Below are 703,607 nucleotides of genomic sequence, written 5' to 3' on the forward strand. Positions count from 1 at the left end.
GCCTCATAACCAGCCTCATAACGCACGCAGTGGACGCAACGATCCGATTGTTTTTTTGCGTCAGTTCGTCGCAACATTTTCTCCGCCATTTCAGCGTTTATACGGCTGCGCACGTCATCGACCGGGGTTGACGCCACGGCGCTACAATAGCGGGTCAGATGAATCCGATCCGCGTGCCGACCTGGTCGCGGCAGTGCCAACCGTCATGTTGGCGAAGCCGGCGGTTGTGCCGCCGCTTCATCTCCTTAGCTTCACACCCTAATTCTGAGAAACGACACTACATGAGCAGCATCAGCCCTCTGGCCGGTCAACGCGCCGTTACTTCGTCCCTGGTCGACATTCCGGTGTTGGTGACCAGCTATTACAGCCTCCGTCCCGATGCGGGCATTGCCTCTCACCAGGTTGCATTCGGCACCTCGGGGCATCGCGGCAGCTCGCTCAATTACAGCTTCAATGAATGGCATGTGCTGGCGATCACCCAGGCCATTTGCGACTATCGCACTGAAAACAACATCAACGGTCCGCTGTTCATCGGCATTGACACGCACGCCTTGTCGGCGCCGGCCTTTGCCAGCGCGCTTGAAGTGCTCGCCGCCAACGGCGTGCAGACCATGGTGTCGCGCGGCACGCCTTATACGCCGACGCCGGCGATATCGCACGCCATCCTGATGCACAATCGCATGCATCCGTCGGCGCAGGCCGATGGCATCGTCATCACGCCGTCGCACAATCCTCCCGATAACGGCGGTTTCAAGTACAACACGCCCAATGGCGGTCCGGCCGATACCGACGTCACCAGCTGGATCGAGAAGCGCGCCAACGTGTATCTTCAGAGCGCCGTGCGCGATGTCAAGCGAATTCCCTATGATCGTGCCCTGCGTGCCGCCAGCACGCATCAGTACGACTACCTTGAGACCTACATCAACGATCTGCCCAACATCATCGACCTCAGTGCGATCCGCGATGCCGACATCAGCATCGGCGTTGATCCGCTGGGCGGTGCAGGTGTGCATTACTGGGGCGCGATCGCTGATCGCTACGACCTCAAGCTGACCGTCGTCAATCAGGAAGTGGATCCGACTTTCCGCTTCGTGCCGATGGACTGGGACGCGCAAATCCGCATGGATCCGTCGTCGCAATACGCCATGCGTGAACTGATTTCCCTGAAGGACAAATTCGATATCGCCTTTGCCTGCGACACCGATCATGACCGTCACGGCATCGTCACCAAGAGCGTTGGCTTGATGCCGTCCAATCACTACTTGTCCGCTGCGGTGTCGTATCTGTTCCAGAACCGGCCGGAATGGCGCGCCGAGACCGGCGTCGGCAAGACGCTGGTCAGCAGCCAGATGATTGACCGCGTGGCGGCGCAGTTGCATCGCCCGCTGCAAGAGATGCCGATCGGTTTCAAATGGTTTGTCGACGGACTGCAAGACGGCAGCCTCGGTTTTGGCTGCGAAGAGAGTGCAGGCGCCTCGTTCCTGCGTTTCGACGGCACGCCGTGGAGCACCGACAAGGACGGCATCACCGCCGCCTTGCTGGCCGCCGAAATGACGGCGCGCACCGGTCGCGATCCCGGCGAAATTTACCAGGGCCTGACTGAGCAACTCGGTCGGCCGTGCAATGGCCGCATCGAAGCCGCAGCCACTCCGGAGCAAAAAAAGCTGCTGTCAAAACTGTCGGCCGAGAACGTGCGTTCCACTCAACTGGCCGGAGAAGAAATCCGCCAGATCCTGACCAAGGCGCCGGCCAACGACAAAGCGTTCGGCGGCGTCAAGATCGTCACCGACAACGGTTGGTTTGCGGCACGTCCGTCCGGCACGGAGAGCATCTACAAGATTTACGCCGAAAGTTTCCGCGACGAGAAACATCTCGACAGCATCTTTGCCGAAGCCCAGGAAATCGTCAGCGCTGCGCTGGCGGGCGGCTGACCGGCTTTTTTAATTTTTCTTTGATTTCCCCGGCGGCATGAGGCTTGCGCTTCATGCCGCGTTTTCGTTCTCACGCCGATTTCAGCAGATCCTCCTACAGGGGAATAAGTGCCTGTCCTGCTGGCAAGCGGCCCGGTCCTCCTTAAGATGAACTATCCCGCATTTCATGTGAAGGAGTTCATCATGCCCAGAGGCGATAAATCTTCCTATACCGACAAGCAGAAACGCCAGGCCGCGCATATCGAGGCCGGCTATGAAAAGCGTGGCGTCAGTCACAAAGAGGCGGAAAGCCGTGCATGGGCGACCGAGAACAAGGTGTCCGGCGGCGGCCGCAAGTCCGGTTCGGCGCGCAAGCACTGAACATCAAGCATCAGGAGCCACGAGATGTTTGCCGAAAGCATGATTCTGCACGCACTCACCGAGTGTGAGACGCAAGGTAAGCAGGCGAACCAACCAGGCAAGGAGTACAGCATGACCGTCACCACAGAAAAAACGCAAGCGGAGCAGACTCAGACCCCGACTCAGACTCAAAGCCAGAGTCAGCAATCCGGGCAACCATCAGGTCAGCAGCAACCCCGTTCCCATTTTGTCGATCCGCTTGGCCGTCCTATCTATCAGGGCACGCCGCGCTTCACCGATCAGCAGGCCGGCGGTGATCTGACCGGTGATGAATCCGATGCACGCGACGATAACTACGTTGAAACCGGCGCCGGCCAAAATGCACGGGATGTGTCCGCGCATGCCAGCAAGCTGCCGTCGGCGTCTACCGAGTTGCTTCGCTCCGCCGCAGTTGCGGCTCCGGTACCCGTGACCCCGACTCCATCGAAGAGCACTCCGGTGGAGCCTGACGGCACCGAAGATCCAGGCGCCAATGCCGACGACGGACTGGTTCCACGCAACGAGGACGGCGCCGGTTCCGAACAGCACTAACGTGTACCGTGCCTGAGCCTGGCAATTTTCGCGTCATGCCCTGACGCGCCGGCGGCAGCTGTCCTCTCTGGAGTCAGCTGCCGTTGTCACAATTTCCTTCCGACATGTGCCTTCTCACATGGCCTGACATGTCATGACCGGAGAGCGCACATCGACATTCCTACCGTCTATTTCCTGATCGCCGGCATCCTGCTGATGTTCATGGTGTTTCTCGAGTCGGTGCTCGAGCGCCTGCCATTCAATGCGGCCATGCTGTACCTGCCTATCGGCTGGCTGCTGGGGCCTGCCGGCATCGGCCTGATCCACATCGATCTGCGATCGCACGCCGACGCGCTGACCGTGATCACGCGCGTGGCCTTGCTGCTCTCGCTGTTTACGGTTGGTCTCAAACTGCGTGTGGCATTTCGCGGCGAAGGCAGCCGTTTGTGGTGGTTGCCGTTGCGCCTTGGCGTCGTGTCGATGCTGATCACCGTGCCTTTGCTGGCAATCTGTATCGCCTTCCTGTTCGGGCTGCCGTTTGCCGTGGCCTTGCTGCTGGCGGCTATCCTGGCGCCGACCGATCCTGTACTGGCGTCCGATGTGCAGATCAAGAATGTCGATGATCCCGATCAGTTGCGTTTTGGGCTGAGCGGCGAGGGCGGTCTCAACGACGGCAGCGCCTTTCCGTTCGTGATTCTTGCCTTGATGCTGCTGGGCGTGACCGACGAAATTGCCCAGGTCGATCACTTTGGTTGGTTCGTCGCCTGGGGCGTGGTCGCAGGCATCGGTTGCGGCGCGCTGGCGGGCTGGGCCCTGTCGCGCATGGTGCTGTTCGCACGCCAGCGTTTCGGCCTTGCGCTCGGCATGGAAGAATTCATGGCGATCGGCATCATCATGCTGTCTTATGGCGTGGCTGAACTGATCCACGGCATCGGCTTCCTGTCGGTGTTTGCGGCGGGGCTGGCGATGCGCCAGGTGGAGTCCGCCAGCAGTGGCGACAAGCCGGCCGGCGAACTGATCGCCGCCGCGCAGGACAGCGGCAAGAACGCCGCCGCCGTCCATCCTGAACAGGCACCGGTGTACCTGACCGAAACCGTGCTCGGCTTCAACCAGCAGCTGGAGCATTTCGCGGAATTCTTCATGGTGCTGCTGATTGGCATCCTGTTGTCCGAATACGGATTGTCGGGAGAGGGCGTTCTGATTGCCGGGCTGCTGTTCTTTATCGTGCGTCCGATTGCAGTGGCGCTTGGCCTGCTCGGCTCCGGCACCGAGACGTCGCATCGCTGGCTGATCGCCTGGTTCGGCATTCGCGGCGTCGGCTCGCTTTATTACCTGTGCTTCGTGCTGCAGTTCTGGCATGACAAGCTCAATGCACGCATCGCGCAGGATGTGCTGACGGTGCTGGCGCTGTCCATCCTGTTGCATGGCATTTCATCGACGCCGTTGATGCACCTGTATTGGCGCAAGCGCGTTGCGGCCAAGGGAGGCGCCCAATCCGGGGAAGAGGTAAAGTAATAAAACTACATTTACTACATTCATATTTTTTACTTTGATTTGGAATTTCCTGCATGAAGCAGCGTGTTTAGGGCGTAATTCGCTGGAAATAATCGACCTCCTGTGCCAGAATAAATAAAAACTAGTAAAACTACATAAAATATCGCCGGCCAGCTTGTGTTCTGCTCAAGTCTCTTGCCAGGTCGGCGCCTGATCAGGAACACAGGAGACCGCATGAGATTTTCCCCTCTGACGCCGCTGATGCAGTTGAAGATCGGCCACCGGCTGTCGCTTTGCTTTGGCGTCATTCTGGTGCTGATGGCCGCCGTCACTGCACTGGCCGGCTTGTCCGCGCAACGTGCGCAGGAGCAACTGGCCGCGGCGCTCAGCCACACCAACGGCAAATCTGAAATCGCCGCGCTGATGCGCCAGAGTCTGTTTCGCCAAGGGCAGGCCGCGCGCAACGTCGGCACGCTGACCGACCTCAGCGCCATGCAAAAGGAAATGGCGCGTATCGGCATCGAGCGCAAACGCTACCGCGTCAATCAGGAGGCTTTGCTCAAGCTCGGCGTCACTGCAGAAGAACGCGCCATCATCGGGGATATGGCCGCCTATGACAGCCGCAGCGAACCGTTCATACTGCAGGCGGAAGAATTTGCCGCCGGCTTCAATGCCGGCCAGGCCACCAAGCTGCTCAATACCGAAGTGGCGCCACTGCAGAGCCAATGGCTGGAAGCCATCGATAAGCTGGTCAAGCTGGAGCAGGGGCAGATTCAGCGCGACCTGGACGATTTCGCGCAGAGCGGCCATCGCACCACGCTGGCGACGATTGCGATTTGTGCAGTGGCGATGTTGTTGGCGGTGCTGGTGGCCTGGCGCCTCAACCGCAGCATCACGCGTCCGCTTAACGAAGCGGTGAGTTTGGCTTCGCGCGTGGCCGCAGGCGACCTGACGGCGCACATCGCGACCGGCGGCAGGGATGAGACAGGACAGTTGCTGAACGCGCTGGGCAGCATGAATCAAAGCCTTCTGCAGACCGTCAGCGAAGTGCGGGACGGCACGCAAAGCATTTTCCGCGTATCGCAGCGAAATGCCGCCGGCAACACCGATCTGGCGGCACGCACCGATGCCCAGGCCGGTTCCTTGCAGCAGACTGCAGGCGCAATGGCTGAGCTGGCCGGCATCGTCGGCCGCAATGCGGAACAGATCGGCGAAGCCAACCGGCTGGCGCAGTCGGCGGCGGACGTGGCCTCGCGCGGCGGTGAAATCGTCTCGTCGGTGGTCGGCACGATGACTTCGATCAAGGACAGTTCGCGCAAGGTGGTCGACATCATCTCGGTGATTGATGGCATTGCCTTCCAGACCAACATCCTCGCGCTCAATGCTGCGGTGGAGGCCGCACGCGCCGGTGAACTCGGCCGCGGCTTTGCCGTGGTGGCAACCGAGGTGCGTCAGCTCGCCATGCGCAGCGCCGCCGCCGCCAAGGAAATCAAGCTGTTGATCGGCGACTCGGTCGAGCGCATCGATGCCGGCAGCCGGCAGGTCGACGACGCCGGTCGCACCATGCGCGACATCGTCGATTCGGTCGAGCACGTGGTCGGCATCATGGACGAGATCGCCGCCGCCAGCGACGCCCAGCATCGCGGCATCGCCGATCTCAATCAGTCGATTGCCGGCATCGATGCCGTCACGCGCACCAACGCCACGCTGGTGGCGGAAGCCGCCGTCGCCACCGCCGACATGCAGGAGCAGGCGCGCAAGCTGTGGGATGCCGTCAGTGCGTTCCGGGTCGGTTCCGACGCCGAAGCCGGCGCGTTGCAGTTGCTGGCGACTGCGCCGGAACCCGCTCCACAATTGACGCGACGCCGTCCATCCCTGCTTGGGGTGGCGCCGGCGTAAGAGTTGCGGAAGCCCGAAAAAGTGTTTGTCCTATACGCAGCGCCCGCGCCAGCGGGTAGCCTGTTGCTGTGACGTGATGTGACGCAAAAAGCCGGTGTCGCCACCGGCCGGCGTCGCTCTGAGCTCGAACCTGAGCTTCCATTGCAGCAGAAAGGACATCCCATGCACAAGCCACAAGACATCCCGCCGGTAGAAGTGCCGCCGCTGGATCCGAGCCCGCCGCAGGATCCGATTCCTCACCAGAACCCGCTGTGAGGAGGCGCGCGCATGCATACCCCGCAAGAGCCGCAAGAGACGCCGCCAACCGTACCGCCGCCTAAAGACATTCCGCCGGACGAATACAACCCGGTGGAAGATCCGCCTCTCAATCCGCCCGAGCCCGGCATTCCCGAGCCGCCGGAGACGCCGATCAGGATGGCGTAGAGCGGTCGACGAATATTCAAGAACATTCCACTTGAGGAGTACCACATCATGGCAACCAGCACACTGGACTTGGACGTCCTGCCGATTTCCGACCGGGAATTGAGCAAAGGCCACGACAATCACGCCTTGGGCCCGGGCGACAGCTCGGACAGCGGCAGCGACATGACGAACATCGCCACCGAAGCCGACACCGATTCGCACGGCACTGGGGAGCGCGCTTCCGTTGAGCGCGGCAGCCGCGACCGCGCGCCGGAATTGCCGGAGTCGGTCGAGCAGGTCGCCAGCGACGACGAAAGCGGTGAAGACATCGTCGCCGCCGACGAGCGCGAGCTCGAAAAGCAGACGGACAGCGTCAAGGAATCGAAGAAGATCAAGCGCGACCAGGATCTCGACGACGCCCTGGAAGACACCTTTCCCGCCAGCGACCCAATCAATCTGACGCCCGAAGCACCCAAAAAGGTGGCAAAGGGCCCCAATCAGTAACGGAATCACGCAGTAATCCCTGGCTTCTCCTGAAGTCCGAGCGGGCCGGTTTTCCATCTGTGGAAACCGGCCCGCAAGCGTTTCTGCAAGCCGTTTCCGGGTTGCCAGAATTGCCCGCGACACCTATACTGCCGGGGTAGCATTGCCTTGGGTATCCGGTGGATGGTCATTCACCGGATTTAATCGGGAAGTCGGTGCGTTTGTCGGTCAATTGCAGTGAACGTCGGTGAATTGTTATTTATCCTCGTTTGTAATGCCATGTGATCCGTCAGGCAAAGCCCACGCTGCCCCCGCAACGGTAAGCGAATCAGCGAATCTGCATCCAGCCACTGTGCACCGGTGTTACCAACACGGCATGGGAAGGCGCAGATTCCGGTTCCGGCGAGATCATGCTCGCTGTGGATCGTTCGCCAGCCCGGAGACCGGCCCTCGGTATAACGACTTGTTTTGCATCGCGGAGGGCGATCGACGGACTGCTTCCCGGAATGCTGTTTCTTTGCACCCCGCGTTGTTTCCTGATTTTCCTTCGTGACGGTTCCGCTGCGCTGCTTTGCTTTAGCGCCGCAAGCGGTTGGTTTCAATCCGGCTCAGGCCTATCCGAAGGAAAACACATGGCAATCATCACCGGCGCATCCGCCCACGATACCGATACACTCGACTCCGACTCCAGTTCTGCTTCCGGCGCGCGACTCTGGCGCGATCGCATCCTGCCGGGCTTGACCGCCTTCGTGCTCGGCGCCGCGCTGATCTACGCTGCCGGCTTTGCCTCCGCCGTGGAACTACACAACGCCGCGCATGACGGTCGTCATTCGGCCGGCTTTCCTTGCCATTAAGACGCCAGGCGGACTCCCTCAATGATCAATTTCGCAGTATTGCGACGGATTGCCCCCGTCGTCCTGTTGGCCGGCGCGTTGGCCGGCTTGTTGCTGACGGCCGTGCAGCAGGTGCAAGTCTCCCGCATTATTCTGCAGGCGGAAGTCTACGAAGAAGCCGCAGCCGCCAAGGCGCATGAGCAGGCGCACGCCGCTGCTTCCGCAGGCGCGCCTGCAGCAGAAGCCCATGAGCATGAACACGGCGACGAATGGGAACCCGCCAACGGTTTCGAGCGCACCGCTTACACCGTGTTGGCCAACGTCAGCATGGCGATCGGCTTCGGCCTGTTCCTCGCTGCCGCGATCCTGGTCAGCGGCAAGAAAGTGACCTGGCGCTCCGGATTGCTGTGGGGCGCGGCCGGTTACCTGGTGTTCTTCGTCGCTCCGTCGCTGGGCTTGCCGCCGGAAGTGCCGGGCACCGTGGCGGCGCCACTGCATGCGCGTCAGTTGTGGTGGATCATGACGGCCGGCCTGACCGCTGCCGGTCTCGGCCTTGGCGTGTATGCGCGCCATTGGGCGCTGAAGTTGCTGGGGCTGATTTTGCTGATCGTGCCGCACCTGATTGGCGCACCGCATCCGGCAGTGCCGGGCGGCGCCGCGCCGGAAGAGCTGGCGCAGGCGTTCATCCACGCCACCGCATTGGCCAACGGCATATTCTGGCTGACGCTGGGCGGACTGACCGGTTACTTCTATAAAAAATTCGCCTGAAAATTCACCTGAAATTCAGGTTGTCATTTTGGATGCCGATCCGGTCACTACGGCCGTATCGGCATTTTGGTTATTAAGAAACTGAACGCATGAGAACCCACCACCGCCACGTCCTGATGTGCACCGGCCCGCGCTGCACCGAAAACGGCGTGCTGGCCGAAGCCATGTTCGCCGTGCTCGGCGAGCAGATCGACGCGCGCCCCGAGCTGCGCGTCAAGCGCACGCGCACCCACTGCATGGTGGCCTGCAAGGCGCAGGCGCCGGTCGTGGTGGTATATCCCGAAGGCGTCTGGTATCGCTGCGAGGATGCCGCCGCGATCGAACGCGTGGTGGTCGAGCATCTCGAAGGCGGGCGCGAAGTCACCGACCTGATCTTCCATCGCCTCGGCAGCGGCGACGTCAATCCCGAGGAACCAGAAAATGTCTGACCAGGCAACACAATCCGTCGCTGCAACGTCTGCACCATCAGCACGTATTGCCGTATTGACCCATGCGTCCACCGACCTGGCGATCCTGCATTACGCGTTGACGCAATTGCCGGCTGATTTTCCGCCAACCATCGGCATCAACCTGCAAGGCGTGGAAAACGAAACACGCATGAGCGAGTTGTTGCAGAACGAACTGGCCGACGCCGACATCATCGTGCTGCGCATCCTCGGCCGTCTCGGCAGTGTTGCCGGATTTGCCGAACTGCTGCGGCATGCGCAACGCCAGGGACGCCATCTGATTGCGCTCAGCGGCGCCGGTGAGCCCGACGCCGAACTGGCGGCAGTGTCGACCGTCCCGACCGATGTGCTGCGCGAGGCGCTGGCGTATTTCCATGGCGGCGGCAGCGTGAACCTGGCGCAATTTCTACGCTTCGTGTCGGACCGTTTGCTGCTGACCGGATTCGCTTACGAGTCCGCGGTGGCCTTGCCTGATCACGGGATCTATCACCCGGATCTCGAACAGGATGCCGGCATTGCCGACTGGCTTCAGCTCAGACTTAAATCGCGCATTGATGTCGCAGGCCGCCGTAAACCGGCAGTCGGCATCATCTTCTATCGCGCCCACTGGATGAGCGGCAACACGCGCTTCGTCGATGCGCTGGTGACATCGCTGGAGCAGCGCGGCATGGACGTGCTGCCGATCTTCACGGCCTCGCTGCGTACTTCGGCGGCGGACTCCGATTTGCCGGCGGCGCTCAGTTATTTCGCGGGAGAGAAGGGCGCGCATGTTGACGTCCTGATCAACACCACATCCTTCGCGATGGGTGAAATCACGCCGGGCGGCCCGACGCCTGCGGGCTGGTCGGTCTCGGTGCTGGAAAAACTCAACGTGCCCGTGCTGCAAGCCATGACCAGCGGCATGACGCAGGACCAGTGGGAAATCTCCACGCGCGGCATGAACCCGCTCGACGCGGCCATGAACGTGGTGCTGCCCGAGTTCGACGGCCGCATCATCAGCGTGCCGTTGTCGTTCAAGGCGCAGGCGGCAGGTTTGTCCGGGTCCGGCGACGTGGTGGAGTTCCATCCGGTGGCCGATCGCGTCGAACGCATCGCCGGCCTGGCAGCGCGCTTCGCCCGTTTGCGCGCGCTCGACAATGCCGACAAGCGCATCGCCTTCATCTTCACCAATTCCAACAGCAAGGCCTCGCAGATCGGCAACGCCGTCGGCCTCGACGCGCCGGCCTCGCTGATGCGCATCCTCGAATCCATGCGTGAGGCCGGCTACGCTATCGGCGACTTGCCCGAGAGCGGCAGCGCGCTGATCCACACACTGGTCGATCGCTGCTCCTACGACAATACTTATCTCACCAGCGAGCAGTTGCAGCATGCGGTCGGCCGCGTGTCGGCGGACCGCTATGCCGAATGGTTCGCGGAGCTGCCGCAAGTCTTGCAGCAAAAGATCGAAGCGCAATGGGGCGCCGCGCCCGGCGTCGCCTACGTGCACGACAATCACCTGGCATTCGCCGGCGTTGAGCTGGGGAATGCTTTCGTCGCCTTGCAGCCGCCGCGCGGTTACGGCATGGATCCGGATGCGATCTATCATCAGCCCGACTTGCCGCCGACCCATCATTACTATGGCCTGTATCGCTGGCTCAGCGATGAATGGGGCGCTGACGCCATCGTCCACGTGGGCAAGCACGGCACGCTGGAATGGCTGCCGGGCAAGGGCGTCGGCCTGTCGGAAAACTGCTTCCCCGACGCGCTGCTGGGCGACATGCCGTTGTTCTATCCCTTCATCATCAACGATCCGGGCGAAGGTTCGCAGGCCAAGCGACGCGGCCACGCGGTCGTGGTCGACCACCTGACGCCGCCGATGACCACCGCCGACAGTTATGGCGCACTGGCGCAATTGACGCAATTGGTCGATGAGTACTATCAGGTGGAAGTGCTGGACCCATCCAAGCTGCCGCTGCTGCAGCAGCAGATCTGGGAGCTGGTCAAGCAGACCAATCTCGACAGCGACCTGCAGATGAAGCTGCTGCATCACGACCACGATCATGACGATGAACATGGGCATCACCATCATCACGGCCATGCGCATGATCACAGTCACGGCGACCATGATCACGACCATCCGCACGACCACAGTCACGAGGGCGAATTGCCCGAAGCGCTCAGCGCCATGGGCGGCTCCGACGTCGCCCACCTGATCGAAGACCTCGACGGCTATTTGTGCGAACTCGGTGCGGCGCAGATCCGCGACGGCCTGCACATCCTCGGCCGCGCACCGGATGCGGCGCAGATGCCGGACATGCTGGTGTCCCTGACGCGCCTGCCGAACCAGGACATCCCCGGTCTGCAGGAAGAAATGGCGCGCTTGTTCGGCCTCAAGCTCGACATGCTGCTGGAGAACAAGGGTCAGCGCCTCAATGCCGACAGCGCCCTGGCGCGCATCGCCGGTCGCGCAGTAGTCACGCGTGCCGATGCAATAGAAGCCATTGACGATTTGTGTGTGCGCCTGATGCAGACGCTGCAGGACAGCGAGTACAGAGTCGAAGCCATCAACGGCATTCTGCAATCCATGTTCGGCGACCTCAGCATCGACAAGCCGCGCCTGCAAACCGCCTCTTTGCGTCAACCGGGCAGCGTGATCGGTCAGATGAAGATGCAGGCGCGCGCCAGACCGTTGGTCGCAGCGCCGGTGATTGCAAAAGCACCGGAGCCGGCAACCGACAAGTTCGCAGCCTTACGCCGTGTCCTCGATTTCACCTGCCGCCAGTTGCTGCCCAACCTGCATCGCGCCGGAGACGAGATCGGCAATTTGCTGCTCGGCCTCGAAGGTGGCTACGTGCCCGCCGGCCCGAGCGGTTCGCCTACGCGCGGCATGGCGCACATCCTGCCGACCGGGCGCAATTTCTATTCGGTCGATCCGCGCAGCGTGCCGTCGCAATCGGCCTGGCGTGTCGGTCAACAACTGGCGCGCGAGGTATTGGAAAGACATTGGCGCGAAACCGGCGCGTATCCGGAGAGCGTCGCCATCAGCATCTGGGGCACCAGCGCCATGCGCACCCACGGTGACGACGTTGCGCAGATCCTGTGCCTGCTCGGCGTGCGTCCCGTATGGCGGCCCGGCAACCGCCAGGTGTCCGGCATCGAGGTAGTGCCGCTGCAAGAGTTGCAACGCCCGCGCATTGACGTCACCACGCGCATCAGCGGATTCTTCCGCGACGCCTTCCCGCAACTGATCGACCTGATCGACGACGCCGTCAACGCCGTCATCGCATTGGATGAGCCGCTCGACCAGAACTTCGTGCGCAAGCATTACCTGCAGGAACTGGGCGAGTGGATAGGCAAGGGCCTCGGCCAGGATGAGGCGCAAGAGCGCGCCGCCTATCGCATCTTCGGGGCAAAGCCCGGCAGCTACGGCGCCGGCATCTTGCCGCTGATCCAGGAAAAGAACTGGCAGGCCGATGCCGATTTTGCCGAGGCCTATATCAACTGGGGTGGCTATGCCTACGCACGCAAGCTTGGCGACAAGCAGGGTAGCGATCAGCGCGACGCCTTCCGCACGCGCCTGTCGGGCGTGCAGGTGGCTTTGCACAACCAGGACAACCGCGAACACGATATCTTCGACAGCGACGATTACCTGCAATATCACGGCGGCATGATCGCGACGATCCGTTCCCTGACCGGCCAACAGCCGCGCCATTATTTCGGCGACAGTCACGATCCGGCGCGCGCACAGGTGCGCGACCTCAAGCAGGAAACGCTGCGCGTATTCCGCTCGCGCGTGGTCAATCCCAAGTGGCTCGACAGCATCCAGCGTCACGGGTACAAGGGCGGGCTGGAGCTGACCGCGACGGTCGATTATCTGTTCGGCTATGACGCCACGGCGCAAGTCATGGACGACTGGATGTACGAGCAGTTGGCGCAGACTTACGCCTTCGATCCGGGCATGCAGCGCTTCCTCGAAGAAGCCAATCCCTGGGCCCAGAACGCGATTGCCGAACGCCTGCTGGAAGCGGCCAGCCGCGGCATGTGGGAAGAGCCGCAGGCGCAGACGCTGGAAGACCTGCGCCAGCTTTACCTGAAGAGCGAAACCTTGTTGGAGGCGCGCGGCGAAACCCCGCGCGGAGTCTGATATGAGCGTTCCCCTGTTTCCATTTTCGGCGATCGTCGGGCAGCCGCAACTGAAGAATGCCTTGCTGCTGTGCGCAGTCGATACCACGCTGGGGGGTGTCCTGATCCGTGGCGATAAAGGTACCGCCAAGAGCACCGCTGCGCGCGCCCTGACGGCAGTGTTGCCACCGGTCGAGCGCATCGCCGGCTGCGCCTTCAATTGCCTGCCGGGTCAGCCTGCCGAACATTGTGCTGTCTGCCAGAGTGATGCCAAAGCAATCTCGGCGAACGTACCTTTCGTCACGTTGCCGTTGGGTGCGACGGAAGATCGCGTGCTCGGTACGCTCGATCTGCAACGCGCGTTGAAGGGTGAAAAGAATGCATTCCAACCGGGCCTGCTGGCCGCAGCGCATCGCGGCATCCTGTACATCGATGAAGTCAATCTGTTGCCGGACCATCTGGTCGACGTGCTGCTCGACGTTGCCGCCATGGGCGTCAATTCGGTGCAACGCGAAGGCCTGTCGGTATCGCATCCGGCGCGCTTCACGCTGATCGGCACGATGAACCTGGAAGAAGGCGACCTGCGTCCGCAGCTGCTCGACCGTTTCGGCCTGATGGTGGAAGTGGTTGCGCCGCGCGACAAGACACTGCGCGCCGACGTGGTGCGCCGCCGTCTTGCCTATGAAGCCGATCCGCTTGCCTATGCTGCGCAGTGGAATGATGAGCAGGAAGCCTTGCGCACCCGCATCGCCGCGGCGCAAGCCTTGCTGCCGCAAGTCGTTCTGAGCGATGCCTTGCTCGATCTGATCAGCCATCTGTGCTGCGAGTTCGAAGTCGCCAGCCTGCGTGCCGACATCGTGATGCACAAGACCGCGCGTGCATTTGCCGCGCTGGACGGCCGTGCACAAGTCACGCCGGACGACGTGCGCGCCGCCGCCGAACTGGTGCTGCCGCATCGCCGCCGCCGTAAGCCGTTCGAACAACCGGGCCTTGATCAGGACAAGCTCGACGATTTGATGCAACAAGTCGCGCCGCCATCGGAACCGCAGGACAGCAATGGTGAGGATCAATCGGATTCCTCTTCCGATAGAAATGATCAATCGGACGGCGGCGACAGCCAGCAAGTATTCGCCGCCGCCAACGTCGGCGATGCACGTCAGTTAAAAGTCGATACGCCCGTGAACAATGTTTCCACGCTCGCCGGTCGCCGCAGCGATGCTGCCGATGCTACGCGCGGCCGCATGATCCGCGCCGTGCCGGACAGCAATCCGGCCAGCCTGGCGGTCGGCGCCACCCTGCGCAGTGCAGTGTTGCGCAGCGCAGCGGAAGGCGTGGAAGAGGGCGCCGTGCTGCAATTGCAGACGAGTGATCTGCATGCCAAGGTCAAGGCTGGCAAGAACGCCAACCTGATCCTGTTCGTGGTGGACGCCTCCGGTTCGATGGCTGCGCAGCGCCGCATGGAAGCGGTCAAGGGCGCGGTGCTGGCTCTGCTGACGGATGTCTATCAGCGTCGCGACCAGGTGGCGGTGATCGGTTTCCGTGGCGACAAGGCGTCCTTGTTGCTGGCGCCGACACGCAGCGTCGACCTGGCGGAACAAGGCTTGCGCGAACTGCCGACCGGCGGTCGCACACCCTTGCCGCATGCGCTGCAACTGGCCTTGCAAACACTGGAACAGTCAGCCGGCGTTGCGCCGCCTTTGCTGGTTTTACTCAGCGACGGCAAAGGCAACGTCGCGCTGGAAAACGGCGGCGACCCCTGGCGCGAGACGCTGGCGCTGGCCGAGCAACTGGCTGCACGCGGTACGCCTGCGCTGGTGCTCGATACCGAAACCGGCTATGTGCGCCTCGGCCGCGCTGCGCAATTGGCGCAGGCGCTCGGTGCGGAATGCATGACGCTGGAAGAACTCACTGCCGACAATTTGGCGCTGACGATTCGCGCCCGCATGACTCAATAAAGTATTAATCAAGGAACAAGAAATGATCATTTGCATAGGAGCAGGTCCGGGAGATATTGGCTACCTCACCCAACGCGGCGCCGAGCTGATTCGCGACGCCGACGTGGTGGCGGGTTTCGACGCCGTCGTCAACGTGGTGCAAAGCATCATCCCGCCGACGGCGGAAGTCGTCCTGATGAACTATCGCGACCAGGTCGCGCAGCTCGATCTGGTTGCCGCCGCACATCATGCCGGCAAGCGCTGCGTAGTGGTGTTCATGGGCGATATTCATTTCAGCGGCTTCCAGTACCTGGAACGCGTCGAACGCGCCTGCGGCCATCCGGTCGAGACCTTGCCCGGTATTTCCTCGGCGCAAATCCTGGCCTCGCGCGCCAAGGTCTGCTTCGACGAAACCACCTTCATCACCTTTCATCGCCGCGGCGACCTGACGCCATTCAAGCGCCATTTGGTGCATGTGCTCAATGACGGTCGCAATGCGATTGTGATACCGTGTCCATGGGATGCAGCGCGCTCCTTCATGCCGCGTCATATCGCGGCTTATCTGCTGGAAAACGGCGTGCAGCCCGATCATCCGACCGAAGTCTGGGAAAACCTCACGCGTGGCGACGCCGAGTGGCATGGCTCACTGGCCGAATGCGTGGACAAGGAGTTCACCGACATGAGCATCATGCTGATTCGCACCCATACGCCCATGGACAGCCAGATCGAGCCGCCACCGGCCGCATCTGCCAAGTCTGCGGAGGCGGCATGAGCGCAGTGCCTGCCGATATCGTTAACATTGTTGACGATCAGGCAAGTTATGGCATCGTGATCGCCGGTCACGGCAGTCGCGACGCCGACGCCGTGCGCGAGTTCGAAGCGCTGGTCGACATCGTGCGCGCCCGCGCGCCTGGCCGTGTGGTGACGCACGGCTACCTCGAATTCTCCAGCCCGACCATCAGCGAAGCGGTCGACGCCAATCTCGCCGCCGGCAGCAAACAGGTGGCCGTGGTGCCCGGCGTGCTGCTGGCCGCACGTCACGCCAAGAACGACATGCCGGCCGAAGTGCTGGAGCTGGCGCGCAAACATCCTGAAGTCGATTTCCATTTCGGCGCGGCGATGAACCTGCATCCGCAACTGCTGCAACTGGCGCAGGAACGCATCCTTGCCGCCGAAGCGCAATCCTCGCAAACCATCCGCCGCGACGACACTTGCCTGGTGCTGGTCGGGCGCGGCACCACCGACCCCGACGCCAACGGCGAAGTGTCGAAACTCGCACGCATGCTGGAAGAAGGCATGGGCTTCGGCGGCGTCTACGTCTGTTATTCAGGCACCGCCAAGCCGCTGGTCGCAGACGGTTTGCGCGCGGCCGCCTTGCTCGGTTTTGCGCGTATCGTGGTGTTGCCGTTCTTCCTGTTCGACGGTGTACTGGTCAAACGCATTTATGCCGCCGCTGATGAAATGCAGCAGCGCGAGCCCGGACTGGAAGTGCTGAAGGCCGGCTATCTCGGTGTACACCAGCACGTCGCCGACGTCCTGCTGGAACGTGCGCGGGACGCCGTTGAAGGCCGCGCGGCGATGAATTGCAGCCTGTGCAAATACCGCGTGCAGATCGTTGGTTTCGAAGAGCAGATCGGCGAGCCGCAACGTGCGCATCATTTGCAGGTGCGCGGTTTGTTGCATCGCGAAACGCTGGTCGCTGAACCGAAAGCAGAATTCCCACCGTATGTGCCGCATCCGATCGAGAAGGAAAGCTTCGAGATCATCGCCGCCGGTCGCGACTGGTCGATGTTCCCGCCGGCGCACCTGACTGCGTTGCAACGGCTGGTGCACACCAGCGGCGATTTCGACGCGGTCGACGATATCTATTTTTCAGCCGGTGCAATCGATGCCGGCATCCGCGCCATCCTGCGCTGCAAGCGTGTGGTGACCGACGTGACCATGGTGCAGACCGGCCTGAAACGCGCGCTGGTCGAACAGCTCGGCGTCGAAACCTGGTGCGGCGTGCACGATCGAGAAACACATCTGCTGGCGCAGGCGCAAGGCATCACGCGCTCCGCTGCCGGCGTGCGCCGTGCATGGGAAAAATTCGGCAACGACATCATCCTCGCCATCGGCGATGCGCCGACTGCGATTGTCGAGACTACACGCCTGATCCGCGAGCATGGCTGGCGGCCGCAACTGGTGATCGGCTTGCCGGTGGGTTTCGTCGGCACGCGTGAAAGCAAGGACGAACTGCGCCGCTGCCTGCAAGTGCCGCGCATCACCAACAGCGGCACACGAGGCGGATCGCCATGGGCGGCGACGGTGGTCAACGCCCTGATGATCGATGCCATCGGACAGGTCATCGCGGCACAGAACGCGGAGTCAACAGTCAATGCAGGAGCTTGAACGCGCCGAATTCGACCTCGCCGTGCTGGCTCCCAATGGCTTGCGGCGCGGCAGGACGACCGGCAGCTGCGCCACCGCGGCGGTCAAGGCGGCGCTGATGATGCTGTTGCGCGACGAGAAGATCGACAAGGCGGAAGTCAGCCTGCCGGACGGCAAGCATTATTTGCTGGTGCCGATACAGGATGTGCAGCGACTGGATGGCAAGCGTGTACGCGCAGAGGTATTGAAGGACGGCGGCGACGATCCCGACAACACGCACGGCGCGACGATTTTTGCGGAAGTGGCGCGTAACGACACGGGAGAAGTTCGCTTCAAGGCGGCGTCCGGCGTTGGCACCGCCACCCAGCCCGGCTTGCGTGTGGCGGTAGGCGAGCCGGCCATCAATCCGGTGCCGCGCCAGATGATGCGGCTGGCGGTGGCGGAAGTGCTGGAAGAGTTGGGCATGAATGGTGAGACTGGTTTTGATCTCGCCATCGGTTGTGAAGACGGCCAGAAGATCGCGCAGAAGACCTTCAACCCGCGTCTCGGGATCGTCGGCGGCATTTCGATTCTGGGCACCTCGGGCATCGTCGAGCCGATGTCGCTGGCTTCGTGGATCGCGTCGATCGAAGTGTATATCCGCGTGGCGCTGGCGGACGACAGCAAGCCGAACGGTGTGGCGTCCTGCGTGGCGTATCTGCCCGGCAAGATCGGCCGGACGTTTGCGCGCGACGAATTGGGCTTGCCGGAAGCGCGCTCGGTGCAGATCGCCAACTTCCTCGGCGACGCGCTCGACTTCACGCAGTCGGCCTTGGTCGAGCAGGGCGCGCAACTGGATGTGTTGTGGCTGGCGGGACATCCCGGCAAGCTGGCCAAGGTGCTCGACGGCGTCTGGGATACGCATTCGAGCAAGAGCAATATGGCGATGGGCGGCGTGGCCCGGGTGGCGTCGGAACTGGCGGCGGAGCTCGGATTTTCCGCAGCGCTGATCGCCGAGATAGAAAGTGCAAACACAGTGGAAGCAGCAATCGAACGTCTGAAGAATGAGCCCGGCGCCGTTGCCTTGTGGCGCACCATCGAAGCCCGCATCGCGGCGCTGGCGCAAGCGCGCTTGCCGTCGGTGAAGCGCGTCGAGGTGCGCCTGTTCGACCTCGACGGCAATTTGCTGGGAGGAACGGTATGAAGGCTCAACCCGGAATGTTCTGGGGCATCGGCGTCGGTCCCGGCCCGGCGGGCTATCTGCCGCTGGCCGCCATGCAGGCCTTGCAGAACGCCGATCTGATCTACGTGCCGCGTGCAAAAAGCGCCGACACCTCGGTCGCGCTGCAATGCCTGGAAGGCGTCGCCGTCGCGCCGGAGCGCCTGCGCGAAGTCGAGTTCAACATGGACCCCGACCGCAACGTGCTGCGCGAGCATTACGCGCAACTGGCGCAGGACATCGCCGCCGAATTGCAGGCCGGGCGCAGCGTCGCCTACCTGACCATCGGCGACACGCTGACGTACTCGACTTACGGCTACATCCTGGCGGCGCTGAAGGATTTGCTGCCGGTATTTCCGCACCGGACGTTTCCGGGCATCACCAGTTATGCGTCGGCGGCTGCCGCGCTGGATTGGCCGCTGGGCGTGGGCAAGGAGCGCACCCTGATCCTGCCGTGCCCGGACGATCCGGCGACGTTGCAGCAGGAGATCGAGACGCATGACATCGTCGTGCTGATGAAAGTCGGTGCACGCCTGCCATGGGTGCTGGCGTTGTTGAAAGAAATGGGTATCGCCGGACACTGCGCTTTCGCCCGGCGCATCGGACTGGACGGCGAAGTATTGGCAAACGACTTGCGCGAACTCGAAGCGGGCGACCGGGACCATGCCGTGAGCGGCTACCTGGCGACCATGCTGATTCGCAAGACCGCATTGGAAAAGAGGCATCAAGGATGAAAGTTTACTTTGTAGGCGCCGGTCCCGGCGCTCCCGACCTGATCACGCTGCGCGGCGCCAAGCTGCTCGGCAGCGTGCAGATGGTGTTGTACGCAGGTTCGCTGGTGCCGACCGAGATGCTGCAGCATTGCCGGCCGGATGCCGAGCTGATCGACACCGCGCAACTCGACCTCGAGCAGCAACAGGCCTGCTACGAGCGCGCGAAAGCGCAGGACATTGACGTGGTCCGTCTGCATTCCGGCGATCCGGCGATTTACGGTGCGACCGCCGAGCAGATGCGCCGGCTGGAAGCCTTGGACATCGCCTATGAAGTGGTGCCGGGGGTGTCGTCGTTCACCGCCGCTGCATCGGCGGTGACGGCCGAACTGACCAAGCCGGAAGTGTCGCAGACCGTGATCCTGACGCGCGTCTCCGGCCGCGCCTCGGCAGTGCCGGAGCTGGAGTCGATTGCGCGCCTGGCCGAACACCAGGCCACCATGTGCATCTTCCTGTCCGGTCCGCATCTGAAAAAGATCGTCACCGACCTGCGCTTGCACTATCCCGAGACCACCCCGGTGACGCTGGTGTATCGCGCCACCTGGCCCGATCAGCGTGTCTATCAAGGCACGCTGGCGACCGTGCTGGAAGAAACCAAACGCGGCGCCTGGAACTTGACCACGATGATGCTGGTCGGTGCGGCGCTGGACAAGGGCCAGCAGGTTGAGTCGAGTCTGTATTCCAAGGATTTCACGCATCTGTTTCGCGTGGTGAAGAAGGACAAGAAAAATAAAGTCAACAGCACCGCAGAACCAGTGGAAATTTCCGTCACTGACGACGAGGTCTGATCATGAGCAATTCCTTGCAAAGCGCACCATCGACATCTCTCGGCATCTGGCTGGTGCGAGCGGAGAGCGAAGCATTGGCGGCGCGTCTGCAGGGACAGCTGGGCGGCACGCTGTACCGGCCATGGCTGAACGCGGGCATTCCGCAGAAGCAGCAATTCCGCGCGTCCTATCGCTCTCAGGGGCAATGGATCATGCTGGCGGCCAGCGGCGTGGCAGTGCGTTTTCTGGAAGGTTTGCCGCAGGACAAGCTGACCGATCCGGCGGTGGTGCTGCTTGATGAAGCGGGACGCTTTGCCGTGTCCTTGCTCGGCGGTCACGAAGGCGGCGGCAACCGTCTCGCCTATCGTGTCGCCAATGTGGTCGGCGCGGTGCCGGTGGTGACCACCGCAACGGAAGCATTGAAGCCGCTGGTGCTCGGCATAGGCTGCCGCAAGAACGTACCGGTGGAAAAGATCGCCGCCGCCGTCGCACATGCACTGGCCCTGATCGGCCGCACGTTGAGCGAGGTGCGCGAAGTGGCGACCATCGACCTGAAGGCGGAAGAACCCGGCCTGCTGAGTTTTTGCGCGGCCAACGAATTGCCGATGCGCGTGATTGCGGCCTCGGACGTCGCCGCCCGCGGCTGGGTGACGGCGCCGTCGGAATGGGTGCAGAAGAACGTCGGCGTCGACGGCGTGTGCGAACCGTGCGCGCTGATCGCCAGTCCGCGCGGCGTATTGGCGCTGCCGAAGACCGCACTGGAAGGCGTGACGGTCGCGATCGTGGAAGACATCGGTTTGCCTGACGTTGAAAGTCAGGCGGATCCGAAATGAATAATATGAAATTGAAAAAGAAAGCAGTGTTATGAGTGGAGTATTGAATCTGGTGTCGGTTGGTCCCGGTTTTGGCGACCTGATCGTGCCGCGCGCCATCGCCGCCTTGCGCGACAGCAACGTCATCGTGGCCTATGAGCTGTATCTGCGCTGGATCAGTTCGCATATCGAGGGCAAGGAGATCCACACGCCGCCGCTGACGCAGGAGCGCGAACGTGCTCTGCTTGCGATCGACAAGGCGCGCAACGGTGAAAGAGTCGCGCTGATCTCGAGCGGCGACATCGGCATCTACGCCATGGCGGCGCTGGCCTTCGACGAGATGAAGGAAGACGACGACTACGAAGTCAACGTCATCCCCGGCGTAACCTCGGCCAATGCCTGCGCGTCCTTGCTGGGCTCGCCGCTGTCGCACGACTTCGCCACGCTGAGCCTGTCCAACCTGCTGTGTCCGTGGGAATGGATCGAGAACCGCGCGCGCCACATCGCGCAGGCCGATCTGGCGTGCGTGCTGTACAACGTGCAAAGCGCGGGCCGCCAGGAAGGCGTCTATCGCATCCTCAAGCTGATGCTGGAATCGAAGGCGCCGCATACGCTGTGCGGCGTGGTCAAGAACGCCTATCGTCCCGGCCAGGAAGTCAGCATCCACCGCCTGGATGAATTGCCGTCACTGCAATTCGACATGCTCACCAGCATCGTGATCGGCAACCGCTTCACGCAACGCAAGCGCGGCTATATCTTCACGCCGCGCGGCTACAACGACTGGCACGACGAATCGACGGTCGCGGTGGAAGAACCCGCGCTGCCGTCGCAGGCGGTGTGGGTCTTCGCCGGCACCAGCGACGGTAATGCGCTGGCGAAGCAACTGGCCGCGCAAGGTCATCAGGTGGTGGTTTCCACCGCCACCGAATACGGCGGCGAGCTGGCCTTGCAGGATTGCCCTGGCGTCACGGTATGGGCCGGTCGTCAGGGCGTGGAAGCGCGCAAGCAGGCCTTGCTGCGCCATGAGGCGCGCGTGCTGGTCGACGCCACGCATCCGTATGCCACGCTGATGTCGCAGCAATTGATGGGCTTGTCGCAAAGCCTCGACATTCCTTATCTGCGTTACGAACGTCCTAGCAGCATCGCCGGTGATGACACACTCGTGTATGGCTCGATGGAGCAGGCTGCCGATCAGGCGATTGCCAAGGGCGAGCGCATCTTCCTCGCCACCGGTTCAAAAGATCTTGCGGCTTTCCTGCAAGCCCCGGGGGCAGACAAGAAGCAATGGTTCGTTCGCGTCACGGCCGAACCGGAGTTTATCCAGCGCGCTATCGATCTCGGCATTCCGCGCAGCCGCATCTGCGCGATGCAGGGACCGTTTTCCCAAGGCTTCAACGAAGCCTTGTGGCGCGACTGGAACATCGACTGCGTGGTGACCAAGGATTCCGGCGACGCCGGCGGTTATCGCGCCAAGGCCGATGCGGCGAAGGCATTGAATATTCCATTACTGACGGTGCGCCGTCCGGCACTGGATTATCCGGTGCAGGCCGGCAATCTGGACGAAGCCTTGGCGCAGGTGGAACGCTGGCAGAAAGAAGGCAAACGCGCATGACGCCGGCGCAGCCTATCCCCGTCACCATCGTCACCGGTTTCCTCGGCGCCGGCAAGACGACTTTGCTGCGCAGCCTGGTGCAGCGCCGTCAGACGCGCCGACTGGCTTTGCTGATCAACGAGTTCGGCGAAGTGACGATCGACGGCGACCTGATCCGCGCCAGCAGCAGCGATGAAGGCGGACAGGTGCGCATCCATGATTTTTCCTACGGTCTGATCGCCTACGGCGACGACGAGCATTTCGTGCCGACCATGCTTGCATTGGCGGCGCGGCGCGCACAGGTCGATCACGTGCTGATCGAAACCTCCGGACTGGCCTTGCCGACCGCCGTCATGGAAAGCCTGCAGACGCCGGAACTGGCGGCGCATTTCATCCTCGACGCGACGCTGGCGGTGGTCGATACGCCCTTGCTGCTGGACGATCGCTTCGAGCAGCGGGGCAGCAGCGCCGACGCCGATGAGGCTGTCGCTGCGATGTTCGAGCGTCAGCTGGAATACGCCGACGTCGTCGTGCTCAACAAGATCGACGAGCTGAACGAAGATCAACTGCTGGATGCGGAACAGCGCATACGCTCGCGTGCGCCGAACGTGCGTTTCCTCGAACTGGCTTACAAGGCGCAACTCGACATTCGCCTGGCGCTCGGCCTGCGATTGCATCAGCCGACCTTGCAGGCGCATCAGCACACTTATACGCACGTGCGCATGCCCGGCGCTGATGCCAGCGTGCTGGCCGACCAGGGCCGTCTGAACGGTCATGCGCATTCGGGCCTCGGCGCGCACAGCCACGGCCTGGCGACGCACAAGCATTTCCACGAGCAGGATCCGGGCTGGCTGTCGTTCACGCTGCGCAGCCAGTCGCCGCAACCGACGGACAAGCTGAAACAGGCGATTGCCGAGGCGGCAAAGTCGGAACCCATCCTGCGCACCAAAGGCTTTGTCCGGACGTTGGAGGGCAAGCGGCCGCAACTGGTGCAGGGCGTACGCACGCGCGTGACGATCAATTTGGATGCGGCCGACGCCGCCAACGAGAATGCAGAAACCGACAAGTCCGAACTGGTCTTCATTGGTTATCACCCGAGCCGCAGCAAGGTCGCCGCCTTGCTGTCCGAACTCACCGGCACACACTGGAAATAAAGAGAACTCATCATGAAAACCGATCCGGAATCGCACAAACGCATGACCCAGCGTCACAAGGAAGGCTTCGAGAAAAAGAAGGCTGCCGCGCAAAAGGAAAAGGGCCTGCTGATCGTCAACACCGGCACCGGCAAGGGCAAGTCCAGCGCCGCCTTCGGCATGGGCATGCGCATCCTCGGTCATGGCATGAAACTGGGCGTGGTGCAGTTCATCAAGGGCGCTTTGTACAGCGCCGAGCGCGACTTCCTCGGCGGCCACGCGAATTGCGATTTCCACGTGGTCGGTTCCGGCTACACCTGGGATACGCAGGACCGCGACGCCGACATGAAAACCGCCGCTCACGGCTGGGCCGAAGCGGTGCGCATGATCAAGGATCCGTCCTACGATATGGTGATCCTGGACGAGATGAATATCGTGCTCAAGTATCAATACCTCGACCTGCAGGAAGTGCTCGACGTCTTCGCCGCCCGGCGCGAGATGCTGCACATCGTCGTCACCGGCCGCCATGCGCCGGACGCGCTGATCGAACTGGCCGACCTGGTCAGCGAGATGCGTCCGCTCAAGCATCCCTACAAAGAACAAGGCATCAAGGCGCAAAAGGGCGTGGAATTCTGATCATGGCAACTCCGTCGTCCGACGTCGCTTCGTCTTCTGCTGCTTCTTCTGTTCTGTGCCCGGCGCTGTTCATCACCGCGCCCGGCTCGAATCACGGCAAGACCACCGTGACGGCGGCGCTGGCGCGCTGGCATCGCTCGCAGGGCCGCAGGGTGCGCGTATTCAAGACCGGGCCTGACTTCCTCGACCCGACCATCCTTGAACGCGCCAGCGGCAATCCGGTGTATCAGCTCGACCTGTGGATGATGGGCGTAGCGGAATGCCGCCGCCTGCTGCACGAAGCCGCGCAACAGGCCGACCTGATCCTGGTCGAAGGCGTGATGGGCCTGTTCGACGGCGAGCCGTGCAGCGCCGACCTGGCCGAACTGATGAAGATTCCCGCCGTGGCGGTGGTTGACGTCGCCGGCGTGGCGCAGACGCTGGGGGCGATCGGCTACGGCCTGGCGCATTACCGGCCGGGCTTTCCGCTGCTGGGCTTGCTCGGCAACGGCGTCGCCAGCCCGCGTCATGAAGAGATGCTGCGTCAGGGCATGCCGCATGGCGTCAGTTATCTGGGCAGCATGCCGCGCAATCTGCAATTCAAATTGCCGGAGCGTCATCTCGGCCTGGTGCCGGCAGCGGAAGTCGCCGATCTCGACCGGCGCATCGATGCCGCCGCCACGCTGATCGGCGAAACCGAACTGGCGCGCATGCCGGCGCCGGTCGAGTTCATTGCGCCGGAAGCGGAGGCGCCGTCGCTGCCGCTACCGCAACTGCTGGCGGGACAGCGCATCGCGGTGGCGCGCGACAAGGCGTTTTCCTTCATCTATCCCGGTAACCTGGATTTGCTGCGCCAGCTCGGCGCCGAACTGGTGTTCTTTTCACCGTTGCGCGACGCCGTGTTGCCGGCGGCGGACAGCGTGTATCTGCCCGGCGGCTATCCCGAATTGCACCTGCAGGAATTGCAGGGCAACCTCGCCATGAAGCAGGCGCTGCTCACGCATTGCGCCGCCGGCAAGCCGCTGTATGCAGAGTGCGGTGGTTTGCTCTATCTGCTCGAAAGCCTGAGCGACAAGGACGGCGCACGTGCGCGCATGCTCGGTGTGCTGAGCGGGCGCGCGGTGATGCAGCGGCGTTTGCAGGGACTGGGCTATCAGAGTATCGCGCTGCCGCAGGGCACGCTGCGCTGCCATACCTTCCACTACTCGACCACGGTGACGGCGCTTGCTGCGGCGTACACCGGTGAGCGCCTGTATGACACCTCGGCAGGCGAGCGCGTCTATCGCGTGCGCGGCGTGACGGCGACGTATCTGCATGCCTACTTCGCTTCGTCGCCGGAAGCGGCGGCGGCTTTGTTCCTGCCGCAGCCTGCGCTTGAAGCTGAAGTTGAAGCTGAACCTGAGGCGCCGGCATGAACCATCGTTACAGCCAGGACGACATCGATATCGTTTACCGCGTGATCGCGGAGCGGCGCGACATCCGCCATTTCTTGCCGGATCCGGTGGATCCTGCCTTGCTGCAGCGACTGCTGGAAGCGGCGCATCTCGGGCCGAGCGTGGGTTTCATGCAGCCGTGGCGTTTCATCCGCATCACGGAACGCAGCCGCCGCGAGGCCATCCATGCGCTGGTCGAGCAGGAGCGCATCCTGACTGCGCAAGCCCTGCATGAACGTGAAGACGAATTCATGCGCCTCAAGGTGGAAGGCATCCGTGAGTGCGGCGAGTTGCTGGTGGCGGCCTTGATGGATGATCGCGATCATCACGTGTTCGGTCGCCGCACCTTGCCGGAGATGGACCTTGCCTCGGTCGCTTGCGCCATCCAGAACATGTGGCTGGCCGCGCGCGCCGAAGGCATCGGCATGGGCTGGGTGTCGCTGTTCGATGTCGACAAGCTGGCAACGCTGCTGGCGATGCCGGCGGGCGCCAAGCCGGTAGCGGTGATCTGTCTGGGGCATGTAAAAGAATTCTATGCGCGCCCGATGCTGGAACAAGAGGGCTGGGCGGTGCGGCAATCTCTGGACGACCTGGTGTTTCGCGATGCGTGGGGAAACAAGGAAAAACAACAATGAATCAGCAAACAACCCGCACCCTGGTGTTCGGCGGCGCGCGCTCGGGCAAGAGTGCGCAGGCGGAACGGCTGGCCGCAGCCGCCGGCAAACCGGTGATCTACATCGCCACGGCCGCCGTCGGCGACGACGAAATGGCGGCGCGCATCGCCTTGCACCGGCAACAACGCAGCACGCACTACGCCCACTGGGAAACCGTGGAAGAACAACTCGCGCTGGGCGACGCCATCGCGCGCGCCAGCCGGCCCGGCAACGTCGTGCTGGTGGATTGCCTGACCGTGTGGCTGTCGAACCTGCTGTTCAGCGAACACAGGGAATATCCCGAAGTCGGCCGCATCGAAGCGCCGGCACGCTTTGCGGTGGAACGCGAGCGCTTCCTGCAAGCCTTGTCGCAGGCGCCGGGCGACGTGGTGCTGGTGTCCAACGAAGTCGGCATGGGCATCGTCCCGCAGGGCGCGATTTCACGCTGGTTCGTCGATGAGGCGGGGCGCCTGAACCAGGCCGTCGCGGCGATCTGCGAGCGCGTGCAATTCGTTGCCGCCGGCTTGCCGTTGACACTGAAAGGACCCGCATGCTGAGTGCTTTCAACGCCTTCGACATGACCTTGCTGGCGCTGCTGATGGCGGCCGGGGTGGCGCTCGACTGGCTGCTGGGGGAGGCGCCGCGTTGGCATCCGCTGGTCGGTTTCGGTCGCTATGTGCAGTGGATTGAACGACGACTGAATCGCCAGCCCGGCAGCTATGCACGTGGCGTGTTCGCCTGGCTGCTGGCAGTGCTGCCGCCGGTGGCGCTGGCCTGCGCCGCGACGATCCTGCTGGCGCGTCAATCGCTGTGGCTGGCTGCCGCCTGGCACGTGCTGCTGCTGTATTTCTGCATCGGCCTGCGCAGCTTGCGCGACCACGTCATGCCGATTGCCGAGGCGCTGAAAGGCGGCGACCTGGCGGCGGCGCGCGCATTGACCGGCCGCATCGTGAGCCGCGACACTACGCAGTCGCAGGAAACGGACCTGGCCAAGGCCGCCGTCGAATCGCTGCTGGAGAACGGCAACGACGCCGTCTTCGGTACTTTGTTCTGGTTTGCCGTGGCCGGCGGTCCCGGCGCCTTGCTGTTCCGCCTGGCCAATACGCTCGACGCCATGTGGGGCTACCGCACGCCGCGCTTCCTGGCGTTCGGCTGCGCAGCGGCGCGCATCGATGATGCGCTCAACTGGATTCCCGCGCGGCTGACGGCGCTGTCGTATGCGGCGCTGGGCAACTGGCGTCAGGCGCGGACATGCTGGCGCGAACAGGCGCCCGCCTGGAGCAGTCCGAACGCCGGGCCGGTGATGTCGTCGGGTGCGGGTGCGCTCGGACTGGCGTTGGGCGGCGCTGCGATCTATGACGGCGAAGTGGAACAACGGCCGCCGCTCGGCATCGGCCGTGATGCGGTTGCCGGTGATATCGCACGCGCGTGGACGCTGGTCTCGCGCACCGCCATGCTGTGGCTGACGGTGATGCTGGCGACGGCCATGCTGCTGTCCACGCTGTTGTCGTTCGGAGCGCCCCATGCTTGAACACGGCGGCAATCTCAACGATGCAGTTGTCCGCTACGGCATTGCGCGTGCAGACTGGCTCGATCTGTCGACCGGCATCAATCCCGATTTCTATCCCGCGCCGTCCTTGCGCGCCGATGCCTGGCATCGCCTGCCGGAAGCCAGCGATGACTTGGCTGCGGCCGCCTGCGCCTATTACGGCGCGCCGCAGATGCTGCCGGTGGCCGGCACCCAGGCCGCGATCCAGGCATTGCCGCAATTGCGTTTGCGTGAACACGGCGTAGCACGCGTGGTGGTCGCGGCCCCGGCGTATGCCGAGCACGCGCATCGCTGGCAACAGGCGGGACATGCGATGCGCGAAGTCGGCTATGCGGATTTGCCTGATGCGGTGGACGCATGCGACGTGATGGTGATCTGCAATCCGAACAACCCTACCGGTGCGCGCGTCGCGCCCGACGTCCTGCTCGGCTGGGCGCAGCAGCTGGCGACGCGCGGTGGCTGGCTGGTGGTCGATGAGGCGTTCGGCGACACCACGCCGCAGTTGAGTGTGGCGGGGCACACCGGTGCGCAGGCCGGATTGATCGTGTTGCGTTCAGTCGGAAAATTTTTCGGACTGGCCGGCGTGCGGCTCGGATTCGTCGCTGCGCAAGACGATATCCTGAACGGCTTGCGCGAGTGGCTGGGCCCCTGGTCGGTCAGCGGACCGGCGCAGCAAATCGGCATCGCCGCCTTGCGTGATGTCGATTGGCAGCAAAGCACGCGTACGCGTTTGCTGGCTGCGGGCGAGCGTTTGCAGCGCTTGCTGGCCGAATATGGAATCGACTCCAGCGGCAGCGCCATGTATCAGTGGTGGCCGGAGCCGAACGCAGCCGCCTTCCATGATTGCATGGCGCGCCAAGGTATCTGGGTGCGGCTTTTTACGCGCGGCGCAGGCGGTATCCGTCTGGGCCTGCCTCCGGACGAAGCCGGCTGGCAGCGTCTGCAACAGGCGCTGCAAGTGTGGCGTGAGCAGGTGGAGAAAACGGAGCATTCTGCATGACATTTCCTTTCCACACGCTGATGGTGCAGGGCACGACCTCCGACGCCGGCAAGAGTACGGTGGTGGCGGCGCTGTGCCGCTTGCTGCATCGCCAGGGTGTCAAGGTGGCGCCGTTCAAGCCGCAGAACATGGCGCTCAACAGCGCCGTGACCAGCGACGGCGGCGAGATCGGCCGGGCTCAGGCCTTGCAGGCGCAGGCCGCCGGCATCGCGCCGCACACCGACATGAATCCGGTGCTGCTGAAACCGTCCAGCGACACCGGCGCGCAGGTGATCGTGCACGGAAAGGTGCGCGCCGACATGAACGCGCGCGACTATCACCGCTACAAGACCAGCGCCATGGAAGCGGTGCTGGAGTCCTATCAACGCCTGCGCACACAATACGAAGTGGTGCTGGTGGAGGGCGCCGGCAGCCCGGCTGAAATCAACCTGCGCGCACGCGACATCGCCAACATGGGTTTTGCCGAAGCGGTCGATTGCCCGGTTGTACTGGTGGCCGACATCGATCGCGGCGGCGTGTTCGCGCATCTGACCGGCACGCTGGCCTGCCTGTCCGAGAGTGAGCAGGCGCGCGTAGTCGGCTTCGTGATCAATCGTTTTCGCGGCGACATCAGCCTGCTGCAGCCGGGACTGGACTGGCTCGAGCAACGCACCGGCAAGCCGGTGCTGGCGGTGCTGCCGTATCTGCACGGCCTGCATCTCGATGCCGAGGATGCGGTGGCGTCCAGCCAAAGCGCCAAAGGAACGTTCCGCGTGATCGTGCCGGTGCTGCCGCGCATCAGCAATCACACCGATTTCGACGCCTTGCGCGCGCATCCGGAGGTTGATTTGCAGTTCATCGGGCCGGGCCGGCCGATTCCGCCGGCTGACCTGATCATCCTGCCGGGCAGCAAGAACACGCGCAATGATCTGGCGTGGCTCACGCAGCAAGGCTGGCCGGACGCCATCCGCAAGCACCTGCGCTATGGCGGCAAAGTGATCGGCATCTGCGGCGGCTTCCAGATGCTCGGCGCCAGCGTCGACGATCCGCATGGCGTGGAAGGCGTGCCCGGCAGCATGGCAGGATTGGGACTGCTCGACATGGCGACCGAACTAACGCAGCAGAAACAATTGCTGCAGGTGTCGGGTCATTGTGAATTTGGCGCCGGGCCTGCATCCGTCAGCGGCTACGAAATCCACATGGGCGTGTCAGCCGGCACCGCATTACAACGCCCGGCGTTTCAGATCGAAGGCCGTCCGGAAGGTGCGCGTTCGGCCGACGACCGGATCCTCGGCAGTTATCTGCACGGCATGTTCGATACGCCGCAGGCCTTTGCCGCGCTGCTGGAGTGGGCTGGCCTGCACGGCGCTGCAGCGGTCGACCTGAATCAGTTGCGCGAAGAGAGCCTGGAGCGGGTTGCCGATGCGACGCAGCCCTTGCTGGACGCCTTGGTGAAAACGGTGAAGACAAGCTAGACCGAACGAAGCCGCAGTCCTGGGGTCTATCGTGGACATACATTGAAACAAGGCATCACATGAGCTTATTCGGCAAACTGCTGATCATCGTCGGCGTGGTCGTGCTGGCGGGCGGCGGCCTGATCGCGTGTTCGCCGTTGAAGGCGCTCAACGCCGTCACGCCCGGAGCGGCCTACCAGAAGACCGCCGACATTCCCTACGGCGCCAATCCGCGCCAGCAACTCGACATCTACATCCCGCAGAAGACGTCACCCGACGCCTCGGTCGTGGCCGGCTTGCCGGTGGTGGTGTTCTTCTACGGCGGCAGCTGGAACAACGGTAGTCGCAAGGATTACGCCTTTGTCGGCGAAGCCTTGAGTTCGCGCGGCTACATCGCGGTGATCGCCGACTATCGCGTCTATCCCGAAGTACGTTATCCGGAGTTTGTACGCGACAGCGCTGCCGCAGTGGCATGGACGCTGCAGCATGCGGAAGGCTACGGCGGTGATCTGAAACGCGTGTTCGTGATGGGACACAGCGCCGGCGCCTACAACGCAGCAATGGTGGCGCTCGATCCGCGCTGGCTGAAAGAGGTGGGCGCCTCGCCGCAACAATTGCGCGGCTGGATCGGATTGGCCGGACCATATGATTTTCTGCCGATTGAAAATCCCGATGTGAAGCCGGTGTTCTGGTTTCCCGATACGCCGCCCGATTCGCAGCCGGCCAGGCACGTTGGTGAAAGCCATGTACCGACCTTGCTGATCGCTTCGCATAAAGACAAGCTGGTGGAGGCCGAGCGCAATACCGGCGGCCTGGCACGCCTGTTGCGCGAACACAAGGTGCCGGTGCAGGAACTGTATTTCGACAACACCTCGCACGTGACGCTGGTGCTGAGTTTGTCGCGACCATTCCGCCATATCGCGCCGACGCTGGATCGCGTCGCCGACTTCATCGACAATCCGCCGCAGCGCTGAAACAGATTCGTTCAGTTCGGCAATGCCTGACAGCGCTGCAATGGTTTCTCTGACGTGCGCTCGCGGCGCGCACCGACTGCCTTTCAACGCGTGAGCTTCTACCATGGATGTACGCCGGGCACATTGCAGCGGCGACTACTTACCATATCAAGGAGATCACTATGAAGAAGCAACTTGCCCTGTTGGTCATGGTCGGCGCAATGTCTGCCGGCATGCAAGCACACGCGGTCAACGCAGGCGGCGGCGACGGCGATGACAAGTCGGGTCCGGCCAACAATGCCAGCAATCAGGTGACCGACAATGCCAAGGGTAAATCGCGCGCCACCAAGTCGGCCGAACGCAAGGACAAACGCGCTTCGGAAGCCGGCGCGATGAGCAAGTCATCCGGCGGCGATGGCGACGACAAGAGCATTCCTGCGAACAACCCGGACATGAAGGGCAACCCGGGCGCCAAGAAGTAAATCACATAAGCAGTAAATCAGACAAGCACAAGTCCTTGCGGACTTCGCTGCTGCAGGCTCCGTCTCTCACGAGACGGAGCCTTTTGTCTTCATGGCGCAGCAAACCATTCGTTGCCGCGCTGCTCGAAGGCGTCGGTTGCGCCGAGCACGAACTTTCCCTGCTCAACTTGCCAATGCATCCGCTCCACGACGATGTGATGCGCCTCCACGCGCAATACGTTGAAGGAGTTGGTCTCGCCGCGACTGCGCGTTGAGGTTGCCGTACCGGCCTGCACCACCAGCGCCGAATATCCCTGGATGTCATAACGCGCGGCGCTGCTGGCCGCCGAGCTGGTATGTACATGACCGGCCAGCAGAACGTCGGCGCCGCAGATGGCGAAGGCGCGCATGGCGGGCAACGCCTTGCCTACCAGATCGTGATGCTGCGGTCCCGGTGGCAGGTCGAAGGGATGGTGGGTGACGATGATCTTGACGACCTGATCGTCGACGGCTGCCAGTTCGCGCCGTGCAATCTCGATCTGGCGATCATTGACGCGGCCGTCCTTGATGGTCAGCGAGCGCGCAGTGTTGATGCCGATGACGGCGATTTCCTCGTCGATGAAAATCGGCTGCAGTTGTTCGGTGATGTGGCGGCGATACTTGGTCAGCGGACTGAAAAAGCGCGCCGCGACGTTGAACAGCGGGATGTCGTGATTGCCGGGCACCACGATCTGCGGCTGCGGCAGGGCGTCGAGGAACTGGCGCGCTTCGCGGAACTGCTCGGAGCGGGCGCGCTGGGTCAGGTCGCCGGAGACGACGATGAGGTCCGGCGCAAGTTCGTGTATCTGCGCGATGATCGGCGCGATCAGCGCTTCGTCGATACGGCCGAAATGCAGGTCGGAGAGATGGACGATGGTACGCATGTCATGCCTCCTGTTCTGTAAGTGTGCGGGTTGCTGTTTCAATCTCTGCATCTGCGTCTGGCGGGGCGGGCACGATCACCGTCAGCGATGCCGGCCGTATGCGATACGTCAACGGAGTCTGCATGATGGTGACTTCGCCGTCGGTGGCGACGCGCAGTCGTTTGATGCGATGTTGGCCATGGTGGTGGCGGGTATCGATTTCGATTTCGGCTGCGCTCAGCATGTCGAAGTCACGTGCTTGCAGGAGACGGCCAAACAGCGCGTGCAGCGCCAGCCGGACCAATCCGAGCCGACCGGTGCGATGGCAGACGTAGAGGCTCAGCTTGCCATCGGACAGGCTGTTGCGCTTGCCGATGTTGAGGCCGTCCATCAGGTATTCATTGTTGCCGATGAAGACGAAGGGCGTGCGGCGGCGGTGGCTTTCCGCATTGTCTTCGTCGTCCTTGATGTCCATGCGCACGTCGAGGAAGGGATAGCGCCGCAATGCGCCCATCGCGGCCCAGCAGAACGCCAGCCATTTGCCGCGGCCGAGACGGTTTTGCTGCTTTTCGCGGTCGCGCACGATATCGGGATACAAACCCAGGCTGGAATTGTTGATGAACAGCACACCGTTGACTTCGCCGGTGTCGATGGCGAGACGGCGTCCTTCGACGATGTTGCGGATGGCGTCGTCGAGCGCGAGCGGGATGTTGAGATCCTTGGCGAAATGGTTGAGCGTACCCAGCGGCAGCACGCCGAACGCGGCCTTGCTGCCGCTGACTATCGACGCCACCGCGTTGACGCTGCCGTCGCCGCCGCCGGCCACAATGATGTCGGCGCCGTTTTCAACTGCGGCGCGTGCGGCGTCGATGAGGGCCGTGCCGTCTGCCGCCAGCGTGATGTGCGCGTCGACCTGATGTTGCCGAAAGCCGTCGGCGACGCGTTGCGCCAGTTCGTCAGCGTGGCCGCCGCCGGCGTGGGCGTTGATGATGACGGCGACCTGGAAGGCGGGAGGATAAGGACTGCGAGGCGAAGGGCTGCGAGGCGACTCGGCTGTTGATGCGGATTCTGTGGCTGGTCTTATTGTCATTGGCAGAAAGTGGTCGTCAAAATCAGTTTGAAGACTTTCTCGCCAATTGGTGCCGTTGCACGGTAAAAATAATCGTCGCCCACAGGGCGAACCAGGCCAATCCTTCCAGCATCGCGGCCAGCACGTCGCTGAAGAAGTGCGCGCCCAGGTAGAGTCGGCTTAGTGCGGCAAGGATCGTGAGTGTTATTGCAATGACAATAATCAACGGCCGTCGCCCATGATTGCCCGGCAAGCTCGCCAGCCATGCCGCCAGCACGCAGTAGAACAAGGTCGCGCCGATGGTATGGCCGCTCGGGAAGCTGAAGCTGTCCAGTACCAGAATGGGTTGCTCGAAATGCGGACGCACACGCTGGAACTGGAATTTCAGCCAATAGTTGAACAGCATCCCGCCCGGCACCGTGACCGCCAGCGTCAACAACCACGCACTCGCTCGCGGCCGTTGTCGCCAAAGGAAAAATGCCAGCACCGCGCTCATCGCCAATATGCCGACGGTGCCGTGCAGATGGGTGTAGGCCAGCACCGCTTGTGTGAGTCCGGCGGTGGCGTGCGCATGCAGCCAGTCGGCGATGTGCTGGTCGAGATCTACCAGCGCGCCCGGCGAGAGCGCGTGCGCCGCCACCAAGGCAAACAGCGAGCAGGCGCTCAGTACAGCCAGGATGCCGGTGGTGAGCGGCAGACCGAGATGATGGTCACGCGCGAGTCGTGCGCGCAAGAAGGAAGCAGGTCGAGTTTGTTGCGTCATACGGATTACAGTGGTTGATTCGCTCAGTGCTTCAGGCGCAGGGATCCGCGCCCAGCGCGATCGAACGCAGCGCCGGAAGGTTGAGCAGGTCCAGATCGCGATGATTGACGTCGATCACGCCGTTTTTCTTCAGGTTGGACAGCAGGCGGCTGACGCTCTCGACCGCAAGGCCGAGGTAGTTGCCGATTTCCTCGCGCGTCATGCGCAGTTGAAACCGGCTTGCCGAGTAGCCGCGCGTGGCGTAGCGCGTGGACAGGTTGACCAGGAAGGCCGCCAGCTTTTGCTGTGCGCTCATGCTGTTGAGCGTGAGCATGACGCCTTGCTCGCGCGAGATTTCCTTGCTCATGATGCGATGGAACTGACGCAGCAGCACCGGCATGTGCTGGAACAATTCTTCCAGTTGGCTGAAGGGGATTTCGCAAACCTCGCTGTCTTCCAGCGCGACCGCTTCGCACTGATGGCGGCCGGTGCCGATGGCGTCCATGCCGAGCAGTTCGCCGGCCATCTGGAAACCGGTGATCTGCTGCGTGCCGTTGCTGTTGACCTGGTAGGTCTTGAAATGGCCGAGCCGGATCGCGTACAGCATGTCGAACGCATCGCCCATGCGATACAGGCTCTGGTCGCGCTTGATGCGGCGGCGGCGGCCGATGATCTGGTCCAGGCGCAGCATGTCGGCTTCATCCAGTCCCATGGGCAGGCACAGCTGATGCAGGCTGCAGGAAGCGCAACCGGCTTTCAGTACTTGCAGGACAGGCGGGGGAGATGTAGATGAATCGGCAGCGTTGGTGGGCAGAGACATAGGTGAAACGGATTCCTTTTTCTGTGCGACGGCGATGGTATTCGCCGTTGCAGAAGTAAGCGTAATGCACGGAGTTTACTTGATTAGCTTCAGCACCTCCCGAAACAGCGGATGACGGCTGTCGCGCAGCCATTCGAAGGCCACCATTTCCAGCGTCACCAGACAGGCGCCGGCCTGCGCCAGCCGTGTGAAAGCGGCATCGCGGTCGGAGGTCTTGCGCGAGCCGGTGGCGTCGGTCACGACCCACACGCGATAGCCGTTTTGCAGCAGCGTCATGGCGGTCTGCAGCATGCAGACGTGGGCTTCGCAGCCGCTGATGACGACTTCCTTGCAGGCCGGCAGGAAGGTCGCCGGCAGGCCGTCGACGCAGGCGTCGAAATGCGTCTTGGCGAGCGTGCGATCGCACAGGCGTTTTACGTCGGGATGATTGGGGCCGAGCTTTTCGGGCGTCTGTTCGGTCGCGATCACAGGCAGTCCGAGCAGGCTGGCGATGGTGGCGAGACGGACGTTTTGCGCCAGTACGTTGGCGCCGTCGTGAATGGCCGGCATCAGTTTTTCCTGCACGTCGATGATCAGCAGGGCGGATTCGTTGGCGTTCATCAGCATATGTCTCTCCCTCTATGCATCGCGACATCGCGATGGCAGGAATTGAATGTTTTGTGTCATTGACCCCAATGCGCACGGATTCGACAATTTGACCATCGTCATTGTTCTGAAGGAAGTCCGTGAGCTTGTCAAAATTGCATCAACAAGAGGATCTTGGCCGGGCTTCCTTACCCGGTTCTCATGATTCAGGGTATCGCAACGCCCGCATCCTGGCTATATGCCAGGGGTTGTTCACCTGCGCCATTTCGATCGACCTGACGCTGACTGCGCTGACCGGCTATCAGCTGGCGCCGGACAAGTCATTGGCGACGCTGCCGTTCGCCCTGATCACCGTGGCCGGGGCGGTGGTGACCTGGTTTGCGGCTTTCCTGATCCAGCGGCTGGGACGGCGTCTGAGCTTTGCACTGGGCGCGCTGGCCGGCGCGATCGGTGGGGCGATTTCGGTGTGGTCGGTGTTCCACGGACATTTCTGGAGCTTCTGTATCGGCACCGCCGCCGTCGGCGTGTTCCAGGCCTTCGCCCAGTATTACCGGCTGGCGGCGGCCGACGCGGTGAGCGCCGAATTCAAGAGCCGCGCGATTTCGACCGTGCTGACCGGCGGCGTGATTGCCGCCGTGCTGGGCCCGGCGCTGGCTTCATGGAGCAAGGACTTGTTCCCCACCGCCTTGTTCTCCGGCGCCTACCTGATGGTGGCGTTGCTGAGTCTGTTGTCGATGATCGTCTTGCTGGCGTTCTACCGCGATACCGAAGCGGCCGCTGCCGTGCAGGTTGCTGCGGAACCGGAGTTGCCGGCGCGCGCCACCTCCGAGATTGCACGTCAGCCGGTGTTCGTCGCTGCGCTGGCCAACAACGTGGTCGGCTCGATGGTGATGATGTTCATCATGACTGCGGCACCGCTGGCGGCGGTGGCCTGCCATCACGGCATCGACGACGGCGCCAATATCATCCAGTGGCACCTGGTCGGCATGTATGCGCCGTCCTTCTTTGCCGGCGCGCTGATCAAGCGCTTCGGGCTTGGCCCGATCGTGCTGGCAGGCGTGGCGCTCAACCTGGCATGCGCGCTGATCGCGATGGCGTCGACCAGCCTGCCGGCGTTCTACGTGGCTTTGCTGTGCCTGGGCGTGGGCTGGAATTTCATGTTCGTCGGCGGCACCACCTTGCTGGCGCAGTCGTACCGGCCCAGCGAGCGGGCGCGGGCGCAGGGATTGTCGGAATTTTTGCGCTATGCTGCTACGGCGCTGGCAACGCTGGCCGCCGGGCCCTTGCTGGAACACTACGGCTGGTCGGCGCTCAACCTGGCGATCCTGCCCTTGCTGCTGATCTGCGCGGTCGTCAGCGTGTGGTGGATGCTGGCGAATGCCGCCGCAGCCAGGAATACCGCCGCAAATACTGCAGCGGCAAGCTGAACCCCTAAGAGGACAAGACCATCCATGAAGCCCCGCAATCCCTTGCGCATCGCCTTGCTGGCCTATCCGGGCATGAACCTGATCGACCTCAGCGGGCCTTTGCAAACCTTCGTGAGCGCGGGGCGGGTGGCGGCGTCGGCGGGCGTGAGCGATCCGCGTCCCCTGTATGAAGTGCGGGTGCTGTCGTCGCGCGGCGGCGCCCTGATGACCGGCGCCGGGCTGAGCGTGGAGACCGAAGCGCTGGAGGCGCTCGATCAGCTCGACATCGATACCATCATTGCGCCGGGCGGCAGCGTCGGTGAACGCTTCGACGCCGATCCGGCGCTGGTGGCGTGGATCAAACAGCATGCAGGGCGTACACGGCGGGTGTGTTCGGTCTGCTCCGGCGCCTTTTTGCTGGCGGAGGCAGGGCTGCTGGACGGCAAGCGCGTGACCACGCATTGGGACTGGGCGCTGCGCTTGCAGCAGCAATTCCCTGCGATTGAAGTCGATCCCGAACCGATCTTCATCCGTCAGGGTGACATCTGGACCTCGGCCGGCGTGACGGCCGGGATAGACATGACCCTGGCCCTGGTGGAACAGGATTACGGCCACAAGGTGGCGATTGCGACCGCGCGGCAACTGGTGATGTTCATCAAACGGCCGGGCGGGCAGTCGCAGTTCAGCGTGCCGCTGGTGTCGCAGTCTTCGGAAAACGCCCGTTTCGCCGAGCTGCACGCCTGGATCGCCTCCAATCTCAAGCACGACCTGCGCGTGGAAAACCTCGCCAGTCGCGTCAACATGAGCCCGCGCACCTTCGCCCGCACCTATGTCGCCGAACAGGGCCGCACGCCGGCCAAGACGGTCGAAGCGATGCGCCTGGAAGCCGCCTGCCGCGCGCTGGAGGAAACCGATCTGCCCCTCAAGAGCATCGCCACCGAAACCGGCCACGGCGAAGAGCAGAACCTGCGGCGCGTATTCCAGCGCCAGCTCGGCGTGAGTCCGGCGCAATACCGCAGCCGATTCTCTGCTCACTAAGTCACGCACTGAGCAGCGCACCGAGAATAAACCATCAGGAAATGACGCTGATCCCATCCAGCGTCTTCAACCCCGCCAGCGAATCCAGCCACCACGACAACGCCGGCCCCGCGCGATAGTCGGGCCGGTACACGCACTGGATCGGCAAGGCCATGCCTTCGGGCGAATGCTGCGAGGTCAGTATGCGCACCAGCTTGCCCGACTTCAGGTCATCCTTGACCACGTGCTCCGGCATATAACCCCAGCCCATTGCCGCGCGCAGCAGTGCGTGCTTGGTGCCGAGGTCGCTCATGCGCCATGACAGCCGGGAGTGCACCGAGAAATCCTGGCGCGCCGTCAATTCGCTGCGATCGCTGAGGACCAGTTGCGTCTGCTGCGCCAGCAGCTTGTCCGGAATCCTGCCCTTGATCGCCGCCAGAGGATGCTGCGGTGACACCACGCCGACCACCATCACGCTGGGCAAGGTCACGCGCAGCAGATTGGGCGGCGTGGTTGGCAGCGTGCCGAGGATGCCGAGCATGGCGCGACCATCGATCACGCGCTCGGCCACTGCGCCCAGCGCTTCCACCTCCAGCCGCACCGTCACCGCAGGGAAGGCATCGCGAAAGCGCCGTAGCAGGTCAACCAGGCAATCGGTAGGGAAGAATACGTCCACCGCCAGCGCCACTTCCAGTTCCTGTCCCTGTGAAAACGCGCTGGCACGCACCTGCAGCGAATCGACCTGATCCAATACCTGGCGCGCATCGCGCAGCAGCGCTTCGCCGGCGTCGGTCAGTTGCGGGCGGTAGCCGCTGCGGTCGAACAGGGCGACGTTGAGCTGGCTTTCCAGCGTGCCGATGGCGTAGCTGACCGCCGATTGGGCGCGAGCCAGGACACGGGCGGCAGCCAGGAAGCTGCCGCTGTCGGCCACCTGGACGAACACCCGCAGCTGGTCGAGGGAAAAGCGTTCTATGTTCATGTCGGCAACACTATCTAATAATTAGATAGTGATTATAGAAAAATAATCAATTTCTTGTTGTGATTATTCGCATTATTCTGATCGTGCTTTCTGAAACATCAGTACTCAGCTACAGATCAGATCCACAAATCCAACATTCACAACATTCATTTATTCATTCGAGGGAGTTTCATCATGATCATTTCCAAATCCGCTTTCACCGTCGGCCGCGTCCTGCTGGCATCGCTGTTCGTCATTTCCGGCATCTTCAAGATCATTGGTTTTTCCGGCACCGTCGGTTACATGGGCAGCCTCGGCATCCCCGTCCCGACCGTCGCCGTGATCGTCACGATCCTGGTCGAAGTCGGCGCCGGCCTGCTGTTGCTGACAGGCAGCCGTTTTGCTCGTCCTGCCGCTTTGCTGATCGCCATCTTCACCGTCGGCGCGACACTGGCCGCACACCGTTTCTGGGCTGTCGACGCTGCCGCCATGCAAGGCCAACTGACGAATTTCCTGAAGAACGTGTCCATCATCGGCGGCCTGCTGATCGTCTGGTCGGTGAAGCCTGCCGACGAATGAGCTGACAGGAGCTGATAGGAGCTGAAATAAGCTGATACAGCTGCATCGTTGATAAAACTGCAATAGCAACAATCTGGTAACAAGGTGACGGCGGCACATCCGCTGCCGTCACCTCCGCACCTCACAGGAGAAACACCATGAGCACCACTTTTACCCGCCAGCTGGAACGGCTGGTCAACGGCATCCCGACCCAGGATGGCGCCGGTGTCAGCCTTACCCGTGTGCTGACGCATGATCTGCAACGCCGCCTGGATCCTTTCCTGATGCTGGACGCATTTCATTCGGACAAACCCGACGAATACCTGGCCGGTTTCCCCGACCATCCGCATCGCGGCTTTGAAACCGTGACCTACATGCTGCAAGGGCGCATGCGCCATCGCGACAACGCCGGCAACGAAGGCCTGCTGGAACCGGGCGGCATGCAATGGATGACCGCCGGCCGCGGTCTGGTGCACTCGGAATTGCCGGAGCAGGAAGACGGCCTCATGAGCGGCTTCCAGCTGTGGGTGAACCTGGCCGGACGCGACAAGATGACCACGCCGGGCTACAGCGATATCCCGTCGGCGCAGATTCCCGAAGTGACGCCGCAGGATGGCGTGCAGGTGCGCGTGCTGGCCGGCGAAGCATTCGGCGTCAAGGGTGCGGTGGAACGTCCGACCACGGCGCCGCTGTATCTGGACCTGCAGGTGCAAGCCGACAAACGGCTCGCCTTGCCGATTCCGGCGACGCATAATGCTTTCCTGTATGTGTACGAAGGCGAATTGCTGATCGGACAAGACCAGCGCGTGGCTGCCGCCGGACGCATGGCGATCCTGAGCAACACTGCCGGTGCTGAAGGCGTGGAAATTCAGGCAAGCAAGGACAGCCGCTTCCTGCTGATCTCCGGCGAGCCGCTCAATGAGCCGATCGCGCAATGGGGACCGTTCGTCATGAACACCCGTGAAGAAGTCGAGCAGGCCATCGACGATTTCCGCGCAGGCAAGTTTTAAACCATAACTCTTTGACAAGGAACGCCACATGAGCAGCATTCGTCATCTGATCCACGGCCTAGTGCGCGATATCGGTTTCCCGGTGCGCCGCCTGTTGCCGGCCGCGGCCGCCCGCACGGTCGGACCGTTCGTGTTCTTCGATCACATGGGCCCGGTCGAATTCGACAGCGGCACCACCGAAGGCGACGTCCGTCCGCATCCGCATATCGGCCTGGCGACGGTGACGTATCTGTTTTCCGGCGCCATGATGCATCGCGACAGCCTCGGCGTCGTGCAGCGGATCACGCCGGGCGCCGTCAACTGGATGGCGGCGGGGCGCGGCATCGTTCACTCCGAACGCGTGCCGGATGACATTCGCAACGGCAAGGTGCCGGTGCATGGCCTGCAAATGTGGGTGGCGTTGCCGAAGGACCAGGAGCAGGGCGAAGCGAGCTTCCATCACTATGCGGAAGACGACATGCCGCGTATCGAGGTGGGTGCCGCGAATCTGCATCTGCTGGCCGGCAAAGCCTATGGCCACGAGTCGCCGGTGAAGACCTCCAGCCCCACGCTGTATGTGTGCGGACGCATCAAGGCAGGCGGCACGCTGAACCTGCCGGCCGATTACAGTGAACGTGCGGTATATGTCGTCACCGGCGGCGCGACGCTCGACGGCGAAGCCCTGGAAGCCGGCGTGCTGGCGATCCTGGAGCCGGGTGTCGAGGTATTGCTGACCGCGCAGAGCGACACCCTGTTCATGGTGCTGGGCGGCGAGCCTATCGACGGTCCGCGCTTCGTCTGGTGGAATTTCGTGGCCAGCAGCAAGGAGCTTATCGAAAGCGCCAAGCTGGCGTGGCGGGCGCAGGACCGTGAAGTGTTCGGTGCGATCCCGGGCGAGGTGGAATGGATTCCGTTGCCGGAGAAGTGAGGATTTTGATTGCAGCGCCGGAAAAGAAAAAACGCCCTGATTGCCAGGGCGTTTTTCATTGTGCGCAAGCATTCAGATTGTTCAGGCTTCCTTGCCGCGGATGATCCATACCGGTAGCGGACACTGATGCATGACCTTCTCTGCCACGCTGCCCAGCACCAGTTTGCGGAAACCGGTGCGGCCGTGCGAACCGATCACCACCAGTTCGGCCTTGCTGTCCCTGGCCGCCTTGAGGATGGTGCCGGGAATGTCGCCCAGCGCAACCGGGTCTTCGACCAGGCGGGTTTCGCCGCGCAGGCCGGCCGAGGTGACGCGCGATTTGGCTTGCTCGAGGATGGTCTGGCCGGCGTCGACGACGCTGCCGTGCACACCGGCCGCAGCGCTGAGGCCGGTGTCGTACAGCAGGTGGCTATTGTCGACGACGTGCAGCACTTCGATGGTGCTGCCCAGCGTCTTGGCCAGTTTGATGGCTTCGTCCAGGGCCTGATTGGCAGTATTGCTGCCGTCGACAGGAACGAGGATCTTTGCGTACATGCGGGTGTCCTTAGGGTTTAGATCATGCCGAGGATACGGCCGAGCTCGGCGACGTAGGGGCTGTCCTTGAGGATCGCGCCTTCGACGGAATCCATCAGGTCCTGCGCTGAGTTGCGCGTGTTGCCGATGTGTTCGCGCAAGACCGCGGTTTCGATCTCGGGGCTGTCGAGATGGCTCTTGAGCAAGGCGAAATCTCTGCGCAGCAGTGCGGCTTGCGGCGAGTCCGCAGGAATGTCCTGCAGCGCCTGTTCCAGTTCGGCCAGGATGTGCTTGAGTCGCACGTGGTTGGCATCGTCTTGACGCAGTATGGGGTCTGACATGTCGGCTCCGGGCGTTGGTTGATGGGAATTGATCGGGATTAATTGGGATTAATCGGGATTAATCAAAATTCACGCAAAACTTGTAATTTTGCCAAGTCGTGCGTTGTTGAATATTTAACGGTTCATGATAAGAGATGTAGCGAGTTCGTGCTGGGGAAGGTTCCGGCCTCCACATTTGTTACACTGCGGCAGGCCAGTAATTCATCATTTCATCATTACTTCATCAACTCCAGCATCAGTTGCAGTTCCATCTCCAGCTCTGGTATCAACTCAAGAAAGCATCACCATGAACGATTCCCCTGATTTCCCTGATTCCCTTGTTATAAGCTGGACCGAAGCAGAGGAAAATCGTTCCGCCCGCTGGCGTTCCGAAGCCGGCAATCCTCCGCCGAAAAAGGTCATCGTCGCCGATGATCGCATTCCCGCCGACGTCGCCTACAAGCTGGTCTGCGAAGGCACCGGCCTGCTCTGGCGCGGCGACTTCCAGAATGCGCGACAACTGTTGCAAGCGCTGGCGCGCCGCATCGACAAGCAGGCCGAGCGCAAGTCGGTCAAGACCGCTGACAAGAAAGACAAGAAGGACAAGAAAGCCGCCGTAACCACACCTGCAGCTTCGATCACCCAGACATTCCACCAGCATCGCCAGGCGCAGGCGCAACGCGCGCGTATCCTCGGCATGCTGCTGGTGCCGCTGGAAGCCGACTACGCCATTCCTTTGCGTCGCGCACCCGACGTCAGCCAGGCTTGTGAAGAAGTCTACGGCGCAGGCAAGGAAGCCAGCGTAGCGACCCTGCGCGAAGTGCTCGGCCTGATCGGCGCGCATGAGTGGCGCAAGAAGGGCGTGCCCATTCCGGCGCTGGACGGCAGCATCCATCCGTATTACGGCGTGTTCTCGCCGGTGCGCGGCGAATACATCGATCTGATCGGACGCGCCAACTTGCCGTCCGTACAACTGGCGTTCGACATCGGCACCGGCACCGGCGTGCTGGCGGCCTTGCTGGTAAAGCGCGGCGTCAAGCACATCGTCGCCACCGATCAAAGTGCACGCGCGCTGGAATGCGCGGCGGAGAACCTGAAACGCCTCGGCGTCGACAAGCAGGTCGAACTGGTTACTGCTGATCTGTTCCCGCCGGGCCAGGCGCCGTTGATTGTCTGTAATCCGCCGTGGGTGCCGGCCAAGCCGAGCTCGCCGATCGAACACGCGATCTACGATCCGGACAGCCGCATGCTGCGCGGCTTCCTCGACGGGCTGGCGGCGCATCTGACGCCGAACGGCGAGGGCTGGCTGATCCTGTCCGATTTCGCCGAACACCTGGGCTTGCGTTCGCGCGCTGAATTGCAGGCGATGTTCGACAAGGCAGGGTTGCGTGTCGCGCTGAAGCAAGACATCAAGCCGCGCCATCCGCGCTCCAGCGATGCCGAAGATCCGCTGCATGCGGCGCGTGTGAAGGAAGTGACGTCGCTGTGGGTGTTGAAGGCGAAGTAATAAAAAGAGTCAATGTAAACAATCGATTGCTACCGATAGTTAATGTTTTGTATGAGCTATCGGTGGCTGATTTTATTGTCCGAAAGGCATGTCAATGAAAGCAATTTCTCTCTTCATCGCTTTGACTCTGGGTGCATTGGGCGCGGCGAGCCTGGCCTCGGCACAGCCGCAGCCGCGCCTGCCGTATCCGCTCGGTTACGAACGCCAGGAGCCGGACAAGCCGGTCGTCACCACCAGCGCCAACACCTGCAAGTGTGAAGTGGCCGACACCAGCGGCAGCGCCTGCATGATCTACATGCGCACCAATGCCGGTGAATGGCTGGCGCAGAATGCGCCGCAGACGCGCATGCGTTCATCCAATGACGGTCGTTACTACGACACGCCGTTCGCATTGGCGGCCAGCGCCTGCGCCGGCCGCAAGGTCAATGCCTCGACCGTGAAGGTGCATTGGCTGGACCGCAAAAATGCCATTCTGGAGTGGAAGTGATTTGTGAAGAATCAGGCGTAAACGATTGTTTACGTTTGATTTAATCCCGCCTGCAAGAAGAGCCAATCGCGAAAGCGCATGATCTTCTTGCTGTTCTTTTCGCCCTCGCGATAGCTCAGAAAATGGGTTTCGCGCAGGACCGATTTCAGTTCTCCCCCATCGAGCCGCACCAGTTCGCCGTTAGCGATTTCCTGTTCCGCCAGGCGCGTGCTTTCCAATGCAATCCCGACACTGTTGACGGCCGCCGCCAGCGCCAGCGAGGCGCGGTCGAATGACGGCATCGGCCGTCCCGGCGGCAGCTTCATGCCGTTCAGCGCGAACCAGTCGCTCCAGCGCACCGGATTGAGCGTGGACTGGATCAGGGTCATGCCGGCAATATCGGCCAGCGTCAAGGCGTCGGGTTTGTCCCTGAGCAGCGCGGGCGAACACAGCGGCACGATGGTTTCCGAGCCGATCGCTTCGCTGACGATGCCGGCCCGTTGCGGCGCGCTGCCGTAGGCGATGGCCAGGTCGAGTTCTTCGTGGCGCAGCAGGTCGACCGGCTCGGCGCCTGAGGACATGCTGATGTTGATGTCGGGATACTGCTGCATGAAGCGCGGCAGCCGCGGGCCCAGCCACTTTGTCGCGAAGCTGGGCGAGCAATGCACCGCCAGCGCGTCGCTGCGGCGCGCCGGGCCGAGTTCTTCGCAGGCCGCTTCCATCAGGTCGAAGGCCACTGACAACTGGTCGAGCAGGCGCCGTCCTTCCACCGTCAGTTCGACGCGGCGGAACGAGCGGGTGAACATGGGTTTGCCGAAATAGGTCTCGAGGCCGCGCACCTGGTGGCTGATGGCCGATGGCGAGAGATGCAGTTCTTCGCTGGCCAGCGCAAAACTCTGCAGCCGGGCGGCGGCTTCAAAGGCGCGCAGGGAAAAGAAACTGGGGAGTTTTCGCATCGCGGCTCTGGTGAAGGTTCATGAGGTGAATCAGATTCATCATATTGTGAATACTCGTCATTTGTCAAAGCGCCGGGCTTCTTGGGATGATCACCTCATCAAAAAGATACTAAAACGGAGACCAGCCATGATTGAAGTCGCAGACCGTGCAACATCCACCGCGCCAGCCAAAGCGGCTTTCAGCGCCCTCGACGCCGACGACAAGCGCGTCTCGGTGTACCAACCCGAGCAGCAGGGACTCAAATTTCCGGAGGTGCCGGTATTCGCCACCCACGCCGAAGAACGCCAGCATCGCAAGGAACGCCTGGTCGCCGCCTGCCGCGCCTTCGCCCTGCATGGCCTGGACTACGGCTTTGCCGGCCATCTGACGGTGCGCGATCCGGAATTCCCGGACCTCTACTGGACCAATCCGATGGCGGTGCATTTCTCCCAAGTCAAGCTGTCCAACCTGATCCTCGCCAATCACAAGGGAGAGGTAGTGCAGGGCACTTACGCACTGAACCGCGCCGGCTTCGTGCTGCACGCCGCGGTCCACGAGATGCATCAGGACATCGTCGCCATGTGCCACGCCCACACCGTCTACGGCACCGCCTGGGCGGCGCTGGGACGCCAGCTTGATCCGATCACACAGGACGCGGCGGTGTTCTTTGAAGATCACGTCGTCATCACCGCCGAGGCCGGCGCCGTTGCGGTCAAGGCTGAAGCCGGCAAGTCGGTGGCCGCCGCCTTCGGCAAGAACAAGGCGGCGATCCACCAGAACCACGGGCTGTTCACCGCCAGCCGCCACAGCATCGAAGACGCCGCATTCTGGTTCATCGCGCTGGAACGCTGCTGCCAGGTCCAGCTCATGGTCGAAGCCACCGGCATCAAGCCGACCATGGTGTCGCCGGAGCGCGCCCGCTACAGCCGTGAGAATGTCGGCAACTCCTTCATCGGCTGGCTGCACTTCCAGCCGATTTACGACCAACTGGTGCAGACCAGTCCGGACATGTTCGATTAACTGATTTGTCCTCCGTCGCCCTGATGGGGATTCGCATGCCGGCCATTTCGATGGCCGGCATTTGTCGTTGCCTTAATCAACTTCATTGAAGGAGAACGCCACTCACCACAGCCTCACTGTCGTGCATTTACGTCAAAGAACTCATTTCATCAATAGCCGCGAGTGCGAACGATCCTGTTTGGGATGTAGTGCAAGGCGCGTCGCGCAGCCAAGGGTAGTTCCCTTGGCAAGCGGCGCAACGCAGCAATACGCCCAAACAGGAAGTTCCCGAAGGGTTTGCCCTGAAAGGGCAAACGCATCTCGTGGATATTGGTGAAATGAGTTCTAAATATAACCGCGCACACGCGGATCCATCCGTTCTAACAGAAGGAGCAGGAGACATGACGAAGTTAAGCAGACGCGAATTTCTGATCGCCGGCGCAGCATCGGCTGCCGCCGCCTCGACCGTGGGAGGTGCGGCGTTCGCCGCGCCCACCGCACCCGGCGGCATCGATTACCCGATAGAAAAAGGCGCGACCCTGCGCGTCTTGCGCTGGAAGCGCTTCGTCCAGGGCGACGAGGATTTGTGGAACGAGAACGTCAAGAAATTCACCGAGCTGACTGGCGTCCCGGTGCGCACCGACAGCGAAGGGTTTGAGGACGTGCGGCCCAAGGCGGCGGTGGCGGCCAACGTCGGCAGCGGTCCCGACATCGTGCTGGGCTGGTTCGACGACCCGCACCAGTATCCGACCAAGCTGCTCGACGTCAGCGACCTGGCCAACTCCCTCGGCAGCCGCTATGGCGGCTGGTACGACGTGTTCCAGAAATACGGCAAGAGCAACGGCAAGTGGATCGCCATTCCGCTGGGCGTGATCGGCATCTGCCTGGTGTATCGCGACAGCCAGCTCAAGGCCGCCGGTTTCGAGGCGGTGCCGAAGGACTTGCCCGGTTTCCTCAAGATGGCGCAGGCGCTCAAGGCCAAGAACACGCCGATCGGCTTCGCCCACGGCAAGGCGGTCGGCGACGCCAACAACTACGCCCACTGGCTGCTATGGGCGCATGGCGGCAAGCTGGTCGATGAGCACGGCAGCGTGGTCATCAACTCGGCCGAAACCCGCGCCGCCCTTGAATACGGCAAGCAGCTGTATCAGACCATGGTGCAGGGCACGCTGTCCTGGCAGGATCCGTCCAACAACAAGGCCTATCTGGACGGCCAGGTCAGCTTGACCAACAACGGCATCTCGATCTACTACGCCGCCAAGAATTCGACCGATCCGAAGCTGCTGGAGCTGGCCAAGGACACCCAGCACACGCACTATCCGATCGGCGTCTCGGGTAAGCCGACCGAGCTGATGCAGTTGACCCAGATGATGGCGTTCAAGCACACCAAGTACCCCAATGCGGCCAAGGCTTTCCTGCAATTCATGATGGAGCCGGATCAGTTCAATCCGTGGATGAAGGCGGCCATCGGCTACGTCAGCCAGCCGCTCAAGGCCTATGAAAAGAATCCGGTCTGGACGGCGGACCCCAAGGCCACGCCTTACCGCGACGCCGCCTCGCTGATGTTGGACCACGGCCACGCAGGCCCGCTGGGCCAAGCGTCGGCGGCCTGTCTGGCCGATTACGTGCTGGTCGACATGGTGGCGGAAGCGGCCAGCGGATCGAAGACCGTCCAGCAAGCCATCGACCGGGCGGCCGAGCGCGCCAAGCGGTTCTACAAGACCTGACCCTGAAGTAAGGAGGTGTGGCCGTTGCGGCAAGCGCCGAAGTGGTCACACCAGTCACACCAGTCACGCCGGTCAGGCCGGCTTGTCCATCTCATTCTCGATCCACGCGGTGGCGGACGCATGCTGCGGCTGCCAGCCCAGTTCCTTGCGCGCGCGGACGGCGTGCACACGGCTGTTGGAGCCGAGCGAATAGCGGGCGCGGGCGACGCCCCAGATGGCGATGGCTTGTTCTTCGCTGAGATTCTCGACGGTAGCGATGCCGAGGCGCTTGCTGAGCGCGGCGCCGATGTCGGCGAACGAGGACTCGCCGTTTTCCGCGAAATAGAAGGCGCCGGCGGGCGCCTTTTCCAATGCCAGCAGATACAGCGCGCAGGAATCTTCGATGTGCACGGTCGACCAGCGATTGACGCCGCGACCGACGATGCGCACCACGCCGCTGGCCACGGCCTTGTCCACCAGCGCCGGAATCTGCACGCTGTGCGGCTGCAGGCCGAGGCCTTTGCCGTAGATCAGCGTATTGCAGATCACCACGCCGCGCACGCCTTCGGCCGACAGGATGCGCCGGTCAAGTTCGTAGCGGGAGCGCTTGCCTTCATCGACCACCAGCGGCGTCTCTTCGTCGAAGATGGTCGGATTCAGTGCGTTGCCGGCGACGGCGTCGCCGATCACGCTGGAGCCGCTTGTGTGCAGCAAGGGTTTGCCGCTACCGGCAAGTCCTTCAATCAGCGCTTCGATGGCGTCGCGATGGTCGCTGCTGGCGCAATTGATGACGGCGTCGGCGGCACGCGCCTCGCGAATCAATACGTCGCGGTCGTCGAGATCACCCTGGACCGCTTCCACGCCCAGCCGCGTCAGTGCGTCGGCCTTGCGCATGTCGCGCACCAGCCCGCGCACGCTGTGGCCGGCTTTGATCAGGTGGACTGCAATCGAGCCGCCGACGTAGCCGGTCGCGCCCGTAATAAAGACTTTCATGTGATTTCCCCGGTATCCGATGCGGAACTGTAACGCGTTTTGCGCGCGGATGCCCGGGCAGGCAAGGTGGTATCAGTCGCCGTCGTCGTCCGAACCGAATTGACGGCGCAACGCCAGTTGCTGGCGTTCGCGGGCTCCCTTGTTGCGTTCGAAATTGGCAGCGTTCACCTGGGCTTGGTCACGGGCGTGTTCGTAGACGAGTCGCTCCAGCGGCGTTCGCTCGCATCCGCTTAATCCTGCCAAGCAGAGCAGCACCAGCAACAGGCCAAATAGTGATCGCATTTTTCCATCCGTCGGCATGAATATCGGTCAGGTATGCCGGCGTTGTCATGCATGCGGATCAGTCGCCCGGATGGGGCGGAGACGCGCAGCGGATCGGGTGGATCGCCTTGGGCCGGCGTCGCGCGCGGTGATGAGGCGGAACGGCGCGGACTGCGATGATGGTAGTGCCGATGAGAAAGAAAATATGTCGGGAGAATCGTACAAATGCGGTGGATTATTTTGATGCTTTAATGCAATTTTCGGCCGGGATTTATTCCAGCGAAATCAGCCCATGATGGATGGAGAATTTGACCAAGCTGGGCAGGTCGCTGACACCGATTTTTTGCATCAGCCGGCTGCGGTAGGTTTCGATTGATTTGGGCGAGAGCGACAGCATGGCCGCTACCTGCGCACTGGAGTGGCCTTCCGCCACCAGTTGCAGCACTTCCCGTTCGCGCGTGCTCAGGGCGTCCAACGGTCCGGCGGCGCGGCTCTCCAGCAGGTAGTCGTCGACCACGGTGTCGGAGATCTTCTGGCTCAGATAGCGTTGTCCGCTCTGCACGATGCGGATGGCATTGACCAGTTCGGAGCCGGCCGAATTCTTCAGCAGGTAACCGCGCGCGCCGGCCTGCAGGGCGCGGAAGATGTGTTCCTTGGTGGCGTACATCGACAGCATGATGGTCTTGACGGCGGGCGCCACGTCGCGCAGCAGTAGCGCCGCCTCGATGCCGTTCAGGTTCGGCATGGCGATGTCCATGATGACGACATCGGGATGCAGCTGCTCGATCTCCTTGACGGCCTGGCGGCCGTCGCTGCCGGAGCCGACCACGGTGATGTCGCTGTGCACTTGCAGCATCACCGCCAGCCCGTCGCGCACGATGGTGTGGTCGTCGGCGATATAGATGCGGATCGGCGCGGTCACAGTTCCACCGCCACTTCGATGCAGGTGCCCTTGCCGGGCTCGGAGATGATCTTCAGGTGGCCGCCCAGGGCTTGCGCGCGCTCGCGCATGGAGACCAGGCCCCAGGTCGGTTTCAGCTTGTGGTCGCGCTGCTTGTTGAGGACGAAGCCGACGCCGTCGTCCATGATCGTCAGCGTCACCGAGGTCGGCAGGATGTTGAGCATGACCTCGACATTGGTGGCGCGTGCGTGTTTGGCAATATTGGTGATGGCGCCCTGGGCGATGCGGAACAGCGAAATTTCCAGCTCCGGCTCCAGCCGGTCGGCGATGCCGTAGACATCCACCGTAAACCGGAAGCCGGAGCGCTCGGCAAACAATTCGCACTGCCAGCGCAGCGCGGCTTCCAGGCCGTAGTCGTCCAGCACCGGCGGCCGAAGCTCGGCCATGAGTCGGCGCACGGCGTCGGTGGTGTCGTCCAGCAGCACGATGGAATCCTTCAGGCGCGCGGCCATGCCGGCCGACGGATGGTCATTGGCGCCGGCAATTTCTCCGCTCATGATGGTCATGTTGATGCTCAATGCCGCCAGGGCCGAGCCGATGGTGTCGTGCAGCTCCTGGGCAAAGCGCCGTCGCTCGGCTTCTTCCACTCGAGCCAGCTCGCGCGAAACGTCGCGCAGTTCGCGCGTCAGCGCCAGCAGGTTTTCTTCGGACTGCTTGCGTTCGGTGATATCGACGTGCGACCCCTGCAGCAGGATCGCCTTGCCGTTTTCATCGAGCATGGCCATGGAGCGCGACAGCATCCAGCGGAAGGTGCCGTCGCGGTGACGCATGCGGTATTCGATTTCCAGCGACTCCTGCGGCGAGGCCAGGTAAGCACGCGTCAGCGTTACGGCGCGCTCGACGTCGTCGGGGTGCAGCCGTGCGGTCCATTCCTCCATGCCGTCGTCGATTTCGTGATCGGCGTAGCCGATCTGCCGCTTCCATTCCGGCGAGAAGTAGAAATGGTCGGTGCGCAGGTTCCAGTTCCACAGCCCGGTATTGGATGCGCTGACGGCGAGCTTGAGCTGGCCCAGCGTGAACTCCAGCTGGGCGGTGCGTTTGAAGATGCCTTTTTCGAGTTCGTGGTGACGCTTTTCCAGCGCTTCTTCCGCTTCTTTGCGCTCGGTGATTTCGCGCAGGAAGGTGACCACGCCGATGCAGCCGGCGCCGCGATTGACCATGATCGGACTGGCGCTGACTTCCAGCCAGCAGAAGCGTCCGTCCTGCCGTGTCATGCCCATCATGATATTGCTGACCGGCTGCTGCGTTGTCTGTGCGACAACCATCGGATAATCTTTATCGGCGAACGAAGTGCCGTCGCTGCGCATGGCCTTGCGGGTATGGAGCAGGGCGGCGACGCCTTGTATTTCCTGCATTTGCTGTTTGCTGCATTCAAGAATGCTTTCGGCGACGCCGTTGCAATCGAACACCGAGCCGTCCGCATGCTGCATGACAATGCCGTCCGTAAACGCATCTACCAGCGCCCGGTAGAGGTCATTTTTTTTAAGGCAATCGTCATCTGCCGGTGTGCAACTCAGACTGTTCATCTCGCGTGTCAGGATCGTTTTTGTTTTTTGTGATGCAGGAGTTTTCAAGGCTGGATCTGCGGTCTCGACGCGACCCATGTTTTATTCAGTTTTTCTTGTGCGTCAGCATACCGCAGAGCCGGGCGCTTTCGTACGGTTTGAAAAAATACCATCATGTCAATCCGATAACGAATGCAGACCGTCAACCGGTTGTGCGCTGCGCGCACCCATGCCCATGTTTTCGGAAATGCTGTCGCCCCATTCGAAGGCTTCTTTCTGCACGCTGTAAAACTCGTCGGCGGAAAGCTGGAACTCGGCCAGCAATTCGGTGCGCCGCGCGGCACTCAGCAGCTCGGGTTTTTCGCTGGCCTCCGCCAGTTGCAGCAGGCCGCCATAGAATCCCAAACGCGACAGCAGCGCCTCGCGCACTTCGATCGACACGCCGATCTGGGCGAGGATGTCGGCGATGTCCTGGTTCAGCAGGGCGTCAGTCAGCGACAGCACGCCGACCATGAATGCGGTGTCCGAGCGGCTGGAGCGACGCGGCTGGACCTTTTGCGCCAGCAGTTCGCATAGCTTGCCGCGCGTGGCCGCCAGGATCATCAGCGGCGAGGACGCGTTGCGGCCGTTGTCCGGATTGGCGTACAGCAGGATCTGCAACCAGCGTTTCAGCTGACGGTCTCCGAGCACCAGCAGCGCCTGGCCGAGCGAAGCGATATGGCGGCGGAAACCGTACATCGGCGTGTTCACCAGACGCAGCAGCATCAGGCTCAGTGCGATGTCCTTCTTGATGAAGCGCACGATCTCGTAGTTGTTGGCGCCCTTGATGACCAGCGCCAGTATCTGCATGATCAGGATGCTGGAGGCGTTCAGTTTTTTACCGTGCAGCACGTCGGGCCGGGCGAAATAATAACCTTGGTAATAGTCGAATCCGTATTCGCTGCAAAGCCTGAACTTCTCCGAGGTTTCCACTTTCTCGGCCAGCAGCTTCTTGCCCTTTTGCCGCAGGCTGTGGCTGAGTGTCGCGAGTTCATCGTCAGGCATGTCCAGCACATCCACCTTGACGATGCCGGCCACGCGCATGAGCAGGTCGGTGCGGTCCGACTCCTGCACGACGTCGTCGATGGCGAACATATACCCGGCCTCGGACAGCGCCTCGATGCGTTGCATCAGCGGCAGCGTCAGTTCGACGGTCTCGAGTATCTCCAGGATCACGTGCTCCCTGGGCAGCACGTAGATGGCGTCGCTCAGCAGGATGGCGGCGTCGACATTGATGAACGCCACCAGCGATCCGATCACATTGTGCAGGCCGAGTTCGGCGGCGTGCTCGATGACGGCGGCGGTCGCTGCGGCGTCATCGGTAACGGTCGCGTAATTGGCCGAGCTGTTGCGGAACAGCAGTTCGTAGCCGATCAACTCTTGCCGGATGTTCAGCACCGGTTGACGCGCCAGGAAAAAATCCTTCGCGCCCAGATACTGAACCTCCCTGTTCAATGCTGCTGCAGCCATATGCCCGTCCTTCCTCATTCGCTTTTAGGTGTTGTTGGAGTGCGATATCAATGCATCTTCGGCAGTCATGAAGTCCTGCAACGCGCTTCGGTAGACGGAGTCGGTCGTCAAAGCAATCGCTTTCCCGGGCGATGGTGTCGTGGGGATGGACTTGTGCTCGGGCAACTATAGCAACGTGATTTGGCTTTGTATGTCGGGAAACCTTGATTGCATGCGTGCAATCGGGATATAGCGAGGGGGACAGCAGGAGGGGATTCTTCTTTCAGCGGCCGAGGAGAAGCTTGCCGCCAAGGGCGATGAGCAGCAGGCCCATGGTCGCCTCGACGGCGGTTTTGGCCCTGGCATAAATGCGCAGCGCCGCCCGATGCGAGAACAGCACCGCCAATCCGCAATACCAGCCGGCCGACACCAGTGTCGCCATGACGACGATGGCGGCGTAGAACCAGAGCGGGGCGGATGACGGCACCATGACCGTGAAAATGCTGCCGTAGAAGCCGATTGATTTTGGATTGGTCATGCTCACGAGGAAGGCCTTGCGCGCTGCCGCCATGCCGTCGGCATTACCGCCGGCGGACTTCTTCAAGGGCTTGGCCGCGCCCATCACCATCTTGACGCCGAGCCAGATCAGATAGGCGGCGCCGGCGATTTGCACGGCGGTGTGGACCAGCGGGAAATGCGTGGTGATCAGACCGAGGCCTGCGACCGCCAGCAGCACCCAGGTGCAGGAAGCTGCCGCCAGGCCGAGACCGGTCAGGATGCCGGCGCGGCGCGATACCGTCATGGCGGTCGAGGTGACGAGCGCGAAGTTCGGACCGGGACTCAGGACGCTGAGGAAGAGTATGCCGGTGATGGCCAGCAATTGCAGTGCATGGGTCATCAGCTCGGAATTCATGGCTTGGCCGTATCCAGACCGCGCTGCACGCGCCACGACAAGGGCAGCGTCAGCAGCAGGAGTGCCGCCAGCGTCATGGTCGCAACGGGGATGCCGGCGACGTCGCCGAGATAGCCGAACAAGACCGGCGCCAGCGCGCCGCCGCCGATGGTGCCGGTGTAGAACAGCGCGAACGCGTGGTCGCGCTTGTCCGGTCCGGCCAGCTCCGGAACGACGCCGTACAGCACGGAGGAAGTGCCGTTCAGCGCCAGTCCCAGCAGCGGCAACATCAGCATCAGGCCGGACAGCGGCAACCATATCGCCGCCAGTATCAGCAAGGCGGTCGCCGACTCGGTCAGCCAGACGGTCTTCATCATGCCGATGCGAGCGCCCAGGTAACCGCACAGCAGTTTGCCGAAAGCACCGCCGACGAACAGCAGCGACAACGCGATGCCGATGCCGGCAGTGCCCGCGCCTTTGCTTTTCAGCAGGAACGGCAGGAAAGTCAGGAAACCCATGCGCACCGCGCTGTCCAGTGTGCCGGTGAATTGCAGGGCGAGCAGGCCGCCCGGTGAGCCGGCGCCGGTGACGGTGCGGGCTGTCTTTGTTTTGATGGAGGTGGCGTCGCTGCCCGCCGGGATCAACCACCACAGCATGGCCGCAGCAGCCAGGCCGAGCAGACCGATCAGCGTCGCGCTGGTCTCCCAGCTGACCACTACCAGCAAGAGTCCGACCAGTCCGGGAATGAGCGTCTTGCCGATGTCGCCGGCAAAGTTGTATTGCGCCAGCGCTTCCTTGACGCCGCCGCCGTGTTCGTGCGCATCGGTCACCAGCGACGACGCCAGCGGATGCTGGGTGCTGGCGCCGAGTCCGCCCAGCAGCAGTGCCACAAGCAGGACGGACAAACCGCCGGCCTGGCCGGCGATCAGGTAGGCGCATCCGGCCAGCGCGGTGCCGCCGATCAGCATGCGTTCACGGCCCCAGCGCCGCGCCAGGCGGCTTGCCAGCAATTGAAAGCCGGCCATCATGCCGGAATAGGACCCGCGCAACAATCCGACCATGGCGTAGCTGATCGAGAACTGCGATTGCCAGATCGGCAACAAGACATAGATGACGTCGGTCAGGCCGTCGTGCACGGCATGCGCGCTGCAGGCGGCGATCAGCGAGCGGCGACGGCGTGCGCCGTCATCCGGAAGGTCGGAATCGCGGGACGTCGTGGCGATATTCAGTTCATTCATGTTTGCCTGGCGGCGAGCGGAAGAATGGAGGGAGCGGAATGTCGCCAGTTTACTAGCGCACGAAGATTCCTGCCGAGCGCACTCAGTCGCCGCGCTTAGTCACCACGTTTGGCCACCAGCGCACCTTCAATCTTGTGCTTCGCCAGTGAAGCGGCGACAAAGCCGGAGGCCTTCACGTCTTCCACGAAATCGGCGAGATAGCTTGCGGCAGCTTCACCGCGCGCTTTCGGCACGCCCATGGCCTGGCGGATCACCATGAAGCGCTGGTCGAGGATGCGCAGGCCGCCGGCCTTGGCGGCATCGTGTTCAAGTTGCTGTTTGACGCCCGCCGCCACGCTCAGGTTCTGGTCGAGGAAGCCTTGGACGACAGCCGGCGAAGTCGGTATCCGCACGATCGTCGCGCTCTTGAGTTCGCGCGTCAGGAACAGGTCATAGGCGCTGCCGTTGCCGACCGCGACGGTGATGCCGGGCTGATCGACTTGGGCATTGCTGGTGATCGGCGAAGCCGTACGCACGGCGTAATAGCCTTCGATCAGGACGTACGGGCCGGTGAAACTGATCTCTTGCGCGCGCTTGGGATCGACTGCGAAGAAGCCGATGTCGGCCTTGTCCTGCTCGATGTTTTCCACCGAAGCGCCGGCCGATTTGACCGCGACCAGTTGCAGGGGCACGCCGAGACGCCGCGCCAGTTCTGTCGCCAGGTCCACCGAGACGCCGACCGGTTTGCCGGTGTTCGCATCCAGGCTGGCCAGCACCGGATTGCCGAGATTGATCGAGGCGCGCAGGGTCCCGCCGGGTGCAAAGAGGGCGGCGTTTTCCTGTTGGCTTTTTTGCTGCATGGCGGCTCCTGATGTTTGCGCGTGTGCGCCTGGATTGAGGGTGAAGCTCAAGGGGATAAGCGCGGACAGCAGCAGATATTTCAGCGACGCTGCCGGCATGCGGGTGGTGATCGATGATGATGTTTTCATATTGCTTTTCTTCTCGTCTGGAATTTGTTTTGTATTTTATGCCGGGCCGTCCGACTGCGCGGGAAAGCTCAGCACCACCATGAAGCTGCCCGCGCCGCTATAACCGAAGCGCAACTGGCCGCCATGCGCGCGCATGACTTCTTCGACGATCGACAGTCCCAGGCTCGCGCCCATGCGTTCGCCGCTGCGTGGGGAAAATGGCTTGCGGATGCGTTCCCAGTCGGCTTCCGGAATACCGGGGCCGTCGTCGATGACGCGCAGTTCGATCTGCGCCTCCTTGCGTTCCAGCTGCACGTGCAGGAAGCTGGCGGCGCCGTATTGCAAAGCATTCCCGAGCACGTTCTTGACCGCTTCGCGCAGGCTGATGGCGTCGCCCATGATCAGGCAGGGTTGCTCGGGCGCTTCCATGGCGAGGTCAAGCAGGCGCTCCTGATGCGACAGCATGTCGGCCATTTCCTGGCGCACAAGCTGGGCCAGGTCGATGCTTTCCGGTGCGGCGGTATCGCTGCGGTGCTGCACCATCGCATGGTTGATCAGCTGATTGACCAGTGCCCCGAGTTGGCGGGTGCGGGTGCGCAGGCGGTCCAGATGATGGCGGCGGCCTTCGTCGTCATGCTGCGCCGACAGCAATTCCATCTGCGAAATCAGCGCCGTCACCGGCGTGCGCAACTGATGCGCCGCGTCGCCGATCACGCGGCGCATGGTGGCGCGATGCACCGCCAGCCGCTGCATGAACGCATTGATCGAGCTGACCAGTGCATGCGTCTCGACCGGCACCGTAATCGACAGCGGCGACAGGTCGTTGAGGTCGCGCTCGCGGATTGCGGCTTCGATTTTCTTGAGCGGCGAGAGCGCCTGGTAGAGCGTGAACATGGCGGCAATCAGCGTCAGCACACCCATCGCCAGGATCACCAGCAGGGCGCGCGTACCGACGCTCTTGGCGAAGGACATGCGCGCGTTGTTGGTCTGCGCCAGCACGATCACGGCCCAGGGATGATCGCCCGCCACCGGCATGCGGCGACCGATGACGGCCATGCGCACGGGCGTGTCGAGATAGGCGCCATCCTGCAGCAGCGGACCGTCTTCCAGTTTGTTCCAGGGAATCTCGGGCTTGAAATCCGGGTCGCCCGCGACGGTGCGGCCATCGGGATCGATCACGACATAGAACACCTGGTCGCCGGCGGTGAGCATCGAAAATGCCGCGAGCGGCACGTCTACGTTGACGGCGCCGTTCTGGTACCAGGTGTTTTCGGCGATCTGCAGGGCGCTGCCGGACAGGATGCGGTCGTAGGCTTCGTTGGCCGCCAGCTGGGTGGAAATCCAGATGGCGATCAGCAGCACCGCCGAGCTGATGCTGAGCACGATGCCCACGCGCATCACCAGGCGCGTATAGAGCGAGCGGCCGGCGACGATCATGGTGGCGGAAGCGTCGAGGCGGTGGTGGTGGCAGTGGCACCCGCCGGCAGCAGCACCAGCTGGTAGCCGAGTCCGCGCAGGGTGCGGATTTCAAAACCGGCGCCGGCCAGCTTCTTGCGCAGGCGGCCGACGTATTGCTCGACGGTGTTGGCGTTGGGCGTGTCGTCGACGCTGAACAGCCGGTCGATCAGTTCATCCTTGCCGAAGATGCGGCCCGGGCGCGCCGCGATGATTTCGAGCAGGGTGACTTCGCGCCGCGTCAGTTCCAGCGGCCGGCCGTCCAGCACCGCCGTGCGGCTCTTGCGATCGATGGTCAGGTTGGCGCAGTTGAGCAGGTTGGTGGCCTCACCACCGCTGCGGCGCAGCAGGACGCGGATGCGCGCTTCCAGCTCGCGGAAGTCGAAAGGCTTGATCAGGTAGTCGTCGGCTCCCAGGTCGAGTGCACGCACGCGCTCTTCGATTTCGGCGCAGGCGGTCAGCATCAGCACCGGCGTGGACAGGCCTTTTTCGCGCACGCGCGTGAGCAGGGAGAAACCGTCCTGCTGCGGCAGCATGACGTCGAGGATGATCAGGTCGTAAGGATCGGTGACCAGCCGGGCGGCGTCGTTGCCCTTGCTTTGCCAGTCCACTGTGTGGCCGATGCGCGACAGGTGGGCGACGATCGCTTCGGCGACGTCGGCCGTGTCTTCGACCAGGAGTATGCGCATGATGAGGAATCCGTCGTAATGGAGCGAGTTTGTTGGCAGGATCTAGTGTATTTTCGATATCCGCAAGATATCGCAGCCGATACTCGTGTGTATGTCAGTTTCGTTACAGCTTGCGAGATTAGCATCCTTCACAGAACTTATAAAAGCCTACAGGAGATTCTGTGAAAAACGATCAAGCCGCTGCGCTGCAGTCTTCCGTCACGCCTGTCGATCCGTCCAAGCCTTTGCTCGAGATCGACAACGTCACCCTGCAATACAAGACCTCCGACTCGCTCGTTACTGCAACGCAGCAAGTCAGCTTCAACGTCCATCCGTCCGACCGCTACATCCTGCTGGGCCCGTCCGGCTGCGGCAAGTCGACCTTGCTCAAGGCCATCGGCGGCTACCTGCAGCCGACCAGCGGCAAGATCCGCCTCAAGGGCCGGGAAGTCACCCAGCCCGGTCCGGACCGCATGATGGTGTTCCAGGAGTTCGACCAGCTGCTGCCGTGGAAAACCGTGCGCCAGAACGTCGAGTTCGCGCTGCACGCCAGCGGTCGCCTGCAAGGCAAGGAAGCCTCCGACCGCGCCGCGTATTACATCGAGAAAGTCGGTCTCGCCAAGTTCATCGACAGCTATCCGCACACGCTCTCGGGCGGCATGAAGCAGCGCGTCTCGATTGCGCGCGGCATGGCCATGGAGCCGGACGTGCTGCTGATGGACGAGCCGTTCGCGGCGCTCGACGCGCTCACGCGCCGCAAGATGCAGGACGAGTTGCTGCGCCTGTGGGACGACACCAATTTCACGGTGCTGTTCGTCACCCACTCGATCGAAGAAGCGATCCGCATCGGCACCCGCATCCTGCTGCTGTCGCCGCATCCGGGCCAGGTCCGAGCGGAACTCAACAGCATCCCGCCGGAAGAGATGGGCACCGCCAGCCAGGCGCAGCTGGAACAGCGCATCAACGACATGCTGTTTGCTCACTGATCTGCACTGATCCGAACTGATCCGCGCTGACCAACAAATACAAAGAAAGAGACACCGTCATGACCAAGAACAGCACACTCTTCGTGCGTCCGGAAATCGTCGTCGAGCCGAACCGCAACGCCGTCGCGGAAGTCCAGCGCCCGCTGTCGGCCTTTGAAGCCATCTACCGCATCAGCTGGATCCGCAAGACCGCGATCCTGCTGGTGCTGGCGCTGGTATGGGAAGTCTACGGCCGCTGGCTCGACAACTCGCTGCTGTTCCCCAGCTTCAGCGAAACCCTGCACGCCTTCATGAGCGGTATCAGCAGCGGCGTGCTGCTGCAACGCGCGGCCGTCTCGCTGCAGACGCTGCTGATCGGCTACAGCCTCGGCATCCTGCTGGCCGGCTTGCTGACCACGGTGGCGATCAGCTCGCGCATCGGCAACGATTTCCTGGAAACGCTGACTTCCATGTTCAACCCGCTGCCGGCGATCGCCTTGCTGCCGCTGGCGCTGATCTGGTTCGGCCTCGGCACCGGCAGCATCATTTTCGTATTGGTGCATTCGGTGCTGTGGGCGGTGGCGTTGAACACCCACGCCGGTTTTCGCTCGGTGTCCGCCACCATGCGCATGGTCGGGCAGAACTACGGCCTGCGGCGTTTTGCGCTGGTGCGCTACATCCTGATCCCGGCCGCATTCCCGAGCATCCTCACCGGCCTCAAGATCGGCTGGGCGTTTGCCTGGCGCACGCTGATCGCGGCGGAACTGGTGTTCGGCGTATCGTCCGGCACCGGCGGATTGGGCTGGTACATCTTTGAAAACCGCAATCAGCTGGAGACCGCGAACGTGTTTTCGGGCCTGTTCTTCGTGATCATCATCGGTTTGTTTGTGGAGAACATGATTTTTGCCAAGATAGAAAAACGCACCATCCGCCGCTGGGGCATGCAGCATTGATTCCAAAAAAAACGATATAAATCGACACCTTCCAAGGAGACAGAATGAAACGCAGACATTTTTCCAAACTGATGACGGCCGCAACCCTGGGCTTGTCCATGCTGGCCGCAAGTATTCCGGCCCGCGCCGAAGCACCTGTGGTGCGCCTGTCGCACGGCTACGGCTTGCTGTACCTGCCGCTGATGGTGATCCGCGACCAGGGCCTGATCGAGAAGCACGCCAAGGCGGCGGGCCTGGGCGACGTCAAGACCAACTGGGTGCTGCTCGACGGCGGCAATGTCATCAACGACGCCATGCTGGCAGGCAACCTGGACATCGCCGGCACCGGCGCGCCGGGCTTCATCACCTTGTGGTCGAAGGCGCGCGGCATCCCGCGTTCGGAAGTGACCGGCCTGGGCGCGCTGAGCACCTCGCCGCTGTGGCTCAACACCAATAACCCGAACGTCAAGTCGCTCAAGGACTTCACCTCCAAGGACAAGATCGCCATCCCCGGCATCAAGACCTCGCTGTCGGCGGTGCTGCTGCAAATGGCCGTGGCCAAGACCTTCGGCATCGAGAATTACGCCAAACTCGATCCGCTGACCGTCAGCCTGAGTCATCCGGAAGCGCTCGGTTCGCTGCTGTCCGGTAAGACCGAGATCACCGGCCACTTCACCTCGCCGCCGTTCTCGTACCAGGAAGTCAAGGATCCGAAGATTCGCCGCGTGCTGAATTCGTCGGAAGTGCTGGGCCACATCACCATCGACGTGGTATTCGCGCTCAAGCAGTTCACCGAAAAGAATCCGAAGCTGACACAAGCCTTCATGGAAGCGCAGGAAGAAGCCAACGCCTACATCGCCAAGAACCGCAAGGGCGCTGCCGAGACGTTCCTGCGCGTGTCGAAGATGAAGCTGACGCAGGATGAAGTCGAGAAGATGCTGGCCGATCCGGACACGCAATTCATCACCACGCCGGAAGACATCATGCAATACGTGGTGTTCATGGACAAGGCCGGCACCATCAAGACCAAGCCTGCGGTCTGGTCCGATCTGTTCGTGCCGGCGTTCAAGACGCGCAAGGGTAGTTAAGCAAAGGCCAAGTCGCAGGTCGTAGTTGACGAGAAAAACGGGGAGTGCACCATGTGCCTCCCCGTTTTTCATGTCGACGCCTCAAAGTGCGCTATTCGAAAGATGTCCGGCATGGAATCGTCATAAGGCGGGTCCTGCCTGCCTGGTTGTTGTCTATCAGGGCGGCATGTTTTCTGGTTTCAATTTCGAATGAGGTAGCCCGCCTGCCTCATTGTCATGCTGCGACGACAAGCTTCGACGACGCCATGACACGGCAACCGCATGCACAAAGATGACCGTGCAATACCACCGGCACACCCTCATCCATCAAGCTGCCATCTCCCTGAACGATGAGATTGACACCGTGCTTCGAACAAAGCACGGTATCACCAATCCTCGCATTGCGACGACCGTCGATATTCAATGTTCCGCTGACGACAATCACCGTACCGCCGTGATCGAGCAGATCTCCCTGGCAACAAATGGAACGTGACATGGTGTTCATCCTTTCTTGAATAAGTTATCAAAACCGCGTCAGGCGACCTGCTGCCCATCCTTATGTCGTTGAACGATAGTGGCATCCTTGCTGCCATAAAAGCCCTTGCGACAGCGCCAATAACCCGTGATTTCAGGAACCGACGGCCAGAATCCCGCGTAGGAATCGTGCACGTAACGGCCGAAAAAACGTGACAGCGCAGACGGCGACTCTACGGCGTTTTCCACCTCAGCCAGTACGCCTTCCGCTTCACGGTCCAGACCTTTGAGTTGCTCATCGTTCTGTTCCTGATCATGCGTCTTCGCCCGTGACCAGTGCAATACCCGGCGGCGAAACGCTTCTCTGGCGGCGATATCGGTCTTGCCAAAATGCTTCAAGCGTCCGGTATCGTAGACCAGCTTCTGGTTAGCCGCCAGCAACCACTTGCGCTCATCCGGCGAGGCATACGCCACCTGCGACAGGTCCTCATAATGCATGCGCCATTCCCAGCGCCAGCGCAGATACGGCAGATGCCACTCCCAGACCGGCCGCGCCCGCGTGCCTTGCAACTGCAAGAAACTGTCATATGCCTGTTGCAGGCGCGGGTCGATGGTGAAGGGGTCGTCGCGTATGGTTTCACTTAACTGTCTGACAGCAAGTTGCCTGTCAACCGCAACCTGGCAACGCATTGCACATTCCAGCATATGGTTCAGCGGTACCTGCGACAGCTTCATCGCATCCAGCGCCTGCCAGTGTGCGGGGTGTTCGAGTTTGAGTTCGTCTGCAGTGGCGTCGCCGATAATGCCCAGCTCGCGTGGCCGATAGCCGCCGCCGACATCGCTGTGACTGCCGGGATAGGCACACTGCACCAGCCGGGTTTTGGGATTGACGGGCGTACTGACCAGATCGAGCGGAAAGTTCTTGCGCGGCTCATGCATGGCGACAAAGTGCACGCAGTTTTCCACCAGCGCGGCGATACGCACATCAGCCACTTCTGCCCAGTTGTCATGTCCGTCCGTCTCATCGGAATTGAGCACCACCCCTTTGCCGACCGAGGCCACAGTGTCGAAGATGCCCAGAAAGCGCAGGCGGATCAGCACACCGGCCAGTTCGCCCTGGGCATTGAGCATGGCTTGCAACCAGGTGCAGAACACCCGCGCCTGTGTGGCCCCACGTGAGAAACCAAACACATCGATGGCCAGTTCAACAGGTTTGCTGGGGGCGTGTTCCAGCTTCGTTTGCAGCAATGCCGACAAGATACGAAACAGATTACGACGCACCGTCGTGCGGTCTTCGATGATGGTGGTCTGAAATCCTCGCCCGAGACCTACACCGTACAGACTGGACTCGTCTTCTTTGTAGGGAACGGGGCCGCTGCGGCACAGGGCCCTGATTTGGTCGGTGGTCAAAAATGGCTGATCTGGCCCATAAGCTCGCAAATGAATCGCATTGAACACCGTCAGCAAACCATACAGGATACGTTCTTCGCCGCCATAGCCCATGCCACCACCGAACTTGGGGCTGGCCTCCATTTCACCAATCTCGGGGAGGGGCGTGCCGACGCCAGGGATGTAGGTATGGTAGTAACCATGTTCAGGTTCTTTGCGATAAGCATCCCACAACCGCACGACGTTGGTGTGCTTGAACTTATCGCGATCCTGTTTCTCACTATTACCCGTGCCATCAAAGAACAGGCCAAGGTTGGCCTGCAAGGGGCAGCCGCGCGGGTCGTGCGTACCTTTCTTCCACGATTGCCAATACAAGCCATCGGTCGGCGCTTGAGATGCCGCTGGTACGACGCCCTGTACAGGTGGTTCGTAGGCGGGACGCTTGTCTTCGCTCGCAATATCGCTCATCGCCAGTCTCCGTGTTTCTTCTTGTATTCCCGGTCTTGCCGGTCTCTTTCTTCCAATTCTTCCTTGGTGAACAAAGCCTCGACTTCTACGCCCTGGGTGGCTTCGTCAATGGGCTTCCAGTTCGGATCTTGTTGCTGGGCGGGGGGGCGTATGCGCTGCAAGTCATACACGCCAACCACCACCCGCACTTTGCCACCCGGAAAAAAATGCACAAAAATATTGGCCGTGTGGTCGTACTTTTCTACCGGTACGGTGGCTTTTAATGTACCGCCGTATTTCAAGCTGCTGTAATCGCCCTTACTGGTTTGCGCACGATTTTCGTGACTCCAGTCGTTCACACTCCACCGCACCACCGACTTCATGCCCGGGTACCATTTGTCAGGTAGGTTGGCACAACATGGCCCACCACCGCCACCACCACCACGTCCCACATTGCCACCGCTGGCACCATCAATATAAAACTGCGAAATGTTGTAGTCCGGGCCCAGATGCTGCACTCCTTCTATTTGTACCGGCGTAAACGTTCTTGGTAACGCACAGCCACCAAGAACAAGACCGAGCAAGCCGGCCAGAACATAACGTAAAACCGCATCAAACTTCATTTCAAACTCCTTTGGGTGAAGACAGAATGACCTTGCTGGCCTCCATTTCGCCAATTTCGGGGAAGGGCGTGCCGACGCCGGGGATGTAGGTACAGAAATAGCCTTCTGATGGCCGCTCTTTGTAGGCGTCTCATAGCCGCACAACGTTGGTATGCTTGAATTTATCCCTATCTTGTTTTCGTTATTGCCGGTCCCGTCAAAGAACAGGCCAAGGTTGATCTGCAAGGGACCGCTACGCGGGTCGTGCGTATCTTTCTTCCACGATTGCCAATACAAGCCATCGGTCGGCGCTTGAGATGCCGCTGACACGACGCCCTGTACAGGTGATTCGTAAGGCGGGCGCTTATCCTCGTGCTCAATTTCGCTCATCGCCAGTCTCCATGTTTCTTTTTGTATTCCCGGTCTTGCCGATCTCTTTCTTCCAATTCTTCCTTGGTAAACAGCGTCTCCACTTCCACTCCCTTTGTGGCAGTGTCGTCATCGTGCAGACCGTAGGGAATAGGATGATCTTTGTTTGTTGATCCCGCCGTAGCAACTACTACCCGCACTTTGCCACCCGGAAAAAAATGGACGTAGACACGACCAATTTGATCGTACTTTTCTATCGGTACGGTGGCTTTGAATGCTCCACCTGATTTAACGCTGCGGTAATTACCCTTTTCAATTTCTGCACGGTTTTCCTGACTCCAGTCGCCTACACTCCACCGCACCACCGACTTCATGCCCGGGTACCATTTGTCAGGTAGGTTGGCACAACATGGCCCACCACCGCCACCACCACCACGTCCCACATTGCCACCGCTGGCACCATCAATATAAAACTGCGAAATGTTGTAGTCCGGGCCCAGATGCTGCACCCCTTCTATTTGTACCGGCGTAAACGTTCTTGGTAACGCACAGCTACCAAGAACAAGACCGAGCAAGCCGGCCAGAACATGACGTGATACAGAGTAAAACCGCATTCTCAAACTCCTTGAGTGAAATACATCAAGCGTCAAAACAGGCTTTCGAAATACTACGAGGCGGTCGAAATACAAGCGGTAACCTATGTGTTGCCCAAGGCCTGGCAGATAGCTTCACCGTCAGAGCCTGCCAGTAGTGAGCCGGATTCGATCCGCTCAAATAATTTCCCCCGCGTGCGGAACATCGCCGCCGTCAATGCGGCTAGCACCGTACGGTCTGCCTGTCCGGCGCGTTGCCATGCGCTGATCGCAGCTTGCGCCCAGCGGTAGTGATCTGCGGCGTTGCCGGGCAAGGCGTTTGAAGTGGCTTGCGTCAGATTGCCAATCAGATGATCGGCTTCGGCAGCATCCACCAAGGCGTCAATCTGAGCGTTGCTCAGTGTGAGTGGCGTTGTCGCCGCTGTTTGATCTGCAGATTGTGATGGAAGAACGGCGAGCTCTCCATGCCGCAGATGTATCTGCCAGCGCGAAAAAGGATGTGTTAACGCACCCCATTGCAATGGGGTGAAAATCCGGGCCAGTTCAGGAAGGACGCGACAATCGGCGAGGCTGAGGGCGTAATAGTTGCCGTCTTCCATGTTAAAAAATGCAAACTGACGCAGGTGCTGCACTAGCTTCGTCAAAGGCAATCCCGTATCGATAAAAGAGACGTGCAGTCTTGGCGTCATGGCATCCAGCAAGCCACGGAGTCCTTCCGCTTGACCGCTTTGTTCAGCAGCTTGCATATCGGCCACAATAGGGCCCAGGTGCGCGGCCTCATCTTGGTACAGGGGAGATAACCAGGATGGCCATTGCGCGGGATCGTTAGGTGTAATGCCGCCTATCATGCCGGCATGCATCAGGGCAAAAGAAAAAGTCATGACTCGCTCTTCGGTTACAGTGATTTGGAAAACGGGGCACCGGTTTTGATTGCGGACAGCAAACAGGGGATACAGACCTTCTGTTGACTGAATTCCGGGATCGCCGCTGTGCCGCCCTTGGCCGGGGAGATGTGAGGCCAATCACTTTGTACGTTGATTGTGCGTGCATCTACGGTGATATCCTGCTCCGTGACTTTCAGAAAGCTCTGGCCTGACCTGAGCATGATGTAATCCTTGGCTTGAAACACGATGCCATCTTCGGTGGAGGTCATGGTGAGACTGTCATCGGCCGTCAATTCCATGCTGTTGTGTTGCGCCTGCAAGACGACTTTTCCCTTGTTGGCGATGTTGCGGATATCGCCGTCGTGGGCGAATTCATGGATGCTGTTGCCGGCGGTATGCAAGATGTCGCCCATCGCGTAGTGCTGCTGGTTGTTGCCCGCGACAGTGTCAATGTTCCGGCCGGCGTAGTGGAGTTGATCCTTGGGCGTGGCGCTGGCGATACCTGCAGGTGAACTGATAGCGATCACGCGTTGGCCGCCACTCTGTTTGCCTTGACCGTTGTCGTGCTGAGCCGTGACGGCTTGCGTCAGGTCTTGTTGGGGCTGGATGTCTTGAGCTGCGCTGTGTGGGACATAGTCGTCCGGATCAAGCTGCTTGGCGATGGCAAGCGCTTGCTCCAGATCAGCGATGATTTCCGTGTAGTCGTTGATGGTGCCGGCGGCTTTGAGGCGGGCGTTAGTGCTGAGCAGGATGCCTTCGACGGCACGCAATGCGCCGGCGCCGTCTGTCCTGAGTTCAAAACCTTCTCCGCGAGCGTCTTTGCGCCCTTGGTTATCTTCAATACGCGTAATGTGGCCGAGGCTTAGTTGACTGTGCAAGTGATCGCTTTTGAGCTGCGCCTGAATCTTCTGCTCGGTGTCGTCGAGAATCAGATGATTGGATCTGCCGCCGGTAGCATTACCGCCGTCCTTGGTCAGTTCTCTGGAACGGAATCCCGATAGCGCGCTTTGCCCCGGCAAGCTCCACGGCGGCAAATTGCTCTGGTTATGCACGCGCCCGGTGCAGATCGGCAGATCCGGATCGCCGCCGATGAAATCGACAATGACTTCCTGCCCGATGCGCGGCAGTTGTATGCCGCCTAGCTGATTACCCGCCCAAGGACTGGACACGCGCACCCAGCAAGAGCTGTTCTGATTATTCTGGCCAAGCCGGTCCCACGGAAACTGCACCTTGATGCGGCCGTACTGGTCGGTCCAGATATTCTGATCTTCGGGGCCAACCACGAGTGCGGTTTGTGGGCCGCGTGTAAATGGTTTTAGGGTACGACGCTCTGGCCGGCATTGCTCCTTGAGCAGATGCACATCAAAGTCAAGTTCCACCTTGTAGCTTTGCGCCAGCGGATTGAGCGCATTGGTGACCGCTGCCCCCGGCGACTGGCTTGCCTGGGCGACCTCTTCGATCAGTAAGCTTGTGCTGATGATGAGGTAGTCGGTGTTGGCGGCATGTTGCGGATGCTTTTGTAATGCGAAGGTGCAGCCGGGCACTATGCCGCGCAAGTGACCACTGCCTTGGGCGTGGTGGCCGCGTTGGCGCAATGACTCCATGCGCATGCGCGCAATGAATTTACTTTCTTCCGCCGAATCGTTGCCGTCTTTGTCGACGCCTGCCTTGGGCTGGCTGTAGTGGGCGTCGGCATGCCATTCATACACTTCCTGCTGGTTGTGCGCAGTTGGTCTTGGGTCGCTGCGCTTGACGGTCAGATCGGCTTTAGGACGGGTGTAGTCGTAGTCGCGGGTAACGTAGCTGCCAGAAGTTATGCGTTCTGTTGGCGTGAAACGATGCACGTATTCGGCGTCGATTTTGTGCCCTTCGGGATAGAAGGGAATCTGCTGGTAGGCGGCGCTGGGATTCTTTTTGTGCGCGCCCATGTTGTCGATCAGGACCAGGCGATGCTTGCCGTCACTGTGCTCGAAGAACCAGTTGATGCCCCATTCTTCGCACAGGCGGCAGAAGAAGTGGTAGTCGCTTTCGTTGAACTGGGTCTGGTAGTCGCGTTTGGGGTACGTATCGATGAAGCGCTTGTCGACCGGAAAGCTGTACTTGCCCAGTAATGCATCGAGGATCTCGACGACGGTTTTGTCCTGATAAATTCGACAGTCATTGTTCTCGGTCGCGAGATGCAGCCAGGGACGCAGGGCCAGCTGGTAGTGCACGAAGCGGCCGGATTCACCGAGTAAGGCGGCGTCGGTGATGAGGCCGGTGATCTCGCGGATACCGGCGCCAGAATTGACGCTACTGCCTCCGGCAACCCCTGAGATAAAACTGCCATTGCCTTCCAGTTCGATCTTGACGGTCAGTTCGCGGCCTATGAAGTCGTTAAGCTTGAAGTTGGCGGCGTGCGAAGGAATCAGGTTCAGGCCGTCGGGCGTCTTGAGATCGAGGTGATATTCGAACAGACCGTTGAGGCCTTCAGTACCAGACAACTTTACCGGCACCAAGGCAGGCTGGCCCATGATCTCGGGGATAGCGGTACTGCTGGCGCTCAGGGCGCGCGATTGGGTAAGCAAGGCCATGAATGCTCCGTTAGCGAATGGATGTCAGAGGAGAAAAATCTGACGATCATGCTAAGAGAGCAACCATGTTGTGCATATCGAATGCATTCGATAAATGCGTTTATTTGCAAATTTACGAATTATTTTCCGTCAGTGCAAATGCATACTTTGCATATGTTTCTGTGGTGGCTCAAGACAAAAAATGGGGAGCGCATGTTGCGTCTCCCCATTTTTCGTTGCGTTGACGCCGACTCAGCCGTAATACGGAAACTGCTGCGACTTGTCCATGAACGCGTGATAGTGCACCACCACGCCTGCATCGCGCAGGCTCAGCACGGCGTAGGCGGGCGGTTCCATCGAGGTCGTGGCCGGGCCGGTCAGCGCGAAGTCGAGCGCGTGCTGATGGTTGGTGCCGGGCACGGTGGCGAACGGCGTGCCGTACCAGGTGCCGCCCGACGGGCGATGCACGTGGCCGGAAAACATGTAGCGCACGTTGCCGTGCTTCTTTACCAGCGCGCGCAGGTCGGCTTCTTCACGCAGGCGGATCCAGTCCATCGACGGCAGGTCGAGTTCGAACGGCGGGTGATGCGAGAACAGGTACACAGCACGTTCGCCGGCTTCGGCCAGCATGCGGTCCAGCCAGGCCAGACGGTCGGCGCACAGGCGGCCTTCGTGGGTGCCGGCCTCCTTTGTGTCGAGGAACACCAGGCGCGTGTCGCCGGCGTCGTGCACGCCCTGGATGAAGCCGTGTTCATCGACCGGCATGGCGGGGAAGACGTCGCGGAACACCGGCCGTTCATCGTGATTGCCGAGCAGCAGGCGCACCGGCAGCTTCAGTTCCTTGAGGCACTCGGCCAGGATGCGATACGAGGCTTCGTCGCCGTCGTGGGTGAGGTCGCCGGTGATGACGCACAGGTCGGCGTCAGGGTGGTGTTCGTTGACATGGGCGATGCAGTGGCGGAAACGCGTGACCGAATCTTCGCCGAACAAGAGGTTCCCATCCGGCACCAGGTGGATGTCGGTGATTTGTATGACTTTCATCAGATGTGTTGTTGGTGTTGAGAGAAATTTAACGGATGCCTGCCCGCAGGAAGGCCTGGATGAACTGGCGCTGGAATACCAGGAAGCCGATCATCAGCGGCGCAATCGCGACCAGCGTGGCGGCGCTGATGATGGAGATGTTGACGCCGCTTTCGGGTGCGCCGAACAGAGACAGACCGACCGTCAGCGGCCGCGTGGCCGGCGAGTTGGTCACGATCAGCGGCCACAGGAAATTGTTCCAGTGCGTCGCCACCGACACCAGCGCATAGGCCAGGTAGACCGGCTTGGCCGCCGGTACATACACGCGCCACAGCACGCCGAACCAGCCGCAACCTTCGATGCGCGCCGCTTCTTCCAGCTCGCGCGGAATCTGCATGAAAGCCTGGCGCAGAAGGAAGATGCCGAAGGCGCTGGCCATGTAAGGCACCGCCATGCCGAACGGCGTATCGAACAGGCCGAGGCGGGTGACCATCGCATAGTTCTCGACGATAAGGATTTCCGGCAACACGAACAACTGCAACAGCACCAGCACGAACACGATGTTCTTGCCGCTGAACTGGAAGCGCGCGAAGGCGAAGCCGGCCAGCGTGCACAGCGTGAACTGGCCGGCCAGGATCAGGCTGACCAGCACGAAGGTGTTGAGGAAGTAGCGCAGCCACGGCGCCGATTGCCAGGCATCACGGAAATTCTGCAGCACCAGCGGCGCACGCCAGTCGAACGCCAGCGCGGCGTGGGAGGTGTGGAAGGCGGCCCACAGCGCAAACAGCAGCGGCGCGATCCACAGCAGCGCCAGCAGCCAGGCGCCGAGGGTGTCAATGATGTTCCAGAAGCGATCATGCGAGACAGATGCAGTTGCGGCGGCAGGAGCGGATGCCGCCGGCGAGGAAATGGCGAGAGTGTTCATCGGTAGTGGATGCGACGGTCAAAGAACATGAATTGCAGCGCAGCGATCAGGCCCAGCGCGGCGAGCACGAGCACGGTCATCACGGCGGCGCCGGCCTGGTCGAGATAGGCGAAGGCCATTTCCCAGATCCAGTACAGGATCAGCTTGGAGGCATTGTCCGGTCCACCCTTGGTCAGGATGAACAGATGGTCGATCAGGCGCACCGAATTGATCAGCGCATTGATCAGCACGAACAGCGTGGTCGGCATCAGCAACGGCAGCACGATACGGCGCGTGTAGGCCCAGCGGCCTGCGCCCTCGATGCGTGCGGCTTCGCGCAGGTCGGGCGGGATCGCCTGCAATGCGGCCAAGTAAAAAATCATGAAGAAGCCGGATTCCTTCCAGATCGTCACGGCCATGACCGACCATAGCGCAGTGCCCGGCTGGCCCAGCCAGTTGGTGGGGCCGATGCCGAATAACGCGGTGATGTGATCGAGCAGGCCGAGACCGGGCGTATAGAAGAACAGCCACAAATTGGCCGCAGCGATCATCGGCAGCATGGTCGGCGTGAAGAAAGCGGTGCGCACCAGGCCGCGGCCGCCGATGCGGGCGTTGGCCCACAGCGCCATGCCCAGCGCCAGTGCGATGGAAACGGGGACGGTCACGCCCGCGTACAGCAGGTTGTTTCCGGCGACTTGCCAGAAGGTCGGATCGCTCAGCAGGTCGCGATAATTGTCGATGCCGTTGAACACGCTGGGACGGCGCGCGGTGCCGCGCGAATGGAAGCTGCTCCACAGCGTCGCCAGCATCGGATAGAAGGCGAACAAGGTCAGCAGGATCAGCGATGGCGTCAGCAGGCCCCAGCCGAACAGGTTGTGCAGGCGGCGTTCGGAAGGATTTACCGGCGCCAGGTGTGTTGCTTGGTTCATCAGAATCGTGTCCGGTGATCGGGTCTTGTTGCTGTCGTCCCGGCGAAGGCCTGGACGACAGCGGTACAGTTTTTACAGAGGAACGCGGATTAGCGGTAAGGCTTCAGCAAACGCTCGGCAGTCGCCTGTGCTTCATCCAACGCCTGCTTGGAGGTCTTGGTGCCGGTCAACGCAGCTTGTACTGCGTTCGACAGCGCTTCACGCACGCGGGCGGTCTGCTCGGTCGAGAACTCCGGAATCGCTACCGCCAGTTGGTCACGCGCCACCAATGCTTGCGGGAAGGTCTTGGCGTAATCACGCAGTGCAGGGGTGTTGTACGAAGCCGGGCTGGTGCCGACATAACCGGTTGCGATCGACCATTGCGCAGCGCGTTCCGGCGCGGTCATCCAACGCACGAAGGTGACCGAGGCAGCTTGCTGAGCAGGCGATGAACCCTTGAACAGGTAGAAGTTGCCGCCGCCGACCGGCGAACCCGGTTGCTTGTTGGCCGGCAGCATGGCGACGCCGAAATCGAACTTGGCTTCTTTCTTCACTGCAGTCAGGTTGCCGGTGGTGTGCCACATCATGGCGGTCTGGCCTTGTACGAAGGCCTGGCGCAGCGTGCCCCATTCAATCGCGCCGGCCGGGCTGACCTTGTGCGTGGCGGCCAGCGAACGCCAGAATTCCAGCGCCTCGACGGCAGCCGGCGTATTGAAGTAGACCTGCGTGCCTTCCTTGTTCATCAGCGACACGCCGTTCTGGATCGCGAACGCCTGGAACATCCAGTACGGATAACCGGTCGACGGAATCATCAGGCCGAACTTGTCCTTGGCTGTCAGCTTGGTGGCCGCGGCCAGCATTTCCTTCCAGGTCTTCGGCGGCGCATCCGGATTCAGGCCGGCGGCGCGGAACATGTCCTTGTTGTAGAACATGACGATGGTCGAACGCTGGAACGGAATGCCCCAGACATGACCGCCGATGGTGCCGTTGGCCATCAGGCCGGGATAGAAACTTTGCAGCCAGGCCTTGTCTTCGGCGCTGGTGGCGACCTTGTCGAAGGGCTCGATCAGGTTCTGGTCAATGAGATCGTAAGTGTCGAGTGCACCCAGCACCGACAACTGTGCAGGCTGGCCACCCTTGATTGCTGACAGCGCACGCACGCGGGTCTCGTCGTAGTTGCCGGAGTAGACCGCCTTGACCTTGATGTCCGGATTGGACTTCTGGAAGTCGTTGATCATGCCGTCGATCACGTCGGTCAGCGGGCCGCCGACGGCGATCGGATAGTACATGGTCAGTTCGGTCGCGGCACAGGCCATCGACGATGCTGTCAGTGCGCTGGCGAAGAGTGCCGCCAACGCTGTTTTTTTGATGAGTTTACTCAGCATGGTTGTTCCTTTTTGAGGTGGTCGTATTGAAAGTGCAGGTGAAAAAGGTGGGTAAGTCCGGATGCGTTGAAAGCGCTCAGAGCACTGCGGCCAGCTTCGGCGCGACACGGTCATCGGCGTCGATGTCTTTATCGTTAGCGTTATCGTAGCGAGCCAAAGGCTGCAAACGACGACCGTCGTCGGCGGCGAACACGTGCGCGTCGGCAGGATTCCAGCCTAGGCCGACGCGGTCGCCGAGCTTGAGCCGGCTCTTTTCCGGACTGCGCACGATGATGTCGTCGCCGCCCGGCAGGTCGAGGTAGATGTAGGATTCCGCGCCCTGGAATTCGACGCCGGTGACGGTGCCGAACAACTCGGTCGACGACGGCGCGACGATATGGAAATGCTCCGGACGCACACCGATCAGGGTCTTCACGTCGCCGCCGATCGGCGCGATGCCGGCCCGCAAGGCCGGAGGCAATTTTTCGGCCTCCATCAGCATCATCGGCGGGCTGCCGATGAAGCTTGCCGAGAACGCCGTGGCGGGCGTTTCATACAACTCCGCCGGTGTGCCGCTCTGCACGATGCTGCCGCCGTTCATCAACACGATCTTGTCGGCCATGCCCATCGCCTCGGTCTGGTCGTGGGTGACGTACACCACGGTCATGCCGAGCCGCTGCTGCAGCGCGCGGATTTCATGACGGACCGAATGACGCAGCTTGGCGTCGAGATTGGACAAGGGCTCATCCATCAGGCAGATCGAATGACCGGCGACGATGGCGCGCGCCAGCGCCACGCGCTGACGCTGGCCGCCCGACAGCTGGGCCGGCTTGCGTTGTTCGAGTCCCTGCAAATTGGTCAGCGCCAGGGCGTCCTGCAGACGCTGGCGACGTTCGGCCGCATGCACGCCGCGCACCTGCATGCCGAAGCAGATGTTCTCGGCGATGTTCAGATGCGGAAACAGTGCGTACGACTGGAACACCATCGACAATCCGCGCGCCGACGGCGCTGCACCGGTGACATCCTTGCCGTCGATTTCGACGCGGCCGCTGTCCGGTGTTTCCAGTCCCGCCAGCAAGCGCAGCAAGGTCGACTTGCCGCAGCCGGACGGGCCGAGCAGGGCGACCAATTGGCCGCGACCGAACTCCAGGTCGAGCGACTTGATGACCTGATGCGCGCCCCAGGATTTGCTGATGCCGGTAAGGCGGATGGCGACGTCTGTATTCATGTTGGTGTCCTGCATGTTCATTTGCCTGCTGCAATGGACGCAATGGCGGCCATGACGGAATTGCCGGTGGCCGCGGAGGTAGTCGATTGGTGGTCCGTGTCGGTGCTGTAGTCCGGCTGCGAGGTCACGACGACGCGGGTATTGCCGGCCAGCATGGCGGCCAGCGCCGGGTTCAGGGGACTGTCCGTGACCAGGATGTCGGGGTCTGACAGATGGCCTCCGCGCACCGGCGCCTGGCGACCGAATTTGGAGTTGTCGGTGACCAGGATCTGGGTGCGGCAGCTCTCGCGCAAGGCCTGGCGCGAGCTCGATTCCATACGATCGAAATCAAGCAGCGTGCCGTCGGTGTCAACGCCGCCGACACCGTAAATGCCGAAATCTGCGCGGAAGTTGCGGAACAGTTTGTCGGCGTCGTTGCCGAGGATTTCCGGATTGGGAAAGCGCAGTGTGCCGCCCGGCACGATGACCTGGTTGTTCTGGTTGGTCGACAGCGCCAACGCTGCGCGCAGGTTGTTGGTGATGACGGTGAGGTGATCGTGTTTGGCCAGTGCCAGCGCAACCTGCTCGGGCGTGGTGCCGATGCCGATCAGCACGCTGCAGGAGTTCGGGATCAGCGCGGCGACGGCGGCGCCGATCTCGGCTTTCTGTTCGAGATTGTTGATGCGGCGCATGTCATACGGCTGGTTGCGCGCCGACAGGATCAGCTCGGCGCCGCCGTGTCGGCGTCGCAGGATATCGGCGTCGCACAGCGCATTGATGTCGCGCCGGATGGTCTGCGTGGTGACGGCGAAATGCTCGGCCAGCGCTTCCATCGTGAGGAAGCCGTGTTGACGGAACAGCGCAATGATCTCGTTGTGACGCAACGAGGCCGGCTTGAGGACGGGCTTGAGGGAGGGAGTAACTGCAGGCGTTGCCGACATGTTCACTTATCCATTCACTGGTTCATTTGAAAACGTGATGAATGTTATCGGCCGATTGTTACCGGATCGTGACGTTCATATGAACGTGAATCGGCTTTCATATCGTCACAACGTCATGGCGATGTCATATATCGAGGGCATAGTTCGCTCCGCAATCCGGCTCCACCCTCATTCAACTTTTCTGAAAACCATTCATGAAAAAAACTGCTCTCGCCATGTCGCTCCCGCTGTGTTTCGCCGGCCTCTCTTTCGCCGCTGCTGCACAAGCGCAAACGACCAACGCCTCATCGGGCGTCACCATCTACGGGATCATCAATCCCAGCCTGACCTATACCGACAAGGTCGCCAACGCCACGCCGGGCAATCCGACCGGCACCGGCTCGCGCCTGAGCATGGATACTGCCGTGGCGCAGGGTTCGCGCCTTGGTTTCAAAGGTGTGGAAGATCTCGGCGGCGGACTGAAGGCGCTGTTCACGCTGGAAAACGGCTTCAACGCCGACACCGGCGCGCTGGCGCAGGGCGGCCTGTTCTTCGGCCGCACCGCCATCGTCGGTTTGTCGGGTGGGCTGGGTACGGTCTACCTGGGTCGCCAGAAGGACTACATCGATGATCTGGCCCCGTACAACGGCGCGCTCGATTTCGGCAGCCTGGTCAACAACATCCACGCGTTGAATCTCGATCGCACACAGGGCTCGCGCGTCAACAACTCGATCCGCTACAACTCGCCTGTCCTGGGCGGCGTGACTCTGAGCGCGTTATATGGCTTCGGCGAACAGGCCGGCTCGACCGGCGCCGGCCAGTCGTTCGGCATCGGCGGCAGCTATAACAACGGTCCGTTGTCGTTCGGCGCCGCGTATTTCCAGAACAAGCTGACGGCCGCCAATACCTTCACCGGTTCCAGCGACTCCGGCATCGCACCGGGCGCCGTCACCGGCAGCATTGCCAGCACATCACTGAAGACCTTCCTGATCGGCGGTTCGTACAAGCTCGGCGACGTACGCCTGTACGGTTCGTATTCGCAGGTCAAGCAACCGCTGGCGGTGGCGTCCGGTGCGGCAATGACCGGATTCACCGGAGCGGCCGGCGCGGCGTTCACGTTTGGCGGCGTCAACAACAGCAAGGTCGACCTGATCGACTTCGGCGTCAATTACAACGTCACCGCGACCACGCAACTGCTGGCCAATTTCGTGACCACGCGTTCGAAGTTCGTCGGCGCCAGCGACGGCAAGGCGACGCAGGTTTCATTGGGTGTGGACTACTTCCTGTCCAAGCGCACCGATCTGTATCTGTTCTACGCCAACATCCGTTCGTCGGACATGTTCAACCCAGGCCTGTATGTGGCGCCGGGCGGCAGCAACACGCAAAACGTGCTGACTGCCGGCATCCGCCACAAGTTCTGATCGCCTGAAGGAGAGTGCGCATGACAACTTCAATCAAGCTCGCCGTGGCCGCCGCATTGCTGGGCATGGTGCTGACGGCCGGCGCCGATCCGCTGATCGCCGCGCATCGCGGCGGCACCGGCGACGGTCCCGAAAACACCATCCCGACTTTGCAGAATTCGCTGAAGCACGGCGCCGACATCCTCTGGATGACGGTGCAGGTCTCCAGCGACGGCGTGCCGGTGCTGTATCGTCCGGCCGACGTGGCGACGCTGACCGACGGCAAGGGCGTGGTCAACACGCTCACCGCGGCGCAGCTGACCGCGCTCAATGCCGGCCATATGTATGCAGTGACCGATGCCGCCGGCAACAAGAGCTATCCGTATCGCCGGCAACCGGTGCAAGTGCCGACGCTGCGCGAAGCATTACGTGCCGTGCCGGCATCCACGCCTGTCGTCATCGACATGAAGCAGGTGCCAGCGGAAACGCTGGTCAATGCGGTCGCCAAGGTGATCGATGAAGAGGGCGCATGGAAGCGCGTGCGTTTCTATTCCACCGACGCCAACGTGATCGCATTGATGGCGCAGCAGCCGAAGGCACAGGTGTTCGAATCGCGCGACGCCACCCGTGATCGGCTGGCGCGCATCGCCTTGAACGGCGGCGCTTGCGATGCGCCGCCTGCGGCCGGCACCTGGTCGGGCATCGAACTGGAGCGCAAGGTCGCGGTGGTGGAGAAATTCACCTTGGGCGAGGGCGTCTCCGAAGTGATCGCACACTGGTGGACGCCGGCGGCGATGAAATGCTTCCGCAGCAATCCGGACACGCACGTGATGGTGTTCGGCGTTGACTCGGCGGCGGCTTATCGCAGTGCGCAGAAATTGGGCGTGGATGTGGTGATGACGGATTCGCCGGTGAAGATGAAGGCGCTGCGGGATACTGTTAAGTAATTTGTAGTTGAGCAGTCAGTGAAAGAAAAAGCCCGCTTACGCGGGCTTTTTTTGGGGCTGGATGTCAACGATCGGAATCCTTGTTCAATTTTCAGGAATATAGCAGTGTCACCACCAGAAAATAGGTAAGCAGCACAATCCCCGGAACATGAAACCATGAAAATTTGTATCTGAACATGATTCTGCGCTTTTGAACGGCGGGAGCGGGAGTGGGCGCCTTCGGAGGCTCAATCGTTTGCGGCCATCGAAATGAACTGATGTTCGCGAGCGGCGGCCATGACTCAAATCGATGAACGTCGGCGTCAAAATATCTTCGGTCAAAGTGCTCCAGTTCCCGATTGGCTTGTTGAAGCGCGAGATCCCCGGTACATGCCGTATTCTCGCCGTCGATGTAAAAATATCCGCCGGTTTCTTTTGCCAATATTGCCATGGAGACGATTTGCATAGCGCCCGCAGCGTCGCTCCTTCCTGCCGCCGTTCGGGAGCCGGCTTCATAGCTATAGCTTTTCACTCCTCTCGGGGGCCAGTGCATGTCGCGAGCCTCTTTTTTCTTCCTCTTGTGGACGTCATATCCAAATACGATCAGCAGCGGAAGCTCAGGCTCCAGACGCAGAAAATGCGGGGGCGTCCTGATGACGTTCAAGTAAAGGCATCCAGTTGCGCAGGACTCTGTCAAGGTATGCCCAGGATGCAATTGCACATCAAATCCGAGATCAGCGAATGCCTGGATGAATCGCGCTTCCAAGTTGTCTGTTTTCGTGCCGAAGAATGCGGAGGCTTCAATGCTCATTGTCGGAATTGAATGTTGTCATGCAAGTTTATAGGGGGATGCGCGTGGAAACGGTTAGAAGCCGGAGGCGGTACGACGGGCTTTTATTTATCAATTCCAGCTATCCGAAGTACTTTACGATTTCCTGATCCTCAGTGACCATGTGATCCGTCAGGTGGAATACCTCTCCTACCCATTCATGGGTCAATGCTTCTTTGCGATCTAATATTCTTCCCAATAGAGAAGAATTCTTCCATGGGGATTCCGTTGCATCAACAAGGCCAACCTGGAAGTTGTCGCCTTCGATCCAGATCCTGAACGCAAAAGCAACTCTGTCTTCGGGGCTGGCCGCATCCCCCCAATTGCCCAATCCGACGATGCCGCTAAGGTATTTTTTGTCGTGTCCGATGGTGAAATTCGCGTAGTAGATCGCGAATGCTATCTCGTCCCGATACACGAACCTGGTTAACTTGACGCTTGTATTTTTACAGCAATCGCACAGTGATTCGACGGGAGTCTCATATTCAATTCTCAGCATCGCTGTTCCTTGTTGTGCATTAATTCACTTCATGACTGGAAGTGTGAATTCATGTATTTATTTTCATGTGCGTGATTATAAACAATGACATTGGAAATTCGTATCGGATGATTACAGCCTCAGCCGGAGAGACGCCATCCAATGTCGATTAAAATGCAGGTCTCGCCGGAAATGGAGGGCTCTGACAAAGTCACGCCCTGACCGGCTTTTAGAACGATATTCCCCCGCGACACATTGACGATGCAACCCATAGAGAGCCAAGAGCCAGCCATGCCATCCCTCGGCACGATCACGAGGGAAGCAGTCGATCTCGCGCAAAAACATCTGCACGACATCCTCAGCATGGCGATAGAACATGCGCCGCCGCGTGCCGCCGTAGTGGTGGCCGATACGCGCTGCGATCTGGCCGTCGCCTTGACGGAGGCTTATCGGGGTTGCCTGCCGACGGCACAATTCATCGATTTTGATGCGGTCGTGCCGGACGACGTATTGGCCGCTTTTGCCCGATTGGAGCCCAACGATCTGGTAGTACTGATTCAATCCACCAATTTCCGGCTGGAAGCTTTCCGGTTAAGGGTCGAGTTGTTCAAGCGTTCGCTCAAGGTCATCGAGCATCCCCATCTGTCGCGCATGCCCGGCGTGCAAGCCGACTATTACATCGCTTCGCTGGCGTATGACCCGGCGTATTACCGCGGTGTCGGCTACGCGCTGAAGGCGCGCATTGATCGTGCGCAGGGCGGGGTGGTCGACAGCGGCGGCGAGCGTCTGGTCTTTGCGGCGCCGTTCGAAGCGGCCAAGCTGAACATCGGCGATTACAGCGAGATGAACAACGTCGGCGGGCAATTCCCCATCGGCGAAGTATTCACCGAATCACAGGACCTGGAGGCGGTGAATGGACGCGTGCGCATTTTCGTGTTTGGCGACACCACCTTCCGGGTGAACCGGCCCGAGCAACCGATCACGCTGGTGATCACCAAAGGCCGTGTAACCGAGGTGATCGACTCCACGCCGGACTTCGATCAGGTGCTGGAGAAGATTCGCGCCGACGAAGGCGAGGTCTGGCTGCGTGAGCTGGGCTTCGGCATGAACCGTGCGTTTTCACGCGACTGCATGGTCGACGATATCGGCACCTACGAACGCATGTGCGGTATCCACCTGTCGCTCGGCGCCAAGCATGGCGTCTACAGCAAGCCCAATATCCGACGTACGACCGCGCGTTATCACATAGACGTCTTTGCGGTGACGGAGGCGGTCTATCTGGATGACGAGCTTGTGTATCGGGACGGGGCGTGGCAGGTTTGAACCGAGGTTTGGTCTGAACCGGCAGTCCGATTGCGGAACCCGGTCATTTTATTTTTAGCAAACCGGCCCTGACCTGGGCGGCATTTTTATACCTGGCCTTGCTGGCCGGTTCGTCGGCACGCCAGCAATCGCAACCTCCGCTCAATTTGTCACTCAGTGCCTGGAGATATTGCGGTTTGGCGTCGGCGGACTTGGGTGTCAATGAATAGATGAACGTCTGATACAAAGTGCCTTTGACAATCGCGTGATTTTGCTCCCACGAGACGATGACAAATAGCTTCTTGTCCGATGTCTTATCGATGCTTGAAAAAAATATGGACTCGATACTCGCGTCGGCTCCCTCTGGTTCATAGGTGTCAATCAGCACTCTTTCATATGAATCGGATTGTTTTGGAACGAACAGGAAAAGCTGGACGCCCGGCGATGGATCCGGACTATCGTTGGATGTTGCCGCGTAGGCGACAAGCAGTACAGGCGCAGAGAAGCCCAGGGCATCCGTGACGACAGGCTTTTGAACTGGCTGCCTATTTCGCGGTGCCGTGCGGACGAGAAATGCATCGATACTTTCGCCTGACATGCGCTCAAGCGTAGTTGCGCCGACGCCCCAGGAAAAGACGAGAAGAAGCATCAGGGACAGGCAGCGCATCAAAGGATTTCCTTTTTGTGTATTTATTTCGGATTGTCACTGAAAAAACAGGGATTGCCTCGCTTGATTTTCTGCGACCCAGCCAATGTTGGACCTCTTTCGGGAGGCCGGCATTGATGTTATCTCAGATGAGAGGCAGGAGGTGCGCTTGCCGTGCAAGGTCACGAAGTCGCCGCATCCTGAAACATGTTGATCATGCCCTGTGCGGGATCCTCACCCGCAAGCAGTTCGTAGAATTTTTCACCCTCCGTGGCAACCTTGGCGCTTCGTTCAAACATCGCCTGTTCAAATTGATGAAGTCCGGCTTCGATGTCATCGGTATGTGAGACGATGGCCTTGGCAGGTTCGGCGCCGTCGTACAGTGTGCTGGAGCGAATCGGACAACAAGTGCATACCCTTGGCGTAGCACCCGACAAGCATTGGATTACCGTGTCAGTGCTGTTGAACTACATCCTCGGGGTAGGTGGGAAGAATGTCGCCAATGCGCAAGTGGCGCGGGCGCGTGAAGCAGAATACAGACGTAAAAAAACGGGAAGGGCGCAAGCCGCTTCCCGCTTTTTTTCGTGCAGATCAATCAGGCAGCCAGCGGCACCGCGAGAGATTTTTTACGATACAGCACCAGCGTGGCGATCAGGCCGCAGACGGCGGCGAAGCTCATCCACAGGCCCGGTGCGGCCTTGTCGTGGGTGATTTCGATCAGGCCGGTGGCGATGGCCGGGGTGAAGCCGCCGAAGACCGCGGTGGCCAGGCTGTATGCCAGAGAGAAGCCGGCTGTACGCACGTCTACCGGCATCACTTCGGTCAGCGCCACCACCATTGCGCCGTTGTAGCTGGCGTAGAGGAAGGACAGCCACAGTTCCACCACCAGCATCTTGCCGAAGGTGGCGTCGCCGACCAGCCAGGTCATGGCCGGGTAGGCGGTCAGGATCGTCAGCACCGTGAACACCAGCAACAGCGGACGACGACCGATGCGGTCCGACAGGGCGCCCATCACCGGCAGCCAGATGAAGTTGGAGATACCGACGCAGAAGGTGACGATCAGCGCACTTTCGGTGCTCAGCTTGAGCACGTTCTTGCCGAAGGTCGGCGTGTAGACGGTGATCAGGTAGAACGAGACCGTAGTCATCGACACCAGCATCATGCCGGCGATGACGAGCTTCCAGTTCTCCACCATGGAGCGGAAGATTTCATTCAGGTTCGGCTTGCGTTTGCGCGCCAGGAATTCTTCGGTCTCCTGCAGCGAGCGACGGATCACGAACAGCACCGGCACGATCATGCAGCCGATGAAGAACGGCACGCGCCAGCCCCAGTCGCCGACCTGGTCCTTGGTGAGCCAGATGTTCAGGCCGTAGCCGATGGCTGCCGCGACGATGATCGCGACTTGCTGGCTTGCCGACTGCCAGCTGACATAGAAACCCTTGCGGCCGGGCGTCGCCATTTCAGCGAGGTAGACCGACACGCCGCCGAGTTCGACGCCGGCCGAGAAACCTTGCAGCAGGCGGCCGATCAGCACCAGCGCGGGGGCCAGCAAACCGATGGTGGCATAGCCCGGCACGAAGGCGATCAGCACGGTGCCCAGCGCCATCAGCGCCAGCGTGACGATCAGGCCCTGGCGGCGACCGACGCGGTCGACGTAGGCGCCGAGGATGATGGCGCCCAGCGGACGCATCAGGAAGCCGGCGCCGAAGGTCATGAAGGTCAGCATCAGCGAGGCGAATTCATCGCCGCTGGGGAAGAAGGCTTTCGAGATGTAGCTGGCGTAGAAGCCGAACAGGAAGAAGTCGAACATTTCCATGAAATTGCCGCTGGTGACGCGCAGGACGGTGGCGAATTTCGAGGACGAAGCTATCGTGGGAGAAGTCATGTCATGTCTCTCTGTCTCTGTGTATGCCTGAATGGTCAGGACTCATTGATTTTTCTGGGCAGTGCATCGACGCTGAAATTATTGTTGTTCATCGACGCTGCGAGTCTATCCCAATCGTTTTGCGGATAGCTTTCTAACAGCTTTCAACTTTCGTTTATTTTGCAGGCAAGAGCAAATATGCTGACAAAGTGCTGACGGCGTTGCTGCATCAACAAAAGAAAACCGCCTGGACCCTTGCGGGCGCAGGCGGCGAAGAACACCGGTAGAACAAGGTGGTAGAACCCGGTGTCACAGGGAGGAACGCTTAGCTGGTCTTGGTCACCTTGCTCAAATGGCGCGGCTTGTCCGGATCCATGCCGCGCGCCACCGAGAGTTGTGCCGCCATGACGTAGAACGCCTGGATCGCCACGATGGGATCGAGGTCGGGCGTGACGGCAGTTGGCAAGGTCAGGTCGCGTTCGGCGATATCTTCCGGCGCCGCCAGCAAGACCTTGGCGCCGCGCTGGCGCATTTCGGCGGCGAGCTGCAGCATGCCGGTCTGGGTCGGGCCGCGGGTGGCAAACATCAACAATGGATAGCCTTCGTTGATGAGCGCCATCGGGCCGTGCTTGATTTCGGCGCCGCTGAATGCTTCGGCCTGGATGGCGGAGGTTTCCTTGAATTTGAGCGCGGCTTCCAGCGCCAGCGGAAAACCGATGCCGCGCCCGACCACCATGATGTTCTTGGCCGGCGCGAGTATCTCGACCGCCTTGGACCAGTCGCTGTCAGCGGCGCGCTGCAGAGATTCGGGCAGGCTTTCCAGCGCGTGCAGGAAGCCGGCGTCGTCTTGCCAGTGACCTGCGAACAGCGCGCCGGCGACCAGGCTGGCGATGAAACTCTTGGTTGCGGCCACGCTGAGTTCCGCGCCGGCGTGCAATGGCAACGTCCATTCGGCGGTCTGCGCCAATGGCGACTCCGCGTCGTTGACGAGGGCCACGGTAGTGGCGCCGCCGTCGCGGAAGTAACGGATCGGCTCGATCACATCCGGACTTTGGCCCGATTGCGAAATCGCGATCGCCAGCGCGTCGCGTGCAATCAGCGGCGCCTTGTTGAGCGTCACCAGCGACATCGGCAGCGAGGCCACGATATGGCCCAGGCGCGCCATGGTGAGGTAGGCGCAATAGTTGGCGGCGTGGTCGGAACTGCCGCGCGCCACCGTGACGATGCCCGACGGCGGCGCGGTGCGCAGCCAGCGTCCCAGTTCGGCATAGCGGGACTGGTCGCGGGCGAGCTGCTCGGCGACGTGACTGCCGGCCGAGCGGGCCTCCTTAAGCATGAGCGAGGTCAATCTTTTCTCCTTCTACGTAGACTTCTTTTAATTTGAACTGGCGATCGAACACCAGGATGTCGGCAAAGCAGCCGGGCTTGAGGCGACCGCGTTCCTTGACGCCGAGGTAGTCGGCCGGATAGGTCGAAGTGCGCAGCGAGGCTTCGGAAATATCCAGGCCCATGGCGATCAGGTTGCGCAATGCCTGGTCCATGGTCAGCGTGCTGCCGGCCAGGGTACCGTCGTCCAGGCGCACGCCGCCGGCGCATTTATGCACCACCTGGCGGCCCAGCGTGTAGTCGCCGTCGGGCATGCCGGCGGCGGCGGTGGAGTCGGTCACGCAGTACAGGCGAGGGATGGCGCGCAGCGCGGCGCGGATGGCGCCAGGATGGACGTGCAGCAGGTCAGGAATCAGTTCGGCGTATTCCGCGTGCGCCAGCGCCGCGCCGGCCATGCCCGGTTCGCGGTGGTGGAAGCCGCTCATGGCGTTGAACAAATGAGTGAAGCCGGCGGCGCCGTTCTTCAGTGCCGCCACGCCGTCTTCGTAAGTACCCAGGGTGTGGCCGATCTGCACCAGCATGCCGCCGGTGGTCAGAATGCGCACCAGCTCCAGGTGGCCGTCGACTTCCGGTGCGATGGTGATCAGCTTGATCGGCGCGAAGCTGGCCAGCCAGTCGACCTGTTCCAGCGTCGCTTCGATGGCGAAGTCGGGTTGTGCGCCCAGCTTGCCGGGATTGATGTACGGGCCTTCGAGATGCACGCCGAGGATGCGCGCGCGGCCGCTGCCTGGTTCGCGCCTGCGGCTGGCGCTGCCGATGGCCTTGAGCGCGACTTCGAGTTCGTCCAGCGGCGCGGTCATGGTGGTGGCAAGCAAACTGGTGGTGCCGTAGCGGGCATGCAGGCGCGCGATGACGTCAATGGCGTCGCCGCCTTCCATGACGTCCTTGCCGCCGCCGCCGTGCACGTGCAGGTCGATGAAGCCGGGCAGGATGTAGTCGCCGTTGTTGGCGTGCGGCGTGCCGTCGGCCGGCTCGAACTCCAGCTGCGTGCCGTCGATGTTGCAGATCAGGTCGCCGAAACTGATGGCGCCGTCGATCCAGCCGTGCGGCGTGAGGACGTTGCCACGGACCTGGGTGATCGATGATGGGGAGGACATGGGCTTGGCTCCGTTTTTCAAATAGTCAGACTTGACGACAAGGCGCGGCGCGCCAGCAGCAAGGCGCCGTCGGCCGCATCGGCCAGCGCCGGCGTGATGCGCTGCCGCAGCGCCGGCGAGAAATAATCGTGCAGCGCACCGGCCAGGCCGCCGCATAACGCCAGCGGTAATTGCCGGTCGGGATCGAGCGTGGCGGCCATCAGTTCCAGTTCTGCCGCCGCCTGGATCAGGATCGCGCGTGCCGCTTCATCGTCTCCTGCATGGGCGATGACCAGGCGCGCGAGCCGGGCGAACGCGGCTTGGTCGGCTTGCGACAGCCAGTCAAGCACAACGTCGCGCTCGCTGCGTCCGGGATGGATGACGGGGTTGGTGATGCGGTTGGTGATCGGGCGATCCGTTTCACAAAACGCCACCGTCGCCGTCGACAAGGCGCCGTGCGGCGCACGGCCGTCGACCACGTGCTGGACGTGATTGATCGCGCGCAGGCCCATCCATGCGCCGCTGGCATCGTCGCCGGAGGGAAAGCCCCAGCCGTCGACCACGTGTTCGCTGCCGTCCGGATACAAGGCCACACCGATGGTGCCGGTGCCGACCGCGATGATGGCGCCGGGCCTGCCTTGATGCGCGCCGAGCAGGGTGGTGGTGGCGTCGCTGGCGATCTCCAGTGCGCCGAAGGCGGGCGCCTGCGCGCGGAAATCAGCCGCCCATTGCGCCACGTTGTACCCGGCCACGCCCATGCCCGCCGCCATGCGCGACAAGGGCGGCATGGCGAGCTCGGCATGCGCGAAGGCGGTTTGCAGCGTGGTCAGGATGGCGTTCCAGGCGGCCGGTGCGCCGTTGCGCAGGGCCGAGCCGGGACCGATGGTTTCGGCCAGCACGGCGCCGTTAAGGTCCGCCATGCGCACCAGGGTCTTGGTGCCGCCGCCGTCCACGCCGATCAGATAGTCGCAGGAAGTTTCCATGCCGGTCTCAATGATGGCGCGACGACACCAGGTTGCCCGGCTTGAGGCGGCGCAACGCGTTGCCGTCGGCGTCGAACACATGGAAGGCGTTGCTGTTGGCGGACAGGACGATCTCTTCGCCGATGTCGACATTGCGGTTGCCGTCGCCGCGCACCACGATGTCTTGTCCACCGGACAGCGTGATGTAGATGAAGTTGGCTTCACCGAGATGTTCCACCAGATTCACCTGGCCGCTGAACTGTTCGGAACCGCCGGTGTTTTCATGAATGTGTTCGGCGCGCAGGCCGAGCGTGACCTTCTCGCCCACCTTGGCGTTGCCGGGCACGACGTCGACGCGCACCTTGCGCCCGCCGGTCACCGCGACTTCGAGGCCGTCTTCTGCGACGGCAGTGACCAGGCCGGGCAGGAAGTTCATCTTCGGCGAGCCGATGAAGCCGGCCACGAACAGGTTCTGCGGATGCTGGTACAGCTCCAGCGGCGTGCCGGCTTGCTGGATGTGACCGTCGTGCATGACCACGATCTTGTCGCCCAAGGTCATCGCTTCGACCTGATCATGGGTAACGTAGACGATGGTGGCGGCCAGCTGCTTGTGCAGCTTGGCGATCTCCAGCCGGGTCTGCACGCGCAGGGCGGCGTCGAGGTTGGACAGCGGCTCGTCGAACAGGAACAGGCGCGGCTTGCGCACGATGGCGCGGCCGATGGCGACGCGCTGGCGCTGTCCGCCGGACAGTTCGCGCGGCAGGCGTTCGAGCAGGTGGTCGATCTTGAGGATGCCGGCGGCGTGGCGGATGCGCTCGTCGATATCGGCCTTGTTGCTGCCGGCGATCTTGAGGCCGAAAGCCATGTTCTTGTACACGTTCATGTGCGGGTACAGCGCATAGCTTTGAAACACCATCGCGATGCCGCGCTTGGCCGGCGGCAGGTGATTGACAATGTCGCCGCCGATGGCAAGCTCGCCGCCGCTGATGTCTTCGAGGCCGCACAGCATGCGCAGCAGGGTCGACTTGCCGCAGCCGGAGGGGCCGACCAGCACGCAGAACTCGCCGTCGCGGATGTCGAGGTTGAGGCCGGCCAGCACGTTCTGCTTGCCGTCGTAGGATTTCTTCAAGTCTTTGATGCTTACGTTTGCCATGATTTTTACCTGGTAGAGGGTTACTTCACTGCGCCGGAAGTCAGGCCGCGGATCAGCTGTCGCGAGAACAGCGTGTACAGGATCAGGATCGGGATGACCGCCATCGACAGCGCCGCCAGCACCGAATTCCAGTCGGTGGCGTACTGGCCGATGAATTGCTGCACGCCCAGCGTCACGGTCTTGGTCTGGTCGCCCGGCGCCAGGATCAGCGGGAACCACAGGTCGTTCCACGCGGGGATCATGGTGAACACCGCGACCGTGGCGATGGCGGGGCGGATCAGCGGCAGGATGATCTGGAAGAAAATCTTGAACTCGCCGACGCCGTCGCAGCGCGCCGCATCCTTCAACTCGGTCGGGATCTGGCGGATGAATTCGGACAGGATCATCACCGCCAGCGGCAGGCCTTGCGCGGTGTAGACCAGGATCAGCGCGGTGCGGGTGTTGATCAGATCGAGCGCCACCACCAGCTGAAGGATGGACACGGTGCCGAGCCGGATCGGGATCATGATGCCGATCGCCATGAACAGCGTCATGAGGCGGTTGCCGCGGAATTTGTATTCAGACAGCGCCCAGCCGGCCATGGCGCCGAACAGCACGATCAGCACCAGCGAGCCTATCGTCACCACCAGGCTGTTGCCGAAGTAGAGCAGGAAGTTGGTGTTCGACAGCACCTTGTGGAAGCCGATCAGCGAGAAGCTGTCGACCGTCGGCAAGGCCATTGGATTGTCGAAAATCGCTTGGCGCGACTTGACCGAATTGATCAGGATCAGCGCAATCGGGAACAGCGCGATCACGGCATACAGGCACAGCACGATGTGCACCCAGATGTGGCCGGCCGGACCGAAACTGCGCTGGATCAGCGACGGGCCGCGGGCGGTGCGGACTTTGTCGCGATTCTCAGGCGTCACCGGTGCGATGGTGGAAGAAACTGAAGTCATCGCGATTCCTTAAAGCTCGTAACGGGTCAGCTTGCGCTGCACCAGATAAAAATAGCTGCCGACGCCGGCCAGGATCACCAGGAACATCAGCGTCGCCACCGCCGCGCCCATGGTCGGACTGCCGACCTGCGCCTGGTAGCCGAAGAAGGTGCGGTAGAAGAAGGTGCCCAGCAGGTCGCTGGAATAGTTCGGTCCGGCCAGCGCACCCTTGACCGAATAGATCAGGTCGAAGGCGTTGAAGTTGGCGACGAAGGTCAGGATCGTGACCAGCCCCAGCGTCGGCCAGATCAGCGGCAGCTTGATTTGCCAGAAGATGCGCAGGGCGCTGGCGCCTTCCGCATGGGCGGCTTCCAGAACTTCTTCCGGCACCGCCAGCAGCGCGGCGTAGATCAGCATCATCGGGATGCCGATGTATTGCCAGACCGAGATCAGCGACAGCGTGAACAGTGCGGTGGACTCCTGACCGAGGAAGGGCGCGAAATAGTCGCCCAGGCCGACCAGCGTCATGAGTTTTTCGCCCACGCCCCACAGCGGCGAAATGATCAGTTGCCAGATGAAGCCGATGATCACCACCGACAACAGCGTCGGCAGGAAGATCAGGGTGCGGTAAGTGCGTGCGCCGCGCAGGCCCTTGAGGCTGAACAGCGTCGCCAGCAGCAGGCCGATCGGATTTTGCAGCAGCATGTGGATGCAGAAGAACTTGACGTTGTTCCACATGGCGTTCCAGAACGCCGTCGACCAGTCCGAATCGAACAGGATGGTGCGGTAGTTGTCGAGGCCGACGAAGCTGTGCACGCCGGCGTCGTTGCTGGTGTAGAAGCCCAGGCGCAGCGTGTCGAGCAGCGGCAGCGCACTGAACATGGAATAGATGATGACCGCCGGCGCCAGGAAAGCGACGATGTGCCAGGGACGAGCTGTTTTCAATGCAACTCCTGATATGAACAAGTGAAACCCGGCGCAGAGCAGTAGCATCTCTGCACCGGTTTAGATCTCGCTACGTTTGAGGCGTCGTAACCTGCTTACGATCTGTAGCGAGAGGTCATCAGCCGGTATCGGCCGGAGCGCAGCTCAGTTGAAACCCTTGGAATGTACTTCAGTACATGAGGATTCCGAGCACCGCCCGATGCCGGATCATGGCCTCGCAGTAAGATCGTATGCAGGTTACTGCTGTGGCTTGTACCACTTCGCAAAGCCGGTCTGGATCTTGGTCGCGGCATCCTTTGGCGTCATCTTGCCGTTCAGGACTTGCGCGTTGACGTTCCACATTTCGTTTTCCATGCTCGGCGTGCCACGGTTCAGGATCTGCGAGTTCACGCGGATGGTAGACGAGCAGGACTTGCGCCAGTCGATCATCTGCTTGGCGATCGGATCCTTGACCGAGATCAGGTGATTCGACAGCGAGAAGAAGCCGGTGACCTTGTTGGTGTAGATGTCGGCGAACTCCTGCGAACCCAGCCATGCCAAGAACTTGTAGGCGTCTTCCTTGTTCTTGGATTTCTTGTTCACGCCCATGCCGATGTCGTTGTGGTCGGAGATGTAGCAGGCGTCGCCGGCCTTCGGCACCGGAGGAGGGAACACACCCAGTTCCAGCTTGCTGCTGGCGTTGGCGTTGAAGTAGGCGATGTCCCACGAACCAGCGGCATACACTGCACCCTGGCCCAGTGCGAACATGTTCTGGCTGTCGCCGTAGGTCTGCGCTGACGCGCCCTTGGACAGGTACTTGCCGAGCTTGGCTTCATATTCCCAGACGTTCAGGAACTGCGGGTCGGTGAACTTGGCCTTGCCGGCGATGAGCGCCTTGCGACCGGCTTCGCCCTTCCAGTAGTTGGGGCCGACGCCGGTGAACAGCACCTGATGCGCTTCCCATTGATCGGCGGTGCCCAGCACCAGCGGTGTGTACTTGCCGCCGGTCTTGACGGTCTCGAGCAGCTTGAGGAATTCGGCTTCGGTCTTCGGCGGCTGCAGGTTCAGTTCCTTGAAGATCTTCTGGTTGTACAGGAAGCCGTGCATCACCGACGCGATCGGCATGCAGAAGGTGTCCTTGCCGTCATCGGTCTGCCATGCCACCTTGGCGGAGGCCGGGAAGGATTCCATGCCGGCTTTGCCGTCGAGCTTTTCCAGGTGGCCCTTGTTGTACAGCGACAGCGAGACGTCGAACGGACGGCAGGCGACCAGGTCGCCGGCAGTGCCGCCGGCCAGGCGTGCGGTCAGGGTGGAGTCGTATTCGGTCGGTGCGGTCGGCGAGAACTTGACGGTGACGCCGGGGTTCTTCTTCTGGAAGGCCGGGATCAGGACGTTCTCCCACAGCGCCAGGTCGTCGACGCGCCAGCTTTCGATGGTCAAGGTGCCGGCTTGCGCGTTGCCGCCGGCCAGCGCGAGCAGGACTGCGCTGCTGAGGGTGGCAAGGGCGAGGGCTTTTTTAACGGTTTGCATCAAAGGTCTCCTGGTTTTTTTACATTGATGAAGGCCGCTCTGAGCTTCCGAAAAAATCCGCAATTGCAGAGCCAGCGGCGCGACAGTAGCACCGGAGAATGTGTGATGCGAGCGTTTGGGATTACGCCGGAGATAAATCGCTAAGTTATTGATTTAAATTGGAAATAATTGAATTCTTGGTGCGAGTGAATTACATATATTTACAGAGGATTCACGCCGTTCCCGGTCGCCCCAAGCGCAGCGCTGCGGCCGCGTCTGTAAGGCGGTTTCGCACCAAAACAGGAAACTAAATAAAACATTACATTTCTTTACAAAACGTGAATCCAATTAATGTTCTTATCGCGTTGGGGCGCGGACTTACGCTATAGTCACACGCGCTTTGGAGACGGCAAAAAAACTCAGAATGATAAAAATGACAAGGCCCGCATTGACGAGACACCGGGAGATGACACTGCGCGCCGCAACATGCTTGTTGGCGGCGCTGCTGTCGTTGTGGCTGTTGTTTGCTGCGCAAGTTGCGCGTGCCGCTGGTCCAGTTGGTCCGTCAAACTCGCCGGCATCGCTGCAGGTGCTGCACTGGTGGACCTCTTCCGGTGAGCGCAAGGCTGTCGACGTGCTGAGCAACAAGCTGGCGGAACAGAATATCCAGTGGCGTGATTTTGCGATTCCCGGTGGCGCCGGCATCGGCGCGGGCAAGGTCCTGAAAAGCATGGTGCTGGCCGGACATGCGCCTGAAGTCACGCAACTCAACGGCGTCATCTTCGGCGAATGGGCCGATCTGGGACTGCTGCTTGAACTGGACAACGTCGCTGCCCAAGGCAACTGGCAAAAGCTGTTGTTCCCGACCGTGTGGTCGCTGCTGAACAATCACGGCCACGTGGTCGCGGCGCCGCTCGGCATCCATCGCATCAACAATCTCTATTACAACGTCGCCGTGTTCAACCGGCTCGGACTGAGCGTGCCGCGCAGCTGGGATGAGTTCGACAAGGTCGCTGCCAAACTGAAGCAGGCCGGCATTGCACCGCTGGCGCAGAGCAGCGAGTCGTGGCAGGTGGCGACGCTGTTCGAAACGCTGGTGCTGTCCGAAGGCGGCCCGGCCTATTACCGTCAATTGTTTGTCGACCTCAGTCCGCGCGCATTCGCCGACGCACGCTTGCTGCGTGCGCTGAAACGCCTGCGCGAACTGAAGCAGCTCATGCAGTTGCCGGTGAAGGAACGGCCGTGGACGGAAGTGGCGCGCCAGCTGGCTGACGGCGAGGCGGGCATGTTCATCATGGGCGACTGGGCCAAGGGCGACTTCAACGCCTGGGGCCTGAGCGTCGACCAGCAATTCGGCTGCGCTGCCGTGCCGGGAACGGCGGACTATCACCTGTACAGCATCGACACGCTGGCGATGTTCGCGGACGATTACTCGCACCAGCCGGCGCAGGAAGTGCTGGCGCAGATTGCGATGTCGCCGGCGGTGCAATCCGACTACAATAAATTCAAGGGCGCCATCCCGGTCTGGCGTTCGCCGGACACCAGCAAGATGGACAGCTGCTCGCAGAATTCCTGGCGCGTGTTCAGCAAGGGCTCTGCCTATCTGGCGCCCAGCCTTGTACATCGCATGGCCACCGACGAAACCACCAAGGACGCCATCGTGGCCGAGCTGCGGCGCTTCTTCGTGGATGACCAGATCAGCGAAGCCGAGGCGCAGCGACGGCTTGCATCGATCGCCAGGGCGCTTTCGCGAACCGGAAAAGTGGAGTAAAGAACACCGCAATGACCCGCAAAATCCTCATCGTCGACGACGACCAGAAAACCCGGACGCTCCTCAAGACCTACCTGGAGAAGAACCAGTACGAAGTGCGCCTGGCGCATAACGGCGAAGCCTTCCTTGCCGAATTCCAGCGCTACGCTGACGAGCTCTCGCTGGTGATCCTTGATGTCATGCTGCCGGATACCGACGGCTTCGCACTGTGCAAGATCGTGCGGCGCAAATCGAATGTGCCGATCATCATGCTCACCGCCAGTTCGGATGAAACCGATCGCGTGGTCGGGCTCGAACTGGGCGCGGACGATTACATCGCCAAGCCGTACAGCCCGCGCGAACTGCTGGCGCGCATCAAGGCCATCCATCGCCGCACCGGTATCGACAACGCCGCCGCGCCGCGTTTCTATCGTTTCGTCGGCTTCACGTTGGACACGGTGGAGCGCACCTTGCTCGACAGTGCAGGGCAGGTGGTGGCGCTGACAGGGATGGATTACCAGCTGCTGAAGTACTTCGTCGAGCATCCCGGCGATGTACTGGACCGCAACGTGCTCAGCGAAGAAACCCGCGGCCGCGACGCCGGGCCGCTGGATCGTTCGCTTGATGTGCAAATCAGCAAACTGCGGCTGCGTCTCAGCGATGACGGCAAGCAGCCGCACCTGATCAAGACGGTGCGTGGTGCGGGATATGTGTTCTCGGCTGACGTCACGGCAGCAGCAGCCTGATCATGTCGGGATTGCCGCCGACCCTGGCATGGCGCAGTCGCGCCTCAGCAGCGGTCACGCGCGTGCTCGACCGGGTGCTGCCGAATTCGTTGCTGGGACGCCTGTCGGTGGTGATGATTTTCGGCGTGCTGGTGACGCAACTGGCAGGCGGATTGATCTGGGCCGCGCAACTGCGCACCAAATCCGAGGCCGAGACGCGGGTGGCGGCGCAGCATCTGGCGCACAGCGCCTCTGGCGCGATCCGTTATTTCATGACGCTGCCCGCCAATTACCGGCCGATCATGATCCAGCAGTTGCGCGAAATGGGCGGTACGCGCTTCTTCATCAACGCCAACAGCGCGCTGGTGTCGATTCCACCGATTGCGCCCAATTCACTGGCCGATATCGCCACCGAAGCGGCGGCGGAAACGCTGAAATCCGACCTGGCCTTCTTGCCTGAATTCCACCTGAGCTTTGCCTGGCCCGACAACTTGCCGGTGTCCGACGACGGGCTCAAGATCGGCGACTTGCCCGACAGCTGGGTGCAGCACATCCTGCTGATCAAGCCGAATCCGGCGCCGGTGCTGGTGATCCAGACCCAGATCGAGTCCGGCAAGTGGCTGTACCTGGCGGCGCTGATGCCCAATCCGTATTTCCTCGACAGCAGCAATCCCTTGTCGCTGGACCGCGTGGTCTTGCAGGGGCTGTCGCTGGCGGCGATCTTGCTGCTGACGATTCTCGTGGTGCGCTGGACCACACGGCCGCTGGCGGCGCTGTCGGATGCCGCCGAAGCCTTCGGCAAAGGCGAGACCGTGCCGGAATTGCCGGAAAGCGGCAGCCGCGAATTCGTCAAGACGGCACGCGCCTTCAGCGGCATGCGCGAACGCATCAAGCGTTACCTGGAAGACCGCGAGCGCTTGTTCGTGTCGATCTCGCACGACCTGCGCACGCCGATCACACGGCTCAAGCTGCGCACCGAGCTGCTCGACGACGACGACATGCGCACCGAGTTCCACGACGACCTCGACGAGCTCGACATGATGGTCAAGGGCGCGCTGCAGTCGGTGAAAGACAGCGACATCCACGAAAACCGCACCGAAGTCCGGCTTGATGCGCTGGTGGCGCGCATGATCCGCGACGCCAGCATGGCCGGGCACGAAGTGGCGTTCGAGCCGTCCGGCGTCAACGTCATGGCCAAGCCGCTGGCCCTGAAACGCGCCATCGGCAATCTGTTCGACAACGCGCTGCACTACGGCGAAAAAGTCGAAATCGCCATCCGCCAGTCGCAGGCGCTGGAAGGCGACATGGTCGAAATCGAGATCCGCGACCACGGCCCGGGCGTCCCCGAAGACGCCATGGGCAGCCTGTTCCAGCCGTATGTCCGGCTCGAGCACGGGCGCAGCGCCAACAGCGGCGGCATGGGGCTGGGACTGGGAATCGCCCGCAATATCGTGCAGGCGCATGGTGGTGAACTGCTGCTGCGCAACCACCCGCAGGGCGGCTTGATCGCGACCATCATCCTGCCGGCGCGCTGAACTTGGGTGTGCGGGCGCAGTCGAAAAAGGGACGCAAATTGGCGTTCCTCGCAAAACCGGCTGAAATAATTCTCATACCCGACTACAATGAGGGTTGATTAAATATCATCCTATTTAGTATCTCGTTGTCCACCATCGCATGAACCAGACTGCTCGCAACGACCATCAGCTAGAACGCCAGGCAGACCGCCAAAAAGAGCATGCGGTGATCCTTTTGCACGGGCTGTGCGGCTCCAGCCTGGAATTGGGCACTATTCCGAAGGCGCTCAAAAAGGCCAACTGCACCGTGGTCGAGATGCAGATCCCGAATTATTCAGCCTCGATGACCGATCCGCGCCTCACGCCCAACTGGATGGACTGGTGCGCCATGGTCGAGAGCAAGGTGGTCAAGCTCAAGGAAGAGCACAAGACCGTTTCGCTGTGCGGCCTCAGCATGGGGGCGACACTGGCGCTGGCGGTGGCCAGCTTCAGCAAGGAAATCCTCTGTGTGGTTTTGCTGTCGCCGGTACTGCGCTATGACGGCTGGTCGATCCCTTGGTATCACCGCCTGATGAACATTCCATATAGTCTTGGCTATCGCAACTGGACCTACAAGGAAAGCGATCCTTACGGCATCAAGAATTTTGAAATGCGCCGACGCGTGGCGGCAGCGTTGAAGAAGGATGGCGTGGCGGCAGTCGGCGCGGCGGCAATCCCGGCGCGTCATCTGTGGGCGGCGCAAAAGCTGATGGCCTATGTACGGCAGTCGTTGTCGCAGGTGCGCGCCGGCACGCTGGTGATCCATTCCATCGACGACGAGACCGCAGCGCCGCGCAACGCCGAAATGATCCTCGCCAACATCAATGCGGAAGTGCGCAAGGTGGTCTGGCTGGGCGACTGCTACCACATCATTACCGTCGACAACGAACGCGAAATCGTGACCAACGAGGCGGCGCAGTTCATCCGACGCAATATCGAGATGCATAGCAACGACATCTCGCTGAAATACCTGTTGCATAACTCGCCGCTGAAAGATCGCCGCTGACCGGCGGTGCAGAGGATCTTCCATGAGCATCATCAAACTCAGAAATTCCAAGCGCTGGAAAAACGGCGGCTTCTATCCCATCCTGATCTGCCTGTGCGGCTTCGTCGCGGCATTCGTGCTGCGTTACGTGCTCAGTTCGGTGGTCGATGAGTCGATGTCGATGCTGTTCTTCGCCATCAACTGCATCATCATGAGTTACTTCTTCGGCTATGTGTATTCGCTGGGACTGCTGGTGCTGGCGATCCCGACGGCGCTGTATTTTTTCCGCAAGCCGTATTACATGATGGACGGCCTCGGTAGCAAGGACGTGTTCCTGATCGTGGTCTACGGCAGCATCGTGATGCTGGCGGCGATCATCATCGAATGGCTGCAGCGCGAGCGTTACTCGGCAGTGCTGCAGCAGCGGGTGTCGGAAACCCGTTACCAGATGCTGATCGAGTCCGACCAGGCGCGCCGCGCCGAGTATGCGGAACACTTTGCCGCCGTAAGCAAGCGCCAGAGCGAAGAATCGTCGGCGCCGGCGACTTCCGATTCAGCGCCGCTTCAAAGCTAGGTTAGCTCGCGAGCAACTTGCGCAGCGTCGCCACGGTGTAGTCGATTTCGGCTTCTGTTGTGTAGCGGCCCAGTGAAAACCGGATAGCGCTGCGCGCCAGCGCCGCCGACCGGCCCAGCGCCGTCAGTACGTAAGATGGCGCCGCATTCGCCGAATTGCAGGCCGATCCGGCCGAGACCGCAATATCCAGCAGTTGTCCCGCCACCGACATTTCCCCGGCTACGTCGAAACTCACATTGAGGTTGTGGGGAATGCGCGCCGTTGCGGAGCCGTTCAGCACCACCCCCGGCAAGTCCTTCAATCCATCCCATAAGCGGTCGCGCAGCACGCCGATGCGTGCGGCTTCGGTATTCTGCAAGCTTGCCGCCAGCGCAAAGGCTTCGCCCATGCCGACGATCTGATGCGTCGGCAACGTGCCTGAACGCATGCCGTTTTCATGGCCGCCGCCGTCGATCTGGGCTTCCAGCCTGAGCGCCGGATTGTGGCGCACGAACAGGGCGCCTATGCCCTTGGGGCCGTAGATCTTGTGCGCGCTGAACGACATCAGGTCCACCTTGAGCGTGGCCAGGTCGATGGCGATCTTGCCGACCGCCTGCACCGCATCGACGTGGAAGAGGATGCCGCGCGCGGCGCAGAGCTCGCCCAGTTCTTCAATTGGCTGGATCACGCCGATTTCATTGTTGACCATCATGACCGACGCCAGGATGGTGTCCGGGCGCAGTGCTTCCAAGAATTGCGCGACGGTGATCAGGCCATCAGCCTGCGGCTGCAAAAAGGTGACGTCGAAGCCGGCCCGTTCCAGCGTGTGCATGGTGTCGAGCACTGCCTTGTGTTCGGTGGCGACAGTGATCAGGTGCTTGCCGCGGCCGGCTGCACGTAACGCGTGAGCGGCGCTTTTCAGCGCCAGGTTATTGGATTCGGTGGCGCCCGAGGTCCAGACGATTTCGTTTGCCTGCGCGCCGATCAGCGTGGCGACCTGCTTGCGCGCTTTCTCCACGGCAGCCTTGGCTTCCCAGCCGAATGAATGGGAGCTGCTGGCCGGATTGCCGAATTTTTCGGTCAGGTAGGCAAACATGCGCGTGGCCACCAGCGGATCTACCGGCGTGGTCGCTGAATAGTCGAGATAGATGGGGAATTGCAGCGGCGCCTGGTCTTGGCTGGAGGCGGCAATCGAGATACAGGCGGAGGAAGCGGTCATGGCGATGAATACGGAGGAGAGATGCGCTTACGTTACGATGAAATCAATAGATGAAAAACGAATATAAAATAATTTCATTATTCGTTTGTGTAATTTAAAGCTGAAGACACGGCCGGGACTGGAGCGCGGCACTTCGCCAACATTTCTGGTCCTTAAGCTGATTTTCGTATTAACTTATGCAAAATGATTATACTTAATCAGAATAAATGTCCGCCTATAATCCGAAAATAATATAACTCATCATAGTATGGACTTAAATCAACTGGAAGCCTTTTCGGCGGTGATGACCATCGGCAGCGTGACCGGCGCCGGGCGCAGCCTTGGCCGCTCGCAGCCGGCCGTCAGCAAGGCGCTCCAGGATCTGGAAGGCGAACTCGGCTACGCCTTGTTCGACCGCAACGGCCCGCGCGTGACGCCGACCGACAAGGCATTCCTCTTATATGAAGAGGTCGAACGCTCGCTGGTTGGCTTGCGCACCATCCGTGAACGGGCACTCGAGATCGGCCGCGAAGAACTCCAGCCCATCCATCTGGTGGCGACCCCCGCACTGGCCTCGACGATTGCACCTGCCGCGCTCAAGTTGATCGAACAGAGCAACGGCTTGCCCGAACACATCCATCTGCGCAGCGCCTCCGCCGAACAGGTCGTGCACTCGGTGCTGCATCGGACGGTGAGCCTCGGCCTGACCAGCCTGCCGGTCGCGCATCGCGGCCTCGACCTGCACTGGATCGGCCAGGCGCCATGCGTAGCGGTGCTGCGTGCAGACAGTCCGCTGGCCAAGCTGGATGTCGTCACCGTCGACGCCTTGCGCGGCGAACGCGTGATCACCATGTCCAATCGGTATCGACTGCGCCAGCGCATCGACATGGCGCTGGCGCAAGACAAGCCGCTCGACGTCGCCATCGAAACCAATACCTCCTTCAACGCCGTCATGGCCGCGCATGCGGGCCTGGGCGTGGCGCTGGTCGAGCCGATGACCGCGCTGGGCATGCCCATCGAAGGCCTGGCGGTGCGGCCGCTGGCGGTCAACATCCCGTTTTACTTCGGTGTGGTCACGCCGTTCGGCAAGCCGGTGGACACCGTGACGCAGGCGCTGATCGTCGCCATCGAGACGGCGGCGCGCAATATCCTGCACGGTTTCGTCCGACGCGACGCCGGCGACCACGACGATTTGCTGTAATAGCACCATGAACAACGCGAGCGCAGGAACACAAGCAGGCAACATGCAGACATACAATTCAAATCCGGCGGTATCCACAAGGGAAGGGCGTGCATCGTGAGTGAAGCGACGACCTCGGCAGCAAGCGGACTGGCAGCGCTGGAAGCGCGCCTGCGGCAAGACCTGGCCTGGCTGGAACTGCCTGCCAAATCCTGGGTACCTCAAAAGACGGTGGACAACCAGCCGGTACTCGACGTCGCCGTCATCGGCGGCGGCCAGGCCGGCATGGCGGCGGCGGTGTCGCTGCTGCACCTGGGTGTCAACGCGGTGATCTACGATCAGTCGCCGGCGGGCTTCGAAGGCCCGTGGGCGACCACCGCGCGCATGGAAACCCTGCGTTCGCCAAAGAAGCTCACCGGTCCCGCGCTCGGATTTGCCGCGCTGACTTTCCGCGCCTGGTTCGAAGCGCAGTTCGGGCTGGATGCCTGGGAAGCGCTGGACAAGATCCCGCGCCTGCAATGGATGGATTACCTGCGCTGGTATCGCAAGGTGATGGCGCTCGACATCCGCAACGACCATCGCATTGAGTTGATCCAGCCGCGCTCCGACGGCCTGGTGGAGCTGCATATCGCGGCACCGTCCGGGAAGTCGGTGGTGCTGGCGCGCCGCGTGGTGCTCGCTACCGGCCGCGACGGCCTCGGCGGGGCACTGGTGCCGCCGCTGGCGGACAGCCTGCCGCGTGCCCTGTGGGCGCATTCTTCGGACGACATGGACTACGGCAAGCTGGCCGGCAAACGGGTTGGCGTCATCGGCGCCGGCTCGTCGGCGATGGACAGCGCGGGCACGGCACTGGAAGCAGGCGCCGAACGCGTCGACATCCTGATCCGCCGCACCGAACTGCCGCGTATCAACAAGGGCAAGGGCTCGGGTAATCCCGGCCTGACCAGCGGTCACCTGAATCTGCCGGACGAATGGAAATGGCGCATCCGCCATTACGTCAACGTCCAGCAAATCCCGCCGCCGAGCGGCAGCGTGCAGCGCGTGTCGAAGTTCGCCAACGCGCGTTTCATTTTCGGCGCGCCGATCGACAAGATCGACGTGAATGGCGACAGCCTGCGCGTGCGCACACCGCGCGGCGTATTTGATCTCGACTTCCTGATCTTCTCCACCGGTTTCCGCGTCGACTGGACCGTGCGTCCCGAGTTCGCCGTGATTGCGCCGCATATCCGCAGCTGGCGCGCGCGCTACATGCCGCCACCCGGTGACGAAGATGCGGAGTTGTCCGATTCGCCCGACCTCGGCCGTGCCTTTGAATTCCAGCAAAAGCAGCCGGGTGGTTTGCCCGGGCTTGAGCGCATCCATTGCTTCTGCTATCCCGCCACCATCACCCACGGCACGCTGTCGGGCGACATCCCGGCCATCAGCGACGGCGCGCAACGGCTGGCGCAGGGCATCGCGTCGCTGCTCTACGGCGAAGATGTCGAGGCGCATTACCGCAACCTGCAGGCCTACACCGAGCCGGAACTGATCGGCGACGAATGGACGCCGTCCGAACCGACCGCAGAAGAACGTGAAGGGCTGAAGCGATGAGCGGCGCGATCTTTCGCAGCGTCTTGCAGGCGCTGGCGGTGTTGTTGCTGATGACGGTGATCGTCTTCTTCGGCCTGCACATGATCGGCAATCCGGTCGACACCCTGATCGGTCCCGACGTCGACCAGGTCGATCGCCTGCGCATCATCAAGGAGCTCGGCTTCGACCAGCCGATCTGGCGCCAGTACCTGGCCTTCCTCAACGGAGCGCTGCACGGCAACCTCGGCAACAGCTTCGTCTACAACGAGCCTGCCATCAAACTGATTTTCCAACGGCTGCCGGCGACGCTGGAGCTGGCTTTCGCAGCGCTGATCCTGGCGGTGCTGATTGGCATTCCGCTTGGCTTGCTGGCGGGGCTGTTTCCGGAAAACCTCTTCTCGCGCATGGTCATGACCGGCAGCATCCTCGGTTTTTCGCTGCCGACCTTCTGGATCGGCCTGATGCTGATCATGGCCTTCAGCGTCTCGCTGGGCTGGCTGCCGTCGGGTGGACGCGGCGAGACGGCCGGGCTGTTCGGCGTGCAATGGTCGTGGCTGACGGTCGACGGCTTGCGCCACCTGATCCTGCCGGCGCTCAATCTGTCGCTGTTCAAGATATCGCTGGTGATCCGGCTCACGCGCGCCAACGTGCGCGAAGTGCTGCCGATGGATTTCGTCAAGTTCGCACGCGCCAAGGGGTTGGCGCCGCTGCGCGTGGTGCTGATGTACGTGCTGCGCAATACGCTGATTCCGCTGGTGACGATCCTCGGACTGGAGTTCGGCTCGACCATCGCGTTCGCGGTGGTGACCGAAAGCATCTTCGCCTGGCCCGGTTCCGGCAAGCTGATCCTCGATAGCATCAACGCGCTTGACCGTCCCGTTATCGTGGCCTACATGATGGTGATCGTCTGCCTGTTCGTGACGTTGAACCTGATCGTCGACGTGCTTTATAAAGTGCTGGATCCGCGTGTCCGGGTGGAGGTAGCAGCATGAGCGATGCATCCGTCGACAAAGCAACACCGATGACCCAGCAGGAAGTGCGCGCCAAAGTCGCCGCCTTGTCGGCATTTCAGCCGCCGCGCCGCGAATCGCCATGGCGTGGTGTCTTGCGCAGTTTCCTGGCGTCGAAGACCGCGATGTTCGGCCTCGCCGTCGCTGCGCTGCTGATGCTTGCCGCGTTGGCGGCGCCGTGGCTGACGCCGCAGAATCCCTACGACCTGATGCAGCTGGACGTGCTCGATGCGCGTCTGCCGCCCGGCACCGCCAACGGCCTGGGCACCTATACCTACTGGCTGGGCACGGACGGGCAGGGGCGCGATCTGTATTCCGGCATCCTGTACGGCTTGCGCATCAGCGTCGGCATCGGCGTCGGTTCGGCCTTGCTGGCCGGCGTGATCGGTACGCTGGTCGGACTGCTGGCGGCGTATGCCGGCGGCAAGGTCGATGCGCTGCTGATGCGCCTGGCCGACCTGGTGCTGTCGTTCCCGTCCATCCTGGTGTCGATGCTGATCCTGGCGTATCTGGGCAAGGGCATCTTCAACGTCATGGCGACGCTGGTGGTGCTGGAGTGGGCCTACTACGCTCGCACCGCGCGCGGACAAGCGCTGGTCGAGCGGCAAAAGGAATACGTCGAAGCCGCGCGCGGCCTGGGCGTCTCGGGCTGGCGCATCATGGTGCGCCACATCCTGCCGAACTGCCTGCCGCCGCTGATCGTCATCGGCGCCCTGCAAATTGCGCGCGCCATTACGCTGGAGGCGACACTGAGCTTCCTCGGCCTGGGCGTGCCGATTACCGAGCCTTCGCTGGGCCTGCTGATTTCCAACGGTTATCAGTACATGTTGTCGGGCGAATACTGGATCAGTTTCTATCCCGGCATTGCGCTGCTGGTGGTGATCGTGGCGATCAATCTGGTCGGCGATCGCCTGCGCGACGTCATGAATCCAAGGTGGCAAAAATGAGCGGGACCAACTCCGTGCCGACTCTCGAAGTACGCAATCTGCGTACCCACTTTTACACGCCGTCCGGCGTGCTGCCGGCGGTCGACGACGTCTCGCTGACGCTGCAGCGCGGCCGCATCCTAGGGCTGGTGGGCGAATCCGGATCGGGCAAGACCGTGACCGGATTTTCCATTCTCGGTTTGCTGGATGCGCCGGGCCGCATCGTCGGCGGGCAGATTTTGTTCCAGGGCCGCGATCTCGTGACGCTCGACAAGAAGACGCTGCGCAGCCTGCAGGGCAATCGCATCGCCATGATTTTCCAGGATCCGATGATGACGCTGAACCCGGTCCTGCGCGTGGAAGCGCAGATGATCGACGCCGTGCTTGCGCACAGCAAGGTCAGCCGCGAGCAGGCGCGCGAACTGGCGCGCGATACGCTGGGATTGATGGGTATCGCCAGTCCGGACGAACGGCTGCGCGCCTATCCGCATCAGCTATCGGGCGGCATGCGCCAGCGCGTGGCGATTGCGATCGCCATGCTGCACAAGCCCGACCTGATCATCGCCGACGAGCCGACCACCGCGCTCGACGTCACCATCCAGGCGCAGATCCTGTCGGAGGTGCAAAAGCTGGCGCGTCTGAACGGCACCGCGCTGATCTGGATCACGCACGATCTGTCGGTGGTGGCAGGGCTGGCGGACGACATTGCCGTGATGTACTCCGGCCGCATCGTCGAACAAGGCTCAGTCGCCGAGGTGCTCGACCGGCCTCAGCATCCTTACACGCAAGGCCTGATCGGCAGCCTGCCGGGCAACAACCGGCGCGGCCAGCGCCTGCGCCAGATCCCCGGCCTGACGCCGAACCTGCTGCATCTGCCGCCGACCTGCGCATTCGCCGCGCGTTGCGAGCGGGTCAGCGAACAATGCCTGACGCGGCCGGACATTACCGAACCGTTGCCGGGGCATTTCGTGCGCTGTTTCCATCCGGCGAGCCAGGGTCAAACGGCGGAGTTGCAGCATGGATGAGTCAAGCAAAAACACCGTCCCGCTGATCGATGCGCGCCACATCGTCAAACGTTTCGGCGAACGCAAACCACGTCCGTTCGAGCGCCAACTGACGGCGCGCGGCTGGATGCGTCCGGCCGCCGTGACGCAGGCGCTTGACGGCGTCGACCTGCATGTGATGCCGGGCGAAGTAGTCGGCCTGGTCGGCGAGTCCGGCTGCGGCAAGTCGACCCTGGGCCGCATCGTCAGCGGCTTGCTGGCGCCGTCCGCGGGCCAGGTGCTGGTCGATGGCATTGACCGCAAGGACTTCAGCGCACAAGACACCCAGGCGGCGCGCCGCAAGGTGCAGATGATTTTCCAGAATCCCTACGCGAGCCTCAATCCGCGCCTGCGCGTCGACCAGATCGTCGGCGAAGCGGCGCTGATCCACGGCATGACCGACAAGGCCGGGCTCGATGATTACGTCAGCGCGCAATTGCTGCGTGCAGGACTCGATCCGGAGCTGCGCGACCGCTATCCGCATCAGTTCAGCGGCGGCCAGCGCCAGCGCATCGGCATCGCCCGCGCGCTGGCGGTGCAGCCGGCGATGCTGGTTTGCGATGAAGCGGTGGCGGCGCTGGACGTGTCCATCCAGGCGCAGATCCTGAATCTGTTTTCCGACCTGCGCGAGCAACTCGGGCTGACCTATCTGTTCATCAGCCACGACCTCGGCGTAGTCGAGCACGTGTCGGACCGCGTGGTCATCATGTACCTGGGCCGCATCGTCGAAAGCGCCGCCGTCGAAGAACTGTTCGCCCATCCGAATCACCCGTACACCCAGGCCTTGCTGGCCGAGGTGCCGCGTCTGCAGGCGCGCAACAAGTCTTTCACGGCGATCAAGGGCGAAATCCCGAGTCCGCTCAATCCGCCGTCGGGTTGTCATTTCAACCCGCGCTGCCCGCATGCGATGCCGCGTTGCCGGGCGGAGGTTCCGGCGCTGAAGGAAGTCGCGCCGGGTCATTTGAGCGCCTGTCATTTGAACGATCAGTAATAGTTAAAACCGTCAGAACAGTCAGAACAGTCAGACCAGTTAAGAAAAGCAGTTTTATCCCACCCCAACCGAGGATGATGAACATGAAGAAAACCGTACTTTCCAGCCTCCTGGCCGTCGCATTGCTGGGCTTCGGCTCCGCCGGCGCGCAGACCCTGAACATCGCGTTTGCCGATCCGCTGTCGTCGCTCGATCCGCAGCTCAACAACCACGCCGGCGACCGTTCCGTCGACCTGCATTTCTGGGACTTGCTAGTCGAGAACAACTACAACAAGCTGCAACCCGGCCTGGCCGTCAGCTGGAAGAACATCGACGCCAAGACCTGGGAGTTCAAGCTGCGCCCCAACGTCAAGTGGCAGGACGGCAAGCCGTTCACCGCCGACGACGTGATCTTCTCGTACCAGCGCGCACGCGCGGTGCCAGGCAGCGTGGCGACCTTCGCCGGCTACCTGCGCACGGTGGAATCGGTCACCGCCAAGGATCCGCTGACGCTGATCATCAAGACCAACATCGCCAATCCCGACCTGCCGCTGAACCTGGCGTCGGTACACATCGTCAGCAAGCACGTCGGTGAAAAATCGCAAACTGAAAACTACAACAGCGGCGCCGCCATGGTCGGCAGCGGTCCGTACAAATACGTCTCCTATACGCCGGGTGACCGCGTCGTGATGGAACGCAACAACGACTACTGGGGCCAGAAGCAACTCTGGGAAAAGGTCAATTACCGCTACATCAACAACGCCGCCGCACGTACCGCCGCCTTGCTGTCGGGCGATGTCGACGTGATCGACAAGGTCTCGGTGTCCGACCTGGCCAAGCTCAAGCAATCGCCGAACGTCAAGGTGTTCCCGTACAACGGCCTGCGCGTATTGCTGCTGCAACCGACCTTCCATGAAGGCCCGAGCCAGTACATCACCGACAACGCCGGCAAGCAGCTCGACAAGAACCCGCTGCTGGACGCACGCGTGCGCAAGGCCTTGTCGCTGGCGATCAACCGCAAGGCATTGGTCGACCGTATCCTGCAAGGCGCGGCAACCGAAGCCAATCAATGGATGCCGGCCGATACCTTCGGCTACAACCCGGACATCAAGAACATTCCGAACGACGTCAACCAGGCCAAGAAACTGCTGGCCGACGCCGGTTTCCCGCAAGGCTTCAAGCTGACCATTCACGTGCCTAACGACCGCTATCCGCAAGCACCGGAAACCATGCAGGCGGTGGCGCAGTTCTGGACCCGCATCGGCGTGAAGACACAAGTGGAAGTGCTCCCATGGGCTTCGTACTCGGCGCGCGCCAACAAGAACGAGTTTGCCGTCAGCGTGCTGGCATGGGGCAACGGCACCGGCGAGGCGAGCTATGCACTGGTCAACGTGCTGGCAACCGTCGACAGCAAGAAGGGCCTGGGCGCCTCCAACTGGAATCACTACAGCAACCCTGCCATCGACAAGGCGCTGGCCGATTCGACCGCCGAGTTCGATGCCGCCAAGCGTGAAGCGATCCTGCGCAGCGCTGCCAAGATCGTGTCCGACGACGCCGGCATCATCCCGCTGTATCACTATCAAAACATCTGGGCCGCCAAGAAGGGCCTGAAGGTGACGCCGGCCAGCAGCGACCGCACCACCGCGATGATGGTGACGCAGGACAAGAAGTAAATTTGTTGAGGAGTCCGCCATGTCCACGCTGAACATCACCGTCAGTCCCGCCGACGACCTGATCGACGTGCCGCGCCGCATCGTCGTCACCGGCGCGCAGCCGGGCGAGCTGGTGCAGGTCGCCAGCCGCACCGTGCGCGCGGGCGCCGTCTGGCGCAGCAGCGCGCGCTTTGTGGCGGATACGGCAGGGCACGTCGACCTGACGCTGGCGCCGGCGGTGGAGGGCGACTACGCCGGCATTTCCGCCATGGGATTGCTGTGGTCGCAGGCGCCGGAACAGCCGGGCCGTCGCGAGCTGTTCCACGCCGATGTCCTGCAGCCGCTGACGACTTCACTGGAAGCATCCGGCGCCTCCGGCAAAGCGGAGGCGGAACTGATCCAGCGCCTGAGCGGCGACGGCGTGACGCGGCGCGAAGTGCGCGAGCAGGGACTGGTCGGGACCTTGTTCCTGCCGGCCGGTCCGGGCCCGCATCCGGCGGTGATGATCCTCAACGGCTCCGGCGGCGGAATCAACGAACCGCGCGCGGCGCTGTACGCGTCACATGGATATGCCGCGTTTGCGCTGGCGTATTTCAAGGCGCCGGGCTTGTCGGATTACATCTCCAACACGCCGCTCGAGTACTTTGAAAAAGGTCTCGACTGGTTGCGTGCAAGCGTCAAACCGCTCGGTGATTTCGTCGCCATCAGCGGCCAGTCGCGCGGCGGTGAGCTGGTCTTGCTGCTGGGCGCTACCTTCCCGCAGAAAGTTTCGGCGGTGCTGGCTTACGTGCCGAGCGCACTGGTGCACAGCGGCCAGAACGCCTGCGATCCGGCCATCGGCCGCGAAGGGCCGACCTGGCTGCGCGACGGCAAGCCGCTCACGCATCAGTGGGAAAACAACCGTCACGCCAGCTGGGCGCCGTTCGACGACGGTGCGCCGCCGCATCGCCACGTGCTGGCCATGTTGACGGCCTTGCAGGATAAGGAAGCGGTGGCGAAGGCGCGCATCCCGGTTGAACACATCGATGCGCCGGTATTGCTGCTGTCGGCCACCGACGACGGCTCGTGGCCGTCGAGCATCTATTCAAAAATGGTCAGCGACAAGCTGGACGAGGTCGCGCATCCGCACACCGTGGAATGGCACGACTACCAGGACGCCGGCCACGCGATCCTGTTTCCGTACGTGCCGACCACCCAGATCAGTTACGCCCATCCGGTGTCGAAGCGCATCAGCACCGGCGGCGGCGAACCCGCCGCCAACGCGCACGCCGACAAACACTCCTGGCATCACGCGCAGGAGTTTCTCAGGAATGCAATCGGAGCGCATCTTGCGCGCTCCGCGCAGCCATCACGAAAGGAAGTCCCATGACGACGCAAGTGGAATACAACATCGGCAACGATGTCATCGACAAGCTGTCCGGCCTGCAAGCCGGCGGCGCGCTACACGCCTTGCGCCACCAGCGCGAAAAAGTCGCGGTCGCTTCGCAGGGCAGCTATGACGCCTTGTTCGATCCGGCGCTGGAAGGCATCGCTCTGGACGAGCGCCTGCTGGTCGCGTTGTACGCCTGTCGCCTGGCCGGCGCAAGCGAAGTCGCCGCGCATTACCGCGCGCGCCTGGATGCCTTGTCGGCCGATGCGACGCAGATTGCCGTTGCCGCCGGTGGCACGCCGGAACAATTGCCGGAAGGTCGCCTGCGCGCCATGCTGGCTTTCACACGCGCGCTGACCGAGCGTCCGGTGGAAGGCGACAAGGCTGCGTTGCACACCTTGCCTGCAGCCGGCATCAGCACGCCGGCCGTGGTCGCGCTGTCGCAACTGATCGCCTTCATTTCGTACCAGATCCGCGTCGTCGCCGGTCTGACGGCCATGAAACTGGCAAGCAACGAGGAGCAAGCATGAGCACCATCATTAAATCGCAGGGCTTCACCAACGAAGTGCTGGAGTGGGACGCCTGGCTCGACGTCATCGACATCGAGCAAGCCAGCGAAGACCAGATCAAGGTGCTGGAAGAGAGCCACCCCAAGGCCAAGACCTCGGACTATTACCTGTTCCTCGCGCATCAGCCGGAAATCCTGCGCCAGCGTTCGGCCGCCTTCAACGCCATCATGTATGCGCCGGGCGGCATGTCGCGCGCCGAGCGTGAGTTGGGTTCGATGGTGGTGTCGCGCATCAACGGCTGTGTGTATTGCGCCTCCGTGCATGCCCAGCGCTTCGAGCAACTGGCCAAGCGCAACGACACCGTGCAGCAGGTGTTCGATGATCCGTACACCGCCGGCACCGACGCGCGCGAAAAAGCCATTTCGCAATTCTCCATCGACCTGACCAAAAATCCCAACGACGTCAATGCGGCAAGCATCCAGGCGCTCAAGGACGTCGGGTTGAACGAGCAGGAGATCCTCGACCTGATCCACTCGGTCGCCATCTTTGCATGGGCCAACCGTCTGATGTTGAACCTTGGCGAGCCGGTCTTCCCGGCGGCGCAATAATCCAATAATCGAGCAGACAAGGAGAGTCGTATGCTGATACCAGACACCCTGACTTACGCCGAAACACACGAGTGGATCCGGCAAGAGGACGACGGCACGCTGACCGTCGGCATCACCGACTTCGGCCAGGACCAACTCGGGCCGCTGGTGTACGTGCAGACGCCGACGGTCGGCAGTGTGCTCCAGCGCGGCGCCGACGCCGGCGTGGTCGAGTCCAACAAGACTGCGTCCGACGTGCATGCGCCGGTGGCGGGTGAGGTGATTGCCGTCAATGACGAACTCGCCAATACGCCGGAGGCCATCAACGGAGCGCCCTACGAGCAGTGGATTTTCAGGTTGCGGCCGACGGAGACTTTTGATGAATCGCAGTTTCTTGATGCGGCTGCGTACACGAAGATGATCGGCTGATCAGGTCGTCGGTCAGAAGCGACGCGGAGAGTCCTGATTGTCTTGACGGACCCGCGTTTCTCCGTGGAAGCCGGCTTTTTGCGCTTCCATTAGTTTGGTGTCGGACTCAGCGTCGACAGGATGTGCAGCATCTGTCGACTCGATGATTGCTGTAACGATACTGAGCGGGACCACGGCTTCTTCCTTGTCCGGAAGACTGGATGCCAGTGCGGCAACAACTCTCAGACTCGGAAATACATAGATGCGCTGTCCCTTGAAGCCATTGGCGAAATAAAACGGCACACCATTGACCTTTCCGAGCCACCAATGCAGGCCGTAGCGATTGCTGACACCGGGAGCCCAGGCCAGATCGGGATATCTTTCATCAAAAATCCTTGCCCCGTTCCATTCGCCCTTCTGCAAATAAAGCTGTCCTATCTTCAGCATGTCCATTGGACGCAATCGCAGGCCCCAGCCACCGGGGAATCGACCGCCCTGATCGGGAAACCACCAGGCGTAGTTGGACATATGCAGCGGTTCGAACAAGGTCGATTTGGCGAACTCCAACAAGGAGCGATCCGCCAGTGATGCAATCACGGTGCCGGTCATCAGCGCGTCGGCATCCGAATAGTTGAAGCGGGTGCCGGGTTCGGCGATGAATTTTTGTCCGATGGCCAGCGCGACGCGATCCTGCCGCGCGTCATAGATCGGGTTGCTGACCGGATCGTGTTTGTAGTCGAAGCCGGAACTCATCTGCATGAAATTCCTGAGCGTCACGCGCTCCGCATTGCTCCATGCATCGCCGCGCAGGCCCGGTGGTTTCGGGATCAATGTTGCGACCGGAGTGTCGAGGTTCTTGATCTTTCTCTGTAACATCAAGGCGCCGACCAGTGTCGATGAGATCGACTTGGTGACGGAATACATCGCATGGTTATATTGTCTGGCAAGACCATCCTTGTATCGCTCGAACACGATCTTGCAGTCGCGCATGATGATCAGTGCGCGGACGTCGTAGCGTGCCTCGTCCAGCGACGAGATCAGAGAGAGCAGGCGGTCGGACGACATGCTTTCCGCCGACGGTGGTGCCGCATCGAAATTTTCTCCGACGATATCGTGGCAACGTCCGTCATCGGCGAGAGCGTGGCCGATGAAGAACAGCGAGAAGAATAGGGTGAGAATCAATACCTTGACGGGCGATGTCAGGTTGCAATTTATTATTCTAATCATGATCCTGGTGCGCAAAAAACGACGATCGAAGTAGTTCGTTGAGTTGATTTTTGCGCCAAGCATCACATGAAAAACTGACGAATAACTGACTTCTCAAGGCGTCCCGCACGCCGCCTTGATGGAACGCTGGTATCCCTCCGGCAGATTAAGCGGCAAGGCATCAGGAGGAAATATGCCCAGGCGCTTGTGCTCGTGGCTCACCACCGGTGCATAGGGGCCGGTCAGCGTGCAGCGATAGGTGGCGATGAAGACGTGCTTGTCCGGGATCACTTCAAACAGATACGTATCGAGAGGCGCGCCGACGCTGACTTGCAGATCCAGCTCTTCGCGGATTTCGCGGGCCAGGCATTCGGTGGAGGATTCACCGAGTTCAATCCGGCCGCCGGGCAATTCCCATTCATCGCGTTCGTTGAGCAGGAGCACGACGTCGCCGTCCGGCGTCAGCAAGACGCCTTTGACTGACACGGGATAGGCGGCTGAATGCGGGTCGTTCATTTCGTTCATTTCCACATCCCGCGCATGCGCGCTGCCACGTCGACGCGCATCTGCCTTGCATCGGGACGGCCGCTCGGTCCGACGGCGACTACAGGCCAGGCGCTGCTGGTGAAATGCGGCAGCACGCCGGGAGGAATGAAGCGCGTGCGCGACGCATAGACGTGGCGGTCGCCTTGCGCGTGCTGGCCTCCGGTGAAGAACTTCTGCGGCACCATCAGATGGAGGTCGTCCTTGGCGCGCGTCATGGCGACGTAGAGCAGGCGGCGTTCTTCTTCGATCTCATCGGTGCTGCCGGTCGCCAGATCGGCCGGGATGCAGCCGTCGACGACGTTGAGTACATACACCGATTTCCACTCCTGGCCCTTGGATGAATGGATGGTCGACAGGATCAGGTAATCCTCATCCAGCAACGGCACGCCCGACTGGTCGCTGGTGGCGTCCGGCGGATCGAGCGTGAGTTCGGTCAGGAAGCGTTCGCGCGACGGGTAGCCGGAGGCGATCTGTTCCAGTTGCAGGAGGTCGGCCTGACGTGTGGTGGCGTCTTCGTGCTTGCGTTCCAGATGCGGCGCGTACCAGCTGCGCGCATGGGCGATCTCGCCGGGCCAGCCGGTCTTGCCTTGCGCCATGAATTGCAGCACCTCGACGAAGCCGCGCCAGTCGTCGCCGCTGCGTGGCGGCGCCGGCAATTCGGACAGCGCGGCAATCGGATCGGCATGCGTGGCCATGGCTTCCAGCACCTTTTGCGCCGAGCCCGGACCGACGCCGGGCAATAGCTGCATCAGGCGGAAGCCGGCCACGCGGTCGCGCGGATTCTGCACGAAACGCAGCATCGCCAGCATGTCCTTGACGTGCGCGCTGTCGAGGAATTTGAGGCCGCCGAATTTGACGAAGGGGATGTTCCGGCGCACCAGTTCGATCTCCAGCGGGCCGCTGTGATCGGAGGCGCGGAACAGCACCGCCTGGTCCTTCAGCGTGCTGCCGGCTTCACGGTTCTCGAGGATGCGTTCGACGATGTAGCGCGCCTGGTCGGCTTCGTCGCGCACCGACACCAGTTGCGGCTTGTGGTCGGAGACGCGCTCAGTCCACAGGTTTTTGGTGAAGCGTTCCAGCGCCTTGTCGATGACGCTGTTGGCGGCGGCCAGGATAGGTTGCGTCGAGCGGTAGTTGCGGTCCAGCGTGACGATGTCGGCGGGTGGATCGAAGGCGCGGGGAAAGTCGAGGATGTTGCGCACCGTGGCCGCACGGAACGAGTAGATCGCCTGCGCGTCGTCGCCGACCACGGTGAGGCCGCGGCCGTCCGGTTTCAGTGCGAGCAGGATCGACGACTGCAGGCGGTTGGTGTCCTGGTATTCGTCCACCAGCACGTGGTCGAAGCGCGCACCGATGTCGTCGGCCAGCACGCGCTCGCCGATGGTCTGCGCCCAGTACAGCAGCAGGTCGTCGTAGTCGAGCACGTTGTGGGCCTGCTTGGCTTCGACATAGGCCCCGAACAGCGTGCGCAGTTGTGCCTCCCATTCAGCGCACCAGGGAAATACCTTGTGCAGGATGCTGTCCAGCGGCGCTTCCGAATTGACCACGCGCGAGTAGATGGCCAGGCAGGTGGCCTTGAGCGGGAAGCGCTTTTCAGTCTTCGACAAGCCCAGTTCGTGCCGCACCAGGTTCATGAGGTCGGCCGAATCTTCGCGGTCGTGGATGGAGAAGTTGGGATCGAGTCCGATCTGGTCGGCGTATTCGCGCAGAATCTGGGCGCCGATACCGTGGAAGGTGCCGGCCCAGGACAAGGCGTCGGCCATGATGCGACCGTTGGCGCCGAGCGCTTCGCCACAGATGCGCTGGACCCGACGCGTCATTTCTGCGGCGGCGCGGCGCGAAAAAGTCATCAGTAAAATGCGGCGCGGATCGGCGCCGTTGACGATCAGATGGGCAACCCGGTGCGCCAGGGTATTGGTCTTGCCCGAACCGGCGCCGGCGATCACCAGCAAAGGGCGGCCAGGCTCCGGAGATGTGGCCTGCTGTCCCGGCAGTCGGGAGACGATGCCGAATTCCACCGCCTGGCGTTGTTCGGGGTTGAGTTTTTCCAGATAGTCGACGTTCATGCTGAGCCTTGGTGTGGCGGCAAAAAGAAGCTATTTTACTGGTGTTTTATACAGTCATTGGCGGCGGTTACAAAAAAGAAGGCAGGGCGAAAAGATGTACTTCAGAGGACTGCCAAAATCATTTGCAAAGTGATGAAAGACCGACAATGGATTCTTTCGCGCTACTGTCTATACTGGTTTGGTTGCTCTTTGCGCATCTGCTTCAGGGACGGGCCGATGATGCGGCGATTATGCTGCAATGCCAGAACTGGCGCGGCTTCCAAGCTACCCGTGATATTGCGGATTCACTGCAGGAAGTGCTTGTGCAAGCCACAGCCAATTGGTTAGAATTTCCTTCCGACAACTTCATCTTGAGGTGCTGCCATGGATAAGACTCTCGCTCTGCTCGATTGTTTGGTGCAACTCAAGGAAGCGCAGAGCTGCGCCGATGCCTTGCTGTCCGATATCGTCGCCGATGCCGTACGCGCCAACAGAGGCCACGGCGGCGTACCCAAGCCGGCGACCCTGAAAGCCTTCCGCAACGCGCTCAAATCCGCCAACACGCACTGCTACCAGGCCGAGCTGATCCTGGCGGAATTCGACGCCCTGCAAACCATCATGCCGATCGGCCAGCAACAGCCGATACGCACGGTGACTTACAGCGTCTGAGTTCTGAGCGTCTTAGTTCTGCGCCGGGCTTCCTGTCCGATTGCAAGGTTCGCGTGGTGGTGCGTGTCTATGCACGCCCACCGGCAAACAATTCCCGCATATAGACCTGCAAGGTATCGCCGGAATCCGTCCGAAGTTTGGCGTAGCGACATGACCGGCGGCATCCCGGGCAGGCCACGCGTTGTTCCTGAATCGGGCGCGCGCCATTGACGAGTCGCTCCACGATGGCACCGCAACGCGGACAGCTCAGTACGACATCCGGACGTGTTGATGCAACGGCAGAGGTGATCGCTGGCGGGAGAGATGCGGTCATGGATGTTTGTTGTTGTGGTTGTCAGGCATCGGAGCGAAATGCCGGATCATCCTAGACGGCTTTGCCCGGCCTGTCTGTCGCACAAAGTGGTGACAAGGAGGCGCAGGATTTTGTGGCAACATGCCAGTGACCGCCATTGCGCAACATGACGACAAGACCTGCAAGCCTTGCGAGGCCGCCATTGCAGACACCCGGCGATGCTTCCCGACGAGAACCTTCCTGGTCTGCACCATTCTTCCGGACCGTCCGAAATACACCGCCGCAGGAACATTCTTGCCACACGGCACTCTCACAGGCTGCTCGTTGTATTTTGCTCGTTGTTTTATGGCGCGTTTAGTCCGTTCGGGTGACAGACCGCAGCGCAGTTTGTGTCTACAATGGATCGGCAGGCACGCAGCTTGCATTCGTTTTCTGCAGCGATGGCGACAAGGACGCACCCGGTACATTCCAACACAGGCATTCCGGAGGTAAATTGCGGCGCGGATTTTCATTCAAGGCAAAATGGCCCAAGATCCTGATTCAGGACGGCTGGGGTCTGTCCGCCTGTTTCGTGCTGCTGTCTTCTTTGGTGCTGGTGGTGATCTGGGGCATCACCCTGACGCATGTCTCCAGCGAAAAGAAGCTGGCCATGGAAAGCGCCTCTTCCGAAAGCCGCAACATGGCCGCCATCATGGCCGCCAATCTCAACGACCGTCTCAGCCGCGCCGGACAGTACGCCACCGTGGGCAGCAAAGTGCTCGACGGCGACAGCACTGCAGCCGATTACCTGGGCCTGCTGTTCAACGGTGACAGCGCCTACGTGCGCGCCGCCGTCTTCGACGACCAGATGCGCCTGCGCTATTCCTCTGCCGGTCTGCCCGAAGAAAGCGAATTCGCGCAGTTGCTGGAGCGCGCCTACCCCCAGGCAGCCTCGGGCGCGGATGTACCGAAAGCCGGCACGGTCCTGTTCGGCAAGACCGACAGCCACAACTGGCGCATGCCGATGCTGATCGCCTTGCAAGCGCCGAAGACCGGCGCACGCGGCTATCTGGTCGCGATACTCGATCTGGGGCGTTTCCTGCACGACTACCAGCAGATCGGCGACGGCTATCTGATTTCCGTCAACAGCGGTACGGGGGCGCCGCTGGTGGCGCTCAATGACCGCCGGCTGCTGATCGGCGACAACAGTGCAGCATCCATGTCCGCTTCCAGCGTCAGCAACCTGCAGAAACTTCTCGCCTATCCGCTCAGCGTGAGCGTGACCATCGATCCGGATTCGGTGGTCTCCGACCTGACACAATCGCATGACGAATATGTGCGCTACGCCATCGTCATCTCCATCGCGGTGGTGACGTTGACGCTGATCCTGATCGGGATTTCTTACCACCGCAAGAAACTGTACGAGCGCTTGGCGCGTTCCGAGCGCGAAAAGATTTGCCTCATCGAGCAATTGGAAAAGGAAAAGACACGCGCCTATCAACTGGCTTCGCATGACTATCTGACCGGAATTCCCAACCGCATGCTGTTCAGCGAACTGGCCGGTGCCGAGCTGTCGCGCGCCAAGCGCAGCCCGAATCTGTACGCCTTGTTTTTCATCGACCTGGACGGCTTCAAGCCGATCAACGACACGCTCGGCCACGCGGTGGGCGACCTGCTGCTGAAAGCGGTGGCGCAGCGCCTGTGCACCAACCTGCGTGAATACGACCTGGTGGCGCGCCTGGGCGGCGACGAATTCGTGGTCCTGCTCTCCGATATCAAGTACCAGAGCCAGATCGCCGACATCGCCGACAAATTGATCAAGGCCGTCGGCGCGCCGTATCTCAATCTCGGCGGCCATGAAGTCGGAACCAGCCTGAGCATCGGCATCGCGCTGTATCCCGACGACGGCCACACCGTCGACGAGTTGTTGTCCAAGGCCGATGCGGCCATGTATGCCGCCAAGAAAGCCGGCAAGGGCGCTTACCGTTTCCACGACAGCAGCATCCACAGCGGCATGCAGGGACGCCTGCCTTCAACCGCTACACGTTACTTGTCTGCCTGACGCGATTTCAGTTGTTTCAGGAAAGCGCGCACTACCGGTGACTTTTCGTGCTTGCGCGACGCCAGCGCGATCGCACCCGGAATGATCTTTCCCTCAATCTGCCGATACGTCACGCCCGGCATGTTCACGCGCTGCATTACCGACGCCGGCACGATTGCCACTCCCTGGCCCAGCGACACCAGCGTCACCACTGCCACCAGTCCGCCCGGATTGGGCAAGGTGCGCGGTACGAAACGGCCGCGCCTGGCTACTTCCATGGTGCCGGAAGCCTGCTCGGGCAAGATGAAATGTTCCGCAGCGAGTGCGGCTGCCGGCACTGTTTCATGCTGCGCCAACGGAGAATTCTCCGGGAGCGCCGCGACGAAATCGTCATACAGCAAGGTCATGAAACTGACGTCGGCCGGGCAGGGTACCGGCGGCCGGATAAACGCGAGATCGAGGCTGCCGTTGCTGACGCTGACGGGCAAGGTATCCATAGGCGCTTCGATAAGGTTGAGCTGCACCAGCGGATAGTCGGCGCGAAAGCGCGCCACTTCGGTTTGCAGCAAGCCGGAATACGCCGCAGAAGCGATGTAGCCGATCTCGATGCGGCCGATCTCGCCGCGCCCGGCGCGACGTGCGGCGTCTTCCGCGCGTGCAGCCTGTTGCAGCGTGCGCAGCGCCTCCTCCAGGAATACCTCGCCGGCCGACGTCAGGCTGACCGAGCGCTTGGTGCGCTGGAACAGGCGAACGTCCAGCAGGCGCTCGATTTCCTGTATCTGCTTGGTCAGCGCGGGTGGCGAAATGCCGAGCTGTTCGGCGGCGCGGGCAAAGTGCAATGTTTCGGCGACAGCGGTGAAACAGCGGAAGTGACGAAGCTCCATGGCGTTCTCCAATGATCCAATGGTCCAACACTTCAATTAACCTGAAAGAAATTAAATAGCATTTTAACTGTAATAAAGATAATTATCGGCGGCATTAGAATGTCCTGAATACTTTCACCAGGAGTCTTTCATGCCTTTGCGCCGCATCACTGCCGTTCTCTTCATGTGCCTTTCAGGCGCCGGACTGATCCACACCGCCTCCGCCCAGCAAGCGGGCGCCGCGCCGGTTGCCGTCAAACGCATCCTGACGCTGGACAGCGCCAAGGCCATCCTCGCCGCCGCCCATGAAGAAGCGCGCAAGAACGGCTGGCCCGGCGCCATTGCCGTGGTCGATGACGGCGGCTGGCTGATCGCTTCCGAACGCATGGATAATGCCGCCACGACTGTCGGCCCGGTAGTCGCCGCCGAAAAGGCGCGCACCGCTGCGCTGTTCAAGCGGCCCTCCGCCGATCTTGAGAACGCCATCAACAACGGCCGTCCCGCCGCCATCACTGCGCCCGGCCTGGTGATGATGGAAGGCGGCCTGCCCATCGTGGTCGACGGCCAGGTGATCGGGGCCATCGGCGTCAGCGCCGACACCAAGGCGCACGACAGCCTGATTGCACGCGCCGGCCTTGCCGCCGTCAAGCCGTAAAGATGAGGAAGCCGTGATCCTGCCATGAGCAACATTCAGACTTCCAGCCATGCCGACGCGACTGATGAAGCGCGCCGTCGCAAGGAGCGCAACATCCTGCTGATCTGCTCCAGCGTATGCGCACTGATCGTGCTCGACACCAACATCGTCGCCGTCTCGCTGCCGTCAGTGGCGCGCTCGCTGCACGCCGATTTCAGCGACATCGAATGGATCGTCAGCGCCTACATGCTGGCGTTTGCGTCCTTGCTGTTGCCGGCCGGCAGCCTGGCCGACCGCTTCGGCCGCAAGCGCATGATGCTGCTGGGCCTAGGTTTGTTCGCCATGGCTTCGCTCGGTTGTGGGCTGGCCTGGTCGGCCGGCGCATTGCAGATTGCGCGCGCGGTCAAGGGCGTTGGCGCCGCGATGCTGCTGACTTCGGCGCTGGCGGTGATCGGTCACGTGTTCCATACGGAAAAAGATCGTACCCACGCATGGGCCGTGTGGGGCGCCTGCATGGGCGTGTCGATGACGGTGGCGCCGTTGCTGGGCGGGGTGATTACGCAATTGCTCGGTTGGCGCTGGATCTTCCTGCTCAATTTGCCGGTGTGCCTGTGCCTTGGCATGCTGGTGTATCGCGAGGTGGCTGAATCGGGCGACGCCAACGCCGCACGCCTGGACCCCTGGGGCAGCCTGTTGCTGAGCGGCGGCCTGGGCTGCGTGATCTGGGCGCTGATCAACGCCAACGCGGCCGGCTGGAGCAGCGCCGCAACCTTGCTGCGCGCCGGCGGCGGCGTGTTGATGCTGGTCTTGTTCGTGCCGGTGGAACTGATGCAGAAGCGGCCCATGATCGACCTGCGCCTGTTTCGTCATGCGCCGTTCGTCGGCGCGGTGTTGGCGATGTTTGGCTACGCCAGCTCGGCGCAGGTGATGATGACTTTCCTGCCGCTGTACCTGCAAAACGCTTTCTCCTACTCGGCCATCGTAGCCGGTCTGGCGATGCTGCCGTTTGCACTGGCGATGATGATCTTCCCACGTGTCGGCGCTGCGCTGACGCGCTACATGCCGCTGCACGGCGTGATGGGGCTGGGCATGGCGCTGGTATGCGCCGGCAACGTGCTGGTGGCGATCGCGGCGTATGCCGGGACCTACTGGATGGTGCTGGCCGGCATGCTGGTCACCGGCAGCGGCGCCGGCCTGCTCAACGGCAACACGCAGAAAGCCATCATGAACTGCGTGCCGCGCGAGCGCACCGGCATGGCTTCCGGCATCAGCACCACCACGCGTTTTGCCGCCATCGTGCTGGCGATTGCCTGCCTCGGCTGCGTGCTGACGGTACGCACCGGCAGTTATCTCAAAGACGGATTGACCGGCGCCAACTTGCCACAGCCGGCTGGCTTTACCGATGTGGTCGAGCGCATCGTCGCCGGCGACAGCGCAGCGGCCTTGCCGGCGCTGGGCAACAGCCTGGAGGCACTGCATATCGCGCAGACCGGCTTTGCCCATGCGTTTGCCTTGCTGATGCTGGCGGCTGCTGCAATCGCCGCCGTGTCGGGCGTGTTGTTGTTCCGACTGATGGGCCGCCGCAAAAATACGTCGATTGACGCAATACCGGTTTAAAAAAGGGAATTCATATGACGACGCTGCAATCCAAACAAACAGAGAAACGTTCGTTCTTCGCCACGCTGGCGGCGGTGTTCTGGTCCTTTGTCGGACTGCGCCGCCTTGCCGATTACGAGAAGGACGCGACCTCGTTCAATCCGTTTTATGTGATTGGCGCCGGCGTGGTCGGCGTCGGTATTTTCATTGCGGTGCTGCTGGTCGTGGTGAAACTGGTAGTCGCCTAGCAAAGAGGCGTGTCGACCTTGCCTTTGCGTTGTTTTTATTGAGGGAGTATTGCCATGGACAACAAATCCGTACAGCACTTCTTGCGCACTTACGGCAGGGCCGGCAACGCCGCCACGCTTCACCGACAGCGCGCGTCGGCGTTCATACTGGCGACCTTGCTGATGTTCTCATTCGCCGCCCACATGGCCGAACTGGACATGGCGTTGCTGCGCATGCTGGCGCAGCTGGGGACCGATTGCGTCTGGTGTTCGGTGATGCCGTATTGACCTCATGTGGACAGCGAGCGCAGGAAGACCCAGGGATAGATCCCGCGGTCGTGTCCGTCGCTGAACACCAGCTGCACGCCATATTCGCCCACCGGACGGATATCGGCCAGCTGGATGTCGTCCTGCACCGTCAAGGCCTCGCCTGAATTGCGGCGGATGGTTTTGCAATCGGCGCACTGGCATTGTCCGCGCAGCAAGGCATGCGTCAGCGCCTGCTGGGCACTGTCGTCCCACTCGATATGCAGGGTGGCCGAAGGCTTGTGGTTGCGGAGGCTGAGCGGATGCGCCATGGGATTTTTTCGGGCCTTCAGACGGCAAGACGAATCTGTTCCAGCGCCAGCCTGACCGCCTTGCGCACTTCGGGATCGCCATCCTGTTCCGCTTCCAGCAAGGCCGGCAAGGCTGACGCGTCGCGGATTTCGCCGAGCGCCAGCGCCGCTTCCTTGCGCAGGTTGCTGATCTCGTGACGCAAGGTCGCCAGCAAGGGGACAATCGCCTCCTTGCTGCGCAGCCGTCCAAGACTGCGTGTAGCGCGCAATCTCACTTGCCAGTAGGCATCGTCCAACGCCGCAATCAATTCCGTCGTGGCCGCCGCCAGGCGCAGTTTGCCGAGCGTGGTCGCGGCTTCTTCGCGCACCTGCCAGGCGGCGTCGCGCAAGGCTGACAACAAGGCCGGCAAGACGCTTTCGTCGGTGGCAAAGCCGAGCGCGCCGGTTGCGGCGCGTCGCACTTCCGGATCGCTGTCGCTCGCAGCCAGCTGCATGATGGGCGCCAGTGCGCGGCCTTGCTTCAGATAGCCGAGCACGGAAATCGCTTCGCGCCGCACCGACGCGTCGGCGTGAGCGAGGGCCGCCAGCGCCGGCTCCAGACTGTCGGGCACGCGCAGCTCGCGCAAGGCGCGCAGGATCGCGACGCGCACGAACGGGCGCTCATCCTGTGCATGCGGCAACAGCAATTCCGCCGAGGCCGGGTCTTTCAATTCGCTCAGCGCGTGGGCGGCGGCTTCGCGCACTTCGGTGTCTTCGTCGGTCAGCAGCACGATCAGGCCGGCGACGCTGTCGTCGCTTTCAAAGGCCTCCAGCGCACGGGCCGCTTCCAGCCGCACCTCGGGGGAAGGATCGCCGAGCGCCTCGACCAGCAGCGGCGCATGCTCATCGCCGGCGACGTCGATCAGGTCGAGAATGGCAATGCGCCGCACCGCGCTGTCGGGGTCACGCAAGCGCGTGCGGAACCGGCCGATGTCGTCGTCCGGGTTGGCGTTGGAAGAGGTGTTGAGGTTGATGACTGCGCTCACTGCGTTTCCTTAAATGGCGAATTGAATACGGGACAGGTCGGGCGCACCCAAGGGGCTCAGTCGTTCCAGCGGCACCACCCGGGTTTCCGGATGGAGCAGGGCGAGACAGTGCCGCTTGAGTTCGGTGAACGCGCGCGAGGTCACCAGCTCCGGTCCGCGCGGGCGGGCGAAATCAAGTTTGATTTCCTCGATGATGCGTCCCGGCCGCGGGCTCATGACCAGGATGCGATCGGCCAGGAACAGCGCTTCGTCGATGTCGTGGGTGATGAACAAAATAGTGGTCTCGATGCGCGCCCAGACTTCCAGCAACAGCTCCTGCATCTTGAGCCGGGTCTGCGCGTCGAGTGCGCCGAACGGTTCATCCATCAGCATCACGCGCGGATGGTTGATCAGCACACGGGCGATTTCCACGCGCTGCTGCATGCCGCCGGACAAGTGCGCCGGATAGCTGTGTTCGAAGTCTTCCAGTCCGACCAGTTTCAGCAGGTCGCGTGCGCGCTGATGACGCTCACCGCGCGCCACGCCCTTCATCTTCAGGCCGAAGGCGACGTTGTCGAGCACGCGTTTCCATGGAAACAGCGTGTGATGCTGGAACACCAGCCCGCGATCCGGATGCGGGCCGTCGACTGCGGCGCCGTCCACGCGCACGCTGCCGGCGCTGGCGCGCAGATGTCCGGCCAGCGCACCCAGCAGGGTCGACTTGCCGCAGCCGGACGGCCCCAGCACGCAGACGAATTCGCCGGGCGCGATGGAAATGGAGACGTCCTGCAACGCCTCAAAGCGGCGCTTGCCTTCGCCGAGCTCGATATGCAGGCGATCAATCTCGACCTTGCCGAATTTTTCCGTTGTCGTCATATGCCTACCTTTGCAACAGATACCAGGGCATCAGCAAGCCGCCCAGTTTCTTGATCAGGGCGCTGCTGCCCATGCCCATGACGCCGATGAAGAGCATGCCGACGATGATGTCCGCATAGTTCTGGATCGTGTACGAGGCCCAGGTGTAGTAGCCGATGCCGAACTGGCCGGCGATCATTTCCGCCGTGACCAGGCAGAACCATGCCGTGCCCATGCCGATCGACAGGCCGGTGACGATGCTGGGCGCTGCCGCCGGCAGGATGACTTCGGTGAAGATGGCGCGCCGGCCACTGCCCAGGCTGCGCGCCGAAGCGATCAGGCGGGCGTCTACGCCTTCGACGCCGTGGATGGTGTTGAGCAGGATGGGAAACAGCGCGCCGATGAAGGTGATGTAGATCATCGATATCTCCGACGACGGGAACATCAGGATAGACAGCGGTATCCACGCCACCGCCGGAATCGGCCGCAATAATTCCAGCGGCGGCAACAAGACGTCAGCGAGCCAGCGCACCCGGCCGATCAGCATGCCCAGCACGATCCCCGCCAATGCAGCGACGACGAAGCCGGCGAACACCCGGTACAGGCTGGCGCTCAGATGCGACAGCAGCTTGGGCGATTGCGCCAGCGTCCAGGCAGCCTGCAGGACTTCCTTCGGCGACGGCACGTTCTGGAACGTGATCAGTCCCAGGTTGAGATGCACGGTGGACGCCCATTGCCACAGCAACAGGCAGACCGCGACGGAAGCCAGGCGCAGGCCATAGTGCAGCCACTGCCTCAGGACCGCGTCCAGCGAGGGCAGCGCCGAAGATGCCGATAAGGTCGGCGATGCCGCATCGTCTTGCCGCACGCTATCCGCTGCCGGACTGTAGGAAGAACTCAAGGCCATGATCTGACTCCGTCGCAATAGGCTTTACACCGAACCGGCTTTGGCGGCGCTGAAGTCCAGCACCTTGCCGTTGTTCTTCTTCGCCCACGCTTCGGCGGAACTCTTCAGCAGGAAAGCGCTGACGTCGTTCTTGCCTTGCACGAACCACGCATCGGCAGCCAGCAGCTTCAGGCCGCTGTCACGATCGTGTGCATAGACGGTGCGGATCTTCTTGCCGGATTTTTCCAGCTTGCGTGCTTCCGACAAAGCGGTTTCCAGCGAGGCGTAGTGACGCACCAGCGGTTCGCCCTGGACCCAGATCTGGCCGACGCGTTTCGGATCGGTGATGGCTTTGCCGGTCAGGCTGTCCTTGGCGGTCAGCGGCGACTTGGCGTAGTTTTTCAGATGCGCTTCGTAGTCGAGGCCGGATTGCTTGAATGCCGTGCGCAGGTACTCGTCGACGATGAAGGTGTTGGCGTCGAGATCGGTCTCGGTGCGCTTCATGGCTTTGAGCGTATCGATCGAGGTCTTGATCGCCTGGCGGTATTCCGGCTTCCAGGTGAAGTCGCGCGTCTGCAGGCCGAGCGGGCCGTGGAACAGGTAATTGACCTCGGCTTCGATGCCGGTGACTTTTTCGATCAGCTCGCTGTACTTCTCCGGCTCGGCGGTGAAAAGGCGATCCGCTTCGATGGCGGCGCGCAGGTAGGCGACCACGATCTCGGGATATTTCTTCGCATAGTCGGAATCGACCAGGCTGCCATGCAGCGTCGGCGTGTTGGCTTGCGAGCCGTCGAAGATCTTGCGTGCGTAGCCGCGATGCGGGAACAACTCGGCGAACGGGACAAAGTCGGCGTGCGCATCGATCTTGTTGCTCTGCAGTGCAGAGCCGGCCACTTCAGGCGCCTGGGTGATGATGTTCACGTCCTTTTCCGGATCCCAGCCCTGGTCCTTGACGGCGCGCAGCAGCATGCCGTGCGCGGTGGAGGCGAACGGCACCGAGATCGTCTTGCCCTTCAGTTCGGCCAGCGATTGCACGGTCGACGCCTTCGGCACCACGATGCCGTTGCCGCTGCCGGTCGTGCTGCCCGACAGCACGGTGATGAACAGGCTGCGCTTGCCGGCCTTCTGGAACGCCGCGCCATTGAACGAACCCGGGAAGTCGGCCATCGCGCCGAGGTCGAGCTTGCCGGCCACCATTTCATTGGTCAGCGGCGCGCCCGAGGTGAAGTTCTTCCACTGGATGTCGTATTGCGCATCTTTGTATTTGCCATCGTGCGGCAGGTATTTCTCCAGCAGTTTCAACTCGCGGATCAGCAGGCCGCCGGTGGCGCAGTTGATGGTCGTGTCCTGGGTGCCGATGGCGATGCGGATGGTTTCTGCATGAGCAGAAGTGGTGGCGACCATGGAGGCGGTCGCAAAGGCCAGCGACAAGCTGAACAGGCTTTTATAGATGTTGTGACGCAATTGCATTGTTATATCCCCTGATGAAAGATCTGCATGGACGACTGCCGCACTGTAGCCAGTGCGTCAACGCAACAGATACGGTATGTCTACATGGACTGCCCCGGTCGGGCAGTCCTTCTCACAGGGCATGCAATACCAGCACTCGTCGAACTTCATGAAGGCCTTGCCTTTGGTGAGGTCGATGGCGAGCACATCGAGCGGGCAGACGTCGACGCAGACGGTGCAGCCTTTTTCGGCGATGCATTTGTCTTCGTCGATGGTGACGGGGACGTTGGTGATGTTGAAGGCGGTTGGCATGGGTGGGTCCTCACTCGTTGTCAGGTGTCAGGCGGCTGCAGGCTCAGCTGTAGCTGTAATTCCAGCAGCTGCATCTTTCTTGATGCGCAGGTGCTGGTAGGCGTCTTTTTCCTGGTCGTCGAGCGCGACGATATAGGGCTCGATGGGACGCTTGAAGCAGGTCATGACGTCCTGCTGCTTTTGCAGTTGCACGTGCACCAGCCATTCGGCGTCGTTGCGTTCCGGATAGTCGACCCGGTTGTGGTACAGGCCCCAGCGGCTTTCCGTGCGGTACAGCGAGGCGCGCGCGGCCATTTCGGCGCAGTCGCGGATGGCGTGGACTTCCAGCGCGCGCATCAGCTCGTGCGGATTGCGCGCCTGCAGGCGGTCGAGGTCTTCGCGGATGGATTCGAAGCGCGACAGGCCGATCTCCATCTTGCGCGTGACCTTGGGCGGCTGCAGGTAGTCGTTGACCATGCGGCGCAGCTTGTATTCCACCTGGTTGGGCGGCAGGCCATCGGTGCGTTGCAGCGGCGCCCAGACGCGTTCGCGTTCAGCGTCGACCTGCTGCTGGCTGACGTCGGCGAGTGGCTGCTCGGCGCAATAGCGCGCCGCGCTTTCACCGGCGATCTTGCCGTAGACGAAGGCGCCCAGCATGTAGTTGTGCGGCACGCAGGCAAGGTCGCCGGCGGCATACAGGCCAGGGACGGTGGTCTCGGCATGTTCGTTGACCCACACGCCGGAAGCCGAGTGGCCGCTGCACAAGCCGATTTCGGAGATGTGCATTTCCACCATCTGTTCGCGGTAGTTGGTGCCGCGTCCTTCGTGGAAGCGACCGCGGCTGGGACGCTCGTTGGTGTGCAGGATGGTCTCGATGGTGCTGATGGTTTCTTCGGCGAGATGGTTCAGCTTGAGAAACACCGGGCCGTTGCCGCCTTGCAGTTCGTTGTAGAACTCCTGCATCATCTGGCCGCTCCAGTAATCGCATTCGATGAAGCGTTCGCCGTGGCTGTTGGTCGTGAAACCGCCGAAGGGGCCGGTGACGTAGGCGCATGCCGGTCCGTTGTAATCCTTGATCAGCGGATTGATCTGGAAGCATTCGATGCCCGACAGTTCGGCGCCGGCGTGGTACGCCATGCTGTAGCCGTCGCCGGCGTTGGTCGGGTTTTCATAAGTGCCGAACAGGTAGCCGGACGCCGGCAGGCCGAGGCGACCTGCCGCGCCCGTGGACAGCACCACGGTCTTGGCGCGGATCACGTGGAAGTCGCCGGTGCGGCAATCGAACGCCATCGCGCCGGCGATGCTGCCGTCCTCGGCGGTGAGCAGGCGCGTCGCCACCAGGCGGTTGGTGATTTCCACGCGGGCGCGCTTGAGGCGGCGGTACAGCACCTTCTTGATGTCATGGCCTTCCGGCATCGGCAGGACGTAGGTGCCCATGTGGTGCACCTTGCGCATGGCGTAGTCGCCGGTCTCGTCCTTCTCGAACTTGACGCCCCAGCGGTCCAACTCCTCGATCATCGGGAAGCTGCCCTGGGCGTAGGCCATCACGGTCTTCTGATTGACGATGCCGTCGTTGGCGGTGGTGATTTCCTTGACGTATTGCTCGGGCGTGGCGAAGCCGGGCACGATGGCGTTGTTGAGTCCGTCCATGCCCATCGAGATGGCGCCGCTGCGCTTGACGTTGGCTTTTTCCAGCAGCAGTACGCGCAAGGCGGGATTGGCTTCCTTGGCTTTGGCGGCCGCCATCGGACCGGCGGTGCCGCCGCCGATGACCAGCACGTCGACGGTTTGGATATGGGTTTCCATGAGGTTCTCCTGTGTCCTGTATTTGTCCGGCGCTTATTCAGCCGTCGTTGGGCGGCGCGCAATGCGCAAGTGGTATTGGAAGGTCTCGCCGCGGAAGTACAGGTACTCGAAATCCAGCGGCTTGCCGTCGGCGGTATAGGTCAGGCGTTCAATCCGCAGCAGCGCGGTGCCTTCGCTGACCTGCAAGGCTTCGGCCAGTGCATGGTCGGCGATGACGGCGCCGATCTGCAGGTCGGCGTGGCCGAGCGCGATGCCGAAATCGTTTTCAAAGATCAGGAAGATGTCGCGGCCGGACAGGTCTTCATTGCGCAGGCGCTGGCCGAGTTCTTCCGGCAGGTAAGTGATTTCCAGCGACACCGGTTCGCGGTTGAGGTGGCGCACGCGGCGGATCTCCGCGACCGTGGTGCCGACTTCGACACCCAGTTGCTGCGCGACTTCGGCAGTGGCGGGCAGGGTGCGGTGACCGACTACACGGTTGTAGATTTCATAACCCTTGCGCGTCATCGCCTCGGCAAAACCTTCCAACCGGGTCAGTTCTTGCGCGGCCTTTTTCTTGGCGACGAAGGTGCCTTTGCCGGGAATCTTGAAGATCACGCCCTCGCGCTGCAGGTCGCTCAGGGCCTGGCGCACCGTGATGCGGCTGACGCCGAAGATGGCGCCCATTTCGCTCTCGGGCGGCAACTGCGCATGCGGGCCGTAGGTGCCGTCGAAGATGCGTTCGCGCAGCATGTCCTTGACCTGCACGTACAGAGGGATGGGAGAGGGTTCGACGATCTGGAAATCCGGCATTGCTTGTCCTGGCTATCGCTAGTTATCTTCAATTAACCTGTCATGACAGGTTATGACCAATGTCCAGATGGTAGAGAGCCCGGCTTGTCTTGAGAACGAATCTCTTCGTACATGCTTATGAAGAAAATGATTTTCATGTCGCCATCGCCTCAGTCCAGCGTGCCGACATGCACCGGCGGTGTGGTGTTGAACCAGTGCGGGCGCGACGCTTCCAGTTGCGCAGCAAGTTGCAGCAGGCGCGCTTCTTCGAACCATTTGGCGTAGAGCTGCACGCCCACCGGAATACCGTTGGCGTCCTTGCCGGCCGGCAGGCTGATGGCGGGAAGGCCTGCCTCGCTGGCGGGGATGGCGTAGCGTCCGGCGTCCAGCAGTTCATTGATGTAGCCGTCGAAGTCGCGGTCATTGGCCAGCGAAAACGGACCGTTGGCTTTGGGTGCGGGAATCGCGAAAGCGGGCGCCAGCAGCGCGTCGTACTTGCCGAAGAATTCGCCGAGTCGCAAGGCATGCGCATTGTTGCCGGCCTGATGCCTCAGGACGTCGCGCTTGTCGTAGCCTTGGGCGTTGAGCCAGAACTTGCGCGTCATCGGCGCCAGCTGCTCCAGCAAGCCGGGCGGGATGCCGTCTTCATATGGCAGCCCCCACATGGCCGGACGCATGCCCAGCCAGAAGGTGCGGAACGAGGGCCAGAAGCGGTTCCAGTCGGTGATGATGGCGTCGTCGATTTCTTCGACTTCATGGCCGAGCTCCTGCAGCGCAGCGGCAACATCGCGCGTGCGCGCGGCGATATCGGCGTGGCACGCCGTAGCGCGGCCCCATGCCCCGGTCGACAGCGCGATGCGCAGCTTGCCCGGCGCGCGTTGCAAGGCCGAGGCGAAAGTGTGTGTCGGTGATTTGCTTGAGACGAAACTGTTGCCGGCCGGGTAATCGGTGGCGGCGGCGTCGAGGAAGGCGGCCGTATCGCGCACGGTGCGCGAGAACGTTCCTTCGCCGATGGTGGCGTTGCCGTATTCGTTGAAGCTCCACGGCAAGGGCAGACGTCCGCGCGACACCTTGAGGCCGATCAGGCCGGTCAGGCTGGCGGGGATGCGCGTCGAACCGGCGCCGTCGGTGCTATGCGCCAGCGGCGTCACGCCGGCTGCAACCAGCGCGGCGCTGCCGCCCGACGAGCCGCCCGGCGTGTAGTCAAGGTTCCACGGATTGCGCGTGACCTTGAGGCCGCGATAGGTGGTCGTGGTGTCATAGGTCATGCCCAGTTCGGCCGTGGTCGAGCGACCAACTGAGATCAAACCGGCGCGATGCAGGTTGGCGATCAGCGGATCGGTGCGCGCGCTGCGCTTGTCCTTGTTCAGGGCCGAACCGTTTTCGGCCAGGCGGCCGGCGATGGTCGAGCCGAGATCCTTGATGAACAGCGGCACGCCCCACAGCGCACCCTCGGGATTGGCGCCGTCGGCCGAGGGCGTTGATGCGATGTCGTCAAAAGTCTCCAGCACTGCGCCCAACTGCGGCTCCAGCAGTCGGGCCGCTGCGATGGCCTGTGCGACGGTCTCTGCCGCACTGACCTGGCGCGTGCGCACCAGCTCCGCCAGCGCGAGGGCGTCCAGCCGTCCCCATTCTTGCCAGCTCAATGCAGGCTTGCTCATGCGGGTACTCCCGATGTGATTGGCGCAGCGCCGTGATAGGCATGGCCGGTGGCGCCGAGCTTGCCGCCGACGGCGTCGTGGAAGGCCTGCGCATACGGTAGCAGGCGCTTGTCTTCGAAGGACCTGGCGAGCAGGCATAGGCCGAACGGCAGGCCGTCGCTGCGCAAACCGGCGGGAACGCTGATCGCCGCCAGCCGCAAGGGATTGGCGAAGTAGGTGTAGTAGCCGAGGTTGGCGTTGAGCGCGACCGGATCGGCTTCGACGTCCTTGATGCGATAGATGGTTCCCGCCGTCGGCAAGGCCAGGATGTCGACCTTGTCTAGTTCCTGTGCGGCCTTGCGCTTGTGCGCTTCGAGCGCATAGACGGCGTCGAAGGCATCGGCGGCGCTGTAGCGTTTTGCCGCCAGGATCGCCAGCCGCACCGCCGGATGGACGTGGGGATCGGCAGGTTCTGCGGTGGCGCCGTAGGTCAGCCAGCGCTCGGCGATGAAGGCGCTGTTGAAGACCAGCTTGCCGGCTTCGGCGAACGGTTCGAAGTCGATTTCCACCGCTTCGCCGCCGAGGTCGATCAAGCGGCGTACGGATGTTTCGAACTGCGCCTCGGCGAGTTGGTCGCCGAAGAAGTTCAGGTATTTTTCAGCCGGCAGGCCGAAGCGGAAATGTTTGGGCAGGCGTGTCGGCGGCTCTTCGCGAGGAGTGTTCACGGAGTAGATGTCGCGCGCGTCGTAGCCTTCGATCTGATCCAGCACGGCGTAGGCGTCTTCGCTGGTCAGCGCGAACACCGGCGGTACGTCGAAGCTGCGATTGCAGTAGAGGAAGCCGTAGCTGCTGACGCGACCAGGCGTCGGTTTCAGGCCGACGATATTGTTCAGCGCCGCCGGTACGCGTCCCGAGCCGCCGGTGTCCGAGCCGATAGAGAAACTGACCTGTCCTGTGCTGACCGCAACCGCCGAGCCCGAACTGGAGCCGCCGGGCACGTAGTCAGGATGGAAGGGATTGCGGCAATAGCCTTGCGGCGAGCGGATGCCGACCAGTCCCGTGGCGAACTGATCCATGTTCTGCTTGCCGATCAGGATCGCGCCGGCCGCTTGCAGGCGTTCCACCACGTGCGCCGTGCGGGTGGCGGTATAGGTGAAACTGGCGCAGGCGGCGCCGGTCGGCAATCCTGCGACGTCGATATTGTCCTTGACGCCGAAGGGCAGGCCGAACAAGGGCAGTGATGCGCCCCGGCCCTGTGCGGCCGCTTGCTCGAGCTTGCGCGCCTGTTCGCCGAGTTGCTCCTGCGGAATCAGGTAAGTCCAGATGTGTTGATCGCGCTGTGTCCGGATGCGGCGATGCACTTCCTCCACCAGTGCGAGCGGCGACAGGCCGTCGCGATACGCGGCCGCCAGCGTGGGGAAATCGAAGCTGAGCGTCTGCAATTCAGGCGCGGACAAATCGAGTGGCTTATTCATGAGAGACGGCCTCAGGTGGACCAATGCAAGAGGCGTCGCGAGGCCGACTGGAACAGCCGGTCTGACACCGTGGAGATAAAACCGAGCACCAGCAGGCCGGCCATCATGTGGCCGATCTGCATGTTCTGCTGCGTGACTTCGAGGCGATACGCAATACCCGCATAGGCCCCGGCCAGCTCGGCCGCGACCAGCGTGTAGAACGCGATGCTGAGCGAGGTGCGCAGGCCGACGAAGATCACCGGCAGGGCGTCCGGCAGCTGCACCGTCCACAGCAATTGCCAGCGTGTCGCCCCCAGGCTTTGCGCTGCGCGCACCAGCGTTTCGGTCACGCGCTGCACGCCCATGTGCGTGGCCAGCCAGACCGTGAAGAACACGCCCCAGAACACCAGGAACCATTTCCCCAGCTCGGTCAGGCCGAACCAGACGATCACGATCGGCACGAAGGCGATCGGCGGAATCGGCCGCAACAGTTGGAACACCGGCGTCAGCAAGCCCGACAGGATGGCGCTGCCGCCGGTCAGTACGCCGATGACGACGCCGACCACCGCGCCTGCGCTATAGCCGATCACCACGCGGGCGATGCTCCAGCCGGCGTCGGTGACGCCGTCGCCATGCAGCATGTAGTCGAAGAAGGCTTTGACCACTACTGTCGGCGGCGGGAACAGCAGCGGATTGACCAGTTCAAGCCCGGCCACCAGCTGCCAGATCGCCAGGAAGACTGGTATCGACAGCAGCCTGGCCCATTGTTCGGCGGGGATGCGCATGGCTGATCAGAGGCCCGGAATCTTGACGCGCTCCGGCGCAACCTGTTTCAGCGGCGCGGCGAAGATGAACTTGTGGAAGTCGGGCAGGGTGGCGCCGGTCGGCGCGTTGCCGGATTCCAGGCGCCACTCGGCATGGTTCTTCAGCGTCGACAACACGCGCTCGTCGAGCACCAGTTCAAAGATGTAGTCGTTCCAGATCTCGGCCAGTTCTTCCTTCTTCATGCCGGTCGCGGCGGCAATGATGGTGATGCTCTCGTCGCGGTTGGCCTTCAGGAAGCGTTCCGCATCCAGGATCGCGCGCAGGAAGGCGGTCACGGTCTTCTCGTTCTTGCTCAGGTATTCCTCGGTCACGACCAGGTTGAAGGTCTCGGCATAAACACCTTTGGTGTCCAGTTCCTTAACCTTGTCGCCGAGCGCCTTCTTGCCGTTGCTGATGTGCGGTTCCCAGGTGTTGTAGGCGTCGATGCTGTTGGTCGACAGCGCCGCCACCATGTCTTGCGGGCGCAGGTTGACCAGCGTGACGTCGTTCTTGGTCAGGCCGGCTTTCTTGAGCAGCGTCAGTGTATAGATCTCGCCGCCGGTGCCGACGGTGTAGCCGATGCGCTTGCTCTTGAGGTCTGCCGCCGAATTGATGCCCGCGGACTTGTTGACCAGGGTCTTGTCGTCGGAATATTCCATGCGCGCCAGCAAGGCGATTTTCTGGCGCGCCAGTGCCGCCGCGGTGATCGGCGCTTCCGCCGTGGTGGCGATGTCGGCGCCGCCGCCGAGCACGGTTTCCAGCGCCTGGCGGCCGCTGGTGAAGTTGTTCACTGTGACGTCGAGGCCGTATTTTTCAAACAGGTTCTTTTGCTTGGCGATGATGGCCAGGCCGGAGATCGGCGCCAGGTTCTGCGCCAGGCGGATCTTGTCCGCCGCGTTGGCGAAGCCGGAGGAGAACGCCAGCAGGATGGCGGCTCCCGTCAATACAAAACGACCGATGTGATGTTGCATGCAGATACCCTTTGTTGTTGGATTAGTGAATGAATGCGGGAAGGATTCAGGCGGCGATGCGTTGCGGCGGCAAGGCCGATACGGACTCGCTCCGGAACGACTGCAGGCTCTCGTCGGCAATCAGCCCATGCAAGCGCGCGCGGATATCGAGGAATTCCTTGCTCAGCACGACGTCGGCCAGGCGCGGGCGTTTCAGCGTCACCGGCACCACCGCCTTGACCGTGCCGGGGCGCGCCGTCATGACATAGATGCGGTCCGACAGGAAGATCGCTTCGTCGATGTCATGGGTGATGAACAGCACCGAAATACCCAGCGTCTGCCACAGGTCAGTCAGCAGTTGCTGCATGATCGTGCGGGTCTGCGTATCGAGTGCGCCGAACGGCTCGTCCATGAGCAGGATGCGCGGATTGGCGGCGAGGGCGCGGATGATGCCGACGCGCTGCTTCATGCCGCCCGACAATTGCGCCGGATAGAATTTTTCGAATTCGCTGAGCCCTGCCTGTTGCAGCAACTGCCGCGAGCGATGCTGGCGTGTTTGCTTGTCGACGCCTTGCAGCTTGAGGCCGAATTCGACATTGGCCAGCACGTTCTTCCACGGGAACAGCGAGTACTGTTGGAACACCACACCGCGATCGGCGCCGGGGCCGGTGATGGCCTTGCCGTCCAGGCTGACGCTGCCTTCGGTCGGCGCGACGAAGCCGGCGACCAGGTTCAGCAAGGTCGACTTGCCGCAGCCGGACGGACCGATGACGCTGACGAATTCGCCGCTGTGCACGTCCAGCGTCACGCCATGTACCGCCTGTACGCTCTGGCCACCCTGACTGGTCTGGGCAAAGCGCACCGACAGGTCGCGGATCTCGATGTTGCCGACCGCCGCTGCGGAGGAAGGCGCGACGCCGGGAAATGAAGTTGTCATAACAGGTCTTGAGCGATGAGGTGCTGCGAGTCTAAGTCGCGTTGCCAAGACCTGGGAACGAAGCAATTCGAGATTCGATATGCGTAGAAACGCGGTGGCGTCACAGCGCCGGAAAGGCCGTTATGACGCGGCTTTTCCGGTGGTTGTAAGTCGTTTTTCGTATAAGGCGGGAGCGAATGCTGCGCGGTTGCGCATGTTCGCGCAAGTCAAGGCAACCGAGCGCAATCCCGCGCAAGTCAGCGCAGATTGCGTTCGGGAGGTATTGAAATGAGCGGAAGAGAGAAAACGAAAGCGAAGGCGAAAGCCGCAGTAGCTATAGCAGCAATTCCTTGGCGAGGTCGCGCTTGGGATCGGATGGCGTGTCGAATTCCAGCGCCTGTTCCACATGGTGCAGGTGATGCAGCATCAGCTCGACGGCTTCGTCGACCTTACCGGCCTTGGCGGCGGCGATGAAGTCGCAATGCTCTTCGGTCGAACAGATGGCGTCGCGGGTTGACTGGTACAGCATGGTGATCAGCGAGCTGCGGCCGGCGAGCTTGACCAGGATGTCGGTGAGGACCTCGTTGCCGACGATGTTCGCCAGCAGGATATGGAAGTCGCTCAACAGGGTCGAGCGGACTTGCGGATTGTTCTCTTCAATGGCGCGGCGTTCTTCGCGCAGATGGGCTTCCAGCGTGGCGTAGTCGGCAGCGGTCGCACGCGCGACGAATTCCCTCACCATGGCCGCTTCCAGCGTGCGGCGTACGAAGAAGATGTTGCGCGTTTCTTCCACGGTCGGCTTGCTGACGAAGGCGCCCTTGTCCGGAATCAGGTCGATCAGTTTGTCTTTGGCCAGCATCACCAGCGCCGCGCGGATCTTGGTGCGGCTGACCTGGTAGACGCGCGCCAACGCTTCTTCGCGGAGTTTTGCCCCGGGTGGAAGACGCTGTTCGGCGATGGCGATGGTGATGTCGCGCGCAATCGCTTCTGAACTGTCGGGAGGAAGTACTGCTTCGGTCATAGGATGGATGGTTCTGTTGTGTAAGGCGCCTGTGTTAGGCGAATTCGGACAAGACACCGAATTGTACCCTTGTATTTTCGCCATCCATCCTGCGACCTTATTCCTGAATGTTATTCAAACGTTGCCGCCGGAATCTCGCCGTTCAGCACGGCGCGGGCGCGGGTCTTGTCGATGTCTTTTTCCCAGGTCGCGACGACCACGGTGGCGACGCAGTTGCCGAGCAGGTTGCCCAGCGCGCGCACGATGCCGATGAACCAGTCGATTGACAGCACCAGCACCAGACCGACCACCGGAATCGCCGGAATCGTCGTCAGCGTCGCCGCCAGGATCACGATGGCCGAACCCGGCACGCCGTGTGCGCCCTTGGAGGTGATCAAGGCGATCGCCAGGATCATCAGCAGGTCGCCCATCGCCAGATGCGTGTTGGTGGCTTGCGCGATGAACACGGCCGCCATGGTCAGGTAGATCGAGAACGCATCGAGGTTGAATGAGTAGCCGGTCGGGATCACCAGGCCGACGGTCGACTTCTTGATGCCCATGTGCTCCAGCTTGCGCATGACCTGCGGCAGCACGCTGTCGGAGGAGGCGGTCGCCAGCACCACGATCAGTTCTTCACGCAGGTAGGCGATCAGCTTGAAGATGTTCAGTCCGGAGGTGCGCAGGATCGCGCCCAGCACCACCACCACGAAGAACACCACCGCGCCGTAGAACAGCAGCACCAGCATGCCGAGCTGTTTGAGCGAACCGATGCCGTAGCGGCCGACCGTGAAGGCGATCGCACCGAACACGCCCAGCGGCGCCAGGCGGATGATGAAGGCCATGCACTTGAAGAAGGCTTCCGACAGCGAGGCGATCAGCGAGACGGTCGGTTGGCCTTTGTCGCCGATCAGCAGCAGGGCGCAACCGAAGATGACCGAGATCAGCAAGACCTGCAGCACGTCGCCGGAGGTGAATGCGCTCACGATGGTGCTAGGGATCAGCTTCATGATGAAGTCGGCGAAGCTGGTGCCCTTGACCTTGCTGGCGGTCTCTACATAGCTGGACAGGCCGCTGGCGTCGAGATTGGTCGGGTCGATGTTCATGCCGGCGCCGGGCTGGAACACGAACGCCAGCACCAGGCCGAGCAGCAGCGCGATGGTGGTGACGATTTCAAAGTAGATGATGGCCTTGATGCCGACGCTGCCGACCTTCTTCAGATCACTGGCGCCGCAAATGCCTTGCACCACCACGCAAAACACGATCACCGGAATGATCATCTTGATCAGCTTGATGAAGCCGTCGCCCAGCGGCTTGAGGCTCTGGCCGAAGTCGGGATAGAACAGGCCGACGACGATGCCGGCAATCAGGGCGATGACAACCTGCCCGAACAAAGATTTGAAAAATCGATTCACCTTGGTCTCCTGGTGTGGTTCTGGATGGGCGCCTGTATGCGTCTCTATGCGCTTGCACAAGGGCATGCCCGCTGTATTTGGATTCAGCTTTTGTAGTTTCTTTTGTACTTCTTGACTGCACGGCCGCTCCTCCGGCCGTTGTTCCTTTGCTAATTACACACGTCGTTTGAAAATTGTTTTGACGCGCCGGAACAAGCTCACTATATTGCATACAATTTGTGAATACAATAAAAATATGCAATCCTGATGACTTCAAGGAGACCGCTGTGAAAACTGTTCCAGAGCAATACCTGTCTTGCGGGCAAGAGATCATGCGGCGCGCCGAGGCGCTCGCCGTCCATACGGAAGCTGCCGGCATGATGACGCGCACTTACCTGACCGCCATGCACCATGCCGCCGCGCAACAACTGAGCGAGTGGATGAGCGCCGCCGGCATGCAGGTTCGCCGCGACGATGCCGGCAACGTCATCGGCCGCTATGAAGCCGCGCCCGGCCATGAGAATGCCGCAGCGCTGGTCACCGGTTCGCATTTCGATACGGTGCGCAACGGCGGCAAGTACGACGGCAATCTCGGCATCCTGTTGCCGGTGTCGTGTATTGCGGAGTGGCATCGCGCAGGCCGGCGATTCCCGTTTCCGATCGACGTGATCGGCTTCGCGGAAGAAGAGGGTGTGCGCTTCAAGGCGACCTTGCTGGGCAGTCGCGCCGTGGCAGGCACGTTTGACAAGAGCGTGCTCGACAACCTCGACGAACAGGGCAACAGCATGCGCGACGTCATGCGCGCAGCCGGCTTCGATCCGGACCGGCTCGATGCGTCGGCGTGGCCGCCGGCAGCCGTCGCCGCCTTTGTCGAAGTGCATATCGAACAGGGACCGTTGCTGCTCAATGAGGCCTTGCCGGTCGGCGTGGTGACCGCGATCTCCGGCGCGACGCGTTTCATGGCGGAACTGCAGGGACTTGCCGGCCACGCGGGCACGGTGCCGATGCACATGCGCCGCGACGCCGCCATGACGGCGGCGGAAATCGGCCTGTACATCGAACAGCGCTGCAGCGGCAGGCCCGGTCTGGTCGGCACGATGGGCATCATGGAAGTGCCGAACGGCGCCGCCAATGTGGTGCCGGGCAGCGCGCGCTTTTCCATCGACATCCGCGCCGAGCAGGATGGGGTGCGCGAGGATGCTGTGGCCGACGTCGAGGCCGAAATCGAACGCATCTGTGCGCGCCGCAATGTCGCCATCACACTGCGCAAAACGCATCAGGCCGGCAGCGTGCCTTGCGCCGGGCATCTGCAACAGCAACTGGCGGATGCCATCGAAGCATGCGGCCTGCCGCTGCGGCATCTGCCGTCGGGCGCCGGCCATGACGCGATGGCGATTGCGGCCATCGCCGACGTGGCGATGTTGTTTGTCCGTTGTGGCAACGGCGGCATCAGCCACCACCCCGACGAAATCATGACGGAAGAAGACGCGGCGATTGCTGCGCAGGTGTTCAGCCGCTTCGTCGAAAACTTCGCGGCCTGACGCAGAGTCCGCCGCGCTCTCCATCTCTACAAAGGAATCCCATGACCACCATCACCATCGACGGTTTCAATCTCAACGCTGCGCAAGTCGTGAGCGTCTCTCGCGGTGTCAACGGCGCGTACGCCAAAGTCGCGCTCGCCGACTCCTCGCGCGCCGCCCTGAAGCAAAGCCGCGACTTCATCGAATCGACCTGGATGCACGACGAAGCGCCAATGATGTACAGCTTCAACACCGGCGTCGGCCTGCTCAAGGACACCCGCATCAAGGTCGAACACATCGAGCTGTTCCAGACCCAACTGATCAAGGCCCACAGCGCCGGCATCGGCGAACCGTTCTCCGAAGAAGTCAGCCGCGCCACCATGCTGCTGCGCGCCAACGCCTTTGCCAGCAATTACTCGGCGCCACGTGTGGAAGTGGTCGATCGCCTGCTGGACTTCATCAACGCCGGCATCCATCCGATCATGCCGCAAAAGGGTTCGGTCGGCGCCTCCGGCGACCTCGCGCCGCTGGCCTACCTGGCTGCCGCCATCGTCGGTTTCGACGAAGCCGAAGTGATGTACCAGGGCAAACGCATGAGCGCGCCTGAAGCCATCACCAAGGCCGGCATCGGCCCGGTCAAGTTCGATCTCAAGGCCAAGGACGCCTCGGCGCTGATCAACGGCTGCACCGCCTCGCTCGCGGTCGCCGTGCTGGCAGCGCACGATTCGCGCAACCTGCTGACCGATGCCTGCCTGTCACTGGGCTTGACGCTGGAAGCCATGCGCGCCGAAATGTCCGCCTTCGACGCCCGCATCCAGCAAGCGCGTCCGCACGCCGGCCAGATCAAGACCGCCGCCGTCATCCGCACCTTGCTCAAGGGCTCTACCCGCACCACCCATGAAGCACGCTCGGTGCAGTTGCCGGATGAATCGCGCCGTACTGACATCCCATATTCCTTGCGCATCCAGGACGTCTACTCGCTGCGCTGCGCGCCGCAGGTCTACGGCCCGGTGTTCGATGCGCTGGATTACATCGACACTATCGTCGACAAGGAAATCAACTCCGCCACCGACAACCCGCTGATCTTTAGCAAAGAGGAAGCGGAAGGCGGCGGCTTCGAGATCATCTCCGGCGGTAACTTCCACGGTCAGTACCTGGCGCAGGCGATGGACTTGCTGGCGATGACGATCACTGATCTCGGCAGCATCTGCGAACGCCGCATTGCGCGTCTGATCGATCCGACCTTGTCGTGGGGCCTGCCGCGCAACCTGATGAGCGGCGTGCGTGGCGTCAACACCGGCTATCCGGTGGTGCAGTGCTCGATGAGTTCACTGGTGATGGAAAACCGCACGTTGTCCATGCCGGGCAGCGTCGACAGCATCCCGTCCAAGGGCAACAGCGAAGACCACGTCTCCAACTCGACCTGGTGCGCGCGCAAGGCGGCGACCGTGGTCGCCAATACGCAGTACATCGTCGGCGTGGAAATGCTGCTGGCGGCGCAGGGGCTGACCATGACGGAAGAGTTGCTCAAGGACTTCGTGCTGGGCGAGGGAACGCAGGCGGCGTATGAAGAGATTCGCAAGCAGATTCCGGCTTGCCTCGATGGCGATCGCTGGTTCCATAACGATATTCAGGTGGCGCATTCGTTCATCACCAGCGGGTCGGTGCGTGACGCGGTAATCGGGCGCATCGGCAAGTTCGTCTGAACCGATTCAACAGATAGCCAGATAAAAACAAACAGGGAAGGGCCGGCATGTTTACCTCAATCAGAACGCGTATTTTATTTTTCAGTATTGCCTTGCTCGTTGCGAGTCTGGGCGTGGTCGGTGCGGTCTCCTACGTCATTGTCAAAGCCGACAACGATCACGCCATCGACGAGAGTTCGCGCTCCATCGCCGACGGCTATGCCTCGGCGATCAACGAATGGGTCGCCGCCAAAGCAAGCATGGCGGCAGCGGCGGCAGACGGTGTGTTGCAAGCTGACCCGGTGTTCGTCATCAAGCAATTGCAAAAGAGCGGCGGTTTCTACGTCACCACCTTCGGCAAGGAAGACAAGACGGCCTATACCTCCGCCGCCGAGGGATTGCCGACCGGTTACGATCCGACCGGACGTTCCTGGTACCAGCAATCGGTCAAGGCAGGCAAGGCCGTGGTGACCAAGCCGTATACCGACGTCGTTACCAAGAAGCCGATGGTGTCCTTCACCGCGCAGGTCAAAAAGGATGGCGTCCTGCAAGGCGTGGTGGCGGCTGCGGTGTTTCTCGATGGCGTCAGCAACGTGGTGAAAGCGGTGCATCCGACGCCGGCCAGTTTCGCCTTCCTGGTCGATCGCGACGGCATGATGCTGGCCCATCCCGATGCGCAGTGGATCAACAAGCCGGTCAAGGACTGGAATCCCGAGCTGACCGTCGAACGCCTGAATTCTCTGAGCGGGAACGACGCCAGCAAGGAAATCGTGCTTAACGGCGCCGCCAAGCTGGTCCAGGCAGTTGCCGTCAAAGACACCGAATGGTCGCTGCTGGTGGCGATCGACAAAGCCGACGTCAATGCCGGCATGCGCCATGCCACGCAATCGTCACTGATCGCCATCGTGCTGGTGGCGACGTTGGCTGCGCTGATCCTGGGACTGATCACCACGGCGGTATTCCGGCGCCTGTCGCAGGTGCGCAATGCGATGGACAGCATCGGCTCCGGCAACGGCGACCTGACCATGCGCCTGCCGGAAGACGGCAAGGACGAAGTCAGCCAGATCGCCCGGTCATTCAATGTCTTCGTGCAAAAGATCACCACCATCCTGCAGGAGATCCGGCACACCAGCGATGCCGTCAAGGTGTCGTCGTCCGAGATAGCCAGCGGCAACCTCGATTTGTCGGGTCGCACCGAGCAGCAAGCCGGCGCCCTGGAAGAGACTGCTTCCGCGATGGAAGAGCTGACCTCCACCGTCAAGCAGAACTCCGACAATGCACGTCAGGCCAATCAGCTGGCGCTGGCGGCGTCGGCGATTGCCAAGGAAGGCGGTGAAGTGGTCGGCAACGTCGTCGCCACCATGGACGCGATCAATCAGTCGTCGCGCCAGATCGTCGACATCATCGGTGTGATCGACGGCATTGCGTTCCAGACCAATATTCTTGCCTTGAACGCCGCCGTGGAAGCGGCACGGGCCGGTGAACAGGGACGTGGTTTCGCGGTGGTGGCGAGTGAAGTGCGCAGCCTGGCGCAACGCAGCGCGCAAGCCGCTAAGGAAATCAAGGTACTGATCGACTCCTCGGTGTCGAAGGTGAGCGACGGCGGCCTGCTGGTCGAGAAGGCCGGGCAGACCATGGTGGAGATCGTCGACAGCGTCAAGAACGTCAGCGCCATCGTCAGTGAAATCGCCAACGCCAGTTCCGAGCAGAGCACCGGCATCGAGGAAATCAACCGCGCCATCACGCACATGGATGAAGCCACGCAACAGAACGCGGCGCTGGTGGAGCAAGCCGCCGCCGCGGCGCAATCGCTGCAGGATCAGGCGACCAATCTGGCCACCATCGTCAGCGGATTCAAGATGCAGGCGTAGTTCGTGGCGTCAGAACGCGTGTGCTTCATGCAACTCCGCCAGGGCATGCGCCTTGAATACGCTGAGTCGTTGATCGGCGCGCTGGCGCGGTTGCGGCAGGTCGACCAGGATGGTGTTGCGGATATTGCCCGGACGGCTGCCCATCACCAGCACACGGTCGCCGAGGTAGAGCGATTCGTCGATATCGTGCGTGACCAGCAGCAGTGAAATCTGGTGTTGCTGCGCCAGGCTCAGCAGCAAATCCTGCAGCTTCATGCGCGTGAAGGCGTCGACCGCGCTGAACGGTTCGTCCAGCAGCAGTACGCGCGGGCGCGAGTACAGGCCGCGCGCGATAGCCACGCGTTGCGCCATGCCGCCCGAGAGTTGCTTGGGCAGGCTGTCTTCCCAGCCGGCGAGGCCGACTTCTTCCAGCAACTGCGAAATCCAGGCGCGGTCGGCGCGGTCGCCATCGGCAAAGCCGACGTTCTGCGCCACCGTCAGCCAGGGCATCAGGCGCGGCTCCTGGAACACGAAGGCAACGCCGCCGCCAGTAACGTTATGCTGGCCACTGAGCTCGCCGGCGCGCGTAACGCTGCCCTGAAAATCCTTGTCGAGGCCGGCGGCAATGCGCAGCAGCGTGCTCTTGCCGCAGCCGCTGGGGCCGAGCAAGGCAACAACTTCGCGTTCGGCCAGCGCCAGTTCGACGCCTTGCAGGATGGTTTCGTCGCCGAAGGATTTGCGTCGGACCTTGATGTCGAGAATGGTGCTCATGGCACTCCTTGCAAAATGAGTTTCAGGAATGCTCGCCGGTAAAGGCATCGCGCCACGACAGGCTGCGGCTTTCCCAGTATTTGAGCAGTGAGTCGCTGAGCTTGCCCATCACCGCCAGCGCCACGATGGCGACCAGCACCAGATCCGGGCGCGACACTTCGCGGCCGTCGGTGAGCAGGTAGCCGATGCCTTGCGTGGCGGCCAGCAGCTCGGCGGCGACCACGCACAGCCAGGCCATCGACAAACCGTTGCGCAGGCCCGTAAACAGATACGGCTTTGCCGCAGGGATGAAAATCTTGCGCACCAGGTCGAGGCGGCTGAAACCGTACATCGTGCCCACTTCCACCAGCTTGCGGTCGACGTTGCGGATGCCGGCGACCAGGTTCATGTAGACCGGGAAGAACGAGCCGATCGCGATCAGCGTGATCTTGGAGGTCTCGTCGATGCCGAGCCAGATCAGCAGCAGCGGCACCCAGGCCAATCCAGGCACGGCGCGCAGCGCCTGGAAGATCGGTTCGATGTAATCCTCGGCCAGCGTGCTGAGGCCGACCCAGGCGCCGAACACCAGCGCCAGCAGCGCGCCGATGCCGAAGCCGGCGGCCACGCGCAGGGTGCTGGCGGTGATGTGTTTCCACAGCGGACCTTCCGCCAGTTCCAGCAGCGTCACCAGCAAGTCGCTGGGCATCGGCATCAGGTAGCCCGGCACCCATCCGGCGCGGCCGGCGATTTCCAGTCCGGCCAGCAATACCACCGGAATCACCAGTCCGCGCAACAAGGCCGGACGAATCTTCAGTCCCTGCGCCGGCGTGCTGCGCTTGCTGTCGAGGGCGGCGGAACGCGACATGCTTATTTCTCCGCCACGACTTCAGCGGCGATGCGCGCGTTGATCAGCGAATTCAGCGGACCGTCGACATCAGCGCCGCGGCGCAGGATGCCGTCTTTTTGCAGCAACGGCACTACCGGCTTGATCGCATCCAGATGCGCCGCGCCGGGTACCGGACGGCTGAAATCGTAGCGCGCCAGTTGCAGGCCGATGACGTCAACCGGCAGCTTGGTTTCTTCGGCGATCAGGGCGGCGGTCTCCTTCGGATTCTGGATGATCCAGCGGCGTGCGCGTTCATACGCTTTCAGCACGATGCGCACTTCCTGCGGATGCTCGTTGAGGAAGGATTCGCTGGTGTTGAGGAATGCCGCCAGGCCGAAGGCCGGATTGCGGTAGACGAAACGGGCGCCGGCAGCTTGCGCACCCGCCATGTGTGGATCCAGGCCGGCCCAGACGTCGACGCGGCCTTGTTCAAGCGCGATGCGACCATCGGGATGTTGCAGGTGAACGATCTCGACGTCGGACGGTTTCAGGCCGTGGGCGTCCAGTGTGCGCAGCAGGAAGAAATAGGGATCGGTGCCCTTGGTGGCGGCGATCTTCTTGCCCTTGATGTCGGCGACGGTCTTGATCGGCGAGTTGCCCAGCACCACCAGCGCGCTAGGCTCGGCCCACAGGTAGCTGTAGACGGTCTTGACGGGCTGGCCGTTGACGCGTGCCACCAGCGCCGAAATGCTGGAGGTCAGCGCGAAGTTGGAGGCGCCGCTGTTGAGGAATTCGAGCGAGTTGTTGCTGCCGCGCGAGAACACCCATTGCACGCTGGTGCCTTGCGCCTTGAAGGCTTCTTCCAGCCAGCCGTTGCGCTTGATGATCAGGCTTTCGGGCGAGTAGTAGGCGTAGTCGAGTTTAATTTCCTTGAGCGTGTCGGCATGGACGGCGTTGCCGACGGAAAATGTGCTCAGCGCAAATGAAAGGCCGGTGGCGAATTTCTTGAGGGACGGGAACATTGTTTTTCTTTGTTGAGGATGGAAGACGGACAGACGAACGGGACATCGTAATTCCAAAGAATCGTGCTGACAAAGACCGTTACCGCATATCCATGCGTGTTTTTCGCATGCCGGATGTTTGCCCGGCGCGGATCATTTAAGAGACTCATCACAGAAATCGTTCGCAGCGGCTGGTCGCTCAACAGGCATGCGCCTAAGCTTTGTCACGGTCAAACAACAAGGAACCAGCATGCTTTCGAAACAGTATTCACACCGCCTTCCCGTCGACTACGACCTCAGCGCAATCCGCCGTCGCGCCGCCGCGCGCGGCCCGATGTGGGACAACACGCCGGGCCTGTATTTCAAGTCCTTCTCGTTGCGCGAAGCCGGCAAGAACGGCGCGCCCACCAACGTCTATTCATCGATCTATCTGTGGAAGGACGCCACGGCCGCATCCGAATTCCTGACCAGCGATCGCTTCGAAGCCGTGCTCGCCGCCTTCGGCCGGCCCGGCATCGAATTGTGGCTGCCGCTGGATGTCCAGGCCGGCCCTGCGCAACAAGGGCGGTGGATCTATCGCGAGGACCTGCCATTTGGCGACACCACCGACATGCATGCGCTGCGCGAAGCCGAGCACGAACGCAATCGCGCTTTGACGCACCGGGCGGAGACGGTTGCCGCCGTGACCGCACTCGACCCGGCGGAGTGGAAGCTGGTGCGCTTCCATATCACGTCAGGGGCCTACGATGCGGAGCATGCCGGCGACGGTTATGAAGTGCTGCACCTGGCGCAGCCCTTGCTGGCGGAATTGCGCAAGTAAGTGACGTAAATAAGCTGCGCATTGCGCTTGGCAAAGGAATCCTCCGCAGGTTAATCTGCCCGGCTGACGCGCTCGCGATACCGGGCGGTTTCCTTTTTCAACGGAGTTCCTGTGCAAGCTTTGTCGACCGCGACCAGTGATGAATTCAGCAATGTGCGTTTCGTGCTCACCGATATGGATGAAACGCTGACCTATCGTGGGCGGCTGGCCGCGCAGACGTATCGTGCGCTGGAACGCTTGCAGGAAAACGGCGTGCGCGTGATCCCGGTCACCGCGGCGCCTGCCGGCTGGTGCGACCAGATGGCGCGCATGTGGCCGGTCGATGGGGTCATCGGCGAGAACGGCGGCTTGTTCTTTCGGCGTGATGAAAGCGATGCACACGCGCTGGTCCGCGAGTTCTGGCATGGCCACGCAGTAAAGAACGTTGCCACGCAACTGCAAGCTATCGCTGCTCGCGTACAGCGTGAAGTGCCGGAAGCGGTATTCGCCGATGACCAGCCGTTCCGCACCACCAGCGTGGCGTTCTCGATTCCCCAGGACGCAGCCGAACGCGATCGGATCGCGGATGCCTTGCGACGCGCCGGGGCCGACGTTACCGTCAATAATTTATGGATACTCGGCTGGCTCGGCGGCTACGACAAGCTGTCGATGTCGCGCCGGATTCTCGCTGCACATTACGGCGTCGACATCGATGAAGAAGCAGGGCGGAATTCGGTGTTGTATACCGGCGACTCGACCAATGATGCACCGATGTTTGCGTTCTTCCGGCACACCGTCGGCGTGAGCACGGTAGTGGAATATCTTGACCGGATACCGGTGCATCCGCGCTGGATTACGCAAGGTCCGGGCGGCGCAGGATTTGTCGAAGCCGCCGACGCGGTGATCGCGGCGCGCTCAGGTCAAGATCGCTGAAAATTTCTGCTATTGCGTCGCAATCCCTTGCTGACGCTGGGCTGACGTCGTGCTGACGAGAAATACTTTCGCATAAGGACATACGAATTCATTCGTTTGTCGACAGTTTTCGCTTACCTATACTTGATCGCAGCTTTTTGCTTCGACATGCATACGTAAAGGAAAACTCATGACGCTGGATCGCAGAACCGTACTCAAACAGTTGGCAGCAGGCGGCGTCGGCGTCGGGTCAGCAATGCTGGGGCTGCAGGCGCGCGCCGCCAACAAACCGGCAATCATCCGCATCGGCGTGGCGCAACCCGGAATCGGCAATCCACCGCAATTCTCCGGCAGCTCGGCGGCCGTGGCCAATGCCAAGGGCTGGGTCGAAGAAGAGTTCAAGGCCGACGGCATCAAGGTCGAGTGGTTCTTCTTCAAGGGCGCCGGTCCGGCGGTCAACGAGGCACTCAGCAACAAGCAACTCGACTTCGCGTTCCAGGGCGACCTGCCTTCCATCGTGGCGAAATCGGCGGGACTCAAGACCAAGCTGATCCTGGCCACCGGCGTGCGCTCCAACATTTATCTCGCGGTGCCGCCGGACTCGCCGATTCAATCCGTCAAGGATTTGCGCGGCAAGCGCGTCGCCATCTTCAAGGGCACCAACGCGCAGTTGCCGATCAATCGCGTGCTGGAGGCGAACGGCCTGCAAGAGCGCGACCTGCGCGCCATCAATCTCGACCAGGCCACCACGCTGGCGGCGCTGAGCACCAAGGACATCGACGCCGCGTTCGGCAACATCAACCTGCTGCGCCTGCGCGACAAGAACGCCGCGCGCATCGTCTACAGCAGCAAGGGCGGTTCGCCGATCTTCACGACGCAATCGCACGTGCTGGTGACGGAAGAATTCGCGCAGCAATATCCGGAGATCACGGCGCGCGTGGTCAAGACCTTCGTGAAGACCTCGAAGTGGGCGTCGGACGAAGTCAACCGCGACGAAGTGCTGCGCCTGTGGGCCAAGGCCGGCACGCCGTACGAGCACTGGCGCGAAGACTACGACGGTCAGCCGCTGCGCGTGCGCATCAATCCCAACTTCGATCCTTTCCTGGTCGCACGCTACAAGGACTCGGTCGAGCAAGCCTACCGCCTGAAACTGAGCCGCTCCAAGTTCGACGTCGATCAATGGATCGACCAGCGCTACCTCAAGGCCGCGCTGAAAGAGCTGAACCTGGAAACCTATTGGCCGATCTTCCAGGTCAACGGCAAGATCCTGGGGACCTGATCCATGAGCGCGCAACAGGCAGCTTTGGAGTTGCCATCGTCCGTGTCCTCGTCCGTGCCTTCATCCGCGTCGCCGACCGCGTCGTCACTATCAACGCAGGAGCCGCGTGCGCGCTTCTACAGCAACTGGTCGCCGCGCTGGCTGGCCTTGCCGTTTCCCTTGTTCCTGTTGCTGCTCTGGTATGTTGCCGCGCAATTCGAATGGGTGGCGCCGCAGGTGTTGCCGTCGCCGCAATCGGTGGCGCTGACCTTCATCGACCTGGTGGCATCGGGCGAGATGTTCGACAACCTCAAGATCAGTTTGCTGCGCGTGCTGCTCGGTTTCGGCGTGGGCCTGGCCGGCGGTTTGCTGCTGGGCGTGGCGATGGGCTTGTCGCCGGTGTTCAAGGACTATGTCTATCCCTTGTTCAAGGCCTTCAGCCAGGTGCCGGTGCTGGGTTGGCTGCCGCTGCTGATGCTGCTGGTCGGCATCGACGAGGCGCTCAAGATCATCCTGATTTCCAAGGCGGCGCTGGTGCCGATTGCGCTCAACACCTTCAAGGGCATCGAGAACGTGCCGGCGCGTTATGTCGAAGTGGCGCGCGTGCTGAAATTCTCGCGCTGGCAATTGTTGACGCGCGTGATCTTTCCTGCGGCGCTGCCGCCGATCTGGAACGGCGTGCGCTACGGTTTCACGCATGCGTGGCTGGCGCTGGTGGTGGTCGAGTTGCTGGCGTCGTCGGAAGGCCTCGGCTACATGATCGTGTTCGGTCGCCAGCTGTTCCAGCTGGACGTGGTGATGGCGGCGGTGGTGGTGGTCGGGGCGGTCGGCTATGTACTGGATCGCGTGCTGGCGCGCATTGAAATCGTGCTGCTCGGCTGGCGCCGTAGCGGCTTCTGAGCGGGGCATCATCATGGCGCGATCTTCTTCTTATAACACGCAAGACAAACACCCCGTACCGAAATTCCTGCGCGGTTGGATCTTGCCGGCGCTGCTGTTGCTGCTGTGGTGGCTGGCGGTGAAATTCAACTGGTCGACTTCGCCCTTGCTGGTGCCGGTCGACAAGGTGTGGGATACCGCCGTCGAGCAGTTCCGCAGCGGCGAACTGGCGATTGCGCTGGAGGCCAGCTTGCGGCGCGATCTGATCGGCTTCGCCATCGGCGTAAGCGCGGGGCTGGTGTTCGGCGTTGCGTTCGGCTTGTCGCGGCTGTTCGAGCGGATGATCGGACCGACCTTCCATACGCTCAAGCAAATCTCGTTGTTCGCCTGGATTCCGCTGCTGTCGGTGTGGTTCGGCCTGGGCGATCCGGCCAAGGTGGCGTTCCTGTCGCTGGCGGCTTTTTTCCCGGTGGTGCTCAACACCTTCGAAGGCATACGCAGCGTGCCGGCCGAACTGGTCGAGGCGGCGCGGGTGCTGAAGTTCAACCGCCGCCAGTGGCTGTTCAAACTGATCCTGCCGGCGGCGTCGCCGTCGATCCTGGCGGGCATCCATCTCGCGCTGATCTATGCGTGGCTGGCGACGTTGGGCGCCGAATACCTGCTGGTCTCGGGCAAGGGCATCGGCAACACCATGATCGATGGACGCGAATTGTTCTTGATGGACCTGGTGATCTTCGGCGTGATCGTGGTCGGCTTCGTCGGCTTCGCGCTGAACTGGCTGGCGGCGCGCCTGGAGCGCCGTTTGCTGGCGTGGCGCGGCCGCTCGGTCGCACAATTTTAAGGAAACAATATGTCGCAAGCCGGCACGCTGGATATCCAGCATCTCAGTAAATCCTACCCGGTCAAGGACGGCGACCTGGCGGTCCTCGAAGACGTCACGCTGACCATCACGCCGGGCGAGTTCGTCAGCATCGTCGGCTCCAGCGGCTGCGGCAAGTCGACCTTGCTGCGCCTGATCGTCGGATTGGAAGAAGACTATCAGGGCCAGGTGCTGCTGGATGGCGAACGCATCGTCGGCACCAGCCTGCGGCGCGGCATCGTGTTCCAGGAACACCGGCTGTTTCCCTGGCTGACGGTGGAGAACAATATCCAGCTGGGCCTGCTCAACGCGGACCTGACGCCGGGTCAAAAACGCCTGGCGGTGCGCGAACACATTGCACTGGTGGGGCTGGAAGGTTTTGAGAAGTCGTATCCGCATCAGCTGTCGGGCGGCATGGCGCAGCGCGTGGCGATTGCACGCGCATTGGTGAGCAAGCCGGAAATTCTGCTGCTGGACGAGCCGTTCGGCGCGCTCGACGCCTTGACGCGCGCATACCTGCAACAGGAGTTGCACCGCATCTGGCAGGCCGAGGGCATCACCATGATCCTGGTGACGCATGACGTCGAGGAAGCGATTTATCTGGGCGACAAGGTGGTGGTGATGGAGCCGCGGCCGGGACGCATCCGCCGCATCGTGCCGGTCGGCCTGGCGCATCCGCGTGAACGCGCGGCAGTCGGTTTTGCGGAGGTCAAGCAACAGGTGCTGCGGGAATTTTCGGGCGACAGCGCCAGCCTTGCGGAGCCGCCTTTGCGCAGCGAGGCGGCAGAGCCGGAAGAACCTCGGCAATGGCGTTTTGCAATCTGAATCCGACAACAGAACGACAACATAAGCACAACACAACCACAACGTCACGAGACAAACACGCAATGAGCAGCAAACAGAATCAGTCTGCAGGGCGCAGGCGCTTCCTGCGCGGCGGCGCCGTGCTGGGAGCCGGCCTGGCCGCCGGTGCGCGCGCCGAACCTTTGACGGTGGCGCCGTGGAGCAAGACGCCGGGCGAACCGGTGCTGTGGCATCCGTATGGCGAACCGTCGCCGTTCGAGAAGAACGTGGTGCGCCGCTCGCGTGGCGCGGCGCCGCTGCCGGGGGCGAACTCGTCGATGACGCCGTTGCAGGACCTGCACGGCATCATCACGCCGACCGGACTTGTCTTCGAGCGGCATCACGCCGGTATCCCGCAGATCGATCCGGAGCAGCATCGTTTGGCGGTGCATGGCCTGGTCGAGCGTCCGACGATTTTCACGATGAACGATCTGGTGCGGCTGCCGTCGGTGTCGCGCATTCACTTCCTTGAATGTTCAGGCAATACCGGACGCGAATGGAAGGGGCCGGGTACCGCTTCCCTGCAATTCAGCCACGGCTTGCTGTCGTGCTGCGAATGGACCGGCGTACCGCTGGCGACCGTGCTGGAAGAAGTCGGCATCAAGCCCGAGGGCGCGTGGATTCTGGCCGAAGGCGCCGACTCGGCCGGCATGACGCGCAGCATCCCGATCGGCAAGGCGCTCGACGATGCCTTGCTGGTGTATGCGCAAAATGGTGAACGGCTGCGGCCCGAGCATGGCTATCCGCTGCGGCTTTTTTTGCCCGGCTTCGAGGGCAACATGAGCGTCAAATGGTTGCGTCGTCTCAAGGTGGGACGCGAGCCGTTCATGTCGCGCGAAGAGACATCGAAGTACACCGACTCGCTGCCGGACGGCACGGCGCGCCAGTTCACATTTTTGATGGAAACCAAATCGGTGATCACGTTTCCGGCGCCCGACCATCGTCTCAAGGAAAAGGGTTTCTATGAAATTTCCGGCCTGGCATGGACCGGACGCGGACGCATCAAACGCGTTGACGTATCGACCGACGGCGGTCGCAGCTGGACCGAAGCGCGCCTGCAGGAACCGGTGCTGGATCGCGCATTGACGCGCTTCCGCTTGCCGTGGCGCTGGGACGGCGCGCCGGCCGTGCTGCAGAGCAGGGCGCTGGACGAGAGCGGCTTCGTGCAGCCCAGCGGCGCACAGCTGGTCGATGCGCGCGGCTTCGAATCCAACTATCACTTCAACGCCATCCAGAGCTGGAAAGTGGCGAGCGACGGGGTCATTACCAATGTTCAGGTTTAGCGCTTTCATCGGCGCCGTTGCGCTTGTGCTGTCATTCAGCGTGCAGGCCCAGGTGTACGGCGTAGGTCATGCGGCCAGCGAGCGCGACCTGGCGGCATGGAATATCGACGTCGCCGCCGACGGCGCCGGCTTGCCTGCGGGCAGCGGCAGCGTGACGAACGGCAAGACCATCTACGCTCAGCAATGCGCAGCCTGCCACGGCGCCAAAGGCGAGGGCAAACCGGCCGATCAGCTGGTGGGCGGCAAGGGCACGCTGGCGTCGGCCAATCCGGTCAAGACCATCGGCAGCTTCTGGCCGTATGCGACGACGGTGTTCGATTTCATCAACCGCGCGATGCCGTACAACGCGCCGCAGAGCCTGACGCCGGAAGAGGTGTATTCGGTGACGGCCTATCTGCTGTACCTGAACGGCGTAGTGGCCGCGGACACCGTACTCGATGCGCGCTCGCTGCCCAAGGTGCGCATGCCCAATCGCGACGGCTTCATCGGCGACACCCGTCCCGATACGACCAACGTCGCCTGTCAAAAGAATTGCAGCATTCCAGCAAGACGCAAGCCATAGACGTGAGCCATAGCAGCAATCTTTACCCTGCAAGCTGTAACCCTCTAGCCAGTCATTTTCGTGAAGGAGAACAAGATGTCCGAAGCATTGCTTGATCTGCATCCCGTCGCCGGCCGCATCGGCGCTGAAATCCGCGACGTGCGCCTGTCCGGCGATCTCGGCCAGGAGACGTTCAGCGCCATTCGCCAGGCGCTGCTGAAGTACAAGGTCCTGTTCTTCCGAGGGCAACAGCATCTGGACGACGTCGGTCAGGAAGCCTTCGCCAAACTGTGGGGTGAACTGGTGGCGCATCCGACCGTGCCGGTGCGCGACGGCACCGGTTACCTGCTGGAGCTGGATTCGGTGCATGGTGGTCGCGCCAATTCCTGGCACACCGACGTCACCTTCGACCTGGCGTATCCGCAGGCGTCGATCCTGCGCGCAGTGGTGATTCCGCAAGCGGGCGGCGATACCGTGTGGGCGAACACGGCGCAGGCGTATCTCGACCTGCCGCCGGCTTTGCGCCAGCTGGCCGACAGCCTGTGGGCGCTGCACACCAATGACTATGACTACGCGGCGCGCTTCAATACCGATGACGCCGGGCTCAAGCGCTATCGCGAGGTGTTCACCTCCACGATTTACGAAACCGAACATCCGGTGGTGCGCGTGCATCCCGAGACCGGTGAACGCACCCTGGTGCTGGGACATTTCGTCAAGAAGCTGCTGGGTTATCCGACCGGCGATTCGGAGCATCTGCTCAAGCTGCTGGAGAGCTACATCATCCGCCTCGAAAATACTGTGCGTTGGCGCTGGACTACCGGCGACATTGCAATCTGGGACAACCGCGCCACGCAACACTATGCGATCAACGACTACGGCAGCCAGCATCGCGTGGTGCGCCGCGTGACGATCGCCGGCGACGTGCCGGTCGGCGTCGACGGCCGTCGCAGCGTATCCCGCAATGTACAGGACAAGGTACGCACGCCTGATGTCGTCGTTGCTTCAAAAGAGGCGGTGGCGTCATGAGCGGCCCGAAGAAACAACTGCGCCTTGGCGCCTTCCTGCAGGCGACCGGCCATCACGTGGCCGGCTGGCGCCATCCGCGCGCGCAACCGGACGCCGGCCAGAACATCGCGCACTACCGGCAGATCGCACAGACCGCCGAGCGCGCCAAGTTCGATGCCTTGTTCCTGGCCGACGGCGTGGCGATTCGTTCGCACGATGCAGAGACCTTGCACCTGACTTCGCGCGCCGCCACCTTCGAGCCGCTGACGCTGTTGTCGGCGCTGTCGCAGGCGACCGAACACATCGGCCTGGTGGCGACGGTGTCAACCACGTATAACGAGCCGTACCATGTGGCGCGCAAATTCGCTTCGCTCGACCATCTGAGCAACGGTCGCGCGGGCTGGAACGTGGTGACCTCGTGGTCGGAGTCGGAGGCGCACAACTTCAATCTCGACAAGCATCCCGAGCACGGCGCGCGCTATGAACGCGCCGAAGAATTCGTCGACGTGGTGCGCGGCTTGTGGGACAGCTGGGAAGACGACGCCTTCCGCTTCGATCAGGCCGAGGGCGTGCATTTCGATCACCACAAGCTGCATGCGATCCATCACAAGGGCAAGCATTTCTCGGTACGGGGTCCGCTTAACGTGGCGCGTCCGGTGCAGGGGCATCCGGTGGTCGTGCAGGCCGGTTCGTCCGAGCCGGGCCAGGAGTTGGCGGCGCGTACGGCGGAGGTGATCTTCACCGCGCAGCAATCGCTGGAGGATGCGCAGCATTTCTACAGCGGGCTGAAGTCGCGGCTCGCCAAGTACGGCCGCGAACCGGATGAACTGAAGATCATGCCGGGCGTGTTCCCGGTGGTCGGTCGCAGCGAAAGCGAAGCGCTGGAAAAATTCGAAGAGCTGCAATCACTGATTCATCCGACCGTCGGCCTGTCGCTGCTGCAGCAGCATCTGGGCGGCATCGATCTGTCCGGCTATCCGCTCGACGGTCCGCTGCCGGAGAATTTGCAGGAACCGAACGGCACCAAGAGCCGTTTCCAGTTGGTGACGGCGCTGGCGCGTCGCGAGCAGCTGACGATCCGTCAGTTGTACCTGCGCGTGGCGACGGCGCGCGGTCACTGGTCCATCCATGGTACGCCGGAGAGCATCGTTGACCGTCTTGAGGAATGGTTCCTGAAGGGCGGCGCCGACGGTTTCAATATCATGCCGCCGACTTTGCCGGGGGGACTCGACGACTTCGTCGAACTGGTGCTGCCGGAATTGCGCCGGCGCGGTTTGTTCCGCACCGAGTACGAAGGCAAAACCTTGCGCGAGAACCTGGGACTGGCGCGACCGGCGCACCGGATTTATCAGCAGAGCGGCGCCGACGTCCTGGGACGGGTAGCCTAAAACGCAGAGAAGTAAACGTAGAAACGGCCTGGCTGCTTGCGCATGCCAGGCCGTTTTTATTGGCGGATCAGATCAGCGGATATCCAGCGCGCGGTTCACGCTCAGCGCCGCCAGCGAGCAGACTGCGCCCGACAGCAGGTAGATGCTGACGTAAGCCAGGCCGAAGTGCGCCGACAAGCCCAACGCCACCAGTGGTGCAAAACCCGCGCCGACCAGCCACGCCAGATCGGACGTCAGCGCTGCACCGGTGTAGCGATACTTGGCCGGGAAGTTGGCGGTCACGGCGCCGGCTGCCTGGCCATACGACAGGCCGAGCAGGGCGAAGCCGACCAGGATGAAGATGTCCTGCCCGGTGTCGCCGCCGTTGATCAGCGTCGGCACGAAGCCGCTCAGCACGGCAATCAGCACCGCCAGAGCGCCCAGCGTGGTGCGGCGGCCGAAGCGGTCGGCGATGGGGCCGGACAACACGATCCCGACCATCATCAGCACCGCGCCGAACACCTGCACCATCAGGAAGTCGCTCATCGAACGCATCGAATACAGCGAGATCCACGACAGCGGGAACACCGACACCAGGTGGAACAACGCGTAGCTGGCCAATGCGGCGAGGGCGCCGATGATCAGGTTGCGGCCCTGGGTGCGGGTGATCTCGACGACGCTGGTCGGTTCCAGTTCACGTTCGGCCAGCAGGCTGGCATATTCTTCCGAAGCCACCAGGCGCAGACGGGCGAACAGCGCCACGACGTTGATCGCGAAGGCGACATAGAACGGATAACGCCAGCCCCAGTCGAGGAAGTCGTCGTTGCTCAGGTTGCCGATCAGGTAGGCGAACACCAGGCCGGCGACGATGAAGCCGACCGGCGCACCGAGTTGGCCCAGCATCGCGTACCAGCCGCGCTTGTTCTTCGGCACGTTGAGCGCCAGCAGCGACGGCAGGCCGTCCCACGAGCCGCCCAGCGCCAGGCCCTGGCCGATGCGCAGCACCGAGAGCAGCACAATGGCGGTGAAGCCCAGATGGTCATAAGTCGGCAGGAAAGCGATGCCGGCCGTCGACAGGCCCAGCAGGAACAGCGCCAATGTCAGTTTGACCTCGCGCCCAAGCTTTTTCTGGATGGCCATGAAGAGGACCGTGCCGAACGGACGCGCCAGAAATGCGAAGGCAAAAATGGTGAAGGAGTAGAGCGTTCCTTCGAGGCGTTGTTCAAATGGAAAGAAAATGGTGGGAAAAACCAACACCGAGGCTATGGCATACACGAAGAAATCGAAGTATTCTGAAGCCCTTCCGATGACCACGCCGATTGCAATATCGCCGGGTGCAATCACTGGATGATCAGATTTGGCATTATTTACATTATCAGAACCACCGACAGGCGTATTTGCAGAAAATTTGCCAGGAACTTCAGGGTGATGAATATGAGTGCTAGCCATGATCATTGTCTCTCTTTCTTGGTTCGGTCTGTAATGCCGCTACGTTCCGCCGGCACATTGGCACACTTGCAAACTCACCATCAAGATGACCGCGAGGGTAGGACAAATTGTCCAATCGCCAATGCCGAACGGTAAGTGTACATTAGCATGATTTGATAGCTCCGACTGGACTTTCCCTGCATGTTTTCACATCTCATTCGCCGCGGATTCATTTTTCTGCCTGCAATTTTGTTGGCCGGTTGCAATACGGTCGTCCTGAATCCTTCAGGGGACATCGCCAACCAGCAAGGCAGACTGATCATTATTTCGACCATCCTGATGCTGCTGATCATCGTTCCGGTGATCGTGCTGATCGGCCTTTTTGCGTGGCGCTATCGCCAGAACAATACCGCCGCGCGCTATGAGCCGGACTGGGATCACTCGACCCAGCTCGAACTGGTCATCTGGGGCGCACCCCTGCTGATCATCATCGCGCTCGGCCTGCTGACCTGGATCAGCACCCACACGCTGGATCCGTATCGCAAGCTGTCGCGTCTGGATGCGCAGCGTCCGATCCCTGAAAACGTCAAGCCGCTGATCGTCGAAGTCGTCGCGCTGGACTGGAAATGGCTGTTCATCTATCCGGAGCAAGGCATCGCGACCGTGAATGAACTGGCTGCGCCGGTTGACCGCCCGATCGAATTCAGGATTACCGCTTCGACCGTGATGAACTCGTTTTATATCCCGGCGCTGGCAGGACAGATCTACGCGATGCCGGGCATGCAGACCAAACTCAACGCCGTCATCAACAAGCCGGGCGAGTTCGAAGGCTTCTCGGCCAACTACAGCGGCGCCGGTTTCTCGGACATGCGCTTCAAGTTCCACGGCGTGAGCGATGAAGACTTCGAAGGCTGGGTCAAGAAGATCAAGTCCGGCGGCGGCGCCCTCAAGCGCGCTGAATATATCGCGCTGGAAAAGCCAAGCATCAAGGATCCGGTGCAGCACTTCAACGCGGTCGACAACACGCTGTACCACGCGATCCTGAACCGTTGCGTCGCCGAAGGCCAGGTCTGCATGGACCAGCAGATGATGACCGACAAGAACGTCAAGGGCGAAGGCAAGGGCGAAAAGACTGAAAAGGGCGCCGCCAAGGCCGCTCCCCAGGAAGTCGCGATGGCCGGCAGCCAGCACCACCATGAATAATCAATCGAAAGAACAGCCGGCGGCATTGTTGCGCGCAGCCGGCAAGAGCGTCATGCATGCAGTTTCGCATGGCGCGGCGACCTTCTTTTTCAGCGGAAAGTAACGATGCTAGACCATATTGACATGACCAAGCTGATCTTCGGCCGTCTGAGCTGGGAAGCGATTCCCTTCCATGAACCCATCCTGCTGATCACCTTCATCGGTGTGCTGATCGGCGGCATCGCCGTGCTCGGCGCGGTCAGCTATTTCCGCCTGTGGGGCCCGTTGTGGCGCGACTGGATCACCAGCATCGACCACAAGAAAATTGGCATCATGTACGTCATCCTCGGCGTCGTCATGCTGTTGCGCGGCTTTGCCGACGCACTGATGATGCGCGCCCAGCAGGCGCTGTCCTTCGGCGATTCGGCCGGCTTCCTGCCGCCGCATCACTACGACCAGGTCTTCACCGCCCACGGCGTGATCATGATCTTCTTCGTGGCGATGCCGCTGGTGACGGGCCTGATGAACTACGTCGTACCGCTGCAGATCGGCGCACGCGACGTGGCTTTTCCGTTCCTGAACAATTTCAGCTTCTGGATGACGACCTTCGGCGCCGGCCTGGTCATGGCCTCGCTGTTCGTCGGCGAATTCGCCCGTACCGGCTGGCTGGCCTATCCTCCTTTGTCGGGGATCCTCGGCAGTCCTGATGTGGGGGTGGACTATTACATATGGTCATTGCAGATTGCCGGGGTAGGGACGCTGCTATCAGGGATCAACCTTATCGCCACCATCGTCAAGATGCGCGCGCCGGGCATGAACATGATGAAGATGCCGGTCTTCACTTGGACTGCGCTGTGCACCAACGTGCTGATCGTCGCCGCTTTCCCGATCCTGACTGCCGTTCTGGGCATGCTGTCGCTGGACCGCGTGTTCGGTACCAACTTCTTCACCAACGATCTCGGCGGCAACGCCATGATGTACGTGAACCTGATCTGGATCTGGGGTCACCCTGAAGTTTATATTCTGATTCTGCCTGCCTTCGGCATTTTCTCGGAAATCGTCTCGACCTTCAGCGGCAAGCGCCTGTTCGGCTACACCTCGATGGTGTATGCGACCGTCGTGATCACCATCCTGTCCTACCTGGTCTGGCTGCATCACTTCTTCACCATGGGTTCGGGGGCGAGCGTCAATTCGTTCTTCGGCATCACCACGATGATCATCTCGATCCCGACCGGCGCGAAGATCTTCAACTGGCTGTTCACCATGTACCGTGGCCGCATCCGTTTCGAAGTGCCCATGCTGTGGACCATCGGCTTCATGATCACCTTCGTCATCGGCGGCATGACCGGCGTGATGCTGGCGGTTCCGCCGGCCGACTTCGTGCTGCACAACAGCCTGTTCCTGATTGCTCACTTCCACAACGTGATCATCGGCGGCGTGGTGTTCGGCATGTTCGCCGGCATCAACTTCTGGTTCCCGAAGGCTTTCGGTTACAAGCTGGACGATTTCTGGGGCCGTTGCAGCTTCTGGTTCTGGTGCATCGGTTTCTGGGTCGCGTTCACGCCGTTGTACGTGCTGGGCTTCATGGGCGTTACCCGCCGCATGAGCCACTTCGAAGATCCATCGCTGCAGATCTGGTTCCAGATCGCCGCCTTCGGCGCCTTGCTGATCGCAGCCGGTATCGGTTCGTTCATCATCCAGCTGGTGGTCAGCTATCTGCGCCGCGACCAGTTGCGCGACACGACCGGCGATCCATGGGGGGCACGTACGCTGGAATGGTCGACGTCGTCGCCACCGCCGGATTACAACTTCGCGTTCACTCCGCGCGTGCATGACAACGACGCGTGGGCTGACATGAAGGCCAACGGCTACACTCGTCCGCAAGATGGTTTCGTGCCTATCCACATGCCGAAGAACACCGGCGCCGGTTTCATCATTGCTGCGCTGAGCGCAGTGATCGGCTTCGGCATGATCTGGCAGATGTGGCTGGTGGCCGTCGTCGGCTTCGTCGCCCTGATGGCCGCGATCATCACGCACACCTTCAATTACAAACGCGATTACTACATTTCGGCCGACGATGTCGTCCTTACTGAAGCCAACCGCACACGCTTGCTGGATAGCCATGTCTGAGATTTCCCATAACTCCGCCGCAACCATGGACGCATCGCCTAGTTCGCGTTACTTCGTCAAGGAACATCATCCCGAAAACGGCACCTTGCTCGGTTTCTGGATGTACCTGATGAGCGACTGCCTGATCTTCGCCTGTCTGTTCGCCACTTACGCCGTGCTCGGCCGCAACTATGCGGGCGGTCCGACCGGCGCCGAACTGTTCGATCTGCCGCTGGTGGCGATCAATACTTCCTTGCTGCTGTTGTCGTCGATCACGTACGGCTTCGCCATGCTGGAAATGCAAAAGCAGAAGGTCAAGACCACGCTGATCTGGCTGGCCGTCACCGGCTTGCTGGGCGCCGGCTTTATCTACCTGGAACTGTATGAGTTCGCGCATCTGATTCACGAAGGCGCGGGCCCGCAACGCAGCGGTTTCCTGACCTCATTCTTTGCACTGGTGGCGACCCACGGCCTGCACGTCAGCTTCGGCATCGTCTGGCTGATCACGCTGATGTTCCAGATCAACAAGCACGGCCTGACACCTGAAAACGGTCGTCGCCTGATGTGCCTGTCGATGTTCTGGCACTTTTTGGACGTGGTCTGGATCGGCGTCTTCACCTTTGTTTACCTGATGGGAGTCCTGCCATGAGCGCGCCACAGCATCAAGAACACCCGTCGCACGCCGAGAAATACGGCCATCAGGACGGCTTCGACGTCCATCATCACGACCATACCGCCGACCACGGCAGCCTGAAGAGCTACACCATCGGCTTCGTGCTGGCGGTGATCCTGACGGCCATTCCGTTCTGGCTGGTCATGGGCAACGTGATCGAAAAATCGAGCACGGCAGGTTTTGTCCTGCTGGGTCTGGCTGTCGTACAGATCGTCGTGCACATGATTTACTTCCTGCACATGAACTCCAAGTCGGAAGGCGGCTGGACCATCCTGGCGCTGATCTTTACGATCATGGTCGTGGTCATCATGCTGGCCGGTTCGCTGTGGGTCATGTATCACCTGAATCACAACATGATGCCGGGCATGAGCCAGGATCTGATCCAGGAAGCCGTACCGGGTTCGATGCAGAACATGCAGCACAACATGCCTGGCATGAAGTGATTCGCCTGATTCTGAATCTACATCTGAACGCATTGTAGTCAGCAGTGACCTCAAGCCACTCTCCAGGGCGCGCCGTTGCGGAAGCAGCGCCGCGCCCTCGGTCTTCCGGGCTGCGCCGTTTTCTTGCGGCGTGCATGCTCGTGGTTTTCCTCGGATTCCTCGCACTCGGCGCCTGGCAGGTCAAACGCCTGTTCTGGAAGCTCGACCTGATCGAGCGCGTTGACCGCCGCGTGCATGCGGCGCCGGTTGCAGCGCCCGGGCCGGATGTCTGGCCAAACGTGACAGCGGATTCTTACGAATACCAACACGTGCGACTGAGCGGCACCTTCCTGTATGCCAAGACCGCGCGCGTGCAGGCCTTGTCGCGGCTGGGCGCCGGCTTCTGGCTGCTGACCCCGCTGCGCGGCGCCGACGGCGTCACCACGCTGATCAACCGCGGCTTCATCGCCACCGGTGCGCGCGACGCGAAGGAGGGCGCCGCCGACGCGCCGGCCGACGTCGCCGGTTTGCTGCGCATCAGCGAGCCGCATGGCGGCTTCCTGCGCAAGAACGATGCTGCCGGCGACCGCTGGTATTCGCGCGACGTACAGGCCATCGCGGCGTCGCGTCAGCTGGAGCATGTCGCGCCGTATTTCGTCGATGCGGAAGATACGGAGAGTGCGGCACCGGAACCGCAACGCGCCGCAAACGGACAAGCCGTGGGTGGACTGACCGTGATTTCCTTCCCCAACAATCATCTGATCTATGCGCTGACCTGGTTCGGGCTGGCGCTGATGACGGGTGGCGCGATCTTCTGGACCGTGCGCGACGAAAAACGCCGGCGTCTGTCTGCCGGCCAGAAAAACAAAGATGGCAAGCAAGCCCCGGACGCGGGATAATTCCGGAAAATTCGTCGTCTCCGACCCGCCAATTCACTCGTTTACCATGACCGACTGCGCATGATCGACAGCGTCCTTCCGCCAGGCCCCGAAATCGCCGGCGCGCCCGATCGCGCCGCCGGCCACAAGAACATGCTGCAACTGATCCAGTTGCGCTGGATCGCCGTGTTCGGCCAGATCACCACCATCATTGTGGTGATCTTCGGCTTCGACATCCATTTGCCGTTGCCGCACATGCTGGAAGTGCTGGCCTGCCTGATCGCCTTCAACATCGGCAGCCACCTGCGCTGGCATGAGCGACCCTTCGTCACCAATCGCGAGCTGTTCCTGGCGTTGTTGGTCGATGTCGCCACGCTGACCGCGCAGTTATATCTCAGCGGCGGCGCCAGCAACCCGTTCGCCTTCCTGTACCTGCTGCAAGTGATCCTGAGCGCGGTGCTGCTGGAGGCCTGGTCGACCTGGACCATCGTCTGCATCACCGGCCTGTGCTTCGCCGGCCTGTCGCAATTCTTCATGCCGCTGTCGCTGCCGCCGGACCACGACGAAGGCCTGTTCAGTCTGTATGTCGAAGGCATGCTGATCAGCTTCCTGCTGATCGCCGCCTTGCTGGCCATCTTCATCACGCGCATCAGCAGCAACCGCCGAGCCGGCGACGCCCAGCTGGCAGCCTTGCGCCAAAGGGCGGCAGAAGAAGATCACATCGTGCGCATGGGCTTGCTGGCCTCCGGCGCCGCGCATGAACTCGGCACGCCGCTGGCAACGCTGGCGGTGATCCTCGGTGACTGGAAGCGCATGCCGGAATTCAGCAGCAATCCGGTGCTGATCGAGGAAATCAGCGAAATGCAGATCCAGCTGCAGCGCTGCAAAACCATCGTCAGCGGCATTTTGCTGTCGGCCGGTGAAGCCCGAGGAGAATCCTCGGTCAAGACCACGCTCAACACCTTCCTCGGCGATATCGCCGAGGAATTCCGCGCCACGCGTCCCATCGTCGCCTTCGACTATCGCAATCACATCGACCAGGACATGCCGGTTGCCTTCGATTCCGCCCTCAAGCAGATGATCTGCAACGTCCTCGACAACGCGCTGGAAGCCTCGCCGCGCTGGCTCAGTTTTACGGCGGTGCGCGAAGAGAACGAACTGATCCTGAGCGTTGACGACACCGGCCCCGGCTTTGTACCGTCCATGCTGGATCAGATCGGCAAGCCTTACCAGTCGACCAAGGCCAAGACCGGCGGCGGACTGGGATTGTTCTTCGTGGTCAATGTGGCGCGCAAGCTCGGCGGCGCCGTCACCGCACATAATCGCACTGAGAACGGTCACGTCGCCGGCGCAACCGTGCGGCTGACGCTGCCGTTGTCGGCCATCAGCCTGGAAGCGGAGAGCTTCCTGGTTCCGGAGGAAAAGAACAATGTCGACTGATCGCCTGCTGCTCATCATCGAAGACGACGCGGCATTTGCCCGCACGCTGAGCCGTTCATTCGAACGACGTGGCTATACCGTCTTGCACGCCGCCAGCCAGGCCGAAGCCGCAGCCTTGCTGACGCAGCACAATCCCGGCTACGCCGTGGTCGATCTCAAGCTCAACGGCAATACCTCCGGCCTGTCCTGCGTGCAGATGCTGCACCAGCACGACGATGCCATGCTGATCGTGGTGCTGACCGGATTTGCCAGCATCGGCACTGCGGTCGAAGCGATCAAGCTGGGCGCCATTCAATACCTCGCCAAACCGTCCAACACCGACGACATTGAAGCCGCGTTCGGCCACATCGCCGGCAATACGGAAGTGGAACTCACGGCGCGCTCGACCTCGATCAAGAATTTGGAATGGGAGCGCATCCACGAAGTGCTGGTGGAAACCGACTTCAATATTTCAGAGACCGCACGTCGCCTGGGCATGCACCGGCGCACGCTCGCGCGCAAGCTGGAAAAGCAGCGCGTCAAATAAATCTGCGGATCGACATCAGCAAGCCAGTCGCGTGATCGCACCGGCGCAGCGACTCAGGAATGGGAAGCGGAGGGTGGGGCGTGGTGATGGTGTTGCGCGGCCTCAGCGGTATGCATGGCGCGCTTGACACTGTTGGCCAGCTCGGTGATCTGGAACGGCTTGCGCAATACGGCATCGAGGTCGATGACCTTTTCGACCGCTTGCATGTCGGCATAGCCGGTGGCCATGATGATGGGAAGATGCGGATCGCGCGCGCGGGCGGCGGCGATCACTTCGGCTCCGTTCATGCCAGGCATCAGGAAGTCGACAATCAGCAGGTCGAAATGTGCGGCCTGCAGCTTTTCCAGTCCGAACCAGCCGTTCTCCGCCTGATCCACCGTATAGCCGAGAATCTCCAGGCATTCGACGATGAATTGCCTGACCTGGGCATCGTCTTCAACCACCAGAATGTTGCCGGATTCTTTCGATTCCAGCGGCTGGTCCAAGGCTTCCTGATCATGCTCGCGCACCGGCATCGCACCGGCGACAGGCAGCCAGACTTCTACCGTCGTGCCTCGTCCCACCATGCTGTCGATGCGCGCCAGGCCGCCGGATTGATCAGCGATACCGTAAACCTGACTGAGTCCCAGGCCGGTGCCTTTGCCCACCGCTTTGGTGGTGAAGAAGGGGTCGAATACCTTGCTGAGAATTTCCTGCGTGATGCCGGTGCCGGTGTCCTTGACCTCGATCACGATGTAGGCGCCGGGCTTGAGCACGCCGTCGTGGGCATAGCGATGCCGCACGTTGATGCTCAGGTTGCCGCCATCCGGCATGGCGTCGCGGGCGTTGATGGCGAGATTGAGGATCGCCATCTCGATCTGGTTGGCGTCGGCCACCGCGCGGGGCAGTTCCTCGGAGACATTGATGGTGATGCCAATGCCGGAACCGACCGATACCGCAATCAGGTCCCTCATGCCGTCGATGACCGAGGCAATGTCGACCGCCTTCAGGTCCAGCGTCTGGTTGCGTGAGAACGCCAGCAACTGTCCGGTCAGCTTGGCGCCGCGCTTGGTGGCGTTGCGCGCTGAACCGGCCATGCGCTTGATGCGCTCGTCGACGGACAGGCGTTCGATCAGGTCGACGTTACCGATGATCACGTTGAGCAGGTTGTTGAAATCGTGCGCAATGCCGCCGGTCAGGCGGCCGATCGCTTCCATCTTTTGCGCCTGCACCAATGCGATCTGGGTGCGTTCGCGCTCCGACATTTCCTTCATCAGGCGATCGTTGGCCTGGGCCAGTTCGGAAGTGCGCTCCTGGATGCGCAGCTCAAGCGTCTCATTGAACTGGCGCAAATTGCTCTGACTCTCCAGCAGGCGGTCCTCCGCTTCCCGCCGGTCACTGATGTCGAGCGACACGCCAGCCATCTGAATTGGTACGCCGATGCTATTGTGCAGGGTCTGTCCGCGAATCTGCACCCAATGTACGGAGCCATCCGGCCACACAACCTGATACTCGATCGAGAAATCGTCTTTCGACAGCAGGGCCGCTTCGATCACGTCCAGATGGCGCTGACGGTCGTCGGCGTGAATGGTATTGATCAGGTCGTCGTAGGTAAATTCGCTCTCCGGCGCAATGCCGAAGTGCATCTTGCAGGAATCTGAAACGATCAGGATGGAGTTGGCCAGTTCCAGGCTCCATGAACCTAGCCGGCCGGCGTGCAGCGCCAGGCGCAAATGCTCTTCCGAGCGTGCGCGTTCCTGCAGATGGCTGCGGCTGAGGTATTGCCGGCGGCGCGCGCGTAGCGCCGAAACACCGGCGCGCAGTAGCGTTTCGCTGTTGACGGGGCGCTCCAGCAGAATCATGTTGACCAGGCGCTCGAGTACATCCAGCACCGGATTGCGTTCCAGGTTGCGCTGCCTCGCGCTGAGGATCACGAATGGAAAGTCCGACCACGATTCCTGTTTTTCAACCCAGCGATGCAGCAATGAAAAATCCGCGTTGCTGAGCGCTTCCTCGGTAATCAGCGCCGCACCGGCACCGCTTTCCAGTTGTTCCAGCAGGTCGGCATAGCTGCTGCACATGGCGCAGATGAGTCCTTCCGCCGTGAGCGTCTGCTCGATGACTTCCGCATCCCGGCCATGGGGCGCCAGGATGAGGATGCGCTCCTCCAGCGGAAGATTAATCGGCATCGGTTGCCATGATGGGAGTTTTGCCGCGATAAGTCGGCAATCCGCTCATGATGCCTTCGAAGTCCTGTAGCGCCTCGCCCACCTGCAGACCGTGGCTGGGACTGAGCCGAAATTCGTGGATGGAGCGAGGATGATTGCTGGTGCGGCTCTTGATCACCGATATGGCGCTGGCGATATCGCCGCGCGCCTCGAAAAAACGGAACATCAGGATGGTGTCGCTGAGATAGCTGAGGTCGACTTCGGAACGCACTTCGCCGACCAGGCCATGCTGACCCAGCACCAGCAGCGTGGTGACGCCTTGCTGGCTCAGGTAGGACAGCATCTCGTGCATTTGCAGTAGCAGATATTTTTCACCCGGCATCGCTTGCAGGTAAGCATTCAAGCTGTCGATCACTGCGAAACTGCGATCCTCGTTCTCGACCGCGTTGCGCACCGTCGCGGCGAATTCGCCCGGCGACATTTCAGCGGGATTGATCTGGTGCAACTTGAGGCTGCCGTCGGTCAGATGCGGCGTGATATCCATGCCCAGCGCACGGGCGCGGCTCATCAGCGTTCCAAGGCCTTCGTCGAACAGGTAATAGGCAGCACGTTCGCCGCGCTGCAAGGCGGCCAGCGCACAGCGCAGCGCCGTGGTGGTTTTGCCTACGCCGGACGGGCCGCTCAGCAAGGTGTTGGTGCCGCGCGCCAGGCCTCCGCCCAGCAGCGTGTCCAGCGCCGCTACGCCGGTGCTGGTCATCTGGTCTTCGAATTCCGTGAAATGTTCGGCTGCCACCAGACGAGGGAACACATGCATGCCGCCGGTCTTGAGGACAAAGTCATGATAGCCGCCGGTGAAGCTGATGCCGCGCATCTTGATCACGCGGAGGCGCCGCCGCTCGGAACCGAAATCCTGGGCCAGCTGTTCCAGGCTGATCACGCCGTGGGCGATACTGTGCAACTGCAGGTCGCCGGCTTCGGAGGTGCGATCGTCAAGCATCAGCACAGTGCACTTGCGCGTCGAAAAGAAGTGCTTCAACGCCAGGATCTGGCGCCGGTATCGCAGCGGATTCTGCGCCAGCAGCCGCATCTCCGACAAGCTGTCGAAAATAATGCGGGCAGGCTTCAGCTCATTAACGCGTGCAATCACGCTCTTGACTGTTTCGCCCAGCTCGATTTCCGACGGATGAAGGATGGACTGCTGGAAATCGGGATTGAGATCTGCTTCGTCGATCAGTTCGTAGAGCGACAAACCGTCCAGCGACCAGCCGTGCGACGCGGCGACCGCGCGCAATTCCGTGGCCGTTTCCGACAGCGTGATGTAGAGACCGGATTCGCCGTGCTTCAGTCCCTCCAGCAGGAACTGCAAGCCAAAGGTGGTCTTGCCCGTTCCCGGCGTGCCTTCGACCAGATACAGGCGGTCGCGCGTCATGCCGCCGCCCAGGATGGTATCCAGTCCGGCAATGCCGGTCGAGGATCGGAATGAAATGGGATCTGGAGCGCGATCCGGTGTGAGGTGGTTTTGTTGTGTATCCATCACGTCGATATCGTTAGGTTGTGATGATCGGGCAGATGCCGCGACCGCTTTTTTTATGCTTCCAACTGTAGCAGTAGGCCCATTTTTCGCCCTGTCAGATGACCCCTGAATCTTTTGTAAGACATTTTGAAGTCGCCCCGCTAACGCAGGCGGCATAAGGCTTTTGACTTTTACGCAATTTGCGGCGATTTATGCGACCGCTATCGCATGCCCGTCGGAATGCATTACTATCGACATGTGCAAATTTCAGGAATTTTGACGTTCAGAATTCCTACTCACCACATTAACAGATGTTGAAATGACAACACAAACAACAATGACGACAAGCGTTTCGAGCATGGCGGATCACGCCGACGCGTCCGGCCTGCATATCTTGGTCGTGGAGGACAATCTGGATTCCCAGCAACTGGTCTGCGAGCTGCTCGCGGCGCTGGGTCATCGTGCCGAAGGCGTCGGCAGTGCCGAAGAGGCCCTGGTCGAACTGGAGCAGCAGGCCTTCGACGTGCTGTTCACCGACGTCAGCCTGCCGGGCATGTCCGGCATCGAACTGGCCAAGCGCACCAGCGAAAAAACGCCTTCGCTGAAAATCATTTTCGCCTCCGGCTACGGCGCGCAGATCAGCAAGAACATCGGCCCCGGCACGTTCTCATTGCCCAAGCCTTACGACATCGATCAGTTGCAAGACATCCTCGACAACATCGGCAAGCAATTGTAGTAAGCCGACAGTAAAACAGCGCCGCGCGGCGCTGTTTTATCGTGCCGTTTCAGCTTCAGGAGAACACTATCAATACCTTGGAACAACTCGCCATCCTGGTCGAGCAGAATCGTGAATCACTGCTCACACGCTGGCGCAGCATGGTGCGGGCTCTGCCGTCCGCGCGCAATCTCAGCATTCCGACCTTGAACGATCATGTACCGGCCTTGCTGGACGAGATCGCGCTGGCCTTCCGCCGCAATTCCGACGAATCGATCGCCGAAGTGCTGGCCGACGGCACTCCGCCCGAGCACGGCCTGCAGCGCCTTCACAACGGCTATCTGATCGAGGAAGTCGTGGCCGAATACAATCTGCTGCGCGGCTGTATTCATGATCTGGCCGGGACGCATCAGATCAACCTGCAAGGCAAGCCGTTTCACGTCATCAACCTGGTATTCGACAGCGCCATCGGGCTGGCGGTGCAGACCTTCTCCGTCAATCGTGCGCTCGAAGTGCAGCGCCGCCGGGAAGAGTATCTGTCCTTCATCGCACACGATTTGCGCACACCGCTCAATGCCGTTGCACTCGCATCCAAGGTGCTGGAAGCATCGTTCGACAAGATCGAAGACCCGCGCGCGGCGCGCATGCTCAAAGTCTTGCAGCGCAATGTGCAAAGCATGTCGGGACTGGTGGCCAAGGTCATCGAGGAAAACGACAGCATGAAAACCGAGAGCGGCGTCAAGCTGGAGCGTCGCAACATCGATCTGTGGCCGCTGGTGGAGAGCATGGTCTACGACCTCAATCCGGTCGCCGGCACCGGCAGCACGCGACTGCTCAATGACGTACCTGAAGAACTCGTCATTTACGCCGACGCCAATCTCTTGCGCCGCATGATGCAGAACCTGATCGCCAACGCCATCAACCATACACCGCAGGGCGAGGTGGTTATCGGGGCTGCGCCCACGGCAGACGGCAACGGCATCGAGTGCTGGGTCAGCGATAACGGCATGGGTATCTCGAAGGACCGCATGGACCTGATTTTTGAAAAGTTTGAAACCGAGACCAAAGAGCAGGGCGGACTCGGCCTCGGTCTGGCGATCTTCAAGACCTTCGTGGAGGCGCATGAAGGCAGCTTTGACGTCGCCAGCGAACTCGGCAAGGGCTCGCGCTTCAGCTTCATCCTGCCGAACCGGACCGAGCGCCGCTAGCTTCTCATTTTCTTTTCCTTCTCCAAACGACAACGCGGAGCTGCGCCAGGCGCAGACTCCGCGTTTTTCGTTGGCGGCTGACTTTTACTTGAATGGAATCCGTCGGCGGCGACGCACCGTGACCACGGCCACCACAATCAACAACAGCAGCAGAACCGCCACGCCGATGGCCGGCGCGATGAACGGCTGCAGTCTGGCCAGTACCGGCTGCTCGCCGCCTTTGCGCGCCTGGGCGACATAGGCTTCGCTCACCTGGACCTCCGGATTGCCGTATTGCTTGAGCACGTAGTTCGAGATCAGCGCGATCTGCCGGTCCGTCAACGGATTGACGTAGGAATGCGCATCGAAGCGCGGCATCAGGATTTCGTTGTCGCCGACCTTGCGCTCGACGCCGTACAGGATGGCCGACACCAGGTTGGCCGGATTGCGCGCGCCGGTCGTCGTATTGTGGAACAGCGACGGATAATCCTGGCCGCTGCTGCCTGAACCGGAGGCTGCATGGCAGCTGGCGCAATAACCGCTGAACAGCACGGCGCCGCTGTTGAGGCTGTTGTGCTCGTTGGGGCCGTTCGTGCCGCGCAGCGCCGACTCATCGCTGGCCGCCTTGCCGTAGCTGTAGGCCGGCTGCGCCTGGGCGCGGTCGCGCACCGGCGGCACCGTGCGCAGGTAGACGACGATCGCGGCGACGTCGTCATCGCGCAAATGCTGGAAGCTGTTGGTGACCGCTTCAGCCATCGCGCCGCCGGCCTGGCCCTTGCCTTCGGCATGGCCGGTTTTCAGGTATTGCACCAGTTCGGCATCGCTCCAGCCGCCCACGCCGCTGACCTTGTCGGAGGTGATATTGGGCGCATGCCATGAACCCAGCGGTGCGCCGGCCAGTGCCGAGCCGCCTTTTTCACCCATCAGAAAATTACGCGGCGTATGGCAGGCGCTGCAATGCGCCAGGCCTTCGGCCAGGTATTGGCCGCGGTTGATTTGCTGCGACTTCGCGGCATCGGGAACGAAGCGTTTGGTGTCGAGGAAAATGGCGTTCCACGCCAGCATCGACATGCGTACATTGAACGGGAAGGGCAGGCTTGTCTGGCTGGCGGCCGGAGTGTCGACCGGCTCGACGGCCTGCATGAAGTAGCTGTACAGCTTGTGCACGTCGCCATCGGTCAGCATGGCGTAACTGGTATACGGCATGGCCGGATACAGATGGCTGCCGTCGGCGCGCACGCCTTCGCGCAGGGCGCGAGAAAACTGCGCCTCGGTGTAGTTGCCGATGCCGGCGGTTTTCGACGGCGTGATGTTGGTGGCGTAGATCGTGCCCAGTGGCGACTCGATCGCATAGCCGCCGGCGTACGGCTTGCCGGCCGGCGCGGTGTGGCAGGCCATGCAGTCGGCGGCGATCGCCAGGTAGCGACCGGCCTCGATGTCGTTCTTGGCGGAGCCGACCTGGCCTGAAGACGATGTGGCAGTCGCCGGGGCAGGCGGTTTGGTCAGCGACTGTTCCTGGGCATGTGCGGCGGATAAGCCGGCCATCGACAGCAAGGAGAGAAGAAGCGCGGAGCAAAGACGGGTGCAGGCAGTCATCATCATCCCTTCGCCAGCATCTTGCCGATGTCGTCGGCGGCGCGCAGTCCCAGCGCCGCCATGCTCAGCGTGCTGTTGACCACACTGGCCGAGGGCATGGCGCCGCCACCCGGCAGCCACAGGTTGGCGTGGTCGTGCGCGCGGCAATTGCCGTCCACCACCGAGTCTTTCGGATCGCTGCCCATGATCACGCCGCCCATGACGTGGTTGTTGGCATTGAGGCTGGTGGTGATGTTGAACTCCACCGCACCGAACAGCTGGCCGATGTGTTCCAGTTGCTTGTGCGCCGCTTCGGCGCCTTTGCGCACGTAGTCGCCGACGTCGTAATAGATGTCCGGGCAAGCCAGGCCCAGCGGATCCTTGCGCGTCTTGCTCAGCGTCAGGCGGTTGTGTGCTTCCGGCAGCGGTTCCAGGCTGATCGACAAGTCCACGCCGAAGGCCGCGCGGCGACGGATCTCGTCGTCCAGCTCAGGGCCGACCAGGCCCAGTTTCAACGCCTGTTGCGTGGCCGGACCGACGCGCGTGATGTTGTTGAGGATCATCTTGTTGGACGAGTACTCCGCACGCGACGCGCCATCGCGCGGCCCCACCAGGCAGCTGCTCTGCGCCGGGCCGCGACCGGTCCAGATCGGTTCGTTGGCAAGGAAGGTGCAATGGAAACCGGAGTGATCCATCATGTTGCGGCCGACCTGGTCGGACGAGTTGGCCAGACCGTTCGGATTGGCGGCATTCGCGGCCAGCAGCAGCAGGCGCGGCGTCTCGATGCCGTTGCAGGCGAATACGAATGCTTTTGCCGTCGCCTTGTGCGGCTTCTTGCCGGCGTCGTACCAATAGGCGGCGGTGACGCGGTTGTTCTGGTCGGTGTCGACCTTGAACACCACCGCCTCGGACAGCACTTTCGCGCCTTTCATTTCAGCGCGCTGGACGTGGTGGATGCCGTTGTACATCGCGCCGATCGGGCAGATCGGCTGGCAATTATTGTTGCCGCAGCAGGTCGGACGGCCCTGCCACGGACGCGTGCTGCGACCCTGCGGAATCGGCACCGAGTTGTAGCCGTGTGGATTCACCACCTCGGCAAAACGCGTGTCGCCATAGCCCCACGGCACCATGTCCATCGGATACGGCTTGCTGCGTTCGCTGGGCGATTGCCGGCTCGGATCGTTCGGTCCGGCTACGCCCATTTCTTCTTCGGCGCGGCAGTAATACGGCTCCAGCTCTTCATACGAAATCGGCCAGTCACGGCCGACGCCATAGGTCGACTTCATCTTCAGGTCGACCGGCAGGTGACGCCAGCAAGACGCCGCCCAGTGCCAGGTGGTGCCGCCGACCGTACGCAGGTAACCCTGCTGAAAACCGTTGCCGTCCGGACCGGACAGCGCGATGTAGTCGTTCTTGGGGAAGTACAGCGGCGCCGGCGCGTTGGGCGCCTGCGGATAGAGGCCCTGATAGTCCGAGCCGACACGGTTTTCAAACGGCATGTTGCGCCAGTTCTCGACCGCTTGTGCACGTTCGATGCGCAAGCCGGCTTCCAGCATCAGCACCGAATAGCCTTGGGTCACGAGTTGATCGGCGATCATCGCGCCGACTACGCCGGATCCGACGATGACGACGTCGGCCGTGGCATCGCCATCGGCAGTAAAGAGTGGTTGTTTCATGTTTTTGCTTTTGGTTCGGGTGTGCCGGTAGTGGCGGGAGCCGGGGCAGGCGCAGGAGCGACAGGAGCAGACACGCGAATTGCAGGCGGCGCCTTGGTCCACCACAGCGGGCCGTAATTGCAGTAGGTCGGCACGGTCTGGCCGTCCGACACCGGCTGGTACATCAGCGCTTCGGCGTACGACACCACGACGGCTTGTTTGCCTTTGCCGATGGTGCCGGTGTACCAGGCCGCAACGATGGCCAGCGTCAGGTCGCGCAATCCGGCGTCGGTAGCAGCAGCCAGCAAGGCTTTTGGCTCCTGGCCGTCTTGCAGCAACGCGCCGAGGCGCGACGACTGCGCGGCGAAATCAGGATAAGTCTTGCGCATGGCCGCTTCGATCCTCACGCCGGTATCGGTCTTCAGGTCGGCGTGGCCGGTGATGCGTTTGGAGAAGTTGAGGAAGGCGAGTGCTTCAGGACTTGGCGGTGGCGGCGCCGCAGCCGGAGCGGCGGGCGTCTGCGCATTGCTGAACAGCGGGTTGCTCCAGAAGCCGGCTTCGGCAACCAGCGCTGCGAGACCGATCAGGATATGGCGCCGGCTGATACCGCCGGTCAGTTTGACTTTGCCGACTGTCGCGGGGGACTGGTCGGGAGCCGGAGATGATGAAGAAGGTGGCTTCATGAAGCGGCTCTTTTGCTGGGTGGTGTGACCTGGCGCATGTGAATTCCTGCGATTTCTTATTGGCGGGGATTGCGTAATGATATCAATGTTAGCGCTAACATGCTTGCGGCGTTTTGAAACATGTCTTTATTGCAAAGTATTCACTGACCTGCAGGAGTGTCGGGGGAAGAAAGATGTGAAGAGAACTTCAGCCGTCGCTTTGCGGCGCGTCGCCATCGAAAACGCGGAAGGCTTCATCTTCATGCGCAGGCGGTGCTGCGGGAGCGGTGCCTTTCACGGGAGCCGGATGCGTCTGCGGCGTCTTGCCGGGATGGACGTCCTCAAGTTCGGCGTGGCGCTGGGCGCGACGGGCTTGCTCATGCAATTGATGGGAGGTATGGGACATGGCTGCTCCTTGCTGAAGCATCGAAATAAATCCGATGCCCGAAATGAAACGGCGGCCGGGAAGGCCGCCATTGTGCTCAACAACTTGAAATGGCTGCCGCCAATCAACTTCGAATCAGGACGGAGTGCCTGCTTCCGCCTTCTCGGCGACATCGGCAAAGCCGTCGACGCCTTCAATGCCGGCAATGCGCAGGGCAGTGCGATGACGGACCTGTTCCGCCTCCAGATCACTGTCGTTCCTGGCGGCGTCCTGCTGGACATCCTTGGCGTTCGGTGCGGTTTTGTTCGGTTGGGATTTCGACATGGCGGTTCTCCTCAAGGGTGCAATGAAAAAAGCTGCGGGCAAATGAAGCTGCGGGCGCATTGGACGCAATGCGCGACTGAAGCCAAGTCTAGTTTTGCATCCCCGCCGCCGCCATCGGCGTGCGCCGCATACGCCTGTAAGACGAACGGCAACCGCAGTTTCTCCTACAGGGCTTTCAGGCGGCCGCTTATAGGTATGCCTGCGCCATCTGTCTAGCCTCGCTCCTGATTCGCTGCATTTCATTCGCCTTCCATTTTTCCTTCAGGAGACCCCATGAGCACATCCGCCGCCGCAGGAAACCACAGCTACAAAGTCGTCGAGGTCGTCGGCAGTTCGGACAAGGGCAGCGACGAGGCCGTACGCAACGCCATCGCCGACGCGTCCGACTCGCTGCATCACCTGGCCTGGTTCGAGGTCGTGAACCAGCGCGGCCATATCGAAGACGGCAAGGTGGCGCATTTCCAGGTCACGCTGAAGATCGGCTTCCGCATCGAAAAGTAGGGCGTGGCGGACCATGTAGCTGCATCGCAGCATCGCTCCAAGGTGTTCGCCCGACACGGCGGTAGGACGCATCCTACAGTGATATGCGCCGCTGTCCGATGGTTCACTGCAACATGATTGGCTAAGGTAAGAACCATGCCGGGAATCAAGAGTACGCGTCTGAACGATCAAGAAAAAGAAGAGGGTCGACGCCGCCTCGCCCATCCCTGGCTTTCCGATGCAGCGGTTTTCCTCGCGCATCTTTCCGGTCCAAATTTCTTCCATGCCTTTGCCATGAACGGGGTGATCAATTGCAAGCTCGCGTCCTCTTAGTCAGTTCCGAAGCCGTACCGCTCGTCAAGACCGGCGGCCTCGCAGACGTCATTACCGCGCTGGCCGTCAGCCTGCGCAAACTCAACATCGACGCCAGCATCCTGATGCCTGGTTACGGCGTCGCCATCGCGCATGCGCAGGCGGATGCCACCACTGCACCGCTGCAGCCGCTGGCCTTGCCGCGCGATCTGCCGGGCGGTCCGGCGCGCCTGTTGCGCGGCGTGATGCCGGGCACCGACGTGCCCGTGCTGCTGCTCGACACCGAGCGCTTTCACCAGCGCAGCGCCAATCCCTATATCGACCAGAGCGGCAACGAGTTCTGCGACAACGCGATCTGCTTCGCCGATCTCGCGCACGCCGCCGTGGCGATCTGCGCCGGTGAAACCGCAGTGCCGGCGCCGCACGTGGTGCACGCCAACGACTGGCATGCCGGCCTGATTCCCTTCCTGCTGAAGACCGCAGGCCTGAATCACGTGGCCTCCATGCTGACCATCCACAACCTGGCGTTCCAGGGCAACTATGACTGGTCGCTGGCCGGACAACTGGGCCTCGACCATGACGCGCGGGCCATGTCCAGTCTCGAATACTGGGGCAAGATCAGCTTCCTCAAAGCCGGCCTGCAACACGCCGACTGTGTCACCACCGTCAGCAAGACCTACGCTCAGGAAATCCTGACGCCGCGTTTCGGCTACGGCATGGAAGGCGTGCTCAACGAACGTCGCGCCGCCTTGCGTGCGATTCCCAACGGCATCGACAGCGAAGTCTGGAACCCGGCCGCCGATCCGTTGCTGCGCCATTCCTTCACGGTCGGCGACATGCGCGGAAAAACACTCTCCAAGTGCGAGCTGCAAAACATGTTCGGCCTGCTGCCGGTCGATCCGTTCGCCCCCATCATCGGTATCGGCAGCCGCATGTCGCACCAGAAGATGGCCGACGTCGTGCTGCAGACCTTGCCGAATGTCCTCGATCGCCACGAGCGCATGCAACTGGTGGTGCTCGGCTGCGGCGAGCGCAGCTATGAAGATGGCTTCCTCGATCTGGCGCGCCGCTATCCCGGCCGTGTCGGCGTCCACATCGGCTACGACGAAGAGCGTGCCCATGCCTTGCACGCCGGCTGCGACATGCTGTTGCATCCAAGCCGCTTCGAACCGTTCGGTCTGACGCCGCTGTACGCCATGCGCTACGGCACCATCCCGATCGCCTCGCGTGTCGGCGGTCTGAGCGACACCATCGCTGATGCAGGCGCACAGGGGCCGGCTGCGGCCGGCGCCAGCGGCGTGCTGTTCGACGGCGAAACCGCACAGGACATGGAAGCCGCCATCGAGCGCGCCTTCGCACTGCACGGCAACGCCGATCAATGGCGCGCCATGCAACGCAACGCAATGAATACCGACTTCGACTGGCAAACGGCTGCGGCCGCCTATGTCGACGCCTACGCCGCGATTGCCCCGGCCGAAGCGAAACCGCTGTTTGCACGCAAAGCGCCTGATGTACCTGATCTTCAGGTCGCTCTGGAGCAAGCGGCATAAGATAACAAGCGAGACTAAGCATTGGAAAACCATGCCACCGAGGCCTTTTCACCGCGTATCTATTGCATCGATCCCACGCTGGTTGGCGGCGGGGGATGGAGCGATCTGTTCGCGCGCTGCGCCGGCATGGGCTTCGATCATGTCCTGCTGTGCGGCGACGGGCTGATTGCCGGCGTGTTTGCCGGTGACGACAGCAATACCCAAAGCCCGATTGCCGATGGCGGCATGGGCAGCCTGGACCAGTTGGAAGAACTCGCACATCTGGCGACGGAACACCATCTGCGCCTGCTGCTCGATTTGTCGGTTACCCACGTCCACGGTAGCGACCAGCTGCTGCACAGCCATCCGGAATGGTTTGCCGTTGCAGATCCTTCGTCGGATGCATCAGCGCAGGGCGGCCAGCTTCCCGATCCGCGCCGTCGCGATGGCGGGGCGTGCAAGGTCCTGACGCCGCAGCCGCGCTTCAACGCGCCTGAAGTCGCCGAGGCCTTGTTCGAATGCTGGGACATGCGCCTGGCGATGCTGATCGATGCCGGCGTGGCCGGTTTCGTCTGCCACGATCCGGCCGGCTTGCCAGGCAACTTCTGGTGCCGGCTGGTGGAACGCACGCAGGAGCAACGCTCCTGCTGCCACTTCCTGGCATGGACGTCGGGCTGCTCGCATCAACAATTGGAGGTCCTGGCCGGTTGCGGCTTCGACGCCGTTTTTTCTTCGGGCGCGTGGTGGGATTTTCGCGCCCCCTGGTATTTCCGCGAACATGAAAGACTCGCTGCCATTGCGCCCGTGCTGGGCTTTCCGGAAGACCCTTTCGGCCCGCGCGCCGCACGCGTGCATGGCTGGCATGATAAGGACACGCGCCGCCTCGGCGCCATCCGCGCCTTGCGCTTCGCCGCCTTGAGCGGCAGCGGCTGGCTGATGCCGATGGGGTTCGAGTTCGGCTTGACCGAACCGCTGGGTATCGCCCGCAACGCCGCCGCATCAACGCGCATGCGCACGCCGCAGCAATTCGTCCAGGCCTGCGCAGAATCCGATTTCAACCTTGACAACGAAGTGCGCGCCGCCAACCAGGCCATGTCGGCCGGCGGTTTCAAGCTGCGCACCGTGAGTGCGCCGGAAGCACCGGTGCTGTTGCTGGCGCGTGAGGTCGGCGTGCACCAGCTGATCGCCATCAATCCCAGCCTCGGCCATGTGGCGCATCTCGATGACGGCGACTGGCAGCAACGCTTGGGCGGCCGCATCCTCGACTGGCCGCCGGAACGTGAGTTCGTCCTGCAACCGGGCGAAATCGCCCTGATCGAATTGCAGACGCCTCCCGCAGTCGCCCCCGATCTCAATCGCCGCAAGAAGCCGGTGGCCGAGAAAGTACGCACCGGCCGTATCGCCATCGAACAAGTCGCGCCAACGGTTGACGACGGTCGCTTCGCGGCCAAGCGCACCGTGGGACAGAGCTTCACGATCAGCGCCGATATTTTCATGGACGGGCATGACCATCTCGCCGCCGCCGTGCTGGTGCGAGCGGCCGATGAAAAGCAATGGCGGCGCGTGCCGCTGCAGCACGTCGGCAACGATCGCTGGCAAGCCAGCCTGTCGCTGCCGCGGCTCGGTCGCCATTACTTCTGCATCGAAGCCTGGAGCGACGTCTACGAGACCTACCGCGACGGTCTGCAAAAGAAATCCGCCGCCGGCCAGAACGTTGATCTGGAACTGGAAGAAGGGCGCCTGCTGGTGGCGAACCTTGCTGAACAAGCGTTGGAGAACGGCGTCGACAGCGCCGTGCTGGAAGACAGCGCCGCCTTGCTCAAATCCTTGTCCGGGAAAAATGGCAAGCAAAATACCAACCGCCTGGCATTGCTGCTGGCCGATGAGACCGCGCAGCAGATCGACCGTCTGACCGCACTGGCCGGCGCGCGCGCCTTCCTGGTGCGCAGCGCGATCGAATATCCATTGGAGACCGAGCGGCCGGCGGCAACATTTTCCAGCTGGTACGAATTGTTCCCGCGTTCGCAAAGCGGCGATGCCGCCGTGCATGGCACCTTCAATGACGTAGTCGCACGCCTGCCGGCCATTCGCGCGATGGGTTTCGACACGCTGTACTTTCCGCCCATCCATCCGATCGGCAAAAAGAACCGCAAAGGCAAGAACAACAGTCTGACGCCGTCCGACGATGATCCCGGCAGTCCTTACGCCATCGGTAGCCAGGATGGCGGTCATGACGCCATCCATCCCGAGCTCGGCACATTGGACGACTTCCTGCGCCTGCGCGACGCGGCGGCGGTGCATGGGCTTGAGTTGGCGCTCGATTTCGCCATCCAGTGCGCGCCTGATCATCCGTGGCTGACCGAACATCCCGGCTGGTTCGCCTGGCGTCCCGATGGCTCGATGCGCTACGCCGAGAATCCGCCCAAGAAATATCAGGACATCGTCAACGTCGATTTCTACGCCGAGGACGCCATTCCCGATCTCTGGATTGCCTTGCGCGACATCGTGCTGTACTGGGTGCAGCAGGGCGTCAACGTGTTCCGCGTCGACAATCCGCACACCAAGCCGTTTCCGTTCTGGGAGTGGATGATCGCCGCAGTGCGCAGCCGCTACCCGCAAGTGATCTTCCTGTCCGAAGCCTTCACGCGCCCGAAGCCGATGTACCGGCTGGCCAAGGTCGGATTCTCGCAGTCCTATACCTATTTCACCTGGCGCCACGAGAAGCAGGAGTTCATCGACTACCTCGAAGAACTCACCGCAGCGCCGGACGGCGACAACCGTCCAAGCGATTTTTTCCGGCCGCATTTCTTCGTCAACACGCCCGACATCAATCCTTACTTCTTGCAACGATCGGGCCGTGCCGGCTTCGTGATCCGGGCTGCGCTGGCGGCAACGCTGTCGGGCCTGTGGGGCGTCTACAGCGGCTTCGAGTTGTGCGAAGCTCAGCCCGTGCCGGGCAAGGAAGAGTATCTCGACTCCGAAAAATACGAAGTGCGCGCCTGGGATTGGCAACGCCCCGGCAACATCATCGAGGACATTACGCGCCTCAATCGCATCCGCCGCGAGAACCCGGCGTTGCAGACGCATCTCGGCGTGCATTTCCTGCCGTCGTCCAACGACAAGGTGCTGTATTTCGTCAAGTCCACCGCGCCGGCTTATGACGCCGGCGCACAGGGTGAGCGCCTGCGCTTTGGCGACAACGTGATTCTGGTGGCGATCAACCTCGATCCGTTCAACGAACAGGGCGGCGACATCGACATTCCCTTGCACGGCTTCGGCCTCGGCGACGACAGCCGCGTGCAGGTAGAAGATTTACTGACAGACCGACGTTTCAACTGGACCGGCCGCCGCCAGCCGCTCAGCCTGAATCCCGATAAAAATCCGTACGGCATCTGGCGCTTGCGCGCCATGGAGACATGAGATGGACATTCCGACAGACAGCACGATGTTGCGCAGCCGCGAGCCGCCTGCCGACGCAAAGAAGGCCAAGGACGCAAAAGGCGCAAAGAAAGATCCCAAGGGCGTCCATCAGGACAAGGCCAGCCGCGCCAAGGCACGTGCCCGAAAAGGAAAAGACGGGGACGGCCTGCCGTTCACCGACGATCCGCTGTGGTACAAGGATGCGGTCATTTACCAGATCCACGTCAAATCCTATTTCGACGCCAACGATGACGGCATCGGCGATTTCGCCGGCCTGATCAAGAAGCTCGATTACATCGCCGGACTCGGCGTCAACACCATCTGGCTGCAGCCTTTTTACCCGTCGCCCCGGCGCGATGACGGCTACGATATTTCCGAATACAAGGACGTCCATCCCGATTACGGCAACATGAGCGACGTAAGGCGCTTCATCGCCGCCGCGCATGAGCACGGCCTGCGCGTGATCACCGAGCTGGTGATCAACCATACCTCGGACCAGCATCCCTGGTTTCAGCGCGCCCGCAATGCCCGCGCCGGTTCGGTAGCGCGCAATTTCTACGTCTGGTCCGACGACGACAAGAGCTACGCCGGCACGCGCATCATCTTCCTCGACAGCGAAAAATCCAATTGGACCTGGGACCCGGTCGCCAAGGCGTATTTCTGGCATCGTTTCTACTCGCATCAGCCGGATCTCAATTTCGACAATCCGCAAGTGCTGAAGGCGGTGTTCAACGTCATGGCGTTCTGGCTTGACCTCGGCATCGACGGCCTGCGCCTGGATGCGGTGCCATACCTGATCGAGCGCGAAGGCACTTCCAACGAAAACCTGCCCGAGACGCATGCCATCCTCAAGCGCATCCGCGCCGAGATGGACCGCAAATATCCCGACCGCATGCTGCTGGCCGAGGCCAATATGTGGCCGGAAGACGTGCAGCAATATTTCGGCGACAGCGACGAGTGCCATATGGCATTCCATTTTCCGCTGATGCCGCGCATGTACATGGCGCTGGCCAGCCAGGACCGTTTCCCGATCACCGACATTCTGCGCCAGACGCCGGAAATTCCGGCCGATTGCCAATGGGCGATCTTCCTGCGCAACCACGACGAGCTGACGCTGGAAATGGTCACCGACGCCGAGCGCGACTACCTGTGGAATTTCTACGCACCGGATCGCCGCGCACGCCTGAACCTCGGCATCCGCCGCCGGCTGGCGCCGCTGGTCGAACGCGATGCGCGCCGCATCCAGCTGCTCAACAGCTTCCTGCTGTCGATGCCCGGCACACCCGTGATCTATTACGGTGATGAAATCGGCATGGGCGACAACATCCATCTGGGCGACCGCGACGGTGTGCGTACGCCGATGCAATGGACGCTGGACCGCAACGGCGGTTTCTCGCGCGCCGATCCGGCACGGCTGGTGTTGCCGCCGCTGATGGATCCGCAATACGGTTACCAGACCGTCAATGTCGAACAGCAGAGCGAAGACCGCCATTCAATGCTCAACTGGATGCGCCGGCTGCTCAGCGTGCGCAAGCAGCACCAGGCCTTCGGCCGCGGCACGCTCAAGGTGATCTATCCGAGCAACCGCAAGATCCTGGCTTACCTGCGTGAGTTCACCGATCCCAAGGACGGCGGCGTCACCGAGACCATCCTGTGCGTGGCGAACCTGTCGCAATCGGCGCAGGCGGTGGAACTGGAACTGTCGGCCTTCGCGGATCGCATCCCGATCGAGATGATGGGCGGCACCGCCTTCCCGCCGATCGGCAAGCTCAACTACCTGCTGACACTGCCGCCGTTCGGCTTTTACTGGTTCCTGCTTGCCAGCGAAGCGACCATGCCGTCGTGGTACGCCGCCACGCCTGAACCGTTGCCCGAATATGTCACGCTGGTGTTGCGCCAGGGCGTGGCCGAGATCATGGAAGAGCCGGCACGGGGCACGCTGGAGCGCGAAGTGCTGCCGCATTATCTGCTCAAGCGGCGCTGGTATGCCGCCAAGCAAAAGCAGATCGCGCACGTTGACATGGTCACGGCGACCGAACTCCCGATGTCGAAGAACGTACCCGGCAATCTGCCCATCCTGATGAGCGAAATCGTTGTTCACTACGACGGCGAACAGGAGCAACGTTACCTGCTGCCGCTGGGCTTCATCCGCGAGGAAGACACCGTGTCGGCGCTGCCGCATCAATTGGCCTTGTCGCGCGTGCGCCGTAACCGCCACGTCGGCTTCCTGACCGATGCCTTTGCGCTCGATTCCTTCATCATGACCGTGCTGGAACTGCTGGCCGAAGACGCCGACGTGCCGGCCGGCGACGGTCATATGCGCTTTGTGCCGACCACCGCTTTCGACAAGGCGATCCTGCAGGCGCCGCTGCAATTGCGTCGCGTCGCACAGGAACAATCGAACAGCTCGGTGGTGATCAACGACGCCATGGTCATGAAGGTGCTGCGCATGGTCAAGCCGGGCGTGCATCCTGAAATCGAAATGGGCCGTTACCTGACCAGCCACGGCTTCCCCAACGTACCGGCCACGCTGGGCGAGGTCACGCGTCATGGCGCCGACGGCACGCCGTATGCATTGATCGTGCTGCAGCAATACGTCGACAATCAGGGGGACGCCTGGCGCTGGACCATGGACACGCTGGAACGCGCCATCCAAAGCGACGCCTTGGCTGATTCCTCGCATGGGGATCATGCCCGCAACAACAATACCGCGTTGGCGGAACTGGCTTCGTTCGCGCGTCTGCTCGGCCAACGCCTTGGCGAGATGCATACCTTGCTCGGCAAGCCCAGCGACGATCCGGCGTTCTCGCCCGAGATCGTGCATACCGCGACCTGCCAGCGCTGGGCCAAGTCCGCATCGGATCAGCTCATTGCCGCTTGCGAGATCCTGCGCAAGAAAAACGACTGGATCGACGTCGACCAGGCGCGCCAGGTTGCACGCCTGCTGGCGCAGCGCGAACCGCTGCTCAAACGCATCGAGCAACTGGCGATGTCCGGCAACGGCTCGGCTTCGATGCGGCTGCATGGCGACCTGCATCTCGGCCAGGTGCTGATCGCCTTCAAGGATGTCTTCATCATCGACTTCGAGGGCGAACCGGCGCGTACGCTGGAAGAGCGTCGCGCCAAGGGCAGTCCTCTGCGCGACGTCGCCGGCCTGATGCGCTCGTTCGAGTATGCCGCCGCCTTCGGTCATACCATGGGGCCGGGCGACCTCGACGAGGTCGCGCGCGCCGGCAAGGAACAGGTGCTCAAACGTTTTGCGCCGGAATGCCAGGCGGCTTTCCTGGAAGGCTACCGGGTCGGCAATCCGGCGCTGGCGCACAACTTGGCGCCGGCGGCGCAAAACGATCTGCTCGACCTGTTCACGCTGGAAAAGGCAGCCTACGAAATCTGTTACGAAGCAGCCAACCGTCCCGCCTGGCTGCATGTGCCGCTGAGCGGTATCCATGCCATCGCGGCGCGGCTGCTGGGCAGCAAGTAGTCGGAAAAACAGTCGCGAAGCAGTTCGATTCGGCGGCTGCACCACCAACACGCAAGAACAAGACCAAGAGGAATCAAGATGGCGTTATCTCTACGCAACGACACGCACCAAAACGATCGGGAAATCGATCACGCGGTGCCGGACCTGCAACTGGCGAGCAGTTTGCAACAGGCCACGCTGGGCGATCCGTTCGCGCTGCTGGGACCGCGCTATGCAGACCTGCCGGACGGCGGTCAACGCCTGCGCTTGTGCTGTTATTACCCCGGCGCAACGGCGGTGCAAGTATTTTCACGTCCGGCCGACGAGCGCGACCCGCACGGCGTGCTGCTAGGCAACCTGATCCAGCTCGGTGCGGTGGAAGGCAGCGCCAACGGGATTTTCTACGGCGACGTCAACCTGCCGGCGCAGGCGCACCGCGAGATCCCTTACGTGCTGCACGTGGCCTGGCCGGGCAAGAACGGCAAACTGGAAGAGGTGCAGATCACCGAAGATCCGTATGCCTTCGACTTGCTGATCTCGGACTTCGACCTGCACCTGTTCCGCGAAGGCCGGCATCGCCAACTGGCGCGCTGCCTCGGTTCGCAAGTCACGCGCATCGACGGCGTTGACGGCGTGCGCTTTGCGGTATGGGCGCCGAACGCGCGGCGCGTCTCCGTGATCGGCGACTTCAACCAGTGGGATGGCCGCCGCCATCCGATGCGTCTGCGCCAGAGCGCCGGCGTGTGGGAATTGTTCGTGCCGCGCCTGCGCGACGGCACGCTCTACAAATATGAAATCACCGGTCCCGACGGTCGTGTGCAGCCGTCCAAGGCCGACCCGATGGCGCGCGCCACGGAGTTGCCCCCGGCCACCGCATCGCGTGTGATTGACGATCGCGACGGCTGGCGCTGGCGCGACGACGAGTGGATGGCGCAGCGCGCGCAGAAACAATCCCTGCAGGCGCCGATTTCGATCTACGAAGTGCATGCCGCGTCCTGGATGCGCATCCTCGAAGAAGAAGGCCGCAGCCTGAGCTGGAACGAACTGGCCGAGCGCCTGATTCCGTACGCCAAGGGCATGGGCTTCACGCATCTGGAATTGTTGCCGGTGATGGAACATCCCTTCGGCGGTTCCTGGGGCTACCAGCCGCTGTCGCAATTCGCGCCGAGCGCGCGCTTCGGCTCGGCGGCGGATTTCGCCGGCTTTGTCGACAGTTGCCACCGCGAAGGCCTGGGCGTGATCCTTGATTGGGTGCCGGCGCATTTCCCGTCGGACGGCCATGGCCTGGCGCACTTCGACGGTACGCCGCTGTATGAACACGGCGATCCGCGCGAAGGCTTCCATCAGGACTGGAATACGCTGATCTACAACCTCGGCCGCAATGAAGTGCGTGGCTTCATGATCGCCAGCGCGCTCGAATGGCTGGAGCATTTCCATGTCGACGGCCTGCGCGTCGATGCGGTGGCGTCGATGCTGTACCGAGACTACAGCCGCGAGCCCGGCCAATGGGTGCCCAATATCCACGGCGGCCGCGAGAACCTGGAGTCGGTCGACTTCCTGCGCGAGCTCAACCAGACCGTCATCGAGCGCTGCCCCGGCGCGCTCATGATCGCGGAAGAGTCCACCTCCTGGCCCGGCGTCACGGCGCCGGTGAAGGAGGGCGGACTCGGCTTCACCTACAAGTGGAACATGGGCTGGATGCACGACACGCTGCGCTACGTGGAAGAAGACAGCATCTACCGCCGCTACCACCATCACGACTTTACCTTCGGCATGATCTACGCCTATTCGGAAGCCTTCGTTCTGCCGATCTCTCACGATGAAGTGGTGCACGGCAAGCGCACCCTGTTGGAAAAAATGCCCGGTGACTATTGGCAGAAACTCGCCAACCTGCGCGCCTATCTCGGCTTCATGTGGACCCATCCCGGCAAGAAGCTGCTGTTCATGGGCTGCGAATTCGGCCAGTACCAAGAGTTCGACCACGACAAGTCGCCGCAATGGGACCTGCTCGACGACCCGCGCCATCGCAGCATCCAGCGCCTGGTGCGTGACCTCAACGGCCTTTACACCGGCTTGCCGGCGCTGCATCTGAACGACACCCGCGCCGAGGGATTTTCGTGGGTGGTCGGCAACGACAGCGTCAACAGCGTGTTCGCCTATTTCCGCCACGGCAATGAAGGCGAGGGCGATGAACCCTTGCTGGTGGCGGTCAACATGACACCCGTGCCGCGCCACAACTACCGTATCGGTGTGCCGACCGGCGCCGCCAACGAATTCGAATGGAAGGAAATCCTCAACACGGACGCCGACATCTACGGCGGCAGCAATCTCGGCAACGCCGGCAGCGTCACTGCACAACAGCAAGAGTGGCGCGGCCATCCGGCCTCGCTGCTGCTGACCTTGCCACCACTCTCCACCATCATCCTGCGCCGAGGAAAATAAAATGACATTAGTAACACCACGCCATCTGCAAGCAGGATCGCCTTATCCGCTCGGTGCCCATTTCGACGGACTGGGCGTCAACTTTGCCGTGTTTTCCGGCAATGCCACCAAGATCGAATTGTGCATCTTTGACGCCACTGGACGACGCGAAGTCGAACGACTGACCTTGCCTGAATGCACCGACGAAGTGTGGCACGGCTACCTGCCTGACACCTCGCCGGGTCTGGTCTACGGTTATCGCGCCTACGGCCCTTACGAGCCGCAAAAGGGACATCGTTTCAATCCCAACAAGTTGCTGCTTGATCCCTACGCACGCCAATTGGTCGGGCAGGTTCGCTGGACCGATGCCTTGTTCGGCTATCGCCTGCATTCGGCCAAGGGCGACCTCAGCTTCGATCGCCGCGACAGCGCCGCCGCCATGCCCAAGGCCGTCGTCGTAGAAGAGATACCGATCGGGAAAAAATTCCCACGCCCGCGCGTGCCATGGTCCAAGACCGTGATCTACGAAGCCCATGTGCGCGGCATTTCAATGATGCGCGACGGCGTCATGCCGCATGAACGCGGCACCTTTGCGGCGCTCGGTCATCCCGATTTCATCGCCCATCTGCAAAAGCTCGGCGTCACCACGGTGGAGTTGATGCCGGTACATGCGTTCCTGCAAGAAAACTTCCTGCTACAACGCGACCTGCGCAATTATTGGGGCTACAGCACACTGGGATTTTTTGCACCGGAGCCGAGCTATCTCTCGACCGGCGACCTCAACGAGCTGCGCATGGCGGTCCGCCATTTCCACGCAGCCGGCATCGAGGTGATCCTCGACGTCGTCTACAACCACACCTGCTCGGGCAGCGAACTGGGGCCGACGCTGAGCATGCGCGGCCTGGACAACGCCAACTACTACCGTCTGTTGCCGGGTGAGGAGCGCTATTACATCAACGACACCGGCTGCGGCAACACGGTCAACATGTCGCATCCGCGGGTGATCCAACTGGTGTTGGACTCTTTACGCTACTGGGCGGAGGCCTTCGATATCGACGGTTTCCGTTTCGACCTTTGCTCCACGCTGGGGCGCGAGCCAACCGGCTTCGATCCGAACAGCGGCTTCTTCGACGCACTGATGCAGGATCCGGTGCTGTCGCAACTGAAACTGATTGCCGAGCCTTGGGATATCGGTCCGGGCGGCTATCAACTCGGTAACCATCCGCCGCGCTTTGCCGAGTGGAACGACAAGTTCCGTGATGCCGTACGTCATTTCTGGGCCGGCGGCGAAGGCCTGCGCGGCGAGTTCGCCGGGCGCATGCTGGGTTCGTCGGACCTGTTCGACCATCACCACCGTAAGCCCTGGGCCTCGGTCAATTTCATTGCTTCGCATGACGGCTTCACCTTGCGCGATCTGGTCAGCTACGAGACCAAGCACAACGAAGCCAACGGCGAAAACGGCAACGACGGCCACAACGAGAATTACAGCGCCAACTGGGGCATCGAAGGGTCGACCGACGATCCGGTGATCCTGCAATTACGCGCCACCGTGCAACGCTCGATGCTGACATGCGTGTTCCTCGGGCAGGGCACGCCAATGCTATTGGCTGGTGATGAATTCCATCGTAGCCAGCGCGGCAACAACAACGCCTATTGCCAGGACAACGATATCTCCTGGGTCAACTGGAAGGATGCCGCCAGCGAAGAAGGCCAGGCGCTGATCAGCTACGTCGGGCGACTGACGGCAATCCGCCGCGACTTCCCGGTGCTGCAAGGGGACCGCTTCTTGCATGGCAACCGTGAAATCCTGCCCGGCCTCAAGGACGTGTCATGGTTCGACGAGCGCGCCACGCCGATTTCGGTCGAGGACTGGCAGAATCCGGTGGCGCGCGCGCTGACGCTGCAATGTGCCGGCGCCGGCAACGTCGATGCCGCCATCCCCGAGGACGAGGCTGAGCAGCCGGACATTGTGCTGATGTTCTTCAACGCCGGCCACGAACCGATCGAGTTCACCTTTCCGCGCGCCGACGATGCGCATTATCTGCTCATCGACAGCAACATCCCAGACGGCGCCGTTTCCGGAGAAGCCTGTACCACCGCCAGCGTCGAAGTCGCGGCGCACAGCGTGCAGGTTTTCGCCAATCGTCCATGCCGGGAAAAATCATGAACAGTCCAGTCCCTCTTTCACTGCCACTCAATCCGAACAACGTTCGTTTCCACTACCGCCTGCCGTTCGGCGCCGAATACCTCGGCAACGGCCGCACCAGCTTCCGGTTGTGGGCGCCGCTGGCCAAAACCGCCTCGGTCCTGATCGACGGCCAGCGCAAGGTGCCGATGGCGCCGGCCGATGAAGGCTGGTTCGAGGTCGAGACCGATTGCGAAGCGCGCAGCCAGTACCGCTATGTGCTGATGTCGCAGACCGACGGCGAGATCAGCGTGCCCGACCCGGCGTCGCGCGGCCAGGCCGGCGACGTGCATGCCGACAGCATGGTGATCGACGCCTCCGCGTATGAATGGCAGACCGTGGACTGGCGCGGCCGTCCCTGGCATGAGACCGTGCTGTATGAATTGCACGTGGGTGCGCTGGGCGGCTTCGCCGGCGTGTTGCAACGCCTGCCGGAGCTGGCCGAACTCGGCATTACCGCCATCGAACTGATGCCGGTGGCGGAATTTCCGGGCGCTTACAACTGGGGTTACGACGGCGTGTTGCCGTATGCGCCTGACGCCAGCTACGGCACGCCGGAGCAGTTGAAGCAACTGATCGACACCGCCCACGGCCTCGGCATGATGGTGTTCCTCGACGTCGTGTACAACCATTTCGGCCCCGACGGCAATTACCTCAACAGCTACGCCGCGCCGTTCTTCCGCACCGACACCACCACGCCGTGGGGCGAGACCATCGACTTCCGCCGTCCGGAAGTGGCCGATTTCTTCGCCCAAAACGCCTTGTACTGGCTGCAGGAATACCGCTTCGACGGCCTGCGACTGGACGCCGTCCACGCCATCAGCGAACAAGGCTGGCTGCGCGAACTTGCGCGCAAGGTGCGGCGCGCGATTGAGCAGGAAGACGCCGATATCGGCCTGTCGCGCCGGCACGTGCATCTGGTGCTGGAGCATGACGGGAATGCCGCCTCTCTGCTCGACGGCGGCGCAGGCAAGCCGGGCGAGGGCGACAAGTACGACGCGCAGTGGAACGACGACGGCCACCACGTGCTGCATGTGCTGCTGACCGGCGAGACCGGCGGTTACTACTCGGATTATGCGGTGCAGCCGGCCGAGAAACTGGCGCGCTGCCTGCGCGAAGGCTTCGTCTATCAGGGCGAGCCATCGCCGTATCGCGACAACGAAGTGCGCGGCGAATCCAGCGTTGAATTGCCGCCGACGTCGTTCGTGCTGTTCCTGCAGAACCACGACCAGATCGGCAACCGCGGGCAGGGTGAGCGTCTGACCGCGCTGGCGCATCCGGACGCCTTGCGTGCGGCACAGGCCTTGCTGCTGCTGTCGCCGCAGATCCCGATGCTGTTCATGGGGGAAGAATACGGCGCGCCGCAGCCGTTCTATTACTTCACCAGCCACGCCGACGAAAAGCTGGCCGACGCCGTGCGCAATGGTCGTCGCAAGGAGTTCTCGCGCTTTCCAGAGTTCTCCGATCCGCAGGCGCTGGACGCTTTGCCGGATCCGAACAGTTTCTCGACCTTCATGGCGTCGATTCCGGAGCCGGTTTCACCCGAAGAGGACAAGAGTGCCGGCCAGTGGATGGGCTGGTGCTATCGCCTGCTGCAGATCCGGCGCGAAGCCATCACGCCGTACTTGCCTGGCGCAGTCGCGCTCGACGCCCAGGCCATCGGCCTGAAAGCCGTGTATGCGCGCTGGCGGCTGAATAACGGCACCGTGCTCAACATCACCGTCAATCTGGGTGAGCAGCCGCTGCGCGAGTCGCTTGAAACACTGGTGACGCCGGCCGGCGCCGACGTCCTGTTCGACAGCGGCGGCGTGCTTGACGCGCTGGCTTCCGGCACGCTGCCGGGGCATTCCATCCTGGTCATACGAGAGGCTGCAAGATGACTTCCGCTCCTGTTGAAGAAAACCCGCCCAGCGACTACGACCAGGCGGTATTCACACTGGCGGCGCTGGCCGGCATTTCGGTGGACTGGATTGACGCCTACAACCAGCCGCAACGTGTGACGCCGGCGTCGCTGCGCACCATTCTTGCGGCCCTGGGCCTGCCATGCGACAGCCATCGCCAGGCGCTCGACAGCATGGCGCAGTTGCAACGCGCCAACCAGTCGCGCGAGTTGCCGCCGCTGATCACCGCAGAGATTGATCAGCCGGTCTCGCTGCCCGAACATTGCGGCCTGCATGGCCGCGCGTGCCTGATTACGCTGGAATCCGGGCGCAAGCTTGAGCGGCGCGTATCGGACGACGACAGCCGCACGCCGACGCTGGAAGCGATCGATGAATACGGCTATCACCGCCTGCAAGTGGGTGATGCCGAAGTCACGCTGGCGGTGGCGCCGCGCCGCTGCTACAGCGTCGCCGATGCCTTCGACGCCACGCCGCACAAACATTTCAAAGCGCATGCAGATCGCGGTTGGGGCCTGGCCTTGCAACTGTACGGCTTGCGCAGTCAGGGCGACGGCGGCATCGGCAACTTCACCGGCCTGGCCGAACTGGCTGCACGGGCCGGCGTCGAGGGCGCGGCAGCGCTGGCGATTTCGCCGGTGCACGCGATGTTCGCTGCCGATGCGCATCGCTTCAGTCCGTATTCGCCGTCGAGCCGCCTGTTCCTCAACGTGCTGCACATCGATCCGGCTGCCGTTCTCGGCGCCGATGCCTTGGCCCAAGTACTCAATGAAGGCGGCGCCGAAATGCTGGCGCGCCACCAACGGCTGGAACAGACCAGCCTGGTCAACTGGCCCGAAGCCGGCGCCCATCGCATGACGCTGCTGCGCCATCTGCACGCCAGGTTCCGCATGCAGGAGCGACCGTCGGCCGAGCTGGCGGCATTCCGCATGCAAGGAGGGCAGGCGTTGGCGGACCACGCGCTGTTCGAGACGCTGCATCACTGGCAGCAGACCAAAAACATCGACGTCGCCAGCGACTGGCGGCGCTGGCCGGAGCGCTACCACCGGCCCGGCAGCGCCGAGTTGAAACGCTTTGCGGAAGAGCAGAGCGGTGAAGTGGATTTCCATATCTTCCTGCAGTGGCAGGCGTCGCGCTGGATGCAGTCCGCGCAGCAGTCCGCGCGCGAAGCCGGCATGGCGGTCGGACTGATTGCCGATCTTGCCGTCGGCGCCGACAACGGCGGCAGCCAGTCCTGGAGCCACAGTTCGGAAATGATTGCGGGCTTGTCAGCCGGCGCACCGCCGGACTTGCTCAACACCCGCGGCCAGAACTGGGGCATCGGCGCGTTTTCGCCGCTGGCCTTGCGTGCGCAGGGATTCCGCTCCTATATCGCGATGCTGCGCTCGGCCTTCGCCAATGCCGGCGGCGTGCGCATCGACCATGTCATGGGGCTGACCCGCCTGTGGCTCGCGCCCGAAGGCGGCGACGCCAACGAGGGCGCGTACCTGCGCTATCCGGCGCGCGACCTGTTGCGGTTGATTGCGCTGGAGTCCTGGCGTCATCGCGCCGTCGTCATCGGCGAAGACCTGGGCACCGTACCCGAAGGTTTCGACGCCGAGCTGAAGGATGCCGGCTTGTTGGGGATCGGCGTGCTGTGGTTCCAGCGCGATGCGCGCGCCAATTTCCTGCCGCCGCGACAATGGCCGGGGCATGCGATTGCCACCACCTCCACGCATGACTTGCCGACGGTAGCGGGCTGGTGGCGGGGCAGTGACATCGGCTGGCGTACGAAGCTCGATTTGCTGATGCCGGGCGCCACCGACGCGCAGACCCGCGCCGACCGCAGCGAGGATCGCAGCCTCTTGTGGCAGGCCTTGCTCGATGCGGACTGCGTGGTCGGCGACCAGCCGGCCGACGACGCGCCGCAAGACGTGATCGACGGCGCCGCCGCCTTCATCGCGCAAACGCCGGCGCCGCTGGCCTTGCTGCCGATCGAGGATTTGCTCGGGCTGGAAGAACAACCGAATCTGCCCGGCACCATCGATACCCATCCCAACTGGCAACGCCGCCTTCCGGCCACGGCGGAAACGTTGCTGGACCACGCCGACTGCCGCCGCCGCATGCGGCTGCTGCAACGCACCGTTCACGTAAAAAATACAGACAAGACAGGCAGGAAACCTTGAACGCCTCCGTATCCATATCCACCCGGACCTTGATTCCGCGCGCCACGCTGCGCCTGCAGTTCCATCGCGACTTCACCTTTGATGACGCGCTGGCGCAGATTGATTATTTCGCCGGACTCGGTGTCAGCCATCTGTATGCATCGCCGATTTTCACCGCGCGCAGCGGATCGACGCACGGCTACGACGTTGTCGATCCGACCCGCATCAATCCTGAACTGGGCGGCGAAGACGGCCTGCGTCGATTGGTGCAGGCTTTGCATGAACGGCACATGGGACTGATCGTCGACATCGTGCCGAATCACATGGCGCTGGGAGCTCAGAATCCATGGTGGTGCGATGTGCTGCTGTGGGGCCAGCACAGTCATTACGCGAGCTGGTTCGATATCGAATGGCTGGGCGTCGATCCGGCGCTGCACGGCAAAGTATTGCTGCCGGTGCTCGGCAAGCCTTACGGGGAGTTGCTGCGCGCCGGCGAGATCAGGCTGGAGATCGCGGAAGGACGCTTACACGTGGTCTGTCCCGGGAATCGCCTGCCCTTGGCGCCGGAAGATTATGTCGACGTGCTCGGCGCGGCCGATTCATCGCGAATGGCGCAAGTGGTTGCAGCATTCCGGCGTGTGCAGGAAGCCGCCGGTCAGGAAGAGCGCCAGGCTTGCGCCGCGCAGGCCTGGCGCGAACTCGCGCAGGCTGTTGAGAACCCGGCTGTGCGTGCAGACGTGGAGGCGGGGCTGGCCAAATTCTCCGCGCTGACGCCGGACGGCGCGACCGCCTTGCACGAGTTACTGGAGCGCCAGCACTACCGCCTGTGCGACTGGCGCAATGCGGGTGACGAGATCAACTGGCGCCGTTTCTTTGAAATCGGCGACCTGATCGGCATGCGGGTAGAGCAGGACGAGGTGTTCGAAGCCATGCACGCCTTGCTGTTCCGCCTGGTTGGCGAAGGCCTGGTCGACGGCGTGCGACTCGACCATATCGACGGCCTGGCGGAGCCCGCCGCCTATGTACGTCGCCTGCGTCAACGGCTGGAAGCGCTGAAGCAGGGTGCACCGGTCTACATCGTCGCCGAGAAGATCCTCGGTGCGGAAGAAAGCCTGCCGACTGACTGGGGCATCGACGGCACCACCGGGTACGACTTCATGGACCAGGCTGCGGCGGTGTTGCACGATGCCGGCGGCGCGGCGGTACTCGATGGCATATGGAAGGAATATCGCACCGATCCCGATGGCTTCGACTATCTGGTGCACAGTACGCGGCAGCGGTTGCTGGAGCGCAATTTTGCCAGCGAATTCAATGCGCTGACCTCGGCGCTGCATGCGCTGGCGCGCTCTGCGGTGACCACACGCGACCTGTCGCTGATGGCGATCCGGCGCTGCCTGCGGGAGTTGCTGGTGTATTTTCCGGTGTACCGGACCTATGGCGTTCGCGCCGGCTGCGACAGTGGCGACGCCTTCGTGATTCGGGCTACCGCGATGCGTGTGCGCGACCTGTTGGCGAAATCGGATCAGTCCGCGCTGGAGGCGATTGTCGGCCTGCTCGCCGATCCGCCACAGCCCGAGATGCAGGACGAACGTCATACGCAGCTGCATTGGCGCGCGCTGACCCGCTTCCAGCAGCTGACGCCGCCGCTGACCGCAAAATCGACTGAGGACACCGCGTTTTATCGTTACGGCCGCTTGCTGTCACGCAATGAAGTCGGGTCGGAGCCGGCGCAACTGGCAATCGAAACCGAGGATTTCCATCGGCATGTCATACGCCGTCAGCGTGATTTTCCGCTGGCAATGCTGGCGACGGCGACGCACGACCACAAGCGCGGCGAGGATGCCCGCATGCGGCTGGCGGTGTTGAGCGAAATCCCCGCGCACTGGCAAAGCACCCTGCAGCGCTGGCGGGCGCTCAACCAGACTGCACGTGTGCAGATGCCGATCGACGCGGTCGACGAGCTGATGCTGTATCAGACGCTGATCGGCGCGTGGCCGCTGGAGAAAACCGGGGAAGCGGATTTGCTGGAAAGAGTCTCTGCCTGGCAGCAGAAAGCCTTGCGGGAGGCCAAGCGCCGCTCCGACTGGAATGCCCCGGACCTGAATTATGAAGGGCAGTGCGACGGCTTCCTGCGGCGCATCCTGCGCGCTGATGCTGACAATGCCTTCCTGCCGGCCTTGCGCCATTTTGTCCAGGAAGTGGCCGCCGCCGGTGCGCTCAACAGCCTCGGTCAGACCGTGTTGCGACTGACCACGCCGGGCGTGCCGGATCTGTATCAGGGATGCGATCTGTGGGATTTCAGCCTGGTCGATCCGGACAACCGGCGGCCCGTGGATTACGCCTTGCGGCAACAACTGATGCAAACCGGCCAGACCGCACCGCTGACGCTGGAAGACTGGCGCAACGGCGCATGCAAACAACAGGTGATCCGCACGCTGCTGCATTTCCGCAGCGGCAGGGAAGACCTGTTCACCATTGGCGATTATGTACCGCTGACGGTCACGGGTGAACTCGCGGACAAGCTGATTGCATTTGCACGCCGCAGCGAAGGACTAACGATCATTGTCTTGGTCAGCCGTCATGCCGCGCGGGCTATCGTCAGCAGCCATACGGCGCAAACACTGCATGCGGCGACGCCGCTGATTCCACCGCAGCAATGGGGCGACACGGGGGTGCAGTTGCCCGACGGATTGGAAGCAGGTGAATGGCAGAGCATCCTGTCCGGCGCTGAAGGAGCGGTGCGCGAGCAGAAGATTTTCGCGGCGGACGTGTTACGCGGATTGCCTGTGGATGCTCTGGTGCTTTCCGTATGAAAAGACTTGAGGAAAAGGCTTAAGGTTTCTTCAACAGCACAATCGTCTGGCCAATGCTGTAAGCGTCATCTTGCGGATCAATGTATCTGGTGACTTTGAAACCGGTTTTTTCAGCGAGCGTTTCAATTTGATTTCGCGATAAAAACATATTCAAATGTGGTGTTGGTTGGCCGTAGGTAAAGTGCCGGACTGCATCGGCTTCAAGGATGTTCCAGTGTTTGTCCATCTCCAAAAAGGAGAAGAGAAACAGGCCGCCGGGCTTCAGCTTTTGAAAGATATCGTGCGTGTACAAAAGTATTTCGGTTTGCAACAGATGGGTAAACACGCTGAACGCGTAGACGAAATCAAATGTCCCGTTTTCGCCGGGTATTTGCAGGGAATGATTCAGCTGAAACACATAGTTGGGAGGGCAAACCGTCTTGGCATAGTCCAGGAGTTCAGGAATGACATCGACACCGAGGAATGACCGAAGTTGGACTTTCTGCCCGAGCTTCGTTGCAACCCGGCCGCTGCCACAACCGAAATCCAGCACAGTCATGCCATCGCGCAGTCCGCAATGAGTCAATGCATTGGCGGCTGCATTACCGACTCCGTCCCAATTGCCGCCGACTGCCAGGCTCATGGCCTCATTCAAGGGGTGAGCCTTTATCAAATCCCGGACGTGCTTTTCGTAGTCTTCTAAAAAATGGAACTTGGCCACAATTCTCTCCTTTGAATGCCTGATGGAAACTCCGGCCCACATCTTACAACAATGCTGCCGACGACGCGCCTCGCAGCAATTCCTACAGGAAAATGCGGAGCTCGCCTATCGTGAAGCGTTGTCGCGCCGACTAGTATCGGTACAAGACGACAAGAGTGCTTGGCGGCTTACATTTCCAAGGAGATTTACATGTCCTCGATCATATTAGGCAGATTTCAACTGGTGGATGAGACCGAGTACGCAGTGGAGGAGCTGGTCCAGGCCGGCTATTCGCGCGACGCGATCACCACTTTCTATCTCAATCCGGCCGGTCAGCACGACACCTATCCGGTTGGCGGCGACCGCGACGAATCGCCCGGCGCCAAGGACACGCCCGCCGGCGTGGCGGCAGGCGCAGCGACTGGCGCCGTCGTCGGAGCCACGGTAGGTTCGGCCACTGCACCGGTCACCGGCCCCATAGGCCCCGCACTGGGTGGATTGGTCGGCGCGCATCTGGGTTCTCTGGTGGGTACGCTCAACACCACCGACGATACCGACGAGGGTGGCCGTCATACGCAGGAAGTGGAAGTGCGCAAGGCCGGCATGCGCGTGGCTGTGGCGGTGGAAGGCACGCCGCAGGAAAACGAAGCGATCGCCTTGCTGCATTCGCTCAAGGCTGCCGACATCGAGCGCAGCGAGGGGCATATCGAGCACGGCGACTGGGACGACTTCGATCCGCTGGCGCCGCCGCGCTACGTCGATCTGCAGGGCAATCGCTCCTATACAGGCCGGATCTGATCCGGGATCAGGGCCAGGGCATCGGCGTCACGTCTTCATATTGCGCATTTTGCGAATTTTGCGCGTTGGCGGGACGCTGATCTGCGTGTTTGCCTGAATTCAGGCGCGCGCCCAGCAGCAGTTGCAGCTCGCGGTCGGTGGCGATGAAATCGGATGCCTGCAGCGGCTGTGCCGTGTTGGGCCAGTTTTCCACGGCCCAGCGGCGCAGCTCAAGATAACGGCGCATCAGTTCGTCGGCATATTGTTCGCGGGCTTGCGGTTCATTCGGATGGGCATTCATCAATAGCTCCTTGCAGGTTGGCGTGTCAGGTCCAAGCCTAATCCCCCGGGTCGCAGCACGGCATCGGACAGCGCCTGATTGCCCTGTAGGACGGCGCGGACTACGCCAATGCAAAAATACAAAGAAAGAAGGCTGCCATGATGGATGTAGTCGGATGGATCAGCGCATTGTTGTTGCTGCTGACGGTGTCCGCCCAGGTCTTCACGCAATGGCGTAGCGGCAGCACCAAGGGCGTTTCGCATTGGATGTTCATCGGCCAGTTGGCAACCTCGACCGGGTTCGTGATCTATAGCGCGAGCGTCGACAACTGGGTGTTCGTGGCGTCCAACGCCGCGACCTTGTGTGCGGCATTGGTGGGGCAGGTCGTATACCTGCGCAATCGCCGCCGCGCGCCGCAGGACTCCAGGGACAGCTGATGGCGCGCTCCTCCCGGCAACTATTGAGCAGTTTGCAGCAGCCTGCCGAATCCTCGCGGCTGGTCATCTATGCGGCGCTCGCAGGCAACTTCCTCGTTGCCCTCACCAAACTGTGGGCTGCAGTCTGGACCGGCAGTTCGGCGATGCTCAGCGAAAGCATCCATTCCCTGGTCGACATGGGCAACGAGCTCCTGCTGCTGTACGGTTTGCATCGCGCCAATCAGCGTCCCGATCACGATCATCCGCTTGGCTACGGCCGCGAAGTGTACTTCTGGAGCTTCGTGGTGGCGGTGCTGATCTTTACGCTCGGGGCCGGCCTGTCGATCTATGAGGGCATCCATCACATCCTCGATCCAGAACCGGTTGAAAACGTCGTCGCCAGCTACCTGGTGCTGTTGGCGGCGGCCATCTTCGAAGGTTGCTCCTGGCTGCTGACCCTGCACAAGTTCAAGGGCGGCAAGCGCTATGCCGACCTGCCCGACGAGGTGCGGCACAGCAAGGACCCGCCGACGTTCATCGTGCTGCTGGAAGACACGGCGGCAATATTGGGCATTATTGCCGCCTTCATCGGCATCTGGCTGTCGCAGCATTTCAATGAACCGGCCTGGGATGGCGTCGCCTCCATCGTGATCGGTGTCATCTTGGCAGCCACTGCGGCCGTGCTGGGACAGGAAACCAAGGGCTTGCTGATCGGCGAGCGTGCGCGACAGGAGGTGCTGGATTCCATCCTCGCAGAAGCGACCTCGCTGGACGGTGTGGTCGGCGCCAACGGCGTGCTGACCGTCCACCTGGCGCCGCATCAGATCCTGGCGGCGCTCAGCGTGGAATTTGAAGATGATCTCAAGACGCCGCAGATCGAAGCGCTGGTTATTGAAATGGAAACGCGCCTGCACGCGCTGCATCCGGAAATCGTGGCGCTGTTCATCAAGCCGCAAACGGCGGGACGCTTCCGCGATGTGCTGCACAAGCAGCGCAACGAAGATCCGGCGAAGATTTAATCTTCCGCATCCGGGTCGGCGAAACCGAGGCGCTGATGCCACTGAAGCAGTGATTCCTTTGGGAATTGCCCGAACTGCTTGTCCTTGCGGCCGGCCTTGACTTCCACCCACGGCGCTTTGTAGTCCAGCAGCAGATGCGTGTATTCGGGCGGCGTCGGCAACGGTGTGTCGATGGCGGAAGCGAATGGATGCACCAGGTCCGGCCAGGTCGGATCGTACAGCCACAGCGCGCTGCCGCAGCGGCGACAAAAATGGCGCTGGCCGGTGCTGGTGTGGATACGCTTTTCGCCCTTGCGCTTGAGGCGGGCGTGATAGACGCTGACGTCGTCGGCTCCCTTGACCTTGAGACTGTGGAAATCGCCGCCGAGATTGACGGCGTAACCGCCGCCGCCCTGGGTCTTGCGGCAGATCGAGCAATAGCAGCGCTGGTAAGGGTAGGGGGTGTCGCTGTTGAGCGTGAAGCTGACGGCGCCGCAGTGACAGGATCCTTTGAGTTTCATGTTTTCCTCATTTGTTTTTCCCTTGGAAGGCTCAACCGGCGCCGCCCATCGAAATCATCGCTTCCTTGATCTTGGCCATGCCGAAATGCCAGATCTGGTCCAGTTTGATATGCGGCATGATCGGCAGCTCGGACGGATTGATGAACACGTTCAGGATAGCCGGTCCGGGCGCGGCGAGGAAAGGTCCCAGGACTTCTTCCAGCTGCGCCGGCGTCTTGGCCGTAAAGCCCTGCGCGCCACAGGCGCCGGCGAACAGCGCGAAGTCGAGGTTGGGGAATTCGGCGCCTTCGAAGGCGGGCAGGCCGGCTTCTTCCATTTCCAGATGCACCAGTCCCCATTCGCGGTTGTTGAACACCACCACCTTGACCGGCAGTTTGTGCTCCACCGCCGTCATGAACTCTCCCAGCAGCATCGTGAAGCCGCCGTCGCCTGCGGCCACGATCACCTGGCGTTTACGATCCAGCGCCTGGATGCCGTTGCCCTGGCCCAGCGAGGTGCCGACGGCGGCGTTGTTGAACGAAGCCAGCAGACGCTGACGGCCGCTCTGGCGTATCCAGTTGCCGCACCATAACGTCACCACGCCGGTGTCGACCACGAACACTGCATCCTCGGCGGCGCGATCGCTCAGTCGGCGCGCCAGGTATTGCGGTTTGATCGGCCCTTTATCCGGATCGGCCGGCATTACGGCATGCTTGTCGAGTGTCTCGTTCCATTGCTTGCGATGCTCGCCGACCTTACGCAAGAAGGCGGTATCGGTCTTGCCCTGCACCTGTTGCAACAACTGCGTCACTGCGGGGCCAACCGAGCCGGTGATGCCGAGGTCGACCGGCATGCGGCGACCGAGGACGAATCCGCGCTCGTCAATCTGTACGGTCTGGGTGCGCGTGGGAAGGAATTCGGAATAAGGATAATCGGTGCCGAGCATCAGCAGCAGTTCGGCGTCGCGCATGGCGTCCATCCCGGGGGCGCCGCCGATCAAGCCAACGCCGCCGATCCAGTGCGGATGATCGTAGGGCAGCATGTCCTTGGCGCGGAAGGTGTGCACGACCGGCGCCTGCAGCTTTTCTGCCAGCACGGCGATGTCATTGATAGAGGAGCGTGCACCGTTGCCGACGAAGATGGCGACCGACTTGGCGGCATTGATCAGTTGCGCGGCATGGGCGATTTCGCTTTCGGGCGGCGTCACTTCCGGTTGCGGTCGCAAGGTGTTGAGACTGGCCACGACAGCAGGGCCGGGCAGCTTGGCGCCAATCACGTCGGCGGGGATGCTGAGGTGGGCGACGCCGCGCTGATGATAGGCCTGGGCAATGGCCTGGTGCACGACTTGCACGGCTTGCGCGGGATCGATGATGGTCTGGGTGTAGGCGGCGACATCGCGGAACAGCAGGTCGGGATTGTTTTCCTGCAGGTAGTCGATGCCGCGCCGGCTGGCCGGCACGCCGCCCGAAATCGCCAGCACCGGCGCATGATCCTTGCGCGCTTCGTACAGCCCCGCGACCAGATGGTTGGCGCCGGGACCGGTGGTGCCGCAGCAGACCGCGAGCTTGCCGGTGAGCTTGCCCTGTCCAGCGGCGGCCAGCGCGGCGCCTTCTTCATGGCGCACGCCTATCCATTCGATGCGCTTGTCCTTGCGTACGGCTTCGGTGAAAGGATTGAGCGCATCGCCGACGACGCCGAATATCTGGCGCACGCCGATGGTGTGGAGGGTTTCAACGAGCATTTCGGCGACGGTGGTGGACATGGCTTCCTCGACAGGGTGGAGTAGCCGTTCAGCATAGGCTTGCCTTGGTGAGGCCAGTATCGGCAACTGCGGTAAATCGCTGTAGGACTCCATCCACGCTCCTGAATTCTTACAGGCGAGAGCGGCGCTGTCCGATTTTTCGCGACGTTCTGCTGCATTACATTGAGCACATGTTGCAGCGGTAATTTTCGCAGCCAAATTCATATTCGATATTCGATAAGGAGAACCACCATGTCATCCACTTTTCGCATGCAATCCGCCAACATCGCGCCACGCCGTTCCGGCACCCTGATCAAGGTCCTGGGCCTGACTGCCATGAGCGTCGCGGGCCTGGCATTGATGATCGGCCATGCGCGCGCCGACGAATTGCCGCGCGCCGACAAGAGCTTCCTCAACAGCGCTGCCGAAGCCGGCAACGCCGAGGTCAAGGCCAGCAAGATCGCGCTGGAAAAGACCACCAATCCCGATGTGAAGAGTTTCGCCACGCTGATGGTGGACGAGCACACTACGGTTGGCGACAACCTCAAGAAACTGGCCACCACCAAGAACGTCGAACCGCCGACCGAACCGAGCGTCGCCCAGCGCGCCAAGATCGCCGTGCTGGAGAAGCTCGACGGCGCGACCTTCGACAAACAATACGTGAGCATGATCGGCGTCTCGGCGCACAAGGATGCGGTCAAGCTGTTCAGCAAGAACGCCGCCGAAGCCAAGGATCCGGACGTCAAGGATTTTGCCGCCAAGACCTTGCCAGGTTTGCAGCATCACCTGGACATGGCGAATGCGTTGAAGGCCAAGCTGGACGCCAAGAAATAAATAGCACTACGAAGTAAATACCGAATCCCCGCGTTGCACCCCCCCGCCTGCCGCCAGGCGCACATGTTCCCCTGCATGAGTCTGGCGGCAGTTTTTTTGTCTGGTTGTCCGGATTTGCCGGGTGATTGTTCCGGCAGGAGGCAGCATGAAAAAGACCGCATCGACAGCAACGATTGAATACGTGCCTTGCGTGCTCAAGCTGGACAAGCACAAGTTCGCCTGTTACGTCGAGCAGTTCATCGGCAAGGTGCCGCCGCTGGACATGACGCCGAGCGGCGTCAGGATTGTCTCCAAACGCAAGAAAGCCTGGCGTGCTGCGGTCGCCATGGCGCGACTCTGCAGCAGCAAATCAAAACAGCGATAACAAAGATAAGGCCTGGTAGCTTCAGGCCTTGATCCCGTTCTTCCCGCTTTACTCCACCTCTTCCAACACCAGTTCAAAGCAGATCAGCACCGGATTGCGTCCGCGCGCCAGCACGCCTTCGCAGACGTGGCCGCGTGGATCGATCAGGGCGATATCGAGCTGCGCCCGTACGCCTTCATGGCCGCGGCTGACGTGGCCGGAGCGCACCAGGATTTCGGTGGCGCGATCCTCGATCACGCGGCCGTCGTCGAATTCCGCGCCGATGATGCTGCCGACGCTGCCGCGCACGATGGCGTTCTTGATGCTGTGCGTGCGGCAGACTTCCTCTATCGCCATGGTCAGGTCTTCATCAGGACGGATGCGCGCCAGCAAGGTGCGACGGCCGGCGTCGCCGGGCTCTGCGGCCACCACGGCAGGGTGGAACAGGGTGAAATTGGTTTCCGGATCGAAGCGCGTTTCCATGGTGGCGTTGTGCACGCCCCAGGCTTGCGCCTGCGCGGTCTCGGCGACGATGCTCTGATCCATCAGCATGTGACCGCCGCGGCGGCGGCCTTGTTCGTCGGTCCACACCGCGTGGCAATGCACGAAGGGTGCGCCGTCGCGGCGGCCGAAGGTGGCGCAGGCCAGCTCGATCGTGACGCCGCCGGCGACTTCGTGCGGATCGCTGTAGAAAGCGGCGTGCTTGCCATCATGCGACAAGGCCGGCATGAGGTAATGGTGCGGCGAAACCTTGAGGTTTTCGATACGGACGGTGCCGCCTGCAATACCGGCGGCCGCCAGCGGAATGGCGATCGCGTCGCGCAGGTTGCGGCCGGCTTCGAGCGTGATGGTCACCGCCATGGCCGGGCCGGCCAGGCTGACGATGCGCACGGGGTCGGGCGCGCCGGGATGGCGGGCGGTACGTGCAAATACGGGGGCTTGTTCGAGTGTCTGCATGCTGTCTCCTGGTGTCCTCGTTGCCGCGATGCGTGCCGCGGCTTGTCGTCGGTGGGGTAGGCCGGTGGGCCAGGTAAACATGGTATCCGGCTTTGGGATTTCATGTTTTTGCCGCAGCGACACCGTTGTTCGGCACTGCGGCGTAAAACAAGGAGGGAACAATGGAAGAGAACGTCTTTACACCCTCGACTAGTGATAATTCGAGATAAAGTCTATATAATAACGATTCTCATTAGCAAATAGCTTCGACCATCCTGACGCCATGACCGTGCTCGACCAACACAACGCCGATCCGCTGCACCTGATGTATTGCGGGCATCACGGCTGGCTGGTCCAGTGGCTGCAGCGCAAGCTCGGCAATCACGGCGACGCCGACGATCTGGCGCAGGACACCTATATGCGCCTGGCAAGCGGCCACACCATGCCACAGCCGGATGAGGCGCGGCCTTATCTCGTGCAGATCGCCAAACGGCTGATGATCGACCTGTATCGTCGCCGCAAGCTTGAGGCGGCTTATCTCGATGCGCTGGCGGCCATGCCGGAACAGTTCGCGCCCTCGCATGAAGACACCCTGATCGTATTGCAGACGCTCAACGCCATTGACCAGTCGCTGGCCGCCTTGCCGGAAAAAGTGCGGGAGACGTTTTTCCTTTCGCAATTCGACGGCCATACCTACAGCGAAATCGCTGCCATGCTCGGGATTGCCGTGGCGACCGTGCGCAAGCACATGTTGACGGCCACCAGGGCCTGCTTCCTCGCAATGCATCATGCCGCGCACTGACCGCGCAAACATCGACGCCAGCCCGTTCGACCAGGCGCTGGACTGGTTCGTGACGCTCTCTTCAGGCGAGGTCAGCGACCGCGAGCGAAGCGACTTCGAGCGCTGGCTGCAGGATCCAGAACATCGGCGCAGCTGGCTCTCCATCGAGACCTTTCAACGCACTTTGCAGGACATGCCGGCAGGCTTGGCGGGCAAGGCCTTGCGCAATGCACGCCGGCCGGCTGCTGCGTCGTCCCTCATTTCGCGTCGCCGTTTGCTTGGTGTGGCCGGCGCAGTGGCGCTCGGCGCCTTGCTGTTCGAGCGCCGCGACGACTTGTTCGAACTGACCGCCGACGTGCGCACCGCCACCGGTGAGCAGCGCACCATGACGCTGGCTGATGGCAGCAAAATGGTGCTCGATAGCGCCACCGCGGTCGACATCCGTTTTGATGGCGTCGCCCGCCGCGTCGTCTTGCGCAGCGGCGCGGTCATGGTTGAAACCGCGCACCGGCCGGAATGGGTTGCGCGGCCGTTCATCGTCGACACCGGGCAGGGCAGCGTGCAGGCGCTGGGCACGCGGTTTACCGTGCGGGCACTGCAGCAGGACGGTTGGTTCAGCAGCGGACGGGCGCAGGTGGCGGTATTCGAAGGAGAAGTCGAAATCCGCCCACGCCAGGCTGCCGCAACGGCCTTGCGCCTGAAGTCGGGGACGCAGGCCAGCTTCGATGCCGACGGCGTGAATATCCCGGAAGCGCTCGACGACAATGCCGAAGCGTGGACGCAAGGCATGCTGGTGGCGCGCAACCAGCCGCTCGGCGATTTCCTCGAAGAGTTGCGCCGCTACCGCAGCGGCGTCCTGCGCTGCGACGATGCTGCGGCGACGATCCGCATCACCGGCGTGTTCCCGCTCGACGACACCGATCGCATCCTCGATGCGCTGGCGCATGCTTTCCCGCTCGACGTCCGCCGCCATACGCGCTACTGGACCTCGATCGCCGCCAAAGACGCGCCGCCGAAAAAATAATCGCGCCGGCTGTAGCACTTTTTCATTCTCGTTCGTAAAGGAGATGAATCCCAACATTTCCAACGAAGGAATCTGCATGCATCATCGATCCGCCGCCCGCCGGCAAGTCCCGTCCATCGTATCGCAACGCCGTCCCGTCGCTTGCCGCGCGCTGTCCACTACCTCATATGTCCTGCTGGCAGGGAGCCTGATGCTGGGCGCCGGCATGGTGCCACGGCCGGCGCATGCTGCGCCTGCAGGTGAAACTGTCGAACAAGCGGTCCGCTACGACATCGCCGCCGGTCCATTGGATCAGGCGCTTAACCAGTTTGCGGCGCGCTCGCGCATCTTGCTGGTGGCTGATCCGGCACTGATGCAGGGCAAGCAGGCCAAGGGACTGAGCGGCGCCTATCCGGTCGACAAGGGCCTGGAACTGCTGTTGTCGGGCAGCGGTCTCGAAGCGGAACGCCGTAACGACGGCAGCTTCGCCATCCGCCAGCGTGCAGCATCCGGCGACGGCAGCGGCTCGCTGCCTGCGGTGACGGTGATCGGCAACAACGAAGCAACCGGGCTGCAACGCGCCGCCGCAGGTGGGGCATTGGGTTCGCGCTCGGTGCTCGATACGCCGTTCTCGATCAGCGTGGTCGGCCGGGAAGACATCCAGGAGCGCCAGGTCAGCAACCTTGAGCAAGCGTTTCGCTTCGACCCGTCGGTGACCTCGGCCAGCGGCGAATACGGCCGTGGTTCATCGATCCTGGTGCGCGGTCTAGGGCTCGATGCGACCAACGGTTTCAAGGTCGATGGCCTGCCGATTCCCGGCTGGGGCAACGACCTGCTGCCGTTTGAAATGTTCGAGCGGGTCGAGTTGCTCAAGGGCCTGTCGGGATTCATGTACGGCTTCGGCTCGCCCGGCGGTATCCTCAACTACGTGCAGAAACGTCCGACCGACGAGAATACCTTCTCGGCCGACATCGGCTACAAGACCAATTCGCTGCTCTCCGAGCACGTCGACTTCGGCGGTCGCGCCGGCGATGAGAAGCAGTTCGGCTACCGCGTCAACCTGGTGCACGAGCAGGGCGGCACTTACTTCACCGGAGGCTCTCTGAAACGCGATGCCGCTTCCGTGGCACTGGACCTCAAGCTGACCTCGGACCTGACCCTGACCTTCGACACGCTGTACGCCAAACGCAAATCGCTCGGCAACGCCTTTTGGGGCTTCTCGCTCGGCAACGGCCTGGCGCTTCCCGGCACCATTGATCCGACCACGCGCCAGCAGCCCGACGGCAGCTACTACAACAATGAAAACATCATGGTCACGACCGGTCTGCAATGGCGCCTGACGCCCGACTGGAAGGCCAGCATGGCGTATCGCTATGCGCGCGAAGACGTCGACTACGTCTACAGCACCATCAGCATCATCAATCCGGCCGGCGACGCCACCACCGCGCAATCGGCGGGGATCTACAGTTTCGAGTTCCAGAACCTGCAGGCCATGCTGGAAGGCAAAGCCCGCACCGGCGGCATTGAGCATCAACTGGTGTTCGGCGCCAGCACGCAGAAATACGCGTCGCTGTCCGACCGCGCCGGCGTCGGCACCAACTTGGGTGCGACCAACATCTACCGCGATTCGACGCTGAGCACCAACGGCGTCAACAACAGCACGCACACCATGTACCGTTCGTCGGAGATCACCCAGAACGCCTTGTTCGCCAGCGACACGCTCAACTTCAACGACAAATGGTCGCTGATCGGCGGCTTGCGCTACACCCGTTTCGACCAGAAAGGGCTGAACCAGGCCGGGCTGACCACCACCCGCTACAAGCGCAGCCCGCTGACGCCGACCGTGGCGCTGATGTTCAAGCCGCTGGCCGACACCACCATCTACGGCAGCTACGTCGAGTCGCTGGAGCGCGGCGGTGCAGCGGCCGTGTCCAACGTCAACTTCGGCGAAGTCATGGGACCGATCAAGAGCACGCAATACGAACTCGGCCTGAAAACCGAACGTGAGCGCTGGTCGACCTCGGCCGCCTTGTTCCGCGTCCAGCGCACCGCCGAATACACCAATGCCGCCAACTATTACGTGCAGGATGGCGAAACCCGCTACCAGGGCCTGGACCTGTCCGGACGCCTGGACGTCACGCGCAACCTGACGCTCAACAGCGGCCTGATGTGGCTCAACACCAGCTACGTCAATGCCGCCGCTGCGCTGCAAGGCAAGCGCGTGACCGGCGCGCCGTCGTTCCAGGCCACCATCAACGCGCAGTACCGCGTGCCCGGATTGGAAGGCCTTAGCCTGAATGCCGGCGGCCGCTATGTCGGCTCGTCCAAGCTCAACACCACCAACACGCTGGACCTGCCGTCCTACTATGTGTTCGACACCGGCGCCGTGTACCGCACCCGCCTGAGCGGCAAGGAAGTCACGTTCAACGCGCAGATCCAGAACATCACCGACAACCGCTACTGGGTCTACAACGGCTCGCAGTACATCTTTGCCGGCGCGCCGCGAACATTGAGCCTGAACGCGCGCATGGACTTCTGATGACCGGGAAGCAGCGTACCAATCGCCTGCGCATGCGCGCCGGCATCGCGGCGGCGGTCGTCATCGCCGTCACCGGTGCGTGGAAGTGGAACAGCACCGGTGTGCAGTACGACACCGTGAGGGTTGCGCGCGGCGACGTTGAAGCCAGCGTGTCGGCGGTCGGGAAATTGCAGCCGCGACGTTACGTCGACGTCGGCGCGCAAGTGTCGGGCATGATCCTCAAGTTGCATGTGCAGGCCGGGGTCGCCGTCGAAAAAGGCCAGTTGCTGGTGGAGATCGATCCGAACGTGCAGAAGGCCACGGTCGACGCCGGCCGCGCTTCATTGGCCGGCCTGCGCGCGCAACTGGCGGATCAGCAGGCGCAGCACCTTCTGGCGTTCCAGCAAGCCGACCGCCAGCGCAAGCTCGATGCCGGCGGCGCCACGCGCACCGAAGATGTCCAGGTCGCCGAAGCCGCGCTGTCGTCGGCGGCTGCCAGGATCGATCACCTGAAGGCGCAGATCGATCAGACCCACGCCACCGTGCAGGCCGACGAAGTGCGGCTGGGCTACACGCGCATCTACGCACCGATGGCCGGCACGGTGGTTTCTGTTGACGCGCGCGAAGGCCAGACCCTCAACGCCACCTACCAGACGCCGAGTATCCTGCGCATCGCCGACCTGTCGACCATGACGGTGTGGACCGAAGTCTCGGAAGCGGACGTACGCCGCGTCAAGGCCGGCATGCCGGTGTACTTCACCACGCTCGGCAGCGCCGGCCATGAGCCGCGACGCTGGCACGGCGAGGTGCGCCAGGTGTTGCCGGCGCCGCCTTCGGGCGACGGCAAAAGCGCCGACACCGCGTTGGCGCCATCATCCAACAAGGTCGTGCTCTATACCGCGCTGTTCGACATTGACAACGCCGATGGCGAGCTGATGCCGCTCATGACGGCACAGGTCAATTTCGTCTCGGCGGCGGCGCGCAATGTCGTGACGGTGCCGCTGGCGGCGCTGTCGCCGCTGCAGGCGAGCAAGCCGGAACCGAAAAAGATCGCAGCATCGCAACGTTCACAACGTTTCCGCGCGCGCATCCTGCGCAGCGACGGTAAGCCGGAAGAACGTGAAGTCGAGGTGGGCGTCCGCAATCGCGTGCGCGCGGAGGTCTTGCAGGGCATCCGCGAAGGCGAACTGCTGATCACCGGCGAGCGTGACACCGGCGCTGGCGTCAAGAGATTCCAGCTGTGACGTCTTCGGAGAAACGCATCCCCCTGATTGCGCTCGACAACATCCGCAAATCCTACGGCGGCCATGACGTGGGGCAGGGCGGACCGCCCGCTGTGGAAGTATTGCGCGGCATCAGCCTGGATATCTACGCCGGTGAATTCGTCGCCATTGTCGGCGCTTCCGGCTCGGGCAAGTCGACCCTGATGAACCTGCTCGGCTGCCTCGACAGGCCAAGCGCCGGCGCCTATCGCTTCAACGGTGAAGACGTTTCCTCGCTCGACGCCGATCAACTGGCCTGGCTGCGCCGGGAAGCCTTCGGCTTTGTGTTCCAGGGATATCACCTGATCGCTACCGAATCCTCGTGCGAGAACGTCGAGGTGCCGGCCGTCTACGCCGGCATTCCCGAGCGCGAGCGCCGTCAACGCGCATCCGCGCTGTTGACGCGACTGGGACTAGGGGATCGTCTCGATCATCGACCGCACCAATTGTCCGGCGGGCAGCAGCAGCGTGTCTCGATTGCGCGTGCGCTGATGAACGGCGGCCGCATCATCCTCGCCGATGAGCCGACCGGCGCGCTCGACAGCAGCAGCGGCGCCGAGGTGATGAAACTGTTGAATGAACTGGCCGATGCCGGCCACACCATCATCCTGATCACGCATGATCGCAAGGTCGCGGCGCAAGCCCGGCGCGTGATCGAAGTGTCGGACGGCCGCATCATCGCCGACAGCGCAGCGGCGCAACCGCCGCTGCTGACGGGGGCGCAGTTGCCGCCTATGCCGGACCTGCGCAATCGAGGCTCGACACCGGACCAGGATGCTTCCCGGTTATTGTTTGAAGACATCCGCGAAGCCGCCCGTGCCGCCTGGCGCGTGATGTGGATCAACCGCTTTCGCACCGGGCTGACCCTGCTCGGCATCGTGATCGGCGTCGCCTCGGTCATCGTGATGCTGGCCATCGGCCTGGGCACGCGCCAGCAGGTGGTCGAACAACTCGGCAAGTTCGGCTCCAACCTGATGTACATGGCGGCCATCGGCGAGAGCTCGCGCATACCGGGCCGCAGCATCACGTTGCAGGACCTGGAGGCGGTTTCCGAAATACCCAACATCGTGCATGTGCTGCCCAACGTCACCGGTAACAAGGTGGTCCGTTACGGCAACCAGGATATCCAGACCTATGTGCGCGGCACCGGCGCGGCGCTGCCGGCGATCCAGACCTGGCCGTTGGCGCGCGGGGCATTTTTCACCGCTGGCGATGAGCGTGAACTGGCGTCGGTCGCGGTGCTCGGCCACAAGCTGGCGCGCGAACTGATGCCAGGCGTGGATGACCCGGTCGGTCGGACGGTGTTGATCGGTAACGTGCCGTTTCAGGTGGTCGGCGTGATGAGCCAGAAGGGGGCGCTGACCGGAGACCGTGATGAAGACAACCTGCTGATTCTGCCGTTCTCGACGGCCGGCGTCAAAGTGTTCGGCCAGCGCGAACCAACCTATACGGTGCTGGCGGTGGCCGACGTCGGCCGCATCCAGCGTACGCAGGAACAGGTCGAAGCCTTGCTGCTGGAACGCCACGGCATCCGCGATTTCAGCATCGGCAACGCGGCGGCATCGATTGCCGCCGAGGCGAAGACGCGCGACACCATGACGCTGATGCTGAGCCTGGTCGCCGCCGTGTCGCTGCTGGTCGGCGGCATCGGCGTGATGAATGTGATGCTCATGACGGTGCGCGAACGCACCCGTGAAATCGGCATTCGCCTCGCCACCGGCGCCCGCCAGCGCGACATCATGCGCCAGTTCCTGACCGAGGCGGTGCTGGTGACGATTGTCGGCGGCAGCGCCGGCGTGGTGCTGGGATTGCTGGTCGGCGCCGGCTTGATCGCCGCCGGCGCGCCGGTGATATTTTCCCTGACCTCGATGCTGGCGGCGTTCGGTTGCTCGGTGGCGACCGGGTTGATCTTCGGTTTCATGCCGGCGAAGAAGGCGGCCCGGCTAGATCCGGTTGTCGCGTTGACGTCGGAATAAATCCTTTGTCCTTTTCGTGTTTTTGCCGCACATCAAATTTAATTGATGTACGGCAATACCGGTTCTGTTTCCCTGTTTGGCCCGTGTTGTCATGGAGTAGTAATACTTGAATGCAACAATGCGGCCATCACAAAAGAGCCGCGCGTTCCACCCCAGAGGGCGTGCCGCTTGCCAGTCTCCAGGGAAAAGACAAATGACTATCCGTCTGCGCATTACCTTGCTCGTCATCCTTACGTTCATCGCCATTTCAGCCATCGGCGGTTACGCCGTGTTCCAGTCGCGCAGCAGCGCGGTCGAGGTCAAGTCGGTGACCGAAGGCGTGGTGCCGAGCGTGCTGGCATCCTCGGACCTGGTGGGCCAACTCAAGGATGTGCAACTGGCGGCCATGGTGATGGTGGCGGAGGCCGACGCGCAACTGGTCATCCAGGAAAATGAAAAGCTCGCCGCAAAAAAGGCCACGCTCGAAAAAGCGCTGGAGTTCCAGGCAGGGCAGGCCGCAAGCCAGGCACAGAAAGGCCTGATCGAACAGGCCAAGGAAAGCCTCGACAACTATTTCGGCGCCATCGACAGCACCGCCAAATTCAAGCTGGCCGGCAAGGATGCGCTGGCGCAGGCATCCTTCTTCGGCAATGTGGTGCAATACCAGGCTGAACTCGAAGGCGTGGTCGACACGCTGCGCATCGAGAAGAACCGCAGCAAGGACAGCGCAATCGCTGCGCTGAACCAGAACCTGGCCTCGACCACCACCACGATTTCCGCCGTCACCGCCGTGGCCGTGATCGCACTGGCGCTGATCGGCTTCCTGCTGTATCGCCAGATCACCGGCCCGATCAGCCGCATGCAAACCATGATGACCGAGATCGCCGCCAGCCAGGATTTCACGCGCCGCCTGCCGGTCGATCGCATGGATGAAGTGGGCCACTCCATCGTCGCCTTCAACGGCATGGTCGAAAAAATCGAGGAAGCCTCGGCGCTGGTCAAGCAAAAGACCGCCGACATGCAGGCCATGCTGCAGAACATCCCGCAAGGCATTTTGACCGTGGTCGACGGCAACAAGGTCCATCCGGAATATTCCGCTTTCCTGGAAACCGTGTTCGAGACCACCGACATCGCCGGCCGCGACCTGATGGACCTCGTGTTCGCCGGCACCACGCTGGGCGCGGATACGCTGTCGCAGATCGAAGCTATCGGCGGCGCCTGCATCGGCGAAGACATCATGAACTTCGAGTTCAACGAACACCTGATGGTCGGCGAAGTCGAGAAGAAGATGGCTGACGGCCGCGTCAAGATCCTCGACCTAAGCTGGTCGCCGATCACCGATGATGCCGACACCGTAATCCGCCTGATGCTGTGCGTGCGCGACGTCACCGAATTGCGCAAGCTGGCCGCGGAAGCCAACGAACAGAAACACGAACTGGAAATGATCGGCGAAATCCTCGCCGTCGCGGCGCCGAAGTTCGAAGACTTCATCGCCACCTCACGTCGCTTCCTCGACGAGAACGAGCAGATCGTCCATCAGAATCCGGAAGCCACGGCCTTCGCCATCGCCAAGCTGTTCCGCAACATGCACACCATCAAGGGCAACGGCCGCACCTACGGCCTGCTGCACCTGAGCAACGTGGTGCACGACGTCGAGCAGCACTACGATGACCTGCGCCATCCGGAAACCGGCGCCGTCTGGGAACAGGAGCGCCTGGTGCAGGATCTGGCCCGCGTGCGCGTCGCCATCGATCGTTACGCCCGCATCAATGAAGTCACGCTGGGTCGCCAGGCTGCGCCGGAACAGGCCGCAGCGGTGGAACGCCATATCCTGACCATCGACCGCAAGCACATCCAGGAAAGCCTGCACCGCCTGGAAACGGTGAACACCGCCAACCTGCATGAACTGGTCGCGGTCCGCAACGCCGTACGTAAAACCTTGCGCCTGCTCGGCACCGAACCGCTGGCAGACATCCTGGCCAGTGTCACCGACTCGCTGCCGGCGCTGGCAAGCGAACTCGGCAAGGCGGCGCCGGTGGTGGCGATCGAAGACAACGGCTATGTCATCCACGCCCACGCTTCCGCGCTGCTCCAGAACGTCTTCATGCACCTGATCCGCAACGCCATGGATCACGGCCTGGAAACACCGGACGAGCGCCAGGCCAAAGGCAAGAATGAAACCGGCACGATCCGCCTGCAACTGGGCGTGATGAGCAACATGCTGCACATGGCGCTGTCCGATGATGGTCGAGGCCTGGCGCTGGCGCATATCCGCCGCACCGCGGTCGACAAGCAACTGATCGCCTCCGACACCGTGCTCAGCGACGCCGAACTGGCGCGCCTGATCATGCGTGCCGGCTTCTCCACACGCAGCGAAGTGACCGACGTGTCCGGCCGCGGCGTCGGCATGGATGCGGTGCTGGATTTCGTGACGCAAGAGCACGGCCGCATCGAGATCGAGTTCCTCGACCACGCTGAAGGCGCCGATTTCCGTCCGTTCCAGATCAATGTGCTGCTGCCGGAAAACATAGCGGTGGAAGTCGACGGCATCGACGTCGCCTATCCTCTGCCGGATGTCGACCAGACAGCGCCGGCCGGCATCCTGGCCGCAAGCGGCGATCCGCAGGTGGCGTGAACGGGTGGAGCAGGGCAAAACATTGCCGTAACGGATTTATCGCAAGGAACGTTTCATGATGTTGAACCAGATTTTTTTCGTCTTGCTGGGCGCGCTGCTGTCTGGCGTACCGCTGGCCCTGATGCTGAAACGGCAGAAGGCGCGCATGCGGCGCATGGTTGACGTTGACCAGGTCGATGCACTCAAACGCAACGTCCAGCTGACGCTGGACGAGCATCAACAGAATATCGACGCGCACCGGCAAGAGCTGGAAGCGCAACGCCGCGACAATGACGTGCGCCTAGCGCAAACGCAGCGCGACACCGAGAAGGTGGTGGCGCAGCTGAGTTCGCAGAATTCGCAAAGCGTCGCGCGTGTGCTGGAGAACTGCGACGCCTCGCAGGAAACCATCTCGAATCTGCTCGGCCTGATGCGCACCTTCGAGCGCTGGCACGACGACATGAATGTGCTGATCACGCACAACCGCGAGATGCACCGCAAGAACGACGAGTTCGCGCTGATCGTTAACCAGGTCATCATTGTCGCGCTCAACGCCTCGATCGAAGCAGCGCGCGCCGGCACCCACGGCCGCGGTTTCGCGGTGGTGGCGTCGGAAGTCCGTGACCTCGCGCAGCGCGCTGAGAAGCTGTCCAAGAGCTATCGCGCCAACCTGTACCAGAACGACCTGATCACCACCACCACTTTCCAGGACCTGCAGGCGGGCGGCAAGATGATCATCGGCGCCGTCATCGGCCTCGACCTGATCAACAAGAAAACCAAAGAAGCGCTGGCCGCCTGATAGCGAGAAACCGACCATGCTGACCCAATCCGCCAAAGACGGCTTCGACACGCTGCTGACCCAATCGCTGAAATCCGGCATGGCGCCGTCCGCTGCACAAGTTGAGGTGTCGGTGTTGGACGACGACGCCGTGATTCCCGAGAAGAAGATGGTGGTGCTGACGGTGTCGTCCTATCTGTTCCGTCTGATGGCGATGTTCTATTTCACGCCCGACGCGGCCACCCGTGCCCATTTCGCGCGTCTCAACAATATCGACGAAGCCGAGATGAGCGAGCAGACCTTCATGGACGCCATCGCCGAAAGCGGCAACCTGTGCTGCGGCATCCTCAACCGCGACCTCGGCAATTTCTTCCCGCATATCGGCATGTCGACGCCCAACGTCATCGACAGCAACTGTGCCGCCTACCTGCAAACGCTCAACTGCCAGCACGTGCGTCATTTCGCGGTGGACATGGACGGCGCGCCGCGCTTCCACGTGACGCTGAGCGTGTCGGCCTATGCCGACATCGATTTTGCGGTGTCGGCCGACGAACTGGGCAGCGACACCGGCGAACTCGAGCTGTTTTAACTTCATTCATCCAACGTAAAGAACCATAGAGAACCCATGGCACAAATCCTCGTAGTCGACGACTCCAGCACGGTCCGCGCCGAAGTAGGCGATTTCCTCAAGAAGAACGGCCTCGACGTGGCCCTGGCGGTGGACGGCCGCGACGGCCTGCTTAAACTCAAGGGCGATCCGTCGATCAAGCTGGTGGTGTCGGACGTCAACATGCCTAACATGGACGGCCTGACCATGGCCGAAAAGATCCGCAGCGAACTCGGTAACGCCGCCGTCAACATCATCATGCTGACCACGGAAAATTCGCCGATCATGAAAGAGCGCGGCAAGGCCGCCGGCATCAAGGGCTGGATCGTCAAGCCGTTCAAGGGCGACGCCGTGCTGGCGACGTTCAAGAAACTGGTCGGCGCCTGAGTCTGTTCAGGCGGCGGTGCGCAAGGCGCTGGACGGCGACTCGCCGAAGAGTTTCTTGTAGTCGCAGGAAAACTGGCTGAAATTGCTGAATCCCCAGGCGGCGGCAACGTCGCCGATGCGGACCTCAGACGAGGCGCCGGCGGCGGCACTCTGCATCAGCTGGCGTCGCACGCCGTTCAGGCGCAACGAGCGCAGGTAAGTCATCGGGCTGATGCCCAGCACATCTTCAAAACAATATTGCAGCGTGCGACGGCTCACGTGCAGCTGTTCGCACAGCATGGAAATCGTGATCGGCACATCCTGGTTGTCCATCGCGTAGTCGCGCGCATCGCCGACAATGCGTCGACGCCGCAGCAGGCTGGTGCAGGCTTCGTTCTCGACTTCGCCTGCATCGAGCATGGCCAGCAAAGCGGTGATGACCTGATCCTGCTGCATCGCCTGCGCGCTCTGGGGCGACTGCGGATCGAGCAAGGTCTGGATGTGCTGCGCGCAGGCAAGCAGCGCGTCCTGGCCGACGTGCAGCAGTTCCGCTGCGGCCAGTCTTGACCAGTCGATCCGGCAACCCAGACGGTCAGCGGCAGCGAGCAGGGTATTGCGCTGGATTACGATACCGAGAATTTCATGATCGTCGGGCGTCATCAGCTCAAACTCGCGATGGCCGGGCTGCGTCATGATCATGCCGGCGCCGACGTTGCGGCCGTTGATGCGCATGCCGCGCGCCTGCGGTTCGATGCCGAACCAGAAGGCGTCGGGCCAGACACAGCAGGATTGCAGCACGGCGCGGCTGCTGCGTTCACGGAATATCTGCAAGCCGTCGGCTTGCCATTCATTCAATTCGCCGCAAAAACGACCGTGCGTGATCTGGTCGTAGCGTTGCTCCCAGTTGGTCAGATTGTGGGCGTGCTCATCCACGTCGTGCGCGACAACGGTGCGCAGCACCTCGCCGATGTGCACCGGCGGTGCACCCGGACGGGCCGACGAAGATGAGTGATGGAACATTGACAAGAGCTTTATCCCGTTGAAGTGAGCATGGCGATTTCCGGTGAGGTGATGGCACCGCAACTTTGCCGATTTTCGATAACGCCGGTTTTTCCCCGTTGTTATATTCAATAGCGGGGTCAATGAAAACGTTTGCAAGCAAACGTTATGCCCGCAACGGCCGTTGCCCCGTTCCGATTGGTCTCCGATCAATCGCATTCGCCATTGCACAGGAGCATTCATATGGATTCAGCGACATCCAGCCAGCATGCAGGTCTCAAGCCGGTGTTGAGCACATTGCAGCTGTGGGGCATCGCCGTCGGGCTGGTGATTTCAGGCGAATATTTCGGCTGGAGTTACGGCTGGGCATCGGCCGGTACGCTCGGCTTCACCGTCACCGCGCTGTTCATCGCAGCGATGTACACCACCTTCATTTTCAGCTTTACGGAGCTGACCACCTCGATTCCGCATGCGGGCGGCCCGTTCGCCTACAGCAAGCGCGCCTTCGGTCCGACCGGCGGTTACCTGGCCGGCGCGGCGACACTGATCGAGTTCGTGTTCGCACCGCCGGCGATTGCACTGGCCATCGGCGCCTATCTCAACGTGCAGTTTCCGACGGTCGACCCCAAGCTGGCGGCGCTGGGCGCCTACCTGGTATTCATGACACTCAATATCGTCGGTGTGCAGATTGCCGCCACCTTCGAACTGTGCGTGACGCTGTTGGCAATCTTTGAGTTGCTGGTGTTCATGGGCGTGGTGTCGCCGGGCTTTTCGCTCGCCAATTTCACCAAGGGCGGCTGGTCCGGCAGCGACAGTTTCAGCCTGGCGTCAATCCCGGGCATGTTTGCGGCGATCCCGTTCGCGATCTGGTTTTTCCTGGCGATCGAAGGCGTCGCCATGGCGGCGGAAGAAGCCAAGGATCCAAAGCGGTCCATCCCGATCGCCTACATCACCGGCATCCTGACGCTGGTGGTGCTGGCCATCGGCGTGATGCTGTTCGCCGGTGGAGCAGGGGACTGGACCAAGCTGTCGAACATCAACGATCCGCTGCCACAGGCGATGAAGCTGATCGTCGGCGCCAACAGCAACTGGCTGCACATGCTGGTGTGGCTGGGCCTGTTCGGCCTGGTGGCGTCGTTCCACGGGATCATCCTGGGTTATTCGCGCCAGATATTCGCCTTGTCGCGGGAAGCCTACCTGCCTGCCTATTTCGCCAAGGTGCATCCACGGTTCAAGACGCCGCACCGCGCCATCCTGGCCGGCGGCGCAGTCGGCATCGCGGCGATCTACAGCGATGAACTGATCACCATTGGCGGCCAGACGCTGACGGCCAATATCGTCACGATGTCGGTGTTCGGCGCGATCCTGATGTACATCCTGAGCATGCTCAGCCTGTTCAAGTTGCGTCGCAGCGAAGCCGGCCTGACGCGGCCGTTCCGAGCGCCGCTGTATCCGTTCTTCCCTGCGTTCGCGCTGTTCGGGGCGCTGGTCTGCATGGCGACCATGATCTATTACAACCCGCTGATTTTCGTCATCTTCCTGGCGTTCCTGGCGCTCGGCTACGGCTATTTCCTGATGACCGGCAGCCAGCGCGCGGCGGCGATCGTCAGCAACTGATTCTGCAGCTTGCTTCATCCACCTTTGAGTCACCAACAAGAGAGTCCATCACATGAAAAACAATCAACAGGGGAACGCGACAGCCACAGAGGCAATCGCGCGTCGGGGATTTCTGGGACGCGCGCTGGCCTCCGCAGCCGGCGCTGCAATGGTCGGCGCGCCACTGGCGGCGCAGGCAAAAACCGTCAAGGCGCCGGTCGGTCTCGATCGTGCCAAATGGGCGCCGCGCAATCGCCAGATGGTGGAGCAGATGATCGCTGCCTATGGCAACACGTCGCGCGGCTACAAGAGCAGCAAGAAGCCTTACGCGGTGTTCGACTGGGACAACACCAGCATCATGAACGACTGCGAAGAAGCGCTGCTGATGCATCAGATCAACACCTTGTCGTTCAAGCTCACGCCGGTCGAATTCAGTGCGATCATTCGCCAGAACGTGCCGCCGGGTCCGTTCACGGCAGATTTCAAGAATGCCGCCGGCAAGGTGGTGGACCTCGATTCAATCTGCGCCGACCTGGATGCCGACTACGCTTTCCTGCATGCGAATTACAAAGGCTTCGCCGGCGCCAAGTCGCTCGAAGAAATCAGCGCGACCAGCGAATTCCTTGATTTCCGCGCCAAGCTCTATTACCTGTATGAAGCCGTCAACGATACCCACGGTGTCAATGTCGGCTATCCGTGGGTGATCTACTTTTTCGCCAACATGACCGTGGCGGAAGTGTCGGCACTGGCCGAAGCATCCAACGATGCGGCCCTGGGCGCAGCGCTCACCAAGGTCAAATACACCAGCCCCGCCGACCGTCCCGGCAAGGCCGGCGTGGTCAGTGTCGGCCACTTCCACGGCATCCGCCTCTGTACCGAGGTCGGCGGCATGATGGATACGTTCCGCGATCACGGCATCGACATCTATGTCTGCACCGCTTCGCTCGAGGACGTGGTGGCGGTGTTCGCGACCAATCCCAAGTACGGCTATAACGTGGCCCGCGAGAACATCATCGGCCTGCGCCTCGAACGCGACGGCAGCACCTACAAGAACGCCTACCTGAAGAACTGGCCGCTGACCTGGGGACCGGGCAAGACGGTGGCGATCAAGAGCGAGCTGGTGGCCGCCAAAGGCTACGGGCCGATTTTCGTGGCGGGCGACAGCGATGGCGATTACGATATGCTCAGGGACTTCGCCGATACGCGCTACGGCCTGATCGTCAACCGCATGAAGAACGGCAAGATCGGCGAGTTGTCGAAACTGGCGGCAACGCAGATCACAGCAGGCCAGCCGCGCTTCCTGTTGCAAGGCCGGCAAGAGTCGACCGGCAACTGGCTGCCGGTGGAAACCAGTATCAAGTACGGCAAGACGACGCCGCTGCTGACATTTTGATCGTTTGACCGCCTGACCGCATCTGGCCACATCTGGTCGGGATCATCTGAGGAAAAGGAAACGTGCCGTCCTATCAGTTCAGCCACACCGTCGGCGCCATCACGCATCAGTTCCGCGATCTGCGGGACCTGATGGCCAAGGCGACGCCGCTGCGTTCCGGCGACATGCTGGCGGGCGTCGGCGCCGCCAGCGCGGAGCAGCGCGCGGTGGCGCAGATGGCCCTGGCGGAACTGCCGCTGCGCATTTTCCTCAATGAAGCGCTGGTACCCTATGAGACCGACGAGGTGACGCGCCTGATCATCGACGAGCACGATGCCGCCGCATTCGCCGAGATCAGTCATCTCACGGTAGGCGATTTCCGCAACTGGCTGCTTGGCGACGACGTCGACAGCGCGACCCTCAGCGCAGTGGCCCCCGGCATCACGCCGGAGATGGCCGCAGCGGTCAGCAAGATCATGCGCAACCAGGATCTGATTCTGGTGGCGAAGAAGTGTCGCGTCGTCACTGCCTTCCGCAACACCATCGGCCTGGCCGGACGGCTGTCGACGCGGCTGCAGCCCAACCATCCGACCGACGACGCCACCGGCATCGCAGCGAGCCTGCTGGACGGCCTGCTGTATGGCAGCGGCGACGCCGTCTTCGGCATCAATCCCGCCACCGACAACGTGCCGCAAGTGGTCAATCTGGTCACGATGATGGCCGAGATCATCGCGCGCTACGAGATCCCGACGCAGTCTTGCGTGCTGACCCACGTCACCAACACGCTTGCCGCCATCGAGCGCGGCGCCCCGGTGGACTTGGTGTTCCAGTCGATAGCGGGCACCGAGGCCGCCAACCGCAGCTTCGGCATCGACCTGGCGATACTGGACGAAGCGCGCGGCGCGGCGCTGTCGCTGGGGCGCGGCACGGTCGGCGACAACGTCATGTATTTTGAAACCGGGCAGGGCAGCGCGCTATCGGCGGGCGCCCACCACGGCATGGACCAGCAGACCTGCGAAGCGCGCGCCTATGCGGTGGCGCGCAAGTTCAAGCCGCTGCTGGTCAACACCGTGGTCGGCTTCATCGGCCCCGAATACCTCTACGATGGCAAGCAGATCATCCGCGCCGGACTGGAAGACCATTTCTGCGCCAAGCTGCTCGGCCTGCCGATGGGGTGCGACGTCTGCTATACGAACCACGCCGAGGCCGACCAGAACGACATGGACAACCTGTTGACGCTGCTGGCGACGGCGGGCTGCAACTTCGTCATGGGCATTCCCGGTTCCGACGACATCATGCTCAACTACCAGACCACTTCGTTCCACGACGCCCTGTATGTGCGTCGCGTGCTCGGACTGGCGCCGGCGCCCGAATTCGAGGCATGGCTGCAACGCATGCAGATCTTCAGCAGCGAGCCGCAGTTCCGCCTCAACGACGGCTTGCCGCCAACGTTTCGCGATGCCTTGCGGCGGCTGTCCTAAAGGCGGGGAGCAGCGGCGATGCCTGACAACAAATCCCCCGTCATCGACAATCCGTGGCAAGCGCTACGGCAGTTCACGGCCGCCCGCATTGCCTTGGGACGCGCCGGCGTCAGCTTGCCGACCGCGCCGCAACTGGCCTTCCAGCTGGCGCACGCGCAGGCGCGCGACGCTGTGCACCTGGCGCTGGATACGGAGACCCTGCGTGGCGAGTTGCAGCAGGCGAGCATCCCCGGCGCCGATGCGTGCCAGGTGCTCGACAGCGCCGCCGTGGATCGCCTGACTTATTTGCAGCGCCCTGATCTCGGCCGTCGTCTCAGCGACGCATCGCGTGCGGTGCTGAGCAGCGCTGCGGGCACTTCGCAAGCGCCGGAAGAGCGGATTTACGATCTTGCCTTCGTGATCGCAGACGGCTTGTCCTCGCTGGCCATCGCCAGAAATGCCGTGCCGTTTCTGCAAGCAGTGCAGCAACGCATCGCTTCGCGCAACTGGACGCAAGCGCCACCGACCATCGTGCGCCAGGGCCGCGTCGCCATCGGTGACGAGATCGGCAGCCTGTTGCGAACCCGGCTGGTGGTGGTCATGATCGGTGAACGGCCGGGCCTCAGCTCGCCCGACAGCATGGGCTTGTACCTGAGCTGGATGCCGCGTGTGGGCATGACTGACGCCGAGCGCAATTGCATCTCCAACGTCCGGCCCGAAGGCATGCGCTATGACGAAGCCGCCGGCAAGCTCGACTACCTGCTGGCGGAAGCACACCGGCGCCGGCTGACTGGCGTCGATCTCAAGGATGAAAGCGAGGGAGACGCGCAGGCGCTGGCTGCACCGGGGACGAACTTCCTGTTGGGTGAGGTTCCGCAGACCTGATATTTCGCCTGTTCTGCGCAGCAACGGAAATGCATTTTTTCGTTATACTTGCCGCGACCGTCACACAATAATCAATATCGGCTGCCATCCAGCGGGAGAGAAAATGTTAAGAGTAGCCAGTCAGAACGACCTGTCCTCGTTCGTCAAAGCCAAAGCACTGTCCCCAACCATCACCAACGCGCCATTCAGCGGCATCTTGTTGAGCGCGCAAGCAAAGGCCTCAGAAGCCCAGGCCGTCGCTCCAAGCCCGGACGCTGCCGCCGTTGCCGCCCTGAGCGCCGCGCTGTCCCAGTTCGGCATCTCGGTGCCGCCGGCCCTGCGCATCACCACCGGCGCCAACGGCCTTGAGCTGTCCGGCGACAACCGCAACGTCAAATTCCAGGCCATGCTGCAGGCCAACCCTGCGCTGGAGACCACGCTCAACGGCATGATCGGTCAGCAGGACATGGCGCGTAAAAACGCGCTGAAGGACGTGGTGCGCGACTTCCTCGGCAAATCCGCCAGCCCCGGCATGGAAGCTTTCGCCCTTGATTTCATGGACGAAGAAAAGAACGATACCTACAGCCTCAGCTTCAACGGCGCCAACATCGGCGTCGACGAAATGGGCAGCAAGGGATGGCAACCGGTCAAGGACACCAAGGATTTTCGCGCGGACTTGCTGGCCGCATATACCAAATACCAGGTCACGCACGCGGTCACGGTCGAGAAACGCAAGGATGAAGACGACAACGCCCAGAACCTGGGCATCAAGTCCAAGTTGGCTGAGGCGCTGAAGAAGGATGATGTTGCAGCGAGCTGAAGCTGGATGTTTGTCTCGTTACGCAAAGGCCCCGGATCCGGGGCCTTTTTTTTGAATCTGCCGTCAGCCGGCAAATTCCAGCAAGGTTTGAAACGCCGGCAATGCCACCATCAGCGTGTCCGCATCTTCCCGCACAGGCAAATCAAGCGCACGCGCCCGGCCTGAAATAAGACCGCGATCGCCACCACGGAAACGAATCGAAGCAAAGAACGCCTCACGCTGCGGCATATACGCAGCGAGTTCTCCAAAGAACCCCCGCAACCCGTCTGCATCAATGAATTCCAGCGCAAAGTCTGTACCCCAACGGCCCAGACGGCCATAGCTTGCTGCCGCCTGCGCAGGATCCTTATCGACCACCAGCATGCTGGAAATACCGCGCACGCCATTGGCATGCGCCATCCATTCCGGACGCCATACCAGCTCCGGCGTCAGATGACGGCATGCGTAGACACGACCGGCGGTAAATTGGCCAGGGCGCAGGCGAACGGTGGAAAAGCGCGCATCAACCGACTTGTCCGCAACTTGCACCGGACGCGAAAAATGCTGGACCGGCTGCGCATCCAGACCCAACGCAAGCCAACGGTCGTGGCAAGCCTCGATGTCGTCAACAGCGTAGACCAGGCCATCGATGCCGACCGGGCTGTCGATGATTTCCTGCCGGACCTTGTCGCTGTCGCGGGGCTGGCCGATCAGTTCCAGATAGCCGCCGGCCAGCACCACAAGATGATTGACCGAACCGAGCGTGTGATAGCCGCGTGGCGTGACGGTGAAACCCAGTCCTTCGAACAGCGCCTGGGCGGCATCGATGTCGTAGTGGGTGTTGATGACCAGATGATCCAGGGCTGCCTGGGGTTGATCTGAGACGGAGAGTGTTGGGGTGGCGGAATGATTCACTGTGATTGATTTTTGAAGGACGAAAAGTATGCTGGCTAAATCAACTGCTATCGGACAGGCATTGTACGGAAAACGAGGAAATCGGTTCGCTTCCGGCGGCATTTCAAGTTCAGCTGAGCTTCAGCTTCTATCTGAGCAAACCAACGATCTGGCCGATATGTCAGACATCGAACATACAAGCCGTCGTTGCCTCCATGCAATGAAAAAAACTCCACGTTCTACGGCAAGCCATTCATTCACCTGGATAAAACGACACGATGATTCCGTGTCAAGGATGACGGAATTGGAATCTCCGCGGACTTGTTGCCGCATCTGTTATTGATGGTACAGTTGGCCATCTCGCCCACTTGCCTGCGCGTCATCTTATCGGGCAACGTATGGTGCGTTGGCTGCTGATGACGCAAGCTGGAGCGTCCGTAAGTCGACCGCAACATGGTCGGCGAACAAACGGATCGGCATATGGATATCGCTGGAAAAGAACAAGAAGAGGGTGGTTCCTGGCTGAACAAGCTGGGGCCGGGTCTGATCACCGGCGCAGCGGATGACGATCCCAGCGGCATTGCGACTTATTCGCAGGCGGGCGCCCAATTCGGTTTCAGCATGTTGTGGACAGTGCTGTTCACCTATCCGCTGATGGTCGGCATCCAAATCGTCAGCGCCCGCATCGGTCGCGTGACCGGGCACGGCCTGGCCACCAATATCCGCTTGCACTATCCCAAATCGCTGTTGTACGTCGTCATCGCGCTTCTATTGCTGGCCAATACGATAAATATCGCGGCCGACGTCTCCGCCATGGGCGATGCCTTGCATCTGATCCTGGGCGGTCCCAGCCAGCTTTATGCTGTGGGGTTCGGTCTGTTGTCTCTGCTGCTGCAGGTATTCGTGGCCTACAAGCGTTATGTCCGCATCCTCAAGTGGCTGACACTGGCTTTGCTTTCCTATATGGCGACGGCGTTGGTGGTCCATGTGCCATGGACGGAGGTAGCGCTGCGCACCGTCGCACCGCATTTGTCGTGGAAGACGGAATACATCACCACGGTCGTTGCAGTCTTCGGCACCACCATCAGTCCCTATCTGTTTTTCTGGCAGGCTTCGCAGGAAGTGGAAGAGCAACTGGCGACGCCGGGCGCCTTGCCGCTGATCCACGCGCCGCAGCAGGCAAAAGCCAATCTGCGACGCATCAAGCTCGATACCTATATCGGCATGGGATTTTCTAACCTGGTGGCCTTCTCCATCATCCTCACGGCCGCCGTGACGCTCAACCTGCACGGCGTAGGCGGTATCCAGACCTCGGCGCAGGCGGCAACAGCCTTGCGACCGATTGCCGGCGACTTTGCCTTCTTCCTGTTCAGCGCCGGCATCATCGGCACGGGCCTGCTTGCCATTCCGGTACTGGCCGGCGCATCGGCGTACGCCATGGCAGGCGCCTTCGGATGGAAGAACAGTCTCGACAGCAAACTGAATGCGGCCAAGGCTTTCTATGGCGTCATCATCGTTTCGACGGTGGTGGGGACCGGCCTCGGGTTCAGCGCCATCGATCCCATCAAGGCCTTGTACTGGAGCGCAGTCGTCAATGGTGTGATTTCGGTTCCGATCATGACGGTGATGATGTTGATGGCCTCGCGGGCGGACATCATGGGAACATTCGTGATCAGACGCAAATTGCAAATCCTCGGCTGGCTGGCAGCGCTGATGATGGCAATTGCCGTGGTCGCCATGCTGGTGACGCTCTAGACGTCACCGCGATAACAACAGCGAGACCGGCGACTCCGCGATCACGACGCCGGTTGTCCCGCCCAGCAGGACCCCGCGCCAGCGTGGATGCGCAACACAACCCATGACGATGAGATCGGCATCAAGCTCCGCCGCCAGCGCCAGCAATGCATGCCCGACATCTGCCGTGGCCGGACGATGCAGGACGGCGAGAGGTTTGCCGAGCGACGTCAGGCATTGATTGAGTTCGTCTTCTGAGGCCGACGCGCCGGCATCGGGAACCATGCCATCGCCGAAAATGACCGCGCTCACGGCGCTGACGTCCTGCAATAGTGGGATGGCGTTACGCACGGCGCGGGAGGCGGCGCTGCTGCGGTTCCATGCAATCAGCGCATGCCGCCGGGAAAAAGGCTTTTCGCTGATCATCAGTACCGGCGCGGCTGCATTGAGCGCGACAAACTCGATGAAGTCGCTTTCCTTGCCATCGTTGACGCCGTGCAGTTCGCTTTTGCCCAGGATGATCAGATCGGCGGCATTGCCGTAGTTGCTCAGCGCGGTCGCGGCATCGTCGTCGACATACAGCGTCTGGGTTCTGACAATGCCGCATTCCTGCGCCAGGACCTCGAATCGCTCCAATGAAGCGGCCATGTCGAGATGCTTTTTTTCGCGGCGTTCTTGTCCTTCGGAGGGAAGCACGTCCTTGCCGCTGCCGCTCGTTGCCGGAAGGATTTGCGACATGAATCTCGATACGCCCGAGATGGCAAGGCCGATCACGGTGGCAGGTTCACCCGATGTCAGGCGAGCAGCGAGTCGGATGCGGTGTTCCAGATCGATGGCGTTGCTGACGTAAATCAGAATGGATCGGTAGCGCATTGCGTGGTTCCTTGACGTGAGGCCCGTCTGATCAGGACATGGTACCGGTTCAGACCTGGATCGAATTGACCTGTATCAAACGAAACGGCAAGAACCTGCGGCGCGACAAGCACATTTTCTGGCTGGCGCCATTTTGATCCAGGTCAAATGGATAGTCCCCGGTGAGGCATACGATGTCCTTCATCGCATTCGTTCTCCTGGAGGCACCATGCTCAAAAAGATATTGCTGGCAACGGATGGCTCGGCACTGTCCAAACGAGCGGTGCTGGCCGCAGTGGATTTCGCCGCCTTGTACGGCAGCAAGATTGTCGGCCTGGCCGTCTCCGAAATCTTTCCCAACCTGGTCATGCCCGCGCTCGGCGCCGGGTACGACCTGAAGGGGATCGAAGAAGAGACATTCGCGCAATCCAAACTCAATGCCGACTACATCGCCGACTGTGCGGAAAAAGCAGGCGCCGACTATGAAGTCCATACCGTCAAGGGCACGCATGCCCATGAAGAGATACTGCGTTTTGCCGCCGAATACGGCTGCGACTCCATTTTCATGGCCTCGCACGGTCGCAGGGGACTGGACAAACTGATACTGGGCAGTGAAACGCAGAAGGTCCTGACGTACAGCAAGATCCCGGTGCTGGTATTCAAATGAAGTCGCCGCAACCCGGCGACACAACTTATAACCGCGTAAAGGTATTGCCATGAAAACAGATTCTCAGATCAAGCAGGACGTCGCCGCCGAACTGGCGTGGGATGCAGCCGTGAACGACAACGAGATTGGCGTGGAGGTGCGCGACGGCGTTGTCACCTTGTCCGGCAACCTGGACAGCTACGCGGAAAAATATGCCGCCGAAAAAGCCGCGCAGCGCGTTGCCGGCGTGCAAGGGCTGGCGGTGGAAATCGACGTCGTGCTGCCGGGTTCAAGCCGTCGCACGGACGCCGACATTGCAAGGACGGCCGCGCACGGGCTCGAGTGGAACGCTCTGGTGCCACTGAACAGCGTCAAGATCATGGCGGAGGATGGCTGGATCACATTGAGCGGAGACGTGGAGCATCAGTATCAACGCATGGCGGCGGAGAAAGCCTTGCGCAGCCTGCTCGGCGTCATCGGCATCAGCAACCAGATCGCGGTGAAACATCTGGCCCGGCCGGTCGACATCAAGACCCATATCGAAGCCGCCTTGCAGCGGCGGGCGCATTCGACCGTGAAAGCGATAGAGGTGGCGGTGAACGGCGACCAGATCACACTCAACGGAACGGTCGCGTCGCTGGCCGAGCGCGAGGAAGCGTTTGCGGCAGCGGCGAGGACTCCCGGCGTCCACAAAGTCGTCGACAAGCTGTCAATTGTTTACTGAGCGTTGCCGTCGGTCCGGTTTCTGCTTCACGGCGTCAGACGATGACGCCGCATCATATTGGGCAATGCCATGAAAAACACCATGCTCGCCGCGGTAGTCGAACAATTCGGCGAACCGCTTGTCATCAAGGAAATCCCGCTGCCGTCGCCGGGGCCCGGACAGATTCTGGTCAAGACGGAGGCATGCGGCGTCTGCCACACCGACCTGCATGCAGCGCGCGGCGACTGGCCCGTCAAGCCATCCCTGCCTTTTGTGCCGGGACATGAAGGAATAGGCGTGGTGGTTGCCCTGGGCGCCGGCGTCACTGAAGTGGCAATGGGCGAGCGTGTCGGCGTGCCATGGCTTTACTCGGCGTGCGGCCATTGCGAGCACTGCCTGGCGGCATGGGAAACCGTGTGCGCCAAGGCGGAGTTCGGCGGTTACACAAAGAACGGCGGCTTTGCGGAATACATCCTGGCCGATCCCAGGTATGTCGCCCATATCCCCGCAGGACTGGAAGCGGCCGCGGCTGCCCCGATCATCTGCGCCGGCGTCACCTCCTACAAGGGCATCAAGGAATGCCAGGTGCAGGCAGGCGAATGGTTGGCGGTGTCAGGCATCGGCGGCCTTGGCCATCTGGCGGTTCAATACGGCAAGGCGATGGGACTGCGCGTCTGCGCGGTTGACATCGATGACGGCAAGCTGGCCCACGCCCAACGTCTCGGCGCAGATGCGGTCATCAATGCGCGTGTCGGCGATCCGGTTGCGCGCCTGCGTGAAGTTACCGATGGCGGCGCGCACGGCGTGCTGATTACCGCACCGTCGCTGGAGGCATTCCACCAGGGCGTCGCCATGACGCGCAAGCGCGGGACCTGCGTGCTGGTCGGCCTTCCGCCGGGAGAATTTCCCACGCCATTGTTCGATGTGGTGGCCAACTGCATCACCATACGCGGCTCGTTCGTCGGCACGCGCAAGGACATGGCCGAAGCGCTGGCATTCGCTGCCGCCGGCAAGGTCAAGGCGGATATCGAGTTGCAACCGCTCTCGGCCCTCAACAACGTCTTCGAGCGCTTGCAGCGCGGCGACGTGCCGTCGCGGGTGGTGCTGGATTTCTCGTGAGAAGACGCCGGATCAGTGCTGCGGGTGGCACACCGGCGAGGAAGTCAACGTCTCGGTTCCGGACGCCAGTCTGATCAGCGCCGGCATGTCGAGTATTTCGACGTCGCGCTGGCGCACCTGGATCAGGACATCCTTGCGCATTTTGGCGATCATGCGGCTGATGCTTTCGATGGTCAGGCCCAGATGGTTGCCGATATCTTCCCGCGTCATCCGCAACTGGAAGCGGGTCGCCGAGTAGCCGCGTGCGGCATAGGCGATCGACAGGCTGACCAGGAAAGCGGCAAAGCGCTGTTCGGCGCGCATGTTCCCCAGCAGCATGATGATCTTCTGCTCGTTGGTGATCTCCTGGCTCAGGGTGCGATGGAAGTGGTGGAGCAGGGTAGGCATCTGCGCAAACAAGGTTTCCAGCATCTGGAACGGGATTTCGCAGACCTCGCTGTCTTCCAGGGCGAGGGCATCGCACTGATAGCGTTCGGTATTGATGGCGTCCATCCCAAGCAAATCCCCCTTCATCTGAAACCCCGTGATCTGACGATCGCCGGCGAGGTTCTGCTGGTAACTCTTGAAATGGCCTACACGCACGGCGTATAAAGAAGTGAAGCGGTCTCCGATCCGATACAGAAAACTGTCGCGCGGGATCTTGCGGCGGGAAATGATCTTGTCCAGCCTCTGCGTGTCGCAGTCATTGAGGCCGGTCGGCAAACACAGCTGATGCATGCTGCAGCCGGAGCAGCTCCTCGCTGCCGAGCCGAGAGCAACGATCTGCGCGGGCGGGGAACGCGAGGCAGTGAAATTCAGGGCATGGTTCATGATTGACTCCGACGGACATACGGTTGATAAAAGGTCCTGAGATGAGGCCAGTGTACGCTTTCTCACGCTGAAAAAAGGTATTGGCTCGCGTTTACCTGTCCTGGATCAAATGATCGTCGATTGGGTCTGCATGTTGGCCGGAAGGCAGGACAAAATAAGAACTCGTGACAGTTCTCGCTTTGTTAAAGTCGATGGATATTCTGGTCGGACCACGACCGAATTATTGGGGTTACTCGCGCTTTAATGTGACCGAGGTGATGAAACAGGCGGCGAAAGAATGGATAGGGTGGCGAGAAGTGCAGCGGTTTTCGCGATGACGTCAGTTCGTGCGGACGCGACATCATCTCGACTCTCGCCGGATCGACAGGCGACGCAATAAAAATACAAACAATATCGCTTCCTGGGGCATGATGGCGATTCCAAACAAATCTTGATGGATGGAATTCACATGATCCCCATACGCCCGGACATCCCTGGCGACAGCGAGGGCCAAGCGCTCGAACGCGGTTGCAGCGGCTGCCTCGACTCTGAAGAATTGGACATTCAGTTTGAATATGCCTACCAGCCGATCGTCGAATTCGCAACGAAATCGATTTATGCGTATGAAGCGCTGGTGCGCGGTCCGCAAGGGGAGTCTGCCGCCAGCGTGTTGGCGCAAGTCAACGACAACAATCGCTACCGGTTTGACCAGGCATGTCGAGTGAAGGCGGTGGAGGGGGCATCGATACTCGGGATGACCGAACTGTTATCGATCAACTTTCTTCCCAACGCGGTGTATCGCCCCGAAGTCTGTATCCGCAGCACGTTCGCGGCGGCACGCAAACATAACTTCCCGATTGAAAACATCATCTTCGAAGTGACCGAAGGCGAGCGTGTCCAGGACCGGCCGCACCTGGTCAACATCTTCAAGGAGTACCATCGCTTTGGATTCCAGACCGCCATCGATGACTTTGGCGCCGGCTATGCCGGGTTGAACTTGCTGGCGGAGTATCAGCCCGATCTCATCAAGATCGACATGGACCTGGTGCGCGATGTGGACAGCAACAAGCCACGCCAGGCAATCGTGACCGGGATCGCCGCTATCTGCAAGAGTTTGAACATCCGCGTGCTTGCTGAGGGTGTCGAAACCCGTGCCGAGCGGGATTTTTTCCTGAGCATAGGCGTCACGCTCATGCAAGGGTATTGGTTCGCCAAACCTGGGTTCAAGGCGTTGAGCAGGATTCCTGAGTCGGCCTGGCTTTAGGATTTTGCCGACTGCCGGTATTGAGGCATCAGACTGGCGCTCAACACCTCGCCTATACGGAAGTATGTATCGATGCATCACGCTGCTCCGGTTATCATTTTTGTTTTAGTGATAAACAATCCGCAAGCGCGATGGAGAGAGAATGAAAACGTATGCACCGGCAATTGATCTGGCTCTGTGTGAATTGCTGGAATTGGGCGGCGTCGCTATCCCGCCGGGCGGTAACGTCCATATCACCGGCCGTGATCCGGTGTTTCCGACTCCCTTTTTGCTGGGGACTGCCGCGGCAACGGTGCTGGCGGCTCAAGGGGCCGCCATCTCTTCGATCTGGCACCAGCGCAGCGGCAGGGCGCAGACCGTCTCGGTCGATATAGCGGATGCCGCCGTGTCGCTCAAGAGCGTTGTGCATTTGCGTCAACGCGGCTATCCGGTGCCCTATCCCGACGAGGCGTACCCGCTGACCAATTTCTACCGCTGCCGCGATGGCCGTCACATCTTTATGCATGCCGGCTACCCCCATTTGCGCGATGGTTTGCTGAAATTGCTGAACTGTCCCAACGAGGCAGCATCCATCGCAAAAGCCGTGTCGACCTGGGATTCTGCAGCTCTGGAAGATGCCATCGCCAAAGCCCAATTGTGCGGCGGTATTGCGCGCAGCGAGGAAGAGTGGCTGAACACGCCGCAAGGTCGGCTGCTGGCCAGTCAGCCGGTCATCGAAATTGAACGCATTGGCGATAGCGCACCGGAAGCCATGGGTGCGGCAACACGCCCGCTGGAGGGAATTCGGGTGCTGGATCTCACCCATGTTCTGGCTGGCCCCATGTGCACCCGCACCCTGGCGGAACAGGGCGCGACGGTGCTGCGAGTGCGTCAGCCCTCCCATCCTGTGATTCCCTCATTCGTGATGGATACCGGCCACGGCAAACTCTCCACGCTGCTTGACCTGACCCAGACGCCCGATGCAGAGCGTCTGAACAGTCTGCTGAAAAGCGCTGACATTTTTGTGCAGAGCTATCGTCCCGGCAAGATGGCGGGACTGGGCTTTTCGGCTGAAGCCGCTGCCCGCCAGCGACCCGGCATTGTCTATGTGTCGCTCAGTTGCTACGGTGAGAGCGGGCCGTGGGGCGAGCGCGGCGGCTGGGAACAATTGGCCCAATCCGTCACCGGCATGGCGGTTGCCCAGGGCGGGGCGGACAATCCCACGGTGAGTCCGGTCTATCCCAACGACTACATCACCGGTTATCTCGGCGCTTATGGCGCGCTGGCGGCACTGTTGCGGCGAGCCAAAGAGGGCGGCAGCTACCATGTGCGGGTTTCCTTGTGCCGTAGCGCCATGTGGACTCAGTCCTTTGGCCGTCTGCTGCCACATGAATGGCAGCCAGTTCCGGGGCCGTCCGCAGAATTATCGGGGCGGCTGGAGACCACGCGAGAAACGCCTTACGGTATGCTGCGCTTCATGGGGCCAATTACCTCGTATTCAGAAACAAAACCCTATTGGGAATTTCCCTCGGCGCCGATGGCGGCGAATTCACCAGTATGGCCGGAGAACTCCCCAATTATCTATAACCCGCCTGGTCCGATTCGACTTTGACAGGTTTGACCTTGACATCCAGCCTATGCCGCCGTTGCGAAGATCGCTAGCACCATGGTTCCGACAAGATCGCTAAATATCGGCGGCTTGAGAGCCAAGTTGCTGATCGTGGTTTTCATTGCCGTCTTGCCGGCCTTGGGCGTGATCTTGTACAACACGGCCTCATCCAGGCAGCTGGCAATCAGTGAAGCTGAAAAGTCGGCGCTGGAATGGGTGCATGTGATCAGCAACTACCAGCGCGATCTGGACCGTCAAACCAGAACCATGGTTGCCTTGCTGGCGCGCGACCCGATCGTGTCAGGCAAGGATCATGAAGCCTGTAACCGGCGCTTCGCCGATTTGCTGTTCAATGCCGTGAACCAGCCGGAAAATTTTTTCAATTTCGTCGCGATTGACTTGAATGGGGATATCTATTGCGCGGCACGCAAGGGCGAACCTGGCAACATGCATGTGCGCGACCGCGAATATTTCTGGCAAGTGCGGACCATGGAGAAGGCGGTTACCGGCGGCTACGTCTTCGGCAAAATCATCAAAGCGCCGATTGTGCCATTCGCCGGCCCGATTTTCGATGCTCGTCAGAAGTTGGCGGGGGTGATGCTGGTAACCGTCAATCTCTCCTGGCTTTCCCAAACCATTGCACCGCGGCTGCCGAAAGGCGCGATTCTGAGCTTGTACGATAGCAATGGGACGATCCTGGTACACAGCCCCGACCAAAACGCCATGGTGGGAAAGAAAGACGCGCTGTTCTCCAAACTGTTGACCGGTAACGATGACGGCGTGTTTTCCAGCAGCGATGGTCCCGAACGCCTGAATGCCTTTGCGCGCATCCCCTACGGCGAACACAATTTCTACGTGGTGGTCAGCATTCCCAGAGGTGATGCCTACGCCAGTGCCAATGCGACATTGAAGCGCGGCTTGCTGATCTTGTCAGCAGCCATCTGCGCCATTTTGCTGGCGGCATGGTGGATCGGCAATTCGCTGATCGTGGATTCGGTTGATCATTTGATGGCCGCCGTGCTGGATATGACGGCCGGCAAATTGTCGGCGCGGGTCAAGCTGCGCCGCCGCGATGAAATCGGTTTGCTGGGGCGCGCCTTCAACAATATGGCCGGCGTACTGGAAACCGCGGTGAGCGAGGCGGAGCGCCTGAAGAGCGAAGCCGAGGTGCGTTCCCACCAGCTGGAACTGGTGAATCAAGCCAAGTCGCGCTTTCTGGCCGCGGCCAGCCACGATCTGCGCCAGCCCATGCACGCACTGAACCTGTATCTGGGAGCATTGACCCTGCACCAATTGCCACCGTCGGCGCTGCCGGTGCTGGCGAACGTGCGCCTGTGCGCGGAAACCATGGATGAAATGTTCCGCGCCTTATTGGATATTTCGCAGCTGGATGCCAGCATCGTGCAGGCGGAAATCGGCGTTTTTCCGATCGAACAGCTACTTGAGCGGGTCAGAATGGAGTTTCTGCCGGCAGCGCAAGCCAAGGGCCTGGCGCTGCATGTCGCGCCGTGCTCGGCATTCGTGAAAAGCGATCCGGTCTTGTTGTCGCGCATTTTGAGCAATCTGATGGCCAATGCCGTGCGCTATACCGAGCACGGAAAAATTCTGGTGGGCTGCCGCCGAAAAGGCAATCAGCTGCAACTGGCGGTGTATGACACCGGCCCCGGGATCGCGCCAGAGCATCAGGCGGAGGTATTCGAAGAGTTTTACCAGGTCGGTAATCCCGAACGCGACAGAAGGCAAGGGCTGGGGCTGGGCCTAGCCATCGTGCAACGCCTGGCCGTGTTGCTGGATACACGTATGACTCTGATTTCCAGGCCAGGGCAGGGCTCCATGTTTGCACTCGATCTGCCGTTGGTGCATGCCGAAAACCTGCTGCTCGGTCGCGTCATGCCGGCGCGCGGCACTGAGGGCGAGTTGGCTGGGGCCCTGGTTGCCGTGGTAGATGATGAACCTGTGATTCTGGATGCCACCCGCACACTGTTGGAGCAGTGGGGCTGTACGGTGATTGCCGCCACTTCGGGTAGCGCGGCGATTGAACAGCTCAGTCTCAGTTCGCACGTACCTGCTGCATTGCTATGCGATTACCGCTTGCGCGGCAATGAAACCGGTATCGACGTGATCAATGCAATCCGGAGCGAGTACAACGAAAATATCCCGGCCTTGTTGATCAGCGGCGATACCGGCCCGCAGCGGGTCCAGGAAATTCAGGCCAGCGGCCTGACGGTGTTGCACAAGCCGGTTCTGGATCACATACTGCACGCGGCGCTGGCCAAGCTGGTGAACGACAAACAGGAATTTCCCGACGCCTGAGCGAAACGGCGCGATATCGTCGCCACAGTCATGACGCCTTGCTATCCGACTTCGCTGATTTGATACAGACCCAGGCGCCGTGCAGCCGATACCGCCTGGGTCCGGTTCACCACCTTCAAGGTGCGAAACACCGCCGAGACATGCATCTTCACGGTGATTTCTGCCAGCCCGAGACGCAGACCAATTTCCTTGTTGGATTGTCCATACGAGAGCAGCACCAGGATTTCTTGCTGGCGGGGCGTCAATTTGACGGACGCTTCTTCATCAATGGCAATCTTGCCATTGGCCGTAATCCACACCGGCTCGAGCAACTCATTGTTCAGCAAGCGCCGCATGATATCGGCCATCACCTCGGTTGACACGGCTTTTGACAGAACCACTTTGGCACCGGAACGGATCGCCGCCATGGTTTCGCGCCTATCCTCCGAGGCCGAGACGACCACAATCAACGCTGACGGGCACTTGTATCTGAAAGATGCAATCGCATCCACCCCGCGTAATCCAGGCAGCCCCAGGTCAAGCATGATCACAGCCAGGTTCTCAGCCTGATCAACCATGCGGAGTCCTTCCTCGGCAGAAGAAGCCTCCAAGGTAATCGCCTCACTGAGCACGACATGCATCAGATGCACCAGTGCGCCACGGTAGAGCGGGTGATCTTCAACGATAAGAGTAGTCGTTGTCATAAGTTTGAGTCCGGCGCGCGAGGAAATAGCTGAAAAGTAGGAAAGATACACACAATTCTTTTGCGGCGATACATACCTCTGTATAGATGGCAAAGCCGCCTCATGAAGCTATCGTTCTATCACAGTTGGCGCAGATCTTTCAGCTGCTTTGGGATTCCGCTGGTAACCATGTCGATCATCTAAAACGCAAACATGCATTCCTATGACCAGAATTGAGATACCAGCGAAACTGCGCAACAAACTGGGACCTGAAATGGGTGATGGCATTCATTGGATCGACGTCAAGCTCCATAGTGGCCGCACGCTGAAAAATCTGATGGTTCTGGACGGGAAAGAAATCGTTTTTGCCCCATTCAAATCAGGCCGCGACTGCGTATCGTCATTTTCGAGCCACGACATTTTTCTCATTCGGCGCCAGAGTATTTTTCCTTTTTGGTGGCAGCACTTATCCAAATAATTTTCTTGCGACCATGGCGCTGGCATCGTTTATTTCTATGGACAAGCATTGACCACACTGAACGGAATGTGAAGGCGAAACCTGGCTTGAATGGGACTGCCGGCTCAAGGCGGGCGACAGATTTATGAATTCCCAATAATTTTTTAACGCGATCCGGCCATGCAGTTTTCCCCCCTGGATATTGAATCGATTTCGGGAGATGCCATGAAGGTAAGCCAGGCGTATGACCGGGTGCCCGTGAACTAAACAAACATTGGATATCATTTTACATAATGTAAATTATACGAACTAATACACTACCAGCACCAAGCCACATACCTGCAAGGACGGAGCCGCCTCACTACAATCTGGCGGCTCTTTCTTTATAAAAAAACAACATCAATTATGCGCTATCCAAATTTGCGGTATGGGAACCCGAACGAATTTGCGTACTCCGTTCAGGGGGTTCCGGTTAAGGACGTCGCACGACGCCTTCGCCGGTCAGAACGGTCTGTCAAGAACTGGCTCAATGGCTGGCGGTACGTTCCGCACGACCGGCTTCGGCGAATCTCAAAATGAAGCCTAGGGCTCGGCATTGAAAGTCGCCGCGTCGACGTGCAGCAAGTCCAGCAAGCGCCACGTTATCGCCACCGAGGAAACCAAATACAAGGGCATCGTCAGCGAGTCGACCAACCGCAACCTGAACAAGGTCGGCGAACTGGCATCAATGGCAGGCGCATGGATTCCAGGCCTTGGCAGCGACGACGATTACGAGGTCACGTTGACGTTTTCTTGCGAGTGATGTTACTTGTAAGGATTATCGCTGCAAGGCCATGTCGGAATGATCGCAACTCGGATTAAGACTGCCGCAGGTAGATGTCGATTTTCGGGATGATTAGAAATATATTTTTTTGCTAAATCTGTGATTTGTTTAGCGACCACATTTTTCGGAGTGCAAAAATAATTTCTCGTCAGCTTATTATTTGTAATCTCTTTTTCACTGACATATGCGTTCGTTTCCGCATCTACCACCGCCATTGTGAATACCGTTGCATAGACACTCTTATTCGGGTCTGCTGTCCACTCGAAAAAATCGTTGCCGGTCGTAAAATATCCAGTTGGATCGGCGTGACTTCCGGTAGAAAAAAATAGCAGCCCGAGCAAAAAAAAGATTTTTTTCATATCCCCCTCATTGGTCCCTGACAAAAAGCCCGGTTTGAAACCGGGCGTTTTCTATTCGTCATCATCTGAATATTTTTCATCCATCAACTTATCGTACGCCGGTTCCATTTTATCTACGATCTTCTGCTCGGCGCGCCCTACCCAATATATCGTAAGCCCGAAAACTATTATTGGATAGAACCAGTTATCCCATTTCAAATAGACTACCGCAGAAGCAAGAATTGCAATCAGGAATGAATACTCATTACTGCACATAGCTTTCGCCTCGGCCATCTTAAACCTCACAATCAGGTCTTTTTCTTCTTCCGTATACATCGTTTTCATTGCGCCCCCCTGTTATGGCTTAGCATGTCCTAGAGCCTCCAACCACGCACTCACAAATGCGAAGCCCCATCCTTAAGCGCCAACAGCGAAAGCAACACATCATCCCGCTCCGACTGCACGGCCACGATATCGCGCTCGCCCAGTTCATCCTTGACTCCCTGAGATAAGCGTCCGATCAGGTCGGGATCAAGCGTGACGTCACCCAGGTCTTTCCACCAGGACTCGATCGGCGGCCCAAGATGCTCCAGCATGTGGCCGATCCCGCCGGCGCCGCCGGAGAGCTCCAGGTTCATGAACGGGCCAAGCAGCGCCCAGCGCAAGCCGGGGCCGTAGGCGATGGCGGTGTCAAGGTCGCTGACCGATACGACGCCCTCCTTCACCAGATGAAAAGCCTCACGCCATAGCGCCGCCTGAAGGCGGTTGGCGACGTGGCCTTTCACTTCTTTGCGGATGTGAATTGCTTTCTTCCCGACCGAATCATAAAACTCCATGGCGCGGGAAATGGCATCCTCGGAGGTGAGGCGTCCGCCGATCACTTCCACCAGCGGGATCAGATGCGGCGGATTGAACGGATGACCCAGCAGAACGCGCTCCGGGTGCTTTGCGGCGTCCTGGATTTCACTGATGACGATACCTGATGAACTGGTGGCGATCAGGGCGTCCGGCGGTGCAAAGGCGTCGATCTCGGCAATCAGCGCGCGCTTGATGTCGATGCGCTCAGGGCCGTTCTCCTGCACCAGATAGGCGCCGGCGACGGCGTCCGCCAGCGACGTGTAAAAACTCAACCGGTCGCGCGAGGCGCCCTCCTTCAAACCGATGCGTTCCAGCGCCGGCCAGAACCGGTCGACCAGCATGCGCAACTGCTTTTCAGCGCCCTCGGCAGGATCCGTCGCCGCCACGTCGAAGCCCTGTGCCAGGAAATGCGCAGCCCAGCTCGCGCCGATGACGCCGGTGCCCACCACCGCAATCTTTCTGTTTGTCTTCACCATAATCGCTTTCAATATCCCGTCTTGAGAATGTGCATTCGAATGTGCATCAGCCAGCCGGAATCATCCCAGTCTTTCGACGTTATCGCAAACGGATATGGTTTAGCCGCTGCCGATTCTGCCTGGATCGGCAGGCGTCGTCTCGGCAATCTGGCGTATCCAGTTCCCGAACAAGCGATGCGCGTGACTGCGCCACTGATTTTCCGGCGGCCGGGTGTCGCAGTCGCCGGGGAAATAGTTTCTCGGGAGGCCGATGCTTTTCCCCGCTTTCAGATCCCGGAAGTATTCGTCGGCCAGTGTCTGCGCGTCGTACTCGATGTGGTTGAAGAAATGCAGTGCGCGGCGGCGCGGATCGTTGAGCAGGCAGAGGCCTGTTTCCGGTGAATCCATCAGCACGGAAATGCCGCTGTCGGACGGAATATCGGTGTGCCGCATCTCCATCCAGCGCGACACGGGAATGACAAAATCGCCGTGGAAGCCGTCCAGGTACGGCGAGCCTGCATCCCGGCCTTGGTGACTGAACACACCGAACGCTTTCTCCTCCAGCAGGTATCTCGGCATGCCATGAAAATAATGCAATGCCGCCTGGGCCGCCCAGCAGATGTTGAAGCTGCTGTGAACGTTGGTTTGCGTCCAGCGGAAGATATCGGTGAGCTCGTCCCAGTAGCTGACGTTCTCATAGGGAATCGCTTCTATCGGCGCGCCGGTAATGACGAAGCCGTCGAATTTCTGCTCCCTGACGTCCTGCCAGCTGCGGTAGAACGACGCCATGTGTTCACCCGGCGTGTTCTTCGGCACGTGGTTCGATATCTTGACCAGCTTCAGCTCGACAAGAGAGGGCGTCGCGCCCAGCAGGCGGGCAATCTGGGTTTCGGTGTTGATCTTGTTGGGCATGAGATTCAGCAACCCGACCTGCAGCGGCCGGTGCTGCACGAATGCACTGCTCTCTTCGTCCACTACTACGATACCCTCGGACTTGAGCGTGGATCGTGCGGGCAAACCTCTTGGGATTTTTATGGGCATAGGCTTCTGGTCTGCTTTATGGCCCATGGTAGCATCCGCATTTTCGGCGACTATACCGTACGTCTCAAATTTCAAAAAAAGCATCACGGTAGTCGCTCAGCGCATAAACTACCGGCTACCTTCCCCGATGTCATCACGCACGATCCGGACGATTCGCCATGACAGTACCTGACCTGCTGACAATTCCCGCTGCCGCGCTTTCGGCTCATTCCGCGCTGGAGATTGCGTTCCCGGCGCTGCCGTCTCACAGTGTGCTTTGCATCGGCGTCACCCTTGCACCGGAGCTGCTTTCCGCCGTACAGGCTTGCTGCCACGCATACACGTCCGCTTCTGAACAGGAACGCGCCGCGCGGTTTTTACATGCAGCCGATGCGGTACGGCATTTGTATGGACGCGCGCTGCTGCGCCGCGCCGCGATCGCTTACGGTGTCATGTCGGGAGTACAGGAATTCGACGTCAATCCTTGGGGAAAGCCGGTTCTGCCGGGCGTTGCATTACACGGACTACAGGGCAATGTCAGCCATTCAGGAGCGCAGATCTGGGTGGCGCTGGCTCGCGGATTCGACGTCGGGATCGACATCGAATCCGCCCAGGCGCCTGACGATTTCCTTGATATTGCCTCCGCATTCCATCCGCAAGAACAGCAATCGATACGGGAAGCGCAAGATGCACCGCAGGCTATGATGCGCTGCTGGAGTCGCAAGGAAGCGGTGGCAAAAGCAGTCGGGCTAGGCTTGTCGCTTCCGCTGGAGAGCTATGCAGTCGACAGCGGCGTCGCCACGACCGGTTGGCTCAGGCATGCGCCTGCCGGAACCAATATTGCCGACTGGCATTGTGCCGATTTGCGGCAGATCGGGGATCATGTCGGCGCGGTTGCCGTTTATGGAAATTGCCGTAGGATATTGATCTGGCAATTGAACATCCAGGAGAAAACATGACTGCGCCCGCCCCGCTTACCCGCGCCGCGTTACGCCGTTTGCACGCCCAGGATGTGATCGTCCGCCACACGTCCCTGGCCGGCGCCAGCATGGCTATTCCAGTGCCCCTGCTCGACATGGCTGCAGCGCTGGCTATCCAGGTCAGGATGGCGAAGAAATTATGCGCACTGTACGGCGCCGAGTTCAATCGCACAGCCGCCCGCGACATCATCACCGGCATCCTGGGCGGCTTGTCGCCGGGGAGCCTCAGCGCCACGGCGTTGCGCTACCTATCGTTCGCGAGTTATTTTGCCGGCACCCTGCCCTCGGCCGGCCTCAGTGCCGCCTATACCTACGTGCTCGGCGAACTGCTGCTGGGTCGACTGATTGCGAACGGGCGCATTGACCTGCCTTCGCCGGGCGAAATCGACGAACGCCAGTCGTCCACCTCGCCGGAATTGGCCGAAGCGCACGCCTGATTCAAGCCCTCCGCCGATCTAGCGCAAAGGCGGCGGCATCGGCGGGTGGTCGCGCTGAGGCCGTTGTTCGCGATGTGCTTCACGTGCCTGGAGATCGCGAGCGGAATCCGCCGGCTTGATGGCAGCGGCAGCGGCGGCCGCTTTTGCCGTTGCACTCTTCTCGGAAGAAGCCGGATCGGCGCCCGCATTCTTGCTGTTGCGCGCACCCGATTTCAGCTCCTGCGTCGTGTCTCCCTTGCCGATATCTGCACGCGGAGCATTGGCTTTTTCCTTGGCGTCCTTTTTCTGCGGCACGCCGTCGCCGTTGATGGAAATCAGAGGCAGGCCGCCCGTCTTGTCGTTGCCGATCACCACCACCTTGGCGTTCTCGGAACGTGCCAGTTCCAGCGTCGCCTCGATGCCGCGCCAGCGCAGGTAGGCATCCGACATGCCGCCACTGATGATTTCCTGGAAATTGCGGATGCCGAGCGCTTCCACACGCTTGCGTTCGCTCTCCTGCTGTTCTTTCTCGACGATCAGCGCGTATTGCTCGACTTCATGGCGCGCCACGTTCTTGCGCACGATGGCGTCTTCCACGCCGTCCGGCAGCACGATGCGCTTGACCAGCACGTCTTCGATCAGGATCCAGTTCTGGCCGGAGCGCAGTTCGGTGTTGAAGCGGTTCTTGATGTCATAACGCACCGACTCGGAGATTTGGTTCTGGATTTCCAGTCGATGGGCGGTGTAGATGTCTTCCGGACGATAGATCGCAATCACGTCGCGTGCACGCGCACCGACCGATTGGCCGAGCAGCGTCTCGGCATACTCCGGACCGGCATATTTATGCAGCTCGCCGAGGTGCTCGGGAATAACACGGAAACGCCAGGCCAACGTCGCCATCAGCTTGAGGCCGTCCGAGGACAGCACTTCGAATTCGCGCTCCACGCTTTGCAGTCGCGCGTCGTAGACGTACATGACGTCCCACGGCATCATCAGATGCGTGCCTTCCGTCTCCACGTGATCGATCACCGTGCCGCCGCCAAAGCGCTTCCACAAGACACCAAGGTGGCCGGCCGGAATCGTGACGATCATCGACGGCAGCAAGAACGCGATCATCACCACGAGGATGATCGCGACGATCATCAGGTCGTTGCTGAAAAACTGCAGTCGCCGACGCAATCGCTCCCAGACGGAGGCTGCGGGGGCGTGGAATGCTTCTGTGGTGCTCATGTTGCGGCTCCCTTGCTGGAGATACTGGTAACGCGGCCTTCCTCGAAATGGAGGCGGCGGTCTGCGTGGTGGAAATATTTATCGTCGTGGGTGATGGCGATGACGGTGATGCCGTCGGCGCGCAGACGCGGCAGGACAAGCTGGTAGAACTTGGCGCGGAAGTGCGGGTCCTGATCGGCGGCCCATTCGTCGAGCACCATGATCGGCGGGTTTTCCAACTGCGTCGCCACCAGGGCCAGCCGCTTGCGCTGGCCGGTCGACAAGTCGACGGTGGAAAACCGGCGACCGTCGAGATGCGCCTTGTTCTCCACTTCCATCTCGTCGATCAGCGCAGCCGCACGTTCGCGGTCGATGCGCTCGACGCCGTACAGCGTGGGGAACAGGTGGAAATCGGAAAACACTGCGCCGAACATGTCGCGATAACGCTGCATGTCGGCCCTGCCCACCAGCCGGCCGTCGACCAGGATCTCGCCGGAGTCGGCCGGGTAAAGCCCGGTCAGCATCTTGATGAACGTCGTCTTGCCGGAACCGTTGCCGCCCGTGATGAACAAGGTCTCGCCGCGCCGTATGCTCAGGTCGACCGGACCGACGGAGAAGCGCTCGCTGCCCTCGCCTCGCGCAAACGTCAAATGTCGCAAATCCAAGGTAGTGAAACCGGCGAAGGCAGCCGTCGGCGCTGCGGCTTCGCGCTGGTCGCCGGAAGGGATGCCTTGTTCCACGTTTTCATCGAACAGTTTTTCCAGCTTCAGCAGATTCTCGGCGGCGGCATTGGCCACGGTAATCTGCGGCGCTGCCGAAATCACGCCCGACACCGGGCCAACCAGGAACAGCACGGCGGTCAGCACCTTCACCGTGCTGTCGGCGAAGGTGGTGCTGAGCGCCGGCAAGATGAAGACCAGTGTGCCCAGCAAGATGAAAATGGCGACTTGCGAAAAGACGAAATTGACGCCCAGCGCGCGCTGCGCCAATGAGCGAAAGAACGCCGTCCGCCCGGATACCATGACGGCGTCCTGCAATAGCTCTGCAGCACGGCGGCTGGACAGCTTCACTTCCTTGAAGCCGGCCAGCAGCCCTTCGACCATTTCGTGCAGGGAGACCACTTCATCGTGTGCGCGCCGCAAGTCGATGCTGGCGCGCTCGCCGCGCTTGCGATACAGCCGCGCCGCCACCAGCAGGACCACGACCACCAGCGCCAGCGCCGGAATCGACAAGGTGGCGATGTAAATGGTGGTCCAGAAGATCATCATCACCGCCTGGACGCCGAGAATCAGGCTGCCGGCGGTCTGCGAAATGGTCTGCGTGTCGGTGTTGATGGCGGAAAAGATGGCGCCGTGGCCGATCTTTTCCACACCCAGCAACTCGCAATCGGCCAGCTTGCGGATCAGGCTGCGGCGACGCTCGTCGACAATCCGCTCGACCTCGTCGGTGGTGGTCTGCAAGACGTAGCGCTGGCTGAAAATGTACACCAGCAAGGCCAGGCCGTAGAGCAGGATGGGAATAAGTTGGCTGCCCCCGCTGGCCTGCGTGGTGGCGGCGGAATTGACCACCGCCAGGATGCCGGTGCTGGCGCCGCCGGCCAGGAGGGCCATCAGCCCCAGGCGTTGCAGCGACGTCTTTGAATCGCGGATGAGAAGTTCGGTCAGACGCATCAGATCATCGCTCGGCCGGACCGTTGTAGAACACCTTGCTCTTGTCGTCGATGGCGGCGAACAGCAGCACGTAGATAAACGCCACCAGCGGCGTCAGCAGGAACGCCAGCAACAGCGTGCGCAGGGATCCCAGCCTGCTCCTGCGCGCAACGAAGGCAACCAGAACGCACAGCACGAGATAGATTAAGAATGCGATAGGCATGATGTCGACTCCTTGTTATTTCTTGTCTTGGATTTTCAATGGTACGGCGCCGTATTCCAACGCCCGCACGTCTTGTGCACAGCTCTCGCCGGTGTCGTACAGGCATTGGATGACTTCCGCTTCACCGGTGGTTTCTTCGCAGCTGGAGGTATCGAGCACGCTGGGGAAGAAATGCATGTCCTGCTTGCCGGTCTTGATCAGGTAGAAGCGCGACAAGGTGCTGCCGATGGTCTTGCCGGCTTTCTTGTAGCGGATGCCGACAACCAGTTCTTCCAGCGTCTGGTTGGAAGAATTGGTCAACTGGATCTGCGGCGAGCAACTGGCCTTCTTCGTCCCGCCCTCGTTGGCGACCATGATCGCCTGCGGCACCGCAAGATAGATCAGGCCTTTCGGACGACGCTTCTTGAGCAGCTCCTGCAGCGGCTGGTCGGAGACGAAGGCGCTTGCGCCCAGATGATGGCTGGTGTCCTGCGCATGGGCGCGAGCCGGCAGCATGCCGCTCAACGTCAGCAGCAGGACTGCGCAGCCTGTCCCTGTGAGTAAACGCGTGACGACCTGCGGCAATATTCTTTTGATGTTCATGAGGCAGCTCCGCTCAGGCAGAGACAAGTGGGTGTAAATCGGCCGACCGCAAATGTGCAACACGTGCAACAGGTGCAAGGTCGGTGTTCAACGCCGCGCAGACATCCGCGCTGCGGAGGAAAAAATGATCGCCGGCAAATTCTTTCAGCACGAAATCTGCTGTGGTAAAACGCTGCCAGCCGGCCATGCTTTTTGCATCGGCATGCCTGTCGTCAGCACCGGCATACGCCGTGATCGGATACGCGGCAGGCACAGACACAGCAGCGAATGGCGCCGCGGCCAGCGCAAAGTCGGCCCGCATCACCGGCAGCACCATCTCCCAGAAGGCCGGTTCGTGCGACATCTCGGCAGGGATCCCACCGTACTGCGACAACAGCGCCTTGAATGCGTCGTCGTCCAGGCCGATCGCCTGTAATGCCGGCGACGGCATGTCCGGCGGCACATGCGCGGCGACGATCAGCTGCACCGGCGGCAAACCGGCGTTCGCCAGCCTGGCCGCCAACGCGGATGCCAGACGCGCGCCCATGCTGTAGCCGAACAAGACATACGGCCGATCCAGCTGAGGCATGATCGCTTCCTGCAAGGCCGCCAGCATGTCATCCCACGCATGCAGCGGCGCTTCGCCCAGACGCGTCTCGTGCCCCGGATACTGGAGCGGCGCTACGGCTACCCCGGCATCCTCCAGACGCGTGCGCCAGGAAAGAAAATTGGACGCCCCACCGCCCGCAAACGGCAGGCAGAACAGGCGCGTATGCGCGTCTTCCCGGCCCAGGCCGAAAGGAAACCAGGCGCGTGATTCTTGCAGCGGACTCATTGGAGGATATTCATGTCAGCAGTCACCGTCAGGACGCATAAAAAAATACCGGAAGCGCATTCACTCCCGGTATGCCGTTGCCCGCAGCTGATGCAGGCAAGGATCAGACCGCGTCCTTCTTGCCGCCCGGAACGTGCTTCTTCAGGAAGTCTTTGCCTTCCTGAACCTGCTGCTTGAGCTTCTGCCCCATTTCCTTGGTCTTGACGTCGAGGAAGGTGCCGCCCGATTCAAAATGTTGCAGGAACAGCTTGCCGATTGCATAGGTGGTTGCGCCCGCCAGCGTCGATTGCGCCAGTACGCCTGCAGCGATGCCGACGCCCGGAATGAATTTCAGGATGCTGCCGACCGGACCGGCGATGAGCAACGGCAGATAGCCGCTGAGCACCGAGCCGAGCAGTTTCTTGCCGGTTTCATCGGACAGCGTGAAACCGTACAGGCCGCCGATCTTGCGCAGCAGGCTCAACTGCACGCCGGTCAAGGCAATCAGGTCGAGGCCCGGGATCGGCAGAATGCCGACGCCCATGGCGGTCATTGCATGGTTCTTGATGGAATGCAGTGCTTCGTTCTGACGCTCTTCCGAGGTCAGCTCGGCCGCCTGCTCTGTGACCGGTTCTTCTGCGGCGATGGTTTTTTCTGCTTGATCCGTGGTGCTCATGAAAATCTCCTTCATCAATTAAACGCCCTGACGCACATGAGGCTTGCTGCATGACTCAAGGCGGGGGAAAAAGACTCTGCCGCGTTCGACAGAGCGTCACTATCGGGAAATCGTCGAATATGAGGCCAACGCGTCAACGCATCATTAACGCATCGTTAATATACGCAGACCGCAGAAATTATTGGGCATACAGCCAATATATTCAACAAATTCCCAACAAAAAACCTGATTACCTTCTTGATTCATCTCATATGCCGGCCCCTCCGTACTGACCGGTTGGAAAAATGCCCGGTTTAACGCCGGATCGCAGGTAATAAAGAGCTTCAACCATGCATGCCCTCCATCAGCGTTTCCAGCGTCGAGTCATCCGGCACACCGAGCACATCCAGCAGCGCCGCATAGGAGCGCAACATGGCTTCGGCTTTTACTGCTGAAACCAGGCCGGCGTCGTACACCGCGATCAGGCTCAGCTGCTCGCCCGGCGTGACTTCCACGTTGAACGGGTAATGCCACTGGTCACGAATGGCAACATCGCTGACTTGCAGTGCGGCGTTGCCTTGCCCGACGTCGCCCAGCGGATAGTTCTGGATGCGCAGCGCGGTCCCAAACAAGGCGTCGCCGTCCGGCAGGCCGATGCATCCTGCAATGTCCGACAAGGCCAGCGCGGCGTGCGCAGTTGCAGCGACACGCCTGCGCTGGAGCTGCAGGCAGGCGTCAACGAAGCCGGCGGCCGGATCGATCTTGCAGCGCAATGGCGGCGTGTTGATCAGGTTGCCGACCATGGTTTCAATGCAGTCAACGTCGGCCGGACGCAATACCGTGGTGACGCCGAAACACACCTCGTCCGCACTGCTGTGACGGGCCAGCACCAGCGCCCATGCCTGCATGAAAATACTGGGCGCCGACAAGCGGTGCTTGCGTGCAAACGTACTCAGGCGCGCGCCGGTTCCCGCTTGCGGCTGCAAGCTGATTTCCGCAAAGTTGCCGCTGCAGGCAGCGCCCGGCCCGGCGGGCCAGCGCGACGGTTTCAGGTCGGCCAGTTCATCGCGCCAGAAGCTGCGTGCGGCCACCCCATCCTGGCGTTCCAGCCAGTCGAGGAAAACCCGGAAGTCCGGCGCCGGTGCTGTCGTCAGTTGCTTGCCGTAGGCAGCCATGACTTCGTTGAACAAGACCGGCATCGACCAGCCGTCGATCAGGATGTGATGATAGGTCCAGACGAAATGCCGGCCGGTCCTGGTCGTCAGCAGCGAGAAGCGCATCAGCGGCGGCTTTGCCAGGTCGAAGCCGCGTTGCCGGTCTTGCCTGCAATAGACGTCGAAAGCGGCGTCGGCCTCTGCTTCCGGCAAGTTGCCCCAGTCTTCGCGCTGCCAGACCAGTGTCGATGCTTCGCCGAAATATTGACCGGCCTTGCCGCTCTCCCCGATCACAAAACCGGCACGCAATGACACATGCCTCGCCAGCACTGCCTGCCACGCAGCGACGAAATCGTCGACCGCCAGTTCCGCCGGCAGGCGCGCAGTGAATTGCACCACGTAAGCGGGAGACTCCGGATACGCAGTCGCGTGCTCCAGCATGGCGGCCTGCTGCGGCGCCAACGCGTACCGCGGCGCCGCCTCATTTTGCGTACTCTGCGCTCCCTGCGTCAACGCCTGCAACCAGCCGCGCATCGCGCTGCTCAGCCTTTCGGCGAAGTCTTGCGGAAGCACGCGCGGATCGAAAGTCAGATCCAGCTGCAAACGTCCACCGGCGATCATGGCGTTGACTTCCAGCACATAAGGACGCGGCGTCGATGGTGCAAAGCCGGCGCCGTCGGTTTCCGGCGCGGGCCGGACCGGCAGGCTGTCAGGCCATGCGGTATCCCATTGGCCCAGATAGTTGAAAGCGATCTCGGGAACCGGCAACGCCGCCAGCGCTTCCCGCACAGCGGCGTCAGGAGACAGGAAGCGCAGCACGCCGAAACTGAATCCGTGCCGCGGCATCGCCTTGAGTTTGTCGCGCACCTTGTCGATGCGCTGCTCGCCCAGCGGCATGGTCCACGGCGCCAGCACGGTGAACCAACCCGGCATGCCGCCGACGTCGACGCCTTCCAGCACGACGTCGCGACCGTGGGACTCGAGTGCAATGCCGATCTCGCTACCAATCACGTGCTGATCTGCGCTGCCGATCAGTTCGCCCAGCGCCACACTCAATGCGGTCAGCAGGATTTCCTGCACTTGCGCCCCATGGCTGCGCGGCAGCTCCCGCACCAGCATGCCGGTGGCGGTTTCATCCAATGTGAAACCCATCGTCTGCGCGGCGCCGGCGGTAGCTGCGATGTCGGTGCGCAGCAGCGGCAGGCGCGCTGAATTGCGCGGCTGCTCCAGCCAGTAGCCAAGTTCGTCGCGAGCTTGCGCGGACACTGCATGACGCTCCACCGCCGCAGCCCATTGCGCGAAGGAAACGCGCGCCGGCGGCAAGCTGACGGCTGCAGATGTCAGCGCTTGCGCATAGGCGTCGAACAGGTCTTCCAACAGCGCGCGCCACGACACCCCATCGATGATCAGATGATGTGCAACGACATGCAGTCGCGCTGTCGCTGATTCTGTTGATGCTGCTGGCGGTGCGTACAGCACCAGCCGCAGCAAGGGACCCTGTTCGATGTCGAGGCGCGTCTGGTTGTGTGCTACGCCTTGTTCAAGCAAGGCGTGCCAGCCGGCCATGTCCACCGGCGGCGGTACGGTTTCCAATAGCCCGGCGGCATGCTCGCTCAGATGCTGATGCCAGATGCCGTCGACTTGTTTGAACCGCAGCCGCAACGCATCATGGCGCGCGCAAACGGCGTCGAGCGCGCGTTGCAGCGCCTGCGCATCCAGTCCGGCCGGTACTTCCAGCAGGAAGCTCTGGTTGTAGTGATGCAGGTCCGGCGGATTCTGCTGCAGGAACCAATGCTGTATCGGCGTCAGCGGCACGGGGCCGCTGGTCGGCATCGGCGTCGGCGCACGTTGCGCGCTCTGCCCGGCGCTGGCGTCAACCTGTGCCGCCAGCGCCGCCAACGTCGACGAATCCGGATCCATGATCTGATTCAGCGTCAGCGCAATGCCCTGGCGGTTGGCTTTGGACACCACCTGGATCGCCAGGATCGAGTCGCCGCCGAGTTCAAAGAAGTTGTGTGCCGGCTGCACCTGCGTCACATTGAGCACTTGCGCCCAGATGGCCGCCAGCTGGCGCTCGGTCTCGCCGGCATAGTCGATCACGATGACCGCCGGCGGCTGCTCCGGCATGGTCTCGAGCATCTCCAACGCCTTGCGGTCGATCTTGCCGCTGACGGTCAGTGGCATGGATTCCAATGCGATGAAATACGCCGGCAGCATATGCGGCGGCAACTGCTCACCGAGGAAGGCCCTCAAGCTGTCATTCGCGATCGGAACGCGTGTCTCAAGATAGGCCGTCAGGCGGCGGTCGTCCGCGCCGTGGCTACGCACCAGCACGGCGGCATTACGCACGTCGGCATGCTGCATCAGCGCCGCCTCAATCTCACTGAGCTCGATGCGGAACCCGCGCAGCTTGACCTGATGGTCATTGCGCCCGACGAACTGCACCCGGCCGTCCGCGAGGCGATAGCCACGGTCGCCGGTTTTATACAGGCGCGAGCCGGGCGCTCCGTAGGGATCCCGCAAGAAACTCGCCGCCGTCAGATCCGGACGATTCAGATAGCCGCGCGCCAGCCCCGCCCCGCCGATGTATAGCTCGCCGACCACGCCGGGCGGCAGCAGTTGCATATCGGCGTCCAGCACATGCAGCTGCATGTTCGGCAGCGGCCGGCCGAGCGATAGTTGCCCGGGGTTGCCGCTGCTTTCATTTACTGCGGACCAGGCTTCGACGCTCACAGCGACCGATGCTTCGGACGGGCCGTAACCGTTATAGAACTTGCGCCCCGGTCCCCAGCGCAGGACCAGTTCGGGCGCGCAGCTTTCACCCGCGACCACCAGCGTTTGCAAATCTGGCAGACGACCTTCATCCAGCGTCGCCAGTGCAGTCGGCGGCAAGGTTGCCGCACTGATGTGCCGGCGCTGCATGAACTGTTCCAGTCCTTCGCCGACGCGGGCGGTATCGGCGTCCGGCACGATCAGCGCCGCACCGGCGCCGAACGCCATCGTCATTTCCCAGATCGAGGCATCGAATGACAGCGACGCGAACTGCAATACCCGCGCGTCCGGCGACAAGCCGAACGCGCTGCGCTGGGCATGCGCCAGCGAACGCAGGCCGGCGTGGGTATTGCCGACGCCCTTGGGGGTGCCGGTCGAACCGGAGGTGTAGATCACGTAAGCCAGCGACTGAGGATGTGGCTGCGGGAAGTCGACAGCGTCGGCTTCTTCAGCAGTCGAAGCAGCAAACAAGACATCCGGATCTTGCGTGATTGCCTGCGCCTGCAAGGCTTCGGCGCACACGCGATCGGCAATCAGCAAGGACGCGCCGCTGTCTTCCAGCATGAAACGTCTGCGCGCGACCGGATAAGCAGGATCGAGCGGGACGAAGGCGCCGCCGCAGCGCAGGATGGCGATGACCGCGATCACATAGCGGGCGGAGCGCGGCAGACATAGCGCGACCTTGGTTTCGACGCCGACGCCGAGCGCCTGCAGGCGTCGCGCCAGCCGCACTGATTCGGCGCGCAAGGCCTCGTAACTCAGACTCAGTTCCTGATCGTTCAGGGCCAGCGCATCCGGTGAGTGCTTTGCCCAGGCGTCAATCTGCTGGGGCAAGTACGCAGGCGCAATTGTCTCAACCGGACCACGCCCTGCCGCCAATGCCGCCTGCGCGTCGATATCGCCCAGCGCCAGCAGACGCGCCGCCGGCCAGTCCGGATGCGCAGCCATGCTGTCGAGCAGGCGTCCCAATTGCGCCAGCAGGCGCTCGGCGGCTGCGGCGGGAATGCTGCCGTCGCGGTGCAACGCCAGGCTCAGGGTCTCGCCGACGCTGCAGACCAGGGTCAGCGGATAGTTGGTGCGCTCTCTCACTTCCACGCCGGTCAGGCGCAGACCGCCGCCGGACAGCGATTGCGCCTTCGGATAATTCTGCACCAGCAGCAAGGTCTGGAACAATTCCTGGTTGCCGGGCAAGGATGCAGCCTGGCGGATTTCGGTCAGCGACGCACCCGCATGCAACTCGCGCTCCAGATGCTGCTCCTGCAATTGCGCCAGCCAATCCGACAACGGCGTCGCCGATGGAATCGTCACCCGCGCCGGCACCGTGGCGATGAGCATGCCGATCATTTCTTCGACGCCGTCAAGTTCTGCCGGCCGGCCGGAAACGGTCACGCCGAAGACCACGTCGCGGCCGGCGCTGCAGCGCGCCAGCAATAGCCCCCAGGCTGCCTGCAACACCGTACCGAACGTGGTGCGGGCGCGTTGCGCCAGTTTTTGCACTGCTTGCGTGCGCGCCGTTGACAACTCCATCGCGTGCACCGCAGCGTCTCCCGAGACGGCATCGCCCGCCTGCGTGGCGAACGCCAACGAGGTCGGCTCTGTTATTCCTTGCAACGAACGCTGCCAGAAGGCGATGTCGTCCTTGCGTTCACGCCGCTCATGCCAGCGCACATAGTCGGAAAAACGCGGCGCGGTCTTGAGCCGCACCGAGGCGTCGCCCAGCGCCTGGCGATACAGCGCGAAGATGTCGGCCAGCAGCAGCGACACCGACCAGCCGTCCAGCAGCAAGTGATGTGAACTCCAGACCAGCTCATGGCGCTGCTCCGCGACGCGCACCAGTTGCAAGCGCTGCAGCGGCGCCTGCTCAAGTTCGAAGCCGCGCGCAACTTCGGCGCGCATCAACTGGTCCAGCGCCGCCACGCGGCCGGCTTCATCGAGGCCGCGCCAGTCGGCCACGCTCCACGACAATGCGACGTGAGCATGCACGCGCTGGCGCATCACAGGCATGTCGCGCCAGTGGAAACTGGTGCGCAACATGCTGTGACGTTGCTGCGCCTGTTCCCACGCGCGCCGCAAGGCCTCGGCGTCAAGCACGCCGTCCAATGTCAGGCGCAACTGGTTGCAGTAAATATCCGGATCACGCAAGCTATGGAACACGATGCCTTGCTGCAAAGGCGTCAGCGGCAATTCTTCCTCAATGCTGTCCTGCGGTGAAGCAGCATGTCGCTGTGCTGCAGCGGCGATCTCGTGCAATGCGGCCGTTACTTCGCGCAGCCACGCGCCGACGCGTTCGCGTTGCGCCTCGCCCGCCGGGAAACTGATTGCGCCGCTGAGGCAGCCGGCACGGATGCCGGCGTTGATTTCGATGACGTGGCTGCGCGCAAATGCCGCGCTCTGCCCTTGCCCGCTGTCTTCGTCGACGGCGGCGAAACCCTCGCCGCCGGCAGCGCCGATATCGAGCCTGCCGAGGTAGTTCAGAAGAATCCCGGCGCCCGGTAAACCTTGCAACGCAGCGCGCTGTGCGGGGTCCGCCGACAGGTAGCGCATGACGCCCATCGCCAGTCCCTGACACGGCGATTCGCGCACCCGCTCGCAGACATTCGCCACGACTTCGGATGGATCAGGCTCTGCGTCCGGCCACAGCAACAGCACCGGTTGCACCGCCGTAAACCAGCCGACGGTCCCCGAGAGGTCGACGTCGTCGAACAGGTCGACGCGGCCATTACGCTCCAGATCGATCTGCAATGCCCCCTTGAGTCCGATGCGGGCGGCTCCGATGAACAAGGCCGCCATGAGCAGTTCATCGACGCGGGCATGGAAAACACCCGGCGCCACTTGCAACAGGACGGTCGTGGTGTCGCTGTCGAGTGACAGCGACATGGTCTCTGCAGCACCCGCGGCGCCGGCCGGCAAGTCCGCCGGCAACACGGAAAGTCCCCGCTCGGCGAAGCGTTCGACAAAATAATCCACCGACGACTGCGCCGCCGGCGTGGCGGCCAGTTCGCGCAGCTTGTGCGACCAGGTGCGATACGAGGTGGTAGCCGCCGGCAACACAATCTCGCCGCGCAAGGCCTGGTCGTATGCAAGGCTCAGGTCATCCAGCAATACCGACCAGGAATACGCGTCAACGGCCAGGTGATGCACTACGATCATCAGGCGCGCGGCCGGTTGCGCCAGCACCGCCCGCATCACCCGGCCGCTACGCAAATCCATGCTGCGCTGCGCCTGCTCATAGGCGGCTGTACGCGCCGGCAATTCGGCTTCAATGCCGTCCAGCACGCGCAGGATCGTCCCGGGCGCAGCGACGGCAACCTGCAAATCCTCCCCCTCGACCTGCAGGCGCAACATCGGATGGCGCGCCGCCACCGCCTGCAGAGCACGTTCCAACGCAGCCGCATCGACCTGCGCCGGCGTCTGCAGCACGACGGACTGGTTGTAGTGGGCGCGATGTTCCCCCGCCTGCTCGAAGAACCATGCCTGAATCGGCGTCGGCTGCAACTCGCCGTCATCGGCTTCCGGCGGTTTGTTGCCGGGCATGGCTTGGCCACGAGACTCCAGCGCGCGCATCAGATCGCGCACCGTCTGGAACCTGAAAATGTCACGCACCGTCAGGTTCAGTTGCAACTGCCGCGCACGCGACACCACCTGCAGGCTGCGGATCGAATCGATGCCGAGCTCGAAGAAATTGTCGCAAGGTCCGACTGCAGGCCGGTCCAGCACCTCGGCAAACAACGCCGCGAGCGGCGCTTCGGCGGCCGTCGTGTCGATGAAGGCAAGATCATGCAAAGACGGAATATCGCGGGTGACATCCATTTCCAGCAAGGCGCGCCGGTCGGTCTTGCCCGATGCGGTGCGCGGCAATCGCGGCAGCGTGACGCACAGCGCGGGCACCATGTAAGCCGGCAGACGTTCACCCAGCCACATCCGCAACGAACCCGACTCCAGTTCCGCATCGCAGCCTGCGGCGGCCAGCAACTGGCCCGATCCCGCGCTGTCCGAACGCATCAGCACGACCGCTTCGTGCACCTGCGGGTGCGCCATCAGCGCCGCTTCGATCTCTGCCAGCTCGATCCGGTAGCCGCGCACTTTGGCCTGCTGATCCTTGCGGCCGATGAACTCCAGCGTGCCGTCGATGCGACGACGTCCCAGATCGCCGCTACGATAGCTTTGCAAAGCGGGCGCCAGCGGATGCGGCCGGAACACGGCGGCGGTCTGTTGAGGCTGGCCGACATAGCCTTGCGCCACGCCCGCGCCACTGATCAGAATTTCGCCGATGACGCCCGGCGGCACCGGCAGACCGCGACCATCCACGACTTCCAGCACGACGCCGGCAATCGCCCGGCCGACCGGCAAGACGTCGGCGGCCGATGGCAGCGCCTGTTCGGCGGGATTGAAGAAGGAAGACGTAATAGTTGCTTCGGTCGGACCATAGCCGCTGCGGAAAGCGATCGGATGCGCACACAGGGCCTGCCACTCGCGCCAGCGACGGGCGAATACCCGGTCGCTGCCTGTCACGACCAGCCGCAGGCAAGCCGGCGGCGCACGACGTGCATGGCCAAGCGCACGCACCCATTCATGCCAGAACGCCGCAGGCAGATTCAGTACGCTCAGGGCTGCTTGCTCCACGTGGTCCTGGAACGCATCGATGCTGTCGATGACGCCCTCGGCGCGGATCACCACGCAAGCGCCGGCCATCAACGCAGGGAAGATTTCCTCGGCGGCAACGTCAAAATCTGCCGCGGCAAATTGCATCACCCGGTCGCTCTCGCTCAGCCCAAAATCCTGCGCCACTGCCCGCGCGTGATTGGCGAGATTGGCCTGCGTCACGGCGACGCCCTTGGGCGTACCCGACGAGCCGGAGGTAAAGCAGATGTAGGCCAATGCCGCAGCATGTTCCGCGACGGCAGGCAGCGCCGGCAACGACGATGAGGTTTCGGGAGAATCCGACAACAAGACCGGCACCGGCCAGCCGTCCTGTTCCGAGGCGGTCGTGACCACCAGCGCAATACCTGCGGTGGCGATCATCTGCGCGCGCCGCGCCGCCGGTTGCTGCGGACTCAGGACCGCGTAAGCCGCGCCGGCGCGCCAGGTCGCCAGCATTGCCACCACCAAGGCAGCAGAGGAAGAGAATCCGAGCCCGACTACTGCCCCGGACTGCACTCCGGCGGCGACAAGGCGTAGCGCCAGCAGATCGGCCTGAAGCATCAGCTCGCGATAGGAAAGGCTTGTGCCGCCCTCTTCCACGGCAATCCGGTCCGGATGACGCAGCGCGCCGGCGGCGATCATTTGCGGCAGCAACGGCGCAGGTTCGACGTCTGGCAGCGACGCCGCGGAAGGCAGCGCCAGTTGCACACAAGACAACGGCGTCGACTCGTCGACGGTCGCGTGCTGCAGCACGTAGGCGAATTGCTCGCAGAATCCGGCGATGGTGTCCAGATCGAACAAGTCGGTGTCGTATTCCATCACGCAGCGATAGTCGTCGCCGTCGAGATGGACGAAAAAATTGAGATCCAGCTCCGGGGCGCCCGCTGTCGGCGGCACCGCTTCCACCTGCAGTCCGGCCAGCGTCAGCTCCGGGCTCGCGCCGCTTTGCTGTACGAACATGGTCTGGAACAGCGGCGCCTTGTTCAACGCACGCTCGGGACGTACTGACTGGACGATGCGTTCGAACGGCGCCTGCTGGTGTTCAAACGCTTCGAGACACGTGGTGCGGATGCGTCGGATCAATTCGGCGAGATCCGGGTCGCCGTGCAAGCTGATCCGTAGCGGCATGGTGTCGACAAAGAAGCCAACCAGTCCATGCGTCTCGCTGCGGTCGCGATTGCCGACCGGGCAGCCGATCACCACTTCATCCTGTCCAGACCAGCGCGACAAGACTTGCGCGTAGACAGCCAGCAGCACCATGAACGGCGTCGCGCCGGTGCGCAAGCCGATGGCCTGTACCTTCGGCACCGTGCCTGGCGCCAGTCGCAACTCATGCATGGCGCCGGCGTTGCCGCGTTCCGCCGGACGCGGACGGTCCAGCGGCAAGGCCAGCTCGGTGACGACACCGTCCAGTTGTTCGCGCCAATAGCGCAGATGCGGCGCCAGTCGTTCCTCGCTGAACATGGCGCGTTGCCACACCGCATAGTCGGAATACTGGACCGCCAGCGTAGCCGGCCGCAGCGATGACGCGCCGGTTTCCAGCGCGTACAGCATTCCCAGCTCATTGATCATTACGCCCATGGACCAGTGATCGGACACGATGTGGTGCATCGCCAGCGTCAGGACATGGTCGCGCGACGTCAGTTGCAACAGCTTCACGCGCAACGGCGGCGCGGCGGTCAGATCGAAAGGCAGCGCGGCTTCGCGTGCCAGCAGCACCTGTTCGGCCGAATCCGGAATGCTGCCGGTCGCGGGGAACTCGACATTCAGTGAGAACGGTATGGCGGGGAGAATGTGCAGCTCGGGTTCGACACTGTCGTCCCGGATCACGCTGCGCAGCAGCTCATGACGCGCAGTCAGCGCGCCCAGTGCACGCTCCAGCGCCGGCAGGTCGAGCGCGCCCTGCAATCGCCATCCGGCCATGATGACAAAAGCGCTGCCGCCGCCTTCGAGCTGGTCGAGGAACCACAGGCGGCGCTGGTTGAACGACAGCGGCGCGGTCGTACGCTGCACCGTGCTGCGCGCCAGTTCCGGGAAAGACGACGCTGAAGATGACGTTGCCGGCGAGATCGGCGACGACTGCAAATGCGCGACCAGCTCGGCCTTCCTCGCGCCGAGCTCGGCGCGCAGCGCAGGCGACAAGGCGCCTGCCGGGCCGCGCACGCGCAGGTCGTTGCCGGCGCATGTCAGCGACACGCCGAGCTCCGCCAACTGCGCGATCAACTGTTCAACCCGGTTCAAATCGTAAACTCCTCTATGCCGTCGTCCGTGGCGCGACATGCGTCAATATGGCCAGCCAGTGCGGCCAGCGTGGCGTACTCGAAAATCGCAGCGATGTTCAGATCAACGCCGAAGCTCTCCCGCACAAACGTCAGCAGGCGCATGCCGATCAGCGAATGCCCACCCAGTTCGAAGAAGTTTGCTTCGCGGGTGATGTCCGCGACACCCAGGATGCTGCGCCAGGTAGCGGCCAGTTTTGCTTCCGTGTCGGTCATGCCTGCAGCAGCCGATGACGGTAATGGCGATGTCCCGATACTCTCCGTCGGCATGGGCGTCGACAGCTTGTCCAGCAGCGTGTCTGCGCGTGCCATCAGTCCCGGCAGATCGCGTATGGATACGGCGACACGCGCATGCGGCGTCGACAAGACCCTGCGCAAGACCTCGACGCCCTCCTCCGAACGCATCGCTTCGCTGCTGTCGGGAGCGCTCTGGCCGCGACGACGGTAAGCCTCAACGGTCATGCCGGCCTCGCTCCAGTCGTCCCAGTTGAGTGCGATGGTGAAGCCGCCGCGTGCATTACGCTCCTGCGCAAACAGATCGAGGAACTCGTTGGCGGCGGCATAGGCGGCTTGCCCGAATTTTGCCTGCGGCAGCAGGCTCCCCAGCGTCGAGAACAGCACCATGAAATCGAGTGCGTCGTCTTCCAGCAAGCGATCCAGCCACACCGTACCGTGTACTTTTGCCGCCATCACCTGATGCATGGAGGCGACGCTGCGATTCTGGATGACGCCGCCGAGATCCGCCACGCCGGCGCAATGGAATGCGCCATGGATGACGCCGAAGCGCGCGTGCGCCGCCGCAATCACTTGCGTCAGCGCGACGGCATCGGCAACGTCGCAGGCGCTTGCCAGGACTTCCGCCCCGGCATGTTCGAGCTCGTCGACCAGACCCTGGTCGACATGGCGTCCCAGCAGCACCAGTCGTGCACGGCAACGCGCAGCGAGATCGCGGGCAATGCTCGCGCCCATGCCGCCGAACGCGCCGGTGATCAGGTAGCAGCCTTGCGCGCGCAGGCGATCGCCGCCCGCCGCAGGTACGACAAGCCTGACCGGCTGTACTTGTGGAATCCAGCGATGGCGACGACGCAAGGCGACCTGGGCTTCGGCTTGTCCGTGCAGGAGTTCAGTCAGCAACATCGCGGCGGAGCCGCCTGCCTCGACATCGATGACACGGCAGGCCAGGCTGCGGTATTCCACGGGAATGATCTTGGCGATGCCGAGCAGCGTGCCAAGCGCCGCCGTCAGCGGCTCGTCACCGGTGACGTCGGCAGCACCGCAGGTAACGATGTCGAGTTGCACGGGACGCGCCTGCATGCGTGCGCCGAAGGCCTGCGCCAACAGCATCACACTGGCAAAGCCGTAGTCGAGCGCCGGCGTGAATGTCTGCCTGACGCTGGTCCAGAGATGCACAACGTGCGTCGCTGAGACGCTGTCGAGCAAGCGGCGGTAGTCGTCCTCGCCGGTCGGGTCGATGGCGTAGTCCTGCGCCGAGAACATCTCGAACGCTACTCCGGCCCGGACCTCAACGACTTGCCGGCCCAGTGCGCGCAAGTTTGCGGCCAGTGCCCGGCCGGCATCGGTTTCAGCGCCCAGCAACAGCCAGACATCGGTCGATGCCGCAGGCTCGGAGACCGGCGGCAGTTGCGGTGCGCGCTGCCAGCCCGGCAAGTAGAACCAGTCGGCGATCTCTGCGCGCCTAGCCGGAGAATTCTCTTGCGGCGGCGAGGTCACCGGCGTCGCAGGCCAGTGACGCTTTCGTTCAAATACGTAACCGGGCAAGGCCACGCGCGACGGCGCAGGTGCCTCGGCATGCCCCGCACGGCTTGTCTTGCGCCAGTCGATCGCCGCACCACGCGTCCATAGCTGCGCCACCATGGCGGCCAGCGCCGGCGCCTGCTGCGGCGATTGCCGGTTCAATCCGAGTGAAATCAGTTGCGGCGCAGACCAGCCGCTGGTGCGCGCCAGCTTTTGCAGAGCGCTGCCGGGGCCGACTTCCAGTAACAGATCGATACCTTCGCGCTGCAATGTGTCGAGGCCGTCGCCGAAACGCACGGCCTGGCGCAAATGGCGCGCCCAATAGGTGGGATCGACAGCATCGGCGTCGCTGATCCAGGCGCCCGTGACGTTGGAGATGAAGCGGCGTTGCGGCGGCTTCAGGGTAATCCGGTCGAACTCGGCGACGAAAGCCGGCAGCGCGGCATCCATGGAGGACGAATGGAAAGCATGCGAAGTGTCGAGACGCACGGCCGCCACATTGATTTCTTTCAGATGCGTCTGCAGCGCGTCAATGACCTCAGTCGAACCGGCCAGCACGCACTGGCCCGGCCCGTTGATCGCAGCCAGACTGATTGCCTCGCCGTTATTACGCAGCAGCTCGCGCACCTGCGTTTCATCCACCTGCACCGCCAGCATCGCGCCGCCCGGCAAGGCCTGCATCAGGCGGCCTCGCGCCGCCACCAGCGCCAGCGCGTCATCCAGTTCGAACACGCCGGCCAGGCATGCCGCGACGTACTCGCCGAGGCTGTGTCCCAGCATGGCCGCGGCTTCGATGCCACGCGCTTCCAGGCTGCGTGCCAGAGAATACATCACGGCGAACAAGGCCGGCTGCGCCAGTGCGGTTTGCCTGAGTGCGGCGACGGCAGCAGGATCCTCGGCGGCGGCGCCATACAGCACCGTGCGCAGATCCTGCTGGATATGCGGCAACAGCGCGACGGCGCAACGATCGAACCAGAACCGATAGTCGGCGTCACCCTCATACAACGCCTGCGCCATGCGCGGATATTGACTGCCTTGTCCCGGGAACAGGAAGGCGAGCTTGGCTGTTCCCGTGACTGCTGCCGGTTCCGCTGCCAGACGTAAACCCGCGACGGCCTCTGCAACCGTAGACGCCACGACGGCATGACGGCAACCGAATGCGGCGCGTCCCTGTTGCAAGGTGAAAGCAACGTCGCGCAACGGCAATTGAGGCGTGCGTTCCAATGCGTCAGCCAGCGCCAGCATGCTGCCGTGCAGGCTGGCGGGAGTGCGCGCAGAAAGTGGCAAAATCTGCGGCAAGACCTGTGGCGATACCAACTCGGAGACCGGCTGAACACGGAGCGGAGCTTGTTCCAGCACCACGTGCACATTGGTGCCGCCGATGCCGAAGGCGCTGACGCCGGCGCGACGCGGGCGCCCATCCCCGTGATCGGGCCAGGCTTGCGCCGAACCGACAACGCTGATCGACGCCGTCGTGAAATCGACGTGAGGATTGGGTTCGGAAAAATGCAGGCTGGGCGGCAATACGCCGTGCTGCAACGCCAGGATGGTCTTGATCAGGCCGGCCACGCCGGCGGCGGCGTCAGCATGGCCGATGTTGCTCTTGACCGAACCCAGCGCCAGCGGTCGTTGTCGTCCGCCGAAGACACGCGTCAATGCCGCGACTTCCACCGGATCACCCAGCTCGGTGCCGGTACCATGCGCCTCGACATAATCGATATCGGCGGGTTCCAGCCCTGCCTGGCGCAATGCGGATACGATCACGTCGGCCTGGCCGTCGACGCCGGGAGCGGCGTAGCCGACCTTGCGCCCGCCGTCATTGTTGACGGCGCTGCCGCGGATCACCGCCAGCACGTTGTCGCCGTCGGCCTGTGCCTGCGCCAGCGGCTTGAGCAGCACCATGCCGACGCCGCCGCTGGGGACGGTGCCGCGCGCGTCGGCGGAGAATGGTTTGCAATGTCCGTCCGGCGACAGGATCATGCCCGGCTCATGGAAATAACCGCTGCCCTGCGGGAAACGTATCGCCACGCCGCCCGCCAGCGCCATGCCGGCGCCGCCGCTGCGCAACGAACGGCAGGCCATGTCGAGCGCCGTCAGGGACGACGAGCACGCGGTCTGCACGGCCAGCGCCGGTCCCTTGAGATCCAGGTGGTAAGCAATCCGCGTGGCGCCGAAATCCTTGTCGTTTCCCGACATCGCGTGATAGCTGTCGGCGCCTTCCGGCATCGGCCCGGCCGCAAACAGTTGCCCCTGCAAGTAGGTGTTGACGCCGACGCCGACGAATATGCCGACATCGCCGAGATTTTCGAGATTGCGACGCGATTCCACCGCCGCATAACCCGCATGCTCCAACGCATGCCACGCGCATTCCAGCGCGACCCGATGCTGGGGATCCAGCGTCACGGCATCGCGTGGACCGAGACCGAAAAATTCGGCGTCGAAGCAATCGGCGTGATCGATCACGCCGCCGGCGGCGACGAAGTTGGCATGATCCAGCACGTTGCCGGCACGGCCTGCGGCTGCCAACGCCGCCGCATCGTGGCGGCTGATGCCTTCCCGGCCTTCGACCAGAAGCTGCCAGAACGCGTCGACATCCGGCGCACCCGGAAAACGGCACGCCATGCCGATGACGGCGATGTCCGACTGAACGGTTTGAGCAGGCGGAAGCGATTGTGCCGGCATGGGCTTGGCTGTCTCCCCACGACTGGACAAATGCGCAGCGAAACTGCGGATCGTGGGAAACCGGAACAGATCGCTGATCGACAGCACCGCGCCGAACTCGGCGACCGCCATGTCGTACAAGCGGACCAGCAGCAGCGAATGCCCGCCGACGTCGAAGAAGTTGGCATCCGGATCGACATCGCCGAGGTTCAGAACCTGAAGCCACAGGCGGGTAACGCGTGCAAGGCAATCGCTTGCATCGTGACCTGGGACAGCTGCGCCTCGCTCGCGTCCGAACACCGGCTGCGGCAAGGCGTTCAGGTCGATCTTGCCATTGCCGGTGAGCGGCATGCGGTCCAGGACGGAAATGAAATCAGGCACCATGAAGGATGGCAACGCCTGTCGCAATGCTGCGCGCAGCACCGCTGCATTCACATCCGTGCCGACCACATACGCCACCAGGCGGGTCTGTCCGGCGCCATCGGGACGCAGCATCGCCAGGGCCTGCGCCACGCCGGCCTGCTGCGACAAGGCGGCTTCGATTTCAGCCGGTGCGATACGGAAGCCGCGCAACTTGAACTCGCGGTCGCTGCGGCCGAGGAAATCCAGCGTCCCATCCTCGCGCCAGCGCGCCCGGTCGCCGCTGCGGTACATGCGGGCCCGAGGGTCATCGGAAAACGGATCAGGTACGAATCGCTCTTGCGTCAACACCGGATTGTTAAGGTAGCCGATGCTCACGCCGGATCCGCCGATGCACAATTCGCCAACGACGCCGACCGGCGCCGGTGCGCCCTGCTCGTCCAGAACGTAAATGCGGGCGTCGCCAATCGTACGGCCGATCTGCAAAGGAGCGTCAGCACCGAGGTAACGACCGGCGGTCACGGTGACCGTGGTTTCCGTCGGACCGTAGGCGATGAACAGATCACGGTCTTGACCCCACTGTGCCGCCACCGACGCCGGACACAATTCACCGCCGACGATCAGCGTGCGCAGCTGCGGCAGCGACGCAGCGGGCATCGCCGCCAGCAGCGACGCCGGAATCTGCAGATGGGTGACCTGCATGGCATCCAGCGTCTGCACCAGCGGCGACCCTGGCAACAGACGCTCGCGCGGCGCCAGGCAAAGGCAAGCGCCGGCGGCCAGCGCAAATACGATATCGGACACCGCGACGTCGAAACCGAATGCGGCCAGTTGCAGAATGCGGCTGTCCTGCGTCACCGAAAATTCATGCACGGCGCTCAGCGCCAGGCGGCACAGCGCATGATGCGCCAGCGCCACGCCTTTGGGACGGCCGGTGGAACCGGACGTGAAGATGATGCAAGCCGTTGCTGCGAAGTCGGTATCGGCATGCTCAGTCGCCCCCGGTTCCGGCGTCGACGGCAAATCCTGCAACGTCGGCAAGCCCATCCACTGCGCTGCGCTCCATCCGGCAGGCTGATCACCGACCACCAGTGCAACTTCGGCATCCAGCAGCATCTGTTCGATGCGCGCGGCCGGATAGGTCGGATCAATCGGTACGAAGATGCAGCCGGCTTTGGAAATGCCCAGCAACGCAGCGATCAGGCCGATGGAACGCTCGCCGATCAGCGCAATGCGCGCGCCAGGCGTCAGGCCTGCCGCACGCAGACTCTGCGCAAAGACGCCGGCGAGATCATCCAGCTGCCGGTAGCTGAGCGTGCCCTCGGGCGTCGCCAGCGCCGCTGCATCGCCGTTGCGCTGCGCACTGGCGCGCAACAGGTCGTGCAAGCGCAGGGGCCGGGTTGCCGGCGGCAAGACGCGGTGCGCGCGCCCGAACTGCAGCAGCAAAGTGCGCGCCTGTGCATCCAGCAGCGAGTGTGACAAAGGCGGTGCGTCGGGCTGCGCCAGCAAGGCGTCCAGCAGATGCACGAAGCCCGCCGCAATACGTTCCGCCAGCGCCGGGGTGATGATGTCGGCGGCATATTCCAGCTCGCCGGCGATGCCTTGCGCGTCCTGCTGCAAGGCCATGCTGAGATCGGTGCGCGCCAGCGGCGCCGAGACCGGCTGGGCCACAGCGTCGATATCGTCCAGCTGCAATTGCCACTGGCGCAGATCGGCCAGCACGAACATTGCCTGCAGCAACGGCGGCCGCTGAGGCACGCGTTCCACACCGGCGGCTTCGACGATGCGGCTGAAAGAGATGTCCTGATGTTGCAGTCCTTCGGCGACACGCTGCTGCACGCGCCGTCCGAATTCCGCCAGGTTGATGGCGTGGCAGTCCACGCGCATCGGCAAGGTATTGGCCAGAAAACCGACCACGCTGTCCAGCCCGGCACGGCTGCGCGCCGCCACCGGAATACCGACGACAACCTCGTTCTCGTCGCCGAAGCGCGCCAGCGTCAATCCCCATACGCCGAGCAACAGTGCGAAGGTGCTCACGCCGGCGTCGTTGGCCGCTTGCTGCAGACGTTGGCTGCGTTCCTGACCCAGCGCCAACGGCGCGCGTCCGAGGCGGAAGTCGCGTTGCTCCGGCATACGGCTCAGCGCCAGGCCGAGGACCGAAGACGCGCCGGCCAGCTGATCGCGCCAGTAATTTCCTTGCACCTCGAAAGCACCCTGTTCATCGCAGTCCCGCTGCCAGGTGGAGAAGTCGATTTGCTGGAGTGCTGCAGGCGTCGCATCCAGCACCTCGCGGTAAGCCTGTCCAAGCTCTTCGACAATCACGCGCCCGGAGCCGCCGTCGAAGGCCGTGTGATGGGCCACGATTGCCAACAAGTGATCGTCGTCTCCGAGTCGGATCAGTTGGGCACGCAGCGGCAGTTGATCCGCCAGCGAGAAAAAGCGTTCGCTGAATTCCTGCAGTTGCGGTTGGAGCGCGTCAATGTCGGCGTCAATTCTTTCGATCGTGAATGCGGGCAAGGCGTCAACTTCCTGCCATAACTCGCCGTCGGCAAGGACAAGCCGCGTACGCAGCGCTTCATGACGTTGCATCACGCGCCGGAACGCCAGTTCCAGACGGGCGACATCGAGGCGGCCGCGCAGGCGGTAAGCCACCGCCTGATTGTAGGCGCCGCGCTGTTGCCCGGATTGTTCGATGAGCCAAAGCCGCTCCTGATTGAACGAGGCCCGCGCGCGCCGGTGTGGACCGCCGGCCAGAAGCGCCGGCATTTCGGCGCCGGGTTGCGCACGGCGCACTTCCAGCGCCATCGCATGCAAGGTCGGCGCGTCAAAGACAGCCGTCACCGGCAGGCGCACCCCGAGATTCTTTTCAATCGCCGAGACCAGGCGTACGGCGCTCAGAGAGTGGCCGCCAGACTGGAAGAAATTGGCGTCGGCTTGTTGCGGACGGTGACCGATAACCTGACTCCAGATATCGGCCAGCAGGCTTTCTTCCAGCGTCATCGCGCTCTCTTGCTGCTGTTCCTGCGCCGGCATCGGTGATTCTGCGCCGGGCGCGGGCAAGTTCAGGAAATCGATTTTTCCATTGCTGTTGAGCGGCAAGGCGGTCATGAACACGTAGCGCGAAGGCTGCAACGCAGTCGGCAAGATATCCAGGAGACGTCGCCGCATGCCCGGCTCCACGCTTTCCTTCGCCACGACATAGGCTATCAGAATCAGGTCGCCGCCGACTTCGCGCGCCATAACGACCGCGTCCGTCACGCCGGGGCATCGGCGCAATGCGGCCCTGACTTCTTCCGGATCGATGCGCACGCCGCGGATCTTCACCTGACGGTCGCGTCGCCCCAGGTAGTCGATGTTGCCGTCAGGACGCCAGCGTCCGAGGTCGCCTGAACGGAATGCCCGTCCGCCGGCGACGTCTGCCGGCAAGTTGACGAAGCGCGGCTCACCGTCGTTGTGATTGAGATAACCGCGCGCAAGGCCGATGCCGCCGATCACGATCTCGCCGGCGGCGCCCACGGGCAGCACATTGCCGGCCGGATCGAGAATCGCCAGCAGATTTCCCGGAATGGGCCGGCCTATGTGCACCTGCGCTCCGTCAGCGACGTCGACTTCATGACAAGTCGAATCCGCCGATGCTTCGGACGATCCGTAGAGATTGAGCAGCCGGCAACCAGGCAGCAAACTCAGGAAACGGCGCGCCAGATCGCCGGGGAAAGCCTCGCTGCTGCAGATGCAATGGCGCAGTCCGCCTAGTACGTTGCCGACGTCGATGACATGATCAAGCAAGGATTTCAACAACGAAGGCACCAATGTCAGGCGTGTGACCCGGTGACTTTGCAATGCCGCAGCCAACGCCCGCGGATCGCGCACCTGGGCCGGCGACAAGATAACGGACGGCACTCCGCCCAGCAACGGGCCGAACAACTCCCAGACAAAGTCGACGAAAGTCGGCGCGGTCTTTTGACAGTAGCGGTCGGCAGGCTCGAACGGATAACGCTCCAGCATCCAGGCAATACGATTCACCGCACCTTGGTGCAAGCCCATCACGGCTTTGGGCCGCCCTGTCGATCCGGAGGTAAAAAGGATGTACAGCAGGCTGTTTGCGTGATTGCGGTCCTGTGGCGCAGGCGCTTGCGGCAATGCCTGCGCAGGATCGACCAGTCTGACGGCCGATTCTGCGGGAAGCCATCGCGCAGTGCCTGTCGTGATCAACACCGTTGCGCTGCTGGCGTCGAGCATGTAAAGCAAACGCTCGGTCGGGAAATCCGGATCCATCGGGACGAAGGCGCCGCCGGCGCGAATGGTCGCCAGGATGGCCACGGCCAGATCCACCGAACGCGGCAGGCAAATCGCGACCGGCGTTTCGGCGACAACGCCCAGTTGTGCCAGATGCGCGGCAAGCGCGGCGGAACGCAGGTCGAGTTCGGCGTAGGTGACTTGCCGGTCATTTTCGATCAGCGCCACGGCGTCCGGCGTCTGCGCCGCCTGCGCTACGAACCAGGCGCTCATTGTGCGCGGCGACGCCGCCGGCAGCGGCGGATTCAATTTCGCCAGCATCTCGCGCGCTTCGGCGTGACGTTGCAGCGGCAATTGCGACAACGACAACTGCGGATCGGCCAGCGCGGCTTCGAGCAAGACCTCCAGCGACGACGCCATCGCTGCGGCGAGCTGGGGATCGATGAAGTCGCAGCGATACTCCAGCCCGCCGGCGATGTGTTCTGCGCCGGCATCCAGCTCGAGGACAATGTCCGCACGCGCGGCAGGAAGCGGGACTGAAGTGGCTTGGGCGCGCACTGCACCGGCTTGCGCTGCCAGTGGCGGCATGGTCTGGAACACCAGCATGGCCTGGAACAATGGCGCAAGGCCTTTGCGTCGCTCCGGATTGACGATATTGACGACCTCGTCGAACGGCAATTCCTGATGGCGCATGTCTTCCAGCATATGGTCGCGCACCTGCACGGTCAGGGCCTGGAAGCTCTGACTGCCTTCGGAGACGTTGCGCGACACCATATTCTCCGCCAGGAAGCCGACGATCGCCTGCGTTTGCTGCTGTGCACGGTTGATCACCGGCACGCCGATGGCGATGTCATCCATGCCGGAATAGCGCGCCAGCAAGGCATGGAACGCGCTCAGCACCACCACGAACGGCGTGGTGCCGGTGGCATCGGCAAAACGTCTGACGGCCGCCGTCAGTGAGGCCGGCAACGACACCGGAATGCGTTCGCACAATGCCGAAGCGGCTTGCCCGCGCGGTCCCGAAAACGGCATCTCCAGCGCTACCGGCAGTTGCGCCAGGCGCTTCGCCCAATAGGCATGCAACTGCTCGCGCGCAGCGACCTGCTGCGGCTGGCGCAACCACATGGCATAGTCGCCGAACTGCACCGGTTCGGCTAGATCGACCGTTTCGCCGAGTTCACGCGCGTACAAAGCGACCAGTTCTCGCAGCAATAGTTGTCCCGACCACAAGTCGATGATGTTGTGGTGGAAGGTCAGCAACAAGGCGCTCTCGCCTGACCTGTCGTCGTGCAGCACCTGCGCACGCAGCAGCAGGTCGGCAGTCAGGTCGAAAGGCTGTGCCACGGCATCGCGCAAATGCGATGGCCACAGCGCGACGGCGACGACATGCTGCGGCAAGGAAATGCTGTTGACCTGCGTGAAGTTCTGCTCGATGACGCCGTCGTCCTGATCAGAAAACCGGACGCGCAGACCTTCATGACGTTGCAGCAGCGCCAGCAAGGCGCGCTCCAGCGCGGCGACATCGAGCGGCGCATTGAAGCGGATGTCCATGCCGAGATTGAATTCGCCGGTGACGCCGTCGATCCGTTCCACCGTCCACAGCCGCTGCTGGGCAGGCGTGGCAAGCACGCGCGCAGCCACTGCACGACGCGGAATCGCAAGCGCTTCCGACGGCAGGTCGAAGCCGTCCTCGGCCAGCAATTCGGCCAGCAGCGCTGCATCCAGTTCATCGCCCATCGCCGGCATGTCGGGTGTCGTCATACAGTCCTCGCAGCAACGCGCGCCGCTTTTTGTTCGGGTGTCATTTGTTCGATTTCAAGCCAGCGGCGGGCGATGGCTTCCGTGATGCCGGGCTTGCTTTCGCCGCGCCGCACATGTGCGCAAAATCCCGCCACGGTGGGATGTTGCAGGAGATCAGGCATGGCCGCGTCAAGGCGGAAGCGCTCACGTGTGGCTGCCGCGATTTGCGCCGCACGCAGCGAATTGCCGCCCAGCGCAAAGAAATCGTCGTGCACGCCGCACACCGTGAGGTCGAGGATGCGCCGCCAGAGCTGCACCATGTAACGCTCGAATTCATTGTCCGGCCGCCCCGCCTGCAGGAACCCTCCGGCCAGCCGGGTCAGCTGATCACGGTCAATCGCGCCGGACGCATCGTGCGGTATCGCCGCCACCGTCATCACGGGAACCGGCACGCTACGGCCTGAGTGGTCGCGCAAGGCCAAGCAATTTTCGGATGCGGTGTCGGTTTGAACTATGACGGGTTCATCCACGGCAATGGCCGCGTCTTGCAGCGCGGCGTGACGCGCATGCTGCAGGTCGAGTCCGATCGCCAGCACCGGCCGGACGGCCGAGAGCGCAATATCGAAGCTGGCGACGGCGTTGTCCGGCTCCAGCGAAAAATAGCCTGCCGCTTCCATGGTCGACACCGCTGCGCCGTGCTTGCTGAGGCCGGTATCGCGCCAGGAGGAGAATCCCAGGTAACGGCAGCGCGTATTGCCGGCGGCCGTGAGTTGTTCGGCCAGCGCCGCCTGATAGGCATTGGCGGCGGCGTAGGCGGCGTCCTGCCGCCCCGCCACCATGCCGGCAACGGAGCCGACCAGCACGAACCATGCTTCGGGATGATCTTGCACCAGTGCATGCAAGGCGAGACTGCCGGCCACTTTGGCGCGCATCATCTGCGCCAGCGTTGCCGCAGTTTCGTGAACCAATTCAGTCTGCCGCCCCTCTCCCGCCAGATGCAGAATGCCATCCAGGCCGCATTGCCAACGGGCGTGCGCCTGTTCCACGGCAACCCGCAAGGCATGGCCATCGGTCACGTCGGCGCAGGCGTACAGCACGCGGTCGCTGCGCTCCAGTTCACGCAGCGCCTTGGCGCGCACGTCATCGAGTTGCGACGGCGCGGTGCGCCCGACAATCAGTAATCTGGCGTCGTGGCGATCAAGCAGATGGCGCGCCAGCAGGAGACCGACGCCGCCGAGTCCGCCGCTGATCAGGTACAGGCCGCCGGAACGCAATGGAGAACGATCCGGTTTCGATATTGCGACGTTGCGCCAGCGGCGCACATGACGTCGGCCGTCGATGTACGCCAATTCGGTTTCGTGCGGCAAACCAGCCAGATCACCGAGGATCATGCCGGCGTCGCTGCCAAGGTCTGTGCCGGAAAACTGGATATGCGTGCAATGCACGCCATCGATTTCCGCCACCGAGGTGCGCAAGAAGGCTGCTGCGGCAGCGTGCCCGGCGACATCCCCGACAGCGCCGCACACGATCAGGCGCGCAGGACGGTTCGCGCGCGGGGTCGCCGCCAGTGATTGACACAGCAGCAACAGCCGCGGCAGACGAGCCCATCCGGGCAATACCAGCATCACGGCCGGCGACGGCTGCTGCGTCATCGCATGGAGGACGCTAGCCGGATTGTCTTCCTCCGGCACGAACTGTCGCCAGTCAATATCGACAGCGCCATCGGCAAGCGTCGTCCGGATCGCCGTGTCGCCGAGGGAGGCGTCTCCCAGGACCGCAACGCTCTGCCCTCGTACCGACACACTTGCCCCGATAGCGCAGGGTTTCCAGAACGGCTCGGCGAACCAGCGCGGTATGGTGCAGGCCGCCTCCAGGAGGCAGGCGGCTTGCTTGATCCCGGCGTCAAAGGCGCCGGCTTCCAGCAGGCGTCTGAGTTCCAGGCGCTGCACCTTGCCGGAGTTGGTGCGCGGCAGACGATCGGCCGGCACATGGATGAAGTACGCCGGCATCAGCGACAACTGCTTGCCAAGGCGCATGCGCATGTCCTGCATGACTCGCTTGAGCGCAGTGTCGCCGCGTGCTGTGGGAGCATCGAAGAACAAGGCCAGCTGATCAGTGCGCGCACCCGGCGCGCGCACGCCGATGGCGGCCACACTCAGGCGTTCGACGCCATCGGTCTGCGCCACGACTTCTTCAATTTCGCTACTGTAGAAATTGGCGCCGTTGACGATGATCATTTCCTTGATGCGGCCGACCACGAACAGCTCGCCATTGCGGATGATGCCCATGTCGCCGGTGCGGAACCACTCGTCGTGCATCACTTCGGCGGTCAGGTCGTCGCGGCCGAAATAACCCATGAACAGGGATGCGCCGGATAACTCGACGGCGCCGATCACGCCTTCCGGCGCCACCGCGCCATGCTGGTCGACGATACGCTGCGCCGCGCCGCAAATCGGCGTCCCAAGAGAAACTACCTCGCCGTGGCCAGGAGCCCAAGGCGACATGGAAAATCCACTGACGGTTTCCGTCATGCCGAACGAAGGCCAGATCGCGCCGGCGGGCAATTTGTTTTCTGCGAAACGCTTCGCAAAAGCGGTTAACACGCTGTCGGAAACCGCTTCGCCTCCATTGAAAATCATGCGCAGGTTCGACAAGTCCCAGTCGCGTGCAACGCCGGGCGCAGATGCCGCCTGCTGCAATACGTCGAATGCGAAATTGGGCGTCCAGACCATGCAGACCCGATGCCGGTGCGCCAGGTCGAGCCAGCGCACGGGAGCCGCCAGCACGGTCGCTGTGTCAACCTGGATCTGGTTCATGCCGAGCACCAGCGGCAGGATCGACAGGAAACCAAGGCCGCCGACGTGATCGAGCGGCATCCAGTTCATGCTGGTCGCGCCCGGCGTCAATGCCTCCCCGCGCTCGGCGGCGCCGCCGATCATCGCCAGTACATTGGCCTGGCTCAGCATGACGCCTTTGGGAAGACCGGTGCTGCCCGAGGTCATGAACACCATCGCCAACGCCTGCAAGTCCGTGACCGGTGCAGGCGGTGCACTCGCGCCATCGGCCAGTGCTGCCGCATCCAGAAACGTCATTCCCTCCAGCGCCTCCGAGCCCAGCGGCGCCAGCGCCTGCAAACTCACCGGGTCGGCGGCAATCACCGGCCGTCCCAAGACTTCCCATGAGTCGCGCAGACGTTTCAGCGCCGCACCGCCGGTTGCCGCGGCAGCCACCTTGAATGGCGCCGGCACCATGCCGCCGAGCAGGCAGGCCCAGAACAGCGGCAACAGGCTGCGGCTGTCGCCGGCGTCGACCACGACCAGATCGCCGTCACGCAGGCCTTGCGAGCGCAGACCGCCCAGCATCCGGCGCGCCTGATCGAACAGTTCTGCGTAGCTGACGCGGGTTTCGCTCATGTCGGCGGCGACATGGATGATGCCGAGTTCCGGCTGCTGCGCCGCACGTTCCAACGCTGCGGCCAGGTTGGCCGGCATCCAGGCTTGTGCAGGAAGCGGTTTGAGAACGGACACGGCCGGTGTACGTGCGGCGCCGTCCGTCGAAGTCCTGACGACCGCAAGCTCCTGCACCGTCGAAGTCAGCAATGGGTAATCCGGCAGGATATCGGCCAGATGGATACGCGGGCGCAATGGTGCGATCGGCCGGTAAACCGCCGTCGTCGGCAGTGATGCATCATCCCATGCCGGCAATGCGGCCAAGGCGTCTTCATCCACAGCGCCGTCTGATCGCAACGGCAAGGCATGCACGCGCACCAGTGCGATCCGGCCCGGATAGCCGGCCTCGGCAATGGCGGCCTCCAGCGCCTTGCGCTGGCCGCCGACTACATAGGCGGCATAGGCGGCAGCATTGGCGCCGGCACCGGCCTGCGTCGCAGTTGCGACGAGGTGAACGGCCGTGACCGCAGGCACCGCCAGCAGCTGTGTCCTGAGTGTCGCAACGATCGTGTTTTCCGGCGTCGTACGTTCCAGCATCCCACTCCCCTGAGCGCTACCGGTCATGCCGGCATTGCTGCGCTCTTCATCTTTGCCTTGTTAAAAAAACGAGGCGATTTTCTGCTTGCCATAGTGCCATTGAATGGCATCCGGAATTGGCTTCTTGTCTCACATTTTCAAAATAATCCTGCGAGATTGGCCGCGTCATGCAGCGTGGTCTGAAAAACAAGTATTTTCACAAGGCAACATCAACTGCGCCGCAGCGCGTCAATACTGCCAGCGCGCCTGCAGGCTGCCGGTCTGCGCCTTGTAGCCGCCGCCGGATTCCAGCGTGTACCGGGCGGTCAGATTCAACTGCTTTCCCTGCAGTAGCGTCACCCCGAGCGTGAGCACGCCGATATCGGCAACCGGCGCGGCGCCTTGCGTGACAAAAGCCGTTGAGCCGGTACTGTCGGCGGCAAAGCTGGCGCCGGCATGTGCCCGACCACCCCGGTACTCGTGCCGCCAGCCGAGTTGCAGCGACGGCACCAGTTTGCCGGACGAGGTCTCGAAACCGCGCTCCAGCTTGGCTCCCAGTTCGCTCTTGAGCGAATTGACCGACGACGCGTCGACCTTCAACGCTGCGCCGTTGCCGCCGGTTTCGGTATAGCCATCCTGACGCAGCGTGCTGTAGCTCAAGCCGGCAATCGGCGTCAGCGTAGTATCCGGCAGCCAGGCGTCCAAGGCGAGCGGATAGCCGGCCTGCACCGACGTCATGTATTGACGGCCATTGAAGCTGCCGTTGGCGACGCCGCTGAAGCCGGTGTAATCGATGACGCGCGTGGTGCTGTACTGCTGATGCGCAAAGCCGGCCTGCGCGTTGACGTACCACGGCGAGCCGCTGTAGCTGGCGTAGGCAGTCACGCCGTAGTTGTTGATGTTGACCGAACTGCCGGTATTGTCGCCGTCGCTCGCCAGCGAGGTCTTTGCGGCATTGACCAGCGCACCGACACGCAGTGCATCGGTCACCAAGCTGTCGCCGCCGATCAGCAAGCCACGGTAATTGGCGTGATATCCCGAGATGTTGTCGCGCAGCCCCTGTGAAGCGCCGCCGCCGAACACTTGCCCCCACAGCGCGAAGTCGCGGACGGACTCGCCGGTGGCGACGCCGCTGCTGCCCTGGGCCACGCGCAGACCATCCATGTGATCATTCGCCACGTTGCCGATGACCTGGTTGAGCACGCCCTGCGCATCGTTCGCAGCGCCCTTGATCGATGCCGGACTCAACATTTCTCCCGCCTTGTTGGCCGCATCTGCCGTATCCAGCGCCGCCGCTGGATTGAACAAGGCCAGCAGGGACGAATTCGTCCCGCTGTAATTGAACAGTCCGTGCAATGAAGATGACGCGTCGTCGTTGGTGGCGCTGTTGACGGGGATGCTGGCGCCGCTGCCCAGGCCGAAGCGGCCCAGCGTCAGCACCAGCAAATTGTCCTGGACGGCGCCGCTGACGCTGAAGCCGGGAGCCGAATAATTGACGCCGCTTGCGGTCAGCGTGCCGCCCGAGTTAATGACGACATAGCGCTGGCCCTGGGCAAAATGGTAGCTGAGCGGTTTCAGACTGATGGCGGAGCCGGCGGCGATGGTGGCATTGCCAAAGACCATCACCGTGCCGCCGCCGCCGAAAATCAGGGTCGCGCCCGCATTCTGGACAAAGTTACCGAAGATGGCGATCGGATTGTTGATTTGCAGCGTGGCGGCGTTGGTGACGGTGCCCGAACCAACGCGGATCACGTCGTTGAGCAGATGATTGCCGCCGGCGAAAATCACGCCCGCCGCACTGTCGATGGTGCCCGTGGTGGTGCCGTCGCGGGTGTTGCCCGTCAACGTGCCGAAACTGGCGCCGGCGCCGCCGATGATGGTGAGCGGCGCCGCCGAACTGTTGAGGATAGTGCCGAAAATCGTGCCGGAATTGGTGAACGAAGTCAGCGTGCTGCCCGGTGCGAGATAGAGCGCAGTGGTGCCCCGCAGTTCACCGCTGTTGTTCAGGTTGCCGATGGTTCCGTTGTTGGAGATGCCGGTGCTGCCGAAGCTGCCAAAGAGATAGTCGCCGCTGAGGCTGCCGCTGTTGGTGATGCTACCGATCGTCCCGGTATTGAGGATGGCGATGCCTTTCCCGTAGGTGGCCAAGGTGCCGTTGTTGTCCACGCTGCCGATCGTGCCGCCGTTAGCGATAGCGCCGCCGGCCGCGAGGATAGTGCCGCTATTGATCACGCTGGTGATGGCGCCGGCACTATTGTTGGTCCACACGGAACTGGTGTTGACGTAACCGGTGTTGTTCACGCTCTGCGCGTGTCCCTCGGTCATTGTCATTGTCGCCAGCGCACCGGACAAAGCCAGCGCCAGGAGTGTCAGCGGATTCGGCGGCGTCAGTCGCCCCCTGCGGATAGTTTTCTGCCGTTTTTCTTGTCTATTCATGCTGCCCGCTGGTTCCCTGTACGACGTGTCTGGTGATTTTTTGCCGTCAGGATAATTGATGTTTCTTCATGGGCTTGACCGCCTGTCTCACTTTCCGTTTATTTTTTAAAAGCCGGTAATTTGGACGGACTCCGCCGAAACCGATCAGTCTCCATCTCCGGTCCCGACAAGTCAATCCGCTGGCGACGCTGCGCTGTAGCACGTTTGCGCTACAGACCAATCGGCATTTTTTGTGGTGTGACGGCGGCAGTTCAGCTATACAGCCACTTCTGCGCCAGTTTGGAATAGCGCGGCATGATCACGTAAGTCATCAGGCCGACGATGATTGCAGCGACGATCAGGCGGCTGATCAGTTGATGATGCAGCACCGGCGCCGCATCGAACAGGGGCGTCAGGATCCATGGCAAAAGCAGCGTCAGCGGGTAGATGACGGAGAGCGTGAGCAGGAATTGCTTGTACGGTTTGGCGCGCTTTTGCGGCTGACCGGGCGGCGTGAACCAGAATTCCATGCCGGTAAGGGTGTCGATTTTTTCATCCTGTTCCAGCATCGGCAACACTTCGTCGATCAGCTCGCGCCGTTCGGCGGACCCCAGCCATTGCTCGGCGTATTCCAAGGTGTCGAATCGCAGCGTGATGGTATAGCGATTGCTACCGTCGGAAGGCCGGATCACGTTGACGCCGCGATGCCCCGGTGCGCATGCTCCGCGCGGCACGATGTGCTTGAGCCATTCTTCGTACCTGGGATGGGCGCCGGTGCGGATGTCGTGCTGGATCACGATGGTAACCATATCGGGTTGCGGCGTATCGCTCGTGTTGTGTGCTTTCATCCTAAGTGGGGCTCCACGGCAGCGACGGCGCCACCATCCTTGTTCGCCGGCAACTTGCCTCTCTGACTATACGGATGAGGACCATTTTCCGTCAGGGAGTCGGAGAGCTTCTGCGCCAGTTCTGCAACCGGCATCGGCTTGGAATACAGCCAGCCCTGGGCGTACTTGACGCCCTGCCGGCGCAGGTAGTCGGCTTGTTCTTCCCGCTCGACGCCCTCTGCAATGACTTCCAGGCCCAGGGTCTTTGCCATTTGCACGATGTGCGGGACCACGCTGCGCGTGGCGGCATCGGTGCCGATCGTATTGACGAAGGATTTGTCGATTTTCAGGAAGTCGAGATCGAGCGAGACCAGATAGGACAGGCCGCAATAGCCGGTGCCGAAATCGTCGATGGCGACACGCAGGCCGCCTTCGCGCATCAGCCGGATATTGTTTTTTGCGTAGTCGATTTTCAGCAGCGAGCCTTCGGTGACTTCCACCGTCACGCGATTCTGGTCGATGCCGAAGCTGGCCAACTGGCGGCGCAGCTGTTCCAGCGACGCGCCGGACTCCAGATCCGATGCCGCAAAATTGATGTTGATAGGAAAATCGGGATAGCGCCGCAGGAATTTGGCAAGATCTTTTACGACCATTTCGACCACCCGGGCGGTGAGCCGCGGCATCAGTCCGGTGATCTCGGCAATCGGGATGAATACATCCGGGGTAATGACGTGGTCGTTGCTTTGACGCCAGCGCACCAGCGATTCGGCGCCGACCCAGCGCCCGGATTCAAGTTCGACGATGGGCTGATAGAGCATGTAGAGCTGTGTTTCGCTGCGGATGGCTTCCCGCAGTTGAGAACGCAGCCCCAGGTGCCGGCGGGCAAAAAGGATTGCCAAGCCTGTCAGACACAAGCCCGCCATGACTCCCAGAGGAACAAAGAAATAGGCATAGCCGCGCCATCCGGCATACAGCGTCGCGATCGGATATGCGGAATAGCTGACGAACAGGTAGCGCTCGGAGCGCTTCAGTGCGATCACGCTGGATGGGGTGACGAAGCGGCGGCTTTCTCCTGCCTTGAGGTCGGTGCGAAACCACGTGTCTTGCGCTGCGCCTCTGCTCAGAATCGGAATCCCGCTCGCTGTTCCATACGTGCCGAGCGCCAGATCCTGCTCCGACTTCGCAACGTCCAGAGCCAGATTGGGAAGCGCAAACACGGTGTATCCGGTAGACACGCGTGTGACCCCGACATAGACGCCTTCTTCGTCCAGCGTCAGTTTTACCTTGTTGCGGACAGCATTGTTCTTGTCGGTGACAAATGTCGCCGGCCCCAGGTCGATACCTTCGCCATGCGTGCCGTAAGAAGAGCACATCAGGCGATTCCCACGTGCGTAGCCGACCAGTTGCAGATAGCTTGAATTGATATTTGTACGCCGCATCAGATCGATGTTGGCGGCGCTGCAGGGATTGGGATCCTTGCGCGCTTGCAGCTTGTCGATCGCGTGCTGCATCTGATCGGTCACCATCTCACTGCGTTGCAACACCTCACCCGCAATGAATGCGGTCTGGGCGAACAGATCGCGTTCAGCCTGGACATAGCTCAGGCGAACTGCTGCGGCCACGCAGGCCAGAATGATCAGGCCGGCCAATACATACGAGCCGATCCCCTCCGTGATGCGAGGAATAAATTTCCTTCTGCTATCCATTATTTTCCCGCTTGTTCAAATTTCCTGCCCCGACAACATGATATCAACCGGGCCGTTCAACTTGGATAAACCGAACCGATTTGTTGTTTTTATCTTGCTAAGTTGCCGCGCGTCGCTTGACAGTTTAGGCAGGCGGGAAGTATTCATGCGCGCGATATTTCCCGCAGGAATCATGACAAAAGACAATTTTTTTGATACGTCGGCACAATGCAAGAAGCCCGGCGCAAACCGGGCTTCTTGTACTCTCATCCAGTGCGGGATGCTTCTTACTTTTTGGCCTTGGCCGTCTTGGCGGTTTTCACCACTGCTTTACCCTTCCCGCCGCCCTTCTCTTTTTCAAACAATTCAAAATACTCCGACGCCATCTTCCTGATCGCGCGGCCGATGTTGGCGTAGTCGTACTCGTTGAGGTTGGCGAGCGAGACCCGGCCGGATGGATGTGCGGCGCCGAAACCTCTTCCCGGCAGCAGGATGACGCCGGTTTCCTCGGCCAGCCGGAACAGCGCCTCGTTGGGCTTCAGACGCTTCAGCAGCCATTTTGAAAATTCGACGCCATGCATTTGCGCGGACAGCGATTCCATGTCCAGCAAATGGTAGTAGCGCACCGAGTTGGGATCGTGAGGCATGGGCAGGCCGAGCTCGCGATACAGCGCTTCCTTGCGGCGCAGGACGATGCGCTTCATGGAGGCCTTGTAGCTGCCCGCTTCGTCCATCAGCGAGAACAGCGAGAACAGGCTCATCTGCGCCTGGATCGGCGTCGACAGGCCGGCGGTATGGTTGAGCGCCACGGTGCGGCTGTCGGCCACCAGCCGGTCGATGAACTTGATCGTGCGTGGCGCGGTGGTGATGGAGCTGTAACGCTCGTCGAGCTGGCGGGCGGTCTTTTCCGGCAATTTGGAAATGATCTCGTCAATGACGTTGTGCTTGTGCGTGGCGACCACGCCCATGCGCCAGCCGGTGGCGCCGAAGTACTTGGAGAACGAATACACCAGGATGGTGTTGTACGGACAGATCGCAAACAAGGACGTGAAGTTGTCGGCAAAGGTGGCGTAGACGTCGTCGGTAAGGATGATCAGGTCCGGCCGCTGCTTGACGATCTCGGCGATGTAGGCCAGCGTCTTGTCGTCGATCTTGACCGAAGGCGGATTGCTCGGATTGACCAGGAAGAAGGCCTTGACCTTGGGGTCGAGCAGCTTGTCGAGTTCCTTTTTGGTGTACTGCCAGTCATTGGATTGCGGTGCGTCGATGACCAGCTCGACCAGGTTGAATTCGGCCAGATGCGGGATCTCGATATACGGAGTGAAGATCGGCATGCCCAGTGCGATGGTGTCGCCTTCCTTGATGACGTGGTTGGCCTTGAGGCTACCGAACAGATAGGTCATCGCGGCCGTACCGCCCTCCACTGCATACATGTCGAAATGGCCGACGAAGGGATGCGTGCCGATCATTTCCTTGTGCAGGTAGTTGCCGACGATGCGCTCGGTCATGCGCAGCATGCGGTCCGGCACCGGGTAATTGCAGCCGAGGATCGCTTCGCACATCTCATAGATGAAGTCGCCGGCCGACATGCCGAGCTGGTCACGCACATAGGAAACCGCCGCTTCGATGAAACGGATGCCTGGCACGCCGGCGTGGTTCTTGGCGAACAGCTCGAAGCGCGCCTCGATGCCGTCGCGTTTCGGAAAGCCGCCGACGCCGTCCATGTAGATATAGGAGCGCTCGGCCTCGCTCATGGCGAACAGTCCGAACTGGAAGAAGCCGTGGCGCGGCGTGGTGGCCAGGAAATTGGGATTGCCCCGGCCGGCGTTGAGCATGAGCTTGTTGTTCTTCAGTGCACTCTGTATGAGGGCATCCTTGAGCTCGAAGGGGCTTAGCAGGGCGAGTTTTTCCGGGTCGCTGAAATCCATGGTGTTGCTCCTTTATTGATGAACATGCAAAGTAAAAATGAATCGTTCCGCTATTCAGCTATTCCGCTAGTCCGCTAAACCAGCGCCACGATCAGCGGCCCCAGCAAGGTCAGGAAGACGTTGGCCAGCGCATAGGTAATTGCGAAAGGAACCGTGGGAATGGCATTCTCGGCCTTGTCGAGCACTTCGCCGAAGGCCGGATTGGCGCTGCGGGAGCCGCTCAATGCGCCGGCGAACACTGCCGTGTTGTCATAGCGCAGAACGTAACGGCCGATCAGCATGGTCAGCACCAGCGGCAGGATCGTGACAACCACGCCGACGCCGAACAAGGTCAGCCCCTGCGCCTTGACCGTCTGCACCGCCTGCAAGCCTGACGACAGACCGACCACCACGACAAAGCCGGCCAGCCCGAGGTCTTTCAATATCTGCACCGCGCCGCTCGGCATCGCGCCGAAAGTCTGGCGTTTGGCCCGCAACCAGCCAAACAGCAGGCCCGACAGCAGCGCCCCGCCACCGCTGCCCAGCGTCAATGGGATCGAGCCGACGCGCGCGGTCAGCAGACCGACCAGCAAACCCACCACCAGGCCGGCGCCGAGATAGACGAAGTCGGTTTTGGCGCTCGGCACGATGACGTAACCGATCAGCGAAGAAACGCGCTTGACGTCTTGCTCGGAACCGAACACCGAGACCACGTCGCCGATCTGGACCACGGTTTTTTCCTCCAACGGCAACACCTTGCCCATGCGCATGAGTTGCACGACGTAGATGCCATGCCGCACCTGCAGCGCGGTGTTGGTGCGGATGTCCCCGACGGTGCGGTTTTGATACTCCTTGTTGGAGAGCACGACGTCGCGGCGCTCCATGGTCAGCTCCATGCCTTCGACGCCGTACAGTTCCTTGCTGAAAATTGGCACCACGTTGATCATCGCCTGCCTGCGTCCGACCGCGAGCACGATGTCGCCGGCTTGCAGGTCCAGCTCCGGCGCGACTTCGATGATCTTGCCGTCGCGTTTGAGGCGTTCGATGGTGATGCCGTAGGCAGTGTGTTCCTTTTCCAGTTGCCCGATGCTGAGGTTGGCATGGTCGCCGATCTGATAGATCCGCCCCACCAGGTCCGGTGCAGCGGCTTGCTGGCCGGGCGCCAGGACTTGCACGCCCTCTTGCATGGCGGCCTGGGCGCGCACGGCGTCTTCCTTGATGCTGCGCCCCATCAGCCTCGGCAACAGGTTGACGCACACCAGGATCGCGCCGAACGAACCGAACACATAAGTCACCGCATAACCGACGGCGACATTGCCCTGCAGGCGCTTGACTTCGTCCGCCGCCAGGCCCAGCTTGGTGATGGCGTCGCCGGCGGTGCCGATGATCGCCGACTGCGTCAGGCCGCCGGCGGCGACACCTGCGGCCAGTCCCTTGTCCAGTCCGAACAGTTTGGCCATGATGACCACGGTCGCGAGGCCAGTGATGGCCAGCACGGCGGCGAGGATGATTTCGCGTATCGATTGCCTGCCCAGAGAGTTGAAGAATTGCGGGCCGCTCTCATAGCCGACCGCATAGATGAAGAGCGCAAACAGCACCGACTTCACGCCCGGATCGACCGTCACGCCGACCTGGCTGACCAGTACCGCCACCAGCAACGAACCGGCGACGCCGCCGAGCTGGAATTTGCCGAACTGGATTTTGCCGACGTAGTAGCCGACCGCCAGCGAAAGAAACAAGGCGATTTCGGGAGATCGGGCAAACAAGTGGTGCAGCCATTCCATGATTTTCACCTTTCAGTGCGAAGAGCGTGTTAAACGAAGACAAATGCCGATACAGCACTGATGCAAGAGCGCATGGGCGCGACCAGCAACAACCTGCCGATGTGCCTGCAATGCCGGTGCAGGATGCCGTGTGATGGACCGGAGATTTTCCGGAGTCGACGACGACACCGGAGATGAAGATGAGTAGAGTGAAACGACAGAAACTGCATTCTGCATAAGCGCCCCATGACAAGATGTTGTTCACATCGGCGACCGTTGCCGGTCTCAATGCGTTGACTTGCAGTGATGGTGTCCGCGGTGTCCGCGTTTTCCGCGTTACTTGCTAGGGCAGGAAAATAGAAGGTACCGGATGAGATCCCTGACTCACCCAAGAAAATATTGCCGCATGGCTATGTGGAGTCGCTAGGATGCGCGATAAAAAGATCGTCGTCAATGCGCTGGATCAATGTTCGATGCGTTATACCGAGCATCACGAAATTCGAGACTTAAACAATCAATTTACGAGATGCTTTATGAGACTCTTTACGAGACGTGCTGGCGAATCACTTTTGCCAGCTTGTCGAAAGCCGGGCCGATCGCCTCGTCCGGGACGCTGGCGTATCCGAGCAAGAGCCCGCTGCGCGCGGTCTTGGGAGACATGTAATAGGTCGACAAAGGCCGCACGATGATGCCTTCCTTGCGTGCGTCTTCGCAGACCAATTTGTCATTGCATTGGGGCGGCAGCGAGACAGTGAGATGCAGACCGGCTTCCCCGCCGGTGATGTTCATCTCGTCGCCAAAGTTGCGATGGATCGCTTGCTGCAGCAGGCGCAGTCGTTCGGCGTACAGCACGCGCATCTTGCGGATGTGCGACGAGAAATGCCCTTCCGCCATGAAATCGGCCAGCGTCGCTTGCAGGAATACCTGGCCGGATCGGTAGAGTTCGGCCATGCCCGTGCCGAAAGCCGGCGCCAGCGCTTCCGGCACCACCAGGAAGCCGATGCGCAATCCCGGAAACATGATCTTGCTGAAGGTGCCCATGTAGAGCACGCGGTTGTGCGTGTCCATGCCCTGCAACGACGCCAGCGGACGGCCGCCGTAGCGGAACTCGCTGTCGTAGTCGTCTTCGATGATCCACACCTTGTGGGCGGCGGCATACTCCAGCAGCATGCGGCGGCGCGACAGGCTCATGACCATGCCGAGCGGATATTGATGCGACGGCGTGGTGCAGATGAAGCGCGGCGGACGGCGCAGGTTGGCCAGCCGCATGCGCATACCCTCCTGATCGACCGGGATCGGCACGGATTCGATGCCGAGCGAGTTCAGGACGCTGCGCGTTCCCCAGTAGCACGGGTCTTCAATCCACGCGGCGTCGCCGTGTTCGCCGAGCAGTTTGACGACCGTGTCGAGCGATTGGTGGATGCCGGTGGTGATCAGGACCTGGCTGGCGTTGCAGTTGACCGAGCGCGAGATGCGCAGGTACTCGGCGATGGCTTCCCGCAGCGGCGCATAGCCGGCGCCCGGGCCGTAGGTCAGCATTTCTGCCTGCGAGCGGCGCCAGTGCTTGTTTTGCAGGCGGCTCCAGACCTTGCTGGGAAATTCGGTGACGTCGGGAATACCCGGCATAAAAGCGCCCCACTGCTTGTCGCTGACGCCGGCCTGGCGTGTGAGCATGGCGCCGCGTGCGGACAGTTCGGACTTGCCGGAGGGATCGGTGAGCGGAACGTTGCGTTCGACCGTTTCCGGAATCTGGTCGGGCGCCGTGTCGGCGACGAAGGTGCCGGCGCCGGCGCGGCTTTCGAGATAGCCCTCGGCCAGCAATTGTTCGTAGGCGTAAGTGACCGTATTGCGCGACATGCCGAGTTCACCGGCGAGGTCGCGCGAGGATGGCAACTGCAGGCCGACAGGCAAGGTCTGCGCAAGGATCGCTTCGCGGATCAGCTGATAAATCTGACGATTGATGGGCATGCGCGGGATGCGAGTGCTTCCCTGGCTTGAGGGAGCGCGGTTGACGCGGAGCAGCAAATAATCCGACAAGGAGGCGATGCGCAAAGTGGCTCCATCAAATATTCGTAATTGGCTCTATATTACAGGTCCATTGCAGATTTAGTATTGCTTCAACTTAGATTTTTCCAAAGTGGATACCGGAGCAAGCAATGACATCCAATGCACTCAAGAGCGTCGTCCCCGTCACAACAATCACATCCGCCATCCCGGCCAACGTCCCCTCCAACGCACAACTGCAAGCCCGCAAGAACGCCGCCACCCCGCGCGGCGTCGGCGTGATGTGCGACTTCTATGCCGACCGCGCCCTCAATGCGGAACTGTGGGATGTCGAAGGACGCCGTTATATCGACTTCGCCGCCGGCATCGCCGTGTTGAATACCGGCCATCGTCACCCCAAGCTGATGGAAGCCATTCGCGCCCAGATGGAGCGCTTCACCCATACCGCCTACCAGATCGTTCCCTATGCGAGCTATGTCGAGCTGGCCGAACGCATCAACGCCCTCACGCCGGGCGAGCACGCCAAGAAGACCGCGCTGTTCAGCACCGGCGCCGAGGCGGTGGAAAACGCCATCAAGATTGCCCGCGCCGCCACCGGCCGGGCTGCCGTCATCGCCTTCTCCGGTGGCTTCCACGGGCGCACGATGATGGGCATGGCCTTGACCGGCAAGGTGGCGCCGTACAAGCTGGGCTTCGGTCCTTTCCCCGGCGAGGTGTATCACGCACCCTTCCCGACGGCGCTGCACGGTGTGAGCAGCGACGATGCATTGGCGGCCGTCAACGGCTTGTTCAAGAGCGATGTCGACCCTAAACGCGTGGCGGCCATCATCCTCGAACCCGTGCAAGGCGAAGGCGGCTTCTACGCTGCGCCGGCGGATTTCATGCGCGGCCTGCGCAAAATCTGCGACGAGCACGGCATCCTGCTGATCGCCGATGAAGTGCAGACCGGCTTTGCCCGCACCGGTAAATTATTTGCCATGGAACATTACGACGTCCTGCCCGACCTGATGACCATGGCCAAGAGCCTGGCCGGCGGCATGCCGCTGGCGGCAGTGTGTGGCCGCGCCGAGATCATGGATGCACCGGCACCCGGCGGCCTCGGCGGCACCTATGCCGGCAATCCGCTGGCGGTTGCCTCGGCGCTGGCGGTGCTGGATGTGATCGCGGAAGAGAATCTTGTCGTGCGCGGTGCGCGCCTGGGTTCGGCGTTGAAGGATTTCCTGATCGGACTGGGCTCCGGTATCCCGGCCATCGGCGAAGTGCGCGGTCTCGGCGCGATGGTCGCAGTGGAATTCGTCCATCCCGGCACCGACAAACCGGATGCGGAGTTCGCCAAACGCGTGCAGGCCAATGCTCTGAAAAACGGTCTGCTGCTGCTGACCTGCGGCAGCTACGGCAACGTGATCCGCTTCTTGTTTCCGCTGACGATTCCGGATACCGTCATGGACGAAGCACTGGTCATCCTGGAGAAGGCGATCCTCGACGCCACCACCTGACCGGCATTCAGTTCAGCGTTCATTTCACGACATCCAGAAAGAGCAAGCATGAGAACCAATGCGATGGAAACAACGCCGCAGCCAGTCACACCGGCCGACACGCTGGTGCAGTTCTGCGGCGTCAAGAAAACCTACGACGGTGAAACCCTGATCGTCAAGAACCTCGACCTGGAGATTCGCCGCGGCGAGTTCCTGACCTTGCTTGGACCGTCCGGCTCGGGCAAGACTACCTGTCTGATGATGCTGGCCGGCTTCGAGTATCCGACCAGCGGCGAGATCCGCCTGGACGGCCAACTGCTCAACCGCGTGCCGCCGCACAAGCGCAACATCGGCATGGTGTTCCAGAACTACGCGCTGTTCCCGCACATGACGATTGCCCAGAACGTCGCCTATCCGCTCTCGGTGCGCAAGATGGACAGCGTCACCCGCGCCGCCAAGGTCAAGCAGGCGCTGGAGATGGTGCAGATGGGCAAATTCGGCGATCGCTATCCGACCCAGTTGTCGGGCGGCCAGCAACAGCGCGTCGCGCTGGCGCGCACGCTGGTGTTCGATCCGCAACTGGTGTTGATGGATGAGCCGCTGGGTGCGCTCGACAAGCAATTGCGCGAGCACATGCAGCTGGAGCTGAAAGCCTTGCACAAGCGCCTGGGCGTGACCTTCGTCTACGTGACCCACGACCAGAGCGAAGCGCTGACCATGTCGGACCGCGTCGCCGTGTTCGACCAGGGCGTGATCCAGCAACTGGCGCCGGTGGAAGACCTGTACGAATTTCCGGAAAACCTGTTTGTTGCCGGCTTCATCGGCGACAACAACCGTTTCAAGGCGACCATCGAAGCGGTCGACGGCGAGCGCTGCACGATCCGCCTGCCGGACGGCGCAACGCTCGCGGGGCTGAACGTGCATCGTGCGCAGGTCGGGCAAAACGTGGTCGCCTGCGTACGCCCGGAGCGTATTCGCTTGCAGCCGCTGTCTGCAACGGACAGCAGCAATCTCATCAAGGCCAGCGTCGCCGGCCTGATCTATTTCGGCGATCACGTGCGCGTGCGCTGCGTCGTCAGCGGCCAAGACGATTGCTTCGTCAAGCTGTCGTTGAGCGACCCTGCGCTGGCCGACCTCGCCGAAGGCAGCAAGGTCGGGCTGCTGATCGCGCCGGAACGCCTGCGCGTGTTTGCCTGATTTTTCTTCGTTTTCATTTCATCACCAAGAATCACAACCAAAGAGGAACACATGAAACGCCACACTCTCGCTCTGCTCTCCCCGCTCGCTTTAGGTTTGCTGTTCTCAGCCGGTATCAGCCAGGCAGCTGAACTGACCGTGGTCAATTTCGGCGGCGCCAACGCCAACGCGCAAAAGGTCGCCTACGTCGAACCGTTTCAGAAAAGCACCGGGACCAAGGTCGTCACCGCCGAATTCAACGGCGAACTGGCCAAGGTCAAGGCCATGGTCGAAGCCAAGAAGGTCACCTGGGACGTGGTGGAAATCGACGGCGGCGATCTGGCGCGCGCCTGTGAAGACGGCCTGATCGAAAAGCTCGATCTGCTCAAGACCATCAAGAAGGACGACTACATCCCCGAGTCGCTCAACAGCGAATGCGGCATGGGCGCCTTTGTCTGGTCGACCGTACTGGCTTACAACGGCGACAAGCTCAAGACTGCGCCGCAAGGCTGGGCGGACTTTTGGGACACCAAGAAATTCCCCGGCAAGCGCTCCATGAAGAAAGGCGCTCAGTACACGCTGGAGTTCGCGTTGATGGCCGACGGTGTACCGACCAAGGACGTCTACAAGGTGTTGGGTAGCAAGGGCGGTGTTGATCGCGCCTTCAAGAAGCTCGACCAGCTCAAGCCGAACATCCAGTGGTGGGAAGCAGGCGCGTTGCCGGCGCAGTTCCTGGTGTCCGGCGACGTCGTGATGTCGACCGCTTTCAACGGCCGCATCGATGCGGCACAGCGTGAAGGCAAGAACCTCAAGGTGGTCTGGGCCGGCAGCGTCTATACGCTGGATTACTGGGTGATTCCAAAGGGCGCGCCGAACAAGGCGCTGAGCGAAAAATTCATCACCTTTGCGACCACTGCCGAGAACCAGAAGGTCTATGCCAACAATATCGCTTACGGCCCGGTCAACAAGAACACGCTGAAACTGCTCGACGCGAAGACCTTGTCCAACCTGCCGACGTCCACGGCCAACGCCAAGGATGCGATCCAGCTGAGCCAGCAATTCTGGACCGACCATGGCGAAGAACTGGAACAACGCTTTGCCGCCTGGGTTGCCAAGTAAGGCCGGCATTCACCGGCTAGTCACCCAGCAAGGATGCGCAGGCGGCAGTTTCCTGCGCATCCAAGTTTTCGATTTCTCATTGTCAGGCAGCATTCAGAATCAAGAGTCACGATGAATACTCTCGCCACCAGTCCGAACGCAGCCATGTCCACCGCCGCAGATACTGAAGCCAGGACCGCCACGCTTGCCGATCCGGCGCCGCAACAGCTCAAGCGCGACCTGCGCAAGGCGGAAACGCGCAAACGTCTCGCCGCGCTTGGGCTGATTGCGCCGCTGGCCATCTTTTTGCTGATGACCTTCGTGGCGCCTATCGTGGTGTTGCTGGTGCGCGCGGTGGAAAACCCCGAAATCGCCTCGACCTTGCCGAACACCATCGCGGCGCTGACCAAGTGGGATCGCAAGAGCGCGCCGCCGGACCTGGCCTATGCAGCGATAGCGACCGACTTGCTGCAAGCGAAAAAAGACAGTACCGCCGGCCCGCTGGCCCGGCGCATCAACACCGAACTTTCCGGCGCGCGCTCGCTGATCATGGGCACCGCCCGCGCCTTGCCTTTGCACGATGCCGACGGCAAGGAACTGCTAGCGTCAGAGCCGTCGCAGGCGGCGCAGATCAAGGAAGCCATGATCGCGCTGAACCCGCAATGGGCCGAACTCGACAGTTGGCAGGTGATCGCCCGCAACGGCTCGATCTATTCTCCCTATTACCTGCTGGCGTCGCTGGATCTCAAGCAGAACGCCGTCGGCGACATCGTCCAGGTTGATCCGGACGCGTCCATCTACCGCGCCATCTTCGGCCGCACCTTGTGGATGAGTGCGGCCGTTACCTTGTTCACCCTGCTGCTGGCCTATCCACTGGCCTACTGGCTGTCGACCATGCCGGAGCGCCGCGCCAACCTGCTGATGATCCTCGTGCTGATCCCGTTCTGGACCTCGATCCTGGTGCGCGTGGCGGCGTGGATCGTACTGCTGCAATCCGAGGGGCTGGTCAACACCGCGTTGATGCTGAGCGGCATGATCCATGCGCCGCTGGAACTCGTGTTCAATCGCGTAGGCGTGTACATCTCGATGACGCACATCCTGCTGCCGTTCATGATCCTGCCGCTCTACAGCGTCATGAAATCGGTGCCGCCGACCTATCTCAAGGCAGCCATTTCGCTCGGCAGCCATCCGTTTGCGGCGTTCTGGCGCGTGTATGTGCCGCAGACCTATCCGGGCATCGGCGCCGGCGTACTGCTGGTGTTCATCATGGCGGGCGGCTACTACATCACACCGGCCTTGCTGGGCGGCCCGAATGAACAGATGGTGAGCTACTTCATCGCCTATTTCATCAATACCACCATCAACTGGGGCATGGCCTGTGCACTCGGCGGATTGCTGCTGACGGGAACGCTGATCCTGTATGGCGTCTACCGGCGCTTCGCCAGGATCGACACCGGCATTGCCTGAACAAGTGTCCTCGGTCTTGTCATATCGTCATGCAACTTAACGCGCACAACAACATCACACTGGTTATCGGATAACGCCATGATCAACATGTCATCACTGCGGGTCTCCTCACGGGTCTCTTCATTTTTGCCGGCCTTCCCACCTTACATGTCGCTGCCGGAGCGCGCGTGGTTCTTCGTCTCGCGCAGCCTGAATGGTTTGATCCTGGTATTCCTGATCCTGCCGATACTGGTGATGATCCCGCTGTCGTTCAGCGACAGCAGCTTCCTGATGTATCCGATCAAGGGCTTTTCGCTGCGCTGGTACCAGAACCTGTTCGCGTCCGACGACTGGATGCGCGCCGCCCGCAACAGCTTCATCGTCGCGCCCGCCGCCACCGTGATCGCCACCGTGCTGGGCACGCTGGCCGCAGTGGGCCTGAACAAGGCCGACTTCCGCGGCAAAGGCATCCTGATGGCGATCCTGATTTCGCCGATGATCGTGCCGGTGGTGGTGGTCGGCGTCGGCGTGTATCTGTTCTTTGCCCAGATCGGCCTGTCGGACGGCTACACCGGGCTGATCCTGGCGCATGCGGCGCTGGGTGCGCCGTTTGTCGTCACGACCGTGCTGGCGACGCTGCAGGGTTTCAATCACAACCTGGTGCGGGCCAGCCTGAGCCTGGGCGCCAGTCCGTTGCGCACCTTTTTCCGCATTACCTTGCCGGTGATTGCGCCGGGCCTGATCTCGGGCGCGCTGTTCGCTTTCACCACCTCTTTCGACGAAGTCGTGCTGACGCTGTTCGTTGCCGGCCCCAATCAGGCCACCTTGCCGCGCCAGATGTTCGCCGGCATCAAGGACAACATCAGCCCCACCATCGCTGCGCTGGCGACCATCCTGATCATTTTCTCCACCTGTCTGTTGCTGGTGCTGGAATGGCTGCGTGGCCGAAATAAAGCGGCGGCCAAATTTTAAGGAAAAACTTCATGCTGTTATCCGAACATCTCAAAGATCCGACCCTGTTGCGCCAGCAGGCCTTCATCAACGGCGCCTGGTGCAATGCCGACAACGGCGGCACCCATGATGTGCACAATCCCGCTACCGGCGACAAGATCGGCACCATTCCCGACATGGGCGCCGCTGAAACGCGCCGCGCCATTGAGGCGGCACAGACAGCATGGGCCGGCTGGCGCAAGAAGACCGCCAAGGAACGCAGCGTCATCCTGCGCAAGTGGAACGATCTCATGCTGGCCAACGCCGACGACCTTGCATTGATCATGACCACCGAGCAAGGCAAGCCGCTGGCCGAATCCAAGGGCGAGATTGCCTATGCTGCCTCCTTCATCGAATGGTTCGGTGAAGAAGCCAAACGTACCTATGGCGACACCATTCCATCGCCGTCGCCGACCAGTCGTATCGTTGTCACCAAGGAGCCGATCGGCGTCTGTGCGGCGATCACGCCGTGGAATTTCCCGGCGGCGATGATCACGCGCAAAGCAGGTCCGGCGCTGGCTGCAGGCTGTCCGATGGTATTGAAACCGGCTGAAGCGACACCCTTCTCCGCGCTGGCGCTGGCGGTACTGGCCGAACGCGCAGGCGTGCCGGCCGGCGTATTCAGCGTGGTCACCGGTTCGGCCAAGCTGATCGGCGGCGAGATGACCAGCAATCCGATTGTGCGCAAGCTCAGCTTCACCGGCTCCACCGCAATCGGCAAGCTGCTGATGGAACAATGCGCTTCCAGCGTCAAGAAACTGTCGCTGGAACTGGGCGGCAATGCGCCCTTCATCGTGTTTGACGACGCCGATCTCGATGCCGCAGTCGAAGGCGCGATCGCGTCCAAGTTCCGCAATGCCGGCCAGACCTGCGTCTGCGCCAACCGCATCTATGTGCAGGATGGCGTGTATGACGCCTTCGCCGAAAAACTGGTGGCGGCGGTCGGCAAGCTGAAGGTTGGCAACGGCGTCGAAAACGGCGTCACGCAAGGCCCGCTGATCGACGACAAAGCCGTCAAAAAGGTGGAGCAGCACATCGCCGACGCCCGTGACAAAGGCGGCCGGGTACTCATCGGCGGCAAGCGTCACGCGCTCGGCCACAGCTTTTTCGAGCCGACCGTGATTGCCGACGTGACCTCGCAGATGATTATCGCCAGGGAAGAAACCTTCGGCCCGATGGCGCCGCTGTTCCGTTTCACCACCGATGAAGACGCCATTGCGATGGCCAACGACACCGAATTCGGACTGGCGGCCTACTTCTATTCGCGCGACATCGGCCGCATCTGGCGCGTCGCCGAAGGCCTGGAAAGCGGCATGGTCGGTATCAATACCGGCCTGATTTCCAATGAAGTCGCCCCGTTCGGCGGCGTCAAGCAATCCGGTCTGGGACGCGAAGGATCGCACTACGGCATCGACGACTACCTGGTCATCAAGTATCTGTGCATGGGCGGGATCTGATTGCCTGATTGCTGAAGCCGGCCGCCTGAACGCCTCACGCCGGGCTTCGGCGACCCGGCCGCCGAAGCCTTGCCCTGCCGCAGTATTTCCATGGAAAAAGTTTTCCCGATTGCTGCCGTTAACCCCTTATGCATCACGCCCTGCCGCTGCGAATTCAATGCAGCGGCTGATTTGCGATTAAAATTTCGGTATTCGACAACGACAGGCATGTCGATCCGACAACACGCCAGGGCTCCAGGGGAAACACTTGAAAAAACTCAATCTCAATCTCAAAGACGAAGTTTACGATTCACTCGATCGCGACTACAAGCACTTCAACCGTCTTTCGCTGAAGTGCGATTCGGGATTCGTCTCGCCGAGCTTCGAAAGCTTCATGCTGGCGAAACTCTCGGACAACACCACCTTCCTGACCGAAGCGGCCGTGCAGCACCTGATGCTCTCCGGTCAATATGCATGGGCCAAGCGCGCACTCGACAAGGATTTCCCGGATGTCGTCGCGATCCTGATTTCGCAGGCTTCCAACTACGGCTTCCATATCGCCGTGCAACACGACTGGACCGTTGACGAACTGACTGCGGGGTCGAAGGCCTGGGCCACGTCCATCGTCAAGCAAGCCAAGGGCGATGAATCGCAGATCGACGTCCTCGCCGCGCAAATCAAGTCGGCGGCGATCAGCATCGCCAAGGCCGAAGAAGCGTTGAAGACGCCGGCATGGCGCCTGTCGCGTTCGTGGGCGCAGCAACTGCACGACGCCAAGATCGCCGTCGAACATGCTCGCGGTTCAGTCGCCAAGGAAAAGCTGGGCTCGCTGCGTACGCTGCTGACGCTCGGCATCGCCTACGGCACGGTCAAGGAAAAAGATGAGAAGGAAATCCTCGACCGCCTGCGCGCCAGGAAACCCTATCTGTTTGAAGAAGAAGCCGACGGCTTCCTCGGACGCGCCCTCGCCTGGTATCGCAGCGTGTTCGCCTGATCCTTCGGAAATATCGGTCTCAAGGCCCGTGGCGCTGCCTGCGCCACGGGCCTTTTTCTTTGTATCTACAGGGCTTTCGGCCGTTTGAACGCCTTGCGTTCCGCTTCGACGACGGAGCGGCAGGCACAGCCGGTCAGGTGATCGTTGACCAGACCCATCGCCTGCATGAAGGCGTAGATGGTGGTCGGCCCGACGAAGGTCCAGCCGCGTTTCTTGAGCGCCTTCGACAGTGCGACCGACGCTTCCGAGGTCGGATTGGCTTGCCAGTAATCGAGCGTCAGCACCTTGGGCCGGTCCTTGGCTGGCGGCTCGAATTGCCAGAACCAGGCGGCCAGCGAGCCGGCTTCGTCGATCAGTTCGATGGCGCGGCGGGCATTGTTGATGGCCGAGACGATCTTGGCGCGGTTGCGGATGATGCCGGCGTCGCCGAGCAGGCGTTCAATGTCTGCCTCGGTATAGCGCGCCACGCGATGGAAATCGAAACCGTCGAACGCCGCACGGAAATTCTCGCGTTTGCGCAGGATGGTGATCCACGCCAGGCCCGACTGGAATCCTTCCAGGCAAATCTTTTCAAACAGCCGCACGTCATCGGCTACCGGCTTGCCCCATTCGCCGCCGTGGTACTCAGGCATGGCCGCATGCCAGGCGCAATATGTTTTTCCGTCTTCCGCCGTGATCAGTCCGGGCACATCGCTGCTGGTCTTTGTTGTCATGTCAATAATAGGAACGCCGCTGGCAAGCCGCTATGATGCGACAAAGCAAGCCGGCGCGCACGGCGCTTCTTGCTTATCTATTGCTATTCAAAAAATAATTGCACGGCGAGGGAATAAGCCCCGGGCCCGTTCGTCTTACTGGGCATGAACGATATGACGCGGTTGACCGCCACTGACAACACTTGCACATGAGCACCGATTTCAACGACAACGACTTGCGCGAACTGCTGCCCCGGCTGCGGCGCTTTGCGCTGTCGCTGACGCGCCATGAAAACAGCGCCGACGACCTGGTGCAATCCTGTCTGGAACGCGCGCTCTCGCACAGCGACCGGCGTCGCGAAGACGGCGATTTGCGGGCGTGGCTGTTCCAGATCATGTACCGCCGCTTCCTCGACGGCCAGCGCCGCGCCAAACGCTATGCAGGCCTGCTGTCGCTGTTCGCCGGCCGGGAAGAAGAACTGGCGCCGTCGGCCGAAGACGTCGCCATGTCGCGCGCCGCGCTGCAGGACTTCGGCAAGCTGACGGCCGAGCAGCGCGCGCTGCTGTTGCTGGTATCGGTCGAAGGACTCAGCTACCAGGAAGCCGCCGACGCCCTCGACATCCCGCTCGGCACCGTGATGTCGCGCCTGTCGCGCGCCCGCAAGGCGCTACGTGCATTCAATGAAGGCCAGCCTGTCACTCCTCCACTACGGATTTTGAAATGAACGCCTTCTCTCCTTCCGAATACGATCTGCAGGCCTATGCCGACGGTCAGGTCGACGAGACGCTGCGCCGCCAGATCGCGCTGTATCTGGAGTCCCATCCCGAAGCGGCGCGTGAAGTCGAACTGCTGCGCCAGGAAAGCCAGCGCCTGCGCGCTGCGCTCGACAACATCCCCGCCACGGAAACACCGGCCCGCCTCGATCCGTTTCGCATCCGCCGCGAGTTGCGTGCGCGCTCGCAGCGACGCATGGCAATCGCCGCGTCGCTGGTGCTGACCTTGAGCCTGGGCACGCTGGGCGGCTGGCAGTTGCGCGACATGGCTATGCGCAAAACCTACTTACCGATGGCCGATGCCACCCAGGCTTATCGCCTGTTCGCCACCGGCGACATGGCGCAAAAGGTCGACATGAAGACTGACCAGCCGGCGCAGCTGCAATCCTGGCTCAACCATCACTTCGTCCAGGCGGCGCCGATGCCGGACTTCAGCGCCTATGGTTTTCGTCCCGTGGGCGGACGCCTGATGGCCAGCGACAAGGGTGCCGCGGCGATGGTGACGTACGTGAACGACCAGGGTCAGGCCATCGTGTATTACGTGCGCCCGCCCGGCGAACTGTTCAACTTCGGCGCCGGCAATCGCCAGGACGGCAACCTGCTGACGCAGTACTGGCGCCAGGGGCGTTATTTCTACGCGGTCGTCAGCCCGGCCGACTCGCCGTCGACGCTGCCGCTGCAGCGTGCGGTCGAACCGAACCGGCCGCAATCCTGATTTCCCTGCTGTAAAAACAACCGCTGACCGGAGCGGATGGAGACGTGCGTCCTGCTTTTCGACAAGGCAGCGGCACGTCGCATGAATTCGCCGCTCGCCTTTGCTCATTTACTTATTCACCCACCACTGAGGAACATCATGATCAACAAACGCAACTTCATCCGCACCACCCTGGCCGGCGCTGCTTCGCTTGCCATGCTGCTTGCTCACGCCGCCAGCGCACAGGAAGTCATCAAACCTGTCGCCGCACCGGTGAAAAACGTCGTGCTGGTGCACGGCGCCTATGCCGACGGTTCGAGCTGGTCGGAAGTCATCCTGCGCCTGCAAAAGGCCGGCCTGCACGTCACCTCGGTACAGAACCCGCTGTCATCGCTGGCCGACGACGTCGACGCCACGCGCCGCATCCTGGCGCTGCAGGACGGCCCGACCATCCTGGTCGGCCATTCCTGGGCCGGCACGGTGATCAGTGAAGCCGGCGTCGATCCGAAGGTGGTCGGTCTGGTGTATGTGGCGGCGCGTGCGCCGGATGCGGGCGAAGATTACGCCGCATTGGCCGGCACCTTCCCGCCTGCACCGGCCGGCGCCGGGCTGGTCAAATCGGGCGGCTATGCCCAGTTGAACGAAGAAGCCTTCGTACGTGATTTCGCCGGCGACATCGATCCGGTCAAGGCCAAGGCGATGTATGCCGTGCAAGGCCGCATCTCGGAGACGCTGTTCGCCTCGCGCACCACGCAGGCGGCATGGCGCAGCAAGCCGACCTGGTACGCCGTGTCGACCAACGACCGCACTACCTCGCCGCAACTGGAACGTTTCCTGGCGCAACGCATGAAGGCAAAAACCATCGAAATCGCATCGAGCCACGTGTCGATGCTGTCGCACCCGGATGAAATCACCAGCCTCATTCTGGAAGCGGCCGGCCAGAAGCGTTAAGCCGGAAACGGACTCAGGCCAAGACGGCCTCTTGAAGTAATTGCATCACCACCGGTGGACAGCTCTGTCCATGCCAGCCCGAACCGGCGATCGCGTACACCGTACGAATCGCCGGTCCGTCCATCTCGAAGCTGAGGGCGAGCGCAATTTTCCCGTGCTGCAAGAATGTCGCGCCCCAGCCGCCGTTGATGCCGGCGCAAGCGACGTGCATGCCGGTCGCCTGCATCGACAGGACGCCGTCGACAAAGCTGCTCGCAGCCTGGGCGCCAATGCTGCCATTGCCCATCACCACGGCATCCGGCGCCAGCAATTGCAGCATGGCCTGCTTGTCCTGACGACAGATCGCCGCCACGAACTCTTGCGCCGTCTCGCGACATGCCTGCTCATCCGTGACCCGCCGTACCCGATCCGACTGGACGCGCTCCTTCGCCCGTCGCACCAGCTGACGGCAATGCACCGGCGTCTTGTCCAGCGTGCGCGCGATTTCCTCGTACTGGCAATCAAACACTTCATGCAGCAACAAGGCCGCGCGTTCGTCCGGGCTCAGGCGCTCCAGCATCAGCAGCACGCCGTATGACAAGTCAGACAACATCGACACGGCGTCTTCGGCCGACGGCGCGTGCTCGTCCATCCATGGCTCCGGCAGCCAGGGCACGGCGGTGGTCGCGCGCTCGTGCTGCAGATGCCGCAGGCGATCGATCGCCAGCCGCGTGGCGACCGTGGTCAGCCAGGCTACCGGTGTTTTCAGCGCCAATTCCTGCGCTTCATGCCAGCGCAGCCAGGTTTCCTGAACGACGTCTTCGGCCTCGGCCACGCTGCCCAGCATGCGATAGGCGATCGACAGCAGCCGTCGCCGTGCAGCTTCGAACGTGGCGGTGGCGCTGATCGGGGTTCTTGTCATGTGGTCTCTCCATGTACGCAGCGCCGGGCGACTGCTCCTTGTTGACGTCCGGGCCGGCGAAAACGTGACAGCTTGCGAAAAATATTTTCATTCGGTCACAAGAGGCCGGCGGCAGCCGTCATGTCCTTACATCAACTTCTTCATCGAAAAAGGACACGCCATGCCTGCATTTTCCCCTCGCGCTCTGGACCTGGTCCCCACGGTCGTCGAGCAATCGGGACGCTCCGAACGCGCCTACGACATTTACTCAAGGCTGCTGCGCGAGCGCATCATCTTCCTGGTCGGTCCGGTCACCGATCAATCGGCCAACCTGATCGTGGCGCAGTTGCTGTTCCTCGAATCGGAGGATCCCGACAAGGACATTTCGCTGTATATCAATTCACCGGGCGGCGTGGTCTACGCCGGTCTTGCGATCTACGACACCATGCAGTTCATCCGGCCGCAGGTGTCGACGCTGTGCACCGGCTTCGCCGCCAGCATGGGCGCCATTCTGCTGGCGGCCGGCGCGCCCGGCAAGCGGCTGGCCTTGCCCAACGCCCGCATCATGGTGCACCAGCCGTCCGGCGGCTCGCAGGGAACCGCAAGCGACGTTGAAATCCAGGCGCGCGAAATCCTCTACCTGCGCGAGCGCCTCAACAGCATCCTGGCCCATCACACCGGCCAGCCGTTGGAGCGTGTCGCCGGCGACCTTGAGCGCGACAACTTCATGTCATCCGAACGTGCTCGTGAGTACGGCCTGATCGACGAGGTCGTTTCGCACAAGACGCGTCCGGATTGAGGTTTTTGCTTAACCGGCGAAACCGTCGGTGGCGCGGATCAACTGGTCAAGGATGCCCGGCTCGTTGTAGGCATGGCCGGCGCTGCCGACCAGGTGCAGGGTCGACTCCGGCCAGGCCTTGTGCAGGTCCCAGGCCGATTTGGCCGGCGTCACGATGTCGTAGCGGCCCTGCACGATCACGCCCGGAATACCCTTCAGGCGGCCGGCATTGGCCAGCAACTGGCCTTCTTCCATGAAACCGTGATGGACAAAATAGTGATTCTCGATGCGCGCGAACGCCAGCGCAAAGTGGGCGTCGCTGAAGCCGGCGATCATGCCTTCATTGGGCACCAGCGTGACGGTGCTGGCTTCCCAGCGGCTCCAGGTCTGCGCCGCTTCCAGCTTGGCGGCTTCGTCGTCGCCGACCAGCCGCTTGCGATAGGCGCTCATGAGGTCGCCCCGCTCGGCTTCGGGGATCGGCGCCAGGAACTCGTCCCAGCGATCCGGCGCCAGCCATGAAGCGCCTTCCTGGTAGTACCAGTCCAGCTCGGATTGACGCAGCAGGAAGATGCCGCGCAGCACCAGCTCGCTGACGCGTTCCGGGTGCGTCTCGGCGTAGGCCAGCGCCAGCGTGCTACCCCATGAGCCGCCGAACACCTGCCATTTGTCCACGCCCAGCAGCACGCGCAAGCGTTCAATATCGGCCACCAGATCCCAGGTGGTGTTGGCGTCCAGATTGGCGTGGGGCTGCGAGCGGCCGCAACCGCGCTGATCGAACAGCACGATGCGGTATTTCTCCGGATTGAACAGTTGCCGATGCGAAGGACCGCAGCCGCCGCCCGGGCCGCCATGCAGGAACACCACCGGCTTGCCGTTGGGATTGCCACAAGCTTCCCAGTACACGCTGTGGCCGTCGCCGACGTCGAGCATGCCGCTCTCATACGGCGCGATGGGTGGATACAGCGTGCGCAATGTGGTGTCGTTGCTGGTATTGCTGGTATTGCTCATTGTTCTGGTTCCTTGATGTCTGCTAAAGATAGTAAAAAGCCTCAGGCCGCGGCAAAGTAGCCCGACAGTTTGGCCAGGTCGACATTGCCGCCGCTGACGATCACGCCGACGCGCTTGCCCCTGAGTTGGTCCTTCATCTTGCGCACGGCGGCGAAGCTGAGGCAGCCGGTCGGCTCGACGATCATCTTCATGCGCTCCGCATAGAAGCGCATGCACGCCACCAGCTCGTCGTCGCTGACGGTCAGGATGTCGGCGACGTCGCGGCGGATGATCTCGAACGTGTAATGCCCGACGTGCTGGGTCTGGGCGCCGTCGGCGATGGTCTTGGGCGTATCGATGTGGATGATCTTGCCGGCCCTAAGCGATTGCAGCGCATCGTCGCCGGCTTCCGGCTCGACGCCGTAGGTCAGGCAATCGGGCGACAAGGCCTTGGCCGCCAGCAACGAACCCGACAGCAGGCCGCCGCCGCCGAGACAGACGAACAGCGCATCCAGCGGCCCGGTTTCTTCGATCAATTCCTTGGCGGCGGTGCCCTGCCCGCTGATGACGTCAGGATGGTCGTAGGGCGGAATCATGGTCAGGCCGTGCTTCTCTGCCAGTGCGGCGCAAATCTCTTCGCGGTTTTCGGTATAGCGATTAAAGCGCACCACCTTGCCGCCGTAACCGCGCGTGGCGGCCACTTTTGCTTCGGGCGCGTCTTCCGGCATCACGATGGTGGCCGGCATGCCGAGTTCGCGTGCGGCCAGGGCGATGGCCTGCGCATGGTTGCCGGATGAAAACGTTACCACGCCGTCGTTGCGCTGCTCCGGCGTGAAGCGCGCCAACGCATTCATGGCGCCGCGGAACTTGAACGCGCCCATGCGCTGGAAGTTTTCACACTTGAAGAACACCTGCGCGCCGATCTCGGCGTCGACCGTGCGCGACGTCAGCACCGGCGTCTTGTTGGCATGGCCGGCGATGCGTCCGGCGGCGGCGACCACGTCGTTGTAATCGGGAAGCTCAGGCATGTTGTCTCCGTAAGTGGCTCTGCATGCGCGGGTAGGCGCGATTTTGTTGCTTTTCAGATAGTAAAACATTTTCGCCGATGCAACCGGGATGCGCATTTGCAGGCATCCGCGCCCTGTTCAGGAAAATCCCGATACTGGTATCGGGCATGCGCACTTACCATGTCCTCTACGCCTTCCCCTTCCGTACGCCGACTACCTTGCAAAGGACCGCTTCCATGAAAACTCATCAGTGCGACAGCGTCTCTGCAGCCCGGACCAACGGTGGCATGCAACACCGGCGCCCGCCAAAATTGCGGCTCAAACCGGTGGTCGTTTCGATCGGAGGCAGCGTCGCAGACGACCGCTTCCAGGCCATCGTGCAATCTTCCGGCGACGCCATCATCGGCAAGAGCTTGAACGGCATCGTCACCAGCTGGAACGAAGGCGCCGAGCGCCTGTTCGGCTATACCGAAAAGGAAATGCTGGGCCGGCCGCTGCTACGCCTGTTCCCGATCGAGCGGCTGGACGAGGAGTATTACCTCCTCGAACGCCTCCTCAACGGCGAGCATGTGGCGCCGTTCGACACCGTCCGCATCCACAAGGACGGCTCGCAGGTGCACGTGTCGGTGTCAATTTCTCCCGTGCGCGGCAAGGATGGCGATGTCATCGGCGCCTCCACCATCGCCCGTGACATCAGCAAACAGGTCAATCTCGAAGTTGCCGCGGAGCAGTTCCGCGCGCTGGTCGACAGTTCCGACGACGCCATCATCTCGAAAAACCTGCAAGGCCGCATCAGCAGCTGGAACCGTGCCGCCGAGGCCATCTTCGGCTATACCGAAAAGGAAATGCTGGGCCAACCCATGTTGCGCCTGTTTCCCCAGGATCGCATCGAGGAAGAGACCTTCATCCTCGGCAAAATCCTCGCCGGTGAAAAGGTCGAACACTTTGAAACCGTACGCATCCACAAGAACGGCAATCGCATCCACGTGTCGGTCACTATCTCGCCGATCCGCGACCGCGAGGGCAACATCGTCGGCGCATCCAAGATCGCGCGCGACATCAGCATGCTGCGCCGCCATCAGGAACAGCTCGAACACCTGGCGCATTTCGATGCGCTCACCGACCTGCCCAACCGATTGCTGCTGTCGGACCGCTTGCGCCAGGCGATCGCCCTGAGCAAGCGCAGCGGCAAACCGCTTGCGGTGCTGTACCTTGACCTCGACGGCTTCAAGCAGATCAACGACCAGCACGGTCATGACGTCGGCGACGCGCTGCTGGTGGCGATTTCAAAACGCATCGCCGGCACCCTGCGCGACACCGACACGCTGGCACGCATCGGTGGCGACGAGTTCGTCGCGATGCTGGTCGACATCGACAGCAATACCAAGCTCAAACGCGTGCTGGACCGCATCCTCAAGGCCTGCGCCATCCCGGTCCATATCGACGACAAGCGCCTGGAAGTCACCGCCAGCATCGGCGTGACGACGTATCCGCACGACGAGGTCAGCGAAGATCAGCTGATGCGCCACGCCGATCTCGCCATGTACGAAGCCAAACAAGCCGGCAAGAACCGCTATCACCTGTTCGACGCCTTCCGCGAAGCCGAAGACAAGAGCCGCCATATCTATGTGCGCCGCTTGACCGAAGCGCTCGAAAACAACGAGCTGGTACTGCATTACCAGCCCAAGGTCAACATGAAAACCCGGACCGTAGTCGGCGTCGAAGCGCTGCTGCGCTGGCAGCATCCGGAGCGCGGCCTGCTGGCGCCGGGGCTGTTCCTGCCGCTGATCGAAGGCCATCATCTCAACGAAGACATCGGCATCTGGGTAGCCGGCCATGCGCTGGCGCAGATGGAGCAATGGCGCCAGGCCGGCATCCGCATGCCAGTGAGCATCAACCTGGCGCCGAATCAGCTGCAGGATTCGCGCTTCCCGGCGGTGCTGCGTGAATTGCTGGCGCGCTATCCGCATATCGAGCCCGGCGACCTTGAGCTCGAAATCCTGGAAACCAGCGCCATGAAAGACATCGAAGCGGTCTCGCGCGTGATGCTGTCGTGCCGTCAGCTCGGCGTGCACTTCTCCATCGACGACTTCGGCACCGGCTATTCGTCGCTGACTTACCTCAAACGGTTGCCGGCCTGCATGCTGAAGATCGACCAGAGCTTCGTGCGCGACATGCTGAGCGACCGCGAAGATCTTGCCATCGTGCGTGGCGTGATCGGCCTGGCCAAGGCGTTCGGGCGCAAGGTCATCGCCGAAGGCGTGGAAACCGAGCAGCACGCAGCCAAGCTGCTCAAGATCGGCTGCGAACTGGCGCAAGGCTACGGCATCGCACGACCGATGCCGGCCGATGCGCTGGGCGCCTGGTTGGGTGAATGGGAGCGCTCCGCCCAGCCTGTCTGAAATGACAACATTTCTTGTAGGACAAACACTGAATCCCCGGTAAGAAAGTTCGCTGCGAGCGCGGCGAGCGCCCCCTTTTCTTCAAAATCTTCGTAACATAGCAGGCGAAGAAATCCCTCTGTCGTCCGAACCTTCCGCACCCGCCGTTCGACCGGAGACTGATTCCTCAGGTCAGAAGATTCACTATTCAAAATCCAAAAAAAATGCTCCACCAAGGTGAATACAGAGGCTGCACATGAAGCTTGACGCCACATTGACGCAGTACAGTTTCCTCCAGGGCACAGGGACCCTGGGACAACTGATACTGGAACACGACTGGTCCGCCACGCCGCTGGGCCCGATCGACAACTGGCCGCAGAGCCTGAAGACCTCCATCAGCCTGATGATCAACTCGCGCCAGCCGATGTGGCTGGGCTGGGGTGAGGACGCCACCTTCTTTTACAACGACGCCTACATTGCCGTGCTCAGCGAATCCAAGCACCCGTGGGCGCTGGGCCGTCCGGTCACCGAGGTATGGGCGGAAATCTGGGATATCTGCGGACCGCTGGCCGAACGCGTGTTCAAGCATGCCGAAGCGCCGCTGGTGGACGATATCCGGCTGTTCATGAGCCGCGATTACGGTCCTGAAGAAAACTACTTCTCCTTCTCCTACAGCCCGATCCGTGATGAATCAGGCAAAGTCGCCGGCTTGTTCTGCACCAATGCCGAGATGACGTCCAAGCATCTCAATGCGCGTCGCCTGCGCACCCTGTCCGACCTGGCCCAACGCGCCCTGATCGAAAAAACCGCCGCCGGCGCCTGCGCCACGGCCGCTGCCATCCTCGCCCATAATCCGGACGACATTCCGTTCGCGCTGCTGTACCTGACCGATTGCGGTCGCCGCCAGGTGTTGCGCGAGCAAAGCGTGAACGTCTTGCCGCTGAACCTGGTGGCGCCCGACAGCGCTGACATTTGCGACAGCGACGACAGCGCGTTCTGGCCGTTCAATCAGGTACTGAGCAGCGGTGAAAAAATCGTGGTGGATGTCAGCGGCGTCGATACGCTGCCGCTCGGATTGGCCGACCAGCGGCTGCGCCAGGCCGTCATGATACCGCTGCAAACGCCCGGACAGGAGCATCCGCTCGGGGTGCTGATCTGCGGCGTCAACCCGACCCGTCCGCTGGATGAGGACTACGCGACCTTCTTCGACTTGCTTGCGGGCCAGGTCGGCATGGCCATCCAGAACGCCCGTACGGTCGAAGCCGAAAAGCAGCGCGCCGACCTGCTGGCCGAACTGGACCAGGCCAAGACTACTTTTTTCAGCAATGTCAGCCACGAATTCCGTACGCCGCTGACGTTGATGCTCGGTCCGCTGGACGACATGCTGGCCGACAAGGAGCACAGCCTGCCGGCGGCGCAACAGGAACGTGCCGAAATGCTTCGGCGCAATGCCTTGCGCCTGCAACGGCTGGTCAATTCCCTGCTCGATTTCTCGCGTATCCAGGCCGGCCGCACGCAGGCGTCATACGTGCAGATCGACCTGGCGGCGTTCACCGCCGACCTGGCAAGCACCTTCCGCTCCACCATCGAAGGCGCGGGACTGACGTTCGAGGTGGACTGCCCGCCGTTGGCTGAAACGACTTACGTCGACCCCGGCATGTGGGAAAAGATCGTTCTCAACCTGCTCTCCAACGCCTACAAGTTCACCTTCGCCGGCAAGATCGGCATCCGCCTCAGGGGCCATGGCGACCACATCAGCCTGACCGTCATCGACACCGGCGTCGGCATCGCCAGCGAGCAACTGCCGCTGGTGTTCAAGCGTTTCCATCGCATCGAAGGTTCCCAGTCGCGCACCCATGAAGGCTCGGGCATCGGGCTGGCGCTGGTGCGCGATCTCGTCACGCTGCAGGGAGGCCTGATCGAGGTCGACAGCAACTTGCAGCAAGGTTCGTCGTTCACGCTGACGATTCCGGCCGGACGCGAACACCTGCCGGCCGATCGCGTGGTCGACTCGATCGATCCGGTCAACTCCAGCAGAAGTGCACTGGCCGACGCCTACGCCGCCGAAGCGAACCGCTGGGGCGGCGTGAAGACGAGCAATGCCGCCGAACCAGATGAAGCCATCGCCGCCGAGCCCACGCGCGCCAACCAGGTATTGTCGGCAGGCGCCCGCATCCTGGTGGCCGACGACAACGCCGACATGCGCGACTACCTGTGCAATCTGCTGCAATCGCACTGGCGCATTGAAGCGGTCGGCAACGGCGTCGAGGCGCTGGAGTCCGTACGCGCCAATCCGCCCGACCTGATCCTGTCCGATGTCATGATGCCGCAGCTCGACGGTTTCGGCCTGCTCACTGCGCTGCGCAGCGATGATGCGAGCAAGGACATCCCGTTTTTCCTGCTGTCCGCACGTTCCGGCGAAGAGGCGCGGCTTGAGGGACTGGCCGCCGGCGCCGACGATTACCTGGTCAAGCCGTTTTCCAGCCGGGAACTGATCGCCCGCATCGAATCCATGCTGCTGCGTTCGCAGATCCGCGCCATGGAAAAGCGCCATGCCGACCGCATGGCGACGATTTTCGCGCAGGCACCGGTGGCCATCGCCATCACGCGCGGCCCCAATCATGTCTTCGAACTGGCCAACGCGCCTTACCAGGAGCTGGTCGGCAATCGCCCCATCATCGGCCGCACCGTCCGTGAATCGCTGCCGGAACTGGAAGGCCAGGTGGTGCTCGACCTGCTCGACAACGTCTACCGCACCGCCGAGCCCTATATCGGACGCTCAATCGGCGTAATGCTGCGGCGCAGCCCGGGCGAGGCAGAAGAACGCTTCTTCGATTTCGTCTATCAGCCGATGCTCAAGACCGATGGCAGCATCGAGGGTATTGCAGTGGTCGCCTTTGAAGTCACCGACCTGACCCGTGCGCGCCAGACCGCTGAAGTCGCGAACCGCACCAAGGACGAATTCCTCGCCATGCTTGGCCATGAACTGCGCAATCCGCTCACGCCTATCCTGACGGCCGTGCATCTGATGCGTCTGCGCGGCGGTGGCGGCATGGAAAAGGAATGCAGCGTCATCGAACGTCAGGCCCGCCATCTGGTGCGGCTGGTGGATGATTTGCTGGATGTGTCGCGGGTGGCGCAGGGCAAGGTCAACCTGCAGAAGAAAAAGCTCGAAATCGCCGACATCATCTCCAAGGCCATCGAAACCGCCAGCCCGCTGCTGGAGGAGCGCCAGCACCGCCTCACCCTCAACGTTCCGGCGCAGGGTCTGCAGGTGCACGCCGATCCGGAACGCCTGACCCAGGTGCTCGCCAATCTGCTGACCAACGCCTGCAAGTACACGGAGAATCGTGGCCATATCCGCGTCGACGCCACGCTGGACCACAATCAGATTGTGGTGGAAGTACGCGACAACGGCATCGGCATTCGCTCCAACATGCTGCCGCACGTATTTGACATGTTCGCTCAGGAAACCCAGGCCATCGACCGCGCCGGCGGCGGCCTCGGCCTCGGCCTGGCAATCGTGCGCAGCCTGACCGAACTGCACGGCGGTTCGGTGCATGTATTCAGCGCCGGTCCCGGCGCGGGCAGCGTCTTCACGATCAAGCTGCCGGCGGTGCTCAGCGACACCACGCCCATCCTGCTGCCGCTGACGGCCGAAAGCCTGCAGGCGCTGCCACCGGCGGACGAAGGCTGCGCCATCCTGATCGTCGACGACAACCTCGACGCTGCGCAGATCCTGGGCGAGCTGCTGTCCATGCAGGGACATGAAATCCGCATCGCCTATGACGGGCCGTCGGCGCTCGATATCGTCAAGCATTTCACGCCGCGCATCGCCCTGCTGGATATCGGCCTGCCCATCATGGACGGTTACGAAGTCGCAGGCCATCTGCGCGCCATGCCGCATCTGGAGGGCATCAGCCTGATCGCGCTGACGGGCTACGGCCAGGCCAGCGACAAACTGCGTTCGCTGCAGGCCGGCTTCGACCATCATCTGGTCAAGCCGGTGGACATCGATGTGGTGGAAGAACTCATTCGCAGCACGCTGGCCGCATCGGCCGCAACACCGGCTGCCGACCTGCTCGGCAGCGTGGCGGTCGGCGCCCCTGCTGGAGCGGATCCGGCCTGAGTCAGGCGCGACGCTGCTTGCAAGTCTCGGCGGCCTGCATGGCAATGAACTCCTGCGCATCGCAGATCGCCGCCATCTCGGTGGCGCGGATCTCCAGGCAGCTGTAGCTTGGCTGGTAGCCGCCGTCCACCAGCACGATGCCGCGGTAGCGCGACGGGCCGAGACGCGCAATGCCGGCCTGGAGGGAGGGGCTGCTGAGCTCCGGCAAATACTCGCCGCCGGGCAGATCGATGGGTACGGTCATGATGACTCCTTTTCGGTATTGAACAACGACAGGATTTTTTTGGTGAGGCGCTGCTTCGTACCGGCGTAGTCGTGCCAGGGATCGCGCTTGAGCGAATCCAGCCGCTTCGGCACGGTGACCACGGTAAAACTGTCCGCGCGTGACTTGCCGCCCAGTTCGTCCCAGGTCAACGGCACCGACACCGGCGCGCCGAGCCGGGCGCGCGGGGAGTACGCCGCAACCGTAGTGGCCCCCGCCGCGTTGCGCAGGTAGTCGATGAAGATCTTGCCGTGGCGCGCCGCCTTTGCCATCTTTGCGGTGAAATAGTCCGGCAGCACTTGCGCCATATGCTCGGCGACGCTGCGCGACCATTCCTTGACGATGTCCCAGTCGTGTTCCGGCACGATCGGCACCACCACGTGCAAGCCTTTGCCGCCCGAGGTTTTGACGAAACTGCGCAGGCCGATTTCATTGAGCAGGCCGTGCACCAGCCGGGCGCCGTCCACCACCTTGTTCCACGGGACGTCAGGCGCCGGGTCGAGATCGAAGGTGACGCGATCGGGCTGCATCAGTTTGCCTTCGCGCGAACCCCAGGTATGCAGCTCCAGCACCCCCATCTGCACAGTGGCGACCAGGCCTGCGACGTCGTTGACCATCATGTAGTCGGCGCTGCCCTCGCCTTCCGGCACTTCGATCTTTTCCACCGCAGCGGGTGCGCCCTGGCCAATATGACGCTGGAAGAAGCATTTGCCGACGCTGCCCTCGGGACAGCGCACCATGGTCATCGGGCGTCGTTGCACATGCGGCAGCAGCCAGTCGGCGACGGCCACGTAGTAGTGTGCGAGGTCGCGCTTGGTCAGGTCGGGATCGGTAAACAACAACTTGTCGGGATGCGTCAGGCGCATGCCTTCGAATGTCTCAGAGGCGGAACTGGCGGCAGGCTTGCGCGTTCCCTTGGTTTTCGGCGCATCCTTCGCGCCCGCCTTCACCACCTTTGCACCTTCGCGCACGATCTCTTCCGCCTTCTTGTCTTCGCGCAACGCTACAAACGCGCCATGGCGCAGGATGCCTGATTTGGTCCATTGGGCGAACTTCACTTCCGCCACCATCTTGGGCGCCAGCCAGTGCACGCCGTGCGCCAGGCGACCTCTTGGCGGATCGACGAAGGCAGGTTCATCTCGCTCCAGGGTCTTGAAGCGCTTGAGCAACTGCGCCAGCTTGCGGTCGTCGAAGCCGGTGCCGACGCGACCGGCATAACGCAATTCCCCGGTCCCGGCATCATGCACGCCCACCAGCAATGCGCCGAAACCGACACGGCTGCCGGCCGGATCGGTGTAGCCGGCGATGACGAATTCCTGACGCAGGGAGCATTTCAATTTGAGCCAGCTGCGATCGCGCCGACCTGCGTAGGCGGCATCGACACGCTTGACCACGGTGCCTTCCACGCCGTGCAGGCAGGCATGGCGATAGACTTCGGCGGCGTCGCCGACGATGTGCTCACTAAACCGGATCAGGCCGCTGTCGTCCACGCCCGGCACCACTTCGCGCAGCAGGCGCTTGCGTTCCAGCAGCGGCATGTCGCGCAGGTCTTCGCCGTTCAGCCACAGCAGGTCGAACACGTACATCGCCAGCGTGACGCCGTCATAGCCGGCCTGATCCTGCAGCGCTTCGAAACTGATGCTGCCGTCATCAAGCAGGGCCACCACTTCGCCGTCGATCCAGGCTTCATCGACCTTGAGCGCCGCCAGCGCCTGCGTGAGTTGCGGCCAGCGCTTGCTCCAATCCAGTTGTTCGCGCGTGAAGATGCGCGCCTTGCCGCCTTCGATCCGGCACAGGCCGCGGTAACCGTCGAACTTCATTTCGCTGAGCCATTCGTCGCCTTCGGGGGCGTGCTCGGCCAAGGTCGCCAGTTGTACGTCGACCTTGTCGGGCATGGCGGCGCGACGGCCTTTGCGTTTTTTCGGCGCAGATGTGGCAGGCTTTTCAGCGCTCTTTTCAGATGTCTCCGCCGGTGCATCCGCCACGCTTTCCGGCCGCAGGCCGGTGATATCGGCTTGCTTCCCTTCGCGCGCGGCGTCGTCCTTTTCCTTGATCAGCAGCCAGTTCTCTTTGGCCTTGCCATCCTTGTCCGCCGGTTTGCCCATGCGCACCAAATTCCAACGCCCGTTCAGCTTGGCGCCGCGCAGTTCGAATTCCAGATGGCCCTTTTTGAGGCCGGCCACCGGGTCGCCCAACGGCAGCCATTCGCCGCGGTCCCACAGCACCACCTCGCCGGCGCCGTACTGGTGCGCCGGGATGCGGCCTTCAAAGCTGCCATAGTCGTAGGGATGGTCTTCCACGTGCACCGCGAGCCGCTTGTCGTGCGGATCCAGGCTCGGCCCTTTGGGCACCGCCCAGCTCTTGAGTACGCCGCCGACCTCGAGGCGAAAGTCGTAGTGCAAGGCGCGCGCGTGATGGCGCTGGATGAAGTAGCTGAGCGTCTTGCCGGCCCGGCGCACAACCGGCGCAGGCGGCGGCTCGGGCGTGATCTTGAAATCACGCTTGGCGCGGTAACGAGCCAGGCTCATGCGCGTGCCCGCGCTGCCGACGCGGTCCTGGTGCGGGCTTTGGTGGCAGACTTGGTTGCGGGCTTGGTGGTCGCTTTGGTACGCTTTGCGGCCGGGGCAGCTTGCTTGTTGCCCGTGCTCTTGCCTTTGCCGTCGATGCTCTGCTTGAGCAAGGCCATCAGATCGATGACCTTGGCGCTGGTGCGCGGCTTGCTGTCTTCCTCGCTGTCTTCATCGTCTTCCGGCTCGGCAATCTCGTGGGTCTGGCGGCTCTTGATTTTCTTTTGCACCATTGCCAGGATGTCATCGCGGTAAGTGTCGCGCAGCGACTCCGGATCCCAGTCGCCGGACATGCTTTCCACCAGCGACTGCGCCATCTCGACCTCCTTGGCGCTGATGCCGGCCTTTTTCGGATTGGCGTCGGGCACCGGCAAATCGTCCGGCGCACGCAGCTCGGCCGGATAGCGCAAGGTGATCAGGTTGATGATGTCGTCGAACGGCGTCAGCGCGGCGATGTGCTGGCGGGTGCGGATGACGATGCGCGCCAGCGCCACCTTGCCGCTCTTGCGCAGCGTCTCGCGCAGCAAGGCGTAGGCCTTGGCGCCGCTTTTCAGGGGCGCCAGGTAATACGGCTGTTCGTAGTAGGTGATCGGAATCTGGACCGCATCGACGAAGGATTCGATGTCGATGGTCTGGGTGGCTTCGACGTTGGCGCGACGCAGGTCTTCGTCGGACAGCAACACGTATTTGCCGTCTTCATACTCGTAGCCTTTGACGATATTGTCCCAGACCACTTCCTTGCCGGTTTTCTTGCTGATGCGCTTGTAGCCGACCGGGGACAGGTCGCGCTTGTCCAGCATGGTGAAGTCGAGTTCGTCATGCTTCTCGGCCGTGAACAGCTCGACCGGTATGTTGATCAGTCCGAAACTGATTGCGCCCTTCCACAGTGCTCGTCGCATGATGGCCTTTCCCGATAGTGGGAAAAGTATCGCGCAAAGCCGTCGCCGATTCAGTCAGCAATCGGCTGAATGCCTTGTCAGACGGCCGCCGACGCCGACCTGCTTCGAATCACTCGTCCGGCGTGCCGATGAGCGCCAGCAACTGATCAATCTGCGCCGGCTTGACCACGTGGTGATCGAACCCGGATTCCAGTGAACGCTCTCGATCGCGCGCCGAACCGTAGCCCGTCAACGCAATCAGTATGGTGCCAAGGAAGCGCGGATCGCGCCGCAAGATGCGCGCGACCGTATGGCCGTCCGTGCCTGGCAGGCCGATATCGAGCAGGATCACATCAGGGACAAATTCGTTGGCGATGCGCAGCGTCGACTCGGCATCGCCGGCAGTCTGCACCTGGTGACCGTAGGACGACAGCAGCATTGCCATCATTTCAGCGGCGTCGGCGTTGTCGTCGACGATCAACACCTTGCGCACCGAAGCCTCGGCACTGTCGCCGGCGGCGGCGTCCTCTGTTGCACCGTCTTCACGTACCGCTTGTTCCGCAGGCAAGACCAGGACAAAGGCGCTGCCCTGCCCTTGGCCGCGACTCTCCATGCGTACTGCGCCCTTGTGCAACTCGGCAATCTGTCTGACCAGCGGCAGGCCGATGCCAAGTCCATCCTGCGCACGATCGGGGGCAGTATCGCCTTGCGCAAACATCTGGAAGATACTGCTTGCGCGTTCCACCGGAATGCCGATGCCGTTGTCGCTCACGGTAATGCTGATCATATTGCCGGGGCCGGCGGTGGTGGCGACCTTGATCGTACCGCCGTAAGGCGTGTATTTGGCGGCATTGTGGAGCAGATTGCCCAGCGCCTGCGCCAGCCGGATTGCATCGCCTTGCAAGATGGCGTTGCCGTGATTCTTGCTCACTTCCAATACATGGCCACGTTCTTCGATGAAAGGGACCGAGGTTTCCAACGCCGCTTCGAGGATGTCGTCGACGCTCATTTGCGCCATCTTGAGCGCGATCTTGCCGTGCGAAATGCGGGCCACGTCCAGCAGGTCGTTGATCAGGTGCGCCATGTGGTCGACCTGACGCGACACCACGCCATAGGCTGCCGACAACGGCTTGAGTTCCGGCGGCGCGACCTGGCGCATGACGGCGATGGCGTTGCGGATGGGACCCAGCGGATTGCGTAGCTCATGCGCCAGCGTGGCGATGAACTCGTCCTTGTGAAGGTCCGCTTCGCGCAAGGCGCGTTCGGCTTCCTTGGTCGCAGTGATGTCGCTGGTAATGCGTGCCATGCGATAGAACTCGCCCGACGCGTCGCGCACCGGGAAAGCGCGGTCGCGCACCCAGCGTAGTTGACCCGACGGCAAGGTGATACGGTACTGCTCGTCGAAACGCTGCTCGCTGAACATCGCATCGAAACTGTTGCGGACGTGGATGATGTCTTCCGGATGCACGGCGGCCAGCCAGGCGCCGGCGTCGTCCGTGAGCGTGCTCAGCGTGCGTCCCCACAGTAATTCATAGGCGGGGCTGACGTACAGCAAGGCATGCTCGTCCAGCGAAAACATCCAGAAGACGTCGGTGATGTTTTCGGCCAGCTCGCGGAATCGTTCCTGAGATTCCACCAGCGCCGCCTGGGTATGGCGCAGACGCAACAAGGCATTGACGTTGGCGACCAGTTCATCGGCGCCGATCGGTGCGGCCAGATAGTTATCGGCGCCGCCTTCGAGGCCGCGCACCTTGTCGGCGCGACCGGTCAGGGCGGCTGAAGTCTGCAGCACCAGCACGGTGGCTGACGATGGCTCGGCCTTGATGCGACGGCAGACTTCGAGGCCGTTGATATCGGGCAATTTCACATCCAGCAATACCAGATCGGGTGTCCTGCTCTCTACGAGAGCGAGTGCGTCGGCGCCGTTGGCGGCTTCGATGACGTTGAAACCGGCGACTTGCAGGATGCGTGTTTTGGCATAGCGCGCGCCGTCATCGTCGTCGACGTTGAGGATCAGTGCTGGAATCGGCAAATTCACCGGCAAATTCGTGGGGAAATTCGTAGGCGGGGTCGCGGGCGAAGTCATGATGAGCCTTTTACGGATGATGCTGTGATGGGAGGCTCGGCGCGACGGGCGCCGTCATGTGGTGCGGGTTGATATACCAGAGGCAACACTACGGAAAATACCGAACCCTTACCAAGTTCGCTGGCCAGTTCGACATGGCCGCCCAGCGACGCCGCCAACTTGCGGCAAAGCGGCAGGCCGAGTCCGGTGCCCTTGACACGGCGCTGCAGCGGACTTTCGATCTGGCTGAATTCCTCGAAGACGAATTGCAGGTTTTCAGGTGCGATGCCAATGCCCGTGTCGGCTACGTTGAAGCGAATGGTCTGCACGGCAATGTCCGCGGTGGCGGAGACGCGCACCGAACCCTCTTCGGTAAACTTGAGCGCGTTGGAGATGAAGTTGCGCAGAATCTGCGACAGTTTTCCTTCATCGGTGATCATCTCCAGCGTCCCCGGCTCGTCGAAGAACAATTCCACGGTGGCCTTTTCCGACAGAGGTCGCAGCATGCCGCGCAAGGTGCTGAACAAGGTGCCGATGGTGAAGCTGCTGCTGTTGATTTCGGTCTTGCCGGCTTCGATCTTGGCCAGGTCCAGCAAATCATTCACCAGGTCAGACAGATTGGTGGCAGCCTGGTTGATGAACTGGATCTGCTTTTCCTGTTCGCCGGTGAGCTCGCCGTCGATGCGGTCGAGCAAGATCTGCGACAGCGCGCGAATCGAGCTCAGCGGCGTGCGCAGCTCGTGGCTGGTGTTGGAAAGGAAGCGCGATTTCATCACGTCGGCTTCGCGCAGGCGTTCGGCCTTCTCTTCAATCTCGGCATACAGCGCCAGGACGCCGCGGTTGGTATCTTCCAATTCTTGCGTGAGTGACAACAGATCGTCCTGCTTGATGCGCAACTCCGCCATCGTGTCGAGCAGTTCGCGATTTTGCAGCTGTACCTCTTGATAGGAGTTCGCGGCCGGCCGATGCGCGGCCAGGCGTACGATATCGACAATCTTTTCCGGCGTCAGCAACACATTGCCGGGCAGCTGCTTGTGCAAAGCGATCTCCAGCATGCGACCGCCATCTTCCGTGACCTCGCAACCGTCCATCAGACGCTGCGCGCTGACCAGTGCCGCGTCCAGCGCTTCATCCTGCCGCCATGGCATGTTCCGGGCGGCGGCCGTGTCAGCGGTGGCGGTACGAATCCCCCCGCCGCTGCTTTTGATGCGGATGTTCAGCGCCGGCAACAAACCGGCTTTGCCGATTTCAAACTCGACCTGACCACCCGATGCATACGCAAAAATAGTTCGCGCCAGCTCGGAGACGGCAGTCGCCACGCGCACCTGGTCCTGGCCGCTGAACTCCAGCATGGCCGACACCTCGCGTGCGCGTTGACGTACGGTGACGACGTCTTGTTCACTGCCGATGCCGAGACTGAAAAGCGGATGGATCATGACTTGCCTATGCATTTCTTTTGACGACGAGTACGGTCACGTCGTCGCGTCCACGCGAAAAATCGCGGTAAATCACGCCGGCAATCAGCGCCGGATGACGCATGAACAAACCAGGATAGCCGGCGATATCCCATTGCGTCGTAATGCCGTCGGAACACATGATGTAGACCGCTTCCTGCGGCCATGGTGCGCTGAATTCCTGCACTTTGCGCATGTTGTGTCCGACGATGCCGTTGTGCGACACCATCTGCTTGCGTGTTTCAGGACCCAGCACAGCGGCGGCAATGTTGCCGATGCCGCCGAATACCAGTTCGCCACTGCCGGCAGCAAGACGCGCCACCGCAACCGCTGCGCCGCGTGTGGGGCGCAGCGCCTTGTGAATATGTTCCATGACCAAGGCCGGGGCCAGTCCGGGGCGTTCCTTGACCACCTGCACTGCGGCCTCCGACGCCAGCGCCGCTTCAGGTCCGTGACCAAGTCCGTCGGCCACCATGATGGTGACGCCGCTGTCGTCGATTTCCACAGCCCAGGCGTCGCCGCATACTTCTTCGCTGGCGATCGGGATGCAGATGCCGGCGTATTCGACCAGACGCACAGGCCGCTTGCTGCGGCCCGGCGTATCTTCAACTTCGATGCTGTCGATCGCCGCATAAAAGGCGCTGCCCTTGCCCGGTACCGAATAGACGTCGAACGCGCGCGACAGGCGCCGGATCGCGCCCAGTCCTGTACCCTGCGTGCCGCTGGTGGACACCCCGTCGGCCAGGCTTTCACCGATGTTGATGATGCCCTTGCCGCGATCCAGCGCCAGCACTTCTACCGTCTGGCGCGCCTCGCCGGAGACCGGCGTAATCAGCATCAGCCCGTCGCCGGCATGCTTGAGGATATTGGTGGCGGCTTCGGTGACGATGATCGCCAGCCGCCCCGCCTGGACTTCACCGAACTCGAGCATGGAACTCAGGTACGCCGCATAACGGCGCGCCGAAGAAATATCACTGGCGTGGGCAATCGTAAAGGCTTGTTGCCTGAGGCTCATTATCTCTTCCACTTGATCAAAATCACTGCAGTGCCTTCTCCAGGCGCGGTACATATTTCAAAATCATCGACCAGCCGGCGCGCACCGCCCAGTCCGAGCCCCAGACCGCCGCCGCTGGTGAAGCCGTCGGTCAGGGCACGCTCCATGTCGACGATGCCGGGGCCGTCGTCGACGAAGGTGAGGCAGATACCCGCCTTCAGACCGATCACCAGGTTCTGCAGGCGCACTTCGCCACCACCGCCGTACTTGAGCGTGTTGCGCGCGATTTCGCTGGCTGCGGTAACCAGCTTGGTCTGGTCGACCAAACCGAACTGCAGTTCGATGGCGCGCTCGCGCACCACTTTCCGGAGCATCACGACGTGCTCATCGGAGTGCAGCGGCAAAGTCTGCGATTGCTGGGCCACGGCTCCGGCGATGGGGAGCAGATTGGGCGTGAATGCAAATGCCGGCGTTGCGTAGCCGCTCATCTGCGCATGCTCTTTTCCAACAAGGCCACGCCCTTCTCGACGTTGAGCGCGGTTTTTACACCGGTCAGCGTCAGCCCGAGCTCGACCAGCGTGATGGCGACGGCCGGCTGCATGCCGACCACGACCGTCGTGGCGTCGAGTACGCGCGCCATGGCCGCCGTGTTGCTGATCATGCGGCCGATGAAAGAATCCACCAAATCCAGCGCGGAGATGTCGATCAGGACGCCCTTGGCCTCGTCCTTGACGATGCGGTCGGTCAGATCGTCCTGCAAGGTCATGGCCAGCCTGTCGTGCATGTCCACCTGGATGGTGACCAGCAACAGCTTGCCCATGCGAAGAATGGGAATGCGCTCCATGCTCGGCTTACCCCTTGTTGTCGACCGTGATTTTGGCGCCGGTGCGTTCCAGCGCAATCAGGAAGGCGTCGGCCAGAGTCGCCTTGGTGATCACGTCCTCCAGGTTGACGCCCAGATGCACAATGGTCTGCGCGATCTGCGGACGGATACCGCTGATGATGCAGTCGGCGCCCATCAGGCGCGCGGCAGCGATGGTCTTGAGCAGATGCTGGGCCACCAGCGTATCCACGGTCGGCACGCCGGTGATGTCGATGATGGCGATGGCGGCGCCGGTTTCGATGATCTTTTGCAGCAGGTTTTCCATCACCACCTGGGTACGCGCGCTATCGAGCGTGCCGATAAGCGGCAGCGCCAGGATGTTTTGCCACAGCTTGACCACCGGCGTCGACAGTTCCAGCAGTTCTTGTTGCTGGCGCGCAATGATGCGGTCGCGGCTTTCCTGGAATACTTGCACGGTATACAGGCCAAGTTGCTCAAGCAGGCCGGTGATGGACCAGGTGGCGCTGGCCAGCTGCTCCGGTTGCTTTTCCAGTTCGCTGCGCAGGAACGGGAACAAAGCCTGCTTCAGCGAAAACACGAAGATCGCAGTTTCGCTCGGCGTGGCGCCTTGGCGGGCGCGGTTGGCCGACACCTCAGCCAGCAGTTGGCGCACATCATCCCATTCGCGTCCTTCGATATTTTCCAACTGGCCGCGCTGCGCGGCGGCACCCAGCAGGCTCAGAAATTGCGCGCATTGCTTGCGCGTGGCGTCGCCGGCGCCGGAGTCGAAGGTCATGGCCTTCGACTTGAGCTGCTCGAACCACCCCTGAAGGATCGGTTCGTTGAATTTTTGTATCAGCGTTGCCAGTTGGGCGGCGTCATTATTGGTCGACATGCTGTTCCTTTGTTTCTTCTATGAATGTGAAATCGGTCGGTAAAAAGTGATCAATGAAAATAGATCAGTGAGGCGCGCCGCTGCGCAGTGTCCGCGACGAACGTGAATGCAGGTGTCGGTGTTCTGGAGTCGGTTGAATACCGGTAGCGCTCGCTCGGGCGTGCAGCCTGGCGGACACCATATTGTGACAGTGAGGTACATCCCCTTCCCCTGTGCGGATCGCCCGCGTTCTTGTGTCATGCGACACTATTTTTCGACGGCGTTTGTTGTGCAGCGCCAATTGCAGGCGCAAGCAGCGAGTATCCTCATCGCCACCTGATTTGAGGAGGTGAGCGAACACCGATTCTCTTGTAGGACAAACGGAAGTTTCCCTATGGAGCCGTCATCGCCACTGCGGACAAGGTGTCCCCGAAACCACCTCGCGCGTGGCTGGCGATGCGGCTGCTGGTGGTCACACGCGGGGCCGCGCTCCACGAAATGCGGGCGCCGCAGGCAAGCAGCGCCTGCACCAGCGCCACGTCCTCGCCGCAGGCAAGCGCCGCAAAGCCGCCCGCGAGCCGGTATGCCGCAGTCGACACGCCCAGATTGGCGCCGTGTATATGGCGATGCTGATCCTGATCGACATAGGTCGCCCGGAAGTGCCGTCGCAAAAACGAGGCGCGCTCGCCATGCGCCGACCAGTCGTCCACCGCCACGGTGCCGCAGACGGCATCGGCTTGGTCCTGCACCGCCAGTGCAAGCTGGGTCGCCAACCAGGCCGGCGCCACTACGCTGTCGGCATCGGTAAACGCCAGCCAACGCGCGCCGGCCTGCATCAGCGCGGCAGCGCCGGCCGCCCGCGCCAGGCCGACGTTGTGTGAGTCGATGGAGAGAAATTCAATGTTCATCCCTTGTGCAATGCCGCCTGAGCCGTCGCTGCAGGCATCCAGCACCGCCAGCACGCGCACCTCTTCGTCCGGCAAGCCGGGATGCGCAATCGCCAGTTGCATCGACGCCAGGCAAGCGTGCAGGTAGTCTTCTTCGTTATGCACGGGGATCACGACGCCGATCATGTCAGCTCCTCCAGTTCTGCCACCGAGCGCGACTCCCGGCTCCAGACGTCGAGCAGGAAATCGGCATCTTCGTAACGCCCGCAGCGATGCAATCCGTCCAGCGCGTCGAAACCGGCATGCACCGCCTCCGTGCCATGCACGCGCTGCGCAAAGTCGCGCTTCCAGTGACACGCCAGCAGTACGCCGTCACTCGCCAGCGAAGCGTCGACCAGCGCAGGCAAGGAGTCCAATGCTCTCTGGTCGAGGTAGTAGCCGAATTCGCTCAGGACAATCAAGTCGAACGCCGGGCCCATCTGCGCCGGCCACTCGCCCGGCAACGCCATGCGGGCAAAGCGCACATCGCAGCGCGCGCCGCGGGTGCTGAACATCGCACCTGCCTGCTGCCAGCGTTCACCCGCGATCTCAACCGCCGTGGCGGAAAAATCGCTGCACAGGAGCCGGTCGCAGCGTCGCCCCAGTTCGAGCGAGAGTTCACCGCCGCCGCAGGCCGGCTCGAATGCGTGGCGAAAGCGCAGGCGCGGCAGCATGGCGCCGATCAGTCCGCGCTTGCGCTGTTCGTACCAGTTGCCGGCGATGCGCCAAGGATCGTCGCTGCGGTCGTAGAGTGCGTCGAAATAATCTTGAGAGATGGCGCGCATGGCGTGTGTCCGTTCAGACGAAATAAATCTCGAAGTCTCGATGAAAATGCGCCAGCACCTCGGGCGGCAGGATGGCGGCGTTGCCGGTCGAATGATCGGGTTCCAGCTGGCTGCGATAGCACTCCAGCGCCGCCTTTTTGCGGGCCTGCATGTCCGGGTCGAGCGCCAACTTGCGTGCTCGCTGCCAGGGGATCTCGTGATGTTCGGGAGTGCGCCAGTGCCACATCCAGATCGGGATTTCGATCAGGCGGCAACCGATGGCGCGCGCGGCGTCACGACTGGCCAGGCCCACCGCTTCATGGTCCGGATGGCCGTCGCGGTGCCAACTGGCGAACACGGTATCGCCGCGCTGCAAATAGGCGCCGAGCAAGTCCTGCAGTTTTCGCTGATGTTCGCCCACCCTGCTGTCGGGGAGCTGGGCGCGCATGATGGTGATGTTGGCGATGCCGAGTGCACGCAAGGCCTCGCTGGTCTCGGCCGGGCGCACATGCGACAGCAAGTCGCTGCTGAGCGCCGATTCGCTGCTGTGGCTGCGCTCGCCGTCGGAGACCGCGATCAGCAAAATCTCATGCCCGCTGCGCGCCAGGTGCATCAGCAAACCGGCGCAGCCGAGCACTTCGTCGTCGGGATGCGGCGCCACGATGACGGCGCGCGAATCAGGCGAGACCAGCGTTTCCGGATGGACTTGCGGCACCTTGGCCAGTTGCGGGTCGTCGCGCCAACGCACTTCGTCGGTGGCGGGATGGTCGGTCATGTCGGGGTTTTCCGCAGTGGGGGTTTCTTCAGTCAGAGTCGCCATTCTTCCTCTCCTGCATTTTCTGATTCCGCGTTTTCAGCTTGTTGCAGCGTCGATTGCGCCAGCGCCGCCAGATCGCGTTCAGCGTGACTCTGGCGCAGGAACACCGGCAAGTCCGCCATCATGCGTGCGACCCAGGGGTCACGGCATAGCGGTGCAGCGCCGAGCGCGCGTCCGAGCGCTGTCATGACTTCGAGTGCGGCCTGCTCGGTCGCCAGCCGCACCCGCATGGCCAGCCGGTAGCCATCGGCCGCCGGTGCGTCGTCGAAGGCTTGCGCCGCCGCACGCAGTCCTGCGGCCGAGGCGCTCAACGCTACGTCGGCGCGACCGAGATGCGCCAGCGCGTGAGGATCGTCGCGCCCCATCAACTGGTGGCGCAGGTAACTTGCCAGTTGTGCCGCCGCGCCGTGCCAGCACGCTGCGATGCCGGCGCCGCCCTGCCAGAATCCCGGCCGGTCGGTGTAGAAGTCGGCGCCGCCGACGGCAATGCCGCGCGCGTTGTCGAAATGGACGTTGACGCTTGTGGTATCGGCCATGCCGACCGCATGCCAGCCTTCGTCCGTGACCGTCACGCCGGGTTGATCAAGATCGACCGCCGCCAGACAAGGATGGCCGTCGGCATTCCAGCCGCTGACGATGGCATGGCTGAGGACATTGGCGCCGGAGCACCAGGCCTTGACGCCGTCCACGGCGACGCGGCCCGGGTCTTCCGCAGAAGCTGCATGGATGTCGAGCCGGGCCTTAGGCGGTTCGGCGCACCACACGCCCCAGACGCTGAGCGGCGGCGCGATGTCGGCGCCGGCTTCGGCAAGGATGGCCAGGGCGTCAACGTGAGCCTCGTACAATTTCACCAGGCTCAGGTCGTACGACGCCACGGCGGCCAACGCGCGCCAGCGTTGCAGTGTCTGGCCCGAACCCGGCAGGCTGAGACGATCCAGCCCGGCATCCACCATCTCGCACAGCAATTGGCCGGCGTCAGGCCGCTCCGGCAATGCCGCGAGAAAACGGCGGATACCGTCGACGTTGTCTTTGGCCGATGTATTCATCAGACCACCGGCGGATCAGTTTCCCGATCCAGTTCACGCGGACCGCCGACGGCCTGGATGAACTGCGCCAGCCCTTCGTTGAGCTGACCGACGGCCACGTTGATCAGCGAAAAATCGGCGTCGCCGGTCGGCAGCACCGCCGGCAATCCGGCGCGATCAAGCAGATCGGCGCCGCTGTCGATGACCAGGATCGGTTTGCAATGGCGATACTGGTCCTTGACGAACTCGATCGCCAGGCCGTTTTCACACAGGCTGGTGGTGGAGGCGTGACCCGGCGCAATGATCAGCGCGTCATATAGCGCCGACGGCGCGGCGTCGATGGTGATGTCGGCCTGCCAGCTGCTGCCGTCTTTACTACTGCCGCCACTGACACCTTTAACGGTGCCGAGCTTCGGCGCCAGTACCCTTGGCACGGCGCCTTCCTTTAACAGTACGTCGTAGATTTTGGATAGCGCGTCAACGTCGACGCCGTCCGCCGCCAGGATGGCGATACGGCGCGTGCGGATACTGCCGTCGCCCGGATACGCAGTCAGCGACAAGGCCGGCGATGGCGCATATGCAGGTTTCACCACCGGACCCACGTCCGGCGCAGGATCGGGCACCGCGAAGCCAAGGCCTTCGGCCACGCTCTCCGCCAGCAGATCGTCGACGTTGGCCAGCAACGACACCACCCGCTGGCGGATCGCCGGCGTTTGCACGCGTGTCAGTTCGAAGCGGAAAGCCTTGATGATATGGCGCTGTTCGGCAGCGGACTGGCTGCTCCAGAACAGCTTGGCCTGGGCATAGTGTTCGGCGAATTTTTCCGGCTTGGCGCGCACCTTGTCGCCCTCCACCGGCTGAAGGAAACTGGTGAAGCCGGCCGCACCGGCCTGGAACGGACAGCCGCCGCCCAGGGAATTCGGCTCATACGACACGCGACCACGATGCACCGCCTGGCGATGCATGCCGTCGCGCTGGTTGTTGTGCACCGGCGCCAGCGGCGCATTGATCGGCAGCTCATGGAAGTTGACGCCGCCGAGCCGGCTGATCTGGGTATCGATATAGGAGTGGATGCGCCCTTGCAGTAAGGGGTCGTTGCTGAAGTCGATGCCCGGCACGATGTGTGCCGTGCAAAAAGCGATCTGCTCGGTCTCGGCGAAGAAGTTGTCGGGATTGCGGTTGAGCACCATCTTGCCCACCGGGGTCAGTGGCACCAGTTCTTCCGGCACCAGTTTGGTCGGATCGAGCACGTCGAAGTCGAAACCCTCGGCCTGCTCTTCCGAAAACACCTGCAGGCTCAGTTCCCACTCCGGCGCATGGCCGGATTCAATCGCTTCCCACAGGTCGCGGCGATGGAAGTCGGGATCGGCGCCGCCGATCTTGACCGCCTCATCCCAGGCCAGCGCATGCGTGCCGGCCAGCGGCGTCCAATGGAATTTGCAGAACACCGATTCGCCGGCGGCATTGACCAGACGGAAGGTATGCACGCCGAAGCCTTGCATCATGCGATAGCTGCGCGGGATGGCGCGGTCCGACATTTGCCACAGCAGCATGTGGGTCGATTCCGGCATCAGTGAGACGAAATCCCAGAACGTATCGTGCGCGCTGGAGGCCTGCGGCATGCCGAAATGCGGCTCAGGTTTGAGCGCATGAACCAGGTCGGGAAACTTCATCGCATCCTGGATGAAGAACACCGGGATGTTGTTGCCGACCAGGTCCCAGTTGCCTTCGTCGGTGTAGAACTTGACGGCGAAGCCGCGCACGTCGCGCACGGTATCGGCCGAACCGGCGCCGCCGGCCACCGTCGAAAAGCGCACGAACACCGGGGTGCGTTTGCCGTCGCCGGAGAACGGCGCGGCGCGGGTCAATGCGCTGAGGTCCTTGTAGCATTCGAAATAACCATGTGCGCCTGAACCGCGCGCATGCACCACGCGTTCGGGAATGCGCTCATGGTCGAAATGGGTGATTTTTTCACGCAGGATGAAATCTTCCAGTGCGGTCGGTCCGCGCACGCCCGCTTTCAGGGAGTTCTGGTTGTCGGCGATGGCGACGCCCTGGTTGGTGGTCAGTGCCTGGCCGCCGGAGTCGACGCGTACGCGGTCGAGATTACCGCCGACTGCGTTGTCGCCTGGCGCGGCCGCGCCACCGGTCTTGTCCGAAACGATGGCTTCGCTGATGGTGCCGGCTGTGGCTTGCGGCGAAGCGGGTTCGGCGATGGTGCCGGCGTCGGGGATATGCGGCGTGTCATTGCCCGGACGCAGGAATTCGTCCGGCTTGGAAGCATTGTGCGTGATGGCGGCGGCCAGGTCGGCGCCGTCAACGATCTTTTTCAACAAGTCGGCCGGCAACATCTTCTTGCCGCTGCCTGAACCGACGACCGCCGCGCCTGACATGGTGCCTAGCACCGATCCTGCTGCCTGATTGACCTGGCTGCCGCTGTTGCCTGTATTGCTGTCTTTAGTATTAATGGGTTTTCTGCCTGCCATGATGAGACCTCGTTATGTATGCACTCAAAGAACAGCGCATGCACATCGTGAGACGCGCCACTACGCCAACCAGAGACGAGCCTAGTGGCAAAGTGCAGCGGCGAACATAAGCGGACGCCTTGTTCGAATGTCAGACTTGTTGAAGATCATGTAAGACGATAGCAAGAGAGGGGTAACCTTCCTGCGGCCTGCTGCTGCGACTACCACTTCGCGTCAGAACAGCACTCCCTGCCGACTGTTGCTCATGTCGGTGCGTGGCAGGATTTTTTCGGATTTTTTACGCGGAGCGCGGAGCGTTTCCACCGGCGCTTTCTGATCTTGCAACCAGCGCGCCAGCATGTCGATGACGTGTTGCGTCTGCAGCGTCGTCAATGCAGATCCCATACCGATACCGTGCCATTTTTCCAGGCAGGAACGACAGCAGGTCGCGGTCGCGTGCTGCGCCACGAATACCGGGTGACCGCGAAACGGCGTCTGCTTGCCGTCCTTGTCGGGATGTGCGGGCGCCAGCCGCGTGGCGATGAAACTCTCGGCATGCTGCAGCACTTCTTCCAGACCGTGCTCCTGCAGGTAGCGATATTCGGGCGCTTTCAGTACGAAGCGGCGGCGAAAGGCGGAATGTTGCAGACGATCGACAATCAGGTCTTGTGGGAACATGGCGTCGGATGGAGTTGGCGACACCTGATCATAGCCTTCCGTAAATCCCGCCACAGTAGGCGCACGCTGATTGCGTTGTGGGACGATGCCCTTTTCAATGCGCCTGCTGTGCCCTGAATTCGCCGCGATCGTCGTCGGCCACTACGGAGTCTCTCTGTCAGGTCCGACAACATCGTCCCACGCCCGAATCGGAGGATGCCACATAGGCATGGCCGCACTGACGGCCTACCATGGTTGCTCATTCCCGGACATCGGCGCGGCGCAGGCCCCTCCTCCTTGCGTGGCGTCTTCCGGGGATGATCGTTCGGCGTCGTTTTTGGCTTTCCTGACGCCGGGCGGTGACAGCTTCAATGAGCCTTTACATTTTTGAAAAAGGAAACATGATGACTACACAATCCAACCAGAATCGCGGCGGTAACCATGATCAGCACGCCCGGGCGGGCGAGCAAAGTCACAAGAACAACGGGCACCAGCAACAACCCTCTCCACGCAGCGCTTCGCATGACCAACAGATGCATGCCGGTCAGCAAAGCCACAAGAATGCCAGCGGGTCGAATTCCGGCAGTTCAGCTTCGAACTCAGCTTCTGATTCCGGCACACGCGGCGGCTCCAGCGAGCAACATGCCGCATCCGGCCGCCAAAGCCATAGGAACACCTAGGCGCAGTCCTGCGCTGCCTGTTCGACGTTCTTAGGTTTTATTCTTAGGTTCTATCCCATGCGGGGATAAGCAAGAAGCCGTCCTTCAGGGGCGGCTTTCTTTGTGTGGTTTTACCTTTTTCAGTCTTCTCCCAGCGGCTTTTGAGAGTTTTCTTATAGTTTGCCGGACACCCTCCGCCTACACTGCCTCCAGTTGTTTGCTTAGGCCCGATTCATCTTTCGCTTGGCCTTTTCTCGTCGTCCGGCGCGCGTGCGCCTTCCACTTGTCCATCTTTCATCAGGTCGCGTCCTCCCGGACTGCGCCGGGGAGCTCATTCATGCCGATTTTTTCACGCCGATGGCTGTTGCCGGTGCTGTGTTTCATCAACGCAGCCGCTTGCGCGGCCGAGACCCCGCCATCCTCGGAACGCTTCGTCGCCCGCGCCGTCACCAGCCTGACCAGCGGCATTCGCTACAAGTTCGGCGGCACCGATCCCGATAGCGGCCTCGACTGCAGCGCCTTCATCGCGCTGCTGTACAAGGACGCCGGCGGCGGCGACTTGCCCCGCACCGCGCGAGAAATCAGCGAAGTCGGCGCACACATCGACGCCGGCGCGCTGCAACCGGGCGACCTGGTGTTCTTCCGCAATACACAGGGCGGCATCGCGCACGTCGGCATCTATGTCGGCGGCGAAAACTTCGTGCATGCCTCGCGCAAGCATGGCGTGATTTACCAGTCGCGACTCAACGAGCCTTACTGGAAGAGTCGCTTCAAGGGCGCACGGCGGTTGCCGCAATCCTGATCAAAATCCTTGCCCGCCAATAAAAAAGCCGCTCCGAAGAGCGGCTTTCAGTTCATCCCGCCAAGGCGGAGACAATGAAGTACGGCTGTTTTTATCGCTTATAACCTGATTACAAATGCTTATTGCTTGGCGACAGCTGCCGGCAGATGACGACCGTGGAACTTCACGTAGATCGCGTCCAGCTTGCCGTTGCGGTGGTTGGTCAGGACCCAGTTGTTGATCCATTCCTTCAGGCGCGGCTGGTTCTGGTTGAAGGCGATGCCCAGATCGAAGTCCTTTTGCGCGAATTTCAGTTCCAGGTTCTTGCCTGGTGCGCGCTTGATCATTTCACCCAGGTTGGACGGTGTGCTGGAGAAGATTTCGACTTGGCCGGTCACCATCGAGGTGATCAGCGTGGCGTCGTCTTCATAGCGCACGATTTCGGCGCCCTTGGCTTGTGCTGTGGTCAGCGTGTCGTTGACGGTGGCGCGGGTCAGACCGATACGCTTGCCGTTGAGGTCGTTGTAATCCTTGATCTGGATGTTCTTCGGACCGCCGACGATGATGGTGATGACGGCGTAAGGCACGGAGAAGTCCACCACCTTGGCGCGCTCAGGCGTGATCGACAAGTCGGCGATGACGACGTCGGCGCGATTGGCTTGCAGTGTCGGGATGCGCGCGGCGTTGGTGACCGGCACGATTTCCAGCTTGACGCCCAGGTCCTTGGCGAATTGCTCGGCGGTTTCGACGTCGGATCCGGCTGGTTGCAGGTTGGCGTCGGCGAAGCTGAACAGCGGCGTGCCCATGGCGATCGCCACGCGGACCTTGCCGGCCTTCTTGATGTCGTCGAGCTGATCGGCCATGGCGACGTGGGCCAGGCCCGCGGTCAGCAGTGCAGCGATGCAGGTACGGGCGAAGATGTGATTCAGTTTCATGCAGGTCTCCTTGGTTTGATTGTGTTGCAATGAAAAACGTATAGCTTGGAATGACTACTTTTGGATTACAGGCCGTTGTTCAGGAAGGCATGCAATTCCGGTGTCTTGGGGTGGTCCAGCATCTCGCCCGGGCCGACTTCCCATACGGTGCCCTGGTGCATGTAGATGATGCGGTCGGCCACGCGCTTGGCGAAGGCCATTTCATGCGTCACCAGCAGCATGGTCATGCCGCCGGCGGCGAGGTCTTCCATCACGCGCAGCACTTCGCCGGTCAGTTGCGGATCGAGCGCCGAGGTGACTTCGTCGAACAGCATGACCTTCGGCGACATTGCCAGCGAGCGGGCGATCGCCACGCGTTGCTGCTGACCGCCCGACAGTTGCTCGGGATAGGCATCGGCCTTGTTGCCCAGGCCGACCTGCTCCAGCGCGGCCATGGATACGGTCAAAGCCTGCGCCTTGGGCTGCTGCTTGACGTGGCGCAGGGCCAACATGATATTTTCCTGCACGGTCAGATGCGGGAACAGGTTGTAGCTCTGGAACACGATGCCGACTTCCTGGCGCAGCTTGTGCAGGTCGATGGCCGGATCGTCGACACGCATGCCGCAGACTTCGATGGTGCCGGAATCGATCTTCTCGAGGCGGTCGATACAGCGCAGCGCGGTGCTCTTGCCGGAGCCGCTGGCGCCGATGATGGCGATCATCTCGCCCTTTTGCACCTCGAAGGAAACGCCCTTCAGTACCTGGTTGGAGCCGAAGCTCTTGTAAATCTGATCTAGTTTAACGATTGCTGACATTGAGCTTGTTCTCCATCGATTCACTCCAGCGCGAGAGCGGGTAACACAGTACAAAATAGAACGCCCCTACCAGACTGAAAATCAGGAAAGGCTGAAAAATTGAGTTGTTGATGATCTGACCGGCACGGGTCAGTTCGATAAAGCCGATCACGGACGCCAGCGAAGTCATCTTGATGACCTGCACGAGGAAGCCCACGGTCGGCGGCAGCGACAGGCGGAAGGCCTGCGGAATGATCACCAGGCGCAGCGTCTGCCAGCGCGTCAGCGACAGGCACTCGGCGGCTTCCCATTGAGGACGCGGCATGGCTTCGACGCAACCGCGCCAGATGTCGCCCAGGTAGGCGCTGGTGTACACCATCATCGCCAGACCCGCCGCCACCAAAGCCGGCAAGGCGAAGCCGTACACCGACAGGCCGAAGTACACGATGAACAGCAGGATCAGCAGCGGAATGCCCTGGATGCACTCGATGTACACCAGTGTCGGCATCCACAGCCAGCGGCGCGGCGAAATACGCGCCAGCATCACGCCGAACCCGCCGATGCTGCCGAGGATGAAAGCGAGGCCGGACAGCACCAGCGTCCACCAGATCGACTGCACCAGATAGAAGAAATGTCCCCAGGAGAAACTGCCGATCATGATGCGCTCCCGTTGGTAGTGTTGGTTGCTGTCGCTGTGGCAGCAGTAGCGACAGCGGCGGCCGGCTGGAACGGCGGGATTGGAGGCGGACGGCGACGAGATGCTTCCAGCGCGGCGCGGCGGATGATGCGGCGGCGCTTGAACAGGTATTCGCCGAAGCCCCAGGCCAGCAGCTTGACCAGGATCGACAGCGCCAGGTACATGAAGGCGACGACGATATAGGTTTCCAGCGAGCGGAAGGTATCGGATTGCACGGTGTTGGCGATCGCGGTCAGTTCTTCGGCCGAGATCTGCGAGGCCATGGCCGAGGCTTGCATCATCAACAGGAATTGGCTGGTCAGCGCCGGATAGACGCGCTCGATCGACGGTTGCAGCATGACGTGCCACGCGATGCGCCAGCGCGAGAGGCCGAGGCATTCGGCCGCTTCGATCTGGCCCTTGGGCACGGATTCCAGGCCGGCGCGAATGATTTCGGCGGCGTAGGCGGCGATGTTGATGATCATCGCCAGCACGGCGGCGGCAAACGTCGGCATGTGGATGCCGAGGCTGGCCAGGCCGAAGTACAGCAAGAAAATCTGCACCAGGAAAGGCGTATTGCGGACCGCCTCGATATAGGCGGAACAGGCTTTGGCGATATAAGGATTGCTGCCGCGCTTGAGGAAGGCGATCAGCGTACCGATCGAGACGCCGACCACAATGGCGACCGTCGTCATCTTCAGCGTCAACCATGCGCCGGTCAGGAAGACCGGCCAGTATGGCGCCAGAGGAGCGAAATTAAGTGAAAAACCCATGCCGATGATGCCCTTTATACGTGGAGCTCTACTTTTACCGGGCGATGTAATGACAGTGGAGGACACGAGGAGCCGACCGACAACAAGGCGATCCACCGTGGAACGAAACTAATCGATTTTCCCTGAGCTTGCGGCGTCATCAGCGAGGTCGGTACTACCTCCTCTGCGACAGCGTTGCAGCCTGCGGTGTGTGCGTTATTGTTTTTGCTTACTGTCGCTCACCGTCACTACTACCGTCTCCCTTCACCTTGTCCAACGCCGGCGCGTTGCGCTGTCTCTGCCGGCTTGCCGGACAAGGCGGCTGTATTGTTACCAGCCTGTGCTGCTTGTTATTGCTACTGCCATTGCTACTGTCGTTATCTCTTGTTGCAGCCTGTTCTGGCGCCCGGTTTTTGCTGTGGCGTTCACTGTATTTCGCAGTATCAGACTTCAGGCGGCAGCAAAGATAACATAGATGTACGATAACATACAATCAAGAATGTGGAGCCGGGCGCGATAACTTTTTTTGCGTTTTCGCCTTACCTTGCCACAATCCCGATATCTGTTACTTCGGCTCGAACGGACCGGTGACCGTGAAGATGCCGCCCTGATAGACACGCACCGGGTCATCGGCCGGCGGCAGCGGCTGCGCCTCGATCTTGGCGCGGTAGATGTCGGACGTGTCACGCGCCTTGAAACCAAGATGCGCGGCGTAGCGGTTGTCCCACCAGGTCGATGGATTATCCGACATCCCATATACGACGGTGTGGCCGACGTCCGGCGTAAACAGACAGCAGCGCATCAGTTCGGTCAGGTCGTCGTAGCTCAGCCAGCTGGCCAGCGAGCGGCGATCCTTGGGTTCCGGGAACGACCAGCCGATACGGATGCTGACGGTCTCGATGCCGTAGCGGTCGTAATTGAATTGCGCCATGTCTTCGCCATAGGACTTCGACAGGCCGTAATAACCATCCGGACGACGCAGGTCGCGCACATCGATGCGTTCATCCTGGCGATAGAAGCCGGTGACATGGTTGGAGCTGGCGAACACCACGCGCTTGACGCCATGGCGACGCGCCGCTTCATAGACGTGGAACACTCCCTTGATATTGGCTTCCAGGATTTCTTCAAACGGACGCTCGACCGATACGCCGCCCAGGTGGACGATAGCGTCGCAGCCGGCAATCAACGCATCCATCGCGGCGCGATCGGCCAGGTTGCAGGCCACCACTTCTTCATGCGGTGCGGCCTCGTTGCCCAGGGCGGCACTCAGGTCGGATACCCGAAGCACGTCGGCAAACGCCGCCAACCGCGGGCGCAGCACCTTGCCGAGGCCGCCGGCGGCGCCGGTCAGCAACAGGCGGCCGAGTTTGGGTTGATTCTTGTCTTCTGCTGCCCGTGATGCTTGGTCGGCCATGTCTGTATTTCCAATTGATCAGTCTGTGGCGGCGCGTTGTTCCAACATGAGGAAATGCTGCGCCGCGTGATACGTTGTCTTATAACGCGAGCAAGGATTATCGACTTCGCCTCGTTTCCTTGTCAAACGAAGTCGTTGAAAATTCAAAAAATAATTCGTTTCGCAATGCAGCAGAAGATTGCCAAGAACATCGTTAAAGAATGCTAACTCCTCAGAGATTACATTAACTCGTTAAAAATAATAATTTCCATTTAAATACAATGAATTGGATTGTATATTTAAAGTAATATCGAATAAATAATTGCGTGATCTCAGACCGCCTCCCCGCGATGCACAACGCCTCCCGCCTCCCTCCACTCCTGCCCACGGTTCTTAAAAATAGTTGCAAGTAGCCATTGGCAAATTCAGAATTCACATTGTATGATGACTGATAACAAATAATAGCAATGCATCAATAACAACGCCTTCCGAGACACTTCTTCAGCCAACTTCACGCCATCATGACGCCACAAGAACTTAAAACCATCATGGGCTCCGGCCTGCTTTCGTTTCCCCTGACCGACTTTGACGCCAACGGCGACTTCAATGCGCGCGGCTACGCCGAACGGCTGGAATGGCTGGCTCCCTACGGCGCCAGCGCGCTGTTCGCCGCCGGCGGCACCGGCGAGTTCTTCTCGCTGACCGGCCACGAATACCCGACCATCATCAAGACCGCCGTCGACACCTGCCGCGGCAAGGTGCCGATCATCGCCGGCGCCGGCGGCCCGACCCGCTACGCCATCGAATGCGCCCAGGCGGCTGAGAAAGCCGGCGCCCACGGCGTCCTGCTGCTGCCCCACTACCTCACCGAAGCTGGTCAGGACGGCCTGGCGGCACACGTGGAAGCGGTCTGCAAGAGCGTCAAGTTCGGCGTCATCGTCTACAACCGCGGCCAATGCCGCCTGACACCCGCCACGCTGGTGCGCCTGGCTGAGCGTTGCCCGAATCTGGTCGGTTTCAAGGACGGCATCGGCGACATCGAACTGATGTCCTCGATCTACATGAAGATGGGCGACCGCTTCGCCTATCTCGGCGGCCTGCCGACGGCCGAAGTCTACGCCGCCGCCTACAAGGCGCTGGGCACCCCGGTGTACTCGTCGGCGGTGTTCAACTTCATCCCGAAAACCGCGATGGAGTTCTACCACGCCGTCGCCGCAGACGACCTCGCCACCCAGCATCACCTGCTGCGCGAATTCTTCATGCCCTACCTGGAAATCCGCAATCGCATGCAAGGCTATGCGGTCAGCATCGTCAAGGCCGGCGCCCGCCTGGTCGGCCACGACGCAGGTCCGGTGCGCGCACCGCTGACCGACCTCAACGCCGCCGAATGTGAAGCACTCGGCGCGCTGATCGCCAAGCTGGGTCCGCAATGACAGAACAACAAACCATGATCAGTCTTACCCAACCACAACTACTCAAGGAGACAAGATGTTCAGGAAATGGATGTATCTGGCCAGCGCCATGGTGTGCTCGATGGTGATCGCTCAGGGCGCAGCGGCTGCCCCAAGCGCCGATGAACAGGCAGTGGCGACAGCGGTTGAAAAGCTGCGCGTGGCAATGACGTCGCAGATCGACCGCGGCGCACTGGATGCGCTGACCGAAGAGCAGCTGAGCTACGGCCACTCCAACGGCGTGGTGCAGACCAAGGCTGAATTCATCGGCCAACTGGTCAGCGGCGAATCGACCTTCGTCAAGATCGACCTGACGGCGCAAACCGTCAACGTCCAGGAAAACGTCGCCGTGGTCCGTCACACGCTGACGGCAGCGACCAACGACTCCGGCAAGCCGGGCAACGTGTCGCTGAAGATCCTGATGGTCTGGAAGAAGACCGGCGGCCAATGGCGCCTGCTGGCTCGCCAGGCAGTGCGTTTTGCGGCGCCGACCTGATCCTGGTCTGCAACGCTGACATGCTGAAATGAAAAACCGAAGCTGCGGCTTCGGTTTTTTTATGGGCGTCGCCTGTGTTACAGGCCTTTGACCAGCAACAAGTCGATGTCGCTACCGCTGCGACGAAGCTGCTTCAGCAGCGCATGATCCGGATCGTCGTACCAGGCTTGCACCTGCTCAGCCGAGGCAAACTCGATCACCACCACCGCATCGGGCGTGGGATTCACCGCTTCCAGCACCTGCGGCGCCGATTTGGCGATGACCTTGCCGTCGTACTTCCTGATCAGCAGCGCCATCTTTTCACCATATTCCTTTTGCCAGTCCGTATTGCGCACTGTCAGCGCGCCGATTGCATAGGCAGCCATGCTTGCTCTCCTGTCGAAAAACCGACGAACTTCCCGCCTGCCGGATGGCGGCGGGATCGTCTTGGGGCCATTATCAATAGAAGCCACAAACCGATAAATGGCATAATTATTCGATCATTCAGAACTTATAATTCGGAATACTGCGGAGAAGAGCACAAAATGGGCGATTAAGATGAGCGATAAACTACGCAGCATGGAAGTATTCGTGGCGGCGGCGACGGCAGAGAGCTTTGCCGCTGCGGCGCAGCTACTCGATATTTCGGCGGTCATGGTCGGCAAACACGTGCGAACGCTTGAGCAGCAACTGGGGGCGAGCTTGCTGGAGCGCACCACCCGCAAACAGGCCCTGACCGAAATCGGTACGCGCTATCTGGAGTTATGCCGCGATGTACTGGCCAGTGTGGACAATGCCGACCGCGTGGCGGAGACCTTGCGCGCCGTACCGCAGGGGGTGCTGCGCGTGAGCGCTCCGGTTTCGTATGGCTTGCAGCGACTGATGCCGGTGATCGGCGAATATGCCGCCATCCATCCGCAGGTACACATCGATCTGGCGCTCAACAACCGCGTGGTTGACCTCGCCGAGGAAGCCGTCGACGTCGCGGTGCGTTCCGGCCCGCTGTTCGATGACGGCCTGATCGCGCGGCCGCTGCGACCGGCGCAAATGCTGATCGCCGCCAGTCCGGCCTACCTGGCGCGCCGCGGTGCGCCGGGGCATCCGGACGATCTCGCTGGTCACGACTGCCTGATCTTCGGCGCGCTGGAGCCCGGCCACGCATGGCGCTTCAGCCGCGACGCCGCGACTGTCCACGTGCCGGTGCAAGGTAGCTTCGCCAGCAACAACGGCCAGGCGCTGCTGGCGGCGGCGCTGGCCGGCATGGGCGTACTGGTTCAGACCGATACCCTGCTGGAAGAACACATCGCCGCCGGCCGGCTGACGGCCTTGCTGCCCGACTGGCAATTGCCGACCCGGGCGCTGCACATCGTGCGCCGGCCGGAAAACCGGCCCAGCGCCAAGGTGCGCAGTTTCGTGGACTTCGTGCTGGAGCGGCTGGGTTGAGCGTTTGCGCTCAACCGACGATGAACTGGTAATCGACCAGAATTTTCCCGTCGGCATCCAGCCGCAGTACCTCCAGCCCCGTAGCCAGCACCTCGCCGGTCTGCGGCCGGATCATTTCCCAATGGAAGGTCACCACGTCGCGCAGCCGCTGGGCATCACGTACGGCGCGGAAACGGAAACCGTTGCCCAGCACGTTCTTTTCGTACGAACCGGCCACGCGCAGATACAGCTCTTCGTAGCCGCGCACCTCGCGCTCCTTGACGTAATGTTCGCCGTCTTCCGCCCACAAGGCGCGGATCTCGGCGGCGCGTGCGGTGGTGTCGGGTTGATTCCATGCGGCCGCGTAACGGTCCGCCAGTTCTTGTGCCTGAAGCGTCATCTTGATGTCCTGAAAAAGGTATGCCGACGAGACCGGAGAACTTCCAGCCTCTTGATCGATGCGCCATCCTAAAGGGCAGCATCAAGACGAACCATGCCTGACAGGGTATATTTATTGTCCGTTCGTCCAAATCATTGCCGCCATGGATCCGCTTGATGAAGTCTTCGCCGCCATGCGCGTCGAACAAGCCCAGCACGCCCGCCTCGAGGCAACCGCGCCGTGGGGCCTGCATACGCGCCGCATTGACGGCACCACCCGCTTCGGCCTGATGCTGCACGGCCGCGCCTGGCTGAGCATGGATGGCGCGGAGCCTGTGCAACTGGAGCAAGGCGACTACTTCTTCATCCCGCACGGCGCCGCCTACACGCTGCAGGACGAAATCGGCTCGCCCACCGTCAATTGCGTCGACGCCGTGCGCAACAGCGTGGACGGCGTGGTCGTGATCGGCGGCAGAGACCAGGCAGAAAAGGCAATCGTGCTCAGCGGCTGGTTCCACGTCGATCCGCACGGCGCAAAACCGCTGTTCGAACTATTGCCGCCGCTGTTGCATGTCCGCATGGACGATGCACGTACGCGCATGCTGCAGTCCTCGCTGCAGTTGCTGGCGCTGGAAACCACGCAACCGGGCCTCGGTTCCGGGCTGATCGTCAGCCGCCTGGCCGACATCCTGTTCGCGCAGGCGGTGCGCGCCCATGTGAAATCACTGGCGACGGACGGCGCCACCGGCTGGCTGGTAGCACTGGCGGACCACAAGATCGGCGCCACGCTGCGGCTGGTGCACCGCGACCTTGCCGCCGGCTGGACGGTCGAGTCGCTGGCAGTGGCCGCCGGGATGTCGCGCTCGGCGTTCGCCCAGCGCTTCCGCGACAAGGTCGGGCGGCCCCCGCTGGACTACCTCGCTCACTGGCGCATGTTCCGCGCCCAAGGCTTGCTGCGACACTCGGAGCAGGCGCTGGCGGCGATCGCCACGGTCGTCGGCTACGAATCCGAGGCCGCCTTCAACAAGGCCTTCAAGCGCCGCACCGGCGTCAGCCCCGGACTCTATCGGCGCCAGGCAAAACAGGCTGTCGCGGAGGCGCACTGAAACGATTGTCCCGAATCGCATAGAATCCCTGCATCCCCAAGGCGAGCAAAAACAAGAACAGCCGCCCCACTTTCACTGACTGGAGACTCATGAAAAAGCTCATCAACGACGTTTCGCAAGTAGTGCCCGACATGCTCAACGGCCTGGTCGCGCTCAATCCCCATCTGGCGCTGTTGCAAGGCAAGACCATCGTGGTGCGCGCCGATGCGGCGCAGGCGGCGGCGCGCGGCGAAGTCGCCCTGATCTCGGGCGGCGGCGCCGGCCATGAACCGGCGCATGGCGGCTACGTCGGCGCCGGCATGCTCAGCGCCGCCGTGTCCGGCGAAGTCTTCACCTCTCCCTCGACCGATGCCGTGCTCGACGCCATCCGCGCGGTCGCCGGTCCGGCGGGCGTGCTGCTGATCGTCAAGAACTACACCGGCGACCGTCTCAACTTCGGCCTCGCCGCCGAGATCGCGCGCGCCGAAGGCATCCCGGTCGAGATGGTGATCGTGGCCGACGACGTCGCCCTCTCCGCCCACGGCCAGCATGCCGGACGGCGCGGCCTGGCCGGCACGGTGCTGGTCCACAAGATCGCCGGCGCCGCTGCCGTCCAAGGCGCGCCGCTGGCCGCAGTGGCCCAGGTCGCGCGCGACGTCATCGCCGCGCTCGCCACCATGGGCGTGGCGCTGACGCCATGCACCGTGCCCGCTGCCGGCAAGCCCGGCTTCACGCTGGCCGACAATGAAATCGAATGGGGCCTGGGCATCCACGGCGAACCCGGCATCGAACGCGGCGCGCTGGTGCCGGCCGACGCCATCGTGGCGCGCCTGCTGCAACAGATCGCCGGCGACCTCAAGCTCCAGCGCGGCGACCGTGTTGCGCTGCTGGTCAACAACCTCGGCGGCACGCCCGCCAGCGAGCTCGACATCGTCGCCGATGCCGCCTTGCGCGACCTCCGTGCACGCGGCGTCGAAGTCGAACGCGCCTGGGCCGGCACCTTCCTCAGCGCACTCGACATGGCCGGCATATCGCTGACCGTCGTGCGCGTGGACGACCAGCTCCTCAGCCTGCTGGACGCCCCCGCGCTCACCAGCGCCTGGCCGACGCTGGGCGGACACCTGGCAAAAACACCGGTGAAACCGGCTCCGGCGGCACCCCATGCCAAACGCAGCGACCGTATGTCGGCAGATGCACGCCTGCGTCGGGTCATTGAAGCAGTCTGCGCTTGCCTGACCGGCGCCGAAGCCGTACTGACCGACATGGACCAGCGCGTCGGCGACGGCGACCTCGGCATCAGCATGGCGCGTGCGGCACAAGGCATCCGTGACGAGATCGACGAATGGCCCGCAGAAACCGATCCGGCCGCAGTGCTGCGCGCCATGTCGGCGACTATCCGCCGCGTGGTCGGCGGCACTTCCGGCCCGCTCTACGCCATCCTGCTGATGCGCGCCGCGGCAACGCTCGACAGCGTAAAAACACACGATGCACGCGCTTGGAGCGCCGCCTTCAGCGCGGCAGTGGAAGGCGTATCGGAACTGGGCGGCGCGCATCCCGGCGACCGCACCATGATTGATGCGCTACACCCCGCCGCACAGGCGCTGCAAGCCGCGCTCGATGGTGGCAAGAATGAGGAAGCAGCGATCAATGCCGCCGTGGAAGCCGCGGTCCAGGGAGCGGCACAAACCGCATCGATGACGCCCAGGCGCGGCCGCTCCAGTTATCTCGGCGATCGTGCGCTGGGCTTCGCCGATCCGGGCGCCCATGCCGTGGGCTTGTGGCTGGCGGCGGTGCGCGACGCGCTGGCTGCTTCCCGCTGATCGGCATTGATTTTGATTGATTCGCGCATGCAGAAACAGAGCTATCGCACGATCACTTACTGGCAGCAGTACCAGCGCTTTTTCCCTCTGCACGCCCGCGTCGACGCCGGCAATGCTCCTGACGAAGAATGGCTGCACTGGCGCGACGCCGACATCCACCTGGATCGATATCGCCGCGACGACGCGCCGTTGACCGTGATCCTGGCGCACGGCGGCGGCGGTTACGGCCGCCTGTTCGCGCCGCTGGCACTGTTGCTGCACAAAGCCGGCTATGAAGTGATTGCGCCCGACCTGCCCGGCTATGGACTGAGCGACGCGCCTGCCGATCTGATCCGCTACGACGCCTGGGTTGATCTGCTGGCCGACCTTGCCGCGACCGAGCGGCAACGCAGCGCTCGCCGCATCGTGTTGTTCGGCGGCAGCCTTGGCGGTTATCTGGCGTATTTGTGTGCGGCAAAAATGCCGCGCGGCGCGATTGCGGGAGTCATCGCCACGACGCTGGCCGATCCGCGTCTGGAATTGACGAGAGAACAGTTCGCGCGCAATGCGCTGGTGCGCCATGGATTGATGCCGCTGATGCCGGTGTTCGCCGCACTGGCGGGACGACTCCGGTTACCGGTCAAATGGTTCACGAAGATGCACGCCATGTCCAACGACCAGACGCTGGCCCGACTGGTGGCGGCCGATCCTTGCGGTGGCGGCGCGCGCGTGCCGGTTGGATTCATGGCGTCGATTTTTACGGTGCGACCGGATGTCGAACCGGAACATTTTGACGCCTGTCCCGTGCTGCTGGCGCATCCTGCGGCCGATCAGTGGACTGCCGTCGCTTCAAGCCGGCCGTTCTTCGATCTCATCAAGGGCCGCAAGGAGCTGGTCATGCTCGACAATTGCGGCCACTTCCCCATCGAGCAGCCTGGTATCGCCCAACTGGAACAGGCGGCCATCACCTTTCTGCAACGTATCGCCGCAGACGCGGACTAGCGCACGTTACGCAGCGCCAGCGGATCCGGCTGCAGGTAGACCAGATTATTGATGGTCGCCAGCACCTGATCCAGTTTGGAGATATCGGCTGCACTGGTGGCGCCCTCTTTCTTCTGCAACGGCTTGAGCAGGCTCAGGAAATCGCGCGACAGCGTGGCGTTCTGCGGCGTGGTGTTGTCGCTGATCAGTTCCCCCATCATGTACTTCTGCACGCGCGTCGACTGGCTGGCCGATTGCTCCAACGTGGCCCTGACCAGCACGCCCTTGTCGTAGGCGATGGAGGTCTTGCTGCTGGCGTCGTCCTTGATCTGGTGGTACGTGTAGTTCTGTGAATTCTTGTCAGTGGTCAGCCTGAGCGGCACGTCCGCCAGCAGCGACTCATGGTAGCTCGCGCTCAGATGCGATTCCTGCTGCTGCGTGATGGCGCGGTTGAGTTGACCATTGCCGCTGACGTTGCTGCTTTGTGAAGTCTGGTACGAGAAGGTGTCGTTTTCATTTTGACGCGCCGGGTTCGGCGAGGTCACTTCCTGCGTCATCGACGCACTGAAATCAGCCAGCCCGGTCGTCATGCTCTGATCGGTCTTGTTAAGCCAGATCGCCGCCGGCGACTGCGCGCGCGCCTGCTGTGCGGCGTTGGTGACGTTGCTGTTCATTTCCTTGAAGGCATCCTTGAACATCGCCACCAGCGAGGCGTCGCCGTGGCCGCGGCTCTGGGCGTCGTCAAATTGCTTCAGATAGCGTTTGATAGCCTCGCCCTGCTGTTTGGCGGTGCCGACGATGGCCAGGTTGCTCAGGTCGACGCTGACCTTGAGCGTACCGGCAGGTCCGGCGGCACTCACGGTGCGCTGCTTGCTGTCGGCATGGAAATCGATGGTCTGGGTATCGCCGCCGACCTGTACGCTCCCATGCAAATCCACCGACGCCAACAGGCTGGTGTCGAACTGTGTCAGCCCATCCAGCTTCAGGCTCGGTGGATTGGCCGCAATGCCGTCGATCGCGGTCTGGAATCCGTCCGACAGTTTTTGCAGCGCGCCGCGTTCGGCGTCGGTCAGTTTGCCCTTGCTGACCTGTACTTGCACCGACAGGCCGTCTTCCTGGCTGGACAGCGTCAGGTCGACCTGCGCGCCCGAGGTTGTCACGATGGTCAGCGAAATCTTGTTGTCGGTCTGGGCATTGGTCTGTGCCCGCAACGTGGTTTCCAACGCCGATCCCTTCGGCGTGCCGGCCGGCAGCGCCACCACGGATTGCGAGAAATTGCCTGCGTCGCTGTCGAAGCGATTGAGCAGCGCCGCACCGAGTCCCTTGAAACGGGCGCCCAGCGACGACGCAGAAAAATTCCCCGCCATCATGGTGCTGACGGCGTCGTTGGATTTGCTCAGCCACGACGGCGTCTTGTCCGTCGAAGGCGCTGTGCCGGACATGGAGTACAGCTGCGCGCTCGAGGCTGCGTTGCTGCCGCCCAGCGTGACGGAGGTATAGGATTGCGCGGGAGTCTGGTTCGACGCCGCGCTCGGAGCCGAGGCGTTGCGTGTCGTCGTCACCGGCGTCGAGGTGCTCACTGCGGATAGGTTTGTCATGGCAACAAGTAACAGCAAAGAAGTGGCAAATGGACATCCCGGATCAGGACATCCGCTAGCTGCTTTACGGTCGATGCTCCAGGAACTTTATGCCGGCAATTTCAGATGGCGCGCTGATTGACCCGCTTGCTCAACATGTCCGCACTCTCCCTCCGCTCGCTGTAACGATTTGCGAGCGTTGGCGAGACGTCGCGTGTCAGCAAAGTAAATTTCATCAATTCTTCCATCACATCCACCACGCGATCGTAGTACGCGGAAGGATGCATCCTTCCGGCCTCATCGAATTGCTGGAATGCTTTCGCCACTGACGATTGATTCGGAATGGTCAGCATGCGCATCCAGCGTCCCAGGATGCGCATCTGGTTGACGGCGTTGAACGACTGCGAACCGCCGGAGACTTCCATCACCGCCAGCGTCTTGCCCTGCGTCGGCCGGATCGCGCCGGATGACAACGGGATCCAGTCGATCTGCGCTTTCATGACGCCGGTCATGGCGCCGTGCCGTTCCGGAGAGCACCACACCATGCCTTCGGCCCATTGCGCCAGCTCGCGCAACTCTTGCACCTTGGGATGGGTCTCCGGTTCGCTGTCCGGCAACGGCAAACCGGAAGGATCGAAAATCTTCGTCTCGCCACCCATCGCCTGCAGCAGGCGCGCCGCTTCCATGGTCAGCAAGCGACTGTAGGAACGCTCGCGCAGCGATCCATACAACAACAGGAATCGCGGCGCATGCGTGGCCCGACCGACCGTAGCGAAGTCCCTCGCCTGCGGCGCATGGAACAGCGTCGCATCAATGTTCGGCAGATCAGGAAGCGACAACACGGCGGCCCCCCGCATCGATGACGACCTCGCCATCTTCCTTGGTGAACGGACCTTGCTGCGGATTGGGGAGGATGTCCAGCACCAGCTCCGACGGACGGCACAGGCGCACGCCTGTTGACGTAACCACAAAGGGACGGTTGATCAGCACCGGATGCGCCAGCATCGCATCGAGCAGCAGGTCGTCGCTCAGTTGCGGATTGTCGAGGCCGAGTTCGGCGTAAGGCGTCCCCTTCTGGCGGATCGCGTCACGCACGGTGAGGCCTGCGTCCCGGATCAATTGGATCAGGACCTCGCGCGACGGCGGATGCTGCAGGTATTCGATAACAGTCGGCTCCTCGCCGCTGTTGCGGATCAGGGCAAGCGTGTTGCGGGAAGTGCCGCACGCCGGATTGTGATAAATCGTTGTCGTCATGATGGTGTCCTGGTAGGGGAAGGAATTGATTTGGAAAGAAGACGTGCCGTGGCATAAAAGAACAGCACGGCGCCAAGCGTGGCGATGCCGGCCAGCGCGATGATGGCGCCGGGGTAGCCGCCGCCGAGCGTGTACAGGAACGCAGCAACCGAAGGACCCGCGGCGAAGGCGATGGTCACCGGTGTCGCCATCGCGCCGCTGATCGCACCGTAGGCTTCGCGACCATACAGCTCCGCCGGCAATGTGCCGCGGACGATGGTCATCACGCCGTTGCCGATGCCGTACATGGCGGCGAAAAGCCCATACACGATCAGCCATGTGGCCGGTGCAAACAACAACATCAGCGCCGCAGGCAACAAGGAAATGGCGATCAGGCCGATCTGCCTGGTGGTCGCCTTCTTGCCGAGCGTGGTCTCCAGAACACGGCCCAGTACCTGCATCGGGCCGATCATGGCGCCGATACCCGCCGCGTAGTACGCCGGCATGCCCCGGTCATGCAGGATGGAAATCAAGTGCAAGGACATTGCCGAAAACACCAGCGCATTCAAGGTGACCGCAGCGGTGATGAGATAAAAGCCGGGCTCGCGCAGCACCGCCGCGAGGCTGATGCCATCTGCCGCGCGCTCTTTGGCTTTCGCCTTGATACTCGCCGCGCGTGGCAGCAAGGCGTGGATAGGCAAGCAAATAGCAAGATTGGCTACTGCATAGATCATCCAGGTTTCACGCCATCCGTAATGTTCCAGGAGCCATTGCGTCAACGGCCATGCCACGGTGCTGGCGAAGCCGCCGAAGAGCGTGAGCATCGTGATGGCACGCCGGAAGCCTCCTTCGAAAATCTGCGTCAGGACGGCGAAGGCCGGTTGATAGAGGGTGGCGCTCATCGCCACGCCGATACCCGCCCAGATCAGATACAGACTGGTCACGTCATGCACGGTGGAGAGCAACGCCAGCATCAATGCGGCCAATACCGTTCCGGCTCCCATCAACAAGCGGCCGCCCACGCGATCGATGATGCTTCCCGCCAGCGTCGAGAGCAATCCCGAAATCAGGAGCGCCAGCGAATAGGCGCCCACGATCACGGGCTTGGAGGTTTGCAGTTCCATCTGCATGGGCTGCATGAGCACACCGTATGCATAGAACATCGAGCCCCAGCCGACAATCTGTGTCAGCCCCAGCGATGGAATCAGCCAGATCGGCTTGCGAGTTGCGGCATCCATGCTCAAACGCTCAATCGCAAGGCCAGTGCGGACAGCGTCACCAGCAGCACCGGAATCGTCAGCATGGCGCCGACGCGGAAATAGTAGCCCCACGAAATCCGGATTTCCTTGGCGGCAAGCACGTGCAGCCACAACAGTGTCGCCAGGCTGCCGATCGGCGTGATCTTCGGCCCCAGATCGCTGCCGATGACGTTGGCGTAAATCATGGCCTCCTTGACGACGCCTTGGGCGGTCGCAGCGTCGATCGACAATGCGCCGACCAGGACCGTCGGCATGTTGTTCATGATCGACGAGAGCAAGGCGGTCAACAAGCCGGTGCCGATGGCGGCGCCCCACACCCCCTGCTGCGCGAAGCCATTCAACAGCCCCGTGAGATATCCCGTCAGCCCCGCATTGCGCAGTCCGTAGACCACCAGGTACATCCCCAGCGAGAAGAAGACGATCTGCCACGGTGCGCCTTTGATCACTTCCCGGGTCGAGATCCTGTGGCCTTTTGCTGCGACAGCCAGCAGGATCAGCGCGCCGACTGCCGCGATAACGCTGATCGGCACGCCCCGGTCTTCGATCCAGAAAAAACCGATCAGCAACAGGCCGAGAACCCACCAGCCTGCGATGAAGGTCGCGCGATCACGGATGGCCTCCGCCGGCTTCTTCAGCTGTCCGAGGTCGTAACCGGCCGGGATGTCGCGACGGAAATACAGATAAAGCACCAGCAACGTCGCCATCACCGAAACAGCATTGACCGGGACCATGACGGCGGCGTACTGCGTAAAGCCGATTTTAAAAAAGTCGGCTGACACGATATTCACCAGATTCGACACCACCAGCGGCAGGCTCGCGGTGTCGGCAATGAAGCCGGCCGCCATGACGAACGCCAGCGTGGCTTGCGACGAAAACCTCAACGCCAGCAACATGGCGACGACAATCGGCGTCAGGATAAGCGCCGCGCCGTCGTTCGCGAACAGCGCCGAGACCGCCGCGCCAAGCAGCACAAGAAGGACAAACAATTTGCGGCCGCTGCCGCCGCCCCAGCGGGCGACATGCAGCGCCGCCCATTCGAACAAGCCGGCTTTGTCCAGCAGCAGGCTGATGACAATGATGGCGATGAAAGCGCCGGTGGCATTCCAGACGATGTGCCACACCACCGGAATATCGGATAACTGAATCACGCCGCACGCCAACGCCGCCAAGGCGCCGGCGCAAGCGCTCCAGCCTATGCCGAGTCCGCGCGGTTGCCAGATGACGAACACCAGCGTCAGCAGGAAGATGGAGAAAGCAATGAGCATGTTGTCTCTGTTTCTTGGCTATTCTTGGCTATGTGTGAACGGACGTCGCCGCCTACTTTGCTTCCACTACGGGACAGCACTCCTGTACCGGCGAACACACATTGCCGCCGCAGCAGTTCTCGGTGAGGAAGCCGAGCAAGCCGTTCATCCTGTCAAAATTCGCCGAATAGATGACGAAGCGCCCTTCGCTGCGGGCGGTGACCAGGCCGGCGTGCGACAGCTCTTTCATGTGGAAGGACAAGGCTGACGGCGCCACTTCAAGTTGCTCGGCGATCTTGCTGGCGGCCATGCCTTCCGGGCCTACCTGAACCAACAGGCGGAACGCGGCGAGGCGCGACTCCTGAGCGAGCGCTGCCAGCGCGATGATGGCGGTCTTGTTGTCCATGGAGACTCCTATCAATACAATAATTCAATTATTATTGAATTATTGTATTGATGCAAGCAGCATGCTCATCGGGACGTCCGGGCACACCGATTAACCACGTCCCGCTTGATCCAGATCAAGGAGTGTCCAGAAACCCCGCCGTACGCTGTCTTCCGGGCTTTGCCCTGCGCTATATTGGGCAAAACAACGACAGGCGTCCACACGTCCACAGCCATGAGCGAGCTTCAACAGATCCAGCGGCCCCTGCCGCCGCCCCTCCACGCGATGAAGACCAGTTGCGTCAATTGCAGCATGCACCAGCTGTGCCTGCCGATGGGACTGGATGACTCCGACATGAACCGGCTCGACCAGATCATCGGCCGGCGTCGCCGGGTGGCGCGCGGCGAGAGCCTGTATCGCATGGACGACCCGTTCAAGAACCTGTATGCAATCCGGCTCGGGCATTTCAAGACTTACCAGCTCAATGCCGGCGGCGAACAGCAGATCACCGGCTTCCAGATGGCCGGCGAACTGATGGGCATGGACGCCATCAGCACCGACAAGCATCATTGCGACGTCGCCGCGCTGGAAGACAGCGAGGTGTGCGAAATTCCGTTCCAGCGACTGGAAGAATTATTCGGCGTGATCCCGATGCTGCTGCGCCATTTCCACCGCATCATGAGCCAGGAAATCACACGCGAGCAGAACGCCATGCTCCTGCTCGGCAACATGCGCGCGGAACAGCGCTTCGCCGCTTTCCTGATCAACCTGTCGTCGCGCTATGCGGCGCGCGGCTATTCTTCCACTAGCTTCCAGCTGCGCATGTCTCGCGAAGACATCGGCAACTACCTCGGCCTGACCATCGAAAGCATCAGCCGGCTGGTCTCCAAGTTCCGCAAACTCGGCTGGCTCGGCGTCGACAAGCGCGAGATCCAGCTGCTCGACCCGGTCCGCATCAAGGCTCTTGCCGCCGGGACTGAGACTTGTCCGATGGTCTGATCAGGTAGTCGCGCTGGCCCGGCAGGTTAAGCAGGAACGCCAATCCACCCGACAGCGCGCAAAACAGCCACAGGAAAAAGAATCCCGCCGTATACGCTGCCAGCCGCTCGCGCTGGCTGACGAAATTGAACAGCTCGTCCGGGTCGAACCAGGCAAAGAAGCAGCCCTCCGCAGCAATCGCCGCCAGGAACGAGGCCCACAGGATATTCGGCACGATGCGCTGCATGGCAATCTCCTCTTCTTGAATTCCGCTGCTCAACTTGCCGCCGGCTGATCCGCGATCAGGTCCAGCATCCTCTGCTGCGGCCAATGCCAGACGCCGGCCACGCGCCAGTCGCGCGCGTCGTTCTCCAGCAGCACCTGCCAGCGTGCCAGCTCCAGCATCGGCAAACTGACGCTGAAGTCGCCGTGGGCGTTGGTTTCAAGCGGCAGACGCAAATCTTTTTCAGGCCGGGTCGGATGCGCCAGGTGCAATTGCAGCTTGCCTTGCAGCGGTCCGGCATCGGTCTTTGCGTTGCCGATCAGTTTTCCCGAGGCGGCGTCATAAGCGAGATGCAGCGCCACGCCCAGCGAGGTCGCCACACGGTCGCGACGCAAGTCCTGGTTGATGGCGCGGCCCTCCTTGTAATAGTCGCCCACCACCATGGCATCCTCGCGCGTCACCGCCAGCCAGATCGTGAACGAGCCGGCCACGATCACCAGTGCAGGGCCGAGCATCAGCAGCCAGGGCCAGCGGTGCATGTACCAGGGGCGAAAGGTCGGGGTTGCCTGCATGATTTTCCTCTTCGGTGTCATCGCGGTACGAAGAAGACAGCCGTCTCCTCGACCTGCAATCGTGGATCGTCGACGGCGCTCAACGCGAACGCCACCTTGTTGGAGCCGTGCTCGCCCTTGCCGTGCGGCACCCGGACGCGTACCGGGACGGCGCGCGTGGTGGCGCCTTCGATCTCGACTTCCGCCGGCGTCGCCAGCCTGATGCCGTCAATGCCGTACACCGCGATCTGGAAACGATGCGCGGTCTCGCCGGTATTCATGATCTGCAGCCGGTAGACATTCTCGATCATGCCGTCTTCGACTTCGCGCGCCATCATGCCGCGATCGCGGATGATGTCGAGCTTGAGCGGCGTGCGCAGCGCCAGCGCGGTGCAGAATCCGGCCACGATCAACACCAGCAGCGCCGTGTAAGCGAGCACGCGCGGCCGTAAGACGCGCCGGCGCATTTCCTGCAGCGACAAATGCAGGGTCAACGCGCGCTCGGTCGAATAGCGAATCAGTCCGGGCGGCAAGTCGACCTTGGCCATGACCCCGTTGCAGGCGTCGATGCAGGCGGCGCAGCCGATGCATTCGTATTGCAGGCCGTTGCGGATGTCGATGCCGGTCGGGCAAACCTGCACGCACATCGAGCAGTCGATGCAATCGCCGGTCTTCTGCGCCGCTTTGGTTTTTGCGCCGCGCGGTTCGCCGCGCTCGCGGTCATACGTGATGATCAGCGTGTCCTTGTCGATCATCGCGCTCTGGAAGCGGGCGTACGGACACATGTACTTGCACACCTGCTCGCGCATCCAGCCGGCGTTGCCATAGGTAGCGAAGCTGTAGAACAGGATCCAGAATGTCTCCCACGGCCCCAGCGACAGCGAGGTAACAAGGTGCATCAGGTCGTGGACAGGTGTGAAATAGCCGACGAAACTGAAGCCGGTCCACAGGGACAACGCAATCCACACTGCGTGTTTGGCGCCCTTCCTGAGCAACTTCTCCGCGCCCCACGGCTGGCGGTCCAGCCGCATGCGCGCGCTGCGCGTGCCTTCGATGCGTCGCTCTATCCACAGGAACATTTCCGTGTAGACCGTCTGCGGACAGGAGAAACCGCACCACACGCGCCCCGCCACTGCCGTAAACAGGAACAGCGCGTAGGCGCAGATGATCAGCAACGCCGCCAGGTAGATGAAATCCTGCGGCCACAGCACGATGCCGAAGATGTAGAACTTGCGCGCACCGAGATCGAACAACACCGCCTGCCGCCCGTTCCACTGCAGCCACGGCACGCCGTAGAACACCAGCTGGGTCAGCCACAGGCAGACCCAGCGCAGGCTGGCGTAGCGCCCCTTGATCTCGCGCGGATAGATGTCCTCGCGGGCGGCGTACATCTTGACGACGGCAATGTCCGGCGGCGGCTTGTCCATGGTCGTGCGTCCCTACTTCTGGTCAGCGTTGGACGGCGCGTTCGACAGGCTCCAGACGTAGGAAGCCAGCACGTGTACCTTGGCTTCGCCGAGGAAACTCTCGAATGCCGGCATGGTGTTGTTGCGGCCCTTGCGGATAGTTTCCATGACGGTTTCGACGCCACCGCCATAGAGCCAGATCTTGTCGCTCAGGTTGGGCGCACCCAGCGCCTGGTTGCCGGTGCCGCCGGCGCCGTGGCAGCCGGCGCAGACCGCGAACTTGGACTTGCCGAACACCGCCTTGATCGGATCGTGCGTCGAGTCGGACAAGCTCAATACATAGTGCGCAACGTTCTCGACGTCCTTGTCCGAACCCAGCGCCGCCGCCATCGACGGCATCTGGCCGTTGCGGCCGTGCAGGATGGTGGTCTTGATCACGTCCGGATCGCCTCCGTACAGCCAGTCCTTGTCGGTCAGGTTGGGAAAGCCCTTGCTGCCGCGCGCGTCGGAGCCGTGGCATTGCGCGCAATAGGTCAGGAACAGACGTTCGCCCATCACATGCGCCTGCGGATCGGCGGCGACCGTCTTGATGTCTTGCTGCAGGTATTTGTTGAACAGCGGGCCGTAGTCGGCATCGGCCTTTTTCAACTCGCCCTGGTAGGCCTCGCTGGACTTCCACCCGAGCTTGCCGGCGTACGTACCGAGCCCCGGATACAGGTACAGGTAGACCAGCGCAAACACGATGGTCAGGTAGAACAGCCACATCCACCAGCGCGGCATGGGTGTGTTGAGCTCGGTCAGGTCGCCGTCCCAGACATGGCCGGTGGTGCCGACGGTCGCGGGATCCTGGTCGGGCTTCTTCTCGACCTTGACCTTGGATTGCGACCACAGCAGCACGCCGCAGCCGATGATGCTGATGATGGTGAGGCTGGTAATGTAGATGTTCCAGAACCCGCTCGTAAAATCAGACATGGCGGCTCTCCGAGGCCTCTGCAGCCGGCGCATCCAGGAAGTCGTCCTCAAACGGAATGCGCGCGGCTTCCGCAAAATCGTCCTCACGGCGCTTGCTGAACGACCACCACAGGATGCCGATGAAGGTGGTCAGGCTGATCACCGTCATGACGCTGCTGGCCTGGATCGTGAAATTATCGATAGCCATATTGTTTCCCCTAGTTTCTTGTCTTGATTTGCGTGCCGAGGCCTTGCAGGTACGCAACCAGCGCATCTTCCTCGGTCTTGTCGACCAGTTCGGCCGGCGCCGCCTGGATCTCTTCGTCCGTGTACGGCACGCCCAGGCGGTGCAGCGCGCGCATCTTGGGCTCAATGCTCTTGGGATCGAGCCTGGTCTTCGCCAGCCATGGATAGCCGGGCATGTTCGATTCGGGCACCACGTCGCGCGGATTGTTCAGGTGGATGCGATGCCATTCGTCACTGTAGCGTGCGCCGACGCGCGCCAGGTCGGGACCGGTGCGCTTGGAGCCCCACTGGAACGGATGATCGTAGACAAACTCGCCCGCCACCGAGTAGTGACCGTAGCGCTCGGTCTCGGCGCGGAACGGCCGGATCATCTGCGAGTGGCAGTTGTAGCAGCCTTCGCGGATGTAGACGTCGCGACCTGCAAGGCGCAGCGGCGAATACGGCTTCAGTCCGGCAACCGGTTCGGTGGTCGAGCGCTGGAAGAACAGCGGCACGATCTCCACCAGACCGCCGACGCTGACCACCAGCACCACCAGCGCGATCAGCAGCCAGGGATTCTTCTCGATCCATTCATGGGAAAATTTCATTCGATGCTCCTGCTCATGCGTGGGTTGATACGTGATTGGTGGACAATGCCGGGATGCGCGCCTCAACCGGCTGCCCGTCCCGCATGGTCATGAAGGTGTTGTAGGCCATCATCACCATGCCGGTCAGGTACAACAGGCCTCCGGTGAAGCGCACTACATAGTAGGGATAGGTCGCCTTGACGCCTTCCGCGAAGGTGTAGGTCAGCGTGCCGTCGGCGTTGACCGCGCGCCACATCAGCCCTTGCATCACGCCGGCGATCCACATCGAGGCGATGTACAGCACCACGCCGATGGTGGCCACCCAGAAATGCAGGTCGACCAGGCGCACGCTCCACATCTCGCGCTTGCCGGACATGCGCGGGATCAGGTAATAGATCGAACCCATGGTGATGAAGCCGACCCAACCCAATGCCCCTGAATGGACGTGGGCGATGCCCCAGTCGGTGTAGTGCGACAAGGAGTTGACGGTCTTGATCGACATCATCGGACCTTCGAAGGTGGCCATGCCGTAGAACGACAGCGACACGATCATGAACTTCAGCAGCGGATCGGAACGCAGCTTGTGCCACGCGCCCGACAGCGTCATGATGCCGTTGATCATCCCGCCCCACGACGGCGCCAGCAGTATCAGCGAAAACACCATGCCGATCGACTGGGTCCAGTCCGGCAGCGCGGTGTAGTGCAGGTGATGCGGACCGGCCCACATGTAGGTGAAGATCAGCGCCCAGAAGTGCACGATCGACAGCCGGTACGAATACACCGGACGTTCGGCCTGCTTGGGGATGAAGTAATACACCATGCCGAGATAGCCGGCGGTCAGGATGAAGCCGACCGCGTTATGGCCGTACCACCACTGGATCATGGCGTCCTGGACACCGGCATAGGCCGAGTAGGACTTCCACATCGACACAGGCATGGCGGCGCCATTGACGACGTGCAGCAGCGCCACCGCGATGATGTAGGCGCCGAAGAACCAGTTGGCGACGTAGATGTGCCTGACCTTGCGCTTGATCAGCGTACCGAAAAACACCACCGCGTAACTGACCCACACGACGGTGATCAGCAAGGCGATGGGCCACTCCAGCTCGGCGTATTCCTTGCCGCGCGTGAAGCCCATCGGCAAGGTGATCGCAGCCGAGACCAGCACCAGTTGCCAGCCCCAAAACGTGAACGCGGCCAGCTTGTCCGAGAACAGCCGGACCTGGCAGGTGCGCTGCACGACGTAATACGAAGTCGCGAACAGCCCGCAGATGCCGAACGCGAAAATCACCGCGTTGGTGTGCAGAGGCCGCAGGCGACCGTAGGTCAGCCACGCAATGTCGAAGTTGAGCGCAGGCCACGCCAGCTGCGCTGCGATGAAGACGCCGGCCAGCATGCCGATGACGCCCCACACCACGGTGGCGATCGTGAACTGCTTCACGATCCTGTAGTTGTAATTGAGTTCTCTGTCCACACCCTCTCCCGGAATTTTTCGCCCATGTCGACCATGGGCGATGTTGATGGGGAGAGAGTAGTTTTATGGGGCGCGGCTGTCCTTGATGTGCATCAAAAGGACCGGCATCAATGGGAGACGGCGTCGTCCTTAAGGGGAATTTCACTCGCGGCGGACGATGGCGGCGCCTTGTCGTCATCCTGCAGGATGCGCCAACCCGGACTCACCAGGTCGTCGAACTGGCCGTCGTCGGACATGCGAAAGAACAGCCAGATCGCCGCGAACACGATGGCAATGCTGAACGGCACCAGCAGGTAGAGTGCTTCCATCGTCAGTTCCCCGTCCCATTCCCAGCCCGGCGCAGACGCAGCGCGTTGAGCACCACCACTACCGAACTCAGCGACATGCCCACGCCCGACAACCACGGGTTGATCCAGCCCAGCGCCGCCGCCGGAATCGCCACCGCGTTGTAGAGCGTGGCCCATGCCAGGTTCTGGCGGATCACCACGAGCGTCTTTGCCGCCACGCTATCGGCTTCGCACAGCGCCGACAATTGCCCCGACAACAGCACGCAATCGGCGCTGGTCTGCGCCAGCGCGGCGCCGTTGCCCATCGCGAAGGAAACATCGGCCGCACGCAACACGGCGGCGTCGTTGACGCCGTCGCCCACCATTGCGACGATGGCGCCGCCCTGCTGCAGCCTTCGCACGAAGGACAGCTTGCTTTCAGGCAGGCAGTCACCGAGCGCAGTCTGGATGCCGAGCCGGTCGGCCACGTGTTGCGCCACCTCATGGCGATCGCCGCTCAGCAACACCAGGCTCTTGCCCTGCCCCTGGAAATGCGCGACCACCGCCTGTGCTTCCGGTCGGAGAGCGTCGGCGATATCGAAGCGCGCCAGCCAACCGTTGCTCGACGCCAGGAACACGTAGCTGGCCTCGGCCTGCCCGTCGGCATCGGCTGCCGGCATGCTCGACGCAGTAGGGATCAATGCGTGCACGAACGCGAAATTGCCGAGCCGGCACAGCACGCCGTCAACGGTCGCTTCCACACCCTGGCCGGCCGCATGGCGCAGCGTGCTTGCTTCCGGAATATCGTGCAGGTGCTGCTCCTGCTGCTCCGCTGCCGCCTGCAGGATGGTCTGGGCCAGCGGATGCGCACTGGTGCGCTCCATGGCGGCCGCAATGCGCAGGCAGTCAGCCGCCGACAAGGCGCCCAGCTTCAGAATCTCTCGCAGCGCGGGCTTGCCGACGGTCAGCGTGCCGGTCTTGTCGAACACGATGTGGGTAGCACGATGCAGCGTTTCCAGCACATGCGGCTGCACTGCCAGAATGCCTTTCCGCAGCAGGCGATCGGTGGCCGCCGCCAGGGCTGTCGGCGTTGCCAGCGACAAGGCGCAAGGACAGGACACCACCAGCACGGCAATCGCAACCGGCCACGCGCGCGCCGGGTCGATCACGTACCAGACGCAAAACACCACAACCGCCAGCAGCAACAGCGCCGCCACGAACCAAGCCGCTACGCGATCGGCCCACAGCGCCAGTTTCGGCTTGGCTTGTCCGGCCCGGTTGACCAGGCCGACCAGCACCGACAGCGTGCTGTCACCGGCGGTGCGCACGACTTTCGCGGTCAGCGCCTGCGCGATGTTGACGGCGCCGCCGGGGATGGTGTCGCCGACCTTCTTGTGCACCGGACGGCTTTCGCCGGTCAGCAGGGACACATCGACTGACGATGATCCTGCGAGCACGACGCAATCTGCCGCCAATGCCTCGCCGGGCCTGACCAGGATGACGTCGCCGGCGCGCAGTCGCGCTGCCGCGACCAGTTCGGCATCCGGCTGCGGATAGGCCAGTACGCGCAGCGCCGAGGACGGCAGCGACTGTTGCAGGCGGTCCAGCGCCGAGGCCGCCTTGCGCCGCGCCGTCAGCTCCAGATAACGGCTGCACAGCAGCAGGAAGATGAACATCGTCACCGAGTCGAAGTACACTTCGCCCCCGCTCGCACCGCGCCATGTCGCCAGCGCACTGCCTGCAAATGCGGCAATGATGCCCAGCGTCACCGGCACATCCATGCCCGGCGCGCGGTTGCGGATATCGCGCCAGGCGCCGCGGAAGAACGGTTGCGCCGAGTACACCAGCGCCGGCACGGTCATCAGCAAGGCGGCCCAGCGCATCAGGCTTGCCATGTCGTCATCCATGCCGCCCTCGCCCGCCAGGTAGGCGGGCACGGCATACATCATCACCTGCATCATCGACAAGCCGGCGATGAAGAGTTGCCGGAACAGTGTCTTGCGCACGCGTTCCAGCTGCTCGCCGTGTCGCACCGGATCGTAGGGATAGGACGGGTATCCGATTGCCCGCATGGCGGCGAGGATATCGCTGGGCTTGCATGCATCGGTGCGCCAGCGCACGTGCAGGCGCTCGGTCACCGCATTGACCTCGGCGCTCAGTACGCCGGGCACGCGCGCAAGACGCAGCTCAATGAGGCAAATGCAGGAAGCGCAGCGAATATTGGCCACCGTATAGATCGCCGCTGCGGCATGCGCATCCGTCGCCGAAGTTGCGGAAGTTGCGGAATTTTCAGCTGCGGGCTCATGGTCGTACAGCAGCAGTTCAGGCGGCATCAACTCCCGCTCCTCGACCGTGGCGGCAAAGCCGGTGCGCGAGGCGTAGTAATCGGCGAAGCCGCTATCGACAATACTGCGCGCCACCGCCTCACATCCGGGGCAGCACATGGCGCGCCCGGCGCCGTCGATCGTCACGCGCCATGCCGTGTCCGAAGCCACCGGCAGGCCGCAGTGGAAGCAGGCTGTGCCGGCCGCATCAGTCTCGCCAGTCACTCCCCTCACGTCCCTCACGCCGCGCTCGACGGCAATCATGGCTGCCCCGCCGCAGATCCAGCAACATGCGTGGGCGTGATGCACAAGGCCGCCAGCCAGTCAGGCGTGAAGCCGTGTTGCGCACGCAGCAGGCCAAACACGCCGAACAGCAATACCACCATCCCGCTGACCACGCGGACACTGCGTCGCTGCAGGACGCCGCGCAACTGTGCGCCGAACATGCCGGCCGCCAGCAGCACCGGCAAGGTGCCGAGACCGAACGCCAGCATCACCGCTGCGCCCGACAGGGCCGAACCGCTCAACAGCGCCGTCAGCAACACGCTATAGACCATGCCGCACGGCAGCCAACCCCACAGTCCCCCGGCCAGCACCAACTTGAACGGGCTATCGAGAGGCAACAGCAAGCCGGTCAATGGCCGCAGGCGTTTCCAGAGGATGTTGCCGACTGCCTCCATCCTGGCGAGGCCGCGCCAGGCATCCATCAGATAGAGTCCCAGCGCGACCAGCATCAGGTGCGCCACTACATAAGCGCCGGCCTGCCATACCTGCATGTCCGCCAGCAGCCGTGCGCCGCCGGCAAGACCGCCCGCCAGTGCACCGGCGACGGCATAGCTGCCGATGCGGCCGAGATTGTAAGAGAGCGTGCGCAACAGCAGCGCGCCGTTGGCTTCGCTCTTCATGACGTTGACCACCACCGGAAACGGCTTCGTCCGAACCGTCGCAGGCGCCATCGAGAACGCGCCGACGATGCCGCCGCACATGCCGATGCAATGGACGCTGCCGAGCAATCCGATCATGAAGACCGGAAATAGACTCAAATTCAGGCTCAAATTCAGACTCAGGCCGGTCATGGCGGCTCAGATGGTGCGTGAATAGCGCTGCTCGTCCGGACGCGATTGCAGGTAGCGGTCGAACACCATGCAGATGTTGCGGATCAGCAGGCGGCCCTTCATGGTGACCGTGATCCACTCCTCGTCGATCACCACCAGTCCATCCTGTTCAAGGCGATGCAAGCCTTCCAGCTCGGCCTCGAAATAGGACGCAAAGGTAATCGGATAAGCGGTTTCAATGGAAGCAATCGATAGCTCGAAGTTGCACATCAGGCGCTGGATGATCAGGCGACGCAAGACGTCGTCCATGTTCATGCGCAGGCCGCGCACGATGGGTAGTTCGTTTTTGTCGATGGCGTCGTAGTACTCCTCCAGCGTCTTGACGTTCTGGCTGTAGGTCGAGGCCACCGCGCTGATGGCCGACACGCCGCAGGACACCATGTCCGACTCGGCATGCGTGGAATAGCCCTGGAAGTTGCGATGCAGACGGCCCTGCTGCTGCGCGATCGCCAGGTCGTCGGTCGGCAGCGCGAAATGATCCATGCCGATGTAGACGTAACCGGCGTCGGTCAGCCGGCGGATCGCCAGCGCCAGCATGTCGAGCTTGGCTTCCGCACCTGGCAGCTGCGCCTCGAGGATGCGGCGCTGCGGCTTGAACAGGTGCGGCAGATGCGCGTAGTTGTACAGCGAGATACGGTCCGGTCCGGCCTGGATCACCTTGGCCAGCGTCTGCGCCATGCTGATCACGTTTTGTCCCGGCAAGCCGTAGATCAGGTCGATGCTGACCGAGCGATAACGTTGTGCGCGCGCGGCCTTGATGATGTCGAGGGTAAGGTGTTCCGGCTGTACACGGTTGACGGCGCGCTGCACCAGCGGATCGAAGTCCTGCACGCCCAGGCTGAGACGATTGAAGCCCTGCGTGCGCAGACTGGCGACGCGTTCAGCGGAGACCGTGCGCGGATCGACCTCGATCGAGTATTCGCCGACTTCGTCCGCCGCAAAGCGGAACCAGCGCTGCAGATGCGCCATCAGGTCGGCCATCTGCGCATCCGAAATATAGGTCGGCGTGCCGCCGCCGAGGTGCAACTGCTCGATCTGGTTCATGCCGTCGAACAGCTTGCCCTGCATTTCGATCTCGTGCTTCAGATAGCTGAGATAGATGCCGGCCTTGTCGCGGTTTTTGGTGACGATCTTGTTGCAGGCGCAGTAGTAGCAAATGTTTTCGCAGAACGGGATATGCACGTAGAGCGACAAGGGATTGCGGCTGCCGCGCGTGCGCAGCCCCGCTACCGCCTGCAGGTAGTCACGGTAGCCGAAGCTGTCGCTGAAGCGATCCGCGGTCGGGTACGAGGTGTAGCGCGGGCCGGACTGGCTCAGCTTGCGGATCAGTTGAGCGTCGAATTCGACCGATGGTTCGGCGACCATCGTCATTGCGGATACCACCATGTTGTTAGCTCCAGAGGCGGGCCGCAGCAGAAAAACGCGATGAGCGAGATGAAAGACAAAAAAACAAGACGGACTGCGACCCTGGTGAAACAAGTCTAGGGACTTGCACCCCGCCATACCTTGACCTACATCAAAAGGGGCACAAACGCAGATGAAACGGCGCTTCCGGGCGCGTGTGCATGACCTTCACAGACCCGCTTCTTTTTCTTTTTTGATCGACATCAAATCCCACCCTCGCCGTCCCGCGTACATTTCGCTGCATCGCAACTTCATTCACAACAATGCGCTTTCATCGAGAGAAGGCGCGGGGAAATCCATCATGAAAAAAATCGCAATGCTGCTGGCGCCAGTCGCCATCGTCGCCGCCCTGTCTGTCGTCGCTCCCTTTGCCGCAGCGCAAGAAAGCCCCTGGCTGGTGCGCGTGCGCGCCGTCAACATCAGCCCCGACAACAAATCCGATCCGGTCGGCGGCGTCGGCGCCTCGGATCGCCTGACGGTCAGCTCCAAGACCATCCCGGAAGTCGACATCAGCTATTTCTTCACACCCAACTGGGCCGCCGAACTGGTCCTGACCTATCCGCAAAAGCATGACGTGCGGCTCGACGGCCAGACCATCGGCAGCTTCAAACACCTGCCGCCGACACTGCTGGCGCAGTACCACTTCACGCCGGCCTCGACCTTCAGCCCCTACGTCGGCGCCGGCATCAATTACACGCGCATCTCCGACGTCAACCTGCTCAACGGCGGCGCCCGCCTGGAAAACCACAGCATCGGCGGCGCGCTTCAAGCCGGCTTCGACGTCAAGCTGGATCGCCATTGGCTGATCAACTTCGACATCAAGAAAGTGCAGATCCGCAGCGACGTGCTGGCCGCCAACGGCACCAAGCTCAGCACCGTGAAGATCGATCCGTGGCTGATCGGCGTCGGTGTGGGTTATCGCTTCTGAAGCGGCGCACACCGCCGCTAAAACGTAAATGAAACGCCATCATCATGTCTTGAGGTTCTACTCCAATGCAGCATCCTGATTCAACACTGACGCCCGTCGATCCGCATGTCCCCATGCCGCATCGCAAGATCATCCGTTCCTGGCTGGCGCCCATCGTCGCCCGCAGCACGCCGCTGGCAATTGGGCTGGTGGTGCTGGACTTCTGCCTGTTCGGCCTGGCGCTGGCGGCGACGATCGCGGTCGGGAACATCGTTGCCAAAGTGGCGCTGGGCATGCTGACCGGCTTCATCATCGGCCGCCTGTTCATCCTCGGGCATGACGCCTGCCACCAGAGTTTCACCGCCAACCGCCGGCTCAACACTTGGCTCGGCCGGCTGGTGTTCATGCCGTCGCTGACGCCATACAGCCTGTGGGCAGTCGGGCATAACGTGGTGCATCACGGCTATACCAACCTGAAAGGCTTCGACTTCGTCTGGCAGCCGCATTCGCTACAGGAGTTCCGGGCGCTGCCGCGCTGGCGCCAGAAGCTCGAACGCCTGTACCGCAGCGGCTGGGCGCCATGGCTGTATTACACGGTGGACATGTGGTGGAAGAAGATGTATTTCCCGTCGCGCAAGCAGATGCCGACGAGACGTGCGGAGTTCATCTGGGACGGCGTGCTGGTCACCGTTGCCGCCGCCATCTGGATCGGCGGACTGGCGTGGGCCGCGCAGGCCGGCGGGCAATCGTTCTGGACGCTGTTACTGACGGCGTTCGTGGTGCCGGTGCTGTTCTGGAAGGCGATGATCGGTTTCGTGGTCTACGTCCATCACACCCACGTCGGCGTGGCCTGGTACCAGGACAAGTCGGAATGGTCGGCGGCGCAACCGTTCGTCTCGACCACGGTGCACCTGACCTTCCGCCATGGCATCGGCGCGGCGCTGCATCACATCATGGAGCACACCGCCCATCACGTCGACATGAGCGTGCCGCTGTATCGCCTGAAGAAGGCGCAGAAGCTGCTGGAGACGATGCTGCCGGGCCGCATCGTGATCCAACAATTTTCGTGGCGCTGGTATTTCGATACCGCACGGCGCTGCAAGCTGTATGACTTCGATCGCCTGTGCTGGACGGACTTCAAGGGACGTCCGACCAGCACGCCGTTAAGGGCGGTCGTGCAAAGAGCAGTTGTGGAAGCGGCTTAGCAATTTTCGAAGGCGCTAAGCCGCCTTTGCTGTCGCCTTGCCCTTTGCTGTTTTGGGCTTGGCGGCAGCTTTTTTTACGGCGGTCGTTTTAGGTGCTGACTTTACTGCGGCGGGCTTTGCAGCCGCCGGTTTTACTGCTGCCTTCTTGGCCGCCGGCTTCCTGGGAACAACCGGTTTTACATCCGGCTTTTCCAATGCATCGGTCAGCTTGCGCGCCAATCCGATCACCCGTTGCGGATCGACGCCCAGGGTACCGATCAGGAACTCGATGATTTCCGAGCGCGGATTGGCCAGCGTCGGCTCAATCATCATCACCGCCGCCGACACCGCCAGCGCACGCTCACGCGTGGCCGTATCGGGCAATAATTGTTCAAGCGCGTTGAGCGCTTCCACCGGCGCCACCGCCGTCAGGCGCGCCTGGTCCTTCAGCAATTGCACCCAGTTGGTCTTGGGCGACACGCTCGCATGCATCGGCAACTGCGCCAGCAGGCGCGCCAGGCGCAGGCTGCGCCGCTCGAAGGCGCCGATCGAGATCATCCCCGACACCACGATGCGGCACACCGCTTCGGCAAAACCGCCTTCGGCGATATGCGCCAGGGCCTTTTCACGATAGACCTCGAGCTCGCGCAGCGCGCGCTCATGCGCGACGACGGCGTCCGGTTCGTGCGGCTTGAGCCATGCACCCATGCCCTTGGGACCGAATAGTTGGCGCGTCATCTTGACGGTGCGCTCGTCGCGACGGTCGCGGTACTGGTTGAGCTCGTCGGTGATCTGCTGCGCCATCTTCTTTTCCAGCTGCTTCAGCGGATGGTCCTCGGGAACTGTAGCTCGCTCGGCGCGTGCTTCTGCCGCCTTCTGGCGGATAAACGGCGCCATGAAGAAACTGTCAGAGAACATTTGGCGCTGCATACGCAAAGGGTTCATCTTGACCATGGCATTGGCCATCTCACGGGTGGCGCTCATCTTCACCCATGGACGCACATAGGTCTTGTACAGGTTGGCGTTGAACTCCGACCATTGCGCGATGGTGGAGAACATCTCCTCTTCTTCGCGCCCTTCCGGATTGATCTTGCGGATGTCGTCCATGGTGCGGTGCTGGTAATGCACCGTGTAGTCGCCCGGCTCCAGCTGATCCCAGCGTTGTTCGTCCTTGCCCGCCTTGGCTTCGAGCTTCATTTCGTAGAGGCCCGGCGGCAGGCTTTCAATGACGTCCAGCGAAGTCACCAGTTGATCATGTTCCTTGAGCGCAATCGAACCGCCGACGAAGATGCCGAGGTGGCCGACGCTTTCATGCAGCACGTAAATGATGGTGCGGCCGGCGGCGGCAATCGCACGCTCATCGCCCCAGGTGTCGATGATCCAGTTGAGCGCCTGCGGCGGCGGCGTGATGTTGTCGCCCCAGGAGGCGAACACCACGATCGGTGAAGTGATGTTGCGCAGGTCGATGGCCTTGTCGCCGGCCATCATGGTGCCGCGCGCAAGTTTGTTGCCGACGAACAGATTCTCGACGATGGATTCGATCTCGCTGCCGGTCATGCGGAAGTAACCACCCCACCAGCGCTCGAACTCGAGGAAGCGCTCGGCTTCGGTGTCGACGCCGGCCCAGAGGTTGTAATACTTGTTCCACAGGGTGTTGGCGGGATTGAGCTTCTCGAAATTCTCCACCAGATGAGCGCCGTCGAAACGGTCTGCACCGAGGTCGCTGGTCATCGATGCCAACCAGGACCCGCCCAGCGAAGCACCGCTGTAACGCATCGGGTTGAGCGTGGAACTGCCGGCCCAGTACGACACCGGCGCGCCGACGATCATGAGCGGACCGAACAATTCCGGCCGCCGCGCGTTCAGCGCCATCATGGCCCAGCCGGCCTGGCAGTTGCCGATCACCACCGGCTTGGCCGGGCATTGCGGATGGCGCTTGATGATTTCTTCGATGAACAGGGCTTCGGTGTCCATCACGGTCAGCAGCGTCTGGCCGTCTTCCGGCTCCGGACGGAAGGTGACGAAATACACCGTGTGGCCGGCGCGCATGGCCATGCCGACTTCCGAATCGAATTTGAAGCCGCCGATACCGGGACCGTGTCCGGCGCGCGGGTCGACCACCACCACCGGCCGCGCTTCGGGCTTGACCGGCATCGAGGCCGGCGGCTGCAGCCGCAGCAAGGCGTAGTTGCAGGGATTCGGCAGGTCGTGGCCGTCCATCACCACTTCATGCTCGAACTTCAACAGCGGCGGCGTGCCCTGGTCCAGATGTTCAAGATAATTGTTGCCGCGATCGAGCAAGGTGTCGAGAAACAGGTAAGTGCGCTGCATGGCGTCGGTCAAATAGGCATTGACGTCGCCCAGTTGCGGCATGCCCACTACAGGAGCAGCTTGCGGTGTCGCTGCTGCATCTTTTTGCGTTGCTGCCGGGGTCTTGCGCGTGGCCATGAGTCCGCTCCTGGTGATGGGATATACAACGTTATCGATCATCATACCGAGAAAGACGTGATGACAGTCTCTGATCTCTGCGACAATAAAACCGCAATTCGTCGAATTGAATGCCTGCTCCCGCTTCGGTTCGCGATGATGGAATTTACATCGCCACATTGAGCGCGCAGGAAGCAGATGCTGCCGCCGCAGTTCGTTTATTGACACAAGGGAACAACGCATGGAACTCAAGAGCCTCGTCGACCAGCCCAACAAGCTGCCAACCGTCCCCAAAGTCGTCCAGCAACTGATCGAAAGCTTCAACTCCGAAGACATCTCGGCAAACGAGATCGCACACCTGATCGCCGGCGACCCGGCGCTGTCGGCCAAGCTGCTGCGCCTGGCCAACTCGGCCTATTTCCATGTCTCGCGCACGGTCGGCACGGTCGATGATGCGCTGCGCATGCTGGGTTTCGTGATGGTGCGCAACCTGGTGCTGGGCAACGGCATGGTGGCCGCCTTCAAGAACACCAAGGGTATGGAATTGCAGCAGTTCTGGCGCTACAACCTCTACACCGCCTGCGCCGCGCGCTGGCTGGCGCACCACGGGGGCGACAACGGCGACGCCGCCTTTACACTGGGCATGATGCATGGCATCGGCCAGCTGCAGTTGCATGCGGTCGCCGCGGCCGAAGTGGCGCCGCTGGACAAGCAGCTCAACGTGCTCGACGCCGGCCGCGCCGAACTGGAAAAGGAAAAGCTCGGCTTCCACTTCGCCGACGTCTCGGCCGAACTGGCGAAGATATGGAATTTCCCCGAAGCCCTGTCCAGCGCGCTCAAGGACATCCCCGCCCCGCTCGCCTCCACGCCGTTCGATCGGATGGCCGGGTGGGTCCACCTGGGCGCGTGGCGCGCCCGTGCCGAAGTGCTGGATCAGAGCGACGAAGACATGGCGGCGAGTTATCCTGCCGCTGTCGCCAAGCGCCTCGGTGTCGATGCAGGCTGGACGTCGGCAAGCAATGGCAAGAGCGATCCGGACAAGGCGATGCCGCCGCTGAAGGAGCTGACGGCCGGGCTGGATGCGATGCTGGAGTAAGCTCCGCAATGGCACTCAGCACGACAAAACAGCAACCTACCAATAAGTACGTGTCAGGAATTGCCCGATATCCATTCTGTACGAGCGTGCCAAAATGGCTTCATGAACACCAGGTAAGCAAGATGCAGCGGCTGCAAGCTACGCCACAGCTTTACCGGGTGTGGATGGACTCAGTCAACAGGTTGAGTTCCTATTTTGTGAAGGCGATGAGCATGCAAGGCTTACAACAATCCGACATCCTTCTGGTGGACGATAGCTCCGAAGTGGCAGAACTGACCAAATTTGCCATCCTGCGCAAGAAGCTTACCGACAAATGGACCTGGTTCAACGATCCCGAAACTGCTTCAGACTTTCTCTTCAATCATGAATATGCTGCGCGCCGCGACCTGCATCCTTTCCTGATCCTGCTGGACCTGAACATGCCGCGCCTGAGTGGCCACGACCTGCTGCGCATGCTCAAGGGCAACAAGGCGACGTCACATATTCCGGTGGTGATGTTCTCGACTTCAACCGACCGCGAAGATATCCGCAAGAGCTACGAGCTGGGCGCCAACGGCTATCTGTACAAGGCCACCGATGCGGGCCAGATGATGGATACCGTGGTCGACGCGGTATCGTACTGGACAACGCGCAATCTGCCGGTGCGATGAAATGAACCAGCAAAGACAAAGAGCCGCTCAACCAGGTTGATGCGGCTCTTTTTTTAGCTGAATCTTGTTACGACAGCGACGTGCTCTCGCGCCCGTCTACCTGATTTCCCGTCCTGGCGATGGCTGGCTGCGGTGAACCTGAACCTGAGCGCGATTCTTCCTTCACTTTGCGCTTCTGCGCCACGCGGGCCTTGCGCTTGCGCATCCAGATCACCACGCCGGTCACCGACAGCATCGCCACCAGCGCACCCATGAAGGAAATGAAAATGCGACCCGGCAAGCCGAGGATGCGTCCCGAATGCAGCGGGAATTGCGCCTGGATGAACAAGTCACCGGCGCTGCCGGTGCCCGGGATCCGGGTGCCGGCCGGTGCGCCGGTAGCTGCATCGAAGTACAGCCAGGCGTTGCCCAGGCCGACGTCGCCGTGGTCGTTGCCGGCCTCGAAGAAGCCGACGCCATACAGGCCGAACATCGAGGAATAGAACACGCCGCCGGCCGGCGCGTCAAAGCCGCGACGCTTGCCTTCTTCAATCGCCAGCCGGGTGACCTGCTCGCGCGACATCTTCGGCTCGACCACCTTGTCCGGCGCCACCGGCGTGCGCGTGTCGAAGGCGGTCGGCGTGACCGTCGAGAACATCTTGATGACCGGCGTCATGACCTGGTTGTTGAGGTTCATGGAAACCGAAGTCACGGCCAGGATCAGCAGCAAGCCCCACACCCAGACGCCGCCTGAACGATGCAGGTCGAAGTTGAGCTTGTGGCCGCCGTCCTTCCAACGGAAGGCGAACGACTTGCGCCAGCTCTTCCAGTTCGGGAACGAGAGCCACAGCGCGATGAAGCAATCCAGCGCCCAGACGATGCCGATGATGCCCATCAGCCAGATGCCCAGTTCGATGCCGCCGACCTCGGGCAGATGCATGGTGTAGTGCAGCTTGTAGAGGAACGGCAGCAGGTTTTCCGGGCTCAGCGAAATTGCGCCCCACATGCGCTTGCCCTGGATTTCGGCGGTGACGGGGTCGACTGCGATCTGGTTGTAGCTCAGCTCATACGGCTTGCCGGTGGCCGGATCGAGGCGCGGCTCGACCATCATGCTGCTAGTGTGGCCGGGCTCGCTCTCGTTCATCACGTAGGTGACGCGCAGCTTCGGCTCGCGCGCCTCAACGATGTTGGCCAATTCCAGACCTGGTTTGGGCGTGCCGGCTACCGTGCCGGGGTTGGCGCTATTGGCGCTGTTGGCGTGGAACAGGGTCGGATTGAGGGCGGCGTCGAGCTCGTGGTCCCAGGAAATGATCGCGCCGGTGGCGCCTGAAATGAACAGGAACACGGCCACGCCGAGACCGAACCAGCGATGAAGGAGGACGAGAACAGCACGCATAAAGTCGCTTCAAAAAAACGCCGAAGCGGTCTTGCTCCAATATCGAAGCAAGACCGCCGGCAGGTTAATGCAATCGTCGCCGCAAAAAACGGGCGTTGACAAGAATGGTTCTCATTTTAATCCATGCCGGTCGCACGCCACAATCCCGAGGTGCGGTCATTGGAACTCGAATATTTGCGTCGTAATTGCAAAAACAATATTGTTCATACATCGAATTATGAATAAGAATTGTTTTCATCTATAATCGCCTGCACAAAAAAGCCGTCACCAAGAATCAACAATAATCACAACAACCGCCCCGCTCCATCCCTCGACGGCCGGTTGGCATCGCGCAAGGAAAGCACCTCATGAAAGCGTCCACTTTACGGACCTGGTATGCCATTCACCGCTGGACCAGCCTGATCTGCACTCTCAATCTGCTGGTGCTGTGCTTGACCGGGCTGCTGCTGATTTTTCATGACGACATCGACGATTGGCTGGGACAAGGGCATCCCGAAGCGGCCATGTCGCAGCCCGGCGCAAAACCTTCGGTGCAGTCGCTGATCGATGTGGCGCAGGCCATGCATGCGGGGCAAGTGGCAAAATCCATCTTTTTCGGCGATGAAAACTTCGTCAACGTGCGCGTCGGCCCGCCCGGCGAGCCCAAACTGGCCATCGGCAAGAGCGTCCAGTTCAACGGCGCCACCGGCGAGCGCAATAACACCGTTCCGGGTGAAACCTTCAGCGGCTTCATCCTGAAGCTGCACGTGAACCTGTTCCTCGGCCTGCCGGGCCAGTTGTTCATGGGCGTCATGGGCCTCATCTTCGTGCTGAGCCTGGTCAGCGGGCTGATCCTGTATGCGCCGTTCATGCGCAAGCTGGCGTTCGGACTGCTGCGCTTCGGCAAGAGCACGCGCGTGGTGAATGCCGACTTCCATAACCTGTTCGGCATCGTCGTCATGGTATGGGCGCTGGTGGTGGGCCTGACCGGCACCTTCCTGTCGTTCTCGCCGCTGATCCTCGGCCTGTGGCAAAAAACCGAATTGCAGCATCTGATCGAGACACTGCCGGGGCCGAAACCGTCGCGCCTGATCGCGGTCGACAGCGCCATCAACGCCGCCCAGGCGGCAGTGCCGGGCAAGGACATCGCCTACGTGTTCTATCCGGGCACGGAATATTCCACCGGCCGCCATTACGGCGTGGTGCTGCGCGGCCATACCGAACTGGAAAAACGCGTCTTCACCATCGCCATGGTCGACGCCGACAACGGCGCGGTCTCGGCGGTGCGCGGCATGCCGTGGTATTTGCAGGTCTTGCTGCTGTCGGGGCCGTTCCACTTCGGCAATTACGCCGGACGTCCGCTGCAGATCCTGTGGGCGCTGCTGACCATCATGACTGCGGGAGCCACCGTGACCGGCTTCGTGGTCTGGCTCAAACGGCATCGGCGCAGCAAGGTAGCCGGCGGCGCGACGGAATCGGAATCGGGACTGGCCTTATCGGGAGAACAAGCATGAAGGGAACTTGGAACATGCCGCTGTTGCTGGGCGCGCTGTCGCTGGGCGGACTGGCAGCCGGGATTTTCGGCGACGGCATCTGGGACTGGCTGTGCTGGCTGGGTCTGGGGATTCCGGTAGTTGTCGTGACGCGCCATGTCTGGCGTCAATGGCGCGTCGCCCGGCCATCCTGATTTATCCGCTTTAGTTCGGCCCCGCGCCGAACAAATGCAATTGCGCGTATTGCAGCAGCATGATGGTCTTGCCGTCGGCGATTTCGCCTTCGGCAATCATCATCAGCGCCTGCTGGATCGGCACTTCCATTACTTCGATATCTTCCCCTTCGGCGATATTGCCGCCGCCCTCGCCTGCGCGCGCATCCGCTGCGTATTCGCCGACGAAGAAATGCAGCTTCTCGGTCACCGAGCCCGGGCTCATGTACACCTCGAACACTTTACGCACGTCGCCGACGCGATAGCCGGTTTCTTCTTCCGCCTCGGCGCGGATACGTTGTTCCGGGCTGGCGTTGTCCAGCAAACCTGCCGGCGTTTCGACCAGGAAACCGTCGTGACCGTCGCGATAGGTCGGAAATCGGAATTGCCGGATCAGGATGACGCTGCGCCGCTCCAGGTTGTACAGCAGGATGGTGGCGCCGTTGCCGCGATCGTAGGTTTCGCGGTCGAGCGTCTGCCAGACACCGTCGGCGCGGCGATAGTCGAAGGTAGTCTTCTTGAGCAGGTACCAGTCGTCGGACAAGACTTTGACATTGCGGATGCGGACACGCTCGTTTTCCATTGTTTTACTCCTGTGCAGTGAATTCGTAAGGCCGCAAACCCGCATTCATCCATGCCGGTATTGCACGCTTTATTTAAAATATCATGCAATATCAGGAATTATCAAGAATATTCGTGCAATAATGCTGCCATTACTTCCACGAAACTGCACGAATTTACGTATCTCTTGTACACTCCCGACCTCATCTACATCAGATCGGATCAAATCAGCATGCTGACCAGCCAACGAAAGAAACACCTGCTCGACCTGCTCAGCCGCGACGGCCGCATCGTCGCCAAGTCGGTGAGCGAACAACTGGACGTGTCCGAAGACACGATCCGACGCGATCTGCGTGAACTGGCCAAGGAAGGATTGCTGCGGCGTGTGCATGGCGGCGCCTTGCCGTTGCTCGACACGCCGCCCATGGTGATGTTCGCCAATCGCCAGCACATCGAGCCCGGCGCCAAGGCCGACATCGGCCGCGCGGCGGCGGCGCTGGTGCTGCCAGGCCAGGTCGTGTTCATCGACGGCGGCACCACCTGCGTGCAGATGGCGCGCCATCTGGCGCCCGAGCTGAAGGCAACCGTTGTCACACACAGCCCGTCGATCGCAGTGGAGCTGTCCAATCATGCGCATATCGACGTCATCATCATCGGCGGCAAACTATTCAAGCATTCGGTCGTGGCGATGGGCAGCGGCACCATCGACGACATCGCGCGCGTCCGCGCCGACCAGTATTTCATGGGCGTGTGCAGCCTGCATCCGCGCACCGGCATCACTTCGCTCGACTTCGACGAAGCCGGCATCAAGCGCGCCTTCAGCCGCGCTGCAGCCGACACCGTGGTGCTGGCCTCGCCGGACAAGCTCGACACCACCTCGCCGTTCGAGATCGTGCCGCTGGCTGAAGTCAGCCGCATCGTCATTAACCGCAACACCGCCGCCGAACTGATTGCGCCTTACCAGGCGCAAGGCATAGACATTACTCTGGCCTGAGTCGCCGCTGCACTCCCCATTTCGTCGTCCAAAAACCGCTTCTGCAACACCGCCAGCTTGCTGTCAGCACCTGCATATCTCCCGTGGATTGCAAGTAGAAAAATTATCAAAAAATACACAAATAACCACGACTTCCGTTTGAACAAAGATATCTTTCATGCAATTCTGTGAGGAACCGCCCGCGACTGCGGGCGGGAGGAAAAGCACCATCGGAAAACACGATGCGATGCGCCGACTCACAAAAAAGCGGGGAGACACGTAATGAAATGGTTCTACAACTTGAAGATCGCCACCAAGCTGATCGCCGCCTTTTTAGCCGTGATCGTGCTGGCAACGGGTCTGGGCATTTTCGCCATCAGCCAGCTCGACAAGGTCAACCGCGCCTCTACCGACATTGCCACCAACTGGCTGCCGACCATCCGCACCCTGGCTCAACTGAAGTTCACGGCTTCGCGTATCCGCAGCTTTGAGCAGCAACATATTCTTGCCTCCGACGCCAAGGAGTTTGCGGAAATCGAGCAGAGCGCCAACAAGCAGCTCGAAACCCTTGCCGCGTCGCGCAAGCTGTACGAGAGCCAGATCACCGAACCGGAAGAACGCGCCATCTATCCGGAAGTCAGCAAGATGCTGGACGTCGTGGTCGCGGAACATCCCAAGATCATCGCCCTGTCGCGCGACAACAAGAACGCCGAAGCACGCACCCTCATGAAGGGCGAATCGACTAAAAACTATCGCAAGGCGATCGAGCTCCTCGATCAGCTGACCGCCATCAACGAGCGCGGCTCGGACATCTCCAACAAGCTGGCTGACAACACCTACAGCAGCGCCCGGCTGTGGATCATCGGCATGCTGGTGCTGTGCATCGCTGCGGCAATGACGCTGGCGATCATGGTGGCGCGCATCATTTCGCGGCCGCTGACGGAAGCCGTGAAGGTCGCCCGCCAGGTTGCCGACGGCGACCTTACCGCCGACATCCGGCAAAACAGCGAAGACGAAACCGGCCAGTTGCTCGGTGCGCTCAAGCAGATGAACGACAACCTGCTGCGCATCGTCGGCAGCGTACGCACCGGCACCGACACGATCGCGACCGCATCGAGCGAAATTGCCTCCGGCAACATGGATCTGTCGTCTCGCACCGAACAACAGGCGGGCTCGCTGGAAGAAACCGCCTCGGCCATGGAAGAGATGACGTCGACCGTCAAGCAGAATGCCGACAATGCGCGCCAGGCCAACCAGTTGGCGGTGTCCGCGTCCGCAGTCGCCGTCCAGGGCGGCGCCGTGGTCGGTCGGGTGGTCGACACCATGGGCTCGATCAATGAATCCTCGCGCAAGATCGTCGACATCATCAGCGTGATTGACGGCATTGCCTTCCAGACCAATATCCTGGCGCTCAATGCAGCGGTCGAAGCGGCGCGCGCCGGTGAGCAAGGTCGCGGCTTTGCGGTGGTCGCCTCCGAAGTGCGCAGCCTGGCGCAACGCTCTTCCGCCGCTGCGAAGGAAATCAAACAGTTGATCGACGACTCCGTCGCCAAGGTCGATGTCGGCAGCAAACTGGTCGAACAGGCCGGCTCAACCATGGATGAGGTGGTCAGCAGCGTCAAGCGCGTGACCGACATCGTCGGCGAGATCACTGCCGCCAGCCAGGAGCAAAGCGTCGGCCTCGACGAGATCAACCGTGCGATTACCCAGATGGATGAAGTGACGCAGCAGAATGCTGCGCTGGTGGAAGAAGCCGCTGCTGCGGCCCAATCGTTGCAGGAACAGGCAAGCAACCTGTCACAGATCGTCAGCGTGTTCAAGCTGGATCACCATGCCCTGCCGCAAGCCCGGACTCACGCCGCTCCTGCCGCCACAGCGCCGAAGCGCGCCGTGAACATCACGCCCAAGCCGGCGTCCCTGCCTGCCAAAGCAAGCGTTAAAACGGCATTCAAGACTGCGCCAGCGAAGAAATCCCTCGCCAGCGAAGCGCCTGTGCACGACGACGCGGGCTCGTGGGAACAGTTTTGATGTAATCAGCGCTACTTCAAACCAAGCCGCTTCGCCATCCGGTTGAGATTGGCTCGGTCCACGCCCAGTTCGCGCGCGGCGGAGGCGACATTGCCGCCGTTGCGCACCAGGCAGGCGCTGACCAATTTACGCTCGTAGGCGCTCACGGCGTCGCGCAGGCCGCTGCCGTTCTGCAGGTCCAGCTCGGACTGGACCTGTTCTTCAAGCGACGCCTCATGCGATGACAGAGCGTTCGCCTTCTCATTGGACAGATCGAAATCCTCAGCCGCCAGCGTCAGGATGCGCGGCCGTTCGGGATGCTTGCCGAGCGCCTTGAGCGCGGTGCGGGCGATCACGTGCTCCAGCTCGCGCACATTGCCCGGCCAGCGGTAATTGAGCAGCACTTCCTGGGCCTCGGTGGCCAGGCGCAGGCTCAGCAAACCCAGCCGGAAACGGTTTTCTTCCAGGAAAAATCCGCTGATCAGCAAAATATCGTGGCCGCGCTCGCGCAACGGCGGCGCTGCCAGCGGATAGACGCTGAGGCGATGGTAAAAGTCGGCGCGATAGCGGCCCAGCTGCACTTCTTCCTCCAGATCGCGGTTGGTGGCGGCGATCACGCGCACGTCGACCTTGTGCTCCTCGTCCGAGCCGACGCGCTGGATCTGGCCGCTTTGCAGTGCGCGCAGCAACTTGGCCTGCACCGTCAGCGACAGTTCGCCCACTTCATCCAGGAACAAGGTGCCGCCGTCGGCCAGCTCGAACTTGCCGCGCCGGTCGCTGACCGCACCAGAGAACGCCCCGCGCACGTGGCCGAACAGTTCGCTCTCGACCAGGGTTTCCGGCAAGGCGGCGCAGTTGAGGCTGATGATGGGCTTGCGCGCACGCGGCGAGGCGGCGTGGATGGCGTTGGCGACCAGCTCCTTGCCGGTGCCGGTTTCGCCGGTGATCAGCACAGTCATGTTGCTCGGCCCGGCCAGCCGCACCTCTTTCATCATGCGTTTGTGGGCGGGACTCTGGCCGATCAGCTCGCGCCGGCTCTGGTTGGCGGCGAGCCGGTAGGCTTCGGCGCGCTGGCGCTCCTGCTCGCTGGTCTCGGCCAGGCTGTGGATGCGTTCGGCGACGTTGACGGTGGCTGCGGCCAGACTGGCGAAGGCCTGCAATGAGGCGGTGTCGACCGAGTCAAAGCGGCCGGGACCGAGCGCATCCAGCGTCAGCAAACCCCAGGGACGGCCGTTCATGGTGATCTGGCAGCCCATGCAATCGTGCACATGAAGTTCGCCGGAGTGCGCCTCGACCAGACCATCGTAAGGATCGGGCAAGGACGAGTTGGCCGGAAAACGCGTCGGCGGCACGTTCGACAACAGCACCCGAAAGCGCGGATGTTCGCTCACGCGGAAACGCCGGCCGAGCGTGTCGCTGCTCAAACCATTGATCGCCAGCGGCACCAATACTTCGCCGTCGAGCCGCAACAAGGCGGCGGCGTCGCACGGAAACAGCATGCGCAGCGTGTCCAGCAGGCGGCGATAGCGTTCGCTGTCGTGCAACTCCTTGGACAAATCGGCCATCAACGGAATCAATGCGTCCAACATGAGCTTTGGAGTCATTTTTACCCTTATTGAGTCGTTATGACTCGGGTCGATTCGACTCGGTCATTTTTTAAGTGACTGATTATAAAAGATTTTCAGTCTGGCATGGAGTTTGATTAAGAAGGGATAAGAAGACACAAAAAACCGAGGATTTTTGACCTCGATCCCGCTTGTTCAACCCTGAAAGGTATCGCCATGCTCTCCGACGCCCACCGCGCCATCGTCAAATCCACCGTACCCCTGCTTGAAAGCGGCGGCGAAGCCCTGACCACGCACTTCTACAAGATGCTCATGCGCGACTACCCGCAAGTCATCCCTCTGTTCAACAAGGCCCACCAAGGCAGCGGCGATCAGCAGCGCGCATTGGCCAACGGTGTGCTGATGTACGCGCGCCATATCGACCAGCTCGAACAACTGGGCGGCCTGGTCAGCACCATCGTCAACAAGCACGTCGCACTGCAGATCCTGCCCGAACATTATCCGATGGTGGGCGATTGCCTGCTGCGCGCCATCCGCGAAGTGCTGGGCGCCGAAATCGCCACCGACCAGGTCATCGAAGCCTGGGGCGCCGCCTACGGCCAACTGGCCGAGATCCTGATCGGCGCCGAGGAAGGCATCTACCAGGCTACCGAAAAGGCCGACGGCGGCTGGCGCGGCCTGCGCAAGTTCGTCGTGGTGCGCCGCGTCGACGAGAGCGAGGAAATCACCTCCTTCTACTTCGCGCCGGAAGACGGCAAGGCCATCCTTGAATACCACCCGGGCCAGTACATCGGCCTGTGCGTCACCGTCGATGGCGAGGAAATGCGCCGCCAGTACTCGCTCTCGGCCGCGCCGAACAGCAAGATGTACCGCATCAGCGTCAAGCGCGAGCCGAACGGCAAGGTTTCCAACTTCCTGCACGACCAGATGACGGTCGGCAAGCAGATCGACCTGATGCCGCCGTCGGGTGAATTCACCCTGACGCAAAGCGAACGCCCGCTGGTGCTGATCAGCGGCGGCGTCGGCATCACGCCGATGCTGGCGATGCTGGACGCGGCGCTGCCGAGCAAGCGTCCGGTGGTGTTCATCCACGCGGCGCGCCATGGCGGCGTGCATGCCTTCGGCAAGAAAATCGCCGACCTGGCGCAGGAGCATCCGCAGCTGCAGCACTACGTCTGCTACGAGCAACAGCGTGAACAGGACAAGGCCCCGCATGCGATCGGTTACATCGACCGCGACAAGCTGGCCGGCTGGCTGCCTGAATCGATGGACGTGGACGCCTATTTCGTCGGCCCCAAGTCCTTCATGAAGGCCATCAAGCGCCATCTGCATGAGCTGGGCGTACCGGCAGCACAGGCCCGTTACGAGTTCTTCGGCCCGGCTTCTTCGCTGGATTAAACGCTGAATCAATTGTTTGCGCCGGGCTGCATGCGGTCTGGTGCCGATTTCAGCTTCAATTTCAGTGTCAATTTAAGTTCGTTGAGAGAAACACCATGGACATCGACAAATACAAACACCAGCACACTGTCATCTTCGACAACATCCGCAAGCTCAAGGAGTTTTCCCATTTGGGCATCGCCGAACACGCCGCCGACATCGCGGCGCAGGTGATCAAGATGAGCTCCGTCATCAAGCTGCACCTGTCGATCGAGGACAAATTCCTCTATCCCGCCTTGCAAGAGGCCAACAATCCGCGCCTGGCCATGATGGGCAAGCAGTATCAGCATGAAATGACGCACATCGCCGAAGCCTATGGCGAATTTGCCCGCAAATGGAACGATGCCGGCCATGTGGCGGCCGATCCGGACGGTTTCCGCAGCGAAGCCAACAAGGTGCTGAAAGTCCTGTTCGACCGCATGCAGCGCGAGGACCGTGATTTTTATCCGATGATCGAGAAAGTCTGAGCCGGACCAGGCTCAGTTGCCAAGTTCTTCCAGGATCGTCTTCACCCGCCCCAGCGCCGTCTCGATGTCGAGCGACTCGATGGCGCCATAGCCGAAGAACAGCGCCGGCTCCGGCTTGACCCGGTAGTAGAACTCGTCCAGCGTGTACAAGGCGACGTCGACCCGGCGCGCCAGCCGCAGCAGTTGCGTCATGTCGACCTCGGCCGTCATCTGCGCCGCCAGATGGAAGCCGGCGTTGGTGGGCACCGCGCGCATCCAGGGTTTGAGACTGCCGTTGAGGGCTGCATGCAGCTTTTCGCGCCGCGCGACGTAGATGCCGTGACAGCGGCGGATGTGCTTTTGCAGGTAGCCTTCGTCGATGAACCTGGCCATGGCCCATTGCGTCATGGTCGGCGTATGCCAGTCCGACAGGCCCTTGACCACGGTCATGGCGCGCAGAATCGCCGGCGGCGCAATCACGTAGCCGACGCGCAACTCCGGATTCATCGATTTGGAAAACGTGCCGACAAACGCCACCAGCCCATCCTGATCCATGCTCTGCAGTGAATCCATCGGCCGCCCTTCATAACGGAATTCGCTGTCGTAGTCGTCTTCGATGACGATGGCGCGCAGTTCCCGCGCGCGCGCCAGCAAGGCCGTGCGCCGCGCCTGACTCATCGGCATGCCGAGCGGAAACTGATGCGCCGGAGTCGTGTAGATCAGCCGCGTGCCGTCCGGAATCAGATCGACCTGCATTCCTTCGCTGTCCACCGGAACACTCTCCACCGTAGCTCCCTGCGCCGAGAACAGCATGCGCGCCGGCGGATAACCGGGATCTTCCACCGCCACCATACTGCCCGGCTCCACCAGCACGCGTGCGATCAGGTCCAGCGCCTGCTGCGCACCATTGGTCACCAGCACGTCGGCGGCCGTGCATTGCACGCCGCGGGAGAACGAGACATGCCGCGCAATCGCTTCGCGCAATGCCGGCAGGCCTTCGGTCTCGGCATAGAAGCCGCGCGATTCGGCGATCTGGCGCAAACCGTACTGCACACACTGGCGCCACTCTTCCTGCGGGAATTGGCGGCGCACCGGGATGCCGCCCATGAAATCGTAGTGCGAACGGGTTTCCGGGCCGACGTGGCGCATCAGTAGCGGGAACGACTGATTGAGCCAGTGCGCGATCAGTTTGCCGGAGGCCAGGTCGTCGCTCTCGAAGCGCTTCGGCTTGGCTTTCGGTTCGGCCGGCGCATTGACGAAGGTGCCACTGCCGGCGCGTCCCACCAGCAACTTGTCCAGCGTCAGGCGGCTATAGGCTTCCGATACGGTCTTGCGCGACAGGCCCAGTTGCGTGGCCAGCAGGCGCGACGGCGGCACCTGCTCGCCCGGCGCCAGGCGACCGCTCTGGATGGCGTCGCGCAGCTGGCGATACACCTGGCCGGCCAGATCCTTGCTGCCTTCGATGACGATATGCAATTCCATGCGGCGTCTGCTCCCTGATGCTTTTTTTGTTTGCTGTTCGTTGTTTTGTTCTTCCTCAGCGATTCTAGCCGGGCGATCAAAAGTGGTCTCCTGTTTTTTCGAGGAATTGGTTATCCGCGACAGGGAGTGGTCTCCTTATGATGACGTCACTGGCTAAGCAAACACGCAATACCGCCAAGACGATTTTCACTGACTGACTTACTTAACTTACTTAACTCACTTATCAAGGAGCATCACCATGGAACAACGCGTCGATTTCTACAAAGCCTCCCCTGAAGTCCTGAAGGGCATGATCGCCCTCGAAAACGTGGTCGGCAAGCTCGGCCTCGAAACCTCCCTGCTGGAACTGGTCCGCCTGCGCGTGTCGCTGATCAACGGTTGCGCCTTCTGCGTCGACATGCACACTGCCGACGCCCGCAAGGCCGGCGAAACCGAGCGCCGTCTCTACGCCGTGCCGGTCTGGCGCGAAACCCCGTTCTTCACCGAACGTGAACGCGCCGCCCTGGCCTGGAGCGAATCGCTGACCCTGATCTCGCAAACCGGCGCTCCCGATGAAGACTACGCCCTGGCGCGCGCCCAGTTCACCGATGCCGAACTGGTCAATCTGACCCTGGCCATCAACACCATCAACGCCTGGAACCGTTTCGCCATCGGCTTCCGCAAGATGCCTGTTGCCTGAAACAGCGACGGACAAGGAGCCTGACATGCGATTCATCTCTACAGCGAAAAGCGCGCTGCTGCTTACTCTGCTGGCCCTGGCGGCCGGTGCAGGCGCCCACGACGGCAAACATGGCGACGAGGTCGTCACGCCCTTGCAGCATCAGGCCCTGTCCGATGCGCCCGGCAAAAGCGGCGTCATGGCGGTCGTCGCCTACGGTCCGGGCCAAAGCTCGGTGGCGCATCGCCATCCCGGCTCGATCTTCGCCTACGTACTGGAAGGCGAGGTCATCTCGCAGTTGCAGGGCGGCGCACCGGTGACTTACAAGGCAGGCGAGTCCTGGTACGAAGCACCGGACACGCCGCACCTGGTGTCGCGCAACGCCAGCGCCACCAAACCGGCGAAGTTGCTGGTCTGGTCGCTGGTGCAGGACGGCAAGCCGTTGACGGTGCCGCTGGAAAAGTAATCATCCCGGCCCGCAGTCCCGCTCTCTGATTTTCTGGAAAGCGGGATTTTTTTCGTCCTCGCTCGCAGTGTTTTTTCAGCTTTCCTTCGGGAAATTTGCGCCAAGTTTCAGATTCTGTCCCGGCTTCCTGTAAACTTGCGGGATGCGCTTATTTTTACTTGACTGGTTTGGCTGGTCGTTCTTGTGGATACTGCCCCTGCTGGGCAGAGTTTTACTGTCTTTGCTGTCCGGAAAAGGCCTGCGCGGACGCGGTTCGATCCGCATCTGGCTCGGCACCCTGGCCGTCCTGTGCGCCAGCAGCGCAATCGAGGCCATGCTGCGCTCGCAGGGCGATACCGTATTGGAAACCGACCTCTTCGGCCAGGCGCTCGCACGCAACGTCACCCTCGCCTTCGGCAAACTGATCGCCGTTATTGCCTTGATGACAACAGGATTGATCGGCCTGTTCTGGCTGTTCGGCCGCCGCAAGGCCAAGGTCGACCTCGACGTCGACACCAGTTCCCTGCCGTTGCAGGCGTCGGTGCCGCGCCGCACCCAGTCCAATATCGCTCCCACCATCCGCAACATGCCGGCAGCGCAAGCGCACCGTCCTGCGCCAGCGCAACCAAAACCGCCTGCCGCACCCGCTGCAGCTGCTTTTGGCAACCTGACGCGCAAGCGAGATCCGTGGCCGCTGCCCAACGAACTGCCGCGCGCTGCCAATCCTGCCGGCAACTGGCCGGGCACTGCCCAGCAAAAAGCTGAACCACCCAAACGCCCGGCGCGTCCCGCCTCCGAATGGGCGGCATTTGAATCGCTGCGGCCGACGCAAGCGATGCTGGCGCGTTCGACTTCCAGTCAGCAACCAGAAACTCCGGCTCCGGCCCCGGCTCATAGTGCGGCGCCCAAACCGTCCCTGGCCACTAGCCTTATCAGCAAACCGAAGATCACGCCCATCGCAGGCAGCACCACCAAGGTCCGCATCAGCACCGCCAGCGATCGCAGCCAGGCGATTCCGACTTCGCTGAGCGCTTCGTTGCGTGCGCAGGAGCCGGCAGCGCCGGTTGCTCCGACTCTTACACCTAGTCTCATACCAGTCATGCCGCCGGCTGCGCCTCAGACCGTCGCCTTCCATGCCCCCGAGCCGGAACCGGAAGTCATCACGGCACCCGAGCCATTCAACATCATCGACACCCGTATTGAACCGGACGTCGCCGAGATCCCTGAGCCTGTCTACACGACCCCGGCACCGGCTTTGCTATCCGAAGAGCCTATCCAGGAGCCTGTCGTCGCCCCCACCGCAGCTGCGCCCATGCAGATCCGCACCTGGACGCAAGCGCCGGCGGCTCCCATCCCAGCCCCTGCAAGGCCTTATCGCCCGACCGAGGTTCCCCTGCCCGGCATCGAACTGCTCGACCAGGGCAGCGACATGCCGGTCGAGATGGACGAAAATCAGCTCCTGGAAATCGGCCAGTTGATCGAACAGCGCCTCAAGGAATTCAAGGTCCCGGTCACCGTGCTGGGCGCCTACGCCGGGCCGGTCATCACGCGTTTTGAGATTGAACCGGCGCTGGGCGTGCGCGGCGCGCAGATCGTCAACCTGATGAAGGACCTGGCGCGCGCGCTCGGGCTGACCTCGATCCGGGTGGTGGAAACCATTCCCGGCAAGACCTGCATGGGTCTTGAGTTGCCCAATCCCAAGCGCCAGATGATCCGCCTGGCCGAAATCATCCAGTCCGAGGCCTACGTACGCTCGGCCTCGCACCTGACGCTGGCGATGGGCAAGGACATCACCGGCGTCCCGGTGGCGACCGACCTCGCGCGTGCGCCGCACATGCTGGTGGCCGGCACGACCGGCTCCGGCAAGTCGGTGGCAATCAACGCCATGATCCTGTCGCTGCTGTACAAGGCCACCCCCGACGACGTGCGCCTGATCATGATCGATCCGAAGATGCTGGAACTGTCGGTCTACGACGGCATCCCGCACTTGCTGGCGCCGGTCGTGACCGACATGAAACTGGCCGCACATGCGCTGTCGTGGTGTGTCGCCGAAATGGACAAGCGCTATCGCCTGATGTCGGCGCTGGGCGTACGCGGCCTGGCCGGCTACAACCAGAAGATTGCCGACGGCATCGCCGCCGAGAAGCGCGTGAAGAATCCGTTCTCACTCACACCGGATGCACCTGAGCCGCTTGATCCGTTACCGATGATCGTGGTCGTGATCGACGAATTGGCCGACCTGATGATGGTGGCCGGCAAGAAGATCGAAGAACTGATCGCCCGTCTGGCGCAAAAGGCGCGCGCCGCCGGCATTCACCTGATCCTGGCAACGCAGCGGCCTTCGGTCGACGTCATCACCGGCCTGATCAAGGCCAACATCCCGACGCGCGTGGCCTTCCAGGTGTCGTCCAAGATCGACTCGCGCACCGTGCTGGACCAGATGGGTGCCGAGACGCTGCTGGGCCACGGCGACATGCTGTTCCTGCCGCCGGGCTCGGGTTATCCGCAGCGCGTTCACGGCGCGTTCGTGTCGGATGAAGAAGTCCACCGCGTGGTGGAACACCTGAAAGCCCACGGCGAACCGCAATACGAAGAAGCCATCCTGGCCGGCCCAGCCTCGGAAGAGCCGCTGCAGAGCGACATGTTCGGCGAACCCGGTGATGAGGCCGATCCGCTCTACGACGAAGCGGTGGCCTATGTCACCCGCAGCCGGCGCGCCTCGATCTCGTCGGTGCAGCGCCAGTTCCGCATCGGCTACAACCGCGCTGCGCGTCTGGTGGAACAGATGGAAGCAGCCGGCATCCTGTCGTCAATGTCCAAGAGCGGCGGCCGCGATGTGCTGGCGCCGCCGCCACCGGATCTCTGACCTGCTGAACTGTTGATCTGTTAAAAATCAGCGTGCATGTGCAATGCATGCACGCTGATGTTGATCGTTACCTTTCCCCTCCTCTCCCGAATCGATATTTTTTCTTTCGAATAGTCGTCGGTAAATTCACCCGCATTCACATTTTTTTCGTTTGGGCGTTTATCGCGCATGTTGGGCGATAAACGGCTGTCACGGCGGCCCGCGCATTGATTCACGCGGTGGGACTCCCTATGATCTGTTGCATTCAAAAAAGAACATTTCATAAAAACGATTGACGGCGAATCCCGGATGCAAGGCTGCCAAGTCTGTCCGGGCGTTGCCTCAAAGGAGACCCATGTCAACGCAAGTCGCCATCATCGGCGCGGGCCCTGCGGGCCTGCTGCTGTCCCACCTGCTGCACCTGCAGGGAATTGAATCGGTCGTACTGGAAACCCGCAGCCGCGTGGAAATCGAAGCCACCATCCGCGCCGGCGTGCTGGAACAAGGCACGATGGATATCCTCAACCAGAGCGGCGTCGGCGCCCGTATGCAGCGCGAGGGTGTGGTGCATCACGGCTTTGAACTAGCGTTCGGCGGGCAACGGCATCGTATCGATCTGACGGAACTGACCGGCCGCGCCATCACCGTCTATGCCCAGCACGAAGTCATCAAGGACCTGGTCGCGGCACGACTGGCGGCCAATGGACAAATCATGTTTGAAGTCAGCGACGCCGCACTGCATCAGATTGATACCGACACGCCGTCGGTCACCTACCGGCACGCGGGCGAACCGCGCCGCCTGAAAGCCGATTTCGTGATCGGCTGCGACGGCTTCCACGGTGTCTCGCGACCTGCAATGCCGACCTCGCAACGCCAGGACTTCCAGCGGATCTATCCATTCGGCTGGTTCGGCATCCTGGTCGATGCGCCGCCCTCGTCAAATGAACTGATCTATGCCCGGCATGAACGCGGCTTTGCGCTGGTCAGCACCCGCTCGCCCCAGGTACAGCGCCTGTATTTCCAGTGCGATCCCAATGACGACGTCAATCGGTGGTCGGATGACCGTATCTGGTCGGAGCTCAACATGCGCCTGGCCAATCAAGACGGCTGGCGACTCAAGGAAGGAAAGATTTTCCAAAAAAACATCATCGGCATGCGCAGCTTCGTCTCGACGCCGATGCAGCACGGCCGTCTGTTCCTGGCCGGAGACGCCGCCCACATCGTGCCGCCGACCGGCGCCAAGGGACTCAACCTGGCCGTCTCCGATGTGCGCCTGCTGGCGCGCGCACTGGATCGCTTTTACACCACCGGCAAGCAGGATGCGTTGCACGACTACACCGACACCGCTCTGAAACGTATCTGGCGCGCCGAACATTTTTCGTGGTGGATGACCAGTCTGTTGCACACGTTCAAGGAGGCCTCTCCGTTTGAGCAGCAATTGCAACGCGCTGAACTGGACTATGTCGTCAGTTCGCGGGCAGCGGCAACGGCGCTGGCTGAAAACTATGTCGGACTGGCGTTTGCCTGATTGCCTGATTGCCTGAGCGGAGGAAAAATGAATACAACGACTACACCTGTAAATGCGTTCATCGATATCGGAAAGACGCTCGACGATGGACTGTATACGACCATGCAGAAAATCGTGGTCTGCCTGGCGGCGCTGTCGATCGTGCTGGACGGTTTTGACGGCCAGCTGATCGGCTTTGCGATCCCGGTGCTGATCAAGGAATGGGGCATCACGCGCGGCGCTTTTGCGCCGGCGGTGGCGGCCGGCCTGATCGGCATGGCGATCGGCAGCGCATGCGCCGGCTTGTTCGCGGACCGCTTCGGCCGTCGCTGGGCCGTGATCGGCAGCGTGTTCGTCTTTGGCGCTGCCACTTGCGCCATTGGACTGGCTCCCGATGTCTTCACCATTGCGGTGCTGCGCTTCATCGCCGGCCTGGGAATCGGCGGCGCCCTGCCCAGCTCCACCACGATGACGGCTGAATTTACGCCGACGCGCTATCGCACCGTGGCCGTCACCGCCACCATCGTTTGCGTGCCGCTGGGCGGCATGCTGGCGGGCCTGTTTTCCAGCGTGGTGATTCCGGCCTACGGCTGGCGCGCCTTGTTTTTCATCGGCGGCGCATTGCCTCTGGCAGTGACCGTGCTGTTGCTGCTGACACTGCCGGAGTCGCCGCGCTATCTGGCGCATCAGCGGCATCGTTGGCCCGAGTTGCGGAAGCTGCTGGCGCGGCTGTCCAGGCCGGTGCCTGCCGATGCGACATTTATCGATGCCGCCGAGCAAAAGAATGAACAGCGTGAAGGTTTCAGATCTCTCTTCGGCACGCACAAGACGCGCGATACGCTGGCGCTGTGGGCGGCATTTTTCATGTGCCTGCTGGCGATCTACAGCGCCTTCAGCTGGCTGCCGACCATGCTGGCCGCAGAAGGCCTCAGCGTCAGCATCGCAGGTTCCGGACTGACCGCCTACAACCTCGGCGGCGTCATCGGCGCCTTGAGCTGCGCGGTGGCGATCACACGCTTCGGCTCACGTCTGCCCTTGATTGCCTGCGCTGCGGGCGGCGTCACCAGCGCCGTGATCTTGCTCAGCATTGATGCGTCGAACCATACCAATATGTTCATCTTCGGGCTGGGCGTGCATGGGATGTTCGTCAATGCGGTCCAATCAACCATGTATCCACTGTGCGCCTACATCTATCCAACCAATGTACGCGCCACCGGCACCGCGTCGGCGCTGGCCTTCGGACGCATCGGCGCCATCCTGAGCGCTTTCGCCGGCGCGACCATCATCACGGCAACCGGCGCAACCGGCTATCTGGCGATGCTCGGAACGGCCATGGCCTTCGTACTGATCGCGCTGGTCGTGGTGCGGAATCACATCCCGCGACCTGCATCGACAAAGCCGATCTGAGTCTCTTGCTTGCTTTCCCACCCTTCATTGCCAACAGGAGAATGTTCCGTGAGTCTTCCATCCCCTACTGCTCCAACTGCTCCAACTACCGTCCGCGACGCCGTCATCGATCTGATGCGCCAATTCGGCATGACCTCCGTATTCGGCAATCCCGGCTCAACCGAACTGCCGATGTTCCGTAATTTCCCCGAGGATTTCCGTTATGTGCTGGGCTTGCAGGAGGCCGTTGTGGTCGGCATGGCCGACGGCTATGCACAAGCCACCCGCAACGCATCACTGGTGAACCTGCACTCGGCCGCCGGCGTCGGCAACGCCATGGGCAATATCTTTACCGCGCACAAGAACCGGACGCCGATGGTCATCACCGCCGGCCAGCAGGCGCGTTCCATTTTGCCTTTCGATCCTTTTTTGTCGTCAGCACAAGCGACCGAACTGCCCAAGCCCTACGTCAAATGGAGCATTGAACCCGCTCGCGCCGAAGACGTCCCCCTGGCCTTCGCCCGCGCCTATTACCTTGCAATGATGCCGCCGCGCGGGCCGGTCCTGATCTCGATACCGGCCGACGACTGGGATCGCCCGGCGGAACTCCTGTCCGCGCGACGCGTCAGTACCGAGCTACGCGCCGAGCCATTGCTGCTCGACCAGATCGGCAGCACGCTCGACGCCAGTCGGCGCCCCGCCTTCGTGGTCGGCGCCGCGGTTGATCGCGACAACGCGTGGGACGCCGTCGTACAACTGGCGGAAAAACACAACGCGTGTGTCTGGGCGGCGCCGATGTCGGGGCGCTGCAGTTTTCCGGAAAACCATCGCCTGTTTGCCGGCTTCCTGCCCGCAATGCGTGAAAAAATCGTGCAGCTGCTTGAAGGACATGACTGCGTCTTTGCACTCGGCGCGCCTGCATTCACCTATCACATCGAAGGCAGCGGCCCGCACATCCCGGCAGGCGCCACACTTTGCCAGCTTACCGACGATCCGGCTACGGCCGCTTGGACACCGCTGGGGACCTCGGCGCTGGGCAGCATCCGCCTGAGCGTGCTGGACCTGCTGGCGCGGCCGTCCCAGCCCAATCGTCCGTTGCCCGTCGCGCGCGCAATCCCGCCGCGGGCAGAGCCGTCCGAAGTCATCTCCGTCGCCTATGCGTTGCAGACCTTGTCCGAGGTCAGGGTAGCAACCGACATCGTGGTGGAAGAAGCGCCGAGCGCACGATCCGTCATGCAAAAGTATCTGCCGATCACGCGCAGCGAGGGCTTCTTCACGATGGATAGCGGCGGTCTCGGCTATGGCATGCCGGCTGCGGTCGGGGTCTCCCTGGCCAAGCCAGGCGCACGCATCATCGGCATCTTCGGCGATGGTTCCAGCATGTATTCGATCCAGTCGTTATGGAGCGCAGCGCAGGCCAAATTGCCGATGACGTTCATCATCCTGAACAATCGCCGCTACGCGGCCTTGCAAGACTTTGCGCCGGTCTTCGGCTTTGCCGACACTGACGTCGTGCAAGGAACCGAACTGCCTGCCATCGATTTCGTGGCGCTGGCCAACGGCATGGGCTGCAACGCGGTGCGCGTATCGGAAGCATCGACACTGCGCGATACCTTGCTGCAGGCACTGAGTTCAGCCACTCCCATGCTCGTGGAAATCGAGGTGGCATGATGCACACCATCACGATGTCAATCAACGGCGAACGCACCGCAGCCCGCAACGGCGCCACCTTTGAACGCCGCAATCCCCTCGATGGGCAAGTCGCGACCCGCGCCCCGGCTGCCATGATCGACGATGTCGTTCAGGCAGTCGAGGCCGCAGCCGCGGCATTTCCGGCCTGGTCGGCAACCGGTCCGGGAGAACGCCGGGCGTTGCTGATGAAAGCGGCACAGGCGCTTGAGGCCAAAGGGAACGCATTCGCCGCCGCCATGGCCGCCGAAACCGGTGCATCGGGCATCTGGGCCAGCTTCAACGTACATCTCGCCGCCAATATCCTGGTCGAAGCGGCCGCACTGACCACGCAGATCAGCGGCGAGGTGATCCCGTCCGATCTGCCCGGCAATCTGGCGATGGGCATTCGCCAGGCTGCGGGCGTGGTGCTGGGCATCGCACCATGGAACGCGCCCGTCATTCTCGGCGTGCGCGCCATCGCGGTGCCGCTGGCCTGTGGCAATACCGTGGTCCTCAAAGGCTCCGAATTGTGCCCGGCCACGCACGGCCTGATCATTGATGCGATGCAGGAAGCCGGCTTGCCCAAAGGCGTAGTCAACTTCGTCACCAACGCACCGGCCGATGCTGCCGCCGTAGTGGAGGCGATGATCGCGCATCCCGCAGTACGCCGCATCAACTTCACCGGCTCGACCCGGGTCGGCAAAGTCATTGCCCGGCATTGCGCCACCTACCTGAAGCCCGCCGTGCTGGAGCTGGGCGGCAAAGCGCCGTTGTTGGTGCTGGATGACGCCGACCTGGATGCGGCAGTCAACGGCGTCACGTTCGGCGCTTTCGCCAATTCGGGGCAAATTTGCATGTCCACCGAACGCATCATTGTCGATCAGCAGATTGCCGATGAGTTTGTCCGACGCCTGGTCGCGAAAGCCAGCACATTGCCGCTCGGTGATCCGCGCGACGGCCCGGTGGTGCTTGGCGCAGTCATAGACCAGACGACGGTCATCCGCTGCAATGCACTGATCGACGACGCCCTCGCCAAAGGCGCCACGCTGCTGTGCGGCGGTAAAGCCGACAGCACACTGATGCCGGCCACCCTGCTGGACCACGTCACGCCCGACATGAACATCTACAGCCAGGAATCCTTCGGCCCCGTCAAGGGAATAGTACGTGTCAGCGGCGACGACGCCGCCATTGCCTGCGCCAACGACAATGAGTATGGCTTGTCGTCCGCCGTATTCAGCCGCGACACGGCACGTGCGTTGCGTGTCGCCCAGCGCATCGCTTCCGGCATTTGCCATATCAACGGCGCCACCGTCCACGACGAACCGCAGATGCCGTTCGGCGGCGTCAAAGGCAGCGGCATCGGTCATTTCGGCGGCAAGGCCGGCATCGACGCCTTTACCGATTTGCGCTGGATCACGGTGCAGACCACGCCTCGCCACTATCCATTCTGAAAGTCACCAATGAACAAAATCATGATTGTCGGCGCCGGCGCCATGGGCTGCCTGTTCGGCGCCAGGCTCGCGCTGGCCGCCTACGACGTAACGCTGATCGATGTATGGCGTGAACATATTGACGCCATCAATACCGCCGGATTGAAACTTGACGCGGACGACGGCGAACAGACCGTGCGCATCAAGGCGGGCCATGCCGGGGACGTCGCTTTCCGGCCGGATCTGGTCATTGTGTTTACCAAAACGCTGCATACGGCGACAGCCCTCGAATCCGTTCGTCATTTATTCGGAGAGCAAACCCACCTGCTCACCTTGCAAAATGGATTGGGCAATGTTGAAACACTAGGCAGATTCGCCACGGCTGAACGGATAATGCACGGTGTCACCAACTATCCCAGCGACCTGAAAGGTCCCGGCCACGTGTCATCGCATGGCACCGGCTATATCCGTATTTATGGTGCGGACGGTCAATGCACCGATGCCCACAGGGCGACAGCCGATGCTTTGTGCGCGGCCGGATTCAATTGCACCCTGGACGTGAATGTCGAGCGCGCCATTTGGGAAAAGGTGGCCTTCAATGCCGCGATGAACAGCCTGACCGCCGTCACCGGCATGACGGTCGGCGAAGTCGGTGCGAGTACGTCCGGCCCGTTGCTGGCCAGGCAGATCGTCGCCGAAACAGCCAACGTGGCCCGCGCCAAAAACATCGTGATCGACGCGGACGCGATCTGGCAATCGATCCGCACCGTATTTGTCGAACACGCGCGACACAAGCCTTCGATGCTGCAGGATATTCTGCAGGGACGGGCTACCGAGATTGAGTCCATCAACGGCGCCATTATTGCCACGGCGCGCGCTCACAACGTCCCGGCGCCTGTCACTGAAACGCTGTGCCATCTGGTGCGCATGATCGAACAAAAACCGGCCGCCTCGCCTGGCTAGTCAAGTCAGACGATCAGAATCTATTTTCCCAGCCGGGCGGTCTTGCTGATGAAGGCAAAAATCATCACCGTCGCCATCAATTCGACAATGGCGATGGTGGTCAGGCCTTTGCCGTATTGCCCGGTGGTGGTTTTGAGATAGCCCAGCAGCTGCGGCGAAAAATACCCAGCCAGATTGGCCACCGAATTGATCACCGCCAGGCCGACCACGATCGCCGTACCCGACAGGAAACGTCCCGGCAATTGCCAGAACACCGGGATCGCGCCCATCGTGCCGGCCGATGACAGCGCCAGCGCGAACACCACGCCTGCGGCGCTCTTCTCGCCCAGGAAATACGCCGCCAACAGCAAGCCCAGCGCGCCGATGGCCGCCGCCACGGCGGTGTGGATGCGGACTTCCTTGTTGCGGTCCGAAAGATAGCCGTTGAGCAGCATCCCGAACCAGCCGCAGCAATAAATCCCGCCCATTACCCAGCCCAGCGTCTTGATGTCGGTGAAGCCGACTTCCTTCACCAGGCTCGGGCCGTAATAGACCAGCGTGGCGTTGCCGGCGATGATGCAGAAAAACACGGCGATCAGCGCCCACATGCGCGCACTGCGCAGCGAAGCGAAGAAGCTGTGCTCGCGCGGACCCAGCGCCTGGTCTTCGGCGGCCAGTTCGATTTCGACATGTTCCTTTTCTCGCTCGCTGAGCCAGTGCGCATCACGCGGACGATCGGTCAACAGGAAATACGCCGCCACACCGGCCAGGATCGACGGAATACCTTCGATCACGAACAGCCATTGCCACCCTTTGTAGCCGCCCATGCCCTGCGACAACTCCATGATGTAAGCCGCCAGCGGGCTGCCGACCACCAGCGACACCGCCGAGGCCGACACGAAAATCCCCAGCGCCTTGCCGCGCCGGTGCGTCGGCAGCCAATAGGTCAGATAGAGGATCACGCCGGGTTGCAGGCCGGCTTCAAACGCGCCCATCAGGAAGCGCAGGAAATAGAACTGCGTCGCCGTCTGCACCCACGCCATCAGCACGCAGGTGATGCCCCAGCCGATGGTGATGCGCATGATGGTCTTGCGCGCGCCGAATTTTTGCAGCGCCAGGTTGCTCGGCACTTCGAAGATGAAATAGCCGATGAAGAAGATCCCGGCACCGGCGCCATAGACAGCGTCCGACCATTGCAGGTCGCTCATCATGGTCAGCTTGGCGAAGCCGACATTGACGCGGTCGACCCAGGCCAGGAACCAGATCAATGTGACGAACGGGACGATGCGCCAGATGACGCGACGGAAGGTGACGTCGCGCTCTTCCGTGGCGTTGTCGATGTGGGCAGGCGCGGCTGCGGCGATGGTGTTCATGGGCTCCCCTGTCTTGGATGAATCGAATCCGTGACGGCACCTCGATTTGCACCACTGCTGTGCAAATCAGCGAAGTTTGCCGTCCTGTTCCAGGCAAGCAGCATCCATGCCACTGCCGGAACGGGACCTCATCCGAATGTCGGGGAAAATTGTTGGAAAAAACTGTTGAGAGAGACTATAGCGAGCTGCCCCGGTCCGGAAAGCGCAAGGCAAAGCCTCGCTGCGCCTTGCTGACATTGCTCGGCGCCAGGGGAATCGCCTGCCGCAGCGCCTGCGAAAACGCCAGCAGCTCATCGGTCTGACCCGATTTCAGTTCCAGTTCAATCTCGCAGATCGGCAGCGTGCGACCGCCCGCTTCGACCACGCCCTGGTCGAGCGCCAGTTCAACTTCAGTGCCCTGCGGCAGGCGCAATTGCCATGCTGTACGGCGAAAACTGGTGGTGAAGACTGCCTCCAATTGCGCTGCCAGCCCGGGCAATTCCAACGCGGCGCGGGCAGCCGGGTTGTCGACCAACGGCAGCAGTTGGTCCAGCGCAATCTGCGGACCGGCCACTTCGCATTCCCATTCATGGCGTTGATGCAGGCCCGCCGCGACGCTGCCGCCGCCCTTGTAAGTCTGGATCCACAATGCTCCGGCCTTGCGCACGCGCAGCGCCGAGCGGTGCTGCTTCAGATGCAACGCAGGCGTGTCGAAATAGGTGCTGAACAGGTCTTGCGATTCCGGCGCCGCGATGGCGTGTTGCTGCAGCAAGGGCAAGGCGCAGAAAGCCGCCACATCTTCGGTGGCGATAAGTAATTTGAGTTCGATTTCCATGGCCGGGAGTTTAAACTCATTTCATCAATAGGCGTGAGATGCGTTCTTCCCAGAAAGGGTGCTGGCAAGGCGTGCGACGCGTCGTGTGCCCAGGCACACGCAAGGAGCGCAACGCGGCCAGCGCCCTTTCTGGGAAGAACCCGGAGGGAGCGGCCTGTTTGGGCGATCTGCTGCGTTACGACCCGGAGTCAAGACGCCCAGTCTTGACTCCGGGTCGCGCCTTGCATCTCATCCCAAACAGGGCAAGCTCGCACTCACGCCTATTGGTGAAATGAGTTTATCTGCAAACCTGTCGTATCATGGCGGACTTTGCTTCATTGAGTCCCTCATGTCCGACCTCGTACCCGAATCCCCCGATACTGAAGAACCCGCCACCGACATTTCCGACGTGATCCAGGAGCCGCGCCTGTGGCGCGATGAAGGCTGGACCGCGCGCATCATCAAGAACGACGACGATGACGGCTGGGCAGTGGAGATGACGCGTGAAGGCGAACGCGAACCGACGCTGATCGGTCCGTGGACCATGGGCCGCGACAAGAAGAACCCGAAACCGATGGACAAGAACGCCTTCAACACGCTGGTGAAGACGGCCTCGGAATTCCGCCGCCGCAGCGAGCAGCAATTGCATGCGCAATTGCACAAGCACGTGACTGTCGACGGTCCGGAAGGCAGCATCAAGGTGACGCTGGATATCGTGCCCGACGACGACTTTCCCTACGCCGACCTGAAGGCCTGGGACGAGATGGGTGAGATGCTGGCCAAGGCGCAGGTCGCGCCCAACTTCAAACTGAGCGCCGCCAGCGCTGAACGCTGGGTTGAAGGCGGCTATCGCAAGCCGACATCAGGTTAAGAACGCAGAGTCTTGACGCAATAAAATCCTGATCCAATAAAAAACGGCAGACGAAAAGTCTGCCGTTTGAGTTTGCGCGCTTCTTTATTCTGTCAGACCCGGTAAATCTTTTCGCCGGTCTGGACAATCTTGAATTTGGCGTCCGACAAGGGATCGAGCGCGCGGCCGTCAGCCAGCTTGTAGGTCTTCCCGGGCGGAGCGGCCTTATCTGCTTCTTCCAAGGCCGTCTCGTACACCTCGACGTGATAAGCGCCTCCTGTCTTGCCTTTGGCGTCAAATTTTTCAACCAAATCCATATGCGTCTCCTCGTGGTTTTCAGGTCAGTGCTGCCTATAAAGATAGCAGATTTATTTTTCTGTGCGACAGAGATTTGCAGATATTTATAAGGCATTCCCACCGCATCGTGAAAACATGGAAAACTAGCTGTTCTTCCGACTCGCCCACCCGGTCCCGATGCCTTTCCTTACGAACAACAAACGACAACAAATCCACTACGAAATCATCGAAGGCGATCAAGCGAAACCCTGGCTGGTGTTCCTCCACGAAGGTTTGGGTTGCACTGCAATGTGGAAGGATTTTCCTCAACGTTTGTGTATGGCGACGGGCTGTCGCGGACTGCTTTACGACCGTCTCGGCTACGGCCTTTCCGATGCACTGCAACAAACCCGCGCAACGGATTATCTGCATCGCTATGCGCTAGACGAACTGCCGGAAGTGCTCGCCGTCTTGTTGCCTGGACAAGCCTATATCCTGATCGGTCATTCCGACGGCGGCAGCATCGCCTTGTTGCATGCCGCACAACGTCCGCCCCTGCTGCAGGCGATCGTCACCGAAGCGGCGCACGTGTTTGTCGAACCGGTGACGCTGGAAGGCATCCGCGTGGCCGACCGCGCCTATGCCGACGGCAAGCTCAAGGGCTTGCAAAAATATCATGGCGACAAGACTGAGCAAATTTTCAAGGCCTGGTCCGACACCTGGCTTACGCCGGCCTTCGCCGACTGGAACATCGAAGCCGACTTGCCGCGTATCGCCTGTCCGGCGCTGATCATGCAAGGCGTCGACGATCAGTACGGCACGCCGGCTCAGGTTGACGCCATCGCCGCAGGCATCGCCAAAGGAGACGGACCGGCTGCACACAAAGCCATGCTGCCTGATTGCGGCCACAGCCCGCATCAGGAGCAGCCGCAGGCGGTGCTCGACCTGATGCACGATTTCATCCTGAAACGCATGGCCGCCGCAAATTGAACATTTACAGCGTCGCCACCTGCTCCAGGAACGACGCCACCAGCCGGCTGTCCTTGCGATCGGCCAGGCAATAAATGTAGGTATGCGTGCTGACGGGGTTTCCTTCGATCCGCAGCAATTTCAAGCGTGGATCCGGCACGAACTCCGCCTCCGACACCGCCCCCAGCCCGATGCCGCGCGCCACCGCCTCACGCAGCGCTTCGCGACTGCCGATTTCCATCACTACGCGCGGCATGACGTCGGCTTCCTTGAGTACTTTCTCCAGCGTCAGCCGGGTGGTTGAGCCCTGCTCGCGCATCACCATCGGCTGGCCGTGCAAATCCTGCAAGGTGATCGAATCGCGCTTCGCCAACGGATGGTCGATGTGGGCAAACACCACGATGGCGTGGTCGGCATACGGCACCGCCACGAAACGCGGATCGTCGTTAAAGCTGGCCAGCACGGCGACGTCGGTGACGTAGTTTTCCAGATCGGCCATGGTCTCGGCCGAATTGCCCATGCGGATCGACAGCTCGACATTGGGAAACTTGCGGCGATAGGCGTCGACCATCTCAATCACGTGGAACGGCCCCACCGCACCCAGCTTCAGGTGGCCGATGTTAAGCACGCCGGAGTTGTACAACAGGTTGTAGGCGTCAAGTTCGAGCTCGGCGATCTTCTGTGCGATCGGCAACAGGCGCTGGCCGGTGTCGGTCAGGTCAAGCCGGCGACCGCGCCGGTAGAACAGTTCGACATTGTGCTGGCGCTCCAGCGCCTGCACCTGCGAGGTCAGCGTCGGCTGGCTGACGCCGAGCGTGCGCGCGGCGGCGCTGAAACCCCGATTACGGGCCACGGCGAGGAAAGCGCGAAGTTGTGAAGGCGTCATCTATAGATCCAATCAATAGGTAATCGTCAATCTCCTGATTATATCGATAACAAAGGCGTCACAAAACCTCCTTAACCTAGCGGTCATGAACACAAGCCCGTCCTCCACAGGACGGACCTCACTCACCGCCGCCAGGAGCATCATGAAACGTCTCTCCGCCCTTTTCCGTCCTTTGGCCTTGTGCCTTAGCCTGATTTCCGCAAGTTCCTCATTCGCCGCCCAGCCACAACAGCTGACCGTCGGCCTGATCCCCGCCGAAGACTCCCAGGCCATGCTGGAAAACAGCAAGAAGGTCATCGACAGCCTGCAAGAACAATTGGGCATGCCGGTCAAGCCTTTCATCGCCACCGACTACAACGGCATCATCGAAGCGCTGCGCTCGAAGAAGCTCGATGTCGCCTACCTCGGCCCGTTCTCGTATGTGCTGGCAACCTCGATCGCCAACGTCGAAGCCTTCTCCGTGGCTGAAACCAAGAAGACCGGCAAGAGCGCCTACAAGAGCCTGATCATCGTGCGCAAGGACAGCGGCATTGACAGCGTCGCCGCACTCAAGGGCCGTACCATGGCCTTCGTCGATCCATCGTCGGCCTCCGGCCATCTGTTCCCGACCGCCGGCCTGCAAAAGCAAGGCGTTGAACCGAACAAGTATTTCTCCCGCGTGATCTTCTCCGGTTCGCATGACGCCAGCATCCTCGCCGTCGCCAACAAGAAGGTCGACGCCGCCGCCGTGGCCGACCGCATCCTGGCCGCCGCCATCGCCAAGGGCGTGGTCAAGCAAAGCGACTTCAACATCGTCTGGACTTCGCCGGACATCCCTGAGTCGCCGATGGTCTGGCGCAAGGATCTCGATCCTGAGCTGAAGAAGAAGATCGCCGCCGCTTTCGCCAACATCAAGAACGTCGAATGGGGCGACCAGGGCGTGCTGAACGGCTTCGTGCCGACCAATGACGCTGCCTACAACGTCGTGCGCGACACCGCCAAGATCCTCAATCTCGACCTCAAGGCAATGAAATGATCAAGATCCGTTCGCTCACCAAGCAATACGGCAGCAATGCCGTGCTGCGCGGCATCGACCTCGATGTCGCTCCCGGAGAATTCCTGGTCGTGCTGGGACCGTCCGGCGCCGGCAAGTCGACCTTGCTGCGCTGTATCAACGGTCTGGCCACGCCGACTTCCGGTGAACTGGTGGCGGCCGGATTCGACGCCACCGATGCGCGCAACGGCAACATCCGCAAGTTGCGCCAGCAAGTGGCCATGATCTTCCAGCATCACAATGTCGTGCCGCGCCTGTCAGTGCTGAAGAACGTACTGACCGGCCGGCTCGGCCAGACCTCGACGCTCGCCTCTGTGCTGCAATTGTTCAGCCGTCAGGACATTGCGCTGGCGATGGATTGCTTGCGCCGCGTCGAGCTGGAACACAAGGCGGAACAACGCACCGATGCACTGTCCGGCGGCCAGCGCCAGCGCGTCGGCATCGCCCGCGCCCTGGCGCAGCGTCCGCAAGTCATCCTGGCTGACGAACCAGTCGCCAGCCTCGACCCGAAAACCTCACGCCTGGTGCTGCAATACCTGCGAGCGGCCTGCCGCGAACTCGGCATCACCGTGGTCTGCAACCTGCATCAGGTCGACTACGCCCGTGAATTCGGTGACCGCATCGTCGGCCTGGCCGGCGGCAAGCTGGTGTTCGACGGTCGCGGCGACGAGCTGCGCGAGTCGCACCTCAATCTCATCTATTCCGGGCTGGATCAGGTCAAGGCGCAGGACGAAACATACGTCGCGCGACAACCGTCGGAAATGGTCCTGGAAGGAGCCCTGTCATGAGCACGCCCTTGTCTACTCAAATGGACCGCGCCAGTTACCACGACTACGTCTGGACCGGCGCCCGCCCGCTGACCCTGCGCTCCTGGCTGCTGTCGATCGCCGCCGTGGCCGCGGTCGCCTTCATCCTCGCCTGGAGCGCGCAAGGCACGCAACTGAGCTGGGGCGAACTGGCCGACGGCCTGCCGCAGATCGGCGACTTCCTGAGCCGCTCCTTCCCGCCCAACTGGAAGATCCTCGGCAATCTGGTCGGCCCCGCTGTGGAAACCGTCCAGATCGCCATCTGGGGCACGCTGCTGGGCGTGATCGGCGCTATTCCCGTGTCCTTCCTGGCGGCGCGCAACCTCAATCGCAACCGCGTCGTCTATCAGGCCGTGCGCCAGATGCTCAACGTCACGCGCAGCATCAACGAGCTGATCCTGGCGCTGGTGTTCGTCTCCGCGGTCGGCCTCGGCCCTTTCCCTGGTGTATTGGCGCTGGCGCTGCACGGCATCGGCATGGTCGGCAAGTTTTTCGCCGAAAGCATCGAGGAAATCGACGACGGCCCGCTGGAAGCCCTGCGCGCCACCGGCGCCCGTCCGCTGCAGGTAATCGTCTTCGGCGTGCTGCCGCAAGTCATCACCGCCTGGATCGCCACCGTGCTGTACCGCTTTGAAGTCAACCTGCGTCAGGCCACCGTGCTCGGCATGGTCGGCGCCGGCGGCCTCGGTTTCGAACTGGTCAGCAGCCTGAAGCTGTTCAAGTACCAGGACACCGCCACCTGCATCGTGGTCGTGACGCTGATGGTGGTGGTTGCCGACACCATCTCCAGCCGGTTACGCCAGATGATCCAGGACGGCAAGACTCATTAATTTCGTAGTCTTATATTTAGCAAAGAAAACCATGTGGAATTATCACAACCCGGTCGCCATTCAGGCCGGCAGCGGCAGCCTGGCGCAATTGCCGGCGCTGCTCAACGGCAGGCGCGCCCTGCTGATCACCTTCCCCGAAGCCGCCGCACTCGGACTGGAAGCACGCATCGCCGAATTGCTCGGTCCGCAACTGGCCGGTATTGAAAACGCCGTGCATCCGAATCCCGACGTCAGCTGGCTGGCGGCGATGTATGAGCGCGTGTGGCGCGAACATGCCGACGTCGACTGCATCGTCGCCTTCGGCGGCGGCAGCGTCATCGACTGCGCCAAGGCCATGCTGAGCAAAACGCCTTCCGGTGGTTTCGATGAATTGCTCTCTCACTTGCGTGATGGCGCACCGCTGTCGGGCAACGGCGCCAAGACGCTGATCGCCATTCCCACCACCGCCGGCACCGGCAGCGAAGTCACACCCTGGGCCACGATCTGGGATGCCGACGCCGGCAGCAAGTATTCCCTGCATCAATCATGGACCTGGCCGACGGCCGCCATCATCGATCCGCAACTGATGCTGAGCCTGCCGCACGGCATCACGCTTGCCAGCGGTCTGGATGCGCTGTCGCACGCGCTGGAATCGATCTGGAACGTCAACCGCAATCCGGTCTCCTCCAGCCTGGCTGCCGCCGCCGCACGCAGCATCGTGGCGACGCTGCCCGACCTCATGGCGCATCCGCGTGAGCTGGCGCTGCGTGAACGCATGGCCACCGCTGCGCTGCAAGCCGGCCTGGCGTTTTCCAACACCAAGACCGCGCTGGCGCATTCGCTGTCCTACGACATCACGCTGCACCACGGCGTCGCCCACGGCATCGCCTGCTCGTTCTCGCTGCCGCACGTGATGGCGCTGGCCTTCGGCAACGATGCCGCCGTCGATGCCCTGCTGCTGGATATCTTCGACGCCGCCGATGCACAGCAAGCCGTCGCCACGCTGTCCGACTTCCTGGAAAGCCTGGGCGTCAGCACCGACCCCTCGCACTACGGCGTCGCCGAAGCCTGGGACGCGCTGGTGCACCGCGCGCTGCAAGGTCCGCGCGGACGCAATTTCATCGCCGCCATCCACTCTTGACCGCAACCAAAAAGGAATTCCCATGACACGTCCACTCCACGCCCCCATCGACCTGCAAGCGGTGATCTTCGACTGGGCCGGCACGCTGGTCGATTTCGGCTCGCTGGCGCCGACGCAGATTTTCGTCGATGCCTTCAAGAGCTTCGACATGAACATCTCGCTGAAACAGGCGCGCGGTCCGATGGGCCTGTCCAAGTGGCAGCACATCCGCACCCTGCTCGACAATCCTGAAATCGCCCGCCAATGGAAGGAATGCCATGGCGCTCTGCCTAGCGACGCCGACGTCGACGCCATCTATGCACGCTTCATGCCGATGCAGATCGCCAAGGTCGGTGAATATTCCCAGGCCATCGACGGCGCCGCCGACATGCTCGCCTGGCTGCGAGACAAGGGCCTGAAAGTCGGCTCCTGCTCCGGCTATCCGCGCCAGGTGCTGGACGTGCTGCTGCCGCTGGCGGCGGCTGAAGGCATCGCGCCCGACCATGTGATCGCCGGCGATGAACTGGAAGCCGGCGGCCGTCCCGGTCCTTACATGGCGCTGGCCAACATGCTGGCGCTGAAGATCGGCGACGTCGCCGCCTGCATCAAGGTCGACGACACCGTGCCCGGCATTGAAGAAGGCATCCACGCCGGCATGTGGACCGTCGGCGTCTCGCTGTCCGGCAACGAAGTCGGTTGCACCAAGGCCGAACTGGCGCAGCTGTCGCCGGAACAGATCAAGGCGCTCAAGGCGCTGGCCGAAATGCGCCTGCGTGAAGCCGGCGCGCATTACGTCATCGATTCGGTGGCGGACCTGCCGGCAGTGGTCAATGAGATCGCCACGCGACTCAAGGCCGGCGAACGTCCGTAGTCAATAGTCAATAGCGAGGCCGCCAACGGGGTGCTGAGCGACGGCGTACAATACCGCCGCAGCATTCCATAAAAACTCTTCAGAACACCCTGTGGCAGCTTATATCTTCGTCCTGAGCGTCGGCCTGATTGCCGGCATGGTCAGCGGCATCATCGGTACCGGCTCTTCCATCATGCTGTTGCCGGTGCTGGTCTACAACTTCGGTCCCAAGCAGGCGGTGCCCATCATGGCGGTGGCCGCCGTGATGGCCAACCTGTCGCGCGTGCTGATGTGGTGGCGCGTGGTCGACTGGCGCGCTTTCCTGGCGTATTCCATTCCCGGCGTGCCGGCGGCGGCGCTGGGCGCGCGCACCTTGCTGGAATTGCCCCCGCACCTCATCGACATCAGCCTCGGCCTGTTCTTCATCGTCATGATCCCGTTCCGCCACTGGGTCAAGAAGCGCAACTTCAGCATTCGTCTCTGGCAACTGGCGCTGGCCGGCGCCTTGATCGGCTACCTGACCGGCATCGTACTGTCGACCGGGCCGCTCAGCGTACCGGTGTTTACCGCCTACGGCCTCAGCAAGGGCGCCTTCCTCTCCACCGAAGCGGCCAGCTCGCTGCTGTTGTATGTCAGCAAGGTGCTGACCTTTCGCGAACTCGGCGCGATGCCCTTGTCAGTATTCCTGCAAGGCGTGCTGGTGGGCGCGTCGCTGATGGCCGGCACCTTTGTCGGCAAGGTTTTCGTCATGAAAATGAGCGAAGCCAATTTCCAGCGCCTGCTGGACCTGTTGCTGCTGGCATCGGGTTTGTCACTGCTCTGGGCGGCGCTGAGCTGAAACCGCTGCGGCGCAAAATGGCGCTTTGGCTTATGCTTGCATCCGGTACTAACGCAACAACGCAAGAACGCTACAACGAACAAGGAAATCATCATGCCCAAGAAAGAAAAGCTCGATCCGGAAACCGAAGCCCTGATCCAGTGGTGTACCGAAGTCGAAAAATTCCTCGTCAAAGGCGGCGCCACGCTGGAGCAGGCGCAGCAACATATCGAGGAAGAAGTCGAGTGGTTCACCGACCAGTTCTATGACGGCCTGACGCCGGAAGAAGCTGCCAACGAAGCGCTGAATTAAGCGTTCAAACCAGATTCCTCAAGGCAACAAGAATCCTCTCACCCTCTGCAATACCGCTCCCGGCCTGGCGCCGGGAGTTTTCATTTGTAACGTCAACATTTCCGCAACACCGATTTTTTGAGAGTTTTCTCATATAAATCCGATCATTAAATCGTCAAAATGGCTTCACTGCTTAAGCAAACACAAGGCGCTGAAGCAAAACGAATTCAACCCATTCTGACTTTTAAGGAAACGATCATGAACAAGCAAATCGCCCTCTTCTCCGCCCTGACAGCTTCCCTGCTGGTGTCCTTCGCTGCGCAAGCTGCCGACACCGCCGAACTGAAGGTCAAGGGCGTGATTCGTCCTTCAGCCTGTACTCCTGCCTTCACCGGCACCAACGTGGTCGACTACGGCACCATCGCCGCCAAGGGCCTGAGCGCAACAGCGCCGAACGTGCTGGCTGAAAAGACCATCGCCTTCACCGTCACTTGCGACGCCGCAACCAAGGTTGCCGTCCGCGCCATCGACAACAAGGCATCCACCGTCGTCGCCGGTCTGATGACTGCGATCAACTCGAATCTGGGCGACAAGCATGCCTACGGTCTGGGTGCAGCAGGCGGCAAGAACATCGGCGCCTACAGCGTGCGCTCCATCATCGGCTCGTTCACCGCCGACGGCGCAACACCTGACATCGTTGCCGACGCCGCCAACAACGGCACCTGGGCCAAGTCGACCTACGGCCGCTTCAACGCCGACGGCACCGGCCGCCAATCGTTCGCCGCCACCGGCGCGACCGTGCCGGGTTCGTACAAGACCATGTCCGGCAACCTCGGCGTGACCGCTGTGCTGGACAAGGGCGCCAACCTGCCGCTGACACAGAACATCGACCTCGACGGTTCGGCCACGATTGAAGTGCAATATCTGTAATCACCGCTTTACCGGTAGTCTCCTGCAGCTCCTGTTAGCCCGCCAGTTCCACCGGCGGGCTTTTTTTCGTCTGCAACAACGTGGCGGGATAGTTCGCCAGCACCTCGTCCTGCCCCAACAGCGGCGGCACTTCTTCCACCAGCGCATCGACGGCGGCGCGCACCTTGGACGGCAAGTGGCGCGCTTGCGGCCACACCACGTGGATCGCGCTCGCCACCAGTTGATCCGCGCCCATCACCAGCAACAAGCGCTGCTGGCGCAATTCGTGCAGGATCATCCAGCACGGCAGCCAGGCCAGCCCGGCGCCGGCCACGGCCGCATCGTTGATGGCCTGCAAATCGTCCAGATGCAGGCGGCAGTCCGCCCTGACTTCATGTATTTCGCCATCATCGCCTTGTAATTCCCACGGTGCATCGCGGCCGCCGTTGCTGTAAGCGATGCCCGCGTGCTGCGCCAGTTGCTCCGCATTGACCGGCGTGCCATGCCGCACGAGATAGGACGGCGCCGCGCAAATACCCATGCGCTGCACGCCCAAACGTCGCGCCACCAGCTTGCTGCTGTCGGGCAGCGTGCCGACCCTGACGGCAAGGTCGTAACCCTCCTCCACCAGATCGGCGACGCGGTCGTTGAACGACATCTCGATCTGCAACGAAGGATATTTCTGCATCAGACGCAGTATCACCGGCGCAATGCAATGCCGTCCCAGCAACACCGGCACGCTGATGCGCAAACGCCCGGCCGGCGCCCGGCGTCCGCCTTCGAAGGCTTCCTCGGCGGCCTCCAGTTCAGCCAGCGCGCGCAGGCAGCGTTCGTAATAAATCTGGCCGTCCTCGGTCAGCGTCTGGCGTCGCGTGGTGCGCACGAACAACCTGACACCGAGACGCTGCTCCAGCCGCGCGACAATCTTGCCGACGGCCGAGCGTGTGACCCCGAGACGTTGCGCCGCCAGCGCAAAACTGCCGGCTTCGGCGACGTCGACGAAAACTGAAATACCATCCAGCCGCTCATTCATATTGGTTCCATTCAAGAATCAATGATTGATCAAATTCTATCCAATGCATCCACTTCATCTCTTATATCGTAGCTGCTCGGTGAAATCTTTGCACCGCTTTCCCTTGAACAATCTTCCTATCCGGAGCCACCATGAGCATCCCTTCCATGAAAGCCTATCAACTGCGTCCCGGCGCCGGCGTCGCCGAACTGGCGCTCACGCGCATCGCAACACCGCAGCCGCGCCCGCATGAAGTACTGATCAAGACCCACGCCGCCGCGCTCAACTATCGCGACCTGATGTATGCGCGCGGCAACTACATCAACCTGGCCGATGCGCCGCTGGTTCCGGCCGGCGACGGCGCCGGTGAAATCGTCGCGGTCGGCGCGGACGTGACCCGCTTTGCCGTCGGCGACCGCGTCACGCACAGCTATTTTGAAAGCTGGATCGACGGCAAGCCGGATCCGTACAAGACCGCCGCCGCATTCGGCACGCACATCAACGGCACCCTGGCGGAATTCTTCGTGGCGCCGCAAGACACGCTGGTCGCGATTCCCGCGCATCTCGACTACGCCGAAGCGGCTACGCTGTCCTGCGTCGGCACGACTGCATGGAACACGCTGTTCAGCGACGGCGGCCTGCTGCCGGGCGCGACGATCTTGCTGCAAGGCACCGGCGGACTGTCGGTATTCACGCTGCAGGTCGCCAAAGCGGCCGGCCTGCGCGTGATCATCACCTCGTCGAGCGACGCCAAGCTGGCGCGCGCACGTGAGCTCGGCGCCGACGAGACCATCAACTACCGGACTACGCCGGAGTGGCAGGACGAAGTGTTGCGCCTGACCGGCGGCCTTGGCGTCGACCTCACCGTCGAAGTCGGCGGCGAAGATACGATCGCGCGTTCGCTCACGGCCACGCGCATGGGCGGCGTGGTGTCGGTGATCGGCGGTCTGACGGGATTCGGCGGCACCAGCATCGAACCGCTGGCGTTGATTGCGGGGGTGAAGCGACTCAGCGGCATTTTTGTGGGCAGCCGCGCCATGCTGGATGAGTTAAGCCATTTCATCACTGCGACAAAACTGCGCCCTGTCGTCGATCGCGTGTTCAGTTTCGATGAAGTGCCGCAGGCTTACGCCCATCTGGAATCGGGCAAGCAGTTCGGCAAGGTGGTGGTGAAGGTCTCTGACTAAAACAATTCCTTCTGCCCGCCCACCAGCGCACTGAAGTCATCCTGCAAGAACGGCAGGATGGCGTCGGCCACCGGCTGCAGCTGGCGCGTGACGTAGTGGTCGTAGTCGATCGCCGCGCGGCGCGTCTCCAGCGGCTCCGGTCCGGCGGTGGTCATGACGTAGCTGATCCAGCCGCCGTCCTGGTATTGCAGCGGCCGGCCTTGTTCACGGTTGAATTCGTCGGCCATGCGCGCGGCGCGCACGTGCGGCGGCACGTTGCGCTCGTAGGCGTCGAGCGGTCGCCGCAGGCGCTTGCGATACACCAGCGCGTCGTCGAGCGCGCCGCTGAGCGTGCGTTCGACGTAGTCGCGCACGTAGTCCTGATACGGCTCGCGGCGGAAGATGCGTTGATACAACTCCTGCTGGAACTGCTGCGCCAACGGTGTCCAGTCGGTACGCACCGATTCCAGTCCCTTGTAGATCATTTCTTCGCGGCCGTCCGGCTTGACGACCATGCCGGCATAGCGCTTCTTGCTGCCGAAGTCGGTGCCGCGCACATTGGGCATGAGGAAACGCCGGTAGTGGGTTTCGTATTCCAGCTCGAGTGCGTTGTCGAGCCCGTAGGTGTCCTTCAGATGCGCCGCCCACCAGTCGTTGACGTGCCGCACCAGCGCGTTGCCGATGGCGTCAGCCGCCGCCTCGTCGTGCGCCTTCCTGAGCCAGACGAAGGTGGAGTCGGTGTCGCCGTAGATGACTTCATAACCTTGTTCTTCAATCAGCTCGCGCGTGCGATGCATGATCTCGTGGCCGCGCATCGTGATGGATGACGCCAGACGCGCATCGAAGAAGCGGCAGCCGGTCGAGCCCAGCACGCCGTAGAGCGAATTCATGATGATCTTGAGCGCCTGCGACAAGGGCTTGTTCTGCTGACGTTTGGCGGCTTCGCGCCCTCGCCAGATCTTTTCCACGATGGCCGGCAGGCTGTGCTTGTTGCGCGAGAAACGCGCGCCGCGGAAACCCGGGACCGAGTCGGCGTCGCCGGGATGCGCCAGTCCTTCGATCAGGCCTACCGGATCGATCAGGAAGGTGCGGATGATGGACGGATACAGGCTCTTGTAGTCGAGCACCAGCACCGAGTCGAACAAGCCGCTCTGCGAATCCATCACGAAGCCGCCCGGGCTCGGTTCGCCCGGCGTATCGCCCAGGTTCGGCGCGACGAAGCCGAGGCGATGCATGTGCGGCATGTACAGATGGCCGAACGCCGCCACCGAGCCGCCGTTGCGATCCGCCGGCAGGCCCGTGACCGAAGCGCGTTCCAGCAGAAAGCTCAGCAATTCGGTCTTGGCGAAGATGCGCGTGACGAGTTCGCAATCCTTCAGATTGTAGGTCGCCAACGCCGGCTTGTCTTCGGCAAAGCGGCGGTCGATTTCATCCATGCGCTGGTAGGCGTTGTTGATCGCCTTGCCTTCGCCGAGCAGCGTCTGCGAGACCGACTCCAGGCTGAACGAGGGAAAACTCCAGGTCGCCGAACGCAGCGCCTCAATGCCGTCGATGATCAGCCGTCCCGCCGCCGACGCAAAATAATGATTCTGCTGGAAGCCGTGCTCGCGCCATTCCAGCTCGCTACCGTCGCGACCGAAACGCAACGGAATGCCGAAGCGCGCGGCGTGCTCGCGCAACACGCGCAAGTCGAACTGCACCACGTTCCAGCCGATGATGGCGTCGGGGTCGTGCTGCGCCATCCATTGATTCAGTTTCTCCAGCATCTGCGCGCGGCTGTCGCAATATTCCATGTCGAAATCGAGGCCACCGGCGTCGCCGTTAGGTGGTCCGAGCATGTAGACCTGACGTTGACCGCAGCCTTCCAGCGCGATCGAATACAAATCGCCGCCCATGGTCGTCTCGATATCGAGCGACACCAGTTTCAGTTGCGGACGATAGTCGGGCGCAGGTTTGAGTTGCGTGTTGAGCAACGCTCCCGTGCCGTTGGCGTCGCCGCTGAACAGCACCGGCGCCGTGATGAATCGCTCCATCAGATAGCGCTCCGGCGGACGGATGTCGGCCTCATAGATGGCGAGGCCGTAGTCCCGGAACTGCTTCTCGATCTTGATCAACTGCCGATGCTGGCGGCAATACAGCCCCAGCACCGGACGGTGCGAAAAGTCGGTCAGCTGCAACGGCCGCAACTCGACCTCGCGCTCGTTGCGCAGCAGCGCTTCGGCTTGTTCGCGTTGTTCTGCGGGAATGAAAGCGACGGAATGCTGCGGCGGCAGGCGCACCAGTTGCGGCCCGTCATCAGTCGCCAGCCAGAACTCGACTTCGGTCCCGGCCGGCGTGTCGCGCCAGTGCCTGGTGAGGAGAAAACCTGCTCGTTGTTGCGTCACGTTACTGCTGCCTTGCTGCCGTTTTTGGAATCGCGCAAGTATAGGCGATTCCAGCCAAGTCAGCGCTGCATCGGCGCGCCATCCAATATCTTGTCGTGCACGCCGGCGTCGGCCAAAGTGGATGGCGCCAGCTCGACCGGATCAATCGCCGAGCGCAGGCGCGGCAAGGCCTCAGGATGATGTTCGGCGATGAAGGCGATCATCGATTCGCGGATGGCGCAGCGCAAATCGAAAGCACTGCCCGAATTCTGCGCGCTGACCAGCATGCGCACCTGCATCGCGCGCTCATTCGAATCAGTCACCTGCAGCACGCAGACGCGCCCGTCCCATTGCGGCGCTTCTTTGCAGACGCGTTCGAACTCGGTCCGCAGCGACGCCACCGGGAGCTTGAAATCCAGCCACAGAAAGACGGTGCCGAGGATGGTCGACGAGGTGTGCGTCCAGTTCTCGAAGGGATTCTCAATGAACCATTGCAGCGGCACGATCATGCGGCGCTCATCCCAGATGCGCACGACCACGAAGGTGCCGGTGATCTCTTCCACGCGGCCCCATTCGCCGTTGACGATCAGCACGTCGTCAATGCGGATCGGCTGTGAAAACGCAATCTGCAGACCGGCGATGAAGTTTCCCAGCACCGGCCGCGCTGCAATACCGGCAACCAGCCCGGCCACGCCCGCCGAGGCCAGCAGACTGGCGCCGAACTGGCGCGCACCCGGCAAGGTCAGCAGCACGAAGGCCAGTCCCAGCAAACCGACAATGAAATAGGCGCTGCGCGTGAGCACGCGCGTCTGCGTCAGGATGCGGCGCGCCTTGAGGTTGTCGGCGACGTCGTAGGGATTGAGCTGGGTAATGGTGGCGCTGACCGAAACGATGCACCTCATCACGAACCAGGTAAGCGCGACGATGAGCGCCACCGTGCAGACATAGGACAGCGAACGCAGTCCGGGCGTATCGTCGGGGGCCGCCGTCAGCACCACGCGCACGGCGAATAAGGCCACGCAGACCTGGCTGGCGCGAAAGGCGATGCGGGTTGCGTTGGTGGTGAACGGCCGGTTGCGCACCAGTCGCCGCAACAGCCCGATGCCGATGCGATGCACGACCATTGCCAGCAGGATCGCCAGCACGGCGGCCACTGCCACGATCACGCCGGACTGCAGCGGTCCCGGCTGGAGATTATTGAGATAGGGTATTTCCATAGGCGACTCCTGTTCATGACTCTGAAAGGAGATCGCCGGGGCGGGACGTCAGTTCCCCGGTTTAATGCGATGCTTGACTGTCTGCCAACATCACCGAGCCCTGCTTGCTGACCAGGTAGGCGCCGGCGCCGGTCCGGCCGGCCACTACGCGCACCGGTTTGCCATCGATGAAATGCAAGGCTGCGCCGTCATCGACCGCCACACCAGCCGGCAGTTTTTCGTCGCGCACGAAAGCCTCGAACGCCGGGCGGCGTTCCGGTTCATGGGAATAGTGCGGACAACAGGTGCCGCGCAGGAAGCCGAGGCCGTCCAGCGGCGCCAGCACGCCGGCGTTGGAATCGGTCACGCCATGTTCGAACCAGCACATCGCGCCGGCGCTCACGCCCGCCAGCACGGTGCCGCTTTGCAGCGCTTCCTTGAGGATCGCCGGGAAGCCCCACGCGCGCCACACCGCCAGCATGCTCTTGGTGTTGCCGCCGCCGACGAAAATCACGTCCTGCGCCATGGCCCATTCCCGCAGGTCCGGTGTGCGATCGAAGAACGGCAGATGCGTCGGCATGCAATCGAGCGCCGCAAAGCGTGCGTAAAATTTGAGCAGATAAGCCGGCGCATCGCCGCTGGCGGTCGGCACGAAGCCGATGCGCGGATGCGCAGTGCGGGCTTGCTTGAGGATGTATTCGTCGAGAGACGGATCGCTCTCGGTCGAAAAACCGCCGCCGCCCAGTGTGATGATTTGCTGTTTCATATTTTTATGACTGCAGGAAGTACGAACTTGAATGGTCTTACCAGTAAATTAACATCAAAAGAAAAATAGAACGCTCGTAATCATGCCATGCCAAGGACCAAATATATTGCAGTGCAACCTTTTGAAACACAAAAAAAGCCGGAAGTTTTCACTTTCGGCTTTTTGATTGTTTGCAAAAAATCAACTTCAGGTCAATGTTCCGGCCTCAGGCATTCTTCCATTCCGCACTGCGTTTTTGCAGGAAGGCGTTGACGCCCTCTTTCTGATCTTGGGTGCTGAACAGATCCATGAACAGTTCACGCTCCACCGGCAGGTTGGCCATCGGCGGCTGATGACGTGCGCCTTGAATCAGCTTTTTGCTGGCGGCCACACTTGACGGGCTCTGCTTGTCGACCTGCTTCGCCAGCTCCAGCGCGCGCTGCTTCGCCTGTCCCTTCTCCACCACTTCTTCCACCAGGCCGATGCGCAAGGCGGTCTCGGCGGTGACGCGTTCGCCGCACAGGATCATGCGCTTGGCCCAGCCTTCGCCGACCAGCAACGGCAGCAATTGGGTGCCGCCGGCGCAAGGCAACAGTCCCACCGCCGCCTCCGGCAACGCCATTTGCGCCTGCGTCTCGGCGATGCGGATATCGCAGGACAGCGCGCACTCAAGACCGCCACCCATGGCGTAGCCATTGATGGCGGCAATCGAGACGCCGCGGAACTGGCTCAGCGTCTCGAACGCTTCGCCGAAACGGCGCGCCATTTCCAGCGCCACTGCCTTGTCGCCGTCGGCGAACAGTTTCAGGTCGGCGCCGGCGGAAAAGAATTTCTCGCCCTCGCCGGTGACAACCAGGCTGTAGATATTGCGATCATTGTTAAGGTCCGTGACCAGACTCTTGAGGTCAACCAGACTCTCGCGCGTCCAGGTGTTGGCCGGCGGATTGGCCAGCGTGAGGATGGCGGTATGGCCGTCTTTTTCAAGGCGGAGATTGGTGTAGCTGGTCATCGGATGTCCTCATTGGAGTCGTTGCTGAGCAAATGGCGCGCGATGATCACGCGCATGATTTCGTTGGTGCCTTCCAGGATCTGGTGCACACGCACGTCGCGGAAATAACGCTCCAGCGGATACTCGCGGAGGTAGCCGTAGCCGCCGTGGATCTGCAGCGCTTCGTTGCAGATCTTGAAGCCGAGATCGGTGGCGAAGCGTTTCGCCATCGCACAATACGTGGTGGCATTGGGCGACTTGGAATCGAGCTTGACCGCAGCCAGGCGCACCATCTGGCGCGCCGCGACCAGTTCGGTCTGCATGTCGGCCAGCTTGAACTGCAGCGCCTGGAAGTCGGCCAGCGGACGGCCGAACTGCGTGCGCTCCTTCATGTAGCCATGCGCCGCATCGAGCGCCGCCTGCGCTGCGCCGACCGAACAGGTGGCGATGTTGATGCGGCCGCCGTCGAGTCCCTTCATGGCGAACTTGAAGCCCTCGCCTTCGGCGCCGAGCAGATGATTGGCCGGAACCTTGACGTTGTCGAAGCTGATGGCGCGCGTGGGCTGGCTGTTCCAGCCCATCTTGACTTCCTTCTTGCCGTAGCTGATGCCAGGCGTATTGGCCGGCACCACGATGGCCGAGACGCCCTTGGCGCCGTCGCCGCCGGTGCGCGCCATGAGCACCAGCACGTCGGTTGCGCCCGCGCCCGAGATGAAGGCTTTGGAACCGTTGATGATGTAATGACCGTCAACCAGTTTGGCGGTGGTCTTGAGCGAGGCTGCGTCAGAGCCCGAACCCGGTTCGGTCAGGCAATAAGAGCCGATCTTCTTGCCCACGGCGAGGTCGCCGCACCAGGTCGCCTTGACTTCCGGCGTGGCCCACGAGGCGATCATCCAGCTCACCATGTTATGGATGGTCAGGAACGCCGCCGTCGACGGACAGGCGTAGGCCAGTTCTTCGAACACCACGGTGGCGTCGAGGCGCGACAGGCCGAGGCCGCCGACTTCTTCCGGTGTGTACAGCGCGCAGAAACCGAGTTCGCCGGCCTTGGCGATGACGTCGACGGGGAAATGCGATTCCTCGTCCCAGCGGGCCGCATGCGGCGCCATCTCGCCGGCGGCGAAATCACGCGCGCTGGCCTGGAAGGCCAACTGGTCTTCGTTCAGTTCAAAATCCATGCTTGTCTCCTGTAATTGATCTTGGGATCCTGGGATCTTGCGATCTTGTCTTGTTTGGCAAAAGACTAACGCAAAAGCAGCGCCGATGATGTCGCTTGGGCGACATTGGCGCTGAGGCTGAAGCCGTCATTCACGGCAGTCATTGTGCACGAAATGGGTAATGGTTGATGGTTCCGGCCGGTGGAGCGCGGTGTGCAGCAATCCCAAACTGCTTTGCATCTCTGCACACCACGCATTGCCTCGTTATGCAGCAGCGATGCTTGCCACGTTGACCTGCTGCGCCAGGCCGGCAGGCACAACGGCGGCATAGCGCGTCAGCATCTCATCCTGCTTGCTGCGCGCCTGCGCCAGCGCCTTGTCCTTGACGTGACCGTAACCGCGGATCTGCTCCGGCAACTGCGCAATCTCGACGGCCAGCGCCAGCTTGTCCGCATTCAGGCCGTCCAGCAGCGCCGTCACCGTATCGCGATATTCCGCGATCAGGCGGCGCTCGGTCTTGCGCTCCTCGGTGTAGCCGAAGATGTCGAAGCTACCGCCGCGCAGTCCCTTGAACTTCGCCAGCACTTTGAACGCCGACATCATCCAGGAACCGTACTTCGCCTTGACCAGGCGACCTTGCGCATCCTTCTTCGAGAACAGCGGCGGCGCCAGGTTGAAGCTCAGCGAGAAGTCGCCTTCGAACTGCTGCTTCAGTTGTTCCACAAAGCGACCGTCGGTGTACAGGCGCGCGACTTCGTATTCGTCCTTGTAGGCCATCAGCTTGGACAGATTGCGTGCCACCGCCATGGTGAGCTTGTCGCCCAGATTCAAGGCGGCTTCCTTCGCGCGCACTTGCTCGACGAAACGTGCAAACGATTCCGCATAGGCCGCATCCTGGTAATCGGTCAGGAAAGCCACACGGCGCTTGATCAGCTTGTCCAGCGTTTCCGGCATGCGGATCACCACCGGTTGCGCCGGCACGGCGATGCGTTCGACGCGCGCCAGATCGACGGCGGCGCGGCGGCCCCACAGGAAGCTGGTCTTGTTGGACTCGATGGCGACGCCGTTCATCTCGATGGCGCGCAGCAAGGCGGCTTCGGTCAGCGGCAACTCGCCGCGCTGATACGCATAGCCGAGCATGAACAGATTGGTTGCGATCGAGTCGCCCATCAAGGCCGTCGCCAGACGCGTGGCGTCGATGAAGTCGACCTGCTGGTCGACCGATTCCTCGATCAGCGCCTTGACGTCTTCAAACGGGAATTGCCAGTCGGGATTCTTGGCGAACTGTCCCGGTGGTTGCTGATGCACGTTGACGACCGCGCGGGTGCGACCCGGACGCATCTTGGAAATCGCATCGTGCGAACCGGCGGTCAGCATGTCGCAGCCGAGAATCAGGTCGGCCTCGCCGGTGGCGATGCGCTGGGCGCGGATGGCTTGCGGCGTGCGCGCGATGCGCACGTGCGAAGTCACCGAACCGTTCTTTTGCGACATGCCGGTCATGTCCAGCACCGACGCGCCCTTGCCTTCCAGGTGCGCGGCCATGCCCATCAGCGCGCCGATGGTGATGACGCCGGTGCCGCCGATGCCGTTGATGAGGATGTTGAACGGCGTGTCGCAGGACGGGATTGCCGGTTCCGGCAGCAGGCCGAAGTCGTCGGCGCTGTCCTTCTTCATGACGCCGGTCTTGGACTTCTTGAGCTTGCCGCCGCTGACGGTGACGAAGCTCGGGCAGAAGCCCTTGACGCAGGAATAATCCTTGTTGCACGAGGACTGGTCGATGGCGCGCTTGCGGCCGAATTCAGTCTCCAGCGGCAGGATCGAGGTGCAGTTCGATTGCACGCCGCAGTCGCCGCAGCCTTCGCAGACGGCTTCGTTGATGAACAGGCGCTGATCGGGGTCGGGGTATTCGCCTTTTTTACGGCGACGACGCTTCTCGGCGGCGCAGGTCTGGTCGTAGATGATGACGGTCACGCCGGTCAACTCGCGCATGTCCCGTTGCACTGCGTCCATATCCTTGCGGTCATGGATAGTGACGAGGGCCGGCAGATTGGAGCGGTCGCTGTAGCGGCTGATGTCTTCGCTCACCAGCGCGATATGCTTGATGCCTTCGGCCGCCATCTGCTGCGCGATCATCGGCACCGAGGTGGTGCCGTCAACCGGCTGGCCGCCGGTCATCGCCACTGCGTCGTTATAGAGGATCTTGTAGGTCATGTTGACGTTGGCCGCGACGGCAGCCCGGATCGCCAGATAACCCGAGTGGAAATAGGTACCGTCGCCGAGGTTGGCGAACACGTGCGGCACCTTCGAAAACGGCGCCTGCCCGATCCACGGTCCGCCCTCGCCGCCCATGTGCGTGGTCAGCTTGTTGAACTCGGGATAGATGGCGGTGGCCATCACGTGGCAGCCGATGCCGGCCAGCGCGAAGCTGCCTTCCGGCACCTTGGTCGAGGTGTTGTGCGGGCAACCCGAGCAGTAATAGGCCGGGCGCGGCGGCGTGCTCACCGCCTTGTTCAGCACCGCATCCTTGGCGTCGAGGAAGGCCAGGCGCGCCTTGATCAGGTCGCTGGTGTGAAAACGCGCAATGCGCGCCGCAATCACGCGCGCAATCTGGGCGACCGAGAAGTCGGCCTTGGAAGTCAGCAGCCATTCGCCGCGCGGCGCCACCCACTCGCCCTTTTCGTCGAACTTGCCGATCACGCGTGGACGCACGTCGTCGCGCCAGTTGTAGAGCTGTTCCTTGAGCTGGTATTCGACCATCTGGCGCTTCTCTTCGACCACCAGGATTTCATCAAGGCCCTGGGCGAACTCGCGCACGCCTTCCGGCTCCAGCGGCCACGGCATCGACACCTTGAACAGGCGCAGGCCGATTTCGGCGGCGAAGTCTTCATCGATGCCGAGTTCGCTCAGCGCTTCCAGCACGTCGAGGTAGGACTTGCCTGAGGCGATGATGCCCAGCCGCGCCTTCGGGCTGTCGATCATCACGCGGTTGAGCTTGTTCGCGCGCGCGTAGGCGAGCGCGGCGTAGATCTTGTAATCCTGCATCAGCGCTTCCTGCTTGCGCGCCTGCACGCCCAGCGTGTCGGTCGATAAACGGGCGTTGAGGCCGCCTTCGGGCATGACGAAGTCGGCCGGATATTTGATCTCGACGCGGAACGGATCGGCATCCACCGAGGCGCTCGACTCGACGGTATCGGCGAGCGCCTTGAAACCCACCGTACAGCCGGAGAAGCGCGACATGGCCCAGCCGTGCAGGCCGAGATCGAGGTATTCCTGCACATTGCAGGGGTACAGCATCGGAATCATCGATGCCGAGAAAATATGATCGGATTGATGCGGCAATGTCGACGAATACGCACCATGGTCGTCGCCCGCCACCAGCAGGACGCCGCCCTTGGCTGACGTGCCGGCATGGTTCATGTGCTTGAGTACATCGCCGCAGCGATCCACGCCTGGGCCCTTGCCGTACCACATGGAAAACACGCCCTCGACCTTGGCCGGGCCGATCAGGTCGACCTGCTGCGTGCCCCAGACGGCGGTGGCCGCCATGTCTTCATTGGTCCCGGGCTGGAACTTGATCTTGTGCGTCTCGAGATGCGGCTGCGCTTTCCACAGGGCTTCATCGAGGCCGCCCAGCGGCGAGCCGCGATAGCCGGAAATGAAGCCGGCGGTATTGAGTCCGGCTTTCTGGTCGCGCAGATACTGCAGCAGCGGCAAGCGCACCAGCGCCTGGATGCCGGACAGAAAGATCGAACCCGAAGTTGCGGTGTATTTGTCGTCGAGACTGACCGTCGCGAGCGGTACAGTCCCCGAGACGGGAGTGGATGCTGAATTTGCTACAGTGGTTGCTGCCGGTGTCACTGCCCGCCCCGACCGGTCAGGGGCTGACAATTCAACAGGCTCGGCTGCCGAACGGTATTCCATGTATGTCTCCAAAATGATTATTCAGATATCGCCTGCCGTTACTGCACCGGGTACGATGCGTTACTGTCAGACAAAGCGGCCGTGGTAGCGACCTTCACAACAATCCGTCCTCCGAAACTGCTGTGACTGAAGTCTATGCGTTTAAGAGAAGATCAAGGAAATACCGTTTGTCGATGGGGGTATAAGTTTTAAATATGCCCCTACCCATTTCCGGCCACGCCTTCGGGAGCGTCCTGCTGCCATTGCCGTCAATCAATGATAGGATCGCAACGGTCGCCGGGGATGAACCGGCGGGCCCATTCATCAACATCAACAAGATCATTCATGAAACGAGTCATCACCTGCATCCTCATCGGCGTCGTCCTCTACTTCCTGATGCCTGTCATCACCAAATTCATCCCGCAATACCGCTTGGCGGTCTGGTCGATCACGGCCGCGCTGGTGTCGTTCATCGTAACGGCCGGCATGGACAAAGTTTAAGTACAAGACTTTCTTGGAAGACAATATCTCCAGCCGGCTTGATGCAGACGTGGACGCGCTCGCCGCGTTCATGGCACCGCATCGCCATGTGCTGGTCCTGAGCGGCGCCGGCATCAGCACGGCCTCGGGCATTCCCGACTACCGCGACGCCAACGGCGTGCGGCGCGGCAAGGCGCCGATGGAAGGCCCGGCCTTCCGCAGTTCGGAAGCGATGCGGCGGCGTTACTGGGCGCGCAGCATGATCGGCTGGCCCAAGCTGGCCGGGACCTCACCGAACGCCGGCCACCGCGCGCTGGCGGCGCTGGAAAGCGCCGGCAAGATCTCCACCATCCTCACGCAGAACGTCGACGGCCTGCACCAGCAGGCCGGTAGCAGCGACGTCATCGAATTGCACGGCAACATCCATCGCGTGGTCTGCCTCGATTGCGCGTCGGTGCACACGCGCCGCAGCGTGCAGGACCTGCTCGAACACGCCAATCCTGAACTGGCTGCCAGCGATGCGGCGGCCTTGCCGGACGGCGACGCCGATATGGAGACGGCCGCCCTCGCCGACTTCCACGTGCCGCCTTGTCCGGTGTGCGGCGGCATGCTGCAGCCCGACGTGGTGTTTTTCGGCGACGGTGTCCCGCGTGCGCGCAGCGAAGCTGCCGAACGCGCGGTGGCGGCGGCCGATGCGGTGCTGGTGGTGGGGTCGTCGCTGGTGGTGTTTTCGGGATACCGCTTTTGCCGCATGGCTGCGGAAGCGGGAAAACCGATCGCCGCCATCAACCGCGGCGTCACGCGCGCCGATCCTTTGCTGACGCTCAAATGCCAGGAGGCCGCCGAACTGCTGCTGCCGTTACTGGCGGATCGTCTGCGGGCAAGCTAGGCAGGCAATCCGCCGCAAGGCATCAGATTCGCTCGCGCCGATAACCGCCCATCACGCCCTTCTTCGACAATACCCATTGCCACAACTGGATGTCGCGCGCACGGAACGCGCCGGCGCAGGACAGCAGGTAATAACGCCACATGCGGCGGAAACGCGACCCCAGTTGCGCTTCGAAACGCGGCCACGCCGCTTCGAAATTGCTGTGCCATGCCATCAGCGTCTTGTCGTAGTCGCTGCCGAAGTTGTGCAGATCCTCCACCACGAACAAATGATCGAAGGCGTCGCCCATCTGGCCGACCGACGGCAAATCGCCGTTGGGGAAAATGTATTTGTCGATCCACGGATCAGGCGAAGACTTGCGCTGGTTCTTGCCGATGGTGTGCAGCAGGAACAGGCCGTCATCGGCCAGGCAGCGATGCGCGACTTCCATGTAGGTACGATAGTTGCGCCGGCCCACGTGCTCGAACATGCCGATGCTGACGATGGCGTCGAAGCGTTCATTGAGTTCGCGGTAATCCTGCAGCCGAAAATCCAGCGGCAGGTGTCCGTAGCGCTCTTTCGCCAGCGCGATCTGTTCTTTCGAAATGCTCACCCCCACCGCTTCCACGCCATAGCGTTCGGCCGCAAACGCCATGAAGCTGCCCCAGCCGCAGCCGATGTCGAGCACGCGCATACCGGGCTTGAGTTGCAGCTTGCGGCAGATCAGATCGAGCTTGGCTTCCTGCGCTTCTTCCAGCGTGGTCGCGGTGTTCCAGTAGCCACAGGTGTAGGTCATGCGTGAATCGAGCATCGCGGCGTAGAAATCGTTGCCGAGGTCGTAGTGCACTTCGCCGACCATGCGTGAACGCTTGAGGTTCTGGCGGTTCATGAACTTCGCCGCCAGCACATGGCCGACCAGGCGCAAGGGCTTGATGTTGTCGGTCAGCCGCGTGCGCAACAGCCGCGAGAAGAATTCGTCGAGTTGTTCGGCGTCCCAGTCGCCGTCCATGTACGCTTCGCCGAGGCCGAGGTTGGCCTGCGCGAACGCCCGTTCCGGTACGCCGGCGCGATGCAGCTGGAGATCCCAGGGATTGTTGCCGTTGATGCGGATGCCGCCGTGGCCAAGCAGGTCGGCCAGAGCGCGAAAGATTGCGGAGTCTTGTTGCAGCTCACCGGGCGAGCTGATTGTAGCGGTCGATACGGAAGTGGAAGTGGAGGCATTCGAAGACATGTGCTGCGTTCCTGTTTGATGAGTTGAGGGGCGAGTGCGCTGCTCGGGCAACGTCGAATCTTTCTGCAAGTCATGCAGTAAACGATAAAGCAGACGAAAGTCTTTTGCACAATTGATTAAATGTTTTAAATCAATTGATGATGGCTATTGCCCTACCAACACCGCCGAAATCACCCTCAACTCCGCTCGGACAGCGCTTCGGCATACGGGAAGATTGAATTTTTTTGAACATTTTTCACGCCGATTTCATACTTCCATCAAGACACCGGGTTATCCTTACGACAATCTTCCTTGCAGCCAACGGCGGCCGGGAGCGACACAAACCTCGCACCAAACATCACGCCAACATCCCGCAAAATTCATCACTACGTCCCCATGACCAAACAAGTACAAAAGCAAATGGAACCCGACAGCGCCGTCTACAAAACCTTGCTGGAATCAACCAAGGCGATCCCCTGGAAAATCGACTGGGGCACGATGAAGTTTGCCTACGTCGGACCGCAGATCGAAGCATTGCTGGGATGGACGCCGGAGAGCTGGGTCTCGGTGGAGGACTGGGCCGCGCGCATCCATTCGGAAGACCGTGAAGGCGTGGTGAATTTTTGCGTGGCGCAATCGAAGGCCGGCGTCGACCACGAGGCCGACTACCGCGCCATCACGCGCGACGGCGAGCACGTCTGGATCCGCGACGTGGTGCACGTGGTGCGCAAGCCGGATGGCGAAGTCGATGCGCTGATCGGCTTCATGTTTGACATCACCGAGCGCAAGAAGAATGAAGCGCGCCTGGCGGAATTGCAGAAAGAACTGGAAGCGCTGTCCTATCGCGACAGCCTCACCGACGTCGCCAATCGCCGCATGTTCGACTCGGCGCTGGAAGTCGAATGGGCCAACGCCGTCCGGAACCGCACGCCACTGTCGGTGATCATGCTCGACATCGATTACTTCAAGCAGTACAACGATCATTACGGCCACATCCGCGGCGACGCCTGCCTCAAGCAGATCGCCGGCGTACTGGGCAAAGCCGCCACGCGCACGCGTGACTTCTTCGCTCGCTACGGCGGCGAAGAATTCGTGCTGATCCTGCCCGAGACCGATCGCGCCTCCGGCCTCAAGGTCGCGCAACGCTGCCGCAAGCTGGTGCTGAAAGAAAAAATCCCGCACGAAAAATCGCAGGTGGAGAGCGTCGTCACCATCAGCCTCGGCATGTCCACCATCATTCCCTCGCGCCAGGACCAGCGCATCGAATTCATGGAAGCCGTCGACAAACGCCTGTACATGGCCAAGCAGCGCGGCCGCAATTGCATCGTCGCCGAAGACTGAACTTCGGCTGAATGCGCCGGACCTTCTACGCGATCGCTGCAATAAGCGGCTCCTCTGCACGCAGCGACGGCGTGCCGATCAGGATATCTTCGTAGAAGGCGCCGATGGCTTCGGTCGGATGGCGCAGCTGAATTTCCAGCACCCAGACGGCGTCGCCTGGCACGATGTCCATCTCGGCCAGCTTGGCCGGCCCGAACAAGGCGTGCGGAAAGTCCGACACCCGATGCCCCGCCAGATTGCGCTCCAGCAGCCAGCCGCCACGCGCTGCAGCAGCCTCGGCAAAATCGTACAGCGCCCGCCCGGTCAAGCCGGTGCGCCAGGCATCGCGCGTCTCGCTGAAAACATCGCGCGCGGCCTGCGCGCAGGCGCGATGCAGACTGTCGTCGCCGAACACGATGGTGTCGCCGAAATCGCCTTCATAGCCATCCCATACCGGGCCGAGATCGACCACCGCGATATCGGCGGCGCGCAGCCGGCGCTCTTTTTCCACGCCTTCGCGCGGCGTCCTGACCGTGTCGTCGCCGAAGCGGATATAGGTCGGATGCCAGGTGTGCGACGATCCCATCGCGCGCAGATGATCATTGGCCATCGTTACAGCCTCGCCGGTCGTCATGCCCACACGCAGCTTGCCGACAATCTGCGCCAGCGCGCGGATCGATTGTTCGCGCGCCGCCAGCATGCCGTCGAGCGAGTACTTGGGACCGACCCGTTCCCACACCGGATCGAAGCCGCCGCGCGCCATCGGCGCGGTGCTCGCTCCTGAAGGTACGAATGCTTCGGCAACGAAGTGATGCGCCGCCAGGCCCAGCGCCATGCAGCGTTCTCGCACAGCCGCGACCATCGCCGGATTGCCGCAGGCGTACACGCGTGCTCCCGGCCAGGCATGATCCATGGCGGCGGCGACGTCTTGCACGTAGCCTTGCTGCACGCCTGGTTCAAGGTGCTCAGCCTGAGCGATGACGCCGGTCCAGGTAAACCGCGCATCGGCGACGGCAAGCCCGTCAAGGAATTCCTTGTCGTAGAAATCATCGGTGCGGGCGCCGCCCCAGTACAGGCTCACCGGCGCTGCATCCGGTTCCGCCAATGCCGCCAGCAGGATCGGCTTGATGCCGGCATAGCCGGTGCCGGTCGCAAACAACAGCAAGGCCGAACGCTCGCCGGCTTGCCAGGTGCAGGCGCCGAAACCGCCTTCGATGCTGAGAACGTCGCCGACGGCAAGACGATCAAGCATGCCTTCCGAAAAGTGGCCGCCGTCGACACGGCGAATGTGGAAGACCAGCTTGCCGTCATTGTCGGCAGGAATGTTCGCGACCGAAAAGCAGCGGCTGCTGCCGTCGTCGAGATAGATCTTCACGTACTGGCCGGCGCGCACCGGCATGGCAGGCGTACCCTGCAGCACCAGCCGCACCACGCTCGGCGTCAGCAGCTGCTTCTCCAGCACCGACGCCTCGAAGCGCGACGCCTGCACTTCCGGCGACCAGCCTGGAATGTCGATGCGCATGTCGCTGCAGGCCCGGTTGCGGCACAACAGTATCTCGTCGTGCGCCAGTGAATATGGTGTCCCCAAGGCCACATACGGTTCGGTCTCATGGACGCCGTCCAGCACCCTCACCTTGCACGATCCGCATTCGCCCCGACGGCAGGAAAACGGAATCGAGATGCCCTGCGCCAGCGCGGCGTCGAGCAACAGCTCGTCGCCCGCGGCGAAGGTCTTGCCGGATTGGTCCAGTGTGATGGTGTGTTTGCCTTGCATGATGTCCTCGTTGACCGTTTATCAAATATCAGATGAGAGGATTGTGGCGTTAGAATAGGACCATTGAAACCTCCAGATTTGAACAATCCACATGGTCCAGATGAGAAAATGGCGACCCTTGCTCGATCTAGACGCCGATGGCGCCGGGCAAAAAGCGTCCTATCGCAAGATCGTCGACGGCCTTGCCAACGCCATTCGCAGCGGCCGTCTGGAGCCCGGTGCGGCCCTGCCCGGCACACGCGAGCTGGCGGATATCCTCGACGTCAATCGCAAGACCGTGATCCTGGCCTACGAAGAAGCCATCATCAAAGGCTGGCTGGTCAGCGAACCGCGCCGCGGCACCTTCGTCAACGCGCTGTTCGCCGACCACACGACAACGTCCGCCAACATGGTGCAATCCAAACGCACAGCCGGCATCAGTGAGAGTGAGGCGTTCGCGCCGGACTTCCTGGCGCCTGCACTGCCGCCGTATTTCGATGATCTCTACGTGCCCGCAGTACGCGCGGGCCGCACGCGCGAGACCATGTATTTCGACAACGGCGCGCCCGATCACCGGCTGTTGCCGCAGGCTGTCCTGCATCGCTATTACCGCAACGCCATGAAGGCCGCGTTCAAATCCAGCTGGGTCAAATACGGCAACCTGGAATCGGCGGCACAGCTGCGCACGGCATTGGCCGAGATGCTGCGCGCCACGCGCGGACTGACCGCTGGCGCGTCCAACATCTGCCTCACGCAAGGCACGCAAATGGCCTTGCACCTGGCGGCCGGCGCGCTGATCCGTCCGGGTGACGTGGTGCTGGTGGAGCGCCTCAGCTATCCGCCGGCCTGGGCCATCTTCCGCGCGCTGGGGGCGCAGATCGAAGTCATCGACGTCGATAGCGATGGCTGCCGCGTCGACCAGATTGAGACGCTCTGTCTGAAAAAGCCGGTGCGGCTGATTTACCTGACGCCGCATCATCAGTTCCCGACTACGGTCAGTCTGCGCGCCGATCGCCGCCAGAAACTGCTGGCGCTGGCGCAGCAGCATGGCTTCACCATCATCGAGGAAGACTACGACCACGAATATCACTTTGAAGGCCGCCCTTACCTGCCGCTGGCCAGCGACGCCGGCCAGCGCAGCGTCATCTACATCGGCTCCCTGTCGAAGCTGCTGGGCTCTTCGTTCCGCTGCGGCTTCATCGTCGCGCCGGAAAACCTGATTGAAGCCCTGGGCAAGAATCAATTGCTGATTTCCACGCACGGCGACGCCGTCATGCAAAAGATGCTGGCCGACCTGATTGCCAATGGTGAATTGCGCAAGCATCTGCGCCGCGCCGCCAAGCTGTATCGCGCACGCAAGGATGCCTTGATGCAGTCGTTGCACGCGCGCTTCGGTGAGCGCATCACGCTGCGCAATCCCGAGGGCGGGCTGGCGCTGTGGGTGACTTTCCGTGAGGATATCGACGTCGACGCCATGATGCGGCGCGCGGCCGACGAGCAGCTGTTCGTGCGCAGCGGACGGCAGTTTTCGCCGTTGGACCAGCCGGTCAACGGCCTGCGGCTGGGATTTGCATCGATGACGCCGGATGAACTGGCGCAGGCGGTGGGACGCCTGCACGAGGCATCGCGCAGGCAAGCTTAGTCAAGGTTTTTACCGCGATTCCAGCAGCGCAGGCAATTCAGCGAGGAAAGCATCCCGCGCGCGCATCCCGGCGCTGCCCTTTTCTTCCTTCTCTTCCTGGATTAGACGCACGATCACGCGTGTCTTTGCATCCTTGGTCACCCAGCCGACAAACCAGCCGTAGAAATGCGCCTTGTCGTAACCGCCGTCGGCCGTGCGCGGCATGGCGGCGCCGGTCTTGCCGTGGATCTCCCAGCCGTTCGCCAGTGGCGGCAACTGCGTGATGCGTGCCGTCATCTCCATTGCCTGCACGCTGACCGGCAAGCTGCGATTGACCAGCTTGCTCAGGAACTGCGCCTGTTCGTCCGGAGAAATCTGGATCGACGAACTGATCCAGGAGCGGTCCAGCGCATTGTTCTTGCCCTTGTCGCCGCGCACGTCGCGGTTGCCGTAGCCGAGCTTGTCGACATAGGCCTTGAACTTCGCCGCGCCGAGCGCATGGGTGACCTGCTGCGAATACCACACCACCGAATACTTCATCCAGAATGCCGGATCGATGGTGTCGCGCCAGGCCGGGTTGCCCCAATAGGTGTAGCCCTCGCGGAACGGGATGGCCGGCGCGTGTTCGTCCTTGAGGAAGCCGGCGTCGTAGCCCATCAGCGCAATCGGGATCTTGAAGGTCGAGGCCGGCGTCACGCGCGTGGCGCAATCGCCTTCGCGCACCAGCGCCTTGCCGGTCACGGGATCGACGATGAGCGTGCAGAGCGTGCGCGCTTCGGTCTCGGACACGAACAGCGAAGCGCTTATCGCAAACAAGGCGGCGAGGAGGTACATCATGGGATTTCCTTCATGGGTGAGTTATTGCGCCGCAAGTGTAATGATTCCGGGCAGCAAGAACAAACCAGCTTTCGTGAAGGCTGGCATCAGGTTTTCTGATGCCATTGAAGAAGGATAGAGAAGGCGCGCTATTCGTTTTTCTGCGGCTGCGCGATGGTGCGCAACTGGAAACGGCCGTCGTTGTTGAACAGCCAGGTCTCCGACAACTCGACCTTGCCACCGCTTAGCAGCGCCACCGGCGGTTTGGGGAACGGCGCTGTGCTGCGCAAGGTAGCCAGCGCGGTGGCTTCGGTGGTCTTGTCCTTGTTGGTGCGCACCACTTCGCTGCGCACCAGGTTGCCGTCCTTGTCGACCACGTACTTGATCACGATGACCGAGCGCAGCAAGGCCTGCGGGCGTTCGACGTGGACCTTGGTCGAATTGACTTGGGAAATGCGGCGCGCCAGGTCTTCCTTGTAGGCGCCCAGAGAGTCAGCCGTAGAGGTGCCGTCGGGCGTGGTCTTCACCTGTTCGATGATCTCCTTGGCGGTGGCGTCGCGATTGGCCTGGGTGTCGGGCTTTTGCGACGAACAAGCCGATAGCAGCGCGGCGCTGATGCTGCCGATGGCGACCAGCACCGCGACGTTTTTCATTGATGACTTGTTCAAAGAGTAATCCATGGCAAGGAGAAGATCGGGATTGTCATTAGCAGTCATTAGACCATACAGATTAGACCACGCCGCCATGCGTGTGCGTTCCCGCTATTTTGCAGACAAATTCGGATCGGGTTTTCATGCGGCAAGAGGCTTGCCTTCCGGCAGCGGATTACTTGTCAGAAGCACTCCATCCATAACCTCAACCTATGGATGGAATCCATTCCATATATAACGCCGCAACTGTCATCCAGCGGTCATATTAGCTACGTAATATCCGCTCACTTTCTGGCCGAACCCGGCATAGTCCTGACGAAAGAGCGCGATGCTTACTTCCTTGTCCGTCACTGCCCCTGCATCTGCATCTGAATCCACTGCCGCCGAGGCGACCTCTCCGACCTCCGCGACTTTCCTGTCGATCCGCAATATCCATAAACGCTTCGGCGCCTTCACCGCGCTCGACAATGTGTCGCTCGACGTGCGCCAGGGGGAAATGGTCTGCTTGCTGGGACCATCCGGCTGTGGCAAGACGACCCTGCTGCGCACCATCGCCGGCCTGGAAAAACAGGACGACGGCGCCATCCACGCCCACGGCACCGACATCTCGCACCTGCCGCCGCAATCGCGCGACTACGGCATCCTGTTCCAGTCCTATGCACTGTTCCCCAACTTGACGGTGGCGCAGAACGTCGCCTACGGCCTCAATGCGCGCCGCCTGTCGCGCACGCAGATGCAGCAGCGCGTGGCCGAGATGCTGGACATGATCGGCCTGTCCGGCAGCGACAAGAAATATCCCGGCCAGCTCTCCGGCGGCCAGCAGCAGCGCGTGGCCCTGGCGCGCGCGCTGGCGCCCTCGCCTTCGCTGTTGCTGCTGGACGAGCCGCTGTCGGCGCTGGACGCGCAGGTGCGTGAACACCTGCAGCTGGAAATCCGCCGCCTGCAAAAGCAATTCAACATCACCACGCTGATGGTTACGCATGACCAGGAAGAAGCGATGGTCATGTCGGACCGCATCGCCATCATGCAGCACGGCCGCATCGAACAATTCGACACGCCCGACCGCATCTACCGCCATCCGGCCACACCCTTTGTCGCCGACTTCATCGGCCAGGCCAACTGGCTGCCGTTCCAGCGCTTGTCGCCGCATCAGGTCAGCGTCGGCACGCTCACACTGACGGTCGACGAAGCGCCGCGCCAGCACATGGGCAACACTATGAACAATAACGACAGCGGCCGCTTGTTCTGCCGTCCGGAAGCGGTCGACGTCTTGCCCGCCGCCGACGCGTCGAACCGGTTTTCGGCGCGCGTAGTCGATCAGATCTATCTGGGCGACCGCTATCGCATGATGCTGGAGCTTGACGAATTGCCGGGCCAGCGCCTGATGGCCGACGTCACCAACGAGGTGCGCGCGCGCCTGCCGGACGTCTCCGCCCAGCGCATGTGGATCGCCTTGCCGCAGCACTCGCTGCACCTGTTTTCCTGAGCCCCGCATGAATACCTCCGTTCAGGCGCCGCCGCTCGCCGTCACCTCGGCACCCGTATCAAAGCCGGTGTCGGCCTTCAATCGCGACACCGCGACCGCGAACGGCCTGAAATATTTCCTGCTGCTCTTGCTGATGCTGGCGCTGGCCCTGCCGCTGGTGGCCGTGCTCGGCCAGGCGCTGCTCGACCGTAACGGTGCATGGGCCGGTCTGGCGCCGTGGAGCAGGCTGATTGCCAATCCCAACTTCTTCCCCATGGTGGCGCGCAGCGTCGGCGTGTCGGCTGCGACCGCCTTGCTGGTGGTGCCGCTGGCCTACCTGTTCGCCTACGGCCTGCAACGCACGCTGGCGCCGTTCAAGGGCATGTGGCGGGCCATCGCGCTGTTGCCGCTGCTGGCGCCGTCGCTGCTGCCGGGCATCGCCCTGATCTATCTGTTCGGCAACCAGGGCCTGTTCAAGGAATGGATGAACGGCAGCATCTACGGCTTCTGGGGCATCTTGCTGGGCGAGGCGTTCTACACCTTTCCGCATGCGCTGATGATCCTGTTGTCGGCGCTGTCGCTGGCCGATGCGCGCCTGTATGACGCCGCCTCGGCAATGGGCGCGAGCAGCTGGAAGACCTTCCGCACCGTGACGCTGCCGGCCACGCGCTACGGCATCTTCGGCGCGTTCTGCCTGGTGTTCACGCTGGCGATCACCGACTTCGGCGTGCCCAAGATCGTCGGCGGCGCCTTCAGCGTACTGGCGGTGGAAGCCTACAAGGCCGTGGTCGGCCAGCAGCAGTTCGACCGCGGCGCGCTGATCGGCCTGCTGTTGCTGATCCCCGCATTGCTGACCTTCTGCATCGACGGCTGGCTGCAAAAACGCCAGCGCGCCCAGATGAGCAGCCGCGCCGAAGTGCTGACGCCGCGCCGCCAATGGCGTCGTGACAGCGTCTACACGCTGATCCTGATGTTGATCAGCGGCGCGCTGCTGTTGATGATTGCGGTTGCCATCGGCGCGTCGCTGGTCAAACTATGGCCGTACAACCTCAAGCTGACGCTGATGCACTACGACTTCGACAACATGGACGGCGGCGGCTGGCTGGCTTACTGGAACAGCCTGCGCCTGGCCATCGGCACCAGCATCGTCGGCACCGTCGTGATTTTCACCGGCGCCTGGCTGATGGAAAAGACGCGCAGCAACCGCCTGCTCGACAACGCGCTGCGCTTCCTGAGCTTCCTGCCGATGGCAGTGCCGGGGCTGGTGCTGGGACTGGGCTTCGTGTTCTTCTTCAATCATCCGGCCAATCCGCTGAACTTCCTCTACGGCAGCATGGCGATCCTGATCCTGTGCTCGGTGATGCACTTCTACACCACCGCGCACCTGACCGCCGTCACTGCGCTCAAGCAGATCGATCCCGAATTCGAAGCCGCCTCGGCCTCGCTCAAGGTGCCGCTGCTGCGCACTTACCTGCGCATTACCGTGCCGCTGTGCCTGCCGGCGGTGCTGGAAATCTTCCGCTATCTGTTCGTGTCGTCGATGACGACGGTGTCGGCAGTGATCTTCCTCTACAGCCCCAACACCGTGCTGGCGGCAATCGCCGTGCTGAACATGGACGACGCCGGCGATGTCGGCCCGGCCGCAGCGATGTCCACGCTGATCCTGCTGACCTCGATTGCCGTCTCGCTGCTGATGCACTGGGGCCTGGGCTACTGGGTGCGTCGCGCGCAGGCCTGGCGCAGCGCCGGAAAAAAACATTGATGCATTGATTGATTCACTCGTTCGTCGTTTTACTTTTCCATCACAAGAAAGCAACCATGAAACCTACAACCATTCTGAAACTGCTTGCTTCCGTACTGGGTGCAGGCGCCCTGCTGTCCGCGCATGCAGCGACCACGCTGACCGTCTATACCGCGCTGGAAGCCGATCAGATCAAGGCCTATCAAGCCGAGTTCGAAAAGTCCAATCCGGACATCGAAATCAAATGGGTGCGCGATTCCACCGGCATCGTCACCGCCAAGCTGCTGGCTGAAAAAGCCAATCCGAAGGCTGACGTGATCTGGGGCTTGGCTGCTTCCAGCCTGGCGATCCTCGACAAGGAAGGCATGCTGACGCCTTACGCGCCGAAGAATCTCTCGGCGATCGAAGCCAAGTACCGCAGCCCGGCCAATCCTCCAGCGTGGGTCGGCATGGACGTGTGGGGTTCGGCGATCTGCTTCAACACCGTCGAAGCGCAAAAGCAAGGTCTGCCGAAGCCGACTTCGTGGGCCGACCTGACCAAGCCGATCTACGCCGGCAAGATCGTCATGCCGCATCCAGCCTCCTCCGGCACCGGCTACCTCGACGTCACCGCCTGGATCCAGATGATGGGCGAAGACAAGGCATGGGCTTACATGGACGCGCTGCACAAGAATATCGGCCAGTACACCCACTCCGGCTCCAAGCCATGCAAGCAAGCCGCCACCGGCGAGTTCCCGATCGGCATCGCGTTTGAATACCGCGCCGTGAAGACCAAGAAGGAAGGCGCACCGATCGACATCATCCTGCCGTCGGAAGGCCTGGGCTGGGATCTGGAAGCGACCGCCATCGTCAAGGGCACCAAGAACCTCGACGCCGCCAAGCGCCTGGCTGACTTCTCCGCCAGCAAGGACGCCATGATGCAATACGAAAAGAACTTCGCCGTGCTGGCCGTGCCGGGCATCGCCAAGCCTGATCCGCTGCTGCCTGCCGACTACGAAAAGCGCCTGACCAAGAACGACTTCGTCTGGACCAGCAGCAACCGCGACCGCATCCTGAACGAGTGGAGCAAGCGTTACGAAAGCAAGGCTGAAAAGAAGCAATAACGTGTAGACCTGCCGCCCGCGCCATCTAAAGCGCGGGCGGCGCTGAACAGAAGAACGTGGAGCATCGGATGGGCAATACCAACACCAACAAGGATCACATCGACGTCGCCGTCGTCGGTGCCGGCATACTCGGCCTGGCGCACGCCTTTGCGGCAGTCAAGCGCGGCCTGCGCGTCGTCGTGTTCGAACGCAGCTCGACGCCGATCGGCGCCTCGATCCGCAATTTCGGCATGGGCCTGGTCACCGGCCAGCCGCCGGGCGTCATGCTCGGCCTCGCCAAACAAAGCCGGGCACTGTGGCTGCACCTGGCGCAGCGCGCCAATTTCAGCGCACGTGAAGCCGGCACCCTGCTGTTCGCCCGCACTGCGGCCGAACATGCGGTACTCGAAGAATTCATGATCGTGCGCGCGCGCCAGCATGGCTACGACGCCTCGCTGCTGGAAGGCGCACAACTCGATGCCCTGTACGGCGGCCGCTTCCGCCATCATCGTTCGGCCCTGCACGGCACCCAGGATTTGCAGCTGTATTCGCGTGAAGCGGTGCCGGCGCTGGTGTGCTACCTGCAATCGCAAGGCGTGCAATTCCATTTCAACACGCTGGTCAGGGAAGCACGGGACGGTCATCTGTCGACCACCGCCGGCGAGTTCCGCGCGGAGCGCACCATCGTCTGTTCCGGCCACGATTACCAGACGCTGTTTGCCGACAAGCTCGGCGAAATGAATCTCAAGGTCTGCCGCCTGCAGATGTTGCGCGCGGCGCCGAAGGAGCGCTTGCCGCTGACGCACGCGGTCCTGACCGGTTTGTCGTGCACCCATTACGGCGCGTTTTCCGATCTGCCAAGCGCAGCGGGCGTGAATGCCGAAATCGAAGCGCAGTATCCGGTGCTGAACCGCCACGGCATCCATCTGCTGGTCAGCCCGACGCCGTACCAGGAACTCATCATCGGCGACTCGCACTACTACGGCGTCGATGCGCCGCCGTTCAATAACGAGGAAATCGATCAGCTCATGATCGGTCTGGCGGAAGAGACGCTGGGTGTGAAACTGAACGTGCTGGAACGCTGGCAAGGCGTCTACGGCAGCAAGGGACCGGGACCGTTCTCGGCGACACCGGTCGACGCCAAGACCACGGTGGTGCTGATGCATACCGGCATCGGCATGAGCGTGGGCCTGGCCTTGGGTGAACGTGTGATCGGCGCCTTGCTGGATGGCGCGAAGTTGCCGGATCCGGCGGTCGACAAGAACTGAAATCATCACTATCCCGGCGCGTGCCGGGGTAGTGATGACTCTGCAAAACCAACTACTCGCGCGCCAATCCCTCTGCGTGCAGCCACTTGCCCTTGCGGCACAAGTCATCGGTCACATCCAGCACCAGCCGCTCCACCGCCGCCGCCGCATTGGTCAGCGGAATATTCTTCGAAGCGCACAAGGCCAGCGTGCGCGCCATGCGTTCACCGCTGATCGGCAGTGCGACCATGTCGCCGCGTTCGATTTCCGACAGCAAGGGCGCCACGGGCAAAATGGTCGCGCCGATGTCGGCGAGGATGGCCGACTTCAGGATCGCCACCGAATTGATCTCGATCACGTTGTCGAGGGACATGCCTTGTGCGCGCACAATGTTTTCAATACGCGGCCGCACGCCGTGCTGCAGGCCGGGCAGGATCAGCGGCGCCTTGATGGCCTGCGCCAGCGTGACCGATTTCTTCTTGCCGGCGCCGTATTGCGAGTCTGCACGCGTGATGTACATCATCTCTTCTTCCACCATCGGCGTGCTGGCGAACGGCGACAGCTGGCCGTCATCGAACAGCACCGCCAGGTTGATGCGGCCCGACTTGAGCTGGACGATCAGGTTGCCGGTCAGCTCCTCGGTGAGCAGCAAGGTGATTTCCGGATAGGTGGCGCGAATGGCGGTCAGCAGCGGCAAGGCCAGCGCGCCCGAGACGCTCTGCGGAATGCCCAGCGCCACGGTGCCGGACGGCTTGTCGTTGGATTGCGCCACCGCCGATTTGGCGTCGGTGACTTGCTTGAGAATGGCTTGCGCGTGTTCGTAGAAGGTCTTGCCGGCGTCGGTGGCGATCACGCCTTGCGCGGAACGATGCAGCAATTGCGCTTCGAGTTCTTCTTCCAGCTGACGGACCTGCTGCGTCAGCGCCGGCTGGGCGATGTGCAGCACGCGCGCCGCGCGCGACAGCGAGCCGTGATCGACGATGGCGACGAAATATCTGAGTTGGCGCAATTCCATGCAGACGGATCCGATTCAGGTTGTTGTTTCAAGTTGTTATTTTTAATTACAAGCCGGGACGGCTATTGAACATGCGGCTGCGCGCATTTTCGATATGCCCGCGCATGGCCCGCCGCGCGCCTTCGGCGTCTTGCCGCTTGATCAGCTCGAAGATGTTGCGATGCTCGTCCATGGCGTCCTGGGTGCGCTTCCACGGCTGGATGTGCATCAGGTGGCGCAGCATATTGACGGCGTGGCTGACGTCGTACTCCAGCGTCTTCAATACCTGCACGAAACGCAGGTTGGCGGTCGCCGTGGCGATCGCTTCATGGAAGCCGAAATCGAAATGGTGGGCAATGCCGCCGACGGCGTTGGCCTCTTCAAACCCGGTCAGCAATTCGTCCATCCTGGTCAGGTCGGCGGTGCTGCGGCGCAGGGCCGCCATATAGGCGCATTCGGGCTCGACCACCATGCGCAGTTCGAGGCCGTTCATGATGTGACCGATGCGCTCGGACGGCTCCGCTGCTGCGGACTTGCCGGCGACACCCGGACTGTCCATGACGTAGGTGCCGGAGCCGCGCCGCGATTCGACCAGTTGGTCTTCGCGCAGCCGGTCGAGCGCCTGGCGCACGATGGGACGCGAGACGTCGAACAGCGTGGCCAGGTCGTTTTCCGACGGCAGGCGGCTGCCGACGGCGATCTTGCCTTCAACGATGGCGTGGAACAGGTTTTCATAGACCCGTTCGGCAAAACGCTCCTGGCGCACCGGACCGAGTCCGGCCGCGGCCAGTGCGAGCGCATCGGTGGACAGTTGGGTGCGGATGCTAACAACTTTGGCGTCCGGTTTTTCCTGCGGCTGGTCGGCTGGCGATTTCGGCATGGTTGGTCTCCGATGGCGATGTTCTGATGATTGCGCATGGTAGCGTATTTGCGCTGCGGCCATAAGCCCTCCTTATGGCCTCTAGTGCAATGGCGATCATCTGAATAAGTAGTAATATCAATTGACATCTTTTGGCGATCAACTTACATTGAAACCCAGACGAGGCGACGGCGGTATCTTCCGACCGAAGTCCATAGAACAAAAACGACAGGAGACAGACGGTCCGGCTCAATGGCTGCGACGGTGATATCTTTTGCCGTCCATTGTTTATCAAAGCCAATCATGAATAAGCCTTACATTCAGCCCAGCCAGCCTTACCTCGAACAGTTTTCGCTTGCAGGAAAGACCGTACTCGTCACCGGCGCAGCGCGCGACATCGGCCTGGAAATCGCCCGCGCCATGGCGGGCAGCGGCGCCCATGTGATCCTCGGCGGCCGCAACGCAGAGACCTTGGCAAGCGCGGTACAAAGCCTGACGGTGCAAGGCTTGTCGGCCAGCGCCCTCGCCTTCGACGTGACCGACAAAGCCGCCGTCAAGGACGCCTTCGCCCGCATCGCCAAGGAACACGCCGGTCTCGACGTGCTGGTCAACAATGCCGGCGTGCGCAACCGCAAGCCGCTGCTCGAATTCAGCGACGACGACATCGTCGCCATGATGGAAACCAACCTGATCGCCGGCTACACGCTGTCGCGCGAAGCGGCGCGCCTGATGGTGCCGAACAAGCGCGGCCGGCTGATTACCGTGACCTCGATTGCCGGCCAGATCGCCCGATCAGGCGACGCCGTCTACACCGGCGCCAAGGCCGGGCTGACCGGCATGATGCGTGCACTCGCCGCCGAATACGGTCCGCTGGGCATCACCAGCAACGCGATTGCGCCCGGCGGCGTGGCCACCGAAGCCAATGCCGCCGCGATCGCCGATCCAAAAATCAACGCCCATTTCGCCACGCGCACGCCGCTGGGGCGCTGGGCGCAGCCGGCTGAAATCGCCGGCGCCGCCGTGTTCCTCGCTTCCAACGCCGCCTCCTACGTCAATGGTCACGTTCTGTACGTGGATGGCGGCATGTCGATTGCCATGTAAATCAAAGGACTTTGAAATCATGAAACAGCACTTCATCAACAACCGCTGGACCGCACCGTCTTCCGGCGAAAGCATTCCCGTCATCGATCCTTCCGACGGCGAAGTGTTCGAATCGCTGGCGCGCGGCAACGCCGCCGACATCGACCTCGCGGTACAAGCAGCGCGCAAGGCCTATGACAATGTCTGGAGCCGCACCAGCGCCGCCGACCGCAGCCGCCTGATGATGAAGCTGTCGCAAAAGCTGGCCGAGCACCAGGAAGAACTGGCGCAACTGGAAGCGCGCGACTGCGGCAAGCCGTTCAAACAGGCGCGCGCCGATGCCGCCGCCATCGTGCGTTATTTCGAGTTCTATGCCGGCGCGGCCGACAAGCTGCACGGCGAGACCATTCCCTACCAGACCGGCTACACCGTGCTGACACTGCGCGAGCCGCATGGCGTCACCGCACACATCGTGCCGTGGAATTATCCGATGCAGATCTTCGGCCGTTGCGTCGGCGGCGCGCTCGCCGCCGGCAACACCTGCGTGGTCAAACCCGCTGAAGACGCCTGCCTGTCGCTGCTGCGCGTGGCGGAACTGGCCGCCGAAGTCGGTTTCCCCGAAGGCGTGCTCAATATCGTCACCGGCTACGGCCATGAAGCGGGCGACCTGCTGATCAGGCACGCCGACATCGATCACGTGTCGTTCACCGGTTCGCCCAACGTCGGCAAGATCGTGGTGCGCGCCGCTGCCGAACATCACACGCCGGTCACGCTGGAACTGGGCGGCAAGTCGCCGCAGGTGGTGTTCGCCGACGCTGACTTCGACGCCATGCTGCCGGTAATCGTCAACGCCATCGTGCAGAACTCCGGACAGACTTGTTCCGCCGGCAGCCGCCTGCTGGTCCAGCGCAGCGTCTATGAACAGGTACTGGAACGGGTCGGCGCCGCCTTCGGCAAATTACGCGTCGGCTCGGCGGCGATGGACCTCGACTGCGGTCCGCTGATTCGCAAGACGCAACAGGAGCGCGTGGCCGGTTTCCTGCGCGACGCCGCCGACAGCAAGATCCCGGTGGTGGCGCAGGGCCGCATCGCCGACGGCGTGCCGGCAGGCGGCTTCTACCAGGCGCCGACTTTACTGCGCGACGTACCGATTCAACACCGTCTGGCGCAGGAAGAAGTATTCGGCCCGGTGCTGTCGGCGATGTCGTTTGAAGACGAAGCTGATGCCATCCGCCTCGCCAACGGCACCGACTTCGGCCTGGTCGCGAGCGTCTGGACGCGCGACGGCGGACGGCAGTTCCGCCTGGCGCGGGCGATCCGCAGCGGCCAAGTCTTCATCAACAACTATGGTGCGGGCGGCGGCGTGGAATTGCCATTCGGCGGCGTCAAGGCCAGCGGCCACGGACGCGAAAAAGGTTTCGAAGCGCTGTACGGCTTCACGGTTTTGAAGACCATCGCCATCAAACACGACTAAAAAATCATTCAACACCCCAAGGAGAAGACATGCGACTCAAAGACAAAGTAGCCATCGTGACCGGCGCCGGTTCGGGTTTCGGCGAAGGCATCGCCAAGAGCTATGCGCGCGAAGGTGCGCGCGTGCTGGTGGCCGACATCAATGAAGCCGGCGGCAAGCGCGTCGTCGACGACATCGTCGCGGCCGGCGGCCAGGCGCGTTTCATCAAGACCGACGTCTCCAAGAGTGCCGATACGGCGGCGATGCTGGCCGCTGCGCTGGAAGCCTTCGGCGGCGTGCATATCGTCGTCAACAACGCTGGCACCACCCACCGCAACCGTCCGATGCTGGAAATCGAAGAGGATGAATTCGAACGCGTCTATGCGATCAACGTGAAGAGCATCTTCCTGAGCGCGAAGACCTTCGTGCCCTACTTCCGCAAGGTCGGCGGCGGCGCCTTCATCAACATCGCCTCGACCGCCGGCATCCGTCCGCGCCCGGGCCTGACCTGGTACAACGGCAGCAAGGGTGCGGTCATCACCACCAGCAAATCGATGGCGGCCGAACTCGGCCCGGACAACATCCGCGTCAACTGCGTCAATCCGGTGATCTCGGCAACCGGCCTGCTGACTGAATTCATGGGCGTGCCCGACACCCCGGAAAACCGCAAGAAGTTCACCGCGACGATTCCGCTGGGCCGCTTCTCGACGCCGGACGACATCGCCAACGCCTGCCTGTACCTAGGCTCGGATGAAGCGTCGTTCATCACCGGCGCTTGCCTGGAAGTGGACGGCGGTCGCTGCGTTTAACCACGCACGAGACCGGCTGTAAGCGTTTTGTCAGTGATGAAGCGCTTTCGGTTGAATCGGCAAAATTTGTGTCTATAATCACGCTGCATTAAAAAGAACCAAAACAAGAACTACAGAAATCAGTACTTAATAAGGCCAGTCCACGAGACTGGCTTTTCATAACAACAAGACTGATCCATTTTTAATATGTATGGAGTGAGACATGTCGTATACCCCAGCACAAGGCGTCGCCGCGTCGCCCGGCACCGATGTATCGTTTGAAGAAGCGACTTTTTCCAAAGTCACCTGGCGTCTGCTTCCGCTGCTTTTCCTCTGCTATGTTGCTTCTTACCTGGACCGCGTCAACGTCGGTTTCGCCAAGCTGCAAATGCTGCAGGACCTGAAGTTCAGTGAAACCGTGTACGGCCTCGGCGCCGGCATTTTCTTCATTGGCTATTTCATCTTTGAAGTCCCCAGCAACATCATCCTGCACAAGGTCGGCGCACGGCTCTGGATCGCGCGCATCATGATCACCTGGGGCATCATTTCGGGCGCCATGATTTTCGTGACGACGCCGGAAATGTTCTACGTCATGCGCTTCCTGCTGGGCGTGGCCGAAGCCGGCTTCTTCCCTGGCGTGATCCTGTACCTGACCTACTGGTATCCATCGCATCGCCGCGGCAAGATCACCGCGCTGTTCATGACCGGCATCGCCATCTCCGGCGTCATCGGCGGCCCGCTGTCAGGCTGGATCATGCATGCCTTCCCTGGCGTGCACGGCCTGACCGGCTGGCAATGGATGTTCATCATCGAAGCGATTCCTTCGCTGGTGCTGGGCGTGGTCGTGATCTTCTACCTGAAGGACCGCATCCGCGACGCCGACTGGCTGAGCGAAGATGAAAAGCGCCTGCTGGAATCGCAGATCGCACAGGAACAGTCCGAGAAGATCGAAGTCTCGCTGGGCCAGATGTTCGCCGACGGCAAGGTGTGGCTGAGCGCGATCATCTACTTCTGCTTCGTGATGGGCCTGTATGGCGTGAGCTTCTGGCTGCCGACCATCATCAAGACCACCGGTGTCACGGACCCGCTGAACATCGGCCTGCTGACTGCAATTCCTTACGCTGTCGCCGCCGTCGCGATGATCATGATCGGCCGCAGCGCCGACCAGCATCGCGAGCGTCGATGGCACGTCGCCATCCCGGCGTTCCTGGGTTGTGTCGGTCTGCTGTTCAGCACCGTGTATGACCACAACACGCTGCTGGCGATGGCTTCGCTGACATTGGCTGCGGTCGGTATCCTGACCACCCTGCCCTTGTTCTGGAGCCTGCCGACGGCGTTCCTGAGCGGCGCTGCTGCGGCTGCCGGTATCGCGCTGATCAACTCGCTGGGCAACCTGGCCGGTTTCGTCAGCCCTTACCTGGTCGGCTGGCTGAAAGACACCACCCAAAGCACCAACACCGGCATGTACGTGCTGGCGGCGTCATTGCTGCTGGGCGGACTGCTGACGTTGGCGGTGCCGGCCAAGCTGGTCAACAAGTAAGACGGCATCCTCAATAAAAAACGGCGGAGCCCGGAAGGGACTCCGCCGTTTTTTTATGCATCCGTTTTATGTTGCTTCAGCGCGCCAGCCGGCGCCAGATCGTATCCAGTACGTTGTTCAGTTCGGCGCCCTGTGCCTGGATCGCGCCCATGCCGTACTCCTTGCGCCGCACACCTGCGTCGAACAGCTCAAGCGCCCACACGGCATCCGTGGTGCGTTGAAGCGGCAAGGCCTCCGGCAGGCTCCAGACCGCATTCATCAGCGGCACGATGAGCGCCAGGTCGTCTTCGCTCAGTTGTATCGTGCGGCTTTGCACCAGCGCAGGCTTTTCGGTCGGACTCTTCAGTTGGGTAATGAAGCGCGTCATGCTGCGCCGGTCGAGATCGACCGCCGACCAATAGCCGACCGTCGTGCCGAATGCGCCCTGCGAAATGACCACGCCGCGTACCGGCGTCATCTCGGCGGGAACGGTGACTGCGCACTCACCGCAGACATGCGCCTTGACCGGGGCATAGGCCGGGACTTGAGCGAAAGCGTTGCCTGCCAGGAAGGCAAGCAATAAGACGTGACTACAGACGTGACTACGGATGCGGCTGGGCAATGTGCTCATGATGGACGACTCGCGGTAAAGGTTTGGCGGGATGGTCTCACATCCTCCAAAGAAATGCCGGACGGAATACAGCCCGAACTGCGGCCCGAAACTGCAGCCTCATCCGATGGCCTGCCCGCTTCTCTGTCAAAATGGCGGATTCTTTTGTGCTGGCCCAAGTTCATGAACGCACCCGTCATCCCGTCCGGCAATATCGATCCCGTCGCGCTGCCCTTTGCCAATGCCTTTGCGGAATTGCCGCCGGCGTTCTTCACGCGCCTGCAACCGACGCCATTGCCGCAACCTTATCTGGTGGCCGTCAGCGAGGACGCCGCTGCGCTGATCGGCATCGATCCGGCGACGGCCGGCAACAAGGCCTTCATCGACGTCTTCACCGGCAACGTCATCGCGCAACACTCCAAACCATTGGCCGCCGTGTATTCCGGCCACCAGTTCGGCGTCTGGGCCGGGCAACTTGGCGATGGCCGCGCGATCCTGCTGGGCGACCTGCCGGCGCGTGACGGCGGCCGCATGGAGATCCAGCTCAAGGGCGCCGGGCAGACGCCCTATTCGCGCATGGGCGACGGCCGCGCCGTGCTGCGTTCGTCAATCCGCGAATTCCTGTGTTCCGAAGCGATGGCCGGGCTCGGCATCCCGACCACGCGCGCGCTGAGCGTGACCGGATCGGATCAGCAAGTCCGGCGCGAGACGCTGGAAACCACGGCGGTGGTCGCGCGCATGTCGCCCAGCTTCATCCGCTTCGGCTCGTTCGAACACTGGTATTACAACAAGCACCACGATGAACTGAAACTGCTGGCAGATACCGTCATCGCCAATTTCTATCCCGAATTGCTCGGTGCCGAGAATCCTTATCGCGCGCTGCTGGCCGAAGTCACGCGCCGTACTGCACACCTGATGGCGCACTGGCAGGCGGTCGGCTTCATGCACGGCGTGATGAACACCGACAACATGTCCATCCTCGGCCTGACGCTGGACTACGGTCCCTTCGGTTTCATGGAGGCCTTCGATGCGCGCCACATCTGCAACCACACCGATCAGCAGGGGCGCTATTCGTACCAGATGCAGCCGCGCATCGGCCAGTGGAACTGTTTTGCGCTCGGTCAGGCGCTGCTGCCGCTGATCGACAGCGTGGAAGAGACCGAAGCCGCGCTGGGGCAATACGAGGCCGAGTTCGCGGCAAAGAACGATGACTTGCTGCATGCCAAACTCGGCCTGGCGACCCGTCAGGGCGACGACGACAAGCTGTTCGAATCCTTGTTCGCCATCCTGCAGGCCGGCCATGTCGATTTCACCTCGTTCTTCCGCCGCCTGAGCGATCTGCATGCGGCCGACAACGGCGGCGATGAACCATTGCGAGATCTGTTCATCGAACGAGCTTCCTTCGATGCCTGGGCCGAACAATACCGCGCCCGCCTGCAACAGGAAAACAGCGTTGATGCCGCACGGAAACTTGCAATGGACGCAAGCAACCCCAAATACGTGCTACGGAATTACCTGGCGCAAGTCGCCATCGACAAGGCGCAGAACAAGGACTTCTCGGAAGTGGCCAAGCTGCAGGAAATCCTGCGCCGGCCTTTCGACGAGCAGCCGGAACACGACAAGTACGCCGACCTGCCGCCGGACTGGGCCAGCCATCTGGAAGTCAGCTGCTCCTCGTGAGCGTAAGATTGTCCGGCGTCTCGCGACCAAGCCATATGCACCTCATTCAAAAATTTATTCATCACCCTTGCCAAGGAGCCACCCCATGACCGCCAAAGTTCAAAAAACCGATGCCGAATGGCGCGCCCAACTGGATACCATGGAATACCAGGTGACCCGCCATGCCGCCACCGAGCGCGCATTCACCGGTAAATTCTGGGATCATCACGAAGCCGGCATCTACACCTGCGTCTGCTGCAATACGCCCTTGTTCGCCTCCGATACCAAGTTCGACTCGGGTTGCGGCTGGCCCAGCTATTTCAAGGCGCTCGACCCGGCCAACGTGCGCGAGATCGTCGACAAGAGCCATGGCATGATCCGTACCGAAATCGTCTGCAACGTCTGCGATGCGCATCTGGGACATGTGTTCCCCGACGGCCCGCCGCCGACCGGCTTGCGCTATTGCATCAATTCGGCTTCATTGCGCTTTGATCCGGCCACCTGATAAGCTGCGGGTCTGTACTGGCCTGCACTATCCGCTCACCACCTTTTAAAAAGAACCAAGCACATGAAGTTCCTGTTCGACCTCTTTCCCGTCATCCTCTTCTTTGGCGTATTCAAATGGGGGGAAGGCCATGCCGACGCCGCCCAGGGCCTGGTGTCGCAATACCTGTCCGGCGTGATGTCCGGCGGCACGGCAACGGCCACGCTGGCGCCGATCCTGCTGGCTACGGCGGTCGCCATCGTCGCCTCGCTGGCGCAGATCGGTTACCTGCTGGCGCGCCGCAAGAAGGTCGACGGCATGCTGTGGGTCTCGCTGGCCATCATCGTGGTATTCGGCGGCGCCACCATCTACTTCCGCGACGATACCTTCATCAAGTGGAAGCCGACCATCCTGTACTGGTGCTTCGCGGTTGCCTTGCTGGTCAGCCAAATCTTCTTCAAAAAGAATCTGATCCGCACAACGATGGAAAAACAGGTTTCCCTGCCTGAACCGGTGTGGGTCAAGCTGAACCTGGCGTGGTCGGTATTCTTCGTCGCGATGGGCTTGCTCAATCTGTACGTGGCGTTCAATTACACGCTCGACGTCTGGGTCAATTTCAAGATGTTCGGCAGCATGGGGCTAATGTTCGCTTTCATCATCGCGCAGAGCGTGTTCCTGTCGAAATACATGAAGGACGCCGAATGAGCGCGCGACCGGATGTCATCCGCGAACGGCTGCTTGCCGCCTTCACGCCGAGCGAGTGTCTGGTGGAAGACGAATCGGCCCTGCATGCCGGTCATGCGGGCGCTGCGTCGGGCGGCGGGCACTATCGCGTACGCCTGATTTCAGCCGCTTTTGAGGGGAAAAATCGTTTAATTCGGCATCGGCTGGTGTATGATTGCCTGGCTGACATGATGCACAAGGATATACACGCACTGGCCATCACGGCTATCGCACCATCAGAAATAGCGAACTAACAAGACTATCCCCCCTCTTATATCTCTCAATTCCTAGCTTGTTAGCTATTAGTTACCTTATTACCTCCATTTTTTAGGATTCGATAATGACATTCAAACCTGCTCGTTTGCTGGTACTGCTGTTTGCAGCCGCTGCTCTGCCTGTCATGGCGCAAAACCTGGCCGTCGTGAACGGCAAGTCCATCCCATCGTCGCGTGCCGACGCCATGGTCAAGCAAATGACTGCACAAGGTCAGCCTGACAGCCCGCAACTGCGCGGCGCCGTCAAGGAAGAGCTGATCAACCGCGAAATCCTGATGCAGGAAGCCGACAAGCAAGGCCTGAGCAACAACGCCGACGTCAAGAACCAGCTTGAACTGGCGCGCCAGGGCATCGTCATCCGCGCGCTGATCGGCGACTACCTGAAGAAGCATCCGGTTGCAGACGCCGACATCAAGGCTGAGTACGACAAGTTCAAGGCGCAAGCCGGCGACAAGGAATACCACGCTCGCCACATCCTGGTCGACAAGGAAGAAGACGCGAAGGCAATCATCGCCAAGCTGAAGGCCGGCACCAAGTTTGAAGACTTGGCCAAGCAATCGAAGGACACCGGTTCCGCAGCCAACGGCGGCGATCTGGACTGGGCCACGCCTGCTTCGTTCGTGAAGCCGTTCTCCGACGCCATGGTTGCACTGAAGAAGGGTGAAGTCACCGACACACCGGTCAAGACCCAATTCGGTTACCACGTGATCAAGCTGGAAGACACACGTCCGGCCAAGGTCCCGACCCTGGAAGAAGTGAAGCCGCAAATCGCCGAAGCGCTGCAACAGAAGAAGCTGCAGGCTTATCAGGAAGAACTGCGCAAGAAAGCCAAGGTTCAATAAGACTCAGTAGTACCTCGCATCATCTCGCGGCGCGCGCAAGCGTTCCGCGGACCGAAAAAACGCCCCAGCCGGAAACGGTTTGGGCGTTTTTTTAATTTTAAGGCCTTGTTTTTTGATTTCTACAAAAAATGATGGCTCATGCGTAAAAAACCAAAAAAAATCATCATCCGTGCGCGAAACACGCATTTCAGTCAATACGGATGAGGAAATTATTTACGCATTTACCGAAAAACGACAAAAATCGCCATCACCGCCGATTTCCTTTTTCAGCCGAAAAACGTCCTGATATTCTTGCGCCTTGCCCCTATCCGGGCGACGCCGCGCACCAACATTCAAAAGCAAGCGCGACGATGAACGGCAGGAAGCCGACGCTACACGATACTGTTCGCGCTCCCTGCCATCCATAACAAATGCAAGTTCAGGAGATATCAATGAAAAAAACTTACCTGGCCCTGGCTATTGCAGGTCTGACCTGCACCAGCGCCTTCGCACAGTCCAACGTCACCATCTACGGTATCGTCGACACCAGCATCCACTACCTCAGCAACGCCAATGCCCAGGGCAACAGCAACGTTCGCGTGGATAACGGCGCGATTGCCAATAGCCGTATCGGCTTCAAGGGCACCGAAGATCTGGGCGGCGGCCTGAAAGCCATGTTCCAGCTGGAAAACGGCTTCAGCAGCGATAACGGCGCGATGCTGCAAGGCGGCTCCCTGTTCGGCCGCCAATCCTGGGTTGGTCTGCAAGGCAGTCTCGGCAAGATCCGTGTGGGTCGTCAGAACACCCCGCTGTTCGATCTGCTGGCCGATCATTTCGACCCGCTGACCGTGGGCAACTATGCCAGCAACTCCTGGCTGCCGGCCGCCGGCACCCTGATTCGCACTCCCAACATGCTGCGCTATGACAACGACTTCGGTCCGGTGTCGGCTTCGGTCAGCTGGGCGTTCGGTGAGCAGGCCGGCTCGCTGCGCACAGGTAGCCAGTTCAGCAGCGCCTTGCGTTATACCGTCGGCGGCTTCGCGATCGGCGGCGGCTACCAGCAAACCGTGAGCGCCACCAATTCCAGCTACAAGGACAAGGTCTGGAACCTGTCGGCGTCCTATGACTTCGGCCCTGCCAAGGTATTCGGCGGCTGGTTCAACATCAAGGACCAAACCGGCTCGACCGGCGCCTACATGGCTGCCGACAGCGATATCAGCACCGGCTGGACCACCGCGTCGACCGTCACCGCGACTGCCGGCAACCAGCGCAAGGACAATGGCTTCTTCCTGGGCAGCAGCTACAAGGCCACCAGCGCCCTGACCCTGACGGGCGCGTTCTACTACGACAAGAGCAAGAACGTGTCTTACACCACGTTGGGTAACGTCGGCGACGGCAAGCGTTATGCCGTGGTCGGCTGGGCCGACTATGCACTGTCCAAGCGTACCCAGCTGTACACCACGATCGATTACAACAAGGCCAGGGACGCTGCCGTGTACGAGGTGACCAACTCGCCATCGGGCAAGAACAGCCTGACCACCGTCGGCGTTGGTATCCGTCACATTTTCTAAGCTGATTTCATCGCTTGGAGGTGGTGGCATCGACAAGCCCGCTTTGTCGATGCCTGCCAAAAACGCAGACCCGCAAGTGTCTGCGTTTTTTTATGGCGGCAGGGTAAGCCCTTGCCCTCCCCCTCATTGATTTTGCAGCCGACGCTCGTATTTGTTGTTGATATGCGCGGCTTTGTCACACGCCGGCAAACCTGGCTGCGGGATGCGGGTCATACGACTCCATCAATCTTCCACAGGTATGCGCTCATGTCCGCCAATGACTGGTCCCCCATCGAATTGTTCAACACGGGAATATGCATTCTCGTCCTCCTTTACAGCCTGCTCTTTTCCAGCTGGCAAGCTTGCAAAGGCAAGAGCTGGATCTGGTTCTGGCGCACGTGTGCGTTGCTGATCGGGAGCGGTATCGTCATCGCGCTTTACAGCGACCGGCCTGCCGCCGACTACACGGCTGAAATGCCCAAGGAGTTCGCCATCGGTGTTGTGATCATGCTGACAGGCATCGTCTTCACCTTGTCGGGAAGCTTGCTCAAGTTGTTCGCCATGCTGCGCAAACGTCATGCGGCATGAGATTCAGCCATCTTTCCGCCGGGCGCAATCCGGCATAAAAAAAGCCATGGAAATCCATGGCTTTTTCACGACTGCTGCAAGGAGATGGATCAGCCCACCCACTTGCGTGCATTGCGGAACATGCGCATCCACGGCGAATCCTCACCCCACGCATCCGGATGCCATGATTGCGTCACACTGCGGAATACGCGCTCGGCATGCGGCATCAGCACGTTGAAGCGACCGTCAGGCGTGGTCACCGAAGTGATGCCTTGCGGCGAGCCGTTCGGGTTGTACGGATAGGCTTCGGTTACTGCGCCCTTGTTGTCGATGAAGCGCATCGCCACCAGCGCCTTGTTGACGTCGCCGGTCAGCGAGAAGTCGGCAAAGCCTTCGCCATGCGCGACCGCGATCGGCGTTTGCGTGCCGGCCATGCCTTGCAGGAAGATCGACGGCGACTCCTGTACTTCGACCATGGAGAAGCGCGCTTCGAATTGCTCCGACTTGTTGCGCGTGAACTTCGGCCAGTCCTGCGCGCCCGGGATGATGGACTTCAGGTTGCTCATCATCTGGCAGCCGTTGCAGATACCCAGCGAGAACGTGTCCTGGCGCTGGAAGAACTGCGAGAACTGCTCCGCCAGTTGCGCGTTGAACAGGATGGTCTTGGCCCAGCCTTCGCCGGCGCCGAGCACGTCACCGTAGGAGAAGCCGCCCACTGCAATCAGGCCCTTGAAATCGTCGAGCTTGGCACGGCCGGCAATCAGGTCGCTCATGTGCACGTCAACCGATTCAAAGCCGGACTTGTGCATCACGTAGGCGGTTTCGATATGCGAATTGACGCCCTGCTCGCGCAGGATCGCCACACGCGGACGCGCACCGATGTTGAGGAACGGCGCCGCGATGTCTTCCTGCGGATCGAACGTCAGCTTCGGTGTGATGCCTGGATCGGCGAGATCCAGCAGGCGCTCGTATTCAGCGTCGGCGCAGGCTGGATTGTCGCGCAGGCGCGCGATGCGCCAGCTGGTTTCGCTCCACAGACGATGCAACGCACTGCGCGGCTGGCTGTAGATGTTCTTGGCGTCGCGCATGAACTCGATCACGTCGCGATTGTTCGGCTTGCCGATGATGTGGCTGCAGGCGCCCAGGTTATAGGCGCGCAGCACGTTCATGACTTCCGACTTCTGGTCGGCGCGCACCTGGATCACGGCGCCCAGCTCTTCGTTGAACAAGGCGCGCAGCGTCAGTTCGTTGCGGCGTTCGCCGACTTGCGCGGTCCAGTTCTTGGAGTCGCCCCAATCGGCGGCATGTTCGCTCTCCATGGCCAGGATGTCGAGGTTGATCGACAGGCCGCTGCGGCCGGCAAAGGCCATTTCCGTCAATGTGGCGAACAGGCCGCCATCGGAACGGTCATGGTAAGCCAGCAATTGGCCTTCCTTGTTCAATTGCTGGATCGCGGCGAAGAAGCCCTTGAGGTCTTCGGCGCTGTCGACGTCCGGCGTTTCGTTGCCGATCTGTTGCATGACCTGGGTCAGCGCGGACGCACCCATGCGGTTCTTGCCGCGACCGAGGTCGATGGCGATCAGCACGGTGTCGCCCAAATCAGTGCGAATCTGCGGCGTCAGCGTGCGGCGTACGTCTTGCACCGGTGCGAATGAGGATACGATCAGCGACACCGGCGACATCACCGACTTCGCGGCGCCGTCATCTTTCCACGTTGTGCGCATCGACAGCGAATCCTTGCCGACCGGGATCGACACGCCCAGCGCCGGGCACAATTCCATACCGATGGCCTTGACGGTGTCGAACAGTGCGGCGTCCTGACCAGGCTGGCCACAGGCCGCCATCCAGTTGGCCGACAGCTTGATATCGGAAATCTTGTCAATCGCTGCAGCGGCAATATTGGTGATCGCTTCACCGACCGCCATGCGGCCCGACGCAGCGGCGTTGATCACGGCCAGCGGCGTGCGCTCGCCCATCGCCATTGCTTCGCCCAGATAGCCTTCCAGGCTCATTGCGGTGACGGCACAGTCAGCGACGGGAACCTGCCACGGACCGACCATCTGGTCGCGCACGGTCATGGCGCCGACGCTGCGGTCGCCGATGGTGATCAGGAAGGATTTGTCGGCCACGGTCGGCAGGCGCAGCACGCGGTGCGACACTTCCACCAGATCCATGCCGGTCAGGTCGACCGGCGGCAATTCCACGTCAACGTGCTTGACGTCGCGGTGCATCTTGGGCGGCTTGCCCAGCAGCACGTCCATCGGCATGTCGACCGGGTTGTTGTTTTGCTCGGCGTCGACCAGCTTCAACTGGCGCTCTTCCGTGGCAGTGCCGACCACGGCGAACAGGCAGCGCTCGCGCTCGCACAGGTAGCGGAACAGCGGCAGCTGCTCGGGATCGATCGCCAGCACGTAACGTTCCTGCGATTCGTTGCTCCAGATTTCCTTCGGCGCCAGGCCGCTCTCTTCCAGCGGAATCTTGCGCAGGTCGAAAATCGCGCCGCGCTTGGCGTCGTTGGTGATTTCCGGGAAGGCGTTCGACAGGCCGCCGGCGCCGACGTCATGGATCGACAAGATTGGATTGTCGTCGCCCATGGTCCAGCAGGCGTTGATGACTTCCTGCGCGCGGCGTTCCATTTCCGGATTGCCGCGTTGCACGGAGTCGAAGTCCAGATCAGCCGTATTGGCGCCGGTTGCCATCGACGACGCAGCGCTGCCGCCCATGCCGATGCGCATGCCCGGGCCGCCCAGCTGGATCAGCAGGCTGCCGACCGGCAGGTCGTTTTTCTTCGTGTGCTTGGCGTTGATGCTGCCGATGCCGCCGGCGATCATGATGGGCTTGTGATAGCCCTGCACGTTGCCGCCGACATTTTGTTCGTAGGTGCGGAAATAGCCGCCCAGGTTGGGACGGCCGAATTCGTTGTTGAACGCGGCGCCGCCGAGCGGGCCGTCGATCATGATCTGCAGCGGCGAAGCGATGCGATCGGGCTTGCCGTAAATGCCGCCTTGCGCCAGTGCATCGCGCTGTGCCGGCGCTTGCGCGACGTCGCGGGCGTTTTCCCACGGCTGCACCGCATGCGTGACCATCAGGTTGGAGACGGTGAAGCCGGTCAGGCCCGCCTTCGGCTTGGCGCCGCGGCCGGTTGCGCCTTCATCCCGGATTTCGCCGCCGGCGCCGGTGGAGGCGCCCGGGAATGGAGAAATCGCAGTCGGATGGTTGTGCGTCTCGACCTTCATCAGGATGTGGGTCAGTTCGTCCGATGCTTCGTAGACGTTGCCCTTGGCCGCACCGCGCTGGTAGAAGCGCGAGATGTTGGCGCCTTCGATGACGGACGAGTTGTCGCTGTAGGCGACCACGGTGCCTTCGGGATGCAGCTCGTGCGTGTTGCGGATCATGCCGAACAGCGACTTGCTTTGCTTCTCGCCGTCGATGGTCCAGTCGGCGTTGAAAATCTTGTGGCGGCAGTGCTCGCTGTTGGCCTGCGCGAACATCATCAGTTCGACGTCGGTCGGATTGCGCTGCGCGCGGGTGAAGGCGTCGACCAGATAGTCGATTTCATCGTCGGACAAGGCCAGGCCGAGTTCGGTGTTGGCGTTTTCCAGCGCCGCTTTGCCGCCGGCCAGCAGGTCGATGAATTCCAGCGGCTTGGCTTGCAGCTCGCTGAACAGGCCTGCCGCTTCCTGCGGCGTGCGCAGGACCATGTCGGTCATGCGATCGTGCAGCAGCGCGGCAACCGCAGCGATGCTGGCCTCGCCGAGCTTCTTGGCGCCGCCCAGCAGGCCGCTCTTGACCTGCACGTGATAGGCGATGCCGCGCTCGATGCGATGAATGTTTGCCATGCCGCAGTTGCGGGCGATGTCGGTGGCCTTGCTGGCCCACGGCGAAATCGTTCCGAAGCGCGGAATCACCACGAATTCGTCGCCCTCGGCGGCGCCGCTGAACGGCTCGCCATAGGTCAGCAAACCGTCGAGGCGGTCCTGGTCTTGCTGCGACACCTCACCGACGGCGTCGATGAAATGGATGAAGCGTCCGGTCACGCCCGTGATGGCGGCGTCGACAGCTTGCAGTTGGGACAGGAGGCGTTGGGTGCGGAAGGCGGAAAGGGCATTGGAGCCCGGCAGAATCAGCATGGCAGGAAGTCAGGATTTGGCGGTGGAATCGAGTCGCATCAGGTCCGGAGCGCAGTATCTGCGTCGGAAAATACGAAAACCCGAATTATACCTTGCCCACCCTGTTCCAGCCCACGAAAACGCCATTCCGGCAGGAAAGCAATCCGGAATGGCAGTCGACTGGCAACATCAGGGGCGAAGACTTAAAAATCCTTCAACACGATCTTGCCGATCACGCGGCCGCCTTCCAGGTCGGCATGCGCCTGGCGCAGGTTGGCGGCATTGATTGGCGACAACACTTTGCTGAGCGTGGTGCGGATCACGCCCTGGTCGATCAGGGCGGCGATTTCATTGAGCAGCTTGCCCTGCTCGGCCATGTCCGGGGTCTGGAACATGGATCGCGTGAACATGAATTCCCACACGAAACCGGCGCTCTTGGCTTTCAGCAAGGACACGTCCAGCGGTGCGCTGTTCTCGACGATAGTGGCGATCGTGCCCTGCGGCGCAATGGCCTGCGCTGCCGCCGGGAAATGCTTGTCGGTGTCGTTCAGGATCAGCACGTAGTCGACCTGCTCGAAACCGATGTCCTTGAGCTGAGCCGGGATGTCACCGAAATGGTTGATCACCTGCTGCGCACCCAGTTCGCGCACCCATTTTTCCGACTCCGGACGCGAGGCCGTGGCGATCACGTTGAGGCCGACCACCTTGGCCGCGAGCTGGATCGCGATTGAGCCGACGCCGCCGGCGCCGCCGATGATGAGGATGCTGGGGGCCTTGCCGGAAGCCGCTTTGCGCGGAACGCGCAGACGTTCGAACAAGGCTTCCCAGGCGGTGATGGCAGTCAATGGCAAGGCTGCGGCCTGCTCCATCGACAGCGAGGCTGGTGCATGGCCGACGATGCGTTCGTCGACCAGCTGGAATTCGCTGTTGCTGCCCGGACGCGTGATGTCGCCGGCGTAGAACACTTGGTCGCCGACCTTGAAGCCGGTAACGTCGGCGCCGATCGCTTCGACCACGCCGGCGGCGTCCCAGCCGAGCACGCGCGGCGCGTCTTCGACCTTGTCCTTGGGCGCACGGACCTTGGTGTCGACCGGATTGACGGCGATGGCCTTGACCGCCACCAGCAGGTCGCGGCCTTGCGCCGTCGGGCGCGGCAAGTCGACGTCAAGCAGGGATTCGGGGTTGGCGATGGGCAGGTAACGCTTCAGGGCGACGGCTTTCATGGTGTTTCTCCTTTATCAAGCACCCGGCAACGTCCGGGAGATGAGGCATTATCACCCCATCGCAAAAACAGATAAATAGACTTAAAATTGAATTACTTACAAATTTAATTTGAAAATCAACGTTCATCATGTACGCGACCACCGACCTGCAATTGCTGATCCACACCGCCGACACCGGCAGCCTGTCGCAGGCCGCGCGCATACTCGGGGTTTTGCCGGCCACCGCCAGCGCCAGCCTGAAGCGTATCGAGCAGCGCCTCAACACGCGCCTGTTTGCACGCTCCACGCGCAGCATGCGGCTCACGCCAGAGGGTGAAATTTTTCTGGAGTATTGCCGCGACGCGCTGGCGCTGCTGCAGGAAGGCGAAACCCTGCTCAGCAGCGGCAAGGATGCGATCCAGGGACACATCCGGCTGTCCATGCCATCCGACATCGGACGCAATGTGCTGTTCCCGTGGTTCAACGAATTCCAGGCGCTGCATCCTGCGGTCAAGTTCACGATGCATTTTTCGGACCGGGTCGCCGACCTGTTCCGGGACGCCGTCGACATTGCCATCCGTTCCGGCAAACTGGGCGACTCATCGCTGGTGTCGCAACAATTGGCGACCGGCCGTCGCGTGCTGGTGGCGTCGCCGGATTACCTTCGTCGCCAAGGTACGCCGCAAACGCCGGACGACCTGGTGCGTCACAACTGCCTGCTGTTCTACCTGAAACAAGGCCTGTTCAACCAATGGCGTTTCCAGAGCGGCAAGCAAGCCATTGACGTCAAGGTGCAAGGCGACCGCATGACCGACGACGCATCGATTGCGCGCGAATGGGCCGTGGCCGGCGTCGGCATCGCCTACAAATCCTGGATCGATGTACGCAGCGACGTGCGCGCCGGACGGCTGGCGACCGTGCTGGACGCGTATTGCCAGGAAGAGATTCCGCTCAACGCGGTCTACCCGCATCGCAACAGCGCGTCGCCGACCGTGCGTGCGCTGGTGGCGTTTTTGCGTACGCGCTTCGACGCGCTGGATGCATTGAACGAATCAAACGCAAAATGAAAAACGGCCCGGTCGACTGACGTCGAACCGGGCCGGCGGGAACAGATGCGGTCGCTTACTTCACAACCAGGCTGTTCTTCACGCCCTTGACGCCTTCGACTTTGCGCGCCACGTCAGATGCCTTGAGCGAGGCAGCGCTGTTGTTCACGAAACCGCTCAGTTGCACGATGCCCTTGAAGGTCTCGACGCCGATTTGCAGCGTTTTCAGGTTCGGCTCTTCGAAGATCGCCGCCTTCACCTTGGTGGTGATCACCGAGTCGTCAATGTACTGGCCGGTGCTGGCCTGTTGGGGCGTCGAACCGCAACCGGCCAGCGCCAAGACGAACAGGGCAAAAAAGAATGCAGCAAAACGTTTGGTCATGGTGTTCACCTTTTTAAATTTATGGATGCGTGTTGATACAAAACTACAAGATGCAAGATACAAGACGCTTGTTCCGGCAAACCGGTAAACCGCTTTGCTGCGGCTGGCGCTAATGTAACCAGTCAGCGCCTGAAATAACAAGCCCCTTTCAGAGGAAAAGTCGGATTGCAGGTTCCCTTCACCGGGCGACAATTCCCAAAATGTCGAAATCGGTTGGATCCTTTTTCGATCCCGCTGCGATATTGCCGCAAAAAGCGGCAACTACGCTGTACGCCGCCGCGATTTGGTATCATTCAGGCCGCATTACGGGGCGAGTATCGGGCGAACACCCCGGACGGATCATCGGCGCACCTCGGCAAGCAGCGCCAGCACGGGTTGACAAGGGTTTTCCACCGCGTCGGCCTCGATTGAATTAGTGACGATAATAGTGACGCATAACAAAACACTGAAGCAGATTGCCATTGTGGGCGGGGGCCTGTCGGGGGTAACCACAGCCTATTTCCTGGCCCGTGCCGGTTTCGAGGTCGCGGTGCTGGAACGCCGCGCCAACGTCGCCGAAGAAGCCACCTTCGGCAACTCCGGCCTGCTTGCGCCCAGCGTGGTGCAGCCGCTGGTTCTGCCGGCGATCACGCGCACTGCTTTTTCCAACCTGTTCAAGAATGAACCGCCGATCCTGGTCAAGTCCGGCTTCAACCCGTCGCGCTGGCGCTGGGTGCGCAAGTCGCGCCGCGAATACCAGGATTATTTCTCCCTGAACAAGCAACGCCTGACGCGTCTGTCGGCCTACGGCCAGATGCTGGCCCAGCACCTGCAGGAACAGTACGCGCTGGAAGAAGAAAACAGCCAGGGCCTGCTGCACCTGTTCCGCAATCAAGCGGACGCGGAACGCTGCGCCGCCATCGAGAACAGCCTCAAGCAGTTCGAACTGCCGCGCCAGCAACTCAAAGGCCAGAACGCCATCCGTGAGGTCGAGCCGGCCTTCCAGTCGGCCACGCCGATCGCTGGCGCGATGTATTACCCGAAAGACGCCGCCGGCAATTGCGTGCTGTTCGTCAAGCAGTTGCGCGCGATTGCGCAGTCGATCGGCGTGCAATTCCATTTTTCGCAATCGGTGAAAGCGGTCCGGCCTGAACTCGGCGGCCGCGTCTCGATCGACGTGGGCGCCGCCGACGGCGACAGCACGCTGACCGTGGACGGCGTCGTGCTGGCTGCGGGCATGCAGAACCTGCCGCTGCTGAAACCGCTCGGCTTGTCCCTGCCGCTGTGCCCGGTGCAGAGCTACAACGCCATGGCGGCCGTCAAGAATCTCGACGAGGCGCCCAACACGACGCTGTTCGATGAGACCTACAAGGTCGCCATCGCCCGCGTCGGAAACCGCATCCGCGTCTCCGGCCTGCTCGGCTTCCTGCCGCGCACCGAACTGCCGCATCCCAAGGCCATCGCCAGCCTGCTCAAGGTCGCCAACGACTACTATCCGAACGCAGCCAACTTCAACACCGCCAATTTCTGGAGCAGCACCTTCGCGCTGCAACCCAACGGCATGCCGCTGGTGGGCGGCACCACACACGGCAACATCTACGTCAACACCGGCCACGGCGCCCACGGCTGGGCCGCCGCCGTCGGCGCAGGCAAATTGCTGGCCGACGCCATGGCCGGTCGCGAGACGGAAATCGACAGCGACGGTTTGCTGATCTCTTCGGTCGCCGGCTGACAATTCCCACAAACGAGAGCGCATCTGGCAACCGTCGGTGGCGCTCTTTTCATGTCTGCGGATTTTTTTCAATTGACTTAGAATGGTCGCGCCAGCACCATTTCTGTTTTCCCGCCGCTTCATTCTCACCTTTCACCTTATCGGGCCGCGTCGTCTATGAGTGCGCTTTATTCGATTGCTGAAATTCGCCAGATCGAACATGCCGCCAAGGCGGAACTGCCCTCCTACACCCTGATGCAACGTGCCGGTGAAGCCTGTGCCCGCCGCGCGCTGAGCCTGGTGGCCGGCGACGACGACGTTCATGTGCTGATTCTGGCCGGACCCGGCAACAACGGCGGCGATGCGCTGGAAGCGGCGCACTACTTATCCCAATTTGAACTGCACGTCTCCGTCGCCTTGCACGCCGACGAAAGCAGGCAACCCGACGATGCGCGCAAGGCGCTGCAACGCGCGCGCGCATCCGAGGTGGAATTCCTCGACATCGCCGATCCGGCACATCTGACTCACAAGCGCTGGACGCTGGTCATCGACGGTCTGTTCGGCATCGGTCAGACGCGCCCGCTCGGCGGCAAGCTGCGCGCCTGCGTCGACTACATCAACTCGCTGCGCTGCCCGGTGCTGGCCATCGACATCGCCAGCGGCCTGAGTGCCGACACCGGCGCCATCATCGGCGGCGCCGGCTGCGTTGCGGTACGCGCCACGCATACCCTGAGCTTCATCGGCGACAAGCCGGGCATGCATACCTGCGACGGCCAGGATTTCAGCGGCGAGGTCGTGGTCGACAACCTCGACATCGACGACAAACATTTTCCCGCGCCGCGTGCGCAGCTCAATGAACTGGAGCTGTTCGCCCCGGCGCTGAAACCACGCGCCGGCAACACGCACAAAGGCAGCTACGGCGACGTCATCGTGGTGGGCGGCGCCCACGGCATGGGCGGCGCGCCGGTGCTGGCGGCGCGCATGGCTGCGCATGCCGGCAGCGGACGCGTGTTCATCGCCTTCGTCGACGATGCGCCGGCCTACGACAGCGTGCATCCGGAACTGATGATGCGCCAGGCCGATCGCGTCGAATTCGGCACAGCCTCGGTAGTGGTCGGCCCCGGTCTGGGCACCTCGCGCCACGCGCACGATGTCCTGACACGCGCGCTGGATGCGCAAGGCCGCATCGTGATCGACGCCGACGCGCTGAACATGATCGCAGCCGAACCCGGCCTGCAGCACAAGCTGCAAAATCGCGCGCAGCACACCAGCATCATCACGCCGCATCCGCTGGAAGCGGCGCGCCTGCTCGACGTCACCACCGCCGAAATCCAGAATGACCGGCCGGCCGCCGCGCGGCTGCTGGCGCGGCATTTCAAGAGCATCGCCATCCTCAAGGGCGCAGGCACCGTCATCGCGTTCCCTGACGGCGACATCGTCATCAACGCCACCGGCAATCCGGCGCTGTCCACCGCAGGCACCGGCGACGTCCTGTCCGGCCTGTGCGGCGCCTTGCTGGCACAGGGCTGGCCGGCGACGCTGGCGGCGCTGGCGGCCGTCTGGATGCACGGCAAAGCCGCCGATCAGCTGGTCGACCTTGGCGTCGGTCCAGTGGGCCTGACCGCCAGCGAAGTGATTCCGGCGGTGCGCACCCTCCTCAATCAAATCATCAGAGACCATGCCCGCTAATATTGCGTCACACCCACGACTGTGGCTCGGCATCATCTTTCTGATTTCGGCGTTGTGGACACTGTCGTTGCTGGACACCGCAGGCAAATTGCTGGGCATGGCCGGCTATCACGTGGTGATGATTGCGTGGATGCGCTACAGCATCAATACCGTTTTCATGGCGGCCACGCTGATGCCACTATACAAGCGGCGCCACGGCCGCAGCATCCTGCATTCGACCCGGCCGCGCCTGCAAGTGCTGCGCGCGCTGGCGTTGCTGCTGTCGACGCTGATTTTCTTTTCCGTGCTCAAGATCGTGCCGCTGGCCGAAGGCACCGCGATGAATTTCTGCGCGCCGCTGATCGTGCTGGCGGTATCGCCGTGGCTGCTGGGTGAAACCACCTATATCTCGCGCTGGGTCGCCGTGGCGGTAGGATTCGCCGGCATGCTGATCGTGATCCGCCCGGGCGGCGACATTCCGGCGCACGGCGTGGTGCTGGGCCTGCTGTCGGCGGCGACCTATGCGACCGTGTCGATCCTCAATCGCAAGGCCAATCAGGCCGACGATCCGATGGTCACGCTGTTCTACGGTGGTTTGGTGGGGATGGTGATCAGCAGCCTGATGGTGCCGTTTTTCTGGTCGCCGCATACACCCGATGCGACTGAGTGGATGATCCTGGCATCGACCGGCATCACCAGCACGATCGGCCATTTCTTCATGAACAGCGCCTACCGGCATGCTGAAGCGTCGGTGCTGACGCCGTTCGCCTACAGCCAGATCATCTCGGCCAGTGCGATGGGCTGGCTGGTGTTCAACCAGTTTCCCGACGCCGTCACCATCCTCGGCATCGGCATCATCTGCGCCAGCGGCATGGGCATCGCGTATGTTGAACACCGGCGCGCGCATCCACTGCGGGTGGCTGCGGATCCAGCGGAAACAGCTGCTTAGGCTTCGACCAGCCGCCCTGCCGCAATCGTGATCGTCTGCGCGCAGCGCGCCGCAATCGACGGATCGTGCGTGACCAGCACCAGCGTCGAGCCCCGCTCCTTGTTCAACTCGAACATCAACTGGATTACCGCTTCGCCGGTTGTGGCGTCCAGGCTGCCGGTCGGTTCGTCTGCCAGCAGCAGAGGCGGCTCGGTGACGAAGGCACGCGCCAGCGCCACGCGCTGCTGCTCGCCGCCGGACAGATATTTGGGATAGTGCTTGAGGCGGCTGCCCAGGCCGACCCGCGCCAGCATGCGTTCGGCCTTGCCGCGTGCATCGGCGTCGCCGCGCAGCTCCAGCGGCAGCATGACGTTTTCGACGGCGTTGAGATGACCGAGCAACTGGAACGACTGGAACACGAAACCGAGCTTGTGCTTGCGCAGCGCCGCACGGCCGTCTTCGTCGAGCGCAAAGATGTCGACGCCATCAATCCTGACGGTGCCGTCGGAAGGCGTATCCAGCCCTGCCAGCAGTCCCAGCAGCGTCGACTTGCCGGAACCGGAGGCGCCGACAATGGCCAGCGTGGTTCCGGCCTGCACGTTAAAATTGACGTCGCGCAAGATCGCCAGCTCGCCGGCCTTGCTGACGGCAGTCGCCTCGGCGGCGGCATCGGCGACACGCTTGGACAGATTGACGACTTCGATGGCGGAAGTGGATGATGGTGAAGACACAGAGGAATCAGGCATGCAATCGAATGGAAGATGGATGAAGGCGATGAAAAGACATGATGTACGCTGGCGCCGCCTGTTGGCCGCGCTGCTGGCGATGCCCCTGCTGATGTTCGCAGCGAGCGCCTATTCTGCACCAAAAACCCTGCTTGTGCTCGGAGATAGTCTGTCGGCAGAGTACGGCCTGACGCGCGGCAGCGGCTGGGTGGCGCTGCTCGACAAACGGCTGCAGCAGGAAAAAATCGGCGCCGGCGTCACCGCCGTTATCAATGCCAGCATCAGCGGCGAAACCACCATCGGCGGCAAAACCCGCCTGCCGGCCCTGCTGAGCAAGCATGCGCCCGACGTCGTGATCATCGAACTGGGCGCCAACGACGCCTTGCGCGGCCTGCAACTGAGCGCCACGCAAGCCAACCTGCAGGCGCTGATCGACATGGCGCGCGCGGCCAAGGCCAAGGTGGTGCTGGTGGGGATGCAGATCCCTCCGAATTACGGCGCCGATTACACCAACAAGTTCTCGCAGTTGTTTCCTGCGGCAGCGAAGCAGAACAAGACCGCGCTGGTGCCGTTCTTCCTGAAGGATGTGGCCGACAAGCCGGCTCTGTTCCAGGCCGATCGCATGCACCCCAACGAACAGGCGCAGCAGACACTGCTGGACAACGTCTGGCCGGCGCTCAAGCCTTTGCTCAAATAGTCACGGGGATTTGTTTTACCGGCGCGTGCAGATCGAGGAAGCGCCGCAGCAGCGCCGCCGATTGCGGCGTCTCGCAAACCTGGGCGCACATGGCGGCGGTGTCGATGCCGCACTTGCCGTAGACCTCGGTGTAATACGCCAGGTGGGCCCTGACGAACTCGCCGGTGAATTCCGGATGGAACTGCGCTGAAAAGATATTGGGCGCCAGCCGCAGCATGTGATGCGGGTCCATCGGCGAGCTGGCCAGCACGGCTGCGCCCGGCGGTGGTTCCAGCACCACTTGCGAATGCAGCATGTGGGCTTCGAAACTCTCCGGAATCTCTCCCAGCAAATGCTCACCGGCAGCGACCGCATGCCGCGTCACCGCCATGGTGCCGGCCACGCGTCCGGCCGGGTTGTACCCGACCTTGCCGCCGAAGGCGTGCGACAACAATTGATGCCCGTAGCAGATGCCGAACATCGGCAGCCCGTGTTCGGCCGCGCGACGCAACCACGCCGCAGTGCGCTCGCTCCAGTCGACCAGATCGGTGACCATGGTCGGCGAACCAGTGATCAGCACCGCGCGGTATTGATCCGGCTCACGCAGGAACTGGCCCTGGAACACCGAGACGATTTCAGTCTCGTCATCGTGCAAGCCGGCGGCTTTTTGCAACTGGACGGCATAGCTGCCGTACGACTGGCGCAAATCGTCGACGGGGTCACCGGTGTGAATGATCAGGACGGGAGTGAGTGATCCGGCTGCGGCTGGAACAGATGCTGATACTGCGGCTGACACTGAGGCTGGCATGGACGCGGCTTCAAGGACTAAGGTTAAGGTTGATTGTACGTGCGGCGCGGCACGCCGAAGCTGCAAAAAAGGCCGCATAAGCGGCCTTTTTTGTCTGATGCAAATAATTTGCGAAAAGCAATTATTTAGCAGCGTCGGCTGATTTACCGTCGGTCGCACCGACTGTCTCGCCGCCCTTCAGGATCTTGGTCTTGGCCTTTTCCTTCAGGAAGTTGATGTAGGACAGCATTTCCTGCTCGGCCAGCGTATTGGCGATCTGGTCCTGCTCGGTCTTGCGGCGGGCTGCATCAGGTGCAGCCGGTTGCGCCACCTTGGTGATGCGGAACACGCTGTAACCCTGGCCCGGCACTTCGATGCCGGTGTAAGCCGGCAGCTTGGCGGTGTCGGCCTTCATGACGGCCAGGAAAGCATCCTGGTTCCAGCCCTGGGTCTTCACGCGCGAAGCCAGCTTGGCGTCACCAAAACCGGCGGCGTCATCCTTGGCCTTCAGCTCGGCCAGCTTGGCTTCGCCGGCCTTCTTGGCCAGCGCCAGCTCTTCGCTCTGCGTCACCAACTCGCGGACGATGGTCTTGACGTCGTCAAAGGCGCGCTTGGTGACCGGCTTGTACTCGACGATATGACCGGCGATCAGCGTGGTCGGCGCGACCTGCACCGCTTCCGAATTGTGCTTGCCCTTGATGGTGTCGTCAGTGAACAGGACCTTCAGGAACTTCGGATTGTTGTAGACCGTGTTCGGCGGCAGCGTCGGATTGGCCTGACGCGTCACGCCCGTGGCGGTTTCGATCTTCAGCTTGAGCTTGTCGGCCACCGGCTTGAGGCTGTCGCCCTGTTCGTAGACGGTGTTGTTGAAGGTCTCGGCCAGTTCGGCGTACTTCTTGGCTGCAAGTTGCTTCTTGATCTCGGTGGAGATTTCGCCCTTCACTTCGTCCAACGGCTTGACGGAGCCCGGTTTGACGCCGGTCAGCTGGATGATGTGATAGCCGTAATCGGACTCGACCGGATCGCTGATCTCGCCTTGCTTGAGCTTGTAGGCCGCGTCTTCAAACGACTTGAGCATGGCGCCCTTGCCGAAGAAGCCGAGGTCGCCGCCCTGGTCCTTGGAACCCGGATCCTGCGAGTTGGCCTTGGCCAGCTTGGCAAAGTCGCCCGGCGTCTTGCGCAGTTGCGCCACCAGGCCGTCGGCCTTGGCCTTGACTGCAGCCTTGTCGGCGGCGGATGCGCCCTTCTTCACTTCCAGCAGGATGTGGCTGGCGCGGCGCTGTTCATCGGTCGAGTATTGCTTGATATTCTGATCGTAGTAAGACTTGACGTCGGCGTCAGACACGCTGACCTGCGCAGCCACGGCGGCGCTGTCGAGCACCACGTATTCGATCTTGGCCTGTTCCGGCACTTCGAACTTGCTGCCGTTCTTGTCGTAGTAAGCCTTGAGCATCTCGTCGGTGACCTTTACCTGGCCGGCGAAGGACGCCGCCTTGAACGACAACTCCTGCACGGTGCGTTCCTGGTCGTTCAGGTCGGACAGGCGCGCGGCGACTGTCTTCGGTGCGAATGCGGTGCCTTGCACGGCGGTGTTGAGCTGTTGCAGGCCCATGTCGCGGCGCAGGCTGGCTTCATAACCCTTCGGGGTCAGGCCCTGGGCCGCCAGCAGGACGCGGTACTGGTCGCTGTCGAACGTGCCGTCGGCCTTCAGCAGGCCGGGAATCTGCATGATGCTTTGCTGTAGCGTCAGGTCCGACACCGACAGCTTGTCGTTGACGACTTCGGCCGCCAGTGCGCGCTGGGCGATCAGGTTTTCCAGTACGGCGCGACGTGCTTCAGGCGTATCGAACACTTTCGGATCGATCTGGCCGCCGGACATCTGGCGCATGCGCTCCAGTTGCTGGCGCTGCGCGGCGTCCCATTCTTCCTTGGTAATGGTCTGGCCGGCCACCTTGGCCACGGCATTGTCGCCATCGGACAGACGGCTGTAGCCTTCCAGGCCGAAGAACGCGAAGGACGGGAAAATAAACAGCAGCAGCAGGAATTGCATCAGGCGCTGATGGTTACGGATAAATTCAAACATGGGTCAGCCGATCACGAAATCAGAAAGAAATCAGAAACAAGGACATCAAATGACATCAGTTACCGCGCACTCGCCTCCCGAAAACCGGTCAGCTAATGCACACACAGGAACGCATAAGAAAAAAGGCGAACTCACGTTCGCCTTGTAGCAATGCTCATGCTGGCGGAGCAAATTTCTCTGCTCTGGGAGATGCCGCCTTGGCAACAACGCCCGCGCGCCATTATACACAGCCAGCCACGCCAAGTCACCGATGCTGCCGACGGGAAACGCGTTGAAAATGCTGATTTGCACGGGTTCGCGCTATCATCCTGCCCTACGCAAACAGGAATCGGTCATGACAAAGCTGGAAGAAATCGTCAAACGGCAAAAACAAGGCGCGAAATTCGTGCTCTCGTTTCAGATGCTGGGCATGGATGTAGAAACTTTCGATACGGTCGCGCAGACCTGGATCGAGCACGGCGGCCCCGGCTTCGAGGCTGCCGGCGTGCCGTTCCGAAAGGTGATCGACGGCGAATTCCTGATCGCCCGGTTGACCGTGGTCAAGACCGCCGAAGAATGAACGCACACTGATTATTCATATTATTCGTACTTGCGCGCGTCCTCGATGACCTTGCCGTCATTGGGCAAACTTCCCGGCGCCGCAAACAGCACCTCCCCCCTCAGTTTGGTAATGTCGCGCACGCTGTCGGCAATCGCCGCCGCCTCCCCTTGCCTTGCGGCACTTTCCATGTCTGCAGTTTCACAATGCAGCGTCATGCTGTCGTTGGCCATCTCGCCGCTGACCACCAGCCGCGCCTTCAGAATCAATCCGTGGCGCCGCGTAATCTCCGCCACCTGCGAAGGATGCACGAACATGCCGCGCACCTTGGTGGTCTGGTCAGCGCGCCCCATCCAGCCCTTGATGCGTGTATTGGTGCGTCCGCACGGCGAGACGCCATCCAGCGCCGCAGTCAGGTCGCCGGTGCCGAAACGGATCAGCGGATAGTCGGGATTGAACGAGGTCACCACCACTTCCCCGACCTCGCCCGGCCGGACCGGATCGCCGGTGCCGGGACGGACGATTTCAAGGATCAGGTCTTCGTCGAGGACCATGCCCGGATTGACCTTGCCATCGCTGATGGACTCATACGCGATGTTGCCGATGTCGGCCGAAGCGTATAGCTGCAACACGTTCGGCACGCCGTTATCGTGGAACCAGCTGCGCAGCGACGGCGGCAGCGCCTCGGCGCTGACCAGCGCGCGTTGCAGGCTGTCGAGGGCGACGCCCATCTCCTGCGCCTTCTCGATGATGATCTTGAGGAATGACGGCGTACCGACATAGGCATCCGGGCGCAGCGAGACCATGGTCTGGACCTGCAGTTCAGTCTGGCCGATGCCCGACGGAATCACCGCACAGCCGAGCTTGGCCGCCGCGCCTTCGGCCATGAAAGCCGCCGGCGTGAAATGGTAGGAAAAACAGTTCTGGATGATATGCCCGGAGCGCAGCCCCAGCGCGCGCATCGGCCGCTCGAAGCGCCACCAGTCCTGGCTGTGTCCTTCCGGATCGAAGATCGGACCGGGCGACACGAACAGCCGGCGCAACTGGCGATGCGGAGTGGTGTTGAGTCCGCCGAACGGCGGCGTCGCCGCCTGCAGATCCTTCAGGTCCGATTTGCGCGTGACCGGCAATTGCGCCAGTGCGGCGCGTGTGCCGATGTCGCCGGCGCTGACGCCCTTGAGAATGCGGTTCCAGCCTTCGGCGCCTTGTGCGCGCGCCACCAGGCCCGGCAAGGCGGACATCAGCGCGGCCTCGCGTTGTTGCGGATCGCGTTGTTCCAGAGAATCGAGAATGTCGGACATGAATTTACCGTATGCGTGGACTGAGGAAAGATTATTGCGGCGCACGCCGCCCTTTTTATTAAGAGCCACTAACAAAGCGCCGCTGGCAAGGCGCGCCGACGCAGACAGTACGAATGTACGGCAAGGAGAAGCAACGCCGCCAGCGGTGCTTTGTTAGCGGATCTAAGCCAGCCAGCGCTTGCGCCTGCGATAGAACTTCATGTCGCGGAAATTCTTGCGCCCCGCCGCCGACACGCCGAGGTAAAACTCCTTGACGTCTTCATTGCTGGCGAGATCGTTGGCAGCACCTTCCATCACCACCCGGCCGTTCTCCAGGATGTAGCCGAAATCGGCATAGCGCAGCGCCACCATGGTGTTTTGCTCGGCCAGCAGGAAGGACACGTTTTCCTTGGTGTTGAGGTCTTTGACGATCTCGAAAATCTCTTCCACGATCTGCGGCGCCAGCCCCATCGACGGTTCATCGAGCAGGATCATCGACGGCTTGGCCATCATGGCCCGGCCGATCGCGGTCATCTGCTGCTCGCCGCCGGAGGTGTAACCCGACTGCGACTTGCGGCGCACCTTCAGGCGCGGGAAGTAGTCGTAGATTTTTTCCAGCTCCCGCTTCACTTCGGCGTTGCTGATGTTGCGCGTGTAGGCGCCGGTCAGCAGGTTTTCTTCTACCGTCAGATGGCCGAAGCAATGCCGGCCCTCCATCACCTGGATCACACCGCGCTTGACCAGGTCGTTGGGCGTCATGCGGTCGACACGCTCGCCCTTGAATTCGATGCTGCCCTTGGTGACGTCGCCGCGCTCGGCCCCCAGCAGATTGGAAATCGCCTTGAGCGTCGTGCTCTTGCCGGCGCCGTTGGCGCCCAGCAGCGCCACGATCTTGCCTTCCGGCACCGCCAGCGAGACACCCTTGAGGACCAGGATCACGTGGTCGTAGATGACTTCGATGTTGTTGATGTTGAGTGCTGTACCCATGCTTGCTCCGGCTTGGACAAACTTGTCCGGACCTGCGTGTTCGGACCTGCCTGTTCAGATTTTTTCCTGCTCAAAAAAGCGTCGATGCGCCCGACACATTTCAACGCACCGACGCCAAGGCCTGTATTTATTTCATGCAGGCAGGGGTAATACCCTTTTCTTTCGCGTACTTCGCGGCCGAAGCCTTGAACAACGGGTGGATCAGGTTCTTGTTGCCTTCGATCCAGTCCGACACCAGCACCCACTTGGTGCCGTCCCATTGCTGGATCTTGACCTTGCCCGAACCCTCGTGGTTGTCGCAGGAAGTCTTGATCTCAGGCAGCAGGCCGGTGGCGCCCAACTGTTGCAGACGCGCGTTGGTGATGTTCAGATTCTCCAGGCCCCAGCGCACGTCCTCGCCACTCATGACCTTCTTGCCGAACTTGCCTTGTGCAGTACGCACGGCTTCCACCGTGGCGATGGCTGCCGAGACGCCGCGGTTGTACAGGATCGAGCCGATCTTGTTCTTGTCCTGCAGGTTGCCCTTGCCGGCGCCGTAGACCACCTTCTCGATGTCGGCGATCAGCGGCACGCCCTTGCCGGCCACGTTCCAGGTCGCGCTCATGTAACCCTTGGCGGCGTCGCCTGCAGGAATCGTGTCTTCCTCAGAGCCGGCCCACCACGAACCGATGATCTTGTCGCGTGCAAAGCCAACCTTTTGCGCCGCCTTCAGCGCAGTCTGGTTCATCACGCCCCAGCCCCAGAAGATCACGTAATCAGGATTTTCCTGGCGGATCTTCAGCCATTGCGCGCCCTGCTCGTTGCCCGGATGGGCCACAGGAATCTGAACGACCTTGAACTTGCCCAGCGTGGCTTCGGCTTCCAGCGCCACGATCGGCTCCTTGCCGTAGGCCGAATCGTGGTACAGGAACACGATCTTCTTGCCGGCCAGCGAGCCGCCGTTCTTGGTCGTAAGGAACTTGACGATCGCCGACACCTGCATCTGATACGTCGTCACCAGCGGGAAGGCATACGGGAACACCGAGCCGTCCACGGCGTCGGTACGGCCATAGCCCATCATCAGCAGCGGCACCTTGTCTTCGACGCTTTTGTCGATCAGCGCGTAAGAAATGCCGGTTGCCATCGAATTGATCGCGGTGCCCTTGGTCACCGGATTCTTGTTCTTCATGCGCTCATAGCACTCGACGCCCTTGGCGTTGTTGTACTCGGTCTCGCATTCTTCCCAGGACAGCTTGACGCCGTTGACGCCGCCTTCCTTGAGATTGACGTAGTTCAGGTAATCGACGTAGCCGCCGTAGTACGACTGGCCGTTGGTGCCGTACGGGCCGACGCGATAGCTCGGAATCGCAATGAACTGGTCGTTGGCCTGGGCCATCGCCGGCAGCGCGGGAGCCAACAGACTTGCAGCGACGGTCGCGGCAAGCACAAGTTGTTTGATATTTTTCATACGTGTCTCCTTGAGTTTTATTACCCATGTGCGTACCTCATTTTTACTTCTGGGCACGCATCGTTTTACTTCTGAAAAACAGTAACTGTTAATGCGGGAACGGCCACAGGCGCAGCTTCTCCTTGGTGATCTGCCACAGGCGCGCCAGTCCGTGCGGCTCGACAATCAGGAAGAAAATGATCAGCCCGCCGAACAGCATGAGCTGGATGTGCGACACCGTCGCATTGGTGAACGGCAGGTGCAACAGCGACGCCAGCGGCGGCAGCACGTTATCGAGGAAGATCGGCAGCAGCAGGATGAAGGCCGAGCCGAGGAAGGCGCCGAGGATGCTGCCGACGCCGCCGATGATGATCATGAACAGGATGCGGAACGACAGGTCGAGAGAAAAGCCGTCCGGCTCCACCGAACCGAGGTAGCAGAACGCATACAGAGCACCGGCCACGCCGCAGAAAAACGAGCTCACCGCAAACGCCAACAGCTTGGTGCGCATCAGCTGAATGCCGATCACTTCGGCCGCCACGTCCATGTCGCGCACCGCCATCCAGGCACGGCCGGTCGAGGAGCGCACCAGGTTCTTGGCCAGCATCGCCATCACGCAGACGATGCCGAGCACGAACAGGTATTTCTTCACCGGCGAGTTGATGGCAATGCCGAAAAAGTCGATCTTCTGCGTGCTGATCACACCCGACGAACTGTTGTTGGAGAACCAGGAAAACTTGGTCAGCGCCCACACCACGAAGAACTGCGCCGCCAACGTCGCCACCGCCAGATAAAAACCCTTGATGCGCAGCGACGGCAAACCGAACACGATGCCCACCAGCGCCGCACAACCGCCGGCCAGAATGAACGACAGCACGATGGGAATGCCTTCAATGCGCAACTGGAAGTTGTAGGCCGCATAGGCGCCCACCGCCATGAAGGCCGCCGAGCCCAGCGACAACTGGCCGGCATAACCGGTCAGGATATTCAGCCCCAGCGCCGCCAAGGCAAACACCAGGAAGGGAATCAGGATCGCTGAAAACCAGTATTCGCTGCCGATCAGTGGAATGCCGACGAAGGCGACGGCCAGCAGGATCGCCATGCCGATGCGATCCTGGCGGATCGGGAATATCTGGCTGTCGGCAATGTACGACGTCTTGAACTGCCCTGCCTCACGATAAAGCATAGTGTTTCTCCTGTGTCTCCATACGGCGAAGCGTCAATGTGCTTCGTCCTTTATTTTTTATTGCCTGGACGGGATCAGGCTCGATCAGAGTCGATCAGACCCGGTCAATGTGCCGCTCGCCGAACAATCCCTCCGGACGCACCAGCAGGAACAGCAGCGCGAACACATACGGGAACCATCCTTCGATGCCGCCGAAGTTGCCGCCGAACAGATCCTGCAGCACCGGCGGAATGTAAATCTCGGCCAGCTTCTCCGACGCGCCGATGATCAGCCCGCCGACGATCGCGCCGGGGATCGAGGTGAAGCCGCCCAGGATCAGCACCGGCAACGCCTTCAACGCGGTCATCGTCAGTGCGAACTGCACGCCGTTACGCGAGCCCCACAGCAGACCGGCGATCAGCGCCACGAATCCGGCCACGCCCCACACCACTGCCCAGATGTGTTGCAGCGGAATCCCCAGCGACAGGGCCGCCTGGTGATCGTCGGCGACGGCGCGCAAGGCGCGGCCGACCTTGGTCTTCTGGAAGAACAGCGCCAGCAGCGCCACCAGTCCGATCACCATGCCGGAGGCGAACAGGTCGAATTTGGAAATGCCGATGCCGATGCTGTCCATCACCGACATGATCGGCTCGTCGACGATGCCCAGTTCGATCGGACGCACTTCGCTGCCGAACAGCAAAGGGCCCAGGCCTTCGAGGAAAAACGCCAGCCCGATGGTGGCCATGAACAAGGTGATCGGCGGCTGATTGACCAGCTTGCGCAGCACGAAGCGCTCGGTCGCCAGCCCTACCAAAATCATCACCAGGAAGGCGCCAATGATGGCGGCCCACATCGGCATGCCCTTTTCCATCAGCCCGACCACCGCCAGCGCGGCGAAATACACCATCGCGCCCTGGGCGAAATTGAAGACGCCGGAGGCCTTGTAGATCAGCACGAAGCCGAGCGCCACCAGGGAATACATGAGGCCGGACAACAATCCGCTCAGCGTCACTTCAAAGAAAAATTGCATCTGCTCTCTCCACTTGTTCCGCTTGTTCTGCTTGTTTTGTTCCTCAACAACTTCAATGCGAAGTGCCGAGGTAAGCTTTGATGACTTCGGGATTGGCCATCACTTCGTCCGGTGTGCCGTCGCCGATCTTCTTGCCGTAGTCGAGCACCACCACGCGATCCGAGATGTCCATCACCACGCCCATGTCATGCTCGATCAGCACGATGGTGGTGCCGAATTGTTCGTTGACGTCGAGGATGAAGCGGCACATGTCCTGCTTCTCTTCCACGTTCATGCCGGCCATCGGTTCGTCCAGCAGCAGCATCTCCGGCTCGGCCGCCAGCGCACGCGCCAGCTCGACGCGCTTCTGCAGGCCGTATGGCAGGCGACCTACCGGGGTTTTGCGAATGTGCTGGATTTCGAGGAAGTCGATCACCTCTTCGACCTTGTGCCGGTGCAAAATTTCTTCCTTGCGGGCGCTGCCCCACCAGATCGCGTTGGCGAGAAAGCTTGAATGCATCTTGGTGTTGCGCCCGGTCATGATGTTGTCGAGCACGGTCATGCCCTTGAACAAGGCGATGTTCTGGAAGGTCCGGGCGATGCCCTGGCGCGCCACCTTGCTCGGATGCATGCTGTGGCGCTGCTCGCCGCGGAACGCGATGTTGCCCTTCTGCGGATGGTAGACACCGTTGATGACGTTGATCATCGAGCTCTTGCCGGCGCCGTTGGGGCCGATGATGGCGCGGATCTCATGCTCGCGCACATTGAATGAAATGTCGGTCAGCGCCTTGACGCCGCCGAAGGACAGCGAGATGTTCTGCAAGTCGAGGATGACTTCGCCGATCTTGCGCACGCCGTCGCCCTCGCCTCCAAATTCTCCTGCGGTGGCCTGTCGCTCCTGTTCCATCGGCTGCACTTCTTCCGTGATATGTCTTTTCATGGTGGTCATGCAGGCCTATGCCGCTTGGTTGAGGTTGGCGAAAGTCTTGACGTCGGCAATCCTGAGGTCGGCCGCAATCATGCCCTGGCGACCGTCTTCGAATTTCACCTGCGTCTCGATGTACTGCGACTGCTTGCCTTCGTACAGCGCCTCGATCAGCACCGCATATTTTTCGGCGATGAAACCGCGGCGTACTTTACGTGTACGTGTCAGCTCGTCATCGTCGGGATCAAGCTCCTTGTGCAGCACCAGGAAGCGATGCACTTGTGAGTCGGCCAGCAAGGGATCCTGCACCAGGTCGGCGTTGACCTTTTCCACGCAGTCGGCTATCAGCGCATACACGCTCTCGTGCGCGGCCAGGTCGGTGTAGCCGCTGTAGGCCAGGTTGCGGCGCTCGGCCCAGTTGCCGACGGCGTCCATGTCGATGTTGATGAAGGCCGTGCATTGCTCGCGCTGGTTGCCGAACACCACGGCTTCCTTGATGAAGGGGAAGAACTTCAGCTTGTTCTCGATGTACTTGGGCGCGAACATCGTGCCGCAGGCCATCTTGCCGACATCCTTGGCGCGGTCGATGATCTTCAGGTGGCCGTCGCTGTCGAAGAAGCCGGCGTCGCCTGTATGGAAATAGCCGTTTTCGTCGATCGCTTCGGCGGTGGCGTCTGGACGCTTGAAGTAGGACTTCATCAGGCCCGGCGAGCGCACCAGCACTTCGCCGCTGGCGTCGATGTGCACTTCGACGCCGCGCATCGGCCGACCGACGGTGTCGAGCTTGACGTCGCCGGACGGCTGCATGCACACGGTCACGCAGGTTTCCGTCATGCCATACAGTTGCTTGAGGTTGATGCCCAGCGAGCGGTAGAAGTCGAACAGGTCGGGGCCGATCGCCTCGCCGCCGGTATAGGCCACGCGGATGCGCGACATGCCCAGCACGTTCTTGAGCGGACCGTAGATGACCAGGTGGCCGATGGCGTACAGCAGGCGGTCGGCCAGCGAGACATCCGGCTTCTTGTCGAGGATGCGCATGCCGACGCGGCGGGCGATGTTCATGAAGCCATGGAACAGCTTGCGCTTGACCCAGCCGGCGTCTTCGATGCGGATCATCACTTGCGTGAGGATGTTTTCATAGATGCGCGGCGGCGCGAAATAATAGGTCGGTCCGATTTCGCGCAAGTCGGTCATGACCGTGCTTGGCGACTCCGGGCAATTGAGGCAGAAGCCGGCCACGTGGGTCTGTGCGAACGAATACAGGAAGTCGCCCACCCAGGCCAGCGGCAGATAGCACAGCACGTCGTCGCTCTCGTTCAACTGGTCGAAGTCGACCAGCGTCTGCGCCGTCGCAATCATGGCCGCATGCGAATGGCACACGCCCTTGGGCTTGCCGGTAGTGCCCGAGGTGTACAGGATGATGGCGATGTCGTCGGTGGTCAGCGCGTTGACCTGATCCATGAAGAAGCCTGGATTGGCCTTGTCGTAGGCGCGACCCAGTTCCTGCACGCCGGCGAAGGACGACAGCTCCGGCTGGCGGTAATTGCGCATGCCGCGTTCGTCGTCATAGATGATGTGCGTCGGACGTTCGGTGCCGCTGGAAAAATTCAGCTTGATCTCGAAGACCTTGTCGACCTGCTCCTGGTCTTCGGCGACGACGAAATCAATCTCGGCGTCGTTGAGCACATAGGACATGTCGGCCGCCGGCGCGTCCTGATACAACGGCACGGGCATGCCGCCCAGGCATTGCGTGGCCGACATCGCCCAATACAGACGCGGACAGTTGTTGCCGATGATCGCCAGGCTCATGCCGCGCTTGAAACCAAGCGCCGCCAGGCCGCAGGCGAACGCCCTCACCTCATCCGCCACCTGGGCCCACGTCGTGGTTTGCCAGATGCCGAGATCCTTTTCGCGGAACGCCGGACGATCCGGACGCGCCTTTGCATGCATCAGGAGCAGCTGCGGAAATGTCTGCGCTCCTGGACGTTGTGTTGTCTCCACCATCGTCCCACCTTTATTTATAAACGTCCGCTTGCCGGATAACGGTCTTGTGCCGGACGTTCTGGGTTCAGTGTGTCAAGTCAGTCTGAACCGACATGCTTACGTTGCACTTACTGTTCTTGTGCTGCGGCAAGTCAGGCGGTTGTGCGCTGCTTTTGTGCGATGATAGTAGTGTGAGTCGAGAGGCATGGTTGTCATCTCGCAGACAATTGCCGAACAATCGCCAAACTTTTGATATTGCAACGCATCATAATGACGACAGAGACACCGAAGACATCGATCCAAGACATGCTGGGCAAAAGTATCTGGGCGCGCTCGCTGACCAGTGAACAACTGGAGCGTGTGCAATCCGAAGTATTCAGCCGCAAGATCCCGGCGGGAGGTTTCGTCTGCCACAAGGGCGATGCAGTTTCGCACTGGATCGGCGTGCATGAAGGTCTGCTGAAAATGAGCAGCGTCTCGCCCGAAGGCAAGACCGTATCGTTCGCCGGCATGGCCAACGGCGGCTGGCTCGGCGAAGGTTCGCTGCTCAAGGACGAGCCGCGCAAGTACGATGTGGTGGCGCTGCGCGACAGCGAGCTGCTGTATATGCCCAAGGCGACCTATCTCTGGCTGCTCGACAACAGCATTCCTTTCAACCGTTTCCTGGTGACGCAACTCAACGAGCGCCTCGGCCTGTTCATCTCGCTGGTCGAATACGATCGCATGCTGGAACCCGATGCGCGCGTGGCGCGTTGCCTGGCCGCGCTGTTCAATCCTTATCTGAATCCCGGCATCGGGCTGGAGCTGCAGATTTCACAGGAAGAAGTCGGCAACCTCTCGGGCGCATCGCGCCAACGCGCCAACCAGGCCTTGCAGGTGTTGGAAAAAGCCGGCCTGCTCAAAGTCGATTACGGCAGCATCACCATCCTCGATCTGGACGGACTGCGGCAATTCCACTCTTGAATCGTCCGGGTTCGTTTCCGCCATAAAAAATGCAGGCCGCAGCCTGCATTTTTTATTTTCACAATCGATCCCGTATTGTTCCGTTTCAGCGCACTGCCTTGTTGCGGTTCACCCAGTACATGCCGGCGTCAGCAACCGTGCCGATGAATTCACGCGGATCGGCCGACTTCATCAGATAGCCGTTGGCCCCCAGCTGATAGCTCTGCACGATGTCGCGCTGGTCGTCTGAAGAAGAAAACATCACCACCGGAATATGCGCCGTAGCGGCGTTGGATTTGATGATCTTGAGAAAATCGTGACCGCTCATCAGCGGCAGGTGCAGGTCAAGCAGGATCAAGCGCGGATGCAGATCCTTGCGCGCCGCAAAACCGTTATCCGAAAACATGTAGTCCGCCGCCTCTTCGGCATCGGCGAACCAGGTCATCTTGTCGGCCAGTTTCTTGCTGTCCAAAGCGATGCGCGTCAGCTCGGCAACCTCAGGGCTGTCGTCGACCAGCATGATATCCATTTGCTCCATGTGCAGATCACTTTCTTGCGTTTTTTATTGCCCGAACACCATCAGTTTTCTGCGCAGGCTTATGACCAGCGCAGGCTGGAACGACGCAGACCTTACCGCCAAACGACATTCGCGGTATCACGTCGGGTGAATTAATTATGGCATGATCGACAACGGAAGATATCAGGATATACCTTAGATTCGGCAATTAAATGCGGCTATTTAGCTCCTTTTGTTTCCTTTTTTCATTTGTCCGAGGTGGTCAAGCCGGTACGGATGGCATAGCGCACCAGTCCAGGCACGTCGCGGATTTCCAGCCGTTCCATGAGCTGGGCCCGATGGGTTTCGATGGTCTTGGCGCTGACGTTGAGACGGTAGGCGATCTCCTTGGTGTTGTTGCCTTCCGCGATCAGTTGCAGGATCTCGCGCTGGCGCGGCGTCAGCACTTCGACCGGCGTACCGTCCTGCGCCACTTTCTTCATGTAGAGATCAAGCGCGTCTTTGGAAATATGCGAATCCAGGTATTGGCGGCCGTGGATCACTTCCGTCAGCGCCTTCTCCAGCTCGTAGGCCGCCGAGTCCTTGAACAGATAGCCGTTGGCGCCGGCGTTCAGGGCTTGCATTACGTACTCCTCGCTGCCGTACATCGACAGCATCAGGAACTTCGTGGTCGGATGGTCGGCGCGCAGGCGGCGCACTGCTTCCAGGCCGTTCATGCCCTTCATTGCAATGTCCATGACGACCACATCGGGCTTGAGTTTTTCGGTGAGTTCGATGGCGGCGTTGCCGTCGTCGGCCTCGCCCACCACTTCGATACCGGGCATTGCCGTGAGCAGCGACTTGATGCCGCTGCGCACCAGCGCGTGATCGTCGGCCAGCACAATTCTTGTCAACATGTTTTATCCCCTCCGCATGACAGGCGTCACAGGTAATTGCAAAACGATTTCCACGCCCTCGCCGGGTGCGGAAGTGATGTCCATTGCGCCGCCCACCAGCACGGCGCGCTCCTCCATATTCAGCAGACCGAAACTGGTGCCGGAAATCGCATTGCTGCGCGCCTTCTCCAGGTCGAAGCCCTTGCCGTCGTCGCGGATGCTGACGTTGAGCTGGTCCTGGCGCTGGCTGACCTTGACCCAGATGTTTTCAGCCTGGGCGTGGCGCAGGATATTGGTGACCGCTTCCTGCACGATGCGAAAGCAGGTGTTCTCGATGTCGTGATGCAGCTCCACCGACAAGGGCGAACTCTCGAACCAGCCCTTGACGCCGGCCAAGGTGGACTTGTTTTCCACGTACGAACGCAAGGTCGCGATCAAACCCAGGTTGTCCAGCTGCGGCGGCCGCAAGTCCAGCGACAGGCTGCGCACCTGCGACAACACTGCGGCGACGATATCGATACCGTTCTGCAGCGACGGTCCCTCCAGCGAACCGGTTTTCTTGATGGTCTCAAGGTTGATCTTGAGCGCCGTGAGCGACTGGCCGACGTCGTCGTGCAGGCCGCGCGCCAGATGCTGGCGCTCGCGCTCCTGCACTTCGATCACGCGGCTGGCCAGCATCTTCTGGCGTTGCATGGCTTCCTCCAGCTCCTTTTGCGAATTGACCCGCTCGGTCACATCCATCGCCAGCCCGGCCGCCAAGATCTTGCCGTCGCTGCCGATCGGAAAACGCACCATGTCCATGATCTTGGGATTGTGGTTGGCGTCGAACACCGTTTCCTGCGTATGCATCTCGCGATTGCCGTCGAGTACCTTGCGGTCGTTGGACTGGGCGTTCTGCGCCGCACCGCTGGACATGATGTCGAAGTCGCTCAGGCCGATCATGTCGCCTGGCATCATGCCGAAAAACGTCGACTGCGCCGGATTGACGTAGAGATAGCGCAAGTCGGCGTCCTTGATCCAGGCCGGCATCGGTGCGGCGCTCATGAAGGCGTAGAAACGCGCCTGCATTTCGCGCAAGGCGGCGGCGCCGGCACGCTGCTTGCGGCGCACCAGGGCGTCGCGCAATTCGCGCTCGACGGCGATCGGCAACCGTGCAATCGCGCTCTTGAGGAAATAATCCTGTGCGCCCGCCTTCATGACCTCGACGGCGGTCTGCTCGCCGATGGCGCCCGAGACGATGATGAAAGGAATCTGATCGTTCTGCCGCTTGACCAATTCAAGCGCGTCGACGGCGCTGAACATGGGCATCGAATAATCGGAAATCACGATATCCCATTTGTCGCGCAGGGCCGCCTCCATGTCCGGCTCGGTGTCGACCCGCTGCCAGGTCGGCTCGAAGCCGCCGCGTTTAAGTTCGCGCACCATGAGGATCACGTCCTCTTCCATGTCTTCGACAAACAATACCCGGAGTGGAATACTCATATGCTCATGCTCGCTTCCCGCCCTCATTGTTGTTAAGGCCGTCGCCCGCAGACGCCGGTCGTGACTGTGTTCTCGCCGCTACAGCTACAAGCCCTGCCGCGGCAATGTGAAATAAAAACTGGCGCCCTCTCCTGACCGGCTTTCCGCCCACACCCGCCCGCCATGCCTGACCACGATGCGCTGCACCAGCGCCAGGCCGATGCCGGTGCCGGCGTAGTCTTCCTGCCGGTGCAACCGCTGGAAGGTGCCGAACAGCTTGTGCACATAACGCATGTCGAAACCGATGCCGTTGTCCTGCACCTGATAGATGACTTCTTCCGGCGTCGAGGTCGACGACACGCGCACCACCGCATGCTCGGCCTTCTTGCTGAATTTGACGGCGTTGCCGAGCAGGTTCTTCCATACCTGGCGGAGCAAACCCTGATTGGCGATAACGTCCTCCAGCGGATCAACGATGAATTCGACACCCGCGTTCTCGCGGCGCAGGCCGGCGATGCTTTCCTCGACCTGCTCCTGCATGGAAAAATGTGCCAGCGTCAGTTCGCCGGTGGCCGATTTGGACAGCTTGAGCAAATCGCTGATGAGCGCATCCATCTTGCTGACATTCCTGCGGATGACCTGCAGCAGTTCCTTGCCTTTGGCGTCGAGCGCTTCGGCGTAGTCTTCCTCCACCATCATGGCGTAGCCGGAAATGGCCCGCAGCGGTGCGCGCAAGTCATGCGACACCGAGTACGAAAAGCTCTCCAGCTCCTTGTTGATATTGCTCAGGTGCTGAGTCTGGCGCTTCAGGCTGGCGTTGAGTTCTTCGATTTCCTTTTCGGTCTGCTTGCGCCCGGAGATGTCGTAGATGACGTTGCGGCTGATCACGCGCCCGTTGTCAGGATGCAGCACGGTGCTGATGCTCATCAGCGTCGGGAAATGCGTGCCGTCGGCGCGCAAACACTCGACATCCACGCCGCCGATCGGCTCGTTGCGCAAGAATCGCGGCCGCACGTCCGCGCGATAGCGCTCGGCGCTGGAAGATGTCATCAGATCGGTCTGCGTCATCTTGCCGACTACTTGCTCGCGCGCATACCCCAGCCAAGCCAGTTCGGTGTCGTTGATCTGTACGATCAGGCCGCTTTCTTCGTCAACCGAGTGGTAGCCGCACGGCGCTTGGTTGTACAGATCCTCGATATCGGCGGCGTACAGCTGCGCCTTGGTCTGCGCCTCCCTGCGGCGCAACGTTTCGCGCTTGAGCCGCAGGTAGACCGCGATCAGGATGGCGACGCTTAAAAAACTGCCGCCGACGATGGCCAGGATGGTCCAGCGGATGCTTTCGCGCGTGTCGGCAGAGCGCTCGGTCAGCAGCGCCTGCTCGACGTCCTTCAAGGCGACGAACTGCCGACGGATGTCTTCGCTCAGGTCGCGTCCATGCTCGTAAGCGTTGTCGATGCGCACCTCTTTATCCGCCTCGATCAGCGTACGCGCCAGCTCGATGCGCTGGGCAATGGTGATGCTCAGGTGGGTCAGACGATCCAGCTGGTCCTGATTGTCGATCTGCAACGCGCGCAGGCCGCTCAGCAATTGCTGCAGCAAGTTGCGATCCGACTCGAAGCCGAGCAGATACTCATGTCGGCTCGACAGCGCATAACCGCGGGCATTGGCGACCAGGTCGCGCAAGGTTGAATGGGTTTCTTCCAGCCGCTGCAAGACGGTGTGCGTGTGTTCCACCCAGATCGCCCGCGCCTCGAATACGCGCACGCTGCGATAGGCCACGGTGGTAACCCCTATCGACAACAGCATGGCCAGAACGAAGAAAGCCCCGGTATTGACCAGCGCAGATCTGTTCCTCGATTCCGGCTTGTTTGATCTCGGCATCGTTATACCGGGTCCCCGATAAAGCTGACGGTTTGTCGTTGGCGCCTGGGCTGGGCTTCAGGCCGTGCTTCAGGCCGTGCTTTAAGCCATATTTCAGCGCCTGTTCGAATTCACTTCAAAGAGAGCTTTTTGGTTACGTCGATTTTGTGTTCTTCTGCGTCGGTTTGCATGATCGTTTTTTTCTTGCCTTCCGGTTCGGCGAAAACCAGCCGAGTGTCGAGATGGATATCGACGATGTACAGCGCAGCAAGCCCTGCTTCACTGCATGCTCATCTGCGCCATCTGCAGCGCTTCTTACATTCGACTTCGTATCTTTTGTCGATTCTGACTTCGCGAATATTCGTAACTATTTGCTTTTATTATATTTTTTACGGGAAAGTTAATTTCCTCAACAACATCAAAAGTTTTCATACAGACATCAAATGTCGCGAACTACGCACATTTATTTGCCGAAACCACGTAAAACCAGCTGTCAACTCAGGGAATTCCTTAGAAGTTATTTTATAATAGCCTCAAACAAGTGGCGTTACCAAACAGCATTTTATTCAAATGAAAACTCTGCAAAAAATCGGGGCGGTAATAGGGGTAGCTCTCCTGTGCGCAAGCAGCCTGACCCAGGCAGCGACGTCAACAGGCAATCTCTCCGTCTCCGCGATTGTTACCGCCACTTGCAGCGTCAACAGTGCGGCCCTGCCCTTCGGCACCGGCAACTCTTCCGCAGTCAAGCAATCGTCGCCTGTTGGCGTCAACTGCTCCAACGGCACCAGCTACACCATCAATCTCGTGGCCGGCAACGGCGCGCAGCAAAACCTTCCTGTCTACGGCTACATTCCCAGTGGCCAAAATGTCCAAACCGGTAGTTACACCGACGTTGTTGGCATCACACTCTCGTACTAATAAGTTCTACCAGAGAAATTAATACGCACAACTTCTCGCGTATTTCTGATATTCTCAACAACAAAATTACATTCTTGCTTAACTAGCAGTCACCTTTAGCACCCACATCCGCAGTCATCCGCAGTCATTGTTCGTAGTCGAATTAGCGTTCTTTCGTCGTCACGGGGGAAAATTATTTTTAGCTACCTTGCTCGCTCGTCCTTCTTCCTGTGCATAGCCGGAGCGCTCTGCAGTCCGGCAGCAATTGCCTCCAACTTCGAAATATCCCCGGTAGTATTGGAATTATCCTCGGCCCGCACGGCTGGCGTGGTGAAGATCGTCAATAACGATAATCACGACGTTTCGCTGCAGATCCGCGCCTACGACTGGGAGCAAAAGGACAGCCAGGATGTACTCAATCCTACCCAGAGCCTGATCATCAGTCCCCCGGTGTTCACCGTCGCGCCGGGCGCCTCGCAGACCATCCGCATCATTTCCAAACGTCCGGCCGAAGTTAATGAAGTCGCTTACCGCATGCTGGTGGACGAGATTCCGACTGCGGCAGCCGGTCCCGCGATCAACTTCAAGTTCCGCATTTCGATGCCGATCTTCATCGCGCCCAATACGGCGCCCAACCTGAAACTGGGCTGGACGCTAAGCGCCGGCAAGACGCCTCGCCTCAATGTCGCCAACACCGGTAACCGGCGCGGACGCTTGCTCAATCTTGTGCTGACCCTTCCCAACGGCAAGAAAATCACTCCACCCGCCGGCGCCAATCCCTATACCCTGGCCGGCATGATCAGACAATATCCGTTCGATGTCGACGCACCGCTGGCTGCCGGCTCATTGGTGAAAATGTCCGCGAACTCAGACACCGGCCCCATTGAAACCGAGATCACCGTGACGCCTTGATACGACCGTCTAACTGGATCGGCCTGTTGCTGTTGATCGTCAGCGCCTATGCGCATGGCGCCGGTGAAGGTTCCATTGAAAATTTGTTGCTCGAAGTTTCCATCAACGGCCGTCCGACGGAATTGGTGGCGCAGTTCGTGAAACGACAAGACGGTTTGTTTGCGACGGCGGCGGAACTGCGCAGCCTCGGCATCAAGACGCCCGGCAAGGACGATGAATTGCTGCCGGTGAGCGGAATCGCCAGCAAGGTCCAACTGGATCAGTCGGCGTTGAAAATCGACATGGACGTGCCCATGAGTTTTCTGAACACCACCGATATCGCGACCGCAGGCAGGACGGCAGACAACGTCCCGCTGACGGAAAACGCGCGCGGCGCCCTGCTCAACTATGACTTGCTTGCCACCACCAGCCAGGGCGTGCGCAGCATTGCGGGCTATTTCGATGGCCGTTACTTCGCCGGCAGCAGCGTGTTCAGCTCGACCGGGCTGGCGTACTTCGACAGCACGCCAGCCACTTCCACACGCCTGGAAACCACCTACACTTATTCCAATCCGCGCGAACTGACGCGCTACCGCGTCGGCGACTTCATTACCAGCGGCTTGTTCTGGACGCGCCCGGTGCGCTTCGGCGGCGCGCAATTCGGCACCGATTTTTCGCTGCGACCGGACCTGGTCAAATATCCGACGCCAAGTCTCGGCGGCGAAGCCGTGGTGCCGTCGACGGTTGACCTGTTCGTCAACGGCGTGCGCCAGTTGTCGCAACCGGTGCCGCCCGGTCCGTTCGAGATCCGCCAGGCCCCGATCGCCACCGGCGCCGGCCAGATCGCCGTGGCGGTGACCGATGAGTTGGGGCGCCAAACTTTCCGCACGATTTCCTTTTACGCCACCGACAAGCTGCTGGCGGAAAACCTGTCTTCCTATACGCTGGAAAGCGGCTTTGTGCGGCGCAATTACGGCCTGCGCAGCAACAACTACGGCGAGTTCGCCATCGCCGGCACCGCACGTCACGGCTATAGCAAGACGCTGACGGTCGAGGGCCACGGCGAGACGATGAAGGGCATGACGCTGGCCGGCGGCGGCCTGGTGTTCAATGTCGACAACTGGGGCGTGCTGACCGGTGCGCTCTCGGCCAGCACGTCGGACGCCGGCAGCGGCCAGCAACTGGCACTGGGCTTCGAGCGCAGCACCAGCCTGGTCAGCATGTCGCTGACGCGAACACAGTCCGGAGCGAACTATCGCGACATCGGTGCGATGGCAGGTTCGCCGACCACCCGCTCGACCACGGTCGGCACGATCGGCCTGAATCTGGGGACTTACGGTTCGTTGAGCATGGCCTACACGTCCGCCAAGAGCCCGGTGCTGCTTTCCACCGACGGTCGCTTCGGCATCACGGACAGCGAAAGCGTGACGCTTTCGTATTTCAAATCGGTCGGCCGCAACACCAATATGTTCGTCACCGGCTTTCGCGATTTTCGCAACGGCGGCTATGGTGCGACCATCGGCCTGATCATGCCGTTCGGCGACAGCAGTGCGGGCGGCGTCAGCGCCAGCAACAACAATGGCCAGCGTACCGTCTCGGCTCAGGCCAGCCGCCCGACCATTTCGCCGGGCGACGTCGGCTGGCAATTGCAGACCACCGATGGTGCTTATCAGCAGCGCTACGGCGAAGTCGACTACAAGGGACGCAACGGCCGCGCGAACTTCACGGTGGCACAGAGCAACAACATCACCAGCCAGCGCGCCGGCGTGCGCGGCGCCATTGCGTGGATGGACAACTCGGTGTTCTTCTCCAACTGGGTGGAAGACAGCTTCGCCGTGGTCAACACCGAAGGCGCGCGCGACATCGGCATCTATACCGAAAACCGCTACGCCGGCAAGACCGACCGCAACGGCCAGCTGCTGATCACCGATCTGCGCGCTTACGACGTCAACAAGGTCTCGGTCGAAGTGCTCGACCTGCCGATGACGCTGCAAATGGATCACAACGAGCAATACATCAAACCGCGCGACCGCTCCGGCGCGGTGATCAGCTTCAAGACCAAACGCACCTCCGACGTCAACCTGATCCTGAAAACCGCCAGCGGCGAGTATGTGCCGGTCGGCTCCACGGTGACCATCCGCGAGAACGGCCAGAAAGCGCCGGTTGGCTACGAAGGCGCGGCCTACCTGTCCGAGCTGTTGCCGGTCAATACGCTGGATATCGTGCTGCCGTCGGGCGCAAAATGCCAGGCGTCGCTGGTTCCGGACCATAACCTGGAAGGCGGCATGAGCAGCAATACACTGGAATGTCACTGATGAAAAATCCAAGCAAGCTGTTCCGCATCGCTGTGCTGCTGTTTGCCGGCCTGAGCAACGTCTCGAACGTTCAGGCTCAGGCTTGCATTGCGTCGGCGACGCCGGTGACGTTCGGCCTCTATGATCCCAAGGCCTCGTCGCCGAACGACATCACCGGCAGCGTGTCCGTGACATGCCAGGCCACGATCGCGCTGCTGGTCGCCTACACCGTCAAACTCAACGGCGGCGCCAGCGGCAATATCGCTGCGCGCAAGATGATCATCACCGGTTCGCAGCTGTCGTATCAAATCTACACCGATGCAACGCGCGCGACGGTCTGGGGCGATGGCAGCGGTGGCTCGGCATTCAATGTCGGCGGTTATCTGCTGTCTGTGCTGGTGCCGGTGACCCAAACCTATACCGCCTACGGCCGCATTCCGGCGCTGCAGAACGTCTATGCAGGCAGCTATCAGGACACCTTGACGATCCTCATTACTTACTAGGACTTACTCCGAATACGTAACTGTTAGGGTTTTTCCTGATGCGTTTTCTGCATGTTTCAGGAAACTCCCGATTTTGGAAACGGTGACAAAAACTTAAAGTTCACCTGTACCCGGCGAATTCGACATTCTTGTAATGGGACAAGGATGCGAGACCGCCGATCAGGAGAAAACGCCATGTTCAACATCAACAAAAAACGCATCATCGCCGCCACACTCGCCGTCGCCGTCATGACTTCCGGCGCACCGGTCTACGCCGCCACATCGACCGGCTCGCTGGTCGTGACTGCGACAGTGCTGGCCTCCTGCACCGTGGTCGGCTCGACCGTCGCCTTCGGCAACTACACCAGCACACAAGTTGACCAGACCGGCAACATTGCCGTGCTGTGCACCAACGGTACGTCCTACACCATCGGCCTGGATGCAGGCGCCGGCACCGGCGCTACCACCAGCGTGCGTAAAATGACCGGCTCGCTCGGCGGCACGCTGAACTACGCGCTGTATCGCGATTCCGGCCGCACCAACAACTGGGGCTCGACCATCGGCACCGATACCCAAGCCGGCACCGGTAGCGGCCTGCTGCAAAACCTGACCGTGTACGGCCGCATCGCTTCCGCACAGACACCATTGGCCGGCGTCTACACGGACACCGTCACCGTTACCCTGACCTACTAGAATTTTTCGGCTCGCAACCTCAGCCGTGGTGATTCGTCGCCGCAGCGAGATGATTGCGGGCTGCTTTGCGCTGAACGCATCGGGAGATGCCGAAGCGCCGATTGATATGGCTGTTCACTGGCGTCCACCGCTGCAGGGGAGCTCTTCACAGATAAGAGCGCAGAGGATGGATAGGGAGAAAAATATGTTTTTTTCACAACAAGATCGTGCCCGCAGGCTCTGCGTCGCCGCGTCCATCGTGATGCTGGCGGCCGGCTCGCCCATGGCGGCGCAGGCAAACAACACCAGCGGCGTGAATTCCTCGGCGGCTGTGCTGGCCTCTTGTACGGTGGTCGGCTCGGCCATTGCATTCGGTAATTACAGTTCCACGCAAGTCGACCAGACCGGCTCGATTGCCGTGGTTTGCACCAACGGCATTTCCTACAGCGTCGGCCTGGATGCCGGCGCCGGCAGCGGCGCCACCATTGCGGTCCGCAAGCTGACGGGATCACTTGGCGGCTCGCTAAATTACAGTTTGTACCGCGATTCAGGCCGCACCAGCAACTGGGGCTCGACCGCCGGCACCGACACCCAATCGGGTAGTGGCAACGGCATCGTGCAAAACCTGACCGTCTACGGCCGCATCCCCAGCGGACAAACGCCACAAAGTGGTGTCTACAGCGACACAGTGACGATTACGCTGACGTACTGACCGCGCTCCCGGCGGTACACACTTGAGCGGCCGGCTGCAGGCGTTGCAGCCACGGTCTCGCTCGCCTATGGGGAATTTCCTGACATAAAAAACAAGAGAATCAGGATTCCCCTGATTTTGAAAGCCCCCTCAAAAACGTAAAGTTCACCTGTGCCCGACGACATCGCAATCCACGTAATGGGACGTGGATGCAACCCCGGGAATCAGGAGAATCCACCATGTTTGCATCGAACAAAAATCGCATCATCGCCGCCACTCTCGCCGCCGCCGTCATGGCTTCCAGCGCTCCTGTCCTGGCTGCTTCCACTGCCACCGGCTCGCTGATCAACACCGCGACTGTTCTCGCCTCCTGCACCGTGGTCGGCTCCACCATTGCTTTCGGCAACTACACCAGCACCCAAGTGGACCAGACCGGCAACCTCGCCGTCTTGTGCACCAACGGCACGTCCTACACCATCGGCCTGGATGCAGGCGCCGGCACCGGCGCTACGACCAGCGTGCGCAAACTGAGCGGCTCCTTGGGCGGCACACTGAACTACGCGCTGTATCGCGATTCCGGCCGCACCAGCAACTGGGGCTCGACCATCGGAACGGATACGCAAGCCGGCACGGGCAACGGTTTGCTGCAAAACCTGACCGTCTACGGTCGTATTGCTTCCGCTCAGACACCTTTGGCCGGCGTCTATACGGACACAGTGACAGTCACGCTGACTTACTAAGTTTGCAGAACTGCTCGCCGTGGCTTTATGGCGATCAGTCGACAAGCATCGGGGATCAGGGATCTCCTGATGTATTTAAAGCACGATTCAGGAAACTCCCGATACTCGCGAGTATGTTGAAAATATAAAGTGTAGTTGTACCCGGCGATTTAGAAATTCTTGCAAGGGCAAGAATACAGGGGCCGACTTAAGGGGAAACCACCATGTTCACAACCAAGAAAAATCGCATCATCGCCGCCACTCTCGCCGCTGCCGTCATGGCGTCCAGCGCGCCCGTCCTGGCATCATCGACAGCCACCGGTTCGCTGATCAACACCGCGACCGTTCTGTCTGCTTGCGCGGTGGTCGGCTCCACCATCGCTTTCGGCAACTACACCAGCACCCAGATCGACCAGACCGGGAACATCGCCGTGGTCTGCACCAACGGCACGTCCTACACCATCGGCCTGGATGCGGGCGCCGGCACTGGCGCCACCACCACCGTGCGCAAGCTGAGCGGCACCCTTGGCGGCACCTTGAACTACGCGCTGTATCGCGATTCGGGTCGCACCAACAACTGGGGCTCGACCATCGGCACGGATACACAAGCCGGCACCGGCAACGGCCTGATTCAGAATCTCACGGTCTACGGCCGTATCGCCAGCGCCCAGACACCTTTGGCCGGCGTCTATACGGACACGGTGACGGTCACGCTGACTTACTGATACAACTCGACATCCAAACGACAACGCCCGCCTGATTTCCAGGCGGGCGTTGTCGTTGAAGCTGCACTTTTGCTGCACCGGGAGCCGCGCAGGCGGCTCCCTCCATTCCGCTTTTAATTCTGGATTCGCGCTGCGAATCATGGAGTAAACGCAAAAACGCCCGCTTGCGCGGGCGTTTGTTGTCTGGCGGAGTGGACGGGAGCAAAGCTCGCCGCTCCAGAAATCAAGTGGGCCCTGGGCTCCATCTGTTTCTCACCCCGAAAATCCATTCTGGAGTGGACCACCCTCATGGTTGAGTGGATGGACCACCAATGTACCACCCATATTCGCCGTAAACAACCCGTAACGCTCATGCCCAAGATTTAAAAGAAATGAAAGATGACAAGGGCCTAGTCTGCCCAAAATTAGACTAGCTCATAAATGAGCTCAACTATTGACTTTTAAAATAAATATGAGAGAAAAGTTACCCTACAACGGAGGCACCTATGAGCAAATTAAAATCAGTCAAATCTCGCGTAACATCATTTCTGATGCGAGAAATTCCCATACATTTTGTTATTAATGGTTTAGGGCTAATTTCGGCTCTGATATTACTAGGCCTGCTGGCCGTGGCAATTAAAATCACTTTGTAACCAAAGGAAAAAGTGTCAGGAATAGGGACGAAATGAAACTTATGAAAACTCCAATCAATAGCCAAGTCTGGGCCCCGTGTGCCATCTTCATTTGACTCTTATGAATTTCATTTAAGCTTTTACTTGCATCTCGCATATTGTTTCCCGCCACCTCAAAGCTTTTTGAAAGTGCCAGAAGATCGTTGGCCATCAGTTGAATTGCCGACAAGTCAGTTGCACAAATTTTCTTTACTGCAAGTGCAGCATCATCATATGGCTTAGGAGTTAAAAACGCATTGACGCTCGTCATTTGTTCTTCTATGGCGTTACGTTCTTTTTTTGAAATAAGGACGCCAAAGCCAATAAAAATACCTCCCACAGCGCTCATATATGTGGCCATTGCCTCAAGGTATTTAGATGGATCCTGTCCCCGCAATAACCAAAGTATATTCACTAAACCTAAAGATGAAAAAAGTAGGATCCAGAGCCCTATTTTTACTTTCGACATTTTACCCCCTCCATATTTCTAGAATTATCATCAAACACCTTCACTTCAAACTCGATACATACAAATGCTGTTCTTCTTGTCCCGCTTTAACGCTTGTTAAGTATCTTGAATTTTCAATACATCAAAACGGTCTTCTGAAATTAATTTTTCAAAACGACCACGGGGTGTGCCCTTGGACTGGGATCCCCAGGAAAACTAGAATAGCAAACACGCCGCCCTATCTCGGGACGCTCAATTCCGTAAGCACTTTCCATGCTGAAAAATATGTCGGAACGATTGACGGTAATAAAGCCAGCATAACCATTGAGAATATGCTTTGTTACTGGGCCTTCAAAACGATCAACAGTCAGATAACAGAGTTTCTCGCAACGAGCAATCAATTCGCTGATGGTGGGACGAGCAGCAGGATCATTGATGAGGCAGCTTTCAACGATTGACTGCAGCTCCAATGCAAGAGGTGCGAATTGGGCATTTGAGGTCATGAATTTTGGCCAAGGCTGCCGTTGGCCGGTTTTCACATTGGCGACTGCGTGTAAAAATTCACCGAATGGCAATTCACCCGTCAGCAGTTGAAACATCATTGCCCCCACGGACCAAACGTCTACCGTTGCCCCAGGGTTCTCTCCTGCTTTTCTGAACATCATCTCGGGAGCCATAAATGGCAAAGCACCTTTGATGGTTCCAGAAGTGGAATTAGTGATGTCCCCTGCTTTCAATGCCTCATCTAAAAGTTCTTGGGTCAGAGTTGCCACACCGAAGTCAGTCACCTTTAATTGACTAAGATTGACGCCGCGATTGACCATGACATTGCTAGGCTTTAAATCACGGTGAATCACACCTGCTCGATGCGAAGCCTCTACGCCTTTCAAAAGATAATGCAATGCCTTCGCACCAAGATGAGGGTCAAAGAAACCGAACCGATCTAATTTATCTTTGAGTGTTTCACCATCGACAAATTCTTCTACTAAATACTGCTCTCCATTGTCATCAAAACTGTCGAGGGTTTTCGCAACATTATGATGATTGACTTTCGCAGCAATAAACGCACTGGCTTTAAATCGCTTAGTTGCTTGACCTGCTTGCGGCGTCTTTAAAGCGACATCCATGTCCAATCTTGTATCATGAGCACGATAGACTTCTTGCATGCCTCCTCGCCCCACATGATTGAGGATTCTGTAGCGATCAGCAATTATGGCACCGGTGGGAATCATGGCATGACCTCAGGATTTGACACGTCAAAAGTTACGAAGGTACGAGCGGGTTTAGGCCCAAATGCAATTACACAGCAATCAGGAAGTTCTTCTCCGGCGGCTATTAATTCTGGCGTTATCGGCTTAGCGTTTACTGCGACAGTTCCCGTAATACCAGAAATTAGAAATTTCATACCATCGTAAACAAGGCTTATCGAGTTCGTGCTGCCGCTCTTGACCGTCACCCTAGGAGATTCCGCATTGAGTTCATGTGACTTCGGTCCTAGAACAATCAGGCCTCGGTGCCTGCCGAATAAAATGTGTCGCCTGAGGATCAACTCTACTTCAGTCATCTTCGGCCTATCCGCCGGCGAGTAACTTAAACAACGCTCAATGATCGCAAGAATGTCATCTTGGATTCCTGCAATTGATCCTACCAATCTTCCACGAGGAAGGTTCTGAGGTGGGTGCGGTAATAGTTCTTGTGGAAGTTGTTGCGTAATCAGGACTAAGGCAGTGATGCCAAACGCGTATACGTCAATCGCCTGATCAAAACTAATGCTTTGATCTCTCCAAAGTTCCGGAGCCATATAGCCGGGAGTTCCGATGATGCTTCTTGTATGAGCTTCGATTCCTGACGATCTAGCCAGGCCAAAATCAAGAATCTTAATCACTCCATCCGCACCAAGCCGAATGTTGTTTGGCTTGATGTCGCGATGAATGATGCCCTCGCTATGGATTTCGACTAAGCCACAAGCAATTTGCCAGAGAGTTTTAAGGTAGAGAGGATCTGGTGCGAATGACTCAGGACTGAGGTCATGACCATCAAGATGTTCAAGAACTAAAGCCGTCTGAGGATTCGCGGCGTCACCCACTTCAATCACGTCATATAGTTGGACAACGTGCTTCGACCTTACTTTTATCAAAGCCAATTGCTCATCCAGCAATCTTCTGCGATCTGTTCCTACCCTCAGCATTTTTAGAACCACAGGACGAGTTAAATGTGTGTCCATGCAGTGGTGTATGTCACCCATCCCACCGCTATTTGAGGCCCCGGTCGGCTGATATCTATTTGGAAGATTCATCCTTTTCTCCACCCTTATTATTTAAATTTTCGGTTTGATCTGAATCTGTATCAACTTCAATAGAAAGTTGTGCCCCCCGATTTTTTAGGTTCGGACGTTTGGAGGTCCGTGGAGATTTCTCTTTTTTAGGATTCTTGGTGCGACGACTCGATGCCTCTTTTTTATTTCCGGCACTTTCATCAACCGCGACTAAATTGTCTTTGGGCGGATAGGTACTTAACTGCTCAAATGGGATCTGCTCTGCTGGCCGATTGCCAGGAATGATTCTTCCATTCTCTCCGTCTCTAAATATCATTCTTCGATGAGCAGGAGAGTTAAGTTTATTGACATCGGCAAGACGAGGATGTGCAGGCTCTGTGAAATCAATGGCGTCAAACTGCTCCTGCTTCACCCACATAATGTGGAGTGCTCCAAAGGGATCCCATAACTCGATCCCAGAATCCTCTCGCTCAGAAATAGAATTAATAAGTTCCGAAATAGAAAGCACCACAAGGGATGCATTGTCAGGAGCCCCATTCCATTTTGCGAGGGCGGTCAATCTAGCAGCCGCCTGCCGATGTTCGAGCGTCTGAAAGAACGTGTCACACAGAGTCTCATGGCGAATGAAATGCACGCCATCGGACGTAATCAGAATACGCTCCGCATCAACAGGCACGATCTTTACATGAGCGAGCAACCCAAATCCTATGCCAATGAATTGCAATAAACCTCGATCTTGCCCTCCAGCGACCTCTTCGAGAGAATCATCCACGGTGAGACGAGTCACTTTTTCTTTAGCCGTATCAGCCATGCTGGCATAAATACGACTGTCTCCGACATTCACTGTCCACACGCCTTGATCAGCCGTAACTAAAATTGCAGAAAGAGTGGCCCCACCTTTTCCCTTACAGTATTCGTACACAGCAGTATTTGCATCTTCTGCTGCGATTTTTAATCTCTCGGAAGGGCTTTTTTGACGATTTCGAACTAGGGAATTAAAAAATGCTGCAAGAGTTTTGGTTGCACACATCGCACCATCTTGCATTCCGCCCATACCATCAGCCACTGCAGCGACAAAAAAAGTCTGCCCTTTCGATGAACTGGTATTGACTCGCATAAGGGCTACTCGATCTTGATTCTCTGTGCGAGTCAGCCCAATATCAGTTGCCAACGTAACGGGCATTCCGATATCAGAATTTATTCCGCTGGTGGGCACCTGGCGTGACAGCCAGCGGACTAATTTATCATTTAGCATTTCGTTGATCGCTTTGCAAAATTGCAATATTGTTATTGAAGTTTTACGTCGTATCGAAGTGTCAATTTGATAAGCACTTCAACGTCGCAACCACTATGAGCAAGTTTATCGGCCATCTTATCAGGCAAATAAGAAACTACGGAGAATTGTAATTTATACAGGGATCCGACTCGCTTTTATCGATAAAACCCGTGAAAGGTAAGCCTTGATCACTCTAAACATTAACAAAGGCCTGATCCGAATTGACGATTGGGACGAGATGGAGGCCAGAATCGGATTCATCAAAGACCTCAATCCAAAAAATCACAAGCTGTCTGCCATTATTGGCAGTTACATACGAGGAGACAAAATCCCATGTGGGCTTTCAAATTGCCACTCACCACATGGAAAAGGCTACATTGTTGCTACCGACGATGGGCACGAAACCAACATAGGTAAGGACTGCGGCAAGCGATATTTCGGGGTGGACTTTGAGATATTGTCCAAGCAATTTGATAAAGACATTGCGGATATGGAGAACAGAGAGACACTGTGGACCTTCAATCTCCAACTGAATCAAGTCGAAGACAGAATAAAAGCACTACGCCAAAGGGAAAAAGGAGCCGATTGGCTATATAAACGAAAGCGAGAAATCACAGAACTCAATCAAGGCTGTCCAGCTGACATCGTAAAACGTATCAACATGATGGTTAAGGCGAGAAATAGCCTTCTGACCTCAGCGAGAGAGGCCTCCGAGAAAGAAACGGAGAACTTGGAGAATCTCCAAGGAAAAACGCTGAAACGCCCCCATTACATCGAAGAACCCGTTGCCCAATTAATGTCCATCGAAGTTCTATTTCCTGAAAATGATTTAAGGGCAATATTGGTTCTCGACTTAAATGAAAAAATAGGTGAGTTCAAGAAAAAGAACATCGATCTGATGACTTCGGAAGAATTAAAACGTTGGGTGAAATGGTTAAAGCCGCTAGAAGAGAAATTATCTTTAGCAGACCGAATGGTTGATCTTGCCAAGGCTCTGTTCAAACCAGACAATTTAAAGCCTTTTGAATTTCTTTTGATCACGCCAGAAGATCGGACGGCTTTTACGGCATATTTAAAAACGCTGTAACCAGCCATCTAAAATTTCATCAACTTTCGAGTGATGCGGAAAACATAGAAAGCACTATTTCTCAGTTGCATTTTGCGCGCCACAATTTCTCCGTTAATTGTGGCCCCCTCCCCCTCAGTTATCCCAATAGAGAGCATTCATGGGGAGTTTGCTAGACGGAGAAATTGATGTTTGAAATGAGCGAAACGCAGTGGTTTTTTATTCTCCTTCTCGTTTTTATCTGCTTCGGATTGAAACGACGAAGGTTTTTTTCTTGGTCTTTTGCTAGTGGAGCGAATGAAAAAAAATGGCAAGATCTCATTGCCCAGCACGGATTACGAATAGATCATCAGTATCGAAATTCAATCGGTATTGATAGCACGGCAAACAAAGCCCTGGTCTACTCCGGGGATCAATCCTATCTGCTCACCACACACGACGTAACTGGGGTTCAAACTGATTCGATGCTAAAAACCTCGGTCAACGGCTGGGGCATGGCATCACAAAAAGACATTCGATGCCGCCTTCTCATCAAGACGCTTTCGATGAGTAACCCGATCATCGAAGTACGATTCCACAACAAGAATGAAATGTCTGAGTGGTATCAGCGACTTTGTGTGATGTTCGACCTTCGTTAAAATGCTCTCCATATCAATGAAAAAGGATTGGCGTCTGCCAATCCTTTTTTTATTTTCACTCCGAACTTAATCTTGGATCGTCCGCATAGATGTTTAAACCAATATGCAAATGGATACAAGAGAACACAGAATTCTTCGCTAGAGATAACTCATCGATTCAAAGGAACGAGAACCGCCGTTGTAGGAAGATAACGCGGCGTAGTCCCGGAAGTAACACGTTGTTCTGCGTTCTTTGCGGCTTCCAACGTTTGAAGTTTATTCTGCAAATTCGTTAACGAGTCTTCAAGACTTTTCTTTTCAGTAGATGAAGGAATCTTAGAATTCTCTGCAACCTCGGCCGTTAAAGAATTCACAGCGGGAAGAGCCACATTCGATCTTAAGCTCAAAGTCGCAATCTTCCCGACCAAAGTTTCGACGAATTTCTGTTCCTCGGCAGGCTTAGCCGATGAACTATCCACGAGTTTCTTCTTATCTGCCTCTACTTTCGCGGCGGCCTGGTCCACTGCCTGTTGAGCCGTGGCTGTCTCTGCCGCCTTCTTGTCGGTGACTTCCTTGTCCAACGCCGCCTTCAATCTAGACTTATACCCTCGGTATTCAGCGATACTATCTAAGGTCGCGATACGAGCATCTTTATTCTTTGATTCGAAATTTGTCGCTAATATTTTTATAAACGGATCATTTTTAATACTGTTTATTGAATCAGAAGTAAGGCTCGCTCCAGGTGCGAAAATCTCGATGACGTATAACTTGTAAAGAGAATCGTCCGAAAATTTTCCAATACTGCCCGCACCGTACATATCGGCATAGAGTGTAGTTGTCAAAATATCGCCCTTAGCTTGATCAATCGGACTAGCCAACGAAGTATCGGGAAGAACATATTTAACAGCGTCCAAACCGGACTTTAAAATATCTTTGATCGTCTGCCGAGAACAACCCTGATGGTAATTAATCAGCCATCTTTTTATCTCGTCATAATTAGCCGGCAGTTGAGATGTGAAATTTTTTGCCGTGAGCTCACGCCCTTCAGACATTTTCTTCCCCACTTCTTCGATCGCACCAATGATGATGTCATTCTTAAAAGTGTCGATGGAAGCATTTCCTGCACTGAGCCCGAGAGATCCCTTCGCGAGAGAACTAGGATTTGCACCGTTTATCCCTGCTATGCCTAGAATCAGATTTCCCGCAATATTAAGAATGTTCTTAAAAAATCCACTATCTCGATCTGCTCGCCCCAACGAACTGATCCACAATTTGCAACTGCTATCTGACAATGTAATTCCAGCCTGAGCATAGTCCATCAATGCGACTTTCTTTAGTCTCGCCTTTTCATCAATCGCAATAAAATTTTCTTCTTGCTTTGCATAGTCATCGAAGGGTTGCTTAGGCTCATAAGAATCGTCGAAAAAATTTCCGGCTGCGGCAATCAGTGGAGCAAAGGAAATGACCACGACTCCAATCTTCAACAGAATTTTTCCGTGCAATGCAGATACAGACAATGTCTTTTTCATGATGCTCCAATCTTTGTATTTGATATTCAAGGGAACAGATGAGCCCCACAAATCCGAGGCGAAGCAATACTAGCAATCTGGGTCAAAGACCTGAATTGTTATTTCTGACGATGCTACGTATGTTTAATACCCCCCAAGCGAAAATCGGCCGCAACTTCTCTTAGTCATTCATTTTCATTAGCCGATTTCGCTTTTAATACTAGCCGAGATTCAGGACAGGTAAGACTTCCAACTGAATTTAATTAAAAAACAATCGCGTTAATTTCCCTCTCGGAAATACTTTTCTTCCTCACCCGGTACTCCGATGATGAACACTTCATTGAAGTTGTTCCCAGATACCATCCATGGCTGTTCGAGTCTGATCTTTGTACAGAATGACTTTTCATAAAAACATACGAGGTATCATTTATGAGGCCAATTCTTCTCGGAGCATCCAATTTTTAGACCGGTTGGATTGGCGTTGCAATGGGGTCTCATGAACACCTGGCCTACCAACATGAGTGTCCAATCCTCATGCTGGTAGGCTTTCTCTTCATGCCATTATTTTCTCAGCGACCTCTTCCACATGCATTGCTTTCGCAATTTTCGGATACATCCATTTTGCAGGGACATGTGCCGGCCTTTTTTTCGGATAATCCACGTGGGGCCAGAATAGTTCATACGCATCCCCCTCCAACACGAGGCTCATCACAACACCCCCTGGCCGAATCTCATTGCCGAATCGAGAACTAAATTCCTGCGGTTTATACAAGACCACATCTTCTTTGACATACGAAGTACTCACTGTGGGTGTAGACGCCTCCTGAGTTCTAGACGACGATCTGGTCTTGTATTCGACCTCTTGAGAACCGATCCACTTCGAAAGCATTTCAGCCGTCTCGCCTGGCCCCATTCTCCCGATCAAGGTTGATTTACACATCGACAGCAGCGAGTTCACCATCGCCTTCCCGTAGATTTCCTCTAACTGCGAAAAATCTTGGCAGGCTAGAAGGCAACGAAAATTCCTCGAACGCCCCATTGAAAATAACGTTCTGATCGGCACGTTGCCCATTTCTGCGGCCTCGTCCGCGATAAACCAGTACTTCCGTCCATAGGTGTCATCCATGGCCGGACTGCTGACCAATCCCGCGATCACAGCCAAGATGCCCGGCACGAATGCTTTCACCAGATGAGGATATTTGCCGTGCCCCTGAAAAATGATCTGACGATGGCGATCAGGAACGGCGGTCATCCACTCGACAAAACTGATCTTTCGATCTTCTGGCACGTCAGCCCATGCCAACGCTAATGTGTATACCGGAGAACAAAAAGACGCGAGAGTAATCAACAGTCCTTGCGTCGTCACTGACATCTTTTCAACCGATCTCACCGCTTCTCTATGATGACGCTGCATGATCGGAAGAAGTGCCTTGATTGGCGTGTCTAACATATCAGCCAATTCCTTCCAGCCCCAAAGCCGTCCATAGGTCGCCCTGAGATACTTCATGTAGCCGACAAAGATTTGCCGAGAACCGCTTGACCACATAGGATCGCTGGTCTCTTTGATCATGGCCTCGGCAAAGGCCGCCATGTCGGCTTCTCCACGCAGATCTTTGCCAATATCCCATGCACAAGAACGAGAATCCCAAGGGGCTATGATCGAAGGTTGATCAAACGCTTGCGTGAAGTCGCCCTTGGGGTCAAAGAGCAGCAATTGTTCATCACGTTCAATGATGCTGTTTACGATGGGCTTGATCGCAGTGGATTTCCCGGCGCCGACTCCGCCACAAATGAGCATGTGCTCACGCCACAATTCGCCTGGATACGCAACACTCGGTGATAGAGGTACATCCGGATGACGGTTGTTCTTCTCTTTCAGTTTCTTATTCAGCCTGAAAACGGCCTCACCTCTGTCGTAACGGCGTGGCCCTCGTAAATAAACAAAGTTCTCTTTGGGCTTCCAGATATTTCTAGCCAGCCCAACACTCATAAAAGACGACGCAATCAGTGAAAGTAAAAGACGAATTTGAACCTCGTCTTTAGTCAACATATTGGCAAAAAAAGCAGAAATTGAATTTTCGGAATTAACGTTCAATTGCTGAAATCCGGGCTTTACCGATTCCGTATTTAACCTTCGGACTAACCCAGAGAACTCTCCGTGTTCTTCCTTCATGGGAAAGCAGAACAGGATGACCGCCAGCGACAAGAGAAAAGAACCCATCCAAATCACTAACGTCGAGACCAGTGCTCTCCATACGTAAATTGTCTTTGTCCGTGTCGAGTTAAATCCCTCAGATCCTACTCTCCAACTGAAACTCGATTTATTCATGCTGTCTCCAAGAAGTTAAAAGACAGCGATGCTAAAAATCGAGGAATCACGGACGGAAATATTTATTTTCTATAAATTTTTTCCTTCGGGAATCAAAACAGAACCGGTCGTCTGCATGGCCGCAAAAATACTTCCAGCCGACTTAAATTTTAAGTATCTCCTCCGTCCAAACACAACAACAAAGGAGTTTTATGTCGGCCGATAAAAACTATGCAACATTAGAAGTTCTTACTCAAACCATTCATTCGATCACTCCTCATCAACAATCCCTCATCCTTCGGTTTGCAAAAACCGTCCCGTTAAGCGACTCCTACCCTGACCATCGAGACTTATTCAATGAGGCCATTCTTCGGTGTTTAGACGGTCGAAGACTGTGGCCTACAGCAGTAGATTTCATTGCGTTCATACTTGAAGTCATGAGAAGTATTTCTTACGCGGATAGACAGAATCAGTCGTCTCAGAAACGCTTACCCTATAGCATTGAGTTTATGTACGATGATTCTTTAGCAGAGCAAGGGATCTATGCCATATCAGCAGAAGAGTGTTACGAACGAAAAAAGAAGATAAATAAAATGATTCGACGACTTGAAAGACTCGGAAATCATTGCGAAGATGACCCCATCGCCATGCATCTCATTCGAGGCCGTGCCGAGGGGTTACGTTATGACGATCTCAGAAGATTGCACGGAATCAGTTTCATCGAACATGAAGCAGCAAGAAAACGAATAAGCCGCAGACTCAAATACATTCCATAAAAAGAAAAAGCCTGGGCACCCAGGCTTTTTCTTTTAAGGTACCGCTCTATGACGGCGAACCGTGCCCTGCTCCCTTATCGCAAGCAGTTCATCGTCCATCATCCGTCTCAAAAAATTACGATGCCGAGGAAGCGATTTGGGAGCAGAAAGAGGAACCGCCTCTCTCTTTTCTTCCGAGCTCCCATTCGTCACGAGATTAGTTTTAGGTTCAATGATCGATGTCACGTACCAGCCGATGAAATCCTCTGTTGAGACCATCGGGCTTCGATGAATTAATCTAAAAGGTAGAAAGAATGTCCCGCCCCGGATCTGATCGTATAAGCGTCTCGCAGGGATTCCTAGAATGTCTGCCACGACATTGACTCGTAAGAGTATTGGAACAGTCCCAAATCGGTTTGTAATTTCTCTTTGCAAATGTTCTTTTCTAAAATCGCTTGGTTCCATCATCGGCATCTCTCCTGAAAAGTGGAAATGCTCAATCGGCAATCAAATCGGACGAATACTAGCTTTATTCATACCGTTCGTCGGATTAACGATCTCAATTTGTGCTGCATACACTTCAGCAGGAAGCACACATTTCCGTGCATTCTGAAAATTGATTGAAAATCCGAAAGCCGCTTCTATATTGACCTTCCTGCAAATTACTACAAATTTTATATTTCAAATATTCTGTATATCACTAGATTTAACACTGAAACCCCTCCCTTCCTTGGCCCTTGATTTCACCTGATGTTTACGAGAGTTGTTGACGCAGACAATTCGTGAAGAAACGCCATGCTGTAATTTCATGCAGCAGTTTTTTCTCATCTGACAAGCGGTCTCTTCTGGATTGTCCTGGCCGTGCCAAAACATAGCACTGGCATTTCAATCTTTTTAGGAGACAACCGATGGCAAGTATTTCAAGACGAGTTCGAGCTGATGGATCTACAGGATGGCAAGTTCAAATCAGAACAGGTGGGAAATCAGCATCACATACGTTTGACAGCAAAACTAAGGCTGAGGCCTTCGCAAAAAGCATGGAACACCATACAAAGGACCAATGGAGAAATGCACTTTACAAACGAGAGGAGACTTTTCACGAAGAGACGTTTTCTGACTGTGCTCAACTTTACCAATCCTGTCCACAGTCGACTAAATATCAGAAGTACATCGTCAAAGCGGTTTCGCAACATATGAAGAGTGTGAAGATGGGAGAGATCACTCCGAGCTTTGTCAAAAAATTCATTAAAACGATGTCTCAGAAGAAAACCAATCGAAATAAGCCCTATCAGTGGACCACGATCAGCTTCTTCCTGTCAGCCATTTCAGTAGTGTATCAATATAGAGCGACAGATTACGACCTGACGATGCCCCATGGCCTCTTCTCCACTAAGAAGTTTCCCAAAAACTGGAGAAAGGATCGTGAGCGTCGATTGGAAGATGCTGAATACGACACATTGATCGCGTTACTCAACCAGAACCAAAAAGATGATTTGGCACAATTTCCAATGCTGATCGATCTGGCTCTAGAAACGGGAGCAAGACTTCAAGAATTGATCCTTGCCGAATTTCAGGAGTTCGACCTGAATCAATTTCTTTGGTCTATTCCTGCAGCCCACACCAAAGGAAATTACAACCGTTTTGTTCCCCTGAGTGATCGAGCAGTACAGATTGTTCAACTCCTGCTTCAGTCCAAGATAAATAGCACTCCGCGTATGTTCCATACGATCAAGAGTGCTATTACGGCATCCCAGTCGTTTTCCCGTTTAGTCAAACAAGCAGGGATCGAAAATCTACATTTTCACGACTTGAGGCACGAGGCTATCAGCAGAATGGTTTTGTATCGAATGAATCTGAGTGTATTTGAGATCATGAAAATCGTCGGTCATAAGAGCATCAACATGTTAAATCGATATGCAAATCTAAGGCCTGCGGAATTAATTGATCGATTCCGTTCGTCTGACACGTCTTCTATATCGAGAAATTAACGTCCCTCGATAACGACTGTTGAGCATTCGCATAGAAGGAGGAATCCAACCCATGCAAACCGCTCGCGCAAGAAATAGAAAGCACCACTCACGATCAGGTTGAGCGGTGCTTTCTATTGCTAAAATCAATAGTGCTTACAACCAGGTCAAGCACTCCGCCACCACGCCTGGCGGCTACCTCTTCTATCTGCAATCTTCAGGAACACGGCAACGCACTGATTTCCTTGAATACCTCAACCCTGATCAATCCAAACTAGAACCCCAACCGTTTTGGGCAGGCAGTGGTATTGAAGATTTTGACCTCTCTGAGATCGTGCAAATGGAGCAGGTTGAGAAATTAGCCTATGGCTATTCACCGAAGAATGGCGAAGCATTGGTGCGTGGTGCCGGACCACTCCACGTGATGGGTGTGGACATGACCTTCAGTGCCCCTAAGGACGTGTCTGCGGTCTTTGCTGCTGCGGACCCTACTACGCAAGCCGCCATCAGCCAATGCATGCAGAAGGCCGTTGAATCGGCCATGGACTACACCCAGTCCATTTCCGTCACTCGTCACGGAGCGGCAGGACGTATCAAGAAGAAAGTCTCTTCGATCATTGCCGCATGCTATCCCCATTTTGCAAGCCGGGCTATTCAGCCCCAACTGCATGTCCATGCATTTTTATTCAACTTGGGAAAACACCGGAATTCAAAGGAATGGAGTGCCCTGGACAACAAAGCACAGTTCGATCATAAGATGACTGCCGGCATGTTGTTTCGAGTTGATTTGGCCTATCACCTTGCTCAACTCGGCTTTGAGATCATCCCCGACCGGCAATACTTTCAAATCAAAGGCATCACAGAGTATCAACGCCAAACACTCTCAAAACGCCGGACGGAAATCCAAGCCTTCATGAAGCAGCATGAAGGCAAGACCAGTTTGGATGCTGACATCGCTGCCCTCAATACTCGATCAGCAAAAGCCGAACCACCCTACCTTGAACTTCTTGGACATTTCCGAGAGATGGTCGCAGAACTTGGGCTCACTACTGAATACGTGACTTCGCTACGGAATCCCGGCCAGTACCCTGCTCCATCTGAATTTTCTATCTCGCATCAAGCGTTGCTCGATGAACTCACCCAAATACGCTCGACCGTCAAAGTACAAGACATTTTGCATCTCATCTGCAAAAAGAGCATGGGCATCTGGAATGCCGAGCAATGCAGAAATTGTTTAGATAAATTCCTCGCTTATGAAGAGGTTCTCCATCTTGGCAACACAGAACATTTAACGCAAGTGATCACTTCCAAAAGTATGTACGAAAAAGAGCATGCCATTGCTCAGCGAGTAGAAGACGGCCTCCACTCCACCTCCCCGATTGCAGCTCAAAGAGTTCACCAGGCTTTTGAGCGTTTGCGAGAGGATCTTTCCAAAACAATCGGCCATTCCGTCAACCTAGCAGAACAAGAAACCGCTGCCCATTACATCTGCAATTCGTCAAGCAATCATGCTTTCGTCGTGGGTTCGGCGGGCACAGGAAAAACTACTCTTCTAAAAGCAGTTGCTGATATTTATCGATCAGAGAGATTTGAAATCATGGGCTGTGCTCAGTCCGCGTCTGCTGCCTTAAACCTCGCACGAGAAGCAAACATTCCATCATCTACTCTTGTGAGTCTTCTATTACGCCATCAAAGAGGGACATTGGCATTGTCTCCACGCACCGTCTTGGTCCTGGATGAAGCGGGAGTCGTGGGATCAAGAGAATTCGATCTTCTCCAGCAAGCAGTCATCGATGCAGGTGGAAAATTAATCTGTGTAGGCGACTATAAACAGCACGCCCCCATTGAAGCCGGAGGCATCTTCCGCTCGTTGATTGAAAAGTTTGGTGGGGCTCACCTGAATCAAATTCAGCGGCAACGCAGTGACTTTGCAATGATCTATCGAGCACTGGGGGATGCCTGCAGCCATAGCAAGCCTCTCGTTCCCAAAGAAAAATTAAATGCTATTCAGTCCCTATCAATTGCGGAACAGTCCGCCGCCCTGGATGACTTGGCGTTGCACTCTCCTATTCTCGCTTCGGTCATCCGTCCCTGGCAGGCCACCCATGATTTCCATTGGATGAGAGAGGCAGTGGATCAACTCTCTAAGGGCCACGCTGAATTAGCCTTAACGACGATGGCGGTCAAAGGGCAACTCTACATGGACGATGATCGTTCAAAGGCCATGGATACGCTCATTCAGGAGTGGCAGCAAGATGCACACCCTTTTTCTGAAAAAGTCATCATTGCCGGACTTCGTCACGAAGTGGCAGAACTGAATCAGCGGGCACGAGAACATCTTCTCCGCTCGGGTTACTTGGATTCCATCCGATCTCGTGTTCTTCCAATCTTGCATCCCGATGGCTTTTTAGACGACAAGGAGTTCGCTCCTAATGAGCGTATCGTGATCACCAAAAACGCCCCTGAGTTAGGCCTGGTGAATGGAGCCACTGGAACGATCAAGTCTTTCCACAATGATGGCCGCTGGACTCTTTCTTTGGATTCTCCCAGCACCAAAAACAGTCACCAAGTGACACTTCCCGAATCTTTCAAGCACTTCGACCACGCGTACAGCCTGACCACGTTTAAAAGCCAGGGCCGGACCTTCGACTCCGCTTATGTCTTCATCAATCCCATGATGGCTAATCGAGAGTGGACTTATGTTGCGGCCAGCCGTACTCGCTACCGAACCTCTTTGTACGTTCCCGTCGATGAATTGGATCATGCCCAAACAGAAGAACTACCTCATCAGGAATCCACGGTATCCGGAGAACTGACGCCATTGCAGAAGTTGGCTCGAGGTGTGGCACGTTCCCAGATCAAGTCCACCACCCTCGACTACGAATTCGATTTAGAGCAGGACCGCCCTATTCCAACGCCTACAGCGGCAGTAAGCCGCCACAAGATCGTACAGCAGGCCCACGCTTTGCAAATCCAATGCAAAGCAATGTGTGCTCATCTGATCCAGAGCATCAAGGAAAAAATACTTGAATCCGAATTACATCGATGACCAGGAGGTTCTATGCATTCGCCCAAAAACAACCCCTGGAAAAAGAACGCTGTTTCCATCCATCTTTCACCCCAGAGGCGAGGCAAATTGGCTGACTATGCGACCGCATTGAGCCACCCCATGACGCCATCGGAGGCGATCTATACCTTGATCGATACCGCTGCAGAACGTGATAACGAGGAGCCCGGTTCACTTTCACGCGTGAAAGTTGAAGTGGATGATCTTTTGGCTCATATGCAGACTCAGGCGGCAATGATTCAGGATTGTGCCAAAGCCTTGTACGCGGTGAGCCAAGCCTTGATCTCTATCGAAGACACAATTCGGAATCTGCCTCCACTAGAAAGGGACGACTGAATTTTCAGGCGCCACTTGAGGCACTTAGATGACATCTAAATAGTCCCATAGAAGCCGCGTTACTCCCTCTGCCGCCTCTTACGATGATTGACGTAGTAATATCATTCGAACAAACGTTCATCATCGTCTATCAGGCAAAAAATGACCTCAAATACAACTGACGGCACCAATTCCACTCCGGACTTTTGGGAAGGAGATCTTCTAGGTCGAAAGGAAGTTGCAAACTACCTGTCGAACTATTTGCAGAAGCGATATCAACTAAAACCTGATGAGGAAGGCTTCGTTCTTGCCCTCAATGCCGATTGGGGTTTTGGAAAAACGTTTTTGATGCAAGCATGGTCACAAGAACTGAAACATCAAAATTATCCGGCCGTCTATTTTGATGCTTGGAAAAATGATTTCACTCCTGAACCTCTCATTGCATTTATTGCGTCAATGCACGCCGAGTTGTCAGAGGCATTTAAAGAGATTCCGGCCAAAGAGAATTTGGAAGATGCAATCAAGTCATTAGGGAAATTTGTTAAGCCGGCACTTAAAGGAGCCTCTCTCATATTGTTGAAAAGGCTTTTCAACATCGGCTTTGAAGAATTAGAAGGCATCGTTAAGGGAGACGAAACCAAATTTGAATACGCAGATTCTGACATGTCTGATGACAAAGAAGAGCTCGTCAAAAAATTGGGCGACACTCTAAAAGAATCACTTGATGCTCACAATAGTAAAGCACAAGCGATCATCGCTTTTCGTCAAAAACTATCTCAATTAATTGAGGCTTTAAAAACAGAAAGCAAATTTCAACTGCCTGTTTTTTTCTTCGTCGATGAACTCGATCGATGCCGTCCTAACTACGCAATTGAATTGTTAGAAGGTATCAAACATTTATTTGGCGTTCCAGGAATTTACTTTGTAATTGGCCTCAACACGGTCCAACTCGGAGAGTCTACCAAAGCAATTTATGGCAACGGCTTTAATGGGCATCGCTATCTGAAACGTTTCTTTGATCAAGAATATCTTCTTCCTGAACCCAATCATGAACAATTCACAGCGGCCCTCTTCGCCAGTTCTGCCATACCGGAAATCTCAGGCAAAGAATGGTTGACCGGCTTACAACCTGAGTTCAATCAATTCAACGGATTACCCGATTTATTTGAGATATTTTCTAAAGCCTTTGGCATCGGCCTTCGGGATAGACGACGAGTCATGCGAATTATTGAGCCCGCTCTTACAGCGATTAAAGAAAAAACAGTTCATCCATGCTTCCTCTTTTTCCTCGCATTTCTATATGAACGCGACTCTGCAAAGTTTGAAGATCTCCTATCAAAAAAAATCGACATAGATAGCGTCTCACGATCTCTTATTGATGTTAACGTCAGAATTAACCATAGAGCACCATCCGGAAATTCTCGCCAAAATGCTAACGTGTCTCATGTTGGCATTAAAGAGATAGCAATAGCCTACCTCGAACATTACGATAAATCGTTGTTCGAAATTCAGCATGAATTTCGAAAAGATGTGTCATTTCCTTACACACTACCGGAGCAACTCGCGTATGAAAATCCTCCGGCCGGACTAAATTCTCAATCCGCAAAAAGCTCTGCCGCAAACTATCCAAACCTTATAAGACACGCGGGACACTTCGCTTAATGAGTTTACTGCAATTCCCCTATGAGGAACTCATAGGGGACAGTGCGTCGGGTGTATCATTTTTTAGCTTTAACCTATTACTTTTTAATCGTCGTCGTCTTCATACCAATCCTCTGCAGAAATATCACCAATACTCAGCGTGAGATCAAATGGTTCGATGTGAACCTCAATATCTGAATCAACTCGCTTAAATGGAATCTTGATATGTGCAGACATGTGACAACTTCCGTTCCGCATAATCTCAGCAATCCTTTTCTGAGAACTTTTCCGAGAAGTAGAAGGGAATGTCGAATCCAAAATTTGAATATCAAATGTGGCCGACAGAAAAAAACTTACCTCAACATGGACACAATCTTTTTCCACTCGGACAGGCTCAATAGAATTTTGGTCTTCCAGTTTTAATTGAACAACATCGCCGAAGTTCACCTCTTCCACAATAAACCCAGCATCCTCTTTCAAGTTTTCAATTTTTGTATTGCTAAGCCAATCCTCTCCCCATAAAGCACTCTCAAGGGTGAAATATGACGAGGACTGTTGATCCTTGATTTCATCCTTAAACACATTCAGAAAATTCTCTAAAAAATCGTCGTGTTTCTGAAATAAAGATAGTGCCGTACTTAACTTCTTAACTAAATGGAGTCGAGGTGATTCCGTGGCAAAGGCCTCCCATGCTTTATCCCTGGACACAATAAGAACTTCGGTATCGTTGTGATCAGCCCAACTCTCTATGCTTACTAATGCAGCAGCATCTGGAAATTCACTTTTGTTTTTCCCGAGTTGAAAAGGTGGTTTTTTAGAAAAATACCTTTTAAAGATATCTGACGGCATCGTATACGAATCAAGATCTAATTTAGTTGCGTGACACGCTGCCATAAATTCTTCGATAGTAGATGCCGCAATGTCTTCAGGATTTTTTGAATTTAGCAATTCACTCAACTGTTGAAGTATAGGATTCTCAGCTCCCAGCAACTTCCGCCCCGCTTTAATTCCCGCCTCAGTCTTTCCTCGTAACTCAGTCAAGCTTTCGCATAGATGTGCTTGTACCTCGTTCCATATAACCTCAGAAATTACAAGTTTGGCTGGATGGCTCTCATCAAATTGAGATAACTGGGAAATCAAGCCTGCCTTTAAATCCGTGGCGTTTCTACCGAACGCTGTTGTGTCAATCGATATCCCTTTTATTTTCTGCTTATCAATCAAATCTCTAATTTTCTCCTTCTGTTCCTCATCTATCTCATCACCTATTTGTTTCCCCAGTAAATTTTGCGACATTACCCCCCCCTTATTTTTAAAAAAACTTGCAACAATTTTTGTCATTTATCTTTAAATATTTTTTAACGAACAAGCATCCATCTTCTGATATTTCACCAGGAAATTTTAGCTTTCTAAGCTCATAAAAGGCGCGCTATAGTCCACCTAAATTTAAAGAAGATAAGCTTCCTCCCTAGAAGAATATCCTATTTTTTCACAGCGTCCCATCACTCGACTTCAATGATTCTCCGTCACTTATTAAGCGATACCGGATGCTCTGCGATCAGATGAAAATTGGCTCATTCATTGATCACAAAAAAGGGAAAACAGTGATGTTCAGAGCAGGAAAATTTATTGGAACCGTAGGTATTCTTCTTCTTTCTTCATGTGCAACCACCGGACCATACAACACGAACAATGGAATCTTTCAAAAAGCCGCCGATTCAATTGGAGAACTCCTCGGCGGCTCAACGAATGGACCAGGTAGCAGCCCGCAAGGCGGCAAAATGGTATCGATCAACGCAGTGAATGTCATGATTGAAGGACCGCATCCAAGCGACCCGCGTTGGCAGGGCAAGTTGATCAGTCAAACACCGCTGTATCACTTTTTCGACGCTCATCCCCGTCGCTCGCCTAGTGACAACTGGCCTCGAATCTCTATTCGAGTTGATGACTACTCGGAATCGCTCATCCCGGCGAATGCGGGGTTTCAGACGCAATATGCCGCACAAATGGTGGGTTCCTCACAACCGAATGTGGCTCGCCCAATCGAATGCATTAAATTTACAGCGGTCATTTGGAAGTCCGCCAAACAATCTGAACGTATTGAAAATGTTGTTCACTGCAACGCGGACATTCGCCTGAGCGAGCCAACGCTATCCATCGGAGCACTCAATCTCTATCGCTCATTGACGGCCTTGCCTTCGACCAGTTCAGGGCAAGTTCGTAACTTCGGTCCTAAGCCGCCAACAAAATTACTTCCCAATGAATCGCAAGAAGACATTCGTCTCTATGCAACGGGACAACATCTGTTCTCATCGCTCTTCACGCAACTAAGTTATCGTGGACCTCTTGATGGCGATCCACGTGTTTGGTTCGTCAATCTCGCTCGGAAATCGAGTTGAGTTTTGTGATGCGTATCTTGCTTGCCGACGATCACCCCATTCTTCGGATCGGACTCATGACCTTGCTTCGACAAAAATGCAAGCAAGTGACATTTCACGAGGCAGATACGCATCCAGACGTGATGGCAATCGCCACGGCACATCAGCCACATATAGCCATCATGGACCTATCACTGGGCGGAGTCTTCACCCTGGATCTAATCAAGAACTTGAAAAAACACGTTCCCGGCATGCCGGTGCTGGTCGTCTCGATGCAAGACGAAATGCATTATGCAGAACGAGTAATGAAGGCGGGAGCCAAGGGGTACGCCATGAAGCAATGGAGCGGACAGACCTTGATTCAAGCCATAGATGCTGTTTCACAGGGAAAAGTCTGGCTCTCTGAACAGTTCAGGAACCGAGTCATCGAACGCATGATGATCGACTCAGCCGTTTCGAAGAGAGGAATTGAGGGCCTTTCAGATCGAGAATTGATGGTATTCAAACTAATCGGATCTGGCCTAAAAAAATCCGATATCGCAAAAAAATTGAATCTATCCCCAAACACCGTCGAAACTTATCGCTCACATATCAAGCACAAACTAGGAGTGGAGACAGGTGCAGAACTAAGCCGAATTGCATTCCTCCAACTCCAAGAGGAGCAATCTCCATCGCCATGTATGACTCAGATGTAGTCCGAAAGAGACGAAAAATCACAATTTAGGGAGTCAATTTACTCAACAAAAATATGGTGATAGTTCCCACAACCTCAATCGCTGCTTTTGCTTCGACATCCGTAACCTCTGGAAGCCATGGTCGCCCATGCCCCGTGCCCTGCTTGTTTCTCAGTTTGTTGACGGCCAACGCAGATTGAAACAACGCTCGTTCTAACGCTTTGACGGTCGGCTCACCAGTAACAACATTCGATTGGGGAACTGCCAATCCTAATGCCATATAGGCTTGGCCCAGTAGCCCCTCGAAGTTAAGACTTGATGAATAGGCCCCATATTTCGTCATGAGCACATGGGCAGCCGTCGCTTCCAATAGATCTTTTCCCGTGCCCGTAACCAAGGCAGCATCGTGTGATCCCTTTTGAGCCCGCTGGGCATATTTCAACAGAGCCGCCGTAAGTTCTTTGCCCGTCAAATTATTTAAGACCTGGGCGTGAATGGTTCCGTCTTCTTCAAGCGTAAATCCTTCGCTCTTAAAAGCAGCCATTGCATTCTCAATCGCATCCCTTCCGACGTAGTTTTCAGAGCCGATCCTAAAACCTCCACTGGCCTTGACCTTGGAAAGCAGCAATTCGATGAGTTTGGCTCCTGCTTGCTGGTTGTGCTCCAAAGCCCAAGAAAGGATTGCCCGCACCCGCTTGGCTTTCCCCACTTGTTGCCCGAGCTCTTTCGGATCAACGGCCAACAGATTCACTCGCTCGACTTCAAAACTAATGTCGTAATGAGTAGGAACCCGGCTGGTTCCTGTCTTTGCATCGTCGATAAGACTGGCGATAGCCGAAATAATCGTGTCGTTGATAGGAAATGCCATTGACCACCTATGTTTTTATATAGAGATTTATCCTGCAACTATTTTTGCGTCTAAGTTTCAGTCCCAAATCACTGGATAGCGTGAATGGCTTTGTCACACTCATCAATGACGTACTGCGGCACCATTTGGTATGTCCTGGGGTTCAACTGATAAATGTAGTCATTCTCTATGTGGAATGACTGGTTGATAAACTTGGCAATGACATTTGAATTGGCAATCGCTTTTTCGTCGAAAATCATGCGATAGATATGCAGTTTTTCATAATTGCTTGCCGTATCTAGGTACAACTTTTTCATGTCTGCATTCACACTGGTCAACGCATACAGACCGTCATAATCAAACTCGTGAATGTGTTTCACCACTTCTGCAACTCCCTGGGCGAATTCTTCATCGGTGAGGTTACGCAGCACAGGTTCAAAAACGCCAGCTCGTACTTCTTGTTTTTCGTGGAGCTGCGGATATTTACGTTTGTGAAGAACACTGGATAAAACATCGAAGGCTAGATCCTTTCGATTGATGACCTCAAAGTATCGTCGTAAATAAACCACTTTATGAAGTGCATGAATCTGATCCGCAATATTGGAAGCATTGATCTCAACAAAGGTCTGAATGTCCTTTTTCTCAATTGCCTTTTCAGTCAAATTTCCCTGCTTATTTTCTAAGAACCAGGCGCCTAGCGACTCAAATCTATCTCGATGATGATAGATCAGATCCACAATCGGCTCGAAGTCATGGGTCAGCATCAGAACGGTTTTCCCGCTAAACGACGAATTCCCCTTAGAGAACAGCATCTCCATGATGGCGTATTTTTTATTTTTATCGAATGAAGAAATTGGGTCATCGAGAATGATCAAGTCTGCTTTTTGTTTCAGGGCCTGAAACATGAAGAGAACCAGAGCAAACGCATTCCGCTCTCCAAAACTCAATCGACTCTTTACCTCTGTCACCTCTCCTTGAACATCGTTTGGTTCAAGTTTTAGACGATACTCACCATTGGATTCTTCTTTCAAAAATACGTGGTAGTTATATCCGGCATTTTTTAAGAATTGATTGATCTTTTCTCCGTGCTCTTCAACCAATTTTTGAATCAATTGCTTTTGCTTGGCGACTTTTCCTTGTAAATTTCCAGCGACCTCCTGCAATTTTTCCAATTCTTTATTGACGATATCGGCTTTGGCCTGAGTCGCCTCCGAATTCAAATATGGAAAATTGTTCAGATCAATGACCTGGTTTTTAATGGCATTGAGAACCTTATCAACCTCTTTGAGGGATGAAAATCCAAGTGAACGAGCGGCGACGAATCGTTCTCTCAATCGCCCGATTTGCCCTTTTATTTCTAGCAGATAATTGGACTCATCATCGGTATAGCCCTCAATTTTTGAGACGAATCCTGAGATTCGATTTCTCGTTTCTTCGGAAAAATATTGTTCAAGGTGTTGAAACGCTGTAACGATCTTATTAAGATTTTCGATGACCTTGGGTTTATAGACTTCCGAGACCTTCTTGATGATCTCTTTCTTAGCGGTGGCATCCGTCGCACAGTACGGGCAGTCACTGCCAATATCCATAAATGATGCCCCTTGGTGCTGCCAACTCACCCATTTATAATTTTCGTTGTGCTGGATAAAACTTTTGAAGAGTTCTAAGCCTTCGGGAATGTTCGCAACGTTATTACCGCTCTTAAAGGCTTGTGACATCGCACTTGATGCATGAATGCCTTGCTTCACTTCCTTTCCGAAGGCGGCAATGATTTCGTCGAAATCTCGCAGCAGCCCCGATATCTCTTCATCGCCGTTCAGGGTGTTTTTCATTTGCGAGGTCAAAGCCTCGATTTCCTGCATCCCTCTTTCGTAATCTTCACCACGAATGAAAATTTCAAAACTTCCTTTGACCAACTCGTCAGCCTGGAAAGCGACTTCGTTGATGTATTTTTCGTCAAAAATAAGGATATTTTGAATCGCCTCACATCCTTTTACGATTGATTCTGTTTTCTTATCTTCTTTTAATTTGTAAGGCCGGAGTTGAGTCAGTTCTTTTGACGATTTGCTTTTAGCATCATTCACTGCCGCCACAATGGCTTTGGCAATCGTGCTCTTCCCCGTTCCATTGATCGCATGTTTGATGTTAAGCGTGTTCTCTTTGATTTCTATTTCGCCGTGATCGATGTTATTGCAGCTCTCGATTACTATTTGCATGTCGGTTCTCCTCTTTCGTTATTCTTGTACCGCTCCGTTGTTCGGCTCAGTTTCTTTCGAATAGGGATGGTCTTACGTACCTACCAATCCAAGGGCGTGTCGTCTACGTCCGTGATGATTTGAGATGAAAAGCGGCGAGCCGCCGAGACCACGGCTTGCCGAAGCGGACTGATCGGATTGTCAAAGTCTGGGTGATACCTTGCGTACAATTCACCTCGGCTCCACCACAAGAAATTCTTCCACTCGTCATCCACCTTGATTTCCGAGGCTCCCTCAGGCCTCTTCATCTTGATCACTTCTTTCGTGACAGGATTAACCGCCGAGTTCTCATCCTCACACAGTCTTAAAGTAGGATTATTTTCAACGTACTCTTGCCATTCTTTCAGAGGGATTTCTTGACCTGAATGTACCAGGCGACTAACGATGATCGATATGCTCATGATGCTTTTTAAATGTGTAGTTTTTATTGCTCGTGGATGCGTTTCTTTTTTGCTGCGATGATTTTCTCTCGGTGAATTCGCTGAGTCGTCGATCCCCGAGTTGATCGATCAAACTGATTCCGGGTGTATTTAAGCCCAGACAAATCCAGCCCCTCATATACCCATTTCGGAATGGCATCTGTTGTGAGTTCCGCCAAGGTAAATTTCTCGTCGCTATAAACTTGGCTGACATGATCAAATTCATGTCCGGCCAATTGGCATCGCATTTCAAAGCTCACTTTTTTCTTTTTCAAAATACCTAAAGCCGTGGAACGGAATGAATGGAAAGTCGGACTGCTGCCCTCCTTCCCGAGTACTTTATCCAAATACCGGCCCCACGCATGCCCCACTGCGTTCCCCTTCTCACCGTCGGCATTGATGCCGATTCCTGGAAATAACTCAGGCCCCAGGTCCAAGGCCCGAACATCTTCGATGTAATCCAACAATCCCAATTCGATAAGTACCGGATGAACTGGAATTTCACGAACTGCCGCAGGTGTCTTAACGCTCTTGTCTTCGTCTTCCAAGACATTGATCGACATCCCATGAATGCCATCTTCCACGTAGAAGTCAGAAAGCAGCAATTGAGCGATTTCCCGGCGCCGAGCCCCGCTGAACAGTGCGATGAGTGGCGGCCAAAAATGATGAGCCAAATCGTGTTCATACTGCTTCGGATCGAAGATCTTTTTCAACTGGCCGAGGGTATATGGTGGATTGGCCTTTTCCTCCCGCTTCTTTCGTGCCTTTCGGCTGACAAGGGCTTGCTTGGCGGTCGGTAATCGCTGATCGTTGGGGAAATACTCTTTGTTTTGAGCCCAGGTCAGAAATTTGTTGATGATCGACGTGTAGTTATCGACGGATCGTTGATCCAAGCCTTTTTGTCCCCGGCGATCACCCGCTTCGACAACCCGCTCAGTCAACAGGTGATTGATGAAGCGATTAATCGTGTCTCGATCAATACTGGCGATATCAATATCTTGCGTCAGCCATGCCTGGAAATGCCCAAACATCCGTTGATTGCTTTTGGCAGTCTTGGATTTACTCCAATCCGTGCCCGTTACTTGCAGGAAGTATTCTTGCCAGCGAACAGAAAGTGCATTGGCGGACGGCGTTGGCGAATGAAATGAGGCGTGAAGTGTTTTTGCGGCCGACTTCTTGCTCCATTGCAAAGATGTCCCGAAGGTTTTGAGGTCATTGTCTTGCTGCTGCAGGTAAGCCACGGCTTCGGAAGAAAGGGCCTGCTGAGGATGTGCCGAGTGATATTCGCGGACGATGCCGGCAATTTTGACCACGTTTTGTTCGTCGACCTTCTTAAACGCCGCCAATTCAGCCGGGTCAGTGGACTCGGCCTCCACGGTCAAAGAATGCTGAACGCCGTTAGGAAGAGTCACAGACTGCGTAGATTTGAGTTCTTGGAGGTTTCCAGCCTGAGCCTTATCCAGCAGGTCTTGCACGCTTGGAGGCTGTCCCTGTGGGCTCATTGAGCCTCCCAGGCGGGCAAATACGTCGAATAACTGCAAGGCCAGTGGCCGAGCCATACGCATGGCATCACGCAGGTTACGCGTGTGCAGAGACCGCTTGATTTCCCCTTGCCCATTGAACTTCCCCCGAAGCGATTTGGGCACGACGATACGAAAAAAGAAGATGCCGTGCCGAGAGCGATGAATGTAGGTTGGAATACGCATTATAGTGGTCGAATGGACCACCCGAATGGATCACCTATGGGGAAGAGAAAAAGAAAAAGGCCCGATTTCTCGGGCCTTTCTTGATCTGGCGGAGTGGACGGGACTCGAACCCGCGACCCCCGGCGTGACAGGCCGGTATTCTAACCAACTGAACTACCACTCCTAAATCGTTGCTGACCACTTGAGATTTGGTGGGTGCTGAGAGGCTCGAACTCCCGACCCGCGCCTTGTAAGGGCGCTGCTCTACCAACTGAGCTAAGCACCCGCACCTTAACCCCAAACAGTCTTTTATCGTCTGTCAACGACGAAAGACCGCTAGTTTAGCGCATCTTTCAAACCTTTGCCAGGTTTAAATTTCGGCACTTTGGCAGCCTTGATCTTGATTGCAGCTCCCGTACGCGGGTTGCGCCCCGTACGCGCGGCGCGCTTGCCGACCGAAAAGGTGCCGAAACCAACAAGGGTCACGGAACCATTTTTCTTCAACGTGGTTTTCACTGCGCCGATCACGGCTTCCAGCGCACGTCCCGATGCCGCTTTCGAGATGTCGGCCTGCTTCGCAATGTGATCGATCAATTCGGTTTTATTCACTTACGCCCCTTCAGACTAAAGATTGAACAAAGCTTCATTTCGTGACGCCTGCGCCGTTGATTCAGTGAGGCGAAAACACGCATCACGGACCTTGCAGAGAAATCTGCAGAAGGTATTAAACAAGTCGCAAATCCTTGTGTCAAGCGGTTTACCGGGGTTTTACCAGACTCTCCAAATGCCGTCTTTCCAATGATGTAAAACGTTTATCTTTTTATCAACGATCGCCTGCGCTGGTGAAGCGAGACGTAAAAAAGGCGCTCCGAAGAGCGCCTTTTTTGATCGACGACCGTGATGGACCGCCGAACTAATTACCTCAATGCTTCAGGACGTTGGGATCAGTCGATTCCTTCGGGGCGACAGCAACCACCGCGGCTTCCTCTTCGGTCAACGGAACCGGCTGGCTCTCCAGGGCAATTTCAAGCACCTTGTCGATCCAGCGCACCGGCACGATTTCCAACTTGTTCTTCACGTTGTCGGGAATCTCGGTCAGATCCTTGACGTTTTGCTCAGGGATCAGGACCGTCTTGATGCCGCCGCGATGCGCCGCCAGCAGTTTTTCCTTCAGACCGCCGATCGGCAATACTTCGCCGCGCAAGGTGATCTCGCCGGTCATCGCCACATCGGCGCGAACCGGGATGCCGGTGAACACCGACACCATCGCCGTGGTCATCGCAATACCTGCCGATGGACCGTCTTTCGGCGTCGCGCCTTCGGGAACGTGAATGTGGATATCACGCTTCTCGAACACTTCGCTCTTGATGCCGAGCTTGCTGGCGCGGCTGCGTACAACGGTGCGCGCAGCTTCGATCGATTCCTTCATCACGTCGCCCAGGGTGCCGGTGCGGATCACGCCGCCCTTGCCCGGCATCGTCACGGCTTCGATGGTCAGCAGATCGCCGCCCACTTCGGTCCATGCCAAGCCGACGACTTGACCAACCTGGTTGTCCTTTTCGGCGATACCGAAGTCGAAACGACGCACGCCCAGGAATTTGTCCAGGTTGCGCGAAGTCACGGTGACCTTCTTCTCCTGCTTCTTCAGCAGCAGCATCTTCACGACCTTGCGGCAGATCTTCGACACTTCGCGTTCCAGCGAACGTACGCCGGCTTCACGGGTGTAGTAGCGGATGATGTCGCGCAGCGCCGACTCGGCCACGCTGATCTCGCCCTCTTTCAGACCGTTGTTCTTGATCTGTTTCGGCAGCAGATAGCGTTGTGCGATGCTGGTCTTTTCATCTTCGGTGTAACCCGACAGGCGAATCACTTCCATCCGGTCCAGCAGCGCCGGCGGGATGTTGAAGGAGTTCGACGTCGCCACGAACATCACATCCGACAAGTCGAAATCGACTTCGATGTAGTGATCGGAGAAGGTGTGGTTCTGTTCCGGATCCAGCACTTCCAGCAGCGCCGACGATGGATCGCCGCGGAAGTCCATGCCCAGCTTGTCGATTTCGTCGAGCAGGAACAATGGATTGCGCACGCCGACCTTGGACAGGCTTTGCAGAATCTTGCCTGGCATGGAGCCGATGTAGGTACGGCGATGGCCGCGGATCTCGGCTTCGTCGCGCACGCCGCCCAGCGCCATGCGCACGAACTTGCGGTTGGTCGCACGGGCGATCGATTGACCCAGCGAGGTCTTACCCACGCCCGGAGGACCGACGAAGCACAGGATCGGCGCTTTCAGCTTGTCGACGCGCTGTTGCACGGCGAGGTATTCCAGGATGCGTTCCTTGACCTTGTCGAGGCCGTAATGGTCGCCTTCAAGGACTTTCTCTGCATTCGGCAAGTCGTTGTTGACCTTGGACTTCTTCTTCCATGGCAAACCGACCAGCGTGTCGATGTAGTTGCGCACGACCGTGGCTTCGGCCGACATCGGCGACATCAGCTTGAGCTTGCGGAGTTCGGATTGCGCCTTTTCCAGCGCTTCCTTCGGCATCTTGGCGGAGAGGATCTTCTTCTCCAGCTCTTCCAGATCCGCGCCGTCTTCGCCTTCGCCGAGCTCCTTCTGGATGGCCTTGACCTGTTCGTTCAGGTAGTACTCGCGCTGCGACTTTTCCATCTGGCGCTTGACGCGGCCACGGATGCGCTTTTCGACCTGCAAGATGTCCAGTTCGCCTTCCAGCTGGCCGAGCAGATGCTCATGGCGCTTGGCGACGTTGAAGATTTCCAGGATGACTTGTTTTTGCTCGAGCTTGAGCGGCAGATGTGCAGCGATGGTATCGGCCAGGCGGCCGGCGTCATCGATGCCGGCCAGCGAGCTCAGGATCTCGGGCGGGATTTTCTTGTTCAGTTTGACGTACTGGTCGAACTGCTGAACGATCGTGCGGCGCATGGCTTCGACTTCAGCCTCGTCGCCCAGCTCGGATTCGACCGGCGTCAGATCGGCGACAAAGTGCGTGTCCAGTTCACTGATGTGATGGATGCGCGCGCGCTGTGCGCCTTCGACCAGGACCTTGACGGTGCCGTCGGGCAACTTCAGCATTTGCAGGATGTTGGCGACGCAGCCGATTTCGTAGATGTCGTCAGCCGATGGTTCATCCTTGGCGGCGGCTTTCTGGGCGGCAAGCATGATGCTCTTGCCCTGCTCCATCGCAGCTTCCAGAGCCTTGATCGACTTCGGACGGCCGACGAATAAAGGGATCACCATATGCGGGAAGACAACAACATCCCGCAACGGCAACAGAGGCAATTGCGTTTGTTCTGTGAGAGTAGAAGTCGTCATGGCGAGCCTTATCAAAAGTTACTGTTAGTGATGTTGGCGCGAGCTGCTAAAACACAAGCCCAGATTGAAATAAAAACACGACAACTTTCGGGTAAAACAAGGTAAGTGCTGCGGTTGATGAAAACAAACAAATGCCAAACAAACAATGAAATCCGAAACAAAAAAAGCCACACACGAAGTCGCCCTCGGGTGGCTTTACGATGGAAGCCGGAGTGATGTCTGCGGTTTATTGTACCGCTTTTAGTCGAGGCGAATCGGGCCGGCGATTTTTGTCGCCGAAGCCCTCTACGCCCGGCAATCAGGCGCCCGAAACCTTGGGCTGTTCGTGGTAGATCAGCAAAGGCTTGGCGCCGTTGGTGATGGTGTTCTCGTCGATGACCACCTTGGCGACATTTTGCTGGCTCGGCAGTTCGTACATCACGTCCAGCAGTGCGTGTTCAAGGATGGAGCGCAGGCCGCGCGCGCCGGTCTTGCGAGCCAACGCTTTCTTGGCGATCGCTTGCAACGCGGCAGGACGAATCTCGAGTTCGGCACCTTCCATTTGCAACAGCTTGGAATACTGCTTGATCAGCGCATTCTTCGGCTCCAGCAGAATCTGGATCAGTGCTTCTTCGTTCAATTCGTTGAGCGCGGCAATCACCGGCAAACGACCGACCAGTTCAGGGATCAGGCCGAACTTGACCAGATCGTCCGGTTCCGCATGCAGCAAAACTTCGCTGGCGGTCTTTTGGGTCTGGCTCTTGACGTTGGCGCCGAAACCGATGCCGCTCTTCTCGGAGCGCTCGGAAATGATCTTGGTCAGGCCGTCGAACGCACCGCCGCAGATGAACATGATGTTGGTCGTGTCGATCTGCACGAAATCCTGGTTCGGATGCTTGCGGCCGCCTTGCGGAGGCACCGACGCCATCGTACCTTCGATCAGCTTCAGCAGCGCCTGCTGCACGCCTTCGCCGGACACGTCGCGGGTGATCGACGGATTGTCGGACTTGCGCGAGATCTTGTCGATTTCATCGATGTAGACGATGCCTCGCTGGGCCTTCTCGACTTCGTAATTGCAGTTCTGCAGCAGCTTCTGGATGATGTTCTCGACGTCTTCACCGACATAGCCGGCTTCGGTCAGAGTAGTCGCATCGGCGATCACGAACGGCACGTTGAGCATGCGCGCCAGTGTCTGCGCCAGCAAGGTCTTGCCGGAGCCGGTCGGACCGACCAGCAGGATGTTGCTCTTTGCGAGTTCGACGTCGTCCTTCTTGCCGAGATGCTTCAGACGCTTGTAGTGGTTGTACACGGCGACCGACAGGATGCGCTTGGCAGTCTGCTGGCCGATCACGTACTGGTCGAGCAATTCGGAGATTTCCTGCGGCGTCGGCAGGTCGGATTTTGCACCGGCAACCGACTCAACGCTGGAAGCTTCGTCGCGAATAATGTCATTGCACAGATCGATGCATTCATCGCAGATGAAGACAGACGGACCTGCGATCAGTTTCTTGACTTCATGCTGGCTTTTGCCGCAAAACGAGCAATAAAGCAGCTTTTCGCCACTGGAAGATTTTTTCTCGGACATATAGGGCAAATGTGAATAGAGTTCGGCTTGATCATACCTGCGATTTCATGATTCGTCACGGAATCGCCATATTTGGAAGCCGGTAAAAACGAGCTTCCAGAGTACTCCATATGGGATCGCAGACAAAAAAAGCAATGAGACGGAAATCCGTCCCTAATCGCAGCATTGACAGCGCAGATTGACAGCGCGCATTGACAGACTTATACGATGATGCGCTGCAAAAGAAAAATGCCCGGACCGCAGTCCGGGCATTTTCTTGTTTTCTTGAAATGCAGCTATGCGACGCTGAATCGGCGACGCAATCGCGGCAAATCCGAATTAGGCGCGTCGAATCAAGCCCGCTTTTCCAGCACCTGGTCGATCAGGCCATACTCCGCAGCGGCTTCCGCCGACATGAAGTTGTCGCGATCGGTGTCCTTGCCGATTTGATCGATCGTACGACCGGTCTTTTCAGCGAGGATGGCGTTCAGACGTTCACGCAGGTACAGAATTTCACGCGCCTGGATTTCGATATCCGATGCCTGACCTTGCGCGCCGCCCAGAGGCTGGTGAATCATGATGCGCGAGTTCGGCAGCGAGAAACGCTTGCCCTTGGCGCCAGCGGCGAGCAGGAAAGCGCCCATCGAGGCTGCAAGGCCTGTGCACAGCGTGGAGACGTCCGGCTTGATGAATTGCATCGTGTCGAAAATCGCCATACCGGCCGACACCGAGCCGCCCGGGGAGTTGATGTACAGCGAGATATCCTTGTCAGGATTTTCGCTCTCCAGGAACAGCAGCTGCGCCACCACCAGGTTGGCGGTCGCATCATTGACCGGACCAACCAGGAAAATGATGCGTTCTTTCAGCAAGCGCGAATAAATATCGTACGCACGCTCACCGCGACCGCTTTGCTCGATCACCATCGGCACCATGCCGAGCATTTCTGTATCCAGTGCAGACTGCCTAATCAAACCTGTCATGTGCATTCCTTATGCGTCGTAGTCTTCTCTGATGTTACCCGGGAAGGTCGGATTACGCTTGCGGCTGGTTGCCCATCAAGGCGTCAAACGCGACCGATTTCTCGGAAACTTTGGATTTACCCAGCACGTAGTTGACGACGTTTTCTTCCAAAACAAGGGCTTCGACTTCGGCCAGACGGCGACGGTCGCTGAAGTAGTACTTCAGGACTTGTTGCGGATCTTCGTAGCTTTGTGCGAAGTCTTCGACTTGCGCCTTGACTTGTTCTTCGGTGGCTTCCAGCTTGTTGGTCTTGACGACTTCAGCCAGGATCAGGCCCAGGCGAACGCGACGTTCCGCTTGTGCTGTGAACAGTTCACGCGGAAGTTGCATGCCCTTCGGGTCCATGCCGCGTTGCTGCATGTCCTGATGCGCCATTTCGATCAGGCGTTCGATGTCTTGCTCGACCAATGCCTTTGGCACTTCCAGTTCGCTGGCCTTGATCAGGGCGTCCATGACGCTGTCCTTGGTCTTGGCCTTGGTGCGAGCGCTGACTTCGCGTTCCAGGTTGCGCTTGATGTCTTCGCGCATCTTGGTCAGGTCGCCGTCTTCGATACCCAGCGACTTGGCGAATTCTGCGTCGACTTCCGGCAGATGCGCCCATTCCAGTTGCTTCAGCGTGATGGTGAATTCTGCAGTTTTGCCGGCCACGTCCTTGCCATGGTAATCAGCAGGGAAAGCCAATGGGAAAGTCTTGGACTCGCCGACTTTCAGGCCCAGAGTTGCGGTTTCGAATTCCGGCAGCATGCGGCCTTCGCCCAGCACGAACGGGAAAGCGTCAGCCTTGCCGCCCTGGAATTCAACGCCGTCGATCTTGCCGACGAAGTCGACTGTGGCGCGATCGCCGTTTTGTGCAACAGGCTCGCCGCCGTCGCCGTGCGCGCCTTGCTCGCCCTTGACGTGGTAGTGCACGCGTTGCTTGCGCAGGATGTCCAGGGTCTTGTCGATTTCGGTGTCGGAAACAGCCGATGTGGTCTTCTCGACTTCAGCCGAGGCCAGATCGCCGAGGACGACTTCAGGATAGATTTCAAATGTGGCGTCGAACGCCAACGAACCTTCAGCAACGCCTTCGCTGGTCTTTGGCTCGATCTTCGGGTAACCGGCAACGCGCAGGTTGTTTTCGACGGCGATGTCGTTGAATGCGCGACCGACCTTGTCGTTCAGCACTTCGGTTTCGACCTGGTAGCCGAACTGGGCGGCAACCATCTTCATCGGCACTTTGCCCGGACGGAAGCCTGGCGCCTTGGCGGTGCGCGCGCGCACTTTCAGGCGTTTTTCAACTTCAGCCTGCACGTCGGCCAGAGGGAATGTCAGGGTGATACGGCGCTCAAGTTTGCTCAGAGTTTCGACTGCAGTTGCCATGTGAATCGTCCAAAAATTAATAAATTCCGTGGTGCGGCCCGGAAAGAACAAGCGTGGAAACCATCGCTTTTTGCCCTGCCCGGCCGCGCTAAAGTCCGCTATTTTATACGGAAAAGATGCCCTTGCGCCAAAACGGCGAATCGGAGCGTATAAAAACCGCCGAAGAAGCCGCTCAGCCTTGCCCGCCGTGCAAAAGCGCCTCGACCGCACGGCCGATTGCCAGCACCCGGGCATCAGCGCCGCGGCTGCCGCAAATGCTGATGCCCACCGGCAACTTGCCGTCGGACGGACAAGGCAGATTCAACGCGCAGCCGTCGAGGAAATTGATCACGCTGGGATTGCGCAACACTAGCCCGTTGGTGGCGAAGAAGGTTTCGTCGCTGTCTTGCAAAGGCTGCAACAGCGGTGGCACCACCGGCACGGTCGGCATCAGCCAGGCGTCGAACACCGCCAGACGGCGCTCGGCCTGGGTGACGATGCGGCGGCGCGCCGCCAGCAAATCGATGTAATCGGCTGCGCTTTGCTGCGCGCCGCGGCGGATACGCACCGCCACACGCTGATCGTACTTGTCGCCGGCACGTTCCAGCAGGCTGCGATGCCAGGCCCAGGATTGCGCTGCGCTGAAGCCGCCACCGGCATTGATCGACGGCAGTTCTTTCAATTCAGGGAAGGAAAAACGCTGGATCAATGCACCCGCCTTTTGCAGGCGCGACAAAGCCGCTTCGAATGCAGCGCGCACGGTATCGTCCATGCCATCGTTGACGAAATCTTCCGTCACGCCAAAACGCAATCCGGACAGCGGCACGGCATCGGTGGCCAGGGTTTCGCCCGACAGAATCGCATCCGCAATCGCGCAGCAATCGACGCTGCGCGTGAGCGGCCCGGCCGAATCCAGTGTGGTCGACAATGGCACCGCCCCGTCCAGGCTGACGCGTCGCGCAGTCGGCTTGAAACCGGTCAGGCCGCAGAACGCCGAAGGAATCCGGATCGAGCCGCCGGTATCGGTGCCCAGCGCCATCACCGCCATGTCGCCCGCCACACTGACTGCGCCGCCTGAGGTCGAACCGCCGGTAACACGCGTGCCATCGAGAGGATTGCGCGGCGTGCCGTAATGCGGATTCAGGCCCAGTCCGGAAAATGCGAACTCGCTCATGTTGGTGCGTCCCAGCAGGACCGCGCCGGCATGACGCAGACGCGCCACGGCGGGTGCATCAGCCTGTGCGACCGGCGCATCCGCCAGCGCCTTCGAACCGGCAGCCGTCACCTGGCCCTGGACGTCGAACAGATCCTTGATCGACACCGGCAAGCCTGCCAGCAGCGACGGTACATTGCCGGCGGCACGTGCGGCATCGCTGGCGCGCGCGGCAGCCAGCGCACGGTCGGCGTCGACGCTGACGTAAGCTGCCCCGCCCTGCCCGCGATAAGTGGCGATGCGCTCCAGCGCCTGCTCGACCAGTTTGACGCTGGTGGTTTGCCCTGCCTGCAATTCGGCTGCGAGAGCTCTGATAGTCTTCATGATTTATTTCACCGGAATGGGAGTGGACGTCGACACGGGGACGGCAGTGATGGCATTCATCGGACTGCCGTCGATCAGCTTGTCGGAATACGTCAAATATACCAAGGTGTTGCGCTTCACATCGACCAGCCGCACGATGTGCAGGCGCTTGAACAGGATCGACATGCGCTCCGAAAATACATCCTCCTGCACCGGCACGGTTCCCTTGAAGGAAATCGCCGGCGCCACTTGGCGACAGGCAATCGAGGCCTCGGCCTTGTCCTCGGCCAGGCCGACGGTACCCTTGACGCCGCCGGTGCGTGCGCGCGACACGTAGCAGGTCACGCCGACCACTTTGGGATCGTCATACGCTTCCACCGCGATGCGATCGTTCTTGCCGAGCCAGCGGAACGCCGTGCTGACGTCGCCGAGCTCCTGCGCTGTGGCGGGCAGGACGACTGCCGATAACGACAACGACAGCGACAGCGACAGCGTGATCGCTGCCAGACATGAGAGCTTGCGCATGATGTTTCCTTTGCTGTGGAGATGAGACGAGAATGCAACCTTAGCAGACAAGACGCAGTCCGCTGCGATGAAGCGCCGGCATTATCCTGCGTCAGCCATCAACGCAAAACGCGGCACGCGCTTGCCGTCGACCTCGATCACTTCATGGAACACGTCGCGCGGACGGATCCAGACGGTGCCGTTGGCGGCGCGGTACACCACCATCGGCGTCAGGTCCGACTCCAGCGTCGCCTCGTACAGGAATTCGTAAATGCCGCCCTTGTAATGCTGATAGCGCATGCCTGCTCCCGGTTCGATAAACATCAGGTTGCAAATGAAAATCGCCCGGCGCATTGCACGAACAAGTCAGCGCTGCGGAGCCGGGCGAACGGAAAAACAAAGGGAATGACTGGTGCGAGGGAGGGGACTCGAACCCCTACACCATTGCTGGCGTCAGGACCTAAACCTGGTGCGTCTACCAATTTCGCCACCCTCGCTGAAAGGTTGCAATCATTGACCGGCTTGCGCTGGATTTTTCAGCGTGTACGCCGGAGAACCAGGTCCTGTCAATGAGGTAGCAGTTTTAATGCAGCCCGCTATTCTACTGCAAGCTTGGCGGGCTGTCTGCGTTTTTATCCGTCTCCGGGGCAATTTTCCTAGGGCTTCTTGACCCTGAACAGCGCCGCATACGCCGCCGGCAGGAACAGCAGCGTCAACGCCGTCGCCACTACCAGGCCACCCATGATCGCCACCGCCATCGGGCCCCAGAACACCGAACGCGACAGCGGGATCATCGCCAGCACCGCCGCCGCTGCGGTCAGGATGATGGGGCGGAAGCGGCGCACTGCCGATTCGACGATGGCGTCCCACGGCGCGGCGCCGGCGGCGATGTCGTGCTCGATCTGGTCGATCAGGATCACCGAGTTGCGGATGATCATGCCGAACAAGGCGATCACGCCGAGTTGCGCCACGAAGCCGAACGGACGATGCAGCACCAGCAAGGCCACCGCGGCGCCCGCCACACCCAGCGGGCCGGTCAGGAACACCAGCATGGCGCGCGAGAAGCTATGCAGCTGCAGCATCAGCAAGGTGAAGATGATGAAGATCACCAGCGGCACGTTGGCGGCGATCGAATCCTGCGCCTTGCTGCTGTCGGCTGCGGCACCGGCCAGTTCGATCGCGTAACCGGCCGGCAGCTGGGCGCGGATGGCGTCGAGTTGCGGACTGATCTGGCTCGACACGGTCGGCCCCTGGATGCCGTCGGCGACGTCGGATTGCACCGTGATGGCCCATTCGCGGTCTTCACGCCAGACCACGCCCGGCTCCCACGCCAGGCTCACGCGCGCGACCTGCGCCAGCGGCACGCTCTTGCCGCTCGCGGTCGGGATGTTGGCCTGGTTGAGCGCGTCGATAGTGGCGCGCTCTTCCAGCGGCTGGCGCACCAGGATGTCGATGAGCTTGTCGTTCTCGCGGTACTGGCCGACGGCGGTGCCGGTCAGCAAGGTGTTGACGGTGCGCATGACGGTTTGCGAACCGATGCCGAGCACGCGCAACTTGTCCTGATCGAGATCGATGCGCAAGGACTTGACCGATTCGTTCCAGTTGTCGTTGAGGCCGATCACGTTGGGATTGCGGTTCATCACCGCTTTCACCTGATCGGCGATGGTGCGCACCTTGTCGACTTCGGTGCCGGTCACGCGGAACTGCACAGCGTACGGCACCGGCGGTCCGCTCGGCAGCAGCTTGACGCGGCCGCGCACGCCGGGGAAATCGTTCTTGAAGGCGTCGACGATTTTCAGGCGCAGCGACTCGCGCGTCTTCAGGTCCTTCGGCAGCACCACGATCTGCGACACGTTGGTCTGCGGGAAAATCTGGTCCAGCGGCAGATAGAAGCGCGGGCTGCCGGTGCCGACGTAGCTGGTCACGCTTTCCACGCCGTCCTGCTTGCGAATGAAGGCTTCGAACTTCTTCGCCTGTGCCTCGGTGGCCTTGAAGGCGGAACCTTCCGGCAGCCATAGCTCGATCATCAGTTCGGGCCGGCTGGAATCCGGGAAGAATTGCTGCTCGATGAAGCGAAAGCCGAACAGGCCCAGCATGAACGCCGCCAAGGTCAGCAGGATGGTGGTCTTGCGCCACTCCACGCACCAGGTCACCAGCTTGCGGAAGCGCGAGTAGAACGGCGTGTCGAACAATTCATGATGGCCGTCGGCATTGGCCGCCGGCTTGACCTTGAGCAGCAGCACACCGATGTAGGGCGTGAACACCACCGCCACCAGCCACGAAATCAGCAAGGCGAGCGCATTGACGGAAAACATCGAAAACGTGTACTCGCCCGCCGCCGATTTGGCCAGGCCGATCGGCAGGAAACCCGCCGCCGTGATCAGCGTGCCGGTCAGCATCGGGATCGCCGTCGAGGTGTAGGCGAAGGTGGCCGCATCGAAGCGCGACAGGCCCTCTTCCATCTTGCGCACCATCATTTCCACCGCAATGATGGCGTCGTCGACCAGCAGCCCGAGCGCGATGATCAGCGCTCCCAACGAAATCTTGTGCAGGTCGATGTCGAAGATGCGCATGAACAGGAAGGTCACCGCCAGCACCAGCGGAATCGTCAGCGCCACCACCAGCCCCGGCCGCACGTCGATGCGCAGCGGCTTGGTGTGCAGGCCGAGCGCGATGAAGCTGACCGCCAGCACGATCAGCACCGCTTCGACCAGGGTATGAATGAATTCGCCGACCGAATCGGCGACGATCTTCGGCTGGTCGGACACGCGCTCCAGCTCGATGCCGACCGGCAGCTTGGTGCGCAATTCATCGGACATCTTGTCGAGGTTGCGGCCCAGCGCAATGATGTCGCCGCCCTTCTCCATCGACACGCCGAGGCCGATCGCCTCTTTGCCGTTGAAGCGCATCTTGGTCACCGGCGGATCGACGTATTCACGCTTGACCACGGCGAAGTCGCCCAGACGGAACGTGGTGCCGTTGGCGCGCAACTGCATCTCTTCCAGCTCTTTGGGCGAACGGAAGGCGCCGCTCACGCGCACCTGCAGGTTGTCGCCCGGGGTCACCAGCACGCCGGTGGACTCCAGTGCATTTTGCGCAGCCAATTGGTTGACGATGGTGTCGAAGGGAACGCCCAGCTGCGAAAATTTCTTCTGCGAAAACTCGATGTAAATCTTCTCGTCCTGCACGCCGAACAATTCCACCTTCGCCACCGACGATACGCGCAGCAATTGCTGGCGCACGAAGTCGGCGTAGTCCTTGACCTCGGCATAGGTGAAACCGTCGGCCGAGAGCGCGAAGATCGAGCCGTAGGTATCGCCGAATTCATCGTTGAAGAACGGGCCCTGCACCGTCGACGGCAAGGTCAGCTTGATGTCGCTGATTTTCTTGCGCACCTGGTACCAGGTCGGCGGCACTTCCTTGGGCGGCGTTGATTCGCGCAATTGCAGCAGGATCAGCGTTTCGCCCGGCTTGGAATAGCTGCGGATGACGTCGATGTAGGGCGTCTCCTGCAGCTTTTTTTCCAGCTTGTCGGTGACCTGGTTGGCCATCTGCAAGGCGCTCGCCCCGGGCCACTTGGCGGTGACCACCATGGCGCGGAAAGTGAACGGCGGATCTTCGTCCTGGCCCAGCTTGCCGTAACCGATCACGCCCCCGATGATCAACACCACGATCAGGTAGCGGATCAGCGGGACATGTTCCAGCGCCCAGCGCGACAGGTTGAAGCCGCGAGGCTGGGCAGCGGCATCGATGCCAGCCTTGCCTTCGTTGCTATCTTTGTCCGCCCCGTTCATGGATTCTTCCCTTGCGGCGCCTTGACGTTCGGCTCGTCGCCGGTAAGCGGCTCAGCGCCGAGGATCCTGACCTTCTGCCCCGGCTTGAGCAGGTTGACGCCCGCGGTCACCACGGTCTGTCCGGGTGTCAGGCCACTGGCGATGAGCACGTCATTGCCGCTCTGCCCGCCGAGCTGTATCGGAACCACCTTCACAGCACCGTTTTCCACCAGCCATACCGAAGTCTTGCCGTTGACCGGATACAAGGCCGTCAACGGCAGGCGGATCATGTCGCCGGAAGTCTTGCCGGCGAACGCGACGTACGCCGTCATGCCCAGCCGCACCTCTTTCGCGGAATCAGGCAAGGCCACCTTGAAAGTATAGGTACGTGTGGCGGCGTCGGCGATCGGCGAGACTTCGCGGATCTTGCCGACGATCGTGTCCTTGGGATTGGCCCACAGGCGCACGCGCACATCGGCGCTGCGACGCAAGACATCGACCTTGTCTTCCGGCACGCCGATGACCACGTCCTTGTCGCCGGCCTGCGCCACGCTGACCACGGGCGTGCCGGCGGCAACCACCTGCCCGGCTTCGGCATCGACCGCCGTGACCACGCCGTCGACGTCCGCCGTCAATACGGCATAGCCGGTCTGATTCGATTGATTGCGCAGCGACGCCACGGCCTGGTCATAGCCCGACAACGCCGATTGATAGGCGGTCTGCTTGGAGTCCAGGGTCGCCTGGCTGACGAAATTCTTGTCGCGCAGCTCCTGATAGCGCTTGAGTTCGGCAGAGGCCAGGTCGCGATTGCTCAACGCCGACTTCATCGCCGCATCGGCCTGGCGTTGCGCCAGTTGCAGATCTTGCGGATCGAGCTGCATCAGCACCTGACCGCGTCGCACGATGCTGCCGACATCGACCTTGCGCGCGACGATCTTGCCGCCGACCCGGAATCCGAGCCGCGACTCCACCCGCGCCCGTACTTCGCCCGGGAACTCGGCCACGACATCGGCATTACCGGCGGCGATGACGATGGCCCTGACGGGGCGGATTTCCTCGACCTTTTCCACCTTTTTTGAACACGCGGCCAACGCGGAGACGGCCAGACAGAGCGCGACGGCTTGCTGCAATCGACGACGGCCCGATGCCGGTCGGGTCAACACTCGCACAGGAGTGGGCACGGAAGTCGGAGCAATCACGTTTTTCCTTTACTATTCGGGCAGAAATTACACAGGCCGACGCGCACCGGACGGCGCGGCGCCTATAGTGACGCCGCTGCGGCAGGAGTGGACGGCTTTTTTACGGACTTGAGACAGCGGATGGTGATGCGAGCAACTTACTGACTTTGCGGTTAGTAATTATAATCGCGGGCCTGCCGTTTGGATATATATCGGGTTTTCATCGTTTTTATTGGATATTTCACTGGCATGGCCGTTGATCACTACGAGAACTTCCCCGTTGCCTCCGTGTTGCTTCCTGCACGCCTGCGTCCTGCCGTCAAGGCAATCTACGCCTTCGCACGCAGCGCCGATGACATCGCCGACGAAGGCGACGCCACGCCGGAGCAACGCCTGGCGGCATTGATTGCGTATGAGGATGCGCTGGACGACATAGACGCGAGCCGACCGTCGGCGGATCCGATGTTTGCGACGCTGGCCGACGTCATCCGTGCATACCGCTTGCCGTTGACGCCGTTTCGCGACCTGCTGTCCGCGTTCAAGCAGGACGTGGTGACGACGCGTTATCAGGGTTTCGATGCATTGCTGGATTACTGCCGCCGCTCCGCCAATCCGGTCGGCACGCTGATGCTGCATCTGTATGACGCCGCCACGCCGGAAAACCTGCGCAACTCCGACGCCATCTGCTCGGCGCTGCAACTGATCAATTTCTGGCAGGACGTGGCCATTGACTGGCAAAAGCAGCGCATTTACCTGCCGCTGGAAGACCTCGGACGTTTTGGCGTGAGTGAGCAAGACATCGCTTCAGCCAATGCCGGCGCGTCTTGGCAGGCGCTGCTGCAGTTCGAGATCGACCGCGCGCGCGCCATGATGTTGTCAGGCGCACCGCTGGCGCGCCGCTTGCCGGGACGCATCGGCTGGGAGTTGCGGATGGTGGTGCAAGGCGGCTTGCTCATCCTCGAGCGCCTGGAACAAGCTGATGGCGATGTCTTCACGCGCCGGCCAAAGCTGGGCAAGCGCGATTGGATGCTGGTGCTGTGGCGCGCGTTGGCGATGTGATCCGGCATGCTGTCATGTGGACGAAAAAAAGCCTCTTCATCGAAGAGGCTTTTTTATTGCCGACAACGCAGGTCATGCGTCGCGGCATTCGTCAATCAGCAGAAAACGCTGAAGCACAATTACGGAGTCTTGTCGGTCTTCGGCTGCGGTTGAGCCAGCTGGGCATTACGCTCGGCGGTGGCTTCCTTCTTCTCCGCCTTCAGGTCAGCCTTGGCAGCCTTCTTGTCAGCCTTGGCTTGCTGCTTGATTGCCTTCTTTTGTGTCTTGTATTCCGCCTTGGCGTCGGCGTCGGATTGACGCTTTTGCACATACGGATCATTGGAGACACCGTTGGCTGCCGATGCAGGAACGGTCACGCCGGGAGATGTTGCTTCCGTGGTGCTGGCTTGTTGCGCCATGGCGCCACCGGTAACGGCAAGCATTGCCGCTGCAATAATGAGCTGACGTGTTTTCATGAGTGAATCTCCTTTACTTGGTTAAATGAATCCGTCGCATCACAATGACTGACAGCGAATCTCCGAAATGTTCACAATGTCTGTCAGACATCGCCGGACACCGCTTCCAGACTGGCTTTGCGAGGGGCACGTAGTAGTAGAAGGTGAAAACTCAGGATGGTTCGCAAGCATTTGAAACTTATTGTTAAAGCGCTTGCTTCAACGCTTCTTCCGGCTCTGTTTGTAGATCGTGTGTGCGTCCTGCAGCGCACGCTCTTCGGTCCGCAAATTGTCGTTATCGTCGTGCGCGACGAAGAACTCGGCGGCCTGTGCCTGCACCACCAGTTTGATCGCATCAGGATCGGTGACGTCATACAGCTCAGTGATCAGCGTCGTCACTTCGTCCAGGTATTCTTCATAAGTCATCTTGCTCATTGCTTGCCCTCGCCTTCGTCCATCTGATCGTTCATGAAGCGCGCAGTGTATGCGCGGCGCGCGCCTGCGTCCATCTGCGCCCATGTTCAGCGCTTATTTATACGTCCACGGAAATCATTCCTTGCTATTCAAATCGATGCTCTGTAGAATTCGGTCCCTCAGACGCGGGGTGGAGCAGTCTGGCAGCTCGTCGGGCTCATAACCCGAAGGTCGTAGGTTCAAATCCTGCCCCCGCAACCAGTTTCCAAAAAATGAATCAGCAGGCATATCAAAGCCCTTGGCGTTTAGACGTCAAAGGCTTTTTGTTTTGCGCGATCGCTTTTACGCCCCGCCCTGGGCCGAATGCTGACGCCGCCTCTGTTAGACTGACTCATCCCCATTCGAATGCCCCGATCATGACCTCATCCTCCTTTTCCAGCCTGCCGTTAGCGCCGGCAATGCTTGCCAATCTGGAGCAACTTGGCTATCACGAGATGACCACGATCCAGGCCGCGAGCCTGCCGGCAGCGCTCGAAGGACGCGACCTGATCGCCCAGGCCAAGACCGGCAGCGGCAAGACGGCGGCGTTCGGCATCGGCATGCTGCACAAGCTCAATCCCAGCTATTTCGCGATCCAGGGGCTGGTGATTTGCCCCACGCGCGAATTGGCCGATCAGGTGTCCAACGAATTGCGCCGCCTGGCGCGCTTCACGGAAAACATCAAGATCCTGACGTTGTGCGGCGGCACCGCGATGCGTCCGCAAATCGCCTCGCTTGAACACGGCACCCACATCGTGGTCGGCACCCCCGGACGCATCCGCGATCACATCGGCCGCGGCACCATCAATCTGGCCACGGTGCAGACGCTGGTGCTGGACGAAGCCGATCGCATGGTCGACATGGGCTTCTACGAAGACATCGAAGGCATCGTCAGCGCCTGTCCGGCACGCCGCCAGACGCTGCTGTTCTCGGCCACGTACCCAGATGACATCCGCAAGGCCAGCGCGCGCTTCCTGCGCGACCCGGAGGAAATCAAGGTCGAGGCCCGCCACGATGGCGACAAGATAGAGCAACGCTTCTTCGAAGTCTCGGCGGAACAGCGCAACTTCGCCGTGGCGCGCCTGCTGCAGCACTATCAGCCGGTGTCGACGCTGGCCTTCTGCAACACCAAGATCCATTGCCGCGAATTGGCCGAGGAATTGCGCGCTCAGGGTTTCAGCGCCCTCGCCCTGTATGGCGACCTGGAACAGCGTGAACGTGACGAAATCCTGGTGCAGTTCTCCAACCAGAGCTGCTCGGTGCTGGTGGCGACCGACGTCGCCGCCCGCGGCCTCGACATCGCCAATCTGGGCGCGGTCATCAACGTCGACGTCACGCGCGACACCGAAGTGCATATCCACCGCATCGGCCGCACCGGCCGCGGTCAGGAGCGCGGGCTGGCGCTGAACTTGTGCACCCCGAACGAAAAACGCTGGGTCAAGCTGATCGAGGAATATCAGCATGCGTCAGTGCAATGGTTTGATCTCGACGCACTCGACACCAACGAAGACAAGGTCTTGCGCGCGCCGATGCGCACGCTCTGCATTCAGGGCGGCAAGAAAGACAAGCTGCGTCCGGGCGACCTGCTCGGTGCGCTCACCGGCGACGTCGGCCTGACCAAGGAACAGGTCGGCAAGATCAATGTATTTGAATTCTCGACCTATGTCGCGCTCGACCACCGCATCGCCGACAAGGCCTGCGACAAGCTCGGTGCGGGCAACATCAAGGGGCGCAATTTCAAGATGCGGCTGTTGCGCAGCGCCTGAGGCCCGGACTCTTCCGGCAATAAAAAAAGGCAGCCGTTTCAAGGGCTGCCTTTTTTATTGCCGAATGTCGCGTCAGATCAGCAGGGCCGAAGTCAGCGAGCGGATTTCATCAGCGGAATCTTCCAGCACGTCGCGCAGTGCATCGTCGCCCATGAATTCGTCGACGATGGTGTCGGACTGGCGACCGGCTTCCAGCGCGCTCTTCTGGAACGGCGACGGCACCGGCGACAACTCCTTGGCCAACAGCAGCACATCGCCCAGCGTTTCCGGCGGCAGCACGCGGATGCCGTGCCACAGCGATTCGACCGCAGCCACCACGGCTTCGGGGATACCCAACTTCTTGAGCACGGCGCGGCCGATCATCTTTTCGCCGTATTCCGCCCAATCTTCGGCGTTGCCGTCGAGCAGGCCGGGGAATTCATCGGTGCGCGAGAGCAAATAGAAGCCCCCGACTTCGTGCACGATGCCGGCGAACATTGCCGTTTCGGGATCGAGGCGCGTCATCTTCAGTGCAATGACTTGCGACAATGCGGCGACGTTGGCGGTGTGCTCCCACAACTGCGCCGCCTTGACGCGCATCTCGGGATCCGAAATGTTGCGGCCAAGCTGGCGCACGATGACTGCCGTCGTGATGGCATTGAGGGTCTTGAACCCCAGCCGCATGACGGCCGTTCGGACATTGTTGATTTCACCGCCGGAACGGTTGTAGGCAGCCGAATTGGCGATCGCCACGGTACGCGCCGACAGCAGCGGCTCGGCCATCACCAGTTTTGATGCCGCCTCAAGATGGCAATTCGGATCGTTGAGGGCCTGCTGCAGTTTGATCGATGCATTGACGTTGGTCGGGAACACCAGCTCGCCCCGTCCGGCCTGCACTGCAATGCTTCTGAAAGCTTCCAGTCTGTTCATGAAGAAATGGTCTCCTCGCCTTGATTGCTCACCCCAGTCGCGCAATGCGGCTGTCGTTTTGTGTTTTTATCAACAGCACCGGCACAAATTCCTGCAGTCCTTGCGGAGCTTGCCGCCGGTCATCAGTCATGTCTTGTTGCCCTCAGCTTAATGTACAACGTCTGCTGCTGCAACCAGCTTTCACTGTAATTGCAGAGGCGCGCCGCCGTGCCGGAACGCGAAGCAGATTGCCCTCGGCCCCCTAGTCGGCTAGCATAGCGGCTTCTTGCATGACGGCGGCTTCACGGCGCCTGCTTTTTTACCTCATTCCACTTCATGTCTCCAGACGAATATTGCCAGCAAAAAGCTGCCCAAAGCGGCTCCAGCTTCTACTACAGCTTCCTGTTCCTGCCGCCGGAACGCCGCCGCGCCATCACCGCGCTGTACGCGTTCTGCCGCGAAGTCGACGACACCGTGGATGAAATCGAGGATGCCGGCATCGCCCGCACCAAGCTGATGTGGTGGCGCAAGGAAATTGCCTCCATGCTCAACGGCAATCCCAGCCATCCGGTAACACTGGCGCTGCAACCGCACGTGGCGACCTATGGACTCAAGGGCGAGCATCTGCAGGCCATCATCGACGGCATGGAAATGGACCTGGATCAGACCCGCTATCTCGATTATCCCGGCTTGCAGCGTTATTGCTGGCACGTCGCCGGCGTGGTCGGCATCCTGTCGGCCAGCATCTTCGGCGTGACTCAGGGCGGCACGCTGCTGTTTGCCGAAAAACTCGGCCTGGCGTTCCAGCTCACCAACATCATCCGTGACGTCGGCGAAGACGGTCGCAAGGGTCGGATTTATTTGCCGGTCAATGAATTGCAGCAATTCAACGTCACCGCCGCCGACATCCTGAATGCGCGTCACAGCGAAAATTTCGAGAAGCTGATGCGATTCCAGGTAGAGCGTGCTCAGCGTGTCTACGATGAAGCGTTCGCATTGCTGCCAAAAGAAGACCGTCGTGCACAACGTCCCGGCCTGATGATGTCCGCCATTTACCGCACGCTGCTTACTGAAATCGAGCGCGACGGCTTTCACGTGCTGAATCAGCGCATTTCACTCACGCCGATACGCAAGCTCTGGCTGGCCTGGAAAACCTATATTCGCGGCTGAACTTTAGCGCGGTCGGGACGTCAATTCACTTTCCGAAATTGACGGGCCGAAGCATGAAACGCATTTACGTACTATCGCTGCTCGCCGGCGTTGCCTTTGCCATCTGCGTGGTGATGAGCCCCGGCTTCAACGAGCTTCTCAAGCGCGTCGGCAAGGACGAGTTCTATGTCTACGTAGTCGATCCCGGCAAGAAGATCCTGCCCGGCGCCTATGTCAGGCAACACTATGAATACAGATTGCCGGCCGTCGGCGAAAGCGGCGCGCAAAAAACGCTGACTTTCACGGCGACCAAGCAGTTGTCACTCGACACTTATCTGCGGCTGTACGTGTCTTCCGCCGGCCAGGTCACGGCATGGGAAGAAGTACAGCAGCGCGAATTACCGGACCGGATCAAGAATGGGAACATTCCCTGACAAGAAAAGCAGTGATCACATCGCCGTCATCGGCGGCGGCTGGGCCGGATGCGCCGCTGCCGTCACCCTCGCCAAGAGAGGCAAACGCGTCAGCCTGTTCGAAGCCGGCCGCACCCTCGGCGGCCGCGCACGCCGCGTAGACATCGACGGCCGCACGCTCGACAACGGCCAGCACATCCTCCTCGGCGCCTATCGCTCCACCCTCTCCCTCATGAAAACCGTCGGCATCGACGCCGAGCGCGCGATGTTGCGCCTGCCGCTGCAAATGCGCTATCCGGCCGGCGCCGACGGTATGGATTTCGTCGCGCCGCGCCTGCCGGCGCCATGGCACATGCTGGTCGCCTTGTTTCGCGCCACCGGGCTGACGCGCGAGGACAAGCTGGCGCTGGCGCGCTTCTCGACCACGGCGCGCTGGATGGGCTGGCAGTTGCATGATGATTGCTCCGTCACTGAACTGCTGGAACGCTTCGATCAGACCGACCGTCTGAATCGCCTGATGTGGACACCGCTGTGCATCGCCGCGCTCAACACGCCGCCGCAACGCGCCTCGGCGCAGGTATTCCTGAACGTGCTGCGCGACAGCCTCGGCGCACGCCGCGCCGCCTCCGACATGCTGATTCCGCGCACCGATCTGACGGCGCTGTTTCCGCAGCAAGCAGCCGCTTTCGTGGAAAGCCACGGCGGCAGCGTCACCTGCGGGCAGGCTGTTGCTTCTGTCTCTGTCTCCGCAGCAGAAGACCGATGGAATGTCGCGTTCAAACAAGGCGCCGACCCACAATCATTCGACGGCGTGGTCATCGCCACCGCGCCGGAAGGCGCCGCCGATCTGCTCGAGGGTTTATACGATACGGCTACGCTGCGCGCGTTCGCCTACGAGCCGATCACCACCTGCTATCTGCAATACCCGACGGCGGTCAGGCTGGAACAACCCTTCTTTGCATTGACTGACGATGCCGACCTTGCAGCCTGGGGGCAATTCGTGTTCGATCGCGGCCAGCTCAACGGCGTTGCTGCCGATGCCGGCTTGCTGGCGGTCGTGGTCAGCGCCGCCGGCGACGCCATTGCCGAAGGGCATTCTGCTCTGGCCGCCGGCATCGCCGCTCAACTGGCGAAACAACTGGGCGATCCACAACTGCAGACGCCGCTCTGGACCAAAGTCATCTCGGAAAAACGCGCGACCTTTTCCTGCACACCCGGCCTGCTGCGGCCGGACAATACCGGCATGCCCGCCGGCCTGGCGCTGGCCGGCGACTACGTTGCGGGCGACTATCCGGCAACGCTGGAAGCCGCCGTACGCAGCGGGGTTGCCGCAGCCGCGCTGTTCGTCTGACCTCTCCACGCCTGCACGAATTTTATTCAGCGAAACTTTTCATGTTTCTGTCAAAGGGATTCACCCCATGACGCGCTGGATTGATCTACGATACGGTCAAATTTCATAGATTTAACCTATTTTGGAGAAGAAACATGCCCGTGATCACCTGTGTTGAAGACTTGCGCGTGCTCGCAAAGAAACGGGTTCCCAAGGCGTTTTACGACTATGCGGACAGCGGCTCGTACACCGAGAGCACCTATCGCGCCAACACCGACGACCTGGCTGCGCTGAAGCTGCGCCAGCGCGTGGCGATCAACGTCGACCAACGCTCCACTCGCACCACCATGATCGGCCACGACGTGGCCATGCCTGTGGCGATCGCCCCGACCGGCCTGACCGGCATGCAATGGGCCAACGGCGAAATGCTGGGCGCGATTGCCGCAGAAAAATTCGGCATCCCCTTCACCCTGTCGACCATGAGCATCTGCTCGATTGAAGACGTCGCCAGCGTGACCACCAAGCCGTTCTGGTTCCAGCTCTACGTGATGCGCGACCGCGGCTTCGTCAAGTCGATGATCGATCGCGCCAAGGCGGCCAAGTGCTCGGCGCTGGTTCTCACGCTCGACCTGCAGATCCTCGGCCAGCGCCACAAGGACCTCAAGAACGGCATGTCGGTGCCGCCAAAGCTGACGCTGGACACGCTGATGGACCTGGCCAGCAAACCGGGTTGGGCGCTGCGCGCGCTGACCGGTCGCAAGACCTTCGGTAACCTGGCCGGCCACATCACCGGCGGCGGTAGCGGCATCCAGACGCTGAGCCAGTGGACCGCCAGCCAGTTCGACCCGACCCTGAACTGGGACGACGTCGCCTGGATCAAGGAACAATGGGGCGGCAAGTTGATCCTCAAGGGCATCCTCGACGTTGAAGACGCGAAGCTGGCTGCACAAACCGGCGCCGATGCGCTGGTCGTCAGCAACCACGGCGGTCGCCAGCTGGATGGCGCGATGTCGTCGATCGAAGCGCTGCCGGCGATTGCCGAAGCAGTCGGCGACCAGATCGAAGTCTGGTTCGACGGCGGCATCCGCAGCGGCCAGGACATCCTCAAGGCCACCGCTCTCGGCGCCAAGGGCACCATGATCGGCCGCGCCTTCCTGTACAGCCTGGGCGCCATGGGTGGCGAAGGCGTGACGAAGATGCTGCAAATCCTGCACAAGGAACTCGACGTCAGCATGGCCCTGACCGGCACCAAGGACATCAAGGACGTCGGTCCGCAAATCCTGATTCGCCGCTGATCCGTCGCTGATACGGCATTCAGGCGTTGCAAACAAAAATCCCGGCTCGCGCAAGCGTCGCCGGGATTTTTTATTATGCAGAACGATTCTGCACGGAAGGCTTACTCAGGTTTTTGCTGCGACCACGGCGTGTGCTTGCCGGTCAGCTCTTCCACGGTTTCCTTCTGGTCGAAATGACGCGCCAGATCCAGCGCAGTCATGCCGTCGGCGTTCTTCAACGTGACGTCGGCGCCCTCTTCCTTCAACAAACGCACCGCCGCGGTCCGGCCGCGTACTGCAGCCAGCATCAGCGGCGTCATCTTGTCGTCGGGCGATTCCGCGTCGATATAAGCCGATGCATCCAACAGCAGCTTGATGGTCTCGGGCCGGCCGTTGATGGCGGCGTAATGCAGCGCGGTCCAGCCGGGACGATTGACTTCCACTTCCTTGTCCAGCAACAGCTTGACGACGTCTGTCTTGCCGTAGAAAGCGGCCACCATCAATGCCGTGTCGCCGTTCTTTGCCTTGGCTTCGAGATCGATGCCGGGCGTATTGAACAGCACATTGAAGGCCTTCATCGAATCTTCGCGGATAGCCAGCATGAGCGCCGAATAGCCGCGCTGCGGCTCAACCATGTTCGGTCCCAGACCGCGCTTGATCAGATCCTGCAACTCGCGCGGTGCGTCCATCTTGACTGCGATGAAATAGTCTTCGTAGGTACCGGCATGTACAGGCGTCCATATTGGCAATGTGCACAGGGCCAGCACTACTGCCGCGACGGGAGCGGAAAAGAAACGGCGATTCGGCATGCAGGCGATCCTCATTTGGCCATCTTGAACAACGTGAAGAAATTCTCGGTAGTGTGGCGCGCCACTTCGTCCACCGGGATGCCGCGCAAGTCGGCGATGAACTCCGCCACATGACGCACAAGGCCCGGCTCATTGGTCTTGCCGCGATGCGGCACCGGCGCCAGGTAAGGCGAGTCGGTTTCGATCAGCATGCGTTCCAGCGGAATCGTGCGCGCCACTTCCTGCAAGGCCTTGGCGCTCTTGAACGTGACGATGCCGGAGAAGGAAATGTAGAAACCCAGTTCGATCGCCGCGTCCGCCACTTCCTGCGATTCGGTGAAGCAATGCATGACGCCGGCGGCGCCGCCGGCTTCCGGATTGGCGCCCTCTTCGCGCATGATGCGGATAGTGTCTTCCGAGGCGGAACGCGTATGGATGATCAACGGCTTGCCGGTAATGCGCGAGGCGCGGATGTGCGTGCGGAAACGCTCACGTTGCCATTCGAGATCGCCCTGCAAGCGGAAATAGTCGAGCCCGGTTTCGCCGATGGCGACGATACGCGGATTGTCGGCCAGTTCAACCAACTGCTCGACGCTCGGCTCGGGCGTGTCTTCATAGTCGGGATGGACGCCTACCGACGCATAGATATGCGGATATTGTTCCGCCAGCGCCAGCACCTGCGGAAACTCGGGGAGGTTGACCGATACGCACAAGGCATGGCTGACGCGGTTCTCGTCCATCTTGCCGAGGATATCCGGCAGGCGCGCGACGAGTTCGGGGAAATTGATATGGCAATGGGAGTCGATATACATGATGGGCGCTATTTTACGCCATCGCCCCGCTGCCGGCCTTTCCAGGCACCGCTCGCACGAACGTCAATGCCGCAGGCGCCGCACTCCGATCACCACGCCGGTCAGGCTCAGCGCCAGTCCGCCCAGGCTCAGGATAATCAGCGCAACGTCCCACAACGGCCGGCTCGACAGCAACACCGGCAAATCCCAGCTGTGCAGGAAGGCGAACAACCAGCGCTTGACGCGTTGCGTGCTGTCCAGTTTGCCGAGCACCACGCCCGTGGCCGGATCGACGTGCACCCAGGTCTGTGCCGTATCGGCATAGCGCAGGCGCAACACCGGCAAGGGATGGCGCATGCCGCCCATCATGGTGTGCGCTTCGCGGCTGTAGTAATACGGGTCCTCCCGCTGCAGCAGTTCGCTGCCGATGAGCGGCGCATCGACCAGCTTCGCCGCTGCGCGCATGACTTGTTCTGGTGGTACGCCTTCGTCTACACGGCGTTCGACAACGTTGATCATGCGCGTGCGGCCGGCGCCGTTGACGGCGATCAGGTAAGGCTTGCCGTCCAGCATGTGCCAGCGCAATTCGCGCGCCTTCCACGACGCTGGCAACAGGCGCAGCGCGTCGCCGCTGCCGAGCGGCCAGTTCATCGGATCAAGCATGGCGCCGGCATAGGCGCGCCGGTTCAGCTCGACGCCGCCACCTTTGAACAGTCCCCATGGATTCATCGACATCAAGCCGCTGAACACCCAAGTCAACGTGATGCCGGCGAACGCCAGTCCGATCAGGTGGTGCCAGCGCATCACCGGTTCACTGTACGGTGTCTTCGCGCCGGAACGGAAACGTCCGCGAAAACGCCAGCGCCAGATGCCGATCACGCTGCCGCTGACAGCCGCTAGCAAGCCCGCCAGCGACAAATAGATGACGATGTGGCTCCACGCGCCGTCGAGCGGACCGCCGCGAAACGCGTACAGCCAATGCAGCCAGGCTCCGGCGTAATTCCACACGCGTTCGGTGTGCGTCGCCTTGCGCACGACCTCGCCGGTGGTGCTGGAGACGTAGAGCAAGGTCTGCTCCGGATCATCCATCTGTACACGATGCAACGGCCGGTGCAGGTCGAGTCCGCGCGTGTGCGTCCAGGTGTCCTCGTCAACGCGATCCAGGTACTGCGGCGTGGCGCCCGGCATGAAAACACGCGCCGCCGCTAGCGCATCCTTGACGCCGACATCGGCGACGGTTGCACCGCTGATCGCATCAACAGCGATAACTTTCTTGCCGACGCCAAACTGATATTGCGCTCGTCCCGCCACGCTGGTCAGCACGATGGACGACGGTCGCGCGTCGGCAGGCAACGCACGCGCCGCCTCACCGACCGCGATGCAGCAGCGGGCCGCATCAAGATCCGGCAGCCGCGCCAGCCGCTCAGACTGGGTCAGCTTGGGATAGCCGACGTACATCATCACCACGCCGCTGATGAACCACAGCAGCATGAACAGGCAGGCAACGATGCCCAGCCAGCGATGGATCAGGAACAGCCAGCGTTTGGCGCGCTGCATGCTCAGAAATTCGCCAGCACGGCGACTTCAAACGTGCGCGGCGCACCCAGATAAAACATCGGCGTGCTGGTGATGTTGTCGGCGTAAACCTTGTCGGTCAGGTTCTTGACGCGCGCGGTGATGGTCGCCTTGTTCAGCTTGCGGCTGATGCTGGCGCCGAAGATCGCATACCCCGGTGCGCTCACGGTGTTGGCAGTATTACCGTACACAGACGACACGGCGCGCGCATCGACGCCGGCGTTCCAGTCGGGCAGGAAGGCGTAATCCAGCCAAAGATTGGCGACCTTCGCCGGCGTATTGGTCGGACGATTGCCGGCGCGTGAGACTGCGACGCCGCCGACGCTTTCGGTGAAGTTGTCGTACTGCGCGCGCACCAGCGACAGATTGCCTTGTACGCGCAGACTCTTGACGGGACGCACGCCGAACGCCAGCTCGACGCCGCGTGACGACTGCTGCCCGACCGGCACGGTGACGTTGGGATTGGTCGAGTCGGTCACGGCCAGGTTCTTGCGCGTGATGGCGTAAGCCGAAATTGTCGCGTTACCGCGGCCGTCCCAGAAGTCGAACTTGCTGCCGGCCTCTACCTGGTCACCCGTGGTCAGGTCGAAATTCCTGACCTGGCTGAAGTTGGCAGTGGTCAGCACGCCGGCCGGCGGATCGGCGGCGGTGCTGTATTGCACGAACAGATTGGCTGTCGGCGTGATATCCCACACCAGCCCGGCACGCGCGGTGGTCGGACGATAGGTGTTTTTGAAATAGGCCGGATCGGTGACGCTGACGGTGCGCTGATTCTCCACCTCAAGCTCAATGCGGTCATGACGCAAGCCGGTCACCAGCGCCAAAGACGGCAACAGCCGCGTGCGGTTTTCGAGGAAAGCGGCAATCGTGGTGACACGATTGCTGCGGTCCGGCACAAAGTCGGAGGTCATACCGGGAATCGAAAAGAAGGCCTCGGTGCTGAAATTGAGCGGATTGACGCTGCTGATCGGACCGGCCACCGTGCGCGGGAAACGCGTCATGCGATTGACGCTGTAGTCGACGCCGCCGGCCCATTCCGACTCGAGCGCGCCGAGCTGGCCGCGATGCTGCCATTCAAAGCGATTGCCGGTCAGCTCCTGGGCGTGGCGCTGCAGGAAAGCCGATGAACGCACCACTTGCGTGTTGGTGGCGTTGTAGCGATAGACCTCGACGTTGCGATAATCGCGCAAGGCGTTGTAGTGATAAAAAGTATTCTTGAACGAAGTCTGATCGGACAAACGATAGTCCACGATGGAGCGGAACCACTCGACGGTTTGTTCGTACACGCCGTCATTGGCGTTGTAGTTCTTGAAGCGCGTGGCCGGGTCGATGCGGCCGGTTCCTGTGGTCGGATTCAGCAGCGGCGTACCCCAGTAAGGACGATCGACGTGTTCCTGCTGATACTCGTAGGCGAGCGTGTGTGAAAGCTGCGGTGTGATGTCGGTCAGCAGCGACAAGGCGCCGGTCAGCGCGCGACGCCTCTCGCCGTCGACGTAACCGTCGCTGCCACTGCGGCTGAGATCAATGCGCAAATAGTTGATGACGCCGTCCCCGTCTCCCGCGCTCAGTTTGCGATTGAGCCCTGCCGCTACGACGGATGAATTGTTCGATCCGTAGCTGCCGTACAGCTGGGCCAGGTCGCCGTCGCGATTGGCCTGTTTGGTGATGTAGTTGATCGCCCCGCCCACCGCCCCGGCGCCATGCACGAAGCCGGAGGCGCCGCCGACGGCTTCGACGCGATCATAGATCCAGCTGTCGATGGGCCGCGCCGAGATCGAGTCGTATTGCACCGTGATGCCGTTGAACAGTTGCGTGATCTGCGATGCCGAAAAGCCGCGATAGGAAACGAATCCCGCCTGTCCCGGCGGCGCCGAAGCGGTCACGCCGGGAATGCCGCGCAGGATCTGCTGCGTGTCGCCGGCCCCGCGCGCCTCGATGGCGGCACGGTCGATGATACTGATGCTGCCCGGGGTATCGCGCACGCTCAGGCCGAGACGGCTGGCGGTGGAGGCGCGCTGGTCGAGTGGAAGTTTTTCGTTGGGTTCGTCGCGCGTGTCGCGCACTTCGATAGGCTCAAGCACGTCGTTCGCCGCGAAGCTCGCGCCGCTGCACAAACCGAGCACCGCAACGGCGATCGCGCGTCGGCGCGGCAATGACAGCACCTGCCTGAAAAACTTCTTCACTATGGTTTCCCCCCATGGAATAAAGGGGGCCATGCTAGAGGCTCAGGTGCGGCTTGGGAATGCGACAGATTGTCGCAGCGTGCGATAGCGGCAGCTTGCGCGCTATCGCACGCACCGAACTTACTTGGCGACGGGGCGTTTCGCCAGCTTGCGCTGCAACGTGCGGCGATGCATGTTCAGGGCGCGCGCCGTGGAAGAGATATTGCCCTGATTTTCCACCAGCACGCGCTGGATGTGCTCCCACTCGAGGCGTTCAACCGACAGTGGCGCGGCGGCGTCGGTGCTATCGAGGTCAGTGGAAGCGTCGTTGGCACTGTGCTCGAGCGCCGACAGGATGGAATCGAGGTTGGCCGGCTTGGCCAGATAGTTGTCGGCGCCGGCCTTGATCGCCTGCACGGTCGTGGCGATGCTGGCATAGCCGGTCAAGACCAGCAGACGCGCATGCGGCAGTTTTTCGCGCAGCGGCGCGATCCATTGCAAACCCGAATCCTGCTGCAATTGCAGGTCGATGGTGGCGTAATCGAAATCGGTTGCAGCGGCAGCCTTCAGTGCATCTTCGCCGCTGTGCGCGACGGTCGCAGAGAATCCCCGGCGCGACAGTGAACGCGCCAGCGTGGAGGCGAATACGTCGTTGTCGTCGAGGATCAGGAAGGCTGCACTCATGTTTTTTTCTGATTGAGAAGAAGGCGATTGGGAGAGATCAGCGGCAAGGCCAGCGTCGCGCAGGCGCCCCGCCCTGCCGTTCCGGTCGCGGCGGCAAGCGTCAGCTTCCCGCCCATTTGGCGCGCCGTGGCAAAGGCCAGCATCAGGCCGATCCCCTTGCCGCCGGTGCTGCTGCGCACAGGCTCGTAACCGAGGCGTTTCAGCAATTCCGGCGCGATGCCGGGACCGTCGTCGGCGACGCGAATGATAGCTGAATTCATCGTCGAACTTGCAACTGCGTCTTTTTGCAGACTCAGCACTACGTCGACTTTGCCGTTTTCAGCGACCGCCTGGGCGGCATTGTCGAGCAGGGTCTGCACAACCTGTCCGATCAGCGCCGGCGCCGTATCAAGCAGATCCGGCGCAGCTTGCGGCAAGGTCAGGCGAATCGACACTGCCGGATGGCGCAGGCGCCAGCTATCGACGAAATGTCGCAACCAATCGCTCAGGCTGACCGGCGCAGCCGTATCGGTTTGCCGCACCTGCACATCCATGCCCATACGATCGAGCGCCGTCTTGCAGACTGCGATCTGCTCTTCCACCACGGCCAGATCGTCGCGGTACATGGTCAGCGCATTGTTCCGTCCGGCCTCGATGCGCAGCTCGCCCGCGATCACCGCGACGGTCGCCAGCGGCGTGCTCATTTCATGCGCGGCGCTGGCGGCCTGCGTGCCGAGCGCAACGATGCGCTCATCCTGCAACTGCTGCTCACGCGCCTGCGCCAATTGGGCGTCGCGCGACCTCACCGTGGCCGACATGCGCGTCACGAACCAGGTGATCAGCGCTGCCGACATCACGAAATTCACCCACATTCCGGCCAGGTGATACGCCATGGCCTGGTCGTGATCATGGATATGCAGCGGCTGGTACAGATACGTCAGTGCGGAATAGCAGGCGAGCGAATACAGCGCCAGGCCGAAAGCGTAGGCCGACGGCAGCACCGCCGCGGCCACGGCCAGCGCCGGCAGATAAAAGGAGACAAAGGGATTGGTCGCCCCACCCGTGAAATACAGCAAGGCCGACAAGGCGCTGACATCGATGCAAAGCTGGAAGAACAGTTCCGGCTCGCGCACAGGTTGCGGCAGGCGCATGCGCAGCCATGTGAGGCCGTTGAACACCAGCATCAGCCCAAGCACGGTGCACAAGGGCGCGAGGGGGAGGCTCAATTCCATGCCGTAGATGGCTGAAGCCACGAGCAAAGCCTGCGCCAGCGTCGTCACGCAGCGCATCCAGAACAAGCGCAGCAGCAACTGATGCTGCGACAACGGGCGGGAAAGGGAAAGTATCGGCATGCAGGGATTATATGCCCCTCTGCGTCCGCTCCATGCCGTACAGCGCAGGCCGGTACCTTAAAAAATACGATCGGAAATGAACAAAACGGCGTCCGCAAAATAGAAAAATGATTTCCGAGAAGCAAACAGGAAACCGGAGCTTACGCACCAATATCGATCCATTGGATGAAAAATTACAACAGTCGGGCCTAAAATTAAAATGAGAATGTAAACAATAATGATTCTTAACTATAATTATTCATTCCATTGTTGTCAGCCTGCATATTTACCCAAGTCAATACCGCTCAGTAGCTCGGGCAGTAAAACCGACCCGTCATTCAAAGGACTCCATGTACTACCGTCGCACCCCTGTAGCCGCCGCATTGGCGCTCGCTTTCATCGTTCCCCTGACCTACTCGCTGCCGGCCGGCGCGCAAACGGCGCCGACGCAGACTGACGCCGCCAAGCCGGACCAGGCGCTGCCTTCGGTAACCGTCAATGCATCTGCCGATGCATCCTCGGAAGGTTTGCCGCCAGCCTACGCAGGCGGCCAGGTGGCGCGCGGCGGCCGTGTGGGCTTCCTCGGCAACAAGGACTTCCTCGATACGCCGTTCAACAGCATCGCCTATACCGAACAACTGATTAAAGACCAGCAAGCCAAGGGCGTCGGCGACGTACTCCTGAATGACCCGACCATCCGCGTTACACGCGGCTATGGCAACTATCAGGAGTCATACATGATCCGGGGTTTCATCACCAACTCGGACGATCTGGCCTATAACGGTTTGTACGGCCTGCTGCCGCGCCAATATGTAGCGGCTGAAATGCTCGAGCGCGTGGAAGTGTTCCGTGGCGCCAGCGCCTTCCTCAACGGCGCCACGCCTGGCGGCAACGCCATTGGCGGCACGATCAACCTGTTGCCCAAGCGTGCGTCGTCCGAGCCAACCACACAAGTTACCGCAGGCGTCGAATCGGGTGGCCAGACTTATGTCGCCGCCGACATTGGTCGCCGCTTTGGTCCGGACGACCGCCTGGGCCTGCGCCTCAATGCCGTGCGCCGCGCCGGCGGCACTGCCATCGACAACGAAAACCGCGAACTGAACATGGCGACCATCGGCGTCGATTACCGAGGCAACAGCTTCCGCCTGTCGGCCGATCTCGGTTTGCAGGAGTACAACCTGACCTCTACCCGTCCCAGCGTGCGCATTGCGACCGCCCCGGCCGGTTATGTGCCGTCGGTGCCAAGCGCTTCCTCGAACTATGGTCAGAAATGGTTTTACTCGAACGAACGCGATCTGTTCGGCACCGTGCGCGGCGAATGGGATCTGGCGCAAGATGTAACGTCGTGGTTCGCGCTGGGAATGCGCCAGGGCACGGAGAACAACAGTCTGGCCACACCGAACGTCAACGCCACCAATGGCAACTTTACCTCCAACCGCTTCGACAATTCGCGTGAAGACTATGTCTGGACCGGCGAAGTCGGTATCCGTGGCAAGTTTGCCACCGGCGGCGTAAAACACTCGGTAAGCGCATCCGCCTCCAGCTATTGGCAGGATTCGCGCAATGCCTATGCGATGTCGACGAACGTAGCGACCACCGGCAATCTGTATTCGCCAAGCAGCTCGGCGCAACCGGCACTCAACTTCTTCGGAGGTAGTCTCGCCAGCCCGGAAACCACGACCAAGACGCAACTGTCCAGCATCGCGTTGGCTGATACGCTGTCGGTCCTGGACGAGCGTCTGCAACTGACGCTGGGAGGACGCTATCAGCGCCTCAAAACGATCGGTTACGACTACAACACCCATCTGCAAAACAATTATTACAATAACGGTACCGTCACACCGGTTGCCGGCATTGTCTTCAAATTGACCAAGGAAGTGTCGTTGTACGGCAATTACATTGAAGGTCTGCAACCGGGCACGAAGGTGTCGGATACAACCGCCACCAACTTTGGCGCCCTGCTGGCACCGTACAAATCGAAGCAAAAAGAAGTTGGCGTCAAATATGATGCAGGAAAGATCGGTCTGACTGTGGCGTTATTCAGTATCGAGAAGCCAAACGTCATCACGGTTGGTCCTACCGCCAACCCGACCTACACCACCAGCGGCAAACAGGAAAACCAAGGCGTGGAAATCGGCGCCTTCGGTGAACCAGTTCGCGGCTTGCATTTGCTCGCCGGTCTGACCTTGCTGGATGCCAAGCAAAAGCGTACCCAAAATGGCACCTATGACGGCAAGAATGCCATCGGCTCTGCAAAAACTATGGCTAACGTCGGTGCCGACTGGGATATCCCGGGCGTACAAGGTCTGGCGGTCAGCGGTCGCGTGATCTACACGTCCAAACAATATGTCGATTCAGCCAACACCCAAGGGATTCCTGCATGGACCCGCCTGGATGTGGGTGCACGCTACGTGACCGACATCGGCGGCAAGGCTGTAACCCTTCGTGGCGGCATCCAGAACCTGGCGAACCGCAGCTACTGGGAATCGGCGGGCGGATCTTCTGCTCTCGGGTATCTGGTGCAAAACGCACCACGTACCTTCATCACCTCGGCCTCGATCGATTTCTGATCGCAGCAGTTTCGACAAAACAAAAAGGGAAGCCTCGGCTTCCCTTTTTCATTCTCGGATCAAAATAACTTCCGGCGATCTCAACGCAGATGAATCAAGCCACCCGCTTCCCCAGAATCACCAGATCCCGCTCCACGCCATCGAGCGTCGCCACGCGTGGCATGTTGGCCCAGCGCTCGAAGGCGAATGCTTCAAACAGCTTCAGGCTCGGTTCATTGTGGCCGAACACGAATCCCAGCAGCGTATGCACCTTGATCGACGGTGCGAAGGCAATCGCCTGTTCGAGGAAATAGCGGCCGAGGCCTTGCCCGCGCGCCTTTTCATGCAGGTAGACCGACAATTCCGCGGTGCCGGCATAGGCCGGGCGGCCGTAGAAATTGGAATACGACAACCAGCCGATGATCTCGCCGTCGCGCTCGGCGACCCATAGCGGGCGCTTGTCGGCGGTGTGCTCGTCAAACCAGGCCTGGCGCGAGGCCACGGAAACGGGTTCGGTATCGGCGGTGACCTGGCGCGATGCGACGGTGCTGTTGTAGATGGCGACGATGGCGTCGAGGTCTTGCGGACGCGCCAGGCGATGGGTGTATGCAGTGCTCATGACAGATTCAACTGATGTAACTGGTAATGGTGGAGATGGCGGAGGCGTTCGCAAGGAACGCCTCCGCCCGTTTCAGGCAAACAGCGAAGAGTACTCGATCAGCATTTCTTCGATAAACAGCCGCGCCGACAAGGGATGGTCGGCAATCGCGCGGCGGTCGTTGGCGGCCTTGAGCGCGGTGGCGATGGTGACCGTGTCGATGCGTCCGCTCAATGCGCCGAGCTCCTTGCTGTAGCGCGGATAATAGCGAATCGGTCCGCCCGACTTCAGCGCAAACAGATCGTACAGCCAGCGCTGCTGCCAGCCGACCAAGTCGGCCACCGGCGTTTTCTGCAGGCGTTCGGCGGTCTTCAGCGCGACGTCGATGCCGGGATGGCACAAGGAGCGCAGGAATTCGTCCATGACCTCGCGGCCATCGCCCTGTGAAGCGTTCAACGCCGCCAGCGGCGCGCCGCCCTGCTCCGACAGCCAGACATCGGCGTCCTTGACGTTTTGCTGTTTGAGCCAGGCCAGGCCCTCGTCGTGCGATGGCAAGGCCAGTGCAAATTTACGGCAACGCGACAGGATGGTCGGCAGCAAACGGTCGAGCCGGTTCGAGACCAACAGGAACATGGTGTTCGGCGGTGGCTCTTCCAGCGTTTTCAGCAACGAGTTGGCGGCGGGTGTGTTCAGCGCTTCGGCCGGATACAGCACCACCACGCGCATGCCTGAGCGATGCGTCGAGACGTTCATGAAGTCGGCCAGCGCGCGGATCTGGTCGATCTTGATTTCTTTTGACGGCGTCTTGCTGGCCTTGGCGGTTTTCTTTTCTTCGCCGTCGCCGTCATCGCCGCCGTCTTCGCCGTCGAGAACTTCCGGACGCACGCGACGGTAGTCAGGATGGTTGTATTGCGAGAACCAGCCGCAGGAGGCGCAGGCGCCGCAGGCGTGGCCGTCGGGTTGCATGTCTTCGCACAGCAGCGATTGCGCAAACGATTCGACGAAATCGGTCTTGCCTATGCCTTCAGGGCCGTAGAACAGGATCGCGTGCGGCAGGCGCGCGCGCAGCTGCTGCAGTTGCAGCCAGCTGTCTTCAAGCCAGGGGAAAACGGTGTTGCTCATGCGTGTTCAGTCATGGGTGGTGGGCAATCGGATCAGACCGCGTCCAGCAGCTGCGCGATTTCCTGCTGGATATCGGCGATGGCGCGGGTCGAATCGATGACGCGGAAACGCTGCGGGAATTGCGCCGCGCGGCGCAGGTATTCGGCGCGCGTGGCGGCGAAGAAATCAGCCTTCTCCTGCTCGAACTTGTCCAGCGTGCGTTCGGCATCGAGGCGCGCGCGGGCTACTTCCAGCGGCACGTCGAACAACAGTGTGAGGTCCGGCTGCAGGTGCGGATGCACCCATTGCTCGAGGACATTGAGCTTGTCGAGCGACAGGTGGCGACCGCCGCCCTGGTAGGCGAAAGTAGCGTCGGTGAAGCGATCGGAAATCACCCAGTCGCCGCGCGCCAGCGCCGGTTCGATAACCTGTGCCAGATGTTCACGACGACCGGCGAACATCAGCAGCGCCTCGGTTTCCAGGTGCATCTTCTGATGCAGCACCATCGCGCGCAGGCTCTCGCCCAGTTCGGTGCCGCCCGGTTCACGCGTGGTCACCACCGTCAGGCCGCGTGAGCGCAGCAAGTCGGCGACGAAGGCGATGTGGGTCGACTTGCCGGCGCCGTCGATGCCTTCGAAAGTAATGAATTTGCCAGATGCCATGGAGGTCGTGATGGTGGAGATGATCGTGATGGACGGTCAACGCTGGTACTTGTTGACCGCTTGGTTATGTTCGCTCAGGTTGCTGGAAAAATGACTGGTGCCGTCGCCGCGCGCCACGAAGTACAAGGCTTCGGTCTTGTCCGGATTCATGGCTGCTGCCAACGATGCCGCGCCGGGAAGCGCGATCGGTGTCGGCGGCATGCCTTTGCGGGTGTAGGTATTGTAAGGCGTGTCGGTCAGCAGATCGCTTTTGCGGATCACCCCTTGGTAGCGCTCGCCCATGCCATAGATCACGGTCGGGTCGGTCTGCAGCAGCATGCCGGTCTTCAGGCGGTTGACGAATACGCCTGCAACCATGCCGCGCTCCGATTTCTGGCCGGTTTCCTTCTCGACGATGGAGGCCATGATCAAGGCGTCATAAGGCGTCTTGTAGGGCAAGGAAAGGTCGCGCTTGCTCCAGGCCTCGTTGAGGCGCTTGCTCATCAGCGTGAACGCCTGGCGATAGATCTGCATGTCGCTGGCGCCTTTGGCGAACAGGTAGGTGTCGGGGAAGAACAAACCTTCCGGCACGGCGAACTCGGTGGTCAATTTGGCCAGCAATTCGGCGTTGGACAGCGCGGCGGTGTCGTGCTTGAGCCCTTTGTGGTCGGCGATGGCCTGGCGCATCTGGCGGAAATTCCAGCCTTCGATGATGGTCAGCGACTCTTGCGCGAACTCGCCGCGCACCAGTTGATCCAGCAGGCGCAATGGCGTCGCGCCCGGTTTCAGCTCGTAACTGCCGGCCTTGATGCGATTGCCCTTGCCGCTGCCGCGCGCCAGCAAGGCGAACAGCACCGGATTGACCGGCGCGCCGGCATCGGCGATCTGCTGGGCGGCGCCGTTGATGCCGGCGCCCGGGGTAATGGTGAATTCAACGGCCTTCTGGCCTTCTTCGATGATCGGCTGGCTCAGCCAGTAAGCGGCCCCGCAGGCGGCCAGGACACAGAGCAGGATGAGGGTATTGAATATTTTTTTCATTGGAGAAGCAAAATCAGCGCAATCCGACGCGCTTTTTCCAGCGCCACTATAATCGAGGCATCAATGATAATCGCTGTTAGCCCAGTAACCTAATTTATGACCGATCAGACTCCGACACGCTCTGCGTGGCACACCTTCCTGGACCAGCAAGGCTCGCATCTCCCTGCTGACGCCGACGCCGCGCTGCCGGACAATTTCGTCGCCCCGCTCAACGACCTCGGCCTGATTTCGCTGACCGGCGACGACGCCGCGTCCTTCCTGCATAACCAGATCACCAACGACGTCGAAAAACTCGACCTCGCCAACGCGCGCCTGGCCGGCTATTGCACCCCCAAGGGCCGTCTGCTGGCAACCTTCCTGATGTGGAAGGATGCCGACCAGATCGTGCTGCAACTGCCGCGCACGCTGCAACCGGCGATCCAGAAGCGCCTGCAGATGTTCGTGCTGCGGGCCAAGGCCAAGCTGGCTGACATCAGCGAGCAGCGTGTGACGCTGGGTCTGGCGGGTAATGCTGCCGCGACCGCCCTGCTGCAATGGTTTCCACAATTGCCGGCGCAAGCTTATGGTAAAGCCGACAACGAATACGGCACCCTGGTGCGCGTAGCCGACAGCCGCGGTGCGCCGCGCTTTCAGTGGATCACGTCTGAAGAGCAGGCACTCGCCGCCTGGCCGGTGCTGACCCAGACACTTACGGCGGCCGGTGCCCAAGCCTGGCGCCTGAGCGACATCTACGCGGGCGTCCCGACGATTACACAACCGACGCAGGAGCAGTTCGTGCCGCAGATGATCAATTTCGAGTTGATCGGCGGCGTCAATTTCAAGAAAGGCTGCTATCCCGGCCAGGAAATCGTCGCGCGCAGCCAGTACCTCGGCAAACTGAAACGCCGCAGCGTGCTCGCGCTGGTCGCCGCCGGGCAAGTCGCCGCCGGCGCCGAAGTGTTCTCCAGCGAAGATCCGGGCCAGCCTTGCGGCATGGTCGTCAACGCCGAGCCGGCCGGCAACGGCAATTCGGCATGCCTGGTGGAAATCAAGCTGGCTGCCGCTGAATCGGGCAGCATCCATCTGGGCAGCGTCGACGGTCCCCCGCTGCATTTGCAGACGCTGCCGTACGAGTTGACGGACCCGCAGTAAGCGCGCCCAGCGACACTAGCGACCGGAGCCCCGTCGATGGATCTTTATATTTATTACCGCGTGCCTGTCGGCAAATCGGAGCAGCTTGAACAACAGGCGGTGGCGCTGCAGGCGCGCCTGTCTCAGCAGCACCACGTCGCCACCGAACTGAAGCGCCGGCCGCAGGACAAGGACGGTTTGCATACCTGGATGGAGGTCTACCTCGATACCCCGGACGGCTTTGAAACCATCGTCGAGGAAGCGATCAACAGCTCCGGCTTGCCGGCGCTGATCGACGGGCCGCGTCATACCGAATATTTCCTGGATTTTTCACCATGTGCCTGATCATTTTCGCGTGGAAAGTCATCCCCGGCATGCCGCTGATTGCGGCAGCCAATCGCGACGAGTTCTACAACCGCCCGGCCAGCGCCGCCGGCTGGTGGGAAGACCAGCCCGACATTTACGCCGGCCGCGATCTGCAAGCCGGCGGCACCTGGCTTGGGGTAACACGCAACGGCCGCTTTGCCGCACTGACCAACGTACGCGCACCGACTGAAAAACGTCCGGATGCGCCCTCGCGCGGCAAACTGGTGTCGGATTACCTGGCCGGGACATTCACTCCGGAGCAATACGTCGAGCACATCCGCGCCGATGCCGGCCAGTACAACGGCTTCAACCTGGTCGTCGGTGATCGTGAAACCCTGCTGTGGTACTCCAACAAGGGCGACGAAGACCCGCGCAACGGCAAACCGCTCGGCTATGGCGTCTACGGCCTGTCCAACGCTCAGCTCGACACACCCTGGCCCAAGCTCACGCGCGCCAAGGCGCAATTCGCAAGCCTGCTGTGCCAGGGAGCCCCGGAAGAAACCTTTTTCGAACTGCTCAGCGACAGCACGCGGGCCAACGACTGCCGCTTGCCGAGCACCGGCGTCAGCCAGGAATGGGAACGCATCCTCTCTTCCATCTTCATCTGCTCGCCCGACTACGGCACCCGCGCTTCCACGGTCGTGCGTGTGCCCATCGTCGGCGAACCGGTCCTGAGCGAACACGTCTCGGATCCGGTAACGTCCTGCCAGTCGCCGCCGACAACTGAGCCGCAACAGAAGAAATCACCGTGCAAACTCAAGCTCAAACCAGAAATCGAGAGCCCTGAAAGTCCCAGCTGAGGCGGGCTCCGGTTAAAATAAGCAGGCATTATCACCAAAACGCATATCTGATATTTGAGAAATAAAGTAGATGGTTTTTGTGCGGAGCATTAAAGTTACACCTGTCTCCTCCAATTTCCTCCTTAAAGAATTGGATTTAAGCCCGCACCGTCAGGTCGCGGGCTTTTTTTTCGCCTTTTCTATTTGCCGTTTTTGCCCACCTGCGCGCAAACCCGCATTCCACTGCTCCCTCTGCCAAAAATCATGCTGCACTGCAGAATGACTAATCACGTCAAACGGAACACAATAGCTTTAAATAAATCCAGTCCTCAAGAGGCTGCGAGGAGACCCGGACCCGTAACGTGCCCCCATTCGTTATGGGTCTTTTCTTTTGTGCAGCGCTGATGCTCAAGAGACTGTTGAGAAGACGGTAGCAAGCGAAAATAAAAAAGGCGGCGAGACCATCCAGTCTCGCCGCCTTTTTTTGCGCCGCCCGCATCAGCGGGCGACAACAACATCAATGATGGATCTTGGCTTCGGTGCGATCCAGGACCGCTTCCGGCTCGTTGGCCTCTTCCGACGTCTCGTTGTTGAGCTGCGCATGCAGGCGCTTCTCATCGAGTTCGTTGCTCCACTTCGCCACGACGATGGTCGCCACGCCGTTACCGATGGTGTTGGTCAGTGCACGTGCTTCCGACATGAAGCGGTCGATGCCGAGGATCAGCGCCAGGCCTGCGACCGGCACATGGCCGACCGCCGACAGCGTCGCCGCCAGCACGATGAAGCCGCTGCCGGTAATACCCGCCGCGCCCTTGGAAGTCAGCAGCAGTACCGCCAGCAAGGTCAGTTCCTGTGTCAGCGTCATCGGCGTGTTGGTCGCCTGGGCGATGAACACGGCCGCCATGGTCAGGTAAATCGCGGTGCCGTCCAGGTTGAACGAGTAACCGGTTGGAATCACCAGACCGACCACGGTCTTCTTGGCGCCCAGGTTTTCCATCTTGGCCAGCATGCGCGGCAGCACCGATTCGGACGACGAAGTGCCCAGCACGATCAACAGTTCTTCCTTGATGTACTTGACGAACTTCCACACGCTGAAGCCGTGCAGTCGCGTAATGATGCCGAGAATGACGAAGATGAAGAACAGGCAGGTCAGGTAGAACGTGCCCATCAGCTTGCCCAGCGACAGCAGCGAACCGACGCCGTACTTGCCGATGGTGAACGCCATTGCGCCGAACGCGCCGATCGGAGCTGCCTTCATGATGGTGCCGACGACCGAGAACAGGACGTGCGAGATTTTTTCGATGAAATCGAACACCAGCGTGCCGCGGCCGCCGAACTTATGCAGCGCGAAACCGAACAGCACCGAAATCAGCAGCACCTGCAACACATCGCCCTTGGCGAACGCATCAAACATGCTGGTCGGGATGATGTTCATCACGAAATCGGTGGTGCTGGTCATCTTGCCCGGTGCGGTGTAGGCGGCGATGCTCTTGGTGTCGATCGTGCTGGCATCGATGTTCATGCCCGCGCCGGGTTGCAGCACGTTGACCAGGATCAGACCGACGATCAGCGCCAGGGTGCTGACGACTTCAAAGTACAGCAGCGCCAGGCCGCCGGTCTTGCCGACCTTCTTCATGTCTTCCATGCCGGCGATGCCGAGCACGACGGTACAGAAGATCACCGGTGCGATGATCATCTTGATCAGCTTGATGAAGCCGTCGCCGAACGGCTTCATCGCCTCGCCCGTCTGCGGATAGAAGTGGCCCAGCAAGACGCCGATGGCGATTGCCACCAACACCTGGAAGTAGAGGGATCTGTAAAGCGGCGTTTTGGCGGCCATTGCGGTTCTCCGTTTATTATGAAATCTAGGAAGCTGTCTGCAGTCGACGTCGCAAGGTGCGTAACGCGGCATGAGTCGCTGCGGGCGCAAGTATGCCCGACCGGCATACCTCTAGATATTGTGGGAAACCACAACAAAATACAATTATTTCCCCGGGAGCAACTTTATGCGATTGCTTGAGGTGACAGCCATGGGGGATCTAAAAAACGAGGAATATGGATGAGGACGAGAACCGCCCTCACCCTTGCTCTGCCTGACGGCGGAATCAGTCCAATGCAGCGCGCATGTGGATGTGCGGGATACCGGCTTCCATGAATTCGGCGCCCTCCTGGGCGAAACCATGGCTGCCGTAGAAGGAGGCTGCATGCGTTTGTGCATTCAGCACCACTTCGCGGTCGCCGCGTGCACGCGCCGCTGCCATCAGCGCCTGCAGCACGCTGCCGCCGATGCCTTGACCGCGGCCGCTCTTGCGCACCGCCATGCGGCCGATATGACCGTCCGGCAGCAGACGACCGGTCGCCACCGGTATGCCGGCGGCATCGTAGGCGACGGCATGCACGCAGACGGCGTCCATCTCGTCCATTTCCAGTTCGGCCGGCACGTTTTGTTCAATGACGAAGACTTCATTGCGAATCACTGCGGCGTCTTCGCGCAGCACATCCCATGCGGCGATCTTGATGTTGTAGCTCATGTTCGGAATCTCTGTTGTTCTGGTGATATCGATGGTGCTCACGACTCGTCCGTCAGCTTCTTGGCGATGTCGAGGCGCTTGATCGCCTTGAAGGTGCCCATCGCCTTGGCGACCAGCTTGTCGCCGTTCCACAGCTCGGCTTCGCAAAAGCACATGGTGGTCGAGCGATGGTAGGCGACGCCCTTGGCGACGATGGTTTCGCCGGCCTTGCCTGCCGGCAGCAGGAAACTGGTGCTCATGTCGACCGTGGCGGAGGACTTGGCGTCCGGAATCGCGGTGCGCGCCGCCAGCCCCATTGCCACGTCCATCAGCGTCATCGAAATGCCGCCCTGCGCAACCAGCCAGCTGTTCATGAATTCGGGGCGCAGCAGCAACGCCATGGTGGCTTTGCCGTCGCCGTACTGCAGCACTTCGACGCCCAGGCTTTCCAGATAGGGATTGCCGTTGGTGAAAACTTCAGAGAGTGAATAAGTCATGTCCGCGCGTGGTCAGGCCAGATAGTCCATGCATTGACGCGCCTCGCGGATCGCGCCGATGAAAGGCTTGATGGCGATATGGTCGGGATGATCCTGGTAGGCGTCGAGCGCCGCCTGCGATTCGAACTCGGAATACAGCACCACGTCGTAAGTCGCCTCCAGCCCCGGCTGCGCCAGCGCCGCTTCGAACTTCAGGATGCCCGGCACCAAGTTCTTGCAGCCGTCCAGCAGTTCCTTCATCTTGCGCGCGTTGGTCGCCTTGTCGCCGCCTTCGGCCTGGTCTTTCAGTTTCCACATGACGATGTGTTTCAGCATGGCGAGTCTCCCGGCAAAATTAGCAAAGCCGTAATGATAAGCGAAGGCCGTCCGGGATGCTTTGATCGCTTGGATGCGGGCTTGTCTTCAGGTGATTTCAGAGAGAAACCCCGCGCCGTATTAAAATCCGTCCTTCGTTACTTTTTAATTGCCGTTGCCGTGATCAATCAACCTGTCGTCATGCTGGACTTCGAAACCACCGGCCTGAGCCCTGCGCAAGGCGCCCGCATCACCGAAGTCGCCGCGCTGCGCATCGTCGACGGTCGCGTGGTCGAGCGCTTCGTGTCGCTGATCAATTGCGGTGCCGAGATTCCTTACGAAATCACGGCACTGACCGGCATCACCCAGGACATGGTCGATTCGGCGCCGTCAGTGGAACGCGTATTGCCGGAATTGCTACGCTTCATCGGCAGCGACGCTCTTGCAGCGCACAATGCCAGTTTCGACGCCAAATTCCTCGCCGCCGAAGCCGAACGCCTCGATCTGCAGGCTGGTTATTCCGAGCTGGTCTGTTCGCTGCTGTTGTCGCGCCGGCTGCTGCCGGGCTTGTCCAGCTATCGTTTGTCGAGCCTGGCCGACAGCCTCGGCATCCGCTTCAGCGGCCATGCCCACAGAGCGGAAGCCGATGCCGAAGTCTCCGCCGAATTGCTGCTGCACCTGAGCGAGCGCCTGCGCGGCCATCACAAATGCACGCGTGTCGACCCTACTCTGCTGGCGGCGATCAATCGCCTCCCCGCCGCCAAAGTGCCGGTTTTCCTGCAACAGCAAGCGGCCTGATCGTCATTGCCGTCTACGCTGCAATGCGGAAAATTCTCTGTAAGCTTATGTAAGTTTCAAGCAAGTCCTGCGTAAGGTTCGCGTCGCACACTCCACCCGTGCACAAATGGCGCCTGCGCAGTTTGAGTCGTCCCGGTCGCCCGTTTGTACATCCAATTACATCAATAAATCTAGGAGACAAGCATGGCGACAGCTTCCACTGCGCACAGCATCACGCCCGAAGAGCGCAAAGTTATTTTTGCCTCTTCGCTGGGCACCGTGTTCGAATGGTACGACTTCTATCTGTACGGCTCGCTGGCAGCAATCATCGCCAAGCAATTCTTCGCCGGCACGGATCCCAACACCGCTTTCATTTTCGCGCTGCTGGCATTTGCCGCGGGCTTCATCGTGCGTCCATTCGGCGCGCTGGTGTTCGGCCGCCTGGGTGATCTGGTCGGACGCAAATACACCTTCCTGGTGACCATTCTGATCATGGGTGCGTCGACCTTCATCGTCGGTATCCTGCCGAACTACAACTCCATCGGCATTGCAGCGCCGATCATCCTGATCATCCTGCGCATTCTGCAAGGTCTGGCATTGGGTGGCGAGTACGGCGGCGCAGCGACCTATGTCGCCGAGCACGCGCCGGAAGGCAAACGCGGTTCGTTCACTGCATGGATTCAAACCACGGCAACGCTGGGCCTGTTCCTGTCGCTGCTGGTGATCCTGGGCGTGCGCACCGCCGTCGGCGAAGCTGCATTCGCCGATTGGGGATGGCGCATTCCGTTCCTGGTCTCGATCATCCTGCTGGCCATTTCCGTCTGGATCCGCCTGTCGATGAACGAGTCGCCGGCCTTCCTGAAGATGAAATCCGAAGGCAAGATCTCCAAGGCGCCGCTGACCGAAGCATTCGGCAAGTGGAAAAACCTGAAACTGGTCATTCTGGCGCTGATCGGCCTGACAGCAGGTCAAGCCGTGGTCTGGTACACCGGCCAGTTCTATGCCCTGTTCTTCCTGACGCAATCGCTGAAGGTCGACGGCCCTCTGGCCAACATCCTGATCGCAGCAGCCTTGCTGCTGGCAACACCGTTCTTCCTGGTGTTCGGTTCGCTGTCCGACAAGATCGGCCGCAAGCCAATCATCCTCGGTGGCTGCCTGATCGCTGCATTGACTTACTTCCCGATCTTCCAGGGCCTGACCCACTACGCTAACCCTGCGCTGGAAGCAGCACAGCAAAAGGCGCCGGTGATCGTTACTGCCGATCCTGCAGCTTGCCAATTCCAGTTCAACCCGACCGGCACCAAGAAGTTCACATCTTCTTGCGATATCGCGAAGGCAAAACTGTCGGCCGCTTCGGTCAACTACCAAAACGTGGCAGGTGCACCCGGTTCGGTCGCAACAGTGAAGATCGGCGACAAGGTCATCACTTCGTATGACGCCGTCGGTCTGTCCAAGGAAGATGCTGCCGCCAAGGACAAGGCATTCTCCAAGGAACTGGCTGACGACATCAAACTGGCCGGCTATCCGACCAAGGCCGATCCTGATCAGATGAACAAGCCGATGGTCCTGCTGTTGCTGTTCATCCTGGTGCTCTACGTGACCATGGTCTATGGCCCGGTCGCTGCCGCACTGGTTGAAATGTTCCCGACCCGCATCCGCTACACCTCGATGTCCATGCCTTACCACATCGGTAACGGCTGGTTCGGCGGCCTGCTGCCGACCACATCGTTCGCATTGGTGGCGTTCAAGGGCGACATCTACTACGGTCTGTGGTATCCGATCGTGATCGCACTGGCGACATTCGTTATCGGTCTGTTCTTTGTCAAAGAATCCAAAGACAACGACATCAACGCCGAAAACTAAAAGTATCAAGAGGGGGAAGCCGGACGGCTCCCTCGCTTGCAAGAAGTCTGAAAATACAAGTGAGAGAGTACGTCGAGCCGGTCAGGGCGAAAATCCTGACCGGCTTTTTTCTTGTATCAACTCCAGCAAACCTTGCGCCGCAATCGACAGGCTCCGTTCCTTGGCTTTGACGATCAGCAGCGGCCGCACCAACGTCGGTGCATTCAACGGTATCGCCACCAGGTTCGGATGACGGAACTGGAACAGCGTCAGCTCCGGCACCAGGCTCACGCCCAGCCCGCTTTCGATCAGGCCGGCAACGGTCGCCAGATGCTCCACTTCCAATCCCGTATTGATCACGCCGACCGGCTGCAGCAACGCGTCGAGATGCTGGCGTACGCTGGTCGAGCGCGCCAGATGGATCAGCTCGCAACCGGCCAGTTGCGGAATCTGGATGATGCGTTTTTTCGCCAGCTTGTGGTCCCTCCGGCAGACCAGATAAAACGGATCCGCGCACAAAGGTTGCGTGTCGAATTCCATCAGGTTCGGCCCCGGCGCCGTCAGCGCAATATCCGCCTTGCCCTGGCGCAGATAATTCAGGCAATGATCTGAGAGCGCATCGAACAACTCCACCGTCACCCCCGGATACTGGATGCGATACGCCGCGATCACCGGCGGCAGCCAACCCGCCGCCAGCGACGGCAAGGCGGCGATGGAGACTTTGCCCTTGCGCCGCGCCACATAGTCGCTCATGTTGGAAAACGCCGCCTCGATATCGGTCATCAGCTGACGCGCCACTTCGACGAACAACTCGCCTTCCGGCGTCAACGTCACGTTGCGGGTGTCGCGCACAAACAACTTCGCGCCGGCAGCGGCTTCCAGCTTCTGGATCATCACGCTGAACGCCGATTGCGACACATGGCAGCGCTCGGCCGCGTGGCCGAAGTGCCGGCAGTCGTTGAGCGCCAGGAAGCCCTGCAACAGCCGGGTGGAGATATTTGCTTGCATAGGGATTCATTCAAAAAACCGATTAATCAATCGGAAAAATGAACTTTACAACAAAATTGCCCGGCACCTACACTCGCCCCACCAACAAGAATCCATGGAAACCGGCAACGGTATTCCGTCAACAAAAATTCCGGAGACACGCATGCTTGCCCTGCTCGGCTTTATCACGATCGTTTTGCTCTTCACGGCCATCCTCACCAAGAAGATGTCGCCGCTGGTGGCGCTGATCGCCATCCCGATCGCCGCCGCGCTGATCGGCGGCTTCGGTATGCAGACCTCGAAATTCATCGTCTCCGGCGTCACCTCGATTGCCCCTGTGGCCGGCATGTTCGTGTTCGCCATCCTGTTCTTCGGCATCGTCACCGACGCCGGCATGCTAGACCCCATCATCACCCGCATCCTGCGCACCGTCGGCAGCCGTCCCAGCCGCATCGTGCCGGGCACCGCCCTGCTGGCGCTGCTGATCCACCTGGACGGTTCGGGCGCGGTGACCTTCCTGATCACCATCCCGGCCATGCTGCCGCTGTACACGCGCCTGGGCATCGACAAGCGCATCCTGGCCTGCGTGGCCTCGATGGCGGCCGGCGTCAACTTCCTGCCGTGGACCGGACCAATGATCCGCGCCTCGGCCGCGCTGCATATCCCTGTAAGCGACATCTTCACGCCGCTGATCCCGGTACAACTGGTCGGACTGGCATTCGTCTTCATCGCCTCCTACCTGCTCGGCCTGAAGGAAGAAAAGCGCCTCGGCCTGAGCAGCGGCGCCGCCGCCGGCGTGGTGCAGGAGCACGTGCTGACGGAAGAGGAAAAGAAGGTCCGCCGCCCGCGCAATTTCTGGATCAACATCGTGCTGACCGTCTTCGTGCTCGGCGTCATGATCAGCGGCAAAGTCGATCCGGTCGTGATGTTCATGATCGGCGTAGTGCTGGCGCTGATGGTCAATTATCCCGACGTCGCCATGCAGCGCGCCCGCATCGACGCCCATGCCAAGGCGGCGCTACTGATGGCCAGCATCCTGTTCGCCGCCGGCGTGTTCACCGGCATCATGACCAAGTCCGGCATGCTCACCGCGATGGCAAAAATGGCTGTCGGCTTCGTCCCGCCGTCGATGGCTTCGCACATCCCGGTCGTGCTCGGCCTGCTGTCGATGCCGCTGAGCCTGCTGTTCGATCCGGATTCGTTCTACTTCGGCGTGCTGCCGGTGATTGCCGAAGTCAGCCATCTGCTGGGCGTGCCGTCGATCCAGGTGGCGCAGGCCGCGCTGCTGGGCCAGATGACCACCGGCTTCCCGGTCAGCCCGCTGACGCCGGCAACCTTCCTGGTGTGCGGCCTGGCTGGCATCGAACTGGCCGATCATCAGAAGTACACGATTCCTTTCCTGTTCGGCGCCTCGGTGGTCATGACGATTGCCTGCGTGCTGCTGGGCTTGTTTCCTTTGCTGTAAAAAGGACCGACCATGAAAACCCTCCGCATAGGCGCAGGCGCCGGCTATTCCGGCGACCGCATCGAACCCGCCGTCGAACTCGCCGAAAAAGGCGAACTCGATTACCTGATCTTCGAATGCCTGGCCGAACGCACCATCGCCATCGGCCAGCAGGCGCGCCGCGCCGATCCGCAAAAAGGCTACGACCCGCTCCTGGCCGAGCGCATGCACGCCGTGCTGAAACTATGCGCCGACAAGGGCGTCAGAATCGTCACCAACATGGGCGCCGCCAATCCGCTCGCGGCAGCGAAGAAGACGCACGAAATCGCCCTTGCACTAGGCTTGCCCGATCTGAAGATCGCCGCCGTCACCGGCGACGACGTACTGGATGTTTTGCGCGACGGCGACTACCGCATCGAAGACAACGGCCTGCCCGTCAAATCGCTCGGCGACAAGCTGATCTCGGCCAACGCCTATCTCGGCGCACAGCCGATCGTCGATGCGCTCAAGGCCGGCGCCGACGTCGTTATCACCGGCCGCATCGCCGATCCGGCCCTGGTGCTGGGTCCGCTGATCCATGAATTCGGCTGGGCTGAAGATGACTGGAAAACGCTTGGACAAGGCACGCTGGTCGGCCATCTGCTCGAATGCGCAGGCCAGGTTACCGGCGGCTACTTCGCCGACCCCGGCAAGAAGGACGTCAAGGATCTCGCGCGTCTCGGCTTCCCCATCGCCGAAGTCGCCGCCGACGGCAGCGCCGTCATCACCAAGGTCGCCGGCTCCGGCGGACAAGTCACCGCCGCCACCTGCAAGGAACAACTGCTGTACGAAATCCACGATCCGCGCAGCTATTTCACACCCGACGTCATCGCCGATTTCTCAAAAGTCACCATCACTGAAGTTGGCCCGGGTCGCGTCGCCATCAGCGGCGGCAACGGCCGCGCCCGTCCCGCCACGCTCAAGACCACGCTCGGCTACGTCGACAGCTACGTCGGCGAAGGCCAGATCTCCTACGCCGGCCCCGGCGCGCAAGCACGCGGCCAGCTGGCGCTGGACATCGTCCGGGAGCGCCTCGCCATCACCGGCGTACAAACCGACGAAATGCGCTACGATCTGATCGGCGTCAACGCCATCCACGGCGCACAACTCTCTTCCGCTGCCAACGAGCCCTACGAAGTACGCGCCCGTGTCACCGGCAGAACGGCGAATCTGCGCGAAGCCGTACGCATCGGCAACGAAGTCGAAACGCTCTACACCTGCGGCCCGGCCGGCGGCGGTGGCGCCACCAAGTCAGCGCGCGAAGTCATTGCCGTGCTGTCGATGCTGCTGCCGCGCGAACTGGTCGCGCCGGCTATCCATTTCGAGGAGAACTGAGATGCTGCTGCGAGACATCGCGCATTCGCGCGCCGGCGACAAGGGCGACATATCCAATATCTCCGTCATCGCCTACGACCTCAAGGATTACGCCCTGCTGGAAAAGCACCTGACCCCGGAACGCGTCAAGGCGCATTTCGCCGGGGTCGTGCAAGGCGACGTGGTCCGTTACGCGCTGCCGCATCTGGGCGCACTCAACTTCGTCATGCAGCACGCACTGGGCGGCGGCGTGACGCGTTCACTGGCGCTGGATGCGCATGGGAAGAGTCTGAGTGGGGCGATGCTGGGGATGGAGATTTCGGACTGGCCGTGAGCAGAACACGAGATAAATGCGCTTATGCTAGCAAGCGCACCGGAATCTTGATGGTCTTGTCCCAGGTCAGCTTGAATTCCGCGTGGATTGCATCGACTTCGAGTTGAGATAAGTCGTCTTTAGACTTAGGAAGAAAATGGGACGGCTGCATATACGCAAACAGATAAACTGATCTTCCCAGCGGAAAAGAAAACCACGTCTCGAATATCACACGCTCACGCCGAATCGATTCTTTGGCTTCCAGATTCAGCATGGCAAGCTGCGCAGCCCAATGTTCCACTTGCCATGTACATCCTTCCTTAAGCTTGATGACTGCCGCAATCGGATCGTCATTGGTCGAGTCTGTACAGATACTCTGAAACGCATCTGATCTTACGTCCACTTGCAATTTGCATTCGTCTGCTTGGTAAGTGGGACACGTAGAACCCGGAGGCATATAGGTCAAAAGATAATCAGCGCCATCAATACAGGCTTTGAAGATACGTACGCATTGAACTGATCGAGCAGAACGTATTTCATGTGCCAGCCTGTCCGACGCCGAAAATTGGGAATTTTCTCTTTTCCCGATACTTGCGATGAATGCACGTGGTTGTGCGATATCTGGCATGTTACCTACTCTCCTTGACTCATCTTTCCGCGGCTGTTTTCAGCACCCATGCCTGAACAGCAGACGTATCGTGAATATCACCATCGAAGAGATATTGAGGTCTATAGAACTGATTGTTGCCGCGTAGGCGATTACGCCAGATTTTGATAGGCAACCACATGTGTATCCCGCTCGGCGTTCGCAACGACATGACTTCCATATAATTCGTATCGCCGCTCGTCGGCAATCCCATATGCATTACTCCTGGAACCTTTAGCACCATAGCCGATGCGCGTCATGTCAGATGGCTTGATCAACGCTTATTCCTCTGACAAGGATGCGGATTGAAACAGAAATGTGGGCGCATTAACCGCGACCTCACTCTATATCCGTCACTTTTCAGATTTTTTCTGGGACGATCTCATTTAAACACCGCCGCCAAAAGTTAATAATTTGGAAACACATGCGGCATCGGGCTATCCGGGATCGTTTCCTCTATCGCCAACTTTGGCTGTCCAAAACCCCCAGGATTTGGTATCGTCGCGCGATTCCCAGACTTTCCCATCCTTTCCTTTCTGCATTTATCCAATGAAGACACCCGTTCGCCTCGGCACCCCGCTGTCCCCTTCCGCCACCAAAGTCATGCTGCTCGGTTCCGGCGAGCTCGGCAAAGAAGTGATCATCGCCCTGCAACGCTTGGGCGTGGAAGTGATTGCCGTGGACCGTTACGCCGATGCGCCGGGCCATCAGGTCGCGCACCGCTCGTACGTGATCAACATGACCGACGGCGCCGCACTGGCTGCGCTGATCGCCAAGGAGCAACCGGACCTGGTGGTGCCTGAGATCGAAGCGATCGCCACCGAAACCCTGGTCGAACTGGAAAAAGCCGGCAAGGCGCGCGTCATCCCGACCGCCCGCGCCGCCTGGCTGACCATGAACCGCGAAGGCATCCGCCGTCTGGCCGGTGAAACGCTGAGCCTGGCGACTTCGCCTTACCGCTTTGCCGACAGCCTGGAAGAACTGAAAGCCGCCACCGAACAAATCGGCTTCCCATGCGTGATCAAGCCGGTCATGTCCTCCTCGGGCAAGGGCCAGTCGAAGATCGACAGCGCCGCCGAAGTGGAAGCAGCCTGGAACTATGCCGCTGCCGGTGGCCGCGTCGACTCCGGTCGCGTGATCGTGGAAGGCTTCATCGATTTCGACTACGAAATCACCCTGCTGACCGTACGCTCGCTCAACGAAAACGGCGACACCATCACCAGCTTCTGCGATCCGATCGGTCACGTGCAGGTCAAGGGCGACTATGTCGAATCATGGCAGCCGCATCCGATGCATCCTGCCGCGCTGGACAAAGCGCGCGACATCGCCCGCAAGGTCACCGAGAACCTCGGCGGCCTGGGTCTGTTCGGCGTCGAGTTGTTCGTCAAGGGCGAGATGGTCTGGTTCTCGGAAGTCAGCCCGCGTCCGCACGACACCGGCATGGTCACCATGGTCACCCAGATCCAGAGCGAGTTCGAATTGCACGCCAAGGCCATCCTCGGCCTGCCGGTCAACGTCGCGCTGCGCACGCCGGGCGCGTCCGCCGTGATCTACGGCCAGCATGACGCCAAGGCGATCGCCTTCGAAGGCGTGGCCGACGCGCTGCGCATCCCGGGCGCCGACATCCGCCTGTTCGGCAAGCCGGAATCGTTTGAACGCCGCCGCATGGGCGTGGCCCTGGCCGCCGCCGACAACGTCAGCGATGCGCGCATCCGCGCCAAGCAAGCCGCCGCCAAGGTCAAGCCGGTCAAGACTTCCTGATCGGTTTCAGCTTTACCGCATCGCTGCCCTCGGGCAGCGATGCATCCCCCGCTTTAACCTCCCCCTCCTCGAATTTCCCGCTGATCGGACCTCGCGCGATTGCCGGATATAATCGTGTCTCCCTTCCATCATCTTCCTCAGCCCTCATGAAATTCGATGTCGCCATCATCGGCAGCGGACTTGCCGGTTTGTCCGTCGCCCTGCATCTTGCCGAAAAGAAAAACGTGGTCGTAGTCTCCAAGGGCGAGCTGCTCGACGGCGCCAGCAACTGGGCGCAAGGCGGCATTGCTGCCGTGCTCGACTCGGGCGACAGCCATGACCAGCACATCGATGACACGCTGATCGCCGGCGCCGGCCTGTGCGACGAGGCGTCGACGCGCTTCATCGTCGAGCACGGCCGCGAAGCGATCGAATGGCTGATCGAACAGGGTGTGCCCTTCACGCGCGACGCCAGCGCCGAACTGGGCTATCACCTGACCCGCGAAGGCGGCCACAGCCAGCGCCGCATCATCCACGCTGCCGACGCCACCGGCCATGCCGTGCAGGTGACGCTGGAACAGCGCGTGCGCTCACATCCCAACATCACGCTGCTGGAGCATCACTGCGCCATCGACGTCATCACCACCAAGAAGCTCGATCCCGCCGCCGCAGGCACGCCGCGCTGCGTCGGCGTCTACGTGCAGGACATCAAGCAGGGCAAGGTCGTCACCATTGCAGCCGACCACACCGTGCTGGCCACCGGCGGCGCCGGCAAGGTCTACCTGTACACCTCGAACCCGGACTCCGCCACCGGCGACGGCATCGCCATGGCCTCGCGCGCCGGTTGCCGCGTCGCCAACATGGAGTTCATCCAGTTCCATCCGACCTGCCTGTACCACCCTTACGCCAAGTCCTTCCTGATCAGCGAGGCCTTGCGCGGAGAAGGTGCTTTGCTGAAGCTGCCCGCTTCGGCAGGTGCCGCTGCCGGCACACGCTTCATGCCGGAGCATGACGAGCGCGCCGAACTGGCGCCGCGCGATATCGTGGCGCGCAGCATCGATTTTGAAATGAAGAAGCGCGGCCTCGACCACGTCGATCTCGACATCAGCCACCAGCCGCCGGAGTTCATCAAGGAACATTTCCCGACCATCCAGGCGCGCTGCCTGGAGTTCGGCATCGATATCACCAAACAGCCGATTCCGGTCGTGCCGGCGGCGCATTACACCTGCGGCGGCGTAGTGACCGACATGTCCGGCCGCACCGACCTGTCCGGCCTGTACGCCGTCGGCGAGACCGCTTATACCGGCCTGCACGGCGCCAACCGCCTGGCCAGCAATTCGCTGCTGGAATGCCTGGTGCTGGGCCGCGCCGCCGCGCAATTCATCGAACAGCAAGCCGCTTTGTCCGAGATCGCCTTGCCGGCCTGGGACGAGAGCCGCGTCACCAACGCCGATGAAGAAGTCGTGATCTCGCATAACTGGGACGAGCTGCGCCGCTTCATGTGGAACTACGTCAGCATCGTGCGCACCAACAAGCGTCTCGAGCGCGCGCAGCACCGCATCCGCCTGCTGCGCGAAGAAATCGACGAGTACTATGCCAACTTCCGCATCACGCGCGATCTGCTGGAGCTGCGCAACCTGGTCGAAGTCGCCTCGCTGATCGTCAATAGCGCACTGGCGCGCAAGGAAAGCCGCGGCCTGCATTACAGCCTCGACTATCCGGACATGCTGGCGGATGCCGTGCCGACGGTCCTGTCGCCGAAAAAATGAGCGCGCCCGGTGACCACCCGGCGATTCGGTTCATAATGACGGCAGGAACAGCAACGACAAGATCACTGCAGCATTGAATGCAGCCTGCCCTGGGAGGAAACGATGAGCATTACGCGTATCAATACATTCCGGGCGCTCGACGACAAGGTCGACGCGCTGAAGAAATTCCTGACCGCCCTGTTGCCGAGCATCCGCGCCTCGTCCGGTTGCCAGTCCTGCCAGTTGCTGCAGGACCAGACCATCCCGGCGCGCATGGTGATCATCGAAGTCTGGGACAGCATCGATGCCCATCATCAATCGCTGCAACACGTGCCACGCGCAAGCATCGAGGAAGCGAAGACCATGCTGGCCTCACCGCCGGTCGGCGGTTATTACCAGTAAAAACTCGGCGGCAGCGTCACGCCGGCGCGGCATCCTTCGAGAATGAAGACAGTCTGAACGTGTTGCGTTGCCTGTTTGGTGCGGCCCGATTTACTATTGGGCCATCGCCAATCTTAGCTCCCCGACCAACATCGTGACACGCCCCACCGACCTTTCCCTTCTTCGCTTGTTCTGCCTGCTGGCGGGTGTTGCCTTACTCACCACGACCGCCCCTTCATCGGCCGCAGACGTTTCCTCCTCAACCACCGCCAAGCCGCGCCCGCGAATTGGCCTGGTGCTGTCCGGCGGCGGCGCGCGCGGCTATGCGCATCTGGGCGTGCTGCAATATCTGGAGAAGCTGCACGTGCCGGTCGACTACATCGCCGCCACCAGCATGGGCGCGCTGGTCGGCGGCCTGTACGCCACCGGGATTTCGGCGGAAGACCTGGAACAGCGACTGTCGCAGACCAACCTCAGCGACATCGCCTTCGACCGCAACGAGCGCGCCAAGCTGCCGCAGTCGCAGCGCGAAGACGACTTCCAGTATCCGATCTCGATTGCCGCCGGTTACGACGACGGCAAGCTCAAGCTCGCACCCGGCCTGGTGCAGGGAAACAATTTGCTGACCTTGCTGCAGAACTGGACGGCGCAGTTGCCGGCGGACATTTCCTTCAGCCACCTGCCGATTCCGTTTCGCGCCGTCGCCACCGATCTCGGCAAGGGCACCGAAGTCATCCTTGAGCGTGGCTCCTTGCCGCGCGCCATGCGCGCCAGCATGGCGGTGCCGGGTCTGTTCGCGCCGTATCCGATCGACGGCCGCACGCTGGTCGATGGCGGCCTGGTCAGCAACCTGCCGGTGCAGGAAGCGCGCGACATGGGCGCCGACGTCATCATCGCGGTCAACATCGCCACACCCTTGCAGGATCCCGCCAATCTACAGTCTCCCACCGCCGTTGCGCAGCAGATGGTCGGCATCCTGATCCAGCAGAACGTCAAGGCGCAAAAAGCCTTGCTGGGCAAGAGCGACGTGTTGATCGAACCGGAGCTGAGCGGCATGTCCTTCACCGATTTTGCGCGCGGCAAGGATGGCGTCAACGCCGGCTGGAATGCCGCGCAGAAGCAGAGCACTCGCCTCACCGAATTGTCTCTGCCGCCGGTCGAGTGGCAGGCGTATCTCGCGGCGCGTCAGGCCGGCCCGATACTGGCGCGCGATACGCGTGTCGATGCCATCGAGATCAAGACCACGGGACGGATTCCCGCAGCGTATGTACGCAGCCGGCTCAGCGTGAAGGAAGGCGACGTCTACGACGCCGACAAGATCAACCAGCAATTGTCGCAACTGGCGACCAATGGCGACTTCAACGCGCTGACGCAGGAGATCGTCGAAAAAGACGGCCGCCATGTGCTGCTGATCGACGCCGAAGAAAAATCCTGGGGGCCGCAATACCTGTTGTTCGGCCTTGGCATCTCCAACACCTTCGACGGCCGCGGCAGCGTCAATCTGCAGATCGGTCATCGCTATCCCTGGATGAACCAGAGCGGCCTGGAATGGCGCAACGACCTGCTTCTGGGCAACAAGCGCGCAAGCCTGCACAGCGAACTGCGGCAACCGGTTTTCGGGGCATCGGGCCTGTATGTTTCGCCCTATGTCGACATCAGCCGCCGCTATGTCGACGCCTATCTCGACGGCAGCGATGCCAAGGCGTCACCCGTGACGCAATACCGCATCGATTCATCCATCGCAGGCGTCGACCTCGGCATGCCGCTGGCGCGGCTGGGAGACTTGAGACTGGGTGTCAGCTATCAGCACATCAAGTACACGCCGACCTATAACCTCGCCCTGGGCAGTATCGGCTCCCTGTTCGACGCCACCCAGTCCAGCCAACCGGTTGCACGTGCACGCCTGACGATCGATCAACTCGACGATCCGCTGTTTCCACGCAAGGGTTATTACATCTATTCGGAAATCAATCGCGGGTTCGGCCAGGTAGACAATCGCTACAGCGATGCACAGCTAAGAACACTGTGGGCCTTCAGCAGCGATCGCAACACCTTCAATGTGGCATTGGAAGCGGCCAGCAATCTTTCCAGCAACAATGCCGGACCGGGATTTTTTCTGGGAGGATTTCAGCGTTTGTCGGCCTATGCGCCAGATCAGTTCTACGGCAGCTCTCTGCTGTACAGCCGCCTGACCTATCTGCGCGACCTGACCGACTACAGTCTGCTGGGTCTGCGCAATCCGGTGCTGGGCAGCAGCCTGGAAGCCGGCAACGTCTGGCAGACGCGGAATGCTTTCGGCGACGGTCCTTACAAGAAGAGCCTCAGCCTTTTCCTCGGCGGGAACAGCCCGGTGGGGCCGGTCTACTTCGGCGCGGCAGTCGGCCAGCAAGCCATATGGAATTTGTATTTGCAGCTGGGGCGCGTGTTCTGAGCAAGATCTGAAGAAGATCCGAGGCAGCTCGCCGGCGCTATTCTTTTTCGCCCTTGTCTGCGGCGGGCGCGCCACGCATGCGGGTGCGGGTCCGTTCCGGCATCGGCGGGAAACCAAAGAACTCCAGCACGCTATTGGCCACCTGATCGCGATCGTTGTCGACGCAGATCATGTGATAGCTGTTCTCCAGCACCACGGTGCGGGCATCGGCAATGTGCGCCTGCAGATATTCCGCCGAGCGCAAACTGGTGAGTTCATCTTCGCGCGCATGCACGATCAAGGTCGGCGCCTTGATGTTCTTCGCGCCGGCAGTGGCCCAGCTGCGCAGGCGATCGACCTGGCGGATGCACGCCATCGGCACCCAGCGGTAGTGGAAATTGTCGCCGCGCTCGAACTTGGCCTTGACCACGGCGCGCACCAGCGTGTTCTTGATGCCGTAGGGCTCGCCCTCTTCCACCTTCATGCGGGAGGCAACGCCGGGGATCAGGTAGAACAGCGGGCGCAAGTTTGCGTACCAGGGCGTCGACCAGCCGTCGATGTAGATCGGCGGCGCCAGCGTGACCAGCTTGCCCTGTTTCGCCGTGTGCCCGACCCGCTCGCACAAGACCAGCGCCAGCAACGCGCCCATGCACATGCCCATGACATGCAACTGCTCGTACTGCGGCTGCAATTCGCGATACTGCGCGACGAGCAGATCTATCCATTGCTCGGCCCGGATCGGAATGAGATCCTCCGGCCTGGTCCCGTGTCCGGGCAAGGTCACGGCATGGGTATCGGCGCCCGCTTTTTGCAGGATCTTGTGCATCGACCCCAAATCGTATTGCGTGCCGCCGAGGCCGTGAATCATGATGACGCCAACCTTGGCTGTCATTTTTCGCTCCGGCCTTGCGCGAGATCTGCGCCGTTGAAGTGCCAGGTCCCGGCGACCATGACGAGGCTGCCGTCGGGATCGCGCAAACTGCGACTCATGTCGATTGCTGCGATAATTTTTCCGTCGGCCAGCAGCAAGCGGAACGGCATGTCATCACGGACATCGTCGCTGTCGCCACTCTCTTCTTCCAGCCAACGCTGACGCAGGCGATGCTGATCCAGCGGATGCACCAGCTTCAATACGTTGTCCAGCGTCCTGAGCGTATCCGGTGGAAGACCGAGCAAACTTTGCACGTCGCCGCTCCAGGCGATGGTCTTCTTGTCGGGATCGATGCTGTACACCAGTTGCCGACTCACGGTCAGCGCCAGCTCGACGTTGCTCTTCCAGCGCGCGACATCTTCATGCAACTGCTCGCGGGTGGTCTTCAACGCACTGATCAGCAGCGACAATAACGACGCCACGGCAAGATAGATCTGCAACTCCAGCAAGGCATTGCTGGAGTTCAGCCGGACCAGCTCGACGAACGGTCCGCGTCCCAGCGAGTTGTAGACGAACGCCATCAGGGACAACACCGCGACCGACAAGGCGCCGCCGCGACCGCCCCAGAGCAAGGCGACCAGCGCGATGAAAAACAGCGGCAGATACGTCGTCGAAAAATCGATATCGAAAATAATGCGATCAAGCTCGCTGTCGAATGCCAGGTAAGCGGTTGCAATGACGGCAATGAAGGACGCCAGTCCCAGCAGGAATTCGGTACGCGCAATTCCGCCCGAACGCGTCGCCCGGAACTGCGACCAGCTCGCCAGCACCGGCGTCATGATGAGGATGCCGACCAGATCGGACAGCGCCCAGACGCGCAGTGTCGGCCAGAACGGCGTGCCTTGCGTCGCCGTGAACCAGGCTGCGCCAAAAAGACCGCTGACGATGCTGGCGCCAACGCCGACCATCAGCAGGCCGCGAACGAAAAACAATCCTTCCATCGGGAAAGGCGCGCGCCTGACCAGCCACACCGCCACCGCCGCAACGCCGATTTCATCCAGGCAGAACAAGGCCATGCGCCACAGTTCGCGATGCTCCAGCCAGCCCAGAAGAATCTGCGCGGCGAACAACAGCACCAACAATGGAAACCAGCGCGCGGTCGGCGTCAGCAACAAGGCGCTGACGGTAATCCCGGCGGGCAGCCAGATGTAGCCGGTGGCGACGAAGGAGCCGTTCAGCGCATGCGAGACGAAACCGAACACGAAATACAGTGCGGCCCATAACAGCGGTGCGGCGAGATTGTTTGATTTCACGTTGGATTCCCTGAAGATGATCTGCCGGTGCGGGCAGAAGTGCGGCAGTTCAATTGCCTTTTCTCACGCCCGGTGCAATGGCGCATTCTATCAGCGCCCGCAGCAAGCGCAGTCGCAAAACGACACAACCCGCATGCCGTGAAGGTCATGCGGGTTGTGTTGAAAGAAGGAAGAAAGCCGGCTCAGCCGACCTCAGCCAACCTCAGCCGATGATCCGCAGCGAATAGTCGATCGCCTGCAGGTCCTTGGTCAGGCTGCCGACCGAAATGCGGTCCACGCCGGTCTCGGCGATGGCGCGTACGGTTTCCATGTTAATACCGCCGGACGCTTCCAGCACGGCACGGCGCGCATTGATCATGACGCCTTCGCGCATCATGTCGAGTGTGAAGTTGTCGAGCAGGATCGAGGTGGCGCCTGCGGCCAATGCTTCGCCCAGCTCATCAATGCTTTCGACTTCGACCTGGATGCTGACGCCGGCGTTGAGCTTGATCGCCGCCGTCACGGCAGCGGTGATGCCGCCGGCTGCGGCGATATGATTTTCCTTGATCAGGATGCCGTCATACAGCGCCAGGCGCTGGTTCATGCCGCCGCCGACGCGCACTGCGTACTTCTGCGCCAGACGCAGGCCCGGCAGCGTCTTGCGGGTGTCGAGAATGCGCGCGCGGGTGTCGCGGATCAGGTCCACGTAGCGATGTGTGGCGGTCGCCACGCCGGACAGCAATTGCAGGAAGTTCAAGGCGCCGCGTTCTGCAGTCAGCAAGGCGCGCGCCGGACCTGCGATGCGGCAGACTTCGGCATCGGCCGGCATCAGGTCGCCTTCACCGAACTTCCAGTCGACGCGCAGGCGCGGATCGAGTCGCGCCATGACCGCTTCAAACCACGGCGCGCCGCACAGCACGGCCTGTTCGCGCACGATGACGCGCGCCTTGACATGTTCGTTTTCCGGCACCAGCTTGCCGGTGTGGTCGCCGTTGCCGACGTCTTCGGCGATGGCCAGGTTGACGTTGGCGTCGAATGCCGCCGACAAGGCCGGATCGAAAGGTGCAAAGGGATTGCGCAGATTGCTGGTGCTGCTGACGGTGAGACTCATGCTGGGCCGATTCCTGCAAACAGTGTTTGTTCGTTTTCCAATGCGCCGGTCGGGCGCACATTGGCTTTTTTCTGCGCCGCGAAGTCCAGCATGCGGTCGATGCAGACCACGGCTTTCTTGCCGATGGCAGGATCGACGTGGATTTCGTTGCTGCCGGTTTCCAGCACGTGCAGCAGGTTCTGCAAACCGTTCATCGCCATCCACGGGCAATGTGCGCAGCTCTTGCAGGTGGCGCTGTTGCCGGCGGTCGGCGCGTCGATGAAAATCTTGCCAGGTGCGGCGGCGCGCATCTTGTGCAGGATGCCGTTGTCGGTGGCGACGATGAATTCCTTGGCGTCCGACGATTGCACCGCAGCGATTAGTTGCGAGGTCGAGCCGATCACGTCGGCTTGCGCGACCACGCCTTCGGGCGACTCCGGATGCACCAGGATCAGGGCCTTGGGATACTCCTTGCGCAACAGTTCCAGTTCGACGCCTTTGAATTCGTCGTGCACCAGGCAGGAACCCTGCCACAGCAGCATGTCGGCGCCGGTCTGCTTTTGGATATAGCCGCCCAGATGCTTGTCGGGCGCCCACAGGATTTTTTTGCCTTGTTCATGCAGGTGCTTGACGATGTCGAGACCGATCGACGAGGTCACCATCCAGTCAGCGCGCGCCTTGACGGCGGCACTGGTGTTGGCGTACACGACCACGGTGCGGTCCGGATGGGCGTCGCAGAAGGCGTTGAATTCGTCGGTCGGACAGCCGAGGTCGAGCGAACAGGTGGCGTCCAGATCAGGCATCAGGATGCGCTTCTCCGGACTCAGGATCTTGGCGGTTTCGCCCATGAAACGCACGCCGGCGACCACCAGCGTCTGTGCGGCATGGTCACGGCCGAAGCGCGCCATTTCGAGCGAATCGGAGACGCAGCCGCCGGTTTCTTCGGCGAGGTCTTGCAGGTCGCCGTCGACGTAATAGTGCGCGACCAGCACTGCCTGTTTTTCCTTCAGCAACTGTCTGATGCGCGCCTTCAATGCCTGGCGTTCATCGGCCGTCGGCGTAGCCGGGACCTTGGCCCACGCGTTGGCTGTGCAGCTGCTGCCTGTCTCCATCTGTGGTCGTTCAAATTCGACGACCTTCATTGCGGTTGCTTGCATGGCTTGGACGATAAAAAGGCGATCGAAAAATCGATCGCCTGAAAAAAGTTATTCGATGCCCTGGCTGGACAGATAGTCTTCGTAGCTGCCACGGAAGTCGATGATCTGGTCTTCCTTCACTTCCAGAATACGCGTGGCCAGCGATGAAACGAACTCACGGTCATGCGACACGAAGATCAGTGTGCCGGCATACTTTTCAAGTGCGATATTGAGCGATTCGATCGACTCCATATCCATGTGGTTGGTCGGCTCATCCATCAGCAGGATGTTATGGCGACCCAGCATCAGCTTGCCGTACATCATGCGGCCCTTTTCACCGCCGGACAGCACCTGGACCGACTTCTTGACGTCGTCGCCGGAGAACAGCAGGCGGCCGAGGATCGAACGCACCGCCTGGTCGTCGTCGCCTTCCTGGGTCCATTGGCCCATCCAGTCGGTCAGGACTTCACCCTTGGCGAATTCTTCGGTCGGATCCTGCGGCATGTAGCCGACGTTGGCATTTTCCGCCCATTTGACCAGGCCGCTGTCAGGCTGCAGGCCGGCGACGTCGCCGCCGATACTGCGCAACAGCGTGGTCTTGCCGACGCCGTTGGCGCCGATGATGGCGATCTTTTCGCCGGCTTCAACCATGATGTTGAAGTTCTTGAAAATCGGACGGTCGTAGGTCTTGCTGATGCTCTGCGTTTCCACCGCCAGGCGATGCAGCTTCTTCTCGCCGTCGAAACGCACGAAGGGATTGGCGCGGCTGGACGGCTTGATGTCTTCGACCTTGATCTTGTCGATCTGCTTGGCGCGCGATGTGGCCTGGCGCGCCTTGGACTTGTTGGCCGAGAAGCGACGCACGAAGTCTTGCAACTCGGCGACCTTTTCCTTGGCCTTGGCATTGACCGACAGTTGCTGCGCACGCGCTTGCGAGGACGCCAGCATGTATTCGTCGTAGTTGCCCGGATAGACCTTCAGCGTGCCGTAGTCCATGTCGGCCATGTGCGTACAGACCTGGTTCAGGAAGTGGCGATCATGGGAAATGATGATCATGGTGGAATTGCGCTCGTTGAGCATGTCTTCCAACCAGCGGATGGTGTTGATGTCGAGGTTGTTGGTCGGTTCGTCGAGCAGCAGGATGTCCGGATTCGAGAACAGCGCCTGTGCCAACAAGACGCGCAGCTTCCAGCCCGGCGCGACGTTGCTCATCGGGCCCTGATGCTGTTCGATCGCCACGCCCACGCCCAGCAGCAGCTCACCGGCACGCGCTTCGGCGGTATAGCCGTCGTACTCGGCGAACTTGGCTTCCAGGTCGGCGGCCTTCATGTAGTCGTCGTCGGTGGCGTCCGGATTGGCGTAAATCGCGTCGCGCTCGGCCATCGCCGCCCACATCTCGGTGTGGCCCATCATGACCACGTCCAGCACGCGCATTTCTTCGTAGGCGAACTGGTCCTGGCGCAATTTACCGAGGCGTTCGTTGGTATCCAGGCTGACATTGCCGGCCGACGGCTCGAGATCGCCGCCGAGGATTTTCATGAAGGTCGACTTGCCGCAGCCGTTGGCGCCGATCAGACCGTAGCGGTTGCCGTCGCCGAATTTGACCGAAATGTTTTCAAACAGCGGCTTGGGGCCGAACTGCATCGTGATGTTTGCCGTGGATAACACTGAAAAAAGCCCTTACGTATTTAGATATTGCCTGAGGAGTTGCCCGACAAGTTGCCCGAAACCAAGCCAACCCACTGAGTCAGGTGTAAACGCGTGATTTTACCATTGCAGGCCAAGTCCGGCGTGACTGCGCCTTGCGGCGCAGGAAATTGCGGGCGCAATCGCTTTGAATTATTTCCCCGGCAACGGTTCCAACCGCTTTGCCCGATGACAGGAAAGACAGATGATCAAAACGACAACATCCCTATTCAACCAGCGCTGGCGCAGCCTGGCGGGCGCAGCGCTGCTGGCCTGCGGCGCGCTGGCGGCGGCCGGCGCCAGCCAGGCCGCGTACAACATCTGGACCAACGAATACACCGTGCCGAAGAAGGACCTGCAGTCGGCCATCGCCACGCAGTTCCCGCGCAAGCTGCGCTATATGGACATGTTCGACGTCAACCTGAGCAATCCGCGCCTGGCGCTCAATCCCGACAGTAATCGCCTGACCACCGTGGTCGACGCCCAGATCGACAACAAGCTGCTCATGAACAAACCCGTCAACGGCACGCTGGCGATGAGCAGCGCGCTCAAGTACGACGCTGCTTCGCGTACGGTCCGGCTGGATTCGCCTACCGTGGAAAAAATCGACATCGCCGGCGTGCCTGCGCAATACGCACCGCAGCTCAACGCCATCGGCAACGCCGCGGCGGAACAGGTGCTCAAGGATTACCCGCTCTACACCTTCAAGCCGGAACAGCTGGAAATGAACGGCAAGCGTTTCGAACCGGGCGCCATCACGGTGCTCAGCGATGGCGTCAAGGTCGAGATCAAGCCTTTGTAGATTTGCACATCAGGACAGGATTGGATAACCGCTGAGGCGCAGCGAGAAGCCGGAGGCGTCCGACTCCAGCTCGGCATGGGCGCCGACCGGCAAGCTCACGCGGTCGGCGATATGGCCGAACGGCAGACCGGTCAGCAGCGGCGCCGACAAATGCTGGCGCGCATAGCCCAGCATCTGCTCGAAATTGTAGCCATTGTCGTAGTCGGACAAGCGGTAATTGGAGAAATCCCCCAGCAGCACCGCCTTCTGGCGCGCCAGTACACCGGCGTGCTCCAGCTGCAGCAGCATGCGCTCGACGCGATACGGATGTTCGTTGACGTCTTCCACGAACAGGATGCCACCGTCGATCTGCGGAAAATACGGCGTGCCGAGCAGATGCACGACCATCGCCAGATTGCCGCCCCATAGCTTGCCCGAGACCTTCAGCGCAGGATTGCCCGCCTCTTCCACAGCGATGGTCTGCGTCGGCTGCGTGAGCGTGCGCCAGAAACTATTCATCGTCATCGCGCTCGGCGTCTCGGCGCCAAAATCGCTGCACAGCATCGGTCCGGCAATGCCGCCGGCGCCAGTCTGCGCCAGCAAGGCCAGATGCAAGGCGGTGATGTCGCTGTAGCCGACGAACAATTTGCCGCTGGCGGCCAGCGCTTCGTAGTTCAGCACCGGCAGGATGCGCGACATGCCATAGGCGCCGCGCAATGCGATGACGACCTGCACTTCGGGATCGGCAGCCGCTTGCTGGATGTGGGCCGCGCGGCCGGCATCGGTCGCGCCGAAACGCTGGTGCCGCGCCGCGTGATCGTAGTAGCTTTTGACTTTGCAGCCTTGCGCTTCCAGCAAGGCGATACCGCGCCCGACCGCCGCTTCGTCAGGTGCATAACCGCCGGGAGCGACGATGGCGACGCAGGCGCCGGCCGGTACGTGGATATCGGGAGCGAGCAAGGTCTCAGTCATTGGCTTCATCGTCGATTGAATGGGCGTTGGCATGGGCGTGGGCGATTGCCTGGCGTTGCAGTCTTTCCTGTTTCAGCTGTTCGCGGCGTTCGGAAAAAAAACTCTTCAGCATCTGTCCGCAGGCCTCCGCCATCACGCCGCCGACCAGCTCGGTGTGGTGGTTCAGTTGCTCCTGCGCGAACAGGTTGACCACCGAACCGCAGGCGCCGGTCTTGGGATCGCTCGCACCGTAGACCACGCGCGCCAGGCGTGCATGCATCATGGCGCCGGCGCACATCACGCAAGGTTCCAGCGTGACATACAGTTCACAACCGGGCAAACGGTAATTGCCGAGGATCTCGGCCGCTGCGCGCAAGGCCATGATCTCCGCATGCGCGGTCGGGTCGTGCTTGCCGATGGGCTGGTTGTAGCCGGTGGCGATGACTTCGCCGTCCTTTACCACCACCGCACCGACCGGCACTTCGCCGAGGTCCCACGCGTGCTGCGCCTGCACCAGTGCAAGTTGCATGTGCGCAGGTGAGGCCATGAACGTGTCGGTCATGATCGCTTGCGCCTCAGTCGGCTGTGATCTCGGCCCAGCAATTGGGCGTTTCGTGCAGCACCAGTTTCTGCAGATGCAGGCCGGTGCCGTAGGCGTCCTTGTAGGCCGCGTTAAGGATGTCGAAAGCGGTGCGCGCCAGGTTTTCTACGGTCGGGATGCGGTCGATCACGACCGTCTTGTGGTCCGGCAGGCTGGCCAGGAAGTCGCGCACGGGCAAGTCTTTTTCATAGACCAGGAAGGCGTGATCCCAGACGTCGACCAGATGCTGCTTGGCCAGCGTCTTGATGTCGGAGAAGTCCATGATCATGCCGTTGTCGGAGCTGCCCTCGACTTCGATGACCTTGCCGACCAATGTGATTTCCAGCGTATAGCGATGGCCGTGCAGATTGCGGCACTGGCTCTTGTGGTCGGGGATGCGATGGCCGGCATCGAATTCGAGTTTACGGGTGATGGTCAGCATGAACGCCTTAAGGATTGAATACAGATTGAATACGGATTGAAAATAGAAATGGATTGTAAACAAACGCGCGCCCGGCAACAGGGGCGCGAGCCGATAACCAATATATCGCCGCTGCTTACGGTATCTGCAGCAGCTTGTGCGTCTGGATGCTCAGCTTCCACTTTGGATTATTCTTGACCAGCTCGATCGCCATTTTGGTATTGCGCGCGGCGTCGGGGCCGTCCATCGGCTGCAGCAGGAAATGCGCGAAATCCAGCTTCTCGTAGTCGGCCAGCACCTGCGCCTGCTGCGGAATCACGACCTTCAGCTCGCTGCCTTTGAATACCTTGAGCTCAGAGCCCATCTTGGGGCTGACGCAAATCCAGTCAACGCCCGGCGGCACGGGAATCGTGCCGTTGGTTTCGATGGCGATCTCGAAGCCGACCGCATGCATGCTGGCAATCAGCGCTTCATCGAGCTGCAGCAGCGGTTCGCCGCCGGTGAACACGACGTACTTGCTGGCAGCGTAAGTCTCCGGCCAGAGATTGTTGATGGTCTGCGCCAGCGCGTCGCTGGTCTTGAACTTGCCGCCGCCCTCGCCGTCGGTGCCGACAAAATCGGTATCGCAAAACTGGCAAATCGCCTTGCTGCGGTCTTCTTCGCGGCCGGTCCAAAGGTTGCAGCCGCTGAAACGGCAAAACACCGCCGGACGACCGGCGTGCGTGCCCTCGCCTTGCAAGGTATAGAAAATTTCTTTGATGCTGTAAGTCACGATGATAGGAAGCTGGCGGCGGCGTGTGCGCCGCGGGTTTCGGCGCTGTGCGTGCAGGCTTGCGCCTCGCGTTGTCCGTAAGTCGGCATTATAGCTTGTCTGGCGTGGCGACCGGATGCAGCGCCGCGGAAAAGGATCATTGACCGGACACGCCCATTACCTTTGCCACTTGACTCATTGCGGCAGAAAACTATCAATATAAGAAACGAATTGTCATCTATTACTACCAGCTTTCTGCCTATATATAAATTTTCTGCACTATCGTGCTGTTAGCTCTACTAACAGGCGTTACGCTGAAACGACGACATCATGGACAAACGCTTCAATCCCATCTCTCTGCAGGAACAGGTGCAACTGCGCAAACAGGCCGTCGACGGCGTGCTGGCCCATCCCGAATGGGATTTGCGCCACTTGCGCACCACCATGCGCCTGACCATCAAGGAAATGGCCAAAGTCACCGGCCTGTCCGAACGCACCTTGCGCGACATTGAGAGCGGCCGTTCCGGCGGCACCATCGCCACTGCGGAAAAATTGCTGGGGCTGGTCGGGCTGCGGCTGCTGATCGGACGCATCCCGGCAAAGCCGGACAATAACGGGGCTTAAGCTTTTTTAGCGGAGCCCAGCAACAAGCTCACCAGCATTTCCGCCGTCTCCAGCAAACGCGCCTTGTCGCGATATACGCGTTCCATGATCACCAGTCCGCGCGTAAAGGTGGCGATCAGACGCGCAGCATCTTCCGGCGACGTCATGAGCATGGCGGCGTCTCCCGGACGCTGGAAGCGCTCCAGCAATACCTGTTCCAGTTTGTCGATCAGTTTTTTCAATACCAGGCGTATCGGCTCTTCGATCATTTCGCCGCTCAATGCCGTCTTGCTGCTCAGGCAGCCGCGCGTGGGCGCTCCGGTCGTCAGGGAATCGATGACGAACGCGAAAAAGCCGCTCAGGGCCTCGGCCATGTCCTGCCGGTCCAAGGTCTTGACCACGCCCTCGATGAACCTGTCCATGTACAGGTCGAACACTTTCAGGAACAAGGCATCCTTGCCCTGGTAGGCGTTGTACAGCGAGCCACGCTGCACGCCGGTTACCGCCGCCAGCTCCTGCATGGTGGTTTCGGCATAGCCCCTTTGCCAGAACAGGCCCAGGGCCTTGTCCAGCACTGCTTCTTCGTCGAACTGCCGGACTCCGGCCATGCTTTGCTCCATTAATCGGTAGGTGATGCGCGAGAGTAAATCATCATTGACACAACTGTCAATGATGATTACGATGCGCATTGTTGACATAATTGTCAAACATAATTTCGCACAATATTCTGCTTGCCTTGAAGGAACATCGCGCATGTCCACCGACGTCACCGCCCCAGCCACCGCAGTAGCCAGCCGTTCAGCGGTATGGCGTCACATTCTTGCCGGCCTGTGCGCCAGTCTCGTCAGCATCGGTCTGGCGCGCTTTTCTTACACGCCGCTGATTCCACCGCTGATCCAGGCGCACTGGTTTTCAGCTTCATACATCGTCTATCTCGGCGCCGCCAACCTGGCCGGATATCTGCTCGGTGCGCTGCTGGGTCGGCCGATCGCGCGCAAGCTGTCGAACGTCGCCACGCTGCGGCTAATGATGGTACTGGTGACGCTGTCGTTCCTGGCCTGCGCCATGCCGCTATCGGTGGCATGGTTCTTCGGCTGGCGACTGGTGTCCGGCATCGCCGGCGGCGCCATCATGGTGCTGGTGGCTGCGACCATCCTGCCGCACGTGCCGCCGGAACGGCGCGGTTCGGCCAGCGGCGCGATCTTTCTGGGGCTCGGATTGGGCATCGCCGGTTCAGGAACACTGGTGCCGCTGCTGCTCAATCTCGGACTCTGGCAAACCTGGTTCGGGCTCGGCGTGGTGTCGGCCGTGCTGACGGCGGCCAGCTGGTTCGCCTGGCCGCCGGCAAATGCGCCGGCCGCCGGTCCTGTCACTGCACCTGTGACGACACATGCAGAGTCGGCGGCATCAGCCGCACCGCCATCGTCATCCGGCGTCGGCCTGCTGTATGCGCAATACGCGCTGATGGCCGTCGGCCTGGTGCCGGCCATGGTGTTCTTCGTCGATTTCATTGCGCGCGGCCTCGGCGCCGGCGCGCATCAGGGGTCGCTGTTCTGGATTCTGTATGGCGTGGGCGCGATCTTCGGACCGCCGGTCTACGGCTTGCTGGCCGACCGCATCGGTGCGCGGCTGACCATGCGTTACGTGCTGCTGGTCCAGTTGCTGGCGGTAGCGGGCTTGTGCAGCACCGACAACCATCTCTACCTCGCCCTGCTGACCTTGCTGGTCGGCGCCTTCCCGCCCGGCATCGTGCCGCTGATGCTGGCGCGCGTACGGGAAACCGTCACCGGCCATGCACACGCCGAGCGGCAAAACGTCGTCTGGGGACGCGCCACGACGATCTTTGCGGCGTTCCAGGCGGTTGCCGGCTACAGCTATTCGGCCATCTTCAATGCCAGCGGCGGTAGCCATCGCCTGCTTTTCATGATCGGCGGCATTGCGATCGCCATTGCACTCACGTCCGATCTCGGCCTGCCGTTGCTGCAACGCCGGCGCACCTGATTATTGAGCAAGGAGTCGTTCAGTGCGCGCGCAAACGCGGCGTCACGAAATCCAGGAAGGCCCGCAGCTTCAACGGCAGCGGCGCCTGTCCCGTGTGCACCAGGCTGACAGGCAACGGCGCCGATTCGAACTCCTCCAGCACCACGCGCAGCGCCTGCTCACGCACCGCGTCCGCGACCTGATAGGACAGCACGCGGATCAGTCCGACTCCCACCGTTGCAGCCGCGATGGCCGCCTCCGCCGTGTTGACCGTAAACCGCGATTGCACCGGTACCGACAACTCGGATTTGCCGCTCCCGAATACCCAGGCGCGCATGGACGCAAGGACTTCAAATGTGACACAGGCATGCCCGGCAAGATCCTGCGGCCGGGCCGGCACGCCATGTGCCGCCAGATAAGCCGGGCTGGCGCAGATCACGCGTCGCACGGTCCCGACACGCGTGGCCATGAGCATGCTGTCGGGCAGCTCGCCGATCCGTATCGCCGCGTCGGCATGTTCGTCCATCAGATGCACGACTCGATCCGTGAGCATCAGGTTGACGCTGATCTCCGGATACTGCGCCAGGAATTCCGCCACCACCGGCACCACGTGCAGCCGTCCGAACGCCACCGGCGCCGTCACCAGCAATTCGCCTTTTGGTGAAGCGTACTCCCCTGTCGCGGCGCGCTCGGCCTCGCCGATTTCTTCCAGGATGCGTCGACACGCGGCCACATAGGAGATGCCCGCTTCCGTCAGCGACAGCTGCCGTGTGGAGCGATGGAGCAAGCGCGTCTTCAGATGCGCCTCCAGTTCCGCCAGCTTGCGGCTGACCGTCGCCAGCGGCATGTCGAGGACACGCGCGGCAGCCGACAAGCTGCCGGCATCGACAACGGCGATCAGGATGGACATGGAGTCGAGACGGTTCATGGATAACTACCAAATTCTGGAAGGATGATTCCCAATCTTAGGTAATTATCTTTATAAATGCAAACAAGTAAGCTACGCCATGAGCCTGGGAACGTGGCATCCCGCCGCACTTCGCAGGCACCTGTCGAAGGAGAATTCCGTGAACGGCCAGCCCATAACCTCTGCCAGCCCAGCCGCGCCTGCCGTGGCGTCCCGAGGCAAGATCCTCATGATGGCAATCATCGCCGGCGCGGTGATCACCAACATTTATTGCACCCAACCCATCCTGCCGCTGATTGCCTCAGACATGCACGTCGATGTGGCAACAGTCGACCTCGTCGCCGGCTCGGCGCTGCTCGGTTTCGCCGTCGGACTGGCGTTGCTGCTGCCGCTGGGCGATCGCTTCGACCGCCGCAAGCTGGTGCTGGGCCAGATCGTCGGAGCCTTCGTCTTCGCCAGTGCCGCGGCATTGGCGCCCGGCATCTGGGCGCTGATCGCAGCCTCGTTCGGACTGGGCATCGTCAGTTGCGTGCCTCAACAACTGGTGCCTTTTGCCGCCGTCATGTCGTTGCCCAAAGATCGCGGACGTGCGGTCGGGACGGTGGTCAGCGGCATCATGGTCGGCATCCTGCTCGGCCGCACCATCAGCGGCGTAGTCGGATCAGCCTATGGCTGGCGTGCGGTGTATGGCGTGGAAGCGGCGTTCATGATCCCGGTGTGGATCGCTGCTGCGATGCTGCTGCCGCGCGGCGTGCCCAGCACCAATCTGTCCTATGGACGCCTGCTGGCATCGCTGTGGCCGCTGGCGCGCGACCATCGTCCGATTCGCGAATCGATGATGGTGCAAGCGCTGTTGTGGGCGTGTTTCAACGCGTTCTGGGTCAATCTGGCGGCATTGCTGGCGAACGGTCCCTGGCACCTCGGCAGCGCCTGGGCGGGCGGTTTCGGCGTCATCGGCGCAGCCGGCGCCTTGGCCGCATCACTCGGCGGCCGCGCCACCGACAAGCTGGGACCGCGCAGCGTCGTTGCGGCCAGCATCGGCATCGTGACGGCAGCCTTCCTGCTGCTGGCCGGCGCGGAAACCTCGCTGGTATTGCTGGTGATCGGGGTCATCGTGCTCGATATCGGCGTGCAGTCCGGCCTGGTGTCCAACCAGACCCGCGCCTTCGCGGTCGATCCCAAGGCGCAAGGTCGTATCAACAGCCTGTACATGACCGCCACCTTCTCCGGCGGCGCGCTCGGCGTGATAATCAGCGGCTGGCTGATGGCGCGCTACGGCTGGAGTGGCATCGTGGTCTTCGGCATCGTATTGGGTATTGTCGCGGGGCTGGTGCACTGGCGCGGCGGGTCGCACCGGACGGACGAGCTCAGCCGTTGAGCGGCCACACGCGCAATACTTCGTGCCGTGACAGTCCGATATGGCTTTTGACGAGCACGAACTCGGCAATCTGAAAGCCGATGGGATCGAGGGAGATCCGCTCCACCCGGTGGCGCGGATCGTAGCCAAGCGTCATATGCGGTTCGTAGGAACGCTGCGGCGTAAAACCCTGCTCGGCCATCGCGCAACCAAGCGCTGTGCGCAGTTCCCGTACGCCATTGAGTCCCTCGCCCGCGAGCAGCACGAACGGTCCGCTGGGTGCGGAGAATGTCACCGCAGCATCGAAACGCGCATCAATGGAGGGAAAGCGAACTGCGTCGGCTGCGCGGCATGCAGCCTCCACCACGCGCTCGTCGCTGTCGTGCCCGACCAGTTCCAGCGTGATATGCAGCCGCTCCGCCCCGACACGTTTGCCGGTGACGCCATGAGACGTCATTAATTTTTCAGCAAACGCATCAAGACGGGCTGCATCCGCGACGGCCGGACGCAAAGCGAAGAACCAGGTGTGCTGAGGCGGGAAAGCTGGTGGGCGGGCTTTGCGGGACTCGCGCGGACGCGCTGCAGGCGCAGGCACATCGCCGAACAGATCCTGCTCAGCCATCAATTGCTCCACCTCGATGATCAAACATTGATACTCCGCACCTGCTCATAGAGCACGGGAAGATCCGTATGGATAGTTTTCCATACAATCTCGTGGTCGACTTTGAAGTAGCCGTGGGCGACGGCGTTTCGCATTTGATAGGCAAATGCCAACGGTAATTCCGGATGTTGCGCAGCGAATTCGGGATAGAGCTTCTGGATATTATTGCTGGCTTCGCCCAGGATCTCAAGATTGCGAATAACCGCATCCTGTACCAACTCATTTTTCAGAAACGCGACTTCGTCCAGTGGATCGGTGTAGCGACGGATGCGTTCTATGGCCTGCATCATATGCTCGAGATAATCGAGCAGACGTTGCTGTTCTCTAGTCATACAGGAATGGATTCGGCAAGCACGGCAGCCCGGAATTTTTCCGGCAACGCCTTTGGCGTCAGGACATCAACTTGCACTCCCAGTAATTCGAGGAGCTCGTGGCGGATGGCGCCGATATCGAACAGTGTGGTCTCAGCCGTCGGCTCAATGAGAAGATCCAGATCACTGCCTTCCGTGTCGCTGCCTTGGGCGACTGAACCAAACACGCGCGGATTGCGGGCGTGATGACATTCCACAATCCGCCGGATCGCGTCGCGATGCATGTGAAATGCGATAGATGGTTTCATGGAATCGGGCACAGGATGAAATACTGTTGAAGGAAATTGTACCACCTCGACCAGTCGCGGCCTCCCGCCTGACTGCCCCGCTATCTGATCGAAGTCCTGAAACTCATCCTCCTAAGCGGCCGCCACCGCATTGGCCCGCGCCTTGTGCAATTTCTTGTAGCTGTCGATCAGGCGATGATGCCGGTCGAGGCCTTCGAGTTTCATGCTGGTCGGCGTCAAGCCGAAGAAGCGCACGCTGCCGTCCACCGAACCCATGACCGCGTCCATGCGGGCGTCGCCGAACATGCGGCGGAAGTTGACCACGTAGTCGTCCAGTTCCAGATCGTCATCCAGCATGACCTCCAGCACCACCTTCAGCGCCTGGTAAAACAAGCCGCGCTCGACCGTGTTGTCGTTGTACTGCAAGAAAGCCCCGACCAGATCCTGCGCGTCCTCGAATTGCTGCAAGGCGAGCTGGATCAGCAGCTTCAATTCAAGCACCGTCAGTTGACCCCAGACGGTGTTCTCATCAAATTCGATGCCGATCAGCGTGGCGATATCGGAGTACTCATCGAGTTCGCTGTTTTCCAGACGCTCAAGCAGCGCTTCCAGGGCGGCATCATCCAGGCGATGCAGGTTCAACACGTCGGCGCGGAACAACAACGCCTTGTTGGTGTTGTCCCAGATCAGGTCCTCTACCGGATAGACTTCCGAATAACCGGGCACCAGAATCCGGCAGGCGATGGTGCCCAACTGGTCGTACACCGCTACGTAGGACTCTTTGCCCATGTCTTTGAGAATACCGAACAAGGTCGCGGCTTCTTCGGCGTTGGAGTTTTCGCCTTGGCCAGAAAAGTCCCATTCGACAAATTCGACATTCGCTTTGGCGCTAAAGAAGCGCCACGACACGATGCCGCTGGAATCGATGAAGTGTTCAACGAAGTTGTTCGGCTCAGTCACCGCGTTGCTCTCGAAGGTCGGCGGAGGCAAATCGTTCAGGCCTTCAAAGCTGCGACCTTGCAGCAACTCCGTGAGACTGCGCTCCAGTGCAACTTCAAAGCTCGGATGCGCGCCGAACGAGGCAAAGACGCCGCCCGTACGCGGGTTCATCAGCGTGACGCACATCACCGGATAGGTTCCGCCCAGCGATGCATCCTTCACCAGCACCGGAAAGCCCTGCTCTTCCAGGCCCTTGATGCCCGCCAGGATGCCGGGATATTTTGCCAGCACGTCCTGCGGCACGTCCGGCAAGGTGATTTCGCCTTCCAGGATTTCACGCTTGACCGCGCGTTCGAAAATCTCGGACAGACATTGCACCTGTGCTTCGGCCAGCGTATTACCTGCGCTCATGCCGTTGCTGACGAACAGGTTTTCGATCAGGTTCGACGGGAAATACACCGTCTCGCCGTCCGACTGCCGCACATAGGGCAGCGAACAGATGCCGCGCTTTACGTTGCCGGAGTTGGTGTCGATCAGATGCGAACCACGCAGCTCGCCATCGGGGTTGTAGATTTCCAGGCTGTAGGCATCCAGGATCTCTTTCGGCAGTGCATCCTTGCGACCGGGCTTGAACCAGCGCTCGTTCGGATAGTGGACAAATTCCGCCTCGGCGATGTCTTCACCCCAGAATGAACCGGCGTAAAAATGGTTGTTGTTGAGACGCTCAATGTATTCGCCCAGCGCCGAAGCCAAGGCGCTTTCCTTGGTCGCGCCCTTGCCGTTGGTGAAACACATCGGCGAATGTGCATCGCGGATATGCAGGGACCATACGTTGGGAATGATGTTGCGCCACGAAGCGATTTCAATCTTGATGCCCAGGTCCGCCAGGATGCCGGACATGTTGGCGATGGTCTGCTCCAGCGGCAGGTCCTTGCCCAGGATAAAAGTGCTGGCGTCGGAGTCAGGCTTCAGGGTCAGCAGGGACTGCGCGTCGGCGTCCAGGCTTTCCACCTCTTCGATGATGAAGTCAGGGCCTTCCTGCACCACCTTCTTCACCGTACAGCGCTCGATGGACCGCAGGATGCCGCGGCGATCGGTTTCCTCGATATCCGCCGGCAACTCGACCTGGATCTTGAAGATCTGCTTGTAACGGTTTTCCGGGTCGACAATATTGTTTTGCGACAGACGGATATTTTCGGTCGAGATGTTGCGCGTGTTGCAGTACAACTTCACGAAGTAAGCGGCGCACAAGGCCGACGACGCCAGGAAGTAATCGAATGGCCCTGGCGCCGAGCCGTCCCCCTTGTAGCGGATGGGCTGGTCGGCGATGACCGTGAAGTCATCAAACTTGGCTTCGAGACGCAGCTTGTCGAGGAAGTTGACTTTAATTTCCATGGGGGAATTCCAAAAATGATGCTCTAAATGATGTCGCCGCTATTATCCGCCACCGTACTGCGGCCCAGAATACAAAGCCCTGTAAGAACAGGGCTTTGTAATCAATCAACTGGCAAGTGATGTTTCCTGAAAGGAGATATCACTCCCACTCAATCGTTGCAGGCGGCTTGCCCGAGATGTCGTAGACCACGCGGTTGATGCCGCGCACTTCGTTGATGATGCGGTTGGACACATGGCCCAGCAGCTCGTGCGGCAGATGCGCCCAGTGCGCGGTCATGAAGTCCTGGGTCTGCACGGCGCGCAGCGCCACCACGTATTCGTAGGTGCGGCCGTCGCCCATCACGCCTACCGATTTGACTGGCAGGAACACGGCGAAGGCCTGGCTGGTCTTTTCGTACCAGCTTTGACCGTCTGCATCCTTGGTATTGCGCAGCTCTTCGATGAAGATCGCATCGGCGCGGCGCAGCAGGTCGGCAAATTCTTTCTTCACTTCGCCGAGGATGCGCACGCCCAGGCCCGGACCAGGGAACGGATGACGGTAAACCATTTCGTGCGGCAGACCGAGCGCCACGCCCAGCTCGCGCACTTCGTCCTTGAACAGTTCGCGCAGTGGCTCCAGCAACTTCAGATTCAGCGTCTCCGGCAGGCCGCCGACGTTGTGGTGGCTCTTGATGGTGTGCGCGCCCTTCTTGCCCTTGCCGGCGCTTTCGATGACGTCCGGATAGATGGTGCCTTGCGCCAGCCATTTGGCGTTCTTCAGCTTGCCCGATTCGGCCTGGAAGACTTCGACGAATTCGCGGCCGATGATCTTGCGCTTGGCTTCCGGGTCGGTCACGCCGGTCAGGTGGCCCATGAACTGATCTGTCGCATCGACGTGGATGACCTTGACGCCGAGATTCTTGCCGAACATCTCCATGACCATCTTGCCTTCGTCCAGGCGCAGCAGGCCGTGGTCGACGAACACACAGGTCAGCTGGTCGCCGATGGCGCGATGGATCAGCGCTGCGGCAACGCTGCTGTCGACGCCGCCGGACAGGCCGAGGATGACTTCGTCGGTACCGACTTGCTGGCGGATCGATGCGACCGCTTCAGCGATGTAGTCGGGCATGTTCCAGTCCGATTTGCAGCCGCAGATGTCGATCACGAAGCGGCTCAGGAGTGCCTTGCCTTGCAGCGTATGCGTGACTTCCGGATGGAATTGCACGGCATAGAAACGACGATCTTCGTCGGCCATGCCAGCCACCGGACAGTTGCCGGTCGAGGCCATCAGCTTGAAGCCGTGCGGCATTTCGTTGACCTTGTCACCGTGGCTCATCCAGACCTTCAGCATGCCGTGGCCGTCGGCCGTGGTGAAGTCTGCGATGTCCTTCAGCAATGCGGTGTGGCCGTGCGCGCGCACTTCGGCGTAACCGAATTCGCGCAACGTGCCGTTTTCCACCTTGCCACCGAGTTGCTCGGCCATGGTTTGCATGCCGTAGCAGATGCCCAGCACTGGCACACCCAGTTCAAACACCGCGAACGGCGCACGCGGCGTATCGCCTTCGGTCACGCTGTTCGGGCCGCCTGACAAGATCACGCCGGAGGCGCCGTAGTTACGGACGAATTCGTCGCTCACGTCGTGAGGGAAAACTTCGGAAAACACACCGGCTTCGCGCACGCGGCGAGCGATCAGCTGAGTGACCTGGGAACCGAAATCGATGATCAGAATTTTTGAGTGCATGGCTGTGATGGTAGGCAAGTTTGAAATTATTTCAGCGGCAAAAATAAGTCAAAAGGCCGCGGCCAAAACTAAGTGGCGCGGCCTTTTGTCACTATCGTCACCTTGCTTAGTCGGCGCGGTAGTTAGGAGCTTCCTTGGTGATCTGCACATCGTGGACATGCGACTCGCGCATACCCGCCGAGGTGATCTCGACGAACTCGGCTTTTTCGCGGAATTCATCGATGGTGGCGCAACCGCAGTAGCCCATCGAGGAACGCACGCCGCCGACCAGTTGATACAGGATCGCCAGCACGCTGCCCTTGTAGGCGACGCGGCCTTCGATGCCTTCCGGCACCAGTTTTTCTGCGTTGTTTTCGCCGTCCTGGAAGTAGCGGTCAGCCGAACCGTCGGTCATGGCGCCGACGCTGCCCATGCCGCGATACGACTTGTAGCTGCGGCCCTGGAACAGGATCACTTCGCCCGGCGCTTCTTCGGTGCCGGCGAACATGCTGCCCATCATGACCGTGGAAGCGCCTGCCGCCAATGCCTTGGAGACATCGCCCGAGAAGCGGATGCCGCCGTCGGCGATGACCGGTACGCCGGTGCCTTCGAGCGCTTTTGCGACGTTGGCGATGGCCGAGATTTGCGGCACGCCGACGCCGGCAACGATACGGGTGGTGCAGATCGAGCCGGGGCCGATGCCGACCTTGACCGCATCCGCGCCGTGTTCGACCAGTGCCTTGGCAGCTGCGCCGGTGGCGATGTTGCCGCCGATGACATCAACGTGCGGGTAACGGGTCTTGACCCATTTGACGCGGTTCAGCACGCCGGCAGAGTGGCCGTGGGCGGTATCGACCACCAGCACGTCAACGCCTGCGGCAACCAGCAATTCGATGCGTTCGTCATTGTCAGGACCGACGCCGACGGCAGCGCCGACGCGCAGCTTGCCCTGATCGTCCTTGCTGGCGAACGGGTGAGCGGTGGACTTTTGAATGTCTTTGACGGTAATCAGGCCGCGCAGCTCGAAGTTGTCGTTGATGACCATCACGCGCTCGAGGCGATGCTTGTTCATCAGGCGCTTGGCTTCTTCCAGGCCGGCACCGTCCTTGACGTAGACCAGTTTGTCGCGCGGCGTCATCTTGGCGCGCACTTCGGCGTCGAGGTCTTCTTCAAAGCGCAGGTCGCGGTTGGTGATCACACCGACCAGGGCGCTGCCCTCGACAACCGGGAAACCGCTGATGCCGTGCAATTCCGACAGCGCGATGACTTCGCGGATCTTCATGGTGGGCGGGATCGTGATCGGATCGCGCACTACGCCGGACTCAAAACGCTTGACCTTGGAAACTTCGCGCGCCTGCTCCTTCGGCGTGAGGTTCTTATGGACAATACCGATGCCGCCCTCTTGTGCGATGGCAATTGCCAGGCGCGCTTCAGTCACGGTGTCCATTGCCGCGGAGATAAGCGGAATGTTCAGGCGAATGTTGCGTGTCAGACGCGTGGCAAGGGAAGTATCTTTGGGGAGGATGTCCGAATAAGCCGGGACGAGGAGCACGTCATCGAATGTGAGTGCTTTTTGGAGAAGACGCATAGCATTTCCTATAGGCGCAAAAGCGAATTATACAGAAAACTTTTGCACGCGTCGCGCCGACCTTGATTTTTCCGTGAAATGTGCAGCTTATTTGCTGCATGCTCTCCGGCAAGCGAGCCGGAGCTGCGCCTCAGCCCTTCTTCGCCACCCGGCGGCGGCGTGTATCCATAGGGTCGGCGATCAGCGGGCGGTAGATCTCAATCCGGTCGTGATTACGCAGCACGGTATCGAGCGTCTTGAGCTTGCCGTAGATGCCCACGCGGCAAACCGTCAGGTCGATTGCTGTACACTCGCGCATTACCCCGCTTTGCATGATGGCCTGCTGCACGGTGGCGCCGGCGTCGACACGCACCGGCTTGCGGACCTGCAAGTCCGGCGCGGCGTAGCAGATCTCGACTTGCAATTGCGCCGTTTCAGCCATATATCTGTTCTGCACGCTTGCAGAAAGAATCGACGAAACTGTTGGCGATCATGCTGAACACCGGCCCGATCACCGATTCCAGGATGCGGCTCGAGAATTCGTACTGCATGTCGAATTCGATCTTGCAGGCATCCTCGCGCAGCGCCTTGAAGTTCCAGCGCGCTTCGAAATGCTTGAACGGACCTTCCACCAGATGCATGGTCATGCTGCTCGGCGGCGTGTTGGTGTTTTCGGTGGTGAAGGATTGCTTGAGGCCGTGATAGTTGATCTTCAGCTTGGCCTTGAGCTTGTCGCCCTGGCGCTCTTCAACGTCAACACCGCCGCACCAGGGCAGGAATTCAGGATAGTCTTCGACGCGGTCGACCAGCTTGAACATCTGCTCGGCGCTGTAATTGATCAGAACTGTTTTATGTACGACTGCCATGAATGGTGGTCCGTTTGATAAAATCGCAAAGTTGAAATTTTAACCGAGACCACGGATTTTCCGACCAGATGAGTATTGTTGATAATAAAAAAGCATTTTTCGATTACTTCGTCGAAGAGCGCTTCGAAGCCGGGATTGTCCTGGAAGGCTGGGAAGTCAAGGCCATCCGCGCCGGCAAGGCGCAGATCAAGGAAGCCTACGTGACGATCCGCAACGGCGAGATTTTTTTGTTCGGCGCGCACATCAGCGCCCTGACCAGCACCTCCACGCACGTCCATCCTGAAACCACCCGCACCCGCAAGCTGCTGCTCAATGCCTCCGAAATCGACAAGCTGATCGGCAAGGTGGAACGCTCCGGTTATACGTTGATGCCGCTGAACCTGCATTTCAGCAAAGGCCGCATCAAATGCGAAATCGGCCTGGCCAAGGGCAAGAAGCAGCACGACAAGCGCGAGACCGAGAAGCAACGCGACAGCCAGCGTGAAATCCAGGCCGCCATGAAAACCCACCGCCGTTAAAAAAATCGTCGCCACGCTACCGGCGCGGCGACGCTCTGACTCTCCCTATCTGCCTGCCGCCAACCGCAGGCACTCCGCTACTTCTTCCACCACGCCCGACCACTCGCCGCGATGTTGCTGACGGAACACCTTCACCGTCGGATACCAGCGCGAGCTGCCGGTCTGCCAACCCCAGCGCCATTCACTTTCATAGCGCAGCAACAGCCAGGCCGGTTTGCCCAGTGCGCCCGCCAGATGGATCACCGCCGTATCCGCGCTGATCACCAGATCAAGATTGTCGATCAGCGCCGCAGTCTCGGCCATGTCCGTCATGGCCGCCTCCAGTCGGTGCATGCGCCCCCACTGCGCCAGCTCAGCGAGATCGCCGGCGGGAATCTGCTGCTGCAAACTCACCAATTCCACGTCGATCTCCGTCAGCGGACGCAGATGACTCAAGGGGATATCGCGCGTGTAATTGAGCTCGCCGTGCTGTCGACCGGCCCAGGCCAGGCCGACGCGGAGCCGCGGCGATGCCGGACCGAGTACGGCCGACCACTGCTGCTTGAGTTCGGCGTCGGCATGCAGATACGGCACCGCCGCCGGAATCGTCGCCAGCGTCCAGCTCAGCGCCAGCGGCAAGCTCATCAGCGGGCAATGGAAATCGTGCGGCGTCAGCGCCTTGTCGTTGCTGACCAGCGTGACATTGGGCAAGGCGGTCAGCGAAGCCAGCAGCCGTCGCAAGCTCTCCGGCACGCACACCGTCACCTGCGCCGCCATGTCGGCGACGAGAGGAATGTAACGCGCGAACTGGATCGTATCGCCCAGCCCCTGCTCGGCCCACAACAGGATGCTGCGCCCGCTCAGCGACGGCTCGCCCAGCCAGGCCGGCTCATGCGGGAACAGCCCCTGGTCGCGCAGTTGTGTGGTCCGCCAGCGCGCTTCGTGATGCTGCCAGCCGCCGGCAAAGTCGCCTTGCAACAGCAGACAATGGCTCTGCGCCATCTCCGCCTCGGGGAAATTCGGCTGCAAGGTGAGCGCCTGCTCGTAGCACCACAGCGCCTGGTTGATGCAGTTCATTTTTTGCAGCACGTTGCCGCGATTGAAAATCGCCGCCGCATCGACCGCCGATTGCGCCAGGATACGGTCATAGCAGAGCACGGCTTCTTCGTGGCGGTTCAGGTGCAGCAGCACGTTGCCGCGTTGATTCAACGCCTGCTGGTGCGTCGGCGTGGATTCCAGTGCCCGGTCCAGGCTGGCCAGCGCCTCGTCGAAACGCCCGAGCCGCTCCAGCAACGCCGCCTGCTCACACAGCAGAGCGGCCTCCTGCGGCCGCTCCTCGAGCATGATCTGGCAATGATCCAGCGCCAGGATCATGGCACGATGGCGCGCTTGCGACGCGTCTTCCAGAGTGGGAAAGCGCTGCAGGCAATCGTCGTAGGCGGCGATCGCTTCGGCATAGCGCTCCTGCGCCATCAACAGGTCGGCGCGGCGCATCAGCGCCGGCACGAAAGCAGGATCGAGCGTGATGGCCTGTCCGATCAGGTTGAGCGCATCATCCGGCCGCCCCTCGAGGTCGGCGGCAATGCTCTGCGTCAACAAGGTCATCAGTTCCTGCAGGTGGCCAGGGTCTTGCAAAAGCTTTTCATGCAACATGGTTCAAGTCCGTCTCATCGATGTCGCGCACATTATCTCCCCAGGCGACGCGGCCTGTTCTTTACCGTCATTTGCACCCGGCAACAAAAACCGCGAAGGTGTTGGCGGCATATATCAACAAGGCCGCAGTATCGGCCATAGCCCCATGCAAAGGCCCACGTCACCGTGTAAAACCGGGTAAATTCCGGCTCCGCCCTGTCCTGCAAGGCGCTGACGGGCCATGCATTTTCAAAAGGGCAAATTCTCCCGGTTCTCCACTATTTACGCGCGGCAAAAGCAGGGTAAAAGATTGTAAAGATGCCGACACCAATCGTTACCGCAGTACCGTGCGGCGGCCTTTTGCGCATATGATTGCGCAATCCGAAGCACCGCAAAATCAAAGAAAGTGAAACCAGCGACGATGTCCAAAGTATTGCTGATAGACGACGACATTGAACTCGTTGACATGCTCAAGGAATACCTCGAGCAGGAAAAGTTTGAAGTACGCGTCGCCTACGACGGCGAAAGCGGCGTGGTCGAGGCCCTCTCCGGCCAGTATGCCATCGTCGTCCTCGACGTCATGATGCCGCGCCTGAACGGCCTGGAAACCCTGCGCCGCATCCGCGCCAAGAGCAATCTTCCGGTGCTCATGCTGACCGCCAAGGGTGACGATACCGACCGCATCATCGGCCTCGAACTGGGCGCCGACGATTACGTTCCCAAGCCATGCACGCCGCGCGAACTGACCGCCCGCGTACGCGCCATCCTGCGCCGCACCGTGATCGACAATCCCGATCACAGCCCCTACTCGCCGCTGGCCGTGGGCGCGCTGTCGATGTGGCCCGAGCAACGCCGCGCCACCTGGTCCGGCCGCCCGCTGGAACTGACCAGCAGCGAATTCAACCTGCTTGAAGTGCTGGCCCGCAACGCCGGCAAACCGGTCAGCAAGCAGCATCTTTCGGAACAAGGCCTGGGCCGTCCGCTGGCGCGCTTCGATCGCAACATCGACGTCCACCTGAGCAGCATCCGCCAGAAGATCGCTACCCTCGGCAGCGACAAATCCTGCATCCAGACTGTTTACCGCCTGGGATATCAGTTCATCAAGGAATAGCAGTGGGACGGCTGTTCTGGAAGTTCTTCTTCTTCATCATGGTGGCGCAGCTGACGGCGACGATCGGCGTCGGCATCATGTTCTCGCTGGAGAATCGGGAACGCGACCGGCGCACCAGCGACCTCGACCAGAGCCCTCCGGCCGCCTTCATGATCCGCTCCGCCGCCGCCACGCTGCAGTACGGCGGTACCGAGGCATTGCGCAAATTGGTGGTCAACGCCGAGCGCCACCACGTCTACGCCGTCGATGAACAACAGCGCGAACTGCTGGGCCGCGAAGTCCATCCGCGCCTGATCGAAGAAGCACGCGCCCTGCTCGGCACCGAACAGCACGAAACCCGTCGCCGCGTGGTCGAGGAAGTCAAGGCCGCCGACGGCCACACCTACCTGCTGTTCCTGCCCTCACCCGTCAATCCGGAATTCGGTGGACCACCGCCGCACGAAGAACGCGGACCGCGCCGCATGCAACCGCCGCCACCGTTCTTTTTCCCGATGATGCCGATGCTGGTGGCGACCGTTGCCAGCCTGTTTTTCGCGATGCTGCTGGCCTGGTATTTTTCGCAACCGATCCGTCTGCTCAAATCTGCCTTCGCGCGCGCCTCGTCCGGCAACCTGAACGACCGCCTGGCGCCGCAGATGGGCAAGCGCAATGACGAACTATCCGACCTCGGCCGCGACTTCGACGGCATGACCGACAAGCTGCGCGCCTTGATGGACAGCCAGCGTCGCTTGCTGCATGACGTCTCGCACGAACTGCGTTCACCGATTGCGCGCCTGCAAGCTTCCATCGGACTGGCGCGCCTGCAGCCTGAAAAAACCGCTGCCACGCTGGAACGCATCGAGCGCGAAGGCGTGCGCATGGACAAGCTGGTGGGCGAACTGCTGACCTTGTCGCGACTGGAAGCAGGCGTCACCGGCGCCATGGAAGACCACATCCGCATGGAAGACCTGCTGACGGAAATCATTGACGACGCCCGCTTCGAAGCGGCAGCGCTGAACCGCCACATCGAAGGCATCGTCCGCTGCGACGTTGTCATCAAGGGCGGCGCCGAGTTGCTCTACCGCGCCATCGAAAATGTCGTGCGCAACGCCATCAAGCAAACCGCCGTCGACACCACCATTGCCATCAATACCCAGGTCGACAAGGACAGGCAGTCGCTGCTGGTGTCGGTCATCGACCACGGCCCCGGCGTGCCTGAAGAAGAATTGCAGCTGATCTTCGAACCCTTCTTCCGCAGCAGCCGCACCCAGAAAAACAGCAACGGCTACGGCCTTGGCCTGACCATCGCGCGCCGCATCATCGAGGCGCACGGCGGCCGCATCTGCGCCTTCAACCGCGTCGACGGCGGACTGTGCGTGGATATCGTCCTGCCGTATGACGCCATCGAAAGCGCATCTGAAATACCCCCGACATCATCCGGCGACGAGGCATAAAAAAAGCACCTGAAGATTTTCTTCAGGTGCTTTTTTTACTACAGACGCTGGCTTGCTACATCGCCTTCGTCAGCCCGATGGTTCGCTCGATCAGCACCAATGCCAGCACCGCCAGCACGATGAAGATCGCCGACACTGCATTGACCACCGGATCGAAAGTCTGGTCGATGTAAGTGAAGATGCGCACCGGCATCGTCACCGTGCCCGGTGCGGTCAGGAACAGACTGACCGACACTTCGCCGAACGAAGTCACCGCCGCAAACACGGTGCCGGCGACGATGCCCGGTTTGATCAGCGGCAGGGTCACGTGACGGAAGGTGTAGGCCGGCGTCGCGCCCAGGCTCATCGATGCCGTCTCCAGCCGCCGGTCCATGCTGGCCAGGCTTACGCTCACTGTGCGCACCGCATAAGGCAGCGCCACCAGGATATGGCCGATCGCAAGTCCCGTCAGCGAACCCGACAAGCCCATCCCGGTCAGCACGTACAGCAAAGCAATGCCGAGCACCACCTGCGGAATGATCAGCGGCGACAGCACGAACGCCTGCAGCACGTCGCGTCCGCGAAACTGCAGCCGCGCCAGCGCATAAGCCGCCGTGGTGCCGAGCAAGGTCGTCAGCGGCGTCACCACCAGCAACAGCCAGGCGCTCACCTGCAAGGCCTTGAGCCAGGCGCGATTGTCGAAGAAGGCCTGGAACCAGCGCAGCGACACCGACTCCGGCGGAAACTGCGGATACGCGCCGGGACTGAAGGCAGACAAGAAAATCACCAGCACCGGCAGGATCAGGAACAGGTACACCAGTCCGCCCGCCGCCCTGCCGAGCCAACGCCAGCCAAGGGAAGAAACCGGCGCCGTGAAATCGCGATCAGTGGCCATAGACGCGCCGCTCCCAACGTTTTTGAACATAGCTCATCAGCCCTGCAATCGCCGCCGTCACCACCAACAGCGTGAGCGACAACGCCGCCGCCAGCGGGAGGTTGGCGATCTGCAAAGCCTGCTGGTAGATCCCGATCGGCAGCAACGGCTGCAGGCGTCCGCCGATCAGCAATGGCGTCACGTAGCTGCCGGCCGCCAACGCGAACACGATGATGGCGCCGCTCATCATGCCGGGAATCGTCAGCGGCAACACCACATGCAGGAAGGTATGACGCGCGCCCGCACCCAGGCTTTGCGAGGCGCGCGGCAAGGCGGCGGGAATCTCGCCCAGCGAGGTCGCCAGCGGCAGCACTGCAAACGGCAGCATGACCTGCACATAGGCGACGATGACCGCTTTCATGTTCCACAGCAACGCCAGCGGTGCATCAATCAGACCAAGACGACGCAGGACGTCGTTGATCAGACCGTTTTGCGCCAGCAGCACGATCCACGCAAACGTGCGGATGACCACGCTGGTCAGCAACGGCGAAATCAGGATCACGTACAGCACGGTGCGCCAGGCGCGGCTGCGTGTGCTCACCAGCAGCCAGGCAGCCGGATACGCCAGCAGCACGCACAACACCGCCGTCAGCGCCGCCACCCACAGCGTGGTGCCCAGCGCACGGATATAGCCGGCCGAAGTGAAAGCCTCGATGTAGTGGGAAAAACTGTAAGTCGGCAACACCATCAGCATGCCGTCGACGTCGTGCAAACTGAGTACGATCAGCAGGATCCCCGGTACGACGAGGAACGCCGCCAGGAACAACATGCCCGGCGCCAGCAGCAGCCAGGAGAACAAGGAGTTTCCGGAAGTGGAGACGCGGCTCAAGGGTAGGCTGATATTCATGTTCAGGCACCCTTGCTCTCGGCAGGCAGCACCGCCAGATCGTCGGCATTCCAGGCAAGTTGTACGGGCGCGCCGGCTTGAGGGACTGCCGCGAAGTCGGCTTCGGGCGCTTCCACCACCAGCTCGCCGCCGCCCGGCAGCGTAACGGTCACGTGAAGTTCAGCGCCGGTATAGCTGGCGTCGCGCACCACGCCGGCGACGCTGTTGGCTGCATCGGCTTGTTGCGCATCGTTCGACGGTGCCGACAAGCGAATACGCTCCGGACGCAGCAGGAACAAGGCATCGCCGCCGGCGGCATGCGAACTCGCCAGTTGCAGCGGCACACCCGGGCGCGAGAAATGTGCGGTCGCCTCAAACGTGCCAACGCCATTGGCGCGCGCCTGAATCAGATTGGCATGCCCGACAAATTCGCCGACGAAGCGATTGACCGGACGCCGGTACAACTCCAGCGGCGTACCGACCTGTTGCAGGCGACCTGCGCCGAGGATGCCGATGCGGTCCGACAAACCCAGCGCCTCTTCCTGATCGTGCGTCACCATGACCGTGGTCACGCCGACATTGCCGAGCAGGCGACGCAATTCGGTCTGCATTTCCTTACGCAGCTTGGCGTCCAGATTCGACAGCGGCTCGTCCAGCAACAGCACCTGCGGCCGGATCGCCAGCGCGCGCGCAATCGCCACGCGTTGTTGCTGACCGCCCGACAACTGGTGCGGCATGCGCTGCGCCAACTCAGACAAACGCACCAGCTCCAGCATCTCGGCGACGCGGGCGCGAACATCATCGCCCTTGGCCTTGCGCACGCGCAGGCCGTAGGCAACATTGTCGAACACGTTCAGGTGCGGGAACAAGGCGTAGCTCTGGAACACCATGCCGATGTCGCGCCGGTGCGGCGGCAGGCTGGTGACGTCACGCCCGCCCACCACCACCGTGCCCGCGCTCGGCGCCAGGAAACCGGCGATGATGTTGAGCAGGGTCGTCTTGCCGCAGCCGCTCGGCCCCAACAGGGAAAAGAATTCTCCCTGCGCGATGGACAGATCGACGCCAGCGAGCGCCTGCAGATCACCGAAGCGATGTGCTACGCCGTGGATGTCGATTGCACTCATTTACCGTTGCCCAGCGCTTGCGACCAGCGGTTGGTCCAGTCCGTGACTTTCGGCGTGGCGGTTTCGTAGTCGATCCAGATCAGTTTCTTGTACGCTTCTTCGCCGACCTGCACCTTGGCCTTGAGTTCGTCGTTGTACTGCACGTCCTGATTCGTCATGCCGTACAGCGAGCCATCGGAAAACGCTTTCTGCACCTTGTCGCTGGAGAGGAAATCCAGCAGCTTGTAGGCATTGGCCATATTCGGCGCGCCCTTGGCGATCACCCAGTTGGCGGCGCCCACGACCGGACCGTCGGTCGGATACGCGAAGCCGACCTTCAGGCCGCTCTTCTGCAAGGCGAACACGCGGCCGTCCCAGTACGGCACCACCCACGCGTCACCACGCTCGAGCAAGGTCTGGATTGCGCCAGGGCTGTCCGGGAACGCCACCGCGTTGCCCTTGAGTTCAGCCAGCTTGGCAAATGTGCGTTCGACGTCGGCATCGTTCTTGAGCTCGCCGCCCAGCGCATGTGTCAGGCCGGCGAAGAATTGCAGCCCGGCCGCATAGCTCGGCGAAGAGATCGCGACGTGGCCCTTGTACTCAGGATTCCACAGGTCGAGCCAGCTCTTGGGCGGCGTCTTCACGAGGTCGGTGCGATACGCCAAGCCGAGCTGGCCGAGGCTGAAGGCGGCGGCATAGGTCTTGCCGTCCTTGGTGAATTTTTCCTGCACGGTCGGATACAGCTTGGCCAGGTTCGGAATGTTCTTCGCTTCCAGCGGCTCCAGCAATCCGGCCGCGGCGGCGCGCTGCACCGAGTCGGGCTGGAACACGACGATGTCGTAGGCCGGATTGTTGCCGTTGGCGGCGCGCAGCTTGGCCAGCCACTCGGCGTCGGCGCCGGGCACGATTTCCACGTTCAGCTTGTTGTCCTTGGCGTATTGCTCAAGGCCGGCGGCGCGGATGTTCTTTTCCCAGTCGCCTCCGTAGACGCCGATGACGACTTTGTCGGTGGCGGCAGGTGCAGCTGCAGCTGCCGGCGCCTCTGGCTTCTTGTCGCCGCAGGCGGCCAAGATGGCTGCTGCGGCCAGCGTCACGGCAAGGGTCGGGAGGATGCGGATGGCGCGGATGCTACGTATCGATTTCATTTTTTTCTCCAGTATGTTTTTCATCGGAATGCGATCAGGTTGCAGCAGGTATGGTGTTGGCAAATCGCGTGGCGGCAGCGGCAATGGCTTGGTCGCTCGCCGCCGTCTGCGGAAATCCTTCGGGCAACTCCGCCAGCGCCGCTGCGAAGGCCTGCCGCCGATGCCGTGAGCGCGCAGCGGCGGGCATGGCGAACAAGGCGGTGCTCAGGCGATCCAGCAAGGCTTCGGGGAAGACGCGATCCCAGGCTTCGCGCTCGGGACCGAAGCGGCTGACGACATGACTGCCGGCACGCAAAGCTGCAGTCGCCGCGGCGTCCACACTCAGCGTCGCGTTCGCCGATGTCAGCGCCACGCCGTAATCGTCGCGCGCCGCATCGGTCGACAGCAGGCCGCGCAATACGTCGGTCAGCACTGCGGCAGGATCGCGTTGGAACGGGTCGCCCCAACCGCCGCCGCCTGGTGTCTGGATCGAGATTTCATCGCCCGCCGCCACCGGCAGCAGATCTATCTTGCCGAGCTCATGCGGCGCTTCGCCGGCACGCTGCAAGATCAGTCTGGCAGGCGCACCCGGACCGCCGCCGTGTGCGCCCCAGGGACGGAAACGCAAACGTTCCATCCCGCGCGCAAGCACGAAGCTGTCGTCCTGCAAAATGCGGAAACGAATTTCCTGGCCGTTGCCGCCGCGCCATTGACCGGCGCCGGCGGAATCGCGGCGCAGGCCGTAGTGGACGATCTCCACACCGGTCTCGGCTTCCACCGTCTCGACCGGATTGTTGGAGAGATTGGAAATGCTGCTGTCGCGACCGTCCGCGCCGTCGTAGCCGCGCCGTCCGCCGGTGCCGCCCACCATCGGCTCGACCACCTGCACGTTCTGGCCGAAACCATGACGCGCCGGCTCTGCCACCACCACCGGAATGATGGTGCCGCCGCTGGCGGCCGGCATGTAGTCGGGCAAGGCCTGGCCAAGCACGCCGTTGAGCGCGTCGTTGACGCGCACGGCGGCGGCATGGCGTACACCCACCGCAGCGCCCGGCAGCGGATTGACCACGCTGCCCTTGGGCGCGATGACCGACACCGGCGCCAGCAGGCCGGCATTGATCGGCACGCCCTTGTCGAGCGTCGCCACCAGCGCCAGGATGCGCAGCGTCAGCCAGGCATGCGGCAAGCCGTGGCTGGGAATGTTGATGGCCGCAGCCACCTGCGGATCGCTGCCGGTGAAATCGAGCAGGATGGCGCCGTCGCCGACCGTGACCGCCAGCGCGATACGCACAGGCAGGCCGGAGCCGGCTTCGTCGTCAAGATAATCGGTGAAACGGTAAGTGCCGGCCGGCACCTTCCTCAGCACCGCACGCGCACGCAATGCTGCGTATTCGACCAGATCCAGCTGAGCATCCAGCAAGGCTTGCGCGCCATGCTGCTGCAAGGTCTGCGCCACGCGTTCGCGGCCGGTGGCGAGCGCGCCCAGCATGGCCTTGAGGTCGCCCATGTTGGCGTCAGGCGTTCGGCTGTTGGCGCGGAACAGCAAGGCCACGTCTTCGTTGAGCTGCCCTGCCCGCATGATCTTCACCGGGGGAATCTGCAAGCCTTCCTGGAAGATTTCATGATTAGTCGGCGAGATGCTGCTCGGCACTTTGCCGCCGACGTCGGACGCGTGCAAAAAGCCCCAGCCGTAGGCGACGATCTTGCCGTCATGGAAATAAGGTTCAATCACTTGCAAGTCGGGCAAGTGCGTCGCCAGGCCGCCCGACCGATACGGATCGTTGGTCAGGATCACGTCGCCCGGCGCCAACTCGCCGACGGCAGCGATGGCGACCGAACAGTCGAGACCGACAAAACCGGAGACGCCGAGCGCACGCGGATAGGCGAAGAACTTGCCGTCCAGGCCCGCCAGCGCGCAGCAAAAATCGGCGGTTTCCTTGACGTACAAGGTGCGGCCGGTACGCTGCAGCGTGAGGCACATTTCTTCGGCGATCGAGGTCAGTTTGTTGCCGAGGATTTCAAGGCTGATCGGATCGAGTTTCATGATTGGCCTCCTTGGCTTACTGCATTGAGATGCAGGTTGCCGAGCGCATCGGTGCGTCCTCGCCATCCCGGCAACACCAGGATGGTGGTGTCTTGCTGTTCGATCACCGCCGGTCCGTCGAGCACGTCGCCAGCACCCAGCGCGTCGCGCTGGTAGATCTGCGCCTCGTGCCAGCCGCCGCGCAGGAATACCTTGCGCCGGCTGTGTGCAACTGCCGTGCCGGTCCCGGCAAAGCGCGGCGCGCCGGCGGCCGTTACCAGATGGCCGACGATGGCCAGGCGAATGGTGGAGATGTCGACAGGTGCCTGCTCGTCGCGGAAACCGTACAAGCGCTCATGCTCGCGATGGAAAGCTTCGATCAGGTAATCCGCCTGCAGCGGCGACGGCAAGGGATGCGACAAGGCCACGTTGAGTTCATACGCCTGCCCTGCGTAGCGCATGTCGAGCGCGGGACGCACTGACGGTTGGTCGGTGCCGCCCACGCCCTGCTGCTGCAACCATGCGTGCGCACTGGTTTCGAGTTCGTTCCAGATGGCATCGACGTCGCCGGCCGCGCGATCGTCCAGCGTGACGCGCAAGCTGCGCACGAAATCGCGGCGCAGGTCGGCGGTCGCTGCACCCAGCGCACAGAATGTGCCGGGCTTGAGCGGGATCACGACATGCGCGAGGCCCGCTTCTTCAGCCAGCCAGTTGGCGTGTGTCGGACCGGCGCCGCCAAATGGTACCAGCGCAAATTCAGCTGGATCAAGGCCGCGTTGCGCCAGGCTCTTGCGCAACTCGGAAGCCATCTGCGCGGTGGCGATGGCGAGTGCGCCGGAAGCGGCGCGTACCGCTGCGTCGGGCGCAGTGTCGCCCAGCGCGGCGGCGACCTGGTTCAATGCGGCTTGTGCGCGCTCAGGGTAGAGCTTCATGGCGCCGCCGACGAAGGCGTCTGCATCGAGCACGCCGGTGGCGAGATAGCAATCGGTGACGGTCGCGCTGCTGCCGCCGCGTCCATAGGCCGCAGGACCGGGATCGGCGCCAGCGCTTTCCGGGCCGACTTTCAGCACGCCGTGTTCGTCGACGCGGATCTTGGAGCCGCCGCCGGCGCCGATTGCGGACACGCCGACCACCGGCAACACCAGCGGCAGCCCACCGATTTCAGTGCGTGTGACCATCTCCGCCTGGCCATGCTGCGAGACTGCAATATCGCTGCTGGTCCCGCCCATGTCGAAAGTGACGATGCGCGGCGTGTCCGACTCGACCGCCAGCCGTGCGGCCGCGACCACGCCTGACGCGGGACCGGACAAGACGGTGTCGATCGGACGCCCGAGCGCAGCATTGAGCGACAGCGAACCGCCGTTGGACGCCGTCACCAGGATCGGTGCAGTGACGCCCAGTTCGGCCGCCAGCTGCGCGAGGCGCTCGAAGTAACGGCGCATCAGCGGTTGTATGTAGGCATTCAGCGACGCGACGACGGTGCGCTCGTATTCGCGGATTTCGGGCCAGGTTTGTGCAGCGGACAAGACCGCTATTTGCGTCGTCGTGGGCAGCGCCTGCTGCAGGGCGGCGGCCAGTTCGGCTTCGCGCTCCGGTTGCAGGTAGCCGTTGATCAGCATGACGACTACTGCGTCAACGTCGAGCGCTGCGATCTGCTGCGCCGTCGATGCGATCTGTTCAGCGTCGGGCCAGCGTGTCGCTTCGCCGTCGCGATTGAAACGCGCGCCGATTTCCAGCACGCGTTCGCGCGGCAGGAACGGTTCTTCGCGGGTGGCATGGAAATCGAATGAGGACGGCATGCGTGCGCGGCCGATCTCCAGCACGTCGCGGAAACCTTCCGTGACAACCAGGCCGACGCGGGCGCCGCGACGCTGGATGATGGCGTTGAGGCCGATGGTGGTGCCGTGCAGCAGCACGCCGATGTCGGACGGCGCCAGGCCGTTTTGGGCGATCAGCGCGGCCAGGCCGTTGCGGACTGCGAGGGCCGGATCGGCAGGAGTGCTGGGTTCTTTGTGGTAAGCGAGTTGCCGGCGTTGGGTGTCGTAGAGGACGAAGTCGGTGAAGGTGCCTCCGACGTCGATACCTATGCGTGCGCCGGCCGAAGAGACGGAATTCACTACGGATGCTCCAGAAAAACTGCCTGCTGCGTTTGCATGATGACAAGAGAATGGGCGGAGCGCTCACCGATGGCCAACCGCAAGATTCGCAGGCAAAGACTTCGATTGTAGGATGTCGTACTGCATAGCGAAAATAACTTTTCCGCGTTAGCTTATGCGACATACGACTTTGTAGTTTCGTTCCGCGATCTGCTAGCGTCAATGATGTCGTCATCGTTTTAATCTTCGCTCCACGCGTTTTTATTATCAGGAAAGCATCGAATGCGCATCGCCATCGGCGGTTTCCAGCACGAAACCAATACCTTCTCCCCCACGCCGACGACGTGGGCCGACTTTGCCGCTGCCGACACCTGGCCCGGTCTGCTGGAGGGTGAGGCACTGCTGACCGGAATGAGCCCGGCGCCTGGTTCGGCGCCGTCGAATATTCCCATTGCGGGTTTCATCGCCGCCGCCCGGCAAACAGCGCACACCTTGATCCCGATCGTCTGGTGCGCGGCCGGCCCCTCCGGCCGCGTCACGCGCGACGCCTTCGAACGCATCGTCGGCATGCTGACCGACGGCATCGCCCGCGTCCGCCCGGAAGCGGTCTACCTGGACCTGCACGGCGCCATGGCGGCCGAGCACATCGACGACGCCGACGGCGAGATCCTGCAGCGCGTGCGCGCGCTGGTCGGTGCAGACGTACCGATCATCGCCAGCCTCGACCTGCACGCCAACGTATCCCAAAAAATGATCGAGCACGCCGACGTGCTGGTCGCCTATCGCACTTATCCGCACGTGGACATGGCGGCCACCGGCGCGCGCGCCTTCAACTGGATCGCGCGCAGGCTGGCCGGTGTACCGCGACCGCATGCGGCCTGGTTGCGTGCGCCTTATCTGATCCCGATGTGCTGGCAGTGCACCGACGATGCGCCGGCGCGCGACTTGTATGCCTTGCTCGACCACATCGATGCGGCAGGTGAAGACAGCGCTTCGTTCACGATGGGCTTTCCTGCCGCGGATGTGGAAAAGTGCGGCCCCGCGGTCTGGGCTTACGGCGCGTCGGCACAGTCGGCGCAGGATGCAGCGCAAGGCTTGCTCGACGCCGTCAATGCAGTCGAAGCGCAATTCAACGGTGAGATATTCTCGGCCCAAGATGCCGTTGCGCACGCCATTGCGACTGGACGCGACAACCGCGACAAGAGCGGCCCGGTGGTCATCGCCGACGCGCAGGACAATCCCGGCGCCGGCGGCAGCGCCGACACCACCACGCTGCTCAAAGCCCTGATCGCTGGCGATGCGAAAAACGCCGTGCTTGGCTTGCTGGTCGATCCGCACGCAGCGCAACGCGCACATGCAGCCGGCGCCGGCGCGCGCCTGAGTTTGTCGCTGGGCGGAAAATCGGGGATAGCAGGAGACTCGCCGCTGGAGGCGGAATTCCTGGTGGAGCGCTTGCACGACGGCGACGTCACCGCCACCGGCAGCGTGTTCAGCGGCTACCAGCTGACGCTAGGTCTGAGCGCCCTGCTGGCAATCGGCGGCGTGCGCGTGATCGTCGTATCGAAACCGGTGCAACTGCTCGACCTGGCGTTGCTGCGATTCATCGGCATTGAACCGTCAGAGCAAGCGATCATCGCGGTCAAAAGTACGGTCCACTTCCGCGCCGACTTCGCGCCCATCGCAGGCAAGATCCTGATCTGCGCTGCACCGGGCGCCTTCCCGCTCGATCCCCGGCAACTGGCATGGACCAGACTGCCGGAATGGATGCGCAGGATGCCGGCAGCGCGATAAATCAAGTTCCGGGGAAGAACCTGTTCGCCGGCCGCGGCAAACCGAGATTTTCACGCAGGGTCTTGCCCTCGTACTCACGACGGAAAATTCCGCGCCGCTGCAGCTCCGGCACCACCTTGTCGACGAATTCATCGAGCCCGCCAGGCAGCCACGGGAACATGACATTGAAACCGTCCGAGCCGCCGCTGTCGAGCCACTCTTCCATCTCGTCGGCAATCGATGCCGGCGTGCCGACCAGCGCCAGTCCGGAATAGCCGCCGAGGCGCTGCGCCAGTTGGCGCACCGTCAGGTTTTCCCTGCGTGCCAGTGCGATCACGCGTTCGCGCGCGCTCTTGCTGGCGTCGGAATCGGGGATGTCGGGCAAGGCGCCGTCGGGATCGAATTGCGACGCATCGTGGCCCAATGCAATCGACAGCGAAGCGATCGCGCTTTCGTAGTGCACCAGGCCGTCGAGACGGGCCCGGATCGCCCTGGCCTCTTCCAGCGTGTCGCCGACCACCACCAGCGCGCCCGGCAAGATCTTGAGATGGTCGCAGTTCCTGCCCAGTGCATCCATGCGGCCTTTGACGTCGGCGTAAAAGCGACGACCGTCTTCCAGCGTCGATTGCGCCGTGAAGACGACCTCTGCGGTTTCCGCCGCAAGCTGGCGACCGGCATCAGATGCGCCCGCCTGCACCACCACCGGCCATCCCTGCACCGGACGCGCGATGTTCAGCGGTCCCTTGACCGACAAATGCGGGCCGCGATGATTGAGCACATGCAGGCGTTCAGGATCGAAGTACACGCCGGCCTCGACGTCGCGCACAAAGGCATCGTCGTGCCAGCTGTCCCACAGGCCGGTCACGACGTCGTAGAACTCGCGCGCCCGTTCGTAACGCACCTCGTGCCGCAGGTGTTCGTCGAGACCGAAGTTGCGTGCTGCTTCCGGGTTCGAGGTGGTCACGATATTCCAGCCGGCGCGTCCGGCGCTCAGATGGTCGAGCGAGGCGAAGCGCCGCGCCACGTGGTACGGCTCGTCGAAACTGGTTGATGCCGTTGCGACCAGGCCGATATGTTCGGTGACCTGGCTCAGCGCCGAGAGCAGCGTGAACGGTTCGAACGAGGTCACCGTATGACTGCGCTTGAGCGCTTCCAGCGGCATGTTGAGCACCGCCAGATGATCCGCCATGAAGAAGGCGTCGAAGCGCGCCGCCTCGAGCTTGCGGATGAAGCGCTTCAGATGATCGAGGTTGAAATTGGCGTCGGGCAGCGCGCCCGGATAGCGCCATGCGCCGGTGTGGATGCTGACCGGGCGCATGAAAGCGCCGAGCTTGAGTTGACGTCGAGTGGTCATGGCTGCCGTGCCTGAAAAATGCGAAAGGACTTTCTGCAAAAAGTATATAGACCTCTCTCTTCGCGGCTAACGATGTTTACCCAATATGGATATAACCGGAGCGATGGAACTTCAATTTCCATTTCAATTCCGCACCGCATATGGATATGCAAAATCATTCGTTCGCTGCGCATCGGCGGCTCGTTAGAGTCATTTTTCCCTCTCACCTTATTCTTGACCAGCAGGAAAATCCGATGACACAAGCACCGCAATGGAAATTCGAAACGCTCTCCGTGCATGCCGGTTACACGCCTGATCCGACCACCAAGGCGGTGGCAGTGCCGATCTACCAGACGGTGGCGTTTGCCTTCGACGACACGCAGCATGGCGCCGATCTGTTCGACCTGAAGGTGCAAGGCAATATTTATTCGCGCATCATGAATCCGACGCAGGACGTGCTGGAAAAACGCGTCGCCGCGCTGGAAGGAGGCATCGCGGCGCTGGCGGTGGCGTCGGGCCAGGCTGCGGTCACCTATGCCATCCAGACCATCGCGGAAGCCGGCGACAATATCGTCTCGGCCTCCACGCTGTACGGCGGCACCTATAACCTGTTCGCGCATACGCTGCCGCAGTTCGGCATAGAGACGCGCTTCGCCGATCCGCGTAGCCCCGCTTCGTTCGAGCAGCATATCGACGCGCGCACCAAGGCGGTCTTCATCGAGTCCATCGGCAATCCGCTCGGCAACATCACCGACATTGCCGCCATCGCCGAGATCGCCCATCGCCACGGCGTGCCGCTGATCGTCGACAACACCGTCGCCACGCCCTATCTGCTCAGGCCGATCGAACATGGCGCCGACATCGTCGTGCACTCGCTGACCAAGTATCTGGGCGGCCACGGAACCAGTCTGGGCGGCGCGATTGTCGATTCCGGCAAGTTCCCGTGGGCCAAGCACAAGGAACGCTTCAAGCGCCTCAACGAACCCGACGTCAGCTACCACGGCGTGGTCTATACCGAAGCGCTGGGCGAAGCCGCTTATATCGGCCGCGCGCGCGTGGTCCCATTGCGCAATACCGGTGCGGCGCTGTCGCCGTTCAACAGTTTCCAGATCCTGCAAGGCATAGAAACGCTGGCCTTGCGGCTCGACCGCATCACCGCCAACGCACTGACGGTGGCGCAGCATCTGAAGAAACACCCGAAGGTGAACTGGGTCAACTACGCCGGGCTGGAAGATCATCCCGATCACGCCCTGGCGCAAAAGTACTTCAAGGGCAAGCCGTCGGGCATCCTGACTTTCGGCGTCAAGGGCGGCCTCGTCGGCGGCGCGAAGTTCCAGGATGCGCTGCAACTGTTCACGCGCCTGGTCAACATCGGCGACGCCAAATCGCTGGCCACGCATCCGGCCTCGACCACGCATCGCCAGCTCTCGCCAGCCGAACTGGTGAAAGCCGGCGTCACCGAAGATACGGTGCGCTTGTCGATCGGCATCGAGCATATCGACGATCTGCTTGCGGATCTGGATCAGGCGCTTGCTGCGGTCTGATTGCCTTGCTTTGATTCGCTTGCAATGGCGGTAAAAAAAGCCTGAAGATTTCTCTTCAGGCTTTTTTGATTCAGCGCCGACCGGATACTGGCTTACTTTCCCTGCGCCTTCACCACCTGCAGCGCACTGGCAATCAGCGTGCTCATGTCGCTCAGGTTGGCCGGCACGATGATGGAGTTGTTGGTCTTGGCCAGTTGCGAAAACGCTGCGACATATTGCTCCGCGACTTTCAGGTTGACCGCTTCTTCGCCGCCCGGCGACTGGATCGCAGCCGCCGTCTTGCGCAACGCTTCGGCGCTGGCGTTGGCGATGGCGATGATGGCGGCGGCCTGGCCTTCGGCGCGGTTGATCGACGCCTGCTTTTCCCCTTCCGACTTGGCGATGGAGGCTTCGCGTTCGCCGGTGGCGATGTTGATCTGCTCCTGCTTGCGGCCTTCGGAGGCAGCGATCAGCGCGCGCTTTTCACGCTCGGCGGTGATCTGCGCCTGCATGGCATGCAGGATTTCCTTGGGTGGTGTCAGGTCCTTGATCTCGTAACGCAGCACCTTGACGCCCCAGTTCTGCGCGGACTCGTCGATGGCGCTGACGATGGCGGTGTTGATGTGATCGCGCTCTTCGAAGGTCTTGTCGAGTTCCATCTTGCCGATCACGGAACGCAAGGTGGTTTGCGCCAGCTGGGTGATCGCTGCGATGTAGTTCGACGAACCGTAGGACGCGCGCATCGGATCCGTGATCTGGAAGTACAGGATGCCGTCGACCTGCAGCTGCGTGTTGTCGCGCGTGATGCAGACTTGCGGCGGCACGTCGAGCGGGATTTCCTTGAGGATGTGCTTGTAGGCGACACGATCGATGAAAGGCACCACGATGTTCAGGCCAGGCCCGAGCGTCGCATGGTATTTACCGAGGCGCTCAACCACCCAGGCATGCTGTTGAGGCACGACTTTGACGGTCTTGATGACGAAGATGATGGCGATGAAAAAAATGACCAGCGTCACGCTTCCGAACATGGGTATTCTCCTAATGGTGGGAGACGATCAGGCGGCTGCCCCGTACTTCCCGGATGATGAATTGTCCTGCCTGCGCAGGGCTGCCCGCTGCGAGTTCGACGTCCCACTCGGCGCCACGATAGCGGATGCGCGCAGTGTGGGTGCCGTCGAGGTCGTTCCAGTGATCGACGCTCACGCTCTGACCGATGTCGAGGTTCACGTTGGGATCGCGGCCGGCGTCATTTCTGTTCTTGCGACCAAAACGACTGCGCCGCAATGCGCCGATGGCGGCAAAGCCGATCGCCGCAGCCAGCAGCAGCTGCCATTCCAATTTGACGCCCAGCAGCGCGGCAACGCCGCCGGCGCCGAGACCGATCGCAATCATCAGCAAATAAAACGTGCCGGTGAAGAGTTCCACGCCGATTGCCACGCCGGCCACTACGAACCATATCGCCCAGTCCATCATGTCCTTGTTCCTTTTCAGAGATGGTGCGAAAAACTGCTGCAGACCTGCTTATCGGCAAGACTGTAACAGCCTATTCGCAAAAAGCAAAAACGCGGGCACTAAGCCCGCGTTTTTGTTGAAACAAATAAGCTGAAATAACGAAGCTTGCTTACTCCCTCACTTACTTGGCTGCGTGGCTGGCCGCCAGTTTCTGCCAGGTGTCGATCACCGAATCAGGATTCAGCGAGATCGATTCGATACCCTGCTTCATCAGCCATTCCGCGAAATCCGGATGGTCCGACGGACCCTGGCCGCAGATGCCGACGTACTTGCCCTTGGCGAGGCAAGTCGAGATGACCTTGGTCAGCAAGGCTTGCAAGGCAGGATCGCGTTCGTCGAAATCGGCTGCCAGCAATTCCATGCCGGAGTCGCGGTCCAGGCCCAATGTCAGCTGCGTCAGATCGTTGGAACCGATCGAGAAGCCGTCGAAGTGTTCGAGGAACTCTTCGGCCAGAATCGCGTTGGAAGGCACTTCGCACATCATGATGACGCGCAGGCCGTTTTCGCCGCGCTTGAGGCCGTTCTTGCCGAGCAGGCCGATGACCTTTTCCGCTTGTCCCAAGGTACGGACGAACGGCACCATGATCTCGACGTTGGTCAGGCCCATGTCGTTGCGCACGCGCTTCATGGCCTGGCATTCCATTTCGAATGCTTCAGCGAAATCAGCCGACAGATAACGCGCCGCGCCGCGGAAGCCCAGCATCGGGTTTTCTTCGTCCGGCTCGTAACGCGAACCGCCGATCAGCTTCTTGTACTCGTTCGACTTGAAATCGGACAGGCGCACGATGACCGGCTTGGGCCAGAATGCCGCCGCGATGGTGGCGATGCCTTCGGCCAGCTTGTCGACGTAGAAGGCCTTCGGCGAAGCGTGGCCGCGGGCGACCGACTCGACTGCCTTCTTGAGGTCGGCATCGATGTTCGGGTATTCCAGGATCGCGCGTGGATGCACGCCGATATTGTTGTTGATGATGAATTCCAGACGCGCCAGACCAACGCCGCCGTTCGGGATCGACTGGAAGTCGAACGCCAGTTGCGGGTTGCCGACGTTCATCATGATCTTCAACGGAATCGACGGCAATTCGCCGCGTGCGACTTCGGTGATTTCGGTTTCCAGCAGGCCGTCGTAGATCTTGCCTTCGTCGCCTTCGGCGCAGGAAACGGTGACCAGCGTGCCGTCCTTGAGGATGTCGGTGGCGTCGCCGCAACCGACCACTGCCGGCACGCCCAGTTCACGCGCGATGATCGCCGCGTGGCAGGTACGGCCGCCGCGGTTGGTGACGATCGCTGCGGCGCGCTTCATGACTGGTTCCCAGTTCGGGTCGGTCATGTCGGCAACCAGCACGTCGCCCGGCTGGACGCGTTCCATTTCGGCGGCATCGCGAATCACGCGCACCGGACCGGCGCCGATCTTCTGGCCGATGGCGCGACCGGTTGCCAGCACGGCGCTGGAGCCCTTGAGTTTGAAGCGTTGCTGCGCGTCGGTCGCCTTTTGCTGCGACTTCACGGTTTCCGGACGCGCCTGCAGGATGTACAGCTTGCCGTCACGGCCGTCCTTGCCCCATTCGATGTCCATCGGACGCTCGTAGTGCTTCTCGATGATGGTGGCGTACTTGGCCAGTTCGACGATTTCGGCGTCGTTGAGCGAATAGCGGTTGCGCATTTCGACCGGCACGTCGACGGTCTTGACCGAGCGACCGGCCTTGGCTTCGCCGGTGAATTCCATCTTGATCAGCTTGGAGCCGATATTGCGGCGGATGATCGGCAGCTTGCCTTGTTCCAGCATCGGCTTGTGGACGTAGAACTCGTCCGGGTTGACCGCGCCCTGCACCACCGTTTCGCCGAGGCCGTAGCTGGAAGTGATGAAGACCACATCCTTGAAGCCCGATTCGGTGTCGATGGTGAACATCACGCCGGCGGCGCCGACGTCGGAGCGCACCATGCGTTGCACGCCGGCCGACAGCGCTACTTCGGCGTGGGTGAAGCCCTTGTGGACGCGATACGAGATCGCACGGTCGTTGTACAGCGACGCGAACACGTGCTTCATCGCTTCGAGCACGTTGTCGATGCCGACCACGTTGAGGAAGGTTTCCTGCTGACCGGCGAAGGACGCGTCAGGCAAGTCTTCTGCGGTCGCGGACGAACGCACGGCGAAAGACATCTCCGCAGTGGAGTCGGCAACCAGTTTGTCGTAGAAGGATTTGATCTGCTGTTCCAGCGCAGGCTGGAAAGGCGTGTCGATAATCCATTGACGAATCTCCGCGCCGGCTTGCGCCAATGCACGCACATCTTCGATGTCCAGCGTAACGAGACGATCCGCAATGCGTTGGGCCAGCGTTGCGCCGCCATTTGCACTGTGTTCCAGAAAGTCGCGGAAAGCCTGTGCGGTCGTGGCAAAGCCACCTGGCACGCGGACTCCGGCACCGGCCAGCTGGCTGATCATTTCACCCAGCGACGCGTTCTTGCCGCCGACGGACTCGACATCCGTCATGCGAAGATTTTCAAAGGAGACTACGTATGCGGCCCCCTGGGCAGAACCCATGTTTACTGCGTTGGACATAACAACCTCTAGTTTGATGATGGGAAATCTTCGCGGCGCCGGCGATCGTCATTTGTTCTTTGTTATTTTGGGACGAAGGCGACATAATTGGTGCAAATGCGGATGCAACTGCCAGATCAACTGCAGGTAGTGCGGCACGGCTCAGGAGGTGCATGACTTGATGCAAACGGCGCGCGGCAGTTCCGAAGGTGTTTGCGAGGGCAAACATCCAGATGGTTTCGGTCAACTTGCGCAGCACGTTCAGGGTCATTTTGAGCTAGCTTCTCAATCTGTTGCATGGCATTTTACATGGCTAGCCGGTTTTTTTTCACTCCCCCTCTTATTTTTATTGTTTTCTTTTTAACAACACTATGCTCGATCTCGCTCCGCCTTCGCATCCGGTCCCGTTGCCGCCCGCCAACCGCACGGTGTTCTTCGTCTCCGACGGCACCGGAATTACGGCGGAAACGCTGGGCCATTCCGTGCTCAGCCAGTTCGAGCTGCGCTTCAAGCAAGTACGGCTGCCGTTCGTCGACACGCTGGACAAGGCCTACGACGCCACGCGCCGCATCAATGAAGTCGCCGAAGTCGACGGCAAGGCGCCGATCGTGTTCTCGACACTGGTGAAAGCCGATCTGTCGGCGGTCATCCGCCAGTCGCGGGCGATGCACATGGATTTGTTCCAGACCTTCGTCGAGCCGCTGGAGCAGGAGCTCGGCGTCAAGTCGACCCACACCATCGGCCGCAGCCACAACACCGCCGATTCGGAAGAATACAAAAACCGCATCGAGGCGATCAATTTCTCGCTGGCGCATGATGACGGCCAGTCGAACAAGAATCTGGCGAGCGCCGACGTCATCCTGGTCGGGGTTTCCCGCTCGGGCAAGACGCCGACCAGTCTGTACCTGGCGATGCAGTACGGCATCAAGGCGGCCAACTACCCGTTGATTCCGGAGGACTTCGAGCGCGACAAGCTGCCGAGCGGGCTGGTGAATTTCAAGAAGAAGATTTTCGGACTGACCATCGCCGCCGAACGCTTGTCGGAAGTGCGCAATGAACGCCGCCCCGGCAGCAAGTACGCCGCCATCGAAAACTGCCGTTATGAAATCAACGAGGCGGAAAAGATGATGCGCCGCGAAGGCATTCGCTGGATGTCGTCAACGGCCAAGTCGATTGAGGAAATTGCCGCCACCATCCTGCAGGAAATCAAGCCGGAAACCCGTTGATATCCGCTGCGCACGCCAACTAGCCAGGCGCTCTGGTGAAATGCGTGTGCACCAGATAGTCCTTGTGCGGACCGTCAATGCGCGTGCGCAATTCGAACTGGTCAGTGTCAATCAACTGATAGCTGCCGTCGTAACGGTCGAGTATGCAGAGATGCGCCTCGACCGGCAGCAAAGCCTGTTTCACCGCGTCATAGCGATAGCTCTGGTAAGCCTGCCCGGCCTGCATGCCGTCGGCAAACGCCACGTGCACAAGGTCGCCCGCAATCTCGTAGTCAAAGCGGCGCGAAAAAGCGACCACACGCTGGTCGGCCGTCAGCCGCAGCTGCCCCGATTCCTTGTAATGCAATAGAGACGTGTCGGAGACCCGCAGGAATTCGGCCGTACCATCAGCTTCACCGATCAATACATCATCGGCGCCCAGCATGGTGCGGAAAAACGTCCAGCGTCCGCTGAAATAGGCATGGAGATCCGGCGACTGGAAGTTCATCGCCAACTCAGGCAGCGCCGCCCTGCTTTTGCCGGACCTGCTCGAAGAAGCATACCGCTGCTGCGGCAGCAACATTGAGCGACTCCATCTCGCCGAGATGCGGAATCACGACCTTGTCGCTGGCGGCATCGAGCAGATCGTCGGCGACGCCCTGCCCTTCGTGACCGAACAGCCAGGCGACGGGTTGCTTCAGGTCAGTTTGATAGATGGTTTTTTGTGCGTAGGAACTGGTCGCCAATACCGGGATACTGCCGCCCTTGCACAGACTCAGCAGATCGGCGTTTTCGAAGATATCCAGTTGAAAATGCGCCCCCATGCCGGCGCGCAGGACCTTTGGCGACCACGCGGCGGCGGTGCCTGCCGAACAAAACACCTGGCCGATACCTGCGGCTGCAGCGCTGCGCAGGATGGAGCCCAGGTTGCCGGGATCCTGCAAGCCGTCGAGCAAGACGGCAGACGTCGTCAACACCGACGGCACGGACGGCTGCGGCGTCGCAATCACCAGCAACAGACCAACGCCGTTTTCGACCTGGCTTGCTGCCTGATACAGCGCGTCGGGCAAGCAAATGCATTGAGTTCCTTCAGCTTCGCATTGCGCCAACAGCGGCGCCACTTCAGCGTGATGCAACGCGCTCTCGGCGATGATGCAAAACTCGGGCTTGCCCGCGCCCTGCAAATAGGCCTGCGCCAAATGCACGCCATCGAGCAGGCTGCGACCAGCCTTGCGTCGCGCCTGCGCGCTGGTGGCGAGCTGTTTTAGCTCCTTGTACAGCGCGTTGTCGCGCGAGGAAATCGTTTTCATCGACGCGTCCCTCAGCCTGCGTTCAGTAAGGCGCGCACCGGCGCATACGACTTGCGATGCACGGGCGAGACGCCGTGCAGGCGCAGACGCTCCAGATGCAGCGCAGTCGGATAGCCCTTGTGCTGATCGAAGGCATAGTTCGGATACTGCGCATGCAGCACCAGCAAGGCGGCGTCGCGTGCAGTCTTGGCCAGGATCGATGCCGCCGAGATCGCCGGCACCTTGTCGTCGCCCTTGATGATGGCTTCCGAGCGTATCGTCATTACCGGGCAGCGATTGCCGTCGATCAGCGCCAGCGTGGGGATGGTCTTGAGCGTTTCGACGGCGCGGCGCATGGCCAGCATGCTGGCGTGGAGAATATTGAGCTGATCGATTTCATCTTCCGAACACTCCGCAATCGCCCAGGCAATGGCGCGGTCCTTGATTTCAAGCGCAAGCGCATCGCGGCTGGATTCGGATAATTTTTTCGAATCGCGGAGACCGATGATCGGTCGCGCCGGATCGAGAATGACCGCTGCCGCGAATACCGGTCCGGCCAAAGGTCCGCGCCCGGCTTCATCAACGCCGCAAATAGTCTCGCCGGCATAGTTGTCGAACGCAAACAGGGACAGATTCAGATCTTGTTTCTTCGCCATGGCTTCAGCTTCCTGGTGCAAATCGCGCACGCTGCCGGTCCAGCAAGGCGCAGACCGCCTGCGCGCTGGCGTTGGCGGTATCGCGCAACAAGCTGTGGTGCATATCGGTAAACCGCTGGCGCAGGTTCCTGCCATGCTCCTGATCATCCAGTTGCTTCCACAACGCATCGGCCAGCGCCTGCGGTGTAGCGGCGTCTTGCAGCAATTCCGGCACAAGGAATTCGCGCGCCAGGATATTCGGCAGCCCGACCCAGGGCTGGTAGTTCATGTGGCGCATGATGGCGTAGGACGCACGCATCATTTTGTAAGCGATGACCATCGGCTTCTTGTACAAGGCCACTTCCAGCGACGCGGTGCCGGAAGCCACCAGCACGGCATCAGCCGCTTCCATTGCCGCATGCGACTGCCCGCTGATGACGTGGATGCCAATATCGGCGCTGCCGGTCTCCACAATCAATTGCTCGAAATACGCGCGCTGCTTGTCGCCCGCCATCGGCGCTACAAACTGCAATTGCGGCTCGCGCTGGCGCAACAGTCTGGCAGCACCAAGGAAGCTGGCGGTGTTGTACTTGAGTTCGGACATGCGGCTACCCGGCAGGATCGCCACGACGCGGCGGTCCTGCTGCAAGCCGAGCGCAGTGCGTGCGCCGCTCTGGTCGGGCTCCATCGGGATGATTTCCGCCAGCGGATGGCCGACATAGGTGACCGGCACGCCGGCTTTTCGGTAGATCTCTTCTTCGAACGGAAAGATCACCAGCATGTGCGACACTGCGCGCGCGATTTTCTTGATGCGTCCGCCCCGCCACGCCCAGATTTGCGGGCCGATGAAATGCATGGTCGGAATGCCTGCGTCGCGCAGTTGCTGCTCGAGGCCGAGGTTGAAACCGGGATAGTCAATGCCGATGAATACCGACGGCCGCTCGGCCAGCAACTGATCGCGCAGCGTGTTTTGTATGCCTTTGAGTTCGCGGTAGCGCGGTATCACTTCGAACAGCCCGCGCACCGTCAGCTTGTCCATCGGCCAGTCGCTCACGAAACCATGCTCCGCCATATGCGGCCCGCCGATGCCGTGCAGGCGCGCGTCCGGCAGGCGAGGACGCAAGCCGGACAGCAAACGGCTCGCCAGCAGGTCGCCCGAGCTTTCGCCGGCGACCATGGCGATGGACATGTTATCGGATGATGCCACGAGAGGACGAGGCGATGAATTCGCGCATCAGGCGGATGTGAGCAGCGGAGTCGGGGGTATTTTCTTCTTGCTGCAGCAGCGCTTGTTTCGCCTCTTCCAGCGGCAGGCTGGAACGATAGATGGCTTTGTAGGCGCGCTTGATCGCAGCAATCTGTTCGGGTGTGAAGCCGCGGCGCTTCAGACCTTCGCTGTTGATGCCTGCCGGCACTGCGCGGTTGCCCGCCGCCGTCACGAACGGTGGAATATCCTGGCTCACGGCTGCCGTGAAAGCCGTCATGGCGTGCGCGCCGATCTTGCAGAACTGGTGCACCGAAGTGAACCCGCCCAGGAACACCCAGTCGCCCAAGTGAACGTGCCCTGCCAACGTGGCATTGTTGGCCAGGATGATGTTGTTGCCCAGCTGGCAATCGTGCGCAATGTGCACGTACGCCATGATCCAGTTGTCGTCGCCGAGGCGCGTGACGCCCGCATCCTGGGTGGTGCCCAGGTTGAAGGTGACGAATTCGCGGATGGTGTTGCGGTCGCCGATTTCCAGGCGGGTCGGTTCGCCGGCGTACTTCTTGTCCTGTGGCGCAGCGCCCAGGGAGCCGAACTGGAAGATCTGATTGTCACGGCCGATCGTGGTGTGCCCTTCGATCACGACGTGCGGACCGACTTTGGTGCCGGCGCCGATGCGCACATTGGCGCCGATGACCGAATAGGCGCCCACCTCAACCGACGAGTCGAGCTGCGCACCCGACTCGATCACAGCGGTAGGATGAATACGCGACATGAATCAGCCTGCCTGGCTGGCGTCGTTGGCGTTGCGCATGGTGCACATCAGGTCGCCTTCGACCGCTACCTGGCCGTCGACGGTCGCTACGGCCTTGTATTTCCAGATGCCACGCGCACGGCGGGTGATTTCCACGTGCATCTTCAACTGGTCGCCCGGCTCAACCGGACGCTTGAACCGCGCATTGTCGATACCGACGAAATACACCACCGTGCTGGCGTCCGGCTTGCGGCCTTCGGTCAGGAACGACAGCAGCGCGGCGGTCTGCGCCAGCGCTTCGATCATCAGCACGCCTGGCATGACCGGCTTGTGCGGGAAGTGGCCGTTGAAGAACTCTTCGTTCACGGTCACATTCTTGATGGCGGTAATGTCCTTGCCGCTTTCCCATTCGAGGACGCGGTCCACCAGCAACATCGGATAACGGTGCGGGAGGTATTCTTTGATTTGATTGATATCGAGACTAGTCATTTTTTTGCTCAGTATTTTGCGCAGTAAGCTGCTCTGTAAGCGATTTGATCATTTTTTCCAACGCACGGATTTTCTCACGCATTGTGCCCAGATTGCGCACCAATGCTGCTGATTTTTCCCATTCTCCGTGCTTGGCGATGGGATAGAAGCCGGTGTATTGCCCCGGCTCCAGGATGGATCGCAATGCCAGCGTGCCGGCCGATACGTGCACCTTGTCGGCAATGGTGATGTGACCGTGGATCATGGCGGCGCCACCGATCGAGCAATATTTGCCGATTTTGGCGCTGCCGGCGATGCCCGCACAAGCGGCAATCGCGGTGTGTGCACCGATATGGCAGTTGTGCGCGATCTGGATCTGGTTGTCCAGCTTGACGCCGTCTTCCAGCACGGTATCAGACAAGGCGCCGCGGTCGATGGTGGTATTGGCGCCGATTTCGACATCGTTGCCGATCACTACCCTGCCAACTTGCGGAATCTTGACCCAGGCGCCGCCTTCATTGGCAAATCCGAAACCGTCGGCGCCAATGACGGCGCCGGAATGGACGATGCCGCGCTCACCGATCTCACAACCGGCGTGAAACGTCACCCGCGCATGGAAATGCGTATCCGCGCCGATCTGCGCATTGCGTCCGATATAGCTGCCTGCATCGATGACAGCCCGTTCCCCGATGACCGCACCGGCTTCAATGACGACCTGCGGACCGATGGCCGCACTTGCCGCCACCCGGGCGCTTGCGTCGACGCAGGCGCTGGCATGGATGCCCGCAGCGGCCGGAATCGCCGCCTGAGCCGCAAACAGCTGTGCGGCCTTGGCAAAATAGGCATAGGGGTTTTTGGTGACAATGCGCGCGCCCTGATATGCGACGACGGCTTCATCATCCGCTTCGGACAGAATCAAGGCGGCTGCGTGCGTCTGCTCTGCCTGCGAACGAAACTTGGAATTGGAGAGGAACGTCATGTGCGACGAAGTCGCGGCGTCCAGAGGAGCAATGCCGCCGACCTCGATCTGCGCATTGCCTTTAAGCTGGCCACCCAAGCGTTCGACCAACTGTTCTAGCCGAATACTCATGCTGGCCTTCGTAGATTATTCCGTTACCTGCTCAGGCAACACAGATTGACTATTTCTTCTCGGAACAATCTGTGCGCCTGGGGTGAACATGTGATGAATTGCGTTGCGTGCTGCTGTATTACTTCGACAGTTCTTTCAGAACCTTGTCGGTGATGTCGATGCGCTTGCTGGCGTAGACCGCTTCCTGGAACACGATGTCGTATTTTTCCGCTTCAGCGATCTGACGAATCACCTTGTTGGTACGCTCCAGCACCACCGACAGTTCTTCGTTGCGACGCTGGTTCAGATCTTCGCGGAATTCACGTTGCTTGCGCTGGAATTCCTTGTCGAGGTCGCCCAGATCGCGTTGGCGTTTTGCGCGTTCCGCATCGGACAACACCGCGGCATCCTTGTCGAGCTTGTCGGATTGCGCCTTCAGGCGCGCGGCCATGTCGGCGATATCCTTTTCGCGCTTGGCGAATTCGGCTTCCAGCTTGGTTTGCGCAGCCTTGGCCGGCACCGCTTCGCGGAAAATACGCTCGGTGCTGACAAATGCGATTCTCGATTCCTGGGCTTGTACGTTTGCAAACGACAGGATGCCGACTGCCAGCGTTGCAGCCTGCATTGACAATAATGATTTAGTAATAAACTTCAAGGTCATTCTCCGTAATACAGATTTCAATTATGCCACTGGCTGATCTTGCGATCAGAAACCGGTGCCGAGCTGGAACTGGAAGTTCTGAGACTTGTCGCCCTGCTTCAAGTTCAACGGTTTACCGTAGCTCAGCTTCAAAGGACCGATCGGCGAGATCCAACTGATGCCGAGACCCGTCGAATAGCGCAAATCGTTGATCTTGATGCGTTCGCGGTCGGCAAACACGTTACCGCCGTCAAGGAAGGTGAACCAGCGCAAACTGCGATCCTGCCCTGAGCCCGGGAATGGGAACTGCAATTCTACGCTACCAATGAGTCGCGAGGCGCCGCCCATCGAATCACCGTACTGATCTTTCAGGCTACCCAGCGACGACGCCTCGTAACCCCGAACGGTGCCGATACCACCCGCATAGTAATTTTTGAAGATAGGATAAGGCTTGCCGCCGATGCCCTTGCCGTAGTCGATTTCGCCATTGAATGCAATCGTCGCGGCATTCGCCCAGAACGGCTGGAAGTACTGATGCTGATAACTTGCACGATAGTACTTCAAGGTGCCAACGGCGGACAACTCCAGATTGGCCCGCTGGAAACGACCTTTGGTCGGCACCAGCGCGCTGTCGCGACTGTCGCGCTGCCATGCTGCAGTCAGCGGGAAGCTGGTCGTCGAAGCGGTGCCGACGCCGCAAGTAGGATCGTTGACGACATCGCAACCAGGTGCGCCGCTACCGGCGCCGAAGTCGCGCACGTATTGGCGATACAAGCTCGGGCTGGTGGTATCGGTATCGACTTTGGTGTTCTCAATGCCGATGCCGAAGAAGATGCGGTCCAGCTCGGAGAACGGCACGCCGAACTTGACGCTACCGCCGATTGTTTTCACGCGGTAATCACCGGTGGTGTATGCCGAGGGACGAATCGTGCGCAGGAACACTTCATACGTGCGGCTGACGCCGTCATCGGTAAAGTACGGATTAGTCTGCGATACGGCGATCGTACGATAGCGCGAACTGGTGTTCACGTCGATGCCGATTGTGTTGCCGCTACCGAAGGCGTTTTCCTGGGAAATCGACCCAGTAAGGCTCAGTTTATCGGTCTGCGAGAAGCCGGCGCCGATCATGATGTTGCCGGTCGGCTTTTCTTCGACCTTCAGGTTGACGTCGATCTGGTCGTTGCTGTTAGGCACTTCCGGCGTCTCGACGGTGACTTCCTTGAAGTAACCCAGGCGATCGACGCGGTCGCGCGACAGTTTGATCTTCTCGCCGTCGTACCACGAGTCCTCGAACTGGCGGAATTCACGACGAATGACTTCATCGCGCGTCTTGGTGTTGCCGGCGATGTTGATGTGACGCACGTAGACGCGCTTGCCCGGATCGACCATGATCGTGAAAGCGACTTCCTTCTTTTCACGATCGACGTTCGGATTGGCGTTGACGTTGGCGAACGCATAACCGAAGTTGCCGAGGCGTTCGCTGATCTTTTTGGTGCTGTCGGTCAGTTTGGAGCCGGAATAGATTTCACCCTTCTTCAACTGCACCAGCGAGGCCAGATCAGCTTCCATGCCGAACATTTCGCCATCGAGCTTGATGTCGGAGACGGTGTACTTCTCGCCTTCGTTGATATTGATGGTGACGTAGATGTCTTTCTTGTCGGGCGTAATCGATACCTGAGTCGATTCGATCTGCATTTCAAGATAACCGCGGTCCAGATAATAAGAGCGCAGCGATTCGATATCGCCGGCGAGCTTTTGTTTGGAATACTGATCGGCCTTGGTGTACCAGGTGAACCAGCCTGGCGTCGTCAGCTTGAGCTGATCGCGCAGTGTGCCATCCGAAAATGCCTTGTTGCCGACAACGTTGATTTGCTTGATGCGCGACGTGTCGCCTTCATCCACGGCAAACGTGACAGCGACGCGATTGCGCTCGACCGGCGTGATGGTGGTGGTGACCTTGGCGCCATACAGGCCGCGCGACAAATATTGACGCTTCAGCTCCTGTTCGGCGCGATCTACCTGCGACTTGTCGAAAATGCGTGATTCAGCGACGCCGATTTCCTTGAGCGCCTTGGTCAGTTGCTCCTTGTCGAACTCCTTGATGCCGGTGAAGTCGACGCTGGCGATGGCCGGACGCTCTTCGACCTGCACCACCAGCACATCGCCTTCGGCTTCGACGCGCACATCCTTGAAGAAGCCGGTCGCGTACAACGCCTTGATCGCCGCAGTGCCTTTTTCATCAGTGAACGTATCGCCTACGCGCACCGGCAGGTAGCTGAAGACGGTGCCGGCTTCGGTACGCTGAATGCCTTCGACACGGATGTCTTTGACCACGAACGGCTCAACGGCAAAAGCCTGGCCAGCACAAAGGGTCAACGCTGCGGCGGCGATCAGGCTACGGGAAAAGATCGGTGCAGGGGAATGCGCGGAATGTAATTTCATTAGCTATCTTATGAACTATGTTTTTTTGCCGGCCGCTTCACGAAGCGTTGAAATGACCGAACATATGTAAAGTCAAAAGCCATCCGGGCGACCCGGACGGTTTGGAACGAATCCTTAAAACATCAGACGTACAATGTCGTTGAAAGCGGCCACGAGCATCAGCATCATCAGAATACCCATACCGGCGCGCTGAGCAATTGCCCCAAAGCGCTCAGAAACAGGACGGCCGGTCAAAATCTCCAGCGAATAATACAGCAAATGCCCGCCATCTAAAACCGGGATGGGCAGCAGGTTCATCACTCCCAGACTGATGCTGATGAACGCAATGAAGCTCAGATAGCTGACTAGGCCCACTTTGGCAGTCTGACCGGCGTAATCCGCTATGGTAATCGGGCCGGTGATATTTTTCCATGAAACTTGTCCGACGATCATTTTTCCGATCATCTTGAGTGTCATGGCACTGGTGTCCCACGTCTTTTCCGCACCTTTGACGATAGCCGTCCAGGGCGGATCACTCACCACGGTCATTTCAGGAGCCAGCGGCACCTCGACTTTGATGCGGCCGATAGTCTGGCCATTGTCGCTCAACGTATCGGGAGTGACGGCGATATGGAACTCGCTCTGACCGCGCAGACCTTGCAGCGTCAGCGGCTTGCCCGGGGAGGCGCGCACCAGCTCGACCAGCGCCAGACCGTCCTTGATCGGGGCGCCGTTCACAGCCAGAATCAGATCGCCCTTTTGCAAGCCGGCCTGCATGGCAGGGCCTTCCATGATCTTGCCCAGGATTGCCTGTGGACGCGCGAGCGACAAGCCCAGCTTGGCCAGGAAATCGCCTTCGAGATCCTCGGTGGACACGCTGTCGAGCGACAGCTTGACGTTATTGATCAGTTTGCCGCCGTTTGACGCGGCGCTTTCGACGTCGAGACGCGCCGGCGTCTTTTCCAGCACGTGCTGCATCAATTGCCAGCGTACCTCGGTCCACGCGTGGACCGGCTCGCCGTTGATCGCAGTAATGGTTTCACCGCCGCGCAGGCCGGCCTGATAAGCGGCACTCTGCTCCGCCATGGCGCGCAGCTTTGGAACGGGTTCCGGAATACCGTGCATGAACAGCCCGGCGAACAACAGGATGGCGAGGATGAAATTGGCCAGCGGACCGGCAGCGACGATCGCGATGCGGCGCCAGACGGATTGGCGTGTGAATTCTCGCTTGAGGTCTTCCGGCGCCATCTCGCTGACATCCTGCTCTCGGGCATCGAGCATCTTGACGTAGCCGCCCAGCGGCAGAATGGACAAGGCCCATTCGGTCTGGTCCGGCCCAAAACGTCGCGACCAGACGATACGTCCCATGCCGACCGAGAAACGCAGGACCTTGACGCCACACAGCCGCGCCACCCAGTAATGCCCAAGCTCATGGACAACCACCAGTGTGCCGAGCGCGACGACGAAAGCCAGCAATGTGTGCAACAGGTTCATGACGGAGAAATCATAAGGTCAGGCAGGATTGCGCTACGGAACGCGCGATCTTGTCCTGCTCGATCAGCGCATCGATATCGGTGACCGGACCGTGCGGCAGCTTGTCCATGACGCGGGCGATCACTTGATCGATCATGCGGAATCCGATTTCTTGATTCAGGAATGCCTCCACGGCAACTTCGTTGGCGGCATTGAGGATCGCTGCCGAGCTGCCACCGGCGTGCAGTGCATCATACGCCAGTTTGAGACACGGAAAACGCGCCAGGTCGGGACGCTCGAAAAATAGTTGGCCGATCTGCGCCAGGTCCAGTTGGGCCACGCCGGAGGCGATCCGTTCGGGATAAGCCATGGCATTGGCGATGGGCGTGCGCATATCCGGATTGCCCAGTTGCGCCAGCACCGAGCCGTCGACGTAGGACACCATTGAATGAATCACGCTTTGCGGATGGATCATGACTTCGATCCTGTCCGCCGGCGCGCCGAACAGCCAATGCGCCTCAATGACTTCGAGGCCCTTGTTCATCATGGTCGCGGAGTCGACCGATATCTTGCGACCCATGACCCATTTCGGGTGCGCCACTGCCTCCTCCGGCGTCACGCTATCGAGCGTTTCAACCGCGCGCTTGAGGAAAGGCCCTCCGGAAGCCGTCAGCAAAATCTTGGCGATGCCGCCATCATCCAGAGAGCGCCGGAAATCGTGCGGCAGGCATTGGAAAATCGCATTGTGCTCGCTGTCGATCGGCAGCAACGTGGCCTTGTGCTCGGCCACGGCATCGATCAGCAGCTGGCCGGACATGACCAGCGCTTCCTTGTTGGCGAGAAGAATTTTTTTGCCGGCGCGTGCCGCGGCCAGCGTCGAGGCCAGGCCGGCGGCGCCGACAATGGCCGCCATGACCATGTCGCATGCGGCGGCACTGGCAACGTCGCACAAGGCCTGCGGGCCATAACCAACTTCGGTGCGTAATCCCTGCGCGCGCAGTTTTTGCTGCAGCTCACCAGCCGCTTCGGCAGTACCGACTACGGCAACCTGAGGCTGGAAACGTACGCATTGCGCCGCCAGTTCGTCAACGCGCGAATGCGCGGTCAATGCATAAACCCGGTAACGTTCAGGGTGACGCCCCACCACGTCCAGCGTCGAAACCCCGATGGAGCCGGTGGAGCCAAGTACGGAAATTGCCTGCATGAAACTCCTACAACCAGAGATCGATCAAGGCCGCCAGCGGCAGGACGGGAATCAGCGCATCGATGCGGTCCAGTACGCCGCCGTGCCCTGGCAGCAGATTACTGCTGTCCTTGAAGCCGGCGCGACGTTTGAGCTGCGACTCGAACAGATCGCCGACGACGCTGGCAGCCACCAGCAAACTCATGACGACGATGAAACCGAACCAGCCAAAACGTTCGTACAGGCGTCCGGAGAAGGTATCGCCGTCGAGGTACATGACCGTCGCCGCAGCGGCAACCAGCACCGCCAGCCAACCGCCGACCGCGCCTTCCCAGGACTTGCCCGGAGAAATCGACGGCGCCAGTTTGTGCCGACCGAAACCTTTACCGGCGAAATACGCGCCGATGTCGGCAATCCAGACAATCGCCATGACCGACAGCAAATACAGCGGCGAATGGCGGAACAAGGAAACGATGGCGATAAAACAACCCACCAGCGCCAGCGTATAGGTAATGCTGAGCAATCGATTGGCGGGCGTTTTCAGCGGCGGCAAGCCAAGCTTCAACGCCGGAACGAAGCGAATTACCCACAGCGCCACGCACACCGCGAACAGGCTGCGCACACTCGACAATCCGGTGACGAAGACCACCACGGTATAGCCGACCGTCCAGAAACCGGCCCACAACTCCGCGCGTGAATAGCGGAACAGGCGCAGGCTTTCCCAGGCGCCGGCGGCGAAGAACGCCACCGTGACCGCAGCAAAAGCAAAAAAGTTATTCAGGAAAAGTACGGGCAATAAGATTGCCAGGAGAATCAACGCCGTGATGACACGCGTTTTCAGCATCAGGAAGCCTTTTTCTGCTCGACCAATTGCTCACTGGTCCGACCGAAGCGCCGCTCGCGCTGGCGATACGACTCGATCGCCTTGTCCAGCTCGGCCCCGTCAAAATCGGGCCAATACGTTTCGGTGAAATACAGTTCGCTATAGGCCAGTTGCCAAAGTAGGAAATTGGAAATGCGCTCTTCGCCGCCGGTGCGGACGAACAGATCCGGTTCGGGGGCGTAAGCCATCGCCAGATGGGGAGTCAACTGCTCTTCGGAAAAATCGGTCGCACCGGGTTGCTCCTTGAGCATCTTGCCGACCGCCTGCATGATGTCCCAACGCCCGCCGTAATTGGCGCAGATGGTCAGCGTCAACCGTTTGTTGCCGGCAGTCTGCGCCTCGGCCCTGGCCACCATGTCCTGCAGCTTGGCGTCAAAACGGCTGAGGTCGCCGACCACGCGCAGACGGATGTCATTGGCGTGCATCTTGCCGACTTCGCGCTCCAGCGCTGTCATGAACAGACGCATGAGCAAGGACACTTCATCGGCCGGACGACGCCAGTTTTCAGAGCTGAAGGCGAACAGCGTCAGGTATTCGATGCCGCGCTGGGAACATGCCTCGACGATGTCGCGCACGGCGTCGACGCCTTTGACATGCCCTGCCACGCGCGGCAGAAAGCGTTTGGTCGCCCAACGTCCATTGCCATCCATGATGATGGCGACGTGACGCGGCACCGATGAAACCTGGGGCACCGCCTGGGTTGAGCTTTTATGAGTCATACAGTGTAAAAATCCAGATGCGCGATGATGTTCATATCAGCCTGAAACCGCAGCCGACCCCTTCATCATCGCATAAACAACAGCGATAACGCGCCTACACCGTCAACACTTCTTTTTCTTTTTCGACCACCAGCTTGTCGACCTCGGCGACGAACTTGTCAGTCAGCTTCTGGATGTCTTCCTGGCCGCGGCGCTCGTCATCTTCGGAGCAAACCTTGTCCTTGACCAGCTTCTTCATGCCTTCGTTCGCATCGCGACGAATGTTGCGGATCGAGATCTTGGTGTCTTCGGCTTCGCCCTTGACCAGCTTGACCATTTCCTTGCGGCGTTCTTCGGTCAGCGCCGGCGTCGGCACGCGGATCAGTTCGCCCTGCGTCGCTGGATTGAGGCCCAGGTCGGCTTCACGGATGGCTTTCTCGATGACGGCCAGCATCTTCTTGTCAAACGGCTGGACGCCGATGGTGCGGGCGTCGATCAGCGTCAGGTTGGCGACTTGTGACAGTTGCGTCGGCGAGCCGTAGTAGTCCACCTGGACGTGGTCCAGGATGCCCGTGTGGGCGCGACCGGTACGCACCTTGGCCAGATCGGCGCGCAGGGATTCGATCGATTTGCTCATTTTTTGTTCGGTGCTTTTCTTGACGTCAGCGATGGTCATGCTGCTCTCCTATCTAAAACCAACTTGTAACAGTGTTCGGAAACGTGAATTTATACGCGAATTTATACGTGTACCAATGTGCCTTCATCCTCGCCAAGCACCACGCGTTTGAGCGCACCCGGCTTGATGATGGAAAAGACCTTGATCGGCAACTTCTGGTCGCGGCACAGCGCGAATGCGGTGGCGTCCATGACTTGCAGGTGCTTGGAAATCGCTTCGTCGAAGGTGATCGTGCTGTAGCGGGTGGCTGCAGGATCCTTCTTCGGATCGGCGGTATAGACGCCGTCGACCTTGGTTGCCTTCAGGACGATCTGGGCGCCGATTTCCGAGCCGCGCAACGCCGCTGCAGTATCGGTGGTGAAGAACGGGTTGCCGGTGCCGGCGGCAAATACCACGATCTTGCCTTCTTCGAGGTATTGCAACGCCTTGGGGCGAACGTAGGGCTCGACCACCTGTTCAATGGCGATAGCCGACATGACGCGGGCCGTGAGACCGGCCTGGCGCATGGCATCGGCCAGCGCAAGCGAATTCATGACTGTCGCCAGCATGCCCATGTAGTCGGCCGTGGCGCGGTCCATGCCCTGCGCTCCCGGCGCGACGCCGCGGAAGATGTTGCCGCCACCGATTACGATCGCCAGTTCAACGCCCATTTGGGTTACTTCCGCCACGTCGGCGACCATGCGCTCGATGGTGGCTCGGTTGATGCCGTAGGCATCGTCGCCCATGAGGGCTTCGCCGGAAAGTTTGAGGAGTACGCGCTTGTAAGCTGGTGTCGTCATGTGCTGGGCTCCGTTTGCTATCCGATTGACTTGTAATTCCGTGCGTCCTGTACTTCACGCTGCGCTGCACAACCTGAGGCGTGGTGCGGCGTTGCGGCAAGGACGCCATTGTATGCTGCCGTACTCTGCTGCCGGGACTTGGTTACATGTTGAAATGCCTGAGCGATCATGGCCAGACAGATCTTATCCAAAGTCTCCGAAACCCGTCGAAAGTTCCGACGGGCTTAAAAAAACGGGCCTCTCGGCCCGCTTCCTTGTTGCTTACTGCGCTTGCTTGGCGGCAGCAACCTGGGCTGCCACCTCGGCTGCGAAGTCATCCTGTTTCTTCTCGATGCCTTCACCAACCACAAACATGCTGAACGACTTGACGGTAGTATTCGCCGCCTTGAGCATTTGTTCAACGGTTTGCTTGTCGTTTTTCACGAACGATTGATTGAACAGCGACACTTCCTTCAGGTACTTCTGCACCGAACCGTCAACCATCTTGGCGACGATGTCAGCAGGCTTGCCGGATTCAGCAGCCTTCAGGGACGCAACCGAACGCTCTTTTTCGATCAGGTCGGCAGGCACCTGATCCGACGACAGCGCAACCGGCTTCATCGCAGCGATGTGCATGGCGACGTCCTTGCCGACTTGTTCGTCAGCGCCGTCGAATTCGACGACCACACCGATGCGCGTACCGTGCAGGTAGGACACCAGCTTGCCGGTTGTTTCAAAGCGCTGGAAGCGACGGATCGACATGTTTTCGCCGATGCGACCGATCAGTTCGGTACGTGTTTCTTCAACAGTCTTCTCGCCCAGCGGCAGTGCAGCCAATGCGGCCAGATCAGCAGGATTCTTTTCTGCGATCACTTTGGCGACAGCGTTTGCCAGAGTGATGAATTCGTCGTTCTTGGTGACGAAGTCGGTTTCACAGTTGATTTCCACCAGGGCGCCAACGCCGCCGGCGATGTAAGTTGCGACAACGCCTTCCGAAGTGATGCGGGAAGAAGCCTTGGAGGCCTTGCTGCCCAGTTTCACACGCAGGATTTCTTCAGCGCGGACCATGTCGCCTTCGGCTTCGGTCAGTGCCTTCTTGCATTCCATCATCGGCGCGTCGGTCTTCGCGCGCAGTTCGCCTACCAGTGCTGCGGTAATTGCCGCCATATGTTTCTCCTAACTAAGTTGACATGCCGTCATCAAAACGTCACATCGAAAATTCAATCAATTTACTCAAAAAAAAGGGGCGAACTGCGCTAACTCTCGCTGTTACCCCTTTTCTTGTCGCCCGCGGATGCATCTCCACGGGCGCTGCAGGCAAATTAAGCCTGTTCGTTCACTTCAACGAATTCGTCGCCACCGTTCTTGACGGCTTCAACAACTTCGTTCACCGCATTTTCACGGCCTTCCAGGATCGCGTCAGCAACACCGCGAGCGTACAGAGCGATTGCCTTGGCGGAATCGTCGTTACCCGGGATGATGTAAGTCACGCCTTCTGGCGAGTGGTTGGTATCGACCACGCCGATGACCGGGATACCCAGCTTGGCGGCTTCAGTGATGGCGCCCTTGTGGTAGCCGACGTCGATCACGAAGATGGCGTCAGGAATGCCGCCCATATCCTTGATACCGCCGATTGCCTTTTGCAGCTTTTCTTGTTCGCGGCTGAACAGCAGTGCTTCTTTCTTGCTCAGCTTTTCGTTGGAACCGTCAGCGATGGACGCTTCCATGTCCTTCAGACGCTTGATCGATGTCTTGATGGTCTTGAAGTTGGTCAGCATGCCGCCCAACCAGCGCTGGTCGACGTAAGGAACGCCTGCACGTTGTGCTTCAGCTGCAATGGTGTCGCGTGCTTGACGCTTGGTGCCGACAAACAGGATAGTGCCGCGGTTGGACGACAGTTGGCGCACGTACTTCAGCGCTTCCTGATACATGCCCAGGGTCTTTTCCAGGTTGACGATATGAATCTTGTTGCGATGACCGAAGATAAACGGGGCCATCTTTGGGTTCCAGAAGCGTGTTTGGTGACCGAAGTGGACACCTGCTTCCAGCATTTCGCGCATAGTTACGGACATAAATTTCTCCAGGGTTAGGTCTGGAATCCATTCGGCCATCCGGGAGGACAGATCAACTGCTGCCCGGACACCCTTTGCGAACGGATTCGCGATTCAAATTTAACTACTTATTTCAACAAGGCAAGATTTGCGTCAATCGGCGTAAAACAGCCGCCCATCACTGCAAAAAACCGCCTTCCAACCTGAGTGACTCAAGTTAGCCGAGCATTCTACCTCATCCGGAGAATCCATTCAAGCGCCGAAAGCATTGTTTTCATTAGCTTTTGCCTGCGCCGCACGTCCAATCCGCGCCGACAGAACCGCCTGCCCTCGTCTATAATCTCTACTTAACGATTTTTAGCGAATTGCGACAAACTTTATGGGCTCCATCTCCATCAAAACCGCCGAAGATATTGAAGGCATGCGCGTGGCCGGCAAACTGGCCGCCGAAGTGCTCGATTACATCGCGCCTTTCGTCAAGGCCGGCACTACTACCGGCGAACTGGACCGCCTGTGCCACGAGTACATGACCAATGTGCAAGGCACCATCCCGGCCCCGCTGAATTACTGCCCGCCGGGCTATACACCTTACCCGAAGGCAATCTGCACCTCGCTCAACGACATCATCTGTCACGGCATCCCGGGCGACAAGGTCATGAAGAACGGCGACGTCCTGAACATCGACATCACCGTGATCAAGAACGGCTACCACGGCGACACCAGCCGCATGTTCTTCATCGGTGAACCATCGATCCTGGCGCGCCGCCTGACTGAGATCACCTATGAATGCATGTGGCTGGGCATTTCCAAGATCAAGGCGGGCGCGCATCTGGGCGATATCGGCCATGTAATCCAACAGCATGCGGAAAAAGCCGGTTACAGCGTGGTGCGCGAGTTCTGCGGCCACGGCATCGGGACGGTCTTCCACGAAGAACCGCAAGTGCTGCACTACGGCCGCCCCGGCACGCTGGAAAAGCTCGAAGCGGGCATGATTTTCACGGTCGAACCGATGATCAACGCCGGACGCCGCGAAATCCGCGAAATGGGCGACGGCTGGACCATCAAGACCAAGGATCGCAGCCTGTCGGCGCAATGGGAACACACTGTGCTGGTGACCGAAACCGGTTTCGAAGTGCTGACGGTATCGCCCGGCATGCCGGCGCCCCCGGCCTTCATCCAGCAAGCGGCCCCTGCCCTTGCTTGATTTTTGATCTCTGATCTGCCTGATCCATTGACCGGATTTCTATGCCTTCCCTTGCCGTCACACTGAAAAAACAGCTCAAAGCATCTCGCCTGGAAGCCATTGAGGCCTTCCAGGCGGACGGCAAGACCGACCATCTGTTGACACAATTGCGCCGCAACGTCGACGCTGCGCTCACCGAAGCCTGGGACAAATGCGACCTGCCGCGCGACATCGCATTAGTGGCAGTCGGCGGCTACGGCCGCGGCGAACTGTTTCCGCATTCCGACGTCGACGTTTTGATCCTGCTCGACGAATCGCCCGGCAAGGCCATGCAGGAAAAGCTGGAATCGCTGGTGCAGCTATTCTGGGACATCGGCCTTGAAATCGGCCACAGCATTCGCACCATCGACGAATGCATGACCGAATCGGCCGCCGATATCACGGTGCAGACCAGCCTGCTGGAAGCGCGCCTGGTGACCGGCAACAAGACGCTGTTCCAGTTGCTGCAGGCGAAATGCCAGGCGGCCATGGATCCCCGCGCCTTCTTCCTGGCCAAGACCCTGGAACTGCGCCAGCGCCACGTCAAATACGAAGATACTCCCTACAGCCTGGAGCCGAACTGCAAGGAAAGCCCGGGCGGCCTGCGCGACCTGCAGGTCATCCTTTGGGTCGCCAAGGCGGCCGGCCTGGGCGACTCCTGGAACAAACTCGCGCAGCGTGGCCTGCTGACCGCGACCGAAGCGCGCCAGCTGACGCAAAAGGAGCGCGCCTTCAAGGACATCCGCATCCGCCTGCACATCTACACCAACCGACGCGAAGACCGCCTGGTGTTTGATATCCAGACGCCGATCGCCGAGAGCTTCGGCTTCAAGAGCACCGATACGCGTCGCGCCAGCGAATACCTGATGCAGCGCTATTACTGGGCCGCCAAGGCGGTCACCCAGCTCAACACCATCCTGTTGCAGAACATCGAAGCGCAACTGTTCCCGCAGGACGTCATCCCGCAAAAGCTCAACGAGCGCTTCAACGAACTCAACGGCTTTCTCGACATCGCCCACGACAACGTCTTCGAAGACACGCCGTCGGCCATGCTGGAGGTTTTCCTGGTGCTGGCCCAGCATCAGGAACTCAAGAACATGTCGGCGCGCACCATGCGTGCGCTGTGGCACGCGCGCTTCAAGATCGACAATGCGTTCCGCGCCGATCCTGCCAACCACGCCCTGTTCATGCAGATCCTGCAAGGCAAGCGCGGCATCATGCACGCGCTGCGCGGGATGAACCAGACCAGCGTGCTGGGGCGCTACCTGCCCAACTTCCGCCGTATCGTCGGCCAGATGCAGCACGACCTGTTCCACGTTTATACGGTCGACCAGCACATCCTGATGGTGGTGCGCAATGTGCGCCGCTTCACGATGAGCGAACACGCGCATGAATATCCGTTCTGCAGCCAGCTCATGGCCAACTTCGCGCAGCCGTGGATCCTGTATGTGGCGGCGCTGTTCCATGATATCGCCAAGGGCCGTGGCGGCGATCATTCCAAACTGGGCATGGCCGATGCACGCCAGTTCTGCGTGCAGCACGGCATCTCGGAAGCCAACACCGAGCTTGTGGTGTTCCTGGTCGAGCATCACCTGACCATGTCGCAAGTGGCGCAAAAGCAGGACTTGTCGGACCCCGATGTGATCCAGCAATTCGCTGACTCGGTCAAGGATGAACGCCACCTGACCGCGCTGTACTTGCTCACCGTGGCCGACATCCGCGGCACCAGCCCGAAGGTCTGGAACGCCTGGAAAGGCAAGCTGCTGGAAGACCTGTATCGCATGACCCTGCGCGTGCTGGGCGGCGAAGCGCCCTCGGCCGACCGCGAACTCAAGAACACCCAGCAGGAAGCGATCAAGACGCTGCGCCTGTACGGCCTGCCGGCCGATGCCCACGAAAACTTCTGGCGCCAGCTCGACGTCGCCTACTTCCTGCGCCTCGATGCCTCCGACATCGCTTGGCAGACGCGCTCGTTCTACGACAAGATGGACAGCAAGGTGCCGCTCGTCAAATGTCGCCTGGCGCCGATCGGCGAAGGCGTGCAGGTCGCCGTATATACGCCCGACCAGCCTGATCTGTTTGCACGCATCTGCAGCTATTTCGACGAAAAGAATTTCAGCATTCTCGACGCCAAGATCCACACCACCAAGACCAATTACGCACTCGACGCCTTCCTGATCAGCGCGCCGGTGTTCGCCAAGAATTATCGCGACATCATCAACCTGATCGAGCATGAGCTGGCGCACCTGCTGCAATCCGACAGTCCGTTGCCGACGCCGGCGAAGGGACGCTTGTCGCGCCTGTCACGCACCTTTCCGATCAATCCGTCGGTCGACCTGCGTCCGGATGAACGCGGCCAGTATTACCTGCTGTCGGTGTCTGCAAACGATCGCAACGGCCTGCTCTACACAATCTCCAACATCCTCGCCAAGTACAAGATCAACCTGCACACGGCCAAGGTGATGACGCTCGGCGAACGGGTCGAAGACGTGTTCCTGGTCGACGGTGCGGCACTCAATCATCCGCGCAACCAGATCATGTTGGAAACCGACTTGCTCAAGGCGCTGCGTATTTAGCGCGCACCGACCGCCGCTTCCTCCGCTTTTATTTAACCCGATTTTCACCTAGCTTATTCATCATGACTGAACCAGTACGCCTGTCCAAACGCATGTCCGAACTCGGCCTCTGTTCGCGCCGGGAGGCCGACGAATGGATAGAAAAAGGCTGGGTCCGCGTTGACGGTATTGTGGTTTCCGTACTCGGTAGCAAAGTACTGCCGCACCAGCGCGTAAGTGTGGAACGCCAGGCCGCTGCGGAACAATCCAAGCGCGTCACCATCCTGATCAACAAACCGATGGGCTTCGTCAGCGGCCAGGCCGAAGACGGCTACAAACCGGCAGTCGCGCTGGTGGAAGCCGCCACGCGCTGGAAGGAAGACCAGGTCGACACGCAATTCCATCCGACGCAACTGCGCAGCCTGGTGCCGGCCGGTCGCCTGGACATCGACTCGGTCGGTTTGCTGGTGCTGACGCAGGACGGCCGCATCGCCAAGCAGCTGATTGGCGAAGACACCAGCGTCGACAAGGAATACCTGGTGCGCGTGCAATACACCAAACCGGGCAAGCTGCCGGACAGTGATCTCAAGCGTCTCAACCACGGTCTGTCGCTGGACGGCAAGGCGCTCAAGCCGGCCAAGGTGCGCTGGCAAAACGACGATCAGCTCAGTTTCATTCTCAATGAAGGCAAGAAGCGCCAGATCCGTCGCATGTGCGAACTGGTCGGATTGCGCGTCGTCGGCCTCAAGCGCGTGCGCATCGGCGGCGTCAAGCTCGGCGATTTGCCGACGGGAGAATGGCGTTACCTGCGTCCTGACGAGCAATTCTGAAGAACTCCGAGACATAAAAAAACGGCTGCAACCATTACGGAAGCAGCCGTTTTTTATTGCCCGCCGACTTTACAGGAAGCGGTCCAGAATCTTGCGGCCGTGCTTGTCCAGCGCCTTGGTGTCGCGGATCAGGAACTGGATGCCGTGACTGTCGGCGATCAGCAACGCCGAGTTGGGCAGGCGGCGGATATCTTCTTCGCCCTTGAGGGTGAATGAGGTATTGCCACGATTGGTTTCCACTTCCCAGACGCTCGGGGTAGCGAAGCTGGAGACACCGATGATGCGACTGATCTGCGGCATGAATTCGCGCGCGGCCAGTTCTTCTTCGATGACGGTCCGGAGTTCGGCCGAGATGTCCGACCATTGATCTATCCAGGCCAGCTCATGCCCGTCGGCGCTGACCAGGGCAATGCCTTCATCAGGCGCGCCGATCGGAAAAGCGCGCACGGGAATCGCTCCTTCATGCGCAACGCCTTCCGCATCGACAAAGACCAGGCGGCCGAAATCATTCCGGTGCAAGGTGAAATTATGGGCGGCGCCAGTATGCGTGGTCATCATTCCTCGTCCTTCTCTTCGCTGCCCGACACCTCGGCTTCGGGATTACGGGCCTGCGCCTGATACAACCGGTAGTATGCGCCCTGCTTTGCCATCAATTCTTCATGCGGTCCGACTTCGACCACCTGGCCACGGTCGAGCACCACCAGGCGATCGGCCTTGCGCAGCGTCGACAAACGGTGCGCAATCGCGATTGTGGTGCGGCCTTGCACGAGGTTGTCGAGCGCCTTCTGGATTTCCTTTTCGGTGGTCGTATCGACCGACGATGTGGCTTCGTCGAGAATCAGGAAACGCGGATCGATCAGCAGCGCACGCGCAATCGAAATGCGCTGGCGCTCGCCGCCCGACAACGCCTGGCCGCGCTCACCAACCAGCGAATCGTAGCCCTGCGGCAGGCGCAGGATGAATTCATGCGCATGCGCGGCGCGCGCGGCCGCGATGATCTCGGCGCGGGTCGCCTCGGGCTTGCCGTAGGCGATGTTCTCGGCAATCGTGCCGAAGAACAGGAACGGCTCCTGCAGCACCAGGCCGATATTGCGGCGATATTCGGAAATCGGCAGCGAGCGGATGTCGACGCCGTCGATGCGGATCGAGCCTTCCGAGACGTCATAGAAACGGCAGATCAGATTGACCATGGTGCTCTTGCCGGAACCGCTGTGACCGACCAGGCCGATCATCTCACCTGGCGCAATCGACAGATCGACGCCGCGCATGACCGAGCGATTGCCGTAGCGGAAACCGACGTTGCGCAGTTCGATGGCGCCCTTCACTTTTTCGATATGTACCGGATTGGCCGGCTCGGGTACGCTCGACACGTGGTCGAGAATGTCGAAGATCCGCTTGGCGCCGGCAGCGGCCTTTTGCGTAACCGACACGATGCGGCTCATTGAATCCAGGCGCGTGTAGAAACGGCTGATGTACGCCAGGAAGGCGGTCAGCACACCGACCGTGATCTGGTTATGCGAAACCTGCCAGATGCCAAAGACCCAGACCACCAGCAGACCGATTTCGGTCAGCATGGTCACGGTCGGCGTGAACAGCGACCATATCTTGTTGACGCGGTCGTTGACCACCAGGTTGTGGCGATTGGCTTCCTTGAAGCGGGCCGCTTCACGCTTTTCCTGGGCAAAGGCCTTGACGACGCGGATGCCGGGGATGGTGTCGGCCAGCACGTTGGTCACTTCCGACCAGATGCGGTCGATCTTTTCGAAGCCGTGGCGCAGGCGATCCCGCACCACGTGAATCATCCAGGCAATGAACGGCAACGGCAGCAAGGTCACCAGCGCCAGCCACGGATTGATCGAAATCAGAATTGCGGCCGTCATGATGATCATCAGGACGTCGATGATGAAGTCCAGCAGATGCAGCGACAGGAACACGCAGATGCGGTCGGTCTCGGAACCGATGCGCGCCATCAGGTCGCCGGTACGCTTGCCACCGAAGTATTCCTGCGACAACCGCAGCAGATGTTCATAAGTCGAGGTGCGCAGATCGGCGCCGATGCGCTCGCTCACCAGCGCGAGGATGTAGGTGCGGCCCCAGCCAAGTATCCAGGCCACCATGGCGGAACCCAGCAAGCCGCTCAGGTACAGACCGGCCAGGTGAGAATCCAGCGGCGCGCCGTTCTGGAACGGAATCAGCACATTGTCCATCAGCGGCATCGTCATGTACGGCGGCACCAGCGTCGCGGCGGTGGACGCCAGCGTCAGCAGGAAACCCAGCAGCAAGGACCCCTTGTACGGTTTGGCGAAGCGCGTCAGGCGGAACAGCGCCCAGGTCGACGGCGGCGCTTCCTTGGCTTCCGGGCAGATGGCGCAGGTTTCCTGGCCCTGCGGGATCGGCGCCTTGCATTGCGGACAGACGTCCAGCTCCTCCTCCACCGCAGCCTGGCCGGATGCCTGGGCGTCGCGCTGCTGGTCGAACTGGTTGATCAGGCGCAGCGCCTGCGGGTTTTGCGCCAGCGTGTAACGCCAGAGAGCCAGCCTTGATTGGCCGTCTTGCAACTCGAGGCTGCCGACACCGGCGTGGTCATGGTGCTTCAGTGTCAGCCCGGCGCGGTATTCCCAGGCGGTCCAGCCCTTGGTTTCACTGTTTCTGGCGAGCAGGCGACGGTCAGTCGCGACAATCAGACCGCGGCTGAATTTCAGCGCGGCGTCGAGGTCGAGTTCTAGCCAGGTGACGATCTTTTCTTCGGGCGCCAGCTGGGCTTGCGCTTCCGCGCGCCACGGCGCGGGCAAATTGGAGGAGCTTGGGATGAGGGATTCTCTATTCATCTGAACGGCATGTTTGTCCTGTGCGGACAGTGAGGAATGGTTTTGCTGGCAACTTTTTGCCGACAATCTATGCCGCGCATATTATATCGCAAGGGTTTGCCACCCCGACAACGCGCGGAGCCCCTCCTGCGATGACAAACAAAGCGCCGGTTTGGTCCCGAACCCTGACGATTTCCTGATTTTTTTGCATGCAAGACCGCAAACAGTCTGAGACAATATCGTTACATATTGTGACTACCGGCAACTTATGGGAAGGGGCTTGGACAAATATGGAACGAAGAACAAGAAAATCCTGCAAAAACACGCGCAGGCCGATGGTAGCGCTCGCATTTTGTTGATGTGAAGTAAACCAATTGGCGCTTAATGCGTTATTTACGCTGAGTCATACTTGAATTGCGCTTGAATCATGCCTGGATCGACAGAACGCACAACGCTTAGCGGCACAACTGCCTACTCATGAAAAATATAGAATTTCTCCGTATCCTCCCGCTGCACGGCCCCAATATCTGGACCTATCGCCCTGCGCTGGAGGTCTGGATCGACATCGGAGAACTGGAAGACTTTCCGTCGAACATCATTCCCGGCTTCAATGAACGCCTGACCAGCTGGCTGCCTTCGCTGGTCGAACACCGCTGCAGCTACGGCGAACGCGGCGGTTTCCTGCAGCGCCTGAAAGAAGGCACCTGGCCCGGCCACATCATGGAACACGTCACGCTCGAGCTGCAAAACCTGGCCGGCCTGCCCGGCGGTTTCGGCAAGGCGCGTGAAACCTCGACCCGCGGCGTCTATAAAGTCGTCGTCCGCGCCCGCCACGAACAAGTCACCCGCGCCGCCCTGTACGCCGGCCGCGACCTGGTCATGGCCGCGATCGAAGACAAGCCTTTCGACGTTGATGCCACCATCGAAAAGCTGCGCGACATGGTCGATTCACTGTGTCTCGGCCCCAGCACCGCCTGCATCGTGGACGCCGCCGACGAGCGCCGCATTCCGTCGATCCGCCTGTCCGAAGGCAACCTGGTCCAACTTGGCCACGGCTGCAAGCAGCGCCGCATCTGGACCGCAGAAACCGACCAGACCAGCGCCATCGCCGAAAGCATCTCGCGCGACAAGGACCTGACCAAGACCTTGTTGCAATCCTGCGGCGTCGCCATTCCCGAAGGCCGCATCGTCGACAGCCCGGCCGATGCCTGGGAAGCCGCCGAAGACATCGGCCTGCCGGTGGTCGTCAAGCCGTCCGACGCCAACCACGGCCGCGGCGTCTTCATTGACCTCAATACCCAAGCTGAAGTTGAAACCGCCTATAAAGCGGCGCTCGAAGAAGGCAGCAGCGTGCTGGTCGAACGCTTCATCCGCGGCAACGAACATCGTCTGCTGATCGTCGGCGGCAAGCTCGCTGCTGCAGCGCGCGGCGAACCTATCTTCGTCGTCGGCGACGGCGTCTCGACCATCTCGCAACTGATCGACGTGGTCAACATGGATCCGCGCCGTGGCGATCTGGAGGAACATCCGCTGAATCCGGTCATCCTCGACCGCGAGCCGGCGGCGCGTCTGGAACTGGAACGCCAGGGCCTGACTGCGGACTCCGTACCGCCAAACGGCAAGAAGGTCTTGTTGCTCCGCAATGGCAACGTTGCTATTGACGTCACCGATCAGGTCCACCCAAGTGTCGCTGCAACAGCAGCACTGGCGGCGCGCGTGGTCGGCCTCGACATCGCCGGCGTCGACCTGGTAGCGGAAGATATCTCCCGCCCGCTCGCCGAACAGCGCGCGGCCATCGTTGAAGTCAACGCGGGCCCCGGCCTGCTGATGCATCTGAAACCGTCCGAAGGCACGCCGCGCCCGGTCGGTCAGGCTATCGTCGAACACCTGTTCAAGCCGGAAGACACCGGCCGCATCCCTATCGTCGGCATCACCGGCACCCACGGCAAGACCACCATCGCCCGCCTGGTCGCACGCATCATCGACCTCAGCGGCAAACATGTCGGCCTGGCGTGCGGCGACGGCCTGTACCTCGGCCAGCGTCTCGTTGAAAAAGGCAATCGCGCCAACTGGGGCGCCGCGCACCGCATATTGCTCAACCGCGCCGTTGAAGCCGCCGTATTTGAAAACGGCAGCGTCTCGATCCTCTCCGAAGGCCTGGCCTACGACCGCTGCCAGGTTGGCGTGGTCACCAACATCGATCCGGCCGACAGCCTGCCCGAGTACTACATCGACAATGCCGAGCAACTGGCCACCAAGGTCAAGCGCACGCAGGTCGACGTCGTGCTGCCGGACGGCGTCGCCGTGCTCAACGCCGAAGATCCGCTGGTCGCCGACATGGCCGGCCTGTGCGACGGCGAAGTGATTTTCTTCGCGGTCGACAGCCAGGCGCCGGTCATGACCGAACACCTGAAGCAAGGCAAGCGCGGCGTCTTCGTACGCAACGGCGATGTCATCCAGGCCACCGGCGACAAGGAAGTCCGCGTCAGCACCGTGACCGCGATCCCGATTACCGGCGGCGGCGCGGTCGGCTTCCAGATCGAGAACGTCCTGGCTGCAGTCGCGGCAACCTGGGCATTGGGCATCACGGCCGACCTGATCCGCGCGGGCATCGAATTATTCGGTACCGAACAAGCGGAAGAGCAAGGCAAGAAGCGCAAGGCGCAGTCGGCCTGAAGCGCGGCTTTTAAAGCAGACCGTTTCAAAGCAGCCCAAAGCAAGGCCGGACTCCGGTCAAGAAACTTAAAACAGACACATTCAGGAAGACTTGTTGATGGACGTTTCACGTATTCGCGTACTGCGCGGCCCTAACCTCTGGAGCAGGCATACTGCGATCGAAGCCATCGTCTCATGCCCCGAGGTCGAGCGCGCCATCGAAGGCATGCCCGGCTTTGAAGTGCGCCTGCGCGCACGCTTCCCGCATATCGGCTTCCTGCAACCGGCCGGCGAAATCAAGGCCGTCTCCATGGCGCATGCACTGCAAGCCGCCGCGCTGGGCCTGCAATCGCAAGCCGGTTGCCCGGTGACTTTCAGCCGCACCGTTCCGACCGTCGAAGCCGGCGTGTACCAGGTCATCGTCGAATACAGCGAAGAAGCCGTCGGCCGCCTCGCCTTCGAACTGGCGCAAGAACTGTGCAACGCCGCCGTCGACGACAAGCCGTTCGATTTGGCAGATGCATTGGCGCGCCTGCGTGAACTGGACGAAGACGTGCGTCTCGGACCGAGCACCGGCTCCATCGTCGCCGCTGCGGTCAAACGCGGCATCCCGTTCCGTCGCCTGACCGACGGCAGCATGGTGCAATTCGGATGGGGCAGCCGCCAGAAACGCATCCAGGCCGCCGAGACCAGCAATACCAGCGCCATTGCCGAATCGATCGCGCAGGACAAAGAACTGACCAAGATGCTGCTCAACGCCGCCGGCGTGCCGGTGCCGAACGGGCGCGTGGTGGAAACCGTGGAGGACGCCTGGGCCGCAGCACAGGAAATCGCCGCGCCGGTGGTCATCAAGCCGCGCGACGGTAATCAGGGCAAAGGCGTCGCCGTCAACATCAGCAGCCACGAGCAAATCGTCGCGGCCTTCAACGCGGCAGTCAAGATCAGCGATGAAATCATCGTCGAACGCTACCTGCCCGGCCACGATTACCGCCTGCTGGTGATCGGCAAGACCCTGGTCGCCGCCGCCCGCCGCGATCCGCCGCAAGTCATCGGCGACGGCGTGCACACCATCCGCCAACTGGTCGACACGGTCAACAGCGATCCGCTGCGCGGCGACGGTCATGCGACATCGCTGACCAAGATCCGTTTCGACGACATCGCTCTGGCGACCCTGTCCAAGCAAAATTACGACGCTGAATCGATCCCGCCGCAAGGTGCGCGCATCGTCCTGCGCAACAACGCCAACCTGTCCACCGGCGGCACCGCTACCGACGTCACCGATGACGTCCATCCTGAACTGGCTGCGCGCGCAGTCGCCGCAGCGCAGATGGTCGGCCTCGATATCTGCGGCGTCGACATTGTCTGCAACACCGTGCACGCGCCGCTGGAAGAACAGGAAGGCGGCATCGTCGAAGTCAACGCCGCTCCCGGCCTGCGCATGCATCTTTCGCCGTCCTACGGCAAGGGCCGCGCGGTCGGCGACGCCATCATCTCGACCATGTTCGCCGATGGCGACGACGCGCGCATCCCGCTCGTCGCAGTGGCCGGCACCAACGGCAAGACCACCACCGTGCGCCTGATCACGCACCTGCTGGCGCAAAAGGGCTTGCGCGTCGGCATGACCAACACCGATGGCGTCTACATCGACAATCAACGCACCGACACCGGCGACTGCAGTGGTCCACGCAGCGCCCGCAACGTGCTGTTCCACCCCGACGTCGACGCTGCCGTGTTGGAAACCGCACGTGGCGGCGTGCTGCGCGAAGGCCTCGGCTTCGACCGCTGCAACGTTGCCGTCGTAACGAATATCGGCATGGGCGACCATCTCGGCCTGAGCTACATCAGCACGGTCGAAGACCTCGCCGTGGTCAAGCGCGTGATCGTCGAAAACGTTGCGCCGACCGGCTTCGCAGTGCTCAACGCCGCCGACACCATGGTGTCGAGCATGGCGTCATCCTGCCCCGGCGCCGTGATCTTCTTCGCGCTCGACCCGACGCATCCGATCATGGCCACGCATCGCGCTCAAGGCCATCGCGTGGTCTACCGTGACGGCGACGACATCGTGGCGGCGCAAGGCGATCAGGAAATTCGCCTGGCGCTCAAGGACATTCCGCTGACCCGTAATGGCGGCATCGGCTTCCAGGTGGAAAACACCATGGCCTCAGTCGGTGCGGTATGGGCCCTGAGTCTTGACTGGGACATCGTACGCGCAGGTTTGCGCACTTTCATCAGCGATGTTGGCACCGCGCCGGGCCGCTTCAACCTGTTCGACTATCGCGGCGCCACCGTGATCGCCGACTACGGCCACAATCCCGACGCCATCAACGCGCTGGTCAAGGCGGTGGAAAGCATGCCCGCCAAACGTCGCTCGGTGGTGATCAGCGGTGCCGGCGATCGCCGCGACATCGACATCCGCCAGCAAACCGAAATCCTCGGCGATGCCTTTGACGAAGTCGTGCTGTACCAGGATCAATGCCAGCGCGGACGCGCCGACGGCGAAGTACTGGCGCTGCTGCGTCAGGGCCTGGCCAATGCGCGCCGCACGACTGTGACGAAGGAAGTCTTTGGTGAATTCCTCGCCATCGATACGGCGCTGGCCTCGCTCAAGGAAGGCGACCTGTGCCTGATCCTGATCGACCAGATCGAAGAAGCGCTGGCGCATATCGGCAAGCGTGTTGCTGAAGGCTGAATCATCCCTTGTAGCTTGCAGTAACCGGCAATAAAAAATCGCGTATGAAGTCTGACTTCATACGCGATTTTTTATGAGCTGAAAACATTGCATGCCTTCATCGGTCCGGCTTGATCGACTCAATCGTCGTCGTTCGGATCCAGTTCGGGGAACAGGATTTCGGTGAAGCCGAAGCGCGTGAAATCCTTGATCCGCATCGGATACAGCACACCGATCAGGTGATCGCATTCATGCTGCACCACGCGCGCATGAAAACCATCGACAGTGCGATCAATGCGGTTGCCCTTTTCGTCCACGCCTTCGTAGCGCAAGCGACTCCAGCGCGGCACCACGCCGCGCAGACCCGGCACCGACAAACAGCCTTCCCAACCTTCATCCTGCTCGTCGCCCAGCGGCGTCAGGGTCGGATTGATCAGCACTGTTTCAGGCACTTCGGGCGCGTCGGGATAGCGCTGGTTCTTCTTGAAACCGAAAATCACCAGCTGCAGGTTGACGCCAATTTGCGGCGCCGCCAGGCCTGCGCCGTTGACCGCGCGCATGGTCTCGAACATGTCGGCGATCAACACGTCCATTTCCGGCGTGCCGAATTGCTGCACCGGTTCCGCCTGCCGCAGCAGGCGCGGATCGCCCATTTTCAGAATGTCGCGAATAGCCATGTTGGTCCCCTTGTCCCTGCTTTGCTTCAGGAGTTGATGTCGAGCTGCTTCAGGTATTCGGTGAACGCTGCGCCGGTCTCCGGATGCTTCATGCCCATCGCTACCGTGGCCTTGAGATAACCGAGCTTGGAACCGCAATCGTAGCGCTGGCCTTCGTAGCGATACGCCAGCACAGTCTGCGCATGCATCAGTGCAGCGATACCGTCGGTCAATTGAATCTCGCCGCCGGCGCCCTTGCCGATGGTTTCGAGGTACTCGAAAATACGATTGTTGAGCACGTAGCGGCCGACCACCGCCAGCGTCGACGGCGCGACATCCGGTGCCGGCTTTTCGACGATGCCGTTGACGCGCTCCAGATTGGCCTGGTAGGCGGTAGCGCTGACAATGCCATATTGCTTGGTGTCGCTGCGCGGTACGTCCTGCACGGCCAACAGACTCAGGCCTTCGCGCTCGTAGACTTCGGTCATCTGCGCCATGACCGGCTTCTGGCCCGGACCGACATCCATGAAATCGTCCGCCAGCAGCACGGCGAAAGGCTCGTCGCCGACTACCGGACGTGCGCACAGCACCGCATGTCCCAGGCCCAATGGCGCGGATTGACGAATGAAAATGCAGGTGACATTCTTGGGAATCACGTTCTGGACGATGTCCAGCAACTGCTGCTTTCCGGCAGCTTCCAGTTCGGCTTCTAGCTCGTAGGCCTTGTCGAAATGGTCTTCGATGGCCCGCTTGTTGCGGCCGGTGATGAACACCATTTCGGTGATGCCTGCGGCGACCGCTTCTTCCACCGCGTAGTGAATCAGAGGCTTGTCGACGATGGGCAGCATTTCCTTCGGCTGTGCTTTGGTCGCAGGCAGGAAACGGCTGCCCAGGCCGGCGACAGGAAATACGGCTTTCTTGATTCTCTTGCTCATTGCAACTCCCGATAACATATTGAGTGTATTCACATGGCGCCGGACGCCTGACCCATGATGCATGATGCATGGCGTCATTATGGTCCAGTATCGCCGATTAATCTGCGGATGGCGCTTCCGGGCTGTCTTCAGGGCCGGTTTTGATCAGCAACTGCAGGCCGTCCTCGTCGAGGATGGAGATACCCAGCTCTTCGGCCTTGGTCAGTTTGCTGCCGGCATCGGCTCCGGCCACCACGTAAGCGGTCTTTTTCGACACCGAACCGCTGACTTTGCCGCCGGCCGCTTCGATCATCTGTGCCGCCTCGTCGCGCGTCAGCGTCGGCAAGGTGCCGGTCAGCACGAACGTCTTGCCGGCCAGCGTCTTGGCCTGGATCTCGATGCCCGCGCCTTCGCTCCAATGGATGCCGGCTGCGCGCAACTGATTCACCAGTTCGACATTCAGACCATCGGAGAAAAAGCTGACGATGGAACGCGCCACCACCGGACCGACGTCGGCCACTTCCAGCAGTTGTTCTTCGTTCGCCGCCAGCACCGCATCCATGTTGCCGAAATGGCGCGCCAATTCTTTCGCGGTAGCTTCACCGACGTGACGGATGCCGAGGCTGTAAATGAAACGCGCCAGCGTGGTCGACTTGGATTTTTCCAATGCATCGAGCACGTTCTGCGCCGATTTCTCTGCCATGCGGTCGAGTTCGGCCAGCGACGTCAGGCCAAGCTTGTATAAATCGGCTGCCGTGGTGATGACGCTCTTGTCGACCAGCTGTTCGATCAGTTGATCGCCCAGGCCTTCGACATCCATGGCGCGGCGCGAGGCGAAATGCTGCAGACCGCCCTTGCGCTGCGCCGAGCATTTGACCCAGCCGCCCGAACAGCGCGCGATCGCTTCATCCTCAAGACGAATGATCTCGGAGCCACAAACCGGACACGTCTTGGGCATGTCGAACGGTTTTGCATCGGCCGGCCGCGACTCCGGCACATAGGCGACCACTTCCGGGATCACGTCGCCGGCGCGGCGCACGATCACGGTGTCGCCGATCTGGATATCCTTGCGGCGTACTTCATCTTCGTTGTGCAGCGTCGCGTTGGTGACGGTCACGCCGCCGACGAACACCGGGGCCAGCCGCGCTACCGGCGTGATGGCGCCGGTACGGCCGACCTGCACTTCGATGCCTTGCACTACGGTCAGCGCTTCCTGCGCCGGGAATTTATGCGCCAATGCAAAACGCGGCGCGCGCGACACGAAACCAAGCTTCTGCTGCTGGTCAAGACGGTCCACCTTGTAGACCACGCCATCGATCTCATAAGGTAGTTCGGCGCGCTTGGCGCCGATGCCGTTGTAGAACTTCAGCAAGCCTTCAGCGCCCTGCACCACTGCGCGTTCCTTGCAAACCGGCAGGCCCAGTTCTGAATACCAGTCGAGCAAGGCGGAATGCGATGCCGGCATGGTGACGCCTTCCAGCACGCCGATGCCATAGGCAAAGAAACGCAGGGTGCGCTGCGCCGTGATCTTCGAGTCGAGCTGGCGCAGGCTGCCCGCCGCAGCGTTGCGCGGGTTGGCGAATTCCTTCTGGCCGGCGTCGCGCTGGCGCTGGTTGAGCCGGGCAAAATCGTTCTTGTACATCAGCACTTCGCCGCGCACTTCCAGCACCTGCGGCGCCGTGTCGCCATGCAGGCGCAACGGAATAGCGCGCACGGTGCGGATGTTGGCCGTGACGTTTTCACCGGTGGTGCCGTCGCCGCGCGTGGCGGCGCCGACCAGCACGCCGTCTTCATAACGCAAGCTGATGGCAAGACCGTCGAACTTCAGTTCGGTGGCGTAGGCAATGTCGGTCTCGGAAGACAGGCCGTCCTTGACGCGTTTGTCGAAGGCGACGATGTCTTCGTCGTCGAAGCCGTTGCCCAGCGACAGCATCGGGATCGCGTGACGCACCTGCTCGAATTGCGGCAGCGGCGCGCCGCCGACCCGTTGGGTGGGCGAGTCGCTGGTGGCCAGTTCGGGATGTTCCAGCTCCAACGCCTGCAGCTCGTGGAACAGCTTGTCGTATTCGGCGTCAGGAATACTGGGATTGTCGAGGACGTAGTAAGCGTGGTTGTGACGGTCCAACGTCGCCTTGAGCGACGCCGCCCGCGCGCGCCAGTCTCCTGGCGCTACGGGTGCTGAATGTGAATCTGGGTGCATGGTAGGAGCGCTCAAAGAGTAGCGCGCAAGCTTAACTGAAGAGGCGCATCGCGCGCTTGGAGCCGGCCGGGATTTCTGCCGATTCCATGGCGCTGTAGAACGCGCCGACCTGCTCGGCGATATCGCTCAGCGCGGCGTCCGACAGCAACTGATCGCTGTCGTCGACCACGGTGCCGCCCAGGCGCATGGCCAGCGAGCGTGCGCAGGCGATCATGGCGCCGTAACCGTCGCGGGCCGGGCCGACGCGCGGCACGTCCAGCAACAGCGTGAGGCGATCGGTGGTTTCTGCTGCGCCGGTAACGTTGGTCGACATCGAGAACAGCACTTCGCCCTCGCCGTCCTGCATTACCAGATGGCCGTCGGTGCGACGATCAAAACCCTGGCGGGTCAATGCCGCAAGCAAGGTGGTGACGTTCCACGGTGCGCCATTGGAGCGCACGTTGACGCCCAGCTGGACGTCGTGGTCCATGACGAATTGGTGCAGCGCCTGCGCCGTTTTCATCACGTCGATCATGTCGGGGATTTCCGGCTCGGCGCCGATCGCGTCGGTGAACTCACGCAGACGCACGATCAGTTCGGAATATTCAAGTTCGTTGAGTCCGTTATTGCGATTGGCCAGTTGCACGCCGGCCAGCAAGGCGTTGTACGAACTGCCGTGGCCGATCGGCTCCCATTCGCCTTCCGTGGTGCGACCGACGAAATTCACGGTCTTGTTGCCGACATGGCGCAGGTTCTGCACGCCCGGCAACAGCTTCTCGCCTCGCACGGCAACTTCCAGCGCGATCGGGATGATGCAGTCGACCAGCTCGTCGACCGGCAATTCGCGCTGCGGCGCTGCGAGCGATTGTCCCGCTTGTCCCATCCCTGCCACTTGCTCGCCGGCAAACATTTCGGTGTCGTTGAGCGTGGCTTCAACATGGCTCAGATCGGTGTTGAGATTGTCCACGTTCAGCGGATCGGCCAGATAGTCGTCATGGCTGTCGAGCGGCGTATCGATCGACAGGTAAGGTTCGACCGGCGTATCAAGATCCGCTTCGGTGACCGGTGGTGTGATCGGTTGCTGTTCCGGCGCAGGCACTTGCGGCCGGCGTTCGGGCATTTGGTACAGCTCTGGCTCGACGCGGTCATCGTCGTCATACATCGACAGCGGCGACTTCGCGGCAGGTGCTGTCGGCGCCGGTGCAGTCTGGAACGACGGCGGCACGGCCGCAGCCGGCGCGCTTTTCGCAGTCGGCCGGGCGGGAGCAAGCGGTTGCGTCGCGCTGTCGGCATTCATCAGCACGTCATCGTGGTCTGAAGAGAACGCACGCTCGACGGTCTTGCGCGTCTTGTGCTCCTGCCATTTATTGTAGGAAATCACGCCCACGACGATCACGCCGCCGATGACGATCAGGCTGGTCTGGAGGTCTGTCATGCCGAATGCACCCTGGAATTTTTCTTGGAAGCGAGGCGCGCTGCGGCATTGCCGGCGCCGGCCATCACTGCGGTGGTTGAGAGAATTGCAGTTGCTGCAGCCGCTGCGGCCTTGCCCTGATGGGCGGCGCGACGGACATCAACTGCGTTCAGTTCGATAAAACTGGTCATAACTGGTCTTTGTGGATTCCTGAGAGTCGGCGGCACACGGCGTTCAATTGCTTCTTGAATATATCCGTACAGCAGAAAAAGTACGCCTGGTCCGCCATTACCGTCTTGTTATTCTTTGTCTGGATCGCTTTGCATCAGCAGCACTGAAGCCCCGCTAAAGCCCTTGTATGACAAGCTGTTCAGGGTAGTGTTCCCCCTTGGGCTTGTCAAGCTGTCCGGCCTATGAAAAACGGCGCGTCAGCGCCGAAATTCGCGACTCGCGCGCGGCACGCAAAAACCAGACGGCCTAAGCCGCCTGCACCTCCGACGTGAAGTTGGCCGCCGCCTCCATGTCGACCGCCACGATGCGCGATACGCCCTGCTCCTGCATGGTCACGCCGATCAGCTGGTTGGCCATTTCCATCGCGATCTTGTTATGCGAGATGAACAGGAACTGGGTGTTCGACGACATGCGCTTGACCATATTGCAGAAGCGCTCGGTGTTGGCATCGTCGAGCGGCGCATCCACTTCGTCCAGCAGGCAGAACGGCGCCGGATTCAGCTGGAACATCGAGAACACCAGCGCCGTCGCGGTCAGCGCCTTTTCACCACCGGACAGGAGGTGAATCGTGGCGTTCTTCTTGCCGGGCGGTTGCGCCATGACCTGCACGCCGGAATCGAGAATCTCGTCGCCGGTCATGGTCAGCTTGGCCTGGCCGCCGCCGAACAGGATCGGGAACAGCTCGGCAAAGTGGCCGTTGACCTTGTCGAAGGTGTCCTGCAGCAAGCCGCGGGTTTCGATATCGATCTTGTGGATGGCGTCTTGCAACGTGGTGATCGCCTCGTTGAGATCGGCATACTGCGCATCGAGGAAATTTTTACGCTCGGAAGCGGTCGCCAGTTCATCCAACGCCGCCAGATTGACTGCGCCCAGGGCGGCAATCGCATTGGTCAGACGGGTCACTTCGCCCTGCAGGTAGGAAGGACGCATGTCGTCGGTGAGCTTCTCGGCCAGCGCCGCTTCGTCGGCCTGGGTGTTGGCCAGCGCTTCGGTGAACTGCTCCTGATTCAGGCGCGCAGCCTGTTCCTTCAACTGCAGTTCGGTGATGCGGTCGCGCTGTGGTTGCAGGCTGCGTTCGGCTTGCAAGCGCGCTTCTTCATGATGGCGCAGCTGTTGCGACAGCTGATCGAGTTCGTGACGGGCGTCGGCCAGCGCGCGCTCCTGATCGGTGCGCTTGTCCAGCAAGGATTGCAAACCGGCTTGCGCGGCCTGGTCGTCGAGGCTTTCCAATTCCAGACTGCCCTGTTGCATGCTGGCAAACAATTGCGCGGCCTGCTCCAGCGCGGTAGCGATGCTGCGCTTGAGTTCGTCGATCTTGTTGCGCTGCGACTTCTCGGAGAACTCGGCTTCCTGTGCGGCGCGCTCGAGTTCGCGCAGGCGCAGGCGTGCGTCGTTGAGCTGCTGCTCCTTGCTGAGGTAATCGGTCTGGCCGTTTTCATGCGACTCCTGCAGCTCGGCCAGCTCGATGTCGAGTTGTTCGAACTTGGCTTCGGATTCAGCCTTGATCTGTTGCTGTTCGACTTCCTGCATTTCGATTTCGGCGAGGTCGGCGACGATCTGCGTGCTGCGCTGGTTGAAGCGCTCCTGCACTTCCGACAGCTTCATCACTTCGATCTGCAGGCTGTGCACAGCCTGGGTCAGGCCGGCCACACGCTGGCGCAATTCCTGCAGGCGCTGGGTGGCGCCGGTCATGGCGGCATCGGCGCGCACAGCGCGCGACTTGGCTTCTTCAGCCAGCATGTATTGGGCACGCTGCTGCTTGGTCAGGTTTTCGATTTCCTGCTGGCGCGCCAGCATGCCGTCCTGCTCCGAATCGGAGGCGTAGAACCGCACGCTTGACTGGCTCACCACGTGACCTTGCTTGGTCACGAAGAAGGCGCCGGCCGGCAGCTTGCTGCGATCGACGAACGCGCTGGCGGTGTCGTCGGCGATGAAGACATTGTGCAGCCAGTCCTGCATCAGCGCGCGCAAACCCGGATCGTTGAGTTGCAACAGATTGATGAACGGCTTCAGGCCGTTCGGAGCCGGTTCGACGGGCGCAGCTGTCGGATTCGGCGCGAACAGCGCCAGCTTGGCCGGCGGCGCGTCGTTGAAGAAGGCCTTGGCCCAGTCCAGGTTGGATACTTCCAGCGCCGACATGCGCTCGCGCAGCACCGACTCCAGCGAGGTTTCCCAGCCGGCGTCGATGTGCAGCTTCTGCCACAGGCGCGGCAGGTTGGCCAGTTCGTGCTTTTCCAGCCACGGTTGTACCTTGCCTTGCGTCTGCACGCTTTCCTGCAATTGCTTGAGGGCTGACTGGCGCGCTTCGAGCTGCGCCAGATCGGAGGTTTCCTTGCTGACCAGTTCCTGCGCGGTGCGGCGTTCTTCTTCCAGCTTCGGCTGCTGTTCCTGCGCCTCTTCGAGGTACATGGAAGCTTCTTCCAGCGACGCCTGTTTTTCTTCCAGCTGCAGCTTGAGGTTGGACAAGTGCGCGTCGTCGGGCATGTTCAGGCCGCTCTTTTCCTGCGCCAGACGTTCGCGGCGCACGGCCAGGCCCGACAGAATGTTGGAGGCGTTGCGCTGATGCGCCGACTCCAGTTCGATCTGCTGCTGGATCTGCATGATCTTGCCGCGCGACTCGGTGGTCTTGAGTTGCGCTTCACGCCATGCCTGCTCCAGCGTCGGCACCTTGTCGTTGCCGTCCTGCACGGCTTGCTGCGCCTGCTCGACGCGCATGCCTTGCTCTTCAAGCTGAATCTCGGCTTCGGCCAGGTCGTCCTGGTGCTGCGTGCCCTGGCGTTGCCATTGGTCACGCTGCGCAGTGAGCGAATTGAGTTGCGATTGCAGACGGTTGCGCGATTCGATGACGAACTTGATCTGCGCTTCCAGGCTGCCGATCTCGGAATTGGTCTGGTACAAATGGCCTTGCGCCGTATGCAAACGATCGCCGGCGCCGTAATGGGCCTGGCGCATATGTTCCAGCTCGGTTTCGACGTGGCGCAGCTTGGCGGTCTGTTCTTCGAGGTCGATCTGCGCGCGTTCGATGTCGCGGAAGTATTTTTCTTGCTCGGCCTTGGCTTCGTTCTTGCGCAGCAGCCACAACAGTTTTTGCTTCTCTTCCTGGTCGCCGGTGAGGTCGTTGAATTTCTTGGCGACGGCGGCCTGCGCTTCCAGCTTTTCGAGGTTGGCGTTGAGCTCGCGCAGGATGTCTTCCAGGCGGGTCAGGTTTTCGCGCGTGTCGTGCAGGCGGTTTTCGGTTTCGCGACGGCGTTCCTTGTACTTCGACACGCCGGCGGCTTCTTCGAGGAAGATGCGCAGTTCTTCGGGACGCGCTTCGATGATGCGCGAAATCATGCCCTGGCCGATGATCGCGTAAGCGCGCGGGCCGAGGCCGGTGCCGAGGAAGATGTCCTGGATGTCGCGGCGGCGCACCGCCTGGTTGTTGATGTAGTACGACGAGGTGCCATCGCGCGTGAGGGTGCGCTTGACGGCGATTTCGGCGTATTGGCCCCACTGGCCCGCAGCCTTGCCCATGGCATTGTCGAACACCAGTTCGACGGAAGCGCGCCCGGCCGGCTTGCGGTTGGTGGAGCCGTTGAAAATGACGTCCTGCATGGACTCGCCGCGCAGTTCGGAGGCTTTGGATTCGCCCAGCACCCAGCGCACGGCGTCAATGATGTTGGACTTGCCGCAACCGTTGGGGCCCACCACGCCCACCAGCTGTCCCGGCACCTGGAAATTCATCGGATCGACGAAAGACTTGAATCCTGACAATTTAATGGAATTTAAGCGCACGTTATCTACAATTTCACAGAGTTTGACGGAGGCAGGCAAATTTGCCCGCAATAGCCCGGTATCATAACATTCCGAGAGGGAAAACCGCTCAATTCACGGCTTGCAAGACGAATCGCCGCTGCCGCAACGAGCCCGCCAAAACGAACGGCTTGCCCGATCGCTCGGACAAGCCGTTGCAGCCTTAACTCAAGCGCGAACGCAAGCCCGCGCGTCCTTAAAAAGTTTCCCAGTCGCCGTCGTTGACCGGAGGTGAAGCGGAAGAGGACTTGGCAGGAGCTGGTTTCGATGCCGCCGGGACGCGCGCGACTGCGGCCGAGGCCTTGCGCGGCGTAGTCGCCGGTGCAGGTGCAGGCGCAGCCTTCGGAGCGACCCGGGGTGCAATCGCGGCGGCGCGAACAACCGGCGCAGCGGCAACAGCCGAAACGCCTTCCGCCTGGAAGAACGCCACCGCATCCTTCAACCTGCGCGCCTGCTCTTCCAGCGAACCGGCCGCCGCTGCGGCCTGCTCCACCAACGCGGCGTTCTGCTGCGTGGCCTGGTCCATTTGCGTGATCGCCAGATTGACCTGGCCGATACCGCTGCTCTGCTCTTCGGTGGCCGAGGAGATTTCGCCCATGATGTCGGTGACACGCTGCACCGCATTGACCACTTCGCCCATGGTCTGACCGGCGCGTTGCACCAGTTCCGAACCGCTGCCGACGCGTGTGACGGAGTCATCAATCAACTGCTTGATTTCCTTGGCGGCCTGCGCGCTGCGTTGCGCCAAGCTGCGCACTTCGGAGGCGACCACCGCGAAGCCGCGGCCCTGCTCGCCGGCGCGCGCGGCTTCCACCGCCGCATTCAAGGCAAGAATATTGGTCTGGAATGCAATGCCGTCGATCACGCCGATGATGTCCGCGATTTTGCGCGAGCTTTCCGTGATGCCTTGCATGGTGTCGACCACTTGTCCCACCACGTCGCCGCCGCGACGCGCGATGTCGGATGCGGTGTTGGCCAACTGGCCGGCCTGGCGCGCGTTGTCGGCGTTCTGCTTCACGGTCGAGGTGAGTTCTTCCATGCTCGACGCCGTCTCTTCCAGCGACGCCGCCTGCTGCTCGGTGCGTGACGACAGATCCATGTTCCCCGCTGCAATTTCCTTGGCGCCGGTGTCGATGGAGTCGGTGCCGGCGCGGATGCCGCTGATCACCGATGACAGGCGTTCGCGCATCACACTCATTTCATACAGCAGGCTGGTCTTGTCTCCCGCCCGGGTCTGGATCGCCATGGTCAGGTCGCCGGATGCAATACGCGAGGCCACCCCGACTGCATACGCCGGTTCGCCGCCGAGACTGCGTGTGATGTTGCGGATGATCGCCAACATCATCGCCGACACCACGACGCCGATCACGATCAGGATGCCGGCCAGTTTCAGCAGGTTCTTGTAGAAATCGCTTTCAACGTCGTTGAGGAACACGCCCGACACCAGCAGCCAGTCCCACGGCTGGTAATAGATCAGGTAGCTGACTTTCTGCGTGCGGTTGGTGTCGTCGGCGCCCGGCAGGCGTCCCATGTAGTTGACGTAACCGCGCTGCTGCGCCTTGCCGACCTTGACCATGTCGACGTAGTAGAGCTTGCCGTCGCTGTCCTTGCGGTCGCCGACATTCTTGCCGACCACGCTCTTGTTGGTCGGGTGCATCAGCACCACCGGCTTGGAATCGAAGACAAAGATGTAGTTGTCGTTGTCGTAACGCATGGCGGCGATGCGTTCCAGCGCCTGTTTCTGAGCGTCGGCCAGAGGGGTCTTGCCGGTCGCGACTTCGGCAGCGTAACTCTTGAGGATGCCTTCGGCGGTTTCGACCACGCGCTTGAGTCCGGCTTCGCGTTCGTTGATCATGTTTTGCCGGGTGTTGAGCGCCGACCACGCCGCCAGCACCAGCAGGCCGATCCACATGACGACCAGCGCCAGCAGCAGTTTCGACTTCAATGTTTTCATACTTGCAACTCCGTTCGTTCCAGATGGGGGAGATTTATTCTTGATCGCGAACGATAGCTTACTTTGCGGCAAGCAGATCACGTGAACAGCGCGGTTTCCTGCCTGTGTTTGTTCAATTTGCTGCATTGCCACAACAAGATCAACCGCCAAAGGTCCTGACTACCTGCCACTTGCGCTGCGATATGCGATACAGCGTATAAGGAGGATTATTCTGGCTGCCATCGACGGCGAACGAGACCGTCCCCGAGATGCCTTTGTATTGCATGTTATGCAAGGTTTCCACGGCCGCCTTCGGATCGACCGAGTTGTTCTTGCGCAGCGCCTCGATCAGCATGCCGACAGCATCGTACGAAAACATGGCGTAGGCAGTCAGGGGCGAATCGAATTTCTTGCTATAGGCTTTTTCGAATTGCGCATAGCCGGGTCGCGATTCGACCGGCAAACCGTGCAACAGCAAGTGCGTCCCCTCCGGATACGGACCGCTGTCGGGAAACTCCAGATTGACCGCGCCTCCGCTCAGCAACAGCGTCGAATTCACACCGAGGCGTTGGCAATGCTGAGAGAAGGCGACCGCCTGCGGCCCCACTCCCGTGAAGAACAACAGATCCGCACCCTCGCTTTTCACGCGCGACAACACTCCATTGAAGTCGGAAGTCTTGCTGTTGACGGTATCCCGCAACACCACCAGACCACCATCCTGCTTGACCTGACGGAGGAACACCTCAGCCAGCGCCGCTCCGAGCGCAGTGCCGTTGTCGATCACAGCAACGCGTTTGGCCTTGAGCATGTCGAGAGAGACCTTGGCCAGAAGAATTGACGTGATGTCGCTGTGCCCGAGCAACTGGAACGCGGTGCGATAGCCGCCCTGGGTAAATTGCCGACCGGTAGACGTTGGAGACAATTGAGGAATGCCTGCGTCGGCATAGATCGGCGCTGCGGCAACGCTGGTGTCCGTCGTATTGTGGCCGATCACGCCGGCTACACCGGAAGCCACGAAGGACTTGGCAGTGACCCGCGCGAAATTCACATCGGACTGATCGTCTGCCACCAGCAGTTTGAAGAATACCGGACGGCCGCCGATCTGCAGCTTGCGTTGATTGGCATCGTCCACCGCCATCTGTGCGCCATCGCGCGCGCTGTAGCTGAGATTGGACTGCGTTTTTTTGCCCAATCCGCCCGCGAAACCGATCAGTACGGTTTGCCCGGAGCTTGCCTGAGCATGGGCGGGCAGCACAGGCAAAAGAAACGCGCCCGTACAAGCGGCAAAAAATATCGAAATGACAATGAATGAAACAGACTGCTTTGCGGACATGTGCCGCAAGCAAATGAAATTCATGGCGCCCCCTGATTCCCGCAATCGCCGACATGCCGTACGACAACCCGCTGTGTGGTTTTTGTCGCGCCTTCATCATGTGCACTTTACGCCGGCTTGTCAAAACACGCCGCCGGAATGTTGCTTCAGCCGCCCGGAGCGCATCATCCGGGCAACAATCAGTATAATGTCGCCCTATCCCACCCTTGCTACGCGCCTTCGTGCATCCATTGTGAATCCATTACTCGACAAGCTGCAGCCTTACCCGTTCGAAAAACTGAAGAACCTGTTTTCCGACGTCACGCCCAACCCCGACTATCGCCACATCAGCCTGGGCATCGGCGAACCGAAGCATCCGACGCCGGCGTTCATCAAGCAGGCCCTGACCGACAACCTGGCCGGCTTGGCGACCTATCCCACCACGATCGGCTCCGAAGCGCTGCGCAGCGCCATCGCCGGCTGGCTGGAACGTCGCTACGGCTTGCCGAAAATCGATCCTGCCACCCAGGTGCTGCCGGTCAACGGTTCGCGCGAGGCGCTGTTCTCGCTGACGCAAACCGTGGTCGACCCATCGCAAAAAGATGCGCTGGTGATCTGCCCGAATCCGTTCTATCAGATCTACGAAGGCTCGGCCTATCTGTCGGGTGCGCAACCCTACTTCGTCAATTCGGATCCGGCGCGCAATTTCGCCCCCGATTTCAGTCAGGTGCCGGACGATGTCTGGCCACGCGTCAAGCTGCTGTTCCTGTGCTCGCCGGGCAATCCGACCGGCGCAGTGCTGTCGCTCGATGACTGGAAGAAACTGTTCGAACTCTCCGACCGCTACGGCTTCGTGATCGCCTCGGATGAATGCTATTCGGAAATCTATTTCAAGGCGGAAGCCCCATTGGGCGGCCTCGAAGCGGCGCACAAGCTGGGCCGCGGCTACGATCGCCTGATCGCCTTCTCGAGCCTGTCGAAGCGCTCCAACGTGCCCGGCATGCGTTCTGGCTTCGTGGCCGGCGACGCCGCGATCCTGAAGAAATTCCTGCTGTACCGCACCTATCATGGCGGCGCCATGAGCCCATCGATCCAGAACGCCTCGATTGCCGCCTGGAACGATGAGACCCACGTGCAGGAAAATCGCGCCAAGTACATCAAGAAATTCAGCCAGGTGACGCCGCTGCTGCAAGAAGTCCTGGACGTGTCCTTGCCAGACGCCGGCTTTTACCTGTGGGCCAAGGTCGATAAACTGACCTCGATCAGCGACACGGAATACGCCAAGCGCCTCTATGCCGAATATAATGTCACGGTATTGCCCGGCAGTTACCTGGCGCGCGAAGCCAACGGCGTCAATCCGGGCCAGCAACGCATCCGCATGGCGCTGGTCGCCGAAGTGGAAGAATGCCTGGAAGCGGCGCAACGCATTGTCGCTTTCACGCGCAAGCTGGCGGCAGCCTGAATCGGCGATTCGCCGCGTCAGGCAAATTAAGCAGATCCACTATCCGACGCGCCGTTTCATATCCGGTTTTCAGCATTGAAACGCGCCTCGGTTTTTATTCATATTCATTTTCAACCTAGATAAAACAAGATGACCCAATCTATCCAACAAATCATCGATCAGGCGTGGGAAGACCGCGCCAGCCTGTCGCCGAAGACCGCACCTGCCGACATCCGTAACGCCGTGGCGGAAGTCATCGCCGGCCTGAACGAAGGCACACTGCGCGTGGCGGATCGCCAAAGCGTCGGCCAATGGCAAGTCAACCAATGGGTCAAGAAAGCCATCCTGCTGTCGTTCCGTCTGGAAGACAACGTCCCGGTCGGCTCGGGCATTCCCGGCTATCCGCAGTTCTACGACAAGGTCCCGACCAAGTTCGCCAACTACACCGCTGAAGATTTCGCCAAGGGCGGCTTCCGCGTGGTGCCGCCGGCAGTTGCCCGCCACGGCTCCTTCATCGGCAAGAACGTCGTGCTGATGCCTTCCTACGTCAACATCGGCGCTTACGTCGATGAAGGCGCGATGGTCGACACCTGGGCCACGGTCGGTTCCGCTGCGCAAATCGGCAAGAACGTCCACCTGTCCGGTGGCGTCGGCATCGGCGGCGTGCTCGAGCCTGTGCAAGCCGGTCCGGTCATCATCGAAGACAACTGCTTCATCGGCGCCCGTTCGGAAGTCGTCGAAGGCGTGATCATCGAAGAAAATTCGGTGCTGTCGATGGGCGTCTACATCGGCCAGTCGACCAAGATCTACGATCGCGAAACCGGCGAAGTGCATTACGGCCGCGTGCCTGCCGGCTCCGTCGTGGTGCCGGGCAACCTGCCGTCGAAGGATGGCAAGTACAGCCTGTACGCTGCGATTATCGTCAAGAAGGTCGATGCACAAACACGTTCGAAGACCTCGATCAACGAACTGCTGCGCGGCGCTTAATCAGCATCGCAGCACCATGAATTGCCGGCGCGTGCCGGCAATTCTGTTTGCAGCAAACCAAGAGATATGGCCGGCATGCATGACGCCGGCCTTCACTTTTTGTAAAACAGGATGTTGATTTCATGAGCAAGCAAGTCACTCTCTACGGCATTCCCAACTGCGACACCGTGAAGAAGGCGCGCACCTGGCTCGATGCCAACGGCGTCGCGTACACCTTCCACGATTTCAAGAAGGCAGGACTGGATGCCGGTCTGGTGAAAACCTGGCTCAAGGACATTCCCTGGGACACACTGGTCAATCGCAAAGGCACAACCTGGCGCGGCCTGTCCGACGAACGCAAGGCGAGCATCACCGACAACGCCAGCGCCACGGCGCTGATCGTGGAGCTGCCGTCCATCGTCAAGCGGCCGGTGCTGCAGACCAGTGAGGCGCCTGCGCAGGTCGGTTTTACCGCAGACCTTTATCAACAGATTTTCAAGAACTGATTTCAAGAATTCATCATGAGCAAAACCCTTGCCCTGACCCAGGAACTGATCGCCCTCTCCTCCGTGACGCCGGAAGACAAAGGCTGCCAGGCGCGCCTGGCTGAACTGCTGGCGCCGCTCGGCTTCGTCTGCGAAACCATCCAGTCCGGCGACGTCACCAACCTGTGGGCGCGCAAGGGCACCACGCAGCCTCTGCTGGCGTTTGCAGGGCATACCGACGTGGTGCCGACCGGCCCGGTCGACAAGTGGCAGTCGCCGCCGTTCGTGCCGACGCAACGCGACGGCAAACTGTTCGGCCGCGGCGCGTCCGACATGAAGACCTCGATTGCCGCGATGGTCGTTGCGGTCGAAGAATTCGTCGCTGCGCATCCCGACCACAAGGGCTCAATCGGTTTCCTGATCACCAGCGATGAAGAAGGACCCGCCACCGACGGCACCGTGATCGTCTGCAACCAACTGAAGGCGCGCGGCGAACAGCTCGACTACTGCATCGTCGGCGAACCGACGTCGGCCAAACAGCTGGGCGACATGATCAAGAACGGCCGCCGCGGCACCATGTCCGGCAAGCTCATCGTCAAGGGTATCCAGGGCCACATCGCCTATCCGCAACTGGCGAAGAATCCCATTCACCTGGCAGCGCCGGCATTGGCCGAACTGGTCGCAGAGAAATGGGACGAGGGCAATGAATACTACCTGCCGACCTCGTGGCAGATGTCGAACATCCACGGCGGCACCGGTGCATCGAATGTGATCCCGGGCGATGTCGTGATCGACTTCAATTTCCGCTTCTCGACGGCGAGCACGGTCGAAGGCTTGCAGCAGCGCGTGCACGCCATCCTTGACAAGCACGGCTTCGAGTACGACCTCAAATGGACCGTCGGCGGCCTGCCGTTCCTGACGCCGCGCGGCAACCTGAGCGACGCGTTGGCCTCGGCGATCAAGGCAGAGACCGGCCTCGACACTGAACTGTCGACCACCGGCGGCACCTCCGATGGTCGTTTCATCGCGCAGATCTGCCCACAGGTGATTGAGTTCGGACCGCCCAATGACAGTATCCACAAGATCGACGAATACATCGAAGTGCGCTACATCGATCCGCTGAAGAACATCTATCGCCGCACCATGGAAAACCTGTTGCTGTAGTCCGCAGCGGATCCTGCCAGCCAAGCCCTATTCACTATGTACAGACCGAGAATATCGATCATGACGCCAAACAATTTCGCCACCGTGCGCGATATCCTGCGCTACGCCATCACCCGCTTCAATACCGAGAAGCTGTTCTTCGGCCACGGCACCAACAACGCCTTCGATGAAGCCGCCTATCTGATCCTGCACACGTTGAAACTGCCGCTGGACCAGCTCGAGCCTTTTCTCGATGCACGCCTGCTGCAAGGCGAAATCGACAATCTGTTGCGCGTGATCATGCGCCGCACCGAAGACCGCGTGCCGGCCGCCTACATCACCAACGAAGCCTGGCTCGGTGGCTATCGATTCTTCGTCGATGAACGCGTGATCGTGCCGCGTTCATTCATTGCCGAACTGATTCCCGAACATTTCTCGCCGTGGGTGCAGGACCCGGCGCAAGTCGAGAACATCCTCGACCTGTGCACCGGTTCCGGCTGCCTGCCCATCCTGATGGCAGATGCCTTCCCGCAGGCGCGCGTGGAAGCCGTCGACATTTCGCCGGAAGCGCTGCAAGTGGCGCGCCGCAACGTCGACGACTACGAGCTGGGCGATCGCATCAACCTGGTGGAATCCGACCTGTACACCAAACTGCCGGCTCGCAAGTACGATCTGATCATCAGCAATCCGCCGTACGTCAATTCGGATTCGATGAGCAAGTTGCCGCAGGAATACCTGCAGGAACCGCAAATCGCGCTGGCCGGCGGCAAGGACGGCATGGACCTGGTGCGCAAGATCGTCAAGGGCGCAGCCCAGCGCCTGACGCCGAACGGCGTGCTGATCGTCGAGATCGGCAACGAACGCGCCTACGCCGAAGCCGCCTTCCCCGACCTGGAACTGACCTGGGTCACGACCAGCGCCGGCGACGACATGGTGTTCCTGGTGACGGCTGATCAATTGCAGCACCTGGCCTGATTTTTTGCGTCGCTTCCAAGTTTCGCCTTTCAGTTTCGTTTCCACCTGATTTTTATTCTTTGATTGCAGTTTCCCGATGATTCGTTTTCAGCAAGTTACCCTGGCCCGCGGCGTTAAACCCTTGCTGGAGAATGTCGATGTCACCCTCAACCCGGGCGACAAGATCGGTCTTATCGGCGCCAACGGCGCCGGCAAATCCAGCCTGTTCGCCATGCTGCGCGGCGAACTGCATGCCGACCAGGGCAACATCGACTATCCGACCAAATGGCGCGTCGCCTATGTCGCCCAGGAAACCCCGGCGCTCGACCGCGCGGCGGTGGAATACGCGATCGACGGCGACGTCACCTTGCGCCGCCTGGAAGCCCAGTTGGCTGCCGCTGAAGCCGAACCGGAAAGCGCCGAAAACGGCATCCGCATCGGTGAACTGTATGGCGCCCTGGCCGACGCCGATGTCTACACGGTGCGTTCGCGCGCCGAGCAACTGCTGCTGGGCCTGGGCTTCACGCTGGAACAGATGGAACGCCCGGTCGCGAGTTTCTCCGGCGGCTGGCGCATGCGCCTGAATCTGGCGCAGGCGCTGATGTGTCCATCCGATCTGCTGCTGCTCGATGAACCGACCAATCACTTGGATCTGGACGCCATCATCTGGCTGGAAGACTGGCTCAAGCGCTATGCCGGCACGCTGATCATCATTTCCCATGATCGCGATTTCCTCGACGGCGTGGTCAACGTGATCGTGCATATCGACGAGCGCAAGCTGAAACGCTATTCCGGCAACTACTCCGCCTTCGAACGCCAACGCGCCGCCCAGCTCGAACTGGCGGCCGGCATGATCGAGAAACAGATGCGTCAACGCGCCCATTTGCACTCCTTCATTGATCGCTTCAAGGCGAAAGCAAGCAAGGCCAGACAGGCCCAAAGCCGCATGAAGGCCCTGGCGAAGATGGAAGAACTGGCGCCCCTGCGCGCCGCCGCCGAGTTTTCATTTGAATTCCGCGAGCCGCTGTCGGCGCCGAATCCATTGCTGGTCATGGAAAAGGTCAACGCCGGCTATCGCAGCGAAGATCCGGAAACCTACGAAATCTCCGAAAAGGTCATCGTCGGCGGCATCGATTTTTCACTGCAGACCGGCCAGCGCATCGGCCTGCTCGGCGTCAACGGCGCCGGTAAATCGACGCTGATCAAAACCATCGCCAATGAACTGGACCCGATCGCCGGCACCGCCCAGTTCGGCAAGGGCCTGGTGATCGGCTACTTCGCCCAGCATCAGGTCGAAATGCTGCGTCACGACGAATCGCCTCTGTGGCATCTGGCGCGCATCGCGCCGGATGTGCGCGAGCAAGAGCTGCGCAACTTCCTCGGCAGCTTCAACTTCAACGGCGTCATGGCGTCGTCGAGCATCGCGCCGTTTTCCGGCGGCGAAAAGGCGCGTCTGGCGCTGGCGCTGATCGTCTGGCAACGCCCCAACCTGCTGCTGCTCGATGAACCGACCAACCATCTGGACCTGGAAACCCGCGAAGCGCTGACCATGGCGTTGGCGCAGTTCGAAGGCACACTGGTCCTGGTATCCCATGATCGCCATCTGCTGCGCGCCACCACCGACCAGTTCCTGATCGTCGCCGACGGCAAGCTGCAACCGTTCGACGGCGACCTGGACGATTACCGCGACTGGCTGTTCAAGACCAAGCTGGCCGCCAAGAACAGCGCGACGGAAGCCGCGCAAGCTGCTGCCGCCAAGCCGAAGGCCGAACCCAAGATCGTGCAGAAAGCGCCGGAACCGGTTGCGGCTGAAGCCGCCGTCGGCGACCGTCGCGAGCAAAAGCGTCTGGACGCCGGAGAACGCCAGCGCCTGGCCGGTCTGAAAAAGCCGATCGAATCGCGCATCAAGCGTCTGGAAGAACAGATCGCCAAATGCAATGAAAAGAAGGCCGTCATCGATGCCCGCCTGGCTGCACCGGATATCTACGACGCCGCCAACAAGGAAGAACTGAAGAAGCTGATCGCCGACCAGGCTTATTGCACCAAGGAACTGGAGCAACTGGAAGAAGACTGGCTGGGTCAGCAGGAAGCGCTGGAACAGCTGGTCGCCTGAGGGGACCACTGAAGGCCTGGATAAGCGCGACGCCAGATCGTCTTTTATCCAGCCTCCCCATATAAACTTCTTACGTAGATGTCTTTGGTCTAAGATTGAAAAACGATTAAGCTGCTCGCATATCGGGTTTCCACCGATCAATACAGAACATCAAAAGGAACAGACATGGCATTCACTTCATTCCGCAAATTGTCCCCCTTGCTGGCCGGCCTGCTGCTGGTCAGCGCCACTGTCGGCGCGCATGCAGCCGACCTGCTCGACACCGTCAAGGCCCGCGGCACACTGAAGGTAGCGCTGGAAGGCAACTATCCACCGTTCAACTTCAAGGATCCGAAGACCAGCGAACTGACCGGCTTTGAAGTCGACGTCGCCAAGCTGCTGGCCGCCAAGCTGGGCCTCAAGCCCGAATTCACCACCACCGAGTGGAGCGGAATCCTGGCGGGTCTGGGCGCCGGCAAGTACGACGTCATCATCAACCAGGTCGGCATCACCGACGAGCGTCAGAAGGCGTTCGACTTTTCCGATCCGTACACCCTGTCGAGCGCGCAGCTGATCGTGCGCAAGGACGAGAAGCGCGAATTCAAGAGCCTGGAAGACCTCAAGGGCAAGAAGCTCGGCCTGGGTCAGGGCACCAACTTCGAACAGAAGGCCAAGGCCGTTCCCGGCATCGAGGTCAAGACTTACCCAGGCTCGCCTGAATACCTGTCCGACCTGGCCAGCGGCCGCATCGATGCAGCGCTGAACGACAGCCTGCTGGTCGGTTACCTGCTGAAGTCGTCGAACCTGCCGCTCAAGGGCGGTTCGCCGATCGGCACCGTTGACAAGATCGGCATTCCGTTCCAGAAGGGCAATCCGCAATTCAAGGCCGCACTGAATAAGGCGCTGGCCGAGATCCTCAAAGACGGCAGCTTCAAGCAGGCGTCGGTCAAGTGGTTCGGCATTGACGTGAGCAAGCCGCCGACCGCACAATAAGCTCCTGATTCCTTTTCAAACCGATATCCCCGCACTGTTGCGGGGATATTTTTATTTGCCGACAAAAAATGGAAATTTGGGATTTGCTGCGCCAGGCCGCGCCGATCATGCTCAGGGGTACCGGCTATACGCTGCTGTTCGCCTTGTCCTCAATGCTGGGCGGACTGGTGCTCGGCTTTGCCCTCGCAGTGGCGCGTATCGTACCGTGGAAGTTCGTGCACTGGCCGGCCGCCGTCTATGTCAGCCTGATGCGCGGCACGCCGCTGCTGGTGCAGATCTTCGTGGTCTATTACGGCTTACCCAGCGTCGGCATCGAATTCTCGCCGCTCATGGCGGGCGTACTGACGCTGAGCCTGAACGCGGGTGCGTATCTGTCCGAGAGCCTGCGCGGCGCCATCCTCGGCGTCACCCGCGGCCAATGGAGCGCCAGCTACAGCCTCGGTCTGACTTATCCGCAAACGCTGCGCTACGTCGTGGTGCCACAGGCGATCCGCATCGCCGTGCCGTCGATGAGCAATACCTTGATCAGCCTGATCAAGGACAGTTCGCTGGTGTCGGTCATCACCGTCACCGAGCTGATGCTGTCGACCAAGGAAATCATCGCCGTGACCTTCCGGCCGCTGCCTTTGTACATTGCGGCGGCGATGGTGTACTGGCTCCTGAGCATCTGCTTTGAGGCCTTGCAACATCGGCTGGAGAAAAAACTGGAGCGCGCGCATCAGGCCTGATCCTGCCTCTTCAATGCTTCGCCCATGAAAGACAACAAAAAGCCCGGACTGAACAGCCCGGGCTTTTTGTTGTCTTTCCTGCGGTGTTGTCAGCGCTTGATCAGCGTTTGACGCGGTAGATATCCTGTCCTGCTTCATCAATCTGGCGCCGCAGTTCGCGCCGTTCATCCGGGCTCAGTTTGCCGCGGCGCTGGTTGGCGTCCTGCTCCTGCTGTTGCGGTCGATTGCCGCCGTTGCCGAAATTATTGCCGCCCTGGTGACGCAGATCGGTCGGTTGCACCGGTCCGCCGCGCGAGCCTTCCGGAGGGCGCGCATGCGCGCCGGCAGCGCTCAGCGCGAGCACGACTGCAACAATACCTATCCTCTTAGTTACGGCAATATTCATAGCGGCATTTTTCCACATTTTCAAGCCATCGACAAAGTGCTTCATCAATGTAGCCAGTGTAGGTTGCCCAGCCGGATGGTATAAGATGATTAAGGTAAGGTATGTAACAGTTTGTAATCTTTGGCCTGTTACATATTGCCGATCGCCGCGAAGACGCTACCATAACGCCATGAATACGACCAACACAAGCACGACAGCTACTCCGGCCCACCAATCGAAAATCCTGGTGGTGGATGACGACATCCGTTTGCGCGACCTTCTGCGCCGTTACCTGACCGAGCAAGGCTTCAACGTCGTCACGGCGGAAAACGCCCAGGCGATGAACAAGCTGTGGATCCGCGAGCGTTACGACCTGCTCGTACTGGATCTGATGCTGCCCGGCGAAGATGGCCTCGCCATCTGCCGTCGCCTGCGCGGCGCCGGCGACCAGACACCGATCATCATGCTGACCGCCAAGGGCGAAGATGTGGATCGCATCATCGGCCTCGAAATGGGCGCCGACGATTACCTGCCCAAGCCATTCAATCCGCGCGAGCTGGTAGCGCGCATCAATGCGGTCCTGCGCCGCAAGGGTCCGGACGAATTGCCGGGCGCGCCTTCGGAATCGCCGGAGTCGTTCGAGTTCGGTGAATTCGTGCTTGATCTCGGCACCCGCACCTTGAAGAAAAAAGGCGAGACCGTGCCGCTGACCACCGGTGAATTCTCGGTGCTGAAGGTGTTCGCACGCAATGCGCGCCAGCCGCTGTCACGCGAGAAGCTGATGGAAATGGCGCGCGGCCGTGAATATGAAGTATTTGACCGCAGCCTCGACGTGCAGATCTCGCGCCTGCGCAAACTGATCGAACCCGACCCGGCCAATCCGCTTTACATCCAGACCGTGTGGGGCCTCGGCTACGTCTTCATCCCCGAGGGCAAGCCGCGCTGATGCGCCTACCCAATCCGGCCACCGGCATTCACAACATGAGCTATCAAGCGCGCCAACGATGGTTCAGCAACGGTCTGTTCTGGCGCACCTTCTTTTTGCTGACTTTCCTGATCACCGCCAGCATGGTGGCGTGGGTGGCCAGTTTCCGCATGGTCGAACGTGGTCCGCGCGCCGAACAGCTCGCGGCGCAGATCGTCTCCGTCGTCACTATCACGCGCGCCGCCCTCACCCATTCGGCGCCCGAAATGCGCCGCGAATTGCTGTTCGACCTGGCCAGCAACGAAGGCATCCGCATCTATCCGCTCGAAAAAACCGACAAGATTGCGCCGCCCGACGATTCGCCGGTGTTGCCGGAGCTGGAGTTCTACGTCAAGCAGGCGATGGGTGACGACACCCAGTTTGCGTCGGGGGTCAACGACGTCGACGGCTTCTGGATCAGTTTCAAGATTGACGAGGACGCCTATTGGCTCATGCTCGACCGGGGCCGGCTTGATCGCACCTCGAGCCTGCAATGGCTGGGCTGGGGCTCGATTGCGCTGGTGCTGTCGCTGATCGGCGCAGTCTTCATCTCAACCCTGATCAACCAGCCGCTGGCACGCCTGACCGCTGCTGCACGCGCCATCGCCAAGGGCAAGCAACCCGATCCGCTGCCGGAATCGGGACCGACTGAAATCCGCGAAGCCAATCTCAGCTTCAATCAGATGGTGGCCGATCTGGATCGCATCGAATCCGACCGCGCCGTCATTTTGGCCGGCATTTCTCACGATCTGCGCACGCCGCTGGCACGCATGCAGCTGGAAGTCGAAATGGCCAGGTTGTCCGACGAAGCGCGCGACGGCATGCATTCCGATCTGGCCCAGATGGACGCCATCATCGGCCAGTTCCTCGACTACGCCAAACCATTCGACAGCAGCAGTTTCATGCCCGTGGATTTGTCGGGACTGCTGGAAGACGCCGCCAACAACTCCAAGCGCCTGAGCGACGTCATGGTCAGCACCGCGATCTCGCCCGACGTCGACGTCATGGGCAACACGGTCGAGCTCGAACGCATCATCAGCAACCTCATCGAAAACGCGCGCCGCTACGGCAAGACCGACGGCACCGAGGTCGCCAATATCGACATCCTGTGCAAGATCGAAGACCGCCACGTCAAGGTCGAAATTTCCGACCATGGCCCAGGCGCACCGGAGAGCGAACTGGAGCACCTGCTGCGCCCCTTCACGCGACTCGACACCGCGCGCGGCCAGGCCAACGGATCCGGACTTGGGCTGGCGATCGTCAACCGTATCGTGATCCGCCACAACGGCAAGCTGGCCCTGCGCAATCGCGACGGCGGCGGCCTCGTGGTGCAAATGATGTTCCCGACTGTTCCGGTTCGCGGCGGCAATCCGCGCAAGCAGGCGACCTAGCCGTGGCGCTGTTGCGCACGGCGCTCGTCGCTACGCTCGGTGTTGCTCTTGCGAGCGCCGTATCGGCACAAACCCGCGTTGATCGCACGCTCAGCGTTCCGGCTACCGGCGCCCCTGCCATCGTCTCGCCGCATGCCGCCGCCGTGACGCCGCCACCGCAAAGCACAGCGCCAGCACCTCCAGTTCCACGCGGACCCAGCGGGTCTTACGCCGCCGATGCAATGGGTGCCACCATCCTGGCAAAAAATGCGGATTACGAGACCACCTTTTCCATCGGCACGCCGGTGCCTCCGGGCGCATCGATCAGCAATGTGTCATGGAGATACGGCTTGTCGGAAAAGCCCGTGGGATTTGAAGCAGTGCTGTGCTGGAACAACCGCCAGCGCTGCTGGAACGTGACCAACAACGCCAGCGGCAGCACCGGCGCATTCAACGGCAAGGACGCCGCGCAGCCATTCACGCTGCACTACCGTGTCAAGGGCGGCGGCCAGCTCGGGCCGCCGGCGCGCGGCGAAATGAATCAGGTGATTGTCACCTACCAGCTGCCGGGCTGAGCCCGCGCTTCGACACCATCATTCGTCGATGTCGCGGATCTTCTGCAGTGCCTCGTCGATGCGTTCGACCGCGACCACTTTCAATCCTTCGATATCCTGCTTCGGCGCATTGGCCTTCGGGATCATCGCGATGGAGAATCCCAACTTGGCGGCCTCACGCAGCCGCTCCTGACCACGCGGCGCGGGACGGATCTCGCCGGCCAGGCCGACTTCGCCGAACACCACCAGCCCACGCGGCAACGGTTTGTTGCGCATCGAGGAGTTGATCGCCAGCAGCACCGCCAGGTCGGCGGCCGGTTCGGTGATCTTGACGCCGCCGACGGCGTTGATGAAGACGTCCTGATCGAAAGCGGCGATACCGGCATGGCGGTGCAACACCGCCAGCAACATCGCCAGGCGATTTTGCTCAAGACCGACCGACAAGCGACGCGCGTTGGGCACGTGCGAGCTGTCGACCAGCGCCTGGATTTCCACCAGCAAGGGACGCGTGCCTTCCTGCGTCACCATCACGCAGGAACCCGGCACCTGGCTGTCGTGCTGCGACAGGAACAGCGCAGAAGGATTCGACACGCCCTTGAGGCCCTTCTCTGTCATGGCGAACACGCCGAGTTCGTTGACCGCACCGAAGCGGTTCTTGAACGCGCGCACCAGACGGAAACTGGAATGCGTGTCGCCTTCGAAATACAGCACCGTGTCGACGATATGTTCCAGCACACGTGGACCGGCCAGCGCGCCTTCCTTGGTGACGTGGCCGACCATGATGATGGTGGTGTCGGAAGTCTTGGCAAAACGCGTCAGTTGCGCCGCGCATTCGCGCACTTGCGCCACCGAACCGGGCGCCGAGGACAACGCGTCCGAATAAATGGTCTGGATTGAGTCGATCACGGCGACATCGGGCTTGTGTTCAGCCAGCGTCGAGAGGATCTTTTCGAGCTGGATTTCTGCCTGCAGCTTGAGGTCCTTGGCGTCCACTGCCAGACGTTTCGCGCGCAAGGCGATCTGTGAACCCGACTCTTCGCCGCTGACATACAGCACGTGCTTGAGTTTGGAAATATTACCCAGGGCCTGCAACAGCAAGGTCGATTTGCCGATGCCCGGATCGCCGCCGATCAGCACCACACCGCCCGGCACCAGTCCGCCGCCAAGCACCCGGTCGAACTCTTCGATGCCGGTGCCGAAACGCGGCACGTCAATCGCTTCGATATCAACCAGCGACAACACCGGCGCAGTCTGCGCCAGCCCCTGAGGCTGGTTGGAATAACGATTCACGCCGGCCGTTTCGACCAGGGTTTCCACCAGCGTATTCCACTGGCCGCAGGCCGGGCATTGTCCCGCCCATTTGTTGCTGATGCCGCCGCATTCGGTGCATGTGTAATTCGTTTTGGCTTTTGCCATATCGCTTCTTCTCAGTTCTTCTCTAGCACGGTGACGCGCGGCGCCAATGCACACATCAATTCATAGCCGATCGTACCCGCTGCAAACGCAACCTCGTCGATCGGAAGTTCTTCGCCCCACAGCACCACGCGGCTGCCCACGCCGGCGCCTGGGATATGGCTCAGGTCCACCGTCAGCATGTCCATCGATACGCGTCCGATGGTGCCGGTGCGCACGCCGTCGACGATCACCGGCGTGTTGTTGGGCGCATGGCGCGGATAGCCGTCGGCGTAACCGCAGGCGACGATGCCGATCTTCATGGCCTTGTCGGCGACGAAACGGCTGCCGTAGCCGACCGCGTCGCCGGGACCGATATCCTGCACACCGATGATCTTGCTCTCCAGCGTCATGGCGGCGCGCAAGCCGAATTCTTTGGCGGTGCCGCCGCCCGGTGTGCCGCCGTACAGCATCACGCCGGCGCGCACCCATTCATAGGCCAGGTCGGCATGCATCAGGTCAGCCGCCGAATTGGCCGCGCTATGCGCTCCCGCCAGCCCTGCGGTGGCAGCATTGAAGCGCTTGACCTGCTCGGCCAGCGGCAGGTCGGGATTGGCCGGATCGTCGGCATTGGCGAAATGGGTGATCATGGTGATGCTGCGCACGCAAGCCAGCTTCTGCAGCCGCTCGTATGCGGCACGATAAGCCTCGGGCTTGAAGCCGAGGCGGTTCATGCCGCTGTTCATCTTGAGGTGGACGTCAAACTGCGCTGCCTGTGCATCAAGGCCGGCAGCTTCCAGCAAGGCGATCTGTTCGTCGCAATGCACCGCGAACTGCAGGCCGTGCTGCGCCAGCACCAGGATGTCGTCGGCATCGAAAAAACCTTCCAGCAGCAGGATGGGCTTGTTCCAACCGAGCTCACGCAGTTGCACGGCATAATTGACCTCAATCAGCGCCAAGCCGTCGGCGTCGGCAAACGCCCGCACCGCGCGTCCCAGACCATGCCCGTATGCCTGCGCTTTGACTACGGCCCAGGCCTTGGCATGCGGCGCACGTGATTTGGCAACGGCGAGATTATGTTGTAGTGCAGAAATATCAATAGTGGCGACGATTGGTCTTGGCATAAGCGCTCATGGAATACTGGAAACGAAATACTGAACTGAAAGCCGGGAAAGCAGATGAAAACGAGGATAAAACGCCGGGAACCGGGCCAAATCCCCTGCTTCGGGAACAAGCTGCCATTTTACCGGACCAACTTGTTTCGAAGAAGCGGGAAAGACGTCGGTCCAAACGAGTCGACCGCTTATTTCTACCCATCATACTTATCACTGGCATGTCATCTTTTCATGGTATAAAGCAAGCCGGAGATAATTTGTCACATCTTGGATACGGATGAATCGCGGCTTTTACACCATCATGGCGGCGCAGTTTTTTTCGTCGCTTGCCGATAATGCACTGCTGATCGCAGCTATTGCACTCCTCTCGGAGATGCACTCTCCGGCATGGATGACGCCGCTGTTGAAATTATTCTTCGTGCTCTCATACGTGCTGCTGGCGGCGTTCGTCGGCGCCTTCGCAGATGCGTTCCCCAAGGGCAAGGTGATGTTCATCACCAACCTGATCAAAGTGGTCGGTTGCGCCCTCATGTTCTTTACCGTACATCCCTTGATCGCCTATGCCGTGGTCGGCTTCGGCGCTGCGGCGTATTCGCCGGCCAAATACGGCATCCTGACCGAACTGCTTCCGCCCGAAAAGCTCGTGGCCGCCAATGGCTGGATCGAAGGACTGACGGTCGGCTCCATCATCTTCGGCACGGTATTGGGCGGTGCACTGGTCAATCCGCATATTGCCTCGGCCTTGCTGGCCTTCGATTTCCCGGTGTTCGACTTCGGCATCAACACCCCTACCGAAGCCGCACTCTGCATCATCACCGTCATCTATATCGTCGCGGCCTTCTTCAACCTCAACATCCCCGACACCGGCGCCCGTTACGCCCACCAGCAGCACAATCCCATCAAACTGATCGCCGACTTCGGAAACTGCTTCACCACTTTGTGGAAAGACAAGCTCGGCCAGATTTCGCTGGCGGTCACGACGCTGTTCTGGGGCGCCGGCGCCACGCTGCAATTCATCGTACTGAAATGGGCGGAAAAATCCCTGCATATGGCGCTCGACAAAGCCGCCATCCTGCAAGGCGTGGTGGCGCTTGGCGTTGCATTGGGAGCAGTCGGCGCAGCGCGCTTCGTGCCGCTCAAGAAGTCCCTGTCGGTCATGCCGCTGGGCATCATCATGGGCCTGGTCGTGATGGCCATGACCATGGTGACGTCGATCTGGGTCGCTTACCCGCTGCTGATCATCATCGGCGCGTTGTCCGGTTATTTCGTGGTGCCGATGAACGCGCTGCTGCAACACCGCGGCCATGTGCTGATGAGTGCCGGCCATTCGATCGCCGTACAGAATTTCAATGAAAACCTCTCGGTGCTGACCATGCTGGTGCTGTACGCGATCATGGTGCGCCTCAATCTCGACGTCAATATCGTGATCCTGATCTTCGGCGTCTTCGTCGCCAGCATCATGTACCTGATCATGCGCCGTCACGACGCCAACCAGCGCGAACATGACTCGCTGGCGCTGATCGGCGAACACAAGCACGACGAATAAAAAGTATGTAAAAAACATAAAAAAAACCGTACGCTTTTTTCATTGTGCAACTCAAATCATTCCACTAAATCTGCACCACCGCATGCTGTACGCGCTGCGCCGCCTTGCCGCGCCAGTCGTCCGGCACCAGGAAGCCCCGTCGACGTTCCAGCGCCACGTCACCTTCGACGTCGCACACGGCAATCATGACCGGCGCCAGCGTCTCATTGAACAGCAATTGCACCGTTTCGAGCAACTGAGCTCGGGACAGGGTTTTCCCCGTTGCGGCCCGCGCCGGCGCCAGCCATTCAAGACGCGGCAGCACCAGATAGCGCTCGCTGTCGTTGACCTCAAGCGCCGACAATTCGCACCAGAATCCGCGGCAATGCTGCGCTGAAATACCCAGCGCCGCCGGTATCGATGCCGCCTCGGTCGTCTCGCCATAGAACAGCCAGCCCTTGACCAGAGCCTGCGCACGCGTGACCGGTTGCGGCAGGTATTGCGCTGCCGCCGGATGCGCCGATAGCATCAATTGCTGCTGCATGATCTTGTCCATCTTGGCACCGAGCGAGTCGGCCAGGTTAGGCCCGACGAACGCGTCGGCCTGCATCTGGTCGCGATGTGCTTCGAGCAGGTAAAACTTGGTCGCGAACTCCCAATGCACCACACCCGATCGACCGTCACCATGTGCTTCGTCATGGACAATAAAATCGAACTCGCCGATGGTGTCGTTGGGGCCGTTGCGCACCTGGACGTTGTGCGCAAGCAGCCGGCCGGTCTGCTGCAGATAGAACGTCAGCAGCTTTTCCGCATAACGCCCGAGGCGTGCAGACGGTTGCGTATTAATCAGCAGGTACAACTCGCGCGGGTTCTTGTCGAGCGCCTGCAACCACGTGATGTCCATCTCGCTGAGCGTTCCCAACGAAGCGATGCGTCCGTTCCAGCGCGGCGACTGGGCGTCCAGCAGATCGGGGGCATCCAGCAACCATGCCAGCGCGCGCACGTGCGGATCGCGTAACGACGACCAGCGCCGATGAAATTGCTGCTGGCAGGACAAGGACGGTGCGGTCTGCAGATCAGTCTGAGGTGTTGGCATAAGTTGTCATCGCAAGGCAGAGATCGGCCCAGGCCTTGCTCTTGTCGCCAAGCTGTCGCAACAGATAAGCCGGGTGGTAGGTTACGACAAGCGGCAAGTCCTGATAGCGATGGACCGTGCCGCGCAGTTTGGAAACAGGGGTGGCCGGATCCAGGCCGAGCAGCGACAGCGCGGCGGTCTTGCCGAGCGCCACCAGCACGGTGGGCTGGATCAGTGCGATCTGGCGCTGCAGGTAAGGCAGGCAGGATGCCACTTCCTGCGGCGAAGGCGGACGATCCTTGCCGTTCTCGTCGGTGGGACGGCATTTGACGATGTTGGCAATGAAGGCATTCTCGCCGCGCTTGAGACCCATGGCGACCAGCATGTTGTCGAGCAGCTTGCCGGCCGGGCCGACGAACGGTTCTCCCTGCATGTCCTCGTTGCGGCCCGGACCTTCGCCGATGAACAGCCATTTGGCTTTTTCATCGCCGACGCCGAAGACGGTCTTCTTGCGGCCGTTGCACAAGCCGCACTGGCGGCACTCCGCAACGGTTTCCTTGAGCTTGGCCCAATCCATGGTGGCGATGGCCGGATTGATCCTGATAACGGGCTCGTCGTCTTCGTCGTCATAGGGCATGAAACCGGGCGGCGCCATGTCGGCATCACTCATTTCGTTCAGCCATGGCGGCAGGCCGTCGTCTTGCATCGGAGCAGGGCTGGAAGCCGATGCCTGCCGTGCAACCGGTTGCGCCGGCCGCTGCGGAACCGGTGCAGACGTTGCGGTTACGGGCGCTGCCGTAGCTGCCGTAGCTACCGTAGCTGTTGGCGCCGCAACGACTTCGACTTCCGGCGCAGCAGCCTCGACTGTTTCAATGGCAAGGTGGCGGCGGACCCAGACCGGACCCACGCCGATTTCTTCCAATATCCGGGCCGAAGCGGCAAATGTATTCTGACTCATAGTGGCAGGCTCATCACGATCGCGTCTTCGCGCGTATGTTGATTGGCGGGATAGTAATTTTTGCGACGTCCGATTTCGACAAAACCGTAACGCCGGTACACATGCAGCGCACGCAGGTTCGACACGCGCACTTCCAGCAGCATGACAGCCATTCGGTGCTTGCGCGCCAGATCGACCGCATATTCCAGCAAAAGATGACCGAAACCTTCGCCCTGCGCATCTGCGGCGACGCTGATATTGAGCAGGTGTGCTTCATCCACTGCTTCCATGACCAGGAAATAGCCAAGCAAGCGCCCCGAACGGTCGCGCATGGTCAGCGTCTGGTAGCCGCTGTACAGCGAATCAAGGAAATTGCCGCGCGTCCAGGGATGTGGGTACACGCTGTCCTCGATCTGCACGACTTCGGCCACATCGTCGACCTTCATGGCAGCAAATGTCAGTGCGCCAAACTTGCTCTCCAGGGTATGCAGCAAGGCGTCGTTGTTCACGCCGCACCTTTGGCAAGATCGCGCACCTGACGCTCAGCCGTGGTCAGCGCGACCTTGTTGCGCAGGTACAGGGGTTGCGCTTCCTGCAGCGATACGGTCTTGCCTTGCGCGACCATGCGCCGACCCAGCGTGGCCACCTGCGCAGCGTGCGGCATCAGTTGCGCCAGTGCTGCGGCAGCAAACGACTGCCCGGCAAAATCCTGCGCATATGCCGTCAGGCCGTTGCCACAGGCCTGCACATGCCCTTGCGGTGCAACCGCAACTGCCGAGGACAAGCTTGGCGCAAGCACGCTTTCCCAACCGTCTGCGCCATGACGATACTGGGCCCAGTAGACCTCGCCCATGCGCGCGTCCAGCACCGCCAGCACATCGCTTGCAGCGCCTTGTGTCGCTTCCAGGCAAGCCTGCGCCATGGCTTCCAGCGTCACCACCGGCGCCACCGGCAAATCGCTGCCGAACGCCAGCCCCTGCACCACGCCGCATGCCGTGCGCACGCCGGTGAACGAGCCGGGTCCAACGCCGAAGGCAATGGCGTCGCAGCGAGACAGCGCAATGCCGGCCTGGGCCAGCAGTTGCTGGACCATCGGCAAAATGGTTTCGGAATGGGTCTGTACGCCCAGCGATTCGCGGAAGATCAGCTCATCACCATGCAGCAGTGCTGCCGAGGCGAGTTCGGTGGAAGTTTCGATGGCAAGAATGATAGACATCCCGCTATTTTACCGCGCCGTGCCCTCCCCGCCCCTGTCGGAAAACGACTATTCGGGGAGAACCGGGTTACAGACCCGCTTGCGCCTGTTTCGTGCTTCCGGAGTAGAATAGGCCGCCTTATGTCCTATCAGATCCTCTCCGCCAGCAACCGCGACGAACTCGCTGCCGCCCTCGCCGGCGACAAATGGGTCGTGGCCTGCCTGTGCGCCGGCTGGTGCGGCAGTTGCCGCGACTATGCAGTCAATTTTGCAGCCTGGGCCGAGCGCCGTCCGGAACATCATTTCGTCTGGATCGACATCGAAGACCAGGCCGATCTGGTGGGCGACCTTGACGTGGACAATTTCCCGACGTTGCTGATGCAGCGCGGCTCCACCGTCGCCTTTTTCGGTCCAATGGAGCCAGATACGCGCCAGGCCGAACGCCTGTTGCAGGCGCTGTCCGAAACCGATCAGCAAGAACTGGAGCGGGAAGCCGGCAGCACGGCGCAACGCCGCGCCTGGCAAGAAGGCGATCTCAAGAAACGCCTCGGCAGTCTGTCCGACGCCGCTTGAGCCGGCCTTAACTCGTCTCTTCTCATCTATTCGCGATCATAGCCACGGATCGCTTTCCGGATGCGGGAAGCGCTCCGAGATGAAATCCACGAAGCTGCGCACCTTGGCCGACAGCAACCGCCGGCTCGGATACGCCATCATCACAGAAACCTGCCCCATATCGAAATCGGCCAGCACGCGTTGCAGCTTGCCGCAGCGCAGATCGTCGCCGAGGCTGAATGACGGTCGCATCGTAATGCCCATGCCGGCCAGCGCAAAATCGCGCAACAGCAATGCGCTGTTGGAAACCACCTGGCTAGTGATCGGGATGTCGCGAATCCCTTCTTCCGTCTTCACATGCCAGTAGTGGCGCAGATGTTCGTGCGAAAAATTGAGGCAGGCATGCCGGCTCAGCTCATCGGGTGTCTGCGGCGCGCCGTGTTTTTCCAGATAGGACGGCGACGCACAGAGCACCACTTCGGCCACCCCGATCTTGCGCACCACCATGCTGGCGTCGAATTTTTGCAGGCTGCTGAAAAACCCGATGTCCAGGCCCTCTTCCACCAGATCCATGGTGCGTTCCGACACCGACACGTCGAGCACCACATCCGGATAGGCGGCAGAATAGTCGGCCAGCAGCTTGCCGAGCTGGCCCTGACCGAAGCCGACGTGCGAATACAGCGACAGCGTGCCGGCGGGCTTCTTGGTCGCCATCGCCACGATGGCCTCCGCTTCTTCGATCTCCGGCAGGATGTGCCGCACCCGCTCCAGAAAAGCCTGGCCCGACTCGGTCAGCGACAAGCGACGCGTGGAGCGATTCAGCAAGCGCGTGCCGAGATGATTCTCCAGATCGACGATATAGCGCGTCACCACGGCGTTCGACAGCGACATGATTTCCGCCGCCCGCACGAAACTGCCCTGCTCCACGACCTTCGCAAACACTTTCATTGAGTGCAGACGATCCATTTTTCAAGCCCTCGATTGTTTCTTTATCCGAAATAGTGCATTGCCATTAGACCTATTTTTCTCGCACGAAGCAATGGATACACTGTGCTTCATCGATGGGGAGCAAGCAGCCACAAGCCAACCGCCCCCACATCGACGTGTACTTTCATTTACCGTCCTTTTGGGAGAATTACCATGAACACCAAGCAAATCACTGCCGCTATCGTCCTGTTTGCCGCTGCCGGCGCCGCCATGGCCGAATCGCCATTTCCACCCGAAACCAAGTTCGTGTCGACCAAGACCCGCACCGAAGTCGTTTCCGAACTGCAACAAGCGCAAGCACAAGGCCTGATCACCAACGGCAACAACTACCCTATCGTGATTCAAGCACGCAGCCCGCTGTCCCGCGGCGAAGTCATCAGCCAATCGAAGTCGGCCGTTGACGGCAGCGTCTACACCGGCGCCTGATCACTCATCGTGTCAATGCTGTAAGCAACAAGCACTATTGCGGCCCGCCCGCAACCACCGTCTACCTTGGTCGTCCTGCCGTTCGGCAGCACCATGGTGGATGGCGTGTTCAACCTCTTCCGCGCATTTCCCTCCCGCATCAAACCATGCAAAACCAGCCAGAAATGGGCTGAAAAACGCATGAAAAACCCTGTTTTTACCTGCTTTTGCTTGTGATTTTGGCCTGCCCACTGTAAAGTCGAGGGTTTGTTTCCTCCGGTCTTTTCGCAGTTTTTTCGCAACCCGGCAACAAATAGCAGCACCCAAGAGCATCACTCAGTCACGCAATTCAGACCTACTTCCTATGGCTTTATACGTTCACAAATACGGCGGCACTTCGATGGGCTCGACAGAGCGCATCAAGAATGTCGCCAAGCGCGTTGCCAAGTGGCACGACGCAGGCCACCAGATCGTTGTCGTTCCTTCCGCAATGTCTGGTGAAACCAACCGTTTGCTGGGTCTGGCCAAGGACATCATGGCCCAACCCGACTCCCGCGAACTGGACATGCTGGCATCGACCGGAGAACAGGTTTCCGTCGCCTTGCTGGCCATGGCGCTGAAGGCGATCGGCAAAGAAGCCGTCTCCTACGCCGGCTGGCAAGTACCGATCAAGACCGATTCGGCCTTCACCAAGGCGCGCATCCGTTCAATCGACGACGCCAAGGTGCGCAAGGACCTGAACGCAGGCCGTATCGTGATCATTACCGGCTTCCAGGGCGTTGACGCCGACGGCAACATCACCACGCTCGGACGCGGCGGTTCCGATACGTCCGCCGTAGCCGTGGCTGCTGCGATCAAGGCTGCCGAATGCCTGATCTACACCGACGTCGACGGCGTCTACACGACCGACCCGCGCGTGGTCAGCGAAGCACGCCGCCTGAACACCGTGACGTTTGAAGAAATGCTCGAAATGGCGTCGCTGGGCTCCAAGGTCCTGCAGATCCGCTCGGTGGAATTCGCCGGCAACTACAAAATGCCGACGCGCGTCCTGTCGTCGCTGACCGACCCACTAATGTCGCTGGAAGAAGAGACCAAGTCCGGCACACTGATTTCGTTTGAGGAAGACACCAAGATGGAACAAGCAACCATTACCGGCATCGCATTCAGCCGCGATGAAGCCAAGATTACCGTGCTGGGCGTGCCAGATCGTCCGGGCATTGCCTATCAAATCCTCGGCCCGATCGCCGACGCCAACATCGAAGTGGACATGATCATCCAGAATCAGTCCGTCGAAGGCAAAACCGACTTCACCTTCACCGTACCGCGCGCCGAATACGCCAAGGCCATTGAAGTCCTGAACGCCAGCGTCAAGGCCCACATCGGCGCGGCCAGCATCGTCGGCGACACCAAGGTGTCGAAGGTCTCCGTGGTCGGCGTCGGCATGCGCAGCCATGTCGGTATCGCCTCGCAGATGTTCCGCACGCTGTCGGAAGAAGGCGTCAACATCCAGATGATCTCCACCTCCGAAATCAAGATCTCGGTCCTGATCGACGAAAAATACATGGAACTGGCGGTACGCGCATTGCACAAGGCGTTCGACCTGGAAAACGGCAAGTAATACGACCGGTCATCGAAGCTCGTCGAATGGAAAATAATCCATTCAAAACAGCAGAGTTTCATTGACCAAATCCGCATGAAAAGATATTATGCGGGCTTCTTTGCTGAGGCAGCGCAGTATCTGTCTACAGCGTGGAGACGTGGCCGAGTGGTCGAAGGCACTTCCCTGCTAAGGAAGCATATGGGCTTAAACCTGTATCGAGGGTTCGAATCCCTCCGTCTCCGCCAGAATACAAACACCCGCTTCGGCGGGTGTTTTTATTTAAGCTTCCATTTCGTTTACGCAGCAAACCCCTTATGCGGGGACGAGTAAGCCGCCTGCGCGGCTTACGTGAGGGATTCGAAGGGAATCGCTTGCAAGCGATTCAGCGGCCTGCGAAACGTAGGCGAATCCCTCCGTCTCCAGCAGAATACAAACGCCCGCTTTTGCGGGCGTTTGTATTTTGTAGTCCATTTTTTGCGCAGCAAATCCATATCCGGGAATGAGTAAGCCGCCTGCGTGAATCTTTTATGAGAATCGCCGGCAGCGATTCAATGGCCTGCCGTACACAAGCGCCCCTCAGTCTCGCCAGCCCTCTCTCGCCCTCGCATTTTTTCTATATTCATTCGCTTTCTGCTGCGGCATTGGTGCTATCCGTGCGCTGATGCCAGACATACCCCAAAGATTGAATTATTTTCATTATCATTCAGGAATGAAGAAACATGGTTTTTTATCACCCAACCTCCCTGCTCTGATTGCTAACATCCGCAAAAATGGCGCCTGTCAGTTCGCTGTCGCGGAAGCCTTCAACGAACTCGGGATGTGCGCACTCCGCGATATCAACGCCAATCCCGCCAGCCAGCAAGAGGCCCTCGGGGACTCGCTGTTTGGTCGCGTACTGACCTCGTTTCAATCCGCAATCATTCTTTGCGAACGCGGGCTGTTGTCGGATGCCGCGACTCTGATCCGGTCGGCAGCGGAAACTGCGATCATTCTGACCGCCGTCGCCAGGGACGAAGATGTCTGCGACACGTTGACCCTCGGAATAATGCATCAGGAACGTACACTGGCGCTATCGTGGCTGCATGAGTCGCCGGTCAATATGGTCCTCAGCAAAGAGGATGTCGCCACTCTGGAGAGTAGAATCGCCGCAATCGACAGGGACTATCCTGCCGTCAAAAACCTGGAGGATGCCCCCATCAAACTCGACATTCTTGCGGACACTTACGGGAGTTCTGCTCTCTACAACATCGTGCGCCGCACTAGCGCGCTCAACGCGGTGCATGCCACGCTGGGAGCACTCAGGCGTCGGGCAAAGGGCGACTCCGCTCTCGCCGTTCAAGGATTCAAATTCGGCCCTGACGAAGAGGATCTTCCTGCAACCTTGTCGGATGCGCTTTCAGTGATGTCATCTGCGTTGATATCGATCTATCATCGCTTCCCTGAAGTGGAGCATCAGGATGATTTCGAAAAGTGCCTGGCAGCCTGGCGATCGCTATCGATCTGAGTGCACGCTATCGCTGGTAAGCTGGTCTATCTGGCCAGCCTGAAATCAACACTGTCGGGCCGTCCAGGCAAATTGAGCCGTGCATGCGCCGGCGGCGCCTGGCTGATCACGACGCCGCGACGGATCACGAGACGGCGCGCTGCGCGCAGGCGGATTGCTTCGATCGGGTCGCCGGCGTCCAACACCACCAAGTCGGCATGGCAACCGACCTGCAAGCCGTATCCTTCCAGTCCCAGGATGCGCGCCGGCGTTTCCGTCACGGCGCGGAAACAGCTGCGCATGGCCTCCTGCCCTGTCATTTGCGCCACGTGCAAACCCATGTGCGCCACTTCCAGCATGTCGCCCGAACCGAGGCTGTACCACGGATCCATGGCGCAGTCGTGACCAAAGGCGACATCGATGCCAGCGGCTATCAACTCCGGCACGCGCGTCATGCCGCGTCGCTTCGGATAGGTGTCGTGACGGCCTTGCAGCGTGATGTTGATCAGCGGATTGGCGATGGCCGCAACGCCGGCTTCGCGGATCAGCGGCAGCAGTTTGCTGACGTAGTAATTGTCCATCGAATGCATCGATGTCAGGTGCGATCCGGTAACCCTGCCCTGCAACCCCAGGCGCTGCGCATGATAAGCCATGGTTTCGATATGGCGCGACATGGGGTCGTCGGATTCGTCGCAATGCATGTCGACGCGCAGGCCCTTTTCGGCGGCAAATTCGAACAACAATCTGACTGACTCCGCGCCGTCGGCCATGGTTCGTTCGAAATGCGGGATGCCGCCAACCACGTCAACGCCCATGGCGATCGCGCGCTTCAGATTGGCGAAGGCAGTCGGACTGCGTAACAGGCCATCCTGCGGAAACGCCACCAGTTGCAGGTCGAGGTAAGGCGCGACCAGTTTCTTCACGTGCAGCAAAGCTTCCACTGCCAGCAGACGATCGTCGCAGATGTCGACATGCGAACGAATCGCCAGCAGACCGCGTGCCACGGCCCAGTCGCAATACTGCAACGCGCGCTCGACCAGCGCCTGTTGCGTCAGCTCCGGTTTCAGCTCGCCCCACAGCGCAATGCCTTCGAGCAGCGTGCCGGATGCATTCACGCGCGGCAGACCGTAGCTCAGCGTAGCGTCCATGTGGAAATGCGCATCGACAAACGGCGGTGTCACCAGATCGCCGGCGACGTCGATTTCCTGTGCGCCCTTCATGTTCAGCGCAGGGCCGACTGCCGCGATGCGACCGGCTTCAATGGCGATATCCGCCTGTTGGCCGCCGTCCGGCAGCGTGACGTTGCGTAAGACCAGATCCATGTGGCATCTCCTTAATCCGCGTAGCCTCCAGATTAACGCAGCGCAGCATTTTGTTTGAACATTATTGCGTGCTTGCCGTCTTCCTTGTGTGCGCTCGCACCCGGACACACACTCTTGACGGATCGACATGTTCAAAAAGCTGAACCGAATGTGGCTGAGCGGTCTTAAAAAGGCCGGCAAAGCGCAACAGAAACAAGCGGGCAAGGTGCTCAAGGCACTACTGGCCAAGCCGAAGACGAAACAGAAGACGAAGCGCGTCCCCTCTGCGGCGTCGCGCAAGTCGATATCGCCGCAGCCTTTCGCACATATCGAAACCGCACCCGGCGAATGGATCAGCTCATCCTGTGTCAGCGCCACCTTGCCAGCGCGTCGCATGCACTACCGCTTGTTCCTCCCGCCCGGCGCTCGCGGGCCTGCCGCATCCATTCCGCTGATCGTCATGTTGCATGGATGCGAACAGAATGCCATCGATTTCGCCGCCGGCACGCGCCTGAATCAGTTGGCGGCAGCCAAGGGCTACGCCGTGCTCTATCCGGAACAGTCGCTGCGCGCGCATCCCAATCGCTGCTGGAAATGGTATGACGCCGCCACCCAGCGAGGCGGCGGCGACATCGCGTTGATCGTGCAGATGATCGGCAAGATCGTCGCGGAACACGACATCGACCACCGTCGCATTTACGCCTGCGGCATCTCAGCCGGCGCGGCCATGGCGCAGATCCTGGCCCTGACCCATCCGCAACTGATCGCCGCCGTCGGCATGCATTCCGGGCCCGTGTTCGGCGTCAGTCGCAGCGCCGTCGGCGCCTACGGTGTGATGCAACATGGCAGTAGCCAAGCGTTGACGCCGATAGAAAAACTGCTGGCCAAGACGCCCGATTTTCCCGGCATGCCGGCGATCCTGATCACCGGGGACGACGACAAGATCGTGCGCCCGGTCAATCAACTGCAGGTGGCGGGACAATTCCTGCTGCTCAACCATGCAGCCGGCCTGCTGCCGTCACTGCCGGTGACGAAAGCCTTTGGCAGAACGTCGAAGCAATTCCCGCGCAAGAATACGATGACGATCCGCGATTTCGCGGCAGGCGCGAAAGTGCTGGTTCGCTCGGTGCACATCGCACGCCTCGGTCATGCCTGGAGCGGCGGCGACGAAGCCTTTCCTTTTAATGCCAAGGGGCCGGATGCCGGAAAGCTGATGCTGTCATTTTTTTCACGGCATCGGCGCAAACAATAAAAAGCCCGCAGGTGCGGGCTCTCTGAACGATACAAAGAAAGCTCAGGCGGAAGGCTCCGTAGCGTCCGGACGATTGCCATAGCGCTGCGCCAATATCGCGCACACCATCAACTGGATCTGGTGGAACAGCATCAGCGGCAGCAAGACCATGCCGACGGTCTGGCTGGCGAACAAGACCTTGGCCATCGGCACGCCGCTGGCGAGACTCTTTTTGGAGCCGCAGAAGACGATGGTGATTTCATCTTCCTTGTTGAAACCCAGACGGCGGCTGCCGAACGTCGTGATCGCCATGATGATCGCCAGCAGCAACGCGCTGATGACGATCAGGCTGACCAGCATGACCGGCGGCACCTGGCGCCACAATCCCTGATTGACCGCTTCGCTGAATGCCACGTACACGACGAGCAAGACGGAGCTCTGGTCCACCCAGCGCAGCCAGGACTTGTTGCGATCCATCCAGGCGCCGATCCACGGCCGCGCGATCTGGCCGGCCACGAACGGCAGCAGCAGCTGATAGACGATCTTCAGGATGGAATCCAGCGAGGAGTGTTCGGCGCTGTGCGCCACGATGATGACGCCGACCATCAGCGGCGTCAGGAAGATGCCCAGCAAATTGGAGGCCGACGCAGCGCAGATGGCCGCCGGCACATTGCCGCGCGCGACCGATGTGAAAGCAATCGAGGACTGCACCGTCGACGGCAACACGCACAGGAACAGGATGCCGAGGTACAGATCCGGCGTGATCACCAGCAGCAAGGCGGGCTTGAGAATCAGGCCGAGCAAGGGGAAGACGGCGAAGGTGCACAACAGCACCGTCACATGCAGACGCCAATGCACCATCCCGGCGATCACCGCTTCGCGCGACAACTTGGCGCCGTGCATGAAAAACAGCAGACCGATCATGAAGGTGGTCAGCCAGTCGAAGCCGACGGCGACCACGCCGGTACAGGGTAAAAAGCTGGCGGTAAGAACGACCGCAAACAGCATCAAGGTCAGATTGTCGGGAAGGAAACGGGGGCGCGCCATAGGAATCTTTGCAGGTTGGTTCCGGAAACAAGGTCCTGTCGGACCAAACCCGCTATTTTACGCGAGTCCTGCAAGGCGGCGGCACGACGAAAATCCGGTACGAACTACCAGATCCAGAACATCAGCAGCCACGCGTAGTTGACCAGCGCAAGCGCACCGATCACGGGCAGCATGGCGAGCACGCGACGCGGCAATGCTTCGGCGTGCTGGCCGATGACTTTCCAGGCCAGCAGCACGCTCCACAATGTCATGACCGTCAGCAAGGCGGCACGTACGTCGTTGGCCCAGTCGACCGGCCAGTGTTCCGCGCGCAGCAGGCTGATGGTGGTGGCCGACAAGCCGACGAACACGCCGCAGCCGGCCAGTGGAATGGCCGACTGCACCAGGTGATTGAAACGCGAACGGCTCCATGGTCCCAGCACCATATTGCTGAGTGCAAACAAGGCGGTCAGCGCGGTACCCAGCACGGCGGCGGTCGCCAGGATGTAAGACACCACGAGGCCGCCGTCGAGCCAGGAAAACACGTCGCTTTGTTGCGGATAGTTGGTCAGCAGCCACCATGGTGCATTGGTCGCGAACGGCCACATGATGTCGCGATCGATCAGCCAGGTGGCGATGAATTGCTTGGCTTCGACGAACCAGGGGCTGGCGCTCCAGTGGAAGGCGCCGATGGCGATGCCGAACAGGCCGTACAACACCAGCGAGCTTTCCCACAGGTTGTTGCTGGTGCGGCCGACTTTGACGATTTCGACGGTCGGCGCGCGCCATGTCAGTGCGATGGCGTCGCGATGGCCGCTGCAGCGACCGCACATATGGCAGTCGGACGCGCCCTTCATGTTGCGCAGGGGCACCAGCGGCGCACAATTGATCGCGATGGTTTTCTTGCCGTGGGTGTCGTAGGAAGCGCGCCAGGCGTCTTCGTTGACTTTGTAGTGGAATGGCGCCAGCTTGGCCAGCAGGCCGAACACGCCGTTGACCGGGCACAGGTATTTGCACCAGACGCGCTTTTCGCGGCCATACAGATAGCCGACGATCATGGCGCCGAGCGTCGAGCCGCCCAATACCAGCAGCACCGCTTTGGGATATTGGTAGACGCTGACCATCTGGCCGTAGATCGTGGTGAGCGCAAACGCGACGAAGGGCCAGCCGCCCCAGCGCATCCAGCGCGGGATTGCCCAGTTTCTGCCGAACTTGCTGGCAAACTCGGTCAAGGCGCCTTCGGGACAGAGCACGCCGCACCATACACGGCCCATCAGCACCATGCTCACCAATACGAACGGCCACCAGATGCCCCAGAAGCAGAACTGCGCAATCAGGGTCAGGTTGGACCAGATGTGCGCAGTTTCGTCCGGCAACGGCAGGAAAATGGGAACCAGGATGAGCACCGCGTACACCAGTACGACGATCCACTGAATACCGCGGATCAATGCGCCGTTGCGGCGCATCCAGTCACCCGTCCGCGCCAGACGGGTATTGGGAAGCGTACTGGTGCTCATATCGCCTTATGCTGCTTGCTTGTTAACTTGTGTGGATGTCGACTTGCCAAGCGCGGAGGATACCACAAGCCAATATATGACATAAATTGCAACACTCATCAGCGCCGGGCGGGCGCGATAGCCGGTCAACGTCGACACCAGGCTGCCTGCCGTACTCGAATCATCCAGCAACCAGCTGGTGTCCCAGACCGGCGCCGTCAGGGTCGAGACGAAGCCAAGCGAGGAGAACCAGTCGGAGCTTTCCAACAGCAGGTCCAGCAGCTTTTCAACCCCGGTCAACAACAAGCCGGCCGCCAGCAGCAACAGGATGATTTCGGTCACCTGGAAAAAACGGCGCCAGGAGAAAATCTTGCCGCCCAGCTGCAGCAGGTAGAAGGTCAGGAAGGCCAGTCCGAAACCGAGCACGCCGGCAAAAATCAGCGCGCCGCGGCTGGCGTCCTGCTCGCCCATGCCGATCCCGTAGAGGAACACGGCAGTTTCGCTGCCCTCGCGCGCAATCGCCAGCGCCACCAGCAGGAACACGCCCCACCAGTTGCCGGTTTCATAGTTCGCCTTCAGCGAGCTTTCCATGTCTTTCTTGAGCGTGCGACCGTGCTTGCGCATCCAGAACACCATTTGCACGATCAGCACTGCGGCGATCAACACCATGCCGATCTGGAAATAGGTCTGGGCGTCGCCCGACAGGAGTTCGCTGAAACCAAGCAAGGCGGCGCCCAATGCCAGCGCGGCCACAATGCCCGCCGCCACGCCGCCCCACAGATACGGCAGGCCGCGGCGTGCAGCCGCATCGCCGTTGTTCAGCCAGGCATAAAGAATCCCGACCACCAGCAAGGCCTCGACGCTTTCGCGCCAGACAATAAATAGCACCTGCCCCATTACATCCCTTTCAATTGCATATTGCCGATAACCACAATCACTTCTGTACGCCGTTTATTTGGCGACGATCGCGCCTTGCGGCATGTTCAGATGGAAGTCGTCAAAAAACTTGTACTCGCCCGGACGCAATGGTGCGATCACGACGAAGGATTGCGCGCCCGGCGCCAGGACTTTTTCCTTGCGCAGCTCCACGCTTTCGAATTCGGCGGCGGTTTTGCCGACGTTGTGGATCTCAATCTTGATACGCTGTCCGGCAGGGACTTCAATGCGCGCAGGATTGAACTTGCCGTCCGCCATTTCAAGCTTGAAGGTCAGCAGATCCGAAGCAAAGGCGGTGGCGGCAGACAGCGAGCAGGCCAGGCCGATCAAAGTCACCAAAATTCGTGAAGAGTGCGAAGGTGGCGAAGATTGCGAAGATTGCGTTTTACGCAAGGACATTCAGTACTCCCAAACTACATGGCCTTGCACGAGGCAAGGCCGGTCAATTCGGCATGCGCGATGAACTGCGCATGCGCTCTTACCAAACAGCTCAGTCGCTGCTTAGTAGCCGCCCTTCTTGCCGACGCCGGCGAAGGTGAAATCGTAAGTCAGTTCAAACGGCTTGAACCAGGCGCCGACACCGGTTTCCTTGTCGACGTGGCGACCGAAATGCGCGTGCGCGTTAGCCGACGGCGGCGAGATGGTCAGCTTCAGCTTGTACTTGCCCGGACCATCGAGCTTCACGTTGTCGCCGTAGTGCGGGCCGTCGCTGGCCACCATCGGCATCATGTCGCCCTTGATGACCTTGGTCGAACCGTTCTTGGTCAGTTCGAACTTGATGACCAGATAAGGCATCCAGTCGCCTTCGGCAAAGCCGTTCGGATTCTTGGCGACGGCACGGATATCGGCTTCCAGATGGACATCCGATTCTTCGGCCTTGCGCATCATGCCGTCCGGCTCCATCTTGATCGGTTGCAGGTAGACCGCGCTGACTTCCATGCCGTTCTGAATCTGTGGTTTGCCGATAGGATATTCGGCGGCGCTGGCAGCCGAGAAGGCTGCGAACATGGCGGCGGCTACTGCGAGTTTCTTGATACCGATCATATGATTTTTCTCCTACGCGTTAGATGATAATGATTACCATTAAAGTATAACATTATTATAGGAGCAGGTATAAGCGCCGGATCGGAAATTGACGAATGAGAAGAGTGCGATGGGAAGAGGACTAACTCGCCCGAAAAATCGACCGGGCAATAAAAAACCCGCACCTTGCGGCGCGGGTTAAATCTAATTCAGGGGATGAATTAGAGGGGGGAGTTCGTAAGATATACCCCGTCCCACCCCACATCTACCGCTATTACAAACTGTTACGGTTATTAACAAGTCTTCACTCGCTTCATCAGGAAGCTGATACCTCCCCACTTTCAGCGGAGCAATGTAGCGGTCATGCAATTGTCACAATAAACCGGCATCCCGTCGCTATCATGTCGACTTTACCCCCTGCTTCGCTACCCCTCCGGACTTCCCATCAAGATCATGTCCCTGACGCTTCCCGACATCGAACTGCTTTTCCGACGCCATGGCCATGCCCAGTACACCGGCGAGCCGGTGACGCAACTAGAACATGCCTTGCAAACCGCCACGCTGGCAGAACGTGAAAACGCATCACCCGCGCTGATCGCCGCCGCACTGTTGCACGACCTCGGCCACATGCTGGAAGACGCTGCCGCCGGCTACGACATCCATGACACGCCGACCGCCAACGGCATCGACGATCTGCATCAATACCGCATCCTGCCGTTCCTGCACGCCATCTTCGGCGAAGACGTGCTGGCGCCGATACGCTTGCACGTCGATGCCAAACGCTATCTGTGCGCGGTGGAGCCGGAGTACTTTTCGTCCCTGTCGGCGGACTCCGTGCGCAGCCTGCAACTGCAAGGCGGCGTCTTCGACCGGCAGCAGGCGGAAGACTTCATCGCCATGCCGCATGCAGTCGACGCCACCCGCTTGCGACGCTGGGACGATCTCGCCAAGACCGCCAATCTGGCGACACCGGACTACGCGCATTTCTCGCGCTACCTGACACTGTGCGCCCACGCCTGAATTTTTCACGAAACCGCAATGCCTGATTTTCTGCCGCCCGCCCCGCTGTTCACCAAATCCATCGACACCGTACAGCTGCTGGAATTCAGCGCGTTCATCGAAGAGCTCTGCACCATCAGCGGCGCCATCATCCGCAGCCATTACCTCAGCGGCGTCGCGGTCGAATCCAAGTCCGACCAATCCCCCGTCACCGCCGCCGACCGCGACACCGAACAAGCCTTGCGCGCCGCCATCATGGCGCGCCATCCGCATCACGGCATCATCGGCGAAGAGCACGGCGCCCATCAGGAAGACGCAGACTACTGTTGGGTGCTCGATCCCATTGACGGCACCAAGGCCTTCGTCTCCAACTGTTATATTTTTGGCACGCTGATTTCGCTGATGCACCAGGGTCGTCCGATCATCGGCGCACTGCACAGCCCGTTGATGGAACACCTGCTGATCGGCACCGCCAACGGCGCCACGCTCAACGGCAAACCGGTCGGCATGCGCGCTTGCACCAACGTCGGCGACGCCATGCTGCTGGCCACCGATCACTGGGACATCTTCACGCACCACAACGGCCCCGCCTTTGAAAAACTCTCGCGCGAAGCACGCCTGTATCGCGGCTGGGGCGATTGCCATGGCTACTTCCAGCTGGCCACCGGCGGCGCCGACATCATGCTCGATCCGGTCCTGAAAATCTGGGACATCATGGCCATCGTCCCCATCATCGAAGGCGCCGGCGGCCGCATCACCGACTGGCAAGGCAACAGCCCTCTGGGCGCCTCTGCGATCGTCGCCAGCGCAGGCGGCGTGCACGATGCGGTGATTCGCGCACTCAATCCGTCAACATGACAAAGCGGAAACTTTTCTCCCGTTTTTGATATTGCTTTCCCGTTATTTTTCATTATTCCGGATCACTCTCCGGTGCTAGCATCCTCGGCAATCCAATATCGTCGGCGCAGCCTTCAGGCCAGATGCCGGCACAAAATAACGAGAGACGCATGAAGAACTGGAAAGTCGGGACGCGCTTCGCCGCGGGCTTCGGGGTGGTGTTGCTGATGATGGCGATCGTCGCGGCAATGGGCATCTGGCGCCTGCAGTCGGTGGCCGAGGCGACCAACGCCATGATGCAGATGCCGCTGGCAAAGGAGCGCCTGATCAGCGACTGGTATTCGAATATTTCCACCTCGATCACACGCACCACCGCGATTGCGCGCAGCACCGACCTCAGCCTCGCCGGCTATTTTGAAACGGCCACCAGCGACGCCGCCAAGAACGCCGCCGCGCTTCAAGCCAAAGTGCAGCGTCTGCTGAGTACGCCCGAAGAACAGAAACTGTTCGCCGACATCGACGCCAATCGCAAGGCTTATCACGAAGCCGGCGACAGCATCCTGGCGCTACGCGCCGAAGGCAAGCTGTTCCAGGCCAAGAACGCCTTCGAGAAAAACTACCTGCCGAGCGCAGCGCGCTACCAGGCCTCGGTCGACAAACTGCTGCGCCTGCAACGTCAAGGTATCGACGGCGTCGCCGGCAGCATCGACGCCACCTATCGTTCCAGCCGCCTGGTGCTGCTGGCGTTGAGCGCCGCTGCCGTGCTGTTCGGCATTGCCGCAGCCATCGTGCTCACGCGCAGCCTGCTGCGCCAGCTCGGCGGCGAACCGGCGTATGCGGTGCGCGTCGCCGACCGCATCGCGGCAGGCGACCTGACGGAAACGATCCGCCTCGCCGACAATGACGAAAACAGCCTCATGCATGCGATGAAAACCATGCAGGGCAATCTTGCCCGCTCCGTCGATCATATCAAGCAATCGGCCGAAACCATCGGCACCGCGTCGAAGGAAATTTCCGTCGGCAATCTCAACCTGTCGTCGCGTACCGAGCGCCAGGCCGGCTCGCTGCAAGAGACTGCCTCGGTCATGCAGCAGCTGACCTCGGCCGTGAAGAAAAACGCCGAAAGCGCCCTGCACGCCAACCAGCTCGCCGCGTCCGCCTCACAGGTGGCCATCGCCGGCGGCAACGCCGTCAATCAGATGGTCGGAACCATGGCGACCATCAATGAATCGTCGCGCAAGATCGTCGACATCATTTCGGTCATCAACGGCATTGCGTTCCAGACCAATATCCTGGCGTTGAACGCTGCAGTGGAAGCTGCGCGTGCCGGTGAACAGGGTCGCGGCTTTGCGGTGGTCGCGACCGAAGTGCGCGCACTGGCGCAACGCTCGGCCGGCGCAGCAAAAGAGATCAAGAGCCTGATCGATGATTCGGTCGGCAAGATCGTGTCGGGCAGGACATTGGTGGAGGAAGCCGGCGCCACCATCGGCCAGGTGGTCGACAGCATCAGGACGCTCAGCGATTTCGTCGCCGACATCAGCAACGCCAGCCTGGAACAGAGCACCGGCATCGAGCAGGTCAACCAGGCCATCATGCAGATGGACGACGTCACGCAGCACAACGCCGCGCTGGTGGAAGAAGCCACGGCGGCGGCCCAATCGCTGCTGGATCAGGCCGGCTCGCTGGCGACCGTCGTAAATACCTTCAAACTGTCACCGTCGCGCGAACTGGTGTTGGACGCATAAGTTTGCGTAAGTGCAGAGGCGCGGCTTACAACGGATTCTGATCAATCCATTCAGCTGAAAAATCGAGGATATAGGCGACGGCGTCGTCTTCATTCGGGAATTCCGTGGTCGGCAGTTCGCGCACGTAGCGGACTTCACCGCTTTCATCGTAGCCTGCGCGGATGACGAAGCAGGCGGCGTATTGGCCGTTGTCCTGCAGCGCCACTTGCGGATAGACGGCTTGTCCCTTGTAGGGAAATTTGCTGGTTGCGCTCATGAATGCTCCACGGTCTGGAAGTCTGGAATAGGTCAAAAACAAAAGGGCCCGTCTTTCGACGGACCCTTTTCATTTTGGTGCGGCTGGCAGGAATCGAACCCACGACCCCTTGGTTCGTAGCCAAGTACTCTATCCAGCTGAGCTACAGCCGCAAGAGGCGCGATTATATAGGGATTTTCAAATAGTGCAACAGTTTTTGAACGATGACAATCCCGCCGCGATCAAAACGGCTTCGCCACCACCATCAATGCAATGATCAGAACCGCTGCAATCGTCAGCGCGCCGGAGTTTTTCAGCAGCGTCGACGCTTCCTGCCCGGGCGCATCCGCCAGGCGGCGTAGGTAGCCGGACTGGATGCCGTGCAGCGCCGACAGCAGCAACACGAACACCAGCTTCACCACCAGCCAGCCCGCCGTATGCCAGCCGCCGAAATACACCAGCGCCACGCCGAGCACCCACGCCAGCCCCAGCGCCGGCGACGTCACCCGCTGGTCCCAGCGGCGCACCGCTTGCAGCAAGCGCAACTCGGCGGCAGAACGTTCCAATGAGGCCTTCTGCAACGTTTGCAGCACCAGTGCCATGATCAGCATGCCGCCGATCCAGGTCACGATGGCGGCGACGTGAAATGCCTTGATCCAGAGATACATCAATGTAGAGCTCCCTTAAAAAGATTGATCCGCGGCGAAGGTTTGAAGGTGAGGATTGGATGAGGCACATTTTGCACCAAGCCAGTCGCCATTTAAAAACTTGAACATCAAAAGCGACAGGATTTGACGTCAGTTACGAAGAGGGTAATCCAAGCGGAATCCGGGCTTTGTACTCGTCGGAATTGGATCGGCCGAAACGGCGAATTGAAGAAAAGCAGACTTTTGTGAAGCAGAAAAGACAAAAGGGCCCATCTTGCGATGGACCCTTTATATCTGGTGCGGCTGGCAGGAATCGAACCCACGACCCCTTGGTTCGTAGCCAAGTACTCTATCCAGCTGAGCTACAGCCGCGAAAGACGAGATTATAGCACCGCTTTTGGGCGAAATGGAAGCCTTTGCGCCAAAAATCTTCCATGCCGCGCCCGTACTCGCTTGCAGACTCATTAATCGCCGTTTTATGGCCTTCCCAATAGCAATATCTCCTGATTTTTGCTTCATCTGCCTTATGATTGCCGCTTGATTCCCTGCTCCTTCCCATTTACTGCACCATGAGCGACACTTCTGCCGCCCGCCCGGACCCGACCGCCGAACGCATCAAGGAAATCGAACGCCGGCGCATCGCCAAAGACCTGCACGACGAACTCGGCAGTCATCTGACCGCGATCAAGATGGCGCTGGCCCAGCTCGGCGGCCAACTGCCCCCTGACAACGACGCCCTTCTCGACCAGGCGCATCATGCCGACGACCTGATTGACGGCGCCCTTGATGCCATGCACGACATCATCGACGACTTGCATCCGGCGGTGCTCGATCTTGGCCTGCAGGCGGCGCTGGAGTGGCTGTCGCGCAGTTTTGCGCGCCAGACCGGCGTGCCGCATCACCTGCATGTCAATGTCCCTGAAGACGAGTTGCCGCCGACGCTGCTCGATGCGTTCCAGAGCGTCAGCCTGTACCGGATCGCGCGCGAAGCGCTGCACAACGCCGGTCGTCATGCCGCTGCGCGCAACGTCGACATCTCGCTGCGCCATGACGGCAAGTTGCTGACGCTGATCATCGCCGATGACGGCGTCGGTTTGCCACGGGATGCCGACGCACGGCCGCACTCATCGGGACTGCGCGGCATGCGTGAACGTGCGGCATTGCTCGGCGCGACGCTGGATCTGTCGCCCGCCGATGACGGCGGCACGCAACTGCGGCTGACGCTTCCTGCCCTATCCTGCGCTAACCTTATAAAATAGCGCCACGTTCAGCCCGGAGACAGACAGCAACCCATGCCAATCACGAAAAAGAACAGTTCTGCCATCAAAGTGGCGATCGCCGATGATCACGCGATCGTGCGCGAAGGCCTTCGGCAGATCTGCAGCGGCACCAAGGACATCATTGTCGTCGGCAATGCCGAGAACGGACTGGAAACCATCAAACTGGCACGCTTGGGCAACTGCGACGTGCTGCTGCTCGACATCATCCTGCCGGATCGCACCGGCATTGACGTGCTCAAACAGATCAAGAAGGAAATCCCCAAGCTGCCGGTGCTGATGCTGTCCATCCATCGCGAAGACCAGTACGCCATCCGTGCGCTCAAGGCCGGCGCAGCGGGCTTCCTCAACAAGCAGGCGGCGCCGGCCGAACTGATCAACGCGATCCGCCAGGTCGCCGCCGGCCGCAAGTACATCAGCGCATCGCTGGCGCAGGAACTGGCCAATCAGATCGGCTTTGATCACGAAACCCCACTGCACGAAACGCTATCCGACCGCGAATACCAGACCATGGTGATGATCGCGTCCGGCAAGGCGGTGAGCGACATCGCGGCCGAGTTATTGCTCTCGGTCAAAACCATCAGCATGTATCGCTCGCGCGTCCTGGCCAAAATGAAATTGCGCCACAACGCTGAGCTCACGCACTATGCGCTGAAAAACAACTTAGTCGAATAAATGCGCAACCGGCCCGCCGGTGTAAACCGCCAGACGGTAAAATGCGTTAAAAGACAGGTCTCGTCCTACGCGTTGTAATGTCGTAAAGAAATAACCAGTAAAACGACATGCAACCGCGCTACACAGGTACAGAACGCCAGGGCGCCAGGATGTTATCCCGACATCATCCGGCGGGGAGCCATGAGACTTTGTCGCAATCCGTTTGAATAAGAAGCCGTCCATCAGGCATGTCAAAAAAGCCAGCTCAAAGTCCCGTCGATATCGCGCGAGAAGCCTTCCAGCAACTCGCCACACGCCGCATTGCCCCAACCCCTGACGCCTATCGCGAGGCCTACGAAGAAATCGTCGGCACCAAGAGCGACCTGAAGCCGGAAGGCGTTCTCACCGCTTTCGCCCAGCACCTGACGCAGCAGCCGGGCGACATCGGCAAGCTCGGCCTGCGCCTGACGATGGCGATCAACGGCAGCGACTGGAAGGACTACAACGACGAGCTGGACAATTTTGTCGAGCAATATTTTCCTTCACGCAACCTGGTCCCGCACGGGCAACTCGTGCCGATTGATCTGGAGCGCGAATTCATCCGCGACAGCAAGAAGGAAAAAATGCTGCGCGAAGTGCTGGCGCGCGTGCTGATTTTCAATATGGCCTCGCTGCTGATTGAAGCGCCGGAGCTGGCGAATGAATCGAAATCGATTGGCGTTGATCTCAAGACTGCGTTCTCCGAGCAGGCCATGAACGAAGTCATCGGGCGGCTCAAGCAGATGAGCTTCCAGATTGAGCTCAAGAGCGAAGACATTGCCCTGCAGCAGGAATTGCTGATGCGCCTGTTCCAGCTGCTGCTGGAAAACATCCACGGCCTGCTGGAAAAAGGTTCGTGGCTGAGCAGCCAGATCACCGCCGTGCAGGATCTGATCAACGGCCCGATCAGCAAGACCTCGCTGGCCGACGCCACCAAAACGTTGAAGGAAGTCATCTTCAAGCAGGGCCTGCTCAAGAACACGCTGAGCGAAGAAAAGGTCACCGCCAAGAACATGATGCTGACCTTCGTCGATCGCCTCAGCGCGATGGTGTCGACGACCGACAATTATCACAAGACCATCGCCACTTTTTCGCAGCAGATCAGCCAGGCCTCCGACATCAGCGACCTCAATTCGGTGCTCAACGGCATCATGAACGCAACCAAAGATGCCCAGGACGAAGCGCTGCGCGCTCGCGATGAAATGATCAATGCGCGCCAGGAAATGCAAAAGGCAGAAGCGCGCATCACCGCCCTGGAGTCGCAACTGGTGCACATGGGCGAACTGGTGCGTGAAGACCAGCTGACCGGCAGCCTCAACCGCCGCGGCATGGATGAGTCGCTGGAGCGCGAAATCATCAACGCCGATCGCCTCGGCGCGCCGCTGTGCATCGCCCTGCTCGACCTCGACGATTTCAAGCGCATCAACGACACACACGGTCACGCCACCGGCGACGAAGTGCTGGTGCATCTGGTAAGCGTGGTCAAGGAAACCCTGCGCAAACTGGACGTGATTGCGCGTTTCGGCGGAGAAGAATTTTTGGTATTGTTGCCGGAAACCGAGCCGGCCGAGGCGATGCAGATCATCACCCGCGTGCAGCGCGAACTGACCAAGCGCATTTTCATGCACAACAGCCAGCGTCTGCTGATCACCTTCAGCGGCGGCGTCGCCTATCGCGCCCCGGGCGAAACCCAGGCGGACCTGATCAAGCGCGCCGACGTGGCGCTGTACAAGGCCAAGAACGCCGGCAAGAATCGCGTGATCCTGGCTGACTGATACTCACGATGCCGGCGGCGTCGCCTGCCGCCAGGCGCGCCATCCGGCGATCGCCAGCAGCACGAACAATCCATACAAAATAGCGGTCAGCGTCAGGTGCTTGTAGAGATACAGGCCGACGTAGAGCACGTCGACCGCAATCCAGACCAGCCAGTTTTCAATCTTCTTGCGCGACAGCAGGAACTGCCCTACCAGGCTGCCCGCCGTCAGGAAGCCGTCCATGTGCGGCACGTCGGTATCGGTGAAATGACGCAGGAACACCGACAGCACGGCGAAGCCGGCCAGCCATGCCAGCGCCGACCACAGCACGCCACGGCGCGACAGTGTCGACGTCTGTAGCGGCAGATGCTGCTCGCCGCCACGCAGCCACTGATACCAGCCCCACACCGACACAGCGACGAACACGCATTGCAGGCCGGCGTCGCCGTACAGTCGCGCCTCGACGAACACGACGCCGTACAAGGCAGAAGACAGGATGGAAAACAGCCAGGCCCGGTGATTCTGGCGGATATTGAGGGCGACCGTGACGATCGCCAGCAGGAAAGAGAGCAGCTCAAGCGGCGTCGTGACGAGACCGGCGAAACCGAACAGCGGCAGGCTGTCGTTAAGAGACATGGCGAACCGGCCCTAGCGTGAAACGGAGGAAGGTCGGGATTGGGATGGCGCAGGCGCCGCAGAAGATGGCACGGGTGCCGATGGCATTGGCTGTTGCGGCGTCCTGGAGACAGCGGCGGCATTGCCGTCGAGCACCTGGATGAAGACTTCGTTCTGCTTGATCATGCCGAGCTCATAGCGTGCACGTTCCTCAACCGAACCAGTGCCCTGCTTGAGGTCTTCCACTTCGGATTCGAGCTTGGCGTTGCGCGCCTTGAGTTCGTCATTCTTCTTCTGCGCCTGCTGGACCTGTTTGTCGAGGTCCCATACCCGCAGCCATCCGCCTTTGCCCAGCCAAAGCGGATACTGGATCAGCACCAAAAGTGCTGTGAGGCAGAGGATGATCAGGCGCATCGGAAGAATGCCGGGTGATTGTCCGGCAGGCGAATGCTGCCGGACATCTTGCTTACTTCAGATTGTAGAAAGCCGAACGGCCAGGATAGCTGGCGATATCGCCGAGGTCTTCCTCGATACGCAGCAACTGGTTGTACTTGGCCATGCGGTCCGAACGCGACATCGAGCCGGTCTTGATCTGCAACGCGTTGGTGCCAACGGCGATGTCGGCGATGGTCGAGTCTTCGGTTTCGCCCGAACGATGCGAAATCACGGCGGTATAACCGGCGCGCTTGGCCATTTCGATGGCGGCGAACGTTTCGGTCAGGGTGCCGATCTGGTTGATCTTGATCAGGATCGAGTTGGCGATGTTCTTCTCGATGCCTTCTTTCAGGATCTTGGTATTGGTGACGAACAGATCGTCGCCGACCAATTGCACTTTCTTGCCCAGCGTCTCGGTCAGCAGCTTCCAGCCGGCCCAGTCGTTTTCGGCCATGCCGTCTTCGATGCTGATGATCGGGTACTTGTCGCACCACGACGCCAGCAAGCCGGTTTTCTGGGCCGAAGTCAGCACCATGTTCTCGCCTGCCAGGTGATAGTTGCCGTCCTTGTAGTACTCGGTAGCGGCGCAATCCAGACCCAGGGCGATCTGCGTGCCCGGCTCGTAGCCGGCTTCTTCGATCGCTTGCAGGATCAATTGGATCGCTGCTTCGTGGCTGGCCACGTTTGGTGCGAAACCACCTTCGTCGCCAACCGATGTTGCCAGGCCCTTGGCGTGCAGGATCTTCTTCAGCGTGTGGAACACTTCGGCGCCGTAGCGGATCGCTTCACGGAAGCTCGGTGCGCCGACCGGAATGATCATGAATTCTTGCAGATCGAGATTATTGTCTGCGTGCATGCCGCCATTGATCACGTTCATCATCGGCACCGGCATCTGCATCGAACCGCTGCCGCCGAAATAACGGTACAGCGGCAGGCCGGCTTCTTCAGCCGCCGCCTTGGCGACTGCCATCGACACGGCCAGCGTGGCGTTGGCGCCCAGGCGCGCCTTGTTTTCAGTGCCGTCGAGATCGATCAGCGTGCGGTCCAGGAAAGCCTGTTCGTTGGCATCCAGACCCATGATCGCTTCGGAGATCTCGGTGTTGATATTTTCGCAGGCTTGCAACACGCCCTTGCCGAAATAGCGGCTCTTGTCGCCGTCGCGCAGTTCGATTGCTTCGCGCGAACCGGTAGAGGCGCCGGACGGCACTGCCGCACGACCCAATACGCCGGACTCCAGCAGGACATCGCATTCGACAGTAGGATTGCCGCGCGAGTCGATAATTTCACGGCCGATAATATCAACGATTGCACTCATTCAAACATCTCCATCAAGCAGGGGTTTAAGCAAATTTTTATAAGCGGAAGCCGGGCCGGATTGAAATCCGCGCCCGCTCAGTTTCAGGAAAAGTCGTTTTCCAGGAAAACCGATTTTTTCACAATGCGATCCAGTTCCATCATCGTGCCCAGCAGCTCCTTGATACGAGCCAATGGAACAGCGTTGGGGCCATCGGATTTGGCCTCCGCCGGATTCGGATGTGTTTCCATAAACACGCCGGCAATACCGACCGCAATCGCCGCGCGGGCGAGTACGGGTACAAATTCACGCTGGCCGCCCGAGGACGTGCCCTGACCACCCGGCAACTGCACCGAGTGCGTGGCGTCGAACACCACCGGCGCGCCGGTTTCGCGCATGATCGCGAGGCTGCGCATGTCGGACACCAGATTGTTGTAACCGAAGGACACGCCGCGTTCACAGGCCATGAAGTTATCTTCGGGCAGGCCCGCTTCCTTGGCCGCCGCGCGCGCCTTGGCGATCACGTTGATCATGTCGTGCGGCGCCAGGAACTGGCCCTTCTTGATATTGACCGGCTTGCCCGACTGCGCGCAGGCGCGGATGAAGTCGGTCTGACGGCACAGGAAAGCCGGCGTCTGCAGGACGTCGACCACTTCCGATACCGGCTTGATCTCGTCGATCTCGTGGATGTCGGTCAGCACCGGCACGCCGATTTGCTTCTTGACCTTGGCAAGGATTTCAAGACCCTTGTCCATGCCCAGACCGCGGAACGAGGAACCGGACGAGCGGTTGGCCTTGTCGAAGGACGACTTGTAGATGAACGGTATACCCAGTTCAGTCGTGATCTCTTTCAAGGCGCCAGCTGTATCCAGCGTCATTTGCTCCGATTCGATCACACAAGTGCCGGCGATCAGGAAAAACGGCTGATCGAGGCCGATGTCAAAACCGCACAGTTTCATGCTTTTCCTTTGCTTGCCGCCGTCGCATCATGGTGCGCCAGCGCTGCCTTGATGTACGAGATGAACAAGGGATGGCCGTCGCGCGGCGTCGACTTGAACTCGGGGTGATACTGCACGCCCAGATACCATGGGTGCGCATTCTCACCGCCGGTGCGCGGCAGTTCCATGATCTCGCACAGATCTTCGGTCGGCGTACGCGCCGACACGATCAGGCCCGCATCTTCCACGCGGGGCAGGTAAAAATTGTTCGCTTCGTAGCGATGGCGATGACGCTCGGTTACCTTGGCGCCGTAAATTTCGGAAGCCAATGTACCCGGCTTGACGTCACAGGTCTGCGCGCCCAGGCGCATGGTGCCGCCCAGATCCGAATTGGCGTCGCGCTTCTCGACCTTGCCGTCATGGTTTTGCCATTCGTCGATCAGCGCCACCACCGGTTGTTCCGTTTCCGGATCGAACTCGGTCGAATTGGCTTGCGCCAGGCCGGCCTTGTTGCGCGCGTATTCCAGCAGCGCCACTTGCATGCCCAGGCAGATACCCAGGTAAGGCACCTTGTGTTCGCGTGCGAACTTCGCGGCGGCGATCTTGCCTTCCACGCCGCGCTTGCCGAAGCCGCCTGGCACCAGGATCGCGTCGTACTTGGCCAGAGCGGCGGTGCCGGTGGTCTCGATTTCTTCCGAATCCAGGTACTCGATGTTGACGCGGCTGCCGGTATGAATACCAGCGTGGCGCAGCGCTTCAGTCAGCGATTTGTACGATTCGGTCAGGTCGACGTACTTGCCGACCATGCCGATGGTGACTTCGTGCGACGGATTGTCTTGCGCGTGGATCAGCTTGTCCCACATCGACAGATCTGCGGGGTTCGGCGACAGGCCAAGTTTTTCGCAGATGATGTTATCCAATCCCTGATCGTGCAACATCTGTGGAATCTTATAGATGCTATCTGCGTCCCACACCGAAATCACGGCGTCGACCACGACGTTGGAGAACAGCGAAATCTTGTCGCGCTCATCGTCGGGAATACGGCGGTCGGCGCGGCACAGCAAGGCGTCCGGCGAAATACCGATTTCGCGCAGCTTTTGCACGCTGTGCTGGGTCGGCTTGGTCTTGAGCTCACCGGCCGAGGCCAGGAAAGGCACCAGCGTCAGATGCACGAAGGCGGCGGCGTTGCGGCCGGCGCGCAGGCTCAGCTGGCGTGCTGCTTCAAGGAACGGCAGGGATTCGATATCGCCGACGGTGCCGCCGATTTCGACCAGCGCGACGTCATAGCCTTCGGCGCCACGGTGGATAAAGTCCTGGATTTCGTTGGTGATGTGCGGGATGACCTGAACGGTCTTGCCCAGATACTCGCCGCGGCGTTCCTTGCGGATCACGGACTCATAAATCTGGCCGGTGGTGAAATTATTCACCTTCTTCATCTTGGCAGTGATGAAACGCTCGTAGTGGCCGAGATCCAGATCGGTTTCAGCGCCGTCATCGGTGACGAACACTTCACCGTGCTGGAATGGGCTCATCGTTCCCGGATCAACGTTGATGTAGGGATCGAGCTTAAGAAGGGTGACTCGGAGGCCGCGCGATTCGAGGATCGCAGCGAGAGAAGCGGCGGCAATCCCTTTACCCAGGGAAGACACGACGCCGCCAGTGACAAATACAAACTTGGTCATTACAAAGAAGGTGCCGAACGGCACGTGCGGGAAATTCAAATTATACCCCAAACCGCCCGCTTTTCATCCCCCTCTTTTGCGGAAGTCCCAGATTTCCGGCTGGAATACGGGCTGATTTATTTCCCTGCGAGCAAGCCCTGAATCATTTCATGGGTCGCCTGCGCCGCTGCCTCGGGCGCTTCCATCGGGAACAGATGGCCGCCCGGAATCTGCCTGAAATGATTCCCCACCAGTCTTTTGGTGGCGTCCAGTCCGGCCAGCCGGCATTCGACCGAATCGATGCCGCCGACGAAGCCGACCGGCACCGGATATTGTCGCCGCGTCAACGCGCCGAGGTGATGCGGGATGGTTTTATAGACTGCGGTTTCGGTTTCGCGCGTGAAACGCAGCTTGACGCCGCCGGACGGTTCCGGCTCGACGCCGTGGGCGACATAATCGCGCAGCACGCGCTCGGGCCACGCCGCGAACATGGCCTTGGCGGCATAGTGCTGGTAGGCCGCTTCCATGTCCGGCCAGACGTTGCGGCGGCGGCTCGACGCCACCGACGGCGAATGCCTGCTTTCGATGCGCAGCAGCTTGAGCACACGCAACGTGGACGCTCGCCAGCCCGCCACGATCGGCGAATCCAGCAAGACCACGCAGCGCACCAGGTCGGGCCGCTTGCGCCCTGCCAGCAAACTCAGGATGCCGCCCATGGAATGGCCGACCAGGATGACCGGCTCGCTGTATCGCTGTGCCAGCTCCTCGCCCAGCTCCTTGCCGAGCTTGCGCCAGCCGTCATCTACCGGGTAAGCCGGGTTGTGCGCATGCATCGGCAAGGCGCGCACGTCGTAGTGGGTGCGCAACTGGTCAAAGAACATGCCGTAGGTCCCGGCCGGGTAACTGTTGGCGTGCGCGAAATGAAGGATCGGCAAGGTCGGCTGAGTATTCATGGGATCGATAAACGTGTTGATTGCCGGATTATCTGGCAATTGGCATGCCGCGTCAGCCTTTTCCGGCGTGCTTTTTCGACGTCCTGCGTGCTTTTTTCTTCCTATTTTCCGTACCAGTAGCGTGCATGCTCGCGACGATATTCCTGCACGCCGATCTTGTCGTCCGCCTTGTCGAATTGCAGCGAGATGGCGCCTGCCTCATCATTGCGCAAGCCGCGTATGCCCATGCGGCCGTATCGTGCAAACACTTCCGGCTTGGGATGATTGAAGCGGTTGCGATAACCGACCTGGAACAAGGCCAGGCTCGGCTGCACCGCTTGCAGGAAGGCCTCCGTCGACGACGTGCCACTGCCGTGATGCGGCGCCAGCAGGACGTCGGCGCGCAACCGGGCGGCGTCGGGACCATGGACCAGTTCGTCTTCCTGCACCGCTTCGATATCGCCGGGCAACAGAATGGCACGCTTGCCCAGGGTCACCTTCAGCACGCAACTGCGCGCGTTGGGTTTCCACTTGTCGCTGTCATAGCTGACCGGCGCCGGGTACAGCATGTCGAACGCCACACCGTCCCAACGCCATTGCTGGCCGGCCTGGCAGCGCTTGTGATCGGGAGCGGCCCGGACGATCGCGCTGGTCGGCGCCAGCGAGGAATACACACGGTCGACGGCAATCTCCTTGAACAGCGACAGCGCGCCGCCGGAATGGTCATTGTCGTTATGCGAAATCACCACGGCGTCGAGATGATCAATGCCGCGTGCACGCAGATACGGCACGATCACGCGATTGGCGCCGTCGGATTCCGGCGAGTAATACGGACCGGTGTCGTACAGCAGCCGATGACCCGGCGTCTCCACCAGCAAGGCCATGCCCTGCCCGACGTCGAAGGCTGTCACGTGGACCTGACCCTGCTCCGGCCACGACGGTGTATTGAAGATCAGCGGCAGCCAGCCGAACAAGCCCAGCCAGCGCACCGGCCAGCCGCGCGGCGCCAGCAGCAGCAAGGTCCCGCCCAACGCCAGCGCAAACACCCACAGCGGCGGCAACGGCGCCTGCCAGACCGCGAACGGCTGGCCCGCAAGCCATTCCAGCAGCCGCACCAGCCACTCCAGCGCCGCGTGCGCCGCCAGCAATAGCCATTGCGACAAGGGCGCAGGCAAGATGCTGCCGAGCAGCGATAGCGGCGCAACCACGATGGTGATCAATGGAATTGCCACCGCATTGGCCAACGGACTGAGCAGCGAATATTGACCGAACAGCACCATGGTCAGCGGCAACAAGCCCAGCGTCACGACATATTGGGTATACGCACCAGCGCGCAACGAACGCCGGATCCTGGCAATGCGGGAAGGCCGGCGGTGGCGCTGCACCGGCGTCAGGATTTGCGGCTCTGCAGACACGTCTGCACCGATGCGCCCGGCAGAGGCATACAAGATGATCGCCACCGCGCCGAACGACAGCCAGAAGCCTGGCCACAGCAAGGCCCACGGATCGAACAGCAGCACCACCGCGAGGGCCAGCGACATCACATAGGAAATATGCGTCAGCCGTCCCGTCCAATACGCCAGGCCCACCACGCACAGCATGTACAGCGTGCGTTGCGCCGGCACACCGAATCCCGCCAGCAGCACATACATCAACGCTGCCAGAAAACCGGCCAACACCGCCACCTTGGGCGCAGGCAACAGTAGCGGCAATTGCGCTCGGGTAAAGAATGAGCGCCGCCACAGCCAACCGAAAAAAGCGCCGAACATGCCGGAAATCAGCGTGATGTGCAATCCCGAAATCGCCACCAGATGGCCGACGCCGGTGCGATTGAAAATAGTCCAGTCAGATTGCTCAATGGCGCGCTGATCGCCGATCACCAGTGCGACGATGACGCCGGCATATTTCTGTTGCGGCAGCGCGGAGATGATGCGGTCGCGCAGCCAGGCGCGACCGCGCTCGATGGCGTTGGAAGGCGTCCAGATGAATTCCTGCAGGCGATGATTCTTGTACGCAGATTGCTGATCAGGTCGTACCGCGCCGGTCGCTCGCAGATTCTGCTCCAGCAGCCAGACTTCGTAGTCAAAGCCATGCGGATTGGCGTTGCCGTGCGGACGCTTGAGACGCACCGTGAACTGCCAGCGTTCGCCCGGACGCACCTCCGGAACCGCCTGCGCCGCCGGCGTCGATGCTCCGCCGGCTTGGCCGAAAGCGCCGGGGCTGTACCAGGACAAAGCCAACCGCTGCGGCACCGGCGGCCTGCCGCCGTTTTGCGGCGCGACTTTCTCGACGTTGAAATTGAAGCGTACGCCACGCTCGAAGCGGTACGGCAGGCTATCGATGGTGCCGACCACGACCACGTCATGGCCTTCCCATGCTGCCGGCAAGGCGTCATCGAGCCGGTACTGTGCCATCAGGCCGCCCCAGGCGAATCCCGCGCACAAGCCTGCGACGTTGAACAGCACGATGCGCAGGACGGTTTGCCTTCCGCCGCGGCTACCGTGGCGATGCAGCCGCCAGCACGCCAGCAATAGCAAGGCCGCTGCGATCAGCAGCGCCAGATGTCCTTCGAAGGGAAGCAGTTGCGCCTGCATCTGCAAAAAGGCAATTCCTGCGGCGAAACCGAGAATCGCGCTGCGCATGCTTATGTCGCCGCAGCCAGGCGCGGCAGCACCGCATGTGCATTGGCGCTGGTGGCCGCAGCCACGTCCGCAATGTCCATGCCGCGCAATTCGGCCAGCACCTGGCCGATGCGTGGAATCTGATCCGGTGTATTGCGCTGCGGATGCAGCCAGGCGGGGGAAATATCGGGCGAGTCGGTTTCCAGCACGACTGCCTCAAGCGCGACCTCTGCCGCCAGCCGGCGTATCTGTAACGAACGTGGAAACGTCATCGCGCCGCCGAAGCCCAGTTTGAATCCCAGTCCGATGAAGGTCTCGGCCTGCTGAAAACTGCCGTTGAAGGCGTGCGCAATGCCGCCCGGCACGGTGATGCGGCGCAGATATTTGAGGATGATGTCTTGCGAGCGGCGTACGTGCAGCAGCACCGGCAAATCGAACTCGCGCGCCAGCTTGAGCTGCTCGCTGTAGAAGTGTTCCTGCTTTTCGCGCATGGCCGGCTCCTTCAGCGCGGGCACGAAGAAGTCGAGTCCGATTTCGCCGATGGCGACAAAACGCTTGTCTGCGAGCGCTCCTTCAATTGCACGGCGCAAGGCCAGCAAATCATTCTCGTCACAGTTGGGGACATACAGGGGATGGATGCCCAGCGCGTACACGCAATTGTCGCGTTGCTGCGCCAGGCGTGCAACCACGTCGAAATTGAACGGCGCCACCGCCGGCACCACGATCATGCCTACGCCCTGCCCGGCCGCGCCATCGGCGACGGCGAGCTCTTCACCGGCAAATTCGCCGGCATCGAGATGGCAGTGCGTGTCAACCCACATACCTAATCCACATAGTTGATCCAGATGATGCCGGCAGTTCAGGAAGACTCAAAGCAGCGCGATGCAATCTGATGCAATCCGATACAACAGCGCGCGTAACTATCCTCAGGCAGCTTGCAGCGAACGACCCAGCTTGCGCAGGAACTCTTCGCAGCGCTGCAATTGTGCAATCGCCACGAACTCATTCGGCTTGTGCGCCTGGATGATGTCGCCGGGACCGCACACGATGGTCGGGATGCCGATTTGCTGGAACAGCCCTGCTTCAGTCGCGTAGGCAACCTTGCGCTTTTCGTTGTCTTCGGTCAGCGCGCGCACCAGCGCCGTGATGGCTTCCTGCTCGGCGGTTTCCAATGCCGGGCTGGCGGCGATGATGCCGATGTCGATCTTGGCGTCCGGATATTCGGCCTGCATTTTCGGCAGCAGATGATCGCGCACATATTGCGTGACCTGCGCCTGGATCTTGTCCGGCGACATGCCCGGCAGATTGCGGAATTCATAGGTGAATTCGCACAGATCGGGAATCGTGTTGATCGCGATGCCGCCGCGAATCTGGTTGGTCGTCATGGTCGAAAACGGCACGTCGTACAGCGTGTCGTACGGGCCGTTGACCTTGTAGGCGTCGGCGAAATCGCGGATCGTGCAAATCAGGCGCGCAGCATATTCGATGGCGTTGCAGCCCTGCGGCGTCAGCGAGGAATGCGCCGACTTGCCGTGCACGCGGCAAGTGAAGGCGTTGATGCCCTTGTGCGCCACCACCACCTGCATGTTGGTCGGTTCGCCGACGACGCAGCTGTCGGGACGAATGCCGCGTTCCTGCAATTCGGCCAGCATGCTCGGCGCACCGGCGCAGCCGATCTCTTCGTCATAGGAAAACGCCAGATGCAGCGGCTTGCTGCGCGGCATCGCCAGGAATTCCGGCACCAGCGCCAGCGAAGCGGCGATGTAGCCTTTCATGTCGCAGCTGCCGCGACCGTACAGCAAACCATCGCGTTCGGTCAGCGTAAACGGATCGCTGTCCCACTTCTGACCGTCGACCGGCACCACGTCGGTGTGACCGGACAACACGATGCCGCCCTGGATGGTGCCGGCTTCCGCCCCTTCCGTGGCCGGCAGCGTGGCGAACAGGTTGGCCTTGGTGCGCTCCTTGTTGTGCGCGAACCATGGCGTGATGCCTTGCGCCTGCAAACTGTCGCGCACGGACGTGATCAGTTCGAGATTGGAGTTGCGGCTGGTGGTATCGAATGCCACCAGTTGTTCAAGCCATTGACGTGTATTCATGATGATGCTCTTGTAAATAATTAAATGGGATCATGACAAAAGCCTCGTGAGCCTTTGCCGGTATGTGGAGATTATGGCTCAGCCTGATCATTGATCTGGTCTGCCGGTGACGCTGCGGCTCCAAACGCCGGCTGTGCAGACGCCGCCGTCGCCGAAGAACCGGCCGGAGTGGCATCCAGCTTGGACAGCCAAATCGCAAAGTACTGTCCGAGCGATTCGCTAACCTCATCGAGAATGGCACAAGTCCCCATCACCGGGCCAAACAGACCGCCACGAGAACGCTCCTTCCTCACCAGCGTTTGAATCGTTCGGCCATCTTGCACGAGATCCGCGCGCACAGTAATCCCTTTGGAACCGGTCCATCCTCCACCGCCAATACCCTGGACGCTCAGGATTGTCAGCTTCAATACTTTTCCAGTCTCCATTTTGGCAGGATCTTGTATTTGCTGCGTATCGGGATACTTATCGACTATTTTTCTAAATACATGCTCCGCAACCGTCGAATCGACAGCGCACTCCTGTTTGACTCTGGGCACACCGTATGCTGCCGAATCGTAGACAGCGGGAGACTGGACCTGCAACATTCCGTCAGCTCGCGCTGCAGAAGCTGCAAGCAACACCCCTACCAGGACTGCTCCCAACATATTTTTCTTGTACAAGATTATGTCCCTTGCTCCGATGCTCGCAACCCATTCTCCGACAGGCGCAACACGCGGCCGCAGCGGCGCGCCAGTTCGATGTCGTGCGTGACGATGACGAACGCCGTGCCCAGCGTTTGCGACAGTTCGATCATCAGTTCAAAAGTCTTGTCGGCAGTGCTGCGATCAAGGTTGCCGGTCGGTTCGTCGGCCAGTACGCAGGCCGGATTCGTGACCAGCGCGCGCGCCAGCGCAACGCGCTGGCGTTCGCCGCCGGACAGCTCGCCCGGTACGTGACGCACCCGATTTTCCAGGCCGACGCGGGCCAGGATCTTGCGTGCCTGTTCCTGCGCCTGGTCGCGCTTGACGCGACGGATCATGAGCGGCATGGCGACGTTGTCGAGCGCAGAAAACTCCGGCAGCAAGTGATGGAACTGATAGACGAAACCGAGCGCCGCATTGCGCAAATCACCGCGCGCGGTTTCACCCAGGTTGGCGAAATCCTTGCCTTGCAAAGTGACGCTGCCGGCGCTCGGCGTATCAAGGCCGCCGAGCAGATGCAACAGCGTCGACTTGCCGGAACCGGATGCGCCGACAATGGCGACCTGCTCGCCGGGCTTGACGTCGATGTCGACGCCGTTGAGCACCTTCACCGAATATTTTCCTTGCGTGAAGGTCTTGCCCAGCCCGCGGCAGGACAGCACTGCCTGGTCGTGTTGATTCATGTTGATGGTCGTCTGATTCGTCGGGTTCGTGTGGTTCGTCGGATTACTCATAGCGCAGCGCCTCCGCCGGCTTGACGCGCGCGGCCGCCCAGCTTGGGTACAACGTTGCCAGGAAGGCCAGCACCACCGCCACCCCGCCGATGGTCCACACATCCGACCAGATCAGGTCGGACGGCAATTCGGAAATCACGTAAATGCTCTTCGGCAGGAACTGCACGTGCAGCAGCCGCTCGATGGCCGGCACGATGACGTCGATATTGAGCGCCACCACGACGCCGAACGCCACGCCCAGCGCAGTGCCGATCAGGCCTACCAGCGCCCCCTGGATCACGAAGATCTTCATGATCGATCCGGGCGACGCGCCCAGCGTGCGCAGGATCGCGATGTCGGCCTGCTTGTCGGTCACGGTCATCACCAGCGTCGACACCAGGTTGAACGCCGCCACCGCGATGATCAGCGTCAGGATGATGAACATCATGCGCTTCTCGGTCTTCACCGCGGCGAACCAGTTGCTGTTCTGTTGCGACCAGTCGCGCAGGTAGAGGTTGCCCGTCAGTTGCGTCGACAATTCCTGGGTCACCTGCGGCGCCTGCAACATGTCCTTGATGCGCAAGCGCACCCCTGACGGCGCATCAAGACGGAACAGTCGCTCCGCATCTTCAATCTGGATGAAGGCCAGCGAGGAGTCGAACTCGTAGTGCCCTGCCTCGAACATCCCGACCACCGTAAATTGCTTCAACCGCGGCAGCACGCCGGCCGGCGTCACCTGCCCCTGCGGCGCAATCAGCGTGACCTTGTCGCCCAGCGTCACGTGCAGGCTGCGCGCCAGCTCGCCGCCCAGCACGATGTTGAATTCACCCGGTTTGAGGTCGGTGAATTTACCTTGTTTGACCTGACCGGCGACGTCGGAGACCTTGGGTTCTTCGCTTGGCAACACGCCGCGAATCACCACGCCGCGCACATTGTCGTCGCGCGTCATCATCGCTTGCGCCGCCACGTACGGCGCCGCGCCGATGACTTCCTTGTTCTGGAAAGTCTGCTTGGCCACAGCTTGCCAGTCCGGCATGGCGCCGGATGCGTCGAACACTTCGATGTGCGAGAGCACCGACAACATGCGGTCGCGTACTTCCTTCTGGAAGCCGTTCATCACCGACAGCACCACGATCAGGGCAGCCACGCCGAGGCCGATACCGGCCATCGAAATCAGGGAAATGAAGGAGATGAAACTATTGCGGCCGCTGCGTTTGCCGGCCCGTGTATAACGAATGCCGACCAGCCATTCGAACGGTAAATTTTTTATCAGACTCAAACCTTGACTCTCTTTTCTGGAAACGATGCCGGACGACAATGCGCCAGTTTGCCACACTCTCCGTCATCTTTCACTGTCCCATTGGGCCCGGGACAGTTAGGGCGGACGCCGGATGAGACCTGGAAACGTCGGCTAAGTTTTGACGACCACACTTTTTTACGATTTTCACCCGTGCCGAGAAGCCGCTTCCATAGGGGGTTTTAGGCCAGAAGCTTGATTTTCGCCTACAATCGCGGCATGAATCATCTCGACATACTTCTCCCTTTCGGTTTGCCGCAAGCCGAAATGGCGCGCGACCTGGTGCGCGAATGCAAGGCTCCCGCGCTGGCCATGCTGTTGGCGCGCAGCAAGACTGCCGCTCCCCTGCAACGTCTCGATCCGTTTTCCCGTGCGCTGCCGCATGAGCATTGGCTGGCCGAACGCTTCAACCTGGCCGCATCCGCATCCGGCATGCCGCCTCAGGATGAACGCGGCAACAGCCCGGCGGTAGCCGCTGCCGTACTGCGCAATCGCGTACACCCGCCCGCGCCTGCCGAAGGCCACTGGTTCATCGTGCAGCCGGCCCATATCCACGTCGCGCGCGATCATCTGGTGCTGACCGACATCGGCCAGCTGGACCTCGAAGAAGCCGAATCGCGCCGCCTGTTCAACTCCGCCCTGCCGCTGTTCGAAGAAATCGGACGCACGCTGGTCTACGTCGACCCGGCCACTTGGCTGCTGCGCGCCGACGACTGGGCGGGCTTGCGTACCTCGTCGCCGCAAGCCGCCAGCGGTCGCAACATCGACATCTGGATGCCGGAAGGTCCGGGCGAACTGGCCTGGCGCAAGCTGCAGAACGAAGTGCAGATGCAATGGTTCTCCGAATCGATCAATGACGAGCGAGAAATGCAAGGCAAGAAGCCGGTCAACTCGCTCTGGATCTGGGGCGGCGCCGCAGCTGCCTCGACCATCCCGACGACCATCTACCAGGCCAGCTTCAACCTGAGCGGCTGGCCGCAGGCGCTGACCGCAACTGCTCAGCACGGCTCGGCGCCTGACGGCGTGCTGGCAGCACCCGGCGAACACGGCCTGCTGCTGCTGAGCGATTTGCTGGAGCCGGGCCTGACCGATGAATGGGGTTTCTGGCTGCAACGCATGGAGGCGCTCGACAACCTGTGGTTCGCGCCGCTGCTGCAAGCCGCGCGCAGCAAGCGCCTCGCCACGCTGTCGCTGGTCTTCACCGGCCAGGACAAACTGCAGCATGTGACGGTCACAGCCTCGTCTCTGCGCAGGTTCTGGACCAAGCCTTCACTGGCGAAACTCGCCGCATAAGGTTGACGCCATGATCCGCATTGCCACCCGCAGTTACGACCCGCGCGACGTCGACGGCCTGATCCACAGCGGCATCCATCCGGTGCTGGCGCGTGTCTACGCCGCGCGCGGCCTGCTCAACGCCAAGGACTTGTCGAGCGAACTGGGTGCGCTGATCGCGCCGTCCGGCCTGCTCCACATCGACGCGGCGGCAGTCTACCTGGCCGACGCCATTGCCGCCGGGAAAAAGATGGTCATCGTGGCCGACTACGACTGCGACGGCGCCACCGCCTGCGCGGTCGGCCTGCGCGGCTTGCGCAGCCTCGGCGCGCAAGTCGACTACATCGTGCCGAACCGTTTCGAGTACGGCTACGGCCTGACGCCGGAAATCGTCGAGCTGACCATCCGTGAAAAATCGCCCGACATCATCGTCACCGTCGACAACGGCATCGCCAGCATTGATGGTGTGGCAGCCGCCAAGGCGCGCGGCATCGATGTCGTCGTCACCGACCACCACTTGCCCGGCGACAGCCTGCCCGACGCGCGTGTGATCGTGAATCCGAACCAGCCATCCTGCGGTTTTCCCAGCAAGAACCTGGCCGGCGTCGGCGTCATGTTCTACGTTCTGTTGGCGTTGCGCGCCGAGATGCGCAAGCGCGGCATCTTCGACGCCCAGACCCAGCCCAAGCTTGATTCCCTGCTCGACCTGGTGGCATTGGGCACGGTGGCCGACGTCGTCAAGCTCGACGCCAACAACCGCATCCTGGTGGCGCAGGGACTGAAGCGCATGCGCGCCGGCCGCATGCACGCCGGCATCGCCGCGCTGTTTCGCGCCGCCGGCCGCGAAGCGCGCCGCGCCACGCCGTTCGACCTTGGCTTTGCCGTCGGCCCGCGCCTGAACGCCGCCGGCCGCCTGGCCGACATGGCGCTCGGCATCGAATGCCTGACCACCGACGACGAAGGCCGCGCCTGGGAGATCGCCCAGCAGCTCGACGCCATCAACCGCGAACGGCGCGACATCGAAGCCGGCATGCAGGACACTGCGCTGAACCTGCTGGACGATTTCAATCCGCAGGACCGGCGCACCATCAGCGTGTTCGACGCCTCCTGGCACCAGGGCGTGATCGGCATCGTGGCTTCGCGCCTGAAGGACAAGTTCTACCGCCCGACCATCACCTTCGCGCTCGGCGACGAAGGCCTGATGAAGGGTTCCGGCCGCTCGATCGCCGGCTTCCACCTGCGCGATGCGCTGGACCTGGTGTCCAAGCATGCGCCTTCGGTGATCACCAAATTCGGCGGCCACGCGATGGCGGCCGGCCTGACAATCCACGCCGAAGCCTTCGACGCCTTCGCCCAGGCATTTGAAGAAGTAGGTAAAGATTGGTTAAGCCAGAACCAGCTCGAACGCGTGGTCGAAACCGACGGCGTGCTCGAAGACGCCTATTACTCGGTCAATTTCATCAGCCTGATGGACGACCAGGTGTGGGGACAGGGCTTTGCGCCGCCGGTGTTCTGCGATCGCTTCCGCGTGCTGAGCCAGCGCATCCTCAAGGAAAAGCATCTGAAACTGCTGCTTGAAAAGAACGGCCAGAAGTACGATGCGATCTGGTTCGGCAACACGGATGCGCTGCCCGATTACGCAACGGTTGCATTTAGACTGGATGCCAACGAATATAACGGTACAACCAAGGTACAGTTGATGGTGGAACACGCAGAACCGGCTTAGAGGGACGCCGTCAGGAAATTGACAGCAAAGGCGAGCCGGCGACACAAGCAGCGCTCAACGAAAAAATGAGCGCCAACAAGTAAAAATAGCAGCGACCAATGTCCAAGACTCCTCTTCCGCTGCACCGGATTCAAAAGCCGCCGATGACGCCGCAGCGGCTGCGCCGCCTGATGCTGATCGGCTCGCTGGTGCTGCTGGCCGTCTGCTGGATCGTACTGGCGATGCTCAAGCCCGCCACCCAGGGCAAGATCGTGATGACCGCCGGCGCCGAAGGCGGCATCTATCACAACTATGCGCAACGCTATGCGCAAATCCTCAAGCGCGACGGCATCACGCTCGATATCCGCACCTCGTCCGGCTCGGTGGAAAACTTCCAGCGCCTGCGCGAAGACGACAGCGAATTCCAGGTCGGCTTCATCCAGTCGGGCACCGGCAACGGCGAACAGGCGCCCGGCATCCAGACCATCGCTGCGATTTCGTATGAACCGATCTGGGTGTTCTATCAGGGCAACGCCACCTATGACCGCTTGTCGCAACTGCGCGGCAAACGCATCTCGCTGGGACTGCCCGGCAGCGGCCTGCGCATCGTCGCCAACGACCTGCTCACCGAAAACGGCATCACCACCAACAATTCCACGCTGGAAGAACTCAACGGCAACAACGCCTACGAGCAGCTGCTCAACAACAAGATCGACGCCGCCTTCTTCATCGGCCGCGCCGACAGCCAGCTGATCCATACGTTGCTCAACAGCGGCATCAAGCTGATGAGTTTTTCGCAGGCCGATGCGCTGGTGCAAAAGTTTCCATCGCTGTCCAAGATCACCTATCCGCGCGGCGCCACCAGCCTGATCAACGACCGTCCTTCACATGACGTCACGCTGCTGGCCGCCACCGCCATGCTGGTATCAAAAGAATCACTGCACCCGGCCTTGGCCTACCTGCTGCTCGACGCCGCCAACGTGATCCACGCCTCGCCGGATTTTTTCACGCCGCGCAATTACTTCCCGAACCAGAACATCGAAGACTTCAGCATCTCCGACGAGACACGCCGCTACTTCAAATCCGGCCGCCCGTTCCTGCAACGCTATCTGCCGTTCTGGCTGGCCAATTTCATCGAACGCCGCTTCACGATTTTGCTGCCGTTCATCGCAGTGCTGTTCGGTCTGATCCAGGCGGTGCCGCGCATCTATGAAGCCAGCATGAAAAAACGCCTGGTTGTGTGGTACAAGGAAATCCACCTGCTGGAAGAAGAGATCTGGAACACCCATGAACCATCCGACGAAAAGCTCGCCGAATGGCACGCCGAAATCGAAGAGATCGACGCCAATGCCAACCAGATCGACATTCCGCAACGCTATTACGGCGACGTCTATGCGCTCAAGCAAGCCATCCGCGTGGTGCGCGACCGCGTCAGCGAAGTTGCGAACCAACGAACAATAACAACACCTGCATCTTCCGTATGAATTTCAAACGCTTCTTCAACAGTCTCGTCACCCGTCTGGTTCTGTTCGGCACTCTGGTCGTTCTTGCCAGCGCGGTCGCACGCTTTCATGTATTGACCAACTTCCTGCATGACGACCTCAGCGAAGTCGCCGCCGACCAGCAGAGCACGATCGCCAGCTATCTGGCGCAGGACATCAACTACCGCATCGTCGAACGGCGCCGTTTCCTGGAACAGCTGGCGCGCATGCTGCCGGCAGAATTGCTGGACCAGCCGGAAAAACTGCGCTCCTGGCTGCAGGAACGGCAAGAACTGCAACCGTTATTTTCCATGGGCTTGTTCGTCGCCGACGCCAATGGCGCCGTCATCACCGACTACCCGCCGGCAGCCGGACGCCGCAATCTGTCGCTGGCGATTTTTCCTGATTTCCACCTGGTCAAGGAAGGCAAATTCGTCATCGGCGAACCTTTGCTCAGCCCGATCGATCAACGTGCCATCCTGCCGATGCTGGCCCCGGTGCGCGACAGCGGCGGCAAGTTCGTCGGCGTACTGGGCGGCGTCACCGCGCTGGCCGCGGCCGGCTTCCTCGACCATTTGCAGCAGGCGCGGCTGGGTGACTCCGGCAGCTTCCTGCTGGTGTCGCCGGCCAAGCGTCTGATCCTTGCCTCCAGCCGCAAGGACCTGATTTTCAAACCGCTGCCCGAGGTCGGCGTCGATCCCATGCTTGACAAGGCGGTCGGTGGCTATCGCGGCAGCGGCGTCGGCGCCAACGGCGATATCGACGAGATCAAGGCCATCGCCGACGTACCCAGCACCGGCTGGTTCGTGGTGGCGCGCCTGCCGGTGAAAGCGGCGTTGCCGACGGTGGACCGCGTACAGGCGTTCATCGTGCGCGGCGGCGCCATGCAGGCTGCGGTGATTTTCCTGTTGATCATTCTGGCCATCGTCTGGTTCTTTCGCCCGCTGCGGCGTGCTGCCGACCAGGCCGAACGCATGACGCGCGGCGAATTGCCGCTGACGCCGCTGCCGGTCTATCGCAACGATGAAGTCGGCCATCTCACCATGGCGTTCAACCGGTTGCTGTCACGCCTCAAGACGCACCAGTCTGAGTTGCAGCACCAGGCGCATCACGACACCCTGACCGGCTTGCCGAACCGGGTCATGCTGGCCGAACGCATGCAGCAGGCAATTGCGCAGACGCAACGCGGCGTGGCGCTGTTGTTCCTCGACCTCGACAGTTTCAAGCCGATCAACGACACCCTGGGCCACAAGGCCGGCGACCAGGTGCTGCAGGAAATCACCCAGCGGCTGCAAAAGGTCGCGCGCCATAGCGACACGCTGGCGCGCGTCGGCGGCGACGAATTCGTGCTGCTGGCGACCGACCTCGGCGCGCCGCTGGAACACGGCGCCCGTGCGCTGGCGGAAAAATGCATCCGCGTCGTCTCCGAACCGCTGCGGATTGGAGACGACTACTACGAGATCGGCGTCTCGATCGGCATTGCCGTATGCGAGACGTATTGCGATCCCGACACCCTGCTCCAGGCCGCCGACAAGGCCATGTACGACGCCAAGAACCGGGGACGCGGCTGCTACGTCATCGCGCCGGTCATGGAAGCGGCGGTGCAGACGTCGGCCTAGCCGGCCTCGGCGTGCGCATCGTATTGCGGCAGATCGTCGGTGATGGTGAACCACGGCGCTTTCGAACCTACGAAAATATGCGCGCCAGGACGGATCGAGGGTGCATCGACCAGCGTACCCATTGCGACGTGCACAAAGGCGCCGTTGCGCACCACCGAGTACAGTAACGAGCCGCATATCCTGCAATGCGTGTTGTTGGCATTCTCATCGCCGAACACCATCAGTTGCTCCATCCCTTTTGTCACACGCAACTCTTCGCGTGCGATGCCGGCAAACGGTTTGAACGCCGAACCGGTCGTGCGGCGGCAGTCGCTGCAATGGCAGTTGGCGGCATAGACGAACTTGTCGGCGACGGCGTAATGAATCGCCTCGCAATAACAGGCGCCGGTCAATGTGCGTGCGTTCATGATTAATCGGTTCTCAAACGGGAAGGTACGAAAGTATCGGCAAAAGCGCCACGTCCGGCAAGCCGAAATCCGCGTGCCTGGGACAAGTCTAACCCACAGCTGCGGCAGTCAATTCGCGATGCGCCGAGGGAGGATGCGATTCGAATTTCTTCCACACGCGACGCAGTTGCCGACTCGAATGGAAACCGGCTTTCTCGGCCACGTGCTCCATGTCGAACGGCGATTGCGCCAGCAAGTCGCGCGCCAATGCAATGCGGATGCGATGGATGTAGTCGACCAGGCTGTCGCCGGTATGTTCGCGGAACAGCCGCGTGAGATGGCGTTCGCTGGTACAGGCGATCTCGGCCAGGCGCGCCACGCTCCAGTCGTTGGCGGGATCCTTGATCACCGCATTCTGCACGCGATGCACCGCTGGATGCAGGTGGTTGCGCGCCACCAGCCATGGCGACAATTGCGGATCACCGCCGGTGCGGCGCATGTACACCACCAGCGAACGGGCCACTGAAGCGCTGCAGGCATGGCCGGCAACTTGCGCCACGAGGTGCAGCGCCAGGTCGATGCCGGTGGTGACGCCTGCGCTGGTGTAGAGGTCGCCGTCTTCAACGAAGATGCGGTTTTCCAGCACCTCGGCTGACGGCGCAATGCCGCGCAATTCCTTGATATGACTATGGTGGGTGGTGCACTTGCGTTGCCCCAGCAGGCCGGCGTAACCGGCCAGCAAAGTGCCGGTGCAGATGCACACCAGTTTGTGGTGGTTTGGCGGTGGCGTGCAATGCCTGCGCAGCCACGCCACGACCTGCTGGTCAGCGGCGCTGCTGAAGTCGTCGTCGCGGCCGACGCAACCGCTTAGCACCAGCATGGCGTTGTCCGGCAAATGCGCGGGCAAATCTTCAAAACCGGTGATGGTGAGGCCGACCGAGGTCGCCACTTCGCGATGCACGCTGATGAAATGCAGGTCGAAATACGGCGCGCGGCCCGATTGTTCGGCGAAACGATTGGCATAGCGCAAGACTTCCGCCGGACCGATCACGTCAAGCGTCAGCAGAGATTCCCGCAACAGGAAATAGACCGGGATGCCGGCGTCGGTGCTGGTGGATGCGGCCATGATTCCCTCTGATCTGCGACTGGAGAGCAATCATGTTACTCCATCGGCGCCGGCTTCACGATGGCGGGCCCGGACATTCACCGGACATATTCCGCCATCATTTCAACGAAGGACATCAGGAGTACAGCGTCGGCTCCGGCAACAAATGCTCCAACGCATAACGACCGACGTCACGCAGCTTGTAGTCGATAGGATCATGCAAGGTGTGGGTGCGTGCATTGCGCCAGAAGCGATCCAGCCCCAGTTCAGCTTTGGTGGCGCGTGCGCCGCAGACGTCGAACACGTCTTCGCCCACCGACAGCGCGGCGCGATGCGCCAGTATCTTGGCCTCGGCCACGGCCAGCGCCGCCCTGCCGCGCTGTTCCGCGGTCAATTCGCGGCCGCTGCGCCAGGCCTGGTCGACTTCCGCGCCGGCCTCGTCCGTCAATGCGCGCGCGACGCGCAGTTTCAGATGCATCTCGGCGTAGCGGTGAATGACGTAAGGATCGTCGGCGGCGCGCTGCACGCCCGAGGCAAACCAGGGCCGGCCCTGGTTGAGCGTATAGTCGCGCGCCTGTTCAAACGCGCCTTCAGCCATGCCAAGGTAAAGATTGACAAGGATCAGTTGCGCCACCACGCCGCGCATCGTGAGGAACGGCGTCGACACGCCGTCGGGACGATGCAGCACTTCGCTCCACTCGAGCCGCACTTGTTCGTAGCTGACCGAGGTGCTGTCGGTCTGGCGCTGGCCGATCGGATCCCAGTCGTCATGGATGGAAATACCTTCACGCGCAGTTGGCAGCACCGCAATCAACAGCTTGCCGCTGGGCTGGTGGATCGCCGTAGTCAGCAGGCGATGCGAACCGAGCGTGCCGGAACAGAAACCCTTGATTCCCTGCAGCACCAGGCCGCCGTCCTGTTCGGTGGCGATCAGGCGCGGGTCGGCCGGATTGGCGGAATTGCCCCACCAGTGATTGAGTGCGACGGTCTCGCCCAGGTAAAGCTTGCGCTGCTGGTCAGAACCATAGGAAATCACGCCCGACAGCTGCAGCGTCTGAAATGCCAACAGATGCGCCATGGCGCTGTCGACGCGCGCAATGCGGCGCACGATGGAGAGGGTCTCGCTCCAGGAGGCGCCGATGCCGCCGTACTCTTTCGGCACCACCAGCAGCAGCAAGCCGTGTTGGCGCAATAATTCCTTCTGTTCGGCGGCGTGGCCGCCGGCCTTGTCGCGCTCGGCGGCGGTACGCGCCAGCTCTTGCTCGATGGCGGGCAAGGCAGCGTGGATGGTCTCAAGTGTCCAGTTGCTGGTCGGCGGGCTCATGGGAGTGCTGATTGGCGTGTTCATGGGATTGCTCATTGGCTTAATTTCAGGCTGATTTCAGTGTGCGGAAGTGTCGGTGCTGCTTGCCGAATCCAGAACAAATTTTTCCGCATATGGATATGCGGATTCCATTGCGCGGGCTCAACGCACCGGCAGGAACTGCAGGAACGAGCCGCCCAGCAGGTTCTGTACATAGCTGATGCCGGCGCGGCGATATTTTTCGGTAATGAACTCAGCCAGCAGGTCGAGACGGCCGACGATCTTGCCGAACTCGCGCTCGAAACTGAGGTTGCGCTCGGCGGCGTTGATCTCGTCCGACAGCAGCAAGGGCTGGCCGGTAGTGTTGCGGCGGTTGCTCAGCATCCAGACCGCGGTTTCGATGTTGCGTGCGGCGTTGTAGAGATATTGGGCGTCGAGACCGTCAATCAGGAAGAACTCGATCTTGCCGCCGTGGGCGGTGACGATCATGTCGGCGGTGGCGTAGATGAAGGCGGCGACGCGGTCGGCCTTGAAGTCCGGCGACAGCGCCAGCGACATGGCGGCGATGTCGTGCTTGCCTTGCAGGTCGTCCCAGGTCTGGCGCTTTTCGACGGCTTCGCGGACGCGTTTAACGACCTCTTCGCGGCTGGTGCCGGTTTTTTTCCATTCACCCGGGTTGCGACGGTAGAGCTTGTCCATCAGCAAGTAGAGACTCTCGAGATTGGCGCGCATGGCCAGCGTGGCGACACGGTTGGTGTCGGACTGGCCCATTTCGCGCGAACTGGCGGAGGCGCCCTTGACTTCTCCACGCGTGGTGGGCGCCGAAGAACAAGCGGACAAACAAGCCGCCACCAGCAGGATGGCGAACTGTGTCGAACAGGCGGCGGCGGTTGGTCTCATTTTTTGCATCCCGCTATGACTGCCGGAGAAGGAAATGAGTTCGGCGCTCATTTCGTCCGGCGAAGAAATCGGTCCCGGTCAGACATATGGCGCACACCGGGAAACTGCTTCAGCATCCAGAGAATCGAGGCAAGCATATAACGACATGCTGAGAAGGCGCTGACATTTTTCACCCCTCGCTGCAGTTTCCCGTGCTGCAGGCGCAAAAAAAGAGAGGCCGCAGCCTCTCTTTCAACAAACCTCCTTCAGCGCAATCAGGCTTGCGGCGGCAACTGCATTCCGGTCAGGTAACCGACCGTGGCGCCGAAGCGGTCCTTGTAATTGGCGCGCACCAGCGGATCGAGTACGTCCTTCACCTTGTCGTGCAGCGGCTTTTCCCAGTCGCCGGCGTGCTGGAAGTTGCTCATCACGTAGGTCCAGCCGTTGATCTCGTCGACCGCATGCAAGCCGGTCGATTCGGCCCCTGCCGGGCAGGACAGGATGCGCGACAGCTGCCTGGTGTCGACGTTGTAGGCCCACAGGAAATTGTTGACGTGCATGCCGCTGTCTTCGCCAATGAACAGCGTGCGCATTTTTTCGGAGAACTTGATGTTGTCCGGATTGGCGATCTTGTCGGCGTGGGCCAGGTTGCCGAGCGCGTCGGCCTGCTTCAGGTCCTCGCCCACCAGCGCGGCCGGCGGCGCCATGTCGACCGGCACCCAGGCGCTGTCGATGGCATGCCCGGACACGTCGCTCCGGCCGCCCTTCAGGTTCAGCGCATAGACTGCGCCGGCCTTCGGGCCCTGCACCTTGATACCGCCGGAGCCGTCCAGCATCGACGTCTGCACATAGGACATGGCCGAATAGGCGATCTTGTCCTTGGCGTTGACAGTGGTGCCTTCCATTTTGGTGAAGCCGAGGCTGCCGCCCTTGAGCGCGGCATAGCGATGGGTTTCGAGGAAAGCGGCGGCCTGTTCCATGCCCGGCTTCAGTTTGACCCAGTTGGCTTTGCCGTTGAAAGGGATCTTCGTGTAGGAAGCGTCCTGCGGATCGCTGGTCTTGACGTCCATGATGTCGGCGGCCTTCAGCTTGTCGGCCAGCGCCTTGATTTCGGCGCTGCTCGCGTGACCCAGACGGACCCAGCTGAGCGTGCCCGCGCCGGGACCGACGCCGGAGGTCTGCGTCCATGTGGCGACATACAGCGTGCCGGCCGACAGATCGGCTTCGCGGTCGGCGATGAACATGAACAGGCCGCCGTTGGTGGCGTCGTCACCCATCAGCACGGTGCGGCGATCCGGCATGACCTGCACCAGCTCGTGCGAGATACGGCCGAGACAGTAATGCTTGACCACGCTGCCGCTGCCATCGGCGTGCACGGTGATTTCAGGCAGATGGCCGTAGTGGTAAGGATTGGCGCGGGCGGCGTCGCCGAACAGATTCTTGCTGAACGCCTGGAATTGCACGTTGCTCGCGATGGCGGCGGCGTCCGGTTCGTACTCTTCGCTCGACAGATGGGTGTTCCATGGCGACAGGCTGGCGCCGCAGGTGATCCACAGGCCGTTGACGGACGACGTGTCGACATTGTGATACTTCGCCAGCGAGAGCTTGCCGGTGGCCGGATCCTGGTCCAGCGTCAGTACCGCGATCGGCGACGGCAACTGGCCGTACATCGCGGCCTGCTTCTGGTCTCGCGTGGTGTATTCGAACTGGACCACGGCGAACACGGTGTTGCCCCTGACGCCGGCCACTTGCGCGCCTTTGATCGTCAGCAAGGATGAGCCGTCCGGGCAATCCGAGAAAAAATGGCGCTCCTTGCCCGGCACCGAGCGATCGATGATGGGCTGGTTGTTGATGTCGTAGTAGCCGCCGGCCAGCAGCTTGCCGCCCTTGCCGTCCGGCACCATGTCGCCGGTCACGAAAAACGGCTGATAGGTCAGTTGGTAGCTCTGCTTCGCACCGTCGCGAAACACCACGTCCAGGCTCGACCCCACCGTGGTGGTCGCCATGGCCGCCGGATTCGACAGCGACGGCGCCGCCATGCCGCTGAACGAGGCCGAAACGAAGCCGCTACGGTTCGATGCCGTGGCGCAACCGGCCAGCATGCCGGATACGGACAGCGTCAGCGGCAACAAGGGCGCGCTGGCGAAGACTTTAAGCAACTCACGGCGCTTGGGCTGGATTTCAGCGCCGCTAAGAGTGGACGTATGGGTCTGCTGGGTGGCTGATTTCATGGGCGTTTTTCCTTTTTGACAATGTCTGACAGTTACCTGACGGAATCGCGTGATGCTAATCGCCCAACATGACGCCTTTGTGACAGCGGAATGTCGCTCCCACTCTTGTATAATGCGAGGTTTGGTTTGCAAAAGACATAATCATGGAAGCAGAACGCCTCAATTCCCTCCAATCCCTGCTGGACGACCTCGCGGTGCGTGCAGCTGAATTACGGAGGTATCTTTGACTTCGATGTGAAGTCAGAGAAACTCGATCAGGTCAACGGCGAATTGGAAGATCCGGAAGTCTGGAACGATCCCAAGCGCGCGCAAGATCTCGGCAAGGAAAAGAAATCCCTGGAAAACATCGTCCACACGCTGATCAAGATCGACGGCGACCTCACCGACACGCGCGACCTGTTCGCGATGGCGCGCGAGGAAAAAGACGATGAAACGCTGGAAGCCATCGAGCCCGACGCAGAAACCATCAAGGGTCTGGTCGAAGGCATGGAATTCCGCCGCATGTTCAGCAATCCGATGGACCCGAACAACTGCTTCATCGACATCCAGGCCGGCGCCGGCGGCACCGAAGCGCAGGACTGGGCGTCCATGCTGCTGCGCCAATACCTGCGCTACTGCGAACGCAAGGGCTTCAAGGCCGAAATCATGGAGCAGTCCGACGGCGAAGTGGCCGGCATCAAGACTGCCACGATCAAGGTCGAGGGCGAATACGCCTACGGCTTCCTGCGCACAGAAACCGGCGTGCACCGCCTCGTGCGCAAGTCGCCGTTCGACTCCGCCAACGGTCGCCATACTTCGTTCTCAAGCCTGTTTGTCTATCCTGAAGTGGATGAATCCTTCGAGATCGACATCAATCCGGCCGACGTGCGTGTGGATACCTACCGCGCCTCCGGCGCCGGTGGTCAGCACATCAATAAAACCGACTCCGCGGTGCGCCTGACGCACGGCCCGAGCGGCATCGTCGTGCAATGCCAGAACGACCGCAGCCAGCACCGCAACCGCGCCGAGGCGTGGGACATGCTGCGCGCCAAGCTGTTCGAACTGGAACTGCGCAAGCGCATGAGCGAGCAGCAAAAACTGGAAGATTCCAAGACCGACGTCGGCTGGGGCCACCAGATCCGCTCGTACGTGCTGGACCAGTCGCGCATCAAGGATCTGCGCACCAACTTTGAAATGGGCAACACCAAGGCCGTGCTGGATGGCGAGCTGGACGGTTTCATTGCCGCATCGCTGAAACAAGGCGTCTGATCATCGTCTGACTTCGGCCGCGGCAGTCTTGCTGCTGCGGTTCGAAGTCTTTCCAAGCCCATTCTTACTAACGAATTCCCGACATCATGACCACACAAAACGATAACGCCGCACAGCCGCAACAGCCGCCAGTGGATGAAAACGCCATCATCTCCGAACGCCGCGCCAAGCTCGGCGCGATCCGCGAGCAAGGCATCGCCTTCCCGAACGACTTCCGCCCTGAACACAACGCTGCCGCCCTGCACGCGCAATACGGCGAGCTCGACAACGAAGCGCTGGAAGCCAATCCGGTCAAGGTCTCGATCGCCGGCCGCATGATGTTGAAGCGCGTGATGGGCAAGGCTTCGTTCGCGACCTTGCAGGACGCATCCGGCCTGCGCGCCGACGGCCGCATGCAGCTCTACGTCACCAACGACGTGACCGGCGAAGCTGCGCATGCCGCCTTCAAGCACTATGACCTGGGCGACATCCTCGGCGCCGAAGGTACGCTGTTCAAAACCAAGACCGGCGAGCTGTCGGTCAAGGTCACCGGCCTGCGCCTGATCACCAAGTCGCTGCGTCCGCTGCCGGACAAATTCCACGGTCTGTCGGACCAAGAAACCAAGTACCGCCAGCGCTACGTCGACCTGATCATGAGCGAAGAAACGCGCCGCACCTTCAAGGCGCGTACCGCTGCGATGTCGTCGATCCGCCGCTTCATGGAAAAGAACGACTTCATGGAAGTCGAAACGCCGATGCTGCACACCATCCCCGGCGGCGCAGCGGCCAAGCCGTTCATCACGCATCACAATGCGCTGGACATGCAGATGTTCCTGCGCATCGCGCCTGAGCTGTATCTGAAGCGCCTGGTGGTCGGCGGTTTCAACCGCGTGTTCGAAGTGAACCGCAACTTCCGCAACGAAGGCGTTTCGCCGCGCCACAATCCTGAATTCACGATGATGGAGTTCTATGCGGCCTACGTCGATTACCAATGGCTGATGACCTTTACTGAACAAGTAATTCGCCAGGCGGCCATCGATGCGCACGGCACTGCAACGCTGACCTACCAGGGTCGCGAACTGGATCTGGCCAAGCCGTTCCAGCGCCTGACCATCACCGGCGCCATCAAGAAGTACGCGCCGGAATACACCGACGAGCAACTGGGCGACATCGACTTCCTGCGCACCGCGCTCAAGAAGTTCGGCGTCAAGACCGACCAGGCGCCGTTGGCCAAGGCCGGCATCGGCGCGTTGCAACTGGCGCTGTTCGAAGAGACCGCTGAATCGCAATTGTGGGAGCCGACTTACATCATCGATTACCCGGTAGAAGTTTCGCCGTTGGCGCGCGCCTCCGATACGGTCGCCGGCATCACCGAGCGTTTCGAGCTGTTCATCACCGGTCGTGAAATCGCCAATGGTTTCTCCGAGCTCAATGATGCCGAAGACCAGGCCGCGCGCTTCCAGGCACAAGTTGCCGCCAAGGATGCCGGCGACGAAGAAGCCATGTATTACGACGCCGACTATATCCGTGCGCTCGAATACGGCATGCCGCCGGCCGGCGGCTGCGGTATCGGCATCGACCGCCTGATGATGCTGATCACCGATTCGCCGAACATCCGCGACGTCATCCTGTTCCCGCATCTGCGCCGCGAAGACTGATAAGCAACGTCGAAAAGCCTGAAAAAACCGACAACCCGGCAAGCGCCTACAAGGCCTTTCCGGGTTGTCCTACATTGGGCTTACAAATTTTCACAACTGACACACTATCTTCCTTTTTTCACTGAACTTAGTGCTCCATAATCGCCTCATACCCGCACTACAACACCAATACGAAGAGGCTCATCATGGAAGTCGTCAAATCCCCAAGTCGCATTCATCCTCTGGTCGCCACTGCCGCAGTCGCGGTGACCCTGGTCAGCCTGGTCGGCGTCGCCGCCATCACCGGTCTGCTGCCGACATCCAACAGCAGCGTCGCGCCGCAACAAGCCATCTCGGATGCAGCCAACGAGCCGCAATCGCAACAATCATTACAGCAGGCGCAAAAAAACTCGCAGCCTGCACCAAAATCCAACTACGCGCAGCAAGCACAGTCAAACAGCAACAGCTATGGCAACCCTGCTCCGGCAGCGGTGGCACGTTGCTCCAGCTGCGGTGAAGTCCAGGCGGTACGCGCAGTTCAACACACGCCTAAAGCCAGCGGCGTAGGTATCGTCGCCGGCGCCGTGCTCGGCGGCGTGCTGGGCAATCAGATCGGTAACGGCAACGGCCGCACCCTCGCGACCGTGGCAGGTGCAGGTGCAGGTGGTTATGCCGGTAACGAAGTCGAGAAACGCACCCGCACCACGACTACTTACGTGGTTGACGTGCGCATGGAAAACGGCAGTGTGCGTTCTTTCCCGCAATCGGGTGAAGGATGGCACGTCGGCGATCAAGTCCGCGTTGTTGATGGTCACCTGACCGGTCGCGGTTGATTCTCCCGGCTCGGCATCGAAAGGTGCAGCGACCTACCTGATAGTACGTTTCAAGTTTGTATGAAAGCCGTGTCCGCCTTGTGCCGACACGGCTTTTTTCATGGGCGCGCTCATTACAAAACCGAATAAGCATCCAACTATTTATGCGTTCACGCTCTATTGCTCCACTGCTAGACTGATCTTCACTTCATTCATTTTTACTCCCGTGATTCGCATCGAGCATCTCCATAAAACCTATCAAGTTGCCAACCGGGACCTCATAGCACTGACCGATATCAACCTGCAAATTGATGCAGGTGAAATCTTCGGCGTCATCGGCCGTTCGGGCGCCGGCAAAAGCACGCTGATCCGGACACTCAACCTGCTCGAACGCCCCAGCTCGGGCAGCATTTTCATCGAAGACGAAGACATCACGCGTTTCGACAGCACGCAACTGCATGCCTTGCGCCAGCGCGTCGGCATGATCTTCCAGCACTTCAACCTGCTCAACGCCAAGACCGTCGCCGCCAACATTGACTGGCCGCTCAAGATCACCGGCAAGTACACCCGCGAACAACGCGCCGCGCGCGTGACAGAATTGCTGGAACTGGTCGGTCTGTCCGAGCAGCGCGACAAGTATCCGGCGCAATTGTCCGGCGGACAAAAGCAGCGCGTCGGCATCGCCCGCGCGCTGGCGAATTATCCGCATCTGCTGTTGTGCGACGAAGCTACCTCCGCACTGGACCCGGAAACCACGCAGTCGATCCTGCGCCTGCTGCTCGACATCAACCGCAAGCTCGGTCTGACGATCGTGCTGATCACGCACGAGATGCAGGTGATCCGCAGCATCTGCGATCGCGTCGCGGTGATCGATGATTCCCGCATCGTCGAAAGCGGCAAGGTTGCCGACGTGTTCCTCCATCCCAAACACGCCGTGACGCAGAAGCTGGTGGCAGAAAGCCATGCCTTCGAACCGCAGGACGGCATCGGCCTCGACCATATCAAGGGAAAATTGGTGCGCCTGACCTTTGTCGGCGACATTACCTACCAGCCTATCCTGACCAACATCACCGCCGCCACGCAGGCGCTGATCACCATCCTGCAAGGCACGATTTCGCGCATCAAGGACACGCCTTACGGCCAGTTGCTGGTGGAGCTGAACGGCAGCGACGACGATCTCGCCAAGGTGTTCGCGCATTTTGATCACTACCAGATCCATCACGAGGTGCTGGCATGATCGATTTTTCCGTCATCGACTGGGGCGACATCGGCCAGGCCACGTTGGAAACACTGGCCATGACCGGCTTGTCGCTATTCTTCACAGTACTGATCGGACTGCCGCTGGGCATCCTGCTGTTCCTCACTGCGCGCAAGCAGTTGCTGGCGCAACGCGGCGTGTACGTGGCGCTGTCGCTGGTGGTCAACGTGCTGCGCTCGGTGCCCTTCCTGATCCTGCTGATCGTGATGATTCCGGTGACCTTGCTGCTGGTCGGCACGTCGCTCGGCGTCGAGGGCTCGATCCCGCCGCTGGTGATCGGCACCGCGCCCTTCTTTGCGCGCCTGGTCGAAAACGTGCTGCGCGAAATCGACCGTGGCGTGCTCGAAGCCTGCCAGGCCATGGGCGCCAAAACACATCAGATCATTTTCGGCGCGCTGCTGCCGGAAGCACTTCCCGGCCTGCTGGCCGCCGTCACGATCACCGCCATCACGCTGATGTCGTACGCCGCGATGTCCGGCGTCATCGGCGGCGGCGGCCTGGGCGACCTGGCCATCCGCTATGGCTATCAACGATTCCAGACCGAGGTGATGATCGTCACCGTCGCGGTCCTGGTGGTACTGGTGCAGTTACTGCAGTTCTTCGGCGATCGCCTGGTCCTGCATTTCACACGTAAATAAAAAAGGAGTTAAATATGTCCCGCAAATTGTCCCTTCTGCTCGCCACATCCCTGACCTTGTTCGCCGCCGTCGCACAAGCCGCCGACAAGCTGGTTATCGCCGCCACGCCGGTGCCGCATGCCGAAATCCTCGAATTCATCAAGCCGACGCTGGCCAAGGAAGGCGTTGACCTGCAGGTAAAGGTATTCACCGACTACGTCCAACCTGCAGCGCAGACCAACGAGAAGCAAGTCGACGGCAACTTCTTCCTGCACCAGCCTTATCTGGATGAATTCAAGAAGAGCCACAAGAACGACATCGAAGTGCCGGTGACCAAGGTCCACGTCGAACCGTTCGCCGCCTATTCGCAAAAGTACAAGAAGACCGCCGACATTCCGAACGGCGCTACCATCGCGATCCCCAACGATCCATCCAATTCGGGTCGCGCCCTGCTGCTGCTGGCCCGTAACGGCCTGATCAAGCTGAAAGACACCAGCAACATCTCGGCCACGCAAAAGGACATCACCGACAATCCGAAGAAACTGAAATTCCGCGAACTCGAAGCAGCAACCCTGCCGCGCGTGCTGAACCAGGTTGACGTCGCGCTGATCAACACCAATTATGCGATCGAAGCCAAGCTCAATCCGGTCAAGGATTCGCTGTTCATCGAAGACGCCAACTCGCCTTACGCAAACCTGCTGGTCGCACGCCAGGATAACAAGGACAGCCCCGCCATCAAGAAACTGGCTGCCGCGCTGAACTCGCCTGCCGTGAAGAAATTCATCGAAGAGAAATACAAGGGCGCGGTAGTGCCGGCGTTCTGATCTGAATGATCTCCAAACGCTCCATGAAAAAGCCCGGCTCGTGAACTGACCCCGTAAAGTTGGACGGTCATGTAAGCCGGTTAAGGCCTTGAGGGCTGGGTTCTGTATTGAACAGGACTCAGCCCTTTTAACTTGCTTTTGATGCGGTAATGATTGTAGTAGCGG

General features: G+C 60.8%; 609 protein-coding genes, 7 tRNA genes and 1 riboswitch. Of the genes, 294 read left to right on the top strand and 322 right to left on the bottom strand.

Annotated features, from left to right (window positions below; all coding sequences use genetic code 11):
- The first annotated feature begins 281 nt into the window (after positions 1-281).
- The 29 genes from pgm (at position 282) to E4P32_RS05250 (ending at position 31,959) form a co-directional block, all read left to right on the top strand.
- Positions 282-1,931 (top strand): phosphoglucomutase (alpha-D-glucose-1,6-bisphosphate-dependent), encoded by a 1,650-nt coding sequence (pgm, locus tag E4P32_RS05120; protein WP_116432960.1) that lies wholly within the window; start codon positions 282-284, stop codon positions 1,929-1,931.
- 183 nt (positions 1,932-2,114) lie between these two features.
- Complete coding sequence (locus tag E4P32_RS24055) at positions 2,115-2,291, top strand: hypothetical protein (RefSeq protein WP_167735697.1); 177 nt, start codon at positions 2,115-2,117, stop codon at positions 2,289-2,291.
- A gap of 24 nt (positions 2,292-2,315) precedes the next feature.
- Entirely contained in the window at positions 2,316-2,861 is a 546-nt protein-coding gene (locus E4P32_RS05125; protein WP_116432958.1) for a hypothetical protein, read from the top strand.
- 189 nt (positions 2,862-3,050) lie between these two features.
- On the top strand, positions 3,051-4,355 hold the full coding sequence (locus E4P32_RS05130) for a cation:proton antiporter (RefSeq protein ID WP_116432957.1): 1,305 nt from the start codon (positions 3,051-3,053) through the stop codon (positions 4,353-4,355).
- Positions 4,356-4,568: 213 nt separating this feature from the next.
- A complete protein-coding gene (locus E4P32_RS05135) occupies positions 4,569-6,233 on the top strand; it encodes a methyl-accepting chemotaxis protein (protein WP_116432956.1) in 1,665 nt (554 codons plus the stop codon).
- A gap of 267 nt (positions 6,234-6,500) precedes the next feature.
- Positions 6,501-6,656, top strand: a complete 156-nt coding sequence (locus tag E4P32_RS24060) for a hypothetical protein (RefSeq protein ID WP_167735698.1) — start codon at positions 6,501-6,503, stop codon at positions 6,654-6,656.
- A 48-nt stretch (positions 6,657-6,704) separates the two neighbouring features.
- The gene (locus E4P32_RS05140; RefSeq protein ID WP_116432955.1) at positions 6,705-7,139 is read left to right on the top strand and encodes a hypothetical protein; all 435 of its coding nucleotides are present in this window, start codon (positions 6,705-6,707) and stop codon (positions 7,137-7,139) included.
- 146 nt (positions 7,140-7,285) lie between these two features.
- Positions 7,286-7,585: riboswitch (cobalamin riboswitch) on the top strand.
- Positions 7,586-7,750: 165 nt separating this feature from the next.
- A complete protein-coding gene (locus tag E4P32_RS24205) occupies positions 7,751-7,972 on the top strand; it encodes a CbtB domain-containing protein (RefSeq protein WP_116432954.1) in 222 nt (73 codons plus the stop codon).
- Positions 7,973-7,993: 21 nt separating this feature from the next.
- Positions 7,994-8,719 (top strand): CbtA family protein, encoded by a 726-nt coding sequence (locus tag E4P32_RS05150; RefSeq protein WP_116432953.1) that lies wholly within the window; start codon positions 7,994-7,996, stop codon positions 8,717-8,719.
- 89 nt (positions 8,720-8,808) lie between these two features.
- Positions 8,809-9,147 (top strand): ferredoxin, encoded by a 339-nt coding sequence (locus tag E4P32_RS05155; RefSeq protein ID WP_167735699.1) that lies wholly within the window; start codon positions 8,809-8,811, stop codon positions 9,145-9,147.
- Complete coding sequence (locus tag E4P32_RS05160; RefSeq protein ID WP_116432951.1) at positions 9,140-13,288, top strand: cobaltochelatase subunit CobN; 4,149 nt, start codon at positions 9,140-9,142, stop codon at positions 13,286-13,288. The genes E4P32_RS05155 and E4P32_RS05160 overlap by 8 nt, the downstream gene beginning before the upstream one ends.
- Before the next feature lies 1 nt (position 13,289).
- A complete protein-coding gene (locus tag E4P32_RS05165) occupies positions 13,290-15,221 on the top strand; it encodes a putative cobaltochelatase (RefSeq protein WP_116432950.1) in 1,932 nt (643 codons plus the stop codon).
- Positions 15,222-15,243: 22 nt separating this feature from the next.
- The gene (locus E4P32_RS05170) at positions 15,244-15,972 is read left to right on the top strand and encodes a cobalt-precorrin-7 (C(5))-methyltransferase (protein WP_116432949.1); all 729 of its coding nucleotides are present in this window, start codon (positions 15,244-15,246) and stop codon (positions 15,970-15,972) included.
- Positions 15,969-17,591 (top strand): precorrin-8X methylmutase, encoded by a 1,623-nt coding sequence (locus E4P32_RS05175; protein WP_116432948.1) that lies wholly within the window; start codon positions 15,969-15,971, stop codon positions 17,589-17,591. Before E4P32_RS05170 ends, E4P32_RS05175 begins: the two co-directional genes overlap by 4 nt.
- A complete protein-coding gene (gene cbiD, locus E4P32_RS05180) occupies positions 17,578-18,753 on the top strand; it encodes a cobalt-precorrin-5B (C(1))-methyltransferase CbiD (RefSeq protein WP_116432947.1) in 1,176 nt (391 codons plus the stop codon). Before E4P32_RS05175 ends, cbiD begins: the two co-directional genes overlap by 14 nt.
- Positions 18,750-19,502, top strand: a complete 753-nt coding sequence (gene cobI, locus E4P32_RS05185; RefSeq protein ID WP_116432946.1) for a precorrin-2 C(20)-methyltransferase — start codon at positions 18,750-18,752, stop codon at positions 19,500-19,502. Before cbiD ends, cobI begins: the two co-directional genes overlap by 4 nt.
- Positions 19,499-20,326 carry a precorrin-4 C(11)-methyltransferase gene (cobM, locus tag E4P32_RS05190; RefSeq protein ID WP_116432945.1) on the top strand — a complete coding sequence of 276 codons (828 nt, stop codon included), beginning with the start codon at positions 19,499-19,501 and terminating at the stop codon, positions 20,324-20,326. Before cobI ends, cobM begins: the two co-directional genes overlap by 4 nt.
- 2 nt (positions 20,327-20,328) lie before the next feature.
- On the top strand, positions 20,329-21,138 hold the full coding sequence (locus E4P32_RS05195; RefSeq protein ID WP_116432944.1) for a cobalamin biosynthesis protein: 810 nt from the start codon (positions 20,329-20,331) through the stop codon (positions 21,136-21,138).
- Between the two features lie 31 nt (positions 21,139-21,169).
- Positions 21,170-22,729, top strand: a complete 1,560-nt coding sequence (gene cobJ, locus E4P32_RS05200) for a precorrin-3B C(17)-methyltransferase (RefSeq protein ID WP_116432943.1) — start codon at positions 21,170-21,172, stop codon at positions 22,727-22,729.
- Complete coding sequence (locus E4P32_RS05205) at positions 22,726-23,862, top strand: GTP-binding protein (RefSeq protein ID WP_116432942.1); 1,137 nt, start codon at positions 22,726-22,728, stop codon at positions 23,860-23,862. Before cobJ ends, E4P32_RS05205 begins: the two co-directional genes overlap by 4 nt.
- Positions 23,863-23,874: 12 nt before the next feature.
- Complete coding sequence (cobO, locus tag E4P32_RS05210; RefSeq protein WP_016834956.1) at positions 23,875-24,477, top strand: cob(I)yrinic acid a,c-diamide adenosyltransferase; 603 nt, start codon at positions 23,875-23,877, stop codon at positions 24,475-24,477.
- Between the two features lie 2 nt (positions 24,478-24,479).
- Positions 24,480-25,871 (top strand): cobyrinate a,c-diamide synthase, encoded by a 1,392-nt coding sequence (locus E4P32_RS05215; RefSeq protein WP_116432941.1) that lies wholly within the window; start codon positions 24,480-24,482, stop codon positions 25,869-25,871.
- Positions 25,868-26,524: a 5,6-dimethylbenzimidazole synthase gene (gene bluB / locus E4P32_RS05220; protein WP_116432940.1), complete on the top strand. Its 657-nt coding sequence runs from the start codon at positions 25,868-25,870 to the stop codon at positions 26,522-26,524. The genes E4P32_RS05215 and bluB overlap by 4 nt, the downstream gene beginning before the upstream one ends.
- Complete coding sequence (gene cobU / locus E4P32_RS05225) at positions 26,521-27,099, top strand: bifunctional adenosylcobinamide kinase/adenosylcobinamide-phosphate guanylyltransferase (RefSeq protein WP_116432939.1); 579 nt, start codon at positions 26,521-26,523, stop codon at positions 27,097-27,099. The genes bluB and cobU overlap by 4 nt, the downstream gene beginning before the upstream one ends.
- Entirely contained in the window at positions 27,093-28,073 is a 981-nt protein-coding gene (gene cbiB / locus E4P32_RS05230; protein ID WP_116432938.1) for an adenosylcobinamide-phosphate synthase CbiB, read from the top strand. Before cobU ends, cbiB begins: the two co-directional genes overlap by 7 nt.
- On the top strand, positions 28,066-29,091 hold the full coding sequence (gene cobD, locus E4P32_RS05235; protein ID WP_116432937.1) for a threonine-phosphate decarboxylase CobD: 1,026 nt from the start codon (positions 28,066-28,068) through the stop codon (positions 29,089-29,091). Before cbiB ends, cobD begins: the two co-directional genes overlap by 8 nt.
- The gene (locus tag E4P32_RS05240; protein WP_116432936.1) at positions 29,088-30,545 is read left to right on the top strand and encodes a cobyric acid synthase; all 1,458 of its coding nucleotides are present in this window, start codon (positions 29,088-29,090) and stop codon (positions 30,543-30,545) included. Before cobD ends, E4P32_RS05240 begins: the two co-directional genes overlap by 4 nt.
- 59 nt (positions 30,546-30,604) lie before the next feature.
- Positions 30,605-31,498 (top strand): alpha/beta hydrolase, encoded by an 894-nt coding sequence (locus E4P32_RS05245; protein WP_116432935.1) that lies wholly within the window; start codon positions 30,605-30,607, stop codon positions 31,496-31,498.
- Positions 31,499-31,659: 161 nt separating this feature from the next.
- Complete coding sequence (locus E4P32_RS05250; RefSeq protein ID WP_116432934.1) at positions 31,660-31,959, top strand: hypothetical protein; 300 nt, start codon at positions 31,660-31,662, stop codon at positions 31,957-31,959.
- Positions 31,960-32,048: 89 nt separating this feature from the next.
- Here E4P32_RS05250 and E4P32_RS05255 read toward each other — a convergent pair whose 3' ends face one another.
- The 5 genes from E4P32_RS05255 to E4P32_RS05275 all read right to left on the bottom strand — a co-directional run bounded on the left by E4P32_RS05255 (position 32,049) and on the right by E4P32_RS05275 (position 36,077).
- Positions 32,049-32,861, bottom strand: a complete 813-nt coding sequence (locus E4P32_RS05255) for a metallophosphoesterase family protein (RefSeq protein ID WP_116432933.1) — start codon at positions 32,859-32,861, stop codon at positions 32,049-32,051.
- 1 nt (position 32,862) lies between these two features.
- On the bottom strand, positions 32,863-33,930 hold the full coding sequence (locus E4P32_RS05260; RefSeq protein WP_116432932.1) for a diacylglycerol kinase family protein: 1,068 nt from the start codon (positions 33,928-33,930) through the stop codon (positions 32,863-32,865).
- A gap of 22 nt (positions 33,931-33,952) precedes the next feature.
- A complete protein-coding gene (locus E4P32_RS05265; RefSeq protein ID WP_116432931.1) occupies positions 33,953-34,672 on the bottom strand; it encodes a phosphatase PAP2 family protein in 720 nt (239 codons plus the stop codon).
- Positions 34,673-34,703: 31 nt separating this feature from the next.
- On the bottom strand, positions 34,704-35,471 hold the full coding sequence (gene fnr / locus E4P32_RS05270; RefSeq protein ID WP_116432930.1) for a fumarate/nitrate reduction transcriptional regulator Fnr: 768 nt from the start codon (positions 35,469-35,471) through the stop codon (positions 34,704-34,706).
- 75 nt (positions 35,472-35,546) lie between these two features.
- Positions 35,547-36,077 carry an isochorismatase family protein gene (locus E4P32_RS05275; RefSeq protein WP_116432929.1) on the bottom strand — a complete coding sequence of 177 codons (531 nt, stop codon included), beginning with the start codon at positions 36,075-36,077 and terminating at the stop codon, positions 35,547-35,549.
- A 134-nt stretch (positions 36,078-36,211) separates the two neighbouring features.
- Between E4P32_RS05275 and E4P32_RS05280 the strand changes: the two genes are divergently transcribed.
- Positions 36,212-37,483, top strand: coding sequence for an MFS transporter (locus tag E4P32_RS05280; RefSeq protein WP_116432928.1), 1,272 nt, complete (start codon positions 36,212-36,214; stop codon positions 37,481-37,483).
- A gap of 24 nt (positions 37,484-37,507) precedes the next feature.
- Positions 37,508-38,500 (top strand): GlxA family transcriptional regulator, encoded by a 993-nt coding sequence (locus E4P32_RS05285; protein ID WP_116432927.1) that lies wholly within the window; start codon positions 37,508-37,510, stop codon positions 38,498-38,500.
- Between the two features lie 34 nt (positions 38,501-38,534).
- Here the strand turns inward: E4P32_RS05285 and E4P32_RS05290 are convergent, their stop codons facing one another.
- On the bottom strand, positions 38,535-39,458 hold the full coding sequence (locus E4P32_RS05290; protein ID WP_116432926.1) for a LysR family transcriptional regulator: 924 nt from the start codon (positions 39,456-39,458) through the stop codon (positions 38,535-38,537).
- A 174-nt stretch (positions 39,459-39,632) separates the two neighbouring features.
- On the opposite strand from E4P32_RS05290, the gene E4P32_RS05295 reads away from it, so the two are divergent.
- From E4P32_RS05295 to E4P32_RS05305, 3 genes are all read left to right on the top strand, one after another.
- Complete coding sequence (locus E4P32_RS05295; RefSeq protein ID WP_116432925.1) at positions 39,633-40,016, top strand: DoxX family protein; 384 nt, start codon at positions 39,633-39,635, stop codon at positions 40,014-40,016.
- Between the two features lie 137 nt (positions 40,017-40,153).
- Complete coding sequence (locus E4P32_RS05300) at positions 40,154-41,005, top strand: pirin family protein (protein WP_116432924.1); 852 nt, start codon at positions 40,154-40,156, stop codon at positions 41,003-41,005.
- A 28-nt stretch (positions 41,006-41,033) separates the two neighbouring features.
- Positions 41,034-41,912 carry a pirin family protein gene (locus tag E4P32_RS05305; protein WP_116432923.1) on the top strand — a complete coding sequence of 293 codons (879 nt, stop codon included), beginning with the start codon at positions 41,034-41,036 and terminating at the stop codon, positions 41,910-41,912.
- Between the two features lie 81 nt (positions 41,913-41,993).
- Here the strand turns inward: E4P32_RS05305 and E4P32_RS05310 are convergent, their stop codons facing one another.
- Both E4P32_RS05310 and E4P32_RS05315 read right to left on the bottom strand, forming a co-directional pair.
- Positions 41,994-42,446, bottom strand: a complete 453-nt coding sequence (locus tag E4P32_RS05310) for a universal stress protein (protein ID WP_116432922.1) — start codon at positions 42,444-42,446, stop codon at positions 41,994-41,996.
- A gap of 17 nt (positions 42,447-42,463) precedes the next feature.
- On the bottom strand, positions 42,464-42,766 hold the full coding sequence (locus E4P32_RS05315) for a hypothetical protein (RefSeq protein ID WP_116432921.1): 303 nt from the start codon (positions 42,764-42,766) through the stop codon (positions 42,464-42,466).
- A 286-nt stretch (positions 42,767-43,052) separates the two neighbouring features.
- Here E4P32_RS05315 and E4P32_RS05320 point away from each other — a divergent pair, with 286 nt between their 5' ends.
- Both E4P32_RS05320 and E4P32_RS05325 read left to right on the top strand, forming a co-directional pair.
- Complete coding sequence (locus E4P32_RS05320; RefSeq protein WP_116432920.1) at positions 43,053-44,252, top strand: class I SAM-dependent methyltransferase; 1,200 nt, start codon at positions 43,053-43,055, stop codon at positions 44,250-44,252.
- A gap of 94 nt (positions 44,253-44,346) precedes the next feature.
- Positions 44,347-44,739, top strand: a complete 393-nt coding sequence (locus tag E4P32_RS05325; RefSeq protein WP_116432919.1) for a hypothetical protein — start codon at positions 44,347-44,349, stop codon at positions 44,737-44,739.
- A 29-nt stretch (positions 44,740-44,768) separates the two neighbouring features.
- On the opposite strand, the gene E4P32_RS05330 is transcribed toward E4P32_RS05325, so the two are convergent.
- Positions 44,769-45,674 carry a LysR substrate-binding domain-containing protein gene (locus E4P32_RS05330; RefSeq protein WP_116432918.1) on the bottom strand — a complete coding sequence of 302 codons (906 nt, stop codon included), beginning with the start codon at positions 45,672-45,674 and terminating at the stop codon, positions 44,769-44,771.
- A 127-nt stretch (positions 45,675-45,801) separates the two neighbouring features.
- Between E4P32_RS05330 and E4P32_RS05335 the strand changes: the two genes are divergently transcribed.
- Positions 45,802-46,674, top strand: coding sequence for a class II aldolase/adducin family protein (locus E4P32_RS05335; protein ID WP_116432917.1), 873 nt, complete (start codon positions 45,802-45,804; stop codon positions 46,672-46,674).
- A 380-nt stretch (positions 46,675-47,054) separates the two neighbouring features.
- Positions 47,055-48,380, top strand: coding sequence for an extracellular solute-binding protein (locus E4P32_RS05340; protein WP_116432916.1), 1,326 nt, complete (start codon positions 47,055-47,057; stop codon positions 48,378-48,380).
- Between the two features lie 72 nt (positions 48,381-48,452).
- Here E4P32_RS05340 and E4P32_RS05345 read toward each other — a convergent pair whose 3' ends face one another.
- The 10 genes from E4P32_RS05345 to E4P32_RS05390 form a co-directional block, all read right to left on the bottom strand.
- Positions 48,453-49,352, bottom strand: coding sequence for an NAD-dependent epimerase/dehydratase family protein (locus E4P32_RS05345; RefSeq protein ID WP_116432915.1), 900 nt, complete (start codon positions 49,350-49,352; stop codon positions 48,453-48,455).
- Positions 49,353-49,424: 72 nt separating this feature from the next.
- Positions 49,425-49,634, bottom strand: a complete 210-nt coding sequence (locus E4P32_RS05350) for a hypothetical protein (protein ID WP_135008706.1) — start codon at positions 49,632-49,634, stop codon at positions 49,425-49,427.
- Positions 49,635-49,884: 250 nt separating this feature from the next.
- The gene (locus tag E4P32_RS05355; RefSeq protein WP_116432913.1) at positions 49,885-50,535 is read right to left on the bottom strand and encodes a response regulator transcription factor; all 651 of its coding nucleotides are present in this window, start codon (positions 50,533-50,535) and stop codon (positions 49,885-49,887) included.
- Positions 50,532-52,178 carry a PAS domain S-box protein gene (locus E4P32_RS05360; RefSeq protein ID WP_348533503.1) on the bottom strand — a complete coding sequence of 549 codons (1,647 nt, stop codon included), beginning with the start codon at positions 52,176-52,178 and terminating at the stop codon, positions 50,532-50,534. Before E4P32_RS05360 ends, E4P32_RS05355 begins: the two co-directional genes overlap by 4 nt.
- A 78-nt stretch (positions 52,179-52,256) precedes the next feature.
- Positions 52,257-53,588 (bottom strand): EAL domain-containing protein, encoded by a 1,332-nt coding sequence (locus E4P32_RS05365; protein WP_116432911.1) that lies wholly within the window; start codon positions 53,586-53,588, stop codon positions 52,257-52,259.
- A gap of 262 nt (positions 53,589-53,850) precedes the next feature.
- Positions 53,851-54,480, bottom strand: a complete 630-nt coding sequence (locus E4P32_RS05370; RefSeq protein ID WP_233526560.1) for a LysE family transporter — start codon at positions 54,478-54,480, stop codon at positions 53,851-53,853.
- Positions 54,477-55,697 (bottom strand): MFS transporter, encoded by a 1,221-nt coding sequence (locus E4P32_RS05375; RefSeq protein WP_116432910.1) that lies wholly within the window; start codon positions 55,695-55,697, stop codon positions 54,477-54,479. Before E4P32_RS05375 ends, E4P32_RS05370 begins: the two co-directional genes overlap by 4 nt.
- 95 nt (positions 55,698-55,792) lie before the next feature.
- Complete coding sequence (locus E4P32_RS05380) at positions 55,793-56,536, bottom strand: ABC transporter substrate-binding protein (RefSeq protein ID WP_233526610.1); 744 nt, start codon at positions 56,534-56,536, stop codon at positions 55,793-55,795.
- A gap of 165 nt (positions 56,537-56,701) precedes the next feature.
- Positions 56,702-58,081: a sensor histidine kinase N-terminal domain-containing protein gene (locus E4P32_RS05385; RefSeq protein WP_116432908.1), complete on the bottom strand. Its 1,380-nt coding sequence runs from the start codon at positions 58,079-58,081 to the stop codon at positions 56,702-56,704.
- Positions 58,078-58,788, bottom strand: coding sequence for a response regulator transcription factor (locus E4P32_RS05390; RefSeq protein WP_116432907.1), 711 nt, complete (start codon positions 58,786-58,788; stop codon positions 58,078-58,080). Before E4P32_RS05390 ends, E4P32_RS05385 begins: the two co-directional genes overlap by 4 nt.
- Before the next feature lie 185 nt (positions 58,789-58,973).
- On the opposite strand from E4P32_RS05390, the gene E4P32_RS05395 reads away from it, so the two are divergent.
- The 3 genes from E4P32_RS05395 to E4P32_RS05405 are packed head-to-tail and all read left to right on the top strand — an operon-like array spanning position 58,974 to position 61,752.
- The gene (locus tag E4P32_RS05395) at positions 58,974-59,753 is read left to right on the top strand and encodes an ABC transporter ATP-binding protein (RefSeq protein ID WP_199525605.1); all 780 of its coding nucleotides are present in this window, start codon (positions 58,974-58,976) and stop codon (positions 59,751-59,753) included.
- A 59-nt stretch (positions 59,754-59,812) separates the two neighbouring features.
- Positions 59,813-60,685: an ABC transporter permease gene (locus E4P32_RS05400; RefSeq protein ID WP_116432905.1), complete on the top strand. Its 873-nt coding sequence runs from the start codon at positions 59,813-59,815 to the stop codon at positions 60,683-60,685.
- 44 nt (positions 60,686-60,729) lie between these two features.
- Positions 60,730-61,752, top strand: a complete 1,023-nt coding sequence (locus E4P32_RS05405) for an ABC transporter substrate-binding protein (protein WP_116432904.1) — start codon at positions 60,730-60,732, stop codon at positions 61,750-61,752.
- Positions 61,753-61,966: 214 nt separating this feature from the next.
- On the opposite strand, the gene E4P32_RS05410 is transcribed toward E4P32_RS05405, so the two are convergent.
- The 12 genes from E4P32_RS05410 to E4P32_RS05465 all read right to left on the bottom strand — a co-directional run bounded on the left by E4P32_RS05410 (position 61,967) and on the right by E4P32_RS05465 (position 75,385).
- A complete protein-coding gene (locus E4P32_RS05410; RefSeq protein WP_116433892.1) occupies positions 61,967-62,227 on the bottom strand; it encodes a PAAR domain-containing protein in 261 nt (86 codons plus the stop codon).
- 38 nt (positions 62,228-62,265) lie between these two features.
- Positions 62,266-64,062, bottom strand: a complete 1,797-nt coding sequence (locus E4P32_RS05415; protein ID WP_116432903.1) for a DUF2235 domain-containing protein — start codon at positions 64,060-64,062, stop codon at positions 62,266-62,268.
- The gene (locus tag E4P32_RS05420) at positions 64,059-65,033 is read right to left on the bottom strand and encodes a DUF3304 domain-containing protein (RefSeq protein ID WP_116432902.1); all 975 of its coding nucleotides are present in this window, start codon (positions 65,031-65,033) and stop codon (positions 64,059-64,061) included. The genes E4P32_RS05415 and E4P32_RS05420 overlap by 4 nt, the downstream gene beginning before the upstream one ends.
- A complete protein-coding gene (locus E4P32_RS05425; protein ID WP_116432901.1) occupies positions 65,030-65,626 on the bottom strand; it encodes a DUF3304 domain-containing protein in 597 nt (198 codons plus the stop codon). The genes E4P32_RS05420 and E4P32_RS05425 overlap by 4 nt, the downstream gene beginning before the upstream one ends.
- A gap of 83 nt (positions 65,627-65,709) precedes the next feature.
- The gene (locus tag E4P32_RS05430; protein WP_116432900.1) at positions 65,710-66,486 is read right to left on the bottom strand and encodes a DUF4123 domain-containing protein; all 777 of its coding nucleotides are present in this window, start codon (positions 66,484-66,486) and stop codon (positions 65,710-65,712) included.
- Positions 66,487-66,500: 14 nt separating this feature from the next.
- Positions 66,501-69,062 (bottom strand): type VI secretion system Vgr family protein, encoded by a 2,562-nt coding sequence (gene tssI / locus E4P32_RS05435; RefSeq protein ID WP_116432899.1) that lies wholly within the window; start codon positions 69,060-69,062, stop codon positions 66,501-66,503.
- 231 nt (positions 69,063-69,293) lie between these two features.
- Positions 69,294-70,082 (bottom strand): phosphodiesterase, encoded by a 789-nt coding sequence (locus E4P32_RS05440; protein ID WP_116432898.1) that lies wholly within the window; start codon positions 70,080-70,082, stop codon positions 69,294-69,296.
- Positions 70,083-70,110: 28 nt separating this feature from the next.
- Positions 70,111-70,986 (bottom strand): carbohydrate ABC transporter permease, encoded by an 876-nt coding sequence (locus tag E4P32_RS05445; RefSeq protein ID WP_116432897.1) that lies wholly within the window; start codon positions 70,984-70,986, stop codon positions 70,111-70,113.
- Complete coding sequence (locus E4P32_RS05450; RefSeq protein ID WP_116432896.1) at positions 70,983-71,894, bottom strand: sugar ABC transporter permease; 912 nt, start codon at positions 71,892-71,894, stop codon at positions 70,983-70,985. Before E4P32_RS05450 ends, E4P32_RS05445 begins: the two co-directional genes overlap by 4 nt.
- A gap of 89 nt (positions 71,895-71,983) precedes the next feature.
- A complete protein-coding gene (locus E4P32_RS05455; RefSeq protein ID WP_116432895.1) occupies positions 71,984-73,258 on the bottom strand; it encodes an ABC transporter substrate-binding protein in 1,275 nt (424 codons plus the stop codon).
- A 76-nt stretch (positions 73,259-73,334) separates the two neighbouring features.
- Positions 73,335-74,465: an ABC transporter ATP-binding protein gene (locus E4P32_RS05460; RefSeq protein ID WP_233526559.1), complete on the bottom strand. Its 1,131-nt coding sequence runs from the start codon at positions 74,463-74,465 to the stop codon at positions 73,335-73,337.
- A gap of 17 nt (positions 74,466-74,482) precedes the next feature.
- Complete coding sequence (locus tag E4P32_RS05465; protein WP_233526558.1) at positions 74,483-75,385, bottom strand: DeoR/GlpR family DNA-binding transcription regulator; 903 nt, start codon at positions 75,383-75,385, stop codon at positions 74,483-74,485.
- 194 nt (positions 75,386-75,579) lie between these two features.
- Here E4P32_RS05465 and E4P32_RS05470 point away from each other — a divergent pair, with 194 nt between their 5' ends.
- Both E4P32_RS05470 and E4P32_RS05475 read left to right on the top strand, forming a co-directional pair.
- Entirely contained in the window at positions 75,580-76,785 is a 1,206-nt protein-coding gene (locus tag E4P32_RS05470; protein WP_116432893.1) for a porin, read from the top strand.
- A gap of 20 nt (positions 76,786-76,805) precedes the next feature.
- The gene (locus E4P32_RS05475) at positions 76,806-77,711 is read left to right on the top strand and encodes a glycerophosphodiester phosphodiesterase family protein (RefSeq protein ID WP_116432892.1); all 906 of its coding nucleotides are present in this window, start codon (positions 76,806-76,808) and stop codon (positions 77,709-77,711) included.
- A gap of 91 nt (positions 77,712-77,802) precedes the next feature.
- Here the strand turns inward: E4P32_RS05475 and E4P32_RS05480 are convergent, their stop codons facing one another.
- Positions 77,803-78,501, bottom strand: a complete 699-nt coding sequence (locus tag E4P32_RS05480; RefSeq protein ID WP_116432891.1) for a hypothetical protein — start codon at positions 78,499-78,501, stop codon at positions 77,803-77,805.
- Positions 78,502-78,601: 100 nt separating this feature from the next.
- Complete coding sequence (locus E4P32_RS05485; RefSeq protein ID WP_116432890.1) at positions 78,602-79,018, bottom strand: hypothetical protein; 417 nt, start codon at positions 79,016-79,018, stop codon at positions 78,602-78,604.
- A 270-nt stretch (positions 79,019-79,288) separates the two neighbouring features.
- Here E4P32_RS05485 and E4P32_RS05490 point away from each other — a divergent pair, with 270 nt between their 5' ends.
- The gene (locus E4P32_RS05490) at positions 79,289-80,320 is read left to right on the top strand and encodes a hypothetical protein (protein ID WP_233526557.1); all 1,032 of its coding nucleotides are present in this window, start codon (positions 79,289-79,291) and stop codon (positions 80,318-80,320) included.
- A 43-nt stretch (positions 80,321-80,363) separates the two neighbouring features.
- Here the strand turns inward: E4P32_RS05490 and E4P32_RS05495 are convergent, their stop codons facing one another.
- From E4P32_RS05495 to E4P32_RS05545, 10 genes are all read right to left on the bottom strand, one after another.
- Complete coding sequence (locus tag E4P32_RS05495) at positions 80,364-80,966, bottom strand: hypothetical protein (RefSeq protein ID WP_116432888.1); 603 nt, start codon at positions 80,964-80,966, stop codon at positions 80,364-80,366.
- Positions 80,967-81,127: 161 nt separating this feature from the next.
- Positions 81,128-81,382, bottom strand: a complete 255-nt coding sequence (locus tag E4P32_RS05500; RefSeq protein ID WP_199525572.1) for a hypothetical protein — start codon at positions 81,380-81,382, stop codon at positions 81,128-81,130.
- Between the two features lie 158 nt (positions 81,383-81,540).
- Positions 81,541-82,830 (bottom strand): MFS transporter, encoded by a 1,290-nt coding sequence (locus tag E4P32_RS05510; RefSeq protein ID WP_116432887.1) that lies wholly within the window; start codon positions 82,828-82,830, stop codon positions 81,541-81,543.
- Between the two features lie 304 nt (positions 82,831-83,134).
- Positions 83,135-84,145 carry an SIS domain-containing protein gene (locus E4P32_RS05515; protein ID WP_116433891.1) on the bottom strand — a complete coding sequence of 337 codons (1,011 nt, stop codon included), beginning with the start codon at positions 84,143-84,145 and terminating at the stop codon, positions 83,135-83,137.
- Positions 84,138-85,292 (bottom strand): N-acetylglucosamine-6-phosphate deacetylase, encoded by a 1,155-nt coding sequence (nagA, locus tag E4P32_RS05520; RefSeq protein WP_116432886.1) that lies wholly within the window; start codon positions 85,290-85,292, stop codon positions 84,138-84,140. The genes E4P32_RS05515 and nagA overlap by 8 nt, the downstream gene beginning before the upstream one ends.
- 17 nt (positions 85,293-85,309) lie before the next feature.
- On the bottom strand, positions 85,310-86,254 hold the full coding sequence (locus E4P32_RS05525) for a BadF/BadG/BcrA/BcrD ATPase family protein (protein ID WP_116432885.1): 945 nt from the start codon (positions 86,252-86,254) through the stop codon (positions 85,310-85,312).
- A gap of 7 nt (positions 86,255-86,261) precedes the next feature.
- Positions 86,262-87,386: a sn-glycerol-3-phosphate ABC transporter ATP-binding protein UgpC gene (ugpC, locus tag E4P32_RS05530; protein WP_116432884.1), complete on the bottom strand. Its 1,125-nt coding sequence runs from the start codon at positions 87,384-87,386 to the stop codon at positions 86,262-86,264.
- 20 nt (positions 87,387-87,406) lie between these two features.
- Positions 87,407-88,324 carry a carbohydrate ABC transporter permease gene (locus tag E4P32_RS05535; RefSeq protein WP_116432883.1) on the bottom strand — a complete coding sequence of 306 codons (918 nt, stop codon included), beginning with the start codon at positions 88,322-88,324 and terminating at the stop codon, positions 87,407-87,409.
- Between the two features lie 9 nt (positions 88,325-88,333).
- Positions 88,334-89,248: a sugar ABC transporter permease gene (locus E4P32_RS05540; protein ID WP_116432882.1), complete on the bottom strand. Its 915-nt coding sequence runs from the start codon at positions 89,246-89,248 to the stop codon at positions 88,334-88,336.
- A 237-nt stretch (positions 89,249-89,485) separates the two neighbouring features.
- Positions 89,486-90,757 carry an ABC transporter substrate-binding protein gene (locus E4P32_RS05545; protein ID WP_116432881.1) on the bottom strand — a complete coding sequence of 424 codons (1,272 nt, stop codon included), beginning with the start codon at positions 90,755-90,757 and terminating at the stop codon, positions 89,486-89,488.
- A 445-nt stretch (positions 90,758-91,202) separates the two neighbouring features.
- On the opposite strand from E4P32_RS05545, the gene E4P32_RS05550 reads away from it, so the two are divergent.
- The 5 genes from E4P32_RS05550 (at position 91,203) to E4P32_RS05570 (ending at position 96,323) form a co-directional block, all read left to right on the top strand.
- On the top strand, positions 91,203-92,507 hold the full coding sequence (locus E4P32_RS05550; RefSeq protein WP_233526556.1) for an ABC transporter substrate-binding protein: 1,305 nt from the start codon (positions 91,203-91,205) through the stop codon (positions 92,505-92,507).
- A gap of 11 nt (positions 92,508-92,518) precedes the next feature.
- A complete protein-coding gene (locus E4P32_RS05555; RefSeq protein ID WP_116432880.1) occupies positions 92,519-93,232 on the top strand; it encodes a response regulator transcription factor in 714 nt (237 codons plus the stop codon).
- Between the two features lie 2 nt (positions 93,233-93,234).
- On the top strand, positions 93,235-94,746 hold the full coding sequence (locus E4P32_RS05560) for an ATP-binding protein (RefSeq protein ID WP_116432879.1): 1,512 nt from the start codon (positions 93,235-93,237) through the stop codon (positions 94,744-94,746).
- Positions 94,747-94,885: 139 nt separating this feature from the next.
- Positions 94,886-95,770 carry an alpha/beta fold hydrolase gene (locus E4P32_RS05565; protein ID WP_116432878.1) on the top strand — a complete coding sequence of 295 codons (885 nt, stop codon included), beginning with the start codon at positions 94,886-94,888 and terminating at the stop codon, positions 95,768-95,770.
- A 22-nt stretch (positions 95,771-95,792) separates the two neighbouring features.
- Positions 95,793-96,323, top strand: coding sequence for a DUF4118 domain-containing protein (locus E4P32_RS05570; RefSeq protein ID WP_116432877.1), 531 nt, complete (start codon positions 95,793-95,795; stop codon positions 96,321-96,323).
- Position 96,324: 1 nt separating this feature from the next.
- Here the strand turns inward: E4P32_RS05570 and E4P32_RS05575 are convergent, their stop codons facing one another.
- Complete coding sequence (locus E4P32_RS05575) at positions 96,325-97,521, bottom strand: IscS subfamily cysteine desulfurase (protein WP_116432876.1); 1,197 nt, start codon at positions 97,519-97,521, stop codon at positions 96,325-96,327.
- A 247-nt stretch (positions 97,522-97,768) separates the two neighbouring features.
- Here E4P32_RS05575 and E4P32_RS05580 point away from each other — a divergent pair, with 247 nt between their 5' ends.
- From E4P32_RS05580 to gcvH, 11 genes are all read left to right on the top strand, one after another.
- Positions 97,769-98,701, top strand: coding sequence for a LysR family transcriptional regulator (locus E4P32_RS05580; protein ID WP_116432875.1), 933 nt, complete (start codon positions 97,769-97,771; stop codon positions 98,699-98,701).
- Positions 98,702-98,797: 96 nt separating this feature from the next.
- Positions 98,798-100,270: an NAD(P)/FAD-dependent oxidoreductase gene (locus tag E4P32_RS05585; protein ID WP_116432874.1), complete on the top strand. Its 1,473-nt coding sequence runs from the start codon at positions 98,798-98,800 to the stop codon at positions 100,268-100,270.
- Positions 100,267-101,241 carry an ABC transporter permease gene (locus tag E4P32_RS05590; RefSeq protein ID WP_116432873.1) on the top strand — a complete coding sequence of 325 codons (975 nt, stop codon included), beginning with the start codon at positions 100,267-100,269 and terminating at the stop codon, positions 101,239-101,241. The genes E4P32_RS05585 and E4P32_RS05590 overlap by 4 nt, the downstream gene beginning before the upstream one ends.
- Positions 101,242-101,270: 29 nt before the next feature.
- A complete protein-coding gene (locus E4P32_RS05595; protein WP_116433889.1) occupies positions 101,271-102,206 on the top strand; it encodes an ABC transporter permease in 936 nt (311 codons plus the stop codon).
- Positions 102,203-103,210, top strand: a complete 1,008-nt coding sequence (locus E4P32_RS05600; protein WP_116432872.1) for an ABC transporter ATP-binding protein — start codon at positions 102,203-102,205, stop codon at positions 103,208-103,210. Before E4P32_RS05595 ends, E4P32_RS05600 begins: the two co-directional genes overlap by 4 nt.
- Complete coding sequence (locus tag E4P32_RS05605; protein ID WP_116432871.1) at positions 103,203-104,219, top strand: oligopeptide/dipeptide ABC transporter ATP-binding protein; 1,017 nt, start codon at positions 103,203-103,205, stop codon at positions 104,217-104,219. Before E4P32_RS05600 ends, E4P32_RS05605 begins: the two co-directional genes overlap by 8 nt.
- Before the next feature lie 83 nt (positions 104,220-104,302).
- Positions 104,303-105,871, top strand: coding sequence for an ABC transporter substrate-binding protein (locus E4P32_RS05610; protein WP_116433888.1), 1,569 nt, complete (start codon positions 104,303-104,305; stop codon positions 105,869-105,871).
- Positions 105,872-105,890: 19 nt separating this feature from the next.
- The gene (locus E4P32_RS05615) at positions 105,891-107,219 is read left to right on the top strand and encodes an acyl-CoA thioester hydrolase/BAAT C-terminal domain-containing protein (protein WP_116432870.1); all 1,329 of its coding nucleotides are present in this window, start codon (positions 105,891-105,893) and stop codon (positions 107,217-107,219) included.
- Positions 107,216-107,749, top strand: a complete 534-nt coding sequence (locus tag E4P32_RS05620; RefSeq protein ID WP_116432869.1) for a CMD domain protein — start codon at positions 107,216-107,218, stop codon at positions 107,747-107,749. Before E4P32_RS05615 ends, E4P32_RS05620 begins: the two co-directional genes overlap by 4 nt.
- Positions 107,746-108,336, top strand: a complete 591-nt coding sequence (locus E4P32_RS05625) for a peroxidase-related enzyme (RefSeq protein WP_116432868.1) — start codon at positions 107,746-107,748, stop codon at positions 108,334-108,336. Before E4P32_RS05620 ends, E4P32_RS05625 begins: the two co-directional genes overlap by 4 nt.
- Positions 108,337-108,366: 30 nt before the next feature.
- Positions 108,367-108,744, top strand: a complete 378-nt coding sequence (gcvH, locus tag E4P32_RS05630) for a glycine cleavage system protein GcvH (RefSeq protein WP_116432867.1) — start codon at positions 108,367-108,369, stop codon at positions 108,742-108,744.
- 12 nt (positions 108,745-108,756) lie between these two features.
- Here gcvH and E4P32_RS05635 read toward each other — a convergent pair whose 3' ends face one another.
- The 3 genes from E4P32_RS05635 to E4P32_RS05645 all read right to left on the bottom strand — a co-directional run bounded on the left by E4P32_RS05635 (position 108,757) and on the right by E4P32_RS05645 (position 112,541).
- Positions 108,757-109,905, bottom strand: a complete 1,149-nt coding sequence (locus tag E4P32_RS05635; RefSeq protein WP_116432866.1) for a serine hydrolase — start codon at positions 109,903-109,905, stop codon at positions 108,757-108,759.
- A 138-nt stretch (positions 109,906-110,043) separates the two neighbouring features.
- Positions 110,044-110,454 (bottom strand): NUDIX domain-containing protein, encoded by a 411-nt coding sequence (locus E4P32_RS05640; RefSeq protein ID WP_233526553.1) that lies wholly within the window; start codon positions 110,452-110,454, stop codon positions 110,044-110,046.
- Positions 110,451-112,541: an ATP-dependent helicase gene (locus E4P32_RS05645; RefSeq protein WP_116432865.1), complete on the bottom strand. Its 2,091-nt coding sequence runs from the start codon at positions 112,539-112,541 to the stop codon at positions 110,451-110,453. The genes E4P32_RS05640 and E4P32_RS05645 overlap by 4 nt, the downstream gene beginning before the upstream one ends.
- Before the next feature lie 11 nt (positions 112,542-112,552).
- Here E4P32_RS05645 and E4P32_RS05650 point away from each other — a divergent pair, with 11 nt between their 5' ends.
- The 3 genes from E4P32_RS05650 (at position 112,553) to E4P32_RS05660 (ending at position 115,522) form a co-directional block, all read left to right on the top strand.
- Entirely contained in the window at positions 112,553-112,912 is a 360-nt protein-coding gene (locus tag E4P32_RS05650; RefSeq protein ID WP_135008707.1) for a hypothetical protein, read from the top strand.
- Complete coding sequence (locus tag E4P32_RS05655; protein ID WP_116432863.1) at positions 112,905-113,189, top strand: hypothetical protein; 285 nt, start codon at positions 112,905-112,907, stop codon at positions 113,187-113,189. Before E4P32_RS05650 ends, E4P32_RS05655 begins: the two co-directional genes overlap by 8 nt.
- 785 nt (positions 113,190-113,974) lie before the next feature.
- A complete protein-coding gene (locus E4P32_RS05660) occupies positions 113,975-115,522 on the top strand; it encodes a GGDEF domain-containing protein (RefSeq protein WP_116432862.1) in 1,548 nt (515 codons plus the stop codon).
- Here E4P32_RS05660 and E4P32_RS05665 read toward each other — a convergent pair.
- On the bottom strand, positions 115,507-116,385 hold the full coding sequence (locus E4P32_RS05665) for a LysR family transcriptional regulator (RefSeq protein ID WP_116432861.1): 879 nt from the start codon (positions 116,383-116,385) through the stop codon (positions 115,507-115,509). The genes E4P32_RS05660 and E4P32_RS05665 overlap by 16 nt on opposite strands.
- 130 nt (positions 116,386-116,515) lie before the next feature.
- On the opposite strand from E4P32_RS05665, the gene E4P32_RS05670 reads away from it, so the two are divergent.
- Genes E4P32_RS05670 through E4P32_RS05685 form a run of 4 tightly spaced genes read left to right on the top strand, consistent with a single transcriptional unit; the run spans position 116,516 to position 119,109 of the window.
- Positions 116,516-117,019 (top strand): heme-binding protein, encoded by a 504-nt coding sequence (locus tag E4P32_RS05670; protein WP_116432860.1) that lies wholly within the window; start codon positions 116,516-116,518, stop codon positions 117,017-117,019.
- A gap of 24 nt (positions 117,020-117,043) precedes the next feature.
- A complete protein-coding gene (locus E4P32_RS05675) occupies positions 117,044-118,615 on the top strand; it encodes an MFS transporter (protein ID WP_116432859.1) in 1,572 nt (523 codons plus the stop codon).
- A 14-nt stretch (positions 118,616-118,629) separates the two neighbouring features.
- Positions 118,630-118,842: a DUF2970 domain-containing protein gene (locus E4P32_RS05680; RefSeq protein WP_116432858.1), complete on the top strand. Its 213-nt coding sequence runs from the start codon at positions 118,630-118,632 to the stop codon at positions 118,840-118,842.
- A gap of 54 nt (positions 118,843-118,896) precedes the next feature.
- On the top strand, positions 118,897-119,109 hold the full coding sequence (locus E4P32_RS05685; protein WP_116432857.1) for a hypothetical protein: 213 nt from the start codon (positions 118,897-118,899) through the stop codon (positions 119,107-119,109).
- A gap of 2 nt (positions 119,110-119,111) precedes the next feature.
- Here the strand turns inward: E4P32_RS05685 and E4P32_RS05690 are convergent, their stop codons facing one another.
- The 15 genes from E4P32_RS05690 to E4P32_RS05760 all read right to left on the bottom strand — a co-directional run bounded on the left by E4P32_RS05690 (position 119,112) and on the right by E4P32_RS05760 (position 134,613).
- Entirely contained in the window at positions 119,112-119,399 is a 288-nt protein-coding gene (locus E4P32_RS05690; RefSeq protein WP_116432856.1) for a gamma-butyrobetaine hydroxylase-like domain-containing protein, read from the bottom strand.
- Between the two features lie 17 nt (positions 119,400-119,416).
- A complete protein-coding gene (locus E4P32_RS05695) occupies positions 119,417-120,403 on the bottom strand; it encodes a HEAT repeat domain-containing protein (protein ID WP_116432855.1) in 987 nt (328 codons plus the stop codon).
- A 9-nt stretch (positions 120,404-120,412) separates the two neighbouring features.
- Positions 120,413-121,258 carry an ABC transporter ATP-binding protein gene (locus E4P32_RS05700; protein WP_116432854.1) on the bottom strand — a complete coding sequence of 282 codons (846 nt, stop codon included), beginning with the start codon at positions 121,256-121,258 and terminating at the stop codon, positions 120,413-120,415.
- Positions 121,259-121,262: 4 nt separating this feature from the next.
- On the bottom strand, positions 121,263-122,144 hold the full coding sequence (locus E4P32_RS05705) for an ABC transporter permease (RefSeq protein ID WP_199525571.1): 882 nt from the start codon (positions 122,142-122,144) through the stop codon (positions 121,263-121,265).
- A 24-nt stretch (positions 122,145-122,168) separates the two neighbouring features.
- Positions 122,169-123,593, bottom strand: coding sequence for an ABC transporter substrate-binding protein (locus tag E4P32_RS05710; RefSeq protein WP_199525570.1), 1,425 nt, complete (start codon positions 123,591-123,593; stop codon positions 122,169-122,171).
- Positions 123,594-123,650: 57 nt separating this feature from the next.
- On the bottom strand, positions 123,651-123,884 hold the full coding sequence (locus E4P32_RS05715; RefSeq protein ID WP_016833720.1) for a ferredoxin family protein: 234 nt from the start codon (positions 123,882-123,884) through the stop codon (positions 123,651-123,653).
- 27 nt (positions 123,885-123,911) lie between these two features.
- Complete coding sequence (locus E4P32_RS05720) at positions 123,912-125,669, bottom strand: fumarate reductase/succinate dehydrogenase flavoprotein subunit (RefSeq protein ID WP_116432853.1); 1,758 nt, start codon at positions 125,667-125,669, stop codon at positions 123,912-123,914.
- 33 nt (positions 125,670-125,702) lie between these two features.
- Complete coding sequence (locus tag E4P32_RS05725; RefSeq protein ID WP_116432852.1) at positions 125,703-126,458, bottom strand: GntR family transcriptional regulator; 756 nt, start codon at positions 126,456-126,458, stop codon at positions 125,703-125,705.
- 149 nt (positions 126,459-126,607) lie between these two features.
- The gene (locus tag E4P32_RS05730; RefSeq protein ID WP_158559702.1) at positions 126,608-128,098 is read right to left on the bottom strand and encodes an amidase; all 1,491 of its coding nucleotides are present in this window, start codon (positions 128,096-128,098) and stop codon (positions 126,608-126,610) included.
- Positions 128,095-129,552: an allophanate hydrolase gene (locus E4P32_RS05735; protein WP_116432850.1), complete on the bottom strand. Its 1,458-nt coding sequence runs from the start codon at positions 129,550-129,552 to the stop codon at positions 128,095-128,097. The genes E4P32_RS05730 and E4P32_RS05735 overlap by 4 nt, the downstream gene beginning before the upstream one ends.
- Before the next feature lie 11 nt (positions 129,553-129,563).
- Entirely contained in the window at positions 129,564-130,316 is a 753-nt protein-coding gene (locus tag E4P32_RS05740; protein ID WP_116432849.1) for an ABC transporter permease, read from the bottom strand.
- 6 nt (positions 130,317-130,322) lie between these two features.
- Positions 130,323-131,306, bottom strand: a complete 984-nt coding sequence (locus E4P32_RS05745; protein WP_233526552.1) for an NrtA/SsuA/CpmA family ABC transporter substrate-binding protein — start codon at positions 131,304-131,306, stop codon at positions 130,323-130,325.
- A 46-nt stretch (positions 131,307-131,352) separates the two neighbouring features.
- A complete protein-coding gene (locus E4P32_RS05750; protein ID WP_116432848.1) occupies positions 131,353-132,222 on the bottom strand; it encodes an ABC transporter ATP-binding protein in 870 nt (289 codons plus the stop codon).
- 313 nt (positions 132,223-132,535) lie between these two features.
- Positions 132,536-133,222: a GntR family transcriptional regulator gene (locus E4P32_RS05755; RefSeq protein WP_116432847.1), complete on the bottom strand. Its 687-nt coding sequence runs from the start codon at positions 133,220-133,222 to the stop codon at positions 132,536-132,538.
- A gap of 110 nt (positions 133,223-133,332) precedes the next feature.
- Positions 133,333-134,613: a C4-dicarboxylate transporter DctA gene (locus tag E4P32_RS05760; protein WP_116432846.1), complete on the bottom strand. Its 1,281-nt coding sequence runs from the start codon at positions 134,611-134,613 to the stop codon at positions 133,333-133,335.
- A 266-nt stretch (positions 134,614-134,879) separates the two neighbouring features.
- Here E4P32_RS05760 and E4P32_RS05765 point away from each other — a divergent pair, with 266 nt between their 5' ends.
- Genes E4P32_RS05765 through E4P32_RS05775 form a run of 3 tightly spaced genes read left to right on the top strand, consistent with a single transcriptional unit; the run spans position 134,880 to position 139,668 of the window.
- Positions 134,880-136,133, top strand: a complete 1,254-nt coding sequence (locus E4P32_RS05765; RefSeq protein ID WP_116432845.1) for an allantoate amidohydrolase — start codon at positions 134,880-134,882, stop codon at positions 136,131-136,133.
- A 41-nt stretch (positions 136,134-136,174) separates the two neighbouring features.
- Complete coding sequence (locus E4P32_RS05770) at positions 136,175-137,818, top strand: aromatic amino acid ammonia-lyase (protein ID WP_116432844.1); 1,644 nt, start codon at positions 136,175-136,177, stop codon at positions 137,816-137,818.
- Between the two features lie 47 nt (positions 137,819-137,865).
- Positions 137,866-139,668, top strand: a complete 1,803-nt coding sequence (locus E4P32_RS05775) for a methyl-accepting chemotaxis protein (RefSeq protein ID WP_116432843.1) — start codon at positions 137,866-137,868, stop codon at positions 139,666-139,668.
- Between the two features lie 9 nt (positions 139,669-139,677).
- Here the strand turns inward: E4P32_RS05775 and E4P32_RS05780 are convergent, their stop codons facing one another.
- From E4P32_RS05780 to E4P32_RS05790, 3 genes are read right to left on the bottom strand one after another with little or no spacing between them, the layout of a single operon-like run.
- Positions 139,678-140,418: an ABC transporter ATP-binding protein gene (locus E4P32_RS05780; protein WP_116432842.1), complete on the bottom strand. Its 741-nt coding sequence runs from the start codon at positions 140,416-140,418 to the stop codon at positions 139,678-139,680.
- 22 nt (positions 140,419-140,440) lie between these two features.
- A complete protein-coding gene (locus tag E4P32_RS05785) occupies positions 140,441-141,262 on the bottom strand; it encodes an ABC transporter permease (RefSeq protein WP_116432841.1) in 822 nt (273 codons plus the stop codon).
- 2 nt (positions 141,263-141,264) lie between these two features.
- On the bottom strand, positions 141,265-142,245 hold the full coding sequence (locus E4P32_RS05790; protein WP_116432840.1) for an aliphatic sulfonate ABC transporter substrate-binding protein: 981 nt from the start codon (positions 142,243-142,245) through the stop codon (positions 141,265-141,267).
- Positions 142,246-142,474: 229 nt separating this feature from the next.
- On the opposite strand from E4P32_RS05790, the gene E4P32_RS05800 reads away from it, so the two are divergent.
- The 10 genes from E4P32_RS05800 to E4P32_RS05845 all read left to right on the top strand — a co-directional run bounded on the left by E4P32_RS05800 (position 142,475) and on the right by E4P32_RS05845 (position 151,991).
- Entirely contained in the window at positions 142,475-143,044 is a 570-nt protein-coding gene (locus E4P32_RS05800; protein ID WP_116432838.1) for a DUF4865 family protein, read from the top strand.
- Between the two features lie 111 nt (positions 143,045-143,155).
- Positions 143,156-143,956, top strand: coding sequence for an HAD-IIB family hydrolase (locus E4P32_RS05805; RefSeq protein WP_116432837.1), 801 nt, complete (start codon positions 143,156-143,158; stop codon positions 143,954-143,956).
- Between the two features lie 169 nt (positions 143,957-144,125).
- Positions 144,126-145,214 carry an ABC transporter substrate-binding protein gene (locus E4P32_RS05810; RefSeq protein ID WP_116432836.1) on the top strand — a complete coding sequence of 363 codons (1,089 nt, stop codon included), beginning with the start codon at positions 144,126-144,128 and terminating at the stop codon, positions 145,212-145,214.
- Between the two features lie 3 nt (positions 145,215-145,217).
- Complete coding sequence (locus E4P32_RS05815) at positions 145,218-146,093, top strand: ABC transporter permease (RefSeq protein WP_233526551.1); 876 nt, start codon at positions 145,218-145,220, stop codon at positions 146,091-146,093.
- A gap of 13 nt (positions 146,094-146,106) precedes the next feature.
- A complete protein-coding gene (locus E4P32_RS05820; RefSeq protein ID WP_116432835.1) occupies positions 146,107-146,913 on the top strand; it encodes an ABC transporter permease in 807 nt (268 codons plus the stop codon).
- 9 nt (positions 146,914-146,922) lie between these two features.
- Positions 146,923-147,756: an ABC transporter ATP-binding protein gene (locus E4P32_RS05825; protein ID WP_116432834.1), complete on the top strand. Its 834-nt coding sequence runs from the start codon at positions 146,923-146,925 to the stop codon at positions 147,754-147,756.
- 62 nt (positions 147,757-147,818) lie between these two features.
- Positions 147,819-149,057: a sulfite dehydrogenase gene (gene soxC, locus E4P32_RS05830; RefSeq protein ID WP_116432833.1), complete on the top strand. Its 1,239-nt coding sequence runs from the start codon at positions 147,819-147,821 to the stop codon at positions 149,055-149,057.
- Entirely contained in the window at positions 149,044-149,619 is a 576-nt protein-coding gene (locus tag E4P32_RS05835) for a cytochrome c (RefSeq protein ID WP_116432832.1), read from the top strand. The genes soxC and E4P32_RS05835 overlap by 14 nt, the downstream gene beginning before the upstream one ends.
- 75 nt (positions 149,620-149,694) lie before the next feature.
- The gene (locus E4P32_RS05840) at positions 149,695-150,624 is read left to right on the top strand and encodes a TauD/TfdA family dioxygenase (protein WP_116432831.1); all 930 of its coding nucleotides are present in this window, start codon (positions 149,695-149,697) and stop codon (positions 150,622-150,624) included.
- On the top strand, positions 150,621-151,991 hold the full coding sequence (locus E4P32_RS05845; protein WP_116432830.1) for an LLM class flavin-dependent oxidoreductase: 1,371 nt from the start codon (positions 150,621-150,623) through the stop codon (positions 151,989-151,991). The genes E4P32_RS05840 and E4P32_RS05845 overlap by 4 nt, the downstream gene beginning before the upstream one ends.
- Positions 151,992-152,063: 72 nt before the next feature.
- Here the strand turns inward: E4P32_RS05845 and E4P32_RS05850 are convergent, their stop codons facing one another.
- Positions 152,064-153,419 (bottom strand): MFS transporter, encoded by a 1,356-nt coding sequence (locus E4P32_RS05850; RefSeq protein ID WP_116433882.1) that lies wholly within the window; start codon positions 153,417-153,419, stop codon positions 152,064-152,066.
- Between the two features lie 180 nt (positions 153,420-153,599).
- Between E4P32_RS05850 and cyoA the strand changes: the two genes are divergently transcribed.
- The 7 genes from cyoA to E4P32_RS05885 all read left to right on the top strand — a co-directional run bounded on the left by cyoA (position 153,600) and on the right by E4P32_RS05885 (position 160,628).
- Entirely contained in the window at positions 153,600-154,601 is a 1,002-nt protein-coding gene (cyoA, locus tag E4P32_RS05855) for a ubiquinol oxidase subunit II (RefSeq protein WP_116432829.1), read from the top strand.
- A 105-nt stretch (positions 154,602-154,706) separates the two neighbouring features.
- Positions 154,707-156,710 carry a cytochrome o ubiquinol oxidase subunit I gene (gene cyoB / locus E4P32_RS05860; RefSeq protein ID WP_116432828.1) on the top strand — a complete coding sequence of 668 codons (2,004 nt, stop codon included), beginning with the start codon at positions 154,707-154,709 and terminating at the stop codon, positions 156,708-156,710.
- Positions 156,703-157,338 carry a cytochrome o ubiquinol oxidase subunit III gene (cyoC, locus tag E4P32_RS05865; protein ID WP_116432827.1) on the top strand — a complete coding sequence of 212 codons (636 nt, stop codon included), beginning with the start codon at positions 156,703-156,705 and terminating at the stop codon, positions 157,336-157,338. Before cyoB ends, cyoC begins: the two co-directional genes overlap by 8 nt.
- Positions 157,335-157,805 carry a cytochrome o ubiquinol oxidase subunit IV gene (gene cyoD / locus E4P32_RS05870; protein ID WP_116432826.1) on the top strand — a complete coding sequence of 157 codons (471 nt, stop codon included), beginning with the start codon at positions 157,335-157,337 and terminating at the stop codon, positions 157,803-157,805. The genes cyoC and cyoD overlap by 4 nt, the downstream gene beginning before the upstream one ends.
- A 134-nt stretch (positions 157,806-157,939) precedes the next feature.
- Positions 157,940-158,683 (top strand): SURF1 family protein, encoded by a 744-nt coding sequence (locus tag E4P32_RS05875; RefSeq protein WP_116432825.1) that lies wholly within the window; start codon positions 157,940-157,942, stop codon positions 158,681-158,683.
- Between the two features lie 60 nt (positions 158,684-158,743).
- Positions 158,744-160,102 (top strand): ATP-binding protein, encoded by a 1,359-nt coding sequence (locus E4P32_RS05880; RefSeq protein WP_116432824.1) that lies wholly within the window; start codon positions 158,744-158,746, stop codon positions 160,100-160,102.
- Positions 160,092-160,628 (top strand): response regulator transcription factor, encoded by a 537-nt coding sequence (locus E4P32_RS05885; RefSeq protein WP_116432823.1) that lies wholly within the window; start codon positions 160,092-160,094, stop codon positions 160,626-160,628. Before E4P32_RS05880 ends, E4P32_RS05885 begins: the two co-directional genes overlap by 11 nt.
- A 53-nt stretch (positions 160,629-160,681) precedes the next feature.
- Here the strand turns inward: E4P32_RS05885 and E4P32_RS05890 are convergent, their stop codons facing one another.
- Positions 160,682-162,796, bottom strand: a complete 2,115-nt coding sequence (locus E4P32_RS05890) for a response regulator (protein WP_116432822.1) — start codon at positions 162,794-162,796, stop codon at positions 160,682-160,684.
- The gene (locus E4P32_RS05895) at positions 162,786-164,309 is read right to left on the bottom strand and encodes an ATPase domain-containing protein (RefSeq protein WP_116432821.1); all 1,524 of its coding nucleotides are present in this window, start codon (positions 164,307-164,309) and stop codon (positions 162,786-162,788) included. The genes E4P32_RS05890 and E4P32_RS05895 overlap by 11 nt, the downstream gene beginning before the upstream one ends.
- 316 nt (positions 164,310-164,625) lie before the next feature.
- On the opposite strand from E4P32_RS05895, the gene E4P32_RS05900 reads away from it, so the two are divergent.
- Together E4P32_RS05900 and E4P32_RS05905 are read left to right on the top strand one after the other, a co-directional pair.
- Entirely contained in the window at positions 164,626-165,024 is a 399-nt protein-coding gene (locus tag E4P32_RS05900; protein ID WP_116432820.1) for a response regulator, read from the top strand.
- 77 nt (positions 165,025-165,101) lie between these two features.
- Positions 165,102-166,211: a sensor histidine kinase gene (locus tag E4P32_RS05905; RefSeq protein ID WP_233526550.1), complete on the top strand. Its 1,110-nt coding sequence runs from the start codon at positions 165,102-165,104 to the stop codon at positions 166,209-166,211.
- A gap of 84 nt (positions 166,212-166,295) precedes the next feature.
- On the opposite strand, the gene E4P32_RS05910 is transcribed toward E4P32_RS05905, so the two are convergent.
- The 5 genes from E4P32_RS05910 to E4P32_RS05930 form a co-directional block, all read right to left on the bottom strand.
- Positions 166,296-167,786, bottom strand: a complete 1,491-nt coding sequence (locus E4P32_RS05910) for a cytochrome c (RefSeq protein ID WP_167735656.1) — start codon at positions 167,784-167,786, stop codon at positions 166,296-166,298.
- 2 nt (positions 167,787-167,788) lie between these two features.
- A complete protein-coding gene (locus E4P32_RS05915; RefSeq protein ID WP_116432819.1) occupies positions 167,789-169,441 on the bottom strand; it encodes a GMC family oxidoreductase in 1,653 nt (550 codons plus the stop codon).
- Positions 169,438-170,103, bottom strand: coding sequence for a sugar dehydrogenase complex small subunit (locus E4P32_RS05920; protein WP_116432818.1), 666 nt, complete (start codon positions 170,101-170,103; stop codon positions 169,438-169,440). The genes E4P32_RS05915 and E4P32_RS05920 overlap by 4 nt, the downstream gene beginning before the upstream one ends.
- A gap of 187 nt (positions 170,104-170,290) precedes the next feature.
- A complete protein-coding gene (locus tag E4P32_RS24245) occupies positions 170,291-170,488 on the bottom strand; it encodes a hypothetical protein (RefSeq protein ID WP_233526549.1) in 198 nt (65 codons plus the stop codon).
- A 114-nt stretch (positions 170,489-170,602) separates the two neighbouring features.
- Positions 170,603-170,791 carry a hypothetical protein gene (locus tag E4P32_RS05930; RefSeq protein ID WP_116432817.1) on the bottom strand — a complete coding sequence of 63 codons (189 nt, stop codon included), beginning with the start codon at positions 170,789-170,791 and terminating at the stop codon, positions 170,603-170,605.
- 273 nt (positions 170,792-171,064) lie between these two features.
- Here E4P32_RS05930 and E4P32_RS05935 point away from each other — a divergent pair, with 273 nt between their 5' ends.
- The 10 genes from E4P32_RS05935 (at position 171,065) to treY (ending at position 191,453) form a co-directional block, all read left to right on the top strand.
- The gene (locus tag E4P32_RS05935) at positions 171,065-171,292 is read left to right on the top strand and encodes a dodecin (RefSeq protein WP_116432816.1); all 228 of its coding nucleotides are present in this window, start codon (positions 171,065-171,067) and stop codon (positions 171,290-171,292) included.
- Between the two features lie 135 nt (positions 171,293-171,427).
- Positions 171,428-171,604, top strand: a complete 177-nt coding sequence (locus E4P32_RS24070; protein ID WP_158559701.1) for a hypothetical protein — start codon at positions 171,428-171,430, stop codon at positions 171,602-171,604.
- A complete protein-coding gene (gene glgA, locus E4P32_RS05940; RefSeq protein WP_116432815.1) occupies positions 171,583-173,133 on the top strand; it encodes a glycogen synthase GlgA in 1,551 nt (516 codons plus the stop codon). Before E4P32_RS24070 ends, glgA begins: the two co-directional genes overlap by 22 nt.
- Before the next feature lie 21 nt (positions 173,134-173,154).
- Positions 173,155-176,532, top strand: a complete 3,378-nt coding sequence (locus E4P32_RS05945; RefSeq protein WP_116432814.1) for an alpha-1,4-glucan--maltose-1-phosphate maltosyltransferase — start codon at positions 173,155-173,157, stop codon at positions 176,530-176,532.
- 1 nt (position 176,533) lies between these two features.
- Positions 176,534-180,013: a maltose alpha-D-glucosyltransferase gene (gene treS / locus E4P32_RS05950; protein WP_116432813.1), complete on the top strand. Its 3,480-nt coding sequence runs from the start codon at positions 176,534-176,536 to the stop codon at positions 180,011-180,013.
- A 78-nt stretch (positions 180,014-180,091) separates the two neighbouring features.
- Positions 180,092-182,434 (top strand): 1,4-alpha-glucan branching protein GlgB, encoded by a 2,343-nt coding sequence (glgB, locus tag E4P32_RS05955; RefSeq protein WP_233526548.1) that lies wholly within the window; start codon positions 180,092-180,094, stop codon positions 182,432-182,434.
- 1 nt (position 182,435) lies between these two features.
- Positions 182,436-184,580: a glycogen debranching protein GlgX gene (gene glgX, locus E4P32_RS05960; protein ID WP_116432812.1), complete on the top strand. Its 2,145-nt coding sequence runs from the start codon at positions 182,436-182,438 to the stop codon at positions 184,578-184,580.
- Complete coding sequence (treZ, locus tag E4P32_RS05965) at positions 184,577-186,478, top strand: malto-oligosyltrehalose trehalohydrolase (RefSeq protein WP_116432811.1); 1,902 nt, start codon at positions 184,577-184,579, stop codon at positions 186,476-186,478. Before glgX ends, treZ begins: the two co-directional genes overlap by 4 nt.
- Positions 186,475-188,661, top strand: coding sequence for a 4-alpha-glucanotransferase (gene malQ, locus E4P32_RS05970; RefSeq protein ID WP_116432810.1), 2,187 nt, complete (start codon positions 186,475-186,477; stop codon positions 188,659-188,661). The genes treZ and malQ overlap by 4 nt, the downstream gene beginning before the upstream one ends.
- The gene (gene treY / locus E4P32_RS05975) at positions 188,658-191,453 is read left to right on the top strand and encodes a malto-oligosyltrehalose synthase (RefSeq protein ID WP_233526547.1); all 2,796 of its coding nucleotides are present in this window, start codon (positions 188,658-188,660) and stop codon (positions 191,451-191,453) included. The genes malQ and treY overlap by 4 nt, the downstream gene beginning before the upstream one ends.
- A 19-nt stretch (positions 191,454-191,472) precedes the next feature.
- Here treY and E4P32_RS05980 read toward each other — a convergent pair whose 3' ends face one another.
- Positions 191,473-192,153, bottom strand: a complete 681-nt coding sequence (locus tag E4P32_RS05980; protein WP_158559700.1) for a class I SAM-dependent methyltransferase — start codon at positions 192,151-192,153, stop codon at positions 191,473-191,475.
- Between the two features lie 189 nt (positions 192,154-192,342).
- Here E4P32_RS05980 and E4P32_RS05985 point away from each other — a divergent pair, with 189 nt between their 5' ends.
- Positions 192,343-192,930, top strand: coding sequence for a hypothetical protein (locus E4P32_RS05985; RefSeq protein WP_116433877.1), 588 nt, complete (start codon positions 192,343-192,345; stop codon positions 192,928-192,930).
- A 7-nt stretch (positions 192,931-192,937) separates the two neighbouring features.
- Here the strand turns inward: E4P32_RS05985 and E4P32_RS05990 are convergent, their stop codons facing one another.
- Complete coding sequence (locus E4P32_RS05990; RefSeq protein ID WP_116432808.1) at positions 192,938-193,210, bottom strand: hypothetical protein; 273 nt, start codon at positions 193,208-193,210, stop codon at positions 192,938-192,940.
- A gap of 137 nt (positions 193,211-193,347) precedes the next feature.
- On the opposite strand from E4P32_RS05990, the gene E4P32_RS05995 reads away from it, so the two are divergent.
- Both E4P32_RS05995 and E4P32_RS06000 read left to right on the top strand, forming a co-directional pair.
- Entirely contained in the window at positions 193,348-193,626 is a 279-nt protein-coding gene (locus E4P32_RS05995; RefSeq protein WP_116432807.1) for a hypothetical protein, read from the top strand.
- Positions 193,626-194,624 carry a cation diffusion facilitator family transporter gene (locus E4P32_RS06000; RefSeq protein ID WP_167735655.1) on the top strand — a complete coding sequence of 333 codons (999 nt, stop codon included), beginning with the start codon at positions 193,626-193,628 and terminating at the stop codon, positions 194,622-194,624. Before E4P32_RS05995 ends, E4P32_RS06000 begins: the two co-directional genes overlap by 1 nt.
- On the opposite strand, the gene E4P32_RS06005 is transcribed toward E4P32_RS06000, so the two are convergent.
- Positions 194,621-195,124, bottom strand: a complete 504-nt coding sequence (locus E4P32_RS06005; protein WP_116432806.1) for a GFA family protein — start codon at positions 195,122-195,124, stop codon at positions 194,621-194,623. The genes E4P32_RS06000 and E4P32_RS06005 overlap by 4 nt on opposite strands.
- Before the next feature lie 31 nt (positions 195,125-195,155).
- Positions 195,156-196,865, bottom strand: coding sequence for a thiamine pyrophosphate-binding protein (locus E4P32_RS06010; RefSeq protein ID WP_116432805.1), 1,710 nt, complete (start codon positions 196,863-196,865; stop codon positions 195,156-195,158).
- Positions 196,866-197,096: 231 nt separating this feature from the next.
- Between E4P32_RS06010 and E4P32_RS06015 the strand changes: the two genes are divergently transcribed.
- Together E4P32_RS06015 and E4P32_RS06020 are read left to right on the top strand one after the other, a co-directional pair.
- The gene (locus E4P32_RS06015; RefSeq protein WP_116432804.1) at positions 197,097-197,678 is read left to right on the top strand and encodes a DUF4142 domain-containing protein; all 582 of its coding nucleotides are present in this window, start codon (positions 197,097-197,099) and stop codon (positions 197,676-197,678) included.
- Positions 197,679-197,823: 145 nt separating this feature from the next.
- The gene (locus E4P32_RS06020; RefSeq protein ID WP_116432803.1) at positions 197,824-198,042 is read left to right on the top strand and encodes a hypothetical protein; all 219 of its coding nucleotides are present in this window, start codon (positions 197,824-197,826) and stop codon (positions 198,040-198,042) included.
- A 48-nt stretch (positions 198,043-198,090) separates the two neighbouring features.
- On the opposite strand, the gene E4P32_RS06025 is transcribed toward E4P32_RS06020, so the two are convergent.
- Positions 198,091-198,978, bottom strand: a complete 888-nt coding sequence (locus E4P32_RS06025; RefSeq protein WP_116432802.1) for a DUF296 domain-containing protein — start codon at positions 198,976-198,978, stop codon at positions 198,091-198,093.
- A gap of 262 nt (positions 198,979-199,240) precedes the next feature.
- Here E4P32_RS06025 and E4P32_RS06030 point away from each other — a divergent pair, with 262 nt between their 5' ends.
- The 9 genes from E4P32_RS06030 to E4P32_RS06070 all read left to right on the top strand — a co-directional run bounded on the left by E4P32_RS06030 (position 199,241) and on the right by E4P32_RS06070 (position 210,862).
- Entirely contained in the window at positions 199,241-199,759 is a 519-nt protein-coding gene (locus tag E4P32_RS06030; protein WP_233526546.1) for a sigma-70 family RNA polymerase sigma factor, read from the top strand.
- Positions 199,746-200,762, top strand: a complete 1,017-nt coding sequence (locus E4P32_RS06035) for a FecR domain-containing protein (RefSeq protein WP_116432801.1) — start codon at positions 199,746-199,748, stop codon at positions 200,760-200,762. The genes E4P32_RS06030 and E4P32_RS06035 overlap by 14 nt, the downstream gene beginning before the upstream one ends.
- A gap of 76 nt (positions 200,763-200,838) precedes the next feature.
- A complete protein-coding gene (locus E4P32_RS06040) occupies positions 200,839-203,280 on the top strand; it encodes a TonB-dependent receptor (protein ID WP_158559699.1) in 2,442 nt (813 codons plus the stop codon).
- On the top strand, positions 203,280-204,503 hold the full coding sequence (locus tag E4P32_RS06045) for an efflux RND transporter periplasmic adaptor subunit (protein ID WP_233526545.1): 1,224 nt from the start codon (positions 203,280-203,282) through the stop codon (positions 204,501-204,503). The genes E4P32_RS06040 and E4P32_RS06045 overlap by 1 nt, the downstream gene beginning before the upstream one ends.
- Positions 204,500-206,497: a MacB family efflux pump subunit gene (locus E4P32_RS06050; RefSeq protein WP_116432799.1), complete on the top strand. Its 1,998-nt coding sequence runs from the start codon at positions 204,500-204,502 to the stop codon at positions 206,495-206,497. Before E4P32_RS06045 ends, E4P32_RS06050 begins: the two co-directional genes overlap by 4 nt.
- A gap of 193 nt (positions 206,498-206,690) precedes the next feature.
- Complete coding sequence (locus tag E4P32_RS06055) at positions 206,691-209,111, top strand: ATP-binding protein (RefSeq protein ID WP_116432798.1); 2,421 nt, start codon at positions 206,691-206,693, stop codon at positions 209,109-209,111.
- Between the two features lie 58 nt (positions 209,112-209,169).
- On the top strand, positions 209,170-209,889 hold the full coding sequence (locus E4P32_RS06060) for a methyl-accepting chemotaxis protein (protein WP_167735657.1): 720 nt from the start codon (positions 209,170-209,172) through the stop codon (positions 209,887-209,889).
- Positions 209,890-209,905: 16 nt separating this feature from the next.
- Positions 209,906-210,457: a hypothetical protein gene (locus tag E4P32_RS06065; protein ID WP_116432796.1), complete on the top strand. Its 552-nt coding sequence runs from the start codon at positions 209,906-209,908 to the stop codon at positions 210,455-210,457.
- Positions 210,458-210,493: 36 nt separating this feature from the next.
- The gene (locus E4P32_RS06070) at positions 210,494-210,862 is read left to right on the top strand and encodes a response regulator (RefSeq protein ID WP_116432795.1); all 369 of its coding nucleotides are present in this window, start codon (positions 210,494-210,496) and stop codon (positions 210,860-210,862) included.
- A 6-nt stretch (positions 210,863-210,868) separates the two neighbouring features.
- Here the strand turns inward: E4P32_RS06070 and E4P32_RS06075 are convergent, their stop codons facing one another.
- Positions 210,869-211,861: a helix-turn-helix domain-containing protein gene (locus E4P32_RS06075; protein ID WP_116432794.1), complete on the bottom strand. Its 993-nt coding sequence runs from the start codon at positions 211,859-211,861 to the stop codon at positions 210,869-210,871.
- A gap of 222 nt (positions 211,862-212,083) precedes the next feature.
- Between E4P32_RS06075 and eat the strand changes: the two genes are divergently transcribed.
- The 5 genes from eat to E4P32_RS06100 all read left to right on the top strand — a co-directional run bounded on the left by eat (position 212,084) and on the right by E4P32_RS06100 (position 217,952).
- Positions 212,084-213,457: an ethanolamine permease gene (eat, locus tag E4P32_RS06080; protein WP_116432793.1), complete on the top strand. Its 1,374-nt coding sequence runs from the start codon at positions 212,084-212,086 to the stop codon at positions 213,455-213,457.
- A gap of 52 nt (positions 213,458-213,509) precedes the next feature.
- On the top strand, positions 213,510-214,829 hold the full coding sequence (locus E4P32_RS06085; RefSeq protein WP_116432792.1) for an HAD family hydrolase: 1,320 nt from the start codon (positions 213,510-213,512) through the stop codon (positions 214,827-214,829).
- 62 nt (positions 214,830-214,891) lie between these two features.
- Positions 214,892-216,289, top strand: a complete 1,398-nt coding sequence (locus E4P32_RS06090) for an ethanolamine ammonia-lyase subunit EutB (protein ID WP_116432791.1) — start codon at positions 214,892-214,894, stop codon at positions 216,287-216,289.
- Between the two features lie 18 nt (positions 216,290-216,307).
- Positions 216,308-217,153, top strand: a complete 846-nt coding sequence (gene eutC, locus E4P32_RS06095) for an ethanolamine ammonia-lyase subunit EutC (protein ID WP_116432790.1) — start codon at positions 216,308-216,310, stop codon at positions 217,151-217,153.
- Positions 217,154-217,256: 103 nt separating this feature from the next.
- On the top strand, positions 217,257-217,952 hold the full coding sequence (locus tag E4P32_RS06100) for a hypothetical protein (protein ID WP_116432789.1): 696 nt from the start codon (positions 217,257-217,259) through the stop codon (positions 217,950-217,952).
- Between the two features lie 63 nt (positions 217,953-218,015).
- Here E4P32_RS06100 and E4P32_RS06105 read toward each other — a convergent pair whose 3' ends face one another.
- Positions 218,016-218,846 carry a VOC family protein gene (locus E4P32_RS06105; protein WP_116432788.1) on the bottom strand — a complete coding sequence of 277 codons (831 nt, stop codon included), beginning with the start codon at positions 218,844-218,846 and terminating at the stop codon, positions 218,016-218,018.
- A gap of 459 nt (positions 218,847-219,305) precedes the next feature.
- Here E4P32_RS06105 and E4P32_RS06110 point away from each other — a divergent pair, with 459 nt between their 5' ends.
- The gene (locus E4P32_RS06110; protein ID WP_116433873.1) at positions 219,306-220,580 is read left to right on the top strand and encodes a divalent metal cation transporter; all 1,275 of its coding nucleotides are present in this window, start codon (positions 219,306-219,308) and stop codon (positions 220,578-220,580) included.
- Positions 220,581-220,583: 3 nt separating this feature from the next.
- Here the strand turns inward: E4P32_RS06110 and E4P32_RS06115 are convergent, their stop codons facing one another.
- On the bottom strand, positions 220,584-221,333 hold the full coding sequence (locus E4P32_RS06115) for a universal stress protein (RefSeq protein ID WP_158559698.1): 750 nt from the start codon (positions 221,331-221,333) through the stop codon (positions 220,584-220,586).
- A gap of 307 nt (positions 221,334-221,640) precedes the next feature.
- Between E4P32_RS06115 and E4P32_RS06120 the strand changes: the two genes are divergently transcribed.
- From E4P32_RS06120 to E4P32_RS06130, 3 genes are all read left to right on the top strand, one after another.
- On the top strand, positions 221,641-222,078 hold the full coding sequence (locus E4P32_RS06120; protein WP_116432786.1) for a universal stress protein: 438 nt from the start codon (positions 221,641-221,643) through the stop codon (positions 222,076-222,078).
- Between the two features lie 49 nt (positions 222,079-222,127).
- Positions 222,128-222,781, top strand: coding sequence for a BON domain-containing protein (locus E4P32_RS06125; protein WP_116432785.1), 654 nt, complete (start codon positions 222,128-222,130; stop codon positions 222,779-222,781).
- A gap of 69 nt (positions 222,782-222,850) precedes the next feature.
- Complete coding sequence (locus E4P32_RS06130) at positions 222,851-223,879, top strand: zinc-dependent alcohol dehydrogenase (RefSeq protein ID WP_116432784.1); 1,029 nt, start codon at positions 222,851-222,853, stop codon at positions 223,877-223,879.
- A 12-nt stretch (positions 223,880-223,891) separates the two neighbouring features.
- On the opposite strand, the gene fnr (E4P32_RS06135) is transcribed toward E4P32_RS06130, so the two are convergent.
- Entirely contained in the window at positions 223,892-224,689 is a 798-nt protein-coding gene (gene fnr / locus E4P32_RS06135; protein WP_116432783.1) for a fumarate/nitrate reduction transcriptional regulator Fnr, read from the bottom strand.
- A 448-nt stretch (positions 224,690-225,137) separates the two neighbouring features.
- Here fnr (E4P32_RS06135) and E4P32_RS06140 point away from each other — a divergent pair, with 448 nt between their 5' ends.
- From E4P32_RS06140 to E4P32_RS06150, 3 genes are all read left to right on the top strand, one after another.
- Complete coding sequence (locus tag E4P32_RS06140; protein ID WP_116432782.1) at positions 225,138-225,932, top strand: EAL domain-containing protein; 795 nt, start codon at positions 225,138-225,140, stop codon at positions 225,930-225,932.
- Between the two features lie 142 nt (positions 225,933-226,074).
- Positions 226,075-227,523 (top strand): CoA transferase, encoded by a 1,449-nt coding sequence (locus E4P32_RS06145; protein ID WP_116432781.1) that lies wholly within the window; start codon positions 226,075-226,077, stop codon positions 227,521-227,523.
- 108 nt (positions 227,524-227,631) lie between these two features.
- Positions 227,632-229,833 carry an ATP-binding protein gene (locus tag E4P32_RS06150; RefSeq protein WP_233526608.1) on the top strand — a complete coding sequence of 734 codons (2,202 nt, stop codon included), beginning with the start codon at positions 227,632-227,634 and terminating at the stop codon, positions 229,831-229,833.
- 41 nt (positions 229,834-229,874) lie between these two features.
- Here the strand turns inward: E4P32_RS06150 and E4P32_RS06155 are convergent, their stop codons facing one another.
- Positions 229,875-230,516 (bottom strand): response regulator transcription factor, encoded by a 642-nt coding sequence (locus tag E4P32_RS06155; RefSeq protein ID WP_116432779.1) that lies wholly within the window; start codon positions 230,514-230,516, stop codon positions 229,875-229,877.
- A 202-nt stretch (positions 230,517-230,718) separates the two neighbouring features.
- Between E4P32_RS06155 and E4P32_RS06160 the strand changes: the two genes are divergently transcribed.
- The 3 genes from E4P32_RS06160 to E4P32_RS06165 all read left to right on the top strand — a co-directional run bounded on the left by E4P32_RS06160 (position 230,719) and on the right by E4P32_RS06165 (position 231,754).
- Positions 230,719-230,973 (top strand): hypothetical protein, encoded by a 255-nt coding sequence (locus tag E4P32_RS06160; RefSeq protein ID WP_116432778.1) that lies wholly within the window; start codon positions 230,719-230,721, stop codon positions 230,971-230,973.
- A 384-nt stretch (positions 230,974-231,357) separates the two neighbouring features.
- Entirely contained in the window at positions 231,358-231,531 is a 174-nt protein-coding gene (locus tag E4P32_RS24400; protein WP_348533504.1) for a helix-turn-helix domain-containing protein, read from the top strand.
- Positions 231,532-231,547: 16 nt separating this feature from the next.
- Positions 231,548-231,754, top strand: a complete 207-nt coding sequence (locus E4P32_RS06165) for a hypothetical protein (RefSeq protein ID WP_233526544.1) — start codon at positions 231,548-231,550, stop codon at positions 231,752-231,754.
- 2 nt (positions 231,755-231,756) lie between these two features.
- On the opposite strand, the gene E4P32_RS06170 is transcribed toward E4P32_RS06165, so the two are convergent.
- From E4P32_RS06170 to E4P32_RS06185, 4 genes are all read right to left on the bottom strand, one after another.
- Positions 231,757-232,134, bottom strand: coding sequence for a Rap1a/Tai family immunity protein (locus tag E4P32_RS06170; RefSeq protein WP_135008709.1), 378 nt, complete (start codon positions 232,132-232,134; stop codon positions 231,757-231,759).
- 51 nt (positions 232,135-232,185) lie between these two features.
- Positions 232,186-232,458: a hypothetical protein gene (locus E4P32_RS06175; RefSeq protein WP_116432777.1), complete on the bottom strand. Its 273-nt coding sequence runs from the start codon at positions 232,456-232,458 to the stop codon at positions 232,186-232,188.
- Between the two features lie 50 nt (positions 232,459-232,508).
- On the bottom strand, positions 232,509-233,447 hold the full coding sequence (locus E4P32_RS06180) for a 3-hydroxyacyl-CoA dehydrogenase NAD-binding domain-containing protein (RefSeq protein WP_199525568.1): 939 nt from the start codon (positions 233,445-233,447) through the stop codon (positions 232,509-232,511).
- A gap of 99 nt (positions 233,448-233,546) precedes the next feature.
- Positions 233,547-234,494 carry a homoserine O-succinyltransferase gene (locus E4P32_RS06185; protein ID WP_233526543.1) on the bottom strand — a complete coding sequence of 316 codons (948 nt, stop codon included), beginning with the start codon at positions 234,492-234,494 and terminating at the stop codon, positions 233,547-233,549.
- 131 nt (positions 234,495-234,625) lie between these two features.
- Between E4P32_RS06185 and E4P32_RS06190 the strand changes: the two genes are divergently transcribed.
- Both E4P32_RS06190 and E4P32_RS06195 read left to right on the top strand, forming a co-directional pair.
- On the top strand, positions 234,626-235,405 hold the full coding sequence (locus E4P32_RS06190; protein WP_116432775.1) for a 4'-phosphopantetheinyl transferase superfamily protein: 780 nt from the start codon (positions 234,626-234,628) through the stop codon (positions 235,403-235,405).
- Positions 235,402-235,863, top strand: a complete 462-nt coding sequence (locus E4P32_RS06195; RefSeq protein WP_116432774.1) for a DUF697 domain-containing protein — start codon at positions 235,402-235,404, stop codon at positions 235,861-235,863. Before E4P32_RS06190 ends, E4P32_RS06195 begins: the two co-directional genes overlap by 4 nt.
- A gap of 18 nt (positions 235,864-235,881) precedes the next feature.
- Here the strand turns inward: E4P32_RS06195 and E4P32_RS06200 are convergent, their stop codons facing one another.
- From E4P32_RS06200 to E4P32_RS06270, 15 genes are all read right to left on the bottom strand, one after another.
- The gene (locus E4P32_RS06200) at positions 235,882-237,072 is read right to left on the bottom strand and encodes a prohibitin family protein (RefSeq protein ID WP_116432773.1); all 1,191 of its coding nucleotides are present in this window, start codon (positions 237,070-237,072) and stop codon (positions 235,882-235,884) included.
- Positions 237,069-238,721: a cyclic peptide export ABC transporter gene (locus E4P32_RS06205; RefSeq protein WP_116432772.1), complete on the bottom strand. Its 1,653-nt coding sequence runs from the start codon at positions 238,719-238,721 to the stop codon at positions 237,069-237,071. Before E4P32_RS06205 ends, E4P32_RS06200 begins: the two co-directional genes overlap by 4 nt.
- 4 nt (positions 238,722-238,725) lie before the next feature.
- Positions 238,726-238,923: a hypothetical protein gene (locus E4P32_RS06210; RefSeq protein ID WP_116432771.1), complete on the bottom strand. Its 198-nt coding sequence runs from the start codon at positions 238,921-238,923 to the stop codon at positions 238,726-238,728.
- A gap of 15 nt (positions 238,924-238,938) precedes the next feature.
- Positions 238,939-239,505 carry a hypothetical protein gene (locus tag E4P32_RS06215; protein ID WP_116432770.1) on the bottom strand — a complete coding sequence of 189 codons (567 nt, stop codon included), beginning with the start codon at positions 239,503-239,505 and terminating at the stop codon, positions 238,939-238,941.
- A gap of 13 nt (positions 239,506-239,518) precedes the next feature.
- Positions 239,519-240,319, bottom strand: a complete 801-nt coding sequence (locus tag E4P32_RS06220; RefSeq protein WP_116432769.1) for a thioesterase domain-containing protein — start codon at positions 240,317-240,319, stop codon at positions 239,519-239,521.
- A gap of 103 nt (positions 240,320-240,422) precedes the next feature.
- Positions 240,423-240,974, bottom strand: coding sequence for a YcjF family protein (locus tag E4P32_RS06225; protein ID WP_116433871.1), 552 nt, complete (start codon positions 240,972-240,974; stop codon positions 240,423-240,425).
- A 323-nt stretch (positions 240,975-241,297) separates the two neighbouring features.
- A complete protein-coding gene (locus tag E4P32_RS06230; protein ID WP_233526542.1) occupies positions 241,298-251,761 on the bottom strand; it encodes a non-ribosomal peptide synthetase in 10,464 nt (3,487 codons plus the stop codon).
- Complete coding sequence (locus tag E4P32_RS06235) at positions 251,758-262,572, bottom strand: non-ribosomal peptide synthetase/type I polyketide synthase (protein WP_233526541.1); 10,815 nt, start codon at positions 262,570-262,572, stop codon at positions 251,758-251,760. The genes E4P32_RS06230 and E4P32_RS06235 overlap by 4 nt, the downstream gene beginning before the upstream one ends.
- A complete protein-coding gene (locus E4P32_RS06240) occupies positions 262,569-266,537 on the bottom strand; it encodes an SDR family NAD(P)-dependent oxidoreductase (RefSeq protein ID WP_158559696.1) in 3,969 nt (1,322 codons plus the stop codon). The genes E4P32_RS06235 and E4P32_RS06240 overlap by 4 nt, the downstream gene beginning before the upstream one ends.
- A gap of 228 nt (positions 266,538-266,765) precedes the next feature.
- Positions 266,766-268,952 carry an autotransporter outer membrane beta-barrel domain-containing protein gene (locus tag E4P32_RS06245; RefSeq protein ID WP_116432766.1) on the bottom strand — a complete coding sequence of 729 codons (2,187 nt, stop codon included), beginning with the start codon at positions 268,950-268,952 and terminating at the stop codon, positions 266,766-266,768.
- A gap of 251 nt (positions 268,953-269,203) precedes the next feature.
- On the bottom strand, positions 269,204-269,779 hold the full coding sequence (locus tag E4P32_RS06250; protein ID WP_116432765.1) for an antibiotic biosynthesis monooxygenase: 576 nt from the start codon (positions 269,777-269,779) through the stop codon (positions 269,204-269,206).
- Entirely contained in the window at positions 269,776-271,464 is a 1,689-nt protein-coding gene (locus E4P32_RS06255; protein ID WP_116432764.1) for an EAL domain-containing protein, read from the bottom strand. The genes E4P32_RS06250 and E4P32_RS06255 overlap by 4 nt, the downstream gene beginning before the upstream one ends.
- A 266-nt stretch (positions 271,465-271,730) precedes the next feature.
- The gene (locus tag E4P32_RS06260) at positions 271,731-273,371 is read right to left on the bottom strand and encodes a bifunctional aspartate transaminase/aspartate 4-decarboxylase (protein ID WP_116432763.1); all 1,641 of its coding nucleotides are present in this window, start codon (positions 273,369-273,371) and stop codon (positions 271,731-271,733) included.
- Between the two features lie 74 nt (positions 273,372-273,445).
- Positions 273,446-275,134 carry an aspartate-alanine antiporter gene (gene aspT / locus E4P32_RS06265; RefSeq protein WP_116432762.1) on the bottom strand — a complete coding sequence of 563 codons (1,689 nt, stop codon included), beginning with the start codon at positions 275,132-275,134 and terminating at the stop codon, positions 273,446-273,448.
- A gap of 522 nt (positions 275,135-275,656) precedes the next feature.
- Positions 275,657-277,165: a PLP-dependent aminotransferase family protein gene (locus E4P32_RS06270; RefSeq protein ID WP_116432761.1), complete on the bottom strand. Its 1,509-nt coding sequence runs from the start codon at positions 277,163-277,165 to the stop codon at positions 275,657-275,659.
- A gap of 104 nt (positions 277,166-277,269) precedes the next feature.
- Here E4P32_RS06270 and gabT point away from each other — a divergent pair, with 104 nt between their 5' ends.
- The 7 genes from gabT (at position 277,270) to E4P32_RS06305 (ending at position 285,732) form a co-directional block, all read left to right on the top strand.
- Positions 277,270-278,613 (top strand): 4-aminobutyrate--2-oxoglutarate transaminase, encoded by a 1,344-nt coding sequence (gabT, locus tag E4P32_RS06275; protein WP_255419409.1) that lies wholly within the window; start codon positions 277,270-277,272, stop codon positions 278,611-278,613.
- A 63-nt stretch (positions 278,614-278,676) separates the two neighbouring features.
- Positions 278,677-279,789, top strand: coding sequence for an ABC transporter ATP-binding protein (locus tag E4P32_RS06280; protein WP_116432760.1), 1,113 nt, complete (start codon positions 278,677-278,679; stop codon positions 279,787-279,789).
- Positions 279,790-279,840: 51 nt separating this feature from the next.
- Complete coding sequence (locus tag E4P32_RS06285; RefSeq protein ID WP_116432759.1) at positions 279,841-280,887, top strand: ABC transporter substrate-binding protein; 1,047 nt, start codon at positions 279,841-279,843, stop codon at positions 280,885-280,887.
- A gap of 144 nt (positions 280,888-281,031) precedes the next feature.
- Positions 281,032-282,333, top strand: coding sequence for an ABC transporter permease (locus E4P32_RS06290; RefSeq protein WP_116433868.1), 1,302 nt, complete (start codon positions 281,032-281,034; stop codon positions 282,331-282,333).
- 78 nt (positions 282,334-282,411) lie between these two features.
- Positions 282,412-283,284: an ABC transporter permease gene (locus E4P32_RS06295; protein WP_199525567.1), complete on the top strand. Its 873-nt coding sequence runs from the start codon at positions 282,412-282,414 to the stop codon at positions 283,282-283,284.
- Between the two features lie 11 nt (positions 283,285-283,295).
- Positions 283,296-284,759: an NADP-dependent succinate-semialdehyde dehydrogenase gene (gene gabD / locus E4P32_RS06300; RefSeq protein ID WP_116432758.1), complete on the top strand. Its 1,464-nt coding sequence runs from the start codon at positions 283,296-283,298 to the stop codon at positions 284,757-284,759.
- A gap of 247 nt (positions 284,760-285,006) precedes the next feature.
- Entirely contained in the window at positions 285,007-285,732 is a 726-nt protein-coding gene (locus E4P32_RS06305; protein WP_116432757.1) for a DUF4088 family protein, read from the top strand.
- Between the two features lie 65 nt (positions 285,733-285,797).
- On the opposite strand, the gene E4P32_RS06310 is transcribed toward E4P32_RS06305, so the two are convergent.
- Positions 285,798-286,364, bottom strand: coding sequence for a DNA-3-methyladenine glycosylase I (locus E4P32_RS06310; protein WP_233526606.1), 567 nt, complete (start codon positions 286,362-286,364; stop codon positions 285,798-285,800).
- Positions 286,365-286,633: 269 nt separating this feature from the next.
- Here E4P32_RS06310 and E4P32_RS06315 point away from each other — a divergent pair, with 269 nt between their 5' ends.
- From E4P32_RS06315 to E4P32_RS06325, 3 genes are all read left to right on the top strand, one after another.
- Positions 286,634-287,149 carry a sigma-70 family RNA polymerase sigma factor gene (locus E4P32_RS06315; RefSeq protein ID WP_116432755.1) on the top strand — a complete coding sequence of 172 codons (516 nt, stop codon included), beginning with the start codon at positions 286,634-286,636 and terminating at the stop codon, positions 287,147-287,149.
- Positions 287,146-287,913, top strand: coding sequence for an anti-sigma factor (locus E4P32_RS06320; RefSeq protein ID WP_116432754.1), 768 nt, complete (start codon positions 287,146-287,148; stop codon positions 287,911-287,913). The genes E4P32_RS06315 and E4P32_RS06320 overlap by 4 nt, the downstream gene beginning before the upstream one ends.
- Positions 287,914-288,051: 138 nt before the next feature.
- Positions 288,052-288,843, top strand: coding sequence for an alpha/beta hydrolase (locus tag E4P32_RS06325; protein WP_116432753.1), 792 nt, complete (start codon positions 288,052-288,054; stop codon positions 288,841-288,843).
- A 13-nt stretch (positions 288,844-288,856) separates the two neighbouring features.
- Here E4P32_RS06325 and E4P32_RS06330 read toward each other — a convergent pair whose 3' ends face one another.
- Positions 288,857-289,744, bottom strand: a complete 888-nt coding sequence (locus E4P32_RS06330; protein ID WP_116432752.1) for a sigma-70 family RNA polymerase sigma factor — start codon at positions 289,742-289,744, stop codon at positions 288,857-288,859.
- 160 nt (positions 289,745-289,904) lie between these two features.
- Here E4P32_RS06330 and clpP (E4P32_RS06335) point away from each other — a divergent pair, with 160 nt between their 5' ends.
- Positions 289,905-290,522: an ATP-dependent Clp endopeptidase proteolytic subunit ClpP gene (gene clpP / locus E4P32_RS06335; RefSeq protein ID WP_116432751.1), complete on the top strand. Its 618-nt coding sequence runs from the start codon at positions 289,905-289,907 to the stop codon at positions 290,520-290,522.
- A 9-nt stretch (positions 290,523-290,531) separates the two neighbouring features.
- On the opposite strand, the gene pip is transcribed toward clpP (E4P32_RS06335), so the two are convergent.
- Complete coding sequence (gene pip / locus E4P32_RS06340; RefSeq protein WP_199525602.1) at positions 290,532-291,464, bottom strand: prolyl aminopeptidase; 933 nt, start codon at positions 291,462-291,464, stop codon at positions 290,532-290,534.
- Between the two features lie 86 nt (positions 291,465-291,550).
- On the bottom strand, positions 291,551-292,516 hold the full coding sequence (locus E4P32_RS06345) for a threo-3-hydroxy-L-aspartate ammonia-lyase (protein WP_116433866.1): 966 nt from the start codon (positions 292,514-292,516) through the stop codon (positions 291,551-291,553).
- 215 nt (positions 292,517-292,731) lie between these two features.
- Between E4P32_RS06345 and E4P32_RS06350 the strand changes: the two genes are divergently transcribed.
- Together E4P32_RS06350 and E4P32_RS06355 are read left to right on the top strand one after the other, a co-directional pair.
- Entirely contained in the window at positions 292,732-294,897 is a 2,166-nt protein-coding gene (locus E4P32_RS06350) for an EAL domain-containing protein (RefSeq protein ID WP_245191841.1), read from the top strand.
- Positions 294,898-295,132: 235 nt separating this feature from the next.
- Positions 295,133-299,005, top strand: coding sequence for an ATP-binding protein (locus E4P32_RS06355; RefSeq protein ID WP_116432748.1), 3,873 nt, complete (start codon positions 295,133-295,135; stop codon positions 299,003-299,005).
- 1 nt (position 299,006) lies between these two features.
- On the opposite strand, the gene E4P32_RS06360 is transcribed toward E4P32_RS06355, so the two are convergent.
- The 15 genes from E4P32_RS06360 to E4P32_RS06430 all read right to left on the bottom strand — a co-directional run bounded on the left by E4P32_RS06360 (position 299,007) and on the right by E4P32_RS06430 (position 315,621).
- The gene (locus E4P32_RS06360; protein ID WP_116432747.1) at positions 299,007-299,249 is read right to left on the bottom strand and encodes a hypothetical protein; all 243 of its coding nucleotides are present in this window, start codon (positions 299,247-299,249) and stop codon (positions 299,007-299,009) included.
- Positions 299,246-301,795, bottom strand: a complete 2,550-nt coding sequence (ligD, locus tag E4P32_RS06365) for a DNA ligase D (RefSeq protein WP_116432746.1) — start codon at positions 301,793-301,795, stop codon at positions 299,246-299,248. The genes E4P32_RS06360 and ligD overlap by 4 nt, the downstream gene beginning before the upstream one ends.
- The gene (locus E4P32_RS06370; protein ID WP_116432745.1) at positions 301,792-302,733 is read right to left on the bottom strand and encodes a Ku protein; all 942 of its coding nucleotides are present in this window, start codon (positions 302,731-302,733) and stop codon (positions 301,792-301,794) included. Before E4P32_RS06370 ends, ligD begins: the two co-directional genes overlap by 4 nt.
- Positions 302,734-302,842: 109 nt before the next feature.
- Positions 302,843-304,750, bottom strand: a complete 1,908-nt coding sequence (locus E4P32_RS06375) for a response regulator (RefSeq protein WP_233526540.1) — start codon at positions 304,748-304,750, stop codon at positions 302,843-302,845.
- A 44-nt stretch (positions 304,751-304,794) separates the two neighbouring features.
- Positions 304,795-306,213 carry an ATP-binding protein gene (locus E4P32_RS06380; RefSeq protein WP_167735651.1) on the bottom strand — a complete coding sequence of 473 codons (1,419 nt, stop codon included), beginning with the start codon at positions 306,211-306,213 and terminating at the stop codon, positions 304,795-304,797.
- A 7-nt stretch (positions 306,214-306,220) separates the two neighbouring features.
- Positions 306,221-307,246: an ATP-binding SpoIIE family protein phosphatase gene (locus E4P32_RS06385; protein WP_116432742.1), complete on the bottom strand. Its 1,026-nt coding sequence runs from the start codon at positions 307,244-307,246 to the stop codon at positions 306,221-306,223.
- Entirely contained in the window at positions 307,246-307,599 is a 354-nt protein-coding gene (locus E4P32_RS06390) for an anti-sigma regulatory factor (RefSeq protein ID WP_233526604.1), read from the bottom strand. Before E4P32_RS06390 ends, E4P32_RS06385 begins: the two co-directional genes overlap by 1 nt.
- A 110-nt stretch (positions 307,600-307,709) precedes the next feature.
- Complete coding sequence (locus E4P32_RS06395; RefSeq protein ID WP_116432740.1) at positions 307,710-308,069, bottom strand: STAS domain-containing protein; 360 nt, start codon at positions 308,067-308,069, stop codon at positions 307,710-307,712.
- A 7-nt stretch (positions 308,070-308,076) separates the two neighbouring features.
- Positions 308,077-308,943, bottom strand: coding sequence for an STAS domain-containing protein (locus tag E4P32_RS06400; protein ID WP_116432739.1), 867 nt, complete (start codon positions 308,941-308,943; stop codon positions 308,077-308,079).
- Positions 308,944-309,314: 371 nt separating this feature from the next.
- Complete coding sequence (locus E4P32_RS06405) at positions 309,315-309,995, bottom strand: glycosyltransferase (RefSeq protein WP_116432738.1); 681 nt, start codon at positions 309,993-309,995, stop codon at positions 309,315-309,317.
- Complete coding sequence (locus E4P32_RS06410; protein ID WP_116432737.1) at positions 309,992-310,633, bottom strand: SAM-dependent methyltransferase; 642 nt, start codon at positions 310,631-310,633, stop codon at positions 309,992-309,994. The genes E4P32_RS06405 and E4P32_RS06410 overlap by 4 nt, the downstream gene beginning before the upstream one ends.
- A gap of 13 nt (positions 310,634-310,646) precedes the next feature.
- Entirely contained in the window at positions 310,647-311,432 is a 786-nt protein-coding gene (locus E4P32_RS06415; RefSeq protein ID WP_116432736.1) for a PIG-L family deacetylase, read from the bottom strand.
- Positions 311,420-312,475 (bottom strand): acyl-CoA dehydrogenase, encoded by a 1,056-nt coding sequence (locus E4P32_RS06420; RefSeq protein WP_116432735.1) that lies wholly within the window; start codon positions 312,473-312,475, stop codon positions 311,420-311,422. The genes E4P32_RS06415 and E4P32_RS06420 overlap by 13 nt, the downstream gene beginning before the upstream one ends.
- Entirely contained in the window at positions 312,475-314,940 is a 2,466-nt protein-coding gene (locus E4P32_RS06425; protein WP_280649366.1) for a catalase, read from the bottom strand. The genes E4P32_RS06420 and E4P32_RS06425 overlap by 1 nt, the downstream gene beginning before the upstream one ends.
- 213 nt (positions 314,941-315,153) lie before the next feature.
- On the bottom strand, positions 315,154-315,621 hold the full coding sequence (locus E4P32_RS06430) for a DUF4186 domain-containing protein (protein WP_233526539.1): 468 nt from the start codon (positions 315,619-315,621) through the stop codon (positions 315,154-315,156).
- Positions 315,622-315,980: 359 nt separating this feature from the next.
- On the opposite strand from E4P32_RS06430, the gene E4P32_RS06435 reads away from it, so the two are divergent.
- Together E4P32_RS06435 and E4P32_RS06440 are read left to right on the top strand one after the other, a co-directional pair.
- Positions 315,981-316,256, top strand: a complete 276-nt coding sequence (locus tag E4P32_RS06435; protein WP_233526538.1) for a hypothetical protein — start codon at positions 315,981-315,983, stop codon at positions 316,254-316,256.
- A 316-nt stretch (positions 316,257-316,572) separates the two neighbouring features.
- A complete protein-coding gene (locus tag E4P32_RS06440; RefSeq protein WP_116432731.1) occupies positions 316,573-317,037 on the top strand; it encodes an NlpC/P60 family protein in 465 nt (154 codons plus the stop codon).
- 119 nt (positions 317,038-317,156) lie between these two features.
- Here E4P32_RS06440 and E4P32_RS06445 read toward each other — a convergent pair whose 3' ends face one another.
- The 5 genes from E4P32_RS06445 to E4P32_RS06465 all read right to left on the bottom strand — a co-directional run bounded on the left by E4P32_RS06445 (position 317,157) and on the right by E4P32_RS06465 (position 321,566).
- Positions 317,157-317,951: a transporter substrate-binding domain-containing protein gene (locus E4P32_RS06445; protein WP_116432730.1), complete on the bottom strand. Its 795-nt coding sequence runs from the start codon at positions 317,949-317,951 to the stop codon at positions 317,157-317,159.
- Between the two features lie 65 nt (positions 317,952-318,016).
- Entirely contained in the window at positions 318,017-318,745 is a 729-nt protein-coding gene (locus E4P32_RS06450; protein ID WP_116432729.1) for an amino acid ABC transporter ATP-binding protein, read from the bottom strand.
- Complete coding sequence (locus tag E4P32_RS06455; protein ID WP_116432728.1) at positions 318,729-319,382, bottom strand: amino acid ABC transporter permease; 654 nt, start codon at positions 319,380-319,382, stop codon at positions 318,729-318,731. Before E4P32_RS06455 ends, E4P32_RS06450 begins: the two co-directional genes overlap by 17 nt.
- Positions 319,379-320,173: an amino acid ABC transporter permease gene (locus E4P32_RS06460; RefSeq protein ID WP_116432727.1), complete on the bottom strand. Its 795-nt coding sequence runs from the start codon at positions 320,171-320,173 to the stop codon at positions 319,379-319,381. The genes E4P32_RS06455 and E4P32_RS06460 overlap by 4 nt, the downstream gene beginning before the upstream one ends.
- A 544-nt stretch (positions 320,174-320,717) precedes the next feature.
- The gene (locus E4P32_RS06465; RefSeq protein WP_116432726.1) at positions 320,718-321,566 is read right to left on the bottom strand and encodes an NAD(P)-dependent oxidoreductase; all 849 of its coding nucleotides are present in this window, start codon (positions 321,564-321,566) and stop codon (positions 320,718-320,720) included.
- Positions 321,567-322,066: 500 nt separating this feature from the next.
- Between E4P32_RS06465 and kdgD the strand changes: the two genes are divergently transcribed.
- Positions 322,067-322,978, top strand: coding sequence for a 5-dehydro-4-deoxyglucarate dehydratase (kdgD, locus tag E4P32_RS06470; RefSeq protein WP_116432725.1), 912 nt, complete (start codon positions 322,067-322,069; stop codon positions 322,976-322,978).
- Positions 322,979-323,033: 55 nt separating this feature from the next.
- Positions 323,034-323,492 (top strand): nuclear transport factor 2 family protein, encoded by a 459-nt coding sequence (locus tag E4P32_RS06475; protein WP_116432724.1) that lies wholly within the window; start codon positions 323,034-323,036, stop codon positions 323,490-323,492.
- A 77-nt stretch (positions 323,493-323,569) separates the two neighbouring features.
- Here E4P32_RS06475 and E4P32_RS06480 read toward each other — a convergent pair whose 3' ends face one another.
- Positions 323,570-323,857: a DUF1330 domain-containing protein gene (locus E4P32_RS06480; RefSeq protein WP_116432723.1), complete on the bottom strand. Its 288-nt coding sequence runs from the start codon at positions 323,855-323,857 to the stop codon at positions 323,570-323,572.
- Positions 323,858-324,029: 172 nt separating this feature from the next.
- Here E4P32_RS06480 and E4P32_RS06485 point away from each other — a divergent pair, with 172 nt between their 5' ends.
- Entirely contained in the window at positions 324,030-324,914 is an 885-nt protein-coding gene (locus tag E4P32_RS06485) for a LysR substrate-binding domain-containing protein (RefSeq protein ID WP_116432722.1), read from the top strand.
- A gap of 10 nt (positions 324,915-324,924) precedes the next feature.
- Here the strand turns inward: E4P32_RS06485 and E4P32_RS06490 are convergent, their stop codons facing one another.
- Complete coding sequence (locus E4P32_RS06490) at positions 324,925-325,293, bottom strand: nuclear transport factor 2 family protein (RefSeq protein ID WP_116432721.1); 369 nt, start codon at positions 325,291-325,293, stop codon at positions 324,925-324,927.
- Positions 325,294-325,435: 142 nt separating this feature from the next.
- Here E4P32_RS06490 and E4P32_RS06495 point away from each other — a divergent pair, with 142 nt between their 5' ends.
- From E4P32_RS06495 to E4P32_RS06505, 3 genes are all read left to right on the top strand, one after another.
- Positions 325,436-326,377 (top strand): AraC family transcriptional regulator, encoded by a 942-nt coding sequence (locus tag E4P32_RS06495; RefSeq protein ID WP_116432720.1) that lies wholly within the window; start codon positions 325,436-325,438, stop codon positions 326,375-326,377.
- Between the two features lie 89 nt (positions 326,378-326,466).
- Positions 326,467-328,176: a dihydroxyacetone kinase subunit DhaK gene (gene dhaK / locus E4P32_RS06500; protein ID WP_116432719.1), complete on the top strand. Its 1,710-nt coding sequence runs from the start codon at positions 326,467-326,469 to the stop codon at positions 328,174-328,176.
- A gap of 27 nt (positions 328,177-328,203) precedes the next feature.
- On the top strand, positions 328,204-329,157 hold the full coding sequence (locus E4P32_RS06505; protein ID WP_116433865.1) for an alpha/beta hydrolase: 954 nt from the start codon (positions 328,204-328,206) through the stop codon (positions 329,155-329,157).
- On the opposite strand, the gene E4P32_RS06510 is transcribed toward E4P32_RS06505, so the two are convergent.
- From E4P32_RS06510 to E4P32_RS06535, 6 genes are all read right to left on the bottom strand, one after another.
- The gene (locus tag E4P32_RS06510; protein WP_233526537.1) at positions 329,154-330,734 is read right to left on the bottom strand and encodes a hypothetical protein; all 1,581 of its coding nucleotides are present in this window, start codon (positions 330,732-330,734) and stop codon (positions 329,154-329,156) included. The two genes, E4P32_RS06505 and E4P32_RS06510, sit on opposite strands and share 4 nt — an antisense overlap.
- A gap of 101 nt (positions 330,735-330,835) precedes the next feature.
- The gene (arsH, locus tag E4P32_RS06515; protein WP_135008710.1) at positions 330,836-331,570 is read right to left on the bottom strand and encodes an arsenical resistance protein ArsH; all 735 of its coding nucleotides are present in this window, start codon (positions 331,568-331,570) and stop codon (positions 330,836-330,838) included.
- Positions 331,539-331,967, bottom strand: a complete 429-nt coding sequence (gene arsC / locus E4P32_RS06520; RefSeq protein WP_116432718.1) for an arsenate reductase (glutaredoxin) — start codon at positions 331,965-331,967, stop codon at positions 331,539-331,541. The genes arsH and arsC overlap by 32 nt, the downstream gene beginning before the upstream one ends.
- Positions 331,964-333,184, bottom strand: coding sequence for an MFS transporter (locus E4P32_RS06525; protein ID WP_116432717.1), 1,221 nt, complete (start codon positions 333,182-333,184; stop codon positions 331,964-331,966). Before E4P32_RS06525 ends, arsC begins: the two co-directional genes overlap by 4 nt.
- Before the next feature lie 2 nt (positions 333,185-333,186).
- Positions 333,187-334,470, bottom strand: coding sequence for an arsenic transporter (locus tag E4P32_RS06530; protein ID WP_116432716.1), 1,284 nt, complete (start codon positions 334,468-334,470; stop codon positions 333,187-333,189).
- A 52-nt stretch (positions 334,471-334,522) separates the two neighbouring features.
- Positions 334,523-334,855 carry a metalloregulator ArsR/SmtB family transcription factor gene (locus E4P32_RS06535; RefSeq protein WP_116432715.1) on the bottom strand — a complete coding sequence of 111 codons (333 nt, stop codon included), beginning with the start codon at positions 334,853-334,855 and terminating at the stop codon, positions 334,523-334,525.
- Between the two features lie 213 nt (positions 334,856-335,068).
- Between E4P32_RS06535 and fnr (E4P32_RS06540) the strand changes: the two genes are divergently transcribed.
- Positions 335,069-335,833: a fumarate/nitrate reduction transcriptional regulator Fnr gene (fnr, locus tag E4P32_RS06540; RefSeq protein WP_167735652.1), complete on the top strand. Its 765-nt coding sequence runs from the start codon at positions 335,069-335,071 to the stop codon at positions 335,831-335,833.
- On the opposite strand, the gene E4P32_RS06545 is transcribed toward fnr (E4P32_RS06540), so the two are convergent.
- From E4P32_RS06545 to hemN, 11 genes are all read right to left on the bottom strand, one after another.
- A complete protein-coding gene (locus E4P32_RS06545; RefSeq protein ID WP_135008711.1) occupies positions 335,790-336,059 on the bottom strand; it encodes a hypothetical protein in 270 nt (89 codons plus the stop codon). The two genes, fnr (E4P32_RS06540) and E4P32_RS06545, sit on opposite strands and share 44 nt — an antisense overlap.
- A gap of 29 nt (positions 336,060-336,088) precedes the next feature.
- A complete protein-coding gene (locus E4P32_RS06550; RefSeq protein ID WP_116432712.1) occupies positions 336,089-336,607 on the bottom strand; it encodes a FixH family protein in 519 nt (172 codons plus the stop codon).
- Between the two features lie 17 nt (positions 336,608-336,624).
- Entirely contained in the window at positions 336,625-338,013 is a 1,389-nt protein-coding gene (gene ccoG, locus E4P32_RS06555) for a cytochrome c oxidase accessory protein CcoG (protein ID WP_233526536.1), read from the bottom strand.
- Positions 338,014-338,025: 12 nt separating this feature from the next.
- Positions 338,026-338,964 (bottom strand): cytochrome-c oxidase, cbb3-type subunit III, encoded by a 939-nt coding sequence (gene ccoP, locus E4P32_RS06560; protein WP_116432711.1) that lies wholly within the window; start codon positions 338,962-338,964, stop codon positions 338,026-338,028.
- On the bottom strand, positions 338,957-339,151 hold the full coding sequence (locus E4P32_RS06565; RefSeq protein WP_116432710.1) for a cbb3-type cytochrome c oxidase subunit 3: 195 nt from the start codon (positions 339,149-339,151) through the stop codon (positions 338,957-338,959). The genes ccoP and E4P32_RS06565 overlap by 8 nt, the downstream gene beginning before the upstream one ends.
- Before the next feature lie 10 nt (positions 339,152-339,161).
- Positions 339,162-339,776, bottom strand: a complete 615-nt coding sequence (gene ccoO / locus E4P32_RS06570; protein ID WP_116432709.1) for a cytochrome-c oxidase, cbb3-type subunit II — start codon at positions 339,774-339,776, stop codon at positions 339,162-339,164.
- Between the two features lie 13 nt (positions 339,777-339,789).
- Positions 339,790-341,229, bottom strand: a complete 1,440-nt coding sequence (gene ccoN, locus E4P32_RS06575) for a cytochrome-c oxidase, cbb3-type subunit I (RefSeq protein WP_116432708.1) — start codon at positions 341,227-341,229, stop codon at positions 339,790-339,792.
- A gap of 107 nt (positions 341,230-341,336) precedes the next feature.
- Positions 341,337-341,537: a cbb3-type cytochrome oxidase assembly protein CcoS gene (gene ccoS / locus E4P32_RS06580; protein WP_116432707.1), complete on the bottom strand. Its 201-nt coding sequence runs from the start codon at positions 341,535-341,537 to the stop codon at positions 341,337-341,339.
- A gap of 2 nt (positions 341,538-341,539) precedes the next feature.
- Positions 341,540-344,083, bottom strand: a complete 2,544-nt coding sequence (locus E4P32_RS06585) for a heavy metal translocating P-type ATPase (RefSeq protein WP_116432706.1) — start codon at positions 344,081-344,083, stop codon at positions 341,540-341,542.
- Positions 344,080-344,841 carry a sulfite exporter TauE/SafE family protein gene (locus tag E4P32_RS06590; protein ID WP_116433861.1) on the bottom strand — a complete coding sequence of 254 codons (762 nt, stop codon included), beginning with the start codon at positions 344,839-344,841 and terminating at the stop codon, positions 344,080-344,082. Before E4P32_RS06590 ends, E4P32_RS06585 begins: the two co-directional genes overlap by 4 nt.
- A gap of 60 nt (positions 344,842-344,901) precedes the next feature.
- The gene (gene hemN / locus E4P32_RS06595; RefSeq protein ID WP_116432705.1) at positions 344,902-346,320 is read right to left on the bottom strand and encodes an oxygen-independent coproporphyrinogen III oxidase; all 1,419 of its coding nucleotides are present in this window, start codon (positions 346,318-346,320) and stop codon (positions 344,902-344,904) included.
- 319 nt (positions 346,321-346,639) lie between these two features.
- Here hemN and E4P32_RS06600 point away from each other — a divergent pair, with 319 nt between their 5' ends.
- Positions 346,640-347,266: an OmpW family outer membrane protein gene (locus E4P32_RS06600; protein WP_116432704.1), complete on the top strand. Its 627-nt coding sequence runs from the start codon at positions 346,640-346,642 to the stop codon at positions 347,264-347,266.
- A 113-nt stretch (positions 347,267-347,379) separates the two neighbouring features.
- Entirely contained in the window at positions 347,380-348,450 is a 1,071-nt protein-coding gene (locus E4P32_RS06605; RefSeq protein ID WP_116433860.1) for a fatty acid desaturase, read from the top strand.
- A 15-nt stretch (positions 348,451-348,465) separates the two neighbouring features.
- Here E4P32_RS06605 and E4P32_RS06610 read toward each other — a convergent pair whose 3' ends face one another.
- Complete coding sequence (locus E4P32_RS06610) at positions 348,466-350,802, bottom strand: DUF3141 domain-containing protein (RefSeq protein WP_233526603.1); 2,337 nt, start codon at positions 350,800-350,802, stop codon at positions 348,466-348,468.
- A 295-nt stretch (positions 350,803-351,097) separates the two neighbouring features.
- On the opposite strand from E4P32_RS06610, the gene E4P32_RS06615 reads away from it, so the two are divergent.
- Positions 351,098-351,952: an HDOD domain-containing protein gene (locus tag E4P32_RS06615; RefSeq protein WP_116432702.1), complete on the top strand. Its 855-nt coding sequence runs from the start codon at positions 351,098-351,100 to the stop codon at positions 351,950-351,952.
- A 212-nt stretch (positions 351,953-352,164) separates the two neighbouring features.
- A complete protein-coding gene (locus E4P32_RS06620) occupies positions 352,165-352,602 on the top strand; it encodes a response regulator (protein WP_116432701.1) in 438 nt (145 codons plus the stop codon).
- Positions 352,603-352,669: 67 nt separating this feature from the next.
- Here the strand turns inward: E4P32_RS06620 and E4P32_RS06625 are convergent, their stop codons facing one another.
- Positions 352,670-353,977 (bottom strand): PepSY-associated TM helix domain-containing protein, encoded by a 1,308-nt coding sequence (locus tag E4P32_RS06625; protein WP_116432700.1) that lies wholly within the window; start codon positions 353,975-353,977, stop codon positions 352,670-352,672.
- Positions 353,978-354,324: 347 nt separating this feature from the next.
- Between E4P32_RS06625 and E4P32_RS06630 the strand changes: the two genes are divergently transcribed.
- Positions 354,325-355,470 carry a PepSY-associated TM helix domain-containing protein gene (locus E4P32_RS06630; protein WP_116432699.1) on the top strand — a complete coding sequence of 382 codons (1,146 nt, stop codon included), beginning with the start codon at positions 354,325-354,327 and terminating at the stop codon, positions 355,468-355,470.
- Complete coding sequence (locus tag E4P32_RS24075; protein ID WP_158559695.1) at positions 355,467-355,643, top strand: hypothetical protein; 177 nt, start codon at positions 355,467-355,469, stop codon at positions 355,641-355,643. The genes E4P32_RS06630 and E4P32_RS24075 overlap by 4 nt, the downstream gene beginning before the upstream one ends.
- 10 nt (positions 355,644-355,653) lie before the next feature.
- Here the strand turns inward: E4P32_RS24075 and E4P32_RS06635 are convergent, their stop codons facing one another.
- Positions 355,654-356,244 carry an NUDIX domain-containing protein gene (locus tag E4P32_RS06635; protein WP_116432698.1) on the bottom strand — a complete coding sequence of 197 codons (591 nt, stop codon included), beginning with the start codon at positions 356,242-356,244 and terminating at the stop codon, positions 355,654-355,656.
- Between the two features lie 210 nt (positions 356,245-356,454).
- Between E4P32_RS06635 and E4P32_RS06640 the strand changes: the two genes are divergently transcribed.
- Complete coding sequence (locus E4P32_RS06640; RefSeq protein WP_116432697.1) at positions 356,455-357,216, top strand: DeoR/GlpR family DNA-binding transcription regulator; 762 nt, start codon at positions 356,455-356,457, stop codon at positions 357,214-357,216.
- A gap of 261 nt (positions 357,217-357,477) precedes the next feature.
- Entirely contained in the window at positions 357,478-359,223 is a 1,746-nt protein-coding gene (locus E4P32_RS06645; RefSeq protein ID WP_116432696.1) for a methyl-accepting chemotaxis protein, read from the top strand.
- An 11-nt stretch (positions 359,224-359,234) separates the two neighbouring features.
- Here E4P32_RS06645 and norR read toward each other — a convergent pair whose 3' ends face one another.
- Positions 359,235-360,806: a nitric oxide reductase transcriptional regulator NorR gene (gene norR / locus E4P32_RS06650; RefSeq protein ID WP_116432695.1), complete on the bottom strand. Its 1,572-nt coding sequence runs from the start codon at positions 360,804-360,806 to the stop codon at positions 359,235-359,237.
- A 177-nt stretch (positions 360,807-360,983) separates the two neighbouring features.
- On the opposite strand from norR, the gene hmpA reads away from it, so the two are divergent.
- Complete coding sequence (gene hmpA / locus E4P32_RS06655; protein WP_116432694.1) at positions 360,984-362,165, top strand: NO-inducible flavohemoprotein; 1,182 nt, start codon at positions 360,984-360,986, stop codon at positions 362,163-362,165.
- A 95-nt stretch (positions 362,166-362,260) separates the two neighbouring features.
- Positions 362,261-362,671 carry a hemerythrin domain-containing protein gene (locus E4P32_RS06660; protein WP_116432693.1) on the top strand — a complete coding sequence of 137 codons (411 nt, stop codon included), beginning with the start codon at positions 362,261-362,263 and terminating at the stop codon, positions 362,669-362,671.
- 12 nt (positions 362,672-362,683) lie between these two features.
- Here E4P32_RS06660 and E4P32_RS06665 read toward each other — a convergent pair whose 3' ends face one another.
- Positions 362,684-364,132 (bottom strand): PLP-dependent aminotransferase family protein, encoded by a 1,449-nt coding sequence (locus tag E4P32_RS06665; RefSeq protein WP_116432692.1) that lies wholly within the window; start codon positions 364,130-364,132, stop codon positions 362,684-362,686.
- Positions 364,133-364,370: 238 nt separating this feature from the next.
- Here E4P32_RS06665 and E4P32_RS06670 point away from each other — a divergent pair, with 238 nt between their 5' ends.
- The 8 genes from E4P32_RS06670 to E4P32_RS06705 all read left to right on the top strand — a co-directional run bounded on the left by E4P32_RS06670 (position 364,371) and on the right by E4P32_RS06705 (position 375,037).
- A complete protein-coding gene (locus tag E4P32_RS06670) occupies positions 364,371-364,811 on the top strand; it encodes a carboxymuconolactone decarboxylase family protein (RefSeq protein WP_016832519.1) in 441 nt (146 codons plus the stop codon).
- A gap of 25 nt (positions 364,812-364,836) precedes the next feature.
- A complete protein-coding gene (locus E4P32_RS06675; protein WP_167735653.1) occupies positions 364,837-365,256 on the top strand; it encodes a cupin domain-containing protein in 420 nt (139 codons plus the stop codon).
- A gap of 142 nt (positions 365,257-365,398) precedes the next feature.
- Positions 365,399-368,101, top strand: coding sequence for a DNA translocase FtsK (locus E4P32_RS06680; RefSeq protein WP_116432691.1), 2,703 nt, complete (start codon positions 365,399-365,401; stop codon positions 368,099-368,101).
- Positions 368,102-368,435: 334 nt separating this feature from the next.
- A complete protein-coding gene (locus E4P32_RS06685) occupies positions 368,436-369,608 on the top strand; it encodes a 4-hydroxybenzoate 3-monooxygenase (RefSeq protein ID WP_116432690.1) in 1,173 nt (390 codons plus the stop codon).
- A gap of 27 nt (positions 369,609-369,635) precedes the next feature.
- The gene (locus E4P32_RS06690) at positions 369,636-370,994 is read left to right on the top strand and encodes an MFS transporter (RefSeq protein WP_116432689.1); all 1,359 of its coding nucleotides are present in this window, start codon (positions 369,636-369,638) and stop codon (positions 370,992-370,994) included.
- Between the two features lie 48 nt (positions 370,995-371,042).
- A complete protein-coding gene (gene mdlC / locus E4P32_RS06695) occupies positions 371,043-372,644 on the top strand; it encodes a benzoylformate decarboxylase (RefSeq protein WP_255419408.1) in 1,602 nt (533 codons plus the stop codon).
- Positions 372,644-374,095: an aldehyde dehydrogenase gene (locus tag E4P32_RS06700; protein WP_116433858.1), complete on the top strand. Its 1,452-nt coding sequence runs from the start codon at positions 372,644-372,646 to the stop codon at positions 374,093-374,095. The genes mdlC and E4P32_RS06700 overlap by 1 nt, the downstream gene beginning before the upstream one ends.
- Before the next feature lie 9 nt (positions 374,096-374,104).
- A complete protein-coding gene (locus E4P32_RS06705; protein ID WP_116432687.1) occupies positions 374,105-375,037 on the top strand; it encodes a 2-dehydropantoate 2-reductase in 933 nt (310 codons plus the stop codon).
- Between the two features lie 20 nt (positions 375,038-375,057).
- Here E4P32_RS06705 and E4P32_RS06710 read toward each other — a convergent pair whose 3' ends face one another.
- Both E4P32_RS06710 and E4P32_RS06715 read right to left on the bottom strand, forming a co-directional pair.
- Positions 375,058-376,389: an MFS transporter gene (locus E4P32_RS06710; RefSeq protein ID WP_116432686.1), complete on the bottom strand. Its 1,332-nt coding sequence runs from the start codon at positions 376,387-376,389 to the stop codon at positions 375,058-375,060.
- Positions 376,390-376,564: 175 nt separating this feature from the next.
- Positions 376,565-377,203: a CYTH domain-containing protein gene (locus E4P32_RS06715; protein ID WP_116432685.1), complete on the bottom strand. Its 639-nt coding sequence runs from the start codon at positions 377,201-377,203 to the stop codon at positions 376,565-376,567.
- Positions 377,204-377,531: 328 nt separating this feature from the next.
- On the opposite strand from E4P32_RS06715, the gene E4P32_RS06720 reads away from it, so the two are divergent.
- Entirely contained in the window at positions 377,532-378,053 is a 522-nt protein-coding gene (locus E4P32_RS06720) for a hypothetical protein (RefSeq protein ID WP_116432684.1), read from the top strand.
- A 92-nt stretch (positions 378,054-378,145) separates the two neighbouring features.
- Here the strand turns inward: E4P32_RS06720 and E4P32_RS06725 are convergent, their stop codons facing one another.
- Positions 378,146-378,349: a hypothetical protein gene (locus tag E4P32_RS06725; RefSeq protein ID WP_116432683.1), complete on the bottom strand. Its 204-nt coding sequence runs from the start codon at positions 378,347-378,349 to the stop codon at positions 378,146-378,148.
- Between the two features lie 157 nt (positions 378,350-378,506).
- Here E4P32_RS06725 and E4P32_RS06730 point away from each other — a divergent pair, with 157 nt between their 5' ends.
- A complete protein-coding gene (locus E4P32_RS06730) occupies positions 378,507-379,298 on the top strand; it encodes an alpha/beta hydrolase (RefSeq protein WP_116432682.1) in 792 nt (263 codons plus the stop codon).
- A gap of 4 nt (positions 379,299-379,302) precedes the next feature.
- Here E4P32_RS06730 and E4P32_RS06735 read toward each other — a convergent pair whose 3' ends face one another.
- Positions 379,303-380,163: a LysR substrate-binding domain-containing protein gene (locus E4P32_RS06735; RefSeq protein WP_116432681.1), complete on the bottom strand. Its 861-nt coding sequence runs from the start codon at positions 380,161-380,163 to the stop codon at positions 379,303-379,305.
- Between the two features lie 142 nt (positions 380,164-380,305).
- Between E4P32_RS06735 and phnD the strand changes: the two genes are divergently transcribed.
- The 8 genes from phnD (at position 380,306) to E4P32_RS06775 (ending at position 386,819) form a co-directional block, all read left to right on the top strand.
- Positions 380,306-381,178, top strand: coding sequence for a phosphonate ABC transporter substrate-binding protein (phnD, locus tag E4P32_RS06740; RefSeq protein WP_116432680.1), 873 nt, complete (start codon positions 380,306-380,308; stop codon positions 381,176-381,178).
- Complete coding sequence (gene phnC, locus E4P32_RS06745; RefSeq protein ID WP_116432679.1) at positions 381,175-381,984, top strand: phosphonate ABC transporter ATP-binding protein; 810 nt, start codon at positions 381,175-381,177, stop codon at positions 381,982-381,984. The genes phnD and phnC overlap by 4 nt, the downstream gene beginning before the upstream one ends.
- Positions 381,981-382,832, top strand: coding sequence for a phosphonate ABC transporter, permease protein PhnE (gene phnE, locus E4P32_RS06750; protein ID WP_116432678.1), 852 nt, complete (start codon positions 381,981-381,983; stop codon positions 382,830-382,832). The genes phnC and phnE overlap by 4 nt, the downstream gene beginning before the upstream one ends.
- A gap of 31 nt (positions 382,833-382,863) precedes the next feature.
- Positions 382,864-383,952: an iron-containing alcohol dehydrogenase PsrA gene (psrA, locus tag E4P32_RS06755; RefSeq protein ID WP_116432677.1), complete on the top strand. Its 1,089-nt coding sequence runs from the start codon at positions 382,864-382,866 to the stop codon at positions 383,950-383,952.
- Between the two features lie 22 nt (positions 383,953-383,974).
- Positions 383,975-384,802, top strand: a complete 828-nt coding sequence (gene phnX / locus E4P32_RS06760) for a phosphonoacetaldehyde hydrolase (protein ID WP_116432676.1) — start codon at positions 383,975-383,977, stop codon at positions 384,800-384,802.
- A 91-nt stretch (positions 384,803-384,893) separates the two neighbouring features.
- Positions 384,894-385,619, top strand: coding sequence for a sulfite exporter TauE/SafE family protein (locus E4P32_RS06765; RefSeq protein ID WP_116432675.1), 726 nt, complete (start codon positions 384,894-384,896; stop codon positions 385,617-385,619).
- A 93-nt stretch (positions 385,620-385,712) separates the two neighbouring features.
- Complete coding sequence (locus E4P32_RS06770) at positions 385,713-385,910, top strand: hypothetical protein (RefSeq protein ID WP_199525566.1); 198 nt, start codon at positions 385,713-385,715, stop codon at positions 385,908-385,910.
- Between the two features lie 237 nt (positions 385,911-386,147).
- A complete protein-coding gene (locus E4P32_RS06775; protein WP_158559694.1) occupies positions 386,148-386,819 on the top strand; it encodes a DUF1120 domain-containing protein in 672 nt (223 codons plus the stop codon).
- A 34-nt stretch (positions 386,820-386,853) separates the two neighbouring features.
- Here E4P32_RS06775 and E4P32_RS06780 read toward each other — a convergent pair whose 3' ends face one another.
- The gene (locus tag E4P32_RS06780; RefSeq protein ID WP_116432673.1) at positions 386,854-387,831 is read right to left on the bottom strand and encodes a LysR family transcriptional regulator; all 978 of its coding nucleotides are present in this window, start codon (positions 387,829-387,831) and stop codon (positions 386,854-386,856) included.
- A gap of 146 nt (positions 387,832-387,977) precedes the next feature.
- On the opposite strand from E4P32_RS06780, the gene E4P32_RS06785 reads away from it, so the two are divergent.
- Positions 387,978-388,997 carry an NAD(P)-dependent alcohol dehydrogenase gene (locus E4P32_RS06785; RefSeq protein WP_116433856.1) on the top strand — a complete coding sequence of 340 codons (1,020 nt, stop codon included), beginning with the start codon at positions 387,978-387,980 and terminating at the stop codon, positions 388,995-388,997.
- Here E4P32_RS06785 and E4P32_RS06790 read toward each other — a convergent pair.
- From E4P32_RS06790 to E4P32_RS06815, 6 genes are all read right to left on the bottom strand, one after another.
- Positions 388,994-391,360, bottom strand: a complete 2,367-nt coding sequence (locus E4P32_RS06790; protein ID WP_116432672.1) for a DNA polymerase II — start codon at positions 391,358-391,360, stop codon at positions 388,994-388,996. The two genes, E4P32_RS06785 and E4P32_RS06790, sit on opposite strands and share 4 nt — an antisense overlap.
- 59 nt (positions 391,361-391,419) lie before the next feature.
- The gene (locus tag E4P32_RS06795; protein WP_116432671.1) at positions 391,420-392,556 is read right to left on the bottom strand and encodes a mechanosensitive ion channel domain-containing protein; all 1,137 of its coding nucleotides are present in this window, start codon (positions 392,554-392,556) and stop codon (positions 391,420-391,422) included.
- A 61-nt stretch (positions 392,557-392,617) separates the two neighbouring features.
- Entirely contained in the window at positions 392,618-393,301 is a 684-nt protein-coding gene (locus tag E4P32_RS06800) for a peptidase E (RefSeq protein WP_116432670.1), read from the bottom strand.
- Between the two features lie 205 nt (positions 393,302-393,506).
- Positions 393,507-394,289 (bottom strand): enoyl-CoA hydratase, encoded by a 783-nt coding sequence (locus tag E4P32_RS06805; RefSeq protein ID WP_116432669.1) that lies wholly within the window; start codon positions 394,287-394,289, stop codon positions 393,507-393,509.
- Positions 394,286-395,446, bottom strand: a complete 1,161-nt coding sequence (locus E4P32_RS06810; protein WP_116432668.1) for an acyl-CoA dehydrogenase family protein — start codon at positions 395,444-395,446, stop codon at positions 394,286-394,288. The genes E4P32_RS06805 and E4P32_RS06810 overlap by 4 nt, the downstream gene beginning before the upstream one ends.
- Before the next feature lie 243 nt (positions 395,447-395,689).
- Complete coding sequence (locus E4P32_RS06815) at positions 395,690-399,346, bottom strand: indolepyruvate ferredoxin oxidoreductase family protein (protein WP_116432667.1); 3,657 nt, start codon at positions 399,344-399,346, stop codon at positions 395,690-395,692.
- 324 nt (positions 399,347-399,670) lie between these two features.
- On the opposite strand from E4P32_RS06815, the gene E4P32_RS24080 reads away from it, so the two are divergent.
- Complete coding sequence (locus E4P32_RS24080) at positions 399,671-399,826, top strand: hypothetical protein (protein ID WP_167735694.1); 156 nt, start codon at positions 399,671-399,673, stop codon at positions 399,824-399,826.
- Positions 399,827-399,839: 13 nt separating this feature from the next.
- A complete protein-coding gene (locus tag E4P32_RS06820) occupies positions 399,840-400,694 on the top strand; it encodes an NAD-dependent protein deacetylase (RefSeq protein ID WP_116432665.1) in 855 nt (284 codons plus the stop codon).
- 22 nt (positions 400,695-400,716) lie between these two features.
- On the opposite strand, the gene cfa is transcribed toward E4P32_RS06820, so the two are convergent.
- A complete protein-coding gene (cfa, locus tag E4P32_RS06825; RefSeq protein WP_199525565.1) occupies positions 400,717-401,904 on the bottom strand; it encodes a cyclopropane fatty acyl phospholipid synthase in 1,188 nt (395 codons plus the stop codon).
- Positions 401,905-402,279: 375 nt separating this feature from the next.
- On the opposite strand from cfa, the gene E4P32_RS06830 reads away from it, so the two are divergent.
- Positions 402,280-403,224 carry a sensor domain-containing diguanylate cyclase gene (locus tag E4P32_RS06830; protein WP_233526535.1) on the top strand — a complete coding sequence of 315 codons (945 nt, stop codon included), beginning with the start codon at positions 402,280-402,282 and terminating at the stop codon, positions 403,222-403,224.
- Between the two features lie 25 nt (positions 403,225-403,249).
- Here E4P32_RS06830 and E4P32_RS06835 read toward each other — a convergent pair whose 3' ends face one another.
- Positions 403,250-404,977 carry a M24 family metallopeptidase gene (locus tag E4P32_RS06835; protein ID WP_116432664.1) on the bottom strand — a complete coding sequence of 576 codons (1,728 nt, stop codon included), beginning with the start codon at positions 404,975-404,977 and terminating at the stop codon, positions 403,250-403,252.
- Positions 404,978-405,095: 118 nt separating this feature from the next.
- Between E4P32_RS06835 and E4P32_RS06840 the strand changes: the two genes are divergently transcribed.
- Positions 405,096-406,598 (top strand): PLP-dependent aminotransferase family protein, encoded by a 1,503-nt coding sequence (locus E4P32_RS06840; RefSeq protein WP_233526534.1) that lies wholly within the window; start codon positions 405,096-405,098, stop codon positions 406,596-406,598.
- Between the two features lie 9 nt (positions 406,599-406,607).
- On the opposite strand, the gene blaOXA is transcribed toward E4P32_RS06840, so the two are convergent.
- Together blaOXA and E4P32_RS06850 are read right to left on the bottom strand one after the other, a co-directional pair.
- Positions 406,608-407,414, bottom strand: coding sequence for a class D beta-lactamase (gene blaOXA / locus E4P32_RS06845; RefSeq protein WP_116432662.1), 807 nt, complete (start codon positions 407,412-407,414; stop codon positions 406,608-406,610).
- A 128-nt stretch (positions 407,415-407,542) separates the two neighbouring features.
- Positions 407,543-408,046 carry a hypothetical protein gene (locus tag E4P32_RS06850; RefSeq protein WP_199525564.1) on the bottom strand — a complete coding sequence of 168 codons (504 nt, stop codon included), beginning with the start codon at positions 408,044-408,046 and terminating at the stop codon, positions 407,543-407,545.
- Positions 408,047-408,371: 325 nt separating this feature from the next.
- Between E4P32_RS06850 and E4P32_RS06855 the strand changes: the two genes are divergently transcribed.
- From E4P32_RS06855 to E4P32_RS06870, 4 genes are all read left to right on the top strand, one after another.
- A complete protein-coding gene (locus E4P32_RS06855; RefSeq protein WP_199525563.1) occupies positions 408,372-409,529 on the top strand; it encodes a putative 2-aminoethylphosphonate ABC transporter ATP-binding protein in 1,158 nt (385 codons plus the stop codon).
- A gap of 7 nt (positions 409,530-409,536) precedes the next feature.
- A complete protein-coding gene (locus tag E4P32_RS06860; RefSeq protein ID WP_116432661.1) occupies positions 409,537-411,270 on the top strand; it encodes a putative 2-aminoethylphosphonate ABC transporter permease subunit in 1,734 nt (577 codons plus the stop codon).
- A gap of 56 nt (positions 411,271-411,326) precedes the next feature.
- Positions 411,327-412,352, top strand: coding sequence for a putative 2-aminoethylphosphonate ABC transporter substrate-binding protein (locus E4P32_RS06865; protein ID WP_116432660.1), 1,026 nt, complete (start codon positions 411,327-411,329; stop codon positions 412,350-412,352).
- Positions 412,353-412,420: 68 nt separating this feature from the next.
- Positions 412,421-413,599, top strand: a complete 1,179-nt coding sequence (locus E4P32_RS06870) for a TIGR03364 family FAD-dependent oxidoreductase (protein WP_116432659.1) — start codon at positions 412,421-412,423, stop codon at positions 413,597-413,599.
- Positions 413,600-413,651: 52 nt separating this feature from the next.
- On the opposite strand, the gene E4P32_RS06875 is transcribed toward E4P32_RS06870, so the two are convergent.
- Positions 413,652-414,593 (bottom strand): LysR substrate-binding domain-containing protein, encoded by a 942-nt coding sequence (locus tag E4P32_RS06875; RefSeq protein ID WP_116432658.1) that lies wholly within the window; start codon positions 414,591-414,593, stop codon positions 413,652-413,654.
- Between the two features lie 46 nt (positions 414,594-414,639).
- Positions 414,640-415,452 carry a FadR/GntR family transcriptional regulator gene (locus tag E4P32_RS06880; protein ID WP_233526533.1) on the bottom strand — a complete coding sequence of 271 codons (813 nt, stop codon included), beginning with the start codon at positions 415,450-415,452 and terminating at the stop codon, positions 414,640-414,642.
- Between the two features lie 282 nt (positions 415,453-415,734).
- Between E4P32_RS06880 and E4P32_RS06885 the strand changes: the two genes are divergently transcribed.
- The 4 genes from E4P32_RS06885 to E4P32_RS06900 all read left to right on the top strand — a co-directional run bounded on the left by E4P32_RS06885 (position 415,735) and on the right by E4P32_RS06900 (position 420,292).
- Positions 415,735-416,532 carry an SDR family oxidoreductase gene (locus E4P32_RS06885; RefSeq protein WP_116432657.1) on the top strand — a complete coding sequence of 266 codons (798 nt, stop codon included), beginning with the start codon at positions 415,735-415,737 and terminating at the stop codon, positions 416,530-416,532.
- Positions 416,533-416,551: 19 nt separating this feature from the next.
- Positions 416,552-417,985: an aldehyde dehydrogenase family protein gene (locus E4P32_RS06890; protein WP_116432656.1), complete on the top strand. Its 1,434-nt coding sequence runs from the start codon at positions 416,552-416,554 to the stop codon at positions 417,983-417,985.
- 29 nt (positions 417,986-418,014) lie between these two features.
- Positions 418,015-418,773 carry an SDR family oxidoreductase gene (locus E4P32_RS06895; protein WP_116432655.1) on the top strand — a complete coding sequence of 253 codons (759 nt, stop codon included), beginning with the start codon at positions 418,015-418,017 and terminating at the stop codon, positions 418,771-418,773.
- Between the two features lie 202 nt (positions 418,774-418,975).
- Positions 418,976-420,292: an MFS transporter gene (locus E4P32_RS06900; protein WP_116432654.1), complete on the top strand. Its 1,317-nt coding sequence runs from the start codon at positions 418,976-418,978 to the stop codon at positions 420,290-420,292.
- A gap of 76 nt (positions 420,293-420,368) precedes the next feature.
- Here the strand turns inward: E4P32_RS06900 and E4P32_RS06905 are convergent, their stop codons facing one another.
- Positions 420,369-420,902, bottom strand: a complete 534-nt coding sequence (locus E4P32_RS06905; RefSeq protein ID WP_233526532.1) for a hypothetical protein — start codon at positions 420,900-420,902, stop codon at positions 420,369-420,371.
- A gap of 162 nt (positions 420,903-421,064) precedes the next feature.
- Here E4P32_RS06905 and E4P32_RS06910 point away from each other — a divergent pair, with 162 nt between their 5' ends.
- The 7 genes from E4P32_RS06910 (at position 421,065) to E4P32_RS06940 (ending at position 426,981) form a co-directional block, all read left to right on the top strand.
- Complete coding sequence (locus E4P32_RS06910; protein ID WP_116432652.1) at positions 421,065-422,561, top strand: protein adenylyltransferase SelO; 1,497 nt, start codon at positions 421,065-421,067, stop codon at positions 422,559-422,561.
- Positions 422,562-422,646: 85 nt separating this feature from the next.
- Positions 422,647-423,045, top strand: a complete 399-nt coding sequence (msrB, locus tag E4P32_RS06915) for a peptide-methionine (R)-S-oxide reductase MsrB (protein ID WP_053197842.1) — start codon at positions 422,647-422,649, stop codon at positions 423,043-423,045.
- Between the two features lie 63 nt (positions 423,046-423,108).
- Positions 423,109-423,729 carry a septation protein A gene (locus E4P32_RS06920; protein ID WP_116432651.1) on the top strand — a complete coding sequence of 207 codons (621 nt, stop codon included), beginning with the start codon at positions 423,109-423,111 and terminating at the stop codon, positions 423,727-423,729.
- A complete protein-coding gene (locus E4P32_RS06925; protein ID WP_116432650.1) occupies positions 423,726-424,001 on the top strand; it encodes a BolA family protein in 276 nt (91 codons plus the stop codon). The genes E4P32_RS06920 and E4P32_RS06925 overlap by 4 nt, the downstream gene beginning before the upstream one ends.
- 86 nt (positions 424,002-424,087) lie before the next feature.
- Complete coding sequence (locus E4P32_RS06930) at positions 424,088-424,864, top strand: peptidylprolyl isomerase (protein ID WP_116432649.1); 777 nt, start codon at positions 424,088-424,090, stop codon at positions 424,862-424,864.
- Positions 424,865-425,295: 431 nt separating this feature from the next.
- Complete coding sequence (locus tag E4P32_RS06935; protein ID WP_116432648.1) at positions 425,296-426,414, top strand: porin; 1,119 nt, start codon at positions 425,296-425,298, stop codon at positions 426,412-426,414.
- Between the two features lie 111 nt (positions 426,415-426,525).
- Positions 426,526-426,981 carry a hypothetical protein gene (locus E4P32_RS06940; protein WP_135026686.1) on the top strand — a complete coding sequence of 152 codons (456 nt, stop codon included), beginning with the start codon at positions 426,526-426,528 and terminating at the stop codon, positions 426,979-426,981.
- A gap of 89 nt (positions 426,982-427,070) precedes the next feature.
- On the opposite strand, the gene purL is transcribed toward E4P32_RS06940, so the two are convergent.
- Both purL and E4P32_RS06950 read right to left on the bottom strand, forming a co-directional pair.
- Positions 427,071-431,090 (bottom strand): phosphoribosylformylglycinamidine synthase, encoded by a 4,020-nt coding sequence (purL, locus tag E4P32_RS06945; RefSeq protein WP_116432646.1) that lies wholly within the window; start codon positions 431,088-431,090, stop codon positions 427,071-427,073.
- A gap of 182 nt (positions 431,091-431,272) precedes the next feature.
- On the bottom strand, positions 431,273-432,292 hold the full coding sequence (locus tag E4P32_RS06950; protein ID WP_116432645.1) for a zinc-binding alcohol dehydrogenase family protein: 1,020 nt from the start codon (positions 432,290-432,292) through the stop codon (positions 431,273-431,275).
- A gap of 128 nt (positions 432,293-432,420) precedes the next feature.
- Between E4P32_RS06950 and E4P32_RS06955 the strand changes: the two genes are divergently transcribed.
- Entirely contained in the window at positions 432,421-433,338 is a 918-nt protein-coding gene (locus tag E4P32_RS06955) for a LysR family transcriptional regulator (RefSeq protein ID WP_116432644.1), read from the top strand.
- A 55-nt stretch (positions 433,339-433,393) separates the two neighbouring features.
- Here the strand turns inward: E4P32_RS06955 and E4P32_RS06960 are convergent, their stop codons facing one another.
- Positions 433,394-433,699, bottom strand: coding sequence for a BON domain-containing protein (locus E4P32_RS06960; RefSeq protein ID WP_116432643.1), 306 nt, complete (start codon positions 433,697-433,699; stop codon positions 433,394-433,396).
- Between the two features lie 427 nt (positions 433,700-434,126).
- Here E4P32_RS06960 and E4P32_RS06965 point away from each other — a divergent pair, with 427 nt between their 5' ends.
- The 3 genes from E4P32_RS06965 (at position 434,127) to E4P32_RS06975 (ending at position 438,006) form a co-directional block, all read left to right on the top strand.
- Positions 434,127-435,410: an FAD-dependent oxidoreductase gene (locus tag E4P32_RS06965; RefSeq protein WP_233526531.1), complete on the top strand. Its 1,284-nt coding sequence runs from the start codon at positions 434,127-434,129 to the stop codon at positions 435,408-435,410.
- A 156-nt stretch (positions 435,411-435,566) separates the two neighbouring features.
- Positions 435,567-437,078, top strand: coding sequence for an NAD(P)H-hydrate dehydratase (locus E4P32_RS06970; RefSeq protein WP_116432641.1), 1,512 nt, complete (start codon positions 435,567-435,569; stop codon positions 437,076-437,078).
- Positions 437,068-438,006: a DMT family transporter gene (locus E4P32_RS06975; protein WP_116432640.1), complete on the top strand. Its 939-nt coding sequence runs from the start codon at positions 437,068-437,070 to the stop codon at positions 438,004-438,006. The genes E4P32_RS06970 and E4P32_RS06975 overlap by 11 nt, the downstream gene beginning before the upstream one ends.
- Here the strand turns inward: E4P32_RS06975 and E4P32_RS06980 are convergent.
- Positions 438,003-438,731 carry an ATP-binding cassette domain-containing protein gene (locus E4P32_RS06980; protein WP_116432639.1) on the bottom strand — a complete coding sequence of 243 codons (729 nt, stop codon included), beginning with the start codon at positions 438,729-438,731 and terminating at the stop codon, positions 438,003-438,005. The two genes, E4P32_RS06975 and E4P32_RS06980, sit on opposite strands and share 4 nt — an antisense overlap.
- Before the next feature lie 28 nt (positions 438,732-438,759).
- Here E4P32_RS06980 and E4P32_RS06985 point away from each other — a divergent pair, with 28 nt between their 5' ends.
- Positions 438,760-439,407 carry an arylesterase gene (locus E4P32_RS06985; RefSeq protein WP_199525562.1) on the top strand — a complete coding sequence of 216 codons (648 nt, stop codon included), beginning with the start codon at positions 438,760-438,762 and terminating at the stop codon, positions 439,405-439,407.
- On the opposite strand, the gene E4P32_RS06990 is transcribed toward E4P32_RS06985, so the two are convergent.
- Complete coding sequence (locus E4P32_RS06990) at positions 439,400-440,194, bottom strand: glutamine amidotransferase (protein WP_233526530.1); 795 nt, start codon at positions 440,192-440,194, stop codon at positions 439,400-439,402. The genes E4P32_RS06985 and E4P32_RS06990 overlap by 8 nt on opposite strands.
- A gap of 121 nt (positions 440,195-440,315) precedes the next feature.
- Positions 440,316-442,256, bottom strand: coding sequence for a SurA N-terminal domain-containing protein (locus E4P32_RS06995; protein WP_116432638.1), 1,941 nt, complete (start codon positions 442,254-442,256; stop codon positions 440,316-440,318).
- Positions 442,257-442,590: 334 nt separating this feature from the next.
- On the opposite strand from E4P32_RS06995, the gene E4P32_RS07000 reads away from it, so the two are divergent.
- A complete protein-coding gene (locus tag E4P32_RS07000; RefSeq protein ID WP_116433848.1) occupies positions 442,591-442,815 on the top strand; it encodes a hypothetical protein in 225 nt (74 codons plus the stop codon).
- 20 nt (positions 442,816-442,835) lie between these two features.
- Here E4P32_RS07000 and E4P32_RS07005 read toward each other — a convergent pair whose 3' ends face one another.
- The 7 genes from E4P32_RS07005 to E4P32_RS07035 all read right to left on the bottom strand — a co-directional run bounded on the left by E4P32_RS07005 (position 442,836) and on the right by E4P32_RS07035 (position 451,590).
- The gene (locus E4P32_RS07005; protein WP_116432637.1) at positions 442,836-444,095 is read right to left on the bottom strand and encodes an AMP-binding protein; all 1,260 of its coding nucleotides are present in this window, start codon (positions 444,093-444,095) and stop codon (positions 442,836-442,838) included.
- 162 nt (positions 444,096-444,257) lie between these two features.
- A complete protein-coding gene (locus tag E4P32_RS07010) occupies positions 444,258-445,061 on the bottom strand; it encodes an ABC transporter ATP-binding protein (protein WP_116432636.1) in 804 nt (267 codons plus the stop codon).
- Positions 445,062-445,188: 127 nt separating this feature from the next.
- Complete coding sequence (locus E4P32_RS07015; RefSeq protein WP_116432635.1) at positions 445,189-446,508, bottom strand: ABC transporter substrate-binding protein; 1,320 nt, start codon at positions 446,506-446,508, stop codon at positions 445,189-445,191.
- A gap of 88 nt (positions 446,509-446,596) precedes the next feature.
- The gene (locus E4P32_RS07020; protein ID WP_116432634.1) at positions 446,597-447,673 is read right to left on the bottom strand and encodes a branched-chain amino acid ABC transporter permease; all 1,077 of its coding nucleotides are present in this window, start codon (positions 447,671-447,673) and stop codon (positions 446,597-446,599) included.
- Between the two features lie 94 nt (positions 447,674-447,767).
- On the bottom strand, positions 447,768-448,682 hold the full coding sequence (locus E4P32_RS07025; RefSeq protein ID WP_116432633.1) for a branched-chain amino acid ABC transporter permease: 915 nt from the start codon (positions 448,680-448,682) through the stop codon (positions 447,768-447,770).
- 52 nt (positions 448,683-448,734) lie between these two features.
- Positions 448,735-449,568 (bottom strand): ABC transporter ATP-binding protein, encoded by an 834-nt coding sequence (locus E4P32_RS07030; protein WP_233526600.1) that lies wholly within the window; start codon positions 449,566-449,568, stop codon positions 448,735-448,737.
- Positions 449,569-449,616: 48 nt separating this feature from the next.
- Entirely contained in the window at positions 449,617-451,590 is a 1,974-nt protein-coding gene (locus E4P32_RS07035; protein ID WP_116432632.1) for an AMP-binding protein, read from the bottom strand.
- A 285-nt stretch (positions 451,591-451,875) separates the two neighbouring features.
- On the opposite strand from E4P32_RS07035, the gene E4P32_RS07040 reads away from it, so the two are divergent.
- Positions 451,876-452,532: a Crp/Fnr family transcriptional regulator gene (locus E4P32_RS07040; RefSeq protein ID WP_199525561.1), complete on the top strand. Its 657-nt coding sequence runs from the start codon at positions 451,876-451,878 to the stop codon at positions 452,530-452,532.
- A gap of 85 nt (positions 452,533-452,617) precedes the next feature.
- On the opposite strand, the gene E4P32_RS07045 is transcribed toward E4P32_RS07040, so the two are convergent.
- The 4 genes from E4P32_RS07045 to E4P32_RS07060 form a co-directional block, all read right to left on the bottom strand.
- Positions 452,618-453,049, bottom strand: a complete 432-nt coding sequence (locus tag E4P32_RS07045; protein ID WP_199525560.1) for a response regulator — start codon at positions 453,047-453,049, stop codon at positions 452,618-452,620.
- Positions 453,050-453,273: 224 nt separating this feature from the next.
- Positions 453,274-453,924 (bottom strand): response regulator transcription factor, encoded by a 651-nt coding sequence (locus E4P32_RS07050; protein ID WP_116432629.1) that lies wholly within the window; start codon positions 453,922-453,924, stop codon positions 453,274-453,276.
- A 3-nt stretch (positions 453,925-453,927) separates the two neighbouring features.
- Entirely contained in the window at positions 453,928-455,385 is a 1,458-nt protein-coding gene (locus E4P32_RS07055) for an ATP-binding protein (RefSeq protein WP_116432628.1), read from the bottom strand.
- An 84-nt stretch (positions 455,386-455,469) separates the two neighbouring features.
- Entirely contained in the window at positions 455,470-457,245 is a 1,776-nt protein-coding gene (locus E4P32_RS07060) for an ATP-binding protein (RefSeq protein ID WP_167735669.1), read from the bottom strand.
- A gap of 549 nt (positions 457,246-457,794) precedes the next feature.
- On the opposite strand from E4P32_RS07060, the gene E4P32_RS07065 reads away from it, so the two are divergent.
- From E4P32_RS07065 to E4P32_RS07100, 8 genes are all read left to right on the top strand, one after another.
- On the top strand, positions 457,795-458,142 hold the full coding sequence (locus E4P32_RS07065; RefSeq protein ID WP_116432627.1) for a spore coat protein U domain-containing protein: 348 nt from the start codon (positions 457,795-457,797) through the stop codon (positions 458,140-458,142).
- A gap of 261 nt (positions 458,143-458,403) precedes the next feature.
- Positions 458,404-459,033: a fimbria/pilus periplasmic chaperone gene (locus E4P32_RS07070; RefSeq protein ID WP_280649368.1), complete on the top strand. Its 630-nt coding sequence runs from the start codon at positions 458,404-458,406 to the stop codon at positions 459,031-459,033.
- The gene (locus E4P32_RS07075; protein WP_116432625.1) at positions 459,030-461,327 is read left to right on the top strand and encodes a fimbria/pilus outer membrane usher protein; all 2,298 of its coding nucleotides are present in this window, start codon (positions 459,030-459,032) and stop codon (positions 461,325-461,327) included. The genes E4P32_RS07070 and E4P32_RS07075 overlap by 4 nt, the downstream gene beginning before the upstream one ends.
- Positions 461,327-461,809 (top strand): spore coat U domain-containing protein, encoded by a 483-nt coding sequence (locus E4P32_RS07080; RefSeq protein ID WP_167735668.1) that lies wholly within the window; start codon positions 461,327-461,329, stop codon positions 461,807-461,809. Before E4P32_RS07075 ends, E4P32_RS07080 begins: the two co-directional genes overlap by 1 nt.
- Before the next feature lie 174 nt (positions 461,810-461,983).
- On the top strand, positions 461,984-462,481 hold the full coding sequence (locus E4P32_RS07085) for a spore coat U domain-containing protein (protein ID WP_116432623.1): 498 nt from the start codon (positions 461,984-461,986) through the stop codon (positions 462,479-462,481).
- Positions 462,482-462,665: 184 nt separating this feature from the next.
- Positions 462,666-463,172, top strand: coding sequence for a spore coat U domain-containing protein (locus tag E4P32_RS07090; protein WP_116432622.1), 507 nt, complete (start codon positions 462,666-462,668; stop codon positions 463,170-463,172).
- A 218-nt stretch (positions 463,173-463,390) separates the two neighbouring features.
- The gene (locus E4P32_RS07095) at positions 463,391-463,891 is read left to right on the top strand and encodes a spore coat U domain-containing protein (protein ID WP_116432621.1); all 501 of its coding nucleotides are present in this window, start codon (positions 463,391-463,393) and stop codon (positions 463,889-463,891) included.
- 203 nt (positions 463,892-464,094) lie between these two features.
- Positions 464,095-464,595: a spore coat U domain-containing protein gene (locus E4P32_RS07100; RefSeq protein ID WP_116432620.1), complete on the top strand. Its 501-nt coding sequence runs from the start codon at positions 464,095-464,097 to the stop codon at positions 464,593-464,595.
- 621 nt (positions 464,596-465,216) lie between these two features.
- Here E4P32_RS07100 and E4P32_RS07105 read toward each other — a convergent pair.
- From E4P32_RS07105 to E4P32_RS07120, 4 genes are all read right to left on the bottom strand, one after another.
- A complete protein-coding gene (locus E4P32_RS07105; RefSeq protein WP_135008712.1) occupies positions 465,217-465,714 on the bottom strand; it encodes a hypothetical protein in 498 nt (165 codons plus the stop codon).
- A 140-nt stretch (positions 465,715-465,854) separates the two neighbouring features.
- A complete protein-coding gene (locus tag E4P32_RS07110; RefSeq protein WP_116432618.1) occupies positions 465,855-466,925 on the bottom strand; it encodes a serine/threonine-protein kinase in 1,071 nt (356 codons plus the stop codon).
- A complete protein-coding gene (locus E4P32_RS07115; RefSeq protein WP_116432617.1) occupies positions 466,922-467,989 on the bottom strand; it encodes a serine/threonine-protein kinase in 1,068 nt (355 codons plus the stop codon). Before E4P32_RS07115 ends, E4P32_RS07110 begins: the two co-directional genes overlap by 4 nt.
- Positions 467,973-469,223: a protein phosphatase 2C domain-containing protein gene (locus tag E4P32_RS07120; RefSeq protein ID WP_135008713.1), complete on the bottom strand. Its 1,251-nt coding sequence runs from the start codon at positions 469,221-469,223 to the stop codon at positions 467,973-467,975. Before E4P32_RS07120 ends, E4P32_RS07115 begins: the two co-directional genes overlap by 17 nt.
- Before the next feature lie 205 nt (positions 469,224-469,428).
- Here E4P32_RS07120 and E4P32_RS07125 point away from each other — a divergent pair, with 205 nt between their 5' ends.
- Both E4P32_RS07125 and E4P32_RS07130 read left to right on the top strand, forming a co-directional pair.
- A complete protein-coding gene (locus E4P32_RS07125) occupies positions 469,429-470,331 on the top strand; it encodes a hypothetical protein (protein ID WP_116432615.1) in 903 nt (300 codons plus the stop codon).
- A gap of 167 nt (positions 470,332-470,498) precedes the next feature.
- On the top strand, positions 470,499-470,948 hold the full coding sequence (locus tag E4P32_RS07130) for a hypothetical protein (protein ID WP_116432614.1): 450 nt from the start codon (positions 470,499-470,501) through the stop codon (positions 470,946-470,948).
- 149 nt (positions 470,949-471,097) lie between these two features.
- Here E4P32_RS07130 and E4P32_RS07135 read toward each other — a convergent pair whose 3' ends face one another.
- Positions 471,098-472,456 carry a hypothetical protein gene (locus E4P32_RS07135; RefSeq protein WP_135008714.1) on the bottom strand — a complete coding sequence of 453 codons (1,359 nt, stop codon included), beginning with the start codon at positions 472,454-472,456 and terminating at the stop codon, positions 471,098-471,100.
- A gap of 532 nt (positions 472,457-472,988) precedes the next feature.
- Positions 472,989-474,764 carry a type IV secretion system DNA-binding domain-containing protein gene (locus tag E4P32_RS07140; protein WP_116432612.1) on the bottom strand — a complete coding sequence of 592 codons (1,776 nt, stop codon included), beginning with the start codon at positions 474,762-474,764 and terminating at the stop codon, positions 472,989-472,991.
- A gap of 191 nt (positions 474,765-474,955) precedes the next feature.
- Between E4P32_RS07140 and E4P32_RS07145 the strand changes: the two genes are divergently transcribed.
- The 5 genes from E4P32_RS07145 (at position 474,956) to E4P32_RS07170 (ending at position 482,509) form a co-directional block, all read left to right on the top strand.
- Positions 474,956-475,519 (top strand): hypothetical protein, encoded by a 564-nt coding sequence (locus tag E4P32_RS07145; protein ID WP_135008715.1) that lies wholly within the window; start codon positions 474,956-474,958, stop codon positions 475,517-475,519.
- Positions 475,520-476,406: 887 nt separating this feature from the next.
- Entirely contained in the window at positions 476,407-477,486 is a 1,080-nt protein-coding gene (locus E4P32_RS07155; protein WP_116432611.1) for a site-specific integrase, read from the top strand.
- 106 nt (positions 477,487-477,592) lie between these two features.
- On the top strand, positions 477,593-480,514 hold the full coding sequence (gene mobF, locus E4P32_RS07160) for a MobF family relaxase (RefSeq protein ID WP_116432610.1): 2,922 nt from the start codon (positions 477,593-477,595) through the stop codon (positions 480,512-480,514).
- 12 nt (positions 480,515-480,526) lie between these two features.
- On the top strand, positions 480,527-480,868 hold the full coding sequence (locus E4P32_RS07165; protein WP_116432609.1) for a hypothetical protein: 342 nt from the start codon (positions 480,527-480,529) through the stop codon (positions 480,866-480,868).
- A 141-nt stretch (positions 480,869-481,009) separates the two neighbouring features.
- The gene (locus E4P32_RS07170) at positions 481,010-482,509 is read left to right on the top strand and encodes a P-loop NTPase fold protein (RefSeq protein WP_116432608.1); all 1,500 of its coding nucleotides are present in this window, start codon (positions 481,010-481,012) and stop codon (positions 482,507-482,509) included.
- A gap of 84 nt (positions 482,510-482,593) precedes the next feature.
- On the opposite strand, the gene E4P32_RS07175 is transcribed toward E4P32_RS07170, so the two are convergent.
- Entirely contained in the window at positions 482,594-483,826 is a 1,233-nt protein-coding gene (locus E4P32_RS07175) for a PIN domain-containing protein (RefSeq protein ID WP_116432607.1), read from the bottom strand.
- Between the two features lie 221 nt (positions 483,827-484,047).
- Here E4P32_RS07175 and E4P32_RS07180 point away from each other — a divergent pair, with 221 nt between their 5' ends.
- Together E4P32_RS07180 and E4P32_RS07185 are read left to right on the top strand one after the other, a co-directional pair.
- Positions 484,048-484,884: a hypothetical protein gene (locus tag E4P32_RS07180; RefSeq protein ID WP_135008717.1), complete on the top strand. Its 837-nt coding sequence runs from the start codon at positions 484,048-484,050 to the stop codon at positions 484,882-484,884.
- 8 nt (positions 484,885-484,892) lie between these two features.
- Positions 484,893-485,558 (top strand): response regulator transcription factor, encoded by a 666-nt coding sequence (locus tag E4P32_RS07185; protein WP_135008718.1) that lies wholly within the window; start codon positions 484,893-484,895, stop codon positions 485,556-485,558.
- Between the two features lie 25 nt (positions 485,559-485,583).
- On the opposite strand, the gene E4P32_RS07190 is transcribed toward E4P32_RS07185, so the two are convergent.
- The 17 genes from E4P32_RS07190 to E4P32_RS07270 form a co-directional block, all read right to left on the bottom strand.
- Positions 485,584-486,405, bottom strand: coding sequence for an abortive infection family protein (locus tag E4P32_RS07190; RefSeq protein ID WP_116432605.1), 822 nt, complete (start codon positions 486,403-486,405; stop codon positions 485,584-485,586).
- 68 nt (positions 486,406-486,473) lie between these two features.
- Complete coding sequence (locus tag E4P32_RS07195; RefSeq protein WP_116432604.1) at positions 486,474-488,600, bottom strand: AAA family ATPase; 2,127 nt, start codon at positions 488,598-488,600, stop codon at positions 486,474-486,476.
- Between the two features lie 80 nt (positions 488,601-488,680).
- Positions 488,681-489,040, bottom strand: a complete 360-nt coding sequence (locus E4P32_RS07200) for a hypothetical protein (RefSeq protein WP_116432603.1) — start codon at positions 489,038-489,040, stop codon at positions 488,681-488,683.
- 23 nt (positions 489,041-489,063) lie between these two features.
- Positions 489,064-490,764, bottom strand: a complete 1,701-nt coding sequence (locus tag E4P32_RS07205) for a site-specific integrase (RefSeq protein WP_116432602.1) — start codon at positions 490,762-490,764, stop codon at positions 489,064-489,066.
- Positions 490,765-490,850: 86 nt separating this feature from the next.
- Positions 490,851-490,927 (bottom strand) — tRNA-Asp (locus E4P32_RS07210).
- A gap of 26 nt (positions 490,928-490,953) precedes the next feature.
- Positions 490,954-491,029 (bottom strand) — tRNA-Val (locus E4P32_RS07215).
- A 50-nt stretch (positions 491,030-491,079) separates the two neighbouring features.
- Entirely contained in the window at positions 491,080-491,352 is a 273-nt protein-coding gene (locus E4P32_RS07220; RefSeq protein WP_116432601.1) for an HU family DNA-binding protein, read from the bottom strand.
- A gap of 313 nt (positions 491,353-491,665) precedes the next feature.
- Positions 491,666-494,071 (bottom strand): endopeptidase La, encoded by a 2,406-nt coding sequence (gene lon / locus E4P32_RS07225; protein WP_116432600.1) that lies wholly within the window; start codon positions 494,069-494,071, stop codon positions 491,666-491,668.
- 298 nt (positions 494,072-494,369) lie between these two features.
- Positions 494,370-495,635, bottom strand: a complete 1,266-nt coding sequence (clpX, locus tag E4P32_RS07230) for an ATP-dependent Clp protease ATP-binding subunit ClpX (protein ID WP_016832872.1) — start codon at positions 495,633-495,635, stop codon at positions 494,370-494,372.
- A gap of 332 nt (positions 495,636-495,967) precedes the next feature.
- Entirely contained in the window at positions 495,968-496,594 is a 627-nt protein-coding gene (gene clpP / locus E4P32_RS07235; protein ID WP_053197783.1) for an ATP-dependent Clp endopeptidase proteolytic subunit ClpP, read from the bottom strand.
- A gap of 52 nt (positions 496,595-496,646) precedes the next feature.
- Positions 496,647-497,993, bottom strand: coding sequence for a trigger factor (gene tig, locus E4P32_RS07240; RefSeq protein ID WP_116432599.1), 1,347 nt, complete (start codon positions 497,991-497,993; stop codon positions 496,647-496,649).
- A gap of 172 nt (positions 497,994-498,165) precedes the next feature.
- Positions 498,166-499,509, bottom strand: coding sequence for an amidase (locus E4P32_RS07245; RefSeq protein ID WP_116432598.1), 1,344 nt, complete (start codon positions 499,507-499,509; stop codon positions 498,166-498,168).
- 3 nt (positions 499,510-499,512) lie between these two features.
- A complete protein-coding gene (locus tag E4P32_RS07250; RefSeq protein WP_116432597.1) occupies positions 499,513-500,013 on the bottom strand; it encodes a CreA family protein in 501 nt (166 codons plus the stop codon).
- Positions 500,014-500,094: 81 nt separating this feature from the next.
- The gene (locus tag E4P32_RS07255) at positions 500,095-500,292 is read right to left on the bottom strand and encodes a DUF1653 domain-containing protein (RefSeq protein WP_116432596.1); all 198 of its coding nucleotides are present in this window, start codon (positions 500,290-500,292) and stop codon (positions 500,095-500,097) included.
- A 110-nt stretch (positions 500,293-500,402) separates the two neighbouring features.
- Positions 500,403-500,489: transfer RNA gene (locus E4P32_RS07260), tRNA-Leu, on the bottom strand.
- 159 nt (positions 500,490-500,648) lie between these two features.
- Positions 500,649-503,786, bottom strand: a complete 3,138-nt coding sequence (locus E4P32_RS07265) for an efflux RND transporter permease subunit (RefSeq protein WP_116432595.1) — start codon at positions 503,784-503,786, stop codon at positions 500,649-500,651.
- On the bottom strand, positions 503,783-504,835 hold the full coding sequence (locus E4P32_RS07270; RefSeq protein WP_116433845.1) for an efflux RND transporter periplasmic adaptor subunit: 1,053 nt from the start codon (positions 504,833-504,835) through the stop codon (positions 503,783-503,785). Before E4P32_RS07270 ends, E4P32_RS07265 begins: the two co-directional genes overlap by 4 nt.
- Positions 504,836-505,192: 357 nt before the next feature.
- Between E4P32_RS07270 and hpnC the strand changes: the two genes are divergently transcribed.
- Positions 505,193-506,002 (top strand): squalene synthase HpnC, encoded by an 810-nt coding sequence (hpnC, locus tag E4P32_RS07275; protein ID WP_116432594.1) that lies wholly within the window; start codon positions 505,193-505,195, stop codon positions 506,000-506,002.
- Positions 506,003-506,121: 119 nt separating this feature from the next.
- Here hpnC and E4P32_RS07280 read toward each other — a convergent pair whose 3' ends face one another.
- Positions 506,122-506,457, bottom strand: coding sequence for a hypothetical protein (locus E4P32_RS07280; protein ID WP_116432593.1), 336 nt, complete (start codon positions 506,455-506,457; stop codon positions 506,122-506,124).
- 198 nt (positions 506,458-506,655) lie between these two features.
- On the bottom strand, positions 506,656-506,862 hold the full coding sequence (locus E4P32_RS07285) for a hypothetical protein (RefSeq protein WP_167735675.1): 207 nt from the start codon (positions 506,860-506,862) through the stop codon (positions 506,656-506,658).
- Between the two features lie 172 nt (positions 506,863-507,034).
- Between E4P32_RS07285 and E4P32_RS07290 the strand changes: the two genes are divergently transcribed.
- Positions 507,035-507,111, top strand: a tRNA-Met gene (locus E4P32_RS07290).
- A 155-nt stretch (positions 507,112-507,266) separates the two neighbouring features.
- A complete protein-coding gene (gene dbpA / locus E4P32_RS07295) occupies positions 507,267-508,655 on the top strand; it encodes an ATP-dependent RNA helicase DbpA (protein ID WP_158559693.1) in 1,389 nt (462 codons plus the stop codon).
- Between the two features lie 72 nt (positions 508,656-508,727).
- On the opposite strand, the gene E4P32_RS07300 is transcribed toward dbpA, so the two are convergent.
- Positions 508,728-509,564: an HDOD domain-containing protein gene (locus tag E4P32_RS07300; protein WP_116432590.1), complete on the bottom strand. Its 837-nt coding sequence runs from the start codon at positions 509,562-509,564 to the stop codon at positions 508,728-508,730.
- A gap of 315 nt (positions 509,565-509,879) precedes the next feature.
- Between E4P32_RS07300 and hpnD the strand changes: the two genes are divergently transcribed.
- The 4 genes from hpnD (at position 509,880) to E4P32_RS07320 (ending at position 513,730) form a co-directional block, all read left to right on the top strand.
- Positions 509,880-510,713: a presqualene diphosphate synthase HpnD gene (hpnD, locus tag E4P32_RS07305; protein ID WP_116432589.1), complete on the top strand. Its 834-nt coding sequence runs from the start codon at positions 509,880-509,882 to the stop codon at positions 510,711-510,713.
- 53 nt (positions 510,714-510,766) lie between these two features.
- Positions 510,767-511,126: a YxeA family protein gene (locus E4P32_RS07310; protein ID WP_116432588.1), complete on the top strand. Its 360-nt coding sequence runs from the start codon at positions 510,767-510,769 to the stop codon at positions 511,124-511,126.
- Entirely contained in the window at positions 511,110-512,456 is a 1,347-nt protein-coding gene (gene hpnE, locus E4P32_RS07315; protein ID WP_116432587.1) for a hydroxysqualene dehydroxylase HpnE, read from the top strand. The genes E4P32_RS07310 and hpnE overlap by 17 nt, the downstream gene beginning before the upstream one ends.
- 134 nt (positions 512,457-512,590) lie before the next feature.
- On the top strand, positions 512,591-513,730 hold the full coding sequence (locus E4P32_RS07320; protein WP_116432586.1) for an alpha-hydroxy acid oxidase: 1,140 nt from the start codon (positions 512,591-512,593) through the stop codon (positions 513,728-513,730).
- A 101-nt stretch (positions 513,731-513,831) separates the two neighbouring features.
- Here E4P32_RS07320 and E4P32_RS07325 read toward each other — a convergent pair whose 3' ends face one another.
- From E4P32_RS07325 to E4P32_RS07350, 6 genes are all read right to left on the bottom strand, one after another.
- Positions 513,832-514,518, bottom strand: a complete 687-nt coding sequence (locus tag E4P32_RS07325) for an ankyrin repeat domain-containing protein (RefSeq protein WP_116433844.1) — start codon at positions 514,516-514,518, stop codon at positions 513,832-513,834.
- Between the two features lie 11 nt (positions 514,519-514,529).
- Positions 514,530-515,309 (bottom strand): TatD family hydrolase, encoded by a 780-nt coding sequence (locus E4P32_RS07330; RefSeq protein WP_116432585.1) that lies wholly within the window; start codon positions 515,307-515,309, stop codon positions 514,530-514,532.
- A 63-nt stretch (positions 515,310-515,372) separates the two neighbouring features.
- On the bottom strand, positions 515,373-516,845 hold the full coding sequence (locus E4P32_RS07335; protein ID WP_116432584.1) for a PepSY domain-containing protein: 1,473 nt from the start codon (positions 516,843-516,845) through the stop codon (positions 515,373-515,375).
- Positions 516,846-516,847: 2 nt separating this feature from the next.
- Positions 516,848-519,046: a TonB-dependent receptor gene (locus tag E4P32_RS07340; protein ID WP_233526528.1), complete on the bottom strand. Its 2,199-nt coding sequence runs from the start codon at positions 519,044-519,046 to the stop codon at positions 516,848-516,850.
- A gap of 120 nt (positions 519,047-519,166) precedes the next feature.
- A complete protein-coding gene (locus E4P32_RS07345) occupies positions 519,167-519,709 on the bottom strand; it encodes a response regulator transcription factor (protein ID WP_116432582.1) in 543 nt (180 codons plus the stop codon).
- Positions 519,706-521,040, bottom strand: coding sequence for an ATP-binding protein (locus tag E4P32_RS07350; RefSeq protein WP_167735674.1), 1,335 nt, complete (start codon positions 521,038-521,040; stop codon positions 519,706-519,708). The genes E4P32_RS07345 and E4P32_RS07350 overlap by 4 nt, the downstream gene beginning before the upstream one ends.
- Positions 521,041-521,369: 329 nt before the next feature.
- Here E4P32_RS07350 and E4P32_RS07355 point away from each other — a divergent pair, with 329 nt between their 5' ends.
- On the top strand, positions 521,370-523,589 hold the full coding sequence (locus tag E4P32_RS07355; RefSeq protein WP_116432580.1) for a TonB-dependent siderophore receptor: 2,220 nt from the start codon (positions 521,370-521,372) through the stop codon (positions 523,587-523,589).
- A gap of 94 nt (positions 523,590-523,683) precedes the next feature.
- Here the strand turns inward: E4P32_RS07355 and E4P32_RS07360 are convergent, their stop codons facing one another.
- The 4 genes from E4P32_RS07360 to mltG all read right to left on the bottom strand — a co-directional run bounded on the left by E4P32_RS07360 (position 523,684) and on the right by mltG (position 526,946).
- On the bottom strand, positions 523,684-524,187 hold the full coding sequence (locus E4P32_RS07360; protein ID WP_116432579.1) for a GNAT family N-acetyltransferase: 504 nt from the start codon (positions 524,185-524,187) through the stop codon (positions 523,684-523,686).
- Positions 524,188-524,259: 72 nt separating this feature from the next.
- Positions 524,260-525,288 (bottom strand): DNA polymerase III subunit delta', encoded by a 1,029-nt coding sequence (locus tag E4P32_RS07365; protein ID WP_116432578.1) that lies wholly within the window; start codon positions 525,286-525,288, stop codon positions 524,260-524,262.
- 32 nt (positions 525,289-525,320) lie between these two features.
- A complete protein-coding gene (gene tmk / locus E4P32_RS07370) occupies positions 525,321-525,929 on the bottom strand; it encodes a dTMP kinase (protein ID WP_116432577.1) in 609 nt (202 codons plus the stop codon).
- A gap of 36 nt (positions 525,930-525,965) precedes the next feature.
- Positions 525,966-526,946 (bottom strand): endolytic transglycosylase MltG, encoded by a 981-nt coding sequence (gene mltG, locus E4P32_RS07375; RefSeq protein ID WP_116432576.1) that lies wholly within the window; start codon positions 526,944-526,946, stop codon positions 525,966-525,968.
- Between the two features lie 96 nt (positions 526,947-527,042).
- Here mltG and E4P32_RS07380 point away from each other — a divergent pair, with 96 nt between their 5' ends.
- The 3 genes from E4P32_RS07380 to E4P32_RS07390 are packed head-to-tail and all read left to right on the top strand — an operon-like array spanning position 527,043 to position 529,222.
- Positions 527,043-528,077 (top strand): folate-binding protein YgfZ, encoded by a 1,035-nt coding sequence (locus tag E4P32_RS07380; RefSeq protein ID WP_116432575.1) that lies wholly within the window; start codon positions 527,043-527,045, stop codon positions 528,075-528,077.
- A gap of 36 nt (positions 528,078-528,113) precedes the next feature.
- Positions 528,114-528,401 (top strand): DUF4936 family protein, encoded by a 288-nt coding sequence (locus E4P32_RS07385; RefSeq protein ID WP_116432574.1) that lies wholly within the window; start codon positions 528,114-528,116, stop codon positions 528,399-528,401.
- Positions 528,392-529,222, top strand: a complete 831-nt coding sequence (locus tag E4P32_RS07390) for an NRDE family protein (RefSeq protein ID WP_116432573.1) — start codon at positions 528,392-528,394, stop codon at positions 529,220-529,222. Before E4P32_RS07385 ends, E4P32_RS07390 begins: the two co-directional genes overlap by 10 nt.
- A 496-nt stretch (positions 529,223-529,718) precedes the next feature.
- Here E4P32_RS07390 and E4P32_RS07395 read toward each other — a convergent pair whose 3' ends face one another.
- From E4P32_RS07395 to E4P32_RS07410, 4 genes are all read right to left on the bottom strand, one after another.
- Positions 529,719-531,041 carry a dicarboxylate/amino acid:cation symporter gene (locus tag E4P32_RS07395; protein WP_116432572.1) on the bottom strand — a complete coding sequence of 441 codons (1,323 nt, stop codon included), beginning with the start codon at positions 531,039-531,041 and terminating at the stop codon, positions 529,719-529,721.
- Positions 531,042-531,306: 265 nt separating this feature from the next.
- On the bottom strand, positions 531,307-531,732 hold the full coding sequence (locus E4P32_RS07400) for a GNAT family N-acetyltransferase (protein WP_116432571.1): 426 nt from the start codon (positions 531,730-531,732) through the stop codon (positions 531,307-531,309).
- Between the two features lie 38 nt (positions 531,733-531,770).
- Positions 531,771-532,208, bottom strand: a complete 438-nt coding sequence (locus E4P32_RS07405) for a PaaI family thioesterase (protein ID WP_116432570.1) — start codon at positions 532,206-532,208, stop codon at positions 531,771-531,773.
- 12 nt (positions 532,209-532,220) lie between these two features.
- Positions 532,221-532,523: a Dabb family protein gene (locus E4P32_RS07410; protein ID WP_116432569.1), complete on the bottom strand. Its 303-nt coding sequence runs from the start codon at positions 532,521-532,523 to the stop codon at positions 532,221-532,223.
- A gap of 159 nt (positions 532,524-532,682) precedes the next feature.
- On the opposite strand from E4P32_RS07410, the gene E4P32_RS07415 reads away from it, so the two are divergent.
- Together E4P32_RS07415 and E4P32_RS07420 are read left to right on the top strand one after the other, a co-directional pair.
- Positions 532,683-533,300, top strand: coding sequence for a 3'-5' exonuclease (locus tag E4P32_RS07415; RefSeq protein ID WP_116432568.1), 618 nt, complete (start codon positions 532,683-532,685; stop codon positions 533,298-533,300).
- A gap of 183 nt (positions 533,301-533,483) precedes the next feature.
- Complete coding sequence (locus tag E4P32_RS07420) at positions 533,484-535,142, top strand: MFS transporter (RefSeq protein ID WP_116432567.1); 1,659 nt, start codon at positions 533,484-533,486, stop codon at positions 535,140-535,142.
- Between the two features lie 81 nt (positions 535,143-535,223).
- On the opposite strand, the gene E4P32_RS07425 is transcribed toward E4P32_RS07420, so the two are convergent.
- Positions 535,224-536,129: a LysR family transcriptional regulator gene (locus E4P32_RS07425; RefSeq protein WP_116432566.1), complete on the bottom strand. Its 906-nt coding sequence runs from the start codon at positions 536,127-536,129 to the stop codon at positions 535,224-535,226.
- Between the two features lie 142 nt (positions 536,130-536,271).
- Here E4P32_RS07425 and E4P32_RS07430 point away from each other — a divergent pair, with 142 nt between their 5' ends.
- Genes E4P32_RS07430 through E4P32_RS07440 form a run of 3 tightly spaced genes read left to right on the top strand, consistent with a single transcriptional unit; the run spans position 536,272 to position 539,239 of the window.
- Positions 536,272-537,573, top strand: a complete 1,302-nt coding sequence (locus E4P32_RS07430; RefSeq protein WP_116432565.1) for a citrate:proton symporter — start codon at positions 536,272-536,274, stop codon at positions 537,571-537,573.
- Between the two features lie 12 nt (positions 537,574-537,585).
- Positions 537,586-538,926: an acyclic terpene utilization AtuA family protein gene (locus E4P32_RS07435; RefSeq protein ID WP_116432564.1), complete on the top strand. Its 1,341-nt coding sequence runs from the start codon at positions 537,586-537,588 to the stop codon at positions 538,924-538,926.
- Between the two features lies 1 nt (position 538,927).
- On the top strand, positions 538,928-539,239 hold the full coding sequence (locus E4P32_RS07440; protein WP_116432563.1) for a hypothetical protein: 312 nt from the start codon (positions 538,928-538,930) through the stop codon (positions 539,237-539,239).
- A 22-nt stretch (positions 539,240-539,261) separates the two neighbouring features.
- On the opposite strand, the gene E4P32_RS07445 is transcribed toward E4P32_RS07440, so the two are convergent.
- Positions 539,262-539,846 carry a DUF6176 family protein gene (locus tag E4P32_RS07445; RefSeq protein ID WP_135008719.1) on the bottom strand — a complete coding sequence of 195 codons (585 nt, stop codon included), beginning with the start codon at positions 539,844-539,846 and terminating at the stop codon, positions 539,262-539,264.
- A 567-nt stretch (positions 539,847-540,413) separates the two neighbouring features.
- On the opposite strand from E4P32_RS07445, the gene purT reads away from it, so the two are divergent.
- From purT to E4P32_RS07465, 4 genes are all read left to right on the top strand, one after another.
- The gene (gene purT, locus E4P32_RS07450) at positions 540,414-541,625 is read left to right on the top strand and encodes a formate-dependent phosphoribosylglycinamide formyltransferase (RefSeq protein WP_116432561.1); all 1,212 of its coding nucleotides are present in this window, start codon (positions 540,414-540,416) and stop codon (positions 541,623-541,625) included.
- 146 nt (positions 541,626-541,771) lie between these two features.
- On the top strand, positions 541,772-543,373 hold the full coding sequence (gene nadB / locus E4P32_RS07455) for an L-aspartate oxidase (protein WP_116432560.1): 1,602 nt from the start codon (positions 541,772-541,774) through the stop codon (positions 543,371-543,373).
- Between the two features lie 102 nt (positions 543,374-543,475).
- Positions 543,476-543,754: a putative quinol monooxygenase gene (locus tag E4P32_RS07460; RefSeq protein ID WP_116432559.1), complete on the top strand. Its 279-nt coding sequence runs from the start codon at positions 543,476-543,478 to the stop codon at positions 543,752-543,754.
- Positions 543,755-543,932: 178 nt separating this feature from the next.
- The gene (locus E4P32_RS07465) at positions 543,933-546,164 is read left to right on the top strand and encodes a patatin-like phospholipase family protein (RefSeq protein WP_116433843.1); all 2,232 of its coding nucleotides are present in this window, start codon (positions 543,933-543,935) and stop codon (positions 546,162-546,164) included.
- 37 nt (positions 546,165-546,201) lie between these two features.
- Here E4P32_RS07465 and E4P32_RS07470 read toward each other — a convergent pair whose 3' ends face one another.
- The 5 genes from E4P32_RS07470 to E4P32_RS07490 form a co-directional block, all read right to left on the bottom strand.
- A complete protein-coding gene (locus E4P32_RS07470; RefSeq protein WP_116432558.1) occupies positions 546,202-547,035 on the bottom strand; it encodes an alpha/beta fold hydrolase in 834 nt (277 codons plus the stop codon).
- Complete coding sequence (locus E4P32_RS07475; protein WP_233526527.1) at positions 547,032-548,327, bottom strand: MASE1 domain-containing protein; 1,296 nt, start codon at positions 548,325-548,327, stop codon at positions 547,032-547,034. Before E4P32_RS07475 ends, E4P32_RS07470 begins: the two co-directional genes overlap by 4 nt.
- A 202-nt stretch (positions 548,328-548,529) precedes the next feature.
- Positions 548,530-549,417: a carboxylating nicotinate-nucleotide diphosphorylase gene (gene nadC, locus E4P32_RS07480; protein WP_116432556.1), complete on the bottom strand. Its 888-nt coding sequence runs from the start codon at positions 549,415-549,417 to the stop codon at positions 548,530-548,532.
- Positions 549,414-550,553 (bottom strand): quinolinate synthase NadA, encoded by a 1,140-nt coding sequence (nadA, locus tag E4P32_RS07485; protein WP_199525559.1) that lies wholly within the window; start codon positions 550,551-550,553, stop codon positions 549,414-549,416. Before nadA ends, nadC begins: the two co-directional genes overlap by 4 nt.
- A gap of 48 nt (positions 550,554-550,601) precedes the next feature.
- Complete coding sequence (locus tag E4P32_RS07490) at positions 550,602-552,200, bottom strand: ABC-F family ATPase (protein WP_116432554.1); 1,599 nt, start codon at positions 552,198-552,200, stop codon at positions 550,602-550,604.
- A gap of 223 nt (positions 552,201-552,423) precedes the next feature.
- Here E4P32_RS07490 and E4P32_RS07495 point away from each other — a divergent pair, with 223 nt between their 5' ends.
- Positions 552,424-553,020 carry a DUF1439 domain-containing protein gene (locus E4P32_RS07495; protein ID WP_116432553.1) on the top strand — a complete coding sequence of 199 codons (597 nt, stop codon included), beginning with the start codon at positions 552,424-552,426 and terminating at the stop codon, positions 553,018-553,020.
- Positions 553,021-553,029: 9 nt separating this feature from the next.
- Here the strand turns inward: E4P32_RS07495 and ldcA are convergent, their stop codons facing one another.
- The 4 genes from ldcA to queE all read right to left on the bottom strand — a co-directional run bounded on the left by ldcA (position 553,030) and on the right by queE (position 555,723).
- Positions 553,030-553,971: a muramoyltetrapeptide carboxypeptidase gene (ldcA, locus tag E4P32_RS07500; RefSeq protein WP_116432552.1), complete on the bottom strand. Its 942-nt coding sequence runs from the start codon at positions 553,969-553,971 to the stop codon at positions 553,030-553,032.
- Positions 553,964-554,512 (bottom strand): tRNA adenosine(34) deaminase TadA, encoded by a 549-nt coding sequence (gene tadA / locus E4P32_RS07505; RefSeq protein ID WP_116432551.1) that lies wholly within the window; start codon positions 554,510-554,512, stop codon positions 553,964-553,966. Before tadA ends, ldcA begins: the two co-directional genes overlap by 8 nt.
- A gap of 13 nt (positions 554,513-554,525) precedes the next feature.
- A complete protein-coding gene (gene queD / locus E4P32_RS07510) occupies positions 554,526-554,972 on the bottom strand; it encodes a 6-carboxytetrahydropterin synthase QueD (protein ID WP_016835459.1) in 447 nt (148 codons plus the stop codon).
- Positions 554,973-555,087: 115 nt separating this feature from the next.
- Entirely contained in the window at positions 555,088-555,723 is a 636-nt protein-coding gene (gene queE, locus E4P32_RS07515; RefSeq protein ID WP_016835458.1) for a 7-carboxy-7-deazaguanine synthase, read from the bottom strand.
- A gap of 309 nt (positions 555,724-556,032) precedes the next feature.
- On the opposite strand from queE, the gene E4P32_RS07520 reads away from it, so the two are divergent.
- Positions 556,033-556,326 (top strand): helix-turn-helix transcriptional regulator, encoded by a 294-nt coding sequence (locus tag E4P32_RS07520; RefSeq protein ID WP_116432550.1) that lies wholly within the window; start codon positions 556,033-556,035, stop codon positions 556,324-556,326.
- Here the strand turns inward: E4P32_RS07520 and E4P32_RS07525 are convergent.
- The gene (locus E4P32_RS07525; protein WP_116432549.1) at positions 556,323-556,913 is read right to left on the bottom strand and encodes a TetR/AcrR family transcriptional regulator; all 591 of its coding nucleotides are present in this window, start codon (positions 556,911-556,913) and stop codon (positions 556,323-556,325) included. The genes E4P32_RS07520 and E4P32_RS07525 overlap by 4 nt on opposite strands.
- 145 nt (positions 556,914-557,058) lie before the next feature.
- Here E4P32_RS07525 and E4P32_RS07530 point away from each other — a divergent pair, with 145 nt between their 5' ends.
- Positions 557,059-558,306, top strand: coding sequence for a YbfB/YjiJ family MFS transporter (locus E4P32_RS07530; protein WP_116432548.1), 1,248 nt, complete (start codon positions 557,059-557,061; stop codon positions 558,304-558,306).
- Positions 558,307-558,325: 19 nt separating this feature from the next.
- On the opposite strand, the gene E4P32_RS07535 is transcribed toward E4P32_RS07530, so the two are convergent.
- The gene (locus E4P32_RS07535; protein ID WP_116432547.1) at positions 558,326-559,213 is read right to left on the bottom strand and encodes a LysR family transcriptional regulator; all 888 of its coding nucleotides are present in this window, start codon (positions 559,211-559,213) and stop codon (positions 558,326-558,328) included.
- A gap of 139 nt (positions 559,214-559,352) precedes the next feature.
- On the opposite strand from E4P32_RS07535, the gene E4P32_RS07540 reads away from it, so the two are divergent.
- Positions 559,353-560,570 (top strand): MFS transporter, encoded by a 1,218-nt coding sequence (locus E4P32_RS07540; protein WP_116432546.1) that lies wholly within the window; start codon positions 559,353-559,355, stop codon positions 560,568-560,570.
- Here the strand turns inward: E4P32_RS07540 and E4P32_RS07545 are convergent.
- The 8 genes from E4P32_RS07545 to E4P32_RS07580 all read right to left on the bottom strand — a co-directional run bounded on the left by E4P32_RS07545 (position 560,560) and on the right by E4P32_RS07580 (position 568,274).
- On the bottom strand, positions 560,560-561,195 hold the full coding sequence (locus tag E4P32_RS07545; RefSeq protein WP_116432545.1) for a 2'-5' RNA ligase family protein: 636 nt from the start codon (positions 561,193-561,195) through the stop codon (positions 560,560-560,562). The two genes, E4P32_RS07540 and E4P32_RS07545, sit on opposite strands and share 11 nt — an antisense overlap.
- Positions 561,192-561,542: a DUF86 domain-containing protein gene (locus E4P32_RS07550; protein WP_116432544.1), complete on the bottom strand. Its 351-nt coding sequence runs from the start codon at positions 561,540-561,542 to the stop codon at positions 561,192-561,194. Before E4P32_RS07550 ends, E4P32_RS07545 begins: the two co-directional genes overlap by 4 nt.
- Positions 561,539-561,829 (bottom strand): nucleotidyltransferase domain-containing protein, encoded by a 291-nt coding sequence (locus E4P32_RS07555; RefSeq protein WP_116432543.1) that lies wholly within the window; start codon positions 561,827-561,829, stop codon positions 561,539-561,541. The genes E4P32_RS07550 and E4P32_RS07555 overlap by 4 nt, the downstream gene beginning before the upstream one ends.
- A 111-nt stretch (positions 561,830-561,940) precedes the next feature.
- Complete coding sequence (locus E4P32_RS07560) at positions 561,941-564,142, bottom strand: OsmC domain/YcaO domain-containing protein (RefSeq protein WP_116432542.1); 2,202 nt, start codon at positions 564,140-564,142, stop codon at positions 561,941-561,943.
- 139 nt (positions 564,143-564,281) lie between these two features.
- Positions 564,282-565,862 carry a glutamine-hydrolyzing GMP synthase gene (gene guaA / locus E4P32_RS07565; protein ID WP_116432541.1) on the bottom strand — a complete coding sequence of 527 codons (1,581 nt, stop codon included), beginning with the start codon at positions 565,860-565,862 and terminating at the stop codon, positions 564,282-564,284.
- 106 nt (positions 565,863-565,968) lie between these two features.
- Positions 565,969-567,429 (bottom strand): IMP dehydrogenase, encoded by a 1,461-nt coding sequence (gene guaB, locus E4P32_RS07570; RefSeq protein ID WP_016835451.1) that lies wholly within the window; start codon positions 567,427-567,429, stop codon positions 565,969-565,971.
- Between the two features lie 130 nt (positions 567,430-567,559).
- A complete protein-coding gene (locus E4P32_RS07575; RefSeq protein WP_116432540.1) occupies positions 567,560-567,850 on the bottom strand; it encodes an RnfH family protein in 291 nt (96 codons plus the stop codon).
- Positions 567,843-568,274 (bottom strand): type II toxin-antitoxin system RatA family toxin, encoded by a 432-nt coding sequence (locus tag E4P32_RS07580; protein ID WP_116432539.1) that lies wholly within the window; start codon positions 568,272-568,274, stop codon positions 567,843-567,845. Before E4P32_RS07580 ends, E4P32_RS07575 begins: the two co-directional genes overlap by 8 nt.
- 68 nt (positions 568,275-568,342) lie before the next feature.
- Here E4P32_RS07580 and smpB point away from each other — a divergent pair, with 68 nt between their 5' ends.
- The gene (gene smpB, locus E4P32_RS07585; RefSeq protein ID WP_016835449.1) at positions 568,343-568,792 is read left to right on the top strand and encodes an SsrA-binding protein SmpB; all 450 of its coding nucleotides are present in this window, start codon (positions 568,343-568,345) and stop codon (positions 568,790-568,792) included.
- A 45-nt stretch (positions 568,793-568,837) separates the two neighbouring features.
- On the opposite strand, the gene E4P32_RS07590 is transcribed toward smpB, so the two are convergent.
- Positions 568,838-570,424: a tetratricopeptide repeat-containing glycosyltransferase family protein gene (locus E4P32_RS07590; RefSeq protein ID WP_116432538.1), complete on the bottom strand. Its 1,587-nt coding sequence runs from the start codon at positions 570,422-570,424 to the stop codon at positions 568,838-568,840.
- Between the two features lie 400 nt (positions 570,425-570,824).
- Here E4P32_RS07590 and E4P32_RS07595 point away from each other — a divergent pair, with 400 nt between their 5' ends.
- Together E4P32_RS07595 and E4P32_RS07600 are read left to right on the top strand one after the other, a co-directional pair.
- A complete protein-coding gene (locus E4P32_RS07595; RefSeq protein WP_029363764.1) occupies positions 570,825-571,514 on the top strand; it encodes a response regulator transcription factor in 690 nt (229 codons plus the stop codon).
- A 2-nt stretch (positions 571,515-571,516) separates the two neighbouring features.
- On the top strand, positions 571,517-572,947 hold the full coding sequence (locus tag E4P32_RS07600; protein WP_116432537.1) for an ATP-binding protein: 1,431 nt from the start codon (positions 571,517-571,519) through the stop codon (positions 572,945-572,947).
- 55 nt (positions 572,948-573,002) lie between these two features.
- Here E4P32_RS07600 and E4P32_RS07605 read toward each other — a convergent pair whose 3' ends face one another.
- From E4P32_RS07605 to E4P32_RS07630, 6 genes are read right to left on the bottom strand one after another with little or no spacing between them, the layout of a single operon-like run.
- Positions 573,003-573,821, bottom strand: a complete 819-nt coding sequence (locus E4P32_RS07605; protein WP_116432536.1) for an ABC transporter permease — start codon at positions 573,819-573,821, stop codon at positions 573,003-573,005.
- Positions 573,811-574,707, bottom strand: a complete 897-nt coding sequence (locus tag E4P32_RS07610) for an ABC transporter permease (RefSeq protein ID WP_116432535.1) — start codon at positions 574,705-574,707, stop codon at positions 573,811-573,813. The genes E4P32_RS07605 and E4P32_RS07610 overlap by 11 nt, the downstream gene beginning before the upstream one ends.
- 2 nt (positions 574,708-574,709) lie before the next feature.
- On the bottom strand, positions 574,710-575,810 hold the full coding sequence (locus E4P32_RS07615; RefSeq protein WP_116432534.1) for an ABC transporter ATP-binding protein: 1,101 nt from the start codon (positions 575,808-575,810) through the stop codon (positions 574,710-574,712).
- On the bottom strand, positions 575,807-576,934 hold the full coding sequence (locus E4P32_RS07620; RefSeq protein ID WP_116432533.1) for an ABC transporter substrate-binding protein: 1,128 nt from the start codon (positions 576,932-576,934) through the stop codon (positions 575,807-575,809). Before E4P32_RS07620 ends, E4P32_RS07615 begins: the two co-directional genes overlap by 4 nt.
- A gap of 34 nt (positions 576,935-576,968) precedes the next feature.
- A complete protein-coding gene (locus tag E4P32_RS07625) occupies positions 576,969-578,957 on the bottom strand; it encodes a hydantoinase B/oxoprolinase family protein (RefSeq protein WP_116432532.1) in 1,989 nt (662 codons plus the stop codon).
- Positions 578,954-581,053: a hydantoinase/oxoprolinase family protein gene (locus E4P32_RS07630; protein ID WP_116432531.1), complete on the bottom strand. Its 2,100-nt coding sequence runs from the start codon at positions 581,051-581,053 to the stop codon at positions 578,954-578,956. The genes E4P32_RS07625 and E4P32_RS07630 overlap by 4 nt, the downstream gene beginning before the upstream one ends.
- 261 nt (positions 581,054-581,314) lie before the next feature.
- On the opposite strand from E4P32_RS07630, the gene E4P32_RS07635 reads away from it, so the two are divergent.
- Positions 581,315-582,823, top strand: a complete 1,509-nt coding sequence (locus E4P32_RS07635) for a M81 family metallopeptidase (RefSeq protein WP_116432530.1) — start codon at positions 581,315-581,317, stop codon at positions 582,821-582,823.
- Between the two features lies 1 nt (position 582,824).
- Here the strand turns inward: E4P32_RS07635 and E4P32_RS07640 are convergent, their stop codons facing one another.
- Entirely contained in the window at positions 582,825-584,156 is a 1,332-nt protein-coding gene (locus E4P32_RS07640; protein ID WP_116432529.1) for an LLM class flavin-dependent oxidoreductase, read from the bottom strand.
- Between the two features lie 233 nt (positions 584,157-584,389).
- On the opposite strand from E4P32_RS07640, the gene E4P32_RS07645 reads away from it, so the two are divergent.
- Positions 584,390-585,679, top strand: coding sequence for an aminotransferase class V-fold PLP-dependent enzyme (locus E4P32_RS07645; RefSeq protein WP_116432528.1), 1,290 nt, complete (start codon positions 584,390-584,392; stop codon positions 585,677-585,679).
- Positions 585,680-585,771: 92 nt separating this feature from the next.
- Here the strand turns inward: E4P32_RS07645 and E4P32_RS07650 are convergent, their stop codons facing one another.
- The 3 genes from E4P32_RS07650 to ppsA all read right to left on the bottom strand — a co-directional run bounded on the left by E4P32_RS07650 (position 585,772) and on the right by ppsA (position 589,658).
- Positions 585,772-586,686, bottom strand: coding sequence for a stomatin-like protein (locus E4P32_RS07650; RefSeq protein WP_116432527.1), 915 nt, complete (start codon positions 586,684-586,686; stop codon positions 585,772-585,774).
- A gap of 10 nt (positions 586,687-586,696) precedes the next feature.
- Positions 586,697-587,131 (bottom strand): NfeD family protein, encoded by a 435-nt coding sequence (locus E4P32_RS07655; RefSeq protein WP_116432526.1) that lies wholly within the window; start codon positions 587,129-587,131, stop codon positions 586,697-586,699.
- 160 nt (positions 587,132-587,291) lie between these two features.
- A complete protein-coding gene (ppsA, locus tag E4P32_RS07660; RefSeq protein WP_233526525.1) occupies positions 587,292-589,658 on the bottom strand; it encodes a phosphoenolpyruvate synthase in 2,367 nt (788 codons plus the stop codon).
- A 419-nt stretch (positions 589,659-590,077) separates the two neighbouring features.
- Here ppsA and E4P32_RS07670 point away from each other — a divergent pair, with 419 nt between their 5' ends.
- Entirely contained in the window at positions 590,078-590,932 is an 855-nt protein-coding gene (locus E4P32_RS07670) for a pyruvate, water dikinase regulatory protein (protein WP_116432523.1), read from the top strand.
- Between the two features lie 19 nt (positions 590,933-590,951).
- On the opposite strand, the gene E4P32_RS07675 is transcribed toward E4P32_RS07670, so the two are convergent.
- The 17 genes from E4P32_RS07675 to rpsB all read right to left on the bottom strand — a co-directional run bounded on the left by E4P32_RS07675 (position 590,952) and on the right by rpsB (position 607,134).
- Positions 590,952-591,494, bottom strand: coding sequence for a DUF6314 family protein (locus E4P32_RS07675; RefSeq protein ID WP_245191849.1), 543 nt, complete (start codon positions 591,492-591,494; stop codon positions 590,952-590,954).
- The gene (locus E4P32_RS07680) at positions 591,427-592,221 is read right to left on the bottom strand and encodes an RNA methyltransferase (RefSeq protein ID WP_116432521.1); all 795 of its coding nucleotides are present in this window, start codon (positions 592,219-592,221) and stop codon (positions 591,427-591,429) included. The genes E4P32_RS07675 and E4P32_RS07680 overlap by 68 nt, the downstream gene beginning before the upstream one ends.
- An 11-nt stretch (positions 592,222-592,232) precedes the next feature.
- On the bottom strand, positions 592,233-592,856 hold the full coding sequence (rnhB, locus tag E4P32_RS07685) for a ribonuclease HII (protein ID WP_116432520.1): 624 nt from the start codon (positions 592,854-592,856) through the stop codon (positions 592,233-592,235).
- 4 nt (positions 592,857-592,860) lie between these two features.
- Positions 592,861-594,024, bottom strand: a complete 1,164-nt coding sequence (lpxB, locus tag E4P32_RS07690) for a lipid-A-disaccharide synthase (RefSeq protein ID WP_116432519.1) — start codon at positions 594,022-594,024, stop codon at positions 592,861-592,863.
- A gap of 1 nt (position 594,025) precedes the next feature.
- Entirely contained in the window at positions 594,026-594,814 is a 789-nt protein-coding gene (lpxA, locus tag E4P32_RS07695) for an acyl-ACP--UDP-N-acetylglucosamine O-acyltransferase (protein WP_116432518.1), read from the bottom strand.
- 3 nt (positions 594,815-594,817) lie between these two features.
- Positions 594,818-595,282, bottom strand: a complete 465-nt coding sequence (fabZ, locus tag E4P32_RS07700; protein ID WP_016835427.1) for a 3-hydroxyacyl-ACP dehydratase FabZ — start codon at positions 595,280-595,282, stop codon at positions 594,818-594,820.
- On the bottom strand, positions 595,275-596,351 hold the full coding sequence (gene lpxD / locus E4P32_RS07705; protein WP_116432517.1) for a UDP-3-O-(3-hydroxymyristoyl)glucosamine N-acyltransferase: 1,077 nt from the start codon (positions 596,349-596,351) through the stop codon (positions 595,275-595,277). Before lpxD ends, fabZ begins: the two co-directional genes overlap by 8 nt.
- 118 nt (positions 596,352-596,469) lie before the next feature.
- Positions 596,470-596,991 carry an OmpH family outer membrane protein gene (locus E4P32_RS07710; protein ID WP_233526524.1) on the bottom strand — a complete coding sequence of 174 codons (522 nt, stop codon included), beginning with the start codon at positions 596,989-596,991 and terminating at the stop codon, positions 596,470-596,472.
- Positions 596,992-597,036: 45 nt separating this feature from the next.
- Complete coding sequence (bamA, locus tag E4P32_RS07715) at positions 597,037-599,412, bottom strand: outer membrane protein assembly factor BamA (protein ID WP_116432515.1); 2,376 nt, start codon at positions 599,410-599,412, stop codon at positions 597,037-597,039.
- Positions 599,413-599,526: 114 nt separating this feature from the next.
- Positions 599,527-600,885, bottom strand: a complete 1,359-nt coding sequence (gene rseP, locus E4P32_RS07720) for an RIP metalloprotease RseP (RefSeq protein ID WP_116432514.1) — start codon at positions 600,883-600,885, stop codon at positions 599,527-599,529.
- A gap of 10 nt (positions 600,886-600,895) precedes the next feature.
- A complete protein-coding gene (gene ispC, locus E4P32_RS07725) occupies positions 600,896-602,068 on the bottom strand; it encodes a 1-deoxy-D-xylulose-5-phosphate reductoisomerase (RefSeq protein WP_116432513.1) in 1,173 nt (390 codons plus the stop codon).
- A gap of 7 nt (positions 602,069-602,075) precedes the next feature.
- On the bottom strand, positions 602,076-602,891 hold the full coding sequence (locus E4P32_RS07730; RefSeq protein ID WP_116432512.1) for a phosphatidate cytidylyltransferase: 816 nt from the start codon (positions 602,889-602,891) through the stop codon (positions 602,076-602,078).
- On the bottom strand, positions 602,891-603,649 hold the full coding sequence (uppS, locus tag E4P32_RS07735; RefSeq protein WP_116432511.1) for a polyprenyl diphosphate synthase: 759 nt from the start codon (positions 603,647-603,649) through the stop codon (positions 602,891-602,893). The genes E4P32_RS07730 and uppS overlap by 1 nt, the downstream gene beginning before the upstream one ends.
- Positions 603,650-603,743: 94 nt before the next feature.
- Positions 603,744-604,304, bottom strand: a complete 561-nt coding sequence (gene frr, locus E4P32_RS07740; RefSeq protein ID WP_116432510.1) for a ribosome recycling factor — start codon at positions 604,302-604,304, stop codon at positions 603,744-603,746.
- Between the two features lie 62 nt (positions 604,305-604,366).
- Positions 604,367-605,083 carry a UMP kinase gene (pyrH, locus tag E4P32_RS07745; protein ID WP_116432509.1) on the bottom strand — a complete coding sequence of 239 codons (717 nt, stop codon included), beginning with the start codon at positions 605,081-605,083 and terminating at the stop codon, positions 604,367-604,369.
- Between the two features lie 261 nt (positions 605,084-605,344).
- Positions 605,345-606,229, bottom strand: a complete 885-nt coding sequence (tsf, locus tag E4P32_RS07750; protein WP_116432508.1) for a translation elongation factor Ts — start codon at positions 606,227-606,229, stop codon at positions 605,345-605,347.
- 155 nt (positions 606,230-606,384) lie between these two features.
- Complete coding sequence (gene rpsB, locus E4P32_RS07755) at positions 606,385-607,134, bottom strand: 30S ribosomal protein S2 (RefSeq protein WP_016832597.1); 750 nt, start codon at positions 607,132-607,134, stop codon at positions 606,385-606,387.
- Between the two features lie 358 nt (positions 607,135-607,492).
- Between rpsB and map the strand changes: the two genes are divergently transcribed.
- From map to E4P32_RS07770, 3 genes are all read left to right on the top strand, one after another.
- Positions 607,493-608,317, top strand: coding sequence for a type I methionyl aminopeptidase (map, locus tag E4P32_RS07760; RefSeq protein ID WP_116432507.1), 825 nt, complete (start codon positions 607,493-607,495; stop codon positions 608,315-608,317).
- A 41-nt stretch (positions 608,318-608,358) separates the two neighbouring features.
- The gene (locus E4P32_RS07765; RefSeq protein WP_116432506.1) at positions 608,359-610,911 is read left to right on the top strand and encodes a [protein-PII] uridylyltransferase; all 2,553 of its coding nucleotides are present in this window, start codon (positions 608,359-608,361) and stop codon (positions 610,909-610,911) included.
- 62 nt (positions 610,912-610,973) lie between these two features.
- The gene (locus E4P32_RS07770) at positions 610,974-611,720 is read left to right on the top strand and encodes a pseudouridine synthase (RefSeq protein WP_116432505.1); all 747 of its coding nucleotides are present in this window, start codon (positions 610,974-610,976) and stop codon (positions 611,718-611,720) included.
- Between the two features lie 69 nt (positions 611,721-611,789).
- On the opposite strand, the gene E4P32_RS07775 is transcribed toward E4P32_RS07770, so the two are convergent.
- Positions 611,790-612,275 (bottom strand): DUF1854 domain-containing protein, encoded by a 486-nt coding sequence (locus E4P32_RS07775; RefSeq protein ID WP_116433842.1) that lies wholly within the window; start codon positions 612,273-612,275, stop codon positions 611,790-611,792.
- On the bottom strand, positions 612,275-614,548 hold the full coding sequence (locus E4P32_RS07780; RefSeq protein WP_116432504.1) for an ABC transporter ATP-binding protein: 2,274 nt from the start codon (positions 614,546-614,548) through the stop codon (positions 612,275-612,277). The genes E4P32_RS07775 and E4P32_RS07780 overlap by 1 nt, the downstream gene beginning before the upstream one ends.
- Positions 614,549-615,004: 456 nt before the next feature.
- Between E4P32_RS07780 and cphA (E4P32_RS07785) the strand changes: the two genes are divergently transcribed.
- Both cphA (E4P32_RS07785) and cphA (E4P32_RS07790) read left to right on the top strand, forming a co-directional pair.
- Complete coding sequence (gene cphA, locus E4P32_RS07785) at positions 615,005-617,203, top strand: cyanophycin synthetase (protein WP_116432503.1); 2,199 nt, start codon at positions 615,005-615,007, stop codon at positions 617,201-617,203.
- 97 nt (positions 617,204-617,300) lie between these two features.
- Positions 617,301-619,871: a cyanophycin synthetase gene (cphA, locus tag E4P32_RS07790; RefSeq protein ID WP_116432502.1), complete on the top strand. Its 2,571-nt coding sequence runs from the start codon at positions 617,301-617,303 to the stop codon at positions 619,869-619,871.
- A gap of 119 nt (positions 619,872-619,990) precedes the next feature.
- On the opposite strand, the gene def is transcribed toward cphA (E4P32_RS07790), so the two are convergent.
- The 8 genes from def to E4P32_RS07825 form a co-directional block, all read right to left on the bottom strand.
- Entirely contained in the window at positions 619,991-620,527 is a 537-nt protein-coding gene (def, locus tag E4P32_RS07795; protein ID WP_116432501.1) for a peptide deformylase, read from the bottom strand.
- 26 nt (positions 620,528-620,553) lie between these two features.
- Positions 620,554-621,441, bottom strand: coding sequence for a UTP--glucose-1-phosphate uridylyltransferase GalU (gene galU, locus E4P32_RS07800; RefSeq protein ID WP_116432500.1), 888 nt, complete (start codon positions 621,439-621,441; stop codon positions 620,554-620,556).
- A 97-nt stretch (positions 621,442-621,538) separates the two neighbouring features.
- Complete coding sequence (gene ligA / locus E4P32_RS07805; protein ID WP_116432499.1) at positions 621,539-623,620, bottom strand: NAD-dependent DNA ligase LigA; 2,082 nt, start codon at positions 623,618-623,620, stop codon at positions 621,539-621,541.
- Between the two features lie 31 nt (positions 623,621-623,651).
- On the bottom strand, positions 623,652-625,034 hold the full coding sequence (locus E4P32_RS07810) for a cell division protein ZipA C-terminal FtsZ-binding domain-containing protein (RefSeq protein WP_116432498.1): 1,383 nt from the start codon (positions 625,032-625,034) through the stop codon (positions 623,652-623,654).
- Positions 625,031-625,204: a hypothetical protein gene (locus tag E4P32_RS24085; protein WP_158559692.1), complete on the bottom strand. Its 174-nt coding sequence runs from the start codon at positions 625,202-625,204 to the stop codon at positions 625,031-625,033. The genes E4P32_RS07810 and E4P32_RS24085 overlap by 4 nt, the downstream gene beginning before the upstream one ends.
- A gap of 286 nt (positions 625,205-625,490) precedes the next feature.
- The gene (gene smc / locus E4P32_RS07815; protein WP_116432497.1) at positions 625,491-629,018 is read right to left on the bottom strand and encodes a chromosome segregation protein SMC; all 3,528 of its coding nucleotides are present in this window, start codon (positions 629,016-629,018) and stop codon (positions 625,491-625,493) included.
- 214 nt (positions 629,019-629,232) lie between these two features.
- Positions 629,233-630,990: a methyl-accepting chemotaxis protein gene (locus tag E4P32_RS07820; RefSeq protein ID WP_116432496.1), complete on the bottom strand. Its 1,758-nt coding sequence runs from the start codon at positions 630,988-630,990 to the stop codon at positions 629,233-629,235.
- A 139-nt stretch (positions 630,991-631,129) separates the two neighbouring features.
- On the bottom strand, positions 631,130-632,161 hold the full coding sequence (locus E4P32_RS07825) for a branched-chain amino acid ABC transporter substrate-binding protein (RefSeq protein WP_158559691.1): 1,032 nt from the start codon (positions 632,159-632,161) through the stop codon (positions 631,130-631,132).
- A gap of 373 nt (positions 632,162-632,534) precedes the next feature.
- Here E4P32_RS07825 and dapC point away from each other — a divergent pair, with 373 nt between their 5' ends.
- The 8 genes from dapC to E4P32_RS07865 all read left to right on the top strand — a co-directional run bounded on the left by dapC (position 632,535) and on the right by E4P32_RS07865 (position 641,083).
- The gene (gene dapC / locus E4P32_RS07830) at positions 632,535-633,743 is read left to right on the top strand and encodes a succinyldiaminopimelate transaminase (protein WP_116432494.1); all 1,209 of its coding nucleotides are present in this window, start codon (positions 632,535-632,537) and stop codon (positions 633,741-633,743) included.
- A gap of 129 nt (positions 633,744-633,872) precedes the next feature.
- Positions 633,873-634,709 (top strand): 2,3,4,5-tetrahydropyridine-2,6-dicarboxylate N-succinyltransferase, encoded by an 837-nt coding sequence (gene dapD / locus E4P32_RS07835; RefSeq protein WP_007875794.1) that lies wholly within the window; start codon positions 633,873-633,875, stop codon positions 634,707-634,709.
- A gap of 122 nt (positions 634,710-634,831) precedes the next feature.
- Positions 634,832-635,194, top strand: coding sequence for an ArsC family reductase (locus tag E4P32_RS07840; protein WP_116432493.1), 363 nt, complete (start codon positions 634,832-634,834; stop codon positions 635,192-635,194).
- A 15-nt stretch (positions 635,195-635,209) separates the two neighbouring features.
- Entirely contained in the window at positions 635,210-636,337 is a 1,128-nt protein-coding gene (gene dapE, locus E4P32_RS07845) for a succinyl-diaminopimelate desuccinylase (RefSeq protein WP_116432492.1), read from the top strand.
- Between the two features lie 60 nt (positions 636,338-636,397).
- Positions 636,398-637,291 carry a 50S ribosomal protein L3 N(5)-glutamine methyltransferase gene (gene prmB, locus E4P32_RS07850; RefSeq protein ID WP_116432491.1) on the top strand — a complete coding sequence of 298 codons (894 nt, stop codon included), beginning with the start codon at positions 636,398-636,400 and terminating at the stop codon, positions 637,289-637,291.
- A gap of 76 nt (positions 637,292-637,367) precedes the next feature.
- Complete coding sequence (locus tag E4P32_RS07855) at positions 637,368-639,383, top strand: ATP-binding cassette domain-containing protein (protein WP_116432490.1); 2,016 nt, start codon at positions 637,368-637,370, stop codon at positions 639,381-639,383.
- Positions 639,384-639,548: 165 nt separating this feature from the next.
- Positions 639,549-640,355 carry a cystine ABC transporter substrate-binding protein gene (locus tag E4P32_RS07860; protein ID WP_116432489.1) on the top strand — a complete coding sequence of 269 codons (807 nt, stop codon included), beginning with the start codon at positions 639,549-639,551 and terminating at the stop codon, positions 640,353-640,355.
- A 68-nt stretch (positions 640,356-640,423) separates the two neighbouring features.
- Entirely contained in the window at positions 640,424-641,083 is a 660-nt protein-coding gene (locus E4P32_RS07865) for an amino acid ABC transporter permease (protein ID WP_116432488.1), read from the top strand.
- A gap of 100 nt (positions 641,084-641,183) precedes the next feature.
- On the opposite strand, the gene E4P32_RS07870 is transcribed toward E4P32_RS07865, so the two are convergent.
- The gene (locus E4P32_RS07870) at positions 641,184-641,468 is read right to left on the bottom strand and encodes a hypothetical protein (RefSeq protein ID WP_167735725.1); all 285 of its coding nucleotides are present in this window, start codon (positions 641,466-641,468) and stop codon (positions 641,184-641,186) included.
- A 169-nt stretch (positions 641,469-641,637) separates the two neighbouring features.
- On the opposite strand from E4P32_RS07870, the gene ompR reads away from it, so the two are divergent.
- The 3 genes from ompR to E4P32_RS07885 are packed head-to-tail and all read left to right on the top strand — an operon-like array spanning position 641,638 to position 644,356.
- Positions 641,638-642,393, top strand: a complete 756-nt coding sequence (gene ompR, locus E4P32_RS07875; RefSeq protein WP_029363066.1) for a two-component system response regulator OmpR — start codon at positions 641,638-641,640, stop codon at positions 642,391-642,393.
- Positions 642,394-642,428: 35 nt separating this feature from the next.
- A complete protein-coding gene (locus E4P32_RS07880) occupies positions 642,429-643,802 on the top strand; it encodes a sensor histidine kinase (RefSeq protein WP_116433841.1) in 1,374 nt (457 codons plus the stop codon).
- Between the two features lie 2 nt (positions 643,803-643,804).
- Positions 643,805-644,356 carry a flagellar protein FlhE gene (locus E4P32_RS07885; protein WP_199525557.1) on the top strand — a complete coding sequence of 184 codons (552 nt, stop codon included), beginning with the start codon at positions 643,805-643,807 and terminating at the stop codon, positions 644,354-644,356.
- 18 nt (positions 644,357-644,374) lie between these two features.
- Here the strand turns inward: E4P32_RS07885 and radA are convergent, their stop codons facing one another.
- Both radA and alr read right to left on the bottom strand, forming a co-directional pair.
- Entirely contained in the window at positions 644,375-645,751 is a 1,377-nt protein-coding gene (gene radA / locus E4P32_RS07890; protein ID WP_116432486.1) for a DNA repair protein RadA, read from the bottom strand.
- Positions 645,752-645,762: 11 nt separating this feature from the next.
- The gene (gene alr, locus E4P32_RS07895; RefSeq protein ID WP_116432485.1) at positions 645,763-646,851 is read right to left on the bottom strand and encodes an alanine racemase; all 1,089 of its coding nucleotides are present in this window, start codon (positions 646,849-646,851) and stop codon (positions 645,763-645,765) included.
- Positions 646,852-646,859: 8 nt separating this feature from the next.
- On the opposite strand from alr, the gene E4P32_RS07900 reads away from it, so the two are divergent.
- The gene (locus E4P32_RS07900) at positions 646,860-647,123 is read left to right on the top strand and encodes a hypothetical protein (RefSeq protein ID WP_135008720.1); all 264 of its coding nucleotides are present in this window, start codon (positions 646,860-646,862) and stop codon (positions 647,121-647,123) included.
- The gene (gene lplT / locus E4P32_RS07905; RefSeq protein WP_116432484.1) at positions 647,120-648,388 is read left to right on the top strand and encodes a lysophospholipid transporter LplT; all 1,269 of its coding nucleotides are present in this window, start codon (positions 647,120-647,122) and stop codon (positions 648,386-648,388) included. Before E4P32_RS07900 ends, lplT begins: the two co-directional genes overlap by 4 nt.
- A gap of 64 nt (positions 648,389-648,452) precedes the next feature.
- On the opposite strand, the gene E4P32_RS07910 is transcribed toward lplT, so the two are convergent.
- The 4 genes from E4P32_RS07910 to tsaB are packed head-to-tail and all read right to left on the bottom strand — an operon-like array spanning position 648,453 to position 651,595.
- Positions 648,453-649,463, bottom strand: coding sequence for a DUF1853 family protein (locus E4P32_RS07910; RefSeq protein WP_116432483.1), 1,011 nt, complete (start codon positions 649,461-649,463; stop codon positions 648,453-648,455).
- Complete coding sequence (locus tag E4P32_RS07915) at positions 649,444-650,400, bottom strand: uracil-DNA glycosylase (protein ID WP_116432482.1); 957 nt, start codon at positions 650,398-650,400, stop codon at positions 649,444-649,446. The genes E4P32_RS07910 and E4P32_RS07915 overlap by 20 nt, the downstream gene beginning before the upstream one ends.
- Positions 650,397-650,825, bottom strand: a complete 429-nt coding sequence (rimI, locus tag E4P32_RS07920) for a ribosomal protein S18-alanine N-acetyltransferase (protein WP_233526599.1) — start codon at positions 650,823-650,825, stop codon at positions 650,397-650,399. The genes E4P32_RS07915 and rimI overlap by 4 nt, the downstream gene beginning before the upstream one ends.
- A gap of 59 nt (positions 650,826-650,884) precedes the next feature.
- A complete protein-coding gene (gene tsaB, locus E4P32_RS07925; RefSeq protein WP_116432480.1) occupies positions 650,885-651,595 on the bottom strand; it encodes a tRNA (adenosine(37)-N6)-threonylcarbamoyltransferase complex dimerization subunit type 1 TsaB in 711 nt (236 codons plus the stop codon).
- A 120-nt stretch (positions 651,596-651,715) separates the two neighbouring features.
- On the opposite strand from tsaB, the gene E4P32_RS07930 reads away from it, so the two are divergent.
- Positions 651,716-652,147: a thioredoxin family protein gene (locus tag E4P32_RS07930; RefSeq protein WP_116432479.1), complete on the top strand. Its 432-nt coding sequence runs from the start codon at positions 651,716-651,718 to the stop codon at positions 652,145-652,147.
- 36 nt (positions 652,148-652,183) lie between these two features.
- On the opposite strand, the gene E4P32_RS07935 is transcribed toward E4P32_RS07930, so the two are convergent.
- On the bottom strand, positions 652,184-653,092 hold the full coding sequence (locus E4P32_RS07935) for a LysR family transcriptional regulator (protein ID WP_116432478.1): 909 nt from the start codon (positions 653,090-653,092) through the stop codon (positions 652,184-652,186).
- Positions 653,093-653,266: 174 nt separating this feature from the next.
- Here E4P32_RS07935 and E4P32_RS07940 point away from each other — a divergent pair, with 174 nt between their 5' ends.
- The 4 genes from E4P32_RS07940 (at position 653,267) to E4P32_RS07955 (ending at position 656,622) form a co-directional block, all read left to right on the top strand.
- Positions 653,267-653,539 (top strand): DUF4148 domain-containing protein, encoded by a 273-nt coding sequence (locus tag E4P32_RS07940; protein WP_116432477.1) that lies wholly within the window; start codon positions 653,267-653,269, stop codon positions 653,537-653,539.
- A gap of 343 nt (positions 653,540-653,882) precedes the next feature.
- Entirely contained in the window at positions 653,883-655,136 is a 1,254-nt protein-coding gene (locus tag E4P32_RS07945; RefSeq protein ID WP_116432475.1) for an aspartate kinase, read from the top strand.
- 133 nt (positions 655,137-655,269) lie between these two features.
- A tRNA-Ser gene (locus tag E4P32_RS07950) sits at positions 655,270-655,363 on the top strand.
- Positions 655,364-655,779: 416 nt separating this feature from the next.
- On the top strand, positions 655,780-656,622 hold the full coding sequence (locus E4P32_RS07955; protein ID WP_135008721.1) for a DUF5677 domain-containing protein: 843 nt from the start codon (positions 655,780-655,782) through the stop codon (positions 656,620-656,622).
- A gap of 26 nt (positions 656,623-656,648) precedes the next feature.
- Here E4P32_RS07955 and E4P32_RS07960 read toward each other — a convergent pair whose 3' ends face one another.
- Complete coding sequence (locus tag E4P32_RS07960; RefSeq protein ID WP_116432473.1) at positions 656,649-657,923, bottom strand: amidohydrolase family protein; 1,275 nt, start codon at positions 657,921-657,923, stop codon at positions 656,649-656,651.
- Positions 657,924-658,050: 127 nt separating this feature from the next.
- On the opposite strand from E4P32_RS07960, the gene E4P32_RS07965 reads away from it, so the two are divergent.
- Positions 658,051-659,154, top strand: a complete 1,104-nt coding sequence (locus E4P32_RS07965) for a PHB depolymerase family esterase (protein ID WP_116432472.1) — start codon at positions 658,051-658,053, stop codon at positions 659,152-659,154.
- A 42-nt stretch (positions 659,155-659,196) separates the two neighbouring features.
- On the opposite strand, the gene E4P32_RS07970 is transcribed toward E4P32_RS07965, so the two are convergent.
- From E4P32_RS07970 to E4P32_RS07990, 5 genes are all read right to left on the bottom strand, one after another.
- Positions 659,197-660,180, bottom strand: coding sequence for a bile acid:sodium symporter family protein (locus E4P32_RS07970; RefSeq protein ID WP_116432471.1), 984 nt, complete (start codon positions 660,178-660,180; stop codon positions 659,197-659,199).
- A 104-nt stretch (positions 660,181-660,284) separates the two neighbouring features.
- Positions 660,285-661,625 (bottom strand): 4Fe-4S binding protein, encoded by a 1,341-nt coding sequence (locus E4P32_RS07975; protein ID WP_116433839.1) that lies wholly within the window; start codon positions 661,623-661,625, stop codon positions 660,285-660,287.
- 57 nt (positions 661,626-661,682) lie between these two features.
- The gene (locus E4P32_RS07980) at positions 661,683-662,552 is read right to left on the bottom strand and encodes an FTR1 family protein (protein ID WP_116432470.1); all 870 of its coding nucleotides are present in this window, start codon (positions 662,550-662,552) and stop codon (positions 661,683-661,685) included.
- 54 nt (positions 662,553-662,606) lie between these two features.
- On the bottom strand, positions 662,607-662,921 hold the full coding sequence (locus E4P32_RS07985) for a cupredoxin domain-containing protein (RefSeq protein ID WP_199525597.1): 315 nt from the start codon (positions 662,919-662,921) through the stop codon (positions 662,607-662,609).
- A 171-nt stretch (positions 662,922-663,092) separates the two neighbouring features.
- A complete protein-coding gene (locus E4P32_RS07990) occupies positions 663,093-663,635 on the bottom strand; it encodes an iron transporter (RefSeq protein WP_116432469.1) in 543 nt (180 codons plus the stop codon).
- A gap of 432 nt (positions 663,636-664,067) precedes the next feature.
- Here E4P32_RS07990 and E4P32_RS07995 point away from each other — a divergent pair, with 432 nt between their 5' ends.
- The 3 genes from E4P32_RS07995 (at position 664,068) to E4P32_RS08005 (ending at position 667,195) form a co-directional block, all read left to right on the top strand.
- Positions 664,068-664,634, top strand: coding sequence for a phosphonate degradation HD-domain oxygenase (locus E4P32_RS07995; protein WP_116432468.1), 567 nt, complete (start codon positions 664,068-664,070; stop codon positions 664,632-664,634).
- An 18-nt stretch (positions 664,635-664,652) separates the two neighbouring features.
- A complete protein-coding gene (locus E4P32_RS08000) occupies positions 664,653-665,471 on the top strand; it encodes an inositol monophosphatase family protein (protein WP_116432467.1) in 819 nt (272 codons plus the stop codon).
- Between the two features lie 149 nt (positions 665,472-665,620).
- Complete coding sequence (locus E4P32_RS08005) at positions 665,621-667,195, top strand: methyl-accepting chemotaxis protein (protein WP_116432466.1); 1,575 nt, start codon at positions 665,621-665,623, stop codon at positions 667,193-667,195.
- 25 nt (positions 667,196-667,220) lie between these two features.
- On the opposite strand, the gene E4P32_RS08010 is transcribed toward E4P32_RS08005, so the two are convergent.
- The 4 genes from E4P32_RS08010 to E4P32_RS08025 all read right to left on the bottom strand — a co-directional run bounded on the left by E4P32_RS08010 (position 667,221) and on the right by E4P32_RS08025 (position 668,449).
- A complete protein-coding gene (locus tag E4P32_RS08010; RefSeq protein ID WP_116432465.1) occupies positions 667,221-667,451 on the bottom strand; it encodes a hypothetical protein in 231 nt (76 codons plus the stop codon).
- Positions 667,452-667,526: 75 nt separating this feature from the next.
- Positions 667,527-667,603: transfer RNA gene (locus E4P32_RS08015), tRNA-Arg, on the bottom strand.
- Positions 667,604-667,672: 69 nt separating this feature from the next.
- Positions 667,673-668,098 carry a CopD family protein gene (locus tag E4P32_RS08020; protein WP_116432464.1) on the bottom strand — a complete coding sequence of 142 codons (426 nt, stop codon included), beginning with the start codon at positions 668,096-668,098 and terminating at the stop codon, positions 667,673-667,675.
- A 274-nt stretch (positions 668,099-668,372) separates the two neighbouring features.
- Positions 668,373-668,449 (bottom strand) — tRNA-Arg (locus tag E4P32_RS08025).
- Between the two features lie 197 nt (positions 668,450-668,646).
- Between E4P32_RS08025 and E4P32_RS08030 the strand changes: the two genes are divergently transcribed.
- From E4P32_RS08030 to E4P32_RS08040, 3 genes are all read left to right on the top strand, one after another.
- The gene (locus tag E4P32_RS08030; RefSeq protein WP_116432463.1) at positions 668,647-669,336 is read left to right on the top strand and encodes a sensor histidine kinase; all 690 of its coding nucleotides are present in this window, start codon (positions 668,647-668,649) and stop codon (positions 669,334-669,336) included.
- 39 nt (positions 669,337-669,375) lie between these two features.
- Positions 669,376-670,029, top strand: coding sequence for a response regulator transcription factor (locus tag E4P32_RS08035; RefSeq protein ID WP_116433837.1), 654 nt, complete (start codon positions 669,376-669,378; stop codon positions 670,027-670,029).
- Between the two features lie 227 nt (positions 670,030-670,256).
- A complete protein-coding gene (locus tag E4P32_RS08040; protein WP_116432462.1) occupies positions 670,257-671,822 on the top strand; it encodes a GGDEF domain-containing protein in 1,566 nt (521 codons plus the stop codon).
- A 3-nt stretch (positions 671,823-671,825) separates the two neighbouring features.
- Here E4P32_RS08040 and pnuC read toward each other — a convergent pair whose 3' ends face one another.
- The 12 genes from pnuC to E4P32_RS08100 form a co-directional block, all read right to left on the bottom strand.
- Positions 671,826-672,437, bottom strand: a complete 612-nt coding sequence (gene pnuC / locus E4P32_RS08045) for a nicotinamide riboside transporter PnuC (RefSeq protein ID WP_116432461.1) — start codon at positions 672,435-672,437, stop codon at positions 671,826-671,828.
- A 12-nt stretch (positions 672,438-672,449) separates the two neighbouring features.
- Positions 672,450-672,830 carry a cell division protein FtsB gene (gene ftsB / locus E4P32_RS08050; protein WP_116432460.1) on the bottom strand — a complete coding sequence of 127 codons (381 nt, stop codon included), beginning with the start codon at positions 672,828-672,830 and terminating at the stop codon, positions 672,450-672,452.
- Positions 672,831-672,882: 52 nt separating this feature from the next.
- A complete protein-coding gene (gene eno, locus E4P32_RS08055; RefSeq protein ID WP_116432459.1) occupies positions 672,883-674,166 on the bottom strand; it encodes a phosphopyruvate hydratase in 1,284 nt (427 codons plus the stop codon).
- An 83-nt stretch (positions 674,167-674,249) separates the two neighbouring features.
- Positions 674,250-675,104 carry a 3-deoxy-8-phosphooctulonate synthase gene (gene kdsA / locus E4P32_RS08060; RefSeq protein ID WP_116432458.1) on the bottom strand — a complete coding sequence of 285 codons (855 nt, stop codon included), beginning with the start codon at positions 675,102-675,104 and terminating at the stop codon, positions 674,250-674,252.
- Positions 675,101-676,765, bottom strand: coding sequence for a CTP synthase (locus tag E4P32_RS08065; RefSeq protein ID WP_116433836.1), 1,665 nt, complete (start codon positions 676,763-676,765; stop codon positions 675,101-675,103). The genes kdsA and E4P32_RS08065 overlap by 4 nt, the downstream gene beginning before the upstream one ends.
- Before the next feature lie 116 nt (positions 676,766-676,881).
- Positions 676,882-677,697 carry an alpha/beta hydrolase gene (locus E4P32_RS08070; RefSeq protein ID WP_116432457.1) on the bottom strand — a complete coding sequence of 272 codons (816 nt, stop codon included), beginning with the start codon at positions 677,695-677,697 and terminating at the stop codon, positions 676,882-676,884.
- Positions 677,698-677,798: 101 nt separating this feature from the next.
- Positions 677,799-680,318 carry a DNA internalization-related competence protein ComEC/Rec2 gene (locus E4P32_RS08075; RefSeq protein WP_116432456.1) on the bottom strand — a complete coding sequence of 840 codons (2,520 nt, stop codon included), beginning with the start codon at positions 680,316-680,318 and terminating at the stop codon, positions 677,799-677,801.
- 2 nt (positions 680,319-680,320) lie between these two features.
- Positions 680,321-681,118, bottom strand: a complete 798-nt coding sequence (locus E4P32_RS08080) for a TatD family hydrolase (RefSeq protein ID WP_116432455.1) — start codon at positions 681,116-681,118, stop codon at positions 680,321-680,323.
- A gap of 105 nt (positions 681,119-681,223) precedes the next feature.
- Positions 681,224-682,396 (bottom strand): acetylornithine deacetylase, encoded by a 1,173-nt coding sequence (gene argE / locus E4P32_RS08085; protein WP_116432454.1) that lies wholly within the window; start codon positions 682,394-682,396, stop codon positions 681,224-681,226.
- A gap of 71 nt (positions 682,397-682,467) precedes the next feature.
- Positions 682,468-683,055 (bottom strand): hypothetical protein, encoded by a 588-nt coding sequence (locus E4P32_RS08090; RefSeq protein WP_116432453.1) that lies wholly within the window; start codon positions 683,053-683,055, stop codon positions 682,468-682,470.
- Positions 683,056-683,057: 2 nt separating this feature from the next.
- Positions 683,058-683,759 carry a lipoprotein-releasing ABC transporter ATP-binding protein LolD gene (lolD, locus tag E4P32_RS08095; RefSeq protein WP_116433835.1) on the bottom strand — a complete coding sequence of 234 codons (702 nt, stop codon included), beginning with the start codon at positions 683,757-683,759 and terminating at the stop codon, positions 683,058-683,060.
- A gap of 43 nt (positions 683,760-683,802) precedes the next feature.
- Positions 683,803-685,068: a lipoprotein-releasing ABC transporter permease subunit gene (locus E4P32_RS08100; RefSeq protein ID WP_116432452.1), complete on the bottom strand. Its 1,266-nt coding sequence runs from the start codon at positions 685,066-685,068 to the stop codon at positions 683,803-683,805.
- A gap of 237 nt (positions 685,069-685,305) precedes the next feature.
- On the opposite strand from E4P32_RS08100, the gene E4P32_RS08105 reads away from it, so the two are divergent.
- The 4 genes from E4P32_RS08105 to E4P32_RS08120 all read left to right on the top strand — a co-directional run bounded on the left by E4P32_RS08105 (position 685,306) and on the right by E4P32_RS08120 (position 691,163).
- Positions 685,306-686,379 (top strand): hypothetical protein, encoded by a 1,074-nt coding sequence (locus E4P32_RS08105; RefSeq protein WP_116433834.1) that lies wholly within the window; start codon positions 685,306-685,308, stop codon positions 686,377-686,379.
- 10 nt (positions 686,380-686,389) lie between these two features.
- Positions 686,390-688,084 carry a single-stranded-DNA-specific exonuclease RecJ gene (recJ, locus tag E4P32_RS08110; RefSeq protein WP_116432451.1) on the top strand — a complete coding sequence of 565 codons (1,695 nt, stop codon included), beginning with the start codon at positions 686,390-686,392 and terminating at the stop codon, positions 688,082-688,084.
- Between the two features lie 98 nt (positions 688,085-688,182).
- A complete protein-coding gene (locus tag E4P32_RS08115) occupies positions 688,183-689,547 on the top strand; it encodes a TAXI family TRAP transporter solute-binding subunit (RefSeq protein ID WP_116432450.1) in 1,365 nt (454 codons plus the stop codon).
- A complete protein-coding gene (locus E4P32_RS08120) occupies positions 689,544-691,163 on the top strand; it encodes a diguanylate cyclase (protein WP_116432449.1) in 1,620 nt (539 codons plus the stop codon). The genes E4P32_RS08115 and E4P32_RS08120 overlap by 4 nt, the downstream gene beginning before the upstream one ends.
- On the opposite strand, the gene E4P32_RS08125 is transcribed toward E4P32_RS08120, so the two are convergent.
- The 5 genes from E4P32_RS08125 to E4P32_RS08145 all read right to left on the bottom strand — a co-directional run bounded on the left by E4P32_RS08125 (position 691,160) and on the right by E4P32_RS08145 (position 697,067).
- Positions 691,160-691,570 carry a GFA family protein gene (locus E4P32_RS08125; protein ID WP_116432448.1) on the bottom strand — a complete coding sequence of 137 codons (411 nt, stop codon included), beginning with the start codon at positions 691,568-691,570 and terminating at the stop codon, positions 691,160-691,162. The genes E4P32_RS08120 and E4P32_RS08125 overlap by 4 nt on opposite strands.
- An 88-nt stretch (positions 691,571-691,658) precedes the next feature.
- Positions 691,659-692,675, bottom strand: coding sequence for a helix-turn-helix domain-containing protein (locus E4P32_RS08130; RefSeq protein ID WP_116432447.1), 1,017 nt, complete (start codon positions 692,673-692,675; stop codon positions 691,659-691,661).
- 115 nt (positions 692,676-692,790) lie between these two features.
- A complete protein-coding gene (locus tag E4P32_RS08135; RefSeq protein WP_116433833.1) occupies positions 692,791-693,978 on the bottom strand; it encodes an acyl-CoA dehydrogenase family protein in 1,188 nt (395 codons plus the stop codon).
- A 141-nt stretch (positions 693,979-694,119) separates the two neighbouring features.
- Positions 694,120-694,857, bottom strand: a complete 738-nt coding sequence (locus tag E4P32_RS08140) for a hypothetical protein (protein WP_116433832.1) — start codon at positions 694,855-694,857, stop codon at positions 694,120-694,122.
- 254 nt (positions 694,858-695,111) lie between these two features.
- Positions 695,112-697,067, bottom strand: coding sequence for an alkaline phosphatase PhoX (locus E4P32_RS08145; protein ID WP_116432446.1), 1,956 nt, complete (start codon positions 697,065-697,067; stop codon positions 695,112-695,114).
- A gap of 143 nt (positions 697,068-697,210) precedes the next feature.
- On the opposite strand from E4P32_RS08145, the gene prfB reads away from it, so the two are divergent.
- The 6 genes from prfB to E4P32_RS08175 all read left to right on the top strand — a co-directional run bounded on the left by prfB (position 697,211) and on the right by E4P32_RS08175 (position 703,442).
- Positions 697,211-698,315 (top strand): peptide chain release factor 2 gene (prfB, locus tag E4P32_RS08150; protein WP_116432445.1). Its coding sequence is split into 2 segments (ribosomal slippage): positions 697,211-697,291 and positions 697,293-698,315, totalling 1,104 coding nucleotides; the frame shifts between segments, so codons are not numbered across the junction.
- A gap of 86 nt (positions 698,316-698,401) precedes the next feature.
- A complete protein-coding gene (lysS, locus tag E4P32_RS08155; protein ID WP_116432444.1) occupies positions 698,402-699,952 on the top strand; it encodes a lysine--tRNA ligase in 1,551 nt (516 codons plus the stop codon).
- 185 nt (positions 699,953-700,137) lie between these two features.
- Entirely contained in the window at positions 700,138-700,764 is a 627-nt protein-coding gene (locus tag E4P32_RS24250) for a glycine zipper 2TM domain-containing protein (RefSeq protein ID WP_233526523.1), read from the top strand.
- A gap of 205 nt (positions 700,765-700,969) precedes the next feature.
- Positions 700,970-701,980: an ATP-binding cassette domain-containing protein gene (locus E4P32_RS08165; protein ID WP_116432443.1), complete on the top strand. Its 1,011-nt coding sequence runs from the start codon at positions 700,970-700,972 to the stop codon at positions 701,978-701,980.
- Positions 701,977-702,639 (top strand): methionine ABC transporter permease, encoded by a 663-nt coding sequence (locus E4P32_RS08170; RefSeq protein ID WP_116432442.1) that lies wholly within the window; start codon positions 701,977-701,979, stop codon positions 702,637-702,639. The genes E4P32_RS08165 and E4P32_RS08170 overlap by 4 nt, the downstream gene beginning before the upstream one ends.
- Positions 702,640-702,653: 14 nt before the next feature.
- Positions 702,654-703,442, top strand: a complete 789-nt coding sequence (locus tag E4P32_RS08175; protein ID WP_116432441.1) for a MetQ/NlpA family ABC transporter substrate-binding protein — start codon at positions 702,654-702,656, stop codon at positions 703,440-703,442.
- Positions 703,443-703,522: 80 nt separating this feature from the next.
- On the opposite strand, the gene E4P32_RS08180 is transcribed toward E4P32_RS08175, so the two are convergent.
- A partial coding sequence (locus tag E4P32_RS08180) for an IS3 family transposase (protein ID WP_135008724.1) occupies positions 703,523-703,607 on the bottom strand: 85 nt, incomplete at its 5' end.

Source organism: Herbaspirillum sp. 3R11, from assembly GCF_004563925.1.
Lineage (GTDB): Bacteria > Pseudomonadota > Gammaproteobacteria > Burkholderiales > Burkholderiaceae_D > Herbaspirillum.

Excerpts from the sequence above, each read along its gene's own strand:
- E4P32_RS06110 (WP_116433873.1), top strand. The coding sequence starts at position 219,306 with ATGGATATCGCTGGAAAAGAACAAGAAGAGGGTGGTTCCTGGCTGAAC.
- E4P32_RS06890 (WP_116432656.1), top strand. The coding sequence starts at position 416,552 with ATGAAACAGCACTTCATCAACAACCGCTGGACCGCACCGTCTTCCGGC.
- galU (WP_116432500.1), bottom strand. The coding sequence starts at position 621,441 with ATGAGCAAGAGAATCAAGAAAGCCGTATTTCCTGTCGCCGGCCTGGGC.
- E4P32_RS06950 (WP_116432645.1), bottom strand. The coding sequence starts at position 432,292 with ATGAAAGCCGTCGCCCTGAAGCGTTACCTGCCCATCGCCAACCCCGAA.
- E4P32_RS06700 (WP_116433858.1), top strand. The coding sequence starts at position 372,644 with ATGCACACCATCACGATGTCAATCAACGGCGAACGCACCGCAGCCCGC.
- E4P32_RS07395 (WP_116432572.1), bottom strand. The coding sequence starts at position 531,041 with ATGGCCGCCAAAACGCCGCTTTACAGATCCCTCTACTTCCAGGTGTTG.
- E4P32_RS05330 (WP_116432918.1), bottom strand. The coding sequence starts at position 45,674 with ATGCGAAAACTCCCCAGTTTCTTTTCCCTGCGCGCCTTTGAAGCCGCC.
- E4P32_RS06255 (WP_116432764.1), bottom strand. The coding sequence starts at position 271,464 with ATGGATAGCAGAAGGAAATTTATTCCTCGCATCACGGAGGGGATCGGC.
- E4P32_RS07190 (WP_116432605.1), bottom strand. The coding sequence starts at position 486,405 with ATGGCATTTCCTATCAACGACACGATTATTTCGGCTATCGCCAGTCTT.
- E4P32_RS06010 (WP_116432805.1), bottom strand. The coding sequence starts at position 196,865 with ATGTCCACCACCGTCGCCGAAATGCTCGTTGAAACCCTCCACACCATC.
- E4P32_RS07365 (WP_116432578.1), bottom strand. The coding sequence starts at position 525,288 with ATGAGCAACACCGTTTTCCCCTGGCTTGAAGACAGCTGGCTGCAACTG.
- E4P32_RS05325 (WP_116432919.1), top strand. The coding sequence starts at position 44,347 with ATGAAAGCAATTTCTCTCTTCATCGCTTTGACTCTGGGTGCATTGGGC.
- E4P32_RS05590 (WP_116432873.1), top strand. The coding sequence starts at position 100,267 with ATGAGCGGCGCGATCTTTCGCAGCGTCTTGCAGGCGCTGGCGGTGTTG.
- dbpA (WP_158559693.1), top strand. The coding sequence starts at position 507,267 with ATGACCTCATCCTCCTTTTCCAGCCTGCCGTTAGCGCCGGCAATGCTT.
- E4P32_RS06795 (WP_116432671.1), bottom strand. The coding sequence starts at position 392,556 with ATGGAAATACCCTATCTCAATAATCTCCAGCCGGGACCGCTGCAGTCC.
- cobU (WP_116432939.1), top strand. The coding sequence starts at position 26,521 with ATGAATCAGCAAACAACCCGCACCCTGGTGTTCGGCGGCGCGCGCTCG.
- E4P32_RS24245 (WP_233526549.1), bottom strand. The coding sequence starts at position 170,488 with ATGTCCCATACCTCCCATCAATTGCATGAGCAAGCCCGTCGCGCCCAG.
- E4P32_RS06830 (WP_233526535.1), top strand. The coding sequence starts at position 402,280 with ATGACCAAACAAGTACAAAAGCAAATGGAACCCGACAGCGCCGTCTAC.
- E4P32_RS07645 (WP_116432528.1), top strand. The coding sequence starts at position 584,390 with ATGACACAAGCACCGCAATGGAAATTCGAAACGCTCTCCGTGCATGCC.
- E4P32_RS05380 (WP_233526610.1), bottom strand. The coding sequence starts at position 56,536 with ATGCAGCAAAAAAGCCAACAGGAAAACGCCGCCCTCTTTGCACCCGGC.
- E4P32_RS24400 (WP_348533504.1), top strand. The coding sequence starts at position 231,358 with ATGCGCTATCCAAATTTGCGGTATGGGAACCCGAACGAATTTGCGTAC.
- E4P32_RS08005 (WP_116432466.1), top strand. The coding sequence starts at position 665,621 with ATGAAGAACTGGAAAGTCGGGACGCGCTTCGCCGCGGGCTTCGGGGTG.
- E4P32_RS05125 (WP_116432958.1), top strand. The coding sequence starts at position 2,316 with ATGTTTGCCGAAAGCATGATTCTGCACGCACTCACCGAGTGTGAGACG.
- alr (WP_116432485.1), bottom strand. The coding sequence starts at position 646,851 with ATGCCAAGACCAATCGTCGCCACTATTGATATTTCTGCACTACAACAT.
- hemN (WP_116432705.1), bottom strand. The coding sequence starts at position 346,320 with ATGGTGGTATCCGCAATGACGATGGTCGCCGAACCATCGGTCGAATTC.
- E4P32_RS06680 (WP_116432691.1), top strand. The coding sequence starts at position 365,399 with ATGCGCTTATTTTTACTTGACTGGTTTGGCTGGTCGTTCTTGTGGATA.
- norR (WP_116432695.1), bottom strand. The coding sequence starts at position 360,806 with ATGACTCCAAAGCTCATGTTGGACGCATTGATTCCGTTGATGGCCGAT.
- E4P32_RS07380 (WP_116432575.1), top strand. The coding sequence starts at position 527,043 with ATGACCGATCAGACTCCGACACGCTCTGCGTGGCACACCTTCCTGGAC.
- E4P32_RS06315 (WP_116432755.1), top strand. The coding sequence starts at position 286,634 with ATGAGCACCGATTTCAACGACAACGACTTGCGCGAACTGCTGCCCCGG.
- ccoO (WP_116432709.1), bottom strand. The coding sequence starts at position 339,776 with ATGAAATTTTCCCATGAATGGATCGAGAAGAATCCCTGGCTGCTGATC.
- tsf (WP_116432508.1), bottom strand. The coding sequence starts at position 606,229 with ATGGCGGCAATTACCGCAGCACTGGTAGGCGAACTGCGCGCGAAGACC.
- E4P32_RS06455 (WP_116432728.1), bottom strand. The coding sequence starts at position 319,382 with ATGATCGGCAGTTTCTCCTGGGGACATTTCTTCTATCTGGTGCAGTCG.
- E4P32_RS05900 (WP_116432820.1), top strand. The coding sequence starts at position 164,626 with ATGACGACAAGCGTTTCGAGCATGGCGGATCACGCCGACGCGTCCGGC.
- E4P32_RS07775 (WP_116433842.1), bottom strand. The coding sequence starts at position 612,275 with ATGACCACGCATACTGGCGCCGCCCATAATTTCACCTTGCACCGGAAT.
- E4P32_RS07670 (WP_116432523.1), top strand. The coding sequence starts at position 590,078 with ATGCTCGATCTCGCTCCGCCTTCGCATCCGGTCCCGTTGCCGCCCGCC.
- pnuC (WP_116432461.1), bottom strand. The coding sequence starts at position 672,437 with ATGTCTCTTAACGACAGCCTGCCGCTGTTCGGTTTCGCCGGTCTCGTC.
- E4P32_RS06280 (WP_116432760.1), top strand. The coding sequence starts at position 278,677 with ATGGAAACAACGCCGCAGCCAGTCACACCGGCCGACACGCTGGTGCAG.
- E4P32_RS05170 (WP_116432949.1), top strand. The coding sequence starts at position 15,244 with ATGATCATTTGCATAGGAGCAGGTCCGGGAGATATTGGCTACCTCACC.
- E4P32_RS07400 (WP_116432571.1), bottom strand. The coding sequence starts at position 531,732 with ATGAGCTACAACATCAAGATCGCCGCATGGGATGTGCTGCGCGAAGAC.
- E4P32_RS05515 (WP_116433891.1), bottom strand. The coding sequence starts at position 84,145 with ATGCTTAAGGAGGCCCGCTCGGCCGGCAGTCACGTCGCCGAGCAGCTC.
- E4P32_RS05455 (WP_116432895.1), bottom strand. The coding sequence starts at position 73,258 with ATGCTGAGTAAACTCATCAAAAAAACAGCGTTGGCGGCACTCTTCGCC.
- E4P32_RS07765 (WP_116432506.1), top strand. The coding sequence starts at position 608,359 with ATGCCTTCCCTTGCCGTCACACTGAAAAAACAGCTCAAAGCATCTCGC.
- E4P32_RS24060 (WP_167735698.1), top strand. The coding sequence starts at position 6,501 with ATGCATACCCCGCAAGAGCCGCAAGAGACGCCGCCAACCGTACCGCCG.
- kdsA (WP_116432458.1), bottom strand. The coding sequence starts at position 675,104 with ATGAAACTGTGCGGTTTTGACATCGGCCTCGATCAGCCGTTTTTCCTG.
- E4P32_RS05350 (WP_135008706.1), bottom strand. The coding sequence starts at position 49,634 with ATGCGATCACTATTTGGCCTGTTGCTGGTGCTGCTCTGCTTGGCAGGA.
- E4P32_RS07345 (WP_116432582.1), bottom strand. The coding sequence starts at position 519,709 with ATGAGTGCAGCCTTCCTGATCCTCGACGACAACGACGTATTCGCCTCC.
- E4P32_RS05895 (WP_116432821.1), bottom strand. The coding sequence starts at position 164,309 with ATGGATACACAACAAAACCACCTCACACCGGATCGCGCTCCAGATCCC.
- E4P32_RS06605 (WP_116433860.1), top strand. The coding sequence starts at position 347,380 with ATGCCGCATCGCAAGATCATCCGTTCCTGGCTGGCGCCCATCGTCGCC.
- E4P32_RS06505 (WP_116433865.1), top strand. The coding sequence starts at position 328,204 with ATGCAGAAACAGAGCTATCGCACGATCACTTACTGGCAGCAGTACCAG.
- E4P32_RS07710 (WP_233526524.1), bottom strand. The coding sequence starts at position 596,991 with ATGACCTTGAAGTTTATTACTAAATCATTATTGTCAATGCAGGCTGCA.
- E4P32_RS05420 (WP_116432902.1), bottom strand. The coding sequence starts at position 65,033 with ATGAGCGAAATTGAGCACGAGGATAAGCGCCCGCCTTACGAATCACCT.
- tadA (WP_116432551.1), bottom strand. The coding sequence starts at position 554,512 with ATGACCGACACGTTCATGGCCTCACCTGCGCACATGCAACTTGCACTG.
- cobJ (WP_116432943.1), top strand. The coding sequence starts at position 21,170 with ATGAGTGGAGTATTGAATCTGGTGTCGGTTGGTCCCGGTTTTGGCGAC.
- E4P32_RS06900 (WP_116432654.1), top strand. The coding sequence starts at position 418,976 with ATGTCGTATACCCCAGCACAAGGCGTCGCCGCGTCGCCCGGCACCGAT.
- cobM (WP_116432945.1), top strand. The coding sequence starts at position 19,499 with ATGAAAGTTTACTTTGTAGGCGCCGGTCCCGGCGCTCCCGACCTGATC.
- E4P32_RS07045 (WP_199525560.1), bottom strand. The coding sequence starts at position 453,049 with ATGGAGCAAATGGATATCATGCTGGTCGACGACAGCCCTGAGGTTGCC.
- E4P32_RS05480 (WP_116432891.1), bottom strand. The coding sequence starts at position 78,501 with ATGAGCATTGAAGCCTCCGCATTCTTCGGCACGAAAACAGACAACTTG.
- arsC (WP_116432718.1), bottom strand. The coding sequence starts at position 331,967 with ATGACGACAACGATTTATCACAATCCGGCGTGCGGCACTTCCCGCAAC.
- E4P32_RS05710 (WP_199525570.1), bottom strand. The coding sequence starts at position 123,593 with ATGCAATTGCGTCACAACATCTATAAAAGCCTGTTCAGCTTGTCGCTG.
- E4P32_RS06295 (WP_199525567.1), top strand. The coding sequence starts at position 282,412 with ATGATCAACATGTCATCACTGCGGGTCTCCTCACGGGTCTCTTCATTT.
- E4P32_RS06775 (WP_158559694.1), top strand. The coding sequence starts at position 386,148 with ATGAACAAGCAAATCGCCCTCTTCTCCGCCCTGACAGCTTCCCTGCTG.
- E4P32_RS05345 (WP_116432915.1), bottom strand. The coding sequence starts at position 49,352 with ATGAAAGTCTTTATTACGGGCGCGACCGGCTACGTCGGCGGCTCGATT.
- E4P32_RS05835 (WP_116432832.1), top strand. The coding sequence starts at position 149,044 with ATGTTCAGGTTTAGCGCTTTCATCGGCGCCGTTGCGCTTGTGCTGTCA.
- E4P32_RS06625 (WP_116432700.1), bottom strand. The coding sequence starts at position 353,977 with ATGCGTGCTGTTCTCGTCCTCCTTCATCGCTGGTTCGGTCTCGGCGTG.
- E4P32_RS05295 (WP_116432925.1), top strand. The coding sequence starts at position 39,633 with ATGATCATTTCCAAATCCGCTTTCACCGTCGGCCGCGTCCTGCTGGCA.
- E4P32_RS06995 (WP_116432638.1), bottom strand. The coding sequence starts at position 442,256 with ATGTTTGAATTTATCCGTAACCATCAGCGCCTGATGCAATTCCTGCTG.
- E4P32_RS06955 (WP_116432644.1), top strand. The coding sequence starts at position 432,421 with ATGTACGCGACCACCGACCTGCAATTGCTGATCCACACCGCCGACACC.
- clpX (WP_016832872.1), bottom strand. The coding sequence starts at position 495,635 with ATGTCCGAGAAAAAATCTTCCAGTGGCGAAAAGCTGCTTTATTGCTCG.
- E4P32_RS06865 (WP_116432660.1), top strand. The coding sequence starts at position 411,327 with ATGAAACCTACAACCATTCTGAAACTGCTTGCTTCCGTACTGGGTGCA.
- E4P32_RS06565 (WP_116432710.1), bottom strand. The coding sequence starts at position 339,151 with ATGGCTATCGATAATTTCACGATCCAGGCCAGCAGCGTCATGACGGTG.
- ligD (WP_116432746.1), bottom strand. The coding sequence starts at position 301,795 with ATGAGCCTGGCTCGTTACCGCGCCAAGCGTGATTTCAAGATCACGCCC.
- E4P32_RS07310 (WP_116432588.1), top strand. The coding sequence starts at position 510,767 with ATGAAACGCATTTACGTACTATCGCTGCTCGCCGGCGTTGCCTTTGCC.
- hpnD (WP_116432589.1), top strand. The coding sequence starts at position 509,880 with ATGTCTCCAGACGAATATTGCCAGCAAAAAGCTGCCCAAAGCGGCTCC.
- E4P32_RS07350 (WP_167735674.1), bottom strand. The coding sequence starts at position 521,040 with ATGCCGATACTTTCCCTTTCCCGCCCGTTGTCGCAGCATCAGTTGCTG.
- E4P32_RS06780 (WP_116432673.1), bottom strand. The coding sequence starts at position 387,831 with ATGAATGAGCGGCTGGATGGTATTTCAGTTTTCGTCGACGTCGCCGAA.
- E4P32_RS06420 (WP_116432735.1), bottom strand. The coding sequence starts at position 312,475 with ATGAATACATCGGCCAAAGACAACGTCGACGGTATCCGCCGTTTTCTC.
- E4P32_RS05915 (WP_116432819.1), bottom strand. The coding sequence starts at position 169,441 with ATGAAACAACCACTCTTTACTGCCGATGGCGATGCCACGGCCGACGTC.
- fnr (WP_167735652.1), top strand. The coding sequence starts at position 335,069 with ATGAGCGAGCTTCAACAGATCCAGCGGCCCCTGCCGCCGCCCCTCCAC.
- E4P32_RS07095 (WP_116432621.1), top strand. The coding sequence starts at position 463,391 with ATGTTTGCATCGAACAAAAATCGCATCATCGCCGCCACTCTCGCCGCC.
- E4P32_RS07175 (WP_116432607.1), bottom strand. The coding sequence starts at position 483,826 with ATGACAAAAATTGTTGCAAGTTTTTTTAAAAATAAGGGGGGGGTAATG.
- E4P32_RS05600 (WP_116432872.1), top strand. The coding sequence starts at position 102,203 with ATGAGCGGGACCAACTCCGTGCCGACTCTCGAAGTACGCAATCTGCGT.
- E4P32_RS07625 (WP_116432532.1), bottom strand. The coding sequence starts at position 578,957 with ATGAAACTCGATCCGATCAGCCTTGAAATCCTCGGCAACAAACTGACC.
- E4P32_RS07640 (WP_116432529.1), bottom strand. The coding sequence starts at position 584,156 with ATGACCACTCGACGTCAACTCAAGCTCGGCGCTTTCATGCGCCCGGTC.
- msrB (WP_053197842.1), top strand. The coding sequence starts at position 422,647 with ATGACCGCCAAAGTTCAAAAAACCGATGCCGAATGGCGCGCCCAACTG.
- E4P32_RS08145 (WP_116432446.1), bottom strand. The coding sequence starts at position 697,067 with ATGAAATCAGCCACCCAGCAGACCCATACGTCCACTCTTAGCGGCGCT.
- E4P32_RS05715 (WP_016833720.1), bottom strand. The coding sequence starts at position 123,884 with ATGCCAACCGCCTTCAACATCACCAACGTCCCCGTCACCATCGACGAA.
- E4P32_RS08065 (WP_116433836.1), bottom strand. The coding sequence starts at position 676,765 with ATGACCAAGTTTGTATTTGTCACTGGCGGCGTCGTGTCTTCCCTGGGT.
- smpB (WP_016835449.1), top strand. The coding sequence starts at position 568,343 with ATGAGTATTGTTGATAATAAAAAAGCATTTTTCGATTACTTCGTCGAA.
- E4P32_RS05255 (WP_116432933.1), bottom strand. The coding sequence starts at position 32,861 with ATGCGTACCATCGTCCATCTCTCCGACCTGCATTTCGGCCGTATCGAC.
- E4P32_RS06130 (WP_116432784.1), top strand. The coding sequence starts at position 222,851 with ATGAAAAACACCATGCTCGCCGCGGTAGTCGAACAATTCGGCGAACCG.
- E4P32_RS07020 (WP_116432634.1), bottom strand. The coding sequence starts at position 447,673 with ATGCTTTATCGTGAGGCAGGGCAGTTCAAGACGTCGTACATTGCCGAC.
- E4P32_RS05290 (WP_116432926.1), bottom strand. The coding sequence starts at position 39,458 with ATGAACATAGAACGCTTTTCCCTCGACCAGCTGCGGGTGTTCGTCCAG.
- E4P32_RS06415 (WP_116432736.1), bottom strand. The coding sequence starts at position 311,432 with ATGGCGACTCTGACTGAAGAAACCCCCACTGCGGAAAACCCCGACATG.
- E4P32_RS05400 (WP_116432905.1), top strand. The coding sequence starts at position 59,813 with ATGACCAAGAACAGCACACTCTTCGTGCGTCCGGAAATCGTCGTCGAG.
- E4P32_RS06725 (WP_116432683.1), bottom strand. The coding sequence starts at position 378,349 with ATGGATTTGGTTGAAAAATTTGACGCCAAAGGCAAGACAGGAGGCGCT.
- E4P32_RS07915 (WP_116432482.1), bottom strand. The coding sequence starts at position 650,400 with ATGAGTCAGAATACATTTGCCGCTTCGGCCCGGATATTGGAAGAAATC.
- dapD (WP_007875794.1), top strand. The coding sequence starts at position 633,873 with ATGACCCAATCTATCCAACAAATCATCGATCAGGCGTGGGAAGACCGC.
- E4P32_RS07195 (WP_116432604.1), bottom strand. The coding sequence starts at position 488,600 with ATGCAAATAGTAATCGAGAGCTGCAATAACATCGATCACGGCGAAATA.
- E4P32_RS05390 (WP_116432907.1), bottom strand. The coding sequence starts at position 58,788 with ATGCGCATACTCCTGGTCGAAGACACGGCCGACGTCGCCGAAGCGATC.
- E4P32_RS07135 (WP_135008714.1), bottom strand. The coding sequence starts at position 472,456 with ATGAAAAAGACATTGTCTGTATCTGCATTGCACGGAAAAATTCTGTTG.
- E4P32_RS07530 (WP_116432548.1), top strand. The coding sequence starts at position 557,059 with ATGTCCACCGACGTCACCGCCCCAGCCACCGCAGTAGCCAGCCGTTCA.
- E4P32_RS06040 (WP_158559699.1), top strand. The coding sequence starts at position 200,839 with ATGCATCATCGATCCGCCGCCCGCCGGCAAGTCCCGTCCATCGTATCG.
- ligA (WP_116432499.1), bottom strand. The coding sequence starts at position 623,620 with ATGCACCCAGATTCACATTCAGCACCCGTAGCGCCAGGAGACTGGCGC.
- ldcA (WP_116432552.1), bottom strand. The coding sequence starts at position 553,971 with ATGACTGAGACCTTGCTCGCTCCCGATATCCACGTACCGGCCGGCGCC.
- E4P32_RS06975 (WP_116432640.1), top strand. The coding sequence starts at position 437,068 with ATGCCCGCTAATATTGCGTCACACCCACGACTGTGGCTCGGCATCATC.
- E4P32_RS07385 (WP_116432574.1), top strand. The coding sequence starts at position 528,114 with ATGGATCTTTATATTTATTACCGCGTGCCTGTCGGCAAATCGGAGCAG.
- E4P32_RS07900 (WP_135008720.1), top strand. The coding sequence starts at position 646,860 with ATGGAATACTGGAAACGAAATACTGAACTGAAAGCCGGGAAAGCAGAT.
- E4P32_RS07335 (WP_116432584.1), bottom strand. The coding sequence starts at position 516,845 with ATGCAGCGCGCCAAACGCTGGCTGTTCCTGATCCATCGCTGGCTGGGC.
- eno (WP_116432459.1), bottom strand. The coding sequence starts at position 674,166 with ATGAGTGCAATCGTTGATATTATCGGCCGTGAAATTATCGACTCGCGC.
- E4P32_RS06345 (WP_116433866.1), bottom strand. The coding sequence starts at position 292,516 with ATGCCTGAGCTTCCCGATTACAACGACGTGGTCGCCGCCGCCGGACGC.
- E4P32_RS06960 (WP_116432643.1), bottom strand. The coding sequence starts at position 433,699 with ATGACCAAACGTTTTGCTGCATTCTTTTTTGCCCTGTTCGTCTTGGCG.
- E4P32_RS07280 (WP_116432593.1), bottom strand. The coding sequence starts at position 506,457 with ATGAAAACACGTCAGCTCATTATTGCAGCGGCAATGCTTGCCGTTACC.
- rnhB (WP_116432520.1), bottom strand. The coding sequence starts at position 592,856 with ATGGCGAAGAAACAAGATCTGAATCTGTCCCTGTTTGCGTTCGACAAC.
- E4P32_RS05595 (WP_116433889.1), top strand. The coding sequence starts at position 101,271 with ATGACCCAGCAGGAAGTGCGCGCCAAAGTCGCCGCCTTGTCGGCATTT.
- ccoS (WP_116432707.1), bottom strand. The coding sequence starts at position 341,537 with ATGGAAGCACTCTACCTGCTGGTGCCGTTCAGCATTGCCATCGTGTTC.
- rpsB (WP_016832597.1), bottom strand. The coding sequence starts at position 607,134 with ATGTCCGTAACTATGCGCGAAATGCTGGAAGCAGGTGTCCACTTCGGT.
- E4P32_RS06850 (WP_199525564.1), bottom strand. The coding sequence starts at position 408,046 with ATGAAAAACGTCGCGGTGCTGGTCGCCATCGGCAGCATCAGCGCCGCG.
- E4P32_RS07145 (WP_135008715.1), top strand. The coding sequence starts at position 474,956 with ATGTCGGCCGATAAAAACTATGCAACATTAGAAGTTCTTACTCAAACC.
- E4P32_RS08125 (WP_116432448.1), bottom strand. The coding sequence starts at position 691,570 with ATGAACGCACGCACATTGACCGGCGCCTGTTATTGCGAGGCGATTCAT.
- E4P32_RS06220 (WP_116432769.1), bottom strand. The coding sequence starts at position 240,319 with ATGAGTCCGCTGCAAGAATCACGCGCCTGGTTTCCTTTCGGCCTGGGC.
- E4P32_RS07680 (WP_116432521.1), bottom strand. The coding sequence starts at position 592,221 with ATGAAAACGATTTCCTCGCGCGACAACGCGCTGTACAAGGAGCTAAAA.
- E4P32_RS06055 (WP_116432798.1), top strand. The coding sequence starts at position 206,691 with ATGACTATCCGTCTGCGCATTACCTTGCTCGTCATCCTTACGTTCATC.
- cobD (WP_116432937.1), top strand. The coding sequence starts at position 28,066 with ATGCTTGAACACGGCGGCAATCTCAACGATGCAGTTGTCCGCTACGGC.
- E4P32_RS06330 (WP_116432752.1), bottom strand. The coding sequence starts at position 289,744 with ATGACAAGAACCCCGATCAGCGCCACCGCCACGTTCGAAGCTGCACGG.
- E4P32_RS07980 (WP_116432470.1), bottom strand. The coding sequence starts at position 662,552 with ATGGGGCAGGTGCTATTTATTGTCTGGCGCGAAAGCGTCGAGGCCTTG.
- cyoA (WP_116432829.1), top strand. The coding sequence starts at position 153,600 with ATGTTTTCACATCTCATTCGCCGCGGATTCATTTTTCTGCCTGCAATT.
- lysS (WP_116432444.1), top strand. The coding sequence starts at position 698,402 with ATGACCACACAAAACGATAACGCCGCACAGCCGCAACAGCCGCCAGTG.
- radA (WP_116432486.1), bottom strand. The coding sequence starts at position 645,751 with ATGGCAAAAGCCAAAACGAATTACACATGCACCGAATGCGGCGGCATC.
- E4P32_RS06675 (WP_167735653.1), top strand. The coding sequence starts at position 364,837 with ATGCGATTCATCTCTACAGCGAAAAGCGCGCTGCTGCTTACTCTGCTG.
- E4P32_RS06425 (WP_280649366.1), bottom strand. The coding sequence starts at position 314,940 with ATGGCAGGCAGAAAACCCATTAATACTAAAGACAGCAATACAGGCAAC.
- E4P32_RS07965 (WP_116432472.1), top strand. The coding sequence starts at position 658,051 with ATGTTCAAAAAGCTGAACCGAATGTGGCTGAGCGGTCTTAAAAAGGCC.
- E4P32_RS06225 (WP_116433871.1), bottom strand. The coding sequence starts at position 240,974 with ATGAGCACCACGGATCAAGCAGAAAAAACCATCGCCGCAGAAGAACCG.
- E4P32_RS07430 (WP_116432565.1), top strand. The coding sequence starts at position 536,272 with ATGCTTGCCCTGCTCGGCTTTATCACGATCGTTTTGCTCTTCACGGCC.
- E4P32_RS06660 (WP_116432693.1), top strand. The coding sequence starts at position 362,261 with ATGGACATCGACAAATACAAACACCAGCACACTGTCATCTTCGACAAC.
- lpxD (WP_116432517.1), bottom strand. The coding sequence starts at position 596,351 with ATGAGTATTCGGCTAGAACAGTTGGTCGAACGCTTGGGTGGCCAGCTT.
- E4P32_RS05740 (WP_116432849.1), bottom strand. The coding sequence starts at position 130,316 with ATGCGCATCCCCGCCGAACAATGGGCCAGGCTGCTGTCGATACCAGTC.
- E4P32_RS07040 (WP_199525561.1), top strand. The coding sequence starts at position 451,876 with ATGCTGGGCAAAAGTATCTGGGCGCGCTCGCTGACCAGTGAACAACTG.
- E4P32_RS05490 (WP_233526557.1), top strand. The coding sequence starts at position 79,289 with ATGCCATCCCTCGGCACGATCACGAGGGAAGCAGTCGATCTCGCGCAA.
- E4P32_RS07355 (WP_116432580.1), top strand. The coding sequence starts at position 521,370 with ATGTACTACCGTCGCACCCCTGTAGCCGCCGCATTGGCGCTCGCTTTC.
- E4P32_RS05800 (WP_116432838.1), top strand. The coding sequence starts at position 142,475 with ATGCTTTCGAAACAGTATTCACACCGCCTTCCCGTCGACTACGACCTC.
- E4P32_RS07520 (WP_116432550.1), top strand. The coding sequence starts at position 556,033 with ATGGACAAACGCTTCAATCCCATCTCTCTGCAGGAACAGGTGCAACTG.
- E4P32_RS06685 (WP_116432690.1), top strand. The coding sequence starts at position 368,436 with ATGTCAACGCAAGTCGCCATCATCGGCGCGGGCCCTGCGGGCCTGCTG.
- E4P32_RS05930 (WP_116432817.1), bottom strand. The coding sequence starts at position 170,791 with ATGTCGAAATCCCAACCGAACAAAACCGCACCGAACGCCAAGGATGTC.
- lon (WP_116432600.1), bottom strand. The coding sequence starts at position 494,071 with ATGACGACTTCTACTCTCACAGAACAAACGCAATTGCCTCTGTTGCCG.
- E4P32_RS07170 (WP_116432608.1), top strand. The coding sequence starts at position 481,010 with ATGACCTCAAATACAACTGACGGCACCAATTCCACTCCGGACTTTTGG.
- def (WP_116432501.1), bottom strand. The coding sequence starts at position 620,527 with ATGGCTATTCGCGACATTCTGAAAATGGGCGATCCGCGCCTGCTGCGG.
- fabZ (WP_016835427.1), bottom strand. The coding sequence starts at position 595,282 with ATGACTAGTCTCGATATCAATCAAATCAAAGAATACCTCCCGCACCGT.
- E4P32_RS07390 (WP_116432573.1), top strand. The coding sequence starts at position 528,392 with ATGTGCCTGATCATTTTCGCGTGGAAAGTCATCCCCGGCATGCCGCTG.
- E4P32_RS07255 (WP_116432596.1), bottom strand. The coding sequence starts at position 500,292 with ATGCGCTATCAGCATTACAAGGGCGGCATTTACGAATTCCTGTACGAG.
- E4P32_RS06030 (WP_233526546.1), top strand. The coding sequence starts at position 199,241 with ATGACCGTGCTCGACCAACACAACGCCGATCCGCTGCACCTGATGTAT.
- E4P32_RS05405 (WP_116432904.1), top strand. The coding sequence starts at position 60,730 with ATGAAACGCAGACATTTTTCCAAACTGATGACGGCCGCAACCCTGGGC.
- E4P32_RS06245 (WP_116432766.1), bottom strand. The coding sequence starts at position 268,952 with ATGAATAGACAAGAAAAACGGCAGAAAACTATCCGCAGGGGGCGACTG.
- E4P32_RS05680 (WP_116432858.1), top strand. The coding sequence starts at position 118,630 with ATGACGACGCTGCAATCCAAACAAACAGAGAAACGTTCGTTCTTCGCC.
- E4P32_RS06155 (WP_116432779.1), bottom strand. The coding sequence starts at position 230,516 with ATGACAACGACTACTCTTATCGTTGAAGATCACCCGCTCTACCGTGGC.
- E4P32_RS05580 (WP_116432875.1), top strand. The coding sequence starts at position 97,769 with ATGGACTTAAATCAACTGGAAGCCTTTTCGGCGGTGATGACCATCGGC.
- E4P32_RS05720 (WP_116432853.1), bottom strand. The coding sequence starts at position 125,669 with ATGGAAACCCATATCCAAACCGTCGACGTGCTGGTCATCGGCGGCGGC.
- E4P32_RS06600 (WP_116432704.1), top strand. The coding sequence starts at position 346,640 with ATGAAAAAAATCGCAATGCTGCTGGCGCCAGTCGCCATCGTCGCCGCC.
- E4P32_RS06875 (WP_116432658.1), bottom strand. The coding sequence starts at position 414,593 with ATGGAATTGCGCCAACTCAGATATTTCGTCGCCATCGTCGATCACGGC.
- E4P32_RS06610 (WP_233526603.1), bottom strand. The coding sequence starts at position 350,802 with ATGCCGCAACTGGGCGACGTCAATGCCTATTTGACCGACGCCATGCAG.
- E4P32_RS07440 (WP_116432563.1), top strand. The coding sequence starts at position 538,928 with ATGCTGCTGCGAGACATCGCGCATTCGCGCGCCGGCGACAAGGGCGAC.
- E4P32_RS06385 (WP_116432742.1), bottom strand. The coding sequence starts at position 307,246 with ATGAGCCTCAGGCAACAAGCCTTTACGATTGCCCACGCCAGTGATATT.
- pgm (WP_116432960.1), top strand. The coding sequence starts at position 282 with ATGAGCAGCATCAGCCCTCTGGCCGGTCAACGCGCCGTTACTTCGTCC.
- E4P32_RS07010 (WP_116432636.1), bottom strand. The coding sequence starts at position 445,061 with ATGGGTACAGCACTCAACATCAACAACATCGAAGTCATCTACGACCAC.
- E4P32_RS07675 (WP_245191849.1), bottom strand. The coding sequence starts at position 591,494 with ATGTTGCTGCCGCAGCAGCGGTATGCTTCTTCGAGCAGGTCCGGCAAA.
- lolD (WP_116433835.1), bottom strand. The coding sequence starts at position 683,759 with ATGAATCAACACGACCAGGCAGTGCTGTCCTGCCGCGGGCTGGGCAAG.
- E4P32_RS06735 (WP_116432681.1), bottom strand. The coding sequence starts at position 380,163 with ATGACGCCTTCACAACTTCGCGCTTTCCTCGCCGTGGCCCGTAATCGG.
- E4P32_RS07320 (WP_116432586.1), top strand. The coding sequence starts at position 512,591 with ATGCCCGTGATCACCTGTGTTGAAGACTTGCGCGTGCTCGCAAAGAAA.
- arsH (WP_135008710.1), bottom strand. The coding sequence starts at position 331,570 with ATGCGGGGGGCCGCCGTGTTGTCGCTTCCTGATCTGCCGAACATTGAT.
- E4P32_RS08140 (WP_116433832.1), bottom strand. The coding sequence starts at position 694,857 with ATGAGACCAACCGCCGCCGCCTGTTCGACACAGTTCGCCATCCTGCTG.
- E4P32_RS07140 (WP_116432612.1), bottom strand. The coding sequence starts at position 474,764 with ATGAATAAATCGAGTTTCAGTTGGAGAGTAGGATCTGAGGGATTTAAC.
- E4P32_RS06085 (WP_116432792.1), top strand. The coding sequence starts at position 213,510 with ATGAAAAACAATCAACAGGGGAACGCGACAGCCACAGAGGCAATCGCG.
- E4P32_RS08170 (WP_116432442.1), top strand. The coding sequence starts at position 701,977 with ATGATCGATTTTTCCGTCATCGACTGGGGCGACATCGGCCAGGCCACG.
- cyoB (WP_116432828.1), top strand. The coding sequence starts at position 154,707 with ATGCTAGACCATATTGACATGACCAAGCTGATCTTCGGCCGTCTGAGC.
- E4P32_RS05430 (WP_116432900.1), bottom strand. The coding sequence starts at position 66,486 with ATGACTTTTTCTTTTGCCCTGATGCATGCCGGCATGATAGGCGGCATT.
- E4P32_RS05935 (WP_116432816.1), top strand. The coding sequence starts at position 171,065 with ATGAGCACATCCGCCGCCGCAGGAAACCACAGCTACAAAGTCGTCGAG.
- E4P32_RS05175 (WP_116432948.1), top strand. The coding sequence starts at position 15,969 with ATGAGCGCAGTGCCTGCCGATATCGTTAACATTGTTGACGATCAGGCA.
- eat (WP_116432793.1), top strand. The coding sequence starts at position 212,084 with ATGGATTCAGCGACATCCAGCCAGCATGCAGGTCTCAAGCCGGTGTTG.
- E4P32_RS08175 (WP_116432441.1), top strand. The coding sequence starts at position 702,654 with ATGTCCCGCAAATTGTCCCTTCTGCTCGCCACATCCCTGACCTTGTTC.
- E4P32_RS07050 (WP_116432629.1), bottom strand. The coding sequence starts at position 453,924 with ATGTTGACAAGAATTGTGCTGGCCGACGATCACGCGCTGGTGCGCAGC.
- E4P32_RS06855 (WP_199525563.1), top strand. The coding sequence starts at position 408,372 with ATGCTTACTTCCTTGTCCGTCACTGCCCCTGCATCTGCATCTGAATCC.
- E4P32_RS05285 (WP_116432927.1), top strand. The coding sequence starts at position 37,508 with ATGAAGCCCCGCAATCCCTTGCGCATCGCCTTGCTGGCCTATCCGGGC.
- E4P32_RS07840 (WP_116432493.1), top strand. The coding sequence starts at position 634,832 with ATGAGCAAGCAAGTCACTCTCTACGGCATTCCCAACTGCGACACCGTG.
- tig (WP_116432599.1), bottom strand. The coding sequence starts at position 497,993 with ATGGCAACTGCAGTCGAAACTCTGAGCAAACTTGAGCGCCGTATCACC.
- E4P32_RS06615 (WP_116432702.1), top strand. The coding sequence starts at position 351,098 with ATGGAACTCAAGAGCCTCGTCGACCAGCCCAACAAGCTGCCAACCGTC.
- E4P32_RS07535 (WP_116432547.1), bottom strand. The coding sequence starts at position 559,213 with ATGAACCGTCTCGACTCCATGTCCATCCTGATCGCCGTTGTCGATGCC.
- prmB (WP_116432491.1), top strand. The coding sequence starts at position 636,398 with ATGACGCCAAACAATTTCGCCACCGTGCGCGATATCCTGCGCTACGCC.
- E4P32_RS05615 (WP_116432870.1), top strand. The coding sequence starts at position 105,891 with ATGTCCACGCTGAACATCACCGTCAGTCCCGCCGACGACCTGATCGAC.
- E4P32_RS06930 (WP_116432649.1), top strand. The coding sequence starts at position 424,088 with ATGACATTCAAACCTGCTCGTTTGCTGGTACTGCTGTTTGCAGCCGCT.
- E4P32_RS07470 (WP_116432558.1), bottom strand. The coding sequence starts at position 547,035 with ATGACAGCCAAGGTTGGCGTCATCATGATTCACGGCCTCGGCGGCACG.
- E4P32_RS06035 (WP_116432801.1), top strand. The coding sequence starts at position 199,746 with ATGCCGCGCACTGACCGCGCAAACATCGACGCCAGCCCGTTCGACCAG.
- purL (WP_116432646.1), bottom strand. The coding sequence starts at position 431,090 with ATGCTGATTCTGCCGGGCTCCAATGCCCTTTCCGCCTTCCGCACCCAA.
- phnD (WP_116432680.1), top strand. The coding sequence starts at position 380,306 with ATGAAACGTCTCTCCGCCCTTTTCCGTCCTTTGGCCTTGTGCCTTAGC.
- E4P32_RS06185 (WP_233526543.1), bottom strand. The coding sequence starts at position 234,494 with ATGGGCCATAAAGCAGACCAGAAGCCTATGCCCATAAAAATCCCAAGA.
- E4P32_RS07820 (WP_116432496.1), bottom strand. The coding sequence starts at position 630,990 with ATGAAAACATTGAAGTCGAAACTGCTGCTGGCGCTGGTCGTCATGTGG.
- E4P32_RS05315 (WP_116432921.1), bottom strand. The coding sequence starts at position 42,766 with ATGTCAGACCCCATACTGCGTCAAGACGATGCCAACCACGTGCGACTC.
- aspT (WP_116432762.1), bottom strand. The coding sequence starts at position 275,134 with ATGGAATGGCTGCACCACTTGTTTGCCCGATCTCCCGAAATCGCCTTG.
- E4P32_RS05415 (WP_116432903.1), bottom strand. The coding sequence starts at position 64,062 with ATGAGCGATATTGCGAGCGAAGACAAGCGTCCCGCCTACGAACCACCT.
- E4P32_RS06250 (WP_116432765.1), bottom strand. The coding sequence starts at position 269,779 with ATGAAAGCACACAACACGAGCGATACGCCGCAACCCGATATGGTTACC.
- nadA (WP_199525559.1), bottom strand. The coding sequence starts at position 550,553 with ATGCAAGCAACCGCAATGAAGGTCGTCGAATTTGAACGACCACAGATG.
- E4P32_RS06100 (WP_116432789.1), top strand. The coding sequence starts at position 217,257 with ATGTTAAGAGTAGCCAGTCAGAACGACCTGTCCTCGTTCGTCAAAGCC.
- E4P32_RS05160 (WP_116432951.1), top strand. The coding sequence starts at position 9,140 with ATGTCTGACCAGGCAACACAATCCGTCGCTGCAACGTCTGCACCATCA.
- E4P32_RS06320 (WP_116432754.1), top strand. The coding sequence starts at position 287,146 with ATGAACGCCTTCTCTCCTTCCGAATACGATCTGCAGGCCTATGCCGAC.
- E4P32_RS07060 (WP_167735669.1), bottom strand. The coding sequence starts at position 457,245 with ATGCCGAGATCAAACAAGCCGGAATCGAGGAACAGATCTGCGCTGGTC.
- E4P32_RS05550 (WP_233526556.1), top strand. The coding sequence starts at position 91,203 with ATGACACTGCGCGCCGCAACATGCTTGTTGGCGGCGCTGCTGTCGTTG.
- E4P32_RS05820 (WP_116432835.1), top strand. The coding sequence starts at position 146,107 with ATGGCGCGATCTTCTTCTTATAACACGCAAGACAAACACCCCGTACCG.
- hmpA (WP_116432694.1), top strand. The coding sequence starts at position 360,984 with ATGCTCTCCGACGCCCACCGCGCCATCGTCAAATCCACCGTACCCCTG.
- E4P32_RS05570 (WP_116432877.1), top strand. The coding sequence starts at position 95,793 with ATGAGCATCATCAAACTCAGAAATTCCAAGCGCTGGAAAAACGGCGGC.
- E4P32_RS07120 (WP_135008713.1), bottom strand. The coding sequence starts at position 469,223 with ATGCTAAATGATAAATTAGTCCGCTGGCTGTCACGCCAGGTGCCCACC.
- E4P32_RS07300 (WP_116432590.1), bottom strand. The coding sequence starts at position 509,564 with ATGAACAGACTGGAAGCTTTCAGAAGCATTGCAGTGCAGGCCGGACGG.
- E4P32_RS06020 (WP_116432803.1), top strand. The coding sequence starts at position 197,824 with ATGAAAAAGACCGCATCGACAGCAACGATTGAATACGTGCCTTGCGTG.
- E4P32_RS06920 (WP_116432651.1), top strand. The coding sequence starts at position 423,109 with ATGAAGTTCCTGTTCGACCTCTTTCCCGTCATCCTCTTCTTTGGCGTA.
- hpnE (WP_116432587.1), top strand. The coding sequence starts at position 511,110 with ATGGGAACATTCCCTGACAAGAAAAGCAGTGATCACATCGCCGTCATC.
- cphA (WP_116432503.1), top strand. The coding sequence starts at position 615,005 with ATGAAAAATATAGAATTTCTCCGTATCCTCCCGCTGCACGGCCCCAAT.
- E4P32_RS05725 (WP_116432852.1), bottom strand. The coding sequence starts at position 126,458 with ATGCCGGATTTCCAGATCGTCGAACCCTCTCCCATCCCTCTGTACGTG.
- E4P32_RS07605 (WP_116432536.1), bottom strand. The coding sequence starts at position 573,821 with ATGGCCACTGATCGCGATTTCACGGCGCCGGTTTCTTCCCTTGGCTGG.
- E4P32_RS05215 (WP_116432941.1), top strand. The coding sequence starts at position 24,480 with ATGGCAACTCCGTCGTCCGACGTCGCTTCGTCTTCTGCTGCTTCTTCT.
- E4P32_RS06370 (WP_116432745.1), bottom strand. The coding sequence starts at position 302,733 with ATGCGACGAGCACTGTGGAAGGGCGCAATCAGTTTCGGACTGATCAAC.
- E4P32_RS07115 (WP_116432617.1), bottom strand. The coding sequence starts at position 467,989 with ATGAATCTTCCAAATAGATATCAGCCGACCGGGGCCTCAAATAGCGGT.
- E4P32_RS05240 (WP_116432936.1), top strand. The coding sequence starts at position 29,088 with ATGACATTTCCTTTCCACACGCTGATGGTGCAGGGCACGACCTCCGAC.
- E4P32_RS05990 (WP_116432808.1), bottom strand. The coding sequence starts at position 193,210 with ATGAATGCCCATCCGAATGAACCGCAAGCCCGCGAACAATATGCCGAC.
- E4P32_RS08070 (WP_116432457.1), bottom strand. The coding sequence starts at position 677,697 with ATGAATACTCAGCCGACCTTGCCGATCCTTCATTTCGCGCACGCCAAC.
- E4P32_RS06530 (WP_116432716.1), bottom strand. The coding sequence starts at position 334,470 with ATGCTCATTGCTTTCTCCATCTTCCTGCTGACGCTGGTGTTCGTCATC.
- E4P32_RS08120 (WP_116432449.1), top strand. The coding sequence starts at position 689,544 with ATGAATTTCAAACGCTTCTTCAACAGTCTCGTCACCCGTCTGGTTCTG.
- E4P32_RS07580 (WP_116432539.1), bottom strand. The coding sequence starts at position 568,274 with ATGGCAGTCGTACATAAAACAGTTCTGATCAATTACAGCGCCGAGCAG.
- tmk (WP_116432577.1), bottom strand. The coding sequence starts at position 525,929 with ATGGCATCTGGCAAATTCATTACTTTCGAAGGCATCGACGGCGCCGGC.
- E4P32_RS05655 (WP_116432863.1), top strand. The coding sequence starts at position 112,905 with ATGGATAAGACTCTCGCTCTGCTCGATTGTTTGGTGCAACTCAAGGAA.
- E4P32_RS05845 (WP_116432830.1), top strand. The coding sequence starts at position 150,621 with ATGAGCGGCCCGAAGAAACAACTGCGCCTTGGCGCCTTCCTGCAGGCG.
- E4P32_RS06640 (WP_116432697.1), top strand. The coding sequence starts at position 356,455 with ATGCTGACCAGCCAACGAAAGAAACACCTGCTCGACCTGCTCAGCCGC.
- E4P32_RS08105 (WP_116433834.1), top strand. The coding sequence starts at position 685,306 with ATGAATCATCTCGACATACTTCTCCCTTTCGGTTTGCCGCAAGCCGAA.
- phnE (WP_116432678.1), top strand. The coding sequence starts at position 381,981 with ATGAGCACGCCCTTGTCTACTCAAATGGACCGCGCCAGTTACCACGAC.
- E4P32_RS05985 (WP_116433877.1), top strand. The coding sequence starts at position 192,343 with ATGTCCTCGATCATATTAGGCAGATTTCAACTGGTGGATGAGACCGAG.
- E4P32_RS07880 (WP_116433841.1), top strand. The coding sequence starts at position 642,429 with ATGAGCTATCAAGCGCGCCAACGATGGTTCAGCAACGGTCTGTTCTGG.
- E4P32_RS06620 (WP_116432701.1), top strand. The coding sequence starts at position 352,165 with ATGCAAGGCTTACAACAATCCGACATCCTTCTGGTGGACGATAGCTCC.
- E4P32_RS07425 (WP_116432566.1), bottom strand. The coding sequence starts at position 536,129 with ATGCAAGCAAATATCTCCACCCGGCTGTTGCAGGGCTTCCTGGCGCTC.
- E4P32_RS07930 (WP_116432479.1), top strand. The coding sequence starts at position 651,716 with ATGTCCTATCAGATCCTCTCCGCCAGCAACCGCGACGAACTCGCTGCC.
- E4P32_RS06690 (WP_116432689.1), top strand. The coding sequence starts at position 369,636 with ATGAATACAACGACTACACCTGTAAATGCGTTCATCGATATCGGAAAG.
- E4P32_RS05560 (WP_116432879.1), top strand. The coding sequence starts at position 93,235 with ATGTCGGGATTGCCGCCGACCCTGGCATGGCGCAGTCGCGCCTCAGCA.
- E4P32_RS06535 (WP_116432715.1), bottom strand. The coding sequence starts at position 334,855 with ATGGACAACAAGACCGCCATCATCGCGCTGGCAGCGCTCGCTCAGGAG.
- E4P32_RS07655 (WP_116432526.1), bottom strand. The coding sequence starts at position 587,131 with ATGATGGACTGGGCGATATGGTTCGTAGTGGCCGGCGTGGCAATCGGC.
- E4P32_RS07325 (WP_116433844.1), bottom strand. The coding sequence starts at position 514,518 with ATGCCGAATCGCCGTTTCTTTTCCGCTCCCGTCGCGGCAGTAGTGCTG.
- E4P32_RS08115 (WP_116432450.1), top strand. The coding sequence starts at position 688,183 with ATGTCCAAGACTCCTCTTCCGCTGCACCGGATTCAAAAGCCGCCGATG.
- E4P32_RS05460 (WP_233526559.1), bottom strand. The coding sequence starts at position 74,465 with ATGAATACAGACGTCGCCATCCGCCTTACCGGCATCAGCAAATCCTGG.
- E4P32_RS24070 (WP_158559701.1), top strand. The coding sequence starts at position 171,428 with ATGCCGGGAATCAAGAGTACGCGTCTGAACGATCAAGAAAAAGAAGAG.
- E4P32_RS24250 (WP_233526523.1), top strand. The coding sequence starts at position 700,138 with ATGGAAGTCGTCAAATCCCCAAGTCGCATTCATCCTCTGGTCGCCACT.
- E4P32_RS07015 (WP_116432635.1), bottom strand. The coding sequence starts at position 446,508 with ATGAAAAATATCAAACAACTTGTGCTTGCCGCGACCGTCGCTGCAAGT.
- E4P32_RS07285 (WP_167735675.1), bottom strand. The coding sequence starts at position 506,862 with ATGACTTATGAAGAATACCTGGACGAAGTGACGACGCTGATCACTGAG.
- E4P32_RS07945 (WP_116432475.1), top strand. The coding sequence starts at position 653,883 with ATGGCTTTATACGTTCACAAATACGGCGGCACTTCGATGGGCTCGACA.
- ccoP (WP_116432711.1), bottom strand. The coding sequence starts at position 338,964 with ATGTCTGATTTTACGAGCGGGTTCTGGAACATCTACATTACCAGCCTC.
- E4P32_RS06190 (WP_116432775.1), top strand. The coding sequence starts at position 234,626 with ATGACAGTACCTGACCTGCTGACAATTCCCGCTGCCGCGCTTTCGGCT.
- hpnC (WP_116432594.1), top strand. The coding sequence starts at position 505,193 with ATGGCCGTTGATCACTACGAGAACTTCCCCGTTGCCTCCGTGTTGCTT.
- E4P32_RS05445 (WP_116432897.1), bottom strand. The coding sequence starts at position 70,986 with ATGAACACTCTCGCCATTTCCTCGCCGGCGGCATCCGCTCCTGCCGCC.
- E4P32_RS07635 (WP_116432530.1), top strand. The coding sequence starts at position 581,315 with ATGCGCATCGCCATCGGCGGTTTCCAGCACGAAACCAATACCTTCTCC.
- E4P32_RS05300 (WP_116432924.1), top strand. The coding sequence starts at position 40,154 with ATGAGCACCACTTTTACCCGCCAGCTGGAACGGCTGGTCAACGGCATC.
- E4P32_RS06410 (WP_116432737.1), bottom strand. The coding sequence starts at position 310,633 with ATGCGCGCCATCTCTCAAGATTATTTCGACGCACTCTACGACCGCAGC.
- cfa (WP_199525565.1), bottom strand. The coding sequence starts at position 401,904 with ATGTCTTCGAATGCCTCCACTTCCACTTCCGTATCGACCGCTACAATC.
- E4P32_RS07865 (WP_116432488.1), top strand. The coding sequence starts at position 640,424 with ATGGAAATTTGGGATTTGCTGCGCCAGGCCGCGCCGATCATGCTCAGG.
- E4P32_RS05410 (WP_116433892.1), bottom strand. The coding sequence starts at position 62,227 with ATGTCACGTTCCATTTGTTGCCAGGGAGATCTGCTCGATCACGGCGGT.
- E4P32_RS05755 (WP_116432847.1), bottom strand. The coding sequence starts at position 133,222 with ATGACCGAAGCAGTACTTCCTCCCGACAGTTCAGAAGCGATTGCGCGC.
- E4P32_RS06175 (WP_116432777.1), bottom strand. The coding sequence starts at position 232,458 with ATGAAAACGATGTATACGGAAGAAGAAAAAGACCTGATTGTGAGGTTT.
- uppS (WP_116432511.1), bottom strand. The coding sequence starts at position 603,649 with ATGACTCATAAAAGCTCAACCCAGGCGGTGCCCCAGGTTTCATCGGTG.
- E4P32_RS05305 (WP_116432923.1), top strand. The coding sequence starts at position 41,034 with ATGAGCAGCATTCGTCATCTGATCCACGGCCTAGTGCGCGATATCGGT.
- argE (WP_116432454.1), bottom strand. The coding sequence starts at position 682,396 with ATGAATACACGTCAATGGCTTGAACAACTGGTGGCATTCGATACCACC.
- E4P32_RS06235 (WP_233526541.1), bottom strand. The coding sequence starts at position 262,572 with ATGACGACACCCGACATGCCGGCGATGGGCGATGAACTGGATGCAGCG.
- E4P32_RS06720 (WP_116432684.1), top strand. The coding sequence starts at position 377,532 with ATGTCCGACCTCGTACCCGAATCCCCCGATACTGAAGAACCCGCCACC.
- E4P32_RS05525 (WP_116432885.1), bottom strand. The coding sequence starts at position 86,254 with ATGGAAACTTCCTGCGACTATCTGATCGGCGTGGACGGCGGCGGCACC.
- E4P32_RS05155 (WP_167735699.1), top strand. The coding sequence starts at position 8,809 with ATGAGAACCCACCACCGCCACGTCCTGATGTGCACCGGCCCGCGCTGC.
- clpP (WP_116432751.1), top strand. The coding sequence starts at position 289,905 with ATGCCTGCATTTTCCCCTCGCGCTCTGGACCTGGTCCCCACGGTCGTC.
- E4P32_RS07250 (WP_116432597.1), bottom strand. The coding sequence starts at position 500,013 with ATGCGCAAGCTCTCATGTCTGGCAGCGATCACGCTGTCGCTGTCGCTG.
- E4P32_RS07085 (WP_116432623.1), top strand. The coding sequence starts at position 461,984 with ATGTTCAACATCAACAAAAAACGCATCATCGCCGCCACACTCGCCGTC.
- E4P32_RS05575 (WP_116432876.1), bottom strand. The coding sequence starts at position 97,521 with ATGACCGCTTCCTCCGCCTGTATCTCGATTGCCGCCTCCAGCCAAGAC.
- E4P32_RS06025 (WP_116432802.1), bottom strand. The coding sequence starts at position 198,978 with ATGCAGACACTCGAACAAGCCCCCGTATTTGCACGTACCGCCCGCCAT.
- fnr (WP_116432930.1), bottom strand. The coding sequence starts at position 35,471 with ATGTCTCTGCCCACCAACGCTGCCGATTCATCTACATCTCCCCCGCCT.
- E4P32_RS07185 (WP_135008718.1), top strand. The coding sequence starts at position 484,893 with ATGCGTATCTTGCTTGCCGACGATCACCCCATTCTTCGGATCGGACTC.
- E4P32_RS07065 (WP_116432627.1), top strand. The coding sequence starts at position 457,795 with ATGAAAACTCTGCAAAAAATCGGGGCGGTAATAGGGGTAGCTCTCCTG.
- E4P32_RS07610 (WP_116432535.1), bottom strand. The coding sequence starts at position 574,707 with ATGAATATCAGCCTACCCTTGAGCCGCGTCTCCACTTCCGGAAACTCC.
- E4P32_RS06970 (WP_116432641.1), top strand. The coding sequence starts at position 435,567 with ATGAGTGCGCTTTATTCGATTGCTGAAATTCGCCAGATCGAACATGCC.
- gabD (WP_116432758.1), top strand. The coding sequence starts at position 283,296 with ATGCTGTTATCCGAACATCTCAAAGATCCGACCCTGTTGCGCCAGCAG.
- E4P32_RS06495 (WP_116432720.1), top strand. The coding sequence starts at position 325,436 with ATGGATCCGCTTGATGAAGTCTTCGCCGCCATGCGCGTCGAACAAGCC.
- E4P32_RS05785 (WP_116432841.1), bottom strand. The coding sequence starts at position 141,262 with ATGTCGCGTTCCGCCGCCCTCGACAGCAAGCGCAGCACGCCGGCGCAG.
- E4P32_RS06550 (WP_116432712.1), bottom strand. The coding sequence starts at position 336,607 with ATGCAGGCAACCCCGACCTTTCGCCCCTGGTACATGCACCGCTGGCCC.
- E4P32_RS06400 (WP_116432739.1), bottom strand. The coding sequence starts at position 308,943 with ATGTCGACCAATAATGACGCCGCCCAACTGGCAACGCTGATACAAAAA.
- E4P32_RS24075 (WP_158559695.1), top strand. The coding sequence starts at position 355,467 with ATGAAGGGAACTTGGAACATGCCGCTGTTGCTGGGCGCGCTGTCGCTG.
- E4P32_RS07100 (WP_116432620.1), top strand. The coding sequence starts at position 464,095 with ATGTTCACAACCAAGAAAAATCGCATCATCGCCGCCACTCTCGCCGCT.
- E4P32_RS07995 (WP_116432468.1), top strand. The coding sequence starts at position 664,068 with ATGTCCCTGACGCTTCCCGACATCGAACTGCTTTTCCGACGCCATGGC.
- queD (WP_016835459.1), bottom strand. The coding sequence starts at position 554,972 with ATGCTGACCATCACCCGTAAACTCGAATTCGATGCCGGCCATCGCATC.
- E4P32_RS06730 (WP_116432682.1), top strand. The coding sequence starts at position 378,507 with ATGCCTTTCCTTACGAACAACAAACGACAACAAATCCACTACGAAATC.
- E4P32_RS06980 (WP_116432639.1), bottom strand. The coding sequence starts at position 438,731 with ATGCCTGATTCCTCTGTGTCTTCACCATCATCCACTTCCGCCATCGAA.
- E4P32_RS07200 (WP_116432603.1), bottom strand. The coding sequence starts at position 489,040 with ATGAGCATATCGATCATCGTTAGTCGCCTGGTACATTCAGGTCAAGAA.
- E4P32_RS06475 (WP_116432724.1), top strand. The coding sequence starts at position 323,034 with ATGTTCAGGAAATGGATGTATCTGGCCAGCGCCATGGTGTGCTCGATG.
- mltG (WP_116432576.1), bottom strand. The coding sequence starts at position 526,946 with ATGAAAAAAATATTCAATACCCTCATCCTGCTCTGTGTCCTGGCCGCC.
- E4P32_RS06260 (WP_116432763.1), bottom strand. The coding sequence starts at position 273,371 with ATGGATTTCAGCGACCCGGAAAAACTCGCCCTGCTAAGCCCCTTCGAG.
- E4P32_RS07410 (WP_116432569.1), bottom strand. The coding sequence starts at position 532,523 with ATGCTGAAACACATCGTCATGTGGAAACTGAAAGACCAGGCCGAAGGC.
- E4P32_RS06510 (WP_233526537.1), bottom strand. The coding sequence starts at position 330,734 with ATGACAAACCTATCCGCAGTGAGCACCTCGACGCCGGTGACGACGACA.
- E4P32_RS06860 (WP_116432661.1), top strand. The coding sequence starts at position 409,537 with ATGAATACCTCCGTTCAGGCGCCGCCGCTCGCCGTCACCTCGGCACCC.
- E4P32_RS07155 (WP_116432611.1), top strand. The coding sequence starts at position 476,407 with ATGGCAAGTATTTCAAGACGAGTTCGAGCTGATGGATCTACAGGATGG.
- E4P32_RS05370 (WP_233526560.1), bottom strand. The coding sequence starts at position 54,480 with ATGAATTCCGAGCTGATGACCCATGCACTGCAATTGCTGGCCATCACC.
- fnr (WP_116432783.1), bottom strand. The coding sequence starts at position 224,689 with ATGAACCATGCCCTGAATTTCACTGCCTCGCGTTCCCCGCCCGCGCAG.
- E4P32_RS06075 (WP_116432794.1), bottom strand. The coding sequence starts at position 211,861 with ATGTTCCATCACTCATCTTCGTCGGCCCGTCCGGGTGCACCGCCGGTG.
- E4P32_RS06905 (WP_233526532.1), bottom strand. The coding sequence starts at position 420,902 with ATGAGCACATTGCCCAGCCGCATCCGTAGTCACGTCTGTAGTCACGTC.
- E4P32_RS06120 (WP_116432786.1), top strand. The coding sequence starts at position 221,641 with ATGCTCAAAAAGATATTGCTGGCAACGGATGGCTCGGCACTGTCCAAA.
- E4P32_RS07080 (WP_167735668.1), top strand. The coding sequence starts at position 461,327 with ATGAAAAATCCAAGCAAGCTGTTCCGCATCGCTGTGCTGCTGTTTGCC.
- E4P32_RS06440 (WP_116432731.1), top strand. The coding sequence starts at position 316,573 with ATGCCGATTTTTTCACGCCGATGGCTGTTGCCGGTGCTGTGTTTCATC.
- E4P32_RS07245 (WP_116432598.1), bottom strand. The coding sequence starts at position 499,509 with ATGAAGACTATCAGAGCTCTCGCAGCCGAATTGCAGGCAGGGCAAACC.
- E4P32_RS05360 (WP_348533503.1), bottom strand. The coding sequence starts at position 52,178 with ATGGGTCGCGTCGAGACCGCAGATCCAGCCTTGAAAACTCCTGCATCA.
- cbiB (WP_116432938.1), top strand. The coding sequence starts at position 27,093 with ATGCTGAGTGCTTTCAACGCCTTCGACATGACCTTGCTGGCGCTGCTG.
- E4P32_RS06460 (WP_116432727.1), bottom strand. The coding sequence starts at position 320,173 with ATGGGTTTTTCACTTAATTTCGCTCCTCTGGCGCCATACTGGCCGGTC.
- E4P32_RS07870 (WP_167735725.1), bottom strand. The coding sequence starts at position 641,468 with ATGAATATTGCCGTAACTAAGAGGATAGGTATTGTTGCAGTCGTGCTC.
- E4P32_RS07730 (WP_116432512.1), bottom strand. The coding sequence starts at position 602,891 with ATGCTGAAAACGCGTGTCATCACGGCGTTGATTCTCCTGGCAATCTTA.
- E4P32_RS05605 (WP_116432871.1), top strand. The coding sequence starts at position 103,203 with ATGGATGAGTCAAGCAAAAACACCGTCCCGCTGATCGATGCGCGCCAC.
- E4P32_RS05670 (WP_116432860.1), top strand. The coding sequence starts at position 116,516 with ATGCCTTTGCGCCGCATCACTGCCGTTCTCTTCATGTGCCTTTCAGGC.
- E4P32_RS08040 (WP_116432462.1), top strand. The coding sequence starts at position 670,257 with ATGTCAAAAAAGCCAGCTCAAAGTCCCGTCGATATCGCGCGAGAAGCC.
- E4P32_RS05140 (WP_116432955.1), top strand. The coding sequence starts at position 6,705 with ATGGCAACCAGCACACTGGACTTGGACGTCCTGCCGATTTCCGACCGG.
- E4P32_RS24205 (WP_116432954.1), top strand. The coding sequence starts at position 7,751 with ATGGCAATCATCACCGGCGCATCCGCCCACGATACCGATACACTCGAC.
- gcvH (WP_116432867.1), top strand. The coding sequence starts at position 108,367 with ATGCTGATACCAGACACCCTGACTTACGCCGAAACACACGAGTGGATC.
- E4P32_RS05675 (WP_116432859.1), top strand. The coding sequence starts at position 117,044 with ATGAGCAACATTCAGACTTCCAGCCATGCCGACGCGACTGATGAAGCG.
- E4P32_RS06000 (WP_167735655.1), top strand. The coding sequence starts at position 193,626 with ATGGCGCGCTCCTCCCGGCAACTATTGAGCAGTTTGCAGCAGCCTGCC.
- E4P32_RS05335 (WP_116432917.1), top strand. The coding sequence starts at position 45,802 with ATGATTGAAGTCGCAGACCGTGCAACATCCACCGCGCCAGCCAAAGCG.
- E4P32_RS06895 (WP_116432655.1), top strand. The coding sequence starts at position 418,015 with ATGCGACTCAAAGACAAAGTAGCCATCGTGACCGGCGCCGGTTCGGGT.
- E4P32_RS05640 (WP_233526553.1), bottom strand. The coding sequence starts at position 110,454 with ATGAACGAAATGAACGACCCGCATTCAGCCGCCTATCCCGTGTCAGTC.
- kdgD (WP_116432725.1), top strand. The coding sequence starts at position 322,067 with ATGACGCCACAAGAACTTAAAACCATCATGGGCTCCGGCCTGCTTTCG.
- E4P32_RS07205 (WP_116432602.1), bottom strand. The coding sequence starts at position 490,764 with ATGCGTATTCCAACCTACATTCATCGCTCTCGGCACGGCATCTTCTTT.
- E4P32_RS07090 (WP_116432622.1), top strand. The coding sequence starts at position 462,666 with ATGTTTTTTTCACAACAAGATCGTGCCCGCAGGCTCTGCGTCGCCGCG.
- E4P32_RS06210 (WP_116432771.1), bottom strand. The coding sequence starts at position 238,923 with ATGCCTATCGCATTCTTAATCTATCTCGTGCTGTGCGTTCTGGTTGCC.
- psrA (WP_116432677.1), top strand. The coding sequence starts at position 382,864 with ATGTGGAATTATCACAACCCGGTCGCCATTCAGGCCGGCAGCGGCAGC.
- E4P32_RS05775 (WP_116432843.1), top strand. The coding sequence starts at position 137,866 with ATGTTTACCTCAATCAGAACGCGTATTTTATTTTTCAGTATTGCCTTG.
- E4P32_RS06585 (WP_116432706.1), bottom strand. The coding sequence starts at position 344,083 with ATGATTGCCGTCGAGCGCGGCGTGAGGGACGTGAGGGGAGTGACTGGC.
- E4P32_RS06490 (WP_116432721.1), bottom strand. The coding sequence starts at position 325,293 with ATGACGCTTCAGGCACAAGAACTGGCGGACCGTTACGCGGCCGCATGG.
- E4P32_RS07110 (WP_116432618.1), bottom strand. The coding sequence starts at position 466,925 with ATGATTCCCACCGGTGCCATAATTGCTGATCGCTACAGAATCCTCAAT.
- ftsB (WP_116432460.1), bottom strand. The coding sequence starts at position 672,830 with ATGCGCCTGATCATCCTCTGCCTCACAGCACTTTTGGTGCTGATCCAG.
- E4P32_RS06310 (WP_233526606.1), bottom strand. The coding sequence starts at position 286,364 with ATGCCTGAGTACCACGGCGGCGAATGGGGCAAGCCGGTAGCCGATGAC.
- E4P32_RS06350 (WP_245191841.1), top strand. The coding sequence starts at position 292,732 with ATGAAAACTCATCAGTGCGACAGCGTCTCTGCAGCCCGGACCAACGGT.
- guaB (WP_016835451.1), bottom strand. The coding sequence starts at position 567,429 with ATGCGTCTTCTCCAAAAAGCACTCACATTCGATGACGTGCTCCTCGTC.
- E4P32_RS06435 (WP_233526538.1), top strand. The coding sequence starts at position 315,981 with ATGACTACACAATCCAACCAGAATCGCGGCGGTAACCATGATCAGCAC.
- E4P32_RS05485 (WP_116432890.1), bottom strand. The coding sequence starts at position 79,018 with ATGCTGAGAATTGAATATGAGACTCCCGTCGAATCACTGTGCGATTGC.
- E4P32_RS07855 (WP_116432490.1), top strand. The coding sequence starts at position 637,368 with ATGATTCGTTTTCAGCAAGTTACCCTGGCCCGCGGCGTTAAACCCTTG.
- E4P32_RS05465 (WP_233526558.1), bottom strand. The coding sequence starts at position 75,385 with ATGTCGGCAACGCCTGCAGTTACTCCCTCCCTCAAGCCCGTCCTCAAG.
- E4P32_RS06015 (WP_116432804.1), top strand. The coding sequence starts at position 197,097 with ATGTCATCCACTTTTCGCATGCAATCCGCCAACATCGCGCCACGCCGT.
- E4P32_RS07030 (WP_233526600.1), bottom strand. The coding sequence starts at position 449,568 with ATGGAACAGGAGCGACAGGCCACCGCAGGAGAATTTGGAGGCGAGGGC.
- E4P32_RS06360 (WP_116432747.1), bottom strand. The coding sequence starts at position 299,249 with ATGACCGTACCCATCGATCTGCCCGGCGGCGAGTATTTGCCGGAGCTC.
- E4P32_RS05690 (WP_116432856.1), bottom strand. The coding sequence starts at position 119,399 with ATGGCGCATCCGCTCAGCCTCCGCAACCACAAGCCTTCGGCCACCCTG.
- E4P32_RS05205 (WP_116432942.1), top strand. The coding sequence starts at position 22,726 with ATGACGCCGGCGCAGCCTATCCCCGTCACCATCGTCACCGGTTTCCTC.
- eutC (WP_116432790.1), top strand. The coding sequence starts at position 216,308 with ATGCCTGACAACAAATCCCCCGTCATCGACAATCCGTGGCAAGCGCTA.
- blaOXA (WP_116432662.1), bottom strand. The coding sequence starts at position 407,414 with ATGATGTACCTCCTCGCCGCCTTGTTTGCGATAAGCGCTTCGCTGTTC.
- E4P32_RS07910 (WP_116432483.1), bottom strand. The coding sequence starts at position 649,463 with ATGCCAACACCTCAGACTGATCTGCAGACCGCACCGTCCTTGTCCTGC.
- E4P32_RS05440 (WP_116432898.1), bottom strand. The coding sequence starts at position 70,082 with ATGAAAGTCATACAAATCACCGACATCCACCTGGTGCCGGATGGGAAC.
- E4P32_RS06870 (WP_116432659.1), top strand. The coding sequence starts at position 412,421 with ATGGGCAATACCAACACCAACAAGGATCACATCGACGTCGCCGTCGTC.
- E4P32_RS07940 (WP_116432477.1), top strand. The coding sequence starts at position 653,267 with ATGAACACCAAGCAAATCACTGCCGCTATCGTCCTGTTTGCCGCTGCC.
- E4P32_RS05995 (WP_116432807.1), top strand. The coding sequence starts at position 193,348 with ATGATGGATGTAGTCGGATGGATCAGCGCATTGTTGTTGCTGCTGACG.
- E4P32_RS05665 (WP_116432861.1), bottom strand. The coding sequence starts at position 116,385 with ATGGAGCTTCGTCACTTCCGCTGTTTCACCGCTGTCGCCGAAACATTG.
- E4P32_RS06465 (WP_116432726.1), bottom strand. The coding sequence starts at position 321,566 with ATGGCCGACCAAGCATCACGGGCAGCAGAAGACAAGAATCAACCCAAA.
- cyoC (WP_116432827.1), top strand. The coding sequence starts at position 156,703 with ATGTCTGAGATTTCCCATAACTCCGCCGCAACCATGGACGCATCGCCT.
- E4P32_RS06545 (WP_135008711.1), bottom strand. The coding sequence starts at position 336,059 with ATGCAGCGCATCGTGCCGAATATCCTGTGGGCCTCGTTCCTGGCGGCG.
- E4P32_RS05810 (WP_116432836.1), top strand. The coding sequence starts at position 144,126 with ATGACGCTGGATCGCAGAACCGTACTCAAACAGTTGGCAGCAGGCGGC.
- E4P32_RS05920 (WP_116432818.1), bottom strand. The coding sequence starts at position 170,103 with ATGAAGCCACCTTCTTCATCATCTCCGGCTCCCGACCAGTCCCCCGCG.
- bluB (WP_116432940.1), top strand. The coding sequence starts at position 25,868 with ATGAACCATCGTTACAGCCAGGACGACATCGATATCGTTTACCGCGTG.
- E4P32_RS05555 (WP_116432880.1), top strand. The coding sequence starts at position 92,519 with ATGACCCGCAAAATCCTCATCGTCGACGACGACCAGAAAACCCGGACG.
- purT (WP_116432561.1), top strand. The coding sequence starts at position 540,414 with ATGAAGACACCCGTTCGCCTCGGCACCCCGCTGTCCCCTTCCGCCACC.
- phnX (WP_116432676.1), top strand. The coding sequence starts at position 383,975 with ATGACACGTCCACTCCACGCCCCCATCGACCTGCAAGCGGTGATCTTC.
- E4P32_RS06200 (WP_116432773.1), bottom strand. The coding sequence starts at position 237,072 with ATGAGCACCACAGAAGCATTCCACGCCCCCGCAGCCTCCGTCTGGGAG.
- clpP (WP_053197783.1), bottom strand. The coding sequence starts at position 496,594 with ATGACAGGTTTGATTAGGCAGTCTGCACTGGATACAGAAATGCTCGGC.
- E4P32_RS06925 (WP_116432650.1), top strand. The coding sequence starts at position 423,726 with ATGAGCGCGCGACCGGATGTCATCCGCGAACGGCTGCTTGCCGCCTTC.
- E4P32_RS06390 (WP_233526604.1), bottom strand. The coding sequence starts at position 307,599 with ATGCTCCGGAAAGTGGTGCGCGAGCGCGCCATCGAACTGCAGTTCGGT.
- E4P32_RS07525 (WP_116432549.1), bottom strand. The coding sequence starts at position 556,913 with ATGGCCGGAGTCCGGCAGTTCGACGAAGAAGCAGTGCTGGACAAGGCC.
- E4P32_RS06800 (WP_116432670.1), bottom strand. The coding sequence starts at position 393,301 with ATGAAACAGCAAATCATCACACTGGGCGGCGGCGGTTTTTCGACCGAG.
- E4P32_RS06215 (WP_116432770.1), bottom strand. The coding sequence starts at position 239,505 with ATGAACATCAAAAGAATATTGCCGCAGGTCGTCACGCGTTTACTCACA.
- E4P32_RS05475 (WP_116432892.1), top strand. The coding sequence starts at position 76,806 with ATGACAACTTCAATCAAGCTCGCCGTGGCCGCCGCATTGCTGGGCATG.
- malQ (WP_116432810.1), top strand. The coding sequence starts at position 186,475 with ATGACTTCCGCTCCTGTTGAAGAAAACCCGCCCAGCGACTACGACCAG.
- E4P32_RS06835 (WP_116432664.1), bottom strand. The coding sequence starts at position 404,977 with ATGCAAGGCAAACACACCATCACACTGGACCAATCCGGCAAGACCTTC.
- E4P32_RS07005 (WP_116432637.1), bottom strand. The coding sequence starts at position 444,095 with ATGTCCGACATTCTCGATTCTCTGGAACAACGCGATCCGCAACAACGC.
- E4P32_RS06485 (WP_116432722.1), top strand. The coding sequence starts at position 324,030 with ATGAGCGATAAACTACGCAGCATGGAAGTATTCGTGGCGGCGGCGACG.
- cbiD (WP_116432947.1), top strand. The coding sequence starts at position 17,578 with ATGCAGGAGCTTGAACGCGCCGAATTCGACCTCGCCGTGCTGGCTCCC.
- E4P32_RS06710 (WP_116432686.1), bottom strand. The coding sequence starts at position 376,389 with ATGAACACCATCGCCGCAGCCGCGCCTGCCCACATCGACAACGCCACG.
- frr (WP_116432510.1), bottom strand. The coding sequence starts at position 604,304 with ATGACCATCGCTGACGTCAAGAAAAGCACCGAACAAAAAATGAGCAAA.
- E4P32_RS07970 (WP_116432471.1), bottom strand. The coding sequence starts at position 660,180 with ATGGCGCGCCCCCGTTTCCTTCCCGACAATCTGACCTTGATGCTGTTT.
- E4P32_RS06145 (WP_116432781.1), top strand. The coding sequence starts at position 226,075 with ATGAAAACGTATGCACCGGCAATTGATCTGGCTCTGTGTGAATTGCTG.
- E4P32_RS06785 (WP_116433856.1), top strand. The coding sequence starts at position 387,978 with ATGAAAGCCTATCAACTGCGTCCCGGCGCCGGCGTCGCCGAACTGGCG.
- E4P32_RS05275 (WP_116432929.1), bottom strand. The coding sequence starts at position 36,077 with ATGCTGATGAACGCCAACGAATCCGCCCTGCTGATCATCGACGTGCAG.
- rimI (WP_233526599.1), bottom strand. The coding sequence starts at position 650,825 with ATGAAGGTCGACGATGTGGCCGAAGTCGTGCAGATCGAGGACAGCGTG.
- dapE (WP_116432492.1), top strand. The coding sequence starts at position 635,210 with ATGAGCAAAACCCTTGCCCTGACCCAGGAACTGATCGCCCTCTCCTCC.
- ompR (WP_029363066.1), top strand. The coding sequence starts at position 641,638 with ATGAATACGACCAACACAAGCACGACAGCTACTCCGGCCCACCAATCG.
- E4P32_RS07495 (WP_116432553.1), top strand. The coding sequence starts at position 552,424 with ATGATCAAAACGACAACATCCCTATTCAACCAGCGCTGGCGCAGCCTG.
- E4P32_RS05885 (WP_116432823.1), top strand. The coding sequence starts at position 160,092 with ATGTCGACTGATCGCCTGCTGCTCATCATCGAAGACGACGCGGCATTT.
- E4P32_RS24085 (WP_158559692.1), bottom strand. The coding sequence starts at position 625,204 with ATGACCAGTTTTATCGAACTGAACGCAGTTGATGTCCGTCGCGCCGCC.
- E4P32_RS08080 (WP_116432455.1), bottom strand. The coding sequence starts at position 681,118 with ATGTGGGTTGACACGCACTGCCATCTCGATGCCGGCGAATTTGCCGGT.
- E4P32_RS07770 (WP_116432505.1), top strand. The coding sequence starts at position 610,974 with ATGACTGAACCAGTACGCCTGTCCAAACGCATGTCCGAACTCGGCCTC.
- E4P32_RS06645 (WP_116432696.1), top strand. The coding sequence starts at position 357,478 with ATGAAATGGTTCTACAACTTGAAGATCGCCACCAAGCTGATCGCCGCC.
- E4P32_RS06405 (WP_116432738.1), bottom strand. The coding sequence starts at position 309,995 with ATGATCGGCGTCGTGATCCCCGTGCATAACGAAGAAGACTACCTGCAC.
- E4P32_RS07960 (WP_116432473.1), bottom strand. The coding sequence starts at position 657,923 with ATGGATCTGGTCTTACGCAACGTCACGCTGCCGGACGGCGGCCAACAG.
- E4P32_RS05510 (WP_116432887.1), bottom strand. The coding sequence starts at position 82,830 with ATGACTTCTCCCACGATAGCTTCGTCCTCGAAATTCGCCACCGTCCTG.
- E4P32_RS05375 (WP_116432910.1), bottom strand. The coding sequence starts at position 55,697 with ATGAATGAACTGAATATCGCCACGACGTCCCGCGATTCCGACCTTCCG.
- E4P32_RS05910 (WP_167735656.1), bottom strand. The coding sequence starts at position 167,786 with ATGACTGCCTGCACCCGTCTTTGCTCCGCGCTTCTTCTCTCCTTGCTG.
- E4P32_RS05875 (WP_116432825.1), top strand. The coding sequence starts at position 157,940 with ATGCTCGTGGTTTTCCTCGGATTCCTCGCACTCGGCGCCTGGCAGGTC.
- E4P32_RS07555 (WP_116432543.1), bottom strand. The coding sequence starts at position 561,829 with ATGAAACCATCTATCGCATTTCACATGCATCGCGACGCGATCCGGCGG.
- E4P32_RS07955 (WP_135008721.1), top strand. The coding sequence starts at position 655,780 with ATGCCAGACATACCCCAAAGATTGAATTATTTTCATTATCATTCAGGA.
- E4P32_RS08010 (WP_116432465.1), bottom strand. The coding sequence starts at position 667,451 with ATGAGCGCAACCAGCAAATTTCCCTACAAGGGACAAGCCGTCTATCCG.
- E4P32_RS06205 (WP_116432772.1), bottom strand. The coding sequence starts at position 238,721 with ATGCGTCTGACCGAACTTCTCATCCGCGATTCAAAGACGTCGCTGCAA.
- gabT (WP_255419409.1), top strand. The coding sequence starts at position 277,270 with ATGACATCCAATGCACTCAAGAGCGTCGTCCCCGTCACAACAATCACA.
- E4P32_RS07405 (WP_116432570.1), bottom strand. The coding sequence starts at position 532,208 with ATGACTTATTCACTCTCTGAAGTTTTCACCAACGGCAATCCCTATCTG.
- cphA (WP_116432502.1), top strand. The coding sequence starts at position 617,301 with ATGGACGTTTCACGTATTCGCGTACTGCGCGGCCCTAACCTCTGGAGC.
- E4P32_RS05260 (WP_116432932.1), bottom strand. The coding sequence starts at position 33,930 with ATGACAATAAGACCAGCCACAGAATCCGCATCAACAGCCGAGTCGCCT.
- E4P32_RS06325 (WP_116432753.1), top strand. The coding sequence starts at position 288,052 with ATGATCAACAAACGCAACTTCATCCGCACCACCCTGGCCGGCGCTGCT.
- nagA (WP_116432886.1), bottom strand. The coding sequence starts at position 85,292 with ATGTCCTCCCCATCATCGATCACCCAGGTCCGTGGCAACGTCCTCACG.
- E4P32_RS06065 (WP_116432796.1), top strand. The coding sequence starts at position 209,906 with ATGCTGACCCAATCCGCCAAAGACGGCTTCGACACGCTGCTGACCCAA.
- E4P32_RS06240 (WP_158559696.1), bottom strand. The coding sequence starts at position 266,537 with ATGCTGGAACGTACGACGCCGGAAAACACGATCGTTGCGACACTCAGG.
- E4P32_RS05750 (WP_116432848.1), bottom strand. The coding sequence starts at position 132,222 with ATGACAACTTCATTTCCCGGCGTCGCGCCTTCCTCCGCAGCGGCGGTC.
- E4P32_RS07780 (WP_116432504.1), bottom strand. The coding sequence starts at position 614,548 with ATGAATAGAGAATCCCTCATCCCAAGCTCCTCCAATTTGCCCGCGCCG.
- glgB (WP_233526548.1), top strand. The coding sequence starts at position 180,092 with ATGGCGTTATCTCTACGCAACGACACGCACCAAAACGATCGGGAAATC.
- E4P32_RS05705 (WP_199525571.1), bottom strand. The coding sequence starts at position 122,144 with ATGGCCTTGAGTTCTTCCTACAGTCCGGCAGCGGATAGCGTGCGGCAA.
- E4P32_RS07650 (WP_116432527.1), bottom strand. The coding sequence starts at position 586,686 with ATGTTCGGAAGCGTGACGCTGGTCATTTTTTTCATCGCCATCATCTTC.
- pyrH (WP_116432509.1), bottom strand. The coding sequence starts at position 605,083 with ATGACGACACCAGCTTACAAGCGCGTACTCCTCAAACTTTCCGGCGAA.
- E4P32_RS06045 (WP_233526545.1), top strand. The coding sequence starts at position 203,280 with ATGACCGGGAAGCAGCGTACCAATCGCCTGCGCATGCGCGCCGGCATC.
- E4P32_RS05150 (WP_116432953.1), top strand. The coding sequence starts at position 7,994 with ATGATCAATTTCGCAGTATTGCGACGGATTGCCCCCGTCGTCCTGTTG.
- tsaB (WP_116432480.1), bottom strand. The coding sequence starts at position 651,595 with ATGTCTATCATTCTTGCCATCGAAACTTCCACCGAACTCGCCTCGGCA.
- E4P32_RS07130 (WP_116432614.1), top strand. The coding sequence starts at position 470,499 with ATGTTTGAAATGAGCGAAACGCAGTGGTTTTTTATTCTCCTTCTCGTT.
- E4P32_RS06635 (WP_116432698.1), bottom strand. The coding sequence starts at position 356,244 with ATGGAAAACGAGCGTGTCCGCATCCGCAATGTCAAAGTCTTGTCCGAC.
- E4P32_RS05470 (WP_116432893.1), top strand. The coding sequence starts at position 75,580 with ATGAAAAAAACTGCTCTCGCCATGTCGCTCCCGCTGTGTTTCGCCGGC.
- E4P32_RS06445 (WP_116432730.1), bottom strand. The coding sequence starts at position 317,951 with ATGAAACTGAATCACATCTTCGCCCGTACCTGCATCGCTGCACTGCTG.
- E4P32_RS07000 (WP_116433848.1), top strand. The coding sequence starts at position 442,591 with ATGACAAAGCTGGAAGAAATCGTCAAACGGCAAAAACAAGGCGCGAAA.
- E4P32_RS07810 (WP_116432498.1), bottom strand. The coding sequence starts at position 625,034 with ATGACAGACCTCCAGACCAGCCTGATCGTCATCGGCGGCGTGATCGTC.
- E4P32_RS06665 (WP_116432692.1), bottom strand. The coding sequence starts at position 364,132 with ATGGAATTGCATATCGTCATCGAAGGCAGCAAGGATCTGGCCGGCCAG.
- E4P32_RS05825 (WP_116432834.1), top strand. The coding sequence starts at position 146,923 with ATGTCGCAAGCCGGCACGCTGGATATCCAGCATCTCAGTAAATCCTAC.
- E4P32_RS07575 (WP_116432540.1), bottom strand. The coding sequence starts at position 567,850 with ATGGCTGAAACGGCGCAATTGCAAGTCGAGATCTGCTACGCCGCGCCG.
- E4P32_RS07105 (WP_135008712.1), bottom strand. The coding sequence starts at position 465,714 with ATGTCGAAAGTAAAAATAGGGCTCTGGATCCTACTTTTTTCATCTTTA.
- E4P32_RS07055 (WP_116432628.1), bottom strand. The coding sequence starts at position 455,385 with ATGAGTATTCCACTCCGGGTATTGTTTGTCGAAGACATGGAAGAGGAC.
- E4P32_RS06705 (WP_116432687.1), top strand. The coding sequence starts at position 374,105 with ATGAACAAAATCATGATTGTCGGCGCCGGCGCCATGGGCTGCCTGTTC.
- E4P32_RS07330 (WP_116432585.1), bottom strand. The coding sequence starts at position 515,309 with ATGTATATCGACTCCCATTGCCATATCAATTTCCCCGAACTCGTCGCG.
- E4P32_RS06525 (WP_116432717.1), bottom strand. The coding sequence starts at position 333,184 with ATGGATGCCGCAACTCGCAAGCCGATCTGGCTGATTCCATCGCTGGGG.
- E4P32_RS05265 (WP_116432931.1), bottom strand. The coding sequence starts at position 34,672 with ATGACGCAACAAACTCGACCTGCTTCCTTCTTGCGCGCACGACTCGCG.
- E4P32_RS05700 (WP_116432854.1), bottom strand. The coding sequence starts at position 121,258 with ATGACGACAACGGAAAAATTCGGCAAGGTCGAGATTGATCGCCTGCAT.
- E4P32_RS06715 (WP_116432685.1), bottom strand. The coding sequence starts at position 377,203 with ATGGAAATCGAACTCAAATTACTTATCGCCACCGAAGATGTGGCGGCT.
- E4P32_RS07180 (WP_135008717.1), top strand. The coding sequence starts at position 484,048 with ATGAAAATTGGCTCATTCATTGATCACAAAAAAGGGAAAACAGTGATG.
- E4P32_RS05535 (WP_116432883.1), bottom strand. The coding sequence starts at position 88,324 with ATGACTTCAGTTTCTTCCACCATCGCACCGGTGACGCCTGAGAATCGC.
- E4P32_RS07990 (WP_116432469.1), bottom strand. The coding sequence starts at position 663,635 with ATGATCGGTATCAAGAAACTCGCAGTAGCCGCCGCCATGTTCGCAGCC.
- E4P32_RS06395 (WP_116432740.1), bottom strand. The coding sequence starts at position 308,069 with ATGGAGCGCATTCCCATTCTTCGCATGGGCAAGCTGTTGCTGGTCACC.
- guaA (WP_116432541.1), bottom strand. The coding sequence starts at position 565,862 with ATGCACTCAAAAATTCTGATCATCGATTTCGGTTCCCAGGTCACTCAG.
- E4P32_RS07620 (WP_116432533.1), bottom strand. The coding sequence starts at position 576,934 with ATGAAATCGATACGTAGCATCCGCGCCATCCGCATCCTCCCGACCCTT.
- E4P32_RS06160 (WP_116432778.1), top strand. The coding sequence starts at position 230,719 with ATGACCAGAATTGAGATACCAGCGAAACTGCGCAACAAACTGGGACCT.
- E4P32_RS07975 (WP_116433839.1), bottom strand. The coding sequence starts at position 661,625 with ATGCGCCGCAACGGCGCATTGATCCGCGGTATTCAGTGGATCGTCGTA.
- E4P32_RS05735 (WP_116432850.1), bottom strand. The coding sequence starts at position 129,552 with ATGAATAAGCCACTCGATTTGTCCGCGCCTGAATTGCAGACGCTCAGC.
- tssI (WP_116432899.1), bottom strand. The coding sequence starts at position 69,062 with ATGGCCTTGCTTACCCAATCGCGCGCCCTGAGCGCCAGCAGTACCGCT.
- E4P32_RS07165 (WP_116432609.1), top strand. The coding sequence starts at position 480,527 with ATGCATTCGCCCAAAAACAACCCCTGGAAAAAGAACGCTGTTTCCATC.
- E4P32_RS06170 (WP_135008709.1), bottom strand. The coding sequence starts at position 232,134 with ATGAAAAAAATCTTTTTTTTGCTCGGGCTGCTATTTTTTTCTACCGGA.
- E4P32_RS06985 (WP_199525562.1), top strand. The coding sequence starts at position 438,760 with ATGAAAAGACATGATGTACGCTGGCGCCGCCTGTTGGCCGCGCTGCTG.
- lpxB (WP_116432519.1), bottom strand. The coding sequence starts at position 594,024 with ATGTCCATCGCCATGGTCGCCGGCGAAAGCTCGGGCGACCTGCTGGCG.
- E4P32_RS06195 (WP_116432774.1), top strand. The coding sequence starts at position 235,402 with ATGACTGCGCCCGCCCCGCTTACCCGCGCCGCGTTACGCCGTTTGCAC.
- E4P32_RS07935 (WP_116432478.1), bottom strand. The coding sequence starts at position 653,092 with ATGGATCGTCTGCACTCAATGAAAGTGTTTGCGAAGGTCGTGGAGCAG.
- treS (WP_116432813.1), top strand. The coding sequence starts at position 176,534 with ATGGACATTCCGACAGACAGCACGATGTTGCGCAGCCGCGAGCCGCCT.
- E4P32_RS06060 (WP_167735657.1), top strand. The coding sequence starts at position 209,170 with ATGTTGAACCAGATTTTTTTCGTCTTGCTGGGCGCGCTGCTGTCTGGC.
- E4P32_RS06380 (WP_167735651.1), bottom strand. The coding sequence starts at position 306,213 with ATGATCCATCCGCTTTTCAGTCTCGGCATCGGCAGTGAACAAGACGTC.
- map (WP_116432507.1), top strand. The coding sequence starts at position 607,493 with ATGGGCTCCATCTCCATCAAAACCGCCGAAGATATTGAAGGCATGCGC.
- E4P32_RS06480 (WP_116432723.1), bottom strand. The coding sequence starts at position 323,857 with ATGGCTGCCTATGCAATCGGCGCGCTGACAGTGCGCAATACGGACTGG.
- E4P32_RS07435 (WP_116432564.1), top strand. The coding sequence starts at position 537,586 with ATGAAAACCCTCCGCATAGGCGCAGGCGCCGGCTATTCCGGCGACCGC.
- E4P32_RS05245 (WP_116432935.1), top strand. The coding sequence starts at position 30,605 with ATGAGCTTATTCGGCAAACTGCTGATCATCGTCGGCGTGGTCGTGCTG.
- E4P32_RS07025 (WP_116432633.1), bottom strand. The coding sequence starts at position 448,682 with ATGCAATTTTTCTTTGAAGTGACGCTGAGCGGATTGTTGTCCGGCCTC.
- E4P32_RS05745 (WP_233526552.1), bottom strand. The coding sequence starts at position 131,306 with ATGCAACATCACATCGGTCGTTTTGTATTGACGGGAGCCGCCATCCTG.
- E4P32_RS07460 (WP_116432559.1), top strand. The coding sequence starts at position 543,476 with ATGAGCATTACGCGTATCAATACATTCCGGGCGCTCGACGACAAGGTC.
- E4P32_RS05880 (WP_116432824.1), top strand. The coding sequence starts at position 158,744 with ATGATCGACAGCGTCCTTCCGCCAGGCCCCGAAATCGCCGGCGCGCCC.
- lplT (WP_116432484.1), top strand. The coding sequence starts at position 647,120 with ATGAATCGCGGCTTTTACACCATCATGGCGGCGCAGTTTTTTTCGTCG.
- E4P32_RS06880 (WP_233526533.1), bottom strand. The coding sequence starts at position 415,452 with ATGCCGAAATCGCCAGCCGACCAGCCGCAGGAAAAACCGGACGCCAAA.
- E4P32_RS07035 (WP_116432632.1), bottom strand. The coding sequence starts at position 451,590 with ATGGTGGAGACAACACAACGTCCAGGAGCGCAGACATTTCCGCAGCTG.
- E4P32_RS05250 (WP_116432934.1), top strand. The coding sequence starts at position 31,660 with ATGAAGAAGCAACTTGCCCTGTTGGTCATGGTCGGCGCAATGTCTGCC.
- E4P32_RS06935 (WP_116432648.1), top strand. The coding sequence starts at position 425,296 with ATGAAAAAAACTTACCTGGCCCTGGCTATTGCAGGTCTGACCTGCACC.
- E4P32_RS05425 (WP_116432901.1), bottom strand. The coding sequence starts at position 65,626 with ATGCGGTTTTACTCTGTATCACGTCATGTTCTGGCCGGCTTGCTCGGT.
- E4P32_RS05320 (WP_116432920.1), top strand. The coding sequence starts at position 43,053 with ATGAACGATTCCCCTGATTTCCCTGATTCCCTTGTTATAAGCTGGACC.
- E4P32_RS05685 (WP_116432857.1), top strand. The coding sequence starts at position 118,897 with ATGGACAACAAATCCGTACAGCACTTCTTGCGCACTTACGGCAGGGCC.
- cyoD (WP_116432826.1), top strand. The coding sequence starts at position 157,335 with ATGAGCGCGCCACAGCATCAAGAACACCCGTCGCACGCCGAGAAATAC.
- E4P32_RS05645 (WP_116432865.1), bottom strand. The coding sequence starts at position 112,541 with ATGAACGTCGACTATCTGGAAAAACTCAACCCCGAACAACGCCAGGCG.
- E4P32_RS06355 (WP_116432748.1), top strand. The coding sequence starts at position 295,133 with ATGAAGCTTGACGCCACATTGACGCAGTACAGTTTCCTCCAGGGCACA.
- E4P32_RS06810 (WP_116432668.1), bottom strand. The coding sequence starts at position 395,446 with ATGGATTTTGAACTGAACGAAGACCAGTTGGCCTTCCAGGCCAGCGCG.
- E4P32_RS08135 (WP_116433833.1), bottom strand. The coding sequence starts at position 693,978 with ATGAGCCCGCCGACCAGCAACTGGACACTTGAGACCATCCACGCTGCC.
- E4P32_RS08020 (WP_116432464.1), bottom strand. The coding sequence starts at position 668,098 with ATGTATCTCTGGATCAAGGCATTTCACGTCGCCGCCATCGTGACCTGG.
- E4P32_RS05165 (WP_116432950.1), top strand. The coding sequence starts at position 13,290 with ATGAGCGTTCCCCTGTTTCCATTTTCGGCGATCGTCGGGCAGCCGCAA.
- nadB (WP_116432560.1), top strand. The coding sequence starts at position 541,772 with ATGAAATTCGATGTCGCCATCATCGGCAGCGGACTTGCCGGTTTGTCC.
- E4P32_RS07595 (WP_029363764.1), top strand. The coding sequence starts at position 570,825 with ATGTCCAAAGTATTGCTGATAGACGACGACATTGAACTCGTTGACATG.
- E4P32_RS05620 (WP_116432869.1), top strand. The coding sequence starts at position 107,216 with ATGACGACGCAAGTGGAATACAACATCGGCAACGATGTCATCGACAAG.
- phnC (WP_116432679.1), top strand. The coding sequence starts at position 381,175 with ATGATCAAGATCCGTTCGCTCACCAAGCAATACGGCAGCAATGCCGTG.
- E4P32_RS24080 (WP_167735694.1), top strand. The coding sequence starts at position 399,671 with ATGAAACGAGTCATCACCTGCATCCTCATCGGCGTCGTCCTCTACTTC.
- E4P32_RS05625 (WP_116432868.1), top strand. The coding sequence starts at position 107,746 with ATGAGCACCATCATTAAATCGCAGGGCTTCACCAACGAAGTGCTGGAG.
- E4P32_RS06180 (WP_199525568.1), bottom strand. The coding sequence starts at position 233,447 with ATGGTGAAGACAAACAGAAAGATTGCGGTGGTGGGCACCGGCGTCATC.
- E4P32_RS08030 (WP_116432463.1), top strand. The coding sequence starts at position 668,647 with ATGAGCGACACTTCTGCCGCCCGCCCGGACCCGACCGCCGAACGCATC.
- E4P32_RS08075 (WP_116432456.1), bottom strand. The coding sequence starts at position 680,318 with ATGCGCAGCGCGATTCTCGGTTTCGCCGCAGGAATTGCCTTTTTGCAG.
- E4P32_RS06670 (WP_016832519.1), top strand. The coding sequence starts at position 364,371 with ATGGAACAACGCGTCGATTTCTACAAAGCCTCCCCTGAAGTCCTGAAG.
- E4P32_RS05135 (WP_116432956.1), top strand. The coding sequence starts at position 4,569 with ATGAGATTTTCCCCTCTGACGCCGCTGATGCAGTTGAAGATCGGCCAC.
- E4P32_RS05790 (WP_116432840.1), bottom strand. The coding sequence starts at position 142,245 with ATGTTCCCGTCCCTCAAGAAATTCGCCACCGGCCTTTCATTTGCGCTG.
- E4P32_RS05450 (WP_116432896.1), bottom strand. The coding sequence starts at position 71,894 with ATGAACCAAGCAACACACCTGGCGCCGGTAAATCCTTCCGAACGCCGC.
- E4P32_RS06290 (WP_116433868.1), top strand. The coding sequence starts at position 281,032 with ATGTCCACCGCCGCAGATACTGAAGCCAGGACCGCCACGCTTGCCGAT.
- E4P32_RS06005 (WP_116432806.1), bottom strand. The coding sequence starts at position 195,124 with ATGAAACTCAAAGGATCCTGTCACTGCGGCGCCGTCAGCTTCACGCTC.
- E4P32_RS06910 (WP_116432652.1), top strand. The coding sequence starts at position 421,065 with ATGAACGCACCCGTCATCCCGTCCGGCAATATCGATCCCGTCGCGCTG.
- E4P32_RS06885 (WP_116432657.1), top strand. The coding sequence starts at position 415,735 with ATGAATAAGCCTTACATTCAGCCCAGCCAGCCTTACCTCGAACAGTTT.
- E4P32_RS07265 (WP_116432595.1), bottom strand. The coding sequence starts at position 503,786 with ATGAACGGGGCGGACAAAGATAGCAACGAAGGCAAGGCTGGCATCGAT.
- E4P32_RS07560 (WP_116432542.1), bottom strand. The coding sequence starts at position 564,142 with ATGGAAATTAAAGTCAACTTCCTCGACAAGCTGCGTCTCGAAGCCAAG.
- E4P32_RS06770 (WP_199525566.1), top strand. The coding sequence starts at position 385,713 with ATGCCCAAGAAAGAAAAGCTCGATCCGGAAACCGAAGCCCTGATCCAG.
- E4P32_RS07590 (WP_116432538.1), bottom strand. The coding sequence starts at position 570,424 with ATGTTGCATGAAAAGCTTTTGCAAGACCCTGGCCACCTGCAGGAACTG.
- E4P32_RS06070 (WP_116432795.1), top strand. The coding sequence starts at position 210,494 with ATGGCACAAATCCTCGTAGTCGACGACTCCAGCACGGTCCGCGCCGAA.
- E4P32_RS05340 (WP_116432916.1), top strand. The coding sequence starts at position 47,055 with ATGACGAAGTTAAGCAGACGCGAATTTCTGATCGCCGGCGCAGCATCG.
- ccoG (WP_233526536.1), bottom strand. The coding sequence starts at position 338,013 with ATGGACAAGCCGCCGCCGGACATTGCCGTCGTCAAGATGTACGCCGCC.
- E4P32_RS07860 (WP_116432489.1), top strand. The coding sequence starts at position 639,549 with ATGGCATTCACTTCATTCCGCAAATTGTCCCCCTTGCTGGCCGGCCTG.
- ugpC (WP_116432884.1), bottom strand. The coding sequence starts at position 87,386 with ATGGCAAACGTAAGCATCAAAGACTTGAAGAAATCCTACGACGGCAAG.
- E4P32_RS06630 (WP_116432699.1), top strand. The coding sequence starts at position 354,325 with ATGAAAGCGTCCACTTTACGGACCTGGTATGCCATTCACCGCTGGACC.
- E4P32_RS05385 (WP_116432908.1), bottom strand. The coding sequence starts at position 58,081 with ATGATCGTCGCCGGCCGCTCGCTCTATACGCGCCTGGTGATGCGCGTG.
- ppsA (WP_233526525.1), bottom strand. The coding sequence starts at position 589,658 with ATGACGGATGTCGAGTCCGTCGGCGGCAAGAACGCGTCGCTGGGTGAA.
- E4P32_RS08000 (WP_116432467.1), top strand. The coding sequence starts at position 664,653 with ATGCCTGATTTTCTGCCGCCCGCCCCGCTGTTCACCAAATCCATCGAC.
- E4P32_RS05545 (WP_116432881.1), bottom strand. The coding sequence starts at position 90,757 with ATGCAAACCGTTAAAAAAGCCCTCGCCCTTGCCACCCTCAGCAGCGCA.
- E4P32_RS05195 (WP_116432944.1), top strand. The coding sequence starts at position 20,329 with ATGAGCAATTCCTTGCAAAGCGCACCATCGACATCTCTCGGCATCTGG.
- E4P32_RS06815 (WP_116432667.1), bottom strand. The coding sequence starts at position 399,346 with ATGGAATACCGTTCGGCAGCCGAGCCTGTTGAATTGTCAGCCCCTGAC.
- E4P32_RS05310 (WP_116432922.1), bottom strand. The coding sequence starts at position 42,446 with ATGTACGCAAAGATCCTCGTTCCTGTCGACGGCAGCAATACTGCCAAT.
- E4P32_RS06140 (WP_116432782.1), top strand. The coding sequence starts at position 225,138 with ATGATCCCCATACGCCCGGACATCCCTGGCGACAGCGAGGGCCAAGCG.
- E4P32_RS06450 (WP_116432729.1), bottom strand. The coding sequence starts at position 318,745 with ATGTCAGCAATCGTTAAACTAGATCAGATTTACAAGAGCTTCGGCTCC.
- lpxA (WP_116432518.1), bottom strand. The coding sequence starts at position 594,814 with ATGTCGCGTATTCATCCTACCGCTGTGATCGAGTCGGGTGCGCAGCTC.
- E4P32_RS05610 (WP_116433888.1), top strand. The coding sequence starts at position 104,303 with ATGAAGAAAACCGTACTTTCCAGCCTCCTGGCCGTCGCATTGCTGGGC.
- E4P32_RS05365 (WP_116432911.1), bottom strand. The coding sequence starts at position 53,588 with ATGGCTGCAGCAGCATTGAACAGGGAGGTTCAGTATCTGGGCGCGAAG.
- soxC (WP_116432833.1), top strand. The coding sequence starts at position 147,819 with ATGAGCAGCAAACAGAATCAGTCTGCAGGGCGCAGGCGCTTCCTGCGC.
- E4P32_RS05780 (WP_116432842.1), bottom strand. The coding sequence starts at position 140,418 with ATGAGCACCATTCTCGACATCAAGGTCCGACGCAAATCCTTCGGCGAC.
- cobI (WP_116432946.1), top strand. The coding sequence starts at position 18,750 with ATGAAGGCTCAACCCGGAATGTTCTGGGGCATCGGCGTCGGTCCCGGC.
- E4P32_RS05565 (WP_116432878.1), top strand. The coding sequence starts at position 94,886 with ATGAACCAGACTGCTCGCAACGACCATCAGCTAGAACGCCAGGCAGAC.
- E4P32_RS07445 (WP_135008719.1), bottom strand. The coding sequence starts at position 539,846 with ATGCCAGATATCGCACAACCACGTGCATTCATCGCAAGTATCGGGAAA.
- E4P32_RS07550 (WP_116432544.1), bottom strand. The coding sequence starts at position 561,542 with ATGACTAGAGAACAGCAACGTCTGCTCGATTATCTCGAGCATATGATG.
- ispC (WP_116432513.1), bottom strand. The coding sequence starts at position 602,068 with ATGCAGGCAATTTCCGTACTTGGCTCCACCGGCTCCATCGGGGTTTCG.
- glgX (WP_116432812.1), top strand. The coding sequence starts at position 182,436 with ATGACATTAGTAACACCACGCCATCTGCAAGCAGGATCGCCTTATCCG.
- dhaK (WP_116432719.1), top strand. The coding sequence starts at position 326,467 with ATGAAAAAGCTCATCAACGACGTTTCGCAAGTAGTGCCCGACATGCTC.
- E4P32_RS05840 (WP_116432831.1), top strand. The coding sequence starts at position 149,695 with ATGTCCGAAGCATTGCTTGATCTGCATCCCGTCGCCGGCCGCATCGGC.
- E4P32_RS05850 (WP_116433882.1), bottom strand. The coding sequence starts at position 153,419 with ATGGCTAGCACTCATATTCATCACCCTGAAGTTCCTGGCAAATTTTCT.
- E4P32_RS07420 (WP_116432567.1), top strand. The coding sequence starts at position 533,484 with ATGGCGACAGCTTCCACTGCGCACAGCATCACGCCCGAAGAGCGCAAA.
- E4P32_RS07615 (WP_116432534.1), bottom strand. The coding sequence starts at position 575,810 with ATGAGTGCAATCGACATCCACGGCGTAGCACATCGCTTCGGTGATCTG.
- bamA (WP_116432515.1), bottom strand. The coding sequence starts at position 599,412 with ATGAAATTACATTCCGCGCATTCCCCTGCACCGATCTTTTCCCGTAGC.
- E4P32_RS08130 (WP_116432447.1), bottom strand. The coding sequence starts at position 692,675 with ATGGCCGCATCCACCAGCACCGACGCCGGCATCCCGGTCTATTTCCTG.
- E4P32_RS05770 (WP_116432844.1), top strand. The coding sequence starts at position 136,175 with ATGACCACCATCACCATCGACGGTTTCAATCTCAACGCTGCGCAAGTC.
- E4P32_RS07360 (WP_116432579.1), bottom strand. The coding sequence starts at position 524,187 with ATGAGCACTGCATACACCCATCGCCTGGCGCGTCCGCAAGACCTCGAC.
- E4P32_RS05815 (WP_233526551.1), top strand. The coding sequence starts at position 145,218 with ATGAGCGCGCAACAGGCAGCTTTGGAGTTGCCATCGTCCGTGTCCTCG.
- E4P32_RS06125 (WP_116432785.1), top strand. The coding sequence starts at position 222,128 with ATGAAAACAGATTCTCAGATCAAGCAGGACGTCGCCGCCGAACTGGCG.
- E4P32_RS06805 (WP_116432669.1), bottom strand. The coding sequence starts at position 394,289 with ATGACCAGCTACACCAATCTCCGCCTTGAAAAAGACGGCCATACCGCC.
- E4P32_RS24055 (WP_167735697.1), top strand. The coding sequence starts at position 2,115 with ATGCCCAGAGGCGATAAATCTTCCTATACCGACAAGCAGAAACGCCAG.
- E4P32_RS05730 (WP_158559702.1), bottom strand. The coding sequence starts at position 128,098 with ATGAGCAAGCCTGCATTGAGCTGGCAAGAATGGGGACGGCTGGACGCC.
- rseP (WP_116432514.1), bottom strand. The coding sequence starts at position 600,885 with ATGAACCTGTTGCACACATTGCTGGCTTTCGTCGTCGCGCTCGGCACA.
- E4P32_RS05495 (WP_116432888.1), bottom strand. The coding sequence starts at position 80,966 with ATGCGCTGCCTGTCCCTGATGCTTCTTCTCGTCTTTTCCTGGGGCGTC.
- E4P32_RS06990 (WP_233526530.1), bottom strand. The coding sequence starts at position 440,194 with ATGCCAGCCTCAGTGTCAGCCGCAGTATCAGCATCTGTTCCAGCCGCA.
- treZ (WP_116432811.1), top strand. The coding sequence starts at position 184,577 with ATGAACAGTCCAGTCCCTCTTTCACTGCCACTCAATCCGAACAACGTT.
- E4P32_RS06590 (WP_116433861.1), bottom strand. The coding sequence starts at position 344,841 with ATGATCGGATTGCTCGGCAGCGTCCATTGCATCGGCATGTGCGGCGGC.
- cobO (WP_016834956.1), top strand. The coding sequence starts at position 23,875 with ATGAAAACCGATCCGGAATCGCACAAACGCATGACCCAGCGTCACAAG.
- E4P32_RS06285 (WP_116432759.1), top strand. The coding sequence starts at position 279,841 with ATGAAACGCCACACTCTCGCTCTGCTCTCCCCGCTCGCTTTAGGTTTG.
- recJ (WP_116432451.1), top strand. The coding sequence starts at position 686,390 with ATGATCCGCATTGCCACCCGCAGTTACGACCCGCGCGACGTCGACGGC.
- nadC (WP_116432556.1), bottom strand. The coding sequence starts at position 549,417 with ATGAGTCTCACCGTCAGCAGCACCAGCAATCTGCGCAATCCCTTTGCA.
- E4P32_RS05890 (WP_116432822.1), bottom strand. The coding sequence starts at position 162,796 with ATGCCGATTAATCTTCCGCTGGAGGAGCGCATCCTCATCCTGGCGCCC.